Raw genomic sequence first — 919613 nt, forward strand, 5'->3', positions numbered from 1 at the left:
ACCTTCTTCGGTATTCTCGCGGCGTACGGTTTCTTCGGTCCGCTGGCGCATTCCCTGGCCCACGATGCCAAGGAAGAGCTCAACGTCTACGAAGCCATCAAGGCCTCGCTGGTGGCTTCGGCGTCCGGCATGCCGCCGTCGCTGGCGGTCGAGTTCGGGCGCAAGGTTCTGTACCCGGCGCACCGTCCAAGCTTCGCCGAGCTGGAACAAGCGGTTCGCGGTCGCTAAGTCATGGAAAATAATCAGCCGATCATCGTCAAGCGCGTCAAGCGCATTGCCGCCGGGCACCACGGAGGGGCGTGGAAAATCGCCTTCGCCGACTTTGCCACGGCGATGATGGCGTTCTTCCTCGTGCTGTGGCTGCTGTCCACCGCTACGCCGGAACAGAAGATCGCCATCGCCGGTTATTTCAAGGACCCGGTCGGCTTCTCCGAAAGCGGCACGCCGTACATCATCGACTTGGGTGGCACGCCGACCCTGGCGCCGGAAAACACCCTCAACCCGGAAGTGAAGTCGCAGCCGCAACCGGACAAGGTCACGGTCGACACCGATCAGGTTGAAGGCATGGCCGAGCAGGTCGAGAAGGAGCGTCTAGAACTGCTGCTGCAAGAACTGCAGAACAAGGTCGACGAGAACCCGCAACTGCAGAAATTCAAGGATCAGATCCTTTTCGAGATCACGCCGAACGGCTTGCGCATCCAGATCATGGACGCCGAGAACCGGCCGATGTTCGACTCCGGGTCCGCACGCCTGAAGCCGTACTTTGAAGACATCCTGCTGGCCATGGCCGACACCATCAAAGCGGTGCCGAACAAGATCAGCATCAGCGGCCACACCGACGCCAAGCCGTACATTGGCACTGGCGACTACGGCAACTGGGAGCTCTCGGCCAACCGCGCCAATGCGGCTCGCCGTGCCCTGGTCGCGGGCAGCTATCCGGATGCGCAGGTGGCGCGGGTGGTCGGTTATGCCTCGTCGGCGTTGTTCGATCGGGAAAATCCGTTCAACCCGGTCAACCGCCGGATCGACATTGTCGTACTGACCAAAAAAGCCCAGGCCGCCATCGAAGGTGCGCAGGGGCCTGAGGCAGCGAAACCGGCGGATCAGGGGCAGAACGGTGCTGCTCCGGCAGCCCCGGTTGATCCGAATGCGTTGCCGGCGGACAAACAGCCGGTGCCGGCTCACGAGTTGCGCGAGCGGTTGAATCTGTTTGACGATGCGGCGCCGAAACCGGCTGAGCCGGGTGGGGCGGCGCCTGCGCCTGCGCCGAAGCAGTAAGTGAAAAAAAGCCGACAGTGATGTCGGCTTTTTTGTGGCTATCACAGGCCGGCACAGTCTCAGAATCCCCGACGAATCCGGTTCTTCAGCTGTTCATGAAACATCTCTGCATCGCGCTTGTACGCCCCTTTCACCGAGTCGCTGAACGAATCCAGGGTTATCGAGCGCTGGTTCGACACCTCATCCCGATACGCATCGATAAAGAAATCCAGATCGCTGGCCGTGCTCAGCTTCGGCCATTTGTCCAGATAGATCGGCAGTTGCGCAGGTCCGGTCTTGAACGTACAGATCCGCCGATTGCTGATCGTCGCCTCGCCAATTTCGAAAGGCACCCACCACGACAGTGCAGTTGTCTCCGACACCACCGCCAGCAGATGCGTGCACTCGGTGATGTTGCGGGTAATGACTCCGGTGATGTCGTCGGTGGTCTGCGATTCCGGATCCAGTACGTCGAGGTAAGTCCTGATCTTCGCTTGGGTCAGGCGGGTGTTGATGGCGATCGCATGGGCGCGATCCATGTGGCGATAGCTGATAAAGACTGGCATCAGAAATGTCCTTTGAGGGCGAGTTCGCGGTAATAGGCGCCGAGTGCCGTCAGGCGGCAGCCGGTGGAGTTGAGGGCGGCGTAGTACATGTGCTCGGCGTCGACCGGCTCGATCAGGCTGTGGCGGTTGCACTTCTGCAACTGGGCGAAGACCTCGCCGTGCTCAGGCACGAACGCCTTTTCGGTGGGCTCATGGCTGGGGTCGAGCGGGTAGACCGATTCGGCTTCGGCGAACCAGTCCGGCAATTTGCGCAGGATCTCCTTGGGGATCAGCGGCGAGACTTCGCGCAACGAAATGAACTGCGACACATTGGTCTTGAACACCGGACGCTGTTCCCAGGCGCCGAGGGCGTTGTCGACAAAGGAATACAGACTGCCGGGGGTGATTTTGCCGAGGATATTCGCCGCGCCGCCGTGCAGCGCTTGCAGGAGCAGGCCGGTGAACACGCCGTGCTGCGCGCCCTCCATTGCCGGCTCGGCTTTTTTGCAGGCGGTGAGGATCGTCATACCCTCGCTGACCATGCTGCTCTCGCTGCGCAGGGCGCGCACTTCGCCGGCCGAACCGCTTTCGCAGCAGTCGAGGATGATCACTTTGTTTTTGATCCGCGTGGCTTTGTCCGCCCAGTTGAGGATGTCGCTGATGCGGATGCCGTCCTTGGCGTTGCGGTAGTCCTGCGCGATCAACATGCCTTCGTCAGTGTCGGCGTCGAAACCGCCATGGCCGGCGAAATACAGCAGAGCGACGTTGCAGTCACCGGAAAACAACTCGCGGATCTGGTCTTCGAGTTTTTGCCGGCTCAAATAATCCTCGGCGGACGTCAACACGACATTCTTGAAGTTGGGGTCGCCGTTGGCATTGGTTTTCAGCACCGAAGCCATGGCCATGGCGTCGTTGCAACAGCCGCTCAGGCCGCCGATATGCGTGTAATCGTTGATGCCGATGAACAGTGCCTTGCGCATGGTCACCCCACCGTGTGCAGGCGGATCGCGCCGACGATGCTGTGGGCACTGCACGCGTGGATGTAGCGAGACGAATGGCGGATGAATAAAACACAGGTTGGCATGGCTTTCCTCGAAGGTCGCTGTGAGCGAAGGAGGAAAGGAATGTAGGCCGCTGGCTCAGGCCTACAAGGTCTGCGCGGCAAAACAGAAAGGTCCTGCAAGCAGTCGCGCAAGTGCCTACAGAAGAGGCTGACGTTTAAGAGGAGAGAGGTGAGTCAGATGCAGTCCGACAGCCGGCAACCCATGGCACAGGGCTGCCGGCGCGACTGTTTAATAACCGTTTTCGGGCAGGCTGGCGATGATCGAGCGATAGCTGTTCATCCGTTGCTGCTGGATGCGGCCATCTTCGAGCGCCTTGAGCAGCGCGCAACCCGGTTCGCGGTCGTGCTTGCAGTCGCGGAAACGGCAAGTGCCGAGCAGGTCATCGAACTCGATGAAACCGGCTTCGACATCGGCGCGGCTGACGTGGCCCAGACCGAATTCACGGATGCCCGGGGAGTCGATCAGTTCGCCGCCGCCAGGGAAGTGGAACAGGCGCGCGGTGGTGGTGGTGTGCGTGCCCTGACCGGACAATTCCGACAACGGCCCGACGCGGGTTTCGACTTCCGGCAGCAGGCTGTTGACCAGCGACGACTTGCCGACGCCGGACTGACCTACGAACACGCTGATGCGCCCGTCGAGCTGCTTTTGCAGCTGCTCCATGCCATCGCCGTGGTGAGCCGAGACTTCCAGCACCGGATAACCCAGCGTGCGATACACCGCCAGCAACGCGTTCAGCGCCGGGGCGTTCTGCTCGTCGATCAGGTCGAATTTGTTCAGCAGCAGAAGCGGGCGGATACCGGCATGTTCGGCGGCGACCAGATAGCGGTCGATCAGGTTGGCGTGAGGCTCGGGCAGCGGCGCGAAAACGATGACGATCATGTCGACGTTGGCGGCAACCGGCTTGAGCTGGCCACGACTGTCGGGGCGGCACAGTTCGGTGCTGCGCGGCAGTTGCGCGACGATCACGCCAATGCCTTGGTTGCCGGCGCGCCAGACCACTTTGTCGCCAGTGACCAGCGCTGGCAGGTTGGCGCGCAAGTGGCAACGGAACACTTGACCGGCGAGTTCGCCGTCGACGGCTTCGACTTCGACCTGCACGCCGAAGTGGGCGATCACCAGGCCGTGTTGCTCTGGGCCAAGGTCGCCGCCCTCGAGGGCTTCGACCGCCGAGGACTCGCGTTTGGCGGCGCGTGCGGCGCGCTCGCCCTGGATCTTTTCGATGCGCCAGTTTTGACGACGATTGAGTTGGCGTTTGGCCATGGGTGTTCCGTCTGAAGAATGCAGCGATTAGGTAAAACGGCCGCGAGTTTAGCACGCCCGGCCATCGGCCTAGGCTAAACTGCGCAGCATTGCCTAGGAGCCCGAATATGCAAAACCCGCAGAACCTGATCTGGATCGACCTGGAAATGACCGGTCTGGACCCGGACAACGATGTCATCATCGAAATGGCCACTATCGTTACCGACAGTGAGCTGAACACATTGGCTGAAGGTCCGGTGATTGCCATCCACCATAGCGACGAAGTGCTCGCGCGCATGGACGAGTGGAATACCCGCACCCACGGCAACTCCGGTCTGACCCAGCGTGTGCGCGACAGCCGCATCAGCATGGCTGAGGCAGAAGCTGAGACCATCGCCTTTCTGGAAAAGTGGGTGCCGAAGGGCAAGTCGCCGATCTGCGGCAATAGCATCTGCCAAGATCGTCGCTTCCTTTATACCCACATGAAGGCGCTGGAAAGCTACTTCCACTATCGCAACCTCGACGTCTCCACGCTCAAGGAACTGGCCGCGCGCTGGGCGCCGGACGTACGCGACAGCTTCAAGAAGGGCAGCACCCACCTGGCGCTGGATGACATCCGCGAATCGATCGCCGAGCTGCAGCACTACCGCAAGCATTTCATCAAATTCTGATGCGGCGGCATCAGCCCTGACGCTTTCGCGAGCAGGCTCGCTCCCACATGGAATGCGGCTTATGTGGACGCGAGCCTGCTCGCGAGAGGCGCGCCCTCTTCTGGTGCGGCGCCGAAATGGCTAGACTGCGCGCCTTCCTGCCTGGACTGCCATCATGTTGCTGATGCTATATCTGATCGCCATTACCGCCGAAGCCATGACTGGCGCGCTGTCCGCCGGACGACGAGGCATGGACTGGTTCGGCGTGGTGCTGATCGCCTGCATCACCGCGCTCGGTGGCGGTTCGGTGCGCGACGTGTTGCTCGGGCACTACCCGCTGACTTGGGTCAAACACCCGGAATATCTGGTGCTGACCTCGGTGGCGGCGATGTTTACGGTGTTTGCCGCACGCTGGATGCGTCACCTGCGCTCGCTGTTTCTGGTGCTCGACGCGGTGGGGCTGGTGGCATTTACCTTGATCGGTTGCATGACAGCGCTGGAAATGGGCCACGGCATGCTGGTGGCCTCGGTCAGCGGCGTCATCACCGGTGTGTTCGGCGGCATCCTGCGCGACATTTTCTGCAATGACATTCCGCTGATATTTCGCCGCGAACTTTATGCCAGTGTTTCATTCGCTGCGGCATGGTGCTACATGTTTTGTCTTTATATAAATGTGCCGGGCGAACAAGCCATCCTGATCACTTTGTTTGGCGGGTTCCTGTTACGTCTGCTGGCCATCCGTTTCCATTGGGAAATGCCGAAGTTCGTCTATAACGACGAACATTGATCATTCTTGCGTTGGTGTATTGGAGGCTGGTTTAAAGGCGTATGAGTTGCCGGCGGCTGGTGCGCGCATATTTCTTACACTTTTCACTTTGATATTTTCTCGGTGGGTATGTAACTTTTTTTGCTGACATGTTTTCGATGTCACTATCAAGTTATATTCTCACAGAGGAGCTGTATTATGAGTGAAAGCATGGATGCTACAGGTAATCAACAAAACACTTCGCCCGTTCTTGTGGGGTTGTCCAGTCTGAAGGTCAAGTTTGACGCCAGTGATAACACTCAAAGCAGGGCACTTTTTGCTAATGGCCGGATGCAAGTCAAAGTTCAGGTGCTGGTTGCCGGAGTAGACGCCGACGGCAACGCTGTGCATGTACCGGAAGATGTAATGGAAAGCATCCAGCTTATTCATTACGCGACCGGCAAGACCTTGCGCGATGGTTGGGTCGCGAGCGCAGTCCAAGGCCGGTTTACGCGTGAGGCACGGCCTGCACCGGATGCCTTGGACAGGCACGATGATGATCTTGAGAATGACAGCGTTCATCCACAGGTGCGTACGTTCTGGGTTTCCTCGTCGAGTGCCGGAACGACTGAGGTCGGTGCGCGCCTGTCTCTCAACGGGGAGAGGATTTTGAGCAACGGAACCACCCCTGCCAGTGTTCATTACAGCAGCGTGACTCTGGAGGCTGAAAAGCCCGCGACATATGGAGTCTTTCAGTTGTATCAGAACAGGATTGGTAATGAGTCGCCTGGTAATCGTATCTGGAAGTACCATCTGGGGCTGTACCCGGACGGGAAGCAAATCCGCCTGGTCGATTGGATGGTCGAGGGGGCTGAAGAGGGCGAAAACCTCGATTTTGCGGGCGGGAACAGGCTTAACGAAATCAAAACCAATTATATGAAGTGCATTTTCGTCCGTCCCGAAAAAACCAGTGTGACCGTCACCTTGCCTGATAGGGGTGATCCGTTTGTATATGCTTTCACCGGCGATGCGCAAACATGGAATCACAAGCATTACAAAGTAAATACTCAAAGCGACGGAGAACTCACTATTGTGCAGGCGTTATCCGAATACTCGGAAAATACCGGTGCGCAAAAATATGGAAGTGTCCTCTACTTTATCGCTATCGATGAATATGGTACCGGGCATAAGTTGGCGATTCGCGTGAGTTTTTATGAGCGCAATTTGTCTCTTCAGCGAGGCTGAGTTTCATCATCCATTGATGCAATGTCTTGGGATGTAGTAGCTGTATATGCGTTTGGCATCGCGGCTGCAGATAAGCTGCCATGTTCGATGATCAGGCATATGCACGAAAGTGCTTTATCTGATGTCTTGCGCTGGCCCGCAGCGATGTGTGGCCAGCGTCACCACTCCTCAAGGATGAGCATTCATGACTGGCAAACCGCCGAAAATCAAACCTGTATCTGCCCCAACCAGACCCATCGAGTCCAGCGGGGATGGCCTGCCCCGGGCTCTGAACCCGTCTTCGACAATGCCGCATTCGACTGTTGCACATCATCAGGGACCCTTGCCTTCGCCATCTTCTTCAGATTCGCTTGCAGTGATGCCTGTCATCAGTGTGAGCACGAGGCCGAAATATTCCACGATCGACGAGTTCGCAAGTGTGTCCGCAAGGAATTCGCTGGAGAACTACTGGATACCCACGCAAGAGCGTCTCGACATGACCGATGCATGGGGCATCGCAATCATGAAGCAGCGTCAGTATGTTGCCGTCGCTGACAATCACATCGTACAAGTGGTCCGAGACCCCGAGAGCGGCCTGTTTCGCGCCACACATGCCAGAGAACTGCATCCTTCCGGTCCGCTGTTGAGGCCTGACAGCGAGGGCCGTTTGTGGCATCCGCTGGATGATCCTGAGTCGGCCAATCCAGTTGCTACTGTCTTTAACGGACAAAATCGCACGACAGAGCTTCCCGGCACGGAGTATTCAATAAAGGATTTCCCTCCACTGATGACCCAACGCATATTTGCCGTGAGCGGCGTCGACGCGATGATGGCGCACAGGTCCGACATTCATCCCGCTTCGCTGGCATTGCTGCAGGACACTGCGAGGCGCTTCGCCCTCGATCAAAAGATCCGCCAGTTCATCACCCAAGTGCAACATTCCGATCCGACCGTGCGTGCGCAAGCCGATTCACAACTGCAGGCTTTGTTAACGCTACAGGCAACTGATCTGAGCGAGCGCGTTATCGAACAGTCCCGCGCTTTGCTCTTTGAGCAGAGCGAGCGGGCGTTCGAACTCGATTGCGATGACAACACATTGCAGATGCGACGGATTTTTCCTCATCTGCCCAAGACGATTGCTCAGGCGTTGTGGCGAGAGGCCAGTGCCGCCGACCATAGGCATTTGCGCCTGCGGCCGGGAATGCCGCGGCACATGGCAGAAAAAACGCTGGTGGCGCTACGCGAGGTGCGTCTCGCCAGGGCGTGCGAAGGAATCTATCTGGATGCGGTAGCTAGCCTGGACAGTGACCAACTGGCTTTGCAGATGCTCGGGCAGCTTGATCAGTGGCCGCGACAGATTCGTATCGAGATTCGTCTGCAAGCGTCAGAGGGTGAGTCATTGAGTGCTATTGGCGATGCTCGATCGCCAGTGCGGCACATATTGATTCGTCAGCATGAAGGCTACGTTATCCAACGCAGCGGCATCGCATCCCCTCAGGATCGGATGGATCTGTATGCCGCCGTCTGGCGCCTTTTACTGCCCGGGCAGCGCCAGTTGCTCGGTGTAGCGCAGGGCGGTGGTGCGGCTCTGCGGCAACTGGTACGCGCACAGCCATTGCCGTCGCGCCAACGCGTGAGCGAATTGTTGGGACTGGCACCGGTGCAGGTAACGGCTGTTCCGGCCAGCGCCCAATACGCGCAAGCGGGGCTGCGAGGCGGCGGCGATGTCAACCCGATGTTGACAGGATCCGTTGTGGAACGTGTCCGTAGCCTCTATCCGCAGCTTGCTGACAAGGAGTTGGCCGCGTTCGTTTCCGAGCGCCTGGGATCTGAGCCGTCCACAGTTTTAGCGCGCCTGGAGACAGACCTCGCAATATTGCGCAATGAATTGGCGATCTGGAGTGCGGAAGGATTATCGACCCAAGCGGACTCTTCGCAGGACGCAATGCAGATCGCAGAACAGCGCCAGGCTCGCGAGCAATTTAGCGCAAAACTGCAAGATATCTGGCGACGCAAGTCGGTTTCCAGGTGGGGTTACGGTGACTATCATTTTTCCCATCATGTCGATTTTACTGGTGAGTTACCAAGATTATCCGCCAGGTTCGACTATGTAACAGAGTTGATATTGACTGTGGAAACGCCAGGCGCACGCATCGGCGCTTTTTTTGACAGTTTTCCCAATGTTCAATATTTGATGGTCACTGGCATAAAAATGGAGGACTTCCCGTCAGGGATATTCCAAATGCGCCAGTTGCGTCAACTTGTGCTGGACGATTGCTCGCTTGAATTATCTGAAGCGACGGCTGAAGGTGTGTCCAGGATCGAGACACTCACTTTGTTGAATCTGGCCAACAACCCTCTGACAGTTGCTCCGCATGTAGGCTTCATGACAGGTTTAACCGAGTTGATGCTATATAACGCCAATCTCTCCAGCCTGCCTTCCGGTATAGACAGGCTTGGAGATCTTCGGGTCATGGCGTTACAGGATAATAATATCTCAGACGTAGGGGGCGATCTGTTCGATATTCCGGATACTCAAGATCTATATGTTGGTTTATTGAACAATCCGCTGAGTGACGAGTCGATGCGGCGGATTAATCAATATCTTGAAAATTCCAGTATGGACCGGAAAGTGGAAATCCAGACGGAAGAAACAGTTTCAGACGTTGATTCCGATAGTGAGTCATCGGAGAGCGGATTTTCGACAGGTCCAGATAGCGACTGAGTGTTGTCGAAAGTAACGGATAGATCACGCTGCCAACATGATTTGGCAAACATAAGCTACTCGCTGACTCCCCTTCCGGTTCGGGTTGATTGAATTCGGAAGGGGTAACAGGCCTTCGTGGGCCAGAATCAAAGGGGCGAAAGGCTTAGTGTTGAATCTCGTAACATGCAGATCGCATTTTTTGAAGTTATTAGCAACTGTGTGAATTATTAAAGATGATGTTGAAAGTTTGCTTTTTCACAAAATGTCAAATGTCGCGGCTGTTTATATTTAAATTCGACGTTAATACTTTGCCGAGCCCTTGAAGGGCGAAATATATTAATCGGCTGAGGTGTTATCAGATGTTTGATGAGCAAGTTGGTATTTCCCGTATCGAGGTAAAGCTCGACGCCACAAATCATGGTCAGCACAAAGTGCTTTATGCCAACGGTCGCATGCAGGTGCGTGTATTGGTGCTTCTGCACGGTATCGATAACAATGGCGACGGCGTATCGCTGCATGGACATCCTGCATTGCCGTCATTGCGGCTGATTGCCTACAACGGTGCTCGGCCTCTGGAGGGAGACTGGAGTGTTTCGATTCAGGAAAATCGTTACGCTCACGAAATGTCGGGTGGGGCAACGCGCCTGACAGAAGTCCCGCGGGTCAGTGACAACCAGATAAGCAACGCCGCAGATCCGGTACAGATTTTCCAGTTCTGGGTCTCGGCTTCCCGACCTGGAATTATGGAAGTAGCTGCCGAGATCTCCTTGAATGGCGTGGTATTGCGAAGTAATGGGGTTGGTTTCGACAGCAGTGTCACGCTGGAGGCGATTCCTCCGAAAGAGTACTCGCTGAGCAGCTTTTCATTGAGCAAGTATGATGAGAAACGGCAGAGGGGTCGATACGATTCGATTCAGCATTATCATATTGCCCTGCGCGCTGAAGGCAGGCAGATTCACCTCCTTGACTGGTACAGCAGTGAGGTGAAACTTGATCCTTATGATTCCGAAGAGGCGGTGCAAGTCTATGTGTCCGGTAATATCCCCGGAATACAAGGTAGTCGCAAAGTTTTTTATGGCTATATGGCACCGATATATGGCGTGCAAGCAACATTCCGCAGTCCCCTGAGCTACGTTACCGTCCCTATCAATAAGGTGCCTGGGCAATTAACCCTTATTCAATATCTTTCCGCTGACCCGCAAGCAGCACGGGAAAATGAAAGCGCATTCGAGTTTGCCGTGTTCGATGAGTTCGGTACGGAGCACCGCCTTTGTATCGATGGTGATAAAGAGCGGCTCACTTTTATTCTGGATCAATCCAGGCGGTCAATGAAGCAGCTTAGCTGACTTCGTTGTGTGGTCGGCGCTTTTTGCTGGCCAGTTTTAACTGCTCAACCTAAGTCTGGAAATAAAAGGACGGTTTACCAATGGAAAGTAATTTCTCTCCCTCTGTTCATTCAAACGCTTTCAACTTTGGTGAATTTGTTTCAGGAGGCGTTGATCCCCGCACGGGCATGTACACCTGCGCATTTTCGCTTGGCAAGTTGCACTCGGCGGATCTCAATGGTCCGGAACTTGCGCTTTCAGTGGGCTTTAATCCGCTCAATCAGGCGGATAGTGGTTTCGGCGTTGGCTGGTCTTTGACACTGACCAATTATGACTTGCGCAGCAAAGTGATGACCTTGTCCAACGGTGAGCGCTACAAGGCTGTCGAGACGTCTACCGGCCTTAAGTTCAAGGAAATGAAACTGCAAACGGCGAAAGTGTCAGTCGCTGGAGCAGGGCGCTATGAAGTTCGATACAAGGATGGCCGGCGTGAACTGCTCAAAGTCCTGGCCGGCACTCAGGTCGCCGTCGCGGAAAAAATAATCGCTGCGAACGGTGTGAGCATTACGCTGAAGCATGAGTTGTTCAACCAGTTTCCCCGATTGGCCGAAGTCCGTGATGCCAAGCGCTGCCTGTTGAAAATCACCCGCGCGGCTGGCCAGGTGACGCTGTCCCGGCATCCCGACACTACTTCCAGTTCCAACTACAAGCTGATCTTGAAAAACTCTCGAGTGACGGCCATCGAGCTGCCGGTTGGTAAGGGTTGGGACCTTGAGTATGAAGTCATCGCTGGAGCCAGCTATGTTCATCGCATCGTCAATCCGCTGCGCGGGGTCGAAATCATTCGCTACAAGCGGCACGGCCACCGCTTCATCAGCGGTGTGGAACGGACACTGCCGTTTGTGATTGCTCACGATGTCTACCCAGGGCGCGGCCAGCCCCGACTTTGCAAGACCTACACGTACTCCGACCATAACTTCCTTGGGCAGGGCCTCCTTCCTGCCAAGGATAGTGACCTGGATCCTCTCTATCTGGCGCCCGGCCACTACGTCTACACCTTGGACGAGCACTTGCTGGTCAGCGGCAAAGTACATACCCGCATCAAACGCACCTACAACAAATTCCATCTGTTGGTGGCTGAGGTTACAACCTGTGGTGACGCTCAGATCGCCACCACCACGGAGTATCACTGTTCCATTACCAAGCCATTCAGTGAGCAGGTGGCTCAGTTCCGCATGCCTAAAGTCCACACGGTGACGTACCTCGATCGGCGCACCCAACAGCAGCGTGTGGAAACCACCGTCACCGAGTTCGATGACGAAGGTAACTTGCTCAAGCAGGTCGAGCCCACTGGGGTGACGACGACCACGGAATTTTATCCGGCCAGTGGTGGAGATAACTGCCCAGAGGATCCGCTGGGCTTTTCCAGATTCCCGAAAAAAAGGACGGTGACTGCTGCCGCATCCGATGGTGCTTCGACAGTCACCTACTACGACTACGCGCTGCATCCGGCGCTGGACGGTGCGGAACTGGCATCCGTGTTACCGGTCGAGGAGCGTTTTTGTGAAGTGTTGGAAGGCGTTGAGGTATTGCGTTCGAAAACCGCACGCAGTTATTTGAATACGCCCGGGGATCCACTCAAGCATGGAGCCACGAAAGAGCAGAGTGTCATCCTGAATGATAAAAAAACCGCTATCGAGTTTTCCTATGAACTTGAGGGTGACAGGTTGCGAGTCAGGTCCAGCACGCGCGGATTTGACGGCACGCTGCAGACCAGTGAGAAAGTGCTGTCGACGCTGACCGGATTACAGGTCTCTGAAGTCGCTGTCGATGGCGAGCACATCGAGCATGAGTACGACGCAATCGGTCGGGCAGTGGGCAAAACGGTTGCTGGCGGCACCCCATATGCGGCCGTTACCCGGTGGACCTATCTGGCTGCCAGCAAACAGCATCCGGCGACAATGGTGACCACGGATCCTGCTGGCGGCGAGCAAAAAGTGACTTATGACGGGATGGAACGGGTGATCACCGTTCATGAAAAGGACTGCGACCATCCCGACAAGGACGGTCTGATTCAGACACGCACGCTTTATTCTGCGCTGCATGATTCGGTCGGCCACAAGGTGAAAGTGACGCTGACTGATTGGCGTGATGGCAAGCCTTATCCGGTCAGCACCGGCTACGAATTCGATTCCTGGGGCCAGGTCAGCAAGACGCTGCACGATGATGGACGTATCGAACACAGCGAGGCGGACCCGGTTCTTCGCCGGCAGACCCATTGGCTCCAGGGGATGGGCAAGACGATCACCCTCGTCAATGATTTCGGTAAACCGCTGAGTGTCGAGAGCTTCAATCTGAAGAACAAAAGTCTCGGCAAAACCGTGTACACCTATGACGGCTACGGGCGCACAACCAGTCAGACAGACCCTGTCGGCAATACCAGCCGATATGAGTACGACGTTTTTGACCGGATAACCCGCAGTGTCCTGCCCGACGCCACTGCGGTCGTGACCGACTACGCCGCGCACAGTGATGAAGGTCTGCCGATCAACATCAAGGTCGCTGACAAAGTGTTGGGGCAGCAAACTTATGACGGTCTGGGTCGCTTGATCCGAAGTACCGTTGGCGGACGTAAGTCCGAGGCAGGTTATGAAGCGGGCTTCACCCAGCCGCAGTGGTACAGGAGTGCTGAAGGCAAAAAAACCGAATTCACTTATTTGCGGGAACTGGGCGGCCTGCTGACTGAGCGCAGGGCAGGGGATCTGGTCACGACCATGACGTATGACCCCCTCAGTGGCAATCCCTTGACCTGTACCGAAAACGGCAGACAGCGCAATTTCGCCTATCACCCCTCCGGGCGTGTGAAAACCGAAACGACGACCCTCGGCGCTATCACCAAAGCAACCTCCAGTAGCTGGTCCCTGCAGGGGCGACCGATCAACCATGTCAATGTGCTCGGAGTCGAAAGCACATCCGAATACGATAAGCACGGCCGCCTGCTATCCACCTCTCAAGGCTCGCTTAAAACCGAATTCCACTACGACGCGCAGACGGGGATGCTGGACTGGACGAAAACCGAAGAAACGTCAATCAAGCGTCAAATGCTCACCCGGTTTGCCTATGACGATATCGGGCGTGAAACCCGCCGAACATTCGAGATTCAGGGGCAGCCAGACCAGACCCTGGAATCGACTTACACGCTGGCTGGCAAACTGGCGCAGAAAGTGTCCAGACGTGGCACTCAAGTGTTACGTGATGAACAGTTCACCTACGATGTGCGCGGGCGCTTGATCCAGTACGACTGTGCCGGCACGCAAAAGCCGCGCGATCCGTATGGCAAGGAAATTATCCGCCAGACATTCACCTTCGATGCATTGGATAACATCCTCACCGTGCAGACGAAGTTCCCGCTGGGGGTGAATCTGACCACCTTCAGTTACGACAATCCTGATCCTGCACAGCTCAGCGCCGTCAAACATTCCCACGTCGACTATCCCTCGGCAGTGACGCTGGAATACGACGCCAACGGCAGGATGATCAAGGACGACCAGGCGCGAACGCTGGCCTATGACGCGTTCGGACGTCTCGAGCAGTTGTCCAGCGCAGGGGGATCAGTGATTCGTGGCTACCATTACGACGGTTTCGACGATCTGGTGGAGCTGTCGCAAGCCGAAAAAGCAATTGTGCAGCGTTACTACTACGCAGGCCGGGTTGCCAACGAGGTGAGTGGTGAAAGTTCAACCAGTGTTGTGCGTCACGGTGGAGCGCTCGTGGGGCAACAGCAATCGGGGTTGAACCCCGACGCGCAGCTATACGCCACCGATCAGCAGCAAAGTGTGCTGGCAACGCTGGGCAAGGAGCAGCTCACCGATTGCGCCTACAGCCCTTATGGGCATCGTCCCGCCGAAGGTGGATTGTTCAGCGTGGCAGGGTTCAACGGCGAACAGCTGGATCCGGTTACCGGGCTGTATCTGCTGGGCAACGGTTACAGGGCTTATAGTCCGACACTGATGCGCTTTCTCGCCCCCGACAGCATGAGTCCATTTGGCGCGGGCGGATTGAATGCCTACAGTTATTGCCTGGGCGACCCTGTCAATCGTGTCGACCCTACCGGGCATATCTCCTGGCAATCGATCCTGGGCATCGGCCTCAGTGTTCTCGGAATTGTTGCCAGCGTGGTGACGATGGGCGCGGCGACGCCATGGGCAGTGGCGGCATTGGGGCTGGCGGTTGCTTCAGGCCTGGCGGGTATTGCCAGCGAGGTGGTCAATGAACTCGCACCGGGTTCTCAAGCGGGCGAGATATTGGGCTGGATCAGTTTTGGTCTTGGGCTGGCTTCGGTGGGGGCAGGGCTGGCAGCTGGTGCCAAAGCGGGCATCAATGCTGGCAGGAAACTGGCTGGCGCCTTCAAGCAGGGCCTGAGTAGTAAAGGCTCCAAAGCAGCGGGTCAAGAGATGGCCCGAGGCATGATCAAGGGTAAGGGAAACAAGGCGGCGGCCAAGGCGAAGGCGAAGGCCAGCGCGGCCGTTCAGGAAGAGGCCGAGAAACCATGGTCACTCGTCAGGGTCGACCCCAAAAAGAACATCCTTGAGAAAGAGGGCCTTACCGGCTTGCTTGAAAAGGCCGAAACTTTCATGCAGCACATTGAGGCGGGTAACTCCCCGACGTCTTCTGCAGCGCTGATTCATGCCAAATACACGCCCATGCATGGTCCATCCGGCTCAGCATCAAAGCCGATGCATCTCTATCTGTCGCAAGGAGACCGAATATATATGACCGAAAACGCCAAGGAGCGGATCGCGGTCATCAACCAGCTGGGTGGTCATTTAAAGGAAAAAAAGTAAGTCGGAGCACGCAACGAAACGATACAAAGCGAAAGCAGGAACACTCAAGGCCCGGCTACGATTTGAACAGTGCGCTTGCCGGTTTTGCGAGCGCGCGGTGGGCGTGCTGTTCCAGTGCCCACCCGACATGTTCCCTGACCAACTCTGACGGATAATCACGTCGCGCCTTCAACGCTTCCAGCACAGGAATCGATGAAGGCGCATTCCCCAGTCCCACCGCCAGATTGCGTAACCAGCGCTCGTACCCGGCACGCCGCAACGGTGAACCTTCGGTGCTGTTCAAGAACTTTTCTTCATCCCACATGAACAGTTCAGCCAGCTCGGCATTATCGAGATTGTGCCGTGGCTTGAAATCGCTTTCTCCAGTCGGCCGAGCGAAGCGGTTCCATGGGCAGACGATCTGGCAGTCATCGCAGCCAAACACCCGATTGCCTATCAATGGCCGCAATTCTTCGGGAATCGCGGTTTTCAGCTCAATGGTCAAATAGGAAATGCAGCGCCGGGCGTCCAGCACGTACGGGCCGACAAAGGCGTTGGTCGGGCAGATATCCAGGCATGCGGTGCAACGCCCGCAATGTTCAGTGCTGTGTGGTTCGTCCACCGGTAGCTGCAGGTCGACGAACAGTTCGCTCAGGAAGAAATAACTGCCGGCCTTGCGGTTCAACACCAAGGTATTTTTACCGATCCAGCCCAGTCCAGCTTGTTCGGCGATGGCTTTTTCCAGCACCGGTGCGCTGTCGACAAACGCACGAAAGCCGAACGGGCCGATCTCCGCCTGGATCTTGTCGGCCAATTGTTGAACACGTTTACGGATCAATTTGTGGTAATCGCGGCCCAAGGCATAACGCGACACGTAAGCCTTCTCCGGCTCAGCCAGGCGTTTGGCCATTTCGGTATCGCCTGGCAAGTAGTCCATGCGCAGGGAAACCACGCGCAACGTGCCCGGCACCAGCTCTTCCGGGTGCGAGCGTTTGCTGCCATGGGCGCCCATGTAGTCCATGTCGCCGTGGTAGCCGGCCTCGAGCCAGCGCTGCAGATGCTGCTCGTGTTCGGCCAGGTCCAGACCGCTGATGCCGACTTGCTGGAAGCCCAGCTCGCGGCCCCAATCCTTGATCGATTGGGCGAGGGCGGGCAGGTCTGTGGTGATGGCGGACATGAGGCGAGAGAAACCGGAGCTGAGGTGCGTATAATTCTGCCAGACATCGGAGCCCGAAGACGCATGCCGCAGACGAAAGATGAATTACCCGACGCGCTGTACCGCGCCGCGCAGGTGCGCGAACTCGACGCGCGGCTGATCGCCGCCGGCACGCCGGGCTTCGAATTGATGCAACGCGCCGCCCGCGCGACGTGGCGCGCACTGGTGCGCAAATGGCCGGGCGCGAACGAGCTGACCGTGCTCGCCGGCCATGGCAACAATGCCGGTGACGGTTATCTGGTGGCCGGGTTGGCGCTGCGGGCCGGCTGGACCGTGCGCGTTCTCGCCGTCGGCGATCCGCAACGTTTGCAGGGCGATGCCGCACTGGCCCATGCCGAATCCGTGGCTGCTGGTGTTGTGGTGCAAGGCTGGCAGGCGCAAAGCGAGCTGTGCGGTGTCGTCCTCGATGCCTTGCTCGGCACTGGCCTGAGCGGCGAAGTGCGTGAGCCCTATGCCTCGGCGATCAAAGCGATCAACGCCTGCGGCTTGCCGGTAGCGGCGGTCGATATTCCTTCCGGGCTGTGTGCCGATACCGGGTGTGAACTGGGTGTCGCGGTATGCGCCGATCTAACGGTGACCTTCATTGCTATGAAGGTCGGGCTGTTGACCGGTGATGCGGCGGATCATATCGGTGAGCTGGTCTTCAGCGACCTGCAAGCCCCCGACGAAATTTTCAGTGACATTCCTGTCTGCGCTCAGCGCCTGAGCGCCGCTAATCTTCCAGCACTTGCGCCGCGCGCGCCGACCTCGCACAAGGGCCGCTTTGGCCACGTGTTGCTGATCGGCGGCGATCACGGTTTCGGCGGAGCGATTCTGCTCAGCACGGAAATGGCCTTGCGCGGCGGCGCGGGCATGGTCTCGCTGGCGACTCGCCCAGAGCATGTGCCGGCGGCGCTGACTCGGGTCCCGGAGGCGATGGCGCTCGGCACTTCGTCAGCCAATCAACTGATGGGGCTGCTGGAAAAGGTTTCGGTGCTGGTGGTCGGACCGGGTCTCGGTCAGGCCAGTTGGGGCCGTGCCCTGTCGTCGGCGGCCGCCAATGCTGCGTTGCCGCAAGTGTGGGACGCCGACGCGTTGAACCTGCTGGCCAGCGATTTTGTCCAGTTGCCCAAGGATTGCGTGATCACCCCGCATCCGGGTGAAGCGGCGCGCTTGCTTGGCATCAGTACCGCCGAAGTGCAGGCCGATCGCCCGGCCGCTGCTCTGGCGTTGAGCAAAAAGTATTCAGCGGTAGTGGTTCTAAAAGGGGCCGGCAGTCTGATCGCCCATCCCGATGGGCGTCTGGCCCTATGTCATCAGGGCCATCCGGCGATGGCCACGGGCGGGTTGGGGGATGTGCTGGCCGGTCTGACCGGCGCATTGCTGGCCCAGGGCATGGACGCGTTCGATGCGGCATGCCTGGCCGTCTGGCTGCACGCCAACGCGGGTATGCAACAAGGCAAATTCGGCCGTGGGCTGGCGGCCAGTGATCTGATTCCAGCCATTCGTCAGTTGTTGGAGGAGCAAGCACCGTGTCTGAAGTAACCCTGTACCTGGCCGATGAACAGGCAATGAGCGACTTTGGCGCACGGATCGCCCGCGTCACCCAGGGCCATGGCCTGATTTTTCTTGAAGGTAATCTGGGTATGGGCAAAACCACCCTGTCACGGGGCATCATTCGTGGGCTGGGGCATGTCGGCGCGGTAAAAAGTCCGACCTTCACATTGGTCGAGCCCTACGAGATCGGTGACATACGTGCCTTCCACTTCGACCTCTATCGTTTGGTCGATCCCGAGGAGCTGGAGTTTCTCGGCATCCGCGACTACTTCGAAGACGATGCCCTGTGCCTGATCGAATGGCCCGATAAAGGTGCAGGCTTTTTGCCAAAGCCTGACCTGACCATTACCATTAGCCCGCAAGACAGCGGGCGTTCGCTGAAAATTTTAGCCCAGGGCTCGCGTGGCGAGGCCTGGTGTGCCGCTTTGGCATTGGAATCCAATTAAATGATGGGGTTTGGTATGCGCTTTCGCGCGTTGGTGGCTGCCGCTGGACTGATGTTGATGGCAGTAACCGTCAACGCTGTGGCCGATTCAAAGGTCAACAGCGTGCGCCTGTGGCGTGCGCCGGACAACACGCGACTGGTCTTTGACCTCAGCGGCCCGGTGCAGCACAGCGTTTTCACCCTGACAGCCCCTGATCGGCTGGTGATCGACATCAACGGCGCCACCCTCGGCGCGCCGTTGAACGTGCAGACCGCGAACACGCCTATCACCGCGATGCGCTCAGCCCAGCGCACGCCGACCGACCTGCGGGTGGTCATCGACCTGAAAAAAGCCGTCACCCCGAAAAGCTTCTCGCTGGCGCCGAACGCGCAATACGGCAACCGTCTGGTGGTCGATCTTTTCGACAACCCGGCCGATGCCGCGCCGCCGCCAGCCCCGACGCCATCGGTAGCGACCGTGCCGGCGGTGCCGGTGACTCCGACCGAACCGGCGATCAAGCTGCCGCCAGCCCCGGCTGGCAAGCGCGACATTATCGTCGTGATCGATGCCGGCCACGGAGGGGAAGACCCGGGCGCGTCCGGCTCGCGCGGCCAGCGTGAGAAAGATGTGGTGCTGCAGATCGCCCGCGAACTGCAGCGTCAGGTCAACGGCATGAAAGGCTTCCGCGCCGAGCTGACCCGTACCGGCGACTACTTCATTCCATTGCGCGGGCGTACCGAAATCGCCCGCAAGAAGGGCGCCGACCTGTTCGTCTCGATCCACGCCGACGCTGCGCCGTCCGCGGCCGCTTTCGGTGCTTCGGTGTTCGCCCTGTCCGATCGTGGCGCTACCTCCGAGACCGCCCGCTGGCTGGCCGACAGTGAAAACCGATCCGACCTGATCGGTGGTGCCGGCAACGTCAGCCTCGACGACAAGGACCGCATGCTCGCCGGCGTGTTGCTCGACCTGTCGATGACTGCGTCGCTGACCTCCAGTCTCAACGTCGGCCAGAAGGTGCTGACCAATATCGGTCGCGTTACGCCGCTGCATAAACAGCGCGTGGAACAGGCCGGCTTCATGGTGCTGAAGTCGCCGGACATTCCGTCGATCCTGGTTGAAACCGGCTTCATTTCCAACGCCAACGAAGCGAACAAGCTGTCCGCGTCGAGCCATCAGCAAGCGCTGGCCCGTTCGATCAGCAGCGGCGTGCGCCAGTTCTTCCAGCAGAATCCGCCGCCGGGCACCTACATCGCCTGGCTGCGTGATTCCGGCAAGATTGCCCAAGGCCCGCGCGACCACCGCGTCGGGCCGGGGGAAACCCTGGCGATGATCGGCGTGCGCTATCAGGTTTCGCCGGCCACCTTGCGCGCCGCCAACAATCTGAAAAGCGATGAGCTGAAAGTCGGTCAGCACCTGACCATTCCAGGCACCGAACTGGCGTCCAAAGAATGAACCAGGTAATGAACACCGCGCGCATCGAGCTGCTCAGCCCACGACTGGCGAACCAGATCGCCGCTGGTGAGGTGGTTGAGCGCCCGGCTTCGGTGATCAAGGAGTTGCTGGAAAACAGCCTCGACTCCGGCGCCAGGCGTATTGACGTCGATGTCGAGCAGGGCGGCGTCAAGTTGCTGCGCGTGCGCGATGACGGCAGCGGTATTTCCGCCGATGACCTGCCGCTGGCCCTGGCCCGTCACGCCACCAGCAAGATTCGCAACCTCGAAGACCTCGAACAGGTGATGAGCCTGGGTTTCCGTGGCGAGGCGCTGGCGTCGATCAGCTCCGTGGCGCGTCTGACCCTGACCTCGCGCACCCGCGATGCCGATCAGGCCTGGCAGGTCGAAACCGAAGGCCGGGACATGGCGCCGCGCGTGCAGCCGGCGGCGCATCCGGTCGGCACTTCGGTGGAAGTCCGCGACCTGTTCTTCAACACCCCGGCCCGGCGCAAATTTCTCAAGACCGAAAAAACCGAATTCGATCACCTGCAGGAAGTGATCAAGCGTCTGGCGCTGGCGCGCTTCGACGTGGCTTTTCATCTGCGCCACAACGGCAAGACCATCCTCAGCCTGCACGAGGCCCACGATGATGCAGCCCGCGCCCGGCGTGTGGCGGCGATCTGCGGTTCGGGTTTCCTTGAGCAGGCGTTGCCGATCGAGATCGAACGCAATGGCTTGCACCTGTGGGGCTGGGTCGGTTTGCCGACCTTCAACCGCAGTCAGGCGGATTTGCAGTATTTCTTCGTAAACGGCCGTGCGGTGCGCGACAAACTGGTGGCCCACGCGGTACGCCAGGCTTATCGCGACGTGCTGTTCAATGGTCGGCACCCGACCTTCGCGCTGTTTTTCGAGGTCGATCCCGCAGCGGTAGACGTCAACGTGCACCCGACCAAACACGAAGTGCGTTTCCGTGACGGGCGCATGGTCCACGATTTCCTGTATGGCACGCTGCACCGTGCGCTGGGCGATGTGCGTCCGGAAGATCAACTTGCCGGCTCGGTCACCACGGCGATCGTTCGGCCGAGTGGGATCGAGGCTGGCGAGTTCGGCCCGCAAGGCGAGATGCGTCTAGCCGCCAATGCGCTGCTGGAGCAGCCTCAGGCGCAGCCGGTGTTCAATACTCCGTCCGGGGCTAGCGCTGGCGGCGCTTATCAGTATCAATACACGCCGCGTCCGCAATCGGCGCTGCCCGCTGCCGAGGCGCAAGCCGCATACAAGGAATTTTTCGCGCCGCTGCCTGAAGCCAATGCCAGCGCGCTGCCAACCGGTCAGGAAGATATCCCGCCGCTCGGCTATGCACTGGCGCAGCTCAAGGGCATCTATATTTTGTCCGAAAACGCCCATGGCCTGGTGCTGGTGGACATGCATGCCGCCCACGAGCGAATCATGTACGAGCGCCTGAAAATCGCCATGGCCAGCGAAGGTCTCAGTGGCCAGCCGTTGCTGGTGCCGGAATCGCTGGCGGTCAGTCAGCGCGAGGCCGATTGCGCTGAAGAACACGCCGCTTGGTTTCAGCGTCTTGGTTTTGAATTGCAGCGACTGGGGCCGGAAACCCTGGCGATCCGGCAGATTCCCGCTTTGCTCAAGCAGGCCGAAGCCAATCGACTGGTCGGCGACGTGCTCTCTGACCTGATGGAATACGGCACCAGTGACCGTATCCAGGCGCACCTCAACGAACTGCTCGGCACCATGGCCTGCCACGGCGCGATCCGCGCCAACCGGCGTCTGGCCCTGCCGGAAATGAACGGTCTGCTGCGCGATATGGAAAACACCGAGCGCAGCGGTCAATGCAACCATGGCCGACCGACCTGGACCCAATTGGGCCTGGACGATCTGGACAAACTGTTCCTGCGCGGTCGTTGATGAGCCAGCTGCCTCCAGCGATTTTCCTGATGGGCCCGACCGCTGCGGGCAAGACCGATCTGGCCATCGAGCTGACCAAGGTGCTGCCGTGCGAATTGATCAGTGTCGATTCGGCGCTGGTCTACCGCGGCATGGACATCGGCACGGCCAAGCCTTCGAAAGAGTTGTTGGCCGAATACCCGCACCGGCTGATCGACATTCTCGACCCCGCTGAAGCGTATTCCGCTGCCGATTTCCGTCGCGACGCGTTGCAGGCCATGGCCGAAATCACTGGGCGAGGAAAGATCCCGCTGCTGGTCGGCGGCACCATGCTCTATTACAAGGCTCTGGTCGAAGGTCTGGCGGACATGCCGGCAGCCGATCCCGAGGTCCGCGCGCAGATCGAGGAAGAAGCTGCACGCCTCGGCTGGCAAGCCCTGCACGAACAGTTGGCGCAGATCGATCCGGTGTCGGCGGCGCGCATCCATCCCAATGATCCGCAACGCTTGAGTCGGGCACTGGAAGTGTATCGAGTCAGCGGGCAGAGCATGACCGCTCTGCGCGAGCAACAATCTGTGCAAAGTACTGAAGCAGCCGCTTCGGGACGGCAACAATTGCCCTATACTGTCGCGAACCTGGCCATTGCTCCGGCGAATCGTCAGGTTCTGCACCAGCGAATTGAACAAAGATTCACAAATATGTTGGAACAGGGATTCATCGACGAGGTCGTAGCCCTGCGTAAAAGAAGTGACCTGCATTCGGGGTTGCCGTCTATACGTGCGGTAGGCTACCGCCAAGTCTGGGATTACCTGGACGGCAAGCTGACATTGGCCCAGATGCAGGAGCGGGGCATCATCGCCACGCGCCAATTGGCCAAACGCCAGTTTACCTGGCTGCGCAGCTGGGACGATTTGCATTGGCTGGACAGTCTTGATTGCGACAATCTGCCACGCGCCTTGAAATACCTTGGGACCATCTCCATATTGAGCTGAGTCCTTGCAATTGCCGTCTATCCTTGGGGGTGTGACGGCCGAAGCCATCTGAATTTACCTGTTTTTATTATTGAATCCTTAAAGGAGTGCGGCACATGTCAAAAGGGCATTCGCTACAAGACCCTTACCTGAACACTTTACGTAAAGAGAAAGTCGGGGTTTCCATCTATCTGGTCAACGGTATCAAGCTGCAAGGGACGATCGAGTCGTTCGACCAGTTCGTGATCCTGCTGAAAAACACCGTAAGCCAGATGGTCTACAAACACGCTATCTCGACCGTCGTGCCGGTTCGTCCAATTCGTCTGCCTAGCGCAACCGAAAACGAACAGGGCGATGCCGATGCAGCGCCGGGTAACGCCTGATAGGAGTCTCCTTTGTTCTTTGAGCGCCACGGTGGTGGTGAACGAGTCATCCTCGTTCACTTGGATGGACAGGACCCTGAGGCGCGCGAAGATCCGCAGGAGTTTCAGGAGTTGGCAAATTCGGCTGGCGCCGAGACCGTCGCGTTTTTTAACGTGCCGCGTCATCGGCCAACCGCCAAATATCTGATCGGCAGCGGCAAGGTCGAGGAACTGCGCGACCTGGTCAAGGCTGAAGAAGCCGATCTGGTGATTTTCAATCACATCCTCACGCCCAGTCAGGAACGCAACCTTGAACGTGTCTTCGAGTGTCGCGTGATCGACCGCACCGGGCTGATTCTCGATATTTTCGCCCAACGCGCACGCACCCATGAGGGCAAGCTGCAGGTCGAACTGGCCCAGCTTGACCACATGAGCACGCGGCTGGTTCGCGGCTGGACTCACCTTGAGCGTCAGGGTGGCGGTATCGGTATGCGCGGTCCGGGTGAAACCCAGCTGGAAACCGACCGCCGTCTGCTGCGGGTTCGCCTGCGTCAGATCAAGGGGCGGCTGGAGAAGGTGCGCAGTCAGCGCGAGCAGTCGCGCCGTGGCCGATCCCGTGCGGACATCCCTACCGTTTCGCTGGTGGGATACACCAACGCCGGCAAATCGACACTCTTCAACAACGTGACGAAGTCCGAGGTGTACGCGGCCGATCAACTGTTCGCCACGCTCGACCCGACCCTGCGCCGGCTGGAGCTTGACGACCTCGGTCCCATCGTCCTCGCCGACACCGTGGGGTTCATTCGTCACCTGCCACACAAGCTGGTCGAGGCATTTCGGTCTACGCTCGAAGAGTCGAGCAATTCCGACCTGCTATTGCACGTGATCGATGCGGCCGAACCGGATCGCATGTTGCAGATCGAGCAGGTGATGGTGGTGCTGGGCGAGATTGGTGCCCAGGACTTGCCGATCCTCGAGGTCTATAACAAACTCGATTTGCTTGAAGGCGTCGAGCCGCAGATCCAGCGCGATGCCGATGGCAAGCCGCAACGGGTCTGGCTCTCGGCGCGTGATGGCAGCGGTCTGGAATTGCTTGAACAGGCCATCGCCGAGTTGCTCGGCAGTGATCTGTTCGTCGGTACCTTGCGCTTGCCGCAACGATTCGCTCGGCTGCGTGCGCAGTTCTTCGAACTCGGGGCGGTGCAGAAAGAAGAATACGATGATGAAGGTGTCAGCCTGCTGGCCGTTCGTTTGCCCCGGATCGAGCTGAATCGATTGGTAAGCCGCGAAGGATTGCAGCCGATGGAATTCATCGAGCAACACACTTTGCAATAAAAGCCTGACAAAGCGGTTGTGCCGCAACGGCAGGCATTCTGTAGCATTGGTCGGCGCGCCGTGGGTGCGTCTTTGCTTTATCAGATGGAGAGCGCTATGGCTTGGAATGAGCCGGGTGGCAACTCGAATAATCAGGATCCCTGGGGTGGCAAGCGCCGCAATAACGGCGACCGCAAGGGACCACCGGATCTCGACGAGGCCTTCCGAAAGCTGCAGGAAAGCCTGAACGGGTTGTTCGGTGGTGGTAAGAAACGCGGTGATGACGGCGGCGGGTCGGGGCGCAGCAGTGGCGGCTTCGGCGGTCTGCTCGGCATCGGCCTGGTCGTGCTGGCGGCTGTCTGGCTGTACAGCGCGGTCTACGTGGTGGACGAGCAGGAGCAAGCCGTTGTGCTGCGCTTCGGCAAGTACTACGAGACTGTCGGCCCGGGCCTGAACATCTACTTCCCGCCGATCGACAAGAAGTACATGGAGAACGTGACGCGTGAGCGTGCGTACACCAAGCAGGGCCAGATGCTGACTGAAGACGAGAACATCGTCGAAGTGCCGCTGACCGTGCAGTACAAGATCAGCAACCTGCAGGACTTCGTGCTGAACGTCGATCAGCCGGAAATCAGCCTGCAGCACGCGACTGAAAGTGCGCTGCGTCACGTGGTCGGTTCCACCGCCATGGACCAGGTGCTGACCGAAGGTCGTGAATTGATGGCCAGCGAAATCAAGGAGCGTCTGCAACGTTTCCTCGATACCTATCGCACCGGTATCACCGTCACCCAGGTCAACGTACAGAGCGCAGCGGCACCGCGTGAAGTACAGGAAGCCTTCGATGACGTGATCCGCGCCCGTGAAGACGAGCAGCGTTCGCGCAACCAGGCTGAAACCTATGCCAACGGTGTGGTGCCGGAAGCCCGTGGTCAGGCCCAGCGCATCATCGAAGATGCCAACGGTTATCGCGACGAGACCATCTCGCGCGCCAAGGGTGAGGCCGATCGCTTCACCAAGCTGGTCGCCGAGTATCGCAAGGCACCTGAAGTTACCCGCGAGCGTCTGTACCTGGACACCATGCAGGAAGTCTTCAGCAATACCAGCAAGGTACTCGTGACCGGCAACAAGAACGGCCAGAGCAATCTGCTTTACCTGCCGTTGGACAAAATGATCCAGAACAGCTCGGGCAACGCACCGGTGACCGGTTCGGCCGCCAGCAACAACACGGACGTCACGCCGCATGTCACTGACGTGCCGCAGACGCGTACAAGGGAGACCCGCTGATGAGCAATAAATCGCTGATCGCCCTGATCGTTGGCGTCGTTGTGGTACTGGTGGGCTGGAATTGCTTCTACATCGTCGCTCAGACCGAGCGCGCGGTGCTGCTGCAATTCGGTCGTGTGGTTCAGGCCGATGTCCAGCCGGGTCTGCATGTGAAGGTGCCTTACGTCAACCAGGTGCGCAAATTCGACGCGCGTCTGCTGACGCTGGATGCACCGACGCAGCGCTTCCTGACCCTGGAAAAGAAAGCCGTGATGGTCGATGCCTACGCCAAGTGGCGGGTGAAAGATGCCGAGCGCTTCTACACCGCAACTTCGGGTCTGAAGCAGATCGCCGACGAACGTCTGTCCCGTCGTCTGGAATCCGGCCTGCGTGACCAGTTCGGCAAGCGCACCCTGCACGAAGTGGTGTCGGGTGAGCGTGATGCGCTGATGGCTGACATCACTGCATCGCTGAACAAGATGGCGGAAAAAGAGCTGGGTATCGAAGTGGTCGATGTCCGGGTCAAGGCCATCGATTTGCCGAAAGAAGTGAACCGCAGTGTGTTCGAGCGTATGAGCACCGAGCGTGAGCGTGAAGCTCGCGAGCACCGCGCCAAGGGTAACGAGCTGGCCGAAGGCATCCGTGCCGACGCCGATCGTCAACGCCGCGTGCTGCTGGCCGAAGCCTATCGTGAATCCGAAGAGGTTCGCGGTGACGGTGACGCCCAGGCAGCTGCGATCTACTCCAAGGCCTACGGTCAGGATCAGGAGTTCTACGGTTTCTACCGTAGCCTGCGTGCCTACCGTGAAAGCTTCGCGAACAAATCCGACGTCCTGGTCCTCGACCCAAGCAGCGACTTCTTCCGTTACCTGGAAAAAGCCAAACCTTGATACGACGTTGACCTGAATCAGTCCGCCCGGCGGCTAAAACCTCGGGCGGGGTGATCCTTTCGGAAAACGTGTGTATGATGCGGCAGCCGGGAAATTCCCGGCTTTTTTGCGTCTGCACGTTTGATTGCTGTTTTTGTTGCAGGCATCGGGTTTGAATAGCCCGAGCGTTTTTCGAGGAAAGTGATGGGCGAAGCCGCCAGCCGGCCTTTCGCTGCGTCGTTCATGCGCGTGCGTTTTGAACGACCCGGTCATTTTCTGCTTCACTCAAGGCTCGCCCTCGTGCTGGCCGCCCGGATCAAAGGGGAATGGCGTAATGGCAACGGTAGACCGCTGGCTGCTGCCAGATGGCATCGAAGAAGTACTGCCACCGGAGGCGGCGCGCATTGAAGTCGCGCGTCGTCAGGTGTTGGATCTGTTCCAGAGCTGGGGTTACGAGTTTGTCGTGACTCCCCATATCGAGTACCTGGAATCCCTGCTGACCGGCGCGGGCCAGGACCTGGATCTGCGTACCTTCAAGGTCATCGACCCGCAATCGGGCCGGCAGATGGGTTTCCGCGCCGACATCACGCCGCAAGTGGCGCGCATCGATGCGCACACCCTGCGCCGCGAAGGCCCGAGCCGTCTGTGCTACGCAGGCAGTGTCCTGCATGCCCAGCCGCGTGCATTGTCGTCCTCGCGCAGCCCGATCCAGCTGGGCGCCGAGCTGTACGGCGACGCCAGCCCGAGCAGCGACGTCGAAGTGATCAGCCTGATGCTGGCCATGCTGCAACTGGCCGATGTGCCGGACGTGCACATGGACCTCGGCCATGTCGGCATCTACCGTGGTCTGGCGCGCGCCGCCGGTCTGTCCGGTGAAGTCGAGCAGCAGTTGTTCGATGCCCTGCAGCGCAAGGCCATCGATGAAGTGATTACCCTGACCGAAGGTCTCCCGGCCGATCTGTCGGGGATGCTGCGTGCCTTGGTTGATCTGTGCGGCGGCCGTGAAGTATTGAGCGCTGCCCGCGAGCGTCTGGCCAATGCCCCGGCGCCGGTGCTGGCGGCGCTGGAAGATCTGCTGGCGATCGCCGAACGTCTTTCCGTGCGCTTCCCGCAGCTGCCGCTGTATTTCGACCTCGGCGAGTTGCGCGGCTACCACTACCACACCGGTGTGGTGTTCGCGGTGTTCGTGCCGGGCGTTGGCCAGTCCATCGCTCAGGGCGGTCGTTACGATGACATCGGCGCTGACTTCGGCCGCGCCCGTCCGGCGACCGGTTTCTCTACCGATTTGAAAACCCTGGTGACCCTGGGGCGTGCTGAGATCGAGCTACCGTCTGGCGGTATCTGGATGCCTGACAGTACGGATGCGGCACTCTGGCAGCAGGTTTGCCAGTTGCGCAGTGAGGGTCAGCGTGTCGTTCAGGCCTTGCCTGGACAACCTTTGGCCGCCGCCCGTGATGCGGACTGCGACCGGCAATTGATTCAGCAGAACGGGCTTTGGCAAGTATCGCCACTGGCTTCTTGAGTTTTCCTGCCGGCCATCGCCGGCACCAAGTTTGCGCGAATGAGGACAAGTGTTATGGGTAAGAATGTCGTAGTCCTGGGCACCCAGTGGGGTGATGAGGGCAAAGGCAAGATCGTTGATCTGCTGACCGAACATGCTGCCGCCGTAGTGCGCTACCAGGGTGGCCACAACGCGGGTCACACGCTGGTGATCGACGGCGAGAAAACCGTCTTGCACCTGATTCCGTCGGGCGTGCTGCGCGAAGGCGTGCAATGCCTGATCGGCAACGGCGTGGTGGTTGCACCTGACGCCCTGCTGCGCGAGATCACCAAGCTGGAAGAGAAAGGCGTACCGGTGCGCGAGCGCCTGCGTATCAGCCCGTCCTGCCCGCTGATCCTGTCCTTCCACGTCGCGCTGGACCAGGCCCGTGAAAAGGCCCGTGGCGAGCTGAAGATCGGTACTACCGGTCGCGGCATCGGCCCGGCGTACGAAGATAAAGTTGCCCGTCGTGGCCTGCGTGTCGGCGACCTGCTGAACATGCCGCGCTTCGAAGACAAGCTGAGGGAACTGGTGGATTACCACAACTTCATGCTGGTCGGTTACTACAAAGAGCCAGCCATCGAATTCGAAAAGACCCTGGCCGAGTGCAAGGAATACGCTGAGCTGCTCAAGCCGCTGATGCTCGACGTGACCGCCGAGCTGCACGACCTGCGTCGTGCCGGCAAGGACATTATGTTCGAAGGCGCGCAAGGTTCGTTGCTCGACATCGACCACGGCACCTACCCGTACGTGACCAGCTCCAACACCACCGCGGGTGGCGTGGCGACCGGTTCGGGCGTGGGTCCGATGTTCCTCGACTACATCCTGGGCATCACCAAGGCTTACACCACTCGCGTCGGTTCCGGTCCGTTCCCGACCGAGCTGTTTGACGAAGTCGGTGCGCACCTGGCCAAGCAGGGTCACGAGTTCGGCGCTACCACCGGCCGTGCCCGTCGCTGCGGCTGGTTTGACGCCGTCATCCTGCGTCGCGCTATCGATGTGAACAGCATCTCGGGCATCTGCCTGACCAAGCTGGACGTACTCGACGGTCTGGAAACCATCAACATCTGCGTCGGCTACAAAGACGCGCAAGGCAATGCTGTTGCACCGACCGATGCTGACAGCTACGTAGGCCTGCAGCCTGTGTACGAAGAAGTGCCAGGCTGGAGCGAATCGACCGTGGGTGCAAAAACCCTGGAAGAGCTGCCGGCCAATGCTCGTGCCTACATCAAACGCGTTGAAGAGTTGATCGGCGCGCCGATCGACATTATTTCGACGGGCCCGGACCGCAACGAAACCATCGTTCTGCGTCATCCGTTTGCTTGATAAGTCGTTGATGTAAAAAACAAAGGCCCCTTAATCGGGGCCTTTGTCGTTTATGCCTGTTGGACGGCATGACCTTTGCTGTGAATCTGTCTACAAGAGTGCCATCAAATTAATGGCGTCAGAAGTAGAGGGATTTAAAGTGTCAGCCGTTCTCTCACTGTTACAAAGCCGTTTGTTGCGGCCAGTGTTCGTTACCCTTGGTATCGCCCTTTTGGTGCAGGTGTTGGTGGCGGTTGCCCTGACGCGGAGCACGGTGACCGCGCTGGAAGCCGATCTGGCCGTGCGCCTGGGTGCCGACAGCCAGAAGCTCTCCGGTGAGCTGGAGCAGGCCGGGCGTGAAGTCACTTCGAGTCTTGATGCGTTATCGGCCAGCACTCGTCAGCGCCTGACGGTCGGCCTGTCCGCGCGTCTGAAAGAAGAGCAGGCGCAGCTGCGAGCGACGCTGGAAAAGGACCTGAAGGATTCGGCCAACGACATGGCGCAGTTGCTTGCATCCGTAGCGCCGCGTGCCATGTGGGACAGGACAGCGACGTGCCGACGCTCTCGGAGTTCGCCCGCCGCGCCCAGCGCAATCCCAACGTGCTGTTCGTGGTGTATGACGACGCCACCGGCCAGCATCTGACCCGTTATCTCAACCGTGAAAACCCGATCAACAAGGCCTTGCTGGAAAAAGGTCAGGGCGAGCGCGCGCTGGATAAAGTGCTGGATGCGGCGAAGAATGATCCTTCGGTCTACTACCTAGAGGCCTCGATCAATCCCAACGGCGTGGAAATCGGCAAAGTGCTGATGGGTGTGTCCACGGCCTCGGTGGAAACCGATCTGGCCGAGCTCGACAAGCGCTTCCTGGCGCTGATTGCCAGCAGCGATCAATTGGTCGGCGACAGCCTCAAAGGCGCGGCGGCGGACAGCGCCAAAGCGATGCAGGCGCGTCTGCAATCGGCGCAGGGCACCGCTGGCGAAATGAAAGCCAACACCGCACAAACCGTTCAAGATGCTGCCGCGACACTGCGCTGGCGTATCGGCCTTGGCCTGGCACTGGTCGGTTGCGGCGTGCTGCTGTTGCTGGCCGTGGTGCTCGGTCATCGCGTGGTCAATCGCCTGAAAATGCTCAATGCGGCGATGGACGATCTGGCGGCGGGCGAGGGCGACCTGACCAAGCGTGTGCAGATCAACAGCAAGGATGAAATCGGCGACATGGCGTCGGCGGTCAATCGCTTCGTCGACAAGCTGCAGCCGATCGTGCGCGAGGCGGGCGATGTCGCGCAGCGCACTGGCGTGGAAATTGGCGCGATGACTTTGCGCAACGCTGGCGCCGATGCGGCTGCCGGAATGCAGCGCGATGAAGTTGCAGAAAGCCTGCGCGCGCTGTCGCAAATGGCAGACGAGGCGCAGTCGGAAAGTCAGGCAATGCAGGCGGCGCTCAAGCAGGTTGTCGATATTCGTCAGGCCACCGATGAGAACACCCGGACTTCGGCGAAGGTTGGCAGCCTGATCGAAGCGCTGGCCGGGCAGGTCGATACCGGGGCGAAGGTTATCGAGCGACTGGCGCAGCAGAGCGAGCAGATTGAGGTGGTGCTGACGGTGATTCACGGCATCGCCGAACAGACCAACCTGCTGGCATTGAACGCTGCGATCGAGGCGGCGCGGGCCGGTGAAACCGGGCGTGGGTTTGCCGTGGTGGCGGATGAAGTGCGGGCACTGGCGAGCAAAACGCAGAGCTCGACGGGCGATATTCAAGCGCACATCGTCGCTCTGCAGCAGGGCGCACGTGAGGCAGTCGAGGCGATTGGTCAGGCCGGACGACAGGCCAGCGAAGGTTTGCTGGTCTTGCGCGACAGTGCGCGCTTGCAGCAATCGGTGCAGGCTTCGGTCGAGCAGGTGCATGCGGCGATCGGTCTGGCGACGCAAGCAGCAGCGCATCAGGCGCAGGGTGCACAGGCAGTGCGTGGGCGCGTCGAAACGATTCACGCCCAAGCCGAGAAAGCGGCTCAGGCAGTGGTGGAAACCACGGCCAGTGGCAAGGTGCTGGATGGTCTGGCGGCGCAGTTGAAGGCTAGCCTGGGGCAGTTTCGCGCTTGATGTTATCCGGGCTGGCATCTTCGCGAGCAGGCTCGCTCCCACAGGGAAACTCAATCCATTGTGGGAGCGAGCCTGCTCGCGAAAGCGGTATCAGCGGCTCAGATACATCCGCGTCGTCAGCAGATAAACCGGCAGCCCCGAGACCACAATCAACAACGCCGCATAAGGCGCCGCCGCCGCAAACTCGACATTCGCCGTATGCGCCCAGACTTCGGTCGCCAATGTATTGAGTCCGGTTGGGCTGAGCAGCAACGTTGCCGTCAATTCCTTCATCGCATCAAGAAATACCAGCGCAAACGCCGCGCCCAGTGCCGGGAAAATGATCGGTAATGTCACCCGGCAAAACGCCGTGAACGACGATGCGCCCAAGGTCCGCGCCGCTTCTTCAAGCTGTGGCGCAGCCTTGTTCAGTGCCGTACGAATCGGCGCCTGCGCCAGTGGCAGAAACAGCAGCGCATAGGCGATCAGCAGCAAGCCCGACGTCTGATACAGCGCCGGCACGTAATGCAGGGCGAAATACACCAGCGTCAACGCAATCACCAGGCCCGGCAGCGCGTGCAGCAGATAAGGCAGGCGTTCGGCCCAGATTGCCAATTGGCCTTTATAGCGCACCACCAGCAGCCCGACCGGCACTGCCAGCGCCAGGCACAACGCCGCGCCGCCCAACGACAATGCCAGCGATGAGAGCAGCGCCTCAGTGATCGCTGCTACCGGGAACGCCGCCGACGAACCGACCGCCAGCCAGTAGGCCAACATGCCCAGCGGAACGCCGCTGCCGATAATCGCCAGCAACAGGCAATACAACTGACCTGCCGCCGCCCACGGTCCAAGCTTTACCTGTTCAGCCTGTCGTGCAGCGCCCTGGCCGGTGCGCACATGCCGGCCCTTGCCGCGCACCCGCAATTCCAGCCACAACAGCAGCAGGCACAGCGCCAGCAACACCGCCGAAAGCATCGCTGCGTTGGCGTTACTGAATTCCAGTTCGAATTGCTGGTAGATCGCCGTGGTAAAGGTCTGCAGGCCGATGATCGATAGCGCGCCGAATTCCACCAGCATGTGCAGGGCAATCAGCAGCGAGCCGGCCAACAGCGATGGCCACAACAGCGGCAGGGTGACGCGGAAAAACACGCCCCAGCGATTCTGTCCCAGCGTGCGGGCGGATTCTTCGAGAGAGGGATCGAGATTGCGCAGGGTCGCCGCGACTGGCAGGAAGATCAGCGGATACTTCGACAGGCTCATCACCAGAATCGCTCCGCCGAGGCCTTCGAACTGCGCACTCAGCGACACCCAGGTGAAGCTGCTGACAAACGCCGGCACCGCAAACGGCAGGCACAGGATCACGCCCCACAGGCGTCGACCCGGCAGATTGCTGCGTTCCAGTAGCCATGCCAGCGACAGGCCGATCACGGCGCAGGTGATCGTCACGCCGACCATCAGTGCCAAGGTGTTGCGCAACAGGCCAAACACGTACGGGCGCCACAGCAAATGCAGCGCCTCGGCCCAGCCGGCCTGCCAGGCTTTCACCCCGACGTAGGCCAGTGGCAACAGGCTCAGTACCACCAGTAGCAATACCGGCAGCACCAGCCAGATCGACGGCCGCTTGCGCCTTGGCACATAACCCCCGCGCGCGGCGGGGGCCGATAACGATGCTGCCATCAGTTCAGGCCAACTTCGCGTTCCAGTTCCAGCGCTTCTTCAGCGTTGCCCAGATCCGCCGGGGTGACGTTTGGCGCTTCCAGTTCGCTGAACGGCTTGAGACCGCGATCCGATTCCATGCCTTTGTGCAGCGGATATTCAGCGGTGGTCTGGGTGATCACGCGCTGACCTTCTTCGCTGGCCATGAAGGCGAGGAATTGCTGGGCTTCTTTTGGATGTTTGCTGGATTTCAGTACGGCAGCGCTGGACACGGTGATCAAGCCGCCAGCGTCGCCGCCGGTGAAGTAATGCAATTTGGAATCGAGCTTGCCCTTCTCGCGTTGCAGGGCGAACCAGTAGTAGTTGTTCACCAGTACGGTAGCGACTTCGCCGTTTTCCACAGCTTTGAGTGCGACCATGTTGTTGCTGTAGGTCTTGCCGAACGCGCGCAGGCCGGTCAGCCATTCTTCGGCGGCGTCACGACCGTGCAGCTTGATGATCGCTACGGCCTGCTCCTGGAAGGCGCCGCTGGTCGGAACGAAGCCGACCTTGCCCTGCCACTGCGGCTCGGAGAATTCCATCACCGATTTCGGCAGGTCTTTTTCATCGATCAGTTTCGGATTGAACGCGACCACGCGTACGCGGGCGGTAACGCCGATCCAGGTGCCATTGGCGGCGACGTATTTTTCCGGCAGAACTGCCAGCGTGGCGTCATCGGCCTTGGCCAGCAGACCCTGTTCGCCGAGGTTATTCAGCGGCGGCGACTCTTCGGTGTAGATCACATCGGCGGGGGAGCGGTCGCCTTCTTCGATGATCTGGCTGGCGAGCTGGTTGCTGCTGCCTTTGCGCACGTTGACGTGGATGCCGGTCTTGGCTTCGAAAGCCTTGGCAATCGCGTCGCCGACTTCCTTGTGCTGGCCGTTGTAGAGAGTCAGGGAAACCGCATCGGCAGCCTGGGTGAGGGGAGTGGCGAGTGCCAGGCCGAGGAGGGTGAAGGTCAGGCCTCGGCGCAGGGTATTTCGAAACGTCATTCGCAGGGTTCCTCACTGTCGCATTGCAAAAACTTGCAACAATGATAAACGATATTGTTTCTCAAGTGCGCCTTGTGGGGCGACTGGCGATCCTGTAGGGATGGCGAAATTCAGGAAGCCAGAAACGCAAAAACCCGCTTTCGCGGGTTTTTGTGAAATCCAAGGCGTGAACCTTGAATTTGAATTGGTGCCCAGAAGAAGACTCGAACTTCCACGACCGTAAGGTCACCAGCACCTGAAGCTGGCGTGTCTACCAATTTCACCATCTGGGCAATCATCGCAAGCGTTGCCGCTGTTGATGTGGCGCACTATACGGAGGCCTTTTTGATCTGTAAACCCCTGATTTGGTTTTAATAAATCAGTGTGAACAAAAGCTTTCCCGCAAATGCAAAAAACCCGCTTTCGCGGGTTTTGTGTGAGTCTTGAAACTGATCTAGTCTCAAACTCGAAATTGGTGCCCAGGAGAAGACTCGAACTTCCACGACCGTAAGGTCACCAGCACCTGAAGCTGGCGTGTCTACCAATTTCACCACCTGGGCATCATCGAAAGCGCTTGTGCGTCGTCGATGGCGCGCACTATACGGAGCGCCTTTTTAACTGTAAACCCCTGCTGCAGAAAAAACTGAATTTTTTTACCAGCGGCGTTCAAAACCCTATCAGAGCGTCGATACAGGGCCATGCAAAGCCTTATAGAAGCGGAAATTTCCCGTTTCACGGCGCCTATGCCAAACTAACCCGCATATAGACAAGGTGAAAACTCTCTAATGGCCGATTGGCAGTCCCTCGATCCCGAGGCCGCTCGTGAAGCGGAAAAATACGAAAACCCTATTCCCAGCCGCGAACTGATCCTGGCGCACCTCGCCGATCGGGGTTCGCCTGCTGCCCGCGAGCAACTGGTCGAAGAGTTTGGTCTGACCACCGAAGACCAGATCGAGGCCCTGCGCCGCCGCTTGCGCGCCATGGAGCGCGACGCTCAACTGATCTACACCCGCCGTGGCACTTACGCGCCGGTGGACAAGCTCGACCTGATCCTCGGCCGCATCAGCGGTCACCGTGACGGTTTCGGCTTCCTGGTGCCGGACGACGGCAGCGACGACCTGTTCATGAGCCCGGCGCAAATGCGTCTGGTGTTCGACGGTGACCGCGCGCTGGCCAGGGTTTCCGGGCTCGACCGTCGTGGTCGCCGTGAAGGCGTGATCGTCGAAGTAGTTTCCCGCGCTCACGAAACCATCGTCGGCCGCTACTTCGAAGAAGGCGGCATCGGTTTCGTCGTTGCCGACAATCCGAAGATCCAGCAGGAAGTGCTGGTGACGCCGGGCCGCAACGCCAATGCGCAGATCGGTCAATTCGTCGAGGTGAAAATCACCCACTGGCCAACGCCGCGTTTCCAGCCGCAAGGCGATGTGGTCGAAGTGGTCGGCAACTACATGGCGCCGGGCATGGAAATCGATGTTGCCCTGCGCACCTACGATATCCCGCACGTCTGGCCTGAAGCGGTTGTGAAAGAAGCCGCCAAGCTCAAGCCGGAAGTTGAAGAAAAAGACAAAGAGAAGCGCATCGACCTGCGTCATCTGCCGTTCGTCACCATCGACGGCGAAGATGCCCGCGACTTCGACGATGCGGTCTACTGCGAAGCCAAACCGGGCAAGCTGCGTCTGTTCTCCGGTGGCTGGAAGTTGTACGTGGCGATTGCCGACGTTTCCAGTTACGTGAAGATCGGCTCGGCGCTGGACAACGAAGCTCAGGTTCGCGGCAACTCGGTGTACTTCCCCGAGCGCGTGATTCCGATGCTGCCGGAGCAACTGTCCAACGGCCTGTGCTCGCTGAACCCGCAAGTCGATCGTCTGGCCATGGTTTGCGAGATGACCATCTCCAAGTCCGGCGAAATGACCGACTACTGCTTCTATGAGGCGGTGATCCATTCCCACGCCCGTCTGACCTACAACAAGGTCAGCGCGATGCTGGAAACGCCGAAGGCTACCGAAGCGCGCAAATTGCGTGGCGAGTACACCGACGTCGTCCCGCACCTCAAGCAGCTCTACGCGTTGTACAAGGTATTGCTGGCCGCCCGTCATGTGCGTGGCGCGATCGATTTCGAAACCCAGGAAACCCGGATCATCTTCGGCTCCGAGCGCAAGATCGCGGAAATCCGTCCGACCGTGCGCAACGATGCGCACAAGCTGATCGAGGAGTGCATGCTGGCCGCCAACGTGGCCACTGCCGAATTCCTCAAGAAGCACGAAATCCCTGCGCTGTATCGCGTTCACGCCGGTCCGCCGCCAGAGCGTCTGGAAAAGCTGCGCGCATTCCTTGGTGAGCTCGGCCTGTCCCTGCACAAGGGCAAGGACGGTCCGTCGCCGAAGGATTATCAGGCTTTGCTCGCGAGCATCAAGGATCGTCCGGATTTCCACCTGATCCAGACTGTGATGCTGCGTTCGTTGAGTCAGGCGGTGTACAGCGCTGAAAACGACGGCCACTTCGGCCTGAATTACGAAGCCTATACCCACTTCACCTCGCCGATCCGTCGTTACCCGGACCTGCTCACGCACCGCGCGATCCGCAGCGTGATCCATTCGAAACAGGACACCCCGCACGTTCGTCGTGCCGGTGCGATGACCATTCCGAAGGCGCGCATCTATCCGTACGACGAGGCGGCGCTGGAGCAGCTTGGCGAGCAGTGCTCGATGAGCGAGCGTCGTGCCGACGAAGCGACCCGTGACGTGGTGAACTGGCTCAAGTGCGAGTTCATGAAGGATCGCGTCGGCGAATCGTTCCCGGGCGTAATCACCGCTGTGACCGGTTTTGGTCTGTTCGTCGAACTGACCGATATCTACGTCGAAGGCCTGGTGCATGTCACCGCGCTGCCGGGCGATTACTACCACTTCGATCCTGTGCATCACCGCTTGGCGGGCGAGCGCACCGGTCGCAGTTTCCGTCTTGGCGACACCGTTGAAGTACGCGTCATGCGCGTCGACCTCGATGAGCGCAAGATCGACTTCGAGATGGCCGAGAAAACCATCAGCGCGCCGATCGGTCGCAAGAAACGTGGCGCCGAAACCGCTGCGCCTGCTGTCAAGGCTGCGGAAGAAAAGGCTCCAGCGAAAACCGCCAGCCGTCGTCCGGCCAAGGAAAAGGTTGCCGAAGCCTATCGCCCGAGCGACGCCGTGGCGAAAAACGCCGAGCTGCGCAAAAGCCGTGAATTGAAGAAGGCCTTGCTGGCCGATGCGAAAAACGGTGGTAAAGCGGCGTCCGGGGGAAAGACCGGACGGTCGGCGCCTGACAGGGCGACCGACGGCAAGCCAGCCAAGCCGAGCAAACACCGTAAGGGCCCGCCAAAAGCGGGTTCCGCTCCAGCCAAAAGTGGCGGGGCGCGTAAACCGAAGGCGAAGTCATGAGTCAGTTGGAAAAAATCTACGGCGTTCACGCGGTAGAAGCGTTGCTGCGTCACCACCCCAAGCGCGTCAAGCAGATCTGGCTGGCGGAAAGCCGCAACGATCCGCGCGTGCAGACGCTGGTCGAGCTGGCCAACGAAAACCGTGTTCAGGTCGGCCAGGCCGAGCGTCGCGAAATGGACGCCTGGGTTGAAGGCGTGCATCAGGGCGTTGTCGCTGAAGTCAGCCCGAGTCAGGTCTGGGGCGAGGCGATGCTCGACGAGTTGCTCGATCGCACCGAAGGCGCGCCGCTGTTGCTGGTGCTCGACGGCGTGACCGATCCGCACAACCTCGGCGCCTGCCTGCGTTCGGCCGATGCGGCCGGTGCGCTGGCGGTGATCGTGCCGAAAGACAAGTCGGCCACGCTGACCCCGGTGGTGCGTAAAGTCGCCTGCGGCGCGGCGGAAGTGATCCCGCTGGTGGCCGTGACCAACCTGGCGCGCACGTTGGAAAAACTTCAGCAGCGCGGTTTGTGGGTAGTCGGCACCGCTGGTGAAGCCGAGGTCAGCATTTATGACCAGGACCTGACCGGCCCGACCATTCTGATCATGGGCGCCGAAGGCAAAGGCATGCGTCGCCTGACCCGCGAGCATTGCGACTATCTGGTGAACCTGCCGATGGCCGGCAGCGTCAGCAGCCTCAACGTCTCGGTCGCCACCGGCGTGTGCCTGTTCGAAGCCCAGCGCCAGCGCGGTGCGAAGGCCAAGGCTGCCGCGAAGAAATAAGCTTCACGCAATCAACTGTGGGAGCGAGCCTGCTCGCGAAGAGGGAGTGTCAGTCGACGTCATTGTTGCCTGGCAGGCCGCATTCGCGAGCAGGCTCGCTCCCACATTCGTTTACGGTGTCTGGAAGATCGGTGGTTGTTCAAATATTCACCAATTGCCTTGCGCGCCCGCAGTCCCTTCTCTACAATTGCGCCCCTTGCTGTGACGGCAGGCACGCATGTGCCCCGCGCCAGCAAGTCCATAAGTGTCATTCACTCCTTGTCTGACCGTTTTTGAGCGGCAGGCTACAACCCGTAAGGAGCATTCATGCGTCATTACGAAATCATCTTTCTGGTCCACCCGGATCAGAGCGAGCAAGTCGGCGGCATGGTTGAGCGTTACACCAAGCTGATCGAAGAAGACGGCGGCAAAATCCACCGTCTGGAAGACTGGGGCCGTCGTCAACTGGCCTACGCAATCAACAATGTTCACAAGGCTCACTACGTGATGCTGAACGTTGAGTGCACTGGCAAGGCCCTGGCCGAGCTGGAAGACAACTTCCGCTACAACGATGCAGTGATCCGTAACCTGGTCATCCGTCGCGACGAAGCCGTTACCGGCCAGTCCGAGATGCTCAAGGCTGAAGAAAACCGCAGTGAGCGCCGTGAGCGTCGCGACCGTCCTGAGCACGAAGGCGCCGAAGGCACCGACAGTGATGACAGCGACAACAGCGATAACGCTGACGAGTAATCCACGGACCTTATTAAGGAGCCTATCAAATGGCACGTTTCTTCCGTCGTCGTAAATTCTGCCGCTTCACCGCTGAAGACGTGAAAGAGATCGACTACAAAGATCTCAACACTCTGAAAGCCTACGTATCCGAGACCGGCAAAATCGTTCCAAGCCGCATCACCGGTACCAAAGCTCGTTATCAGCGTCAGCTGGCCACCGCTATCAAGCGCGCCCGCTTCCTGGCCCTGCTGGCCTACACCGACAGCCACGGCCGCTGAGACCGGGCAGTCGACAAGTAGCAAAGGATTGAATGCATGCGCGCCTTAGCTGAGTTCATCATGCGAGGCCGAATGCAGGCCACTCTCGTGGTGGCCGGATGTGCAACATTGCCGTTGTTGTATTGGTTGGGTGCTGCCGCCGGGAGCCTTGTGCTGCTGCGGCGCGGATTGACGGACGCCCTTGGCGTTCTGTCACTGGGACTGCTGCCGGCCTTGATCTGGTGGCTGTATGCCGACGACCCACGGGCACTTCTGGTGCTGCTGGGGTCTTCGGGGCTTGCGTTGGTTTTGCGCGCAAGCGAATCCTGGGTCCGCACGCTGCTGGTCAGCGTAGTGATCGGAGTGGTGTTTTCAGTGGTGCTCGGGGTCGCGTTTGCGGCCCAGATCGAGATGCTCGCGCAGGCCCTCATAAAGGTCATGCCGGCGCTTCTTGGTGAGACCTACAAGCAATTGTCGGTCGATGAGCAAGCGCGTTTCGCGTCCCTGATTGCACCGGTCCTGACCGGACTGATTGCGGCCTTGTTGCAGATCGTCAGCGTGCTGAGCCTGATTGTCGGGCGGCATTGGCAGGCGTTGTTGTACAACCCGGGTGGTTTCGGTCGCGAGTTTCGCGCCATCCGCATCCCGCTGGGGCCGGCGATGTTACTGCTGGCGTTGATGCTTCTGGGCCCGAATCTCGGTGCACAGATGGCCATGTTGACGCCGTTGTGCAGTGTACCGCTGGTGTTCGCCGGGCTAGCCCTGATTCACGGGCTGGTCGGGCAGAAGCGACTGGCCGGTTTCTGGCTGGTGGGGTTGTACGTCACGCTGCTGTTGTTCATGCAGCTGATCTATCCGTTGCTCGTGGTTCTGGCCATTGTCGACAGCCTGATTGATTTTCGCGGTCGTCACGTGTCGAAAGACACCGACAGCGCGAACGGTGAAGGTTAAAAGTTAGAGGATTTTCACATGCAACTGATCCTTCTGGAAAAAATCGCCAACCTGGGCAACCTGGGCGACAAAGTAAACGTTAAGGCCGGTTACGGCCGTAACTACCTGCTGCCTTTCGGCAAGGCTACCGCTGCGACCGCTGCCAACCTGGCTGCGTTCGAAGAGCGTCGCGCCGAGCTGGAAAAAGCCGCCGCAGACCGTAAGGCATCGGCTGAAAGCCGTGCTGCCCAACTGGCCGAGCTGGAAGTGACCATCACTGCCACCGCTGGCGACGAAGGCAAGCTGTTCGGTTCGATCGGTACTCACGACATCGCTGACGCACTGACCGCTTCCGGCGTTGAAGTGCAGAAGAGCGAAGTTCGTCTGCCGAACGGCACCATCCGCAACGTGGGTGAATTCGACGTGGCCGTGCACCTGCACGCCGAAGTTGAAGCCACCGTACGCGTTGTCGTGGTAGCAGCTTAAGCAACATCGATCGGCTGGCGGCTTGTCCGTCAGACGGTTAACATCGGGCACGATCCTGTTTACAGGTCGTGCCCTTTGTCTTTCTGAATTCCCTGCTTTTCACTAATACTCAAGTGGCCATGAACGATATCTCCGCTCCCGAGCAATACGATCTGCAAACCGCTGCCCTGAAGGTGCCGCCGCATTCCATCGAGGCCGAACAGGCCGTACTCGGTGGTCTGATGCTGGACAACAACGCCTGGGAACGCGTGCTCGATCAAGTCTCCGATGGCGATTTCTATCGACATGACCACCGTCTGATCTTCCGAGCGATCGCCAAACTGGCTGATCAGAACTCGCCGATCGATGTCGTGACCCTTGCCGAACAGCTGGACAAGGAAGGTCAGACGTCGCAAGTCGGTGGCCTCGGCTATCTTGGCGAACTGGCGAAAAACACCCCGTCCGTCGCCAACATCAAGGCCTATGCGCAGATCGTCCGTCAGCGTGCGACGTTGCGCCAACTGATCGGCATCAGTACCGAGATCGCCGACAGCGCCTTCAACCCCGAAGGCCGCACCGCCGAAGAGATCCTCGATGAAGCCGAACGGCAGATCTTCCAGATCGCCGAAGCGCGGCCGAAGACCGGCGGCCCGGTCGGCGTCAATGAGCTGCTGACCAAGGCTATCGACCGGATCGATACCCTGTTCAACACCGCCGACGCCATCACCGGCCTGTCTACGGGTTACACCGACCTCGATGAAAAGACCAGCGGCTTGCAGCCGTCCGACCTGATTATCGTCGCCGGCCGTCCGTCGATGGGTAAAACCACCTTCGCGATGAACCTGGTGGAAAACGCCGTGTTGCGCAGCGAGAAGGCTGTCCTGGTTTACTCCCTCGAGATGCCAGGCGAATCGCTGATCATGCGTATGCTGTCTTCGCTCGGCCGAATCGACCAGACCAAGGTGCGTTCCGGCCAGCTCGAAGATGACGACTGGCCGCGCCTGACGTCAGCGGTCAACCTGCTCAATGATCGCAAACTGTTCATCGATGACACCGCCGGTATCAGCCCTTCGGAAATGCGCGCGCGGACCCGGCGTCTGGTGCGTGAGCACGGCGATGTCGGTCTGATCATGATCGACTACCTGCAACTGATGCAGATCCCCGGTTCCAGCGGTGACAACCGCACCAACGAGATTTCCGAGATCTCGCGATCGCTGAAAGCGCTGGCCAAGGAATTCAACTGCCCGGTAGTCGCCCTGTCGCAGCTCAATCGTTCCCTCGAACAGCGCCCGAACAAACGCCCGGTCAACTCCGACTTGCGCGAATCCGGAGCGATCGAGCAGGACGCCGACGTGATCATGTTCGTTTATCGCGACGAGGTGTATCACCCGGAAACCGAGCACAAGGGCATTGCCGAAATCATCATCGGCAAACAGCGTAACGGCCCGATCGGGTTTATTCGGCTGGCGTTCATCGGCAAGTACACGCGCTTCGAAAACCTCGCGCCGGGCAGTTACAACTTCGACGACGACGAGTAACAGCAGACCGGATCATCCGGCCTGCTGTCGTGGTCGGTTTCAATCGGCCGAAGCTGCCGTCTCGCTGCTTGCAGTTGTTTCGACTCCGTCACCGGGGCGAATTTCCTCGCGGGTCAGTGCCTGGATCAGCGTCGCTTCGCTGATGGCCAGCTGTGCTGTGACGTCATTGGTTTGCGCCTGATATTCGGTTTCGGTCAGGGCATTTGTCGCAGACTGCGCGTCCAGTGCGGCCTGTTTCTGTTGATAGGGCTGACGTGCGGCGTCGAACCGGGACGAGTATTTGTGCGTGATGAAGTCCTGCCAGAAATCCATCGATACCAGAGCCTGAAATTCATCGGGGGAGTCGTTCAAGGCGATGACCTTTCGGTAGGCCACTTCCAGCATCGGCGATGTGACGCCGGCCATGCCGATAAAGGACAGCGTCTGCGGCTGAAACGGTAACTGCAGCCGATCCTTGAGCCCAAAGCGGTAGGCCATCGTCATCTCGTGCGGGTCGCGCAAGCGCAGCTGATGGATATTGCGCTCCCTCGCTGAAGTTTGCGGATCGTCGACGATTGCCCTGCTCGCAGCGATTTCGGCTGCGGCCAGATCATCGACCTGTCTGAGTCTGAACAGGCTTCTGGAAAGGTCCACCAATCGAGCACCATCGCCGTCTTGCCTCGCCTGCATTCGCGCCTTGTGCGTCATGGTCAGTACTTGCATGTCTGTAAACGTGGCAGCGGCAAGGTCAGTGCAGCCAGCCTCGCAGGCGCGATCAAAAACGTCTCTGCGCAGCGCACGTGTCTGCACGCTGTTCTCGCTGATCGCATCGACCACGTCCCAGATCTGTCGGCGGAAATCGGCATGGTGGGCGAGCTTGGAAATGATGTTGAAAAAGCCATCTGAGCCCACCTGTGCTTTGAGCCTGTTCAATTGCTCGGCGCGAATCATCGCCTCGTCTGCCGTCATGCCGACGGTCAACTGCGGATAGACCGAAACAGAGTTCGTTGCCACTGCTTGCGGGTGGGCTGCCGAAACAGAAGTCGTCAGCAGGTTCAATGGATTGTAGAGCGATGCTGCGGAGCGGTTCAGCCATTCACCGTAGCCGGCCAGGCGTTCTCGTGTGTATGCGCTCAGGGGATTACCGCTTATCTGAGTGCCACTGTTGACCTGAATCGAGTGCGTCAGGCGATCCGCTGCAGGTGCGACGACAAAGTCGGGCAGACTCGTGATCCGGTTGTCGTTCAGATGGACCTTGCCCAGCAGGGGCTGATCGAACAGTCCGGTTGGCCAGCTTTCGATGCCCGTATTGGACATGTCGACCTCGCGCATGTCAGTGATCGCACTGAAATCCGGGCTCACGCTCAAGTGCGGGTTGTCGTGAATCCACAAGGCCCTCAGAGTGGTTCTCCCGGCCAGTATCTGCGCGGTCTCGGCGGTGAGTTCCAGTTGATTGCCCTGCAGGAACAACCGCGTCATCCCGTGCATCTCGCCGATGGCCGGAGGGAGATCCCTGAGTCGATTGTTCGCCATGTTCAGCCAGCGCAAATGCCGGAAGCGGGTCAGGAAACCTTCCGGGGATTCGGTGAGATTCATGTTGTTGAGTTTGAGTGAGCCGACATGGCTGAAGTCGCTGCTCAGATCCGGCAGGGTTGGCAGTGTCAAACCGCTCAAATCCAGTTCAAGACCTATCGGCGTGCCGTCGAAGGCGTGTTGCTCGGGCGTTTCACGTCGCCAGCAACTGATGATCCGGTCACGTGCCTCGATGCGCTCATTGCGGGTTTGAGTGTTGGCGTGCAATTGATTGACGCGGATATAGCGCAGACGATTGCTGCCTCCGGAAAAAACCCAGTCATCCAACTGGTTTTTCAGCACGGCGAAATCCTGCTCGAGCGCCAACAGCCTGGTCGCGACAGTGCCCTTGTCATGGCTCCAGATAAAATCCCGGCAGGCCTTGATGCTTTTGCCCGGAAACAGTCTTCGGTAGCGTTGCGCTCGCGAGTTCTCAGTATCGAATACGGCGGGGTGGGCTGGAGTCATCAACTCGGGATGCAGTTCATTGAGTCTTCGCCAGTAGCCATCGAACTTTCTCCAGTAAGGCGAAGGGAAGTCGTTGCCCTCAATCAGCGTGCGGTTGTTGATCCGCGCGACCACGGCCAATTGATCGGCAGGCGGGTTGATATGCGCGTCGGGGACGATGCGCAGTTTATTGTTGCTGAGGTCGACGCCGGTCAAGGTGGTCTTGTCAGCCAGCCCGAGGGGCCACTCGCTGATTCCGGTGTTCCTCAGCTCCAGTGTCTGCAGTCCGGACATCGCGCTGAAATCGGGCGGTATCTGCAGTGGGTTGTCAGAGAGCTTGACGGTAACCAGCTGATGCAATGCACTCAATGCACCAGCGCTGTGCTCATCGAGTTTTATCTGGTTTTCAGTCAGATTGAGGTGGGCGAGCCGGCTCATCCCGCTGATGGCTGCGGGCAATTTTTTCAGGCCGGAGCGGGTGATCGTCAGAATGTCCAGATCAGGCAACCGCGACAGGAACGTGTCGGCAGTGTCGGACCAGACGACGTTATTGAGGATGAGCATTTTCAACCGACTGAAGTCGGCCGTCAGTGACGGTAGCGGTCCGTTCACTGCTGGCAGCATGAGCGACGTCGATTCCTGGAGCCAGCAGTCCTTGATAGTCCGGGCAATGTATTCTGCCCGAAGCTTTTCCTGGCCGGCGGCGCTGGATGCTGCCGACGTGCTGTCGGCGACGTAAGCCTGCAGCTGTGCGTCGAGCACCTTGAACTCCTCGAAACGCCGGCTGATCGTGGCTTCTGCATCATCCCCCAGACCGATCAGGTATTCCCGGGCAGTTTGCGGGGTTCTCTCTGGATGCATCCGCAGCAGCATGGCGACTTCTGGAATGTCGCCATCAATCCGGAATGCAGCCGTGCGTGCGCTGGTAATCAGTGCCGGGTATTGCGCCGTAACCCGCTGCCAATAGACTTCCAGCCGCCGCCAATAACCGCTGGCGAAGGGATTGCCTTCGATCAGGGTGACGCGGTTGATGTTGGCGATGGCGAGCAACTGATCACTCGCCGGATTGATGATCGCCTGCGGAATTTCGCGCAATCGGTTGTTGCGCAGATCGATTGACTCTATCGCTAGCTGATCTCGCAGCCCGGTTGGCCATTCATCCAGCCCGGTGTTGCGCAGACTCACGGTCTTGAGCTGGAGCATGCCGCTGAAGTCCAGGGTCTTGCCCAGCGGGTTGTCCGACAGATCAAGGCTTTCCAGTTGGCTGAGCGAAGCCAGCTCGCCGGCGGTTTGCTCGCTCAGTTCAATGCGGTTCGCTCGCAGGTCCAGTTCCTTCAGGCCGGGCATCTGCGTGAGGTTCGCCGGCGGTGTATCGAGCGCCGAAGCGTTGATTTTCAAGCGCTCAAGGGCTGTGAACCGCTTGAGAAAAGTTTCGGAGCCCGCCGACCATGCCACCGCCTGCAAGTGCAGCGTGCGTACATGGCTGAAATCTGCCGAGAGCGCAGCGATGCCAGCGCCGCCAAGATCCAGCTGCAGCGTTGTTCCCGTCTGCCGTTTCCAGCAACGCTTGATCTCTTGCGCGGCGCGCTCCACCGAGGGATGGGTCGCCCCGCCGGCCAGCGCACTGGTCTTCAGCCACGTCGCGAGTTCCAGCTTCAAGGTCTTGTATTCAGTCTCGACGCGGGTCAAGAAGCCTTGTACATCGTCGCTGTGGGGGCTCAGCAGCGTGCGGATCTGCTCGCTGTCCAGAGAGGGATAAAGTTTTCGCAGTCGCGATTGTGGCGTGCGCAGTCGGTTGAACGCGGTGTTGAGCCGTTCCCGCAGCCCCGGTGAAGCCGGTTGGTCGGGACTGCCACGCTGCATTCCGCCGGCTCCGCCGACTAAGATGCCTTGCCAGCCCTGACGGGCATCGAACACCACAGGCTCGGATCTGCCAGGGCGCGTAGCGCTGTAGATGTTGTCGATGTCGGCGGCGACAGGATCTTGCGGGCGAACGATGCGCATCACTTCGGCCAGAGGCGTCGACGCATCGGGATCGTGCAAGACCTGATAGCCGTGATTATCGATCACTGCATAGAGCTTGCCGTCATGGCGGTGCAGCCCGTCGCTGTCGGGTGAGCTGGTGCTGAAGTCGAGCGGCGTGCGAAACGCCTGCAGACGCGCCCCCGATAAAGCGAAGGTGCTTGGTTGCGAAAATTCCAGCGCATGCCATCGACCACTCTCGGGGTCGTGCAGCATCAGCGGTCCGGAGGGAATCGATTCACTGGCCAGCCTGGCGCGCCAGAGGCCGCTCTGCGCATCCTTGCCCACCTGCACGAAGCCACCATCGGTCATTTCCACGTAATGGCGGCCCTTGAATGTTCTCAGGCCTTCAGCGTCGGCATCGGGCAAGCCGATCGTTGCACTGAGCCGGTAATGCTCAGGCGGGTGGCCCACATGAGCGAAGGCGTCATGCATTGAAGCAATCGCCTGCACTGTGACGTTGGGAGCAGGAACGATTGCATCAGGATCGATACCGTCTGTGGGCCTGTTCGCGCGGATTGACGGGCCGCTCAACGTGGTCGGATCCAGGCCGGGGCGCGGGGTCAGGTTGAGGCGTGGCGGGGGCGTATCCATGGATGTGTCCGGTCGAATATGTGAATGACCGGGAAGCGTCACTTTCGACGGCGGTTTGCTTGGCATGTCTTACATTCCTTGTAGTCGTTGCACGGTAGCTTCTTCAGCGGAAGCTGCCGGCCTGTTCGGCGTCATTGAGGCTGTGTCATCGGGTGAGCGGAGGCGGCGGCGAGGTCGAAGATTTTCTGCGCTGTGCGTCCATCGAGATATTCGCGCCAGACAGGTTGATGCGGCCGCTGCGCCAGTTCTTCCCTGCGCTGCGATTGAATACCCCTGCTGCTTTGTTCAAGGGTTTTCAGATGCGCGCCGCGCACGTTGAAATTCAAGTCCGGGGAATCCTGTCTCGCATAATGAAAATGTGCGTGCCAGAGGGGATCGTGGGTATGTGCATCGGTGACTAGATAGATGTCGAGATATTGCCGGTCCGAACCCTTGCCACGTTTCAATCGGCTCTCGATTTTCCGGGCGTTCACGTGGCCCTTGTCGATCAGGTACAGCAGTCGGTCGACGTTCAGAACATGCTTGTCCTTATAGATTCGCAGGCGGATGGTTTCGCCCTCATTGCGCAGACGTTCACTGGCGTCCTGCAGGCGCCGAATCAGCGCGGCGGTCTCATCATGGGCCGGTTCCGCCCGCTGCAACTGCAACACGGTGTCATCCATTGCCCCGGCGCTGCTTTCGAGCATCTCGACAATGTTGTCCGGATGGTTTCTTTGCCGTTCTTCGTGGAGGGCAGCGCGGACATGCGCGTCGACACGGTCAAGGTGCCGAGTGGCTTCGGCAACCAATGACGGCAAGCTCCTCTGCGGCGTTGTCCGCGGCGAACGCCATTCACCGCGTCCTCGGTCATAGGTCTGTGACGGCTGCCTGGGATTGTGGAGGTCGCGAACCTCAATCACCTCTTCGTTTTGCGCGGTGCGTCGAGACTCGCCGACATTGAGCTTGTAGACGCCGTTTTTCTTTGCCCGAAAGATGAGCTTGGGCGGCGGTTGGAGACCGCTTCTGTCCTGGGCCGGAATGAACTCGAAATCAATGTTCTGCTGGTCGAACGTCAGCACCGGACGGTCAGCCTGATGGAGAAACTGGTTCAAGCGGCCTACCAGCGTCTGCTCGAATATTTCGATTTCCGCAGTGATCTCCCTGCGTGAAGTGGCGTGCTGCTCCCCCGGTGCCAGATCAAGGCGTTCGAACCAGTGGCGGATGGCTGTGCATTCCTGGAACAGGTTATTCAATACGGCAGGGTGGGAAACCTCGGGAACTGCGCCAAGCGCTCCGTAAACAAAGGTCACCTGACCAAAGCGGGTGGCCAGTTCCGATGCCAGAGGGGCGTTGCCGGCCGATTGTGGGGTATCCAGCATCAGACTTTTGGTCAGGACCCAGGAGGCAACAACGTTATGGGTGTCCATTGGTGAAAGAACATCCGCGCTGAACTCGTCTGGAGAGACCCGCCATTTGTTCACAAGATTGTCGGCGATTTGCTGGCGCTCTTTCAGATGACTCAGCATCCTGCCCAGAACGTTGACTGTTCGCGGAAGCCGCTCCGGGTCGAGGTCGATCATCGGACCCTCCAGGGCGTGGCGCGTCAAGCCGCATTCGATCAGTTGCTGATAGGCGAGCATCTGTTTTTTTTGCAGCCTGATTATGTTGTTCAGGTAAGCGTCCTGCTTCATGAAGCGCTTGATCGAGGATTTTTGCTCCTCGTAGTATTTCAGCGCCTTTCCAAGGTGTTTCAGTTCTTTGTGGCAGTGAACCTCGCGATCAAGCAGCGCCATTGTTTCGCGTCGAACGGTTTGCGCATGCTCTCCCTGCGCGTTACTCGCCTCCAGCCAGGCGTTTATCAGCTGTTCACGTTTATCCTGATCCTGCTTGATCCGCTTGTTGATACCCTCGAGTGCGACTGTCACCTCCAGATGCAGCCATAAGTCTGAGGGTCGCGCCGCTGCGCCTCTCGGCATTCCGGCTACACCTGTCAAGGCGGTCCCGCGCCAGCCGGATTGAGCATTGAAAGTAATCGCTTCCGACCTGCCGAAACGTGATGCGACGTAAACGTTTGTCGCATCGGCGGCGATCGGATCTTCAGGACGAACGATGCGCATCACCGCTCTGTGCGGTGTCGAGGCGTCGAGATCATGCAGAACCTGATAGGCGTAGCTCTCGATCTGCACATAGAGTTTGCCGTTGAAGCGCAACAGGCCATCGCCGTCCGGCTCGACCGTGCTGAAATCCAGATCGGTGCGAAACGCCTCCAGCCGGGTAGTGGACAAGGGGTAGGTGGAGGGCGCCGAGGTGTCGATGGGCTGCCAGAGACGGCTGTCGGTATCGAAGCGCAATAGCGGTCCCGACGCGTGCAATTCGCTGGGCAATTTTGCCCGGTAGAAACCGCTGGCCGAGTCCAGACTCACCTGTACGGTGCCACCCTCCGGTACCTGGACATACTGGCGTCCATTGAGCGTCGACATGCCTTCGGCATCGGCCGCCGGCAGCACAACCAGCGAAGTGATCCAGTAATCCTTCAAAGGGCGGTCGTGCACAAAGGCAACAGATTGCGCTACCGCTGCCGTTCTGACCGCCGCCCGCGCAGGCATGGGGATAATGTGGTTGAGCACGTGATCGATCGCTGTTGCGATCGTTGTCGTCGGGCGCGTGGGAATCCTGAGCCCCGACGTGCCATCGAAGGACAGGGGGAAACCAGGCCGGGTTAGCGAATAATCGGGTCGCGGATTATGGATCGAGACGGTAGTGATGCCTCTGATTGGCGGTTTGGGTGACATTGCCTGTCTTCCTTTACATTGAATGCCCCGTTACTCCCGGGGGAGTGCTGCGGGCGGGCGGCTTCCTTGCCGTTTTGGTGCGTCGTACGCTCAGCGAAAACTCGTGATGTGTCGCGGGCTGGCTGCGCGAGACCAGCTCGCAGAGAAACCGACCACCGTCGTCGGAATTGGTCAAAATTTGTGCTATATTCCGCGCCCGCGATTTTTCACTTCAACACCGGTCGTCGACATGCAAGCAGCCAAGCCGTTATTTGACTATCCAAAATATTGGGCCGAATGTTTCGGGCCAGCGCCATTCCTGCCGATGAGCAGGGAGGAGATGGATCAGCTCGGCTGGGATTCGTGCGACATCATCATTGTTACCGGTGATGCCTACGTCGATCATCCGTCGTTCGGCATGGCGATCATCGGCCGGCTGCTGGAGTCGCAAGGTTTCCGCGTCGGGATCATCGCGCAGCCGAACTGGCAGTCCAAAGACGACTTCATGAAGCTCGGCGAGCCGAACCTGTTCTTCGGCGTCGCGGCGGGCAACATGGACTCGATGATCAATCGTTACACCGCGGACAAGAAAATCCGTTCCGATGACGCGTACACGCCCGGCGGCATGGCCGGCAAGCGTCCGGATCGCGCCAGTCTGGTCTACAGCCAGCGCTGCAAGGAAGCCTACAAGCATGTGCCGATCGTGCTCGGCGGCATTGAAGCCTCGCTGCGCCGCATCGCCCACTACGACTATTGGCAGGATCGCGTGCGCAACTCGATCCTGATCGACGCCAGCGCCGACATTCTGCTGTACGGCAACGCCGAGCGGGCCATTGTCGAAGTTGCCCAGCGCCTGTCGTGGGGCCACAAGATCGAAGACATCACCGATGTGCGCGGCACCGCGTTCATCCGTCGCGACACGCCACAGGGCTGGTACGAAGTCGACTCCACGCGCATCGACCGTCCGGGCAAGGTCGACAAGATCATCAACCCGTACGTGAATACCCAGGACACCCAGGCCTGCGCCATCGAGCAGGAAAAAGGCCCGGTCGAAGATCCGCAGGAAGCCAAGGTCGTGCAGATCCTGGCCAGCCCGCGCATGACCCGTGACAAGACCGTGATTCGTCTGCCGTCGATGGAGAAGGTGCGCAACGACCCGGTTCTTTACGCCCACGCCAACCGCGTGTTGCACCTGGAAACCAACCCGGGCAACGCCCGTGCGCTGGTGCAGAAGCATGGCGAGCTCGATGTCTGGTTCAACCCGCCGCCGATTCCGATGACCACCGAAGAAATGGACTACGTGTTCGGCATGCCTTACGCCCGTGTGCCGCACCCGGCGTACGGCAAGGAGAAGATCCCGGCCTACGACATGATCCGTTTCTCGGTGAACATCATGCGTGGCTGCTTTGGTGGCTGCACCTTCTGCTCGATCACCGAGCACGAAGGCCGCATCATCCAGAACCGTTCCGAAGAGTCGATCATTCGCGAAATCGAAGAGATCCGCGACAAGGTGCCGGGTTTCACCGGCGTGATTTCCGACCTCGGCGGCCCGACTGCGAACATGTACCGCATCGCCTGCAAGAGCCCGGAAATCGAATCCGCCTGCCGCAAGCCGTCGTGCGTGTTCCCCGGTATCTGCCCGAACCTGAACACCGACCACTCGTCGCTGATCCAGCTGTATCGCAGCGCCCGCGCCCTGCCGGGTGTGAAGAAGATCCTGATCGCCTCCGGTTTGCGTTACGACCTCGCCGTCGAGTCGCCGGAATACGTCAAGGAGCTGGTGACTCACCATGTCGGCGGTTATCTGAAGATCGCCCCGGAGCACACCGAGGAAGGTCCGCTCAACCAGATGATGAAGCCGGGCATCGGCAGCTATGACAAGTTCAAGCGCATGTTCGAGAAGTACACCAAGGAAGCGGGCAAGGAGCAGTACCTGATCCCGTACTTCATCGCCGCCCACCCGGGCACCACCGACGAAGACATGATGAACCTTGCTCTGTGGCTCAAGGGCAATGGCTTCCGCGCCGATCAGGTGCAGGCGTTCTACCCGTCGCCGATGGCCACCGCCACGGCGATGTACCACTCGGGCAAGAACCCGCTGCGCAAGGTGACGTACAAGAGCGACGGCGTGACCATCGTCAAGAGCGAAGATCAGCGTCGTCTGCACAAGGCGTTCTTGCGTTATCACGACCCGAAAGGCTGGCCGATGCTGCGTGAAGCGCTGATCCGCATGGGCCGCGCCGATCTGATCGGCCCGGGCAAGGATCAACTGATCCCGGCGCATCAGCCGGCCACCGACAGCTACCAGAGCGCCCGTCGCAAGAACTCGACGCCGGCCGGCAGCCACAAGGTCGCCAAAGAGAAGACCACCAAGATTCTCACTCAGCACACCGGTCTGCCGCCGCGTGCCAGTGATGGCGGTAATCCGTGGGACAAGCGTGAACAGGCCAAGGCTGCGGCATTCGCCCGCAACCAGCAGGCGGCCAAGGAGCGCAAGGATGCGGCCAAAGGCAAAGGGCCGAAGCCGACACGCAAGCCGGTCGTGCCGCGCTAAACACTGCTTGAGCTGAACAGAACGCCAACCTTCGGGTTGGCGTTTTGCTGATCGTTCCCACGCTCCGCGTGGGAATGCCTCTCGGGACGCTCCGCGTTCCAGCCGTTACTCGCAGTATTGTCGAACATGGTTGTGACGCGGAGCGTCACGGGCTGCATTCCCACGCAGAGCGTGGGAATGATCAAGTTGTTGCCACTGGCCTCTTCGCGAGCAGGCTCGCTCCCACGGGGGAACGCATTCCAAATGTGGGAGCGAGCCTGCTCGCGAAAGCGTCCGATCAAACACCGCAAGAATCAGCGTCCGCAACATTTGCGTGCAACTGAGTCCAAGCATTTCCTCGCATCGCCCGGTTTTGGTGCTGTACTGCCTTGAGCATTTCGCGAAAGTGCGCAAGCCTGTGCATGGCATAAGTCTTGCGCGCTTTCCCATACGCCCAAGGCTCGCAGGAGGCACGCCGTGTCGATTCATGTCGCATTGCATCACGTCACGCATTATCGCTACGACCGCGCTGTCGAACTCGGCCCGCAGATCGTCCGCCTGCGCCCGGCGCCCCACAGCCGCACGCGAATTCTTTCCTATGCGCTGAAAGTCTCGCCCGAGCAGCATTTCATCAACTGGCAGCAGGACCCCCAGGGCAATTACCTGGCACGTCTGGTGTTCCCCGAAAAAACCGCAGAGCTGCGCATCGAAGTCGATCTGGTCGCGGAAATGGCGGTGTTCAATCCCTTCGACTTCTTCCTCGAACCGTACGCCGAGAGAATTCCGTTCAGCTACGCCGCCGATGAACGCAAGGAGCTGGCGCCGTACCTCGAAACCCTGCCGCTGACGCCAACGTTCAAGGCTTACCTGGACAGCATCGACCGCACGCCACTGCCGGCGGTGGATTTTCTGGTGGCGCTCAATCAGCGCCTCAGTGAAGACATCGGCTACCTGATCCGCATGGAGCCCGGCGTGCAGACTCCTGAGCACACACTGCAACACGCCTCCGGTTCCTGCCGTGATTCGGCATGGTTGCTGGTGCAGCTGTTGCGCAATCTCGGTCTGGCGGCACGGTTTGTTTCCGGCTACCTGATTCAACTGACCGCCGATTTGAAAAGCCTCGACGGCCCGTCAGGCACCGAAGTCGACTTCACCGACCTGCACGCCTGGTGCGAGGTGTATTTGCCGGGTGCCGGCTGGATTGGCCTTGATGCGACCTCCGGGTTGTTCGCCGGGGAAGGGCATATTCCGTTGGCGTGCAGTCCCGATCCGTCCTCGGCGGCGCCGATCAGTGGTCTGGTCGAACCTTGCGAGACACAGTTCAGCCACGAAATGTCGGTCGAGCGAATCTGGGAAGCGCCACGTGTCACCAAGCCCTACACCGATGAACAGTGGCGGGCGATCCAGGCGCTGGGGCGGCAAATCGATGCCGACCTGCTTGAAGGCGATGTGCGCCTGACCATGGGCGGCGAGCCGACCTTCGTTTCCATCGACGACCCGGACGGCGCCGAATGGAACACTGCCGCGCTGGGGCCGGACAAGCGCCGGCTGTCCGCCGAACTGTTTCAGCGCATGCGCAAGCAATATGCACCGCAGGGGCTGGTGCATTTCGGCCAGGGCAAGTGGTATCCCGGCGAGCAGTTGCCGCGCTGGTCGCTCAATTGTTACTGGCGCCGCGACGGTCAGCCGATCTGGCACAACGACGCATTGATCGCCGACGAACAGCAGGACTATGGCGCCGACGGCGCACTGGCCGGACGCTTTCTCGCCAGCGTCGCCGAGCGTCTGAAGTTGCCTGCGCGCTTCGTCTTCCCGGCTTACGAGGATCATCTCTATTACCTCTGGCGCGAGGGCGCGTTGCCCGGCAACGTCAGCGCCGAAGATTCGCGTCTGGAAGAGCCATTGGAGCGCGCGCGATTGCGCAAGGTCTTCAGTCAGGGCCTGAACAAGGTGATCGGCCAAGTGCTGCCGCTGGCGCGCACGGCCAAGGGCGATCAATGGCAGAGCGGGCGCTGGTATCTGCGCGATGAGCACTGTCGCTTGGTGCCGGGGGATTCGCCGCTGGGTTACCGCTTGCCGCTGGCCTCGCAGCCGTGGGTGAAAGCGGCGGAATATCCGTTCATCTATCCCAACGATCCGAATCAGGACTTCGCTGAACTGCCGGATCCGGCGCAGCTCGGTGTGCACGGCGAACCTGCTGCGCTGGATGAGCGGGTGCCGAAAATCGATGAGTCCGCCGACTGGCTGACCCGTACCGCATTCTGCGCCGAGGCCCGCGAAGGCCGGCTGTATCTGTTCATGCCGCCGCTGGAGCGGGTCGAGGATTATCTGGAACTGGTCTCGGCCATTGAGGCCACTGCCGAAGAATTGCATTGCCCGGTGCTGCTGGAAGGCTATGAACCACCAAGTGATCCGCGCCTCAGCAATTTCCGTGTCACTCCGGACCCGGGCGTGATCGAGGTCAACGTGCAGCCATCGGCAAGCTGGGACGAGTTGGTCGAGCGCACCGAGTTTCTCTATGAACAGGCACGGCAAACCCGCCTGACCACCGAAAAGTTCATGATCGACGGGCGCCACACCGGTACCGGCGGCGGCAATCATTTCGTCCTCGGCGGCGCGACACCAGCGGACTCACCGTTTCTGCGGCGGCCGGATCTGCTGCGCAGCCTGATCAGTTACTGGCACAACCATCCTTCGCTGTCGTACCTGTTTTCCGGGCTGTTCATTGGTCCGACGTCCCAGGCTCCACGGGTTGATGAGGCGCGCAATGACGCCTTGTACGAACTGGAAATCGCCTTTGCGCAAATGCCGGAACCGGGCGAGGAATGTGCACCGTGGCTGGTCGATCGACTGCTGCGCAATTTGCTGATCGACGTCACCGGCAATACCCATCGCGCCGAATTCTGCATCGACAAACTGTATTCACCGGACGGCGCCACCGGGCGTCTTGGCTTGCTGGAACTGCGCGCTTTTGAAATGCCGCCCCATGCGCGCATGAGTCTGGCTCAGCAGTTGTTGCTGCGGGCGCTGGTCGCGCGGTTCTGGCGCGAGCCTTACGCGCCGGCGAAACTGGCGCGCTGGGGCACCGAGCTGCACGACCGCTTTCTGCTGCCGCACTTTATCGAAGAGGATTTCGCCGACGTTATCGTCGAACTCAACAACGCTGGCTACCCGTTGCGCGCCGAGTGGTTCGCGGCGCATCTGGAATTTCGTTTTCCCAAGGTCGGCGACTACGCCGTCAATGGCATCGAGCTGGAGCTGCGTCAGGCGCTTGAACCCTGGCATGTGCTGGGCGAGGAGGGCTCGGCGGGCGGCACGGTGCGCTACGTCGATTCATCGCTGGAGCGCTTGCAGGTCAAGCTCAACGGCCTGCCGCCACAGCGCTATCTGCTGACCTGTAATGGCGTCGCGGTGCCGTTGCACCCGACCGGACGAGTAGGCGAGTTTGTCGCCGGGGTGCGCTTTCGGGCCTGGCAACCAGCCAACTGTCTGCATCCGACCATAGCGGTGCACGCACCATTGGTATTCGACCTGCTCGATACCTGGATGGGGCGTTCGCTGGGCGGTTGCCAGTATCACGTGGCCCATCCCGGCGGGCGCAATTACGAAACCTTGCCGGTCAATGCCAATGAAGCGGAGAGCCGGCGCATGGCGCGGTTTTTCCGCCTCGGACACACGCCGGGGAAACTTCCCGTACCCAAAGTAGAAATCAATGACGAGCTACCGATGACCATCGATCTGCGCCGTTTCTAGAGCCTACGCAACACGCGGATTTTTCGTATATCCGCGTGTCATGTGCCTGCGTTAGTCTGACCGTTCCCTGCTGTCTGCCGAGCTTTCCATGCCTGACCTGCTAGACCGCTACCCGCTGACCGCGGGCACCTATCACGAACTGCTCGACGGCAGCGGCGCGGTGCGCTCGCATTGGCGGCGCCTGTTCGATCAGTTGCAGCGCAGCAGTCCGGCGCAACTGGTGCAGCGCCAAGCCTTGCTGGCGCGGCAGATTCAGGAAAACGGCGTTACCTACAACGTCTATGCCGATCCCAAGGGCGCTGACCGGCCGTGGGAGCTGGATCTGCTGCCCCATGTGATCGCGGCAGATGAATGGCAGCAATTGTCCGCCGGCATCGCTCAGCGTGCGCGCTTGCTCAATGCAGTGCTGGCGGATCTGTACGGTCCGCAGCGGTTGATCAGCGAAGGCCTGCTGCCCGCCGAGCTGGTATTCGGACACAACAATTTTCTCTGGCCCTGTCAGGGCATTGCCCCGCCCGAATCAGCCTTTTTGCATTTGTATGCCGTGGATCTGGCGCGCACACCGGATGGTCGCTGGTGGGTCACTGCCGATCGCACCCAGGCGCCGTCCGGGGCCGGCTATGCGCTGGAAAACCGCACCATCGTCTCCCGCGCCTTTCCCGATTTGTACCGGGATCTTAAGGTCCAGCATCTGGCCGGTTTCTTCCGCACCTTGCAGGAAACCCTGACCCGTCAGGCACCGGAGGGCGATGACGCACCGCTGGTGGTGCTGCTGACACCGGGGCGATTCAATGAAAGTTATTTCGAGCACCTGTATCTGGCGCGTCAGCTCGGCTATCCGCTGGTCGAGGGCGGCGATCTGACGGTGCGCAATGCCACCGTTTACCTGAAAACCCTCAGTGGCCTGCGCCGGGTGCACGCGATCATGCGCCGCCTCGACGATGATTTCTGCGACCCGCTGGAACTGCGTACCGACTCGGCGCTTGGCGTCCCCGGTCTGCTTGAGGCGGTGCGGCAGGGGCGGGTGCTGGTGGCTAATGCGCTCGGCAGCGGCGTGCTTGAATCGCCGGGCCTGCTGGGTTTTTTGCCGAAGATCAATCAGTACCTGTTCGGCGAGGAACTGATCCTGCCGTCGATCGCCACCTGGTGGTGCGGTGAAGCGCCGGTGCTGGCGCAGGCGCTGGAAAAACTTCCGGAGCTGTTGATCAAACCGGCGTTCCCGTCGCAGAGCTTCGCGCCTGTTTTCGGCCGTGATTTGAGTGAAAGCCAGCGCCTCGAGCTGGCGCAGCGTATGCAGGCACGGCCTTATGCCTACGTCGCGCAAGAGCTTGCGCAACTGTCGCAGGCGCCGGTGTGGCAAGCCGAAGACGGTCATCTGCAACCCCGCGCGATCGGCATGCGCATGTATGCGGTGGCCAGCCACGATGGCTACCGCGTGTTGCCGGGCGGTCTGACCCGAGTGGCGGCCGAGGCTGATGCCGAAGTGGTGTCGATGCAGCGCGGCGGGGCGAGCAAGGACACCTGGGTGCTCAGCGACCGTGCGCCGAGTGGCGAGCAGTGGAAGGCGCAGCGCAATGTCGGCGTGCACGATCTGGTGCGGCGCGATCCTTACCTGCCATCGCGGGTAGTGGAGAATCTGTTCTGGTTCGGCCGCTACTGCGAACGCTGCGACGACAGCGCGCGGCTGCTGCGCATCATGCTCACGCGTTACGTCGATGGCGATGATCCGCAGGCGCTGCAAGCAGCGGTCGATCTCGGCGAGCGGCTGGCCTTGCTGCCCGATGAAGGCGAACTGCCGGAGCGCCTGCTCGCTGCGTTGCTGGGCGAGGATTGGTCGTTCAGCCTGCGCTCCAACTTGCAACGCCTGCAATGGGCCGCCTCGCAAGTGCGCGGCAAGCTGTCCCGGGAGAACTGGCAGGCGCTGGTCGAATTGCAGCGCGAGGCGCTGGAGCTGGAAGTCGATGAACCGGACTTCGGCGAACTGCTGGATTTCCTCAACCGTCTGGTGATGTCGCTGGCGGCGCTGTCGGGGTTTGCGCTGGATGACATGACCCGCGATGAAGGCTGGCGCTTTCTGATGATTGGCCGGCGCATCGAACGCCTGCAATTTCTCAGCAGCAGTCTGGCGGCGTTTCTGCGCGGCGCGGGTGCGTTCGATCAGGCGGGGCTGGAGTGGTTGCTGGAGTTGGGTAACAGCAGCATCACCTACCGCTCACGCTATCTGGCGGTGGCGCAATTGATTCCGGTGCTCGATCTGCTGTTGCTGGATGAGCAGAACCCCCACGCGGTGCTGTTTCAGCTGAAACTGGTTACCCGCACGCTGAAACGCTTGAACGACGATTTCGGCGCACCTCGCGAAACTGCGTTGCCACAGTTGGTCGAACGTCTGTCGCGGTTTGATCTCGGTTGTCTGGAGAACCCGCTGTTCGGCAAATCCAGCGTACGTGCCGCGCTGGATGGTCTGGCCGATCTGTTGCAGGAAATCGCCGAAGCCAGCGGCCAGGTATCGGATCGTCTGGCCCTGCGCCATTTCGCCCATGTCGATGATGTCAGCCAGCGAACGGTGTCCGTGTGATGAGCGCTCAGTACCAGATCTTTCACGACACCTGTTATCACTACGACAGCCCGGTCTCCCTCGCGCAGCAACTGGCGCACCTGTGGCCGCGCGAATGCAGCTGGCAGCGCTGCACCGAGCAGCAGTTGCTGATCAGCCCCGAACCGACCATGCGCCGGGATGAGCTGGATGTTTTCGGCAATCCGCTGACGCGGTTGGCCTTTGAGCGGCCCCATGACCAATTGCAGGTCAACGCCCGGCTGACGGTCGAAGTGCTGGCGCGGCCGGCGCTGGATTTCAACCAGTCGCCAGCGTGGGAGCAGACCCGCGATGCGCTGACCTACAGCAGTCAGCCGTTGTCCGCCGACTTGCTCGAAGCCTGTCGCTACCGGTTCCAGTCACCTTATGTGCACTTGAAGCGCAGCTTCGTCGAGTTCTCGCAAAGCTGTTTTCCGCCAGGGCGACCGTTGCTGCTCGGCGTGCAGGCGCTGATGCAGAAGATCTTCAGCGAATTCACCTTCGATGCCGAAGCCACCCAGGTGGCGACGCCGCTGGTGGAAGTGCTGGAGCGTCGACGCGGCGTGTGTCAGGACTTCGCTCATCTGATGCTGGCCTGTGTGCGCTCGCGCGGTCTGGCGGCGCGTTATGTCAGCGGCTACCTGCTGACCCAGCCGCCGCCGGGACAGCCACGCCTGATCGGCGCCGACGCCTCGCATGCGTGGGTATCGTTGTTCTGTCCGGTATCGGGCTGGGTGGATTTCGATCCGACCAACAATGTGCGGCCGGCGCTGGAACACATCACGTTGGCGTGGGGAAGGGATTTCTCCGATGTGTCGCCGCTGCGCGGAGTGATTCTCGGTGGGGGTAATCACGACCCGGAAGTGCGGGTTACGGTGATGCCTCAGAATTGATGAGTCTTCAAATGTGGGAGCGAGCCTGCTCGCGAAAGCGTCAGGTCAGCCAATAGATTTGTAACAGATATATCGCATTCGCGAGCAGGCTCGCTCCCACAGGGGATTTTGGTGTTTCAGGGAAAGCAGGGCTGTGAGGGCCGGCAGCAGAACTGCCAGCCCCGTCACAAATCCGCAGGGTCTGATTCGATCATCAAACCCGGTGGGGCTCAGGCGTCGGGCGTCTGATCTTTCGGGGCATCGTGTGCATCAACATCATCATCGGTCGCCACTTCACCGTCAGGGTTCAGTGCCGCTTCTTCAGCAGCCTGCTTCTTGCGCTGAAGCTTTTCCTCTTTCTTCTGTTCCTTTGCCAGGTCTCGTTGACGTTTGGCGAAGGAGTAATTGGGTTTGGCCATGGGCGATCCTCTGGGGTCGAAGGTGAGGTTGAGCGGCGCGTATTCTGCCCTGTATCGGTGTCCGGGGGTTAACCGGGTTTTTGGTCGACCCACTTGGGCGTGACGGTCGGTTGCCACTGATCGAGGGCATCGAGCAGGGAATCTGGCGATTCGCTCACTTGCAGCATGTCACGGTGTGGCGCGCGAACGAAGCCTTCGCCGACGATATGATCGAGAAAAGCCGTGAGTTTGCTGTAGAAACTGTTCACTTCCAGCAGCCCCAAAGGCTTGCCGTGGTAGCCGAGCTGGCCCCAGGTCCAGACTTCGAACAGCTCCTCCAGCGTGCCGAGGCCGCCGGGCAGGGCGATGAACGCGTCGCTTAGCTCAGCCATCCGCGCCTTGCGCGCATGCATGCCGTCGACCACTTCCAGGCGCGTCAGGCTCTTGTGGCCGATCTCCTTGTCCATCAGGCTTTGCGGAATGATGCCGATCACTTCGCCGCCAGCGGCCAGCGCGGCATCAGCCACAATGCCCATCAAGCCGACCGCGCCGCCGCCGTAGACCAGCGTCAGATTTCGCTCGGCCAATGCCCGGCCAAGGGCCACGGCAGCTTCAGTGTAGGCCGGTACGGTACCGGCGTTGGCACCGCAAAACACACAAACGGATTTCAGCGACATGCGTTACTCCTGAGTCGATCAGGCGCACAGGGTAACGGCTGGCACGCTGCGCTCCAAGGACTAGACTTCGCGTTCGGGTGATTCAAAAGTACCGCTGGCGCCACAGGCGTAGGCGGCGAGCAAGCTGCACAACAGACCGTTAAAGAACATGACTTGCACTCCGTTTCAGTAGGTGGGCCGATCATAGGGTTGGCCGTACAAAATGGCCGTTAGATTGTGTCGATGAGTGTCATAGCCTGAAAGTTGTATACAATTTTTGACTCAAGTCATATGAACTTGCGATGATTTCAGGCAGTCTTTCCACCACTAGTGTTTTTGTTAACCCTGCCTTGGAGATTCACCATGTTTTCCAAAGTTGTTGCGGTATCCCTGCTGGCGCTGGCCAGCAGCCAATTGATGGCTGCCGAGTGCAAAACCACCGTTGATTCCACCGATCAGATGACCTTCAACACCAAGGAAATCGTGATCGACAAGAGCTGCAAGACCTTCACCGTCGAACTGACCCACTCCGGCAGCCTGCCGAAGACCGTCATGGGCCATAACCTGGTGATCAGCAAAGAAGCTGACATGCAGCCAATCGCTACCGACGGCCTGGCAGCCGGTATCGACAAGAACTACCTGAAAGATGGCGACGCCCGCATCATCGCCCACACCAAGATCATCGGCGCCAAGGAAACCGATTCGGTGACCTTTGATGTGGCCAAGGTGGCTGACGGTAGCTACGGCTTCTTCTGCTCGTTCCCTGGGCACATCTCGATGATGAAAGGCACTATCGTCGTCAAGTAAACCAGGCACAAAAAAAGCGTCCCCCCGGGACGCTTTTTTGTGTAGGAGCTGCCGAAGGCTGCGATCTTTTGATCTTGATCTTCAAAGCAAGATCAAAAGATCGCAGCCTCGTTGCACTCGTCAGCTCCTACAGGCTCCTACAGGCTCGTGCAGGCATTTCCATACCTCAAGGCGCAAACGGCATGACCCGCTTGTGATGAGTCTTGTTGTACGTATCGACAATGATCTTCGCCGCCTCGTCCCGCACCGCTTCACCGTGCAGAAACGCATCGATCTCGGCATAGGTCACGCCGTGCGCCGCTTCGTCCGGTTTGCCTGGCGAAAGATCTTCGAGGTCGGCGGTCGGGACTTTTTCGACCAGCGATTCCGGCGCGCCAAAGCTGCGGGCAATCGCACGCACCTGATTTTTCACCAGGCCGCTGAGCGGGGCGAGGTCGCAGGCGCCGTCGCCGAATTTGGTGAAGAAGCCCATCACCGCTTCTGCCGCATGGTCGGTGCCAATCACCAGACCGCCCGCCACTCCGGCAATCGTGTACTGCGCCACCATGCGCATCCGCGCCTTGGTATTGCCCAGCACGAAATCCACCGACGCCGCCGGTTTGCCTTCGAACGCCGACACCTGAGCCGCCAGTGCCTTGACCGCCGGGCCGATGTTCACGGTGTGAGTTTCGTCAGGGGCGATGCAATCGAGCGAGGCCTTGGCGTCGTGCTCGTCGAACTGGGTTTCATACGGCAGGCGCACGGCGATGAATTTGTAGCGGTCGTCGCCGGTTTTTTCGCGCAGTTCACGTACCGCGCGCTGGGCCAGGAGGCCGGCGGTCAGTGAGTCGACGCCGCCGCTGATGCCCAGCACCAGCGTCTTGAGCCCGGAATTGACCAGACATTCCTGGATGAACGTCAGGCGCCGGGCGACTTCGGCCTGCAGGGCCTGATCGTCGGCGAACGGTGGTTGCACCTTGAGCTGCTCAGCAATCTCACGCTGTACGGCTTGCATGAATTCACTCCTTGCTAGATAGACTGGATTCGGCAGGAACCTTGAACACATGTCGCAAATAGGCGACGAAATTCGGATCTTTGCAGTGGGTCTTGCCAGGCTCGTCGGAGATCTTCGCCACCGGCTGGCCGTTGCAGGCGGTCATTTTAAGCACGATGCTCATCGGTTCGACACCCGGGATATCACAAGTGAGGTTGGTACCGATGCCGAAGCTCACATTGATGCGACCGTGCAGCGCGCGGAAAATCTCCAGCGATTTGGGCAGGGTCAGACTGTCGGAAAACACCAGGGTCTTGCTCATCGGGTCGATGCCGAGCTTGTGATAGTGCGCGATGCACTTTTCACCCCACGCCACCGGGTCCCCGGAATCGTGGCGCAGGCCATCGAAGAGTTTGGCGAAGAACAGATCGAAATCGCCAAGAAACGCATCGGTGGTGATGCAATCGGTGAGGGCAATGCCGAGCAGGCCACGGTACTCGCGAACCCAGCAATCGAGCGCGGCGATCTGGCTGTCGATCAGGCGCGGGCCGAGTTGCTGATGGGCCATGATCCACTCGTGGGCCATGGTGCCCAGCGGTTTCATGTCCAGCTCGCGGGACAGGTGCACATTGCTGGTACCGACGAAACGACCCGGGAAGTCGTGCTTGAGCACGTTGACCACTTCGGCCTGCACGCCAAAGGAAAAGCGTCGACGCGTGCCGAAATCGGCAACCTGCAATTGCGACAGCTCATCGGCCGAAGCATTGGCGGTCAGCCAGTCGAACTTGCGATACAGCTGTTCGCGTGCCTGCTCCAGCGAAGTCTCCCGGTAGCGATAGCGATTGCGCACTTCACTGACGATCGCCAGCAGCGGCACTTCGTAGAGGATTACGTGCAGCCAGGGTCCGCGCAGGCGGATAAACAACTCGCCGTTTTCGATGCCGGTGTGCAGGTAGCGCAGGTTGAAGCGGAACAGGCCGAGGAAGCGCAGAAAATCTGGTTTCAGAAAACTGATGCGCTCAAGGAAACTCAACTGATCAGCACTCAGGCTCAGCTCGGCCAGACGCTCGATCTGATGACGAATCTCGGCCAGATACGGACGCAGATCCTCGGCGTTGCGGCAACGGAACTCCCATTCGACTTCGACGTTGGGGTAGTTGTGCAGCACCGCCTGCATCATCGTCAGCTTGTAGAAGTCGGTGTCGAGCAGGTTCTGCACGATGCGATCGGCAAACACACTCTCGCTCATAAACGGGTCTCCAGTTGCGCCGCGCCCGGCGCGGTCTATATCGATGGCGCTAGTGGCGCATATCGGCGGTGGGGATTGCCAGCATTTTTTCAGAGCGCCGCAGATCCACTGTGGGAGCGAGCCTGCTCGCGAATGCGGTGTGTCAGTTAAAGATGATGTGGCTGACCCGACGCTTTCGCGAGCAGGCTCGCTCCCACAGGGATCCCGGTTGACCTCACACCGGGCTATCGATTTGTTCAAGCATCCATTTCACAAAATCCCGCACCTTCGGCACTTCCGCCGCGTGCTCCGGGTAGGCCAGGTAATAGGCATCACTGCTGGGCATCGCATGCTGCCAGGGTATGACCAGTTTGCCTTCGGCCAATTCCTCTTCCACCAGAAACCGCGGCAGCAGCGCCACGCCACAGCCGACCTGGGCGGCGCGGATGCACATGTAAAAGGTTTCGAAACGCGGCCCGTGGTAGCTGTGTTCGGTGTGGTAGCCCTGACTGTCGAACCAGTCGTGCCAGGCCTGCGGTCGCGAGGCATTTTGCAGCAGTACCAGGTCGGTGAGTTGCGTCGGGTCAGTGAATGGCGTGTCCGGCAGGCTGCCCGGGGCGCAGACCGGCACCAGTTGTTCGCCGAACAATTTCAGGCATTCGGTGCCCGGACGCGAAGCCTGGCCGAAATAGAAGGCCAGATCGCTGCGCCCCTGCAACAGATCGTCGGCTTCCTGCTCGTTACACAGATCCAGATGAATCGACGGATGGCGCAGGCGCCAGCCTTTCAGGCGCGGCACCAGCCAACGGGCGCCGAAGGTTGACGGGGTGGAGACGCGCAAGACTTCGGTTTCGCCGCCGTAGGAACGCAGGTAATGCGTCGACATCTCCACTTGGCTGAGGATTTTTCTGACCTCGACCAGATACAAATCCCCGGCCGGCGTCATCTGCAAGCGCCGACGCACGCGGCGGAACAGCAAGTGCTGCAACAGTTCTTCAAGCTGCGCGACCTGTTTGCTCACCGCACTCTGGGTCAGGTTCAGCTCTTCGGCGGCGCGGGTAAAACTCAGGTGCCGGGTCACGGCCTCGAAGCATTGCAGCGCGGTGATCGAGGGCAAGTGGCGTCTGTTCAGCATGGCCAGTCCTTTTTCTTGTCTTTCGCTAGGCAGCATGAATAAACGGAATGATATCTGGCGTAAAGGTCGTTTGTTGCATCGCCGCAGTGAGGCTACAACTAAAGGCCTGCCCGGCCATGCAAAGGATGGCCGCACACATTCTGTTTTTGCTTGAGGAGAGACCGATGGTAGCCGCATTGCTTGATCGTCTGGGAGTCAACCCGGCCCTGTACCAGAACGGCAAGGTGCCGGTGCATTCGCCCATCGATGGCAGTGAAATTGCCTCGGTGAACTGGGAGGGCGCTGCCGAAGTCGAGCAACACATCAGTCGCGCAGATCATGCATTCGAGCACTGGCGCAAGGTGCCGGCGCCGCGTCGCGGTGAGCTGGTGCGTCAGTTCGGCGAAGTGTTGCGCGAGTACAAGGCCGATCTCGGCGAGCTGGTGTCGTGGGAGGCGGGCAAGATCACTCAGGAAGGCCTGGGTGAAGTACAGGAGATGATCGACATCTGCGATTTCGCCGTTGGCCTGTCGCGCCAGTTGTACGGTCTGACCATCGCCTCCGAGCGCCCGGGCCACCATATGCGTGAAACCTGGCATCCGCTCGGCGTGGTCGGCGTCATCAGCGCGTTCAACTTCCCGGTCGCAGTGTGGGCGTGGAACACCACCCTGGCGCTGGTCTGCGGCAACCCGGTGGTGTGGAAGCCATCAGAGAAAACCCCGCTGACCGCGCTGGCCTGTCAGGCGCTGTTTGATCGCGTAGTGAAAAATTTCAGTGATGCCCCACCGAGCCTGTGCCAGGTGGTGATCGGCGGTCGCGATGCCGGCGAAGCGCTGGTCGATGATCCGCGTGTTGCGCTGATCAGCGCCACCGGCAGCACGCGCATGGGCCGCGAAGTGGCGCCGAAAGTCGCCGCGCGTTTCGCCCGCAGCATTCTCGAACTGGGCGGCAACAACGCGATGATCCTCGGCCCGAGCGCCGATCTGGACATGGCAGTGCGCGCGATTCTGTTCAGCGCCGTCGGCACCGCCGGGCAACGCTGCACCACCTTGCGCCGTCTGATCGCTCATGAATCGGTCAAGGAAGAAATCGTCACCCGCCTCAAGGCTGCCTATTCGAAAGTACGCATCGGCCATCCGCTGCAAGGCAATCTGGTCGGCCCGCTGATCGACAAGCACAGCTTCGAAAACATGCAGGATGCGCTGGAACAGGCGCTGAGCGAAGGCGGCCGGGTGTTCGGTGGCAAGCGCCAACTGGAAGAGCAATTCCCCAATGCTTATTACGTGTCGCCGGCCATCGTGGAAATGCCCGAGCAGAGCGATGTGGTCTGCAGCGAAACCTTTGCGCCGATTCTCTACGTGGTCGGCTACAGCGATTTCGAGGAAGCGCTGCGCCTGAACAATGCCGTGCCGCAAGGCCTGTCATCGTGCATTTTCACCACCGATGTGCGTGAGGCCGAGCGGTTCATGTCGGCGGTCGGCAGCGACTGCGGCATCGCCAACGTCAACATCGGCCCGAGCGGCGCGGAAATCGGCGGCGCGTTTGGTGGCGAGAAAGAGACTGGCGGCGGCCGTGAATCTGGCTCCGATGCCTGGCGCGCGTACATGCGCCGGCAGACCAACACCGTCAACTACTCGCTGGAATTGCCGTTGGCGCAGGGCATTACATTCGACTGACAGGTGGAGATCCTCTGTAGGAGTGAGCACTGTGGCGAGGGGATTTATCCCCGTTCGGCTGCGAAGCAGTCGTCGCTTTTGAAATTTTGGGGCCGCTCCGCGACCCAGCGGGGCGGTGCGACGTTTCGCTAAATCCCCTCGCCACAGGGGGCTCACTCAGGTTTGTGTGTTTGTTGGGTTTCTGTTGGAGTCTGGCAATGCCGTTACGCGAAGAATGTCTGTGGGAAACGCTCACGCCACAACGCCCGGATAACACCGCGCTCAAGGGCGAGGTCAAGGTCGATGTCTGTGTGATCGGCGCCGGGTTCACCGGGTTGTCAGCGGCGCTGCATCTGTTGGAAAAAGGCAAAAGCGTCTGCGTGCTGGAAGCGCATCGCGCAGGGCACGGTGGCTCCGGGCGCAATGTCGGGCTGGTCAACGCCGGCATGTGGATTCCTCCGGACGAGATCGAAGCGGGGTTCGGCGAGGCGGTCGGCAGTCAGCTCAACCGCATGCTCGGTGCGGCGCCGGCGCTGGTGTTCAGCCTTGTGGATAAATACGCTATCGATTGCCAATTGCGCCGCGAAGGCACTTTGCACATGGCGCATAACGCCAAGGGCGAGGCGGATCTGCGCAGTCGCGAGCAGCAATGGAAACGTCGTGGCGCGCCGGTCGAACTGCTCACCGGCAAGGCCTGCGAGCAAGCCACCGGCACGCAGAAAATCGCCGCCGCGTTGCTTGACCGCCGCGCCGGCACGCTCAATCCGATGGCCTATGTCACCGGGCTGGCCAATGCCGTGCGCGGGCTCGGCGGGCAGATGTTCGATCATTCGCCGGTGACTCGCCTCGAGCGCGTCGGGCAGAAGTGGTCGGTGCAAACCGCCCAGGGTTCGGTACTCGCCGAACAAGTGGTCATCGCCTCCAATGCTTACACCGAAGGCGACTGGACCGAACTCAAGCGCAATTTCTTTCCCGGCTATTACTACCAGGTCGCCTCGGTGCCACTTACCGAAGACGCTGCGCAAGAAATTCTCCCGGGCGGGCAGGGCTCGTGGGACACCCGTCAGGTATTGAGCAGCATCCGCCGTGACAAGGACGGGCGCCTGTTGCTCGGCAGCCTCGGCAATGGCAACCAGAAACCGACCTGGTTTCTCAAAGCCTGGGCCGATCGGGTGCAGCAGCATTACTTCCCCAATCTGAAGCCGGTCGAGTGGCAATGCACCTGGACCGGGCGCATCGCGTTTACCCCTGATCACCTGATGCGCCTGTTCGAACCGGCGCCGGGACTGGTGGCCGTCACCGGTTATAACGGTCGCGGCGTCACCACCGGCACGGTGGTCGGCAAAGCTTTTGCCGATTACCTGTGCAACGGCAATCCGCAGGCACTGCCGATTCCCTTCGCACCGATGCAGCCCCTGGCCGGTGTGGGCTTGCGCAGTTGCCTGTACGAGGCCGGGTTTTCCCTGTATCACGCGGGCCAGTGCCTGCGCATCGTTATTTGAGTGTTGAAATTTGTTGCCGCAAGCGGCGCTTTTGCATCCAGCGACTAGCCTGTAATGGTGCGGGTTGTAGCAGTCCCGCACCAGCAGTGTGCAGTTCGGTGACGCGGGCTGTTACAGGCTGGTTGCACGTCGTTTGCCGCTGCGGTTGCAATGATGGCGCGTGCGGGTTGCGCCTGAAAAAACAAATGGTTTCACCTTCCGCGGTTTAGACGGTTGCACGCCCAATGAAAATGGGACCGAAACAGTCGAAATAACAACAACGCAGCGACTTTTTGAAGAATAAAAAACCGATGGCACGGGCCTTGCTCTGAGCTTTGAGTGAAGTGAAGTCGCAGTGCCAACTAAAAAAACCTTGGAGCACCACCTCATGTCCCAGACGTTTTACAAGAAAGGCTTTCTGGCCCTCGCAGTCGCTACTGCGCTGGGTGTTTCTGCGTTTGCTCAAGCTGATATCAAGATCGGTGTAGCGGGTCCTATGACCGGTGCCAACGCGGCATTCGGCGAGCAGTACATGAAGGGTGCACAGGCGGCGGCCGATGCGGTCAACGCGGCGGGTGGCGTCAACGGGGAAAAAATCGTCCTGGTCAAAGGCGACGACGCCTGCGAACCGAAGCAGGCAGTGACGGTCGCCAAGGACCTCACCAACCAGAAAGTCGCCGGCGTGGTCGGTCACTTCTGCTCCTCTTCGACCATTCCAGCGTCGGAAATCTACGACGAAGCCGGGATCATCGCGATCACTCCGGGCTCGACCAACCCGCAAGTTACCGAACGCGGCCTCAGCGCCATGTTCCGTATGTGCGGACGTGACGACCAGCAAGGCATCGTTGCCGGCGACTACATCGTCGACATGCTCAAGGGCAAGAAAGTCGTTGTGCTGCACGACAAGGACACCTACGGCCAAGGCCTGGCTGACGCCACCAAGGCTCAGCTGGAAAAACGCGGCGTCAAGCCTGTGCTGTACGAAGGCCTGACCCGTGGCGAGAAAGACTTCAGCACCATCGTCACCAAGATCCGTGGCGCCGGCGCCGATGTCGTCTATTTCGGCGGCCTGCACCCGGAAGCCGGTCCGCTGGTTCGTCAGCTGCGTGAACAAGGTCTGAAAGACGTCAAGTTCATGTCCGACGACGGTATCGTGACCGACGAACTGGTGACCACCGCTGGCGGCCCGCAATTCACCGATGGCGTACTGATGACTTTCGGCGCCGACCCGCGCCTGTTGCCGGAAAGCAAGACCGTAGTGGACGCGTTCCGCAAGGCCGGCACTGAGCCTGAGGGCTACACCCTGTACGCCTACGCCTCGGTTCAGACTCTGGCGGCAGCGTTCAATGGCGCGAAGAAAAACGATGGCGAAGCCGCTGCCAAGTGGCTGAAGGCCAACCCGGTGAAAACCGTGATGGGCGAGAAGACCTGGGACGCCAAAGGCGACCTGAAAGTCTCCGACTACGTGGTTTACCAGTGGGACAAGGACGGCAAATACCACCAGCTGGAAAAGCAGAAGTAAGGGCTGAAGCGATCATCTGATCACCACCGATCCCCTGTGGGAGCGAGCCTGCTCGCGAAGACGCACTGACAAACAACCTCTGCGTTGAGTGTTCAACCGCTTTCGCGAGCAGGCTCGCTCCCACAGAGGGATCAGTGGTGATCGGGCTGATCACGCTCCGACATTGCTCCGACGTACATCTGTATTTTTCCTAGAAGAACCGCGCGCCGATGGCGCGCAGGTTCTCACTGCGTGAGATTGCGTTATGGATGGTATTTTCCTGCAGCAACTGGTCAATGGCCTGACCCTCGGGTCGGTCTATGGCCTGATCGCCATCGGCTACACAATGGTCTACGGCATCATCGGCATGATCAACTTCGCCCACGGCGAGGTTTACATGATTTCCGCTTACCTGGCGGCAATCAGTCTGGCTCTGCTGGCTTACTTCGGTATCGAATCCTTCCCGCTGCTGATGCTCGGTACGCTGATCTTCACCATCGTCGTCACGGCGGTATATGGCTGGGTCATCGAGCGTGTTGCCTACAAACCCCTGCGTAACTCGACCCGCCTGGCGCCGCTGATCAGCGCTATCGGTATTTCGCTGATTCTGCAGAACTACGCACAGATCGCCCAGGGCGCCAAACAACAGGGCGTGCCTACGCTGCTGACCGGTGCCTGGCGTGTTGAAGTCGGCACCGGCTTCGTGCAACTGACCTACACCAAAGTCTTCATCCTGATCGCCGCGTTTGTCGGCATGGGGCTGCTGACCTACATCATCAAATACACCAAGCTCGGCCGCATGTGCCGTGCGACCCAGCAAGACCGCAAGATGGCCTCGATCCTGGGGATCAACACCGACCGGGTGATTTCCTACGTGTTCATCATCGGTGCAGCCATGGCGGCACTGGCCGGTGTGCTGATCACCATGAACTACGGCACGTTCGACTTCTATGCCGGCTTCATCATCGGCATCAAGGCGTTCACCGCAGCGGTTCTGGGCGGCATCGGTTCACTGCCCGGCGCGATGCTCGGCGGGATCATCCTCGGCATCTCCGAGTCGCTGTTCTCCGGTCTGGTCAACTCCGACTACAAAGACGTGTTCAGTTTCTCGCTGCTCGTCCTCGTACTGGTCTTCCGGCCGCAGGGCCTGTTGGGCCGTCCTCTTGTGTCGAAGGTGTAAGCGATGTCTGCAACCATTGAAAAATCCATCGATATCAAAAAAAGTCTGGTCGAGGCGATTCTTGCCGGCCTGATTGCGCTGATCGTGTTCGGGCCGATTGTCGGCGTGGTCCTCGACGGCTACAGCTTCAACCTCGAAGCAACCCGCGTGGCGTGGATCATTGCCATCGTCATGGCCGGTCGCTTTGCCCTCAGCCTGTTCCTGCAAACCCCCAAGGGCCTGAAGATCCTCGACGGGTTCGAGAGCAGCGGTTCCGGTGTGCACGTGCTGCCGGCGGATTACAAATCACGGCTGCGCTGGATCATCCCGCTGATTATCGTGCTGGCGATCATCGTGCCGTTTGTCTCCAACTCCTATCTGCTGGGGGTGATCATCCTTGGTTTGATCTACGTGCTGCTGGGGCTGGGGCTGAACATTGTGGTCGGTCTGGCCGGGCTGCTCGATCTCGGTTACGTGGCGTTCTACGCCATCGGCGCCTACGGTCTGGCATTGGGTTATCAATATCTGGGTCTGGGTTTCTGGACGGTGCTGCCGCTGGCGGCAATCACCGCAGGCCTGGCTGGCTGCATTCTCGGTTTCCCGGTGTTGCGTCTGCACGGTGACTATCTGGCGATCGTGACCCTGGGTTTTGGTGAAATCATTCGTCTGGTGCTGAACAACTGGCTGTCCCTGACCGGCGGCCCGAACGGCATGCCGGCGCCATTGCCGACGTTCTTCGGTCTGGAGTTCGGCAAGCGGGCGAAGGATGGCGGGGTGCCGTTTCATGAGTTCTTCGGCCTGACCTACAACCCGGACGTGAAGTATTACTTCATCTACGCGGTGCTGTTCCTGGTGGTGCTGGCGGTGTTGTACGTCAAGCATCGGCTGGTGAAGATGCCGGTCGGTCGCGCCTGGGAAGCCCTGCGTGAAGATGAAATCGCCTGCCGCTCAATGGGCCTGAACCACGTACTGGTCAAGCTCTCGGCGTTCACCATCGGTGCGTCGACGGCGGGTCTGGCCGGGGTGTTCTTCGCCACCTATCAAGGCTTCGTCAATCCGACCTCGTTCACCTTCTTCGAGTCGGCGCTGATCCTCGCCATCGTCGTGCTCGGCGGCATGGGCTCGACCATCGGCGTGGTCATCGCCGCATTCGTGCTCACCGTCGCCCCGGAACTGCTGCGCGGCTTCGCTGAATACCGCGTGCTGCTGTTCGGCATCCTGATGGTGTTGATGATGATCTGGCGACCACGCGGGTTGATCCGCATCAGCCGCACCGGGGTCAAACCACGCAAAGGTGCCATTCACTACGAGAGGACTGCGCCATGAGTGAAGTCGTACTCTCTGTTGAAAAACTGATGATGCATTTCGGTGGCATCAAGGCTTTGAGCGATGTCAGCCTGAAGGTCAAACGCAATTCGATCTTCGCCCTGATCGGCCCCAACGGTGCTGGCAAGACCACGGTGTTCAACTGCCTGACCGGTTTCTACAAGGCCACGGGCGGCAAGATCGAACTCAATGTGCGCGGCCAGCAGACCAACGTCATCCAGTTGCTGGGCGAGTCGTTCAAACCGACCGATTTCGTTTCGCCGAAATCCTTCCTCAGCCGCATGTACTACAAAATGTTCGGCGGTACTCACCTGGTGAACCGTGCCGGTCTCGCCCGTACGTTCCAGAACATTCGCCTGTTCAAGGAAATGTCGGTGCTGGAAAACCTGCTGGTGGCGCAGCACATGTGGGTCAACCGCAACATGCTCGCCGGCATCCTCAACACCAAGGGCTATCGCAAGGCCGAGAGCGATGCGCTGGATGTCGCGTTCTACTGGCTCGAAGTAGTCGATCTGGTCGACTGCGCCAACCGTCTGGCCGGTGAGCTGTCCTACGGCCAACAACGGCGTCTGGAAATTGCCCGGGCCATGTGCACGCGGCCGCAGATCATCTGCCTCGACGAACCGGCCGCCGGCCTCAATCCTCAGGAAACCGAAGCGCTCAGCGCGATGATCCGGCTGCTGCGCGACGAGCACGATCTGACCGTGGTGCTGATCGAACACGACATGGGCATGGTTATGAGCATTTCCGACCACATCGTGGTGCTGGACCACGGCATCGTCATCGCTGAGGGCGGACCGGAAGCGATCCGCAATGATCCAAAAGTGATTGCGGCTTACCTGGGCGCCGACGAAGAGGAGCTGGTATGAGCCAACCGATCCTCGAACTGCGCAATCTGGACGTGTTCTACGGCCCGATTCAGGCGCTCAAGGGCGTTTCATTGCAGATCAACGAAGGCGAGACCGTCAGCCTGATCGGCTCCAACGGCGCCGGCAAGTCGACCTTGCTGATGTCGATCTTCGGCCAGCCCAGAGCGGCGGGCGGGCAGATTCTCTATCAGGGCGTCGACATCACGCAGAAGTCCTCGCACTACATCGCCTCCAACGGTATCGCGCAGTCGCCGGAAGGGCGGCGGGTTTTCCCCGACATGACCGTCGAGGAAAACCTGCTGATGGGCACCATCCCGATTGGCGACAAGTACGCCAAAGAGGACATGCAGCGCATGTTCGAGCTGTTTCCACGGCTTGAGGAGCGACGCAATCAGCGGGCGATGACCATGTCTGGCGGTGAACAGCAGATGCTCGCCATCGCCCGTGCGCTGATGAGCCGGCCGAAGCTGTTGCTGCTCGATGAGCCGAGCCTGGGTCTGGCTCCGATCGTGGTGAAGCAGATTTTCGCCACGCTGCGTGAGTTGGCAAAAACCGGGATGACGATTTTCCTCGTCGAGCAGAACGCCAACCATGCGCTGAAGCTGTCGGACCGGGCATATGTGATGGTCAACGGCGAAATCCGTCTGACCGGCACAGGCAAAGAGCTTTTGGTGAATGAGGAGGTGCGTAACGCCTATCTGGGCGGGCACTGATTCTTCTCGCGGTTGTACACAGCCCCGGCGACGAGAGTCCCGGGGCTGTTTTTATTCCTCAAACTCACTGTGTAGGAGCTGCTGAAGGCTGCGATCTTTTGATCTTAAAAAAATCAGAAGATCGCAGCCTTCGGCAGCTCCTACATGGAATCAAGGCATGACATCAAGCGGAATTCAGAATTGTGGAAAACAAATTCCCCAAGCTGCCAAAGCGCGACATATAGACGCTGCAAATGGCTGTTTTTCCACAGTTTTGACTTGTCCCCGGTTACTGTGGAGCTGGCTGTGAATAACGTGGGTGTATCTGGCTGCAAGCCTTATGAAACGTGGCTTGCAGGGATGTGTTTGTTTTTTGATCAGGCATTTTTGCTGGAGCGCGCGGCGTCGTTGTCAACCTTTTTCTGGGGAGCAGAGACATGGCAATTCCATGTGCGCAAGCCTGTGGATAAGTCTGTGACTAAACTCTGGAAAGACCTCGCGGAGCGCCGTAATTGCTGGCCTCGCGCAATCACCCGGTGACACCGTCCGTCGTGCAAAATGCCCTGTCCCGCACATCCCCCGCCTCACGGTCAAGCAAAAAACTTTCCATTTCGCCCGCAAAGCCTTGTGTGGCGCGGCTTTGCACGTTTGCACTTGCCCCCGGAAACTGTGGAGCAGATTGTGGATAACATGCGTGCACATGGCTGCAGGCCACGCAGGCTAAGGTCTTGGCGCACTTGGTTGATTTTTGTACAGCTGGCAAGTGTTGCCCGTATTCGCGAGGGCGGGCATGCTGCCTGCTGATTTTCTATTCCAAGGGCTGCCGTGGCGGCCGAAGCAAGGAGAACACGATGTCCGACACCCTGTTTATCACCGGCGCGACGTCCGGTTTTGGTGAAGCCTGTGCCCGGCGTTTTGCCGAGGCTGGCTGGAAGCTGGTACTGACCGGCCGTCGTGAAGAACGCCTCAATGCCCTGTGCGCCGAACTGTCGAAGCAGACCGAAGTGCATGGTCTGGTTCTCGATGTGCGCGATCGCAAAGCGATGGAGGAGGCGATCGCCAACCTGCCGCCGTCGTTCGCCAAACTCCGTGGCCTGATCAACAACGCCGGCCTGGCGCTCGGTGTCGACCCGGCGCCCAAGTGCGATCTGGATGACTGGGACACCATGGTCGACACCAACGTCAAAGGCCTGATGTACGCCACTCGCCTGCTGCTGCCACGGCTGATTGCCCACGGCCGTGGCGCCGGTATCGTCAACCTCGGTTCCATCGCCGGTAACTACCCGTACCCGGGCAGCCACGTGTATGGCGCGAGCAAAGCCTTCGTCAAACAGTTCTCGCTGAACCTGCGTTGCGACCTGCAGGGTACTGGCGTGCGGGTCAGCAACATCGAACCCGGCCTGTGCGAAAGCGAGTTCTCGCTGGTACGTTTTGCCGGTGACCAGGAACGCTACAACGCCACTTACGCCGGCGCCGAGCCGATCCAGCCACAGGACATCGCCGAGACGATTTTCTGGGTGATGAACACCCCGGCGCACATCAACATCAACAGCCTGGAGCTGATGCCGGTGAGCCAGACCTGGGCCGGGTTTGCCATCGAGCGTAACAAGGCTTGATACCGCGCTGAGGCCATTCGCGAGCAGGCTCGCTCCCACAGGGGAATGCATTCCAAAATGTGGGAGCGAGCCTGCTCGCGAATGCAATTGTTCGGTCAGCGAAGATATTCAGCCAGTCCGCTATAACAAGTCGCCAAATGATAAGGCGTGGTCGAAGGCATGTCCTTGCGGCTGACCTCTCCATTCTCATCGCGACACTCATGCCAGCCGCCGGCATGCAGAAACCGCTGCTGCAACGCCTGCAACTGGCGCAGCACCACCGCTTCGCTGTCCGCCCGCAAGGTCAGCGCACGCAGGTATTCGGCTTGAGCCCAGATCCGTTGGGTGGAATCTCTGGGCCGACCATTGCTTTCCAGATCAAGCATCGCCCGCACCGCGCCGCAGGACTCCAGCACGCCATACTGCTCGGTAAAGGCAAACGCCCGATCCAGCGCCCGGTGCAGTTTCGAATCGCGCAACAGCGCCGACGATTCGAGCAGGAAATACCATTCGAACTGGTGCCCCGGCTCGTACCAGTTATCCACAGCACCCAGTGGCTTCTCCATCAACACGCCATATTGCGGATCGACGAATTGCTTGTGCATGGCTGTGCATAACTCAAGCAGGGCCTTCTGCGTTTGCGGGTCTTCACGCACGGCGAGGGTCGCCAGAAAAGCTTCGGCCAGATGCATCAGCGGATTTTGCAGTGGCCCGGTTTGCAGGGTGAGCCAGTCATGCTCCAGGCAGGCTTCGTATAAACCGTCGCCGGTGGCGAATCGGCGGCCGATGATTTCCAGCGCGGCGTTCAATGTCGACTCGGCCAGCGAATCCCGGGACTTGTCCCAGTAATGCGCGCAGGCGAACAGGATGAAGGCGTGGGTGTAGAGATCCTTGCGCTGGTCCAGCGGCTTGCCCTGTGCGTCGATGCTGTAAAACCAGCCGCCATGCTCGGCATCATGGAAATGCCGTTGCAGCGAACGGAACAGCGCGGCGGCGCGGACTTCGGCGTTATCCACAACCCCGATCAGGCTGGAGAACAGATACAGCTGCCGTGCGCAGGCCATCGCCCGATAGCGCTGCACTGGCAGCGGTTGATGCGCGGCGTCCAGCGCCTCGTACGGCAACGCCATGTCGGCATTCCAGCCCGGGCCTTGCCACAGCGGCACGATCACGTCGAGGAAGTGCTGCTGCACTTGGCCAAACAGGGCGGTCAATTCGGGCAGGGCGGTGGAGCGGGAAGCGTGGGGCATGGGCGGGCGTCACGGGCTGGGGCGATTGCGCGACATGGTAGCAGAGAGGCAGCCTTTAAAGGTTTGGTGTCTGATCGGCCGTCATCGCTGGCAAGCCAGCTCCCACAAGGAAATTGAGTGTTCACACAATTGTGGACTTACCCAATAACCTGTGGGAGCTGGCTTGCCAGCGATGAGGCCGGCTCAGGCGATAGAGATTAGCCTGCGAGCAACCACACCCCAGTCGCCGCCGAAGCCGCACCCGCCAACCGCACCAGCGGCGCCGCTGCCTGCGGAAGAACTCGCACCACGCCATAACCGAGCGCATGCAAAACCGCTGTCGCCGCGACAAACCCGGCCGCATACGCCCACGGGCTGCTCATTTCCGGCAGCTCCAGCCCATGCGCCACGCCATGGAACAGCGCAAACAGCGCCGTCGCTGCCACCGCCATCACCAGCGGCGGACGCACGGCCAGTGCCACGGCCAGGCCCAGCGCCAATACCGAAGCAGCAATCCCGCTTTCCAGCGCCGGCAACTCCAGCCCTTCAAAACCGAGCAGGCCGCCCAGCAGCATGGTGCCGACAAACGTGCACGGCAGCGCCCAGCGCGCCGCGCCTTGTTGCTGCGCCGCCCACAAACCGACGGCGAGCATTGCCAGCAAGTGGTCGAGCCCGCCGATCGGGTGGCTGATGCCCGCGACGAGGCCGCTGTCGCCATGCCCAGGGTGCGCGAAGGCCAGTGCCGGTGTCAGCAGCAGCGCCACGGCGCCAAGAATGCGTTTGAGTGTCATGGATAAGCTTCCTTGTTGATAAGTGGTTCAGGCGGCGGTCAGCAGGCCCTGGCGTTCGATGAAGGCGATGATTTCTTCAAGGCCCTGACCGGTTTTCTGGTTGCTGAAAACGAACGGCTTGCCGTTGCGCATGCGTTTGGTGTCGCTGTCCATCATTTCCAGCGAGGCGCCCACCAGTGGCGCGAGGTCGATCTTGTTGATCACCAGCAGGTCGGACTTGCAGATCCCCGGGCCGCCCTTGCGCGGCAGCTTGTCGCCGGCGGAGACGTCGATCACGTAGATGGTCAGGTCCGACAGCTCCGGGCTGAAGGTCGCCGAGAGGTTGTCGCCGCCGGACTCCACCAGAATCAGATCCAGCCCGGGAAAGCGCCGGTTCAGTTGGTCGACTGCTTCAAGGTTGATCGAGGCGTCTTCGCGGATTGCCGTGTGCGGGCAGCCGCCGGTTTCCACGCCGATGATCCGCTCCGGCGCGAGGGCTTCGTTGCGCACCAGGAAATCGGCGTCTTCGCGGGTGTAGATATCGTTGGTGACCACGGCGAGGTTGTAGCGCTCGCGCAGGGCCAGGCACAGGGCCAGGGTCAGTGCGGTTTTGCCGGAACCGACCGGGCCGCCGATGCCGACGCGCAGAGGTTGTGTATCCATTTCATTCTCCAAAATAAACAGCCCTAAGAGCGGAAGAGACGGCTGTACTGGCGCTCGTGGGCCATGCACGCCAGAGACAGGCCAAACGCGGCGCTGCCGATGTGTTCGGGGTTGAGGTGGGTCGCGTCGTGCTGCGCCTGTTGCAGCAGCGGCAGCAGTTCGCTGGTCAGGCGCTGGGCGGCTTGCTGGCCCAGCGGCAGGGTTTTCATCAACACGGCGAGCTGGTTTTCCAGCCAGCTCCACAGCCACGCGGCAAGAGCGTCCTGCGGGGTGATGCCCCAGGCGCGTGCCGCCAGTGCCCAGCACAGGGCGAGATGCGGTTCTGTGGTCTGTTCAAGAAAGTCGCGGGCGGGCGCATCGAGTTCTGGCAAACCGTTCAACAACTGCTGCAGGGAGTAGCCCATCTGCCGGCTCTCCAGATGCAACTCGCGGGTTTCGCGACTGGCGCGGTGGCTCTCGCAGAGTTGTCGTAATTCGGCCCAGTTTTCATCTGCTGCGGCCTGGCAATGCGCCAACAGCAGCGGCGCTTCGAAGCGCGCGAGGTTGAGCAGCAGTTGATCGCTGATCCAGCGGCGGGCGCCGTCCGGGTTGTGGACCCGGCCATTATCCACCGCCATTTCCAGACCCTGGGAATAGCTGTAGCCGCCAATCGGCAATTGCGGACTGGCCAGACGCAGCAGCGCCCAGGCCGGATTCACAGGCGCACGCCGAACTGGTGGAGTTTCGGCGCGTAGTTGAAGTCTTCGTCGCCGTGGCGGGAATGATGATGGCCGCCGCCGTAAGCGCCGTGTTCCGGCTGGAACGGCGCTTCGATAGCCTCGACCTGCGCGCCGAGCTGTTCGAGCATCGCCTTGAGCACGTAATCGTCGAGCAGGCGCAGCCAGCCATCGCCGACTTGCAGGGCGACATGGCGGTTGCCGAGGTGATAGGCCGCGCGGGTCAGTTCGAACGCATTGGCGCAAGTGACATGGAGCAGTTGTTCAGGGCGGGCGCAGACGCGCACGACACGGCCGTCTTCAGCCTGCAGGCATTCGCCGTCATACAGCGGTGGCTGGCCGCGCTCCAAAAACAACCCGACGTCTTCGCCTTCGGCACTGAAACAGCGCAAACGGCTTTTGCTGCGCGCTTCGAAGGTCAGGTGCAGCTCGGCGGCCCAGACGGGTTGAGGGTCGATTCTGCGATGAATCACCAGCATCGGAAAGCTTCCAGCAATGAACGTTGAATGGGCTAGAGCAAGCGCCGCGCCAATCGGGTGATCTGTAGGAAATAGCTGTCGGCGCTTGCCTGATCTTTCAACAGGCGCGGCGATTCTGGAAGGTTTTGGTGCATGAAGGATTTGTCATGCACCAATTCGATGCCGTGACGGATGTTCAATGTGGGAGCGAGCCTGCTCGCGAATGCGCCGTGTCAGACAGATGTATTCAGCTGATCCCGCGCTTTCGCGAGCAGGCTCGCTCCCACAGGGGCTTTGCGCTGTGTCAGATGGAGAAGGGGATTACTCGGTACTGCCCAGCCCTTGCCAGTGCTTGAGGCCGATGAAGATGAAGCGCAGTTGCTGGGTGATCTTCGCCTGCGGCGTCAGATGCTCCGGCAAGGCCTCGGCGGGCGGGTCGATGATGTCGGGGAGGGTGGCGAACACCGATTTGACGATCAGGTCGGCGATCACGCTCAGACCGGCGATGTCCAGATGTTGCAGCTTGGGCATCAGCGCCAGGTCCGCCGCGAGGTCGGCGCTGATGTTCTCCCGCAGGCGTCCGATCGCCTGGCGTACCGGCAGCGAGCCGCCGTATTGTTCGCGGGCGAGAAACAGGAATTGCGAGCGGTTGGCGTTGACCACATCAAGGAAGATGCGCACCGAAGCGTCGATGATGCCGCCCATGACGAATTCGTTGTGCCGCACCAGGCGGATGGTTTCGCGGAAGGTCTGGCCGACTTCGCTGACCAGTACCAGACCCAACTCGTCCATATCGGCAAAGTGCCGGTAGAAACCGGTGGGCACGATGCCGGCGGTCTTGCTCACTTCGCGCAGGCTCAGGCTGCCGAATCCTCGGCCGCTTTCCATCAGGTGGCGGGCAGCGTCCATCAGGGCGTTGCGGGTCTGTTGTTTCTGTTCGGCGCGGGGCAGCATCGCAGGGTGTGTTCTTCGGCAGGACAAGCGCCGCACTCTAGCAAATCGGCTTTGTCGGCGTCGAACGGGGAGTCATGCAGCGAGGGATTCACAGAAGCTGAAAAGTCAAAAGCCCAATCCGCTGATTGGGCTTTTTCGCTGGGCCGTCATAGGCTCAGCTCACGGCGCTGTTGCGTTCGATTACACGATCACCACCACCTTCGGCGAGGGCTTGACCTTGGGGAGTCTTGTCGTAGCCGTCTTCCACCAGACCTTTTTCTTCGAGACGATTGCGGCCGTTTTCAGCCAGGGTCTGGCCCTGTGGGGTTTTGTCATAGCCATCTTCAGCCAGAGTCTGACCTTGAGGGGTTTTGTCATAGCCGTCTTCAGCCAGAGTCTGGCCTTGTGGGGTTTTGTCGTAGCCGTCTTCAGCGAGCGTCTGGCTGAACACCGAGTGGCTGTCTTTGACTTGTGGAGTGGCCTGATCGGCAGCTGGCAGGGCGAAAGCAGTGCTGGCTAGCATCGACAGGGTAAGGCTGAGCAGTAATTGGCGTTTCATGATAGTGGCTCCTTGGGAGGGCGATAAAGTGGGTACGAGGGCAATGCTACTCTCGATATGTCGATATAAAAGTTCATAAACGCAATGGTAATAATCAACAGAATTGATTGTTCGGCGCGAAGGCTCTAGATCGGGCCTTTGCGGGCGACGGTTTTGCACCGTCGTGGGTATTTTCGACTCACTCGTGCCTCGCAAAAGTGCGGGTCGCGGTAACACTGCTCGACCGATCGGTCAGTTTTGCTGCGCTTTTTATGGCTTAAACTGCCTTTCGATTAAACCTGCGGGCCTTTCGCCAGTCACAGACTGCATAGGGGCCGCTTAGGTCTGCCGTTTCAGCTGTGCGTCGGGTAATCGGCGTGCGGTCGTGATCAGGAGCTTTGTGCATGACGCGCACTGGAAAAATCTTCAGCTGGATCTTCGCCATCCTCGTGCTGCTGCTGGCAGCCTTGATTCTGATCATCGTGTTCTTCGACTGGAACCGGATCAAACCGACCATCAATGCCAAAGTCTCGGAAGAACTGCACCGGGCGTTTGCCATCAATGGCAACCTCGCGGTGATCTGGCAGCGCGAGCCGGAAGAGGGCGGCTGGCGCTCTTGGGTGCCTTGGCCGCACGTGGTCGCCGAGGATCTGAGCCTGGGTAATCCTGACTGGTCGAAGCAGCCGCAGATGGTCACGCTCAAACGCGTTGAACTGCGCATTTCGCCGCTGGCCCTGCTGGCCCAGCGCGTGGTGATTCCGCGCATCGACCTGACCGAGCCGAATGCCGAGCTGCAACGTCTGGCCGATGGCCGCGCCAACTGGACGTTCAAATTCGATCCCAAGGACCCGAACGCCGAGCCTTCGAGCTGGGTGGTCGACATCGGCGCGATCGGTTTCGACAAGGGCCACGTGACCCTCGACGATCAGACCCTGAAAACCAATCTCGATGTGTTGATCGACCCGCTCGGCAAGCCGATTCCATTCAGCGAGATCGTCGGCGACAAAGCGGCGAAAACTGCTCAGGACAAGGGCGGCGCACCGCAGGACTATGCCTTTGCGCTCAAGGTCAAAGGCCAGTACCACGCGCAGAACCTCACCGGGCAGGGCAAGATCGGCGGGTTGCTGGCGTTGCAGGACGCGAGCAAGCCGTTCCCGTTGCAGGCCCAGGCGAAGATCGGCGATACCCGTATCGAACTGGCCGGCACCCTGACTGACCCGCTGAATCTTGGCGCTCTTGATCTGCGCCTCGAGCTCGCTGGAGACAGCCTCGGCAATCTCTACCCGCTGACCGGCGTGACCCTACCGGACACCCCACCGTACTCCACCGACGGCCACCTGATCGCCAGGCTGCATGACGAAGCCGGGGCGAAATTCACTTATGAAAAATTCAACGGCAAGATCGGCGACAGCGACATCCACGGCGACCTGACCTACGTGGCCAGCCAGCCACGGCCGAAACTCAGCGGTACGCTGCTCTCCAATCAACTGCTGTTTGCCGACCTCGCGCCACTGATCGGCGCCGACTCCAACACCGAGCAAAAGGCCCGTGGCGGCGCGAGCAAGCAACCGGCGGACAAAGTCCTGCCGGTCGAAGAATTCAAAACCGATCGCTGGCGGGCCATGGACGCCGATGTCGAGTTCACCGGCAAACGCATCGTCCACAGCGAGAAGCTGCCGTTCAACGACCTCTATACCCATCTGAAACTCAACGACGGCGAGCTCAGCCTGGAACCGCTGCGCTTTGGTGTCGCCGGCGGCACGCTGGATGCGCTGATTCGCCTCAATGGCCGCACCGAGCCGCTGGAAGGCCGTGCGCGTTTGACCGCACGCAAATTCAAACTCAAAGAGCTGTTCCCGACCTTCGAGCCGATGAAGACCAGTTTCGGTGAGCTCAATGGCGATGCCGACATCAGTGGCCGGGGCAACTCCGTGGCCAAGCTGCTCGGTGGTGCCAACGGTAATCTGAAGATGCTGATCAACGACGGTGCAATCAGCCGTGAGTTGATGGAGCTGGCCGGGCTCAACGTCGGTAACTACGTGGTCGGCAAGATCTTTGGCGACAAGGAAGTGAAGATCAATTGCGCGGCGGCGGACTTCGACATCAAGACCGGCCTGGCGACCACACGGCTGTTTGTCTTCGATACCGAGAACGCAATCATCTACATCGATGGCACGGCGAACATGGCCACCGAACAACTCGATCTGACCGTGACCCCGGAATCCAAAGGCTGGCGTCTGATCTCGCTGCGCTCGCCGCTGTATGTGCGCGGCAAGTTCATCAAACCGGATGCCGGCGTCAAAGCCGTACCGTTGATGCTGCGCGGGGCGGGGATGGTTGCGCTGGGCGTGATTGCCGCACCGGCGGCGGGATTGCTGGCGCTGGTGGCGCCGAGCGGGGGCGAGCCGAATCAGTGCGCGCCGTTGCTCGAGCAGATGAAGCAGGGCAAGGCGCCGGTGACCGTTAAACCCAGCAAGTAATGCGGCGTCTCTGAGGGCGCCTTCGCGAGCAGGCTCGCTCCCACATTCGAACGCGTTTCTTCAATCGAAATACGTTCCAGTGTGGGAGCGAGCCTGCTCGCGAAAGCGGTGTGACGGGATTACAGATCGTTGAGGATATCCGCCATGTCGTCGGCGTGTTCTTCTTCCTGGGCGAGGATGTCTTCGAAGATGCGGCGGGTGGTCGGGTCTTTGTCACCGATGTACTGGATGATTTCGCGATAGCTGTCGATAGCAATGCGCTCGGCCACCAGATCTTCGTAAACCATTTCCTTGAGCGTGTTGCCGGCCACGTATTGCGCGTGGGACATCTTGCTGAGCAGGTCAGGGTTGAACTCAGGCTCACCGCCCAGTTGCACGATCCGCTCGGCGAGGCGATCGGCGTGCTCGGCTTCCTGGTTGGCGTGTTCGAGGAATTCGTCGGCGGCGACGTTGGCTTTCAGGCCGTTGGCCATGAAGTAGTGGCGCTTGTAGCGCAAGGTGCACACCAGCTCGGTGGCCAGCGACTCATTGAGCAAACGCAGTATTTCTTCACGGTTGGCGTTGTAGCCCTCGGTGACCGCGCCGTTTTCCACGTGTTGCCGCGCGCGTTCGCGCAGGGTTTGAACATCAGACAAATGCACGTCACTCATTTCATTCTCCTGGAGGCTAATCCGATAGGCGCCACGTTCTGAAGACGCGGTCGCTACCCAGGTTGTGAGTCTTGAGCGAAGCGAAAAGTTTTATGCGATTTACGCCGGACGCGCTGCAGGAACTGCTGAAGACTGCGATGTCGGGAGAGTCAGTCCGGTTTCGGTGGAGCGGATCGTGGCGGGCTGAAGTAGGCTCATCGTTCAGTTGTCATCGTCACGTTGGATGCTTGGCGGGCGTCTTGCAGGTCTGGCATCCACTCACCGCGCACAAGGATGTAACCCATGTCGACACGTTATCCATTGGTGCTGGTGCCGGGCATGCTCGGCTTTATCCGGCTGGTGCTTTACCCGTATTGGTTCGGCATCATCAAGGCCTTGCGCCGTGGTGGTGCGACGGTGGTCGCGGTGCAGGTCTCGCCGCTCAACTCTACTGAAGAGCGCGGCGAGCAGTTGCTGGCGCGGATCGAGGAAATACTGCGCGATAGCGGGGCGCAAAAGGTCAATCTGTTCGGCCACAGCCAAGGCGCGTTGACCGCACGGTATGCGGCGGCGAAGCGTCCGGATCTGGTCGCCTCGGTAACATCGGTCGCCGGGCCGAATCATGGTTCCGAGCTGGCTGATTATCTGGAAAAGCACTACCCCGGTAGCAGTGCCAAGGGCCGCTTGCTCGAAGCGTTGCTGCGCTTGATCGGCTGGGTCATGGCACTGCTCGACACGGGTTACCACGGGCCGAAACTGCCGGTGGATATCCACGCTTCTCACCAATCGCTGACGACGGCGGGCGTCGCATTATTCAATCAGCGTTATCCACAAGGGCTGCCGGAAGTCTGGGGCGGCCAGGGGCCGGAAGAGGTCAACGGTGTTCGTTATTACTCCTGGTCAGGGACGCTGCAACCGGGCAAGACCGATCGTGGCGGCAATCTTTTTGACGGCACCAACCGAAGTTGTCGCTTGTTTGCCAAGACCTTCGTCCGTGAGCCGGGGCAGTGCGATGGCATGGTCGGCCGTTACAGCTCGCATCTGGGCACGGTGATCGGTGATGACTATCCGCTGGATCATTTCGACATCGTCAATCAGTCGCTGGGACTGGTGGGCAAAGGCGCGGATCCGGTAAGGCTGTTTGTCGAGCATGCGGCGCGGCTGGAGGCTGCAGGGTTATAGCCAAACAGACCGCGTCATCGTTCTTCGCGAGCAGGCTCGCTCCCACAGGTGTCTGCATTTCAATGTGGGAGCGAGCCTGCTCGCGAAGGGGTCTTATCAGGCAACGCTGACCCGGCGGCCCAAAACGGTGGTCCAGCGCTCCGACAAAACCACCCCACCCAAGGTCAGCAATCCGCCCACCAGGTGATACATCGCCAACTGTTCCTTCAACACCAGCGCCGCAATCAACGCAGTAATCAATGGCAGCAGATTGAAGAACAACGTCGTCCGGCTCGGCCCCAGTCGCTGCACCGCCTGCATCCACGCCAGCGGCGCGACCATCGAAGCCAGCAGGCATGCATAGAGCACCAGCGGCACGTTCTGCAGATTCAAACCGATCTTCGGCGACACCGCGAACAGCGGAAACAACACCACAATCGCCACCAGCACCTGCAAGTACAGCAGCACCAGCGGCGGCAGGCGCAGTTGCCACTTTTTCAGCAGCGTGCTGTAAACCGCGTAGGCCAGCGTGGCGATCAGCATCATCGCATCGCCCAGATTGACCCCGTGTTGCAGCAGCGCTCCGAGGCTGCCGGATGACACCACCACCAGCACGCCAGCGAACGACAGCACCGCACCGACCAGCGCACCAGCGGTCAGGCGCTGGCCGAGGCTGATGATCGCCATGGCCAGCGACATCAATGGCATCAACGACAGGATGATGCCCATGTTGGTCGCGGTGGTCAGTGTTGCAGCGAAATAGGCGAGGCTCTGATACACCGCCATGCCGAGCACGCCGAGGACGAAAATCCGCCCCAGGTTCGGCCGAATCTGCGGCCAGTGCGCGATGACTTTCTTCAGCATGAATGGCGTGAACAGCACGCCGGCCAGCAGCCAGCGATAGAAACCGATCTCGGCGGGGAAGATCGCGCCGACCGCCAGTTTGTTGATCACGGTGTTGCCGGCCCAGATGAAAATCGCCAGCAGGGGAAACGCGTATTGCATGGGACAAAACCAGAACGTTGATGAAGCGCGATTATCGCCTGTCTGGATGCAGGCCTATACTGCGATCCAGACAACCTGCCTCTGCATCCGGACAGCATGAACAGCAAACACATCGATCTGCTCGATTTCAGCGAACTGCCGTCAGCGGTGTATTTCCGCTACGCCGATTTCAATGCCCACGAATATGCCGCGCCACACCGGCATCCTTGGGGCACGCTGGAATACGCGGCCCATGGCGTGCTGCACATGGATGTCGACGGCAGCCGCTTCATGTCGCCGCCACAGTACGCGGTGTGGGTGCCGCCCGAGGTCGAGCACAGTTTCTACAGCCATCAACCGGTCAACTACCGCGCGGTGTGTCTTGATCCCGACGTCTGCGCGCGATTGCCGGCGCGGGCCTGCACGCTGGCAATCAGCGACATTCTCAAGGCCATCCTCAAAGACTTCGCCGCCCGCGATGTGAAGATCCCCGAGCATGAAGCCGATCAGCGTCTGGCCCAGGTATTGGTCGATCAACTGCAACAGGCACCGGTGCAGGAATGTTATCTGCCGTACGCGAGCAGCCCGGGCTTGCTGACGATTCTTGACGCCTTGCAGGCCGCGCCGGGCGACAACCAACCGTTGGCGCATTGGGCCGCGCAAGTGCATGTCAGCGAGCGCACGCTGGCGCGGCAGTTCGTTCGTGAGCTGGGCATGAGTTTTGGCGAGTGGCGTCAGCGCTTGCGTTATCTGGCGGCGATCGAGGCGCTTGAGACCTCGCGTTCGGTGCAGGAAATCGCTTTCGACCTCGGCTACAGCAGCGGCTCGGCATTCATCGCCATGTTCGCCCGCCAGGCCGGGTGCACGCCGGAGCAGTATCGGCGCAGCCACCTCGAGGGCAGGAAGGTGTAACAAGCTTTGACTACACTGCGACAGAGGCCGCATCCATCGGTGCGGCAACAAGGAGAAAACTCCATGAAGATGTTGCGTGTGCCGTTGTTGATGATCGGGCTGCTTGTGTGTTCCCAGGGTTTCGCCGCCACGGCGCAACAGAACAAGATGACCACCTGCAATGCCGATGCGACCGCCAAAAGCCTGAAGGGCGACGAGCGCAAGGCGTTCATGAGCACCTGCCTGAAAGCGGCACCAGCGGCCAACGATGGCAAGGAGCTGACCCCGCAGCAGCAGAAGATGACCACCTGCAATGCCGATGCGAAAACCAAGGCGCTGACCGGCGATGCGCGCAAGGCGTTCATGAGTGAGTGTCTGAAGAAAAAATAAGCGGGCGCCATGGGTGTCCGATTGACTCGGTCGGCTTGAGATTTTCCCTCACCCTAACCCTCTCCCGGAGGGAGAGGGGACCGACCGCATTGATGCCGACAGGAACTGGGGTCTGAAATACCGGGTCGATTGCGGATTCGGCACTGCACGTTCAGGTCGGAAAATTTTTCGAGCAACCCCCAATCGGTCCCCTCTCCCTCTGGGAGAGGGCTAGGGTGAGGGGGAAATTCGCAAGCCTTGCACGAAAATCCGAAACCCCGCATATCCCTAGTGCTAACCCAGGATCGCTGGCAGACTGCCCATCCTTTCACGCCGTTCGTTTTGAGGCTGTATGCCAACGTTTTCTCAGCGTCATGTTGTGTTCTGGGTCAGTTGCATCATCATTTTTGGCGGTTTGCTGCTGGTGCTGCCGCTGCGCCTGTTGCCCAGTCTGCTGGCCGGGTTGCTGGTGTTCGAGCTGGTCAACATGCTCACCCCGCAACTGCAACGGCTGATCGAAGGGCGGCGTGCCCGCTGGTTAGCGGTGGCGCTGCTCGGCACGCTGGTAGTAAGTGCGCTGGCGCTGATTTTCGCCGGGGCTATCAGTTTCCTCCTGCATGAAGCGGAAAACCCCGGCGCTTCACTCGACAAATTCATGGGCGTAGTCGATCGCGCGCGCGGGCAGTTGCCGCCGTTCATCGATGCCTACCTGCCGGCGAGTGCAGCGGAATTTCGCGTGGCGATCGGCGAGTGGGCGAGCAAGCATCTGGCCGACCTGCAACTGGTCGGCAAGGACGCCGCGCACATGTTCGTCACCCTGCTGATCGGCATGGTGCTCGGCGCGATCATCGCCCTGCAGCGCATCCCCGACGTGACCAAGCGCAAGCCGCTGGCCGCCGCTTTGTTCGACCGTTTGCATCTGCTGGTGCAGGCGTTTCGCAATATCGTCTTCGCGCAGATCAAGATTTCCCTGCTCAACACCGTGTTCACCGGGATCTTCCTCGCGGTGATCCTGCCGATGTTCGGCATCAAGCTGCCGCTGACCAAAACCCTGATCGTGCTGACCTTCCTGCTCGGCCTGCTGCCGGTGATCGGCAACCTGATGTCGAACACGCTGATCACCATCGTCGGTCTGTCGCTGTCGATCTGGGTGGCGATCGCCGCGCTGGGCTATCTGATCGTTATCCACAAGCTCGAATACTTCCTCAACGCGCGCATCGTCGGCGGGCAGATCAGTGCCAAGTCGTGGGAGTTGCTCCTGGCGATGCTGGTGTTCGAAGCCGCGTTCGGTTTGCCGGGAGTGGTGGCGGGGCCGATTTATTACGCGTATCTGAAGAGTGAGCTGAAGCTGGGCGGGATGGTCTAAGGCCAGGCAACTAAATTGAATGCATCTGTGGCGAGGGGATTTATTCCCGTTGGCCTGCGCAGCAGGCCCCTGCTTTCAAGCTCAGGAGCGGGGCCGCTTCGCGGCCCAACGGGGATAAATCCCCTCGCCACAGGATAAATCCCCTCGCCACAAAGGCTCTTCGCCATAGAGATTGTGATCAGGCCATCGAACCGTAACGCTTCATCGCTTCAATCGCCAAACCGCTACCAATGCTGCCAAAGATGTTGCCTTCGACATGCCGCGCGTTCGGCAGCATTGCCGAGACGCTGTTGCGCAGGGCCGGGATGCCGCTCGAACCACCAGTGAAGAACACCGTGTCGACCTGATCGACTGCTACGCCGGCGTCATTCAACAGCTGCGTAACGCTGCCGCGCACGCGCTCGAGCAAGGCTTCGATCGCCGATTCGAACAGCGCGCGGCTCAGCTCTACGCTCAGCCCGGCTTCGATGCGGTCCAGCGGCACGTGGCGGCTGTCGGCGTGGGTCAGCTGGATCTTGGTTTCTTCCACTTCCATCGCCAGCCAGTGCCCGGCGCGCTGTTCGATCAGCTTGAACAGGCGATCGATGCCGCCGGTGTCTTCGATGTCGTAACGCATGCTGCCCAGCGCCAGCGTGGATTTCTGTGAGTACACCGAGTTGATCGTGTGCCAGGTCGCCAGGTTCATGTGGTGGCTGGTTGGCATGTAGGCGCCGCTCTTCATGCGGCTGCCGTAGCCGAACAGTGGCATCAGGCCTTGCAGACTCAGCTGTTTGTCGAAGTCGGTACCACCGATGTGCACACCTCCGGTGGCGAGGATGTCATCGTGACGGTTGTCGAGACCACGACGCTCGGGCGACAGGCGCACCAGCGAGAAGTCAGAGGTACCACCGCCGATGTCGACGATCAGTACCAGCTCTTCTTTCTCGATGGTCGACTCGTAGTCGAACGCTGCCGCGATCGGTTCGTACTGGAACGACACGTCCTTGAAACCGATTTTGCGCGCCACCTCGACCAGGGTGTCTTCGGCTTCCTGGTCAGCCAGCGGATCGTCGTCGACGAAGAACACCGGGCGACCCAGCACCACTTGCTCGAATTCCCGACCGGCGGCGGTTTCGGCGCGGCTCTTGAGCTGGCCGATGAACAGCCCGAGCAGGTCCTTGAACGGCATCGCCGTGCCGAGGACGCTGGTGTCGTGTTTGATCAGCTTGGAGCCGAGCAGGCTTTTCAGCGAGCGCATCAGTCGGCCTTCGTAGCCTTCCAGATACTCGTGCAGGGCCAGGCGACCGTAGACCGGGCGACGTTCCTCGATGTTGAAGAAGACCACCGACGGCAGGGTGATCTTGTCGTCTTCCAGCGCAATCATGGTGTCCATGCCGGGGCGCAGCCAGCCGACGGTGGAGTTGGACGTGCCGAAGTCGATGCCGCAGGCACGGGCTGGAGAGGCGTCTTTCATGTCTTTCGGTTTCCGGTCAAAAAAACGGCCGCGCAGTGTATGTCAGTGCGCGGCAGATTCGAAGGCCGGTCATCCGCTATTTCGCCCCCAGACAGTTGAAAACCACCGCATCGCCCCAAACTTGCTGGCATGGGCCGGCAGACACACCGGCGGTCGCAAGAACCGTCGTCCACTGCCGATAAACTTCTGCGGCGCCACCCGGTCACAAACTTGAGATCGGTCAACCCGGCACGTGCCAATCGGCGCATGCTGGTCTCGGCGCGAAATCGATAACGGATGGTGATCCTTCCATGGACTTCAAAGACTATTACAAGATACTCGGCGTGGAGCCGACAGCCGACGACAAGGCCATCAAGGCGGCCTATCGCAAGCTGGCGCGCAAATACCACCCCGACGTCAGCAAGGAAAAAGACGCCGAGGCCAAGTTCAAGGATGCCTCGGAAGCCTATGAAGCGCTGAAAAGCGCCGACAAGCGCGCCGAATACGACGAACTGCGCCGTTATGGCCAGCACGGTCAGCCGTTTCAGGGCCCACCGGGCTGGCAGAGCCGTGGCGGCTTCGGTGGCGGCGGTGGCGACACGGGCGACTTCTCGGACTTCTTCAGTTCGATCTTCGGCAATCGCGGCCCCGGTTTCGGTGGCGCCGAGAGCCGCCAATCACGCGGACGTCGAGGGCAAGACGTGGAAATGGAACTGCCGATCTTCCTCGAAGAAACCCTGTCGAACGAATCGAAGAAAGTCACCTTTCAGGTGCCGCAATACAACGCGCACGGCCAGCATGTCAGCAACACCAGCAAGAGCCTGAACGTGAAGATTCCGGCCGGCGTGACCGATGGCGAGCGAATTCGCCTGAAGGGCCAGGGCGCACCGGGCATCGGTGGCGGGGCGAATGGCGACCTGTACCTGACCATTCGTTTTGCGCCGCACCCGAAATTCGATGTCGAAGGCGAAAACCTGATCATCACCTTGCCCCTGGCTCCGTGGGAATTGGCATTGGGCACTGAAGTGGCCGTGCCGACCCTGACCGGCAAGATCAACCTCAAGGTGCCGGCCGGCAGCCAGAATGGCCAGCGCATGCGCGCCAAGGGCCATGGCCTGCTGAACAAGGCCGGCGAACGCGGTTATCTGTTCGTGCAGCTCAAGGCCGTGATGCCCAAAGCCTCCGACGATGAGGTCAAGGCGCTGTGGCAGGAACTGGCGAAGAAAGCCGCCTTCAATCCGCGAGAGAACTTCTGAACCCGACGACGGAGTAGCCCATCATGAGCAGCCCCCTGATCGTTCAACTGGACCTGGCAGAATTCTGTGAGGCGGCCGATTTGTCGGACGTCTACGTGATCGAAATCGTCGAGCACGGCATCCTCGAACCTCAGGGCGCACAGCCCCGGGAATGGCGCTTCACCGATTACGAATTGGCCTTGGCCAAGCGTGCGGCGAAGCTGCGCCGTGATCTGGAACTGGAGTGGGAAGGCGTGGCGCTGGCGCTGGATCTGCTGGACGAGGTGAAGCAGTTGCGTGCCGAGAACCGCATGTTGCGCCAGCGTTTGGGGCGGTTGGTGGTCGAATGAATTGTTTGAGGCCGTGAGGTCCTAGCTGGCCTCATCGCGTGCCGGCCCGCTCCCGCCTGATTAATGTTTGCGGGTGTTTCGTCCGGTATGAACCGGCAGGATGGTCTGATAGTTTTCCGGGCACATGTTGGCAATGGATGCCGACGGTCGTAGCGCCAGCCAGACTGGCCAGCGCTGCGCAATCTTTGCAAGGAAGCCTGTCAATGCCAGTCAGACCCAAGCCGCCCAAGCCGGGCGCAGTCGATATCACCACCCCTGGGCGCACATCCCGGGATCCCGCCGCGCACGGGATCGAGTCGTCGCACCTGACCCCCGGTCCGTTCATTCGCAAGACCCCGCCCGATGCCAGTGAGCCCGGCAGCAACACGCAGCAAATGGAAACTGCAGTTGCCCCGCACAGCGTGCACGTCGACTCGACGCCGTCTACATCTGGTCCCGTCCCGAAGCTTAAAACCTCGGCTCTGGAGCGTTACCTGATTGCCTCGACAGCCCCTCTACCGCAAGCAGACGTTGACGGGTTTCGCGTATTCAAAGGACGCCAATACGCGGACCTGCAGGGCGGTGGTACGGTGCTGATCGGCGTCGATGCCGAGACCGGTCTGCATCGGGCCAGATTGTCCAGCGAGCTGCAGCCGTCCGGCCCTGTGCTTGCCTACGATCCGTTGACCAAGCACTGGTACGCGCTTGAAGAGTCCGGCGCGTCGCCGGACGCTGCCGCTGTCCCGGGTAAAAGCCGCAGGGTGGCGCGCCAGAGCGATGAAGACTATGAGTCTGCCGTTGAGGAGCTGCCCGACGATGGCGGTGTAACGCAGGAACATTTTTATCTGGCGTCCGAGTCGATGCCCGTCAAACCCTTCACCGCTGAGGAATTGCGTGCAATGCGCAGCGAAACACGGTTTTCGTTCCTCACCAATCGGCCCGGGGTCTACGACCGTGCCAATAACGGCAAATACCCTTTCCCGGGACATGGCCGGCCGGCCTGTCAGGATAAAGAAGCTCCAGACCCTTGCGCGTTTCGAAGACGGCAGCCGTTATACCTCCGAGCAGATCAAGCCCTACATCAAGTTTGGCGCCTACGAGCATGTCGCGCGGTTGTATGAAGAAAAGCTGCAATGGCGATTGTTCACCGAGGCCGACATGACGGTGCCCGGAGAGCGGGCCCTGGTCGGCCAGTCAATGGTGGTCGCCAACCGGCGCATCACCCGAGGCGAGGTGGTCGGTGTCTATGCTGGCGCGATCATGCCGGGACGTCTTGTGCCGCTGCCCCAGCAGTCATACACCATGAAGGTCGGCGTCCGTTATCAACCAGGGCCTGGATATTTGATCCCCGACGAATTCGCGCTGGTCGGTGACACGATTATTTCCCGGATCAACACGCGCTTTTGGTATGACGCCACGGGCAAACCAGTTCGTCAGGCTACGGAGGGTTACAACGTCGAGTTCGTCCCGTTCGATGTCGAAGCGCAACAGTGGATAGGCAAGGAACTGGTCACCCGAGACTTCATTCTCAACGCCATCTTCGCTACCGAAGACATTCCGGCGGGAACCGAGTTACGCATCGATTACAACTACAGCGATGCGGACATCGCGAAACTGTTCCCGTGATTGCCTGAGCGATCGCGACTGAATACGGACCTGCGCGTCCGTATTCAGCGCACGCCTTCATCAGAACAGAAAATAGCGCTGCGCCATCGGCAGCGTTTCCGCCGGTTCGCACCACAGCAACACGCCATCGGCCTTGACCTGATAGGTCTGTGGATCGACATCGATGTTCGGCAGATAGTCGTTGTGGATCAGGTCGGTTTTCTGCACGTCGCGGCAGCCCTTCACCACAGCGATCTGCTTCTTCAATCCCAAGGCTTCTGGCAATCCGGCCTCCTGCGCCGCCTGGCTGATAAAGGTCAGGCTGGTGGCGTGCAGCGAGCCGCCGTAGCTGGCAAACATCGGGCGGTAATGCACCGGTTGCGGTGTTGGAATCGAAGCGTTGGCGTCGCCCATCAGGCTGGCGGCAATCGCGCCGCCCTTGAGAATCAGCGTCGGCTTCACACCAAAGAACGCCGGGCGCCAGAGCACCAGATCGGCCCACTTGCCGACTTCGATCGAGCCGACTTCATGGCTGATGCCATGGGTGATTGCCGGGTTGATCGTGTACTTGGCGATGTAGCGTTTGGCGCGGAAGTTGTCGTTGCCTGCGCCGTCCTGTGGCAGCGGGCCGCGCTGTTTTTTCATCTTGTCGGCGGTCTGCCAGGTGCGCGTGATGACTTCGCCGACACGGCCCATGGCCTGACTGTCGGAGCTGATCATCGAGAACGCGCCGAGGTCGTGGAGGATGTCTTCGGCGGCAATGGTTTCGCGGCGGATCCGGCTTTCGGCGAAGGCGACGTCTTCGGCAATGCTCGGGTCGAGGTGATGGCAGACCATCAGCATGTCGAGGTGTTCGTCGATGGTGTTGCGGGTGAACGGCCGGGTCGGGTTGGTCGAGCTTGGCAGCACGTTGGGGAAGCCGCAGGCCTTGATGATGTCTGGCGCGTGGCCGCCACCGGCACCTTCGGTGTGATAGGTGTGGATGGTGCGGCCCTTGAACGCGCCAAGGGTGGTTTCGACGAAGCCGGATTCGTTGAGGGTATCGGTGTGGATCGCCACCTGCACATCGTACTGGTCGGCGACGTTGAGGCAGTTGTCGATGCTCGCCGGAGTGGTGCCCCAGTCCTCGTGCAGCTTGAGACCGATGGCACCGGCCTTGACCTGTTCGATCAACGGCTCCGGCAGGCTGGCGTTGCCCTTGCCGGTCAGGCCGATGTTCATCGGGAAAGCATCGGCGGCCTGGAGCATGCGCGCCAGATGCCACGGGCCGGAGGTGCAGGTGGTGGCGTTGGTGCCGGTGGCAGGCCCGGTGCCGCCGCCGATCATGGTGGTGACGCCGCTCATCAGCGCTTCTTCGATCTGCTGCGGGCAGATGAAGTGGATATGCGTGTCGATGCCGCCAGCGGTGAGGATCATGCCTTCGCCGGCAATCACCTCGGTGCCGGCGCCGATGGCGATGGTCACATTGGGCTGCACGTCAGGGTTGCCGGCCTTGCCGATCGCGGCGATGCGCCCGTCCTTGAGGCCGACGTCGGCCTTGACGATGCCCCAGTGGTCGATGATCAGCGCGTTGGTGATCAGCGTGTCGACCACTTCGGCGGCGAGCAATTGGCTCTGGCCCTGGCCGTCGCGGATGACTTTGCCGCCACCGAATTTCACTTCTTCGCCGTAGGTGGTGAAGTCCTTCTCGACTTCGATCCACAGCTCGGTATCGGCCAGGCGCACCTTGTCGCCGACGGTGGGGCCGAACATGTCGGCGTAGGCTTGTCTGGAGATTTTCATGGGCATGCCTTGAGATTCAATTGGGTCTGAAATCGCTCGCATTACTCGCTTTCGCGAGCAGGCTCGCTCCCACATTTGATCGCGTTCTCATGTGGGAGCGAGCCTGCTCGCGAAGGGGCCAGAGCGGGCACCGTGTTGTTTAGAGATCACCCATGATGCGGCCGGCAAAGCCGAACACCCGGCGATGCCCGGCGTAATCGACCAGCTCGACTTCACGGCTCTGGCCTGGCTCGAAGCGCACGGCGGTGCCGGCGGGGATGTTCAGGCGCATGCCGCGACTGGCGGCGCGATCGAAGGTCAGCGCGTCGTTGGTTTCAAAAAAGTGGAAATGCGAGCCGACCTGAATCGGCCGGTCGCCGCTGTTGGCGACTTTCAGGCTGAGGGTGCGACGGCCGACGTTGAGTTCGATGTCGCCGGGCTGGATCTGGTATTGGCCAGGAATCATCGCTGGGCTCCTTGCAGGACTTTGTAATAGAGCGCGGTCGGGCGATAGGTGCCGTTGGGGTCGCAGGCGTAATCAGGGATTTCGCCGGCGCGCACGTAGCCCAGCGCCTTGTAGAAATCTTCCGCCGGCGAGCCGGCCTCGGTGTCGAGATAGAGCATGCCGCGCTTGTGCTTGGGCGCTTCGAGTTCCAGCGCCTGCATCAGTTGCTGACCGAGGCCTCGCCGCCGGGCGTCTTCGCGTACCAGCAGCTTCTGCACTTCGGCGCGGTTCAGACCGTTGGCCTTTTGGCACAGACCCAATTGCACACTGGCCAGCACCTGCTCGTCCTTCACCACCACCCAGAGCAGCGTGCTGCCCTTGTTGATGTTGTCCTGCACCTCATCGAAATATGCGCGCGCCTGCGCGGCATCAAGGTCGGCCATAAAACCGACGCTGGCGCCGTAACCGACGGCGTCGAGCAGCAGATCGATCAGGCCCTGGCGATAGTGGGCAAAGCTTTCAGCGTTGACGCGGCGCAACTGGGCGGCGTTCATCGACATCACTCCTTGTGAGTATCCGGCGGCTGTGCGCCGGGGTTGAGGGTCAACTGCATGAAGGTCAGATCGAGCCAGCGGCCGAACTTGGTGCCCACTTGCGGCATCTGCCCGGTGACGCTGAAACCGGCGCGCTGGTGCAGGCGAATCGACGCGGCGTTGCCACTCTCGATGGCAGCGACCATGACGTGTTTACCGCAGGCGCGGGCGCGTTCGATCAACGCGGTCATCAGTTGCGGGCCGAGGCCGTTGCCGCGTTGATCGCTGCGCACGTACACCGAGTGCTCGACGGTGTGGCGGAAACCGTCGAACGGCCGCCAGTCGCCGAACGAGGCGTAACCCAGCACCGCGTTGTGGCTGTCGACGATCACCAGAATCGGGTACGCCTGCAACTGACGCGCGTCGAACCATGCCTGGCGATTGCCGAGGTCGACCGCTTGTTCATTCCAGATCGCCGTGGTGTTGAGCACGGCGTCGTTGTAGATGTCGCGGATCGCCGGCAGGTCGGCCCGGCTTGCATCGCGAATGGCGTAAGTCATGGCGCGGCCTCAGACGATCGGCTGGTGAACGGTGACCAGTTTGGTGCCGTCGGGGAACGTCGCCTCGACCTGGATTTCCGGGATCATTTCCGGGATGCCTTCCATCACTTGTTCGCGGCTGAGCAGGGTGGTGCCGTAGTGCATCAGCTCGGCCACGGTCTGGCCGTCGCGGGCACCCTCCAGCAGCGCGGCGGAGATGTAGGCCATGGCTTCCGGGTAGTTGAGTTTCACGCCACGGGCCAGCCGCCGCTCGGCGACGAGGCCGGCGGTGAAGATCAGCAGCTTGTCTTTTTCGCGTGGGGTCAGGTCCATGGTTCGGGTTCCATCAGGGCAGATTCGGGTGGCTCTCGAGAAGTGTGGGGTGCCAGTTGGAGCAGCCCCTCACCCTAGCCCTCTCCCGAGGGAGAGGGGACTGATCTTGGTTGTTTTCAATGGCCAATTCAGTCAGCAATATTCGTTCAGGCAGATAAATTTATTTCAGACGACTCGGTCAGGCTCCCTCTCCCTCCGGGAGAGGGCGGGGGGTGAGGGTCGGGGTTTCAGGTGCTCCATATTCTTGGCGCGATAGCTTCGCGCCCCAGCAGCGCAGGTCTGAGCAATCGCCACAAATCGATGAGCCAGGCGCGGGCGAGCAACGCCTCACTGGCCAGGCAACGAGCCACCAGCAGTCCCGGCAATTGCGTCAGATCCCCGCGCACCTCATGCCCCAGCGAGCGGCATCGCTCCAGCAGCTCGGCGTCTATCTCACCGGTCACCAGCATCGTCGCGAACACCGGTTGCCCATCCAGCCCGATTGGCGAGTCGAGCAAACCATCGTTGCCGACAATGCGCTGCCGTTCGTGCCAGAGCAACCGACCGTCGCGGCGGATGTCCAGGTGCGCCTGAAAATGCCCGAGGTCAAAACGCTCGCCGCTGGCCGGCCGACCGAGCGCCACCACGTCCCAGTAGAACAGCCGCGCATCGCCTTCAAGCTCGATCGTTGTGGTCAACTCGGCCTGCGCGGCGCTGTAGACGATGGTTTCCTGCGGCAGCCATTCCAGTGTCGCACCGGCAGCGACTTGCAAGTCGAGCTGTTGATACGCCGGCCCACCCGCGCGATACCACTTGGCGGCGCCGGGGCTGGTGATTTGCGCCCAGGCGTTGTGTTCGACGCGGGCCTTGATGTCCAGCCGATCACCACCGGCAATTCCGCCCGGTGGGTGGACGATGATGTGCTGGCAGACTTGCGGGCCTTCGGCGTACAGATGCTTTTGCACGCGCAGCGGGCCGAGGTGGCGGCGCATGACCGGGCGCGTGCAATCGCCGAAACGCGCGTAGGCCAGTTCCAGCTCGGCGTGCCAGCTCGGGGTAAACAGGGCAGGTGCAACAATCGAATTCATGGTTTGTGATTATCGTTAGGAAGCTACAGATTAGACCGGCGCGTTAGATCGTGACCAGCCCGCGTACACCTTCGGCCTCCATATTTTCACCGCGACCCTGTTGAACGATCTCGCCCCGCGACATCACCAGGTATTGATCGGCCAGTTCTGCAGCAAAGTCGTAGAACTGCTCGACCAGCAGAATCGCCATGTCACCGCGCGCCGCGAGCTGCTTGATCACCGCGCCGATTTCCTTGATCACCGACGGTTGAATGCCTTCGGTGGGCTCATCAAGAATCAGCAGGCGCGGGCGGCTGGCCAGCGCCCGGCCGATTGCCAGTTGCTGTTGCTGACCGCCGGACAGATCACCGCCACGGCGCTGCTTCATTTGTAGCAGCACCGGGAACAATTCGTAGATGAAACCTGGAACTTCCTTGGCTTCTGAGCCTGGAAAGCGCGACAGGCCCATCAGCAGATTTTCTTCTACCGTCAGGCGCCCGAAGATCTCACGGCCCTGCGGCACGTAGGCGATACCGGCATGCACACGCTGATGCGGTTTGAACGTGGTGATCGGTTTGCCTTCCCAGTTCACCGCGCCTTCCTTGGCCGGCAGCAGGCCCATCAGACATTTGAGCAGAGTGGTCTTGCCCACGCCGTTACGCCCGAGCAGGCACGTGACTTCGCCGACTTTCACCTCGAAGCTGAGGCCGCGCAGGATGTGGCTACCGCCGTAGTACTGATGCAGCTTGTCGACTTGCAGCATGTTCGAATTCTCCCCCGGTGATCGTTCCCACGCTCTGCGTGGGAACGCATCCCGTGACGCTCCGCGTCACATAACGGCGGACGCAGAGCGTCCATGGCGGCATTCCCACGCAGAGCGTGGGAACGATCTAGGTCTTCAGCGGCCGAGGTAGACCTCGATCACGCGCTCGTTTTCCTGCACTTGCTCAAGCGAGCCCCCGGCCAGCACGCTGCCCTGATGCAGCACCGTGACGTGGTCGGCAATCGAGCCGACGAAACCCATGTCGTGCTCGACCACCATCAACGAATGCTTGCCCGCCAGCGATTTGAACAGCTCGGCGGTGAACTCGGTTTCGGCGTCGGTCATGCCCGCCACCGGTTCGTCGAGCAGGAGCAACTGCGGGTCCTGCATCAGCAGCATGCCGATCTCGAGGAACTGCTTCTGGCCGTGGGACAGTAGGCCGGCCTGGCGATTGACCGAGGTGGTCAGGCGAATCGTCTCAAGCACTTCGCTGATGCGGTCCTTCTGTTCGCCGCTCAGGCGTGCACGCAAACTGGCCCACACCGACTTGTCGGTCTTCTGCGCCAGCTCCAGGTTTTCGAACACGCTCAAGGCTTCGAACACCGTTGGCTTCTGAAACTTGCGGCCGATGCCGGACTGGGCAATCTGCACTTCGCTCATCTGCGTCAGGTCGAGGGTTTCACCGAACCAGGCCTTGCCGTGGCTGGGCCGGGTCTTGCCGGTGATCACGTCCATCAGCGTGGTCTTGCCCGCGCCGTTGGGGCCGATGATGCAGCGCAGTTCGCCGACGCCGATGTACAGGTTGAGATTGTTCAGCGCACGGAAGCCGTCGAAGCTGACGCTGATGTCTTCCAGGGTGAGGATCGTGCCGTGGCGGGTGTCGAGGCCCGGGCCGACGCGCTGGCCGAGGCCGATCGAGTCGCGGCTGGTGCCTTCGTCCTTGTTCGGTTCCACGGGGAAAAACGCCGGCTCCAGCATGAATTCAGCACTCGCTGTGACTCTCATTGTTCACCTCGTTTCTTCAGCAGACCGATCACGCCCTTGGGCAGGTACAACGTCACGACGATGAACAGCGCGCCGAGGAAGAACAGCCAGTATTCCGGGAAGGCCACGGTGAACCAGCTCTTCATGCCGTTGACCACGCCGGCGCCGAGCAGCGGCCCGATCAGCGTGCCGCGCCCGCCAAGGGCGACCCACACCGCCGCTTCGATTGAGTTGGTCGGAGACATTTCGCTGGGGTTGATGATGCCCACTTGTGGCACGTACAGCGCTCCGGCGAGACCGCACAACACCGCACTCAGCACCCAGACGAACAGCTTGAAACCGCGCGGGTCGTAGCCGCAGAACATCAAACGGTTTTCCGCATCACGCAACGCCGTCAGCACCCGACCGAACTTGCTTTGCGCCAGGCGCCAGCCGATGAACAGGCTCGCCACCAGCAGCAACACCGTGGCCAGAAACAGCACCGCGCGGGTGCCCGGTTCGGTGATGCCGAAGCCGAGGATCGTGCGGAAATTGGTGAAGCCGTTATTGCCTCCGAAACCGGTCTCGTTGCGGAAAAACAGGAGCATGCCGGCGAAGGTCAGGGCCTGGGTCATGATCGAGAAATACACGCCTTTGATCCGCGAACGGAAGGCGAAGAAGCCGAACACCAGCGCCAGCAACCCCGGCGCCAGCACCACCAGACACATGGCCCAGAGGAAGCTGCTGGTGCCGGTCCAGTACCACGGCAATTCGCTCCACGACAGGAAAGTCATGAACGCTGGCAAGCCATCGCCGGCCGCCTGACGCATCAGGTACATGCCCATCGCATAACCGCCGAGGGCGAAGAACAGACCGTGGCCCAGCGACAGCAGGCCGGCATAGCCCCAGACCAGATCCAGCGCCAGAGCAACGATGGCGTAGCAGAGGATTTTGCCGACCAGCGTCAGCGTGTAGGCCGAGACGTGCAGGGCATTGTCTGGCGACAACAACGAGAGCAGCGGCAGAACGATCAGCAGCGCGAGGATCACCCCGCCGACCGCGAGCGTGACTTTCGGCCCGGCCTTTTGTGTGGCCGTGACTAACAGAGGCTGGTTCATCAGTCGATCACCCGTCCTTTCAGTGCGAAGAGGCCTTGCGGACGTTTCTGAATGAACAGAATGATCAGCGCGAGGATCAGGATCTTGCCGAGCACCGCACCGATCTGCGGTTCGAGAATCTTGTTGGCGATCCCTAAGCCAAATGCGGCGAGCACGCTACCGGCCAATTGGCCGACGCCGCCGAGCACCACCACCAGGAACGAGTCGATGATGTAGCTCTGGCCAAGGTCGGGACCGACGTTGCCGATCTGGCTCAGCGCCACGCCGCCCAACCCGGCGATGCCCGAGCCGAGGCCGAAGGCGAGCATGTCGACGCGCCCGGTCGGCACGCCGCAGCAGGCGGCCATGTTGCGGTTCTGGGTGACGGCGCGCACGTTGAGGCCGAGGCGGGTTTTGTTCAGCAACAGCCAGGTCAGCACCACCACGAACAATGCGAAAGCGATGATGACGATGCGGTTGTACGGCAGCACCAGATTGGGCAGCACTTGGATGCCGCCGGACAGCCACGCCGGGTTGGCGACTTCAACGTTCTGCGCGCCGAACAACAAACGCACAAGCTGAATCAGCATCAGGCTGATGCCCCAGGTTGCCAGCAGGGTTTCCAGTGGCCGACCGTAAAGGTGGCGGATGACCGTGCGCTCCAGCGCCATGCCGATGGCGGCGGTGACGAAAAACGCCACCGGCAGCGCGATCAGCGGATAGAACTCGATGGCTTGCGGCGCGTAACGCTGGAACATCAACTGCACGACGTAGGTCGAGTAGGCACCGAGCATCAGCATCTCGCCGTGGGCCATGTTGATCACCCCGAGCAGGCCGAAGGTGATCGCCAGGCCGAGGGCCGCGAGCAGCAGAATCGAGCCCAGCGACATGCCGCTGAAGGCCTGGCCGAGCACTTCGCCGATCAGCAGCTTGCGCTTGACCTGAGCGAGGCTGGTTTCAGCGGCGGTACGCACGCCGGCATCGCTTTCCACGCCCGGTTCGAGCAGGCCTTCGAGGCGTGTGCGTGCCAGCGGGTCGCCGGTTTCACCGAGCAGACGTACCGCCGCGAGGCGCACCGCCGGGTCGCTGTCGACCAGTTGCAGATTGGCCAGCGCCAGGCTCAAGGCGGCATGCACGCTTTGATCTTTTTCCCCAGCGAGTTGCCGGTCGAGAAATTTCAGCTGCGCGGGTTTCGCGCTTTTCTGCAATTGCTGCGCGGCGCTCAGACGGATCTTGCTGTCAGCGGCGAGCAATTGATGGCTGGCCATTGCGGTGTCGATCAGACCCCGCAGGCGATTGTTCAGGCGCAGGGTTTTCGCTTGGCCGTCGATCGTCAGTTCGCCTTGTTGCAGGGCGTTGAGCAATTCGATACGCGCCGGATCGGGCTGCGCGGCCCAGGCTTCCAGCAGTTTGGCCTGTTGCATCGGGTTGGCCGCGACGAAGTCTTCGGCGTCGCCGGCGTGGGCCAGGAGTGGCAGCAACAGTGCGATGGCGAGAAGTACGCGGTGTATGGCAGTGGGCATTAGTGGTGTCCTGTTCAACCGCCCCCTCACCCTGACCCTCTCCCGGAGGGAGAGGGGACTGACCGAGGTGTCTGGACGATGTGCTGCGACCTGCGAACTCGAGTCGAACTCAGGGTCTGAAGAGCATGAAGATCGGCTCCCTTTCCCCCTCTCCCTGAGGGAGAGGGCTGGGGTGAGGGGGAAGTCTCATGCTCGCCTCAAAAACTGAATTCGCCTCAGTTGCTCTTCACCGCATAATCCGGCTTCTTGTCGTTGCCCTGAATGAACGGGCTCCATGGTTGCGCGCGGATCGGGCCTTCGGTCTGCCACACGACGTTGAACTGCCCGTCGCTCTGGATTTCGCCGATCATCACGGGCTTGTGCAGGTGGTGATTGGTCTTGTCCATGGTCAACGTGTAACCGGACGGCGCAGCAAAGGTCTGCCCGGCCAGTGCTTCACGAACCTTGTCGACGTCAGTGGATTTGGCTTTCTCGACCGCCTGCGCCCACATGTGGATGCCGACGTAGGTGGCTTCCATCGGGTCGTTGGTCACGGCTTTATCGGCACCCGGCAGGTTGTGTTTCTTCGCATAGGCTTTCCAGTCCGCGACGAATTTCTTGTTCGCAGGATTCTCCACCGACTCGAAGTAGTTCCACGCCGCGAGGTTGCCCACCAGCGGTTTGGTGTCGATGCCGCGCAGTTCTTCTTCGCCGACCGAGAAAGCCACCACCGGTACGTCGGTGGCTTTCAGGCCCTGGTTGGCCAGCTCTTTATAGAACGGCACGTTGGAGTCGCCGTTGACGGTGGAAATGACGGCAGTCTTGCCGCCGGCGGAGAATTTTTTGATGTTGGCAACGATGGTCTGGTAATCGCTGTGACCGAACGGCGTGTAGACCTCTTCGATGTCCTTGTCGGCCACGCCTTTGGAATGCAGGAACGCGCGCAGGATCTTGTTGGTGGTGCGCGGGTAGACGTAGTCGGTGCCGAGCAGGAAGTAGCGCTTGGCGCTGCCGCCTTCTTCACTCATCAGGTATTCAACGGCGGGGATCGCTTGCTGATTCGGCGCGGCGCCGGTGTAGAAGACGTTCGGCGACATCTCTTCGCCTTCGTACTGCACCGGGTAGAACAGCAGACCGTTGAGTTCTTCGAACACCGGCAATACCGATTTGCGCGATACCGAGGTCCAGCAGCCGAACACCACCGCGACCTTGTCCTGGGTCAGCAGCTGCCGGCCTTTTTCGGCGAACAGCGGCCAGTTGGAAGCGGGGTCGACCACCACCGGCTCGAGCATCTTGCCGTTCACACCGCCCTTGGCGTTGATCTCATCGATGGTCATCAGCGCCATGTCCTTGAGCGACGTTTCGGAGATCGCCATGGTCCCGGACAACGAATGCAGAATCCCGACCTTGATGGTCTCGGCGGCCTGGACAGTCCAGGTCATGCCCATCGCGGCAATGGATGCCGTGAGTGTGAAAGCCTTGATCAAACTGCGACGCTTCATTGTGCGATCTCCATGAACATTCGATTTTTTCTGGTTGGCAGATGCGGACGACTGAAGGTGTGTTTTGCAAAGGCTGTGCCCGGTCGCGTTCAGGCAAGAAAATGTCGTGCCAGAGCGCTTGCGTGCTGAATGCGTGCACCAGGAGGGGACGGTAGTCGGGCGGTGGTGCGTCCAGCTGCGCCAGATTGGGGCGCGGGCTGTCGCGCAGATGCGGATACAAAAACGATAAACATGTACCACAGCAGGTGAAACCCGACGGCCCACACTCACGCGCTCATCCCGATTCTCAGCGCAGGTTTTTATGAGTCATGTCTCAGGCCGATCCGGTCGTACCGCAAGTTCTTCAGCAACGTTCAAGCTGCCGCCACTGAGCCCGGCCTTTCTGACTGAAGAGGACGCCGCCTATTGGGTGCACACGCGGATTCCACTGAACCCGGACAAAGAGTACGGCAGCGTGATCCTGCTGCGACCGGACGGGAAATTCCTCGCCACCTCTCCCATCGCAGGTGAAGCCACGCGCTTCGACTTCGGCACGATTGTGCAGACCGATGCCCTTGGCGGCATGCTCCATCCGCTGGGCTACCGATGTATCGCCAGCGTACACAGCCATCCGCCGATACATGACCAGTTCCGCAATGGCAATCGGCGTCAGGACGAAACCCTGCTCAGGCTGTTCATGAGCTTCTATTCAGGCGGCGATTTCATTGGCGATGTGTCGGCGCGGGATTTTTTCCGCAACGCTTACCTTTCAGGCCCGGATGGCAGCTTGCTCAAATACGTCTCGAGCGGCTCGCCCGAGGAACGCGACTACTTCCTCTGGCAGCAGTCCGGCGGGCCGTCGGGCCATCCGGCTGGGGCCTATGACGTGATGGCGGTGATCAACAGGCTGGCGACCGTGGGTGAACTCAAAGTCATTGTTTCGAATGCCGACTGGGGCTACTCGGTGGGGCGCGTACCTGCGGACTGGAAGGCCGGCGCGTCGTTCTCCACGGGTGTGGTCACCGAACTGCCGCTGATGACCCGGGTATGCGTCAATGCCGAACGCGCCGTGCTTGCCGCCTTGAAATCCAGAGGCGCACAGACGACGGGCCTGATATTGAAAAAATTGATTGGCGAGGAGTATGTCGCCACCCATGCGCGCCCGGCCGGACTGGCTGCATGGGATCCTGAGCGAATATTTCCGGTTGATGCCCAAGGGCAATTGCAGCTGCCGAGGGGTTATTTGCTGGAGGGTTTCTACTTCGCCTCGCGGCCCGACCCTGCGCAGTTTCCACCCGCTCAGCCGTGGCTCTACGAGAACTTCTTCACGCCCCGGGAGATCGCCGTCGCTATCGAAGCGAATGCCCGCAGCAAACATCTGGCGAAAGCAGGGCATGCGTTGTCGCTATACATGCGGGCGCAGGATCATGCGATGTTGAAGTACCGCTTCAGCGGCGATTCGATCGAAGCGGCACTGAGCGTTACGCAGTCGGACGGCACGGTCGGTGACAATGGAGTGCAGGCAAGGCTGTTGGCCGGCACACTGGATACCCGCGCATTTGTCTCGATGCTGGTACTGGCCGGGACCCTGGAGGTCGTGCGCGGCAGTGCGCTGTGGGCGCATCTGGGGCCGGTGGATCTGCAATGGCAACCCTTCGCGAACTTCCCCTGGCCGCGATTGAGCGGCGCTTTTCTGTGCGCCGATGATGCCGTGCGCCATGCCCATGAACTCGCCGGCCTGCGCCGTGACAAACCGTACGCCGGGTATGTTTTTCAGCGCAGCGACAAGCGCTTCGTGGTGACCGAACCGTTGCCGGGAGATATCGACACGCTCAGTCAGGGCAGGCTTTATCCGATGGACAATCATGGGCGTCCGGTCTTTCCCGACGACCATGCGCTGCACGCCCGTTACGTCTCACACACGGCGCTGTCACAACTTTTGCCGGTGGATGCAGAGCTTTTTGGCTGGGCGTATCAGGAAGCGGCTGTGAGCTTGCAGATGTTGAGTGTGGCGGAGGTCAGGCAAGTCCTGCTCGACGAGATTGCCTTGTATGTCAGCGCGGCGCCGGACAGCCTCGTCAGGTATGAGGTCATCGGATCTGCGGGCTCCACGGAATTGGCCCGGCGCCTGGGCACGCGCCAGCATCCGGGCGCCCTGGCGCTGGAACTGGACAGCGGCCGTAAACGCCCGCAGGACTTCATTCGTGAACAGGCAGCGGCCGGACGTTTAACGGTTCTGATCGATAATGAACTGTGGGGCTATCGCGGGCGGGTGCCGCCCGCCTGGTCGCTGCGCACCACGCCCGCGCCTTTGCCCGTGCCGCAGTTGCCGGTGGTGCAACTGCCGCCGCTTCTGTATCCCCAGCCGGACAGAGACAAGCCGATCCTGCCCAAACCCACGCCACTCCCGCAGCCGCAAATACCGTTGCCGCCGCTGACGTTGCCGTTGCCCTGGAAACGCCTGGAAGGTGTGGCATTCGGCGCGATTTTTCCCTCGGCGGATGAGGCTGCACGGGACCGATGCATGGGGGACTTTCGTCCACAGGGCGAAACGCGCGCGTACTTCGGCTTCATTCTCAGGCACAAGAGCCGGCCAGAGTATGTGGCTACCGAGCTGGTGCCCGTCAGTGATCAAGGCAAAAATCTGTTCAGGCTCGATTCGGTTTTCGCCGACCTGCCCTCAGAGCCCTGGCATGCGTTGCCCGAGGGCTTCGAACTGCACGGCAATTTTTATGCGTCGCAACGAGCCGGTGATCCGACGAAAAGCCCGGATGAATGGCTGGCGCATTACTTCATCTCGCCGGACCACCTGACAGCCTCGATGTATTACGGCGGCCGGCGCCCGGTCATGGTGCCGGACGTTCCCGCAGCGCTTTATCTCGCAGTGCGCGATGGTGCGTTGCTCAAATATGTGTGGAGCAAGTCCAGCAAGCTGTTTCATGACGCCTCGTCCCAGCGCACGCTTGAACAGATCAAAAGCGATCTGGCCGCTGGCAACCGTCTACCGACCGACTTTATCCATGAGGTCGCCAGCAGCGGCGAGCTCTCCGTCATGCGCACCGGTCTGTGCTGGGACCGGACGGGGCAGATCAATGTCACCTGGCAACCGTACGCAAATCTCGAACGGCGCAGGCTCGGTCCGGTTTTTCAGACAGCTGACGACGCGGCCGTCCACGCCAGGACACTCGTGCCTCTGGTGACCGACCGAGTGCATGGCGGGCTGATTCTGGAGACGGTCGATAAGCGCTACGTCGCCACAGTGCCCGTTGAAGTCAGCCATGAGGATTTCGATTTCACCGATATCTGCCCTGAGGAAAGTCGCGCCGCCGGATTGTTTCCTGCGGGTTGTCGCATCGTGGCGCGGTACCGCTCGCGCGTCGCCCAGGAGGTGTCGTTGGTCTTGGCGCCTGTGCAAAAGCAGGTGTACCAGAACGTGTTTTCGGTCGAGGTGCTGGAGTCGGCGTTCAACAAACGCGGCATTAAAGAGGAATACCGGGTGGCGGCGGACGGTTCGCTGGTTCGCTATACACCCGCCCCACGGGATGAGTACCTGTTCTGTCCGGATGGCGCGGTGATTGGCTATCGGCCGCAAGCCGAACTGCTTTCGCAGCTGCTTGATCAGGGCGAGCGGCTGTCCGTCGTCGATGCAAAAGCGATAAGACAGCGCCTGCGCGATCGGCAATTGAAACCCGTCGAATGGGTGAACGATCTGGCCAGGGCCGGACGTCTGTGGGTAGTCGCCGCAAGCGCGATCTGGGGGCAACCGCGCCAGATTATCCAGTGGGCACCATACTCCGGGGATCTGTTGCCGGCCGCAGATTATGACAAGGCGTTGAGCAGCCAGGTCGGCAGCCCGCTGTTCATCCAGGCAGACGCTGCCGCGCGTTACGCTCATCAACTGTCGTTGAGCAGGGATGCGCAGACTTTCGGCTACGTTTTGAACGGCCCTGAAGACCTGTTGGTGTCCACTCTGCCAGTTGCGGTGCAGCGTTCGGGGTTGGCGCTGGATCGGGTTTTCGAACAGGGCAAGCTGCCGTCAGGTTTCAGTCTGAGCGCCATTTATTTGCGAGCAGCGCTGCCACCTCTGGGCGCGCGGCCGGACGATATGCGGCACTTTTTTCTGCTGCCCAACGATGTCCAGGCAGCCTGCGCATGGGCCAACACGCCCCAGGGGTACCGGCCGATCTACTTCTCCTGCGCCGATGGCGCGTTGTTGAAATTGCAACTGCATGCATTCGAGCCCGGCACTTTCTACGATGAGTTCGGGCAAGTGCAACTGCGCCCCAATGCCTTTGTGTCGAAGGTGGAAGCGGCGGTCGATGAGCGGGGCATTGCCAGCGGTACGTTCAGATTTGTCGACTATGTCCAACGGATGGCTCATGCCGGTCGACTTGAGGTAATCGAAACCAGTGAATACTGGTCGCGGCATGGTCAGGTGGATGAACACTGGCAGCCACGGCTGACCGAGGTGTCCAGTGAGCAACGCTGGCGCGAGCATCCGGCGCCAGCGCTGGGACCTGTCTTTCATCATCCCGATGATGCCGCCTGCCATGTTCATGGGCGGGTAGCCGGCCAGGCGGTAATAGGCACCGGTTATGAGAGTGCGATTCTGGCGAACCCGTCCAGCCTTCGCTTCGTTCCGCTTGAGCCGATCGTGTATCTGGCCAACGAGGACAATCCGCTGTTGCGCATACTGCGTACCGTCGCGGATCCGGCTGTCAGTTGGCGCGATCCGGCGCCGCGTTATCCCGAGGGTTACTCGGTGATGGCCACCCATCAATTGCATGTCTCGGGCAACACCACGCTGGCGGCGGACGTGGATCAGGTCTATGCCAATTACGCTGCGCCTTCGCTGGTGCATGCGCACACCCATGCACCCACGGAAAAAGGCGTGCATATCCTGCACTACTACTATTCAACACCGCACGATGTGCTGCTCAAGTACACACCCATCTATTCAAGGGCGGAAAGAGATCTGTTGCTGACCCGCTCAGCCACTTTCGAGGGCGGACGCTGGATCAGCCGGCTGAGCCCTGGAGAGTTTCTTTCGCGGCTTATGGCGCTGGGTGAGTTTCGGGTGCTGATCGGCGGTTATTACTGGCGCCAGACCGGCCGCATGAACACTACCTGGCGAAGCCGTCGTCAGCAGACCCCGACACCCGGAACCGTGCGCTTGCGCGACGAGTTGTAAGTGAAATGAATGAACAGGCGTGGGCCGCCGCAACGGCCCGCGCCCGTCACATCAACGCTGCACCTGCGCGGAACGCTCGCCAAGTCGGGGCACGAGAAACCGGTCGAGCAACCAGACCACCACCAGCGACGCCCCCACCAGTGGAAACACCACCGCCAGCACCAGCATGATCGCCACGCCGGTTTTCCACTTCGGCAGGTCATGGCGCAGCGGCGGCACACCGAATTTGCCTTCAGGCCGACGCTTCCACCAGATCACCACGCCGCTGACGGCGCTGAGCAGAATCATCAGGCAGATCAGCAGCACGACAATCTGGTTGAAGGTGCCGAACATCTTGCCTTCGTGCAACATCACGCCGATTTCCGTGGCGCGCGCGACGGTGCCGTAGTGCTCGAAGCGGACATCGGCGAGGACCTTGCCGGTGTACTGATCGACGTGCAGGGTGGCGTCGTTGCGCGGGTCATCAGCGAACACGGCAATGGTGAACACGCCGGTGGCGGTGGTCGGCAGGGTGATGCTGTAGCCGGGTTCAACCTTGCGTTCACTGGCGATGTTCTGCACGTCCTGCAGGCTGATCGCGGGTGCTGCGGGGCCGGCATGGGCATTGCCGTGATTCATGTGTTCGGCGTGGTCGCCGGACATCGGCATCGGCGTATTTTCCATCGCCCATGGCACGGTCTGGCGGGTGGCGCTGTTGAGGCTGCGTGCCTCGATGTCGGAGGTCGGCACGTTGTCCCACATCGCTGCCGGAAACACGTTCCACACCTGCGCGTATTGCTTGCCCCAGAAACCGGTCCAGGTCATGCCACTGAGCAACATCACCAACAGCAATGTCGCGCCCCAGAAACCGGTGACGGCATGCAGGTCGCGCCACAACACCCGACCGCGACTGCTCAGGCGCGGCCACAGAATGCCCGCCGCCTGACCGCGCGGCCACCACAGAAACAGCCCCGACACCACCAGCACTACGCCCCAGCCAGCGGCCATTTCGATCAGGCGATCGCCGACTGTGCCGATCATCAATTCGCCGTGGATCGCGCGGGCGATGGCTTGCAGGTTCTGCTTGGCATCCTGCTCGCCGAGGATGTCACCGTGGTACGGATCGACGAACACGTTGAGTTCATGACCGGCGTTCTTCACCACGAATTGCGCGCTGCGCTCGGCATTCACCGGCGGCAGGTACTGGGTGACCTGGCCTTGTGGGTAAGCGCTTTTCACCCGTTGCAGCAAGTCATCGGCCGGCACCGTGTGGTGCCCGGCCGGCACTTCGAGCAGGCTGCTGTACATCAGCGAATCGAGCTGCGGTTTGAACAGATAAATGATCCCGGTCAGGGCCAGCATCACCATGAACGGCGCGACGAACAGCCCGGCATAGAAATGCCAGCGCCAGGCCAGGTTGTAGAAATTGGGTTGAGGCTTTTGCATCACGTGTGCTCCGCTGGGCTTGGTTCTTTTCGTTGTCTGTTTACCTGCGGGAGTGAGCCTGCTCGCGAAGCGGTTGTTCAGTCGATATCGATGCCGACCGTGGTGCCGTCTTCGCGAGCAGGCTCGCTCCCACATGGGTGGGTGTCAGAAACTCATATCCACTTTGGTCCAGAGCGTGCGCCCCGGTTCATTGAGCGCTTGCGGGTCGTTGGCCGGATAGCCGAACCCGGCATTGCCGGCTAGATTCAGGTGTTCGGCGTAGGCTTTGCCGAACAGGTTGTCGACGCCGCTGCTGACCTTCCAGTGCTGGTTGATGCGGTACGCGCCGTTGAGCGAGAACACGCCGAAGCCGGAGCTCTGGGCGTAATCCTTGCCGACCACGTTGCCCTTGTTCGCGTCGATGCGGTGCTGCGCGGCGACCACTCGCCACAATGCGCCGGCGCTCCACTTGGCCTCGCTGTAGGTCAGGCCGAAGCGCGCATCCAGCGGCGGCATCTGCGGTAATGCCGAGTCGTCACTGCTGTTCTTGCCCCAGGCATAGGCCAGGGTCGCATCGGCTTTCCAGTGGTCGGTCAGGTTGTAGGCAGCTCCGAGTTCGCCACCCATGATCCGCGCGTCGATGTTCTCGGCGCGCGAGGTGCTCATGCCCATCATTCCCGGCGTGTAGTCGAACAGGATGTAATCGCGTACCACACCGATGTAACCCGAGGCCCAGGCTTCGAGGTCGGCGCTCTTGTAGTTCACGCCGAAGTCGAACTGCGTGGTCTTTTCCGGTTTGATCGAGTCGAACGCATTGACCGATCCTGCCGGGCCGGACTTGGGCGAAAACAACTCCCAGTAATCCGGGAAGCGTTGCGCATGGCCGAGGCCTGCATAAAGCGTGGTCGGGCTGTCGGCCAGATCGTGTTCATAGCGCACGAAGCCACTGGGCAGCGTGTCGGCGCGGGTGTCGTCGGCGGTCGGGTTGGGGCGGGACATCATCCCCGACCCTGTGGTTTGCCGATAATCCTTCGCCGAGGCGCGATCGACCCGAGCGCCAGTGATCAAGCGATCACGCTCGGCGGCGTACCAGGTCATTTCGCTGAACACACCGTAATTGTGGAAATCGGCGTCCTTGCTGTAAGGCAGGTCCTTGTAGGTATCGATGCCCATTGAGCTGCGCTGACGGTGCTCGTTGGTCTGTGCGTCGAGGCCGGTGATCAGCTGAACATCAGCCCAGCGCCAGGTTGCTTTGATCCGTGCACCGAGGGTACGACGGTCGACGTTGGACGCCATCGGTCCTGCCATCATGCCGGTGCCGGACGGGGTGCGCAGGGTGTAGTTGTCCATCACATGGTCGGCGTAGTTGTAGTAAACCTGTGCCTCGAGTTTTTCCAGCACCTCGCTGATGTTGGATTTTTCCAAGCGCAGGCCGAGGCTTTCACGCAGGAATTGCGAACCGTCCATGCCGCGCCCGGCATACCGTGCCTCGCCATCGCCCTTGCCGGCGGTAAGTTCGATCAGGGTGTCGGCATCCGGCGTCCAGCCCAGTGCGATATCGCCGTTCCACTTGTCGTAACGCGAGGCGACGATGTCGTTGTTGCCGTCGCGATAGTCATCGGAATGCGCAGTGTTGCCGATCACCCGCACGTAACCCAGAGGACCGCCGGCAGCGGCGTCGACAACCTTGTCGAAACGCCCATGCGAGCCCGCCAGGAGGCTGGCGTTGACGCGAGTGCCGAGTTCGCCGAAGTTCTCCGGCTCACGGTCGAACAGCACCGTACCGGCCGATGCGCCCGGCCCCCACAGGACAGTCTGCGGACCTTTGATCACCGTGAGCTTGTCGTAGGTTTCCGGCGAGATGTACGAAGTCGGCGCGTCCATCCGGCCAGGGCAAGCGCCGAGCATCATGCTGCCGTTGGTGAGGATGTTCAGCCGCGAACCAAACATGCCGCGCAGCACCGGATCGCCGTTGGTGCCGCCATTGCGCACCAGAGCGAAGCCGGGAATGGTCTTCAGGTAATCGCCGCCGTCACTGGCCGGCACCGGTTGGCGCGGATCCTTGGGGTCGGTGACGATCGTCAGTGGTGAGCTTGGAGCGATGGCAGTGATCACCGTCGGGCTCAATTCATTTTCTTGGCCAGCGTGATCGTCGGCCAGCGCCAGCGGAGTCAGCAGTACGCCGCAAAGGACGGCAATAGCGTGCCTGCAACGAATCGGCGATTCATTCAGGGCAAAGTGCGCGCGGGCAGATTCCGCGCAGGGGACAGCAGTAAACCTGGACATGACAATTTCCATCGAACAGTCGTGAACACCACGGCCGGCAGCCTGGTGCTGTCTTCTCAACCGTGTGCAATCAGAGGTGTGTGTTTACGCGGCGATGGGCGGGGCGCGGGTGCGGGCGCCGGGGAAGAAGGGTTGGCGGGCATGGCCCAGACGCGGGGAGGGTGGGGTGAAGGTGTTGGGTGGCGGGATGTTGAAAGCGACGAAATCGCCGCCGCCGGTCAGTGCCGGGCAATTGAACAGCAGGCTGCAATAGCCGCATTTTTCCCACAGCACGTGATGCGAAGATTGCGGCGGGCAATGCTCGGCCGCAGGCTGGGCTGCGTGGCCGCTGTGATCCATGCCGGGCATGTCCATCGACATGTCCATGCTCATTGGCATCGATGTCGAGGCGTGCTGATCCATCGGCATCGACTGAGAAATCAGTGGACCGATGAAGATCATCAACATGGCGAACAGGGCGATCCAGCTGCCACGCGTCAGCGCTTGAGTCTGACGGTGATGCGGGACGGGCCTGGCGCGCAACGGACGCATGGGCGAAGTCAGCCGAAACAGTTACTGAGCGTGCACGTGGCCCTGGGCCGATTCCGGCGGTTTCTTCTGCACGGCTACTTCAACGCTGACGTCACCTGCCTTTTCGAAATGCAGGGTCATCGGGAAACGCTTGCCGTCGCTGAGCAGGCTGCGATCGCTCGGGTTGAGCAGCATCACGTGGTAAGCCATCGGCGCGAAGGTCACGGTGCCGCCGGCGGGGATTTCCACGCTTGGCACTTGCTGCATCTTCATCAGATCGCCCTGCATCACGTGCTCGTGCAACTGCGCTTGTGCAGCGATGGGCGAGTCGACGCTGAGCAGGCGATCGGCGCTTTTGCCGGTGTTGTGGATGATGAAGTAGGCGGCGACGGTCGGCGCATTCGGCGGCAGTTCCTGCGACCACGGATGGGCGATTTCCAGCGCACCCACCTTGTATTCGTGGGCATGGGCAAAGCACGCCGGCAAAAGCAGCGCAGCGAGGACGAAGAGTTTCTTCAACATGGCAGTTCTCCAGAACGATTTGAAACGCGGATTCAGGGCGCGAACCAATCAGACCAGAGGGGAGGCACGGGGATTGAGACTCGGCCATTGCTGGCGCGGCGTCGGGGTTTGCAGGGAGGCGGGCGCAACGCTGCGGTTGCTTTCAAATTGCGCGAAATACAGCTGCGGCGAATGCCCCGGCAGCGCCAGCAATGGCGCCCCGCCTGAGCAACACCAGCAGTGCTGCATGTTCGAATGGTTGTCGTTTTGCGGGGCCTTCTGATCCGTGGCACCGATGTCGATCGCCACCATCTTCATGCCGCTGCCGGTGCAGAAACTGCTCCAGAGTATCTGCTCGGCCGGTGAACTGGCCGCCTGCGCCATCGCCCCGCTCAGCGGCATGGCGAGCATGTTGAACAGCACTGCAAAGCAGGCGATCCAGGCAAATGCTAACCGGCGTCGGTTCATGGGACAGGTCCGTTGGGTGGGCGATCAGGCGCGGCCCATTTAGCCTGATCAGGGCCGATAAGTAAAAAAGCGTCGTGCGGCTTGGTGTCGCATTGAGCTGTTAAAGGAGTGTAGCTACTTGAATTTGCAGTGCCAGACCTGACGCCTTCGCGGGCAAGCCCGCTCCCACAAATTTTGTGAGTGTGCACAGATATCAGCAACATCCACGGTTCCTGTGGGAGCGAGCCTGCTCGCGAAAGCGATTTGTCAGGCACTGATGGGCTACTGGTGCTGACGTCTTCGCGAGCAGGCTCGCTCCCACAAAGCGCCGTGCCGATTCAGTGGGAAAGGGCAGCGAGGACTTCAGCGACTGATTCAAACTCCCGATCAACCCCCGGCAACCCCGGGCGCTTCAACACCAGCACCGGCACGCCACGCTCGCGCGCCACTTCAAGCTTCGGCTCAGTCGCGGTGCTGCCGCTGTTCTTGCTGATCAGCACATCGATCTGCCTGCGCTCGAACAGCGCGCGCTCGTCTTCCAGCAGAAACGGCCCACGGGCGCCGATCACTTCGCAGCGCGCGTTGCCGGGATAGACGTCGAGGGCGCGCAGGGTCCAGAACTGGTGTGCCGGGATTTCGTCGAGGTGTTGCAGCGGTTCGCGGCCGAGCGTGAACAGCGGGCGGTGGAACGGTTCGAGGGCGGCGATGAGTTCGGCCCAGTCACTGACCTCGCGCCAGTCATCGCCTGCTTGCGGTTGCCAGGCGGGCCGGCGCAAGGCCCAGCAGGGGATGCCGGCGAGCTGTGCCGCGCGGGCGGCGTTGGCGCTGATTTGTGCGGCGTACGGATGCGTGGCGTCGAGCAGCAGATCGACGCGTTCATCGGCGATGAACTGCGCCAGACCCTCAGCGCCGCCATAGCCGCCGACCCGAATCTGGCAGCGCAAATCGCTCGGCACCCGGCCAACGCCAGCGAGGCTGTAGATATGTTGCGGGCCGAGCGTACGGGCAATCGCCAGCGCTTCAGTGACACCGCCAAGCAGCAGGATCCGTTTCATGCAAAACCTCCGGCGTGCCCGACAATCCCGCCCTGACGATCAATGGCAAACACCTCGACCTGGACCAGTGCCGGTACCACGCTGCGGGCGAAATTCAATGCGTGGCGACACACCTCATCCCCTAAAGCGATGCCCGCCGCACTGGCTATGGCCAAGGCTTGTTGGCTGGTATTGGCTTCGCGAATGCCCTGTTGCAATGCCGCATCCGCGCCAATCGCCGCCGCCCACTCGGCCAGTTGCGGCAAGTCAATGCTCGAGTGCCGTGAGTGCAGATCCATATGCCCGGCGGCGAGTTTGCTGATCTTGCCGAAGCCGCCGCACAGGCTGAGTTTATCCACAGGCACTTTGCGCAGATGCTTGAGGACCGCACCGACGAAATCACCCATCTCGATCAGGGCAATTTCCGGCAGGTCGTAGACCCGGCGCATGGTGTCTTCGCTGGCGTTGCCGGTGCACGCGGCGATGTGCAGATAACCATTGGTTTTCGCTACGTCGATGCCCTGATGAATCGAGGCGATGTAAGCGGCGCAGGAAAATGGCCGGACGATGCCGCTGGTGCCGAGGATCGACAGGCCGCCAAGAATGCCCAGTCGTGGATTCATGGTTTTCAGCGCCAGTTCTGCGCCGCCCTCGACATTGACCGTGACCTCGAAGCCGCCGCCGTAGCCGGTTTCGACGGCGAGCAAGGCCAGGTGATCGCTGATCATTTTGCGCGGCACCGGATTGATCGCCGGTTCGCCGACGGCCAATACCAGACCGGGTCGGGTCACCGTGCCGACGCCGACACCGGCGTTGAAGTGGATTCCCGGTTCGGCGGACAGTCGCACCTGTGAATAGAGCAGGGCGCCGTGAGTGACGTCAGGGTCATCGCCAGCATCCTTGATCGTACCGGCCTCGGCGCCGCCCTCGCTCAAGCGGCAGAACTCCAGGCGCATCTGCACCTGTCTGCCCTTGGGCAGCGTGATCTGCACCGCGTCGGCGCTGATGCCGGTGAGCAACAGGCGCGCGGCGGCGAGGCTGGTGGCGGTGGCGCAGCTGCCGGTGGTGAGGCCGCTGCGCAGGGGCGCGGGCTGTTCGGCGGTTTCGTCACGCATCGAGGGGTTTGACCAGTTCCAGCAGGGTGATCGGCAAGGCCTGACGCCAGGTGTCGAACTCGCCGAGCGGTTGCGCCTGGGCGACATGGATGCGCGTCAGCTCACCGCCGTATTGTTCGCGCCAGTGCATCAGGGTGACTTCGCTTTGCAGGGTCACGGCGTTGGCCACCAATCGGCCGCCGGGCTTGAGCTGGTCCCAGCAGGTCTCGAATACACCCTCACGGGTGACGCCGCCGCCGATGAAAATCGCTTCCGGACGTTCAAGGCCATTGAGCGCTTGCGGCGCCTTGCCGCGAATCAGTTGCAGGCCGGGTACGCCCAGCGCATCGCGGTTGTGTTCGATCAATTGCTGACGGCCCTCGTCGGCCTCGACCGCGATGGCGCGACAGCTCGGGTGCGCACGCATCCACTCGATGCCGATCGAGCCGCTGCCGGCGCCGACATCCCAGAGCAGTTCGCCGTGCTTCGGCGCCAGGCGAGCGAGGGTGATGGCGCGCACGTCGCGCTTGGTCAGCTGGCCGTCGTGACGGAACGCCGAATCGGGCAGACCGGCGAGGCGTGACAGGCCGGTAACACCGGGTTCGGCCAGACATTCGACAGCGATAACGTTGAGATCGGCAATCGGCGCATTTTCCCAGTCACTGGCGCTGCGATCGATCCGCCGTTCGGCGTCGCCGCCCAAATGCTCCAGAACAGTCATGCGACTTGGGCCGAAACCACGTTCGCAGAGCAATTGCGCAACGGCGGCCGGGCTGCTGCCGTCATTGCTCAGCAACAACAGACGCACGCCGCTGAACAGATGCGCATTGAGCGCCGCCAGCGGACGCGCCACCAGCGACACAATCGTCACCTCCTGCAACGGCCAGCCCAGGCGCGCCGCCGCCAGTGCGCAGGACGAAGGAGCGGGAATGATCGCCATCTCGGCGCTCGGCACCTGACGCGCCAGGCTGGCACCGACGCCGTAGAACATCGGATCACCGCTGGCCAGCACGCAGACCGGCTCGCCACGCGACTCGAGCACCGGCGCGAGGGAAAACGGACTCGGCCACAATTGCCGCTCGCCGCCGATGCACGGCGGCAGCAGATCCAGCTGACGCTGGCCGCCGACGATCCGCGAGGCGCCCATCAGAGCACGCCGGGCGTTCTTGCCCAGGCCTTTGAAGCCGTCTTCACCAATACCCACAACGGTCAGCCAATCGCCCATTTCATACTCCAGATCCTGCGTCCAGCGAAGCGGGCGACATGATAACGCGACAATCGATAACTGGCTGCTGTCCTTTTTTGAGGAGCGCCGACATTGAATGTTTACATTGTCTTTTGTGATTTTTCGAGTTCTTCGCAAGTATTGAATTGGCGTTCCGCTGGAAGTGCTTGTGGCTATCCGGAAGGTACTTTTTTAGTAAATTGAATAATCGAATGGATAATTGAAATGAGCGATGTTTTGAACAGTATCTCAGCACTGCCCGACCAAGGCAGTGCGACGGTGATGGGGAATAATCTGTTGTCCTACTTTTCCGGGTTGACTGCGGAAGACAAACGATTCGTCAAAGACAGTATGCGCTGGGCAGAATACAGAGCCGATTTGCGTCATAACAGAAACAGTGAGCCAGCTGCTTGGTTCGAATATTATTCCGGGGTGCTTTGGTCTGTCGGCTGGAGCCTGGAGCAAGCTCCGGTAATCCATGTTGACAAGAACTTTACCGGCAATGCGCTGGACGTCTGGGCGCGATCCTTGTCGCAACAACTAAGTCGGGAGAAAGTCGCGCTAATGAAGGAAGCGTTCCATATGCTTGAGACACATTCGGACGCCATAGACGTATTTAGAGGCAGCGCTCGGGAATGGAGCGATTTTCGTTTTTCTCCTGCTCAGTACAATTTCAATAGGGAGTTGGAGATTGTCGTCAGTAATGTTCGCTTGCTTGATGCGAAGTGGTCCTCTACCTATTTGTTCTGGACTATTCAGCATACGGGTTCGGAGCTTGATATCCGCTCCAGGCGCTTTTTGATCAGGTCTGCCGCGATAAATGAAAATCGGCTTCAGTTGGCTGCTGCAGTGCTTGATATGCGCACGCGTGAAATTGAGTTGGCTCGGGGCGCTTGATATTAGTTGTACAGCTTTGTTTGATGGTTTGTATGACGGTCTGAAATTAAATGCATGGATTTTCGATTTGATTAACTCCGGTGCTGTGGTTAGTTTGTTTTCCACACCAAGTCGGTGTTTTAATCATGAAAGGAATTCATTTATGACTGAGCTGAATAAAGATGTAATCTCCGCTGTTGAGCGGTTTAGTTTGATTGCACAAACCAATGAGTTTATCGCTGCGCAGCCAGTGCTGCGCTCGCGTTCGGCAAGTGTTGGCAGTAGCTTGCCGATTGATAAAGATGAACTGAATGCTGCAATCATGGGCTCGGGTATTGCAGGCTTTGATGCAAGCATGTCCAAACGCAGCAAGCGAATCGTTAAAAACACCTACATGTATGCCGATCTGGTTGCCTTGCTCAAATATCCGGCGTCCAACCAAAAGGAACAGCGCTATAACGAGTTTATGCGATTGATGAAACTGGCTGGCTGGTTTGCTTTCAGCCAGCCTTATAATCGATATACCGCTACTTCGCAAAAATTGACCATGGATAATGTTGTCCTGTCTGTTCTGCATACCGCTGTTGGTGCAGCAGTAGGACAGGGCCAGGCAGCCCTTAAAGTATTGTCCTCTGTGGCAGATGCGACCATGGATGCACTGAAAAATGAACCACAGGCCCTGACGCTGTTCGAGAACAACTCGAAGAAAGCCGAAGGTGGCAACTTTTGCATGAGTGCGGCTTCGCAGGATGATGAGGGTGGTATCACCCTGGCAATCGCCGCTGTGCAATATCTGGCTTCGGCTCAACCTACCAAAGTACTGTTTGTAGAATGGGCAACATCTGCTGTGGAGATTTATAACGCTGGCGCCACTATGTATATGGATGAGGAAGACTATGCAATGGTTGAACCGTTGATTGTCAAGGCTCTGACTGAGCAGCGTGAGAAAGCGCTCAGCTACGAATTTGGCCAATCGGTCTGAAAGTGATTAATGCCAGAGGCGCAAGCCTCTGGTTTTTTTGTGGGAGATGCAAATGTTCGCGATTTCGAAGGTTTTCGTATGCGCAGGGGCATTAGTGCTGGTGAGTAAAGAGCTGTCGGCATCTGACATTAACGACAGTCTCGATGCGCTGCTTTATTCACAAACGGTCGCCTCGCATAAAGTTCCCGATGCTGTTGAATGCGAGGCATGGAATGACGCCAATAAAACGGCTTTGAAAGTCACCGGTGCTTTGTTTTTCGACGATCCGGTTATCAGCGCGCCGGTCACTACGCCCGATACTTTTACTCTGCTGGAGTTGACTCAAGAACTCTTGCAAGGTTGGGCGCCGGCAGTTTTGAACCAACAGGTAATTGCCAATCTGACCTCGCAACTGGAGAGCAACGGTGCGGCCCTTGAGTTGCTTCAGCGAAATATTCTGCAAGAGGGCAAGTCGATTCGCTTCATGCTTGGCAGCGTATCTGCGGAATCAACGATTACGATGGTCGTCATTTCGTTTGCCGTCAAAGAGCCTGTTCCGGGCAATGTGCTTGAGCGACGCTTCAATGCCGAGCAGATAGTGGGCAACCTTGCTGTTGATTGCTACAAGGCTCTTATAGATGCCGATGATTACTGTTTCTCGAGAGCCAGGATTATTGCGTTATTGGGTGAGCGGCGCGAAACGCAGATTATCGCCCTGACCTGAGCGCGGCAGAGGCAACAACTGACGCCTGCCTGCCCCACCGGTCGAGACAGAGGGCAGACTTTTCATACCGGTGGGCAAAGCAGGCATAATACTGCGCCTTCGCCCGCGAAGCGCTTCTGCCACACAACCGGTCAGCCCCTTGAACGAACGCCCGATGTCCACTGCCTTACGCCCCTCGGCCTGCCCGGGGTTGCTGCGTATCGTCCAGGCACTGGACGGCGGTATCTGTCGGATCAAGCTTGATGGCGGTTCGATCAGTGCCGATCAGGCCGATGCGGTGGCCGCTGCCGCCGAAGCGTTTGCGAGCGGTGCGATCGAAGCGACCAATCGCGGCAACCTGCAGATTCGCGGCATCGGTGCACAATCGGCAGCGCTGATCGAGTGTTTGCTGGCCGCCGGCCTTGGGCCGAAGCACGCCGCCGGCGACGATGTGCGCAATCTGATGCTCAGCCCGGCCGCCGGAATCGATCGGCAGATGCGTATCGATACACGCCCGCTCGCCGGGCAAATCCTCGACACGCTGCAATGCCATCCACGTTTCCATGAGTTGAGCGCCAAGTTCGCCGTGCAGCTCGATGGCGGCGAAGCGCTGGCAATGCTTGAGCACCCCCATGATCTGTGGCTGTCGACGTTCGAGCGCGACGGCGATGTCCTCTGGGCATTCGGTCTGGCCGGTTGCCCGACCGATCGCCCGCTCGGCGCTGTGACCCAGGACAACGCTCACGCGCTGGTGGTCGCCGCGCTGGAGTTGTTCCTCGACCTGGCCCGGCCAGAGCAAACACGGATGCGCCATCTGCTCGACGAGTTGCCCAGGCTCGCCTTTCTTGAATCGTTGCGCGAGCGCGTATCGCTCAAGGCGATCAGCAATTGGCAGCGCCCGACGTCGGCAGACGCGCTGCACATCGGCGCTCATCAGCAGAACACGCAAGGTCTCTGCTACGTCGGCGCGGTGCCGCCACTGGGCCGACTTGATCCGGCGATGCTGCGTGGCGCGGCACAACTGGCCCGTCAATTTGGCGATGGCAGTCTGCGCTTCACGCCGTGGCAGAGCCTGCTGCTGCCGAACGTGAAAGCCACTGATACCGACAACGTGCTTGAGCAGTTGCGGGCGTTGGACCTGTTGACGACCGAGGCCGAGCCACTGGCTCGCCTGATCGCCTGCACCGGCGCCGATGGCTGCGGCAAAGGCCTTGCCGACACCAAACAGGATGCCCGGCAACTTGCACCTCTGCTGCCCGCAGGCCTCAGCGTGCACCTGTCGGGTTGCTCGCGCTCCTGCGCCGCCGCCCACTGCGCGCCAGCGACGCTGCTGGCCGTTGCCCCCGGTCATTACGACCTCTATTTTCGCGATGCAGCACAGCCCGGATTCGGCACGCTGCACGCCTGCAATCTTACTATTGAAGCGGCCGCGACCCTGCTCGACGCCCGCTCCCGGAGCCCCCTTGATGCTTGATTACATCCGCGACGGTCAGGAGATCTATCGCAACTCCTTCGCGATCATTCGCCGCGAGGCCAATCTGGCGCGCATTCCCGCCGATCTGGAAAAACTTGCGGTGCGAGTGATCCACGCCTGCGGCATGGTCGAGGCCATCGACGGTCTGCAATTCTCCGAGGGCGCGGGCAAGGCCGGGCGCGATGCACTGGCGGCCGGTGCGCCGATTCTCTGCGACGCGCGGATGGTCTCCGAAGGCGTGACCCGCACGCGCCTGCCGGCCAATAACCAAGTGATCTGCACTTTGCGCGACGACAGCGTGCCGGAGCTCGCCCGCGAGTTGGGCAACACCCGCTCGGCTGCCGCGCTGGAACTGTGGCGCCCGCACCTCGAAGGCAGTGTGGTGGTGATCGGCAACGCACCGACCGCGCTGTTCTACTTGCTGGAAATGCTCGACGCCGGCGCGCCGAAACCGGCACTGATCCTTGGCTTCCCGGTCGGCTTCGTCGGCGCTGCCGAATCGAAAGCGGCGCTGGCCGCCGACAGTCGCGGCGTGCCGTTCGTGATCATGCAGGGTCGGCTGGGCGGCAGCGCCATGGCCGCGGCCGCCGTCAATGCCCTCGCCACGGAGATCGAATGATGCAGGCCAAAGGACGTCTGATCGGCCTCGGTGTCGGCCCCGGTGATCCGGAACTGATCACTGTCAAAGCCTTGCGCCTGCTGCGCGAATCGCCGGTGGTCGCGTATTTCGTGGCCAAGGGCAAGAAGGGCAATGCGTTCGGGATCATCGAGGCGCATCTGGTCGAGGCGCAGAACCTGCTGCCGCTGGTCTATCCGGTGACCACCGAGGCGTTGCCGGCGCCGCTGTCGTATGAGCAGGTGATCAGTGATTTCTACGACGAAGCCGCTGTGGCGGTCGCCGAGCATCTGGACGCCGGCCGCGACGTAGCGGTGATCTGCGAAGGCGACCCGTTCTTCTACGGCTCCTACATGTATTTGCATGATCGTCTCGCCAGCCGCTACGAGGCCGAAGTCGTGCCCGGCGTGTGCTCGATGCTCGGCGGCGCTTCGGTGCTCGGCGCGCCGCTGGTGTATCGCAATCAGAGCCTGTCGGTGCTTTCCGGCGTGCTGCCCCACGAAGAACTGAAACGGCGTCTGGCCGATGCCGATGCGGCGGTGATCATGAAACTGGGGCGCAACTTTCCCAAGGTCCGTCAGGTGCTGGAAGAACTCGGCCTCGCCGAGCGTGCGTTGTATGTCGAGCGCGCGACCATGGCCAACCAGAAGATCGTGCCGATGGATCAGGTCGAGCCGATGTCCTCGCCGTACTTCTCGCTGATCATCGTCCCGGGCGAACGGTGGCAAGGTTGATGAGCCAAACGACTCCCGCCATCGTCATTCTCGGCCAGGGCAGCCTCGCGACGGCGCGGCGCATTCAGCAGGTCTACCCGGCGGCGCAAATCCATGGCCTTGCCGGACGGGTTGAAGGCGCCGACAGCAGCTATGAGGAATTCGGCGCGACCCTGCGCGCGTTGTATCAACAGGACACGCCGATCATTGCCCTGTGCGCGGCGGGGATTGTCATTCGCACCTTGGCGCCGCTGTTGCTGGAGAAAGGCGCCGAACCGGCGGTGCTGGCGGTGGCCGAAGACGGCAGCGCGGTGGTGCCATTGCTGGGTGGACTCGGCGGGGTCAACGTCATGGCCCGGGAGATCGCGGCGGCGTTGCAAGTGGCGCCGGCGATCACCACCAGCGGCGAATTGCGCTTTGGTACCTGCCTGCTCAATCCGCCAAGCGGCTACGCACTGGCGGATCTGGAATCGGGCAAACGCTTCGTTTCCGACCTGCTCGCCGGGCACAGCGTGCGGATCGAAGGCGCGGCGCCATGGCTCGATCAGGCGCAGTTGCCGCAGGATCCGCAGGCGCAGCGGTCGATTCATGTGAGCAGTGTGCAGCGGGTGGCCAGCGCCGATGAATTGCTGATTTACCCGCGCAGTGTGGCGGTGGCAGTGAGCGCTGACGTGGCGGATCTGCCGAACGCCGTTCGCGCTGCGTTGCAACAGGCCAGTGTCGCCGTGCCGGCACTGGCGTGTCTGGTGGCAGCAGACGCTGAAATGGCCTCATCGAGTTTGCGCGAGGCTGCGCTCGAGTTGGGCGTGCCACTGCGCTTCGTCGCGGCGCAAAACGATCTTCAGACTTTGGCCCGCGTGGCAGTGCCAGCGGCGACCGTGATCTGCGCAGAACATCTGGCGATCGCGATTGCCGAGCAACCGCTGGACGTCGCGCAGATCGGCCGCCCGCGCGGTCGCCTCGCGGTCATTGGCCTTGGCCCCGGCGCCGCAGAACTGATGGTGCCAGCGGTGAAAACCGAACTGGCCCGCGCCACCGATGTGCTGGGCTACGAAACCTACGTGCGCATGGCTGGCCCGTTCCGCGACGATCAGGTGCAGCACTGCACCGACAATCGTGAAGAAATGCAGCGTGCCCGCCATGCCTTCAGGCTCGCCGCCGCAGGCCGCTCGGTGATCGTGGTTTCCTCGGGCGACCCGGGCGTATTCGCCATGGCCGCTGCGGTGCTCGAAGCCCTGCACGAATCGGACGATCCGGCGTGGCACAGCGTTGATCTGGAAATCCTCCCCGGCGTCTCCGCCTCGCTGGCCACTGCGGCTCAGGCCGGTGCGCCGCTGGGCCACGACTTCTGCGTGATGTCACTGTCGGATAACCTCAAGCCCTGGGCGATCATCGAGAAACGTCTGGATCTGGCCGCCCAAGCGGATCTGGCCCTGGCGTTCTACAACCCGATTTCCCGGGCGCGCCCGTGGCAACTGGGCCGGGCGCTGGAGATCGTTGCGCAGCACCGCTCGCCTGAAACACCGGTGGTGCTCGGCCGGGACATCGGCCGGCCGGGGCAGACGCTGCGCACCACGACCCTGGGCGCATTGACACCGGAACAGGTGGACATGCGCACCATGGTGCTGATCGGTTCTTCGACCACCTGCACCTTCGCCCGTGCCGGAGGCGGTGAGTGGGTTTACACGCCGCGTTGGTATGGTGAAAAACCGCTGTCTGAAAAACCCTCCGCTCATTCAATATTCGGCTTTGGGAAAGTTTGAGCGGTTGTAAGTCCGATTGAAGTTTCAATTGTTTTCCACCAGCAATAAACAATGGTCATGTCCCACAGGGCAGGGCCATTTTTTTTGCCCGACGGTCGCGCCGGTCCGCTAATTATTTCGCAGCCGTTACAGCATAGTGCTTCGGTGCCATCAGATATTGCCGGGGACAAGCTTTGTATTCCTTGTTGTTTGTGTGGCGCGTATTCGCCCACTAGGGTGCTGTGTTCATAGCACTTGTCGAGTGTCGTTCAAATCAATTTACCGCTCTGCAGCGGCGCGAAAGTGCGCGCGTCAATGGGCCATTAAGTAAACAAGGAGTGTGTGATGGCTTTAAAAAACGATTACTCGTTCGGGCGAGCATTCATTTCTGCGCAAGAGTATTCCGTACTCTCAAAAGCATTGCGGGAGCTTTCTGCCACCCCCCAATATCAAGCGCTGAACGACTATTACCAGCAAGCCGGTCAAACGACCGACCCGGTGTCGTTGTTGACCCTGGCGAGCCTGTTTCAAGAGCAACTTGCAGCGTTGTTGAAACGCAATAAAACCCCTGTTCCGGTGGCTGTCGATGACATTGCGCGAGGGCTGCAACGTTATCTGTCACGGCTTTTGACGACCGTGGAAATGTTGTCGGGGCCGACCCGGCCGGTGCCGAAAGTCATCCATTTCGTCTGGGTTGGCGGCAGCGAAGTCGGTGTCAATCAGCGCGATTACATGAATATCTGGCGCCAGGTGATGGCGGCGCAGGGTTACCGCTTCAATCTCTGGTACGACAGCGATGCGTTACTGGCTTTCGAGATGAACCGGATCATTCTCGACAGCGCCAGGGCTGATGCGATGGCATCCGGCGGTGCAGCCCTCAAGCATGCCGGGCAACTGGCGACGATGATTGAAGAGCGTGCACGGGTGTTGAAACAGCAGATGTTCGACTACCTCAGCCAGCCGAGGTGGAAGGGGCGGACCGATGAAGCACGCATCGATCTGATGGTGCGTGCTTATGGCAAGGACCGCGCGAGGCTGCAGGATTTTCGTCAGCGCTGCCTCGACAGCCATCTGGCGATGGTGGGGCCGGATCTGCAATTGCGCGATGTCACTCACGTCTTTGCCGATGACTTGTTGGCGGACGTCTACCGCCGCGAAGTGTCGATGCGCGGCAACTTCGCCGCAGCGAGCGATGTGGTGCGCTTGCAGGCGGAATTTCGTGAAGGCGGGCGTTATACCGACATGGATTATCTGCCGCCACTGCTCGACAAGTTGGGCGGTGTCGATATCAGCGATTACAGCCAGACGCAGAAAATCGCGGTTCTGCAACTTCTGTTGAACAACAATCCGCAGTTGATGCCGGGGCGCGATCCGCAGCATTACCCCGACAGGACCGACAGTCTTCCAGAGCAACATAAACAACTTCTCGAGGATTTTGCTCGCAGTAAACCGGACGTCCTTGAACTGTTCATAGCGCCAAAAGTCGTGGAGGCTGCGGAGAACGGCTTTCGCATGGGGCTGCAAATCAATGAAGAAATGAACGCTCATTTCATCGCCCAGCCGGGCAGCGGCATGACGATGTCGATCATGCAAGTCATTCGGCTTAATTACGACGTGCTCGCTGAAGTTGAAAAGCGCATGGCCAACTCGGCATCCGGTTGGGCCGACGGTGAAAACCTGACCACGGTCGCGGCGACAGTCATTGAAGAGATGTTGGTCAGGTCGAACTTCACCAGCTGGAATGAAGCTTATGCCTACCAATTGCTTAAAGCGGTTGTCACCTATTATCGGGACGGTATCCGCAATGACGCGGCGGGTACGGTAACGCTCACCGGCCCGGGCGCGGCACTCGCTGGATTACATGAATATATCGAAGCCAATTGCGATCCGTTTTTCACTCGTCAGGTGCTGGCGCAACAGCGTCTGCGCGAGGGCTACAACGTCAATACCGAAGAGGAAACCATTTCCGGCTGGATCGTCCGGGGCACGGAAAAAGACTGGCTGGAGAAGGAACACGCCCGGTGGGCCGAGGGAAAGCTCAAGTCTCGTTATGCCGGACGCTTGTCCAACCTGCTCAGCGATCGAAGCCTGACCTTCGAGCGCGGCTGGCCCGTTGTCGAGGGCAAACCGGTGCTGTTGACCTCAGTGCTGCAACGCTTGATGGATGATCTGGGCGAGCCGTTCATTCGAGCGATGCGAGACAAGTTGAGCGGGGAGGTCAATTTCGCTCAAGCCGTGGTCATCGACTTCGACGCCCGTCAGCAAGTGCTGGCGCAAGGACCTGTGGTTGTGCCGACCTCCCATGGTGCGGAATCGGTCAGCCATCTCAACGAACTGTTCAGCCGGATCGCCCACGGTACGCTGCCGCTGGAACAACTGAGCCCCGCGATGCGAGTCGTGCTCGGGGGGATTTTCGGCGCGACGAGCGTGGACGATGTCGGGTTCGCCGATACCTGGCAACAGGTGCGCGACCTGGCCATCGCCACCGACCGTGACGGCACTTTCGCGCGCTACGATGCGATTGAAAAAGCCGTGCGCCAGCGCCGCTCGGCGGCGTTCGAGAACGGACTGGAACGCGACCTGCCGACGGCCACATCGACGACCCGCGAACTCAAGGTTCAAGCCATGTCCGAGCCGCTGACGCTGCGCCAGTGGGGCGAACGTATCGGCCAGATCAAGCACAGCGCGCAGCGGGAGTTTCGCACGCAGATCCTGCAGCGCAGCGGACAAGTGCGTGACACCTTTTCCAAGGCTGGTGCGGTGTCGGTCAAGCAGTTGCCGCAGGATCTGTTGCAGCGCAACGCGGGCGACCCGGGGCGCCGCTGTTATCCGCTGGCGCTGCTGATGGGCGCCGCAGTGGCAGCCGGCGAGCCGGCGGAACGGGCGTTGGTCGGGCATGTCGCCAGCGCCAGCGTGAGTCCCGACGAACTTGGCTCGCGGGCGTTGCGCAGTGCGCTGGACGAACTGCGCGCCTTGCCCACCGGCGAGGTCGGCAGCGTTCGCGGCGTGCAACGCCTGGACAGCATCATGGCTGCGCTGGACGCTAGCGCCGTGCCTGCGGTGCTGCTGCTCGACACCGGCGACCACGCCCTGCTGCTGGCCAAAGTGCAAATTGGTGAGCACGCGGCCTATCGCTTCTACGACCCCAACTTTGCTCTCTATGGTTTTGCCGATGGTGCGCAGTTGCAGCGTGGCGTAGAGCGTTATCTGAGCGCGGACGATAACGCGCTGGCGAAGCTTTATGGTCTGGGTGAGATGGCCACGGCGCAGTTCACCGTCACTGAGCTGGACACTGCGGCTATCGCCGAACGCAGGCTGTCATCGGATCTGCGTGTGAACAGTTTTCTGCACAACGTTGCACTGGCCGATCCGCAGGGAGCCTCGATCTGGCACAAACAAGCGCTGGCCCGTACCCGATCTCTTGGGGAAAACGCTCGACTGGGCACCAGCCTGGCGCAACTGGATGCGCGCTACTGGGCCAGCGAGCTTGAGCAGGCGACCGAGCGTTTGCGCCGTGAGCACAACCTGGCGCGTGATTACGTGCCGTTGCTCGATACCCACAGCAAAAACGCCGACGGCGGCCACAGCATTACCCTGATGGATCTGCGCAATGCGCAAAATGCCCGGACGGTCAGCACCCGGGATTCGCGCTTTCAGAGAATCAGGCAATACGTCGAACGACTCGTGCAGGGCGGTGCGGCCAGGCCCGGGCAGACGGCTGATCACGACGGTGGCAGCCGACTCAGTTTCGCCTTTGCGATCCAGACGCTGATCAGTGAAATGCGCCAGCGCGAGTACCGCGCTGGCGATACGGCGCCGACACTGACCGTCGCCCTGCAACTTCAGGTGTACGTCAGTTATGCACAGCTGGGCTTTGGTGTGGCCAGCGATGCGGTGCAGGTCATCCAGTTGGTGCGCCATTTAGCGGTGGCCGAGCGGGCGTTGCAGCAGACCTCGTTCTCCGCACGTCTGGCCGGGCAGGCCGCCACGGGTATCGGGGTGGCATTTTCCGTGGCCAATATCGGTTTCGACATCTACAACCTGACGCAGGCAGAGAATCATGAGCAGCGAGCGCGATTCTCTACGTCTCTGGCGTTCAATACGGCGGCGCTGGGTCTGGATATTGTCGCCCTGGCGGCGGGCGGAACGGTGGGCGCGTTCGCCGCAGCGCTGGCCGTGCCGCTACTGGGCGTCGGTATCGGGGTGACCGCCATTGCCAGCAATCTCGGGCAGATCATGGACAAGGCTGCGGCCATCGGCGAGCACCTCTCGCAGATTCACGACGCTTATCAGCAGTCTTACGAAAGCGTTGGTGCGGTCTTGCAGTTCCCCGCACTGGCAGTGATTACCGAGGTGGATCTGCACAGCAGAAGGGTGGCGTTCGAAGGGCAGAAGTTTTACCCCTGGAAGGGCTGTGCACTGGAATTGCCGCAATACGACGATGATCCTGCCAGGCGGCATGCTGCGATCAACATCCCCAGAGCCTTTCAACGTCCTGCTGTCGGCAGCGTCTGGGGTACTTTGCCCACGATGGTCGTGCTGCCTTGTTCGCCAATCTGTTACTACGGCTATGAATATCAACTCGGCAGCGCCGGGACCGTGCCCTTTTCAACAACCCGCTACCCGCGGTTGCACGACCGCCTGGCACATCAGCTGGAATATGACGCGCTCGGTAACCGGGTGTTTTACCTGTTCAGTACGCCGTTTGCGCCACACATCCTCTACAAGCTGCATCCGGTATTCATGGCCACGACGATCAAGGTGCAGTTGAGCGCAGAGGTCAGTCAGCTGTTGGTTCCGGACCTGCCACCAGAGTGGCGCAAGAAGATTGCCTACTGGATCACCGCGCCGCAGGGGCAATACCGAATTCGGTTGGTGCCAGGCCTGCTGGCGGTGAATTTCGAACAAGCGCAGGGCTGGGAACGGGTGACCTGGACGGTGCAGGCGTCCTGGGCACGGGTCGAGCAGGTCAGCTTTCGTGCAACATCACGGGGCAGCATCGACAGCGCACCTGACATGCTGGTCGATGGCCTCGTGTTGAATCGTTTTGACGGCGTCATCGAGCTGGCCGAGGGGCTGTTCCGGATCGACTGGACGGGCCGCAGCCTGCATCTGATCGCCGTTGTCCTCGACTACGAAAACAACGCTGCGACTCAACTGCGTAGCGCAACCATGACCGCCAGCGGCATCCCTGCGCCGGTGCAGCGTTATTTGCGCGCTCAGGTCGCAAGCGGGCAACTGACCGCAGCCTATTTGCCGTTGCGTAACTTCAGAGTGCCGTTCGATTCGCCGAACCGGCCAGTGGTGACTACCGGCTATTACGACACTGCGCGGGATCGGGTGCTGTTCGCGCGTAACCTGCCGCTGGAGGTGAACGAGGGTGTGGTTCTGGCAGGCGTCAACGCCGGCCATGCGTGGTTCTACCATTCCGATCATCCATCCGTATGGCGGGTCGATGTGCTGACCGGCACTGTCCAGCATCGCTACCGTCTGAAAAATCCGCGTACAGGTTCGACCATCATCGGCTGCCGACAACAAGCCGATGGAGCGCTGCGGATTGCGCAGAGGCTGACGGCAGAAGCGTTGCATGGCACCACCACGGTCGAGTACCGGATTAGCGGGCAGCATGTAGTACTGACCGCTTGCCAGATCGCTTTTGCCGCCGAGGACTATCGGTTCGAGCCGCGTGAAGCGCTTCGACAAACCGATGCCCCGGACATGGGCGTCTCGTCAGACATGGCCGCCAGCAGCAGACATTGGTCTTGTGCTCCGTTCATTGTTGTCGAGGGCTATGCCGGGTCGCAGTTGCGCGACAGGGCTTGGCTGAACAAGACGACGGGCAAGTGCATTCAGGCCAGGCACGACCTGTCCTGGCCCGAAGACTTGTTGATGCTGATGCCGTCCAGCCCTGAAAACAACGCGGTGCTGTTCTATAGCCAGCAGGAGCGGACGATCAGCCGCGGCATCGAACCCCGTGTCGGTCATTGGCAGAATGTGGTGATCGAGCGCGATGTGGTGGAGGTCACTCAGACAAATCAGCGCTTCATCGCCACCAAGGACGACGGCCGTCTGTTCGAGGTCGATATCGTCGACGTGCCGGCAGCGGCAGCGATCGACGAGGTGATTGTGTTTCAGTACGGGGTACCTTCCCTTGCGCACAGAAGCGATGAGGCATGGCTCGATCAGGCCGATAAGCCTTCGATTCTCCGGTTCGCCGGTGTCGGGCAGCGTTGGCTGCAGCGACATCCCGATTGGTTGAGCGCATTGCATTCGCTGGCCACGAAAGCGCCGTTGCTGCCGTTCCCGGTCTTCGGTTTACGTGATGGGGCAGGTCAGGCGTTCCTGACGGCGTGGTGTGTCGATGGCAAAGTCGCTGTGGCCGATATCGGTCAGGGCAAGGAGCTGGCGCTGCTCGGTCTGACCCCGGATCAAAGCGCTGTCTGGTTGCTTGAGGTCAGCACCGGACAACTTTACCGCCAGCCGCTGATGGCGATCGAAGCATTGCGGGGAGTGTTTGCCGCTGACCATCGTTTGCTGAAACCGGAGGTGCTCGACAGGCCTGAAAAGGTCTGGACGTCATGGACTTTTGCTGAGGTGCGGCGCCAGGGTGAAGGGCTGATTGCGCAGACCCTCGACGGGGTGCATCTGCAATTGCTGGATAACCAACCGGCAATGGTCGTAGGCGTGGAAAATCGCTGGTCTCATGTGCCGGGGCAGAGCGATGAACAGTTACGTGCACGCCTGCGAGCATTGTTGCACGGGCATGCCCACGCGCCTGTCATACAAGTGGCAAGTGCAACCGGACGCTATCTGTATTACCTGCCGCAACTTGATCGGCTGTTTGATCTGTCCGGGCGCAGTGACGGACAGTGGTCGGCATTCCTCGGTACGCGCGGGTCGAAGCAGCCGATGCTGTTCGACCCGCTCGACCAACTGATTTTCAGCGCCGGCCCGAACGACGGCGTCTGGCTGCCCGACAGTTATGCCCATCGCGACGCCGAGGTCATGGTGCTTGAGGTAGGTGATGACATCACAGAGATCGAAACATTGTTGCCCGATGGCGTTGCCAGGCTGCTGCTGACTTTCGGTGCGCAGACCTCGGGTTATCGGCTGTCGCAAGTTTCCTCCCAGCGCCTGGACTGCATCGTGGTCGATGGACGACAGGCTTCGGATGCTGAAACGGCGGAACCTTGCCTGCTGGATCTGGATCTGGACGAGTGCGGGCATTGGTGGATGTCACGGGTCGATGACGGTGTGGTACTGACCGATCCGGACTCCGGGCACAGTCTGATCTTGCGTAATTTCGACGGACAACGCCCACTGCTACTGATGCTGCCCATTGCCGGGCGGCCGTACACGTTCACGCTGGCTCAAGGGCTGGAAGCGTTTGCCACTGTGCGCGGCGCAGAGGCCACGGTCAGCCTGACAGCGGTGATCGCAGCGCTGCGCTGATGTCGCTCCGCACAGCAAAGCGCCGCGAACGGTAACCGTACGCGGCGTTTCGTTGTGGCGGTTGCGCTGCAACAACACTCAAGGCACCAGATAACCTTTCACGCCGGTAAAAATGATCTGCGCGGCCAGTGCGCAAACAAACAATCCCATCAAGCGGCTGACAATCTGCAAGCCCTGATCGCCGAGAATCCGCTCGATGCGATTGGACAGATACAGCACCACTCCGACAGTAAAACTGGCCAGGGCGATGCTCATGATTGCAGTGAGCTTGTCGTCCCAGTGCGGCTGGCTGACGCCCATTACCAGCAAGGCGCCGATGGTGCCGGGGCCGACCGTCAGCGGAATGGTCAGCGGCACGATGGTCACGTCCTGCTGCACATTGTCGGCCTGCACCGCCGGTTTGCCCTGAGCCATGCCGAGCGCGGAAATGAACAACACGCTGCCGGCACCGATGCGGAAGGCGTCTACGGTGATGCCGAAGACATCGAAAATCACCCGCCCGAACAAATAGAGCAGCACACTGGAAATCAGTGTGGCGAGGGCGACCTTCCACGCCAGACGCCGCTGTTCCTTGCGCGAATAGCCACGGGTCAGGCTGATAAAGCACGACAACACGAAGAACGGGCTGTAGAGCACCAGCATCTTCAGATAAACGCTGAACAACACATGGAGCATGATGCAAGCTCACTGGCGATGGAGTCGGGGGGGAGTCTATCAGGCACCGCAGATTCTGTCGGTTTACGACGGCTGGGTCGTGGCCCGGTTCTGCTGATCGCGCTGGGCAACCCAGTGTTCGATCAACTCGCGCAACTGGGAGAGCTCGACCGGTTTGGACATGTGCCCGTCCATGCCGGCCTGCCGGGCGCGCTCCTTGTGTTCGGCGAGGATGTGCGCGGTGAGGGCTACAACCGGTGTGCGGATGCGCTGATTGCTGACTTCCCAGGCGCGCAGTTGCTGAGTGGCGGAGAAGCCATCAAGGATCGGCATTTCGCAGTCCATCAGCACCAGGTCGTAACGCTGGGCCTTCATCGCTTGCAGCGCTTCTTCACCATTGCTCGCGGTGTCCGGTTGCAGGTTGAGCTTGCCGAGCATGCCACGGATCACTTTGGTCGAAATGGTGTTGTCTTCGGCGACAAGGATGCGGAAGTCGCTGGGCACTTTGGCCGCTGTGGCCGCCGTAACGACCTGCGGCTGGAACGCGACCTGGCCCTTGTTGCGTTGATTGAGCTCGTCAGCCAGCGTGGTCTTGAGCGTATAGCCGGCCACCGGTTTGGCCAGTATTCGTTTGATCCCCGAATTGCGCGCAATGATCTTGCTCGGCGCGTTGCTGATGCCGGTGAGCATGATCAGCAGAATGTCGTGGTTCAGGCTCGGGTCTTCCTTGATCTTCGCTGCCAGTTGCATGCCGGTCATGCCGGGCATGTTCTGGTCGAGCAGGACCACGTCGAAGTAATCGCGCAGATGCGCCTTGGTGCGCAGCAGCGCCAGCGCCTCCTTGCCCGACGGCACGGCGCTGACATTCAGGCCCCAGGCGCTGCACTGCTGCACCAGTACCTTGCGGCAGGTGTCGTTATCGTCGACCACCAGCACCCGCGCGCCCTGCAGCGGGCTGTCGAGGTCGGAGGTCGGATGTTCGAGGCGATCCGGGTCCAGTGGCAAGGTCAGCCACAAAGTGCTGCCCTGGGTGGCGCCGCTCTTGATGCCGAACTCGCCTTGCATCAGGCGGATCAGTTGGCGCGCGATCACCAGGCCGAGATTGCCGCCCAGGCGATTGGCCGAGAGGAAGTGCTTGCTGTGCAATTCGGCGTGCAACAGTGCTTCGCGCTCTTCCGGCTCCATCGGCACGCCGCTGTCCTGCACGGCAATGCGCAGGCGCGGCTTGCTGCTGCGCTCATCCAGTGCAACGACGATCAGCACTTCGCCTTCTTCGGTTTTCTTCAGGGCATTTTCCAGCAGGCTCAGCAAGGTCTGGCGCAGGCGCGTCGGATCGCCGCTGATTACCCGTGGCACTTGCGGCTGGATGAAGCTGATCAGCTCGACGTTCTGTTGCTCGGCCTTGGCCCGGTAGATGCTCAGGCAATCATCGATCAGGGCGTTGAGGTCGAACTGCACGTCATCGAGTTCGATCTGCCCGGATTCGAGCTTGGAGATGTCGAGGATCTCGTTGATCAGCGTCAGCAGTTCGTTGCCGGCGCTGTGGATGGTTTGCACGTAATCGCGTTGCTTGACCGACAGCGGCGTGCCCAGCAGCAGCTCGGTCATGCCCAGTACGCCGTTCATCGGTGTGCGGATTTCGTGGCTGATCTTGGCGAGGAATTCGGCTTTGGCGTTGATTTCGGCGTTGCTTGCCGCCAGGTCGCGGCTGATGCTGAAACGACTTTCAGTGATGCTGCGCTGTCGCTCGCCCAAGGCGACGCTCATCAGCAGACCGCTGATGCAAATGAACAACATCAACGTCATGATCAGGCCTTGCGGCGTGACCAGGGTCAGCCCCAGTAGCGCCGGCAGGATAACCAGGGTGCCGATGTTGAACACGATCATGGCGGCGACGAACAGACGCGCCGGGCGATAGCCCTTCTGCCAGTGATAGAAACCCACCAGCAACATGCTCAGACCGGCCAATGCGACCAATGCGTAGGTGATGATGTTCAGCGGCAAGGTGTTGACGAACAGCAGCAACAGGCTGCACGTGACGATCAACAGAATGTCGCCCCACAGCAGTTTGTTCAGCGGATGCTGGCCCAGTGGTGCAAAGAAGCGCAGGGCGTACATCAATCCGGCTGGAGCCGTCAGCAGCAATGCCAGATAAGCGCCCGGCGTCTGAATGGCTTGCCAGTTCGGCAACCACGGACCGGCGAGATTGAGCAACAGGAACAGACTCAGTCCGAGCAGGCCTTCACAGATCGCCAGCCACAGACTGCTGCGCGAGCGCGAGTAGGCGTAGCGCACCAGGTTGTGCAGCAGGAGCATGGCGAGGCAGCCGAACAGCAGGCCGAAAATCAGCGTCTGCTTCTGATCGGCTGCGCCCTCGATTGCCGCTTGCAGGGTGATGTGCGGGCGTAGCTGATGGCCGGAGACCATGCGTACGTAGACGTCCAGCGGCTTGTCGGCCTGGGGCAGCGGCAGCATGAAATCGCTGCTTGGCAAAGGATGTTCGGCCTGCGGCCGTTCGTTGCCGGTATTGCGTTGCTCGATCAGCCGGTCGCCGTCGAGCACGTAGAGATTGAGTTGGGACAGGTCGGGGGCAAAGATGCGCAGCACTTGTTCGTGCTTGCCCGGCGCCAGTTTGAAGCGCAGCCACAGGGCGCCCTCGGGTTCGGCCGCGGTCAGACGGTCAAGCTCGATGGGGCTGAATTGATTGGTGTAGCGAGCGGAGCGGATGTCGCTCAGTTGCAGGATGCCCTGATCGTCAAGCAATACCGACCAGCCACTGCCTTGCGCGGCCTGGGCCGGGAGCATGCAGAGCAAGGTCATCAGCGTGACGGTGAAGCTTATGGCAATCCTGAGCCAGCGCACGGCGAAATCCCTTCGTAGGTTGATGCCAGAATATAACGATGCGCGACGACCGAACAGCCCGGCGAGGAATGGCATCCCGCGCCGGGCCTGATGGATCGCTTACTCCTGGGTTTCGCCGCGTTCACGGGCAATGGCGCGGTAGCCGATGTCCTTGCGGTAGAAGCAGCCTTCCCAGTCGATGGCAGCGGCCAGTTTGTAGGCCTGCTGCTGAGCTTCACCCACGGTGGCGCCCATGGCAGTGGCACACAGTACACGACCACCGGCAGTAACGACCTGACCGTCCTTCAACGCGGTGCCGGCGTGGAAGACTTTGCCTTCCAGAGCTGCCGCCGCGTCCAGACCGTTGATCGCTGCGCCTTTGGCGTAGTCGCCCGGGTAGCCGCCAGCAGCCAGAACGATGCCAACGCTCGGACGCGGATCCCACTGTGCTTCAATTTTGTCCAGTGCCTGCGCCAATGCGGCTTCAACCAGCAGCACCAGGCTCGATTGCAGACGCAGCATCACCGGTTGGGTTTCCGGATCGCCGAAGCGGCAGTTGAACTCGATAACCTTCGGATTGCCGGCCTTGTCGATCATCAGACCGGCATAGAGGAAGCCAGTGTAGACGTTGCCTTCCTCGGCCATGCCGCGCACGGTCGGCCAGATCACCTGATCCATCACGCGCTGGTGCACGTCGGCGGTGACCACCGGGGCAGGGGAATAAGCACCCATGCCGCCGGTGTTCGGGCCGCTGTCGCCGTCGCCGACGCGTTTGTGATCCTGGCTGGTGGCCATCGGCAGCACGTTCTTGCCGTCGACCATGACGATGAACGAAGCTTCTTCGCCGTCGAGGAATTCTTCGATCACCACGCGTGAACCGGCGTCGCCAAACGAGTTGCCAGCGAGCATGTCACGCACGGCGTCTTCGGCTTCGGCCAGGGTCATGGCGACGATCACGCCTTTGCCGGCAGCCAGGCCATCGGCCTTGATCACGATCGGCGCGCCTTTCTCACGCAGATAAGCCAGGGCCGGCTCGATCTCGGTGAAGTTCTGGTAATCGGCGGTCGGAATCTTGTGGCGGGCGAGGAAATCCTTGGTGAAGGCTTTCGAACCTTCCAGTTGCGCAGCACCGGCAGTCGGACCGAAGCAGTCCAGGCCACGAGAGCGGAACAGATCGACCACGCCAGCCACCAGCGGCACTTCCGGGCCGACGATGGTCAGGGAAACGTTCTTTTCCGCGAAATCGGCCAGTTGCTCCAGCGCCAACACGTCGATGGCGACGTTTTCACATTTGGCTTCAATGGCGGTGCCAGCGTTGCCCGGTGCAACGAAAACCTTCTGCACACGCGGATCCTGAGCCACTTTCCAGGCCAGAGCGTGTTCACGGCCACCGCTGCCAATGATCAAAACATTCATTTCAAAAACCTCAAAAATCTGTCAGGCGCTGCTGGAGCGCTTTATGTGGGAGCGAGCCTGCTCGCGAAAGCGGTGTGTCAGTCAACGTCAACGTCGCTGGCAGATTGCATTCGCGAGCAGGCTCGCTCCCACATTTGAATCGGTGTATCAGTGACGGAAGTGGCGCATGCCGGTGAATACCATTGCGATACCGGCTTCGTCGGCAGCGGCAATCACTTCAGCATCACGCATCGAACCGCCCGGCTGGATCACCGCAGTGATGCCGACCTTGGCCGCATTGTCCAGACCGTCGCGGAACGGGAAAAACGCGTCGGACGCCATGACCGAACCGGCCACCTGCAAACCGGCGTGCTCAGCCTTGATCGCGGCGATGCGTGCCGAGTTGACGCGGCTCATCTGGCCGGCGCCGACACCGATGGTCTGGCGGTTCTTGGCGTAGACGATGGCGTTGGATTTGACGTATTTGGCGACTTTCCAAGCGAAGATCAGATCGTGGATTTCCTGTTCGGTCGGCGCGCGCTTGGTCACCACTTTCAGGTCATCGGTGCTGATCATGCCGATATCACGGCTCTGCACCAGCAGGCCACCGTTGACGCGCTTGTAATCCCAGGCAGCGGCGCGCTCAGCCGACCACTCGCCGCAGGCCAGCAGGCGTACGTTGGCTTTGGCCGCGACGATGGCGCGGGCTTCTTCGCTGACCGATGGGGCGATGATCACTTCAACGAACTGGCGCTCGACGATCGCTTTGGCGGTCTCGGCATCCAGTTCACGGTTGAAGGCGATGATGCCGCCGAACGCCGACTCGGTGTCGGTGGCGTAGGCCAGTTCGTAAGCCTGACGAATGCCGCCCTCAGCGTCCGGGCTGACCGCCACGCCGCACGGGTTGGCGTGCTTGACGATCACGCAGGCTGGCTTGACGAAACTCTTCACGCATTCCAGCGCAGCGTCGGTGTCGGCGACGTTGTTGTACGACAGTTCTTTGCCTTGCAGCTGGGTCGCGGTGGCGATGCCGACTTCGGCAGGCCTGGCTTCCACGTAGAACGCCGCGCTCTGGTGCGGGTTCTCGCCGTAGCGCATTTCCTGAGCCTTGATGAACTGGCTGTTGAACGTGCGCGGGAATTCGCTGCGACCTTCAGTGCTCAGGGTTTCAGCGGCCTGGTTCACGGTGCCCATGTAGTTGGCGATCATGCCGTCGTAGGCGGCGGTGTGTTCGAAGGCCTTGAGCATCAGGTCGAAACGCTGAGCGTAGGTCAGGCCGCCGGCCTTGAGATTTTCCAGAACGTTGGCGTAATCGCTGGCATTCACCACGATGGCCACGTCTTTGTGGTTTTTCGCTGCCGAACGGACCATGGTCGGGCCGCCGATATCGATGTTCTCGATGGCGGTCGGCAGGTCGCAGCCTGGCTTGTTGATGGTTGCTTCGAACGGGTACAGGTTGACCGCTACCAGATCGATCGGCTTGATGCCGTGCTCGTTCATGATCGCATCGTCAGTACCGCGACGACCGAGGATGCCGCCGTGGATTTTCGGGTGCAGGGTTTTCACCCGACCGTCCATCATCTCGGCGAAACCGGTGTAATCCGCGACTTCCACTGCGGCAACGCCGTTGTCACGCAGCAGCTTGAACGTTCCGCCGGTGGAGAGGATCTCGACGCCCAGAGCTTCGAGCTCCTTGGCGAATTCGAGGATCCCGGTCTTGTCGGAAACGCTGATCAAGGCGCGGCGAATCGGCAGGCGGGTAGTCTGGTCGGTCATCTCAATTTCCATCAAAAGCAAAGGAAGTCAGCAAAAAAGGCGACCGTTTTTTACGCGGGCGCCTTTCTGGTTTGATTGAATGCTTACAGCAGATCGTACTGCTTGAGTTTCTTGCGCAGCGTGCCGCGGTTCAGTCCCAGCAGCTCACTGGCCTTGGTCTGGTTGCCCTTGACGTAGTTCATCACGCTTTCGAGCAGGGGCGCCTCGACTTCGGACAGCACCAGGTTGTACACATCCGTGACGGACGCGCCCTCAAGGTGGGCGAAATAATTGTGCAGCGCCTTCTCGACACTCCCGCGAAGGGTCTGGCCTTCTTCGCTCGGCGTGTTGAGGTGCTGTTTCAAATTCACGTTGTCGCTCACGGGTGTTGTTCCACTCACTAAAGTCTCGGTCATCATCGTCATGCGGCCACCCCTTCTTCGTCCCCTGTCAGGCTCTTGTAACGCTCGGCGAAGAACTCCCGAACGTCGGCGCATTGTGTTTCCGTACCATCCAAACGATTGAAACGGGCGCGAAACTCCCTGGCGCCCGGCAAGGTTGCGAGATACCAGCCCACATGCTTGCGGGCAATGCGCACGCCCATCACGTCACCATAAAAGGCGTGAAGGGCAGCCAGATGCTCCAGCAGGATGCGTTCCACTTCGCTCAGTTCCGGCGCCGGCAATTTCTCGCCGGTACGCAGGAAATGATCGATCTCGCGAAAAATCCATGGCCGCCCTTGAGCGGCCCGGCCTATCAGCAGGCCATCGGCACCGGTCGCATCAAGCACGTATCGGGCCTTTTCCGGCGAATCGATATCGCCGTTGGCAAACACCGGGATCGACACGGCCTGCTTGATCGCGGCAATCGTGTCGTACTCGGCTTCCCCTGTGTACAGATCGGCGCGGGTGCGGCCATGCACGGCCAGCGCTGTGATCCCGGCCTGTTCGGCGATCTTCGCCACGTTCAGACCGTTCTTGTTTTCGCGATCCCAGCCGGTGCGGATCTTCAGGGTGACCGGCACATCAACCGCGGCCACTACGGCCTGCAGGATCTCGGTCACCAGTGCTTCGTCTTTCAGCAACGCGGAGCCGGCGGCCTTGTTGCAGACCTTTTTGGCCGGACAGCCCATGTTGATATCGATAATCTGTGCGCCCAGTTCGACGTTGGCCCGTGCCGCATCGGCCAGCATCTGCGCGTCGCCACCGGCGATCTGCACCGAGCGCGGCTCGGGATCGCCTTCGTGGATCATGCGCATGCGCGACTTGCGGGTATTCCACAGGCTCATGTCACTGGTGACCATTTCCGAGACTACAAGCCCTGCGCCCAGACGCTTGCACAGCTGACGAAAAGGCTGGTCGGTGACGCCCGCCATCGGGGCGAGAATCAAACCGTTCTGCAATGTATATGGGCCGATGCGTACCGCCGACATAGGACTTCCCTGAAGTGGGGCCGGATCATGAGAGTTCGAAAAAGGGTGGGCATGATACCCGCTCTCGATGACTGGTTAAAGGCTGAATTGAACAAAATCTGAACAGTTATTCTGTTATCGCCAACGGTTTGGTTGGCCGCGATCCAGTCAGAAAAATGCCGTCAATCGAGAAACGCTGAAGCGGTTCACTCCGGTGAGTGGAAGTTCAGGCTGTAATTCACCGCTTTCGGCCCCGGATCGAGAATATCCAGGGCGATGTGGATCGGCGTCTGCGGCGGCATTTCCGCGAGGCCTTCGAGATCGCCGCTCAGATACTCGCCGGGTTTGAAGCGACGACTGGCGATCAGATGACCGTTGAGGTCGGCGAAGCGCAGTTCGAGCAAAGGGAACGGCTGGGAAAACGTCGCCCGGTTGTAAATGATCGCGTCGACCACCAGCGCCCCGCTGAAATCGGGATGGCTGCGCACCACCAGATTGCTGCTCTTGATTTTGCCGATATCGACTTTCGACGGCACGGTGCAGCCGATCTGCGGGCAGATCTGCTGGAACCACGGTCGGTATTGATCCTGCCGCGCCAGTTCCTCGAAGTGATAGGCGATGTACTGGGCGGCAAGGCCGCCGGCCGCCAACACCACCAGCACCAGCCAGAGCAGGCGCCGGCCCCAGGGCGAGCGGCGCTGCTGCCAGTCCAGTTGCAGCGGGTCGTCGGTCAGATCCTGCAGGACCTCGGCGCGCACCCCGGGCTCGGCCCGTTCGCGTTTTTTGCGCGGCGAAGTGATCAATGGCAGATCGTCGTCATCGTTGTCGTCGCTAGCCGACAGTCGTTCGCGGCGGGCGTTGGGGTCGATCGGGTCATGCAGGCGCAATTGCGGAATCGGCGGCTCGTCATCCAGATCCACCGGCTCCAGCGACAGCGAAGGTTCGGTGCGCTCGGGTTCGAGGGTTTCGATGCCGTCGATATCCGGCTCGATATCCGGCGCTACGCTGCGCTCATCCGCAGGCTCGCTGAACAGGCTGTCGGGCCATGTGCCTTCGTCCGGCTCCGGGCTGTCGCGTCGGGCGCTCAAGGATTCTTCGCGGGTACGGCCGAATTCGGCGGCCGGCTGGATTTCGCGCTGTTCGAGGCGGGCGAGTTCTTCGTCCAGATCGAGGCTGTCCAGATCCAGTTCCGACGCGCTCCATTGCTTCTGGCTGATGGCGCGCGGTGCGGGGATCTGTTCGACGACCGCAGAATCGCTGACAGGCGCGGGCGCTTCAGGCAGCGCTGGTGCGAGCGGCGTCACCGTGTGCTTGCCGGAATGTTGCTCGAGCAGCTGCTTGGCGGCATTGAACACTTGCAGGCAGGAGCCGCAACGAACCACCCCGCGCGCCACGCTCAATTGAGCATGGTTGACGCGGAAACTGGTCTGGCAATGCGGGCATTGGGTGACGAAACTGTCGGTCATGCGGCGATCCGGTTCAGGCAAGCGGTCATTTTAGCGCCGACGCCCGGTGATGCGCACCCAGCCGTCGCGATTGGCGATCGGGTCGAGCTCGAAGTCCTGCGCATAAGCTGCCGCTACTTCTTCGCCCTGCTCGGCGAGAATGCCCGACAGCGCCAGGCGCCCGCCGCTCTTGACCAGACCGGACAGTTGCGGCGCCAGCGACACCAGCGGGCCGGCGAGAATGTTGGCGACCAGCACGTCGGCCTGAACTTGCGGCAGATCCTCGGGCAGGTACAGCGGGAACAGCTCATCGGCAATATTGTTGCGCCCAGCGTTGTCGCGCGAGGCTTCCAGTGCCTGTACGTCGATGTCGGTGCCCACAGCTTGTTTGGCGCCGAGCAGCAGGGCGGCAATCGCCAGAATCCCCGAGCCACAGCCGAAGTCGAGCACGTGGCAGCCTTTCAGATCCTGACCGTCGAGCCATTCCAGGCACAGTGCGGTGGTCGGGTGGGTGCCGGTGCCGAACGCCAGGCCCGGGTCCAGCAGCAGGTTGACCGCGCCAGGCTCGGGCGCGGCGTGCCAGCTCGGCACGATCCACAGGCGCTGGCCGAAACGCATCGGCTCGAAACCGTCCATCCAGCTGCGTTCCCAGTCCTGATCTTCGATCACTTCGCTGTGATGTTCGGGCAACGGGCTGCCGGTCAGCAATTCCAGATGGGCCAGCACCGGTTCCGGTTCGGTACCGCCTTCGAACAGCGCCAGCAAGTGGGTGTGCGACCACAGCGGCGTGGTGTTGAGTTCCGGTTCGAAGATCGGCTGGTCTTCGGCGTCCATGAAAGTCACCGACACGGCGCCGACTTCGAGGAATGCGTCCTCGTAGGTTTCGGCTTGTTCCGGGGTGATGGCGAGACGGACTTGCAGCCAAGGCATGGCGGGCACCTTTGAAAATCTGTGGGGCAGCCCGAAGCTGCAAAAGCGCGCAGTTTACGCCAGGTCGCCGGCAAAGTGGACACACCGCTTGGCTGTTACACATTCGCGGCCGCGATATACATATGTATGGCCTGAGCACTTTTGTCGGCAAATAGAGTGAGCGCTCATCTCTACGCAACAAAAGGCTGGACGACATGGCGGATCAACAAGGGACTGTAGAAGAAAAACCACCGATAGCCGCTGCGTCTACGGGGTCGGTGCAGGAGATCCTCCTGCGCATCACGCGCTGGCAGGTGATGATCGACAAGCGCTTGAACAGCCAGATGACGTTGCTCGAGGCGCTGGAGCATTTCGCTTTGACTGAACTGCGCAGGCATTACCCGGACGGCCATTTCGCCCCGGGCTTTGTGGTTGCGCTGCTTGACGCCATTCTGCAAAAGCTTATCGACGGCCGGCCAGTCATGTTCCTGGCGCTCCAGGACGCGCCATTTCGCTGGCCTGGGGGCGCTGACCCCGGTTTACCGTCCAGCCGTCATGAGCATGTGATCCGGACGGTGGATAGCGTTTCGCTGCACTTCCTCGACCAGTACAAAAAATACCTGCGAGAACATTGGGCGACAAAAGGGCAGGAAGCGTTGTTTGATCGCCTGATCAAGCGCAAGCTGCGGCGCTATATCAAGGACATCGAGTTGCTGTTGCGCCGTGACCAACTGGCGGGCCTGACACTGGATCAATTGCGCAGCAAAATCGACCGGGTTCACGCCCGCAGCACGCGTCGGTACCGGTTGACTGCCCTGGCAACCGGCGCAGAGAAAAAGATTCTCGAGGCGCATTCCTTCGCGCAACTGCCGTCATGGATCAAAGCGCTGAAGGAGCCGGATCGCGCCCTGTTGCGCGATTATCAGGAGCAGACGTCACTGGCGCAGGCAGCTCTCGATGACCTGCTGCAGGGCCACGGCTCGTTGCGCGACTTTGCCCGCCAGCAGGCCATCGAATACATTCAGCTCAAGCTCGACATGGCGGTTGAACCAGACCGGATCGACGTGCGGCTCAGATGGCGCTCGGCGGTCGGTGAGCCGACCCACAATCGCAGCCTCAGTGACCTGCTGGCATGCGGGCCGATCGGTCAGGACTTCGCAGCGGTATTGGAGATCACCAGTCCTGCGCCATTGCGCAACCAGTCACTCAAGCCGGCATTCATTGCCGACATGCTGGCGGAACAGGATTATCCGGCGGACTACCTGCGCGCCCTCGCCGAGCAGTACCAGCGCACCGACGTGCAAAAGGCACTCATCGACTGGTTCACCGTACGGCTCAGGCAGAGCGCATTCGTCGCGCGCTGCGCAGCTCATCTGGCGGATTCCGACCATGAGCGTCTGGAGCAGATGTGGTCTGGGCAAGCGGCAATGAAACCGTTGCAAGTGGCCGCATTGACGCTGCCCAACGGCATGCAATGCGCCGATCTTCTGGTGTTCTACCAGGCAGAGACTGAGCAAGCGGTGAATAACCTGGTGCTGTACGCGCCCAACAAACCGGACGGTCAGGAGTGGGTCCGGTTGCCTTCGATTGCGGCGTTGACCGGCGAAGTATGGAGCTGGACGCAGAGCGAATCCGGTCGCGAGTATCTGTTGCAGCAGCTTTCGCCGACGGCACATCACCCGGCACGTGATTATCTTGTGGCTGCGGCGGCCAGTCCTGCTCTCTGGGGCATGCAGAGTGACCTTCGACGAACGCCCTTGCCGTTCGACGAGTGCGTCGAAGCCGCTGCAAAAATGGCCCTGGCAAACAACCTGCAGCGGGTCGAGCAGGACAACTCGCTGCGCTGGTACACGACGCTCGCGCTCGAGGCTCGCCGGCGCATCAGCAGTCTGAATCAGGAACTGATCGTTCATCAGCAGGTGTTCAACGAGCTGCTGGGCGGTTTCGAGGTTTTTGTCGATTTCGCCAGGCGCTCGGTTGCCGCAGCGATCACGCCCTATATGCGCAGCAAGAACGTGCTGGAACCGGTCGATCCGGCCACCGTGTTGATCGATTACAACCCCGGTGTCGCCGACCGCAGGAAGCAGCAGGTTGCCACGCTGCTCGACCTGGCCATTCACGGCTACGATGACAACTCCGGCATCGACCATCCGAAAAAAGGCGTGCGATCGTCGGTTGGCCAGGATCTGAGCCAGGTGCGCAGCGCCGATCTGGCGCTGTATCTGCGCCGGGCGTGGCTGGGTGAAAAATACGCCAGCGAGATCCGTGGCAAATATCTCGATCCGCGTGATGCTGCCTACGAACCGCGTCGCTTTGCCTACCGCAACGTGCTGCTGTCAAAGATGGACCGGGATTTACGCGTTGCCAGAAGTCAGGCGCGATTGAGCGACGCGGTGTATTCGGCGCTGGTCCGTCAGGTTTCTCTGTTGAGCCAGGTGCCAGCACCGGGTACGCATTTTCCGGGCGCCAGCATGGTTGAAAGTGACGGCGTGTTCAGGTTCACCGTGCGCCATCACGTCGTGCTCGGGGTGTATGTGCTGACCTCGTTCGACCCCGAGCCGTCCTGGTGGCTGTACACGCCTGATGCCCCCGACGGCATTGTGGTACGTGCATATCAGTCACTGTTCGGCGACATCGCCGGCGCTTTGCATGACTACTTGATGGCGCGTACGCCGGTTGCTGCGCGCAGCATCGTGTCGCGCACCCTGTATGCGATTGCGGCAAAAAAACAACGCGTCGATACGCTGCACGAAGCGCAGCGCCTGATTGACGCGCGCATCGAGTTCAATGCGTACATCGAGCGCGCGGTCACGGATGTGCAGGACATCACCACCAGCCGCGCGCAAATGATCGAACGCCAAGTGGTCAAGGGGCTGATGTTTGCAGCCGCACCGTTTTGCATGGTGTTCCCTCCGTTTGCCTTGCTGCTCGATGTCGTGTTCATTGCCGTCAGCGCTGGTCAGGCGGTCGCGGCGCATCTGGAGGGCGACATCGATGGCGCTCTCGGCCACTGGCTGGAGGCGTCGTGGGGGGCGCTGTTTGCCATGGTCGGCGCAGGCAGTGCGATCAAGTGGCTGGGCGGTGCGGCCAGAAGTCTGAAGCACACCATGAGGCCTGTCTCGTTGTTGTCAGAGCGTCTGAATACCGTGGCTCCGCTACGCAGGGACGCGCTGCCGGCGATCCGGGAAGTACGCTTTCATGCCAGGCAGGCCGTCAGCAAGACGCCCGAACATTTGCAAAGGGTGAGCGAAGAAGGCGTCTTTTTCGGCACCTGGCGCAGCCCGTCCAGCGCTGCACAGCCGCAACCGGCCTATTACATTCGCAACAGAGGCAAGTACTTTCTGGTCAGGGAAAATCCGCATTTCGGTGGCCTGAGCCTGGTCGATGCCCGTCGCCCGAGCGCCATCTATCAGCAACCGATTCAGCTTGCTCCGGGGGGCAAGTGGACACATGCCAGGGTCGGACTCACAGGAGGCAACGTGCGCAACCTTGGGCGCGTGAATAATTTGAATGATGCTTTTCCTGGAGGTGTCGAGCCCGTGCTGAACCGCGGCGCGCTGCAGGGCGAAGCCGTAGTGGCGGCTTTCCGTCCCGGATCGCAGGATAACTACCTGTTTTCGTTGAATGCGCAGAGTTGCGTCATCGCCTCGCTGTATAACCCGACGACGAGAGTGGGGGCGGTCATTCATTTCGATCACAATATTCGCCCGCTGATCGAGCGAAGTGTCACGCAGGTGCTGGAGCGTCTGGGGGGAACACCACAAAACATTCGCGCCACGCTGGTGGGTGGCGACTGGCTGTCGGCGGGCGCCGACATCGGCGGTCCGGTCAGGCGCGTGTTGTGCGAACAGGGCCTGCAGCCGACATGGGATTACTGGTCATACTCGTCGTGCCTGGGCAACAGCTATGGCGTGGTGCTGAATCTGAACAATGGAGTCTCGAGAGTGTTCAAGCATTCCTCTGGTCAGATTGGCAGGCTGTACAACCCGCTTATCGCCAGATCGAGCTATGCCACGGACGGGCTCTCGATACGTGCCCGAAACTTTACGAGGCGGTTCACCCGCAGACCGTTACATGAAAACGCAGCAGGAGCGGTGGTCGATGAGGCTGGCCTGGGGGCATCTGCCACAATGGTCGAGCAGCAGGCCTTCTCCACAGTGATGGTCTGATGGGTTTGTTGCAGGCATAAAAAAACCCGATCCGCAGGGATCGGGTTTTTCATGCCGCTTCAGCCTTACGACTGTTTGGCCAGCTTGTGCTCGAGGTAGTGAATGTTCACACCGCCCTTGCAGAAGCCTTCGTCACGAACCAGATCACGGTGCAGCGGGATGTTGGTCTTGATCCCGTCGACCACGATTTCGTCCAGGGCATTGCGCATGCGTGCCATGGCTTCGTCGCGGGTTGCGCCGTAAGTGATCAGCTTGCCGATCAGCGAGTCGTAGTTCGGTGGCACGGCATAACCGCTGTACAGGTGCGAATCGACGCGAACGCCGTTGCCGCCTGGGGCGTGGAAATGCTTGACCGTGCCCGGGCTCGGCATGAAGGTCTTCGGATCTTCAGCGTTGATCCGGCACTCCAGCGAGTGACCGCGGATGACCACGTCATCCTGAGTGAACGACAGCTTGTTGCCAGCGGCGATGCTGAGCATCTCCTTGACGATGTCGATACCGGTGACCATCTCCGAAACCGGGTGCTCCACCTGAACACGGGTGTTCATTTCGATGAAGTAGAAACGGCCGTTCTCGTAGAGGAACTCGAAAGTACCGGCGCCACGGTAGCCGATGTCGATGCACGCCTTGACGCAGCGAGCCAATACTTCCTGGCGCGCTTTCTCGTCGATGCCCGGTGCCGGTGCTTCTTCGAGAACCTTCTGGTGCCGACGCTGCAGCGAGCAGTCGCGGTCGCCCAGGTGGATGGCGTGGCCCTGGCCGTCGGACAGAACCTGCACTTCGACGTGGCGTGGGTTGGTGAGGAATTTTTCCAGATAGACCATCGGGTTGCCGAACGCCGCGCCTGCTTCGGAGCGGGTCAGTTTTGCCGAGGCGATCAGGTCTTCTTCCTTGTGCACCACGCGCATGCCGCGACCACCACCGCCACCGGCGGCCTTGATGATCACCGGGTAGCCGACTTCACGACCGATGCGCAGCGCCGTTTCTTCGTCTTCCGGCAGCGGGCCGTCAGAGCCAGGAACGGTCGGTACGCCGGCTTCGATCATCGCGTGCTTGGCCGATACCTTGTCGCCCATCAGGCGGATGGTGTCGGCTTTCGGGCCGATGAAGGCGAAGCCGGAGTTCTCGACCTGCTCGGCAAAATCGGCGTTTTCCGCGAGGAAACCGTAGCCTGGGTGAATGGCGGTAGCGCCGGTCACTTCAGCGGCAGCGATGATGGCCGGAATGTGCAGGTAAGACTGAGCGGCGGACGCCGGGCCGATGCAGACGGATTCGTCTGCCAGACCCAGGTGCATCAGCTCTTTGTCGGCCTTGGAGTAAACGGCGACGGTCTTGATGCCCATCTCTTTGCAGGCACGCAGAATCCGCAGGGCGATCTCACCGCGGTTAGCGATCAGAACTTTTTCCAACTTCGCAGTCATCAAAGGCTCTCCGCGGTTCAAACGATGGTGAACAGCGGTTGGTCGTACTCAACCGGCTGGCCGTCTTCGACGAGGATGGATTCGATCACACCGCTGGTTTCAGCTTCGATGTGGTTCATCATCTTCATGGCTTCGACGATGCACAGGGTGTCGCCTTTCTTCACGGTCTGGCCGACTTCAACGAAGGCAGGCGAGGTTGGCGAAGATTTGCGGTAGAAGGTGCCGACCATCGGCGAACGGGCCACGGTGCCGTTCAGCGCGGGTGCAGCAGCGGCAGCCGGAGCAGCGGCAGCGACTGGCGCGGCAGCAGGGGCAGCGGCCGGAGCCTGCATCGGGGCTGGCGCGTAGTACTGCTGCGCCGGGGTCTTGCTGTGGCGGCTGATGCGTACGGACTCTTCGCCTTCCTTGATCTCGAGCTCGTCGATGCCGGACTCTTCCAGCAATTCGATCAGTTTCTTAACTTTACGGATATCCATGAATCATCAACTCCCAAGGGTCGGTCAGGGGCGTATAGCTTGGTGTTCAAGCTGCTCTAGTGCGGCCTCCAGGGCCAGTCGGTAACCGCTGGCGCCAAGGCCGCAGATCACTCCTACCGCTACATCGGAGAAGTAGGAGTGATGGCGGAAAGGTTCGCGCTTGTGCACGTTGGACAAATGCACTTCGATGAATGGGATGCTCACTCCCAGCAGCGCGTCACGTAATGCGACACTTGTGTGCGTAAAAGCCGCCGGATTGATCAGAATGAAGTCCACGCCTTCACCGCGTGCAGCGTGGATGCGATCGATCAATTCGTACTCGGCGTTGCTTTGCAGGTGCAGCAGATGATGGCCGGCTTCACGGGCGCGCCGCTCCAGATCCTGATTGATCTGCGCCAGGGTCGTCGACCCGTAGGTCCCCGGTTCCCGGGTGCCGAGCAGGTTCAGGTTGGGGCCGTGCAGCACCAGTAGCGTCGCCATCTGCGTTGTCCTTGTTATCAATGAGCAGTCGTCAGAACCCGGCGACTATGCCGCAAAGCCTTTGTGACTGTCCAGTTCCATGCAATAGGCGGCACGATGGGCGATGTTTGCGCGAAATTTGTGACCGAGTGAGCTGATCCGGTCATTCGTGGTGTCGGCAAGAGCCTGCTCGCGAAGGTGGTACGTCAGACGCGGAAGGCCTGAACGGCCGTATGCAGTTGGCCGCCGAGAACCAACAGATTCTCGCCCTGTTCGCGCCCTTGGCCGATGCGCAGCAGGTTATCCCCACCCAATTGATGAATGCGCTCGCTGTGATCGCGGATTTCGCTGACCGCGCCACTTTGCTGCGCGGTGACATCGGCGATGCGCACGGCGGTGTCGGCGATGGTCTGGATCGCGCCAACGATTTTGTCCAGTGCACCGTCCGCCGCTTGCGCCTGACTGGCCGTGGCTTCGGCGTGTTCGACCTGCGCGCGCATGCCTTCGACCGATTGTCGCGCGGCGGTCTGCAGGCCGGCGATCAGCGTCTGGATTTCCGCCGTGGCCCCGGCGGTGCGTTGTGCCAGCGAGCGCACTTCCTCGGCGACCACGGCAAAACCACGGCCCATCTCCCCGGCGCGGGCCGCCTCGATCGCGGCGTTCAGGGCGAGCAGATTGGTCTGATCCGCAATCGAACGAATCACCGTCAGCACGCCGCCAATGGTTGCTGATTCTTCTGCCAGATGTTCGATCATCTGCGCATTGCCTTGAACCTCACCGACCAGCGCATGCAGTCCGGTCAGGCTCTGGCCGATTACAGCCTGCCCATGCTCGACGGCCAGTCCGGCATGACGACTGGCGTCGGCAGCCTGACGGGCATCGCCGGCCACTTGCTGAATCGTCGCCTCGAGTTCCCCTAGCGAGTCGCGAATCAGCGCGGTATCGCCGGCCTGATGCTCGGCGCCGCTGTGCAGGTCATTGCTCAGTTCGGCGAGGGTGCGGCTGCTGCCCGCGACCTGCTCGGCGTTGCCGCGAATGGTGCCGACCAGATCCACCAGATAGGCGCGCAAGCGGTTGAGCGACGCTTCGATGTCATGCAATTCGCGATTGGTCTTGCCCAGTTGGATGTCGCGACTGAAATCGCCCTCGGCCCACGTCGACAGCGCCGGGGCGAGGTTGGTCAGAGTGCGGGCCAGGCGCCGCTGCAAGGTATCGATGAGCAGGGCGATCAACAGAATCAGGCCGATCATCACGCCTTGCATCAGCCGCACTTCGCCCTGGATCTGCCCATGTTGCGCGCGTACCACCGGTTCGAGGCCGGCGATGGCGTGTTGCACGCTGGCGATTTTATCGTGGGTCGCGGCGCTGAGCTCGGCGCGTTTCTGGATCTGCTCGCGGGTGCGCGCCAGTTCCGCCGGATAGCGGCCGAGCAAGCTGTTCAGTTCGCGTTTGAGGCCGACACCGGCATCTTCGGCGGCGGCTTTATCAGTGGTTTCGATGCCCATCAGCGCGGCGAAATCGTCACTGCTCGATTCGTTGCTGGCGACCACACCGAGCAAGGGCAGGGCATCGATGGCCTCGGCCTGAGCGCGCATGTTGCTCACTTCGCGCTCGACATCGGCAGCCAGTTCACTGCGCCCGCTGCTCACCAGTTTGTCCCGCGCCAGCGACAGTCTGCCCACATGCTGCGACGCGGCAAGCAGTGGCGCGAGGTAGGCGGCGTTGCCATTGGCGTAAGTATTGAGCTGGTCGAGGCTGGCGCTGAGTTCGCGTTCGGCCTGCAACAGCAGCGCCTGCGGATCGCCAGCCAGTTTGCCGGCGGCGAGCAGGTCGGTTTTGCTGAATTCATCGAGGCTCGACAGGCTTGGCCGTACCGTGTCGGCCAGCGCCGGGGGCAAGTCACCCAGTTGCTTTTGCACGCTGTCGATAGCCTGGGCGGCACTGCTCAGGCGCAGCGCGTCACCGCTGGCCAGATAATCCTCGACGTTGCGCGCCACTTCATTCTGAAATTGTTGCGACAGCCCCAGGTAACGCTCCATCAACAGATAGGGGCGTTCGAGGGCTTTTTGCGACCACCACAGCGTGGCGCCAAGGGCCACGCAGACGGCGACCAGCAGCAGAGTGTTGAGATTGGTGAGCAACTTCAGGCGCATGACGGCTACCAACGGCAGGAATGGTAAGCGCCTGAATTTATTGCGGTTCTATTACAAGGTTATGACCGAATCAGTGGATTCCGATGAAAAAGTGGCACTTTGCTTTGACTGGCGCGCGGTCTGCACCCGATTGCGTCCTGCACCCTTGGCGCGATACAGCGCCTCATCGGCCTGGCTGGCCATCATCAGGCTGTCGGAGTCATCGCACATTTCTACTACGCCGGCGCTGAACGTGCACCAGAGGTCCTGCGGCTGCGCCGGGTAATGAATCTCGGCGAAGCGCTGGCGAATCTCGTCGAGGACTTTGTGCGCCGCGTCGATATCGGTGTCGGGCATGACGATGGCGAACTCTTCGCCGCCGTATCGGCCAATGAAATCGGTCTTGCGCAACCGCTGCTTGAGAAACAGCGCGAGGCTCTTGATCACCCGGTCGCCCATCGGGTGGCCGTGGCTGTCGTTGACCCGCTTGAAGTGATCGATGTCGAGCATGGCAAAGCTCAGCGGTTTGTTTTCGCGGCGCGCGCGGAACGAGCAGTCTTCGAGCAATTGCAGGATGTGCGTGTGGTTGTACAGGCCGGTGAGGCTGTCGCGAACCATCCGTGCTTTCAGATTGCGTGCCCGCGCGGCGCGGTTGCGCACAGTGGTGATCAGGTGTCGCGGTTTGATCGGCTTGGTCAGGAAGTCATCGCCGCCCTCGCTCATGGCGTCGAGCTGCTTGTCCAGATCGTCCTCGGCCGACAGGTAAATGATCGGCACGCTGACATAGCGGTCGTTGTGACGAATGACCTTCGCCAGCTCGGTGCCGGTGCAGGCCGGCATGTACATGTCGAGGATGATCAGGTCCGGCTGGAAATCCGCCAGCTCGGCCATTGCCTGAATCGGTTCGATCAGGGTGCGGGTGACAATCCCGGCACTGTTGAGCAGACGCTCGGTGTGCAGGGCCTGGGCGCGCGAGTCGTCGATGATCAGCACTTTATAAGGCTCGTACTGGGCGACGCAGGTCAGCACTTCGATTTTTTCCAGCAGGCTCGATGCTTCGAGCGTGCCGGTGAGGAATTCTTGGCCACCGGCGCGCACGGCGGCTAGGCGGGTCGGGGTGTCGGTTTCGTGCAGGCTGAAGAACAGCAGCGGCAGGGGTTCTTCGAGGCCGACCTGAGCTTCGGCGGCGAGTTTCAGGCCGATGCCGGGGCCACTGAAATCCACGTCCATGACAATCGCCGCGGGCAAGCGCTCGACCATCGACGAACGAAACGCGGCCACGCTGTCCAGTGCCTGCGCGCTCAAGCCGAAAAATTCCAGTTGCTTGGCCAGGCGTTCAGCGCGGTCGTGATCCTGCAACATCACGTAGATCGGCTTGCGCAGCGGCGGCAGGAACGTCTGGTCGAGCTGATCGCCATGGCGCAGGCCAGTGCGCGACAGGCGCTGCATCAAACGATTGAGATCGGTGATCAGGCCGCTGCTGAGGCGTCCACGATTGGCATCCACCGCTTGCAGCGACTGGCTGATGTGATGCGCCAACTGAGTGTGTTCCGGCTGTTCAAAGCGCTCGGCAAAACGCAGCAGACGCAGATTCGCCTCGCTCAGTTCGGCAAGATCGACGGTGGACCACTCACTGCGTTGCAGGCGCTGCCATATCTCAAGAATCTGACGTGCCTGATGAATTACCCGCTGGGCAAAGTGGTGCTTGAGACGCTCACGGCTGGGGTCTTCTGGCTCGGTCATATCCTGACTACTAGTTAGGGTGCATGCTGAGATCGACTGGTGGCTCTATGCTAGCACCTCTTTTCCCTTAGACGAGTGTCGTACGTCAATAATCTGCTGGACGACACGATTCAGTTTCTGACCGGGTGGTTTTGTTTTTACCTCTGATTTCGACCAAGTGCCCGCATGCTGGGATTTTGCGAGCAATCCGGCCAGCGCTGTCGACATTTCACCGGTCTTGATAGGCGGCGTCTGACAGCGCTTTCTGATTTTTCTTCTACGCGCTTTCACCGGCCCGGTTGGCTGTTACGGTTCAGGGATTCCCCTAGCTGCCGTCCATCCGCCATGAGCCAATGTTTCACCGAACTCGCCAGTGATGCCCAGCGCCTCAATCACAACATCAGGCCCATCGATGACTGCGCTTGCGACGAAGAGCTGTTGTACGGCGAGCGGGTGCAGGTGACAGAGGTGCCAGTGCTGACCTGCCAATGCCTCTGGCGGCGCTATCAGCGCGCCGCCGAGGCAATTGTCGCCCCGAACGGCGTGCTGATTGCCGATCCGGTCGCGCGCAACCGAGCGATCAACGCGGCTTATGCCCGGTTGTGGTTGCACGACTCACGTTTTCAATGGGCGGGCCTGGCGGCATTTGCCTCCAAGCAGGTCGGCTGTGGCTTGCTGCATGCGGCACAGAGTATCGAACGCATCCGCGAGGAATACGAAGCGCGGCAGCGGCTGCGAGACAGCCGACGCGAATCCGGATTGCTCACGCCGGAAAAAATGCCGGGACAGGCCGAAGACCTGCGTGAATATCAACAGGCTCAGGCGCGTAATCCGCTGTCTGTCATGGATGCCCGGGTGCCAGGTGAAGAGCTGTCGGTGGCCGAGCAACAGTTCCGGCATGTCTACAAAATGATGGCGATGGGCAATACCACGCTGTTTCTGGATGTTTATCCGTTGCATCAGTTTTATGCGGTGCGGGGATTGGCGGAGTTGAAGAAATGTCTTCGCGACCGGGAGAAGATTCAAGGGCATGCGAAGTGGCCGGTGCTTTGGCCGGTCGGGCAAGACACCCTCAGGTTCGGGGATGCATACCCCGAGATAGAGGTGGCCTTTGAAGCAATAGAGGCTGGGAAAATCGCCGAAAGCGTGAAGCATTTGGCGTGGCACGAGCAGCAAAATATTCTCCAGCCGACCATTTACGAAAACAGCCACCTGGTTGCGCTTTTGCGCGGCAATCATTTTTCTTACGTCACCAACTTCCCTTCCGGCGTCGCTCAGGCCATCGAGCTGACGCTGACCAGCCAATGCCAGGGTGTCGATGATGGCCGGACCATTGATTTTGATAGCAACCCGCTGGCGGATTTGTCCGATATCGACCAGCGAATGAAGTTTGTGCTGCGGGCGGCAAGTCGTTTTGATCTGTTGCTCAACGACAGCAACAGAGAATTGTTGGCGCAGTCAATTCGCGAGATTGCGGTGCGGGAGGAGGGCTGATGAGCTTGCGCCTTGGGCAAATCGGCCTACGTCGGTGGGTGTGGATGGTGATTTGTTCCGCAGCTGCACTGGCCGCTTTACGGCAACTGATGCAGCCGCTATGGAATGATCCAGTCATTACCTTGAGGATCGGCGAAACCTACGAGTACATGGAGGCACATTCAACCGCTCCGTTCAGTGTATGGGATCGCGGCAGCAAGACTGTTTCCGGTGGCATTCCGAAGACGGATGCACGTCTGCGCTTCGTTGATCCGCAGTACGGGTTCGAGACGCCGCTGGCTCGGTTTTTCACCGTGACGTTCGTCAATAATCTGACCGTGAGCATCCGCATGTCTCCGCAAATCGAACCTCTGCTGATTGAGGACGCCATGAAGGTTGTTACCGATCTGCAGAGCCAATGGTGCGCAAAAGGCTGGAAACCGATGGGTACGCAGGGCGACCCGACAATTACGGACACCCCCGATTGGCGCGCATACGTCAGACAAGGAGTGCTTTCTGGGCGGTCATTTTGGCAGGCCGGCGACAAATACCAGGCAATGCTGATTCTAGGACGCTTCAGAGATTCCAGACATCTCGATCAGGAGCGCTACCTCATCACTCTCGCCGTGGCGAAACCCTGGATTCCTTTCGACGAAATCGAAGATCGCCGCATCGAATCCCATCACTTCCTCCCACCCCTACCCGAAAAAGGAGCCATCTCATGCCCATCCCAGCCTTCATGACCATCCACGGCAGCCGCCAGGGCCTGATCACCGCCGGCGCTTTCACTGAAGCCTCGGTGGGCAATACCTACCAGAGCGGGCGTGAAGACAAGATCATGGTGCAGGCCCTCAGCCATGGCATGTACATCCCCAAGGACCAGGGCGCCGGGCGGCGGATGCACAGGCCATTGATCATCACCAAAACCCTCGACAAGGCTTCGCCCTTGCTGAATATGGCGCTGTCCAGCGGCGAGTTGCTGAGCGAATGCCGCGTGGAGTTCTATCGCACTTCGGCCAGCGGCGTGCAGGAGCACTTCTACACGGTGGAACTGGAGGATGCGTTGGTCGTCGGCAGCGAACTATTGATGCCGCACTGTCTCGACAGCGGCACGTCGCACCTTACGCAACTGGAGAAAATCCACTTCAGCTACCGGCGCATCTACTGGCGCCACGAAATCAGCCGGACGATGGGTTCGGACGAGTGGCAAGGCGAGGGACTTCGATGAGGCTGGTCCGTGAACTGAGCCTGACCGACCACGAGCGCCAGCATGTCTGCTGCGTGGAGGAGGCGCTGGCGCACGTCAGCAGTCTGTTGAGCATGCGCCAACCGCTCGAAGGTCTGGATCAACTGCGGGCCGGTTTGATGATCAATCTGGACAGCGAAGTCCTGGCGCAGATCAAACAGGGTGAATGGTGCCTGATCAAAGCCGAAGCCGACTATGGCTACTGGCAGGGCGCCGAAGCGGTGTTCCAACAGGCCGTGCTCGAGCTTATGAACAACCCTCCCGAGCAGCCAACCCGCACCGCGCGAATCTTTCGTCTGGTCGACAGTGTGACCGGTCAGCCGTTGCCCGCGCAGGCCTACATCGCCACGATTGATGGAATACCCAGTCAGCGCCGAACTGACGCCCAAGGCATTGCACATCTGTTTACCGACGACCAAGTGCGGCAGCTTTCGCTGCGCATCTTCAACGTCTGAAAGCTGCGTCTATCCTTTCGTTCGCGACGTCCTTCGCTTGTTTTGCGCCAGTGCCGCGATAGCGGGTGCTAGGCCTTGGCACGTTGTTGTATGGTTGTGGTCGAACCGTTGAACCCAAGTGATTGAAAGGATATCGCCATGCTGGACTGGAAAAACCGCGCGGGCAGCGCGCCTGAACGTGCCGCCGAGCCCAAGTCGGCCACCCGCAGCTATGTCGGCGGGCTGCTGTTCAGCCGGGCGCTGGCCACAGTGGTCGGTCTGTATTTGCTGGTCACCATCGCGCTGGGCTGGTACTGGAGCCAGGAACCGGAGCTGTTTCCGGTGGCGCAGAACGCCCAGGTCGCTGCCGAGAAAGAGGGTAAGCAAATGGTGGTCGGCTACACCACGGTCGAGACCCTGAAGACCGTTGCCGGCACCTTGCTCAACAAGCCGGGCGGTTACATTTCCAATGATCGTTTCCCGCCGGGCCTGTGGATGGACAACACGCCGAGCTGGGAATATGGCGTGCTGGTGCAGGTGCGTGACCTGACCCGCGCCCTGCGCAAGGATTTTGCCCGTTCGCAATCACAGTCCGCCGAAGACGCCGATCTGGCCAAGGCCGAACCACGCTTCAACTTCGATAACAAGAGCTGGGTGCTGCCGTCCAGCGAGTCGGAATACCAGGAAGGCATCAACTCCCTGAGCCGTTATCAGTCGCGCTTGTCGGATCCGAATCAGAAAAACGCGCTGTTCTACGCCCGCGCCGACAACCTCAACAACTGGCTGGGCGATGTCGGCACCCGTCTCGGTTCGTTGTCGCAACGCCTGTCGGCCAGTGTCGGCCGGGTCAAGCTCAATACTGCGCTGAAGACCGAAGTTCCGGCGGTCGGCGAAGTGCCGCAGGTTGACGAAGAAGTCGTGGAAACCCCGTGGATGCAGATCGACAACGTGTTCTACGAAGCACGCGGTCAGGCCTGGGCGCTGTCGCATCTGCTGCGCGCCATCGAAGTCGACTTCGCCGATGTGCTGGCGAAGAAGAACGCCACCGTCAGCGTGCGCCAGATCATCCGTGAGCTGGAGGCTTCGCAAGAGCCGGTGTGGAGCCCGATGATCCTCAATGGCAGCGGTTTTGGCGTATTGGCCAACCACTCGCTGGTCATGGCCAACTACATTTCCCGGGCCAACGCTGCAGTGATCGATTTGCGTCAACTGCTCAATCAGGGCTGATACGTGAGCCAGAGCACAAGAGAGGCGGCCCATCGCGCCGCCTCGGACGCCGAACAGATCGCTTGGGTCGACGAGCAGGACAACTTGCTCGGCGCGCTGGTGCGCTCCGACTTGCGCGAGCGTGGGCTGATTGGCCGTGGCACCTACATCATGCTGTTCAATTCCGCCGGTGAGCTGTGCGTGCACCGGCGCACGTTGAGCAAGGCGATTTACCCCGGTTACTGGGATGTTGCCGCAGGCGGCATGGTCCAGGCTGACGAAAGCTACGCCGAGTCGGCGGCGCGCGAGCTTGCAGAAGAGCTGGGCGTCAGCGGCGTCGAACTCATCGCTCACGATCACTTCTACTTCGAAGACACCGGCAACCGCCTGTGGTGTTCGGCGTTTTCCGCCGTGTGGGACGGGCCGCTGAAATTGCAGCCGGAAGAAGTCCTCGAAGCGCGATTCATCCCCGTCGAACAGGTCATGCGCGAAATCAGCGAAAAGCCTTATTGCCCGGACTCTCTGGCCGCGCTGAAGCGCTATCTCAAGGCGCAGCAAAGCAACGTCGCAAAGAACACATGAATTGGCGCCGATTGGCACTTAGCAATCGCGATTTTTGCCGTTACACTGCGCGACCTTTTCAAACTGCACCGAACGCTTCCCAAAAGCGCCGATGCAGTAGCGCTGCCCCTGCCTGAGTGGGGCTTCGCGGTCGCTGACCTTGCCCAAGGTTGCGATCAGTCTTTGTCCTCCCGAGAGGATTGCCGGTGGCCAAGAAAGCCGCATCCTTCGCCGCCCTGGGCGGCCTGGTATTTTCCACCGACGCAGGTCGTCATTGCCCGGAATGCAGCAAGCCGGTGGACGCCTGTATCTGCAAACAAACCGTGATTCCGGCCGGTGACGGCATTGCCCGCGTGCGTCGCGAAAGCAAAGGGCGTGGCGGCAAGACGGTGACCACCATCACCGGCGTGCCTCTGGCCGAAGACGCGCTCAAGGAGCTGGCGACGACGTTGAAGAAACGTTGTGGCACCGGCGGGGCGTTGAAGGACGGCATCATCGAAATCCAGGGCGATCACGTCGAGCTACTCTTGGCAGAGCTGATCAAACACGGTTTCAAAGCGAAGAAATCCGGCGGCTAGCAGCCTCTGTGAAACCCTCCGGCGGCTTGATCCGGCTTCGAGTGTTCTCGGATCCGGCGTCGTCGCCATGGTTTTCACAGAGCCTGTTCATGACCGGTTTCTAAACTCCACGCAGTCAGTGCGGTCTACCGCCGCACTGACGAACCGTCATTTTCATTCTTTAGACTGCGCCGGCCTGCACTTCAGGCGACGCACTCTGACTTCTTTATAGGGGACTTCGATGTCCGTACGACGCACACGTAAAGACGATGGCAGCCAATGGACAGTTGCGGACAGCCGCAGCGTTTACGGGATTCGCCATTGGGGGGCCGGGTATTTCGCGATCAATGAAGCCGGTCGCGTCGAAGTACGTCCGAACGGCCCGAGCAGCTCGCCTATCGATCTGTTCGAGCAAGTCGACCAACTGCGCAAGAGCGGTTTGTCCTTGCCGCTGCTGGTGCGGTTCCCCGACATCCTGCAAGACCGTGTCCGTCAGTTGACCGGTGCTTTCGATTCGAACATCGAGCGCCTGGAATACCAGAGCAAATACACTGCGCTGTACCCGATCAAGGTCAACCAGCAGGAAGCGGTGATCGAGAACATCATCGCCACCCAGAACGTTTCCATCGGTCTGGAAGCCGGCTCCAAGCCTGAACTGCTGGCCGTGCTGGCGCTGGCGCCGAAGGGCGGCACCATCGTCTGCAACGGTTACAAGGACCGCGAGTTTATCCGTCTGGCGCTGATGGGCCAGAAGCTCGGCCATAACGTGTTCATCGTCATCGAGAAAGAATCCGAAGTCGGCCTGGTGATCGAAGAAGCCGCCTCGCTGAAGGTCAAGCCGCAGGTGGGTCTGCGCGTGCGCCTGTCGTCGCTGGCCTCGTCGAAATGGGCCGACACCGGTGGCGAAAAATCCAAATTCGGCCTGTCGGCGGCGCAACTGCTGTCGGTGGTCGAGCGCTTCCGTGGCGCCGGTCTGGATCAGGGCATCCGCCTGCTGCACTTCCACATGGGTTCGCAGATTGCCAACCTCGCTGACTATCAGCACGGCTTCAAGGAAGCGATCCGTTATTACGGCGAATTGCGCAACCTCGGTCTGCCGGTCGATCACATCGACGTCGGCGGCGGCCTCGGTGTCGACTACGACGGCACGCATTCGCGCAACGCCAGTTCGATCAACTACGACATGGACGATTACGCCGGTGTCGTGGTCGGCATGCTCAAGGAATTCTGCGACGCGCAGAGTCTGCCGCATCCGCACATCTTCTCCGAGAGTGGCCGTTCGCTGACCGCGCACCACGCAATGCTGGTTGTGCAGGTCACCGACGTCGAGAAACACAACGACGAAATCCCGCTGATCGAAAACAAGGAAAGCCTGCCGGAAACCGTGCAGTGGCTGGTCGATCTGCTCGGCCCGACCGACATCGAAATGGTCACCGAAACTTACTGGCGCGCCACGCACTACATGAGCGACGTGGCCGCGCAGTATGCCGACGGCAAGCTGACCCTGGCGGAAAAAGCCCTCGCCGAGCAGTGCTACTTCGCCGTGTGCCGTCGCTTGCACAACTCGCTGAAAGCGCGTCAGCGTTCGCACCGCCAGGTGCTCGACGAACTCAACGACAAGCTGGCCGACAAGTACATCTGCAACTTCTCGGTGTTCCAGAGCCTGCCGGACACCTGGGCGATCGATCAGGTGTTGCCGATCATCCCGCTGCATCGCCTCGACGAAGAGCCGCTGCGCCGCGCGGTGCTGCAGGATCTGACCTGCGACTCCGATGGCAAGATCAACCAGTACGTCGACGAGCAGAGCATCGAAACCAGCCTGCCGGTGCACGCGTTGAATGAAGGCGAAGATTACCTGCTGGGCGTGTTCCTGGTCGGCGCCTATCAGGAAATCCTCGGTGACATGCATAACCTGTTCGGTGACACCGACTCGGTGAACATCTACCAGAACGCCGATGGCAGCGTGTACCACGCTGGTATCGAGACCCACGACACCATCGAAGACATGCTGCGTTACGTGCACTTGTCGCCGGAAGAACTGATGACGCACTACCGCGACAAGTGCGCCAGTGCCCGCATCAGTGCCAGCGAGCGCACGCAGTTCCTCGATGCCTTGCGTCTGGGCCTGACCCGCTCCTCCTATCTGTCTTCCTGAGACCCGATAGCGTTCCGCCCGGGTTGTCCGATTTTTTTCCGCAAGCTGTGGAAAATTCGGATAACCCGGTGGGACATCTCCTGATTTTTTCACGAAAACCTGTGCGATCACGGTCAGCAAACTCATCTGGTCTGCTTTTCGCGTAGGTCATTTCCTAAGTTGTACTTCGCCTCTCTACTCGGCCATGCCTCTCGGCGAGAATCCCCGGCCGCCCCTCCTGTAGAGATCCGCCCATGTTCGATCCAGTCAACGAGCCGTCGTTTCGTCTCGATGTAGCGGGCCTGTCCGACCCCTTCGAAGTTCTCGCCTTTACCGGAAGGGAAGCGCTCAGCGAACCCTTTGCCTTCGAGATCGATGTGGTGATCGACGATCCGCATCTGGATCTTGCCAGCCTGCTGCATCGTTCTGCGTTCCTGTGCTTCGGCTCGCCCGGCCAGGGTGTGCACGGGCAGTTGCACAGCCTTGTCCAGCACGAGCATGGCCATGGCTTGCGCTTGTGTCGAGTGCGTCTCGGACCGAGGCTCGACTGCCTCGACCTGCGCTTGAGCCAGCGCATTTTCAGCGGCCGCTGCGTGCCGCAGATCATCGAACAGGTTCTGCGCGAGCATGGCATCGTCGGCTTGCAACGACGTTTTGACCTGCATAGCGACTACCCGACCCGCACCTTCTGCACGCAATACCGCGAATCCGATCTGCAACTGCTCCAGCGCCTGTGCGCAGAGGCGCGCATTCACTATTACTTCGAGCATCACCGCGACAGGCACTGCCTGGTGTTCGGCGACGATCCGACACGGATGCCCCATGCAGACGTCGCGCCCTATCAGGGCGAGCATGACCAGCGTGGCGTCGCTCCAGCCGTCCGCCAATGGCAACTGCACGAAGACTCGCAGGCCAGCCAGCGAGGCCCCAGTGCCGAAGGCCACAGCGATCTGCCCGCCTTGCGCAGCGGTCAGTGGTTGCCCCTGGACGACCATCCTTTCATCGAATGCAACCGCCCATGGTTGCTGACCCGCATCGAGCACCGGGCCGATCAGTCTCTCGAACCGCCCTATTGCAATCGCCTGTTCGCGGCCGCGCGGGTACCCGTCTGTGCGCCCGCCGCTGCGCAGTCCAAGCAGCGCATGCACAGCCTGCAGCGAGCCTGGGTGGTCACCGTCGATGAGCCGCAGCCGGATTGCTCGCGGCCGGTGGCGGTGCAATTCGACTGGCTCTATCAGGGCGAAGGGGCTTCGCCAAGTCATTGCTGGCTGCCCCTCGCGCCTGACTTGAACGAGCTGCCCTCGGCGGCACTCGCTGATGGTGTGGAAGTGGTGGTGAGTTTTCTTGAGGGCGATCCCGATCAGCCGGTGGTCAGTGGCGTGCTCCAGCCCTCAGTGTTGCCAGAGGCTGCGGTCGAGGACGATGATCCGGTATCGCTCCCAGAACTGCTGGTGAGCGATGGGTTGCAGCAACTGTTGCAGTCTGGCGAGCCGTTGCTGCTGCTGTGCCTGATGCCGGGCGGTGGCAGCTTCAACCACTGCGCCGAGTCCGTGTGCAGTTGCCGGCTGCTCACCGCGCTCGATCAGAGCAGCGCACGATGAGCGGCGCGGCGCTTGAGCCCATGGCGCAATGGCTGTTGCTCGATACCCCGGACGCGGCACGCGCCCTGCTGACCTTGCGCCAGGGCTTTGCCGATGTGCAGCGTCACCGATTGTTTGACGGCACCGAATTTCAGCCGGTCAGCGAGCACGGTCCGGTCCTCGTCGACTTGCGCGAGAGTCCGGCATTGACCGCCTTGTGCCTGCACGATCCGGACACCTGGCGTGGCCTGTTGCTGAGCTGCGAGATACCGGCGCAGCAGCTGCTCAGCCACTTGCAGCGCATGCTTACCGTCTCGTTCGGTTTGAATCACCGGGCCTTGCTCAGCTATTACAACCGTCAGACCGCCAGCTATTTCTTCGACGCCTGCGACGCCGCGCAACTGAGTCGCTGGCTCGGGCCAATCCGCCAGTTGCGCTGGTTTGGCGGCACCTGGGCCGACCGCGCCATCGGCAGTCAGGGCTGGCAACAGCTGCGCAATCCCGGCCTGCTCGTCGAACCTTTGGGCATCGAAGAAAGCCTGACCCGGCGCCAGCGCGAACGCTTGCAAACCTGTCTGCTGGAGCAGCACATCTGGCGCTGGTGCCAGTCTCTGAGCGTTGATTACCAGACGATCGCTGTGCATGTGCAACAAGGTCTGGCGCTGGGTTTCAGCGATCGTGCTGTGCTCGATGGCTGGCTGTGGCTGCGCCTGCTCAATCCGCGCGCCGTGCTGGTTGTGCCGCCGGCCGGATTGACGCAGCCGGAACGGCTCGACTTTCTGCGTCGGCAGTGGGGCGCAGGCTGACTGTCCGTCAGTGAGCCTTGCCGCTGAACCAGCCATCGCGGCGCTTCAGCCACAGGGCTTGCGCGCCAAGGGTCACGCTGCGCAAGACCATGAACAGCAGAAAAGATATCCACAGGCCGTGATTGCCCAAGGCCTGCAAATACCAGGCGAACGGCAGCAACAGCAGCACCGTCAGCAGCATGCCGTTGCGCATTTCCCGCGCACGGGTGGCGCCGATGAACAGGCCGTCGAGCAGGTAACTCCACACCGCAATCAGCGGCAGCACGGCGAGGTAGGGCAGGTAGATGAATGCGGTGTCGCGCACGCTCTGAATATCGGTCTGCATCTCGATGAACAGGTGCCCCGCCAGCAGAAACAGCACGGCAAACCCGAGGCTGGCGATCAGCGACCAGCCGCCGGCCACCACCAGCGATCGACGCAATGCCAGGCGATCCCGCGCGCCAATGGCATGGCCGCACAAGGCTTCGACTGCGTGGGCCAGGCCATCCAGTGCGTGGGCCGTCAGCAGCAGGCCGTTGAGCAGCAGCGCGTTGGCCGCTACGGTCGCATCGCCGAGCCGTGCGCCCTGCACGGTGATCAGGAAAAACACCGATTGCAGGGCGAGGCTGCGGATGAAAATGTCACGGTTGACAGCCAGCAGCGGCCGCCAGCTCTGCCAGACTCTCAGCGCCGACCAGATGATCTGCCCCGGATAGGCGCGCAATGCCGTGCGCGTCAGCCACAGGCCGAGCAGGGCGCCGCTCCATTCGGCGATTACCGAAGCCCGCGCCGAGCCGACCACGCCCCAGTCCAGGCCAATCACAAACCACAGGTTGAGCACGATGTTGATCAGGTTGGTGCTCAGCAGAATCGCCAGCGGCGCTCGGGCGTTCTGCGTGCCGAGGAACCAGCCGACCAGCGCATACGTCGCCAGCGCGGCGGGCAGGCCAAACAGGCGCGTGTGGAAAAACTCCCGGGTCAGCTGATCCAGTTCAGCCGACGGTTGCATGAAGTGCAGGGCAACGCCGCTGAGCGGCATGCCAAGAGTGCCGAGCACGACGGCCAGCCCCATCGCCAGCAGCAGGCCCTGCAAGAGAATCTGCCGCAACGCCGCGCCATCGCTGCGCCCGGCAGCCTGCGCGGCAAATCCGGTGGTGCCCATGCGCAGAAAACCCATCGCCCAGGCAAGAAACGTGTACAGACTGGCGCCGACCGCCACCGCGCCCAATTGATGGGCATGGGGCAAGTGACCGATGACAGTGCTGTCGACCAGCGCCACCAGCGGCACGGAAATATTGGAAAGAATCATCGGCGCGGCGAGCGCCCAGACCTTGCGGTGAGTCGGGCGGTCGCGCCAGTCGGTAATCAGAGAGGACATGCAGGCTCCTTGGGGGAGCGGGGATTGTAGCGGCAGAAACACCCTCACCCCAGCCCTCTCCCAGAGGGAGAGGGGGCCGATCTTCGTCGCTCTCAAGCGTGAGTTCGACTCGATATTGCAGGTCGGTGGAGAATTTCAAAGCAACGCGGTCAGCTCCCTCTCTCTCCGGGAATGGGAGAGGGGGCCGATCTTCGTCGCTCTCAAGCGTGAGTTCGACTCGATATTCCAGGTCGGTGGAGAATTTCAAAGCAACGCGGTCAGCTCCCTCTCCCTCTGGGAGAGGGCTGGGGTGAGGGGCTTTTGAAGCGCTAGTGAATAATCCAGCTCAACAACCACAACCCCAGCAACAACCAGATGATCCCGGCAATGATCGACGCGTTCATGAATGCCCGGATCGCCGACCACAGCAGCATCAGGCCTACGATCAGGGCGATGATGCTGATGATCGAGGTGTCCATCCCCAGCGTCTGCGCCAGGCCGTCGACAAAGTTGCCGCCGGCGTTGCTGAGCATATTGAACAGGCCACTGAGGCCGTCGACGATAAAGCGGATGATCGAACCGAGTGCCTGGCCGAGCCATTCGAAAAAGCTTTCTACACGCATGTGTGCATCCCTGATGAAAGAGCTGAGCCTTGGGCCACGCCGAGGGCGGCCGAGTTCCCTGCATGATAGAAGGTTTGCCCGGATCATGTGTGGGAGCGAGCCTGCTCGCGAAGGGGGCGTGTCAGGCAAATCCGGTCTGGATGATCCATCGCTTTCGCGAGCAGGCTCGCTCCCACAATAGATCATCTGCGCTGCTTGCCTTCAGCCCGCATCCCCCCGAAGCTATGCGTCTTCAGGAGAGCCCGATGAACCTTGTTGAACTGACCGAACGCCTGCATGCCATTCGCGACCGCAATGACTGGCGGCAATTTCACAGCCCGAAAAACCTCGCCATGGCCGCCAGCGTGGAAATGGCCGAGCTGGTGGAAATCTTCCAGTGGCTGACAGAAGACCAGTCGCGCCAGTTGCCGGCGGACAAGCTCGCCCACGCCGGGCAGGAAGTCGGCGATATCGTCCTGTATCTGTTGCTGCTGTGCAGCGAACTGGGCCTGGACATGAATGAAGTGGTGCGCGCCAAGCTCGCCGACAGCGAACGGCGGTTCAGCTGATGAGCGACCGTCATTTCGATCAGTTGGCCACGCGCTTCGCGGAAAAAATCTACGGCGGCGCCAAAGGCGCGATTCGCCTCGCGGTATTGCAGGCCGATCTGACCGAGGCTTTGCCGGATCGTCCGCTGCGCGTGCTGGATATCGGCGGGGGCCTTGGGCACATGTCGCTGTGGCTGGCCGAGCGCGGCCATGACGTCACCTTCACCGAGCCGGCTGAGCCGATGCTCGAGGGTGCGCGCCAGCGTTTTGCCGAAGCCGGACACACCGCGACATTCATACAGGCGCCGTGGCAGGAACTGCCCGGTCAGCTCACCGAGCCCTACGATCTGGTGATCTGCCACGCCGTGCTGGAATGGCTCGCCGAACCCCACGCGATCCTGCCGGTGCTGCATCAGTTGACCAAGCCTGGCGGCTGGCTGTCGCTGGCGTTCTACAACCGTGATGCGCTGATTTATCGCAATCTGCTCAAGGGCCATTTCAAGAAAATGCGCAAGAACGTCATGGCCGGCGAGAAGCAGAGCCTGACCCCGCAGCAGCCTCTCGACCCACGGGAATTGGCAACGCAACTCGCCGGTATGTGGCAGGTCGAAAGTCAGAGCGGCGTACGGGTATTTCACGATTACATGCCGGTGGAATTCCAGGCCCGCGCCGAACTGGCGGACTTGCTGGAAATGGAACTCGCGCACCGTCGTCACCCAGGCTTCGCCGGGCTTGGGCGTTACTTGCACTGGATCTGCCGGCCGATCTGAGCGGAGCGCGACATGAAAGCTCAATGCGGGTTATTGCTGATAAGTCTGGGGTTGGCCGCTTGCCAAGGCAGCAACCCCTACGTGGCGCAGTCACGGCCGTTGCCGCCGGCACCGCCGCAAGCCGCCACCACCTTCGACCGCAGCGCCTACCCGGCGCCGCCGCGTGATTACGGGCGCTACCGCAACTGGGCCTGGCGCAACGGGCAGTTGCCGCCGGGCACGGCGTGGGCCGACTCGGCGCAGGTGGCCGAGGCGGTCAGCAACGCCCTCGACCAGCGCGGCTTGCGGCCGATGCGCGACAACCGCCCGGCGGACCTGCTGGTCAGCGCCGACCTGCGTCTGGAAACCCGTTTGCGTCAGGTGCGCGATGATTACGGCTACTACGGCGGATACGGCGGCTATGATCGTTATGGTCGCGGTTACGGCATGTACAACAGCGTGCCGATCGTGCGCACCTATCAAGAGCAGGTCGTAGTGGTGCGGGTCGATCTGTTCGATGCCGGCAATGGTCAGCCGGTGTGGAGCGCCAGCGCCGAAACCGGCACCCAGGGCAATCAGATCGAACGCGCCGATGCGATCCGCGAGGCTGTGGAAAAAGCCATGGCGGCGTATCCTCCCAGCTGACCTGGTGTCAGCAGGTTCATGTCTTCACTCGGAGAAAAATCATGTTCCGCCGTCTCGCTCTACTGGCTGTTGCCGCGCTGCTCAGTGCCTGCGCTGCCAACCAGGTCAATCACGATTTCGACGCCAGCCGCGACTTTGCCGCTTATCGCAGCTGGAGCTGGAAAGACCCGGCCCTGCAATATCGCCCCGATGATCCGCGCATCAAAAGTGACCTGACCGAACAGCGCATCCGCCAGGCGGTGTCCGATCAACTCGATCAGCGCGGTTTGCGCCCGGCCGCTGGCGGTGGCAAGGGTGATCTGAGCGTGCAGACCTACCTGATCGTCGAGGACCGGCAGCAGCAAGTGACGACCAATTACGGCGGCGGTTGGGGTGGCCCGTGGAACGGCTACTGGGGCGCGCCGATGTACAACGAAACGCGCAACATCACCTACAAGGTCGCGACCATTCAGATCGACCTGCTCGACGGCAAGGACGGCAAACTGGTCTGGCGCGGCAGCGATGAGCAAATGCTCAGCAACCGCCCGAATCCGGCTGACCGCAGCAATGCCATTCGCGAGACCGTCGCACGGATTCTGGCCAACTATCCACCGCGTTGAACCGCTCTGAACCGTCCCTGTGGGAGCGAGCCTGCTCGCGAAGGCGGTGTGTCATTCAGCATTGAATCCTCTGGCACGACGCTTTCGCGAGCAGGCTCGCTCCCACCGTGGCGGTGGTGACAGGAATGGCGCCACGCCAGCACTCTCGACCGACCGCGTCTACACTCTTTTTCATTAACGGAGGTAGCGCTCGGCACTGCGCCGGCAAAGGAGTGCGCCATGTCGCGAGGATCGCAAGGCAACGGCCCGGCCCGGCAACGCGGGGCGATCGGCTTGATGGCGGCCGCCACCCTGAGTCTGGCGCTGGTGATGATGTTGCTGGTGGTCGACAGCGGTCGCCTGTACATGGAACAGCGCAAATTGCAGCGGGTGGTGGATACCGCCGCCCTCGAAGCGGTCAGTCGCGGCGGCAATTGCCTGCCCGGGCTGACCGCCGCCAGTTATGCCGGGCAAAGTGCGCTGCGCAATGGTTACGTGGTCGATGCCGCCAATACGCTCGCGACCACCTGCGGCACGCTGGCCACCGCCGCCAGTGGTGTGCGCAGTTTCACCGTCGATGCCACGCAATCAAGCGCAGTCAAAGTCGCCGCCAGTCGTACGGTCACCAGCAGTTTTGCTGGCGGTGTGCAGGCGCTGTTCAGCGCCACGCCGGTCAGCCTCAATACCACCCTCAATGCATCGGCAGTCGCGGCCAAACCGCAGCCGACCGTCGCCCAACTGAATATCCGCAGCACCCTCGCCAGCATCGACACGGCGCAGTCGAACATCTTCAATCCGCTGTTTTCCGGGTTGCTCGGCGGCAACGTCAACCTCACGGCGTTGGGCTGGGACGGTTTGCTGCACACCGATATCAACCTGCTCAAATACCTCGATCAACTGGCGATCGACCTCAACGTCGGCGCCGGCAATTACACGCAGTTGCTCAATACCCAAGCGACCGTGACGCAACTGATTCAGGCAGCGGCGACGGTGGTGCAGCTCAACGGCGCAACCGCGCAAGTGGTCACCGCGCTGGGCCAGTTGCAGGTCGCCGCGATCAACGCGGCGCCGGTCAGACTCGGCGAGATCCTGCAACTGCAGACCGGCACTACGGCGGCGGGGCTGGATGCCAATCTGCAATTGCTGCAACTGGTGCAGGGCGTGGTGCAACTGGCCAACAGCAAGAGCGCGGTGGCGGCGACCTTGCCGGTCAACGTGCTGGGGCTGGCCGGTGTCACGGTGCGGGTGAAGGTGATCGAGCCGCCGCAGTTCTCGGCGATTGGCGACCCAGCGCGGGCCAAGGCCGATCCGTTGGGGCCGGACCGGATTTATGTGCGCACGGCGCAGGTGCGCACGTTGTTGTCGGTGAATCTGCCGGTGCTCACGGGGGTGACGGGGCTGACCAATGCGGTGCTGGGCCTGGTCGGTACGCTGACGCCGACGCTCAATGCGCTGTTGAGCCTGAATCTGGTGGACACGCTCAATTCAGTGTTCTGCCTGTTGGGTGCCGGCTGCCAACAGCTCGATCCGAAGCTGCTGCCCTCACCGCAAATCGACATCGCGCTGGATGCCGGCGGGGCGAAAAGCTATGTCACCGATTACCGCTGCCCGACCGGCGATACCGACAGCAAAAGCCTGACTGCCGCCACCACAACCTCTCTGGCTGATCTCAAACTCGGCAAGATCGATCCCGTCGCCGCGTTCTCTTCAGTCGCCGAACCAACCGTGACGCCGTTGCCGCTGGTCGATCTCGGCATCATCACCTGCCACAAGATTCTCGGCATCGGCAGTTGCGATGCCGCCTCCCACGTGCAATACGGCGCGGGCGGCATCGCCCTCAAACTCGACACCAGCGTCGCGCAGACCACGCAGAATCTGCTGTTTTCCAGCACCACTCCCTTCGCCACCCCGGCCAATCTGAAACTGCCACCGAGCCTGCTGCCGGCCGCGCCGACCAGCAACATCGTCGGCAGCCTGGCAAACACGCTGTCCGGCATCAACCTGATCGTCTACAAACCCGTGGGCAGCAATCCGCTGGGCGCCATCGTCACCGGTGTGGCTTCACTGATCAGCGATGTCAGCAACCGCTTGTTGCCGGTGGTCACCGGTTTGATCAGCCCATTGCTTGATCCGCTGTTGAACAATCTGCTCAAGGGTCTGGGCATCAATCTGATGAACACCGAGGTGGGCGCCAACATGACCTGCGGGCAGACCGGCAAGGCCTATCTGGTGATCTGATCGTCGCTGGCGATCGGCAATTCGATGCAGAACCGTGCGCCCTCCGTGGAGTTGCGCACGCTCAACTGGCCGCCCATGTTGGCGATGATGCCGTAGCTCACCGACAGGCCCAGGCCGGTGCCGACGCCAATCGGCTTGGTGGTGAAGAACGGCTCGAAGATCCGCTCCAGCAAACGCGGATCGATGCCGCCGCCATTGTCCTCGACCCACAGCCGCACGCTTTCCTCGTCACGCTCGGCGTAGATTGAAATCCACGGTTTGAATGCCGGGTCGTGCTCGCGCTTGCCGAGCAGCGCGTCGCGGGCGTTGACCATCAGGTTGATCAGCACCTGCTCCAGCTGATCGACGTAGCCGCGCACCTGCGCCTCGAAGGCAGTTTCGCTGATGCGCAGATCGACACCTTTGCCGCGCATGCCCTCGGCCAGCAGTGACAGGGTGCCTTCGATGGCTTGGGCCGGGTTGAACAATTGTTGTTCGATTTCCGAGCGGCGACCGAACACACGCATGTGGTCGACCACCTTCGCTGCGCGTTGAACCTGAGCGTCGATACGGTTGAGTTTGTCGGTCAGATAATCGACCTGCACATCACCGTTGCCGAGGCGCTTGAGCACGTTGACGATGGCCATGCGCATCACGTTGAGCGGCTGGTTGATTTCGTGGGCGAGGCCGGTGGCCATTTCGCCGAGGGTAGCCATTTTCGCGCTTTGCGTGAGTTGCTGTTGTGAGCGGCGCACCTCGGTGTTGTCGCGGCCCACCGCTTGCACTTCGATCAACTGCCCATGCTCATCGAACACGCCGCGATCCGACCAGACCCACCAGGCGTGTTCGCGTCCGGGCAATTGCAGGCTGATTTCGGCGGTGCTCACTGGCTGTTCCGGGGTCAGTTGGCTCAGGCGCTGCACAAACGCGCCGCGCTGTTCTTCGGACATCCAGCCACCCAGATCAACGCCGGGCAGTTGTTCCGGGGTGCATTCCAGATAAGTCGCCAAGGGTCGGTTGCCAAAGATCAGCGTCAGGTCCGGGCGATAACGGCAGATCATCGCCGGCGAATCCTCTACCAGAATCCGGTAGCGCTCCTCGCTCTGCCGCACCTGCTCGGCGGCAAGCGTCGCGTCGGTGACATCCAGCCACAGGCCCACCGCCTCGACCGGCAGCCCGAGATCATTGCGCAGCAGTTTCGCCTCATCGAGCAGCCAGTGGTACTCGCCACGGCTGTCGCGCAGGCGATAACGCGCACGCACCGAGCCTTCGCGCAGCAACTGGCGGTTGCGCTGGAAATACAGTTCGCGGTCGTCGGGGTGCACGCGCTCGACCAGCGCTGTCGTGTCGCAATCTTCCAGCGTCCAGCCCAGCAAGGGTTGCAGGCTGGCGCTAAAAAAATCCGGAACCAGTGCGCCTTCTGCATAGCGCTGCACGTAGATCACCGCCGGTGAACTGGCAATCAGATTATCCAGCCGCGCATGGGCGGCAGCGGCGCGCTGTTGTTGATTCTGGATGTCGCTGATGTCGAGCATGAACCCGACCAGACGCCGATGCTCACCGGTGCCGCTGACCTGGCCCTGAATCCGATACCACGTCGCCGCTGCGCCGACCTCCGCGCGGTGCAGACGCACGCTCAGGGTCAGCGCTTCTCCTTGCAGTTGCAGGGCGCGCAAACGGCTGCGCAATTCGTCGCGATCGGCGGGATGAAACAGCGACAGCCAGTCTTCTACCGGCAGCAGGCGATCGCTGAGATTCAGTGCCGAGGCCAGCGTCGGCGCCAGCGCAATCTGCTCTTCGGCAGTGATTTCCCACCAGCCAGTGCCGAGCAGGTTTTGCAGGGAATCAAGACGCTCCATCGATTGCACATGGCGCTGCTCGCGCAAGCGGCTGAGCAGCGGTCCGGCCAGCGCACCGGCCAGGGTCAGCCAGTCGCGATCGGTCAGCCATGGCGCCACGTTGTCGACCGTGTAAAACCCGCAAAGCAGCCATGCGACCACGCCTTGATCATTGCTGTAGGGCACAGCGAACCCGTTGGCGTTGCCGAACGTGGCCTGCAATCGCGAATGTTCATAGCGGCCCTGCGGGCCGGCGAGGCGTTGCGGTGCGCTGCCGTTGAGGCTGTCCAGCGGCGTGCCCAATGGCTGGCCGTCCTCCCACAGTTGCGGGGCGTCGTGGGCACGAAACTGTTGATGAATCTGCCAGCCCTGGGCCTGTTCATCCAGCAAGGCCACGGCGAGGCAGGGGATGTGCCAGCGCTGGGCGATGGCCTGCAATTGTTCGCCGAGCACCATCGGCAAACGCGTCAGGCTGCAGGTGCGCAGGCGATCGCTGACTTGCGCGGCGAGGGCCTGGCAGGCGTCGCGGTCGCGCGCTTGCTGACGTTCGAGCAACAGGTCGGCGATGTCGAGCAGCTGCAATCGCCAGCCATCCTCCAGCGGCTGCACCCAGCCGCGCAGGTGCAGCGGCTGATCATTCAGGCCGGTGAAATCCAGATCGAGCAATTGCCCGTGCCAGTCCCGCGGCTGGCCTTCGACGCTCAGCAGGCTATGCGGCAGCAGATAGGCGCGAAGCGGCAGCGGCTGACCCTGAGGTTTGTGCTGGGCGAGCAAATGCCGCAGCGGGCCGGCGATCTGCAACACATCGCCGTTGCCATCCAGATAAAAATGCAGGCCGATCGGCGGCGCGCCGAGGTGGTCCGGCAAGTCGTGGGCTGCGACGGGGGCGCGCTTGAGCAAGCGCCCGAAAAGCTTATCGCCGGCGGTCAAAATTGCAGGCTCGAGCGGGCGGTCAGGTGCGTCGGCAGATTAGGCACCGTGCCGATCCCGGGCAGCACCAGAAACGGCATGATCTGATTGAGCTTGCTCACCGGGTAATTGACGCTGACGGTCAGGGTGCCGGTCCCCGCGTCGTACGCCGCACTGGTGTCGGTGCCGACCACCAGATTCAAGGCCGAGGGCAGCCATTGCAGTTGTTGGGTCAGCGCAGCATTGGCGGTGTTGACCACCACCGTCGAATAGTTCGGCGTGGTCGGGTCCACCGCAACGCTGCGGCGCACCGCCTCAGCGGTGGCCTGGTTGAACGATTGCATCATCACGAAGGGCAGGCCGTAGCTGACCAGCCCGTAAAACACTGCGAAAAAGATGATGAACACCAAGGCGAATTCGATCGCCACCGCACCTTTTTGCGACCTGCGAAAGCCGTTTTTCATGCGTGCGTCTACCCTGACAGTCACTGCGTAGTATCAGCATAGAATCAATCAGGCAAAACGGACGGCTTTCAGCGGATGCAGATTTCCCTTGTTCTGATCTGGCTGGCGATCTGCGCCGCGCAAGATGCCCGGCAGCGGCGAATTTCCAACGCATTGACGTTAGGCGTGGGCGCGCTGGCGCTGGTCTGGTTGCTGGCGACCGGCAGCACCTGGCTGGGCGCCGACGCGGGGCAGGGCGGCTGGGCCTGCCTGATCGCTTTGCTGCTGACGCTGCCCGGTTATTTCATGGGCCGCATGGGCGCTGGTGATGTGAAATTAATGACAGCCCTGGGTCTTGCGACGAACGGCATATTCGTTCTTGGCGCGTTTATCGGCGCGGGCCTGGCCAGCGTGCTGTGGCTGCTGCTCGCGCCAAAAGTCTGGCCTCATATGGCTCAAGGGCTTAGAGCGCATCTGCGGCATCTGGCCCCGGACAAGTCAAAAAAGCTGCCATTTGCGCCGTTCGTGTGGGTAGGGGTAGTGCTTTCGCTGTACTGGATCACCTGATCGCGGGGTGCCACTAGTCCTATGTACATAGTCGGAAAGTGGGTCTACTTTCAATTCAGGCGAATACGCCACCAAAGTGCAGGAATCGTCAGCGTTGGCCGAGCAAATGGAGTGGTTCGTGAACAAGCCTAATTCGGTAAAAATCCTCGTGGTCGATGATCAGCCGCTGATCGTCGAAGAACTCTGTGAGTTTCTCGAGAGCAGTGGCTACCGTTGCGTGCCGTGCGACTCAAGCCTTGAAGCCATCGAGCTGTTCAGGGCGGACCCGGACATCGGTCTGGTGCTGAGTGATTTGCACATGCCGGACATGGACGGCATCGAGTTGATCCAGGCGTTGCAGCGGCTGGCCGGCAAGCAGCGGGTGTTCGAGGCGATCATGCTCACCGGGCGCGCTGACAAGCAGGATGTGATCAAGGCGTTGCGTGCGGGGATTGCCGATTACTATCAGAAGCCGATTGATCTGGCTGAGTTGCTCGAGGGGGTGCAGCGTCAGGAGCTGGCTTTGCAGGAACGGCAGAAGAATCTGCATCTGGGTCATCTGAATCAGAAGTTGCAGTTCTTGTCCGAGTCGATTGATGACCTTTATCAGGATCTGGACAAGGTGCGGCGCTCGCCCGCGCCGGTGCTGGCCGATGGTGAGCCTGAGCCTGCCGAGATGCCGGCGGTGTTCAGTCAGTTGTCGCCCCGGCAGTTGGATGTGGCGCGGTTGGTGGGCAAGGGGCAGACCAATTATCAGATTGCCTGTGAGTTGGGGATTACCGAGAACACGGTGAAGCTGTATGTGTCGCAGGTGTTGCGGTTGACGCATATGCATAATCGGACGCAGTTGGCTTTGGCCCTTTCGCCTGTTGGATCTGCTGGGCGGCAGCGGGTTACTGCGCATTGACTTGGCGGCCTTTGGGCCGACCATGCTTTGGGTGGTTGGGGTGAATATCCGTTTTTTTTGGTGTCGCTGATTACGGTTCCGCCCTTACGGCGGGTCACTTTTGGCAAACGCCCCAAAAGTAACCAAAAGGTCTTCGCCCTGACGTTCGGCCCGCTCGCTGGGGCTCGGGGTTCCTTCGCTCCGGGATCGATCCTGGCGCAGCGGCTCCGGTTTGCTCCGCTGCACCTACACTCGCTGTGTACGACTGCGTCGTACGGTCGCTGCGCTCCCACGCCCGGATCAATCCCTCCACTCAGCCTGCCGACGGGCTCCCAGATCAAGATCAAAAGCTACTCGAGCTTGCGCTCATTGTTTTGAGTGGTGAAAAGCATGCGGTGTCTGGCTTTTGTTTTGCGCTGGATTCGCCCCTCACCCCAGCCCTCTCCCGAGGGAGAGGGAGCCGATTTGTGGGTTGTTCAAAATTTGTGTTCGACTCGGTTTTTCAGGTCGGTGTACTTCGCCCAAACAACTCGGTCGGTCCCCTCTCCCTCTGGGAGAGGGCTAGGGTGAGGGTGCTTTTGATCTGCTTCAGAATCTGTGTTCGACCCGGTATTTCAGGTCGGTGTACTTCGCCCAAACAACTCGGTCTGTCACCTCTCCCTCTGGGAGAGGGCTAGGGTGAGGGTGCTTTTGATCTGCTTCAAAATCTGCATTCGACTCGGTATTTCAGGTCGGTGTACTTCGCCCAAACAACTCGGTCGGTCCCCTCTCCCTCTGGGAGAGGGCTAGGGTGAGGGTGCTTTTGATCTGCTTCAAAATCTGTGTTCGACTCGGTATTTCAGGTCGGTGTACTTCGCCCAAACAACTCGGTCGGTCCCCTCTCCCTCTGGGAGAGGGCTAGGGTGAGGGTGCTTTTGATCTGCTTCAAAATCTGCATTCGACTCGGTATTTCAGGTCGGTGTACTTCGCCCAAACAACTCGGTCGGTCCCCTCTCCCTCTGGGAGAGGGCTAGGGTGAGGGTGCTTTTGGTTTTGATTGTTTAAATCTGTGTGTGATTTGCCAGAACCTTCCCACAAGGTTTTCAGGTTGTCCGTCGGACGTCGGGTCACTAGTCTCTGGCTGTCGTCGAATCTTCGGCGATCGGGTGTGAGAACCCTGCTACTTATGGTCATCCAGTATCTGTGCACGCATAATCGCCGCCAGCTTGTCCGCTGTCTGCAATGTGTCATGGCGGCTGTGTGCGGGCAGACTTCGGTCTGGCCGGGTGTCCATAACCGGTATTCTCACCCCGCATACAGTTGCCACCTTTTGCCCCGTGAGAATGGCATTGGGTCGCACCGCAGATTTTGGAGAGCCGTTTTAATGGACAAACTGATCCCAGACCCACCCCCATCCCCCACCACCCCGCTCGAAGACGCCATGCGCGCCGACGATCTTGTGAAAAACCGCGAAGCGATAAAACGCGCGCTCGATTTCTATCTCTGCCCCGAACCCGCAAAACCGCACCCGCCCAGCACGCTGTTCATGGTGGTGCCCAATGTCGATACCGAAAGCCTGTTGGCGCATGCCTGTGAGTCGCTGGCGTCAGCGAGTGCGATGGCGAGTAATTTCGCTGGTGAGTTGAGCGGGTTTCAGCGCAGCACGGCGTTGGCGATTCAGCAGATTGTCATGCTGGCCGAGCTAGCCGTGAATCGGGCGCTGGATCGGGTTGATCCGCAGACCTGACCTGCGACGGCGTTATCGTTCTTCGCGAGCAGGCTCGCTCCCACCGAAAGCACGCGGTCGACTGTGGGAGCGAGCCTGCTCGCGAAGGGGCCTTCAAGGGCACCACCAAACTAATTCTTGCTCTCGATCTTCCCGCCCGCATCCGGATCATAAAAATCCGGGATCTCGTACTGGTATTTCTTCAGCCAGCGCCGCATCGCCAGTTCGCGTTCGGTGGCTGTTGCACTCTGAGGTTTGGGGGAGGCGGCTTTGTTGCGGCTTTGCAGGACCAGCCAGCCTTCGGTTTCCTGCTGCTGCGCAGAAGCAGGGCCGGCGTCGATGGCTTGGGCGCTGAGGGGCAGGGTGAGCAGGGTCAGGTAGCACAGGCCTTTGCGGATGGTCATGGCTGTCTCCTATTCGAGCGTCGGCGGTAGCGGGTCGATGAAGGCGGCGACGCGGTCGCCGGGTGTGGCTTTGGCGTTGGCCGGGGCTTTGAGTTTTTCTGCGCGTTGCTGCGCTTCGGTGAATTGTTCCGGGGTCAGTTTCGAGCGGCTGACGATTTCCGCGGCTTGCGGCCAGTCGTTCTGGTAGAGCAGCAGGGTGACCATGTTCAGCGTCGCCAGTTGATTGTTCTGGCTCAGTTCGATGGCGGTGAGGAATTCGAATTTCGCTTCGTTGAGGCGCAGTTGGTTGAGGTAGACCACGCCGAGATCATTGCGGATTTTTTCGTCGGTGGGCGCCAGGCGCGCGGCGCGTTGCAGGTGGGCCTGGGCCTGGCCGTTGTCGCCACGGGCGGCGTAGACCTGGCCCAGGCCATGTTCGGCTTGGGCGGTGAGGCAGCCGCCGAGCAGGCTGCGGTAGAGCGGCTCGGCTTCGCTGCGGCCGAGCAGGCGATAAACCTTGGCTTTGCGCAGGCGCACTTCGCTGAGGTTGTCCGGCAGGCTTTGCAGGTTGGCGAGGCTGGCGTGGAGCTTGCCGTCGCTGGCCAGGTCATCGGCGAGGTTCAGCGACAGTTCCTGCTCCGACGTGAGTTTGCTGCAGCTGGACGGCGACAGCAGCGAGGTCCACGGCGCCTGGCCATCCGTGGCGCAGCCGCTGAGCAGCAACAGACTTGCCATGACTATCAGTACTTTCATCAGACGCTCTCCATGAGCCAAGGTCAGTTTGCGAAGGCGCGGGCAATGGCGGTGAAGCCCGGGCCGGCCAGTACGATCAGCAGGGCAGGAAACAGAAACAGCATCATCACCACCGACATCTTCGCGGACATTTTCGAGATGTATTCCTGCAGCCGGGTCAGGCGTCGGTCATCGAGTAATTGCTTGAGCGCCAGCAGTGATTTCATCGCGCCGCCGCCCTGATGGATCAGTTGCTGGAGGATCACGCAGGTGTCGGTAAATTCGTCCACAGCGAGCATCACCGCCGTCTTGTTCAGCTCCTGACCCAGCTCCAGACCCGAGTCGACGCGGCTGAGGATCAGGCGCAGTTCGCTGGTCAGTTCCGGCAGCAGTTTCTGCGCTTCGACGCTGAGCACGCGCAGCGCTTGTTCCACGGCCATGCCGGATTCAAAGAGGATGCGCAGCAGCGGAATGAACGTGGAAATTTCCACGGCGATGGTTTTCTGTCGGCGGGCGGCGGCGTAGGCGAGCAGGCGTTTGGGCAAGAGATAGCCGCCGCCCGCAGCGAACATCGGCGCCATCCAGCGGTGACTGGTCTGCGGGAAAAACACTTCCTGCAAAAAGATCGCCAGCCCCAGAGCGAGCAGCGGCGTGCCGATCTGGCAGGCGGCGAAGAGCGCGCGTTCGTTGGCGCGGCGCCAGCCGAGGCGGCCGAGCAGGGTCTGGGTTTCGCTGTCGATGCTCACCGAGCCCCGGCCGAAACGGCTGTTGCCCAGCGCGCGCAGCCAGTGGCCGAAACGGTTCTCCCGGACCAATTGACCGTGCAAGCGCTGATGCACCTGACGCACGCGGCGGCGCTCGGTGAGCAGGTGATTGCCCACCAATAACAGCGAACCGAGGAGCAACAGCAACGCCGCGAGCCAGACCATCTCAAACGCTCCGCAACATGCGCCACAGCGCCAGACTGCCCAGCACCTGCAACACGGCGGCGCTGAGCAGCATGGTCTGGCCGCTTTCGTCGTGCCACATGCCGAGCATGTAGCCGGGGTTGGTCAGCATGAAATAGCTCACCAGAATCAGCGGCAGCAAACCCAAAACCCAAGCAGTCATGCGAGTTTCCCCGGTCAGCGCGCGCAACTGCCGCGCGCCCTGGTCGCGCTCGCGGATCAGTTTGATCAGGTTCTCCAGCAGCTCACTGGCGTTGCCGCCGTAGCGGTGGTTGACCTTCAGGCCGAGGGCGAACATACGCAGTTCGTCCTGCTCGTAGAGTTCGGCAAAATCGCTGACGGCGTCAGGCAAGTTCACCCCCAGTTGCACGTTGCGCTGTACCCGGCCCATGGCCGCTTTCAAAGGGTCTTCACTGGCTTCGATGGCGCCCAGGACTGCATCGCTGAGGGTGCGGCCGGATTTGAGGCTGCGCACGGTGTGGTCGAGCAGTTGCGGCAGTTGTTCGATCATGCGACGGATCCGTTGCCGGTAGCGAATGGCGATGTACAACCGCAACGCCACGGGCGGGACGAGCAACATGATCAGCAAACCAACCCAGCTGGCGAGCAGAAATCCCAGGCCCATTGCCGCTGCCCACAGGCTCAGCCACAGACCGAAACGCTCGCTCGGCCGACCCAGTCCAGCACGTAAAAACATCCGTTCCAGTCCCACCCACCTGGCCTGCTCGACGGCCAGCTGCGGTTGTCCGGCGGCGAGTCGATTGAGGACTTTTTCCTTCGCGGTCTTGCGCAGCCCTTGCAGGAACAGATAGATCGACAGCCCCAGCAGCATCAGGCAAATGGCGATGAGAATGATCGGTCCCAGCATCTGCGCGCTCCTCGCCGTCAGCCCAGGTGAGCGTCGTGGCGCAGCTTGTCGCCGGCCGGGTTGACCGCTTCGCGCACAAAACCGAACCCCGTGCGGCGGTCGAGGCGGAACAGGGTGTTGGTGACGTAGACGTCCTCGCGAATGCCGACCACTTCCACCACTTCACTGACGCAGCGCCGGCCATCGGGCATGCGTGTCAGTTGAATGATCACGTCGAGGGCGGCGCAGATCATCTGACGCAAGGTGCGTTCGGCAATCGAGCGTCCGGTCAGGCCGACCAGCGTCTCCAGACGCAGCAGCGCGTCCTGGGCGTTGTTGGCGTGCACGGTGCTCATCGAACCGTCGTGACCGGTGTTCATCGCGGTGAGCACGTCGACCACTTCGACGCCTCGGATCTCGCCGAGGATGATCCGGTCAGGACGCATGCGCAGGGCGTTGCGAATCAGGTCGCTGGCCTTGACCTCGCCATGCCCCTCAGCGTTGGGCGGACGGGTTTCCAGACGCACCACATGCGGATGGCCGAGTTGCAGTTCGGCGACGTCTTCGATGGTCACCAGCCGTTCGTGCGGGTTGATCAACTGGCTGAGGATGTTCAGCAGCGTGGTCTTGCCGGTGCCGGTGCCGCCGCTGATCAGGATGTTGCAGCGCTTGCCCACGGCGTTCTGCAGGAATTCGAAAATCGCCAGATCGATGGTCTGCATCGCCATCAGGTCGGTGCTCTTGAGCATGTCCTTGCGGAACTTGCGGATCGACAGGCACGGGCCGTCGAGGGCAATCGGCGGGATGATCGCGTTGACCCGGCTGCCGTCCGGCAGGCGCGCATCGACCATCGGCGAGGACTCATCGAGGCGGCGCCCGAGCGGCGCAAGGATGCGTTGCATGACCCGCTCGACGTGATGCGCATCGATAAAACGCAGATCGCTTTGATGCAATACGCCGTCGCGCTCGATGAACACCCGGTGCGGGCCGTTGACCAGAATTTCCGTCACCGACGGGTCACGCAGCAGGACTTCCAGTGGGCCGAATCCGGTGAGTTCGTCGACGATTTCTTCGCCGAGGCGCTCCATTTCGTAGCGCGAGATCGCCAAGTGCAAACGCGCGATGTATTCGGCGACCTTGTCGGTGACGAACTGCGCCAGTTGCTGGCGCGAACCTTCCAGCAGGTTTTTCCCCGACTCCTCGATGGCGTCGATGATGTAGCGGTGCAGGACCAGTTTCAGGCCTTCGTGGTCGCTGTTGCCGATCGCTCCGTGCGACGTTGCGCCAAAGAGTTTTTCTGCGCTCATGAGTGGCCTCGCAGACGGTCGAACCAGGTGACTTTCGGTTTGCTCAGGCCTTCGGAGCGTTTCGCCAAGCGCTCGCCGAGGGTGCGCAGGCTCTGGGTGAGTTTCTCCCTGGGCGCCAGTTCGAACAGGCTGACGCCCTGGTTTTTCGCGTTCAGGCGCACGTCGGGACTGAACGCCAGCACGGCGATGACTTCCAGATTGAAGGTCTTGCCCAAGGTCTCGGCATCCGGCGCGACGTTGCTCAGGTAGCGATCGATCAGCAAGCGCCCATGCTCGAGTTTCATGCCTTTCTCGCGCCACTGGTTAAGCACGGCGAGGTTGCGTCGGCAGTTGAGTACGTTCTGGTCGGTGTACCACAGCAGTTTGTCGCAATGGCTGACGAAGGTGCGCAATGCCTCACTGTCGGCCTGCCCGGTGAGGTTCACGACAATGTGCTGAAAGTGCTGGCGCAGGGCGCTGAGGAGCATGTACAGCTCGGCGGCACTGGTGGTTTCCAGCGGCTCGTCAGTGTTGGCGTAGGCAAGAATGCGCAGGCCGTGGTCGGCGCTGGTGAAAGCGCTGTCGATCAGCGTAGCGTCGAGCCGGCGCAGATGGCGCAGGGCGTCGCCGAAGTGAAACGAGCTCTCCAGCCCCAACAGCGCGAGGCTGTCGCCACGGGGCAGGCCAAGGTCGAGCAGCAAGGTTTGCTGGCCGCTCTTCTGCACCACCATGGCCATGTGATTGGCGAGCAAGGCACCGTCGGAACTGCTCTGCACGCCGTACATCACGGTAAGCCCGCCCAGCTGCGTGTTGGGAGTGACGGCGGGCAGGCGTTTGCCCAGGCGCCGCACCAGCCCGGCGACTTCGCTTGAACGTGAGCCATAGGCGACGAAATCCCGCGCGCCGGCGCGCATCGCATTGAGCACCAGTTGATTGTCCATGCCGTCGCCGAGGGCGACGATTGCCAGCATCGGCTTGGCTTCCAGCGCACCTTCGATCAGCGCACTTTGCGCCACGACATGCTCGCGATCGAGACCGACGAAGACCAGATTGGCGAACGTCACATCGACCAGTGCGAGCAGTTCGTCGAGGCTGCCGGCACCGGCGCTGACCACCTGGCCCAGTGGCGCGAGTGCGCTTTGCAGCCATTCCAGATCGGTGCTGTTGCGGGTGATGGCGAGGAAGGTCTGACTGAGATTCTGGCTCATTGCGATAACCCGCTGCGCTTGTCGAAGTTACCGTTCTCGAGGAAGAACATGCGATAGAAATTCGGGTCGTAATTGCGCAGCTTCTCTCCCGGCAACGACGGCAAACGCGCGTCCGCCGCCAATGGCTGGACCAGGTGCGGGGTGACGATCATCAGCAGTTCGCGCTCTTCGCGTTTGATTTGCGAACCCTTGAAAAACGCCCCGAGGATGGGAATGTCGCCCAGGCCTGGAAACTTGTTCACTTGCGAGCTGTTGGTGGTGCTGATCAAACCGCTGATGACGAAACTTTCGCCATCACCCAGCGACACGCTGGTGTCGGTGCGGCGGATGGTCAGCGCCGGAACGGTGGTGCCGGCGATGTTCACCGCGTTGGCGAAATCCAGTTCGCTGACCTCCGGGGCGACTTTCAAGGCGATGCGGTCGCGGCCGATGATGGTTGGCGTCAGGGTCAGGCGGATGCCGAATTCCTTGTACTCAATCGACACGCTGTCGCTGCCGGAACTGGGCACTGGAATCGGGATTTCTCCGCCGGCCAGGAAGCTCGCACTCTGCCCGTTCAACGCCACCAGACTTGGTCGCGCCAGCGTGTAGGCGAAGCCGCTGGTTTCCAGGGCGTTGATGATCGCCATGGTCTTGCCGCCGACCCAGGAGAAATTGAACAGCGAGTTATCCACCGGCAAGCGCGGCTGCGGCACGCCGTCAATCGGCGGCAGTGTGCCAGGCGAGCCGAACAGGAAATTGCCGCGGGTGCCGATCAGCGAGGCCGTGGCTTCCTTGAGCTTGGTGCGGCTGACTTCGACGAAACGGATGTCGGTCTGCACTTGCGACGGCAGGGTCGGATCGTCCGACGGCACGCTGCTGGTCAATGCCGTGGTCGCCGCACCCTGGACGAAGACCATGGCTTGCTGTGGCTGCGCCGAACACGCCGTCCAGACCATCAGGCTGGTCGCGCCGGGGCCGACGCCAGTCAGCAAAAAGGACGAACCGCCATTGGCATGCACGTCGGCAATTTTCGGGTCGCCGACCGCCAGCCGAGTGATTGCCACCGGTGACTGCATGTCCTGCTGGAAGCCTTCACCGATCTCGATCACCGAAGGCAGGCGCGGCAGTGCCGAGCAGTTGCCCGCCGCCGCGAGGGCGCTGTCCATCGTCAATCCCAACAACAGCAAGGCCCGGAGCGCCGGTTTCAATGTCGGTCTGAGTCGACTCTGCATGCACGTGAATCCTTGCGCAGTCATGGGGTTTGTTGGCTGATCTGGTTGCCGCGAATGATTTCCACCGCAGGCCTGGGCGCCGCGCCGGCACTGGCGGTGGCAGGTGCTTTTTGCGCGCTGCCCAGGGCGAGTTGAGTGAACTGGAAAAGCTGGCTATTGGCCCGATCCAGGTGCGCGGGCGATTGCGCTTCGCCGGCCCAATATTTGGCCAGCCGCTGTTCTTCGCTGCTGCGCACCGCGAGGCGCAACGTGCCGACTTGAGTGGCCAGCATCAGACGACTGAGCAGTTGTTCCGGCACCGCCAGCACCACGGTGCGTGCGGCGATGCGGCGTTGGTCCTGTTTGATTTTTTCTTCGGCGCTGAGGCTGGGCGATGCCGGTTGGCCGTCATTGGTCAGGCCGTACTGATCGCCGATTCCGAGCACGCGCAAGGCAGGAACGGCGATCTGCGCCGACTGCTGCAGGTTGCTCGCGTCCTCGCGCAGATACAGCAGCACATCAACGTAATCGCCCGGCAGCAATTGCCCGGCGCCACCGATCACTTCGTCAACGGCCACGGTCAGCGCGCGTTCGTCGCGGCGAATCATCCGCGCCAGCGCACCGCCGGCCTGGAAGCTTTCGTCATTGAGCCAGGTGCCAGTGCTGAGGTGGCGCCAAGGCGTGCGGCCGACAGCTTGTTCGATGCTGCTGAGGCTGCCGGCCGGTGCGCTGCGCAGTTTTTCCACGGTTACATCGGCGGCGGTCAGCGGCGTGAACGGCGCTACATCGTGGAGCAGCACCACCACCGGTTGGCGGGTCTGGTCTTCGGCAATCGCGACAGTCTGTTCAATGCTGACCGCTGGGGCGACGGGCGCCTCGGCGACCGGGGCCGGCTGACGACTGAGCACCAGCCCCCAGTAACCGACAAAAACCGCGCCGAGCAACAGCAACGCGGCTAGGCCCATGGTGACGCGACTGTTCATGACGGCTCTCCCTTTCCTGCTGCACAACCGACTGCATTTGCTTGCGAAAGGCGGACTGAATCGGCAGCTATGAACATGCAACTATTTCGCTATTTCCAAGCTAGCTGATCCAAGCAAAAGCGCCATTAGTGACAGGCAAAATAACCGTACCAAAGTGTGAGTCTGGCCGGTTAACAGCGGGAAATGGCCGAGACACGTTGGGATTAATGCTTTGTGATTAATGCGTTCTTACAGTTGTTGGGCGGGGGTTTGTTGACAATGCTCAGGTGGCACGGTGGAACCTTGCCGCGGTGGTGATGTCGGCCGCCAGAGGCGCGAAGGAGTGGACCTATGTTTCGTATGACTTTTGATTATGTGATCGCCAAGGCTCGCGCGTTTGCCCGCAGTGAAGAGGGTGCTTCGGCGATCGAGTATGCGATTGTGGTGGCGATGGTGGCTGTGGTGGTTGTGGCGTTCGTCACTCCGCTTGGAGACAGGGTATTGGCGATCTTCAACAATATTCTGACCTCGCTCGATGGTACGGCTGTGACTCGGCCAACGCCCTGATCTTGTGAACACTGCACCTGGCTGATACCGCACTACACTGGATTTACCTTTCAGTATTCAGGTATTGCCTATGAACGCGTCTTCGTCGCCCCGCCAACAACTGCTTCTGGTTGATGATGAAGAAGACGCGTTGCTGGAGTTGGCGGAGTTGCTGGAGGGGGAGGGGTTTGTCTGTCATACCGCGACGTCGGTGAAGCTCGCGCTGCATCATCTGACCCGGCATCCGGATATTGCTTTGGTGATTACTGATCTGCGTATGCCGGAGGAGTCGGGCATGTCGCTGATCAGGCGGTTGCGTGAGCATACGTCGCGGGCGCATTTGCCGGTGATTGTGATGTCGGGGCATGCGGATATGGAGGATGTCAGCGATATGTTGCGGTTGCAGGTGCTGGATCTGTTTCGCAAGCCGATTTATCACGTGAGGTTGTTGGAGACTCTCGATAATCTTTTTCCCAAGCCTAAGGTTCAGGGTGGGTGAACTCGGCGGCCTTTGGGCCGACCGTGTTGGTGGGGGTTTGGGTGAGTATCCGTTGCTTCGGGTGCTGCGGCTGGCGGTTTCGCCTGACGGCGACTTACTTTTTTACAAGCGCCTAAAAAAGTAAGCAAAAAACGCTAGCTCCTGCGTTCGGCCCTCGCAGGCTCGGGTTCCTTCGCTCCGGGACTGATCCGGGCGCAGCGGCTCCGGTTTGCTTCGCTGCACCTCCTTCCGCTGTGTCTGGCTGCGCCAGACGGTCGCTGTGCTCCCACGCCCAGATCAATCCCTCCACTCAGCCTTCCGACGTCGCCGGTGGATCAAGATCAAGAGCACTCGAGCTTGCGCTCATTGTTGAGTGGGGCGGCTTCGCCGCGGGCAGCTGCGCTGCTTTGCTTTTGCTTTTGCTTTTGTGGGAGCGAGCCTGCTCGCGAAAGCGGCCTGGCAGCCGACCCATTCCTGCCTGATGTACATGAATTCTGTGGGAGCTGGCTTGCCAGCGATGGCGGCCAGTCAGCCAACAACGCTCTGCCTGTCTCACCACCTTCGCAACCAGCCTCTTGCTCTTGTCACTCCGGCACAAGCCTGTCCAGTACGCGGTTGACCGCCAGTTCGCCCAGCATGATCACCTGTTGTATCCCCAACAGGGAGTTGCGCTGCGGTCCATCGATAAATCCGGCGAGGTCGCTGGCCATGATGCTCGCCGAGGCCAGTGATTCGCAGGCATGCACCAGCAGGGTTTCGTTGTCCGCGGCCGGGTCGACGATGAACAGGGTGCTGGGTTTGCGCGGTGCGGCGGGGTCTTTGATGAGGCGGGGGTTGAGGTAGTAATCGATGGCGCGGTCGGCGGCTTCCTTGAGCTTTTGCGCTTCGACGAGCGGGTCGGCGAAAGTCGGATCGGCAAGGGGTGGATCGGGCGTTATCTTTTTCACGGGCTCAGTCTCCTTGTGGAGTAAGGGCCGCAACCTCTCGCTGCTAAACGATAAGGGTGGCAGCTGGACGCAGGTTAGCAGACCGATGAGCCACGAAATCGGCGCGCCCGAGGGCGCCCTGCGCACAGCCGCCATCAAGCACAGGAATGTATTCCAGACTGATAGAACTGGTGCAACGTGGTATCGGCGAGCTGCTAAACCCGACCACTGATGAGCAGTGGCAGGCAAACGATAGAACCCGCGCCCCAGGCGCACAAGCCGGCGGATTCTGACGTAGCCGTAGGCAATGGCGCAAGGATTTGTGGGCTGTTGCGAGGTAACGGGGCGTGTGTTTAAACGGCTGGTTTAAGCGCTGCGATAAATCGGTTGAATAGCCGAACGCTTTCGCGAGCAGGCTCGTTCACACAGGGACGGCGGTTGTACTCAGCAACCATGAACACCGCCGAATCTGTGGGAGCGAGCCTGCTCGCGAAGGCGGTGCGTCAGTCAAAAAAATCCTGACTGACACATCGCTCGACCATCACAACTGATAACTGAAACTGATGCTGTACCGAGGCTTGCGATTGAACGTATCCAGTGCTTCATCCGACATCGCCTTCGCCACTTCCAGCGCCACGTTGTAATACTTGGCATCACCAAAGCGCAGCCCGGCGGCGGTCGATGACAGGTTGTTGGCCTGCACCGGCAGTTGGTTGAACCAGCTGCGCGAGCGGTCGACAACTACGTAGGGTTGCAGGATGCGCACCCAGTTGCCGTCGCGGTTGAGGCTGTAGTTGACCTCGTAAGCCACGCCCCAACCCTTGTCGCCCGAGGCCTGGTCGTCGGGGTAGCCACGGCCGAAGTTCTGCCCGCCGAACACGGCGCGTTCGCTGTCGGGCAAGGTGTCGTCGCTCCAGTACAGCGCCGCCGAGAGCACGCCTTGCCAGTTGTCGAGGAACTTGTCGCTCTGCACGCCGGACAAGCGCACGCGGAAAAAATCCAGGTCGATGTCGTCGTAGTTGGTGTGTGCGCCGAGGCTGTCGAAGCCTTGGTAGACGCCGGCACTGAGGATGCGCAGTTGGCGGGCGTCGGCCTTGCGCCAGTCGCCTTCGAAAGCCAGGGCGCGGACGTCGGTGCGCAGTTCGGTGCTGAAGGGAAAGTTGATGCCGTCGTAGCGCGTCTTGTCGTCGACCGCATACAGGCGTGAGCCGGCGGTCAGCAGTTCGTTGGCGGAGGCGATCAAGGGCGTGCTGAAGCCGATCGAGTAGCGATCGTTCTCGCGGTGGGTACTCAGGCGTCCGCCACCGCCGACCAGCACTTCGGTGTCCGGGTCGGCGCGGTAACGCGAGGCCGAGACGTTGAGTTGCGTGCCCTCGGTATCGAGGAACTGGCTGTAGTCGAGACGGTAGTAATGCTCTTTGTCGTCACCCGGCGGGAACAGGCCGCTGAGGCTCAACTGTTCGCCCATCGAAGTCTGCGAATTGCTGCTGACACCGAGCAACGCCTGCGGGCCGTTACGGTTGTCTTCTGTGGTGCTCAGGGTGCTGGTGAACGGTTTGCGACTGGCCTGGGCAACCAGGGTGGTCGCGCCATCGGTGGTGCCCGGTGGCGGCACTTGCGCTTGGATGGTCACGCCAGGAATACGGCTCATCAGCGTGGTGTAGCGCTCGAAGGTCTTGCGCGTCAGCGGGCGTTCGGCCTGGATTTTCGCGGCGAGTTTATCGAGCAGGCCTTTGACCCGACCGATGTCGCCCTGCATCTGGATATCGCGCACATAGCCCTCGACCAGCACCACGCGGGCCACGCCGTCATCGAAGTTCTGTTGCGGCAGGAACGCGTAGGACAACAGATAGCCGTCCTGCTGATAGCGACGGGTGATGTTGCGCGTGGCTTCGATCAGTTCGGCAAGGCTGGCCTGACGGCCGATCAGGGGCTTGTAGATTTCCGCGAGTTCGTTGAGCGGGTAGATCGTGCCGCCTTCGATCTGCACGGTCTTCAGGTTGACCTTGGTTTCCATCAGCAGTGGCTGCGCGGCGGTCGCACCCGGGTCCGGCACTTGCAGCGGCGCCGCGCTCGGGCGATAGGCGTCGGCGGGCAGGTTGGGAACGGGCAGGTTGCGGATGGTTTCGTTGCTGTTGAGAAAGCTGGGCAAGGTGTCGGCGAGGGCAGCGGAACTGAGGCTCAGGCACAGCAGGGATGCCAGTACGCGCATAGGACACTCCATGGTCAGAACACAGCACAGGGCAGATTTTTCCTTAGAAAAAAGGCGGAAGACTCGTGGGAATCTTCCGCCCTCAACCAAGCGTAGGCGCTGTAGGTAAGGCCGTCGAATCGGCCAGGTGCAATTTAGCGTTTGTTGCCGCCCAGCGCGCCGGTCAGGCCGCCGAGTACCCCGCCCAGGCCACCGGTTGCCGTGCCGCCGCCAGTGGCAGTGCCGCTGTTGACCAGACCACCGACCGCTGCCACGGTGCCGCCGACGTTGGTAACCAGACCGCCGACCGCTGTGGTGACCGGGTTGTTGGTTGCGGCGATCGCCCCGCCGAGATTGCCCACCGCAGCGCCGACCTGACTTGTGATACCCGCCACCGGAGTGCCGAGACCGGTAGCGGCGCCGACCTGTTGAGTGACAGTGGTCACCGCGCTGGTGACCGGATTGAGGCCGGCTCCGACTGCGGCGCCGACGCTGGCCAGCGGCGAGGTGGATGCAGTAATCGGTGTGCCCGAACCACCGAGTACGGTGTTGATCGAAGCAATCGTGTTGCCCAGCCCGCCGGCGGTGACGCCGCCGGCACTGACCACGCCGCTGGTGCTGCCGGCATTCAGACCGCTGCCGACGTTGACCACCGCACCACCGACAGTTTGCAACAGACCGGTGCCACCAAGACCACCACCTATGCCACCGATGCCGCCAGTACCCGAGCCAGTGCCATTGGACACCAGGCCACCCGCTTTGCCGACCGCCAGGCCGGTGTTGCTCAGGGCGCCGCCGAGGGTGCTGGTCAGGGCATTGCCGCTGCCTGCGTCGGTGACTTTGCCGCCAAGGCTGTTCACCGTGCCGCCCACCTTGGAGATCACCCCTTTGAGCGGATCACCCAGACCGGTGGCATCGCCGAGTTTGTCGGTGGTGCTTTCGACCATGGCGATCACCGGTACCAGGCCGCTGCCGACCTTGTCGGTCAACTGGCGGGTCGGGCCGCTGGTCAGTGAGGTGTTGAGGGTGTCGCCAAGCATGGTGACTTTTTCGCCGATGCCATCGACCAGCGGCGCCACACGGGTGACTACACCGCCAACGACAGGAACGCTGCGGGTCGCTGTGTTGAGTTTGACGCTGAGGTCCGACACGCCGTCGCCAACATCGGAAACCACACCGCCAACCGAGGCGACGGTGGTGGTCAGGCCATTGGGGTCAGTGGCCAGTTTGCCGATGCCATCAGTGACGCCATCGCCCAAGGTGCTGACCACGTTGCCGGTGGTGTTGGCCACGCTTTGCACGATGCCGCCAGCGACCGGAACAGTGCTCAGCGAATCGCCGATCTGGCCGACGCCATCGCCGACACCGCTGACGGTTTTGCCGACATCCTGAACAAGTGTTGTGGTCACCAGCGAAGGAGTGGCCGGGTTGGTCGGAGTGGTGGGATCGGTCGGGTCTGTCGGATTGGTCGGATCGGTGCCACCGCCAGTACCACCGGTTCCGCCGCCAGTGCCGCCAGTGCCGCCGGTGCCGGCAGTATCGCCGCCGGTTCCGCCGCCCGCGCCACCGCTGCCATCGGTGCCCGCCGTGCCGTCCGCCGTCGAGCTGCCCGAACTGCTGCGATGGCCGCCACCGCCGCTGCTGCAGCCGACGAGGCCGACCGAAAGAATCAGTGCCAGCGCGATTGCCGATTTGGACCACATCACTTGAGTTTTCATGATTGAAATTCCTGCACCTGTCACAACGTTACGTTGCCTTCGATGGCTCGCCGATCTGTCGTCGGCGATGCCTCGTCCGTGGCTGTAATCTCAGTCGAGGGCAGGTTTTTCACCATTCTCAAGTTGGTATTAACCCCTTTATATAGAGGGCTCGGCGCTATGCCGAAGGACTAATACCCCGGTAATAAACGGGCAAAAAAAAGCCTTGAAATTCAAGGCTCGGTTTTTTGCAAAGCAGCGGGCAGGGCGCGGAAAAACTTAAGTGATATATACACAATTAACGGGTTTTTCCGCCCCGCCAGATCAGGCGATCGGTTGCCACTGACCGACCATATGTTCCAGGTCGCCGGCGCCGATCAGACGCAACTCACCGCTGGAGCCCGCGGCACTGGCCAGCAATATCACTTCACTGGGCAGGCGCACCGGTTTGCGAAAGTGCACGGCGATTTCCAGGTTGGCTTTGGGCAGGTGATCGGAGAGTGCCGCCAGTGTCCGCGCCTTGTTCCACAGTCCGTGCGCGATCGCGGTGGGAAAACCGAACAGCTTGGCGCTCGCTGCACTCAGGTGAATCGGGTTGTAGTCGCCGGAGACTTTCGCATACTGGCGACCGATATCGGCCGGCGCAGTCCAACGCGTCACCTCAAGCAAATCCTGCGACGGCTGCCAGTCCTGTGCCAGCGCCTCGCCCTCGAGTTTCACCCCGCGACAGAGCATGCGGCTTTCGGCTTCCCACAGCGGCCCGAGCTGATCGTCGAGGGTGGTCAACAGATCGAACGTCGCGCCCTTGGCATGTGGTTGCAGGTTGTGCACGCGCACGCTGACTTGCGCGCGACTGATCGCGCCCATTGGCCGCAACACGCGGATGCGGTTGCTCAGGTGAATCAGCCCCAGCAGCGGGAACGGAAAGTCCCTGGCCGTGAGCAATTGCATCTGCAAGGCGAAGGCGAGGATGTGTGGATAGGTCGGCGGCAGCAGGCCGTCATCGACGAAACCGCAGACCTTGCGATAGGCCGTCAGTCGTTTGCTGTCGATATCGACCCAGCAGCGCAGGCCGCTGTCGGGCAGTTGCGTACCGGTGATTTTGCGTCGCGTCGCTGCGCGCGAATAAAGCCCCGGCAGACTCGGTTCGCGATCCAGCGTGTGCCATTCGATGCTCATCTTTATGCCCCCAGAACACTTTGCCCACAGACCCGCAGCGCCTGCCCGGTGAACGCGCCCGTGCCCGGTTGCGCCAGCCACGCCACGGCTTCGGCGACGTCCTGCGGCAAGCCGCCCTGGCCCAGCGAACTCATGCGCCGCCCGGCCTCGCGCAGGCCGAACGGGATGTGCGCGGTCATCTGGGTTTCGATAAAACCGGGGGCCACGGCGTTGATGCTGATGCCGCGTTCCAGCAGCGTCGGCGCCCAGGCCTGGGCCAGACCGATCAGGCCAGCCTTGCTCGCTGCGTAGTTGGTTTGTCCGCGATTGCCGGCGATGCCGCTGATCGAGGCGAGCAGGACCACCCGTGCGTTGTCGCGCAGGGTGCCGCTGTCGAGCAGCGCCTTGGTCAGCACTTGCGGGGCATTGAGGTTGACGGCCAGCACCGCGTCCCAGAATTCCGGGGTCATGTTGGCCAGGGTTTTGTCGCGGGTGATGCCGGCGTTGTGCACGAGGATGTCGAGCCCGTCGGGCAGCTGTTCGATCAAGTGCGCGGCGGCGTCATCGGCGCAGATATCGAGGGTGATCGCCCGGCCGCCGAGGCGCGCGGCGAGGGCCTCGAGGTCGGTCTTGGCCGGCGGTACGTCGAGGAGGATCACCTCAGCGCCATCACGGGCCAGGGTTTCGGCAATCGACGCGCCGATGCCGCGCGCAGCACCGGTGACCAGCGCCTTGCGCCCGGCCAGCGGTCGGGTCCAGTCGGTCACTGGCGTGGCGCACGCGGTCAGGCGAATCACCTGGCCGGAAACGAATGCACTTTTCGGCGAGAGGAAAAATCGCAGCGGGCCTTCCAATTGATCCTCGGCACCTTCGCCGACGTAGATCAACTGCAAGGTGCCACCGCCGCGCAGCTCTTTGGCCAGCGAGCGCGAGAAGCCTTCAAGTGCTCGCTGTGCGCTGGAGGCGAACGGATCACCCAAGGTTTCCGGCGCGCGGCCGAGAATCACCAGGTGCGCGCTATGGTCGAGGTTCTTCATCAATGGCTGAAAGAACTCGCGCAACTGCTTGAGCTGGTCGGTGTGTTGCAGAGCGCTGGCGTCGAACACCACCGCTTTGAGTTTCGGCCCGTGGCCGGGGATCCATGCAGTGGCCAGCGAGGGCTCGGTGCCGTAGCTGTAGATCGCGTCGGTCAAGCGATTGGCAAACACGCTGATCCGTTCGGCCAGCGGCCCGCCACCGATCAACAGGGCGCCCTCGATCGGCCGCAGACGCCCCGCCTGCCAGCGTTCCAGCCGCACCGGCGACGGCAGGCCCAAGGCCCCGACCAGACGATGGCCGAAGGATGAGTTGGCGAAGTCGATATAGCGGTCAGACATGGAACGCTCTCCAGAAGTTGGGGTTCAAAGTGTGGACTGTCTACGGCAATCAATCGTTCGATCGGCGCAATAAGGCCTACGCTGGTTTAGCAGAGTAGACCACTGACCCTGTGGGAGCGGGCTTGCCCGCGATGGCGGAGTGTCAGCCGCTGAAGGGTTGGGAGTGCCGCCCCCATCGCTGGCAAGCCAGCTCCCACAGGTTTCCATGTGAATCCGCAAATTCCACAGGAGTTATCCATGACCCAGCTGCGCCGCGTCGCGATCATCGGCGGTAACCGCATCCCTTTCGCCCGCTCCAACGGGCCGTACGCCACGGCCAGCAATCAGGCCATGCTCACCGCCGCGCTGGAAGGCCTGATCGAACGCTACAACCTGCACGGCCAGCGCATCGGCGAGGTGGTGGCAGGCGCGGTGCTTAAATTGTCACGGGATATGAACCTGACCCGCGAATGCGTGCTCGGCTCGCGCTTGTCTCCGACGACACCGGCCTATGACATCCAGCAAGCCTGCGGCACCGGTCTGGAGGCGGCGTTGCTGGTGGCGAACAAGATCGCCCTCGGCCAGATCGACTGCGGCATTGCCGGCGGCGTCGACACCACCTCCGACGCGCCGATCAGCGTCAGCGAAGGCCTGCGCAGGATTCTTCTGCACGCCAACCGCGCCAAGAGTACCGGCGACAAACTGAAAACCCTTTTGCAGTTGCGCCCCCAGCACCTGATCCCCGAATTCCCGCGCAACGGCGAGCCACGCACTGGCCTGTCGATGGGCGAGCACTGCGAACTGATGGCGCAGACCTGGAATATTCCCCGTGAAGAACAGGATCAACTGGCCCTCGAAAGCCACCACAAGCTCGCCGCTTCCTACGGCGAAGGCTGGCACAACGATCTGATGACGCCATTCCTCGGCCTGACCCGCGATAACAATCTGCGCCCGGACCTGACCCTGGAAAAACTCGCCGCGCTGAAACCGGCCTTCGAGAAAAGCGCCAAGGGCACGCTGACGGCGGGCAACTCCACACCGCTTACCGATGGCGCTTCGGTGGTGTTGCTCGGCAGTGAAGAATGGGCCAAAGAGCGCGGTCTGCCGATTCTTGCCTACTTGCGCGACGGTGAAGCGGCGGCGGTGGATTTCGTCAACGGTGCCGAGGGCCTGCTGATGGCGCCGGTGTACGCCGTGCCACGCTTGCTGGCGCGCAATGGGCTGACGTTGCAGGATTTTGATTACTACGAAATTCACGAAGCCTTCGCCGCGCAGGTCTTGTGCACGCTCAAGGCCTGGGAAGATCCGGAATATTGCCAAACCTGCCTGGGGCTCGATGCGCCGTTGGGTTCGATTGATCGCAGTCGGCTTAATGTGAAAGGCAGCTCGCTGGCGGCGGGGCATCCGTTCGCCGCAACGGGCGGGCGCATTGTCGCGAATTTGGCCAAGCTGCTGGATGCGGCGGGCAAGGGCCGAGGGTTGATTTCGATCTGTGCGGCGGGCGGGCAGGGTGTCACCGCGATCATTGAACGCTGAAAAAGCCCTTCACCCTAACCCTCTCCCAAAGGGAGAGGGGTCTGATTGGGGGATGCTTGAAATCGACGCCGACCTGAGCGCCCTTCACCGAATCCAGAGATGCGATTCAACCCATAAGCGCTGCGGTCTGTCAGGTCGATGTATTACGGGAGACACCTCGGTCGGCCCCCTCTCCCTCTGGGAGAGGGCTTGGGGTGAGGGCAACTGAAGTTCACCGACCATGTCAGATTCTGTCGCAAATGCCCTTGCCGACCGATACCAATCAATGCCACGGTCTCGGCTATGATTCGCCCGGGTCGCTGCGATTGATCCGGCACAGTGTGTGCATCCTCAAGGTTCACAGGTCGGCAACCCCTCCCCGTCGGGCGAGGATTGCCGTATAACGAGTGACATTCGCGTGTTTGGTAATAAAGGACCCACAATAAAAGCTGATGAAGACTCCAAAACGCATTGAACCCCTGATCGAGGACGGTCTGGTCGACGAAGTGCTGCGTCCACTGATGAGTGGCAAAGAGGCAGCTGTTTATGTAGTGCGCTGCGGCAATCAGTTACGTTGCGCCAAGGTCTACAAGGAGGCGAATAAACGCAGTTTCCGCCAGGCGGCCGAGTATCAGGAAGGCCGCAAGGTTCGTAACAGTCGTCAGGCGCGGGCCATGGCGAAGGGGTCCAAGTTCGGTCGCAAAGAGACCGAAGACGCCTGGCAGAACGCCGAAGTGGCGGCGCTGTTCCGTCTGGCCGGCGCCGGCGTGCGAGTGCCCAAACCCTATGACTTCCTCGACGGCGTGCTGTTGATGGAGCTGGTGGCCGACGAATTCGGCGACGCCGCGCCGCGTCTGAACGATGTGGTGCTGGAGCCTGATCAGGCGCGCGAGTATCACGCCTTCCTGATTTCGCAGATCGTGCTGATGTTGTGTACCGGTCTGGTGCACGGTGACCTCTCCGAGTTCAACGTGCTGCTGACCCCGACCGGTCCGGTGATTATTGACCTGCCCCAGGCAGTCGACGCTGCGGGCAACAACCACGCGTTCAGCATGCTCGAGCGTGACGTTGGCAACATGGCTTCGTACTTCGGTCGCTTCGCGCCGGAATTGAAGAAGACCAAATATGCCAAGGAAATGTGGGCGTTGTACGAAGCCGGCACCTTGCACCCGAACAGTGTGCTGACCGGTGAGTTCGACGATCCGGAGGACCTGGCGGATGTCGGCGGGGTGCTGCGCGAAATCGAAGCGGCGCGCCTCGACGAGGAACGCAAGCAGGCCATTCGCGCGGCGGACGACGCGCCGAAAGGCAAACCCGAAGAACCGCCTCCACCGCCGTGGATGCAGTGATCGCGTGATGAAAAACCCGGCTTCGGCCGGGTTTTTTGTTTGAGTCAAAAAGCACCCTCACCCCAGCCCTCTCCCGGAGGGAGAGGGGGCCGACCGAGGTGTCTTTAGCCATACATCGACCTGAAAAAACCGAGTCGATTATGGATTCAAAGAAAAACGTTCAGGTCGGTGTATCTCCCAAATATCCCCCAATCGGTCCCTCTCCCGGAGGGAGAGGGGGCCGACCGAGGTGTCTTTAGCCATACATCGACCTGAAAAAACCGAGTCGATTATGGATTCAAAGAAAAACGTTCAGGTCGGTGTATTTCCCAAATATCCCCCAATCGGTCCCTCTCCCGGAGGGAGAGGGGGCCGACCGAGGTGTCTTTAGCCATACATCGACCTGAAAAAACCGAGTCGATTGTGGATTCAAAGAAAAACGTTCAGGTCGGTGTATCTCCCAAATATCCCCCAATCGGTCCCCTCTCCCTTTGGGAGAGGGCTAGGGTGAGGGGGCTTTCGGATCCTGGCTTATTCGCGTCTACTGTCCAGCGCTCCAACCACACTCAAGGACTGAATGTGACCACCCCACGCAACACCCACCTGATCGTAACCGCCCGGCTGATCTCCGATTTCGGCGCCTTCCTCAACATGGTCGCGCTCGCCACCTACGTTTACCTGTTAAGCAACAGCGCCATGAGCGTCGGCGTTTTCCTTGCCAGCCGCGTCGGTGGCGGAATCTTCGCCAGTCTGATCGGCACACGCTTCTACCGACGCTGGCAGGGCCGCGCGCCGCTGATTGCGTTCGATCTGTTGCGTGCGGCAGTGCTGGGGCTGCTGTTGATCACACCGGCGAGTCAGCAGGCATGGCTGTTGCCGTTGATTGCCTTCGGCCTCGGCCTGGGCAATTCGATGTTCGCCATCGGCCTCAACAGCCAGTTGCCGCGTTTGATCGCGCCGGCGCAGCTGCTCAAGGCCAATGCCTGGATCGCCTCAGCCTCTTCAGCCGCCATGGTCGGCGGCAGTCTGGTGTCGGGGTTGCTGGTGGCTGCTTTCGGTTTTGAAACGGTCTTCGCCCTCAACGCGCTGACCTATTTGCTTGCGGCGCTGCTGATCGTGCCGCTGCGTTTCGAAAAAACCGATGTCAGCGAACAGCCGGAGCGCGGTGAATGGTTTGCGCTGCGGCAGGGCCTGCGTTCGGCGCCTGTGGTCGCGGCCATGCTCGCGGTGACCATGGCCGACACCTTGGGCAGCGCCGCGCACAACGTCGGCTTCCCGATCATTTCGAAACTGCTCACGCCGGAGGCGGCGAGTACGACCTTGGGCCTGGCGCTTGCGGTATGGGCCAGCGGCAAACTGCTCGGCGCACGCATCGCCAGTCACCTCAAGGGCTCGGAGAACAGCCACCTCGAAAGAAGATTTTTCTGTGGCGTGGCGCTGATGTCCTGCGGTTTCATTCTGATGTTCCAGCAGCACGGCCTCTACGGTCTGCTGCTGTTCGCCTTGCCGGCCGGGCTTGGCGACGGGGTTTCCGAAGTCAGCCTGATGTCACGTTTGCAACGGGAACCTGCGGCGTTGCGCCTGCCGATTTTCAGCGTGCTGACCTTGCTGCAGATGACCGGTTTCGGTATCGGCATGCTGGTCGCTGCGCCGTTCTATGCGTGGTGGACGCCGGGGGCCGTGGTCATGCTGTTCCACGGCATTCCCCTGGGTACGTTGTGCGTGGTGACGCTGTTGCGGATCAGGCGCGGGCGGGTTGCGCGCAGCAGCCCGACGCCAGTTCCTTGAGGATCGGGCAGTCCGGGCGATGGTCGCCGCTGCAATGCTCGACCAGATCCTGCAGGGTGTCACGCAACTCGCCGAGCTCGCGGATCTTCTGATTCAGCTCATCGATGTGCTGGCGCGCCAGTGCTTTCACATCGGCGCTGGCGCGCTGGCGATCCTGCCAGAGGGTCAGCAGCTTGCCGACCTCTTCCAGGGAAAAGCCCAGATCCCGCGAGCGCTTGATGAACGCCAGCGTGTGCAGGTCATCGCTGCCGTATACGCGGTAACCGCTGTCGGTGCGATTGGCCGCTTTGAGCAGGCCGATCGACTCGTAATAGCGGATCATTTTTGCACTCAGGCCACTCTGCCGGGCTGCTTGGCCGATGTTCATCGGTGTTCCTCCAGGTCCTTGGGTTTCCAGGTTTTCAACAGTAGCGCATTGCTCACCACGCTGACGCTCGACAGCGCCATCGCCGCGCCGGCCAGCACCGGATTGAGGAAGCCGAACACCGCCAGTGGAATGCCGATCAGGTTGTAGACAAAGGCCCAGAACAGGTTCTGACGAATCTTCGCGTAGGTCTTGCGGCTGATCTCCAGCGCTGCCGGCACCAGTCGCGGATCGCCGCGCATCAACGTGATGCCGGCCGCGTGCATGGCGACGTCGGTGCCGCCGCCCATGGCGATGCCGATGTCTGCGGCGGCGAGGGCCGGGGCATCGTTGATACCGTCGCCGACCATGGCGACCACGCCGGTTTTCTTCAGCTCGGCCACCGTCGCGGCTTTGTCGGCCGGCAGCACTTCGGCGTGGACATTTTGGATGCCCAGAGCCTCGGCCACCACCCGTGCGCTGCCGCGATTGTCGCCGGTCAGAAGGTGGCTCTGGATACCCCGCGCGGCGAGTTGTTGCACCGCTTGCAGTGCGCCGGGTTTCAGCGTGTCACCGAAGGCGAACAGACCCAGTACCTTCGGCTCAGGACTTTGTTCGATCAGCCACGACAGTGTCCGACCTTCGCGTTCCCACGCTTCGGCGGATGTGCTCAATTCACCGGCATTCAAGGCGCTTTCGTCGAGCATCCGCCGGTTGCCCAGCGCCAGGCGCCGGCCATCCAGCGTGCCGGCAATGCCGCGCCCGGTCAGCGCCTGGCTGTCGCTGACATCGGGCACGTTCAAGCCGCGTTCGGCGGCTGCATCCAGCACGGCTTTGGCCAACGGATGCTCGCTGCCGCGCTGCAAGGCACCGGCCAGTGTCAGCAGATTGTTTTCGTCACCATCGACCGCGCTGAAGTGCGCGATACGCGGCGTACCCGAGGTCAGCGTGCCGGTCTTGTCGAACACCACACTGCTGACTTCATGGGCGCGCTCCAGCGCTTCGGCATCCTTGATCAGAATGCCGTGGCGTGCGGCGACGCCGGTGCCGGCCATGATCGCCGTCGGGGTGGCGAGGCCGAGGGCGCACGGGCAGGCAATCACCAGCACGGCGACGGCATTGATCAGCGCAGTTTCCAGCGGCGCGCCGTACAGCCACCAGCCGATCAGCGTGGCCAGGGCGATCAGCAACACGGTCGGCACGAAGATCTGGCTGACCTTGTCCACCAGTTTCTGGATCGGCGCTTTCGCCGCTTGCGCGTCTTCGACCAGACGAATGATCCGCGCCAGCACGGTTTCCGCGCCGAGCGCCTGGGTGCGCACCAGCAAACGACCCTCGCCGTTGATCGCGCCGCCGGTGACCTTGTCGCCCGGTTGTTTTGGCACTGGCAGGCTTTCGCCACTGATCAGCGCTTCGTCGGCGTGGCTCTGGCCTTCAACGACTTCGCCATCCACCGGGAAGCGTTCGCCGGGTTTGACCAGCACCAGATCGTCGAGGCGCAGGGCGCTGATCGCAACGTCCTGCTCACGCCCGTCGATGACTTGAATCGCCCGCTCCGGCCGCAACGCTTCAAGAGCGCGGATGGCGCTGGCGGTCTGGCGTTTGGCGCGGCTTTCGAGATATTTGCCGAGCAACACCAAAGCGATGACCACCGCCGAGGCCTCGAAATACAGATGCGGCATGCGTCCGGCGGCGCTGGCCCATTCATAGACACTCAGGCCATAACCGGCGCTGGTGCCGAGGGCGACGAGCAGGTCCATGTTGCCGGCGCCGGCGCGCACGGCTTTCCACGCCGCGACATAAAAGCGTGCGCCGAAGATGAATTGCACGGGGGTGGCGAGGGCGAATTGCGCCCAGGCCGGGAGCATCCAGTGAATGCCGAACGGCTGCAGCAACATCGGCAGCACCAGCGGCAGAGCGAGGGCGATCGCACAGATCAATGCCCAGCGCTCGCGATGCAGGCGTTTTTGCTGGTCATCGGACTGTGGCCGTTCAGCTTGCCAGACGCTGGCCGAGTAACCGGCCTTGCTCACCGCGTCGAGCAGGGTTTGCGTATCGACCTGGCCGAGCAATTCGATGTGCGCACGTTCGTTGGCCAGATTGACGCTGACGCTGCTCACGCTTGGGACTTTGCTCAGGGCGCGTTCGACGCGACCGACGCAGGACGCGCAGGTCATGCCGTCGATGCTCAATTCGACGGTTTGCCGGGGCACGCTGTAACCGGCGCGCTCCACGGCTTGCATCAGCGCCGGCAGGCTGTCGCCGGGCGCCTGCACCCGGGCCTGTTCGGTGGCGAGGTTGACACTGACGGCACTGGCGCCGCTGACCTTGCGTAGCGCCCGCTCGACACGCCCGGCGCAACTGGCACAGGTCATGCCGGCAATCGGCAGATCGAAAGTGGTGGATTCGGACATCGGTCGCGCTCCCTGTAGTGGATGTCTACAGGATCAACCTTGCCATGCGGGCAAGGTCAAGCACCATTCTTGTGGGAGCGAGCCTGCTCGCGAATGCGGTGCATCATTCAGCAATCATGTTGGCTGACCCGGCGCTTTCGCGAGCAGGCTCGCTCCCACAGGTCGAGGCGGTTGCTCAATAACCCAGGCCTGCAGGTTTCAGGTACACGCCTTCGGCATTCATCGCCAGGCGGAACTTCAGCACATCCCCGGCATGCAGCACGACTTCCTGCGAGCCCGGTGCGAGCATCCCGGGATTACAACCCGGCGCCTGGCCCGGCAGCAGTTTCAAGCGCAGCGAAACCTTGCCCGGCGGCAAGTTGAACGACGTGCTCTGCTCCTGGAACAGGCGCGCCGAGAGCTGATCTTGGATGTACACGCCGATCTCGCACGAGGTCGCCACTTCGAGGCGCTCGCGGGAAATGATCAGTACCGCGTAATCCTCGCCGGCGGCTTGCACCTGCGGGACGGCGGCGAAAAGGCTGAGCAAGCCAAACAGGCCCAAAGCTGACCAGCGCATGGCTGAATCTCCTGAATTTCAGTCATTGATACACGCAGCTTGGCCGAGCGCGGCGCCGATTGCCAGCCCGGCAGTTTTTCGCAGAACTTGACCTTGCCATCGTGGCAAGCTCGAGACTGCCGGCAACCTCACTCAAAGGAGTCTTCCCATGCAAGTGTTCAACGTTCAAGGCATGTCCTGCGGTCATTGCGTCAAAGCCATTACCACTGCGGTGCAGGCGCTGGATCCGGCAGCCAGCGTGCGGGTCGATCTGGCGGCCAAGGAAGTCGGCGTCGAAAGTGCGCTGAGTGCCGATCAGGTCATCGAAGCGATCCGCGAAGAGGGTTATGAGGTGAAGCTCGTCTGAAATTGATCGTTAGCGAGCTATCGGAATGTTCAAGGCGTCCGGGCGCGGCTAGACTGTCGGGCTGCGACTTGCCCACCTGGATGCCTGATGAATTTCCGCACGATTTTGATACTCGGCGCCTTGAGCGCCTTCGGTCCCTTGGCGATCGACTTCTATTTACCTGCGTTCCCGGCCATGGCGCTGGCCTTCGGCACCGATGAGCAGCATGTCCAGCTGACGCTGGCGGCGTACTTCCTTGGTCTGTCTCTGGGCCAACTGGCTTACGGGCCGATTTCCGATCGTTTCGGCCGGCGACTTCCGCTGCTCAGCGGCGTTGCTCTGTTCACCCTGGCGTCATTGGCCTGCGCCTACGCGCCGAGCCTGGAATGGCTGATCGGCGCGCGTTTCGTCCAGGCACTCGGTGGTTGTGCGGGCATGGTGATTTCCCGTGCGGTGGTCGCCGACAAGTGCGACGCGGTTGGCTCGGCGAAGGTGTTTTCCCAGTTGATGCTGGTAATGGGCCTGGCGCCGATTCTGGCGCCGATGCTCGGTGGGCTGCTGGTCAATACCACGGGTTGGCAGTCGATCTTTCTGGTCCTCACCGGGTTCAGTGCGGCGGCGGGTCTGGCGGTGGCGTTGGGGCTGCCGGAAAGCATGCCGGCCCACGTGCCGCGCCAGCCGTTGTCCGGTGCGTTGCGCCAGTACGCGCGACTGGTCAAGGATTCGGTCTACCTCGGCCACGCCCTGACCGGCGGCATCGCGATCGCCGGCATGTTCGCCTACATCGCTGGCTCACCGTTTGTGTTCATCAAGCTCTACGGTGTACCCGCCGAGCATTTTGGCTGGCTGTTCGGCACCAACGCGGCGGGGTTCATTCTGGTGGCGCAGGTCAATGCGCGTCTGCTGGCCAAGCGTGGCCCGGCGTTCTTGCTGGTGCGCGCGGTGTGGGTGTATTTCCTCGCCGGGCTGACGCTGCTGGCGGTCAGCGCGATGCGTCCAGAGGCGTTGTGGCCGTTGCTGATTCCGCTGTTCATCTGCATTGCCAGCCTCGGCTGCATCATTCCCAACGCCTCAGCTTGCGCAATGAACGGTCAGGGCGCCCGTGCCGGCAGTGCATCGGCAATGCTCGGTTGCCTGCAATTCAGCATCGCCGCCGGTGCCGCCGCGTTGGTGGGGGTGTTGCACGATGGCAGCGCCGTGCCGATGGCGATGGTCATCAGCCTGTGCGGTTTGCTGGTGGTGAGCGTCGCGCTGCTCACCCGGCGTTTGCAGAATGCCCGGGCGTTGGCGCAAGCCCAGGTCTGAACGCTCGACTTTGGAGCTCAGCCGGCGGCGCGCTGCTGGCTGGGTTCGGGGATTCGGTGGGGCGCGCAGAGTCGCGCTTCGAGGGTGCGAGTGAAGGCCAGAGCCTCGGCTTCACTGCGAAAGGTTACGACGTGCTGGTCCAGGCGCACCTGCCATTGAGACTTTGCCACTTCTTTTATCAGGATCTTCATTGCTGACCTCCCTTGCGTAAAAGATGTATCGCAGAGGCTTCGATTGTAGACCCCGATACCCGCGCAATTGTGACAAGGGTCAAGCAACCGACTGACGGCAAAAAGCCCCGCAACCGCTCTGGCATCACGAGCGGTTGCGGGGCTTTATTTTTTTAGAAACCTTCTAAAACAATTTTCCCCTTGGCCTTGCCGCTTTCCAGCAGCTCATGGGCGCGTCGCAGGTTGGCTGCATTGATCACGCCGAAGTGCTCGCCCAAAGTCGTCTTCAAAGTGCCGGCGTCGATCAGTTCGGCGACGCGGTTGAGCAGCTTGTGCTGTTCGATCATGTCCGGCGTTTCGAACAGCGAGCGGGTGTACATGAACTCCCAGTGCAGCGACAGGCTCTTGCGCTTGAGCAGGCTGATGTCGACGGACTTCGGATCGTCGATCAGCGCCAGCTTGCCTTGCGGCGCGAGGGCTTCGACCAGTTGCGCCAGATGCTGATCGGTCTGGGTCAGGCTGGCGACGTGGGTCACGCTGTCGATGCCGGCGCGCTTCAATTCTTCGCTCAGTGGCTGGCTGTGATCGATGACCAGATCGGCACCGAGTTCACTGACCCAGTCACGGGTCTGTGGGCGCGAAGCGGTGCCGATCACTTTCAGGCCGGTCAACTGCTTGGCCAATTGAGTGAGGATCGAACCCACGCCGCCCGCCGCACCAACGATCAGCAGGCTCTGGCCTTCATCGCTGCTGCCCTCGCTGATTTGCAGGCGCTCGAAGAGCAATTCCCACGCAGTGATGGCGGTCAGCGGTAGCGCGGCGGCTTCGGCAAAACCGAGGGACTTGGGCATGTGACCGACGATGCGCTCATCGACCACGTGCAACTCGCTGTTGCCACCGGCCCGGGCGATCGAACCGGCGTAGAACACCTTGTCGCCCGCCTTGAACAGGGTGACTTCGCTGCCGACCGCCTTGACCACACCGGCAACGTCCCAGCCCAGCACTTTCGCCGCGCCGTTTTCCGGCGCCATGTTCTGCCGCACTTTGGTGTCGACCGGGTTGACCGAAATGGCTTTGACCTCCACCAAGAGGTCGCGCGGGCCGGCGACCGGCTCTGGCAGTTCAATGTCCTGCAGGGACTTGGCGTCGCTGATCGGCAGGGAAGCGTAATAGGCAATGGCTTTCATAAATGGCTCCGTACAGTTGATAGAAGAAGGATTCAGGCAATCTTGCCGAGGCGTTTGAGCTGGAAGTGTTCGATGGTGTGGCCGGCGCTGGCCTGAAACTTCTGAAAATGCGCGCTGGCGTTGTGCGCCTCAAGAATCTCGTCACTGGCCCACTGTTCGATGACATAAAAAACCTGCGGATCGGCAAGGTCGCGGTGCAGGTCGTACTGGCCACAACCGGGCTCGGCGCGGCTCGGTTCGACGAGGGCGCGCAGCGCCTGTTCGAGAACGTCCTGCTGACCGGGTTTGGCGGTCAGGGTGGCGATAGCGGTAAAGGGCTGGGACATGCGCGGACTCCAGAATCGGGATGAATTCGATGGAGGCCATCATTGGCTATTTCTCTGCGCGATAAAACCGGCTAAAAGAGCAGTCTCTTTCAATATTTTTTTGATAATGGAGGCTGCGCATGCTGCGTTTTGATGACTTGCAGTTGTTTGTTCGCGCGGCGGATCTGGGCAGCCTGTCGGCGGCGGCACGGGTGATGGACATGTCCGCGGCGGTGGCCAGCGCGGCGTTGAAGCGCATCGAGCAGCAACTCGGTGCGCGGCTGCTGGCGCGTTCGACCCGCAGCCTGCGCCTGACCGCCGAGGGCGAAGGCTTTCTTGAATATGCCCGCGCCGCCCTGAGCAATCTCGACGAAGGGCGTCGCCTGCTCGCCAGCGGACAGGATCAGGTCAGCGGGATTTTGCAGCTTTCAGCGCCCTCGGACTTCGGCCGCAATCTGCTGCTGCCGTGGCTCGACGCGTTCCAGCGTGAACACCCGAAGCTGACGGTGCGCCTGCTGCTTGGCGACCGCATCGCCGACCTGTTCCGGCAACCGGTGGACATCGCCCTGCGCTACGGCGAGCCGGAAGATTCCAGCCTGATCGCCTTGCCCATCGCCCCACACAATCGCCGGGTGTTGTGCGCATCCCCCGATTACCTGGCCCGGCAGGGCGAGCCGCGCCAGCTCGAGCAACTGGCCCAGCACAACTGCCTTTTGTACATGCTCGGCAGCCGCGTCCACGACCACTGGAGTTTTCACGATGGCAAGCGCGAAGTCGGCCTGACCGTGAGTGGCGACCGCTTCAGCGATGACGCCGACGTAGTACGGTTATGGGCGCTGGCCGGTGCCGGTATCGCTTACAAGTCCTGGCTCGACGTCGGCGCCGATGTGCTCGCCGGACGCCTCAAAGTGCTGATGCCGGAACTGCTGTGTGAGCGCGCACCGCTGAATCTGTTGTGCGCCCATCGCGCACAATTGAGTAAGCCGGTGAACCTGCTGAGGGAGATGCTCGCCAGCCGATGCGCCGAATTGAGTAGCCAATTTCCCGGTTTCCTCAAAGTTGATCATTAGTCGCAGGCAATTAGAGAAATTTCTGTCAGGAACAATCGCCACCTGCCCAGGCCCAGGCGCAGGACGTCTGGCTTAACCCGCTTATACTAGCGCCCGCCTCATGCCTGCACTGACACCCGGCGCGCAGACCCCGTAACGCGTTGCCGGCTTTTGGTGACGGTTGCTACTTCTGCTGCCAGGTTGTGTGCCGGAGCAGCTGGTGTCGGTGGCATCCCTTGCCACCGATCCCGGGCGATTTTCGCGTGTTGGCCGATGCCCCATAACCGGCCAGGATGTCTCCGAGCGGTAGACGATACGATTCAACAGGGAGTGAACATATGGAACATGCACCGTGCATCAGCCAGATCGCGACATTGCTGGCCGACCCCAAGCGCAGCGCGATGATGTGGGCGTTGATGGATGGCTCGGCGCGGCAAGCCGAAGAGCTGGCGCTGCTGGCCGGGCTCTCGCCGTCGTCGGCCAGTGCGCATCTGGGACGCCTGTCCGCAGGGGGGCTGTTGAACATCGAAATGCGTGGGCGCAAACGCTTCTTTCGCCTGGCGGCACCGGAAATCGGCGCGGCGATCGAAGCACTGGCCAGCGCCACCATTGCCAGCGCGCCACGGCAAATCCCTGATGCGCTGAAACGCACGACTCCCATGGTCAGGCCGCAGGCGGCGCCGTCTTCGCTGTTGCGCGCGCGGTTCTGCGACGATCATCTGGGCGGCACCCTGGCGGCCGACCTGTATCAGCGCCTGCTCGACGCCGGCTGGATCGAACAGCTTGAGCAGCGGGTGGTGGTGACGCACAAGGGCTCCACCCGACTGGCGCAGCGCGGAGTGTTCATCCAGGCCCTGGCCCACCGCAACGTGCAGGTCGCCTGCGCCTGCCCGGACTGGAGCGAGCGCCGTCCGCACATGGGCGGCTCACTGGGCGCGGCGCTGTTGCAGTTGTTCATGCAGTCCGGCTGGCTGACCTTGCCCAACGATTCCCGCGCCTTGCAGTTGACCGCCACCGGCCAGCGCGAAATCCATCGCTTTGCCAAGGAAACCGAGCTGGAAACAGCGTTCTAGAGCGTTGCTCGGCGATGAGCTGAAGGCTGACGTCGTCCACGGCTGTGAACAGGTCGCATCCAGTACGACCTCTGTATGACCATCGCGCACACTCGATCCGGGGATTTTCCGGATGGGGGAGCACAACATGAATACACAACGCTTTAGTGCGGCTGAACGCCTGGAACGGCTGCCGCTCAGCGGCTATCACCGCGTCATTTTCATCATCATCGCCTTGGCGTTTTTCTTCGATTCCATGGATCTGGCGATGATGACTTTCCTGCTCGGCTCGATCAAAGCCGAGTTCGGCCTGAGCAGTGCGCAAGCGGGGTTGCTGGCCAGTTCGAGCTTTTTCGGCATGGTGCTCGGGGCGTCGTTGTCAGGGATGCTCGCCGACCGCTTCGGGCGCAAACCGGTGTTTCAGTGGAGCATCGTGTTGTGGGGCGTGGCCAGTTACCTGTGTTCGACGGCGCAAACGGTGGAGACGCTGACGCTGTTTCGCATCCTGCTCGGAATTGGCATGGGCATGGAGTTTCCCATCGCACAGTCGATGCTCTCGGAGCTGATTCCAGCACAACGGCGCGGGCGCTACATCGCCCTGATGGACGGCTTCTGGCCGCTGGGGTTTGTCGCGGCGGGCGTACTCTCGTACTTCCTGCTGCCGCTGATTGGCTGGCGCGATATCTTCCTGGTACTGGCGGTGCCGGCGGTGTTCGTTCTGGCGATCCGCTTTTTCATCCCTGAGTCGCCGCGCTGGCTGGAACAGGCCGGGCGCGACGTCGACGCGGACAAGGTGTTGAACGGCATCGAAGCGCGAGTGCGTGCTTCGCTCTGCGGTGCAGCCTTGCCGGAACCGGTTCGTTTGCCACGCACGGTGACGCCACCGGGTAATTTCTTCTCGGCACTCAAGCAGATCTGGTCGCCGCAATATCGCCAGCGTACAACGATGATCTGGAGTCTGTGGTTCTTCGCATTGCTGGGTTTCTACGGGCTGACTTCCTGGCTCAGCGCATTGCTGCAGCAGTCGGGTTTCGCCGTGACGCAATCGGTGTATTACACGGTGCTGATCTCGCTCGGCGGGATTCCCGGCTTCCTCATGGCGGCGTGGCTGGTCGAGCGTTGGGGGCGCAAACCGGTGTGCATCGTCACCCTGCTGGGCGGCGGGGTGATGGCGTTTCTATACGGGCAGAGCGCGGTGTTCGGCGGTAACGTGGCGCTGCTGATCGGCACCGGATTGTTGATGCAGTTTTTCCTGTTCGGCATGTGGGCGGTGCTCTACACCTACACGCCGGAGCTGTACCCGACGTCCGCACGGGCAACCGGCTCGGGATTCGCCTCGGCCATCGGCCGCGTCGGCTCTCTGCTCGGGCCATTGGTGACCGGGCTGGTGTTCCCGATTACCGGGCAGGGCGGGGTGTTCGCGCTGGGCGCGGCGTGCTTTGCGATCGCGGCGGGCGTGGTGTGGCTGTTCGGGATGGAGACGCGGGGCAAGACCCTGGAAGAGCTTACCGAGTGAACATCGATATGAATGTGGGAGCGAGCCTGCTCGCGAAAGCGGTGTGTCATTCAACGTAAATGTTGACTGACTCTCCCTCTTCGCGAGCAGGCTCGCTCCCACATTGGTTTTGCGGTGTTGCTTACGGTTTTACCAACCGCGCATCCAGGCTGTTCTGCGCCAGGCGCTTGGCCTGATCCTGGGTCATGCCCAGATGCTCGTGCAGCGCATGGAAGTTCTCGGTCACGTACCCACCGAAATACGCCGGGTCATCGGAGTTGACCGTGACCTTAACGCCGCGCTCGAGCATGTCGAGGATGTTGTGCTGCGACATGTGATCGAACACGCAGAGCTTGGTGTTCGACAGCGGGCACACAGTCAGCGGGATCTGCTCGTCGATGATCCGCTGCATCAGGCGCTCGTCTTCGATGGCGCGCACACCATGGTCGATGCGCTGGATTTTCAGCAGGTCGATGGCTTCCCAGATGTACTCCGGCGGGCCTTCTTCACCGGCGTGGGCGACGGTGAGGAAGCCTTCGTCGCGGGCGCGATCGAAGACGCGTTTGAACTTGCTCGGCGGGTGGCCCATCTCGGAACTGTCGAGCCCGACCGCGACAAACGCATCACGGAACGGCAGCGCCTGATCGAGGGTTTTCTGTGCTTCGTCTTCGCTGAGGTGGCGCAGGAAGCTGAGGATCAAACCGCTGCTGATGCCCAGTTGCGTCTCGCCATCCTTGAGCGCGGCGGCGATGCCGTTGAGCACCACTTCGAACGGGATGCCCCGGTCGGTGTGGGTCTGCGGATCGAAGAACGGTTCGGTGTGGATCACGTTCTGTGCTTTGCAGCGCAGCAGGTAGGCCCAGGTCAGGTCGTAGAAATCCTGCGAGGTGCGCAGCACATCGGCGCCCTGGTAATACAGGTCGAGAAATTCCTGCAGATTGTTGAAGGCGTAGGCCTTGCGCAGGGTTTCGACGTCGCTCCACGGCAGGGCGATCTTGTTGCGTTCGGCCAGGGCGAAGAGCAGTTCAGGCTCCAGCGAACCTTCCAGATGCAGGTGCAGTTCGGCTTTGGGCAGGGCGTTGAGCCAGTCGTACATAGTCTTTTCTCATCAGGTGCAATGCCGGCATTCTACAGAGGCTGGCCGCAACAATTGGCAAAACCTGACCAGGTGATCGATCAAACCGCCTCTTGCTCGCGACGATAGGCATAGGTATCGGCGAAACGCGACAGCAGGAATTCGGCGCAGGTGGTGGTCGGATATTTCGCCGGATGCTGCGCGTCCTGGCAGCCGGGCAGGCATTCGATGCGCGTGTCCGGGTGCGGTTCGGCGAAGAACGGCATCGAATAGCGATCCACGCCCAGCGGGCTGATCACCCGGTGCGGCGTCGAGCGATAACGGTCGTTGCTCCAGCGCGCCATCATGTCGCCGAGGTTGACCACGAACGTGCCGTCAATCGGTGGCGCGTCGATCCATTCACCTTTGACGTTCTTCACCTGCAAACCGCCGGCGCTGTCCTGATAGAGCAGGGTGATGCAGCCGTAATCGGTATGGGCACCTGCGCCTTGCTGCTCGACGGAGCTGGCGGTGTGACGCGGCGGATAATGGATCATGCGCAACACGCTGACCGGGTCGACAAAACGCGTATCGAAGAAGTCGCGCTCGATGCCCAGCGCAATGGTCATCGCCCGCAACAGGGTTTGCGCCAGCGCCTGCATGTCGAGGTAATGCTGCTCCATAAGGGCTTCCCAGCCGGGTTGCGCCGGGTGCCGATTGGGGCCGCGCAAGGGTTTTTCCGCGAGCACCTCGGGATGCTCGTCCGGCAGGTGCAGGCCCATGTCGAAGGTTTCTTTGAGGTCACTGGGTTTGTCCGGGTCCAGTTGCTCGGTGGCAATTGCGCCGTAGCCGCGATGATGGCGGGTCTGGGTGATGTCGATCTTGAGTTTTTCTGCGGCGGGCAAGGCGAAGAAGCGCTGGGCGTGATCGAGCAGATCGTCGATGCGTTGCGCCGAGATCGGATGGCCCTTGATGTAGAAAAAGCCCCACTCGCGGCAGGCTTGGTCGATTTGTTCGGCCACCGCAGGCCAGGCGTTTTCGTCGTCACTATAGAGCGGGCTGATATCAATGATCGGAAGCTGATCCATACACAATCCTTGAATACGCTGTGTTTCCAATGTGGGAGCGAGCCTGCTCGCGAAGAGGGAGTGTCAGACAACATTTTTGTTTAATGACACACCGCTTTCGCGAGCAGGCTCGCTCCCACAGGGTTTTGTGTGGTGAATCGGGGGACTACTTCGGCATCTCGGCCTTCATGCCCTCAACGTAATAATTCATCGAAGCCAGTTCCGCATTGGTCGCGCTCACGCCCGCCGGGATTTTTTCTACACCGGCCTGATCCTTGATCGGCCCGGTAAACGGCTGCAATGCGCCGCTCTTGATGTCGGCGATCAACTGCTCGGCTTCGGCTTTCACCGGCGCCGGCACCAGATCGCTGATCGGCAGTTCCACCGTGCCTTCCTTCAACCCGCCCCAGTAATCCTGGGATTTCCAGGTGTGATCGATCACGCTCTGCGTCGCCTGAATGTAGTGCGGCGCCCAGTCGTTGACGATAGAGGTCAGCACCGCTTTCGGGCCGAAGTGGGCCATGTCCGAGGCGTAGCCCACGGCATACACGCCGCGCCGTTCGGCAGCCTGGATCGGCGCCGGGCTGTCGGTGTGCTGGAACACCACGTCGACGCCCTGATCGATCAGCGCGTTGGCGGCGTCGGCTTCCTTGCCCGGATCGAACCAGGAGTTGACCCACACCACTTTGATTTCGGTGCCAGGGTTGTACTTGTTCAGGGCCAGCTGGATGGCGTTGATGTCGCGGATCACTTCCGGAATCGGGAACGAGGCGACGTAGCCGATCTTCTTGGTCTTGGTCATCTTCGCCGCGAGGAAACCGCCGACGTAACGGCCCTCGTAAGTGCGCGCCAGGTAGGTGCCGAGGTTCTTGTCCTGCTTGTAACCGGTGGCGTGTTCGAACGTCACCTTGGGAAATTGCTTGGCGACTTTCACTGTCGGGTTCATGTAGCCGAAAGACGTGGTGAAGATCAGGTCATATTTGTCCTTGGCCATGTTGCGGATCACCCGCTCGGCGTCGGCGCCCTCGGCGACGTTTTCCACGTAGTTGGTGGTGATCTGCGTGCCGAGTTTTTCCGCCAGGGCCTTGCGCCCCTGTTCGTGCTGATACGTCCAGCCGTGGTCACCGATCGGGCCGATGTAGACGAAACCGACCTTCAGCGGATCGGCAGCGCTGGCGCTCAGGCTGATTCCCAGACCGATGGCGGCGTACAGCAGTTTGTGCAGCGGACGTATTGGCATGAACCCGAACTCCATTTTGTTGTGTGTGCTCAGGGCCAATGCAAATTGCTGACCAACAGGACAACAAACTCATTTGAAAACGCGGTGCGGCCTTCGCGAGCAGGCTCGCTCCCACAGGGACGCATTTCAATGTGGGAGCGAGCCTGCTCGCGAAGAGGCCGGCAAGGCCAATAAAAGTGCATGCCTGAATCCAGCTGCCATCGCGTGGTGCGCAGAGATGTAACGAAACGTTAGCGGCGCTCGGCAGTCAGTAGCTTCATCAGCTCTTTTCGGCAAAAGGCCCGTCATGCTCTCGATCCTCAAACAAGAAAGCTTCCTGCTGCTGGCAGTCCTTGCCGCGTGCGTCGCTTATCCACTGGAACACTGGCTGCTGCACAGCGGCCAGATCGTCGCGCTGGGCGGCGGTCTGCTGCTGATTGCCTTCATCGTCGCCGCGTCAATGCGCGTCGCTCATCACGCCGAACTGCTGGCGGAAAAAGTCGGTGATCCCTACGGCACGATGATCCTCACACTCTCGGCAGTGCTGGTCGAAGTGGTGATCCTGGCGATCATGATGAGCAACGAGGCCTCGGCGACGCTGGTGCGCGACACGATCTATTCAGCGGTCATGCTCGACATCAACGGCATCCTCGGCCTCGCCGCTTTGATGGGCGGGATCAAACACGGCGAACAGTCCTACAACGACGATTCGGCGCGCAGCTACAGCGTCATGATCCTCACCGCGATGGGGGTGTCGATGGTGGTCCCGGAATTCATTCCCGAGGCCAACTGGAAGATGTATTCGGCGTTCACCATTGGCGCGATGATGGTGCTCTACGCGCTGTTCCTGCGCATGCAGGTCGGCCCGCACAGTTACTTTTTCAGCTACAGCTATCCGGACAAACGTCGCAAAAAGGAGCCGGTCGAGCAGGAGCCGAAACCGGTCAGCCTGGCGCTGTCGGTCGGCATTCTGGTGTCGGGGGTGGTGATCATCGGCGCACTGGCCGAGGTGATGTCCAAGACCCTCGATCTGGGCCTGGAAGGCACGGGCGCGCCGCCGGTAATCACGGCGATTCTGGTGGCAGCGATTTCCGCCGCGCCGGAGATTCTCACCGCATTACGAGCGGCGCTGGCCAATCGCATGCAGTCGGTGGTCAACATTGCGATGGGGGCGTCACTGTCGACGGTGATTCTGACCGTACCGGTGATGGAAGCGATGGCGCTGTACACCGGCCAGCCGTTTCAAATGGCGATGACCCCGGTGCAAACGGTGATGATCTTCATCACCCTGATCGTCAGCGCAATCAACCTCAATGACGGCGAGACCAACGCCATTGAGGGCATGACGCACTTTGTGCTGTTTGCCACATTCATCATGCTGTCCCTACTGGGCCTATAGGGCTGGCAGATACCCATGTGGGAGCGAGCCCGCTCGCGAAAGCGGTGTGTCATCCGACAAACATGTTGTCTGACACTCCCTCTTCGCGAGCAGGCTCGCTCCCACAGTTTTGAACGGCGGTGAGTCAGGTCCCTGCGATCAACTGCCGGGCCGCCTGGCTGTGATCGGCAATCAGACCTTTCAGGTCCAGCCCTTCAACCTGCCCATCGACCACACGCCACTTGCCCCCGATCATCACCCGATCCGCTCGGTCAGCGCCGCACAGCAGCAACGCCGAAATCGGATCATGGCTACCGGAGAAGCGCAGTTCATCGAGCTTGAACAACGCGAGATCCGCCTGTTTGCCCACGGCGATTTCGCCGATGTCAGTGCGGCCGAGCAGGCTCGCCGAACCTTTGGTCGCCCAGCCCAGTACGCGCTCCGGGGTGATCTTTTCGGCGCCGTAACGCAGGCGCTGGATGTACAGGGCCTGACGCGCTTCGAGGATCATGTTCGAGGCATCGTTGGACGCCGAACCGTCGACGCCAAGACCGAACAGCGCGCCGGCGTCGGTCAGCTCGATGCTCGGGCAGATGCCGGACGCCAGGCGCATGTTCGAGCTTGGGCAGTGACAAATGCCGGTGCCGGCCTGGCCGAGGCGGGCGATTTCGTCGGGGTTGAAATGGATGCCGTGGGCCAGCCAGGTACGCGGGCCGAGCCAGCCGACGCTATCCAGATAATCGACGGTGCGCAGGCCGAAGCGTTGCAGACAGAAGTCTTCTTCATCGAGAGTTTCAGCGAGGTGGGTGTGCAGACGCACATCGAGCTTGTTCGCCAGATCAGCGCTGGCCGACATGATTTCCGGGGTCACCGAGAATGGCGAGCATGGCGCCAGAGCGATCTGGATCTGTGCGCCATCGCCACGCTCGTGATACTCGTGAATCAGCCGCTGGCTGTCGTCGAGAATCACCTGACCTTCCTGCACCGTTTGTTGTGGAGGCAGACCGCCGTCCTTCTCGCCAAGGCTCATCGAGCCGCGTGTGAGCATGGCGCGCATGCCCAGTTCGCGCACCGTTTCGACCTGCACGTCGATGGCGTTTTCCAGACCGTCCGGGAACAGATAGTGATGGTCGGCAGCCGTGGTGCAACCCGAGAGCAGTAACTCAGCCAGCGCCACTTTGGTGGCGAGGGCGAGTTTTTCAGGCGTCAGCCGCGCCCATACCGGGTACAGGGTCTTCAGCCATGGAAACAACGGCTGATTGACCACCGGCGCCCAGGCGCGGGTCAGGGTTTGATAGAAGTGATGGTGAGTGTTGATCAGGCCCGGCAGGATCACATGCTCGCGGGCATCGAACACTTCATTGCACGGCGCCGACGGCTGCTGACCGGCAGCGAGGACTTCGACGATGACACCGTCTTGCACGACAAGGCCGCCACGGGCATCAAGCTCGTTGGAGGTGAAAATGGCGAGGGGATTTTTTAACCAGGTACGGGTCGCAGGCATTGTGGCCGGCTCCTCTGAAAGTTGGGTTCAGGGTTGCCAGCTCAGTGTTGCCCTGTCTGCTGATCCAGGGTCGCCGCGAAGGACGAGGCGCGCAGTTTCAAACAAATCGCCCCATCGGGCAAGCGCCACCCGACCATTCACCATCATCCCCCTGTGGGAGCGAGCCTGCTCGCGAAGGCGTCATGTCAGTCGATACAGATTTACCTGACAGATCGTATTCGCGAGCAGGCTCGCTCCCACATCGGGATTATCAGTGCTTACCAGGGAATGGTTTCACCCTTGTAATTGACGAAGTGATGCCCGCCCTTGCCGGTAAACGCATTGACCTGATCGATCAGCCCGCGGGTGCTGGTCTCGACGTCGAGATCGGCGCCTTCGCCGCCCATGTCGGTCTTCACCCAGCCCGGGTGCAGCGAAAGTACGGTGAGTTTCTGCTCGCCCAGTTGCGTGACAAAACTGTTGGTCATCGAATTCAGCGCCGCCTTGCTCGCCTTGTACAGCGCCAGTTCCGGCGCGTCGGGCATGGTCACGCTGCCGAGTACCGAACTCATGAACGCCAGCACGCCGCTGCCGTCGCGAATCTGCCCGACGAAACGCTGGGCCAGATTGATCGGCGCCACCGCGTTGGTGAAAAACAGCTGCCCGACCTCGGCCAGGGTCGCGCCGCCCGGCGTCTGCACGTCCGGGCCTTTGACCCCGGCGTTGACGAACAACAGATCGAAGGTTTCGCCCTTGAGCTTCTGGCTCAGAGCGATCACCGCTTGCTGATCGTCCATGTCGAGCTTCTCGATGCGCACGTCACCCAGCGCTTGCAGCGCCTCGGCCTTCTGCGGATTGCGCACCGTCGCGGTGACTTGCCAGCCATCGCCCAGCAGGGTCTTCACCAGACCGAGGCCCAAGCCGCGGGAGGCGCCGATGATCAGTGCGTTTTTTGCCTGAGACATGATGGGTTTCCTTGAAAGTCAGCATTCAGGATTCAATGGACACGCCTGACCGCGCCACAGTTGCAGCGCTTGGCGAAAACAGGCTTTGATCCCGGAGCATACTCCAGGCGTCTTGAGTTTCTCGAGGGTGTTTGATCAGAAACAATCATGAGGCGTGGTTCAAGTGTTGCCTGTGCGGACGCTTTCGCGAGCAGGCTCGCTCCCACATATGCCCGCGTTCACTCAGATCCCCTGTGGGAGCGAGCCTGCTCGCGAAGAGGCCCGCTCTGACATCAACTAATGTCCCGATTGCCACGGCTGCCCCAACGAAACCGGCGCATACAACCGAGTGCGTACGGCATCGCGGGACAGCAACACCAGCACCAAGATCGTCGCCAAATACGGCAGCATCGCCAGCAGGCTCGAAGGTATCGCCAGTCCCAATCCCTGTGCCACCAGGTGCAGGATGCTGGCGAGGCCAAACAGATACGCCCCGAGCAACAACCGCCACACCCGCCAACTGGCAAACACCACCAGCGCCAGGGCAATCCAGCCGCGCCCGGCGGTCATGTTTTCCGCCCACATCGGCGTGTACGCCAGCGACAGATAAGCCCCGGCCAGCCCGGCCATTGCTCCGCCGAACAACACCGCCAAGGTACGCACGGTCAGCACTGGCAAACCCATCGCGCTGGCCGCATCCGGGTTTTCACCGACCGCTTGAATGATCAGGCCGACACGACTTTTGATGATCACCCACGCCACCAGCGCAAACAGCGCGAACGATAGATACACCAGCAGATCCTGGGCAAACAGCATCCGCCCGATCAGCGGGATCTCACTCAGATACGGAATCGCCAGAGGCTCGAAACCCGCCAGCGGCTTACCCACCCATGCCGCGCCGACAAACGTCGAAAGTCCGACACCAAAGATCGTCAGCGCCAACCCGGTGGCCACCTGATTGGCGTTGAACACCAGCGCGACCAGGGCAAACAGTGACGACAACAACATCCCGGCTAACATCGCCAACAGCACACCCAGCCACAGGTTGCCGCTGTTCAGCGCGACGATAAAACCGATCACCGCACCGAACAGCATCATGCCTTCCTGGCCGAGGTTGAGGACGCCGCTTTTCTCGCAGATCAACTCACCCAATGCCACCAGCAACAGCGGCGTGCCGCAGCGGACCATGGCATAGAAAATATTGCTCAACAGATCGATATCCATCACAGCGCTCCGGCGGTTACGGCAGGGGTCGAGGCGCGCCGGCTCCAGCGCAGTTTCAGGCGTGGCCGATAGAGAATCAGCACGTCACAGGCGAGCAGGAAAAACAGCATCATGCCCTGGAACAATTGGGTGATCGCTTGCGGCAGATTGAGCGACATCTGCGCGCTCTCGCCGCCGATGTACAGCAGCGCCATGAGCAGACTGGAGAACAGAATACCGAGCGGATTCAACCGCCCGATGAACGCCACGGTGATCGCTGCGTAGCCATAGCCCGGCGACACTTGGGGCACCAGTTGGCCGATCGGCCCGGTCACTTCGCAGACCCCGGCGAGCCCGGCCAGACCACCGCTGATCAACAGCGCCAGCCAGATCAGGCGCTTCTCGCGAAAGCCGACAAAACCTGCCGCACGTTTGTCCAGCCCGAGCACTTTGATCTGGAAGCCGATAAAGCTTTTCTGCAACAACACCCACACCGCAACCAGCGCGAGCAGGGCGAAATACACCCCGGCATGCACGCGGCCGTCCTCCAGCAGCAGCGGCAAACGACTGGCGTCGCCGAACATCGCCGACTCCGGGAAATTGAAGCCCGCCGGATCCTTCAACGGCCCGTGCACGCAGAACAGCAGCAAGTTCAGCGCGATGTAGTTGAGCATGATGCTGGTAAGGATCTCATTGGCGTTGAAGCGCGTGCGCAGCCATGCGGTGAGCCCGGCCCATGCGGCGCCCGCCAGCGTGCCGGTCAGCAGAATCAGCACCAGCGCCCAGCGACTTTGCATGTCGATAACGTTCACTGCCAGAGCACTGCCGGCCAACGCGCCGAGTAGAAGTTGGCCTTCGGCGCCGATGTTCCAGATCCGCGCCTGATAGGCCACGGCCAGGCCGAGTGCGCAGAGCAGAATCGGCAGCGCCTTGACCAGCAATTCGGACACTCCATACAAATCGCTGACGGGCGCGATCAGCAGTGTGTGCAAGGTTTGCAATGGGTCGTGGCCCAGCGCGATGAACAACAGCGAGCCGCAGCCGAGGGTTAGCGCCGCCGCCAATAACGGCGAGCACCACAGCATCAGGCGCGATTCCTGGCCACGGGGTTCGAGGGAAAGCAGCATGTTGAAACTCCGTTAAACCGAGGCGGTGCGAGGTGAGTGATCGAACTGGCCGGCCATCCACGCGCCGACATCGCTCAGTTGTGTAAGGCAGGTGTCTTGCAGTGCCGACAGACGCCCGCCGCATAGCGCGCCGAGGCGATCGCTGATCTGGAACAGCTCATCGAGGTCTTCGGAAATCACCAGAATCGCCGCGCCGGCATCGCGCAGGGCAATCAAGGCGCGATGGATGGTGGCGGCGGCGCCGACGTCGACGCCCCAGGTCGGGTGCGCGGCGATCAGCAGTTTCGGTTGCTGAAGAATTTCCCGGCCGAGGATGAATTTCTGCAGGTTGCCGCCGGACAGGCTGCGCGCAGCGGTTTGCGTGTCCGGGGTCTTCACGCCGAAACGCTGGATGATCTGCTGCGCGAGGGTTTCGACTTTGCCGCGTTGGATCAACCCGTGGCTCACCAGTCCTTGCTGGAAAGCACTGAGCAGGGCGTTATCGGCCAGACTCAACTCCGGCACCGCGCCGTGGCCGAGGCGTTCGGCCGGCACGAAGGCCAGACCGAGTTTGCGCCGCGCGTCCGGGCGCAGCTCAGCGACGTTTCGCTCGGCGAAGCGCAGGGTCGCCGCTTGCGCCCGGGGCAAGGTTTGTTCGCCACTGAGCAGGGCGAGCAGCTCATCCTGACCATTGCCCGCGACCCCGGCGATGCCGACGATTTCACCGCTGCGCACTTGCAGGTCGATGTCTGTCAGCGAGCAACCGAACGGATCCGGGTTGTGCCAGCTCAAACCCTGCACCTGCAGAAACGCCGCGCCACCGCTGACCTTCGGATACTCGCCAATCAATCCCGCCGCTTCGCCGACCATCAGTTGTGCCAGTTGCTGATCCGTACATTGCGCCGGCAGGCAATGCCCGGCTACCCGACCGCCGCGCAGCACCGTGGCGCTGTGGCACAAGGCCCGCACTTCACCGAGCTTGTGGCTGATAAACAGAATGCTGCAGCCCTCGTCGGCAAGGCGCCGCAGGGTGATGAACAATTCGTCCGCCTCTTGCGGCGTCAGCACCGAGGTCGGCTCGTCGAGAATCAACAGGCGGATGTCCTGCATCAGGCAACGGATGATTTCCACCCGCTGCCGCTCGCCGATCGACAGGCTGTGGACAAGTCGCTCCGGCTCCAGCGCCATGCCGTAACGTCGCGATACTTCGCGAATCTTCGGCTCCAGTTGTTTCGGCGTGCCGGCCGCCGCGCCCATCGCCAGGGCAATGTTCTGCGCGACGCTGAGGGTTTCGAACAGCGAGAAATGCTGGAACACCATGCCAATGCCCAACTGCCGCGCCTGTGCCGGGTTGCGGATCTGCACGCGCTGCCCCTGCCAGAGCATTTCACCGCTGTCGCACTGGGTGACCCCGTAAATGATCTTCATCAACGTACTTTTGCCCGCGCCGTTTTCACCGAGCAGGGCATGGATTTCACCCGGCGCGATGCTCAGGTCGATGGCGTCGTTGGCCAGACAACCGGGGTAGCGTTTGCTGATCTGGCGCAGTTGCAGGCGCGGCGGGGAAGGGGCGATGGACATGACAGGCTCGACTGACTTGGAGTTGTGCCTGTGGATAAAGCAATTTCCTGGCCATTGAGTCAGGAACGCTTGCGGAGCCGGTCCGCAAGTGCCGACAGCAGCGCATCGGCGGGCGTTTTGTCTTTCTATCGAGCACCAATTCAGCGCAAAGCCATTGAACAGGCTCCAGTTTTGCTCGTGCTACGTTGGTTAAAAAACGAGCAATCACTTGGGGCCTAGGCAGATCCAGCGACAGCGACGGTCATGAACGGCTTATCCACAGGTTGTTCCACAGTAATTGTGCGCAAGCGCCGAGGTCGGGCATAAGCACTGCGATGCTTTCTTCTAATGGTGATAAACGATGTTAACTATCTGTTTTTACGCTGATTTTTCGTTTCGTCGGATCAATTGAACGAAAAGTGAACAAATCGCGCAAAGCCGCATGACAGAAGGGTTACAGCGGTATGTGCTCAGGTTATCCACAGTCGGGTGCACAGCCGATGTGGGCAAGTCGGCAGAAAATGGAATGCATGTAATGCCCCAAAAAGATCGCAGCGTTCCGCAGCTCCTACAGGTGGAATGCGATCACCCTGTAGGAGCTGCCGAAGGCTGCGATCTTTTGATCTTCCACTCTCAACGCTGCAACAAAATCCGCCCACGGCTCAGATCCGCCAACTGACTTTGCAGCACTTCGATCTGCGCTTCTCCTACCGCCAATTTCAACTCAACCCCATTGGCCGTGAAGTTTTCCTCCACCACCAATCCACCGAGATCCGCCACGCGCAACTTCACCAGCGCCAACTCGGCAAATCCGCAGGCGCAACTGAGCGGCACGCGGCTGATCAGCTCGATTTTTTCCGCCGCTTGCAGGCACTTGTTGGCGCCACCGCCGTAGGCCCGGGCCAGGCCGCCAGTGCCCAGTTGAATGCCGCCGTACCAGCGAATCACCAGCACCGCGACCTGATCGCAGTCCTGCGCTTCGATCGCCGCGAGAATAGGGCGCCCTGCGGTGCCGCCCGGCTCGCCGTCGTCAGTGCTGCGGTATTGCGCGCCGAGTTTCCACGCCCAACAGTTGTGCGTGGCATTCAAATCGCTGTGCTGCTCGAAAAACGCCTGCGCATCGGCGGGGCTGCTGATCGGCGTCGCCAGAGTGATGAAGCGGCTTTTGCGAATCTCTTCGCGGTACTCGCAAAAACCGCTGAGGGTGAAAGGCATAAACGTCTTATAGAGAAGGAGTGAGGCCGCAGCCTTTGAGAATGATGCGGATCAGGTTGTTGCCGGCGTCTTCCATGTCCTGCTTGGTCAACTTGCTGCGCCCGGTGACGCGGCAGATCTGCGTGGCGAAGTCGGCGTAATGCTGGGTGCTGCCCCACAGCAGGAAGATCAGGTGCACCGGATCGACCGGATCCATCTTGCCCGCATCGATCCACGCCTGAAACACCGCCGCGCGCCCGGTGAACCAGGTGCGGTAATCCTGATTGAAATATTCGCTCAGGCATTCGCCGCCGCTGATCACTTCCATGGCGAAGATTCGCGAAGCCTGTGGCTGGCGCCGGGAGAATTCCATCTTCGCGCGGATGTAGCGGGTCAGCGCTTCGGCCGGGTCATCCTCGGCAGTGAGGGTGTTGAAGGTGCTGTCCCACAACTCGATGATGTTGCTCAGCACCGCCACATACAAACCGAGCTTGTTGGTGAAGTAGTAATGCAGGTTGGCCTTGGGCAGCCCGGCATTCTGCGCGATGGTGTTCATGCTGGTGCCTTTGAACCCGTGACGGGCGAACTCGTCTTCGGCGGCTTTGAGAATGGTCTCTTCGTTCTTCTGACGAATGCGGCTGGCGGGTTTGCCGCCGTGGGCTGGGACTTCAAAGGTCATAGGCACTTCCGGGATTGTCTGTGGGTGCAACCAGTTGCGTTGATAGCGCACCCACAGGCATCCGACAAGTCCTTGCGCGGAAAAACAGTTACGCCTGTTCGATCTTGTTCAATGACGCGGGGCTTTTTGTCTCGGCGGTTTTGCCTTCCGGCAACAACAGACAAAGGAAGATTGCCGTCAACCCGCCGCTGGTGATCGCCGAGTCGAACAGGTTCTGCACCAGTTTCGGCAACAGGTGCAGCAGGTTCGGTTGCGCGGCGATGCCAAGGCCGACGCCGAACGAAGTGGCGATGATCAACATGCTGCGCCGGTCCAGCGGTGACTGCGCGAGAATGCGTACGCCCGCCGCCGCCACTGCGCCGAACATCACCAGCGTCGCACCGCCGAGCACCGGTTTCGGGATCTGTTGCAGCACCGCACCGATCATCGGGAACAGGCCGAGGCAAAACAGGATCGCGCCGATGTACAGGCCGACGTAGCGGCTGGCAACACCGGTCAATTGGATCACGCCATTGTTTTGCGCGAACGTCGTGTTGGGGAAGGCGCTGAAGGTCGCCGCGATCATGCAGCTCACGCCGTCACCGAGCACGCCACCGCGCAAGCGGCTTATATAAGAAGGGCCGCTGATCGGTTGGCGGGCTAGCATGCAATTGGCGGTGAGGTCGCCGACGGTTTCGATGGTGCTGATCAGATAAATCAGCGCGACCGGCAGGAAAGCGGTCCAGTCGAAGTTGAATCCGAACTTGAACGGCGTAGGAAAACTCACCAGTGGCAAGTCAGGCAACGGCTGCGGGACCAGTTTCCCGCTGAACCACGCCGCGAGGCTGCCGAGCACCAGTCCGATGATGATCGCCGACAGTCGTACCCAAGGCGTGTTCGAACGGTTGAGCAGAATGATCGTCAGCAGCACGAACACGCCCAAGGCCAGATTGCCCGGCGCGCCGAAGTCCGGCGCGTTGAAGCCGCCACCCAGATCGGTGATGCCGACTTTGATCAGGCTGATGCCGATCAGCGTGATGACGATGCCGGTCACCAGCGGTGTCACCACGCGGCGCAACTGACCGATGAAGCGGCTGAGTACAATCTGCACGATTGCGCCGAAAAAGCACACGCCGAAAATCATCGCCAGGATATCTTCCGGGCTGCCGCCGCGCTGCTTGACCAGAAACCCGGCCGACAGCACCGCGCCGAGAAACGCGAAACTGGTGCCTTGCAGACAGATCATCCCCGCGCCAATGCCGAACGGTCGCCGCGCCTGGATAAAAGTGCCGACGCCCGAGACCATCAGCGCCATGCTGATCAGGTACGGCAGATGCGCGGTCAGCCCGAGCGCGGAACCGATCACCAGTGGCGGGGTGATGATGCCGACGAAACTGGCGAGCACGTGTTGCAGTGCGGCGAGAATGGCGGCGAGTGGTTTGGGGCGGTCGTTGAGGCCGTAGATCAGTTCACTGGACGAATCGGGATCTGGCTGCATGGTTTTGGCTTCTTGTTGAAGGACGAGTCAGCCCTTCACTGCAAAAACCTGTCCACTTGCTCAGGTTATTCCTGGATTCTGTCGATGAGGCCCTACCGGGCTGGGCTCTGCGCGCTTATCTATCGCGTCGCGGCCAGACTCTCGAGGAAACTTTCCAGCACCAAATGAGGGCGCCGCCCCTTGCGCGTGACCGATGCCAGACTCAAATCGTAAAAACGCGTGCCGGCCTTGAGCGCACGCAAACGCCCCTGCTGCACCCAAAGGCTGGCGTAGTGATCCGGCAGATAACCGATGTAGCGCCCGGTCAGAATCAGAAATGCCATGCCCTCACGGTCAGAGGCACTGGCAGTGCAATTGAGCGCCTGATAGTGCGCCTGAATCTCCGCCGGCAAACGAAAGGTCGGCGCAATCGCGTCCTGACTGTCGAGGCGTTGATCATCGAGTTGCTTGTCGTCGACATAAAACAGCGGATGACCCACCGCGCAATACAGCAGCGAACGCTCGCTGTATAACGGCTGATATTCCAGTCCTGACAAGGCGCTGGCCTGCGGCACCACGCCAACGTGCAGGCGCCCGTCGAGCACACCTTGTTCAACTTCGTTCGGTGCAATCATACGGATCTGGATCTGTACGTCCGGCCCGCGCTCCTTCAACTGCGCGAGGGCATGGGTGATGCGCATGTGCGGCAGGGTGACGAGGTTGTCGGTGAGGCCGATGATCAGCTCGCCGCGCAGGTGTTGGTGCAGGCCGTTGACCTCAGTGCGGAAACTCTCCAGTGCACTTAACAGCTGTAGTGCCGACTGATACACCTCACGACCTTCCTCGGTCAGGGAAAACCCGGCCCGGCCGCGCTGGCATAAGCGCAAGCCGAGGCGCTGTTCCAGATCGCTCATCTGCTGGCTGATCGCCGAACGGCCGATGCCGAGCACTGTTTCCGCTGCGGAGAAGCCGCCACATTCCACGACACTGCGAAAAATCCGCAGCAGACGGATATCAAAGTCACTGACCTGAGCCAGTGGATCGGCGCGGCGGCTGCTCATTTTTTGTTCTCTTTGTTTAGCGATGATCTAACTGAAGGTTAGAAGAGTTGGATTTCACCGACTTTATCGCCGTGGCAATTTAGCTGCAACAACGCTTTCCATCTCCCTGACGCTTATGCCCTGCGAGGTTTTGCCCGATGAACATGCCTGAAAACGCGCCGTCGCCACTGGCCAGTCAACTGAAGCTGGACGCGCACTGGATGCCGTACACCGCCAACCGCAACTTTCAGCGCGACCCGCGGCTGATCGTCGGCGCTGAAGGCAGCTGGCTGTTCGATGACAAGGGCCGCAAGATCTACGACTCGCTGTCCGGTCTGTGGACCTGCGGCGCCGGGCACACCCGCAAGGAAATTCAGGAAGCCGTTTCGAAACAGCTGGGCACTCTCGATTACTCACCGGGTTTCCAGTACGGCCATCCGTTGTCGTTCCAGTTGGCAGAGAAAATCACCGAACTGACCCCGGGCAACCTGAACCACGTGTTCTTCACCGACTCCGGTTCCGAGTGCGCCGATACTGCGGTGAAAATGGTGCGTGCCTACTGGCGTCTGAAAGGTCAGGCGACCAAGACCAAGATGATCGGCCGCGCCCGTGGCTACCACGGTGTGAACATCGCCGGCACGAGCCTCGGCGGCGTCAACGGCAACCGCAAACTGTTTGGTCAGGCGATGATGGACGTCGATCACTTGCCACACACGCTGCTGGCGAGCAATGCGTTTTCCCGTGGCATGCCGGAGCAGGGCGGTATCGCTTTGGCCGATGAACTGCTGAAGTTGATCGAACTGCACGACGCTTCCAATATCGCTGCGGTGTTCGTTGAACCGATGGCCGGGTCCGCCGGGGTACTGGTTCCGCCGCAGGGTTACCTCAAGCGTCTGCGCGAGATCTGCGATCAGCACAACATCCTGCTGGTGTTCGATGAAGTGATCACCGGTTTCGGCCGCACCGGTTCGATGTTCGGCGCCGAGAGCTTCGGCGTGACCCCGGACCTGATGTGTATCGCCAAGCAAGTCACCAACGGCGCGATCCCGATGGGCGCGGTGATTGCCAGCTCCGAGATCTACCAGACCTTCATGAACCAGCCGACGCCGGAATACGCCGTGGAATTCCCTCACGGCTACACCTATTCGGCACACCCGGTGGCCTGTGCCGCTGGCCTTGCCGCACTCGACCTGCTGCAAAAGGAAAACCTGGTGCAGAGCGTCGCCGAAGTCGCGCCGCATTTCGAAAACGCGCTGCATGGTCTGAAGGGCTCGAAGAACGTCATCGACATCCGCAACTATGGCCTGGCTGGCGCGATCCAGATTGCCGGGCGTGACGGCGACGCGATCGTGCGTCCTTTCGAAGCGGGCATGGCCTTGTGGAAAGCCGGGTTCTACGTACGCTTCGGCGGCGACACCCTGCAGTTCGGCCCAACCTTCAACAGCAAGCCGCAAGACCTCGATCGTCTGTTCGACGCGGTCGGCGAAGTGCTGAACAAGCTCGACTGATTTTTCCCTCTATATATGTACAAAAGTGCCGGCGTCTCTCACGGCGCCTGCGGACCAGAATTCAGGAGTGTTCGATGAGCGTTATCCCGCATTTGATCAATGGCGAACTGGTGACCGAGAACGGTCGCGCGGTGGATGTGTTCAACCCGTCTACCGGCCAGGCGATCCATAAACTGCCATTGGCCAGCCAGGCCACCATTCAGAAAGCCATCGATGCCGCCAAGGCTGCGTTTCCTGCGTGGCGTAATACGCCACCGGCCAAACGCGCCCAGGTGATGTTCCGCTTCAAGCAACTGCTGGAGCAGAACGAAGCGCGCATCTCGCAACTGATCAGCGAAGAGCACGGCAAGACCCTGGAAGATGCCGCCGGTGAATTGAAGCGCGGTATCGAGAACGTCGAGTTCGCCTGCGCCGCCCCGGAAATCCTCAAGGGCGAATACAGCCGCAACGTCGGCCCGAACATCGATGCCTGGTCGGACTTCCAGCCGTTGGGGATTGTTGCCGGTATCACCCCGTTCAACTTCCCGGCCATGGTCCCGCTGTGGATGTACCCGCTGGCGATCGTCTGCGGCAACTGCTTCATCCTCAAGCCATCCGAGCGCGATCCAAGCTCGACGCTGCTGATCGCTCAGTTGCTGCTGGAAGCAGGGTTGCCGAAAGGCGTGATGAGTGTGGTCCATGGTGACAAGACAGCGGTGGACGCGTTGATCGAAGCGCCGGAAGTCAAAGCGCTGAGTTTCGTCGGTTCGACACCGATTGCCGAATACATCTACGCCGAAGGCACCAAGCGCGGCAAACGCGTTCAGGCACTGGGCGGCGCGAAGAACCACGCGGTACTGATGCCGGATGCCGATCTGGACAATGCGGTGAGTGCGCTGATGGGCGCTGCTTACGGTTCCTGCGGCGAACGCTGCATGGCCATCTCGGTGGCCGTGTGTGTTGGCGATCAGGTCGCGGACGCGCTGGTGGCGAAACTGGTCCCTCAGATCAAAGCGCTGAAAATCGGCGCGGGTACCTCGTGCGGTCTGGACATGGGGCCGTTGGTTACCGGTCAGGCGCGTGACAAGGTCTGTGGTTATGTGGATGACGGTGTGGCGGCGGGCGCGACCCTGGTGGTCGATGGTCGCGGTCTGAGCGTCGCCGGTCATGAAGACGGCTTCTTCCTCGGTGGCTGCCTGTTCGACAACGTCACCCCTGAGATGCGCATCTATAAAGAAGAGATCTTCGGCCCGGTGCTGTGCGTGGTGCGGGTGAACAGCCTGGAAGAGGCGATGCAACTGATCAATGATCACGAATACGGCAATGGCACCTGCATCTTCACCCGTGACGGCGAAGCGGCGCGGCTGTTCTGCGACGAGATCGAAGTCGGCATGGTCGGCGTCAACGTGCCGTTGCCGGTGCCGGTGGCTTATCACAGCTTCGGCGGCTGGAAGCGTTCGCTGTTTGGCGACCTGCACGCCTATGGTCCGGATGGCGTGCGCTTCTACACTCGTCGCAAGGCGATCACCCAGCGCTGGCCGCAGCGTGCAAGCCATGAAGCTTCGCAGTTCGCATTCCCTAGCTTATAAGTAGCTGGATGTGCAGAAGGCCGACCTTTCAGGTCGGCCTTCTCGTTTTCGGGGCTTTTTGACCGATATGACAGAAATATGAAAATAGGTGTTGACGGCAGATTCCAGAGGTCTATAATTCGCCCCACTTCCGGCGCAGTCAAAACGGAAAACTCCTTGATATTCAAAGAGTTATGCGGTTTTCGACAGCGGCTTGCTTCAGATTATCGAAGCCTGGAAGGAGTTGAAAGAGCAGTGATGTGTGGCTCTTTTAACGGTTCGATCTTCTCGGTCGAAAGCGGAGAAAAAGAGGTGTTGACAGCAGCGATTAACGCTGTAGAATTCGCCTCCCGCTAACGAGAGATCGGAAGTGCAAGTGGTTGAAGTTGTTGAAGAATTCTTCGAAAGCTTCTGAAAATAATCACTTGACAGCAAATGAGGCTGCTGTAGAATGCGCGCCTCGGTTGAGACGAAAGGTCTTAACCAACCGCTCTTTAACAACTGAATCAAGCAATTCGTGTGGGTGCTTGTGCAGTCAGACTGATAGTCAACAAGATTATCAGCATCACAAGTTGCTCCGCGAGAAATCAAAGATGTAACCAACGATTGCTGAGCCAAGTTTAGGGTTTCTTAAAAACCCAAAGATGTTTGAACTGAAGAGTTTGATCATGGCTCAGATTGAACGCTGGCGGCAGGCCTAACACATGCAAGTCGAGCGGATGAGAGGAGCTTGCTCCTGGATTCAGCGGCGGACGGGTGAGTAATGCCTAGGAATCTGCCTGGTAGTGGGGGACAACGTTTCGAAAGGAACGCTAATACCGCATACGTCCTACGGGAGAAAGCAGGGGACCTTTGGGCCTTGCGCTATCAGATGAGCCTAGGTCGGATTAGCTAGTTGGTGAGGTAATGGCTCACCAAGGCGACGATCCGTAACTGGTCTGAGAGGATGATCAGTCACACTGGAACTGAGACACGGTCCAGACTCCTACGGGAGGCAGCAGTGGGGAATATTGGACAATGGGCGAAAGCCTGATCCAGCCATGCCGCGTGTGTGAAGAAGGTCTTCGGATTGTAAAGCACTTTAAGTTGGGAGGAAGGGTTGTAGATTAATACTCTGCAATTTTGACGTTACCGACAGAATAAGCACCGGCTAACTCTGTGCCAGCAGCCGCGGTAATACAGAGGGTGCAAGCGTTAATCGGAATTACTGGGCGTAAAGCGCGCGTAGGTGGTTTGTTAAGTTGGATGTGAAATCCCCGGGCTCAACCTGGGAACTGCATCCAAAACTGGCAAGCTAGAGTATGGTAGAGGGTGGTGGAATTTCCTGTGTAGCGGTGAAATGCGTAGATATAGGAAGGAACACCAGTGGCGAAGGCGACCACCTGGACTGATACTGACACTGAGGTGCGAAAGCGTGGGGAGCAAACAGGATTAGATACCCTGGTAGTCCACGCCGTAAACGATGTCAACTAGCCGTTGGGAGCCTTGAGCTCTTAGTGGCGCAGCTAACGCATTAAGTTGACCGCCTGGGGAGTACGGCCGCAAGGTTAAAACTCAAATGAATTGACGGGGGCCCGCACAAGCGGTGGAGCATGTGGTTTAATTCGAAGCAACGCGAAGAACCTTACCAGGCCTTGACATCCAATGAACTTTCCAGAGATGGATTGGTGCCTTCGGGAACATTGAGACAGGTGCTGCATGGCTGTCGTCAGCTCGTGTCGTGAGATGTTGGGTTAAGTCCCGTAACGAGCGCAACCCTTGTCCTTAGTTACCAGCACGTAATGGTGGGCACTCTAAGGAGACTGCCGGTGACAAACCGGAGGAAGGTGGGGATGACGTCAAGTCATCATGGCCCTTACGGCCTGGGCTACACACGTGCTACAATGGTCGGTACAAAGGGTTGCCAAGCCGCGAGGTGGAGCTAATCCCATAAAACCGATCGTAGTCCGGATCGCAGTCTGCAACTCGACTGCGTGAAGTCGGAATCGCTAGTAATCGCGAATCAGAATGTCGCGGTGAATACGTTCCCGGGCCTTGTACACACCGCCCGTCACACCATGGGAGTGGGTTGCACCAGAAGTAGCTAGTCTAACCTTCGGGAGGACGGTTACCACGGTGTGATTCATGACTGGGGTGAAGTCGTAACAAGGTAGCCGTAGGGGAACCTGCGGCTGGATCACCTCCTTAATCGACGACATCAGCTGCTGCATGAGCTCCCACACGAATTGCTTGATTCATTGAAGAAGACGATAGAAGCAGCTTTAAGCTCCAAGCTGATAGCTCTGAGCTAACAGTTACAAGCTCGAAATTGGGTCTGTAGCTCAGTTGGTTAGAGCGCACCCCTGATAAGGGTGAGGTCGGCAGTTCGAATCTGCCCAGACCCACCAATTTTGTTATGGGGCCATAGCTCAGCTGGGAGAGCGCCTGCCTTGCACGCAGGAGGTCAGCGGTTCGATCCCGCTTGGCTCCACCATAAACTGCTTCGAAGTTTGAGAGTTTAGAAATGAATATTCGAACTGAATATTGATTTCTAGTCTTTTGATTAGATCGTTCTTTAAAAATTTGGGTATGTGATAGAAAGATAGACTGAACGTTACTTTCACTGGTAACGGATCAGGCTAAGGTAAAATTTGTGAGTTCTCTTAGTTGAGAAATTCGAATTTTCGGCGAATGTCGTCTTCACAGTATAACCAGATTGCTTGGGGTTATATGGTCAAGTGAAGAAGTGCATACGGTGGATGCCTTGGCAGTCAGAGGCGATGAAAGACGTGGTAGCCTGCGAAAAGCTTCGGGGAGTCGGCAAACAGACTTTGATCCGGAGATGTCTGAATGGGGGAACCCAGCCATCATAAGATGGTTATCTTGTACTGAATACATAGGTGCAAGAGGCGAACCAGGGGAACTGAAACATCTAAGTACCCTGAGGAAAAGAAATCAACCGAGATTCCCTTAGTAGTGGCGAGCGAACGGGGACTAGCCCTTAAGTGGCTTTGAGATTAGCGGAACGCTCTGGAAAGTGCGGCCATAGTGGGTGATAGCCCTGTACGCGAAAATCTCTTAGTCATGAAATCGAGTAGGACGGAGCACGAGAAACTTTGTCTGAATATGGGGGGACCATCCTCCAAGGCTAAATACTACTGACTGACCGATAGTGAACTAGTACCGTGAGGGAAAGGCGAAAAGAACCCCGGAGAGGGGAGTGAAATAGATCCTGAAACCGTATGCGTACAAGCAGTGGGAGCAGACTTTGTTCTGTGACTGCGTACCTTTTGTATAATGGGTCAGCGACTTATTTTCAGTGGCGAGCTTAACCGAATAGGGGAGGCGTAGCGAAAGCGAGTCTTAATAGGGCGTCTAGTCGCTGGGAATAGACCCGAAACCGGGCGATCTATCCATGGGCAGGTTGAAGGTTAGGTAACACTGACTGGAGGACCGAACCGACTACCGTTGAAAAGTTAGCGGATGACCTGTGGATCGGAGTGAAAGGCTAATCAAGCTCGGAGATAGCTGGTTCTCCTCGAAAGCTATTTAGGTAGCGCCTCATGTATCACTGTAGGGGGTAGAGCACTGTTTCGGCTAGGGGGTCATCCCGACTTACCAAACCGATGCAAACTCCGAATACCTACAAGTGCCGAGCATGGGAGACACACGGCGGGTGCTAACGTCCGTCGTGAAAAGGGAAACAACCCAGACCGTCAGCTAAGGTCCCAAAGTTATGGTTAAGTGGGAAACGATGTGGGAAGGCTTAGACAGCTAGGAGGTTGGCTTAGAAGCAGCCACCCTTTAAAGAAAGCGTAATAGCTCACTAGTCGAGTCGGCCTGCGCGGAAGATGTAACGGGGCTCAAACCATACACCGAAGCTACGGGTATCATCTTCGGATGATGCGGTAGAGGAGCGTTCTGTAAGCCTGTGAAGGTGAGTTGAGAAGCTTGCTGGAGGTATCAGAAGTGCGAATGCTGACATGAGTAACGACAATGGGTGTGAAAAACACCCACGCCGAAAGACCAAGGTTTCCTGCGCAACGTTAATCGACGCAGGGTTAGTCGGTCCCTAAGGCGAGGCTGAAAAGCGTAGTCGATGGAAAACAGGTTAATATTCCTGTACTTCTGGTTATTGCGATGGAGGGACGGAGAAGGCTAGGCCAGCTTGGCGTTGGTTGTCCAAGTTTAAGGTGGTAGGCTGAGATCTTAGGTAAATCCGGGATCTTAAGGCCGAGAGCTGATGACGAGTGTTCTTTTAGAACACGAAGTGGTTGATGCCATGCTTCCAAGAAAAGCTTCTAAGCTTCAGGTAACCAGGAACCGTACCCCAAACCGACACAGGTGGTTGGGTAGAGAATACCAAGGCGCTTGAGAGAACTCGGGTGAAGGAACTAGGCAAAATGGCACCGTAACTTCGGGAGAAGGTGCGCCGGTGAGGGTGAAGGACTTGCTCCGTAAGCTCATGCCGGTCGAAGATACCAGGCCGCTGCGACTGTTTATTAAAAACACAGCACTCTGCAAACACGAAAGTGGACGTATAGGGTGTGACGCCTGCCCGGTGCCGGAAGGTTAATTGATGGGGTTAGCTAACGCGAAGCTCTTGATCGAAGCCCCGGTAAACGGCGGCCGTAACTATAACGGTCCTAAGGTAGCGAAATTCCTTGTCGGGTAAGTTCCGACCTGCACGAATGGCGTAACGATGGCGGCGCTGTCTCCACCCGAGACTCAGTGAAATTGAAATCGCTGTGAAGATGCAGTGTATCCGCGGCTAGACGGAAAGACCCCGTGAACCTTTACTATAGCTTTGCACTGGACTTTGAATTTGCTTGTGTAGGATAGGTGGGAGGCTTTGAAGCGTGGACGCCAGTTCGCGTGGAGCCATCCTTGAAATACCACCCTGGCAACTTTGAGGTTCTAACTCAGGTCCGTTATCCGGATCGAGGACAGTGTATGGTGGGTAGTTTGACTGGGGCGGTCTCCTCCTAAAGAGTAACGGAGGAGTACGAAGGTGCGCTCAGACCGGTCGGAAATCGGTCGTAGAGTATAAAGGCAAAAGCGCGCTTGACTGCGAGACAGACACGTCGAGCAGGTACGAAAGTAGGTCTTAGTGATCCGGTGGTTCTGTATGGAAGGGCCATCGCTCAACGGATAAAAGGTACTCCGGGGATAACAGGCTGATACCGCCCAAGAGTTCATATCGACGGCGGTGTTTGGCACCTCGATGTCGGCTCATCACATCCTGGGGCTGAAGCCGGTCCCAAGGGTATGGCTGTTCGCCATTTAAAGTGGTACGCGAGCTGGGTTTAGAACGTCGTGAGACAGTTCGGTCCCTATCTGCCGTGGACGTTTGAGATTTGAGAGGGGCTGCTCCTAGTACGAGAGGACCGGAGTGGACGAACCTCTGGTGTTCCGGTTGTCACGCCAGTGGCATTGCCGGGTAGCTATGTTCGGGAAAGATAACCGCTGAAAGCATCTAAGCGGGAAACTTGCCTCAAGATGAGATCTCACTGGAACCTTGAGTTCCCTGAAGGGCCGTCGAAGACTACGACGTTGATAGGTTGGGTGTGTAAGCGCTGTGAGGCGTTGAGCTAACCAATACTAATTGCCCGTGAGGCTTGACCATATAACACCCAAGCAATTTGCTGACCTGAAAAGGCGCCAGATTGCGGTGTGTGAAGACGAAACGAACCGAAAGTTCGAAACGCACAAACACCGAAAGCTGTCACATACCCAATTTGCTGAAGCGAGGCCATCTGGTCACGAGTCAGTACCCGAATTTCTTGACGACCATAGAGCGTTGGAACCACCTGATCCCATCCCGAACTCAGCAGTGAAACGATGCATCGCCGATGGTAGTGTGGGGTTTCCCCATGTGAGAGTAGGTCATCGTCAAGATTAAATTCCGAAACCCCAATTGCGAAAGCAGTTGGGGTTTTGTTTTGCCTGCGAGAAAGTTCTTACAGGCTTCGCAGACCTCGTCCGGCTGTCACAGCCGGCCGACAATGCTAAGGTTCTGCCTCGGCTTTAGCGATTTTCCAAGGAATCCATATGTCGGACGCCCAGTCCCTCAACGCTGCATTCATGGTGGTTCAGAGCAACAGTCTCGATGAGCTGCGCAGTCTTGTGGTCAGCATCATGCGGCGCTACCCACTGGCACCCTTGGAAAACGAAATCGCTTTGGTGCAAAGCAACGGCATCGCCCAATGGCTCAAACTCGCATTGGCCGAAGATCCTGAAGACGATGACCTTGGCGGTTGCGGGATCGCTGCGGCGATTGACGTTCAACTACCCGGCAGTTTCATGTGGCAGCTGTATCGCATGGTATTGGGACGAGAAGAAATTCCGGCGAAATCCCTGCTCGATAAAGCTCCGCTGACCTGGCGTCTGATGCGCCTCTTGCCACAGGTAATCGATCGCCCCCATTTCGAGCCGCTGCAACGCTTCCTCACTCACGACAGCGATCTGCGCAAGCGCTATCAGTTGTCAGAGCGTCTAGCCGATCTGTTCGACCAATATCAGGTCTACCGGGCTGACTGGCTGGAAGATTGGGCTGAGGGGCGTCATCAACTGCGCAATGTGCGAGGTGAAATCAAGCCTCTGCCAGCGACCAGTTGCTGGCAGGCAGAGTTGTGGCGAGCGCTGCTGGATGACGTCGGCGAACAAGGCATGGCGCAGAGTCGTGCCGGCGTGCATCAACGTTTCATGGAGCGCATCAACATACTCGACAAGGCCCCGGCTGCGCTGCCGCCGCGCGTGATCGTCTTTGGCATTTCTTCATTGCCCGCACAAGTTCTTGAAGCGCTCGCCGGTCTGGCGCGCTTCAGTCAGGTTCTGCTTTGCGTACACAACCCCTGTCGCCATCACTGGGCCGATATCGTCGCCGACAAGGACCTGCTGCGACATCAATACAAGCGGCAACAACGCAAAAGCGGGATGCCAGTGGTCCTTGATGCCGAGACCCTGCATCAGCATGCACATCCTTTGCTGGCCGCTTGGGGCAAACAAGGTCGCGACTATATCAACCTGCTCGACAGCTACGACGATCCCAACAGCTACCGCGCAGCCTTTCGTGACGGCCGCATCGACCTGTTCAGCGAAGCCCAGCCGCACAACATGCTTAACCAGCTTCAGGATGACATTCTGGAGTTACGTCCCCTCAACGAGACACGCGAACTCTGGCCTGCGGTTGATGCAACCCAAGACCATTCAATACGTTTCCACATCGCCCACAGTGCCCAGCGCGAAGTCGAAATCCTGCACGATCAACTGCTGGCGCGTTTCAGCGCCGACCCGGCTCTACGCCCACGGGACGTGATCGTGATGGTCCCGGATATCGACAGCTATGCCCCGCATATCCGCGCGGTTTTCGGTCAGCTCGATCGATTTGACCCGCGCTTCATTCCGTTCACTTTGGCGGACCAGGGCCAGCGAGGACGTGATCCATTACTGATCGCCGTCGAGCACCTGCTCAAGCTGCCGGACAGCCGTTTCCCGGTCAGCGAGATTCTCGACCTGCTCGATGTTCCAGCTCTGCGTACTCGCTTTGGCGTAGAGGAACGTGACCTGCCAACTCTGCACCGCTGGATCGAGGGCGCCGGCGTGCGTTGGGGCATGAGTGCCGAACAACGGGCCGGTCTCGGATTGCCTGAGGAACTGGAGCAGAACAGCTGGCATTTCGGTCTACGCCGAATGCTGCTGGGCTACGCCGTCGGCAGTGCCGATGCATGTGCAGGTATCGAGCCTTACGACGAAATTGGTGGACTTGATGCTGCCCTGATCGGGCCATTGGTTGCGCTGCTGGATGCCTTGGAAATCGCTCATCAGCAACTCACTCAACCGGCTCAACCGAAAGAGTGGGGGCTGCGCTTGCAGGCGCTGATGCAGGTGTTCTTTCAGGCGAGCAACGAGCACGACGACTACCTGCTGACCCAGCTCGAAGAGCTTCGCGAGACCTGGCTGGAAACCTGCGAGGCGGTCGGCCTGACTGACGAATTGCCGCTGACTGTTGTGCGCGAAGCCTGGCTCGCCGGGCTCGATCAGGGCCGATTGTCGCAACGATTCCTCGCCGGTGCGGTGAATTTCTGCACCTTGATGCCGATGCGTGCCATTCCTTTCAAACTGGTTTGTCTGCTGGGCATGAACGACGGCGATTATCCGCGCGCGCAGCCGCCGCTGGACTTCGATCTGATGGGCAGTGATTACCGCCCAGGCGACCGCTCACGACGTGAAGACGACCGTTACCTGTTACTCGAAGCGCTGTTATCCGCACGCACTCAGCTCTATATCAGTTGGGTCGGTCGCAGCATTCGCGACAACAGCGAACGACCCGCCTCGGTGCTCATCGGCCAGTTGCGCGATCACCTCGCCAGCGGCTGGCGTTCAATCGACCCAATCCAGGATCTGTTGGACGCGCTGACCGAAGAACACCCCTTGCAACCTTTCAGTGCCCGCTATTTCCACGAAGGCGAGCAAATGTTCAGCTACGCCAGCGAGTGGCAGGTGTTACATCAAGAGAAAGCGCAGCAAAGCGAAGCGCCGTTACTCGCGCCATATGTTCAAGAGGAACCGTTGACGCTGGCATTGCTGCAGGATTTTCTGCGTAATCCGGTTCGGCATTTTTTCACCCAGCGTCTCAAGGTCTATTTCGAGGCGGCGCAAGCGCCGTTGGCAGATGAAGAACCTTTCGTGCTGGACGCCCTACAGCGCTACACGCTAAGCGACAGTTTGCTGGAAGCCGCACTCAGCCAGCCGGACAATATCGATCAGGCGCTGCAAGCCCGGGCGCTGCGCCTGCAAAACAGTGGTCTGCTGCCTATGGCCGGTTTTGGCGAATGCCTACAGCGTGAACTGATCGAACCGCTGCCGGATCTTCTGCAGCGTTATCAACAGTTGCTGACGTTATGGCCGACGCCATTGAGTAGTGCAATCCCGGTCAGTCTCGACTTGCAGGGTTTGCGGCTGGAGGGCTGGCTCGCAAACCTGCATCAACGCGCCGATGGCGGCCTGCTGTCGGTCACGACCATTCCCAATAGCATCGGCTCGATCAAAACTCGCAAGTGGCATCGGCTGACCAAATCGTGGGTTACCCATCTGGTCGCCTGCGCCAGCGAGCATGCGCTGACCACGGCATTGGTCGCCAGTGACGATACGTTGTTGCTGGAGCCAATGGAGCGAGACCGAGCGTTGCGTTTGCTCGGTGACCTGCTTCTTGCCTGGCAATCAGGCATGCGCCAGCCCTTGCCGATTGCGATAAAAACCGCGTTCGCCTGGTTGTCTCAAACTGACCCGGTCAAAGCCGAAGCAGCTGCGCGAAAAGCCTATGACGGTGACGGTGACGGCCAGACCAGCAACGGCGAGCGGCGCGAAAGCCCGGCACTGCTCCGGCAATATCCCGACTTCGATGCATTGTTGGCAGACGAAACCTTCACCGGCTGGTGCGACGCGTTGTACCGCCCATTATTCGAAGCGCCGTGGCGTTCCTTGTCCAGCGAAGGTGCGCGCGCATGAGTACCAAAACACCGTTGGCTCTGGCCTTCCCGCTGCGCGGCAGTCAGTTGATCGAAGCAAGCGCAGGCACCGGCAAAACCTTCACGATTTCGGCACTTTATCTGCGGTTGATTCTCGGCCATGGCGGCGAGACAAGCGGTTTTTCACGCGAACTGCTGCCGCCGCAAATCCTCGTAGTGACGTTTACCGACGCTGCTACCAAAGAGCTGCGTGAACGCATTCGGACACGCTTGGCTGAGGCCGCGCGGTTCTTCCGCGACGAAATTGTTGCCCCGGACGGACTGATTGCCGAGCTGCGCGATCAGTTCGATCCGCTGCAATGGCCGGGCTGTGCCAACCGCCTCGATATCGCCGCGCAGTGGATGGACGAAGCCGCCGTCTCGACCATTCACAGCTGGTGTCAGCGCATGCTGCGCGAGCATGCGTTCGACAGCGGCAGCCTGTTCACGCAATCCCTGGAAACCGATCACAGCGATCTGCTTGGCGAAGTGTTGCGCGATTACTGGCGACTGTTCTGCTACCCGATGCAGGGCGATGCGCTGAACTGGGTGCGCAGCAATTGGGGTGGCCCCGCCGCGTTGTTGCCTCGGGTGCGCGGCTTGTTTGCCAGCGAGCGTGACACCGATGAAGGCAAGGCGCCCGCGGAGCTGATCGAGGAGTGTTTGCTGGAGCGGCGAGCGGCGTTGGTCGAACTGAAAATGCCTTGGCGTGACTGGGCAGACGAGCTGCTTGCTCTCTGCCATGAAGGCGTCGCCAGCAAAACCGTCGATGGCCGCAAGATGCAGGCGCGTTATTTCGAGCCCTGGTTCGAGAAGCTCAAGACCTGGGCCGAAGACGAGTCGCTTGAGCAACTGGACATTGGCACCGGCTTCACCCGATTGACGCCCGATGGCATGGCCGAGGCCTGGAAAGGCCCGGCGCCCAGTCATCCGGGACTGGACGCCATGTCCGGACTCAAGTCGAGCCTTGATGCCTTGCCGACGCCCGATGCTGCTGTTCTGCAACACGCTGCCAAGTGGGTCGGCGCGCGTTTTGAAGAAGAGAAGCGCCGTCGCGCAGAAATGGGGTTCGACGACATGTTGCTGCGTCTGGATGCCGCGCTGCAATCGGAGGGCGGCGAGCGTCTGGCAACGCTGATCCGCGAGCAGTTCCCGGTCGCGCTGATCGACGAATTCCAGGACACCGACCCGGTTCAGTACCGCATCTTCGAGAGCATTTACCGCATCGAAGACAATCACCCTGACACCGGCCTGTTCCTGATCGGCGACCCCAAGCAGGCGATCTATGCCTTCCGTGGTGCCGACATCTACACCTATCTGCGCGCACGTCAGGCCACTACCGGCCGTTTGCATACACTAGGCACCAACTTCCGCTCCAGCCACGGCATGGTGACAGCGGTCAATCACGTATTCGAACGCGCCGAGTCCCGAGAGCAGGGGCGCGGCGCGTTTTTGTTTCGCGAGAAAACCGGCGAGAACCCGGTACCGTTCCTCCCGGTCGAGTCTCAGGGACGCAAGGAAACGCTGCGGATTGCCGGGCAAGACGTCACGGCACTGAATGTCTGGCTACTGCCCAGCGATCAGCCGCTGTCCGGCGCGGTTTATCGCCAGCAAATGGCCGCCGCCTGCGCCAGTCAAATCACCGCACTGCTCAATGGCGGGCAAACCGGCAGCGCTGGTTTCTTTCAAGCAGACGACTTCAAAGGTTTACGCCCTTCGGACATCGCGATCCTCGTCCGCGACGGTAAGGAAGCCCAGGCCGTACGCGCCGAACTCGCCGCCAGAGGGGTGCGCAGTGTTTATCTCTCGGACAAGGATTCGGTGTTTGCCGCCCAAGAGGCGCACGATCTGCTGGCCTGGCTGAAGGCTTGCGCCGAACCCGATGTCGAACGCTCGCTCAAGGCTGCGCTGGCTTGCACCACATTGAACCTGCCGCTGATCGAGCTGGAGCGCCTGAACCAGGATGAAATGGTCTGGGAAGCCCGGGTCATGCAGTTCCGCGGCTATCGAGAGCTCTGGCGCAAACAGGGCGTGTTGCCGATGTTGCGACGCCTTCTTCACGACTTCCACCTGCCGCAAACCCTGATGCAGCGCAGTGACGGCGAGCGCGTACTGACCAACCTCTTGCACCTCTCGGAACTGATGCAGCAAGCCGCTGCTGAACTGGACGGCGAGCAAGCATTGATCCGCCATCTGGCCGAGCTGCTGGCACTGTCCGGTCAGGGCGGGTGAAGAGCAGATTCTGCGTCTGGAAAGCGACGAGCAACTGGTCAAGGTGGTGACCATCCACAAATCCAAGGGCCTGGAATATCCGCTGGTATTCCTGCCATTCATTTGCTCGGCGAAACCGGTGGATGGCAGCCGCTTGCCGCTGCATTACCACGACGCTGCGGGCAAGGCGCAGATCAGCCTCAAGCCGACCCCCGAGTTGATCGCTCTGGCTGACGATGAGCGTCTGGCCGAAGATCTGCGTCTTCTGTATGTCGCATTAACGCGCGCGCAGCATGCCTGCTGGCTGGGCGTCACCGATCTCAAGCGCGGCAATAACAACAGCTCGGTGCTGCACCTGTCGGCGTTGGGTTATTTGCTCGGTGGCGGTGCCGCTTTGGGCGAGTCCAGCGAATTGAACCGCTGGCTGCGGGATCTGCAGCAGGACTGCCCGGCCATCGGCATCAGCGAAATGCCTCAGCCCACTGACGAGCATTACCAGCCGCCGCGCAATGAAGCAGTGCTGCGAGCCACGCTACGGCCCAAGCGCAAAGCCAGTGAAAACTGGTGGATCGCTTCCTATAGCGCTTTGCGCATCAGCGACATATTGAGCGTCGGCAGCGATGAAGCACCGGACAGTCCGCAGGCGCAAAAGCTCTTCGACGACGAGCGCCTCGATCCCGACGCGCCACATGAAATCAGCAGCGGTGGCGCCGATATCCACCGTTTTCCTCGCGGACCGAATCCCGGCACGTTTTTGCATGGCTTGCTCGAATGGGCGGGCGCTGAAGGTTTCGCCGTTACTCGCGAAGCGCTGGAAGATGCAATTGCCCGGCGCTGCAACCTGCGCGGCTGGCAAGGCTGGATTACTACCCTGACGGACTGGCTGCAACATTTGCTCGAGTCGCCGTTGCCGATCGCGGGCGGGCAACCGCCGGTGGTTCTTGAGCAACTGAAGCAATATCGCGTCGAGATGGAGTTCTGGTTCGCCAGTCACAAAGTCGACGTGCTCAAGCTCGACGAGCAGGTGCGCCAGCACACCCACAATGGCGTGGCTCGTGTTGCGGCAGAACCGGTTCAACTCAACGGCATGTTCAAGGGCTTTATCGACCTGACCTTCGAGCACGCTGGCCGCTATTACGTCGCCGATTACAAATCCAATTGGCTAGGCGTGGATGATCAGGCCTACACCGTGCAGGCGATGGAGCAGTCGATCCTCGACAATCGTTACGACCTGCAATACGTGCTGTATCTGCTGGCACTGCATCGCCAGTTGAAGGCGCGGCTGGCGGATTACGATTACGACCGCCATGTCGGCGGGGCGCTGTATCTGTTTCTGCGCGGTACGCGTGCGGAAAGTCGTGGCGTGTACTTCGTGCGTCCACCACGGGAATTGATCGAACGCCTCGACCGGATGTTCCAGGGCAAACCCGAACCCAAGACCGAACCCGCCTGGGAACAGGGAGTCCTGTTATGAGCCGCACATTCGCCGATCTGCTGCCGACGCCGCTGGAAGCGGACAGCCTGTCGAAACTCTCGCCGCTGACCCGCGCCGATGATTTGCTGTTGTTGCTGAGCCGTTGGGTCGAGCGCGGCTGGCTGCGCGCGCTGGACCGCGCCTTTGTCGCGTTCCTTCATGAACTCGAGCCCGAGACCGATCCGCTGGTGATGCTCGCGGCGGCGTTGACCAGTCACCAACTCGGCCATGGTCATGTGTGTCTGGACCTGTTTGAAACCCTCAAGGCGCCGGATTTTGCACTGTCATTGCCGCCCGAAGGCGATGTGCAGGGCGGTGTGTTGCTGCTGCCCTCGCAATTGCTCGAAACGCTCGATGGAGCTCATTGGTGCAAAGTGCTGGCAAGCAGTCCATTGGTGGCCCTGGCCGCTGACCCGAGTGAAACAGCGCAGACACGTCCGCTGGTGCTGTCCTCGAAACGCCTGTACCTGCGCCGCTACTGGACCTACGAACGCCGCATCGATGCAGCGTTGCGGCAACGCTTGATGCAGCAGGAGCCGACGCCGGATGATCTGCCGCAGCGTCTGAACGAATTGTTCGGCGGCGCGGAATCCGCAGCTGTCATCGATTGGCAAAAACTCGCCTGCGCCATCGCTACGCGCAGCGCCTTCAGCATCATCACTGGCGGCCCGGGCACCGGGAAAACCACCACGGTGGTGCGCTTGCTCGCGTTGCTGCAGGCACCGGCCGTCGAGGCTGGCCATCCGCTGCGCATTCGTCTGGCGGCACCGACCGGCAAGGCCGCTGCGCGTTTGACCGAGTCGATCAGTCAGCAAGTGCAATCACTGCAAGTCGCCGAAGCGGTGCGCGCGGCGATCCCCAGCGATGTGACCACCGTGCACCGTCTGCTCGGCAGTCGACCGGGCACCCGGCATTTCCGTCACCATGCCGGCAACCGCCTGCCGCTGGATGTGCTGGTGGTCGATGAAGCGTCGATGATCGACCTGGAAATGATGGCCAACCTCCTCGACGCCATGCCGGCCCATGCTCGGCTGGTGCTGCTGGGCGACAAGGATCAACTGGCCTCGGTCGAGGCGGGCGCGGTGCTGGGCGATCTGTGCCGTGACGCCGAGGGCGGTTGGTACAGCCCGCAAACGCGACAATGGCTGGAGTCTGTCAGTGGCGAGTCGTTGCAGGGCAGCGGTTTGCATGAAGATCGCGACGGCACCCATCCGCTGGCGCAGCAAGTGGTGATGCTGCGTCACTCGCGCCGCTTCGGCGAGGGCAGCGGTATCGGTCAGCTCGCGCGCCGGGTCAATCAGCAATTGGCCGATGAGGCGCGGCAGTTGCTCGCGGTCGGCAGCTACGACGACGTGTATTCGCTACCGCTCAAAGGCGAGCACGATCTCAAGCTCGAACGTCTGCTGCTCGAAGGTCACGGCAACGGCCCGCAAGGTTACCGCCATTACCTGAGCGTACTGCGCGATCAGCGTCCACCGTCGACGCGGCCCCTTGAGCATGCGGCCTGGACCGATTGGGCGCGGGAAGTCTTGCAGGCGTTCGACACGTTCCAGTTGCTGTGCGCCGTGCGCAAAGGGCCATGGGGCGTTGAAGGTCTGAACCAGCGCATTACCGCTGCCTTGCTCAAGGCGCGTCTGATCGAGAGCGATCAGCAATGGTATGAAGGTCGGCCGGTGCTGATGACTCGTAACGACTATGGTCTGGGCCTGATGAACGGCGACATCGGCATCGCCCTGAAACTGCCCGAGCGTGAAGGCGCAGAAATCGGCAAAACTGTTCTGCGCGTGGCCTTCCCGCGTAACGATGGTCAGGGCGGCGTGCGCTTCGTGTTGCCGAGTCGACTCAATGATGTCGAAACCGTGTACGCCATGACGGTGCACAAGTCCCAGGGTTCGGAGTTCGCCCACACGGCGCTGATCCTGCCGGATGCGTTGAACCCCGTGCTGACCAAAGAACTGATCTACACCGGAATCACTCGCGCCCGGCACTGGTTCACCTTGATCGAGCCGCGTGCCGGCGTGTTTGAAGAGGCGGTGCTGCGCAAGGTCAAGCGTCTGAGCGGGCTGATGCTGGAACTGGAAGAGGGCACCGAGCCTCCGGGATGAAGCGCTGAATGACCGACAACGAATACTGACCAACCGGTCAGAGGCAGGCGCCTCGCTGGTGTTCTGGCGCTGTGCTATCGTTGCGGCATCATTTCGTTACGCTCCAAGAGAATCCCTCCATGAAGGTGGCCGTCTGGGCGACACAGCGTGTGGTGGCCTGCCAGCACGCATTGCTGATCGTTTTGCTCTGGTTGTTGACGGGCAGCGCCATCGCCCAAGCGCAAACCGGGCCGGCCGAGCAACGGGCCAAAGCGGTCACGCAAGTGGTGCTTGGCATCCTCAGTTATGCACGCTGGCCGGTGGAACCGGCGCAATTGCGCCTGTGCATCGTCGGCCCCACCGAATACACCGATGACCTGGTCAAAGGCACCACCCAAGCCACGGGGCGGCCGGTGGCTGTGCGGCGCCTGCTGGCAGACAACCCGGCCATCGTCAGCGAATGCGATGCGGTGTACATCGGCAAGCTCACCGCCGACGAACGCAGTCGCCTGTTCGCATCGTTGATCGGGCATCCAGTGCTGAGCATCAGCGAAGCAGACGATCAATGCACCGTCGGCAGTCTGTTCTGCCTGCGCGTTGGCGATGAACAAGTGTCGTTCGAGGTCAATCTCGACTCCGTGGCTCGCAGTGGTGTGCGCATTCACCCCAGCGTGTTGCAGTTGTCCCGTCGCAAAGCGGCGGCGCCATGAAGCTGTTCAGTTGGAAGGCTCGCCCCACCCTTGGTTCGGTCATTGGCCGTGGGCATTTGATTGTCGCGCTGGTGGCGGTGGCGATGGCCAGTGTTTCGCTGACCTTGCTGGGCGTGCTCGCGCTGCGGGTCTATGCCGACCACAACCTGCACTTGATCGCCCGTTCGATCAGCTACACCGTCGAGGCAGCCGTCGTGTTCAATGACAAAGCGGCGGCAACCGAGGCGCTGGCGATCATCGCCGCCACCGAGGAAGTAGCGGATGCCCGAGTGCTCGACGCGCAAGGCCAATTGATTGCGCAATGGCAGCGCGTCGAGACCGGCTTGTTCTCCGAGCTGGAAATGCAGATCACCCGCGCTCTTCTGGAAAAACCGGTCAGCCTGCCGATCGAGCATCAGGACCGCGAAATCGGTCGCGTCCTGCTCATCGGTCACGGCGGCAGCCTGATGCGCTTCCTGCTCAGCGGCCTGGCCGGGATTGTGCTCTGCACCGCGATCAGCGCCTGGGTCGCGCTCTATCTGGCGCGGCGGCAGTTGCGCGCGATCATCGGCCCGTTGCACAGCCTCGCCGCCGTCGCCCACGCCGCGCGCAGTGAGCGAGCGCTGGATCGGCGCGTGCCGCCGGCGCAAATCGCTGAACTGGATAATCTGGGTAACGACTTCAATGCCTTGCTCGGCGAACTCGAGTCGTGGCAAACCCATCTGCAAAACGAAAACGAAACTCTCGCTCACCAAGCGACCCACGACAGCCTCACCGGTTTGCCCAACCGCGCGTTTTTCGAAGGCCGCTTGATGCGCGCCTTGCGCAACGGCAAAAAACACGATGAGCGGGTCGCCGTGCTGTTTCTCGACAGCGACCGCTTCAAAGGCATCAACGATAACTTCGGCCACGCCTCGGGCGACGCAGTGCTGGTGGCCATCGCCAATCGCGTGCGAGCGCAATTGCGCGAGGATGATCTGGTCGCGCGGCTGGGTGGCGACGAGTTCGCCGTGCTGCTTGCGCCACTGCACACGGTCGAAGACGCTGAGCACATCGCTGACAAGATTCTCGCCAGCATGGACATGCCGATCACCCTGCCCGGCGACAGCAGTGTGATGACCTCGCTCAGTATCGGCATCGCCGTCTACCCCGATCATGGCGCTACGCCTGGGACTTTACTCAACGCAGCCGACGCGGCGATGTACCAGGCCAAGCGCCTGTCGCGTGGCGCGCAATTCACCGCCGGGTCGGAGCGCCCGGTCGATTCCGTTCACACCAGGAGCTGATGTCCGTGTTCACTCTTCCCGTTCGACTTTTTTCCGCATTGCTGATGATCGCCGCGCTGACCCTGAGCGGTTGCCAGACCGCCCCGCAGAAAGGCCTGACACCGGCGCAGGTCGCCGTGCTCAAACAGCAGGGTTTCGAGTTGACCGACGACGGTTGGGAGTTCGGCCTGTCGGGCAAAGTGTTGTTTGGCAGCGATGTCGAAAGCCTGAACGCAGCCAGCACGGAAATCGTCGAACGCATCGGCAAGGCGTTGCTCGGCGTGGGGATCGAGCGCGTTCGGGTAGATGGCCACACCGATGCGTCCGGCAAGGAAACCTACAATCAGCAACTGTCGCTGCGCCGGGCCAAGAGCGTCGCCAACGTCCTCGGCACGGTCGGCATGAAGCAGGAGAACATCCAGCTGCAAGGCCTGGGCAGCAGCGAACCGGTGGCTTCCAACGACACCGCAGCGGGGCGCACGGAAAATCGCCGGGTGTCGATCGTGGTCAGCGCCGACTAATCGGCAAAGCGCATCTCCCGCGTTTCACCCATCAACAACGCCTGATTGCGTTCAGTCACTTCGCGGATGTAATCCCACAACAACGTAATCCGCTTCAACTTGCGCAGATCCTCGCGGCAGTACATCCAGAACTACAGGACGTAAGGGTTCCACCCAATGATTACGGGGCCCTAACGCCATGATGACCAATTCCAAGCTCTATCCTGTTACAAGTGCTGTCACAAACTCTGCTCTAACTCTCAGGCCGACCACGAGGCTCGCTAAGCCCTATCACTACAGGCGCAACGGCATCTACTATCTACGCCTCAGAGAGACCGGCAGCACCACGCAGGCCACCTCAGTATCCCTCAAGACCTCCGATAGAAAGGCCGCTATGGACGCTTCAAGACGACTTGCCGAGACCATCAAGTCTTTCCATCTGGATCACCCTGAGGCCACTTGGAGTGAGCTTCGAGAACATTTGCTGTGGGTCGCTGAGGGGCTCCTGTCGTGTTCCCATGATGTCCACTCGCTGCGTGACTGGGGCGACCTGTATGAGGACGTTAGAACGAACCTGACGGAGATTGCCGCAACGATGTCCCTCAACGTCGATCAGCATGAGCATGTAACCAAGGCTAAAGATGTGATGGCTGCTGCTCAGGTTCGATTACAGGGCGACTCAGTGCCACTGGTCAAGATCATTAGGGACCTTGAAGCCGACCCTAAGTCAGTCTTGAAGCACGTGAGTGACGTGTCTCTGTCTACATCTGTAAAGTCTCCCGCAATGACCTTTGAGGCCCTCTCAGTTCTCTACTTGGCAGACCGAGCTCAGGACCAGAAAGCATCGACCCTCAAGGAAACCAAGGTATGCCACGGCACTCTCTCAGCGTCTCTCGGTAGTCTGGATCTGCGCAACCACTCAAGGGAGGACCTTGTGGCTCTGCGTGATCGACTCTCTGAAGGGCGTATGCCTTCAACGGTCAACAAGCTGCTGGTGAAGCTATCGGCTGTCCTGACGTGGGCGAAAGACAATGGTCACTTGGTCAATACTTACGACAAGAAGCTCAAGCTCACCAAGGGCCTTGAGTCCACCCGTAAGGCATTCTCTCAGGCTCAGGTCAGTACGCTGATGGCCTACGCGAACAGTCTTCCAGAGACCTCATGGAAACGTTGGATGCTTAGCCTCGGGATAATTACAGGCGGTCGACTCAATGAGATCTCCCAGTTATGCGTTGGCGACATCCAGACCCTTGATTCAGGTGTCACCGTTATCCATATCAACGAGGTTGGTGAGGGTAAATCCATTAAGAACAAACGCAGCGAACGACTGGTGCCGTTGACCGATGGTGCCTATGGCTTCGACCTTGCCGCATTCTTGCGTTACGTCGAGTCGTGCAAACGGTCAGGGTCATTAGCGCTGGCTCAGATCGGGTACAAGACAGCCGGGGAATGGGCGAACCAACAAGCCATTCCGGCAGCGCTTGGAGATTCCTTTACGGCTGGTTTGACTTTCCATTCGTTGCGTCACTCGTTGGCTTCCCTTATGCAGGTCAAAGGGGTCCCTGTAGTCCACGCTCAGGCCGTCATGGGACACGCGTCAGGTACCATTACGTTCGATACATATGGCTCTGGCGTTCCCGTTGAGGTGATCGCTGAGATGCTCCGTGGATTGCTTGATGGAAGTCGTGTCGACCTCTGAGGGCGCTAAAAGTGCGTCAATCGAATCCTGTTCTTTGACGCACTCGCCAGCTTAATCATTCACCGAGAGTGTTAGTCCCAACGTTCAATCTCCACTGCACCGGGCCTTGCAAGATTGTGTGCTGGTGATGATTTTGAGGTGGGAATGGATCACCATTGTTGGATGTGATTTCTTTTCTACATCCAGTGCAACGGTAAATCCCAGATGCCGGAACGAGTTGTCCGGGGCCAAATGTTTGATTCCATAGCGGTGTTGGATTGTCAGCGAGTGTTAAAAATGAGGTTGCGATGTACCACGCCATAGTTACTCTCCATGCGAATGAGCGTTGGGCCACTTGAGCATAGGCTGTTTTCGTAATGCCGATAGGCCACTTTGTTGTAATTTTGTGTCAAGAGGCAGAGCGCCTTAAACCAGCCTCTCCTTCGCTGCGAACCAAATGGCCTGCTTGAACGGCAGCCACTAAAATTTAGAGGGGTATTCATGACACCTGAGAACGATGCGAACAACATTAAGTGGTTGATGACAGACCTAATGGTTGATTTGGCATCAGCGGTAGGCATGGCGCGTGACGTCATAATTTCTCATGATCCGCTTGTGCCCATTAAAAGCATGGGGCGGCTCAGAGTGTGTAATCACTTCATAGTCCTGACCCTGTTTAAGTTACATGAGGTTAGAAAAGGCTATGGGCAGTTTTTTCATCGTCTTCCGAGTGAAGCTACGGTATCGCTTTATCAGGCTGCGAAAGACATCGAAGCCAAGCAGATTTGTCAGTTCAGAAATAAATACGCCGCTCATATATTTGATAAGGATTCAAAAAAGCCCATTTCACTCAAAAAAGCGGAGGAGTTGTTGCTCTCGATTACAGGCAAAGACAATTCTGATTGCTTGAGCTTTTACGATTGGATATGCCCTGTAGGTTGGAAAGCTGATCAGAAATGCGTTGTGAGTACGGTGGTGGCCATGCGCGATTACTGTATGGGGCTGCCGGGTGGAGAGCTGGAGAGACCTTAGCCAACAAAGTCCCCCCACTATGACGACATAGATTAAAAACCCTCACATATAGGGAGACACACCATTCCCACTGTAACCGCTCAGTCACCCCGAGGTGACCCAGTGGGCAAGGCTCATCGTGACAGCGTGGTTCACTCCACCAGACACATGAGACCACCAAGTCAGAACCCCTCGGGGTCCTCTGAGGTCCAGTTACGGGGACCATCTCAACGATACTGTCTGTCGAGCCTCTGAATGGCTTGATGGACCCTTAATAGGTTTGGGCCTCCTATTACTGATCGTGGGATTACAGGGACCTTTTACTTAAAGATCCTCTATGAGGAATATCAGGTAGTAATCTTTATATTCTCTCTCTAAGTTGAAAGACTTTAAGAGCCCTTTAAGTACAGGGGCTAAGGTCTTCTCAGACCATGATTGCAAGCAACGGCATCATATGGTCACTCACCATGACTCGTTAAGTGGTCTCTGAGCTCTCAGGTGTCCTCAATATTGGATGCCGGTTAAAAACCCTCACATACACCGGACACACCGTTCGTCTCTAAGGCCATTCGCATGGTCACTTCATTAACAGAGTCTTTCTGATTGCTCCCTGAGCCACTCGCCAGAACCCGTCATGGGGTCTCTGTGCTGGCCCGTGGATGCGAACTCAGGGAGCAATCAAAAGGAAATCATGAATATGAACATCAAGCACAAGCACGCAGGTCACGTAATCATCATCGACGGTCAGGCCTTTAAAGCTAACGATTCGGGTATGTGGAACTTGACCGACATCTGGCGCACCTTGAAATTGCCTGCAAGGAAAGGGCCCGGTAAATGGGCTGAGCTGAAAGAGGCTCAACGATTGGCAGCTTCCGGGAAAGTCGAAAGCTCCAATGGCAGAGGGACCCTTGCGACCAAACAGGCAGCGATCAGGTATGCCGCATGGGTTTCCTCAAAGTTCGAAGACTTGGTCTACGACGCCTTCGAGGCCATCCTTGAAATGCCCGAGGTCGCTCTATTGGTCGCCGACAAGATGCGTAATATCGGACACGACCACAGTGCAGCCATCCTTGAGCGCCATATCTTCAACGATAAGAGCGACTGGTATAGCTTGGGTCGTCGGACTCCAAAGAAGCTGACGGCACAGCAACAGGAACAGCATCGTTTGTTCCGTGCTGCCCAGCGTAATGATCGAAAGTCAGGAGCTTTCTGAGATGACCTACCTCGATCTAATCAACAGCCTGTGTCTTACCCCAGCGTCACGCATGAAGTTAATCAGCATCCGCAATCATTGGACTGACAGCTACAAACGCAAGATGGTCTCAGTGATCCATCCCTTGGGTGGCCGTGTGGTCGATCAAGTTGCCCTTGAGGCTCACCTTCACGGGTACTTGGTGACCTTCATGCACAGCCTTATAGCCGCAGGAGTCCACCTTGACGCTCTCTTGATGGTTCCTTTGACCGTGCCGTTGAACCGACAACCAATTACTTACAGCCGAGTCCTGGACCTCTCTTCTGAGTCCGCTCAAGTCGTTTAAGGCCCCCCGCATCTTGGGCGGTTGAATCCACCAGTAAGAACCGTAAGACCCTCACCAAAGTGCCCAATAGGACAGTCCGCCATGCTGCCCGAAGGTCCCTTGACGACCCGCAAAAGCTCCAACCCCAGTCGTCGAATACATCCCTCAAACCCAGAACATATAGACAAGCCGTGACGGCGCCGGAGTGGCTTACTCCTTAGCCTCTGGTCTTCGTCGCCCATGCGGCACGGCTTGATCTATGTGTCTATTAGGAGACACAACCACATGAAACTGAACATCGTAAGCACCCCTGATCGTCTTGAAGTTCAAGGCCAAAACGTATCCCGAGAATATGCCGAAGGCGCAATGCTCGCAGGCTTGTTGGCTATGGCTGGCAAGAACGACAACAAGGTCACTGAGATCGTCCGTCAGTACCGTGATGCTGGGCTGAGTACCTCTGCGTTCCCTGTAGAGACTCGTCGAGCCTTCACGATCTTCGCAAGGGAAGAACAGCAAGAGACCAAGCGCGCCGCTGAGGCTGCATGGTTCGCTGAACGAGCCAAAGAGCAAGTACCTCCGACTCCACTTGAGGCCGCACGTAAACGCGCCGTCAGGGAGACCCAAAACGAGCGCATTCGCCGTATGGGTGCTGAGACCCGAGCTGCCCGTGGCGGCGGCGCATGGTCATCGTTCCCCGACTTTGACTGATCCCTTTACGAACCTTTCAAGACAACTTATTCAGGAGTAATTACACATGATGAAACGCGATCAATACGAGGCCCCTAACGCCTATACCGTGTCCCAAACAGAAGGCTCCACCCGTATTCAGTTCACCCGTGCCGACAAGATCAAAGAAGGTATGGCATCGGACACCAGCATTTACGTCGAGGTCTTTTCTCAGGCACTCGATGAGTACTTCAATGAGGGCGATTGGAAGGAGGAAGCAGCTAATGCTATTCCTTGCGAGTTCCGGCCAGCCAAGACGGAGCCGACAGCCCAACAACTGGTCGTAATGCAAAACCGTTCGGTTGCCTTCGACCCTCGTACCAGCATCTACGATGACAAATCAGAATTCACCAACGGTGAGGCTGTGGTCGGTGACGTGATCTTCACGGAGCCTTGCGACAAGGCTGCATTGTTTTCCTTCCGTGCCACTTTCTTGGACGCTCATCTCATTGCTGGCTGGTCCGGTGAAGGCTTGCAGCAGACCGGTAAGAAGCTGCTGGATGACTTTGAGCTGACCTGTGGTGGTGTCGTTGCTGGGATCTTGAAGGACGCTAAGTCTACCGAGACCAAGACCGTGACGGGCGCCTTGAGCGCAACTCCGCGAGAGCGTGCAGAAGACATCATCGACGCCTTGACCATGCATTTGAACCTCGCCGTAGGCCGAGACCTTGAGTCCTTCGTGCTGCTGATGCCTGTGGCCTTGTCGGCTGTGTTGAACCGTGCCGCTCAGCGTGCTGGCCACGATGACCTTGAGGACTATTTGGGAACCCGCACTCAGTTCTACTCAGGTGAAGACCATGGTGTGTTCATGCTGCCGATGGGCTTCGCTTCGCTATCGTTCCGTGAAGGACCAGACGGTGACATCTGGAACGTAACGACCACTCGCAACCCGGCCATTCAAGGTTGGGATCTCGAAGTTACTGGTGTGGCTGACGTAATTGCTCAGGGCAAAGTTCGCTTGAAGCTGGCCAACCCTGCCGACCCAACCGAGAAGTTCCAAACCGAGACGGTTAGCTTTCCGCTAATCACTCGTGTGGTCTTTTCTGCCGAGTAACGCCATCACCATTAAGAACCATTGGGTTCCCGTCACGGGGACCTTGTGGGTCTCGTGGGAAGCCTCAAGCCTAAGGTTTAAAGTTTCAACCGCTTGAAATCCGGGTGTTTGAGGCTTCACCACGAAACCTACCGCTACACGCGTCGCATAAAGAGGAGCCTTTACGATGGTCCATACGAAACTGTGGGCAGTCGTTAAGGCTGTCCTTCTGTCCAAAGCATTCTGGAAGCTTGTTGGCATCCTTGGGGCAACCTTCGGAATTGCTAACGCTGAGACAGTCTTTGAGGTCCTTGGTGAGCTTGTCACTGAGGTCTACGCGGACACTTGAGGGACCTAAAAGGCTGATGGAAATATGGGGAAAATTTCTCTAACACCACCTCAGTTACGATTCCCATGCAAATACCCCCGTAGGCCCTTGCGCCTGTGTCCAACGCTTGCCTGTGGGGGGACTTGGTCGCGCATGCACACGCCACTGTAAGTCCCCTTTCGACTGTCACAAGTCGTGTCACAACTCCTGTCACAAGTCGTTGCCAAGAGCCTGATTAGGTCGTTAGGATAGGTCTCCCTTGCTCCTTGTAGATTCTCCGTCTGCGAACAGTAGGACACGCGTTTCGCCCAGCAGTAGCGGGCCATTGAGCTCAGTCACCTCTCTTATGTAATCCCATAACAGAGTGATTCTTTTGAGCTTGCGCAAATCCTCCCGGCAGTACATCCAGAACTGCCGGGTGATGTCGATTTCCTCCGGCAACACCGGCAGCAATCGTGGATCCTGCGCGGCGAGGAAGCACGGCAGGATCGCCAGCGAGCGCCCCTGCTGTGCGGCGACGTATTGCGCGATCACGCTGGTGCTGCGCAAATGTGCGCTGGCGCCGGGCAGCACATTGGCCAGGTAAAGCAGCTCCGAGCTGAACGCCAGGTCATCCACATAACTGATGAATTGATGCTTGCTCAAGTCGGCCGGGCGGCGGATCGGTGGGTGTTTGTCCAGATAGTCCTGGGTTGCGTACAGCTGCAAGCGGTAGTCGCAAAGTTTGCAGCAGACGTACGGCCCGTGCTCCGGCCGCTCGAGGGCAATGACGATGTCGGCCTCGCGCTTGGACAGGCTGATGAAGTGCGGCAGCGGCAGGATGTCCACCGAGATTGCCGGGTAGGCGTCGACGAAGTGGCTCAATTGCGGGGTGATGAAGAAACTGCCGAAGCCTTCAGTACAGCCCATGCGCACGTGCCCGGAGAGGGCCACGCCCGAGCCGGAAACCTGCTCGCAGGCCATGTGCAACGTGCTTTCGATCGACTCGGCATAACCGAGCAAGCGCTGGCCTTCAGTGGTCAGGACGAAGCCGCTGGTGCGGGATTTTTCGAACAGCAATGTGCCGAGCGCCGCTTCCAGCGAACTGATCCGTCGCGACACCGTGGTGTAGTCGACGGCCAGGCGTTTGGCGGCGGTACTGGCCTTGCGGGTGCGGGCGACTTCGAGGAAAAACTTCAGGTCGTCCCAGTTCAGCGAGCCTAGCGAGGTGATGTTTTTTTGCATGATGGTCGGGCTTATATGTGCGTTCTTATTAGAAGTTTGCACATCTATACTCCAAAAACAGTCCGACAACCAATTCGCGACACACGCCTCATCTCAAGGCGAACCTTTCGCCTTGGCTCCTACGATAAAAACAAGTTCTGGAGACCAGCATGAACGCATCGCTTACGCCCAACGACACCACGCTGCAAAAGGTCAAACTGCTGATCGACGGCGAGTGGGTCGAGTCGCAGACCACCGAGTGGCACGACATCATCAACCCGGCCACCCAGCAAGTGCTGGCCAAGGTTCCGTTCGCCACCGCCGCTGAGGTCGATGCCGCTGTCAGCGCCGCCCAGCGCGCGTTCCAGACCTGGAAACTGACCCCGATCGGCGCGCGGATGCGCATCATGCTCAAGTTGCAAGCGCTGATCCGCGAGCACTCCAAGCGCATCGCCGTGGTCCTCAGCGCCGAGCAGGGCAAGACCATTGCTGACGCCGAGGGCGATATTTTCCGTGGCCTGGAAGTGGTCGAGCACGCGTGCTCGATCGGCACCCTGCAAATGGGTGAATTCGCCGAGAACGTCGCCGGCGGCGTCGACACTTACACCCTGCGCCAGCCGATCGGCGTCTGCGCCGGCATCACGCCTTTCAACTTCCCGGCGATGATTCCGCTGTGGATGTTCCCGATGGCGATCGCCTGCGGTAACACCTTCGTGCTCAAGCCGTCGGAACAGGATCCGCTGTCGACCATGTTGCTGGTGGAACTGGCCATTGAGGCTGGCGTTCCGGCGGGCGTGCTCAACGTCGTTCATGGCGGCAAGGATGTGGTCGATGGCCTGTGCACGCACAAGGACATCAAAGCCGTGTCGTTCGTCGGTTCTACCGCTGTCGGCACCCACGTTTATGACCTGGCCGGCAAACATGGCAAACGCGTGCAGTCGATGATGGGCGCAAAAAACCACGCTGTGGTACTGCCGGACGCCAATCGCGAGCAAGCGCTGAATGCTTTGGTCGGTGCCGGTTTCGGTGCGGCCGGGCAACGTTGCATGGCCACGTCGGTGGTGGTGCTGGTCGGTGCCGCAAAACAGTGGCTGCCAGACCTGAAAGCGCTGGCGCAGAAGCTCAAGGTCAACGCCGGCAGCGAGCCGGGCACCGATGTCGGCCCGGTGATTTCGAAAAAGGCCAAGGCGCGGATTCTCGAACTGATCGAAAGCGGCATCAAGGAAGGCGCCAAGCTTGAACTCGATGGTCGCGACATCAGTGTGCCGGGCTACGAGCAGGGCAACTTTGTCGGCCCGACCCTGTTCTCCGGTGTGACCACCGACATGCAGATATACACCCAGGAAATCTTCGGCCCGGTGCTGGTGGTGCTGGAAGTCGACACCCTCGATCAGGCGATCGCGCTGGTCAACGCCAATCCGTTCGGCAACGGCACTGGCCTGTTCACCCAGAGCGGCGCGGCGGCGCGCAAATTCCAGACTGAAATCGATGTCGGTCAGGTCGGTATCAACATCCCGATTCCGGTACCGGTACCGTTCTTCAGCTTCACCGGCTCGCGCGGTTCGAAACTCGGCGACCTCGGCCCGTACGGCAAGCAAGTGGTGCAGTTCTACACGCAGACCAAAACGGTCACGGCGCGCTGGTTCGACGACGACAGCGTCAACGACGGCGTGAACACCACCATCAACCTGCGCTGAGGATTCGATCATGAAAATCGCATTTATCGGGCTGGGCAACATGGGCGCGCCGATGGCGCGCAACCTGATCAAGGCCGGCCACTCCCTGAACCTGGTCGACCTGAACAAAACCGTGCTGGCGGAACTCGAGCAACTGGGCGGCACCATCCGCGCTTCGGCCCGCGAGGCGGCGGAAGATGCCGAACTGGTGATCACCATGCTCCCGGCCGCGGTGCATGTGCGCAGTGTCTGGCTGGGTGAAGAGGGCGTGCTCGCCGGCATTCGCCAAGGCGTGCCAGCGGTGGATTGCAGCACTATCGATCCGCAGACCGCCCGCGACGTTGCTGCGGCCGCCGCCAAACACGGCGTGGCCATGGCCGATGCGCCAGTCTCCGGCGGCACTGGCGGCGCGACCGCCGGCACGCTGACCTTCATGGTCGGCGCCACCCCGGAACTGTTCGCCACCCTGCAACCGGTGCTGGCGCAGATGGGCCGCAACATCGTGCATTGCGGTGAAGTCGGCACCGGCCAGATCGCCAAGATCTGCAACAACCTGCTGCTGGCAATCTCGATGGTCGGCGTCAGTGAAGCGATGGCGTTGGGCGATGCGCTGGGGATCGACACCGGTGTGCTGGCCGGAATCATCAACAGCTCGACCGGCCGTTGCTGGAGTTCGGAGATGTACAACCCGTGGCCGGGCATCGTCGAAACGGCGCCGGCCTCGCGCGGTTATACCGGCGGGTTCGGGGCAGAACTGATGCTCAAGGATCTTGGGCTGGCGACTGAAGCGGCGCGGCAGGCGCACCAGCCGGTGGTGCTCGGCGCGGTGGCGCAGCAGTTGTATCAGGCGATGAGTCAGCGCGGTGACGGTGGGAAAGACTTCTCGGCGATCATCAACAGCTATCGCAAGCCGCAGTAACGCGATCAGCCCTTTGTGGCGAGGGGATTTATCCCCGTTGGGTTGCGCAGCAGCCCCCTGGAGTGTGTCAGGTAAACCGAGTGCTCAGGGTTTGCGACTGCTGCGCAGTCGAGCGGGGATAAATCCCCTCGCCACAGGTTTTAGCAACGCCGGGATATTTGCCGGGAAATCACGTCGGGTGATTTCCCGGCTTTTTTGCATCAGGCGAAGACGAAGTATTTGCGCACGGTCTCGACCACTTCCCACGTGCCTTTCATGCCCGGCTCAACCACGAAGATATCGCCAGCACGCAGATGAATCGGCGCCATGCCGTCCGGGGTGATCACGCAGTAGCCTTCCTGGAAATGGCAGTACTCCCATTTCACATAATCGACGCGCCACTTGCCCGGTGTGCAGATCCAGGTGCCCATGATCTTGCTGCCGTCTTCGCTGGTGTAGGCATTGAGGTTGACGGTGTGCGGGTCGCCTTCGAGTTTTTCCCATTTGCAGGCGTCGAGCACTGGCAGCGGGTGGGTGTCGCGCAGAACGGTGATAGGGGCGGTCGCGGTCATGGGGACTCCGGGCAGGTGGACTTGAGAATTGAAGTCGCACCCTATAGCGGCCGGTCGCCGCTCAGTTGTCTGGGGTCGACATCGGAGTGCTCAGAAACGCGCGCAGCAATAAGTGCTTGTAACAGCGCTTGGGCATAACCCGGCAGCGCGGCGAAGTCTTTCGCGCAGAGCAATAACGCGCGGCGCGCCCACGGCTCATTCAGGGTCACACACTGGAACCGTTTGAGCGCCGTACGTTCGACAGCGGCCAAGGGCACGATGGCCAGTCCCGCCCCTCTTGCGACCATACGCATCGCGCCATCAAAGCCATCGGCGCGAATGCGCACCTGCATCCGCGCGCCGCTGTGCAGCGCCTGTTCTTCCAGATAAATCGCCAATGCGCTGTCGGCGCTCAATCCGACAAAATCGTGCTGCAACGCGTCGCTGAAACTGACCTCGGCAACGTCAGACAACGGGTGATCAAGCGGCAGAATCAGCACCAGCGGATCATCACGAAACGCCTGGGTCTGCAGGCCGTTGGTGTCGACCGCGTCGGACACAATCCCCAGATCCGCTGCGCCTTCACGCAAGGCATGAGTAATTCGCGCACTGGGCAGTTCCTGTAGATCGATGTCGAGATTGGGATGGCTGCGCAGGAAATCCGCGAGCACTTCCGGAAGGTACTCGGTAATCGCCGTGGTGTTGCATAACAGCCGCACCTGGCCTTTGACGCCATGCGCATAATCGGCCAGATCCTGCTGCATGCGTTCGGCCTGTTGCAAAAGAATGCGCGCATGGCGGGCGAGGGCTTTACCGGCCGGGGTCGGGGTGACGCCACGCCGACCACGTTCGAGGAATTCGGCGCCCAGCGAGGCTTCCATCGCGCGGATTCGGGCGCTGGCGGCGGCGAGGGACAAGTGGCTGCGGGCGGCGCCGGCGGTGATGTTGCCGGTGTCGAGAATGTGCAGGTAGAGGCGCAGGTCGGTGAGGTCGAAGTGCATGGGGTTTGCCTCTGATTTTTATGGTGTGTGGGCTGGCCCTTTCGCTGGCAAGCCAGCTCCCACAGGTTTCTTGTTGATCTCTAAATGGATGAACAACCGAGATTCTGTGGGAGCTGGCTTGCCAGCGATGAGGCCAGATGCATCACTGCAAATATCAGCCTCTTGCAAAGGAATAGGCTGCCTCAGTATATGGCAGATTTCCACCGCACCCGGATCAGTGCACATTACCCCAATGCACAAACTGACCGACTTCTACCAAACCCTCGGCCTGACCCTTTCTCTACTGGTCATCGCCACCTTCCTCCTCGCCGGCACGGTCAAAGGCGTGATCGGCCTCGGCCTGCCCACTGTCGCGATGGGCCTGCTCGGTCTGGCTATGGCGCCGGCGCAGGCAGCCGCTTTGTTGATCGTCCCCGCGACCCTGACCAACCTCTGGCAACTGGCCTTCGGCGGTCATCTGCAAGGATTGATCAAACGCCTCTGGCCCATGCTGCTGATGATCTTCCTCGGCACCGGCATCGGCACCCTCTGGCTCGACATGTCCAGCGGACATTGGGTAGTGCGCGGACTTGGCGCGGCGCTGTTGCTGTATGCATTGAGCGGATTGTTCTTGCCCACGCTACACGTCAAATCCGCGCATGAATCGTGGCTCGGCCCGCTGTGTGGCCTGATCACCGGCGTCATCACCTGCGCCACCGGCGTCTTCGTGATTCCGGCGGTGCCGTACCTGCAAGCGCTGGGGCTGAGCCGCGATGAGCTGGTGCAGGCGCTCGGCCTGTCCTTCACCGTCTCGACCCTGGCGCTGGCCGCTGGGCTGCTCTGGCACGGCGCACTCGGCGGTGGCGAATTGAGCGCCTCGCTGCTGGCGCTGATCCCGGCCATGCTTGGCATGTGGCTCGGTCAGTGGCTGCGTCAGCGCATCAGTGCGGTGCTGTTCAAGCGGGTGTTCTTTATCGGAATGGGCGCGCTCGGCGCCCATTTGCTGATCAGCGGCTAGCCGACGATTCGCTGAGCATGTCGATCGCGCGAATATCGAAATCGCGCTCAAGATAGTCCATGCGCCTGGCGAAAAACGCTTTCATGTGCGGCAACGCCGAGTGCACATCCAGATGCGCCTGGCTGGCCCAGATCTCGTAGAAGATAAACAGCGTCGGATCTTCCTTGTCGCGCAGCATGTGGTACTCGATGCAGCCCGGTTCGGCGCGGCTTGGCTCGACGTAAGCGCGGAACAGCGCTTCGAACTCGGCGGCTTTTTCCGGGTGGGTCTTGGCGTGCAGGATGAAACCCTGGCGTTCACTCATCACAACTTCCTCAAAAGCAGAAAGCGGCGATGCTACGGCAACAATTGCCGATCGATTCGTGCGTTTTGATCAAATGTATTTTGCGTCGATGTGGCTGTTTCCGCGCGAGATCGATGGTTAGTCTGCCGCCATTCCAATTCCTGTTTCAATCCAGCCTTGAAGGCTGCGCCGAGGTTTTCCGATGAAGAAAGTGCTGTTGCTCAATGGCGGTAAAAAATTCGCCCATTCCGATGGCCGCTATAACACCACCCTGCACGAAACCGCGCTGAGCGTGCTGGATCGCGGCGGTGTCGACGTCAAGACCACGTTTATCGACGAGGGCTATGACGTTGCCGAAGAAGTGGCGAAATTCCTCTGGGCCGACGTGATCATTTATCAGATGCCGGGCTGGTGGATGGGCGCGCCGTGGACGGTGAAAAAGTACCTCGACGAAGTCTTCACCGAAGGTCACGGCAGCCTCTACGCCAGCGACGGCCGCACCCGTTCCGATGCCTCGCAGAAGTACGGCAGTGGCGGTCTGATTCAGGGCAAGCAATACATGCTGTCGCTGACCTGGAACGCGCCGCAGCAAGCCTTCGATGACCCGACGGATTTCTTCGAAGCCAAAGGCGTGGACGCGGTGTACTTCCCGTTCCACAAGGCCAACGAATTTCTCGGCATGACCGCACTGCCGACCTTTCTCTGCGTCGACGTAATGAAGCGTCCGAATATCGACAATGATGTGGTGCGCTATGAGCAGCATCTGACTGAGGTGTTTGGCCTCAAGGCTTGAGGCTTTCAGGCTAATATCGGGGTCACAGCAAAAGATCGCAGCCTTCGGCAGCTCCTACAGGGGGAATGCATTCCAATGTAGGAGCTGCCGCAGGCTGCGATCTTGGCGATTCCAAAGAGGACACCCGTGAAAGCCAGATCCGATGAGTTGCAGATTTTCGTCTGCGTGATCGAGTGCGGTTCGATTTCCGCCGCCGCCGAGCAGGTCGGCCAGACGCCGTCGGCCGTCAGTCGCACGCTGTCGAAGCTCGAAGCCAAGCTCGACACCACGCTGATCAACCGCACCACGCGACGCATGGACCTGACCGAGGAGGGCAAGTATTTCTTCGAACAGGCCAAGCTGATTCTCGACCAGATGGATCAACTCGAAGAACGCCTGTCCTCGCGCCAGCAGACCCCATCCGGGCGCCTGCGCATCAACGCTGCCTCGCCGTTCATGCTCCACGCCATCGTTCCCTACATCGACGAATTCCGGCAGCTGTACCCGGACATCCTGCTCGAACTCAACAGCAATGACCTGATCATTGACCTGCTTGAACAAAGCACCGACGTCGCCATCCGCATCGGCACCCTCGCCGATTCGACGCTGCATGCGCGTTCGCTCGGTTGCAGCCCATTAATGATCGTCGCCAGCCCCGCCTATTTGAAAAAACACGGTGCGCCACGACAAGTGGCGGATTTGAGCGAACACACGTTGCTCGGCTTTACCCAGAACGAAGGCCTCAACCAGTGGCCGCTGCGCTATGTGCATGGCGACCGTTGGCCGATCACCCCGGCAATCAGCGCCTCCAGTGGTGAGACCGTGCGCCATTTGGCACTGGAAGGGCAGGGCATTGCCTGTCTGTCGCACTTCATGACCATCGACGACATCCGCGCCGGACGCCTGAAAGTCCTGCTCGGTGAATTCAACAGTGGCTATCGCCAGCCGATCAACGCCGTGTACTACCGCAACTCGCAACTGGCGTTGCGCATTCAGTGTTTCCTCGACTTTATCCAGGGCAAACTCGCCGCCTATGCCAGCGCCGAATTCAAGGGCTGATTCGTGATCCCTGCGCAAGAGTGAATTGGCCGAGGGCGGGTTTTTCGCCGGGTTTCATCGGCCGATACTCGCTGCATCACTTATTCACGCAGGGAGTTTCTCCATGAACGTATTCGTCACCGGCGCTGCCGGTTTTATCGGCGGTTCCATCGCCACCGGCCTGGTGCAGGCCGGGCACACAGTTACAGGTCTGGTGCGCAGCGCCGAGCAGGCTGATGAGCTGAAAGCATTGGGCATGAACGCGCTGATCGGCACCCTTGATGACAGCCAGTTGCTGGCGCAACAGGCGCGTGCCGCCGATGCGGTGATCAATGCTGCGAGCAGCGATCATCGCGGTGCGGTTGAAGCGTTGCTCGACGCTTTGCGCGGTTCTAATAAAGTCTTTCTGCACACCAGCGGTTCGAGCATCGTTGGCGATGCCTCCGGCGGCAAATCCAGCGATGTCATTTATTACGAAGACCACCTGCCGGAACCGACTGTCGATAAGGCCGATCGCGTAGCCATCGACAACCTGGTGCTCGCTGCGTCGAAGGATGGCGTGAACTCGGCGGTGATCTGCAACACCTTGATTTACGGCCACAGCCTGGGCGTCAAACGCGACAGCGTGCAATTGCCGCGACTGCTCAAGCAGGCGCGCAAAAGCGGCGTGGTGCGCCACGTCGGGACAGGGCAGAACATCTGGTCCAACGTGCACATCGAAGACGTCGTCGCCTTGTATCGGCTGGCGCTGACCAGGAATGTGCCGGGCACTTTCTACTTTGTCGAAAGCGGTGAAGCCTCGTTCATCGACATGACCACCGCCATGGCCGAAGCCCTCGATCTGGGCAAACCGCAAGACTGGCCATTGCCTGACGCCGAAGCCGAATGGGGCTACGAAATGGCCAACTACGGCCTCGGCTCCAACAGCCGCGTACGCGGCAAACACGCCCGGGAACTGCTGGGCTGGACGCCGAAGCGCACGTCGGTGGTGGAATGGATTCGTAACGAAATGGTGTGAGTTCAGCGCGCACCGAGTGAAGCCATTCGCGAGCAAGCTCGTTCCCACAGGTGACCACGTTCTGTCTGAAAAATGTAATTCCTGTGGGAGCTGGCTTGCCAGCGATAGCGGTGGATCAGTCGCCACCCATGTTGAACGTGGCGCCGTCATCGCTGGCAAGCCAGCTCCCACAGGGACTTTGTGGTGGCCAGGAAGCCTTGAAAATCCCGCCCTCCGATTTTCATTAATCACGACACGCCATACCTATCAGCGACACCTCTTGTCTCTCCACGAAAATTACTTTCATGCGGTTTGAAATCTCTATCTCGAAATGATTTATGAGTTTCACAACCCATTCGAACGTGACCCTTTCGAGGAGTACCGCATGACGCCTTCCTTCGGCTATTGGCTGCTGGTCTACGCCGCTGTGGCCATCATCGCGCTGATCGTGTTGATCGCCCGTTACCGGCTCAATCCGTTCATTGTCATCACCCTGGTTTCCCTGGGCCTGGCGCTGGTGGCCGGGATGCCGCCGTCGGCGGTGGTCGGTGCGTATGAGGCTGGCGTCGGCAAGACGCTGGGGCATATTGCGCTGGTGGTGGCGTTAGGGACGATGCTCGGCAAGATGATGGCCGAGTCCGGCGGCGCGGAGCAGATGGCGCGGACGCTGATCGAGAAGTTCGGTGAGAAAAACGCGCATTGGGCGATGGTCTGTATCGCGTTTCTGGTCGGTCTGCCGCTGTTCTTTGAAGTCGGTTTCGTCTTGCTGGTGCCAATCGCTTTCACCGTGGCGCGCCGCGTCGGCGTGTCGATTCTGATGGTCGGGCTGCCGATGGTGGCCGGCCTCTCGGTGGTGCATGCGCTGGTGCCGCCGCACCCGGCGGCGATGCTCGCGGTGCAGGCCTATCAGGCTTCGGTCGGGCAGACCTTGTTGTACGCGATCGCGATCGGCATTCCGACCGCAATCATCGCCGGCCCGCTGTACGCGAAATTCATCGTGCCGCGCATTCAATTGCCGACGGACAATCCGCTGGAAAAGCAATTTCTCGACCGCGAACCGCGCGACAAACTGCCGGGTTTCGGCATTACCATGGCGACCATTCTGCTGCCGGTGGTGCTGATGTTGATCGGCGGCTGGGCCAATCTGATTTCCACCCCCGGCAATGCGTTCAACCAGTTTCTGCTGTTCATCGGCAATTCGGTGATCGCGCTGTTGCTGGCGACTTTGCTGAGCTTCTGGACGCTGGGCATTGCTCAGGGTTTCAATCGCGAATCGATCCTCAAGTTCACCAACGAATGCCTCGCGCCCACCGCCAGCATCACCTTGCTGGTCGGTGCTGGTGGCGGCTTGAACCGGATTCTGGTGGATGCCGGCGTCACCGATCAGATCGTCGGCCTCGCTCACGAATTTCACCTGTCGCCGCTGATCATGGGCTGGTTGTTCGCTGCGCTGATGCGCGTTGCCACTGGCTCGGCCACCGTGGCGATGACCACCGCATCAGGCGTTGTCGCGCCGGTGGCCATCGGTCTGGGTTATCCACACCCTGAGCTTTTGGTGCTGGCGACCGGCGCCGGCTCGGTTATCTTTTCCCACGTCAACGACGGCGGCTTCTGGTTGATCAAGGAATACTTCAACATGACAGTCGCGCAGACGTTCAAGACCTGGACCGTGCTCGAGACGCTGATTTCGCTGGTCGCTTTCGCGCTGACCGTCGGCCTTTCCTACCTGCTGTAACCGGAGCCCGCCGCCCATGGACATCCTCTACCAGATCCGCGCCCGCCAGGATTCCTTCAGTGCCGGCGAGGGGCGCATTGCGCGGTTGATGCTCGACGATGTCGGGTTTGCCGCCAGCGCCAGCCTCGAAGACCTCGCACAACGCGCCGAGGTCAGCACCGCCACGCTGTCGCGCTTTGCCCGCACGGTCGGCTGCCGAGACCTGCGCGATCTGCGCCTGCAACTGGCCCAGGCCAGCGGCGTTGGCAGCCGTTTTCTCGACCCGGCAGGCACGCCCGAGCAGTCGGCGTTCTACGGGCAGATTGTCGGCGACATCGAAACCACGCTGCGCCAGCATCTGGCCGGTTTCGATGAATCGCGCTTCGCCGACGCAGTGAAATTGCTCAGCCAGGCGCGGATGATTCACGCGTTCGGCATGGGCGGTTGCTCGACCCTGTGCAGCGATGAATTGCAGGTGCGTCTGGTGCGCCTCGGTTACCCGATTGCGGTGTGTCATGACGCGGTGATGATGCGCGTCACCGCCGCCAGTTTGAACGCCGAGCAAGTGCTGATCGCCTGCTCGCTGACCGGCATCACCCCGGAGCTTTTGGAAACCGTGGAGCTGGCGCGCAACTACGGCGCGCGCATCCTCGCCATCACTCGCGGCGATTCACCACTGGCGGAACTGGCCGACGTCGTCCTGCCGCTGCAAGGCGCGGAAACCTCGTTCATCTACAAACCGACGGCGGCGCGCTACGGCATGCTGCTGGCCATCGACGTGCTCGCCACCGAACTGGCGCTGGCCAGCCCTGAAGACAATCAAGAACGTCTGCGGCGAATCAAACTCGCCCTCGACGAATACCGTGGCGGCGACGATCACCTGCCGCTGGGAGACTGACATGCAGTACGACACCCTGATCCGCAACGCGCTGGTTATCGACGGCAGCAACACGCCCGGCTATAAGGCCGACGTGGCGATTCTCAATGGCCGCATCGAGCGCATTGGCGATCTGCCTGACGCCCGCGCCAGCGAAGAAATCGACGCCGCCGGCCGGGTGCTGGCGCCGGGTTTCATCGACGTGCACACCCACGACGACACCGTGGTCATTCGCCAACCCGAGATGCTGCCCAAGCTTAGCCAAGGCGTGACCACGGTGATTGTCGGCAATTGCGGCATCAGTGCTTCGCCGGTCACCTTGAAGGGCAATCCACCCGATCCGATGAACCTGCTCGGCAGCGCAGCGGCGTTCGTCTACCCGCGTTTCAGCGACTACCGCGCCGCCGTCGAAGCGGCCAACACCACGTTGAACGTCGCCGCGCTAGTCGGCCACACCGCGCTGCGCAGCAATCACCTCGACGATTTGTTGCGCACCGCGACACCCGGCGAAATCGCCGCCATGCGCGAGCAGTTGCGCGACAGCCTGGAGGCCGGCGCGTTGGGTTTATCCACCGGCCTGGCCTACGCCAGCGCCTTCAACGCCTCGACCGATGAAGTCATGCAACTGACCGAAGAACTGACGGCGTTCGGCGCGGTGTACACCACCCATTTGCGCAGCGAATTCGCCCCGGTTTTGGAGGCGATGGACGAAGCGTTTCAGATCGGCCGCCACGCGCAGTCACCGGTGATCATTTCCCACCTCAAATGCGCCGGCGTCGGTAACTGGGGGCGCAGTCCGCAATTGCTCGCAGCGCTGGAAGAGGCAGCGAAAAACCACCCGGTCGGCTGCGATTGCTACCCGTACGCGGCGAGCTCCTCGACCCTGGATTTGAAGCAAGTCACCGACGCGCACCGCATCACCATTACCTGGTCAACACCGCATCCGGAAGTCAGCGGGCGCGACCTGATCGACATCGCTGGCGAATGGAAACTGTCGCTGGAAGAAACCGCGAAACGTCTGCAACCGGCGGGCGCGGTGTACTACGGCATGGACGAGGCCGATGTCAGAAGAATCCTCGCTCATCCGCTTTCGATGGTCGGCTCTGACGGACTGCCCGAAGACCCGTTCCCGCATCCGCGCCTGTGGGGCGCTTTCCCACGGGTCCTTGGCCATTTCAGTCGCGACGTCGGGTTGTTTCCACTGCACACCGCCGTGCACAAGATGACCGGCCTGTCGGCGGCGCGTTTTGGCTTGCAGGAAAGGGGCGAGATTCGTGAAGGGCATTGGGCGGATCTGGTGTTGTTCGATCCGGCGACCGTGCGTGACGTGGCCGATTTCAACGATCCGCAGCGGGCGGCGCAGGGGATTGACGGGGTGTGGGTCAACGGCGTGTTGAGTTATCGCAACGGACAGGCGAATGGCAGCAGGGCAGGGCGGTTTCTGGCTCGCGAAGGTAATTTGCGCGAAGGATTTTTTGATGATGATGGCGCCAAAAGATCGCAGCCTTCGGCAGCTCTTACAGGAGATCGAAGGCTGCGATCTTTTGATCCATGTCTCATAGTGGCACTGTGCAATTAAAGAAAGCCATCCACAAGCCGATTTGCTGACATCCTCCCCGTCTACATTGTGGGGCCATTCAGTCAGGGAGCACCCCATGAGCTTCGGCAAAACCACCCCGATCCTGCGGATCTTCGATGAGGCCAAGGCTGTCGAGTTCTACGTCGATTTTCTCGGTTTCAAGATCGACTGGCAGCACCGCTTCGAAGCGAATTTTCCGCTGTATCTGCAGGTGTCGCGCGGTGAGTGTGTGCTGCATCTGTCCGAGCATCACGGCGATGCCTGCCCGGGTTCGGCGCTGCGTATCGAGACCGATGAGCTGGAGGCGTTTCAGCAGCAACTGATGGCCAAGGACTATAAGTTTTCCCATCCGCAGATTCAGGCGATGCCGTGGGGGAGTCAGGACATGACGATCGCCGATCCGTTTGGCAATCGGTTGGTGTTTACCAATGCGATCAGTCTTTGATCTGCATGCCTGAGATCAAAAGCCCCTCACCCTAGCCCTCTCCCGGAGGGAGAGGGGACCGACCGAGTTGACCGTGCTTCAAACGTCTACCTGAACGACCGTGTCGAATATGGATTCACAGCGATCATTTCAGGTCGGCGTATTTCGTGAGCATCGCACGGTCGGCCCCCTCTCCCTCTGGGAGAGGGCTGGGGTGAGGGCAATCCCTGACACCCCACCAAAATCAGCCCACACCAAATCCCCCAAAAACCCTCAATCAGTCGGCACCAACCGATCCAGCACCCGATTCACCGCCATCTCCGCGACCATCACAATCTGCGCAATGCCCTGCAACGTCTTGCGCTGCGAGCCGTTCACCAGCCCCGCCTGATCGTTGAGCATCACCGTCGCCGACCCCAGGGTTTCGCAGGCATCGGCCAGCAGCGATTCGTTGTCGGCCTCGGGATTGGCCATGTACAGCGTGTTGGATTTGTAGGGCGGGGCCATGAATTCGGCGCTGGATGGGCCGAGGTAATGGTCGAGGGCGCGGTCGGCGGCTTCGTGGAATTTCTTCGAGTCGACGGATTCGTAGGGGGATGCCGGGCCGGTGGTTGGCGGGTTTGGGGTTACTTTGAACATATCCAGATCCTCATTTTGGCTGGCCACCGCTTCCCTACTAAAGGAAGTGGAGGCAGCTGTGCGCAGGTTAGTAGACCGGGGATCTGGGAAACCGGCGCGCCCGAGAGCGCCCTGCGCACAGCCACCATAAAGCTCAGGCGAGACCTGACTGTCTGATGAACGATGCACCCCAAATACTCCGGGCTACTAAACCCGATCACTGATAGGCAGTGACGCAATCACAGTAGCGATGAGGTCTGGGGCGCACAAGCCGGCGGATTCTGGCGCAGGCGTAGGCAGCGGCGCAAGGAATTGTGGGTGGTTTCGCTGAATGTCTGGCGGCTTTAAACAGTTGTGCCAAGACGCGTTTAATCGGTGTGGCAAATGACGCCTTCGCGAGCAGGCTGAACTGGTCAAGTAATATTGGACACCAGTTAGGGTTTTTCAGGCCGCCATTTTCTCCATGGCGACCGGTGACCGGTAGTTGTTGTAGCTATGGAGTCTGGTGTTGTTGTAGCGCATTAGGTAGCGCTGCAAATCAACCCGTGCTTCGTACTCGGAGCGGTACCCCGCTTCAGGTACCCACTCCGATTTCAGACTTCCAAAGAAACGCTCCATCGGTGCGTTGTCCCAACACTCTCCCTTGCGACTCATGCTCTGCCTCAGCCCGTGCGCTAGCAGCTCATTCCTGAATTTATGGCTGGTGTACTGGCAGCCTTGATCGGAGTGAAACAGCACGTCTTTAGGTCTGCCTCGCAACTCAACGGCCATTCGTAAGGCCTCACAGGTCAGTTCCGCATCCGAGATCATTGAAAACGCCCAACCCACCAGTCGGCGGGCGAAGAGATCCAAAACCGCAGCGAAATACATCCACCGGGTGCCGACCTTGATATACGTGACATCGGCGCACCACACCTCATTGATTGATGTGACATCGAACTGGCGCTTGAGCACGTGCGGTGCGACCAAAGCCTCTACGCCTGATGATTTGTATTTATGGCGCCGGCGCTGACGGCTAGTCACTCCGGCTTCACGCATCAAACTACGAGCCATGTACCGCCCGACTCGATGTCCTTTGGCCTGTAGTTCCCGGGAAAGGGTGCGTGCCCCGGCCGATGCTCTCGATTCCTTATGATGCTCAACCAGCATGGCTTTGAGTTTCTCCCGCTCAGGACTCACCTTGCCTTGGCGCTGACGCCAGGCATAAAAGCTGCTGCGGCAAACATCAAACACACGGCAACAGTCGTTAACGCCGTATAGCTCTGCCAGCTCATTGATCAATGAGAATGATCTTTGGCGTCCAATAGCAGCAGAGCACTGGCTTTTTTTAGGATTTCAATATCCCGGTCTTTTTGCCTGAGCAAGGCTTTGAGTTCTTGAATCTCTCGGTGGTCAGCTGTAATCGCTTTGGCCCCCACCGGCGTTGTACCCAGGCGCTCTTTGCGAACCTGGGCGACCCAGCGACGCAACGCGGTAGGGCCGATGTCTAGACTGGCACAGACTTCGGGAACCGATATCCCCTCGTCCAATACCATGCCGACAGCCTTGAGTTTGAATTCAATTGAATAAGAGTTACGCATATCCGAACACCTCAGATTTGGACGCCATCATAGCGCCTGATTGAAGTGTCCAAAATCATTAGGCCAGTTCAGGCTCGCTCCCACAAGGGGGCTGCGGTGAACTCGGAAATGCAGGCAACCGAGAACTACTGTGGGAGCGAGCCTGCTCGCGAAGAGGCCATCAGCATCACCGCCGATTCCGCAGCCGAAACTCCCCCGGCGGCATCCCGCGCCAGCTCTTGAACGTGCGATGAAACGAGCGCGGTTCGGTGAAGCCCAGATACTGCGCAATGTCCTGAATGGGCAACGTGCTGTTGAGCAAATAATGCTCGGCCAGTTCCTGACGCAGCTCATCGAGAATCTGCTGATACGACGTCCCGGCCTGCTGCAATTGCCGCTGCAACGTGCGCACCGAGACGCTGAGCTGCTCCGCCACTTGCTCCTTGCGCGGCAAGCCCTCCTTGAGCAAACCGCGCAGGATGTTTTTCACCTGCTGCGCCAGCGACGCATCTTCCAGCGTCGCCAGCAAACCCATCGCGTGTTCTTCCAGGGTTCGCAGCAATTGCGCATCGGCCTGGCGCAGCGGCAACTGCAAATACGCCAGCGGCACCACCAGCGCCGAATACCCCTGATCGAACCGCACCGGGCAGCCGAAAAACGCCTCGTACTCGGCCTGCGTCACCTCATCCGGCCGCGCATGCTCCAGCCATACGCAGGCCGGTGACAGCTGCGTGTCGGCGATCCAGCGCGCGTAGTGCAGCCACGAACCGAGCACGTTTTCCACCAGATGCCGACGAATCCGTGGCCGCTGGTAACGGCAGGCCCAGATCAGATGCACGTGCTCGCCCTGCACCTCGGCGCGGCTGACGCCCATGTCGCCGACGAGTTTTTCGAACGGCATGATCCGGCTCATGGCATCGCCCAACGTCGCGCAATTCATGGTGATGTAACCGAGCACGCTCCACGAATTGGGCAGGACGAAATTCGCCGCATGCAGCCCGAACAACCCATCGCCGGAGTGCTCGCAGAAATAATCCAGCAAGCGCTCGTGAACCTCACCCGGCAGGCGCAAGGTGTTGTCGCTCAACTGCTGCGCCTGCAACCCGGCCGCCGCCAATGCAGGCTCGATGGCCATGCCCAACTGTTCGGCATGACGCAGGTATTTGAGCAGCGGCGGAACGGAAGTGAAGCCAAGCGATGGCATGGTCGCGGTCCTTTGATCGACGGCGCGTGAGCGAATGAATGCCGCAAGGTAAGTGGATTGCCCGGCGAAAGTAAATGCCCGGACGTTTGGCGCCATTCGCTACATGATCTGGCCGGATGCGACCGTGACAGATCTCCAGCGCTGACTAGTATGCAAGCTTGATCCAACGGCAGAAAAAGGACACACGCATGCGACGCTGGAACGGCTGGGGAGAGGCAGGCACGGTGGTCGAACTGCCGGCCCAGGGCGCGACATTTCTCCACGAACGCTTGGGCGCTGGCCGGGCATTGCCCGATGCGACCCTGGCAGCGGCGTTGGCGCAAGTGCCGACCTCGCGTCTGGTGCCGCATCGCTTGTACAGCGTCGATACTCACGATCGCCTGCTGCACGCGCGTGGCCAGAGCCTGCCGGACTGGTTGGCATTACGCGAAGGTGCGCTGGGCACGTATCCCGATGCCGTGGCCTTTCCCGAAAGCGCCGAACAGATCCGCCAATTGCTGGCGCTCGCCCATGATCAGGATCTGTGCCTGATTCCCTACGGCGGCGGCACATCGGTGGCCGGGCACATCAATCCGCCGAACTCCACGCGGCCGGTGCTGACGGTGTCGCTGGCGCGGATGAATCGCCTGACCGACCTCGACGAACAGAGCCTGTTGGCGACATTCGGCCCCGGCGCCAGCGGGCCGCAAGTGGAAAGCCAATTGCGCGCGCGCGGCTACACGCTGGGGCATTTTCCGCAGTCGTGGGAGCTGTCGACCCTGGGCGGTTGGGTGGCCAGTCGTTCCAGCGGCCAGCAGTCGTTGCGCTACGGGCGGATCGAGCAATTGTTCGCTGGCGGCACCCTGGAAACGTTCGCCGGGCCTCTGCAGATTCCAACCTTTCCCGCGTCGGCGGCAGGTCCCGATCTGCGTGAAATGGTGCTCGGTTGCGAGGGCCGTTTCGGGATCATTTCCGAGGTCAAAGTGCGGGTCAGCGCGTTGCCGGCGGACGAGCGTTTCTACGGCGTGTTTCTGCCCGATTGGCCGCAGGCGCTGCAAGCAATCCGCCAATTGGCGCAGGCGCGCGTACCGCTGTCGATGCTGCGTCTGTCGAACGCGGTGGAAACCGAAACGCAACTGGCGCTGGCCGGCCATCCGCAGCAGATCGCCTGGCTGGTGAAGTACCTCAAGCTGCGCGGCGCCGGCGACGGCAAATGCCTGCTGACCTTCGGCGTCACCGGCAATCGCCAGCAAAACGCACTGTCACTGAAACACGCGCGCCAACATCTGAAAGCCTTCGGCGGCGTGTTCACCGGCACCCTGCTGGGCAAGAAGTGGGCGCAGAACCGCTTCCGTTTTCCCTACCTGCGCGAGAACCTGTGGAACGCCGGCTACGTGGTCGACACCCTCGAAACGGCCACCGACTGGAGCAACGTCGACCACTTGCTCAGCCTCATCGAAAACAGCCTGCGCGACGCCTTGGCCGCCGAGGGCGAGCGCGTGCATGTGTTCACTCATCTCTCGCACGTCTACGGCGAAGGCTCGAGCATTTACACCACTTACGTGTTTCGCCCGGCCGCCGACTATGCCGCGACGCTGGCGCGCTGGCGGGTGCTCAAACACGCGGCCAGCCAGACTATCGTCGACAACCACGGCACCATCAGCCATCAGCATGGCGTCGGCAAGGATCACGCGCCCTATCTGCTGCGCGAAAAAGGCCCGCTGGCGATGCAGACGTTGCAGGCGCTGAGCGAACACTTCGACCCGGAGGGGCGCCTCAACCCGGGCACGCTGTTGCCAGAGTCGCGGCCATGACGGCGAACTGGAACGCGCAGTGGCGCGAACAGATCCTGCCGACGCTGGCGGATCAAACCTGGGACCTGATCGTCATCGGCGGCGGCATCAGCGGCGCCGGGATCGTCCGTGAAGCCGCGCGCCGGGGCTGGCGTTGTCTGCTGCTGGAGCAGCGCGATTTTGCCTGGGGTACGTCCAGCCGATCATCGAAAATGGTCCACGGCGGTTTGCGTTACATCGCCAAGGGCCAGTGGCGCCTGACCCGCGATTCGGTGCGCGAGCGCCAGCGTTTGCTTGATGAAGCGCCGGGGCTGGTCGAGCCGATGAGTTTCATGATGCCGCACTATCGCGGCGGCTTTCCCGGGCCGCGCGTCATGGGCGGCTTGCTCTCGGTGTACGACGCGCTGGCGGGGCGGCGCAACCATCGTTTTCATGACGCGCAGCAACTGCGTTTTCTCGCCCCCGGGGTGAAGGAAAACGGCCTGCTCGGCGGCAGCTGTTTTGTCGATGCGCTGACTGATGACGCGCGGCTGGTGATGCGCGTACTGCGCGAGGCTCGGGCCGATGGCGCGGTGGTGCTCAATGGTGTGCGGGTCACGCAACTGCTGCGTGAAGGCGGGCGGGTGTGCGGGGTTCAGATCGAAGATTGCGAAAGCGGGGCGACGCTGCAATTGCGCTCCGCTGTGTTGGCCGTGGCCACAGGCGCGTGGGCTGAGCGCTTGCGTCCCGCCGAAGCAGCGAAGCAATTGCGACCGTTGCGCGGCAGTCATCTGTTGCTGCCGGGCTGGCGTCTGCCAGTGGCGCAGGCGTTCACTTTTCTGCATCAGCGCGATCGGCGCCCGGTGTTTGTCTTTCCCTGGGAAGGCGCGACGGTGGTCGGCACCACGGACCTCGATCACCGCGAAGATCTCGACCACAGCGCGCGCATTTCCAGCGACGAACTCGACTATCTGCTCGCCGCGTGCCAGCAGCAATTTCCCGGCGCCGAAGTGGGCGTCGACGACGTGCTTTCAACTTGGTCAGGCGTGCGCCCCGTGGTGGGCAGCGCGGCGGGTGCGCAGCAGGACAAACCGTCCAACGAAACCCGCGAACATGTGCTGTGGCAGGAGCCGGGTTGCGTGACGTTGGCCGGCGGCAAACTGACCACATTTCGCCCGCAAGCGATCGAAGTGCTCAAGGCGTGTGCGGCGATGCTTGGGCGTTCCTTTATCGATGACGGCGCGCCGGTGTTCGCCGCTGTGCCGCCGCTGACGATTGCGGGACTGAGCGGCAATCAATGGCGACGCTTAGCCGGGCGTCACGGTCGAGACCTGCCGAGGCTGGCGCAATTGCTCGGCGAACTCGGTCTGGAAACGGTTGGCACCAGCGACACGTTGTGGGCAGAACTGGCGTTCGCCTGCGAGGCGGAAATGATTCTGCACCTGGATGATTTGCTGCTGCGCCGCACCCGTTTGGGCCTGTTGCTGCCGCGCGGTGGCGAGGATTATTTGCCGGCGATCCGCACGCTGTGCCAGCCACGATTGGCCTGGGATGATGAGCGCTGGCTAGCGGAAATTCAGCGTTATCGATTGTTGTGGCTGCGCGATCACGGGTTGCCGGAGATCACCCCATGAAATACCTATTAGCCATCGACAACGGCACCCAGAGCGTGCGCGCGTTGCTCTTCGATCTGCAGGGCAATCTGCTCGGCAAAGGCAAAGTCGACTTGCAGGCGTACTACTCGACGCAACCCGGTTGGGCCGAGCAGGATCCGGAATATTACTGGGCGAAACTCGGCGAGGCCTGCCAGCAACTCTGGCAGCAGACCGGCATCGACCGTGCGCAGATTGCCGGCGTGTCCCTGACTACCCAGCGCGGCACAGTGATCAACGTGGACGCCAAGGGCAAACCGCTGCGCCCGGCAATTGTCTGGCTCGATCAACGTCAGGCTGAGGTCGAGGGCAGCATCAAAGGGCCGTGGGGCTGGCTGTTCAAACTGGTCGGCGCCCAAGCGACGGTGGATTATTTTCGCGCCCAGGCCGAGGCCAACTGGATCGCCCGGCATCAACCCGAGGTGTGGGCGGCGACCGACAAGTATTTACTGCTTTCAGGCTTCCTCACCCATCGCTTGTGCGGGCGCTTCGTCGATTCGGTCGGCTGCTGCGTCGGCTATCTGCCCTTCGACTTCAAACGGCTGAAATGGGCGGCGCCGCGCGACTGGAAATGGCAGGCACTGGCGGTGCGCCCGGAGCAGTTGCCGACCCTGCACAAACCCGGCGAAACCCTCGGCTACATCACAGCCGAAGCCGCCCGCCACACGGGCATTCCCGAAGGGCTACCGCTGATCGCGGCGGGCGCGGACAAGGCCTGCGAAGTGATCGGCTCTGGCGTGGTCGATGCGCGCACTGTGTGCCTGTCCTACGGCACCACCGCGACCATCACCAGCACCCGCTCACGCTACCTGGAAATCGTCCCGCTGATCCCGCCGTACCCCTCGGCCGTGCCCGATCAGTACAACTGCGAAGTGATGATCTATCGCGGCTACTGGATGGTCAGCTGGTTCAAGAATCAGTTCGGCCTGCGCGAGATGCAACAGGCGAAAGCGCAGGGCATCGAACCGGAGCAACTGTTCGACGCACTGGTCGACGAAGTGCCGCCGGGCTCGATGGGCCTGATGCTGCAACCCTACTGGTCACCGGGCATCCGCGAACCGGGCGTTGAGGCCAAAGGCGCGATGATCGGCTTCGGCGACGTACACACCCGCGCGCACATCTACCGGGCCATTCTCGAAGGCCTGGCCTACGCGCTGCGCCAGGGCATGGAGAACATCGAGCGACGCTCAAAAGTCTCGATCAAACGGCTGCGCGTCGCCGGCGGCGGCTCACAAAGCGACGCCGCCATGCAACTGACCGCCAACATCTTCGGCCTGCCGGCAGAACGCCCGCATGTGTATGAAGCGTCCGGGTTGGGGGCGGCGATATGCTGCGCGGTGGGGTTGGGATTGCACAAGGATTTCCCATCGGCCATTGCGGCGATGACTCGGGTTGGAGCGGTCTTTAACCCACAACCCGAGGCGCAGGAGATTTACCAGCAACTGTACACAGACGTTTACCTGCGCATGTACCGGCAGCTCAAACCGCTGTATCAAAGCATCCGCAAAATCACCGGGTATCCCGAATAGTCCCGACACCATACACCCCAGTGGGAGCGAGCCTGCTCGCGAAGGCGGAGTGTCAGTCAATGATGATCTGAATAATCCACCGCCTTCGCGAGCAGGCTCACTCCTACAGGGGTATTGCGGTGTGCCAGTGCCGACGATGCCGCTCGGCGGGCCTGACTCCAATCGAACCTGAATATGCTAGCCTGCAATCGATGATTTCATTGATTGCAGGAGGGCGACGTGGCCAGCATCACCATTCGAAACCTTGACGAGAAGCTCAAGGAGCAGTTGCGCATTACCGCTGCACACAACGGACATTCCATGGAAGAAGAGGCTCGGCTGATTCTGGGCCGAGCGCTCACCACGGTTGATCGTGCCGGAGGGCTGGGCAGTCGGATCCACCAGCGTTTCAGCGCCGAGGACGGAGCCGAGCTCGATCTGCCTGCGCGTGCAGAAAAACCGCTCGGGGTGGATTTTTCTGAATGATAGTGCTCGATACCAACGTTCTATCCGAATTCATGCGTATCGAACCCGAGGCTCAAGTGTTGGCTTGGGTGGATGCGCAACCGGCCATGGACCTGGTCATCAGCGCAATCACCGTGGCGGAGATACTGCACGGCATCGCTCGATTACCTTCCGGCAAGCGCAAACAAAAACTCCAGGCCCACGCTTTGGCAATGTTTGAAGAGGATTTTGCCGGGCGGATTTTGCCATTCGATGCCCACGCAGCCGTCGAGTACGCGACGCTGGTAGCCGATGCAGAGGCGAAAGGGCGGGGGATTGCAATGGCCGATGCGCAAATCGCAGCGATCTGCCGAAATCGTGGAGCCGCGATTGCTACACGTAACGTCCGGTACTTCGAGTTTTCCGGGGTTAAAGTGATCAATCCGTGGCAGGTCTGAAAATCTGCTCTGTCATTTAAACCGCTTTCGCGAGCAGGCTCGCTCCCACAAGGTTTTGCGGTGTGATCAAAATCCAGCGAGCCCCACAAATCCAATGTGGGAGCGAGCCTGCTCGCGAAGGCGCAGTGTCAGGCAACTTTGATTTGATTGACCCACCGCCTTCGCGGGCAAGCCCGCTCCCACAGGGGTATTGCGGTGTGCTCAAAATCCAGCGACCCACAGAAATCCAATGTGGGAGCGAGCCTGCTCGCGAAGGCGCAGTGTCAGTCGACGTTGGTTTGACTGACCCACCGCCATCGCGGGCAAGCCCGCTCCCACAGGGGTATTGCGGTGTGCTCAAAATCCTGCGAGCCACACAAATCCAATGTGGGAGCGGGCTTGCCCGCGATTCGGTTTCAGCTACAGCGCAAAACCAACGTCATACGCGGAAGTGGCTGACCATCTGCTGCAACTGACCACCCAACCGCGCCAGTTCAACACTCGACGCTGCCGTCTCATCACTCGCCGCTGCGGTCTGCTCGGACACGTCGCGCACGTTGATGATGCTGCGGCTGATCTCTTCGGCCACGGCGCTTTGCTGTTCGGCAGCGGCGGCGATCTGCTGGTTCATCGACTGGATGTTCGACACTGTACGGGTGATGTTTTCCAGCGAGGCGCCGGCCTTGCGCGTCAGGGCGACGCTGCTGTCGGTCAGCGCGCGGCTGTTGTTCATCACTGCCGAAACCTGCTGGGTGCCGTTCTGCAGACCGGCGACCAGACCTTCGATTTCCTCAGTCGACTTCTGCGTACGCTGAGCCAGACCGCGCACCTCATCGGCCACCACGGCAAACCCACGCCCGGCTTCACCGGCACGTGCCGCTTCAATCGCGGCGTTGAGCGCGAGCAGGTTGGTCTGTTCGGCAACAGCCTTGATCACGTCCATGACGCTGCCGATCTTGTCGCTTTCCTGTTGCAGCACGCTCATCGCTTCGGTCGAACGCACCACTTCGCTGGCCAGACGCTCGATCTGCGCGATGGCCTCATTCACAACCTTGTCGCCTTCACGGGCCTCGCCGTCCGCAGCAGCGGCAGCTTGCGACGCTTCCTCAGCATTACGCGCAACTTCCTGCACAGTGGCAGTCATTTCGTGCATGGCAGTGGCGACCTGATCGGTCTCGACTTTTTGGCTGTTCACACCGGCGCTGGTCTGCTCGGTTACAGCCGACAACTCTTCAGCGGCGCTGGCAATCTGGGTAACGCCGTCGCGGATGCCGCTGATCAAGTCACGCAGGGTCACGCCCATGCGCGCGATGCCTTGCTGCAACACGCCGAGTTCGTCGCGGCGGGTAACGGTGACATTCTGGGTCAGGTCGCCGCTGGCGATGCGCTCGACCACGGCGAGGGTTTCCTGCAGCGGACGGGTGATCTGACGGGTGATGATTACCGCAGCAATCACGCCAACCAGCAGCGCCAGCAACGTACTGATCAACTGGAAGGTGCGCGCCTGGGCACTTTCGGCGTCACGGCGATCAAGCTGGATCTGGTACAGCTGTTCGCTCAGGGCGACGATGGTGGTGCCCTGATCGGTCATTTCCTTACGCGCCTGCACCGCCTCGGTGTTGGCGTTCTTGTACGCCATCAACGCACTGCGATAGCTGGTCAGCGCGGTTTCCAATTGGCGCAGGGCATCCTGCTGAGTCGCGGCAAATTGCGCATTCAGTGGCTTGAGACTGGCGATGGCCGCGTCGATCTGGCCGACGGCTTTCTGCTCGGTTTCGGCATTGCTGGTCGCGGTGTAACCACGCACTTCATAGCGCGCGAGGATGAAGGCTTCCTTCGCGGCAGTAACCGCCTGGAACTGCTCGAAACGCTGATCGCTCAACTCCATCTGCTGCACGCGCTGGCTGATCGATTCGATCAGGTTGTAGGCGTTCTGGGCATTGACGCTCATGGTGTCGCGGGCGCTGTTGCCGGTGCGATAGGCGTTGCGCATTTTGTTCAGCGAGGTCTGGTATTCAGCGATGGTCGCCGCCTGCTGCTTGAGCAGTTTGACGTTCTCCGGACTCTTGAATTTGCTGATCAACGCCTGCTGCTGAGCAGCGAAGCTTTCCAGGGTGGTCTGCACATTCTGCGCGGCGGTTTCGTCGCCATTGGTCAGCATGTATTGCAGGCGCACCACGCGCAGTTTGGTCAGGCCAGCGTTGAGCTGGGTGATGTCGCTCATCCAGTTGCTGCGGTCGATCAGGCCGCCGAGGCTGGTCCAGCCGGTCAGCGCCAGAACGCAGGTCAGGGCCAGCACGAGGCCGAAGCCCAGGCCGAGTTTCATGTTCACGCTGATGTTACCGAACCAGCTATTCATGCAAATCCTCCAGAAACGTTGGGTTTCTTGGTCGTCAGTTAAGCTGGAAGATTGTTGTTCTTTTGAGCCAGCAGGGGTGTTAGCAGGTCTGTATCGGCCGCAAACCCGAGAGCTGAAAGGATTTTTGTCTGACAGGTTTCGCGCAACTCAACCCAGGCGCCGCGACCAACGCTGATCCGGCGCCTCGAACCCCGGATTGACCAGCGCCGTCAGCACATGATCCTGCCAACGCCCGGCAATGTTCAGATACGCCTTCGCATAGCCCTCACGCTCGAAACCCAAACGCTCAAGCAACCGCGCACTGCGCTCATTGCCCGGAATGTAATTGGCCATGATCCGATGCAGATTCTGCACATCGAACATATAACCAATCCCCGCCTCCAGCCCCTCCTGCATCAAACCCAGCCCCTGATGCGCCTCATCGATGTGATAACCCAAATAACACGCCTGAAACGCCCCACGAATAACCCCGCTGAAATTGCACGCACCGATCATCTGCTGACCGTCCGACGACAGCAGCGCGAAATGCATGGCTAACCCGGCTTCGAAAGCACTGGCCTGGATCTCCAAGCGACGACGGATGTTGGCGGTGGAGAAGTAGTCGGTGGTGCGGATGGGCGACCACGGCGCCAGGTGGCGGAGGTTGCGCTGGTAGAACGCGCTTTCGAGCTCGGCTTGATCGGGGGAGAGGATGGCAAGGGTCAGGCGCGGGCAGGGCAGGGATAACAGCGGCATCGAGCGCTCCTTGGCGAGGGATCTGCAGGCAGAGTCGCGCATATGGTGGGGAGCGGCAAGATATGGAGAAGCCGAGGCGAAAAAAAGCCCGCTAGGAGCGCGGGCGAACCGTAGTTTCTTGAATGAGCGGGATGGACTTTACAGGGGGAGCGGATTAGGCGTAGTGAAGAAAAATTCATTGTTTACGGGCGATATGCCGGAGTGGCCGCTGTGGCAGGCACCGATTTTTACTTATCCGAGCGATTCGTCGAAGTAATCGCTGTCGAGTCTGGGAACCTTGTAAAGCTGCGAGCTGATGCCCACGTCGTGGTCAAGCATCAGGTTGACCAGACGTTCGCCATCGACCAGCACCAGCCCCTCGACCGAGCGCGCGAAGTCAATGGCCTGAGCGGTGAAGCCGGAAGTGGTGATGAATACACCGCGTTTGGCTTTCTGTCCGGCCAGGGCGCCATAAAACGCCTGCAGGTCGGGACGGCCGACGGTGTTCTGCCAGCGCTTGGCCTGCACGTAAACCTTCTCCAGCCCGAGTGCGTCCAGCGAAATCACGCCGTCGATACCTCCGTCGCCACTACCACCGACTTGCTGCAGCGCCTGACGGTTCGAGCCGTAGCCCAGGCTGTGCAGCACGTCGAGCACAATATGTTCGAAGCGGGTCGGGCTTGCTTGCAGCAGGCTGTCCAGCAAGTCGCCCGCTACGCTCGTGCGCAGCTCGAGGATGGCTTGGTTGAGACGCTCCTGTGGGCTGCTCGTAGCAAGCTCGGTCGTGGCAATCGACATGGACGCATCGGTGCTCTCATCCAGTGAGGCCGCATCCGGTGCTGCCTTCAGCTTCACGCTCATGAAATTCACGGCTAGATGCTCGACCAGTTCTGCGCTCAAAGGGGCAGGGTTGGCCTGAGCAAATGCGCGGCCGATGTCGGTCAACTGCCAATAGCCACGCTTTGCGCTGCTGGAATAGCCAGCGCGCTTCAGCCGATCATGCGCCCAGCCTGAACGGTTCTTGTAGGTAGCCTGACCACTGGCGATGGTCTCTTGCCGCTGTGTTTCGCTAAGGCCCAATGCCTGTGCGGCCGCTTCGTGGGCCTCGGATGCGGTGGCACCTTCCGGATGAGCCGAGAGAAAACGCAGGATGGGCTCAATGAACTGGTCGTAGGTCGGGACGGACATGGTTCTTTCTAATCCTGATAAGACTTAGCCCACTATAGCCGCTCGACGGCCGCGCTTACCTGTAGCGGAGTGTACAAAACGCCAGATTGCGTTGGCGCAAAATGTGTTTGGCCCGGGGTCAGTCGTTCGAGGGGGGGTGTTCAGCCTTCAGCGCTCGGCCAACCGCTGTCAGGCGATAGCGTTGTTTGCTGCTGTTGGGCTTGTCTGGAACGGTCATCTCGACCACGCCACTCGCCAGTAGTGGGGCCAAGACCTGCTCGCGAAACTTGCTGCGGTTGCTGCGCCCAACGAAGGTCATCAGCTCGAGCACAGTGTGCTCACCTGTAATCCTGCTTAGCAGAGTTACCTGCTCTGGCTTCAAAGACGGGCGAGTTTCGCTTGTTCTCCGTCGACAGCGGACTCAGTCCCTACTTGGTCTCGACTTAGTCCCTACTTGGTCCCGACTTAGTCCCTTTCTCAACGGTCCTCTGAATCACCACCCTGAATTGGTTACTCTGCCGGTCGTCGTCAAGAGTGATCATTGGCCAAGCGTCGATTGCGCGCGGGATGCCTGTGCCCAAACCGCGATAGGGCAGGATGTGCACAGCATGGGAGGTGAGCGTTGGGTTACGACGATTGGACAGGCCGAATCGAATTTTTTCGGTGTCGAGTACGTCAGGCAGGTACCCGGGGCTGACCAATTCGGGGTGCAGGCAAGTTCATCCCGAGCTTGGCGAATGATCAAAAAAGCAGCGAAGTAGCTCGTGTCTAGCGGCATAGCATCGGTATGTGAGGGGATTACTTTCCTGTGCCCTTGTTTAGTGTTGGCGCCGAAAGTAGAGCGACCGACCGTGCACGGCATCCAAATCTGCCGCCCACTTTCTACGACTTCTCGGCTGCTTGACTTGTGGTAGTGGAAGAAGGCTAGGAAATAAGGTCGAAATGCTGGCCCGACGAAACCGAAATAGATAAGGTTCACCCATCAACCGCAGGTAAAGCTCCGCTTCGATACAAATATCTGTCGACCCCCGCCTAACGCCGGCGCCATGGGCATTATCCCAAGCGCATAACAGCGGGCGCCTGCGCACTTATTTTTTACCCAGTCAGGATTGCCAATGGCTATCAAGAAATCCGATCTTTACTCCTCCCTCTGGGCCTCGTGTGACGAGCTGCGCGGTGGGATGGATGCCAGCCAGTACAAGGACTACGTCCTGTTCATGCTGTTCATCAAGTACATCTCCGACAAATACGGCAATTCCGATGACTTCGCATCACCGGTGACCATCCCGGCTGGTGCCAGTTTCAAGGACATGGTTGCTCTCAAGGGCAACGCCGATATCGGCAACAAGATCAACACACAGATCATTCAACCGCTGATTGACGCCAACGCCCGGCTTGCCCGCAGTGACTTTCCCGACTTCAACGACCCGAATAAGCTCGGCGAGGGGAAGGACATGGTGGAAAAACTCACTAATCTAGTGTCCATTTTCCAGAAGCCCGAGCTGGACTTTTCGCAGAATCGTGCCGACAACGACGACATTCTCGGCGATGCCTACGAATACCTGATGCGTCACTTCGCCACCGAAAGCGGCAAGAGTAAGGGACAGTTTTATACGCCGTCTGAGGTCAGCCGCATCATCGCGAAGGTCATCGGGATAAGCCCGACCAATGCCGTAGCCAAGACTACTGTATATGACCCTACCTGCGGTTCAGGCTCGTTATTGCTGAAAGTGGCCGACCAAGCGGGTACGCACATCACCCTGGAAGGGCAGGAGATGGACGTGACCACCGCCGGTCTCGCCCGTATGAACATGATTCTGCATGACTTCCCGACCGCCAACATTCTGCAGGGCAACACGCTGTCCACGCCGAAGTTCAAGGATGGTGAGCAGCTGCGTACCTATGACTATGTAGTGGCCAATCCGCCGTTCTCGGTCAAGTCCTGGAGCGTCGGCCTGACACCCGCTAAAGATCCGTACCAGCGTTTTGCCTGGGGCGAGCCGCCGGCCAAACAGGGCGACTATGCCTTCTTGCTGCACATCATCCGTTCGATGAAACGTACCGGTAAAGGCGCCTGCATTCTGCCCCACGGCGTACTGTTTCGCGGTAATGCCGAGGCGGTGATCCGTGAGCAACTGGTGCGATCCGGCTACCTCAAAGCTATTATCGGCCTGCCGGCCAACCTGTTTTTCGGCACAGGCATCCCCGCTTGCATCTTGGTGCTGGACAAAGAAAACGCTAGTGCGCGCACAGGCATTTTTATGATCGATGCCGCCAAGGGCTTTATCAAGGACGGCCCGAAGAACCGCCTGCGCGATCAGGATGTGCATAAGATCGTCGATACCTTCATTCGGCTGGATGAGAGCGACCCACGCTACGCACGCATGGTGAGCTTTGATGAAATCAGCGACCCGAAGAACGACTTTAACCTCAACCTGCCGCGCTATATCGACAGTACCGAGCCTGAGGATATTCAGGATATCGACGGCCATTTACGCGGTGGCATTCCCGAGCGTGATATCGACGCCTTTGACAGCTACTGGCAGGTGATGCCAGCCCTGCGCACGGCGTTGTTCAAGCCGGCCAGCCATTCCGGTTACTTTGAGCTGGTCAGCCCTGAGGTGAAATCGGTCATTTTCGGCCATCCGCAGTTCAATGCCTTTAAAGCGGGCATCGATAAGCTGTTCAACCAATGGCTGGTGGACAGCACCCCTCAGTTGAAAAGCTTTGCAGTCAACAGCCACCCTAAAGATCTGATTGCCACACTGTCCGAAGACCTGCTCATTGCCTTCTCCGAAGCGCCCTTGCTCGACCATTACGACATCTATCAGCACCTGATGGACTACTGGGCTGAGACCATGCAGGACGACTGCTACCTGATCAGTGCCGACGGCTGGAAGGCCGCCGCTAAAGCGCGTGAAATCCTCAAGGTAAAGGATAAGAACAACAAGCTGGGTTGGGCTGAGAAGCATGACTACTGCCAAGGCAAGCGCCGCTTCAAGTCGGACCTGATTCCGGTCGAGATTCTGATTGCCCGCTATTTCATGGTCGAGCGCAACGCTATTGAAGACCTTGAAGCCCAGTTGGCCAGCGTTGAGCAGAGCATGAGTGAAATGCTCGAAGAACACAGCGGTGAGGATGGCTCGCTTAGCGAAGTGATCGAAGGCGAGGGTGACAAGCAGAAGGTCACCGCCAAAGCGATCAGAGCACGTCAACGCGAGATTGGCATGGATCCGGATTATGAGGATGAGTTCAAGGTATTGGCCGAATACGACGCTTTGATTGATCAGCAAAACAGCCTTAAGGCCAAGCTTAAAAAAACTGAGGAAGACCTCGAGAACAAGATCCACGCGAAATACCCGCTGCTTGGCGAGGACGATATTAAAAGCCTGGTGGTGGATGATAAATGGTTGGCTACCTTGGCCGCTGCTGTGCAGGGCGAACTCGACCGAGTCTCACAGACTCTGACCGGACGCATCCGCGAGCTGAGTGAGCGCTACGCCACCCCGTTGCCACAGCTCACCGATGAAGTGGCAGCCCTTGCCAGTCGTGTGGCAGAGCATTTGAAAAAAATGGGGGCGGTATGGCAGTGAAGCCTGGTTATAAACAAACTGAGGTTGCCGTAATTCCGACAGAGTGGGAGGTTAAGCCTCTAGCGGAGATAAGCGAGAGAATTATGGTCGGTATTGCCAGTGCTGCGACCCACGCCTACAGGGTCAAAGGTGTACCGATGTTCAGGAATCAGAACGTCAAAGCAGGGAAGCTAGACGACAGCGATCTGCTCTTCATCGCTCCTGAATACGAAGTGACTTTTAAGAATAAAAGGCTTCGTGGCGGGGATCTGCTCACAATGAGAACGGGCTATCCGGGCGTTACGGCAATCGTTCCTCCCCAGTACGATTCCGCTCAGAGCTTTACCACGCTGATCACTCGGCCAAACCAACTTGAGGCCGAGAGTGATTTTTTATGCCATTACATTAACTCGGAGATTGGTCAGCGTTTCTTCACTCAAAGTCAGATTGGGGGAGCACAAAAGAATGTGAATGCCGGCACTCTTCGAATGATGCCCATTCCGTTGCCTTCTTTGTTCGAACAACGCGCCGTAGCGACCGCGTTGAACGATGTGGATGCGCTGCTGGGTGCATTGGAGCGGCTTATCGCCAAGAAGCGCGACCTCAAACAGGCCACCATGCAACAACTCCTCACCGGCCAAACCCGCCTCCCTGGATTCGATGGAGAGTGGGGGGTGAGGCTGCTGGGGGATATTGCTCGCATTCAGCGTGGAGCATCACCACGCCCAATCGATAGTCCAGCCTGGTTTGATCAGAACTCCTCTATCGGATGGGTGCGTATCTCAGATGTAACGAAGTCGGGGATTTACCTTCGAGAAACCACACAAAGGCTCTCACCGCTTGGCGTTCAACACAGTCGCCCAGTCGCTAGGGGGCGTCTTATTATGAGCATCTGCGCTACAGTTGGTAGGCCTGTCATCACCGAGATTGACGTGTGTATTCACGACGGATTCGTCGTATTCGACGATCTTAACGCAGACAAGATGTTTATTTACTACACGCTGAAGTGGATCGAGCCGGATTGGTCTAAGCATGGTCAAACCGGTTCGCAGATGAACCTCAATACAGGCCTGATTACCGGCACAGAGGTCCTGCTTCCACCCCAGCCCGAACAAGTTGCCATAGGCGCCGTGCTGTCCGATATGGACGCCGAGCTTGCTGCTCTTGAGCAACGCCTAGGGAAAACCCGCACCCTCAAGCAAGGCATGATGCAAGAACTGCTAACCGGAAGAACTCGACTGCTATGACCAACCTGAGCATGGATGCGCCTCAACTGCTGCAGGCTACTGAGCTTTCCTGCAAGATCATCAGCGTTTACGAACTGCTTATGGACTCTGCGCTGGATATTCCCCAGTACCAGCGCCCCTACAAGTGGACCGGCAAGAACATCAATCAACTGTTCTCCGATATCGCCATCCATAAGGACAAGTCGGCTTACCGCCTGGGCACTATAGTGTTTCACCAGGAGGGTGGGACCAGGAACATCGTCGATGGCCAGCAGCGCACTATCAGCCTGCTGCTGGCGGCCCGTGCGCTGATCCAGCGGAACATGGAAGAAAAACTCGAACGCAAAGACTTGCGCGAACGCTTGGTCACGCTTGAGAAAGCGATGGTGAACCCCAGCTTTACCAGTGAGATCTCGCAGAAGAATATCCACAGCAATTACCTTGAGGTGGCCCGCATCGTTTCCCGTGCGGACTTCACCGAGGCGCATATCGACTTCTTCCTGAACAAGTGTCAGGTCGTGGCGGTGGCCTTGAATGATGTGTCGGAAGCTTTTCAGTTCTTCGATTCGCAGAATGCGCGTGGCCGGGATCTGGAGCCTCATGATTTGCTCAAGGCGTACCATCTGCGTGAGTTTTGCCCGCGTGACGAGCCATTGAAGGCGGCCGCAGTGGCGCATTGGGAAAACAGTGACACTGAGGCGTTGGCCACACTGTTTTCGCAGTACCTGTACCGCATCCGCAACTGGTCGAAAGGGGTTTCGGCGCGTTACTTCAGCAAAGATGACAGTGACTTATTCAAGGGCGTAAACATCGACACGGTGGACAGCTACCCCTATGTGGAGCAGCTGCGCATCGCTCACCATTTTGTCGACAATTACAACGGGCAATACGAGCGCAAGATCGACTCGCGCGAGCTTGGGTTTCCCTTCCACCTGGATCAGATCATCATCAATGGCCGGCGCTTCTTTGAGCTGATCAGCCACTATCAGGGCAAAGTGGCGCGGATCAGCGCCGAGTCCTGGAACGGACATGAACTGGTGGGCACTGAAGGGCTCGATGGATATGCGAAAACCATCATGGATACTCTAAATAGCTACCCGGCAAGAACCCGCACCGGCGATTGCTACGTACGGGCGATGTTCGATTGCCTTTTGATTTACTACATCGACAAGTTCGGTCACTCGGATATCTCCCGCGCCATCGAGAAGATTTTCATCTGGGCGTATAGCCTGCGCCTGAAGATGCAGGTGGTGCAGCTGGCCAGCATGGATAACCACGTGTTGGAGAACAATCTTTTCAGGTTGATCAAGGACGCCACGCGTCCTGCTGACTTTATTAATTGCAGCCTGCCGGTATTGAGCGGCCAGAAGTCAACCAGAACCGATGAGATCGAAGCTCTGTTCAAGGCGATGAAATATTATGAGTAGCGAAATCAGTCAGCTTTCCATCAAGGCGCTGCTCAGCGGTCGGGACAAGTACGTCATCCCAATGTATCAGCGCAACTACGCCTGGGAGGAGGGTGAAATCACGCAGCTGATTCAGGACGTGATCGATTACCTGCCGAAGAAGGATGATAAAGCGCGCAATTACTACATTGGCACCTTGGTGGTGTACGAGCGCCCGGATAGCAAAACACCAGTATTTGAAACCATTGACGGCCAACAGCGGCTGACGACCCTGTCGTTGCTGACGTCGTATCTGAAAAACACCAAGGCTGTCGAGCTTGCCTGGTATTCAAACCTGAGTATCCACTTCGATAGCCGCGAGCATTCGCGGGCAACCTTTGCCGCTATCTTCGAGAAGAAGTTCAACGACGACCCTGCAGAGGTTTTGACCAAGAAGCAGATCAATACCGGCATCCTCAATGGCTACCGCCTTATCCAGAAAGTCTTGCCGCAGAAACTGAATGAGAACGACGTTACGCCTCAGCAGTTTGCCGACTACCTGTTCCGCTATGTGCAAATCATGCGGGTGAAGGTACCAACGGATACGGACCTGAACCATTACTTCGAGATCATGAATAACCGCGGTGAGCAGCTGGAAAAACACGAGGTGCTCAAGGCGCGGATGATGGAGCATTTGCAAGGCTGCGAGCAGAGCCAAAACTGCCTGCATGCCGTTTGGGAAGCCTGCGCGAACATGGAGCGCTATGTGCAAATGGGCTTCACGCCTGGCCAACGCAGCAGCATTTTTGGCGACAAGGACTGGGGACAGTTTGGGCTTGCTGACTTTGATGCGCTGCGGGCTGCGCTGCACAGTTCGCAAGAGGTAGCCGCCAAGCAGGAAACACGCTTAACCCTTGATCAGATCATTGCTAAGGCACCGGTTGCTGCGAAGCAGGATGAGTCAAGTGAGGACGCGCCAGAGCGTTTCAACACGGTTATCAACTTCCCGAACTTCCTGTTGCATGTACTGCGTGTCGATACGCAAGCAGACAGCGTCCCTCTAGATGACAAACGCCTGCTCGATACCTTTGAAGCTCATGTGCTCAAGCAGCCAGATCCAGTAGCCGCGGTGAAGCGTTTTACCTTTAGCCTACTGCGCTGCAAATATCTGTTTGACCAATATGTAATCAAGCGTGAATTCATCAAGGGCGCAGATGGCTGGAGCCTCAAGCGCTTCAAATGGAATGACGGCGGAGAACGTAGCCGGGGGGGGCGCGGAAGTTATGTGAATACCTTCGGCGAAGAGGACGGCAATGAAGGCATCAACCGCCGCATCCTGATGTTGCTGTCGGCATTTCATGTTTCTACGCCAACGCTGGTTTACAAGCACTGGCTGAATGCGGCGCTGTTTCACCTGTTTTACGCTGAGCAGATTGAGGCTCAGGTTTATCTGCGGCACATGGAGTCGGTAGCGAAGGCGTTTGTCTTTGATCGCTTTCTGGCCCCAGACGTAGGCCTGGATTACTTTGCGATGATCTATACCAACGGGGGTATTTGTCAGGCACGCCTCGACAGCATTGCGGCGGACACATTTGAGTCCAGATTGACGTTTGGCAACATTGAAAACAATTTAGTGTTCAACTTTCTGGACTACCTGCTTTGGCTTGAACACAGGGCAGAGGACTCGGTTAGATCCTACGAATTCACCTTCCGTAGTTCGGTTGAGCATTATTACCCGCAGAATCCATTGGACGGACAGGCTCGGCTCGACGCAGACATGCTCAATTCATTCGGAAATCTATGCCTGATCAGTCACAGCAAGAACTCTCGCTTGAGCAATTTCATGCCTTCAGCGAAAAAAGAATTTTATAAGAACAACACCATCGATAGTGTTAAGCAGCACTTGATGATGAAGACCGAGCCTTGGGATGCCGACGCCATACGCGTACATTCCGGACTAATGAGTAACGTGTTGCTCAACAGTCTCGCCAGCAAACACGAAACCGAATAAAGCCTGCAGGATGCACCTAATGATTCAACAACCTCGCTCCGAACGTCGCACCCAGAATCGTATTGTGGCCTTGTTTACGGACATGTCGCAGCCTGATTGTCTTGGCTACAACTACCTGGGTGAGTGGAGCAAGCGTGGGCAAAACCGCAACATTGAAGTCGAGCTGCTGCAGGCAAACCTGAAGCAGCGGGGCTACTCCGCTGCGCAAATATCAGCAGCGTTGCAAAAGCTGATAACTGCGGCTGATTCCACGGGCATCACCCTGTATCAGGCTAATTTGCGTACCTATCAACTGCTGCGTTACGGCGTGCCGGTGCAGGTAGCCGTTGGGCAGGCCCACGAAACGGTGCATCTGGTTGATTGGGAGCACCCTGAACGCAATGACTTCTCCATTGCCGAGGAAGTGACCTTGCGCGGTGGTTATGAGCGCCGTCCAGATTTGGTGATTTATCTGAACGGTATCGCCATCGGCGTGATTGAGCTCAAGCGCAGTTCGGTTGAGGTGGGCGACGGTATTAACCAACTGATCACCAACCAGGAAGAAATCTTCAACAAGGGATTCTTCAGTACAGTGCAGTTGGTCTTCGCTGGCAGTGACTCTCAGGGTCTGCGCTACGGCACCACGACTACCCGCGCCGAGTTTTTTGTCGAGTGGAAGGCATCTTCCCTGAGCGCTGGGTCTGAAGAGTCGAATACTCTGCGCGAGATGCCTGCTCGCTACCAAGTGCAGTTGGGCGAAGAAGTGCCAATGTCTGGTTACTTGCTGGACGACCCGCTGGCGCGGATGTGCGAGAAGTCTCGTTTACTCGATTTGATTCGCAACTTCATTATCTTCGATGCGGGTATCAAGAAAGTGCCGCGCCCTCATCAATACGCCGCAGTGAAGGCCGCGCAAGAGCGGGTTCGGCGTAAAGAGGGTGGGGTTATCTGGCATACCCAGGGCAGTGGCAAGAGCATTCTGATGGTGCTGATCGCCAAGTGGTTGCTGGAGCATGATGCTGAGGCGCGCATTCTGGTCATCACCGATCGCGATGAGTTGGACAAGCAAATATCCGGGGTGATGCGTAATGCCGGGGTAATCGGTAGCGACTCGCCCTCGCCACGTATTACCTCCCGTGCCGATCTTGTACAGAAGCTCTCAGCTGCCGCACCGCGCCTGCTTTGCGCACTGCTGCACAAGTTTGAGCCAGATCTGAGCGTACCGCCGCCGCCCATGCATGGGCACTTCTATGTGTTCGTGGATGAATGCCACCGCACCCAGGGCGGGGATATGAACAAGCAAATGAAGCAGTGGCTGGCCAATGCCCTGTTTATTGGCTTTACCGGTACACCGCTGCTGCGTAGAGACAAGCAGACTACGCGCGATGTGTTCGGCACTTACATCCATACCTACAAATTCCATGAAGCCGTGGCGGATAAGGTTGTGTTGGACCTTAAGTATGAAGCGCGCGATGTACCGCAGCGCTTGACTTCGCGGTACGGAATCGATGCATGGTTTGAACGAGCAACCAAAGCTCTGAACAATTACCAGAAATCGATCCTGCGCAAACGATGGGCCACCATGGAGTCGCTCATGAGTGCTGGTGAGCGTAAGCAGCGCATCGTCGCTAGTATCATTGAGGATTTTGGCTTAAAGCCACGACTGAACAATGACCGAGGGACGGCCATTCTGGTGGCCGCCAGCATCTATGATGCCTGTCATTACTTTCGGTTGTTTAAGAACACCTATTTCGGCACGTATTGCGGCATCGTCACGTCCTATGAGCCGAACCACAACGCAATTTCCCGCGAGCCGAAGCAAAGCGATGAACGTTACAAGTTCGATACCTACACGCAGTACGTGCTGAAGCCGGGCCAGACCACCACCGCTTATGAAGAAGAGACCAAGCGGCGCTTTATTGAGGAACCGGCCAACCTGAAGCTACTCATCGTGGTCAGCAAGCTGCTGACTGGCTTCGATGCACCCAGTTGCTCCTACATCTATCTGGATAACGAGTTGCGGGACCATAACCTGTTCCAGGCAATTTGCCGCACCAATCGGCTAGACGGTGATGACAAAGATTTTGGCTATATCGTTGACTTCAAAGAGCTGTTCGGCGACGTACAAGATGCTATTTCGGTGTACACCTCTGACGAACTGGATGTCGACGCAGGCAGCGGAGGCAATAACAACGTTGAGTTGAAGAACTGGCTGGTCGAAGGGAAGAAGCAATTGGACGCTGCCCGCGAGGCATTGAGTTACTTGTGCGATCCCGTGGCCCCTCCGCGCGAGATTGAGCAGTTTATCCATTACTTCTGTGGTGCTGCCGCAAACGCCAATGGGCTGGATGAGACCGAAGCATTGCGGGTTTCCTTCTACAAGGCGGTTGCTTCATTTGTGCGAGCGTTTGCCGACTTGGCGCAGAACCTCACCGAAGCCGGTTACTCGGCTGCTGAAGCCGGCAGGCTTCAGACAGAAGTGCAGTTCTACACTGACGTTCGTGAGGCGATAAAGAGACATTCCGGCGAAGAGCTGGATATCAAGCCTTTCGAAGCTGACATGCGGCATCTACTCAATACCTATATTCACGCAGACCCTGCCGACCCGATGAGCACGGTCGATAATTTCTCGCTGGTTGAGCTGATTGTTCAGACTGGCGTTCACGATGCTATCGCCAAAAAGCTCAACGCCAAAGGCAACCTCTCCAAGGGGGCGATAGCCGAAGGTATTATCAACAACGTACGGAAGACCATCATTCGGGAGCAACTGACAGACCCGAAGTTCTACGAGGGTATGTCGCGGTTGCTTGAGGATCTGATCAAACAGAGTCGTGACGATGCAGCCGCGTACGAGGAGTTTTTGCGCAAGGCCGAGGCGCTGGTCAAGCAGCTGGCGCAGAAGGGGCCAGGAAGTTCTCCAGCTGCACTGAACGGGCATCGGGAAGCCATCGTGTTGTTCAACAACCTAGACAGCATTGCAACGACTACCTTCCAGTGCCCGACAGATGAAGGGGCAAAGGTGAAACTGGCTTTGGATATTGACCTGGCCATGCGCGGATCGGCCCCTTCATCCTGGCGAGGGGACTCTGCGCGGGAAGCGCAGGTTCTTAATGCGCTGTTTCCGCTGATGGGGCGTGACCGTGTAGCAACTTCGGCAATATTCGAAATCATCAAGAACCAACAGGGATATTGATGAACGAGATTATTGAACTGGGTGACATTTCAATTTCGGTAACCAGAAAAGACATCAAGAATGTCCACCTGAGCGTGCACCCGCCCGAGGGGCGGATAACGTTAGTCGCACCAACAAGTACGCGGCTTGAAGTCGCTCGGGCTTATGCTATTTCCAGGCTGGGCTGGATTCGCGTGCAGCAGAGCAAGCTGGAGGCGCAGGCGCGTGAAGCGCCGCGTCAGTTCGTGGAAAGAGAAAGCCACTATGTCTGGGGTCGACGCTACCTGATGGTGGTTAAAAACCGTGACGCCAAGCCATCGGTGGGGATTGACCACAAGCGCATCACCTTAACGGTTCGCCCCGGTAGCGATGCGCATAAGCGCGCCGAAGTGATGCACGAATGGCATAAGCTGCAACTGCACGCTGTGGTGCCGGTGCTGATCAAGAAGTGGGAGCGTAAGCTTAAGGTGAAAGTGGCGGGTTATTACCTGCAGCGAATGAAAACCAAATGGGGCAGCTGTAACCATCAAGCAGGTAACATTCGACTGAACACCGAGTTGGTGAAGAAGCCGAAGGACTTGCTTGAGTACGTGATCGTTCACGAGATGGTTCACCTGCTCGAGCCTACCCACAATGAGCGCTTCATCTCCATCCTTGGGGAGCATTTCCCAACGTGGCGTGAGGCCCGGGCGGAGTTGAATGACTTGCCGTTGGCTGCTGAGATCTGGAAAGAGTGAAGCCCTTTGCTCAATAATCCCAGGTACAAAAAAAGACGCCCTAAGGCGTCTTCTTCATCGAGTTGGTGGAGCCGGGGGGATTTGAACCCCCGTCCGCCAGTACTCCGCTGTCGGTACTACATGCGTAGCCGTGTCTATTAAGTTAACCCTCAGCGACCCGACGGGCAGGGTGCTTTGGGCGAGTTGTGTAAGTTTTAGCCGCTTCGTCCACAACGTACTGCACGGCGATTCTGTTCTATATGACAATCATTTCGGGTTTACAGACATCCCCTGATGATTGCTGGACCCGAAGGTACCAGGAGCATTGTCAGCTGCAATTAAGCAGCGAGAGCAACACCGTATTGGTCGTCATTGGCAACTATAAGTAGTTGCAACAGTGGATTTACGACTTCTGTTACCAAGTCGGCATGCACCTAGAGTTTCGCAACCGGCGTCGAATCCTAAACGGCCCCGAACTCATTGCCCGGTGAATCTGTTCGGGCAACAAGCGTGCACAGTGTACGTCAAAACGCTTGGCAGGCCAACCCGAAGGTTGGCCTGCGGGACATCAGTTACGCGTCGGGTTACGGATCTGCATCTTGCTGATGATGCCGTTGGTAACCTCGATGCATTCCTTGTCGTTGCCGGACGCCTGGGCCGCAGTGGCTTTTTCCTGTGCTTCCTTGATGTTATTCATGGAGCTTTCAGGAAGGGACGGCTGGCTGGTGACGAAATCTTTGATGCTTTGAAGATTCCCGGCGCAGAGGTCTTTGTCCGCCGCGAACACCGGCGAGGCCAGAAGTGCACCAGTGATAAACAATCCAGCAATTGCAGAATGCTTCATGGGTATCTCCTTGAACGATGGGGGCTCGGTGCTGCCGGACGGTTTGGCCGCGATGCCGAGGTCAAGACAAGCGAGGTCAGTATAGGACCTGTCTGGTTGACCGCTTCGCTGCGCAGGAATTCGGTTTTATTTGCAACGAATGTCAAAAGGCCAGATCGGTCGGCCAGGTGCCGATGCAGCCGACCTGTAAAAGGTCGGCGCATGAATCATTTTTTGGTGTCACCGGTAGCGTTTTGAATGTCCAGCAGGGTTTGCTGTGTTTCAGCGAGGCAGTCGTCAATCTTGCCTTGTGCTTTCAGGGCGCGGGCTTTGCTGACACTGGCCGATACGCGCGCATTCAGGTCTGTCGACGTCAGGTATTGGGATTTTGCGCTATCGATTCTCTGCAGATTGGCATCGCATAAATCGCCAGGTTTTTCAGCGGCGAACGAAGTGGACGCCATCATCGAGGCAGTGACAAACAGACCTAACATTACAGAGCGGTTCATGTGTATCTCCTTGAACTGAGGGTTCAGACTTCGCTGACCGTTGAACAGGCCCCGAATGGTCCGGGGCATGTGCAGTGGACTACCGCCTCGCTCAAGGGTTCTGATTTTTTCCTCAGCAGGCTTTCGCCCGTGTCACCCGATCCACCAGATAAACCAGCCCGTGGTAGTCGATGCCACCGTGCTGGGTCAGGCCGATTTCACACGTGCGGCTGGTGGAAATGCCCTCGCTGCAGTGCTGCACGGCGTCCTTGAGCGTACGCAGCGAATGGCTGTTCAGCTCCGGTGTGGTGAAGCCTTTGTCGCCGGCAAATCCGCAGCAATGTATGCCTTCAGGAATCACCACGGTGTTGCTGCATTTGCGCGCCAGATCGATCAGCGCCTGGCTTTCGCCCAAGTGCTGAGTGCTGCAGGTCACGTGAACGGCAATCGGCGCTTCCTGGGGTGTGAAGTCCAGACGATCCAGCAGATGCGTACGGATGAAGCGCACCGGATCGTACAGATCCAGTCGTGTTTCGCCGATGTCTTGGACCAGCCGCAACGTACATGGGCTCGTGTCGCAGTAGATCGGGTCGAGGCCGCCGCGACTGGCGTGGAGCAGGGCGCTGATCAGCTCCTGACGCTTGTGCTCGGCCTGTTCGGCGTAGCCTTTGGAGGCGAATGGCTGGCCGCAGCAGAGGTTGTCCTGATTGTCGGGAAAGACTACCTGGTAACCGGCCTTTTCCAGCAGGCCACGGGTTTTGTCGTACAGCGACATCTGCTCTCTGTCACCCGCCGCCGGGCCCATGACCCGCGACACGCAAGCTGCCAGATAAACCACGCGCGGGCGCTCGTCGGCCAAGCTCGGGCTGAAGCGAATGGCTTTTTCCGGCTGTGGCATGGCGTTGGTCCACAACGGGACTTGGCCTTTGGACAGGCGCGTCAGCGTTGCCGACAACTTTGCCAGACGCGGTGCACCGAGCATCATTCGCGCACCGTTGGCGACGTGCAGGGTGAAGCGCGCGCCTTGTAGGGTCTTGGCGAAATTTCCTTCGATCCAGTCAGCGGTTTTCTGATGCGTGGCGTGTCGGCCACGGAGCTTTTTCACCAGCTCGCCGGTGTTGATGCCTACAGGGCAGCGTTGCGCGCACAGGCCGGTGGCGGCGCAGGTGTCGATGCCTTGATAGTCGAAGGCTTTTTCCAGGTCGGTGGTGTCGACGCCGGCGCGCTTTTTCGCCTGGATATCGCGCCAGATGACGATGCGCTGGCGCGGGCTAAGGGTCAGGCCTTTCGAGGGGCAGACCGGTTCGCAGAAACCGCACTCGATGCACTTGTCCACAATCTCGTCCGCCGCTGGCAGCGGTTTCAGGTGCTTGAGGTGGATCTGCGGATCTTCGCTGAGCACCACGTCCGGATTGAGAATGCCGTTGGGGTCGAGCAGGCGTTTGAGCTGCCACATCAGTTGATAGGCGTCGCTGCCCCATTCCAGTTCCACGAACGGTGCCATGTTGCGCCCGGTGCCGTGTTCGGCTTTCAGCGAGCCGCCGAATTCCACCGCGACCAGTTGCGCGACGTCGTCCATGAACGCTTGGTAGCGTGCGATTTCTTCCGGGCGGTTGAAGCCTTGGGTGAAGACGAAGTGCAGATTGCCTTCCAGTGCGTGTCCGAAAAGGATCGCTTCGTCGTAGGCATGTTTGTCGAACAACTCGATCAGGCGATTGACGCCGATCGCCAGTTGTTCGACCGGGAAGGTCACGTCTTCGATGATCACTGTGGTGCCGGTTTTGCGCACGGCGCCGACGGCGGGGAAGGTGTCTTTGCGGATGGCCCAGAGGCGGGCGTTTTCCACCGGGTCTTCAGTGAAGTCGACCTGCTTCTCGACGGGGAAATCGCGCAGGGACGCCATGATTTGCGCCAGTTGTTCCTGCAGCAATGTTGACGAAGCCGCCCGAGATTCGATGAGCAGCGCGCAGGCATTTTCCGACAGCCGCTGTACGAAAGCGGGCATGCCTTTTTTGTCCTGCACCGAGCGCAGACTGCGCCGATCAAGTAACTCCACCGCTGACACCGGTTGGCTTTTCAGCACGGTGACCGCGTTGCAGCAGGTCTCGACATCGGGGAACACGATCAGCGCCGAGGCCTTGTTCGGGTGATCGATGACGGTGTCGTAAGTCACCGCGCTGATGAAGCCGAGCGTGCCTTCGGAGCCGACCAGCAGGTGGCTCAGGATATCCACAGGCTCGTCGAAATCCACCAGGGCGTTGAGCGACAGGCCGGTGGTATTTTTCAGACGGTATTTGTGGCGGATTCTCGCGGCCAGTTCGGCGTTGGCGCGGGTCTCGCGACCTAATGTCGCCAAGCGTTCGAGCAGGTCGCCGTGGCTGGAGCGAAATGCCGCGACGCTGGCTGGATCTTCGGTATCGAGGCGCGTGCCGTCGGCCAGCACCAGCCGAATTCCGGCCAATGTGTGATAGGTATTCTGCGCAGTGCCGCAGCACATGCCGCTGGCGTTGTTGGCGACGATGCCGCCGATCTTGCAGGCATTGATCGACGCCGGATCCGGGCCGATCTTGCGTCCGAACGGCGCCAGCCAGGCGTTGGCCTGCGCGCCGATCACGCCCGGTTGCAGGCGGATCTGCGTGCCCTGGCCGCGAATCTCGCGGGCATTCCAGTTATCCCCGAGTACGATCAGCACCGAGTCGCTGATTGCCTGCCCGGACAGGCTGGTGCCGGCGGCGCGGAAGGTCACCGGCACCTTGTCGCGCTGGGCCAGTTGCAGCAGCGCCACGACTTCGTCTTCAGACTCGACGCGGATCACCAGTTTCGGAATCAGTCGATAGAAACTGGCGTCGGTGCCGAAGGCCAGAGTCGACAGCGGATCGTCGAAGCGCCGGTCTGCTGGAATCAGTCGCTCGGCATCTCGCAGGAAAGCAGCAGGAAGACTCATTGATCCTCCAGAATCAGCACGACCAGATCTTTCGGGCCATGCGCGCCATACGCCAGCACCTGTTCAATATCGGCGGTTTTCGACGGGCCGGAGACCAGCAGCGCGTTGGTCGGCATGCCTTGCGCCCATTCGAACTCCTGTTGCACCTGATAGAAGTTGTCGCGGATTTCGCTGGCCTTGAGCAGGGCGAAATGCACCGGCGGCACCAGGCTCATCAAGCGCGGTTCCTCACGGGTAGGCCAGATGATCAGGCTGCCGGTTGCGGCGATGGCACCGAGGGTGCCGGTGAGGCTGGCCGGGGTGTCGTTGAACAGTTCGGCTTTCCATTCTTCCATTGGCCGGTCGTAGGATTTCAGTGCAGGCAGCTCGGGATTATTCGCCCAGTGCTGTGTGATGCGTTGCCCGTGCGGTGTGGTCGGTGCGATCAGCAGGCTCGGCAATTGGCGGTCGCGCAGCAGTTGCGCCAGTAATGCCGGCCACTCGGCGCCCGAGGTCAGGTGGATTTCGGTGTGCACCGCTTCCATCAGTTTGCGCAGTTGCGGGATGCGTTGCTCGGCGCTGTAGGTGTAGGGCTGGGTGACCAGATCGACGTCGAAGTTGTCGGCGATTGGCGTGGTGCCGGTCAGACTTTTCCGCAGCTTGCCGAGGATATTTTGCTTGGCGCTCATCGATGCTCTCCCTGTTTGGCCAGATGCTCGCGGGCCATGTCATGCAGCGAACGCGCGGCCGGTTTTGGCGCGCTGTGATTTTGCGTCCATGGGCCGACGTTGCTCGGCGTAAGGGCGCGCAGGCGCGTGGCGAAAAAAGCGAACAAGCGGTACAGCGTCGGCGAGCTGTTGAGTCTGGCCCAGGCGTTCCAGATAAACCGCTCCTTGCGCGAATACTTGCTGCCTTGGCCGCGCATCACCTGATTCGGTGCGTCCGGGGCTTTGACGTTTTCCTCGCGCAGACGGCGCAGGATCGCCGGGATCGGAATCTTCACCGGGCAGACTTCACCGCAGGCGCCGCACAGTGAGGACGCGCTCGGGTGGTCCGGGACCTTGGCCAGGCCGACCATGTGCGGGGTGATGATTTTGCCGATCGGCCCCGGGTAGACCTCGCCATAAGTGTGGCCGCCGACGCGGGTGTAAACCGGGCAATGATTCATGCAGGCGCCGCAGCGGATGCAATTCAGGGTCTGGCGCAATTCGCTGTCGGCAAAGGCCTGGCTGCGACCGTTGTCGAGCAACACCAGATGCACTTCCTGCGGGCCGTCGAGTTCATGTTCCTTGCGCGGGCCGGAGATCATGTTGACGTAAGTGGTGATCGGAATGCCCAGCGCCGAACGCGTCAGCAGTGACAGCAGCGGCACCACGTCGCGCAGGTTTTCCACGACTTTTTCAATGCCGGTGACGGCGATATGCACCGGCGGCACGGTGGTGGTCATGCGCCCGTTGCCTTCGTTTTCCACCAGCAGCAGGGTGCCGGTTTCGGCGACGGCGAAGTTGACGCCGGAGACGCCGATGTCGGCTTCGAAGAATTTCTGCCGCAGGACCCTGCGACCGATCTGAATGAGTTGGTCAACGTCCTTGGTGTATTCCACGCCAAGTTTGTCGTGGAACAAGGACGCGACCTGACCGGCATTCTTGTGGATCGCCGGCATAATGATGTGTGAAGGCTTCTCGTGGTCGAGCTGGACGATGTACTCCCCCATGTCGGACTCCAGACATTCAATGTCCCGAGCCTCGAGGAAATGGTTCATCTCCATCTCTTCGCTGACCATCGATTTGCCCTTGATCACTTGCCGCGCCTCGTGAGCGCGGATGATCGATAAGACGATGCCATTGGCCTCGTCCACCGTTTCCGCCCAGTGCACTGTCACACCGTTGCGGGTCAGGTTCTGTTCCAGTTGCTCGAGCAGGTCGGGCAACTTGGACAGCGCGCGGGCCTTGATCGAATTGCCCAGTGCGCGCAAGTGTTCTCTTTCGTGGGCATCGCTGAAAGCCGCTGCCCGCTTGGTCATCAGTGAATCCATGGCAGTGCGGAAGTTGTTCCGCAGCTGCTGATCACCCAAGGCATTGTGTGCCCGGGTGCGGAAATCTTCTTCTACGGCGACCGTAGGAATAATCGTCGAGGTGCTCATTGCGCACCTCCGGTTCGCTGCCAGAGGAAGCTCGCCAGATGTTGCCCGCGCAACGCTTGCTGCTGTTTCTCCAGAGCGCCGTTGATGTTCATCAAACAGCCGCAGTCGGCACTCAGTACCTTGTGCGCGCCGGACTCCTTCAGTGCGCGGGTCTTGTCAGCCACCATCGCGCCGGAAATGTCTGGCATACGGACGCTGAATGTCCCGCCGAAGCCACAGCATTCGCTTTCGTGGTCGTGATTGACCCGCTCCACATTGCTCAACTGCGCCAACAACTCGCGGCCGTGCAGGTGGGTGTTCATTTCGCGGCGTGCCGAACACGAGGTGTGCAGCGCGACTTTCACCGTTTCGCCGCTGTCCTTGAGCTGCACCTTGCAGACGAACAGCAGAAACTCGGCCAGTTCATAAGTGCGAGCCGCAAGGGCCTGCACCTGTTTCAACGTTTCCGGCTCGTCCTTGAACAAGTCGGCGTAATGCTCGCGAAGCATGCCGGCGCAGGAACCCGAGGGCACTACCACCGGATAATCCCCGGCAAACAGCGCCAGTTGCGAGCGCGCTACCGTCCGCGCCTGCTCGGTGTAACCCGAGGTGTAGGCCGGTTGGCCGCAGCAACTCTGGCCTTGCGGATACTCGACCCGGATCCCTTCACGCTCCAGCAGATGGATCGCGTCCATCCCGGCTTCGGGGTAGAACAGGTCGACCACACACGTGCCGAACAGGTAGACCCGCGACGGTTTCTCGCTGGGGTATTGCCGAGGTTCGGGCAGTGGCGGTGCCACGCGGGTCGCGTTCGGCACGGCGTTGTAAAAAAGCTCGCTCATCAGGCGTGTCTCCGGGTAGGCCCGGTTATCCGTCTGCTGCGGCTGCCGAATATAAAGCGCATTGCTTTCAGCAGCCTTACAGACCCGGTGGTGAATTGCTGACGCCGGATCACGGGCCGGCGTCGGTTATTTCCATACTTCTTGTAGTCTTAGTGCACCAGCATGCCGGTGAACCAGTAGGCCTGAGCCAGGGTGATCAAACCGACAATCGTTGCAAAGAATAGGCTGTGCTTGAGGGTGAAGCGGAACAGATCCGATTCCTTGCCGACCAGACCGGTCGCGGCGCAGGCCACGGCGATCGATTGCGGCGAGATCATCTTGCCGGTCACGCCGCCGCTGGTATTGGCCGCCACCAGCAAGGTGTCGTTGACGCCGATCTGGTGGGCGGTGGTCGCTTGCAACGAACTGAACAGCGCGTTCGACGACGTATCCGAACCGGTGAGGAATACGCCCAGCCAACCGAGGAATGGCGAGAAGAACGGGAATGCCGCACCAGTACCCGCCAGCACCAGGGCCATGGTCGAGGACATGCCGGAGTAGTTGGTGACAAAGGCGAACGCCAGCACCATGCCGATCGACAGGATTGGCCAGCGCAGTTCGTAGAAGGTCTCTTTCAAAGTGGTCAGACCAGTTTTGAAGTTGATCTTCAGTACCAGCATCGAAATCAGCGCGGAGAAGAAAATCGCCGTGCCGGTGGCGGAAATCGGGTCGAGCTTGAACACCGCTGGAATGGCAGTCGGATTGGCCACGATTGGCGCAGTCTTGATCACTAGTTGATCAAGGTGCGGAATCGCGAAGTTGAACACCCAGTTGTACATCGAACCGCCGGCGGCGAACATCGCTTTGAAAGGCTTCAGCGTCCAGATCGTCACCAGCACAGTGAGGATCAGGAACGGCGACCACGCCTTGAAAATTTCCCCGAGGCTGTAGGGCGACGCGACGGTAGTGCGCTTCTGGCCGAAACCGCCGACGCTGGCGCTGACCACCGAAGCGGATACGGCGCCAACGATGTGCTGGCCGGCGGCGCGACGTGGTTGCCAGACCTTGAGGAACAGGGTCAGGGAAATCAGGCTGGCCAGTGCCGAGGTGATGTCCGGCAGTTCCGGGCCGATGAAGTTGGAGGTGAAGTATTGGGTGATGGCGAAACTCAGACCTGCCACCAGCGCGGCCGGCCAGGTTTCGCGCACACCGCGCAGGCCGTCCATCATGAACACCAGCCAGAACGGCACGAACAGTGACAGCAGTGGCAGCTGGCGACCGGTCATGGCGCCGATCTTGAAGGCGTCGATGCCAGTGACCTGGCCCGCCACGATGATCGGAATCCCCAGCGCGCCGAACGCCACCGGAGCGGTGTTGGCGATCAGGCACAGGCCGGCGGCGTACAGTGGATTGAAGCCCAGTCCTACAAGGAGTGCGGCAGTAATCGCGACCGGCGCGCCGAATCCGGCGGCACCTTCCAGAAATGCGCCGAAGCAGAAACCGATCAACAACACCTGCAAGCGCTGGTCATCGGTGATCGACAGGACCCGAGCTGCGGATGACCTCGAACTGACCGCTCTTCACCGTCAGTTTGTAGAGGAACACCGCCGCGACAATGATCCAGGCGATTGGCCACAGACCGTAAGCGAAGCCATATCCGGCTGCGGCGAAAGCCATGTCCACGGGCATCTGGAAGGCGAAAATCGCCACGGCAATCGAAAGCGCGAGGGTGATGCTGCCGGCCACATGGCCTTTGAGGCGGAACACCGCCAGGGCGAGAAAGAAGAACACGATGGGAATGACGGCCGCGAGAGCGGAGACGCCAAGACTGCCGAGCGGACTGTAGAGCTGTTGCCAGGTTTGCATGGTGGGGTGGCCCCTAATTGTTGTTGGTCAGGCACTTTGAGCAATCTTGGATAATTGGTAAGACCAATTTACAAGCGCTGTCGGCTAGGGTAAAAGCCTTGGTGGCGGTGTGTCAATTTGCCGCTCTGAAACTTTCGTCGAAGATGCGGTGCAGAGGGCAACTGATCCGCTTTGGCGAAGTGGCGTCTGGCAGGTGTCGGCGGCGCGCGGATAGGCCAGAATAGACACCCCGGCGAGCGGTCGGGATCGTGGAGAAATGAGTTATGGGCTTTGATCAGATACGTCAGCGCCGTTTGTCTGACGATATTGTCGAGCGCCTCGAGGGGATGATCCTTGAGGGCACGCTGAAGTCGGGCGAGCGGCTGCCGGCCGAGCGCACGCTGGCCGAACAATTTGGCGTATCACGCCCGTCGTTGCGCGAGGCAATTCAGAAGCTGGCGGCCAAAGGCTTGCTGGTCAGTCGCCAGGGCGGCGGCAATTATGTGGTGGAGGGTCTCGGGTCGACGTTCAGCGATCCGCTGTTGCAATTGCTTGAAAGCAATCCCGAAGCGCAACGTGATTTGCTCGAATTCCGGCACACCCTGGAGGCATCGTGCGCCTACTACGCCGCATTGCGCGCCACCGATGTCGATCGTGAGCGCCTGACCGCTGCGTTCGAAGAGCTGCAGGATTGCTACTCGCGCCATGAAGAAGTCAGCCGAGCGGAAGAGGGCGCGGCGGATGCGAAGTTTCATCTGGCGATTGCCGAAGCCAGCCACAACGCGGTGTTGCTGCATACGATTCGCGGACTGTTCGATCTGCTCAAGCGCAACGTCGTGACCAACATCGGGGGCATGTACAAGCAGCGCACGGAAACCCGCGACATGCTGATCTCGCAGCATCGGGAATTGTATCTGGCGATTATCGAAGGGCGTGCGGAGCAGGCGCGGGAAGTGTCCAGCCGACATATTCTGTATGTGCAGGAGGTGCTGGAAGAGGTGCGTCAGGAGGTGCAGCGCATGGCTCGGGCGGAGCGGCGCAAGGGGATGTGATCAGGTGTGTTTGTGTTGATGCTGAAATAGCTTTCGCGAGCAGGCTCGCTCCCACCTTTGAAATGCATTCCAAGGTGGGAGCGAGCCTGCTCGCGAATTGGCGCTAAAGGAGGAAGATCAGTCTTCCTTGCCCTTGTTGCGCACCGCACGCTGCAATTCACGACCGGCATCGCGCTCGCGCTCGGTGTCACGCTTGTCGTATTCCTTCTTGCCCTTGCCCAGAGCGATCTCGCACTTGACCATGTGCTTGCTCCAGTACCAGGACAGGCAGACGCAGGCATAACCCTTCTGCTGCACGGCGGCGGCGAGCTTGTCCAGCTCGCGGCGGTTGAGCAGCAGTTTGCGCGTGCGCACCGGGTCGGCGATGACGTGAGTGCTCGCGGTCATCAACGGCGTGATGTGGCTGCCGAGCAACCATGCTTCGCCGTCCTTGAGCAGCACATAGCTGTCGACCAGCTGCAACTTGCTCGCCCGCAGACTTTTTACTTCCCAGCCGGCCAGGACCAGACCAGCCTCGAACTTGTGCTCGATGAAGTAATCGTGTCGCGCCTTTTTATTCTGCGCGATGGTCCCTGTTGGGTGTTTCTTCTGTTTAGCCATAGGGGCGGCATTATATGGAGTTGTTCGGCTGTCGGCTACGGTGTTGCTGCGTGCTTGAGCAGGTTGAGTGAATCCCGGACAATGCGGCCTCTTTTTCTAACGCTTGGGCGTGATAAACGATGTCGACAGACAAGGTTTCTGTCCACGGCAGTTGGGCTAGCCGCTGGGTATTCATACTCGCCGCGACCGGTTCGGCCGTGGGACTGGGTAGTATCTGGAAGTTCCCCTACATGGTCGGGGTCTACGGCGGCGGCGCCTTCGTGCTGATGTTCCTGGCGTGCATCGCGCTCATCGGCGTGCCGGTCATGCTCGCGGAAACCCTGATCGGCCGGCGCGCCCGGCAAAGTCCGGCGAACGCCTTGAAGGTGCTGGCACTGGAAGCCGGACACTCGGCCAAATGGTCGTGGGGCGCGTTCGCCGGGATGATCACGGCCCTGCTGATCCTGTCTTTCTACAGTGTGGTCGGCGGCTGGTCGCTGGACTACATCGTCGACATGGGCCGTGGCGATTTCCAGGGCGCGACGGCTGATCAGGTCGGCGCCTATTTCGGCAATGTCATCTCCAATCCATGGCGCCTGACACTTTGGCACACGATTTTCATGCTGCTGTCGGCCTTCGTGATCGCAAAAGGCGTAGTCGCCGGGCTTGAACGCAGCCTGCGAATCATGATGCCGCTGCTGTTCGTGATGATTCTGGTGCTGCTGGGCTACAGCATGACCACCGGGCATTTCATGGAAGGCGTGCATTTCATGTTCGACTTCCACCCGGAAAAAGTCCTCGACGGTCTGCTGCCAGCGATGGGGCACGCGTTCTTCTCGCTGAGCGTCGGCGTCGGTTCGATCATGATCTACGGCGCCTACATGCCGAAGAACACCTCGCTGTCGGGCACGGTGGTCGGCGTTGCGCTGCTGGATACTTTCGTATCGCTGGTCGCTGGTCTGGCGCTGTTTCCGATTGTGTTCGCTGCTGGCCTGAACCCAAGCGAAGGTCCGGGACTGATGTTCGTCAGCCTGCCATTTGCTTTTGGTAATGTATTTTTCGGCCAGTTGATGGGCGTGGTGTTCTTCGTGCTGGTCGCGGTGGCAGCGTGGAGTTCGGCGATTTCGCTGCTTGAGCCAATGGTGGCTTACCTGGTAGAGCGCACTAAAATCAGCCGCATCTGGGTGACGTTCTGGCTGGCGTTCACCTGCTGGTTTGTTGGTCTGGGTACGGTGTTTTCTTTCAATATCTGGAAGGAAGCCAAGTTTTTCGTGAACGAAGGCGGGGCGTTCAGCCTCTATCAATGGGGTGCGCAGAGCGGTCTCGACTTCTTCGGCGTGATCGATTTCTTCACCTCGCGGATCATGTTGCCCCTCGGTGGCTTGTGTTTCGTGCTGTTCGCGGGATGGGTGATGGGGCGTGAAGCGGTGCGGGATGAATTGTCCATCCGTAACCCGGTTCTATTTGCTCTGTCCCTGTTCTTGATGCGCTACGTGGCGCCTATCGGCATTCTTGTAGTCTTTGCCGCTCAGCTCTGGAAGTAACGCTTACATGACGACACATATCCAACGATCCGCGCTCCTGCCGTACCCGGCGCAGTTTCTCTACGACCTGGTCAACGACGTCGCGCGTTACCCGGAGTTTCTGCCGTGGTGCTCGGAGGCTGAAGTGCTGGAAAGCTCCCCAGAACACATGCGCGCCAGTGTCGGCGTAGCGAAGGGCGGCCTCAGTCAGCATTTCGTCACGCGCAATACGCTGGTGCCGGGGCAGTCGATCGAGATGAATCTTGAGGAAGGCCCGTTCACTCAGTTGCACGGCATCTGGGTATTCAAGGCGCTGAACGAAAAGGCCTGCAAGATCAGTCTGGATCTGTCGTTCGATTATGCCGGGCCGTTGGTGCGCGCAACTCTGGGGCCGTTGTTCAATCAGGCGGCTAACCAGCTGGTGGATGCTTTCTGCCAGCGCGCCAAGCAGATGCATGGTTAAGCCGGTGATCGAGATAGAAGTCGTGTACGCAGCGGTTGATCGGCAGGTTATGCGTGCGATCAGCGTGGCTGAAGGCGTTAGCGTTCGTGCTGCGGTGCACGCATCGGGCATCGCGGCCGAGTTTCCTGAGCTGAATCTGGCGCAGTGCCCGCTGGGGATTTTTGGCAAGGTCGTGGCTGACGCGGATTCTCGCCCTGTTCAGGCGGGCGACCGGATCGAAATATATCGACCGCTGCTGGCTGATCCCAAAGAGGTTCGACGTTTGCGTGCGGCCAAGGCTGCCGAGGCCAAAGCACGCAATTCTTGATCAGGCCAAACGGCAGGCAATAAAAAACCCGGAATGTCCGGGTTTTTTATTGCCTCGCCTATTACTGCGGCGAGGTGTCCAGCGGCTCTGGTGTCGGAACCGGTACGGTTTCCACACCATCGACGTCCTTCTGAATCTGATCCAGCAAGGAGCCTGGTTTGGCTGGTTTTTCAGCTTCTGGCTTGTCGGCGTTTTCAGCAGGCGCGGTCACGGTAGTACCGCTGTCCTTGCCGAGAATGGCTTCGTCACGGCTCACGCCGGGCATGAAGTCACCGGACAGGCTGACAAGCTGGTCATTGGAGTTGAAGATAACGCTGATTCGTTCCTGCTGGCGTTCACCGCCACCCGGTTGCAGGCTGTACAGATAATCCCAGCGATCGGCATGGAACGTGTCGGCAAGCAGAGGGTTGCCCATGATAAACCGTACTTGCGGCCGGGTCATTCCCGGGCGTAACTGGTCTATCATGTCCTGCGTGACGACATTGCCCTGCTGGATGTCGATTTTGTAAACCCCGGGGAATGAACAACCGGCGAGTGCGAGCAGTCCCACAAAGGTGAAACTGGTTAGCAAGAGCTTGGTGTTTTGCATCGGTGGGCGACTTCCACTATCTTGGCTGGGACAACGTAAACGCCGATCATACCCGCATTAAGAGAAGCTGCGAAGCAGCATCGCGAGAAAGCTGACCATGGTTGAAAATAGCGAACTACGCAAAGCCGGCCTCAAAGTGACCCTGCCACGGGTCAAGATCCTGCAAATGCTCGACTCTACCGAGCAGCGCCACATGAGTGCCGAGGACGTCTACAAGGCGTTGATGGAAGCTGGTGAGGACGTTGGTCTGGCCACGGTTTACCGTGTACTGACCCAGTTCGAAGCGGCCGGCCTCGTGGTCCGCCACAACTTCGACGGCGGCCACGCGGTCTTCGAACTGGCTGACGGTGGCCACCACGACCATATGGTCAACGTGGAATCGGGTGAAGTGATCGAATTCTTCGACGAAGAAATCGAAAAACTTCAGAAATCGATCGTCGAGAAGCATGGCTTCGAAATGGTTGATCACAACCTGGTGCTGTACGTGCGCAAGAAAAAGTAAGCATGTCGCGCGAATTTCACATTCGCGAAACGAGCGAAGGCGACCCAAGGGTCGCCTTCGTGCTTTCTACTATTTGTTACGCCTTGGCGGTCACCACCATTTTTTTCGCGTGAGCCAGGGATTCCTTGGTCAGATCGATGCCGCCGAGCATGCGCGCGACTTCTTCGATGCGCTCGTTCTTTGTCAGCTTCGCGACAGCGGTGTGAGTCGCCTTCTCGTCGCGAACCTTGTGCACGAACAGATGCTGATGCCCTTGCGCCGCCACTTGCGGCAAGTGCGTCACGGTCAGGACCTGGCCGCGATCACCGAGACGGCGCAGTAACTGGCCGACAATCTCGGCAGTCGGACCGCCAATACCTACGTCCACTTCGTCGAACACCAGCGTCGGCACGCGGGAGGTCTGGGCGGTAATGACCTGAATCGCCAGACTGATCCGCGACAGCTCACCACCGGAGGCGACTTTTGCCAGTGCCTTGAGCGGTTGGCCGGGGTTGGCGCTGACCAGCAGTTCGACCTGTTCCAGCCCGTTCGGCAGCAACTCATCGCTGCTGTTGGCTTTCAGTTCGATGGTGAATCGGCCGCCGGGCATGCCCAGGCGCTGGATTTCCTGCTCCACCGCACTGGCGAGGCTGCCGGCGGCCTGATGACGAAGGTCGCTCAGCTCGCGGGCTTTCTCTTGATAGTGACGGGCGTAGGAGGCCAGTTCTTCGCCCAGGCGCTCGATGGATTCATCGTTGGCGTTGAGGGTTTCGATTTCATCGAGCAGCTTTTGCTGCATCTCGCTGACTTCGGTCGGTTGAATCCGGTGTTTGCGCGCCAGGGTGTAGATCGCGTCGAGGCGCTCTTCCAGGTATTGCAGGCGAGCCGGGTCGGCATCGAAGTTGTCGAGGAAGCGATTGAGCTCGCCGACTGCTTCTTCTACCTGAATCTGTGCACTGGTCAGCAGACTGCTGGCTTCACCCAGCGCCCCCACCGAACTGTTCACGCTGGAAAGTCGATTGAGGCTGGCGGTCAGCGCATTCAGCACATTGCCGGAGTCGCTTTCGCTGCATTGCTCGACCACTTGCCGGCAAATGCCCAGCAAGGTTTCGGCGTTGGTCAGGTTCTTGTGTTCCTGCTCCAGCTGCTCCAGTTCATTTTCGCCGAGGCCGAGGTTTTCCAGTTCTTCGAGCTGATAGCTGAGCAGTTGGTGGCGTGCGCGCTGTTCGTCGCCGGAGTTGGACAGCCGCTCCAGTTCCTGGCGGGTCTGACGCCAGCGTTGCGCGGCAAGCTGCACCTGACGCGCCAGGTCGGTGGCGCCGGCGTACTCGTCAAGCAGACGGCGATGGGTGTCGGTCTTCAGCAGCGACTGATGTTCGTGCTGGCTGTGGATATCGATCAGCAGCTCGCCGAGGGCTTTGAGGTCGCCAAGTGGGCAGGGCGTGCCGTTGATATAACCGCGCGAACGACCTTCCGAGGTGATGACCCGGCGCAGGATGCAAGGCCCGTCGTTTTCCAGATCGCGCTCGGCCAGCCAGGCGCTGGCTTCAGGGATATCAGCGAGATCGAAGGTGGCGAGAATGTCGGCTTTATCAGCGCCCGGGCGAACCACGCCGCTGTCGGCGCGATCGCCCAGGGTGAGGCCCAGGGCATCGAGCATGATCGACTTGCCGGCGCCTGTTTCCCCTGTGATCACGCTCATCCCGCGATCAAGTTCGAGATCGAGATGTTCGACGATGGCGTAGTTATGTACGGACAGGTGCACCAGCATAAAGGCAGCTCCCAGGCTTGAGGTCTGGTTATTTATACAGTGTTTTGTTCAGGCCTGACAATGCCCGCCCTTAGCTCGATTTGCTTGATCGAAAAGTTTTCTTAGCGCATTCAAGAATGAGTATTCAGCACTTTTTTGTAGGGACAATTGTTTTCAGCCCTTGAAGCCTGATTTTGCGGCCCCATATATCGGGGCAGAAGCGCGAGTCAGGCTCGCGGACGAAATTGAAAGGAGAATTCTATGGCTGACGAACAGACAGTAGATACGCAAAACCCAGATGCCAATCAGGCGCCCGAAGGATCGGGTGACGACCTGGCGACCCGTGTGCAAGTGCTCGAAGAGCAATTGGCCGCCGCGCAGGATCAGTCTCTGCGTGTTGCTGCCGATCTGCAGAACGTTCGCCGCCGTGCCGAGCAGGACGTCGAGAAGGCGCACAAGTTTGCCCTGGAAAAATTCGCCAGCGACCTGCTGCCGATCGTCGACAGCCTGGAGCGCGGCCTCGAGCTGTCGAGCCCGGACGACGAAAGCATCCGCCCGATGCGCGAAGGCATCGAGCTGACCCTGAAAATGTTCCACGACACCCTCAAGCGCTACCAGCTTGAAGCGATCGATCCGCATGGCGAACCGTTCAACGCCGTTCACCATCAGGCGATGGCCATGCAGGAAAGTGCCGACGTCGAGCCGAATAGCGTGTTGAAGGTTTTCCAGAAGGGCTACCAGCTCAATGGTCGCCTGCTGCGCCCGGCGATGGTCGTGGTCAGCAAGGCGCCGGCACCGGTTTCGCCTTCGATTGACGAGCAGGCTTGAAATTAGCCGCAAGGCCCCCATTTAGAAGTCAAGCGTTTAAGTGCTACCGCAGTCAGCCACCACTGCTGCGGCAACAAAATCCAAAGTTTCGGGAGAGTGAACATGGGCAAAATTATCGGTATCGACCTGGGGACTACCAACTCCTGCGTCTCCGTTCTGGAAAACGGCAAAGCCAAAGTTATTGAAAACGCTGAAGGCGCGCGTACCACGCCGTCGATCATCGCTTACGCCAACGATGGCGAAATCCTGGTAGGTCAGTCGGCCAAGCGTCAGGCTGTAACCAACCCGCACAACACCCTGTACGCGGTAAAGCGTCTGATCGGTCGTCGTTTTGACGAAGAAGTTGTGCAGAAAGACATCCAGATGGTCCCTTACAAGATCGTCAAGGCTGACAACAACGACGCCTGGGTAGAAGTGAACGGCCAGAAAATGGCACCGCCACAGATCTCGGCTGAAATTCTGAAGAAGATGAAGAAGACCGCCGAAGACTACCTCGGCGAGGCAGTGACCGAAGCGGTGATCACCGTTCCGGCCTACTTCAACGACAGCCAGCGTCAAGCCACCAAAGACGCCGGCCGCATCGCTGGTCTGGACGTAAAACGCATCATCAACGAACCAACCGCAGCCGCTCTGGCTTACGGTATGGACAAGGCCAAGGGCGATCACACCGTGATCGTTTATGACCTGGGTGGCGGTACTTTCGACGTTTCCGTAATCGAAATCGCTGAAGTTGACGGTGAGCACCAGTTCGAAGTGTTGGCCACCAACGGTGACACCTTCCTCGGCGGTGAAGACTTCGACATTCGTCTGATCGACTACCTCGTTGACGAATTCAAGAAAGAAAGCGGCATGAACCTCAAAGGTGACCCGCTGGCCATGCAGCGCCTGAAAGAAGCCGCTGAGAAAGCCAAGATCGAGCTGTCGTCCGCTCAGTCGACCGACGTCAACCTGCCGTACATCACTGCAGATGCGACCGGTCCTAAGCACCTGAACGTGAAAATCTCCCGTGCCAAGCTCGAAGCACTGGTTGAAGACCTGGTTCAGCGCACCATCGAACCTTGCCGCATTGCCATGAAAGACGCCGGTATCGACGTCAGCGCGATCAACGACGTGATTCTGGTCGGTGGTCAGACTCGTATGCCGCTGGTACAGAAGCTGGTTACCGATTTCTTCGGTAAAGAAGCGCGTAAAGACGTCAACCCGGACGAAGCCGTTGCCATGGGTGCTGCGATTCAGGGCGCTGTTCTGGCCGGTGACGTTAAAGACGTGCTGCTGCTCGACGTCAGCCCGCTGACCCTGGGTATCGAAACCATGGGTGGCGTGATGACCGCGCTGATCGAGAAAAACACCACGATTCCTACCAAGAAATCGCAAGTGTTCTCGACTGCCGACGACAACCAGGGTGCTGTGACCATTCACGTTCTGCAGGGCGAGCGCAAGCAAGCTGCACAGAACAAATCGCTGGGCAAGTTCGACCTGGCCGACATTCCACCAGCTCCACGTGGCGTGCCGCAGATCGAAGTGACCTTCGACATCGACGCCAACGGCATCCTGCACGTCGGCGCGAAAGACAAGGCTACCGGCAAGACCCAGTCGATCGTGATCAAGGCCAACTCCGGTCTGTCCGACGAAGAAATCGAGCGCATGGTGCGTGACGCCGAGGCGAATGCCGAGGAAGACCGCAAGTTCGAAGAGCTGGCCGCTGCCCGTAACCAGGGTGACGCACTGGTGCACTCGACTCGCAAGATGATCGCTGACGCGGGCGACAAGGTCACCGCTGAAGAGAAGACTGCAATCGAAGCTGCAGTGGTTGCGCTGGAAGCCGCCGTCAAAGGCGACGACAAGGCTGCCATCGAAGCCAAGGTTGAAGAGCTGTCGAAAGTCTCCGCTCCGGTTGCTCAGAAGATGTACGCCGAACAGGCTCAGCCAGCTGATGGCGCGGCCCCGCAAGGCGAATCGGCTGAGAAGGCTGACGACGTTGTCGACGCCGAGTTCGAAGAAGTCAAAGACCACAAGTAAGTTGTTGGTCGCCCGGTTGACTGCCTTGCGGCGGTGACTGGTAGGATGTCGCCGCGCGGGAGCTTGCCTCCCGCGTTGGCGTATCTGGAATACGCGAATTTTTACAGCATGCGACACCGTTCGGATGTTGGCGGTATGGCCGGGAATGCTCCTGCTTTTCGCGCCGCAGATACCGCATCAATCAAGACCAGGATCGTTGAATTGACGTGAGTTGGGTCCGGGCCTTAATGGGGGCTCAACGAGTTTGGCGAGGCTCAGGAGGGGTTTGCCGAACGTCCTTAAGAGTGCAAAGAACTTATGGCAAAGCGTGACTATTACGAAGTATTGGGTGTCGAGCGGGGCACGAGCGAAGCGGACCTGAAGAAGGCCTATCGCCGCCTGGCTATGAAGCACCACCCCGACCGTAATCCCGGCGACAAAGCTTCCGAAGAAGCATTCAAAGAGGCCAACGAGGCCTATGAAGTGTTGTCCGACGCCAGCAAGCGCGCGGCATACGACCAGTATGGTCATGCCGGCGTCGATCCGAGCATGGGTGGCGGCGGTGCCGGTTTCGGTGGCCAGAACTTCTCGGATATCTTCGGCGATGTCTTCAGTGATTTCTTCGGTGGCGGTCGCGGTGGTGCCCGTGGCGGCGCTCAGCGTGGCAGCGATCTGCGCTACACCCTGGAGCTGAATCTGGAAGAAGCGGTGCGCGGCACGTCGGTGAATATCCGCGTTCCGACACTGGTCAACTGCAAGCCATGCGATGGTTCGGGGGCCAAGAAAGGCTCGTCGCCGACGACGTGCCCGACCTGCGGCGGCATCGGCCAGGTGCGCATGCAGCAGGGCTTCTTCTCGGTGCAGCAGACCTGCCCGCGCTGCCATGGCCAGGGCAAGATCATTTCCGATCCGTGCGACTCCTGCCACGGCGACGGTCGCGTCGAAGAGTACAAAACCCTGTCGGTCAAAGTGCCTGCCGGTGTTGATACTGGCGACCGTATTCGTCTGTCCGGCGAAGGCGAGGCGGGTACTCAGGGTGGGCCGACTGGCGACCTGTACGTTGTGATCAATGTGCGCGAACACGACATCTTCCAGCGTGACGGCAAGCATCTGTTCTGCGAAGTGCCGATCAGCTTCGTCGACGCTGCACTGGGCGGCGAGTTGGAGATTCCGACCCTCGACGGTCGCGTCAAACTGAAAATCCCTGAAGGCACGCAGACCGGCAAGCAGTTCCGCGTACGCGGCAAAGGCGTTGCGCCAGTGCGTGGCGGCGGTGCCGGCGACCTGATGTGCCGTGTCGCTGTGGAAACGCCGGTCAACCTCAACCGTCGTCAGCGTGAGCTGCTGGAAGAATTCCGCAGCTCCCTGGCCGACGACAACAGCCACTCGCCGAAAACCACCGGTTGGTTCGACGGTGTGAAGCGTTTCTTCGGCGATTTGTAAGGAGTCGGCATGCGACGTATTGCAGTGATGGGCGCCGCCGGGCGCATGGGCAAGACCCTGATTGAAGCGGTGCAGCAGACGCCGGGCGCCGGTCTGACGGCGGCGGTCGATCGTCCCGACAGCACGCTGGTCGGCGCGGATGCCGGTGAGCTGGCAGCGCTGGGCCGTATCGGCGTGCCGCTGTCCGGTGATCTGGATCGTGTGGTTGAAGAGTTCGATGTGTTGATCGACTTCACTCACCCGACCGTGACCCTGAAGAATCTCGCGTTCTGCCGCAAACACGGCAAAGCGATGATCATCGGCACCACCGGTTTCAGTGTTGAAGAGAAGCAATTGCTGGCCGATGCGGGCAAGGACATTCCGATCGTCTTCGCCGCCAACTTCAGCGTCGGCGTCAACCTGTGCCTGAAGTTGCTCGACACCGCTGCGCGCGTGCTGGGCGACGATGTCGATATCGAGATCATGGAAGCCCATCACCGCCACAAGGTCGATGCTCCGTCCGGTACGGCGGTGCGCATGGGTGAAGTGATTGCTGATGCGCTGGGGCGTGATCTGAAGAAGGTCGCGGTCTACGGTCGCGAAGGCCAGACCGGTGCGCGTGAGCGTGAAACCATTGGTTTCGCCACCGTGCGTGCTGGCGATATCGTCGGTGATCACACCGTGCTGTTCGCTGCCGATGGCGAGCGCGTCGAGATTACCCACAAGGCATCGAGCCGCATGACCTTCGCCAAGGGCGCGGTGCGTGCGGCGCTGTGGCTGGATGGTCGCGAGCCGGGCCTGTACGACATGCAAGACGTACTCGACCTGCGTTGAGTCGTTGCTGAACCCGGCGCAAACGTCCCGTTTTGCGCCGGTTTTTACCGCTTGGCGACGACCTGTCGCATTCTCCGGCCTTTAAGGCTCTTTAGCGGTGGACCAAAAACGCCCTTTTCTGTAAGCTACAGCTTTAGTGTGTCCACTAAAAGCGCGCAGAATAATTTCAGTGAAGAAGCGGGGTGACGTGTCCATACGTCACTCCGCTTTTTTACAACCTGCGATTGCCCTTTCATGCGTTATTTACGGGAGGTCTTCTTGACTAAGCCAGCCATACTCGCCCTTGCTGATGGCAGCATTTTTCGCGGCGAAGCCATTGGAGCCGACGGTCAGACCGTTGGTGAGGTGGTGTTCAACACCGCAATGACCGGCTATCAGGAAATCCTTACCGATCCTTCCTACGCCCAGCAGATCGTTACCCTGACTTACCCGCACATCGGCAACACCGGCACCACGCCGGAAGACGCCGAGTCCGACCGCGTCTGGTCCGCTGGCCTGGTCATCCGTGACCTGCCGCTGGTAGCGAGCAACTGGCGCAACACGATGTCCCTGTCTGATTACCTGAAAGCCAACAATGTAGTGGCAATCGCCGGTATCGACACCCGTCGCCTGACCCGCATCCTGCGTGAAAAAGGCGCTCAGAACGGCTGCATCATGGCCGGCGACAACATCTCCGAAGAAGCAGCCATCGCCGCTGCGCAGGGCTTCCCGGGCCTGAAGGGCATGGACCTGGCGAAAGTCGTCAGCACCAAGACCCAATACGAATGGCGCTCGACTGTCTGGGATCTGAAAACCGACAGCCACGCGACCATCGAAGCTTCCGAGCTGCCATATCACGTGGTCGCCTACGACTACGGCGTCAAGGTCAACATCCTGCGCATGCTGGTCGAGCGCGGCTGCCGCGTCACCGTGGTGCCTGCGCAAACTCCAGCCGCCGATGTGCTGGCGCTGAAGCCGGACGGCGTGTTCCTGTCCAACGGCCCTGGTGATCCGGAGCCATGCGACTACGCGATCCAGGCGATCAAGGAAGTGCTGGAAACCGAGACGCCGGTATTCGGCATCTGCCTCGGCCACCAACTGCTGGCTCTGGCCTCCGGCGCCAAGACCCTGAAAATGGGCCACGGCCACCACGGTGCCAACCACCCGGTGCAGGATCTGGACACAGGCGTGGTGATGATCACCAGCCAGAACCACGGTTTTGCGGTAGACGAAGCCACCCTGCCAGCCAACGTGCGCGCGATCCACAAATCGCTGTTCGACGGCACCCTGCAAGGCATCGAGCGCACCGACAAGAGCGCGTTCAGCTTCCAGGGTCACCCTGAAGCGAGCCCGGGCCCGAACGATGTCGCGCCACTGTTCGACCGCTTCATCAACGAGATGGCCAAGCGACGCTAAGCGTTCGCCTTGAGACTGTAGAGAGAAGGCCTCGAGGGCGGCCCCGGTACCGGCGGCCCCTTCGGGACTTCAGAAATCGATCAAGACGGCTTGCCGACTGACCTGCGGATTTGAGTGACAAACCATGCCAAAACGTACAGACATTAAAAGCATCCTGATTCTCGGCGCTGGCCCGATCGTGATCGGCCAGGCCTGCGAATTCGACTACTCCGGCGCCCAGGCCTGCAAAGCCCTGCGCGAAGAGGGTTACCGCGTCATCCTGGTGAACTCCAACCCGGCCACCATCATGACCGACCCGGACATGGCCGACGCCACCTACATCGAACCGATCAAGTGGCAGACCGTGGCCAAGATCATCGAAAAAGAGCGTCCGGACGCCGTGCTGCCAACCATGGGCGGCCAGACCGCCCTGAACTGCGCCCTGGACCTGGAGCGCGAAGGCGTTCTCGAGAAGTTCGGCGTAGAGATGATCGGTGCCAACGCCGACACCATCGACAAGGCTGAAGACCGTTCGCGTTTCGACAAGGCGATGAAGTCCATCGGCTTGGCCTGCCCGCGTTCCGGCATTGCCCACAGCATGGAAGAGGCCAACGCGGTCCTCGAAACCCTCGGCTTCCCGTGCATCATCCGTCCGTCCTTCACCATGGGCGGCACTGGTGGCGGTATCGCTTACAACCGTGAAGAGTTCGAAGAAATCTGCGCCCGTGGTCTGGACCTGTCGCCGACCAAAGAGCTGCTGATCGACGAATCGCTGATCGGCTGGAAAGAATATGAGATGGAAGTTGTCCGCGACAAAAAGGACAACTGCATCATCGTCTGCTCGATCGAAAACTTCGACCCGATGGGCGTGCACACCGGCGACTCGATCACCGTAGCTCCAGCCCAGACGCTGACCGACAAGGAATACCAGATCCTGCGTAACGCCTCGCTGGCGGTACTGCGCGAGATCGGCGTCGAGACCGGTGGTTCCAACGTTCAATTCGGTATCTGCCCGAACACTGGCCGTATGGTCGTGATCGAAATGAACCCGCGTGTTTCGCGTTCCTCGGCACTGGCTTCGAAAGCCACCGGTTTCCCGATCGCCAAGGTCGCGGCCAAACTGGCTGTGGGCTACACCCTTGATGAGCTGTCGAACGACATCACCGGCGGCAAGACCCCGGCGTCCTTCGAACCGTCGATCGACTACGTCGTTACCAAGCTGCCACGCTTCGCCTTCGAGAAATTCGCCAAGGCTGACGCGCGCCTGACCACGCAAATGAAGTCGGTCGGTGAAGTCATGGCCATCGGCCGGACCTTCCAGGAATCCCTGCAGAAAGCCCTGCGCGGTCTGGAAGTCGGCGTTTGCGGTCTGGACGAGAAGCTCGATCTGAGCAACCCGGACAGCATGAGCGTGCTCAAGCGCGAACTGACCGTGCCGGGCGCCGAGCGTATCTGGTACGTGGCTGACGCCTTCCGCGCCGGTCTGTCGGTCGAAGACATCTTCGGCATGAATATGATCGACCCGTGGTTCCTGGTGCAGATCGAAGACCTGATCAAGGACGAAGAGAAGGTCAAGACCCTCGGTCTGTCCTCGATCGACCGCGACCTGATGTTCAAGCTCAAGCGCAAAGGCTTCTCCGATCAGCGTCTGGCGAAACTGCTGGGCGTCACCGAGAAAAACCTGCGTACGCATCGTCAGAAGCTGGAAGTGTTCCCGGTCTACAAGCGCGTTGACACCTGCGCCGCCGAGTTCGCTACCGACACCGCTTACCTGTACTCGACCTACGAGGAAGAGTGCGAGGCCGCGCCGTCGGGTCGCGACAAGATCATGATTCTGGGCGGCGGTCCGAACCGTATCGGCCAGGGCATCGAGTTCGACTACTGCTGCGTTCACGCTGCTCTCGCCCTGCGCGAAGACGGCTACGAAACCATCATGGTCAACTGCAACCCGGAAACCGTATCCACCGACTACGACACTTCCGACCGTCTGTACTTCGAGCCGGTAACCCTGGAAGACGTACTGGAAATCTGCCGCGTCGAGAAGCCGAAAGGCGTGATCGTCCAGTACGGCGGCCAGACTCCGCTGAAACTGGCTCGCGCACTGGAAGCTGCTGGCGTGCCGATCATCGGCACCAGCCCTGACGCCATCGACCGCGCCGAAGACCGTGAGCGCTTCCAGCAAATGGTCGAGCGTCTGAACCTGCGTCAGCCGCCAAACGCCACTGTGCGCAGCGAAGACGAAGCCGTTCGTGCTGCGGCGAAGATCGGTTATCCGCTGGTGGTGCGCCCGTCCTACGTGTTGGGCGGCCGTGCGATGGAAATCGTTTACAAGGAAGACGAACTCAAGCGCTATCTGCGTGACGCGGTGCAAGTGTCCAACGACAGCCCGGTGCTGCTCGACCACTTCCTCAACTGCGCCATCGAAATGGACGTGGATGCGGTCTGCGACGGCAAAGATGTAGTGATCGGCGCGATCATGCAGCACATCGAACAGGCGGGCGTTCACTCCGGTGACTCCGCTTGCTCGCTGCCGCCGTACTCGCTGCCGGCACACATCCAGGACGAGATGCGCGAACAGGTCAAGAAAATGGCTCTGGAACTGGGCGTTGTCGGCCTGATGAACGTGCAGTTGGCTTTGCAGGGCGAAGACATCTACGTCATCGAAGTCAACCCGCGCGCCTCGCGTACCGTACCGTTCGTTTCCAAGTGCATCGGTGTTTCCCTGGCCATGATCGCTGCGCGCGTGATGGCCGGTAAGACCCTGAAGGAAATCGGCTTCACCAAGGAAATCATCCCGAACTTCTACAGCGTGAAAGAGGCGGTGTTCCCGTTCGCCAAGTTCCCTGGCGTTGACCCGATCCTCGGCCCAGAGATGAAGTCGACCGGTGAAGTGATGGGCGTCGGCGACACCTTCGGCGAAGCATTCGCCAAGGCGCAGATGGGTGCCAGCGAAGTTCTGCCGACCGGCGGTACCGCGTTCATCAGCGTGCGCGATGACGACAAGCCACTGGTTGCAGGCGTGGCCCGTGATCTGATCAACTTGGGCTTCGAAGTGGTCGCCACTGCCGGCACTGCCAAGCTGATCGAAGCCGCAGGCCTGAAAGTGCGCCGCGTGAACAAGGTGACCGAGGGTCGTCCGCACGTGGTCGACATGATCAAGAATGACGAAGTCACGCTGATCATCAACACCACCGAGGGTCGTCAGTCGATCGCCGATTCGTACTCCATTCGTCGCAACGCCCTGCAGCACAAGATCTACTGCACCACCACTATTGCTGCGGGCGAAGCGATCTGCGAAGCGCTGAAGTTCGGTCCGGAAAAGACCGTGCGCCGCTTGCAGGATCTACACGCAGGATTGAAGGCATGAGCATAACCAAGTACCCAATGACTGTTCAGGGCGCTCGCGCCCTGGAAGAGGAGCATGCTCACCTGACCAAGGTCGTCCGTCCGAAGCTCAGCCAGGACATCGGTACGGCCCGCGAGTTGGGTGACTTGAAGGAAAACGCTGAATACCATGCTGCCCGCGAACAGCAAGGCATGGTCGAAGCGCGTATTCGTGATATCGAGGGCCGGATTCAGAATCAGGTCATCATCGACGTCACGACCATTCCTCACACCGGTAAAGTGATTTTCGGTACCACCGTCGAGATCGCCAACGTCGAGACTGATGAAAGCGTCACTTACCACATCGTGGGTGAGGATGAGGCTGACTTCAAACTCGGCAAGATCTCCGTCGGTTCGCCGCTGGCCCGCGCCTTGATTGGTAAGGAAGAGGGTGACGTTGTCGCCGTCAAAACGCCAAGCGGCGTGATCGAGTACGAGATTGTCGAAGTTCGTCACATCTGAAAGAAGGCGCCCGCTGCATGCGGGCGCCATGCTTTGGCAACTGACCCAGATGCTTTGGGTCGGTGGGCTATGGTTGATTCATGTCGGTTTGCAGCCGGCGCTGGGCCGGATCGGTCTGGCGCCGCTGTTGATCGACGAAGTGGCCAGTGCTTTCGAAGTGCTGGTGGTGGGATTCGCCGCTCTGTGCGTGATCTTTCAGGCTTTGGTGCTGGTACAGGCCGAGGGCCTTGCCAGTCTATGGCGGGATTTTCGCGGGCAGGTGCTGTTGATGGCGTTGTACGCGTGCGCGATGTATGTCGCCGTGCGTGTCGGCTGGCCGGATGCGCAGCGCTGGCAGGTATTCAGTTATCTGGTGCTGGGTTTTTCCGGGCTGGTGCTGGTCATGCAGCCGGTGCCGGGATGGGGTGGCAGGGTGCGCGAAGCACACCCTTGACCCTGCGCATCACTTGAAGCGATGAACGTTCGACAGCTGCTTGTTGACGCTGAAGTTCTTGCGGTAGACCAGAGCCATCTTGCCGATGACCTGAACCAGGTCCGCTTTGCCGACCTTGCACAGCTCGGCGATGTGCGCGAGGCGCGACTCGCGATCAAGGATATTGAGCTTGATCTTGATCAGCTCGTGATCGGCCAAGGCGCGTTCAAGTTCGGCTAAAACACCTTCAGTCAAACCGTTGTCCGCCACCGTCAACACTGGTTTGAGGTGGTGGCCGATGGATTTGTACTGTTTCTTCTGCTCTGGAGTGAGCGGCATAATCTGACCCTTTCGTCTGGATTCTGTAAAATGGCGGCCATTTTACCCGAGGGTTCGTGGATCCGCCCAACTAATCACGACCCTAATCATCGAGGTGCCCAATGGCGCGTTCCAAGACAAGCCTTGGTTGGCTGAAAAGACATGTCAACGATCCTTATGTGAAGCAGGCGCAGAAGGATGGCTACCGCTCGCGTGCAAGTTACAAGCTTCTGGAGATCCAGGAAAAATACAAACTCATCCGTCCGGGCATGAGCGTGGTCGACCTCGGCGCGGCGCCGGGTGGCTGGTCGCAGGTGACCAGTCGGCTGATCGGTGGCCAGGGGCGTCTGATCGCTTCGGACATTCTTGAAATGGACGGCATTCCGGACGTGACCTTCATTCAAGGTGACTTCACTGAGGACTCGGTGCTGGCTCAAATCCTTGAGGCTGTGGGTAATTCGCAGGTGGACCTTGTGATTTCCGATATGGCCCCCAATATGAGTGGTACGCCCGAAGTGGATATGCCCAAGGCCATGTTCCTGTGCGAGCTGGCGCTGGACCTGGCGGAACGGATCCTCAAGCCCGGTGGCAATTTCGTCATCAAGATTTTCCAGGGCGAAGGGTTCGACGTTTATCTGAAGGATGCTCGGAAGAAATTCGACAAGATCCAGATGATCAAGCCAGACTCTTCCCGTGGCAGCTCCCGTGAGCAGTACATGCTGGCCTGGGGTTATCGTGGCGGTGATGCGTAAAACGAGGTTTTTCGGCAGGGCGATAGGTTTTTCATATTTCGCTCTGCAGGCATAAGCGAATATTGTGTAGAAAGTGTTTCACAAAGGGTTACAGACGGCGCCTGCCAGAGTTGTAGGTAATGTAGTAAGTTAGGCCGGTGAATATCATGCGAAGCGCGCGCCAGTAGCGGAGCTTGCTTCAGAGGGTAGTTAATTGAACGATATGGCAAAGAATCTGATCCTGTGGTTGATCATCGCGGCAGTCCTGGTGACGGTGATGAACAACTTCTCCAGCCCTAACGAGCCGCAGACCCTCAACTATTCCGACTTCATCCAGCAGGTCAAGGATGGCAAGGTCGAGCGCGTAGCTGTTGACGGCTATGTGATTACCGGCAAGCGCACCGATGGCGACAGCTTCAAGACCATTCGTCCGGCAATCCAGGACAATGGCCTGATCGGCGATCTGGTCGACAATCACGTTGTGGTTGAAGGCAAGCAGCCTGAACAGCAAAGCATCTGGACTCAGCTTCTGGTGGCCAGCTTCCCGATCCTGGTGATCATCGCGGTGTTCATGTTCTTCATGCGCCAGATGCAGGGCGGTGCCGGTGGCAAGGGCGGGCCGATGAGCTTCGGCAAGAGCAAGGCACGCCTGCTCTCCGAAGATCAGGTGAAAACCACTTTGGCTGACGTTGCCGGTTGCGACGAAGCCAAGGAAGAAGTCGGCGAGCTGGTTGAGTTCCTGCGCGATCCGGGCAAATTCCAGCGTCTGGGCGGTCGTATTCCGCGCGGCGTATTGATGGTCGGCCCACCGGGTACCGGTAAAACCTTGCTGGCCAAGGCAATTGCCGGCGAAGCGAAAGTGCCGTTCTTCACCATTTCCGGTTCTGACTTCGTCGAAATGTTCGTCGGTGTCGGCGCCAGCCGCGTCCGTGACATGTTCGAGCAGGCCAAGAAACATGCACCTTGCATCATCTTCATCGACGAAATCGATGCCGTAGGTCGCCATCGTGGCGCCGGCATGGGTGGCGGTCACGACGAACGTGAGCAGACTCTCAACCAGTTGCTGGTGGAGATGGACGGCTTCGAAATGAATGACGGCATCATCGTGATTGCTGCGACCAACCGTCCGGACGTACTCGACCCTGCGCTGCTGCGTCCGGGCCGTTTCGACCGTCAGGTGGTGGTTGGCTTGCCAGACATTCGTGGTCGCGAGCAGATTCTGAAAGTGCACATGCGCAAAGTGCCAATGGGCGACGACGTTGCTCCGGCAGTGATCGCGCGTGGTACTCCTGGTTTCTCCGGGGCTGACCTGGCCAACCTGGTCAACGAAGCATCGTTGTTCGCTGCCCGTAGCGGCAAGCGTATCGTCGAGATGAAAGAGTTCGAACTGGCGAAAGACAAGATCATGATGGGCGCCGAGCGCAAATCCATGGTCATGTCCGAGAAAGAAAAGCAGAACACGGCCTACCACGAAGCTGGCCATGCCATTGTCGGTCGCGTTGTTCCTGAGCATGATCCGGTCTACAAGGTATCGATCATCCCGCGCGGTCGTGCGCTGGGTGTGACCATGTTCCTGCCAGAAGAAGATCGCTACAGCCTGTCCAAGCGTGCGCTGATCAGCCAGATCTGCTCGTTGTACGGCGGTCGTATTGCTGAAGAAATGACTCTGGGCTTCGATGGTGTGACTACCGGTGCCATCCAACGACATCATGCGTGCAAGTCAGATTGCCCGGAACATGGTGACGAAATGGGGTCTGTCGGAAAAACTCGGTCCGCTGATGTACGCCGAAGAAGAAGGTGAAGTGTTCCTCGGTCGCGGCGGTGGTGGTCAGGCTGCCAGCTTCTCCGGTGAGACAGCCAAGCTGATCGACTCCGAAGTGCGCAGCATCATCGATCAGTGCTACGGCACCGCCAAGCAGATCCTCACGGATAACCGTGACAAACTGGATGCCATGGCTGATGCGCTGATGAAGTACGAAACCATCGATGCCGAGCAGATCGACGACATCATGGCGGGTCGCACGCCTCGCGAACCTCGCGACTGGTCGGGTGGCACCGGTACGCCTCCGCCGCCTGTCGTGCAGGATGAGCGTCCGGAAAAACCGATTGGCGGTCCGGCTGCTGACGTTTAAGGCTTGAAATGACTTCTGTACAGTCCCTGACCCGGTTGCCTTGTGGCAACCGGGTTCTTGATTTGGCCCAGACGCATGTCATGGGCATTCTCAATGTCACTCCTGATTCCTTTTCCGACGGCGGCCGCTACAGCCAGCTCGATGCGGCGCTGCGCCATGCCGAAGCCATGGTGCTGGCTGGCGCGACGCTGATTGATGTCGGCGGCGAGTCGACCCGGCCGGGTGCGCGAGCGGTCTCTCCTCTGGAGGAACTTGAGCGCGTCGCGCCGATTGTCGAGCTGATCAATCGCGAGTTGGATGTCATCATCTCGGTCGATACTTCCACCCCGGCAGTCATGCGCGAAACCGCACGGCTCGGTGCCGGCCTGATCAACGATGTGCGTTCGTTGCGTCGCGATGGCGCGCTGGATGCGGCGGCGGCTACCGGATTGCCGGTCTGCCTCATGCACATGCTCGGCGAACCGGGCGATATGCAGGATAATCCGCAGTATCAGGATGTTACTCGCGAGGTCGGCGAGTTTCTCGCCGAGCGCATGGATCAGTGCGCCCAGGCGGGTATTCCCGCCGAGCGGATCATTCTTGATCCCGGCTTCGGCTTCGCCAAGACCTTGCAGCACAATCTAAGCTTGTTCAAACACATGGAGGCTTTGCATGCGCTGGGACGGCCATTGCTGGTAGGTGTTTCGCGCAAGAGTATGATTGGCCACGCGTTGAACCGTCCCGTGGGCGAGCGCCTGCACGGCGGACTGGCGCTGGCGGCGCTGGCGTCAGTTAAAGGCGCACGTATATTGCGCGTCCACGATGTGGCGGAAACCGTCGATGTTGTGCGAATGATCGCGGCCGTTGAATCAGCCGAATAAGAATGATGGAGCACTTATGAGCAAGAAATATTTTGGTACCGACGGCATTCGCGGTCGTGTTGGTGAATACCCGATCACGCCTGACTTCATGCTCAAGCTCGGCTGGGCGGCTGGTATGGCTTTCCGCAAGATGGGGGCCTGCAAGGTGCTGGTCGGCAAGGACACGCGGATCTCCGGTTATATGTTCGAATCGGCACTCGAGGCCGGGCTGACCTCGGCGGGCGCCGATGTGATGCTGCTCGGCCCGATGCCGACGCCTGCCATCGCTTATCTGTCGCGTACGTTCCAGGCTGAAGCCGGTATCGTGATAAGTGCCTCGCACAACCCGCATGATGACAACGGCATCAAGTTCTTCTCCGGTAAAGGCACCAAGCTGCCGGATGAGTTGGAGTTGATGATCGAAGAATTGCTCGACACGCCGATGACCGTTGTCGAGTCGAGCAAGATCGGCAAGGTGTCGCGAATCAATGACGCATCGGGTCGCTACATCGAGTTCTGCAAAAGCAGCGTTCCTACTGGCTCCAATTTCGCCGGCCTGAAGATCGTCATCGACTGCGCGCATGGTGCGACTTATAAGGTTGCACCTAGCGTCTTCCGTGAGCTGGGTGCCGAAGTTGTCGTGCTATCTGCCCAGCCGAATGGGTTGAACATCAACGATAACTGCGGTTCCACGCATATGGGGCCGTTGCAGGCCGCCGTTCTGGCTGAGCATGCGGACCTGGGTATCGCCTTCGACGGTGATGGCGATCGGGTACTGATGGTCGATCACACCGGCGCCATTGTTGATGGTGACGACCTGCTGTTTATCATTGCCCGCGATCTGCATGAGCGTGGCAAGTTGCAGGGTGGCGTCGTCGGTACGTTGATGAGCAATCTTGGTCTCGAACTGGCCCTTGCGGATCTGTCGATCCCGTTCGTTCGCGCCAATGTCGGTGACCGCTACGTGATTGCCGAACTGCAAGAGCGCAACTGGCTCGTTGGTGGGGAAAACTCCGGGCATGTGGTCTGCTTCAACCATACCACCACGGGCGATGCGATCATCGCGGCTCTGCAGGTGTTGATGGCTCTGAAATCCCGCAACGAAGGTCTGGCGCAAACGCGTCAGGCGTTGCGCAAGTGCCCTCAGGTGCTGATCAACGTTCGCTTTGGCGGCGGTGAAAGCCCGCTGGAGCATCCGGCTGTCAAGGAAGCCAGTGCCCGTGTAACTCAGGCGATGGCGGGGCGCGGTCGCGTGCTTCTGCGCAAGTCCGGCACAGAGCCTCTGGTGCGCGTAATGGTCGAAGGCGAGGACGAAAACCAGGTTCGCGGCTATGCCGAAGAGCTGGCAAAACTGGTAACCGAAGTTTCTGCCTGATACGGCTTGCAAGCCATGATTGTGTTGGGTAACATCTGCGCCCACTTTGACCGACGAGGTACAGCATGCGTCGCCCTATGGTAGCTGGTAACTGGAAGATGCACGGTACCCGCGCCAGCGTCGCTGAGCTGATCAACGGCCTTCGTCATCTGGCCTTGCCTAGCGGTGTTGATGTCGCGGTGTTCCCGCCTTGCTTGTATATCAATCAAGTGATTGATGGCTTGAAAGGCAAGTCGATTTCGGTCGGCGCGCAGAATTCTGCGGTGGAAGCCATGCAAGGTGCGTTGACTGGTGAGATTGCTCCCAGCCAACTGGTGGATGCAGGTTGTTCCCTGGTGCTTGTCGGGCACTCCGAACGCCGCCAGATTATGGGCGAGCGAGACGGGATGCTGAATCGCAAGTTCGCAGCGGCACAGGCATGTGGCTTGACTCCGGTGTTGTGTGTAGGGGAAACCCTCGAGCAGCGCGAAGCCGGAAAAACTCTTGAAGTTGTCGGGCGTCAGCTGGGCAGCATCATCGAGGAGCTGGGTGTCGGTGCCTTTGCCAAGGCAGTGATTGCATACGAGCCGGTCTGGGCCATTGGTACCGGGCTGACTGCAACGCCGCAACAGGCTCAGGATGTGCATAAGGCCATTCGCGAGCAGTTGGCGGCAGAGAATTCTGAAGTCGCACGAGGTGTGCGGCTTCTATACGGCGGCAGCGTGAAGGCGGCCAATGCGGTCGAACTGTTCGGCATGCCGGATATCGATGGGGGGCTCATTGGTGGAGCTTCCCTGAATGCAGATGAGTTCGGTGCGATTTGTCGCGCCGCGGGAAACTGAAAAAATGCTGGAAACAGTCGTAGTCGTTTTTCATCTGCTGGGTGCATTGGGCGTAGTTGCTCTGGTTTTGCTGCAGCAGGGTAAGGGTGCGGACGCTGGCGCGTCTTTCGGAGCAGGTGCTTCAAATACTGTGTTCGGAAGCCAAGGTTCCTCTACCTTTCTTAGTAAGTTTACTGCTATACTTGCCGCCGGTTTCTTCATAACCAGCTTGGGGTTAGGTTACTTTGCTAAAGAGAAAGCTCATCAGCTGACTCAAGCAGGTCTTCCAGATCCAGCAGTGTTGGAAGTACCTAAGCAACAACCGGCTTCTGATGATGTCCCGGTGCTTCAAGAGCAAAAGTCGGCTACTCCAGCGACTGACGTGCCTCCAGCTCAAGAGCAGAAGTAAGAAGGGTTTCAAACGTAGTATTGCCGAGGTGGTGGAATTGGTAGACACGCAACCTTGAGGTGGTTGTGCCCATAGGGTGTAGGGGTTCGAGTCCCCTTCTCGGTACCAATTAGTCAGGAGAGCCCGCTGTTGCGGGCTTTCTTGCAGGTGGAAGGTTACATTGACCCTAAAAGGGATCGGTCGTATACTTCCGCCCCAGCTTTGTCGCGGGGTGGAGCAGTCTGGTAGCTCGTCGGGCTCATAACCCGAAGGTCGTCGGTTCAAATCCGGCCCCCGCAACCAGTTTAAGGAGCCCCTTTTAAGGGGCTTTTTGTTAGCTGGATACTTTCAACGCCGCTGTTCGACGGCGTTTCAAGGATGGGCGTTATGCCCATTTTTTTATTTTGCAAAGCATGCACATATCATGCACTAGGGGGTTCAGGTGTCGAGCAAGCTAGAAGAGTTGCAGGCCTTGCTGGCCCCGGTGGTCGTGGCCCTGGGCTATGAATGCTGGGGTATCGAGTTTTCGGCTCAGGGTCGGCACTCGATGTTGCGCGTTTATATCGATAAAGAGGGTGGCGTGCTGGTGGACGACTGCGCCATTGTCAGCCGTCAGATCAGCGGTGTCCTGGATGTTGAAGATCCAATCTCCGTTGAATACACCCTTGAAGTTTCCTCGCCTGGCATGGAGCGCCCGCTGTTCACTCTTGAGCAGTTTGCCAAATTTGCCGGTGAACAAGTGAAGATCAAGCTGCGCTCGCCTTTCGAAGGTCGACGCAACTTTCAGGGCCTTCTGCGCGGTGTAGAAGAGCAGGACGTCGTGGTGCAGGTAGAAGACCACGAGTTCCTGTTGCCGATCGATATGATCGACAAGGCCAACATTATTCCCAGTTTTGACTGAGACGCGGATCCCGCGGATCCAATGGCTTGCGAAAGGCGAGGCGTACGATGAGCAAAGAAGTACTGCTGGTTGTTGAGTCGGTATCCAATGAAAAGGGTGTACCGGCAAGCGTAATTTTTGAAGCGCTGGAGCTGGCTCTGGCCACTGCTACCAAAAAGCGTTTTGAAGACGAAGTGGACCTGCGTGTGGAAATCAACCGCCACACCGGTTCTTACGAAACCTTCCGTCGCTGGACGGTCGTCGAAGAGAATGATCTCGACGATCCGGCCATCGAGACCTGGCCAAGCAAGGTTGCCGAAACGCATCCTGGTGCCAAGGTCGGTGACGTCGTCGAAGAGAAAATCGAATCCATCGAGTTCGGCCGCATCGCTGCACAGACTGCCAAGCAGGTCATCGTGCAGAAAGTTCGCGAAGCCGAGCGCGCTCAAGTGGTCGACGCCTATCGCGAGCGCCTGGGAGAAATCATCTCCGGCACCGTGAAAAAAGTTACCCGCGACAACGTGATCGTCGATCTGGGCAACAATGCTGAAGCATTGCTGGCCCGTGAAGACATCATTTCTCGCGAAACCTTCCGTGTCGGCGTGCGTCTGCGTGCGCTGCTCAAGGAAATCCGCACCGAGAACCGCGGCCCGCAGCTGATCCTGTCGCGTACCGCGCCGGAAATGCTGATCGAGCTGTTCCGTATCGAAGTGCCGGAAATCGCCGAAGGCCTCATCGAGGTCATGGCCGCCTCCCGTGATCCGGGTTCGCGTGCCAAGATCGCTGTCCGCTCCAAGGACAAGCGCATCGACCCGCAAGGTGCCTGCATCGGTATGCGCGGTTCGCGCGTCCAGGCGGTATCGGGTGAGTTGGGCGGTGAGCGTGTTGATATCGTGCTGTGGGACGACAACCCGGCCCAGTTCGTTATCAACGCCATGTCCCCGGCCGAGGTTGCGGCAATTATCGTTGACGAAGATGCCCATGCCATGGACATCGCCGTTGGCGCAGACAATCTGGCTCAGGCCATCGGTCGCGGTGGTCAGAACGTGCGTCTGGCGAGCCAGTTGACTGGCTGGACCCTGAACGTGATGACCGAATCGGACATCCAGGCTAAGCAGCAAGCAGAAACCGGCGACATCCTGCGCAACTTCATCGACGAGCTGGAAGTCGACGAAGAACTGGCTCAGGTGCTGGTAGATGAAGGCTTCACCAGCCTGGAAGAGATTGCCTACGTACCGGTGGAGGAAATGCTCAACATCGACGGCTTTGACGAGGACATCGTCAACGAGCTTCGTGCTCGCGCCAAGGATCGCTTGTTGACCAAAGCCATCGCTACTGAGGAAAAGCTGGCAGACGCCCATCCGGCCGAAGACCTGCTCTCGCTTGAGGGTATGGACAAGGATTTGGCGATGGAACTGGCGGTGCGCGGCGTAATTACCCGCGAAGACCTGGCCGAGCAGTCTATTGACGACCTGCTCGACATCGACGGCATTGACGATGATCGTGCCGGCAAGTTGATCATGGCCGCCCGAGCCCACTGGTTCGAGTAATTAGGCGCGGCCTGAGGAGAGAAGTGCATGACGCAAGTCACGGTGAAACAACTGGCCGATGAGGTCAAAACACCGGTAGAGCGCCTGTTGCAGCAGATGCGTGAGGCAGGTCTGCCGCACACCGCCGCCGACGAAAATGTGACTGACAGTGAGAAGCAATCCCTGCTGACTCACTTGAAGAGCAGTCACAAGGCGAAAGTGGAAGAACCACGCAAGATCACGCTGCAGCGTAAAACCACCAGCACCCTGCGTGTGGCTGGTAGCAAGAGCATCAGCGTTGAAGTTCGCAAGAAGAAAGTTTTCGTACAGCGCAGCCCGGAAGAAATCGAAGCCGAGCGCAAGCGTGAACTGGATGAGCGTCGCGCAGTAGAAAATGCTGCCCGTCAGAAGGCTGAAGAAGAAGCCAAGCAGCGCGCCGAAGAAGAAGCGCGTCGCCAGCCTGCTGCTGCGCAAACCGCTGCCAGCGACGCCGTTGCGGCACCGGCTGCTGCCGAACCTGTTCGCGAAAGCGCACCGGTGGCTGCTGCTCCTGCTCCATCGGCTGACGTTCGCAACAAGCAGAACGAACAGCGCCGTCCGGACAAGCCACGTGCCGACGATAACAATCGTCGCAGCGGTGGCGGTGATGGCGAGCGCAAAAACGCTCCGCATCGCGCATCGGTCAAAGAAAAAGCCCCGGCACCACGTGTGGCGCCACGCACTACCGACGAAGAAAGCGATGGCTTCCGTCGTGGTGGTCGCGGCAAGGCCAAGCTGAAGAAGCGCAACGCCCACGGTTTCCAGAGCCCGACCGGCCCTGTCGTGCGTGATGTGCAGATCGGCGAGACCATCACGGTTGGCGATCTGGCCAATCAGATGTCGGTCAAAGCGGCTGAAATCATCAAGTTCATGTTCAAACTGGGTACCCCAGCGACCATCAACCAGGTGCTTGATCAGGAAACTGCTCAACTGGTAGCCGAAGAACTGGGCCACAAAGTGACCCTGGTCAGCGACACCGCTCTGGAAGATTCCCTGGCCGAGTCCCTGAAGTTTGAAGGTGAGTCGTTCTCCCGTGCACCAGTCGTGACCGTAATGGGCCACGTTGACCACGGTAAGACTTCCCTGCTCGACTACATCCGTCGTGCCAAGGTAGCTGCTGGCGAAGCCGGCGGTATCACCCAGCACATCGGTGCATACCACGTTGAGACTGATCGCGGCATGGTCACTTTCCTCGACACCCCGGGTCACGCTGCGTTTACCGCAATGCGTGCCCGTGGTGCCAAGGCGACCGACATCGTGATCCTCGTGGTTGCAGCGGACGACGGCGTGATGCCGCAAACCATCGAAGCGGTTCAGCATGCTCAGGCAGCTGGCGTGCCGCTGGTGGTAGCAGTGAACAAGATCGACAAGCCGGGCGCTGATCTCGATCGCATCCGCAGCGAACTGTCGGTTCACGGCGTGACTTCCGAAGACTGGGGTGGCGACACACCATTCGTTCCGGTTTCGGCGAAGATGGGTACTGGCGTGGACGAGCTGCTTGAAGCCGTTCTGCTGCAGGCCGAAGTTCTCGAACTGAAAGCTACACCGTCGGCTCCTGGCCGTGGTGTGGTGGTTGAATCGCGTCTCGACAAGGGTCGTGGCCCGGTGGCAACCGTGCTGGTTCAGGACGGTACGCTGCGTCAAGGCGACATGGTCCTGGTCGGTTCGAACTACGGCCGTGTACGTGCCATGCTCGACGAGAACGGCAAGCCGATCAAGGAAGCCGGTCCATCCATCCCTGTCGAGATCCTCGGCCTGGACGGTACCCCGGACGCTGGCGACGAGATGAGCGTGGTTGCCGACGAGAAGAAAGCCCGTGAAGTGGCTCTGTTCCGTCAAGGCAAGTTCCGCGAAGTCAAACTGGCTCGCGCTCACGCCGGCAAGCTGGAAAACATCTTCGAAAACATGGGTCAGGCCGAGAAGAAGACGCTCAACATCGTCCTCAAATCCGACGTCCGTGGTTCGCTGGAAGCGTTGAACGGTGCCTTGAATGGCCTGGGCAACGACGAAGTACAAGTGCGCGTCGTGGGTGGCGGTGTCGGTGGTATCACCGAATCCGACGCCAACCTGGCACTGGCTTCCAACGCTGTACTGTTCGGCTTCAACGTGCGTGCCGATGCCGGCGCTCGCAAGATCGTCGAGCAGGAAGGTCTGGATATGCGTTACTACAACGTGATCTACGACATCATCGAAGACGTCAAGAAAGCCCTGACCGGCATGCTCGGCAGCGATGTTCGCGAGAACATCCTGGGTGTGGCCGAAGTGCGTGACGTGTTCCGTTCGCCGAAGTTTGGCGCGATCGCCGGTTGCATGGTGATCGAAGGTGTGGTGCACCGTAACCGTCCGATCCGTGTACTGCGTGAAGACATCGTTATCTTCGAAGGCGAGCTGGAATCCCTGCGCCGCTTCAAGGATGACGCTTCCGAAGTACGTGCCGGCATGGAATGCGGTATCGGCGTGAAGAGCTACAACGACGTCAAAGTCGGCGACAAGATCGAAGTCTTCGAGAAGGTTCAGGTTGCTCGCAGCCTCTGACTCGCGCACTTCAAGGGCCACGATGGGCCGTCGCATGCAAATGCACGGCACAGCGTCCGGACTCTAAACGCAACGCCCGGTCTGGCTTTTGTCAGGCCGGGCGTTTGCCGCTTTCAGACCTTGCGGGTTTCACCGCTGGGCAGTAACAGGTAACAAATCATGGCAAAAGAATACAGCCGTACCCAACGTATCGGCGATCAGATGCAGCGCGAGCTGGCGCAACTGATCCGTCGCGAAGTCAAAGACCCGCGCGTCGGCCTGGTCACCATCACCGCTGTGGAAGTGTCCCGTGACGTCGGTCACGCGAAGATTTTCATTACCGTGATGGGTCAGGACAACGCTGAAGACATCGCGCAAAGCATCAAGGTGCTCAATGCCGCCGCAGGCTTCCTGCGCATGCAATTGGCCCGCGAAATGAAGCTGCGCAGCGTGCCGCAACTGCACTTCCACTACGACGAATCCGTCGTGCGTGGCGCGCATCTGTCGGCGCTGATCGAGCGCGCCGTCGCTGAAGACAATCAGCACGTTGCCGCTCCTGCACCTGAAGACACCAAGGAGTAATTCGGTGGCTCAGGTCAAACGTATCCGTCGTAACGTCAGCGGAATCATCCTGCTCGACAAGCCGTTGGGGTTCACCTCCAACGCGGCATTGCAGAAGGTGCGCTGGCTGCTCAATGCCGAAAAGGCCGGGCACACCGGCAGCCTCGACCCGTTGGCCACCGGCGTGTTGCCGCTGTGCTTCGGCGAGGCGACCAAGTTCTCGCAATACCTGCTCGATTCCGACAAGGGCTATGAGACTCTGGCGCAACTGGGCAAGACCACCACCACGGCCGATGCCGAAGGCGAGGTTTTGCAGGAGCGTCCGGTGACCGTTGGTCGCGCCGATGTCGAAGCGGTTCTGCCGAAATTTCGTGGGCAAATCAGTCAGATACCGCCGATGTACTCGGCACTCAAGCGTGATGGCCAGCCGCTGTACAAACTGGCACGTGCAGGCGAAGTAGTGGAGCGCGAACCGCGTTCTGTTACTATTGCGCGCTTGGAATTGCTGGCCTTCGAAGGCGATACTGCGCGGCTTGCGGTGGACTGCAGCAAGGGCACCTATATTCGGACCCTGGTGGAGGATATCGGTGAGCAACTCGGTTGTGGTGCGTACGTCGCAGAATTGCGTCGGACCCAGGCCGGGCCTTTCACCCTGGCGCAGACTGTTACTCTCGAAGAGCTGGAAGCGGTACATGCCGAAGGCGGCAACGAGGCGGTCGATCGCTTCCTGATGCCATCGGACAGCGGCCTGCAGGATTGGCCGCTGCTGCATTTCTCGGAAGCGAGTGCGTTCTACTGGCTCAACGGCCAGCCGGTACGTGCCCCGGATGCACCGAAGTTCGGCATGGTACGAGTACAGGATCACAATGGTCGCTTCATCGGTATCGGTGAAGTGAGCGAAGACGGGCGTATCGCGCCGCGTCGCTTGATTCGGTCAGAATGACCGGAACCGGTCTGCGCAAGCGGGCCGGCGAGTGTGGCTGTTAACAGGCATGGTCACTACTCATTTATAGATACAGGGATTTGTCCCTGGCCTGTTGAAGCTGTTTCCCTGAAACAGTTTCCTGATAAGGAAGGATTGCCTCATGGCTCTCGACGTTCAAGAAAAAGCTCAAATCGTTGCTGACTACCAGCAAGCTGTTGGTGACACTGGTTCGCCAGAAGTGCAGGTTGCACTGCTGACCGCCAACATCAACAAACTGCAAGGTCACTTCAAGGCCAACGGTAAAGATCACCACTCCCGTCGTGGTCTGATCCGCATGGTTAACCAGCGTCGCAAACTGCTGGACTACCTGAAAGGCAAGGACGTAAGCCGGTACGCCGCGCTGATCGCTCGCCTGGGTCTGCGTCGCTAATCAGCGATTGCGCTATGAGGTTGGTGGTCTGTCGGGCGTCAGCGGTTTTCCGCTGGCGTCTTGCAGGCTCCCAGCCTCAAGTTTTATCTGCAGCATGGCTTTACCTGTAGCACCCGGACAATTGCCATCGGGCCGATTCCCGAGATTGCCCAAGAATTCGCAAGAAACCGTTTCCCCCAAGAGCCACAAAGAAGGTAGGACACCGTGAACCCGGTAATCAAAAAATTCCAGTTCGGTCAATCGACCGTTACCCTCGAGACAGGCCGTATCGCCCGTCAGGCCTCCGGCGCAGTATTGGTCACCGTTGACGACGACGTCAGCGTGTTGGTGACTGTTGTCGGTGCAAAGCAAGCCGATCCGGGCAAGGGTTTCTTCCCTCTGTCCGTGCACTACCAGGAAAAGACTTACGCTGCCGGTAAGATCCCTGGCGGTTTCTTCAAGCGTGAAGGCCGTCCTTCCGAGAAAGAAACCCTGACTTCCCGACTGATCGACCGTCCGATCCGTCCGCTGTTCCCAGAAGGCTTCATGAACGAAGTGCAGGTTGTCTGCACCGTCGTTTCCACCAGCAAGAAGACCGATCCGGACATCGCTGCGATGATCGGTACCTCGGCTGCCCTGGCCATTTCCGGCATTCCATTCGACGGCCCGATCGGCGCCGCTCGCGTGGCTTTCCACGAAAGCACCGGCTACCTGCTGAACCCGACTTACGAGCAGCAGGCCGCTTCGAGCCTGGACATGGTCGTTGCCGGTACTTCCGACGCCGTGCTGATGGTTGAATCGGAAGCCAAAGAGCTGACCGAAGACCAGATGCTGGGCGCGGTACTGTTCGCTCACGACGAATTCCAGGTTGTGATCAACGCTGTGAAAGAACTGGCTGCCGAAGCCGCCAAGCCAACCTGGAACTGGGCTCCTGCGCCAGAAGCCACCGAACTGCTGGGCGCTATCCGTGCCGAGTTCGGCGAAGCGATCTCCCAGGCTTACACCATCACCATCAAGGCCGACCGTTACGCTCGCCTGGGTGAGCTGAAGGACCAAGTGGTTGCCAAGCTGTCCGGTGAAGAAGGCCAGCCAAGCGCTGCTGAAGTCAAAGCAGCCTTCGGCGAAATCGAATACCGCACCGTTCGCGAAAACATCGTCAACGGCAAGCCACGTATCGACGGTCGCGACACCAAGACTGTACGTCCGCTGAACATCGAAGTCGGCGTTCTGCCGAAGACTCACGGTTCGGCTCTGTTCACCCGTGGCGAGACCCAGGCACTGGTTGTTGCAACACTGGGCACCGCCCGTGACGCGCAACTGCTGGACACCCTGGAAGGCGAAAAGAAAGACCCGTTCATGCTGCACTACAACTTCCCGCCGTTCTCGGTAGGCGAGTGTGGTCGCATGGGTGGCGCCGGTCGTCGCGAAATCGGTCACGGCCGTCTGGCCCGTCGTTCGGTTTCGGCCATGCTGCCAGCCGCTGACGTGTTCCCGTACACCATCCGCGTGGTGTCGGAAATCACCGAATCCAACGGTTCGAGCTCGATGGCTTCCGTGTGCGGTGCTTCCCTGGCACTGATGGACGCTGGTGTACCGATGAAGGCACCGGTGGCCGGTATCGCCATGGGTCTGGTTAAAGAAGGCGAGAAGTTCGCCGTCCTGACCGACATCCTCGGCGACGAAGATCACCTGGGCGACATGGACTTCAAGGTAGCCGGTACCGCCAAAGGCGTTACTGCGCTGCAGATGGACATCAAGATCAAGGGCATCACCGAAGAGATCATGGAAATCGCTCTGGGCCAGGCCCTTGAAGCGCGCCTGAACATCCTCGGCCAGATGAACCAGATCATTGGCCAGTCGCGTACCGAACTGTCGGCCAACGCTCCGACCATGATCGCGATGAAGATCGACACCGACAAGATCCGTGACGTTATCGGTAAAGGTGGCGCGACCATCCGTGCGATCTGCGAAGAAACCAAGGCTTCGATCGACATCGAAGACGACGGTTCGATCAAGATCTTCGGCGAAACCAAGGATGCCGCAGAAGCAGCGCGTCAGCGCGTTCTGAGCATCACGGCAGAAGCCGAGATCGGCAAGATCTACGTCGGCAAGGTTGAGCGCATCGTCGACTTCGGCGCATTCGTCAACATCCTGCCGGGCAAGGACGGTCTGGTGCACATCTCGATGCTGAGCGACGCTCGCGTTGAGAAAGTGACCGACATCCTGAAAGAAGGCCAGGAAGTGGAAGTGCTGGTACTGGACGTGGACAACCGCGGCCGTATCAAGCTGTCCATCAAAGACGTGGCAGCTGCCAAGGCTTCGGGCGTTTAATCGCCCCAACGCTTTAGCGCAATGAAGATGCCCCCGCCGTGCAAACGGCGGGGGCATTTTTTTATCTGAAATAAAGAAATTGTGGCGAGGGGATTTATCCCCTCGCCACAAATGTGGTTCTCAAAAGAAAACCATCAGACAACCCACAAATTTGCCGGAGCTCGAGACCGGTGCTAGGTTTAGCCCACCGCCCGTGTAGCTCAGCCGGTAGAGCAGCGCACTCGTAACGCGAAGGTCGCAGGTTCGATTCCTGTCTCGGGCAAAAAATTTTCGCCTTCGGTTTTATGCGTGGTGTTGGAGGTATTCGTTCAGTGCTTGACGTGTCAGATCATTCAACGACACATTTTGACGGGTTGCCGCCAGAGCCGCTGCTAAATGCAGATCGTGACCTATGCGAACATTGAACGATCCTTTGCATGGGATTTCAGGCTTCTGCCCGAGCTGCTGACAGGTTTGTAAATAGTCATCTACCGCCTCGCGAAAGGCTGCTTCCAGTTCAGCCACCGTTTGTCCTTCATAATTAACCAGCGCCCTGATGAAAAGGAGTTTTCCGAACAGGCACTTATCTTCCGTGCTCGCCTCGATAGAGCCAACATAGCCTTTGTAGTGCAGCTGGGAACTCATGGAATCAGGCCTCCTGTTTTCAGTTGCTCGATAATCTGGCGTCTTGCGTATGTTTTGATTTCATTTCCGGGATGTGGCTTGTGCAGGTTGATCATTGCGCTCGGATTCCCGTTGTCGAATTTGATCCTGCTACCGGATCCTTCCAGCTGAGAGTAACCAAGACGCGCCAACAGAGTGACAAGCTCGGACCATGTGAATGCGCTTTGGCCGTTGACAAGTTTGGCGAGAAGTTTTTCAGTCTTTGACATGCTGGCCTATGATTGCAACTGAATATAGTTGCCTGTTTTTGGGCGGTCAATGTGAAGGTTTCGTTCGCCTTGACCTCAAAGGCGATGGCGAGGATTTATACGCAGTGAATTTCGCGCATGGAAACCGGAAACTGTAACCAAGCGCATACCACCCTTCATTTCATTCCCCCGGTTGCACTGGCTTGCGTCTCTGTTAGGATTCCTTCGTACCAGACAAGCAAGCACCGTTGTTTTCATATGATCCACGAATGGTCCTGAAGGCCAGGAAAAACCGAGCTTCCAATGGCTTCCTGCGTCAGAGAGATCCTTGATGATCCAGATCCATCCTCCATTCCTAAGATCAGCGAGAACCCCATGACTGAATTGACCCAAGAGCAACGCCACGAACAAGCGCTGGAAAAATACCTTCTGGATGTGCCGGACCTGAAGGATGAGATCAAGGACCTGAGTCCCGATGATCAAAAAGACCAGATCCAGTGGGCCTTCGAAGACGAAGCCGAAGCGCAGGGCTTGCAGCCGTGGGAGCTGACGCTCAAGTACACGAGCTCGCCGGAAGAGTTCGAGGCGCAGCGCCTCGTGCTGCACAAGGAAGCGGCGGAAGTCTTGGGTGTCGAGTGGGAAGAGTACTGCGAGATGAACAATCTCGTCGTATGACGAGAGCTTCAAGTTTCAAGCTGCAAGCTACAAGTCGAAGCAGAATCGCTCAGCTTGTAGCTTGTAGCTTGTAGCTTGTAGCTTGTAGCTTGTAGCTTGTAGCTTGCAGCTTGTAGCTCAGAGACTCAGTCGCATCGACAGATCCACCGCTTTGACATCCTTGGTCATCGCGCCGATCGAGATGTAATCCACGCCCGTTTCGGCGATCGGCAGCAGCGTGCTTTCGTTGATGCCGCCGCTGGCTTCCAGTTTTGCTTTGCCGGCCGTCAGGCGTACGGCTTCGCGCATGTCATCCAGGCTCAGTTCGTCGAGCATGATGATGTCGGCGCCGGCTTCCAGCGCTTGCTTCAATTCCTCAAGACTTTCCACTTCGATTTCCACCGGTTTGCCCGGGGCGATCTTGTGTGCGGCGGCCACGGCTTCGGCGATGCCTCCGCTGGCGGCAATGTGGTTTTCCTTGATCAGGAAGGCGTCGTACAGACCGATCCGGTGGTTGTGACAGCCGCCGCAGGTCACCGCATATTTCTGAGCCAAGCGCAGGCCGGGCAGGGTTTTACGGGTGTCGAGCAACTTGACCTGCGTTTCACCGACGAAGTCCGCCAGGTACTGCGCGCGCGTCGCCACGCCAGACAGCAACTGCAGGAAGTTCAACGCGCTGCGTTCACCGGTCAGCAGTGAGCGAGCCGGGCCTTCCAGGTGAAACAGCGGCTGATTGGCTTTGACCCGCTGGCCGTCGACCACTTGCCAATGCACCGCCACGCGCGGATCGAGCTGGCGAAACACCGCATCGACCCACGCGGTGCCGCAGATGACCGCGTCGTCACGGGTGATGATGGTGGCTTTGGCCAGGCGTTCGGCCGGGATCAGTTGCGCGGTGATGTCGCCGCTGCCGATGTCTTCGAGCAACGCACGGCGCACGTTGTTTTCGATTTCGGCGGTCAGATCGGCGAGACGTAGATTCGGCATAACGGACTCCACAAACAAAGTGGTTCGATTATAGGGGCAGGGCGCGAGCCAACCCAAGGCGAGAACGTTCGTGCCTGACGCATCTGGTCGATTTTCCTGCGCTGAGTGCGAGGTGTGGCGTATAGGGGAAACCCTGAGGCCTATAGCATCGCCGGCCTGTTTTGCCAGATAATCCGCCTTGTATTTGACGTCATGGCTTTGACGAACGAGTCCAGTTGGGCAGTGTCAAAGCGACGAACCGAATCACCGTTCCAGGAGGCTTGGATGCGCAACGACGGGAAAGTGGTGCCTTTGCACCGGGCGACTGCCGATCTGGCGGACCACTCGCCGCTTGCCCGCTTGCCGGTGATTCTGCTGCAGGTTCGCGACAAGGCTGCGCAGCAGCTGCGCCACGATTTGCAGGAGCTGTTCGATAACGCCGACGACACGCTGTTCGAAATGGCCGACCGGGCGCGCAACGACGTCGATCAGAACATTTTTTTCGAAGCCATGCGCGACCTGCGCCTCAAACGCAAAAACATCGAGCGCGGCTTTCTGGAACTGTTCTTTGAAGCCTTCGCCGGCCTTACCCAATACGACCCCGCCGCCAACACACTGCCACGCACGCCGGTGGTCGAAGAGTCGGCGCCGCGCACCGATGCCATGGAGCGTACCGTCGCCGTGCAGACCATGGTCAGCCGTGTGCTCAAGCGCGACGGCTTCGCTCTCGATCAACTCACAGCACGCTTCAGCTCGATGCTCGGCAAGCGTCTGGACGATCAGCACAATCCGCTGAGTCCGGCCATGCTGTGCGAATATTTCCTGCAGGCCGGACGTAACCTCGGCGTCGAGATCAAGGTCAAGCTGATCCTGCTCAAGCTGTTCGAACGCTATGTGCTGGCTGACACCGAACAGTTGTATGGCGAGGCCAATCAGTTGTTGCTCGCCACCGGCGTGTTGCCACATCTGAAACCCGCCGTGGCTCGTCGCATGGTCGAGCCTGCGGACAGCGACACATTGATTGAAGATCTCGACGAGCCGCCAGCGGACGAAGGCATCGAGGAAGTGTTCGCAGCGATGCAGCAATTGCTCGCCCAGGTCCGCGGCCGCGTCACACCGACCCTGGAGCCCGGCGCCCCGGCGCATCCGATCAACACCCGCGACCTGCTGCGGTTGTTGTCGCACTTGCAGCAATACGTACCGGCGCTGGAGGCTCAGGAAGATTTCGATCTGCGTCATCAGCTCGAGCAACTGCTGACCCGGGTCAGCGTCAGAAGCGGCAGGTCCCGCGTCGTCGCGACCGCCGACGAAGATGTGATCAACCTGATCGCCATGGTTTTCGACTGCATCCTCGACGATCGCAACGTGCCCGATGCGCTCAAGGCGCTGATCGGCCGATTGCAGATTCCGATGCTCAAGGTTGCGGTGTTGGACAAGAGTTTCTTCAGCCGCAGCACGCACCCGGCGCGGCGCCTGCTCAACGAAATCGCCGAGGCCGCAATGGGCTGGAGCGATTGCGACGGCGCTGAGCGCGACAACCTATACGTGCGCATCGAACAAGTGGTGCAGCGCTTGCTGAGTGATTTTGTGGATGACCCGGCGATCTTCTCCGAACTGCTCGCCGACTTCCTCGCCTTCACTCAGGAAGAGCGCCGCCGCACCGAACTGCTGGAACAACGCTTGCGGGACGCCGAGGAAGGCCGGGCGAAGGCCGAGCTGGCTCAGCGGCGTGTCGCGCAGGCGTTGCAACAGGCGCTACTGGGCAAAGTGCTGCCGGCGACGGTGGTGAGTTTCGTCCAGCAGGCCTGGAGCAAAGTGCTGTTGCTGACCTGCCTCAAGCACGGCGATCAGTCCGCCGAATGGCATGCCGATGTGCAGACCATGGAACAGTTGGTCTGGAGCGTGCAGCGCCATGACGACGGCGAATCCAGCCTGCGCCTGCTGGCACTGGTGCCGGGTTTGCTCAAGTCGCTGCGCGATGGCCTGAGCAGCACCGCGTTCGACCCGTTTGCCACCAGCGAATTTTTCAGCGAACTGGAGGCTCTGCACGTACGCGTGCTGGAACGTTCCGACGATGCCGAGCACAGCGCCATGCCGCTGATCGAAGTCACGCCCGAGGTCTTGCAGCACAGTGCCGACCAGGCAGCAGCGACCCCGGCGCCGCGCCTGGCGCAAGACGATGCCGGTCTGTCTCAGGTCGAGCAGTTGCGTGTGGGCAACTGGGTGGTGTTCGACGCAGACGAGGAACAGACCTTGCGTTGCAAACTCGCCGCGACCATCGAAGAGACCGGCAAATATGTCTTCGTCGACCGCACCGGGACGAAAGTGCTGGAGCACAGCCGCACCGACCTCGCCTTGGCTTTCAGCCGTGGCGCCGCGCGCGCACTGGATGACACCTTGCTGTTCGACCGCGCACTGGAATCGGTGCTGGGCGACCTGCGGCGACTCAATCGCGGCAAGTGATCGCGCGGTGAGGGCGGATCGCGGCATACTGGGCGCCCACATGGTCGGCGTTGAAGGAATCGGTATGCAGTTGGATCCCGCGAGCGGGTGGTGTCATGGCGTGCAGATCTGCCCGTCGCCCAACTTCAATGAGCGCCCGGCGGGCGAAGTGTCCCTGTTGGTCATCCACAACATCAGCCTGCCGCCGGCGCAATTCGCCACGGGCAAGGTGCAGGAATTTTTCCAGAATCGTCTGGATGTCACCGAACACCCGTACTTTGCAGGCATCGCTGACCTGCGTGTCTCGGCGCATTTTCTGATCGAACGTGACGGCAAGGTCACCCAGTTTGTCTCCTGTCTGGAGCGCGCGTGGCATGCCGGGGTTTCTGTGTTCGAGGGCCGTGAAACCTGTAACGATTTTTCCGTGGGCATCGAGCTGGAAGGCACCGATGATCTGCCGTTCACCGACGAACAATATTGTTCGTTGACTGCGCTGACCCGGCAGTTGCAGAAACGCTTTCCGGCGATCACCGATCAGCGTATCTGTGGCCACAGCGATATCGCTCCGGGGCGCAAGACCGATCCGGGACCGGCATTCGACTGGGCACGCTACCGCGCCGCCCTGGCAAAAGAGGAAGGACAATGAGTTTTCTGGTGTTACTGCTGGCGCTGTGGATCGAGAAGTTTTCGGCCCTGCGCCATCGGCTTCAACGCGACGGCGGATGGATCCGCGAACTGCACAAACTCGAAAACAGCAAACGGCTGGCCAGGCAACCGTGGCTGGTGCTGACGATTCTGGTGCTGTTCCCGGTGGCGTTGCTGGCGCTGTTGCTGCTGGTGCTGGAACCTGTGGCTTACGGTTTGCTGGCGTTGCCGGTGCATTTGCTGGTGGTGATCTACAGCCTCGGACGCGGCGATCTGCTCGGCGGCCTCGGCCCGTTCCGCGATGCCTGGCGCCGTGAGGATCTGCAAGCGGCGGCGCACGTCGCCAAGCGCGACCTGGACATCTGCGCCGACAGTGGCGAGCAATTGCTCGAGCGGGTGCAAGGGCATCTGCTGTGGCAGGCCTATCAGAGTTTCTTCGCGGTGATCTTCTGGTACTTCCTTCTCGGCCCCGTGGCGGCATTGGCCTATCGTTTGCTGGCGCTGGCCGAAGAGCACGGCTGCAATCCGGCGCTGGTCGAGCGTGCTGCGCAATTGCGTCACGCTTTCGATTGGGTGCCGGTGCGTTTGCTGGCGGCAAGTCTTGCGTTGGTCGGCAACTTCGTTGCGGTCAGCCGGGTGATGCTGCATGAGCTGCTCAACTGGAACATCAGCGCTGCGCAGTTGATCAACAAGGTCGGCCTGGCAGCCGGGGAAGTTCCACCGCCAGTGGTCGGCCCGGACGGCATCAACACCCTCGATTGTCTGTGGGAACTGCTGCTGCGTGCGGCGGTGCTGTGGTATGCCGGGTTTGCCTTGTGGACGGTTCTGGTTCACTGATTACAGCAAGATCAAAAGATCGCAGCCTTCGGCAGCTCCTACCTGGCCGAAGGCTGCGATCTTTTTGCTTTTGATTTGGCGATCACTGCATTGCCATTAACCTTAAGTTACAAAACCTCCCGCCGATTTACGCTATACAGAGATAGCGCCCGATAGTGGCTATCTGCTCTCGTCCCGCGCCTGCCAATAAAAACAAGAAAAACCAAGGGAGACTTCCAGTGAAGAGCTTGCTCTATCCCGCCGTCTCGCTGATGAACCGTCTGAGCTTCGGCATGAAGTTCAGCCTGATCAGCGTGCTGTTCCTGGTGCCGATGCTGGTGACCAATTTCTATCTGGTGCGCGATTCCTATCGCGAATTTCAGGGCACCCGCGTTGAGTTGCAAAGCCTCGACCTGCTGGGCAGCAGCCTGACCCTGCGCCGGGATCTGGAGACCCTGAACAATCTGGTGCAGATCGACGTCACCCTCGGCCAGTCCGGCAAGGCCGGCAATGTCGAAGCGCAGATCCAGGCGCTGGAGCAAGCAGTGCTCGCGCGGCTCGAAGGGCTGACGGCGATGACCGAAGACCCCGAGCAGATCAAGCAATTCGAGGCCAAACGCGATGAAATGATCGCGGCGTTCAAGGCCCAGCAAGCGGAGAGCTCGCTGCAAAGCAAAAGCGCGTTGATCGGCAAGTTGTTGGCCAGTGCGCAGATTTTCAGCCAGATCATCACCAGTCAGGCCGGGTTGAGCCGCGACAACCAGAGCGACATTCGTCAGCTCAGCGAACTGGTCACGCTGATCACCCCGAGCGTCACGCAAACCCTCGGCGAAGGCCGGGCGATGGGTTCGTATTCGTTGGGTCAGGGTTTTCTCAACAGTTCCTCCAGCACGCGTTTCGACGAGTTGCTGGTGCAGATCGAAAAACTCCAGGCCGAGTACGCTCTGAAACTGCAAGACGCCCTCGGTTCCAGCAGTGCTGCGCGCGAATCCCTCAGTGCCCAGGCCGACACCAGCAAGGCTTCGCTCAAGCAGGCCAGCGAACTGTTCGAAGAGCAAGTGGTGATGGCCGACACCCTCGATGCGCCGTGGCAGGCATTCTACGATCAGGTCACCGGGCTGATGGAGCACACCTACCAGCTCAATCAGGCCACGCTGAAATTCCTCGACAACCAGTTGCAGCAGCGCCTGGCGCAGAACCGCACGCACATGATTCTGCAAGCCTCTGCGCTGTCGGTGGTGTTTGTGCTGATTTTCTATCTTTATGGCGGTTTCTACGCCTCGACCCGGACCACCCTGAAAAGCCTGGGCGCGATGATGGACAAGGTCGCGGCCGGTGACATGACCGTCAACTTCAAGGCCAGCAGCCGTGATGAACTGGGCGAGTTGGGCGAGGTGTTCAACGGTACGGTGAAGAAGATTCACGACTTGATCGAACGTGTCGGGCATACCGTGGGTGAGGTCGAGCGGCAGGCCGGGCAGGTGGAGAGCGTGTCGGCGCAGAGCAATCAGGCCGTGGCCGGGCAGCGCTCGCAGATTGAACAAGTGGCGACGGCGATGAACCAGATGTCGGCGACCTCAATGGAAGTCGCCCGCAGTGCTGCGGCCGCGGTGAGCAGCGCCCACAGCGTCAACGACGAAACCCTCAGCGGTCGTGGTCTGGTGGAATCGCAGCAGGGCAGCATTGCCGCGCTGGCCAGCGAAATCGATCAGTCGGTGCTGGTGATCAATCAACTGGCCAGCGACAGCAAGTCGATCAGCCGTGTGCTTGAGGTGATCAAGAGCATCGCCGAACAGACCAATCTGCTAGCGCTCAATGCGGCGATCGAAGCCGCGCGAGCCGGCGAGCAGGGGCGCGGCTTTGCCGTGGTCGCAGATGAAGTGCGCACGTTGGCCAAGCGTACCCAGCAATCGACCGAAGAAATCGAGCAGATGATCGCCAAGCTGCACGGTGGCGTCGGCGCGGCGGTGAAGGCCATGGGCGTCAGCCATCAGATGGCCAACGGCACGGTGGGCCAGTCGGAGAAGGTCCAGCAGGCGCTGGAAAACATCCTTGGCGCGGTGGGCATGATCGTGGATCAGAATCAGCAGATCGCCGCCGCCGTCGAACAGCAGACCGCCGTGGCCCACGACATCGATCAGAACATCGTCGAGATCAACCGCGCTGGCGAACGCACAGCGCAAGGCGCGCACCAGACCGAAGATGCCAGCCGCGCGCTGTCGGCGCAGGTGGTTGAGCTCAAACAACTGATCAGCGCATTTCGCGTCTGAGCCCCAAACAATCCTTGTAGGAGCTGACGAGTGCAACGAGGCTGCGATCTTTTGACTTTGCCTTTGAAGATCAAAAGATCGCAGCCTCGTTGCACTCGTCAGCTCCTACCCGGGTACGTGTTACCAGCCGAAGACTTCGCAGCAGTTGGCGGTGCTGGCAGCGGCGAGTTGTTCAGCAGTGATATTCATCAGCTCGGCCAGCGCCGCGCAAATCGCCGGCAGATGCGCCGGGCTGTTGCGCTGGCCGGGGAACATGGCGGGGGCCATGTCCGGTGAGTCGGTTTCCAGTACCACCGATTGCAGCGGCAGTTCCGGCAGGACCCGATGCATGCGCAACGCCTGCGGCCAGGTCGGAGCACCGCCGAGACCCAGTTTGAACCCGAGCTTGAGGTATTCCCGCGCTTCCTCACGGCTGCCGGCGAAGGCGTGGATGATGCCGGCGCGTTTGAGCTTGAAGCGCTTGAGCGTGGCGATCACCGCCGCGTGGCTGCGGCGTACGTGGATCAGCGCCGGCAGCTCGAAGTCCGCCGCCAGTTGCAGCTGCGCTTCGAACAACGACTGTTGCCGCTCGCGATCGAGGTTTTCGAGGAAGTAATCCAGGCCTATCTCGCCCACCGCACACAACTGCCGATGCCCGCGCAGGCGTGTCAGCCAGTCACCCAGTGCGAGCAAATCCTCGGAGCGATGCTGATCGAGGAACACCGGATGCAGACCGAACGCGGCGTACAGGTCGGCATCGCTCTGCACCAGGTCCCACACCCGTTGCCAGTTGCCCTGATGCACGCCCAGCACGACGATGCGCCGCACGCCGAGGGCGCGGCTTTCGGCCAGCAACTCTGCGCGATCGGCGTCGAAGTCGGGGAAGTCGAGGTGGGTGTGGCTGTCGATCAGCTCCACGCTTCAGTCCCGATGAATACGCTGCTTGAAGGTCCGCGCAATGGCTTGCACGCCCGGTTGGTAGTCGTCCTGCTCGACGGCGGCCAGGGCCAGTTCCAGGGCCTTGTCGGCGATCAACTGGTGTTGCTGGGACATGGCGTTGACCGGCAACGGCAGGAAATCCAGCAACTGCGTGTCGCCGAACGTGCCCAAGCGCAGCGGCCGCGATTTCAGCGGGAAATCATGCAGCGCATCGAACACGCCTTGCAGCAGCACGTAGGACGTTGTCACCAGCGCGTCAGGCAAATGCCCCAGACGCTGCAGGAGTTCTTCCATCAATTGCTTGCCGCACTCGCGGCTGAACGACTCGGCGTGCTCGATCAGCACCTCACCTTTGAAGTCTTTGAGCGCTGCGCGGAAACCGGCGGCACGCTCCTGGCTGATGCTCAGCTCCGGGCGTGCGCCTAGCAGGACGATCTGCTTTGGCTGCGGATCGAGCAGGCTCTGGGTCAGGTGCAGGCTGGCCTCGCGGTCGTCGCTGATCACCGAGCAGAAATGCTCCGGCTCCATGACGCGGTCGATGGCGATGATCGGCAGACCCTTGGCCTGCAACTGGCGATAGCTGTCATCACCGGCCGGCAGGCAACTGGCAACGATCAGCGCATCGCAGCGGCGCGCGCGGAACAGTTGCAGCAACTGGCGCTCGCTGTCCGGCGCGTCGTCGGAGCTGGCGATCAGCAATTGATAACCGCGAGCCCGCGCGCCTTGTTCGAGCAACTTGGCGATCCGCGCGTAACTGGGGTTTTCCAGATCCGGCAGGATAAAGCCCAGGGTGCGCGTGTGCCGACTGCGCAGGCCGGCCGCTTGCGGATTGGGCGTGAAGCCGTGCAGATCGACCACCGCGCGCACGCGCTCGACGGTCGCGTTGCTGATGCGTTGCTGTTCGGCCTTGCCGTTGATGACGTAGCTGGCGGTGGTGACGGAGACGCCGGCCAACCGCGCGATATCACTGAGTTTCAACCCGGTATTTCCTTGTTTTTTCGAGCATGCCGCGACATTTTCGCCAATCCTACCCGATAAGGGCAGTCGACTTATTGCCTGGGCAGATCCGACCAGTTGGACTTCAAGGATGAGACATTATCGAGTAACGTGCCGATCAATCTAGATTAAACGTTTCAGCAAGCGTATTTTCTACGTTTTAGACGCCTTTGGCCGGTCCTGCCGTGAAACCGCCAAAACTGCCGCTGAAAAGCGCGGCAGAGCGCCTAAGCTGTGAACCATTCAAAACAATACCTGGCGTTGAACTGCGCCAAAAAGGAGATCGCATGCTCGAGCTCACTATAGAGCAGATATCCATGGGCCAGTCGGCCGTGGATAAACCCGCTGCCCTGCAATTGCTGGCCAGTCATCTGGTCGCCGATGGTCTGGTTGCCGACGGCTACCTCGCCGGCCTGCAGGCCCGGGAAGCCCAGGGGTCGACCTTTCTCGGTCAAGGCATCGCCATTCCCCACGGTACGCCGGAAACCCGCGATCAGGTATTCGCCACCGGCGTGCGCCTGATGCAGTTTCCCGACGGCGTCGATTGGGGCGATGGCCAAATCGTTTATCTGGCGATTGGCATCGCGGCGAAATCCGACGAACACCTGCGCCTGCTGCAACTGCTGACCCGCGCCCTCGGCGAGACCGATCTGGGCCAGGCCCTGCGTCGCGCCAGCTCGCCCGAAGCGCTGTTGAAACTGCTGCAAGGCGCGCCGCAGGAACTGGCGCTTGATGCGCAGATGATCGGCCTCGGCGTGTCGGCCGATGATTTCGAAGAACTGGTCTGGCGCGGCGCACGTCTGCTGCGTCAGGCCGATTGTGTGAGCAACGGCTTTGCCGGCGTGTTGCAGCAGGTTGAAGCGCTGCCACTGGGCGACGGCCTGTGGTGGCTGCACAGCGAGCAGACCGTGAAGCGTCCGGGACTGGCGTTCGTCACCCCGGACAAACCGATGCGCTACCTCGGCCAGCCGCTTAGCGGTCTCTTCTGCCTGGCGAGTCTGGGCGAAGCGCATCAGGCGCTGCTCGAGCGTTTGTGCGCGTTGCTGATCGAAGGTCGCGGCCACGAACTGGGCCGCGCCACCAGCAGCCGCAAAGTCCTCGAAGTGCTGGGCGGTGAATTGCCCGCCGACTGGCCGAGCGCGCGTATTGCCCTGGCCAACGCCCACGGTCTGCATGCGCGCCCGGCGAAGATCCTTGCGCAACTGGCGAAGAGTTTTGACGGCGAAATTCGCGTGCGCATCGTCGACAGCCAAGACAGTGCCGTGTCGGTGAAAAGCCTGAGCAAACTGCTCAGCCTCGGCGCCCGGCGCGGTCAGGTGCTGGAGCTGATTGCCGAACCGAGCATCGCCGCCGATGCCTTGCCGGCCCTGCTCGCGGCGATTGAAGAAGGCCTCGGTGAGGAAGTCGAGCCGCTGCCGGCCGTGAGTCAGCAGCGCGAAGTGATCGCCGACATCGCCGAAGTGCTGATCGCGCCGGCCTCCGGCAGCCTGTTGCAGGCGATTCCTGCCGCACCGGGCATCGCCATCGGCCCTGCGCACATTCAGGTGCTGCAAGCCATCGATTACCCGTTGCGCGGCGAATCTGCCGCGATCGAGCGCGAGCGCCTCAAGCAAGCGCTTAGCGACGTGCGCCGCGACATTCAAGGCTTGATCGAACGCAGCAAGGCCAAGGCGATTCGCGAGATTTTCATTACTCACCAGGAAATGCTCGACGACCCGGATCTGACCGATGAAGTCGACACCCGCCTCAAGCAAGGCGAAAGCGCCGAAGCGGCGTGGATGGCGGTGATCGAAGCGGCGGCCAAACAGCAGGAATCGCTGCAGGACGCTTTGCTCGCCGAGCGTGCCGCCGATCTGCGCGACATCGGTCGCCGGGTGCTGGCGCAATTGTGTGGCGTGCAGACCGCGAACGAACCTGAGCAACCGTACATTCTGGTGATGGACGAAGTCGGCCCGTCCGATGTCGCGCGTCTGGATCCTGCGCGGGTTGCGGGGATTCTCACCGCGCGCGGCGGCGCTACCGCGCACAGCGCCATCGTCGCTCGTGCCCTCGGTATTCCAGCACTGGTCGGCGCGGGTGCGGCGGTGCTGTTGCTCGAGCCGGGCACGCCGCTGTTGCTCGACGGTCAGCGTGGCCGTCTGCATGTCGACGCCGATGCCGCGACCCTCAAGCGTGCCGCCGAAGAACGAGACACCCGCGAGCAACGCCTGAAGATCGCCGCCGAACAACGCCATCAACCGGCGCACACCACCGACGGCCACGCCGTCGAAGTGTTCGCCAACATCGGCGAAAGCGCAGGAGTGACCAGCGCGGTGGAGCAGGGCGCTGAAGGCATTGGCTTGCTGCGCACCGAACTGATTTTCATGGCCCACCCACAGGCACCGGATGAGGCAACCCAGGAAGCCGAATACCGTCGCGTCCTCGATGGTCTGGCCGGACGGCCGCTGGTGGTGCGCACGCTCGACGTCGGCGGCGACAAACCGCTGCCGTATTGGCCGATCGCCAAGGAAGAAAACCCGTTCCTCGGCGTGCGCGGCATTCGCCTGACCCTGCAGCGTCCGCAGATCATGGAAGCGCAACTGCGCGCCTTGCTGCGTTCGGCCGACAACCGTCCGCTGCGGATCATGTTCCCGATGGTCGGCAGCGTCGAAGAGTGGCGCCAGGCCCGCGACATGACCGAACGCTTGCGTTTGGAAATTCCAGTCGCCGACCTGCAACTGGGGATCATGATCGAGGTGCCGTCCGCCGCATTGCTTGCGCCAGTGCTGGCCAAGGAAGTGGATTTCTTCAGCGTCGGCACCAACGACCTGACCCAATACACCCTGGCCATCGACCGTGGTCATCCGACGCTGTCTGCACAAGCGGACGGCTTGCACCCGGCGGTCCTGCAACTGATCGACATCACCGTGCGTGCCGCCCATGCCCATGGCAAATGGGTGGGTGTCTGCGGCGAGCTGGCGGCGGATCCGCTGGCGGTGCCGGTGCTGGTTGGCCTCGGTGTCGACGAGCTCAGCGTGTCCGGGCGCAGCATTGCCGAAGTCAAGGCGCGCATCCGTGAACTCAGCCTGCCCCAGGCGCAAACCCTCGCTCAACAGGCCCTGGCCGTGGGCAGCGCGAATGAAGTGCGCGCATTAGTGGAGGCCCTGTAATGGCCAAGATTCTCACCCTGACCCTCAACCCGGCACTCGACCTCACCGTCGAGCTGTCACGGCTCGATGCCGGTCAGGTCAATCGCAGCGAGGAGATGCACACCCACGCTGCGGGCAAAGGCGTCAACGTCGCCCAGGTGCTGGCGGACCTCGGCCATCAGGTCACCGTCAGCGGCTTTCTCGGCGAAGACAATCTGCAAGCGTTCGAAACCCTGTTCGCCAAGCGTGGTTTTATCGACGCGTTCATCCGCGTGCCGGGCGAGACGCGCAGCAACATCAAGGTCGCCGAACAGGACGGGCGCATTACCGACATCAACGGTCCGGGGCCAATGGTCGATGCAATGGCGCAGCAAGCTTTGCTTGATCGCTTGCTGCAGATCGCACCGGGGCACGATGCGGTGGTGGTCGCCGGCAGTCTGCCGCGTGGCGTCACTGCGCAATGGTTGCGCGAGCTGATTGAACGGCTGAACGCGCTCGGCTTGAAAGTCGCCCTTGATTCCAGCGGTGAGGCTTTGCGCGCCGCGTTGCAGGCCAGCCCCTGGCTGATCAAACCGAACACCGAAGAATTGGCCCACGCCCTCGGCTGCGAAGTGGTGTCGCCGATCGCCGAAGCACAAGCCGCCGCACGTTTGCATGCGCAAGGCATCGAGCACGTGGTGATCTCTCACGGCGCTGACGGGGTCAACTGGTTCAGTGTCGGCTCGGCCCTGCATGCCTCGCCGCCGAAAGTCAGCGTGGCCAGCACGGTCGGTGCCGGCGATTCATTGCTGGCTGGCATGCTCCACGGTCTGCTCAGTGCTGATACGCCGGAGCAAACCCTGCGCACCGCCACCGCGATTGCGGCAATGGCGGTGACCCAGATCGGTTTTGGCATCAACGACGCTGCGCAACTGGCGCAGCTCGAACAGGGCGTGCGCGTGCGCCCCCTGACAGAACAATAAGAGGGTTTGTCATGAAGTTAGCCATTGTTACGGCTTGCCCGAACGGCATGGTCACCAGTGTGCTGTGCGCGCGCCTGCTCGATGCAGCGGCGCAGCGCCAGGGCTGGAGCACCAGCGTTGAAGTGGTCGATCCGGCACACCCGGAACGCGAGTTGTCGGCGGCGACCATCGAAGCCGCCGAGTGGGTGTTGCTGGTCACCACTGGCGCGGTGGACATGAGCCGGTTTGTCGGCAAGCGCGTGTTCCAGATCGCTCCGGCGCAGGCGCTGCAGGATGTCGAAGCGGTACTGCGTCGCGGCGCTGAAGAAGCCGAAGTCTACGTGGCCAGCGCAGTCGAAGCGGCGATTGATGCGCCACGTGCGCCGCGCATCGTCGCCATCACGGCCTGCCCGACCGGCGTCGCCCACACCTTCATGGCCGCCGAAGCGTTGCAGCAGACCGCCAAGCGTCTGGGCTATGAATTGCAGGTCGAAACCCAGGGCTCGGTGGGCGCGAAAACCCCGCTCAGCGCAACGGCCATCGCCGAGGCTGACGTGGTGTTGCTGGCGGCGGATATCGACGTCGCCACCGAGCGTTTCGCCGGCAAGAAAATCTATCGCTGCGGCACGGGCGTTGCGCTGAAGCAATCCGAAGCGACCCTGAAAAGAGCCCTGGCCGAAGGCGCAGTGGAAAGTGCGGCAAGCGACGGCAAGGCCCCGGCCAAGTCCGAGAAAACCGGCGTCTACAAGCACCTGCTCACGGGTGTGTCGTACATGCTGCCAATGGTGGTGGCAGGTGGTTTGCTGATCGCGTTGTCGTTCGTGTTCGGCATCACCGCGTACAAGGAAGAAGGCACGCTGGCGGCGGCACTGATGCAGATCGGCGGCGAAACCGCGTTCAAGCTGATGGTGCCGCTGCTCGCCGGGTACATCGCCTACTCGATCGCCGATCGCCCGGGCCTTGCGCCGGGGATGATCGGCGGCTTGCTCGCAGGCACTCTGGGCGCCGGATTCATCGGCGGGATCATTGCCGGTTTCATCGCCGGTTATGCCGCCAAAGCCATCGCCCGCTATGTGAAATTGCCGCAGAGCCTGGAAGCGTTGAAGCCGATTCTGATCATCCCGTTGCTGGCCAGTCTGGTCACCGGTCTGGTGATGATTTACGTGGTCGGCAAACCGGTCGCCGGCATGCTCGCCGCGCTCACCCAGTTCCTCGACAGCATGGGCACGACCAACGCGATTCTGCTCGGCGTGTTGCTCGGCGGCATGATGTGCGTCGACCTCGGTGGGCCGATCAACAAGGCTGCCTATGCGTTTTCGGTGGGGCTGCTGGCCTCGCAGAGTTACGCACCGATGGCCGCGACCATGGCCGCCGGCATGGTGCCGCCGATTGGCCTGGGCATCGCCACCTTCATTGCCCGGCGCAAGTTCGCCCAGACTGAGCGCGAGGCCGGCAAAGCGGCGTTCGTGCTCGGCCTGTGCTTTATCTCCGAAGGGGCGATTCCGTTTGCTGCGAAAGATCCGCTGCGGGTGATCCCGGCGAGCATCGCTGGCGGCGCGCTGACCGGTGCCTTGTCGATGTACTTCGGCTGCAAACTGATGGCGCCGCACGGTGGCTTGTTCGTGCTGGCGATCCCCAATGCGATCAACCATGCGCTGCTGTATCTGCTGGCGATTGTTGCGGGGAGCCTGGTCACGGCGGTGGTGTATGCGCTGCTCAAACGGCCTGAGGCTGTCGAGCTACCGCTGGAGCCCGCCAAGGCCTGACCGACAACACCAAATCCCTGTGGGAGTCTGCATTGTCATAGCGGATTCATACACCCGTGCTTAAGTTTTCCCTTTTGCAGGGAGAACACCATGAGCGATTTCAATCTCGGTCGGCGTCGCGTCATGCAAGCGGTCGGCGCCGGGCTGTTGCTGCCGGGGCTGGCGCCGGCGGTGATTGCCTCGGTCAAGGATCGTCCGCAGCTCACCGACGGCGTGCAGTCCGGCGACCTGCTCGGCGACCGCGCGATGATCTGGAGCCGCAGCGATCGGCCGGCGCGCATGGTGGTCGAGTGGGACACCGGCAGCCTGTTCGGCAACCCGCGCAAATTCGTCTCGCCACTGGCCGATGCGCGCAGCGATTTCACCGCCCGCGTCGAACTCACCGGCCTGCCGGCCAACCAGGCGATTTTCTATCGCGTGCACTTCGAAGATGCCCAGAGCGGCGTCGCCAGCGAACCGTGGTTCGGCCATCTGCGCAGCGTGCCGACGGCCAGGCGCGACATCCGTTTTGTCTGGAGCGGTGACACCGTCGGCCAAGGCTTCGGGATCAACCCGGACATCGGCGGCATGCGCATTTACGAAGCCATGCGCCTGCGTCTGCCGGACTTCTTTATCCACAGCGGCGACACCATCTACGCCGACGGCCCGGTGCCCGCGCAACTGACCACAGAAAGCGGGCGCATCTGGCGCAATGTCACCACTGAAGCCAAAAGCAAAGTCGCGCAGACCCTCGACGATTATCGCGGCAACTATCGCTACAACCTGATGGACGAAAACATCCGCCGCTTCAACGCCGAGGTGCCGCAGATCTGGCAGTGGGACGACCACGAAGTGGTCAACAACTGGTCGCCGGGCAAGCAGCTGGATGAACGCTATCAGGAGAAAGATATCCACAAGCTGGTCGGCCGCGCGCGGCAGGCGTGGCTGGAATATGCGCCGATGCGTTTGCAAGCGGCGGACGGCGGCGGGCGGATTTATCGCAAGCTCAGCTACGGGCCGATGCTCGACGTATTCGTGCTGGATATGCGCAGCTATCGCGAGGCCAACGATGCCAACCTGGGCGCGGCAAAACCGTTTCTCGGCCGCGAGCAGCTGGACTGGCTCAAGCGTGAGTTGCAGGCATCGACGGCGCAGTGGAAAGTCATCGCCGCCGACATGCCCATCGGCCTTGGCGTGCCGGACGGCGAGGTCAGTGCGGGCGTTGCGCGTTGGGAAGCCGTGGCCAACGGCGACCCCGGCCCGGCGCAGGGGCGAGAGCTGGAAATCGCCGAGCTGCTCGGATTTTTACGTGCGCAGCAGGTGCGCAATTTCGTGTTTCTGACGGCGGACGTGCACTACTGCGCGGCGCATCACTATCATCCGGACCGCGCGGCGTTTCAGGATTTCGAACCGTTCTGGGAATTTGTCGCCGGACCGTTGAACGCCGGCAGTTTCGGGCCGAACCCACTGGACAAGACGTTTGGCCCAGAGGTGGTGTTCGAGAAAGCACCGCCCGCACAGAACACCTCGCCGTTTGCCGGGTTTCAGTTTTTTGGCGAGGTGAATATCGAAGGGCAGAGCGGGGAGATGAGTGTGGTGTTGCGGGATCTGGATGGGGTAGCAGTGTTTGAGCAGAAGTTGCAGCCTGTTTAATCACGCTGGATCAAAAGCCCCTCACCCCAGCCCTCTCCCGGAGGGAGAGGGAGCCGACCGAAGTGTCTTGCGTCATGCATCGACCTGGAAGACCGAGGTGATTGTGGCTTTGGATTCAGTGAAGAATGCTCAGGTCGGCGTCGATTTCAAGCATCACCCAATCAGTCACCTCGCCCTCTGGGAGGGAGAGGGCCGACCGAGGTGTCTTGCGTCATGCATCGACCTGGAAGACCGAGGTGATTGTGGCTTTGGATTCAGTGAAGAACGCTCAGGTCGGCGTCGATTTCAAGCATCACCCAATCAGTCACCTCGCCCTCTGGGAGGGAGAGGGCCGACTGAGGTGTCTTGCGCTATGCATCGACCTGGAAGACCGAGGTGATTATGGCTTTGGATTCAGTGAAGAATGCTCAGGTCGGCGTCGATCTCGAGCATCCCCCAATCAGTCCCCTCTCCCTCTGGGAGAGGGCTAGGGTGAGGGCATTTTCCGCTCTGCCGCAATTCTGATGATCTGCTCCAACACGTCATCCATCTGCTGAAGCACCTCAAGATTGCTGAATCGCACGACGTCGATGCCTTGTTGAGACAGGAAGTTCGACCGGCGCCGATCGTGAACCACCCCGGCCGTCTCATAATGCTGGCCACCATCCAGCTCAATCGCCAATCTCAACTCCACACAATAGAAATCCAGCACAAACGGCGGACATGGAAACTGTCGGCGAAATTTCAGGTTGGCTATCTGCCGGGAACGCAGGCGCTGCCAGAGCAGGTGTTCGCAATCTGTCTGGTTGGTGCGCAAGTGGCGGGCGAATTGGGCGAGGGTCGGGCGGCTTGGCATGGCTTCACGGTCCTTGTGAAGTTGAGTGGAGATTTAACAGTAGCCCATTTCCCTCATCGGAACGCCGCCCGCCCAGCCCTCTCCCAGAGGGAGAGGGAGCCGACCGAGGTAATTATGGCTATGGATTCAGTGAAGAACGCTCAGGTCGGCGTCGATCTCGAGCATCCCCCAGTCGGTCCCCTCTCCCATTGGGAGAGGGCTAGGGTGAGGGGCTTTTCGCAGGCGTTAGTAAACATCCCGGCGATAGCGGCCCTGTTCGATCAGGCGTTCGACTTCGGCGCTGCCGAGGATATCGTTGAGCGCCTGGTCTACGCCTGAGGCCATCCCTTGAAGGCTGCCGCAGATATAAATGACGGCACCATCAGCCAACCACTTCTTCAGTTCATCCGCCGACTCACGCAAGCGATCCTGCACATAAACCTTCTCAGCCTGATCCCGCGAAAACGCCAGATCCAGCCGCGCCAGATCACCATTGACCAGCCATTCCTCGAGCTCGGCGCGGCAGAGGAAGTCGTGCTCGCGGTTGCGCTCGCCGAACAGCAGCCACTGCCGTTGCTGACCATCGGCAATGCGTGCCTTGAGCAGGCTGCGCAGGCCGGCGAGACCTGTGCCGTTGCCCAGCAGGATCATCGGCACGGGCTCGTTCGGCAGGTGGAAACCGCTGTTGCGCCGCACGCGCAGGCTGATGCTGCCGCCCACAGGCGCATGCTCGGTGAGCCAGCCGGAGCCGATGCCGAGGCTGCCGTCGTTGTGCTGTTCCTGACGCACGATCAGCTCCAGCACGCCGTCAGCGGCAATCGAGGCGATGGAGTATTCGCGCATGGCCAGCGGCACCATCGCGTCGACCAGCGACTGCGCATGCAGGCCGACCAGATGCGCGCGGTGTTCGGGCAGTTGCCGTGAGGCGAGGGCCACTTCCAGTGGTTCGTCGATGCCGTTGACCTTCACCGGTGTTTCGCCACGGATGCCGAGGCCGTCGAGGAAATGTTCGATCGCCCACGGGCAATTGCGTGGCAGCACTTCGACCAGGTCACCAGCCAGCCAGCTGCGGGTGTCCGGGGCTTTGAGGCCGAGCAGGTAGACCGGCGCGCCGCTGCTGTCGGGGTTCATCAGTTCGCGCCGCACCAGCGTCCAGTTGTCGTAGCTCGGTGCTTGCCAGGTTTCGCTCGGCGCCTGTCCGGTGAGCTGGCCGAGTTGCGTTTGCCAATGACGCAGCGCGTAGGGATCGGCGCTATCGACCTCCACCGGGGCGAACAGCGTCTTGCCGCCGTGCTCGCCGAGCCATTGATGCAAGCGTTTGGCGAAGCCACAGAAGTGCGCGTACTGCCGATCGCCGAGGCCGAGCACGGCGTAGTTGAGGCCATCGAGTGTCGAGGCCTTGGCCAGTACTTTGCGTTCGAAACCACGGGCGCTGTCCGGCGCTTCGCCGTCGCCGAAGGTGCTGACCACGAACAACGCGTTATTGGAATTGCGCAGGTCCTGTTCGCCGATATTGGCCAGCGGCTGCACGTTGACCGGCAGCCCGGCGGCCTGCAATTGCCCGGCGGTCTGCCACGCCAATTGTTCGGCGAAACCACTTTGACTGGCGAAACCGATCAGCCAGGCCGAAGCCTCGGTGGACGGTTGCGCGAGGCCTTGGCGGGCATCCTTGATCTGCTTTTTCTTGCGCCGACGATCCAGATACAGCAGCCAGCCAGTGATGAAAAACAGCGGCATGCACACCGCCGCGATCGTCACGATGATGCGCCCGACAAGGCCGAAATAGCTGCCGACGTGCAGCGCATAAATGCTGGTCAGCAGTTGGGCCTTGAAGCTTTTGTCGGCATAGCGGTCGACGCGTTTGACCACGCCGGTGGCCGGGTCGAGGGTGATCTGGTTCAGCGCGCGGTCATGGGGCGAGCTGTCGAGCAGGTAGAACACCGTCGCCGGCTGGCCGGCCACCGCCGGCATGCGAATGTTGTACGCGGCCAGACCCGGGCCGGCAGCGCTGTAGATGCTGCTCCACATCGCTGCGTAGTCGGCGGTCGGTGCCGGACCTTCCGGCGCCGGGCCGCGACCGCCGCGCACGCGTTCGTTTTGCGGCGCGTCGGAAAGCAGTCGGGTCAGGCCCTTGTTGTACCACTCGTACGACCATGACAAGCCGGTCAACGCCAGCAGCAGATAGACCAAAAGGCACCAGGTACCGGCCACCGAGTGCAGATCCCAATTGAACGCGCGGCCCTTCTTTTTCCAGTCCAGGGTCAACCACACGCGCCAGCTGTTCCACTGGCGTGGCCAGCGCAGATACAGGCCGGAGAGGCAGAAGAACAACAGCATCAAGGTGCAGGCGCCGGTGATGTTGCGCCCGGTGTCGCCCATGGCGAGAAAACGGTGCAGTTGCAGCATCAGGCCGAAGAAGTCCTGGCCGGTGGCATCGCCCTTGAACTCGGCGGTGTACGGGTCGAAGTAGCGCATTTCGCCACGTCGTTCGCCCTTGGGCGGGGTGAAGAACACCCGTGCGGCGTGACCGCTGTCGGTCTCGACCCAGAGCATCGCGACTTTCTTGCCGGACGCGGCTTCGATGCGCTCCACCAGTTCCACTGGCGGCAGCACGCCGGCGACCTGTTTTTCCACCTGCAGAACGGACGGATTGAGCGCGCGCAGGATCTCGTCCTGAAACGAATAGGCCGCGCCGGTGATGCCCATCAGAGCCAGCACCAGCCCTGCGGTGATGCCAAAAAACCAGTGCAACTGGAACAGGGTTTTCTTCAACACGTCACTCGCCGTCCGTTCGGAAATTGTCATCACGGCGCGCATTATGCCGTGGGTTATCAAGAAGCGTTTTGCGTAACACACGAAAGCCCCGTTCAACTGAATGAACGGGGCCGAGCCTCGCGGCGCATTCCCTGTGGGAGCGAGCCTGCTCGCGAAAGCGGTGTGTCAGTCAGCATCGATGTTGCTGAAAGATTGCCTTCGCGAGCAGGCTCGCTCCCACAGGTATTCACATCGGTCAGAAGTGGAAATTGGTGCTCAACAGCGCCGTGCGTCCCGCCGCCTGATTGGCGAAGTGGGTCGAGAAGGCTTTGTCGTAATAGGTTTCGTCGGTCAGGTTCTGCACGTTGAGTTGCAGGTCGACGTTCTTGGTCAGCTTGTAGGCCGCCATCGCGTCGTAACGCACGTACGAATCGACCATCGTCGTGTTGGCGACACTGCCGTAGACGTCGTCGACGTAGAACGCGCCACCACCGATCGTCAGCTTTGGCGTGACCTGATACGTGGTCCACAGGCTGGCGCTGTTTTTCGGCGTGTTCGGCAGATCGTTGCCGTCGTTGGCACGACCCAGCGGGCCGCCATCAACCTGTTCGCTGTCCATGAAGGCGTAACCGGCGAAGACTTGCCATTTGTCGGTGATCTTGCCGCTGGCCGACAGTTCGAAGCCTTGCACGCGGGTCTTGCCGGCGTTCTCGTAGGAGCTGGTATCGACTTGCACGCGAGCGTTTTCCTTCTCGGTGCGGAAGATGTCGGCGGTCAGCGACAGGCGATCATTGAGCAGATCCCACTTGGTGCCGATCTCGTAGTTCTTGGTGGTTTCCGGCTCCATGTCGCTGCTCAGCAGGTTGCCGCTGCGATCCGGTGTGCCGCCCAGCGGGTTGCCTTCCTGACCTTCGCCCAAGGTGTTGCCCGGCGGTGTCGCCGAGGTCGCATAAGAGGCGTAGATGCTGCCGTTTTCCGCCGGCTTGTAGACCACGCCGAACTGACCGGTGACGAATTCGCTGGTGTCATCGCCCTTGGAGGTGGTGGTCCCTGCGGCGTTGTAGGTTTTGTAATCGGTGTCGAAGTGGTCGTAGCGCAGGCCCATGTTCACCAGCCATTGCTCGGACAACTCCAGCGTGTCGAACACGTACAGCGCGTAGGTGTCGGCCTGGGTGTCGGTGCCGGCGTAGTTGCGCGAGATCGCGCCGTTCCACGGATCGTTCGGGTTCGGGTTCGACAGCGAGGTGCAGTTGTAACCGCTCGAAGCGCCAATCATCGCCGGTGTGCAGTTGCTGCTGGAAGGCACATTGGTCGTACGCGGCGTGGTGTCGGTGTTGACGTTGTACGAGGATTTCTCGCTCTGCTCACGGGTGTATTCGACACCGGTGGAGAAGCTGTTCTTGAAACCGGCCACGTAGAAGGTGCCGAACAGATCGGTCTGGTTGGTGGTGGTTTCGGTGTTGCTCACCCGCGTGTTGGCCCGACGCCAGACGCTGCCGTTGTTGACGTTGCCCTTGCTGTCGTCCGGCTGGGTGAGGATGTAGTCCTGCATGCTGCTGCCGTGGCGCAGGGTGTTCTTGATGGTCAGCGCATCGTTCAGGTCGTGCTCGATGGCGAAGGTCGCGGTGTCGGTGCGGCCCTTGCGGAAGTCGCGATCCAGACCGTAAAAGTTGTCGTGATCGCCACCGGCGTACGGCTTGTCCGGATTGGACTTGGTGCGTGCGGCCGAACCACCGGTTGGGATGGTGTACGGGATGCCCGAGTCCGGGGTGTCGTTGCTTTCCAGATGGTAGTAGTCGAGGTTTACACGGGTATCGGTGCCCAGGCCGAAGGCCAGCGACGGCGCGATGCCCCAACGGTCGTAATCGACCTTGTCGCGACCGGCGACGTTGCTCTCGTGGCTCATCAGGTTGAGGCGGCCGGCAGCGCTGTCGCTGAACTGATAGTTGCCGTCGAGGGTGTAGCGCTGGGTCTGGTCGGAGCCGTAGGTGAAGCCGCCGTCGAAGGAGTTGCCCAGGTGCGCTTTCTTGCTCACCAGGTTGATGCTGCCGCCGGCGGCGCCGCGACCGCCAATCGCCGAGTTCGGGCCTTTGCTGACTTCGATGTTTTCCACGGCGAAGATTTCGCGGCTCTGCGAACCGGTGTCGCGCACGCCGTCCAGGTAAGTGTCACCCTGAGCATCGAAGCCGCGAATGAACGGGCGATCGCCCTGTGGGTTGCCGCCTTCACCAGCACCGAAGGTAATGCCCGGCACGGTACGCAGGGCGTCCTGCATATTCAGCGCGCCGGTGTCCTTGAGCACTTGTTGCGGGATGACGGTGACCGATCGCGGCGTGTCGACCAGCGGCGCGGTGTACTTGGGCGAGGAGGCTTTTTCGACCTGATAGGAGGTCGAGTCCTGGGCTTCACCGGTGATGGCGGTGGCGTCCAGGGCAATGGCGTTGCCGGAAGTTTTGCTCTCGGTTTTTTCCGCCGCGAAGACCATCTGCCCAGCCGAGCCGGCGGTGATTGCGACACCGATTGCCGAGGCGAGCAGACGTGGTGAACTGACCGGTAATTGTGCGTGTTGACGTGCCATTTTTATTTCCCTCCCCAAGGATTTGAGGCGGCGGAATATAGGGTAAACAGGTATTCGTATCAATTGCGAAACATTGTTATTCGCATTGAATTTACATTCTTTACAATTTGCCCTTACGGTTTCTGCCCGTTCATTCGTCTTGCGGGTTTTACACGGTCAATAAGAATCAATACCATTGCCGCCTTCTTGCCATCAGGTGACATCGCCATGCTGCTGCACATTCCCGGGCTGTTCGCAAAAGATGAAGTGCAGCGCATCCGCCAGGCACTGGAGCAAGCGGATTGGGCCGACGGCAAGATCACCGCCGGCTTCCAGTCGGCCAAGGCCAAGCACAATCTGCAACTGCCCGAAGGCCACCCGCTGGCCAAGGAAATCGGCGCGGCGATGCTCGAGCGGCTGTGGAAGAATCCGCTGTTCATGTCTGCCGCACTGCCGCACAAAGTCTTCCCACCGCTAGTGAACTGCTACACGGCCGGCGGCAGTTTCGATTTTCACATCGACAACGCCGTGCGCCAGCCCAAGGGCAGCATCGAGCGGGTGCGCACCGATTTGTCGGCTACGCTGTTTTTCAGCGAGCCGGAAGATTACGACGGCGGCGAACTGGAGATTCAGGACACCTACGGCACCCAGCGCGTGAAGCTGCCGGCCGGCGACATGGTGTTGTATCCGGGCACCAGTTTGCACAAGGTCAATGCGGTCACACGTGGTGCGCGTTATGCCTCGTTTTTCTGGACGCAGAGCCTGGTGCGCGAAGACAGCCAGCGCGCGCTGCTGTTCGAAATGGACGGGGCGATTCAGCAGCTTACGCAGGACATGCCTGATCACCCTTCGCTGATCCGCCTCACTGGCACTTATCACAACCTGCTGCGGCGCTGGGTCGAGGTATGAGTTTCCAGTTGCGCCGCGAGGAAGTTCTCGATGCAGCCGGGTTGGCGGCAATGCTTGAAGAAAGCCCGGCCCGCGCTGCGCAGGCGATTTTGCTAGCGGCAGGCGAGGGAGAGGTTGAAGCGCAGGCGCTGCTTGGGCAGATCCTGCTGGACGGTCAGGGCATCGCGCAGGATCAACCGCTTGCATTGCGCTGGTTCGGTATCGCCGCCGGGCGCGGGCATCTGATGGCGCGCAACATGCTCGGGCGTTGTCATGAGCATGGTTGGGGTTGTGCGGCGGATGCCTCGGTCGCGGCGCAGCATTATCGGATCGCTGCCGAGGCGGGGCTGGACTGGGCGATGTACAACCTGGCCAATCTACTGGCCACCGGGCGCGGGGTGACGGTTGATCATCAGCAGGCGCTGGCGTTGTACCGGCGTGCAGCTGAGTTGGGCCATGCGAAATCGATGAACCTGCTGGGGCGCTATCTGGAGGAAGGGCAGGTGTGTCCGGCGGATCCGCTGGCGGCGCGTGACTGGTATCGGCGTTCGGCTGAGGGAGGGGATTTTCGTGGGCAGTTCAGTTATGCGGCGGTGTTGGCGGCTGAGGGGCGGGTTGATGAAGCGGTTGTTTGGCTTGAGAAAGCCTTGGCCGGGGGCAATCTTAATTTTCTGCGGGTGGCGAGTGAAACGCTGTTAAGTGCTACAGATCCAAAAATCCAGGGGATGGCTGCTCGGTTCTCGCTTCGCTATGCAGAATTGCAGCGCGTCTGAATTCGCAAGCCCTCACCCTAACCCTCTCCCGGAGGGAGAGGGGACTGATTGGGGGATGTTTAAGAGGTACGCCGACCTGAAAGTGCTTTGCCGAATCCATAATCGACTCGATCCTTCTGGTCGGTGCATGATGCGCTACACCTCGGTCGGCTCCCTCTCCCTTGGGAGAGGGCTGGGGTGAGGGGCCTCGGTTTCAAGTACCCCGCAAAACTTCAAGTCGAACGCACAGACACAAAAAAGCCCATGACACGTCATGGGCTTTTCACTTGCAGCTAGCAGCTAGAAACTTGCCGCTGCCTCTTAAACGTAAAACGACTTCAGCGGCGGGAAGCCATTGAACTCGACCGCGCTGTAACTGGTGGTGTACGCACCGGTCGACAGCCAGTACAGACGATCACCAATCGCCAGGTTCAGCGGCAGGCCATACTTGTAGTTCTCATACATGATGTCGGCGCTGTCGCAGGTCGGGCCGGCGATGACGACTTCTTCCATCTCGCCTTTCTTCTCGGTCCAGATCGGGAACTTGATCGCTTCGTCCATGGTTTCGATCAGGCCGGAGAACTTGCCCACATCCGTGTAAACCCAACGCTCGACAGCAGTGCGCGACTTGCGCGCAACCAACACCACTTCGCTGACCAGAATACCGGCGTTGGCAATCAGCGAACGGCCCGGCTCGAGGATGATTTCCGGCAGGTCGTCACCGAAATCTTCCTTGAGGAAGCGAATAATCTCTTCGGCGTAGGTTTCCAGGCTGTTGGTGCGGGTGATGTAGTTGGCCGGGAAGCCGCCGCCCATGTTGATCAGCTTCAGGTGAATGCCGTCTTCTTCTTTCAGACGCTCGAAGATTACTTTGACCTTGGCGATCGCCGCGTCCCAGACGCTGATGTCGCGCTGTTGCGAGCCGACGTGGAACGAGATGCCGTACGGCACCAGACCGAGGTCGCGAGCGAGGATCAGCAGGTCCATGGCCATGTCGGTCTGGCAGCCGAACTTGCGCGACAGCGGCCAGTCAGCAGTGGTCGAGCCTTCAGTGAGGATGCGCACATAGACTTTCGAACCCGGTGCAGCCTTGGCGATGTTGCGCAGGTCGGCTTCGGAGTCGGTGGAGAACAGACGCACGCCTTTCTCGTAGAAGTAGCGGATGTCCTTGGATTTCTTGATGGTGTTGCCGTAGCTGATACGGTCCGGGCTGACGCCGCGATCCATGACTTTGTCCAGCTCGTAGATCGAGGCGATGTCGAAGCTCGAACCCTTGTCTTTGAGCAGGTCGATGATCTCGACGGCCGGGTTGGCCTTGACCGCGTAGTAGACCTTGGCGAATTCGAAACCGGCGCGCAGGTCATCGTAGGCCTGGGCGATCATCGCGGTGTCGATCACCACGAACGGGGTTTCCTGTTTGTCGGCGAACGCCTTCATTTTGTCGAATGTAGCGCGCGCGAAATAGTCTTCGACCTGGATCGACATGCTGGGTGCTCCTATGGGCAAACTCGTAAAAACAATGGGTGCATGAACGCCCTCCGTATCCCCACTTTGGTTCGCCTACTTCCCAAGGCATTGCCGCCGAAAGCAAAAAGGCCCAGAGATGTGCAGCTATCCCTTGGCCTTGCTGTCTCGTCGTCAGTACTTGAGCCGGATGGATCGTTTCCAGCATGGACGTTCGGCGCGAACTTTAGGGCGTGAGGGGCGCGAGATCAACTAAAAATGTCGCGTTTTTGCACGCTTCTGACGTGCGTCGCGTTCATCACTCCTTCTACCCGACCGAGATGACGGGCAGATGTTCCCGGCGAATTTTCGAGTGTTAAAAATACCTGCACGTTCGTGGCTTTTGTCGGCTAGATCGTTGGTAAGTGTGATGGCGGCAACATCGGCGACGTTGGCAGCGAGAGAGTCTTTTGAAGGGGGATTTGAACCTTGAAGAAGCTGAATTGACGACGCTCTTGCAGGAGAGGCTGTTGAGATTCTTTGTCACCCAGTGAAGATCAACAAAATTACGTAGATCCTGTGGGAGCGAGCCTGCTCGCGAAGGCATTTTCACAGCCGCCATCAGCGTCGACTGATATTGCGCTTTTGCGAGCAGGCTCGCTCCCACAGGGATCGGGTTTCAACCGCGTAGATGGTTTACGCGACCACGGTCTCAGCCGGCGAGACGATACTGGTCTTCATCCCCCGTGAACGTCCCGAACTCAGGTATGCCGCAATCGACTCCTGCGTCACTTCACCGAGGAATACCCGTTCGGCATCCATCACCGGCAGCCAGGCGCGGTTGAACTCGTACATGCGCGACAACAGGATGCGCAGGTGCTCGTCGTACGCTGCGGTGGCGTTGAACTCACGCAGGAACTGCGCGCAGGTGCCGGTCTGACGATGCAGGTCGCGACGGCGCACGTACCCCAGCGCCTTGTTCTCGGCGCAGGTGACCACCACGTAGCGACGGTCGTGCTCGTCCATCAATTCCAGCGCATCGGCCACTGGCGTTTCCGGGCTGACCGACGGCGCGTTGTCCGCCGCGTCTTCGGCTTTCACCAACAGCAGGCGTTTGAGCGTGCTGTCCTGACCGACGAAATTGCTGACGAAATCATCCGCCGGATGCGCGAGCAGGGTGTCCGGGTGGTCGATCTGCAGCAGTTTGCCGGCGCGGAAAATGGCGATCTTGTCGCCCAGCTTGATCGCTTCGTCGATGTCGTGGCTGACCATGATCACGGTCTTGTTCAGCGCGCGTTGCATCTCGAAGAATTCGTTCTGGATCATCTCGCGGTTGATCGGGTCGACCGCGCCGAACGGCTCGTCCATCAACAGCAGCGGCGCATCAGCGGCCAAGGCGCGGATCACACCGATACGCTGTTGCTGACCACCGGACAATTCACGCGGGTAGCGATGCAGATACTGCTTGGGCTCAAGCTTGATCATGCTCATCAGCTCGCGGGCGCGGTCGTGGCATTTCTGCTTGTCCCAACCGAGCAGTTTCGGCACGACGACGATGTTTTCTTCGATGGTCATGTTCGGGAACAGACCGATCTGCTGGATCACGTAGCCGATGTTGCGGCGCAGGGTCACCTCGTCGAGATCGGTGGTGTCTTCACCGTTGATGAGGATCTTGCCCGAAGTCGGTTTGATCAGGCGGTTGATCATTTTCAGCGTGGTGCTTTTGCCGCAACCCGATGGCCCGAGGAACACGCAGATCTCGCCTTCATTGACGGTCAGGCTTACCGAATCCACGGCTTTGACATCTTTGCCGTTGCTTTGGAAAGTTTTGCTGAGGTTTTGAAGTTCGATCATTTCAGGAGTCCTTTTGGAGTCAACGAGCGTTGCAGCCACTGCAAAACGAGGTCGGCGAAAATCGCCAGAAGACTGACCAGCAGCGCGCCGACGATAAGCATCGACATGTCACTGCGGCTGATGGAGGCGAGGATCAACACACCGAGGCCGCCGGCGCCGATGGTCGCGGCAATGGTCATCACGCCGATGTTCATCACCACGGCGGTGCGCACGCCAGCGAGGATCACCGGCACCGCAATCGGCAGTTCGACCATGCGCAGGCGCTGGCCGAAGGTCATGCCGATGCCGCGCGCAGCTTCGCGGATGCCCGGCTCGACGCCGGTCAGGGCGAGGTAGGTGTTGCGCATGATCGGCAGCAGCGAATAAAGGAACACGGCGGTGATCGCCGGCAGCGGCCCCAGGCCCTGGCCGAACTTGGAATAGAACGGCAGCAGCAGACCGAACAGGGCGATCGACGGCACGGTCAGCAGCACCGTGGCACTGGCTTGCAGCGGGCCGGCGAGGGTGGGAAAGCGTGTCATCAGGATGCCCAGCGGCACGCCGATGACGATCGCCAGGGTCACGGCGATGCCGACCAGAGTGATGTGCTGCCAGGTCAGGTGCATCACCTGCTGCCAGTCGAGATGGGAAAAGGCGTTCAGAAATTCCATGACTTCTCCTCTCTTAATTCAGTGGATGCTGGCGCAGGAAATCGGCGGCAACGGACGATGGGCTTTCATGATCGACGTCGACCCGCGCGTTGAGTTGGCGCATGGTTTCGTCGTCGAACAGTTCGGCCAGCGGCTTGAGTTGTTCGGCCAGTTTCGGGTTGGCATCCAGCGTGGCCTGACGCACCACGGGAGCGGCGGTGTAGTCGGGGAAGTAATGCTTGTCGTCTTCCAGCAATTTCAGGCCGAAGGCATTGAGCCGGCCATCGGTGGTGTAGACCAGACCGGCAAACACCTGACCGTTACGCAGCGCGGTGTAGACCAGGCCGGCGTCCATCTGGCGGATGTTCTTGCGGGTCAGGTTCATGTCGTAGAGCTTGACCATGCCGTCGAGACCGTCGGAGCGGTTGGCGAACTCGGTATCCAGCGCCACCAGGTGGTTGGTCTCGGCTTCGGCGCGCAGCACTTCGTTGAGCTGGCTGATGTTGCCGATCTGCGGATATTGCTCGGCGATTTTTTTCGGCAGAGCGAGGGCGTAGGTGTTGCTGAATTTCGACGGCGTCAGCCAGATCAGGCCTTTTTTCGCGTCGAGCTCTTTGACCCGGGCGTAGGACTGCGCGCTGTCGAGTTTTTCAGTGACGTGGTTATAGGCCACCAGCGACACGCCGGTGTATTCCCAGAGCAGGTCCAATTGGCCGCTTTCGTGGGCGCTGCGGGCGAGGTTGCTGCCCAGACCGCCGGTGATTTGCGCGTCGTAGCCTTTGCTGCGCAGGTATTGCGCGGTGATTTCGGCGAGCAGGGTCTGCTCGGTGAAGACCCGGGCGCCGAGGCGGATGACAGGTTTTTCAGCGGCTTGCGCGATTCCTGCGAACAGCAGGACGCAGCCTAAGATCAAGCTAAGTCGTTTCATAAATATTCCTTCGCAAAGCCTTAAGACGGGCGCAAACCGCGTTCCAGCCAGAGACGGCTGGCGAGGGTGACCACGCCATCGAGCAACAGCGCCAACAGCGCGGTGCACGCGGCGCCGAGCAGCAGTTGCGGCTGGTTGTTCAGGGCGATGCCAGGGAAGATCAGGCTGCCGAGGCTGTTGGCGCCGATCAGGAACGCCAGCGGCGCAGTGCCGACGTTGATCGCCAGTGCGACCCGCACGCCACCGACGATGATCGGCACGGCGTTGGGCAATTCGACTTTCCAAAGCACTTGGCGCGGCGTCATGCCGATGCCGACAGCGGCTTCTTTCAGCGAGCCCTGCACATTTTTCAGGCCTTCATAGGTGTTGCGCACAATCGGCAACAGCGAGGCGAGGAACAGCGCGAAGATTGCCGGACCACTGCCGATGCCGAGGATGCCCAGCGCAATCGCGAGCACGGCCAGCGGTGGCACGGTGTTGCCGATATTGAAGATCTGCATGAAGCGTTCGGCGCGGCCGACCATGCTCGGGCGGCTGAGGAAGATACCGGCGGGAATGCCCACAACAAGGGCGGCCAGCATGGAAGCGAGGACGAGAATCAGATGAGCTTGCAGGTAAAACAACAAATCGTCGCGGTAGTGTTCGATCGTGTTGATGCCGATCCAGTGGACCAGCAGGGCCAGGAGCGCGATCACCACCGCACCTCCCATCAGCCCTTTGCCATAGCGGATAGCCACAGGCGGACTCCTTTTTTTGTAGTCGGCGAGCGCAGTCCCGTGTGGCATGCCAAGCCTTGGCTGCCGGGAGCGTCGTTCGCGAAAAGTAGCCGTTTTTCAGAGCCGGCGAAGCGGTCTGAAAGCGAGCCATGAGCGCAGCCTCGTCAGGCTAACTTGCTGATTTTTCAGCCCCTGACGAAAGTTCGTAACAGGGGATGGACGTCTCCGTGCTTTAAAAGGTTCCCATCTGCGGCAGCATTTGGCCACCCTTAATGTGCTCAACGGTTCGGTTATTGCGGCGAGTTGGGCTATAATCGCGGCCCTTTTTTGAATCACCGCCAGGCGATTTCCCATGACCCAACAGGCCGCCGAAGTCGCGAAACGCCGCACTTTCGCCATTATTTCCCACCCCGATGCCGGTAAAACCACAATCACCGAAAAGCTCCTGTTGATGGGCAAGGCGATTGCAGTGGCCGGTACGGTGAAATCCCGCAAATCCGATCGCCATGCGACATCCGACTGGATGGAGATGGAGAAGCAGCGGGGTATTTCCATTACCACGTCGGTCATGCAGTTCCCCTATCGCGAACACATGATCAACCTGCTCGACACCCCGGGCCACGAAGACTTCTCCGAAGACACCTACCGCACCCTGACAGCGGTGGACTCGGCATTGATGGTGCTCGACGGCGGTAAGGGCGTAGAGCCACGGACCATTGCGCTGATGGACGTCTGCCGTCTGCGTGACACGCCGATCGTCAGCTTCATCAACAAACTCGACCGTGACATTCGCGACCCGATCGAACTGCTCGACGAAATCGAAGCAGTCCTGAAGATCAAGGCTGCGCCGATCACCTGGCCGATCGGTTGCTACCGCGATTTCAAGGGCGTGTATCACCTGGCCGACGACTACATCATTGTCTACACCGCCGGTCACGGTCACGAACGCACCGAAACCAAGATCATCGAGAAGCTCGACTCCGACGAGGCGCGCGCGCACCTGGGCGATGAGTACGAGCGCTTCATCGAACAGCTGGAACTGGTGCAGGGCGCCTGCCACGAATTCAACCAGCAGGAATTCCTCGACGGCCAACTGACCCCGGTGTTCTTCGGTACCGCGCTGGGTAACTTCGGTGTCGACCACGTGCTCGATGCTGTCGTCGATTGGGCGCCGCGTCCGCTGGCCCGTGTGGCCAATGAGCGTACTGTCGAGCCGGTGGAAGAGAAGTTCTCGGGCTTCATCTTCAAGATCCAGGCGAACATGGACCCGAAACACCGCGACCGCATCGCCTTCATGCGTATCTGCTCCGGCAAGTACGAAAAAGGCATGAAGATGCGCCACGTGCGTACCGGCAAGGACGTGCGCATCGGCGACGCCCTGACGTTCTTCTCTTCCGAGCGTGAACAGCTCGAAGAAGCCTACGCTGGCGACATCATCGGTCTGCACAACCACGGTACGATCCAGATCGGCGACACCTTCAGCGAAGGCGAAGTCCTTGGTTTCACCGGTATTCCGCACTTCGCCCCGGAACTGTTCCGTCGCGTGCGTCTGCGTGATCCGCTGAAATCCAAGCAGTTGCGTCAGGGCCTGCAGCAGTTGGCGGAAGAGGGCGCGACGCAGGTGTTCTTCCCGGAGCGCAGCAACGACATCATTCTTGGCGCCGTCGGTGTGCTGCAGTTCGATGTGGTCGCCAGCCGTTTGAAAGAGGAATACAAGGTCGAGTGCTCGTATGAGCCGATCACTGTGTATTCGGCGCGCTGGATCGAGTGCGACGACAAGAAGAAGCTTGAGGAGTTTTCCAACAAAGCGGTGGAGAACCTTGCGCTGGATGGCGGTGGTCACCTGACTTACCTGGCGCCGACGCGGGTGAATCTGGCGCTGATGGAAGAGCGCTGGCCGGATGTGAAATTCCGCGCGACGCGGGAGCATCATTAAGGTTTGAGGTGTTTTTCTGAAAGCCCCTGAGGTGTAGGCCTTGGGGGCTTTTTTATGGGCTGCCGCTTTTGGTCTTGGCGGCCGTTGGGCCGACCAGGCTGTTGGGGTTTTGGGTGAATATCCGTTGCTGCGGGGGCTGCGGCTGGCGGTTTCGCCCTTACGGCGACTTACTTTTTTACAAGCGCCTAAAAAAGTAAGCAAAAAACGCTTGCTCCTGCGTTCGGCCCTCGCAGGCTCGGGTTCCTTCGCTCCGGGATCGATCCGGGCGCAGCGGCTCCGGTTTGCTTCGCTGCACCTCCTTCCGCTGTGTTCGACTTCGTCGAACGGTCGCTGCGCTCCCACGCCCGGATCAATCCCTCCACTCAGCCTTCCGACGTCGCCGGTGGATCAAGATCAAGAGCAGGCGAGCTGACACTCGGCCTATTGAGTGGTGAAAAGCGTGTGTGTCCGGCTTTTGATTTGTGTTGTTGCTGCCCCTCACCCCAGCCCTCTCCCGAGGGAGAGGGGGCCGATTGATGATCTGTTCAAATCCCGAGTTCGGCTCGGTATTTCAGGTCGGCGTACCTTGCCCAAGCGACCCGGTCAGTCCCCTCTCCCTCCGGGAGAGGGTTAGGGTGAGGGGCTTTTGATCTTTAACGCCGCGTGAAAAATCAAGTTGAATCCGGGCGCGGCGATTTTTCCGTAAGGCGTTTTCCCTCTACGTCGTAGCCATGCTCTGCTTTTACTTCCGCTGACCTCACCCCCACGACATTCCAATCCAAGCCGTCTACTGTTCATCAAACCCTCGCGCCCATCGGACGTTACATGCTCAAAGGACTGACCCAACTCCTGCGCCCCAACGACTATTTCACCCCCATGGCCTGGGTCCTCGCGGCTCTGTTGTTCATCAACCGCCTCAGCGCCATGGTCAAGTTGTTCATGGCGCTGTACCTGCGTCAGGAACTGGGGCTGGCGATTGAAACCGTTGGCTGGTTGCTTTCGGCCTATGGCGCGGGGTTGTTGGTCGGTTCGATGCTCGGTGGCTGGCTCAGTGATCACGTGCGCACGGCGCGGCTGACGGCGGCGCTGTTTTTCGTTTCGGTGTGGGTGTTGATGCTGTTGGGGCTGGTGACGCAGGTGCCTTGGCTCGCCGGTTTGCTATTGCTTAGCGGTGTCATCGATGGGGCGATTCGGACGTTGCATCAGCGGCTGATCATGGAGTATTGCGAAGTCGCGCAACGCTCGCGTGCGCAGGCCCTTAGTCGGGTCGCGCGTAATCTGGGCATGGCCGCTGCCGGGGTGGCGGGTGGGGTGTTGGCGCAGGCGGATTTTCGTTGGGTGTTTTTTTCCAGTGCAGCGATGACGATGCTGGCGTTGCTGTGGTTCGTGCGCACAACGTGGCGGCGGCCGGTGCTGGTGGTTGGACACGAATCCACCGATGGCTCGAGCGTGCCGCTTCGCGACAAGCCGTTCCTCTGGCTGCTGGCGGCGACGGCCGTGCTCGGCATTGCGTTCGACACGGTCTACAGCACGCTGGGCAATTATCTGCGTGATTACTACCACCTTAGCACAGAGGCGATCGGCTGGCAGTTCGGGCTCAATGCGCTGTTGGTGATCGCTTTACAAATCCCGCTGTCGCACTCGGTCGAACGCTGGGGCTCGCGTTGGCAGATGCTCGTTGGCAGTGTCCTGTTGGCCTGTGGGCTGGGCATGTTGCCGTTCGGTTCCGGCTTGGCTTTTGTCTGTCTGTCGACGCTGATCTGGACGCTGGGCGAGGCGCTGTTCATGCCGCCACTGAATGTGCTGGCGATGCACTTTGCGCAGAGCGGCAAGAGCGGTCAGTACTTCGGGCTGTTCTTCATGAGCTGGAGTGCCAGCGCGCTGTTGTCGCCGGTGCTCAGCAGTCAGCTGTATGGCCAGTTTGGCGGGCACAGTGTCTGGTTGATGAGCGCGCTGCTGGTGCTGATTTCCATTCCTTTGACCTGGCAGGCCACGCGAGGCGCTTAGCTGTTTCGGTTATCGGGGTTATTCGAAAGCAATCTGGCGGTCGATGGCATTTCTGCCTGCGCGGTCGCGTCCTAAGTGGTGAGCCGGTCGGATCGCAACTAGATTTCACACGGAGCCAGTCCGGCAAGCATGTCTTACCGCAACAGGATGGAGTCGGCCATGAAAAGCAGATTGCTACGGGTTTTGATGTTGTTGAAAGTGATGGTGATGCTATCCCTCGGCACCGCAACGGCGTGGGCCGAGTGCGAGGATCACGAATCTCAGGCGTTCAATGGGCAGGTCGGGCATAGCGGGCTGATGCTGGCCAAATCCGAGTCGGAGCCGGGGGATATGAATCAGGGTGGCAGCGCCGAAGATGATGACTCGACGACCGACGAGCCGGGTACCGATGATCCGGATGACGAAGGCGATAGCCAGACATAGATCGCCGGCCAAAGAAAAACCCCTTCTGCCTCGACTGATGCGCAATGGAGGTGGAAGGGGTTTTGTTATCGCGTGAACTCTTGAATCAACACGAATTCCCTGTGGGAGCGAGCCTGCTCGCGAAAGCGGTTAATCAGTCACCGATGATGTTGACCGAAATGACGCCTTCGCGAGCAGGCTCGCTCCCACATGAGATATTTCGTGGGCCTACGCCGCGCCGTCGAGAAACTGCTCGGCGTAGTGGCAGGCCACCTGCCGATTATCCAGCTCACGCAACAGCGGTTCTTCCGTGCTGCAGCGTTCGGTCGCGTACGGGCAGCGCTTGTGGAAAGCGCAGCCCGGTGGCGGGTTCAGCGGGTTGGGCAGTTCGCCGACGATTTTGATTTTCGGCTTGTTCGGGTCCGGGTGAATGGTCGGGGTCGCCGACAACAGCGCCTGGGTGTACGGGTGCAGCGGGCGTTCGTAGATGTCGTTCTTCGGACCCAATTCCACCGGGCGGCCGAGGTACATCACCATCACGTCATCGGCCACGTGCTGCACCACCGCGAGGTTGTGCGAGATGAACACGTAGGCGGTGTTGAACTCCTGCTGCAAATCCATGAACAGGTTCAGCACTTGGGCCTGAATCGATACGTCCAGTGCCGAAGTCGGTTCGTCCGCGACCAGCACTTTCGGTTGCAGCATCATTGCCCGCGCCAGAGCGATACGCTGGCGCTGACCGCCGGAGAACATGTGCGGATAGCGCTGGTAATGCTCGGGCCGCAAGCCGACCTGCTTCATCATCGCCTGGACTTTCTCGCGACGTTCGCTGGCCGACAGCTTGGTGTTGATCAGCAACGGCTCGGCCAATTGATCACCGATTTTCTGCCGTGGGTTCAACGACGCATACGGGCTCTGAAACACCATCTGCACGTCTTTGCGCAGTTGCTTGCGCTCGGCCTTGTCGGCGCCGGCGACTTCCTGGCCGGCGATCTGCAGCGAACCCGACGACGGCTCTTCGATCAGCGTCAGGGCGCGGGCGAGGGTGGATTTGCCGCAGCCCGACTCACCCACTACGGCGAGGGTCTTGCCGGCTTCCAGTTCGAACGACACGCCGTTGAGCGCGCGCACGGTGGCGTGGCCCTTGAACAGGCCACGGGAGACTTCGTAGTGACGGGTCAGGTCGCGGGCGGTAAGTACGACGGCCATTACGCCACCTCCTGGTTCAGCGGGTAGAAGCAGCGGGCGAGGCTGTTGGCTTTCGGATCAAGGCCCGGACGCTGGGTGCGGCAGTTGTCCTGCACATACGGGCAGCGCGGCGACAGCAGGCAACCCTGCGGTCGGTCGTAACGGCCCGGAACGATGCCCGGCAGGGTCGACAGGCGTGAGGCGCCGAGGCTGTGCTCGGGAATCGCCTTGAGCAGCGCTTCGCTGTACGGGTGCGCCGGGATGTCGAACAGTTGCGGCACCTGACCGACTTCCACGGCTTGACCGGCGTACATCACGCAGACGCGCTGGGCAGTTTCCGCCACGACCGCGAGGTCGTGAGTGATCAGCACCAGGCCCATGTTCTGTTCTTTCTGCAACGCCAGCAGCAGATCCATGATCTGCGCCTGAATCGTTACGTCCAGCGCGGTGGTCGGTTCGTCGGCGATCAACAGTTTCGGCTCGCCGGCAATCGCCATGGCGATCGCGACACGCTGGCTCATACCGCCAGACAGTTGATGCGGGTAGGCGTCCATACGGCTGGCGGCGCCCGGGATCTCGACCTTTTCCAGCAGTTCGATGGCACGCTTGCGCGCTTGCTTGCCGGACATTTTCAGGTGCAGGCGCAGCACTTCTTCGATCTGAAAACCGACGGTGTAGCTCGGGTTCAGCGCGGTCATCGGGTCCTGGAAGACCATCGACAGGTCTTTGCCGACGATCTGCCGACGCTGACGGTTGCTCAGTTTGAGCATGTCCTTGCCGTCGAAGCTGAGCGAGTCAGCGGTGACGATGCCGGGGTGCTCGATCAGGCCCATCAGCGCCATCATGGTCACGGATTTACCCGAACCCGACTCGCCAACGATGGCCAGCACTTCGCCTTTGTCGACTTTCAGGTCGAGGCCGTCGACCACCGGGGTCGCGGTCTTGTCGCCGAAGCGGACGTTGAGATTCTTGATTTCTAGCAGTGACATTTGAATCTCCTCAGGCGGCGTTCTTGAGTTTCGGGTCCAGCGCATCGCGCAGGCCGTCGCCCATCAAGTTGATTGCCAGCACGCTGAGCAAAATGGTCAGACCAGGCAGGCTCACCACCCACCAGGCGCGTTCGATGTAGTCGCGGGCCGAGGCCAGCATGGTGCCCCACTCAGGGGTTGGCGGTTGTACGCCGAGGCCGAGGAAGCCCAGTGCGGCGGCATCGAGAATCGCCGAGGAGAAGCTCAGGGTTGCCTGCACGATCAGCGGCGCCATGCAGTTGGGCAGCACGGTGATGAACATCAGACGCGGCAGACCGGCACCGGCCAGACGCGCGGCGGTGACGTAGTCGCGGTTCAGTTCGCCCATGACGGCGGCACGGGTCAGACGCACGTAGGACGGCAGGGAAACCACGGCAATCGCGATCACGGTGTTGATCAGGCCAGGGCCGAGGATGGCGACGATTGCCACGGCCAGCAGCAGCGACGGCAGGGCCAGCATGATGTCCATCAGACGCATGATGGTCGGGCCGACCACTTTCGGGAAGAAACCGGCAAACAGACCCAGCAGGATCCCCGGAATCAGCGACATCACCACCGACGACAAGCCGATCAGCAGCGACAGGCGCGAGCCCTGGATCAGACGCGACAGCAGGTCACGGCCGAGTTCGTCGGTGCCGAGCAGGAACTGCATCTGCCCGCCTTCGAGCCACGCCGGCGGCGTCAGCAGGAAGTCACGGTATTGCTCGCTCGGGTTATGCGGCGCGACCCACGGCGCGAAGATCGCGCAGAAGATGATCAGCAGCATGAACAGCAGGCCGGCAACGGCGCCCTTGTTCTTCGAGAACGCTTGCCAGAATTCTTTGTACGGCGACGGGTACAGCAGGCTTTGATCCACGGCGGACGTGGCGGTGGCTACTGAGGATGTTGGAGTGCTCATGGGTATTGACCTCAGCGCTGATGACGGATGCGTGGGTTGGCAAAGCCGTAGAGGATGTCCACCACGAAGTTGACCAGAATCACCAGGCAGGCGATTAACAGGATGCCGTTTTGCACCACCGGGTAGTCTCGGGCGCCGATGGCTTCGATCAGCCATTTACCGATGCCGGGCCAGGAGAAGATGGTTTCGGTCAGGACCGCACCGGCCAGCAGCGTGCCGACCTGCAGGCCGACCACGGTCAGCACCGGAATCAGCGCATTGCGCAGACCGTGCACGAACACCACGCGCGACGGCGACAGGCCTTTGGCCTTGGCGGTGCGGATGTAGTCTTCGCGCAGCACTTCGAGCATCGACGAACGGGTCATCCGCGCGATTACCGCCAGCGGAATGGTACCGAGCACGATGGCCGGCAGGATCAGGTGGTGCAGGGCGTCGAAGAACGCGCCGACGTCATCGGCCAGCAGCGTGTCGATCAGCATGAAGCCGGTTTTCGGCTCGATGTCATACAGCAGGTCGATGCGCCCGGACACCGGGGTCCAGCCCAGGCTCACCGAGAAGAACATGATCAGGATCAGGCCCCACCAGAAGATCGGCATCGAATAGCCCGCGAGGGAGATGCCCATCACCCCGTGGTCGAACAGCGATCCTCGTTTGAGTGCCGCGATCACCCCGGCCAGAAGCCCGAGGATGCCAGCGAACAGCAGGGCGGCCATGGACAGTTCCAGGGTCGCCGGGAAAAGAGAGGTGAACTCGGTCCACACGCTTTCACGGGTACGCAACGACTCACCGAGATCGCCCTGGGCCAGTTTGCCGATGTAGTCCAGATACTGGGCATACAGCGGCTTGTTCAGCCCCAGGCGTTCCATTGCCTGAGCGTGCATTTCGGGGTCGACCCGACGTTCGCCCATCATCACTTCCACGGGGTCGCCCGGAATCATGCGAATCAACGCGAAAGTCAGCAAGGTGATGCCGAAAAACGTGGGGATCAACAACCCCAGTCGGCGGGCAATAAAACTAAACATCTTGTGTGGTACCTCATCAGCCGGTTAGGCGTGTCCGGCGTCCCTCAGGTAAGGGACGCCGGGCGTTTCTTATCTACTTCACCTGGGTGGTGGCGAAGTTATTAGTGGTGAGAGGGCTGATGTGGTAGCCCTCTACATTGTTGCGCATTGCAGTGAACATCCGAGTATGGGCCATGCTGATCCATGGCTGGTCCTGATTAAACAGCACTTGAGCCTGTTCGTAGAGCGCGGCGCGTTCGGCCGGATCTACTTTAGCCCGCGCTTCATCCAGCAGTGCCTGGAATTTCTCGTTGCACCAGCGTGCGTAGTTTTCGCCGTTCTTGGCGGCCTCGCAACTGAGCATAGGCGTCAGGAAGTTATCCGGGTCGCCGTTGTCGCCCGCCCATCCGGCCGAGACCATGTCGTGCTCGCCGGCCTTGGCGCGCTTGAGCATCTCGCCCCATTCCATCACGCGGATGTCGATCTTGATCCCGACTTTCGCCAGGTCAGCCTGCATCATTTGCGCGCCAAGCATCGGGTTGGGGTTGGTCGGACCGCCGCCGTTACGGGTGAACAGGGTGAAGGTAGTGCCTTCCGGAACCCCGGCTTCCTTGAGCAGCGCGCGCGCCTTGTCGAGGTCGCGTGGCGGGTTTTTCAGATCATGGTTGTAGCCGAGCAGGGTCGGCGGGTAAGGGTTGACCGCCACCGACGCGTTACCCTTGCCGAACAGCGCGTTGACGTAGGCTTCCTTGTCGAACGCGATGTCGATGGCTTTGCGCACGCGTACGTCGCTCATGTACTTGTGCTGGGTGTTCATGGCGATGTACGAAACGGTCATCGCGTCCAGCTCGTCGACTTTCAGGTTGCTGTCTTTCTTGATGCTCGGGATGTCATCCGGTTTCGGATACAGCGCGACCTGGCACTCGTTGGCCTTGAGCTTTTGCAGGCGCACGTTGTTGTCGGTGGCGATCGCCAGGATCAACGCGTCGGCCGGTGGCTTGCCACGGAAATAATCCGGGTTGGCCTTGAAGCGCACCTGCGCATCCTTGGCGTAGCGCTGGAAGATGAACGGGCCGGTGCCGATCGGCTTGTTGTTCAGATCGCCGGTCTTGTTGGCCTTGAGCAACTGGTCGGCGTATTCGGCCGGGTAGATCGACGAGAACGCCATGGCGATGTCGGCCAGGAACGGCGCTTCGCGACGGGTCAGGGTGAACTTGACCGTATTGTCGTCGATTTTTTCTACGCTTTTGAGCAGTTCCTTGAAGCCCATGCTTTCAAAGTACGGGAAGCCTACGCTCGACAGTTTGTGCCACGGGTGATTCGGGTCCAGCTGACGCTGGAAGCTCCAGACCACGTCGTCGGCATTCATGTCGCGGGTCGGCTTGAAATATTCGGTGGTGTGAAACTTGACGCCTTTGCGCAGGTGGAACGTGTAGGTCAGGCCGTCTTCGCTGATGTCCCAAGACTCGGCGAGCGCCGGGATCACCTCGGTGGTGCCGGGTTTGAAATCGGCCAGGCGGTTGAAGATGGTTTCGGCCACAGCGTCCGCCGTGACTGCAGTTGTGTACTGGACCATATCGAAGCCTTCCGGGCTGGCTTCGGTGCAGACCACCAAGGGTTTGGCCGAGGCGCCGACAGCGACACTCAGCAACGCAGCCGCGATGGCCGCACGTAGGGGAAGCATTTTCATCGATAACCCTCTGCAATCGGTTGAAGACAGAAAACCGAACGGCCGACTCATCATGAGTCAGCCGTCGGTTGGCGTTTTTACAGAATGTTGAACGGGATGGTGGTTACGAGACGGAACTCGTTGATGCTGCCGTCCGATTGGAACTCGCTCGCACGGTGGGCTGTGTAGGTGCCGCGAATCGTGGTGGCTTTCAGAGGACCGCTTTGTACCGCATAGGTCGCACCGATGCCGTATTCATAGTGGTGCTCGCCATCCTGTTCCTGGATGCCGTCGTAGCCTTTGCCTTCAACGCCTTTGTTGCCGTTGTAGTGCGTGCCATCGATTCCCCAGCCGCGAGCTTGATAGATGTTGAATTTCAGGCCCGGCACACCGTACTCGGCCATATTGATGGCGTATGAAACCTGGAAGGATTTCTCGTTCGGGCCGTTGAAGTCCGACAGCAGGGAGTTGGCTAGGTAGATACCGTTAGTCTCGTGCAGGTAATCGAAGTACTCGTTACCGTTTACTTGCTGGTAGGAGAAGGTCAGGTTATGCGCTTGGTGGGTCAGTCCGAACGACAGCGAGTAGGTGTCGTTGTCGATGTCGCCCAGCAGCTTCTTACCTTCGTCGACGGTTTTGTAGTAGTTGAAACCGGTAGTCAGGGCGAGGACGCTGCTGTCACCCAGTTCATGGGTGGCGCCGAAGTAGTACTGGTTCCACAGATCTTCAACTTGCGTGCCCCATAGACTGGTTTTCAGACTTTCGAGCGGCTGATAGCTGATACCGGCGGTGTTGACCTTGTCGGATTCGACACGGCCGTTGGCATACTCGGCGCGGAATTTCTGCAGGCTTTGTTCCGATCGTGGCGAGACGCGATCAAAAGTGGCCAAGTCGAAGGACAGATTGTTCAACTCTTCACTGTGCAGGGAGACACCCTCGAAGCTCGAAGGCAGTGCACGGTTGCCGATCACGTCGACCTGCGGGCTGCTGAAGCTCATACGACCGGCAGTCAGAGTGGTGTTGGAAACGCGCGCCTTGATGTTGGCAAGGCCTACCTTGCTCCACTGATCTACGGCTTCACCGTTATTCTTGTGCGTCAGGGTGCGGTTGTTACCCGATCCCACGCCCGTCTTTGGGGCGCCGCCATTTCCGGAAGCCAGATTTTCACGATCACGTTCAAGCGCAATTGCATTATATGCCGCAACTTCGGTGCTGATACCTACAGTGCCCTCGGTGAAACCCGAGTTGTACTTGACGATGGTCCCTTGCACCCAGTTGATCCGACGGTCAGTTTCGGCCGGAGAACCATTTTTTTTATAGGAGAATTTGCCGCCGCGCTTCAGTTGCTCGTTGGCGTACCAGTTACGTGTCGTACCGGTGATCGACTGTCCTTCGACGAACCCAGTGGCCTCAGCCTGGGCGCTTTTGGTGTTGACGGTCACCGGGGTGAACGCCTGGCTCTGGGTTTCCGCATAAGCCGTGGCGGTGATGCTGCTGATGGCCAGAGCCAGTATCGCGGTGCTGCTCAGTTTCATGGGTGAAGCTCCTTTACTTTCTTTTTATCCCGGCTTTTTTTGGTATGCCGGTTATTGGTTTAGAACTCGTTCACACATCGCAAACGTTTGCAAAAAGCCGGATTGGCGAATTTCGGCAAAGCGCTTGCGTGAGGGGAGTAGACGGCTCCCCTCAGCATTGCGGCTAATCGGTTGGTTTAATCGATACTGACACCCGAGAACACGTTGCGGCCGAACGGGCTGACTTTGAATCCTTCGACCCGGGTGCTTAACGGCTGGTTGACCGTCGAGTGGGCGACAGGCGTGATCGGCACTTGCTGTTTAAGCAATTGCTGGGCCTGTTTATAAAGCACGGTGCGCTGGTCGCGGTCGGTGACGACCTTGGCCTGTTTGATCAGCTTGTCGTAAGCCGGATCGCACCACATGGAGTAGTTGTTGCCGCCGATGGCGTCACAGCTGTACAGCGTGCCCAGCCAGTTGTCCGGATCCCCATTGTCACCGGTCCAGCCGATCAGGCTGACGTCGTGCTCGCCGTTCTTGGTGCGCTTGATGTACTCGCCCCATTCGTAACTGACGATCTTCACTTTCAGACCGATCTTGGCCCAGTCGGACTGGAGCATTTCGGCCATCAGTTTGGCGTTCGGGTTGTACGGACGCTGCACCGGCATTGCCCACAGGGTGATCTCGGTGCCTTCTTTCACGCCGGCAGCCTTGAGCAGTTCCTTGGCTTTTTCCGGGTTGTAGGCGGCGTCCTTGATGGTGTCGTCGTAGGACCACTGGGTTGGTGGCATGGCGTTGACGGCCAGTTGGCCGGCGCCTTGATAAACAGCGTTGAGAATTCCCTGTTTATTCACCGCCATGTCCAGCGCCTGACGCACTTCCAGTTGATCGAACGGCTTGTGGCGCACGTTGTAGGCGATGTAGCCGAGGTTGAAGCCTGGCTTGGAAATCAGTTGCAGTTTCGGGTCGGCCTTCAGCGCTTCAACATCGGCCAGGACGCGGGTGCAGGGTGATCTGGCACTCGTTGGCTTTGAGCTTCTGCACACGTACCGACGCGTCGGTGTTGATCGCGAAAATCAGGTTCTTCAGCTTGACCCGGCTCGGATCCCAGTACTGCGGGTTACCGGTGTAACGGATGTTCGAGTCTTTCTGGTAGCTCTTGAACACGAACGGTCCGGTGCCGATCGGCTTCTGGTTGATGTCGCTCGGCTTGCCGTCGGCCAGCAGCTTGTCGGCGTATTCGGCAGACAGAATGGCGGCGAAGCTCATGGCGATGTTCTGGATGAACGCTGCGTCAACACTGTTGAGCGTGAACTCCACGGTCAGCGGCCCGGTCTTCTCGACCTTGGCGATGTTCTTGTTCAGGCTCATCCCGTTGAAGTACGGAAACTCGGTGGGATAGGCCTTGCGGAACGGCTGTTGCGCATCGAGCATGCGATTGAACGTGAACAGCACGTCGTCGGCGTTAAAATCGCGGCTCGGCTTGAAGTAAGGGGTTGTGTGAAATTTCACGCCTTCACGCAGGTGAAAGGTGTATTTCAGGCCATCTTCGGAAATGTCCCACTTGGTTGCCAGACCGGGTACGACATTGGTCGCGCCTTTTTCGAACTCCACCAGGCGGTTGTACAGCGGCTCGGCGGCGTCGTTGTCGGTGGCCGTCGTGTATTGCGCGGTATCGAAACCCGCCGGGCTGCCTTCCGAGCAGAACACCAGGCTGTCGCTGGCGGCGTAGCTTGCAGACGTGGCGGCCAACAGGCCGGCGCCCAACAGTGCGGAAAAAACCAAGGTATGGCGCATGACGCTCCCTCTTTTTTTAGTGTTATGCAATGCACCTGGATCCCGATCCCGGGACTTTCTGGTCGCATTGAGCTCAATCCAAATACGTACGGCAAAACCGGTGGCCCACGCAGACACTGGTCAGTACGCGACGGTAGGCACCGTGCCTCTGGCAGTAAATACGTAATTGCCTTAATGCTCGTAGGAAAAGTCGACGCGCCTATACCGAAGCAATCATCTGCGGCGGATTTGGGTGTAGGCCTTTTCCTTTTTTCCCGGTAGATAAAGCAACGGCGACGTCAGAAACGCCGCCGTTGCAATGTCTTACTTGCTGACGCTGACGCCGTAGAAGGAATTCAGGCCAAATGGGCTGATCTTGAAATCCTGCACGTTGGCGCGCATGGGTTGATACACCGTCGAGTGAGCGATAGGTGTCATTGGAACTGCATCTTTAAGGACGTGTTGCGCCTGTTTGTACAGCTCGGTGCGCTTGCCCTGGTCGGTAGTGCGTTTGGCTTCTTTCACCAGGCCGTCGAACTTCTTGTCGCACCACTTGGAGAAGTTGTTGCCGCTCAGCGAATCGCAGCCAAACAGAACGTTGAGCCAGTTGTCCGGATCACCATTGTCACCGCTCCAGCCAATGATCATGGCTTGGTTCTCGCCACCTTTGGAGCGCTTGATGTACTCGCCCCACTCGTAGCTGGTGATCTTCACTTTCAAGCCGATCTTGGCCCAGTCGGACTGGAGCATTTCAGCCATCAGTTTGGCGTTCGGGTTGTACGGACGCTGCACCGGCATCGCCCACAGGACGATCTCGGTACCTTCCTTGACGCCGGCTTCCTTGAGCAGCTGTTTGGCTTTCTCAGGGTCGTACTTGGCATCCTTGATGGTGGTGTCGTAGGACCACTGGGTCGGCGGCATGGCGTTGACGGCCAGTTGGCCCGCGCCCTGGTAAACCGAATCGATGATTTGCGGCTTGTTCACGGCCATGTCCAGCGCCTGACGCACGCGCAGGTCAGCCAGCGGGTTGGCCTCGTTGCTGCCCTTGACCTTGTCCATCACGTTGTAGGCGATGTAGCCCAGGTTGAAGCCAGCCTGATCCGGCATCTTCAGCGACTTGTCTTCTTTCAGCGCTTTCAGATCGGCCGGACGCGGGAACAGGGTGACCTGGCACTCGTTCTTTTTCAGCTTCTGGATACGCACCGACGGGTCGGTGGTGATGGCGAAGATCAGGTTGTCGATCTTCACGTCTTCAGGTTTCCAGTAATCCTTGTTGCCGGTGTAACGGATGTTCGAGTCTTTCTGGTAGCTCTTGAATACGAACGGGCCAGTGCCGATCGGCTTCTGGTTGATGTCGGCGGGTTTGCCTTCTTTCAACAGTTGCGCTGCGTATTCGGCGGACTGCACGGAAGCGAAGCTCATGGCCATGTTCTGGATGAACGCAGCGTCGACTTCTTTCAGAGTGAACTTGACGGTGTGGTCGTCGACTTTATCGATCTTGGTGATGTTGGTGTCCATCCCCATGTCGGTGAAGTACGGGAATTCGGTCGGGTACGCCTTACGGAACGGGTCGTCCTTGTTGATCATGCGGTTGAACGTAAACAGCACGTCGTCGGCGTTGAATTCACGAGTCGGCTTGAAATACGGGGTGGTATGGAACTTGACGCCTTCACGCAGGTGGAAGGTGTAGGTCAGGCCATCGTCGGAAATGTCCCACTTGGTCGCCAGACCAGGAATCACGGCGGTGCCGCCGCGCTCGAACTGGGTCAGGCGGTTGAACATGGTTTCGGCTGAGGCGTCGAAGTCGGTTCCGGTGGTGTACTGGCCTGGATCAAAACCGGCCGGGCTCCCTTCGGAGCAGAACACCAGGTTAGTCGCAGCGGTGGCGAAAGGTGCGGAGGCTAACAAGCCTGCGCCGACTAGAAACGGAATGACCGCGTGTTTAAGCATGTTGGCCTCATGATTTGTTGTCATTTTTTAGTTGTGAGGTACGACCTCGTGAGTCGTGCCTGCGGATACTTATGCAGGCCCCATACCCAATGCAAGATCCAGAGCGGTCGGCGGAGTTAAACGGTGGCACGAACGTACCTTAATGTCGCATCCGTATAACTTTTGACGCATTTGACCGTTTGCGGGTGGTTTTTGCGGTGCATTCGAGGCACTGAAATGGTGCGCTGGAGGTGTCGGGTGCGCTTGGGTGGGGCTTGGTGTTACTTATTTATACCCTTGGGGATGGGCGGGGTTGAGGGGTTTTCGCGGTGGGCTTTGGTGGGGTGGATTGGGGCAGGGATTGGGGAGTTTTACTTGGTGCAACTGGGTGTTTCGATTGGTGGCACCTTGGCGGCCTTTGGGCCGACCAGGCTCTTGGGTTTTGGGTGTATATCCGTTTCTGCGGGTGTTGCGGATTGCGGTTCCGCCCTTACGGCGGGTCACCTTTTTCAAACGCCAAAAAGGTAACCGAAAAGGCTTGCTCCTGCGTTCGGCCCTCGCAGGCTCGGGTTCCTTCGCTGCGGGACTGATCCGGGCGCAGCGGCTCCGGTTTGCTTCGCTGCACCTCCTTCCGCTGTGTTCGACTTCGTCGAACGGTCGCTGCGCTCCCACACCCGGATCAATCCCTCCACTCAGCCTTCCGACGTCGCCGGTGGATCAAGATCAAGAGCAGGCGAGCTGACACTCGGCCTATTGAGTGGTGAAGAGCGGGTGTTCGGCGTTATTTTTGTTGTGGATTTGCCCCTCACCTCAGCCCTCTCCCCGAGGAGAAGGGGCTGATTTGTGTGCTTTTCAAATCCTGAGTTCAACTCGGAGTTTCGCGTTGGCGTATCTCCCCCAAACACCTCGGTCAGTCCCCTCTCCCTCTGGGAGAGGGTTAGGGTGAGGGTTTGCTTTTTGGCTGTTTAAATCCGCTGCGAAACAGCCAGAACCTTCCCACAAGGTTTTCAGGTTGTCCGTCGGACGTCCGCTCTCTAGGCTTGGGTCGTCGCTGGTTGTTCAGCGATCGGGTGTGAGAACCCGACATTCATAGTCATTCAGTGCCCAGATCCGCATAATTGCCGCCAGCAAGTTTGCTGCCTGCAAGTGCGTTATGGCGGCTCTGTGCGGGCGGGCCTATGTCCGGCCGGGTGCCTATGACCGGTTTTCTCACCCCGCACAAAGCTGCCACCTCTTCGTCGTGTGAGAAACGGCATCGAGATGGCTCAACCTCATAGGTGAAGCGCATGAGCAAACCAGTCCCCGACCCACCCGAAGAAACCTCAACCCCCCTCGAAGCCGCGCTGCGTGCCGACGATCTCGCGAAGAACCGCGAAGCCATCAAGCGTGCCCTCGATTTCTATCTCTGCCCGCCACCCGGCAAACCCCATCCACCCAGCACGATGTTTCTGGTCCAGCCCGACATCGACACCGAAAGCCTGCTGGCTCACGCCTGTGAGTCCCTTGCTTCAGCCAATACGCTGGCCAGCGATTTCGCCGATCAGCTCGGTCGTCCGCAGCGCAATACGGCGCTGGCGATTCAGCAGATCATCATGCTGGCGGAGCTGGCGGTGAATCGGGCGCTGGATCGGGTTGATCCGCACGCTTGAGATCGCGTCATCGTTCTTCGCGAGCAGGCTCGCTCCCACATTCAAATGCGTTCAACCTGTGGGAGCGAGCCTGCTCGCGAAGCGGTGGATCATTCACTACAAAACCCGGACACAAAAAAACCGGCAACCATTTACTGATTGCCGGTCCTTCATTCAGCCAAGCTCAAATCACTGCATCAACACTTCAATCGAGCCATCAGCGGTCATGCTGACCTGGCTGGTGCCGGCTTCTACTTCCGGGGTCACCGGGGCGGAATCCATGGCCGCGGCTTTCATCATCATCGGCGCGCGCAGGTACGGTTGTGGGTAACCGTTGCTGTTGAGGTTCAGGTTGACGATTTTGTAGCCTTTGCCGCCCAGGGCGTCGGTGGCCAGTTGGGCGCGGGTCTTGAAGGCGGTGACGGCTTCTTTGAGCAACTGGTCTTCGCTGGCCTTGCGGGTCGGGTCGGCGATGGCGAAGTCCATGCCCCCCATTTTCAGGTCGGTCAGCAGCTCGCCGGTGAGTTTGGACAGGGCGGCGAAGTCGGTGCTTTCCAGGCGCAGTTCGGCGCGTTCGCGCCAGCCGGTGATTTTCTGGCCTTTGGTGTCGTAGATCGGGTAGCTGTTGCGGCTGCCCGTACGCAGGGTGATGTCTTTGACTTGCTTGGCCTGGGCGGTGGCCTTGTTCATGGTGGTGCTGATGGCGGCGGCGAGTTTGGCCGGGTCGGTGTTCTGCTCTTCGGTGTAGAGCGTCACGATCATCTGGTCGCGGGCCACTTCCTGGCTGACTTCGGCGCGCAGGGAAATCTGGTTGTAGTGCAGCTCATCGGCGGCCAGCGCCGGAAGGCTGGCGACGCTGCCGACGGTCAGGGCGAGGAGGGCGGCGCTGCGGCGAAATGTGTGCATGAAGGCTCCTTGAATGAGGCGCAGGTGATGGGTCGCGGCCTGCGTGAACCATCAGACTCTAACTTCTATGATCCGGTTCGCCCAGTTACAACTTCTATACAGATACCTGCGCGCAGTGGGGAGTGCTTCTGTGGCGAGGGGATTTATCCCCGATCGGCTGCGCAGCAGGCGCAAATCCGGCTGATACGGTATGTCTGGTTAAATGAGGTCGCATGATTTGGGGCGGCTCCGCCACCCAGCGGGGATAAATCCCCTCGCCACAATGATCTCCAATAGCCTTCGGAATTTTCTTCAACTCAGATGAATTCTTCATCGTCGCCATGTGGTCGTTTGCCGCACTTTCGCCTCTGAACCCCGCGGCTTGGTTATACTCCGTGCGATCCGCCTGGAGCGCTCATCAGGAGAGCTCATGCTCGCCCCCGTACAACTGACTTCCGCCACTCGCCAGAACCTCTGGCGGCTGACTTTCATCCGCACCCTGGTGCTCGCCGCGCAGGCCGGGTCCGTGGGCCTGGCCTACTGGCTGCAATTGTTGCCTTTGCCGTGGGTGCAATTGGCGATGACCCTGGGCTGTTCGATTCTGCTCTGCGTGTTCACTGCCGTGCGCCTGCGCACATCGTGGCCGGTGACCGAGCTCGAATACGCGCTGCAACTGGCCTGCGATCTGGTGATCCACAGTGCGCTGCTGTATTTCTCCGGCGGTTCGACCAACCCTTTCGTTTCCTATTATCTGGTGCCGCTGACCATCGCGGCGGTGACCTTGCCGTGGCGTTATTCGGTGATTCTGTCCGGTATCGCGCTGGCGCTGTACACGCTGATGCTGACGCGTTTCTATCCGCTGGAAACCCTGCCGGTCGCCCGTGAGAATCTGCAGATCTACGGCATGTGGCTGAGCTTTGCCCTGGCTGCTGCGGTCATCACGTTCTTCGCCGCGCGTATGGCTGAAGAGCTGCGCCGGCAGGAAGAATTGCGCGCGATTCGCCGCGAAGAAGGCCTGCGCGATCAGCAGCTGCTCGCCGTTGCGACCCAGGCCGCCGGGGCTGCGCATGAGCTGGGTACGCCGCTGGCGACCATGAGCGTGTTGCTCAAGGAAATGCAGCAGGATCACCCCGATGCACTGCTGCAGGACGATCTGAAAGTGCTGCAGGATCAGGTCAAGCTGTGCAAGGAAACCTTGCAGCAACTGGTCCGTGCCGCCGAGGCCAATCGGCGTCTGGCGGTGGAGATGCAGGACGTTACCGACTGGCTCGACGAAGCGCTGAACCGCTGGCACCTGATGCGCCCGGAAGCCAGTTATCGCTTCCAGCGTCTCGGTCAGGGGGCGGTGCCGCGCATGGCGCCGCCGCCGGATCTGACCCAGGCATTGCTGAATCTGCTCAACAATGCAGCCGACGCCTGCCCGGAAAATCTCCAGGTGACCCTCGACTGGGACGCAGAGACTTTGACGATCAGCATTCGCGACCACGGCGCCGGTGTGCCGCTGGCCATCGCCGAGCAGATCGGCAAGCCGTTTTTTACCACCAAGGGCAAAGGTTTCGGCCTGGGCCTGTTTTTGAGCAAGGCCAGCGTGACACGCGCCGGCGGCTCAGTGAAACTCTATAGTCATGAGGAAGGCGGCACGCTCACCGAGCTGCGCCTGCCCCACGGCGCCCGAGGAGACCAACATGAGTGACGAAATCCAAGTCGAAGGTGAAGAACTGCCGCATCTGCTGCTGGTCGACGACGACGCGACCTTCACCCGCGTCATGGCCCGCGCCATGGCCCGTCGTGGCTTTCGCGTCAGCACTGCCGGTTCCGCTGAAGAAGGCCTGACCATCGCCCAGGCCGATCTGCCTGATTACGCTGCGCTGGACCTGAAAATGGACGGCGACTCCGGTCTGGTCCTGCTGCCCAAGCTGCTGGAACTCGATCCGGAAATGCGCGTGGTGATCCTCACCGGTTATTCGAGCATTGCCACGGCAGTCGAGGCGATCAAGCGTGGCGCCTGCAACTACCTGTGCAAACCCGCCGATGCCGACGACGTGCTGGCCGCGCTGCTGTCTGAGCACGCCGATCTCGACAGTCTGGTGCCGGAAAACCCGATGTCGGTCGATCGTCTGCAATGGGAGCACATCCAGCGCGTGCTCACCGAGCACGAAGGCAATATTTCCGCCACGGCCCGCGCGCTGGGCATGCACCGCCGCACCCTGCAGCGCAAACTGCAGAAGCGCCCGGTGCGTCGCTGAACCTGCGCTGAACGACTATCGCCAGCCCTCGCGATGAATCGCGCCGATCATCTATGATCGGCGCGTGTCCGTTCTTTTTACTATCGAGCCTTATCCATGAATCAGAACGCTGAATATTCCGCGGTCAACGATGCTGTGCGCGGGCAGTTTTTTCGCAAAGTCTGGGCGATGACCACGCCTTACTGGCGCAGCGAAGAGAAGGGCAAGGCCTGGACGTTGCTGATTGCCGTAATTGCGCTGACGCTGTTCAGCGTGGCGATTTCGGTGTGGATCAACAGTTGGTACAAGGATTTCTACAACGCTTTGCAGAGAAAGGATGAAGCCGCGTTCTGGCAGTTGATTCTGTATTTCTGCGGCATCGCGACCGTGGCGATTCTCGGCGCGGTGTATCGGTTGTATCTGACGCAGATGCTGACGATCCGCTGGCGGGCGTGGCTGACCGAAAAGCACTTCAAGCGCTGGCTGGACCACAAGAATTACTACCAGCTGGAGCAGGGCGGTTATACCGATAACCCCGACCAGCGGATTTCCGAAGACCTCAACACTTACACCGCCAACACCCTGAGCCTGGGCCTCGGGCTGCTGCGCACGATTGTCAGTCTGGTGTCGTTCTCGATCATTTTGTGGGGCGTGTCGGGCAGTATCGAAGTGTTCGGCATCGAGATTCCCGGCTACATGTTCTGGTGCGCACTGTTGTACGCGGCGGTCGGCAGTTGGCTGACGCATTTGATCGGTCGCCGTCTGATCGGTCTGAACAACAAGCAACAACGCTTCGAAGCAGACCTGCGTTTTTCCATGGTGCGCGTGCGTGAGAATGCGGAAAGCATCGCCTTGTACAACGGCGAACCGAATGAAAACCGCCGCTTGAGCAATCGCTTCGGACTGGTTTGGCACAATTTCTGGGACATCATGCGCGTGTCCAAGCGCCTGACGTTCTTCACCTCCGGCTACGGGCAGATCGCAATCATTTTCCCGTTTGTCGTCGCCGCACCGCGCTATCTGTCCGGCAAGATCGAACTGGGCGAGCTGATGCAAATCAACTCGGCGTTCGGCAACGTGCAGGAGAATTTCAGCTGGTTCATCACCGCCTACTCGGATCTCGCCGCGTGGCGCGCCACCTGTGATCGTTTGCTGAGTTTCCGTCAGGCCATGAGCGACAACGAACAACGCACCCCGGCCATCGACGTGCAGAATCAGGGCAGTGAGTTGCAGGTGCACAACCTCGGCCTGGATCTGGCCGATGGTCGTCACCTGCTGGCCGACGCTGACATGACCGTTGAACCGGGTGAGCGCGTGATGCTCAGCGGCCGTTCCGGCAGCGGCAAGTCGACACTGCTGCGAGCGATGGGGCATTTGTGGCCGGCGGGGCACGGCAATATTCGTTTGCCGGCGGCGCGTTATCTGTTCCTGCCGCAGAAGCCTTATCTGCCGATCGGCACATTGCGTGAAGCGTTGAGTTATCCACAACCGGGCGATACCTACGCGCCAGAACGTTATGCACAGGTGCTGGAAACCTGCCGTCTGCCACACCTGGTCGGGCGGCTGGATGAAGCCAATCACTGGCAACGCATGCTCTCGCCGGGTGAGCAGCAACGCCTGGCCTTCGCCCGCGCGCTTCTCTACGCACCGCAATGGCTGTACATGGACGAGGCTACATCGGCGATGGATGAAGAGGACGAGGCGACCTTGTATCAGGCGTTGATCGATGAGATTCCGGGGCTGAGCATTGTCAGCGTCGGTCACCGAAGCAGTTTGAAACGATTCCATCCACGGCACGTCCGGATCGACAGCGGTCGTCTGGTCGAACAGGCCATAACTGTCTGAACACCCACCTGTGGGAGCGAGCCTGCTCGCGAAGGGGTCATATCGGTCGACGAATCTGTCGTCTGAACCACCGCTTTCGCGAGCAGGCTCGCTCCCACAGTGGGGCAATGTGATCTGCCCGGTGATCGTACAACCCGCTTGAGCTATGATGGCGCCAAGCCGAACTTTCGAGACAAGATGCAGACCATGGAAAAGCTGATCGACACCCCGCGCCTCCCCCGCAAGCGCCGCAGCCTCGCCCAGGAATTGGTGACGGTGTTGAGCGAGCAGATCCGCGATGGCCTGCTCAAGCGTGGCGACAAGTTGCCCACCGAGTCGGCGATCATGGAAGCCCATGGCGTCAGCCGCACCGTGGTCCGCGAGGCAATTTCCCGTCTGCAGGCCGCCGGCCAGGTAGAAACCCGCCACGGCATCGGCACCTTTGTTCTCGATACGCCGAGCCCGAGCGGTTTCCGCATTGATCCGGCCACCGTTGTCACCCTGCGTGACGTGCTGGCGATTCTCGAATTGCGCATCAGCCTCGAAGTCGAATCCGCCGGCCTTGCCGCGCAACGCCGCAGCCCCGAACAACTGGCAACCATGCGCGCCGCCCTCGACGCCTTGAACGAAAGCGCCTCCCATGCCAGCGATGCGGTGTCGTCGGACTTCGCTTTCCACCTGGAAATCGCCCTGTCCACCGGCAACCGCTACTTCACCGACATCATGACGCACCTGGGCACCAGCATCATTCCACGTACGCGGCTGAACTCGGCGCGGCTGGCCCACGATGATCAACAGCACTACATGAGCCGCCTGAGCCGCGAGCACGAGGAAATCTACGACGCGATTGCCCGTCAGGACTCCGATGCCGCGCGTGCGGCGATGCGTCTGCACCTGACCAATAGCCGTGAAAGACTGCGCCAGGCTCATGAGGAGGCGCAGGCGCAGCGAAGCTGAGTCTTACGCCTCTATGCGCATTCGCAGCGGCAGCGAATACGGCTCCATGCTCGACTCATCGCGAAACTTGTAACGCAGCTCCACCTCGCGGTTCAGGTACGGTTGCAATGCCTCTTTCGGCAGCTGCACCTCGATGTCGAGCAACTTTTCCATTTCATCCTCGGCGTCGTCCCAGGCGCCAGTGTCCACCTCATCACCTTCCCATTCAGGTTCCTCGGCATCGCTGCCGAGGACCGCGTAGACGCTCCAGTTTGCTGCGAAATCGCTGGAATCCGGGACCTGCACGGTGAGGATGTCCGGCAATTGCGAGAGCTGAAGCGTCACGCAATCGTCTTGCGCAGGGGCGACGTGGGTGAGGGTGGGGGCGGCAAAATGCATCGACATAGCGGCTTCCTTTGTGTGGTCCGCCACGATCCTTCGTGGCAGTCGACGTACTTTACGAGCCGCAGGTCGCCTCAGAATTAAACGAATCCAGACCAGATATTTCAGCCCTCGAACGCGTCAAGCGCGAGCCTTTTAGCCATTTCATAAAGCGCAAAAGCCAATCTTGTCCGACAAAAAAGCCCTGGCAACGATGAAATGCAGTTGACGGTTATTTTTTAAGTTGTACGATGACCTACAACTTCGGCGAAGGCTGAACGGTCCACTCACAATAAAACGTTGCTACCAGGGTGTTCGAATAATGAATCCACAAGAACTGAAGTCCATCCTCTCTGCCGGCCTGCTGTCTTTCCCGGTGACCGATTTCAACGCGCAGGGCGATTTCAACCGCGCGGGCTACATCAAACGCTTGGAATGGCTGGCTCCGTATGGCGCTTCGGCTCTGTTCGCCGCCGGTGGCACCGGTGAGTTCTTCTCCCTGGCCGCCAGCGAATACTCGGAAATCATCAAGACTGCCGTCGACACCTGCGCAACCAGCGTGCCAATCCTCGCCGGCGTTGGTGGTTCGACCCGCCAGGCCATCGAATACGCTCAGGAAGCCGAGCGTCTGGGCGCCAAAGGTCTGCTGCTGCTGCCGCACTACCTGACCGAAGCGAGCCAGGACGGTGTTGCCGCCCACGTTGAAGCCGTGTGCAAATCGGTGAAGATCGGCGTGGTCGTCTACAACCGCAACGTTTGCCGTCTCACCGCGCCGCTGCTGGAACGTCTGGCCGAGCGCTGCCCGAACCTGATCGGCTACAAGGATGGCCTGGGCGATATCGAGTTGATGGTGTCGATCCGTCGCCGCCTCGGTGATCGCTTCAGCTACCTGGGTGGTCTGCCGACCGCTGAAGTCTACGCCGCTGCCTACAAGGCTTTGGGCGTGCCGGTGTACTCCTCGGCGGTGTTCAACTTCATCCCGAAAACCGCGATGGACTTCTACCACGCGATCGCTCGCGAAGATCACGCCACCGTCGGCAAGATCATCGACGACTTCTTCCTGCCGTACCTGGACATCCGTAACCGCAAGGCCGGTTACGCCGTGAGTATCGTCAAGGCAGGTGCAAAAATCGCCGGCTATGACGCAGGTCCGGTGCGTGCGCCGCTGACCGACCTGACCGGCGAAGAGTACGAAATGCTCGCCGCGCTGATCGACAAGCAAGGCGCGCAATAAGCGAGAAAAGCGAGGCCGCTGAGCAATCAGCGGCTTTTTGCGTGAAGGCTTTTAGAGTTGAGGGCTGCCCTGTGACAACTGCAAAACGCTACGACAACTACATCAATGGCGAATGGGTCGCCGGTGCCGATTACTCGGCCAACATCAACCCGTCCGAACTCAGTGACACCATCGGCGATTACGCCAAGGCTGACCTGACCCAGGTCAACGCCGCCATCGACGCTGCCCGCGCTGCGTTCCCGGCGTACTCCACGTCGGGCATCCAGGCTCGTCACGATTCGCTGGATAAAGTCGGCACGGAAATTCTCGCCCGTCGCGAAGAGCTCGGCACGCTGCTGGCCCGTGAAGAAGGCAAGACCCTGCCGGAAGCGATCGGTGAAGTGACCCGCGCCGGCAACATTTTCAAGTTCTTCGCCGGTGAATGCCTGCGTCTGTCCGGTGACTATGTGCCGTCGGTACGCCCGGGCGTCAACGTCGAGGTCACTCGCGAAGCGCTGGGCGTGGTCGGTCTGATCACGCCGTGGAACTTCCCGATCGCCATCCCGGCGTGGAAAATCGCTCCGGCCCTGGCCTACGGCAACTGCGTCGTGCTCAAACCTGCCGATCTGGTTCCGGGCTGCGCTTGGGCGCTGGCCGAAATCATCTCCCGCGCGGGCTTCCCGGCCGGTGTGTTCAACCTGGTAATGGGCAGCGGTCGCGTGGTTGGCGAGGCGTTGGTCAACAGCCCGAAAGTCGACGGCATCAGCTTCACCGGTTCGGTGGGCGTTGGCCGCCAGATCGCCGTCAACTGCGTTTCGCGCCAGGCCAAGGTGCAGCTGGAAATGGGCGGCAAGAACCCGCAGATCATTCTCGACGACGCCGACCTCAAGCAAGCGGTCGAGCTGTCGGTGCAGAGCGCGTTCTACTCCACCGGCCAGCGCTGCACAGCGTCGAGCCGTCTGATCGTCACCGCCGGCATTCACGACAAGTTCGTTGAAGCGATGGCCGAGCGCATGAAGTCGATCAAGGTCGGCCACGCGCTGAAGGCCGGCACCGACATCGGTCCGGTGGTCTCCCAGGCGCAGCTGGAACAGGACATGAAGTACATCGACATCGGCCAGTCCGAAGGTGCACGTCTGGTCAGCGGCGGCGGTGTGGTGACTTGCGACACCGAGGGCTACTTCCTCGCGCCAACGCTGTTCGCCGACAGCGAAGCGTCGATGCGCATCAGCCGCGAAGAGATCTTCGGCCCGGTGGCCAACATTGTCCGTGTGGCCGATTACGAAGCTGCGCTGGCAATGGCCAACGACACCGAATTCGGCTTGTCGGCCGGCATCGCCACCACCTCGCTGAAGTACGCCAACCACTTCAAGCGCCACTCACAGGCCGGGATGGTGATGGTCAACCTGCCGACCGCCGGTGTGGATTACCACGTACCGTTCGGCGGGCGTAAAGGCTCGTCCTACGGCTCCCGTGAGCAGGGCCGCTATGCGCAAGAGTTCTACACCGTGGTGAAAACCGCCTATGTAGGCTCCTGATACACGCAATACCCCTGTAGGAGCTGCCGAAGGCTGCGATCTTTGCTTCTTAAAATCAAAAGATCGCAGCCTTCGGCAGCTCCTACAGGGAATAAATGCAAGACCAAAGAAGCTTCACCCCGCATAAAAATAATCAGTGGGAGTACATCTGCATGCAATCCTCCAAGCCGACTCACGTCCGCTATTTGATCCTGCTCATGCTGTTTCTGGTGACCACGATCAACTACGCCGACCGTGCCACGATCGCCATTGCCGGCTCCAGCCTGCAAAAGGACCTTGGCATTGACGCCGTCACCCTCGGCTACATCTTCTCCGCATTCGGTTGGGCTTACGTGGCCGGGCAAATTCCCGGTGGCTGGCTGCTCGATCGCTTCGGCTCGAAAAAAGTCTATGCCCTGAGCATTTTCACCTGGTCGCTGTTCACCGTGCTGCAAGGCTTCGTCGGTGAATTCGGCATGTCCACGGCAGTGGTTGCGCTGTTCATGCTGCGTTTCCTGGTGGGCCTGGCCGAAGCGCCATCGTTCCCCGGCAACGCGCGCATCGTGGCGGCGTGGTTCCCGACCGCTGAACGCGGTACCGCTTCGGCGATCTTCAACTCGGCGCAATACTTTGCCACCGTGCTGTTCGCGCCGTTGATGGGCTGGATCGTCTACAGCTTCGGCTGGGAGCACGTGTTCATCGTCATGGGTATCCTCGGTATCGTGTTCTCGCTGGTGTGGCTGAAAGTCATCTACAGCCCGCGCGAACACCCACGCGTCAACGAGGCCGAGTTCAAGCACATCGCTGACAACGGCGGCATGGTCGACATGGATCAGAAGGGCAAGAAGTCCGACGGTCCGAAGTGGGATTACATCCGTCAGTTGCTGACCAACCGCATGATGCTCGGCGTGTATCTGGGCCAGTACTGCATCAACGGCATCACCTATTTCTTCCTGACCTGGTTCCCGGTGTATCTGGTGCAAGAGCGTGGCATGACCATTCTCAAGGCCGGTTTCATCGCTTCGTTGCCGGCCATTTGCGGCTTTATCGGCGGCGTGCTCGGCGGGGTGATTTCCGACTACCTGCTGCGCAAGGGCCATTCGCTGACCTTCGCCCGCAAGGCGCCGATCATCGCCGGCCTGCTGGTGTCGAGCAGCATCGTCGCGTGCAACTATGTTGACGTGGAATGGATGGTGGTGGGCTTCATGGCTCTGGCATTCTTCGGCAAAGGCGTTGGCGCACTGGGCTGGGCGGTGGTTTCCGACACTTCGCCGAAACAGATCGCCGGTCTGAGCGGGGGCCTGTTCAACACCTTCGGCAACATCGCTTCGATCACCACGCCGATCGTCATCGGCTACATCATCAGCTCCACCGGCTCGTTCAAGTGGGCGCTGGTGTTTGTCGGTGCCAACGCACTGGTCGCGGTGTTCAGCTATCTGGTGATCGTCGGCCCGATCAAGCGTGTGGTCTTGAAAGAGCCGCCAGCCAAGGGCGGCAATGAAGCCACCGGCAATTTGTCTCAAGCGCATTCCTGAGGAGCGGCGTCATGCAGTTGATTGAACATTCCGACTCGCCGCGCTACATCCGCCTGCACGAGCGGGACAACGTTGTAGTGGTGGTCAACGATCAGGGCGTACCGGCCGGTACCGAGTTTGCCGATGGCCTGGTCACCTTGGATTTCGTACCGCAGAGCCACAAGGTCACCCTGGAGGATATTCCTGAAGGCGGCCCGGTGATTCGTTACGGGCAGATCATCGGCTATGCCTTGCAGCCGATCCGTCGCGGCAGTTGGGTCAAGGAAGATCAACTGCGCATGCCGACCGCGCCGCCGCTGGACAGCCTGCCGCTGTCCACCGACGTGCCGGATGCGCAGGCACCGCTGGAAGGCTTCACGTTCGAGGGTTATCGCAACGCCGACGGCACCGTCGGCACGCGCAACATTCTCGGCATCACCACCACCGTGCAGTGCGTCACCGGTGTGCTCGATCACGCGGTCAAGCGCATCAAGGAAGAGCTGCTGCCGAAGTACCCGCACGTCGATGACGTGGTGGCGCTGACCCACAGTTATGGCTGCGGTGTGGCGATTACCGCGACCGATGCCTACATCCCGATTCGTACCGTGCGCAATCTGGCGCGCAACCCGAACCTGGGCGGCGAGGCGCTGGTGATCGGTCTGGGCTGCGAGAAATTGCAGGCCGGGCAGGTGATGCACGAGGATGACGCCTCGGTGGATCTCAGCGATCCGTGGCTGTACCGCTTGCAGGATTCCAGTCACGGCTTTACCGAAATGATCGAACAGATCATGGAACTGGCCGAAGTGCGCCTGAAGAAGCTCGACCAGCGCCGCCGCGAAACCGTGCCGGCCTCCGAGCTGATTCTCGGTATGCAGTGCGGCGGCAGCGACGCGTTCTCCGGCATCACCGCCAACCCGGCGCTGGGTTATGCCTCAGACTTGCTGTTGCGTGCGGGGGCGACGGTGATGTTTTCCGAAGTCACCGAAGTGCGCGATGCGATCTACCTGCTGACGTCGCGGGCGCAGACGCAAACCGTCGCCGAAGAGCTGGTACGCGAGATGGACTGGTACGACCGCTACCTGGCCAAGGGCGAGGCCGATCGCAGCGCCAACACCACGCCGGGTAACAAGAAGGGCGGGTTGTCGAACATTGTCGAGAAGTCGCTGGGCTCGATCGTCAAGTCCGGCAGCAGCGCGATCAATGGCGTGCTCGGCCCGGGCGAGCGTTTCAAGCACAAGGGCCTGATTTTCTGCGCGACGCCGGCCAGCGATTTTGTCTGCGGTACGTTGCAACTGGCGGCGGGGATGAACCTGCACGTGTTCACCACCGGTCGCGGCACGCCTTATGGGCTGGCCATGGCGCCGGTGGTCAAGGTATCGACGCGGACTGAACTGGCGCAGCGCTGGCCGGACCTGATCGACATTGATGCCGGACGCATTGCCACCGGGCGCGCTACCATCGAAGAACTGGGCTGGGAGTTGTTTCACTATTACCTGGACGTTGCCAGTGGCAAGCAACAGACCTGGGCGGAGAAGCACAAGCTGCACAACGACATCACCTTGTTCAACCCGGCGCCGATTACCTGATCGTTTCATGGAAGATCAAAAGCCCCTCACCCCAGCCCTCTCCCGGAGGGAGAGGGGGCCGACCGAGTTGTTTGGCGCTATACATCGACCTGATAAATCGGGTCGATTATGGATTCGACGATGTCATTTCAGGTCGGTGGATTGTTTAAATATCCCCCGATCGGTTCCCTCTCCCTTTGGGAGAGGGCTAGGGTGAGGGGCTTTTGCTTTATCATTGCCCCCCTGACTAAGCTCACCCAAGGCTCTCCGGCATGCTGGCAATCTTTCTTGAAACCCTGAACATCACCGCGCCGGTGTTTGCCATGCTGTTTCTCGGTGTGCTGCTCAAGCGCATCGACTGGATCAACGACAACTTCATCCACACCGCCTCGTCGCTGGTATTCAACGTGACCATGCCGGCGCTGCTGTTCCTCGGCATCCTTCACGCGGATCTGCACGCCGCGCTGCAACCTTCGCTCCTCATCTACTTTTCCCTTGCCACTCTGGTGAGTTTCGCTGTGGCTTGGGGCTGGGCGATTTTCAGGTGTCCGCGCGAAGATCGCGGCATCTACACTCAGGGTGCGTTTCGCGGCAACAACGGCGTGATAGGCCTGGCGCTCGCCGCGAGCATGTACGGCGATTACGGCATTTCCCTCGGGGCAATTCTCGCGGCGCTGGTGATCCTGTTCTACAACACCCTGTCGACCATTGTGCTGGCGGTGTACAGCCCGGTGATCAAGTCCGATCCGTGGAGCATCTGCAAAAGCGTGTTCAGCAACCCGCTGATCATCAGCGTGATTTCGGCAGCGCCGTTTGCCTATTTCAAGATCGGACTGCCGGGCTGGCTGGAGACCTCCGGCCAGTATCTGGCGCAGACCACTTTGCCACTGGCGCTGATCTGTATCGGCGGCACGCTGTCACTGGCGGCGCTGCGCAAGAGCGGCAACATGGCGCTCAGTTCCAGCCTGGTGAAGATGATCGGTCTGCCGGTGCTGGCGACACTGGGGGCATGGCTGTGGGGCTTTCGCGGGGCGGAATTGGGGATTCTGTTTCTCTACTTCGGTAGCCCGACGGCGGCGGCGAGTTTCGTCATGGCCCGGGCGGCGCAGGGCAATCATGAGCTTGCAGCAGCGATTATCGTGATGACCACGTTGATGGCGGCTATTACCACCAATGTCGGGATCTTTGTGTTGCAGTGGGGTGGGTGGATCTGACCAAGGATTTGCAGTGTCTGTCAGGGCCTCTTCGCGAGCAGGCTCGCTCCCACAGGGAAACGCATTCCAACTGTGGGAGCGAGCCTGCTCGCGAAGGCGGTCACTGCGGTTTCTGATAGCTGTCGATCACTTCCTGCGCCGCGCGAAACGCATCGATCGCCGCCGGCACGCCGGCATACACCGCGCAATGCAGCAGCGCTTCGCGAATCTCTTCCACGCTGCAGCCGTTGTTCAGCGCACCGCGCACGTGGCCCTTCAACTCCTGCGGACACTTCAACGCGGTCAGCGCGGCGAGGGTAATCAGGCTGCGGGTTTTCAGCGGCAGCCCCTCACGATTCCACACCCCGCCCCAGGCGTGTTCATTGACGAAATCCTGCAACGGCTGGGTGAACTCGGTGGCGTTGCCCAAGGCGCGATCAACGAACGCATCGCCCATGACCTGACGACGGATTTCAACCCCGGACTGCTTCGACTCGCTCATGGCACATCTCTCTTGTGGTGTTGGCGACGCCAGGCGCGGATCGATGTGAACAACAGAAACGTCAGCAGCGCCGGCAGGACATAAAACAGCATCAAGCGCTCGAGTTTGCCGGCCAGCGGCATGCCGGTGGTGAACGACACCACATGCAGCCCGTAGACCAGATACAAGCCGAGCAGCAACAAGCCTTCGGCTCGGGTCACTCGGTAGCCCGAGTAAAACACCGGAAGGCACAGCGCAGCGACGCCGAGCATCACCGGCAAGTCAAAATCCAGCGCGTTGGGGGAGACGGAAAGCGGCGTCGGTGCGAGCAGCGCGGTCAGCCCGAGTACCCCGAGCAGGTTGAACAGATTGGCGCCGATCACGTTGCCCACGGCAATGTCACGCTGCCCGCGCAGGGCGGCGATCAGCGAGGTCGCCAGTTCCGGCAGCGAGGTGCCGACCGCGACCACGGTCAGGCCGATGACCCGTTCGGACAGGCCCAGGTCGGTGGCCACGACCACGGCGGCGCCGAGCAGCAGACGGCCGGCGAACACCAGCATGGCCAGGCCAGCGAGAATCATCAGCACACTGATCAACCAGGATTGCTGCGTCTCGGTTGGTCGCTCTGTATGAGGGCGCGTCGAATGTCGCGACTGACGCAACAGCAAGCCGAGGTACAGCGCCAAAGCGCCGAGCAGCACGACGCCGTCGAAACGCCCGAGGTCTTTATTCCAGGCGAGGATGAATACCAGCAGGCTGGCACCGATCATCAGCGGGATATCCAGGCGCACCAGTTGCCGCGACACGCGCAGCGGGATGATCAGTGCCGAGAGGCCAAGGGTTACGAGGATATTGAATATGCCGCTGCCGACCACGCTGCCGACGGCGATGTCCGGGTTGTCGGTCAACGCCGCTTGCAGGCTGACGGTCATCTGCGGCGCGCTGCTGCCGAGGGCGACGATGGTCAGGCCGATGATCAACGGACGCACATGCAGGCGCTCGGCCAGACGCACGGCGGCGCGCACCATCAGCTCGGCGCCGATGAGCAAAAGACACAGGCCGCTGAGCAGTTCGATGACGTTGATCAGCGGCAGATCGGCTAGTCCGAAAATGGTCGGCGCTCCATCAGTCCAGGGCCTGCACGCGAACCCGTGCGGTGCCGCTGCGCAGCATGCCGATTTCATCGGCGGCCTCGCGTGACAGATCGATCAGTCGGCCACGGGTGTGCGGGCCACGGTCATTGATGCGGACCACGACTGATTCATCGTTTTTCAGATTGGTGACCTTCACCCGCGTGCCGAACGGCAACTGGCGGTGGGCGGCAGTCAGGGAATGCTGGTTGAACGCTTCGCCGCTGGCGGTGCGTTTACCGTGATGCCTGGCTCCGTAATAGGAGGCGACGCCGGTCTGGTCGTAACCGTGCGGGTCGATGGTGTCGGTACTGGCGCAACCGGCCAGCAGAGAGAGCAGGGCGCTGCTCAGCAACAGACGCTTCATTCAAAGGTATCCCGGATCAAATGTAGGAGTGACCTGTGGCGAGGGGATTTATCCCCGTTGGACTGCGCAGCAGTCCCAAAACTGAGAACTCGGTTTATCTGGTGCAAATCAAGCTCAGCAATTGGGGCCGCTTCGCGGCCCAACGGGGATAAATCCCCTCGCCACAGGTCCCTTCCACAGGGGATGGAGCCAGGCTTTGGATCTGGCTCCATTGGTGGTCAGCCTTCGAGCTTGCTTTTCAGCAGTTCGTTCACCTGCTGCGGGTTGGCCTTGCCTTTCGAGGCTTTCATGGCCTGGCCGACGAAGAAGCCGAACATCTTGCCGCGTTTGGCTTCGTCTGCCGCGCGGTACTGTTCGACCTGTTCGGCGTTGGCCGCGAGCATTTCGTCGAGCACGGCCGAGATCGCGCCGGTGTCGGTGACTTGCTTGAGGCCGCGCTTCTCGATGATCTCGTCAGCACTGCCTTCACCATTGGCCATCGCTTCGAACACCACCTTGGCGATCTTGCCGGAGATGGTGTTGTCCTTGATGCGCTGCAGCATGCCGCCCAGTTGCTCGGCGGAGACTGGCGAATCCTCGATGTCCAGGCCCTGCTTGTTGAGCAGGCTGCCCAACTCGACCATCACCCAGTTCGCCGCCAGTTTCGGGTCGCCACCGATGGCTGCGACTTTCTCGAAGTAATCCGCCTGTTCACGGCTGGTGGCCAGCACGTTGGCGTCGTAAGCCGACAGACCGAACTGGCTCTGGAAGCGCTCGCGCTTTTGCGGTGGCAGTTCCGGCAGGGTGGCACGCACTTCACCGAGGAACGACTCTTCGATGACCACCGGCAGCAGGTCCGGATCGGGGAAGTAACGGTAGTCGTTGGCTTCCTCTTTCGAACGCATCGGACGGGTCTCGTCCTTGTTCGGATCGTACAGGCGGGTCTGCTGGATCACTTTGCCGCCGTCTTCGATCAGCTCGATCTGGCGCTGGATCTCGGAGTTGATCGCCTTCTCGATGAAACGGAACGAGTTGACGTTCTTGATCTCGCAGCGAGTGCCGAACTCGACCTGGCCTTTCGGTCGTACCGAGACGTTGCAGTCGCAACGCAGCGAGCCTTCGGCCATGTTGCCGTCGCAGATGCCCAGGTAACGCACCAGCGCGTGGATCGCCTTGACGTAAGCCACGGCTTCCTTGGCGCTGCGCATGTCCGGCTCGGAAACGATTTCCAGCAGCGGCGTGCCGGCACGGTTCAGGTCGATGCCGGTGGCACCGTTGAATTCTTCGTGCAGGCTCTTGCCGGCGTCTTCTTCCAGGTGCGCGCGGGTGATGCCGACGCGTTTGACCGTGCCGTCTTCCAGGGCGATGTCCAGGTGGCCTTTGCCAACGATCGGCAATTCCATCTGGCTGATCTGGTAGCCCTTCGGCAGATCCGGGTAGAAATAGTTTTTTCCGGGCGAACACGTTGTGCTGGCCGATCTCGGCGTCAATTGCCAGACCGAACATCACCGCCATGCGCACCGCTTCCTGGTTGAGCACCGGCAGCACGCCGGGCATGCCCAGGTCGATCAGGCTGGCCTGGGTGTTCGGCTCGGAACCGAATGTGGTGGAACTACCGGAAAAGATTTTCGACCGGGTAGTGAGCTGAGTGTGAATCTCCAGCCCGATCACGACTTCCCATTGCATGTTTGTCTCCTCAGAAGCCGGTTGGGGTGCGGGTGTGCCAGTCAGTGTTCAACTGATACTGGTGCGCAACGTTGAGCAAACGGCCTTCCTGGAAGTACGGCGCGAGCAACTGCACGCCCACCGGCAGACCGTCGACAAAACCGGCCGGCATCGACAGGCCCGGCAGGCCGGCGAGGTTGGCGGTGATGGTGTAGACGTCTTCCAGATAGGCAGCGACCGGGTCGCTGTTCTTGGCGCCAAGCTTCCAGGCCGGGTTCGGCGTGGTCGGGCCGAGGATGATGTCGACTTCATTGAACGCAGCCATGAAATCGTTCTTCACCAAACGACGAATCTTCTGCGCTTTCAGGTAGTAGGCGTCGTAGTAACCGGCGGACAGCGCGTAGGCACCGACCATGATCCGGCGCTGTACTTCCGCGCCGAAGCCTTCGCCACGGGAGCGCTTGTACAGGTCGATGAGGTTTTCCGGGTTTTCGCAGCGGTGGCCGAAACGTACGCCGTCGAAACGCGACAGGTTGGAAGACGCTTCTGCCGGGGCGATCACGTAGTACGCAGGAATGGCGTGCTGCATGTTCGGCAGGCTGATTTCCTTGATCACCGCACCGAGCTTCTGCAACTGCTGGATGCTGTTCTGGATCAGCTCGGCAATGCGCGGGTCGAGACCGGCGCTGAAGTATTCCTTCGGCACGCCGATGCGCAGGCCTTGCAGCGACTCGCCCAGGCCGGCGGAGTAATCCGGCACCGGCTCATCGATGCTGGTGGAGTCGTTCGGGTCGAAACCGGCCATGCCTTGTAGCAGGATCGCGCAGTCTTCGGCCGTGCGCGCCAACGGACCGCCCTGATCAAGGCTGGACGCGTAGGCAATCATGCCCCAGCGCGAAACGCGACCGTAGGTCGGCTTCAAACCGGTGAGGTTGGTGAATGCTGCCGGCTGGCGGATCGAACCGCCGGTGTCGGTTGCGGTGGCGGCAGGCAGCAGGCGAGCGGCCACGGCGGCGGCCGAACCACCGGACGAACCGCCCGGCACGTGTTCCAGGTTCCACGGGTTTTTCACCGCGCCGTACCAGCTCGACTCGTTGGCCGAACCCATGGCGAATTCGTCCATGTTGGTCTTGCCCAGGGTCACGGCGCCGGCAGTGGCCAGTTTCGCAACGACAGTGGCGTCATACGGGGCTTTGAAGTTGTCGAGCATCTTCGAGCCGCAGCTGGTGCGGATGCCCTGGGTGCAGAACAGATCCTTGTGGGCAATCGGCGCGCCGAGCAGGGCGCCGCTCTCACCATTGGCCCGGCGTGCATCGGCGGCTTTCGCCTGCTCGATGGCCAGATCCTCGGTGAGGCTGATGAAACTGTTGAGCTGCGGATCGAGCTGGGTAATACGCGCCAGCAGGACTTTGGTCAGCTCTTCGGAGGAAAACTTTTTATCGGCGAGACCGCGGGCGATCTCGGCCAGAGTCATTTGATGCATTGCAGGCTCTTTCCCTTTAGTCGATGACTTTCGGAACCAGATACAGGCCGTTTTCGACCGCTGGTGCGATGGACTGGTAGGCCTCGCGATTATTCGTCTCGGTCACCACGTCGGCGCGCAGGCGCTGACTGGCTTCCAGGGGGTGGGCCAGCGGCTCGATACCGTCGGTATCAACGGCCTGCATTTCGTCGACCAGCCCGAGAATGCTGTTGAGGGCGGAAGTAATGTGCGGAAGATCGGCATCGTTGAGGCCAAGGCAGGCCAGATGCGCGATTTTTTCCACGTCGGAGCGTTCTAGCGCCATCGGGATTCTCCAGTGGAAAACAGAACGGACGGCGTCCGTGTGTTAGATTGTCGGAACACTACCGCACTTCTACGGTCATAAGGCCGCGATTGTGGGGCTTGGTGCACAGAAAAGCGGCCAATTTAACATATTGGCGCCTTGCCCAAAATCCCTGTCGTTGTTAGAGTTTGCCGCACTTTTTTACCCACGCGTTGCCTAGGGTCCCTTTCCCATGTTCAAGAAACTGCGTGGCATGTTTTCCAGCGATCTTTCCATTGACCTGGGCACTGCCAACACCCTTATTTACGTGCGCGAGCGCGGTATCGTCCTGAATGAGCCATCGGTTGTGGCCATTCGGACACACGGTAACCAGAAAAGTGTCGTTGCTGTCGGCACCGAGGCCAAGCGCATGCTCGGCCGTACGCCGGGCAACATTGCTGCCATTCGTCCGATGAAGGATGGCGTGATCGCCGACTTCAGCGTCTGCGAAAAGATGCTGCAGTACTTTATCAACAAGGTTCACGAAAACAGTTTCCTGCAGCCCAGCCCTCGTGTGCTGATCTGCGTTCCATGCAAGTCCACCCAGGTTGAGCGTCGCGCCATCCGTGAATCGGCCCTTGGCGCCGGTGCCCGTGAAGTGTTCCTGATCGAAGAGCCGATGGCTGCTGCGATCGGTGCCGGTCTGCCGGTTGAAGAAGCACGCGGTTCGATGGTCGTGGACATCGGTGGTGGTACCACCGAGATCGCCCTGATCTCCCTTAACGGTGTGGTTTACGCCGAATCCGTACGTGTCGGCGGCGACCGTTTCGACGAAGCGATCATCACCTACGTGCGCCGTAACTACGGCAGCCTGATCGGTGAATCCACCGCCGAGCGCATCAAGCAGGAAATCGGTACGGCCTACCCGGGCGGCGAAGTACGCGAAGTCGATGTTCGCGGTCGCAACCTGGCCGAAGGCGTTCCACGCGCATTCACCCTGAACTCGAACGAAGTGCTCGAGGCTCTGCAAGAGTCGCTGGCAACCATCGTTCAGGCGGTGAAAAGCGCGCTGGAGCAATCGCCGCCGGAACTGGCTTCCGACATCGCCGAGCGTGGCCTGGTGCTGACCGGTGGTGGCGCGCTGCTGCGTGACCTCGACAAGTTGCTGGCCCAGGAAACCGGTCTGCCGGTGATCGTTGCCGAAGATCCGCTGACTTGCGTTGCTCGCGGCGGTGGCCGTGCGCTGGAAATGATGGATAAGCACACCATGGATCTGCTTTCGAGCGAATAAGCTTCGAATGCAATACGTGGGTGAGCGCACAGGCAGCACTTTGCAGTGCTGCCTGTTGGCGTTTATCTTCTGTCAGTCTTCATCCAGGCCGGTTTGATGCCGTATGAATAAACAGAACATTTGCCTGGGAGGAGCGGCTTATTAAACCGCTTTTCACCAAAGGCCCTTCGTTGGGCGTGCGCCTGTTGGTGCTGGCCGTGCTCGCGGTCGCGCTGATGGTGGTCGATGCACGTTTCGACCTGCTCAAGCCCGCGCGCAAGCAAGCGTCGCTGGTGCTCATGGATGCCTACTGGATCACTGACCTGCCCGGCCGCTTGTGGGAAGGGGTCGCCAGTCAGTTCGGCAGCCGCACCGAGCTCGTCGCCGAAAACGAAAAACTCAAGACCGAAAACCTGCTGTTGCAGGGACGCATGCAAAAGCTCGCGGCCCTGACCGAGCAGAACGTTCGGCTGCGCGAGTTGCTCAACTCCTCCGCACTGGTCAATGAAAAGGTCGAAGTGGCCGAGTTGATCGGCATGGACCCCAACCCCTTCACCCATCGCATCATCATCAACAAAGGTGAGCGCGACGGCGTGGTGCTCGGCCAACCGGTGCTCGATGCACGCGGGCTGATGGGCCAGGTGGTCGAATTGATGCCGTACACCTCGCGGGTCCTGCTGCTGACCGACACCACCCATAGCATTCCGGTGCAGGTGAATCGTAACGGTCTGCGCGCGATTGCCAGTGGCACCGGCAACCCTGAGCGCCTGGAATTGCGTCATGTCGCCGACACGGCGGACATCAAGGAAGGCGATCTGCTGGTCAGCTCCGGCCTTGGCCAGCGTTTTCCGGCCGGTTATCCGGTGGCCACGGTCAAGGAAGTCATCCACGATTCCGGCCAACCGTTTGCCATTGTCCGCGCCGTGCCGACTGCCGCCCTGAACCGCAGCCGCTATCTGCTGCTGGTGTTCAGCGACAGCCGCACTGCCGAGGAACGCGCCAATGACGCGGCCCAGGCGCAGGAACAGCTCGATGCCCACGGCGGCGGCCCGATGTTGCCGGCCAGCGTGCCGAAACCGTTGATCATGCCTGCCACGCCGTCGACCGCTACCGCAGCGCCGGCCGCTGAAGCAGCGGCGCCTGCCACCACGCCTGCCAAGCCTGCCGCGAGCAAACCGCCCGCTGCCGCTCCGGCCGCTGCCAAACCGCCGGCCGCGAGCAAACCACCGGCAAAACCGCCAGCGACTACCGGGGGACGAGAATAATGGTCGGCGCGAAAAAATCCGGAAACAGCTGGATGATCTGGCTGACGTTCTTCGTCGGCATCCTGCTCAGCGTCTCACCGTTGCCGATCTTCATGGAAATCCTTCGCCCGCTGTGGCTGGCCTTGCTCGTGACCTTCTGGGCGCTGTACATGCCGCACACGGTCGGCATGGTCACCGCCTTCTGTCTGGGACTGGCCGAAGATGTCCTGCAGGGCGACCTGCTCGGGCAGAACGCGCTGATCCTGACCCTGATTACTTTCCTCGTGTTGTCGTTGCAGCAGCGTCTGCGCATGTTCCCGATGTGGCAGCAGTGCCTGGTGATCCTGGTGATCTTCGGCCTCGCACAGTTGGCGCAACTGTGGCTGAGCGCTCTGACCGGCAACCGTCAGCCAACCCTGGCGCTGGTCTTGCCGGCGCTGGTCAGTGCCTTGCTCTGGCCGTGGGTCAGCTTCGCCCTTCGCGGGATGTGCCGACGCTACAGAATCTATTGAGCCGGTGAAGCAGGGCACTGAACAGGGAGATGTTTTGATGAAACTGCTTTACCTCGCCTCCGGCTCACCGCGTCGCCGTGGATTGCTCACGCAGATCGGCGTGCAGTTCTCCGCCATCAGCGCGGACATCGACGAAACCCCGCTTCCTGAAGAGTCCCCTTCGGCCTATGTCGAACGCCTTGCGCGTGGCAAGGCTGAGGCCGGTCGCTGTTCGGTCGTCTCTGATCAGCCGTTCTGCGTGCTTGGCGCCGACACCGCAGTGGTGCTCGACGGCAAAATACTTGGCAAACCGGTGGACGAAGCCGATGCATGCGCCATGCTGATGATGTTGTCCGGCAACGAACACGAAGTGCTGACCGCCATCGCCGTGCTTGAAGGCGAGCGCTGCGAGTCGCGGGTGGTGCGCAGTCGCGTGCGTTTCCGCACCATCAGCCGCGATGAGGCCGCTGCCTACTGGGCCAGTGGCGAACCGCGCGACAAGGCCGGCGGCTATGGCATTCAGGGCCTGGGTGCGGTGTTTGTCGCCGGGCTCGAAGGCAGCTACTCGGCGGTGGTCGGCTTGCCGTTGTGCGAAACCTGCGAGGTGTTGGGCCATTTCGGCATACCCTGTTGGCAAAACCTGAACACGCCCTGAGCGTCGTACGAATCCAGATGCGGCCACTATCGTGAACATGCCTGAACGAGATCCTGCCATGAGTGAAGAGATTCTGATCAACATCACGCCGATGGAATCGCGCGTGGCGGTGGTCGAAAACGGTGTGCTGCAAGAAGTCCACGTCGAGCGCACGCAGAAACGCGGGATCGTCGGCAACATCTATAAAGGCAAGATCGTTCGCGTCCTGCCGGGCATGCAGGCGGCATTTGTTGACATCGGCCTCGATCGTGCGGCTTTCATTCACGCCGCCGAAATCTCCCTGCGTGAAGGCCCGGCGGTGGAAAGCATCAGTTCGCTGGTGCACGAAGGCCAAAGTCTGGTGGTGCAAGTCACCAAAGACCCGATCGGCTCCAAAGGCGCACGCCTGACCACACAACTGTCGATCCCTTCGCGTTATCTGGTGTACATGCCGCGCACCGCTCATGTCGGCATTTCCCTGAAGATCGAAGACGAAGCCGAGCGCGAGCGCCTCAAGCAGGTGGTCAGTGATTGCGTGGCCAAAGAAGGCATCAAGGAGGCCGGCGGCTTCATTCTGCGCACTGCTGCTGAAGGTGCAGGCGCTGATGAAATCCTCATGGACATCCGCTACCTGCGGCGCCTCTGGGACCAGATCAACGAGCAGATCAAGACCATCGCCGCGCCGAGCGTGATTTACGAAGACCTCGGCCTGGCCCTGCGCACCCTGCGTGACCTGGTCAATCCGAAAATCGAGAAGATCCGCATCGATTCCCGGGAAACCTTCCAGAAAACCACGCAATTCGTCGCCGAACTGATGCCGGAAATCGCCGATCGTCTGGAACACTATCCGGGCGAGCGGCCGATCTTCGATCTGTACGGTGTCGAAGACGAAATCCAGCGCGCGCTGGAGCGCAAGGTGCCGCTGAAGTCCGGGGGGTATCTGGTGATCGATCCGGCGGAAGCCATGACCACCATCGACGTCAACACCGGGGCGTTCGTCGGTCATCGCAACCTCGAAGAAACCATTTTCAAGACCAATCTCGAAGCGGCCACGGCGATCGCCCGGCAGATGCGCCTGCGCAATCTCGGCGGGATCATCATCATCGACTTCATCGACATGGAAGATGAAGAGCACCAGCGTCAGGTCCTGCGCACTCTGGAGAAACAGCTGGAGCGCGACCACGCCAAGACCAACATCATCGGCATCACCGAGTTGGGCCTGGTGCAGATGACCCGCAAGCGCACCCGCGAAAGCCTTGAGCAGGTGCTGTGCGAACCGTGCAGCAGTTGTCAGGGACGCGGCAAGCTGAAGACCGCCGAAACCATCTGTTACGAGATCTTCCGCGAGATTCTGCGCGAGGCCCGGGCCTACCAGGCCGAGGGTTACCGGGTGCTGGCCAACCAGAAGGTGGTCGATCGTCTGCTCGATGAAGAGTCCGGTAACGTCGCCGAGCTTGAAGGCTTCATCGGTCGCACCATACGCTTCCAGGTGGAAACCATGTATTCCCAGGAACAATATGACGTGGTGCTGCTCTGAAACCCTGCATCACCCTTCATTCAACGCGGCTGGCCTCAGCTTTTCGCAGTTTTTTTGCCATGGGAGCCAACTGACATGGAGCGTCTGACACGCATTCTGGCCGCACTCACCCGCTGGGGGCTGGGCCTGTGCGCGTTGGTTCTGGTGTTGATGGCTTTGTACGTCAGCCTCGGCCGCGAGCTGACGCCACTGGTGGCCGAATACCGCGCCGACATCGAAGACAAGGCCAGCGCCGCCCTCGGCATGCCCTTGCAGATCGGTGAGCTGGAAGGCAACTGGAGCGGTTTCGCGCCGATCCTGATGGCCCATGACGTGATGGTCGGCGACGGCGCCAACGCGCTGCGCCTCGACCGCGTACGGGTAGTGCCGGATATGTGGGGCAGCTTGCTCGCCCGCGAAGTACGCCTCGCGCATATCGAACTCAACGGTTTGAAGATCAGCCTCAAGGAAGCCGAAGACGGTACCTGGGCGCTGGAAGGGCTGCCGGTGCAGAAGGATCAGCCGTTCGATGCGGCGCAACTGTTCCAGCGCTCGCAGATGATCAGACAATTGTCGGTGCTCGACAGCCAGGTGACCCTGCAACCGCTCGATCACCCGCCCATGACGCTCACCTATGTCGGCCTCAATCTGCGTACCGGCGCCAGCCGCCAGCGTCTCGACGCGCGTCTGACCTTGCCCGATGGCCAGCCTGTCGCGCTGAGCCTGCGCAGCCAGCTGCGTCCTGATCAGTGGCAGAACAGCGCCATCGAGGGCTATGCCAGTCTGCCGCAGAGCGACTGGGCGAAATGGCTGCCAGAGCGCCTGACCCAGCAATGGAATTTTTCCGAGATCAAGGCCGGCGGCGAACTCTGGGTCGATTGGGCCGAAGGCGCGTTGCAAAGCGCCGCGTTGCGCCTGAATGCGCCGCAAGTGACCGGTGCCTACGCCGAGCGCAAGCCGATCCAGATCAGCAATCTGGCGCTCAACGCCTATTACCGCAACACAGCCGAAGGGGTGAAAGTCACTCTTGATTCACTGGCGATGAGCTTCGGCGACACCCGCTGGGAATCCCATGTGCAGGTGCAGCAGACTCGCGCCAGCGCCAAGGCTGAAGAGCTCTGGCATTTGCAGGCCGATCGCCTCGATCTGACCCCGATCACGCCGCTGCTCAATGCGCTGGGGCCGTTGCCACAAAGCTTCGCCACAGTGGTCGAGCGTTTGAAGGTAACCGGCGGCCTGCGTAACGTGTTGCTGGACTTCCGCCCGACCGCCACCGATGGCAACAAATTCGGCTTTGCCGCCAACCTCGACAACGTCGGTTTCGATGCCTACCACGGCGCTCCGGCGGCGCGCAATGTCAGTGGCAGCCTGAGTGGCAACCTCGACGGCGGCGAGTTGCGCCTCGACAGCAAGGACTTCGTCCTGCACCTCGATCCGATTTTCGCCAAGCCATGGCAATACCTGCAGGCCAATGCGCGGCTGACCTGGAAGCTCGACAAGGATGGCTTCACCCTGATTGCGCCATACCTCAAGGTATTGGGCGAGGAGGGCAAGATTGCCGGCGATTTCCTCATTCGCCTGCACTTTGACCATAGCCAGGAAGACTACATGGACCTGCGCGTCGGCCTGGTTGATGGCGACGGTCGCTACACCGCGAAATACCTGCCGGCGGTGTTGAGCCCGGCGCTTGATGAGTGGCTGCGCACAGCGATCCTCAAAGGCGCAGTGGACCAGGGCTTCTTCCAGTATCAGGGCTCGCTGAGCAAGAACGCTGGCGAGGCTGATCGCAGCATCAGCCTGTTCTTCAAAGTGCACGACGCCGAGCTGGCGTTTCAGCCGGGCTGGCCGCATGTGAGCAAAGTCAGCGGCGATGTGTTCATCGAAGACAGCGGCGTGCGCATCTGGGCCAGCAAAGGCCAGTTGCTCGACACCCAAGTCAGCGATGTCTTCGTCAATATTCCTCATGTACCGGCCGGGCAGAACTCGCATTTGTTCCTGGATGGCGCATTTGCCGGTGGCCTGGGCGACGGCTTGAAGATTCTTCAGGATGCGCCGATCGGCACTGGTGAGACCTTTGCCGGTTGGGAGGGCGCGGGTGATCTGAATGGCAAGCTCAAGCTGGATATTCCGCTGGCCAAGGGCGAGCAGCCGAAAATCCTCGTCGATTTCAAAACGGCCAACGCGCGGCTGAAACTGGCCGAACCGAAGCTCGAACTGAGCCAGCTCAAGGGCGATTTCCGCTTCGACAGCAATAAAGGCCTCAGCGGCCAGAACATCTCTGCACGGGCCTTCGACAAACCGGTCACTGCGCAGATCTTCGCTGATGGCAGCCCCAACCAGATCAAGACCCGGGTTGCGGCGTCGGGGCAGGTTGAAGTGAAAAAGCTCACCGATTGGCTGGGCGTGACCCAGCCGTTGCCGGTGTCCGGGACGATTCCGTATCAGTTGCAGCTGAATCTTTCCGGGGCCGACAGCCAGTTGCTGGTCAGCTCCAGCCTCAAAGGCGTGGCGGTGGATCTGCCGGCGCCGTTCGGCATGACCGCCGATGTCGGGCGCGACACAGTGTTTCGCATGACCCTGCAAGGGCAGGAGCGGCGTTACTGGTTCAATTACGATCAACTGGCCAATTTCACTTTTGCTGCGCCGCCGAGCAATTTCGCCGACGGCCGTGGCGAACTGTTTCTCGGCGCTGGCGAAGCGGTGTTGCCGGGCGCCAAGGGCCTGCGCATTCGCGGGGTGCTGTCGGAACTGGACGTCGCGCCGTGGCAGGATCTGGCCAGCAAGTACGCTGGCGGGGATCCGGGCGGCAGCGCCAAACAACTGCTGAGCAGTGCTGACATCAAGGTCGGCAAATTGACCGCGTTCGGCACCACGCTGGATCAGGCTTCGGTGCAGATCAATCGCAAGCCAGGCGCGTGGAACCTGGCGCTGGATAGCCAACAGGCCAAGGGCAGCGCCAGCCTGCCGGATGCCAAGGGCGTACCGATTGCGGTGAATCTGCAATACGTGAAACTGCCGGCGCCGGACCCGGCGGTGCAGGCTGACGAGAATGCGCCGGATCCATTGGCGTCGGTCGACCCGACGAAAATCCCGGCGCTGGATATCACCCTCAATCAGTTGTTCCTCGGCCCCGATCTGGTCGGTGGCTGGTCGCTGAAAGTGCGGCCGACCGCCAAGGGCATCGCGCTGAACAACCTCGACATGGGCCTCAAGGGTATCCTGCTGCAAGGCAACGGCGGCTGGGAAGGCGCGCCGGGGGCGACCAGCAGTTGGTACAAGGGCCGCATTGGCGGCAAGAATCTGGCCGACGTGCTCAAAGGCTGGGGCTTCGCGCCGAGCGTGACCAGCGAAGAATTCCATATGGATGTCGACGGCCGTTGGCCGGGCTCGCCGGCGTGGCTGGCGACCAAGCGCTTCTCCGGCACCCTCGATGCCTCGCTGAACAAAGGCCAGTTCGTTGAAGTGGAAGGCGGTGCTCAGGCGCTGCGGGTGTTCGGCCTGCTCAACTTCAACTCGATCGGCCGGCGCCTGCGTCTGGACTTCTCCGACCTGTTCGGCAAAGGCCTGAGCTACGACCGGGTCAAAGGTTTGCTGGTGGCGAACAATGGTGTCTACGTGACACGTGAGCCGATTCGCCTGACCGGGCCTTCGAGCAACCTTGAGCTGGACGGCACGCTGGATCTGGTTGGTGACAAGGTCGATGCGAAATTGCTGGTGACCTTGCCGGTGACCAACAACCTGCCGATCGCCGCGTTGCTCGTCGGCGCACCGGCGGTCGGCGGCGCGCTGTTCCTCATCGACAAGCTGATCGGCGACCGCGTCGCGCGCTTCGCCAGCGTCAAGTACACCGTCAAAGGCCCATGGAAAGAGCCGAAAATCACCTTCGACAAGCCTTTTTGAACGGCCCGGCCTTGAAGCGATGGAGTAGCATGGCCGAATACCTCTTTGGGAGTTCGCCATGTCTTTAGCGGTGATTCAAATGGTCAGCCAGAGCGACGTGCCGGCCAATCTGGCCCAGGCCCGACGCCTGCTTGAACAGGCCGCCGCCGGCGGGGCGAAACTCGCGGTGCTGCCGGAAAACTTCGCCGCCATGGGCCGTCGCGACGTCGCCGATATCGGCCGCGCCGAGGCCTTGGGCGAAGGGCCGATCCTGCCCTGGTTGAAACAGACCGCGCGCGACCTCACCTTATGGATAGTCGCCGGTACATTGCCGTTGCCACCGTTGGGTCAACCCACGGCCAAAGCCAATGCCTGCTCGTTGCTGATCAACGATAACGGTGAGATCGTCGCGCGCTATGACAAGCTGCATCTGTTCGATGTCGATGTCGCCGACAATCGCGGCCAATACCGTGAATCCGATGACTATGCTTATGGCGGTAATGTAGTGGTGGCGGATACGCCGGTGGGGCGAGTCGGTCTGAGTGTGTGTTACGACTTGCGTTTCCCGGAGCTGTACAGTGAATTGCGTGCCGCCGGTGCCGAATTGATTACCGCACCGTCGGCGTTTACGGCCGTAACCGGCGCCGCGCATTGGGATGTACTGATCCGCGCGCGGGCCATCGAAACACAGTGTTATATCCTCGCGGCCGCACAGGGCGGCAGCCATCCCGGACCGCGTGAAACCTTCGGGCATGCGGCGATTGTCGACCCGTGGGGGCGCGTACTGGCCCAACAGGATCAAGGCGAGGCGGTGTTGCTGGCCGCCCGCGACAGCGATGAACAAGCGTCCATCCGGGCGCGCATGCCGGTGACGCGTCATCGGCGGTTTTTCTCGCAGGGCGCCCAGCGGCCTGCTTCAGAACACGAATTTAAGGCGTAAACCTATGAGCGAGTTGTTGTCCTCAGTCAGTGATCACCTGTTGGCACCCGGCGGTGTCACGATCGAGAGCCTGCAAGGCGTGCTCGGCGATCTGGCCGGGCCGGGCATCGATGCCGCCGACCTGTATTTCCAGGGCCAGATTTCCGAGTCATGGGCGCTGGAAGACGGCATCGTCAAGGAAGGCAGCTTCAACCTCGATCAGGGTGTCGGCGTGCGTGCACAGTCCGGTGAGAAAACCGGTTTTGCCTACAGCAACGCGATCACCCTCGAGGCCCTCGGCGCAGCGGCCCGCGCCGCGCGTTCGATCTCCCGCGCCGGACAGAACGGCACCGTGCAGGCATTCACCAGCCAGGACGTCGCGCACCTGTACGCGCCGGATAACCCGCTGGAAGTGCTCAGCCGCGCGGAAAAAGTCGAGTTGCTCAAACGCATCGACGTCGCCACCCGCGCGCTCGACCCACGGATTCAGCAAGTCAGCGTGAGCATGGCCGGGGTTTGGGAGCGGATTCTGGTGGCCTCCACCGACGGTGGCCTGGCCGCCGACGTGCGACCGCTGGTGCGCTTCAATGTCAGCGTCATCGTTGAGCAGAACGGCCGGCGCGAACGCGGCGGGCATGGCGGCGGCGGGCGTACCGATTACCGCTACTTCCTCGCCGAAGACCGCGCCATGGGTTATGCCCGCGAAGCGCTGCGCCAGGCACTGGTCAACCTTGAAGCAATTCCAGCGCCGGCCGGTACCTTGCCGGTGGTGCTGGGTTCCGGCTGGTCCGGGGTGCTGTTGCACGAAGCGGTCGGTCACGGTCTGGAAGGCGATTTCAACCGCAAGGGCAGCTCGGCCTACAGCGGGCGCATGGGTGAAATGGTTGCCTCCAAGCTATGCACCATCGTCGATGACGGCACCTTGAGCGGCCGTCGCGGTTCGCTGAGCGTCGATGACGAAGGCACGCCGACCGAGTGCACCACGCTGATCGAAAACGGCGTACTCAAGGGCTACATGCAAGACAAGCTCAATGCGCGGCTGATGGGCGTGGCGCGCACCGGTAACGGTCGTCGCGAATCCTATGCGCATCTGCCGATGCCACGGATGACCAACACCTACATGCTCGGTGGCGAAAGCGATCCGGCAGAAATCATCGCCTCGGTGAAGAAGGGCATCTACTGCGCCAACCTCGGCGGCGGTCAGGTCGATATCACCAGCGGCAAGTTCGTGTTCTCGACGAGCGAGGCTTATCTGATCGAGGACGGCAAGATCACCGCACCGGTCAAAGGCGCGACATTGATCGGCAACGGTCCCGAGGCGATGAGCCGGGTGTCGATGGTCGGTAACGATCTGGCGCTGGACAGCGGTGTGGGTACGTGCGGTAAGGATGGGCAGTCGGTGCCGGTGGGTGTCGGCCAGCCAACGCTGAAAATCGATGCGATTACCGTGGGTGGCACGGGCGCATAAGAACGGTGGGGCTTTCGGGTGGCGCGCAGGACGGCCACCCGGTGGCGATTTTCAACGCAGGCCGCGTTGAGTCTCGTCCAGCTCCCGAATGTATTTGAAGATCTTGCGGCTCGAAGCAGGTGGTTTGTTTTGCGCAACCTCATGCTGGGCCTGACGGATCAGGGAACGCAATTGCTGGCGATCGGCGTCCGGGTACTCGATGACGAATTTCTCCAGCACGGCGTCATCGCCCGCGATCAGGCGGTCACGCCAGCGTTCCAGATTATGGAAACGCTCGTTGTACTGGCGAGTGGAGGCATCGAGTTGATCGAGCAGAGTCAGAATCGCGTCAGTGTCCTGGTCGCGCATCAGTTTGCCGATGAACTGCAAATGCCGTTTACGCGCGATGTTCGCGGTGTGCTTGGGCGCATCGGCCAATGCCCGGCGCAAAGCGTCGGTCAACGGCAGTTTAGCGACCAGATCAGGCTTGAGTGTGGTCAGGCGCTCGCCGAGGTCAACCAGCGCATGCAACTCGCGTTTGACCTGAGATTTGCTTTTTTCTCCCGTATCGAGGGAGTCGTCGTAAGAATCAACCATGGTGGCAGTCCGCAAAGAAACGCCGCCATGATAACCAGTCGGGGGCCACTTGTCCGGCCCGGTCGCTCGATGACCCCAGCCGAAAGCAGAATTTGAGTGGAGATGAGCATGAGTGCAGTTCAAAGCGTCGGCCCGCAGGCATTGCCGGCACTGCAAGAACAGGTCGAGCAGATCATCGCCGAAGCCAAGCGCCAGGGCGCCAGCGCCTGTGAAGTCGCGGTGTCGCTGGAGCAGGGGCTGTCGACCTCGGTGCGTCAGCGCGAGGTCGAAACCGTTGAATTCAATCGTGATCAGGGTTTTGGCATCACCCTGTACGTCGGCCAGCGCAAAGGCTCGGCCAGCACCTCGGCCACCGGGCCGGAGGCGATTCGTGAAACCGTCGCTGCAGCACTCGCGATAGCCAAACACACCTCCGAGGACGAAGCCTCGGGTCTGGCCGACGCCGCACTGATGGCCAGGGATGTGCAGGACTTCGACCTGTTCCACGAATGGGACATCACCCCGGAACAGGCCATTGAGAAGGCTTTGCTCTGCGAGGCAGCGGCAGGCGTTCGATGCCGATGCGCGGATCAAGAACGCCGACGGCACCACCCTCAGCACCCATCAGGGCTGCCGGGTTTATGGCAACAGCCACGGTTTCATCGGCGGTTACGCGTCGACCCGGCACAGCCTGAGTTGCGTGATGATCGCCGAAGCTGACGGGCAGATGCAGCGCGATTACTGGTATGACGTCAATCGCCAGGGCAGTCTGCTCGCCGATCCGGTGAGCATCGGCCAGCGTGCCGCGCAACGGGCGGCGAGCCGTCTGGGCGCGCGGCCGGTGCCGACATGCGAGGTGCCGGTGCTGTTTTCCGCCGAACTGGCGGGCGGTCTGTTCGGCAGCTTCCTTTCGGCCGTATCCGGCGGCAGCCTGTATCGCAAATCGTCGTTTCTGGAAGGCACACTGGGGCAGAAGCTGTTCCCGGAATGGCTGACCATTGATGAGCGTCCGCATCTGATGCGTGCCATGGGCAGTGCTTCCTACGACGGTGATGGCCTGGCGACTTACGCGAAACCGTTCGTCGAAAAGGGCGAGTTGGTCTCCTACATCCTCGGCACCTATTCCGGACGGAAACTGGGCATGCCGAGCACCGCCAACGCGGGCGGGGTGCACAACCTGTTCGTCACCCATGGCGACGAGGATCAGGCAGCACTGCTCAAGCGCATGGGCCGGGGATTGCTGGTCACCGAGTTGATGGGCCATGGCCTGAACATGGTCACCGGTGACTATTCGCGCGGCGCTGCGGGCTTCTGGGTGGAAAACGGCGAGATCCAGTTCGCCGTGCAGGAAGTGACCATCGCCGGCAACATGCGTGACATGTTCAAGCAGATTGTCGCAGTGGGTAATGATCTGGAACTGCGCAGCAACATTCGCACCGGGTCTGTGTTGATCGAGCGGATGACTGTCGCCGGCAGCTAAGCCGCGAATCCGCCAACAAAAAAAGGCGCGCCATCCGTTGTGGATGGCGCGCCTTTTTTATTCGCTTCGCACAAATCCCCTGTGGGAGCGAGCCTGCTCGCGAAAGCGGTGGATCAGTTGCAAATGTGCTGGCTGACACGGCGCATTCGCGAGCAGGCTCGCTCCCACAAATGAACAGCGCAAACTCGAACGCTTGTTTTGGTTCTCATTATCATATAATAATAAATCTCATTTCCGGACGAGTCACGGATCATGAGTTCTGCCTTGCACGAGCAGCCCTACCTCGAAAGCCGGCGCTGGATGAGTCGCCAGATCCGTTGCACGCTAAAGCCTGCAAGGAAGGCCGCGCGGTGATCGACGTCGCCCTGGAACACACCGACCTGTCGCGCAGCCAGCTGGAAGAGTTGCTCAACCCCGAGAAACTCACCGCCGGCGGCGTGTAAACCCCGCAACCGCTTTGGAGGCTCACCATGGAGCACTGGAAACGCACGATCGAACGGGCCAATCGCTGCTTCATGCTGGGCGAACTGATCGACGCCCGAGAGGCTTACCTGCAAGCCCTGGCCCTGGCGCAAGTGTTGTTCGAACGCTGGGCGGATGCCGACGAAGCGGTGGCGGCCTGCGTCGTCTCACATCACAACCTGGCTGACCTGCATCTGCGCCTGAACCAACCGGAGGAGAGCGCCGAATATCTCTGTGCCATCCATCAACGTTTGTTGCAGACCATGCAGGACGAGCGCTTGCGTCCGGCCCTGCGTGAGGCGGCGCTGCGCCAGAGCAGCAAGACCTATGTCGAACTGTTGAATTTCATCAGCGAGCACGGCGAATACCCACGCACCCAGCGCCTGCTGCATCCGGACACCGGCAATGCCCGCCGCGCCTCAACTTCTCATCAGTATGGAGTCCATTGAAATGGCTTTTACCTTGCCTGCCTTGCCTTACGCCTACGATGCCCTCGAGCCGCACATCGATGCGCAGACCATGGAAATCCATTACACCAAGCATCACCAGACCTACATCAACAACCTCAACGCCGCCGTGGAAGGCACCGAGTTTGCCGAGTGGCCGGTGGAAAAACTCGTCGCCAGCGTCCAGCAGCTGCCGGAAAAACTTCGCGCGGCGGTGATCAATCAGGGCGGCGGCCACGCCAACCATTCGCTGTTCTGGGAAGTGATGGTGCCCAACGGTGGCGGCAAGCCCGACGGCGCGCTGGCCAAGGCTATCGACGAGCAACTGGGCGGACTCGACAGTTTCAAGGAAGCGTTCACCAAAGCCGCGCTGACCCGTTTTGGCAGCGGCTGGGCGTGGCTGAGCGTCACCCCGGAGAAAAAACTGATCGTAGAAAGCAGCGGCAACCAGGACAGTCCGTTGATGAACGGCAACACCCCGATCCTTGGCCTCGATGTCTGGGAGCACGCTTACTACCTGCGTTACCAGAACCGTCGCCCGGAATACATCAACGCGTTCTACAACGTGATCAACTGGCCGGAAGTTGCTGCGCGCTATCAGGCCGCACTGGTTTAAGCCTTCAATAAAAACAATCAGGGCTGACTATGGGCACGGAAACACTGGCGATTGGCAGCGGGCGCATGTTTCGTTACGCGGTGGGTTCGCTGTTGCTGTTGGCGGGTATGACTTTACTGGTCGCCCACGCTTTGCAATGGCTGAATCTGGAACCGAGGCTGTTACGTGCCTTGCAGGGCGGTGCCATCTGCGCCTTGGGCACGGCGCTTGGCGCGGTGCCGGTGCTGGTGATCCGGCGCATGCCGCAGGCACTCAGCGACACCTTGCTGGGATTTGGTGCCGGGGTGATGCTGGCGGCGACGGCGTTTTCGTTGATCGTGCCGGGCATAGCTGCAGCTGAGAGCCTTGGCCTGACGCCGTGGGCCGCCAGTGGCCTGATCTGCTTTGGCATCCTGCTCGGTGCGTTCGGTCTGTATCTGGTGGATCGGCGCATTTGCGGTGCCTCGCCGGAGATGCTCGTCGGCACGTTGGAGCATCCGGTGATTCCACCGCGAATCTGGCTGTTCGTGTTCGCCATCATCGCGCACAACATTCCGGAAGGCATGGCGGTTGGCGTATCTGCCGGAGGCGGGATGGCGGACGCCGACAGTCTGGCGATGGGCATTGCGTTGCAGGATGTGCCGGAAGGACTGGTGATTGCTCTGGTGCTGGCCGGGGCGGGAATGTCGCGGGTCAGAGCGTTTCTGATCGGCGCGGCGTCGGGGCTGGTCGAACCGGTATTTGCGCTGCTGTGTGCGTGGCTCGTGAGTCTGGCTCAGGTGCTGTTGCCGTTGGGGCTGGCACTGGCGGCGGGGGCGATGTTGCTGGTGGTGACCCACGAAGTGATCCCGGAATCGCGCCGTCATGGGCATGACAAGCTGGCCAGTCTGGGCCTTCTGATCGGGTTTTGTCTGATGATGGTGATGGATACGGCGTTGGGGTGAATGGAGGCGAGGAACAGTGTCCCCGCCTCGAGGATTATTCACCTTCGTCGAAATACCTTTCGATCAGATCGACCAATGCGTCCATGGCTTCCTGAGCCTGTTCGCCTTCGGTGCTCAAATGGATCTTGGTGCCTTTACCCGCCGCGAGCATCATCATTGCCATGATGCTCTTGCCGTCGACAGTCGTTTCAGGTGTGCGTCCCACTCGGATCGTGCAGTCTGGATACTGACCCGCCACGCCGACAAATTTGGCCGATGCCCGGGCATGCAGGCCCAGCTTATTGATGATTTCGATTTCACGAGCAGGCATCGCGGTGTAAATCCTTTAGGTGAGGTCGCGGTGGCGAACCTGGACGTTCTTCAGGGTTTTCTGCAGGGCCTGACCCAGTCGTTCGGTCAGGTAGACGGAGCGGTGATGCCCGCCGGTGCAGCCAATGGCAATGGTGACGTAGGCGCGGTTGCTGGCGGCGAAGCGTGGCAGCCACTTGTTCAGGTAGGCGTAGATGTCCTGATACATTTCTTCGACATCCGGCTGCTGCGCCAGGTACTCGGCCACTGGGGCATCGAGGCCCGACTGAGCGCGCAGCTCCGGTTTCCAGTACGGATTGGGCAGGCAGCGCACGTCGAACACCAGGTCGGCGTCGACCGGCATGCCGCGCTTGAAGCCGAACGACTCGACCAGAAACGCCGTACCGGGCTCCGGTTGATTCAACAGGCGCAACTTGATGGTGTCGCGTAGTTGATACAGATTCAGACTGGTGGTGTTGATCTTCAGGTCGGCCAGATCGGCGATCGGACCGAGCAGGGCGGTTTCGTCGTGAATCGCCTCGGCCAGTGAGCGATTGGCGTTGCTCAGCGGGTGACGACGACGGGTCTCGGAAAAACGCTTGAGCAGGGTTTCTTCATCGGCGTCCAGGTACAGCACATCGCACTTGATATGCTTGGCACGCACGTCTTCGAGCAATTCAGGGAAACGTGACAGATGGCTGGGCAGGTTGCGCGCATCGATCGACACGGCGACCAGCGGCTGCGCCAGTTCCGTGTGAATCAGCGCCCGCTCGGCCAGTTCCGGCAGCAAACCGGCCGGCAGATTGTCGATGCAGTAGTAGCCGTTGTCCTCAAGGACATTCAGGGCGGTACTTTTACCCGAGCCCGAACGGCCACTGACAATGATCAAACGCATGATTAGTGCCCGTTCTGCTCGTCCAGTACGACCTGGTACAAGGCTTCATTGCTCGGAGCGCTGCGTAGCTTGTCGCGCACTTCCTTGCGGTCGAGCATGCTGGCGATCTGGCGCAACAACTCCAGATGCGCGTCGGTTGCGGCTTCCGGGACCAGCAATACGAACAACAGGTCCACCGGAGCGCCGTCGATGGCGTCGAAATCGATCGGGGCTTCGAGGTGCAGCAGGGCGCTCACTGGCCCCGCGCAGCCCTTGAGGCGGCAGTGGGGAATGGCGATGCCGTTGCCAAAACCGGTGGAGCCGAGTTTTTCACGGGCGATCAGCGCCTCGAAGACATCCTGCATCGCCAGATCCGGCACTTCGCGGTGGATCAGGTTGGCAATCTGTTCGAGGGCTTTTTTCTTGCTGCCGCCCGGCGCGTTCACTTGGGAACGGCCGGGGGTCAGGATGGTTTCAAGTCGGATCATGGATAGGGGTGTTAACGACCGGTCGCGCCCTGGAGGAGGCTCTGGGTCTTTTCCTTATGCTTTTTGAGTTGGCGATCCAGCTTGTCGGTAAGTGAGTCGATCGCAGCGTACATGTCGGTATCTTCTGCGTTTGCGACCACTTCACTGCCGGGAATATGCAAGGTGGCTTCGATCTTCTGTTTCAGCTTTTCGACGCACATCGTGACCTGCACGTTGGTGATCTTGTCGAAATGTCGCTCCAGTCGCTGGAGTTTTTCCTCGATGTAGGAACGCAGAGGTTGGGTCACTTCCAGTTGGTGTCCACTGATGTTGACTTGCATACAGCTTCTCCTTCGTTGCCAGTGCATAAAGCGGCAGGCCGAAAAGCCTGCCACTGGAACGCTGTAACGTGGCTTACATCAACCGCTTGCGTTCGCTCGAAGGCGCGATTCCGAGGGATTCGCGGTACTTGGCGACGGTGCGGCGAGCCACCTGAATGCCTTGTGCCTCCAGTAAACCAGCGATCTTGCTGTCACTCAACGGCTTTTTCTGATTTTCCGCAGCGACCAGTTTCTTGATGATCGCGCGGATCGCCGTGGACGAGCATTCGCCGCCTTCGGAGGTGCTGACGTGGCTGGAGAAAAAGTATTTCAGCTCATAAATACCGCGCGGGGTATGCATGAATTTTTGTGTGGTCACCCGGGAAATCGTCGATTCGTGCATGCCGACCGCTTCGGCGATGTCATGCAATACCAACGGCTTCATTGCTTCGTCGCCGTATTCGAGGAAGCCGCGCTGATGTTCGACGATCTGCGTGGCCACTTTCATCAGGGTTTCGTTGCGGCTCTGCAGGCTCTTGATGAACCAGCGGGCCTCCTGCAACTGGTTGCGCATGAAAGTGTTGTCGGCGCTGGTGTCGGCACGCTTCACGAAACCGGCGTACTGGGCGTTGACGCGCAGGCGAGGCACCGATTCCTGGTTCAGCTCGACCAGCCAGCGCTCGTTGTCCTTGCGCACGATCACGTCGGGAATGACGTATTCGGCTTCGGTCGACTCGATCTGTGAGCCGGGACGCGGATTGAGGCTCTGCACCAGTTCGATGACCTGGCGCAGCTCGTCTTCCTTGAGCTTCATGCGCCGCATCAACTGGCTGTAATCGCGGCTGCCGAGCAGGTCGATGTAATCGGCGACCAGACGCTTGGCCTCGGTCAGCCACGGCGTCTTCGCGGGCAGCTGGCGCAATTGCAGCAGCAGGCATTCGCTGAGGTTGCGGGCGCCGATACCGGCGGGCTCGAATTGCTGGATGCGATGCAGGACGGCTTCGATTTCGTCGAGCTCGATGTCCAGTTCAGGGTCGAACGCTTCAAGAATTTCTTCGAGTGTTTCGTCCAGATAGCCCTGATTGTTGATGCAGTCGATCAGGGTCACGGCGATCAGGCGATCGGTGTCGGACATCGGTGCCAGGTTCAGTTGCCAGAGCAGATGACTCTGCAGGCTCTCGCCGGCCGACGTGCGAGTGGTGAAATCCCACTCATCGTCATCGCTGCTGGGCAGGCTGCTGGCGCTGGTCTGGTAGACGTCTTCCCAGGCAGTATCCACTGGCAGTTCGTTGGGGATGCGCTCGTTCCAATCGCCATCCTCGAGGTTATCCACCGTCGGGGCGGTTTCCTGGTAGGAGGGTTCCTGGATTTCGGCGGGCTTCTGTTCGGCGTTGTCGGCCAGCGGATCGGCGTTGTCGAAGTCGTCGCCTTCTTCCTGGCGCTCGAGCATCGGATTGGATTCCAGAGCCTCCTGGATCTCCTGTTGCAGGTCCAGGGTCGACAATTGGAGCAGGCGGATGGCCTGTTGCAGCTGCGGTGTCATCGTCAGCTGCTGGCCCATTCTCAAGACTAGCGATGGTTTCATGGCAGGGGCTTAACACCTTATTCGCCGGCGCTTTGCGCCATCCACTACAGGGCGCCGAAGCGCCAAACTTAAGCAAATTATATGCCTGAAACTGAAGTGTTTGCCTAGAGCGCTGTAACAATTAAAGCGGATAAATGCGCCTTGAATCGATACAGCGCTGTCGCGCTTACAGGCGGAACTCGTGACCCAGATACACTTCCTTGACCAGATCGTTGGCCAGGATGGTCTCGGCATCGCCTTCAGCGATCAGTTGACCGTCGTTGACGATGTAAGCGGTTTCGCAGATATCCAGCGTCTCACGCACGTTGTGGTCGGTGATCAGCACACCGATGCCCTTGGCCTTGAGGTGATGGATGATCTGCTTGATGTCGCCGACCGAGATCGGGTCGACACCGGCGAACGGTTCGTCGAGCAGGATGAACTTGGGTGCAGTGGCCAGGGCGCGAGCGATTTCCACCCGGCGACGCTCACCGCCGGACAGGCTCATGCCGAGGTTGTCGCGGATGTGGCTGATGTGGAATTCCTGCAGCAGGCTTTCCAGCTCCTTGCGACGACCGGCCTTGTCCAGCTCCGGGCGGGTCTCGAGGATCGCCATGATGTTGTCGGCGACCGACAGTTTACGGAAGATCGACGCTTCTTGCGGCAGATAGCCGATACCGGCCTTGGCGCGGCCGTGCATCGGCTGGTGGCTGACGTCCAGATCATCGATCAGCACACGGCCCTGATCTGCCTGCACCAGGCCAACGATCATGTAGAAGCACGTAGTCTTGCCGGCGCCGTTCGGACCGAGCAAGCCGACGATCTGCCCGCTGTCGATCGACAGGCTGACGTCACGCACGACCTGGCGGCTTTTATAGGCCTTGGCCAGGTGCTGAGCTTTCAGAGTTGCCATTACTGGGATTTCTCTTCGGTTTTCTTCTTCGGCTGGATCACCATGTCGATGCGCGGACGCGATTCGGTGACCTTGCTGCCCGTGGCGCGACCGGCGCTGGCCAGCTTCTTCACGGTGTCGTAGACGATTTTTTCGCCCTGGGTGACGTTGTTATCCTTGTCGATAACCTTGGCCTTGTCGATCAGCACCACCCGGTTCTGCTGGGCGTGGTATTGAATCGTCACGCCGTAGCCCTTGACCGGGTTGGCGTCGCCCTGGGTCTGCAACTGCTCGAAGTAAGCCAGGTTGCCTACCGAGGTCACCACGTCGATGTCGCCATTGGGCGCGCGCGTCATGGTCACGGTGTTGCCTTTAACGATCATCGAGCCCTGGGTAATGATCACGTCACCTTTATAGGTGGCGATGCCATTCTTGTCGTCCAGTTGGGCGTCGTCGGCCTGAATGCGGATAGGCTGCTGCTGATCGTTCGGCAGGGACCAGGCGCTCGCGCTTCCCAGTGCTGCGCCCAGACTGAGCAAAATAGGGAGGGTTTTAACGAGCCTCATACTGTCCTCTTACGTTCGATTGCAGGTGTATCCTGCTGTCCTTCAGGTACGCTTTCATTCCGACGCCAGTCGATACGCCGCCAGCGCCCTCGATTCTAACGGGTTGCGCGGTCTGCGCATATTCTTGCTGCGGGAACACGGTCATGCGGGTGCTGGTGATCAGGGTGCCGCGCTTTTTCTCGTCGGTGCGCTGTACGCGGACCGAATCGATCAATTCAACTTCGGTGCCGCCCGAATTAACTTCGCCGCGCTCGCTGGTCACGTGCCACGGGAAGTCGGTGCCGCGATACATGTTCAAGTCAGGCTTGGTTACCAGAGTGACATCGGTGGCCTTGACGTGCTCGGCCTTGTCGGAGGTCATCTCGTACTGCACCTTGCCGTCGGGCAGGTACTGAATGGTGTGCGTGTTGGTCGCGTACCAGTCGATCGGATTCTCGGCGGCCGAGACCGGCGGCTTGTCGAGGAAGCGCTCAGGGCTGATGTTCCAGTAGCCCACCGCAGCGAAAATCGCCGCGATGCAGCCGAACAGCAGGAAATTGCGAAACTTTTTGCTAAACATGGTCAGGCTCACAGGTACGCGGCGTTGGCCGCTTCGAGGCGGCCCTGGGCGCGCAGGATCAATTCGCAGAATTCGCGGGCGGCACCTTCGCCGCCACGGGCGCGGGTAACGCCGTGGGCGTGTTCGCGGACGAAATCGGCAGCGTTGGCCACCGCCATGCCCAGCCCTACACGGCGGATCACCGGCAAGTCTGGCAGATCGTCACCGAGATAGGCGACTTCTTCATAGCTTAGGCCCAGTTGCGCGAGCAGACCGTCGAGTACCACCAGTTTGTCCTCGCGCCCCTGAAACAGATGCGGGATGCCGAGGTTTTTCGCGCGGCGCTCGACCACCGGGGTCTTGCGACCACTGATGATCGCCGTCTGCACGCCGGCATTCATCAACATCTTGATGCCCTGGCCGTCGAGCGTGTTGAAGGTCTTGAACTCGCTGCCGTCTTCGAGGAAGTACAGGCGCCCGTCGGTGAGCACCCCGTCGACGTCGAACACTGCCAGTTTGATCGCTTTGCCGCGTTGCAGCAGATCGTTGCTCATTACATGACTCCTGCGCGCAGCAGATCGGAGAGGTTGAAGGCGCCGATCGGGCGATCCTCCTCGTCGACGACTACCAGGGCGTTGATTCGATGGTCTTCCATGATTTTCAGGGCTTCGGCGGCGAGCATGTCGGGCCGGGCGGTCTTGCCGTGTGCAGTCATCACCTGGTCGATGGTGGCGCTGCGGATGTCGATGGCGCGATCCAGCGTGCGGCGCAAATCACCGTCGGTGAAGATCCCGGCGAGCTTGCCATCGGCCTCAATAATAGCGGTCATGCCCAGACCCTTGCGGGTCATTTCCATCAGCGCGTCCTTGAGCAGGGTACCGCGTTGTACCTGCGGCAGCTCCTGTCCGGCGTGCATGACGTTTTCGACTTTCAGCAGCAGGCGACGGCCAAGGGCACCGCCCGGATGCGAGAACGCGAAATCTTCAGCGGTGAAACCACGCGCTTCCAGCAGGGCCACGGCCAGGGCGTCGCCCATGACCAGCGCGGCCGTGGTCGAAGAGGTCGGTGCCAGATTCAGCGGGCAGGCTTCGTGCTCGACATGCACATTGAGATTGACCTCGGCAGCCTTCGCCAATGGCGACTGTGGATTGCCGGTGACGCTGATCAGCTGGATACCCAGGCGTTTGATCAATGGCAGCAGCGTTACGATTTCGTTGGTCGAGCCGGAGTTCGACAGGGCCAGAATCACATCGTCGCGGGTGATCATGCCCATGTCGCCGTGGCTGGCTTCGGCCGGATGCACAAAAAACGCCGGAGTGCCGGTGCTGGCCAGGGTGGCGGCGATCTTGTTGCCGATGTGCCCGGATTTGCCCATGCCGACTACGACCACACGGCCCTTGCTGGCCAGAATCATCTCGCAAGCGCGTACGAAATCGGCGTCGATATGGGCCATCAAGCCTTGGACGGCTTCCACTTCGAGGCGGATGGTGCGTTGTGCCGATTGAATCAGGTCGCGGGTTTTGCTCATGTCAGAATCGTATGGGCCGATGAAAAGGCGGCGATTATAGCGGGTATGTGGCAAAGCCTCACGCAAGTTCGACGTGCTTTGTCATTACTGGTTACCAAAACCCTCTGAAAGTCGCTCAGGCCCTCTTCAGTCGGCGATCTTGGCCGGGTTCTCGCTTGGGCGCTCAGCCTTTGCAGTGATATAGTTCGCCGCCAGTTCGGCCTGCCCGGGATGCAGGTGTTTCCGAGGAAAGTCTGGCATCCCAGTGAGAGGCTGCATCGCAAGGAGTTTAGATGAGTGCCGATAACGCCTACGCGGTCGAGCTGAAGGGAGTCTCCTTCAAGCGCGGTGCGCGGAGCATTTTCAATAACGTCGATATCCGCATCCCGCGCGGCAAGGTCACCGGCATCATGGGGCCTTCCGGCTGCGGCAAGACCACGCTGCTGCGCCTGATGGGCGCGCAGTTGCGGCCGTCCGGCGGCGAAGTCTGGGTCAACGGGCAGAACCTGCCGACGCTGTCGCGCAGTGATCTGTTCGATGCGCGCAAGCACATGGGCGTGCTGTTTCAGAGCGGTGCGCTGTTCACCGACCTCGATGTGTTCGAGAACGTGGCCTTTCCGCTGCGGGTGCACACGCAACTGCCGGAAGACATGATTCGCGACATCGTCCTGCTGAAATTGCAGGCCGTGGGGCTGCGTGGCGCCATCGACCTGATGCCGGACGAACTGTCCGGCGGCATGAAGCGCCGCGTGGCGCTGGCCCGGGCGATTGCCCTCGATCCGCAGATTCTCATGTACGACGAGCCCTTCGTGGGCCAAGACCCGATCGCCATGGGCGTGCTGGTGCGCCTGATCCGCCTGCTCAACGATGCACTGGGAATCACCAGCATCGTGGTCTCGCACGACCTGGCGGAAACCGCGAGCATTGCCGACTACATCTATGTCGTGGGCGATGGTCAGGTGCTGGGGCAGGGCACGCCGGATGAGCTGATGAATTCGGATGACCCGCGTATCCGTCAGTTCATGACCGGTGATCCCGATGGCCCGGTGCCGTATCACTTTCCAGCGACGGATTACCGCGCAGATCTTCTGGGGAAGCGTTGATGCGCAGAATTTCATTGATGGAACGCGTGCGTCGGTTCGGCGAATCGGCGATCGACGCGGTCGCGGTGTTTGGTCGGGCGACCCTGTTTCTGTTTCACGCCCTGCTGGGCCGTGGCGGTATCAGCGGTGGTTTCGGCCTGTTGGTCAAGCAGCTGCATTCGGTCGGCGTCATGTCGCTGGTGATCATCGTGGTCTCCGGCATTTTCATCGGCATGGTCCTCGCGCTGCAGGGCTTCAGCATTCTTTCCAGCTATGGTTCAGAGCAGGCTGTAGGGCAGATGGTCGCCCTGACGCTGCTGCGTGAACTGGGGCCGGTGGTCACGGCGTTGCTGTTTGCCGGGCGGGCCGGTTCGGCGTTGACCGCAGAGATCGGCAACATGAAATCCACCGAGCAGCTGTCCAGCCTGGAAATGATCGGTGTCGATCCGCTCAAGTACATCATTGCCCCGCGCCTGTGGGCCGGCTTCATTTCCCTGCCGGTGCTGGCGATGATTTTCAGCGTCGTCGGCATCTGGGGCGGTTCGTGGGTCGCAGTCGACTGGCTGGGCGTTTATGAAGGCTCGTACTGGGCGAACATGCAGAACAGCGTGAACTTCACCAGTGATGTGCTCAATGGCGTGATCAAGAGTGTCGTTTTCGCCTTTGTCGTGACCTGGATCGCCGTATTCCAAGGCTATGACTGTGAACCCACTTCCGAGGGAATCAGTCGTGCCACCACCAAGACCGTGGTGTTTGCCTCGCTGGCAGTGCTCGGTCTGGACTTTATTCTGACCGCTTTGATGTTTGGAGATTTCTGATGCAAAACCGCACCCTGGAAATCGGTGTCGGCCTGTTCCTGCTGGCAGGGATCCTGGCTTTGCTGCTGCTCGCCTTGCGCGTCAGCGGCCTGTCTCCGACTTCGTCCACCGACACTTACAAGTTGTATGCGTATTTCGACAATATCGCCGGTCTGACGGTCAGAGCCAAAGTGACCATGGCCGGTGTGACCATCGGCAAGGTCACCGCAATCGATCTGGATCGCGACAGCTTCACCGGTCGGGTCACGCTGCAAGTGGATAAAAAGGTCGACAACCTGCCGGTCGATTCGACTGCATCTATCCTCACCGCGGGTCTGCTGGGCGAGAAATACATCGGTATCAGCGTCGGCGGTGAAGACACCCAGTTGAAAGACGGTGGAACCATCCACGACACGCAGTCGTCACTGGTACTGGAAGACCTGATCGGTAAATTCCTGCTCAATACCGTTAGCAAAGACGCCAAATGAGGAGCTTTTGAATGATCTCTATCTTGCGACGTGGCCTGTTGGTGTTGCTCGCGGCCCTGCCGTTGATGGCTAACGCTGCACCGGGGCAATCGGCTCATGACCTGATTCAGGACACCACGAACCGGATGCTTGCCGACTTGCAGGCAAACAAAGAGAAGTACAAGCAGGATCCGCAGGATTTCTATGCGGCGCTCAACAACATTGTGGGGCCAGTGGTGGATGCCGAGGGCATCTCCAAAAGCATCATGACCGTGAAGTATTCGCGCAAGGCCACGCCTGAGCAGATGCAGCGCTTTCAGGAAAACTTCAAGCGCGGTCTGTTCCAGTTCTATGGCAACGCTCTGCTGGAATACAACAACCAGGGCATCACGGTTGACCCGGCCAAAGACGAATCGGGCGACCGCACCAGCGTCAACATGACCGTCAAGGGCAGCAATGGCGCGATCTATCCGGTGCAGTACACGCTTGAGAAGATCAGCGGCGAGTGGAAGCTGCGCAACGTGATCATCAACGGCATCAACATCGGCAAGCTGTTCCGTGACCAGTTCGCCGACGCCATGCAACGCAATGGCAACGATCTGGACAAGACCATCGATGGCTGGGCCGGTGAAGTGGCCAAGGCCAAGCAGGAAACCGACAAAGCCGCCGCGAAGCCAGCGCAATGAGTGAGGCGGCAGTTCGTATGAGTGATGTCGACGAGCTGGTGCTCAGCGGCGTGCTGGATTACCGCACCGGGCCTGAGCTGCGCAAGGAAGGGCAGGCGCTGATCAAGTCGAGCAAGGCGTCGGCGCTGGTCATCGATTGTTCGGCGGTGCAGAAGTCCAGCAGCGTCGGCCTGTCGTTGCTGCTGTGCTTCATGCGCGATGCCCAGGCGGCCGGCAAGGCCGTCAGCATCCGTGCGATGCCTGAAGACATGCGCGAAATCGCTCAGGTCAGTGAACTGACCGAGCTGTTGGCGCAACCCTGAACCATCATCTACAAAGAAGCCCCCCGTCAGAGTCCTGCGTTGCGGGGTTCGCAGGCGCGGGGCTTTTTTGTATGATGTCCGACCCGTGCGCACAGGGCGCCGATTGAGGTTGAGCATGCAGGCCGTAGAAGTGAAGAGCTTCCTTGAAGGAAAGCTGCCAGGAACGCTGGTAGAAGTTGAGGGCGAAGGCTGCAACTTCCAGCTGAACGTGATTAGCGATGAACTGGCGGCGTTGAGCCCGGTGAAGCGTCAGCAGCAGGTCTATGCCCATTTGAACCCATGGATCACCGATGGCAGCATCCATGCGGTCACTATGAAATTTTTCAGCCGCGCGGCCTGGGCCGAGCGCACCTGAGCCCTAGGGCGTCGAGATACTAATGGATAAATTGATTATTACCGGTGGCGCTCGTCTTGATGGCGAGATCCGCATTTCCGGCGCGAAGAACTCCGCCCTGCCGATTCTGGCCGCGACCTTGCTGTGCGATGGCCCGGTCACCGTTGGCAACCTGCCGCACCTGCACGACATCACCACCATGATCGAGCTGTTCGGGCGCATGGGCATTGAGCCGGTAATCGACGAGAAGCTCAGCGTCGAAATCGACCCGCGCACCATCAAGACCCTGATCGCGCCGTACGAACTGGTGAAAACCATGCGTGCGTCGATCCTTGTGCTCGGCCCGATGGTCGCGCGTTTCGGTGAAGCCGAAGTCGCACTGCCTGGCGGTTGCGCCATCGGTTCGCGTCCGGTCGACCTGCACATCCGCGGTCTGGAAGCCATGGGCGCGGTCATCGACGTCGAAGGCGGCTACATCAAGGCCAAGGCACCTGAAGGTGGTTTGCGCGGCGCGCACTTCTTCTTCGACACCGTCAGCGTGACCGGTACCGAGAACATCATGATGGCCGCTGCTCTGGCCAAGGGCCGCAGCGTGTTGCAGAACGCCGCGCGCGAGCCTGAAGTAGTCGACCTGGCGAACTTCCTCAATGCCATGGGCGCCAAGGTTTCCGGCGCCGGCACCGACACCATCACCATCGATGGCGTCGAGCGGCTGGGTTCGGCTTTCTACAAAGTCATGCCTGACCGTATCGAAACCGGCACCTATCTGGTCGCTGCTGCCGTGACCGGTGGCCGCGTCAAGGTCAAGGACACCGATCCGACCATTCTCGAAGCGGTACTGGAAAAGCTCCGTGAAGCCGGTGCGGAAATCACCTGCGGTGAAGACTGGATCGAGCTGAACATGCACGGCAAGCGCCCGAAGGCGGTCAACGTGCGCACCGCGCCGTACCCGGCGTTCCCGACCGACATGCAGGCCCAGTTCATCTCGCTCAACGCCATTGCCGAAGGTACTGGTGCGGTGATCGAGACGATCTTCGAAAATCGTTTCATGCACGTGTACGAGCTGCACCGCATGGGCGCGCATATCCAGGTTGAAGGCAACACTGCCATCGTCACCGGTATCGAGAAGCTCAAGGGCGCGCCAGTCATGGCCACCGACCTGCGCGCATCGGCCAGTCTGGTGATCTCGGCGCTGGTTGCCGAAGGCGACACGCTGATCGACCGCATCTACCACATAGACCGTGGTTACGAGTGCATCGAAGAAAAACTGCAAATGCTGGGTGCCAAGATCCGTCGCGTTCCGGGCTGATCGCTGCATCGGGACACAGGGACGTGTCCACTGAATTCGTTTCGAGTCTAGGGTGTACGCACCCTCGATGTGTGTCCGGCGCCGATTGCGACCGGGCATGAGTACCTTGATAAGGACTGACGTTTCCCATGTTGACCATCGCACTGTCCAAGGGCCGCATCCTTGACGACACTCTGCCGCTTCTCGCTGAAGCGGGCATCGTGCCGACCGAGAATCCGGACAAGAGCCGCAAGCTGATCATTCCCACGACCCAGGACGACGTGCGTCTGCTGATCGTGCGTGCCACCGACGTGCCGACCTATGTCGAGCATGGCGCGGCCGACCTCGGCGTCGCCGGTAAGGACGTGCTGATGGAATACAGCGGCCAGGGCCTGTACGAGCCGCTGGACCTGCAGATCGCCCAGTGCAAGCTGATGACTGCCGGCAAGATCGGCGCGGCCGAGCCCAAGGGCCGTCTGCGCGTGGCGACCAAGTTCGTCAACGTTGCCAAGCGTTATTACGCCGAGCAGGGCCGTCAGGTCGACATCATCAAGCTGTACGGCTCGATGGAACTGGCGCCGCTGATCGGGCTGGCCGACAAGATCATCGACGTGGTCGACACCGGCAACACCCTGCGCGCCAACGGCCTGGAGCCACAGGAACTGATCGCCACGATCAGCTCGCGTCTGGTGGTCAACAAGGCTTCAATGAAAATGCAGCACGCCCGAATCCAGGCGTTGATCGACACCCTGCGCAACGCAGTGGAATCGCGACACCGCGGCTGATCTACCAGCGCGGCCCGAGGCCGCGCCGTCTATCCGCCTCATAGCCAGAATTCTCAGGTGCCCAAGCGGATCGAATGCTAGTTTCGGGCGCCTGAGTTTTTTGCCAATTCCTATGAGGCTCTCGCTATGACCGCACCGACTGCAATTCGCCGACTCAACGCTGCTGACCCGGATTTCGCGCATCATCTGGATCATCTGCTGAGCTGGGAAAGTGTGTCTGATGACTCGGTCAATCAGCGCGTGCTGGACATCATCAAGGCTGTGCGCGAGCGCGGTGACGCGGCGCTGGTCGAGTTCACCCAGAAGTTCGACGGTCTTGAAGTCGCCTCGATGGCCGACCTGATCCTGCCGCGCGAGCGTCTCGAACTGGCCCTGACCCGCATCACCGTGCCGCAACGCGAGGCCTTGGAAAAAGCCGCCGCCCGCGTGCGCAGCTATCACGAAAAACAGAAGCAGGATTCCTGGAGCTACACCGAGGCTGACGGCACGGTGCTCGGCCAGAAAGTCACGCCACTGGATCGCGCAGGCCTTTACGTGCCGGGCGGCAAGGCCTCGTATCCGTCGTCGGTATTGATGAACGCGATTCCGGCCAAGGTCGCCGGCGTGACCGAAGTGGTCATGGTCGTGCCGACCCCGCGCGGTGAAATCAACGAGCTGGTGCTGGCCGCTGCCTGCATCGCCGGTGTCGACCGCGTGTTCACCATCGGCGGCGCGCAAGCGGTTGCCGCACTGGCTTATGGCACCGAAAGCGTGCCGCGTGTCGACAAGGTTGTCGGCCCGGGCAATATCTATGTCGCCACCGCCAAGCGCCATGTGTTCGGCCAGGTCGGCATCGACATGATTGCCGGCCCTTCGGAAATTCTTGTTGTCTGCGACGGCCAGACCGATCCGGACTGGATCGCCATGGACCTCTTCTCCCAGGCCGAGCACGACGAAGACGCGCAAGCGATTCTGGTCAGCCCCGACGCCGAGTTCCTCGACAAGGTAGCCGCAAGCATCGACAAACTGCTGCCGACCATGGACCGCGCGACCATCATCGAAACTTCGATCAATGGCCGTGGTGCGCTGATCCAGGTCACTGACATGGCCCAGGCCATCGAAGTCGCCAACCGTATCGCCCCGGAACACCTGGAGTTGTCGGTCGCTGATCCACAAGCCTGGCTGCCGCAGATCCGCCACGCCGGTGCGATCTTCATGGGCCGCCACACTTCCGAAGCGTTGGGCGATTACTGCGCCGGTCCGAACCACGTGTTGCCGACTTCCGGCACCGCGCGGTTCTCCTCGCCGCTGGGTGTCTACGACTTCCAAAAGCGCTCGTCGATCATCTTCTGCTCCGAGGCCGGCGCTTCCGAACTGGGCAAAACTGCATCGGTACTGGCCCGTGGTGAATCGCTGAGCGCCCACGCGCGCAGCGCCGAATACCGCATCAAAGACCAAGACTTTCTGAAAGGGCAGGGGAACTGAGCGATGAGTAAATTCTGGAGCCCGTTCGTCAAGGATCTGGTGCCCTACGTGCCGGGCGAACAGCCGAAGCTGACCAAACTGGTCAAGCTCAATACCAACGAAAATCCGTATGGCCCGTCGCCAAAAGCGCTGGCGGCGATGCAAACCGAGCTCAACGACAACCTGCGCCTGTACCCGGACCCGAACAGTGATCTGCTGAAAAACGCCGTGGCCGAATATTACGGCGTGCAAACCAGTCAGGTGTTCCTTGGCAACGGTTCGGACGAAGTGCTCGCGCACATCTTCCACGGTCTGCTGCAACACGATCAGCCGCTGCTGTTCCCGGACATCAGCTACAGCTTCTATCCGGTCTACTGCGGTCTGTACGGCATTGAATTCGATGCGGTGCCGCTGGATGCGCAATTCCAGATCAACCCGGCCGACTACGCCAAACCGAATGGCGGGATCATTTTCCCCAACCCGAACGCCCCGACCGGATGCCAGCTGGCGCTGGACGCCGTCGAGCAAATCCTCAAGGCCAGTCCAGATTCGGTTGTAGTCGTGGATGAGGCGTACATCGACTTCGGTGGCGAGACGGCGATCAGTCTGGTGGACCGCTATCCGAATCTGCTGGTGACGCAGACGCTGTCCAAGTCACGCTCGCTGGCCGGCCTGCGTGTCGGTCTGGCGGTAGGGCACCCGGATCTGATCGAGGCGTTGGAGCGGATCAAGAACAGCTTCAACTCCTATCCACTGGATCGTCTGGCGATTGTCGGCGCGGCGGCGGCGTTTGCAGATCGCGAGTATTTCGACAAGACCTGTCGTCAGGTGATCGAGAGCCGCGAATGGGTGGTGGCGCAGTTGCAGGCTAAAGGCTTTGAAGTGCTGCCGTCGGCGGCCAACTTCATCTTCGCTCGCCACCCGCAGCATGATGCGGCGGGCCTGGCGGCCAAGCTGCGCGAGCAGGGCGTGATCGTGCGGCACTTCAAGCAGGAACGGATTGCGCAGTTCTTGCGGATATCGGTGGGTACGCCGGAGCAGAATCAGGCGTTGATCGACGGCCTTGGCGACCTCTAAAAGCAAAAGCCCCTCACCCTAGCCCTCTCCCAGAGGGAGAGGGGACTGAATGGGGAATATTGCAGAGGTTCACCGACTTGAACGATTTGTATTGAATCCATAATCAACTCGGTTTTCAGGTCGATGTATCCCGCAAGACAACTCGATCGGCCCCCTCTCCCAGAGGGAGAGGGGACTGAATGGGGAATATTGCAGAGGTTCACCGACTTGAACGATTTGTATTGAATCCATAATCAACTCGGTCTTTCAGGTCGATGTATCCCGCAAGACAACTCGGTCGGCTCCCTCTCCCAGAGGGAGAGGGGACTGAATGGGAATATTGCAGAGGTTCACCGACTTGAACGATTTGTATTGAATCCATAATCAACTCGGTCTTTCAGGTCGATGTATCCCGCAAGACAACTCGGTCGGCCCCCTCTCCCAGAGGGAGAGGGGACTGAATGGGGAATATTGCAGAGGTTCACCGACTTGAACGATTTGTATTGAATCCATAATCAACTCGGTCTTTCAGGTCGATGTATCCCGCAAGACAACTCGGTCGGCCCCCTCTCCCAGAGGGAGAGGGGACTGAATGGGGAATATTGCAGAGGTTCACCGACTTGAACGATTTGTATTGAATCCATAATCAACTCGGTCTTTCAGGTCGATGTATCCCGCAAGACAACTCGGTCGGCCCCCTCTCCCAGAGGGAGAGGGGACTGAATGGGGAATATTGCAGAGGTTCACCGACTTGAACGATTTGTATTGAATCCATAATCAACTCGGTCTTTCAGGTCAATGTATCCCGCAAGACAACTCGGTCGGCCCCCTCTCCCAGAGGGAGAGGGGACTGAACGGGGAATATTGCAGAGGTTCACCGACTTGAACGATTTGTATTGAATCCATAATCAACTCGGTCTTTCAGGTCGATGTATCCCGCAAGACAACTCGGTCGGCCCCCTCTCCCAGAGGGAGAGGGGACTGAATGGGGAATATTGCAGAGGTTCACCGACTTGAACGATTTGTATTGAATCCATAATCAACTCGGTCTTTCAGGTCGATGTATCCCGCAAGACAACTCGGTCGGCCCCCTCTCCCAGAGTGAGAGGGGACTGAATGGGAATATTGCAGAGGTTCACCGACTTGAACGATTTGTATTGAATCCATAATCAACTCGGTCTTTCAGGTCGATGTATCCCGCAAGACAACTCGGTCGGCCCCCTCTCCCAGAGGGAGAGGGGACTGAACGGGGAATATTGCAGAGGTTCACCGACTTGAACGATTTGTATTGAATCCATAATCAACTCGGTCTTTCAGGTCGATGTATCCCGCAAGACAACTCGGTCGGCCCCCTCTCCCAGAGGGAGAGGGGACTGAATGGGGAATATTGCAGAGGTTCACCGACTTGAACGATTTGTATTGAATCCATAATCAACTCGGTCTTTCAGGTCGATGTATCCCGCAAGACAACTCGGTCGGCCCCCTCTCCCAGAGGGAGAGGGGGCTGAATGGGGAATATTGCAGAGGTTCACCGACTTGAACGATTTGTATTGAATCCATAATCAACTCGGTCTTTCAGGTCGATGTATCCCGCAAGACAACTCGGTCGGCTCCCTCTCCCGCCGGGAGAGGGCTGGGGTGAGGGTGTGCTTTTATTCGTGATGCGGCTCGCCAAGGAACGTCAGTGAACTGAACAACCCACGACTGTCCACATCCACACTGTCCTTCACCGGCACTTCAACCTGCGCCGCAATCACATTCAACCCTTCATTACGCACCAGCACCTGCGCACGCCCGTCCTTGTCGGTCTCGGTGCTCAGGGTGTTTGGCGCGCTGCGATAGTCGCCATATAACTTCACACCTGCCGCCGGTTTGCCATCGAGCAGCACCCGCACCGGTAACGATTTGCCCGGCCCGACCGTCAGCGGATCGACCTCCGGCAGGATCAGCAGTTTGATCTGGTCCAGTTTCGGCAATTTCGCCCCCGGCTGATAGATCGCCAGGCTGTACTTGAAGGTCTGCGTGGCCTCGGTGGCGCCGGGCACTTTGCTGCGTCCTTCGTTGATCCACTTCTTGTCCGCCGTCTGCGACCACATGCCATTATTCAGCGCCACGGCCATCAGCGCCGGCGGCTTCAATGGTTTCAAACGGGCATGATCGGCCAGGCGCTCGACGCTGACCGGGATCATTTTGCCGCTTGCGTCATAAGCCCAGGCACCGCTGACTTTTTGTGCCTTGAAGGCGTTGTCTTCGGCGCCGTGACCGTAGACCACTTCGATGTTGCCGCGTCGTTCCTCTGTCCACAGGCCGTGGGCCGACACTTGCCCGGTGAAGAGCGCAGCGATGAGCAGAAGGGATTTGCCGTAGTGCATGGTGACGTCCTTTTACAGGTTGAGTGTCAGGCTGACGGTGAAATTGCGTGGCTCGCCGGGGTTGACCCAGTAGTTGCTGTAGGAGCGCTCGTAATATTTCTCGTCGAAGACGTTGTTCAGGTTGAGGCCGACCGTTACGTTGTCGCTGGCCTTGTAGTGCGCGAGCAAGTCGACGGTCTGGTAGGCCGGCAATTCGAAGTCGCTGCCGGATTCGCCCGAGCGATCGCCGACGTAGGTGAACGCTGCGCCGACGTCTGAACCGCGCAGACGGCCATCCTGAAATTCATAAACACCCAGCAGACTGCCGCTGCGTTTGGCCACGCCGAGGATGCGGCTGCCTGTGGCAATGGTCGCGTCGCCCTTGGTCACCTCGGCGTCGATGTAGGCGAAGGCGCCGATGACCCGCACCGCGTCGGTCACCTGGCCGCTCACTTGCCAATCGAAGCCCTGACTGCGCGCCTTGCCCATGGCGCGGCTGGTGTCGGTGCCCGGATCGAGGGCGAGAACGTTTTCCTTGTCGATGTGGAAGAAGGCGAGGGTGCTGCTCACACGCTCATCGAACAGCTCGTTCTTGATTCCCACTTCATAACCGACGCCTTCTTCCGGGTCGAAGGATTTGCCGGAAGCATCCAGGCCGTTGTTCGGTTTGAACGAGGTCGAGGCGTTGGCGAACAGGCCGGTGTTCGGCGTGAGCTGATAGAGCAGGCCGGCGCGTTGAGTCAGCGCGTCGTGGCGTTGCTGACTTTTGGCGTTGCGGCTGTGATCGTCGATGCGCTGATCGAAGTGCTCGAAGCGCGCGCCGAGCATGCCGCGCAGCTTGTCGGTGAAGATGATCTGGTCCTGCAGATTCAGCGCATGACTTTCGACGTGTTCGAAGAAGTCGGTGCCCGAGCGTGCGCCGTTGGGTTTCGGCTGGCCGTAGACCGGCTTATAGATGTCGATGGCGTAGGGGCCGCCAGCAATGGTGGTGACGCGTTCGTCCTTGCGGTAATTCTCGTACTCGGTGCCGATCAGCAATTCATGCTGCCACGGCCCGAGGTCGAACAGACCGCGCAGTTCCAGTTGGGTGATGCTGTCGTGCCAACTCGTGTCGCGTTCGCGCAAGCGGCGGTTGACCGTATGGCCGTCGGCGTTCAGCGCGCGTTGTTCCGTGGCGTCGCCCCAGAGCTTGCCTTCCTTGTAGTGGCTGGCCAGACGCAGTTTCCAGCTGTCGTTCAGATGGTGTTCAAGAGTGGCCTGGAGCAGGTTGTTGTGGTTGTCGATGTTGCCGTCGTTGGGCTCGCCCAAGAACGTCGAGCGCGAAACGCCGCTCCATTTGTTGTTCGGCGCCACAACGCCACGATCGAACGTCGAGTTGTGACGGACGATTTCGCTCTCCACCAGCAGCGATGTGTCCGGGCTCAACTGCCAACTGATCGAGGGCGCAACGAATACCCTCTGGCTGTCGACGTGGTCGCGAAAGCTGTTGTTGTCTTCTACGGCGAGATTGATGCGCGAGAGCACATCGCCCTGATCATCGAGGGGCGTGTTGACGTCCAGCGCGGTGCGATAGCGGTCCCAACTGCCAGCGCTGGTTTGCAGAGTGGTGAACGCTTCCGGCTGCGGTTTCTTGGTGACGATGTTCACCGTACCGCCGGGATCGCCCCGGCCGTACAGGCTGGCGGCCGGGCCTTTGAGCACTTCGATGCGCTCGATGTTGGCCGCATCTGGCGTGCTCGGGTAGCCGCGATTGGCGCTGAAACCGTCCTTGTAGAACTCGGACGTGGTGAAGCCGCGCACGCTGTATTCGTACAGGGTCAGGCCGCCGAAGTTGTTCTGCTTCGATACGCCGCCAGCAAAATCCAGCGCACGTTCGACGCTGCTGCTGCCCAGATCCGAGAGCACGCTGGCCGGGACCACGCTGATGGCTTGTGGGATATCGCGTATCGCCGTGTCGGTTTTGGTCGCACTGGCCGAGCGAGTCGCGCGATAACCGCTGACCGGGCCGGTGGGTGATTCGTAGTCGGAGGTGACGCTGATGGCTTCCAGCTCAACGGGCTGCGGCTCATCGGCGAAGGCGGGATCGCAGAGCAAACCCAGAGTCAGGCCCAACAGTGAGGCCTTTTTGCGAGACGACATGTTATGTTGTTCCAATTGCGAGAATTGAAACAATATAACATGCCCGTTGAGAATGTCTGTTATTCGCGCCGTTGGCGCGAAAACATTTTTACTCTTCTTTTTCTTTCACCGGTGCCGGTGGTGGACGCAGGCCGATTTCAGCCGTCAGCTTCAGCTCCTTGCCGTTACGCATGACCTGAATTGTCACCTTGTCGGTCGGTTTGATCCGCGCCACCTGGTTCATCGAGCGGCGACCATCGCCGGCGGGCTCGCCATCGATGCTCAGAATCACATCGCCCAGTTGCAGGCCGGCTTTCTGCGCCGGGCCGTCACGGAAGATTCCGGCGACGACGATCCCAGGGCGCCCGGACAAGCCAAACGACTCCGCCAGTTCCTGAGTCAGCGGTTGCACTTCGATGCCCAGCCAGCCACGAATCACCTGGCCGTGCTCGATGATCGACTTCATCACTTCCATCGCCAGTTTCACCGGAATGGCAAATCCGATGCCTTGCGAGCCGCCGGACTTGGAAAAGATCGCCGTGTTGATTCCGGTGAGGTTGCCGTTGGCATCGACCAGCGCACCGCCGGAGTTGCCCGGGTTGATCGCCGCATCGGTCTGGATGAAGTCTTCGTAGTTGTTCAGGCCCAACTGATTGCGGCCGGTGGCGCTGATGATGCCCATGGTCACGGTCTGACCGACGCCGAACGGGTTGCCGATAGCGAGCGCGACGTCACCGATGCGAATGCTGTCGGAGCGGCCGACGGTGATTGCCGGGAGGTTTTTCAGGTCGATCTTCAGGACAGCCAGGTCAGTCTCAGGATCGCTGCCAATCACCCGTGCGAGTGTTTCGCGACCGTCCTTCAATGCCACGACAATCTGGTCGGCGCCGCTGGTGACGTGGTTGTTGGTGAGGATGTAGCCTTCCGGGCTCATGATTACCCCGGAACCGAGGCTCGATTCCATGCGCTTCTGTTTCGGCGAATTGTCACCGAAGAAGCGGCGGAACTGCGGATCCTCGAACAAGGGATGCGCCGGTTTGTTGATGACCTTGGTGGTGTACAGGTTGACCACCGACGGCGCGGCGATGCCCACCGCATCCGCATAGGACACCGGCCCCTGTTGCACGATCGTGGTCTGTGGCGCCTGTTGCAGATTGACGTCGAGGCTCGGCAGCCCGACCCACTCGGGGTAACGCTGAATAATCAACAGAGCGATAAGCACACCGGCCAACAGCGGCCAGCCAAAAAAACGCAGCGCCTTGAGCATTAAGCACGTTCCTGGAAAGGTTGCAGGCGAGGTCAGACCGCCCATAATGTCGCGCATTATACGAGGCCGCGCGCGCCTCTGAACGGGATATTTAGGAGTCTTTCATGGCCGTTGCCCTCAGCACCCTCGTCGAAGAAGCCGACCGTTACCTGGGCAGTGCGAAAATTGCCGATTATTGCCCCAACGGATTACAGGTCGAAGGCCGCCCGCAAGTGATGCGCATCGTCAGTGGCGTCACCGCCAGCCAGGCTTTATTGGATGCCGCCGTCGAAGCCGAGGCCGACCTGATCCTGGTCCACCACGGGTATTTCTGGAAAGGCGAAAACCCCTGCGTCACCGGCATGAAACAGCGCCGCTTGAAAACCTTGCTCAAGCACGACGTCAGTCTGCTCGCTTATCACCTGCCGCTGGATCTGCACCCGGACGTTGGCAACAACGTGCAACTGGCGCGTCAGCTCGACATCACTGTCGAAGGGCCGCTCGACCCGAGCAACCCGAAAGTCGTCGGGCTGGTCGGTTCGCTGAATGAGCCGATGACTGCGCGGGATTTCGCGCGCAAGGTGCAGGAAGTCATGGGCCGCGAGCCGCTGCTGATCGAAGGCAGCGGCATGATCCGCCGCGTCGGTTGGTGCACCGGCGGTGGCCAGGGTTATATCGACCAGGGCGTGGCGGCGGGGGTCGATCTGTTCATCAGTGGCGAGGCCTCCGAGCAGACTTTCCACAGTGCGCGGGAAAACGACATCAGCTTCATCGCCGCCGGCCATCACGCCACCGAACGCTATGGCGTGCAGGCGCTGGGCGAGTATCTGGCGAAGCGCTTTGCCCTTGAGCACATCTTCATCGATTGCCCCAACCCGATCTGAACTCACCGCAAACCCCTGTGGGAGCGAGCCTGCTCGCGAAGTCGTCAGACCTTCAATACAAAGGTGCCTGACACTCCGCCTTCGCGAGCAGGCTCGCTCCTCCGTTCGGCCCTGACGGCCGAACTGGTGGGCATATTCATATACCCTTTCGATCTAGTTGGCGTCCTGATTAGAAGAGGTCGCTGTGCTAGGATTCCTCGCTCGAACACGGCCCGCTGGCCGTTCATAAGAAAGCTTTCGTGAGTAGCCATGGTCGACAAACTGACGCATCTGAAACAGCTGGAGGCGGAAAGCATCCACATCATCCGCGAGGTGGCCGCCGAGTTCGATAACCCGGTGATGCTGTACTCCATCGGTAAAGACTCCGCCGTGATGCTGCACCTGGCACGCAAGGCGTTCTTCCCGGGCAAACTGCCGTTTCCGGTGATGCACGTCGACACCCGCTGGAAATTCCAGGAAATGTACAAGTTCCGCGACAAGATGGTCGAAGACTTGGGCCTGGACCTGATTACCCACATCAACCCCGATGGCGTAGCGCAGAACATCAACCCGTTCACCCACGGCAGCGCCAAGCACACCGACATCATGAAAACCGAAGGCCTGAAACAGGCACTCGACAAGCATGGTTTCGACGCAGCGTTCGGCGGCGCCCGTCGCGATGAAGAGAAATCCCGCGCCAAAGAGCGCGTGTACTCGTTCCGCGACAGCAAACACCGCTGGGACCCGAAAAACCAGCGTCCGGAGCTGTGGAACGTCTACAACGGCAAGGTCAACAAGGGCGAATCCATTCGTGTATTCCCGTTGTCGAACTGGACCGAACTGGATATCTGGCAGTACATCTACCTCGAAGGCATCCCGATTGTGCCGCTGTACTTCGCCGCCGAACGCGAAGTGATCGAGAAGAACGGCACGCTGATCATGATCGACGACGAGCGCATCCTCGAGCACCTGTCCGATGAAGACAAAGCGCGCATCGTGAAAAAGAAAGTGCGGTTCCGCACCCTTGGCTGCTACCCGTTGACGGGCGCGGTGGAGTCCGAGGCCGAAAGCCTTACGGACATCATTCAGGAAATGCTCCTGACGCGAACTTCCGAGCGCCAGGGCCGGGTCATCGACCACGATGGCGCAGGCTCAATGGAAGACAAAAAACGTCAAGGCTATTTCTAAGGGGCTGTCATGTCGCATGTTTCTGATTTGATCAGCGAGGACATCCTCGCCTACCTGGGCCAGCACGAACGTAAAGAGCTGCTGCGCTTTTTGACCTGCGGTAACGTCGATGACGGCAAGAGCACCCTGATCGGGCGCCTGCTGCACGACTCGAAAATGATCTATGAAGATCATCTCGAAGCCATTACCCGCGATTCGAAGAAAGTCGGCACCACCGGTGACGACATCGACCTGGCATTGCTGGTCGACGGTCTGCAGGCCGAGCGTGAGCAGGGCATCACCATTGATGTCGCTTACCGCTATTTCTCCACCGCCAAGCGCAAATTCATCATCGCCGACACCCCCGGCCATGAGCAGTACACCCGCAACATGGCCACCGGTGCGTCCACCTGTGACCTGGCGATCATTCTGGTCGACGCCCGTTACGGCGTGCAGACCCAGACCCGTCGTCACAGCTTCATTGCTTCGTTGCTGGGCATCAAACACATCGTCGTCGCCATCAACAAGATGGACTTGAAGGATTTCGACGAAGGCGTGTTCGAGTCGATCAAGGCCGACTACCTGAAGTTCGCCGAAGGCTTGAAGATGAAGCCGACCAGCATGCACTTCGTGCCGATGTCTGCCCTTAAAGGCGACAACGTGGTGAACAAGTCCGAGCGCTCGCCGTGGTACACCGGCCAGTCGCTGATGGAAATTCTCGAGACAGTGGAAGTGGCGGGCGATCGCAACTTCACCGATCTGCGTTTCCCGGTGCAGTACGTCAACCGTCCGAACCTGAACTTCCGTGGTTTCGCCGGCACCCTGGCCAGCGGCATTGTGCACAAGGGCGACGAAGTCGTGGTGCTGCCGTCGGGCAAGAGCAGCCGGGTGAAATCCATCGTCACCTTCGAAGGTGAGCTGGAACACGCAGGTCCCGGTCAGGCGGTAACCCTGACCATGGAAGACGAAATCGACATCTCCCGTGGCGACCTGTTGGTGCATGCCGACAACGTGCCGCCGGTCACCGACAGCTTCGAAGCGATGCTGGTGTGGATGGCTGAAGAGCCGATGCTGCCGGGCAAGAAATACGACATCAAACGCGCCACCAGTTACGTGCCGGGCTCCATCGCCAGCATCGTCAACAAGGTCGACGTGAACACATTGGAAGAAGGCCCGGCGAGCGCGTTGCAGCTCAACGAAATCGGTAAGGTGAAGATCGCGCTCGACGCGCCGATCGCCCTCGACGGTTACGAGAGCAACCGCACCACCGGCGCATTCATCGTCATCGATCGCCTGACCAACGGCACCGTTGGCGCCGGCATGATCGTCGCTCAGCCTGTAGCGCATGGCACTGCCACCCACCACGGCAAACTGGCCCACGTGGCGACTGAAGAACGCGCCCAGCGCTTCGGCCAGCAACCGGCCACCGTGCTGTTCAGCGGCCTGTCCGGCGCGGGTAAAAGCACCCTGGCGTATGCGGTCGAGCGCAAGCTGTTCGACATGGGCCGCGCGGTGTTTGTACTCGATGGCCAGAACCTGCGTCATGACTTGAACAAAGGTCTGCCACAGGATCGCGCCGGGCGTACCGAGAACTGGCGTCGAGCCGCCCACGTGGCGCGTCAGTTCAACGAAGCGGGGCTGCTGACCCTGGCCGCGTTCGTCGCGCCAAGTGCCGAAGGTCGCGAGCAGGCCAAGGAACTGATCGGCAAGGATCGCTTGCTGACGGTCTACGTGCAGGCCTCGCCGACCGTGTGCGCCGAGCGTGATCCGCAAGGGCTGTACGCTGCTGGCGGCGACAATATCCCGGGCGAATCCTTCCCGTACGACGTGCCGCTCAATGCCGATCTGGTGATCGACACGCAGTCGCTGAGTCTGGAAGAAAGCGTCAAGCAAGTGCTGGAGCTGTTGCGTCAGCGTGGCGCGATATAAGCATTGAAGCAGCGACAAGCTACTAGCTGCAAGCGGCAAGAAAAAGCCCGCCGGTGAGTGATCATCGGCGGGCTTTTTAGTGTTGGGTGATCCTTCCCACGCTCCGCGTGGGAATGCCTCATTGGACGCTCCGCGTCCGCTTCGGCAGGGACGCGGAGCGTCCCGGGCTGCATTCCCACGCGGAGCGTGGGAACGATCAACTGTGGAGCGAGCCTGCTCGCGAAAGCTTTATCTCATTCAACATCTTTGCAAGCTGATCCACCGCTTTCGCGAGCAGGCTCGCTCCCACAGGGGTTTATTGGTGACCTGGATATTCGCGGTGCATCTGCTCCAGCAACGCATCCTTGTCCAGCCACAGCTGATTGATCCAGCCCTGGAACTGCAATCTATACTCGCCGTCCTGGTCGTAGTTCTTGCCGATGAATGCCGGCGGGATTTTGATTTCCTCAAAATGCACCACCACATCGCGCACATTGCCGCAGAGCAAATCCCAGAACCCTGGACGCCCCGCTGGATAATGAATCGTCACGTTGACGATCGACTCCAGCTGTTCGCCCATCGCATCCAGCACAAAGGCGATCCCGCCGGCCTTGGGCTTGAGCAGGTACTTGAACGGTGACTGCTGCTGCGCATGCTTGCCTTCGGTGAAGCGTGTGCCTTCGACGAAGTTGAAAATCCCCACCGGGTTATGGCGGAATTTCGCGCAGGTCTTGCGCGTTGTTTCCAGGTCCTTGCCTTTCTTTTCCGGGTGTTTTTCCAGGTACGCCTTGGAGTAGCGCTTCATGAACGGAAAGCCCAGCGCCCACCAGGCCAGGCCAATCACCGGCACCCAGATCAGCTCCTGCTTGAGGAAAAACTTCAGCGGTTGAATTTTGCGGTTGAGCACGTATTGCAGCACCAGAATATCCACCCAGCTCTGGTGGTTGCTGGTGATCAGGTACGAGTGCTGATAGTCGAGGCCTTGCAGGCCGCTGACGTGCCAGCGGGTGCGCCGTACCAGATTCATCCAGCCCTTGTTGTTGCTGATCCACGCCTCGTGAGTGTGGCTCATCAGCCAACCGGCAATGCGCTGGGTAAAGGCAAACGGCAGGGCCTTGACCAGCGCCACGCAGAACAGAAACGAGCACAGCAGAATCGTATTGAGCGCCAACAGCAGCGAGGCGATCACGCCGCGCACGGGTGCGGGTAGAAAATCCAGCATTTATACATCCATAGGTCGGTTGGCGGCTTGAATCGCGGTGAGCGCGATGGTGTAGACGATGTCATCGACTTGCGCGCCGCGCGGCAGGTCGTTCACCGGTTTGCGCAGGCCTTGCAGCATCGGCCCGAGGCTGACGCAATCGGCGCTGCGCTGCACGGCTTTGTGCGTAGTGTTGCCGGTGTTCAGATCGGGGAACACAAACACCGTGGCGCGCCCGGCGACCTGACTGTTCGGCGCCAGTTGCCGCGCGACGTCGGCGTTGGCGGCGGCGTCGTATTGCAACGGGCCGTCGATCAGCAGCGAATTCTGTTGCTCATGAGCCAGCAGAGTCGCCTCGCGGACTTTCTCGACTTCTTCACCGCGAGCCGATTCGCCGCTGGAATAGCTGATCATCGCCACCCGTGGAGTGATACCGAATGCGGCCGCCGAGTCAGCGCTTTGCAGGGCGATCTCGGCCAGTTCCGCGGCGCTCGGGTGTGGATTCATCACGCAGTCGCCGTAGACCAGCACTTCTTCGGGGAACAGCATGAAGAATACCGACGACACCAGCGTGCAGCCCGGTGCGGTCTTGATCAGTTGCAGGGCGGGGCGGATGGTGTTGGCGGTGGTGTTGATCACACCCGAAACCAGGCCGTCGACCTCATCCAGCGCAAGCATCATGGTGCCGATCACCACGGTGTCTTCCAGTTGTTGCTCGGCCATCGGTGCGTTGAGGCTTTTGCTCTTGCGCAGAGCGACCATCGGCTCGACGTAACGCTCGCGGATGTGGTCCGGGTCAAGGATTTCCAGACCCGGCGGCAGCACGATACCTTGCGCGCGGGCGACCGCTTCGACGTCTTCGGGTTTGGCCAATAGCACGCAGCGGGCGATCCCGCGTTCCTGACAGATTGCCGCCGCTTGCACGGTGAACGGCTCGCTGCCTTCGGGCAAGACGATGCGCTTGTTCGCCGCTTGCGCGCGCTGGATCAATTGATAGCGGAACACTGCCGGCGACAGGCGCATCTCCCGAGGCGTACCGCAGCGCTGATGCAGCCAGTTGGCGTCGAGGTGGCTGGCGACGAAATCAGTGATGATCTCCGCGCGCTCGCGGTCATCGATCGGGATTTCCTTGTTCAGGCCATTGAGCAGATTGGCGGTGTCGTACGAGCCGGTGCTCACCGACAACACCGGCAGACCGGCCTGCAACGCGCCCCGGCAGAGGTCCATGATGCGCGGGTCGGGCAGGGTGTCACTGGTCAGCAACAGGCCGGCCAGCGGCACACCGTTGATCGCTGCGAGGCTGACGGCGAGGATGATGTCGTCGCGATCGCCCGGCGTCACCACCAGCACGCCGGGCTTGAGCAGCTCGACGGTGTTGCGCATGGTTCGTGCGCAAATGATGATTTTGCTCATGCGCCGGGTTTCGTAGTCGCCCGCGTTGAGCACTTGCGCGCCCATCAGGTCGGCGACGTCGCGGGTGCGTGGCGCATTGAGTTCCGGCTGAAACGGGATGCAGCCAAGCAAGCGGAAATCACCGCTGCGCAGCAACGGCGAATGCTCCTTCAGACGCGTGGCGAAGGCGTCCATGCTCTCGTCGGTCTTGACCTTGTTGAGGATCACCCCGAGGACTTTCGGATCTTTCGGGCCACCGAACAATTGAGCCTGAAGCTCGACACGGCCAGAAAGCTCGGCGAGCACTTCGTTTTCCGGCGCCGAGACCAGAATCACCTCGGCATCCAGACTCTTGGCCAGGTGCAGATTGACCCGCGCGGCGTAACTGGCGCTGCGGGTCGGCACCATGCCTTCGACCACCAGCACGTCTTTGCCGACCGCCGCTTGCTGATACAGGGCGATGATTTCTTCGAGCAGTTCGTCGAGCTGACCGTCGCCGAGCATGCGTTCAACGTGCGCCAGCCCCAGCGGTTGTGGCGGTTTCAGGCCATGGGTGCGCGCCACCAGTTCGGTGGAACGTTCAGGGCCGGTGTCGCCCGGATGTGGCTGGGCGATCGGTTTGAAGAAGCCGACTTTCAGCCCGGCGCGTTCAAGCGTGCGCACCAGCCCGAGGCTGATGGAGGTCAGACCCACGCCAAAATCGGTGGGGGCGATAAAAAAAGTTTGCATGGGAATTCTCTATGCAAGGGTGTCAGCCTATGTCTGGCCGACTACCGAAATTCAGTCGCCAAGGTTATCGCTAACCGAGCCTTGTGCACACCAACCGCAGGCAAAGGGTTGACCTGTTTTTTCAATACGTTGCGCCGGATCCAGGACCCAGGCGCGGGTTTGCCACGGCGGCTGGTGGCGCAGGTGCTGGGTGTGGCCACAGGAAAGCTCGACCACCCAATGGCCTTCTTCGTCCTGATGGAAGCCGGTGATGGTCGAAACCCGTTTGTCCGGGTTGTGGTCGCTTTCACGCGATTGCTTCGCTAAACTTGGCCTTTCTATATTCTTATGCAAAAGGTCTCGCCCCATGCTGATCGCCGCCAATAAGGCTGTCTCCATCGACTATACCCTGACCAACGACGCTGGTGAGGTCATCGACAGCTCCGCCGGCGGCGCTCCGCTGGTTTACCTGCAAGGTGCAGGCAACATCATCCCGGGCCTGGAAAAAGCCCTGGAAGGCAAAGCTGTCGGCGACGAGCTGGAAGTGGCCGTTGAGCCGGAAGATGCTTACGGCGAATACGCCGCCGAGCTGGTCAGCACCCTGAGCCGCAGCATGTTCGAAGGCGTTGACGAGCTGGAAGTCGGCATGCAGTTCCACGCTTCGGCGCCGGACGGCCAGATGCAGATCGTCACCATTCGTGACCTGGACGGCGACGACGTCACCGTTGATGGCAACCACCCTCTGGCCGGTCAGCGCCTGAACTTCAAGGTTAAGATCGTTGATATCCGTGACGCCAGCCAGGAAGAAATCGCTCATGGTCACGTCCATGGCGAAGGTGGCCATCACCACTGATTTTCTGCGCTAAGCTTCGAGTACTGGAGAGGCGCCTGTGGGCGCCTTTTTAGTCCGCGGCTGTCCTTGGTGGCCTCGCCAAGTGGCTGTTTCGAGTAGAACACGAGAATCCTGGAGTTCGGCATGAGTGCTTTTCACGACCTTAAGTTGACCGGCCTGGATGGTCAGGAGCTACCGCTGGCGCCGTTCAAGGGCCAAGTCGTGCTGGTGGTCAACGTGGCCTCCAAATGCGGCTTGACCCCCCAGTACGCGGCACTGGAAAACCTCTACCAGCAATACAAGGCCAAAGGCTTCACTGTGCTGGGCCTGCCGTGCAACCAGTTTGCCGGTCAAGAGCCAGGCTCGGAAAAGGAAATCCAGGAATTCTGCAGCCTCAACTATGGCGTGACGTTCCCGTTGGCGAGCAAACTCGAAGTCAACGGCCACGAACGGCATCAGTTGTATCGCCTGCTGGCGGGCGAGGGCGCCGAGTTTCCCGGCGACATCACCTGGAATTTCGAGAAGTTTCTGCTCGGCAAGGACGGCCGGGTGCTGGCGCGGTTTTCGCCGCGCACGGCGCCGGATGATCCGACGATCGTGCATGCGATTGAAAAAGCGCTGAGCTGAAAAGTAGCATCAAAAGATCGCAGCCTTCGGCAGCTCCTACAGGGAGAACACCAATCTCGTGTAAGAGCTGCCGAAGGCTGCGATCTTTTGCTTTTCAATCTTTTGATCCTTAATCACCAAAATCAATAATGCTGTTCAGAGCTCTCGACTCTCAATATTATCGGCGTCATATCGATTCATGCCTGTCGCCAATGTTTTCGTGGAGCCTCTCGATGCCCGTTAAAGCCCTGTTCAAACCGTTCCACCTCGGCGCCCTCGAACTGCCGACCCGCGTCGTCATGGCGCCAATGACCCGCTCGTTCTCCCCGGGCGGCGTGCCGAATTCCAAAGTCATCGAGTACTACCGTCGTCGTGCGGCCGCTGGGGTTGGCTTGATCATCACCGAAGGCACCACGGTCGGCCACATCGCGTCCAATGGCTATCCAAACGTGCCGCAGTTTTTCGGTGAAGCGCCGCTGGCCGGCTGGAAAAAAGTTGTCGACGCCGTGCACGCCGAGGGCGGCAAGATCGTCCCGCAACTGTGGCATGTCGGCAGCGTACGCCGCCTCGGCACCGAGCCGGACGCCAGCGTGCCGGGCTACGGTCCGTCGGAAAAACTCAAGGACGGTCAGGTCGTGGTTCACGGCATGACCAAGCAGGACATCCAGGACGTGATCGCTGCGTTTGCCCAGGCTGCCAAAGATGCGCAAAGCATCGGCATGGACGGTGTGGAAATCCATGGCGCCCACGGCTATCTGATCGACCAGTTCTTCTGGGAAGGCAGCAATCAGCGCAGCGATGAATACGGTGGCAGCCTGGCCAACCGTTCGCGTTTTGCCATCGAATTGATTCAAGCAGTACGCGCGGCTGTCGGTGAGGGTTTCCCGATCATCTTCCGCTTCTCGCAATGGAAGCAGCAGGATTACACCGCGCGTCTGGTACAAACCCCCGAAGCGCTGGGCGAGTTTCTCAAGCCGCTGTCCGACGCTGGCGTGGACATTTTCCACTGCTCGACCCGACGCTTCTGGGAGCCGGAGTTCGACGGCTCGGATCTGAACCTCGCTGGCTGGACCCGCAAGCTGACCGGCAAACCGACCATCACCGTGGGCAGCGTCGGCCTGGACGGCGAGTTCCTGCAGTTCATGGTCAACACCGACAAGGTCGCGCAACCGGCCAGCCTGGAAAATCTGCTGGAGCGTCTGGACAAAGAAGAGTTCGACCTGGTAGCAGTGGGCCGCGCGCTGCTGGTCGATCCGGACTGGGCGCAGAAAGTCCGTGAAGGACGTGAGCAGGATATTCTGCCGTTCAGTCGTGAGGCGTTGATGACCTTGGTTTAAGCAGCGCCAGTTCGACCTTTTCGCGAGCAGGCTCGCTCCCCCCCTCTACTGCATTTCATATGACGGAATGCGGTGTCCATGTGGGAGCGAGCCTGCTCGCGAACGCTGTTTCTATGTCGACGCAAATCTATGGTTGTGTCTGCGCCCCAGGCACCACCAACTCCCCCGCACAAGCCCCCCGCAAATACCCCTCGAATTGCTCGATAATCGCCGCCCAGCCCTGGCGACTGCCATGCTGCCGCGCATTCAGCCGCACACAACGCAACCGTTCATCTTCCTCCAGCAACCACGCCGCCGCTTCGCAAAACGCCTGCTCATCGCCGGGCATTGCCGAAACGCCGTTGTAGCCATGGCGAATATGCTGCGCCGCCGCTGCTTGGTCATAAGCAATAACGCCAAGTCCCGAAGCCAGGGCTTCCAGCACCACATTGCCGAAAGTTTCGGTGAGGCTGGGAAATACAAACAGATCCCCTGAGGCATAGTGCGCCGCCAGTACTTCACCCCGCTGCGCGCCGCAGAAGATCGCTTCCGGCAATTCTTTTTCCAGCGCCGAACGCTGCGGGCCGTCACCGACCACGATCAGCTTCAGATGGCGCTGTGGATAAGTCTCACACAGGGTTTCAAAGCAGCGTTTGAGCAGGCCCAGATTTTTCTCCGGGGCGAGCCTTCCTACGTGGATGACCGCGATATCCGTGTCAGAGAGCCCCCATTGCTCACGCAACGCGCTCTGACGTTTGCTCGGATGAAACAACTGGCTGTCCACACCCCGCGACAACAACGCCAGCCGCTCGAAATGCCGCCGCTCCAACTCCAGGCGCTGACTGGCGCTCGGCACCAAAGTCATTGCCGAACGATTGTGAAACCAGCGCAGGTAGTGGGTAAGCATCCGCGTCAGCAGACCGAGGCCGTACTGGCTGGTGTATTGCTGGAAGTTGGTGTGAAAGCCGCTCACCACCGCAATCCCCAGGCGCCGTGCGGCGCGCAGTGCTGACAATCCCAGCGGGCCTTCCGTGGCGATGTACAGCACATCGGGGCGCTGGCGTTTCCAGCGCCGCAGCAGTTTATGCATCGACGACTGGCCCCATTGCAGCCCCGGATAGCCCGGCAGCGGCCATCCGCGACACAGCAACAGTGCATCGTCTTCGCTGCGTTGTGGATCACCGGCCTGGCGCGGGCGCACCAGCTCCACCTGATGCCCTCGTGCGCGCAAACCCTCGCACAAGCGGCCAAGGGTATTGGCCACGCCGTTGATTTCCGGTGGGAAGGTTTCGCTGATGAGGGTGATATGTAGAGCTGTCGTCATGACCTCAGTGTCGGCTGAGGCCATGTCGAGCTTGTTACGATCGGATGATGGATTTGTGACGCGGTCAGTGCTGTATCACCAGGTTTTCGGCGCCACGTTCGCGCACCCAGAACAATGTCGCTCCGGCCACCGCCGCTGGCATCATCAGGATGTTCACCACGGGAATCAGCAACACCAGATAAACGATCCCGCCAAAACTCATGCTCTGCCAGCGCTTCTGCCGCAGCCAGGCCAGCATCTCGTTCCAGCCGAGTTTGTGGTTATCCGCCGGGTAGTCGATGTACTGGATGGCCATCATCCACACACCGAACAGCAGCCATAACGGCGCGGCGACGATATTTACCACCGGGATAAACGAAAGAATAAACAGACCTATCGCACGCGGCAGGAAGTAGCCGAGCTTGCGCATTTCCCGGGCGAGGGTGCGTGGGACCATCGCGATCAGTTCGCCCCAACTGAACGCCGGGAAATCATCGGTACCGCGCACCACCACTTCGACTTTTTCCGCAAGGAAGCCGTTGAACGGTGCGGCAATGATGTTGGCGAGCATGGTGAAGGTGAAAAACACCATCAAGGCCACCAGGACCACGAACAATGGCCAGAGGATATAGCTGAGGAAACTCAGCCATTCAGGCAACGAGGGCATCAGCGTGTCGACCCACAGGCTGAACTGGTGGCCGGCCAGATAGATCAATCCGACGAACAGCACCAGGTTGATAGCCAGCGGCAACAACACGAACAGGCGCAGGCCAGGGCTCAGGACCAGTTTGAGGCCTTCGCGCAGGTATTGCGGGCCTGACAGAACAGGGGCGGGCATAAGGTGCTCCGAAGCAAGGGAAATCGCGCCGACGTTACCGACTTTGCCCCAGCGGCGAAAGCGCGGCAGAGCAATCGACATTCACTGTAACAAAGAGGTCTATCTCGTCACCGTCTCGGCATAGAGACCACCTATGAGCTGGATTGTTAAACCGTATTTCCTTAATCTTGCCCCCCTCGATACGCTGCACCCAACTTTTTACAGGACTGTCGAGTTCAAGCCTTCCCCAAGGTGTCCACGGTCCTTTTTTATTCCGCCGGCCGTCCGGCGTCCGCGCCAGATTTTTTCATGGCCGGCCAACAGGAGCAGATTCATGTCTGAAGTCCGTCATTCGCGAGTGATCATTCTCGGTTCCGGCCCCGCCGGTTACAGCGCTGCGGTCTACGCGGCCCGCGCCAACCTCAAGCCACTGCTGATCACCGGCATGCAGGCCGGCGGTCAACTGACCACCACCACCGAAGTCGACAACTGGCCGGGTGATGTTCATGGCCTGACCGGTCCGGTGTTGATGGAGCGCATGCGCGAGCACGCCGAGCGTTTCGAGACCGAGATCGTTTTCGATCACATCAACGCCGTGGACTTCGCTGCCAAGCCGTACACCCTGACCGGCGACAGCGCCGTCTATACCTGCGATGCGCTGATCATCGCCACTGGCGCCAGCGCCCGTTACCTGGGTCTGCCGTCGGAAGAAGCGTTCATGGGCAAAGGTGTGTCGGCCTGCGCAACCTGCGACGGTTTCTTCTACCGCAACAAGCCGGTCGCCGTGGTTGGCGGTGGCAACACCGCTGTCGAAGAAGCGCTGTACCTGGCCAACATCGCCAGCACCGTGACCCTGATCCACCGTCGCGAAACCTTCCGCGCCGAGAAGATCCTGATCGACAAGCTCAACGCTCGTGTGGCTGAAGGCAAGATCATTCTCAAGTTGAACGCCAACCTGGACGAAGTCCTCGGCGACAACATGGGCGTAACCGGTGCGCGTCTGCGCAACAACGATGGCAGCTTCGACGAAATCAAAGTCGACGGCGTGTTCATCGCCATTGGCCACACTCCGAACACTTCGCTGTTCGAAGGCCAGTTGACGCTGAAAGACGGTTACCTGGTTGTGCAGGGCGGCCGTGAAGGCAATGCGACGGCCACTAGCGTCGAAGGCATCTTCGCTGCCGGTGACGTGGCTGACCACGTTTACCGTCAGGCCATCACCTCGGCCGGCGCCGGTTGCATGGCGGCACTGGACACCGAGCGTTACCTGGACGGCTTGCAGAACGCCACGTTCTAAGACCGCAGGGCATAAAAAAAACCGGCCAGATTGGCCGGTTTTTTTGTGCCCGAGATTCGCAGTCGCCACGCATCCAGTGTGGGAGCGAGCCTGCTCGCGAAGCGGTGTATCAGTCGACATCTTCGATGAATGTCAGTCCGTCTTCGCGAGCAGGCTCGCTCCCACAGGGGGCATGTGTGGCTGTTGGGATCAGCGGCGGTTCAGGGGTTGGGCGCTGAATTTCACCCCGGCCAGGCCGTGCTTGATCAACGCGCGGATATTGCCGTGATCGCTGCCCTCGGGCGTCGCCAGGACCGAACGGTAATGCTCGCCGAAAGCCAGCAGCGCTTCTTCATCGCTCAAGCCTTCCAGCAGTGCCAGACCCAGGGTCTTGCACGAGCCTTCGTTCTGCCCGGCAGCGTTTTCCACGCCGCCGTTGTTGAATGCTTGCGGCTGGTAGTCATAACCGGCGGCGATGAACGCCAGGGTGTCGGCGAAAGCATGCTCGCCACTCTTGAGGCTGGCGCGCAGGGTGTTCAGATCAGTCATTGGGTTTTCCTTTGGCAAACGCTGCTTGCTGCTCGGCGCTGGCTTCTTGCTGGTATTGGGCTTTCCACTCGGCGTAGGGCATGCCGTACACCACCTCGCGGGCGTCATCGAGGCTGACCTCGATCTGACGTTGGTCGGCTTCGGCCTTGTACCATTTCGACAGGCAGTTGCGGCAGAACCCGGCGAGGTTCATCAGGTCGATGTTCTGCACGTCCTTGCGGCTGTCGAGGTGAGCGACCAGTCGGCGAAAGGCGGCGGCTTCGAGTTCCAGGCGTTGTTGCTCGGTCATAAGGGTCTCTTCGAGACAGCTTCAAGCGGCAAGCTACAAGCTGCAAGATTGAATTGTGGGGGGCGTTAGATTAACGCTTACGGCTTGAAGCTTGAAGCTTGAAGCTAGCGGCTCGCTGCGAGCGTAATCGATACCGATTCGGCGAAGCGCAGCGCGTGGGGCTTGTCGACTTCGACTTCGGCATACAGCACCGATGCATTGGTCATCACCAGATCGAGCAATTCCTGGGTCAGGCGTTCGAGCAGCGCGAAGCGGTTGCCTTCGACGTGGGCGATGATTGCCTTGGTGATGGTGCGGTAATTCAGCGCGTGGTCGATGTCGTTGTCACGCACCGCTTCCTGAGCCGCGTACAGAATGGTCAGGTTGATCAGCACATCCTGCTTGTTGAGGATTTCGTCCTCGTTGATGCCGATAAAGGTGCGCAGGCGCAGATCCTTGACCCGGATGCGCGCCATCCCCGGTTGAAGTTGTGGCATTGATTTGCTCCGTCCAGTCTATTGCAGGCGTTCAGGTGGATCTTACTCGACTCGCGGCCGAAGCGGGACGGCCTATTTGACGTGCCGGCCGCCGTTGACGGTCAGGGTCGTGCCGGTGACATAGGGATTGTCGAGCAGATAGCGCAGGCTCTGGTAGATCACCTCGCTGCCCGGCTCAATACCCAAGGCGGACTTGGCCAGTGCCTTGGCGCGGTACGCCGCGTCATCGTCGGGGTTGAACAATAACAGCGCCGGGGCGATGCCGTTAACCTTGATGGCCGGCGCAAAGCGCGCGGCAAACGACAGGGTCAGACTGTCGAGCCCGGCCTTGCTGGCGCAATAACCGATGTGCTTGCTGCTGCCTTTGCGGGTGACATCGTCGCTGATGTGGATGATGTCGGCAGGCGTCGAGCGCTGCAGCAACCCGGCGCAGTGCAGGTTGATCAGGTAAGGCGCGAGCATGTGAATGTTGAACATGCGATTGAAGGCTTGTGCTTCGCTGCCCTGGGTTTCCGCCAGCCATTCGGAGGCGTTGTGCACGATCGCGCGCAAACTGTCGGTGTGCGCTTTCAGTGAATCAATGAAGGCCAGTATTCCTGCCTCACTGGAAAAATCCGCGAACAGCGCTGTCGCGCCGAGATCGCGAAGGGCCTGTACGCCCGGTCGCTCGGTGCGGTAAGTGAAAGTCAGCGGGTGGCCATCCTCGATCAAGCGCTGCGCGCAGTGCAAACCGACACGCTGGCCGGCGCCGGTGATGAGGATCGGGGCTGCGGAATCTGGCATGGGCGGCTCGCATCGCGGTTGAAGCGAAAACTATAACAGGCTCGCCGCCCGCTGCGGATCAGCGATTCTGCGCCGACGGTGCGCCAGCCAATGGCCTCGTCGGCGTGCTGTTCAACCAGTTCGCCAGCAGACGCGTCGACAACGGGATGAAGAAATACACCATCAGCGGCGTCAGGCACGCCGTGCCGATCAAGATGCGCGGCAACAGGCTCAGCTCAGCGAGGAGCGGGCCGAGGGCAAAGTTGAATATCAGCGACACTGGAAAAAACGCCAGCCAGATCGCCACGGCCTGTTTCCAGCGCGGCGGGCGTTGGCCGGCAGCACCAAACCAGCCTTCAATGCCGCTGACCCGGTGCTCTTTAGGATGTTCGAACAAATCGCTGCCGCGGTTAAGCCAGGCGGTACGCGACGCCGAGTATTCCCACGCGTGCAGGGTCTGCTCATCGACAAAGCGGAAGATAATCTGGAATTCGTTGTCACCGGGCGGTGGCGCGAGGACGCCGGAGCCGAGGTAGCCGGGGAAGTCGGTGGCCAGTTGCTCGCCTTCGCGCAACCAGGCGATAAGATCGTGATAACGGCCATCGGCGACGCGACGCGCTACCATTAGCGTGACGGGGGAAGTAGACATTTTGTATCTCCGTATTTCGAGTGCGTCGCTCCGGGTAAGAGCTTCGCCTGACGCAGGCCGGGGTAGAGGCTTGCGCTTTACAACAAGCAAGGATTATTCCTGATTTTGTCGATTAAACCAGCCACTTTCGTCGCAGATCACTACTTGAAGGTTTCCAGTCCATCATGTTTAAAATGGGATCCAATGAACCGACATGGAAGTTGACCGCCAGATGCCTGTAATCACGGATCCTCGCCCGGCTTCGACAGCACTCGGCACGATCGAGCGCGAAGAGCTTTTTCCCATCCGCGAAGTGGCGCGCCTGACTGGCGTCAACCCGGTGACCCTGCGTGCCTGGGAGCGCCGTTACGGACTCATCCAGCCGACGCGCACCGAAAGCGGGCATCGTTTGTATTCAATGAACGATATCGAGCGCGTGCGCAGCATTGTCGACTGGATCGATCGCGGCGTGGCCGTGAGCAAAGTCGGCAAGATCCTGGCGAAAACAGAGCCTCTGAAGGTGCTGGCAAACTTCATCCCCGATGACCATGTGCAGGCCGATTACAAGCAATGGCAGGAGCAGGTTCAGCAGGCGGTCAGTGCGTTCGACGATCAGCAGCTGGATCGCGTCTACGGGCAGATTTTCTCGTCGTACGCGCTGCCGGTGGTGTTCGAAGCCATTCTGATGCCGTTGTGGCGTCAACTGCTGCAGCGCCAGGACGCTTTCGGGCAAACCAGCGAATGGTTGTTTCTCGACGGATTTCTCAGGGTGCGTGTACTGCAGCGCATTGTCATGTTGCGGGGTGCGCAACCGCGTCGGGTGATTGTCAGCGCGCTCGCGGGGCAGTGCAGAGAGCTGGAGTTGCTGGTCGCGGCGTTGTTTCTCAGCGGCAACGACTCTGGCGTGCGGGTGCTGACCACGGGCCAGCCGTTCGATGAATTGACGCTGGTCTGCGAAAAGGTCAAGCCTGACGCACTTGTGTTGTTTTCCAATCATGCCCCCGCCCCAGAGCTGCCCCGGCGCCTGAATCGTCTGGCACTGAGCCTCGATTGCCAATTGATGCTGGCCGGCGATGCCTCGGAACTGGCCGAAGACAGTCTGGCCGGCTCATCCGTTGCATGTCTGGGTAACGAGGGCGCAACAATGCGTCAACGCATGAAGCAATTCATGGCAGGCAAGCTGGATACCTGAGACTCAGGCGTGCAGGGCGGGGTGGGTCAGGCGATGCTGTTGAAGGATGAACTGGCGCAGGCGCTCGGTTTCGTCGGCATCGGTCTGGCTCAGTTCGTAAGCGAAGAAACCTTGCTCGGTTTCACGCTCGAAATGGCCGCGCAACGAGATGCGCTCATAACCGGAAGGGCTGAACCACAGGGCGAAATGTTTCGGTGGTTTGGTCTTGTTGCGCACTTCCAGCAACACACCTTTGTGCGACACCTCGTGCACCCACAGCGTGCCGGGCTGGCCTTTGGCGTTTTCCAATGCCACCGGCTCTTCCAATACCAGGCGCCACGGCCGCACCATCGGGCCATCTTCATAGATGCTCGGCACCCCGAGACGCAGATGCAGTGCGTGGAACTCGTCTTCCACCAGATGCAGCGGGAAGGTCATCTGCTGATTTTCGAAGTTGGCCTGGATCGTCACTTGCTCGTGAGCAGCCAGACGTGTCAGCAGGTCACGGATCTGCGAACCACCATTAACCAGCAGACTCGACGTCGCATCCCGCACGTTCAGTTGCGGGTTGTGCTGCATTGTCTGGATGAAATCCAGCTCGTCCTGGGTGAGGAGGGCGTCGCGCTGCATGGCTAACTCGAAGTGAATAGTTACAAAGTCATTGGTGATTGTAGTTAATGACCGTCAGTTCGCGGTTTTGTTTGCGCCGTTCGTCGCTTTGAGTGCCGCCAGCTCGCTTTGCAGCGCCGCCACCTGAGCTTCCAGCTGTGCAACCCGCTGCTGCGCCTTGACCTGAACCGTCACATCCTTCTGCACGCCGATGAAATAAGTCTGCCCGTCCTCGGCATTCTTTACCGTCGACAATGACAATTCGTTCCAGAACGGCGTGCCATCCTTGCGGTAGTTGCGCAGAACCTCACGACACGAGCCGCCTTCGCGCAATGTGTCGCGAATCGGTTGCAGACTGAGTTGATCACGGTCCCCAGCCTGGAGGAAACGACAGTCCTGATAAAGGATCTCTTCGCTGGTATAACCGGTCATGCGCTCAAAGGCGGGGTTGACGTAGATAAGAATGTTATCTCGATCACCTTCCTTTTCGGCGACGACGATTCCTTCGTTTGAAGCATTGATCACCATTTGCAGCAGACGGGCGTTGATCATCCGAGAATCCCTTCCGTTATGTCAGTGGCAGGCATTCTAGAAGAAAGCCGCGGACTGTCTATAGGCCATCCGCTTGCATTGAGAGCCAATCGCAACTTCGCGGCATGGGCTGTTACTATCGCGGCTCTTTTTTTTCAGTTCCAGGATCAGATTGATGAAAGTCGCCATCCTCTCAGGTTCAGTCTACGGCACCGCCGAAGAAGTCGCCCGCCACGCTCAGGACCTGCTGAAAGCCGCCGGCTTTGAAACCTTCTACAACTCGCGGGCCGCGCTGGCCGATATTCAGGCGTTCGCTCCTGAGGCTCTTTTGGCCGTCACTTCGACCACTGGCATGGGCGAGCTGCCGGACAACCTGCAACCGTTGTATTCGATGCTGCGCGATCAGTTGCCTGCTTCGTTGCGGGGCCTGCCCGGCGCGGTGATTGCCCTCGGTGATGCCAGCTATGGCGACACCTTCTGCGGCGGTGGCGAGCAGATGCGCGAACTGTTTGCCGAACTGGGCGTAAACGAGGTTCAGGAAATGTTGCGCATCGACGCCAGCGAAAGCGTCACGCCGGAAACCGATGCCGAGCCGTGGCTGGCGCAGCTGATCGAAGCGCTCAAGGGCTGATTGCGGGCAATAATCGCTGCACCTTATAAGCGTTGTTGCATTGCAACGGATCCAGGCTGTTTGCCAGGCTGACTCGTTCAGTCATCAAGCTGGCTGCCAATGCAACTACGCGATGCCCTGCGCCTGACTAGACTGCTGACACGAGCAGAACAAGAAGAACGCAGAGGTGCATACAGTGAGCGTAGCCCCCGTCCAATCGTCGCCGAACGTCAAAGATCAGGTCAGCGCTGCCGAGTGGCAGACCCGCGTTGATCTTGCCGCCTGTTACCGTCTGGTCGCGCTGCACGGCTGGGACGATCTGATCTTCACGCATATCTCGGCCAAGGTGCCCGGCACTGAAGATTTCCTGATCAATCCGTTTGGCCTGATGTTCCACGAGATTACCGCCTCAAGCCTGGTGAAAGTCGATCAGGCCGGCAACAAACTCATGGACAGCCCCTACGAAATCAACCCCGCCGGCTATACCATTCACAGCGCCGTCCACGAGGTGCGCCACGATGTGGTTTGTGTGCTGCATACGCACACCGCGTCAGGCGTTGCGGTGTCGGCGCAAAGGCAGGGGGTGCTGCCGATCAGTCAACAGTCACTGTTTGTGTTGTCGAGCCTGGCCTATCACGCCTACGAGGGCGTGGCCCTGAATCATGAAGAAAAGGCGCGCCTGCAAGCCGATCTCGGCGACAACAGTTTCCTCATGCTGCACAACCACGGTCTGCTCACCTGCGGCGGGACTATCGCCGACACTTTTCTGATGATGTTCACCTTCCAGCGGACCTGCGACATTCAGGTCATGGCGCAGACTGGAGGGACCGAACTGATCGCCATCGAACCGCAGATTCTCGCCGGCGCCAAAGCGATGATTGCCGGCGTCACCAAGAGCGCGCAGGGCATGGGCGGCGCGCTGGCGTGGCCGGCGCTGCTGCGCAAACTCGACCTGCAGGATCCGGGGTATAAATTCTAATGCCACTTGCCGAGATTCCTTTGTGTGTCTGGCGCAAGCGCAGCCGGACTTTTGTCTTTCGTGGCCAGTCGATCCGCTACTGGACAGTCGGGCAGGGTGAACCGCTGTTGTTGATTCACGGTTTCCCCACCGCCAGTTGGGATTGGCATTACCTGTGGCAGCCACTGGCCCAGCGTTATCAGGTGATCGCCTGCGATATGCTCGGTTTCGGCGATTCGGCAAAACCGCGCAATCACACCTATAGCCTGCTGGAACAGGCCGATCTGCAACAGGCGCTGCTCGCCCATCTGCAGGTTGAACAAGCGGTGCATATTCTTGCCCACGACTATGGCGACAGCGTTGCTCAGGAACTGCTCGCGCGGCACTACGAAAAGCGCATTGAAGTGGCCAGTTGCGTATTCCTTAATGGCGGTCTGTTTCCGGAAACCCATCGTCCACTGCTGATGCAGAAACTGCTGCTCAGTCCGATTGGCTGGCTGCTTGGTCGCGCATTCAGTCGTGAGGCGTTGGTCAAAGGTTTCCGGCAGATCTTCGGCCCGCAGACCCAGCCGACTGAAAGCGAACTGGATGATTACTGGAGTCTGGTCGACAGCAACCATGGCCCGCGCATCCTGCACAAATTGATCACTTACATTCCCGAGCGCCGGGTGCAACGTGAGCGCTGGGTGACGGCCATGCAGCAGGGTGACATTCCCTTGCGGGTGATCGACGGCGCATTTGACCCGATCTCCGGCGTGCACATGGTCGAGCGATATCGCGAACTGATCCCTGATGCAGACACCGTGCTCTTACCCGGCATCGGCCACTATCCGCAAACCGAGGCGCCGGTGCTGGTACTCAAGCACTATCTGGCGTTCCGCGATCGTCTGGTATTGCCTCCGCGCAAAGTGGCGTACTCCTGATTCTCGCCGAGAGCACGGGCTCTCGGCGTCCTGACACTCGATCATCCCTCAGCCTTATCGCCCACCATTCAGCCGCAGCCGTGTTCGTTGTGACCCAAAGCGCCGTGCCTGACACTCGGGGCAATATCCCTTGGCCTGCTGGAGTTGCCGCGATGAATGAACCTGTGCGTTTCGAAGATAAAGTCGTGATAGTGACCGGCGCCGGTGGCGGCCTCGGTCGTGCGCATGCGCTGCTGTTCGCCAGGCAGGGCGCCAAAGTGCTGGTCAACGATCTCGGTGGCTCGACGCAGGGCGAGGGCGCCAACGCTTCGGCTGCCGACCGCGTAGTGGCGCAAATCCGCGAGGCCGGCGGTATTGCCGAAGCCAACCACGACTCGGTGACTGACGGCGACAAACTGGTACAGAACGCCCTTGATGCCTTCGGCCGCGTCGACGTCGTAGTCAACAACGCCGGGATCCTGCGCGACAAGTCATTTCACAAGATGGACGACGCCGACTGGGATCTGGTCTATCGCGTCCACGTCGAAGGCGCCTACAAGGTTACCCGTGCCGCTTGGCCGCATCTGCGCGAGCAAAACTACGGTCGCGTGATTTTCACTGCGTCGACTTCAGGCATCTATGGCAATTTCGGCCAATCCAACTACGGTATGGCCAAGCTCGGGCTGTACGGGTTGACCCGAACGCTGGCGATCGAAGGACGCAAGAACAACATTCTGGTCAACGCCATCGCCCCGACCGGCGGCACGCGCATGACCGAGGGCCTGATCCCGCCGCAAGTATTCGAGCAACTGAAGCCGGAACTGGTCAGCCCGCTGGTGGTGTATCTGGCCAGCGAGCAATGCCAGGAAACGTCCGGCCTGTTCGAAGTCGGCGGCGGCTGGATGGGCAAGGTGCGCTGGGAACGCAGCCTCGGTGCCGGCTTCGATCCGCGCGAGGGGTTCTCGCCGGAAGACGTCGCGGCGCACTGGCAGCAGATTTGCGATTTCGAAGGGGCGGCGCATCCGAAGGACAATATTGAAGCATTGAAGGAAATGATGGCGAATTTGCAGAAGTATTCGATTTAGGCCCTCCCTCCAGGCGACAGGGCTGCAATTGGGCCCTGATTCCCACCTCCAAGTGCATCGCGCGCAAGCCGCCCATAAAAAAGGCCGCTGCAAACGCAGCGGCCAAGGTAAGACGTTGGATCAAGGAGCTACAAATCAACGTCAGTGAACAGCGGGGCGGTAAACCGAAAACATCGATTTATCCAGAATCTGTAGCCAGTCGCTCGCGATTCAGCGTGGCGAGCTTGGCGCTTTGCGGCGTGTGCCGAGGAAAGCGCGCTCAGAATAAGGTCTCAAGCCTGTAGGAAAAATACCGATTCCAGACATGCACTGTTACGGGGCGCGCAACAGTGGCGTGCGCATGGATGGCGCTGATGACGCGCTATCCAGCCAGTCCATGAACCGCCCCAAGCCCCGCCGTACAAGGTTATTCATCCTTTCGAGCGACAACGCAAATACCTCCTTGGTGCGCTTATCGACCGCTTCACCCGGCAGTAGGGTGGGGCCTTCTGTCACTCACCGGGGAAGACGCATGACAAAAACAACAATGCGCGCCATCTTCACACCGCAGGCGCTGGCCGCTGCGGTGGCTCTGGGTTGCTGCGCCCAGGCGCAAGCGGTCGCCTTCACCATCGGCGAAATCGAAGGCACCTTCGACTCGTCACTTTCGGTCGGCGCGAGCTGGGGCCTGCGCGATGCCGACAACTCGCTGGTCGGCACGGTCAATGGCGGCAGCGGACAATCGTCCACCGGTGATGACGGGCGCCTGAATTTCAAGAAGGGCGAAACCTTTTCGAAGATCTTCAAGGGCATCCATGACCTCGAACTGAAGTACGGCGATACCGGCGTGTTCGTGCGGGGCAAATACTGGTACGACTTCGAACTCAAGGACGAAGACCGCGAGTTCAAACAGATCAGCGACAGCGGCCGCAAGGAAGGCGCCAAGTCTTCCGGCGCGCAGATCCTCGATGCCTTCGTCTATCACAACTACGCCATCGCCGATTTGCCGGGCACCGTGCGGGCCGGCAAGCAGGTGGTGAGCTGGGGCGAAAGTACCTTCATCGGCAACTCGATCAACAGCATCAACCCGGTTGACGTCTCGGCATTCCGCCGTCCCGGTGCCGAGATCAAGGAAGGCTTGATTCCGGTGAACATGCTGTTTGGCTCGCAGAGCCTGACCGACAAACTCTCGGTCGAAGGCTTCTACCAACTGGAGTGGGACCAGACCGTTCTCGACAACTGCGGCACGTTCTTCGGCGTCGACGTGGCGGCGGACGGTTGCAACAACGGCTACACCGTCGGCAGCCCAGCGGTGGCGCCACTGGTGCCGCTGACCACCGCGTTCGGCCAAGGCATCCAGGTCACCCGGGAGGGCGTGGTGATCCCCCGTGGCGGCGATCGTGATGCGCGCGATTCCGGGCAGTGGGGCACGGCGCTGCGCTGGCTCGGCGACGACACCGAGTACGGCCTCTACTTCATGAACTACCACAGCCGTACGCCGACGGTCGGCACCACTACGGCGGGGCTGTCGACACTGGCGGCGTTGCCAGGCATGGTCGGCATTGCCAACGGACTCGCGCCCGGCAGTGGTGCCGGGCTGGCGCAAAGCGTGATGCTCGGGCGCGGTCAGTATTACCTCGAATATCCGGAAGACATTCGCCTGTACGGCGCGAGTTTCTCCACCACGCTGCCCACCGGCACCGCGTGGACCGGCGAGATCAGCTACCGGCCGAACGCGCCGGTGCAGGTCAACACCAACGATCTCACCCTGGCGCTGGTCAACCCGATTGCCGGCGGCACCGCATCGCCACTCGCCACTTCGCCGGGTGCCGACAACAAAGGCTACCGGCGCAAGGAAGTCACGCAGATCCAGAGCACCCTCACACACTTCTTCGATCAGGTGCTCGGCGCCGAACGCCTGACCGTGGTCGGCGAAGCAGCGGTGGTGCATGTCGGTGGTCTGGAGTCACGCAGTGAGCTGCGTTATGGCCGTGATTCGGTCTACGGCCAGTATGGTTTCGGCGGCGATACCGACGGCTTCGTCACCTCGACCTCTTGGGGCTATCGCGCCCGGGCGATTCTCGATTACGCCAACGTCATCGGCGGGATCAACCTCAAGCCCAACCTGTCGTGGTCGCACGACGTCGCCGGTTACGGCCCCAACGGACTGTTCAACGAAGGTGCGAAAGCCATCAGCTTCGGCGTCGATGCCGACTACCGCAACACCTACACCGCGAGTCTGAGTTACACCGACTTTTTCGGTGGCGACTACAACGTCCTCGAAGACCGTGACTTCGTGGCCCTGAGCTTCGGCGTGAACTTCTGATCTGCCCGAGAAGGATGACTGCAATGCGCAAAACGATTCTGCAATGTGGCGTGCTGGCCTTGAGTCTGCTGGCCGCCAACGTGATGGCGGCGGTGTCGCCGGATGAAGCGAACAAACTCGGCACCAGCCTGACCCCGCTCGGCGCCGAGAAGGCCGGCAATGCGGACGGATCGATTCCGGCCTGGACCGGCGGCATCCCGAAAAACGCCGGTGCGGTGGACAGCAAGGGCTTCCTCGCCGACCCGTTTGCCAACGAAAAACCGCTGTTCACCATCACCGCCGCGAACGTCGAGCAGTACAAAAGCAAGCTCTCCGATGGCCAGGTGGCGATGTTCAAACGCTACCCGGAAACCTACAAGATCCCGGTTTACCCGACCCACCGCACCGTGGGGGCGCCGGCGGAAATCTATGAGTCGGCCAAGCGCAGCGCGCTGAACGTCAACGCAATCAACGACGGCAACGGCCTGGCCAATTTCACCGGCAATCGCTACTACGCCTTTCCGATTCCGAAAAACGGCGTCGAAGTGCTGTGGAACCACATCACCCGCTACCACGGCGGCAATCTGCGGCGGATCATCACTCAGGTCACACCGCAGACCAACGGCAGTTACACGCCGATCCGCTTCGAAGAAGAGATCGCCGTGCCGCAACTGATGAAAGACATCGACCCGGAAAAAGCCGCCAACGTGCTGACCTTCTTCAAGCAATCGGTGACCGCCCCGGCGCGGCTGGCCGGTAACGTGCTGCTGGTGCACGAAACTCTCGATCAGGTGAAGGAACCGCGTCTGGCGTGGATCTACAACGCCGGTCAGCGCCGGGTCCGGCGCGCACCGCAAGTGGCCTATGACGGCCCGGGTACAGCGGCCGATGGCCTGAGGACTTCCGACAACTTCGACATGTTCTCCGGTGCTCCGGATCGCTATGACTGGAAACTGGTCGGCAAGAAGGAAATGTACATTCCCTACAACAGCTACAAGCTCGACTCGCCGAAGCTCAAGTACGACGACATCGTCAAGGCCGGGCACATCAATCAGGACCTGACCCGTTACGAACTGCACCGCGTCTGGGAAGTGATCGGCACGGTGAAACCGAACGAGCGGCACATCTACGCCAAGCGCCACATGTACATCGACGAGGACAGCTGGCAAGTGGCACTGGCCGATCACTACGACGGTCGCGGGCAACTGTGGCGCGTTGCCGAAGGTCACGCCCAGTACTACTACGATCATCAGGCTCAGGCTTACACGCTGGAAGCGCTCTACGACATCATTGCCGGCCGCTACATTGCGTTGGGCATGAAGAACGAAGAGAAGCACAGCTTCGAATTCGGTTTTGAAGCCAAGGCTGCCGATTACACACCTTCGGCCCTGCGCGCCGAGGGCGTGCGCTAACGGCTCTGCTGTACTGCTGGACAAAAGGCGACCGCACGGTCGCCTTTTTTATGGCCATCAATCAGCGTGCTGAATACTCGTCAACAAGGGCGCGGGAGAGGGCTAGGGTGAGCGCACAACGATAAGAAGGCTCACCCGATGACCGCCATGACCCCGTGCCTGGATCGACCCGGATTTTTGCCCAGGCTTTCTTCGCATCATCAACCTCGCAGCCGTTTGAGCGCACCTTTGCTGACATCGAACGCACGGGTCAGGCTGTTGTGCGCGCCCGCAGGCAGCGGCAAAACCGCACTGCTCACCGAATGTCTCCTTCAGGTGCGCGCGGAGTGCGAGGCAATCTGGCTGCCGCTGGCGGGAGCGGCGCTCAGCACCGAAGAGTTCTGCCTGCGTCTGACGCGGGCGCTCGGGCTGGTCGAAGGCCTTGACGATACGCAACTGATGGCGGAGCTGGCCCATTGGTCGAGGCCGACGTCGCTGTTTATCGACGATTACAGTCGGCTGCCGGATCCGGCTGTGGATGCTCTGCTGGATCGCTTGCTGGCGGTCAGCAGCCCGGCGCTCACCTGGTGGATCAGCACTCGCCGCCGGCCGCAGTGCAACTGGCCGCGCCTGTTGCTCGATGACGAACTCTACGAATTCGAGAGTGCCAGCCTGGCGCTGACTCACGATGAAGTTGTATCGGTGTTGCACCATTTGCCGCCTGACCAGGCGGACCGCGTCGCCACCCGTATCATCCAGCGTACTGGCGGTTGGTGCGCGGGGTCGCGCATGGCGCTCCTGCAGAAATGCGACTGGTCGCAAAACCTGCAACCGCAGCAGCGTGTCGACACTCTGCTCGATTATCTGCAGCATGAACTGTTCAGCAACCTGACGCCGGAGCAGGACGAGGCATGGCGTGTGCTGGCTCACCTGCCACGGTTCAACGCGCCGTTATGCGAGCATTTGTTCGGCCCTGGCGAAGGCGCTCAGCTGCTGCGTGATCTGCAAGTGCTGGGCTGCTTCATCGAGCCTTGGCAAGCGTCCGCTGACTGGCTCCAGGTGTTCCGCCCGCTGTCGCGAATCATCCAGGAGTCGCACTGGCCGTGTGCGCGTTCCTGGCACCGGCGCGCCTGTCAGTGGTTCAGCGCGACGCAGGATTGGCGAGCGGCGTTCGAGCAAGCGTTGTTGGCCGAGGAATACGAAACTGCCGTCAGCCTGTTGCAGCATTTCGGCTTCGAAGACTTGTTCGAAGACCAGACCGTCGTCCTGCTGTTGCGTTTGCACGAGCAGCAAAGCCAGCAGCTGACCCTGATGACACCACAGCTGATCGTGCTGGTCACGGGCGCCTTATTGTTTGCCGGCCGGTTCGAACAGGCCGGGCAATGCCTGGCTCATCTCGGCCGCTTCATGCCGCAGCCGACAGCGCAACTGGAGCAGCAACTGCTGGCCCGCTGGCAGGCGCAACAGGGATGGCTGTTTCACCTGCAAGGGCAAATGGAGTCGGCACGCGCCTGCTTTCAGGAGGCTTTGTCTGCGCTGGCTGACGAGGCCTGGCAGGCGCGTTTGATGTGCCTGTCGGGACTGACCCAGCAGGCGTTACTGTGCGGCGAGCTGGATCAGGCCCATGCCCTCAACCGCGAAGCGCTGTGCCTGGCGCGGGCTCACGGCTCCTTGCTGTTCGAAGGCTTGCTTGAGCTTGACCATGCGCAATGGCTCGAGCAGCGGGGCGCGCCTTTGCGTGCCGAAAGCCTGCTGGTGGAGATCGAGCACTTGCTGCGCCAGCGCGCCACGCTGCCCGTGCCACTGCTCGGCCGGATTGCCCTGCGGCGCGGACGACTGGCGCTGTGCATGGGCCTTGAAGCGCAGGCTGCGGAGCTGTTCAGTCAAGGCCTTGAAGATTGCCTGCGCAGTGCAGACAAACGAGTCTTGTATGGCTATTTGGGGCAGGCGCAACTGGCCGGCAATCGCGGCGATTATGCCTGCGCTTTCGAGCGCCTGCGCGAGGCCGAAAGGGTCATGCAGCAGCGGCAGATTCCCGATACGGTCTATCGCGGTGTTGTGTTGCAGGTAAGCAGCCAGTTCTGGTTGCAACAGGGCCGACCGCATCTTGTGCAAGAAGCGTTGAGCCGACTGTTACGGCATTACCGGGGACCTTCGGCGCTGCAGGCGCCACCCGCGACGTTCGAACTGATTATTCGCATCGAATACCTGCTGGCCTGCGCGAATGCGCAATCGGACCCGGACGAAAGCGCTCGGCCCTCCATTGAACGATTGCTGAAACGTGCTCAGGCCAAGGGCATGTTGGCGGCGGAAACGGAATTGTTGCTGGCCTTCGCCCAGTTGGCCGAAGCGCACGGTGACACGGCGGCGGCGCAGCAAGCGTTCCAGCGAGCCGCAACGCTGGCGGAGCGTTGCCGATTGCAGCAAGCCGTGCGCGAGTGGGAATTACGCCGAGGTAGCCTCACTGGGTCTGGCAAGGAGGTTTCTGCCTGGCCACGGGAAAACGATGATCAGGCGCCTGGCCTCAGTCGGCGCGAACGGGAAGTGCTGATGTTGATTGCTCAAGGGGCTTCTAATCAGCAAGTTGCCGAGCAACTGTTTATTTCATTACATACAGTAAAAACCCATGCGAGAAGGATTAACGGTAAGTTGGGTGTAGAACGCAGAACCCAGGCTGTGGCGAAAGCCAAGTTGATGGGGATACTGGTTTAGTTTTGTAAATTTCAGTAGCACAACATGGTGTTCGTTGTTGGGTGGCATGTTTTGTAATTTGTTCGAGCTTCATGTCGGCTGAAAAAGAAACTACCTTGCAATTATCGGCGGTGGCTGCACTTGCAGCTCTGGATAATCAAGTAAGGAAAGTTTGTGGCCAAGTTATATAAAAGTTTGATGCGTGGTTCTTTCGGTGAGCAGGTTACCTGGCCGGAAGAGTGGGAAAAGGCAACACAGGCTAAAACAGATCTGTTCAAGATCATCGACGCCATGCCGAGCGTGCTGGATATTCTGCGCAGCATGCTTGAGGGTGAATTGAAGCGTCTGGGCAAAACAGTTGATATCGACAAGGTCTATATCAATACGGATCCTGCTTTCCCTGCCGATGAAAATCGGCCATCAGGCACTCTTTGGGATGTGACGGTTATTTGTCTGAATAACCATATAAGTCCTGCCTATATTATGGGTGGCGATGGGGTTTTTGTTCTGCCGGATACGTTCAGTGAGCAATTCAAAGTCAAGGTGCTCAATACCATTGTTGTTGAAGATCTGATCGCTGCTGTAACTGCCGGACTGGAAAAAACATTGCGAGCCGAGATCGCAAAGTTCTGGGCTGCGCCAGCGAAACCCGTCCATGCCGACAATGCACCGCTGTCGAACAAACAGGCTTTCATCAAGGCCTATGCCGTGGTCACCGGTGCAGAGCTGTCGCTGTCGGTCATGGCCAACAATTTCGATGCCCGATTGGGCGAGCGATTCGCTCATCTGCTGGAAGCAGATGCCGGTCGCGCAGCGTTTGAAGTCAACCTGCAACCGGCACAGGATTATCTTCTGGTGCGCCAGCCCTGTTTCGTTCTGGACAACGCCGAGCGTGCGGTCGCAGAGATGCAACTGGTCAACGAGTCGACTTCCTATCTGCTGCACACGCCGGAAAACGGCTTCGAGTTCTTTGAAAGAAATACCGATTTGCACAGCAAACTTCAGCAGAGACTTTCCCTGCGTAGCGAGCAGATCAGTTATCCAAAAGCCACGCAAAGTCCTCATGTCTTTTGTGTCGACACTCACCTCAAAGGTCAGCTTGAAAATGTTTCATCCTTGATCAGGGGCCGGGAACAACTGGAAAAACCACTGATCTCCATGCTTCAAGAGAATCAACGCCTGCATGTGCTGCGTTACGGCATCGACACCCGCTTTTATCTGCTTTGGGCAGCACTGAAGCGCACCGACTGGCCGCTTTGGCTGCATGCCGCTGGTAGCGATGTTCAACAACGTTATAGCGAGCTTGAAGAATCCAAAGACCAGTATGAGGCTGCATATTCGAGCGCGTTCGATACGTGTTTTTCTTTCAAGGACTATGTGCTGCGCACGTTCTCCGCATGGGCGCAGAGGGCCTTTGACGAACGCCTGGATCCTGAAGCGATCAGTGTCCATAGCTCGTACACTTTGCAGATTGCCGGACGGACCATCGAGCAGGAAGAAACCCGGACGCTGACGGAGTTTCTTGTTTTCGGTCTGCACGACAATGGTTACAAAGCGACTCTGACCATCATCGGCGCTCCCGACGGAAGTCGGCTGACGGCAGTAGCGCTCGAGCAGTGGCTGGAAAATCGTAATCTGCGCCTGGAGTTTACCGGCAGTCTTGCATACTCGCCGTCGGTTGCTTGGCAGGAGGCCTATCGCAACTATCTCTTCAGCCAGATGGAGTTTGCAGTTTTTGTAGCTCGCCAGTCCGGGAAGCTGGATTCCACCGATGCGAACATCATCGCGCGAGCCATGGCCAACGACCCTGCGGTGACTATTCAGGGCTTGAAAATCAGGCTGCAAGTCCCAGCATTGAAAGATGTTCTGATGATTTCGGCCAAAGAATACGCACCCTCGCTGATGTTGGTCAAAACAGCTGACGGGCAATTCGAACTGCAGAAATTTTCCGATATCTACGCGGCGAACCGCTGGCTGGAGTCGGCATTGTCGGCGGATCGTGAATACGCCGCATTGATGATTCATCCCGACTACCTGCACGAGGCGGGTGAGTTGCTTGGCAGCGCTGGTACTCAACTGAGCTACCGCTACACGCTTGATAGCCGGCCGGTCGATCTTTATCTGAACGCCAAGGCACCTTTGGCGGACTACGTAAATGTCGCCTACCGAGCCGAAGTTGCGCTGCACAAGGCCATTGCACCGGCAGCTTATCGGGCGCTTGGCATTGAGGGGCGCAAGCGCTATTCGCGTCTGACAACCGAACTCAAGGCGCTGTCCACGGTTGATGCACGAGACAATGGTTTTCCGACATTCGAGCAGTTCACCTATGACGCGGTGAAAGCCCAGATAGAAGACCTATTGCGTTCGCGCGGCAGCAACATTTCGGTCAATCCCGACCAGATCATTATTCAGACCGAAGAGTTTCGTAAGAGCGTTACCGACGTCTTGCTTGAGGGACTCGCTTTCGAAGCGGTGCATCCGGCCTATGAAACCAAGTACAGCCCCAAATATTACTTGGTGAATGGACATCCCCTCGTTGAAAAACTGGATATCCGGGATTTGTCTTCGCTATCGAAAACCTTCCGCCCTGGTGACCGATACAGCGCGATGCTGGAAGAGCAATATCTGAACAAGGCTCATCCTGATCACGCTTTCAAGCGCGCGGTACACGCCCGGAAAATCCGCTGTGAGATGTATCGCAATGCGTTTGCCGATTTCACCAACGGCAGATTATCGACAGAGTCTTTCTCTGCTGTCCAAGGGGTTATCGATAACCTGAAAGAGAGTGGCGGTTATCAGTCGGTAGGGACCAGCACCGCCGAAGGTGATATCGGGCTGTACAAATTCAATATGGGCGCGCTGGGTCTGACGACTCCTGGGGACCGCGCGGTTGGCGGCGTTTATATTTTTCGACTGAAGTTGTCGTCAGGTTTCTTCGACTTGCTCTATACGCCTGACGCGCCGGATCAAGTCAACTTCCGGCCGATCGCTGAGTTCATTCCTTCGATTCGTTTTCGAAAAGGCCCGTTCAGGAACTATTACAGCGAGCGGATACTGCTGGTTGACCAGAAAGTGACCAATGACTACTTCGATAATCTGGTCGCAACGGTTGATACCCGACCGGTCATTCGCACACAGCAGCGTTCGTTACTGCCCGATCTGTTCACTTTCCATGACGAGCGAGTGCGCCGTGTATTGAGTGACATCGACGAACGGACCACCAGTCTCAACGAAATAATCGCCGGTGTGGTTTATGAAAATCTGTTGAAGGCCGCAAACATTGTCAGCCTGCTGGTGCCACCCGTAGGCACTGTGGTGGTGGCTGTGCAGGTGATGAAAAGCATCTACGACGCGTCGCAGTCGCACCGGCGCGGTGATTATTCCGCCGCGCTGGGGCATGTGCAGGATGTATTGAGCGGACTGCTGACATTGGGTCAGGCTGCAGCGGCGGGGGCGCCGGCTAAAGAACTTACCCGTGCGCAACGCTCGTTTCTCAGTCTGTTTGAAGACGCCCGCACGGTCGCGGAGCTGGTTACGTATTACACCGGCCATGAAGACCCCGCCGATGAACTGATCGGGTTCTTCAAGTCACTGATGCAAGAGGCTGAGTCTGCATTAAGCAAGACCACGGTTCGCTGAGCCGTTTCGAGCGCTCATAGTCTGATTTATCTTTCGTAACCCATGCGCCAACTCACGGCCCGGGTCGCAGCCAACAACCGCTGCGCCGCCGGGCCGTTTTCGTCGGCGTGGAACAGTGAGGTCGGGCCGACGATGGTCAGCACCGCAGCGATCTGGCCGACCGCGTTGAACACTGGCGCAGAAAGCGCATCCACACCCGGCATCAACAAACCATGCACGTGATGCAGACCGCGTTCGCGGATCTGTTCACACAGCGCTGCATAGGCTTTTTCGTCCTTGAGGGGATGCTTCTCGACAGCGATCTCCTGCTCGCGCAATTCATCGGTTTCCCGGTGCGGCAGGTAAGCGCTGAACACCAGCCCGGTGGACGAGCTGAGCAGTGGCAGCACCGAACCCAACTGCGTCACCACCGTCACCGCGCGCACCGCCGGTTCAATGTGCACGACGGTTGCGCCCTGATTGCCCCACACCGCGAGAAAGCAGGTTTCGTTGAGTTCATCGCGCAGCTCGGACAGCGGCAGGGCGGCAACTTTCAGCACGTCCATGCTGTTGAGCGCGGCCAGGCCCACGCGCAGTGCTTCGCGACCGAGGCCGTAATGGTTGGTGGCGGTGTTCTGTTCGGCAAATCCGGAGGCTATCAACGCCTGCAAATAGCGATGCACCTTGCTTGCCGGCATCTGCACATGTTCGGCCAGACGCGACAGCGAAGTCGACGGTGACAACTCGGCCAAAGCCTTGAGGATGTCGGTGCCGACTTCGGCGGAGCGGACTTTCTGTTTGCCGTTGCTGTCGCTGGTTTTTTCCATGGGGCTGGCGGTTCCGGTTCGAATGGGCGTCTTTATAGCTTGACGCTGGATAGCGAGCAAATTACGTTATGCGTAATCAGATTACGATAATAACAACCCCGGCGTGCCGAGACCTCTGAGCCAGAGCGATGGGCCACTGCCGACTCCCTGTTCAGGAGGCTCCATGAACCCCGATTCAACCGCGCAGGACCTGGTTTACCAGTCCGGCTTCGGCAACGAATTCAGCACTGAAGCGTTGCCCGGCGCGCTGCCCGTTGGCCAGAACTCTCCGCAGAAAGCCCCATACGGCCTGTATACCGAGCTGTTCTCCGGCACCGCGTTTACCATGCCGCGCAGCGAAGCGCGGCGCACCTGGATGTACCGGATTCAGCCGTCGGCCAACCACCCGGCGTTCGTCAAACTGGAACGGCAACTGGCCGGCGGACCTTTGGGTGAAGTAACCCCCAATCGTCTGCGCTGGAATCCACTGGAGCTGCCGACCGAACCGACGGATTTCATCGATGGCCTGGTCAGCATGGCGGCCAACGCCGGTGCCGAGAAACCGTCTGGCATCAGCATTTATAACTACGCCGCCAATCGTTCGATGGAGCGGGTGTTCTTCAATGCCGATGGGGAAATGCTGCTGGTGCCGCAACTCGGTCGCCTGCGTATCGCCACCGAACTGGGCGTACTCGAAGTGGCGCCGCTGGAAATCGTCGTTCTGCCGCGTGGCCTGAAATTTCGCGTCGAACTGCTCGATCCACAGGCACGCGGCTACCTCGCCGAGAACCACGGCGCGCCGCTGCGCCTGCCGGATCTGGGGCCGATCGGCAGCAACGGTCTGGCCAATCCACGGGATTTCCTCACCCCGGTCGCTGCCTACGAAAACCTGCAGCAACCGACTACTCTGGTACAGAAATTCCTTGGCCAGTTGTGGGCGACCGAACTCAATCACTCACCGCTCAATGTGGTCGCCTGGCACGGCAACAACGTGCCGTACAAATACGACCTGCGCCGTTTCAACACCATTGGCACGGTGAGTTTCGATCATCCCGATCCTTCGATCTTCACCGTATTGACCTCGCCGACCAGCGTGCACGGTCTGGCCAACCTCGATTTCGTGATCTTCCCGCCGCGCTGGATGGTCGCCGAAAAGACCTTCCGGCCACCGTGGTTCCATCGCAACCTGATGAACGAATTCATGGGCCTGATCCAGGGCGAATACGACGCCAAGGCTGAAGGCTTCGTGCCCGGCGGCGCATCGCTGCACAGCTGCATGAGCGCTCACGGCCCGGACGGCGAAACCTGCACCAGGGCGATCAACGCCGAGCTTGCACCTGCAAAAATCGATAACACCATGGCCTTCATGTTCGAGACCAGCCAAGTGCTTCGTCCAAGTCGTTTCGCCCTCGAATGCCCACAGTTGCAACCCAGTTACGACGCTTGCTGGGCGACGCTGCCCGCCACGTTCGACCCGACCCGGAGATAACCCATGACACAGAATTCCATCCCCCGCAGCTGGGTCGCTTCGGCCAACGGTCACAGCGATTTCCCCTTGCAGAATCTGCCGCTGGGCGTGTTCAGCCTCAAGGGTTCTGCGCCGCGCGCTGGCGTGGCGATCGGCGAGCACATCTTCGATTTGCAGGTGGCGCTTGAGGCCGGTCTGTTCGACGGTGTCGCACGCAGTGCGGTGGAAGCCATGCACGGCGGGCAGTTGAACGCGTTCTTTGAACTTGGCCGTGAGGCGCGGGTTGCCCTGCGCGAACGCCTGATCGAACTGTTCAGTGAAGGCAGCACGCTGCGCGGCAACATCGAAGCGCAAGGCGCGAAACTCTTGCCGCTGGCTGCCGATTGCCAGATGCACCTGCCGGCGCGAATCAGCGATTACACCGACTTCTACGTCGGCATCGAGCACGCGCAGAACGTCGGCAAACTGTTCCGTCCGGATAACCCGCTGCTGCCGAACTACAAGCACGTGCCGATCGGTTACCACGGTCGCGCTTCCACGGTGCGAGCGTCCGGCACCGACGTGCGCCGGCCGAAAGGCCAGACGCTGCCGGCCGGCCAGACCGAACCGGTATTCGGTCCATGCGCGCGTCTGGATTACGAACTGGAACTGGGTATCTGGATCGGCCAGGGCAATGAGATGGGCGAGCCGATTGCCATCGGTGACGCTGCCGAGCACATCGCCGGTTTCTGCCTGCTCAACGACTGGTCGGCGCGGGATATCCAGGCTTGGGAATACCAGCCACTCGGCCCCTTCCTGTCGAAGAGTTTCATCACCAGCGTCTCGCCGTGGGTGGTGACGGCTGAAGCACTGGAACCATTCCGCACGGCGCAACCGGCGCGCCCTGAAGGTGATCCGCAGCCGCTGCCGTATCTGCTCGACAAGCGCGATCAGGATGGCGGCGCCTTCGACATCGAGCTGGAAGTGCTGTTGCGTACCGAAACCATGCGCGAGCAGAACCTGCCCGCCCATCGTTTAACCCTGAGCAACACCCGCTACATGTACTGGACCGTCGCGCAAATGGTTGCGCATCACAGCGTCAACGGTTGCCAGTTGCAGGCCGGCGATCTGTTCGGTTCGGGCACTTTGTCCGGGCCGGAAAACGGTCAGTTCGGCAGCCTGCTGGAGATCACTGAGGGCGGTAAGAAACCGATCGAACTGGCTTCTGGCGAAGTGCGCAAATTCCTTGAGGACGGTGACGAAATCATCCTGCGTGCCCGCTGCGCCCGCGACGGTTTTGCCTCGATCGGCTTCGGCGAATGTCGCGGCACCGTGATCGCTGCGCGCTGACAGGAGCGGCTTATGGATCTCTATGGCTATTACCGTTCCACTTCATCGTACCGGGTGCGGATTGCGCTGGCGTTGAAGGGCCTCGATTACCAGGCGTTGCCGGTCAACCTGATCGCACCGTCGGGCGGTGAACATCGGCAACCGGCGTATCTGGCGCTCAATCCGCAGGGCCGGGTGCCGACCTTGCGCACCGATGATGGTGCGCTGCTGATTCAATCGCCGGCGATCATCGAGTATCTGGAAGAGCGTTATCCACAGGTGCCGTTGCTGCCGGATGATCTGCTGGCGCGCGCGCAGGTGCGCGGTGTCGCGGCGGTGATCGGCTGCGACGTGCACCCGCTGCACAACGTCAGCGTGCTCAATCGCCTGCGCCAGGCGGGGCAGAATGAGGCGCAAGTGGTGGAGTGGATCAGCCATTGGATCAGCCAAGGGCTGGCGACGGTGGAGCAGTTGATCGGCGACAGCGGTTTCTGTTTTGGCGAATGGCCGTGCGTGGCAGATGTGTATCTGATTCCGCAGTTGTATGCGGCTGAGCGGTTCAACGTCAGCCTGGAGGCGTATCCGAAAATTTGCCGTGTGGCTGCGTTGGCGGCTGAACATCCGGCGTTTATCAAGGCGCATCCTGCCAATCAACCAGACACCCCGTAATTCCTGTGGGAGCGAGCCTGCTCGCGAAGACGGAGTGTCAGTGGCCTTTCATTCAGCTGACACACCGCTTTCGCGAGCAGGCTCGCTCCCACACAGGTTTGTGTGGGCCTCAAGGATGGTGGCAGCCTGCGGAAGGTAGTTAATGCACGACGGAGTTGGGCGGCAGATGGCCGAGGCGTTCGGTCAGGCGCAGGCGCTGGATCGGGTCTTCGCTGAGCAATAATGCATGCTCCAGATCGAAGCGTTCAGCGTTCGGGCAATCCAGCCGTTGATACAGACTGGCCCGGGCCATGTAATCGGAGGCCTTCGCATCGCCCAGTTCGAGCACTCGTTCTGCGTCGATCAGCGCGGCGATGTGATCGTCGTGGGTCAGGTGCAATTGGCGCAGGTTGCGTGACAGACGTTGCAGCATCTGCACCGGCGTTGCGCTCAGCAAATGTTCGGCGCTGAGCTGCATGTTCGGCCCGTATTGGCGTTGCAACAGTTCTCGGCAGTCATTGGGATACAGTCGCCGCCCGCCGCAAGGATCGAGCAAGTGGTCGGCGCCGGGTACCCGCAGCAGAAAATGTCCGGGGAAGTTGACCCCGACCAGAGGAATCTCCAACCCACGCGCCAATTCCAGTGCGATCAACGCCAATGCCAACGGCTGACCGCGTTGGGTGTGCAACACGCGATGCAGCAGCGCCGCCTGCGGGCGCAGCGGCAGGAAATCATCCTGCGCGAAACCGAGATCGACCATGCGTCGCAACAGCGGTTGCGCCAGTTCGCTGACCGGCAGCATCGGCAGCCCATAGCTGACGCGTAGTTGCAGATCCTTGAAGGTGCGCAACCATGCCTCGGGCTCGAGGGTTTTGTCGTGCTCGGCACTTATCCACAGCGCAGCTTCCAGCAGGGCCGGCGGTGAACGATGCAGGCATTCGAAAAAGCGTTGGCGCGCACTCATCAAAATCTCCCTCCAATGCCTCGTTTTAGCCCCGTCCGGGTTGTTCGTCCAGTGCCGGGCTCACTGAGCGCGAGTTATAGCGGCGCAGCATTGTCCGCTCGGCGGCTCATGCCGGTGTGCGCCAGCAATTTTCAGGGGCAAGCCTATACTGGCGTTCTACAAGAAGTGATTCGGGAGCCTGTCGATGTTCGCTCTCATGCAAAGCACTCGCCTGGAATCGCTGCACCTGAGCGTGGACCCGGCCACCGGGTTGAAGGCGGTCATTGCCATTCATAACAGCCATCTGGGGCCAGCCCTGGGTGGGTGCCGTTACCTTGCCTATCCCAACGACGAATCTGCGGTCGAGGACGCCATTCGCCTGGCGCAAAACATGAGCTACAAAGCGGCGCTCGCCGGCCTCGCGCAAGGTGGCGGGGTGGCGGTGATCGTGCGCCCGGCCCATGTCGAGAATCGCGCCGCGTTGTTCGAGGCTTTCGGACGTTGCATCGAGCAACTCGACGGCCGCTATATCACCGCCATCGACAGCGGTACGTCAGTGGCGGACATGGACTGCATTGCCCAGCAGACCCGCCACGTTACCAGCACCACTTCGGCAGGCGACCCGGCGCCGCATGCGGCCATGGGCGTGTTCGCCGGCATACGCGCCACGGCGATGGCGCGCCTGGGCAGCGACAACCTCGAAGGTCTGCGCGTTGCCATCCAGGGGCTTGGCAATGTCGGTTTTGCGCTGGCCGAGCAACTGCACGCGGCAGGCGCCGAGTTGCTCGTCAGTGACATCGACCACGGCAAGGTGCAACTGGCGATGGAGCAGCTCAATGCTCACCCGATCGCCAACGACGCATTGCTCAGCACGCCGTGCGACATTCTCGCGCCGTGCGGGTTGGGCGGTGTGCTCAACAGTCACAGCGTTTCACAGCTGCGCTGCTCGGCGGTGGCCGGTTCGGCGAACAATCAACTTTCCCATCTGGATGTGGCGGATCAACTGGAACGGCGCGGGATTCTTTATGCGCCGGATTATGTGATCAATGCCGGCGGGCTGATTTACGTATCGCTTAAACATCGCGGTGAGGAGTTGCCGACGATTACGGCGCATCTGTCGAAAATCAGTTCGCGGCTGACCGAAGTCTTCGCCCATGCTCAGGCGGAAAAACGTTCGCCGGCGCGGGTGGCGGATGAGTTGGCCGAAAAGGTTTTGTATCGCTGAAAGCAAAAGATCGCAGCCTTCGGCAGCTCCTACATTCCGAGTGCAGGAGCTGCCGAAGGCTGCGATCTTTCTAATTACTTCGGCGCTTTCGCTGGTTTGGCTGGCTTCGCCGGCGCCTCATCAGGTTCTGCCGCTTCAGCTTTTTCGACAGGCTCGGCCGGCGCATTGATCAGCTCCGACAGCGCATCGGGCTGGCTCTTGAACGCTCTGGCGAACACATCGCGATTCTTCGCCATGTAGATCCCGGCTTCTTCCACTTGCTGTTCAGTCAGGGACGGAACGGCTTTTTGCAGCACATCGGCCAGATATTCGGCCAGTTCGAGCATTTTGTCATGACGATCAGCTTCGGCTTTATCCATGAACAAGCGCTCCAGATCTCGGCTGCTGCGGTATACCACTTCGACGGCCATTCACCACCTCACATGCCTTCACATTAAGTTGTCTTGATGACTACTGTATCCATATACAGCGAAAAGGATAAGCGAATCCCTGCGCCATGGGTAGTGGCTTTTCAATGTAGACCGGATTTGGGGTTTGTCAGGGGTACGGTGTGGCTGCTATTCGCGAGCAGGCTCGCTCCCACGGGGATTGTGCAAAGCCGCGAGCCTGCGACCAAACGCCACGGCGCGGGATTTGCGGCGGATCGCCATGATGCGTGGCCCTGAACCTGCATGAAAACCGTTGCTACAAGGCGCGCGCGCAAAACCGTCACGTGCGATACGCATCATCCGCCCGAAACGGGCTAAGGAAACTCATCGTGAAAATAAATTGGGCCGAGAAACTGCGGCGTAACGTGCATCAACTGGCCGAGTCCCTGGGCAACCTGTTCGTCGAAACCTTTCACTATCTGGCGCTGTTCGCCATCGGTGCGGTGACAGCGTGGGCGGCGGTGATGGAGTTTCTCGGGATGCTCGAAGTCGGGCACATCAAGATCGATGACATTCTGTTGCTGTTCATCTATCTGGAACTGGGCGCGATGGTCGGGATTTATTTCAAGACCAACCACATGCCGGTGCGCTTCCTGATCTACGTGGCGATCACTGCACTGACGCGCCTGCTGATCTCCAACGTCTCGCACCACAACCCGCCGGACATGGGCATTATCTACCTGTGCGGCGGCATTCTGCTGCTGGCGTTTGCGATCCTGGTGGTGCGTTACGCTTCGTCGCAATTCCCCTCAGTGAAGATCGAGAACCCGCAGCGCAAGCTCGGCACGGGCTCCAGCGAACATCCTGAAGTGGAGAAGGGCGAGCTTTAAAGGCCCGCCGCCTGGCCGGGCTGGCCCTTGACGCGTGGCGGTGGCGGGGTGAGCCCGGCGCCGCTGGTCATGGCTTCGAGAATCGACATGGCGCTGTGGCCCTGTTCGATGGCGATGCCGAACTGGATGCTTTGCACCAGCCTCTTCAAACGCTCGGGATCGTTGCGCTGTTCGGCACTGATCATGCGCTTGGCCACAATGCGGCCGGCGTTGGACAGGGTCAGCATGATGCTGCCGTCCAGGCCCTGAATGCTCAGATTGATCTGATAGTCCGGCGCGAAAGCATCGGTAATGATCTGAAATGGGTTGTCCATGATGCGTCACCGCCTGATTGAACGTGCAGTTGTTGACCGGCCATGATCTGATTTGGTTCGCAACACCAGACCACTGGCATCTCGTTCGCTGAGGTTTGCAATGTCCGTTTGCCTCAAGGGTGATGTAGCAAGGGGCATGCCGGAAAAATTGTCGAACAATAAACACGGCGAAAAAAACGGCGAGCCTCGGGGCTCGCCGTTTTTTGTGGCGCGTTTTCAGGGCAGGAATGAGCGGATGATCGCTGACAGTGCAGTCAGGCCGATCAGCACTCCACCCAGTTCACCGCCAGCCCGCCCCGCGAGGTTTCCTTGTACTTGTCGTGCATGTCGGCGCCGGTGTCGCGCATGGTGCGAATCACCCGGTCGAGGGAAATAAAGTGATTGCCGTCGCCGCGCAGGGCCATTTGCGTGGCGTTGATCGCCTTCACCGCCGCGATGGCATTGCGCTCGATGCACGGCACTTGCACCAGGCCACCGACCGGATCGCAGGTCAGGCCGAGGTTGTGTTCCAGGCCGATTTCGGCAGCGTTCTCCAGTTGCTCCGGTGTCGCGCCGAGGACGTCGGCGAGGCCGGCGGCGGCCATTGCGCAAGCCGAACCGACTTCGCCCTGGCAGCCGACCTCGGCACCGGAGATGGAGGCGTTTTTCTTGCACAAAATGCCGACAGCGGCGGCGCCCAGAAAGAACGCAACGACGTCATCGTCAGACGCATCCGGATTGAATTTCATGTAGTAGTGCAGAACCGCCGGAATGATGCCGGCGGCACCATTGGTCGGCGCGGTGACCATGCGCCCGCCGGCGGCATTTTCTTCGTTGACGGCAAGGGCGAACAGGTTGACCCATTCCATCGCCGACAGGGTCGAGCTGATCACATTCGGTTTGCCGATTTCCAACAGGCTGCGATGCAGTTTCGCCGCGCGGCGCGGTACTTTCAGACCGCCGGGCAGGATGCCTTCGTGGCGCAAACCTTGTTCGACGCACTCGCGCATCACTGACCAGATGTGCAGCAGGCCTTGGCGAATCTCGGCATCGCTGCGCCAGGCGCGTTCGTTGGCCATCATCAGTTCGGACACGCGCAGATTGTGCTTTTTGCACAAAGCGAGCAGTTCGGCGGCGCTGGAAAAATCGTAGGGCAACACCACGTCGCTGGCTGGCGCCACGCCAGACTCGGCTTCAGCCGCTTCGACGATGAAACCGCCGCCCACCGAGTAATAGGTTTGCGTGAGCAGCTCGGCGCTTTCGCCAAATGCGCTCAGCGACATGGCGTTGGGGTGGTAGGGCAAGCTCTCGTCGAGCAGCAGCAGATCGCTCTGCCAGTCAAACGCAATCGAGCGTTGACCGGCGAGGGACAATTGCCCGGTTTCGCGCAGTTGCTGAATGCGTGGATCGATGGTCGAAGGATCGATGCTGTCCGGCCACTCGCCCATCAGGCCCATGACCGTCGCGCGATCGGTGGCATGGCCAACGCCGGTCGCAGACAGTGAGCCGTACAGACGAATTTCCACCCGTCGCACGTCATAGAGCAGATGTTGGTCGATCAGGGCCTGGGCAAACGTCGCCGCTGCACGCATCGGACCGACGGTATGGGAACTGGACGGGCCGATGCCCACTTTGAATAGATCGAAAACACTGATAGCCATGCTAAACCCTTACAAGCAATGGAGTAGGAATCGCTGCCATTTTTTGTCGGACAAGCGCAATGTCGGCGATACTGCCTGCCTCGCTTCGAGGTGACCAACGAAACCTCCTAAGACAGCCTTTAGCAGGACTAAACAATGAGTCGTCAATTGCATGCCCAGACCTACGTCTGGCTGCAGGTGTTTGCCTGTGCCGCGCGGCACCTGTCGTTCACCCGTTGTGCCGAAGAGCTGCACATCACCCCGGGCGCGGTCAGCCAGCAGATCCGCCAATTGGAAGAACGCCTGGGCTTTCGCCTGTTTCATCGGCGCGCGCGGGGTGTTGAGTTGAGTGCACAGGGGCAGCGGCTGGCGATTACCGTCAATGAAGCGTACGGCAGCATCGATGCGGAATTGCGCCGGCTGGACGCCGGGATGATCAGCGGGACTTTGCGGTTGCGGTCGATCCCGTCGTTTCTCGGCAAGTGGCTGACTCCGCGCCTGCCGCGCTTGCAGCAACGCTTTCCGGATATCCAGTTGCGCCTGGTGGCGGAGGACAGCAGCGTGCCGTTGCACGAAGGCGATTTCGATCTCGCCATCGATCTCAACGACGGCAGCTACCCCGGATTGTTATCCACAGCCTTGCTCGACGAGCAGATATTTCCGGTGTGCGCGCCGAGCCTGCTGCGCGGGCGACCGCCGTTGCACGGTCCGGCGCATCTGGTGCATTTCCCGCTGCTGCACGACATCACCGCCTGGCGTGGCAGTTACGAGTATGCGGAATGGGAGTTCTATTTGAATGCGATCGGCTTCGAAGGCGCCGATGTGCGGCGCGGCCACACGTTCAATCGCAATCACCTGACCATCGAAGCGGCGATCGCTGGCATGGGCGTGGCGATTGCCCGGCGCACGTTGCTCAACGATGAGCTGGAGCGCGGCACTTTGATCGTGCCGTTCGGCTTGTCGGTGCCCAACCATAAACGCTACGTGCTGTTGTATGCACCGGGGGCGTTGAGCCATCCGGGCGTGCGCGCTGTGCATGACTGGCTGGTGGAGGAGGCGGGGATTTTTCGCAGCCTGCACCCGCTGAATGAGCAACAGATGTGAGCAGATTTTTCTGCGGAGCGGGTCGACCCAACTCCCGACATTAACAGCGCCTAGCCCGGTTGTCCGGCTTTTTTTGCGAATGAATATTTTTCTTTTTTCAGGGGTTGAAATGTTCGTCGCTCGGGCCGATTGTTGTAACCAGGAGGTCAGGAAATTCAACTCAAGGCCTCCAGCGAGCTAGCTGAAATAAGGGATGAACTATGCAAATCCAAGTCAACAGCGATAACCATATTCAAAGCAGTAAGCGACTGGAGGAGTGGGTACGTACAACTATTGAGAGCACGCTCGACCGTTATGAAGAAGACCTGACCCGTGTCGAAGTCCACCTGAGCGACGAGAACGGCGAGAAACCAGGTCCCCATGACTTGCGCTGCCAACTGGAAGCGCGGCCAAAAGGCCACCAACCGATTTCCGTGACCCATAAAGCCGATTCGCTGGAACAGGCGATCGACGGTGCTGCCGAGAAACTCGAGCACAAACTGGATCATCTGTTCGGCAAACTGCGAGGTAAACCACGCGCCGCTGTAGTGCCATTTACCGGCAAAGCCAACGACAAGCTGTTGGCGGAAGAATTTGACGAGAACGAACAGGCAGCGATCAACAGTTGATGCGCTGATTTCACAAGTAACCAAAGGAGAACGGGCCTGCTGATGCAGGCCCGTTTTTTGTTTGTGGTGTTGGTGATTGCTCGCAGGGTTTAAGACCGTAGCCCCTCACCCCAGCCCTCTCCCGAGGGAGAGGGAGCCGATCCCGGTTGTTTTCAAGTCCAGCGTTCGGCTCGATATTGCAGGCGAGCGTAAATCGTAAATACACCTCGGTCAGTCCCTCACCCTCTGGGAGAAAGGGCCGATCCCGGTTGTTTTCAAGTCCAGCGTTCGGCTCGATATTGCAGGCGAGCGTAAAGCGTAAATACACCTCGGTCAGTCCCTCACCCTCTGGGAGAAAGGGCCGATCCCGGTTGTTTTCAAGTCCAGCGTTCGGCTCGATATTGCAGGCGAGCGTAAATCGTAAATACACCTCGGTCAGTCCCTCACCCTCTGGGAGAGGGGGCCGATCCCGGTTGTTTTCAAGTCCAGCGTTCGGCTCGATATTGCAGGCGAGCGTAAATCGTAAATACACCTCGGTCAGTCCCTCACCCTCTGGGAGAGGGGGCCGATTCCGGTTGTTTTCAGGTCCAGCGTTCGGCTCGATATTGCAGGCGAGCGTAAATCGTAAATACACCTCGGTCAGTCCCTCACCCTCTGGGGGAAGGGGCCGATTCCGGTTGTTTTCAAGTCCAGCGTTCGGCTCGATATTGCAGGCGAGCGTAAGCGTAAATACACCTCGGTCAGTCCCTCACCCTCTGGGAGAGGGGGCCGATCCCGGTTGTTTTCAAGTCCAGCGTTCGGCTCGATATTGCAGGCGAGCGTAAATCGTAAATACACCTCGGTCAGTTCCTCACCCTCTGGGAGAGGGGGCCGATTCCGGTTGTTTTCAAGTCCAGCGTTCGGCTCGATATTGCAGGCGAGCGTAAATCGTAAATACACCTCGGTCAGTTCCCTCTCCCTTTGGGAGAGGGTTAGGGTGAGGGGCTTTTGATCTTCGATGGGGTGGGGTCAGAACGCCACCGACGTCTGCACATAAACCGTCCGCGGCTCTCCCACGTACTTGCCCTTGTTGTTGTCATCGAACGAGCGTGTGAAGTACTGCGTGTTGAAGATGTTCTTCACGCCCACCGCCACATTCAAATCCGACAGTTGCGGTCCGAAGTCATACCCGGCGCGGCTGCTGAACAGCATGTAACCGGGGATCTTGCCGGTGCTGCCATCGGCACTTTCCTTCGAGGTGTTGGCGTTGTCGGCGAACTGGTCGCTCTGGAAGCTGCTGTCCAGATTCAGCTTCCATGGCCCTTCGGTATAACCGACGCCAATCGTGCCTTTGTGTTTGGAGGAAAACGGCACGCGGTTGCCTTTGTTCGGCCCGTCCTCGCGGATGGTTGCGTCGACATAGGCATAACTGGCGTAGACATCGAAACCGGCCAGCGCCGGACTCAAGTCATCGAGCGCGTAATTGACGCTGGTCTCGATGCCCTGATGGCGGGTTTCGCCGCGCGCGATCACCGAGTCGTTGGTCTGGTTGCTTTCGTACTGGTTGTCGAAGTTGATCAGGAATGCGCCGATTTCCGCGCGCAGGGCACCGTTGTCGTAGCGCGTGCCGAGTTCCCAGGTGCGTGCCTTTTCCGGTTTCACTTCGCCGCTGCTCACGCGGTTGGGCATCTGGCTGTATTGCACGCTGCCGAACGAGCCTTCGGTGTTGGCGTACAGATTCCAGCTGTCGGTGAGGTGATAGAGCACGTTCAGCGCCGGCAGCGCGGTGTTGTAGTCGCCCTTGTATTTGACGTTGGTCAGGTTGTTGGTCTGCTGCGACTCGATCATCTCGTAGCGCACGCCCGGGGTGATGGTCCATTTGCCGATGTCGATGCGGTCATCGACGAAGAATGCGTTGGCCTCGGTACCACCGCGAGTGTCACGGTCGTTGCGGCTGCTGGTGGTCGGGTATTGGTTGGCGTTGATCGGCGTGCGATAGCGCAGTTCGTGGCCGGCCTCATTGATGTAGCGGTAGCCGACGCCGACTTCGTGGCTGCTCGGACCCAGGTCGAAGCCTTGGGCGAAACGGGTTTCCAGACCACGCACCCAATACTCGCGAGGCGACAGCGAAAGAAACGTGCCCTGATCCAGATAACCGCTGCGCAGGGTTTTGGTGAAGAAGGTGTTGGCGGTGAACTCGCGGCGATCTTGCTGATAGCGATAGCCGAAGTTGAACATCGTGCGGCGCCCCCAGAACTGGTCTTTCGGTCGCGTCGACTGATACGGATCGGCATCGTAATCGGCGACATTGAGACCGCCGGGCATGTCGGCCTTGCCCTCGTAATACTGGGCCATGGCGTTGAAGCTGTTGGCGTCGTCGAGCTGGTACTTGCCCTTGAGGATCAGGTCGTCGATCTCGGTATCGCTGTGTTCACGCCAGTCACCGCCACGGGTGCCGGAGTACAACAGCGCACCACCGAGGCCGTTGGCATTGGTGCCGCCGGCCAGCAGATTGGCGCTGGTCTTGAAACCGTCGTGGCTCGACGATGGGCTGGTTTCAGTCTGCAAACCTCCCTTGACCGTTGGCTCGTCGGGAATCGCCCGGGTCACGAAGTTGACCACGCCGCCGACGTTCTGCGGGCCGTAACGTACCGCACCGCCGCCACGCACCACGTCCACGGCATCCATGTTGCCCATGCTGATCGGCGCGAACGAAAGCTGCGGCTGACCATACGGCGCGAACGGCACCGGGATGCCGTCCATCAATACTGTCGAGCGTGCGGCCAGGCGTGGATTCAAACCACGAATGCCGAAGTTCAGTGCCATGTCGTGGCTGCCCGTGCCGTTGTTCTCCGGCGCGTTCACACCGGGGATGCGGTTGAGTACGTCGCGGGCCTGGGTCGCGCCCTGGCGTTCGAATTCTTCGCGGCGGATCACATCACGCGCCCCGGGGTGTTCGAAGACGTTGATCTGCGCTGCATCGCCGAGCCAGTCGCCGACCACGGTCGAGGTGCCCAGCTCCAGCGCCGCGTCAGCCAGCGGTTGCAGGCTGAAGGCGTTGTCACCTTCGGCGCGGGCTCGCAGGCCGGTGCCATCGAGCAAGGCATCGAGGCCTTGTTGCGCGGTGTAATTGCCTTCCAGACCACGGCTTTGCACGCCGCTGGTGACTTGCGAACCGAAGGAAATCAGTACGCCTGCTTCACGGCCAAACTGGTTGAGCGCGGTTTCCAGCGATGCCGGGGCGATGTGATAAACCTTGGCTTCGGCACCCATCGCGGCGGGCAGGGCGGTGAAACTCAGGCTGGCGCCGAGCAGAAGATTGCGCAGGCTGCGGGCCAGTGGCGTAAGGCGGTTGGGCTGCATGTGGATGATCCTGAGAAGGTGGAATCAAGGGGGCTTTCCTTCTCTGTCACGCCAGATCTGAAAAACGGCTCATTTATTTTTTCAGAATCAAAAGATCGCAGCCTTCGGCAGCTCCTACAGAAAAAATGCATTCCAAATGTAGGAGCCGCCGAAGGCTGCGATCTAAACCCGCGCTTCGACGCTCACCCAATAACGGGTAAAGCGCTTCACTTGCACCGGCAGACTGATCTGCAGCAGGTCGAGAATCCGCTCGCTGTCATCCAGCGGATACGTCCCGGAAATCAGCAAATCGGCAACCTGACTGTCGCACCGCAGCTGCCCGCGCCGGTAGCGGCCAAGCTCTTCGAGGAAATCGCCGAGGCGCATATGGGCGGCGACCAGCATGCCGTCGGTCCAGGCGCCGCTGTTGGCGTCCAGCGGTTTAGCCTCGCTGACCGAGCTGGCAGTAAAACTCAACTGCCGCGCGACCGGCAGCAGCAGGGGCGCACGCTGGTTGGCAATAAGTTCGACTCTTCCTTCAAACAGCGCGATCTGCGTGCGATCGGCAAACTGCCGCACATTGAGGCGCGCACCTTGGCTTTTCAGCACGCCGTGTGCCGTACGTATTTCGAACGGATTCGCAGCGCTCAACAGCATTTCGCCTTCAAGCAGACGAATCAACCGCTGCGCACCATCAACATCAACCGAGCTGGCGGTATTGAGCTGCAACGAATCGGCACCGCCCAAGGCAATCTTGCGTCGCTGGCCGACCGGCGTGCGGTAGTCGGCGAGCAGCGACGGCAACGGAGTGTGCTCGCGCATGCCCCAGGTCGCCGCTGAGCCTGCACCGAGAATCAGCAGCATTTTCAGCGCCTGACGACGGCTGCCAGACTTCGGTCCGTTCAACGCGGCGTGGGCCAACGGCGACGACACGCCGCGCAAGCGCTGGTTGACCCGTTGCATGTGTTCCCACGCTCGGCGATGTTCGCTGTGCGCATCCAGCCAGTGTTGCCAGGCCTGCTGCTGGCGCGGGGTCAGGGTGCCCTGCTGCATTTCCAGCAACCAGTGCACCGCCTGTTCGGCGACTTGCGCGGAGAAATCCGGCGTGCGATTCACAGGGCGAAATAGCAGCGCATGGCCGCTTTGTTCAAATGGCGTTTGACCGTGGCCACCGAGATGCCCAGTTCTGCGGCGATCTGTGGATAAGTCAGACCGTCGACCTGCGCGAGCAGAAAGGCACGTTTGACCTGGCGCGGCAAACCGTCGAGCAGCTCATCGAGTTCGACCAGCGTCTGCAGGATGATCGCTTTGTGCTCTTCCGACGGCGCGACCATTTCCGGCATCTGCGCCAGCGTCTCGAGGTAGGCGCGTTCCAGATCCTGCCGCCGGTAATGGTTGAACAGTACGCGCTTGGCCAGCGTAGTGAGAAAGGCGCGCGGTTCGATGATCACCGGTGGCTCGCGGGCGGTGAGCACCTTGATGAACGTGTCCTGGGCCAGATCCGCTGCGCTGTCCGGGCAGCCGAGCTTGCGCCGCAACCAGCCGGTGAGCCAGCTGTGATGAGCGTGGTAGAGCGATTCGACGGGATGGGCGGGCGGCAACGAAATGACTCCGGACGCAAAACTTGCGTAGAGAACGTGCATTAGAGAACAAGAACGGTTCGCATTGTAGAGGCTGGCGACAGTGTCCGGCAATCAGATGCTTTTGCGTATGAGAATATTTATCATTAATATTGCTCGCCTGTAGATTCGGCTTGTCGGCCGGACGTTTTTCGTTTCAGGGTCGAAACATGAAAGGCAAACACGCCACCCTTCCCATGTCCTATCGTCTGGCCGTCACTTCGCGAGTGCTGGCGGCGGTTTTCGGCGGCTATCTGGTCGCGGCGCTGGCCAGTGTCACCCTGACGTTGTGGCTGCCGCTGAACCGCGCCGAAGCGGTGGTCACTGGCATGACCGTGTCCTTTCTGGTCTATCTGGTCGCGGTGCTCTGGTGCTTTGCCTGCCGCAGCGCGTGGTCGGCGTGGGTCGGCCTGTTGGTGCCGAGCGTGATTCTCGCCACCGTTTCTGGCGCCGCACGCGGACTGGGGCTGGCATGAAAGAGGGTTTGCGTCAGTCGATGGCCTGGCTGCACACCTGGGCCGGGCTGGTGTTCGGCTGGTTGCTGTTCGCGATTTTTCTCACGGGAACGCTGGCTTACTTCAAAGACGAAATCAGCCACTGGATGCAGCCGGAAATCGCTGCACATTCGCTTGATAGCGAAGCGAGCCTGGCGCTGGCGCAAGATTATCTGCAACAACACGCCGCCGGCGCCTCGCGCTGGCTGATCGATTTGCCCGATGCCCGCGACCCCGGTCTGACGGTGCGCTGGCAACAGGCGCCGGGCAAACCCGGCGAGCGCGGCCGCTTCGAATCCCGAACTCTCGACGCTCAGACCGGGGCCGAGGTGCAGGGCCGCGAAAGCATGGGCGGCGAGTTCTTTTACCGTTTCCACTTCCAGTTGCAGATGCCTTACCCGTGGGGGCGCTGGCTGGCGACCCTCGCCGCGATGGTGATGTTCGTTGCGTTGATCAGCGGCATCATCACCCACAAGAAAATCTTCAAGGACTTCTTCACCTTCCGCCCGCGCAAGGGCCAGCGTTCCTGGCTCGACGGGCATAACGCCGTGGGCGTGCTGGTGCTGCCGTTTCACTTGATGATCACCTACAGCAGCCTGGTGATTTTTATGTCGATGGTCATGCCGGCGAGCATCGTCGCCTCTTACGGCAGCGACGTGCGCAAGTTCTACGACGAAGTCTTTCCCGCCTCGAAGACCCCCGAGCGCGCCGATATCGCCGCGCCGCTGACCGCCATGGCGCCGCTACTGGCCAAGGTCAGCGAGCAGTGGTCGGGCGGCCATACCGCGCGCCTGTCGGTGAGCAACCCGGGCGATGCCAGCGCCACGGTAGTGCTGTCCCGCGCGGGCGATCGGGTGGTGCATGATTTCGGCCGGGCGGTGACCTTCAACGGCGTCACCGGGCAGCTTCTGAGCAGCACCCCCGATCAACCCATAGCGATGGCGGTGGGTGGCGCGTTCTACGGTTTGCACATGGGCCATTTCGCCGGGCCGCTGTTGCGCTGGCTGTATTTCATTTGCGGACTGGCCGGCACGGCGATGATTGGCACCGGGCTGGTGATCTGGCTCGGCAAGCGGCAGCTCAAGCACATGAAAAGCGCGGCGCTGCCGTTCGAATTGCGCCTGGTCGAGGTGCTGAATATCGCCAGCATGGCCGGCCTGGTATCGGCGGTGGCGGTGTTCTTTCTGGCCAATCGACTGCTGCCGGTGAGTCTGGCGGGGCGGGCCGATTGGGAAGTAAATGCGTTTTTTATCGCGTGGGGGCTTAGCCTGTTGCACGCGGTATTGCGTCCGGGACGCAAGGCCTGGATCGAACAGCTGACGCTCGGCGCTGCGCTGTTTATCGCGGTGCCGCTGATCAATGCGCTGACCACACCGTGGAATCTTGGCGCGACCCTGATGCAGCGCGACTGGGCACTGGCCGGATTTGATCTGACGTGTCTGACGACGGGGCTTTTCCTCGGCTGGGCTGCGCGCAAGATGCAGCGTACGGGCGACCGCGTCAGCGTTCGCAAAGCAAGTTCTTCGCCTCGGTCGATCACTGTCGAACAGGGTGCCAACTGATGCTGCTGGCCCTGTTGCTTACCTACGCCGGCTTCACCGCGTTGTGCCTGTCGATGCCACGTCATCACGCCGAATTGCTCGGCGCCAAACCGTCGACGCGCCGCCGTCAGGGTCTGGCGCTGGCGGGATGGTTGTTGCTGGCGCTTTCGCTGTGGGCGGCGGTGGCGGCCAATGGCTGGAGTTTCGGTCTGGTCGACTGGTTCGCGGTGCTGATGCTCAGCGCTTTGGCATTGGTGCTGTTGCTGCCGTATCGCCCGCGTCTGGCCATGGCTCTGGCCGGGTTGAGCCTGCTGGCGAGCCCGGTCGCCGCATGGGCGCAGTGCTGAAGTGCTGATCGGTCTGCCGCCGGAATCGCGTGACGATGAAGCGCGTGGCGCGCGTGCGCATTTTCTTCAGGTGTTTCTGTCCCAGCGTGCGCAAATGGAAGCACTGGTGAACCGCCGCGTCGGTTGTCGGGCGACGGCGGCGGATCTGGTCCAGGATCTGTTTTTGCGCTTCTGGCGGCGGCCGCTGGTGCAGGTCGAAGAACTCAGCACCTATCTGCTGCGCTGCGCCGGCAACATCGCCATCGATCATTTGCGCAGCGAAGGCACGCGCACGCGGGTCAACGAAGGCTGGCAGCCGGACGAACCCGACAGCCATGGCAGCGAACCCCAGGCCGCGCTGGAAGCGGGCAACGATCTGCGCCATGTCGAAGCCGCGTTGCGCGCCTTGCCCGAGCGTACCCGGCAGATCTTTCTGCTCAATCGCATTCACGGGCGCAAGTACGCCGACATCGCCAAGGCCATGGGCCTGTCCCAAAGTGCCGTGGAAAAACATATGATGCGCGCCCTCGAGGCCTGCAAGGCCAGCCTGCGCGACCCCGCGCCACGCCTGCCAGGGAAAGCACCGTGAAGCCATCCGATCCGATCACACCGACGCCGGCCCAGGAGCAGGCCGCGCTGGCCTGGCTGAGCCTGTTGCACGACCGCCCGAGCACTGGCGATCAACTCACCTTCAGCCAATGGCTGCGCGCCGATCCGGCCCATGCCGAAGCGTATGCGCAGGCGCAGGTGATCTGGGAACTCAGCGAAAGCCCCGCGCGCACGCTGGCCGATGAAGATGCGTTCGCGCTGCAAGGTTATCTGCAGGCGATGCACGCCCCGCGTCGTTCGCCGATGTTGCGTTGGTCTGGAGCGCTGGCGCTGGCCGCGTGTCTGCTGCTGATGGTCAGCCTCGGCACCGGGTGGCAGGCGCAGCGCTGGCTCGACGATCTGCGCGCTGATCATGTCTCGGCACCTGGGGAAATCCGCACGGTGACTCTGGCCGATCAGTCGCAAGTGACACTGGATGCCGACAGTGCGATTGCTGTGGATTTCAGTCATGGCCAGCGCCGCGTGAAATTGATCAGAGGTGCTGCTTTCTTCAGCGTCACCCACCCCGGCGACCCTTTTGTGGTGGCGGCGGAGCAGGGCGAGGCGCGGGTGCTCGGCACCCAGTTCGAAGTACGTCGGCAACCTCACGGCGCACAAGTGACGGTATTGTCCGGGCGTGTCGCGGTGACGGCAGACGAGCATGCCCAACAGCAGATTCTCACGGCCGGCCAGCAAGTTGCCTACGCCGACGGCACTGCGGAAAAACTGCATCCCGTGGACAGTGAAGCGCAACTGGCCTGGCGTCAGGGTTGGCTGACCTACTACAAGACCACGCTGGCCGATGTCGTCGAGGATCTGCGCCGCTATTACCCGGGGCGGATTGTGCTGCTCAACGATGAGCTGGCGGCGCGCAAGGTCAGCGGCAGCTTTCCGAGCAAGGATCCGCAAGCGGTGCTCAATGCGCTGCAAGGGGTACTGGGATTTGAGCAGCATCGGGTGATGGGACAGTTGATTATTTTGCGCTGAGGCTGCCGGCCTCTTCGCGAGCAGGCTCGCTCCCACAGGGTACGCATTTCAAAGGTGGGAGCGAGCCTGCTCGCGAAGGCGTCAGCCCAGGCAACAAATCCCCCGCAAAATATTTTCAAATTAAAGGTGAGGTAACCCCGAGCCCCATCCGTGTAGTGACTGAAACTGCGAGCCATTCGCATCCGTTGCGGTTCTACACAGGTCATTGAGCAATGAAGTCCAGGGCAAAATCCGGTTCGGTCAAACAGTGGTTGGGCATGTCGGCGTTGAGTTTTTCCGCGTTGGCATTGCTGCCGATGAGTATCGCGCTGGCGGCAGAAGCGGTGAGCAATCAGGCGCAACAGCAATTCAATTTTGCCCTCGCCGCGAAACCGTTGCCGCAAGCCCTGAGCGACTTCAGCCGCGTGACCGGGCAGAGCGTGGTCTACACCGACGAAGCGCCGTACGGCCTCAATGCTCCGGCAGTCAATGGCCAGATGAGCGCCGAACAGGCGCTGCAACGCCTGCTCGGCGATTCCGGCCTGAGTTTTCGCCGCACCGACAGTCATACCCTGGCGCTGGAGCCGATGCCGACCGAAGGCGCGCTTAATCTCGGCGCCACCACCATCACGTCCACGCGCGACGAATCGATGAGCTATCAGCCGCCGGAAACCAGTTCGGTGATGCGCTCATCGGCGTCGCTGCAAGAAATTCCACAGACGGTCAATGTCATCCCGGCGCAGGTCATTCGCGATCAGGCGCCGCGCAATCTCGATGACGCGCTGGCCAATGTCAGCGGCATCACCCAGGGCAACACCTTGGGCAGTACGCAGGACTCGGTGATGACTCGCGGTTTCGGTGACAATCGCAACGGCTCAATTATGCGCGACGGCATGCCGCTGGTGCAGGGCCGTGGCATGAACGCGACCGTGGATCGCGTCGAAGTGCTCAAAGGCCCGGCCTCGTTGCTCTATGGGATTCAGGACCCGGGTGGCGTGGTCAATCTGGTCAGCAAGAAGCCGGAACTGACCCAGTACAACGCCGTGACCATGCGCGGTTCGAGCTACGGTGACGGCAAGAACGGCAGCGGTGGCGCCTTTGACAGCACCGGTGCGCTGGGCGATTCCGGCTTCGCCTATCGCATGGTCGTCGATCACGAAGACGAAGATTACTGGCGCAACTTCGGCACCCACCGCGAGACGCTGATCGCACCGTCGCTGGCCTGGTACGGCGAGCGCACCAAGCTGTTGTTCGCCTACGAGCACCGCGAGTTTCTCACCCCCTTCGACCGTGGCACGCTGATCGATCCGCGCACCAACCATCCGCTGGATATCTCGCGCAAGCAGCGTCTCGATGAGCCGTTCAACGACATGGAAGGGCGCTCGGATCTGTACCATTTCGAAGCCGACCACGAACTCAACGACGACTGGAAAGCCCACTTCGGCTACAGCTGGAACCGCGAAACCTACGATGCCAGCCAAGTGCGCGTGACTGCGATCGACACCAACAAAGGCACACTGACCCGCAGCATGGACGGCACCCAGAATGCGATCAGCACCGATCGTTTCACCACCGCCAGCCTCGAAGGCAAGGTGAATGTACTGGGCATGCAGCATGATCTGGTGTTCGGCGTCGATGACGAGTACCGCAAGATCTACCGCGAAGATCTGATCCGGCAGAAAAGCCTGAGCACCTTCAGCTATCTCAATCCGGTATATGGTCGCGAAGTGATGGGCACTACGGTGAGTGCGCCCGACAGCGCGCAGACCGATAAGCTGCGTAGCGATTCGCTGTTCCTGCAGGATTCGATTCACCTCAACGAGCAGTGGATTCTGGTCGCTGGTGGACGTTTTCAGGAGTACGACCAGTACGCCGGCAAAGGCGTGCCGTTCAAGGCCAATACCGACAGCAATGGGCAGAAGTGGGTGCCGCGCGCCGGTCTTGTGTATCGCTACACCGACGCCTTGTCGTTCTACGGCAGCTACACCGAATCCTTCAAACCCAACTCGACCATCGCCCCGCTGAGCGGCAGCAGCACCGTGCTCGACGGCAGCATCGCGCCGGAAGAAGCCAAGTCGTGGGAGCTGGGTGCGCGGCTGGATATGCCGGGCAGCATCACCGGCAATATCGCGTTGTTCGACATCAAGAAACGCAACGTACTGGTGGCCAACTCCGAAGGTCCGACGACGATCTACAGCGCCGCTGGCGAGGTGCGTTCACGCGGGCTGGAAGTCGACCTGAGCGGGCAACTCAGCGAGCACTGGAACCTCATCGGCAGCTATGCCTACACCGATGCCGAAGTCACCGAAGACCCGGAATACAAAGGCAAGCGCCTGCAAAACGTAGCGAAGAATTCCGGCTCGCTGTCGGCGGTGTATGACTTCGGCAATGTGTTTGGCGGCGATCAGTTGCGTGTCGGGGCGGGCGCGCGGTACGTCGGCGAGCGTGCCGGCAACGCGGTGAATGATTTTGACCTGCCGAGCTATACCGTGGCGGATGCGTTTGCCACTTACGACACCACGGTTGAGGGGCAGAAGGTCAAGTTTCAGTTGAACGTGAAGAACCTGTTCGACCGCACTTATTACACCTCTTCGGCGAGCCGCTTCTTTGTGTCGATGGGGGATTCGCGGCAGGTTTCGCTTTCCAGCACGCTGGAGTTTTGAGGCAAGATCAAAAGCCCCTCACCCTAGCCCTCTCCCGGAGGGAGAGGGGACTGACCGTGGGATATTCCAGAGGTACACCGACTTGAACGTGTTGCTTTGAATCCATAATCGATTCGGTGTTTCAGGTCGACGTACAGTGCAAGACAACTCGGTCAGCCCCCTCTCCCTCTGGGAGAGGGGGCTGACCGTGGGATATTCCAGAGGTACACCGACTTGAATGTGTTGCTTTGAATCCATAATCGATTCGGTGTTTCAGGTCGACGTACAGTGCAAGACAACTCGGTCGGCCCCCTCTCCCTCTGGGAGAGGGGGCTGACCGTGGGATATTCCAGAGGTACACCGACTTGAATGTGTTGCTTTGAATCCATAATCGATTCGGTGTTTCAGGTCGACGTACAGTGCAAGACAACTCGGTCGGCCCCCTCTCCCTCTGGGAGAGGGCTGGGGTGAGGGGAAAAGGGCTCAACGCAAAAACGCCTGCCGATACTCGCCCGGCGTCCCACCCAAAACCTGCCTGAACCGATTAGTAAAATGGCTCGCACTGGCAAACCCGCACGCCAGCGCAATCTCCCCCAATGGCAGCGCCGTGCCGCGCAACAATTCCCGCGCCCGGCTCAAGCGCCGCGCCAGCACATATTGATGCGGCGGCAGGCCGAAGCTCAGGCGAAACATCCGCGCAAAGTGATATTCCGACAGTGCACACAGCCCGGCCAGTTGCCCGAGGCTGATCGGCTCGGCCAACTGGTTGTCGATGAACTCCACCAGTTGTCGGCGCTGATGCGGTGCCAGCCCGCCCTTCAGGCGCAAGCCCTGTCGCGCACCGACCTGGCTGAGCAAGGTGTGGCTGATCAATTCATGGGCGAGGCTGCTGGTCAGCAAGCGCTCGGCCGGCTCTTGCCAGTTCAGGTTCAGCAACTGCCGAAAGCGCTGCGCCTGCTGCGGATCTTCGAGAAAGGTCTGCTCGCGTAATTGCATCTCGCGCGGTTCGCGATCGAGCAACGTGACGCAACCGAGGGCGAATTGTTCGGCGCTGAAATACAGGTGCGCCAAGCGGATGTCGCCATTGATCACCCAGCCCGATTCGTGATCGGCTGGCAGGATGCACAGCTTGTCCGGCCCGCCCTTGCGGCCCGGCTGGCCACGACGGAATGTGCCGGTGCCGCCGGCGACGTAGCACGAAAGCGTGTGATGACTTGGCGCTTCATATTCCTGGGCATCGTGGTGGTTGGTCCACAAAGCCGCAGACATGCCGTCACCGAGCTCGGCGCTGTGCACAAGGCGTGCATTCGGCGAGCGGTTGAGGGCTTGAAAGACTTGCAGGGTATCGATAGCGGCCATGTTCGGTTCTCTCCAACGCCTTGCATCCTACTCCGTAGACGCCGCCCTGCCAGCCTGCCGCCAGACAAAAGCGCAAGATTGTGCAAGCGTCGAAGGCTGCCCGAGGCAGACACTCAAGGCCTGTTTAAGGAGTGTTGGCCATGAACCTGTCGTTGTACTTGCTGACCGTACTGATCTGGGGCACCACCTGGATTGCCTTGAAATGGCAATTGGGCGTGGTTGAAATCCCGGTGTCGATTGTCTATCGCTTCGGCCTGGCTGCGCTGGTGTTGTTTGCCCTCTTGCTGCTCAGCCGGCGTCTGCAACCGATGAACCGCCGTGGGCATTTGATTTGTGTGGCTCAAGGGTTATGTCTGTTCTGCGTGAACTTCATGTGTTTTCTGACCGCCAGTCAGTGGATTCCCAGCGGTCTGGTGGCGGTGGTGTTTTCTACGGCGACGTTGTGGAACGCGCTGAATGCGCGGGTGTTTTTCGGCCAGCGCATTGCGCGCAATGTGTTGATGGGCGGTGCGCTGGGGCTGTTCGGTCTGGGGCTGTTGTTCTGGCCGGAACTGGCCGGGCATCAGGCCAGTCCGCAAACCCTGCTCGGCCTTGGATTGGCGTTATGCGGCACCTTGTGTTTTTCCGCCGGCAATATGCTGTCGAGTCTGCAACAGAAAGCGGGATTGCGACCGCTGACCACCAACGCCTGGGGCATGGCCTACGGCGCGGCGATGCTGACGGTGTGGTGTCTGTTCAACGGCATCCCCTTCACCATGGACTGGTCGCCGCGTTACGTCGGGGCACTGTTGTATCTGGTGATCCCCGGCTCGGTGATCGGCTTCACCGCGTACCTGACGCTGGTCGGGCGCATGGGCCCGGAGCGGGCGGCTTACTGCACGGTGCTGTTCCCGGTGGTGGCCCTGAACGTGTCGGCGTTTGCCGAAGGTTATCAATGGACCGCACCGGCGCTGGTCGGGCTGGTGTTGGTGATGTTGGGCAACGTGCTGGTGTTTCGTAAACCGAAAGTGCTGTTGTCTGCGGCTCAAGGGAAGTTGGCTTGATAAAACGAGCGCTGATACTCAGCGCTCAACTTTTAAAGTGATGTAGATCATTACCGGGAAGATGAAGTCGACAATATGCCTTGCCCAGTCCTTGGCATTCCAGGATTGCGAAGTGTCCATGTCGAACCATTCGACACCTACAGTTTGCAGGCACACGTAATAAATGAAGATGGCGACCAATATACCCATGATCGAAAACTTCTTGGCTTCATGGAATGCCGCTGGCGATGCATCGATGTAGCGATACAACTGGTAAGTACCGATCAGGCAAAGCACGGTATAGGTGACTTCCATGGTGATGATGAACCAGTAGATCCGGTGATGGATCATCGGCGAATCAATGGCCCGATACATGATGTTTTCGCTGGCGTTGGTGGTGTCCATGCTCAGGATATGTGCAACGTAAGTGTAGTTGGACTCATAGTCAGTGAAGTTATGGATCATCACCAGCAGGCCAAAGAAACTTATATAAGCCATCAAGATGACTTTGCTGTAACGAATGAGTTTGTCGGTGGTCAGGGTGTTCACGAGGTTGGCTCTCCATGGCAATTAATCAATAAGTTGATAAGTTGCGAGAGCTTATATTGCTGTTACTTGGTCTGGCGTTTTTGTTCGGTTGCAAGTTATGTAAGGTGAAGGCCGGCGTAATGTTGCGCCGGCCCTTTTTTCAGCCGCGCCAGACTTGCGGGTTGACCAGATCCTGCGGCCGTTCACCGAGCAGGGCGCTGCGCAGATTGGCCAGGGCGCGGTTGGCCATGGCTTCGCGGGTCTCGGTGGTGGCCGAGCCGATGTGCGGCAGGGTCACGGCGTTTTTCAACTGGAACAGCGGCGATTCGGCCAGCGGTTCTTTTTCGTAGACGTCCAGCCCGGCGCCGCGGATGCGGTTGTTTTGCAGGGCTTCGATCAGTGCCGGTTCGTCGACGACCGGGCCGCGCGAGATGTTGACCAGGATAGCGCTCGGCTTCATCAGCGCCAGTTCGCGATGGCTGATCAGGTGGCGGGTCTTGTCGCTCAACGGCACTACCAGGCAGACGAAATCGGCTTCGGCCAGCAGCTCATCCAAGCTGCGGAACTGCGCGCCGAGTTCCTCTTCCAGTTCGGTCTTGCGGCTGTTACCGCTGTAGATGATCGGCATGTTGAAGCCGAAGCGCCCGCGCCGGGCGACAGCGGCGCCGATGTTGCCCATGCCGACGATGCCGAGGGTCTTGCCGTGCACATCACTACCAAACAGCGGGGCGCCGACGCTGGCCTGCCATAGCCCGGCCTTGGTCCAGGCGTCGAGTTCGGCGACGCGGCGGGCGCTGCTCATGATCAGGGCGAAGGCGAGGTCGGCGGTGCTTTCGGTGAGCACGTCGGGCGTGTTGGTGAGCATGATCCCGCGTTCGTTGAAGTAGTCGAGGTCGTAGTTGTCGTAGCCGACCGAGACGCTCGAGACCACTTCGAGTTTTGTTGCGCTTTGCAGTTGTGCGCGGCCGAGTTTGCGGCCGACGCCGATGAGGCCGTGGGCGTGGGGCAGGGCTTCGTTGAACTGGGCGTTGATATCACCGGTCTTGGGGTTGGGGACGATGACGTCGAATTCTTCTTGCAGGCGTTCGATCATGGGCGGGGTGATGCGGCTGAAGGCCAGGACTGTTTTTTTCATTGGGCTTGGGCTCGTCGGGGCTTGATTGCAAGCACGCTAACATTTTCTCGCTCGGGTTGTCTTGGCGGCCTCTGGGCCGGCCATGCCTTGGGTTTGTCTGGTGTGAATATCCGAAGGTTTCGGTGCGGCGGCTGGCGGTTTCGCCTGACGGCGACTTACTTTTTTACAAGCGCCTAAAAAAGTAAGCAAAAAACGCTAGCTCCTGCGTTCGGCCCTCGCAGGCTCGGGTTCCTTCGCTGCGGGATCGATCCGGGCGCAGCGGCTCCGGTTTGCTTCGCTGCACCTACACTCGCTGTGTACGACTGCGTCGTACGGTCGCTGCGCTCCCACTCCCGGATCAATCCCTCCGCTCAGCCTTCCGACGTCGCCGGTGGATCAAGATCAAAAGCAGTACTCGAGCTTGCGCTCATTGTTGAGTGGGGCGGCTGCGCCGCGGGCAGCTGCGCTGCTTTGCCTTTGCTTTTGTGGGAGCGAGCCTGCTCGCGAAGGCGGCCTGACAGTCGACCTGTTTCTCGCTGATGTACTCGATTCAAACTGTGGGAGCTGGCTTGCCAGCGAAGGCGGCCTGACAGCCGACCTGTTTCTCGCTGATGTACTCGATTCAAACTGTGGGAGCGAGCCTGCTCGCGAAAGCGTCTCCACTGCCAACCCATCTCTGCCAGGTTCACCCCGTCCCTGTGGGAGCTGGCTTGCCAGCGAAGGCGGCCTGACAGCCGACCTGTTTCTCGCTGATGTACTCGATTCAAACTGTGGGAGCGAGCCTGCTCGCGAAAGCGTCTCCACAGCCAACCTCTCTCTGCCAGATTCACCCTGTCCCTGTGGGAGCTGGCTTGCCAGCGAAGGCGGCCTGACAGCCGACTCATATCTTGCTGATGTATACGATCCAGAATTGTGGGAGCGAGCCTGCTCGCGAAGGCGTCTCCACTGCCAACCCATCCCTGCCAGATTCACCCCGTCCCTGTGGGAGCTGGCTTGCCAGCGAAAGCGGCCTGACAGCCGACCTGTTTCTCACTGGTGCACGCATTCCAACTGTGGGAGCGAGCCTGCTCGCGAAAGCGGTTTATCTGACACCTCGAATGTTGAATGTGCCGAAGCCCTCGCGGTCGGGCTCGCTCCCGGGAGGTCAGTTGCGTGACGGGAGCTGATGGATTTCGTAGTTATCCAGCACGCGGTTCACCGCCAGTTCCGCCAGCATGATCACCTGCTGGATGGCCAATATCGTGTGCCGTTGTGGGCTGTCGACGTGGGCGGCGATGTCGCTGCTCATGATGCTGGCCGAGGCGAGGGATTCGCAGGCGTGGGCCAGCAGGCTTTCGTTGTCCTGGTCCGGGGCGACTTGGAACATGGTGCTGGGTTTGTGGTTTTGCTGCGCGCTGGCGGACGGTTTGAGGTAGTGATCCAGCGCACGCTCGGCGGCGTCGTGGAGTTTCGTTGAGTCGGGGGATTGGTAGGGTGAGGTGCTTGCGGATTCGGGGGGATTGGGTGTGGGTTTGAACATGGTGAAACTCCATTCTGGAAGTGGAGTTCGCCACTGACTGCGACCAAGCAATCGGGTGGCGAACCGTACGCGGGTTGGTCGACCAGGGAATGGAAACCCGGCAGGGACGAGGCCCTCCCACGCACAGCTCGCCATTAAGCATGCTTGAAAATGTGCGCCATTCTAAACCCGGACGACCAAGTCCGGTCGCTGATTCGTCAGCAACCGCCAAATCCTAGCCAGCGCTCTTCCGACGGACAACCTGCAAAACCTGTCGGAAACTTCCCCGTAAACACCGCGATGTAGGAGCTGCCGTAGGCTGCGATCCGTTGATTTTTAAACAGCAAGATCAAAAGATCGCAGCCTCGTTGCACTCGTCAGCTCCTGCACGAAGTCAGCGGTGTTTAAAGTCAGGTGGCGACGCGCGCGCCAGCCAGACTCCCGCTCAACTCATACGCGACCAATTCCGCCTGATGCGCCGCCAATATCTCCGGCAACGACCCACGCAAGTACTCCACCCAGGTTTTGATCTTGGCATCCAGGTACTGCCGCGACGGGTAGATCGCGTAGAGGTTGAGTTCCTGCGAGCGGTAGTTCGGCATCACGCGCACCAGGGTGCCGTTGCGCAGGCCTTCGATGGCGGCGTAGACCGGCAGCACGCCGACGCCCATGCCGCTGGTGATGGCGGTTTTCATGGCGTCGGCGGAGTTCACCAGGAATGGTGAGCTGTTGATGGTGACCGTTTCCTGGCCGTCCGGGCCGTCGAAGGCCCATTTCTCCAGGGGGATCACCGGGCTGACCAGGCGCAGGCAGGCGTGGTTGAGCAGGTCGCTGGGTTTCTGTGCGGCGCCGTTGGCTTTCACGTACGCCGGCGAGGCGCAGACGATGCTGTAGGTGATGCCCAGGCGCTGCGAAACGAAGCCCGAGTCGGGCAGTTCGCTGGCCAGCACGATGGACACGTCGTAGCCCTCGTCGAGCAGGTCCGGCACGCGGTTGGCCAGGGTCAGGTCGAAGGTCACGTCGGGGTGGGTCTTGCGGTAGCGGGCGATGGCGTCGATGACGAAGTGCTGACCGATGCCGGTCATGGTGTGCACTTTCAGCTGGCCGGCGGGGCGCGCGTGGGCGTCGCTGGCTTCCGCTTCGGCTTCTTCGACGTAGGCGAGGATCTGTTCGCAGCGCAGCAGGTAGCGCTTGCCGGCTTCGGTCAGGGCGATGCGCCGGGTTGTGCGATTGAGCAGACGGGTTTGCAGATGGGCTTCGAGGTTGGAGACCGCGCGCGAGACGTTGGCGGTGGTGGTGTCCAGTTGCACGGCGGCGGCGGTGAAGCTGCCCGCTTCGGCAACACAACTGAAGGCGCGCATGTTTTGCAAAGTGTCCATGGGGTGCTCTCAAGGGAGATGGCAAATTGTGACACGAAGTTTCAGGGGCTGAGACCCCCGACCAAGGGATTATCTCGTTAACCGTAACAAAGATTCACAGAAATCCCAGCTTATCGCCGCAGAGGCAGCTCCATAGAATTGCGCCGATCCCTGCAGGAGCTGCCGAAGGCTGCGATCTTTTGATGTTGTCTTTAAAAAGATCAAAAGATCGCAGCCTTCGGCAGCTCCTACACAAGTCCCTCGATTGATCCCTTTCTCAGGAATTCCCAGCTGTGCCGCGTCGCATCAACAGAGCGCTTTTGCCGCTCAGTGTTCTGGCTTTAACCCTGGCTCTCGGCGGCTGCATCTCTACCCAAGGCATTGCCCCTCACGGCGAGGCTCTCGCGGCCGATTCACTGGCCACCGACGCGGCCATTGCCGAGGCCGCCAAAGACGCCCACTGGCCCAGCGCCCAATGGTGGCAGGCGTTTGGTGATGCGCAACTTAATCGCTGGATCGACCTCGCCGTGCAAGGCAGCCCGAGCATGGCCATGGCCGCTGCGCGGGTGCGTCAGGCCAAGGCCATGGCCGGTGTTGCCGAAGCGGCCGAGGCGTTGCAGATCAATGGCGAGTCGACCCTCAAGCGACACAACTGGCCGACCGATCAGTTCTACGGCCCCGGCGAACTGGCCAATACCACCACATGGGACAACAACGCCGCGCTCGGCTTCAGCTACGCCCTCGACCTCTGGGGCCGCGAGCGCAATGCCAGTGAACGCGCGGTGGATCTGGCCCATGTGAGCGTGGCCGAGGCGCGACTGGCGCAGCTGGAACTGCAGAGCAATCTGGTCCGCGCCTACATCGAGTTGTCGCTGCATTACGCCCAGCGCGACATCGTCGCCGCAATGCTCAGGCAGCAACAGCAGATTCTCGATCTGGCGCAGAAGCGTTTGAGCGGTGGCATCGGCACGCATTTCGAAGTCAGCCAGGCCGAAACGCCGCTGCCCGAAACCCATCGCCAACTCGATGCGCTGGACGAGGAAATCGCCCTTAGCCGCAACCAGATTGCAGCGCTGGCCGGTAAAGGCCCGGGCGCTGCGGCGCAACTGCAACGGCCGACGCTGTCCCTCGCGGCGCCGTTGAAGTTGCCCACGGCATTGCCCGCCGAACTGCTCGGGCAGCGTCCGGACGTGGTCGCCAGTCGTTGGCAAGTGGCGGCGCAGGCGCGTGGCATTGATGTTGCCCACGGCGGTTTCTACCCCAACGTCGATCTGGTCGGCAGCCTCGGCTACATGGCCACGGGCGGCGGCGCGCTGGAGTTTCTGACCGGCAAGAAACTCAACTACAACGTCGGCCCGGCGATCTCGTTGCCGATCTTCGACGGCGGCCGACTGCGTGGTGAATTGGGCGAAGCGGCGGCCGGTTATGACATCGCCGTGGCGCACTACAACCAGACCCTGATCAACGCGCTGAAGAACATATCCGATCAGTTGATCCGCCGCGAGTCGATGGACAAGCAGCAGGACTTCGCTGCCGAATCCGTGGCCGCAGCGCAGAAGACTTACGATATCGCGATGATCGCTTATCAACGCGGCCTCACCGATTACCTCAATGTGCTGAATGCGCAGACCTTGCTGTTCAAGCAGCAGCAGGTTCAGCAGCAAGTGCAGGCGGCGCGGTTGAGTGCGCATGCCGAGCTGGTGACTGCCTTGGGGGGCGGCCTCGGTGCTGGTAATGACGTGCCGACAGCCGAGCAGACACAAGCCCCGAAAACCCCGGCGCTGCTGCGTTGAACACAGCATCCATTGTGGGAGCGAGCCTGCTCGCGAAGGGGGCGTATCAGTCAATGAACATGTTGCCTGAGACTGCGCTTTCGCGAGCAGGCTCGCTCCCACAGGTTTCGAGTCCGCATTGCATGCCTGAGTATTTTCAATGACCTCCTTGCCCGCCCCCCTGCGCTGGCTCCATTCCCTGGAATGGCGTCGCGGTTTTTTCGACTGGGCACGCAGCGATGGCGTGACCTGGGTGTATATCTTCAAGGTGTTGCTCGCCGCGTTTCTCACGCTATGGCTGGCGATGCGTCTGGAACTACCGCAACCGCGTACGGCGATGATCACGGTGTTTATCGTCATGCAGCCGCAGAGCGGCCAGGTGTTCGCCAAGAGTTTCTATCGCTTGCTCGGCACGCTGGCCGGGTCGGCGATGATGGTCACGCTGATCGCTTTGTTCGCGCAGAACACGGAGCTGTTTCTCGGCTCGCTGGCGATCTGGGTCGGCATCTGCTCAGCCGGTGCCGCACGTTGCCGCAACTTTCGCGCGTATGGTTTTGTCCTTGCCGGTTACACCGCAGCGATGGTCGGTCTGCCGGCGCTGGCCCATCCCGACGGCGCCTTTATGGCGGCAGTGTGGCGGGTGCTGGAGATCTCGCTGGGCATTCTCTGTTCGACGCTGATCAGCGCGGCGATCCTGCCGCAGACCGCCAGTGCGGCGATGCGCAACGCCTTGTATCAGCGCTTCGGTGTGTTCGCGCTCTTCGTCACCGACGGCTTGCGCGGGCGCAGCAAAGCCGAAGCGTTCGAAGCCAGCAACGTGCGCTTCATTGCTGAAGCCGTCGGCCTGGAAGGGCTGCGCAGCGTGACCGTGTTCGAAGACCCGCACATGCGCCGGCGCAACGGTCGTCTGAGTCGTTTGAACAGCGAGTTCATGGGCATCACCACGCGCTTCAACGCCTTGCATCAATTGCTCGAACGCCTGCACGGCAATGGCGAAGAGCACGTCGTGGCAGCGATCAAACCGGGCTTGCAGGACCTCGCCGAAGTGCTCGACGGCTTCAGCGGTCGCGCGCTGACCAGCCCGGATGCGGCACGTTTGGCGACCGCGTTGGCCACCTACAAGGAAGGTCTGCCGGCTCGTGTCCGAGCGTTGCGCGGAATCTTTCAGGACACTGCTCCGAGCGAAGCCGAACAACTGGATTTTCACACCGCCTACGAATTGCTCTACCGCTTCGTCGATGACCTGCACAGCTATGCGCAGACCCACGCGTCGCTGGGCGAGCATCGTCACGAACGCGAACGCTGGGACGAGCCGTTCACCCCGCAAACCAACTGGTGGGCGGCGGCCGCTTCGGGGATCCGCGCCTCGTTCATTCTGCTTGTGCTGGGCAGTTACTGGGTCGCCACCGCGTGGCCGAGCGGGGCGACCATGACCCTGATCGCCGCCGCCACCGTCGGTCTTTCCGCCGCCACACCGAACCCGAAACGCATGGCTTTTCAAATGGCCTGCGGGACTTTTCTCGGCGCGCTGATCGGCTTCGTCGAGATGTTTTTCATCTTCCCGTGGATCGACGGTTTCCCCTTGCTCTGCGTGATGCTCGCGCCGGTGATCGTGCTCGGTTCGTTCCTCGCCTCGCGGCCGCAATACGCCGGGGTCGGACTGGGCCTGCTGATTTTTTTCAGCACTGGTTCAGTGCCGGACAATCTCACGATCTACAACCCCTACACCTTCATCAACGACTACATCGCCATGGTCATGGGCATGCTCGTGTGTGCTGCGGCGGGGGCGATTATTCTGCCGCCGAACAGTCGCTGGCTGTGGCAGCGCCTGGAGCAGGATCTGCGCGGGCAAGTGGTCTATGCGATCAGTGGAAAACTCAAAGGCCTGGCCTCGAGTTTCGAGAGCCGCACCCGCGATCTGCTGCATCAGGCCTATGGCCTCGCGGCAGGGCAACCGAAGGTGCAGAAGAGTCTGCTGCGCTGGATGTTCGTGGTGCTGGAAGTCGGCCACGCGATCATCGAGTTGCGCAAGGAGCAGGCGATCCTGCCGGTGCACCCGGCGTATGCCGAATCGCAGCCGTGGCGTCAGGCAATCCGCGTGATGGGGCGTGCGCTGGTGCGCCTGTTTCTGCAGCCGAACGCAAGCAATCTCGAACGCGCACTGGTCGCGGTCGATCACGCCATCAGCCGCGTCGCCGCCACCGATGAGCCGTTCGCGCCGCACTTCGATACCTCCGCGTTGCGCCGGGTGAAAAGCTATCTGCACTTTATTCGCACCTCGTTGCTCGACCCGCAATCACCCCTGGCCGAATTCGCTCCCGCCAGGCCCGAAGGACTTGCCCATGCCTCGTGAAATCGCCTTCCACGGCGTGTACATGCCGACCATGACCCTGATGTTTTTCATTGCTGCGGGATTGGCCTGGGCAGTTGACCGCTTCCTCTCGGGGTTCGACCTGTACCGCTTTTTCTGGCACCCGGCGCTGCTGCGCCTGAGCCTGTTTACCTGTCTGTTCGGCGCCATGGCGCTGACTGTCTACCGTTGAGAACATCTTGATGAAAAAGTTTTTCAGCCTGCTCGCGACCCTGCTGGTGCTGGCCCTGGCGCTGTGGATTGGCCGCACGTTGTGGGAGCACTACATGAACACGCCGTGGACCCGCGATGGCCGCGTTCGCGCCGACATCATCAACGTTGCCGCCGACGTCACCGGCGAAGTGGTCGAAGTGCCGGTGCGTGACAACCAACTGGTGAAAAAGGGCGATCTGCTGATGCGCATCGACCCCGAGCACTACCGCATTGCGGTCAAGCAGGCGCAGTCACTGGTCGCTTCGCGCAAGTCGACCTGGGAAATGCGCAAGGTCAACGCCCATCGCCGCGCCGACCTCGACAATCTGGTGATCTCTAAAGAGAACCGCGACGACGCCAGCAACATCGCCGACGCCGCACTGGCCGATTACCAACACGCCCAGGCGCAACTGGAAGCCGCCGAACTCAACCTCAAACGCACCGAAGTGCGTGCGGCGGTGGACGGTTACGTGACCAACCTCAATGTGCATCGCGGCGATTACGCACGTATCGGCGAGGCGAAGATGGCCGTGGTCGACATGAATTCATTTTGGGTTTACGGCTTTTTCGAAGAAACCAAGTTGCCGCACGTCAAAGTCGGTGACCAAGCCGACATGCAATTGATGAGCGGCGAAGTGCTCAAGGGTCATGTCGAAAGCATTTCGCGCGGGATCTACGACCGCGACAACCCGGAAAGCCGCGAACTGATTGCCGACGTGAACCCGACGTTCAACTGGGTGCGGCTGGCGCAGCGCGTGCCGGTGCGGATTCATATTGATGAGGTGCCAGAGGGCGTGTTACTGGCGGCGGGGATTACTTGCACGGTAGTGGTGAAGCAGGACCTGGCAGGCAATTGATCGACCGCGTCGCCCCTGACCAGGGCGACGCGGTGATGCTTCCAGCTACTGGGAAATGTTGTAGCGATACAGACAACCCAGAGGGTTTTCTGGATTGATGTTGAGGGCAACAATCAATTTGCCTGGGGCCTGCTGATAATGAAGCCTGGAGAGCGAGTCGGTGGTCTCCTCGCGATGGATGACGCCACCCGCGTCTGAAAAAGCGGAGTTGTAGCCACCGCTACGGGTTTTCACACAGGCAATATAATTGCCCTTCTCGTCTCCACCAGAAACTACGATGTTATCAGCGAAAGGAACATGGTCCGCCCAGTTGACTCGCCTGTCGCTGCCGAGAGCTGGTGGGAGTGGCATGACATTCGGATTGCCGAAAACGTCAAAATCGGGCTTACCTTTTTCATCGAAGGCGAACAACATGCCGTATCGCTCACTGACACCGCTGCCCATGTTGGTGTAGCCAGATGCCGTAAATCTATCAGGGGCTCGCTGTCTCACAGTATTGAGTTCGGCACCCATGAAGTTGTACCGGACTACCACAACCCCGGGTCTTTCCGGGAGGCCGAAACTCTCATGGAGCGCGCCACTGTCTGAATTCAACATCACGAGGAGACCGTCCGTGTTCACGTCGGGCTCGTATTTTTCGTAGCCTGCAAATAACAAGAGTCCATTGTCGAGCACGCAACCGTCGCTGAGTGAAGTCGATGCATGCGGCATCCCGTGATTAATTTCAACTCGGCCATCTGTGCCGAATGCCTTCACGGGTGCGCCCTGCGCATCGAATTTGTAAAGGTGCGCCCTGAGCACGTCAGGCGTGTGGTAATCAACGCCGACAATAACGCTGCCATCGGGTAGCGCGAAGACGAATGCCGGGCCTTTTTTCGTAAGCCGTTGTGTGTTTGGGGGATCGATGATGACTTGGCCATTCTCGCCAAAGCTGCTCACTCGATTGCCTTTGCTGTCAAGGCAGAGAATCGCAGCGCTAACCTCGTTCGATTGCTCATTGGCTGTGCTGCCTGCCATGAACAGCCGCCCATCGGCACCTTCTGCAATCGGCCCGCCAGAGGCCTGCTCATTGGCCAGGAACGAACCCGTGACACGCCCTGCGACCCCAAACGCCAGGTCTACGGCACCCAAGTGGTTCAGCTTGGAAATGAAGAAGACGCCTTTGTCGAAGGTACTGGTGACCAGCAACGATTTATCGCGCAGCAGCGTTGACCCCGTGAGGGGCCGGGACTTCGTCGGGTCGTCCTGGAATATATCGTCAAGTTGAAGTTTGCCTTGGCCGCGTCCCCATGTAGCGTCGATTGTCGCCCTGATGTTCGCGGCCTTCTCTGCGATTGCCATATACGTCCCTGCGCGGTTGTCGGGAGGTCGGTTTACTCGCCGGGCGCTAACGCTGTCTTAACACTATTCACCTGGCTTGAACTCACGATAGGCCTTCGCTTAGAGGGCGCCTACTGTCAACTCTGACAGGTCTGGCTACCGCTGGTCGCAACGACTGGGGATCAGAGCTTGGCGCGCAACCCGAACCGCTTCATCAACGTCGATTCGAGTAACCCTTGCGGCAACAACGCCGCCAACAACGGCAACGCCCGGCTGCCGTTGCCGATGCGAACCAGCCGTGGCGGCTTGCTCTGCCGCACCGCTTTCAACAGCTCAGCCGCAAACTCACTGGCCGGTGTTGGCTTGTCCTGCGATGCCTTGGCCCGTGCCCGAATGCCTTCACGCAGGGGAAACCACGGCGATTGCTCGTTGATCAACTGCTCGGCTTCATGTCCGGCATTCTTCGCAAAACTCGATTCGATCGCACCGGGCTGGACTTCCATCACACGGATGCCAAACGGTGCCAGCTCCATGCGCAACGCGTCGCTAAGCGCATGCACCGCCGCTTTCGACGCGCAGTAGGCGCCGGCAAACGGTGTGACCAGCACACCCGACACACTGCCGATATTCACTACCAGCCCCTTGGCCGGACGTAGCAGCGGAAACAACGCGCGGGTGACGCCGACAATCGAAAATACGTTGGTTTCGAACTGGCGCTGCATCGCTTGTACGCCGCCGTCGAGCAGTGGCCCCATCGCGCCGTAACCGGCGTTGTTGATCAGTACATCAAGACTGCCGTGTTGCTGGCTCAGACGCTCGGCGAGTTGTTCCAGCGCGGCGCCATCGTTGACGTCCAGCTCGACAGCGGTGAAACCGGCAGCGCTCAGCGCGCTGACATCTTCAGCCTTGCGCGCACTGGCCCAGACTTCGTAGCCGGCGGCTTTGAACGCGTCGGCAAGGGCGCGGCCGATGCCGCTGGAACAACCGGTAATCAACGCAACGGGCATGGCGCATTCCTTGTGCAAACAGTCGGGGGAGGGGATCAGTCGGAGAAACTACCTTGCAAATGCTCGGCGCGAAACTCCAGGGTTTGCGGGCGATAGCCGGGGCGCAGCGGCGGCAGTGGCAAGCAGTCTTCCCAGGTTGCACCGGCCTGCAACTCGCCGGGGCCACGATAGCGTGGGGCAGTGTATTGATTGTCGGCCAGGTTGACCGTATCGCCCGGCGCATAAGCGGCGATGCGCCAGCGCAGCTCGGTCAGCGGCACATTGTTGCCATTGTTCATTTTCAATTGCAGCGGACGGTCGGCCGGGCATTGCTCGGGAGCGTAGGCAATGCGCAGTTCCAGGCGCGCCAGTTGCTTGATCTCGCGGTTGTCCAGCCACACCACCCACATGGCCACGAAACCCAGGCCAATCGCAGCGGCTACCGAAACCGGCAAGGCCTTGGCCGGGTAGCGCAGCAGCAGGATCAACCAGGTAATGACCAGCAGGATGCCGATGAACATGCGTGAGCGCTCCGTGGGTGAGTGAGCCCCATCCTACCGAAGGCTTGGCGCAATGGGTATTCGGGACGAGTTTGTGCGCACCGTTGGTCGGGACTGTAATTTCTGACAGTAGGAATGCGGTTCCGCGCTTGCTCTCATGAGCCAAGGGCACACTGGGACGTTGACGCACTATGGGCATCCACAGCAATACGCCAACGCTTGCCGTGAACGATCCGCGCGGTTTGGCCATCCTCAACGTCAACTACTGGCGCGCCGATGCGGCGCTGGCAAGCGAGCCCCGGATCGAGCGGACGTTGCGCGACAACGCCGGCCGTGCAGTCAAACAATGGGATGCGCGATTGTGGGCGTTGCAGGCGATTGATCCACAAGCGCCCGCCAGCCTCACCACTGTCCATGCCTTGAACGATATCGCGCTGCGCTCGGACAGTACCGATGCGGGAGTCCAGGTCCAGTTGCCGGGTTTGGCCGGCCAGACGCTGTGCAACTGGGACAGCCGTGGCACATGCCGCGAAATTGCATACGATGACTTGTTGCGACCTGTCGCGGTGTTCGAGGAAGGCACCGGCGTACCTCGCCGTTGTTCCGAGCGCCTTGCCTATGGCCGCCCCGGCGCGGGCGATCCGCTGCGCAATCAGCTCGGTCAAGTGATTCGTCATGACGATCCCGGTGGCAGTGTTCTGTTCTCGCAGTTTGCGATCACCGGGCAGTGCAGTGAAAACATCCGTCACTTCACGCTTGAGCCGGTTGCCGCGGATTGGCCAGAGGCTATCGCCGATCGACAGAAGTTGCTCGAACCCCAAGGGGCAACCACACAATGGCGCTATGCCCCGCTGGGACCTGTGCTCGAACAGTTCGATGCCGGTGGCAATCGGCAGGCCTTCGCACTGACTCTCCACGGCCAGTTACGCGCAGTTGAAATACGGCTCAAACTTCAGACTCAGAACCATTCGGTCGTCAGTGATATTCGCTACAACGCTTACGGACAAGTCACTCATGAACTGGCAGGCAACGGCGTGCTGACTACGCTGAGCTACCGTCCCGAAGACGGCCGCCTGCTCACGCGCCATGCTCAGGACAATCTGGGCAATGTGCTGCAGCATCTGATCTACGCCTACGACCCGATGGGCAATGTAACGAGTATCGAAGACCAGGCATTGCCCGTGCGCTGGTTCGCCAACCAGCGCATCGAGCCGGTCAGTCGTTACCGCTATGACAGTCTTTATCAGTTGTCCCATGCCACTGGCTGGGAGGCCGGCGTTGGCGGTGGCGGGCCGACCGCTGTCGCCAATTACAGCCAGCGCTATCATTACGACGCCGGCGGCAATTTGCGCGGGCTGACTCACGTCGGCCAACAGAGTCCAGGTCATCAACTGCAGGCCGCACGCTTTAGCAATCGGTGTTTGCCGTGGCACGACGGTAAGCCGCCCTCTGAAGCAGAGATCGCTGCAGCTTTCGATTCGCGGGGTAATTTGTTGTTGCTGGATCAGGGGCGCCGGTTGCAGTGGAATCTGCGTTGCCAGCTGGACTCGGTCGTGGTCGTCTCACGCCGATCAGATGCCGATGATCGTGAAAGCTATCTCTATGACGGCGCCGGTCAGCGGGTATGCAAGACGCGTTCGTCACGGGCCTCTGCACGCAGTCTTCTTGCACAGGTGCGTTATCTGCCAGCGCTGGAATTACGCACCGATACCGGCACCGGTGAGAGCCTGCAGGTGATCATCGTGCGGACCGGACTCAATATCGTACGCGTCCTGCATTGGCAGAGCCCATCGCCGACCGGCGTCAATTATCTCTACCGATACAGTTTCAATGATCATCTGGGTTCAATCAGTCTTGAGCTGGACGCGGATGCGCAACTGATCAGCCGCGAGCATTTTTATCCATTCGGTGCAACGGCGTGGGCCGAAGAACCCGACGTCAGCTACAAGACCGCGCGGTATTCGGCAAAGGAACGTGACGCCACGGGACTTTACTATTACGGGTTTCGCTATTACGTCCCGTGGCTGCAACGCTGGCTGAACAGCGATCCTGGTGGAGCGATCGACGGCCATAATCGCTATCGCGCGCTGCGCAACAACCCAATGACTTACAGGGACAGCGACGGGCGCAAGCCCGACAAGCCCGACAAGCGTGCTGGCGACCGGGTGTATCACGATCTTGCCGACAAGAAACTGGTCAATCCCGTGCAAGCCGCCGGCATGCAGCCCGTGCGCCGTTACTTCGAGAATGACCCAAATCCCGACGTCCAGGCCTACCGCCGCGAAATACCGGTAGCGCTGGCAGAGCTGGGAGCCCGGGACAACTCCGTGCTCAACACACATCAGGCACATGTCATTGCCGCCGTCCGGACGCACACCGCGCCACCTTCGGGGGCCGTGCTGTACCACTCCGGTGAATTCGTTTCTTCGACAATGAATCGGGTGTTGGGGGAGGAGACCACCAGCCGGATCATGGGACCCATGTCCGTTGCGTTCAACAGCCCTGTCGAAGAACCGCAAGTGCTTGCAGCCAGGCGCGGTGCCGTGGCCAAAGGCTTCCAGATCGGCGGAAATCTGCTGATGCACGCCGCTAACCCCGCAGCTCAGTTGGTGGGCTCACTGAGTGTGGCAATGGGCAATGCCATGCAGGTTTCCGAGGCTCAGACGCGGATTCAGTACAAACTGCTCAGCACACCCGTTGCCGTGCCTCTTGCCATCTCCTCGAACAGTCCGGCGGTCGACTTGCAGTCCTTCAATCGATCGACCCGGCGGCAGCCGTTGTTCGCAGAACCGGAATCAACGTCCACACCGTTGGCGCAGCAACTGTTTGCAGCCGCGTTTACACAAGGTCCCGCGGGGTTGGCGCAGGCGACGGAAGGCGAGTCGGTCGATGAAGATTCACCACTGGCGAGACGCCGCAATTCAGTCTTCGGCTAGACAAAAAAAGCCCCCGCCCAGCCCGCTGCGGATAGGGAACGCAACGGGCTGGACGAGGGCTTCTTGTTTCAGCAGGCGATTACTGCGCGATGGTTTTCACCGACACGCCGCGTTCGATCGGGGTGGAGCGGCCGTAGATATCTTCGAAACGCTCGATATCGTCTTCACCCAGGTACGAACCCGACTGCACTTCGATGATTTCCAGCGGGATCTTGCCCGGGTTGCGCAGGCGATGCACCGAGGCGATCGGGATGTAGGTCGACTGGTTTTCGGTGAGCAGGAACACGTTTTCGTCGCAGGTCACTTCGGCGGTGCCGCTGACCACGATCCAGTGTTCGGCGCGGTGGTGGTGCATCTGCAGCGACAGGCACGCGCCCGGCTTGACCGAGATGTGCTTGACCTGGAAACGCCCGCCCATGTCCACCGAGTCGTACGAGCCCCACGGACGATAGACTTCGCAGTGGTTCTGGGTTTCGCTGCGGCCCTGGGCATTGAGGGTGTTGACCATCTGCTTGACGCCCTGGACCTTGTCCTTGTGGGCAATCATCATCGCGTCCTTGGTTTCGACCACGACGATGTTTTCCAGACCGATCACCGAGACCAGTTTGCCGTTGCCGTGGATCATGCAGTTCTTGCTGTCCTGGATGACCACATCGCCTTTGCTGACGTTGCCGTTGGCGTCTTTCTCGTTGACTTCCCACAGCGACGACCAGCAGCCGACATCGCTCCAGCCAGCGGTCAGCGGCACCACGCAGGCGCGCTGGGTTTTTTCCATCACCGAATAGTCGATGGAGTTGTCCGGGCAGCAGGCGAAGGTGGCTTCGTCGAAAGTGATGGTGTCGGCGTCCTGCTGGCTGCGCTCAAGGGTCAGCAGGCAGGTGTCGTAGATGTCCGGATCGTGCTTTTTCAGTTCTTCGAGGAAGCGGCTGGCGCGGAACAGGAACATGCCGCTGTTCCAGTAGTAACCGCCGGATTCGACGTACTCGGTGGCGCGCTTCACATCCGGTTTTTCGACGAAGTGCGAGACGCGGCTGACGCCTTCGGGCAGCAGCGAATCAGCAGTGGATTTGATGTAGCCGTAGCCGGTTTCCGGTTTGGTTGCCGGCACGCCGAACAGCACCATTTCGCCGTTTTCCGCAGCGACGGTGGCCAGGGCCAGCGCACGTTGCAGGGCTTTCTGGTCTTCCAGCACGTGGTCGGCCGGCAGCACCAGCATCAGTTCGTCACGGCCTTCATTGACCAGCATCATCGCGGTCAATGCTACGGCCGGCGAAGTGTTGCGGCCGAACGGTTCCATCAGGATGCGCTGGCATTCCAGATTGCGCGCGGCCAGTTGCTCGTTGACGATGAAACGGTGCTCTTTGTTGCAGACCACGATTGGCGTGTCCATGCCTTCGAACACCAGACGCTCGAGGGTTTGCTGGAACAGCGTGTGTTCGCCGGTCAGGGCGAGGAATTGCTTGGGGAATTGCTTGCGCGAAAGAGGCCACAGACGCGAACCGCTACCACCTGACAAGATCACCGGAATCATAGTGTTTACTCCATAAAATCAATTTGGTTAGAGCCCTGTGGGAGCGAGCCTGCTCGCGATGGCGATGGCTCAGTCGACATTGATGTTGCATGTCAGACCGTATTCGCGAGCAGGCTCGCTCCCACAAGGGGTACTGCGTCAGTTCACAAAAGGATTAGCGAGTCGACACCGGGCGTTTCACCCAGACTGGCGACAGGTTGCTGCCGTTGCCGGTGACGTACAGCACGGCTGCCTCACCACGCTCCAGAGCGACCGGTTTCACGTCGCCGACTTTCTTGTCGCCTTCGTACAGCGCCAGGCTGACTTTCACCGGGTTGATTTCACGTTCGCCACGGCCCTTGGCAGCGACGTTCGGCACCACTTCGGTCTTGCCGTCGGCGGTTTTCAGGGTCAGCGATTTGTCGCTGAGGTTCTGCACACGCACCAGGGATTTCTGCTTGTTCTTGAACGGCGGCTCTTCGATCAGTTGTGGCGCGCCGGAAGCGTTGTTGACCAGGGTGTAGTAGTGGTCACCGGCGAGTTTGACCGGCAGGGTCTGGCTGCCGACCTTGGCGCTGTAATCGCCGCCCGGCATGAAGCTGAAGTCGCTGCTGGCCAGTGGCGCGATATCGCTCAGGTTGGTGCTGCCGACAGTCGCGCTGACTTCGGCGTTGCTGGCGTTGTAGACACGCACGAAGGTCGAGCCTTTCGGAGCGGTCGGGCCGTACAGCGCGGCGTCGCCACCGGCGAAGGCTGGGACGGAAAGTACGCTGAGGCCAGCAACCAGTGCGAAGCTTTTAGCGAGACGACGAGGAGTAGTAGTGAAAGTCATGGTGTACCTCTCTTTCAGTTTTGCGCCCGATCGGGCGTCTCGGATTCAGTGTTGATGGCTACGTTTTGTTGGCGGGCGCCGGCTTGTTTGAGCTCTGCGACCCACTGCGGGTCGGCGTCGCCGATTTCGTTGTTCACAGGCAGATATCGTTCAGGAAACTCCCAGATCAGCACTTGTGGCGGGCTGTTCTTGAAGTCATCGCTTTTCAGGTAGCTGAGCATCGGCAGAATCGGGCCGTGGCCGTCTTCGGCGTAGTTGACGACGTCACTGTGCAGCGCTTGTTTGAGCGCACCGACGAAGTTCCAGTTGGGGTTGGCGCTGTAGCTGGTGCCGATCAGCGCGACCGGTACTTCGCTGTTGGCGAACAGGGCGTCGTCACCGGCAGGCTGTTCGGCGGCAACGGTGTTGCGTTTGAGCAGTGGCTCAGGCGCCGGCATCATGTTTTCGAACAGCGGATCGAGTGGCAGGAACAGACGCAGATCGCCCTTGTGCGTGACCTTCTCTGCTGGCGTGGTAACGAAGCGCTGTGGCTCGCCGCTCAGCGGGAATTTCTCGGCAATGGTTTTCGCCAGCGTATTGGCGGCGATCTCGGCGCCTTCCGGCGTCCAGTGGGTGTCGGTGCGCAGGAACACCTGCTCACCGTTCTGCTTGGCCTGTTGCAGCGGGCCGAGCAGGTCAGGGGCGAGGATCTTGTCGGCCGCGACACGGGCGTGGAAATCCTGGTACAGATTCTGGTGAATGCTCGAAGGCTTCACTTCACCCAGATGCTCCGGGTACAGACGCACCTTGGCTGGAACGATCGCCATCACCAGTTTCACGCCTTTCTCTTTCAGGGTCTGACGCACGCCTTCGACCAGCGCGTAGTTGCCTTGCAGGTTCTGCTGTTCGTTGACGATCGGGTTGAATTCCTCATCGCTGTACAACCACTGGTCGCGGCCGAGCACGACGCCCGGACGACCTTCGTTGAACAGTTTGAAATCCAGCGCGGCCCAGAGGTTGGTGCCCAGACGCTTGATCGGGAATTCATCGTCATAGTGGGTTTCCACCGCCTTCGTCCAGCGGCCGTTGAGCACCGTCGCATCAGCGTTGGTGCTGAAGCCGAAGAAGCTGCGAACCGACCACAGACCCAGGACCAACAGCGTCACCAGGAACAGGGCGATGTAGAAGATGCGTAATGAGCGGGTCATGTCAGATCCCTCAGAACTGGAAGTAAAGGAACGGCGAGAAGCTTTGCGCCGAGAGTTTGAGAATCGAGGCGATGAACAGCAGCAGGATCAGCCCGCGCATCACGTAGCGCGACCAGTCAGCGGTCCAGTAAGCCGGTTGCACCTGGGCTTCGACGCCAACGGTGTAGCCAGGTTCGTGGATGCTCGCCGGATTTTCCCCAGGCGCTGCCTTGATCATTCCCGGCGTCGCCGTGGCAGGACCATTGGCCTCGACGTTGACTTCCGGTTTGGTCTTGGCTGGCGGCTGATTGGTATACAGATCACGCAGGCCGAAGAACGCCAGGGTTACGTAAGCCACCACCAGAGTCGCTACTTGCAGACCGGTGAGGCTGGCCTGATTGAGTTCCGACAGCGACCAGTCGCCGAAGCTGAACATTGCACCGTACATGCGACCGGCGACGTGCAGATTCTCGGCACGGAAGATCACCCAGCCCATCACCACCAGCAGGAAAGTCAGTGCCCAGCGGATCGGGTTGAGGCTGCGCGGCGAAGTATTGAGGCCGAGCATTTTTTCGATCGCCAGCCACATGCCGTGCCAGGCGCCCCAGATGATGTAAGTGATATTCGCGCCGTGCCACAGACCACCCAGAAGCATGGTCAGGAACAGGTTGCGATAGGTCATCAGCGTGCCTTTACGGTTACCGCCGAGGGTGATGTACAGGTAGTCACGCAGCCAGGTGGAGAGGCTGATGTGCCAGCGGCGCCAGAACTCGGTGATCGACTGGCTGATATACGGCTGCTTGAAGTTTTCCATGAAGCGGAAACCCATCATCAAGCCCAGACCGATGGCCATGTCGCTGTAACCGGAGAAGTCGAAGTACAGCTGCGCGGTGTACGCCAGCGCACCGAGCCAGGCATCACCCGTGGTCGGATTTTGCAAGGCGAAGCAATGGTCGGCGACCACGGCGAGGGTGTCGGCGATGAAGACCTTCTTGATGAAACCCTGCATGAACCGCGTGCAGCCCTCGGAGAACTTGTCGAGGGTGTGCGTGCGGTTGTTGAACTGATCGGCGAGGTCGCGGAAACGCAGAACCGGGCCGGCAATCAGGTGCGGGAAGATCGCCACGAATGCTGCGAAGTCGATCAGGTTGCGCGTGGCCGGAGTGTCGCCACGGTACACGTCGATGATGTAGCTGATCGATTCGAAGATGTAGAACGAAATACCGATCGGCAGCAGCACGTGGGTCAGGATGAACGGCTCAAGACCGAACGAAGTCATGATCTCGTTGATGCTGTCGACACCGAAGTTGGCGTACTTGAAGTAGCCGAGGATGCACAGGTCGACGGCCACGCCGATCAGCAGCCAGCGCTGCGCCGGTTTGGTTCTGACGCCGGCGGCACCGACTTTCAGGCCGATCCAGTAGTTCCACAGCGTGACCGCTGCGAACAGCGCGAGGAAGTCCACCCGCCACCAGGCGTAGAACACATAGCTGGCGATCAGCAGCAGCAGGTTGCGATAGCGTTGCCCGCTCAGGTAGTACAAGCCGAGAAAGATCGGCAAGAACAGAAACAGGAACACGTTGGATGAAAATACCATCCCGATCTCTCCATGTTTGAACCAACAGTCAAGGGCCAAAGCCCCCCCAAACCCCCCGTGGTAGTGGAGGGGTGACACAGTGTTTGCTTGAGGTCTGGGCTGGCCGTCAAACCGCGCCCCTCACCCCCCGCCCTCTCCCGGAGGGAGAGGGAGCCTGATCTCCATGGTTTTCAAAAATGGAGATCGACTCGGTATTTCATTTCGGCGTAACTCGCACAGCCACCTCGGTCAGTCCCCTCTCCCTCCGGGAGAGGGTTAGGGTGAGGGGCTTTTAGCCCTTTTCATGCGACGGGTCGTAGACCTTGGTCAGGTCGCCGCCAAGACGGAAAGTCTTGAACGGTTGCATGTCGCGCTTCTTCTCGATCACATCCGGCGCACAGGTGTAGAGCGTGCAGAACGGTTCGAGCCAGGCGAATTTCATGTCCTCTTTCAGGTCGGTCATGTCCTGCTTTTTGCCGTTCTTTTCTTCGAACTCGTCAGGGTCCTTCACGCCGGCCAACACGCGGTCACCGAGACGCTTCAGTGCGCCATTGTTTTCCTGACGCAGATCGACACCGTTGACCTGGGCGAAACTGGCGATCATCGCCAGCGGCGGCAGGGCGTAGTTGTGATAGGCGAGGGCGCGTTGCTGGCGCTTGAGTTCGTTGGGCAGGAATCCGTCGGCGTCGACCTGGTTGACGCCGACCTTGTATTCCTTCACCGCCCAGTCGAACAGGTCGCGGCGGTTGGTGGCGACGGCGGTGGCCATCACCGACCAGGCGGCCCAGTACGAGTGGTTGTTGGTTTTTTCCAGCGGCAGGTTGTCCCAGTCGCTGACCACCTGATCGGCCATTTTGCTGAACCAGGCTTCGATCACCTGCGCTTCCTGCTGATGCTGGGCCAGCGGATGCGAGTCGGAAAACTTCAGGCGAATGTACGACGAGGCCATGCTGCCCAGTGCCCATTTGCGCATCGACTTGCCGGTGTGGTTGAAGTCTTTGGACATCAACGCGTCAGCCTTGGCCCATGCGGTCAGCCAGTTGAGCGTGCATTCGAGCTGCTCCGGGCGACCGTCGCGCATGAACTGCATGACGCGCTTGGCGGTGCCGCGCTCCAGCGTGGTGATGTCTTTGGTGGTGTCGCGAAAGGCTTTTTCCGACTGCACATTCAGCGTCGCGCGGGCCTTGTCCGAACCTTCGTATTTGCTGCGAAATTGCAGCGGACCGGTGTATGGCGCCGGCATCGCGTCGCAGCCGTCGCTCTTGTCGCCAGTCTTGAATTTATCCACCGGGGCGAAGTAGCCCTGCGGTGGACGCAATGGCGCGGCGGCCTGAGTTGCCCCGGCGAACATCGCCAGGCTCAGGAGTGTCGGTGCCAACAGATTTTTCAGTTTCGGATTTCGCATAGCAGACCTCATTGCCCGAGCTGCGCGGTCTGTTGACCGACGCCCGGGAATACGTTGCGTTTGCAGATTTTCGCTTCGACTTTTTGTGGCGCGGCGCCAGGTCCGGCTTCAGGACCCTGGACTTCGACTGCCAGCAGGTTTTGCGAGGCCCAGTCTTCGTCCGTGCGCAGCTCAAAGGCGAAACGACCGTCGGTGTCGGAGGTTTCCGGTTTCTCGATCTTGATGTCCTCGTGGCGACCGTTCATGTACCAGAGGGTGGCTTGCAGGGTTTTCACCGAGGTGTCGGCGAAGCGGATATCAACCTGATGGTTGGCGTTCTGCAGGTTCAGGTTCTTGCTGTTGACCAGCAGTTCTTGCTTGCTGCCCGGCTTCAGCGTGGCGCTGGCGGACATCTGCGCGTCCTTGCCTTCGCAACCGTTGTCGAGCAGCGCCATCATCTGGCGATAGATGGTTTCCTGGTCGAGGCGATACAGCGGCGAGAATTCCCAGATGAGAATCTTCGGCGGGGTCTTCTGGAATTCTTCGCTGCCCAGGTACTGCAGCATCGAACCTTCGAAACCGCCGCCGGGGAAGGCCACGTTGAGGATGTCGGCGCCGATGGCTTCTTCGAGGAAACCGGCGAAGTTGTAGTTCTTGCCGCTGTGCGACGTACCGACCAGGGTGATCTGCGGATTGCCGGAATCGCCGAACAGATCGCCGTCGCCTGCCTCGCCTTTCGGCTCGGTGGTGAACTGGTCCATGTACTGGATCGCATAGCTGGTGCCGCACAGTTGCCCGGCCATGTTGTGCAGAGTGCCGGTCTTGCCCATGCGCCCGGAGCGCTTGGTCTCGAATTCACGCTTGGGAATGTCGGCGAAGGCCGGGATCTGCTTGACCTTTTCGGCGACGATTTTTGCCGTGCGCTGGGCGCCGTAAGGTGTCCAGTGCTGGTCGCCACGGAAGTAGAAATCGTGGGCGGGCAGGGTGTCCGGCAGCGATTCGTTGGTCAGTGGCGACAGGTCCGGCACCACGTAGCCCATCTTGGCGAAACGGCCGAGCATGGTCTTGTAGTTGCCCAGCGCTTTCTCGTAATCGAACGCGGCTTTTTCCTGCGGGTTGAGCTTGTTGCGGTTCACCAGGCCACGGGTCGGCTGGTAAACGATCACCAACTCGACGCCTTTGCTCTTGAACGCATCGTGCAACTGTTGCAGGCGCTTGTAGCCGGCCGGCGTGGTGTTGAACTCGGTGCGCAGGTCTTCCTGGGTACGGAACAGCCAGTCGCCCTGGGCCTGTACCAGGGTGGTGAAGTTCTGCTGATAACGCGTGGTGTAGTTCTTCGCGTCATGGGCAGCCGGGCACAGGTTGCAGCACGGCTCGGCGGTGAACTTCGGTGGCGTGACGCTTGCGCCGTCAGCGTCGGCGCGGGCGTTGCCGGCAGCGAGAATGCCGAGAGTCAGGGCCGAGAGGCTGAGCAGTTTGATCATGTGTGGGTGCATAAAAATTATCCTCAGTCCTGCAATTCGGTCTGGCGTTCGACAGGGTCGATCAGCACGGCTTTCTGCTGGCGCACCAACAGATCGAGAATTTCATCCTGGCGCTCGCCGAGAATGCCGTTGAAGCTGATCCCGCTGGACTTGGTCGGCGCCAGCATCGACACGCGATACAGCTCGACACTCAGCGGCGAGTCGATCGACAGCGGGCCGCTGCCATTGGCCGCCAGCTCGCCGCCGACGACGATCAGCGAGACCTGCGCGTCGAACGGGTCGAGCTTGATGTCACGGTCGGTGTCGGTCAGGTCCTTGATGTGGCCGTAGATACCGGTCAGGCCGTTGGTCATGGCGACGTTTTCGTAGAGGCGGATGTTCACGCTGTTACGAATACGAATGCCGTGACGGGTATTGCTGATGACCTTGTTGCCCCACAGCAGGTTGTCGGCGGACTCGTAGAGCGTGATGCCGTCGGTGTGGTTCTTGTAGATCTCGTTGTAGGCAATGATGTTGTTGACGCTGTTACGGTCGATCACCAGGCCCGACAATTTGTTGTCGAAACTCTTGTTGTTGAAGATGAAGCTGTCGTTGACCTCACGGGAAATGATGATCCCGTGCTTCTTCTTCGTGCCGTGAACGGTGTTCTCGGCAATGATCAGACGGTGCGAGCGGTCATGCGGGTCGATGCCGTAGACGATGTTGTCTTTGTAGGTGTTGCCCTTGACCACAAAGTCGCTGGTTTCGTAGCAGTAGAAGCCGTACCACATGTCCGAGAACTCGGAGCCGACGATCCAGCCGGTCGGTTCCGGGCGCTTGAGGACCTTGGCCATGTTCGGCGTGTACTGGGAAATACTCACCCCGTACGACTTACTGTTGGCGTAACCGAAACTGGCCATCTTGCTGTTGACGATGTAGGTCTCGGTGCCGCCCCAGGCGAGCAGGAACGGACGGAATTCCTTCGGCGAACGGAAGGTCGCCGGGCCGTTTTCCTTTTCGCGCCAGCCGGTGACTTTGGTGTCACGCACGAACAGCTTGCCGTCGTTGACCAGGAACGAACCGGCCTCTTGGGACAGGCGCAGTTCCTGGGTCTGGCCGTCGATTTCGAGGATGCCTTTCTCGCCGACCACGATCGGCAATTTGGCCAGATACACGCCCGGGGACGTCTCGCTGAAATACTGCTTGGGCAGTTTTTTCGCCAGATCCTTGAGGTTCATGTAGCCGTCATCAATGAAAATCGCCTGCGGGATGCCGTGCTGACGCACCACCCATTCGGCCATCTTGTTATCGCCGCCGATGAAGTCCTTCAGGGCGTTTTCCTGCATCATCCGGCGCACACTGATCTTGCCCGGTTTGCTGCGCACGATCTTCGCCGCAGCGGCTTCGGCGGTGAAGCCGGACAGATCGGGCAGTGTCGGCTTGGCCAGTTTCAACGCGTCGGTCGGCGCGCTGCTGACGGTGTAGGTCTTGGCCTGTTGCAGTTCTTTGGCCACGGTCGCAGGTTTCGCCGGTTCAACATTGGCGAAGGCGCTGGCGCTGGCCAGCAGCATCGCGCCGGCCAGCAGGCTGAGTGAGCCTGTTCTGGTGCTGATCATGTCGGGCACTCCCTTGGCGGTTTGCATCAGAAGCGCCAGATCACGTCAATGAATGCGCGGTGCATGTAGGAATCAACCTGGCTGCCATAGGCGTCGCCCGGTTTGAACACACCGCCACGGAAACGCACCAGTGCCGAAGGCTCGTCGATCGACTGGCTCAACGCCGCCGGCAACAGGCCTTGCTTGAAGTACTTGGTGACGACCAGGTCCATTTCCTGACCCAGGTCCTTGTTGCCATCTTCAAGCGGCAGCGAGGTACTGGAGAGGATCGCGCCGGTGACGTCGTCGGTGTTGTTTTCCACCGCATTGATGCCGTTGCTGCCGACCGGCTTGTTGCCGTCGACACGCCAGAACTTGTGGTAGATCAGGCTGGCGTCGTACTCGTCGTTGACCATCCACGAGCCGAACAGGGTGGCGGTCTGCATGTTGTTCATTTCGCCACGGAAGGCTTCGCCGAAACGGTGCACGCGCGAGCGGGTACCGGTGTAGTTGGAGCGGTTGCTCTCCAGACCGTTCTGTTCGTAATCGGCACTGGCGCGGGCGTATGCACCGCCGACTTGCCACTGCGGATCGAGGCGCAGACGCACGCCGACATCGGCTGCCCAGCCGCTGATGTCATCGCTGCGCTTGGCTTGTGTCGGGCGTGTGCCGTCGGCGTTCAGCGCATTGACCGTGTCGCGGTCGCCGCTCATGCCGGTGATGCTGCCCCAGTAGTTGACGGTGTTGGTGTTGCGCCAGTTGTAGGCGTCGCTGTCAGCGGTCAGGCCGATCCAGCTGATGTCGCCGTTCTCGGTCTTGTCCAGCGAGTCGCGCGGGACGCCCGGCTCGGCGTAATCGAGTTTGCCGTCATCGTGAGTGTGGTGGCCGCGAATGCCGACCCACTGGCCCGGTGTCCACTGGTAAGCAGCGTCGGCGTAGGCGTGCAGGCGATCCTTGTCTTTCGGCGCCAGCTCTTTCAAGTCGGTGCGGTATTCGCTGAAACGCTCGGCAACACCGGCATTGGCCCGCAGCAGGGTGGTGTCGAAGGTCCAGTTCAGCGCTTCGATGTTGGTGTCACGCCATTGGCCGTCGTCATTGCGCAGACGCTGGCGACCGAACTTGAGCATCTCGCCCGGGTACGGGGTGAGGCCGCTGTAGCCGACCCAGAACTCGCGCATCGCCAGGTAGTTCTTCTTGGTTTTGCGATCACTATTGTCCGTGGCTTGTTCACCGTCGGATTGTTGCAGGGTGTCGGTCTCGATGATGTCGGTCGAGGTCACCGCCTGACCCATCGCGTAGGCGCTCCACGCGCCGCTTTCGCCGTAGATCCACGGACGCAGGTCGAGGCCCACGCCATTGACGTCACCGCCGCCGGCAGTGCCGAGGTCACGGTCGTCTTCGGACTGGCCGGTGAGTTTCACTTCCAGGCCGAAGTTCTTGGTTTCAGTCATCGCAGCCAGTGTCGGGCAAGACCAGATCAGCGCGAAGGTGAGGCCAATACCGGCCTTCACGAATGGGTTCAGCTTCATAGTTTTTCCTCGCCGTCTTCTTCTTGCAGGGCGTGCAGTTGCAGCGTGTTCGAGTTCAGGGCGCCACGGCTGGCCTGTTCCTGTTGCAACAGGCGGCGGGCTTCGGGCAGGCGCTCGGGCGGCAGTTGCGCCTCGAGGGTCGCTGCCAGTTCATCGGCTTGCGGGGTGTTCTGGGCCTTGGCCAGTTGGCTGAATACGTAGGCGTTCAGCGGGTCGGGCTTGGTACCCTTGCCTTGGGAAAACAACTGGGCGATGGCGAAGTCGGCACTGTTCTGGCCGTTGCGCGCAGCGGTCAGCAGGTGGTCCAGAGCCTTCTGCGGATAGACCTTGCCCAAGTAGCCACGACGGTAGATCTGGCCGAGGTAGTAATCGGCGGCCACTTCGCGGCCAACGGCTTTCTGGAAGTGTTCCTCGGCGACTTTCGCGTCGGCCGGGACCATTTTGCCTTCGTAGTAGACCTTGCCCAGCAGCAGTTCGGCGCGCGGCTGGTCGGCAGCGCGACCGTTGTCCAGGTACTTCATCATCTGGTCGACGTCGCCCAGTTCGGGGAAGTCGTAAAGCAGTTGGGCGAGGGTGACCCACGATGCCGGGTAGCCCGGAGCGATCGGCTCGAGCAGCGCCTGCGCGGTTTTTTCGTCAGTCTTGCCCAGGGTCGAATCGGCCAGCACGCGGGCTACGGAGTCGACACGCTGCGCGGTGACGGTGCCACGGCTGTAACCGGCCTGCATCTGCTTGATCAGCTCGGCCTGTTGGTCCGCCTGGCCACGTTTCTGGTAGACGGTGGCCAGTTCGACGTAGCAGATGTCGGTGGTATTGAGCGCGGCCTTGCAGATCTTTTCCACGTCATCCAGATGCTGGTCGTAAGTGCCCTGGGTGCGATACAGCAGCACCTGCGCCAGACCCGCTTCCGGGTAGCCCGACTTGCGCCACTGATCGATCTGCTGCTGCGCGTTGATGTTGGGGAAGCTGTGCGGGTATTGCAGGTACAGCATCGCCAGCGGGATCAACGTGTTGCCTTCGCCATTGGCGGCGGCTTTTTTCAGCAGGGTTTCGGCTTCGTGGTGCTCGGCTTCGGTGGAGCCCGGCTTGGCCACCAGCAAACGACCGAGACGTGCCTGGGCACGCGGCGACACGCTGGCCGCTGCGCGGTAAGTCGCTTCGGCCTGTTTCATCTGCGCCGGGTCGCGGCTGTCGACCTGGATATCGGCCAAGCCGACTTGCGCCTCGCTGTAACCCAGATCGGCCAGTTGCTGGTAATTCTGCGCAGCGGTGGCAGTGTCGCCACGCTTGAGCGCTTCGTTGGCCAGACGCTGATCGGGCAGCCCGGCGCAACCGGCCATAGAAACTGCCAGTGCCAGCGAGCACACCATCAATCCCATGTGGGAGCGAGCCTGCTCGCGAAGCAGTCGACTCGGTACTTCAGACAAACCGCGCTGGCCCTTTCGCGAGCAGGCTCGCTCCCACAGGGTCGGCGGTGTGTTCAAGTTATGCGTAGTCACAGGCATGTCCTCGACTTAGAGACCGGCAGCCATGGCTTTGTCGATCAGCCAGTTCAGGTTCGGGCCACGGTCGCTGTTCACTTCCACCGGGCGGCCGGCGAGGCTGCTGTCGAGCGGCTCGTCAGGCTGGATCTGCACGCGGATGTCGGAGGACAGGTCGGCGCTCTTCAGGCTCGTGCTGCTGACGATCTTGCCGGTGCGGGTCTTGTCTTCGCCGGCGATCTGGAAGCTCACCGGGGTGCCCGGGCGCACGTCGCCGAACTGGCGATAGGAGAAGCGTGCTTCAACGTTGGCCTGGGTGTTGCGCGGCACCAACTGGAAGATCACGTCGCCCTTGCTCGCGTACTGACCGTCAGCCACCAGTTGCTGGGCCACGGTGCAGTCGCACGGCGAAGTCAGGGTGCCGGTCATTTGCTTGCCGAACAGTTCTTCAACCTTGGCCGGGGCCAGTTGGTCTTCGGCCAGATGGCCCTTGAGCACGTCGAGCATGCTGGTGCTGAAGGTCGCCAGCGGTGCGCCTTTGGCGGCAACGCCGTCGGACTTGACCAGGCTCTGTACGGTGCCGTCACGCGGCATGGTGATGTTCATCCCCGGCACGCTGACCAGACCGGCCTGCGCGTGGCTGACGAAGTACATGCCGTACACCGACTTGAAGATGAAACCGGCAGCGACCAGACCAACAGCGAAAATACCGGCGCTGAAGGTCACGGCTTTCAGGCGGCCGAACGGGGTCATGCCGGTGTCGTTGGTCTTGTTCTTGCGCGCCTTGGTGAAGTTGTCGCGCTGCAGGGTCGCCAGCACTTCGCCGATGCTGACGATGTCGCCGGCCAGGTGCGAAGTGATCAGGTGGCGCAGGGTGGAAATGTCCTGCGGCTCGAGGTTCTGGAACTGGCAGCCGGCGCGGCCGGTGGCGCGGTCAAAGGAACGCACCTGCAGTTCAACGTCCATGGCCAGGCCGAGGTTGTCGATGACAAATTGCAGACGCGCCTTGTACACCTCGCCGATGGTCAGCGGCATCTGCCCGGCGTTGAACGCCAGACCGCCAGCCGACAGATCGAGGACCCGCGCTTCGAGCGGAGTCCGGTCAGGGCCGAAGAAACGCAGCTTGGCCGGGATTTTCACGCGAGCGTGCTGGCGCTGGGCTTCGGATTCATGCACTACGTTGACGTTGACGGCGGTATTCATAGGGGCGATTTCCTTGTTAATTCAATAGGAGCGGGTCAGACCATCATCAGCAGCACGGCGACAAAAATGCTGCCGGCGGAGAAGGTCATGGTCCGAGACGACCAGGTGTTGAACCAACGTTGAAAGCTGGCGAGATCACGGGTCAGGGATGTGGGCTGGCGAGTCCAGGATTGTTGGTCGAGGCGGAAGAACACGTAGATCTTCACCAGGGCGCCAACGATCTGGTTGTAATACAGAATCGCCGGGTAAGCAGGGCCGATGCGGTGGCCGGAACACGACAGCAACAGCGTCAGGATCAGGCGGGTGATACCGATCCACAGCAGGTACACGAGGATGAACGCGGTGCCGTACTTGAAGCTGGCGATCAGTGCGACGGTCAGGCCGAGCAGCGAAGTCCACATCGATACGCGCTGGTCGAACAGCACCACCGAGGTGAACGCGCCGAGGCGGCGGATACCCAGACCCAGTGCGCGCGAGTTCTGGCGCAGGTTGTTGCCGTACCAGCGGAACATCAGCTTGCGGCTGGCCTTGATGAAGCTCTTTTCCGGCGGATGTTCAACGGTGTTGATCGCGGCATCCGGCACGTAGAAGGTGTCGTAACCCAGGCGCATCAGGCTGAACCAGCTCGACTTGTCGTCACCGGTCAGGAACTTGAAGCGGCCCAGGCGCCAGTGTTGCAGCGAGTCGCTTTCAACGTCGGCGATGAACTCCGGATTGGTCACCACGGAGGCTTTGAACACCGACATCCGACCGGTCATGGTCAGTACGCGCTTGGACAGGGCCATCGAGCACATGTTGATGTGGCGCTGGGCGAAACGCAGCTTGTGCCATTCGCTCATGATGTAACCGCCGCGCACTTCGCAGAACTCGTTGGTGGTCAGGCCGCCGACATTGCCGAACAGCTGGAACCACGGCACGGTCTTGCGCACGACGCCTTCGCCGAGCACGGTGTCGCCGTCGATCACGGCCACCACGGCACGGTCGTCCGGCAGGTGACGGGAGATCGCACGGAAACCGAAGGCCAGACCATCGCGCTTGCCGGTGCCGGGAATGCGCACGAAGTCGAGCTTGACCCGCTCCGGCGGATTCATCCGTGCCCACAGCGCCTTGACCAGCAGCTCGTCGGACATTTCCACGATCGAGCAGACAATGGTGGTCGGCAGTTCGCAGTCGATGGCTTCACGGATCACCGAGCTGTAGACCTGCGCGGTTGTCAGCGCGTCAATACGAAAGCTGGTGACCATCAGAAACACATGCGACGGATCGGCCGCTTTACCCAGCTTGCGTACTTTGCGACGCAGGTGCGGGTAAACGATGTAGAGAAAAATCATGCCGCGCACAAAGTGCGTTGCACCCATCGAGTAGCGCCAGATACCCACGGCGCCAATCAGGAAAATGAAGTCCTTCGACTCGGAGTCGAATGTGGACGTGGGCAGCATCAAGGCCAGGCCCATCAGCAGACTGAGATAAAAAAGCCAGCCGGCTGATTGCAGAAAAAAATGTTTGAGCTTGGTCATAACCGTCATCCGAAGGTGATGGAGGCTTCAAGCCGCAAGCGTGTTGCTTTTGCTTGCGGCTTGAAGCTTGAGGCTTGCCTTACCAGCAAATGCCTTCGGTGCGGCTACCGGCGCTGGTGGCCTTGGACATGAAGCCCACCAGGTCGATGACTTGCTTGCCCTGCGGCGCTTCCTGGGCCAGCGAACGGAATTTCTCGTCGCGGTTGCCGAGGATGATCACGTCGGAGTTGTCGATCACCGAGTCGAAGTCGGAGTTGAGCAGGGACGATACGTGCGGAATCTTCGATTCGATGTAGTCCTTGTTCGCACCGTGGACACGGGCGTATTCGACGTTGCTGTCGTAGATGCTCAGGTCGTAACCCTTGCCGATCAGCATTTCCGCCAGTTCGACCAGCGGGCTTTCGCGCAGGTCGTCGGTGCCGGCCTTGAAGCTCAGACCGAGCAGGGCGACTTTGCGTTTTTCATGGCTTTCAACGATGTCGAAAGCGTTCTGCACTTGCGATTCGTTACTGCGCATCAGCGAGTTGAGCAGCGGTGCTTCGACGTCCAGGGAACCGGCGCGGTAGGTCAGCGCACGTACGTCTTTCGGCAAGCACGAGCCGCCGAAGGCGAAGCCCGGACGCATGTAGTACTGGGACAGGTTCAGGGTCTTGTCCTGGCAGACCACTTCCATCACTTCACGACCATCGACGCCGACGGCTTTGGCGATGTTGCCGATCTCGTTGGCGAAGGTCACTTTGGTCGCGTGCCAGACGTTGCAGGTGTACTTGATCATCTCGGCAACGGCGATGTCCTTGCGGATGATCGGGGCGTCGAGTTCTTCGTACAGCGATTGCAGAACGTCGCCCGAGGCGGTATCGAACTCGCCGATAACGGTCATTGGTGGCTGATCGTAGTCAGCGATGGCGGTGGATTCGCGGAGGAATTCCGGGTTGACCGCAACGCCGAAATCGACGCCGGCTTTCTTGCCCGAGCAGTCTTCCAGAATCGGGATGACCACGTTGGCCACGGTGCCTGGCAGCACGGTGCTGCGCACGACGATGGTGTGGCGGGTGGTTTTTTCACGCAGGACAAAACCGATCTCGCGGCACACGGCCTCGATGTAGTTCAGTTCCAGGTCGCCGTTCTTTTTGCTTGGCGTGCCGACGCAGATCATCGACAGGTCGGTATCACGAATCGCCTCGGCGAAGTTGGTCGTGCCGCGCAGACGACCGGTCTGGATACCCTGTTGCAACAGTTCACCCAGGCCCGGTTCAACGATCGGCGATTTGCCGGCGTTAATCATGTCGATCTTGTCTTTGGCAACATCGACGCCAACTACGTCATGGCCCCGTGCAGACAGGCAACCGGCACATACTGCGCCAACGTAACCCAAACCAAATATGCTGATGCGCATCGCAATTACCTCTGTATATATCAGGCCTTAGAAGGCCGGAGTTAATGGTGTTCAGCGGTCACTAGTGCACTCGGAAGTGCGGCTTACAGGCGCCACAATGCCGTGTGCAGGCATACAAAGTTCCGAGTGTCTAATAAGTGCACTCAAGATGTGCGCAACTAGGCCTTGTTGTTATGACTTGCCCTGTTATGCAGCCGATCTTCCGTGCGGGAAGACTCTAGTGCAGTCGTGTAGCCTGCTCGACGTCCGGTAGGGGGCCGGTAAATCAAGCAGTTAGGTGCTCAGGCGAGCACGTTTATAGGGGCGCGGCCTTGGCCTTTGTAGGGGATATTAATGGTGCGTATCTCCTGTCCTTCGATTGTTTTGAGACTAGTTAGTCACTCAGGCAAGTTGCTGTGACAACTTGGTTACATGGCTATCAGCTCTGCGTAAGTTATCTCGTACAAACTCGGCGAGAATCGTTACCGGTGGTATGAGCAACGCATTTGGACATAGTTCCAGCCCGCTCATCGTGCCAGCCGAAATTTTTTGAAATATTGATGAAGATGGCACTGGGTGCAAACTGATAGCACTAACGATTTCGCCCTTTAGTTATCGGGGCGAAACCGGGGGCGATAGTTTTGTGCCACTACGGGTAAAAAATTTAAGTGCCACTACTGAAAAAAAACTTCAGTGTCGAGTGAAACTAAAATTAGAAAAGAGTCTGTGGTTTTATTGGCGCCATGAATTTGGCGATATGCAGCGGGGGAATTTTGACTTCGGGCGGACTGCACGACTCTGGAGGAAAAGAGTCGTGCAAAGGGCATGCTTTATTCCGGGGCGTGGTCGCGCAAAAACACCAGATTGTCAGGTTTCGATTGTTCGGCGCTGTAGCGATAACCCTGTACATCGAATTGCTTGAGCTGAGCCGGGTCGTTGATGCGTTCCTGGATCACAAAACGGCTCATCAGGCCGCGCGCTTTCTTCGCGTAGAAACTGATGATCTTGTACTGGTCGTTCTTCTGATCCTTGAACTCGGTATTGATGATCCGCGCCTTCAACGCGCTGCGCTTGACCGCAGAAAAGTATTCGTTGGATGCAAGGTTGAGCAGTACGTCATCGCCCTGATCGGCCAGCGCTTCATTCAGCCACTCGCTGATGCGCGTACCCCAGAACGCATACAGATCCTTGCCACGGCCGTTGGCCAGTTTGGTGCCCATTTCCAGGCGATAGGGTTGCATCAGGTCCAGCGGCCGCAGCAGGCCATAAAGGCCGGAGAGCATGCGCAAATGCTTTTGCGCGTAATCGAATTGCGCTTCGCTGAAGGACTGCGCATCCAGGCCGGTGTACACGTCACCCTTGAAGGCGAGCAGGGCCTGCTTGGCGTTTTCAGGGGTGAAGGCGGGTGTCCAGCTGCCGAAACGCGCGGCGTTGAGGCCACCGATCTTGTCGGACACGTGCATCAACTCGCTGATCTGCGCCGGACTCAGCTCGCGCAACTGCTGGATCAATTCCTGGGAATGGTCGAGGTACTGCGGCTGGGTGAAGCGCTGGGTCGCCGGCGGTGTTTCGTAGTCGAGGGTCTTGGCGGGGGAAATCACCATCAGCATGAAGTCGTCTCCTTTAATCGTGGGGGCGATTCTAGGGGGTTGTCCTTGTTGACTCCAGCTATGGGGGTTATAGGTCGGTGCAAGTGCCGGGATTTGCGACGGTTGGTGGATTTTACCCTCACCCCAGCCCTCTCCCAGAGGGAGAGGGGGCCGATGTTCGCTGGCTTCAAATTTGAGTTCGACTCGATAGCTCAGGTAGACGGATATCGAAAGAACCGCTCGGTCAGCTCCCTCTCCCTCTGGGAGAGGGCTGGGGTGAGGGTGACGACCTTGAATCTTGCACATCAGCTATAGTGCCGCGCGGGTTTTGTTATGGAGACATCCCTTTGCGCATTGTTCTTTTATTCACCGCGTGGCTGCTGAGCTTCGGCGCCATGGCGGCGCCCGGTGATGCGGCGACGCTGGATCGCACGACCTGGCCGGAGCAGCTCAGCAATCCGACCCTGTTCGACGTCGCGTCGCGGGCGGAAATTCTCATGTTCGCTCGCGGCCTGCTCGGCACCGAGTCCATCGACGAAGCGGCACTGGCCCAGCGCCTGGGCCTGCGCACGGTCAATATCGATGCGGTCAATCAGCTGCGCCAGCGCCTCTGGCAGCGCTTGCTCGCCAACTACAACCACGCCCAGCAAAGCTGCGATCAGGACGCCTCGTTCTGCTTCCTCGTCGATGACCTGCCGACCCTGCGCGAGCAGGCGGCCAAGTTCGTCGTCAGCGACGACAGCTATTACACCAAGTGGGCCGAGCCGAGCCGGATCTTCCATTTGCAGTACCTCGACGAGCTGATGCGCAAGGCCGCGCTGTCACCGCAAACCAGTAACGAATTCGATCGTTTCGGCGACTACGAGCGCAACGGCGACGACATGCACGACCGGCTGTTTCTGCTGACGTTCGACAGCGCCGCCAACGTGCAACCGGACAACACCGACTGGCTGACCGAATACCTGCGAAAATCTAATCTGAGCGGGACATTCTTTGTACTGGGCAAGGATATTCAGGCGCGACTCACCGGCCGTTCGGTCAGCAGTCTGCAGGCGAGTTTTTCCCGGCAATGCGTAGGCGTGCAGGGCTGGGAGTTCCGCTCCCACAGCCATTGGCAGGACTGGCAGGATTCGGTGCGGCGCAGCGCCGATCTGGTGAAGAACAAACTGCCGGAAAACTACGTGCCGCTGTTCCGTCCGCCGGATGGCCAGCGCCGCAGTGACGCACAAGGTTTCTTCAATAGCCAGGGCCTGCAAGTGGCGCTGTGGGACATCGATGCCCAGGACGGTGCCGGCAAACTCAAAGGCCCTGCAAGCGCGCAGCGGGTGCTGACCCTGATGCTGCTGTGGCGGCACGGGGTGATCAATTTCAACATGAAACAGGATGCGGTGAAGACGTCCCTGCCGTGGCTGATCACCCAGACTGCGCAGAGCGGCATCGGCTGGGAAGACTGTCAGGACGCGTTTCGTTGAGAAATGAGAAAAAGCCCGTAAACATTGGACTTGGGGTGATTTTCAGGAGGAATTCGATGCAGGCGGACTTCCGACTTTAGCGGGGTACGGGGAGTCCGCCAAGGGCTTTTCGTCACTCTGCAAAATAAACTTAAAAAAACCGTCAAAGTGCTTTTTTATGTCATCGGTTTTGGAGTATTACGAAGACAGACCGCCGAAACCTGCGACACAGGTGGCGTCTTCCCAGACTCCTATTGTGTGCAGTTCATCCAGGCCCTCGTGGATGAATTCGGCAGTCACCTCGAGGCGCAGCACTGTCACGGTATTGCGTCGAATGGCTCCCACAAAGGTGACCGAGTATGGATGATCACGGACGCAGCCCTTCCTCCAACCAGCCAATCCTGTATGTACTCGATACCAACGTATTGATTCACGATCCAAATGCCCTGCTGAATTTCGAAGAACACCACGTCGCCATCCCGATGACCGTGCTGGAAGAGCTGGACAAGCTCAAGAGCGGCCATCACAGCGTGGCCGCCGAATGCCGCCAGGCGATCCGCCTGATCGACAAGACCCTGGGCGATGCGTCCCCTGAAGACGTTGAACTGGGCGTGCCGATCCAGCGTGGCAAGGGCGGGCCGAAGGGCTTGCTGTCAATTCTGATGAGCAAGCAGGCCGAGTCGAACCTGATTCTGCCCGAGCATCTGAACGACAACAAAATCATCAACCAACTGATTGATCTGCATACCCGCGATCCGCAAAAACCGGTGGTACTGGTCACCAAAGACATCAACATGCGCCTGAAGGCGCGCGCCTGTGGCATCGACGCCGAGGACTACAGCACCGACCAATTGGTCGATGACGTGTCCCTGCTGCCCAACGGCTACCACAACATGACCGGCTCATTCTGGGACCGCGTGAGCAAGGTCGAAACCCGTCAGGACCACGGCCGCACCTGGCATCAGGTACAACTGATCGACAACCTGCCGGCCGTGCACATCAACGAGTTCATCATCGACGAACAGGGCTTTGTCGGCTGGATCAAGGAAATCCAGGAAGACCGCCTGCTGATCCTCGACCTGCATCAGGAACCGCTGCTGCATCAGGAGGCCTGGGGGCTGAAGCCGCGCGACATCTATCAGAGTCTGGCCCTGTATGCGCTGCTTGACCCGGACATTCATCTGGTCAACCTGTCCGGCGCCGCCGGTTCCGGTAAAACCATTCTGGCGCTGGCCGCTGCCATCGAGCAGACCATGGTCAGCAAACGTTATCGCCGCATCATCGCCACCCGCAGCGTGCAGGGTCTGGACCAGGAAATCGGCTTCCTGCCCGGCACCGAAGCGGAAAAAATGGAGCCTTGGCTGGGCGCCATCACCGACAACCTCGAAGCCTTGCACATGGATGACGAAAACACCCATGGCAGCGTCGACTACATCCTCAGCAAAGTGCCGTTGCAGTTCAAATCGCTCAACTACATTCGCGGTCGCAGCTTCCAGCAGAGCCTGATCCTGATCGACGAATGCCAGAACCTCACGCCGCACCAGATGAAAACCATCATCACCCGTGCCGGCGCCGGTTCCAAAGTGGTGTGCCTGGGCAACCTGGCGCAGATCGACACCCCATACCTGTCCGCGACCAGCTCCGGGCTGACCTACCTGACCGAACGCTTCAAGGATTTCCCCAACGGTGTGCACATCACCCTGCAAGGGGTGCCTCGCTCGATCCTGGCCGAATACGCCGAATCGCATTTGTAACCTTTCACCCAGAACCGGGTGGCCCTTAAAGCCGCCCGGTTTTTTTATGGATAAATGCATATCTCCTGTGGGAGCGAGCCTGCTCGCGAATGCGGTGTATCAGTCGACATCTATAGTGAATCTGAATCCGCTTTCGCGAGCAGGCTCGCTCCCACAGGGGGCAACGGTGATTTCATAATCAGTGATGCGGATATCTGACCCACAGGTTTACAATCCACGCTCCTGATCAGGAGTAATCCCGTGCTGACTCATCTCGATTCCCAAGGTCGCGCCAACATGGTCGACGTCACTGAAAAAGCCGTGACGTTCCGTGAAGCGACCGCTCAAGCGCTGGTGCGCATGCTCCCCGCAACCTTGCAGATGATCGTCAGCGGCGGTCATCCCAAGGGTGATGTGTTCGCCGTGGCGCGCATTGCCGGGATTCAGGCGGCGAAGAAGACCAGTGATCTGATTCCCCTGTGCCACCCGCTGATGCTCACCGGCGTCAAAGTCGAACTCAGCGCCGAAGGTGATGACAGCGTGCGTATCGTCGCCCGCTGCAAGCTGTCCGGGCAGACCGGCGTCGAGATGGAAGCGCTGACCGCCGCCAGCGTCGCCGCCCTGACCATTTACGACATGTGCAAAGCCGTCGACCGGGGCATGACCATCGAAAGCGTGCGTCTGCTGGAGAAAGTCGGCGGCAAGAGCGGCCACTTCCAGGCGGAGCAGCCATGAAACTGACCGTGAAATTTTTTGCCCGCTACCGTGAAGCGCTGGGCGTGGATTCGGTTGCGGTTGAAGGCGATTTCGCCACCGTCGATGACGTTCGGGCACTGTTGGCAGAACGTGATGGCGCCGAAGTGCTGAGCGAGCAAAACCTGATGTGCGCACGCAACGAAGACCTCTGCCAGCTCGACGAGCCAGTTGTCGATGGTGATGAAGTGGCGTTTTTCCCCACCGTGACCGGAGGCTGAACATGGCGATTCGCGTGCAGGCCACGCCGTTCGATCCGGGCGCTGAAGTCAATGCGATGCACGCGGCCAATGTCGGTGTGGGCGCGGTGGTGAGCTTTGTCGGTTATGTGCGCGACTTCAACGACGGGCTCGACGTGGCCGGGATGTTCCTCGAACACTATCCGGGCATGACCGAAAAGGCTCTCGGCAAGATCGCTGTCGAAGCCGAGCAGCGCTGGCCGCTGTTGAAACTGGAAGTGCTGCACCGCATCGGCGCGCTGGAACCGGGCGAACCGATCGTCTTCGTCGGCGCCGCCAGCGCCCACCGCCAGGCCGCGTTCGATGCCTGCGCCTTCGTCATGGACTACCTGAAAACCCGCGCGCCGTTCTGGAAAAAAGAAAACACCAGTGACGGCCCGCGTTGGGTCGAAGGGCGCGACAGTGATCATGCGGCTGCGGATCGCTGGAAGAAGTAGTTTCTGTAGCGCCCTCCGGTCAGTCTTCGCGAGCAGGCTCGCTCCCACAATTGGAAAGCGTTCCCCTGTGGGAGCGAGCCTGCTCGCGAAGGCGTCATCTGTGACACCGAAAATCCTTCCCTCTCTACCCGATTGACGATTTGTACCTGAGAGTCCAGTATGGATTTCCAAGTACAAAAAAAGCTTCTGTCTTGCCGCTATCAGGTTGCCGCTTGTAGCTGCTCTTCTTCGCCAAACCAACAACAACCCGCGAGAGAACGAACATGAAGAAACTCCCCCTCATCACCGGTCTGGCCCTCAGTCTGCTGGCCTGCTCCAGCGTCTTCGCCGCCGAGAAAACCCTGCGCATCGGCATCGAAGCGGCCTATCCGCCATTCGCGTCAAAAACCGACAAAGGTGAAATCGTCGGCTTCGACTACGACATCGGCAATGCCCTTTGTGCGCAGATGAAGGTCAATTGCGTGTGGGTCGAAGGTGAGTTCGACGGGCTGATTCCTTCGCTGAAAGTGAAGAAGATCGACATGGCGCTGTCGTCGATGACCATCAACGAAGATCGCAAGAAGTCGGTGGATTTCAGCCACAAGTACTATTTCACTTCTTCGCGTCTTCTCATGAAGGAAGGCGCTACGGTGGATGATCAGTACGCCAGCCTCAAAGGCAAGAACGTCGGCGTGCAGCGCGCGACCACCACCGATCGTTATGCCACCGAGGTGTTCGAACCCAAGGGCATCAACGTCAAGCGCTACAGCAACAACGAAGAAATCTACATGGACCTGGCGGCGGGGCGCCTTGATGCGATTTTTGCCGACACCATTCCGCTCAATGACTTCCTGTCGATGCCGCGCGGTAAGGGTTACGCGTTTGTCGGGCCGGAGCTGAAGGATCCGAAGTACGTCGGCGAGGGCGCGGGGATTGCTGTGCGCAAGGGCAATGCTGAGCTGGTCAGCCAGTTGAACAGCGCCATCGACGGGATTCGCGCGAATGGCGAGTACCAGAAGATTTCCGAGAAGTATTTCAAGACCGATATCTACGGCGATTGATCAAGCGCTTTCGCGAGCAGGCTCGCTCCCACAGGGGTAACGCATTCCAAATGTGGGAGCGAGCCTGCTCGCGAAGAGGCCAGCGCTAGCGATGCAAATCTTCAGCCCTTCAATTCCTTCAAATGTTTGTACACCGTCGCCCGCCCCATGTTCAGCACATTGGCCACGTAGTTCGAGGCGCTCTTGCCCTTGAACGCGCCCTCGGCGTGCAGCGCCAGCACCAGTTCGCGTTTGTGATCGCGGGTCAGCAGGTTCAGGCTCAACTGCCGCTCGCGCAACCAGGCGTGGAGGAAGGTGTTGATGCGTTCCTGCCAGTCATCACGGAACAGCGAGTCCGGCTGCGGAATCAGCTTGCTCGGCGAGAGAAACAGGTCCAGCGCCGCTTTGGCGTTCTCGAACAGGGAAATATTCAGATTGATGCACAGCACCGCCAGCGGCCGACTTTCGCTGTCACGCAGCACGGTGCTCAGGCTGCGAATTTTCTGACCGTCCCAGTTGAGCTTTTCGTACGGGCCGATGTTCCTGTCGCTGACATCCTCGCTGAGCATGTCTTCCAGTGACGAGTCGTCGCCGATCTCGCGCTTGGACAGGTTGTTGGCGATGTAGTCGACCTTCTGCGTGCGCAGGTCGTGCAGCACCACCTCGGCGTGGGGGAAGAACAGCGTGGCAATGGCGTCGGCGATGGCGCGGAAGTTATCCAGCGCCGGGTCGAATTCGGGGGCAGTCATGACAGTGGAGCTCCAGGCAGCGTCAGCGCCCCTTGTGCCGGGGCGCTGCGAGTGTGCCGCAATCTTTTCGACGAGTCGATGCGATCAAACCAGTCGGGCCGGGGAGAGCATGGCGCTGTCCAGACCGAATTGATGCAGGTGCTCGGGGAATGGCTCGCCGCGCACCAGCGCCGCACTGGCCTGGCCCATCGCCGGCGACGTCTGAATGCCGTAGCCGCCCTGCGCGGCGACCCAGAACAGCCCTGGCACCTGCGGATCAAAGCCGCTGAGCAAATCACCGTCGGCAACGAAACTGCGCAGACCGGCCCAGGTGCGGGTCGGACGGCGGATGGTCAGCGTGGTGGCCTCTTCGATCTGATAAATGCCCATGGCGATGTCGAGTTCTTCCGGCTGCACATCGTGCGGTTCGACCGGATCGGCGTTGGCCGGCGAGCCGAGGAACATGCCGGCGTCGGGCTTCATGTAGAAGGATTCGTCGAGGCTGACCAGCATTGGCCAATGATGAGTGTCAACGCCTTCCGGGCCGGCAAAGATAAATGCGGCGCGGCGTTTCGGTTGCAGACCCAGCGGCTGCGCACCGGCCAGGGCAGCGATCTTGTCGGCCCAGGCACCGGCGGCATTGATAAGCACCGGTGCGGTGAATGTCTCGCCGTTGGTCTGCACGATCCACAGGCCATCGGCATCGCGGCTCAAGCCGAGCACTTCGCAATCGGTGCGCACTTCGCCGTGGTTGCGCCGGATGCCGCGCAGGTAGCCTTGATGCAGCGCGTCGGTGTCGATGTCGCAGGCCGATGGATCGTAGATCGCGCCGTGGACTTTTTCCCGGCGCAGGATCGGCAGACGCGCGCAGGCTTCGTCGGCGCTGAGCAGTTGCATCTGCGGCACGGTGGCTTTGGCGCTGAGGTATTGGTTGTTCAGTTCGGCGGGATCACCGATGAAGTCGACGGTCATTTCGCCGCGCGGGGTCAGCAGCGGGTGCTCGCAAAAGCCGCTCGGAGGACTGTCGAAAAACGCGCGGCTCGCCTGAGTCAGTGCGCGGACCTGTGCGGTGCCGTAGGCGGCGGTGTACAGCGCGGCGGAGCGACCGGTGGAGTGATAGCCGGGATGGGTTTCACGCTCGAGCACGATCACTTTGCCGTGCGGCGCCAGCCAGAACCCGGTGGAAGCGCCGGCAATCCCGCCGCCGATGATGATGAAATCTGCGTGGTTCATGTAGGTCTCCAGTGGGTACGCAATATCAAGGCGTTCGCTAGTCCCTTGTGGGAGCGAGCCTGCTCGCGAAAGCGGTGTATCAGTCGACATCTTCGCTGAATGTCAGACCGCATTCGCGAGCAGGCTCGCTCCCACAGGGGATTTTTGGCGTTAGTGGGTTAAGTGATAAACCGCATTGGCGAGGGCAATGTCTTCCAGGCCCAAGCCGATTGAACGGAAGAACACGTGACGGTCGTAACCCGGGCGCGGCACTTTTTCGCTGAGCAAGTCGGCGAGGTCGCCGACAATCGAATCCTTGTTCCAGCCATGCTGTTCGGCGGCAATCAGCATCTCACCTGCCGAACCCGGCGTGGTCAGACGATAGTCGCAGAACACCTGCATGTCGTTGAGACTTTGCGGCGGTACTTCATGGGCGCGGGGGGCGTTGGTGCTGATCGAGGTGATCAGCGCCGGTTTGCTTAACGTTGCAGGATCAATCACCGGCCCGGCCGACGAGGTGCAGAGCATGATCACATCCGCATCGGCGGTGACGGTCTCAAGGCTGTCGGCAATCTTCACTGACGGCACAATGCACTTCAACTCGGCCTGTGTTTGCGCATCTTCCAGCAGCGACGGCGAATACAGGCTGATGCTCTTCCAGTCGCGCAGCGCTTTGGCGTAATGCAGATGCGCTTGAGCAACCTTGCCGCTGCCGATGATCGCCAGTCGCTGGGCATTCAACGGGGCGAGGGCGTCGACCGCCACGGCCGTGGTCGCGGCGGTGCGCGCGGTGGTCAGTTCGCCGGCATCACAGAGCAGCAGCGGCTGGCCGGTTTTCATCGACATCAGCAGGGTCCATGCCGTCACCAGCGCTCCCTGCTCACGGACGATGTACGGCGAAGTCTTCACTCCGTACACGCCGTCCTCGGCCAGTACACCCAAGTAGTTGATGAAGTCGCCGGCACCCTGCGGAAACTCGACCCATTGCTGCGCCGGCTGCACGGCGTTCCCGGCCGCCAGATCGCGGAACAGCTTGTGCAGGATTTGCGGAACATCGATACGCGCCAATAGCTCATGGGCCTGGGCTTGATCGATCACATAGGGCGTACTGGACATTTCGCGCTCCGAAACTAAACTTATTTTTCCATTATGGACTTTTAGTTCTGGCGAGCAACCATCGGGCATAAAAAAAGCGCAGTCCGTTGCCGGCTGCGCTTTTTCATTTCGTGGCGCTTACTGCGGACGCTTGCGCTCAACCGCACGCAGCAGATGCGTCGGCGGGGTTTCACAGCTGATCTTGCGACCAAGCTTTTCTTCGATCGACGGCAACTGGTAAGAGTCGTCCCTCGCCGGCAAAGCTGATCGACACGCCATCGGCGCCAGCACGACCGGTACGGCCAATGCGGTGCACGTAATCGTCCGGGACTTCCGGCAGGGTGAAGTTGATCACGTGGCTGATGCCGTCGATGTGGATGCCGCGACCGGCGACATCGGTGGCTACCAGCACGCGGATCTTGCCTTCGCGGAAACCTTCCAGAGTCTTGATGCGCTTGTGCTGCGGCACATCACCGGAGAGTTGCGCGGCGTTGATGCCGTCACGCACCAGGCGTTCTTCGATGCGGCGTACTTCGTCCTTGCGGTTGGCAAACACGATGACTCGCTCCCAACCGTTGTCGTTGACCAGGTTGTAGAGCAGCTTGTATTTGTCGGCAGCGGCCACGGCGTAGATGTGCTGCTCGACGTTCTCGTTGGCAACGTTGGTGATTTCGATTTCGACAATCGCCGGGTCGGTGGTCCATTGCTTGGCCAGATTCATCACGTCTTCGGTGAAGGTCGCGGAGAACAGCAGGGTCTGGCGCTCGGATTTCGGCGGGGTCTGGCGAATGATCTGCCGTACCTGCGGGATGAAACCCATGTCGAGCATGCGGTCAGCTTCGTCCAGGACCATCACTTCGACCATGTCCAGGTGCACATCGCCGCGCTGGTTGAAGTCGAGCAAGCGGCCCGGCGTGGCGACGAGGATGTCGCAATGCCGCGCTTCGAGGTGCTTGAGCTGTTTGTCGAAATCCATACCACCGACGAACGTCATGACGTTGAGGCCGGTGTACTTGGTCAGGTCAGCGGCGTCCTTGGCGATCTGCACCACCAGCTCACGGGTCGGCGCGATGATCAGCGCGCGCGGTTCGCCCATGTAGCGCTCTTTCGGCGGCGGCGTCTGCAGCAACTGGGTGATGATCGAGATCAGGAACGCGGCGGTCTTGCCGGTGCCGGTCTGCGCGCGGCCAATGGCGTCTTTGCCGGCGAGGGTGAAGCCCAGCACCTGCGCCTGGATCGGCGTGCAGTAAGGAAAGCCCAGGTCCTGAATGGCGTGCATCAGTTCCGGAGCAAGCTTGAAATCGTGAAAGCGGGTTTTGCCTTCCTGGGGTTCGACGACGAAGTCTTCGAGTTTCCATGGAATGACCGGTGCCTTGGGCTTCGGTTCGCGACGCGGTCTGGCCGGTTTCGGCGCTTCGCCGGGTGCAGGCTCTACGGCCATTGGCGCGGCCGCAGCGGGTTTTTCTTCGGGCTTCGGTGCGGCTGCGGGAGCGGGGCGGTCGGCCTGCGGGGCATCGGCGCGATGACCGGGGGCGTGCGACGGCGCACTGGGAACTGGCGCGAGCTGCTCAGCCTCGCTTTTACCGAACATTTTCTTGAGTGCTTTGAGCACGGTCATCTCATCAATTGGTTAAGGAATGTACGCCGGCCAGTGTAATGCAAGAATCGGGCGCGGCGTAGTAGGAGGGATCAATGGGCAGGGATTGGTCGACAATCAGCGCAGCCGTTCGCTCAACCAGACACCAATGTCGCGAATCTCTTCAGGTAACACTTCGTGCTCCATTGGGTATTCCTGCCATGTCACGGTGACACCATGCTTCTTCAAATGCTCGTAAGCACTGCGGCCCATCGAGTTCTGCACCACGTTATCGAACTGGCCGTGCAGCGAGAGCACCGGAATGCGCTGCTGGCTGGCGGATAACTCCAGTTCGTCGCTGAACGTCGGTGCGTAAGTCGACAACGCCAGCACGCCACCCAACGGCCCCTGCCACTTCAGAAATGCGGTGTGCAATACCACCGCGCCGCCCTGGGAAAACCCGGCGAGAAAAATCCGCGAGGCGTCTATTCCGCTGGCGCGCTCGGCTTCGATCAGTTCGATGATGCGCTCTGCCGAAGCTTCCAACTGGTCACGGTCGATCGCCCGGGCCGGGCTCATGGCCTTGATGTCGTACCAGCTGGGCATGGCATATCCGCCATTTATCGTCACTGGACGCGTCGGCGCCTGCGGCAGCACAAAACGCGTGCTCAGCAGGATTTCCTGCAACGCCTCGGCCACCGGCAGGAAGTCGTAACGGTCGGCGCCGAGGCCGTGCAGCCAGATCACGCAGGCGTCTGCGGGCTTAACAGGCTGAAGAATCAAGGGCTCGGTCATGTCTGCTCCAAAAATGTGCGGGCGCTCTCATTGAGTGCGTGATTGAAGTGCGCGCCCGGTTGATCCGTTAACAAGATGTCGCAAGGTTACAAGTTTAGCTATTGACGTGTCGCGCAATCACTTTCGCAAGCGGTGTGGTACGGCGTTTGCTATGGAGGTTTGCGTACGAAGCGTCCTACGCGTGGCGGTAACACTATCAGTGTCAGTCGCGCGATGGGATAGCAACGAATCCGGTGATGGATGTTCGCCAATGGCCGCTACGGGCTTAGCGAACGTGAAAGGGCTACAGCCCGTTCGGCCGATTGGTGAGAAGTGAGTGATCCATGTTGTGGATTTTCTCCTACTAGACTCATAGCGAAGGTCTTACGTCGGTTGACCCTAAAAAAAGCCAACACGGGTCAACAACGCCTCAAAAGGGTGCGACTGGACTCAAGCTCCGACACAACAAGAGCAAAACTGGAGGTTTGAATGAAGATGTTGAAATCCACTCTGGCGGTCGTGACTGCTGCAGCAGTACTCGGCGTCAGCGGGTTCGCTCAGGCGGGTGCAACCCTGGATGCGGTACAGAAAAAAGGTTTCGTGCAGTGTGGCGTGAGCGACGGTCTGCCGGGCTTCTCGGTACCGGATGCGACCGGCAAGATCCTCGGCATCGATGCCGACGTCTGCCGCGCTGTGGCCGCAGCCGTTTTCGGCGACGCCAACAAGGTCAAGTTCAGCCAGTTGAACGCCAAGGAGCGCTTCACCGCGCTGCAGTCCGGCGAGATCGACATCCTGTCGCGCAACACCACCATGACCAGCTCCCGTGACGCGGGCATGGGCCTGAAATTCCCGGGCTTCATCACCTACTACGACGGCATCGGCTTTTTGGTGAACAACAAGCTGGGCGTGAAAAGTGCCAAAGAGCTCGACGGCGCGACTATCTGCATCCAGGCCGGTACCACCACCGAACTGAACGTTTCCGACTACTTCCGTGGCAACGGTCTGAAATACACCCCGATCACCTTCGACACCTCCGATGAAAGCGCCAAGTCGCTGGAATCCGGTCGTTGCGACGTGCTGACCTCCGACAAGTCCCAGCTGTTCGCCCAGCGCAGCAAGCTGGCCTCGCCGAAGGACTACGTGGTTCTGCCGGAAACCATTTCCAAAGAACCATTGGGCCCGGTCGTACGTAACGGCGACGACGAGTGGCTGGCCATCGTGCGTTGGGTCGGCTACGCGCTGCTCAATGCCGAAGAAGCCGGCATCACTTCGAAGAACGTCGAAGCTGAAGCCAAGTCCACCAAGAACCCGGACGTGGCCCGTATGCTCGGTGCTGACGGCGAATACGGCAAAGACCTGAAACTGCCGAAAGACTGGGTTGTGCAGATCGTCAAGCAGGTCGGCAACTACGGCGAAATCTTCGAGAAAAACCTCGGCAAGAGCACTCCGCTGGAAATCGACCGTGGCCTGAACGCCCTGTGGAACAACGGCGGCATTCAGTACGCACCACCAGTGCGCTAATGGTTCTATCGCCCGGCGGGCCAACCGCCGGGTGATGTTCTTGTTCCATTTCTTCCGGGGCACTTCATGCAAAATTCAATCGGCGCACCAAAGCAGAGGCTCAGCCTCAGCGATCCACGAGTGCGTGCGTGGCTATTCCAGATCATCACCGTTGTGGCGGTGGTCTCGCTTGGCTGGTACCTGTTCGACAACACGCAAACCAACCTTCAGCACCGGGGTATCACTTCCGGTTTCAGCTTTCTGGAGCGTAGTGCCGGGTTCGGCATCGCTCAAACCCTGATCGACTACACCGAAGCGGACAGTTATGCGCGGGTGTTTGTCATCGGCCTGCTCAACACCCTGTTGGTGACCTTTATCGGCGTGATCCTGGCGACGATCCTCGGTTTCATCGTCGGCGTGGCGCGGCTGTCGCAGAACTGGATCATCGCCAAACTGGCGACGGTGTATGTGGAAGTGTTCCGCAACATTCCGCCACTGCTGCAGATCCTGTTCTGGTACTTCGCGGTGTTCCTGACCATGCCGGGGCCGCGCAACAGCCACAACTTCGGCGACACCTTCTTCGTCAGCAGCCGTGGCCTGAACATGCCGGCCGCACTCGCCGCTGACGGCTTCTGGGCCTTCGTGATCAGCATCGTGCTGGCCATCGTCGGCATCGTGCTGATGTGCCGCTGGGCCAACAAGCGTTTCGAAGAAACCGGCGTACCGTTCCACAAGTTCTGGACCGGCCTGGCAATTGCGCTGGTGATCCCGACCTTGTGCGCGCTGATCTTCGGCGCTCCGTTGCACTGGGAAATGCCCGAGCTCAAGGGCTTCAACTTTGTCGGTGGCTGGGTGCTGATCCCGGAACTGCTGGCGTTGACCCTGGCGCTCACTGTGTACACCGCAGCGTTCATCGCCGAGATCGTGCGTTCCGGGATCAAGTCGGTCAGCCACGGTCAGACCGAAGCGGCGCGTTCCCTGGGCCTGCGCAACGGCCCGACCCTGCGCAAGGTGATCATCCCGCAAGCCCTGCGCGTGATCATTCCGCCGCTGACCAGCCAATACCTGAACCTGGCGAAAAACTCCTCGCTGGCAGCCGGTATCGGTTACCCGGAAATGGTTTCGCTGTTCGCGGGCACGGTGCTCAATCAGACCGGGCAGGCCATCGAAGTGATTGCCATCACCATGAGCGTGTACCTGGCGATCAGTATCAGCATTTCCCTGCTGATGAACTGGTACAACAAGCGCATTGCGCTGATCGAGCGGTAAGGAAAAGCGCATGAGTACTCATACTTTCAAACCCGACATGCCTCCACCGAACAGCAGCATCGGCGTGGTGGCGTGGATGCGCGCGAACATGTTCTCCAGCTGGCTCAACACCCTGCTGACGCTGTTTGCGTTCTATCTGATCTACCTGGTCGTGCCACCGATCCTCAGCTGGGCGATCGTCGACGCCAACTGGGTCGGCACCACCCGCGCCGACTGCACCAAGGAAGGCGCCTGCTGGGTGTTCATTCAGCAGCGTTTCGGCCAGTTCATGTACGGCTACTACCCGACCGAACTGCGCTGGCGCGTTGACCTGACCGTGTGGCTGGCGGTCATTGGCGCAGCCCCCCTGTTTATCTCGCGCGTGCCGCGTAAAGCGGTGTACGGCCTGAGCTTCCTGGTGCTGTACCCGATCATTGCCTTCACTTTGCTGCATGGCGGTTTCGGAATGACCACCGTGCCGACCAGCCAGTGGGGCGGCCTGATGCTGACCCTGGTGATCGCCACCGTCGGCATCGCCGGGGCGTTGCCGCTGGGTATCGTGCTGGCGCTGGGACGGCGTTCGAACATGCCGGCGATTCGTGTGGTCTGCGTGACCTTCATCGAGTTCTGGCGCGGCGTGCCGTTGATCACGGTGCTGTTCATGTCCTCGGTAATGCTGCCGCTGTTCCTGCCTGAAGGCATGAACTTCGACAAGCTGCTGCGGGCGCTGATCGGCGTGATCCTGTTTCAGTCGGCGTACGTCGCCGAGGTGGTGCGTGGCGGTCTGCAAGCGATTCCCAAAGGGCAGTACGAAGCGGCTGCGGCGATGGGCCTCGGTTACTGGCGTTCGATGGGCCTGGTGATCCTGCCGCAAGCCCTGAAGCTGGTGATCCCGGGCATCGTCAACACGTTCATTGCGCTGTTCAAGGACACCAGCCTGGTGATCATTATCGGCCTGTTCGACCTGCTCAACAGCGTCAAGCAAGCCGCCGCCGACCCGAAATGGCTGGGCATGGCCACCGAAGGCTACGTGTTCGCCGCCCTGGTGTTCTGGATTTTCTGTTTTGGTATGTCGCGCTATTCCATGCATCTGGAACGCAAGCTCGACACTGGCCACAAGCGTTAGGAGTTCTCTGTAAATGAGCGAAGCAATCAAAAAGCCTGTGGGTCCGGAAGGCATTATCCAGATGCAGGGCGTGAACAAGTGGTACGGCCAGTTTCACGTACTCAAGGACATCAACCTCAACGTCAAACAGGGCGAACGCATCGTTCTGTGTGGCCCGTCGGGCTCCGGTAAATCCACCACGATCCGTTGCCTCAATCGTCTGGAAGAACACCAGCAGGGGCGCATCGTCGTCGATGGCGTGGAACTGACCAACGACCTCAAGCAGATCGAAGCGATCCGTCGCGAAGTCGGCATGGTGTTCCAGCACTTCAACCTGTTCCCGCACCTGACCATCCTGCAGAACTGCACCCTGGCGCCGATGTGGGTGCGCAAGATGCCCAAGCGCAAGGCCGAAGAAATCGCCATGCATTACCTGGAGCGCGTACGCATTCCGGAGCAGGCGCACAAATATCCGGGGCAGCTTTCCGGCGGTCAGCAACAGCGTGTGGCGATCGCCCGCGCCTTGTGCATGAAGCCGAAAATCATGCTGTTCGACGAGCCGACTTCAGCGCTTGATCCGGAAATGGTGAAAGAAGTTCTGGACACCATGATCGGTCTGGCCGAAGACGGCATGACCATGCTCTGCGTGACCCACGAAATGGGCTTCGCCCGCACCGTGGCCAACCGCGTGATCTTCATGGACAAGGGCGAAATCGTTGAACAGGCGGCGCCGAACGACTTCTTTGATAATCCGCAGAATGATCGGACCAAGTTGTTCTTGAGTCAGATTTTGCATTGATGCCCGTCAGGCGCTGAAACAAACCCGGACTCAGTTCCGGGTTTGTTTTATCTGGGCTCATCTGGCCAGAACAGGTTCCCGCTCCGGGTAACGAGTTTCCAGAAGTTGTTTGAGACCGTCGTCTGCGTGAAGTGCCTGAATTTCCTCTAGCAGATCGGGATGACGATCCAGAAGCCGCATCAGTGTGAACAACGGCTGCGGCGGAGCCAGTTCGCCGCGTTCATATCGTGAAAACGCATTATGCCCACCTCCTGACAGCCACTTCACCGCACTTCTTTGAGTGAGATGGAGCTTTCGGCGAATACGCTTCATTTCGGTACCGATCAGCCCAAGTACGTCTTCGAGTAATTGATCGCCGGCATCTACGTAGCGCTCGGCACTGTCGGTACCACTGTCAAAAATGATTTCGCCACAGACCCTGCACTCCCAGCCGGCGAGAAGGTGTACGGGCCGCGAAAACTGTTTGTAATTGACGTCGAGACTGCGATCTTGAAAGTGGTGCATTGCGTGTTCGGTGCCGCAACTCAGGCATTGCCTCTTGCTCATGTGTTTTTCTCCTTGAAGGAGATCACCGGAGAACCACCGCTCGTGCAGTAGGTCACTTTGATGTAGATCTCCCGATTTCGAAACGATACGTGATAGACGTCGTGCCAGTTACGATGGTTGGAATAAGAGGTCATGGATTTGTAGAGCATCCGCCGCTCAAGCGTTGCCACAACCTGCATCATCACTTTCCATGACATGCCCATGTCCCGGCCTGTCTCAAGTGCATAACGTGTAAAGGCTTCTTTGCCTCGTCTAATTACTTCGGCCTTCACGACTGCCAAGTCGTAATGGGGTGTGTTCTTTTCCATAAGAAGCCAAAACCCTGTCCCTGAAATTACCCTTAAAGGGTAATTTTGACCAATCGAAAATGCCGCTCCATGTGTCTCCGATTGACCCTAGGTGGTTGCCGTCCTACATGGGTCTGACTAACATGTCGGAAAATTCATCCTATGATTGGATGAAAAGGTGGGTTTCATGTCCGACATTTCCCCTTTGATCAAGCGGTCCCTAGTCGATCAGGCTTTGGATCAACTGCGGCAGCGCATCAACAGCGGTGCGTGGCAAGTCGGCGAGCGTCTGCCGACCGAGCCTGAGCTGTGCGCCGAGCTGGGCATCAGCCGCAACACCGTGCGCGAAGCCATGCGTGTTCTGGCATTTTCCGGTCTGATCGAAATTCGCCAAGGCGACGGCAGTTATCTGCGCGCCGTGGTCGATCCGCTGGATACGCTGAAGGCGTTGTCCCGCTGTTCCCTGGAGCAGGCTCGGGAGACCCGACACATCCTTGAAGTCGAGGCCATCGGCCTGGCGGCGTTGCGTCGTACCGATGACGATCTGGCGGCCCTGCGCGAAGCGCTCGGCACCAGCGGCAGCCACTACCATGGTGATCTCGACACTTACATCGCCTGCGATCTGGTGTTCCATCGCCGACTGGTCGACGCCGCGCACAACCCGACCCTCAGCGAGCTGTATCGATATTTCTCCAGCATCGTCGGCGCGCAATTGCGCCAGACCTTGAATATCTCCCCGCGCCGTCAGGAAGTGTTCGATCTGCACATCGACTTGCTCGATGCGGTCGAGCAACGCGACCCGGAACGGGCCAAAGCCTTGTCGAGGCAGTTGATCAATGAACCTTGAAACCGAGAAATCCATGCCCCGCAGTGAGTTATCCACAGCGTCGAAACGCACCCCCGAACTTGAAGAGCTGCTGATCGATGCCGAGGCTGATGACGAGCAGGTCCAGCAAAGCCACCCATTGGTAAAACGCCCGTGGCTGTTGCTGCTCGGGTTGATTTTGGTGGCGCTGAACCTGCGCCCGGCGTTGTCGAGCATGGCGCCATTGCTCAGCGAGGTCTCCAGAAGCCTCGGGCTGTCTGCGGCGCAGGCGGGATTGCTGACCACGTTGCCAGTGCTGTGCCTGGGCTTGTTCGCACCGCTGGCGCCGATTCTGGCGCGGCGTTTCGGTGCCGAGCGCGTGGTGCTGGGGATTCTGCTGACGCTGGCCGGCGGGATTATCCTGCGCAGTAATTTCGGCGAGATCGGCCTGTTCGCCGGCAGCGTGCTTGGGGGCGCCAGCATCGGCATCGTCGGCGTGCTGTTACCGGGCATTGTCAAACGCGATTTCGCCAAACATGCCGGGACCATGACCGGCGTCTACACCATGGCGCTGTGCCTAGGTGCGGCGATGGCGGCGGGTTCGACCGTGCCGCTGAGTGAACACTTCGGCAACAGCTGGGCGATGGGCCTGGGCTTCTGGGTGATTCCGGCATTGGTGGCGGCGGTTTTCTGGTTGCCGCAAGTTGGCTCGAAGCATGGCGCACACAACGTCGCCTATCGCGTGCGCGGGTTGCTGCGTGATCCGCTGGCCTGGCAGGTGACCTTGTACATGGGCCTGCAATCGTCGCTGGCCTACATCGTATTTGGCTGGTTGCCGTCAATCCTCATCGGGCGCGGGCTGACACCGACTCAGGCCGGATTGGTGCTGTCCGGTTCGGTGATCATTCAACTGGCCAGTTCGCTGGCCGCGCCGTGGCTGGCGACCCGGGGCAAGGATCAGCGCCTGGCGATCGTCGTGGTCATGGCGCTGACCCTGGCCGGCCTGTTCGGCTGCTTGTACGCACCGATCGAAGGTCTGTGGGGCTGGGCGATTCTGCTCGGACTGGGGCAGGGCGGCACGTTCAGTCTGGCCCTGACCCTGATCGTGCTGCGCTCGCGTGATTCCCATGTCGCGGCGAACCTGTCGAGCATGTCCCAGGGGTTTGGCTACACGCTGGCGTCCATGGGGCCGTTTGCCGTGGGCGTGGTGCATGACTGGACCGGCGGCTGGAATGCCCTGGGCTGGATCTTCGGCGTTATCGGCGCTGGTGCGATCCTGGCCGGGCTGGGTGCCGGGCGGGCGTTGTATGTGCAGGTGCAAAGCGAAAAGATCTGAATGCACTGGGTGCAAATGTGGGAGCGAGCCTGCTCGCGAAAGCGGTGTTTCGGTCAACATGGATGTTGAATGTTGAATTGCCTTCGCAAGCAGGGTCGCTCCCACAAAGGTTTTGCGTATTGCCGATAGTGTTTCTGCGCGCGGCAGATTATGGTGCTGGCAATCTGTACCTATTTCTTTGGAGATTGCCTTGAGCGAAGCCCATAGCGCCCTGATCACCCGCTTCTACCAAGCCTTTCAGCGCCTTGACGCAGAAGCCATGGCCGCCTGCTACACCGATGATGTGGTCTTCAGCGATCCGGCCTTCGGCGAGTTGCGCGGGCGCGATGCCGGCGACATGTGGCGCATGCTGACTACCCGCGCCAGGGATTTTTCCCTGACTTTTGACAATGTCCGCGCCGACGAGCGCACCGGCGGCGCGCATTGGGTGGCGACTTACCTGTTCAGTCAGACCGGCAACGTCGTGGTCAACGACATCCAGGCGCGCTTCGTCTTCCGGGACGGCAAGATCTGTGAGCACCACGACCACTTCGATCTGTGGCGCTGGTCGCGGCAGGCGTTGGGTTTCAAAGGCCTGCTGCTGGGCTGGACGCCGCTGGTGCGCAACGCGGTACGTGCCCAGGCGCGCAAGGGACTGAAGGCATTTCAGGCCGGGCGCTGATAAGATCGCCGCCTGTTTTCCTACACGTTCAGATCCCGAAGTGACCAGCCTTAGCGAAAAATCCGTCGATGCTGCCGAACCAGTGAGTAAATCCTGGTTCGTCTACCTCGTGCGTGCCGCCAATGGCTCGTTGTATTGCGGAATCAGCGACGACCCCGTACGCCGTTTCGCCAAGCACCAGAGCGGCAAGGGAGCGCGGTTCTTTCTTTCCAGCCCGGCGATGGCGTTGGTCTACACCGAACTGTGCCGTGACAAAAGCGATGCCCTGCGACAGGAACGGCTGATCAAGAAACTCAAGAAGAGCGCCAAGGAATGCCTGGTCGCGTCTTATCAATCTGACTGATTGGTTCCCATCAGGCAGATCGGTAGGCCTGTCAGGCAATGCGCGCTAAGCTGCGGATTCACTTTTCCAGCGGCGGAGCCGAGCATGTCCGAGTTGATTCTGCACCATTACCCGACCTCTCCATTTGCCGAGAAGGCGCGCCTGCTGCTGGGCTTCAAAGGCCTGTCCTGGCGTTCGGTGCATATTTCCCCGGTGATGCCCAAGCCGGATCTGACGGCGTTGACCGGTGGCTACCGCAAGACCCCAGTGTTGCAGATCGGTGCTGACATTTATTGCGACACCGCACTGATCGCTCGACGCCTGGAACAGGAAAAAGCCCTGCCGGCGTTCTTTCCCGAAGGCCAGGAAATGACCAGCGCCAGTTTTGCAGCGTGGGCCGATTCGGTGGTGTTCCAGCATGCCGTGAGCCTGGTGTTCCAGCCGGAGTCAGTGGCGGTGCGTTTCGGCAAATTGCCGCCGGAAGCGATCAAGGCCTTCCTGGCCGACCGCGCCGGGTTGTTCAGCGGTGGCAGCGCCACGCGTCTATCCGCCGAGCAGGCCAAACATCAGTGGCCGACGATCATGGCGCGTCTGGAGCAGCAGTTGCAGCGCGAGCAGGGCGACTTCCTCTTCGGCGAGCCATCGATTGCCGACTTCGCCCTGGCGCATCCGCTGTGGTTCCTCAAGGCGACGCACGTGACGGCGCCGCTGGTGGATGAATATCCGGCGGTGGCGGCGTGGCTGGGTCGGGTGCTCGGGTTCGGCCATGGCGCAGCGAGCGAGATGTCCTCTGCCGAGGCATTGGAGGTCGCGCGTAACGCGACGCCAGCGGCATTGCCGGATGAGCGGTTCGTTGATCCGAACGGCTTCAAGACGGGACAGCAAGTGGCAATTGCCGCTGTCGATTACGGCGTTGATCCGGTGGCAGGCGAGTTGTTGTTTGCTGGCAGTGAAGAGCTGATCATTCGCCGTGAAGACGAACGTGGCGGCGTGGTGCATGTGCACTTTCCGCGTTTTGGTTTCCGTATCGAAGCGCGCTAAAAGCAAAAGATCGCAGCCTTCGGCAGCTCCTACACCGATCTCATGTAGGAGCTGCCGAAGGCTGCGATCTTTTGATCTTGATTTTATTTCAGGGCAGCGAGGATTTCGTCGGGATCGAACCCGCGAATCAACGTGCCGTTCACATCGATCAGCGGAATCCCGCGTCCACCCAGTGCCTCATACGCCTTGCGCGCATCGGCATCCTTCTCGATGTCGAACTCCTTGAACGGTATGCCCTTGCTGTCGAGAAAGCGTTTGGTCTGTTTGCAGTAGCCGCACCAGTCGGTGGCATAGAGCACGACATTGGCTTGCGCCCGGGTCTGCGGCGAGACCATTTGCGCGGGATTGAATACCCGCTCGATCTTGCCCCAGTTCTGATAGACCACGACCACCAGCAGCACCAGGGCGACCTTTTTCAGCACATTGCCGAGCATCAGTTACGCCGCTTCAACTGATCGGTCAGCGAAGTCGGCAGGCCTTTGATGATCAGGGTGCCGTTCTCTTCGTCGTACTCGATCTTCGAGCCCAGCAGGTGCGCTTCGAAGCTGATCGACAAACCTTCGGCGCGGCCGGTGAAACGACGGAATTGATTGAGGGTGCGCTTGTCTGCCGGAATCTCTGGCGACAGGCCATAGTCCTTGTTGCGGATGTGATCGTAGAAGGCTTTCGGGCGTTCCTCGTCGATCAGCTCCGACAGCTCCTCAAGACCCATCGGTTCGCCGAGCTTGGCCTGGCTGCTGGCATAGTCGACCAGGGTCTTGGTTTTCTCGCGGGCCGAGTCTTCCGGCAGGTCTTCGCTCTCGACAAAGTCACTGAAGGCCTTGAGCAGTGTGCGCGTCTCGCCGGGGCCGTCGACGCCTTCCTGGCAACCGATGAAGTCGCGGAAATACTCCGAGACCTTCTTGCCATTCTTGCCCTTGATGAACGAGATGTACTGTTTCGACTGCTTGTTGTTCTGCCACTCCGAGACATTGATCCGCGCTGCCAGATGCAACTGGCCAAGGTCGAGATGGCGCGAGGGCGTCACGTCGAGCTCGTCGGTCACCGCCACACCTTCGCTGTGATGCAGCAGGGCGATCGCCAGATAGTCGGTCATGCCTTGCTGATAGTGGGCGAACAGCACGTGGCCACCCACCGACAGGTTGGATTCTTCCATCAGTTTCTGCAGATGCTCGACCGCCACTTTACTGAACGCGGTGAAGTCACGGCCGCCTTCCATATACTCCTTCAGCCAGCCGCTGAACGGGAATGCGCCGGATTCCGGATGGAACAGGCCCCAGGCTTTGCCCTGTTTGGCGTTGTAGCTTTCGTTGAGGTCGGCGAGCATGTTTTCGATGGCTGCGGACTCGGCCAGTTCAGAGTCACGGGCGTGCAGAACTGCGGGCGTGCCGTCGGGTTTTTTGTCGATCAGGTGGACGATGCAATGACGGATCGGCATGGGCTTCTCGGCTGTTGGAAGGGAGGAGGGCAGGCTCCCCCGAAAAAGCGCTCAGTGTACCGCAACCACTGGTTTTGGCGCGGGTTGCAGGGCAAAACCGGGGCGCGCGCCCGGCCTTAAGCGGTTTTTTACCGATTTAGCGCAATAAAGCTGACCAAATGGGTAGCTAGAGGCGGATATTTCCTTGTCGCTGTGCTAGTTTTGCCCGGTCTTACGCGAAGTCACTGCGTTAAGCGTGCATTCAGCATTTGTCAGGTCGAACCAAACCCTGATTTCGGCATCTATAACCCGACTCGTCGTGGTTATCGCCGAGGGTGCCAGATCCAGAAGATCGGGCTCGATGGCTGACACTGCACTCTGCAATCCATATGAATTTGATAGGGAAGGAACACTACATGGCTCTTACTAAAGACCAACTGATCGCCGACATCGCTGAAGCTATCGACGCGCCGAAAACCACCGCGCGTAACGCTCTGGACCAACTGGGCCAAATCGTTGCCGATCAGCTGGAAAACGGCGGCGAAATCACCTTGCCAGGTATCGGCAAGCTGAAAGTGACCGAGCGTCCTGCCCGCACCGGCCGTAACCCTTCGACTGGCGCTGCCATCGAAATCCCTGCAAAGAAAGTGATCAAGCTGGTTGTGGCCAAAGGCCTGACCGACGCTGTGAACAAGTAAGACGCAGCGATAAAAAAACCGTGCTTCGGAGTGATCCGGGGCACGGTTTTTTTGTGTCTGTGATTTAGCGACTGAATCGCAGGGCCAATGTGGGAGCGAGCCTGCTCGCGAAAGCGGTAGGTCAGTCGATATTGAAGCTGACTGACACGCCGCCTTCGCGAGCAGGCTCGCTCCCACAGGGGATCTGCTGTGTGTTAGCGAACCCAGCGCTCACGCCGCCAGATCTGCTGCTCGGACTTCGTCTGGAAGGTCCAGGCAACAAAGCGGCTCTGCTTCTGGCCCTGCGACATCTCCACGACCTGGCTCTCCAGCACGCCGACCTTCTTCAGTGCCGTCTCGATGGCCGGCAGGTTCGAGGCCTTCGACACCAGCGTGCTGAACCACAACACCTTGTGCTGGAAGTTCGCACTTTCGGCAATCAACTGCGTCACAAAGCGCGCTTCACCGCCTTCACACCACAGCTCCGCCGATTGCCCGCCGAAGTTCAACACCGGTAGCTTGCGTTTCGGGTCGGCCTTGCCCAAGGCGCGCCATTTGCGCTCGCTGCCCTTGGTCGCTTCTTCCATCGAAGCGTGGAACGGCGGGTTGCACATGGTCAGGTCGAAACGCTCGCCCGGCTCCAGCAAGCCAATGAGGATGTGCTTGCGGTTTTCCTGCTGGCGCAGCTGGATCACTTTGCTCAGATCATTGGACTGCACGATGGCTCGCGCCGCCGCCACGGCTGTCGGGTCGATCTCCGAGCCGAGGAAGTGCCAACGGTATTCGCTGTTGCCGATCAACGGATAAACGCAGTTGGCGCCCATGCCGATATCCAGCACATTGACGATCGCGCCGCGCGGGACCTTGCCGTCGTTCATGCTCGCCAGCAGGTCGGCGAGAAAGTGCACATAGTCGGCACGCCCCGGAACAGGAGGGCAAAGATAGTCCGCCGGGATGTCCCAATGCTGGATGCCGTAGAACGCCTTGAGCAGCGCCCGATTGAACACACGCACCGCGTCGGGGCTGGCGAAGTCGATGCTTTCCTTGCCGTACGGGTTGGTGATCACGTACTTGGCCAGTTCCGGCGTGGTCTTGATCAGCGCCGGAAAGTCGTAACGACCCTGATGGCGATTGCGCGGATGCAGGCTGGCCTTCTCGCGCGGCTCGACGGCTTTGCTCGGGGAGGCGGCGTCAGGCTTCTTGCGCGCAGGTTTGGGTGTGCGGGGGGCGGTCATGGGCGTGGTCGATTCGGGTATGGCTGAAAGTGGCGGGCATTGTCCCACATCTGAAGGCAACACCGTTCAAACTGTGGGAGCGAGCCTGCTCGCGAAGGCGGTTTCACATCCGGCAGATTTGTCGGCTGACACAGCGCTTTCGCGAGCAGGCTCGCTCCCACAGGGGACTCAAGGTTTTTCAGGAATAAAAAAGGGAGGCCACTTGGGCCTCCCTTTTTCAGTGCGGTTTGCCGTTACAGACTGGCAATCCGCGCGTGCTGCTCGGCCAGTTTGCCCAGGGCTTGTTCGGCCTCGGCCAGTTTGGCGCGTTCCTTCTCGATGACTTCGGCCGGGGCCTTGTCGACGAAACCGGCGTTGGACAGCTTGCCGCCAACGCGCTGGACTTCGCCCTGCAGACGCAGGATTTCCTTGTCCAGACGCGCCAGTTCCGCGCCCTTGTCGATCAGACCGGCCATCGGCACCAGCACTTCCATCTCGCCGACCAGTGCGGTAGCGGACAGCGGTGCTTCTTCGCCAGCGGCGAGTACGGTGATCGATTCCAGACGCGCCAGCTTCTTCAGCAGCGCTTCGTTCTCGGTCAGGCGGCGCTGGTCCTCAGCGCTGACGTTCTTCAGGAAGATCGGCAGTGGCTTGCCCGGGCCGATGTTCATCTCGCCACGAATGTTGCGCGTGCCGAGCATCAGTTCCTTGAGCCATTCGATGTCGTTTTCCGCCGCCGGATCGATGCGCTCCTCGTTGGCCACCGGCCAAGGCTGCAGCATGATCGTCTTGCCCTGAATACCGGCCAGCGGCGCGATGCGCTGCCAGATTTCTTCAGTGATGAACGGCATGAACGGATGCGCCAGACGCAGCGCCACTTCCAGCACGCGCACCAGCGTCCGGCGAGTGCCGCGCTGGCGTTCGACCGGCGCGTTCTCGTCCCCACAGCACAGGCTTGGACAGCTCCAGATACCAGTCGCAGTATTGGTTCCAGATGAACTCGTACAGCGCTTGCGCGGCGAGGTCGAAACGGAACTGATCCAGTTGGCGGGTCACTTCGGCTTCGGTGCGTTGCAGCTGCGAGATGATCCAGCGATCAGCCAGCGACAGCTCGTAGGCTTCGCCGTTCTGGCCGCAGTCTTCGCCCTTGTCCAGAACGTAACGCGCGGCGTTCCAGATCTTGTTGCAGAAGTTGCGATAGCCTTCGACGCGACCCATGTCGAACTTGATGTCGCGACCGGTCGAGGCCAGCGAGCAGAACGTGAAGCGCAGGGCGTCGGTGCCGTAGCTTTCGATGCCGTTGGCGAACTCTTCGCGGGTGGCTTTCTCGATCTTCTTCGCCAGTTTCGGTTGCATCAGGCCCGAAGTGCGCTTCTGCACCAGGGTTTCCAGGTCGATGCCGTCGATGATGTCCAGCGGGTCAAGGACGTTGCCCTTGGACTTGGACATCTTCTGGCCTTGGCCGTCGCGTACCAGACCGTGTACGTACACAGTCTTGAACGGAACCTGCGGAGTGCCGTCTTCGTTCTTCATCAGGTGCATGGTCATCATGATCATCCGGGCAACCCAGAAGAAGATGATGTCGAAACCGGTGACCAGCACGTCGGTAGAGTGGAATTTCTTCAGGAACTCGGTCTGCTCAGGCCAGCCCAGGGTCGAGAAGGTCCACAGGCCGGAACTGAACCAGGTGTCGAGTACGTCGTTGTCCTGTTGCAGCGCGACGTCCGGGCCGAGGTTGTGCTTGGCACGGACTTCGGCTTCGTCGCGACCGACGTAGACCTTGCCCGACTCGTCGTACCAGGCCGGAATCCGGTGGCCCCACCACAGCTGACGGCTGATGCACCAGTCCTGGATGTCGCGCATCCACGAGAAGTACATGTTTTCGTACTGTTTGGGCACGAACTGGATGCGACCGTCTTCAACGGCAGCAATCGCCGGCTCGGCCAGAGGCTTGGTCGATACGTACCACTGGTCGGTCAGCCACGGCTCGATGACCGTGCCGGAACGATCGCCTTTCGGCGTTTTCAGGTTGTGATCGTTGACACTCACCAGCAGGCCGGCAGCGTCGAACGCGGCAACGATCTGCTTACGCGCTTCGAAACGCTCAAGGCCGGCGAACTCGGCCGGAATCTTGCCGTCGATGCTCTCGTTCAGCGTGCCGTCGAGGTTGAACACCTGAGCGGCAGGCAGCACGTTGGCGTTCTTGTCGAAGATGTTCAGCAGCGGCAGGTTGTGGCGCTTGCCGACTTCGTAGTCGTTGAAATCGTGGGCCGGGGTGATTTTCACGCAGCCGGTGCCGAATTCAGGGTCGCAATAATCGTCGGCGATGATCGGGATGCGCCGGCCAACCAGTGGCAGCTCGACGAATTTGCCGATCAGCGCTTTGTAGCGTTCGTCGTTCGGGTTAACCGCGACGGCGGAGTCACCGAGCATGGTTTCCGGACGGGTGGTGGCGACGATCAGGAAGTCATCGCCCTCGGCGGTTTTTACACCATCGGCCAATGGGTATTTCAGGTTCCACAGGAAGCCTTTCTCTTCGTGGTTTTCCACTTCGAGGTCGGAAATCGCCGTGTGCAGTTTGGTGTCCCAGTTGACCAGACGCTTGCCGCGGTAGATCAGGCCGTCTTCATGCAGGCGCACGAAAGCTTCCTTGACCGCTTCCGAGAGGCCGTCGTCCATGGTGAAGCGCTCGCGGCTCCAGTCGACGGACGAGCCGAGGCGACGGATCTGCCGGCTGATGTTGCCGCCGGACTGATCTTTCCATTCCCAGACTTTTTCGAGGAATTTTTCCCGGCCCAGATCGTGACGATTCTGGCCCTGGGCTTCGAGTTGGCGCTCCACCAGCATCTGCGTGGCGATACCGGCATGGTCGGTGCCCGGTTGCCACAGGGTGTCGCGACCCTGCATGCGGCGGAAACGGATCAACGCGTCCATGATCGCGTTGTTGAAACCGTGACCCATGTGCAGGCTGCCGGTGACGTTCGGCGGCGGGATCATGATGGTGTAGGACTCGCCCGCGCCTTGCGGGGCGAAGTAGTTCTCGGACTCCCAGGTCTTGTACCAGGAAGTTTCAATGGCGTGCGGCTGGTAGGTCTTATCCATGCGCGGCGGGACCCTATTGGCATTTATTCAGGAAAAGCCGGGAAGTATAGCGGGGCATGGTGCCGAGGGCGAGCGGGGGAGGTCGGGCGGAGATCTAAATGTAGGAGCTGCCGAAGGCTGCGATCTTTTGATCTTGTTTTTTGTGAAAGCAAAGTCAAAAGATCGCAGCCTTCGGTAGCTCCTACACCAGCGGCTTATTCGTACTGGCTGAGCAGCCGCTCCATCCGCGCATCCAGGCGACGTTTGATTTCGGTTTCGATGTGCGGGGCGAAGTCGTCGATCACGTCTTGCATGATCAATTGCGCGGCGGCGCGCAGTTCGCTGTCCAGGTGCAGCAAGGCATCCGGGCCTTTATCGACCGGTGCGGCAGCCGGGGCAGCCGGCGGCGCTGGTGGCGGCTCGACGGCCGCCGGCTGATTGCCGACGGAATCGAACAGCATCGGAATCTGTTCCTGTTCGCCGTCATCGACCGTATCGGTCAACAGCGGCGGTTGCAGGTTGTCATCGCCGAGCAACTGGCGGATCGATTCGAGATCGTCCAGCAGGTGTGCGGATTTCTGTTGCGGTTTCGGAGTGTCCATTGGAATGCTCAGAGTCGCTGTAAACGGTGGTCTTGCAGAGAATAGCCCTGTTCGCGGTAGAAACGGAAACTCTCCCGCGCCGCTGCGCGGATGGTCGGATCTTCCACCACCACTTCCGCCACGCGGGCGAATTTGCTGGCGAAGGCCGGGACTTTCAGATCGAGATTGACCAGCAGATCCTGGTGCTCACCGCAGTCTGCCCCGTGTCCCAGCACGATCAAACCGTCGGGCTCACTGTCGGCAGGGCCGTGAGGCACGAAACTTTCGCCCTTGAATGCCCACAGACGCGCATCGAGATCGTCACGTTGGGCCGCATCGCTGCAATGCAGGTAGATGCGATGGCCCATGCGCCAGGCTTTCTCGGTGAGCTTGCAGGCGAAATCCAGACGCGCTGAAGGATCGGCGCTGGGCAGGATATAGAAGTCGACTTTGGTCATTGCGGTTCCAGAGCGGCAAGCGGCGTCACCCGAAAGTGGCGCCGCCGCCCATCAGCGGTGTCAGGCTTTGGCGCGATCGAGCAGGTACTGGGTCAGCAGCGGAACCGGACGGCCAGTGGCGCCCTTGTCCTTGCCGCCGCTGGTCCATGCCGTGCCGGCGATGTCCAGGTGCGCCCAGTTGAGGTTCTTGGTGAAGCGCGACAGGAAGCAGGCGGCAGTGATGGTGCCGGCCTTCGGCCCGCCAATGTTGGCGATGTCGGCGAACGGGCTGTCCAGCTGCTCTTGATACTCATCGAACAGCGGCAGTTGCCAGGCGCGGTCGTCCGCAGCTTTGCCGGCGCTGAGCAACTGGTCGATCAGTTCGTCGTTGTTGCCCAGCAGGCCGGACGTGTGTGCGCCCAGGGCAACTACGCAAGCACCGGTCAGGGTGGCGATGTCGATCACCGCTTGTGGCTTGAAGCGCTCGGCGTAGGTCAGTGCATCGCACAGCACCAGACGGCCTTCAGCGTCGGTGTTGAGGATTTCCACGGTCTGGCCGCTCATGGTGGTGACGATATCGCCCGGCCGCGAAGCATTGCCGCTTGGCATGTTTTCGGCGCAGGCGAGGATGCACACCAGATTGATCGGCAGTTTCAGCTCAAGCACAGCACGCAAGGTCCCGAACACGGAGGCAGCGCCGCCCATGTCGTACTTCATCTCGTCCATGCCGGCGCCCGGCTTCAGGCTTATGCCGCCAGTGTCGAAGGTGATGCCCTTGCCGACCAGCGCGTATGGCTTCTCGGATTTCTTGCCGCCGTTGTATTGCATGACGATCAGGCGCGGCGGCTGGGCGCTGCCCTGGCCCACGGCGTAGAACGAGCCCATGCCGAGGGATTTGATCTTTTTCTCGTCGAGTACTTCGACTTTCAGATCCTTGAACTCTTTGCCCAGGTTCTTCGCCTGTTCGCCCATGAAGGTCGGGTGGCAGATGTTCGGTGGCAGGTTGCCAAGGTCGCGGGTGAAGGCCATGCCGTTGGCGATGGCGGTGGCGTGGTTCACGGCGCGCTGCACTTCGGCTTGCGCAGCCTTGATGGTCAGCAGGGTGATTTTCTTCAGGGCGCGTGGTTCGGCTTTCTGGCTCTTGAACTGGTCGAAGGTGTAGCCGCCGTCGACCAGGGTTTCTGCCAGCAGGCGAGTCTTGCCGTAGCTGTCGCGACCTTTGACGATGACTTCATCCAGCGCCAGCACGGCGTCACCGCCGCCCAGGCCTTTGAGGGTGTTGAGGATGCCGGCAACGATTTTGCGGAACGGACGGTCGCCCAGTTCTTCGTCCTTGCCCACGCCGACCAGCAACACGCGCTCGGCTTTCAGGTTCGGCAGGCTGTGCAGCAGCAGGCTCTGACCGACCTTGCCGGCCAGGTCGCCACGCTTGAGCACGGCGCTGATCGCGCCACCGCTCGACTCGTCGACCAGTCTGGCGGCGACACCGAGTTTGCGGCCTTCGCCGACGGCAACCACCAGGGTGGCGGTTTTCAACGTTTCTGGGCTAACGCTTTTTACAACCAGTTCCATGTCCGGATCCCTGAATGAATGGTCAACACGCAGGCGTTCGACGCTGTGCGCAGTCGCCTGCTTATAGATAGAAGAGGCGCAGGCCAAAGCCTGCGACAAGGGCCGCAGTTTGAACCTCGCTCCCCGCGCCTGACAACCCTAGGGGGCGTTCTCAATTAGTTTTCACACCGCGTTGTCGCCTTAAAGCCAGCCAGGCAAGGCGCAGGCCGCTGGGAATGGTTGTTCCCTTTCCAAGGCCTGCAACGCAGACTGGCCGGCTTTAAGGCACAACCCGGCGCGGTGTGAAAACTAATTGAGAACGCCCCCTGGGTTGTACCATCAGCAAAGGATTACAGAGATGGATGAGTGTGCGCAGTGACAGGCGCACCCAATCACAGGATAATGCCGCATCTTTTTTCGACCGCTCTGCATGGCGGGCCGGTCGATGTGTTTGCTTGTTTGGCCGCCTTAGCCTGACAACCCTGGAGTGTCTGGTTTGATCGTCTTCCGTTATCTGTCCCGCGAAGTCCTGTTGACCCTCAGCGCCGTAAGTGCCGTGCTGCTGGTCATCATCATGAGCGGTCGCTTCATCAAATACCTGGCGCAGGCTGCGGCCGGTCAGCTCGATCCGGGCTCGCTGTTCCTGATCATGGGCTTTCGTCTGCCGGGCTTTCTGCAACTGATTTTGCCGCTGGGCCTGTTCCTCGGGATCCTGCTGGCCTACGGTCGGCTGTACCTCGAAAGCGAAATGACCGTGCTCTCGGCCACCGGCATGAGCCAGCAGAAGCTGTTTCGCATGACCCTGTTTCCGGCAACGCTGGTGGCACTGGTGGTCGCGTGGCTGAGCCTCGGCCTGGCTCCGCAGGGCGCCAACCAGTTTCAGCTGCTGCTGAACAAGCAGGACGCGCTGACCGAGTTCGATACCCTCGAGCCGGGCCGCTTCCAGGCCCTGCGTGATGGCACTCGGGTGACCTACACCGAAACCCTGAGCGACGATCGCGTCAATCTCGGCAGCGTGTTCATCTCGCAGAAGAACCTCGGTGCCGATAAGAAGGACCGCGGGATTTCCGTACTGGTGGCCGAGTCGGGCCGTCAGGAAATCCGCCCCGATGGCAATCGCTACCTGATTCTCGACAACGGCTATCGTTATGACGGCAGCCCCGGGCAGGCCGATTACCGCGCCATTCATTACGAAACCTACGGCGTGCTGCTGCCCAAGCCGGACGTCAGCGAAGAAGTCACCGACCGTGACGCGATGCCGACCTCGTCCCTGTGGGGCAGCGACGACATTCGTTCGAAAACCGAACTGCAATGGCGTATGTCGCTGCCGTTGCTGGTGTTCATCGTGACCCTGATGGCGGTGCCGCTGTCGCGGGTGAATCCGCGTCAGGGGCGTTTCCTCAAGCTGCTGCCGGCGATTCTTCTTTATATGGCTTACCTGACCATCCTGATTGCCGCTCGCGGCGCCCTTGAAAAAGGCAAGATCCCGCCGGCCCTCGGCCTGTGGTGGGTGCACGCGATCTTCCTGGTGATCGGCCTCGGCCTGCTGTATTGGGAGCCGCTGCGCCTGAAACTGGCCAGCCGTCGCAGCGCTGCGCTGGAGGTGGCCCGTGGTTAAACTCGACCGCTACATCGGCAGCAGCGTGTTCATGGCGATCATCGCCGTGCTGGCGATCATCCTCGGCCTGGCGACGCTGTTTGCCTTCATCGATGAAATGGGCGACGTCAGCGACACCTACACCCTGGTCGACGTGCTCGGTTTTGTATTGCTGACCGCACCGCGCCGGCTGTATGAAATGTTGCCGATGGCCGCATTGATCGGCTGCCTGATCGGTCTCGGCAGTCTGGCCAGCAGCAGTGAGCTGACGGTCATGCGCGCTGCTGGCGTGTCGATCGGCCGCATTGTCTGGGCCGTCATGAAACCGATGCTGGTGCTGATGCTCGCCGGCGTGCTGATCGGCGAATACGTCGCCCCGGCCACCGAAAGCATGGCCCAGGCCAATCGCTCGCTGGCCCAGGGCAGCGGCGACGCGCAAAGCGCCAAGCACGGTATGTGGCACCGTCAGGGTGAGGAATTCATCCACATCAACGCGGTTCAGCCGAACGGTCTGTTGTACGGCGTGACGCGCTATCACTTCGACAAGGAGCGCCATCTGCTCAGCTCCAGCTTCGCTAAGAAGGCCGAGTTCGACGGCACCAAGTGGCAGCTCACCGACGTTGCCACCACGCTGTTCCATGAGCGCAGTACTGAAGTGGTCAACAGTCCGAGTGAGGAGTGGGACGTGGCGTTGAGCCCGCAGCTGCTCAGCACCGTAGTCATGGCGCCGGAATCGCTGTCGATCAGCGGTCTGTGGGGCTACATCCACTATCTGGCGGAGCAGGGCCTGAGCAATGGTCGCTACTGGCTGGCATTTTGGGTCAAGGTGTTGCAGCCGCTGGTGACCGCCGCGCTGGTGCTGATGGCGATCTCGTTCATCTTCGGCCCACTGCGCTCGGTGACCCTTGGTCAGCGGGTCTTCACTGGCGTGCTGGTGGGCTTCACCTTCCGCATCGTCCAGGATCTGTTGGGGCCATCGAGTCTGGTGTTCGGTTTCTCGCCGTTGTTTGCGGTGCTGGTGCCGGCCGGCGTGTGTGCGCTGGCAGGTGTCTGGCTGCTCAGGCGCGCGGGCTGATGAACAAGCTTTCATTCAGCGCTTGAACCCTGAAAACGCCTCGGTCGCCAGACCGGGGCGTTTTTGCATGCGATCCGGGTGACAGGCGAACGTGACGCTTGCGCCGTGTATCAGGTACAATTCCCGGCTATTTTTCGGCGGGCCAAGCCTGCAGCCTTTTTGAGTGTTGATCCGTGAGTGATTTGAGTCATATCCGCAATTTCTCCATCATCGCCCACATTGACCATGGCAAGTCGACGCTGGCTGACCGTTTCATCCAGATGTGCGGCGGCCTGGCCGAGCGTGAAATGGAAGCCCAGGTACTGGATTCCATGGATCTTGAGCGTGAACGCGGGATCACCATCAAGGCCCACAGCGTTACCCTCTATTACAAAGCCAAAGACGGCATCACCTATCAGCTGAACTTCATTGACACCCCGGGCCACGTCGACTTCACCTATGAAGTCAGCCGTTCCCTGGCGGCGTGCGAAGGCGCCTTGCTGGTGGTCGATGCGGGGCAGGGCGTAGAAGCCCAGTCCGTGGCCAACTGCTACACCGCCATCGAGCAGGGCCTGGAGGTCATGCCGGTCCTGAACAAGATCGACCTGCCACAGGCCGAGCCGGATCGCGTCAAGGACGAGATCGAGAAGATCATCGGCATCGACGCCACCGATGCCGTCACCTGCAGCGCCAAGACCGGCCTGGGTGTCGACGAAGTGCTCGAGCGTCTGGTGCACACCATTCCTGCGCCGACCGGCAACATCGAAGATCCGCTGCAAGCGTTGATCATCGACTCCTGGTTCGACAACTACCTGGGCGTTGTTTCCCTGGTACGCGTGCGCCACGGCCGCGTGAAGAAGGGCGACAAGATTCTGGTCAAGTCCACCGGCAAGGTGCACCTGGTCGACAGCGTCGGCGTGTTCAACCCTAAACACACCGCCACCGTTGATCTGAAGGCCGGCGAAGTGGGCTTCATCATCGCCAGCATCAAGGACATTCACGGTGCGCCGGTTGGTGACACCCTGACCCTGAGCTCCACCCCTGATGTGCCGGTGCTGCCGGGCTTCAAACGCATTCAGCCACAGGTTTACGCCGGTCTGTTCCCGGTCAGTTCCGACGACTTCGAGGATTTCCGCGAAGCGCTGCAGAAGCTGACCCTGAACGACTCGTCGCTGCAGTACACCCCGGAAAGCTCCGACGCCCTGGGCTTTGGCTTCCGTTGCGGCTTCCTCGGCATGCTGCACATGGAAATCATCCAGGAGCGCCTCGAGCGCGAATACGACCTGGACCTGATCACCACCGCGCCGACCGTAATTTTCGAGCTGGTGCTGAAAACCGGTGAAACGATTTACGTCGACAACCCGTCGAAGCTTCCGGACGTGTCGGCGATCGAGGACATGCGCGAGCCAATCGTGCGCGCCAATATCCTCGTGCCGCAGGAACATTTGGGCAACGTCATCACCCTGTGCATCGAGAAACGCGGCGTTCAGGTCGACATGCTGTTCCTCGGCAATCAGGTGCAAGTCACCTACGACCTGCCGATGAACGAAGTGGTCCTGGACTTCTTCGACCGTCTCAAATCCACCAGCCGCGGCTATGCTTCGCTGGACTACCATTTCGATCGTTACCAATCGGCTAATCTGGTGAAACTGGACGTGCTGATCAACGGCGACAAGGTCGATGCCCTGGCATTGATCGTGCACCGTGACAATTCGCACTTCAAAGGTCGCCAGTTGACCGAGAAGATGAAAGAACTGATTCCTCGTCAGATGTTCGACGTGGCGATTCAGGCCGCCATCGGTGGTCAGATCGTGGCCCGGACAACCGTCAAGGCGCTCAGAAAGAACGTATTGGCCAAATGCTACGGCGGTGACGTCAGTCGTAAGAAGAAGCTGCTCGAGAAGCAGAAGGCCGGTAAGAAACGCATGAAACAGGTCGGCAACGTGGAAATTCCACAGGAAGCCTTCCTCGCCGTGCTCAGGTTGGAATAATCAGGTCCTATGTCGCTAAATTTCCCGCTGTTGCTGGTCATCGCCGTGTTCGTCTGCGGCCTGTTGGCGTTGATTGATCTGCTGTTCCTGGCACCGCGTCGGCGGGCTGCCATTGCCTCTTATCAAGGCAGTGTCAGCCAACCCGAGCCTGTGGTGGTCGAGAAGCTGAACAAAGAGCCGCTGCTGGTTGAATACGGCAAGTCGTTCTTTCCGGTGCTGTTCATCGTGCTGGTGCTGCGTTCGTTCCTGGTGGAGCCGTTCCAGATTCCGTCCGGCTCGATGAAACCGACCCTGGATGTCGGCGACTTCATTCTGGTGAACAAGTTTTCCTACGGCATCCGTCTGCCGGTGATCGACAAGAAGATCATCGAAGTCGGTGACCCGCAGCGCGGCGATGTGATGGTGTTCCGCTACCCGAGCGACCCGAACGTCAACTACATCAAGCGTGTGGTGGGCCTGCCGGGTGACACGGTGCGTTACACCGCCGACAAGCGTCTGTTCGTCAACGGTGAGTCGATCGCCGAGAAGATGGCCGGCGCCGAAGCAGGTTCGCTGGGCAGCGCGGAGCTCTATCAGGAAAAACTCGGCGCAGCCGAGCACCTGATCCGCAAGGAAATGAGCCGCTACCGCGCCACTCCGGACCGTTCGTGGACAGTGCCTGCCGGGCACTACTTCATGATGGGCGACAACCGCGACAATTCGAATGACAGCCGCTACTGGGATGATCCGAACATTCCCAAGGATCTGCTGGGCATGGTTCCCGACAAGAATATTGTCGGCAAGGCCTTCGCGGTCTGGATGAGCTGGCCAGAGCCGAAACTCAGCCACCTGCCGAATTTCTCGCGGGTCGGCCTGATCAAGTAATCAAACACGGCGCTGTTGACCACAGCGCCGAATGCATTTCTGGAGCCGGCACAATCGGCTTCGCAATCGCCAGGATCTATTTTTTGAACACAGCGTTAATTGTCCCAGGCCTGCGCCGTACCCCGGCGATGGCAGTGGAAACCAGCCACGAACTCAGCGTGGGTAAACCGTGAGCGTTTCTCTAAGCCGTCTCGAGCGCCAGCTCGGTTACACCTTCAAGGATCAGGAGCTGATGCTGCTGGCCCTCACGCACCGCAGTTTTGCCGGGCGCAACAACGAGCGTCTGGAATTCCTCGGTGATGCCATCCTCAACTTCGTCGCTGGCGAGGCGCTGTTCGATCGCTTCCCGCTGGCCCGCGAAGGTCAGTTGTCGCGTTTGCGCGCACGGCTGGTAAAAGGTGAGACGCTGGCCGTACTGGCTCGCGGTTTCGACCTCGGTGATTATCTGCGCCTGGGTTCAGGTGAACTGAAGAGCGGTGGTTTCCGCCGTGAATCGATTCTCGCCGATGCCCTCGAAGCTCTGATCGGTGCGATCTACCTCGATGCCGGCATGGACGTCGCCCGCGAGCGCGTACTGGCGTGGCTGGCCGGCGAATTCGAAGGCCTGACGCTGGTCGACACCAACAAGGATCCGAAAACCCGCTTGCAGGAACACCTGCAATCGCGCGGTTGCGAACTGCCACGCTACGAAGTGGTGGATATTCAGGGCGAACCGCACTGCCGTACCTTCTTCGTCGAGTGCGAAGTGGTCTTATTGAATGAAAAAAGCCGAGGTCAGGGTGTGAGCCGTCGTATTGCCGAACAGGTAGCGGCCGCCGCAGCACTGATTGCCCTGGGCGTGGAGAATGGCAATGACTGATACAAACGCAACTCGCTGTGGCTACGTTGCCATCGTCGGCCGTCCCAACGTCGGCAAGTCGACGCTGCTCAACCACATCCTCGGGCAGAAGCTCGCGATCACCTCGCGCAAGCCGCAGACTACTCGCCACAACATGCTCGGCATCAAGACCGAGGGCGACGTGCAGGCGATCTACGTCGACACCCCGGGCATGCACAAGGGTGGCGAAAAGGCCCTGAACCGTTACATGAACAAAACCGCTTCGGCGGCGTTGAAAGACGTTGACGTGGTGATCTTCGTTGTCGACCGCACCAAGTGGACCGACGAAGACCAGATGGTGCTTGAGCGTGTGCAGTATGTGACCGGCCCGCTGATCGTCGCGTTGAACAAGACCGATCGCATCGAAGACAAAGCCGAGCTGATGCCGCACCTGAGCTGGTTGCAGGAACAGCTGCCAAATGCGCAGATCATTCCGATTTCCGCGCAGCACGGGCACAACCTCGAAGCGCTGGAAAAGGTCATCGCCGATCACTTGCCGGAGAATGATCACTTCTTCCCGGAAGACCAGATCACTGACCGCAGCAGCCGTTTCCTTGCCGCCGAACTGGTGCGCGAGAAAATCATGCGCCAGATGGGTGCCGAGCTGCCGTACCAGATCACCGTCGAAATCGAAGAATTCAAGCAGCAGGGCAAGACCCTGCACATCCACGCGTTGATTCTCGTCGAGCGTGACGGCCAGAAGAAAATCATCATTGGCGACAAGGGCGAGCGCATCAAGCGCATCGGCACCGAGGCGCGCAAGGACATGGAGCTGCTGTTCGACTCCAAGATCATGCTCAACCTGTGGGTCAAGGTGAAGGGCGGCTGGTCCGATGACGAGCGCGCGCTGCGTTCGCTGGGTTATGGCGATCTGTAAGTAGCGATCTCGAGAACACCGATACTCACTGTGGGAGCGAGCCTGCTCGCGAAGAGGATGTAACATTCAGCATTGATGTTGACTGTCACTCCGCTTTCGCGAGCAGGCTCGCTCCCACAGTGGTTTTGGGTTGTATGTAAAACCGCGTTTCTTCATCGAGAACTCAATGTCGCAAAACCCGCCTCCCGCCCAACCCGCCTATGTCCTGCATTCGCGCGCCTATCGCGAAACCAGCGCACTGGTCGATTTCCTCACGCCGCAAGGTCGGCTGCGGGCGGTGTTGCGCAGTGCGCGGGGCAAGGCCGGGACGCTGGCGCGGCCGTTCGTGGCGCTGGAGGTCGAGTTTCGTGGCAAGGGCGAGCTGAAGAATGTCGGGCGCATGGAGAGTTCTGGCACCTCTGCGTGGCTCAACGGCGAGGCGCTGTTCAGCGGCCTCTATCTCAACGAGCTGTTGATTCGGCTGTTGCCTGCCGAAGATCCGCATCCGGCGGTGTTCGATCATTACGCCGCGACCTTGCTGGCGCTGGCCGAAGGTCGACCACTGGAACCGTTGCTGCGCTCCTTCGAATGGCGATTGCTGGATGATCTCGGCTACGGCTTCTCGATGAACACTGACATCCACGGTGAGCCCGTCGCTGCTGACGGTCTCTATCGCCTGCAAGTCGATGCCGGGCTCGAAAGGGTGTATCTGCTGCAGCCAGGCCTGTTCAACGGTGCCGAGCTGCTGGCCATGGCCGAAGCCGACTGGTCGGCGCCCGGTGCGCTGTCGGCGGCCAAGCGTCTGATGCGCCAGGCGCTGGCGGTGCATTTGGGCGGGCGCCCGCTTGTCAGTCGCGAGCTGTTTCGCAAGCCCTGATATGCTGTGCGCCGAATCTCTCAATTCAGGAGCGCATCCGTGACCAGCAGCAATCGCATTCTTCTCGGCGTGAACATCGACCACGTCGCCACCCTGCGTCAGGCCCGTGGCACGCGCTACCCGGATCCGGTCAAAGCGGCGCTGGATGCAGAAGAGGCGGGCGCCGATGGCATCACCGTGCACCTGCGCGAAGATCGCCGTCACATCCAGGAGCGCGACGTGTTGCTGCTCAAGGATGTGCTGCAAACCCGCATGAACTTCGAAATGGGTGTCACCGAAGAAATGATGGCGTTCGCCGAGCGCATTCGCCCGGCGCATATCTGCCTGGTCCCGGAAACCCGTCAGGAGCTGACCACCGAAGGCGGTCTGGATGTAGCGGGGCAGGAGGAGCGCATCAGGGCTGCGGTCGAGCGCTTGTCGAAAATCGGCAGCGAAGTGTCGCTGTTCATCGACGCCGACGAGCGCCAGATCGCCGCCTCCAAGCGCATCGGTGCACCGGCCATCGAGCTGCACACCGGGCGCTACGCCGATGCCGAAACTCCCACCGAAGTGGCTGAAGAGCTCAAACGCGTCGCTGATGGCGTGGCATTCGGTCTGGCGCAGGGCCTGATCGTCAATGCCGGGCATGGCCTGCATTACCACAACGTCGAGGCCGTGGCGGCGATCAAAGGCATCAACGAACTGAACATCGGCCACGCGCTGGTGGCGCATGCGTTGTTCGTGGGCTTCAAGTCCGCCGTATCGGAAATGAAAGCGCTGATTCTGGCTGCTGCTCTCAAGGGCTAAGATCAAAAGATCGCAGCCTTCGGCAGCTCCTACAGGTGTACACATAACCCTGTAGCAGCTGCCGAAGGCTGCGATCTTTTGCTTTAAAGAGGGGCGGGCTCTTGCGCCGGTTTCGACTTGTCGATCGCCGGCACATGCAGGTTGCCCTCGGCCACCTGATCGCCCTCAAGCTGCGGCTGGGTCACCCAAGTCAGGATGTCGTAGTAGCGACGGATGTTCGCCACGAAGTGCACCGGTTCGCCACCCCGGGCGTAACCGTAGCGGGTCTTGCTGTACCACTGCTTCTGCGAGAGGCGCGGCAGGATCTTTTTCACGTCCAGCCACTTGTCCGGATTCAAACTTTCCTTCGCCGCCAGTTTGCGCGCGTCATCCAGGTGGCCGCTGCCGACGTTGTACGCCGCCAGGGCGAACCAAGTGCGATCCGGTTCCTGGATCGAATCGTCGAGCTGATCTTTCATATAAGCCAGGTACTTGGCACCGCCCATAATGCTCTGCTTGGGATCGAGGCGGTTCGACACGCCCATCGCCTGCGCGGTGTTCTGGGTCAGCATCATCAGACCGCGCACGCCGGTTTTCGAGGTCACCGTCGGCTGCCACAGGGACTCCTGATAACCGATGGCGGCCAGCAGGCGCCAGTCGACTTTCTCTTTCTTCGCGTAGTTCTTGAAGTGCTGTTCGTATTTCGGCAGACGCTGCTGCAAGTGCTGGGCGAAGGTGGTGGCGCCCATGTAGCCAAGCACATCGACATGGCCGTAGTAGCGGTCTTTCAGGCGTTGCAGGGTGCCGTTCTTTTGCACCTTGTCCAGATACGCATTGATTTCATTGAGCAGGCTGTTGTCTTCGCCCGGGCCCACCGCCCAGCTCTGGCTGCGCGCGTCGCCGAGGTCGAAGGCCACGCGGATGTTGGTGAAGTACACCTGATTCATCGCCACTTCGTTGGAGTCGACCAGGGTCAGGTCAATCTGGCCTTCATCGACCATGCGCAGCAGATCGACCACTTCAACGGCGTCGGATTCTTCGTATTCGATACCGGGATATTTCTGTTTCAGCGCGGCCAGTTGTTCGGCGTGGGTGCTGCCCTTGAGCACGGTGATCTTCTTGCCGACCAGATCCGCCGGATCTGTAGGGCGCGACTGGCCGTTGCGGTAGATGATCTGCGGGGTGACTTCGAGGTAGGAGTGGGAGAACCGCACCTGCTTCTTGCGTTCATCGCTGCTGACCAGACCGGCGGCCGCGAGTACCGGGCCGTTCGGCTTGCCGATCTGGTTGAACAGGTCATCGAGATTGTCGGCCGTCTCGATCTTCAGCTCGACGCCCAAATCGTCGGCGAAGCGCTTCACCAGCTCGTATTCGAAGCCGGTTTCACCGCTGCGATCCTGAAAGTAGGTGGCGGGGCTGTTGCGGGTAACCACGCGCAGCACACCATCCTCCTTTACGCGCTCGAGTGTGTTGGGTTTATCAACACAGCCACCGAGCATCAGGAAGAGTCCGGTTGCGATCAGCCATTTGGCGTATCGCGGACGCAAAGCCGTTGGGAAAAACATCTGCGCAGTATACGCAAACGGCCACGAGCGCCATATCTCGACAGCGTAGGACTAGTCTGCTAGCGATCACAAATCCGAGCGAAATCCCTTGAATACGGGCCTTCAGGGCATTTTGTTACAGTAAAAATAAGCCATGCTGAAACGCTCGATTTACCTGACCCCGAAGGCAGAAACACAGATTGCTACCCGAGTGCAACCGTGCGTAGCGTTTCGGGTGATGTTGAGGTCGGTTTAGGCTAGAATGCACGGCCTCAAAGCACACCCCTTCCCGAGGCTGTCCCGAAGATGTTGATCCTGCGCGGCGCTCCTGCCCTTTCTGCCTTTCGCCACAGCAAACTCCTTGAGCAACTGAGCCAGAAGGTTCCAGCTGTCAGTGGCCTGTATGCTGAATTCGCTCACTTCGCCGAAGTCACCGGCGTCCTGACCGGCGACGAACAGCAGGTGCTAGCGCGCCTTCTGAAGTACGGCCCAAGTGTTCCGGTTCAAGAGCCGACCGGCCGTCTGTTTCTGGTGTTGCCGCGTTTCGGCACCATCTCGCCGTGGTCGAGCAAGGCCAGCGACATCGCCCGCAACTGCGGCCTGAGCAAGATCCAGCGCCTGGAACGCGGTATCGCCTTCTATGTTGCAGGGCAGTTCAGCGAAGCCGAAGCCCAGCTGATTTCGGACGCGCTGCATGACCGCATGACCCAGATCGTGCTGGCCAACCTCGAGCAGGCCGCCGGTCTGTTCAGCCACGCCGAGCCGAAGCCGCTGACCGCCATCGACATCCTCGGTGGCGGCCGTGCCGCGCTGGAGAAGGCCAACACCGAGCTGGGCCTGGCCCTGGCCGAAGACGAGATCGACTATCTGGTCAACGCCTTCAACGGTCTGAAGCGCAACCCGCACGACATCGAACTGATGATGTTCGCCCAGGCCAACTCCGAGCACTGCCGCCACAAGATCTTCAACGCCAGTTGGGACATTGACGGCCAGAGCCAGGAAAAAAGCCTGTTCGGCATGATCAAGAACACCTATCAGATGCACAGCGAAGGCGTGCTGTCCGCTTACAAGGACAACGCTTCGGTGATTGTCGGCAACGTTGCCGGCCGCTTCTTCCCGAACCCTGAAACCCGCCAGTACGGCGCGGTGCAGGAGCCGGTGCACATCCTGATGAAGGTTGAAACCCATAACCACCCGACCGCGATTGCCCCTTTCCCGGGCGCATCCACCGGCTCCGGTGGCGAGATCCGTGACGAAGGTGCAACCGGTCGTGGCGCCAAGCCCAAGGCCGGCCTCACCGGTTTTACCGTCTCCAACCTGCAGATCCCAGGCTTCGAACAGCCGTGGGAAGTGCCGTACGGCAAGCCTGAGCGCATCGTCACCGCGCTGGACATCATGATCGAAGGCCCGCTCGGCGGCGCTGCGTTCAACAACGAATTCGGCCGTCCGGCCCTGACCGGCTACTTCCGTACCTTCGAGCAGTCGATCACCACCCCGCACGGCGACGAAGTGCGCGGTTACCACAAGCCGATCATGCTGGCTGGCGGCATGGGCAACATCCGTGAAGAGCACGTCAAGAAAGGCGAGATCGTGGTCGGCTCCAAGCTGATCGTGCTCGGCGGCCCGGCAATGCTGATCGGCCTGGGCGGCGGCGCGGCTTCCTCCATGGCCACCGGCACCAGCTCGGCAGACCTGGATTTCGCTTCGGTACAGCGTGAAAACCCTGAAATGGAGCGTCGTTGCCAGGAAGTCATCGACCGTTGCTGGCAGTTGGGCGACAAGAACCCGATCAGCTTCATTCACGACGTTGGCGCGGGCGGTCTGTCCAACGCCTTCCCGGAACTGGTCAACGACGGCGATCGCGGTGGCCGTTTCGAACTGCGCAACATTCCAAACGACGAGCCGGGTATGGCCCCGCACGAAATCTGGTCCAACGAATCCCAGGAACGTTACGTGCTGGCGGTCGGCCCGGAAGATTTCGAGCGCTTTCAGGCGATCTGCGAACGCGAGCGTTGCCCGTTTGCCGTGGTCGGGGAAGCCACTGCCGAACCGCAATTGACCGTCACCGACAGCCACTTCGGCAACAACCCGGTGGACATGCCGCTGGAAGTGTTGCTGGGCAAGGCGCCGCGCATGCACCGTTCGGTGGTTCGCGAAGCCGAGCTGGGCGATGACTTCGATCCGTCGAACCTCGACATCAGCGAGTCCATCGAACGCGTTCTGCATCATCCGGCCGTGGCCAGCAAAAGCTTCCTGATCACCATCGGCGACCGCACCATCACCGGCCTCGTCGCCCGTGACCAGATGGTTGGCCCATGGCAAGTGCCGGTGGCCGACGTTGCCGTCACCGCCACCAGTTTCGACGTCTACACCGGTGAAGCCATGGCGATGGGCGAGCGTACTCCGCTGGCTCTGCTGGACGCGCCGGCATCGGGCCGCATGGCCATCGGCGAAACCATCACCAACATTGCCGCCTCGCGCATCAACAAGCTCTCCGACATCAAACTGTCGGCGAACTGGATGTCGGCGGCCGGTCACCCGGGCGAAGACGCGCGTTTGTATGACACCGTGAAAGCGGTCGGCATGGAGCTGTGCCCTGAGCTGGGCATCACCATTCCGGTGGGCAAGGACTCGATGTCCATGGCCACGCGCTGGAACGACAATGGCGAAGACAAGACCGTCACCTCGCCGATGTCGCTGATCGTCACCGGTTTCGCGCCAGTGGCTGACATCCGTCAGACCCTGACCCCGGAACTGCGCATGGACAAGGGCACCACCGACCTGATCCTGATCGACCTCGGTCGCGGCCAGAACCGCATGGGTGCATCGATCCTCGCGCAGGTCCACGGCAAACTCGGCAAGCATGCGCCGGACGTCGATGACGCTGAAGACCTGAAAGCCTTCTTCGCAGTGATCCAGGGCCTCAACGCCGACGGTCACCTGCTGGCCTACCACGACCGTTCCGACGGTGGTCTGCTGACCTCCGTGGTGGAAATGGCCTTCGCCGGCCACTGCGGTCTGAGCCTGAACCTGGACAGCGTTGCCGAATCCGCTTCGGAAATCGCCGCGATCCTGTTCAACGAAGAACTCGGCGCAGTGATCCAGGTTCGCCAGGACGCCACCCCGGACATCCTCGCGCAGTTCAGCGCCGCCGGTCTGGGCGACTGCGTGTCGGTGATCGGTCAGCCGATCAACAATGGCCAGATCAACATCACCTTCAACGGTGACACCGTGTTTGAAGGCCAGCGTCGTCTGCTGCAGCGTCAGTGGGCCGAAACCAGCTACCAGATCCAGCGTCTGCGCGACAACGCCGACTGCGCCGAGCAGGAATTCGACGCGCTTCTGGAAGAAGACAATCCGGGCCTGAGCGTCAAGCTCAGCTACGACGTCAATCAGGACATCGCCGCGCCTTACATCAAGAAAGGCATCCGCCCACAGGTTGCCGTACTGCGTGAGCAGGGCGTCAACGGTCAGGTGGAAATGGCCGCCGCGTTCGACCGCGCCGGTTTCAGCGCGATCGACGTGCACATGAGTGACATCCTCGCCGGTCGTGTCGACCTCAACGAGTTCAAAGGCCTGGTGGCCTGCGGCGGTTTCTCCTACGGCGACGTGCTCGGCGCCGGTGAAGGCTGGGCCAAGTCGGCGCTGTTCAACAGCCGCGCCCGCGATGCGTTCCAGGGCTTCTTCGAGCGTAACGACAGCTTCACGCTGGGCGTGTGCAACGGTTGCCAGATGATGTCCAACCTGCACGAGCTGATCCCGGGCAGCGAGTTCTGGCCGCACTTCGTGCGCAACCGCTCCGAGCAGTTCGAAGCGCGGGTGGCGATGGTGCAGATCCAGGAATCGAACTCGATCTTCCTGCAGGGCATGGCCGGTTCGCGCATGCCGATCGCTATCGCCCACGGTGAAGGTCATGCCGAGTTCGCCAGCGAAGAAGCACTGCTGGAAGCCGATCTGTCCGGTTGCGTGGCGATGCGTTTTGTCGACAACCACGGCAAGGTCACCGAAGCCTACCCGGCCAACCCGAACGGCTCGCCGCGCGGGATCACCGGTCTGACCAGCCGTGACGGTCGCGTGACGATCATGATGCCGCACCCGGAGCGTGTGTTCCGCGCGGTGCAGAACTCGTGGCGTTCGGAAGACTGGACCGAGGATGCTCCTTGGATGCGCATGTTCCGTAATGCGCGCGTCTGGGTTAACTAAGGCCTGTGTACAAGCTGGCGTTTTTTGTTCCTGACAGTCATGTCGAGGTGGTCAAAGGGGCTGTGTTCGCTGCCGGTGGTGGGCGGATCGGTGACTATGACCACTGTGCGTGGCAGGTGCTTGGCTCTGGTCAGTTTCGACCGTTGGACGGCAGTCAGCCGTTTGTCGGTCAGGCGGGGCAGGTTGAGCGGGTTGAGGAATGGAAGGTTGAGCTTGTCGTTGCGGATGAGTTGATTGTGGCTGTTGTGGCGGCGTTGAAACTCAGTCATCCGTATGAGACGCCGGCTTATGAGGTGTGGCGGCTGGAGGATTTCTGATCTTCTTTGCTGCTGGAACGGGAGACCCGCAGATGAGTGATTGTCTGCGGGTTTTTTGTTGGCCTTGGTTTTGTTTTGATTTGGGTGAATATCCGTTGCTTCGGGTGTGGCGGCTGGCGGTTTCGCCCTTACGGCGAGTCACCTTTTTCAAACGCCAAAAAGGTAACCCAAAAGGCTTGCTCCTGCGTTCGGCCCTCGCAGGCTCGGGTTCCTTCGTTTCGGGACTGATCCGGGCGCAGCGGCTCCGGTTTGCTTCGCTGCACCTCCTTCCGCTGTGTTCGACTTCGTCGAACGGTCGCTGCGCTCCCACGCCCGGATCAATCCCTCCACTCAGCCTTCCGAAGTCGCCGGTGGATCAAGATCAAGAGCAGGCGAGCTGACACTCGGCCTATTGAGTGGTGAAAAGCGTGTGTGTCCGGCTTTTGATTTGTGTTGTTGCTGCCCCTCACCCCAGCCCTCTCCCGAGGGAGAGGGGGCCGATTTTGTGTGGTTTGCAAATCCTGAGTTCAACTCGGACTTTCACGTCGGCGTACCTCGCCTGAACAACTCGGTCAGTCCCCTCTCCCTCTGGGAGAGGGCTAGGGTGAGGGTGGCGATCTGGGGTGTGTTTAAAGCAGTGTCTGAGTTCGCAGAACCTTCCCACAAGGTTTTCAGGTTGTCCGTCGGACGTGCGATCTCTAGTCTTTTCCCGTCGCTGCGAATCAGCGATCGGGAGTGAGATCCCCGGATAGCTTGCAACTGGCGCCAGCACCACGATAATTGGCGCCAGCTCAATCTGCTGCCTGCTTTATGGCGGCTGTGTGCGGGCAGACTTCGGTCTGGCCGGTTGCCTGCTCCGGTGGATCTCACCTCGCACATAGCTGCCACCTATCCGCCGCGTGAGATCCGGCGATCGATGGCTGTCCATCAGCATCAGCAGGAGAAGCATTGTGGATAAAATCGTTCCCGATCCACCATACGAACCCACCCCCCTCGAACAAACCATCCGCGCCGACGACCTCGCGAAAAACCGCGAAGCGATCAAGCGGGCTCTGGATTTTTACCTGTGCCCGCAACCTGGCAAGGCGCACCCGCCCAGCACCATGTTCCTCATCCAGCCGGAAATCGACACCGAAACCCTGCTCGCCCATGCCTGTGAATCCCTGGCTTCAGCCAACACCCTGGCCAGTGATTTCGCCGATCAGTTGGGGCGACCGCAGCGCAATACGGCGCTGGCGATTCAGCAGATCATCATGCTCGCTGAGCTGGCGGTGAACCGTGCGCTGGATCGGGTGGATCCTCAGGCATGAAAAAACCACTGGGCCGTCAAGCCCAGTGGTTTTCCACAACGTGCAATCGCCCGGGCGTCACGTCACCTGTGTCAGCTTCACGTCTGTGACGAGCATGTCGATCAACGTGCGCAGGTAGGTGAAGGTCTGATCTTTTTTCTCCCAGCGATCAACGAAGAACAGACCCTTGTCATTGATCTGAATCGGCGTCTCAACGATCTCGCCGGACCTGGATTTATGCACCACGCTGGCGTTGCGGGTGTCTGCATTTTCTATAAGGAAGTTTCCGGGTTCGGTCAGTTTGCTGCGACTGACAGAAGGCGTCGCAGCAGGCTTTTTCGTTCCGGGGACGGCCACCTCCATCACAAAATCGCTGCTCAAAGCCCTGACGTTGGCCTCGTGCTTGCCGCTGACAAATTCCCACGACCCACGGTGAATATCCCGGGCCAGTTCAGGGGCAGTGTCGCGCACGTGCAGGCTGACGGCGGACAGTGTATCGGCCAGACCTGGCACACCGAGGTTGTAATTGGTATGCGCACTGCCGATGAAGGCCACCCATTTATGCGGCCCGTTGGCCAATTGATCAGCCTCGATCACTTGGGTTGCAAAATAGCTGAACATCTCGTTTCGCGAGACGTGTTCGTCATACACGCCCTTGAGGTGATAGGACGCCGTGCAATCTAGGGCTCTGATGCGAATGTTGTATTTGGCCGCCGCCTGACAGACCGCCGTGTACGTATCGTTCCCTGTGTAATTCGGCATCTGCCCTTGATCCTGACGATGCAGATAAGCCTTGAGCCTGTCGGGCATGCGCTGGGTACGCAGAAAAGTGTCGAGATCGGCCTGGTGCAGGTCGGTGAGCAGGTGCTCGACGTACAACGTGTCATAACCGGCTTGCTTAAGGGCTTTCATGTGCTTTTTCAGCAGCGCTTTGCTCGCTACATCGACGTGGGCTTCGCCGATCAGCAGATTCAGACGTCCGTCGGTCAATTGCCGTAAAAAAGCTTCGAATGTGCAGTCGGAGGCGAGCACCGGCAGGATCGGCGCATCGGGTGGGACGTAGTCGGTAAAAGCGTCCCTGGCGGTTTTTTCCAGACGTTTGCGTTGGGCAAGGAAAGCCTCGTAGGCCGTTCTTTCACTGGCTACTGTCGGGGTGTAATGGGAATCCATGGAGTAGGGCTTATGCAACATTTCAGCAATATCGTCGCGCAGTGGCGAAGCAATATCGAACTCGCTGAAATGTTCAACGGCGCTAGCTGCGGCGGGCGGCTTGGAGACAGGTAGAGGTGCCTTGTAGGCACTCGGCATCTGTAGGAGGTAATCACCTTGCGCTGTCGCGTCTCCCGCGATGGCACCGGGCGCGTCCCTGCTTATGCGTGCGGGTTGGTACAAGTCGATGTCTTCAATACGCACGGCAACGGCCTCGTGGAGGTCGGCCAGGCCCGGGGTGCTGTCGAACGTGGTCATGCGCGACTGCTCGGTCAGGGCAATCCAGCGCTCTTCGCCGATCTCGGCCATATCGGTGGCAAGCGCCTTGTGCGAATAAAAGTTTCTGATGCGGTTGTTTCGCGGGGTCAAAGGCGAGAGCCTGGACATCACCATGATCCCTTCGAGTTGATAACTGGTCGAGCCGTCCAGCGCATGAATGCTCATGCCTTTTTCCCGTGCCTTGCGCACCAGCGCCAGGTAAGAGAAAGGCGCGTCTGGCTCATGGCCCATGGCTTTATCGAGCGCTTTCAGATGTTTCTTGATATGGCGCCAGGATTCGCCCTTGTTGAATTTTTCCAGTTTGAGATGAAATACGTCTCCCGGCAGGTATTCGAGGAAGAGGTGCTTGTAGCCGTTCTCCAAAAGCACGTCGAGATTTTCGATCAGTGCCTGTTTGCTGGCGATAGAGCCCGGCTGTGCACCGATGACCAGATTCTTTGCGGCGAATGCATCGCTGGCAATCAACTGTGCGAATGAGGTGTTGGCGGCAACCGCCGGCACTTCGGCGCGAGCGGGCAGCGGTGCGAGTTGGGCAAAATGGCGCGTGGCGTCCGTGGTGAGTTTTTCCACCTGTTGCAGATAGGCTTGGCGCATGCTGGCCATTTTGTCGACCACGTTGACCAGGATGACCTGGGGTGAGAAGCCCATGTAATGCTCGCCCTCCTGGAGCATTCGTCGTCGCGATTGCGGGTCCAGCAACTCTTCAACGAGATCCCGGTACTTGATCGCGACTCCATAGTCCTTATGCGGGCCGGGTGTATCGGGCACGGCTTCGTATTTTGGTGCACCGCCGGACAGGCCGCTGCGCACCATCACTCCGTCGGAGTTGCGCACGGTCAGAATGCCGGTCGAAAGCAGTCCGGAGCCATTCGGATCCGGGCGGTAGAGCAAATAACGGCCGAGTGCGTCCGGGGTCGTGCTGGCGTAATACGACTGCCCTCTGAAAACGACGGCATGCATATCGTCCCGGACCGGTTCGGTCGCCATTTGATCGATCAACGGCAGAAGATCCTCTTGCTCGTCGCCAACGGTGGTGACAGCCCGACGCAACGGGCGCCGGACGGGCTTGAGTGAACGCAGCGCCGGACGCAGATCCGTCAGCACCGCGCCAGCACTGTTGAACAGATAACCGAGCAAGTGCCGGAACGCTTCATTGTTATTTCCCTGACGATAGGCATGCAGGGCGAGCATCGCGTCCTTGAAGGCCAGCAACAGGCCGGTGCTCAGGCTCAACAGCGGGAACGGCGCGGTGGCGATGGCAGCGACCCATTCGACGCTCGTCCAGATCAGGCCGGCGATCATTTCGGCGCGACTGGTGGTCGTGGCATGGACGTTGTCGATCCGCCGTTGCAACTTCATGTCGTAGAGCGCGGTACGCAGGTCGCTGACGGCGTCGGCCGGGCGCATCGAGTCATAACGGGCGGGGCTGGGGCTGGTTCTGTTGAGGTCTTTGGGCAGTTTCTTGCGGATGTTTTCCAGGTACGTGCGCACCCGGGTCTGGGCACTGACACCCACCCGCTGGGTCAGGTATTCGATCATGCCGGACTGCAGCAGCAGGTAATTGAACAGGCGCGCTTCGCGAAAACGCACGCCGTCCGGTGCGTCCGGCGTATACAGCAGGACCGGATCGCCGCCATGGCTGAACAACCAGGCATCGATCACCCATTCGCCGTCGATCATCAACCGGTGGATCGGGTATTTCGTCCGGGTCTGCCCCGACGTTTGATCCATGCTGCTGATGCTTTGCTGCAGCCATTGCAGGTCGCTGCTGGCGATATGTCCTTGCAGCTGGCATTCCAGCGCGGCGCTTTGCATCTGGCGCTGAGTGATGGCCAGCGTCGCGTTGCGTCGGAACGCGTAGCCTTCGCTTTTAGAGTCCTGCAGCTCGTTTTTGACTTTGTCGGTATAGCGTTTGCCGATCCAGACACCCGTGACCGAGCGGGCTACGTTCTGCGCGGTCAGGCTACTGATATCGACGCCTTGCGGACCTTTGAAGCGCGCCGAGCGTGAGAATTTCTGGTCGAGAAAACCGACGCCGTCGGCATAGCCGTCGCGATACAGCCGGGTATAGGTCAGCGGTTTCGGCGTCCATGAGGGCACGATCGACTTTGGCGAATAGGCCCAGACGGTGTCCGGATCGACGTCATTGGCAGGGCGTTTGAGCAAGCGGTTCAGGCTGATCTTCGCTTGCGCATGCACGAAATCGTCAAACGCCTGAAAACGTCCGCCCGACAGCGGATGCTGATTGAACGCGCGCAAAGCCCCCTCGGCGTCGTCGCTCAGGGTCGACAGTTTTCGGCGATTGGCCGCAGTGGTCGAGCGATACCACACCGGGGTGCTGAAATCGTAGTCGTCGATGCGTGTGGCGAGCATGTGTTCAGCCATCGCTTTGAGGCAATCGAGATGGTTGCCCAGGTGGTCGAACGTGACTTTCTGGTGCTCTGCTGCTTCCGGCTTCAGGCTCAGCCCCGACAACACCTTGCGCAGGGTCGAACGAAAGCGCATCGGCGCGCGGCTGATCAGATAGCCGGCCATGCTTTCGGCGGCGTCATTCTGCTTGGCCCAACCCAAGAGATGGGTCTGCAATTGGCGCTCGCTGTCGAACGCCTCGAACTGGCGTTCACGGGGCGCCTGCGGTGTGCAGAGCAGCAGGCGGCGGACCGCGCCGGATTCGTCGGTCTGACGCAGCACCCACAGATCCTGCAGCTGGGCGCCGTGCAAAGACAGGGTGGCGGCGCGCAGCTGTGGATCGCTGCCGTTACGCAGGCGCTGGAGCATTTGCAGATCGCCGTCGAGCAGGTGCCCTTGCAGCGCTGCGGCATGGGCGAGCGCGACGATGCGCTGATCGAGCATCTGCTCGATCGCAGGTTTGATCGCGGATCTCGCCTGCATCTGCGTTTGCAAGCGTGCGAAGTCGACGCGCGGTTCCAGCTCCAGTGCCTGCTTGATCACCCAGGCGGGCGTTACGTCCGCGTACTCGTCGGATAACGGCAGGTCGTTGTAAGTCAGCCGGGTGTGGCTGAGAAACGCCGAGCCTGGTAACTCATCGCTGGTGTGCGGGCCGCGCAAGGTCAGCTCGAGCAAATTGCTCTTGTGCACATAAGCGCCGAATCCGGGGACCTGCCGATCCGTAATGATCTGCAGCTTGTCCGGTTCCAGGTCGTCGATTTGCAGATCATCACTCAGCCGTTCCAGCCATTGGTGGCGGGCCACGGCCATCAGGCTGACCGCCGGACCCATCAGGTCAAGCAGGTTTTGCCGGGCCTGATTGTAGTTGCCCAGGTGCAACGCCAGCTCGGCCCGCTTGGCGGCGTCGGCGCTGCGGTACCAGTCCGGGGCGCTGTTGCGCAAATGCCGCTCGAACAGGGTTTGAGCCTGAAGTGCCAGGCGCGGGGTGAGATACGGCAGCGCAGCGCCGATGGCGCGCTCCAGCTCGGCGATCAGTACAGCGGCATCCTGCTGCGGATTGGCGGCGAAACTCAATGCATGTTCGATATCCTGAGTGCGCTTTTCGATCAAGGCATCGTAGATGTGTTCGAACAGCGGTTTGCTGTCGATGGGCGCCAGCTGCAATGGCCAGATTCCCGCTGTACCGACATCGTGGTAGCGGCTGGGCAGCAGCTGCATCAATTCGCCACGGCTGATGCTGTGCTGCATGGTCTTGAGCAGATGGGCATCGAGATCAGCCAGGGAACTGAACAGCTCCAGGCCCCTGGCCGGTGTGAACAACACGACGAAGCCCGCGCTCTGGTCGGTCAACAGATCGCTGACTTTCGGGGTGTCTTTTTGCGTCACAAGAAAAGCCCCGGCCAGCTCGACAGTGGTTTGCTGATAAGTGAACTGCAACGCATACATGGCCGGACGCAACAGCGGGCCGAGTGCCAGTTTCTGTATCAGCTCGCCGGCCTGTGGGTGCAGCAGGCGATCGGTGACGGCCTGTTGCGCTTCGTACTCAAGCGCAGTGAAGCCGGCGTCGTATTTGAGGAAGGTTTTTGCCGCTTTGCCGTTGATCTCGTCACGCAGATCCATGTTGATCAGTTGCGTGTTGAGGCGCACCTTCAGCGTGGCGATCAGTTGCTTGCCTGCCTCGCTCTGCAGGTCGGTGGTTGCCAGCGCCTGATAGAGCGCGCGGCTGCGTTGCAGGTAGCCGTCGCGATAGGTTTTCAGTTGCTCTTCGAGGCGTTTGAGATGAGCCTGCTCGGTGCTCGGTTCGTGCTCGGGCAACAGCGGGGTTTCGGTGTTGAAGAGAAGACGACCGATCTGGTTGAGATCGTTTTTGAGCTCATCGGGTGTGGGTGCGTTGGGGGTGCTCATGGGCACGATTTCCATGCTGGGGATGAAGGGCCAGCATGGCGAGCAGGGCGTGGAGGAGGGTGGTATTCATGTATCGTGCGCGTGCCGTATTTTCGGCGCCCGCTCCAGCCCTCCCGCCACCCGCGCAGATCAAACCTGCGCGCGGATCTCCCCGCGACTCAGCAACGCCTCGATCGCGCCACTCAAACTCGCGGCCTTGTCCCCCACCAGCAAATGCCAGACGCCACCGTCCAACCGGCTGACACCCAGGCAGCCGAGCGCTTTGAGCTGCGCCTCGGACGGCGCCTTGGCATCGGCCAGTTGCAGGCGAATACGGGTCATGGCGATGCAGTCGAGTTGCAGCACATTGTCGCGACCGCCCAGTGCATTCAGCCATTGCTGCGCCTCGTTGCGGGTAAGCGCAACAGTCGTCGGCTCATCGGCAACTACTACGGTTTCTGCCAAAGTTGTACGGCCCAGGGCAGGCATGGCCAAGCGAATCTCATCGGCAATGCTGTCAGCCAACGGCCCGACCACGACCTGCAAACTGCCGCCCTTGCCCGGGCGCACCACCGCCATCGCGCCCAGCGCTTTCAGCTCGGCATCCGAGGCCTTGTTGCGATCGACCATCTCAAGGCGCAGTCGGGTCGTGCAGGCGCCGACGGTGAGCAGATTCTCGGCGCCGCCCAAGGCTTTGATATACGCACTGGCGCGTTCGGTTTCCGAGAGCACGGCTTTTTCGGCGCTGGCGACGTCTTCGCGCCCCGGCGTCTTCAGGTTGAAGCGGCGAATACAGAAGTCGAAAACCAGGTAATAGATGACCGCATAAGCCAGCCCGACCGGCACCACCAGCCAGCCATTGGTCGACTTGCCCCAGCCGAGAATCATGTCGATGAAACCACCGGAAAAGGTGAAGCCCAGATGAATGTTCAGGGCGTTGGTGATCGCCATCGACAGCCCGGTCAGCAGCGCATGCAGGAGGAACAGCAACGGCGCGAGAAACATGAAGGCGAATTCGATCGGCTCGGTCACGCCGGTGAGAAACGAGGTCAGCGCCATCGACAGGAAAATCCCGCCCATCACCTTGCGCCGCTCCGGCAACGCGTTGCGATACATCGCCAGGCACGCGGCGGGCAGGCCGAAGATCATCATCGGGAACATGCCGGTCATGAACTGCCCACCCTTCGGATCGCCGGCGAAATAACGCGACAGATCGCCGGTCACCAATGCCCCAGTGGTCGGGTCGGTGAAGTTGCCGAAGACGAACCACGCCATGTTGTTAAGGATGTGGTGCAGGCCAGTGACGATCAGCAGGCGGTTGAACACGCCGAAGACGAAGGCGCCGATGCTGCCGCTTTCCATCATCAGCGCGCCGAACGCGTTGATGCCCTGCTGGATCGGCGGCCAGATATAGCCGAACAGCACGCCCAGCCCCACCGCTGCAAAACCGGTGACAATCGGCACGAAACGCCGGCCACCGAAGAACGCCAGGTACTCCGGCAGCTTGATGTCCTTGAAACGGTTGTACAGCGCACCGGCCATCAGGCCGCTGACGATCCCGGCGAGCATGCCCATGTTGATGCTCGCATCGAGCACCTTGAGCGTGGAGATCATCACCAGATAACCGATCACTCCGGCCAGGCCGGCGGTGCCGTTGTTGTCTTTGGCGAAACCGACGGCGATGCCGATGGCAAAGATCATCGCCAGGTTGGCGAAGATCACTTGCCCGGCATCGTGAATGATCGCGATGTTCAACAGGTCCGTATCGCCCAGGCGCAGCAGCAGGCCGGCAATCGGCAGGATCGCGATCGGCAGCATCAGCGCGCGGCCCAGGCGTTGCAGGCCTTCGATGAAGAGTTGGTACATGGCGTTTGTCCTTTTTGTTTTTGTTAGCGCAGAGGCCAATGTTGATGACAGGCGTGGCGAACGGCGGCGGCGCTGGACAGCTTGAGCAAGTCGCGGCTCAGGCGCTGACATTCGGCTTCATGCAGTTGACGCACGCGGTCCTTGATTTCACCGATCTGCACCGGGCTCACCGATAGTTCGGTGACGCCCAGGCCGATCAGCACCGGCGTCGCCAACGGGTCGGAGGCGAGGGCGCCGCAGACACCAACCCAGCGCTTGTGTACCGCCGCACCCTCGCAGGTCATGGCGATCAGGCGCAGCAACGCCGGGTGCAGGGCATCGACCCGCGCCGCCAGCCCGGCGTGGTCGCGGTCCATGGCCAGGGTGTATTGCGACAGATCGTTGGTGCCGATCGAGAGAAAGTCGGCGTGTTCGGCCAGTTGCTCGGCTTGCAGCGCGGCGGCGGGGACTTCGATCATCACGCCGATTTCCGGGCGCTCGGTAATCCCCAGCTCAAGACACAAGGCATCAACGCGCTGGCGGATGTGCAGCAGTTCATCGACCTCGGTGACCATCGGCAACAGAATCCGGCAACGCGACAACGGCTTGACCTGCAACAGCGCGCGCAGTTGCTGATCGAGAATTTCCGGGCGCGCCTGCGCCAGACGAATGCCGCGCAGACCGAGCACCGGGTTGGCCTCGGCGGGCAGTGGCAGGTAGTCGAGTTGCTTGTCGCCACCGACGTCGATGGTGCGGATGATCACCGACTTGTCGCCCATGGCATCGATGACCGCTTGATAGGCGCTACGCTGTTCTTCGACGTCCGGTGCCGTCTGGCGATCGACGAAGAGAAACTCGGTGCGCAACAGGCCTACACCATCAGCACCGTTGGCAAATGCGTCTGCCGCTTCGTTGCTTGAGGCGACGTTGGCGACCACTTCGATGTGCACGCCATTGCACGTTTCAGCGGGCAAATGGGCTTTGGCCTGTTGGCTGTCGCGACGCTGCCGGCGCTCGATTTGTGCCTGTTGCACTTCGCTCAGGCGCTCGGCGTTTGGCGTCAATTCGAGGCGCCCGTCGTCAGCGTCGAGCACCACGGCTTGATCTTGCGGCTGCTCAAGCAATTGCGCGCCCAAAGCGACGATGCACGGCAAGCCTTTGCCGCGCGCCAGAATCGCTACGTGCGAGGTCGCGCCGCCCTCGGCCATGCACAACCCGGCGACACCTTGCGCGCTGAGTTGCAGCAGATCCGACGGCGTCAGTTCATGGGCGGCAACGATGGCGCCGGCCGGAACCTGATATTGCCAGGCCTCGCCAAGCAGGGCGCGCAGCACGCGTTGCTTGAGGTCGCGCAAATCGTTGGCACGTTCGGCCAGCAGCGGACTGCCGGTGCCTTGGAGCATGTCGCACTGCGTGTCGATCGACTGACTCCAGGCGTGCGTCGCTGCGGTGCCTTGCGCGATGAATTGCTGCGCGGCGTCGAGCAGGGCCGGGTCTTCAAGCAGCGCCATGTGTGCGGCGAAGATCGCTTCTTCGTCGGCGTTCCTGTGCTTTTTCGCTTGGGCGAGGGTGGCAGCGATTTCGCTGCGCACCGCGTTCAATGCCGCTTCAAGAATCGGCTGCTGTTGCACCGGATCGTGGTTGCCCGCATCCGCCGGCAAGGTGATCGCGTTCAAGCGAAACAGCGGCCCGGCGACCAGCCCCGGCGCCGCGCAGACACCGTGCAACACGCCAGCCTCGGCCGGGCGTTTCAGCGCGGCTGTGGTGGTCGGCGCTTGCGCGTGATGATCGTCCGGCAGCGCCGTGGCCAATGCGCTGAGCAGAGCTTGCAATGCGGCATCGGCGTCCGGTCCCTGACAACTGACCTGCACCTCATCCTGCTCACCAATCGCCAGCCCCATCAAACCGATCAGGCTGTTGCACGGCGCCGATTTACCGTTGAAGTGCAGCTGTGAATGGCTGCTGAAACCCTGGGCGGTCTGACGGATCAGCGCAGCGGGGCGCGCATGCAAGCCGCCGCGATGAGCGACCCGCACTTGGCCACGAACCTCAGGCCCGCCGCTTGTATCGGTATTCGCCGCCACCACATTGCGCGCGATGATGTGCAGCAGCGGCTCGCCGACTTTCACTGTTTTGAGGGTGATCGGCCGCACCTGAAAATCCGCGCTGTTGGTCAGGATCAACAGGCTGACCAGGCTTTTGCAGTGCTGGCCGACCTTGTCCAGGTCATAGCGCAGCAGCGGCTGACCGAGGCTGACGCGATCGCTTTCCTTGACCAGCATGGCGAAACCTTCACCGTTCAATTCAACGGTGTCGAGACCCAGATGCAGGAGGATTTCCGCGCCGTTGTCGGCGCGCACGGTCACCGCATGGCTGCTGCGCGCGACGTGGATGACCACGCCGGCGCAGGGCGAATACAGCGTGTCGTTGAGCGGGTCGATGGCGATGCCGTCGCCCATCGCGCCACTGGCGAACACCGCGTCCGGGACGTTGGCGAGCGTCAGCACCGGGCCGCTGAGCGGGGCGCTGAGGGTCAGCTCTTTATTGTTGTCGGGCATGGCTGGGTCTCATCAGTTGAATCTCGGTTCGATGTCCCCTGTAGGAGCTGCCGAAGGCTGCGATCTTTTGATCTTGTTTTTTCGCTACGTGAAAAAAACAAAAGATCGCAGCCTTCGGCAGCTCCTACAGGGAGTACATCCGTCAACGGCTATCAGTGCGTGCGGGTCACTTTGCTCAAATGGCGCGGCTGATCCGGGTCCATGCCCCGCGCCACGGCCAGGCCTGCGGCCATCACGTAGAAACTCTGGATCGCCAGAATCGGGTCGAGGGCCGGGTGTTCGGCGCGTGTCAAGGTCAGGTCGCGCTCGTTCACGTCATCTGGCGCGGCGAGCAAGACCCGGGCGCCGCGTTGACGCATCTCTGCCGCGAGGCTCAGCAGGCCGGCCTGCTCGGCGCCGCGCGGGGCGAAAACCAGCAGCGGATAGTGTTCGTCGATCAGTGCCATCGGGCCGTGACGGACTTCGGCACTGCTGAACGCTTCGGCCTGAATCGCCGAGGTTTCCTTGAACTTCAGCGCCGCTTCCTGAGCAATCGCGAAACCGGCGCCACGGCCGATCACCATCAGGCGCTCGCAATCGCGCAGGGCTTCGATGGCCACGCTCCAGTCCTGTTTAGCCGCTTCGCGCAGGCCTTCTGGCAGCGCATCGTGGGCTTGCAGCAATTCGCTGTCCTCTTTCCAGTGCGCGATCAAACGCGCGCTGGCGCTGAGGGTGGCGATAAAACTCTTGGTCGCGGCGACGCTGCTTTCCGTGCCGGCGAGCAGCGGCAGGCTGAATTCACAGGCCGCTTCCAGTGGCGAATCGGCAGCGTTAACCATCGACACGCTCAGCGCGCCACGCTTGCGCAACAGGCGCAGGCTGTTGACCAGATCCGGGCTCTGCCCCGACTGCGAAAACGCGAACGCGACCTGACCGCTGACTTTCAGCGGCGCCTGCTGCATGGTCACCACCGACATCGGCAACGAGGCCACCGGCACGCCCAGTTGCTGCATGGTCAGGTAGGCGAAGTAGCTCGCCGCGTGGTCGGAGCTGCCACGGGCGACGGTCATCGCCACTTGCGGCGGCTGGCGGCGCAGGCGCCCGGCGATCTCGATCATCGGCGCGTCGAGCTGTTGCAGTTGGGCTTGCACGGCCTCGAACGAGGACAGCGCCTCTTCAAGCATTTTTGAAGTCAATGTCTTCTCCTTCGACCATGACGGCGGTCAGTGTGAGTGAGCGATCGAGCCGCACGCAGTCGGCCCAGGCGCCGGGGGCAAGGCGCCCGCGTTCGGTGATGCCGAGATAGTCGGCGGGAAATTGCGACAGACGCTGCGAGGCTTCGGCGATCGGCAAACCGATCTTCACCAGATTGCGCAGGGCCTGATCCATGGTCAGGGTGCTGCCGGCCAGCGTGCCGTCGGGCAGACGCACGCCGCCCAGGCATTTGGTCACGGTGTGGCTGCCAAGCTTGTATTCACCGTCGGGCATGCCGGCGGCGGCGGTCGAATCGGTGACGCAATACAGGCACGGGATCGAACGCAGGGCCACGCGGATGGCGCCGGGGTGCACGTGCAGCAGATCGGGAATCAGCTCGGCGTATTTGGCGTGCGCCAGTGCCGCGCCGACGATTCCCGGCTCGCGGTGATGCAGCGGGCTCATGGCGTTGTAGAGGTGGGTGAAACTGCTGGCACCGGCAGCCAATGCGGCGACGCCTTCCTCGTAGCTGCCGAGGGTGTGGCCGATCTGCATGCGGATGCCACGGCGGCTCAGCTCGCGAATCAATGCATCGTGGCCGGCGATTTCCGGGGCGATGGTGATGACGCGGATCGGCGCCAGCGCCAGATACTCTTCGACTTCGGCCATCAACGCGGTGTGGGCGAAGTTCGGTTGAGCGCCGAGTTTTCCCGGATTGATGTACGGGCCTTCAAGGTGCACGCCAAGCACTCGCGCGGCGCCTTTCGGACGCTGTTCGCAGAATTCTCCTACCTCTTTCAAGACGCTGGAAATCTCCGCACTCGGCGCGGTCATGGTCGTGGCCAACAGCGAGGTGGTGCCAAAGCGCACGTGGGTTTTGCTGATGGTTTCGAAGGCGTCGGCGCCTTCCATGATGTCTTTGCCGCCGCCGCCATGCACATGCAGGTCGATGAAGCCCGGCAGCAGATAGGGCAGATCGTTAGCCGCCGGATCGCAGGGCACGCCTTCGATCGACACGATCTTGCCGTGTTCGTGAATCAGCCGGCCGCGAACCCAGCCGCTGGCGGTGAGGATGTTGTCTTCGGACATTTTCGTTCTCGCTTGGGGCCGCGCTCAGCGACGCGGCTCTTTATCTACGAAGCTCTTTATCTACGAAGCTCTTTATCTACGAAGCTCTGCAACAAAGTCGTAGTAGTCATTGCGGCAATAGGTGTCGGTGACTTCGATCGGTGTGTTGTCTTCCAGATAGCCGACCCGGGTCATCAGCAGCATGGCGGTGCCGGGGGCGATGCCGACCAGTGCGGCGAATTCGTCCGAGGCGTTGATTGCCTGGATGTGCTGAAGGGCGCGGACGATCGGTTTGCCGATGCCGTCGAGGTATTCGTACAGCGAATCGCCCACCGCTTGCGGCCTGGGCATGATCGACGCGGGCAGGGTGCTCATTTCGATCGCCATGACCGTGTCATCGGCTTTGCGCAGGCGCTTCATGCGCGCCACCTTGTCATTCGGCGACAGGCTGAGGCGGATCAGTTCTTCGTGGGTTGGGAGGGTGATCTCCCGCTCCAGCCATTTCGAACTCGGCACGAAACCTTTCAGGCGCAGCATTTCGCTGAAGCCGGAAAGACGCGACAGAGGTTGTTCCAGGCGTGGGGTGATGAAGGTGCCCGAGCCTTGCAGGCGGCGGATCAGGCCTTGCTCGAGCAAGACTTCCAGCGCCTTGCGTGCGGTGACCCGGGAGATGCCGAGCTGGTCGCTGAGATTGCGCTCGGACGGCATCGCCTGTTCGGCCTTCCACTGCCCGGCATGAATCGCCGCTTCCAGATTGCGCGCCAGTTGCAAGTACAGCGGCGTCGGCTGGGAATCGTCGGGACGTAGGGGCTGGAGGTCGTTCATGTAGGTCGTTTCCGTCGCGAGTATAGGATTGTTGTGGCTCGCTTGTGCAACGGAAGCTAATACCACTTGAATACCATGTCAACGCGATGAACCGGCGTATGACCCAATGGATTGGCGGTTTTCAGGGGGCAGTGTTTAAAGTGGTATTAGTGATGGCCTATAAAAAGCAAAAGATCGCAGCCTGCGACAGCTTCTACAGTTGAGAGTGGTATCACCCCTGTAGGCGCCGTCGCAGGCTGCGATCTTTTGATTTATTTTTTTTGCGGTGACCAGCGGTCGAGGTTACGGACGAATCTCGATCATCGTGCCGTCCGGTACCAGATTCCAAACTTCACGCATGTCGACGTTGCGCATGGCGATGCAGCCGTCGGTCCAGTCGAGGGTATGGAACAGCTGTTCCGGATTGTCTGCCGAGTCCGGGGTGCCGTGGATCATGATCATCCCGCCAGGCTCAACGCCTTCACGACGCGCGCGGGCGGCATCGCTGATGTTCGGGTAGGAGATGTGCATCGACAGGTTGAATTTGTCGCTGGTCTTGCGCCAGTCGATCCAATAGAAACCTTCGGGTGTGCGTTTGTCGCCCTCGATCAGTTTCGGGCCTTTCTTCGCGCCCTTGCCCAAGGAAATGCGATAGGTCTTCAGCGGCTTGCCGTCGGCAATCAGCTGCAGTTGGTGGGCTGATTTGAGTACCAGGACTTTTTCGATCAGTGGAGTGTTCGAGGGCGTCACGGTGGTCACGAATGACGCTTGCGAAACGCTGACGAACGACAGGCAGAACAGGGCAAGCAACCAGCGCATTGAAACGATTCCCCAAGGAGTGACGCAATCAGGTTTTAGGTAGGAGTTGCCGAAGGCTGCGATCTTTTGATCTTCTAGCCAACAATCACCGGCTGAACCAATGGCGGAATCGATTCCGAACGAACCGGATACTTCTCGACGCGCCGATCAGCGAAGAAGCATTCTAAGGTACGCCCGACCGTGCGGAAAGCCAGCTCGTCCCAGGGAATGTCGGCTTCTTCGAACAGCTGCACTTCAAGGCTTTCCGGCCCGGCCGCGTATTGCAGATCGGCCAGTTCGGCGCGAAAGAACACATGCACCTGGCTGATGTGCGGCACGTCGATCAGCGTGTAAATGCTCAGGTTGCGCACCCGGGCGCAGGCTTCTTCGGCGGTTTCGCGGATGGCGGCCTGCTCGATGGTCTCGCCGTTTTCCATGAAGCCGGCAGGCAGCGTCCAGTAACCGAGACGCGGCTCGATGGCGCGGCGGCAGAGCAGCACTTTCGTCCCCCAGGTCGGTACGCACCCGGCGACGATGTTGGGGTTCTGGTAGTGAATGGTCTGACAGCTGTCGCAGACAAATCGCAGCCGCGAGTCGCCTTCGGGAATGCGCTGGGTGACCGGGTTACCGCAGTGGCTGCAAAATTTCATGCTCGGGTTCCTGAATGCTGTGCCTATCTTGGCGTGCAGCGGGGCCGGTCGGCAAGTTGTCGTTTCGCGACACGACGGGTTTCGGGGGCTTGGGCGCTCGCTTTGATTGGTGCATGATGCGGAGCAAGGCACCGATCGAGAACACTCATGCTGGACGAGCTACTGCATAGGGTAAGCAACCACACACCGCGCACGCTGGAGACCGACGCACGTTTTCCCGAAGCCGCCGTGCTGGTGCCGATCACCCGCAGTGACGAACCGGAACTGGTCCTGACCCTGCGCGCCAGCGGGCTTTCGACCCACGGCGGCGAGGTCGCCTTCCCTGGTGGACGCCGCGACCCGGAAGACCCGGACCTGATCTTCACCGCGCTGCGCGAAGCCGAAGAAGAAATCGGCCTGCCGCCGGGTCTGGTCGAAGTCATCGGCCCGCTGAGTCCGCTGATTTCCCTGCACGGCATCAAGGTAACGCCGTATGTCGGGGTGATTCCCGACTTTGTCGAATACCAGCCCAACGATGCCGAGATCGCCGCCGTCTTCAGCGTACCGCTGGAATTCTTCCGCAAGGACCCGCGCGAGCATACCCATCGCATCGACTATCAGGGCCGCAGCTGGTACGTGCCGAGCTATCGCTTCGGCGAGTACAAGATCTGGGGCCTGACGGCGATCATGATCGTCGAGTTGATCAACCTGCTCTATGACGCCAAAATCAGCCTGCACCGACCGCCGAAAAGTTTTATCGATACCTGAGCCGTCGTTCGAACGGCCGTGAGCCCGAGGAAAACGAAATGAAATACCGCCTGGGCGACGCCCGTGTCGAAACCCATCCACAGAGCTGGGTCGCGCCCAATGCCGTGCTGGTGGGCAAGGTTCGCCTGGAAGAGGGCGCCAACGTCTGGTTCAACGCTGTGTTGCGCGGCGACAACGAACTGATCCTCATCGGCAAGAACAGCAATGTGCAGGACGGCACGGTGATGCACACAGACATGGGTTACCCACTGACCATCGGTACCGGCGTGACTATCGGCCACAACGCGATGCTCCACGGCTGCACGGTCGGCGATTACAGCCTGATCGGTATCAACGCGGTGATTCTCAATGGCGCGAAGATCGGCAAGAACTGCATCATCGGCGCCAATTCCCTGATCGGCGAAGGCAAGGAAATTCCCGACGGTTCGCTGGTGATGGGCTCGCCGGGCAAGGTCGTGCGTGAACTGACCGAGGCGCAGAAAAAGATGCTCGAAGCCAGCGCCGCGCACTATGTGCATAACTCGCAGCGTTACGCCCGCGATCTGGTCGAGCAGGAACAATGACGACTGTTGAACGACCCGTCGCCTCGCCGTGCGTGAATATTTGCGCGCTGGATGAAGATGACGTTTGTACCGGATGCCAGCGCACGGTCGCGGAGATCACCCGCTGGGGCCGCATGAACAATGACGAGCGCCGGGTGGTGCTGGGGTTGTGTCATGAACGGGCGAAGGCGAGTGGATTGGTCTGGATGATTCCCGCGAAGTCAGGCGTCTGAGCCAGCGCTTTCGCGAGCAGGCTCGCTCCCACCTTGAAAATGCATTCCACTGTGGGAGCGAGCCTGCTCGCGAAGACGTCGGTCCTGTCACCGCACCTATTGGCGCAATACCAGCGCTCAAGTAACCTGTGCGCCACATTTACAGGCCACCCCCATGATCTTTCTCATCGCCTACATCAGCAGCGTCGTGCTGATCAACTTCGCCTTTTCCACCGCTCCGCACCTGGACATCATCTGGTCGGCCTGGGGCGGGCTGGTGTTCGTGCTGCGCGACATGGTGCAAACGCGCTTCGGTCACGGCGCGATCGTGGCGATGCTGGCGGCGCTGGTGCTTTCCTACATCACGTCCGACCCTTCCATCGCGCTGGCCAGCGCCACGGCGTTTGCGGTCTCCGAGTGCATCGACTGGCTGGTGTTCAGCGTCACCAAGCGGCCGTTGCGTGATCGTCTGTGGATCAGTTCGGCGCTGAGTATTCCACTGGATACCTTCATCTTCTTCGGCATGATCGACGCCTTGACGCCGCCGGTGATCATCACCGCGCTGGCCTCGAAGTTCGCCGGCGTCACCGCCGTCTGGCTGATCATGGCCTGGCGTGATCGCAAACAGGCTGTCGCCAGCTGAAGCCAAACCCTCGGGTTCATGTAAAATGCCGCGCTTTCTCCCCATGGAAAGCACACCTGCGTGGCTTTCCTCGATGATCCGCTTCCTTTGAGGACCTGAGATGACCCGTATCGGAACTCCATTGTCGCCAACCGCGACCCGCGTATTGCTGTGTGGCTGTGGTGAGTTGGGCAAGGAAGTGGTAATCGAACTGCAGCGCCTGGGCGTTGAAGTGATTGCCGTCGACCGCTACGCCAACGCGCCGGCCATGCAAGTCGCCCATCGCAGCCACGTGATCAACATGCTCGACGGCGCTGCTCTGCGTGCAGTGATCGAAGCCGAGAAGCCGCACTTCATCGTGCCGGAAATCGAAGCCATCGCCACCGCCACACTGGTCGAGCTGGAAGCCGAAGGCTTCACCGTGATTCCGACCGCGCGTGCGGCGCAACTGACCATGAACCGCGAAGGTATTCGTCGTCTGGCTGCCGAAGAATTGGATCTGCCGACTTCGCCGTACCACTTTGCCGACACCTTCGAGGACTACAGCAAAGCCGTTCAGGACCTGGGTTTCCCCTGCGTGGTCAAGCCGGTAATGAGTTCGTCGGGCAAGGGTCAGAGCCTGCTGCGCAGCGCCGATGATGTGCAAAAAGCCTGGGATTACGCGCAAGAGGGCGGTCGCGCCGGCAAAGGTCGGGTGATCATCGAAGGCTTCATCGATTTCGATTACGAAATCACCCTGCTGACCGTGCGCCACATTGGCGGCACCACGTTCTGTGCACCGGTCGGTCACCGTCAGGAGAAGGGCGACTATCAGGAATCCTGGCAGCCGCAGGCCATGAGCCCGATTGCTCTGGCTGAATCCGAGCGCGTTGCCAAAGCTGTGACGGAAGCGCTGGGTGGCCGTGGTCTGTTCGGTGTCGAGCTGTTCATCAAAGGTGATCAGGTGTGGTTCAGCGAAGTTTCGCCACGTCCGCATGACACCGGGCTGGTGACGCTGATTTCTCAGGACCTGTCGCAGTTTGCCCTGCATGCCCGCGCCATTCTCGGCCTGCCGGTACCGCTGATCCGTCAGTTCGGCCCGTCGGCGTCGGCAGTGATTCTGGTTGAAGGCCAGTCGACCCAGACCGCATTCGCCAATCTGGGCGCTGCGTTGAGCGAGCCGGATACCGCGCTGCGTCTGTTCGGCAAGCCGGAAGTGAACGGTCAGCGCCGCATGGGCGTGGCGCTGGCGCGGGATGAGTCGATCGAGGCTGCTCGCGCCAAGGCGACCCGTGCGTCGCAGGCGGTTGTTGTCGAGCTGTAAACCGGGTCGCGGCATCCATTCGCGAGCAGGCTCGCTCCCACATGGGATTGGGTGAACAGAGAATCTGTGACCAATCCCAAAACCCTGTGGGAGCGAGCCTGCTCGCGAAGCTCTTGATCTTCTGTCAGGCAACCTGATTCAGATCGTTATTGCGCGTCTCCTTCAAACACAACACCGCAATCAGGCTCAACACCGCCGCCGCCGACACATACCCGCCGACATAGCTCAACCCGCCCATCGCCACCAGTTTCTGCGCAAAGAACGGCGCCGCCGAGGCCCCGACGATGCCGCCCAGGTTGTACGCCGCTGAAGCGCCGGTATAACGCACGTGGGTCGGAAACAGCTCAGGCAACAGCGCGCCCATCGGTGCGAATGTCACGCCCATCAAAAACAACTCGATGCACAGAAACAGCGCCACGCCCCAGGTCGAGCCCTGCGTCAGCAATGGCTCCATCAGGAACCCGGACAGAATCGCCAGCACGCCACCGATGATCAGCACCGGTTTGCGCCCGTAACGGTCGCTGGCCCAAGCGGATAATGGCGTCGCTGCGGCCATGAACAACACGGCAAAGCACAGCAGGCCGAGGAACGTTTCGCGGCTATAACCCAGCGTGGCCACGCCGTAGCTCAGGGAAAACACCGTCGAGATATAGAACAGCGCATAGCACACCACCATCGCCGCCGCACCGAGCAGGGTCGGCGCCCAGTATTGGCTGAACAACTCGATCAGCGGCACTTTCACTCGCTCCTGACGGGCGATCGCATTGGCGAACACTGGCGTTTCATGCAATTTGAGGCGCACATACAGGCCGACCATCACCAGCGCCGCGCTGAGCAGAAACGGAATGCGCCAGCCCCAGCTGCGGAACTGTTCATCATCCAGGGTCATCGCCAGGGTCAGAAACAGGCCGTTGGCCGCAAGAAAACCAATCGATGGCCCGAGCTGCGGGAACATGCCGAACCAGGCGCGTTTGCCCTTCGGCGCGTTTTCCGTGGCCAGCAGCGCCGCACCGCCCCATTCGCCGCCAAGGCCCAGGCCCTGACCGAAACGCAGCACGCACAGCAGAATCGGCGCCCAGGCACCAATGCTGTCGTAGCCCGGTAGCACGCCAATCAAGGTGGTGCACACGCCCATCAACAGCAGCGAGGCGACCAGCGTCGATTTACGGCCGATACGGTCGCCGAAGTGGCCAAACAGTGCCGAACCCAGTGGTCGGGCGAGGAAGGCAATGCCGAAAGTGAGAAACGCCGAAAGCATCTGCGCCGTGCCGGAGGTCTGCGGAAAGAACACCGGCCCGATCACCAGCGCCGCAGCAGTGGCGTAAACGTAGAAGTCGTAGAACTCGATAGCAGTGCCGATAAAGCTTGCCGTGGCCACGCGGGTGGCGGAATTGGTCGGCTGGGCAGGCGCGGTTTCGCTGTAAGCGGTATGGGTCGTCATGCGGTGATCCCTGACAGTCATGAGCTCCAGTGGAGCGAATTATTATGGTCGAACACCCAGGGATGTGGGGTAGGGCGCGAGCGCTGTTTCGAGTAGGAACAGTCGTCGGTTTGCAGCGGAAACAGTCAGGATCCGGGCAGTGCCGGGTAGGCACAGGGATCGACGGCGCTTGGGTAAGCGCCTCGATTATAGGAAGGGGGCTAACGATCAAACAAGCGCAAAAGATCGCAGGGTAGGAGCTGCCGAAGGCTGCGATCTTTTGATCTTCTATCGAGCAGGCACCAGAGCAGGCACCGATGAGGTCAGCCAGATCAGCACCTTGCTCACCCGGTTCTCCTCGGTCTCGAGGATTTCCAGTCGATAACGCCCGATCTTCAGGCACACCGCGCTTTCCGGAATGGTTTCCAGCGCTTCGGTGACCAGGCCGTTCAGGGTCTTCGGACCGTCGCTCGGCAGGTGCCAGCCCAGGCACTTGTTCAGGTCGCGGATTGACGCGGCGCCATCGATCACCATACGCCCGTCGGTCTGGGGATGAATGTGCGGATTGTCGAGGCTGTGCTCGCTTTCGAATTCGCCGACGATTTCTTCGAGAATGTCTTCAAGGGTGACGATGCCCAGCACTTCACCGTACTCGTCCACGACCATGCCGAGACGGCGTTGCTGCTTGTGGAAGTTCAGCAGTTGCAGTTGCAGCGGCGTGCTTTCCGGGACGAAGTAGGGCTCGTAGCTGGCGGCCAGCAGTGCCTCGCGGGTCAATCCACCGTTGCTCAGCAAATGGCCGATCTGGCGAGTGTTGAGCACCGCTTCGACCTGATTGATGTCACTGTGAAACACCGGCAGACGCGTGCGCTTGTTCTCGCGCAGTTGCTCGATGATCTCTTCGATCGGATCGTCGAGGTTGATGCCGTCGACGTCACTGCGCGGCACCAGAATGTCGTTGACCGTGATGTTGTCCAGCGCATGAATGCCCGACACCGGGTGGGCGCGGACCGGATGTTCGGGATCATCATCGTGATCGGCCGGCAACTCGTCCTCGCTCTGTTGCACCACCTGAGCCTTGCGCGTGAACGGGCTCAGCAGCAAAGCGCTGACCCGGCTGAACAGCCACGCGAACGGGTAGACGATTTTCATCGGTACGGCCAGCAGGGCATTGCCGAACGCCAGCACGGCGTCGGGATAGCGCCGGGCCAAAGTGCGCGGGAAATAATCGGCGAACACCAACAGGATGCCACCGGCGCCAAGGCAGGCCGCCCACGGGCCATTTTCTTCGCAGAGAAAAATCGCCAGCAGCGTCGCGATGATCACGGCGAGGGCGCGGCACAGGGTGTTGCAGAGGATCAGGCTGTCGAGCGGGAAGCTCAGCTTCGCCAGCGGCTTGTCGCTGGCGCGTGAGGCGATCCGTTGCGCGAGCAGGTGCTGCTGCGCGATTTCGACGGCGGTAAACAGCCCTGACCATAAGATCAGCAGGACAAATACCGCGAGCATCGGCCCTATGGGCAAACCGTCCATTTATGCCGCCCGTCAGATGTGCAGTATGTATTCACGAACCAGTTTGCTGCCGAAGTACGCCAGCATCAGCAGGCAGAAACCGGCGAGGGTCCAGCGAATCGCCTTGTGGCCGCGCCAGCCCAGTCGGTTGCGACCCCACAGCAGCACGCTGAAGACGATCCATGCCAGACAGGCCAGCAGGGTCTTGTGCACCAGATGCTGGGCGAACAGATTCTCAACGAACAGCCAACCGGAAATCAGCGACAGCGACAGCAGCGTCCAGCCGGCCCAGAGAAAGCCGAACAGCAGGCTTTCCATGGTTTGCAGGGGCGGGAAGTTCTTGATCAGCCCGGACGGGTGCTTGTGCTTGAGCTGATGGTCCTGAACCAGCAGCAGCAACGCCTGGAACACGGCGATGGTGAACATGCCGTAGGCGAGGATCGACAATAGAATGTGCGCGAGAATGCCTGGCTCTTCGTCGATGATCTGCACTGTGCCGGTCGGCGCGAACTGCGCCAGCAATACCGTGATCGCACCGAGCGGGAACAGCAGCACCAGCAGGTTTTCCACCGGGATCCGCGAACAGGCCAGCAGAGTCAGGGCAATCACCGCAGCGGCGATAAGGCTGGACGCGCTGAAGAAGTCCAGGCCGAGGCCGATCGGGGTCAATAGATGAGTAAGCAGGCTGGCGCCGTGGGCGAGCACGGCGAAGACGCCGAGGCTGACCAGCAGGCGCTTGTTCGCCTTGGCGCCGGTGGCCAGGCGAGTGCTTTGATAGACGGTCGCAGCGGCATAGAGCAGGGCGGCGGCGAGGGTGGTCAGCAAACTGGGTGACAAGGGGAGCATAAATCCTGTTAGGCGAGCCCGAAAGGCGCTGAGTTTGGCATAGAACCGCCACGGCACGAAAGACTCCGCAAGCTGACGGCGAGGTGTCCGCCGGCCGCAGTCTTCGCTATAATCCGCGACCTGCCCACGCCGCAGGCTCGCCGAGCACATGTTGATTCCGGTCTGGGCCGCCATTATCCCGGTTCGTACAGGGCCTGAAAGGATCGCGCAATGTTTGAAAACTTAACCGACCGTCTCTCGCAGACGCTGCGCCATGTCACCGGCAAGGCGAAGCTGACCGAGGACAATATCAAAGACACCCTGCGTGAAGTGCGCATGGCGTTGCTCGAAGCTGACGTCGCACTGCCGGTGGTCAAGGACTTCGTCAATTCGGTCAAGGAGCGCGCTGTCGGCACCGAGGTGTCGCGCAGCCTGACGCCGGGCCAGGCGTTCGTGAAGATCGTCCAGGCCGAACTCGAAAGCCTGATGGGCGCGGCCAACGAAGACCTCAACCTGAGTGCCGTTCCGCCAGCCGTGATTCTGATGGCCGGTCTGCAGGGCGCGGGTAAAACCACCACTGCCGGTAAGCTGGCGCGCTTCCTTAAAGAGCGCAAGAAGAAGTCGGTCATGGTCGTGTCTGCGGACATTTACCGTCCGGCCGCGATCAAGCAACTGGAAACCCTGGCCAACGACATTGGCGTGACATTCTTCCCGTCCGATCTGAGCCAGAAGCCGGTCGACATCGCCAATGCGGCTATTAAAGAAGCCAAACTGAAATTCATCGACGTGGTCATCGTCGACACCGCCGGTCGTCTGCACATCGACGAAGAGATGATGGGCGAGATCAAGGCGCTGCACGCCGCGATCAACCCGGTCGAAACCCTGTTCGTGGTCGACGCCATGACCGGTCAGGACGCCGCCAACACCGCCAAGGCCTTCGGCGATGCGCTGCCGCTGACCGGCGTAATCCTGACCAAGGTCGACGGCGACGCCCGTGGCGGTGCCGCACTGTCGGTGCGCGCCATCACCGGCAAGCCGATCAAGTTCATCGGTATGGGCGAGAAGAGCGAAGCGCTCGATCCGTTCCACCCTGAGCGTATCGCCTCGCGGATCCTTGGCATGGGCGACGTGCTCAGCCTGATCGAGCAGGCTGAAGCGACCCTCGACAAGGACAAGGCCGACAAACTGGCCAAGAAGCTGAAAAAGGGCAAGGGCTTCGACCTCGAAGACTTCCGCGATCAGCTGCAACAGATGAAGAACATGGGCGGCCTCGGCGGCCTCATGGACAAACTGCCGAGCATCGGCGGCGTCAACCTGTCGCAGATGGGCAATGCCCAGAACGCCGCAGAGAAGCAGTTCAAGCAGATGGAAGCCATCATCAATTCCATGACCCCGGCCGAGCGCCGCGACCCTGAGCTGATCAGCGGTTCACGCAAGCGTCGGATCGCCATGGGTTCCGGCACGCAGGTGCAGGACATCGGCCGCTTGATCAAGCAACACAAGCAGATGCAGAAGATGATGAAGAAATTCACCGCCAAGGGCGGTATGGCGAAAATGATGCGCGGCATGGGCGGTATGTTGCCCGGCGGTGGCATGCCGAAAATGTGAGACAGGACACCAAGACTTCGCCGGTCGTCGCACCGGCGCAGACCCTGCAAGGACGCAGGATCAACAGCAAACCCGCACTCGGCGGGAGCTGACTGGCCGTTTTTAACGACGGCTCTCTATGCAAATCTGCACGGCATGCCATGGGCGCCGGAAAAAGTCATTTGCAAAAGTCCGGATATTCCTTAGAATATGCGGCCTTTCGGGCACCCATGCCCGCTGTGCATTTAGATTTGCAGCACCGACTACAGGAACGATGTTCACATGCTAACAATCCGTCTTGCCCTTGGCGGCTCCAAAAAGCGCCCGTTTTACCACCTGACCGTAACCGACTCGCGTAACCCGCGTGACGGCTCCCACAAAGAACAGGTTGGTTTCTTCAACCCTGTTGCCCGTGGTCAGGAAATCCGTCTGTCCGTGAACCAAGAGCGCGTTGCCTACTGGCTGAGCGTTGGTGCACAACCTTCTGAGCGCGTTGCTCAGTTGTTGAAGGAATCTGCCAAGGCTGCGGCCTGAGCAATATGAACGCGACGCCAGCCCCTGCCGATGATTTGATCGTTATTGGCAAAATTTATTCTGTTCATGGCGTTCGCGGCGAAGTGAAGGTTTATTCCTTTACTGATCCGACTGAAAACCTGTTGCAGTACAAAACCTGGACGCTCAAGCGCGAAGGCAATGTCAAACAGGTCGAGCTGGTCAGTGGACGCGGGAGCGACAAGTTCCTGGTCGCCAAGCTCAAGGGTCTCGATGATCGTGAAGAAGCTCGTCTTCTGGCCGGTTATGAGATCTGCGTGCCGCGCAACCTGTTCGCTGAATTGACCGAAGGCGAGTACTACTGGTACCAGCTGGAAGGTCTGAAGGTCATCGACACCCTCGGGCAACTGCTCGGGAAAATCGATCATCTTCTGGAAACCGGCGCCAATGATGTAATGGTCGTCAAGCCTTGCGCTGGCAGCCTGGATGATCGCGAACGCCTGTTGCCCTATACGGAGCAATGCGTGTTGGCTGTCGACCTGGAAGCGGGCGAGATGAAGGTGGATTGGGACGCGGACTTCTGAACGTGGCTAACTTGCGCGTAGAAGTGATCAGTTTGTTTCCCGAGATGTTTTCCGCCATTGGCGATTACGGCATCACCAGTCGTGCGGTCAAACAGGGGCTCTTGCAGCTGACCTGTTGGAATCCGCGAGATTACACGACGGATCGGCATCACACTGTGGACGATCGCCCGTTTGGCGGTGGTCCGGGCATGGTGATGAAGATCAAGCCCCTGGAAGATGCGCTGGCTCAGGCCAAGGCAGCAGCCGGGGAGGCGGCGAAGGTGATTTACCTGTCCCCCCAAGGCCGTCAACTGACTCAGTCGGCGGTACGCGAGCTGGCACAATCGGATGCATTGATCCTGATTGCCGGCCGCTACGAAGGCATTGACGAGCGCTTTATTGAGGCTCATGTCGATGAAGAGTGGTCGATTGGCGACTATGTACTGTCTGGCGGCGAGCTGCCGGCCATGGTCCTGATCGATGCGGTTACACGACTGCTGCCTGGAGCTTTAGGGCATGCGGATTCCGCTGAGGAAGATTCCTTTACGGATGGTCTGCTGGATTGCCCGCACTACACCCGACCGGAGGTGTATGCGGATCAGCGTGTTCCCGACGTGTTGCTGAGTGGCAATCACGCGCATATCCGGCGTTGGCGTTTACAGCAGTCCCTTGGTCGGACCTATGAACGACGCGCCGATCTTCTGGAAAGCCGCTCGCTTTCTGGAGAAGAGAAGAAGCTGCTCGAGGAATACATCCGCGAGCGGGACGATAGTTAACAACGTATCGATGGTAGATCGAACGATTTACCTTAGGAGCACAGCATGACCAACAAAATCATCCTTGCACTCGAAGCAGAGCAGATGAGCAAAGAAATCCCTACCTTCGCCCCAGGCGACACTATTGTCGTTCAGGTGAAAGTGAAGGAAGGCGATCGTTCCCGTCTGCAAGCGTTCGAAGGCGTTGTAATCGCCAAGCGTAACCGCGGCGTGAACAGTGCGTTCACCGTTCGTAAAATCTCCAACGGTGTTGGCGTAGAACGTACTTTCCAGACCTACTCCCCGCAGATCGACAGCATGGCTGTTAAACGTCGCGGTGACGTACGTAAAGCCAAGCTGTACTACCTGCGCGACCTGTCGGGTAAAGCAGCACGCATCAAGGAAAAACTGGCTTAAGCCCAGCTTCCGATGCAGAAAAAAGCAGCCTACGGGCTGCTTTTTTGTTGCCTGCGATTTACCGGATCAATCTGACACGCCTCATTCAATGAAGCTGCCTGTTTCTTGATCTGGCCGGCTATGAAAGACTAGCGCGCCTTTATTCTCTATTTGCACGCAGCTTGAAAAAGCCCTGCCCTGAGCACCCATGCCTGCCATCGACCATCCGCTGATTGATCAATTCCTCGACGCTTTATGGCTGGAGAAAGGCCTGTCCGACAACACCCGCGACGCCTATCGCAGCGACCTCGCGCTGTTCAACGGCTGGTTGCAGGAGAAAAATCTCGAGCTGATCAATGCCGGTCGCGAATTGGTCCTCGATCACCTGGCGTGGCGGCTGGAGCAAAACTACAAGCCGCGCTCCACCGCGAGATTTCTCTCCGGGGTGCGTGGCTTTTATCGCTATCTGCTGCGGGAAAAGCTGATCAGCGTCGACCCGACGTTGCGCGTCGACATGCCGCAACTGGGCCGGCCGTTGCCCAAATCGCTGTCGGAAGCCGATGTCGAAGCACTGCTCAAGGCTCCGGACCTGAGTGACGCCATCGGCCAGCGTGACCGCGCGATGCTGGAAGTGCTGTATGCCTGTGGCCTGCGCGTGACCGAACTGATCAGCCTGACACTGGAGCAGGTCAACCTGCGCCAGGGCGTTTTGCGGGTGATGGGCAAGGGCAGCAAGGAGCGTCTGGTGCCGATGGGCGAGGAGGCGATTGTCTGGGTCGAGCGCTATATGCGTGATGGCCGTCAAGAATTACTCGGTGGCCGCCCCAGCGATGTGCTGTTCCCCAGCCAGCGCGGCGAGCAGATGACCCGGCAGACGTTCTGGCATCGGATCAAGCATCAGGCCAAGGTCGCCGGGATCAGCAAGTCGCTGTCGCCGCATACCTTGCGCCACGCATTTGCCACGCACCTGCTCAACCATGGCGCGGACTTGCGCGTGGTGCAGATGCTGCTCGGGCACAGCGACCTCTCTACGACGCAGATCTATACCCATGTCGCCCGCGCCCGATTGCAGGATCTTCACGCCAAACACCACCCACGCGGCTGACACATCCCATAATGTTGAAATACTGACCTGTGGCGAGGGGATTTATCCCCGTTCGGCTGCGCAGCAGTCGCAAACCCGGCTGGCTCGATTTTGACTGAAAGATCGCGGTGGATGGTTTAGGGCTGCTTCGCAACCCGGCGGGGATGAATCCCCTCGCCACAATGATGTGCGTCAGCCACATGTGGTTGTGGGTCAGTTGTACAAGCATGAAGGTGTGTCAGTTGCACATGAGTGTGTGGCGACAGGCGCATTCGGCCCTCGCGGCCTTATGTGTTAGGCTTTGCCGGTTTGCACGATGGACGGTTATGACCCGGTGTTTCGCACGGGCGTTCTGATCGTTTCATTGGCCCGCCCTCAGGAGTACTCATGCGTCTGACCCAGATTTTCGCCGCCGCCGCTATTGCGCTGGTGAGCACCTTTGCCGTCGCCGACGACGCGGCCGACAAAGCCATTCGTCAAAGCCTGGAAAAACTCGAACTCGAGGTTCCAGTCGAAAGCATCAGTGCCAGCCCGTTGCCTGGCATGTACGAAGTCAAACTCAAAGGCAGCCGCGTGCTGTACGCCAGTGCCGATGGCCAGTACATCGTGCAGGGCAATCTGTACCAGCTCGCGAATGGCAAACCGGTCAACCTGACCGAGAAGACCGAACGCCTGGGCATTTCCAAACTGATCAATGCCATCCCGGTGGCCGAAACCGTGGTCTACCCGGCCGTGGGCGAGACCAAATCGCACATCACCGTGTTCACCGACACCACCTGTCCGTACTGCCACAAACTGCATGCCGAAGTGCCCGAGCTGAACAAGCGCGGCATCGAAGTGCGCTACGTGGCGTTCCCGCGCCAGGGCCTGAATTCGCCTGGCGACGAACAGCTGCAAGCGGTTTGGTGCTCGAAAGACAAGAAAGCCGCCATGGACAAAATGGTCGATGGCAAGGAAATCAAAGCCGCCAAGTGCGATAACCCGGTTTCCAAGCAATTCGCGCTAGGTCAGTCGATCGGCGTGAACGGTACACCGGCCATCGTTTTGGCCGACGGCCAGGTCATTCCGGGCTACCAGCCGGCGCCACAAGTCGCCAAACTGGCACTGGGCGCGAAGTAATTCGCATCGTCACGGGTAACCGTTGACGATCGTGGTCCGGCAGCAGCAGCGCCGGGCCATCAACAGAGAGCCGCGAGCACGCGGTTGTTTTCCGGCCGACCCTGTGTCGGCCGTTTCATGGGGAGTTCACAGTGAATCCGGTCAAAGTAGGCATCTGTGGGTTAGGGACCGTCGGTGGCGGTACCTTCAACGTACTTCAGCGCAACGCCGAGGAAATTGCTCGTCGTGCCGGGCGTGGAATCGAAGTGGCGCAAATTGCCACGCGCACGCCAAAGCCTCAGTTCCAGACGACCGGTATTGCGATTACCAACGATGTCTTCGAAGTGGCCACGAACCCTGAGATCGACATCGTCATAGAGCTGATGGGCGGCTACACCGTTGCCCGCGAGCTGGTACTCAAGGCCATCGAGAATGGCAAGCATGTGGTCACCGCGAACAAGGCGCTGATAGCCGTTCACGGTAATGAGATTTTCGCCAAGGCACGCGAGAAAGGCGTGATCGTGGCATTCGAAGCGGCGGTGGCCGGTGGCATTCCGGTGATCAAGGCGATCCGCGAAGGCCTGTCCGCCAACCGCATCAACTGGGTTGCCGGGATCATCAACGGCACCGGCAACTTCATCCTCACCGAAATGCGCGAAAAAGGTCGTACGTTCGAAGACGTGCTCGCCGAAGCGCAAGCGCTGGGTTACGCCGAAGCCGATCCGACCTTCGACGTCGAAGGCATCGATGCCGCGCACAAGCTGACCATTTTGGCGTCTATCGCCTTCGGTATTCCGCTGCAATTCGACAAGGCGTACACCGAAGGCATCACCAAACTGACCACTGCCGACGTCAACTACGCCGAAGCGCTGGGCTATCGCATCAAGCACTTGGGTGTGGCGCGCAGCACTGACGCCGGCATCGAGTTGCGCGTGCACCCGACGCTGATTCCGGCCGATCGCCTGATCGCCAACGTCAACGGCGTGATGAACGCCGTCATGGTCAACGGTGATGCGGCCGGTTCGACGCTGTTCTATGGCGCCGGCGCTGGCATGGAGCCGACCGCTTCGTCGGTGATCGCCGATCTGGTCGACGTGGTTCGCGCGATGACTTCCGACCCGGAAAACCGTGTGCCGCACCTGGCCTTCCAGCCGGACTCGCTGTCGGCGCATCCGATCCTGCCGATCGAAGCCTGCGAAAGCGCTTACTACCTGCGCATTCACGCCAAGGATCATCCGGGCGTACTGGCGCAGGTGGCGAGCATCCTGTCGGAGCGCGGCATCAATATCGAATCGATCATGCAGAAGGAAGTCGAAGAGCATGACGGCCTGGTGCCGATGATCCTGCTGACCCACCGCGTGGTCGAGCAACGCATCAATGATGCGATCACCGCGCTGGAAGCACTGGCTGGCGTCGACGGCCCGGTTGTACGGATCCGTGTCGAACATTTGAACTAAAAGCAGCGGCAAGCTTCGAGCTGCAAGCGGCAAGAGAGAAGCAGTCTGGCTTTTACTTGCGACTTGCAGCTTGCAGCTTGCAGCTCAAACCGAAGGTTTGAAAAAAATGCGATATATCAGTACTCGCGGCCAGGCCCCGGCCCTGAATTTCGAAGAGGTCCTGCTGGCCGGTCTGGCGACCGATGGCGGTCTGTACGTCCCGGAAAACCTGCCACGTTTCACTCAGGAAGAGATCGCTTCCTGGGCTGGCCTGCCTTATCACGAACTGGCCTTCCGGGTGATGCGCCCGTTTGTCACCGGCAGCATCCCGGATGCCGATTTCAAGAAGATCCTCGAAGAAACCTACGGTGTGTTCGCCCACAGCGCCGTTGCGCCACTGCGTCAGTTGAACGGTAATGAATGGGTGCTGGAGCTGTTCCATGGCCCGACCCTGGCGTTCAAGGACTTCGCCCTGCAACTGCTCGGTCGTCTGCTCGATTACGTGCTGGAAAAGCGCGGCGAGCGCGTGGTGATTGTCGGTGCCACCTCTGGTGACACCGGTTCGGCGGCCATCGAAGGCTGCAAGCACTGCGAAAACGTCGACATCTTCATCCTGCACCCGCATCAGCGTGTATCGGAAGTGCAGCGTCGGCAGATGACGACGATCTTCGGCGAGAACATCCACAACATCGCCATCGAAGGCAACTTCGATGACTGCCAGGAAATGGTCAAGAACAGCTTCGCCGACCAGAGCTTCCTCAAAGGCACGCGTCTGGTGGCGGTGAACTCGATCAACTGGGCGCGGATCATGGCCCAGATCGTTTACTACTTCCATGCGTCCCTGCAGTTGGGCGGTCCGGCGCGTTCGGTGTCGTTCTCGGTACCGACCGGCAACTTCGGCGACATCTTCGCCGGCTACCTGGCGCGCAACATGGGCCTGCCGATCAATCAGTTGATCGTGGCAACCAACCGCAACGACATCCTGCACCGCTTCATGAGCGGCAACCAGTACGTCAAGGAAACCCTGCACGCGACGCTGTCGCCGTCGATGGATATCATGGTGTCGTCGAACTTCGAGCGCCTGCTGTTCGACCTGCACGGGCGTAACGGTGCGGCGATTGCCGGCCTGATGGACTCGTTCAAAAAGGACGGCAGTTTCAGCGTCGAACAAGAACGCTGGACCGAAGCACGCAAGCTGTTCGATTCGCTGGCGGTGGACGATGCGCAGACCTGCGAAACCATCGCCGACGTCTACGAGCAAACCGGTGAAGTCCTCGACCCGCACACTGCCATCGGTGTGAAAGCTGCGCGCGAATGCCGTCGCAGTCTGGATATCCCGATGGTAATTCTGGGCACTGCCCATCCGGTCAAGTTTCCTGAGGCAGTGGAGAAAGCGGGTGTAGGAAAAGCGCTCGAACTACCTGCACATCTTTCTGATTTGTTTGAGCGAAACGAGCGTTGCACGGTTCTGCCAAACGACCTGAAAGCCGTGCAAGCCTTTGTCAGCCAGCATGGCAACCGCGGCAAGCCACTCTAAGCCAGTAAAAGCTGTCACATTTTGAAGCCCGTCTCCTGACGGGCTTTTTTGTTTCTGCTGCCACACTGCTCGGGTTTTCACCCACGAAGGACGGGTGAGTCGATCACGAAGGAAATGGCAATGCTGTTTTACAGAGGTTTGAAACCGGCACTGGGCTGGTTGTTTTTGTTGGCGGTGCTGGGATGGATGCACAGCGGCGTGGCAGCGCAGATGGCACTCGATCAGGCCAATGCGTCGGGCACTGTGCCGGTTGTCGAACTGGATGCGCACGAGCGGCAATGGATCCGTGACAACCCCAGAGTAACGGTGGCATCGGTGCAATATCCGCTGTACCTGTTTCAGGACGAACACGGCCAGTGGAGCGGTCTGAACAACGATGTGCTCAAGCGGGTCAGCGCTATGACCGGACTGCAATTCGAGCACCAGGAATCGTTCTCTACCGACCATATGCTCGATCGCCTGCAAAGCGGGGTCGCGGACATCAGTACGACGTTGGCCATGAGCGATGAACGCAAGGCGTTTCTCGATTTCAGTCATGCTTTCGGAGGGGCTGGCTGGGTGTTTGTCGGACATGCCAATGCCCCGAGGGTGGAGTCTTTCGAGCAACTGGCGAAGCGCGTTCTGGTGCTGCCCGCCCGTCATGCCCTGGAGGATGCGATTCGGCGCGATTATCCGTCGATTGAAATACGCTCGGTGAAAACCTACGCCGAAGCGCGGGCGCTGGTCGAGAGTGGGGAAGCCTACGCAACCATCGAAAACGAAATCGGCGCGCAGCTCTATCCGTTGGGCATGCTCAAGGTCGGTGCTCTGGTAGAGGGCAAGTGGGAAGCCGATCATCTGGCTGTACGAAAAGGCATGCCGCAACTACTGAGTATTCTTAACAAGGCGCTGGAAGCTTTCCCTGCTGCGGAGTTGCGGGCGATTCGACTAAAGTGGCTGGCAGGCGTTTCGCCGCCGCCCGTGCCCTCCGTGTGGAAGCGCCTGGTCGAGTGGGCATGCTGGGCGATGGGGGGAATCGGCGTTTTCGGAATGCTGTCGCTGGTGTGGAACCGGCGCCTGGCGGCCGTGATCAAGCTGCGCTGCGCGGCGGAAAAGGAGTTGGGCGATCAACTGGCCTTTCAGCACGCTCTGATCGATTCGATGCCGGATCCGGTGTTTGTCCGTGATCTGCACGGGCGTTTGATCATCTGCAATCGCAGTTACGAAGAGGCGCTGTCGGTGCGCCAGGACCAGATGCAGGGACGCTTGCTGATCGAAGTCGATGCGTTTCCGGAAACCACCGCGCGGATGCTCCACGACGAATTCATCGCCCAGTTGCAAACCCGCAAGTCGCGCTTCAGCAAACGCCAACTGCTGTTCAAGGGCGGGCCTCGCGAGGTTTATCAGTGGACCGTGCCGTTTTACAGCGGCGACGGCAAATTGCGCGGCTTGTTGGGCGGCTGGACCGACATCACCCAGCGTCGGACCGAGAGCGGGTGCCGCTGTCTGCAGTAAAGAAGGGAAATGTCCTGCAAGACGCGGCTACTTTTCTGATGGGAGGCTTAAGACGCCTGCCCTAGAGTGAACGACACCTGCGGTGAGAGTCCGCGATGATCGCTCCAGAGGTCGCCCATGCGCTCGCTTAAAGTCCTGATTCTTGAACCCAACCCGTTCCAGCTGATGGCATTGCATCAAATGCTCAATGCCATCGGCATCTACGACGTATTGACCGCGCCTTCGCTGGCGTCAGCCTTGTCTTCACTGGGGCATCGCGGTGCGGTCGATATCGCCATTTGCGATCCGCAGCTCAAAGGTGGCGATGGGTTGGCATTGATTCATCACCTGGCGGCGCACCATGAGGCGCGTGCCCTGATTCTGCTGGGCTCGGTCGCGCAGAGTTTGTTGAGTGACCTGGAGCCGGTGCTTCGTCAACAACGCCTGCGCCTGCTGGGGCGTCTGCAGACACCGGTTTCGGCGGTGTTGATGCGAGGTCTGCTGGACAGTTATCTGATCACTGCGCAGGCACTCATCGAGGCCTGATACCGGCGAATATTTTTCTGTCATCTTCGCCATGCATGCTCTGTCAGACACGGTCCTGCAAGGTCGGAACGTGACAGGCAGAACTTTCTTCTCGGGCCGGTGGTCATTTAATGTGAACACGCCCCAGGCACTGTGTTTTCGGACTATTGAGTGGAGATCGAGATGGAAAGTATCAGTCTATTGCTCGGTGAGGCTCTGAGCCCGTATCAGGTGACGCTGACCCCTCGCGGCAGCCATGGTGAATGTCTGGTGACGCTGAAGAACAGCAGCGGCGCCATTGTGGTGGAACGCGAATTCAATCAGGCCCAGTTGAGCGACAAGCGCTTGCTGACCGACGTGGTGGACGGCCTGCACCGTGACGTGATGATCGCCGAAGGGCGGCTGGAACCCTGCGTCATTGCGGCGTTGCGCAATGCAGCTCTGGACAAGCGTCCGGCCCTGTAAAGATGAAATATTTTTTGTGGGAACCTTCCTGCATCCCTGTCAGTCAGACCCCATAACAGCAGGATCAAGCATTGTGCTCCGGTGCTTGTCGCTTGCTGCTACGGGTCTCGAAGCAGACCCCGTTTAACCCCGAGTCGTCTCCCCACTTCTCGGGGTTTCTTTTGCCCGGCGTTTGCCCTGTGCACAGCTTTTTGCTCGAAAACCAAACCTCCAGCGTTGCTCAAATGGCCCCGTCTTCGCGCAGCCGAGCGATTTGCTCCGCGTCGTAGCCCAGATCGCCAAGCACCTGCGCATTGTGTTCGCCAAGCTGCGGTCCGACCCATTCGGACGAGCCCGGCGTTTCCGACAGCTTCGGCACGATGCCGGGCATCTTGAAGTCCTTGCCGTCCGGCAGCTTGGCATGCAGGAACATCTCCCGCGCCAGGTATTGCGGATCGTTGAACATGTCCTCGGCGCTGAAGATCCGGCTGACCGGTACGTCGGCCTGATTGAGCAAGTCGAGAACGGTCTGCAGCGGTAAGGAATTGACCCAGCGATCAATCACGCCATACAACTCGTCCCGGCGACTGTCACGCCCGTCGTTACTGGCCAGCACCGGGTCGTTGGCAAGATCTGCGCGGCCAATCACGAGCATGAAGCGTTTGAAGATTGCATCACCATTGGCGCCGATTTGCACATGCTTGCCGTCGGCGCTGGTGTGGATCGAAGAGGGCGTGATGCCCGGCATGATGTTGCCGCTGCGCTCGCGGATGAAACCGAACACGTCGAACTCCGGCACCATGCTTTCCATCATCGCGAAGATAGCTTCATACAGCGCAACGTCGACCACTTGGCCCAGCCCGCCGTTGACCTCGCGATGACGCAGCGCCATCAACGCACCGATCACGCCCCACAGCGCGGCAATCGAATCACCGATGGAAATCCCGGTGCGCACCGGTGGCCGATCTTCGAAACCGGTGATGTACCGCAGGCCACCCATGGATTCGCCGACCGCACCGAAACCTGGCTGGTCCTTCATCGGCCCGGTCTGACCGAAACCGGAGAGGCGCACCATCACCAGTTTCGGGTTCAGTGCGTGCAGGGTTTCCCAGCTCAGACCGAGTTTTTCCAGGACGCCGGGGCGGAAATTCTCGATGAGGATGTCGGCTTCGCCCAGCAGTTGTTTCAGGATCGCCAAACCGTCGGGGTGTTTCAGATTGAGGGTCAGCGACTTCTTGTTGCGCGCCTGGACAAACCACCACAACGAGGTGCCTTCGTACAACTTGCGCCATTTGCGCAGGGGATCGCCGCCGTCCGGCGATTCGATCTTGATCACTTCGGCGCCGAATTCGCCGCAAATGCGCGTGGCAAACGGCCCGGCAATCAACGTACCCAATTCAATGACTTTCAGACCCGAGAGCGGTTTGCTGGTGAACGGCATGCGAAATCCTGTAGGACAAGGCTGAGCGGATACAGGGTTTTAACATAGCCGACTGTCAGACGCCGCAGCTTGATTGCCATCAATTCGATGATTGCCTGTGGCATCGGTTAGACTTGCCGACTTTCCTCGTATCAAGAAGCCCGTTCATGGCCCAGCCGTCCACTACCTACAAATTCGAACTGAACCTCACCGACCTCGACCGCAGCGTCTACGAAAGCGTCAAGCAGACTATCGCCCGTCATCCTTCGGAGACCGAAGAACGCATGACTGTGCGGCTGCTGGCCTACGCGCTCTGGTACAACGAGCAGCTGTCGTTCGGCCGTGGTCTGTCAGACGTGGATGAACCGGCCTTGTGGGAAAAGAGCCTGGACGACCGTGTCCTGCACTGGATCGAAGTCGGCCAGCCGGATGCCGATCGCCTGACCTGGTGCTCGCGCCGCACCGAACGCACCAGCCTGCTGGCCTACGGCAGCCTGCGTGTGTGGGAAACCAAGGTGATCCCGGCGATCAAGAACCTGAAAAACGTCAACATCGCCGCCGTCCCGCAAGAAGTGCTGGAGACCCTGGCCAAGGACATGCCCCGCGTCATCAAGTGGGACGTGATGATCAGCGAAGGCACGATCTTCGTCACCGACGATCGCGGTCAGCACGAAGTCCAGTTGCAATGGCTGCAAGGTGAGCGCGGCTGAGGTCGCGACACCGCTGATATTTCCCACGAATCAAAGAGAAGCCTCCGTCGCCCCATGCGTATCGAACCTCGTGAATTGCCTGCCACGCTGCCTTTCCTCGGTGATCTGCCGCCACTGCTGACCCGCCTGTACGCGGCGCGGGGCGTGCAGTCGGAGGCGGAGCTGGACAAAAGTCTGGCGCGCTTGATCCCGTTCCAGCAGCTCAAAGGCATCGATGCGGCGGTTGACCTGCTGGTGACGGCATTGGAGCAACGCCAGCGCATTCTGATCGTCGGCGACTTCGACGCGGACGGCGCCACCGCCAGCACTGTCGGTGTGCTCGGTCTGCGCCTGTTGGGCGCGGCGCATGTCGATTACCTGGTGCCGAACCGCTTCGAATACGGCTACGGCCTGACGCCGGAAATCGTCGAAGTCGCGCTGACCCGTGAACCGCAATTATTGATCACCGTCGACAATGGTATTTCCAGTGTCGAAGGCGTCGCGGCGGCCAAGCGCGCCGGACTGAAGGTGTTGATCACCGATCACCATTTGCCCGGCGATGAACTGCCGCAGGCTGATGCGCTGGTCAATCCGAATCAGCCGGGCTGCGAATTTCCGAGCAAAGCGCTGGCCGGCGTCGGGGTGATCTTTTACGTACTCATGGCGTTGCGCGCGCGTCTGCGCAGCCTCGGCTGGTACGAGAGCAAGCCACAACCGAACATCGGCGAACTGCTCGATCTGGTGGCGCTGGGCAGCGTCGCCGACGTGGTGCCGCTGGATGCCAACAACCGCATTCTTGTGCATCAAGGGCTGGAGCGGATTCGCGCCGGCCGGGCACGGCCGGGGATCAAGGCGATTCTCGAAGTCGCCAAGCGAGAGGCTGCGCGGATCACTTCCACCGACCTGGGTTTCATCGTCGGCCCGCGCCTGAACGCCGCCGGACGTCTGGACGACATGAGCCTGGGCATCGAATGCCTGCTTACGGCCGACGCCAATCTGGCGCGGGAAATGGCTGCGCAACTGGACGGCATGAACCAGGATCGCAAATCCATCGAGCAGGGCATGCAGCGTGAAGCGCTGGCGCAGCTCAAGGATCTGCCGGTCGAGTCGATGCCGTTTGGTCTGTGCTTGTTCGATCCGGAGTGGCATCAGGGCGTGATCGGCATCCTCGCCTCGCGCATGAAAGAGCGCTATTTCCGCCCGACCATTGCCTTCGCCGATGCCGGTGATGGTCTGCTCAAGGGCTCCGGTCGCTCGGTGCAGGGCTTCCATATTCGCGATGCGCTGAGTGTGGTCGCGGCGCAGCATCCGAACCTGATCACCAAATATGGTGGTCATGCGATGGCCGCTGGTCTGACCTTGCCGCAGGAGAATTTTCCGCTGTTCGCCGAGGCATTTGACGCTGAAGTACGTAGGCAACTTCGCGAAGAAGACCTCACCGGGCGCATGTTGTCCGATGGCACGCTGGCCGTCGAAGAGTTCCACCTCGAACTGGCCCGCGCCTTGCGCCACGCCGGGCCGTGGGGGCAGCATTTTCCCGAGCCGCTGTTTCACGGTGTGTTTCAACTGGTCGAGCAGCGCGTGGTCGGCGAACGGCATTTGAAAGTGGTGCTGAAAAGCGAATGCGGTTCGGTGAAGCTCGATGGCATCGCGTTTGGCATTGATCGCGATGTGTGGCCGAACCCGACGATTCAATGGGTTGAACTGGCTTACAAGCTCGACGTTAACGAGTTTCGTGGCAACGAGACTGTGCAGCTGATGATTGCTCATATCGAACCGCGTTAAGCCATTCGCGAGCAGGCTCGCTCCCCCAGGTACGGTGCAGTCTTGTGGGAGCGAGCCTGCTCGCGAAAGTGTCCTTTCACACACTGAATTACTCTGAACCCTCCGTCATTCCCGGTTGTCGACTAGGCTCTAAGCACTGCTTGATTGGCCTTGTGACGTCTTGTCGAATTTTTGCCCGCGGGGGCGGGTGCTGCACCCTTTTTCTGTCACTCGTCGACTTTTCAAACAGAACCCTGGAGCCTGCCCACTGATTCGAGAGGTGCCCCATGAGTCTGCTGCTTGAACCCTTTACTCTTCGCCAACTGACCCTGCCCAACCGCATCGCCGTGTCGCCGATGTGCCAGTACTCCAGCGTCGACGGCCTGGCCAACGACTGGCATCTGGTGCACTTGGGCAGCCGCGCGGTGGGCGGTGCCGGTCTGGTTTTTACCGAAGCCACGGCGGTTACCGCCGACGGACGCATCACCGCCGAAGACCTTGGCCTGTGGAACGACGAACAGATCGAACCGCTGCAACGCATCACTCGCTTCATCACCGCCCAGGGCGCGGTCGCCGGTATTCAACTGGCCCACGCCGGGCGCAAGGCCAGCACCCACCGGCCGTGGATCGGCAAGCATGGCAGTGTCAAGCCCGAGGACGGCGGCTGGACCCCGGTCGGGCCATCGCCGATTGCTTTCGATCCGCAGCACACCCAGCCGAAACAGCTCGATGAAGGGCAGATCGCCGAGGTGATTCAGGCCTTTGTCGACGCGGCCAAACGCGCGCTGACGGCCGGGTTCAGCGTGGTCGAGGTGCATGCGGCGCACGGTTATCTGCTGCATCAGTTTCTCTCGCCGCTGAGCAATCAACGCCGCGATCAGTACGGTGGTTCGTTCGAGAATCGCATCCGTCTGGTGCTGCAAGTCACTGAAGCGGTGAGGGCGGTATGGCCGGAGGAATTGCCAGTGTTTGTCCGCGTCTCGGCGACCGACTGGGTCGAAGACGGCTGGAACCCGGATGAGACCGTGGAGCTTGCGCGCCGCCTTCATACGCTGGGCGCCGATCTCATTGACGTGTCTTCAGGAGGGACTGCTGCAAACGCGGAAATCCCGGTTGGACCCGGATATCAGACGCGCTTCGCCGAGCGTGTACGCAAAGAGTCAGGCATCGCCACCGGTACTGTCGGAATGATTACCGAGCCGGCCCAGGCCGAGCACATTCTGCGTACCTGTCAGGCCGATATCATTTTCCTTGCGCGCGAACTGCTGCGCGATCCGTACTGGCCGCTGCACGCCGACGATGATCTGGGCGGGCGCAAAGCAGTGTGGCCGGCGCAGTATCAGCGCGCGACCCATCGGGATCAGCCGATTCATGAATCGGATTTGCGCGATTGATTGAAGGCTGGAAAGCAAAAGCCCCGAGCCGGTGAGGGTCGGGGCTTTTCTATTCGGCACAATTTTGCGTTGTCAGGCGGGCCTCTTCGCGAGCAGGCTCGCTCCCACAATAGGAATGCGGACCCCTGTGGGAGCGAGCCTGCTCGCGAATGACGCCAGAACAGCCGCCTTAGAACCTCAAGGGTATTTACGCTTGTCCGGGGTCGGCGGGAAATACTGGTACAGCCAGGTCTCGCTCAACGTGCGGTCATTGGTGCGAATGAACAGACGCAGTTCCACTGGCTCGACACTGTCATTGGTCGGATACCAATCGAACAGAATCCGGTAACCCTTGATGTCATCCAGCACCAGCACGCTGAAGTCCTGCACCTTGCCGTTGGAACAGGTAATCACCGGCTCGATCCCGGTGCCCTGTGGCAGGCGCTCAAGGCCGCCACCGGTGAAGTCCACGGCAAAGCGCCGCGCCCAGACCGGCGGGTAGTGTTCACCCGGCGCCCAACCCTCGGTGAAGCCGCCCATGCCCGAACGCGTCGCGTGCACTCGCGCCAGTGGCGTGCCGACCGGTGGCAGCGCGCTCCAGTACAGCTTGTACCCGTAGTTCAGCGAATCACCGGCAGCCACGGGTTTCTTCGGCGTCCAGAAGGCGACGATGTTATCCAGCGTCTCGCCGGTCGTAGGAATTTCCAGCAGATCGATAGAGCCTTCGCCCCAGGCGGTTGTAGGTTCTACCCACAGGCTCGGGCGCTTGCTGTACCAGTCGACAGTGTCCTGATAGTTGGCGAATTCGTGGTCGGTCTGCACCAGGCCGAAACCCTTCGGGTCCTTGTCGGCAAATGCATTGAATTGCAGCGTCGCCGGGTTGTTCAACGGCCGGCAGATCCACTCGCCATTGCCGCGCCACATTGCCAGGCGATCGGAGTCGTGAATCTGCGGATGAATGGTGTCGCACATGCGCCGTTCGTGGGTGCCGCAGCTGAACATGCTCGTCATTGGCGCCACGCCGAGTTGTTCGATGGTGGTACGAGCATTGATGTGCGCGTCGATTTCCATGACCACGCGCTCGGCCTGGCAATCGATGTCAAAGCGATAGGCGCCGGTCGCGCTCGGCGAGTCGAGCAGGGCGTAGACCACAAAACGTGTGGCGTTTTTGTCGGGCGTCTCGAACCAGAACTTGGTGAAGTCGGGAAACTCTTCGCGTTTCTTCGCGTAAGTGTCGATGGCCAGGCCGCGCGCCGAGAGGCCATATTGGCCAGTGGCATCGACCGCACGGAAATAGCTGGCGCCGAGAAACGACACCACGTCATGCCGATCCAGCTCCGGCGCCTTGAACAGTTTGAAGCCGGCAAAACCCAGGTCGCCCTTGAGCTGCTGGGTGTCGACCGAAGTGTTCTCGTAATTGAACAGCGCCGGACGGAAATGCACCTCGCGCGCCATGCGCGTCTTCGGATCAACGCTGTACATGCGCACCGGCTGACGGAAACCCATGCCGACGTGGAAAAACTGCACGTCCAGCTGACCTTTGTTTTCCTTCCACAAGGAATGCTCGCCGTCGTAGCGGATCGCGTTAAAGTTCTGCGGAGTCATGGTCGCCAGGGTTGGCGGCAACACCTGTTTCGTATCCTGATAGGCACTGCCGGCGAGCTGCTTGGCCTGACGCTTCAACGCCTCGAAATCGAAGGCCTGGGCCTCGCCATCGGCGGCGCCGCCATTGGCTGCCCAAGCGCGGGCGGCCAACAGGCCCGACGCGGAAAGACCGGTATAGGCCGCAATGGCCATGGACGCTTTGAGCAAATTCCTGCGGTGCATAAATACAACCTGTCGTGTGCAATCCAGCGCCGTTCCTGGCACCTGTCGGATCGGAAATTACGGTTCGGTCATGCCTTCGGCCAAACGCAACGGACTATAAACAGATGCCCGCTAGCTTAATCGGTTCGATTGTCGGGCAAAAAGGCTTGTTTGCGTTGCGTCACCTGGCAATGAAACAAGACATGTCTGTAATTTTTCTGACAGGGCTCTCTGATTTAGAGGGCATATCTGCTTTTTTCGATTAATTACTCTAAAAACCGCTTTTCAACGCCGATTTAATTCCTATTCTATGGGCAAGACCGGATACAAGCCTTCGTGCCGGCGGGGCACACGACGCTGCTCGAAGAGGCAGGGCGATGTGAGGTTCAGCAGTTTCTTGACTCAATAGAGAAGGACATCGTCCATGGCAAAAATACAGAGCATCACCGAAATGTTGGGCATCTTCCCTTGCTTGGGCGGCGGGCGCAGAAGACGCCGCCTCAATTCCGAAGAATTGAAACTTGTGGAGCGTTATCGAGAACTATCGGAAAGCGACCGGATTGCCATGCGCTATCTGGTGGATGCGATGCGGAGTGTTTCGCGATTCTAAGGGGGAGGGGAGAAGGGGGCCGGCCGAGAAGCCTGCCCCTTTTTCATTTGCGTAACGCTCGAAACATGCCCTTCTGAGTGGCGAGCAACATCTCGAAGCACACTCGCAGGTCGGGGTCGGGCACTTTCGAACTAGGCTGAGGGCCTTAGATCCGGATAACCCTTGTTTGGAGACGGAACATGAACACCCGTGGATTGCTCGATCAACTGCTCAAGTCCGGGCAGGAAATGCTGCAGAACAAGACTGGTGGCGCTTCCAACAAGTCGGCTGCCAGCGGACTGGGCGGTTTGCTCGGTGGCTCGTCTGGCTCCAGCGGCCTCGGCGGCCTGCTGTCCGGCGCGGGCGGCGGCGCATTGGCCGCGGGCGCGATGGGCCTGCTGCTCGGCAACAAAAAAGTCCGCAAGGTCGGCGGCAAAGTCGCCATCTACGGCGGCCTCGCCGCGCTGGGCGTACTGGCTTACAAGGCCTACGGCAACTACAACGCCCAAAAAGGCAGCGCACCCCAACGCGAACCACAAACCCTCGACCGCCTGCCACCCGCGCAAGTCGAAGAACACAGCCAGGCCATCCTCAAAGCCCTGGTCGCCGCCGCCAAGGCCGACGGCCACATCGACGAGCGCGAGCGCGAACTGATCGAAGGCGAATTCACCAAACTCGACAACGACCAGGAGCTGCAACACTGGCTCCACGCCGAACTCAACAAACCCCTCGACCCCACCGACGTCGCCCGCGCGGCAAGCACGCCGGAAATGGCGGCGGAGATGTACATCGCCAGTGTGATGCTGGTGGATGAGGAGAATTTTATGGAGAAGAGCTATCTGGATGAACTGGCACGGCAGTTGAAGCTGGAGCCGGGGTTGAAGGTGGAGTTGGAGAGGCAGGTGCGGTTGGTGGGGGCGGATAGCGTGTAATCGTAGTGGCGATCGCCCGGCATCAGCAGGCGGTTGCCCTTTTACGTTAGCTAGACTTCCTGCGTTTCAGTAGTTTCCGTAACGGCGTTGAATCGATCTTTGTCCCGATAGCGGACACTGCGCATGCCGCTGGCTCTGTACATACTTTTGGCACTGACCGGGTAATAGAGCTGGCAAATAGATCACTAGCAATCGGTGATTAGCGCACTGACGTCGTCGCCAGATCAGTGTTATTTAACAGTCGACCATTGAGGTCTGAGTCGGCGGGCCTGCCGTCGAGCAAGTTTCCTTCTGCTAGAAGTATTTGAATGGGTATGTGTCTCCCGTGATTATTATTGAATCTTTCTCTGTATATACGCTGTTGATGTTGTTGATAACCAATTGTGGGTTGGTTGGGTTTTGAAAAAGATGATAGAAGAGTTCGAAGTAAAGATGATCTTCGATCAAACTTGCTGCTAGGTTTGGATGGGTGTTCAGAAGTTCATTGAAAGTCGGGTAATCAACTGTCGCAAGCTCGGGGATGTCCGCATAGCCTTGCACGGTATCGTCAATCCTGCATTCCGAAATAAACGTATCTGCAATAATTTCAAACTTTCTTGGAAAGTCGCCGGGTTTGATTTGCAGTATGTAGGGCTGAGTCTTGATCGTAACCGCCTCTCCGAATCCCAAGCTTCTATAAGATACGGTATTTGGATTGACTGCGTTGCCCGAGCACTTAAATATCATGGTTTTGCTTTCGCTGTTATAGGTTTGGTTGTCGAGATTTTTTTACCCGAAAGAAAACTCCCCTTGCACTACAAGTCTGAGGCCTTTCCCAAAACAATCGCATCGGCATCGGCATCGGCATCGGCATCGAACGCAGACTGCTTTAGCTTAGGGTGTTGCTTAAACATTTTTTTGCTGAGAGAGTGGCGCCGCCACATCCTATGTATTAGCCAATGTCAGGTCCACTGCTTTCCCCGTATACTTCAGATTTGTAAAGGCTGCATCAGATTTGTTTAACTTTATGTAGTGTGTGGTCTAAAGTTTTTTCAAGGCCGCTCCAAGTTTTGGCGGTGTCGGTGAATATTGGAAATTCTCCAAGCTTGATTTGCAATTAATGAAATTCTAAAAGTGCCATTTTTGCTAAATAATAGATGCCATCCGATGTCTATTATTTGTTCCAGGCCAGTAGTTGTGCTCGTCGTGATTTTTGCTGTTCACGTCCAGGTTGTCGGTGCATTCGTAGCGGGTAGTACTGCCGAGTTCGCTCTATTCGGGAGTTACGCGATCGTCAGTTGTTGGTATACGCGCGCGTGGTACGCTGAGCAGATTAGATGTGCCAGGTGACTCGCGGCGTTTCATTTGTAAAAAAGCTGCACTGAGAAAGGGCAAGCATCGAAAATCTTGTGTCGACACTTCCTATGTTTTGAAAAATCGATAGCCGGCATCAAAGACGCTTATGGTATGCATGTTGCTGTAATTCACTTCGAATATTCCTTCAATTGGCGGTTGCGTGCGTTTCGCCTGTAAATTTAGAGTTTCTGCCACGTTTCGAAGTTTATGGTATGTTGCTATGTAGACATGATCGGAAGCGGAGAAGTCAAGAGTTATCTTTTGGGGTGAAATAATCGCAAGATTGATTAGGAGTTGAGGTGATGTGAATGATCTACCTCCAATGTCATAGATCTTGTCTTTATTTTCCAGTTTGGGTCTGTAAATTTCATGTAATAAGTAGTCTTTCCCTTGATCTAAGACTCTTACCAGTTTTTCGTGACCTTTTATTTTTTCAAATGTAACGGCTGCTTTTTTGATTATTAGGAAGCCATCCTCGTCCATGTTTTCTAGAAAGTTTAAGTCTTGGCTTTCTATTGAAGACGTTATTGGCTAATCTAATAGGTTGAGAACAAAATTGAAGATTTCTACTTGGAATTTTTCCTTTATGTTTTCAGTGGGAGGGATATTCATGTAGGATATAATTCCGCCTGCATTGTCGTAATCGATTGCACCAAAATATCTGTAATGTCAATGTAGATATTCATTTTGCTTTTTTGATTGCCGATTGATTATAGGCTGTCTTAATTAATTGTTGGTTCTTTATTGGCGCCTTTTTGGTAAGTGGCGTTGGGCGTTTGTCGGTAATATTTTAAAAGTTCGCTTATACAAGATTTGGTGGGCTTAGCTATTATATTTCTGATGATTCTGCTTTCGCAAGTAAACTATATATTTCTGGTTCTATTTCACTTTTTGGTGTGGTATCTATTATCTGCTTTACATGGTGAGAGTATTTTTTTTCAATCGGTACTTCGGCCCAGTCGAGCTCGTAAATAGAAATAATTTTAACGTCTTTATATCCCGATTTTGAAAGTAGAGTCTTTAAAATTTCTATGGCTTGGGTGGTACGATTTTCTCCAAGTGAAACGGCGCATCTTTGTTGCCAAAATTCCGGCATTTTGAGTATTGCTTTTTTTAGGACTTCCCAGTCCTTATCACTGAAGTCTATGAGTACCGTTTTAGCAACTAGCTCGGTGCTGTATTCAGTCCATGGTGAATCTTCAGATTCACCTATCCATGAGCAGAGCTTTTTATATAGATTTTCTTCATTGCCAGTCGTCATGGTGTTGCTCCCGTAGGGTATGAAGAAGTGATGACATCGTTTTCTTTAATAACCTGCCATTGAACTCCGTCCACGATTTTGGTGTGTTCGGTCACTACCGCGCCTGGATCGTTCCGTAACACTCTGCCTGGCTCTGCTGCTACCTCATCAGTAACTCTCAAGATTTTCGCGTCACTCCAAGATTTCGGCGCAAATGTATGTCTATTTGGAGACTTTGCTGCAGACCAGCCGATGGTTCCATCCTTACGCTCTAAAATCATTTTAAAATTTTTAACGCTGGTAGTTCCGTCCTTGTTAGTGCTGACAATATCGTACTGATATTTTGGAGAGTTCATAACCTGCGCCGAATGACCGCCTACTGGTTTGTTATGGCCGGGGCTCCGTGTGCCATACAGTATTTTGTTCTGCATTGCCTTGGGGATCGGTCCGGTATATGGCGCTTCGGGGCTGCCGTCATCAACTTTCGATTTTTTTTCTTCTTGGTCAGTTCGGTTACCTGATGAATCTTTATCTCCGGCTCCGGGACATGTATTCAATCCTAGAGGATCCACCCACCCCGTAGGGTTAGGCACGTATTGGTAGCTATTCAAACCACCCGCAAGCTTGATCGGATCAGGCGTCAAGAACCGTCCAGTTCCCGGATTGTAGTAGCGGTGGCGGTTGTAATGTAAGCCTGTCTCGGCGTCGAAATACTGACCCTGAAAACGCAGCGGGTTATCGATTTCGTTGACGTCCAGCGCGGCGAGGTTGCCATAGGCGCGGTACTTCGCCGACCACATGATCTCGCCGCTGTAGTCGGTCAGTTCCTGCGGCGTGCCGAGGTGGTCGAGTTGGTAGTAGAACGGGGCCGCTTTTAGCGGGCCTTCGCCGTCGAGCATTGCCAACGGGCGGAAGCTGCCCGGTTCGTAGATGTAGCTGCGGTAACGGTTTTCTGCGCTTTCGGCGATCAATCGTTCGCCTTGCCATAGAAATTCAGTGGTATGGCCGTCGACGGTTTTCTCGATGCGGCGGCCAAAAGCGTCGTATTTGTAGCTTGCGGTGCTGCCACCCGGCAGGCTGACGCCGATCAGGCGATGCTGGCAGTCGTAGCGGTATTCGGTGACGAGCTTTTGGCCGGTGCCGCGACGTTCGCGGATCAGGTTGCCGTAGGCGTCGTAATCGTAATGGCGGTCGCCTTGTATCAGCAGGCGGTTGCCTTTGACGTTGGCGAGGTTGGCTGCGGGCAGGTCATTCTGGCCGAGGAGGTTGCCTGCCGGGTCATGGGCGAAGCTCTCTGGTATGGCGCCGCGTACGCTGATCAGGCGATCCAGTGGATCGTAGTGATAGCTGCGGTTGCCTTTGCGGCTGTCGTCGATTCCGGCGAGGTTGCCGTTGGCGTCGTAGTTGTAGCGACGCTGGAACAGGTGCTTGTCCCGTTGGCTAACGCTGTGCGCTTGCAGACGTCCCTGTTCATCGTATTGGTATTGGCTAAGCAGCAGACCTTGTTGGCGCTGTTGCTCTCGACCAGCGTTGAACTGATGAGAGGTCAGGCGAGAACCGTTGAGGTCGATGCTGGTGAGTTGCCCGCCAGGCTGGTGGCGGTAATCGAGTTTGCTGCCATCGGGCAAGCGGCAGTGCTTGAGCTGGCCGACGCTATCGTATTCGTAGCGCAGAGTGCCCCAGCCTTGGTGCTCCTCGATGAGTCGGTCTTGCAGGTCGTATTTGTAGGCGAGCGGCCAGTGGCCGTCGTCAACGTTAACGAGGCGGCCAAGCGCGTCGTAGCTGTAGTGAATCTCTTCGCCGTCGGGCAGCGTTTTTACAAGCAACCGGCCTGCGGCATCACGCTGATATTCGGTGACCAGTTCGCTGCCGTCGTCGCCGAACTCGGTTTTCTTCAGCAGTTGGCCGTTGAGGTCGTACTCGTAGCCAGTCCGACGACCATCGAAGCCGGTTTCCTGTTGAATCAGGCCGTTGGCGTAGTAATCAAGGTGATAGTGCTCGCCGCGCTCGTTTTCAATTTCAGTGAGCAACAGACGCGAGTTGTCGTAGCGGTAGCGCAGTTGGCTGCCGTCGGGATTGATTCGGCGGCTGACGAGGTGAAGATTGTCGGCATATTCATAGCGGGTGATACGGCCAAGTTCGTCACGTTCAGCAGTGACATTGCCGTAGGCGTTGTAGCTGAATGCGCGAGTGGCGCCGCCGGGCAGCGTAACTTGGGCAAGGCGATTGGCAGCATCCCATTGGTAATGAGTGATCGCGCCGGACTCTTCCTGGCGAGTGATCTGCCTGCCTAGTGCATCGTAACGGTACTTGCGCTGACCGCCGTCGGGAAGACGTTCTTCAAGCAGTTGACCGAGATTGTTCCAACCGAGTTGATGACGGCTGCCGTCCGGGTGACGGATTTCCAACAGACGACCCTGCGGGTCATAGCTGTAATGGCTGGCATTGCCGTCCGGGTCAATCTGCGCAGTGACATCACCTTGTCGGTTGCGTTGATACTTCCAACTGGCTTTGCCGCGACGAACGTCGCTGACGAAACCATTGATGTACTCGTAAGTGGTGGCTTCGTCTTCCGGCGGGATGACCGCGGTCATCAAACCATTATCGTCATAGCGATATTCAGTGACTGCGCCCAGCGGATCCTTTTCGGCGATCAATTGGCCTTTGTCGTTGTAGGCCTTGAGATGCTCGGCACCATCCGGATCGATCTTGCTGATCAATCGGGCCTGATCGTCGTGGGTATAGACCTCTTCGCTGCCATCGGCGTTGGTTACGGTGACGCTGCCTTTGTCGTCCCAGACGTACTGCGCTTCCATCTGCGAAAAGTTGGCCCAGTGACGAGTGCAGCGAGACAGTTTGCCTTCGTTTTCCCATTCCCAATAGAACGCCGCGCCGCCTGCCAATTGCCGCTCGAGAATGACGTGCTGCTCGTTGTAGCGATAACGCTCGGCTTCGCCCGCCGCGTTTTTCGCCTCGATCAGGCGATGTTGCGCGTCGTAGCTATAGGTGACCAACGTCTGCACGGTATTCCAGACGTCTTCCAGATTATCGGCGGGCAGAAACTGCTGATAATCGACGGCGATGATGTGCTTGCGGTCGTAGCGCAGAAGCAGGGCGCGGCCGGCACCGTTGTCGAGACGTTTGATGCGCCCATGGATGTCGCGAGTAACGTGCAAGCGGTTGCCATAGCTATCGCTGATGGCGATCAGGGTCGCGCCTTTGCTGTCGAAGCGGAAGTGATAGAACGATGGTCGCTTGCCAGCCTGCGCGAGAATCAGCTCGGATGGATCGTCACCTAGAAAAATGGCCGCGTGCGATAGGCTGTTGGTGATGGCGGGACGCTGCTCGCTCGGAAGTGGGAAAACGGTGGAGCGGTTTTCCTGATCGGTCCAGATGACTTCATCGCCATTGATCTCGATGCGGTGGGCGAGCGCGTGGCTCCAGCCATAGCCGAGACCGCAGTCGATTTCCACAGCGCTGGTGCGATAGAGACGGGTCCATTCGAATGGCAGCAGGCCGTCGAGTTGGCCGTCAGTTAACGTCAATAACTCTTCGCCAGTGACCATCGAAACAGGGCACCCGTTAGTGCAAGTCTTTGCAGCAGGTTCTGCGCTCTTTTCGGCGGGATTCGTCGCCTGGTTCGATACGTCATCAGCGACTTTACCGTCAGCAAGTCTGGCGTTTTTCTTGCCATCAAAACGCAACTCGGAAATCCCGTTTCTGACCTTTGCCGTTACCCCTCGGGCCGCCACAGCGGTGTACTTGGCGACATACTCCATAAAACCGTTGATGATCTTGAACACCGACTTCACGAAGCCGATCACAGCCTTGATGACAAGCTCTCCGTACTTCTTCAGTCGGGCCGCAAGGTAGATTATGCCGGTACCTTCGGCCGCGATGGTCAATACCACGCCGATCACGATGTCGATCGCAATGCCTACGACAATGGCCGTGGTCATCTTCGCTACGTCGCCCGCCATCTTCATCGGCGGCAAGCCCGCGAGCCAGATCACCGCACTGCGCACCAGCAAAAACAAAGCCGCCTCGTCGCTGGCCAGCAACATGGCCTTTTTCATGATGTCCGGCGAGCTCTTGGCGACTCTGATCAGCTCGTCTGCGCCAGCGCCGAGATCCTTCGCAAACTTTCCTGGGTCCTGAAGGATGTCGAGCACGAGACTGATGCCGTCCCATACGCCCTTGATCGCTTCCCAGCCACCTTCAAGAATGCCGTTGCCGATGGCCATGGCTGTGCCGGAGGTCGAAAGATTCGACCATTGCGGTTTGAAGCCGGCCCATTCCTTGCGCAGGAAACCTTCAAGGTCCGCAGTCACGCCGCTGTAAGAACTGAAGAGGGCGTCGATCTGCGCCGGGGTCACTTCGTTATGGACGCGAATCGTGTAGAACTTGCCGGGCACACCGCCGGTCCATGCGGCTTTGCCTTGGGCGTCGAGTTTGACCTTGCTGACAGCACCACCGTCCACGGCCACGATTTCGACTTCGATATCGCCGACGGGAATGTTGTAAACCGATTCGAATTTGCTCTCGATCAGCAACGGACCCTTGAGCGGACATTGAGCCACGTTCGAGGTGAAGTTACCGTCGGTCATACTCACCGTTTTACTGGTGTTGCCCGCCTTGATGATACGCTCCATGCCCAATAAGGACGGCATGTCCGCGGCACGGCTACCCTTGTCGAGAGCCTGTGCGTACCAGGTTTTTGTTTGTTCCTGATACAGCTTCAGACTGTCCTTGAAGGTGTTCAGTTGGTTGTCAACAAAGGCAACGCGATCCATCAGCCTTGCTCCAGAATCAGGTGGCTTATCAATGCTTCTTTAAGATTTTGCGGCGCATCCGGGCGGCGCACGAAGCGGGTGATTTTCAGCTTCAGATTGTTCTCGGGCCATGCGGTGTAGAGGTCCGGGCGGTCTTCTTCCAGCCACTGCATCAGGTTGCTGACCAGCGTCGCCGGATTGTCCTTGCTCAACCCTTCCAACAACCCCTTCGACACCTCCCACCACGGCCAGTCCCGCACCTTCGGCACAACCCGCGTGCCCACTTCCAGCGCCTGCCCATTGATCAGATACCGCTCAAACACCGGCAGCACCTCTCCAGCCTTCTCCCCAAGCCCCCGCAGAATCGGATAAATATGCCGGCCATCCCAAAACCGGAAAAACACCTCGGTGCCATCCGGCATTTTCACCTGCGTCAGGCTGCGCAGATGTTCGAACACTTCGTTCGGCTCTGAACGCGACACCGCCAGCCAGCCCCAGTCGAGGGCGTCGGTTTCGGCGATCCAGGGCAGGAAAGCGGAGTTGGCTTTGAGTTCGGTGAGGTAGGGCATCACCGGTTGCCAGGTGGAGTAGGGCGTACCGCCCCAGATCGGGATGAGCTGGGCGGTGGGTTCGGTGAGGTACAGGGTTTTCAGGGCGTCTGCGTCGCTGGCGGCGCTGATGATCAGGTACAGGCGCTCGCCGCTTTGCAGCGGCTGTTGCGCCAGCCAGTCTTTGGGGGGGATTCGTTCAGATGGCACAGGCACCTGCCTTGCATTTTTCGCATTCTTCACAGAACGGCGCGTTACGTTTTAGGGTGTTGATCTGCGCCGGGGTCAGGACCTGGCCGGCCTTGTCGGCGTCGGCTTGTTTCAACACACCGGGCATCAACGGCGCCGCACCAGTCCCGCTTCCCGGGCTGCCTCCGGAGTTCATGTTGATCACCGGGCCGCTCATCGTTACGCCGCCAGCGTCGATCTTGATAAAGCTGCCGCCGCCGACCAGGGTCAGCTCTGCACCAGCCTCCATCACCACTTTCATGCCGCTGCTCAGGTGGATTTCCTGGCCGGCGTCGATGAACTGGCCGGTGCCGATCTTGATGTGCTGGTTGACGCCGACGGTGAGGTGGTCGTTGGCGCGGGTTTCGACTTTGCGGTCGGCGTAGACGGTGTGGTGTTCTTCGGCTTTGAATTCCGTGTAGCTGTTTTGCTCGACGGTGTCGTGGCGTTCGTTGCCGACGCGGATTTTCTGGTCGTGTTCGATGTTCTCGTCCCAGTCGCGCTGGGCGTGCAGGTAGATTTGTTCCTGGCCTTTTTTGTCTTCGATGCGCAGTTCGTTGTAGCCGCCACCGCCCATGGAGCTCAGGGTCTTGAAGGTGCTGCGGGTCTTGTTCGCCGGCAGTGGATAGGGGACGGTGTTTTCCTTGTGGTACAGGCAGCCGCTGATCAGCGGTTGATCGGGGTCACCTTCAAGGAACGTGACCAGCACTTCCATGCCAATGCGCGGGATGGCGATGCCGCCATACTGGGCGCCGGCCCAGGCGCTGGAGACGCGCAGCCAGCAACTGGTCTTGTCGTCGGCCTGGCCTTCGCGGTCCCAGTGAAACTGGACTTTGACCCGGCCGTACTCGTCGCAGTGGATTTCTTCACCTTTCGGGCCGGTGACCACCGCGCTCTGGCTGCCGAGGATGCGCGGTTTTGGATGGCGTAGCGGCGGACGATTGGGCACGTCCCACGGAGTCGCCTGAAAGCGGTTGCGGTAGCCCTGATGGAAATCGTCTTTCAGCGCCGTGGTGTCGCTGGTCACCGACTCTTCGAGCACCTGCGGCTGCTTGCCTTCATGCAGCACTTCGGTGAGCAGCCACAGGTCGTTCCACTTGGCTTTCGGGTGTTCGGTCAGGGCGAGAAAGTGGCCGCTGACCAGCAGTGGCTGATCACTCTTGCCTTCGGCGAGCTGGAAGTCGCTGCGATGGCGTTCGAGGGCGCGTTTGGCCAAATGTTTGCCGCGCTCGCGGTCGATGAAGCGCCCCGGGTAATCGTAGTCTTCAAGGTCGGGCAGGGCGTCGCCACGGTTTTCGCTTTCCAGGGTCAGGCGCGGTTTTTCGAAGTCGTAGTCGCGGCGGGTGGTGCGGCTGGTGCGGGTTTCCAGGCGCAGGTCGAAACGCTTGATCACCGGGTTGCTGGCGACCATGCCGGAGTCTTGCTGATAGGGCACGGGGGCGAGTTTTGGAAACACCGTCTGGTCATCGCCGAAAACGAGCTTGTGCGCGTTGGCGCTGTGCTGGAAGTGGAAGTGAATGCCTTCTTCTTCGCACAGGCGCTGGATGAAATGCAGATCCGACTCGTCGTATTGCACGCAGTAGATGCGTTCAGGATAGATCGAACCGGTCTTGAATTCGTAGGCGTTGCTCTGGATGCCGTGCTCTTCCAGCACCATGCCGATGATTTTCGGCACGCTGAGGTTCTGGAAGATGCGCTGGTTGATGCGGTGCGCCAGATACGCCAGTTGCGGACGCAGCGTCACCGAATAACGGGTCAGGCGCTTGCCCGAGTCACCTTGCGCGGCGCGGTAGATCTGGCCATGGATGCCGCTGCCGTCAGGCGACAGCTGCAGGAAGGCCGGTTTGTGCAGCAGGGTTTCGAGGTCCAGCGACGGCTGCTCACTGACCAGCTCCACCTCAAAGACAAAAGGCTGGCTGATGGCTTCCCGGCCGGTGAGGGTAAACACCTGAAAGTCGGCGGAAAGCCCTTCGATGGTCAGGGCAAAGTGGGTTTCATTGGCCGGCGCGAACATCCCTTGTTCCTCGTGCTGTACAGCGGCGCTCGTCGACGGCCGCAAAAAAGCGGCTCAACGTACGCGAAATTCTGGAGGGGCGTAAACAACATCGACCAGCAGAGCTGGCCGATGCGTGTAACGGTCAGCCGTAATTAAACGACTGGAGCACGCCAGTCATCGGAACCCGAAGTACCGGATACTTCGTGGGTCCAGGTGATTTTGCGGTAGGTGAACTGCACTTCTTCCAGGTGGGTGAAGTGCGCGTTGCCTGGATCCTGGCAGTTGTGCATTTTGTTGTTGATGGCGACGATGATCGCGTCTTCCAGTTTGGTGGTGTAGTAGTGCTCTTGGGTGCCTTGAGCCGAAGTGCGGTACCACTGGATAACGATTTCGCTCATGCGCTCGCCGGAAGTCAGTGCTGCTTGCAGCAGTGGCGAAGCTTTGTCGTAGACCTTGGTGATCACAACTGGCTTGTGTACGCGCTGACCGGTTGGCTGACCGGATTGCGGGTCACGCGGGATGATCACGTCGTGGGTGAAAGCCTGAACCATGACCTGGTCTTCGTGGCCTTCCTGGTAGGTGTTGCCAACGGAGTCGGCGGTGAAAGCGCCGGCAGTGATCAGGCCTTGTTTTTCGCCGGTAACCGACATGTACGCTGGTGTTGCCATGGGGTGCTCTCCTTGCGGATAAAGTTAGGGTGCCCGGAGGCGAAATCGCCCGGTGGGTGGCTGAGAGTTATCAAGGAGCGTGCCAGGTTTTGCGCGGTGCCCGGATGGCGGGGGCGCCACGGTAGTCGGTGATCATTCGGGGCGATTTTCAGCGGGCCAGTCGGGAGAAAGTGCGCAAGAAGTTGCGCAGTACTGCGCAACTTCTTGCGCACTTGGCTGCAGGGCTTGCACTGCTTGCGCTGCAGAGGATTTAGGCCGTGAAATATTACGACCTACTGCGCAACTTCTTGCGCAGTTGGGGATTTGCCGGGATCGCGGTGTTGCCTTCGCGAGCAGGCTCGCTCCCACAAGGACAGTACTGCCAGCGAAAGCGTCTTATAAATGAAACACCGCCCTCGGCTATACTCCCCGCATTTCGATCAGGCACGAGGATTCACTGTGAAGAACTGGACGTTGCGCCAACGCATTTTGGCGAGCTTTGCGGTGATTATCGCCATCATGCTGTTGATGGTGGTGCTGTCCTACTCGCGGTTGTTGAAAATCGAGGCCAGTGAAAACAGCGTGCGCGACGATGCCATTCCCGGCGTCTATTACAGCTCGATGATTCGTGGTGCATGGGTCGACAGTTATTTGCAGACCCAGGAGCTGCTCGGCCTCAAGGAAGGCCAGGGCGTTTCCAGCGAAGACGCAGCGGACTACAAGGCGTTCGAGGCGCGTCTGCAAGAGCAGATGGCCAACTATCGCAAGACCATGGCCACCGATGAAGACCGCTCCGAATTCGCCTTGTTCGAGAAGTACCACGACACCTACATCCAGATTCAGGACGCCGTGCTGGACCTGCACAAGCGCAATCTGGAAGCCGATGCCATCAAGCTGTTCAACGAGAAACTGACCCCGGCGTGGTACACCGGTCGGATGAAACTCAACGACATCATTGGCGAGAACAAAGTCGTCGCTGATACCGCCATGGCCAATATCGACGACGCGGTGGCAACGGCCAAAGTCAGCATGGTCATTTCCCTGCTGGTTGCGGTGCTGGCCGCCGGCCTCTGCGGTCTGCTGTTGATGCGCGCGATCATGGCGCCGATGAACCGCATCGTGACCATCCTCGACATCATGCGCACCGGCGATCTGAGTTCGCGCCTGAACCTTGATCGTAAGGACGAGTTCGGCGCGGTCGAAACCGGCTTCAACGACATGATGACCGAGCTGACGTCGCTGGTGTCCCAGGCCCAGCGCTCCTCGGTGCAGGTGACCACCTCGGTGACCGAGATCGCCGCCACTTCCAAGCAACAACAGGCCACCGCCACCGAAACCGCAGCGACCACCACCGAAATCGGCGCAACCTCCCGTGAGATCGCCGCGACTTCGCGGGATCTGGTGCGCACCATGACCGAAGTGTCCACCGCTGCCGATCAGGCCTCGGTGCTCGCCGGCTCCGGCCAGCAAGGCCTGGCGCGCATGGAAGACACCATGCACTCGGTCATGGGCGCAGCGGATCTGGTCAACGCCAAACTGGCGATCCTCAACGAGAAGGCCGGCAACATCAATCAGGTGGTGGTGACCATCGTCAAAGTGGCTGACCAGACCAACCTGCTGTCGCTCAACGCGGCGATCGAAGCCGAGAAGGCCGGCGAGTACGGTCGCGGTTTTGCCGTAGTCGCCACCGAAGTCCGGCGTTTGGCCGATCAGACCGCCGTGGCCACGTACGACATTGAACAGATGGTTCGCGAGATCCAGTCGGCGGTGTCGGCCGGGGTGATGGGCATGGACAAGTTTTCCGAAGAAGTGCGCCGCGGCATGTCGGAAGTGCAGCAGGTCGGCGAGCAGCTGTCGCAGATCATCCATCAGGTGCAGGCGCTGGCGCCGCGCGTGCTGATGGTCAACGAAGGGATGCAGGCCCAGGCCACTGGCGCCGAGCAGATCAACCATGCGCTGGTGCAGTTGGGCGATGCCAGCAGCCAGACCGTCGAGTCGCTGCGTCAGGCCAGTTTCGCTATCGACGAACTGAGCCAGGTGGCCGTCGGCCTGCGCAGCGGCGTTTCGCGATTCAAAGTCTGATGAGCGAAATCATCGCCAAACGTGGCGCCGCGCCAGTGGCGAAGCAGGCGCTGTTTCTGCTGTTTCGCATCGGCAACGAGCGCTATGCCCTGCGCGCCACGGAAGTGGCCGAAGTGCTGCCGCGCCTGCCGTTGAAGCCGATTGCCCGGGCGCCGCACTGGGTGGCTGGGGTGTTCGCCTATCGCGGGGCGGTGGTGCCGGTGATCGACCTCAGTGCGCTGACTTTTGGCCAGCCCGCCGAGGCGCGCACCAGCACGCGGCTGGTGCTGGTCAATTATCAGCCGGATCAATCGCAATCAGCACAATGGCTCGGGCTGATTCTCGAGCAGGCCACCGACACGCTGCGCTGTCATCCGCAAGATTTCCAGCCTTACGGCCTCGACAACCGTGAGGCGCCGTACCTCGGCCCGGTGCGCGAAGATGCGCAGGGATTGCTGCAATGGGTGCGGGTCAATGACTTGCTCGATGACGCCGTGCGCAGCTTGCTGTTCCCCGATCCGCCGCGTGATCCGGCGCAGCTTGAGGCGCAGCCATGAGCAGTGAGCAGCGCTTTTTCGATTTCCTCAAGGAACGCATCGGCCTTGATGTCGCGTCGGTGGGCGCGGCGATCATCGAGCGTGCCGTGCGCCAGCGCACGACCCTGTCCCAGGCCGCCCACGCCGACGAATATTGGCAGCTGTTGCAAGGCTCGCGGGACGAGCAGCAGGCGCTGATCGAAGCGGTGATCGTTCCGGAAACGTGGTTTTTCCGTTATCCGGAATCTTTCGCGACGCTGGGCAAACTGGCGCGAGGTCGGCTTAAAGAACTCAATAATATGCGCGCGCTGCGAATTCTGAGCCTGCCGTGCTCGACCGGCGAAGAACCCTACTCGATTGCCATGGCCTTGCTTGATGCCGGATTGCAGCCGCATCAATTCAAGGTCGACGGCATGGACATCAGCCCGCTCTCGGTGGAAAAGGCGCGGCGTGCGGTTTATGGCAAGAACTCCTTTCGCGGTCAGGATCTGGAATACCGCGAGCGACATTTTTTTGCCGAGCAGGACGGCCACCGGGTCAACGAATACGTTCGCGAACAAGTGCGCTGGCAGGTCGGCAATGTGCTCGATCCGACGCTGTTGGCGACCGAGCCGGCCTTCGATTTCGTGTTCTGCCGCAACCTGCTGATCTACTTCGACCAGCCGACGCAAAAGCAGGTGTTCGAAGTGCTCAAGCGCCTGACCCACGTCGACGGCGTGCTGTTTATCGGCCCGGCGGAGGGCAGTCTGCTCGGGCGTTTGGGCATGCGCTCGATCGGCATCCCGCAGTCGTTCGCTTTCAGCCGCCATAGCGAGCCGCACCCCGAACCGCTGCCGATGCCCAAACCGGTCGCCGTGCCGGTCAGCCAACCACTGCGCAGCGCGCCGCCGCCAGCGCCAGTGCGCAATCGGCCGTTCGCTGCCGTGACGGCTTTGCCGGTGGCGAAAAAAACTGCCGACCCGGACGCCGCAACGCTGCTGGCGCAGATTGCTGCACTGGCCAACGAAGGCAAAAGCGCCGAGGCCCGTGCCGCGTGCGAACACTATCTGCGCAGCCATGAACCCGTGGCGCAGGTGTTCTATTGGCTGGGCCTGCTCAGCGATGTCGCCGGGCTGAGCCTCGAAGCCCAGGGGTATTACCGCAAGGCCTTGTACCTCGAACCGCAACATCCCGAAGCGCTGATGCACCTGGCCGCGTTGCTGCAGGCTCAGGGCGACACGGCGGGTGCCCGACGATTGCAGGAACGCGCCGCCCGCAGCGGGCGCACCGCCGACAGTGAGCGTAAACGATGAGCGCGTCCGACACCTTGAACGTTACCCACGAAGACGCCCGCGCCATCGACGATTGCTGGAACCGCATCGGCATTCATGGCGACAAGTCCTGCCCGTTGCTGGAAGAGCACATTCATTGCCGCAACTGCTCGGTGTATTCCGCCGCCGCCACACGCCTGCTCGACCGTTATTCGTTGCAGCAGAACCAGCGCGAAGCAGTGGTCAGCAAAGTCGAAACCGACGTCAAGACCCGCTCGCTGCTGATGTTCCGCCTCGGCGAGGAATGGCTCGGACTGGCCACGCGCACGCTTGTCGAAGTTGCGCCGTTGCAGGCGATACATTCGCTGCCGCACCAGCGCTCGCGGGCCTTGCTCGGCGTGGCCAATGTCCGTGGCGCACTGGTCGCGTGCCTGTCGCTGGTGGAACTGCTCGACCTCGGCGCCAGCGTTGCGCCGGTCAGCGGCGGGCGAATCATGCCGCGCATGCTGATCATCGCCGCGCACGGCGGGCCGGTGGTGGTGCCGGTCGACGAGGTCGACGGCATTCATGCCATCGACGAGCGCATCCTCGACGCCGCGTCGCAGTCCGGTGCGCAGAACAGTGCCAAGTACACCCGTGGCGTTCTGCAATATCGCGGTCGCAGCCTGCGCTGGCTGGATGAAGAACAGCTGTTGTCCGCCGTGACCCGGAGCCTGACATGACCCCCGAGCAAATGCGCGACGCCTCTCTGCTCGAGCTGTTCAGTCTCGAAGCCGAAGCCCAGACCCAAGTGCTCAGCGCCGGGCTGTTGGCGCTGGAGCGCAATCCGACCCAGGCCGATCAGCTGGAGTCGTGCATGCGTGCGGCGCACTCGCTCAAAGGTGCGGCGCGCATTGTTGGCATCGACAGCGGCGTCAGCGTCGCCCACGTCATGGAGGATTGCCTGGTCAGTGCGCAGGAAGGCCGTTTGTTGCTGCGTCCCGAACACATCGACGCGTTGTTGCAGGGCACCGACCTGCTGATGCGCATCGCCACGCCGGCCAATGCGCCGCAACCCACGGACATTGAAGCCTACGTCGCGTTGATGGGGCGTCTGCTCGATCCTTCGGCGCCAGCCGCTGTGGTTGCCACGCCGCCAATGGCCGAGTTGCAGATCGAGCCCGCGCCAACGGCGACAGCGCCGATCATGGACGAGCCCGCCGAACCGACCCCGCGCAAAAACAAACGCACCACCGAAGGCGGCGAGCGCGTTTTGCGCGTCACTGCCGAACGCCTGAACAGCCTGCTCGATCTATCGAGCAAATCGCTGGTGGAAACCCAGCGGCTGAAACCGCATCTGGCCACCATGCAGCGTCTCAAGCGCATGCAGAACAATGGCCTGCGCGCACTGGAAAATCTCAATGTGCACCTGAAGGACCACGCACTGAGCCTGGAAGCGCTCGAGTCACTGGAAGATGCGCGGCGCTTGCTCGCCGAGTCGCAGCAATTGCTCAGCGAGAAAAACGCCGAACTCGACGAGTTCGCCTGGCAGGCCAGCCAACGTGCACAAGTGCTCTACGACACCGCGCTGGCCTGTCGCATGCGCCCGTTTGCCGACGTGCTCAGCGGGCAGGCGCGCATGGTTCGCGATCTCGGGCGCAGCCTTGGCAAACAAGTGCGCCTGGAGATCGAAGGCGAGAAAACCCAAGTCGATCGCGATGTGCTGGAAAAGCTCGAAGCGCCGCTGACTCACTTGCTGCGCAACGCTGTCGATCACGGCATCGAATCCCCGGAACAACGCCTGCTCAAGGGCAAGCCGGAAGAGGGCCTGATTCGCCTGCGCGCCTCCCACCAAGCCGGTTTGCTGGTGTTGGAACTCAGCGATGACGGCGGTGGCGTCGATCTGGAGAAAGTCCGCCGCAGCATCGTCGAACGGCAGTTATCCCCAGCCGAAACCGCAGCGCAATTGAGCGAAGAAGAACTGCTGACCTTCCTGTTTCTGCCGGGATTCAGCCTGCGCGACAAGGTTACCGAAGTGTCCGGGCGTGGCGTCGGCCTGGACGCTGTTCAGCATATGGTCCGCCAATTGCGTGGGGCCGTGGTGCTGGAGCAGACGGCGGGCGAGGGCAGCCGTTTCCATCTGGAGGTGCCGTTGACGCTTTCGGTGGTACGCAGCCTCGTGGTGGAAGTCGGCGAAGAGGCTTACGCATTCCCCTTGGCGCACATCGAACGCATGTGCGATCTGGCCCCCGAAGACATCGTGCAGGTCGAAGGACGCCAGCATTTCTGGCACGAAGGCCAGCATGTCGGGCTGGTTGCGGCCAGCCAGCTGCTCAATCGCCCGGCCAGTCAGAACGATGGCGCTACCCTGAAAGTCGTGGTGATCCGCGAGCGCGAGGCGATTTATGGGGTGGCTGTCGAGCGCTTCGTGGGTGAGCGCACGCTGGTGGTGTTGCCGCTGGACGAGCGTCTGGGCAAGGTTCAGGATATTTCCGCCGGGGCCTTGCTCGATGATGGTTCGGTGGTGCTGATCGTCGATGTCGAAGACATGCTGCGTTCGGTGGACAAGCTGCTCAATACCGGGCGCCTGGAGCGCATTGCCCGCCACGGCAATCAAACTGCCGAAGCGGCGCGCAAACGGGTGCTGGTGGTCGACGATTCGCTGACCGTGCGCGAGCTGCAACGCAAACTGCTGCTCAATCGCGGCTATGACGTCGCGGTGGCGGTGGACGGCATGGATGGCTGGAATGCGCTGCGTTCGGAGAACTTCGATCTGCTGATCACCGACATCGACATGCCGCGCATGGACGGCATCGAGCTGGTCACGCTGCTGCGCCGCGACAACCGTCTGCAATCGCTGCCGGTGATGGTCGTGTCGTACAAGGATCGCGAAGAAGACCGCCGCCGTGGACTGGACGCCGGCGCCGACTATTATCTGGCCAAAGCCAGTTTTCATGACGACGCCCTGCTCGATGCAGTGGTCGAGCTCATCGGGGGAGCGCGGGCATGAGGATCGCAATCGTCAACGACATGCCCCTGGCGGTGGAGGCCCTGCGCCGAGCGCTGGCGTTCGAGCCGGCGCATCAGGTGATCTGGGTCGCCAGCAACGGCGCGGAGGCGGTGCAACGCTGCGCCGAATACACCCCGGACCTGATCCTGATGGACCTGATCATGCCGATCATGGACGGCGTCGAAGCCACGCGGCGGATCATGGCCGAAACGCCGTGCGCGATTGTCATCGTCACCGTCGACCGCCAGCAGAACGTGCACCGCGTGTTCGAGGCCATGGGCCACGGCGCGCTGGACGTGGTCGACACGCCGGCCATTGGCGCCGGCAATGCCCAGGAAGCGGCGGCGCCGTTGTTGCGCAAGATCCTCAACATCGGCTGGCTGATCGGCGACAAGGCGCCGCGTTCGCGCCCGGCGCCGAGTTCGCCGCGCAGTTCGCCGTCACGTCAGCGGCTGGTGGCGATCGGTTCGTCTGCCGGTGGGCCGGCGGCGCTGGAAGTGCTGCTCAAAGGCCTGCCGAAGGATTTTTCCGCCGCGATCGTGCTGGTGCAGCATGTCGATCAGGTGTTCGCCGCCGGCATGGCCGAATGGCTGGCCAGCGCCAGCGGCCTCGATGTGCGTCTGGCCCGTGAAGGCGAGCCGCCGCAGAGTGGCGCGGTGCTGCTGGCCGGGACCAATCACCATATTCGCCTGTTGAAAAACGGCACGCTGGCCTACACCGCCGAACCGGTCAACGAGATCTATCGCCCCTCGATCGACGTGTTTTTCGAGAGCGTTGCCAGTTACTGGAACGGTGACGCGGTCGGGGTTTTATTGACCGGGATGGGGCGCGATGGCGCGCAAGGGCTTAAGCTCATGCGCCAGCAGGGTTATTTGACCATTGCGCAGGATCAGCACAGCAGTGCGGTGTACGGCATGCCCAAGGCTGCCGCGGCGATCGATGCCGCGGTGGAAATCCGTCCGCTGGAAAAGATAGCGCCACGATTGCTGGAGATTTTCCCCAAATGAACAGGTTGATCCGCAATCCAGGCCCCCGCAGTACTCAGGTGACCGCTCATGAATGATTTACAGATCGACGACATTAAAACCGACGAAAACGCCGCCATGGTGTTGTTGGTGGATGATCAGGCGATGATCGGCGAAGCGGTGCGCCGTGGGCTGTCGAATCAGGAAAACATCGACTTCCACTTCTGCTCCGACCCGCAGCAGGCCATCGCCCAGGCGGTGCGGATCAAGCCGACGGTGATCCTCCAGGACCTGGTGATGCCCGGCCTCGATGGCCTGAGCCTGGTGCGCGAATACCGCAATCATCCGGCGACCAAGGACATCCCGATCATCGTTCTCTCGACCAAGGAAGACCCGCTGATCAAAAGCGCGGCGTTCTCCGCTGGCGCCAACGACTATCTGGTGAAACTGCCGGATACCATCGAACTGGTCGCGCGCATTCGCTACCACTCGCGGTCCTACATGACATTGCTGCAACGCGACGCCGCGTACCGAGCGTTGCGGGTCAGCCAGCAGCAATTGCTCGACACCAATCTGGTGCTGCAACGGCTGATGAACTCCGATGGCCTGACCGGGCTGTCCAACCGACGGCACTTCGACGAGTACCTGGAACTGGAGTGGCGCCGTTCGCTGCGTGATCAGACGCAGCTGTCATTGCTGATGATCGACGTCGATTACTTCAAGTCGTACAACGACAGTTTTGGCCACGTTGAAGGCGACGAAGCCTTGCGCAAGGTCGCCACGGCGATCCGCGAGGCCAGTGCGCGACCGTCGGACCTGCCGGCGCGTTACGGCGGCGAGGAGTTTGTGCTGGTGCTGCCGAACACTTCGCCGGGCGGCGCGCGGCTGTTGGCCGAGAAACTGCGCCAGACCGTGGCGGCGCTGAAAATTCCGCATAACACGCCGGCCGAGGGCTCCAGTTTGACCATCAGCATTGGTCTGGCGACCATGGTGCCGCAGGCGGGCAGTGATTGCCGGCTGCTGATTTCGGCGGCGGATCGCGGCTTGTATCTGGCCAAGAACAATGGGCGCAATCAGGTCGGGATTGAATAACTTTCCTGACAATGCAGTCCCCCTGTGGGAGCGAGCCTGCTCGCGAAAGCGGTTGTGCAGTCGACATTGCCGGCGGCTGGCAGGTCGCCTTCGCGAGCAGGCTCGCTCCCACAGGAGATCGCGTCAGGTCAGAGTCAAGTGAATCACCTCCACACCCGCCAGACGGGCTGCCGCGACAGGCTGTTTACGTTATACTCGCCGGCTTTCAAAAGTTCGCCAACGAGTGCTGCCCGTCATGGAAATCAACCCGATCCTGAACACCATCAAGGACCTGTCCGAGCGCTCCGAAACTATTCGGGGGTATCTTTGACTACGATCAAAAGCATGAGCGTCTGACCGAGGTCAATCGCGAGCTTGAAGATCCGAGTGTCTGGAACAAACCTGAATACGCCCAGGAGCTGGGCCGCGAGCGTGCCGCGCTGGCGCAGATCGTCGACACTCTCGACGAACTGAACGGCGGTCTGGCCGATTGCCGCGACCTGCTGGACATGGCCGTCGAAGAGAACGACGAAGGCGCAGTGGGCGATGTCGTCGCCGAGCTGGCCCGTCTCGAGGAAAATCTGGCCAAGCTGGAATTCCGCCGCATGTTCAGCCATGAAATGGACCCGAACAACGCCTACCTGGACATCCAGGCCGGTTCCGGCGGTACTGAAGCGCAGGACTGGGCCAACATCCTGCTGCGCATGTACCTGCGCTGGGCTGACAAACGCGGTTTCGACGCAACCATCATGGAACTGTCCGCCGGTGAAGTCGCCGGGATCAAGGGCGCGACCGTGCACATCAAGGGCGAATACGCCTTTGGCTGGCTGCGTACCGAGATCGGCGTGCACCGTCTGGTGCGCAAGAGCCCGTTCGACTCCGGTAACCGTCGCCACACCTCGTTCTCCGCGGTTTTCGTCTCGCCAGAGATCGATGACAAGGTGGAAATCGAAATCAACCCGGCAGACCTGCGGATCGACACCTATCGTTCCTCCGGTGCCGGTGGTCAGCACGTAAACACCACCGACTCGGCCGTACGTATCACCCACGTACCGACCAACACCGTGGTCAGCTGCCAGAACGAGCGTTCCCAGCACGCCAACAAGGACACCGCGATGAAAATGCTGCGGGCCAAGTTGTACGAGCAGGAAATGCAGAAGCGCAATGCGGCCTCGCAGGCGCTGGAAGACACCAAGTCGGACATTGGCTGGGGTCACCAGATCCGCTCTTACGTGCTCGATGCCTCGCGGATCAAGGATCTGCGTACCAACATCGAACGCAGCGATTGCGACAAGGTGCTCGATGGCGACATCGATGAGTACCTGGAAGCCAGCCTGAAATCCGGCCTGTAACACCCTCTGTGGGAGCGGGCTCGCCCGCGATCCCCAGCCGAAGGCTGGGGGCAACGAACCTGATGGAATACTTAAAGACATGAGCGACCTACAACTCGACCCGCAAGCCCTGCAACAGGAAGAAAACTCCCTGATCGCCCTGCGCAAGGAAAAGCTTGCTGCCGAGCGCGCCAAGGGCAATGCCTTCCCGAACGACTTCCGCCGCGACAACTACTGCGATGCCTTGCAGAAACAGTACGCGGACAAGACCAAGGAAGAGCTGGCAGAGGCTGCAATCCCGGTCAAGGTTGCCGGTCGCATCATGCTCAACCGTGGCTCGTTCATGGTGATCCAGGACATGACCGGACGCATTCAGGTCTACGTCAACCGCAAGACGCTGTCCGAAGAAACCCTGGCTGCGGTGAAAACCTGGGACATGGGCGACATCATTGCTGCCGAAGGCACCCTGGCGCGTTCCGGCAAGGGCGACCTGTACGTGGAAATGACCAACGTGCGCCTGCTGACCAAGTCGCTGCGTCCGCTGCCGGACAAGCACCACGGCCTGACCGACACCGAACAGCGCTACCGTCAGCGTTACGTCGACCTGATCGTCAACGAAGACGTGCGCCAGACCTTCCGCGTGCGTTCGCAAGTGATCGCACACATCCGCAGCTTCCTGATGAAGCGCGACTTCCTCGAAGTCGAAACGCCGATGCTGCAGACCATTCCCGGCGGCGCCGCAGCCAAGCCGTTCGAAACTCACCACAACGCGCTGGACATGGAAATGTTCCTGCGTATCGCGCCTGAGCTGTATCTGAAGCGTCTGGTGGTCGGTGGTTTCGAGAAAGTCTTCGAGATCAACCGCAACTTCCGTAACGAAGGTGTTTCGACTCGTCACAACCCTGAATTCACCATGTTGGAGTTCTATCAGGCGTACGCCGATTACGAAGACAACATGGATCTCACCGAGGAACTGTTCCGCGAGCTGGCGCAGCTGGTGCTGGGCAGCACCGACGTGCCGTACGGCGACAAGGTGTTCCACTTCGGCGAGCCGTTCGTGCGGCTGTCGGTGTTCGACTCGATCCTCAAGTACAACCCTGAGCTGACTGCCGATGATCTGAACGACATCGACAAGGCTCGCGCCATCGCCAAGAAGGCCGGCGCCAAGGTGCTGGGCTTCGAAGGTCTGGGCAAATTGCAGGTGATGATTTTCGAAGAGCTGGTCGAGCACAAGCTGGAGCAGCCGCACTTCATCACTCAGTACCCGTTCGAAGTGTCGCCGCTGGCCCGTCGCAATGACGAGAACCCGAACGTCACCGACCGCTTCGAGCTGTTCATCGGTGGTCGTGAAATCGCCAACGCCTACTCCGAGTTGAACGACGCGGAAGACCAGGCCGAGCGCTTCATGGCGCAGGTGGCCGACAAGGACGCCGGCGACGACGAAGCCATGCACTACGACGCCGACTTCGTCCGTGCGCTGGAGTACGGCATGCCGCCAACCGCCGGTGAAGGTATCGGCATCGATCGTCTGGTGATGTTGCTGACCAACTCGCCGTCGATCCGCGATGTGATCCTGTTCCCGCACATGCGACCGCAAGCGTAAACGTTTCAGTTGAAAAGCCGCCTAAAACAGGCGGCTTTTTATTGCCTGTCTGGTACAAATGTATCAATTGGTTAATTTGCAAATAGCAGAGGAAGTGCTGTCGTGATGGGTGCAATAGCTCAAGAAGGTGCAGCGGGTATCGCCACTGCGGTCGCTGAAAGTGTTCAGTACCAGGGCCGCAAGGCCAGCCGACAGGGCAGTGAGCAGCGTCGCCAGGACATTCTCGACGCCGCGATGCGCATTGTCGTGCGCGACGGCGTGCGTGCCGTGCGCCATCGTGCGGTCGCGGCAGAGGCCGGCGTGCCGCTGTCGGCGACCACGTATTACTTCAAGGACATCGATGACCTGCTCACCGATACCTTCGCCCAATACGTTGAACGCAGCGCGGCATACATGGCCAAGTTGTGGATCAATAACGAAGGTCTGCTGCGCGAAATGGTGGTCAGCGCCGACGGCAGCCCGGAGTCGCGCTCGCAATTGGCCGATGACATCGCGCGGTTGATGGCCGATTACGTGCACCGGCAACTGATCAACCGCCGCGAGCATCTGATGGCCGAACAGGCGTTCCGCCAGGAAGCGCTGCTCAACCCGCGTCTGGCCATTCTGGTGCGCTCGCACCAGCAGATTCTGTTGCAGGGCACCTGCCAGTTGTTCCAGGTACTGGGCTCGCGTGAACCGCAGCAGGATGCCAAGGTGTTGACGGCGATTATCGGCCGGATGGAATATCAGGGCCTGCTCAATGACGCCGAGCCATTGGCCGAAGAGAACATGCTCGGGATTCTGACGCGGTATATGCATCTGGTGCTGGCGTCGGTCTAGCATTTCACGCTACACCCTGCGGGAGCGAGCCGTTGATGATCGTTCCCTCACTCCGCGTGGGAATGCATCCTGTGACGCTCTGCGTCACGCAGCAAAAAGGGACGCGGAGCGTCCCGGGCGACATTCCCACGCAGAGCGTGGGAACGATCAAGAGTCTGAGTTTCAGCACGTCACGTTTTCTACAGGAGTTTCGGGTGGACGATTACCAGCAGACGATACGCATGTTGTCCGATCGCATTGTGCTGGCGCAGACGCCGATCCGCGTGCTCGATGCAGTCAAGTGGGACGACAACGTGCGCAAGGGTTTTCTCAAGGCCAAAGGCAAGGAAATGCCGGCGGTGGATCGCGACTACTACCTCAACCGCCCGCTGTCGTTCGATTCGAGCCAGGTCAAACTGGAATTCCAGAACATCGAGCGCGACATCACCCGCCAGCTCGGCCAGTTCAACCCGGTCGGGCAGATCATGCGGCGCATGTGCAAAGAATACCGCATGGTGGTGCGCATGCTCGAAGCGCGCGGCACCGAGGACTTCGGACTGATCTCGCAAGAACTGTACGGCGCGGCGTCCGATGCCTTCCACGCCGGTGACCCGACATTGGCCGACCTCGGCCTGATGATGTCCGACTACCTGAATAACATCGACGGGCGCGGCGATCTGAAGGACGAGCCGAAAATCCTCACCGCCAAAGACGCGGTGCACCTGCTGCAAACCCGACTGAACAAGGTATTCGGTGAGGCCGAAGAAACCATTCGCGTGTTCGAGTCCGACGGCATCGTCGCCGACGCTGCGGCGGGCGCCGACTACATCAAGATCCGCACGGATGCGCTGTTCAACGACCGCGACGTGCGCGCACTGGAAGTCCACGAAGGTCTGGTGCACGTCGGCACTACGCTCAATGGCTTGAACCAGCCTATCTGCACTTTCCTGTCCAAAGGCCCGCCCTCGTCAACGGTCACCCAGGAAGGGCTGGCGATCCTGATGGAAATCATCACCTTCGCTTCTTACCCGAGTCGCCTGCGCAAACTGACCAACCGCACCCGTGCGATTCATATGGTCGAGGAGGGCGCCGACTTTTTGCAGATTTACGAATTCTTCCGCGAGCAGGGTTTCGAGATGGCCGAAAGCTACGGCAATGCCAGCCGGGTGTTCCGTGGCTCGACGCCCACCGGTCTGCCATTCACCAAAGACTTGTCCTATCTCAAGGGCTTCATCATGGTTTACAACTACATTCAGTTGGCCGTGCGCAAGGGCAAGCTCGAGCAGATTCCGCTGTTGTTCTGTGGCAAGACCACACTGGAAGACATGCGTACCTTGCGGCAACTGGTGGATGAAGGGCTGGTGGTGCCGCCGAAATATCTACCGGATCAGTTCCGTGACTTGAATGCGTTGTCGGCGTGGATGTGTTTCTCCAACTTCCTCAACCATTTGAGTCTGGACCGAATCGAAGCGGATTACTCCAATATCCTCTAGACCCACCACCGAACCCCTTGTGGGAGCGAGCCTGCTCGCGAATGCGATTTCACCTTCAACATTGATGTCGGCTGATACACCGCTTTCGCGAGCAGGCTCGCTCCCACAGGTTTGATTTGTGTTCAGTTCTCTTCTTTGCGAGGTTTCACCGGATGAGAATCCTCGGCATCCTTTGCCTGCTCTTGACCCTCGGCGGTTGCAGTTCGCTGCTGTTCTACCCTGAACCGGGCCAGATATTTACTCCGGACAAAGCCAAACTCGAATACCGCACTGTCACTCTGATCACCGCTGATGGCTTGAAGCTCAACGCCTGGTGGCTGCCGGCCAAACCTGGCGTCGAGGTCAAAGGCACGGTCCTGCATCTGCACGGAAACGGCGGCAATCTGCCGATGCATCTGGGCGGCAGCTGGTGGTTGCCGAAGAACGGCTATCAGGTGCTGCTGGTCGACTATCGCGGCTACGGTTTGTCCGAAGGCAAGCCGAGCCTGCCGGCGATCTATCAGGACATCGACGCCGCGTTCGCCTGGCTCGACAAAGCGCCCGAGGTCAAAGGCAAACCGCTGGTGCTGCTCGGGCAGAGCCTCGGCGGCGCGATGTCGGTGCATTGGCTGGCGCAGCACCCGGAACGGCAAAAACAACTCAAGGCCCTGGTGCTGGATGGCGTGCCGGCCAGTTATCGCAGTGTCGGCCAATTCGCCCTCAGCACTTCGTGGCTGACCTGGCCGTTGCAGGTGCCGCTGTCGTGGCTGGTGCCGGATGGCGACAGCGCGATCAACTCGATGGCGCAGCTGACCGGCGTGCCCAAGCTGATCTTCCACAGCATCGACGATCCGCTGGTGCCGATGGCCAACGGCATTCGTCTGTATCAGTCCGCGCCGCCGCCGCGCGTGTTGCAGCTGACCCGTGGCGGTCACGTGCAAACGTTCGGCGACCCGGTGTGGCGTCAGGTCATGCTGCGCTATCTCGACGATCCCGAACACTTCGACGGCCTGCGCCGCCTCGGCGAAATCCCCAACTATCCGCCGCCCCCGAATTCTGAAGATGAGAGCCCGCAATGAGTGAAGAACGTAATGCCATCCCGCTGATCATCACCGGTATCTGCAGCATCCTCGGCACCGTCGGGGCGCTGTGGTACTACGGCTACCTGCACTTTGCCAAGCCGGAGGATGCATTGCTGCTCAGCGAATTCACCATGCTCAAGACCGTGCCGGGCGAGGACTACAAAGTCTCGCTGACACCCGCGCCGCAAGTGGCGCAGTGCATTGATGGCGTGCTGGTGTTGTTTGATACCGAGCAGAAAGGGTTGACCGGTGTGTTGATCAATGGCCAGAAAAAGGCTGTGCGGTGTATGGGCGAAGAGACCCCGCAGAAGCTGGAGGAGTGATTCTGCAGGTTCAGCCCTCACCCTAACCCTCTCCCAGAGGGAGAGGGGACTGACCGAGGTGTTTGTTTAAGCTAAGTCGACCTGATCCATTGCGCCGAACACAAGTTTTGAAAGCGACACAAATCGGCTCCCTCTCCCTTGGGAGAGGGCTGGGGTGAGGGGCTACGATGTCTGCTCCCACAAAAAAGCCCCGCCTGATCAACTCAGGCGGGGCTTTTGCGTTACCGGGTGGAGCTTAGTTCGAGCTCACCGAAGAACGCGGTGCTACTGGCTGGTTGTCGTTGGAAATGGTCACTTCCACACGACGGTTCATCGCACGGCCCGAGACGCTGCCGTTATCCGCTACCGGGTATTCCTTGCCATAACCCTGAGCGACGATGCGCGAAGGGTCGACGCCCATCTTGATCAGGGCCATCTGCACGGAAGTCGCGCGACGCTCGGACAGCGACTGGTTGTAGCTCGCGGTGCCAGTGCTGTCGGTGTAACCCTCGACGATCACTTTGCGATCCGGGTTTTTCCTGGAGGAATTGCGCCAATTTGTTGATGTTCACCAGGCCGCTGGATTTCAGATCAGCCTTGTTGGTGGCGAACAGCACGTCACCGAAAGTCACCAGCGTACCGCGATCGGTCTGCTTGGCGTTGAGGCTGTCCTGCAGCTGTTTGATCTGCTGGTCACGGGCATCCAGACGAGCCTGGGCGCGTTGGGCAGCGGCGTTTTTCAGGTTGTTTTCAGCGGTGCGCAGAGCGATGGTCTGCTTGGCCACTTCGACGCGCTGGTTGGTCAGGTAAGCCAGTTGGTCAACCTTGGCTGCGTCTTCCTTGTCCAGATAAGCCTTGTCGGCCTTGTCCAGGTAATCGCTGGCGTCTTTGGTTTCCAGTGCCGCTACTTTGCTCGCCTGTGGGTTGGCCTGCAGGCCGGCGTAGTTGGTGCGCGCCTGCTCCAGGTTCGGGTTAGGCGGGGTGGAGCAGGCTGCCAGTGCAACGCTTGCGGCCAGAAGAGCGGGAATCATCAGTTGCTTACGCATAATTTTTCGTCCTTTCTATCGGTAAGAGTTTCAGCTTTGCGGTCGGGATGCGCGCTTACTGCACAGTGCGCTGGCTTTCCTGACGCAGTTCCTGAACACCTTTCTGGGAATCCTTCACAGCCTGTTCGGCCTTGGCGGCCTGAGCCTTGCGTTCAGCGACGCGAGCGTCCCATTCAGCCTGTTCGGACAGGCGACGGGCTTCGTCATACTTCTTGTCGTGCATGGCGATTTCAGCTTGTTTCAGTTTGTCCTGAGCCTGCTTCATTTCCACCGCAGCGAATTCGGTACCGCCAGCGCTGACGGCGCTGTTCACAGCCGATTGGGTCACGGCGTACTGCTCGGTCGGCGGGTTACCGGCGCAACCGGCCAGTACGAAGCTGGTGCCGATGGCCAGAGCGGCCAGAGCGGCCAGTTTCAGACCGCGCAGGTGGGAAAACGAGGTTTGGGTTTTCATGGTCTTCAACTCCATTAGGCATCTCCTGAAAATACAACTGAATCCATCCTGGCAGAGGAGCCGAAAGCATCGCTTGTAGACGCGAATTGAAACGCTCGTTCCAGGCGTGGTTACCTGTTCCGACCGGCGGCATTTTTGAAAAGTTCAGAAAAGATGGCCTATCGCCAAAAAATTTAATTGACCGTTTGGACAAGGCTCTGGGACGGGAACTTTGGGGCTTTGGAGCGGTACGCGCGGGTGTATTTTGTCTGTTGATAAACCAATTTGCGAACTGGAATACAGCCTATGTGGGAGCGAGCCTGCTCGCGAATGAGATGTGTCAGTCAGCGCAAATGCTGAATGAAAATCCGCATTCGCGAGCAGGCTCGCTCCCACGGTTTTGATGTGTGTCGAATCAGTGCTTCTGCTTGTTCTCAGCCGAGGACAAATCATGCAGATGCCGCCGCGACAACGCCAGAAAACGCGGCGTCGGGCCGACATCTTCATACAACGGATCGCCTTCCTCATCGGTCGCCACCACTGTTGAACCCTTCACATACGGCAGGCTCGCTTCGAACTCCTCAAGCGCGGCGCCGATCAGCTCGCCGAGCAGTTCCTCGGGGTGACGCTTGGGGTACATTTCGGCAATCGCCGCCAGCCTTGCGGCGGCTTCGACGTCCAGATGAATCGTGTAGCCGGTGTCGGTCAGGCGACCTTTGGCGTTTTCTTCCCAATGCTGGGCGAGTTCACGAATTTTCATGATGACCTCATTTAGCGCCTGCTGACGGCAGGCCTGGGTGAGTGTCCGGCAGCGCCGGCGGCGGGCCGTCGTACGGCTTACTGTTGAGACTAGCTTTCGCCGGCAAGGTTTAAAGTCAATTCGTCGCCTGCTTGTAAGAAGCGGCGCAGAGCGGCACTCTCTGGCAAAGCATTCGTTTCTGCGCTGTCCCCGATTACCGCTGGAGAACTGCTGATGACCGATATTGATGCACGCTTGCGCGAGGATGTTCACCTGCTCGGAGAGCTGTTGGGCAACACCATTCGAGACCAGTACGGCGAGGCGTTCCTCGACAAGATCGAGCAGATTCGCAAAGGCGCCAAGGCCGACCGGCGCGGCTCGATGGACGCTGAACTGAGCGCCAGCCTCAATCAATTGAGTGAAGACGAATTGCTTCCGGTCGCGCGGGCCTTCAATCAGTTTCTCAACCTGGCGAACATTGCCGAGCAGTACCAGCTGATCCATCGCCGCGAGGAGTCGCAACCGGCGCCGTTCGAGTCGCGGGTGTTGCCGGAACTGCTCGCGCGCCTGCGCAGCGAAGGGCACAGCGCCGAATCTCTGGCCCGGCAACTGGCGCGGCTGGAAATCGAACTGGTGCTGACCGCGCATCCGACAGAAGTGGCGCGACGCACGTTGATCCAGAAGTACGACGCGATCGCCGCGCAACTGGCCGCGCAGGATCATCGCGACCTGACCAGCGCCGAGCGCGAGCAGATCCAGAGCAAACTGCAGCGGCTGATCGCCGAAGCCTGGCACACCGAAGAAATCCGCCGCACCCGCCCGACGCCGGTCGATGAAGCCAAGTGGGGCTTCGCGGTGATCGAGCATTCGTTGTGGCAGGCGATCCCCAACCATATGCGCAAGGCCGATCAGGCGCTGTTCGCCGCTACGGGCCTGCGCTTGCCGCTGGAAGCCGCGCCGATCCGCTTCGCTTCGTGGATGGGAGGCGACCGTGACGGCAACCCCAATGTCACCGCCGCCGTCACTCGAGAAGTCTTGCTGCTGGCGCGCTGGATGGCCGCTGATTTGTACCTGCGCGATGTCGATCATCTTGCTGCCGAGCTGTCGATGCAGCAGGCCAGCGATGCGCTGAAGGCCAAGGCCGGCGACAGCGCCGAACCCTATCGCGCGGTGCTCAAGCAATTGCGCGAACGCCTGCGCGCCACACGCAACTGGGCGCATGCCGCGTTGACCGCGCCGACCCCGGCAACCGCCGATGTGCTGCACGATAATCGCGACCTGCTCGAGCCTTTGCAGTTGTGTTTCAACTCGCTGCACGAGTGCGGCATGGGCGTCATCGCCGACGGGCCGTTGCTCGATTGCCTGCGTCGGGCGGTGACGTTCGGCCTGTTTCTGGTGCGCCTCGATGTGCGTCAGGATTCGACCCGGCACAGCTCGGCGATGACGGAAATCACCGATTACCTCGGCCTCGGCCGCTATGAGGAATGGGACGAAGAACAGCGCATCAACTTCCTCACCGAAGAATTGAGCAACCGTCGCCCTTTGCTGCCCGCGCATTTCAAACCGTCGGCGGACACCGCTGAAGTGCTCAACACCTGCAAGGAAATCGCTGCCGCGCCTGCTGCTTCGCTGGGCTCCTATGTGATCTCCATGGCCGGCGCCGCTTCCGATGTGCTCGCGGTGCAACTGCTGCTCAAGGAATCCGGCGTACTGCGGCCGATGCGCGTGGTGCCGCTGTTCGAAACCCTCGCCGACCTCGACAACGCCGGGCCGGTGATGGAGCGTCTGCTGTTGTTGCCGGGCTATCGCGCGCGTTTGCATGGCCCGCAGGAAGTGATGATCGGCTATTCCGACTCGGCCAAGGATGCCGGCACCACCGCTGCGGCGTGGGCGCAATATCGGGCGCAGGAACGTCTGGTGGAAATCTGCCGTGAGCAGCAAGTCGAACTGCTGTTGTTCCACGGTCGCGGCGGCACCGTGGGGCGTGGCGGCGGTCCGGCGCACGCGGCGATTCTGTCGCAACCACCGGGTTCGGTGGCCGGGCGTTTCCGCACCACCGAGCAGGGAGAAATGATTCGTTTCAAATTCGGCCTGCCGGACATCGCCGAGCAAAACCTCAATCTGTATCTGGCCGCCGTGCTCGAAGCGACCTTGCTGCCACCGCCGCCGCCGACGCCTGAATGGCGCCATCTGATGGACGAATTGGCGGCGGACGGTGTCAGCGCTTACCGTCAGGTGGTGCGGGAAAATCCGCAATTCGTCGAGTACTTCCGGCAGTCGACCCCGGAGCAGGAATTGGGACGTTTGCCTCTGGGCAGTCGCCCGGCCAAGCGTCGCGCCGGCGGTATCGAAAGCCTGCGGGCGATCCCGTGGATTTTCGGCTGGACCCAAACCCGATTGATGTTGCCGGCCTGGCTGGGTTGGGAGACTGCGTTGAGCAAGGCGCTGGAGCGCGGCGAAGGTGAGTTGCTGGGGCAGATGCGCGAACAATGGCCGTTCTTCCGCACCCGTATCGATATGCTGGAAATGGTCCTGGCCAAGGCTGATGCAGATATTGCGCAGTCCTACGACGAGCGTCTGGTTGAAGCTGATCTGCTGCCATTGGGCGCGCAGTTACGCGACCTATTGTCGCAGGCATGCTCCGTCGTGCTCGGTCTGACCGGGCAGTCGCAGCTGCTGGCGCACAGTCCGGACACCCTCGAATTCATCCGCTTGCGCAACACCTACCTCGACCCGCTGCATCTATTGCAGGCGGAACTGTTGGCGCGTTCGCGGCAGCAGGATGTCGAGCAGGGCAGCCCGGTGGAACAGGCGCTGCTGGTGTCTGTGGCGGGGATTGCCGCCGGATTGCGCAATACCGGCTAAGGTTGCTGATCACCTCAGGCGGCATTCGCGAAAAGGGTCGGATCCCGCTTCTCCTGCCGTAGGAAAGTGCCGCGAGGCGACAGTTATTGATGGGGTTGCGACTTGGGTTACCGCGTCGCAAGGTCACGGCGGGCGTCGGTTTCTCCGACTTTTGGCGTCTTGTGTGGGCGCAGCCTGCTGTGTATCTTGATCAGCCTTTGGCCGTTTGTGCGGCCACGACCCGTATTTTCAGGATCCGCCGGTTACGAGCGAATCCTTTGTTTTGTAAAGCTTTTATATAAAAAATTGAGGAGCACATCGATGCGCGTCATTCTGCTGGGAGCTCCCGGGGCCGGTAAAGGTACTCAGGCAAAGTTCATCACCGAGAAATTCGGCATTCCGCAAATCTCCACCGGCGACATGCTGCGTGCTGCGGTCAAGGCTGGCACTCCACTGGGCGTGCAAGCCAAGAGCATCATGGATGCCGGCGGCCTGGTGTCGGATGACCTGATCATCGCGCTGGTCAAGGACCGCATCGCTCAACCTGATTGCGCCAACGGTTTCCTGTTCGACGGCTTCCCGCGCACCATTCCGCAGGCTGAAGCGCTGGTCACTGCCGGTGTCGAGTTGGATGCCGTGGTCGAGATCGCTGTAGAAGACGAAGAAATCGTGCAGCGTATTGCCGGTCGCCGTGTCCACGAAGCCAGTGGCCGCGTTTACCACATCATCTACAATCCGCCGAAACAGGCTGGCAAGGACGACATCACCGGCGAAGAGCTGGTGCAGCGCAAGGACGATACTGAAGAAACCGTGCGTCATCGCCTGTCGGTCTACCATTCGCAGACTAAACCGCTGGTGGAGTTCTACCAGAACCTTTCCGCCAAGAACGGCGGCAAGCCAAAGTACAGCCACATCGAAGGCGTGGGTTCGGTTGATGCAATCACCACCAAGGTGCTGGCCGCGCTGAGCTGAAAAGTCTGATCGGCTGCATCATCCACGGCCCGCTTGCGGGCCGTTGTTGTTTATACTGACGCACTTTTTCCCACCCCTGTTTTGGAAACATCGATGAGCACCTTGCTGGCCCTGGACACCGCGACTGAAGCTTGCTCCGTTGCCTTGCTGCATGACGGCAAGGTCACGAGCCATTACGAGGTGATCCCGCGCCTGCATGCGCAGAAGCTGCTGCCGATGATCCAGCAATTGCTCGCCGATGCGGGCACCACGTTGCAAGCGGTCGACGCGATTGCCTTCGGCCGTGGCCCGGGCGCGTTCACCGGTGTGCGCATTGCCATTGGTGTGGTGCAGGGTTTGGCCTTTGCTCTGGATCGTCCGGTATTGCCGGTATCCAACCTTGCCGTGCTGGCCCAGCGTGCCTTTCGTGAACATGGCGTAAGCCAGGTCGCGGCTGCGATCGATGCGCGGATGGATGAAGTGTATTGGGGCTGCTACCGCGAGACGGCGGGGGAGATGCGTCTGGTTGGCGCCGAAGCCGTGTTACCACCGGAAGTCGCCGCGTTGCCCGCTGATGCCAGTGGCGATTGGTTCGGTGCCGGTACTGGTTGGGGCTACGGCGAGCGCATCGCGGTCAATCTGAGCGGCTCTGACGCCGGCATGCTGCCCCACGCCGAGGACCTTCTGACCCTGGCGCGTTACGCCTGGGAGCGCGGTGAGGCGATCCCGGCAGATGACGCGCAGCCGGTTTACTTGCGCGATAAAGTTGCCACCCCCAAAGCCCGCTGATACGACACTTTCTCCTGTGGGAGCGAGCCTGCTCGCGAAGGCTTCTGGTCAGTCAATGCATGTGTTGAATGTGCTGGACCCTTCGCGAGCAGGCTCGCTCCCACAGGTTCGCGGTCACATACAAATATCGCCAATCGTCAGTTTCTGCCCCCTCGCTTAAAACCTTTTGCGCTTTATGTGTTCTAGTTATCACTCGGCGGTTTGCTAAGTCGGTCAAGTGCCGCTAAATTGCCATCATTGATACCGAGCATGACATTATGCGTATAGACGGCGTTTCCACTCAGTCATATCCCATCAAGCGCAAGCCGCGTAAAGGCAATGCGGCGCTGGATGAGTCCGTCGAGATCATCGACGGCGAGCTGGAATTCCCGAGCGAAGAGCAGTTGGCCGCCCGTGCTGCCCAAGCTACCGCGCAACGCCTGAGCAACCTGCCTGCCCGTCAGCAAGACATGATCTACCACCGCGCGATGAAGAAAAGCGTAGCCATGGCTCTGGCCAGCTACCTGAGCACCGCCGGTTTTGTCGATTGGGACGCAGACGTGCTGGGCCTCGATCTGTATATCTGATGGATCTGCCTTACTACCTCGGTTGCCCGTCCTGGAGCGAAAATGCCTGGCGCGAGTATCTGTATCCGGTAGACGCAAAAACCTCCGACTTTCTCGCTCTCTACTGCCAGGTGTTCAACGCCGTCGAAGGCAACACCACCTTCTACGCCAGCCCGTCGCCAGCCACTGTGCAACGCTGGGCCGAGATCATGCCGGCGCACTTTCGCTTCACTGCCAAATTCCCCGGCGATATCAGCCACAGCGGCGACTTGCGCGAGCAACTGACCGCTGCCGAAACCTTCCTGCAATTACTCAAGCCGTTAGGCGAACGTGTTTCGCCGCTGTGGCTGCAACTGTCGAAAAGCTTCACGCCGCAGCGTCTGCCGGAGCTCGCGGCGTTTATCGATGCACTGGATTGCCCGCTTGCGGTCGAGGTGCGCAATGAACAGTTCTTCGCCAAGGGCGAGAGCGAGCGTCTGCTCAATCGTCTGTTGCTGGATCGCGGTGTCGAGCGCATCTGTCTCGACCCGCGCGCGCTGTTCAGCTGCTTGTCGACCGAGTCCTCGGTGATCCACGCGCAGTCGAAAAAGCCGCGAGTGCCGACCCGTCCGGCGGCGTTCACGCAGTTTCCGCAGGTGCGCTTCATCGGCCATCCCGAGCTTGAGGCCAACGATGCGTTTCTCGTGCCGTGGGTGGCGAAGATTGCTGAATGGATCGAAGAGGGGCGCACGCCCTACGTCTTTCTGCATACCGCCGATAACCTGTTGGCAGCGAAACTGGCGCAGCGTTTTCACTCCCAACTGATGCAACGTTTGCCTGGCTTGCCCGCGCTGCCTGAGCTATACAGAGAACCCGCCGCCGAGCAGCTTGGCTTGCTCTGAGGCGGGTTTTTTTCTGCCCGGGAGGCCGTCGATGAACGTCCAAGTCAGTCAACAGCAACGCCTCAAAGCCCAAGCCTTCAAAGCCCTGCATGATCGCCAGGGGATCTTCGTCATCCCTAATCCGTGGGATGCCGGCTCGGCGAAGATGCTCGCCAGTCTCGGTTATCAGGCCTTGGCCACCACCAGCGCTGGTTACGCGTTTTGCCAGGGCAAGGCTGATGGCGCGTTGAGTCTCGACGAGACCCTGGCCAATGTCCGGGCGATTGTCGCGGCGACGGATCTGCCGGTGGCGGTGGACCTGGAAAACGGCTTTGCCGATGATCCGGTCGAGTCTGCGCAGAGTCTGTTGCGCGCCGCAGAAGCGGGCGCGGTGGGCGGGTCGATCGAGGACGCTTCGGGACGTCCGGACGCGCCGATCTATTGCTTCGAACACGCCGTTGCACGGATTGAAGCCGCTGTCGCGGCGGTGCGCACCCTGCCGTTTCCTTTCGTCCTCACCGCTCGCGCGGAAAATTACCTGCACGGCAACCCCGATCTTGACGACACCATTCGCCGCTTGCAGGCATTCGCCGAAGCGGGTGCCGACGTGCTCTATGCGCCGGGTTTGCGCAGCGCCGAAGAAGTGCGCGCAGTGGTGCAAGCGGTGGCGCCGAAACCGGTCAATGTGTTGATGTCTGGCGGTTTGAAACTGACCGTGCAACAGCTCGAGGAACTGGGCGTCCGGCGGATCAGCACCGGGTCGGCACTGGCGCTGGCGGCGTTCGGCGAGTTCTTCCGCGCGGCTGAGGAAATCCAGCAATCCGGCACCTTTGGCTTCACGTCACAGTCGATGCCGTATGCCAAGGCCAATCAACTCTGCAAGGACTGAGCATGGGACGTTGGCTGTTCTGGGGGGTGTTGCTCGCGATCGCTGGTGGCGCGGTAAGTGTCTGGCGTGGCTGGCTGGACGTGCCGCCGCAGTGGAACCCGTGGGCGCCCCTGGACGTAAAAGCCGCGCCCAACTGGCTGACCGGTTACAAACTCATGCGCCTGCGCAGTGATCCCGAGCTTTGCGCACAGGCATTGAGCAGCTCGGATCTGCGCGTCAGCCCCCAGGCCGACAGCCCCGGCGCCAAGTGTCCGCTGGTCGGTGCTCTGCGGGTGCAGGGCGGTGGAGTGGCGCTGAGCAGCAGTTTCATCGCCAGTTGCCCGCTGGCGGTGGCCTACGCGATGTTCGAACACCACACCCTGCAACCGGCCGCGCAATCGGCTTATGGCCAGAAGATTGCGCGGGTCGATCACCTCGGCAGCTTTGCCTGTCGCAATGTCTACAACCGTGAGAGCGGTGCCCTCAGTCGACATGCCAGTGCCGACGCGCTGGACATTGCCGGTTTCCGTCTGGCCGGCGGACGCACGATCAGCGTGCTCAGGGATTGGCCCAAGCAAAACCAGGACGCAGAGTTTCTCCGCCAAGTGCGCGACGGCGCCTGCGAGTCATTCAGTGTGGTGTTGAGCCCGGATTACAACGCCGCCCATCGCAATCACTTTCATGTCGATGTCGGGCGCTGGAGCGTGTGTCGCTGAGGATCAGGCGGCGAGGCGCAGGTTCTGCAGAACGATCGGGCGAGCCCAGCCATTATCGAAGTCCAGAGCTTTCTGCTGCTCGACGATTTCTTCCGGCGGGAACGGCGGGTAAGGCTTCTGCAGCAAGTCCAGATCGAACTCGGCAATCGGCAGGTACAGCGGACGTTTCTGCGGCGCAGGGCCTGGCTCCGGCACTGGCTGGCCATTGTTGATCACAATCGGGCGTACCCAGCTGCTGTCGAAATCCTGTTGCTCTTGCTGGGCTTTGAGCTCTTCCGGCGGGAACGGTGGGAACGGCTTGTCCAGCAGCTCCATTTCGAACTCGGCGATCGGCAGGAACAGTGGCTCCGGCGGGCGAACCTGGGTTTCGACCACGTCGCACTCACGCTGGCTGACGATGTGCGCGTGCAGCTCGCTGCCAACGGTCGGTTCTTCCGGGCTGTTCAGGTCAACCGGTGGAAACGTGCCACAGGCAGGCACCACTTCACTCGTCTGTTCGGCCAGGGCCTGGGCAAAGAAATCCTGCCACAGGTGACTGACGCCGCTCAGTGCTTGAGTGTTATGACGGCTAAAGTCGCCATGGGGCGAAACGTAGCCAATCGATGTGGGAAGAATGCCTGACATTTTTTTCGGTTGACGCTCAGCTCTGGCAAAATGCGCGTTGAATGGTTTATCGGCGGTTTTTGTCAATCCTTAACTTTTTTGAGCGTTTTTTCATGATCGAGTCACCCGCGGCCTGCCGCATCCATGTCCAGGCCCTCGCCCCGACGTTTCAAGCACAAGCCGCACACTGGGCCGAACGTCTCGGCCTGCCGCTCGGCGAGGCGGACGGCGAGTTCGTCTTGCAGGTCGGCGAGCAGGGTTTGCAGTTGCAGCAGCTTGGCCCGGATGCGCCTGGACCGGTGCGGGTCGACTTCGTCGAAGGCGGCGCGGCGCATCGTCGTTTGTATGGCGGCGGCAGCGGCCAGATGATTGCCAAGGCTGTCGGCATCGCCCAAGGCGTTCGCCCGCGTGTGCTGGATGCCACGGCGGGCTTGGGCAAGGATGCATTTGTGCTGGCCAGTCTCGGTTGTGAAATGAGCCTGATCGAGCGTCAGCCGCTGATCGGCGCACTGCTTGAGGACGGCTTGGCGCGGGCGGCGGAAGATTTCGACGTGGCGCCGATCGTGGCGCGGATGAAATTGCTCAAGGGCAACTCCATCGAAGTGATGCGCAGTTGGGAAGGGGAGCCGCCGCAGGTGATCTATCTCGACCCGATGTTCCCGCATCGCGAGAAAACCGCGCTGGTGAAAAAGGAAATGCGCCTGTTCCGCCCGCTGGTCGGTGATGATCCGGATGCACCGGCCCTGCTTGAAGCGGCGCTGGCCTTGGCCACGCACCGGGTGGTGGTCAAACGCCCGCGCAAGGCGCCGTGCATCGAAGGGCCGAAACCGAGCCATGCGCTGGATGGCAAATCGAGCCGGTATGACATTTATCCGAAGAAAGCGCTGAAGCCCTGAGACCGCGTCGCCCCATTCGCGAGCAGGCTCGCTCCCACAGTAGGAAATGCATTCCAGTGTGGGAGCGAGCCTGCTCGCGAAGCGGTCTGCACAAGCACCGCAAAACTGTCAGGGTTTGTAAGCCCGCATAAACAACCCCACCACCTCCCGCACATGCCGCTCCGCTTCCTCTCCGGTCAGCGGCTCGCCGCAGCCATACAACAAACGGAAATTCCCCGCCCCTTTGATCAGGCAGAAGAAGTGCTCGGCGGCGTTGCGTGGCTGGTCGATGCTCAGCGCGCCGGTTGCATGGATTTTCGCCAGCAGACCTTCCATGCCGTTGACCACGCGCTCTGGGCCGGCCTCGAAGAAGATCAGCGACAGCTTCGGATCCTGACTGCCCAGCGCCATGATCAGGCGGTGCAGGTTCACTGATTCATCGCTGTTGATCAGTTGATGAAAGCCCCGGGCAATGTTCAGCAATACATTTTCCACCGCGATGCCGTCCGGCAATTCGAAGAACAGCGGCGGCAATTGTTCCTCGCATTTCGCGACGACGGCGGCGGAGAACAGCGTCTCCTTGTCGTTGAAATGGCTGTAGACCGTCAGCTTCGACACGCCCGCCTCGCTGGCCACCGCGTCCATGCTGGTGTTGGCGTAGCCATGGCAGAGAAACAGGGTTTTCGCCGCATCCAGGATCGCCTGGCGCTTGGCCAGATCCTTGGGGCGGCCCGGGCCGTTTGGAGCTGAAAGATTGTTCGACATTCTTCGCTTTTAATACTGGACTGGTGAGTTTGCTATTAATACCATACCCGCCAGTATAAATATTCCAAGCCTCATTCGCGAAAGGTCCGTCACCATGTACCGCCATGCGTTGTCCTTTGCCGTGCCAGTCAGTCTGGCGTTCCTGTTATCGGCGTGCGGTCAGGAAGAGGTGACCAAGGTCACCGTACGCCCGGCCATGGTGGTACAGCCCGAGCCTTCGGCGCAGGCGATGGAAAGTTATCCGGGCGAGGTGCGTGCCCGTTATGAGCCTGATCTGGCATTCCGCATTGGCGGCAAAGTCAGCCGACGACTGGTCGACGAAGGCCAGCGCGTCAAGGCCGATCAGCCCTTGGCCGAACTCGATCCGCAGGATGTGCGCCTGCAACTGGAAGCCACCCGCGCGCAGGTCGCCGCCGCCGAGGCCAATCTGAACCTGGTCCGCGCCGAACGGGATCGCTATAAAACCCTGATGGATCGGCAGATGGTCAGCCGCTCGGCCTATGACAACGCCGAAAATCTATATCGCTCCGGCGAAGCCCGCCTTAAACAAATCAAAGCTGAATTCAACGTTTCGACCAACCAGGCCAGTTACGCGGTACTGCGTGCGCCACAGGATGGCGTGGTGGCCAAGCGTTCGGTGGAAGTCGGTCAGGTGGTCGCTGCCGGGCAAACCGTGTTCACCCTCGCCACCGATGGTGAGCGCGAAGTGTTGATCAGCCTCCCGGAGCAAAGCTTTGGCCGCTTCAAGGTTGGTCAGCCGGTTACCGTGGAATTGTGGGCACAGCAGAATCAACGCTTCGCCGGGCAGATCCGCGAGTTGTCGCCGTCCGCCGATCCGCGCTCACGCACTTTTGCTGCGCGTATCTCGTTCACCAGCGGCAAAGTCCCGGCTGAACTGGGGCAGAGCGCCCGGGTGTTCGTGCAAGCGGCTGACAGTGTCTCGCTGTCCATACCGCTTTCCGCGCTGACCGCTGAAAACGGCGCGACCTACGTCTGGGTGGTCAACGGCAACAACACGTTGAAGAAAACCCCGGTACGGGTCGGTCCGTTCGGCGAGAAAAGCGTGGCGGTGCTCGAAGGCTTGAATGCCAGCGACTGGGTGGTGGCTGCCGGCGTTCACGTATTGCTCGACGGCCAGCAGGTGCGACCAGTGGATCGCTCCAACCGCGTGGTCAATCTTGCGAACAAGGAGTAAGCCCCGATGCGCTTCAACCTCTCCGAATGGGCGTTGCGTAATCGCCAGATCGTACTGTTCCTGATGCTTTTGCTCGCCGTTGTCGGCGCGTTGTCCTACACCAAACTCGGCCAGAGTGAAGACCCGCCGTTCACTTTCAAGGCGATGGTCATTCAGACCCGCTGGCCCGGTGCGACCGCGCAGGAGGTCTCGCGCCAGGTCACTGAACGTATCGAAAAGAAGCTGATGGAAACCGGCGAGTACGAACGCATCATGTCGTTCTCCCGCCCCGGTGAATCCCAGGTCACCTTCATCGCCCGCGACTCGATGCACTCCAAGCAGATCCCTGATCTCTGGTACCAGTTGCGCAAGAAGGTCGGCGACATTCGCCAGACTTTGCCGCCGGGAATTCAGGGGCCGTTCTTCAACGATGAGTTCGGCACCACCTTCGGCAATATCTATGCGTTGACCGGCGACGGTTTCGACTACGCCGTGCTCAAGGATTACGCCGACCGCATCCAGATCCAGCTGCAGCGGGTCAAGGACGTCGGCAAGGTCGAACTGCTTGGGTTGCAGGACGAGAAAATCTGGGTCGAGCTGTCCAACGTCAAGCTCGCCACTCTGGGCTTGCCGCTGGCGGCGGTGCAGCAGGCGCTGGAGGAACAGAACGCGGTATCCACGGCGGGGTTCTTCGAAACCGGCAGCGAGCGCTTGCAGCTACGCGTCTCGGGGAATTTTCAGACAGTCGATGAGATAAAGAACTTTCCGATCCGCGTCGCCGATCGTACGTTCCGTATCTCCGATATCGCCGATGTGCGTCGCGGTTTCAGTGACCCACCGGCGCCGCGCATGCGTTTCATGGGCGACGACGCGATCGGTCTGGCCGTGGCGATGAAGGACGGCGGCGACATTCTCGTCCTGGGCAAGGCGCTGGAGGGCGAGTTTTCGCGCATTCAGAAAAACCTTCCGGCCGGCATGCAGCTGCGCAAGGTGTCCGATCAGCCGGCAGCGGTAAAAACCGGCGTCGGCGAGTTCGTTCAGGTGTTGGTCGAAGCGCTGGCGATCGTCTTGCTGGTGAGCTTCTTTTCCCTCGGCGTGCGCACCGGCATGGTCGTCGCGTTGACCATTCCGCTGGTGCTGGCGATGACCTTCGCTTGCATGTATTACCTCGGCATCGGCCTGCACAAGATTTCCCTCGGTGCGCTGGTGCTGGCGCTGGGCTTGTTGGTGGATGACGCGATCATTGCCGTGGAAATGATGGCGATCAAAATGGAGCAGGGCTTCGACCGCATTCGCGCGGCGAGTTACGCCTGGACCAGCACCGCATTTCCCGATGCTCACCGGCACGTTGATCACCGCCGCCGGCTTCCTGCCGATTGCCACTGCGCAGTCCGGCACCGGCGAATACACCCGTTCGATTTTCCAGGTGGTGACCATTGCCTTGCTCGCCTCATGGGTCGCGGCGGTAATGTTCGTGCCGTATCTGGGGGAAAAGCTCCTGCCGGATCTGGCGAAAATTCATGCGGCGAAACACGGTACTGGCGATGGTCAGCCGGACCCCTATGCGACGCCGTTCTATCAGCGCGTCCGGCGTCTGGTGGAGTGGTGCGTGACCCATCGCAAGACGGTGATCGTGCTCACCGTGGGCCTGTTCATTGCCTCGGTGATGCTGTTCCGATTCGTGCCGCAGCAGTTCTTCCCGGCTTCGAACCGGCTGGAGTTGATGGTCGATCTGAAACTGGCCGAAGGCGTTTCGCTGGCCAACACCACCAGCGAAGTCAAACGCCTCGAAGCGCTGCTCAAGGAGCACGCCGGCATCGACAATTACGTGGCCTACGTCGGCACCGGCTCGCCGCGTTTCTACCTGCCGCTGGATCAGCAACTGCCGGCGGCGAGTTTTGCCCAGTTCGTGGTGTTGGCAAAAACCATTGAAGAGCGTGAAGCGCTGCGCAGCTGGTTGATCGAAACCCTCAACGAACAGTTCCCGGCCCTGCGTTCGCGGGTCACTCGTTTGGAAAATGGCCCGCCGGTTGGCTATCCGGTGCAGTTCCGCGTCACTGGCGAGCACATCGAAGAAGTCCGTGCGTTGGCGCGCAAAGTGGCGGCAAAGGTTCGCGAGAATCCGCACGTGGTCAACGTGCATCTGGACTGGGAGGAGCCGAGCAAAGTTGTCTACCTGAATATCGACCAGGATCGCGCCCGCGCCCTCGGTGTGAGCACCGCCAATCTGGCGAAATTCCTGCAGAGTTCGCTGGTCGGCTCGACGGTCAGCCAGTACCGCGAAGACAACGAATTGATCGAGATTCTACTGCGCGGCACCGTGCACGAGCGCACTGAATTGTCGTTGTTGCCGAGCCTGGCGGTGCCGACGGATAACGGTCGCAGTGTGGCGTTGTCGCAGATAGCCACGCTGGAATACGGGTTTGAGGAAGGCATCATCTGGCACCGCAATCGGCTGCCGAACGTGACGGTGCGCGCCGACATTTACGGCAAGGAGCAACCGGCGACGCTGGTCAAGCAGATCATGCCGACGCTGGACCCGATTCGCGCCGAATTACCCGATGGTTATCTGCTGGATGTGGGCGGCACTGTGGAGGATTCCGAGCGCGGGCAGAAGTCGGTGAATGCCGGGGTGCCGATGTTCATTGTCGTGGTGCTGACCTTGCTGATGGTGCAGTTGCGCAGTTTCTCGCGCACGGCGATGGTGTTTCTGACGGCGCCGTTGGGCTTGATCGGGGTGACCCTGTTTCTGATGGTGTTCCGGCAGCCGTTCGGGTTTGTGGCGATGCTCGGGACCATCGCATTGTCCGGGATGATCATGCGCAATTCGGTGATTCTGGTCGATCAGATCGAGCAGGATATTGCTTCGGGGCTTAAGCCTTGGCAGGCGATTATCGAGGCTACGGTGCGGCGGTTCCGGCCGATTGTGTTGACGGCGCTGGCGGCGGTACTGGCGATGATTCCGCTGTCGCGCAGTGTGTTTTTCGGGCCGATGGCGGTGGCGATCATGGGCGGGCTGATTGTGGCCACGGCGCTGACGCTGTTGTTTTTGCCGGCGTTGTATGCGGCCTGGTTTCGGGTGCGTAAGGAGGCTTGAGGTTTTTGTGTCGTGGCGGCCTTCGGGCCGACCATGATTTGGGGGTTTTGGGTGTATATCCGTTGCTGTGGGCGTTGCGGCTGGCGGTTTCGCCCTTACGGCGAGGCACTTTTTCCAGACGCCGAAAAAGTACCCAAAAAGGCTTGCTCCTGCGTTCGGCCCTCGCAGGCTCGGGTTCCTTCGCTGCGGGATCGATCCGGGCGCAGCGGCTCCGGTTTGCTTCGCTGCACCTACACTCGCTGTGTACGACTGCGTCGTACGGTCGCTGCGCTCCCACGCCCGGATCAATCCCTCCACTCAGCCTTCCGACGTCGCCGGTGGATCAAAAGCAAGATCAAGAGCGTTACTCGAGCTTGCGCTCATTGTTGAGTGGGGCGGCTTCGCCGCAGGTAGCTGCGCTGCTTGCTTTTCTGTGGGAGCGAGCCTGCTCGCGAAGGCGGTCTGACAGCCAATTCATTTCGAATCGCCAATTCACGCTGCCTTCCTACAGCTTTTTCAGAATCCTCCGATCTTGAGGCGCTGGCCGTCCAATGCTGTACTCCGGGTTCTGCTTTTCCGAGTCCTTGAGTCTGTCTGATGAAGAAACCACCGGCATTAGCCGGCAGAACGGATCCTGTTTTCGACCTGTTGGCCCGCTCGCCACACAAGCAACGACTTGCGGATTATCTGGCGCTGCTCAAGCCGCTCGATGATCAGGGGCGCTATCTGCCATTCGAGGCGTTGCGCTATCGCTGGGCGGCAGGGTTGGACGCGAATCTTTGTTGGGCGTTGGTGAAGAAGGCGCGCGCGGCCCAGTACATTCATTTGTTGCCGTTGGGCGAGCCGGTGCAGTGGGGCAAATACGTGCCAACGCCGTTGGCGCAGAAAACCTTGGCTGTGGTGGATCGTTACGCCAGTACGGCCGCGCTGGATTACATGACCAGTCAGATCGGCGAGCGGGCGCATTTCTCCTGTCTGTTCAATGACCTGATCGAAGACGAAGCCATCGCCAGTAGCCAGTTGGAGGGCGCGGCGACTACCACGCGCGTAGCCAGGGACATGCTCAAGCATCAGCGCCAGCCGCGGACGCCAGATGAGCGCATGGTCATGGGGAATTATCGAATGATGAATTTCGCTTGGGAAAAGCGTTATGAACCTCTGAGCATTGAGCTGATTGCAGAGATCCATCGAGTGGGTGTGGAGGGGATCGATGACGGGCAGTATTCCCCCGGATTGTTCCGGACCAATGATGAGGTGGTTGTTCAGGATGGTTCAGGCAACACCGTGCACCGACCACCTCCTGCTGCAGGATTGGTTGCGCGGTTGGCGAGGCTGTCCGCCTGGATCAACCGGCCCGCTGCCTCGATTCTGGACAAAAATTATCTGCATCCACTGACCAAGGCCGTGACGCTGCATTTCGCCATGGGTTATGAACATCCATTTCGCGACGGTAACGGACGGGTCGCGAGAGCCTTGTTTTACTGGTTCATGTTCAAACATGAGTTCGCGGCGTTTCGCTACATTGCGATCAGTCTGCTGCTGCGCAATGCACCAGTGAAATACGGACGCTCCTACCTGCACACCGAGGCAGATGAGCTGGATCTGACTTATTTCATCGAGTTTCAATGCGCGGTTGTTTTGCGAGCCGTGGTCGGTTTTACATCTGTGTACCGCAAGAGTCTGGCAGACACTCAGGACTTTCAGCGCTGGCTGACGAGCTCTGGCGTAATTGCTCAACTGACGGAACGGCAGCGCGCGGTTTATCAGGTGGCTAAAAGCGGGGAGGCGAAGGAGTTTACGGCGAGCAATGTCGCGGAAAATTTTTCCTGCTCGGGTAGCGAGGCGGCGTCGATTCTGGAAGAGCTGGACCAATTGCAGCTTTTTGAGAGAAGGAAGATGGGGCGGGAGTGGGTGTTTTTTTTACGTAGTTCTTTACGTGGAGGCAAGCATGGGAGCGAATTGAATCGCCCCCATGTTGTAACGACTTAAAGCGTACCAAACACTTTCTTCGCCAGACTCGTCGCCGCAGCGGCCGGGTTCTGGCGGATGGTTTCTTCCTGTTTTCCGATCATTTCGAACAAACCATTGAGTGCCTGTTCAGTAACGTAGCTCTCAACGTTCGCGCTCTTCGCGTCCACCACGCCAAACGCAGCAGCCTGGCCTGCGAAGGAGTTGTACTTCTGCGCGACGCCGACCTTGTCGGTAGCTTGCTTGACGATGGGCAGGAATTTCGCGCGGATCTGTTCGCGGCTGGATTTGTTCAGGTATTGGGTGGCCGAATCATTGCCGCCGCTGAGGATACCTTTGGCGTCGGCCACGCTCATTTTCTTCACTGCATCGACGAGGATTGGCTGGGCCTGGGTCACGGCGGATTCGGCGGCTTTGTTCATCGCGTTTTCCAGTTCTTCGACCTGGGCCCCCATGCCGAAGGCTTTCATCTTGCTCGCGGCTTTGCCGAGTTTGCCCGGCAGTTCGATTTTCACTTCGGGGTTATTGCTGAAGCCGCCCGGGGTGCCGAGTTGTTTCACGGCGATCTGGGCGCCTTGGGTCAGGGCGTCCTTGAGGCCGCCGGTAGCGTCTTGCTGGGACAGGTCGCTGAGCGACAGGGCCAGGGCGTTGGCGGAGATCAGCAAGCCGGCGCAGGCGGCGGCGAAGCGAAGGGTAGGGCGGCGCATGGCGTCTTCCTTTGGCGAGTGGATTAACGAACGGCGTCGACGCGGATTTTCAGCGGCTGCGGGTCGTTGCCGTCGAGTTGCACGGCGTGGTTTTCGGTGGTGATGAACATCAGCTCGCCGTTGACTTCAATGCGTGCGCTGATCGAATAACGATGGCCGGGTTTGACCTGCGCCGGATCGTAGCTCAAATGAAACGGCAGCGGCACCTGGCCTTTGATCGGGCCGTTCTGTTCGGCGAGGACGATGGCGGGTGCATCGGCCAGCGACACGTCTTGCAGGCTGACGCTCAGGGTCGCGCTCGGGGGCAGGGCGATGCGTTGCAGGTAGAAGACTTCGCCGTCGAGGCTGGCCTTGCCGGCGGGGGTGGTTGATTGGCAGGCGCTGAGCAGGGTGGCGGCGGCGAGGGTCAACAGTTTTTTCATGGGTGAATCTCCTTTCAATGTGGGAGCGAGCCTGCTCGCGAAAGCGCTGGATCAGTCAAACTAAATGGCGACTGACATTCCGTCTTCGCGAACAGGCTCACTCCCACAGGGGTAAGGCTTCAAGCCTCAGGCTGTGGCGTGATCTGATCCGCCGCATCTTCACTGCGGTGCAGCGCGACCTGGCGGATCGACAGGCGAATCTCCGCCGGCAACACGCGCTTGGCCGCGCCTTCGGCCAGCTCGCCGAGCAGTTCGTGGTAGCTGAGCTTGCCGGCTTCGTCGCGGCGCAGGACGTCGAGGTCGAGCAGGGTCTGGATGAAGTGGCGGAACAGACTCTTGTCGAAGAACTCCGGCGCATTCAGGCCATGGAGGATCGACAGACGCTGGGCCATCACTGTGCAGAGGTCTTCCAGCTCTTCGGCGCTGATGCTGTTCTGGCCGCTGTTGAGCAGCAGGGACACCGTCATGTAGAAACGCTGCAGGGTCTGCGCGATGCTTTTCGACAGCAGCGTCAGCAGCACGAAATGCCGCGAACTCGGTGCCGGACGCAGGTACAGGTCTTTCTCGAAACGCAGCAGGCCCTGCTCGACGAACGCTTCCAGCCACTGATCGATCACCGCGTCGAGTTCCTCCAGGCTCCAGCGGATGAACAACTCCGATTGCAGGTACGGATACAGCGCGCGGGTGTAGCGCAGGATCTGCTCGCGGCTCATGCGCGAGGTGCTCTGGAAGAAACTCGCCAGCAACGAGGGCAGGGCGAAGATGTGCAGGACGTTGTTGCGGTAGTAAGTCATCAGGACCGCGTTCTGCTCGTCCAGATACAGAATCTTGCCCAGCGCATCGTTCTGCTCGGCGAGCAGATCCATGTCTTTCACATGCTCGATCAGCGCCCGGCCATCGCCTTCCGGCAAGGTGGTGTGTGGCGAATACGGGACCTTGCGCAGCAGCGCCAGATACAGGTCCAGCACCCGCGCCATGGCCCGATCATCCAGGGCCAGGCGCGTGGTCGACAGCAGTGCCAGCGCTACCAGATTGACCGGGTTGATCGCCGCCGCTTCATTGAGATGTCGGGCGACTTTCTCGCCGAGGCGGTTGGTGGTTTCGTTGAGCCACGCCGGTTTGAATTGCGGGCCGAGTTCCTGCTGGCGCCAGTCCGGTTGCTCGGCGTCGAGAAATTCCGCCAGTTTGATCGGCTCGCCGAAGTTGACCGCGACCTGACCGAAGCGCTGCTTGAGCGCGCCGATCACTTTGAAAATATCGAAGATCGACTCTTTCTTTTTGCTCGCGCCGCGCAGCTCACCGAGGTAGGTGCGGCCTTCGAGCACGCGCTCGTATCCGATGTACACCGGCACGAATACGATCGGCATCCGCGACGAACGCAGGAAACTGCGCAGAGTGATCGCGAGCATGCCGGTTTTCGGTTGCAGCATGCGCCCGGTGCGCGAGCGCCCGCCCTCGACGAAATACTCCACCGGGAAACCTTTGGTGAACAGCGTGTGCAGGTATTCGTTGAACACCGAGGTGTACAGCGGATTGCCCTTGAAGGTGCGGCGCATGAAGAACGCACCGCCGCGACGCAGCAGGCTACCGATCACCGGCATGTTCAGGTTGATCCCGGCGGCGATGTGCGGCGGGGTCAGGCCATTGCGGAACAGTAGATAGGAAAGCAGCAGGTAATCGATGTGGCTGCGGTGGCACGGCACGTAGATCACTTCGTGACCCTGCGCGACGTTCTGCACACCTTCGATGTGATTGACCTTGATGCCGTCGTAGATCTTGTTCCAGAACCAGCTCAGCACCACTTCGAGAAAACGGATCGCGGTGTAGGTGTAGTCCGAAGCAATCTCGTTGCCATAGCGCAGGGCCTGAGCCTTGGCCTTTTCCGGCGAGATTTTTTCGCGCTCGGCTTCGTCGAGGATCGCCTGTTTGACCAGCGGCTGATTGAGCAGGCCTTTGACCAGATTGCGCCGGTGGGAAATGTCCGGGCCGATCACCGCAGCTTTGAGGTTGCGGAAGTGCACGCGCAGGATGCGCTGGGCCATGCGCACGGTGCGCTCATGACCCTTGTTGTGATCGATCAGTTCGCGCAGGTGGATCGGCGCGGAAAACTGCACGCGGGTTTTACGCCCGAGGACGATAATGCTCAGCAGCCGGCGCAGGCGTCCGGTGACTGCCCAGCTGTCGGCGAACAACAGTTTCCACGGACTGTTTTCGCTGTCTGGCGACTGGCCCCAGAACACGCTGACCGGAATGATCTGCGCGTCTTCGGCAGCGTTCTGCGTCAGCGCGCTGACCAGGCGGGTGAGGGTCGGCGGCGCACCGCGTTTGTCCTGGCGGCCGAGCCAGTCCGGGTCCGGCGTCAAATAGAAAAACGCCGCTGGTTCGATGAGTGAACCCACCGACACCGCCAGCACCGGGCGTGGCAGACCGGCCTTGGTGCACTCGGTGTCAACCACCGCCAGATCGGTCAGCGAAGGGTTTTGCAGGACGTAGAACACCGGACGACTGCGGTCGAGGTTAAGAGTGAACGACGACTGATTGATGGTCTCGGAGCGAACCCAGAGATACAACAGGCGGCGCAGGGTGCCAAACACAAGACGGCGGAACGGGGAACGGGTCATACGGCTTCTGCGTGAGTGGATAAAACCGAGCAGGCGCTCGGGGCGGACAGTTTGCCGTATTAGGCGAAAATCGGCAAAAAAGCGCCGAAGTAATCTCCTGTTGAGAGTTTCCGCACCTGTCATATACTCGGCGCTCTGTTGCCGGTGCCCTGTCATGGACGTCGGACGCAGGCTGACGTTCCTCGAAGGCTTTCCTGCGAAAAGCCCGTTCAATAATAAAAAAGGAGTATGAACAGATGGCAACACGCGAAACCGGCAACGTGAAGTGGTTCAACGACGCCAAAGGCTACGGCTTTATCCAGCGCGACGACGGCGTGGACGTGTTCGTGCACTACCGCGCGATACGCGGCGAAGGGCACCGCTCGCTGACCGAAGGTCAACAGGTCGAGTATGCGGTGATCACCGGCGAGAAGGGGTTGCAGGCTGAGGATGTTGTAGGCCTGTAACACAAACCTCCAGAACGCCAAAACCACTGTGGGAGCGAGCCTGCTCGCGAATGCGGTGTATCAGTCACCATTCATATCGACTGACACTGCGCATTCGCGAGCAGGCTCGCTCCCACATGGGCTCTACGTTGACCTGATTACACGGTCTTCCAGGTGATCTCTTCTTCTCCGTCTTCGCTGATGCGAATCCAGCGATCCGCCGTCTCTTCACCTTCTTCTTCAACCCACGTCCCCGGTGCACAACGCACTTCGACGTTCAGTGCGGCAAAGGCTGCGCGGGCGCAGGCGATGTCGTCGTCCCAGGGGGTCTGGTCGCTTTCCAGGAACAGGCTGTTCCACTTGCCCACGGCTTTCGGCAGCCAGGTCACCGGCACGTTGCCGGCCTTGCACTTGTACGTCTGGCCTTTCTGCACCCAGTCGCTGCACGGGCCAAGCGCTTGGCCGAGCCAAGCGGCGATGGCCTTGTGGTCGACGTCGGCGTCTTTCAGGTAAATCTCGATGTCCGGTTGGCGCATGGATGTCCTCACTGCGGGTCTGAAAAATCCATTCGCGGATTTAGCCGGCCCCGGGTCTGTGCCCGAGACCAAAAGTTATTGAAGAACGAAATAATCGTAGCGCATCGACACGGTGGTCTCGAACGGCTCGGCCTGTTCGATCACTGCCGCACGACGCTCGGCACTGGCACGCCAGCCGTGAGGCGTCATCGCCAACAGGTTGGCGCGGTCCTCGGGCTTGTCCAGGGTCAGCTTGAATTCCAGGGTTTCGCTGTGCGCCAAAACCATGCCTTCCGGCACCAGGGCCAGGTGCTTGTCGTCGGTGTACTCGCGCACTTCGTCGTACAGGCGTTCGCGCAATTCCATCAGATGGCCACGGGTCGGGCCGACTTTCATCAGCCCACCGCCGACGCTGAGCAGACGCTTGGCTTCCTCCCAATCCAACGGACTGAAGACGCTGGCGAGAAACTGGCAACTGCCTGAAGCCAATGGCACGCGGGCCATGCTGGCGATCAACCAGGTGATCGCCGGGTTGCGTTTGCAGGCGCGTTTGACAGCTTCGCGGGAGATGTCCAGCGCGTAGCCATCAGCGTTCGGCAAAGCTTCGGCGATTTGCGCGGTGTAGTAACCCTCGCCACAACCGATGTCGACCCAGCGCTCCGGCGCGTAACTCGCCGCCAATTCAGCCAGACGTTTGGCCACTGGCGCGTAATGCCCGGCGTTGAGGAAATCACGCCGCGCCTCGACCATCGCTTGATTGTCGCCCGGGTCGCGGCTGTTCTTGTGCTGCACCGGCAACAGGTTCAGATAACCCTGACGCGCACGGTCGAACCGATGCCCGGCGGGGCAGACCACGCCGTTCTCTACCGCGTTGAGCGGTTCACTGCAGATCGGGCACGCGAGCATCAGGCGAGCAACTTGATCAGGGTCTGGTAATAGATTTCCGTCAGCACATCGAGATCCGCCGCCAGCACGCGTTCGTTGACCTGGTGGATGGTCGCGTTGACCGGGCCCAGTTCAACCACTTGCGTGCCCATGGTCGCGATGAAGCGGCCATCGGAGGTGCCGCCGCTGGTCGACGCCTTGGTCTCGCGACCGGTGATGTCCTTGATGCTCGACGATACCGCATCGAGCAGCGCGCCCGGTTCGGTGAGGAACGGCAGGCCGGACAGCGCCCAGTCGATGTGCCAGTCCAGATCGTGCTTGTCGAGAATATCGGCAACGCGTTTCTGCAGGCCTTCGACGGTTGATTCGGTGGAAAAACGGAAGTTGAACACCGCCACCAGATCACCGGGAATCACGTTGGTCGCGCCGGTGCCGGAATTGAGGTTGGAAATCTGGAAACTGGTCGGCGGGAAGAAGTCGTTACCGTGGTCCCAGTGCTCGGCGGCCAGCTCTGCCAGCGCCGGAGCGGCGAGGTGGATAGGGTTCTTCGCCAGATGCGGGTAGGCCACGTGGCCCTGCACGCCTTTGACCGTCAGCTTGGCGCCGAGGGAACCGCGACGACCGTTTTTCACCACATCGCCGACCAGGGTGGTGCTCGACGGCTCGCCAACGATGCACCAGTCCAGACGCTCGTTGCGCGCGACCAGACGTTCGACCACAGCCTTGGTGCCGTGATGCGCCGGGCCTTCTTCATCGCTGGTGATCAGGAAAGCGACTTTGCCTTTGTGGTTCGGGTAATCGGCGACAAAGCGTTCAGCGGCGACGGTCATCGATGCCAGGCTGCCTTTCATGTCTGCCGCGCCACGACCGCAAAGCATGCCATGTTCGTCGATCACGGCATTGAACGGATCGATCTGCCATGCGGTAACCGGACCGGTCGGCACCACGTCGGTGTGACCGGCGAAGCACAGCACCGGGCCGTCGTTGTTGCCGTGAGTGGCCCAGAAGTTATCCACATCTTCGATGCGCATCGGCTCCAGGGCGAAACCGGCATTGCCCAGGCGCTGCATCATCTGCTTCTGGCAGTCGGCATCGACCGGGGTCACGGAAGGACGGCGGATCAGGTCGATGGCCAGTTGAAGGGTCGGCGATAGGTCGGCGTGGGCCGTCATGGAAAACTCCGGGATCATGGGGTATGAGCTTGGGCTTCTAATGTGGGAGCGAGCCTGCTCGCGAAAGCGGTCTACCAGGCACCTTAAAGGTTGAATGTTACAACGCCTTCGCGAGCAGGCTCGCTCCCACAAGGGACAGGGGTGGTCAGTCAGACCGGTTATCACGCCAAGCCCCGCAAAATGGCGGTTATCTTAAAGCAAAACGGCGACCATTGGCCGCCGTTTAGTGCTGCGTTGCGGATTTAGACGACCGGTGCCGGCTCAGCCTTGGCCGCTGGTTTGGGCAGCGACGACAGGAACGCCATGATCAGCGCCGCCAGGTACGGCAGCGACTGCACCAGTAGCATGGTTACCCAGAAGCGCATGTCATTGCTCGGAATGCCCTGCACGAGGAAAATCCCCAGCGCCGCGCCCCACAGCAACAGCATGATGAACAGCTCCTCGCGAGCCTCGCTGATCGCCACCCAGAAGCCGTGGTTGTCGGCGTTTTTCGGCGTGCGGAAGAACGGAATGCTGCTGGTGAAGAAACCGTACAGCACCGCTTTGGCGATGGTGTGCGACAACGCCAGCCCGGCCAGTGCCGCGCAGAACGCATCTTTCAGATTCACGCCGACGGCGCGACGGTAGAGGAAGATGATCTTGCCGACCTTGAACACGAACAGCGCCAGCGGCGGGATTGCGAAAATCAGCAACGGTGGATCGACCCGTTGCGGCACGATGATCATCGCCGCCGACCACAACAGCGCGCCAACGGTGAAGAAGATGTTCATGCCATCGGCAACCCACGGCAGCCAGCCGGCGAGGAAGTGATAACGCTGACCGCGAGTCAGTTCGGTGTCCTTGCCGCGCAGCAGGCTGCGGGTGTGGCGCTTGATGATCTGGATCGCGCCATAGGCCCAGCGGAAACGCTGTTTCTTGAAGTCGATGAAGGTATCCGGCATCAGGCCCTTGCCGTAGCTGTCGTGGTAATACGCCGCCGATAGGCCTTTCTCGAATACGCGCAGACCGAGCTCGGCGTCTTCACAAATGCACCAGTCAGCCCAGCCCAATTCTTCCAGCACCGAGCGGCGGGTCATGGTCATGGTGCCGTGCTGAATGATCGCGTCACGGTCGTTGCGGGTGACCATGCCGATATGGAAGAAGCCCTTGTATTCGGCGTAGCAGAGCTTCTTGAAGGTGCTTTCGTTCTGGTCGCGATAATCCTGCGGAGACTGCACCACGGCGATTTTCGGGTCGGCGAAGTGCGGCACCATGTGCTTGAGCCAGTTCGGGTGCACGCAGTAATCGGAGTCGATCACGGCAATGACTTCGGCGTCCTTGGCGGTGTGCGGGATCAGGTAATTCAGCGCGCCGCCCTTGAAACCGGCCAGCGGCGAAACGTGGAAGAACTTGAAGCGCGGGCCGAGGGTTGCGCAGTAGTCACGCACCGGTTCCCACACCGCCGGATCCTTGGTGTTGTTGTCGATGATCAGGACTTCGAAATCCGGATAATCGAGCGCGGCCAGGGCATCGAGGGTCTGTTTGACCATCTCTGGCGGCTCGTTGTAGCAGGGCACGTGGATCGACACTTTCGGCCGGTAGTCGGAATCGCCCAGCACCGGCAGGAATTCCCGACGGCGCTTGTGAATCCACACCGCTTCGGCCAGTTCATGGGCCTCGGTGAGCAGGACGATGAATACCCCGAGCGCACCGAGCGCGAGGAGGAATCCGACCGTGAGGCTGAACCACGTGCTGTATTGCTGGCTATAGTCGTAACCGATGTACACCAGCACCGAGCCGCAGAGGAACGCGATAAAGGTCAGGAACGTACGACCGCGTTGGCGCAGGGCTGAGCCGTCGATCATCAGCAGGGTCAGCGACAGCAGCGCCAGCACCACCGAACCGATGGCCAGCACGCGCCATTGTGGAATCGCCACCACCGGGCCTTCGAAATTGAATTTCTGCTGACGCGCGGCGTTGAACACGCCCCAGTAGGCGCCGACCGAACCTTCGTCGCTGGCCTTCCACGGTTGGTCAAACGCTTCGATCACGAAGTAGTTGAAGCCTTGGCGATTGAGCTTGTTGACCAGTGTGCGCAGGTAAATCGCCTGATCTGCCGGCGAGGCATCGGCGCCACCGCGCATGCGACCGTTGCTCGGCCAGCCTACCTCGGACAGCAGCAGCGGTTTTTTCGGAAAGAGTTTTTTCAGATCGCGGGCGCGGTCGAAGACGAACTGGCCGGCCTTGTCCACCGGAATGAATTCCCAGTAGGGCAGGACGTGAGCGGCGATCAAATCCACGTGCTTGGCCAGTTGCGGGTATTTCTCCCAGATGTGCCATTGCTCGGAAGTGGTCACCGGTACTTTGACGGCAGCGCGCACCCGATCCAGCAGAACGATCAAGGCCTCAGGTGTGATTTCTTCACGAAACAGCGCTTCGTTGCCGACCACCACGCGCACGACGCTGCGCGAGGTGTTGGCCAGTTCGATGGCTTTGGTGATTTCCCGTTCGTTGCGTTCCTGGTCCGGGCTGATCCAGATGCCGAGGGTGACACGCAGGCCGAATTCCTCCGCCAGTTTCGGGATGTCTCCCAGCGAACCGTCGACCGAATAGATACGAATGTTGTCGGTCAGCTTGCTCATGATTTCCAGGTCACGGCGCATTTCATCGTCAGACGGATACTGATCCTTCTGTGGGAATTGGCCTTGCTGGAATGGCGAATACGAGAAGCCGGAGATTTGCTGCGGCCAGTTCGGCGCCGTGACCGGGCGATTGACCAGCGCCCAGAAACCGGTGAACAAGGCAGCGATGGCCAGCACCACCACCAGGTTGAGTCCAAATTTACGCGATGACATAGCTGTTTCGGGTTCCAAAGGCTGTGGAACGAAGGATCGGTCGGATAGACGCCCGAGGGGCGCGCATCCTACACCGGCGGTTAACCAGTCGTACAACTGACGGGAAAATGCCTGACATTGGGCAGCCGTCTCTGACTTAAGTTCTTACACTTGTCGCTTGCAGCTTAAAACTTGTCGCTGCGTAGCCCTATAATGCGCGCCGGTTTTTGGGGTAATGGTCATGAGTACAGAAGATCCGCGGTTTGCAGGCATCGCCCGGTTGTATGGCATCGAGGGCCTGGAACGCTTGCGCGCCGCCCATGTGGCGATCGTCGGCGTTGGTGGCGTCGGTTCCTGGGCGGCGGAAGCGATGGCCCGTTGCGGGGTGGGCGAGATCTCGCTGTTCGACCTTGATGACGTCTGCGTCAGTAATGCCAACCGTCAGTTGCACGCCTTGGACAGCACTGTCGGCAAACCCAAGGTCGAGGTGATGGCCGAGCGCCTGCGCGGGATCAACCCCGATTGCACGGTGCACGCCGTGGCCGATTTCGTCACCCGCGACACCATGGCCGAATACATCACGCCGAACATCGACTGCGTGATCGACTGCATCGATGCGGTGAACGCCAAAGCGGCGCTGATCGCCTGGTGCAAACGCCGCAAGATCCAGATCATTACCACCGGCGGCGCGGGCGGGCAGATCGACCCGACGCTGATTCAGGTTTGCGACTTGAACCGCACCTTCAACGATCCGCTGGCCTCGAAAGTCCGTTCGACGTTGCGCCGGGACTACGGCTTCTCCCGCACCGTGACCCGTCACTACAGCGTGCCGTGTGTGTTTTCCACCGAACAGCTGCGCTACCCGAAACCGGATGGCAGCATTTGTCTGCAGAAAAGGTTTGTCGGCGACGGCGTGAAGCTCGACTGCGCTGGCGGGTTTGGCGCGGTGATGATGGTTACTGCGACATTTGGCATGGTCGCGGCGACCAAGACTGTGGACAAGATTGTCGCTGGTGTTCGGCGCCCGGCGGACCGGGTCAAGCCTCAAGCCTGAAGGTATCAATGAGGGCCTCTTCGCGAGCAGGCTCGCTCCCACAGGGAAATGCATTTCCATTGTGGGAGCGAGCCTGCTCGCGAAGGCGATTAGCGCGCCAACTCATTCATCCGCTGGAGCACCGCATTCAGGCCATTACTGCGCGAAGGCGACAACTGCCGCGACAGTCCCAGCTGATTGAACCACTCCGGCAGATCCACCTGCTGCAACTCCACCGCCGACAAGCCATTGACCCGCAACAGCAGCAACGCCACCAACCCGCGAATCATCCGCGCATCGCTGCTCGCCTTGAACTGCCAGTGCCCGTCGCGCAAATCCCCGACCAGCCACACCTGACTCTCACAGCCATGCACTCGGTTGGCCTCGCACTTTTGCGCGTCATCCAGCGCCGGCAAGCGATCGCCAAACTGCATCAGCAGCCGCGCGCGCTGTTCCCAGCCCGCCGCATTCTGAAACGTCTGCAGCGCTTCGGCCGCTTCCACCGGCAGGCTCATCGCAACAACTCCAGCGCCTGATCCAGCGCCTCGAAAAAGCGCTCCAGATCTTCCGAGTCGTTATACAGCGCCAGCGACACGCGAATCGCGCCAGCCAGTTCGAAGCTTTTCATCAGCGGCATGGCGCAGTGATGCCCGGCGCGCACGGCGATGCCTTGTTCGGTGAGCAGATGCGCCAGATCAGCGTTGTGCACGCCTTCGACGACAAAACTGGCCAGCGCCAGTTGCGGCTTGCCCAGCAGGCGAATGCCATTGCGGGCGGCGAGGCCGCGCAACAGATAGTCGTGCAGTGCCGCTTCATGGGCAGATACGGCGTCCTGATCCAAACCGGCCAAGTAGTCGAGGGTCGCTCCGAGGCCGATGACACTGGCGATTGGCGGTGTGCCAGCCTCGAACCCCAACGGCGCCGGGCGGAAGCGCGAATCCTGATAGTTGGCGTCCAGCACCATCTCGCCGCCGAACTGCCATGGCTGCAATTGCTCCAGCGCAGCGTTGCGTCCGAACAGCACGCCCAGTCCCTCAGGGCCGTAGAGTTTGTGGCTGGAAAACACATAGAAGTCGCAACCCAGCGCCTGCACATCATGCCGGCCGTGCACCACGCCTTGCGCGCCATCGACTACCGTCAGCGCGTTCTGCGCCTTGGCCATGCCGAGCAAAGCGGTCAGCGGTTGCCAGGCACCAAGGACGTTGGACAGCTGACTGACTGCCAGCAAGCGCGTGCGCGGGCCGATCAGATGCACGGCAGCGGCGAGGTCGATCAGGCCGTCGGCATCCAGCGGCAGGATCACCAGTTTCAGGTTGCGGCGTTGCGCCAGTTGCTGCCACGGCAACAGGTTGGCGTGATGCTCCAGAGCGCTGATGACAATCTCATCGCCCGGCTCGAACAAATGTTCAAGACCGTAAGCCAGCAGATTCAAGGCACTGGTGGCGCCGTGCGTGAAAATTATCTGCCCGCTGTCACCGGCATTCAGCCACTGGCCAACCTTGCGCCGGCTGTCTTCGAACGCTTGTGTCGCGTGAGCACCCGGAAGGTGTTGCGCACGATGCACATTGGCCGCGCCGTTGGCGTAGTAATGCGTCAGTGCGTCGAGCAGGGCCTGGGGTTTTTGCGTGGTGGCGGCGTTGTCCAGATAGGTCTGGTCTTGCCGTTGCAGCGCGGCGATGGCCGGGAAATCGGCGCGCCACGGGGAGGGGATCATCATGGGTTCAGCCCTGTGAAATTGGGCGGGGTGTACGCCAAACCTTGTGGGAGCGAGCCTGCTCGCGACAGCGTCCTTGAGGACGCCAGAAGCTTCGCGAGCAGGCTCGCTCCCACAGGAGGTCGATGTGCTGCTTAGTTGTGAGCGTGCAGCGCTTCGTTCAGTTCGATCGCCGATTTGTGGGTCTTGCATTCCACAGCACCGGTTTCCGAATTACGACGGAACAGCAGATCAGTCTGACCAGCCAGCTCGCGCGCCTTCACAACCTTGACCAGATTGTTGTTTTCGTCGAGCAGCGCAACCTTGGTGCCAGCGGTCACGTACAGGCCCGACTCCACAGTGTTGCGGTCGCCCAACGGAATACCGATACCGGCGTTGGCGCCGATCAGGCAGCCTTCACCGACCTTGATCACGATGTTGCCGCCGCCCGACAGGGTACCCATGGTCGAGCAACCGCCGCCCAGGTCCGAACCCTTGCCGACGAATACGCCAGCGGAAACGCGGCCTTCGATCATGCCCGGGCCTTCGGTGCCGGCGTTGAAGTTGATGAAACCTTCGTGCATGACGGTGGTGCCTTCGCCGACGTAGGCGCCCAGACGCAGACGTGCGGCATCAGCGATACGCACGCCGGCCGGTACCACGTAGTCGGTCATCTTCGGGAACTTGTCCACGGAGAACACTTCCAGCAGTTCGCCGCGCAGACGCGCTTCGAGTTGCATTTCCGCCAGTTCGCTCAGGTCGATCGCGCCCTGGCTGGTCCACGCCACGTTCGGCAGCAGCGGGAAGATACCGGCGAGGCTGACGCCGTGCGGCTTGACCAGACGGTGCGAGAGCAGATGCAGCTTGAGGTAGGCCTCAGGCGTGGAGGTCAGTTGCGCGTCTTCGGCCAGCAGCGTGGCAACCAACGGCTTGTGGCTTTCAGCCAGGCGAGTCAGCAGCTTGCCTTGCACAGCGTCGATGCCTTTTACGGCTTCAGCCAGTTGCGCGGCCTGGGCGGTGGTGAAGGTGATGGCCTGGTTGCCTTCGGTGTAACCGAGGATCGGCGCGACCGCTGCGACCAGTTCGGCCGAAGGATTGAGCAGTGGTTGTGCGTAGAACACTTCCAGCCATGCGCCTTGACGGTTCTGGGTGCCGACACCAAAGGCGATGCTGAACAGGGAATTGGACATGTGAATACCTCTACAAAGAGTGACGGGCTGCTTACTTCAGAGCGGCCGCGTAGATATCTGGCTTGAAGCCAATCAGGGTTCGGTCACCGAGATCGAGCACCGGGCGCTTGATCATCGAGGGTTGTGCGAGCATCAGTTCGATGGCTTTCGCTTGGTCGAGATCAGCTTTGCGTTCGTCGTCGAGTTTGCGAAAGGTCGTGCCGGCGCGGTTCAGCACGGTTTGCCAGCCGTGCTCGTCGCACCATTGGGTCAGGTGCTCACGGTCAATGCCGGCGGTCTTGTAATCGTGAAAGTCATAGCTGACAGCGTGTTCATCGAGCCAGGTGCGCGCCTTTTTCATGGTGTCGCAGGCTTTGATGCCGAAAAGGTGCAACGTTTTACTTGAAACGGCCAAGGAATCGCCCCCTTTACAGGTGCTGGAAAAAAATGGTGACGGATTATGCCATGACCGGACGGTTTCGTCGGCCACGGTTGTCGTAACGCTGTAAAACCTGTGGGAGCGAGCCTGCTCGCGAAGAGGCCACATCAATCAATATCTCTGTGTGCTGAACGACCGCTTTCGCGAGCAGGCTCGCTCCCACAAGGGTGTCGCTTGCGGTCGTGCGACATAGGTGCAACGGTCAGCCACAGCCTAAGGCGCTAATATGGCAGTTCAACGCTGTCGATCGCCTGAGATTTTCGTTTTATGCAAACTGCTTACACCGTCCTGATCCTGCTGATGCTGGTCAGCGTCTCGCGCCTGGTCGGGCGGGTTATCCCGCTGCCATTGCCGCTGGTGCAAATCGCCGCCGGTGCCTTGCTCGCCTGGCCGACCCTGGGGCTGCACGTCGCCCTCGACCCGGAATTGTTCCTGTTTCTGTTCCTGCCGCCGTTGTTGTTTTCCGATGGCTGGCGCATGCCCAAACGCGCCTTTTGGCAATTGCGTGGACCGATCCTGACCCTGGCCGTCGGCCTTGTTCTGTTCACCGTGGTCGGTGCCGGTTATTTCATTCATTGGCTGTTGCCAACTATTCCGCTGCCAGTGGCCTTCGCCCTTGCCGCGGTTTTGTCACCGACGGACGCCGTGGCGGTTTCAGCGATTTCGCAGAACCGTCTCCCCACGCCGCTGATGCACATCCTCCAGGGCGAGGCGCTGATGAATGACGCCTCAGGCCTGGTGACCTTCAAATTCGCCCTCGCTGCAGCGATCACGGGCGTGTTTTCGCTGACCAATGCCAGTCTGACCTTCGTCGCGGTGGCGCTCGGTGGCCTGGCTGTGGGTGTAGCGTTGAGCTGGCTGGTCGGGCGCCTGCGCGCGTGGATGATCGCCCGGGGCTGGGACGATCCGGCCACTCACGTGGTGTTCATGTTGCTGCTGCCGTTCGCCGCTTACGTACTGGCTGAACGTCTGGGCGCTTCGGGCATTCTTTCGGCGGTGGCGGCGGGGATGATGCAAAGCTGGCTCGACCTGCTGCCGCGCCAGACCAGCACGCGGCTGCTCAACCGCAGCGTTTGGGCGCTGCTCGAATTTGCGTTCAATGGCTTGATCTTCCTGCTGCTTGGCCTGCAATTGCCAGACATCATCAAGGCCGTGGTCAGCCATGAGCCGACGCTGTGGCCGACGTTGTTCTATCGCTGCCTCGATGTGCTGGCGATTTTCGTCGCGCTGGTGCTGCTGCGCTTCATCTGGGTGCAGAGCATCTGGCGCTTGTCGGTGTTGCTGCGCCGACTGCGCGGCAAGGGCGAGCTGACGCAAGTGCCGACGGCGCGTTCATGCTGGTTGCTGACGGTGGGCGGTGTGCGCGGGGCGGTGACGCTGGCAGGCGTGATGTCGGTGCCGATGCTGATCGGCGCCGAGGCTTTTCCTGAACGCGACTTACTGATCTTCATTGCAGCCGGGGTGATTCTGCTGTCGCTGGTCTCGGCCTGTATCGCGCTGCCCTTGCTGCTGCGCGGCATCGACAAAAGTCCCGACGACAAGCGTCGTCAGGAAGTGCGCGACGCCTGGCGCAAGACGGCCGAAGCGGCGATTCACTCGCTGGAAAGCGAAGAAGTGGTCCCACAGGATGCCGCTCAAGCAGCGCTGGCAGCGGAGCTCAAGGCGCGGATCATGTCCGAATATCGCCATCAACTTGATGTGTTCAACGATTCCGCCGAAGCCCAGGCGCTGGCGTTTCAGATGGATCTGCTTGAGCGTCGCCTGCGTTTGAAAGCGCTGCGCGCGCAGCGTCTTGAGCTTTACAGTCTGAGCCGTCAGCACCAGATCGGTGATGACGTGTTGCGAGAAGTGCTCGGCGAACTGGATTTGAGCGAGGCCAATCTGGGCCAGGTCAAATAGCCGGTTGAGCGCTTGCAGCAGGGGACTGCCGCAAGCGCTCCGTGATCACTTCTGGCGGGTGATGAAGTCACGAATCCGTTCGGCGGCTTCGACGCATTCTGCCAGTGGCGCAACCAGTGCCATACGCACACGGCCGGCGCCAGGATTGACGCCATCGACATCGCGAGACAGATACGAGCCCGGCACCACGGTCACGTGTTCCTGTTCGAACAGATCGCGGCAGAACGCCGCATCATCGCCCTGCACATTCGGCCACAGATAGAAGCTGCCGTCCGGGCGCTGTACGTCCAGCACCGGGCTGAGGATGTTCAGCACCGCATCGAACTTCTCGCGATACAGCGCACGGTTGGCGCGCACATGCACTTCGTCATTCCACGCGGCAACGCTGGCCAGTTGAGTCTGCACCGGCATCGCGCAGCCGTGGTAAGTGCGATAGAGCAGGAAGCCTTTGAGGATGTCGGCATCGCCGGCAACGAAGCCTGAACGCAGGCCCGGCAGGTTGGAGCGCTTGGACAGGCTATGAAAGACCACGCAGCGCTTGAAGTCATTGCGGCCGAGTTCGACGCAAGCACTCAGCAGGCCCGGCGGCGGGGTTTGCTCGTCGAAGTACAGTTCGCTGTAGCACTCGTCGGCGGCAATCACGAAGTCGTACTGATCGGCGAGGGCGATCAACTTCTTCAAGGTATCGACCGGAATCAGCGCGCCGGTCGGATTGCCCGGCGAGCACAGGAACAGGATCTGGCAGCGCTGCCAGATGTCTGGCGAAACGGCGTCGAAGTCCGGGTTGAAGCCGTTTTCATCCAGGCATGGCAGGTAATGCGGCTTGGCCCCGGCGAGGAACGCCGCGCCTTCGTAGATCTGATAGAACGGGTTGGGGCTGACCACCAGCGCATCGTCACCACGATTGACCACGGTCTGGGTAAAGGCGAACAGCGCTTCACGGGTGCCGTTGACCGGCAGCACGTTGCGCGCCGGATCGATCCAGCCGTTCGGCACACCAAAACGACGCTCGCACCAGCCAGCGATGGCTTCGCGCAGGGCCGGGATACCGAGGGTGGTCGGGTACACCGCCATCTGATCCAGATTGTTCGCCAGCGCTTCGGCGACAAAGCTCGGCGAACGGTGTTTCGGCTCGCCGATCGACAGGGCGATCGGGCGTTTGTCCGGGTTCGGGGTCACGGTGCCAAGCAGGGCGCGGAGCTTTTCGAACGGGTACGGCTGGAGCTGGTTCAGAGCGTTGTTCATTGGGGCCTCTTTTAAATGCTCAAGAGCTTTCTGTGGCGAGGGGCTTTATCCCCGTTGGGCTGCGCAGCGGCCCCAAAACCATCACTGCGGTTCAACTGAATGTCCGCATACACAGGTTTTACGACTGCTTCGCAGCCGAACGGGGATAAATCCCCTCGCCACAGGGGATTGTATGTACCGGAGGAAAGCATGGGCTGCATTCACAGGGATAAATGGGTGATTCAGATACTGATCCGCGAAAGTTTGATATCCGGTTCCTGATTGACGCTCAGTTGTTCGACGATCGCATCTTGCAGACGGCTGCACAGCAGCGGATCGGACAGCGGCTGGTTATGCGCGTCGGTGATGAAGAACACGTCTTCCACGCGCTCGCCCAGGGTCGCAATCTTGGCGTTCTGCAGCGACAGGTCGAACTCGAGGAAGATCCCCCCGACCCGCGCCAGCAGGCCCGGCCGGTCAGGCGCCGTCAGTTCCAGCACGGTCACCGGACGCTGGGCGTCGTTGTGAATGGTCACTTGCGGCGCAAAGGCGAAGTGTTTGAGCTGACGCGGCACCCGGCGCTGGATGATTGTCGGGTAGTCGTCCGGGTTGCGCAGGGCTTCGGTGAGGCCTTCACGGATCTGCTTGATCCGCGCCGGGTTGTCGCCGATCGATTCGCCTTCGTTGTCGAGCACGATGTAGGTGTCGAGGGTGAACTGGCTGCTCGAGGTGATGACCCGGGCATCGTGAATGTTCAGGTTGAGCTGGTCCATCGCCGCCACGGTCACGGCGAAGAAGTCGTGCTGGTCCGGTGCATAAATGAAGATCTGCGTGCCGCCCTCGAACTCGCGCTGGGTGGTTTCCTTGATCAGCACCAGCGGCCCGCCATCCACCGGTTGCTGCAGGATCGCATCGCTGTGCCAGGCTACATCGCCGGCGGTGTGACGCAGGAAATAGTCATCGCCCAATTGCGCCCACAGTTGCTCGACGTCATCCGGGTCGGTGCCGCCGCGCACCAGAATGTCCAGTGCCGCGCTTTGCGTCTGGCGGATCTGCTCTTCGCGATCCACCGGATTTTCCAGACCCCGGCGCAGGGCTCGTTTGGTCTCGGTGTAGAGCTGGCGCAACAGGCTGGCGCGCCATGAATTCCACAGCGTCGGATTGGTCGCGTTGATGTCGGCCACGGTCAGCACGTAGAGGTAGTCGAGGCGCGTTTCGTCGCCGACCGCCTGGGCGAAATCGTGGATCACCTGCGGGTCGGACAGATCCTTGCGCTGCGCAGTGGTGGACATCACCAGGTGGTTCTGCACCAGCCAGACGATCAGGCGGCTGTCCCACACCGGCAACTGATGGCGCTGGCAGAACGCCTCGGCATCGACCGCGCCAATCTCCGAGTGATCGCCATGCCGGCCCTTGCCGATGTCGTGGTACAGGCCGGCCATGTAGATCAGCTCAGGTTTGGGCAGCTTGGCCATGAGCTTGGCGGCCAGCGGAAATTTCTCCGAGACCTGGGTGTACTGCAGTTTGCGCAGGTGTTTGATCAGGTTCAGCGTGTGCGCATCGACCGTATAAATGTGGAACAGGTCGTGCTGCATCTGCCCGACGATAAAACCGAACTCCGGCAGATAGCGCCCGAGAATGCCGTAACGGTTCATCCGCCGCAGATTGCGGTGGATACCGATCTTGCACTTGAACAGCTCGATGAACAGGCTGGTGTTGCGGATATCGTTACGGAAGTTGTCGTCGATCAGATGACGATGTTCGCGCAGCAGACGAATGGTGTCGGCGCGCACGCCTTTGATTTCCGGCTGCTGGGCCATCAGCACGAAAATTTCCAGCATGGCGAACGGCGTGCGGCGGAACACATTGTCATTGCGCGCCTCGATGTAACCGTCATGCAACTGGAAGCGCGAGTTGATCGGTTGCGGCGGCGCTTCGTCTTCCGGGGCGAGGATGACTTCCTCGAAGTGCTGGATGATCAGATCGCTCAGTTGGGCGATGCTCATCACGGTGCGGAAGTACTGCTGCATGAAGTTTTCGACCGCCTGTTTGGCGTCGTCTCCTTCAAAGCCAAGCAGGCCGGCAATGGTGCGTTGATGATCGAACAGCAAGCGGTCTTCGGAGCGACCGGCGAGCATGTGCAAGGCATAGCGCACTTTCCACAGAAATTCCTGGGAGGAGGCGAGCAGGGCATTTTCGCTTTCGACCAGAAAACCTTCGCCGGCGAGGGCGCGCAGGTTCAGGGTGCCGTACTGTCTGCGGGCGACCCAGAGGATTGTCTGAATATCGCGCAGGCCGCCGGGCGAGCCTTTGACGTTCGGTTCGAGGTTGTATTCGGTGTCGTTGTATTTGTGATGACGAGCCTTCTGCTCGGCTCGCTTGGCCAGGAAGAACTCCTTGGCCGGCCACATGTGCGCGGTGCTGGTGACGTCGAGCATGCGCTGGCGCAGACGCTCGGGGCCGCAGATGGTGCGGCTTTCCATCAGGTTGGTGACCACGGTCAGGTCGGCGCGGGCCTCTTCGGCACACTCATCGACCGAGCGCACGCTCTGGCCGACTTCCAGACCGATGTCCCACAACAGCGTCAGAAAACGCTCGATGGAGTCGCGGAAAACTTCGTGGTCAGCGCTGTCGAGCAGGATCAGCAGATCAATGTCGGAATAGGGATGCAGCTCGCCGCGCCCGTAGCCGCCCACTGCCACCAGAGCGATATCGGCGTCTTCGCTCCAGTTGAACTGCTCCCAGGCCTTTTGCAGGATGTTGTCGACAAACCAGGCGCGGTCTTCGATCAGGCGGCGGATGTCGCGGCCATTGCGAAAACGCGTGTCAAGGACCTCGCGAGCCTGGCGGATCGCCTTCTTGAACGCCGCGATAGGACTCGCTTTAAGGGCCAGTTCAGCCTGGAACTGGCCGCGGTCGAAGAGTTCGGGATCCACCTGCGGCATCGATTGGCTTTCCTTCTATAGGCTGGGAGCGTTCTGGGTGTCAGGCCGAGATGCGCGCGATGGTGTCATCGCTGCGCAAGGTGAAAATCTCGTAGCCGGTGTCGGTGACCAGCAGGGTGTGTTCCCACTGTGCCGAAAGCTTGCGGTCCTTGGTGATCGCGGTCCAGCCGTCGCCCAGTACCTTGGTGTCGGCCTTGCCCTGGTTGATCATCGGCTCGATGGTGAAGGTCATGCCGGCCTTCAGTTCCATGCCAGTGCCGGCGCGACCGTAGTGCAGGATCTGCGGCTCTTCGTGGAAGACCTTGCCGATGCCGTGGCCGCAGAACTCGCGCACCACCGAGAAACCGTTCTTTTCCGCGTGCTTCTGGATCACTTCACCGATGTCGCCGAGGCGGCAGCCGGGCTTGACGATCTCGATGGCCTTGTACATGCATTCCTGGGTGACCTGCGACAGGCGCTCGGCCCAGACCGGCACTTCGCCGACGTGGAACATGCGGCTGGTATCGCCGTGGTAGCCGTCTTTGATCACCGTGACGTCGATGTTCAGGGTGTCGCCGTTTTTCAGCGGTTTGTCGTTCGGGATGCCGTGGCAGACCACATGGTTGATCGAAGTGCAGATCGACTTCGGGTAGCCCTTGTAGTTGAGCGGGGCGGGGATGGCCTGCTGCACATTGACGATGTAGTCGTGGCAAATCTGGTTGAGCTGATCAGTGGTCACGCCCGGTTTGACATGTTCGGCAATCATTTCCAGCACATCGGCGGCCAGTTTTCCGGCGACACGCATGCCAGCGATGTCCTCGGGGGTTTTGAGGTTGACGGTCATACAGGCTCTCTCTGCGCTCGGCGGCGCTTACGGATACGAATTGGGTGGCAGGTGTATTTTTGCGACCCTGAAAAACGCGATTCTAACAGACGAGAGGCGCAAATCCGCGCCTGCATGTCTGGCTTGTGTCTATACAATGGTGCCCATCGAGCCGATTCCAAGGGGGCTGCGCCCATGTCACTGGTGCGAATACAGATTCCGGGTTCCGTTTCTGCGCACCCTGTGGTATAAAATGCGCCGCTTTCCGGGGATGCCCCGAAAAGCTTAAATCCACACACGTGTCGACACGATGACCTGGGTGCCTTGGGCTTTATGCCTCTGGTTGGTCATTGGGATACGTGGAGGCCAAACCCGACTTATCAAGGAACTATCATGTCCCAAGTCAACATGCGCGATATGCTGAAGGCCGGTGTGCACTTCGGTCACCAAACCCGTTACTGGAATCCGAAAATGGGCAAGTACATTTTCGGCGCGCGTAACAAGATTCACATCATCAACCTTGAAAAAACCCTGCCAATGTTCAACGAAGCTCTGACTTTCGTAGAGCGTCTGGCCCAGGGCAAAAACAAGATTCTGTTCGTCGGCACCAAGCGTTCCGCTGGCAAGATCGTTGCTGAAGAAGCAGCACGTTGCGGTTCGCCGTACGTCGATCACCGCTGGTTGGGCGGCATGCTGACCAACTTCAAGACCATTCGTGCTTCCATCAAGCGTCTGCGTGACCTTGAAGTTCAAGCCGAAGACGGTACTTTCGCCAAGCTGACCAAGAAAGAAGCGCTGATGCGCTCCCGTGATCTTGAGAAGCTGGATCGTTCGCTGGGCGGCATCAAGGACATGGGCGGTCTGCCAGACGCACTGTTCGTGATCGACGTTGACCACGAGCGCATCGCGATCACCGAAGCCAACAAGCTGGGCATCCCGGTCATCGGCGTTGTCGATACCAACAGCAGCCCGGAAGGCGTTGACTACATCATCCCAGGCAACGATGACGCCATCCGCGCTATCCAGCTGTACATGGGTTCGATGGCTGACGCAGTTATCCGCGGTCGCAACAACGTTGCTGGCGGTACTGTTGAATTCGCAGCTGAAGAAACTCAGGCTGCAGCTGAGTAATCGACGCCCCTGGCGTTGACTCAGTAAGCAAAAAGGGGGCTTGGCCCCCTTTTTGCCACCTCGAAAACCATTTGTCGGCGCCCACGTCTGTATTTGTCATGTGCGGCAGCCAACATGGGTGGTTCGGGAAGAATTGAACGCCCGTTCGATCGGGTGGAATGGTTGAAAACCTATCCAAGAGGAATTTGAAAATGGCAGCAATTACTGCAGCGTTGGTCAAAGAACTGCGCGAGCGTACCGGCGAAGGCATGATGGATTGCAAGAAAGCCCTGGAAAAGGCTGACGGCGACATCGAAAAAGCCATTGATGACATGCGTGCTTCGGGCGCCATCAAGGCTGCGAAAAAAGCTGGCAACGTTGCCGCTGAAGGCGCAATCGCCATCAAATCGAATGACAAGGCAGCCGTGCTGCTGGAAGTCAACTCGCAGACCGACTTCCTGGCCCTGCAAGACGATTTCAAGAACTTCGTTGCTGCCAGCGTAGAAAAAGCTTTCGACGAAAAACTGACCGACGCAGCTCCGCTGATCGCCGCTCAGGAAGCGGCTCGTGAAGCGCTGGTTGCCAAAGTCGGCGAGAACGTCAACATCCGTCGTCTGGTACGCGTAGAAGGTGACGTTGTCGGCACCTACCTGCACGGTAACAAGATCGGTGTTGCTGTTGTCCTGAAAGGCGGTGACGTCGAGCTGGCCAAAGACATCGCTATGCACGTTGCTGCAAGCAACCCTGAGTTCCTGCTGCCTTCGCAAGTCTCCGACGAAGCGATCGAGCGTGAGAAAGCTGTGTTCCTGCAGCTGAACGAAGAAAAGATCAAAGGCAAGCCAGAAAACATTGTTGAGAACATGGTCAAAGGCCGTATCAGCAAGTTCCTGGCAGAAGCGAGCCTGGTCGAGCAGGCGTTCGTCAAGAACCCTGAAGTCAAGGTTGGCGAGCTGGCCAAGAAAGCCGGCGCTGAAATCGTTTCCTTCACTTACTTCAAAGTAGGCGAAGGCATCGAGAAGCCGGTCGACAACTTCGCTGAAGAAGTTGCTGCCCAGCTGGCTGCCGCCAAGCAATAAGACGGTTTTTCAACTGTCGCCCGAAAGAGGCTGCCCGCTAACGCGCGCAGCCTCTTTTCAGATGGGGTACCAATTTTTTATTTGGTTTCCACCCGGAACTGACTTACAAAGCCATGTTCCGATGGCGCTGCAGCAGCGCCAAGCTAGAGTGAACGCCAGCTGTAAACAGCTCGCAAAGAATTTTAAATACGCCGCAGGAGAGATTCGCAATGGCTCAGCAGGGCAGTGGTTATCAGGCTCGCTATAAACGCATTCTACTCAAGCTTAGCGGCGAGGCCCTGATGGGCTCGGAAGAGTTCGGGATCGATCCTAAGGTACTGGATCGCATGGCGCTGGAAGTCGGCCAACTGGTCGGCATCGGCGTCCAGGTCGGTCTGGTGATCGGCGGTGGCAACCTGTTCCGTGGCGAGGCCCTGAGCAAGGCCGGGATGGATCGGGTCACGGGCGACCACATGGGCATGCTGGCCACTGTGATGAACGCCCTGGCCATGCGCGATGCGCTGGAACGTGCCAATATCTCGGCCATCGTCATGTCGGCCATTTCCATGGTCGGTGTGACCGATCACTACGATCGCCGCAAAGCCATGCGTCACCTGAACTCCAAAGACGTCGTGATCTTCGCGGCCGGTACCGGCAATCCGTTCTTCACCACGGATTCGGCAGCCTGCCTGCGTGCAATCGAAATCGACGCCGACGTTGTGCTCAAGGCCACCAAGGTTGATGGCGTGTACACCGCAGACCCGTTCAAAGACCCGCATGCCGAGAAGTTCGATCATCTGACTTATGATGAAGTACTGGATCGCAAGCTGGGCGTAATGGATCTGACTGCCATCTGCCTGTGCCGCGATCACAAGATGCCGCTGCGCGTATTCAACATGAACAAGCCCGGCGCCCTGCTGAACATCGTGCACGGCGGCGCTGAAGGGACTTTGATCGAGGAAGGCCAACAATGATCAACGAAATCAAGAAAGACGCCCAAGCGCGTATGCAGAAATCCCTGGAATCTCTGAACCACGCGTTCGGCCAGATTCGTACCGGCAAGGCTCACCCGAGCATCCTCGGCAGCGTCATGGTGCCTTACTACGGCACTGACACTCCGCTGAGCGGCGTTGCCAACGTCACCGTGAAAGATTCGCGCACCCTGCAGGTCGTGGCCTTCGAGCGCAACATGCTCGCTGCCGTCGACAAGGCAATCCAGAGCGCCGGTCTGAACCTCAACCCGACCAATCTGGGCGAGTTGCTGTTGATCCCGATGCCTGCCCTTACCGAAGAAACGCGCAAAGGCTTCACCAAGCAGGCCCGCAGTGCAGCCGAAGACGCGCGCGTAGCCGTGCGCAACATCCGTCGCGATGCCTTGGGCGAGTTGAAAAAACTGGTCAAGGACAAGGAAATCAGCGAAGACGAAGAGCGTCGTGCCATCGCCGATATCGACAAGCTGACCAAAGAATCCGAGGCCCAGATCACCAAGGCCACGGACGAGAAAGAAAAAGACCTGATGGCCGTATAAGGGTCGAGCTTTAAATGGACAAGACCAAGCAGACTGCGCCGTCCGCGGTGCCGCGCCATGTCGCGATCATCATGGATGGCAATAATCGCTGGGCGAAAAAACGCTTTATGCCGGGTGTCGCCGGGCATAAAGCGGGCGTGGATGCTGTGCGGGCGGTGATCGAGGTGTGCGCTGAGGCCAAGGTCGAAGTCCTGACCCTGTTCGCCTTCTCCAGTGAAAACTGGCAGCGCCCGGCCGATGAAGTCAGTGCCTTGATGGATCTGTTCTTCAAGGCGCTGCGTCGTGAGGCCAAGCGTCTCAACGACAACAACATCAGCCTGCGCATCATTGGCGATCGTTCGCGCTTCCACCCTGAGCTTCAGGCGGCGATGCGCGAGGCCGAGGCCATGACGGTCGGTGCCAACCGCTTTGTCCTGCAGATCGCCGCCAACTATGGCGGTCAGTGGGATATCGCTCAGGCCGCGCAGCGTCTGGCGCGTGAAGTCCAGGCCGGGCACTTGCGCCCGGAGGACATTACCCCGGATCTGCTGCAGACTTGTCTGGCCACCGGCGATCTGCCGTTGCCTGACCTGTGCATCCGCACCGGTGGCGAGCATCGCATCAGCAACTTCCTGCTGTGGCAGCTGGCCTACGCCGAGCTGTACTTCTCCGACCTGTTCTGGCCGGACTTCAAACACGACGCCATGCGCACCGCGCTGGCCGATTTCGCTTCACGCCAGCGTCGCTTCGGTAAAACGAGCGAACAGGTCGAAGCTGGAGCCCGGGTTTAATGCTTAAACAACGAATCATCACTGCACTGATCCTGCTGCCGATCGCCTTGTGCGGGTTTTTCCTGCTCAAAGGTGCCGGCTTCGCGCTGTTCATCGGTCTGGTAGTCAGTCTCGGTGCGTGGGAATGGGCGCGTCTGGCCGGCTTCACCGCACAATCGTTCCGCGTCGGCTTTGCCGCCGTGGTCGCCTTGATGCTGTTTGTCATGTACGTGCTGCCCGGGCTTGCGCCTTGGGTGCTCGGTGCATCGGTAATCTGGTGGGCGATTGCGACTTATCTGGTGCTGACGTATCCACGCTCCAGCGCGCACTGGTCCACAGCGGCGACCAAACTGCTGATTGGTCTGCTGATCCTGCTGCCTGCGTGGCAGGGTCTGGTGCAGATCAAGCAGTACCCGCTGGGTAACTGGTTGATCATGGCGGTGATGGTGTTGGTCTGGGGTGCGGACATCGGTGCTTACTTTTCCGGGCGCAAGTTCGGCAAGCGCAAGCTCGCGCCGCAGGTCAGCCCGGGCAAGAGCTGGGAAGGCGTGTACGGTGGTCTGGCGCTGAGTCTGGTGATTACCGCGATTGTCGGGCTGGTGCGCGACTGGACCGTGGCCGAGCTGCTCAAAGGCCTGATCGGCGCTGCAGTGATCGTCTTTATTTCCGTGGTCGGTGACCTTACCGAAAGCATGTTCAAGCGCCAATCCGGCATCAAGGACAGCAGTAATCTGCTGCCCGGGCATGGTGGCGTGCTGGATCGCATCGACAGCCTGACCGCGGCCATTCCGGTGTTCGCCGTATTGCTCTGGATGGCCGCACCGTGAGTCGTCCCCAGCAGATTACGGTGTTGGGTGCGACCGGTTCGATCGGTCTGAGCACCCTTGATGTGATTGCGCGTCATCCTGAGCGTTATCAGGTTTTCGCATTGAGTGGTTTCACGCGCCTCAGTGAGTTGTTCGCGTTGTGCGTGCGTCATGTGCCGCAGTTTGCCGTGGTGCCTGAAGTGGCCGCAGCGCGCGGTTTGCAGGATGACTTGCGTGCAGCCGGTTTGCCGACTCGCGTCCTGGTAGGCGAGGAGGGCCTGTGTCAGGTTGCCTCCGCGCCCGAAGTCGATGCAGTAATGGCGGCCATCGTCGGTGCGGCCGGGCTGCGTCCGACACTGGCGGCGGTCGAGGCGGGCAAGAAGATTCTGCTGGCCAATAAAGAAGCGCTGGTGATGTCCGGCGCTCTGTTCATGCAGGCTGTGCGTAAAAGCGGCTCGGTACTGCTGCCGATCGACAGTGAACACAACGCGATTTTTCAGTGCATGCCAGCGGATTTCGCCCGCGGCTTGGGCTCGGTGGGTGTGCGACGGATTTTGCTGACAGCCTCTGGCGGGCCTTTCCGGCAGACACCGATGTCCGAGCTGGCGAATGTTTCGCCTGAGCAGGCGTGTGCACATCCGAACTGGTCCATGGGGCGCAAGATCTCCGTGGATTCTGCGAGCATGATGAACAAGGGCCTGGAACTGATCGAAGCCTGCTGGTTGTTCGATGCCAGGCCGGCTCAGGTCGAAGTGGTGATTCATCCGCAGAGCGTGATCCATTCTCTGGTGGATTACGTCGATGGCTCGGTGCTGGCGCAATTGGGCAACCCCGACATGCGCACACCGATCGCTAACGCATTGGCCTGGCCGGAGCGTATCGATTCCGGCGTAGCGCCACTTGATCTGTTCGCCATTGCACGACTGGATTTCGAAGCGCCCGATGAAAGCCGTTTCCCCTGCCTGCGTTTGGCCCGTCAGGCGGCCGAAGCTGGCGACAGCGCGCCGGCGATGCTTAACGCGGCCAATGAAGTGGCGGTTGCAGCGTTTCTCGACGGACGGGTTCGCTACCTGGAAATCGCGAGTATCATCGAGGAAGTCTTGAATCTGGAGCCGGTGGTGGCGCTGAACGATCTGGATGCCGTATTTACGGCGGACGCGAAAGCGCGATTGCTGGCCGAGCAATGGTTGAGTCGGCACGGCCGATAGTTTTTGCAACACAACGGCGACACGCGACACTGAACAGGATTGCGGAGAAAGTAGATGAGCGCGCTCTATATGATTGCCGGCACCCTGATCGCCTTGGGTGTGCTGGTCACCTTCCACGAATTCGGCCACTTCTGGGTCGCGCGTCGCTGTGGCGTCAAGGTTCTGCGTTTTTCCGTGGGCTTCGGCATGCCGCTGCTGCGCTGGCATGACAAGCAAGGCACTGAGTTCGTGGTCGCCGCGATTCCGCTGGGCGGCTACGTCAAGATGCTCGACGAGCGCGAAGGCGAAGTGCCGGTTGATCAACTTGATCAGTCGTTCAATCGCAAATCGGTACGTCAGCGTATCGCTATTGTTGCTGCCGGCCCGATTGCCAACTTCCTGCTGGCGCTGGTGTTTTTCTGGGTGCTGGCGATGCTCGGCAGCGAGCAGGTGCGTCCGGTCATCGGCGCGGTCGAGTCTGGCAGCATTGCCGCCAAGGCGGGTCTGAACGCGGGTCAGGAGATCGTCTCGATCGATGGCGAGCCAACGTCCGGTTGGGCTGCGGTCAATTTGCAACTGGTGCGTCGTCTCGGTGAAAGCGGTGCGATTCAATTGCTGGTGCGCGAGCAGGGTTCGACGGCAGAATCACCGCGCACGCTGGCACTGGATAACTGGCTAAAAGGTGCCGACGAGCCGGATCCGATCCGCTCGCTGGGCATTCGTCCTTGGCGTCCGGCCTTGCCGCCGGTGCTTGCCGAGCTGGACCCGAAAGGTCCGGCCCAGGCCGCCGGGCTGAAAACCGGCGATCGCTTGCTGGCGCTTGATGGCCAGCCGCTCGATGACTGGCAGCAAGTGGTCGATACCGTTCGTACGCGTCCTGATACCAAAATCATGCTGCGCATCGAGCGCGACAATGCTCAAATCGACGTCCCTGTGACCCTGGCGGCGCGCGGTGAAAGCAAATCGCCAAGCGGTTATCTGGGCGCTGGCGTCAAAGCCATCGACTGGCCACCGGAAATGATCCGCGAAGTCAGCTATGGCCCGCTGGCCGCGATTGGCGAGGGTGCCCGTCGCACTTGGACCATGAGCATTCTGACGCTGGATTCACTGAAGAAAATGCTGTTCGGCGAGCTCTCGGTAAAAAACTTGAGTGGACCGATAACCATTGCTAAAGTGGCGGGCGCTTCTGCCCAGTCGGGCGTCGCTGATTTCCTGAATTTCCTTGCTTATCTGAGTATTAGCCTGGGCGTTCTGAATTTGCTGCCCATTCCTGTACTGGATGGGGGGCATTTGTTGTTTTATCTGATCGAGTGGGTGCGTGGTCGCCCCTTGTCGGATCGGGTGCAAGGTTGGGGGATACAGATCGGTATCAGTTTGGTGGTCGGGGTGATGTTGCTTGCTCTGGTCAACGATCTGGGTCGACTGTAACGCTTCGCTGAATTGCGAATCTGCCGCATTTTGCGGCAGTTTGTTTATTGCCAGTTGGAATAAGAAAGGACTTCATGAAACGTCTGCTGCTAACTGCGGTTCTCACCGTATTGATGATCGCCGAAGTTCACGCCGAGTCCTTCACTATCTCTGATATTCGCGTCAATGGCCTCCAGCGGGTCTCCGCGGGTAGCGTCTTTGGTGCCTTGCCGTTGAACGTCGGCGAGCAGGCGGATGATCGTCGCCTGGTGGAATCCACTCGTGCGTTGTTCAAAACCGGTTTCTTTCAAGATATCCAGCTGGGCCGCGAAGGCAACGTTCTGGTCATCACCGTGGTCGAGCGTCCATCGGTCGCCAGTATCGAAATCGAAGGCAACAAGGCGATTTCCACTGAAGACCTGATGAAAGGCCTCAAGCAATCCGGTCTGGCCGAAGGCGAAATCTTCCAGCGCGCCACCCTCGAGGGTGTGCGTAACGAACTGCAACGTCAGTACGTCGCCCAGGGTCGCTACTCGGCAACCGTTGACACCGAAGTGGTTTCGCAGCCGCGTAACCGCGTGGGTCTGAAGGTGAAGATCAACGAAGGTACCGTTGCCGCCATTCAGCACATCAACGTGGTAGGCAATACGGTTTTCCCTGAGGAAGACCTGACCGACCTGTTCGAACTGAAAACCACCAACTGGCTGTCGTTCTTCAAGAACGATGACAAATATGCCCGTGAAAAACTTTCCGGTGACCTGGAGCGTCTGCGTTCCTACTATCTGGACCGCGGCTATATCAACATGGACATCGCTTCGACCCAGGTATCGATTACCCCGGACAAGAAGCACGTCTACATTACTGTCAACGTCACCGAAGGCGAGAAGTACACCGTTCGTGACGTCAAGCTCAGCGGTGACCTGAAAGTCCCTGAAGACCAGATCAAGTCGCTGTTGCTCGTGCAGAAGGGCCAGGTGTTCTCGCGCAAGCTGATGACCACCACCTCCGAGCTGATCACCCGTCGTCTGGGTAACGAGGGCTACACCTTCGCCAACGTCAACGGCGTGCCTCAGCCGCATGATGATGACCACACTGTGGACATCCTCTTCGCTGTCGATCCGGGCAAGCGTGCCTACGTAAACCGCATCAATTTCCGTGGCAACACCAAGTCCGAGGACGAAGTGCTGCGTCGTGAAATGCGTCAGATGGAAGGTGGCTGGGCTTCGACCTACCTGATCGACCAGTCCAAGACCCGTCTTGAGCGTCTGGGCTTCTTCAAGGAAGTCAACGTTGAAACCCCGGCTGTGCCAGGTGTCGACGACCAGGTTGATGTGAACTACGCCGTTGAAGAACAGGCTTCCGGTTCGATCACCGCCAGCGTCGGTTTCGCCCAGAGCGCCGGTCTGATCCTCGGTGGCTCGATCACCCAGAACAACTTCCTCGGTACCGGTAACCGCGTCAGCATCGGCCTGACCCGCAGCGAATACCAGAGCCGCTACAACTTCGGCTACGTTGACCCCTACTGGACCGCTGATGGCGTGAGCCTGGGTTACAACGCGTTCTATCGCACCACCGACTACGATGAACTCGATGCCGATATTTCCAGCTATGCGGTAGACAGCCTCGGTGCGGGCGTGAACGTCGGCTACCCGATCAGTGAGACTTCGCGTCTGACGTTCGGTCTGTCTGCCCAGCAGGACAAGATCAACACCGGTCGCTATACCGTTGACGAGATTTTCGATTTCGTCGAGAAGGAAGGCGACAACTACCTGAACTTCAAGGCCTCGGCCGGTTGGTCCGAGTCGACCCTGAACAAAGGCGTGTTGCCGACCCGTGGTCGTTCCCAGAGCCTGACCCTGGAAACCACCATTCCGGGCAGCGACCTGTCGTTCTTCAAACTTGACTACCGTGGTCAGCTGTTCCAGCCGATCACCGAAAACTACACACTGCGCCTGCACTCCGAACTCGGTTATGGCGATGGTTACGGTTCGACCGATGGTCTGCCGTTCTATGAAAACTACTATGCCGGTGGTTTCAACTCGGTTCGTGGCTTCAAGGACAGCACCCTCGGCCCGCGCAGTACGCCGAGCCGTGGTAACAACCCGGGCACTATTGCAGACCCGGACCAGGATCCACTGCCGTTCGGTGGTAACGTCCTGATCCAGGGCGGTGTAGAAGTTCTGTTCCCGCTGCCATTCGTCAAGGATCAGCGTTCCCTGCGTACTTCGGTCTTCTGGGATGTCGGTAACGTGTTTGACTCGCAGTGCAAGGACACTACGAACGCCAATGGTTCGTCGTCCAACACCAAGTGCAACGACATCAGCCTGAGCAACATGGCCAGTTCCGTCGGTGTCGGCGTGACCTGGGTCACCGCACTGGGGCCGTTGAGCTTCGCCCTGGCGATGCCGATCAAGAAACCGGATGACGCTGAAACTCAAGTGTTCCAATTCTCCCTCGGCCAGACGTTCTAAGCGTCTGACCCAAGATAACGACAATGGATTTTGTAGGAGTGCATCGTGCGTAAGTTGACTCAATTGGTTCTCCTGGCCTCCGTACTGGTGGCAGGCCCGGCGTTCGCCGACATGAAAATTGCCGTGCTGAACTATCAGATGGCTCTGCTGGAATCCGACGCGGCGAAGAAGTACGCGGTGGATGCAGAGAAGAAGTTCGGTCCGCAACTGACCAAGCTGAAAACCCTGGAAAGCAGCGCCAAAGGCATTCAGGACCGTCTGATGGCCGGTGGCGACAAAATGCAGCAGGGCGAGCGTGAGCGTCTGGAGCTGGAATTCAAGCAAAAGGCTCGTGACTTCCAGTTCCAGTCCAAGGAACTGAATGAAGCCAAAGCCGTTGCCGACCGTGAAATGCTCAAGCAACTGAAGCCGAAACTGGACAGTGCCGTGGAAGAAGTCATCAAGAAAGGTGGTTTTGACCTGGTGTTCGAGCGTGGCGCAGTCATCGATGTCAAACCTCAGTACGACATCACGCGCCAGGTTATCGAGCGCATGAATCAGCTGAAGTAACCCATGACCGTGACTATCAGGCTCGGCCAGTTGGCCGAGCACCTCGGCGCCACCCTGCGTGGCGACCCCGAGACGCAAATTACTGGGCTAGCCACTTTGCAAGAGGCTGGCCCAGCTCAGTTGAGCTTTCTGGCAAATCCCCAATACCGCAAATACCTGGCCGGTTCTCAGGCAGCTGCACTGCTGCTCAAGGAGGCCGACGCTGAGGGTTTTGCCGGTAATGCCCTGGTGGTGCCGGACCCTTACCTGGCCTATGCACGCATCTCGCATCTGTTCGATCCAAAGCCAAAAGCGGCTGGCGGGATTCATCCGACAGCGGTGATCGCGGCGGACGCAGTGGTTGATCCAAGTGCCAGCATCGGTCCGTTCGTGGTGATCGAAGCCGGTGCACGCATCGCTGCTCAGGTCACGCTGGGCGCGCATTGCGTAGTCGGCGCCCGCAGCGAAATCGGTGAAGGCGGCTGGCTGGCTCCGCGCGTCACGCTCTATCACGATGTGCGCATCGGCAAGCGTGTGGTTATTCAGTCCGGCGCAGTGATCGGCGGTGAGGGCTTCGGCTTCGCCAACGAAAAAGGTGTCTGGCAGAAAATCGCCCAGATCGGTGGCGTGACCATCGGCGACGATGTCGAGATTGGCGTGAACACCGCCATCGACCGCGGCGCTCTGGCCGATACGGTGATTGGCAATGGCGTGAAGCTCGACAACCAGATTCAGATCGCGCACAACGTCCAGGTCGGTGATCACACCGCCATGGCTGCGTGCGTCGGCATTTCCGGCAGCACCAAGATCGGCAAGCACTGCATGCTCGCTGGCGGTGTAGGTCTGGTCGGCCACATTGATATTTGCGACAACGTTTTCCTGACCGGGATGACCATGGTGACTCACTCGATTACCGAGCCGGGCGCCTATTCTTCCGGCACAGCCATGCAACCGGCGGCCGAATGGCGCAAAAGCGCGGCCCGCATCCGTCAGCTCGATGACATCGCGCGACGGTTAAAACAGCTGGAAAAGCGCGTTGGGGAAGTGACCCCTGACGGTAATGCTTCATCTGATGGCTGATACCATTTCCATATCAAGTGTGCACAGCCTCTGGACTGCCTCCTTGATTTGCTAGAGGAGTGCGCGTCAGTCGCGCTCCCAATCTTTACATAGGCTTTCCCCTGAAATGATGGACATCAACGAGATTCGCGAATACCTGCCTCACCGTTACCCGTTCCTGCTGGTGGACCGGGTGGTGGAACTGGACACTGAAGGCAAGCGAATTCGCGCCTACAAGAATGTCAGCATCAATGAACCGTTCTTCAATGGTCACTTCCCTGCGCATCCAATCATGCCGGGCGTGCTGATCATCGAGGCGATGGCTCAGGCTGCCGGGATCCTCGGTTTCAAGATGCTCGACGTCAAACCGGCCGACGGCACCCTGTATTACTTCGTCGGTTCCGACAAGCTGCGCTTCCGCCAGCCAGTCAAGCCGGGCGATCAGTTGATCCTTGAAGCGACTTTCATCAGCTGCAAGCGCAAGATCTGGAAGTTCGAATGCCAGGCTTCGGTGGACGGCAAGCCGGTCTGCTCGGCAGAAATCATCTGCGCGGAACAGAAAGTATGAGTTTGATTGACCCTCGCGCAATCATCGATCCGTCCGCCGTTCTGGCTGACGGCGTCGAGGTCGGCCCGTGGTCGATCATCGGCGCAGGTGTGGAAATCGGCGAGGGTACCGTGATCGGGCCGCATGTGATCCTCAAGGGGCCGACCCGCATTGGTAAACACAATCGCATCTACCAGTTTTCTTCGGTAGGCGAAGACACCCCGGATCTGAAGTACAAAGGCGAGGAAACCCGCCTGGTGATCGGCGACCACAACGTTATTCGTGAAGGCGTGACCATTCACCGTGGCACCGTGCAGGACCGTTCGGAAACCACGCTGGGTGATCACAACCTGATCATGGCCTATGCCCACATCGGCCATGACAGCGTCATCGGCAATCACTGCATTCTGGTCAACAACACTGCGTTGGCCGGGCATGTACACGTTGACGACTGGGCGATCCTCTCCGGTTTTACCCTGGTGCATCAGTACTGCCACATCGGCGCCCACAGCTTTTCCGGCATGGGCACAGCGATCGGCAAGGACGTTCCGGCGTTCGTCACCGTGTTCGGCAACCCCGCCGAAGCGCGCAGCATGAACTTCGAAGGCATGCGCCGTCGCGGTTTCAGCGAAGACGCGATCCACGCCTTGCGTCGTGCTTACAAGACGGTCTATCGGCAGGGCCTGACGGTCGAGCAGGCGCTGGCCGAGCTGGCCGAGCCGTCTGCGCAGTTCCCGGAAGTCGCCGTGTTCCGCGATTCGATCCAGGCGTCGACTCGCGGCATCACCCGCTGATCATGGCCAGTCTGCGTATCGCGCTGGTGGCGGGTGAGGCTTCCGGTGACATTCTCGGCGCCGGCCTCATGCGCGCGCTCAAGACTCAGCACCCGACAGTCGAGTTCATCGGCGTCGGCGGTCCGCTGATGCAGGCTGAAGGCCTGACCTCGTACTTTCCCATGGAGCGCTTGTCGGTCATGGGGCTGGTGGAGGTCCTCGGTCGGCTGCGTGAGTTACTCAAGCGCCGCAAAGAGCTGATTTCCACACTGATCGCCGCGAAGCCGGACGTGTTCATCGGCATCGATGCGCCGGATTTCAACCTCAATATCGAACTCAAGCTGCGTCAGGCCGGGATCAAGACCGTGCATTACGTCAGCCCGTCGGTATGGGCGTGGCGGCAGAAGCGGGTGCTGAAGATCCGCGAAGGCTGCGATCTGATGCTGACCCTGTTGCCGTTCGAGGCGAAATTCTACGAAGAGAAAGGCGTGCCGGTGCGTTTCGTCGGTCACACCTTGGCCGATACCATTCCGCTGCAAGCCGACCGCGCCGCTGCACGCGCCGAACTGGGCTTGGCCGACGGTCCGCTGGTAGCGCTGATGCCTGGCAGCCGTGGCGGAGAAGTCAGTCGCCTCGGTGCGCTGTTCCTCGACACCGCCGAACGTCTGCGCGCCATGCGTCCGGGCGTGCGCTTTGTCATGCCTTGTGCAAACCCGGACCGCCGGGTGCAACTCGAGGCCTTGCTTGCTGGCCGGGATTTGCCGGTAACTTTGCTCGACGGTAAATCTCATCTGGCGCTCGCCGCGTGCAACGCCGTGTTGATCGCCTCCGGCACTGCTACCCTTGAAGCGCTGCTGTACAAGCGGCCGATGGTGGTGGCGTATCGGTTGGCGCCGCTGACATTCTGGATTCTCAAACGCATGGTCAAAAGCCCATACGTGTCGCTGCCCAACTTGCTCGCTCAGCGCTTGCTGGTGCCGGAGTTGTTGCAGGATGATGCGACTGTCGAGGCGTTGGCGCAGACGCTGTCGCCCTTGATCGATGGCGGTGATGAACAGACCCGCGGCTTCGACGAGATCCACCGCACGCTGCGGCGCGATGCTTCCAATCAGGCGGCGCAAGCCGTCCTTGACCTGATCGGCAAACCACAATGAGCAAGACAAGCATGCAAATGGGCCTGGATTTCACCCTGGTCGCCGAAGTCGAAGAACTGGTCGCCGGTGTTGATGAAGTCGGTCGTGGTCCGTTGTGCGGTGCGGTGGTGACGGCGGCAGTGATTCTCGATCCGAAACGGCCGATCCTCGGCCTCGACGATTCGAAAAAACTCACCGAAGCCAAGCGCGAAAAGCTCTACGACGAGATCTGCGAAAAGGCGCTGAGCTGGTGCATCGCTCGCGCCGAAGTCGAAGAAATCGACGATCTGAATATCCTCCACGCAACCATGCTGGCCATGCAGCGCGCGGTTGCCGGTCTGCACATTCAGCCGAAACTGGCGATGATCGACGGTAACCGCTGCCCGCATTTGCCGATGCGTGCCGAGGCTGTGATCCAGGGCGACGGCAAGGTACCGGCCATCGCGGCGGCGTCGATTCTGGCCAAGGTCAGCCGTGACCGCGAAATGGCGGCATTCGAATTGATCTACCCGGGCTACGGCATCGGTGGCCATAAAGGCTATCCGACGCCCGTTCATCTGGAAGCGCTGGCGCGGCTCGGCCCGACGCCGATTCACCGCCGCTCTTTCGCCCCGGTACGCCTGGCTTACGAGGCGCGGGAAAGCCTGACGCAGGTTTAGGCGCAAGGCTGATGTTTTATTCGAGGCCCGGTACAATCCGGGCCTCGTTGTCTCTATGTAACTGGACAGGATCACTATGCCGGCTTCATTCGTTCATCTACGCCTGCACACTGAATACTCCCTGGTCGACGGGCTGGTGCGGATCAAGCCGCTGGTCAAGGCGCTGACCGCCATGAACATGCCGGCGGTCGCGGTCACCGACCAGAACAACATGTGTTCCCTGGTCAAGTTCTATAAAAACGCCATGGGCGCCGGCATCAAGCCGATCTGCGGCGCCGACCTGTGGCTGGCGAACAAGGACCCGGATGCACCGCTGAGCCGCCTCAGCCTGCTGGTGATGAACGCTCAGGGTTATCGCAATCTCACCGAATTGATCTCGCGTGGCTTCATCGAAGGCCAGCGCAACGGCATGGTCATCGTCGAGCGCGAGTGGGTGGCCGAGGCCAACGAAGGTTTGATCATGCTGTCCGCCGCCAAAGAAGGCGAGATCGGCATGGCCATGATCGGCGGCAATCCGGCGGAAGCCGAAGCGCTGGCGCGCGAGTGGATGGCGGTGTTCCCGGATCGCTTCTATCTGGAAATCCAGCGCACCAACCGCCCCAACGATGAAGAACAGCTGCACGGCGCCGTGGCACTGGCCGACAAGCTTGGCGCGCCGCTGGTGGCGACCAACGATGTGCGTTTCATCAAGCAGGAAGACTTCGCCGCCCACGAAACTCGTGTGTGCATCGGTGAGGGCCGCGCCCTCGATGACCCGCGTCGTTCGAAGAATTACAGCGATCAGCAATACCTGAAAAGCGCCGAGGAAATGCTCGAGCTGTTCAGCGATATTCCCGACGCCATCGAAAACACCGTCGAGATCGCCAAGCGCTGCAACATCGAAGTGAAGCTGGGCACACACTTCCTGCCCAACTTCCCGATTCCCGATGGCATGACCATCGACGAATATTTCCGCAAGGTCTCCTTCGAAGGTCTCGAAGAACGCTTGGCTGTGCTGCTGCCCAAAGACACTACCGAAGACTACGAAGCCAAGCGTCAGGTCTACGTCGACCGCTTGAATTTCGAGCTGGATATCATCATCCAGATGGGCTTCCCCGGTTACTTCCTGATCGTGATGGACTTTATCCAGTGGGCCAAGAACAACGGCGTGCCGGTAGGTCCGGGCCGTGGGTCGGGTGCCGGTTCGCTGGTGGCTTACGTACAGAAGATCACCGACCTCGACCCGCTGGAATATGACCTGCTGTTCGAACGTTTCCTCAACCCGGAACGGGTCTCCATGCCCGACTTCGACGTCGACTTCTGCATGGACGGTCGTGACCGGGTGATCGATTACGTGGCCGAGAAATACGGCCGCAACGCGGTGAGCCAGATCATCACCTTCGGTTCCATGGCCGCCAAGGCTGTGGTCCGTGACGTGGCGCGGGTGCAGGGCAAGTCCTATGGCCTGGCGGATCGTCTGTCGAAGATGATTCCGTTCGAAGTCGGCATGACCCTGGAAAAAGCCTACGAACAGGAAGAAATCCTGCGCGACTTCATCAAGGTCGATGAAGAAGCAGCGGAAATCTGGGAGATGGCGCGCAAGCTTGAGGGCGTGGTGCGTAACGTCGGCAAGCACGCCGGTGGTGTGGTGATCGCGCCGACCAAACTCACCGACTTCTCGCCGATCTATTGCGACGAGGCCGGTGACGGTCTGGTGACCCAGTTCGACAAGGACGACGTTGAGGCCGCCGGTCTGGTGAAGTTCGACTTCCTCGGCCTGCGTACCCTGACGATCATCGACTGGGCGCTGAAAACCATCAACCGCGACCGCGCCAAGGTCAACGAGCCGCCGCTGGATATCGCCTTTATCCCGCTCGACGACAAGCCGACCTATCAGTTGCTGCAAAAAGCCGAAACCACGGCGGTGTTCCAGCTTGAATCCCGGGGCATGAAAGAGCTGATCAAAAAGCTCAAGCCCGACTGCCTGGAAGATTTGATCGCACTCGTTGCACTGTTCCGTCCCGGTCCGCTGCAATCGGGCATGGTAGACGACTTCATCAACCGTAAGCACGGTCGCGCCGAACTGGCCTATCCGCACTCGGACTACCAGTACGACGGTCTCAAGCCGGTACTGGCGCCGACTTACGGCATCATCCTGTATCAGGAACAGGTGATGCAGATTGCCCAGGTCATGGCCGGTTACACCCTCGGCGGTGCGGACATGCTGCGTCGGGCGATGGGTAAGAAAAAGCCCGAAGAAATGGCCAAGCAGCGCGGCGGCTTCATCGAGGGTTGCGCGACCAACGGCATCGACGCGGATCTTGCCGGTAACATTTTCGACCTGGTGGAGAAATTCGCCGGTTACGGCTTCAACAAGTCCCACTCCGCCGCTTACGGCCTGGTGTCGTACCAGACCGCTTGGCTGAAAGCTCACTACCCGGCGCCGTTCATGGCCGCGGTACTTTCGGCGGATATGCACAACACCGACAAGGTCGTGACCTTGATCGAGGAAGTGCGGACGATGAAGCTGCGTCTCGACGCGCCGGACGTGAACACTTCGGAGTTCAAGTTCACGGTGAACGACGACGGCCGTATCGTTTATGGCCTCGGCGCGATCAAGGGTGTCGGTGAAGGTCCGGTGGAAGCGATCACCGAAGCGCGACAGGCCGGTCCGTTCAAGGATCTGTTCGATTTCTGCGCGCGGGTCGACCTCAAGCGCATCAACAAGCGCACCCTCGATGGACTGATCCGCAGCGGTGCGCTGGATCGCCTCGGCCCGTATTTCCACGACGAACAAAAGGCCTATCAGGCCAACATCGACCGTAACCGCGCGGTATTGCTGGCGGCGATGGAAGAGGCGATCAAGGCGGCCGAGCAGACCGCGCGAACCCACGACAGTGGCCACGCCGACCTGTTTGGCGGCTTGTTCGTCGAAGAAGACGCCGACGTTTACGCGTCTCATCGCAAAGCCAAGGAACTGACCCTCAAGGAACGCCTCAAGGGTGAAAAAGACACCCTGGGCCTGTACCTGACCGGTCACCCGATCGACGAATACGAAGGCGAAATCCGCCGCTTCGCCCGTCAGCGCATCATCGACCTGAAACCGGCGCGCGATACGCAGACGGTGGCGGGGATGATCATTGCCCTGCGGGTGATGAAGAACAAGAAGGGCGACAAGATGGGCTTCATCACCCTCGACGACCGCTCCGGACGGATCGAAGCGTCGCTGTTTGCCGATGCGTTCCATTCGGCGCAGTCGCTGCTGCAGACCGACGCGATGGTGGTGGTCGAAGGCGAGGTCAGCAATGACGACTTCTCTGGCGGTCTGCGCCTGCGGGTCAAGCGCGTGATGAGCATGGAAGATGCGCGGACCAATCTGGCCGAGAGCCTGCGCCTGAAGCTGCACACCCAGGATCTGAAAGGCGATCAGCTACGCTGGTTGGGCGAACTGCTCAAGCGTCATCGCGGCGCGTGCCCGGTGACCATGGAGTACACCAGCCCGGATGCGAAGACCTTGCTGCAGTTCGGCGAGACCTGGCGGATCGACCCGGCGGATGCCTTGATTCAAGCCCTGCGTGACCAGTTCGGGCGAGACAACGTCTTCCTCCAATACCGTTGACCGGCAAGTGCCATCATGGCGCTTGCCCGCAACCTGAATTTTTAATCTCGACCTCAGCGCGCCTCTCCCTTAAGGTAGGGCGCGAATAGACAACCGGCCGGCCCAAGCTCACTTGGGACACGACCCAAGACGGACGCCTATGAACCCGAATTTTCTAGATTTCGAACAGCCGATCGCCGACCTGCAAGCCAAGATCGAAGAGTTGCGCTTGGTCGGTAATGACAATTCGCTGAATATCGGCGATGAGATCTCCCGCCTGCAGGACAAGAGCAAGACGCTGACCGAAGACATCTTCGGCAAGCTGACCAGCTGGCAGATCGCACGCCTGGCGCGTCACCCGAAACGCCCTTACACCCTCGATTACATCGAGCACATCTTCACCGAGTTCGACGAGCTGCACGGCGACCGTCACTTCTCCGACGACGCTGCCATCGTTGGCGGTATCGCCCGTCTGGAAGACCAGCCGGTGATGATCATCGGCCACCAGAAGGGCCGTGAAGTGCGTGAGAAAGTTCGCCGCAACTTCGGTATGCCGCGTCCGGAAGGCTACCGCAAGGCCTGCCGTCTGATGGAGATGGCCGAGCGCTTCAAGATGCCGATCCTGACCTTCATCGATACCCCGGGCGCTTATCCTGGCATCGACGCTGAAGAGCGCAACCAGAGCGAAGCGATTGCCTGGAACCTGCGTGTGATGGCGCGTCTGAAGACTCCGATCATCGCCACTGTAATTGGTGAAGGTGGTTCCGGCGGCGCACTGGCCATCGGCGTCTGCGATCAATTGAACATGCTGCAATATTCGACCTACGCGGTGATCTCGCCGGAAGGTTGCGCATCGATCCTGTGGAAGACCGCCGAGAAAGCACCGGATGCCGCTGAGGCAATGGGCATCACCGCTGAGCGTTTGAAAGGCCTGGGTATCGTCGACAAAGTGATCAGCGAGCCACTGGGCGGCGCCCACCGTGATCCGGCAGCTGCCGCCGCTTCGATCCGCGCCGAACTGAGCTCGCAACTGGCGATGCTCAAGCAGTTCGATAACGAAGCGCTGCTCAAGCGCCGTTACGATCGCCTGATGAGCTACGGTCTCTAATCAGACGCGTGCTATCACTGTGGGAGCGAGCCTGCTCGCGAAGCCGGTATGACAGTCGACTAAATTGTTGAATGTTAAATCGCTTTCGCGAGCAGGCTCGCTCCCACAGAGGGTTAGGCAAAGGTGCAGATATGGGCCAGTCCTCAATTGATTTGCCATCCCGGCTATTGCTGAACCTTGAGCCCTGGCGCCACGCCGCTCACTGGCGCATCGCCTTCTCCGGTGGCCTCGATTCCACCGTCCTCCTGCATCTGCTCGCCACTCTGGCGAACACCGAATCCCTCCCTGCGCTCAGCGCCATTCATATCCACCACGGCCTTCAGGCTGCGGCCGATGCATGGCCGCAACATTGCCAGGCCGTTTGCAATGCGCTGGGCGTGCCGTTGCAAGTGAAGCGGGTGACCGTAAAGGGCGGGGCGAGCCTGGAGCGGGCGGCGCGGGATGCGCGTTACGCCGCGTTCAGTTCGCTGACGCAGAGCAATGACGTGTTGCTGACTGGCCAGCACCGCGATGACCAAGCGGAAACGCTGCTGTTTCGGCTGTTGCGCGGTGCCGGTGTACGCGGGCTCGGGGCGATGCCGCAGCAGCGTCCAGTGGGGCAGGGCACGCTGGTTCGACCGTTGCTGGATGTCAGCCGTGCTGAGCTGGAAGGTTATGCACAGGCGCATCAGTTGCGCTGGATCGAAGACCCGTCGAACCAGGACCGGCAGTTTTCGCGCAACTATCTGCGCCATCAAGTCATGCCGGTCCTCACCGAACGCTGGCCGCAAGCGCAGGCCAGCATGGCGCGCACGGCTGCGCATCTGCGTGAGGCGCAGGGCTTGCTCGATGAGCTGGCGCAGATTGATCTCGCACAAGCCGAAACGCCCCATGAATTCGCTTGGCTGGGTGTGCCATCCCTGGAGCTGACATCATTGAGGGCATTGTCTGACGCACGCCAGCGAAATGCCCTCAGCCACTGGCTCGAACCGTTGACCCGGCTGCCAGATGCTGACCATTGGTCGGGTTGGACAACGCTGTGCAATGCCGGCGCCGACGCTTCTCCGATCTGGCGTCTGGCCGACGGAGAGCTGCACCGCAGCGGCTGTCGCGTCTGGTGGCTGAGCGGCAATTGGTTGGGCGCGCCAGTGATCGGCGCCGACTGGCAGACCCCGACTTCAGCGCTACGCTTGCCGGATAACGGACGCGTCATGCTCCACGGGCAAGCTCCATCCGGGCCTTTGCGTATTGCCTATCGGCAAGGCGGTGAGGTCATGCAACTGGCCGAGCGCGGCAGTCGTGATCTCAAGCGTCTGCTCAACGAGCGCGCGGTCCCGGCCTTCGTGCGTGGCAGATTGCCGCTGCTGTTTCGTGGCGAAGAATTGCTCGCCGTGGCGAACCTGCCGGGTCTTGCTGGTCAGATGGACGAAGGCTGGACATTGCACTGGCAGCCAACAGACGAAGATCAAGGTTTGAGCTGAAAGGAGCATTCCGGTAGACTACGCTCCCTTCTTGATACAACTTCTGTGGATTCGCCTGAATTGCAGGAGTTGCCGATTACCAAGCAGTCTTTGCTGGGCGATTCCAAAAAATGTGTAGCGAGCAACGTACCGGTGTTTCATCTACCGGTCTGTCACAACGCGGCGGTTTTTTCGAAAGGTGCACTGTGATTAATGCAGGTGATCGGGGGCTTCGGCCTTCCTTCGCTTTCCCCGGCGGCTCGTTCCGCTTTAACGCAGACTTCTAGGGTTTTTCATGACGCGCTACATATTCGTCACGGGCGGTGTTGTTTCTTCATTGGGGAAAGGCATTGCCTCGGCTTCATTGGCGGCTATCCTGGAGGCGCGGGGGCTTAAGGTCACCATGCTGAAGCTGGATCCGTACATCAACGTCGATCCAGGCACCATGAGTCCGTTCCAGCACGGTGAAGTGTTCGTCACCCACGACGGCGCCGAGACCGATCTGGATCTGGGGCACTACGAGCGGTTCATCCGCACGACCATGACCCAGAACAACAACTTCACCACCGGCCGTGTCTACGAGCACGTGCTGCGCAAAGAGCGCCGTGGCGACTACCTGGGTGCAACCATCCAGGTGATCCCGCACATCACCGACGAAATCAAACGTCGCATCATCAAAGGTGCCGGTGACGCTGACGTGGCGATGGTTGAAATCGGTGGCACCGTCGGTGACATCGAGTCGCAACCATTCCTCGAAGCCATCCGCCAGTTGCGTTTCGAAGTCGGCGCCAAGCGCGCGATGCTGATGCACCTGACGCTGGTGCCGTACATCGCCACCGCTGGCGAAACCAAGACCAAACCGACCCAGCACTCCGTCAAGGAACTGCGCTCGATCGGTCTGCAGCCAGACGTGCTGGTGTGCCGCTCCGATCACCCGATCGATGTGTCCTCGCGTCGCAAGATCGCGCAGTTCACCAACGTTGAAGAGCGCGCGGTAATCGCGCTGGAAGACGCCGATACCATCTACAAGATCCCGGGCATCCTGCACTCGCAGGGCCTGGACGATTTCGTCGTCGAGCGTTTCGGTCTGCAATGCGGCAGCGCCGATCTGTCCGAGTGGGACGCAGTGGTCGATGCCAAGCTGAACCCGGAACACGAAGTGACCATCGCCATGGTCGGCAAGTACATGGAACTGCTCGACGCGTACAAGTCGCTGATCGAAGCGATGAGTCATGCCGGCATCAGCAACCGCACCAAGGTCAACCTGCGCTACATCGATTCCGAAGACATCGAGAACCAGGGCACTGCGCTGCTCGAAGGTGTTGATGCGATTCTGGTGCCGGGCGGCTTCGGTCTGCGTGGCGTGGAAGGCAAGATCACTGCCGTTCAGTACGCTCGCGAAAACAAGGTTCCGTACCTCGGCATCTGCCTGGGCATGCAAGTGGCGGTCATCGAGTTCGCCCGTAACGTGCTGGGCTGGAAAGACGCCAACTCCACCGAGTTCGATCGTGCCAGCGGCCATCCGGTGGTCGGTCTGATTACCGAGTGGGAAGACGCCACCGGCGCTGTCGAAGTACGTACCGAAGCGTCCGATCTGGGCGGCACCATGCGTCTCGGCGCACAGGATTGCCTGCTTGAGCCGGGCTCCAAAGTCCATGATTGCTACGGCAAGGACGTGATTGTCGAGCGTCATCGTCACCGTTACGAAGTGAACAACAACCTGCTGCCGCAGATCATCGAAGCCGGCCTGAAGATTTCCGGTCGCTCCGCCGATGCTGCGCTGGTCGAAGTGGTTGAAGCGCCGGATCATCCATGGTTCGTCGCCTGCCAGTTCCACCCTGAGTTCACCTCGACGCCACGCGACGGCCATCCGCTGTTCAGCGGTTTCGTCAAAGCCGCGTTGGCTCAACACCAGAAGAAGGCGTAACCCGATGGCACAGAAGATCATCCGCGTCGGCGACATCGAGATTGCCAACGACAAACCCATGGTGCTGTTCGGCGGCATGAACGTGCTGGAAAGCCGTGACATGGCCATGCAGGTTTGCGAAGAGTACGTGAAGGTCACCGAAAAACTCGGTATCCCTTACGTGTTCAAGGCCAGCTTCGACAAGGCCAACCGGTCTTCTGTGACTTCGTATCGCGGTCCTGGCCTGGAAGAGGGCATGCGCATCTTCCAGGACATCAAGCAAGCGTTCGGCGTGCCGATCATCACCGACGTCCACGAGCCGGATCAGGCCGCGGTCGTCGCTGAGGTCTGCGACATCATTCAGCTGCCGGCCTTCCTGTCGCGCCAGACCGATCTGGTTGTCGCGATGGCCAAGACCAATGCCGTGATCAACATCAAGAAAGCCCAGTTCCTCGCGCCTCAGGAAATGAAACACATCCTGAACAAGTGCGTGGAAGCGGGTAACGATCAGTTGATCCTCTGCGAGCGTGGTTCGAGCTTCGGCTACAACAACCTCGTGGTCGACATGCTCGGCTTCGGCATCATGAAGCAGTTCGAATACCCGGTGTTCTTCGACGTGACCCACTCGTTGCAAATGCCTGGCGGTCGTTCCGACTCCGCCGGCGGTCGCCGCGCGCAGGTCACCGATCTGGCCAAGGCCGGCATGAGCCAGTCGCTGGCGGGTCTGTTCCTCGAAGCGCATCCGGATCCGGACAACGCCAAATGCGACGGCCCTTGCGCCTTGCGTCTGGACAAACTGGAGCCATTCCTGGCCCAGCTCAAGGCTCTGGACGAACTGGTGAAGAGTTTTCCGACGGTAGAAACCGCGTAACGCTCGATTCTCCGGTAAAGTACCGCACGATTTGTCGCTCATGCCCTCGGGCGTGAGCGTTGTCGTCTGCAAGTCTGCCCGCTGTACTTCGCTTGCCGACGATAAAGATTTCCTCTAGCTGCGTCGTTTTCGTCAACTTTGGAGTGTTTACAACAATGGCAAAAATCGTCGACATCAAAGGTCGTGAAGTTCTCGACTCCCGTGGCAATCCCACCGTGGAAGCGGACGTGCTTCTCGACAACGGCATCATCGGCAGCGCCTGCGCGCCGTCCGGTGCATCCACTGGCTCGCGTGAAGCGCTCGAGCTGCGTGATGGCGACAAGAGCCGTTACCTGGGCAAGGGCGTGCTCAAGGCGGTAGCCAACATCAACGGTCCGATCCGCGATCTGCTGCTGGGCACCGACCCGAGCGACCAGAAAGCCCTCGACCAAGCGATGATCAAGCTCGACGGTACCGAAAACAAGGCGACCCTGGGCGCCAACGCCATCCTCGCCGTGTCCCTGGCTGCGGCCAAGGCGGCTGCGCAGGATCAGGATCTGCCGCTGTACGCACACATCGCCAACCTCAACGGCACCCCGGGTGTGTACTCGATGCCGGTCCCGATGATGAACATCATCAACGGTGGCGAGCACGCCGATAACAACGTCGACATCCAGGAATTCATGGTGCAGCCGGTCGGCGCCAAGTCGTTCTCGGAAGGTCTGCGCATGGGCACCGAGATTTTCCATCACTTGAAAGCTGTGCTGAAGGCCCGTGGCCTGAGCACCGCCGTTGGTGACGAAGGCGGTTTCGCACCGAACCTGGCGTCCAACGAAGACGCGCTGAAAGTGATCTCCGAAGCCGTGGCCAACGCCGGTTACAAGCTGGGCACCGACGTGACCCTGGCGCTGGACTGCGCCGCGAGCGAGTTCTACGAAGACGGCAAGTACAACCTGTCCGGCGAAGGCCAGGTGTTCACTGCTGAAGGTTTCGCCGACTACCTCAAAGGTCTGACCGAGCGTTACCCGATCATCTCCATCGAAGACGGTCTGGACGAGTCCGACTGGGCCGGCTGGAAAATCCTCACCGACAAGATCGGCGAGAAGACCCAACTGGTGGGCGACGACCTGTTCGTGACCAATACCAAGATCCTGAAAGAAGGCATCGATAAAAAGATCGCCAACTCGATCCTGATCAAGTTCAACCAGATCGGCACCCTGACCGAAACCCTGGAAGCCATCCAGATGGCCAAGGCTGCCGGCTACACCGCCGTGATCTCGCACCGCTCTGGCGAAACCGAAGATTCGACCATTGCCGACCTGGCTGTGGGCACCTCGGCTGGCCAGATCAAGACCGGTTCGCTGTGCCGCTCCGACCGCGTTTCCAAGTACAACCAACTGCTGCGTATCGAAGAGCAGTTGAACGGCAAGGCCAAGTACAACGGCCGTGCCGAGTTCCGCGGTTAAGCGCAACCTGATCAAAGGACACCGGATTGTGTCGGAAAAGTCGTGACAGCGATGGATTTGCCACTAATCTGATGCCTTAAGCACAAGCCTGGATCTTTCCAGGCTTCGTGCTATCAGATGCTGCAACATTATGCGTGGCTGTCTTTTTTCACTGGATACCTGATATTCGATGCGCAGTCCTTACTGGTTGTTTCTCGTTTTGCTCTTGCTGCTGGCCGGTCTGCAGTACCGCCTGTGGGTGGGCAATGGCAGTCTGGCGCAGGTCGCCGAGCTGAAACAGCAGATCGCCGAGCAACATGCCGAGAACGAAGGCCTGCTGGAGCGCAACCGAGTGATGGACGCTGAAGTCAGCGAACTGAAAAAAGGCATGGAGACCGTCGAAGAGCGGGCTCGTCACGAACTGGGCATGGTCAAGGACGGCGAAACCCTTTACCAGTTGGCCCAATGATCGATTCCCTGCCGGCCTTCTGGGCCGTGATTCCTGCCGCGGGCGTCGGTGCCCGAATGGCCGCGGACCGTCCCAAGCAATATCTGCAACTGGGCGGGCGCACAATTCTCGAACACAGCCTCGGCTGTTTCCTCGATCACCCGAGCCTCAAGGGCCTGGTGGTCAGTCTTGCTGTTGACGATCCCTATTGGCCGAATCTGGCTTGCGTCAGCGATCCACGCATTCAGCGGGTCGGCGGCGGGGCGGAGCGTTCTGCTTCGGTGCTCAATGCCTTGCTGCATCTGCATGCGCAAGGTGCCGACGATGACGATTGGGTGCTGGTGCATGATGCGGCCCGGCCGAATCTGAGTCGCGATGATCTCGACAAGTTGCTTGCCGAACTGGCGGATGACCCGGTCGGTGGTCTGTTGGCGGTGCCCGCTCGCGACACGCTCAAACGCATTGATAAAAACGGTCGTGTGGTTGAAACGGTGGACCGCAGTGTGATCTGGCAGGCGTATACGCCGCAGATGTTTCGCCTCGGCGCGTTGCATCGGGCGTTGGCCGACAGCCTGGTTGCGGATGCCGTGATTACCGATGAAGCTTCTGCGATGGAATGGGCCGGTCTGGCACCGCGTCTGATCGAAGGGCGGGCGGATAACCTCAAGGTGACCCGGCCGGAAGATCTGGAGTGGTTGCGCCAGCGTTGGGCGAATCGCCGCTGAGATTTGGGGTCGCTGTGGCATTGCCTTCGCGAGCAGGCTCGCTCCCACAGAGGGAATGCATTCAGCTGTCGAACTCGGTCAATTGTGGGAGCGAGCCTGCTCGCGAAAACGGTCGCACAGGCAACCAATAACTCAAAGTTTGTACTCCGGCCTTTCAGCCAGTCCCACCTTCAAATAATCCACCAACTTGCGCACCTTCGGCGACAGATGCCGCTGCTGCGGATACAACGCCCACACCGCCGTATTCGGCGGCTGATGCGCCTCCAGCAAGGAAATCAGCGCGCCACTGTGCAGATGCTCGAGCACGTAATAGTCCGGCAACTGACACAACCCGACGCCCTGAAGCGCCGCATCCAGCACCGCTTGCCCACTATTGCAACGCCAGTTGCCTTGCACCCGCTGGGAAAATTCCCTGCCGTTCTGTTCCATTTGCCATATATCCGAACTGCCGATCAGGCAATTGTGTCGACTCAATTCCGACAAACTGTGTGGGCGTCCGTACCGTTCCAGGTAGGACGGCGATGCGCACAGGTACATTCTCCGTGGTGCCAGACGTGTGGCGACCAAGCGCGAATCCTGTAACCGACCCAGACGGATCGCCAGGTCCAGCCCTTCATGCACCAGATCCAGTTGGCGATTGCTCAGCTCTATATCGATGCGCAACTGCGGGTACAGCCCCATGAAGCGAGTCACCAGCGGCACGATAAAACGTTCGCCGTAGGCCACCGCGCAGGTCATGCGCAGCATGCCTTTCGGTTCGCTGGTCAGATCACCTACCGCGCGCAAGGCTTCTTCGCGACCGTCCTGCAGGCGCTGGCAATGCTGCAGAAAAGTCTGCCCGGCTTCGGTCAACGTAACTCGCCGGGTGCTGCGGTAGAGCAGTCGCGTCTGCAGACGCTCTTCGAGCCGTACGATTTGTCGACTGATGTGTGAGGAAGAAACCCCAAGACGCTCGGCAGCGGCGGTGAATTGATTGCATTCGGCGACGGCAACGAACTCATCGATGCCTTCCCAGCGGTTTTCCGACACTTGGATTATCCCTGTATGGCAATAATGTTTTGCTTTGGTCCGGATTATTCCTCAGGAAGCGCTGAACTACACTGTCTGTCTGCTTTTTTATTTATTGGGTTCACTGGAGAGTCAGCATGATCAAGTCGCGCGCCGCCGTTGCCTTCGAGGCCAAGAAGCCGCTGGAAATCGTAGAAGTCGATGTCGCCATGCCCAAGGCCGGTGAAGTATTGCTGCGCGTCGTCGCTTCCGGGGTTTGCCACACCGATGCCTACACCTTGTCCGGCGCAGACCCGGAAGGCATCTTCCCGTCGATCCTCGGCCATGAAGGTGGCGCCATCGTTGAAGCGATCGGCGAAGGCGTGACTTCGGTCGCCGTCGGCGATCACGTCATTCCGCTGTACACCCCGGAATGCGGCCAGTGCAAATTCTGCAAGTCGGGCAAGACCAACCTCTGCCAGGCGATTCGCGCCACCCAAGGCAAGGGCCTGATGCCGGATGGCACTTCGCGCTTTTCCTACAAGGGCGAAACGATTTTCCACTACATGGGCACTTCGACGTTTTCGGAGTACACCGTACTGCCGGAAATTTCCGTAGCGAAGATCTCCAAAGACGCGCCGCTGGAAAAGGTCTGCCTGCTCGGTTGCGGCGTCACCACCGGTATCGGCGCCGTGCTCAACACCGCCAAGGTCAAGCCGGGTGACACCGTGGCCATCTTCGGTCTCGGCGGTATCGGCTTGTCGGCCGTGATCGGCGCGGTGAAAGCCAAGGCTGCGCGGATCATCGCCATCGACATCAATCCAGCCAAGTTCGAAATCGCCAAACAACTCGGTGCCACCGATTGCGTGAATCCGAAAGACTTTGATCGTCCGATCCAGGAAGTAATCGTCGACATGACCGATGGCGGCGTCGACTTCTCCTTCGAGTGCATCGGCAATGTGCAACTGATGCGCGCCGCGCTTGAGTGCTGCCACAAAGGCTGGGGCGAGTCGGTCATCATCGGTGTCGCCGGTGCCGGCCAGGAAATCGCTACCCGTCCGTTCCAGTTGGTCACCGGTCGCGTCTGGCGCGGTTCGGCGTTCGGCGGCGTGCGTGGCCGTACTGAATTGCCAAGCTACGTCGACATGGCCCAGAGCGGCGAAATCCCGCTGGATACCTTCATCACCCACACCATGGGCCTGGAAGATATCAACAAGGCGTTCGACCTGATGCACGAAGGCAAGAGCATCCGCACCGTCATTCATTTCTAAGGAGCAGCGGCAAGCTACAAGCCACAAGCTGCAAGCAGGCGCAATTCCCTCTTGCAGCTTGAAGCTCGCAGCTTGCGGCTGAAGTGCTATGAATCTGGAAAACATTTCCTGTCAGAAGAGTTTTGGTGGCTGGCACAAGCGTTATCGCCATCGCTCCGAAGTGCTTGATTGCGACATGGTCTTTGCCGTGTACCTGCCGCCACAAGCGGAGCAGGGCGGCAAGCTGCCGGTGTTGTACTGGTTGTCAGGCCTGACCTGCACCGATGAGAACTTCATGCAGAAGGCCGGTGCGATGCGCATGGCTGCCGAGCTCGGGTTGATCATCGTCGCCCCGGATACCAGTCCGCGTGGCGCGGATGTCCCGGATGATGCCGACAAAGCTTGGGATTTCGGTCTCGGCGCCGGGTTTTATCTGAACGCCACGCAGGAACCGTGGGCGCGGCACTATCAGATGCATGACTATGTCGTGCAGGAACTGCCTGCTCTGGTCGAAGCGCATTTCCCCGCTTCCGACAAACGCAGTATCAGCGGTCACTCCATGGGCGGCCACGGCGCATTGGTCTGCGCGCTGCGCAATCCCGGGCGTTATCAGTCAGTGTCGGCGTTCTCGCCGATTACCCATCCAATCGATTGCCCGTGGGGTCAGAAGGCCTTTTCCAACTATTTGGGCGAAGACCGTTCGAAGTGGAAGGAGTGGGACGCCTGTGTGCTGATCGCAGAGGCGACGGAGAAGTTGCCGTTGCTGGTCGATCAAGGTGATCGTGACGATTTCCTCGCCACCCAGCTGAAACCCGAAGCCCTGCAACACGCCGCAAAACAAGCGGGGCATCCGCTGGAGCTGCGCCTGCAACCGGGCTACGACCACAGCTATTTCTTCATCTCAAGCTTCATTGACGACCACTTGCAGCATCACGCACGCGCTCTGCGCGGTTAATGCAGGTAGAATCACGCCCTGACAAAAATCGGGGCGTTTTTTTATGCGTATTGGCCACGGCTACGATGTGCACCGTTTCGCTGAAGGCGATTTCATTACTCTGGGCGGCGTGCAGATTGCACACAGCTTCGGGCTGCTCGCTCATTCCGACGGTGACGTCCTGCTGCACGCCTTGAGCGATGCCTTGCTCGGCGCGGCGGCGCTGGGTGATATCGGCAAACACTTCCCGGACACCGATCCGCAATTCAAGGGCGCCGACAGCCGTGTGCTGTTGCGTCATGTGGTCAGTCTGATTCACGCCAAGGGCTGGAAAGTCGGCAACGTCGACAACACCATCGTTGCCCAGGCGCCAAAAATGGCGCCGCATATCGAATCGATGCGCGCGCTGATCGCGGCGGATCTTCAAGTTGAGTTGGATCAAGTGAACGTCAAAGCTACCACCACCGAAAAGCTTGGCTTTGTCGGTCGCGAAGAAGGCATCGCCGTGCACTCCGTTGCCTTGTTGCTGCGCGCATGAATGAACTGCAATTACTCGGCCCACGGGCCTATGGCGAACCCCTCGGCACAGCGGTACTGAAAGCCATCGCCGAAGATTTCCAGGTCGATGAAGTGCTGGATATTCCGTTCAGCGGTGACGGCGAACACCTGTGGATCTGGGTGGAAAAGCGCGGCCTCAATACCGAAGAAGCGGCGCGGCGTATCGCCAAGGCAGCCGGCGTGCCGTTGCGTACCGTCAGCTATGCCGGGCTGAAGGACCGTCAGGCCCTGACCCGACAGTGGTTCAGCGTGCAGTTGCCGGGCAAGGCCGATCCGGATCTGTCGGCGGCGGAAAACGACACGCTGAAGATCCTCAAGACCACGCGCCACAAGCGCAAGCTGCAACGCGGTGCGCATTCGGCCAATGGCTTCACCCTGCGCCTGACGCAATTCAATGGCGACAAAGATGCGATTGAACAGCGGCTGCAACTGATCGCCAGACAAGGCGTCCCCAATTATTTCGGCGCCCAGCGCTTCGGCCATGACGGCGGCAACGTTGTCGATGCGCGGGCGTGGGCGGCGCGCAAGGCTTTGCCGGAACAGCGCAATGTGCGTTCGCGTTTGCTGTCGACGGCGCGCAGCTTTCTGTTCAACCAGGTGCTCGCGGCGCGTGTCGCCGATGGCACCTGGAACACCGCACTGATCGGCGATCTGCTGGCCTTTACTGACAGCCGCAGCTTTTTCCCGGCCGGCGAAGCCGAATGCAGCGACCCGCGTCTGGCGATTCTCGACCTGCACCCGACCGGTCCGCAGTGGGGCGAAGGTGACTCGCCCACCGCTGGCGCAGTCCATGAACTGGAGCAGGCGATCGCCGCCCGCGAAGCGGATCTGCGCGACTGGTTGATCCACGCCGACATGAGCCATGAACGTCGCATCCTGCGGCTGCCCATTGGCGGGTTGACGTGGCATTATCCCCAACCTGACATTCTGCAACTGGAATTCGTCCTCCCGGCCGGATGCTTTGCCACCGTATTGGTGCGCGAGCTCGTTGATCTGGTGCCGGTGGGGCAGACGGACAGCCCATGCGTATTCTGATTTCTAACGACGATGGGGTAACCGCGCCCGGTCTCGCCGCGCTTTATGCTGCGCTGGCGGATTACACCGAATGCGTGGTTATCGCCCCGGAGCAGGACAAAAGCGGCGCCAGCAGTTCGCTGACGCTCGACCGTCCGCTGCACCCGCAATACCTGGCGAACGGCTTTATCAGCCTCAACGGCACACCGACCGATTGCATTCACCTGGGCCTTAACGGCTTGCTTGAGCGCGAAGCGGACATGGTGGTATCCGGCATTAATCTGGGCGCCAATCTTGGTGACGACGTGCTGTATTCCGGAACCGTGGCGGCAGCGCTGGAAGGACGATTTCTCGAGCGCCCATCGTTTGCCTTCTCCCTGGTCTCGCGTCAGGTGGACAATCTGCCGACTGCGGCCTACTTTGCGCGCAAACTGGTCGAGGCCCACGCCGGGCTGGATCTGCCACCGCGCACGGTGCTCAACGTGAACATCCCCAATCTGCCCATCGATCACATCCGTGGCATTCAGTTGACCCGCCTCGGTCATCGCGCCCGCGCGGCGGCGCCGATGAAAGTGGTCGATCCGCGCGGCAAGGCCGGTTACTGGATTGCCGCTGCCGGCGACGCTGAAGACGGCGGCCCGGGCACCGATTTTCATGCCGTGATGCAGGGCTATGTGTCCATCACGCCGTTGCAGCTCGATCGCACTTTCAATGATGCCTTCAGAAGTCTGGATGGCTGGCTGGGAGGGCTGAGCTGATGCGCGAACACACGACGACCGCCTGCGCAGCGGCATAGGCATGACCTCCCAACGTACGCGCGAGCGCCTGATCCAGCGTCTATATGAAGAAGGCGTGTCGAACGCCAAGGTGCTGGAAGTGATCCGCCGCACGCCGCGTCATCTGTTTGTCGACGAGGCGCTGGCGCATCGCGCTTATGAAGACACCGCGCTGCCGATCGGCAACAACCAGACCATTTCCCAGCCTTATATGGTGGCGCGCATGAGCGAGCTGCTGCTGGAGGCCGGCCCGCTGGATAAAGTGTTGGAGATCGGCACCGGTTCCGGCTACCAGACGGCGGTGTTGTCGCAACTGGTCGAACGGGTGTTTTCGGTCGAACGCATCAAGGTGCTGCAGGACCGCGCCAAGGAGCGCCTGGTCGAGCTGAACCTGCGCAACGTGGTGTTTCGCTGGGGCGATGGCTGGGAAGGCTGGCCGGCGCTGGCACCATACAACGGCATCATCGTCACCGCCGTTGCCACCGATGTACCGCAGGCTTTGCTGGATCAACTGGCCCCCGGTGGGCGCATGGTAATTCCGGTTGGCTCGGGTGAAGTGCAACAACTGATGCTGATCGTGCGCGAGGAACATGGCTTTTCCCGACACGTTCTGGGCGCTGTGCGTTTCGTGCCGTTGCTCAACGGGCCACTGGCCTGAGCATTTGCAAACAGGGCTGAATTCCTTTCAACGGCGCCGGTCTTACACCGGCAGCCAGAGTTTAAACGCAGCGTACTTGCCCCTGGCAAACGTGTGCGTCCGGTGATTTCGCTTCATTAAAGGTAAAGCCGGTTCGGCCCGTTATACTTGCGACACCTCATGCCGCAATGCGGCATTCAGAATTTTTCAGCCACCACAAAGGGAGCGGCGGGTGAGTCTCACAGTCATTGCGCAGCGTATGGGTAACACGAGCTTTCAGCGCCTGGTGACTGGCCTTGTCTTGAGCACCTTGCTGGTCGGTTGCTCCAGCACCAAATCGAGCAACGTACGGGTTGTTGATCGCAACAATGCGGTGGCGCAACGTCCTACCGTTACCACCGGGCAATATGTAGTCCGTCCCGGCGATACCTTGTTTTCGATCGCCTTTCGTTACGGCTGGGACTACAAAACCCTCGCCGCCCGGAACAATATTCCTACGCCGTATACGATCCATCCGGGTCAGACAATTCGCTTCGACGGGCGCAGCGGTTCAACGCCGACAGCGGTGGTGAGCAACTCCAGTTCCTCGCCTTCTTCGTCGAGTAAAACCACAGTAATCCGGCGCCAGGCGAATGGCACCACAACCACTACAACCACCGGTTCCAAAGGGGTTGTACCGTCCGTCGCGAGCAAACCTGCACCCGCTCCACTGCCTCCGGCAGGCCCGGCCCCGACCGGCTGGGGATGGCCATCTAATGGCGTTCTGATTGGAAAATTCTCTTCAAACGGTAGTTTGAATAAAGGAATTGATATCGCCGGAGATTTGGGACAGCCTGTTTTAGCTGCGTCTGATGGGACGGTCGTATACGCCGGGAGTGGCTTAAGGGGCTACGGCGAATTGGTCATCATCAAACACAGCGAAACCTACGTCAGTGCTTACGGACATAACCGCAGGCTGTTGGTTCGGGAGGGGCAGCAGGTCAAGGTCGGACAGACAATTGCCGAAATGGGGTCAACGGGTACAGACCGGGTGAAACTGCATTTTGAGATTCGCCGCCAAGGTAAACCAGTGGATCCGCTGCAGTTCCTGCCAAGACGTTGATTTGTAGGCCAGCCTGTTCCGTCGCGTAGAGGGGACAGGCTCCAGCGTTGCCAAGGATAAAGGCGTCGCTTGAGCTTGGGGTCGAACTCACCAAAGGACTATAACAATGGCTCTCAGTAAAGAAGTGCCGGAGTTTGACATCGACGATGAGGTTCTCCTTATGGAGACCGGCATCGATTCGGATTCGATGTTGAATGATGAAGGGGCTGCTCCACCTTCCGTTCGTTCCAAATCCAGACACTCCGCCACACTCAAACAACATAAATACATCGACTACACTCGGGCACTTGATGCCACGCAGCTGTATCTCAACGAAATCGGCTTTTCCCCTCTGCTCTCCCCGGAAGAAGAAGTTCATTTTGCGCGCTTGTCGCAAAGTGGCGATCCTGCCGGGCGCAAGCGCATGATCGAAAGTAACCTGCGGCTGGTCGTCAAGATCGCCCGGCGTTACGTCAATCGGGGGCTGTCGCTGCTGGATCTGATCGAAGAGGGCAACCTCGGCCTGATCCGCGCGGTGGAAAAGTTCGATCCCGAGCGCGGCTTCCGCTTCTCGACCTACGCAACCTGGTGGATCCGTCAGACCATCGAGCGCGCGATCATGAATCAGACCCGGACCATCCGGCTGCCGATTCACGTGGTCAAGGAGCTCAACGTGTACCTGCGGGCCGCACGGGAGCTGACGCAAAAACTCGACCACGAACCTTCACCCGAAGAAATCGCCAACCTGCTGGAAAAACCGGTGGGGGAGGTCAAGCGCATGCTCGGCCTCAACGAAAGGGTTTCTTCGGTCGACGTCTCGCTGGGTCCGGATTCGGATAAAACCCTGCTGGACACACTCACTGACGATCGTCCGACCGATCCGTGCGAACTGCTGCAGGACGATGATCTGTCGCAGAGCATCGATCAATGGCTGTCGGAGCTGACCGACAAGCAGCGCGAGGTGGTGATTCGCCGCTTCGGGCTGCGTGGTCACGAAAGCAGCACGCTGGAAGATGTCGGCCTGGAGATCGGTCTGACCCGCGAGCGGGTACGGCAGATTCAGGTGGAAGGGCTCAAGCGCCTTCGCGAGATCCTTGAAAAGAACGGCCTGTCGAGCGAGTCGCTGTTTCAATAAGCGCCTTATCCTCCGCCCGCAAAAGCCCCGGCTGATTCGATCAGTCGGGGTTTTTTTGTTTTTCGCGTGCAGCAAATCGGGCTTTCGGCAGCCACCAGACAAGCGGTCGTCAATTTCTGAATTTGTAGTCTCGCGCTGTAAGCCTTTGCTTACTGTGTCGTAAGTGTTCGTTATTTTTACACTTCGGTGGAAGGCGATCGCGCTCACTTACAGTGAGCAACCTTTTGATTTTGTTAATTATTTCGTAAATGTTATGTCCTTGTGACAGAGCGCGCGTACGCCGAGGGCCAATTGCTCGTCTCCAGAAACTCTCTAATATCTCAACTGTGTCGACGGACAGACACGCCCTTCACGGAAGAGGGGAACGGACATCGCAGGAGGCGATTCATCAGGACGATGAAAAGGACTACAGGGAATAGGGAAAAAATGTGGGCGGGTCATACCGCCCCTTTTTTCGTCTGCAGAAAAGTAAAACCTGCAAAAGCAAAAAGGCCCGCAAGGGGCCTTTCAGTCGAGCTCGGGGTAGATCAGCGTTCGAGGTGTTTGATCTTGTTCGGCTGGCCATCCCACTCTTCGGCATCCGGCAGCGATTCTTTTTTCTCGGTGATGTTCGGCCAGATATCCGCCAGCTCGGCATTGAGCTCGATGAAGTTTTCCATGCCGCTTGGGATCTCGTCTTCCGAGAAGATCGCCACAGCCGGGCATTCTGGTTCACACAGCGCGCAGTCGATGCACTCGTCCGGGTGAATCACCAGGAAGTTCGGGCCTTCGTAAAAGCAGTCCACCGGACAGACTTCTACGCAGTCGGTGTACTTGCACTTGATGCAGTTGTCGGTGACGACGAAGGTCATTTCTAATTTTCTCCTCAGGCGGCGGCAGCGTTGCCCCTTCACGGTTGGGGTCGCCAGGTTCGGGAGCGATACCTGCTGACCAGGCTATGAGCCAGCAGCATCCCGAACCGCGCGAGATTCTAACAGCTTGAAGCGAATTGCGTTATATCCGCTTCTTCAGTGCTTATATCCGGTTCTTCAGTGCATAGAGCATTTCCAGCGCACGGCGTGGCGTCATGTCGTCCAGATCCACTTTCGCCAATTCATCGAGCACCGGATGTGGCAGTGAGGCGAACATGTCGCTTTGCTGCGGTGTCGACGGCTTGCCCTTGGCCGCCGGTTTCGGCGCCTCGTGGGGCAGGGCAGTGTCTTCCAGGCGACTCAGATGCTCGCGCGCTCGCAGAATCACCTCGCTCGGCACGCCGGCCAGTTGTGCGACTGCCAAGCCATAGCTCTGACTGGCAGGCCCAGGCAGAACATGGTGCAGGAACACGATCCGTTCGTTGTGCTCGGTGGCATTGAGATGCACGTTAGCGACAAGAGGTTCGGCTTCCGGCAGCACGGTCAGCTCAAAATAGTGCGTAGCAAACAGGGTGTAGGCGCGCAAATGGGCCAAGCGCTCGGCCGCCGCCCACGCCAGCGACAGACCGTCAAAGGTGCTGGTACCGCGCCCGACTTCGTCCATCAGCACCAGACTGCGCTCGGTCGCGTTATGCAGGATGTTGGCGGTTTCGCTCATCTCGACCATGAAGGTCGAGCGACCGCCGGCCAGATCATCGCTTGAGCCGATACGGGTGAAGATGCGGTCGACCAGCGACAGCTCGCAACTGGCGGCCGGCACGAAACTGCCAATATGCGCTAGCAACACGATCAACGCGGTTTGCCGCATGTAAGTGGATTTACCGCCCATGTTCGGGCCGGTGATGACCAGCATGCGCGTATTGTCGTCCAGGCTCAGATCGTTGGCCACGAACGGCGTGGTCAGCACTTGCTCGACCACAGGGTGACGACCCTGGGTGATGCGCATGCACGGCTCGCTGACGAAACGCGGGCAATTGAGGTCGAGATTCAGCGCACGCTCGGCAAGGTTGCTCAGTACATCCAGCTCGGCCAAGGCGCCGGCGGTGTCCTGCAATGGTGGTAACTGGCTGATCAAGTCTTCGAGCAGCGCCTCGTAAAGCATTTTTTCCCGGGCCAGCGCGCGGCTCTTGGCGGAAAGTGCCTTGTCTTCGAATTCTTTCAGCTCAGGTGTGATGAAGCGCTCGGCGCCTTTAAGCGTCTGCCGGCGGATATAGTCAGCCGGCGCCGATTCGGCCTGCTTGCTCGGCAGTTCGATGAAGTAGCCGTGGATACGGTTGTAGCCGACTTTGAGGTTGGCCAGACCAGTACGGGCTTTCTCCCGGGCTTCGAGATCGATGAGGAACTGGCCGGCGTTTTCGCTCAGTGATTGCAGTTCGTCGAGTTCGCTGTCGTAACCGGTTTTCAGCACGCCGCCGTCACGGATCACCGCTGGCGGATTGTCGATGATGGCTTTTTCCAGCAATGCGGCCAGTTCCGGATAGGTGCTGGTGGTGGCCGCCAGATGCTGCAGGTGCGGCGCTTCCAGATCGGTCATCGCCACTTGCAGTTCGGGCAGTGCGCCGAGAGCATCACGCAGACGCGCAAGGTCACGCGGCCGCGCATTGCGCAGACCGATACGCGCCAGAATCCGTTCGATATCGCCGATTTCCTTGAGCTGGGGTTGCAGCTTTTCGAAGCGGTAGCCGTCGAGCAGGCAGCGGATCGAGGTCTGACGCGCCAGCAACACGGTGAGATCGCGCAACGGTCGGTTCAACCAACGAGTGAGCAAGCGACTGCCCATGGCGGTCTGGCAGCGATCGACCACCGATTGCAGCGTGTTGTCGCGGCCACCGGCCAGATTGGTGTCGAGTTCCAGATTGCGCCGGCTGGCGCCGTCGAGCACCACGGTGTCATCGAGACGTTCGTGACGCAGGCTACGCAAATGGGGCAGGGCAGTGCGCTGGGTTTCCTTGGCGTAGGCCAACAGGCAGCCGGCAGCGCCAATGGCCAGGGTCAGGTTCTCGCAGCCGAAGCCTTTCAGGTCTTGGGTGGAAAACTGCTGGCAGAGACTTTTCAGCGCCGAATCGCGCTCGAAATCCCACGGCGCGCGACGGCGTACGCCACGGCGTTTTTCCGCCGGCAGGTCTTTTGGCCAGTCATCCGGAATCAGCAATTCCACCGGGTTGACCCGCTCCAGTTCCGCCAGCAGGTTTTCCCAGCCTTTGATCTCGAGCACGGTGAAGTTGCCGCTGGTGATGTCCAGCACCGCCAGACCGAATAGACGCTCATCGCCCAATACCGCTGCAATCAGGTTATCGCGGCGTTCATCCAGCAGCGCCTCGTCACTGACTGTCCCCGGCGTGATGATCCGTACGACCTGGCGCTCCACCGGGCCTTTGCTGGTGGCCGGGTCGCCGACTTGCTCGCAAATCACCACCGACTCGCCGAGCTTGACCAGTTTCGCCAGGTAACCTTCCGCCGCGTGGTAAGGAATCCCACACATCGGAATCGCCTGACCCGCCGACTGCCCGCGCGCGGTCAGGGTGATGTCCAGCAACTTGGCAGCTTTCTTCGCATCTTCGTAGAAGATTTCGTAAAAATCGCCCATGCGATAGAACATCAGCTGGTCAGGGTGCTGATTCTTCAGGCGCCAGTATTGCTGCATCATCGGAGTGTGGGAGGACAGGTCGGAGACGGCTTTATTCATCGGATTGTCGGGCAACTCGTTAAAAGATGTAGGGCAAAGCGCGGGCAGTGGCCGGGCTTTTCCGCGATGGGCGCAAGGTTACCATGGCCAGTCTGCCCGACGCAGGCGCTGCGGTCGGGTGAGCATTTATTGGCAGGGAAAAGTTGATCTATGCACGATTTATGCAAATCAGCATTTGTCTTCGCGAAAAACTTCAAGCACTATGCGCGTTATGCAAAAACGCAACGTTTCCTCCGTCTTAAGAGCACTGCTCGACCAGCACGGGATCTCCCCCACGGAGCTCCACCGTCGCACCGGCGTGCCTCAATCAACGCTCTCGCGGATTCTCAGCGGGAAGATTGTCGATCCTTCGGATAAACACATCTCGAAGATCGCTGAATATTTCAACGTCAGCACCGATCAGTTGCGCGGGCGCGCGGATGTCGCGCCAACGGCGGCCGGCACGCGCGCTGACGTGCATGCGGAACTCAAGGACATAAGCCTGTGGGACGACGATACCCCCGTCGATGACGACGAGGTGTCGGTGCCCTTTCTACGTGAGGTTGAATTGGCTGCTGGATCAGGAAGATTCGTCATCGAAGAGAGCGAGCGCTCCAGCCTGCGCTTCGGCAAACGCAGCCTGCGCCACAACGGTGTGCAGTTCGACCAGGCCAAATGCGTGACGGTGCGCGGCAACAGCATGTTGCCGGTTCTGCGTGATGGCGCCACCGTCGGCGTCAACGCCGGCAAGTGCGGCATCGGCGACATCATTGATGGCGATCTGTATGCGATCAATCACAACGGCCAATTGCGCGTGAAGCAACTCTATCGCCTGCCCACCGGCATCCGTCTGCGCAGCTTCAATCGAGACGAGCATCCAGATGAGGACTACAGCTTCCAGGAAATCCAGGAAGAGCAGATCGTTATCCTTGGTCACGTCTTCTGGTGGGGCATGTACGCCCGCTAGCCCCTTTCGATTCAACTGAAACCTGCCCCCCGGCAGGTTTTTTTTCGCCTGCAGAAATCTCCCCACCCCTTGGCCCGCTTGGGTTTCATGCATATGCGCAAATTTAATGCATAAATAAATGCATTTACGCATTGACTGTATATGCATCCATGCATATTCTTGCCACCAAGCCGCTCGACAAAGCGGCTGGCAAGACAAGCTCTTTAGTTCCACAAGAACAGGCAGCGATGAACCGGCCTCAACGGTTCAGAGGGTTGGCAACTGACCCAGGTGTGCAGCGTAAAGCACCAGAAGCAGTTATCCGGCGGGCAGGGACCGCGGTCGGAAAAACAATCTGAATGGACTCGTACCGCGCCAGTAGCGCCGAAAAGTCAGCTTCCTTCTCGAACACAGGATTGGAAGGAAGGCGAAGGAGCGCATTACTGAAAAGCCCGGTGTACAAGCGCCGGGCTTTTTGGAATGCCTGCCTCAAGAGAAACCGTTTGAATCCAACCCATCACTCATCAATCACCCACGGAGGCGTGACATGACAAACGAGCAACAAGCGTTGGCGGACATGCCGATCTGGCTGGTCATCCTCCTCGCTGTCGTCGGCGGGGTGTCCGGCGAAATGTGGCGCGCCGACAAGGAGGGCGCCCGCGGCTGGTCACTTGTGCGGCGTCTGGCTCTGCGTTCCGGCGCCTGCATGATCTGCGGGGTGTCGGCAATCATGCTGCTGTACGCCGCCGGCATGTCGATCTGGGCCGCTGGCGCGTTTGGCTGCCTGACGGCGATGGCCGGCGCTGATGTCGCTATAGGTCTTTACGAACGCTGGGCGGCCAAGCGTATCGGCGTCTGCGAAGTGCCGCCGCGCGACCAGCCTTAACTCTTTACGCATAGCCCTATGCGAGCGAGCCTGCTCGCGAAAGGGACGTCAGCTTCAGTATCGATGTGACTGATCGACCGCTTTCGCGAGCAGGCTCGCTCCCACAGGGACTGCGGCGTTCACTGTAATTTCTCTTACTTCGGAACACCCCCATGAAGATCACCCCGATCCTCACGCAACTGCGTGGGCAATGCCCTGGCCTTGCCAATCATATTTCGGTGGGTGTCGATCTGGCGTTGCTGCAAGGCAACCCCGATCTACCGACGCCCTCGGCTCACGTACTGCCGCTGGCCGATCTGGCCAGTCCTGGCACCACCCAAAACCTCACCACCCAACCAATCCGCGACCGCTTTGAAATCGTCCTGGCCCTTGACGCTACCGACGCGACAAAAGCGCTGGATGGGTTGCACGACCTGCGCGCCGAACTGTGGCGCGCGCTGGTGGGGTTCAAACCCGATTCCGACTACAGCGCCATCGTCTACGACGGCGGCGAGATGGTCTCGATCAACAGCAGCCGCGCCTTCTATCGGCTGCGTTTTTATGCCGAGTTCCAGCTCGGCCGCAATCTGCCAAGTCAGCCTGCGGAGAGTTGGCACGAGCGCGAACTGGACGCTTTGTCGTCCTTTACCGGGATGACGGTGCGGGTCGATGCGATCGATCCGGCCGACCCCAATCTGCAACGCCCGGGTCCGGATGGCCGGGTGGAAATGACTTTCTCTGGAGACGTAACCCCATGAGCAACCGCATCACCGTAGTGCCGGCCGCTGGCCGTGTCGTACCTGACCCGGAGGCGGGCGACTTGCTGCCGGCCGCAGGCCGAGAAGTGCTGGACAGCGCCTGGTGGCGCCGGCGTCTGGCCGACGGCGATATCACACTCAAAACCGCAAAAGCGGCTAAACCACAGGGAGCCAAATAATGGCGATCGGATTCAGCAACATCCCGGCGGACATTCGTGTTCCGCTGTTCTATGCCGAAATGGACAACTCGGCCGCCAACAGCGCGACCTCGGCCATGCGCCGTTTGATCGTCGCGCAGGTCAACGACAATATTGCCCCGACTGAGGTCGGCAAACTGGTGCTGGTTTCCAGCGTGGCGCTGGCGAAAAGCATCGGCGGCCAGGGCTCGATGCTCGCTTCGATGTACGAGACCTTCCGCAAGGCTGACCCGATCGGCGAGATCTGGTGCCTGCCGCTGCACAACACCGAAGGCGCCATCGCCAAGGGTGTGTTGACCCTGACCGGTACCGCGACTCAAGCGGGCATGCTCAATCTATATGTCAGCGGCGTGCGCGTGCAGGCCACCGTGGTCAATGGCGCCACCGCCGCTCAAGCGGCCACGGCACTGGCGGAGAAAATCAACGCCACTGCCGACCTGCCAGTCAGCGCAGCCACTGCCGAAGGCGTGGTCACCCTGACCGCCAAATGGACCGGCGACAGCGGCAATGACATCAGCCTGCAATTCAATCGCCTGGGCAAGAGCAACGGCGAAGAAACTCCGGCCGGTCTGACCAGCGCAATCACCGCCATGACCGGCGGCGCCGGTGTGCCGGATCAGATCGCCGCCGTCGCGGCTCTAGGCGATGAGCCATTCGAATTCATCGCCTTGCCGTGGTCCGACCTGGCCACCCTCAACACCTGGCAAGCGGTGATGGATGACAGCACCGGGCGCTGGTCGTGGGCCAAGCAATTGTTTGGTCACGTCTACTGCGCCAAACGCGGCACGGTCGGTACGCTGGTCGCTGCCGGCCAGGCGCGCAACGATCAGCACATGACCATCCAGGCGCTGGAGCCGGGCGTACCGCAACCGTTCTGGGTACAAGCGGCGGCACTGGCTGCGCGCACGGCGGTGTTCATCTCCGCCGATGCCAGCCGTCCGACGCAAAGCGGCAGCCTGCCGGGTGTTGACCCGGCGCCGGCCAGCGAGCGCTTCACCCTGACCGAGCGCCAGTCGCTGCTCAACTACGGCATCGCTACTGCGTACTACGAAGGCGGTTACGTGCGCATCCAGCGTTCGATCACCACCTACCAGAAGAACGCCTACGGCCAGGCCGACAACTCCTATCTGGACAGCGAAACCATGCACCAGTCGGCGTTCATCGTGCGTCGTCTGCAAAGCGTGATCACCAGCAAATACGGCCGCCACAAACTGGCCTCCGACGGTACCCGTTTCGGCGCCGGTCAGCCGATCGTCACGCCTGCGACCATTCGCGGCGAGTTGATTGCGCAGTACGCCAAGCTCGAACTCGAAGGCCATGTGGAGAACGCCGAGCTGTTCGCCGAACACCTGATCGTCGAGCGCGACGTGCAGGACCCGAGCCGCGTGAACGTGCTGTTCCCGCCGGATTACATCAACGGTCTGCGCGTGTTCGCACTGCTCAACCAGTTCCGTCTGCAGTACGACGACGCGGCCTGATCCGCGCAGTCGGCGCTAAGCATTCAGCCCACCTCGCGTGGGCTTTTTATTTGAAGGGAGAAACACCATGGGTCAACTGATTGCAGGCACCTGCTACGTCAAGGTCGACGGCGCACAACTGACCATCAATGGCGGCTGCGAAGCCCCGCTGATGGCCGTCAAACGTGAAACCGTCGTGCCCGGTTTCTACAAGGAAACCGACATCGCGCCGTCGTTCAAAGTGACCGCGCTGCACACCGCCGACTTCCCGCTGAAGAAGCTGATCGAAGGCACCGATATCACCGTCACCTGCGAATTCAGCAACGGCAAAGTTTACGTGCTGGCCGGCGCCTATCTGGTCGAGGAGCCAGTTTCCAAGGGCGACGACGCCACCATCGAACTGAAGTTCGAAGGCATCAAGGGGACCTGGCAATGAGCGGCGCCGTGAAGCTTCAAGTCGCAATCGAAGCCCACGGCGAGCCTCTGACCGAACTCGTTCTGCGCCGCCCGACGGTGCAGGAAGTGCGAGCGATCAAGGCACTGCCGTACAAGATCGACAAGAGTGAAGAAGTCAGCCTCGACATGGACGTGGCGGCCAAATACATCGCCGTGTGCGCCGGCATCCCGCCGTCGTCGGTCAACCAGTTGGATCTGGCTGACCTCAATGCACTGAGCTGGGCTGTTGCGAGTTTTTTCATGAGTGCGGCGTCGGCGCCATCACCGACCTGATCGCCGTCGCCTATGACCTGGCCTGGTTCTGGAAGGTTGATCCCGAACAGATGATGGCCAGGCCACTGGATGTGCTCCGCGAATCGCTGGAGCACGCGCAACGGATCAATGCGATGCAGCAGGTGCAGTGATGGCAGACGAAGAGAAGAAAACCCCGAAACCGGTGCTGATCACCGGCATCGATGAACTCTCGCCCAAACTGGGCGCCCTGCGCATGAAGGTTGAGAGTTTTAAAAACAATCTCGAGCAGACCGGCCTCGGCAAACTGGACATCAGTGGTCTGTTCAACGGCGGCAGCGTGATCACGCCGTTTGTAGACGGCATCAAATCGGCCGCAGCGTTCCAGGGCAAATTGAGCGAAGTCAGCGACACGGCGAAAACCGTCGATCTGCCCGCCGCGCCGACAGCAGCGACGCAGAACATGAACGTGTTCAGTGCGTCGATGCAGAAGGTTTCGGCGGCGGTGGACGCCGCGCTGGTGCCGGCGGTGGGGGCCTTGGTGGTCGGGCTGGAACCGATGCTGACGCAGGTCGGCAGTCTGCTCGCCGACAATCCGAAACTGGTCGAAGGCCTGGCGGCGGGGGCGATTGCCTTCTCCGCTATGCAAACCGCGGTCACCGGTATGACGCAGGTGATGGACGTCATGAGCATGGTGCTCAAGACCAACCCGATCATGCTGATCGCCATGGGCATTGCCGTGGCGGCCGGTTTGATCGTGGCCAACTGGACGCCGATCAGCGCGTTCTTCACAGGGATGTGGGAGGGCGTGAAAAACATCGGGGCGAGTGCGATGGCGACGTTGCGCTCGGTACTCGACTGGCGACCGCTGGCGGCACTGGCTGCGCTGTGGGAACCGGTCACGGGATTTTTCTCGGCTATCTGGGACAAGGTGATGGCCGTGACGGCGCCAGTGATCGACTTCTTCAAGTCGGTTTTCGCGTGGTCGCCTGCGGGGATGATCATCGAAAACTGGGGGCCGCTGACCGGTTTGTTCTCGGCGATCTGGGAATTGCTCAAGGCCTTGAGTGTGCCGGTGATGGCGTTTCTCAGAAACCTGTTCGATTTCTCGCCGATGCAGATGATTACCGATGCGTGGGGTGGTGTCGTGAGGTTCTTCGAACCGATGTTCAGCGGCCTGCGAGAAGTCGCGCTACCGGCTAAAGAATTCCTCGTGTCGCTGTTCGACTTCTCGCCAATGCAGATGATCACCAGCGCCTGGGGAGGCATTGTTGCGTATTTCCAGCCGATATTGACGACGCTGCAATCGGCTGTGCAAAGCACCCGGGATACTTTGCGGGCACTGTTCGATTTTTTCCCGATGCAAATGCTCACCAGCGCCTGGGGTGGGGTTGTCGGGTTTTTCGAACCGATCTGGATGGCGCTGCAAACTTCTGTGCAGCGGGTCAGAGGCTTTTTCACCAGCCTGTTCGAGTGGTCGCCGCTGGAGCAGATTGCTCAGTATTGGCAGCCGATCGGTGAGGTCTTTTCGGCGATCTGGGGCGTCGTGTTGGCGCTTTCCGCGCCGGTCGTGGATTTTCTGCACAGTCTGTTCGAATGGAAACCTCTGGATCAGATCATCGAGAGTTGGGGGCCGATCACTGAGTGGTTCGGCGAGTTGTGGCAAAAGCTGCAAACCGTCATTGCGCCGATCAAGGAGTTGTTCGAGGGTGGCTTCGCCGGACTGATCGCCAAGGTCACCGGCAAGGTCGAAACGCTGACCCAAGCGCAACGCGAGACCAATGCCGAAGGCAAAGGCGAACTGGCACCGGCGTTCTTCGCTGCCAGTCCGGCGCCTGCTGGCAACGGCACACTGCAAAGCGGTTCGTTGCCACAAACCTCCAGCGCGCTGATCCAGCAAAGCGCCGCCAACAACCGTACGCAACTCGAAGGCGGTCTGACCGTGCGCTTCGAAAATGCGCCGGCCGGCCTGCGCACCGAACAACCGCAAACCAATCAACCTGGCCTGGCCGTGTCTTCACGCATCGGCTATCGCTCGCTGTCGATGGGAGGTTCCCAATGAACTGGCGTGACCGTTTATTGCCGGCATCCTTTCGCGGTGTCGGTTTCTGGATCGACCAGGCGAAAACCCCGGTCGGGCGCAAAGGACAGTTGCATGAGTACCCGCAACGCGACCTGCCGTTTTTCGAGGACCTCGGCCAGCAGGCCAAGACTCACGATCTGACCGCGTTCATCATCGGCCCCGATTGCCTTGAGCAGCGCGACAAGCTGCTCAAGGCGCTGGAGCAGGGGCGTGGCGAGCTGGTGCATCCGTGGCTTGGACGCCTGCAAGTCAAGGTCGGCGAATGCGACATGACCCACACCCGCCAGGACGGTGGGCTGGTGACGTTCGCATTGAAGTTCTATCCCGACCAACCCCAGCCGTTTCCGACAGCCACGGTCAGCACGCAGAAAGTGCTCCTGGCCAAGGCCGACGGTCTGCTGGGTTCAGCGGTGGCGCGTTTCGAACAGGCGATGACTTTGATCAAGGCTGCGCGGATCGGCATCACCAACCTGCGCAACAGCCTTACCGGCGTATATGAAGTGATCAAGGAGCAACTGAAACCTTTGATCGAGCAGTACCGGCAGATCACTGAACTGGTCAAGGCCGTGAAGGAGTTGCCCAAGGAAGTGGCGGCGGAATTCAAGGGTTTGCTCGGCGATATCAAGGAGCTGAAGGCGTTCGCCAAGGAAGGCTACCGGGGCGTGATCGCCGACGTGTCGCAGCAACTCGAAGCGATTCGCAAGGCCGATGCGCCGAAGATCACTACCGGCAAGGACACCAATGCCGCAGCGCAGGCGATGGCCGATCTGGTGCAAGACACGATGCTGGTCAAAGTCGCGCAGTGGGTCGCGTCGATGCCAGTGGCCACCCGAGCGCTGCAACTGCCGTCGACGCCCACCGTTGCTCAGCAGGCCCATCAGCAAGTCACCCGCCCGGAAGTCCCGGCCACGGATGATTTGCAGGCGCTGCAAAAGGATTTGGTGGAGGCGCTGCAAGGGGCGAAAAACAAGGCCGATCCTGATCACTATCAAGCTATCAGTGACGTGCAGGATGCCTTGGTTGCGCACCTCAAGGCCGTGGCATCCTCGGGCGTGCGACTGGTCAGCAAATCCTTTCAGGAAAGCCTTCCAGCACTGGTCATAGCGTACAAACAGTTTGGCGACGCCACGCGAGTCACCGAAGTCGTGCAGCGCAACGGCGTGACCAATCCGTTGTACCTCCCGCAAAGCGATGTGAAAGTCTCCAGGGAGTGAACCATGGACGAGTTGGATAACCACGTCACACTGACGGTTAACGGCATGGAATACGGCGGCTGGAAAAGCGTCGAAATCACCGCCGATCTCGAGCGTCAGTTCCGCACCTTCAAGCTCGACATTACCTGGCAATGGCCGGGGCAGGCGGTGAGCAAACCGATTAAACCCGGCGACCCCTGCGAGGTGAAAATCGGCAAGGATCTGGTGCTCACCGGTTACGTGTTCAAGGCACCGATCCGCTATGACGGGCGGCAGATCAGCCTGACCATCGAAGGCAGTTCGAAAACCCAGGATCTGGTCGATTGCGCCGCCCGTAACCTGCCCAGCCAATGGCAGCAACAACCCTTGCTGACTATCGTCCGCGATCTGGCGAGCGAATATGGACTGTGGGTCGTCAATGAAATCAGCGACACCACACGCCTGACCAAACACACCATCGTGCCGGGTGAAACGGCATTCCAGTCGATCGACCGATTGCTGTCGCTGCTGCGGGTGTTTTCCACCGACAACGAGCTGGGCCAGTTGGTGTTGGCCAAACCCGGCAGCGGCGGCCGCGCCAGCGATGCGCTGGAGCTGGGCAAGAATATCTTGTCGGCCAGTGCGCCAATGGATTTCAGCCAGGTGTTCTCCGAGTATCGGGTGATCGGCCAGCAGAAAGGCTCGGATGCGAAAAGCGGCGCGGCGGTCAGCGAAGTCGAGTCGACGGCGGCCGACCTGAGTTTCAAACGGCGGCGCACCACGGTGATCAACGAAGGCACGCAACTGACCTTTGAGTTGGCGCAGCAGCGTGCCCAATGGGAAAGCGCGACTCGCATGGGCCGTGCGCAGACCACCACCTATCAGGTGCAGGGCTGGCGGCAGAGCAATGGCGATTTGTGGCGCCATAACACGCTAGTGAAGGTCAAGGATCCGGTGCTCGATTTCGATGGTGACATGCTGATTTCCAAGGTCACTTATTCGTTGTCGGCGCAAGGTTCGGTGACCACGCTGCAAGTGGCGCCGCCGCATACTTTTGATGCCAATCCCACACCTCCAAAAACAACCTCATAGGCCCGGAAAAGATCGCAGCCTTCGGCAGCTCCTACAGGTGTACGCCGATCTTGTGTAGGAGCTGCCGAAGGCTGCGATCTTTTGACCTCGGCCCGTTTCTTACGAGAACCAAGAATGAGCCTACTGACACGCCTGCTGGCGCGCGGCACTGTCGTGTTCGCCAATTCGGCAACCAAGCTGCAATCGCTGCAAATGCGCCTCACCGCCGGTGAAGTCAACGACGACCTCGAACACTTCGAACCCTACGGTTTCACCAGCCATCCGTTGGCTGGCGCTGAAGGGGTCGTCACCTTCATCGGCGGCGACCGTTCCCACGCCATCGCCCTGGTCATCGCCGACCGTCGTTATCGCCTGCAAGCACTCGCTGCCGGTGAAGTGGCGATCTACACCGACGAGGGCGACAAAATTCATTTCAAGCGCGGGCGGATCATCGACATCGAAACCGCCACGCTGAACATCCGCGCCAGCAGCGCGGTGAACTTCGACACGCCGGTGATAAACCAGACCGGCAAGATCGTTTCCACCGGTGATCAACTGGCTGGCGGCATCAGCCAGACCAAACACGTGCATGTAGGCGTGCAGGCCGGCAACGGTCAGACCGGCGCGCCGGCAGGAGGCCAGTGATGTTCATCAGCCAGAACCTCCACGCCGCACTGACCCGCGCCGTGCTCATCAGTCTGTTCACCTGGCGTCGCGCCGCTGATGACGACGCCCTCGATGACGAAGAACGCTTCGGCTGGTGGGGCGACAGTTTTCCCACGGTTGCCGACGATCGCATCGGCTCGCGGCTGTGGCTGCTGCGCCGGGTCAAGCTGACCCGGCAGACGCAGATGGACGCCGAGTTCTATGCCCGCGAAGCCCTGCAATGGCTGCTCGACGACGGCCACTGCAGCGCCATCGACATCATCAGCGAACGCCTCGATGCCCAGCGCCTGAACCTGCGCACGGTCCTCACGCTGGCCGACGGCGAACGTCTGGACATCAACCCCGATAACAGTTGGCAGGTGATCTATGCCGTTTGAAACCCCTTCGCTGCCGGTGCTGATCAAGCGCACCCAAAGCGACCTGGCTGGCGATTCGCTGCGCCAGTCCGATGCGCAAGTGCTCGCCCGCACCCTCGGCGGCGCCGCTTATGGCTTGTACGGTTATCTCGACTGGATTGCCGAGCAGATCCTGCCCGACAAAGCCGATGAGTCAACCCTGGAACGCATCGCCGCGCTGCGCCTGAATCAGCCGCGCAAAGCCGCGCAGGTGGCTACCGGCAGCGTCAGTTTTACCGCCACTCCCGGCGCCGTGCTCGACGTCGACACTCTGCTGCAAGCGAACGATGGCCGCACCTACAAAGTCACCACGGCGCGCACCACGGTCAATGGCAGCAACAGCACCACGATTGCGGCGCTGGAGGCCGGCAGTCTGGGCAACGCTGATGCGGGTTTGACGCTGACCCAGGTGCAGCCGATTGCCGGGATTGTCGGCAACAGCTTCGTGGTGCTGGCGCCGGGCCTCAGCGGCGGTGTGGCGCGGGAAAGCCTCGAATCGCTGCGCTCGCGGGTCATCCGTTCCTACCGCGTGATTCCCCACGGTGGCGCGGCCAGCGACTACGAAACCTGGGCGCTGGAAGTGCCGGGTGTGACGCGGGCGTGGTGCCGGGGCGGCCTGCTCGGGCCGGGCACGGTGACGGTGTTCATCATGCGTGATGAAGACCCGCAACCGGTGCCGAACGATGAGCAGTTGGCGGAGGTTCAGGAGTACATCGAACCGCTGCGTCCGGTGACCGCGGAAGTGCACGTGCAGCGACCGGTTCAGGTGCCGGTAGTGTATCGCTTCAAGAGCGTCAATCCGGACACCACCGCCGTGCGCGCCGCCGTTGAAGCGCAGTTGCGCGATCTGCACAACCGCGAGGCCGATCTCGGTGTGCCGCTGCTGATCAGCCATATCCGCGAAGCGATCAGCAGCGCCGGCGGCGAATACGATCACACGCTCACTGCTCCGGCCGCTGACGTGCCGGCCGGGCAGAGCGAACTGCTCACCTTCGGAGGCTGCGTATGGGGGGCATAAGAACCGCCGCGCAATACCAGGCGCAGTTGCGCGCCTTGCTGCCCAGTGGCCCGGCATGGGATCCGGAGCGGGTGCCCGAGCTTGAGGAAGTGCTGCAAGGCGTCGCCGTCGAACTGGCCCGCCTCGACGCCCGCGCCGCCGACCTGCTCAACGAGATGGACCCGGCCGGCGTCAGCGAACTGGTGCCGGACTGGGAGCGGGTGATGAACCTGCCCGACCCGTGCCTGGGCGCCACGCCGTTGTTCGACGACCGCCGCCTCGCCGTCCGCCGCCGCTTGCTCGCGGTCGGCAGCCAGGCGGTCGGTTACTACCTCGACATCGCCAAAAGCCAGGGTTACCCCAACGCCAGCATCACCGAACACGAAGCCCCACGCATGGGCCGCGCCCGGTTTGGTTCGGCGCATTGGGGCACCTGGGAAGCGCAGTTCATGTGGACGCTCAACACCGGCGGCCGCCTGCTGCTCGGCCGCCGTTACGGCGCGAGCTACTGGGGCGAGCGCTTCGGCGTCAACCCAGGCTCGGCGCTGGAATGCCTGATCCACCGCAGCGCGCCGGCGCATACCAAGGTGCACATCAATTATGACTAGGGAGGGATGAGGGATGGATTATCCGAAGAGTGTGCCCAGTGCCGGCTTGGTGAATGGGAAGTTTGTTGATGAGAACCCTATGACGGGGACGCCGGGATCGTTGATTCCGGCGGATTGGGGTAACGGAGTTACCCAGGAAATTCTTAACGTGATCAAGGCGGCGGACCTGACGCCGGACGAGAAGAAATACGATCAGTTGTTGCAGGCGATTCAGAGCGTTTCGGCCAAGGGCTGGAATTTGGATTCGGCGTTGCCGATTGGCGCCTTGCCAACCGCCACCGTCGCTACGGCGGACGGGCGATTGCCAATCACACTGACCGCGTTTGCTACCAGTGGCGGGCGGTTATCTATTCTGCCCGGCGTACTGATCAGCCTGGGCCAAGAAGTGCTGGCAGGTCAGTTGGGTCGTCCGCGCACGTTTACGACACAAGCCTGGAGCAGTGCCGATCTTTTGCCCAACTCTGGTTACTTTCTGCGTGCGCAAGTGGTTGCGGGCCTGCTGACCTTCTACATGCAGCGCGGCACGATTTATGACGCTACACCGGAGGGTTTGAAGGGCACGATCAATGGAACGGCGGGAGGCGGTTTCCAGTCGACGACGCTGGATCTTTGTCTGGCATGGGTGGTGACGGCTGGTCCTGGCTCGGTACCAATTGTCCGGCCGATTTATAACCGCAGTCGCTTGTCGTGGACGCAAACAATCAGCGGTAATGGCGTGGTGTACCTGCCACTTGACCCGCATGCTCGTGCCGCTCGTCTGGTGGTGGGCAACGCGACGCCGCATCCGACACAAGTCACAGCTGTGAATTTCGCTACACCCGGATGGCTGGGCGCCAACTACTGTTTTCTCAACCCGAAGGTTGCCACGTCGAGCAACTGGGACGGCTGGGCCAATGCGGGTGAGACGGTGCGGGTTATTACCAACAACGAGGTGAATGACACAACCGTTTCGACATTGACCGCCAGCTTCGACCACAGCATTTTGCGTTCCCTGTGGCAGACCTATCAAGCCGAACACGCCTTCGGTGCTGATAACGGAACAAGTGACGAATTGCTGTTGAGCATGGGTATCAAAAATATCCTTCCAAGCGACTACTCCAACGGTATTGCGATCAACTTTACAGCAGCGGTGAATATCAATCTTTCCTGGGAGTTGATCCGATGATCATCATTCAAGAAATGCATCAGTTCGAGGACGGTTTGCGTGCTGCACAGCCTTCTCCTGCCCATGAGTGGGTCGCTGAAGCATGGCAGCTCAATACGGGCAGGGTCGCCGAACTGGAACTGCTGGAAGCCGAACGCCTCTGCGGCATGATCGACGCCGCTGCTGATAACGTCCGCTCGGTGCTGGCCGGCGACCCGCTCAAAGCCATGGAATACGCCCAGGCCGCCGCCGACGCGCAGGCTTATCAGGACGCCGGTTACCCAAAAAAAGAAGTGCCGCTGTCGGTCGCCGCGTGGGTTGTCAAAGGCCGCAGCGCCAAACAGGCCGCCGAGCAGATTCTGAGTAAGGCGGAGCAGTTGACTGACCATTTGCTCACTCTGCGCACTTTGCGCCTGAAGGCCAAGGCGCAGATTCGCGCACAGGCGGGCAAGGGCAAGGTCGATTTGGCGCGTGGCGCCGCAGACGATGCGTTGATCGGGATTCGTGCCCTGATCAACGGTATATCCAGCTAGGCAACAAGGTCCACTTCTACGTCACCGACGCCACGCGATATGGGCTTGTTTAGTTTGTACATCATTTGGCCTGTGGCGCCCCGCGCGACCGCAAGGATCGAAGTCGTCGTTAAGGAAAAAGACAATGGATTATCCAATCAGTGTGCCAAGCGCAGGCTTGGTCAATGGCATGTTTGTTGATGAGGACGCGCTCGCGGGCACACCCGGCTCGTTGATTCCCGCGAGTTGGGGCAACGGCGTGACGCAGGAAATTCTCGGCGTTGTGCGGGCCGCAGGAATGACACCGACCGAGACTTCAAATACACAAATGCTCGACGCGCTACGTAGCTCGCAGCTCTTCAAAACCCCGGCGCAATTCGATTTCAGCCGTTCAGTGGCTACGGCCGAGTTCGTGCAGCGTGCACTGGGCAATCACGCAGGGTCTCGTGACATCGCAGCCACGGCGCAACTTTCTCTTGCGGATGTGGGATGGGCGATCGGCCTGGGCGGAAACTCGGCCTATACCGTGTCTTTGCCAGAAATCAAGTCAGTTCCCAATGGCGCAACGTTCACGCTGCATTGCCGTAGCAACGCCCCGGTCACTATTGCCTGTACAGGCATTGCGAAAATAAGCCCGCAAGGAGCTGAACTGACCTCGATTGTCATGAACAGTGGTGAGAGCGCCACCGTCGTCAGGGAAAACGGAGTCTGGGCAGTCCACGGCACCGCGAGTCTCAAATATGCCGCACTGTTTTCAGGGTTGACGGCTAACCCCGGGTATCAGAAGCACGCCAGTGGAAACATAGATCAATGGGGGACCGGCATTACGGATGCCAACGGTGAAATGTGGGTCAATTTCCCGGTTTCCTTCCCGAATGGTTTTTTCTCATGTGTCGCCAACCATGCCGGTGGCGAAGCGGCCATCGTGATTGTTGTCGGAGGCACCGCCACCAAGCAAGGCGTTCGCTTGAAAGTGCGCAACGCGGTCAACCAGCCTGGCGCTGGCTGGACCGTGTTTTATTTTGCCAAGGGTTATTGAATGAATACTACCAACGTGCTTTTCAGCGCCGGTACGCGAGGCGTGTATGTACCGGGTATCAATTCGTCGGACATTCCTGACGATGTCATCGAAATTCCCCAAGCCTATTGGATCTCGCTGCTGCAGCAACTGTCGGTCACCGCGAAAGTTATTGGCGTGCATGCTGAAAGCGGTTATCCGGTCCTGGTCGATCCACCGCCTCCTTCGGCAGAGGCGGCCGCAGGCTTCGAGCGCACCTGGCGCAACGCCCAGCTTGCCGCCACTGACGGCCTGGTCGCACGCGACCGTGATGAACTGGAGGACGGCGGCGGCACAACATTGACCACTGAACAATATGCCGAACTGCAAACTTATCGACGGGCGTTGCGCGAGTGGCCGCAAGGCTCATTCTTCCCGTCCAGCGCGCATAGGCCGGTGGCACCGAGCTGGCTGCCTGCTGCGCTTTAAATCATTAGGGACGTGATATGGATTATCCGAAAAGCATTCCGGGCTCAGGTCTGGAAAACGGCAGGTTTGTCGACGAAGACCCGATTGCAGGGAAGCCGGGGTCACTGATCCCGGCGAGTTGGGGGAACAGTGTTACCGAGGAAATACTCAATGCAATCACGGCTGCTGGCCTGACACCTGATGAAAATCAGACCCATCAATTGGCTCAAGCCATTCGAGAGTTGTCCAGACCTGATCCGCTGCAAGCGTTTCCGGTGCAGGTCTATCGCAAGAATCTGTTGATCAATGGCGATTTCAGAATCTGGCAGCGTGGTGCGAGCAATCAGGCGCCAAATGTCGGCGGGTACGTGGCTGATCGTTTCCGTTGTGACTGGAACGGAAACGCCGGAGTGAGCATCACGCGGCAAAATTTTGCGCTCGGGCAAGGCGAGGTCTCTGATGAACCGGCCTGTTTCCTGCGCTGGCAGCAAACGTCCGCAGGGGCGGGAGCTACCGTTCACAAAATCTCCCAGAATATAGAGTCGGTCAGAACGCTCGCCGGAAAAACGGCAACGCTGACGTTCTGGGCTCGATCCGATGCCGTGCGGCCTTTGCAAATAACGATTGCGCAGCAATTCGGGGTAGGTGGATCGGCAGCCGTTGGGAAACTGATTGATACGTTTCAACTGAACACAGTGTGGACGCGCTACACCGCAACGTTTCAGGTGCCCGCCATTGCGGGGAAAATGCAAGGCAGCGGCGACTGTCTGACATTGGCGTTCGATCTGCCTCTCAACGTTCTGCAAACGGTCGATCTGACACAGATCCAATTGGAGGAGGGGCCTGTGTCCACTCCCTTTGAGCTTCGTCCCTTAGCGCAGGAGCTGGCGTTATGTCAGCGCTATTACGAAAAGTCATTTGCTTCCGGGTTGCCGGTCAAAGCCAATAATGGCACCAATACGTGTATCTCGACGTTTACTCAGGTCCCGGCAGGAAATATCGGCCAATACGGGATGACGATCGGCTTTCTGGTTCAGAAAAGGGTTCAACCGACTGTCACTGCCTATAGCCCGGCAGACAGCAATAATCAGGTCTGGAATCAAACGATCAGCAAAGCTTGCACCGGCACGCTACTTCAAGGCGTAACGGATCGTAGTATTTCTTTTGCCACTGTCACGCCAGTCGGCAGCGCACCGGGGCAGACTTTACAACTGGAATGGACAGCGGACGCTGAAATCTAGGAGCGACACTCATGGCTTATCAACTAAGCGCTTGCGGCGTGTTGCGCCTGGCTGACTGTGCATTTATTCCACAGGACTCCAACAATCGCGACTGGCTAGAGTTCCAGCAGTGGCAGCTCTCGGGCGGGCAGGTGCTACCGGCGGATGGGGTACTCGCTGAAACTGGTGCAACCGGCACCCTGAAAACTCTGGCAAATAAATGGCTGGCAAGCATCAACCGCCAGCCGTGATTCAATCGGGACAACATCCAGGGAGGATCAAGCATCATGCAATTAACTGAAACACACCTAATCGACATCATGCCCAACGCCCGCTCCCAAGCGGGCGTTTTTGTTTCGCCACTCAACACCGCGATGGCCAGGCATCGCATCGATACGCCAAAACGTATCGCGGCGTTCCTCGCACAGGTCGGTCACGAGTCCGGCCAATTGCGCTACGTGCGCGAACTGGGCAACAACCAGTACCTGAGCAAATACGATACCGGTACGCTGGCGCTGCGTCTGGGCAACACGCCCGAGGCGGATGGCGACGGGCAAAAATACAGAGGGCGCGGGCTCATACAAATCACCGGTCGCGCCAACTATCGCCAATGCAGCCTCGGCTTGTTTGGCGATGAGCGTCTTTTGTCGTTGCCCGAATTGCTCGAGCAACCGCAATGGGCCGCCGAATCGGCGGCGTGGTTCTGGGGGCAGAAGGGCCTGAATGAACTGGCCGACGCGGACCAGTTCAACACCATCACCCGGCGGATCAACGGCGGGTTGAACGGCTTGCAGGATCGTCTGCAAATCTGGGCGCGGGCGAGGGCGGTGCTATGTCCGGCTCCTGGCGCGTGATGGGTCTGTTGCTGCTGGTGGCCGGGGCGTTTGCAGCGGCATGGCAGTTTCAGGACTGGCGCTACGGGCGGCAATTGGCCGAGCAGGCGCGGTTAAACGCCGAAACCCTCAATCAACTGACGCAGACCGCCGCCACCGCGCAACAGGCCGAGCAGGATAGACGCCTGGCACTGGAGCAGCGGCTCGCGGCCAGTGAGCAAACCCATTATCGAGCGCTGAGCGATGCCCAACGTGATCAGGATCGCTTGCGCGATCGCCTTGCTACTGCCGATGTGCGGCTGTCAGTCCTTCTCGACGCCGGCGACGTTGCCCACGGCTGTGCGGTGCCAGCCGCCGCCGGCACCAGCGGCGTGGATTCTGCAGCCGTACGCGCCCGACTTGACCCGGCGCATGCTCAACGAATTATCGCCATCACCGACACCGGCGACCGTGGATTGATTGCGTTGCAGGCCTGTCAGGCCTATGTCAGAGCGCTGGCGCCCGAACATCTTGAATGATTCTGTGTATTGAAAGCGCGTCCGGCTCGTGTACGGTGGAGGCATTCCACACGATCCGGAGCTCGCCGTGAAAGAGACCACCCAACTGGCCGCAGAACTGGGCCGACGTCTGCAAGTGCTCAATGCTCATGTCACTACCGCCGAGTCCTGTACCGGTGGCGGTATCGCCGAAGCGATTACGCGGATTCCGGGCAGTTCGGCCTGGTTTGAAGCGGGGTACGTGACGTACTCCAATCGGCAGAAAACCCGGCAGCTGGATGTGCCAGGCGATTTGTTCGAGACGGTAGGGGCGGTCAGTCGTGAAGTGGTCGAGGCCATGGTGCGTGGTGCGCAGCATCACAGCCTGGCGCATTTTGCCGTGGCGGTCAGCGGTGTCGCCGGCCCCGACGGTGGCACGCCGAACAAACCGGTGGGCACAGTGTGGCTGGCCTGGGGTGTGGGCGATGAGGTTTACACTGAAGTTCAGCACTTCCCCGGCGGCCGTGATGAAGTCCGCCGACAAACGGTGAAGGCCGCGCTAGAGGGGCTTGTGCGACTAGCGGCACGAGAAATCGAAAATCAGGGGTAGGCGATCTTCGAACGCTGTGGAATAATACTGGCTACTTATACAGGTGTTGGCCGTCAGGCCTTATTGATTACGTGAGGACTTTAATGGACGACAACAAGAAGAAAGCCTTGGCTGCGGCCCTGGGTCAGATCGAACGTCAATTCGGCAAGGGTGCCGTAATGCGTATGGGCGATCAGGACCGTCAGGCGATCCCGGCCATCTCTACTGGCTCTCTGGGTCTGGACATTGCACTCGGCATCGGCGGTCTGCCAAAAGGCCGTATTGTTGAAATCTACGGTCCTGAATCCTCCGGTAAAACCACACTGACCTTGTCCGTGATCGCCCAGGCGCAAAAAGCCGGCGCGACCTGCGCATTCGTCGACGCCGAGCACGCCCTCGATCCAGAGTACGCCGGCAAGCTGGGCGTCAACGTTGACGACCTGCTGGTTTCCCAGCCGGACACCGGCGAACAGGCCCTCGAAATCACCGACATGCTGGTGCGCTCCAACGCCGTTGACGTGATCATCGTCGACTCCGTGGCCGCACTGGTACCGAAGGCTGAAATCGAAGGTGAAATGGGCGACATGCACGTCGGCCTGCAAGCACGTCTGATGTCTCAGGCGCTGCGTAAAATCACCGGTAACATCAAGAACGCCAACTGCCTGGTCATTTTCATCAACCAGATCCGTATGAAAATCGGCGTGATGTTCGGCAGCCCGGAAACCACCACCGGTGGTAACGCGTTGAAGTTCTACGCTTCGGTTCGTCTCGACATCCGCCGTACCGGCGCGGTGAAGGAAGGCGACGAAGTGGTCGGCAGCGAAACCCGCGTCAAGGTTGTGAAGAACAAGGTGGCTTCGCCGTTCCGTCAGGCCGAGTTCCAGATTCTTTACGGCAAAGGCATCTACCTCAACGGCGAGATGATCGACCTGGGTGTGCTGCACGGTTTCGTCGAGAAGTCCGGCGCCTGGTACGCCTACGAAGGCACCAAGATCGGTCAGGGCAAGGCCAACTCGGCCAAGTTCCTGGCGGACAACCCGGAAATCGCCGCGAAGCTCGAGAAGCAGCTGCGTGACAAGCTGCTGTCGCCAGCGGTGATCGCGGATTCCAAGGCCTCGGCGGTCAAAGAGACCGAAGACGACCTGGCCGATGCTGATCTCTGATACCAGCGATGACCACCGCCGTACTGGATACCCTCGTCGCGGTGCGGCGAACCGCCATGGACCTGCTCGCACGTCGCGAGCATGGTCGAGTCGAGTTGACGCGTAAGCTGCGTCAGCGCGGCGCCGAGGCGGAGCTGATCGAAACAGCCCTCGACCGTTTGACGGAAGAGGGGCTGCTTTCCGAAGCCCGTTACCTTGAAAGTTTTGTCTCCTACCGCGCCCGTTCCGGCTATGGCCCTCTGCGAATTCGCGAGGAGCTCAGCCAGCGGGGTTTGCAACGTACCGATATCGAAATCGCCCTGCGCGAAAGTGGTATCAATTGGCAGGCGCAGCTTCAGGATACGTGGCAACGCAAGTTCTCCGGACATTTACCGATTGATGCGAAAGAACGGGCCAGGCAAGGCCGGTTTCTGGCGTATCGGGGGTTCTCGATGGAGATGATCAACCGCTTGTTCAGCGGTCGAGGGATGGACGATTAGACCGATTCAACAAAAAAGGCCCGCTATTTTTTAAAAAAATAGCGGGCCTTTTTTTTGCCTTCAAATCACGTTGAAAGGCTCGAGTGAGCGTTGTGCAGTGGGCGGTTTTGAATCGGCCCAGTTTTCCGGCAGATTGATAAAGTCCACCAACTCCCTCAGACGACCATGGGTACGGCCATTGAAGGCAAAGGCCAGCCGTGCCAGATGGCTGAACTGCGCATCGTCGTGTTCTTCGCCGCTGTAGGCATGTTGGTGGAACTGGTCGCTCAGGCACAGATCAGCAAACTCCTCCTGCATCTGCGCCAGCGCCTGATCGCTGAGCTTGTGGTTCATGCGAATCACAAATTGCCGCTTGAGCCAGCGGCTGGAGTGGAAGTTGCTGTAAAACTGATTGATCTCGTCCACCGCGTCTTCAACGCTGTAAACCAGTCGCATCAACTTCATATCGGTCGGCAGGATATAGCGGTTTTCTTCCAGCTGATTGCGGATGAAGTCCAGCGCGCCTTGCCAGAACGTCCCGCCCGGAACATCCAGCAACACCACCGGCACCAATGGGCTTTTGCCGGTCTGAATCAGCGTCAGCACTTCCAGCGCTTCATCAAGGGTGCCAAACCCGCCCGGGCACAGCACCAGCGCGTCAGCCTCTTTGACGAAGAACAGTTTTCGGGTGAAGAAAAAGTGGAAGGGCAACAGATTGTCGGTGCCGTCGACGGTGGGATTGGCATGTTGCTCGAAGGGCAGGGTGATATTGAAACCCAGGCTGTGGTCACGTCCGGCTCCTTCGTGGGCGGCGGCCATGATGCCGCCGCCGGCGCCGGTGATGACCATCATCTCTGCGCGTGTCAGTGCTGCGCCGAGTTCGCGGGCCATTGCATACAGCGGATGCTCCACTGGCGTACGTGCCGAGCCGAACACGGTAACTTTGCGCCGCCCCTTGAATTGCTCGAGTACACGAAATGCTTGCTCCAGTTCACGCAGGGCTTGCAGGGTGATCTTGGCGTTCCAGCGGTTGTGGTCTTCCTGAGCCATGCGCAGCACGGTCAGGATCATGTCACGGTAGATGGGGATGTTCGGGCTGTTGGTGGAAATATGACTGAGTTGGGCTTCGACCTGGCTGACAAGGTCGCCGCTTTCCTGAAAATGACGGCTCAAGAGGTCATTCGGTTGATAAGGCATTCAACGTCTCCTTCTGTACAGGGCGGGTAGCCCGGACAACCAGCGTCCGGGTCGCACTGCAAAAACACACAGGGCCGGCAGTTCCATTTCTGCCGTTAACGAATGATCGGGAATACTCTCAATCTAGACCCTCGCACGCATTCGCGCTGACTTGAACAGTGCGCTGTAACGTTTTGTCTGGCAACCGCTTACTGATTTGCGCCAAAGCCCCGCCGCTCGTCTGAACGTATCGCAAAGGGCCATCACTCTGATTTACTCAAATACAGACGTCGCAAGACAACCTTGCGCTTGCGCAAGGCAAAGCAATTCAAGGATTCGTGGGTGGCAAGGAGGCGGGATGCATGGTCAGAGTGGTTCTGGAGATCGATACGCAGCTGTATCGAATGTTGCAGGAGTCGGCCGAGACGCATCAATTGAGTCTCGAAGAAGAGTGCTGCCGACGATTGGCCGGCGGCGAGCGTCGCTCGCGCTATCTGCAGGCGCTAGTGGCGGAATTGCGCGCCGAGGATGAGCAGCGGCGCGCCAAGGCTTCGCGCTGATTACTTCTTCTTCGCTGGCGCGGCTTTCGGGCAATCGGATTCCTGGTAACTGGCCGAGCCGATCGCTTTGTTGGTTTTCACTTCGGTGAAGTCGTAACGCATGATCGCGCCCTTGGCCATCAGCTTGCGGTACGACGGGTTGTTGCACACCGACGCGCCCAACTGGAAATACACAGCCTTGGGATCGGCGCGCATCTTGTCGGCGTGGCTCTTTTGCACGCTCAGATGGTTGATCAGCTGCGTGCCTTCGACGGTGTAGCCTTGATCAAGAATGTCTTCATTGATCGCCCGTGGCGTGCCGACGCTGCTTTGGGCGGCGACGTTGCGCAGCTCTCGGTTCAGATTCTGCTCACTCAGGGACGCAGCCTGAGCGGTAAAGGACGACGCCAGCAGAATGGCAGCGGTGGGAACGATAAGGCGCAGCATGAAACTCTCCTGATTCGGTGACTGGTGGTTCGACCCGTCACGGGGCGGTGCGTTCAGTGGCGGCGAATTATAGGGGAGCCGGTCTGGACGGTACAGGCTTGTGGCCGACGCTCTGGTAAACTGCCGGCCTTTATTGCCCTGCCGAGTGTTTTTCGTGTCGAGTTTCCCTGTCAGCCGGTGTTGCCTGCGATGAACCATGCCCCCAACGCCGTGGCCCGCCTGCGCGATCAGCGCGAAGACGAAGGCATCAAGCCGATTCAGGCGCGCGGCTTTCGCTCCGAGCGTTGCCGCGATTGCCGGGTCATCATCAGTCATTGCCTGTGCGCGTGGCGGCCAAGCGTCGACACCCGCTCCGGCGTGTGCCTGATCATGACCGGCAAGGAAGTGTTCAAGCCAAGCAACACCGGTTGGCTGATTGCCGATGTGGTGCGCGACAACCATGCGTTCATCTGGTCACGCACCGAGCCCGACCCGCAGATGCTTGCACTGCTCAACGATCCGCAATGGCAGCCGTACCTGGTGTTTCCGGGCGAGTATGTCGAACCGTCGCGGGTGACCAACACGGTGACAGTCGATAGCAGCAAGCGCCCGCTGTTCATTCTGCTCGATGCGACCTGGACGGAGGCGCGCAAGATCTTTCGCAAGAGTCCGTATTTCGACCGCTTGCCGATCCTCAGCCTGCTGCCCGACAAACTCTCGCGCTATCGCTTGCGCCGTTCGACCCGCAGCGAGCACCTGTGCACCGCCGAAGTCGCGGCGTTGTGCCTGGAACTGGCCGGTGACAGCGAAGCCGCTTCGGCGCTGGACGCCTATTTCGATGTGTTCAGCCAGCATTACCTCGGTGCCAAGCAGCAACTGGACATGAATGAATCAACGCCCGCCCATGCCGAGCTGCTGCCCTATATACGAAAGCCGCAGCCGGAGTTGGCCCGATAGTGGCCCATACTGTCGACAGCGCTGGCCATCTTGCTTGACCACCCCGGCTGCGCTGGGCATGCTTGGCGCCGATTAGGGTGCGGCCAAGGTTTGAGACGCCGTGTTTGCTGTTGATTGGCGTCGAACGTGCCCCTGTGGATATCGCTTCCAAGCGTTGTCTCGAGTTGCTTTGGCCAGACCGGAATCTACCGCGTCTGCCATCAAAAACAGGATCATTTGAAAAATGGCCACATACGACATCCTGATTGCCGATGATCACCCCCTGTTTCGTAGCGCCCTGCACCAAGCGGTGACGCTGGGCCTTGGCCCGGACGTGCGACTGGTGGAGGTGGCGAGCATTGCCGAACTGGAAGCTCGCCTGACTGAAAAGGCTGACTGGGATCTGGTTCTGCTGGACCTGAACATGCCCGGCGCCTACGGTTTTTCCGGGCTGGTGCTGCTGCGCGGGCAGTATCCGCAGATTCCGGTGGTGATGGTCTCGGCCCAGGAAGAAGCTTCGGTGATGGTCAAATCCCGCGAGTTCGGCGCCAGTGGCTTCATTCCCAAATCCAGCGATCTGAGCGTGATTCAGGAAGCGGTGCGCAAGGTGCTCGATGGCGACGTGTTCTGGCCGCCGCAAGCGTTCGAAGCAGTCAGCGTGTCGGATGAGGCGAAAGCTGCCAGTGATGGCCTCGCCAGCCTGACGCCGCAACAGTTCCGCGTGCTGACCATGGTCTGCGAAGGTCTGCTGAACAAGCAGATCGCTTATGAGCTGAGCGTGTCGGAAGCGACCATCAAGGCCCACGTCACGGCGATCTTTCGCAAATTGAACGTGCGCACTCGCACGCAAGCGGCTTTACTGCTGCAACAACTTGAGTCAATTCCGAGCCAGTGATGGCTGGCGGTTTCACGCTTTTTTGACTTTCGTTGATCTAGCTTCCCCACACCTTTTTGGCTGGTTTCTTTCTTATGTCACCTTTCAAGGGCCAGACCGGCCTGAAACGCATCCTCAACGCGTCCGGCTATTCGCTCGATGGCCTGCGCGCTGCCTTCACCGGCGAAGCGGCGTTCCGCCAATTGGTGCTGCTCAACGTGGTGCTGATTCCGCTGACATTTTTCCTCAATGTCAGCCGTGTCGAGCAGGCGGTGTTGATTGCCGTGTGTTTGCTGGCGCTGATTGTCGAGTTGCTGAATTCGGCGGTGGAAGCGGCCATTGACCGCATCTCGCTGGAATTGCACCCGCTGTCGAAAAACGCCAAGGACATGGGCAGTGCCGCGCAATTTGTCGCACTGAGCATGATCGCTTTGGTGTGGGCAGTGATTCTGCTTTAAGCAATCGTCGGCAGCACGATTTCGTCGCTGCGTTGCACCCCGGCGGTGAACGCGCGACACAGCTCGAGAAACTCGCGCATGGCCGAGGTCTGGTATTTCTGTTTGTGCCAGATGAAATAGAACTGCCGGGCCAGGTCCAGATCCGGCGTCTCCACCGGCACCAGACTGCCGCGCCGGAAGGCATCGCGCAGCGCCAGCCGCGAAATGCAGCCAATCCCCAGCCCTGATTCCACTGCGCGCTTGATCGCTTCGGTGTGTTCCAGCTCGAGACGAATATTCAGCGCGCTGCGATGGTGACGCATAGCCTGGTCGAAGGTCAGCCGCGTGCCGGAACCCTGTTCCCGCAGAATCCATGCCTCATGGGTCAGCTCTTCCATTGTCGCACTGCCGCGTTTGGCCAACGGATGCTGCGGCGCGCAAAACACCACCAACTCATCCTCGACCCAACTCTGCACTTCGATGTCCGGGTGGCCGCAATCGCCTTCGATTAGACCCAGATCAATTTCGTAGTGGGCGACCTGTTGCACGATATTGGCAGTGTTCTGCACGTGCAGCTTGACCTGACTTTCCGGGTGGCGCTGCATGAAGCTGCCGATCAGCAGGGTGGCCAGATAGTTGCCTATGGTCAGCGTCGCCCCCACTGATAGAGAGCCGAAACCGGATTTGCCATTGAGCAGGTCTTCGATTTCCTTGGCCTGGTCGAGCAGGGCCACCGCTTGCGGCAACAGTTGTTTGCCGAGGGCGTTGAGGCTCAGGCGTTTGCCGGCGCGGTCGAACAGCTGGCAGCTGGACTGGCGCTCGAGCTCGGTGATCGAAGTGCTGGCCGCCGATTGCGAGAGGTTGAGCAGACCCGCAGCACGGGATACGCTTTCCTGCTGGGCGACGGCGACGAAGACTTGCAGTTGACGGAGAGTAAATCGCATATCGATATAACCGATAACCCTTATCTTAATAATCCAGTTAACAGATATTGTCGTCGCTATTAGAATGCGATGCAATTGCGCACGTTGAGCCTCATTGAGCCGCGCAGACCAATCTCCAGGAGTCAAACGTACATGAGCAACATGAACCACGAGCGTGTCCTCAGTGTTCATCACTGGAACGACACTCTGTTCAGCTTCAAGTGCACCCGCGATCCGGGCCTGCGCTTCGAGAACGGTCAGTTCGTGATGATCGGCCTGCAACAGCCCAATGGCCGCCCGCTTATGCGCGCTTACTCGATCGCCAGCCCGAACTGGGAAGAGCATCTCGAGTTCTTCAGCATCAAAGTGCAGGACGGTCCGCTGACCTCCCAGCTGCAGCACTTGAAGGAAGGCGACGAGATCATCATCTCGAAGAAGCCTACCGGTACGCTGGTTCTCGATGACCTGAACCCGGGCAAGCACCTGTACCTGCTGAGCACCGGCACCGGTCTGGCGCCGTTCATGAGCGTCATTCAGGACCCGGAAACCTACGAGCGCTTTGAGAAAGTGATCCTGGTTCACGGTGTGCGTTACGTCAATGAAGTCGCCTACCGCGAATTTATCACCGAGCATTTGCCGCAGAACGAGTTCTTCGGCGAGGCGCTGCGTGACAAGCTGATCTACTACCCGACCGTGACCCGCGAGCCGTTCGAGAATCAGGGCCGCCTGACCGACCTGATGCGCAGCGGCAAGCTGTTCAGCGATATCGGCCTGCCACCCATCAACCCGCAGGACGACCGCGCAATGATCTGCGGCAGCCCAAGCATGCTCGACGAGACCAGCGAAGTGCTCGACAGCTTCGGCCTGAAAATCTCGGCGCGGATGCGCGAGCCGGGTGATTACCTGATCGAGCGTGCGTTCGTCGAAAAATAACCTGCGATACCTGTGGGAGCGAGCCCGCTCGCGAAAGCAGTCTGTCATTAAGATTGATGTTGACTGACACGACGCCTTCGCGAGCAGGCTCGCTCCCACAGTTGGTTTTTGGGTGTGACAGTAAAAGCCCGCGTTGCCTGAGAAGGCAGCGCGGGCTTTTTCGTTTGCGGGTTTTATGCCTTGGCCGGGATGACTTCCAGCACGCGGATCTGTTCGGGCGTCGGGTAATGCCAGCGCACGTCCAGATCCCAGAACTGCGCACCATATTCACGTTCCGGCGCCGGTGTCTGATACGCCGGACGCGGATCCTGCGCCAGGCACTGCTCGATCAACTCAACCAATGGCTCTTCAAGCCGCTGAGCGTGGGTGTGCGCTTGTTTCAAGGCTGACTCCACCCACTGGACGTCGATCAACTGCGGCGCCGCGCTGGCGATGTCATTGGTTGCCCCAGGGATGATGTCGGCATACGGCACATACGGTTTGATATCCAGCACCGGCGTGCCGTCGAGCAGATCGATCCCGGAGATAAACAGCCGATTACCTTCGACCCTGTCCGAGCTTCACCACCGACTGGCCAATGCCGTTCGGCCGGTGCGTGGCGCGGGTGGCGAACACGCCCATCGACTTGTTGCCGCCCAGGCGTGGCGGGCGCACTTTCAGTCGCGGTTTGTCTTCCAGGGCCTGATGGAACAGAAACAACAGCCACACATGGCTGACCTGCTCCAGCCCCTGCACGGCGTCACCCTGGTCGAACGGCGCGACCAGTTCCAGCACGCCACGGGCGGCCGGGGCCAGTTGTGGCTGGCGGGGGATGGCGAACTTCTCCTTGAAGCAGGAGCGCACGAAGCCGATGGGGGAGACGCTGTAAGTCATGGTCTGGGATCGAAGCGGGTAGGGCGGGCATGATAACCCGGCTCGCTTCAAGTCTGGTGGTGACAGGGCGGACGCCATCGCTGGCAAGCCAGCTCCCACAGGTTTTTGAGTGAACCTGGATTGTTCAAACACCCAAGAACCCTGTGGGAGCTGGCTTGCCAGCGATAGTCACACCGCCGATGTCAGAGGCTGAACCCACCATCAAGAGGAATGATGTTCCCGGTCATATAAGCCCCCGCCGTACTCGCCAGGCTGATCGCCAGCGCCGCCATCTCTTCCTCACGCCCCCAGCGCTTCATCGGAATCAGCGCAGTATCCTCAGCCAATGCCTGCTCATCATTACCAATATGCTGGGTCATCTTGCTCGGAAATCGTCCCGGCGCAATCACGTTGACGTTGATGTGCTGGCTCACCAGTTCTCGCGCCAGAATGCGCGATAACTGATGCAGGGCGGCCTTGCTCGGCCCATAGGCATATGCCTGCTCGCCAAACGAAGAAATCCCCGCCACCGAACCGATATTGATGATCCGCGCCGGATTCGCCGCCGAACCAGCCTTGCGCAGCAACGGCAGAAACTGCTGGATGCAACTGAACACCGACGTCACGTTGAGCTGCATGACCTTTTCCCAGCCCTTGACCGGATAACTCTCCAGCGGCGCGCCCCAGGTGGTGCCGGCATTGTTCACCAGAATGTCCAGATGAGTGATCTGCTCGCCCAGGCGCGCGGCCAGTTCCCGCACGCCTTCTTCAGTGGCCAGATTCGCCGCCACGCCGTGGCAAGTGCCGAAGGCACTGAGTTCTTGCGCCGTTTGATGACAGGCTTCGGCGTCGCGGGAGCAGACGAACACTCGGGCGCCAGCCTCGACAAAGGCCTTGGCGATCATTTTGCCGATACCACGGGTGCCGCCGGTCACCAGAGCGGTGCGGCCTTGCAGGGAAAAGTACGGGTGCATGGCGAATCCTGAGGGCTAGGGGTCAATACACCCTAGTCGCCAGCCGCAAAAAACGGAGCCACTATTTTCGAAGGGAATGAACGGTCATGCGCTGCGGTGGCGACCATCAGTCGCCACCGCAGAAGGGCATCAGGCCGGGCGAACGCGCAGGGTCAGACCCTTGAGGAAGTTACGCAGCAACTGATCGCCACACGGCCGATAGTTGGTGTGGCCGACCTTGCGGAACAGCGCGCTCAGTTCAGGCTTGGATACCGGAAACTCGGCGGCCTTGAGGATCGCGTGCATGTCGTCTTCTTTCAGTTCGAAGGCCACACGCAGTTTTTTCAGGATGATGTTGTTGGTCACCGGCACTTCGATCGGCTGCGGCGGACGGCTTTCGTCCTTGCCGCGTTTGAAGATCACCAGGCCGTCGAGGAAGTGCGCGATGACTTCGTCCGGGCAGCGTACGAAGCCTTCTTCGTCTTCTTCTTTCTTGTCGAGCCAGGTGATGACATCGGCGAGCGTGACGTCCATGCCGCCCAGTTTGATGATCTCGACAACTTTCTTGTCGCTGATGTCGAGCATGTAGCGCACGCTGCGCAGTACGTCGTTATGAACCATGTCGGTATTCCTGATGCGTTGTGGGCAGCGCTCGCGGGCGCTGCCGGAATGTGTGGCGGCAGTGGAAGTTCTAGAACTTCTCTTTGCCGGACAGGTAGCGCCATTGGCCAACCGGGACCTTGCCGATCGAGACGCCGCCGATGCGGATGCGGCGGATGCCGATGACCTTCAGGCCGACCGCTTCGCAGAACTGCGCGATGATCCCCGGCTGCGGGTTTTTCATGGCGAAGCGCAGACGGTTTTCGTTCTGCCAACTGGCCTTGACCGGCGGCAGCTCCTTGCCCTTGTGCGTCAGGCCATGCTGCAGGCGATTGAGGCCGTGGGCAGCCATCTCACCTTCGACTTCGACGATGTATTCCTGCTCGATCTTCGCAGCGTCGGCGGTGAGCTTGCGCAGGATTTTCCAGTCCTGGGTGAACACCAGCAGGCCGCTGGCCTTGGGCTGCAGGTCGGCGCTGGCGGTCAGGCGCAGGAAATGCCCGCGCAACGGACGCTTGCCGTAGCGATGCTCTTCGCTGAGGGTTTCGGCGCTGAGCGATTGCATGGCGCTGTCGACATCCATGCCGGCGGGCGCGTTAAGCAGGATGGTCACCGGCTCCGGCGCGGTGGCCTTGGCGTCCTTGTCGAGCTCGACCTTTTGCTCGCCGACCTTGAATTGCGGCTCATCGATGACTTCGCCGTCCACAGTGACCCAGCCGCCTTCGATGAACAGCTCGGCCTCCCGGCGGGAGCAACCGACCAGTTCGATGAGGCGTTTGGAGAGGCGAATCGGGTCAGTCATGACGGGGCCGTAACAAAAAAGGGGTGGGCATTGTACCTGTGTGGAAGCGGTTAAGCCCGGTTCCATTTGCAGGGTGTTGGTATTCCCTGTGGGAGCTGGCTTGCCTGCGATGGTATCAACTCGGTATTTCTCGTACACCGCGGCGTCTGCATCGCTGGCAAGCCAGCTCCCACAGGGTTCCAGGTTGTGTCAGGCATGGTTCGCGCGCTGCTGGGACTGCCGCAGGCGCATATGCAGTAGCGGATACGGCTGGCCCATGCCATCGACGTCGGAGCGGCCGATCACCTCGAAGCCCTGTTTCTCGTAAAAACCCAAGGCTTGCGGATTTTGTTCGTTGACGTCGAGTTCATCGGCGTTGAGCCGTTCGATCGCATAGCGCAGCAACTGCTTGCCCAGTCCCTGACCACGATGGTCGGGATCGATGAACAGCATTTCAATCTTGCCCGCCGCGACACCGGCAAACCCGGTGATGCGCTGCTGGCGGTCCTTGGTGCAGATCAGCATTACCGCGTCGAGATAGCGGGTGAGCACCAGATTGCGCAGCAGCTCGATATAGCTGTCCGGCAGGAACCGATGAGTTGCACGGACCGAGGCCTCCCAGACCCGGGTCAGTTCTTCGTAATCGCTGATTTTCGGTGTGTGGATGACCGAATGCTGACGCATGTGCGTGTGCCTCTTGTGCGGTTCAAGGGAGTCCGTCCCCCGCTAAACGATAGCCGCAAAAAAGCCCCGTATCTCGGAAAAGAGCGGGGCTTTTTGGATTTGTTGCGGTGTCTGGCTGGCTATTTCTGTCGCCAGCAAGATCTCTCCCCCTCACCCCAACCCTCTCCCCCAGAGGGGGCGAGGGGGAAGGGAGCTGATCTTCGTGCTGTTCAAAGCCTGAGTTCGACTCGATATTTCAAGTCGCCGTCATTCTGAAGAGCACCTCGATCAGTCCCTTCTCCCCCAGAGGGGGCGAGGGGGAAGGGAGCTGAACTTCGTGCTTTTCAAACCTGAGTTCGACCGGATAGCTCAGGTCGATGTACCTAGAAAGAACAACACGGTCAGCTCCCTCTCCCTCTGGGAGAGGGCTGGGGTGAGGGGCTTTTGATCTTCAGATCAGATCTGCTCAGCCCACAGATCATATTCGTCAGCGTCAGTCACCTTGCACCAGACCTTGTCGCCCGGCTTCAGGTTGCTGCCGTTATCAATAAACACGTTGCCATCGATTTCCGGGGCGTCGAAGAAGCAACGGCCGACCGCGCCTTGCTCGTCCACCTCATCCACCAGCACTTCAATCTCACGACCAATGCGCATCTGCAGACGTGCCGAGCTGATCGCCTGCTGGTGCGCCATGAAGCGTTCCCAACGGTCTTGCTTGACGTCGTCCGGGACCACTTCCAGATCCAGATCGTTGGCCGGTGCGCCATCCACCGGCGAGTACTGGAAGCAGCCGACGCGGTCGAGCTGGGCCTCGGTCAGCCAGTTGAGCAGGTACTGGAAGTCTTCTTCGGTTTCGCCCGGGAAGCCGACGATGAAGGTCGAACGGATGATCAGGTCCGGGCAGATTTCGCGCCAGTTCTTGATGCGGGCCAGGGTCTTGTCTTCGAACGCCGGGCGTTTCATCGACTTAAGGACTTTCGGGCTGGCGTGCTGGAACGGGATGTCCAGGTACGGCAGGATCTTGCCGGCGGCCATCAGCGGGATCAGCTCGTCGACGTGCGGGTACGGGTAAACGTAGTGCAAGCGTACCCAAACGCCCAGCGTGCTCAGCGCTTCGCACAGTTCGGTCATGCGGCTTTTCACCGGCGCGCCGTTCCAGAAGCCGGTGCGGTATTTCACGTCGACGCCGTAGGCGCTGGTGTCTTGCGAGATCACCAGCAGCTCTTTGACGCCGGATTTGACCAGGCGCTGCGCCTCGTCGAGCACATCACCGACCGGACGGCTGACCAGTTTGCCGCGCATCGACGGGATGATGCAGAACGAGCAGCTGTGGTTGCAGCCTTCGGAAATCTTCAGGTACGCGTAGTGGCGCGGGGTCAGTTTGATGCCTTGCGGCGGCACCAGGTCGATCAGCGGGTTGTGATCCTGACGCGGCGGCACCACTTCGTGCACGGCGTTGACCACTTGCTCGTACTGCTGCGGGCCGGTCACGGCCAGCACGCTCGGGTGTACGTCGCGGATGTTGCCTTCTTCCACGCCCATGCAGCCGGTAACGATGACCTTGCCGTTTTCCTTGATCGCTTCGCCGATCACTTCCAGCGACTCAGCCTTGGCCGAATCGATGAAACCGCAGGTGTTGACCACCACGACGTCGGCGTCCTGATAGGTGGACACCACGTCATAGCCTTCCATGCGCAGCTGGGTCAGGATGCGCTCGGAGTCGACCAGTGCTTTCGGGCAACCCAGAGATACAAAGCCAACCTTTGGATTGGCCGGCGCAGGAGTGGTGGACATGTCTAACCTCGGTGTTTTGTGACGTCGCTTGCTTGGTGCGCAAGCCGACGGATGGGCGCTTAGGGCGCGCCTCTGATCAAAAAGTGCGCAATTCTAGCGGCGGGCAACGCACTTGACCAGCTTTATACGGGGAAATACGACGAGTGCTGCGCTATGCTTCGCGCCGTTGAGCTTTGCCGATTTCTTGCAGTCAATCATTGGTCTGTAACAACAGGTAAAACAGCGCATGCTGCAACTCAAAGCATAGTGCTTCCTTCAAAGAAGCCGGTATCGAGATCAGGAGTGTTGGATGGGTCAGGCAAGTAGTCATGCGGCGGGCGCCGAGGGTTCGGCAAGCAGACCGCTGAGCATGCTGGTCGCGGCGGTCGGGGTGGTTTATGGCGACATCGGTACGAGCCCGTTGTACACCCTCAAGGAAGTGTTTTCCGGCGGTTACGGCGTGCCGGTCAATCACGACGGCGTGCTGGGCATTCTGTCGTTGATCTTCTGGTCGCTGATCTGGGTGGTCTCGATCAAGTACATGATGTTCGTCCTGCGCGCCGACAACCAGGGCGAGGGCGGCATCATGGCGCTGACCGCACTGGCACGGCGGGCAGCGGCGGGGCGCAAGCGCCTGCGCACGCTGTTGGTGGTGTGCGGGCTGATCGGCGCGGCGCTGTTCTATGGCGACAGCATGATCACCCCGGCCATTTCGGTGCTGTCGGCGATCGAAGGTCTCGGCCTGGCGTTTGAAGGCATCGATCACTGGGTTGTGCCGCTGTCGCTGGTGGTGCTGGTCGCGCTGTTTCTGATCCAGCGCCACGGCACCGCGCGGATCGGCATTCTGTTCGGGCCGATCATGGTCACCTGGTTCCTCGTCCTCGGCGCCCTCGGTGTGTACGGCATCAGCCACACCCCGGAAGTGCTGCACGCGCTGAACCCGATGTGGGCGGTGAATTTTTTCGTCGTGCACCCAGGCATGGGCGTAGCGATCCTCGGCGCGGTAGTGCTGGCGCTGACCGGCGCGGAAGCGCTGTACGCCGACATGGGCCACTTTGGCCGCAAGCCGATCGCCCGCGCCTGGTTCCTGCTGGTGCTGCCGGCGCTGGTGCTCAACTACTTCGGCCAGGGCGCATTGCTGCTGGAAAACCCGGACGCCGCGCGCAACCCGTTCTATCTGCTGGCGCCGAGCTGGGCGCTGATTCCGCTGGTCGGCCTGTCGACCCTGGCCACGGTGATCGCTTCGCAAGCGGTGATTTCCGGCGCGTTCTCCCTGACCCGTCAGGCGATCCAGCTCGGTTATATCCCGCGCATGTACATCCAGCACACCTCCAGCGACGAACAAGGCCAGATCTACATCGGCGCGGTGAACTGGGCGCTGATGGTCGGCGTGGTCCTGTTGGTGCTGGGCTTCGAATCCTCCGGTGCACTGGCCTCGGCCTACGGCGTCGCAGTGACCGGCACTATGCTGATGACCACCATTCTGGTGTCGGCGGTCATGCTGCTGCTGTGGAAATGGCCACCGATCCTTGCGGTCCCGGTGCTGCTTGGCTTCCTGTTGGTGGATGGCCTGTATTTCGCCGCCAACGTACCGAAAATCGTCCAGGGCGGCGCTTTCCCGGTGATCGCCGGTATCGCGCTGTTCGTGCTGATGACCACCTGGAAGCGCGGCAAACAGCTGCTGGTCGAACGCCTCGACGAAGGCGCGCTGCCGCTGCCGATCTTCATCAGCAGCATCCGCGTGCAACCGCCGCATCGCGTGCAGGGCACCGCCGTGTTTCTCACCGCCCGCTCCGACGCCGTGCCCCATGCCTTGTTGCACAACCTGCTGCATAACCAGGTGCTGCATGAGCAAGTGGTGTTGCTGACCGTGGTTTACGAAGACATCCCGCGCGTACCGCCATCGCGGCGTTTTGAAGTGGAAGCGCATGGAGAGGGCTTCTTCCGGGTGATCCTGCACTTCGGCTTCACCGACGAGCCGGACGTGCCGCAGGCGTTGAAGCTGTGTCATCTGGATGATCTGGACTTCAGCCCGATGCGTACCACCTACTTCCTCAGCCGCGAAACGGTGATTGCCTCGAAACTTGAGGGCATGGCGCGTTGGCGTGAAGCGCTGTTTGCGTTCATGTTGAAGAATGCCAATGGCAATTTGCGGTTCTTTAATCTGCCGCTGAACCGAGTGATTGAGTTGGGGACGCAGGTGGAGATGTAAGCCTGGCCTCAACTGAAAAGCCCCTGTCAGCCTTGTGGTTGGCGGGGGCTTTTTTGTGCCTGTGCCCAATCCCTCAAACCACCGCTGATTCCCTGTGGGAGCGAGCCTGCTCGCGAAGGCGTAGTGTCAGTCGAAGCATGTGGTGGCTGAACCACCGCATTCGCGAGCAGGCTCGCTCCCACAGGGTATTGGGTTGAATCAAGAGGTGCGTTCAGACAGATCAGCTTCAGATTCAGTCTTCGTCCGCGCAGGTCGTGGGATCAGCGCTTGGATCACGTCATCAACCAAGGCTTTGCCCATCACGGTCAGGTAATGCGCGGCCCAGGCATGGCGGTCGGTGTCTCTATTGAAAGCAGCGTCTTCTGCGAAGGATTTGGCGAGGGACAGCAGGTCGGAGGATTGGGACAAGGCATTGATGATCGGGACGCCGGAGCGGACATTGAAGAACGCTTGATCCGAGTTGTAGAGGAAAGGGGTGAAGCCGATGGTTTTAAGATCAGATGGATTGCTCATTGTCAGTTCCCTTGATTTCGAGAGCTGCCGCATCCGATACCAAGCGAATGGGTGGCAGCTGTGCGCAGGTTGGTAAACCGGGGAACCAAGGAAACCGGCACGCTCGAAAGCGTCCCACACACAGCTGCCATAACACAGGGGCTCGGACGGGATTTCGCCTGAGTCGTGTCGGGTGCGCTGTTGCGCCTTATTCCACCGGGTTACCAAGCCCGATCGCTGAATGGGTCAGCGACGTCCTGAGAGTATCCCGTCGAAAAACAGCGCAATAGAGCGGCACAGCGCCCCAACAAGAGTTTCGGAGTTTGCCTACAAGGTCTGTGGGCGTCATCTGATATTGCGAGACTGGAAGTAAACGAAACTAAACGTTGCTGGCGATTTTGTGGGTATTTGTTCGGTAGATGAATGAGTGTGGAGTTGACGATTCGATAATGCCAATTAAGCAGGTGTCCACGTTTTATGGAATGTGGACATTTGGTGATTTTAGTTTCCTGAAGAGTCAAGAAATTTACGAGCCTTGCCACAAAACCGCTGAATCCAGCGCAATTCCCCTGTGGGAGCGAGCCTGCTCGCGAAGGCGTAGTGTCAGTCGCCGAATCTGTAAACTGACCCACCGCTTTCGCGAGCAGGCTCGCTCTCACAGGGATTTTGGTGGCTGTTGGGATGTAAAAAGCCCCCGCAACCGTGAAGTTGCGGGGGCTTTTTGTAGATGCGCTTCAGATCACTCTTCGGCGACCGAGTCCTTGCTCTGGCGCTTCTGAATCAAGTCAACCAAACGCTTGGCCAGCGCTGGATAGTTCTCATCGAAGTGATGCCCGCCGGGCAGTTTCACCGCTTCGCCGACAGCAGTCTTGTCGGTGCAGCCGCTCTCGTCGGTCTCTTCTTCACCATAAATGCACACAACCTTGGCCGCTGGCAGCTTGGCCATTTCCGGGCCGGTCGCGGCTTCTTTGCCGGCGTTACCCAACCAGCCTTCGACTTCGATTTCGAAGCTGCCGGTGCGGGCGAAGGCGAGCAGAATGATGGCGTCGACGCGTTGCTGTTCGTTCTCTGGCAGGCGGTTGTAGATCGCCGGGAGTACGTCAGCGCCGAACGAATAGCCGGTGAGGATGAAGCGTTTGGTGCCCCATTTCTGCCGGTAGTGCTGCATCAGTTCGGTGAGGTCGAGTGCGCTTTGCTCCGGGCTCTTGTGCTGCCAGTAGTAGCGCAGGGTGTCGATGCCGACCACCGGGTAGCCGATCTTGGCCATTTCGCCCGCCACGTCGCGGTCGAGGTCGCGCCAGCCGCCGTCGCCGGAGAGGAACAGGGTCACGGTGTCGTTGGCCTGACCGGCCGGCACTTCCACGACCGGGATCGCCAGGCCGCCGTTGGCCTTGTCGCCGCCGACGAGGATTTTGCGCAGTTCGTTGTTCAGCACTTGCGGCAGGTTGATGTCGTAGTCGCTGATGCTGGTTTCGGCGTTCGGCTGATCGCGCACGAAGCCTGCGCTGGCGTCGTCCGGGTTGTCGTTCCACGCCACCAGCCAGTGGCCGTGGGCGGCGGATTTCGGCAGCAGGTGGGTGCAGCCGGGTTTTTCCAGGGCCAGATCGACGGAGACGGCCTGGGCCTTGTCGTCTTTCTGTTCCGCCAGCCAGCGCCACGCCAGCACAGCGCCCGGGCCGATGCCGCTGACCAGAGTGGCCGGGCCGTTCAATTCGCGCAGGCCCGATTGCAGGGCGCGGCTTTGCAGCAGGCAGTCCTTGGGCAGAATCACCTGGACGATCTGCGCCGAGGCGCTGCGGCTGAGGGTGGTCAGTTGTTTCTCGGAAAGCTTCTGTTCGTCGGTGACGGCCACCAGCACCTGAGCCTTCGGCTTGCTGCCCGGGATCACTCGGGTCATGGCCGCGCCATCGGCGGGTTTGAGTTGTTCGACGGTCGGTTCCGGTGCCGGACGTTTGAGGTACCAGTAACCGCCGCCGGCAATCACGGCCAGCACCAGCAGGGCGGCCAGGATGTACTTCAGGGAGCGTTGAATCATCAGCGTTTCACCAATCCAGTCAAGCCGCCCGCGATCAGGGCAGCAGTATCGGCCAGCGCCACGAGCGGATCGAGTCCGGCGGGCACGGCCATATAACGGGGTTCCCAGTCGGGCTGGAACTTGTCTTTGAAGCGGCGCAAGCCTTGGAAGTTGTACAGCTGCTCACCACGGCGGAAAACCATCGAACCCAGGCGCTGGGTCAGCGGTGCGCCGCGCCGGGGTTGCAGCCCCGACAACGGCACCATGCCCAGGCTGAAGCGCGCGTATCCGTGACTCTTATAGTGTTGAATCAGGCCGACCATCATGAATTCCATGGTCAGCTTCGGCGCTTCCGGGTGCGCGCGCATAAGGTCGAGACTGGCCAGGTCGTGGCTGTAGGTCTCGAGCAGATTGGCGAACGCTACCGGGCGGCCTTCGAAGCGAATCACCGCAATGCGGAAATGCTTCAGGTAATCGTCGCTGAAACGGCCAAGGGAGAAGCCTTTCTCGCGCACGTTCTTGCCGGTCAGCCAGGCATCGGAAATCACTTTCAGCTCGTCCATCGGCGCCTGCCCGGGCTCATGGATTTCCAGCGACAGTCCATCGCGGGTGCCACGGTTCCAGGTGTAGCGCAGGTCCTTCATCTCCTTGCCCTTGGCTTCCAGATCGAAGCGTTGCAGATCGACCCGGGCTTCTTCGCCGAGCTTGATCGCAGTCAGGCCGATGTCCATGTAGTACGGCAGGTTCTCCGCGCGCACTTGATAGAACACGGGGCGCGTGTGATGGATGTCGCAGAGATCGCGGAACTGCCAGATCATTTCCGCGCGTTGCTGGCTCGGCCCGATCGGGTCGTACAACGCCACCAGACTGCGGCCACGGCGGGCGTACATCAGGAACGCCTCATCGTTGGGATGAAACAGCAACGCCTTGTCACCGGTCAGCGCGAGGCCGCCGTCGGGTTGTGACGAGGCCATGAGGATTTTTGCCGCGCGATCCAGTTCGTCCGGCGTCGGCAAATGAATCACCGGGCGCGCGGTGCGCAGCAGCCAGGTCAGCGAGATGATCACCAGCAACACCGCCGCACCGAGCAGCGAGCGCAGACCGCGCGGCGCGTCAGCATCGAGGGTGAACTGCCACCACAGCTGATGGCTGTAGGGTACGTCCTGATAGGCAAACAGCAGCAACCAGGCCGAAGCGCCCAGCACGCAGAGACTGGCGACCAGATACAGCGGCGAAAACGGCAGTTCGGTCAAACGGCTCGGGCGATAGAAGGAGCGGCGGAACACGCCGAGCAGCGCGGCCGTAAACGTCATCAGCGTGGCTTCTTCCCAGTCGAAGCCTTTGAGTAGCGAGAGCAGGGCGCCGACCAGCAGCAGAATGGTGGTCAGCATCCACGCCGCCGACAGGCGTCGGCGCAGACCTTGGGCGAGCAACAGACACAAAACGCCAATCAGGCTGGCGCCGAAGTGCGAGGCATCGACCAGACGATGCGGGATCAGAAAACCGATGTGCTCCAGGCGCGTGTCGATTTCCGGGGTCGCGCCGGAAAACAGCAGCACCACGCCAGACAGAAACACCAGCACCGCCAGCACCGGCGCAGCCAGACCGGACGCCGCGCGCATGGTCTGGGATTGAAACAGGCGCTGGCCTTCGTTGATCAGCAGTAGTACGCAAGCGACCAGCAGCGGCAGCACCACGTAGATCAGGCGATACAGCAGCAGGGCAGCGGCCAGCGGTGCGGCGCCAAGCTTGTCGGCAAACGCGGCGAGCAGAATCGCCTCGAACACACCAACGCCGCCCGGAACGTGACTGAGCACGCCCGCAGCCAGTGCCAGCAGATACACCAGCAGGAACGGCGCAAACGGCGGCGCTTCCGGCAGCAGCAGATACAGAACGGTGGCGGCAGCCGCGACATCGAGGGCGGTGATCACCAGTTGCAGGAAGGTCAGGCGTCGACCCGGCAGGCGCAATGTCCGCCGCCCGGCACGGACCAGCAGATTGTCGGGGTAGGGTTGTTCCGGCAGACGACGGCGATAGATGCCGATTGCCAGCACAGCACCGAGGATCAATACGGCAGCGGCGACCGAGCCCAGCAAGAATTCGGACAGCCCCAGCGCTTGCGAGGCGGCGGGCAGGTTGCTCAGGGTGGCCAGCGCTGCCAGTGGCGGCAAGGCGCAGCCCAGCGAGAGGCTGGCGAACAAGGTCATGTGCGCGACTTCCGACGCACCGACGCCCAGTCGCGCATATAAACGATAACGAACCGAGCCGCCGGACAGCAGCGACAGGCCGATCGCATTGCCAATCGCAAATGCGGTGAAACCGCCGAGCGCGAGGGTGCGCGGCGGCAGTTTCACACCAGCGTAGCGGCTGGCCGACCATTCATAGCCGAGCAGAATGATGAACCCGACCACGGTCGCACCGATGGCGCCGAGCAGGGCAGGTTTGGGCACGTCCAGAATCGAGTCATGCAGCGCGTCGAGATCGAGTTCGGCGAGCAGATGGCGGCAGGCAATCAGGGCAATGGCAAACAGCAGCAACGTGACGGCCAGACCGATCGGCTGACGGTATTTGCTTAATCGATCCAGCCAGCGCAAACGCTCGGGTTTGATCGGTTGTTCTGCTGTAACGGTGTCTTGTGGATCAGACGAGTTGGCGCGCATCAATCACCTCTTGGATTGTGCGCGACAGGATGGAGGTATCCAGCCAAGTTACCAATCCCTGTAGAAAAAAATAATCACAAAATACTACGCCTCTCGTCGGGCATCGGCGAGGGCAGTTCCTGGATTGCAGAAACCCTGTCTGCGACTCAAGCATAGTCGCAAGTCAGTGGTTCTGATGATCCCCAGCGGTTCACTGCACAGTGACAGATCATTGTTGCGAAAGGACTTTTTCAACAGATACAAAAAAGGCCACTCTTTCGAGTAGCCTTTTTTGATGTTTGGTTGCGGGAGCCGGATTTGAACCGACGACCTTCGGGTTATGAGCCCGACGAGCTACCAGACTGCTCCATCCCGCGTCTGTGTGGCGGCATTCTACAGGCGAACGACGAGGTGTCAACCGCTAATCCCGGAATGGGCCAAATAACTGCGAAATCGCGGCAAACGGTCGCAGGTGATGCGTAAGTTTCGGAAATGCAAAAAATTGCCGTTTCGCCAGCGATTGAGCAGGGCGCCCGTTTGCAAAACAGACGCGCACAAAAAAGGCCACTCTTTCGAGTAGCCTTTTCTGATGTTTGGTTGCGGGAGCCGGATTTGAACCGACGACCTTCGGGTTATGAGCCCGACGAGCTACCAGACTGCTCCATCCCGCGTCTGTGTGGCGGCATTCTACAGAGGTTCGCGAGTGTGTCAACCGCCGATCTGGATAAATCTGTTGAGGTTCAAGCGCTTAGCGTCTTTTCCGGGCGGGCGACCGGTGCGCAGGGCAAGTGGCGCAAGGCTTTCAGCTCTATTGCGCGCTGATCTGTGATTGAAAAAATAAATTCATCGGAAATCTCCTACGGTCGGAAAAGAACATTCAACCACTGGTGCTATATACAGGTACCAATGAGATACTGCCGCTCCGGCTTGCCACGTTGTCTTTTTCCGACATGACCCAGCGAAAAATCATCCACATCGACTGTGACTGTTTCTACGCCGCCATCGAGATGCGCGATGATCCGCGTCTGGCCGGCAAGCCGTTGGCGGTGGGTGGTTCGGCGGATCGGCGCGGGGTGATCGCCACCTGCAACTATGAAGCGCGCGCCTATGGTGTGCGCTCGGCCATGGCTTCCGGTCACGCGTTGAAATTGTGCCCGGACCTGACCATCGTCAAGCCGCGCATGGAGGCTTATCGCGAAGCTTCGAAAGAAATTCATACGATCTTTGCCGACTACACCGACCTGATCGAGCCGCTTTCGCTGGACGAGGCCTATCTGGATGTGTCCGACAGCGCGCATTTCGGCGGCAGCGCCACGCGCATCGCCCAGGACATTCGCCGCCGGGTCTCCAACCAATTGCACATCACCGTTTCCGCAGGCGTTGCGCCAAACAAATTTCTGGCGAAGATCGCCAGCGACTGGAAAAAACCCAACGGTTTGTTCGTGATCACCCCGGATCAGGTCGAGGATTTCGTCAGTGGTCTGCCGGTGAGCAAGCTGCACGGCGTCGGCAAGGTCACCGCCGACAAGCTCGGCAAGCTCGGCATCGTTGACTGCCAGCATCTGCGCGAGTGGGGCAGGCTGGCGCTGGTGCGCGAATTCGGCAGCTTCGGCGAGCGCTTGTGGAATCTGGCCCGTGGAATCGATGACCGGCTGGTGCACAACGACAGCCGTCGTCAGTCGATCAGCGTGGAAAACACCTACGACGTTGATCTGCCGGACTTGCGCAGCTGCCTGGACAAATTGCCCGAGCTGCTCGATACCCTGAAAACCCGCATGGCGCGGATCGACAGCAGTTATCGACCGGGCAAGCCGTTCGTCAAAGTCAAATTTCATGATTTCACCCAGACCACGCTGGAACAGGCCGGGGCAGGGCGGGACCTGGGCAGTTATCAGTTGATGCTGACGCAGGCGTTCAACCGCGGCGGCAAGCCGGTGCGGCTGTTGGGGGTGGGAGTGAGGCTGGAGGATTTGCGCGGCGGGTTTGAGCAGATGGAGTTGTTTGAGCGGTAGATTCGCGGTGCCTGGCAGGGCCTCTTCGCGAGCAGGCTCGCTCCCACATTGGATCTGCGTCGTTCACAAATCCCTTGTGGGAGCGAGCCAGCTCCGGGCGGCGTTCCGACGAAGCTTCTAAGCTTTAATTCGGTCCCGGATCAGCCACTAAACGCCCGGCATCCTTGGCCAAAGACTTGAGGAACTCAGCCTGCAACTCCGGATCGTTGCGCGTCAGTTCGATCAGGCTCTGTTCCAGCTCACTGGCCTCTTCTTCCAGGCCCAGCTCCGACAGGCGTTTGACCCGGTGCACCCACTGGCTCACCTCGTCATCTTCCAGATCGTCATAAATCAGCCCGTGCGCCTCAATCAACTTGCCGCGCAGGTGGCCGCTGAGCATCAGGGTCGAGTCGGAATGCACATCGTCCTTGGCGTCTTCGACACTGATCTGCAAGCGGCCGACATGGTTGAGGTCATGTTCGGCGAAAGGGCTATCGAGCAGATTCAAGCGCAGCACACCGTTGCGATCAGTGGTCATGTCGAATGTCTGCTTGCCGGCCTTGACCTGCACCGGTCGTTCGCTCCACGGCAGGCTCGAATACTCCGTGCGCTTGTCGCGCTGGACTTCGTCGATGCCCGCGAGGTTCTGCTGCGCGCGACCGTTGGACTGCACGTTCATGAACGGGTTGAGCCCGGCGAAACCGTAGCTCAGCCAATCCTTGGTGACGCTGTCCGGCAGGTTACCGAGAGCGAACACGTTGACCACGTTCGCACCGACACCACCGACCACGGCCACCGCCCCCAGCGGAATCTCGTAGACTTCGCGCCAGGGTTGGTAAGGCGTGTAGCGGTCGTAACGACGGGTGACCTCGAACTCGGTGACCTCGAAAGTCTTCTGCTCGTTGATCTTCACGCGTCGCTGCGGCAGCTCGAGCACCTTGGGCTCGCCGACATCGATCTGCAGGCTGTGATCGAGCAACTTTCGCTCGACCCGCTCTTCGTGCTCGCTGCGTTGCGACATGTGATTGGCGCAGCCGCTGACCAGCAGGGCGCCGCACAGGGCGGCGCCACCGAGGCCTAAGGTGTTTCGCTTGAACATGACGTCTCTATCTGGTTTCAGCGGCGGATACGGGCCTGAAGGAAGGACACAACATCGGCCACCGGCAGTGCTTGCGCCTCGGCTTCGGAACGACTCTTGTATTCCAGGTTGCCTTCGGCGAGGCCGCGGTCGCTGACCACGATCCGGTGTGGAATGCCGATCAACTCCATGTCCGCGAACTTGATGCCCGGGCTGGTTTTCTTGTCGCGATCGTCCAGCAGCACTTCGAAGCCGGCCGCCGTCAGTTCGGCGTACAGCTTGTCGGTGGCTTCGCGCACCTGCTCGGTTTCATAGCGCAGCGGTACCAGCGCGATCTGGAATGGCGCCAAGGTGTCGCTCCAGATAATGCCGTTGGCGTCGTTGTTCTGCTCAATCGCTGCGGCGACCACTCGGGAAACGCCAATGCCGTAGCAGCCCATTTCCAGGGTCACCGGCTTGCCGTTTTCGCCCAGCACTTCGCACTTCATCGCCTTGCTGTACTTGTTGCCCAGCTGGAAGATGTGGCCGACTTCGATGCCGCGCTTGATTTCCAGCGTGCCTTTGCCGTCCGGGCTTGGGTCGCCGGCGACGACGTTGCGCAGGTCGGCAACGGTCGGAACTGGCAGATCGCGCTCCCAGTTCACGCCGAAGTAGTGCTTGTCATCGATGTTCGCGCCAATGCCGAAGTCGCTCATCATCGCGACCGAGCGGTCGATGATGATCGGCAGTGGCAGGTTCAGCGGGCCGAGCGAGCCGGCGCCGGCGCCAATCGCGTCACGCAGTTCGGCATCGGAGGCCATCACCAGTGGACTAGCCACGCCAGGCTGGTTGGCAGCCTTGATCTCGTTCAGTTCGTGGTCGCCACGAATCACCAGCGCGATCAGCTTGCCTTCTTCTTCGGCGTGGACGATCAGGGTCTTGATGGTCTTTTCAATCGGCAGATTGAATTTTTCCACCAGGGCGGCGATGGTTTTGGTGTCCGGCGTGTCGACCAGACGCAGTTCTTCGGTTGGCGCAGGGCGCGAGGTTTCCCGTGGCACCGCTTCGGCTTTTTCGATGTTCGCCGCGTAGTCGGAACCGTTGCTGAAGACGATATCGTCTTCGCCGGACTCGGCCAGCACGTGGAATTCGTGCGAACCGGCACCACCGATCGAACCGTTGTCAGCTTCTACCGGGCGGAATTTCAGGCCCAGACGCGTGAACACGTTGCAGTACGCCTCGTGCATGCGGTCGTAGGTGACCTGCAGCGACGCCTGATCGGCGTGGAAGGAGTAGGCGTCCTTCATGATGAATTCGCGGCCGCGCATCAAACCGAAGCGCGGGCGGATTTCGTCACGGAATTTGGTCTGGATCTGGTACAGGTTGATTGGCAGCTGCTTGTAGCTGCTCAACTCGTTGCGCATCAGATCGGTGATCACTTCTTCGTGGGTCGGGCCCGCGCAGAAATCACGACCGTGGCGGTCTTTGATGCGCAGCAGCTCAGGGCCGTATTCTTCCCAGCGCCCCGATTCCTGCCACAGCTCGGCCGGTTGGGTGCTCGGCATCAACACTTCCAGAGAACCGGCAGCGTTCATCTCTTCGCGAACGATGGCTTCGACCTTGCGCATGACTCGCAGGCCCATCGGCAGCCAGGTGTACAGGCCCGAGGCAAGCTTGCGGATCATGCCGGCGCGCAGCATCAGCTGGTGGCTGATCACGACCGCGTCGGAAGGCGTTTCTTTCTGTGTGGCGAGCAAAAATTGACTGGTGCGCATGGTTGGCCGTTGTCGGTTGCTATGACTGGAAATGACGGAGCAGTGTACCGGCGAGTTTTGCTGACGTACAGAAGTGTGGCCGGCGGAAGGCGTCAGCGGCGGGATTCCTCCCGCCATTGGCGAAGCGTCCTACGATTCTTCGGTGACGGGCGTCGGTGCAGGCTCGGGCGTCGGTGTTTGTCCTTCGCGGCGGCGCTCCTGGAACCAGTGCAGCGCGATCAGTAGCAGCGTCGGTACGCCGAGCAGGGCGGTAATGAGGAAGAAGCTGTGATAACCGAACTTCTCGACCAGCACGCCGGAATAGCCGCCCATCAGGCGCGGCAGCAGCAACATGATCGAGCTGAGCAGGGCATATTGCGTAGCGGAAAACTTCAGGTTGGTCAGGCTCGACAGGTAGGCAACGAACGCCGATGTCGCCAGGCCCGAGCTGAAGTTGTCGAGGGAAATGGTCACCACCAGCATCTGGAGGTTCGGGCCCATGTCCGCGAGCATGACGAACAGCAGGTTGGTCGCTGCCGAAGACACACCACCGATAAACAGGATCGGCAGAATGCCGAAACGCACGATCAACAGGCCGCCCATGCCGGCGCCGACGAGGGTCATGATCAGGCCGAAAATCTTGCTGACACTGGCGATCTGATCCTTGGTGAAACCCTGGTCGATGTAGAACACGTTGGCCATCACGCCCATTACCGTGTCGGACATCCGGTAAGTGGCGATCAGGCCCAGCAGCAACAGCGCCTGCCAGCGATAACGCAGGATGAAGTCATTGATCGGCGTCAGTACCGGCGCCAGTCCGCGCCGGCCCATGGCCGACAGGCACATACCGGTGAGCAATATGTAGAGGATGGCGCGCAGAAAGGCGCGGTCTTCGAGCAGCAAATCGAGCGGGCTCATGTCACCGAACAGCACGCCAGCGAAATCGGTGTTGTACAGCTGGGTGAACATCGCCGGCACGGAGACCAGCAAAACGATCAGCACGAACACCGACATCAGTTGATGCATGAACGTATAGCGCCCGGCCTGCAGCTGTGTGCGCAGCGGCACCGGTGGTTCGCGCATGAACAGCGTGGTCAGCAGCGCGGGCACCATCAATGCGCCGAACAGCACATAGGTGCCGGTCCAAGCTGCGTGCTTATAGTTGAAGCCGGTGGAGCCGAAACCTTCGGCGAAGAACAGCGCGCCGGCGGTGGCGAGCAGGGCGGCAACGCGGTAACCGGACATGTAGCTGGCGGCGAGAGCGGCCTGGCGGCTGTCATCGGCGATTTCCAGGCGATAGGCGTCGACCGCGATATCTTGTGTGGCTGAGGCAAAGGCAACCACGACAGCAATGGCGATCAGCCAGGACAAATGCTTCTGCGGATCACAGAAACCCATGCCGATCAGGCCGAGAATCACCAGTGCCTGGGAGAGCACCAGCCAGGAGCGGCGACGGCCGAGTTTGCCCAGCAAGGGCAGGCGCCATTGGTCGAGCAGGGGCGACCAGACCCATTTGAACGCGTACGCCAGGCCGATCAGGCTGGCATAGCCAATGGTTTCACGGGCCACGCCTGCTTCACGCAGCCATACGGAGAGCGTCGAGAACACCAGCATGTACGGCAGGCCGGCGGCAAAACCGAGCAACAACAGCACGAGCGTCGAAGGACTGGCATAGGCGGCGAGCGCGGCGCGCCAGGTTTTACGGGGCATGGGCTGAAGTCTGCCTCAAAATTGCGAAAACAAAGCGCGCACTCTAACCGCTGTGCTCTACCGGACGCCAGCCATGGCGCCGAATATCCACACGATTGTTCTGGACGGTGATGCCTTCCATGCGCAATCGCGCGCGCTGCTCGTCACCGGAAGGGCTGCCGACCGGCAGACTGATGCGCCCGCCGGCGCCGAGTACGCGGTGCCAGGGCAGCTTGGTGTCGCCGGGCAACTGGCTCAAAGTCCGCCCGACCCAGCGCGCGGCGCGGCCCAGCCCGGCAAGTTCGGCCAACTGGCCATAACTGACGACTTTGCCTTCGGGCACTTGCGCGAGCGTCGAGTAGAGTGCCGTGCGTCGGATTTGCGCATCGTTTTCGACGCTGTCGAGCGGGTCTTTCACGTACGCGGCTCCTGAGCATTGGCGTGATGATGGCGACAATGGTAATCGCTCGTGGTGCAGTTGAGAAATGAACTCAATTGAAATAGTCCGGTCAGTCCTTGTCATGGGCAAAATCCTACGGATAATGCCGACCCTTTTCGCCAACTCTGAGCCCCCGATCTGCTTATGTTCCCCAGAACCCTGTTGTGCCTTGCTGTTTTCAGCGCGTCCACGCCCCTGCTTGCCGACACCGTCTGGTTGAAAAACGGCGACAAGCTGAGTGGCACTATCACGGTTTTCGACGGCGGCAAGCTGTTGATCCAGACCAAATACGCCGGCGCAGTGGCGATTGACTGGAAAGAGGTCAAGACCCTCGACAGCGATCAGCATCTGTTGGTGAAGCAGGACGCCTATGCCGGCGAAGTGTCGAAGTCGCTGACGGCGGCTGACGATGGCAAGGTTACTCTGGCCAATGGCGAGGCGCCGAAGACGGTCGAATTGGCGAGCATTCAGCAGATTCTCAAGCCCAAGCCGATCGTCACCGACCTGGTATGGAAGGGCAACGTCGATCTGGCGCTGGACTATCAGCGCGCCGAAAAGGACACCGACGATTACGACGTCGCCTTCAAGACTTCGGCTCGCCATGGTCGCTGGCGCCATACCGGCGAGGGCGAGTACAACCGCGAAGTCCAGGATGCGGAAACCACCACTAACAACTGGCGCGCCGAATACTCCCTCGACCGCTTCCTTACCGATCAGTGGTTCTGGCAAGGGCGCATCAACTACAAGCGTGATCACATCGAAGAGCTGGCGCGTCAGCGTGTGGTCGGTACCGGTCCGGGTTACCAGTTCTGGGACGATGAACTGGGTGCGTTCTCGCTGGGCTCGTTGCTCAACCGCACCGACTATGAATACCGCGATGGCAGCAAGGACAACTTCTACTCCGTCGCGATGAAGTGGGACTACAACCGCTACCTGATCGGCAAGAAGGTCGAGTTCTTCACCAATGGCGAAGTCGGCAAGCCGCTGTCGGGTGTTGCCGATTACGCACTGGATGCCGAGCTGGGCCTGCGCTACAAGGTCACCGACTGGGCCTCGCTCAACCTCAAGGCCGAGCGCGACATCATCAGTGGCACCAACGATGCGGATCTGAACAAGACCCGTTATACCGCAGGGTTTGGCGTCGCCTGGTAAGGGCAGAAACAAAAAAATCGCGACCTCAAGGGTCGCGATTTTTTTTGCCAGCGCAAAACAGGCGCCCACAAAAAAGCCCCGCTTTTAAGGGCGGGGCTCTTTTCTAAAGAAGCTACAAGTTAGATAACTTGTACTTCTTCAGCTTGCATGCCTTTCTGACCGCGGGTAGCGATGAAAGAAACCTGTTGGCCTTCTTTCAGGCTTTTGAAGCCGTCGGATTGGATAGCTTTGAAGTGAACGAACAGGTCGTCACCGGATTGTGGAGTGATGAAGCCGAAGCCTTTTTCATCGTTGAACCACTTAACGGTACCGGTTTGGCGATTAGACATGGTGTAACTCCTTGAACAAAGATAACTGCGACTCAGGAAGAACCCTGGCCGAGACTGAGTGCAAAGAGCAGGAAAAATTCTTGTAGATGGTTGGATCGAAATTCAACATATCGTGTAGAGATTCTCAGTGACACAAGCAACACAGTGACGCCACCTTAACCCTTTTTCCGGAACGTGCCAATGTTTCTTGCAAAGGATTCTGTGTTTTAGGGATCGGCGGTGCGACGGTTCGTCGCCACATCGCGTAAATACGGGGTGTTCGCCGAGAATTGCGTTGCGCACTTTGAACGAGACGACGCGCCCGGTAAGATGCCGGACAGAATTTTTCCACCTCGCTATTCAGGACAAACCCGCCATGAGCATCAAATCGGACAAGTGGATTCGCCGCATGGCGCAGGAACACGGCATGATCGAACCGTTCGTCGAGCGCCAGATGCGCGGCAGCGACGACAGCCGGGTGATTTCCTACGGCGTGTCGAGCTACGGCTACGACGTACGTTGCACCAACCACTTCAAGGTGTTCACCAACATCAACTCGGCCATTGTTGACCCGAAGAACTTCGACGCCGGCAGCTTCGTCGACATCCACAGCGACGTCTGCATCATTCCGCCGAACTCCTTCGCCCTGGCCAGCACCGTCGAATACTTCCGCATTCCGCGCAACGTGCTGACCATCTGCCTGGGTAAAAGCACCTACGCGCGCTGCGGCATCATCGTCAACGTCACTCCACTCGAGCCTGAGTGGGAAGGTCATGTGACCCTGGAATTTTCCAATACCACCAACCTGCCGGCGAAAATCTACGCCAACGAAGGTGTGGCGCAGATGCTCTTCCTCGAATCCGATGAAGAATGTGAAGTTTCCTACAAGGATCGTGGCGGCAAATATCAGGGCCAGCGTGGCGTGACCTTGCCGCGTACCTGATCGACCATCCGACGGATGTCGGGAATTCTTTGGCGGGCAGACACTCTATGGGGTGTACTGCCCGTTTTTGTTACACACAGATTCGGGCCTTCACTGAGGAGTGCCCTATGAAGATCGACCCGCGAATCAGCGCTGAACTGGCAAGGCTTGAGCCCAATCAGATAGGCGTTCTGGCCTGGTCGTTACTGGCGAATCCGTCTTTGAGCCTGTCCGGCGGCGTGCCCGGCCAGCCCGATCCCGATACTCCCAACGAACAACCGACCGAACCAGGCGAACCGACGCTGCCGGACGAGCCGCCTCCGGCGCCTGTGGCCTGATCCACTGTCATGAATATGGCCCGTCAGTCTGATCGATTTGCGATCTAGCTGACGGGCCATATTTCGTTGTCGCCGATCACGAAGACTCTGCAGCTGTCGTCGCGCTCGACCTGATAGCCGCCGGTGAACGCACCGAATGCCGGCATCAGGCTGATGCGCTCACCGAGTCTGAAACAAGCCAGGCGCAGGCTCTGCCGACCTTTGCCATGCAGCCGATAGACCGGGTGCACGTGGCCGGCGAGCACGTGCCGTTCCGGATGCGCATCGGGCTCATGCTGCAGGGCGAACGGTCCGAGTAACAGCGGCTCTGGCACTACGCGAATATTCAGCGAGGCTGGTGGGTCGCCTGCGCGTTTGTCGTGGTTGCCGCGAATCAGTGTCATCGGCAGGTCAGCGTGCCGTGCGCGCCACTCTGCCAGCGCATTCAGCGTGGTCGGGACATGTGAACCAGGCCCATGCAGAAAATCCCCGAGGAAGATCAACTGGCGACACGGCAACCGCGCCAGCAACGCGTCGATTACCTCGATGTTGCTCGCCGTCGTGCCATGCGGCACCGGCTGGCCGAGGCTGCGATAGGCCGCCGCCTTACCGAAATGCACATCGGCGATCAGCAATGCTTCCTGCGCTGGCCAGTACAGCGCTTTCTCCGGCAGCAGCCACAACTCCTCACCGGCCAAACGCACCGGGTACGCACTCACGACGATTTCCCGTTATCAGCGGTTTTTTCCAGGTCACCAACCATTCTTCTGATCCTGTCAGCCAGTTTTTCCGAACTCATGCTCTCGCGCATCCGCTCCACCAGCAGCGGAAAGCCCAACGGTGTAGGACGTTTAACCTGATGCACGTCCAGTTTCATCTGATTGATGCGCTCCAGTGTCTGTTCCAGACGGCGAATATCCAGCTCTTCGCGTAGGACTTCTTCCCCAGCCTGGGCTAGCAGCAGGTTGTCGGCGTCATATTGTTTGAACACTTGGAAAAACAAGCCACTCGACGCCTGCACCTGGCGGGTGCTTTTTGGTGCGCCCGGATACCCGGCGAACACCAGCCCGGCGATCCGCGCGATTTCGCGGAAGCGGCGCAACGCCAGTTCACCGGCATTGAGACTGGCGAGCACGTCCAGCAACAAGTCATCGGCATTGAACAGGTGCGCGTCCAGATGCGTGGCCCAATCCACCGGCGTGGCGCTGAGCAGTTCCAGGCCGTAATCATTCACGGCAATCGAGAAGGTCACCGGCTGGCGCTGACTGACGCGCCACGCCAACAGGCTCGCCAGTCCCAGATGCACTTGTCGCCCGGCGAACGGATAGAGAAAAAGATGCCAGCCTTCGCGGGATTTCAGCACCTCGGCGAGCAGATTTTCCGTGGTGGGCAAGCCGGACCAGCGTATCTGCGTCTCCAGCAGCGGCCGCAACGCGTGCATTTCCGGGCCGTTGAATTGACCTTGAGCAGCGGCGCTGAAGCGCGTGACCACCGCTTCGGCCAGTTCGTTGGATAACGGCATGCGTCCGCCATTCCAGCGCGGCACGGCAGCCTTTTTCGCGGTACTGCGTTTGACGTAGGCGGTCATGTTTTCCACCCGCACCAGTTCCAGCAGGCGGCCGGCGAAGAGGAAACCATCGCCGGGTTTCAGTCGCGCGATAAAGCCTTCCTCGACGCTGCCCAGCTGTTTGCCACCGCCGCCCTTGCTCCAGAATTTCAGGTTGATGCTCGCGTCGCTGACGATGGTGCCGATGCTCATGCGATGGCGCCGCGCCAAGCGCGCATCCGGCACGCGCCAGACGCCGTGTTCGTCCGGCTCGACCCGGCGGTAATCCGGATACGCTGTAAGAGACATCCCGCCATGGCGTACGAACGCCAGCGCCCAGGCCCAATCCGCCGCTGTCAGGTCGCGATAGGCCCAGGCACCGCGGACTTCTTCGTACAATTCTTCAGGAACAAACCCACCGCCAAGGGCCATGCTAACCAAATGCTGGACCAGCACATCCAGCGGCTTGTGCGGTGACAGGCGCGGCTCGATGCGCCGTTGCTCGACGGCATCGCGTGCGGCAACCGCTTCGATCAGTTCCAGGCTGTGGGTCGGCACCAGCGTCACCCGCGAGGTGCGCCCCGGTGCGTGGCCGGAGCGCCCGGCACGTTGCATCAACCGCGCAACGCCTTTCGCCGAGCCGATTTGCAGTACGCGCTCGACCGGGAGGAAATCTACGCCCAGATCCAGGCTCGAGGTGCACACCACCGCTTTCAACTGGCCATTCTTCAACGCCTGCTCGACCCAGTCGCGGGTGTCGCGCGACAGTGAGCTGTGGTGCAACGCAATCAACCCGGCCCAGTCCGGCCGTGCTTCCAGCAGCGCCTGATACCAGATCTCCGATTGCGCGCGGGTGTTGGTGAACACCAGGCTGCTGGCGCAGGCATCAAGTTCGGCGACCACTTGCGGCAGCATCTTCAGACCGATGTGGCCGGCCCAGGGAAAACGCTCGGTGGCCGGTGGCAGCAGGGTGTCGACTTGCAGGGTTTTTTCGCTTTTGCCTTGGACACTGACGCCGCCGCCCTGTGGGATCAGCACTTGCTCGGCGTGGGATTGATTACCGAGGGTGGCGGATACCCCCCAGACAATCAGTTCCGGCTGCCAATGACGCAGGCGGGCGAGGGCCAGTTGCAATTGCACGCCGCGTTTGTTGCCGAGCAACTCGTGCCATTCATCCACGACGATCATGCGCAGGGTCGACAACGCCGTGCGCGCATCGGCGCGGGCGAGCAACAGGGTCAGGCTTTCCGGTGTGGTGATCAGCGTGGTCGGCAGACGTCGGCCCTGGCGGGCGCGTTCGCTGCTGCTGGTATCGCCGGTGCGCAGGCCGATGGACCATGGAATCTGTAAGTCATCCACCGGAATCTGCAACGCGCGGGCGGTATCGGCGGCGAGGGCGCGCATCGGCGTGATCCACAGCACTGTCAGCGGTTCGGCCGGCGCTTTGCGTTTGCGCGGTGTAGCCACGGGCGGTTGCAGGCGGGCGAAGCGGTTGAGCGCAGCAAACCATACCGCATAAGTTTTGCCGGCGCCGGTGCTGGCGTGGAGCAACCCGGATTCGCCGTTTTTCACCGCCGCCCACACCTGTTTCTGAAAGGCGAACGGCTTCCAGTCGCGGGCGCTGAACCAGGTTTTTGCAAAGTCGGGGGATTTCGCCATGCCGGCTGCGTGCGCTCTGGAGGTGTTGTTTCAGAGACCACAGCAACAGACCAAAGGTTTAAAACTACGCGATTCCCTTGTAGGAGCTGACGAGTGAAACGAGGCTGCGATCTTTTGATCTTTGAAGCAGAGTCAAAAGATCGCAGCCTTCGGCAGCTCCTACAGGAGAATTGTGTACGGCGTTATTTAAGATTGCCGCTGAGGAATTGCTTCAGCCGTTCGCTTTTCGGATTGCCCAGCACTTCTTCGGGCGCACCTTCTTCTTCCACCAGACCCTGATGCAGAAACAGCACCTGATTCGACACCTTGCGCGCGAAACTCATTTCGTGGGTGACCATGATCATCGTCCGGCCTTCTTCGGCCAGGCCCTGAATCACTTTCAGCACTTCGCCGACCAGTTCCGGGTCGAGTGCCGAGGTCGGTTCGTCGAACAGCATCACTTCCGGTTCCATCGCCAGTGCCCGGGCGATCGCCACGCGTTGTTGCTGGCCGCCGGACAGAAACGCCGGGTATTGATCGGCGACCCGCGCCGGCAAGCCGACTTTGTCCAGATAACGTCGGGCGCGATCCTCGGCTTCCTGTTTGCTGCAGCCCAGCACCCGGCGCGGGGCCATGGTGATGTTTTCCAGCACGGTCATGTGGCTCCACAGGTTGAAATGCTGGAACACCATCGCCAGCCGCGTGCGCAGGCGTTGCAGTTCATCGGCGTCGGCAACGTGCATGCCGTGGCGGTCGGTGACCATGCGGATCGCCTGGCCATCAAGGCTCATGGCGCCGTCATTCGGTTGTTCAAGGAAATTGATGCAGCGCAAAAAGGTGCTTTTGCCCGAGCCGCTGGCGCCGATCAGGCTGATCACGTCGCCGGTTTTGGCCTTGAGCGAAACGCCTTTGAGCACCTGATGATCGCCATAGCTTTTGTGCAGGCCTTCAACGGTCAGTTTGTACATGGACGAGCATCCTCAAGGCGAAAGTAGGTAGCCGCTGCGATAGGCCTGGGCGCCCGCGACGTGGGCGATGACCATGCCGGCAGTGGCCATGCGCCGCAGCGAGCGCGCATACAGCAGGCCGGCGGCGGTGCAATGAATGGGGGTGACCTTGTCGTGGACCGGGTCGATGATTTCGGCGATCTGCTGGCCGGCTTCCAGGTATTGGCCGGGCGTGGCGCAGTACACCAGCAGGCCGCCGACTGGTGTGGTCACCGGTTCGACCCCTGCCAGCGGCGTGGCCGGGTACGGCAGTGGCGGTTGCGGCTTGGTCTCGCCGACGATGGCGTCGAACTGGATCAGATAATCGATCAGCGCCTGACAATCGCGGCTGGCCAGCGGGTGATTGACGTCGCCCTGGCCGCGCAATTCGACGGTCACCGAGAAGCTGCCCAGCGGAATCTCGAACTGCTCACCGAAGCGCTCGCGCAGTTGCCACCAGAGCAGGGTGAAGCACTCGTCGAACGACTGCCCGCCGGAATCGGTAGCAAGCAGGCTGGCCTGCGCTTCCATGTAGCGCGCCAAGGGCTTGACCTGTGGCCACGCCTCGGGCGTGGTGTACAGGTGCACCACCGATTCGAAGTCGCAGTGCAAGTCCAGCACCATGTCGGCATCGCAGGCCAGGCGTTGCAGGGTCAGGCGCTGGGATTGCAGTTGCGTCGTCGGCGTCTGGCGGGCGAGGGCGTTGCGCAGGCTGGCGCGGATCAGTTCGAGGTTGTGCTGCGCGTCGTCGTTGAGTTGGCCTTCGATGGCGTTGCCGATTTCTTCGCTGAGGTCGACGAACCAGCGATTGAAGTTCTGCCCGCTCTCCAGGTCGTAACGGCCCAGCGGCACGTCCATCAGCACTTGTTCGAGGCCGACCGGGTTGGCCACCGGCACCAGGACGATTTCGCTGCGCAGGCGGCCGGCAGCTTCCAGTTCGGCCAGACGCTGTTTCAGGTGCCAGGCGACCAGCATGCCCGGCAGTTCGTCAGCGTGCAGCGACGCCTGGATGTAAACCTTGCCCTTGGCCTGCGGTGGGCCGAAGTGGAAGCTGTGAATCTGCCGTGCGGTCCCCGGCAGCGGGGCCAGCAAGTCATGGATCTGGTGGCGCATTGTTATCTCTTTATTTTTGAAACCAGTGCTAGTGAGTCGGCCCGAGGAAGGCCAGCCAGCGGCGTTCGGCGAGGCGGAACAGACCGACCAGCGCAAAAGTAATGGTCAGGTAGATCAGCGCGGCGATGCCGAATGACTGGAAGGTCAGGAAGGTCGCCGAGTTGGCATCCCGCGCGACTTTCAGGATATCGGGAATGGTCGCGGTGAACGCCACGGTCGTCGAGTGCAGCATCAGGATCACTTCGTTGCTGTAGTAAGGCAACGAGCGGCGCAATGCTGACGGCATGATCACGTAGGCGTACAGCTTCCAGCCGGTCAGGCCATAAGCCTTGGCCGCTTCGACTTCGCCGTGGTTCATGCTGCGGATCGCCCCGGCAAAAATCTCCGTGGTGTACGCGCAGGTATTGAGCGCGAAAGCGAGGATCGTGCAGTTCATCGCGTCGCGAAAGAAACTGTCGAGGATCGGCTGTTCGCGCACGGCGGCGAGGCTGTAGATGCCGGTGTAGCAGATCAGCAACTGGATATACAGCGGCGTGCCCCGGAACAGGTAGGTGTAGAACTGCACCGGCCAACGGACGTAGAAGTGCGGCGAGACACGGGCAATCGACAGCGGAATCGAGACGACGAAGCCGATGCAGATCGACGCGGTCAGCAGCCACATCGTCATCGCCAGCCCGGTGATGTTCTGGCCGTCGGTATAAAGGAAGGCGCGCCAATATTCCTGGAGAAGTTCGATCATCGTACGGCCTCCCGGGCACCGGCGGCGTAGCGGCGTTCGAGCCAGCGCAGGATGAAGTTCGAAGCACTGGTGATCAGCAGATAGATCAAAGCGGCGAGGACCAGAAAGTAGAACAGTTGATAGGTGCTTTTACCGGCGTCCTGGGCAGCCTTGACCAGATCGGCGAGGCCAATGATCGACACCAGCGCGGTGGCCTTGAGCATGACCATCCAGTTGTTGCCGATGCCCGGCAGGGCGAAGCGCATCATTTGCGGAAACACCACGAAGCGAAAACGCTGGCCACGTTTGAGGCCATACGCGGTGGCGGCTTCGACCTGACCACGCGGCACCGCGAGGATGGCGCCACGGAAGGTCTCGGTGAAATACGCGCCATAAATGAAGCCCAGCGTCAGCACGCCGGCGCTGAACGGGTCGATTTCGATGTATTCCCATTCCATGTAGTCGGTCAGCGACGTCAACCAGGTTTGCAGGCTGTAGAAGATCAACAGCATCAGCACCAGATCCGGCACGCCGCGAATCAGCGTGGTGTAGAGCTGCGCGGGCAGGCGCACCAGTTTGACTTTCGACAGTTTGGCACTGGCGCCGAGCAGGCCGAGCAACACGGCCACCAGCAGCGACATCGCCGATAATTTGATGGTCATCCAGGTGCCTTGCAGCAGCAACGGGCCGAAGCCCTGCAGACTGAACGAGGCCAGCCCCAGATTTTGCAGGAGGGTTTCAAACATAAATCAGCAACCTGAGCGGATGGAAAAGGCGCCCATCGAGGATGGGCGCCGGGGCATTATTTGCCGCTGTACAGATTCAGGTCACCAAAGTGTTTCTTTTGAATCTCGGCGTATTTGCCGTCGTCGTGTAACGCTTTGATACCTTTATCCAAAAGTGCTTTCAGCTCAGTGTTACCTTTCTTGATACCGACAGCGGTTTTGGCTGGCAGCAATTCGCTGTCGACCGGCTGGCTGATTTCATAATCAGCGCCTTTTGGCGACTTCAGAAAGCCCAGTTCGGCTTGCAGCATGTCCTGGATACCGGCGTCGAGACGACCGGAGGTCAGGTCGGAATACACCTGATCCTGGTTCTGATAGGCCTGGGTTTTCACGCCAGCCTTGTCCAGCACGGCTTTGGCGTAGGCTTCCTGAATGGTGCCTTGCTCGTAACCGACGGTTTTGCCCTTGAGTGAAGTGACGTCGGCGGTGATGCCGGAGCCTTTCTTGAACACGTAAGCGGTCGGGCCGGAAAACAGTTCGCTGGAGAAGTCGATGACCTTCTCGCGAGCCGGGGTCACGGTCATCGACGAGATCACACCGTCGAACTTGTTGGCCTTGAGGCCCGGAATCATGCCGTCGAAATCGCTTTCGACCCATTTGCACTTGACCTTCAGTTCGGCGCAGATCGCGTTGCCCAGATCGATATCGAACCCGACCAGGCTGCCATCGGCCGCTTTCGACTCGAACGGTGCGTACGAAGGGTCAACGCCAAAGCGCAGCTCTTTGTATTCCTTGGCCAGCGCGGAGCCGGCGGCCATGCACAACGCCAGTGCAGAAAGGGTCAGCAATGCTTTTTTCATTATTCAATCCCTAAGAACCAATATGAGCGCTTGTGGCGCAGAATTATTGTTACTGCAACGCTTACGACCTATAGAAAGTAGCAATTTCCGAACCAGAGTGCCGAACAGGTGTTTTAAAAGGTTGAGCGCAGAGAGGCAAGGGTAGTTGAATGCACGGAAACGGGCATTGCTGTTTGCATGCACTGTTTCGGTTCAAACGCGTAGCTCAGAGCAGGGAAAACTGTGGCAAGGGATTTGTCCCCGATGACTGATCGTTCCCACGCTCCTGCGTGGGAATGCATCAACGGACGCTCCGCGTTCGGCTCTGGGGGGGACGCAGAGCGTCCCGGGCTGCGTTCCCACGCAGAGCGTGGGAACGATCAGTGAAAAGGGTTTAGGCCAACAGATCCTGAAGGGTAGCGAGGCTGTCCGCTTCTTCGACGGTCTTGTCCTTGCGCCAGCGCAGCATGCGCGGGAAACGCACGGCGATGCCGCTCTTGTGCCGGCGCGACAGGGCGATGCCTTCGAAGCCGAGTTCGAACACCAGGCTCGGCTTGACGCTGCTGACCGGGCCGAATTTCTCCACGGTAGTCTTGCGCACGATGCTGTCGACCTGGCGCATCTCTTCATCGGTCAGCCCCGAATACGCCTTGGCGAACGGTACCAGCGAGCGTTGACTGGATTCCGGCGGGCCGTCCCACACCGCGAAGGTGTAATCGCTGTACAGACTGGCGCGACGACCGTGTCCGCGCTGGGCATAAATCAGTACCGCGTCGACGCTGAACGGGTCGACCTTCCACTTCCACCACACGCCCATGTCCTTGGTCCGGCCGACGCCATACAGCGATTCGCGCGCCTTGAGCATCATGCCTTCGACGCCGAGTTTGCGTGACGCTTCGCGCTGGCGGCCGAGGTCGAGCCAGTCTTCGCCGGTCAATACGGGGGAGGGCAGCAGTACCGGGCTGTTGCAGCGCGCGATGACTTCCTCGAGTTGCGCCCGTCGCTTGACCTGCGGCTGGTTGCGCCAGTCTTCGCCCTGCCATTCCAGCAGGTCGTAGGCCAGCACCACCACTGGCACTTCTTCGAGAATCTTCTTGTCGAGCGTCTTGCGACCGATGCGTTGCTGCAGCAGGGCGAACGGTTGCACGGCCGGCGGCTCATCGGATTGCGGATCGAAGGCATCTTCAGTAGTCGGATGGGTGCTCTTCCACACGACGATTTCGCCGTCGATCACCGTGCCGTCGGGCAAGCCGTGGACCAGCACATCGAACTCGGGGAAGCGCTCGGTCACCAATTCCTCGCCGCGCGACCACACCCACAGCTTGCCGTCGCGCTTGACCACTTGCGCGCGGATACCGTCCCACTTCCATTCCACCTGCCAGTCGCTGGCCGGGCCGAGCAGCGCTTCGAATTCCTCGACCGGTTGCGCCAAGGCATGGGCGAGAAAAAATGGGTAGGGCTGACCGCCGCGCTGGGCGTGCTCGTCGGCGGATTCCGGGGCGATCAGTTTCAGGTAACTCGCGGCGTTGGGCCGGTTCGACAGATCGGTGTAACCGACCAGACGCTGAGCCACGCGTTTGCTGTCGAGGCCGGCCATCGACGCCAGGGCGCGCGTGACCAGCAACTTCGACACGCCGACGCGGAAACTGCCGGTGATCAGCTTGATGCACAGCATCAGGCTCGGCCGATCCAGTTGCGCCCACAACATCGGCAGTTGGCGCGCCAGATATTCCGGGGTTTCACCGCGAAGTGGCAGCAGCTTGTCTTCGATCCATTCGGCTAGACCGGCCTCGGAGCTGTGGGGATTTTCCGGCAGCACCAGAGAAATGGTCTCGGCCAGATCGCCGACGGCCTGATAGCTTTCTTCGAACAGCCACGGCTCCAACCCTGAAACTTCTACCGCCAGCTCACGGAGGATGCGCACCGGCACCAGTTGACGAGGCCGCCCGCCGGAAAGGAAATACACCGCCCACGCGGCATCTGCTGGCGCGGCCTGCGCGAAGTACACCTGCATCGCCGCCAGCTTGGCGTTGCTCGACGTGGTGGCGTCGAGTTCGGCATATAACTCGGCGAACGCTTTCATGGGGACGTCTCGGCAACGGTGGGTTCGGTGGCGATGTTGTCGTCTTCGTCATCGCCGTATTCAGTGGTGAAGCCTTGTGCATCCAGGCCCTGCTCGCGCAGATGACGTACGAGCACGCCGATCGAGCCGTGAGTGACCATCACCCGCTCCGCGCCGGTCTGGTTGATCGCCCAGAGCAGGCCGGGCCAGTCGGCGTGGTCGGAGAGGACGAAACCGCGATCGACACCGCGCCGCCGCCGGGTTCCGCGCAAGCGCATCCAGCCGCTGGCGAAGGCATCGCTGAAGTCGCCAAAACGGCGCATCCACGTGCTGCCGCCCGCCGACGGCGGAGCAATGACCAAAGCCTGGCGCATGATCGGATCGCTTTTTTTCACGTCGCCCGCATAGATCGTCGGCGGCAGGTACACACCGGCATCGCGGTACACACGGTTCAACGGTTCGACCGCGCCGTGGCTGAGGATCGGCCCGAGGGTTTCGTCGATGCCGTGGAGGATGCGTTGGGCCTTGCCGAAGGAATAGCAGAACAGCACGCTGGCCTTGCCGGCGGCGATATTGGCCGCCCACCACTGATTGATCTCGGCGAAGATCTGCGCCTGCGGCTGCCAGCGGTAGATAGGCAGGCCGAAGGTCGATTCGGTGATGAAGGTGTGGCAGCGCACCGGTTCGAATGGGGCGCACGTGCCATCCGGCTCGACCTTGTAATCCCCCGACGCGACCCAGACTTCGCCGCCGTATTCCAGGCGCACCTGCGCCGAACCGAGGACATGCCCGGCGGGGTGAAAGCTCAGGGTCACGCCGTGATGGGTCAGGCGTTGGCCGTAATCAAGGGTTTGCAACTGGATATCCTGACCCAGACGCGCGCGCAGAATCCCGGCGCTGGCGCTGCTCGACAGGTAGTGCTGATTACCGGTGCGCGCGTGATCGCCATGGGCATGGGTGATCACCGAACGCTCGACCGGCCGCCACGGATCGATATAGAAATCCCCGGCGGGGCAGTAGAGACCTTCAGGTCGGGCAATAACAAGATCCATGTCGTGACCGGAATGGGGGGCTTGTTAGCTATGAGGCGGGCGTGAGGCTGGAAGTTCGATCGGCTTTGAAGCGCTACCCTCACCCCAGCCCTCTCCCAGAGGGAGAGGGGGCCGACCGAGGTGTCTGGTGAGGTACATCGACCTGGGAGACCGAGTTGAATATGGATCCGGCACAGCCTTGAGCCTGATCCAATGTTGGATTCACCTCGCTTTGTAGAGGGGCCGACCGAGGTGTCTGGTGAGGTACATCGACCTGGGGGACCGAGTTGAATATGGATCCGGCACAGCCTTGAACCTGATCCAATGTTGGATTCACCTCGCTTTGTAGAGGGGCCGACCGAGGTGTCTGGTGAGGTACATCGACCTGGGGGGCCGAGTTGAATATGGATCCGGCACAGCCTTGAGCCTGATCCAATGTTGGATTCACCATCTCTCTTTCAGGTCGGCGCAAGACCCAAGCATCCCCCAATCAGTCCCCTCTCCCTCCGGGAGAGGGCTAGGGTGAGGGGCTGTTGATCTTTGCTCTATTTCCCGGGGGTGAGGGTCAAGCGGGTCTTGCCATACACCCGATCAAAGTTCTGCGGCTGCATCGGCAAGCCGATGTACTGACCTTTCAGCCATGCATCGATCCCGTTCAGGTAGTTCGGACTCAGTGGATTGCCCGACTGCCCCGTACCGTTCTGCGCCATCAGTGGCTCGCTCTGGCCGAAGTCGACGATAAAGCGCATCGACGGCGCGCGCGTGGTGGCGAAGTCCTGGCCCCAGGCAAACGCCGAGCTGTTCAGCGTGGTGTGATCGCCTCCAGCCGCCAGCGGCCCGCGTACAGTCTGACCGTTGCTGTTTTTCCATGCATAGCTGTGCAGTTTGCCCCACTGCCAGGCGCGATGATCGCCGCCCAACTGACTGTCGCCGGCCGTAATCGCCGCAGCGAGACTGCGGGCGAGAATCACCGCTTTGTCTTCCTTCTGCGGCGTGCGCAGGTCATCCCAGAACGGACTGTCCTCACGCCCCAAGAGATGATCGGCCTGCGCCGCGTAGGACAGATCGCCGCTGGCAACAAAGGCCTTCCACGCCGGGCTCGATTCAGGACCCAGTTCATCGAGGAAGATCTGCTTCATGCTTTCCTGCAGAAACAGTTCATAAATCGCCGCATCCGCCGAGGTCGGGCTGAGCTTGCCGTCGAACGCCATCAAGCGCGTGAAGGCTTCACGAGCCTTGCTGCGCTCGGCGTCCGGCAGGGCGTCGATCGCCTGTTTCAGCGGTTGCTTCATACCCGGTGCTTCAAAGACTTTTTTCAGCTTGGCGGCGAAGGTGGTGGTCTGGTCGTACTGCATGGCGATCACGCTGCGGCTGTCGTGCTTGCCGCTGCCGGCCATTTCCGCCAGGCGTTCGCCGCGCTCCGGTGCCGCCCAGGATTTCGACAACTGCATGCCGTAGCCGTCGGGAATCACCCGCTGGTTGGCGGTGCCCAGCCAGCCTTGTGCCGGGTCCTGATCGTAGGGGTGCAGCATCGGGTCGGCGTAACCGTCCCAGTCGTAGCGACCGTCCCAACCCGGCGAGGGCAGCAGGCCTTCACCTTCGCGACGGTTGGGGAAGCGCCCGGTGACTTGCCAGCCGATATTGCTTGCATCGGCAAAGACCAGATTCAGGGTAATGGCGCGGATTTCACGGCTGGCGTCTGAGGCGCGCTCGACGTTCTGCGCGCGGGTCAGGTCGAAGAAGGCATCCAGGGTTTTGTCGTCAGTGAAGCTTGGCGTCTGCAAGGCGAGGCCGAAACCGTTGCCTTGCGCCGCTGCCTGGGCACTGTTGAGCAGCGCGCCGTGGCGGGTTTCGTACACGGCTTCGCGAATCGGCCGCTGGCCTTTGACGAAATAGGTTTCGTTGCGCACGCCCAACGGCTGCCATTTGCCGTTGACTTCATAAGTGAGGCTGCTGCCCTGACGGCGGATTTTCTCGAGGAACAGGTCCTGATTGTCGCCGAGCACGCTGGTCATGCTCCACGCCACTTTGCCGTTGAAGCCGCCGAGCACCATCGGCAGACCGGCAACCGTGACGCCGGCGGCCTGATATTTCGGCGCGCGGATCTGCACGAAACTCCACAACGACGGCGCGGCCAGCGGCCCGTGCGCATCGCTGGCCAGCAGGCTCTTGCCGCTGCGGCTGCGTTGCGGGGCGATTGCCCAGTTGTTCGCAGTCGGTGTGGCGAGCAGGTTCAGCGCCGACAGTTGCTGGCTGGCGCTGCTCAATTCCGTCAGCCCCGGAATTTGTCCGTTGAGCTTGAGGCCTTGCAGTTTGTCGGCTTCGGCAACCGGCAGGTTTTCATCGGGCGCCGACGGGCTCAGCCAGGCGAGTTTGTCAGTGGTCACGGTTTGCGCGAGCACCAGTGACTGGATTTCCTCCGGCAGGTTGGCCGACTGGCTGAAATTCAGCAGGGCAAAAATCAGCGCCGAATCTTCCGGTTTCCAGTATTCGGGCTTGTAACCGCTGGCGGCGAGGTCGCCCGGCAACTTGTCGGCGTAGCGGAACAGGTAGGCGTTGACGCCCCGTGCATACACTTCGAAGAAGCGCTTGAGCCGTGGCGACGAGGCCTTGTACAGCTCGCCGGCGCTCTTCTTCAGATTGACCGCGCGCATGTAGCGGTCGGCATCGAGCATCGACGCGCCAGACATTTCCGCCAGCCGGCCCTGGGCCAACAGGCGCAGGGTGACCATCTGGTTGATGCGGTCGCTGGCGTGGACATAGCCGAGGCTGAACAGCGCGTCATGGAAGCTGTTGCTCTCGATCAACGGCATGCCCATCGCATTGCGCCGCACCGACACGTTCTGCGCCAGGCCCTTGAGCGGTTGTACGCCGGAGGTCGGCGGCAGGCTGTCCTGGGCGTTCCAGGTCTGGCAACCGGACAGGCCGAGAACACCGGCCACTGCTGCGGCAACGCCGAACCGGGGAAGAAAATGTGTAAGGGCTGGCGAGGCCATGGCGAAGCTCCTGCGGGGGTATAAGGCTGGGGGCGCAATAAAGCCGCTACGTTAGTGAGGGCGCGAGGGCCGCGCAAGCGGGGCGAGCGGTTATTTGTGCTGTTGTCGGCTGATCGGTCAGAGCTGTGACAGTTGCTTGTGGGAAAGCGCTGATGTTGAACTGCGGAATGAGTCCCGAGACCTGTCAGGAGAAAGATCGCTATGGAGCTTCAAAGCAACGCTGCGCTGATCATCATCGACCAGCAGAAAGGCATTCTGCATCCGCGTCTGGGGCGGCGGAATAATCCTCAGGCCGAAGAGCGAATGCTTGAGTTATTGGCGCTGTGGCGCCTGCACGGGCGCCCGGTGATTCACGTGCAGCATTTGTCGCGCTCACCTGATTCGGTGTTCTGGCCGGAGCAGGACGGAGTGGAGTTTCAAGAGCGTTTTGTCCCTCAGGGCGGGGAATGGCTGATCCAGAAACAGGTGCCGGACGCGTTTTGTGCCAGTGGGTTGGAGGCGCAGTTGCGTGAGGCTGGGATCGGGCAACTGATCATCGTTGGTGTGGCGACCAATAACTCTGTTGAGTCGACGGCGCGCACTGCGGGCAACCTGGGTTTCGACACATGGGTGGCAGAGGATGCGTGTTTTACCTTCGACAAAGCCGATTATTTCGGCACACCGCGTACCGCTGAAGAGGTGCACGGGATGTCGCTGGGCAATCTGCATGGGGAGTATGCGACGGTGGTCGGCTCTTCACAGATTCTGGCGGCGGGCTGAAATTTTGTAGCGTATGTGCCGCCGCCTTCGCGAGCAGGCTCGCTCCCACATTCGAGCGCATTTCGTCAGAAGGAATGCAATTCACTGTGGGAGCGAGCCTGCTCGCGAAGCGGTGTGTCAGGCGAAGAAGATCTTCGCCCGTGACATCAAGCGCCGTGGCACTTCTTGAATTTCTTGCCGTTGCCGCATGGGCAAGGGTCGTTGCGGCCGACGTCTTTCAGGGCGTTGCGCACCGGTTCCTGGTGGGCGTGGCCGCAGTTCGGGCCGTGGACATGGCCATGGTCGTGATCATGATGGTGGTCATGATCGTGGTTGCAGTCAGGGCCATGGACATGGGGTTGCTGGGTCATCGAGGTCACTCCGGAGTTAGATCGGCGGGGATTATCACGCCATTGCGCTCAAGGTGCACGTAGTGGGCGATGAATAAACCGGTTTCCATTTCCCCCTGCAATCGATAGGGAATCTGCTGGTTCGGATTTTTCAGCAGTTTCACCACCTGTTTGACCTTAGGCCACAGGTTGGTGCGGATCGGCACTTTGAAGTAAGCGCTGCGCTTTGGCCCCACGGTAAACCAGTGCTCATGCTCGCCCTCGGTGAGCAGCATGTCCGCCAGGTGAATCCGGTATTCGAGGCCGCGCACGGTCAGATCGCTGTCGTTGGGATTGTCGACGCGAAAGTGCAGGATGAATTTTTGCTCGAGCAGTTTGGCCCGCACCACCTCGACTTTCACCAGATGCACGGCAGGCTCGACGCTGTCATCGCTGAACCACGAGGCACAGCCGCCGAGGTTTACGATCAGCATCAACAGCAGGAAATGTAATGTGCGCCGACGACCGAGCATGAAATTGACTCCCTTTGTGCCCAGTCTAGACCTTAAAAGATTTCAGCCTTCGGCTAATCCCGTGGAGCTGCCGAAGGCTGCGATCTTTTGATCTTGGCTTTCAAGCGCCGAAATAACCCGAACAACACTTCTTGAACTTCTGCCCGCTGCCGCAAGGGCAGCCGTCATTGCGCCCCAGCTTCATCTGCACCGTGGGATCGATGAAGTACCAGCGCCCGGCGTTTTGTACAAAGGATGAGCGCTCGCGATGGCTGTGCTCGCCCTGGCTGTCATGCCAGCGTGCGGTGAAGGTCACAAAAGCGTGTTCCGGCTGGCCGCCGAACACTTCCGAGCTTTCCACCTCAAGACCAAGCCAGGTGCTTTGCGCACTCCAGTCGCTGATCGATTGTCGGTTCAGCCCCGCCTGCTGCGCGGGCAGGGTGGTCGCCACCAGATAGTCGATCAGCCCCAGCACATAAGCGCTGTAGCGCGAACGCATCAAGGCTTCGGCACACGGCGCCGGGTGGCCGTCATGATAAGGGCCGCAGCAGGCATCCAGCAGATTGCCGCTGCCGCAAGGGCAAATGGCTGTACTCATTGCATTACCACCAGTATTTCCCGAAGTTTTCCGGATTGGCCCAGAAGCGTGAATTGAGCCAGTCGGGGACTTGTTTGTAGTCAAGCAGATCGTAGGTGAACAGGGTCAGCACCTGCGCGTCGCGCTGAAAACGCTCGCTGGCCTGCAGTGCCAGCGAATAGAAATCGGTTTCCTGCCAGCCACTGGCGGCCAGATCCGCCAGCACCGCGATGCGACTGGCGTTGAGATTGCGGATGCCGCCCAACAGATTCAGGCCATCGCGTTTGGGCAAATGTTCCAGGCAATCGACTACCAGCGCCAGATCGAAGCGTTGCGCAGCCAATTCGGCGGGCAACGCGCCGGGCGCGGCATGAGCGACCACGGTGTCTGGATGCGCGTCCTTGAAAGCGCTCAAGGCGGGAAACTCGCTGGCGCCGATCAGCAGCAGTCGGGCCGGGGCGTAGCGATCCAGCAAAGCGGCCAACGCCTGTTGTGGCGTGCGCGAAGAAATGGCGACGTTCATCGAAGCTCCTCAGTCAGACCGCCAAGACTAGCCTGCCAGACCGCGTCGGCAAAGCGCCCGGTGGCGGCGGTTTTCGCCCAAAGAGGCAAACCCCTGTGAACACGGTCGCAAACAGCGGTGGCCTATTGCTGGCGGAGATTAAAACTCCGGTCTTTACTCCCTGAATCGGTTTTAAGCCGATCCCTCAGGAGAAAACTAGATGAGCATAGTTCGGACAGCATTACCCTTGGTTCTGCTAACCAGTGTGTTGACTGGTTGCGCAGGTTTGCAGAAAACCGACTGGCCGACCTGTGCGGCGGTCGGCGGTGTGGTCGGTGCCGGTCTCGGCGCGACGGAAAGCGCATCGTGGGCTGGCTACGGTGCACTGATCGTCGGCGGTACGGCAGCGGCTTACTGCTGGGTGCATGGCGATGGCGATGAAGACGGCGATGGCGTGCCGGACAGTCGCGACAAGTGCCCGGGCACACCAAAAGGCGTGCAGGTCGATGCTGACGGTTGCCCGCCACCAACGCCTGCGCCAGTGGTCGAAGAAGCGGTTGTGGTCAAGGAAGAAACCATCGTCATTCGTGATGTGCATTTCGAGTTCGACAAAGCCACGCTGACCGGCCCTGACAAGCAAGTGCTGGACAAGGTCGCCGATCGCCTGAAACAGGAATCCTCTACCGCGCAACTGACCGTGACCGGTCACACCGACAGTGTCGGCAGCGATGCCTACAACAAGAAACTGTCGGATCGTCGTGCGCACTCGGTGGTGGAATACCTGATCCAGCAGGGTGTACCGCGTGCCAGCTTCGTTTCGGTGTCGGGCCTTGGTGAAAGCCAGCCTGTGGCTGACAACAAGTCGGCTGATGGTCGTGCACAGAACCGTCGCACCGAAATCAAAATCGTCCGCTAGCCCCTCTCGCATCCGCGGCTTGTGCAGTCGTGGATGCGGGTCTTTACTCCTGTGTAACCGGTATGGGCCGGTACACAGGAGCGTTCACAAATGCGTCTTTTCTCAAGGTCCGTCTTGCCGGTGCTGCTGCTTGGCAGCTTGCTCACCGGTTGTGCCACTCACAGCGATGGCACCGCCCCCCTCAATCAACGTACGTGGCCGATCTGCAGCCTGCTTGGCGGTCTGGTCGGCGGCGGTCTTGGCGCCATTGAAAGCGCCGGCTGGGCCGGCGGCGGCGCGGCATTGGGTATCGTCACCGGCGGGCTGATCTGTTACGCCCAGGATGGCGACGAAGACAGCGACGGCGTCTTCGACCGCCGCGACCGCTGCCCGGACACTCCGGAAAACACCGAAGTCGATCACCGTGGCTGCCCGCTGCCGCAATATCCGGTGGCAGTCAAACCGGTCGAACCGGCGCCGCAATCTGAAGTGATCACCTTGAGCGATGCCGGCAACGTGCTGTTCGATTTCGACAAGTCCGATCTGACCCCGGCGGCCAAAGCCCAGCTCGACACCTTGATGGACAAGCTGCGCAATGCCGATGTGGTCAGCATCAAGGTCATCGGGCACACCGACAGTAAAGGCTCCGACGCCTATAACCAGGCTTTGTCCGAGCGGCGCGCGAGCAGTGTCGCGGCGTATCTGTTGAGTCAGGGGCTGGCGCCGAACAAGCTCACCAGCGAGGGCCGAGGCGAGAGTGAGCCGGTCGCCGATAACGCCAGCGATGAAGGCCGCGCGGAAAATAGACGGGTCGAGCTGCACATCAATCGTTAGCAACCGTCTGTAGTACGCAGGCTAGAGCTGCCGGGTCGAGATCGTCGCCCCGGCAGCCATTTCATCCGCGTTTGCACAAATTTCATTTTTCCCTCTGGCTTATCCCCCGCAGAAGCCGGTACTGTGCGTGCAAAGAATAATTCGCAACACGGGGGAGCGTATGAAGGTGTTCTGGGGGCTGGGGCGTTTGCTGACCCTGCTGTTCTGCTGCGTGGTACTGGCCAATCAACTGGTGCCGTTTGTTCATCCGCTGCATCTGCTGGTCAATCTGGCCGGCGCTCTGTTGTTGCTGATTCATCTACTCGAAGTGCTGCTGTGCAATCGCAGCCTCAAGGGTCGTCCGCACCCTTGGCGTGATCGTGGCCGCATTCTGTTGTTCGGCGTTTTCCACCTGCAAACCATCCCGGCCCCGGCCGCTCCGGAGGCTTCTTCCCATGCGTAAACTCTGCCTGCTCGCTGCATTCATCAGTCCACTGGCCTGCGCCCAGGTGGTCAACGTGCAAAGCAATTCTTTGATGCGCTTGCCCAACACCACCAGCACGCTGCAACTGGAGAAACTGGAAGTCGCCGATTACGGCACCTTGCTGATCCCGTCCAACGTGACTGAATTGAACATTGATGAACTGCGTCTGGGCCACGAAGCACGTATTGCTATCGTTCCGGCTGAACAGGCGCTGGAAGTGAAGGTCAAGCGCGCTGAATTGAGCGAGGGCAGCCAGATCACCGCGCGCGGCGCCCCCGGCACTTATGAAAAAGCGGCCCGGGCCGGGCGCAATCTGAACCTGCAATTTCAGGCCCTGAGCGCGCCGCAACTGACGGTCGATGCCCGTGGCGGCAGGGGCGCGCCGGGTTTCGTCGGCCTCGACGGCGGCAACGGTGAAGATCCGGGCTGCACCTATGGCTCGGCCGGCCACGGTGCCGATGGCAGTGACGGCAGCGATGGTCAGCCAGGCGCGCCGGGTGCGCTGGTGCGCCTCGCCGTACCACGGGATTTCCCAGTCGAGCTGATCAAGGTCAACGTGGCTGGCGGTGCCGGCGGACCGGCGGGTGTCGGCGGCAAGGCGGGCAAGGGTGGCAAGTCCAAGGGCTGCCTGGTCTATCGCGCTGATGGCGGCAAGAACGGCAAGGCCGGCGCGGATGGCCAGCCTGGGCCGGTGGGGGCGGCGGGTTCGGTTACCGTGCAACGGCTCTGAAACTGCGACCCACTCTCTGATCAATAAAATGCTTTGGTGAGTGAAGATCTTTGGTGAGTGAAGATCTTTGGTGAGTGAAGATCTTTGGTGAGTGAAATTATGTGGCGAGGGGATTTATCCCCGCTGGGTCGCGAAGCGGCCCCGCTCTAAAAATCAAAAGCGGGACTGCTACGCAGCCCAGCGGGGATAAATCCCCTCGCCACAACTGTGTTCACAGCAGAACAAGAGTGCGATTCAGAGCATCGGTCTCGCCGCCGCCACAGCCACCAACACCAACCCGACCAGCAGATTAACCCCCACCACCCGGCGAATCCGCCCCAGCACCGCCGCACCCGCCGGCCAATCCTTCGCCTCAACCGCCTTGCGCAACTCCGGCAGCATCAGCCCTTGAATGCGGATGAACAGCGCCGTCATCACCACGTACAAGCCGATCATCACCTGCACATACTTCGGCGCGGTCTCGAAGCCGACCTGCTGCAGATGCAGCATGCCCACGCCGCTGATCGGCAACAGGATCACCGCGACCCAGACCCAACGGAAAAAACCTTGAAACACTTCCACCCACAGGGTCAGGCGAGCGGGGCCGTCCAGAGCCTTCACAGCCGCAGGGCGCAAGACCATCCAGGCGAAAAACATACCGCCGACCCACACCAGAGCGGCGAGGACATGCAGGGGGTAAACGAGGCTAAAAGGTGTCATTGGGTCACTCCGTTCTGCGCGGGATCGATTAGCGGGGTATGATAGCCGCCGAATCAAACCACTGAAAATTTATCCAGCGTTTTGCGCCCGACACTCAATGATCAGCACTGAACTCAAAACCACGATCCAGGGCGCCTATTCGCGTTTTCTAGAGGCCAAGAGCCTCAAGCCGCGTTACGGCCAGCGCCTGATGATCGCTGAAATCGCCAAGGTCCTCGGGGATATCGACACCGATGACGAAGGCCGGCGCAGTGGCGACCCCGCGATCGTCGCGGTGGAAGCCGGCACCGGTACCGGCAAGACGGTGGCCTACAGCCTGGCGGCGATCCCCACGGCGAAACTGGCCGGCAAGCGTCTGGTGATTGCCACCGCGACCGTCGCCCTGCAAGAGCAGATCGTCTACAAGGATTTGCCTGACCTGATGCGCAACAGCGGGCTGAATTTCAGTTTCGCCCTGGCCAAGGGCCGTGGCCGCTACATGTGCCTGTCCAAGCTCGACATGCTGTTGCAGGAAGGCCACGCACAAACCGCCACCGCGCAGTTGTTCGAAGAAGAAGGCTTCAAGATCGAAGTCGACGAGGCCAGTCAGAAGCTGTTCACCAGCATGATCGAAAAGCTCGCCGGCAATAAATGGGACGGCGACCGCGACAGCTGGCCGAACGCGCTGGAAGACGCCGACTGGGCGCGCCTGACCACCGATCACAGCCAGTGCACCAACCGTCATTGCCCGAACTTCGGCCAGTGTGCCTTCTACAAGGCCCGCGAAGGCATGGGCAAGGTTGACGTGATCGTTACCAACCACGACATGGTCCTGGCGGATCTGGCACTGGGCGGCGGCGCCGTGTTGCCGGATCCGCGCGACACCATTTACGTGTTCGACGAAGGTCACCACCTGCCGGACAAAGCCATCGGCCACTTCGCTCACTACACGCGCCTGCGTTCCACCGCCGACTGGCTGGAAACCACCGCCAAGAACCTGACCAAGCTGCTGGCCCAGCATCCGTTGCCGGGCGATCTCGGCAAGCTGATCGAGCAGGTGCCCGAGCTGGCGCGGGAGATCAAGACGCAGCAGCAGTTCATGTTCACCGCCTGCGAGCAGATCGCCGATTTCAAACCGGGCGAAGACGTCGAAGGCCGCGAGCGCCCGCGTCATCGCTTTGTCGGCGGGGTGATTCCCGAGGACATGCGCGAGATGGGCATCGAGCTGAAAAAAGGCTATTCGCGCCTAAACGACCTGTTTCAACGCCTGACCGACCTGCTCAAGGAAGGCATGGACGGCGAGGTCAACATCGGTATCGCCAGCAATCAGGCCGAAGAATGGTATCCGCTGTTCGGCAGCCTGCTGTCCCGCGCTTCCGGCAACTGGGAATTGTGGACCGCGTTCACCGCCGAAGACCCGGAAGACAGCCCGCCCATGGCACGCTGGCTGACCCTGGCCGAAAGCGGCTCGCTGTTCGACATCGAGGTCAACGCCAGCCCGATTCTGGCGGCGGAAACCTTGCGTCGCAGTTTGTGGAACGTCGCTTACGGCTGCTTGGTGACGTCGGCGACGCTGACGGCGCTGGGCACCTTCGACCGTTTCCGCATGCGCGCCGGTCTGCCGAAAAAAGCCGTCACCGCCGTAGTGCCGAGCCCGTTCCATCATGCCGATGCCGGCGTGTTGCGTGTGCCGGACCTGAAGGCCGACCCGCGCGATGCTGCTGCTCACACGGCGGCGATCATTCGCGAACTGCCGGATCTGGTCGACGGTTCCCGTGGCACGCTGGTGCTGTTCTCCTCGCGCAAGCAAATGCAGGACGTATTCGACGGCCTCGACCGCGACTGGCGCAAGCAAGTGTTCATTCAGGGCAACCTGTCGAAACAGGAGACCCTCAACAAGCACAAGGCGCGGGTCGACGGCGGTGATTCCAGCGTGCTGTTCGGGCTGGCCAGTTTTGCCGAAGGTGTCGATTTGCCGGGGGCCTACTGCGAGCACGTGGTGATCGCCAAGATTCCGTTCTCGGTGCCCGATGATCCGGTTGAGGCCGCGTTGTCGGAGTGGATCGAGGCGCGCGGTGGCAATCCGTTCATGGAAATCTCCGTGCCCGATGCCTCGCTGAAACTGGTCCAGGCCTGCGGCCGTCTGCTGCGCACCGAAGAAGACCGCGGCACCATCACCTTGCTCGACCGGCGTCTGGTCACTCAGCGCTACGGCAAGGCGATCCTCAATGCGTTGCCTCCTTTCCGTCGTGAAATATCCTGAGACACGGGTGGGCCGATTGGCCCGCCGCGTTGTCTATCTCTCTGCCACCGCTTTTCCACTGGCCTTGACTGGTCGTTAGGGAGAACTCCGTTCTTATGATCCGCCGTTCGTTGCCCGCTGTTTTCGCCTTGATCTTTGCCGCGCCGTTGCTGGCTGCGCCCGCCGGTCAGCAGACGCTGTTCAACTTCGTACGCCCGGCCGACGTGGTCAAGGTCGCCACGGAAAACGCCGACCTGCCGCAGGCCAATGCCGAACAGACCGCGGAAGGCGAAGTGCTGCGCCGGGTGACGTTCAACCCGGTCGCCCGGCCGACCTTGCGCCTGACCCCGCAGACCGGCGCTTGGGACTGGTCGCAGTCCGACATGATGACCCTGCGTCTGCAAAGTGCGATGAATTGGGCGGTCACAGTCTATGTGCAGATCCAGAGCAACGATGGCCGCACTCTGGTCAGCCGCGTCGATCTGCCGGCCGGCCCCGCGCAGACCTTGCTGGTGCCGCTGGTGGCTTCGACGCCGCTGAGCCAGGGCATGAAAGCCGGGCCGCCGATGCCGATGACCGTCGATGGCCAACGCATCCTGCTGGCCAGCAGCACTGGCGAGATCGACCGCAGCCAAGTGGTCTCGGTGAGTCTGTCGATGGATCAGCCGAAAGTTGCGCAGAGCCTGTTGCTCGAGCGGTTCGGCGTGCAGGACGGCGAATCGGTGACGCGGGCGGTGTACGGCAATCTGGTCGACGCCTACGGTCAGTCAACCCGTAGTAAATGGCCGGAAAAAGTCAGCAGCGACGAACAACTGAAAAGCGCCGCCAGCAAAGAGCAGCAACAGCTGAATACGTGGCTGGCCGAGCGTGAAAAGGCTTCGCTGGACAAGTTCGGCGGCTGGAACAAAGGCCCGGCGTTCAAGGCCAGCGGATTCTTCCGCACGGAAAAACGCGATGGCCGCTGGTATCTGGTGACTCCTGAAGGCCACCCGTTCTATTCGCTGGGCGTCAATACAGTCAGCCCGCAGGTCAACCAGACCTACGTCGCCGGCCGTGAATACATGTTCGAATCGTTGCCGAAGAACGACGACCCGCTGGCCGCGCATTTTGGCGAGGGTGACAACCGTGGCGGCAATGGCGCCGACCAGGGGCGTGGCTACGGCAACGGCCGCTGGTACGACTTCTATGGCGCCAATCTGCAACGCCTGTACGGCGAACCGTGCAAGGCAGACAGCGACAACAAGGCCGGGATTGCCGAAGCGGCGAAGGCTGGGGCGGCTGAGGCCGGTTCGGTGCAGGCCGCTGAAACCGCAGCGGTGCCTGCCGAGCCAAAATCCGGTATTGCCGAAGCGGCGCAGACCGATGCGGTGCAAGCGTCCAGCGCGCAAACCACTCCGTGCACAGCCGCAATTGATGAAGAACGTTGGACCCGGCATACCCTCGATCGGCTGCAAGCCTGGGGCTTCAACACAGTGGGCAACTGGAGCGCGCCGTCGCTGGCGGATGCTGAGCGCGTACCGTACACCTTGCCGCTGTCGATCGTCGGCGATTACACCAGCATCAGCACCGGCAGCGATTGGTGGGGCGGCATGCCGGATCCGTTCGATCCGCGTTTCGCCATGGCCACCGAGCGCGCCGTGGCCATTGCCGCCCGCGATCACCGTGACGATCCGTGGCTGATCGGTTATTACGCCGACAACGAACTGGCCTGGGCCGGCCCTGGCGACGATCCGAAAGCTCGCTACGCGCTGGCCTACGGCACGTTGAAAATGACCACCGACGTGCCGGCCAAACGCGCCTTTCTCAAGCAATTGCGCGACAAGTACCGCAATCAGGCCGGACTGTCCAAGGCCTGGGGCATCGAGTTGCCGGCGTGGGAATTGATGGAAGACCCTGGCTTCGTGCCGCCACTGCCGAACCCGGAGCATCCGGAGATCGAAGCGGATTTCAAATACTTCCAGAAGGTCTTCGCCGATACCTATTTCAAGACCATTTCCGATTCGCTGAAATGGCACGCGCCGAACCAGATGCTCCTGGGCGGTCGCTTTGCCACCAGTACGCCTGAAGCCGTGGCGTCCTGCGCACAATATTGCGATGTGTTGAGCTTCAACATGTATACGCTCAAGCCGCAGGACGGCTACGACTTCGCCGCGCTGGCAGCCCTGGACAAACCGGTGCTGATCACCGAATTCAACTTCGGCTCGGCCGACCGAGGTCCGTTCTGGGGCGGCGTGACGCAGCTGGCCAAGGAGGAAGATCGCGGCCCGGCCTATGCCAACTTCCTCAAACAGGCACTGAGCGAACCGTCGATTGTCGGCGTGCACTGGTTCCAGTATCTCGACCAACCGGTGACCGGGCGTTTGCTCGACGGCGAGAACGGCCATTTCGGTCTGGTCGGGGTCACTGACCTGCCGTATCAGGGCTTTGTCGAGGCGGTGCGTAAAAGCAATCTGCAGGCGCTGGAGCAGTTGGGCAAGGAGGCGCAGAAAACCCCAGCTGCCGAGGTGGCAGGCGGGCGCAAGGCCGAGGCCGGCAAAGCGCCGGGGGCCGCGCAGGCGGGTGGGCATTCGGGGAATGGTCACTAGGTTTCAGACCGCGTTATCGTTCTTCGCGAGCAGGCTCGCTCCCACACTGGATATCAACAGCAGCGCAGATCCCCTGTGGGAGCGAGCCTGCTCGCGAAGGGATCGCCACAAATTGCGGATCAACCGTCTGGCCCGCGCCTGTTCCCAAATCCCTCAAGGGCTGGAACAATGCGGGCCACTTTGTAGAGCGTTTTCGCGGGGGAGTTGCGGGTGCAGATTCAGGGACATTACGAGCTTCAATTCGAAGCGGTGCGCGAGGCTTTCGCCGCACTGTTCGACGATCCCCAGGAACGCGGCGCAGCCCTGTGCATCAAGGTCGGTGGAGAAACCGTCCTCGACCTCTGGTCCGGTACCGCCGACAAGGACGGCGCCGAGGCTTGGCACAGCGACACCATCGCCAACCTGTTCTCCTGCACCAAGACCTTCACCGCCGTTACCGCGCTGCAACTGGTGGCCGAAGGCAAGTTGCAACTCGATGCCCCGGTTGCCCGCTACTGGCCGGAATTCGCCGCCGCCGGCAAAGAATCCGTCACCCTGCGCCAATTGCTCTGCCATCAGGCCGGCTTGCCGGCGCTGCGCGAACTGCTCGCCCCTGAAGCCCTTTACGACTGGCAAACCATGGTCGACTCCCTCGCCGCCGAAGCGCCATGGTGGACGCCGGGCACCGGTCACGGTTATGCCGCGATTACCTACGGCTGGTTGGTCGGCGAATTGCTGCGCCGCGCTGACGGGCGTGGGCCGGGCGAGTCGATCGTCGCTCGGGTCGCCAAACCGTTGGGCCTGGATTTCCATGTGGGCCTGGCCGACGAAGAATTTCATCGCGTGGCGCACATCGCTCGTGGCAAGGGCAACGCCGGCGACGCTGCGGCGCAGCGCCTGCTGCAAGTCACCATGCGCGAACCGACGGCCATGACTACCCGCGCCTTCACCAATCCGCCGTCAGTGCTGACCAGCACCAACAAGCCGGAATGGCGCCGCATGCAGCAGCCTGCGGCTAACGGCCACGGCAATGCGCGCAGCCTCGCCGGGTTTTACGCCGGCCTGCTCGATGGCAGCCTGCTCGAAAGCGAGATGCTCGAAGAGCTGACCCGCGAGCACAGCCTTGGCGATGACAAGACCTTGCTCACCCGTACCCGTTTCGGCCTCGGCTGCATGCTCGATCAACCGGACGTGCCCAACGCCACCTACGGCCTCGGCCCACGCGCGTTCGGCCATCCGGGAGCGGGCGGCTCGATCGGTTTTGCTGATCCTGAGCACGATGTGGCTTTCGGTTTCGTGACAAATACCTTGGGGCCTTACGTTTTGATGGATCCGCGTGCACAAAAGCTGGCGCGGGTGCTTGCCACTTGTCTGTAAAGCTTCAACAGAGGTTCCAGGATCGGAACCTCGAAGGGATTTTCGTTTCAAAACGGCTGTTTATCCGGGCGAAAGTGCTCTGATTTTTCATTACTTCATTTTGTGGATTTTCAATGTCATCTAAAAAGACCCTCGCCCTGGCCCTGTGTGTAGCGATCACCGGTTGCGCACAGACTCCGAAAAACGATGCAGACGGCGGCAGTTGGTGGCCGTTCGGTTCTTCCGACAAAGTCGCGGCCAAAGATTCGGCCCCGGCTCCGGCTCCGTTGAAACCGGCGGCGACTGCGCCAGTGGCCAAGGCCGAAAGCAGCAACCCGTGGTACTGGCCGTTCGGTTCCAGCGATGAAGCGGTCAAGGCTGATCTGAAAGCCGAGGTCAAACCTGAAGCCAAACCGGTCGAGGTGGCCAAAGCCGAGGCGCAGTCCAATGGCAAATGGTGGTGGCCGTTCGGCGGCAAGGATCAGCCAACCGCCAAAGCCGTGCCGATGCCCGATCCGAAGGTGACTCAGGCCTGGCTCGACGACTACGAGCCGCGTCTGCGTGAAGCGGTGAAAGACAGCAATCTGCAACTCGAGCGTCGCGACAACGTACTGGTGGTGACGGCGCCGGTCGAAGGCTCGTTCAATCCGGACCGTCCGGCGATGCTGCTGCCGGTCACCCTTGGCCCGTTCACTCGCGTGGCGAAAATCCTTGAAGCCGATCCGAAAACCGCAGTGCTGGTGCTCGGTCACAGTGATACCAGCGGTGCCGCACCGGCCAACGTCAAGCTGAGTCAGGAACGTGCGCAGTCGGTGGCGGCGATCTTCCGCCTCAGCGGCTTGCAGCGCGACCGCTTGATGCTGCGCGGCATGGGTTCCGAAGCGCCGCGTGCGGCCAACGACAGCGTTGAAGGCCGCGCCTTGAACCGTCGTGTCGAGCTGCTGGTGACTCCGCAAAACACCATGGTTGCGCTGCTGAGCAAATACAACATGCCAGCGCCGAAGCCGGTGACGATGGTTGCTGCGCAAGACGTCAAGCCAGTTGCCAAACCGGTTACCCCGGCGCCTGCGGCGAAAAAAGCCGCTGTGCCGGCGGCGAAAAAGGCGCCAGCCAAGAAAACCGCCGCCAAGGCTCCGGCGAAGAAGGCCCCGGCCAAGGCTCCAGCGAAAAAAACTGCACCAGCCAAAGCCGCCGCGACCGACAAGAAAGTCGCCGCAGCCGACGCTGCCAAGAAGTGATCCGCTAACGAAAAGGAATCCGCCATGACCCAGGCTCTGGCCGATATGCGTCGCGACTACACCCGTGACGGTTTGACCGAGGCGCAAGCCCCGGCCGAGCCGTTTGCGCTGTTTCACCAGTGGTTCGCCGATGCGGGTGAAAACCGAGCAGGCGCCGGTGGAAGCCAATGCCATGACCCTGGCCACGGTCGATGCCGACGGTCGTCCGCATTGCCGCATTTTGTTGCTCAAGGGCCTGGACGAGCAGGGCTTCACCTTCTTCACCAACTACGACAGCGCCAAGGGCCAGCATCTGGCGGCCAACCCGTTTGCCGCCATGACCTTCTTCTGGCCCACCCTGGAGCGCCAGGTGCGCATCGAAGGGCGGGTGGTCAAGGTCACGGCGCAAGAGTCCGACGCGTATTATCAGGTGCGTCCGCTGGGTAGCCGCCTCGGCGCCTGGGCCTCGCCGCAGAGCCGGGTCATCAACGGTCGTGGCGAACTGGAGGATTTGCTCAAGGCCACCGAGCAACGCTTCAGCGACAGCCAGCCGCATTGCCCGGAACACTGGGGCGGTTACCGCTTGTTGCCCGAGCGCATCGAGTTCTGGCAGGGCAGGCCGAGCCGCCTGCACGATCGCCTCAACTACCGCCTCCAGGGCACTGAGTGGATTCTGGAACGACTGGCACCCTGAGCAGTCTACCGAGCGAGATAAACGCGGATGGCGCAGGATCGCTGATTTGACGCTACCTTGAGTGGACGCTCGCGGGCATCTGTACCAGGCCTGAATGGAAGCCAATTTTATCCGGATGGTGTCGTGACAGGCGCCAGGCCACGGGGTTTAATGAACACATGTTCTTTTGGAGTTGATGCTATGCGTAAGTCTGTTCTGCTGGTTGCTTCCTTTTCGACGATGGCGATGTTGCTGACCGGCTGCCAATCGAGCCTCACCGGCGACTCCTACTCCCGTGACGAAGCGCGTCGTGTGCAGACGATTCGCATGGGCACCATCGAATCCCTGCGACCGGTAAAAATCGAAGGCACCAAGACCCCGATCGGCGGCGCAGCAGGCGCAGTGGTCGGCGGCGTCGGCGGCAGCGCTATCGGCGGCGGCAAGGGCAGCATTGTGGCTGCGGTCATCGGGGCAGTGGCCGGCGGCCTGCTTGGCTCGGCCACCGAAGAAGGCCTGACCCGCACCCAGGGCGTGGAAATCACCGTCCGCGAAGACGACGGCAGCATGCGCGCCTATGTGCAGCAGGTTCAGGAGAATGAAGTATTCCGCGTTGGCGAGCGGGTGCGGATTTCCACCGTTGGCGGAACCAGCCGCGTTTCGCACTAAGCGGGAAGCCGGGTAAAAGAAAACCCCGATCAGGTGACTGGTCGGGGTTTTTCTTTGTTTGTGAATTGCTCATTCAGTATGTGGCGCAGGTGCCCATGAAGTATTCGAGGCCCTTTGGAAAACTGACGTTGAGCAGGTTTTCCAATGCGGTTACCTGATCCTGAGTCAACAACAGCTCGCCGGGTTCCACCTCATCCAAGGGCTTTGATTCAATGAGCTGAGCCACTTTTTCATTCATCTCGCTGCCTGTGATATCCAGCTCGAATTGCAAGGAGTCGTCTTGGGCTTCGTCAGGGAAAAAACCGGTAATTAAAAGAAAGTGCATGGAGCTAATACTTCCGGGGCTGTTAGCCGTAGTCAAACGAAATTTGATAGTCGTGAACTCTCAAATCGATTTGATGTTGAAAATACGGCTGAATGGTGGCGAGCCAATTTTGAGCGACGTTGAAACTGCCATTGTTGATGTTGTCCGCGGCGGGAATCCCCAAGGCGTTTAACACTGACTCGTCACCACCCAGGTCTTTTGACGACTCTTCCCCCTGAAACTCCAAGGTTGCTGTGTCGTACCATTCCAATCTCAGTTCCAGTCCCATCTACCATTGATCCCGGTAAACGAACGATACCTGATAGTCGTAAGAAGAAAATTGAATGGAATGCTGGAAGTGGGGCTGGAGAGTCTTGATCCAATCGGCTTTTACATCAAATCCGCCGTTATTGAAGCTTTTCGACGGTAGGCCTAATGCTTCCATTAATGAGCCGTCCTCGCCAAAATCTTTCGACAGTTCCTCCCCCTCACCCAGTTCGGTTTGTCGGTCGTACCATTCGAGTCTGGCTTTGAGTCCCATGTAATCCTCATAAATATTTTTTAATACTACGGTTTTTTTTGGGTGGATCTATCTGTTCACCAGTTCTGTGGTCGTAAGAGCCTAAATGGCTGCCATCACTTGCGCGATAGGCTTCAAGCTCGCCATGTAAATAGTCCCATTCATAAATTATTCGGCCTTTTGCATTGATCCAGCGATCCCGGAGCCCACCGTTGAACGGCGTTTTCTTTTTTGCTCTTCTTAAATCGGGAAAGGCTGTGATATCCGACGTTTCGGGAGCGGGGTGATAGGTATGTCCCGCTTCAGCGGTGCCTTTCGCAGAGCTGACAACGATGTAAATCGGTTTTACACCCGAGTCTGTGGGAAACACCAGAATGAAATCTTTGTACTCCGGCGGATAAAGCGGATTCACCAGTATCCCGTCCGCCGCCTTCGTCGGTGGATACACCCAGATATGCGGTGCCTGCGGTGCGGCCTCCAGTGCTGGAATGCCGAGAATGTCCGAGCCATCCACCGCCGGGGTCCAGAGCAGTTCGACGCCTTCACCCAGATCGGCAACGAACCGGTCGCCGCGTGCAGTGAACTGCACGACATCGACCATTTCCCAATCGCGGTTCTTGCCGGTGTAGAAGCCGTAACCCTTGAGGCGGCCATCGGCCTGTTGCTCGACGCGCAGGCGCACGCGGGTTCGGGCTTGTTTGAGTGTGCTCAGTTGCTCATCGGTGTAGAGCGCGCTGTCGCCCAGGCTGGATGGCATCAAAAGCGCAATCAGCCCCACCAAAGTCGCAGCCGCCGCAGGGGAGGCGAGCGCCGGTAGCACTTCAAAAGCCGAGCCTGCCAAGGCCAGACTGCCGAACCCGACCGGGATGGTGTTGGCGCTGATTTTCTTGAGAGGAATGCCGCCGCTTGCGTCGGCTTCGCGAGCGCCGAGCAGGATCAGCTCGCCGTAATCCTTCAGGCTGTCGGTCGGCACCATGCCGGAAGGATTGCTGTAATCGATAATCGCATCCGGCAACTTGCAGGACTTGGCGAATACACAGCCGGCACGCACGGCTTCAGGTTTTTTCGCAGCCACTTCACGGCTGTGCTCGAAAGCCTCCTGCCGCGCCAGCATCGCGTCGTAAGCGTTTTGCCCGGCTTCGCGCTCGGCCAGTTCTGCGGCCGTCATATACCGCCAGGTAACGTGATGCCCGTCGCCCTGCGGTGGGTTTTGCACCCGGGGAATGTCCTTGTTCCGCGCCACTGATCGTCCCTTCGTTCATCATCGACAGCCCCTCGGAAAGGGGCTGCACGACGTTATCGAAGCGGAGAAAGTGTGGCTGTAGGACGGGTCGCTAATGACGTGGGGATTGTTCGCTGCGTAACTGTCAGGCGGAGAATCTGTGGCGAGGGCCAAGCTCCCTCGCCACAGGGGTCATTGCAGTTGTGAATTCTTGCGACTCGCCGCCGCCGTCACCGCATAACCAATCACCGCCGCGAGAATCGAGCCGGTGAGGATGCCCATGCGATCCATGCCGGCGTAATCACTCACGCCGGGTTCGAAGGCCAGCGAGCCGACGAACAGGCTCATGGTGAAGCCGATGCCGCAGAGGATTGCCACGCCGAGGACCTGGCCCCAGTTGGCGCCTTGGGGCAGGGCGGCGATGCCGATCTTGACCGCCAGCCAGGTCAGGCCGAACACGCCGACGGTCTTGCCCAACAGCAGGCCGATGGCGATGCCCATCGGTACGTCGTGGGTGAAGCTTTCGACGGTGACGCCGCTCAGTGACAGGCCGGCGTTGGCGAAGGCGAACAGCGGCAGGATGCCGTAGGCGACCCAGGGGTGCAGCGCGTGTTCGAGGGTCAGCAGCGGCGACGACTCGGCGTTTTTCGTGCGCAGGGGAATGCAGAAAGCCAGGGTCACGCCGGCCAGTGTCGCGTGGACACCGCTCTTGAGCACGCAGACCCAGAGGATCAGGCCGATGATCATGTACGGCCCGAGCTTGACCACGCCGAGCCGGTTCATCGCCACCAGCGCGGCAATGCACGCAGCCGCCAGGCCAAGGGAAAGGGTCGAGAGTTCGCCGGAATAGAAGATTGCGATGATGACGATGGCGCCCAGGTCATCGATGATCGCCAGGGTCATCAGGAACAGTTTCAGCGACACCGGAACGCGTTTGCCGAGCAGGGCCAATACGCCGAGGGCGAAGGCGATGTCGGTGGCGGTCGGAATGGCCCAGCCACTCAGGGCGGCGGGGTTGTCGCGGTTGAGGAACCAGTAGATCAGCGCCGGCACCAGCATGCCGCCGATCGCCGCTGCGCCGGGCAGGACGATCTGCGAAGGCTTGGACAATTGGCCGTCGAGCACTTCGCGTTTGACTTCCAGACCGATCAGCAGGAAGAACATCGCCATCAGGCCGTCATTGATCCACAGCAGCAGAGGTTTGGCGATTTTCAACGCGCCGATCTGCGCCACCACCGGGGTGTCGAGCAGGCCGGTGTACAGCCACGACAGCGGTGAGTTGTTGATGATCAGCGCGAGAACGGCTGCGGCGATCAATAGCAGACCGCTGGCGGCTTCCAACTGAAAGAAACGCGTGAAAGTGCTACGCAGAGGCAAGGTCGCTCTCCATCGAATCAAGAAAAAGGTGAAACACCCTAACCCGTACCGTTAGTTGTTAAAACAAAAGTTATATTCTTTTTTGTTATATGTCGTTACAGGCTGTCTGGCTCGGGCAGCACTGAGCCTAGCAGTTGCCCGACACATTGAGACTCAGCTGTATCTTTGCCGTCTGCGGTATTTTTCCTAAGCTTGCGCCAGACCTTTTTCAGGAGACCGATCTCCTGGCTGATTCAATGAGAACCGAGACCATGAGCGACAACCGACAGTGGGCACGCGAAGCCATCCGCATCATCGAGGCGGACTTCCAGCGCAGCGCCGACACCCACCTGATCCCTTTGCCGCTGCCCGGTTTTGCCGGCATCGAGTTGTATTTCAAGGACGAATCCAGCCACCCGACCGGCAGCCTCAAGCATCGCCTGGCCCGTTCGCTGTTCCTTTACGCGCTGTGCAACGGCTGGCTGAAACCCGGCGCGCCGGTGATCGAAGCGTCCAGTGGGTCGACGGCGATTTCCGAAGCGTATTTCGCGCGCATGCTCGGTTTGCCGTTTATCGCAGTAATGCCGGCGACGACTTCGAAAGAGAAGATTGCCCAGATTGCTTTTTACGGCGGGCAGAGCCATCTGGTGCAGGATCCGACGCAGATCTACGCCGAATCCGAGCGCCTGGCCCGCGAGCATGGCGGTCACTTCATCGATCAGTTCACCTACGCCGAACGTGCCACCGACTGGCGAGCGAACAACAACATCGCCGAGTCGATCTTCCAGCAGATGCGCTACGAAAAGCACCCTGAGCCGACGTGGCTGATTTCCAGCCCCGGCACTGGCGGGACTACAGCGACCCTTGGTCGATACGTGCGTTATCGCCAGCACTGCACCCGCGTGTTGTGTGCCGATGCCGAGCGTTCGGTGTTCTTCGATTTTTACCAGACGGGAGATGCCAGCCTGCGTCTGGATTGCGGTTCACGCATCGAAGGCATTGGCCGGCCTCGGGTGGAAGCGTCGTTTCTGCCCAAGGTGATCGATGCGATGGTCAAAGTGCCGGACGCCCTGTCGCTGGCGGCCATGCATTACCTGGCGCAGCGTTTAGGGCGGCATGTCGGCGGGTCGAGCGGGACCAATCTGATCGGTGCGCTGATGGCGGCGCAACAGATGAAAGCGGCGGGGCAGTCGGGGTCGATCGTGGCGATCCTGTGCGATGGCGGCGAGCGTTATGCCGACACGTATTACGATCAGCAATGGCTGAAGGCGCAGGGTTATGAACTGGGTGACTTGATTGCAGCGGTGGCGGCAAGTGCCGAGCGCGGAGAGGCGCTCCCGACCTCGGTGCTGCGCGCGAATATCTAAAGCTCAACGCAGAAACCACTGTGGGAGCGAGCCTGCTCGCGAAGGCGGAATCACATTCAACAACTTCGTTGAGTGACAGACCGCTTTCGCGAGCAGGCTCGCTCCCACAGGGTTTTGTGTTGGATCAGCTGATGCTGATCAGGCTTCCAGTCCGAGGATATCGCGAGCCACTGCCTCGGCAATGCGAATCCCGTCAACACCCGCCGAGAGAATCCCGCCGGCATAGCCCGCGCCTTCACCGGCCGGGAACAGGCCTTTGACGTTCATGCTCTGCAGCGACTCGTTGCGGGTGATGCGCAGCGGCGATGAAGTGCGGGTCTCGATTCCGGTCAGCACGGCGTCGTGCAGCGAATAACCGCGAATCTGCTTCTCGAACGCCGGCAAGGCTTCACGGATCGCCTCAATGGCAAAGTCCGGCAGCGCCAAGGCCAGATCGCCCAGCGCCACGCCCGGCTTGTACGACGGCTCGACTTCGCCCAGTTCGGTCGATGGAATATCGTTGATAAAGTCGCCAACCAGTTGCGCCGGGGCCTTGTAGTCGCTGCCGCCAAGGATGAACGCGTGGGATTCCAGGCGCTCCTGCAACTCGATACCGGCGAGCGGGCCGCCCGGATAATCGACTTCCGGAGTAATGCCGACGACGATGCCGGAGTTGGCATTGCGCTCGTTACGCGAGTACTGGCTCATGCCATTGGTGACCACGCGATTGGGCTCGGACGTCGCAGCGACCACGGTGCCGCCCGGGCACATGCAGAAGCTGTACACCGAACGCCCGTTCTTGGCGTGGTGCACCAGTTTGTAATCGGCCGCGCCAAGTTTCGGGTGGCCGGCGTATTTGCCCAGGCGCGCGCGGTCGATCAGCGATTGCGGGTGCTCGATGCGGAAACCCACCGAGAACGGCTTGGCTTCCATGAACACGCCACGGCTGTGGAGCATGCGGAAGGTGTCGCGGGCGCTGTGGCCGAGGGCCAGAACCACGTGTCTGGAGTGCAGGGTTTCGCCGCTGGCCAGTTGCACCCCCACCAGTTGGCCGTCTTCGATCAGCACGTCGCTGACGCGCTCCTGGAAGCGCACTTCACCGCCCAGTTCGCGGATCTGCTCGCGCATGTTTTCGACCATACCGGTCAGGCGGAACGTACCGATGTGCGGCTTGCTGACGTAGAGGATTTCTTCCGGCGCGCCGGCCTTGACGAACTCGTGCAGGACTTTGCGGCCGAGGAATTTCGGGTCCTTGATCTGGCTGTAGAGTTTGCCGTCGGAGAACGTGCCCGCGCCGCCTTCGCCAAACTGTACGTTGGACTCGGGATTGAGCACGCTTTTGCGCCACAGTCCCCAAGTGTCCTTGGTGCGCTGACGGACTTCGGTGCCGCGTTCGAGAATGATCGGTTTGAAGCCCATTTGTGCCAGCAGCAGACCGGCGAAGATGCCGCACGGGCCGAAACCGACGACGATCGGCCGCTGGCCGAGATCGCTCGGTGCCTGGCCGACGAATTTGTAGCTGACATCCGGCGCCACGTTGACGTTACGGTCGTCGGCGAACTTGCCCAACACTCTGGCCTCGTCGCGTACGTTGAGGTCGATGGTGTAGATGAAGCACAGTTCGGAGGACTTTTTGCGCGCGTCATAGCTGCGCTTGAACAAGGTGAAATCGAGCAGATCATCGCTGGCGATGCCCAGACGCTGCACGATGGCGGCGCGCAGGTCTTCTTCGGGATGGTCGATTGGCAGCTTGAGTTCAGTGATTCGTAACATGGCGGGGATCCGGATTCGCGGGGCGCACAACTGCGCCAGGGCGTTTGAAGGCGGCGATTATAAGCCGCCGCGAGCGGATCCGTGGGGGAAAACCGATCAGTCGTTGCGTGCGCCGCCGAAATAGCCGCAGCCGCGCTGGACCTGACCGTCGATACGCAACTCGGCGCTCATGTGCTGCACGCTGCCGGTGCTGCTGTCGACGCAGCGCTGTGGCGCAACCCACAATTCGATGCGCTGGTTGTTGGCTTCGCTGCTGAGATTGAAGCGGCCGTCGCCCAGTTGCTCTTCCACATAGGGCACGGCGAGCGGGGGCTGGCCGTCGCGCTCGATGACCATGCCTTTGCCGCTGACCTTGACGTTCCACTCCGGGCCATGGCCGGCGGCGCGCAGGATCAGCAGTTTGAAATTCGGATCGTCGCAGGCCGTGCCCGAGCGCTCGACGCGATACAACTGGCGGAGGTCGAGACGATCGCCGGAAACCTTGCCGCGCACATCGGCAAACAGCTTGCCCTGTTCGTCGGCGAGTGTAGCGGCCTCTTGCAGGACGCTGGTGCCGCCGATGTCGTTGACCACCAGTTGCCGCTGCTCCTGGCACGGCTGGAACACCAGTTTGCCGTCGGCGGCGGTCAGTTGCCCCTGCATGCGCGTCTGTCCGGCATGGGACACACTTTCACGCTGGCCGTCGAACAACTGGCAGGCGGCAAACATCGGCAGCAGGGCAACGAGGACGAACGAACGGGCAACACGCATCTTTGGCTCTCCAGACAAGTGCTGCCACGTTACGCAGCCTGACCGCTCATCACAAGGGCCTTAACCCACGTGAAACGTCTGACCGGTTTGCAGGCCTTCGACACTTTTCGCGTAGGCCAATGCCACTTCCGCTGCAGGAACCGGCTTGAAGCCACGGAAGTAGGGCGCGTATTTGCCCAGGGCTTCGGTCAGTACGGTCGGGCTCACCGAGTTCACCCGCAGGCCACGCGGCAGTTCGATGGCGGCGGCGCGGACGAAGCTGTCGATGGCGCCGTTGACCAGCGCTGCCGAGGCACCGCTGCGAATCGGGTCGTGGCTGAGCACGCCGGTGGTAAACGTGAACGAAGCGCCATCGTTGGCGTACTCGCGGCCGATCAGCAGCAGATTGACCTGACCCATCAGTTTGTCTTTCAGGCCGAGGGCGAAGCTGTCTTCGGTCATGTCGTCCAGCGCTGCGAACGTCACGTTGCCCGCCGCGCAGATCAGCGCATCGAACTTGCCGGTCTGTTCGAACAGCTTGCGGATTGAGGCGCTGTCGCTGATATCCACTTGCAAGTCACCGCTGTTGCGACCGATACGAATGACCTCGTGGCGTTGCGACAATTCTTTGTCCACCGCTGAGCCGATGGTGCCGCCTGCGCCTATCAACAGAATTTTCATCGTGCTGTACCCATGTGTGTGAATGAGGTTTCAGTCTAGGGTGGTTTTTTCAGCGGATAAGCGCACTAATAGGCAACCTTTGGTTTTCAATTGGAAACAATCCATGAGCGAAATGGATGATCTCGCCGCGTTCGCTGTGCTGATCGAGGCCGGCAGTTTCACCCTTGCGGCGCAGCAGTTGGGCTGCAGCAAAGGCCAGTTGTCCAAGCGCATCAGCCAGCTCGAAGCGCAGTTCGGTGTGGTATTGCTGCAACGCACCACCCGGCGCTTGAGTCTGACGGCGGCGGGGGCGGCGCTGCTGCCGCAGGCCCAGGCGCTGGTGGTCCAGGTCGAACGCGCACGGCAGGCTTTGGCGCGGTTGAAGGACGACATGGCCGGCCCCGTGCGCATGACGGTTCCGGTGTCGCTCGGCGAGACCTTCTTCGATGGCTTGCTGCTGGAGTTTTCCGGGCAATACCCCGAGGTGCAAATCGAGCTGGAGCTGAACAACAGCTATCGCGATCTGTCGCGCGATGGCTTTGATCTGGCGATTCGCGCCGAAGTCGCCAATGACGATCGGCTGGTGGCCAAGCCGTTGTTGGCGTGGCACGAAATGACCTGCGCCAGCCCGGCCTACCTCGAGCGCTTCGGCGAGCCGGCGACGCCCCATGCCTTGGCCGAGCATCGTTGTCTGCTCAACAGCCATTACAGCGGTCGCGAAGAATGGCTGTATCACCAGCAGCACGAGTTGTTGCGGGTGCGGGTTTCGGGTCCGTTTGCCAGCAATCACTACAGCCTGTTGAAGAAAGCAGCGCTGTCCGGCGCCGGCATCGCCCGTTTGCCGTCGTATCTACTGCAAGCGGAACTGGCTGACGGCCGCTTGCGCTGGTTGCTGCGCGATTACCAGACCCGACGCATGCCGATGTATCTGGTGCACCCGTATCAGGGTGGATTGCCCAAGCGCACGCAGGTGTTGGCGGATTATTTGATGGGCTGGTTCAAGCGCAGTGGCGAGGCGCTGGATCGACTCCAGCGCTGATGTGATTTCCCTGTGGGAGCGAGCCTGCTCGCGAATGCGTCAGTTCAGTCGATACCGATGTTGAATGACACACCGCTTTCGCGAGCAGGCTCGCTCCCACAGGGGGGATCTTATTTTGCCAAACGGCGGGCAATCAGGTGATCGATCGACAACCTGCCCGGCCCGGTCGCCATCAGGTACAGCAACACCGCCGCCCAGGTGCCGTGGGTCGGGTAGGCAGCCGGGTAGACGAACAGTTGGATAGTCAGGGTCATGCCGAGCAGTGCCAGCGCCGAAAATCGTGTGGCGAAGCCGAGCAGGATCAGCAGCGGAAACACATGTTCGGCAAACGCCGCCAGATGCGCGGCAATTTCCGGCGACAGCAGCGGCAGGTTGTACTCGCTCTGAAACAGCGGAATCGTCGAGTCGGCCAAACGCGGCCAGCCCAGTTCAAAGGTGCCGTCAATCAAATCGACGGCCAGGCCTTCGACCTTGGTTTGCCCGGATTTCCAGAACACCGCAGCGATGGAAAAACGCGCGATGAAGGCAATCAGGCTGTGCGGGATTTTTTCCAACAGCGCGATGACGCGCGGGATAAAAGCGTTCATGGCAACTCCTTGTAATTCAGCTGGGTGATCGCGTTATGCGCAATCAGTAAGGCGAGGGTTTGGGCGAGATCGAACGGCGGGCTGTTTTCTGCCGCCGCGAGCAGTGGCGAGTCCTGGAGCAGATGACCAATGAACACGCTCGCACCCGCCTCAAGAGCAAACACCTCAACGTCGAGACCGTTGCGCAGCACCAGGGCATGCTGGCCTTGATGGAGGCCAATGCCCGCCAGACTTGGCTCCTGCTGATGCGCGGCCCAGATCGCCACGACCGCAAAAGCAGAGTCGAGCAGGTGCAGCGAGGGATGGAGTTCGAAACACAGTTCACTCAGCGTCTGCGGATCGGCCAGCGCGGCACTGACTTGTTCAGGCCGGATCGGCTGCGCATCGGCGGCGTGGTAGGCAACAGTGCGCAAATGCTCGAGTCGCGCGACATCAGCCACATAAGGCACGCCTGCGATGGGTTCAAACTCTGCGATGAAGTCGGCGAAATTCTCGCCATAGCGGCTCATCAAAGGACTTTGTGGCGGCTGACTCTGGACGAAAATCGCCGCCATGGCGCGGAAGAATTCCTCGCCGACCAATTGCAGCACCACTGGATAACTGTCGGCCAGGGCATTGATCAGCGAGCTTTGCACGTTGTTGCGATAGACCGCGAAACGCCGCGACGGATCAGCGCCATTGCGGCTGCACAGGCCCTTGGGATACGGCAGTTGCGCATTGAGCAAAGCGGCGGCGAAGTCCGCCTGCGTGCTCATGCCGCACGCTCCGCGCGACGCAACAGCGTCTCGGCTTGCTGCGCTTCGGCGAGCAATGCGTTGAAAGTCGGGACGTGATTATCGCGTTCGATGAGTGTCGCCACCGGGCCGATACGTTGCAGCACTTGCCGGTACAGATCCCAGACGGCCGGATCAATCGGCGCGCCGTGATCGTCGATCAGCAAGCGGTCGCCGAGGTTGTCGCAATCTTCAGCGAAGCCGGCCAGATGAATCTCGCCGGCTGCGTGCAGCGGTAACGCATCAAGGTAGGCCGACGGATCGCGCTGATGATTGATGCACGACACGTAGACATTGTTGACGTCGAGCAACAAGCCGCAGCCGCTGCGGCGGATTACTTCGGCGATGAACTCGGCCTCGTCGATCGTCGAGTGCTCAAATCCCAGATAGGTCGCCGGGTTCTCCAGCAGCATCGGTCGTTTCAGAGTGTTCTGCACCTGGTCGATGTGCGCACAGACGCGGTTCAGCGTCGGCGTGTCGTAAGCCAGTGGCAGCAGGTCATTGAGGAACACCGGGCCGTGGCTCGACCATGCCAGATGTTCGGAAAAGGCTTGCGGTTGATAGCGCTCGATCAGCTCGGCGAGGCGTTTGAGGTGCTGGCTGTCCAGCGGGCCTTCGCCACCGATCGACAGTCCCACGCCATGCAGTGACAGCGGGTACTGTTCGCGAATCAGACCGAGAAAATGATGAAACGGGCCGCCGGCCACCATGTAGTTTTCGGCGTGGACCTCGAAGAAACCGAGGTCCGGTACGGAGCCGAGCACATCAAGGAAGTGCCCGGTCTTGAGCCCCAGCCCGGCGCGGGCAGGGAGCTCGGTGCGAGCTGCCTGAGTGCGCGGCAGGGACGGTTCGTGATGACTGAACATGGGCGTCACTCAGGCAGGCCGTGGATCAGGACTTGGCTTTGAAGGCTTCGAGCTGACCGAAACCGGTCGGCGAGGTTTTGCTCTCGGTGGTGGCGCAGGTGCCCTTCGGAACGAGCTTCCAGGCGTTGGCCTGATAGTCCATTTTCGCCGTGCCGGCGCAGGTGGTGCCGGCACCTGCGGCGCAATCGTTCTTGCCTTTGAGGGCTACGCCGAAGCATTTTTCCATGTTGGCATCAGCGGCCTGAGCGGTGGAGACAGTGGCGATGCTCAGAGCGGAACCGAGAGCCAGAACCAGAGCGGTGGCGGACAGGGTACGGGTAGTCGCAGTCATGATGTTTCTCCAGGTTTATCAGGGTTTCTGCAAGTGCTGTTGCGCTTGCTTGTCCCTCTAGAGAACGGGTGGGGGGATGCGTTACAGGTGGGGCGAGAAATTTATAAAAAATTTCGGATTCAGCAGTATCCCTGTGGGAGCGAGCCTGCTCGCGAAGGCGGTGTGACATTCAACATTATTGGTGCGTGATACATCGCTTTCGCGAGCAGGCTCGCTCCCACAGAGGATCGGTGTTTTTCGTTTGGGCATAAAAAAACGGCCCGAAAGCCGTTTTTCTGTGCAGCGATAACACTCAACCGCCGAGGTACGCCTCGCGCACTTTCGGGTCGGTCAGCAGCGCTTCACCGGTGCCTTGCATGACCACGCGGCCGTTCTCCAGAACGTAGGCGCGGTCGGCGATTTTCAGCGCCTGGTTGGCGTTCTGCTCGACCAGGAACACCGTCACACCGTCCTTGCGCAGCTGTTCGATGATGTCGAAGATCTGCTGGATGATGATCGGCGCCAGACCCAGCGACGGCTCGTCGAGCAGCAGCAGCTTGGGCTTGCTCATCAGTGCACGGCCGATGGCGAGCATCTGCTGTTCGCCGCCGGACATGGTGCCGCCGCGCTGGTTGAAACGCTCTTTCAGGCGTGGGAAAAGTCCGAGGACCTTGTCCATCTGTTCCTGATAGTCGCCCTTGTCGGTGAAAAATCCGCCCATCGACAGGTTTTCTTCCACGGTCAGACGGGCAAACACTCGACGACCTTCCGGGACCACGGCGATGCTCTTGCGCATGATCTGCGACGAGTCCTGGCCGACCAGTTCCTCACCTCATGTAGCGGATGCTGCCGCTGTGCGCCTGCGGCGAACCGCAGAGTGTCATCAGCAGCGTGGATTTGCCGGCACCGTTGGCGCCGATCAGTGTCACGATCTCGCCCTGACGGACTTCGACGTTGACGCTGTGCAGGGCCTGAATCTTGCCGTAGAAGGTGGAAACGTTTTCGAACTGCAGCATTTACGCTTCCCCCAGGTAGGCTTTGATCACTTCAGGATTGTCGCGGATCTGTTCCGGCGTACCGTCGGCCAGCGGCGTGCCCTGATTGATCACGACGATGTGGTCGGAAATGCTCATGACCAGTTTCATGTCGTGTTCAATCAGCAGCACGGTAACGTTGTGCTCTTCGCGCAACACACCGATCAGCGCCTTGAGGTCTTCGGTTTCCTTCGGGTTCAGGCCGGCGGCCGGTTCGTCGAGCATGAGAATCCGCGGACGGGTCATCATGCAGCGGGCGATTTCCAGACGCCGTTGCTGGCCGTAGGCGAGGGTGCCGGCGGTGCGGTTGGCGAACTCTTTGAGGTTGACCTTTTCCAGCCAGTATTCGGCAAATTCCATCGCCTCGCGCTCGCTTTTGCGGAACGCCGGGGTCTTGAACAGGCCGGACAGGAAGTTGGTGTTCAAGTGACGGTGCTGGGCGATCAACAGGTTCTCGACCGCGGTCATGTCCTTGAACAAACGCACGTTCTGGAAGGTACGCACCACGCCTTTGAGGGCGATCTTGTGGCCCGGCAGGCCCTGGATCGGCTCGCCGTCGAGCAGGATGCTGCCGCCGGTAGGCTGATAGAAACCGGTCAGGCAGTTGAACACGGTGGTCTTGCCGGCGCCGTTCGGGCCGATCAGGGCAACCACCTGCTTTTCCTTGACGGTCAGCGCCACGCCGTTGACCGCCAGCAAACCGCCGAAGCGCATGCTCAGATTTTCGACTTTAAGGATCTCGCGGCTCATTTGCGCAACTCCATGTGTGGGCGTTGCATCGGCAGCAGACCTTGTGGACGCCAGATCATCATCAGCACCATCAGCGCACCGAACATCAACATGCGGTACTCGCTGAACTCACGCATCATTTCCGGCAACAGGATCATCACGATCGCCGCCAGAATCACGCCCAGTTGCGAGCCCATGCCACCCAACACGACGATGGCGAGGATGATCGCCGACTCGATGAAGGTGAACGACTCGGGCGTCACCAGCCCCTGACGTGCAGCGAAGAAGCTGCCGGCGAAACCGGCGAACGCAGCACCCAGGGTGAAGGCGGAGAGCTTGATCACGGTCGGGTTCAGGCCCAACGCGCGGCAGGCGATTTCGTCTTCACGCAGCGCTTCCCACGCACGGCCGATCGGCATGCGCAGCAGACGGTTGATCACGAACAGCGCGGCCAGTGCGAGCAACAGCGCAACCAGGTAAAGGAAGATCACCTTGTTGATCGAGTTGTATTGCAGGCCGAAATACTCGTGGAACGTCTGCAGGCCTTCGGCGGCTTTGCGCTCGAAGGTCAGGCCGAAGAACGTCGGTTTTTCGATGTTGCTGATGCCGTTCGGGCCACCGGTGATGTCGGTCAGGTTACGCAGGAACAGACGGATGATTTCGCCGAAACCCAAGGTCACGATCGCCAGATAGTCGCCGCGCAGACGCAACACCGGGAAGCCCAGCAGGAAGCCGAACGTCGCCGCCATCAGGCCGGCAATCGGCAGGCAGATCCAGAAGCTCAAGCCGTAGTAATGCGACAGCAGCGCGTAGCTGTAGGCGCCGACGGCGTAGAAACCGACGTAGCCCAGGTCAAGCAGACCGGCCAGACCGACGACGATGTTCAGGCCCAGGCCGAGCATCACGTAGATCAGGATCAGCGTTGCGATATCCACCGCGCCACGGGAGCCGAAGAACGGCCAGACCAGGGCGATCAGAATCAGCGCAATGATGAAATAGCGCTGGGTGGTTGGCAGGGTCAGGAAGTTGCTGGCCTTGGCCGGGATCAGCGGCATGCCCGGCGAGGAGCGCCAGGCCTTGCTGATCTGCTGGTTGAACAGCACGCGCAAGAACATCAGCACCGAGCAGATCGCGATGGTCGCAAGTACCGCAGGGCTGGTGTTGTGCACTTCCAGATTGATGCCGACGATGGTCAGTTTCAGACCCAGTACCGGGTAGGCCACCGCCCACACCAGCAAGGCACTGAACAGTGCCTGTTTAAGATTCCTAGTCATACTTTCTCAACCTCCGGACGGCCCAGAATGCCGGTCGGACGGAACAACAGCACCAGAACCAGCAGGCCGAACGCAACGACGTCCTTGTACTGGTCGCCGAAGATATCGGCACCGAACGCTTCCGCTACACCGAGCACCAAGCCGCCGAGCATTGCCCCGGGGATGCTGCCGATGCCGCCCAGTACCGCAGCGGTGAAGGCCTTGAGGCCGACGAGGAAACCGGCGTTGGGGTTGATCACGCCGTATTGCATGCTCAGCAGCACCGCGGCAACGGCGGCCAGCGCAGCACCGATGACGAAGGTCAGGGCGATGATGTTGTTGGTGTTGATGCCGAGCAGGTTGGCCATCTTGATGTCCTCGGCACAGGCGCGGCAGGCGCGGCCCAGGCGGGAACGGGAGATGAACAGGGTCAGGCCGAGCATGGCGATCAGGGTCACCACGAACACCACGATCTGCATGTAGGAAATCAGCACTTCTTGTGCGCCACCCGGACCGAAGGCGAAGTTGCCCGGGATCAGGTTGGGGATAGCTTTGTCCTTGGAGTCTTGCGCCAGCAGAACGGTGTTCTGCAGGAAGATCGACATACCGATGGCAGAAATCAGCGGGATCAGACGGTTGCTGCCGCGCAGGGGGCGGTAGGCGATCCGTTCGATGCTGTAACCGTAGGAACTGGTGACGACGATGCTGGCGATGAACGCCGCAGTCATCAACAGCGGGACACTGTCGAGTCCCATCATGGTCAGCCCGGCGATGGCGATGAAGGCCACGTAGGAACCGATCATGTACACCTCGCCGTGGGCGAAGTTGATCATTCCAATGATGCCGTAGACCATCGTGTAGCCGATGGCGATCAGGGCATACATGCTGCCAACGTTGAGGCCGTTAACCAGCTGTTGGAAGAAGTGATAGAGGTCAGGCATTACAGCGCTCCTAAAAACCTGTACGCATTTCACTGGTGGAGTCATTTTCCCGCCCGGCCCCGTGGATCTCTATCCACTTCGAATCCGGGTTTTGCCAGCGAACCGCTGATGACGGTTTTGAGATTTTCAGGTGGGCAGACTGGCGGATCACGCCAGCGCGGCCCATACATTCGCAAAACAAAGCCCACGGCACGCCGTGGGCTTTATTGGCAGTCAGTCGGGCAAGGCCTTACTGAGGCGAAACTTCAGTTTTAGGTTTGCCGTTGTGCCACTCGTACACGACAAATTTGAAGTCCTTCAGGTCGCCCTTGTCGTCGAAGCTCAGGTCGCCGGTCGGGGTCTTGAACGAACCGGCGTGGATGGCTTCAGCCACTTTGGTCGCGTCTTCGGACTTGGCCGCCTTGATGCCTTCGGCAATCACGGTCACTGCCGAGTAGGACGGGAACACGAACGGACCGCTCGGATCTTCCTTCTTGGCCTTGAACGCGTCAGCCAGGGCAACGTTGGCCGGATCCTGGTCGAAGGATTTCGGCAGGGTCACCAGCAGGCCTTCGGACGCATCCTTGGCGATCTGGGTGATCGAGTCGTTACCCACGCCTTCCGGACCCATGAAGCGGGCTTTCAGGCCTTTTTCCTGAGCTTGGCGCAGGATCAGACCCAACTCCGGGTGGTAGCCGCCGTAGTAGACGAAGTCGACGCCGGCTTGCTTGAGCTTGGCGATGATGGCGGAGAAGTCCTTGTCGCCAGCGTTGACGCCTTCGAAGACGGCAACCTTGGTGCCTTTCTTCTCGAGGGTCGATTTGACGGCGGTGGCGATGCCTTCACCGTACTGCTGTTTGTCGTGCAGCACGCCAACCACTTTCGGTTTCACGTGATCGGCGATGTAGTTGCCGGCGGCAGGGCCTTGAGCGCTGTCGAGACCGATGGTGCGGAAGATCATTTTGTAGCCACGGGCGGTGATGTCCGGGCTGGTGGCAGCCGGGGTGATCATGATCACGCCTTCGTCTTCGTAGATGTCCGAAGCTGGCTGGGTGGAGCTGGAGCACAAGTGACCGACCACGAACTTGACGCCGTCGTTGACGACCTTGTTCGCTACCGCTACCGCTTGTTTCGGATCGCAGGCATCGTCGTATTCAACGGCTTCGAGTTTCTTGCCGTCGACGCCGCCCTTGGCGTTGATCTGCTCGATGGCCATTTTCGCGCCACTGAACTGCATGTCGCCGTACTGGGCTACTGGACCGGTTTTAGGGCCGGCGATACCGATTTTGATGGTGTCAGCTGCGAACGAATGGCTGGCAACCCCGGCCAGAACCATAGCGGCAAACAGTTTGGAAATCTGCTTAGTAGCCTTAGTCATAGTGCTCCACTCTTACTGTTGTATTTTTTAGAGTTCTGGCGCCGTAGCAGCAGAACCGGGTCAGATATCTTTGCGATACCCTCCGGAAAATGCCCCGGCAACTGTACCGGTACAGTGTAGAGCGCCGCTTGATCAACTGGGAAGCGGGCGCCACGGGGCAAAACTTGGGGGTGTCGCATTTTTGAATGAAAGAGACAGAATTGCGGCGGGGCAATCGGGGGCATATATCCCAAAAGGCAGCATTCCCTGGCGTTCCTGCTCTTTTCGTTCGGTGCAGCGATTTGCAACCGGGTTTTTCTGCCGGACCACCGACGTTATCATTCGCGTCGATTTCTTTTCCGGACAGCTCCCATGAATCAAGAACCTAGCACCCTCTATGCCAAGCTGCTTGGTGAAACGGCATCTATTACCTGGAAAGAGCTGGAGCCGTTCTTCGCCAAGGGTGCCCTATTGTGGGTCGACCCTGACCTGGATTTGATCGCCGCCGCCGAGGCCGTGGCCTCGGATGAAGGCGAGAAAGTCGCGGCCTGGCTGGCCGACGACAAGGTCGCCAAGCTGTCTGAAACGCGGGCGCTGGATATTTTCGAACGTGATCCGCAGCTGTGGGCCGTGGTGGTTTCGCCGTGGATTCTGATCCAGGAAAGGGCGGCCGTTTAATTGCCTGCACCCTTTTGGCGCCTCGATTGCCGCGCCGCAAGTGTGTAGCGGAGTAGCGTGATGGCACCTTGCCGTGGAGAAATGCCACGCCTCACGGTGACGTAAACGTAACGGGAACAGTTTATGGAGCGGCCTGAGGGTCGCTTAATTGTTTCTGAATGTTCGCAGTGTTGGAGTTTGTCGGTGAAGTCGAGGGCGCCTTCGCGAGCAGGCTCGCTCCCACACTGGAATGCACTTTCCTGTGGGAGCGAGCCTGCTCGCGAATGGGGCGACTCGGTGCTGGATCAGACCGAGTAAGTCTTCCCGGTATGGTTATTCAGCGAAATGACCTTGGTCTTGCCAATCCGGTGGCGGTAGATCTCGCGCAGGTACTTGATCGACTTCTTCACGCAATCGCGTGACAGGCGAATGTCATTGATCGAGACGAACTTGTCCTTGTCGTTGATCAACTCACGGTATTTCTTTTCGTACATCGGTTTGATCGCGTACCAGTTGGTATCGAGGATCTTCGCCGGGTTTTCGAATTCGTTGAGCAGGTCGTCGATCCGCTCCTCGTCGAAGTCTTCCTGAATGATGAAGTCGAGAATCGAGTTATCCAGCGTCTCGTCGAAACGGTACGGATTCTTCGCAAAGCAGCGCTTGATGAATGCCACGATCAGTGTGAGGAAGTCGTCCGACAGGCACGGGCTCTTGGCGATCAGGGTGGTCAGCGACAGGTTGGCCGAAGCGCCGATCACCAGCGCATAGCGCTTGAGCGTGGTGTTGGGGAACAGGCTGTTGAGGTGGGTCTTCAACCGGTTCAGATCCATGTACGACAGTTTGTAGTCTTTCGGCAGCGAGACGATCGAGACCACCGACGAGCAATTCTTGAAGAAGTGCAAATCGTGCAGCGCGGCGGCGTCGTAGCCGGAATTCTTGTACTGCTCAAGCGAAGCGCGATAACGCTTGGATTCGATCGGCAGCAGGCTGATGCCTTCGATGGCCTGAGTGACCTTGTTGAAGTGCGGCAGGTCGATCGAACGGAAGAACAGGTCGTCGATGTTCAGGCGCTGCGGCTCTTTATCGAAGACCTTGAACTTGTCGCTGCTCGGCGGCGGGGTTTCCGGCACCACCGATTCAGCGTAGGCAATCGCCACCGGCCCGGCCAGACTCATGAACAGGTCGTTGGCATCCAGGCGGATGGTTTCGCCGATGTCGATGCCGGCGCGGCGGAAGTAGTTCTGGTCGTAGTCGGTGGTGACTGCCTGCGCCGTCAGAATATTGAAGATCTGCTGCGAGATGTACTGGTTGGCATGCTTCTCCATGGCATTGACATCAATGTTCTGGATATTGCCGTCATCGCTTTCTTCGGCGTAACGCATGATGTCGTTGGAGATCAGCATCATCGCGTTCCACGGGCGGATACGCCCCATCACGCTGGCTTCGCTGCTGTCTTCGTTGGCGAAGTTGTAGGAGAAATCCCATTCCTCCGACAGGTATTTGCACAGCAGGCGCCCGGCGTTGATGTGCAGCGCTTCGGACATTTCGCTGCGGTGGTCGGAAATGTTCGGCAGCACGCAGATGCCGCTGGTGAAGATCGGCTCAAAGACAAACGAATGGCCGCTCTTGCCGTCATGCTCGTCCATCGGCTTGGTGTCGAAGGTCTTGTTCATGTACGAGTGCTGCTGCGCCAGACCGAACTCCGAGGCCATGCCCGAACCGGTACCGCCGCCGGCACTGAAGATCGAGAAATACAGGCGCGACTGGTTGGCCTTGATTCCGCAGCTGTCGATCAGGTACGAGTGGATCATTTTCCAGTCGGGGCTGGAGAAGCGCTGGGTGTCCTTGTTGAGGATGATCTTCGCCAGATACTGGCCGAGGATCGGCGCGTTACCGGCGCCACCGGCGTGGACTTCGGACAAGTCCATGATCTTCATTTTGCTGTAGTCGCGCAGGAAGCCGCTTTTCTCGCCCTTGCGCGAGAAACGGATGCGCCCGGCGATGTCCTTGTCGAGGTCGCCAAGCATCACCAGCGGTTCGACCAGAAACACCGGTTTGGTCGATTTGCTGGTGCCGATGCGCAGATTGTTCTTGATCCACTGCGCTGGGCTGTAGCCCTTGTCGGCCAGGCGTCGGTCGCTCGGGCGGTCTTCGTTGTTGAATTCGTTGAGGTAGAACTTGCGCGCGTTGTACACCAGTTCCGCCACGTCGAGGGCGATGTTGGAGCCGCAGCGACCGAGGCCGATCAGGCACACCGAGGGAAATTCCTGGTCGTTGTGCTGCTCGTTGTCGCCTTCCTGATGCGCCGGGCGCGGGAACACCGAATCACGCAGGCCGTCGAGGTTATCGAGGATGCGGTCGGTGTTGGTCTCGGTGAAGTACAGGTATTGCTGGGTCGACAGCGGGCGCGAGGGCGGCGTCGGTCTGGATAATGACGCGCTGTTCGCGGCGGGGCTCAGGGTCAGATCGGCTGTTGCACTGGCGGGGTTGTTTTTAGAGGTCATGGTGCGCCATTTACCTGGACTGGGTTGGCCCGCCGAACAGTGCCGGCGAACCTCACGGAATAAGATCTCGCGTCTTGTGTGCGCGAATACGGCCCGGGCGTCGTAGTGCTGGCTGGTCTGATCGCCGGGCGGAATCCTTTCCTGATCGTTGATGAATCGGCCATGATTCGGTGATCTTTAATCGAAAAGAGGCGAAATGATGTCAACGCTACCTTCGTTGGGGTTTGCCGGAATCGGCCTGATGGGCCTGCCCATGTGCCGGCGTCTGCTGGCGGCGGGTTACCCGTTGACGGTGTGGAACCGCAACCCGGACAAGTGCGCACCGCTGGTTGCGACCGGCGCCCGCCAGGTATCGAGCCCCGCCGAACTGTGCGCACACGCCGACATCGTTATGCTGTGCCTGGCCGATACCGCCGTGGTGCGTGAAGTGGTGTTTGGCACTGGCGGTGTTGCCGAAGGTGCGAAAAACGGCCAGCTATTGGTGGATTTCTCCAGTCTTGAACCGACCGCGACTCGCGAGATGGCCGCAGCGCTGGCCGAGAAAACCGCCATGGGCTGGCTCGATTCACCAGTGTCCGGCGGCGTGGTGGGCGCCGAGGCCGGCAGTCTGGCAATCATGGTCGGTGGTGCAGCGGCAGATCTTGAGCGCGTGCGCCCGGTGCTGCTCAACCTCGGTCAGCGCGTCACGCACATGGGCGGCGTTGGCGCCGGCCAGGTGACCAAGGCCTGCAACCAGATGATCGTCGCGTGCAATGCGCTGGTGATTGCCGAAGTGGTGGCGTTGGCCGAACAGGCCGGGGTCGATGCCAGTCTGATCGCCGAGGCGCTGGCCGGTGGCTTTGCCGATTCCAAGCCCTTGCAGATCCTTGCTCCGCAAATGGCCGAGAGCCGTTTCGAACCGATCAAGTGGCACGTGCGCACGCTGCTCAAGGATCTCGACACAGCAGTGAAATTTTCCCGCGAGCAGGGCTCGGCGACGCCAATCAGCGGATTGGCCGCACAGTTGATGCGCCTGCATGGGGCGCAAGGCTTTTTAGCGAAGGATCCAGCGACGCTGGTGCAAATGTATCGCGCGCCAGACTCAACGGATTGACCCCGAGCACGGGTTTGCGCTGGTTGATTTCATCGAGCACCGCGCGCAATTCGTCCAGCGGCACCGGGCGGCTGAGCAGATAACCCTGAATGAAGTCGCAGCCCGAACGCTCGAGAAACTCATATTGCTCCAGGCTCTCGACGCCCTCGGTGACCACCTGCAGATGCAGGGTGTGGGCCATGACGATGATCGCCTGCACGATCTCCATGTCCGCCGTGGCGGTGGGGATGTCGAGGATGAACGAGCGGTCGATTTTCAGGGTGTTCAGCGGCAGACGCTTGAGGTAGGCCAGCGACGAATAGCCGGTGCCGAAATCATCGATCGACAGCGACACACCGAGGGCGCGGATCTGCCGCAGCAGCACCAGAGTGTCGGCGATATTGCCCATCAAGGCGTTTTCGGTGACCTCCAGTTCCAGGCGTTCCGGGGCAACGCCCGCCGTGTGCAAGGCGTGCTCAATCTCCTCGGCCAGCTCTTCGCGCGCCAGATTCAGCGGCGAGCAGTTCCAGGCGATTTTCAATTCGGCACAACCATGCCGCGACAGCTCGCCAAGATCCTTGCAGGCGCGGCGCAGCACCCAATTGTCCAGTTCGGCGATCAAACCGTTGTTCTCGGCGATACCTATGAAGCGATCCGGTGTGAGCAAACCGTGAACCGGATGCTGCCAGCGAATCAGCGCCTCGAGCTTGGTCACGCGTCCGGTTTTCACTTCGAAGATCGGCTGGTAGTAGAGCATCAGCGCGTTGTCTTGCCGTAGCGCACTGCGCAGTTCTTCTTCCAGTTGCAGCTCGAAACTGGCGCGGGTCTTCAGGCTGGAATTGAAGAAGTGCAGACCGTTGCGCCCGGCGCCTTTGGATTGGTACAAGGCCAGGTCGGCGTGTTTGAGCAGCTCTTCGCAAGTGGTGCCGTCTTCTGGGAACAGGCTGATGCCGATGCTGGTGGTCATCACCATGCGCCGGCCGGCCAGTTCGATCGGCTCTTTCATCTTGTGCATGATGCGCTGCGCCATACCGCGCGCCTCTTCGCGGTCACGCAGGCTGATGAGGATGCAGAACTCGTCGCCGCCAAAACGCGCGACCACGTCTTCATGGCTGCGCACTGAGCTCTTGATGTGTTGGGCGATGACTTTGAGCAGCGCGTCACCGGCATCATGGCCGAGGCTATCGTTGATGCGCTTGAAGTGGTCGATGTCGAGAAACATCACCGCGAGCATGCCGCCCTCGCTGGTTTTCTGGCTGAGTTTTTCGGCGAACATCTGGTTGAAACCACGGCGGTTGATCAGATTGGTCAGCGCGTCGTAATTGGCCGCTTGCTGCAGGGACATGCGCGCCTGATCGAGTTGGCTGAGCAAGGCGTTGACCCGGCGCAGGTCGTTTTCCTTGTTCTGCAGCTTCTTGTCGGCGAGGGCGGCGCTGATCGCACTGCCGAGGATCAACAGGATGATCAGCGCCACGGTCAGGCCAAGTTGCAAATGCCCGGTTTCACTGCCGCTCGCTGCCAGGGCACCTTCGGGAAGCACCAGATCCAGCGCAGCCATGCCGGTGAAGTGCATGCTGATGATGCCGGCGCCGAGAATCAGCGCCGCGCTGTACTTGAGCAATTGATGCGCGACGCCGCTGCCTTCGCTGAGATAGCGCGCCACCCACAGCGCGGTGAAGCTGGCGCCGATGGCAATCAGCACCGACAGCGCGAACAGCCCTGGCTGATAGTAGGCGGTGGCGCTCGACTTCATCGCGGCCATGCCGACGTAATGCATGCCAGCGATGCCCAAGCCGATGACACACGCGGTCTTCAGGCAATGCAGCGCGCTCGGCTGCACCTCACTGAGGGTGTGCATCGCCAGCCACGAGGCGAGCAGGGCGATCAGTAACGACAAGAGGGTGATGCCGAGGTCGTACTGAATATCGATGGGGGTCTGGAAGGCCAGCATGCCGATGAAGTGCATGGCCCAGATGCCGCCGGCCAGGCAGGTCGCGCCAATCCAGCGCCAGATGCGCCGCGACCCCGGATCTTCGGCATGCACCAGGCGCTCTGCCATGTCCAGGGTGGCGAAACTCGCCGCGCAGGCGACCAGATAGGCCACCATCACCAACAAAGGGTTGTGGCTGCAATCGAGGAGAATCTGCCCGCTCGCCGGCAGCTCGGCAACAAACTGCAAACCAAGCCACTCCATAGCATGCCCCGTCTCGGATTCATCTGGCCCGTGCGTCAATCAACGCAGGCGAATGGATGGAGTATAGAGGCGGTTTTCACGCTGCAAGGCGTAGTGGCACATTGGTGGTAATGATTTTGCCATTAGCCTCATAGCGATTTGCGCTAAGGCTCAGGCAGTGCGCTCCAGCGGCAGATTATTCCAGTGTGGCGGCAAGGGCGGCAGGCCGTGGGCAGCGCGGGCCTTGTCGCAGTCCGGATTGTGTTCGCCGTTCTCCCACGACGCCTCGAACTCGCGGCAGGTGCTCGAGCGCTTGTCATAGATCGTGCAGGCCACAGCGCTGCCGACCTCACCCGCCAGGGACATGCAACGCGCCGGTTTGCGATCGGTGCCGATCATTGCCACCCGGCTCGGGGTGATCTGCGCGACCAGTTCATCGGGCACCGTCCCGCCAGAGGATGAGCACTCACCCCAGAAAAAAGACACACGAAAATGGGAACAGCAGGCACCGCAATTCAGACACGGACTGGCTTCGGACATGGGCGGGGGTATCAAAGGGATTGATCGGAAGATCCGGACGGATCCGGCGGCCATTCTAGACTTTGCCATGGCGTTGGGAAGGGGAGCGCGAAACTATTTTTTTGTCGCCGGATTTTGCCGCGAAAGCCCCGTATGGCGGGGGATTCCAGACTTATCAAGGGCTTACGTTTCGTTACAGTGCGATGGGTCGATATCAGGCTGACGAATGATGACAGACAGCCCCCGTGCGGCTGACTAGATTGCAGGTTCCGGGCTCGACGCGCTGGCAGTGAAGCCCTCATAACAATAAAGAGACGGACCCATGCAGAACTCGACCCAAGCGGCGAATGCCTGGCGCATTCTGTTCCTGCTGTTCCTCGCCAACCTGTTCAATTTCTTCGATCGCACCATCCCGGCGATCATCATCGAACCGATCCGCATGGAATGGCACCTCAGCGACTTTCAGCTGGGCATCATCGGCACCGCGTTCACCATCGTTTATGCCATTGCCGGCCTGCCACTCGGGCGCATGGCCGACACCGGTTCACGCAGCAAACTGATGGGCTGGGGCCTGGCCACCTGGAGTGCGCTGACTGCGGTCAACGGTATGGTCGGCAGTTTCTGGAGCTTTTTGATCGTGCGCATGGGCATCGGCATCGGCGAAGCCAGTTATGCACCAGCGGCCAACTCGCTGATCGGCGATCTGTTTCCGGCGCACCGTCGGGCGCGGGCGATGGGTATTTTCATGCTTGGCCTGCCGCTGGGGCTGCTGCTGGCGTTCTTCACCATCGGCGCGATGGTCAAGGCCTTCGACAGCTGGCGCGCGCCGTTCTTCATCGCCGCCGTGCCGGGGCTGATCCTCGCGGTGTTCATGTTCTTCATCAAAGAGCCGAAACGCGGCGCGGCTGAAACCGTGCAGGTCTCGCAAGAGAAAGTCGACAAACCGATCCGCCGCGTCCTCGCCGTGCCGACCTTCCTGTGGCTAGTGATGGCCGGGCTGTGCTTCAACTTCGCGACCTATGCCTGCAACTCGTTTCTGGTGCCGATGCTGCAGCGCTATTTCCTCATGCCGTTGCAGGAGGCGGCGGTGGCCACCGGTGTCATCGTTGGCGTGACGGGATTGGTCGGGCTGACCCTTGGCGGCTGGATCGCCGACAAGATCCACCAGCGCTTCGCCAGTGGGCGGCTGCTGTTTGCCGCGTTCAGTCTGATCATTTCGACGTTGTGCACAGCCTGGGCGCTGCATGCCGGGCGCATTGAGATCGGCGTCTTCGTCGCGGTGTTCAGCGTTGGCTGGCTGTTCGCGTACAACTTCTATACCTGCGTGTACACGGCGATTCAGGATGTCGTCGAACCGCGCCTGCGGGCGACGGCGATGGCGTTGTTCTTTGCCGGTTTGTATCTGCTCGGCGGCGGGTTGGGGCCGGTGGTCGTGGGTGGTCTGTCGGATCACTTCGCGCACACGGCGATGCTGGCGGCAGGGGCTGAGCAGATGACCGAAGCGTTCAAGGCTGTCGGCCTGCACGACGCGATGTACCTGATCCCGGTAGCGCTGTTCCTGACCATGGTCTTTCTGTTTCTGGCATCGCGGTGTTTTGTTCGCGATGCACAGCGGATGAAGGAGGGGTTGGTGGCGGTGGTTGAGCCTGAAATTTCTGCGGCGACTGCCTGACCGTTTTCGCGAGCAGGCTCGCTCCCACATGATCGTTCCCACGCAGAGCGTGGGAACGATCGGCCCGCATCACTGCGGGCCTCTTGGTTTTCAGCGGTGGAGCGGGGCGGTTAGCCCGCTACCAGCACCCGAATCGCTTCCAGGCGCAACGCCGCTTTGTCGAGCATCGCCAGACCCTGCTCACGCTGAGTGCGCAACGCCTCCAGTTCGCTGTCGCGCACGGTCGGGTTGACCGCTTGCAAGGCGGTCAGGCGCGCCAGTTCTTCGTCAGTGTCGGCGGCCAGACGACGGCGCGCTTCGGCCACACGTTCGGCGTGACGCGGGGCGATCTTTTCTTCGCCGGCATTGATCCGTGGCGTCAACTGATCGCGTTGAGCCTGGATGAATTTGTTGGCGCTGGCGCGGGGCACGCTTTCCAGCTGATCGTTGAGGGTTTCGAACGACACCCGTGGCGACAAGTCGTTGCCATTGGCATCGAGCAGGCAACGCAGCGCCGCCGGTGGCAGGTAGCGACCCAGTTGCAGCGAGCGCGGTGCGACCACTTCGCTGACGTAGAGCAATTCCAGCAACACGGTGCCTGGTTTCAGCGCCTTGTTCTTGATCAGCGCTACGGCGGTGTTGCCCATCGAACCGGACAGCACCAGATCCATGCCGCCCTGCACCATCGGGTGTTCCCAGGTGATGAACTGCATGTCTTCGCGCGACAGCGCCTGGTTGCGGTCGTAAGTGATGGTCACGCCTTCGTCGTCGCCGAGCGGGAAACTGGCGTCGAGCATCTTCTCGCTCGGCTTGAGGATCAGGGCGTTTTCCGAATGGTCTTCGCTGTCGATGCCGAACGCGTCGAACAGGGTTTCCATGTAGATCGGCAGGGCGAACTGATCGTCCTGCTCGAGAATCGCCTCGACCAGCGCTTCACCTTCGCCAGCGCCGCCGGAATTCAATTCCAGCAGACGGTCGCGACCGGTGTGCAGCTCGGCTTCGAGACGCTCACGCTCGGCGCGTGCTTCGTCGATCAGCGCTTGCCACTCGCCGTCATCGGCTTCTTCGAGCAGCGGCAGCAGGCGTGGGCCGAACTGATGCTGCAAGGCGTTGCCGGTCGGGCAGGTGTTGAGGAAGGCGTTGAGCGCTTCGTGGTACCACTGGAACAGGCGCTCTTGCGGGCTGGTTTCCAGGTACGGCACGTGCAGTTCGATGATGTGCTTCTGGCCGATCCGGTCGAGACGGCCGATGCGCTGCTCGAGCAGGTCCGGGTGCGACGGCAGATCGAACAGCACCAGATGGTGAGCGAACTGGAAGTTGCGACCTTCACTGCCGATTTCCGAGCAGATCAGCACTTGCGCGCCGAACTCTTCATCAGCGAAGTAGGCGGCGGCGCGGTCACGCTCGAGGATGTTCATGCCTTCGTGGAACACCGTGGCCGGGATGCCGGAACGCACGCGCAACGCGTCTTCCAGGTCCATCGCGGTTTCGGCGTGGGCGCAGATCACCAGCACCTTGGTGCGCTTGAGCATTTTTAGCTGATCGATCAGCCACTCGACGCGCGGATCGAATTTCCACCAGCGCTCTTCTTCGCTGGCGTCCGGCTGCGCCTGGAAGCTGACTTCCGGGTACAGCTCGGCGTGTTCGCCCAGCGGCAGTTCGAGGTATTCGTCCGGGCACGGCAACGGGTACGGATGCAGTTTGCGCTCCGGGAAACCCTGCACGGCCGCGCGGGTATTACGGAACAGCACGCGACCGGTGCCGTGGCGATCGAGCAGCTCACGCACGAGGCGGGCGCTGGCTTCAGTGTCGCCATCGTTGACGGCGGTGAGCAGGGCTTCACCTTCGTTGCCGAGGAAACCGTGAATGGTCTTGTGCGCTTCGGCCGAGAGACGGCCCTTGTCGAGCAGTTCCTGCACGGCTTCGGCGACCGGGCGATAGTTGTCGCTCTCGGCGCGGAACGCGGCCAGGTCGTGGAAACGATTCGGGTCGAGCAGGCGCAGACGGGCGAAGTGGCTGTCCTGACCGAGTTGTTCCGGGGTGGCGGTGAGCAGCAGCACGCCGGGAATCACTTCGGCCAGTTGCTCGACCAGCGAATATTCCGCGCTGGCCTTGTCTTCATGCCAGACCAGGTGATGCGCTTCGTCGACCACCATCAGGTCCCAACCGGCAGCGAACAAGGCGTCCTGCGCCTTCTCGTCGTCGACCAGCCACTCCAGCGCGACCAGCGCCAGTTGCGTGTCTTCGAACGGGTTGGTGGCATCGCTTTCGATAAAGCGTTCTTCGTCGAACAGCGCGACCTGCAGATTGAAACGGCGGCGCATCTCCACCAGCCACTGATGCTGGAGGTTTTCCGGGACCAGAATCAGCACGCGATTGGCGCGGCCCGAGAGCAGTTGGCGATGGATCACCAGACCGGCCTCGATGGTTTTACCCAGACCCACTTCGTCCGCCAGCAATACGCGCGCGGGGCGATACGGTCGGCGACTTCGCGGGCGATGTGCAGCTGGTGCGCGATCGGTTGCGCACGCACGCCACCCAGGCCCCACAGCGAGGACTGCAACTGGCGGCTGGTGTGTTCAAGGGTGTTGTAGCGCAGGGAGAACCACGGCAGCGGGTCGATCTGTCCGGCGAACAGGCGGTCGCTGGCCAGACGGAACTGAATGAAGTTCGACAGCTGGGTTTCCGGCAGGGTGACGACTTCGTTCTGCCCGTTGAGGCCGTGATAGACCATCAGCCCGTCGACGTCGTCGACCTGCTGCACGGTCATCTTCCAGCCTTCGAAATGGGTGATGGAGTCGCCCGGCGAGAACCGCACGCGGGTCAGGGGCGCATTCCGTAGCGCGTACTGGCGGGTTTCGCCAGTGGCCGGGTAAAGCACGGTCAGCAAGCGGCCGTCCTGTGCCAGAACGGTGCCTAAACCAAGCTCTGCTTCGCTGTCACTGATCCAGCGTTGCCCCGGTTGATACTGCTGCGCCATGCTGCCTGACTCCCACCTTGAAAAAGCGGGCTATCTTAACGGAATGAGGGCTTCAGGGCCAAAGATTACTGGCGTAGGAGCTGCCGAAGGCTGCGATCTTTTGATCTTTGGGAACACTTGGGTTTTGCGTTGTCCCATGAAAGATCGCAGCCTGCGGGTGCGAGGTGCATCACACAATTACGACAGGCGGCTCAAGGCGCCTGCACCCCAGCCGATAGCCTGCAGACAGGAGACCTTTATATGTTGCCACCGATGCTCCCCTTGAGCGCCGTGCCGATCACTTCCCAGCAGGATCCGATCCGCCAGCGGCCGGACATCCCGCCAGTGGTGCCGGTGCAGGAAAGCTCCAACGAAAGCACGATCGACCTGCAGAAGCGTGATCCGGAAGAGGATCGTCTGCTGGCGCGCGAAGAACAGCGTCGTCAGCAGGAACGTGATCGCCGACGCCGCGAGGCCGATGAAGATCCCGAAGAGCATCTGGCCGTGCCGGGTACCGAGTTGAACGCCGACAACACCGTGCCGGTGGTACCGTTGATAGACGATCAGCCGCGCCAGGGGCTGTGGGTCGATATCGAGATTTGAACAGTGACTGGTCAGCGCCTGCGCCAAGCGGCATGATTGGCGCAATCCTGTCGGTGACGGCAGCTGTGATCTCTTCTGCGATGTGCCGGACGCCATGAGCCAAGACGACAAACTGATCGACCTCAGCACTGAACGCGCCAAGCGAGTGCATGACCTCAACGAAAAGCGCCTGAACGAAGTGCGCCAGGCTTTCGAACAGGCGATGCCGTTGGGAAAAGCCAAGAAAAAGTCGAAGAACAAGCCGAAAAAGCGTTGATCTCCCGCTGCATTGGTTGATGCAGATCAGTTATTTCCCCTCCTTTATTTCCCTTCGTTGCGGATATTGATCCTGATCAATATGTGCGCCTGTGTGTTTGTTAATTTGAATCCATCGCAGCAAAGCAAAGCAAAGCAAAGCAAAGCAAAGCAAAGCAAAGCAAAGCAAAGCAAAGCAAAGCAAAGCAAAGCAAAGCAAAGCAAAGCAAAGCAAAGCAGGGCCGGGAGGTCAGTCATGTTTTTCGATAACGTGGTGTTTGCCGGGGTTCTCACGGTGGGGCTCATGGTGCTGTTTTTTGCAGGGTTTGGATTTTTTATCTGGAAGGATGCGCATAAGCGGCGCAAGTGAGTTCTTCTGGATTGATGGGCACGCAAGGCATTTTGGGGCGACTTCGGTTGCCCCTTTTTTTTGTGCCTTGGCGGCCTTGGCGGCCTTTGGGCCGACCAGGCTGTTGGGATTTTGGGTGAATATCCGTTGCTTCGGTAGCGGCTGCTGGCGGTCTCGCCTGACGGCGACTTACTTTTTTACAAGCGCCTAAAAAAGTAAGCAAAAAACGCTAGCTCCTGCGTTCGGCCCTCGCAGGCTCGGGTCCCTTCGCTCCGGGACTGATCCGGGCGCAGCGGCTACGGTTTGCTTCGCTGCACCTCCTTCCGCTGTGTCTGGCTGCGCCAGACGGTCGCTGCGCTCCCACGCCCGGATCAATCCCTCCGCTCAGCCTTCCGACGTCGCCCGTAGATCAAAAGCACTCGAGCTTGCGCTCATTGTTGAGTGGTTAGAAGCGTCGCATGGCTTGAGATTTTCGGTGGATTCGCCCCTCACCCCAGCCCTCTCCCGAGGGAGAGGGAGCCGATTTTTGCGGTGTTAAAAACCTGCATTCGACTCGGTATCGCAAGTCGGCGTGTTTCTCCCAAACACCTCGGTCAGTCCCCTCTCCCTCTGGGAGAGGGCTAGGGTGAGGGGCTCTTGATCTGGCTTTGGCTTTTGCTTTTGATCTTTTGCCCCTTCGGCAGGCTTCGTTACGGGATCGATCCGGGGGTGGGAGCGCAGCGACCGTACGACGCAGTCGTACACAGCGAGTGTAGGTGCAGCGAAGCCAACCGGAGCCGCTGCGCCCGGATCGGTCCCGTAACGAAGGTACCCCGAGCTCCAGCGAGCGGGCCGTACGCCGGGGCAAAGCCTTTTGGGTTACCTTTTTGGCGTCTGAAAAAGGTGACTCGCTGTAAGAGCGAAACCGCCAGCGGCAGCACCCGCAGCAACGGATATGCCCCCAATCCAAAAAACAAAAAAGGCGCGATTCCAAAGAATCGCGCCTCCTTCACAAGCAACAATCGATCAACTACCCAAAGCCTTCGAAGCCAACCAGAACAACCCGGCCGACAGCGCCACGGTCGCTGGCAAGGTCAACACCCAGGCCAGCAGAATAGTCTTGACCGTGCCACCCTGCAGGCCGCTTTTATTGGCAACCATGGTCCCGGCCACACCCGAAGACAACACATGAGTGGTCGACACCGGCAGGCTGAAAATGTTGGCCATGCCGATCAAACTGGCGGTGGTGATCTGCGCCGACATGCCCTGGGAATAGGTCATGCCCTGCTTGCCGATCTTCTCGCCAATGGTCAGCACCACACGCTTCCAGCCAACCATGGTGCCCAGGCCCAGGGCCAGGGCGACCGCCAGAATCACCCAGAACGGGGCGTATTCAGTGGTGGTGGTCAGGTCTTTGCGCAGCTTGTCGAGGTCAGCCTTTTCACGGGCTTCCAGGCCTGGCAGCTTGCCGACTTTCTTCGCCGTGTCGTCCAGGCAGAGCAGGTAGCGACGCACTTCGATGCGGCTGTCCGACGACAGCGAATGGTAGTCCGCTACACCTTTGAGGGTATGCAGCAGGGCGGTGATGGTCGGTTCGGTCTGCTGCGGGTTGCAGCGGAATTTCTCCGGCAGGTCGCCTTCCACGCTCTTGCCCAGGGCCAGGAACTCACCCAGCGAATCGGCGTTGCGCTGGTAGAACTGGCTCAGGTGCAGGGTCGCGTCGCGGGTGCGTTCGATCTGGTAGGTGGTGCTGTTCAGATCGAGTACGAACTGCGCCGGGACGATACCGATCAGCACCAGCATGATCAGGCCGATGCCTTTCTGGCCGTCGTTGGAACCGTGCACGAAGCTCACGGCCATGGCCGAGATCACCAGGACCAGACGATTCCAGAACGGTGGGTGCTTTTTGTCGTCGATCTTGCGACGCTGTTCCGGCGTCTTGTGCATCTTCGACAGCGGGCGCCACCATTTCAGGCCGATCAGCACCAGCGCGGCGATGAGGAAGCCGGCCATCGGCGAGAACACCAGCGAGGCGCCGATGTCGATCGCTTTCTGCCAGTTCACGCCATCTCTCAACGGAATGTCGTTGATCAGCGCGTTGGCCAGACCGACGCCGAGGATCGAGCCGATCAGGGTGTGCGAGCTGGAAGCCGGGATACCGAAGTACCAGGTGCCCAAATTCCAGGCGATTGCCGCGGCGAGCAACGAGAACACCATCGCCAGGCCATGGCCGGTGTTCACATTGATCAGCAGCTCAACCGGCAGCAGGTGGACGATGGCATACGCCACGCCAACGCCGCCCAGCAGCACGCCGAGGAAATTGAACACACCGGAAAAGAACACCGCCAGGTGTGGCGGCATGGCTTTGGTGTAGATAACAGTGGCTACCGCGTTAGCGGTGTCATGAAATCCATTGATGAACTCGAAGGCGAGGACAAACGTCAGGGCGAGCAAGAGGCTCACAAGCACCCAAGCATCCAGTCCGCTGAATAAATCGATCATGAAGGTTTTCTGACCCGGTCGTAAGGGGGCGCGATTATGCCAGAAAAGACAGGAAATCGATGCCCCGTCTGCTCACTGGTCACACCCTTCTTCGATTTAATTTGTTGCAGGGCGTGAAAACCAAGCAGCACGCAGGGTTTTTCAACTACTTGATTTTATTGAATAAACTATATTTTCGAGCCGTTTTTTCAGACATCGCAAAGGCTCAAACGCTTGTCTGAAATATCTCTGAAACCTGTGGGACGCTCGTTCATAAGCCGCAGAACAGCGATGCAGCCGCTGCCCGCAGATAGCGGGCGCGCGAGGTGTCGTCTTCCACCGCGCTGTGGCTCAGGCGGACGCCGACTTTCGAATGCTCAACCGCCGTGGCTCATGGCTCTTCGGCTTTGAGTTCCTTTTCGATCTTTTCGATTTCCTGCTTGAACACCTGATCCTGAACAGTAGGGCGCTTGCGCCATGCCTTGCGTTCCGGTTCCGGCTGAGCGGCGTAGGTGGTGACTTCCCCGCCGTAAACTTCCTTGTAACGTTGTTCCTGGCGCTCTAGTTCCGCGCGCAGTTCGTCTTTCGTCACGGTGCTACCTGTATGAGTTGAATTGAATATCCGGTGAAACACACTGCAACGAGTCAATTGAGCGAACCCGCCAGTCATCCACAGCCCGATCAGGCGCGGAGACATTGCAGAGGCGATCAAGACTTCCGTGTTACAGGCGGCTACGGCACCAGATAAAAACTGACGCAGCATCAGTTTCCTGTTTCAGCGAGCGCTGGCGTTGCATGTGTGATGGGCGCCGGGCGCTGGCCGGAGTTGAGACGAAGGACCTCGTTTCAGCAAGTCGCGGGCTTTTGATTAAAGCGCCGCGACTAGGGTGCATTATAGCGGCCGATTCGGGAATGACTATCTTTGCCAAGTTAAAAACGGTTCTGAATGTGTGAGGGTTTTGTTACCGGCAACTTTTACCGCTAGTTAAGTGTAAAGACCGCGTTATAGAACAGGCGTTCTGTTTTTGGCGCCATTAACTGGAACAACTAAGTTGCGAGCAGAATCGCTAAAGCTGCCTCAAGGATGAAGAGGAGGGCGGGGGGCTGGATTGCGATTATCGGTCGGCGGTTCGATAATCGCCCAATGTTGGCGCCGCGATGCTTGTGCATCGCGCGGCGAGCCGTTTGACTAGGCATCGATGCGTGCCGGACAAGGACAAGAAATGAACGATCAAATGCGCAACTCCTTCACGTCGGTGGCGCCGCCCATCGTCGCCTCGCCGGCCAAGCGCATTCAGGCGCTGACCGGTGATCCGGATTTCATGACCTCCCTGGCCCGTGGTCTGGCGGTGGTGCAGGCGTTTCAGGAACGTAAACGCCACCTGACCATCGCGCAGATCAGTCATCGCACGGAAATTCCCCGCGCCGCCGTGCGCCGTTGCCTGCACACGCTGATCAAACTCGGCTACGCCACCACCGACGGGCGCACCTATTCGCTGCTGCCGAAAGTGCTGACCCTCGGCCACGCCTATCTGTCCTCAACCCCGCTGGCCGTTTCCGCACAGCCGTATCTCGACCGTATGAGCGAGCAATTGCACGAAGCCTGCAACATGGCGACGCTGGAGGGCGATGACATTCTCTATATCGCGCGTTCGGCGACCACTCAGCGATTGATCTCGGTCGACCTTTCCGTCGGTGGGCGGTTGCCGGCGTATTGCACGTCGATGGGGCGGATTCTGCTAGCGGCACTGGATGACACCTCCCTGGGCGAATACCTGGACCACGCCGAACTGGTGGCCAAGACCAGCCGCACCATTCATACCCCGGACGCGTTGCTCGAATGTTTGCAGCAGGTGCGTCAGCAGGGCTGGTGCATTGTCGATCAGGAACTGGAACAGGGCCTGCGCTCGATCGCTGTGCCGGTGTACGACGCCTCCGGGCAAGTGGTCGCCGCGCTGAATGTCAGCACCCACGCCGGGCGAGTCAGCCGCGCCGAGCTGGAGCAGCGCTTCTTGCCCGGCCTGCTCAGCGCTAGTCGCGACCTCAGTGCGCAGTTGTTCGCCTGAGGAAGCTGTTCGATAAACGCACAGTGTTGCGTTTATCGAATTGACGCTAAAACCCTCGGATCATTAATGTCGCGGCAGCGTCATCCGGCGCTGATGTGAATGAGCTCGCCGGACTGTCGACCCCATAATAATGACAAGAGGCAACTCACCATGCGCTCGCTCCCCGACTGTCTGTATCCCACCCGTTATTGCCGGGTTCACCGCAACGCCTGATAACAACCTTCTATTCTTGTGACCGTGCCTTCCTTTGGCCGGCCGCCGTTCGACTGCGTTTTTTGCGTGGAATAAAAATAATGAACCAGCCTCAGTCCGCTGTGGGTAACTGCCTCGATGTGCAGACCTTTATCAACGCCCAACCGATCTCGCGCTATCAGTGGCGAGTGGTGATCCTGTGTTTCCTGATCGTATTTCTCGACGGCCTCGACACCGCCGCCATGGGCTTCATCGCCCCGGCGCTGTCGCAAGACTGGGGCATTGATCGCGCCAGCCTCGGCCCGGTGATGAGTGCCGCGCTGATCGGCATGGTCTTCGGCGCGCTCGGCTCCGGCCCGTTGGCTGACCGCTTCGGGCGAAAAGTCGTACTCGTCGGTGCGGTGATTCTGTTCGGCGGCTTCAGCCTGGCTTCGGCCTACAGCACCAACGTCGAACAACTGCTGGTGTTGCGCTTCCTCACCGGCCTCGGTCTCGGCGCGGGCATGCCCAACGCCACGACGCTGCTCTCGGAATACACCCCGGAGCGCAAGAAGTCGCTGCTGGTGACCAGCATGTTCTGCGGCTTCAACCTCGGCATGGCCGGCGGCGGTTTCATCTCGGCAAAACTGATCCCGGCGTTCGGCTGGCACGCGCTGTTGATGATCGGCGGGATCCTGCCGCTGATCCTCGCCGTGGTATTGGTGTTCTGGCTGCCGGAGTCGGCGCGCTACCTGGTGGTACGCAACCGCGGCACCGACAAAGTTCGCAAGACCTTGGCACCGATCGATCCAATTACCGTCGCCCAGGCTGCGAGCTTCAGCGTGCCGGAACAGAAAACCGTCAAGGCGCGCAATGTCTTCGCGGTGATCTTCTCCGGCACTTACAGCACCGGCACGCTGCTGTTGTGGCTGACCTATTTCATGGGCCTGGTGATCGTCTACCTGCTGACCAGTTGGCTGCCGACGCTGATGCGCGACAGCGGCGCGAGCATGGAACAGGCCGCGTTCATCGGTGCGTTGTTCCAGTTTGGCGGCGTGTTGAGCGCGGTCGGGGTGGGCTGGGCGATGGACCGCTTCAATCCGCACAAGGTCATCGGCATTTTCTACCTGCTGGCCGGGGTGTTTGCCTACGCGGTAGGGCAAAGCCTGGGCAACATCACCTTGCTGGCGACGCTGGTGCTGGTGGCAGGCATGTGCGTCAACGGCGCGCAATCGGCGATGCCGTCATTGGCAGCACGCTTCTACCCGACGCAAGGCCGCGCGACCGGGGTGTCGTGGATGCTCGGCATCGGCCGCTTTGGCGCGATTCTTGGCGCGTGGATGGGCGCAACCTTGCTCGGCCTGGGCTGGAATTTCGAGCAAGTGCTGACCGCTCTGGTGATCCCGGCCGGTTTGGCGACGGCGGCGGTGTTGATCAAGGGCATGGTCAGTCATGCGGATGCCACCTGAGGCAGACCCACGATTGTTCCCACGCTCCGCGTGGGAACGATCATTAGGGAAGCAACAATCCGTTCGATAAACGAACACTCAGTCGATTATCGGATTGTTTGGCGAATTTCCCGAGCTTAATCTTCAGTGACTCCGGCGCTGAACCTCGCGCCTTTTTATCACTGGCGATTCCTTACAAGAACAGGAGCCCGCTCCATGGCTGAGATCCTTTCGCTGCACGACGCGGTGAAGCAATTCGTCAACGACGGCGACACCGTCGCCCTCGAAGGCTTCACTCACCTGATCCCTACGGCAGCGGGTCATGAAATCATTCGTCAAGGCAAGAAAGATCTGACGCTGGTGCGGATGACGCCTGACCTGATCTACGACCAACTGATCGGCGCCGGTTGCGCGCGCAAACTGATTTTCTCCTGGGGCGGCAACCCGGGCGTGGGCTCGCTGCACCGTCTGCGTGACGCGGTCGAGAAACAATGGCCGCATCCGCTGGAAATCGAAGAGCACAGCCACGCCGACCTCGCCAACGCCTACGTCGCCGGCGCGTCCGGCCTGCCCTTCGCGGTGCTGCGTGCCTACGCCGGCTCCGACCTGCCGAAGGTCAATCCGCTGATCAAAACCGTGACCTGTCCGTTCACCGGCGAAGTGCTGGCGGCAGTGCCATCGGTGCGCCCGGACGTCACCGTGATTCACGCGCAGAAAGCCGACCGCAAGGGCAACGTGTTGCTCTGGGGCATTCTCGGTGTGCAGAAAGAAGCCGCGCTGGCCGCCAAACGCTGCATCGTCACCGTGGAAGAAATCGTCGACGACCTCAACGCACCGATGAACGCTTGCGTACTGCCGACCTGGGCCTTGAGTGCGGTCTGTCACGTGCCGGGCGGCGCGCATCCGTCCTACGCCCACGGTTACACCGAGCGTGACAATCGTTTCTATCAGGCGTGGGACCCGATCGCTCGCGACCGTGAGACGTTTACCGCGTGGATCAACGAATACATCCATGGCTGCGCTGACTTCAGCGAATTCCAGGCCAAATTGGCCGCTGCTTCGGAGGCCAAGTAATGACTTACACCACCAATGAAATGATGACCGTCGCGGCGGCCCGGCGCCTGAAGAACGGCTCGGTATGCTTCGTCGGCATCGGCCTGCCATCGAAAGCCGCCAACCTCGCGCGCCTGACTTCATCGCCGGACGTGGTGCTGATTTACGAATCCGGCCCGATTGGCGCCAAGCCGAGCGTACTGCCGCTGTCCATCGGTGACGGTGAGCTGGCCGAGACCGCCGACACCGTGGTGCCGACCGGTGAGATTTTTCGCTATTGGTTGCAGGGCGGGCGCATCGACGTTGGCTTCCTCGGCGCCGCGCAGGTCGACCGTTTCGGCAACATCAACACCACCGTAGTCGGCGACTACCACGCGCCGAAAGTGCGCCTGCCGGGTGCCGGTGGCGCGCCGGAGATTGCCGGTTCGGCGAAAAGCGTGCTGATCATCCTTAAACAGTCGGCGCGTTCGTTTGTCGACAAACTCGACTTCATCACCTCGGTCGGTCACGGCGAGGGCGGCGATTCGCGTAAACGTCTGGGCCTGCCGGGCGCCGGGCCGGTGGGCATCATCACCGACCTGTGCATCATGGAACCGGAGGAGGGCACCCACGAATTTGTGGTCACCGCGCTGCATCCGGGCGTGACCCGCGAGCAAGTGGTCGCCGCCACCGGTTGGGCGATTCGTTTTGCCGACTCTGTTGAAACCACCGCTGAGCCGACCGAAGTCGAGCTGACGGCGCTGCGTGATCTTGAAGCGCGCACCGCTGCCGCCCACGGTCAGGCACCGGGAGAAGCATGATGCGTGACGTGTATATCTGCGACGCGATTCGCACCCCCATTGGCCGCTTCGGTGGCGCATTGTCCGCCGTGCGCGCCGACGACCTGGCCGCCGTGCCGATCAAGGCCCTGATGGAGCGCAATCCATCGGTGGACTGGAACGCCGTCGATGAGGTGTTCCTCGGCTGCGCCAACCAGGCCGGCGAAGACAACCGCAACGTTGCGCGCATGGCGCTGCTGCTGGCGGGTCTGCCGGACAGCGTGCCCGGCGTTACGCTCAATCGCCTCTGCGCTTCGGGCATGGACGCGATCGGTACTGCATTCCGTGCGATCGCCAGCGGCGAAATGGAGCTGGCGATTGCCGGTGGCGTCGAGTCGATGTCCCGCGCGCCATTCGTGATGGGCAAGGCCGACGCGGCGTTCTCGCGCAACATGAAGCTGGAGGACACCACCATCGGCTGGCGTTTCATCAACCCGCTGATGAAGGCGCAGTACGGCGTCGATGCCATGCCGCAAACCGCTGACAACGTCGCCGACGACTATAAGGTCTCGCGCGCAGATCAGGACGCCTTTGCCTTGCGCAGTCAGCAACGTACCGCCGCCGCGCAGGCCGCCGGTTACTTCGCCGAAGAAATTGTTGAAGTACGGATTGCCCACAAGAAGGGCGAAACCGTGGTTAGCCAGGACGAACATCCGCGCGCCGATACCACGATTGAAGCGTTGACCAAGTTGAAACCGGTCAACGGCGCGGACAAAACCGTCACCGCCGGCAATGCCTCGGGGGTCAACGATGGTGCTGCTGCGCTGATTCTGGCTTCGGCCGAAGCGGTGAAAAAACACGGCCTGACCGCCCGCGCAAAAGTGCTCGGCATGGCCAGCGCCGGTGTCGCACCACGGGTGATGGGCATCGGCCCGGTGCCGGCGGTGCGCAAACTCGCCGAGCGCCTTGGCGTCGCGGTCAGCGATTTCGACGTGATCGAGCTCAACGAAGCGTTCGCCAGCCAGGGCCTCGCGGTATTGCGCGAGTTGGGTCTGGCCGACGATGCGCCGCAGGTCAACCCGAATGGCGGCGCGATTGCCCTCGGTCACCCGTTGGGCATGAGCGGTGCGCGGCTGGTGCTGACCGCCCTGCATCATCTGGAAAAGACTGGCGGCAAGAAAGGTCTGGCGACCATGTGCGTCGGTGTTGGCCAGGGTCTGGCCCTGGCCATCGAACGTGTCTGACGCACTGCGGCACTTACAAGAACTGAGGAAAGCGAAATGACTGACAAGCCTGGTTACCGTCGCCCACAGGCAGGCACTCAGCCTGACTACCTGCACCCGACGTATCAATCCACCAACCTGCGCTCGCCGTCCAAGCCGTTGGTGCACCTGCCCCATTCACTCTCGGAAATCACCGGGCCGACCATCGGCGCCGAACACGTTGCCGAGAAGGACAATGACCTGACCGCTCAGCACGACGGCGAGCCGCTGGGCGAGCGCATCATCATTCACGGCCGCGTGCTCGACGAAGACGGCCTGCCGGTGCCGGGAATTCTGGTGGAGATCTGGCAGGCCAATGCCGCCGGTCGTTACAACCATGCCCGCGACCTGCACGACGCGCCGCTGGACCCGAACTTCACCGGCACCGGCCGCACCGTCACCGATGCCGATGGCTGGTACCAGTTCCAGACCATCAAGCCCGGCGCCTATCCGTGGGGCAACCACCACAACGCCTGGCGCCCGGCGCACATCCACTTTTCCCTGTTTGGGCCGAGCATTCTTACGCGTCTGGTCACGCAGATGTACTTCCCCGGTGATCCGCTGCTGGCGTATGACCCGATCTACAACTGCGTGCCGGACACTTCGGCCAAGGAACGCCTGATCGCCAGTTTCGATCTGGAAAAAACCATTCCGTCCTACGCCCTCGGTTACCGCTGGGACATCGTGCTGCGCGGCCGTGAAGCCACGCCGATGGAGAAATAAGATGACGCTTTATGCGACCACGTCCCACACCGTCGGGCCGTATTACCACATCGGCCTGACCTGGCTGAACCGCGAAACCCTGGCCAACGAGCTGACCCTCGGCGAGCGCGTGGCAATCACCGGCCAAGTGGTGGATGGCAATGGCGATGTCGTCAACGACGCCATGCTCGAAGTCTGGCAGGCCAACGCCGCCGGCAAGTACGACCACCCGGAAGATCAGCAGGACAAACCGCTCGACCCGAATTTTGAAGGTTTCGGTCGGGTGCCGGTCGACGCCGAAGGGCGCTTCCGTTTCACCACGATCAAACCGGGCTCTGTGCCGGGGTTGAAAGGCTCGACCCAGGCGCCGCATCTGGTGGTGCTGGTGTTTGCTCGTGGTCTGGTCAAGCATTTGCTGACGCGGATTTATTTTGAAGGCGAACCGGCGAACGTTGCTGACCCGTTGCTCGAGTGCGTGCCGGCGGAGCGTCGCCAGACGTTGCTGGCCAAGGCGGATGCGTCGGGTGTGTACCAGTGGAATGTAGTTCTGCAGGGCACCGATGCCGAGACGGTGTTCTTCGATTATTGAGAGAACACCCCAAATCCCCTGCAGGACAGAGTCCCTGTGGTGAGGGGATTTATCCCCGCTGGGCTGCGAAGCAGCCCCAAAAACCAGTCGGCGCGGTATTCAGATGAACCGCGTGTATCTGATTTGCGAGTGCTTTGCACTCGAGCGGGGATAAATCTCCTCGCCACAAAGGCTGATCCATACGTGGGTGATGATCCGATGCGGAACGGGACTGTTGCAAAGTATGTCTAGACTGTGACTGTCCCTATCGAGTGAAAAACAATGACAACCACCACCTCCCACTACACCGGCGAAGAGCGCAGCAAGCGCATCTTTGCCATCGTCGGCGCTTCGTCCGGCAACCTCGTCGAATGGTTCGACTTCTACGTCTACGCCTTCTGCGCGATCTATTTCGCCCCGGCGTTTTTCCCCTCCGATAACCCGACTGTGCAACTGGTCAACACCGCTGGCGTGTTCGCTGCCGGGTTCCTGATGCGTCCGATTGGTGGCTGGATTTTCGGCCGGGTCGCTGACAAGCACGGGCGCAAGAACTCGATGCTCATCTCGATTCTGATGATGTGCTTCGGCTCGCTGCTGATTGCCTGCCTGCCGACCTACAAGGACATCGGCGTCTGGGCACCGGTGCTGTTGCTGTTCGCGCGTTTGCTGCAAGGTCTGTCGGTCGGCGGCGAGTACGGCACCACCGCGACTTACATGAGCGAAGTCGCGCTCAAGGGTCAGCGCGGATTCTTCGCCTCGTTCCAGTACGTGACGCTGATTGGCGGCCAATTGCTGGCGGTGTCGCTGGTGGTGGTGCTGCAACAGTTCCTCACTGAAGAAGACCTGCGTGTCTACGGCTGGCGGATCCCGTTCGTGGTCGGTGCGGTGGCGGCGCTGATTTCGCTGTTCCTGCGTCGTTCGCTGAAGGAAACCACCAATAAGGAAACCCGTGCGCATAAAGACGCCGGCAGCATCACTGCACTGTTCCGCGATCACAAAGCGGCGTTCATCACCGTGCTCGGCTACACCGCTGGCGGCTCGCTGATTTTCTACACCTTCACCACTTACATGCAGAAATACCTGGTGAACACCGCCGGGATGCACGCCAAGACCGCCAGCTACATCATGACCGGCGCGCTGTTCCTGTATATGTGCATGCAGCCGTTGTTCGGCATGCTCGCCGACAAGATCGGCCGGCGTAATTCGATGCTCTGGTTCGGCGCGCTTGGCACGCTGTTCACCGTGCCGATTCTGCTCAGCCTGAAAAGTATCAGCAGCCCGTTCCTCGCCTTCGTGCTGATCACCCTGGCGCTGGCAATCGTCAGTTTCTACACCTCGATCAGCGGTCTGGTAAAAGCCGAGATGTTCCCGCCGGAAGTGCGCGCGCTTGGTGTCGGCCTGGCTTACGCGGTGGCGAATGCAATCTTCGGCGGTTCGGCGGAATTCGTTGCCTTGAGCCTCAAGGCTGGCGGCATGGAAAACGCCTTCTACTGGTACGTCACGGCGATGATGGCGGTGGCTTTCCTGTTCAGCCTGCGTTTGCCCAAGCAGGCGAAGTATTTGCACCACGATCTGTAAACCCATGTGCGCGGGCTGCGAGGCCCGCGCCGGCAAGGACTGTTTATGACTCAGCGACCGGGCAATCAATTGTTCGATGCCTACTTCACCGCCCGCGATATGCGCGAAGTGTTCTGCGATCAGGGCCGGGTGCAGGCGATGCTTGATTTCGAAGCGGCGCTGGCCCGGGCCGAGGCGCGGGTCGGGCTGATTCCTTCATCGGCCGTGGCACCGATTGCCGCAGCGTGCGACGCGGGCCTGTATGACTTCGCGGCGCTGGGCGAGGCGATTGCCACGGCCGGCAATTCGGCGATTCCACTGGTCAAGGCCTTAGGCAAGCAGATCGCCTCGAGCGATGCCGAGGCCGAGCGCTATGTGCATCTGGGTGCGACCAGCCAGGACGTGATGGATTCCGGGCTGGTCTTGCAATTGCGCCAGGCGCTGGCGCTGATCGAAAACCAACTGGCACAACTGGCCGACTCGCTCGCCGCTCAGGCACAACGTTTCGCCGCCACGCCGCTGGCCGGGCGCACCTGGCTGCAACACGCGACGCCAGTGACCCTCGGTATGAAAATCGCCGGTTGGTTGGGCGCCGTGACGCGCAGCCGTCAGCGTCTGCAACAACTGAAGCCACGGCTGCTGGTGCTGCAATTCGGTGGCGCCTCCGGCACGCTCGCGGCGCTGGGGGAACAGGCGTTGCCGATTGCCGAAGCCTTGGCCGAGGAACTGCAACTGACCCTGCCCGAGCAACCGTGGCACGCCCAGCGTGACCGCATCGTCGAGTTCGGCGCGGTGCTTGGCCTGATCGCCGGCAGCCTCGGCAAATTCGGCCGCGACATCAGCCTGTTGATGCAGACCGAAGCGGCGGAAGTGTTCGAGCCCGCCGCACCGGGCAAGGGTGGTTCGTCGACCATGCCGCACAAACGCAATCCAGTCGGCGCGGCGGTGCTGATCGGCGCGGCCACGCGGGTGCCGGGGCTGGTGTCGACGCTGTTCAGCGCGATGCCGCAGGAACACGAACGCAGCCTCGGTTTGTGGCACGCCGAATGGGAAACCCTGCCGGAGATCTGCTGCCTGGTGTCCGGTTCGCTGCAACAGGCACGTTTGCTGGCCGACGGTCTGGAAGTCGATGCGGCGCGCATGGCCCGCAACCTCGAATTGACCCAAGGCCTGGTGCTGGCCGAAGCGGTGAGCATCGTCCTCGCCCAACGCGTCGGCCGCGACACCGCGCATCACCTGCTCGAACAATGCTGCAAACGCGCGGTGGCCGAGCAGCGCCATCTGCGTGCGGTGCTGGCTGACGAGCCGCAAGTCACCGCCGAACTCAGTGGCGCTGAACTCGATGATCTTCTCAACCCCGCGCATTACCTTGGCCAGGCGCAAGCCTGGGTCGAGCGCGCGGTGGCTGAACACAACGCTTTGAATGTCTGAAGGAGAGGGCTGTGGCTTTCGTTCAACTCGCCGATGGCGAACTGCACTATCAAATAGAAGGCCCGGCCGCTGCGCCGGTGCTGGTGCTGTCCAACTCGCTGGGCACCGACCTGCACATGTGGGACGCGCAGATGCCGGCGTTCACCGAGCATTTCCGCGTGCTGCGTTTCGATACCCGTGGCCACGGCGAATCGCTGGTGACGCCGGGTCCTTACAGCATCGAGCAACTCGGTCATGACGTGCTCGGTTTGCTGGATGCACTGCACATTGAGCGTGCGCATTTTTGTGGGCTGTCGATGGGAGGCCTGATCGGCCAGTGGCTGGGGATCAATGCCGGGCATCGGCTGCATAAGCTGATCGTCTGCAATACCGCGGCAAAAATCGGTGATCCGTCGGTGTGGAATCCACGCATCGAAACCGTGCTGCGTGACGGTGTGGCAGCGATGGTGGCCCTGCGTGATGCATCGATTGCCCGCTGGTTCACCCCGGACTTTTCGGCTGCTCATCCGGCAGCGGCCAAGCAGATTACCGACATGCTCGCGGCCACCTCGCCGCAAGGTTATGCGGCTAACTGCGCAGCGGTGCGTGATGCGGATTTCCGCGAGCAACTGGTTTCGATCAACGTGCCGTTGCTGGTGATTGCCGGCAGCGAAGATGCGGTGACGCCGCCGTCCGGCGGGCACTTCATTCGCGACCATGTGCGCGACGCCGAGTACGCCGAGTTCCATGCGGCGCATTTGTCCAACGTGCAGGCCGGCGCCGATTTCAGCGACCGTGTGCTGGCGTTTTTGCAGGCTCAGTGAGGAAGATTTTGTGGACGAGAAACAACGTTACGACGAAGGCATGCAAGTCCGCCGCGCGGTGCTGGGCGATGCCCACGTTGATCGCAGCCTGACCACGCTGACCGAGTTCAACTCGGAATTCCAGGAGATGATCACCCGCCACGCATGGGGCGACATCTGGACCCGCCCGGGCCTGCCCCGCCATACCCGCAGCCTGATCACCATCGCCATGCTGATCGGCATGAACCGCGAGGGCGAACTGAAACTGCACCTGCGTGCGGCGGCCAATAATGGTGTGAGCCGTGGCGAGATCAAGGAAGTGATCATGCAGAGCGCAATCTACTGCGGCATACCGGCGGCGAACGCGACGTTTCATTTGGCCGAATCGGTGTGGGATGAACTCGGGGTTGAATCCCGCGAGTGAGGTTGTTGCACTGACGCCTTCGCGAGCAGGCTCGCTCCCACATTGGAATGCATTTCCCTGTGGGAGCGAGCCTGCTCGCGAAAGCGGTAGCGGCCGTAACGAATCACACCCTGGCGACAATAAATATTCGCTTGAATGCAAACAACGTATGCCCATCCCCCTCTTGCGGATAATGCTCATGCACCCGCATCAGGTAGTGATAGATAAACCGCGCCTGTTCCGCTGAACTCAACGCCTGCATCACCGGCCGCAGCGCCGAGACCTTCACCCAGTCATACACCGGCGACTTGCCGTCAACCACCTGCAACTGCTCGGTCTCCCAGATATCCAGCGACGTAGTCATGGGCGCGAGCAACCGATAGTAATCCTCCAGTGCCAATAACGGCCGCGCCGCCATGCGCTGGCGCAGTTCAGGCGTGCCCAGTGGTGTGCCACCGGGGCCGCCGTTTTCGAGGGTGTCGAGCATCAGCCGATACCACAGCGCATCGCGCCAGTCCGGCATGTGCGCCGCCAGACAGCCGCCGGGATTCAGATAACCGAGCAGGCGCGGCAGCAGTTTTTCATGGCCTTCGATAAAGTGCAGCACGGCGGCCGCGAACAGCAGATCCGCCGGCTGCTCAGGTTGCCAATCAAGCGGGTCGCAATGTTTCCACAGCGCCCGGATCGGCAGGCAGCGTGCCTCATCGAGCATCTGCGCGGAGCTGTCGACGCCCTGCAACTGCGCGCGCGGCCAGCGTTTGGCCAACAACTGCGTGGCAATGCCGGTGCCGCAGCCCAGATCGTAAATGCGTTGGGGGTTTTGCAGTTCGATACGGTCGAGCAATTCGTTGACCGGACGTTGTCTGAGACGGGAAAACTGCTGGTACGCCTTGGCGTCCCAATCGGGTGCAGTGATGCGGCGCGTGATCATGAGGTGATCCTCCGGTGATCAAATGGTGTCTTCCGATGACAACCTGGTGCACAGCTGGAGACCGACTACGAAACGGAAGCGTGAAGGGTTGGAGCACCTGAGTCCTTCAGGTTTGCTCACTGTAACTGTCGCCCGCAAAAGCACTACATGGCCTGACCAATGGCATGCATCTGTGATGGGAATCAAATGTGGGAGCGAGCCTGCTCGCGAAGGCCATTTCATATTCGACACAGATGTCGACTGAAGCAGCGCTTTCGCGAGCAGGCTCGCTCCCACAGTGGAGCATGTTTGGTTAAAGCAGGCTGATCGGGTAGCTGACGATCAATCGGTTCTCGTCGAACTCGTTGTTGCTGAAGTCGCGGCGCATGGTCGAGTTGCGCCATCTGACGTTCAAATCCTTCAAAGTCCCGCTCTGCACCGTGTAACCGAGTTCCGATTCGCGACCCCATTCCTTGCCGTCGGTGATCGTCCCGGTGTGCACGTTGTCGCCGCTGATGTAGCGGTTCATCAGGGTCAGGCCGGGGATGCCCATGGCGGCGAAGTTGTAGTCGTGACGCAACTGCCAGGAGCGTTCCTGAGCGTTGTCATAACTGGCGTTGTAGCTGTCGTTGGCCAGAGTCCCGCCACTGGTGCCGTTGACGCGCATCCAGGCGCTGTCGCCGGTGAGTTTCTGCAGGCCGAGGTAGAACGTGCTGCCGCCGTACTTGGCCGAAAACATCCCGTACCAGGTCTTGTTGTCCAGATCGCCGGCACGCGCGCTGCCATCTTCCTTGCCGTAGAAAAAGCCGAGGTTGGCGCCCAGCGTCCAGTCGCCGAGCGGCTGACTGTGCAGCACATTGAGGTACTGCTGGCTGTAGATGTCCTTGAGTTGCGCATTCCATAAGCCGATCTGTGTGCGCTTGTCGTTGAACAGGTATTCGCCGCCCTGGAAGTTGAAACGGTCAGAGGTGAACGCGGCTTTGCCGGTCATCGACATGTCGCTCATGCTGCTGTCGTCGCGCGGGCTGTTGGCGCGGAACTGGCCGCCATAGAGGGTCAGGCCGGCGATTTCCTTGGAGGTGATCTGGCCGCCACGGAAGGTTTGCGGCAGCGAGCGACCGTCGTCCGAACGCAGAATCGGCAATACCGGCATCCACTCGCCGACCTTGACCTCGGTCTGCGAAAGTCTTGCCTTGAAGGCGACGTTGGTGCGACCGAAGTTGTCCGCCGGGCGGCCGTCATGGTCCAGCGGCAACAACTGCGTGCCGCCCGTGCCTTTACCGCCATCGAGCTTGATCGAATACAGCCCGAGTACGTCCATGCCGAAACCGACGGTGCCTTGGGTAAAGCCGGATTTGGCGTCGAGGATGAAACTCTGCGTCCATTCTTCAGCCTTGCCCTGGGTTTTGGTCGGGTTGGTGAAGTTGCGGTTGATATAGAAGTTGCGCAGGTTCAGGTTGACCTTGGCGCCTTCAACGAAGCCGCCTTCTTCGGCGCTTGCCGGCAGGGCCAGACCGGCGATGGCCAGGGCGATCACAGCGGGCAATGCGTAGGGCACAGGGAAAACTGTCATGGACTTGGGTCTCTCTTGTTTTTTTAGGGCGAACGGGTGCGCTGCGGCCGGTTTTCGGGGTGCAGACCTGGAAAGTATTCAGGGGTGAAACGATGGCAATCAGCCGGACGGGGCAGGGCGCGGGAGCATGGTGTCGAACCTGTTGTTATTGGTTTTGTGGAGCGAATGGTGCGGGGGGGCGGATGTTTGGATTCAATTGGGAAAAGCGGATTTTGGGCGATTATCGAACAGCATTGAAGATCAAAAGATCGCAGCCTTCGGCAGCTCCTACAGGGCAACGCATTTCAAATGTAGGAGCTGCCGAAGGCTGCGATCTTTTGATTCTCAGGCAACAAAAAGCCCACCAATCGGTGGGCTCCTTGTATTCAGCCGATGATGATCAGAACAGCTTCATCTTCGGCGCTTCTTCTTTCAGCGCTTCGTTCTGCGCGGTCTGCGCATTCCAGCCACCGCCCAGGGCCTTGTACAGGTTGACCGCACTGGTCAACTGCGCGAGGCGGTCGGTGATCAGCGCTTGTTGTGCGCTGAACAACTGACGCTGGGCATCGAGGAAGGTCAGGTTGCTGTCGACGCCGATGCGATAGCGACGTTCGGCCAGGCGGTAGTAATCCTGGTTGGCCTGCACGAAGTCACGCTGCGCTTGCAGCTGCTCGGTGTAGGTCTGGCGCGCGGCGAGGCCGTCGGCGACTTCCTGGAAGGCGGTCTGGATGGACTTCTCGTAGTTCGCCACGCCAATGTCCTTCTGGATCTTGGCGTAGTCGAGGCTGGCGCGCAGGCTGCCGGCGTTGAAGATCGGCAGGTTGATCTGCGGCTGGAACAGCCACGTCCCCGAACCACCCTTGAACAGGCCGGACAGGTCCGGGCTCAGGCTGCCCGCGTTGGCGGTCAGGCTGATGCTCGGGAAGAACGCTGCACGGGCCGCGCCGATGTTGGCGTTGGCCGCCTTCAGGTTGTACTCGGCCTGGAGGATGTCCGGACGACGTTGCAGCAGGTCCGAAGGCAGACCGGCCGGTACGTCGCTGAGCAGATCATCAGACAGCGGTTTGGCGGCTTGCAGATTGGCCGGGATACCGGTGCCGAGCAGCAGGGTCAGGCTGTTTTCGTCCTGCGCGACCTGGCGGGTATAACGCGCCAATTGTGCCCGGGCGTTTTCCACGGAAGTGCGCGATTGCGCCAGGTCCAGCGCCGAAGCCACACCGACTTCGTTGCTGCGGCTGGTCAGCTTGTAGCTTTCTTCGAAGGCACCGAGGGTGTCCTGCGTCAGCTTGAGCAGTTCCTTGTCCGCTTGCCAGGTCAGGTAAGCATTGGCGACGCTGGCAACCAGACTGATCTGGGTGCTGCGGCGCGCTTCTTCTGTGGCGAAGTACTGTTGCAACGCTTGCTCGCTCAGGCTGCGCACCCGACCGAACAGGTCGAGTTCGTAGGCGCTGACGCCGACGGTGGCGGAATACGAACTGCTGATCATCGACTCGCCGGTCTGCGAGGCACGGGCCGGCAGACGCTGGCGGCTGCCGGCGGCATTGGCCGACACTGCCGGGAACAGGTCTGCCCGCTGGATGCGGTACTGCGCCGCGTAAGCGTCGATGTTCAGCGCCGCGACACGCAGGTCGCGGTTGTTTTCCAGGGCGACCTGGATCAGCTGTTGCAGTGCCGGGTCATGGAAAAACTGCTTCCAGCCCTGTTCGGCAGCGGCTTGCGCCGGAGCCTGGGCCGGCGAATATGCCGGCCCCTGCGGGTACTGGCCTGCGACCGGAGCCTCAGGCTGCTGATAGTCAGGTATCAGCGAGCAACCGCTCAGCACGAAGGCGGCGACTGCGATGGAGAGTAGCGACTTGCTCATTGGCCAGCCTCTTTAGGAGTTTCAGTAGTCTCATCCGCGTCGGTCTTTTTACGCTGACCGATGGACGACACAGTAACGAAGAACAGTGGGACCCAGAAGATCGCCAGGATCGTGGCCGTGAGCATACCGCCAATCACGCCGGTACCGATCGCGTGCTGACTGCCTGAACCGGCGCCGGTGGAAATCGCCAGCGGCACAACACCGAGAACGAAGGCCAGCGAGGTCATGATGATCGGGCGCAGACGCATGCGGCAGGCTTCGATTGCCGCTTCACGCAGGCTGCGTCCCTGTTCATGCAGTTCCTTGGCGAATTCGACGATCAGAATGGCGTTTTTAGCCGCCAGACCGATGGTCGTCAACAAGCCCACCTGGAAGTACACGTCGTTGGACAGACCGCGCAGGCTGGTGGCCATCAGTGCGCCGATGATCCCCAGCGGTACCACGAGCATGACCGCGATCGGAATCGACCAGCTCTCATACAGCGCCGCCAGACACAGGAACACCATCAGCAGCGACAGGGCGTACAGCGCTGGCGCTTGCGAGCCGGACAGACGCTCCTCGTAGGACAGACCGGTCCAGGAGATACCGACACCGGCCGGCAGCTTCTTGGCAATCGCTTCGACTTCAGCCATCGCTTCACCGGTGGAGTAGCCCGGCGCCGGAGCCCCGAGGACCTCGACCGCTTCCACACCGTTATAGCGCGCCAGCTTCGGCGAACCGTAGACCCACTCGCCCTTGGCGAACGCCGAGAACGGAACCATGGTGCCTTCGGCGTTGCGCACGTACCACTTCTTCAGGTCTTCGGGGCTCATGCGCGAATCCGGCTGGCCCTGCACGTAGACTTTCTTCACCCGACCACGGTCGATGAAGTCGTTGACGTAGCTACTGCCCAGCGCGATCGACAGGGTGTTGTTGATGTCGCTGATGGTGATGCCGAGGGCACTGGCCTTCTCGTCATCGATCTCCAGCTGGAACTGCGGCTCATCGTTCAGGCCGTTCGGACGCACCTGGGTCAGCACCTTGCTTTGCGCCGCCATGCCGAGGAACTGGTTACGCGCTTCCATCAGTTTTTCGTGACCGATACCGGCGCGGTCTTGCAGGAACACGTCGAAACCGGTGGCGTTACCCAATTCCAGAACCGCTGGCGGGGCGAAGGCAAACACCATCGCGTCGCGGAAGCTGAAGAAGTGTTGCTGGGCACGCGCGGCGAGCTTGAACACGCTGTTGTCGGCGTTACGCTCGCCCCACGGCTTGAGCATGATGAACGCCATACCCGAGCTCTGCCCACGGCCGGCGAAGTTGAAGCCGGTCACGGTGAACACCGAAGCCACCGCGTCCGCCTCACCACCGTCCTTGTTCGGACGCAGCAGGTACTCACGCATTTCATCCACGACCACCTGCGTGCGCTGGGCACTGGAACCGGCCGGGGTCTGCACCTGGGCGAACAGTACGCCCTGGTCTTCTTCCGGCAGGAACGCGGTCGGGATGCGGGTGAACAGCCAGATCATGCCGACGACGATCAGCAGATACGCCAGCAGGTACGGCGCCTTGCGGGTCAGCATGTTGCCGACGCCGCGCTCGTAGCTGCGCACGCCACGGTCGAAGTTGCGGTTGAACCAGCCGAAGAAACCTTTCTTCGGAGTGCCGTGCTCGCCTTTCGGAATCGGCTTGAGCATGGTCGCGCACAGCGCCGGGGTGAAGATCAGGGCAACCAGTACCGACAGGGCCATGGCCGACACGATGGTGATCGAGAACTGCTTGTAGATCACACCGGTGGAGCCGCTGAAGAATGCCATCGGCAGCAGTACCGCCGAGAGTACGAGGGCGATACCGACCAGTGCGCCCTGGATCTGGCCCATGGATTTCTTCGTCGCTTCCTTCGGTGACAAGCCTTCTTCGCTCATCACCCGCTCGACGTTTTCCACCACGACGATGGCATCGTCCACCAGCAGACCGATGGCCAGCACCATGCCGAACATGGTCAGGGTGTTGATGCTGAAACCGGCGGCGGCGAGGATGCCGAACGTACCGAGCAGTACCACCGGCACGGTCATCGTGGTGATGACGGTGGCGCGGAAGTTCTGCAGGAACAGGAACATCACCAGGAACACCAGCGCGATCGCTTCGACCAGAGTGTGCACCACGCCTTTGATCGACTCGGTCACCACCGGGGTGGTGTCGTACGGGAACACCACTTCCATGCCTTGCGGGAAGAACGGCTTGAGGCTGTCGATGGTGTTGCGCAGCGCTTTGGCGGTATCGAGGGCGTTGGCGCCGTTGGCCAGTTTCACCGCCAGACCGGAAGCCGGGCTGCCGTTGAACTGGGCGCTGATCGCGTAGTTCTCGCCGCCGAGGCCGACTTCAGCCACGTCTTTGAGGCGAACCTGCGAGCCGTCCTTGTTGACCTTGAGCAGGATTTCCTTGAACTGCTCAGCGGTCTGCAGACGGGTCTTGCCGATGATCGTCGCGTTCAGTTGCTGGCCCTGCACGGCAGGCAAGCCACCGAGCTGACCGGACGACACCTGGACGTTTTGCGCGGCAATGGCGTTCTTCACGTCGACCGGGGTCAGGTTGAAGTTGTTCAACTTGGCCGGGTCGAGCCAGATACGCATCGCGTACTGCGCACCGAAGACCTGGAAGTCACCGACACCGGCGGTGCGCGAGATCGGGTCCTGCATGTTCGACACGATGTAGTTGGACAGGTCGTCCTTGCTCATGCTGCCGTCACGCGAAACCACGCCGATCACCAGCAGGAAGTTCTTCACTGCCTTGGTCACGCGGATACCCTGTTGCTGCACTTCCTGCGGCAGCAGCGGGGTGGCCAGGTTCAGCTTGTTCTGGACCTGTACCTGCGCGGTGTCGGAGTTGGTGCCTTGCTCGAAGGTCGCGGTGATGGTCATGCTGCCGTCGGAGTTACTTTCCGACGACACATAACGCAGGTTGTCGATACCGTTAAGCTGTTGCTCGATGACCTGCACCACGGTGTCCTGCACGGTTTGTGCGGACGCACCCGGGTAGGTCACCTGGATCGCAATGGCCGGTGGCGCAATGCTCGGGTATTGGTTGATCGGCAATTTCAGGATCGAAAGTGCCCCGACCAGCATGATCACCAGGGCGATTACCCAGGCGAAAATCGGACGGTCGATGAAGAATTTTGACATGGGTTACTCCCCTTTGCCGCCGGCGGCTTTGTCAGCTGCCTGTGCGGGGGCCGGGTTCTTGGTGCCGACGTTAGTCGCCTCGGTCGCTTTGACCTCGACGCCCGGTTTGACGTACTGCAGCCCTTCGGTGATCAGACGATCGCCGGCTTTCAGGCCGTCTTCGATCAGCCACTGGCTGCCGACGGTGCGGCTGGCCTTGAGCTGACGCAGTTCGACCTTGTTGTCGGCGCCGACGACCAGTGCGGTCGGGGTGCCTTTGAGGTCGCGGGTCACGCCTTGCTGTGGCGCGAGGATCGCTGCGCTGTTGACGCCGGCCTGCAACTGGGCGTGGACGAACATGCCTGGCAGCAGGGTGTGATCGGGGTTGGGGAACACGGCGCGCAGGGTCACCGAGCCGGTGGTCTGGTCAACCGAGACTTCGGAGAATTCCAGCTTGCCGTCGAGCTTGTACTGGCTGCCGTCTTCCAGGGTCAGCTTGACTGCGGCGGCGTTGTCGCCAGCCTTCTGCAGACGGCCACTTTCCAGTTCGCGGCGCAGTTCCAGCAGTTCCACCGACGACTGGGTCACGTCGACGTAGATCGGATCGAGCTGCTGAATCACTGCCATTGCATCGGCCTGGCCATTGCTGACCAGTGCGCCTTCGGTCACCGAAGAGCGGCCGATACGGCCGGAGATCGGCGCATAGACCTTGGTGTAACGCACGTTGATCTGCGCAGTCTGAAGCGACGCTTCCGATTGCAGGCGGTTGGCCAATGCGGTGTCGTATTCCTGACGGCTTACGGCTTGCTCATCGACCAGTTGCTTGTAGCGGTCGGAGATCGACTTGGTCGAACGCAGGTTGGCTTCGGCGCTTTTCAGCGTAGCTTCATAGACCGACGGATCGATCTGATAAAGCTGCTGACCGGCTTTGACGTCGGCGCCTTCCTTGAACAGACGCTTGAGAATGATGCCGTTGACCTGCGGGCGAACTTCAGCGATGCGGAACGCACTGGTGCGGCCCGGAAGTTCCGAGGTCAGGGTAAAGGCTTGTGGTTGCAGGGTGACGACGCCGACCTGAGGGGGCGGAGCGGCAGGGGCCGCTTCTTCCTTTTTACATCCGCTGAGCAGCGATGCCAGGGCGACGGCAGTGACCAGAGCGGTAACAGCTGGCTTGAATTGCATGAAGATCCTCGGGTCAGGCGCGCATGAAGCGCACAAGAAGTGTGAAAGAGTAAAAATCGGGCACCGGGTGGATAAGTAGCTTGCTAAGTAATATACTTACGTTCATGGTTGTTTGTAAACACCTGCGCCGCGTACCCACCCTGATACAAAAGTCGTCGCAAGGTTTGAAATTGTAGGCCGGGGAGTCGATTCACGAGAGATCGCCCCCTCTTTATTCAGCGGATATTCAGCCATCCCTGAAACATCCTGTTTGAGGTTTTACTGCCATGGTCCGTCGTACCAAAGAGGAAGCTCAGGAAACCCGCAGCCAGATTCTGGAAGCGGCCGAGAAAGCCTTTTATGAAAGGGGGGTTGCCCGCACCACCCTGGCGGACATCGCGACCCTCGCCGGCGTAACGCGTGGCGCCATCTACTGGCATTTCAGCAACAAGGCCGATCTGGTCCAGGCGATGCTCGACAGCCTGCACGAACCGCTGGATGAACTGGCCAAGGCCAGCGAAAGCGAGGACGAACCGGACCCGCTGGGCTGCATGCGGCAGTTGCTGATTCATTTGTTTCATCAAGTTGCACTGGACCCGAAAACCCGGCGCATCAACGAAATTCTGTTTCATAAGTGCGAGTTCACCGATGAAATGTGCGATCTGCGCCAGCAGCGCCGGACGGCCAGTCTCGATTGCAATCTGCGCATCGGCCTGACCTTGCGTAATGCGGTGAATCGCGGCCAGTTGCCGGAAGATCTCGACACTGCCCGCGCGGCCATCAGCATTCATGCCTACATCGACGGCCTGCTGTACGGCTGGCTGCTGGCCCCGGACAGCTTCGAACTGCACGCCGAGGCTGAACGCTGGGTCGACACCGGGCTGGACATGCTGCGCCTGAGCCCAAGCCTGCGCAAATGAAACAAAATGCGCAATTGCCCGGCAGGATGTCAATCAGCCGCCATGGCTGATCATCGCGGCGGGGAGTTTAAACGTAGCGAGTCGTGGATTTTGTAGGGAAATTGTGTCGCTGTTGTTAAACGGTGTTTGCTTGCGCTTGTCCTGCGCCAATAGCAAAAAGCCCCTGACTCTTAAAAGTCAGGGGCTTTTTCATTTCTGCGCTACAGCCTGATTACAAGGTCGGATAGTCGATGTAGCCGACCGGACCCTTGCCGTAGAAAGTCTCCGGATGCGGCTCGTTCAACGGCGCATCGGCCTGCAAACGTGCCGGCAGGTCCGGGTTGGCAATGAACGGCACGCCGAACGCTACGGCGTCTGCCTTACCGCTGGCCAGCCACTCGTTGGCGCTTTCCTTGGTGAACTTCTCGTTGGCGATGTACGGGCCACCGAAAGCTTCTTTCAGTTGCGGGCCGAGGCTGTCGGCGCCTTCTTTTTCGCGCGAGCAGATGAACGCGATGCCACGCTTGCCCAGTTCACGGGCGACGTAGGTGAAGGTCTCGGCAAGGTTGTCATCGCCCATGTCATGGGAGTCGGCACGCGGTGCCAGGTGCACACCAACGCGGCCAGCGCCCCAGACTTCGATCGCGGCGTCGGTCACTTCCAGCAGCAGGCGCGCACGGTTTTCCAGCGAGCCGCCGTACTGGTCGGTGCGCTGGTTGGTGCTGCTTTGCAGGAACTGGTCGAGCAGGTAGCCGTTGGCACCGTGGATTTCCACGCCGTCGAAACCGGCGGCCTTGGCGTTCTCGGCACCGGTGCGGTAGGCGTCGACGATGTCGGCGATTTCAGCGGTTTCCAGGGCGCGCGGCGTTGGGTAGTCGGCCAGCGGGCGGACCAGGCTGACGTGGCCCTTTGGCTGGATGGCGCTTGGCGCAACCGGTGCTTCACCGTTCAGGTACGAAGGGTGAGAAATGCGGCCAACGTGCCACAGTTGCAGGAAGATCTTGCCGCCGGCGCCGTGAATCGCCTTGGTCACGTTGGCCCAGCCACGCACTTGATCGTTGGACCAGATGCCCGGGGTGTCCGGGTAGCCGACGCCCATCGGCGTTACCGAAGTGGCTTCGCTGAGGATCAGGCCGGCCGAGGCGCGTTGTACGTAGTATTCGGCCATCAGCGCGTTCGGCACACGACCTTCGTCGGCGCGGCAGCGGGTCAGCGGGGCCATGATGATGCGGTTGTTCAGCTCGATGTCGCCGAGTTTGATCGGGTCGAAAATAGTCGCCATGTCTAAAAGCCTCTCTTTAATAAAGGAAGTTGATCAGTTGGAAGCAGGGGCCAGCTCGGCATTGCCGTTCTGGCGGAAGGTAATCAGGGTTACCAGCAGGGCCAGTACAGCCAGCGCGGCGGCAGCCAGTGGCACGCTGGTCAGGCCGTAGCCGTGGGCGATGACGCTGCCGCCGACCCAGGCGCCAAGGGCGTTGCCGACGTTGAAAGCGCCGATGTTCAGGGTCGAAACCAGGTTCGGCGCAGCCTTGCCGAAGGTCACCACATTGACTTGCAACGCCGGCACAGCGGCGAAACACGCGGTGGCCCAAAGGAACAGGGTGATCTCGGTCGGGATCAGCGCGACGCTGGTCCAGCTCAACACCGTGGAAACCACGGCCATGGCGATGAACACGCCGATCAGCGTGGCGGCCATGCCTTTGTCGGCGAGTTTGCCGCCGATGATGTTGCCGACAGTCAGGCCCAGACCGATGAGCATCAGCGTCCAGGTCACGCCACGCGGCGACACGCCGGTGACTTCGCCAAGCAGTGGGGCAACGTAGGTGAACAGGGTGAAGACCGAGGCGGCGAACAACGCGGTCATGCTCAGCGACAGCCAGATGCCGGCGCCTTTGAGCGCGGCGAGTTCGGCGCGCATGTCGAGTTTCTCTTCGTCACGCTTGGCCGGCAGAAAGCGGATCAGGCCGATCAGCGCGATCACACCGATGACGGTCACCGCCCAGAAGGTCGAACGCCAGCCGGCTTCCTGACCCAATGCGGTGCCCAGCGGTACGCCAAGTACGTTGGCCAGGGTCAGGCCGGTGAACATCAAGGCTACTGCCGAGGCACGTTTGTTGGGCGCGACCAGATTGGCCGCCACCACCGAGCCGATGCCGAAGAACGCGCCGTGACACAGCGCGGTGACTACCCGGGCAAACATCAGCACGTTGTAGTCGCTGGCGATGGCGCAGAGCAGGTTGCCGACAATGAAGATGCCCATCAACGCCACCAGCGCTGCCTTGCGCGGCAACCTGGCGGTGGCCAGCGCCATGAACGGTGCACCGATGGCCACGCCCAGGGCGTACCCGGTGACCAGCCAGCCGGCGCCGGGAATCGACACACCGAGGTCCGCCGCCACGTCGGGCAGCAGGCCCATGATGACGAACTCGGTGGTGCCGATGGCGAAGGCGCTCAGGGCGAGGATGAGAAGCGAAAGGGGCATGCAGGTTTCCTTGTCGGCTGGCTGACGTTAAGGGTCAGAGCTCTTTACTGAGGGTGCTGAGAAACGCCTGGATGACGTCCTCGTTACGTTTGAAGAAATGCCACTGCCCGGCCTTCTGGCTGCTGATCAGCCCGGCCCGTTGCAACGTCGCCAGGTGGGCCGACACGGTCGATTGCGACAGGCCGCAACGCTGATCTATCTGCCCGGCGCAAATACCGTATTCGTGGTTGTGCAACTGCTCGGGGAATTCGCCTTTCGGGTCTTTCAGCCAGTTGAGGATGTCTCGCCGTACTGGGTGCGCCAGGGCTTTTATTATTTCGTCGAGGTCGAGGTTCATGGCTTGGGCTCGTGGTGGCAGTAGCGATATATCGCGATGGAGCGAACTTTAAATCGTTGGATCGCGATATACCAATATGAATTCGGTCTGACGAACGCATAAATCGCTATATCGGGTTATAACGATACGAGGATGCTGGAGGAGCGACCGCAGTGCTAAGCTGCTCCCATGAATTATCTCGCGCATTTGCATCTCGGCGGCCAGCGCCCCGGTCAATTACTCGGCAGTCTCTATGGCGACTTCGTCAAAGGTCGTCTGCAAGGCCAGTTCGACCCGGAGGTAGAGGCGGCGATTGCGCTGCATCGGCGGATCGACGTGTTCACCGATCGGCATCCACTGGTGGACACTGCCCTGGGCCGCTTCAGCGAAACGCGGCGGCGTTATGCCGGAATCGTCCTCGATGTGTTTTTCGATCATTGTCTTGCGCGGGACTGGACGCTGTATGCCGACCGACCGCTGGAGCAGTTCACCGCAGACGTCTATCAGGTGCTGTCCCGCGAACGGCAATTGCCCGAACGGCTGGCAAAGATCGCCCCGCACATGGTTGCCAATGACTGGCTGGGCTCGTATCGCGAATTTGAGGTGCTGGAGCAGGTGTTGCGCGGGATCTCGCGGCGCCTGACCAGGCCCGAGGAATTGGCCGGGGCGATGGCGGAGTTGCGGCGGTTGTATGAGCCGTTGAGTGAAGACTTCAGCTTGTTCTACCCGCAATTGCAGGATTTCGCACAAAACACGAGACCACCGAAAATCTGAATTGTGGGAGCGAGCCTGCTCGCGAATGCGGTGTCTCAGCCAATATAGATGCTGAATGACACGCCGCCTTCGCGAGCAGGCTCGCTCCCACAGGGGATTTGTATTTTCAGGCGGCGATCAAATCGCCTGCGCGACGCGGTTCGGCAGGTTTCGCCACCTCACCAAACAACACCTTCTGCACCGCCTGCTGCGCTTCGAACGCCAGCGCCGCGCGCTCGCGGCCCTGACAGGCAATCGGCTTGAGCAGATGCACCTCGACATCGCCGCAGTCGTGGCTGAACAGGCGCATCAGGTGCGAGAGCAGGTCATCGTCGCCAATGAATGGCGCCAGTGTGTCGATTTCGCCGTCACGCAGATAACGAATCGCCACCGGTTGCAGCATCACTTCGGAATCGATCGCCGCCGACAGCAGGCGACCATGAAAGGTGCGCAGCGAACGGCCATCGGTGGTGGTGCCTTCGGGGAACATCAGCAGTGCATGTTCAGTTTGCAGATGGCGGGTCATCTGCTTGCGGATCAACTGACTGTCGCCCGACCCACGGCGGATGAACAGGCTGCCGGCTTTGGCTGCGAGCCAGCCGGCCACCGGCCAGGTGCGCACTTCGGCCTTGGACAGAAACGACAGCGGCGTGAGCATGCCCAGCAGCGGAATGTCGGTCCACGACACGTGATTGCTGACCCAAAGCATCGGCTGTTTCGGCAGCTCGCCATGCACGCTCACGCGAAACGGCAGGGCGTTGCTCAGCCGCGCCATGAAGAAGCGCGACCAGCGCTGACGCCGCTCCATCGAGTGCGCCAGACCAATGCGCTCGAACACGCCGAAGACGCTGGCCATGGTCAGCCCCAGCGTCACCACCAGCAGCACTCGCGCGATTCGCGCGTACACCCGCAACCGGCTCATCACACCGCCGCCTTGAAGTGTTTGGCGTAGCGCGGGCAGAGTTCGTCGCGCTTGAGCAGGATGAACACGTCGGCGACCTGGAAGTCTTCGTCCCAGCACGGCTCGCCGCAGATCTTCGCCCCGAGGCGCATGTAGGCCTTGAGCAGCGGCGGCATTTCGGCGATGACGTTGGACGGGATATCCAGCGTCGGCAGCGGATTTTTCGGCTCGGCGCGCAAGTGTTCGGTGCACAGATAACGTTCGCGCAGACGCTGCATGATCGCGTGGGCCTGAATGCCGCCGTCCTGCATCGGGATGCTCGCGCAACCCATCAGGTAGCTGTAGCCGCCCTGATTGAGCACTTCGGCCAATTCGCCCCAGAGCACGGCGATGGTGCCGCCGTTGCGGTATGCCGGATCGACGCAGGTGCGGCCGATTTCCAGGATCGGGCCTTGCAGATGGGCGAGGCCGTGCAGGCTGAATTCTTCTTCGCTGTAGAACTTGCCGAGGCTGCTGGCGGCAGTGTGATCGAGCAGACGCGTGGTCGCCACCAGGCGCCCGGTGTTCAGATCACGCACGCCGATGTGGCTGCAGTGAACATCATAATCATCCATGTCCAGACCCAGTTCGGCGCCTTTCAGTTTGGCGTTGAACTCGCCGCTGAAGACGGCGAAGCGCAGGGCCTGGGCTTGCTGCAAGGCTTCGGCGCCGATCAGGCGTTCGGCTTGCAGGCGGCGTTCATTGCCGGTGTCGCTGATGCGGGCGATTTGCGTCATGTGAATCTCCGTACGGGCCTTTAACCCGTCGTGGGTTGCAGCCGATCGACTTTCTTTATGCAGCCGTGTTGTGCAAAGTCAGGCTATGTAGCCCCGGTGTCATCGCCATGAACGTTCGGTGATGCTTATATGACAGCCCACGAGGAGGCGCCCATGCCCTGGACAGATCTGCTGCACCGCCGTGAACGCTTGCCCGCCGCAGCTGATCTGGCCGAGGGCTTTGCAACGTTGTTGCAGACGCTGGGCAACGTCACGCCGTTCGAATTGGCGGTGGCCGGCGGGCGGCGGATGGCGACGCCGGGGCTGGCGTTTCTGGTGGGTTATCAGGCGGCGCTGCGCATGTTGTGGCCGAGCGCGCCGCTGAGCCTCGGCGCCTTGTGCGCTACCGAACAACGCAGCCTGCGTCCGGCCGATATGCAAACGCGGCTGAAAGATTTGCGCCTGAGCGGGCGCAAGGATTTCGTCACCGCCGGCGACGCGGCGGATTGGCTGCTGGTGGCTGCGCGCAGTGAGGAGCCTGGCGAACCACCGCGCCTGAGTCTGGCGGTGGTGTATCCCGGCGAGCCCGGCGTGAAGGTGGAAAAACTGCCGGCGTTGCCGTTGATGCCGGACATCAGCCACGGTCGCCTGTACCTCGACGGCGCCCTGTGCGAATTGCTCGCCGGCGACGGCTGGGACGCCTACGTCAAACCGTTTCGCACCCTTGAAGATGTCTACGTGCTCAGCGCCATGACCGCGTGGTTGTACGGCGTCGGCCAGGACAGCGACTGGCCGCAGGCCCTGCAATTGCGTTTGCTGGCGCTGCTGGCCGGGTGCGCCGAGGCCAGCCGGCAAGCGCCGAACAATCCGCCCGGGCATGTGCTGCTGGGCGGGTTGTTTGCGCAGTTTGAATCATTCAAGACCGAGGTAGATCAGGCGTTGGTGCAGGGTGATCCTGCGTGGGCGGCGATGTGGCAGCGTGATCAAGGCGTGATGCAATTGGCTGCAGGGGCGAGGGCGAAGCGGTTGGCCAAGGCTTTGGCGGTGACCTGAGCGGCCCCTTCGCGAGCAGGCTCGCTCCCACAGGGACGGTATTCTTCAATTGAAATGCGATCAACTGTGGGAGCGAGCCTGCTCGCGAAGGCGGCCTCAAAATCACCATACATCTGTCATAAACCCCGACTAGTCTCGACAGGTTCATTCCCTGAGCGCCCACCATGTTCAAAGGCCTGTCCCTGTTCCTGCTGCTGATCAGCCTCACCGTCCGCGCCGAACAGTGGCCCGGCGAGCAATGGCCCATTGCACCGCAGATCACCGGCCCGGCCGTCGAGGCGCTGGAACACTACGCCTTCGCGCCCCGCAACGACACCACCCGCGACGGCATCCGCACCGACGCCTTGCTGATCATCCATGACGGCCAGATTCTCTACGAACGCTACGCCGCTCCGACCACTGCACAGACACCGCATCTGACCTGGTCAATCAGCAAAAGTCTGCTGGCAACCGTTCTCGGTGTGGCCTACGGCGAAGGCCGGTTCAAACTCGATGATCCAGCGCTGAAGTTCTACCCGGCGCTGGAAAAACACCCGGCGATCACCCTCGGCCATCTGTTGAACTGGGCCTCCGGTCTCGATTGGCAGGAAGACTACGAATACGCCCCGATGAAATCTTCGGTGGTGGCAATGCTCTACACCCGCGGCCATCGCGACATGGCCGCGTTCACCGCCGCACACGACAGTTATGCCGCAGCGGGTCAGGCTTTCCGTTATTCCAGCGGTGACAGCAATCTGCTCGCCGTCGCCCTGAAAACCATGGTCGGCCCAGCACGTTACGCCGACTATCCGTGGACAGCATTGTTCGAGCCGTTGGGCATTCGCCACGCCGTGTGGGAAAGCGATGCCAGCGGCACATTTGTCGCCTCGTCCTATGCCTATCTCACCGCGCGGGATCTGGCGCGGGTCGGTCTGCTGATGGCGCGCGGCGGGCGCTGGAACGATCGGCAGTTGCTGCCCGAGGATTGGCTCGCGTTCAACCTCACACCGTTTGCCGGCTACAAGGCGCATCAGGACGAAGCCGTACCCGGTGGCCATTGGTGGCTCAATCGTCCTGTCGACGGCGCCACATCACCATGGCCCGACGCCCCACCCGACACCTTCGCCGCCCTCGGCCACTGGGGCCAGGCGCTGTACGTGATGCCTAGCGAGAAACTGGTGATCGTGCGTTACGGCGATGATCGTGATGGCAGCTACCAGCACAACGAATTGCTCAAACGCGTGTTGCAGGCGGTGCGGCCATGAAGCGCTTTCTATTGTTGCTGTTGGTCGTGCTGCTCGGTTGGGGTTGGTATGAACGGGAAAACCTCTGGGCTTTCCCGGACATCATCAGCGCCTACACCGCCAAGGAATATTGCTCGTGTCGTTATGTGATGAACAACGATGCTGGGTATTGCCGTGGCTATGTGAAGCAATGGCTGCCAACCAGCCGTTTTACCGATGACGCTTCGAGCAAAACCATCACCGTCAGCGGCTTGGGCCGCAGCCACAGCGCGCAGTGGCTGAGCGAACGCCAGGGCTGTCGCCTGAATCCCTGAATTATCTGGTCTCCCCTGTGGGAGCGAGCCTGCTCGCGAAATCGTCGCAAGCCGCAATACATGCTGTGCGGCGAGCATTGCATTCGCGAGCAGGCTCGCTCCCACAGGGCTTGCAATAACTTGGCGGGCGGTTAAGGTTCGTGCAGGTTTATCGCCCCCACGAGTGTTCAATGTTCAACCGCTCCCTCTATACAACCTTCGCCAGTCTGCTGTTGACCGCCGTTGCGCTGCCGGCCCAGGCCAATTGGTATCTGGACGGCGAGTCGTCGCGGCTGTCGTTCGTCAGCACCAAAAATGCCAGCGTTTCGGAAGTGCAGCGCTTTCTGGTGCTGCACGGCAAGGTCGATCCCAACGGTCGCGCCGAGGTCGAAGTCGAGCTCGAATCGATCAACAGCGGCATTCCCCTGCGCGATGAGCGCATGCGCAAGGAGCTGTTCCAGATCGAGCAGTTTCCCGCAGCCACCATCACTACCCAGATCGACCTGCGTCCGATCAACGATCTGGCCCCCGGCGCGCAGCTGGAGTTGCGCCTGCCGCTGACCGTCAGCCTGCACGGCAAGCAGCACGAATACCCGGCCGAGTTGCTCGCCACTCGTCTCGATGACCGGCGTTTTCAGGTGGTCACGCTGGAGCCGCTGGTGATCAATGCCGAGGATTTCGATCTGGCGCCTGGCCTGGAAAACCTGCGCAAACTCGCCGATCTGTCGGCGATCAGTCTGTCGGTGCCGGTGGGTGCGGTGCTGATTTTCACGGCGCGCTGACATGCGCGGTGCGGTGTTCCCTTGGCGTGACGGCAACCGTTTCGAACTGTTGATCGACGGCCCGCAGTTCTTTCCGCGCATGCTCGAGCACATCGCTGGAGCTACAGAACAGATCGAACTGGAGCTGTACCTGGTCGAGGCCGGCGCCTGCGCCGAAGCCATCGTCCAGGCGCTGGTCGCGGCGGCCGAGCGCGGAGTGCGCGTGCGTTGCCTGTTCGATGATTACGGCAGCCTCGCGTTCACGCTGCATCTGCGCCAGCGCCTGACCCAGGCCGGCGTCGAGCTGCGTTTCTACAATCGCCTGAGCTGGCGGCGCTGGGTCGGCAATTTCTATCGCGACCACCGTAAATTGCTGCTGGTCGACCAATGCCTGGCAGTGGTCGGCGGCACCGGCGTGACCGATGAATTCTGGACGCCGGGCCATGATGTCAGCGAGTGGCACGAAGTGATGGTCGAGATCAGCGGCCCGTTGGTGATCGATTGGCAATTGCTGTTTGATCGCCAGTGGATCGCCAACCGTTACCGCCGCGCCTGGCGCCCGGCCGCGCATTTCGGTTTGCCGCGCCTGCCCCGCGTACCGGACAAGGGCGAAGGCATGGGCCGCGTGGCGTATGCCGACGCCCGCCAGCACCGCGACATTTTGCAGTCGTTGTTCCGTGCGTTGAACAGCGGGCAAAAACGCATCTGGATGGCCACGCCGTACTTCCTGCCGACCTGGAAAATCCGCCGCTCCCTGCGCAAGGCTGCCGCGCGCGGCGTCGATGTGCGCTTGCTGCTGACCGGGCCGCGCACCGATCACCCGTCCGTGCGCTACGCCGGGCATCGCTACTACCCGCGCCTGCTCAAGGCCGGCGTGCAGATCTTCGAATACCAGCCGTGCTTCCTGCACCTGAAAATGGTTCTGGTCGACGAATGGGTAAGCATCGGTTCGTGCAACTTCGATCACTGGAATCTGCGTTTCAATCTGGAGGCGAATCTGGAAGCACTGGACCCGGCGTTGACGGCAGCGGTGGAGGCGAGTTTTGTGAAGGACTTCGGCTTGAGTCAGCTGGTGAGCCTGGAGGAATGGCAGCGCCGACCGTTGTGGCGGCGGGTCAAGCAGCGGGTGTGGGGCTGGGTGGATCGGTTGGTGGTGAATATTCTCGACCGTCGCGGATAACCACGATTTTGAATACACCCTGAATCCAATGTGGGAGCGAGCCTGCTCGCGAAAGCGGTGTGTCATTTGATCGTTCCCACGCTCCGCGTGGGAATGCCTCTAGGGACGCTCCGCGTCCAGTGACGCGGAGCGTCACGGGCTGCATTCCCACGCAGAGCGTGGGAACGATCAGTGCAGGGGGGCGGTGTGCTTGCTGTTACAGCAATTCAAAGCTCTGCTGCGTCACCGCCTGCGAATCCAGGCCGATCTGCACGTTGAACTTGCCAGGCTCGGCCGCGTATTTGAGCTGGGCGTTGTAGAACTTCAGGTCTTCCTCGGTAATGGTGAAGTGCACGACTTTCTGTTCGCCGGCCTTGAGCATGATCTTCTGGAAGTTCTTCAGTTCTTTCACCGGGCGGATCATCGAACCGGTGACGTCCTGGATGTACAACTGCACCACGGTTTCGCCGTCACGCTTGCCGGTGTTCTTGACCATGACGCTGGCGTCGAGCTTGCCGCTGGCGTTCAGGGTGGTCGATGACAGCGCCATATCGCTCAGGGCGAAGGTGGTGTAGCTCAGACCATAACCGAACGGAAACAGCGGGCCGGTGGTGTCATCGAAATACTGCGAGGTGTAGTTGCCCGGTTTGCCCGGGGTGAACGGCCGGCCGATGCTCAGGTGGTTGTAGTAGGTCGGGATCTGGCCCACGGAACGCGGGAAGGTCACCGGCAGTTTGCCCGACGGGTTGTAGTCGCCGAACAGCACGTCGGCGATGGCGTTGCCGCCCTCGGTGCCGCTGAACCAGGTTTCCAGAATCGCATCGGCCGACTGGTTCTCTTCGAGAATCGTCAGTGGGCGGCCGTTCATCAACACCAGCACCAACGGCTTGCCAGTGGCTTTCAGCGCGCGGATCAATTCGCGCTGGGTTTCCGGGATGTTCAGGTCAGTGCGACTCGAGGATTCGTGGGACATGCCACGGGACTCGCCCACTGCTGCAACGATCACGTCAGCATCCTTCGCCGCTTTCACCGCTTCGTCGATCAGCACGTTGGCCGGGCGCGGGTCATCGACCACTTCCGGAGCATCGAAGTTGAGGAAGTTCAGGTAGTCGAGGACCTTCTTGTCGCCCGTGATGTTGGCGCCACGGGCGTAGATCAGGTTGGCCTTGTCGCCGATCACCGAACTCATGCCATCGAACAGCGTGACCGATTGCGCCGGACGTCCGGCGGCGGCCCAGCTGCCCATCATGTCGATCGGCGCTTTCGCCAATGGGCCGACCAGCGCGATTTTCGCGTCTTTCTTCAGCGGCAGGGTTTCGTTCTGGTTTTTCAGCAGCACCAGACTGCGCCGCGCGACTTCGCGGGCCTCGGCGCGGTGCAGGCGACTCTCGGCGTAGGTATCGGCCGGGTCATCCTCGGCCTTGCCGATGCGCAGGTACGGGTCCTTGAACAGGCCCATGTCGTACTTGGCCGCGAGCACTTCGCGCACAGCATTGTCGATGTCTTTCTGTTCGATCTCGCCGGACTTGAGCAGCCCCGGCAGCTCTTTGCCGTAGAGGGTGTCGTTCATGCTCATGTCGATGCCGGCCTTGATCGCCAGCTTTGCCGCTTCGCGACCGTCGCGGGCGACGCCGTGCTTGATCAGTTCGAAGATCGCGCCGTGATCGCTGACCGCCAGGCCTTTGAAGCCCCAGTCCTTGCGCAGCAGGTCGTTCATCAGCCAGGTGTTGGCCGTGGCCGGAATGCCGTTGATCGAGTTCAACGCCACCATCACACCGCCAGCACCGGCATCGATCGCGGCGCGGTAGGGCGGCAGATAATCCTGGTACATCTTCACCGGGCTCATGTCGACGGTGTTGTAGTCGCGACCGCCCTCGACCGCGCCATACAGGGCGAAGTGCTTGACGCTGGCCATGATGCTGTCGGCGGCGCTTGGGGTCTCGCCCTGATAGGCCTTGACCATGACTTTGGCGATGCGCGAGGTCAGGTAAGTGTCTTCGCCGAAACCTTCGGAGCTGCGGCCCCAGCGCGGATCGCGGGAGATATCCACCATCGGCGCGAAGGTGATGTCGAGGCTGTCAGCGGCGGCTTCTTTAGCCGCAACGCGACCGGACTGGCCAATGGCGTCCATGTCCCAACTCGACGCAAGGGCCAGCGGAATCGGGAAAATCGTACGGTGACCGTGGATCACGTCGTACGCGAAAAACATCGGAATCTTCAGGCGACTGCGCATGGCCGCGTCCTGCATCGGACGGTTTTCCGCGCGGGTGATCGAGTTGAACGTGCCGCCGATGTTGCCGCCGGCAATTTCCTTGCGGATCAGCTCGCGGGGCATTTCCGGGCCGATGCTGATCAGGCGCAACTGGCCGATCTTCTCGTCGAGGGTCATTTGTTTCATCAGGTTGCTGATGAAAGCGTCCTTGTTTTCCAAAGGTACCGGGGTCGTGGCGGCCAGTACCTGATGACTGGCCAGGCTGACGAACAGACCCAGCAAACACAGCTTCTTCATGAATTTTTTCTCTAGAGCCCAAACGGTGATGCAACACCGGCCAGCCAAAATGTAGGGAGCGACTATTGTTGTTCGGGTGCCGGCGCAAAATCCTGAGCCGGAAAACCGCAGCCGACAGCGGCAACGTGAACGCGAAGGGCACTTTTTAGCCGATTAACCCGTCGCATGCCAGTGGCGGCGCCGATTATGCCCCAACCGCTGGCCGGGAATGCCCAGCGCTCGGTTTTTAAATCAAATGTGTCATGGAGCATCACTGCAATGAATATCAGCTCAACCTCCCGTTCACGGCTACAGATCGCCACGTTGCTGGTGTTCGCCACGCTGTTGACCGCGTGCGGCATCAACAATATCCCGACCCTCGACGAACAGGTCAAAGCCGCCTGGGGCCAGGTGCAGAACCAGTATCAGCGCCGCGCCGACCTGATCCCCAATCTGGTGGAAACCGTGAAGGGCTATGCCGCCCATGAGCAGGAAACCCTGACCGCCGTGATTGAAGCGCGGGCCAAGGCGACGTCGATTCAGGTTGATGCCAGCACCCTCGACAATCCCGAGAAGCTCAAGCAGTTCCAGCAGGCACAGGATCAACTGACCGGCGCATTGAGCCGTTTGATGGTGGTCTCCGAGCGCTACCCGGATCTGAAGGCCAACCAGAACTTCCTCGCCCTGCAATCGCAACTCGAAGGCACGGAAAACCGGATTGCCGTGGCGCGTCGCGATTTCATCCTGGCGGTGCAGAAGTACAACACCGAGATCCGCACCTTCCCCGGTCGCCTGTGGCACAGCGTGATGTACAGCGATCTGCCGATGCGCGAAACCTTCGAAGCCACCACGCCCGGCGCGGAGAAGGCCCCGGAAGTGAAATTCTGATTCGAGGTCGTCCATGCGTGTGTTGAAACTAAGCCTGGTGCTGATGCTCTGGCTGTTCGCCGTCAGCGCCCGGGCCGAATTGACCTTTCCGCCGCTGAGCGGGCGCGTGGTCGATCAGGCGCAGATGCTCGAGCCATCGATTCGCGCGCAACTGAGCCAGCAATTGCAGGCGCACGAACAGGCCACCGGCGAGCAATTGGTGGTGGTCACGCTGCCGGATCTGCAGGGCACCACCATCGAGGATTTCGGCGTTCAGCTCGGTCGGCACTGGGGCATCGGTCAGAAAGACAAAAACAACGGCGCCTTGCTGATCGTCGCCCGTGACGAGCGCAAACTGCGCATCGAAGTCGGCTATGGCCTGGAGGATCGCCTGACCGATGCGCAGTCGTCGGTGATCATTCATCAGGTCATCACGCCGGCGTTCAAGGCCGGCAATTTCAGCAAAGGCATCAGCGATGGCGTTGCGGCGATGCTGGTGGTGCTCGGTGGCAATCCGCTGGACGAACCGTCGACCGTGTACGAATCCAGCGGCGACCCGGCGGATGATTTCATCTCGCGGCACCCGGCGCTGTTCATGTTCCTGGTGATGTTGTTCATCCTGACGGTGTTTGTCTGCCAGATGCTCGGTATCCTGCCTGCCGGCCGGGGCGGCTCCGGAGGAGGGGGCGGCTTTGGCGGTGGCGGCGGATTCGGCGGCGGTGGCGGTGGCGGCTTCAGCGGTGGCGGGGGGAGTTTCGGCGGCGGCGGTTCGTCCGGCGGCTGGTGAGATCAAAAGAATAATGAGCAGGCACTTTTCGACATGGCATTACTGACTGAACACGAACAACGCAAAGTCGCCGAGGCCATCGCCCGGGTCGAGCGCGACACCGACGCCGAACTGGTCACGGTGCTCGCTGCCCGTGCCGACGATTACGCATACATCCCGCTGCTCTGGGCCAGCCTGCTGGCGCTGGTGTTGCCGGGCATCGTCCACTACCTCACGGGCTGGCTGACCCTGCGCAGCCTGCTGTTGGTGCAATGGGGCATGTTCATTGTCCTCTGCCTGTTGTTCCGTCTGCCGAAAATCACCACTCATCTGGTGCCGCGCCGCGTGCGCCACTGGCGCGCCTCCAACCTGGCGCGCCGGCAGTTTCTCGAACAGAACCTGCACCACACCGTGGGCAGCACCGGCATGCTGATTTTTGTCTGCGAGGCTGAGCGCTATGTGGAGATTCTGGTGGACGAGGGAATTTCCAAACGGCTGGACAACAGCAACTGGGACGCGATTGTCGCGGCGTTTACCGAACAGGTCAGGCAGGGGCGCACGCTGGAAGGGTTTGTCACGTGCGTGGAGGCGTGTGGCGAGTTGTTGAAGGTGCATGTGCCGGTGACGCAGGTGCGGAACGAGTTGCCGAATCGGTTGGTGGTGTTGGGCTGACGCAGTCGCGCATATTTGGCCTCTGTGGCGAGGGGATTTATCCCCGATCGGCTGCGTAGCAGTCGCAACACCTGCGCGCGTGGTTTGACGGGCCGAACACAGAGGGCCGCTTCGCGCGCCATCGGGGATAAATCCCCTCGCCACAAAGGTCGTTGTCATGGATTTTGCCGTTGGGTAAATAAGAGGGTGTCCCCAACCCCCATCCCCCCTAAAATACCCGCCATTCCCGATTCCGCCCGTCCGAGGCCGTTTGTCCATGTCCGTTTCCGCTGCTTCCGCGCCGTCCGCCAAACCGGCCGCCGATCACCACGCCCAGTTCATCGAGCTGCTGCGAGCCAGCCTCGACGACAGCGGTTTTATCAAATTGGTGTTGGCCAAATACGTCGGTGAAGAGGCGGATCTGCAACGGGTCATCATCAAACCGGTGACGGTCAAGGCGCAGCCGTGTCTGTCTTTCGTTTATCGCTACAAGACCCGCGACATCACCAAGAACCTGCCGCTGAGCGAAGGCGTGGCGCTGATCGCCGGGCTGCTGCCGACCTCGTTCAAAAATGCTCATTTACTGGCGCTGACCGACGAAGCGCAGCTGGAATACAGCAAAAAGGGCAAGAGTTCGCTGTTCAAGAGCAAACCTCAGCAATTGCGTGAAGCGCCGTCCGCCGAGCACAACCGCGAGAAAAACCGCTTTCTTGAGTTGAGCCGCCCGTTCCTCAAGGACTTGGGCGTGACCAATGCGCAACACGAGCTGATCCCGGCGATGTCGCGCAAGTGGAAGCAGATCAACAAGTTCATCGAAGTGTTCAGCCATGCCCTGACCTCGTCGCCGCTGGCGCTGGACAAACCGGTGCGGGTCGCCGATTTCGGTTCAGGCAAGGGCTACCTGACGTTCGCCATTCACGACTACCTGCGCAACACGCTCAAGGCCGAGGGCGAAGTCACCGGCGTCGAGCTGCGCGAAGAAATGGTCAACCTGTGCAACGCCGCAGCGGCGAAGCTCGAGCATCCGGGGCTGGTGTTCAAGTGCGGTGACGTGCGCACGGTGGCGCCCAGCGAACTGGACGTGATGATCGCCCTGCATGCGTGCGACATCGCTACCGATTACGCGATCCACACCGGCATCCGCTCGGGTGCGTCGATCATCATGTGCTCACCGTGCTGTCACAAACAGATCCGCCTGCAGATCCAGAGCCCGGCGCTGCTCAAGCCGATGCTGCAATACGGCTTGCACCTCGGCCAGCAGGCGGAAATGGTCACCGACAGCTTGCGTGCACTGTTCCTCGAAGCCTGTGGTTACGAGACCAAAGTCTTCGAGTTCATCTCGCTGGAACACACCAACAAGAACAAGATGATTCTCGCGGTGAAACGCGCCGAGCCGGTTAATCCAGCGCAATTGTTGGCAAAGATCGAAGAGCTGAAAGCGTTCTATCACATCAGCGAACACTGCCTGGAAACCCTGCTGCGCGCTGACGGCTATATGCCTTAACAGGCAGCTGCAAGCTTCAAGCGGCAAGCTGCAAGCTGCAAGTTGAAGCATGACGCTGGTGTGCCTGATATGGGTGATCTTGTTTGTTCTTGAAGCTTGAAGCTTGCAGCTCAATTTAGGTCTACCTTGAATACTCCCCAGACCTTTCCCCGAGGAGTTTTCCCATGGCCGCGAAAAAGATCCTGATGCTGGTCGGCGATTACGTCGAAGACTACGAAGTGATGGTGCCGTTCCAGGCCCTGCAGATGGTCGGCCACACGGTGCACGCCGTGTGCCCGGACAAGTCCGCCGGCAGCACCGTGCGCACGGCGATTCATGATTTTGAAGGTGATCAGACCTACAGCGAAAAACCCGGTCACCTGTTCGCGCTCAATTTCGACTTCGCCAAGGCCCGCGAAACTGATTACGACGCGCTGCTGATTCCCGGCGGTCGCGCTCCGGAGTACCTGCGGCTGAACGACAAAGTCCTCGAACTGGTGCGCGCCTTCGATACCGCCGGCAAGCCCATTGCCGCGGTCTGCCATGGCGCGCAACTGCTCGCGGCGGCGGGTGTGCTCGAGGGGCGTGAGTGCAGCGCGTATCCGGCCTGCGCCCCGGAAGTGCGTCTGGCCGGTGGTACCTATATCGACATTCCGGTGACCGACGGCCATGTTCAGGGAAATTTCGCCACCGCTCCGGCGTGGCCGGCGCATCCGCAATGGCTGGCCGGTTTCCTCGGTCTGCTCGGTACGAAAATCACCTTGTAGTCGAGGCAAGCGACAGATCGCAGGTGCTGGTCTTTACTCTGAAGCGCGAGATCTCTCAATCGCCCCCAGGAGAAACAGACATGTCCGGATGGTACGAAGTGAGCAAAAGCAGCAACGGCCAATTCAGGTTCGTGTTGAAAGCGGCGAACGCCGAAACGATTCTGACCAGCGAACTCTACAGCACCCGCGCCGGCGCCGACGGCGGGATTGCCTCGGTGCAGGCCAACAGCCCGCTGGACGAACGTTACGAGAAAAAATCGACGAAGGACGGCCACCCGTACTTCAACCTGAAGGCGGCCAATCACCAGATCATCGGCAGCAGCGAGTCGTATTCATCGGACGGCGCGTGTGACAAGGGCATTGCCAGCGTGAAGGCCAACGGCCCGACCAAAGTCATCAAGGACAAGACCCAGCCGGTGCTCTGAAATCCGACATCAACCTGTGGGAGTGAGCCTGCTCGCGAAAGCGGTGTTCCAGTCACCTTTTGGGTTGGCTGATATGCCGTCTTCGCGAGCGGGCTCGCTCCCACAGGTGACCGCATTCCATTGTGGGAGCGAGCCTGCTCGCGAAGGCGTCAGCCCGGCCAATATCAAACCTCAACCGGTACCGACAATTTCGGATCGCCCAACGCATGGCTCTTGGCATCAAAGAACCGCAACTCAACCCCGGTACCTTCAAACACCTTGGCGTAGTGACGTTTCTGATGCTGAATGAACGCGGCACTGCGCGGATAAATCGAGACCGCCACGCACTTCGGTCGGGCCAGGCGCAACGCCCGCACCAGATGCGCATCCTGCTCGCCCAGCGCGTGGCCGAAGATGCACAGGCTGTCGCCATGGGCCAGTAACTGCTCGTAGCAGAACGACAGATAATCCGAGCTGCGGATGGTCTTGAGCTTGTCCGCGCTCGGCCCTTCGGTGACGAACAGCGGCACGTCGTCCAGGGTCTTGATCGTATTGTTGATGGCGAAACTGCCGAGCAGGGTGCCCTCGGTCGAGGTCAGTTTGCGTGCGGTGCCGTCCTGATTGCGTACTAGATGCAGACCACCGTGCAGGTACAGCAGACGCGGTTTGTCGGTGGCGCTCTGGCTCAGATCGAAACTCGCGTCTGCGCCGTTGAACAGGTCGTCGATGGTCTCGCCGGGATGTTGCAGTGCCCAGTAATTGAGCAGGTCGTAGTTGGTAGTGAACACCGTGCGATAGCGCGCCAGTTCAGCATTGAGCACCGTCAGTGTCGAAGGCTGCACCAGCCGCCACGGGATGTGCACCGCATGCACGGTGTTGATCAGCGCTTCCTTGATCGCGTAATAGCGATTGCGCGGCGCCGCCGAGCTGACCGCCAGGGCCTTGTTGACCCGGCTGGTAGTTTTCAGGGCGCCCAGCACTTGCTCGAAGCTGCGGGTTTGCAGCGCGTCGAACACCGCCAGCTCCGATGGGCTCAGCGGTTTCTCTTCGACCGTACGGGCGTTTTCGAACAGCGAGTCGTAGCCGAAGTCATCCCAAACCGCACGGCTGGCGCCATTGCCCACCAGCAAACCCTGGAAATCGTTCGCGGCGCGCAGGGCGTTCCAGTCTTCGAGGGTGGCGTCGACATTGAGAAAATCGGTCATTGCGTGGGCGGTCTCAAAACAAAGGGCAGATGGACGGCGACTTTATCACGAGCGGACATTGAGCCAGATCAACATTGCTCGTGACCGATCGGTCGATCCTGTGTGCACCCGCCGAATCGAGGCAGTCGATCCGGCTCCAGTCAGGAGACACACGATGAGCAGCACCTTCTTCATTCCGGCGGTCAACATCATGGGCAGCGGCTGCCTCGACGAAGCCATGGTCGCGATTCGCAATTATGGTTTTCGCAAGGCGCTGATTGTCACCGATGCCGGGCTGGCCAAGGCTGGCGTGGCCGCAATGATCGCCGAGAAACTGGCGATGCAGGACATCGATTCGGTGATCTTCGATGGCGCCAGACCGAATCCGACCACGGCCAATGTCGAATCCGGTCTGGGGCTGCTGAAGGAAAGCCGTTGCGATTTCGTCGTGTCGCTGGGTGGCGGCTCGCCACATGATTGCGCCAAGGGCATCGCCCTGTGCGCAACCAATGGCGGGCAGATTGGCGATTACGAAGGCGTCGACCGCTCCAGCAAGCCGCAATTGCCGCTGATCGCCATCAACACCACCGCCGGCACTGCCAGCGAAATGACCCGCTTCTGCATCATCACCGACGAATCGCGCCACGTGAAAATGGCCATCGTCGACCGCAACGTCACGCCACTGCTGTCAGTCAACGATCCGGAACTGATGGTCGCGATGCCCAAAGGCCTGACCGCCGCCACTGGCATGGATGCACTGACCCACGCTATCGAAGCCTACGTCTCGACCGCCGCCAACCCGATCACCGACGCCTGCGCTTTGAAGGCCATGAAGCCTGATCAGCAGCAATCTGCGTCTGGCCGTGCGCGACGGCAGCGACCTGGCGGCGCGGGAAAACATGGCTTACGCGCAGTTCCTCGCCGGCATGGCGTTCAACAACGCCTCGCTCGGATTTGTCCACGCCATGGCGCATCAGCTCGGCGGCTACTACGACCTGCCCCACGGCGTCTGCAACGCTGTGCTGTTGCCGCATGTGCAGAGTTTCAATGCGCTGGTCTGCGCTGAACGACTCAGGGACGTCGCCCACGCCATGGGCGCGGATATTCGTGGTTTCAGCGCAGAGGAGGGCGCGCAGGCGGCGATCAATGCCATTCGCAACCTTGCCAAGGACGTCGAGATTCCCGGCGGACTGCGTGAGCTGGGCGCGAAACTCAGCGATATCCCGGTGCTCGCCACCAACGCCTTGAAGGACGCCTGTGGACTGACCAATCCACGGGCGGCGGATCAGCGCCAGATCGAGGAAATTTTCCGCAATGCGTTTTGAATGAAGGCGCGCAGGCGAGCGAAGTCGAAAAGTCCTTCGCTTGCTTCTGCGACCACGGCAAATGTCCGCACACGGCCCCAATCTGAAACTTGACCGGCGATGTTGTGGACGGCGGAGATACGGTACTGCCCGACCGCCAGGGAGGGTGCTGCCGGGGTTTGCCATTTCCGGTCGCTTTCGACCGCTGCTCTGGCAATCTCCAGGCCAGTGTCCAGATCGAAAATACTGACGAAACCCTCGGCTCGCATGACATCTCCCGAAAAGATCAGAGGCGTATCGACCTGCGCGCCCTCAATCGGTTCGACAACGACCGGGACGTCGATCTCGGGCCGCAGTCGCACCTCATATCCGCGCTCTTCGCTCCATTCGGACGTGATGCCTGCATAGGTCTGGTGGGCGTGAATCCTCTGCTGACCCTGGGCCTGAACGCCGGTGATGCTGAACGCCCATCGTCCATTTGCGCTGACCAGCCCTTCGCCAAGCGAATGGGTGTTTTCAATGTTCCAGACCTGCACAAGAGCATTGGGTATGCCGCTGCCGAGCAACAATGTCGCAGGTCCCGTCGTGCTGGCCTCTTCGGGATAGGTGATGGTCGGGGCCGGTTGTGAAGTTTGCTCGTCGCGAGTGCTCATCATGCTTCTCGTTCATGGCTGATTTGAACGCTGAGGTTGGCATGACGTGCCTGAATTCGAACCTGTAAGAACTACCAGTCATTCAGTCTTTTTTACACAGTCGGTAATTTCTTTTTCTTCTAAAAAACTGTCATTTCTGTCAGTTGTCCGGCGTGGTGGCCTGGGGTCGAATGCTCGCTACGAGGGGATCGACGTCGATCTCTTGAGGAGCATACGAACATGTCGGAATCTATCGCGCCATTGTCCCCAAACGTGCAGTCAGCCGGGGAGCTGGATGCGCTCTTTGGTCTGCGAACGCTGAAATTCCCCGGAGCGGGCAAGACCATTGCCAAAGGCGTGGCGATCACGCCTTCGGAGCAGATCATGGTCAGCGCTACCGTCGAGCAATCGGGCCATTCGTACTACGGCCTTGCGCGCCTGGATGCCGATGGCAATCCGGATCCGGATTTCGGCACCGGCGGATATCTCAGCGGCCAGTTCGGCACAGGCTCGCTCACGCAAGGCGGGCCATTGATTGTTGATGCGCTGGGACGGATCTGGATGTGCGGTGTGATTGGCGTCGTCAAAGACCAGACTCTTGAATACCAGCAAGTCATCGCCCGGTTTCTGCTCGACGGCTCGCCGGACATCGAGTTCGGCGGCGACAGAAATGGCTACCGGATTGTGCCCATGCGGATTCCGGCACTCTTTGGGGCCACGCATGGGCAACTGCTGCTGGCCAAATCCGATCCGCAGCTTGCGCAGCCGGACAGGCTGCTGTTCGTGACGGCGCAAAAGGGCAGTGGCCTGTTGACGCGGTTCAATCTCGATGGCTCGGACGATTTATCGTTCGCCAGCAACGGTTGGCTGCCCCTGTCGCTGCCAGGGGTGGCCATTTCGCTGTCCGGGATCATCCAGCTCGACGATGGGCTGATTCTGCTGCATGGCAAAACGGAAGTAACCAATCAGGGACTGGTCATGGCGTTCGACCACAACGGGAAAGTTGCACAAGCGTTCGGCGACAAGGGTGTACTGCTGTTGAACATTCAGCGTGATGGCCAGCCGCTCGAAAGCAGCGTGACGGACATCGCGGTGCAAACGGCGCAGCGCCTGCTTCTGCTCGGTTCGGCGGTCGAGTCAACGCAAGGCACGAAACTGCAACACGGGTTCATCAGTGGCATTACCTACGCCGGCCAAATGGATGACGCGTTCAACAATCCTGTCCTCACCCCGACGGCGCAGGAACGGGATCTGAGAGGTTGGAAGGCAGGGTTTGCGCTGGATGACATCGCCGGTAAACGGATCGTTGCGGTCGGACAGACCTCGGGCAGCGCACGAGGCTTGTTGACGGCAGGCTTTCTGGTCGATGGCGCTGTGGATGATTCGTTTGATGTCGAGGGCGCGAGAGACATTTCATGGTCAGCCATTGATGCCTGCCTGCAAGGCTCTTCAATTCTGGTGTTGGGACGCAAGGACGATAGTGCGCAATTGGTCCGCTTGCTGACCGCGCCTGTCACAAAACAGCGCGCCAGCATGAGCAACTGAGCAGTCAGCGGTAAAACCGGGCTATCCTGCCGGCTCGGATGAACCCTGCCTTCGAGCCCACCATGCTGCAAAAAAGCCTGATCCGCCGTCTCGACCTGATCACTCTGCAACTGTTCGTCGCCGTCCACGAGGAAGGTACGTTGACCCGTGCGGCTGCGCGCGAAGCCATCGCGGTGTCGGCGGCGAGCAAGCGCCTGATGGATTTGGAGGAGGCGCTGGGCATCGCTTTGTTCGTGCGCCAAGCCAAAGGCATGATCCTCACGCCGGCCGGTGAGACCCTGCTGCACCATGCGCGGCAGATGCTCTTCAACGTGGAAAAGATGGGCCTGGAACTGGGCGAGCACAGCCACGGTGTGCGGGGTTACGTGCGCATGCTGGCCAATCTTTCGGCGATCATTCAGTTCCTGCCCGAAGACTTGCGCGACTTCTCCGCGCGGCAGCCGCAGGTCAAGACCGACCTTGAAGAACGCCCCAGCGCCGGGGTGATTCAGGGCGTGCTCGATGGCGTCGCCGACCTCGGCATCTGCTCCGACGACAGCGACACCAAAGGCCTGCACAGCGTGTTGTACCGCCAGGACAAACTGGTGGTGGTGATGCTCCCGGAGCATCCGTTGGCTACGCGCGCATCGGTGACTTTCGATGAAACTCTCGACAGCGATTACGTCGGCTTGCACGCAGCCAGTTCGATCAACATGCGTACCCATGCGGCGGCGCGGCAGGCCGGCAAAGTCCTGCGCATCCGCATTCATGTGCCGGGATTCGATGCCGTGTGCCGGATGGTCCAGGCGAACATGGGCATCGGCATTCTGCCGCAGCGAGCCTATGAGTTGTTTGGTCAGGCACTGGGCTTGCGTGCGGTGCCGCTGACCGATGCCTGGGCGGATCGCGCGCTGATTGTGGTGGTGCGCGATGAGGCAGGGTTGTCGCCGGTGAGCCGGATGTTGTTTGAGCATTTGCGCGGGCGGTAGATCTTCATTGCGGCTGATGGCCTCTTCGCGAGCAGGCTCGCTCCCACATTGAACTTGTGTGAACACAGAATCTGAAACCACTACAGATCCTTGTGGGAGCGAGCCTGCTCGCGAAGGCGGCCCTGAATTCACCACGCAATCACAGAGGAGCATTCGCATTTCGCGAACGCCCATTGCCGAGAGACGGCTGGATTCGCTGACGATCGTTCCTCTAGCCTTGGCGACATATTCCAAGAACAAGAGGTACCCGCGATGACTGCCCCTTTGAGTGCAATCAAAGTGATCGAGATCGGCACCCTGATCGCCGCGCCGTTTGCCGCGCGCATGCTTGCCGAGTTCGGCGCCGAGGTGATCAAGATCGAAGCCATGGGTCAGGGCGACCCGCTGCGCAAATGGCGCAAGCTGCACGAAGGCACATCGCTGTGGTGGTACCTGCAATCGCGCAACAAGAAATCCCTGGCGCTCAATCTCAAATCCGCTGAAGGCATCGAACTGGTCAAGCAACTGGCCGGCGACGCCGACGTGATCATTGAAAACCTGCGCCCCGGTGCGCTGGAAAAACTCGGTCTGGGTTGGGACGTGCTACATGCGCTGAATCCGAACCTGACCCTGGTGCGTATCTCCGGCTACGGCCAGACCGGCCCTTACCGTGACCGGCCCGGTTTCGGTGCGATTGGCGAGGCCATGGGCGGCATCCGCTACACCACCGGCAATCCCGATTCGCCACCGGCGCGGGTCGGCGTCAGCCTCGGCGATTCGCTGGCCTCGCTGCACGCGGTGATCGGCGCGCTGATGTCGCTGTTGCGGGTCAAGACCGGGCAGGGCGGTGGACAGATCGTCGATGTGTCGCTGGCCGAAAGCGTGTTCAACGTCATGGAAAGTCTGGTGCCGGAATACGACATGCTCGGCCATGTCCGCGAGCGCAGCGGCGGCGCCTTGCCGGGCATCGCGCCCTCCAATACTTACCTCACGTCCGACGGCGCTTATGTGGTGATTGCCGGCAACAGCGACCCGATCTACAAGCGCCTGATGCACACTATCGGCCGCGCTGATCTAGCCGAGGCAGAAGAATTCGCCCACAACGACGGCCGCGCGGCGCAGAGCGGTTTGCTCGATGCGGCCATCACACACTGGACCAGCAGCCTGCCGATCGACGAGGTACTGGCTGCTCTCGAAGCTGCCGAAGTGCCGGCCGGGCGCATCTATTCGGTGGCTGATATCGTCGCCGATCCGCACTATCAGGCGCGGGACATGCTGCTCGATGCCGAGTTGCCCGGTGGCGCAACGGTGAAGATGCCCGGCATTGTCCCCAAACTCTCGGAGACCCCCGGCGGAGTGAACTGGTCCGGGCCGAAACTGGGCCAGCACACCGACGCTATTCTCACCAATCTTGGCCTGACTGAACTCGACATCGAACGCCTGAAAAACCAAGGGGTGGTGCAATGATCACTGACTATTCGCAAACCCTGATCGTCCAGGAAGTCTCACCCCGCGACGGTTTGCAGATCGAGCCGACGTGGGTGGAAACCGCTGACAAGATCGCCCTGATCAATCAATTGTCACAGGCCGGATTCAGCCGCATCGAGGCCGGCTCGTTCGTCTCGCCCAAAGCCATTCCGGCCCTGCGTGACGGCGAGCAAGTGTTCAACGGCATTCAGCGCCAGCCGGGTGTTATTTACGTGGCGTTGATCCCCAACCTCAAAGGCGCGCAACGTGCATTGGCAGCGAATGCCGATGAGTTGAATCTGGTGATGTCCGCCAGCCAGACCCACAACCTGGCCAATATGCGCATGCGTTGCGAAGAGTCGCTGGCGGCATTCGCTGACATTGTTGCGTTTGTCAGCGGCTCAGGTGTGCGCCTCAACGGCAGCATCGCCACCACGTTCGGTTGTCCGTTCGAAGGCCGGATCGATGAGGATCGCGTACTGCAGATCGTCGACGCTTATCAAGAGCTCGGCATTCAGGGCATCAGCCTCGCCGATACCACCGGCATGGCCAATCCGCGTCAGGTCGATCGCTTGGTGCGGCGCGTTTTGCAGCGGGTTTCGCCGGCCGATCTGACCCTGCATTTCCACAACACCCGCGGCCTCGGCCTGTGCAATGTGCTGGCCGCTTACGAGGCCGGCGCGCGGCGCTTCGATGCGGCGCTGGGTGGCCTCGGTGGCTGTCCGTTTGCGCCGGGGGCGTCGGGCAATATCTGCACCGAAGACCTGGTGAACCTGTGCGCTGAAGTCGGCATTCCCACGGGGATCGATTTGCCGCTGCTGCTGAAGCTTTCGCGCGGCTTGCCGGCGCTGTTGGGCCACGATGTCCCCGGCCAACTGGCCAAGGCCGGGCGCAACTGCGATCTGCATCCGATGCCCACCTGAGAAACACCAGTACCCCTGTGGGAGCGGGCTTGCCCGCGATGACGGCAGCAAATTCAACGAAAGCGTTAGCTGAACTGACGCCATCGCTGGCAAGCCAGCTCCCACACAAAAGCGCTCCACAGGGAGCGTCATCACCAGACAACAAAAACAATCGGACGCCCATCGGCAGTCCGCCTGGAGAAAATCTATGAGCCTCAATGTAATGGAGGCGGGCGTGAATCCGTCCGTCGATCACGACGCCGAAAAAGCCCTGGTCAGCAAAGTTGCCTGGCGCCTGATGCCGCTGATCATGGTCTGCTACCTGTTCGCCTTTTTCGACCGCATCAACATCAGCTTCGCCAAATTCCAGTTGCAGACCGACCTGAGTCTGAGCGACACCGCGTATGGCTTGGGCGCCGGGCTGTTCGTGGTCGGTTACGTGCTGTTCGAAGTGCCGAGCAACATGATGCTGTACAAGGTCGGCGCGCGGCGCTGGATCGCGCGGATCATGATGTCGTGGGGCGTGGCGACGGCGGCGATGGTCTTCGTCAACAGCGAATGGCAGTTCTATGCGCTGCGCTTCGTCATCGGTGCGATGGAAGCCGGGTTTGCTCCGGGCGTGCTGTATTACCTGACGCTGTGGTTTCCGCAGCACTTCCGTGGCCGCATCACCTCGATGCTGTTTCTCGCCTCGGCGTTTGCCGGGCTGGTCGGCGCACCGTTCTCAGGGCTGGTGTTGCAACACCTCGATGGCGTATTGCAGATGCGCGGCTGGCATTGGTTGTTCCTGCTCGGAGGCGTGCCGTGCATCGCGCTGGGTTTTCTGGTGCTGACGCAGCTGAAGGACCGCATTGAGGATGCGCACTGGCTGACGGCTGACGAGAAGAAATTGCTCTCCAGTCGCATCGCTCATCACGAACCACACAAGAGCGGCGGCTCATTGCTCGCGGCGCTGAAAATTCCCGGGTTCCTGACGTTGGGTTTGATCTACTTCCTGATCCAGGTCGCGTCCTACGGTTTGAATTTCTGGGCACCGCAATTGATCCGCAGCGCCGGCACCGAAAGCCCGGTGATGATCGGCCTGCTGACCGCCATTCCGTACATCTGCGGGGCGATCAGCATGGTGGTGATCGGACGCTTGTCCGACGCCACCGGTGAACGGCGCAAGTTTGTCGCCGGGCTGGTGATCGTCGGCGCGATCGGCTTCTTCAGCGCGGGAATCTTCGCCAGCCACACGACCTTCCTGATCGTCGCGCTCGGCCTGCTCGGCGCGGGCATCATCGCTTCGATTCCGAGCTTCTGGACCCTGCCACCGAAACTGCTGGCGGGCGCCGGTGCCGGCACAGCGGGCGGGATCGCGGTGATCAATACCCTGGGGCAGTTCGGCGGGATCGTCAGCCCTGTCATGGTCGGACGCATCAAGGACCTCACCGGCAGCACCACCCCGGCGCTGTACGTCATCGGCGTCGCCGCGCTGATTGCGGCCGCTTTGCTGTTGTGGGGCTTGCCGCAGAAGTTGCGCACGCTGGATAAGTTCTGAGACTCGCGGCGTCTGTGATGACGCCTTCGCGAGCAGGCTCGCTCCCACTTTGGAATGCGCTTTCCTGTGCGAGCGTGCCTGCTCGCGAATTCCGACTTCAGACACATGAGAAGATTCGCTGGCCAGATCTGTTGAATCCTCCGATGCAGAAAGGGATAGTGCGCGCCTGGAAATATCTTCAAGGAGCAGGAAATGACAGTGAAGTCAGTATGGATCAGCGCAGCGCTCTGCGGGTGGTTCATGGCTGGGCAGGCCTGGGCCGATTGCACACCGCCGGCGGTCAGCGCGGAAGCGGATTTCTCGCTGTGCAAAGAATGGCCGGCTTATCCGTCGCTGACGATTATCGCGCTATCGACGTTCGTGCCCGATCCGGTCTATGGCCATGACGGCAGCGTGGGCTCGTACGATCTGGATCTGGCTATCATCACGGCCGGCAGCCCCAAACCGCTGGCGACCTATCATCAGCGGTCGGCGTTTCTCTCCGATGCCATCGCGCTGGAGAGTCTGGAGCTGGATACGGCGCGTTATAAACTCACGCCCGACCTCCGTGCCTTCGGCGTTCGCGCCCATTTCAAAGGCTCGTCACGCGTCAATCCGCTGGATGAAACCCTGCTGTCGCTCTACGTGAAAGAGGGCGACAAACTGCGCCCGGTGCTGGATCGCTTGGTCGCCTACAGCTTCAGTGGCGAATGGGATGGCAATTGCGCCGGAGAGCGCTCGGAGACGGTGCGTACGCTTGAGATGGGCAAAACCAGTTCCCATGGTTACGCCGATATCATTGTCCGCTCAGTCACCATGGGCCTGGTCGGTGAGGGGCCACCCGACACCTGCGAATCGAAAACTACCCACGAAAAGCCGGTGCTGACCACGTTGCGCTATGACGGACAGCAATATTTCGTTCCCGAAAATCTGAGAGGCTATTGAAGGCGCGTCGTTCTACTTCCTCGATCCCGACGGGCACAAGCTGGAAGTCCACGTCGGCGATTTGCAATCGCGGCTGGCTACGTGTCGGCAGAAACCGTACCCCGGCATGCGTTTCTGCGACGAACCCTGATCCGCTTCAATCGCGGTGATATAGACTCTGCGCCACGTGTTCTGGCGCTTGCAGGTTTCTCATGACTCCATCATTGCTGTTGGCCGTTCTGGCTTCGGGTTTCATCTACGGGATCACGCCCGGGCCGGGCGTGCTGGCGGTGTTCGGGATTGGCGCGGCCCATGGCCGGCGGGCCGGGGCGGGGTTTCTGTGCGGGCATCTGCTCGGCGATGTGATCTGGTGCAGCACCGCGCTGGTGGCAATCGTCGGCGCCCGCGAGATCGGCAGCACCGCGTTCGATGTGCTCGGCGTGCTCAGCGCGTTGTACCTGTTCTGGCTCGGCTGGCGTGCGGTGCGTGCCCAACGCCGCAATGGCGACGAGGCGCAAGGGGCGGCGCGGCAGCCGTTCTGGCACGGCATCGTCTTCGGCCTGACCAATCCCAAGGCCTATCCGGTGGCGGTGGCGACCTTTACGGCGCTGTTGTCGAGCCGCGCCGAACTGCTCAACTGGTCGATGCTACCTGCACTGATCGCCCTGAGTTTCATCGGCGGCGCCCTGGCCTACGCTATCCTCATCGGCGTGGTCGGCGCACAGCGAGTGCGCATGGTGTATCAGCGGCATGAGCTGCTCATCACGCGTTTATGCGGCGTGATGTTTATCGGCTTCGCCATCAACGCGTTGATGCACGCGCTGCCGGGGCTGCTGCCGAACAAGACTTGATGGAATGGGCAGGGACGCGCAATCACGATCATGGATGATTGAAATCGCTGCACTGCGCGGACAATCGTTAGAACCATGGCAAGCCCAAACCCTGCGCCGCTGGCGAGCTACATTGACCTGTTGCTGGACGCCGTTTGCGCGGTCGACAAACAGGGCCGTTTCGTTTTTGTCAGCGCTGCCTGCGAGCGGATTTTCGGCTACACGCCTGACGAACTGATCGGCCGCTCGATGATCGAGCTGGTGCACCCGGCTGATCGCCAGCGCACCCTTGCGGCCGCTGGCGAAATCATGGGCGGCGACCCGAAGCACAATTTCGAGAACCGCTATCTGCGCAAGGACGGCAGCGTCGCGCACATTTCCTGGTCGGCGCGCTGGTCGGAAGTCGATCAACTGCGCATCGCCGTCGCCCGCGATATCACCGAGCGCAAGCAGGCCGAGTCGCGGCAAGCGGCGTTGTACGCGATTTCCGAAGCGGCGCACGCGGCGGAAGATTTGCTGGCGCTGTTCAAACGCATCCATCTGCTGATTGGCGAGTGGCTGCCGGCGCTGAATTTTTCCGTGGCGCTGTACGACGAACACTGCGCGCAGCTGAATTTTCCCTATCACGTCGACGATCACGAATTGCAGCCCGAGCAGCCCGGCACCGTCATCGGACGGCTCTGCGCGCAAGTGATCCGCAGCGGCCAGCCAATGTTGCTGACGCCGGACAGCGCCGATGCCACGCCCGATTTTGCTGAGCTGGTGGCGGAACAAAACGCGCCTTGCTGGCTCGGTGTACCACTGAACTCAAAAAACGGCACCATCGGCGCCTTGATCGTCAAAAGCCTCGCTGGCGGCGAACGCTACACCGAGCAGGACAAGGAACTGCTGCAATATGTCTGTGCACAAGTCGCCACGGCCATCGAGCGCCAGCAACTGCACGCGCGGCTCAAGCGCATGGCGCAATACGATCAACTGACGCAACTGCCCAATCGCGAACTGCTCCGTGATCGGCTCAGGGCTGCGCTGGCCGATGCGCGAACCCTGCACGGCCACATGGCGCTGCTGTATGTCGATCTGGATCGCTTCAAACAGGTCAACGACACCCATGGCCATGCCGTCGGTGACATGCTCCTGCAAACCGTGGCCAACCGGCTGAAAGGCTGCGTGCGTGAAACCGACACGGTGGCGCGTATCGGTGGCGATGAGTTCGTCGTGCTGCTGCACAGCGTGCATGCCGCCGGCGATCCCGACAGTGTCGCCGGAAAAATCCGACAGGTGCTGGCGCAGCCCATGCGCCTCGACGGGCATGACTTGCGGATCGAATCGAGCATCGGCGTGGCGCGCTTTCCTGAACACGGCGAAGAAGAACAGCAGCTGTTTCGGCATGCCGATCAAGCCATGTATGCGGCCAAACGCCTGAATCATCGGGCCTTGGGCAGCTGAAGCGAGCGCGCCGTTCGTCGCGGTTCAGGCAGATTTTCTAAACCTTTGACCGCCAAAGCATTCCTAATTGAGGCGGACAATTGTCCGCCGCGACTATTTGAGCTGCGGGCGAATCACGGCCCGTTTGAATTTTCCACGAAGGAGGGCGCGACCATGAGCCGGATGGCCACCCGTTTACGTAACGTCAGTTTTGCAACCCTGCTGGGCCTGTGCGCCAGCAGTGCGTTCGCCCAGTCGCCTGCCGAATTCATCAACGATGCCTCTGCCAAAGGCATGGCCGACATCGAAGCCAGTCGTCTGGCCCACGGCAAGACCGAATCGAAAGAGGTCAAGGATTACACCATCGTTGTGATCAACGACCGCACCACGGCCAACCAGCACCTTGCGAAAATCGCCAAGAAACTCGACCTGCCGGTTGCCCCCCGCGAAGAACTCGCCGACAAGGCCAAAGAGCTGATGCCGGAAGTGAAGGACGGCACCACATTCGATCAGGCCTACGCTGCCAGTCAGGTCAAGGCGACCGAAGAGGCCATTACCCAGATCGAGCAACAGGCACAGACCACCGATGTGCCGGAAATCAAAGCGTTTGCCGATGAGACTTTGCCGAAACTGCAAAGCCATCTGGAGAAAGCTCGAGCGTTGCAGGCCAGTCGCTAACTTCGCCTTGTTGGTGCAGCGCGAGCGAAACCTTCAGTTGAAATGCGATGCCTCCCCTGTGAGAGCGAGCCTGCTCGCGAAAGCGGTGTGTCAGTCAATAATGTTTTGACTGACCCGCCATCTTCGCGAGCAGGCTCGCTCCCACAGGGTGTGTTTACTTGCTCAGCACTCATTCAAATCCTGCTTTGGCTTGCTCTTGTCGCCAAGCCCCTCAAGATCAAACACCTGATTCTCACCCAGCGCGCGGTAATGCCGGCGCAGCGCTTCGAGCTGCTTCAGATCCAGCGCCTCCAGCCCGAGCATCGCGTTCTGCGCTTCCTTGTTCACCCGCAACAGCTCATCGAGTTTCAAATGCAGAATGTCGGTATCGCGGTTCTGCGTGTTCTGAATCAGGAACACCATCAGGAACGTGATGATCGTCGTCGAGGTATTGATGATCAGCTGCCATGTGTCGTTGTAACCAAAAATCTGCCCGCTCAAGCCCCACAACCCGATAAGAATCAACGCCCCCATGAACGTTTTCGGGCTACCGGCCCACAGGGCAAGTTTCTGGGCAATCTTTGCGAATTTCATGATGGAAGTCCTTGTTTTGGGAGCTTGAAATTCAGACATCGGTGTTGTGCTGAAAATTCTAATTACAAATAACCGGGCGGGACGCCGGAGGCGAGGCGAGCTCATCGGCCTTATCGCTGTATGGTATGGGCAGCTGCACTTCCCGGTTTCAAGCCATGCCCCGACAGGAGAACGCAATGAGTTGGTCTGCCAAGCAATACGTCGCTTTCGAAGATGAACGCACCCGCCCGGCCCGTGATCTGTTGGCGGCGATACCCACCGCGCAGGCCCGGGCGGTGGTGGACATTGGTTGCGGACCGGGCAATTCCACCGAATTGCTGGTGCAGCGTTTTCCCGATGCGAGCGTCAGTGGCCTCGACAGTTCGGCGGACATGATTGCCGCCGCGCGCAAGCGCTTGCCTGACGTGCAGTTTCAGGTGGCCGAGGTCGACAAATGGGCTGACGAGGGTCCGTTCGATGTGATCTTCGCCAATGCGGTGCTGCAATGGGTGCCTGATCACGCATCGTTGCTGCCAGCCCTGGCGAGCAAACTTTCAGATGGTGGCAGCCTGGCGATCCAGATGCCGGACAACCTCAACGAACCGTCCCACCGCTTGATGCGTGAAGTCGCCGCCAATGGGCCGTGGGCGAGCAAGCTCGCAGACGCTGCCGGGCAGCGTACCGACATGGCCAGTGCCAGTGAGTATTTTTCAATGCTGCGGCCGCACTGCGCGCGGGTCGATGTGTGGCGCACCACCTATCACCATCAGCTTCGGGACGGGGCGGCGGGAGTGGTGGAGTGGTTCAAGGGTAGCGGGTTGATTCCATTCCTGAGCCCATTGACCGAGGAGGAGCGGGCGCAGTATCTGCAGCGGTATCTGGCAGAAGTTGCCAAGGCTTATCCGGCCTTGGCTGACGGCTCGGTGCTGTTGCCGTTTCCACGTTTGTTCATTGTTGCGACCCGCTGAGTTACGCCTCCGGGTTCCTTGGGTTCGCCACGTTATCTCTGGTCGGCGCATCTCTTGAACGCAACACGGTCGGTCCCCTCTCCCTCGGGAGAGGGTTAGGGTGAGGGTGAGGGGCTTATTGGCGCAGAAACCCGATCACCGCTGCACCGCCAACATCATCGTCCTCTGGCATCCTTTCAACTCGTTCACGCTGAGCTCGTCGGAAATTTCCTTCTGTTTTCCAGGCTTTTACACGTGGTGCGCTATGGCTGTTTAAAGTTGAATCACGTTGCGTCCCGATGCCTACAAATCCTTGCGCCGCTGCCTACCGGTACGCCAGAATCCGCCGGCTTGTGCGCCTGGAGGGCGGTCGGTAACTTGGTTCGCGTCACTGATTTCCAGTGATCGGGTTTAGTAGCCCGGTAATGTCCTCCTCGTAACGGTTGCACGAGTTCCGTTGAATCAGGCGCGTGCCTGTATTTTATGGTGGCTGTGCGCATGGCGCCTTCGGGTGCGCCGGATGGGGGATGGGTCCGGTCTACTAACTTGCGTACAGCCGCCACCCTCCCGTTTAGTAGCGTGGTGGATGCGGCTCAAATGAAAGGTACCGCCCCGTGTTCAAAGTAACGCCAAATCCGCCGGAAACCGATCCGGCCTCTCCTTACGAGTCCCTCGATTCGAAAAAACTCCACGAAGCCGCCGAACGCGCCCTCGACCACTATCTCATCCCACCAAAAACAAGCTCACCGCCGTACCAGGCCAGCAGCATGTTCATGGTTAATCCGGGCACCGATACCGAGTCGCTATTGGTCAACGCCAGCGAATCCCTCGGCTCGGCCAGCGTCATGCCCGGCGACTTCGCCGCCTTGCTCGACGGCAGCCAGCGCAAAACCCTGCTCGGCATCGCCCAGGTCGTCATGCTGGGCGAGCTGGCGGTGAATCAGGTGTTGGATAATGTGGTGCCGGTGGGTTAGCCGGCGTTGATTTCCGAGTAAAAAGTAACCGGTCGTTGCGACCGGTTTTTCGGCTAGTGCAGCGTCAAAACCGCTGATCAATACCAGGTTTGTCCTCTTGAAAGGGCTCGGAAGGGGGAATCGGGAATTGCTGCTCCTCATACTCGCCCACCCGCCGAGCGAGAATTTCCAATTCATCGCCTTCCGGCGAGTTCATCTCAGCGCCCCAAATCTGCTCGATACGCAGCAATGCTGCGGACAAGTCTTCAGTGCTCCGAATGGGTTTGATGTCCATAAATGATGTCCGCTTTGGTAACCACATGAGCGGCGATCTTGAACGGCACAACAAACGCTGTGTTCATCATTACGTTGCCAAATATGACTGCATTGCGGAGAGTCAGATTCGCGGTGACAAAAGCGGCCACGCGTGACCCAACCGCGTAATCCTCAATGTCAGCTGTGTAGCAATCAGAAGATCTCTATTGCTCCACGAAATTAGTGAAATTTTTCAAAAATGGTCATATCTGATCCTTAAGGGAGGTTAGATGGCTACAATGGCTCTATTAAGATCCTTAAGAATTGGAAGGGTTTGCCATGTCATTCATGCATTTGCTTCACTCGCCGGCTGAGATCGCTAGAAATGTCGGAGAAAACGCCAAAATCCTGCGGCTCTCCAAAAACCTTTCCCGCAAGACGCTCGCAGAAAAGGCGGGGGTTTCCGAATCCACCATCAAGCGATTCGAAGCGACCGGCCTCGTGACGTTGGAGGCTTTGATCCTGATAGCCACTGCGCTTGATGAACTCAACGCTGTGACCAGGCTGTTCAAACCAGAGCAACCGAGCTCGCTGGATGAGCTGAAGAATGCCAGGCGCAAGAGAGGGATGCGCTGATGATCAAGCCTTTCAAACACACAGAAGCGCTGGATGTTTTGAAAGAGGGCGCCAAGGTTGGTGAGCTGGTCAGAGTCGCGGGCCGGGGGATTTACTTCGCTTACGATCCGGGTTGGCTTGCCACTGGCTACAATCTTTCGCCGCTGACAATGGCTTGGGACGAAAAGCCCCAGTTGGCCAGGAACACCAGCCTCTTCGAAGGGCTACACGGACCGTTCGCCGATTCACTGCCTGACGGCTGGGGCATGCTGCTGATGGATCGATATTTCGACAGCACCTTCGGTGACGGCACCCACCTTACCCTCACAGCGCTTGATCGCCTTGCTTATATGGGCGAGCGCAGTATGGGGGCGTTTGAATATCAGCCGAAGGCGGAAAAAACAGAGCTCACAGGCCCTTTGGATATTTGCCAACTCTACGAAGCTTCAATCGAAGTTCAAGAGGGTGAGACCCCTGCTGTGCTTACCAAATTGCGACTGGCCGGTGGCTCACCGGGGGGCGCACGACCGAAGGCAATCGTGGCGCTGTCTGCCGACAAAAAACACGCAATTTCGGCCTTTGATGCCCTGCCCGAGGGCTATGCACATTGGATCGTGAAGTTCAGGGCATTGTACGAACCGATTGAAACCGGCGGCATTGAACTCGCCTATGCCGAGATGGCTCGTGCCGCCGGAGTGACCATGGCTGAATCGGATCTTCTGGATGTGCAGATGCCTGGCGGCGAGGTTGAGCGTTTCTTCGCAACCAAGCGCTTCGACCGCGACGGCGAGCGCAAGATTCACATGATGACCGTCTCGGCGCTCATGTACGCGGACTACCGCGCATTGTCATCCATCGACTACCCGAACCTGCTCAAGCTCACTCAGGTGTTGACCAGAAGCTCCGTCGAAGTGGAAAAGATGGCCAGGTTAATGATCTTCAATGCGCTGTCTCACAACCATGACGACCATGCGAAGAACTTTGCCTTTCTCTGCCACAATCCTGAAAAAAAAGGCGAGAAAGAAACCTGGACGCTGTCCCCGGCATACGACCTGACTTTCGCAAACGCCATGGGCGAGCACACCACTGACTTCGGTGGCCGCACTCCCGGCACGCCTACGCGCAAGCGAATCATGGAGATCTGCAAGGATTACAAATACCTCAAGGCCGAGGAATACATCGAGCAGACTCTCGCAGCGCTCGCCGACTGGAAGAAAGTATTCACTCGATTGAATGTCCCGCACAAAGCCGGGGAACCGATCTTCAATGTACTGGCGAGGCTGCATCAGGATTTCGAGAAGTAATCCGGGGAGGAGGGGCTCAGCGATCTTCTGGAAGTCTTCACCGCCAACACGCTTCAACTTCCAGACACAAAAAAACCGGCCATCAAGGCCGGTTTTTCATTTCTGCATCCCCCGTCGGACAACACAACGCGAGATCAATATTCGGTGGAGCGGGTAGAGGGAATCGAACCCTCATCTAAAGCTTGGGAAGCTTTCGTTCTACCACTAAACTATACCCGCTCAGAGCGGCTGACTTTGTACCAGACTCGGCCACGGATTTGAAGTTTTCTTTTCTCTGCGAGGGCTTTGCCACGCAGAAATCGGTCGATCGCGAGCAAGGGCTGCGCCGGTGCAACAGGCACTTCAAGCTTGCAGCCTTGCCCGCGATGACGCTGTTTCAAATGGCCAGGGCATGTTGATCCTGCACAAACGAGTAGCGCGTTCGGCTGGCTTGCGGCGCAGGTTTCAGAAAGCCGAGCAGGGCGTTCTGGCTGTCGCGGCAGGCGGCCTTGTGCTCCATGTCGAGAAAGTGTCCGGTGGCTTGCAGGGTGGTGAAGCTGCTGTGGGCAACGTGGTTGCCGAACAGTCGCGCATCCTCGGCGGCGGTGTATTCGTCCCATTCGCCGTTGAGAAACAGCACCGGCACGTTGATCTTTTTCGCCGCATTCAGATAGCACTGGCGATCGCTGTGCAGCACGTCGTTGATATGAAAATGCATCTGTCCGTATTCATGCTCGGCGAGACTGCTGACGTGGCGGTAGTTGAAACGCTTGAACAGCGACGGCAGGTGTTTGCCGATGGTGTTGTTGACCAGATGGCCGACCCGATCGCCGTCGCGGCTGCCGAGGTAATCGACGCCGCGCTCAAGGTAATCGAGCATGTGCGCATTGATCACCGGGGAGAACGAGCTGATCACGGCTTTTTCGATGCGCCGGGGCTGCTGGGCGAGGGCGACCAGAGTGGCGGCGCCACCCCAGGAGAACGACAGCACGTGTTCGGCGGCGAAGTGGTCGATCAGCTCCAGCAGAATCTGCCCTTCGACTTCCTTCGTCAGATGTTTCTCATGCCGGTTGTGGGCTTTTGACCGACCCGCGTAGGGCTGGTCGTAGCAGACCACGTTGAATTGCGGGTGCAGGTTTTTCACGGTCTGTGCAAACGACGCAGTCGTGGCCATCGAGCCGTTGACCAGAATGATGGTCTTTTCTGCGGCGTCTGCGCGATAGAACTCCGTGTAAACCCGATACTGACCCTGTATATCCAGCACAGCGATTTCTGGCCTCATGTCATAAGACTCCTGGCAAGCAAACGGGTATGCGCGCAATCGAGATTGCACGAGCTTTGTGACAGGTAGGCATACGCCTGAAATTTGCTGGCCCATGTCGATCCGGTACGGCAGGTCGACGGGTGTTGTTATTGGCGGGCAGATTGCCGGCTGAGGCGCAGCCCTTGAGGGCAGACGACCGACAAAAAGTTTCTTGGAAGTATGTGGTGACTCATCGGTCACATTTCGGCCGACGTCCTGATTCAAGCAGGGGACTCAGGATCACGCAAGTGCCGTCGGCGAATTGTTCGACAACTTCGGCTGAGCGGTCGCCGGCTTAGAACAAATGAATCTCTTCGGTGCGCAAAGCGCGGTACTCGCCCGGTTTTAGCGCGTGATCGAGGGTCAGTTCGCCCATGGATTCGCGGTGCAGGCGCAGGACTTTGTTGTTGAAGAACCCAAACATGCGCTTGACCTGATGGTAGCGGCCTTCAACGATGCTCAGCCGTGCCGAGCGTGGGCCGAGCAGCTCAAGCTGTGCCGGTTGCGTGGTCAGATCTTCGAAAGCGAAGTAGATGCCCTCGGCAAATTTCAGCGCGTAGCTCGGGTCGATGTCCTGTTCTGTTTCGACGTAATAGACCTTCGCCAGTTTGGTTTGCGGCTGCGTCAGGCGCCGCGACCAGGCGCCGTCATTAGTGATCAGCATCAGCCCGGTGGTGTTGAAATCCAGACGTCCGGCGATGTGCAGGTCGTCCTTGTGCGGTTCATCGAGCAGGTCGAGCACGGTCGCATGCTGCGGATCGCGGGTGGCGCTGACGCAGCCCGGCGGTTTGTGCAGCATGAAATAGCGAGCCGGCTTACCGCTTTGCAGCACCTCATCGTCAACTTCGACCCGGCTGAACTCCAGTACGTCACTGTGCGGGTCGCTGACGACTTTTCCGTCAATCCGCACGCGCTTTTCCACCAGCAACAGGCGCACCTGCTGACGGTTGTAGCGGGGCAGATTGCTGAGGAAGCGGTCGACGCGCATGGTCAGAATTCAACAAACAAAGGGCCGCGCATCTTACGGGATCGGCCGCCGGTCTGCTTGCAACTGCGCTTCGACCTGGGCGCAACGCGGGCACAGGCAGGCTTGATTGCGCAACTCGGCCGGCAGCGCTTCGAGCACTGCAGGGTCGATGGTCACGCCGTAGCACCAGCATTCGCGGTCGGCGGTGCGCGGGTCGGCGAGGCTGCAATCGTTGCGCGCACCGCAGGCCGGGCAGTGGTCGGGTTTGACGTCGTTATCAGGCATAGGTCGAGTGCGGCATTTCCATGCAGGTGCGGTTGCGCCCGGTTTGCTTGGCGCGGTACATCGCATGATCGGCCCGCGACAGCAGAGTGTGCAAGGTGTCATCGCGTTGCACGGTGGTGGCGCCGATGCTCACGGTCAGATGCAGGCTGTGGCCATCGTAGGCATATTCGTGTTGTTCGACGTGCTGGCGAATCTTCTCGGCAATTTTCTGCCCGGTCTCGCCGTCGGTGTCTTTCAACAGAACGATGAATTCTTCACCGCCCCAGCGGCAGACGATATCGGCGTGGCGCAGGCAACTTTGCAGGTCGCGGGCGAAACCGATCAACACCTGATCGCCGGCCATGTGTCCGTAGGTGTCGTTCAAGGCTTTGAAGTGGTCGAGGTCGAGCAGCAACGCGGTCAGCGGCTTGGTTTCCCGTTGGGCCTCGTGCAGCGCCTGCGCAGCGAGGATGTCGAAGCCGCGTCGATTCGGCAGTTCGGTGAGACTGTCGAGGGTGGCGTGCGCCTGGATCTTCGCCTGGAAGCGCTTGATCACCCGGTTGAGCAGCGCCAGCACGATCAACGTCACCAGCAGGCAGATCAGCAGATTGAGATACAGCGACTGGCGGATCTCGCTCAGCGCGCCGTCCTCGCGTTTATCGACGAACAGGTACCAGTTCAACTCGGGGATAAACCGCACGTTGAGAAAATGTCCCTGGCCGTGGGTGGAGTATTCGTAGCTGCCGCTGTGCGGTTTGGGCAACTGGCTGACCAGACTTTTCATGCTCTCCAGTTCGCCAAGACTCTGGCCGATGTGCGCGCCTTCCGGACCACCTTCTGCGCCGGTCAATACGAGGCGGCCGAAGGTGTCGACGAAGTACACGCTGCGTTGATAGCGCTGTTGATACTTGTCGATCAGCTTGATCACCGCGTCCACGGTCAGGCCCACGCCCGCCGCACCGATGAAGCGGTTGTGGTAGTCGTAGACCTTGTAGTTGATGAAGAACGTCAGGTTGTCCTTGTTGGCCAGATCCGGGTCGACGTTGATCTCGTACGGGTCCTGCATGTCGCGCACGCGGAAGTACCAGGTGTCGCGCGGCTCATCGACTTTGACCTGCTTGAGCACGCCTTTGGCGTGGTAGTAGGTGAGCGTGGCATTGGAAACGAAGAACGCCGTGTAGGCGCCGTAATGGGTCATGACCTCGTCGAGATATCGGGTCATCTGCTCGGGATTCTGCTCGCCGTTGACCACCCAGTCGCGCATGAACGTGTCACGGGACATCATTGAGGAAATCAGGATCGGCCGGACCAGATCTTTCTGGATTTCCGAATAGACCGTGTCGGAGGTCAGTGGCAGTTCAGTGTTGACGATGTTGTCGCGGATCGACTCGCGGGAAGCGAAATAGCTCAACAGCGAGGTGGCGAGAAACCCGGCGCCGAGCAGGGCGACCAACGTGAGCACCAGTGAACGTTGCGAGTACAAGGGAGAACGAAGCGGCATGGCAGATCCGTTGGCAGTGGCCCGATGGGATGCATTCTAGTGGCACTGCGCGCAAATAACTGCTCCCTGTGCGGCGTGAATGGTCGTTCCTTTATTCGGGGGTGGTGCGCCAGAACCTGTGGGAGCGAGCCTGCTCGCGAAAGCGGTGGGTCAGCCACATCAATGTTGAATGACATACCGCATTCGCGAGCAGGCTCGCTCCCACAGGTCGACAGATTCAGGCCAGGGTTTTGAGGTATGCCCGCCATCCCCCCAAATGACTGATATCCACCGCACCCTCCAGGCCATACGGCTCGCAGATAAACCCGCTCTCCCAGCGCCCATCCGCCAGTTGCACCTTGCCCAACCCGAGCGGCGCCGGAATCCCGGTGAGAAACGAGCCCAGCTCGCTGCTCGGCAATTCCCAGACCTCCACGGCAATCGCCACGCCGCCGTCCTTGACCCGCACCATGCCCGGCCGCAATGGCGGGCCGCCGGCGAGGGCGTGCAGTCGATAGTCCGGCGAACTCAACGTGGTTTCCAGCAAACGCCCGCCACGCTGGGTCAGTTGCCAGTTCAGCGCCAGCCCTTGCAGATGCGCGCCACACACCACCAATCGAGCGCGGTCATTGCGCGCTGGGTTCGCCGGAGCTGGCAGGGCACTGTCCTGCTGGCGCTGCAAGGCATCCGCCACGCTCAACAGATACTGATCGGTAAATACCCGCCCAAACAACGTCACGCCCCACGGCAAACCATTGCCCATGAACGCGGTCGGCACGGCGACGGCGGCGTAGTCGAGCAGGTTCATGAAGTTGGTGTAATAACCGAGTTCGGAATTGCGCAGCACCGGTTCGGCCTCAAGTTCGGCCAGGGTCACTGGACGGCCGATGGTCGGCGTCAGCACGCAGTCGAGATTCTCCAGGGCCTCGTCGCAGAGGGCCTTCAGCGCCTGCAATCGATATTGCGCGCGGAAGGTCTGCACGCCGGTCACTGCCGGAGCCTTGGCCAGCACCGCACGGATCACCGGCAGCACCGCTTCGGGATTCTGCTCCATCAGCTCACCGGCGACGCTGTAGCGCTCGGCCACCCATGGCCCGTCGTAAAGCAACCGCGCTGCTTCCAGAAACGGTGACAGGTCCAGCTCGACGGCTTCGCCACCCAAGGCCTTGAGCCGTTCGATGGCGGCTGCGAACAACTGTGGCCCCTCGTTGCAGCCGAAAAATTCAAGGTCCTGCGCCCGTGGCACGCCGAAGCGAAACGGCTGTGGCGCGCCAAAGGCCGAGCCGTCGTTCCATGCCGGGTTGCCTCGGCTGTATTCATCGCGAGGATCGTGTCTGGCCGTCAACGCCAGCAACTGACTGGCCTCGCGAGCAGTGGCGGTGAAAGTGGTTACGCAGTCCAGCGTGCGGCACGCCGGCAGCACGCCAGCGGTGGAGATCAGGCCTTTGCTCGCCTTCAATCCCACCAGATTATTCAGCGCCGCCGGCACCCGCCCGGAACCGGCGGTGTCAGTGCCCAAGGCAAAACTCGCCACACCCAGCGCTACCGCCAGGGATGAACCCGCGCTGGAACCGCCGGACGGATACTCCGCCAGCACACTGTTCGGGCACGCGCCGTAGGGCGAGCGGCTGCCATTGAGGCCGGTGGCGAACTGATCGAGATTGGTCTTGCCCAGCGGAATCGCCCCCAGCGCCAACAGTTGCTCGACGATGGTGGCCGACTGCTGCGGCACATAGGCAAACGCCGGGCACGCAGCGGTGGTGGGAATGCCGGCCAGATCGATGTTGTCCTTGATCGCGAATGGCACGCCATACAGCGGCAGACTGTCGAGGTCACGACCGTCGAGGGCGGCGAGGTATGGCTCCAGTTCATCGACGCTGAGCAAGTGGATGAACAAGTGATAGTCGGGATTCAGCGCAGCGGCTTTTTCGCGCAGTTGCAGCAGCAGTTGGCGCGGTGTGGTGTCGCCATTGCGATAGGCCTGGCGCAGTGCATCGAGTTGCAGATTCATCGGTTGATCCTTATAAAAAATGGCTTCAGTCGAGTTCCAGCACCACCACCCGTTGTCCGGCGCGCACCGCCGAACCGGGTTGCACGCGGATCTCTCGCACCACACCGGCCAGCGGCGCGAGCACAGGGATTTCCATCTTCATCGACTCGAGAATCACCAGCACGTCGCCCGCCGCGACACGCTGGCCGGCCTCGACCTGCACCTGCCAGAGATTGCCGGCGATGTGGCTGTCGACGCTGTGTTCACCGTTTTCCAGTGGTGCTTCTTCGCTGGCGTCAGGCACGGCTTCTTCGCTGTCGAAATGCGCCTGGCCGCTGGCGATCCAGCGTTCGCGTTCAGCCTTGAACGCGCCCTGTTGCTGCGCACGGAAAGCGCTGATGCCCGCGGCTTCCTGACTGAGAAATGCCTGATAGTCGGCGAGGTTGAGCTGGCTGTGTTCGATGTTCAGATCAAAGCGCCCAAGGGGGAAATCGCGGCGAATGCGCAGCAGTTCTTCGGCGCTGACCGGGTAGAAACGGATCTGATCGAAGAAGCGCAGCAGCCACGGTTTGCCGTCGAACGCGGCGACTTCGCGATAGCGATTCCACATCTGCAGGGTGCGCCCGACAAACTGATAACCGCCCGGGCCTTCCATGCCGTACACACACATGTAGGCGCCGCCGATGCCGACCGAATTCTCGGCGGTCCAGGTACGTGCCGGGTTGTACTTGGTGGTCACCAGACGATGACGCGGGTCGAGCGGCGTGGCCACCGGCGCGCCGAGATAGACGTCGCCAAGGCCCATCACCAGATAGCTCGCATCGAACACCGTGCGCTGCACTTCGTCGAGATTTGGCAGGTCGTTGATGCGCCGGATGAACTCCAGATTGCTCGGGCACCACGGCGCGTCCTTGCGCACGGTGGTCATGTATTTCTCGATCGCCAACTGACAGGCCGGGTCGTTCCACGACAGCGGCAAGTGCACGATGCGCGAAGGCACCTGCAAGTCCTTGGCGGCGCACACCGCGTCCCATTCGCCAGCGATGATGCCCAGCAGATCGGCCAGCGGCAGTTGCTCGGGCTGGTAGTGCACTTGCAGCGAGCGAATGCCCGGGGTGAGGTCGATCACCCCATGCAGGGCTTGGCTTTCCAGCGCCTGCATCAGCGCGTGGGCGCGAAAGCGCAGGACCAGATCAAGCTCCGGCGCGCCGATTTCCAGCAGTAAATGAGTGTCGCCAGAAACCCTCCCGACAAGCCGCCGATCCCCCTGACCCAACTCAAGAACCACAGGCGACACAATCCCTTGTGGGAGCTGGCTTGCCAGCGATGAAGTTGATGCGGTGTCAGATCGGGCACCATCGCTGGCAAGCCAGCTCCCACAGGGTGCATCCCATTTCAGGGCGAGATCGCGGGCGGTGCCGAGGTCGACGGGAATGAACTGAATTTTATCGCCCGCCTTGAGCTGCCCCAGCTGCCACAGATCGGCCTCAATCACCGTCACCGGGCAGACGAACCCACCCAGGCTCGGGCCATCCGGGCCGAGAATCACCGGCATGTCCCCGGTGAAATCCACCGCACCAATCGCATACGGATTGTCATGGATGTTCGACGGGTGCAGACCCGCTTCACCGCCATCCTCACGCACCCACTCAGGCTTCGGTCCGATCAGGCGCACGCCGGTGCGGCTGGAGTTGAAGTGCACTTCCCACTGGGTCGCGAAGAACGTGGTGATGTAGTTTTCGCTGAAGTATTCCGGCGCGCCGTGCGGGCCGTAGATCACCCGGATCTGGCGCACGCTCGGCAGCGCAGTGATGTGCTGTTCGGCCAGTTGCTGGCCGGCGCTGTGGTCGGCCAATGCCGGCACATGCAAGACGTCACCGGCCCTCAACGCGCGCCCGCCATGCCCACCGAACTGGCCGAGGGTAAAGGTACTTTTGCTGCCCAGATAATCCGGCACCTGCACGCCGCCGCGCAGGCACAGATAACTGCGCGCGCCGGCGCCGCTGATGCTGCCCAGTTGCAATGTCGCGCCGGCCGGGATCAGCAGCGCGGTGTTCATCGGCACCGGTTCAGCGTCAAGGGTCAAGGCAATCGGCGCGCCGGTCACCGCGACCACCGCGTCACAATTGAAGCGCAGGATCGGCCCGCTCATGGTGATTTCCAGCGCGGCTGCGCCTTGTTCATTGCCGAGCAGGCGATTACCCAGACGCAGTGCTCGGCTGTCCATCGGCCCCGACGGAGGCACGCCGACGGCCCAATAGCCGAGGCGGCCGGGATAGTCCTGCACGCTGGTCTGCGTGCCGGCGCTGAGCACTTCGAAGGTGTTGGCGTGATAGAGCAGATTTTCCAGGCAACGGGTCCACGGCTGGGCGCTGGCGAATGGAGTATCGAGGAGAATCTGCCGCAGGTAATCGCGGTTGGTTTCCACGCCATACAGCAGGCTATCGCCCAGTGCCTGATGGAGTTCGGCGCGAGCCTGTTCGCGGCTCGGCGCCCAAGCGATGAGCTTGGCAATCATCGGGTCGAAATACGGCGGGATTTCCACACCGGCTTCGACCCAGGTGTCGATGCGCAACTCAACGCCGTTGGCTGGCGGAAACTGCACAGCGGTCAGCAGGCCCGGGCTCGGCTGGAAATCACGCCCCGGATCTTCCGCGTACAGACGTGCCTGAATCGCATGGCCCTGCGGTTCCAGGCCTTGATACAACTCGTTCAGCGGCGGCAGATCACCGGCGGCCAACTCGATCATCCAGCGCACCAGATCCACGTCCCACACCAGTTCGGTGACGCCGTGCTCGACCTGCAAGCGCGTGTTCACTTCGAGAAAATAGAAGCGCTGGCCCTCGCTGTCGAAGACGAATTCGACGGTGCCGGCGCTGCGGTAATTCACCGCTTGCGCCAGTTTGATCGCCGCTGCGCACAGCTCATCGGCCATGCCTTCTGGCAGGTTTGGCGCCGGGGTTTCTTCGAGGACTTTCTGGTTGCGCCGCTGCACCGAACAGTCGCGCACACCGAGAGCGATGACTTCACCGCAGCCGTCGCCGAACACTTGCACTTCCAGATGCCGCGCGCGTTCGATGTACTTCTCGATGAACACCCCGGCGTCGCTGAAGTTGTTCTCACCGAGGCGTTTCACCGCTTCGAATGATTCGCTCAATTCACTGGCGCTGCGGCACACGCGCATGCCGATGCCACCGCCGCCAGCGGTGCTTTTCAGCATCACCGGGTAGCCGACCTGTTCGGCGGCACTCAGCGCGCAATCGAGGCTGTCGAGCAGGTCGGTGCCTTCGAGCATCGGTACGCCGTGCTGTCTGGCCAATGCGCGAGCAGTGTGCTTGAGGCCGAACACCCGCAATTGCTCCGGCGTCGGGCCGATGAAGGCGATGCCCTGCGCTTCGCAGGCTTCGGCGAACGCTGCGTTTTCCGAGAGAAATCCGTAGCCGGGATGAATCGCCGTGGCGCCGCTTTGTTTGGCGATAGCGAGGATTTTATCGACGGCCAGATACGTCGCCGACGCCGCGCCTTCGCCGAGGCTGTGCGCTTCTGCGGCCTGGGAGATGTGCAGGCTGGCAGCATCGGCTTCTGAATACACGGCGACGCCTTGGGCCTTCAGCACGTTGATCGTGCGCAGGATGCGACAGGCAATCGCGCCACGGTTGGCGATGAGGATTTTTTCGAACATGGCATAACCCCTGAAGGGGGAGCGGGCCGTCCCGCTGTTTTTCGACAGACATCCGGGCCGTCCCGGATGGAAAAAACACACTTCACTCAAACCCACCACAAACCCCCTGTGGGAGCGAGCCTGCTCGCGAAGGCGGTGGATCAGCCACATCAATGCTGAATGACACGGCGCATTCGCGAGCAGGCTCGCTCCCACAGAGTTCAGGGTTGTCTGGTGGATTTCAGGCACTGCCCGGAACGCGCCTGGCACAGGGCAAAAAGCCAACGGCGTAAACGGCTGATGGTCAGTTCCATACCAGCAACTCCGCCGGGGTCGGGTTGTAGGCATTGCATGGATTGTTCAGCTGCGGGCAGTTGGAAATCAGCACGATGACGTCCATCTCCGCGCGCAAATCAACGTACTTGCCCGGCGCGGAAATACCGTCCTCGAAAGTCAGCCCGCCATCCGCCGTCACTGGCACGTTCATGAAGAAATTGATGTTCGGCCCGATGTCGCTCTTGCTCAATCGGCCGTCGTGGGCGCAGGCGCGCAGGTAGTTGTCGCGGCAGCTGTGCATGTAGCGTTTTTCCAGGGCGTAGCGCACGGTGTTGCTCTCTTGCGCGCAGGCGCCGCCGAGGGTGTCGTGGCGCCCGCAGGTGTCGGCAACGATGGTCAGCATCGGCTGGCCGAGGTTGGAATACAGCACGCTGCCGGTGCTCAGGTAGACGCTGTTCTGCCGGCGCAAGGTGCGTTGCACGTCGTAGCGTTCCTTCGGGTTGGCGAGGCTGTAAAACAAAGTGTCGACGGCCTGATTGCCTTCCAGATCGAGGATGCGCAGGGTCTGCCCGGCCTTGACTTCCATCAGCCAGGGCTCGCCGGCGGGAATGGTGGCGCGGTAGATCGCGCTGTCGGCTTGCTTGTGCGAAGTGGCGATTGCGAGTGACATGGCAGCGATCCTCAGGCGAACAAACGGTCGGTGTTGATAAAGCCGCGCTCGTTTTCCGGGCGCGAAGTGCGGCAGTGTTCGGCGACGCTGGCGTCGGCGTTCATCCAGCTCAGCTTCAGAGGTTTCGGGGCGTATTCGGGTGACGGGTCCATCGGATGTTGCAGGGCGGTGAGCACCACCAGGGTGTCCATCGGCGCGTACAACTCGATGTAGTCACCGGCCTTCGAATTGCCCTCGACGAAGTGGAAACGCCCGGCCTCATCGACGTTCACACGGCTGAACAGGTTGAGGGTCATCAGCAGGTCGGACAGGCCCAGGCCCCACTTGCCGAGTTCCACCAGCAGGTTGTCGGTGCCGTTACGAAAGAAGCCGTTGCGCAGTTCCTGGTAGCGGCCCTGGCCGTATTTTTCTGCGACCTCTTGCGCGCACAGCACGCCGCCGAGGCTGTCGCTCCAGCCGCAGGTGTCGGCGGTGATCGCGGCGAGCACGCGGCCCATGTCCGAGTACAGGCAGTGGCCGGCGGTGAGCTTGGCGGTGTGTTGGCATTTGAGGCTGTCGGGCAGGTTCAGCCGCTCGGTTTTTTCATGGGCATTGAGCAAGGTCAGGCTGACATTGGCGCCGCCGCGCAGGTCGGTCAGGCGCAGTAACTGGCCGCGCTTGAGCACGAACGAACGGTGGCCGCCGCCCGGCAGCAGCTCTTCAGCGAAGGGTGGGAAGAGTTGGATTGAATCAGTCATTGCAGCAGTCCTCTCAAGCAGTGCGAAGGGTGCCCGCCAGCGGCAGGGCCTCGACGGCGGCGCGCTGGGCGCGGCGGTCGCTGTTCAACGGGATGTCGTAGGTGATGCGGGCGCCATAGGCGCCGGGGGCGTGCGGGTCGAGGCGCACCTTGTCGAACACCAGCAGGCGCGTGCCGAGGCTGAAGCCCTCGGACAGGTCGTGGGTGACCATGAACACCGTCAGTTGCGTCTCGCGCCACAGCTCCAGCAGCAGCGCGTGCATGTCTTTGCGAATGCCCGGGTCGAGTGCGCCGAAGGGCTCGTCGAGCAGCAACACGCGCGGCTTCATGATCAGCGCCTGGGCAATCGCCAGCCGTTGCTGCATGCCGCCGGACAGCTGTGCCGGGTACTTGTCCAGCGCATGGCCGAGGCCGACTTTTGTCAGCAGTGCTGCCGCCTGTTCGCGGGCCTCGCGTTTGGCGTTGCCGAACAGCCGACCAAGCAAGGGCGCGCGCGGCAATTCGAGACCGAGGGCGACGTTGTCGAGCACGCTCAGATGCGGGAACACCGAGTAGCGCTGAAAGACCACGCCACGGCTGGCATCCGGCTCGCTGGCCAAGGGCTGGCCGTCGAGCAGAATCTCCCCGCGACTGGCGCTTTCCTGGCCGAGCAGCAGGCGCAGGAAGGTCGATTTGCCGCAACCGGAGGCGCCGACCAGGGTGCAGAACTCGCCTTCGTTGACGCTCAGGTTCAAGCCTTCCAGCACCACTTGATCGGCGTACTGCTGCCAGACGTTTTTTACTGTGATGAAGCTCATTTCGCCGCTCCCTCATACCAAGGGAAAGCGCGCTGGGTCAGCTGTTTCAGGCCCCAGTCCATCAGCCAGGCGAGCAGGGTGATCCACACCACGTAGGGCAGGATCACGTCCATGGCCAGGTAGCGCCGCACCAGAAAGATCCGGTAGCCGAGGCCATCGGTGGAGGCGATCGCTTCGGCAGCAATCAGGAACAGCCACGCCGAACCGAGCATCAAGCGCAGCGAGATCAGCAAGCGCGGCAACAGCTGCGGCAGAACCACGCGCAGCATCAGCGTCCAGGTCGAGGCGCTCAGGGTCTGCGCCTTGATCAGCAGTTCGACCGGAATGTCGCGGGCACGCTGTTCCAGATCCCGGGCCAGCGCCGGGGTGATGCCGATGACGATCAGCATGACTTTCGACAACTCGCCCAGCCCGAAGACGATGAACAGAATCGGCAGGATCGCCAGCGGCGGCACCATCGACAGCACCGTCAGCAGCGGCGACAACGGCGCGCCGAACAGCGGCAGGGTGCCCGCCGCAATACCGAGGCAAAGACCTGCCAGCGCCGCGATGCCGAGGCCGATGGCCAAGCGCCGCAGACTCGACGCAGTGTCTTGCCACAACAGGTATTCGCCGGTGCGGCTGTCGGCGTTGAAGGCCAGGCGTTTTACCGCGTCGCTCATCTGCACGGCGCTGGGCAGCAGTTTGTCGTTGGGGTTGTCCGCCAGGCGCTCGGCCGAGCCTGTGAAGTAGGCGAACAGCACCAGCGCGAACGGCAGGATCACCAGCAACAGGCGACTCGGGCGATCGGGGTGGCGATTGATCAGGCGCATGGCCAAATCCTCCGTGGCTTACAGCTTGGCGTCGGCGGCCATCTGCACGTAGGTCGGATCGAAACGCAGCTTGAGATTGGCGGTGTCGCCGCTGGTCACGCCGTTGGCGAAGGACATGCCCACCGCGCTCGGGTCCTTCGCGCCTTCGCCGAGCAGACCATGCTCGAAGGAGAATTCGGCGACCTTGCGCATGGTGTCCGGCAGTTGTTTGCTGGTGGCGAAATTCAGCGCTTCGCTCGGCGTGGCGAACAGTTTTGTGGTGTCCAGTTGCGCCTGGAAGCCGGCGAGATCGGTACCCGAGGCCTTGGCCATGTGCTCCAGCGCAGCTTTGCTCGCGGCACTTTTCGCGTTCATCAAAGCGACCACTTCGAACCACGCCCCGGTCAGCGCTTTGCCCAGCGCCGGGTTGTCTTTGAGGGTGGCGCTGTTGACCACCATCATGTCCATGATCTCGCCGGGGATCTGGCTGGAATTGAACACTTCGGTGACGCCGGGTTTGGCTTTGATATCCGAGAGCATCGGGTTCCAGGTGGTCACGGCGTTGACGTCGTCGGTGTTGAACGCGGCGGCAATGTCGGCGTCGGAGGTGTTGACCACTTTCAGGTCTTTCTCGGTCAGGTCCACCGAGTCCAGTGCCCGGGCCAGCAGGTAATGGGAGACCGACAGCTCGACCAGATTGACGTCCATGCCTTTCAGATCGGCGACTTTTTTACCTTCGCCTTTGAGCACGATGCCATCGTTGCCGTTGGAGAAATCGCTGACGATCAGCGCGGAGCTGTCGACACCACCGGCAGCCGGAATGGTCAGCGCATCCATGTTGGTCATGGTGCAGCCGTCGAACTGGCCGGCGGTGTACTGGTTGATCGATTCGACGTAGTCGTTGAGCTGCACGACGTCGATCTTGATCCCGTATTTCTTCGCCCATTTGTCGACGATGCCCTGGCTGCCGGCGTATTCCCATGGCATCCAGCCGGCGTAGATCGTCCAGCACACGCTGAAGTGGTCTTTCTGGGCGGCGGAAGATTGCGTGCTGATGAGCGCGGCGAAGGCGGCGGCGAGCAGGGCGGGGAAACGTAGTCGGATCATTGCGGATTCTCCAGTTGATCGAGGGCGGACAGGAAGGCAACGCGGCACCGCGAACGGTGGCTTGTCTCCCGGGCTTTTGTCCCGCCGTGTAACCTCAACTGGAGGTCGCCAACTCTCGGACCAGCCACTCGCGATTACGAGCCGGAACCCTAGTCAGCCATTGCAAATTGTGGTGCCGCGAACCTGTGATGACTCCTGCACGGGTTTGCTAAAGCGAGAGACGTGCCAAGTCGGGCCGAGGCCTCTGCGGCGGGGATCTGCTGGATTGCCGAGGTGAGCGGGGCGAGCGGGGCGAGCGACAGCGCATCGTGGTGGTGCGTGGTTGCACCGTCATGCAGCGTGTTCAGGGTTCACGGGGCGTTGATTTGCGGATTAACAAGATTTCATGATCACTTGTTTCAACTTGTTGCAGGAACGCACCAGATTCCGAAACCGCTGTCTGATTCTTCGACAGTCACGCAATTGCTGACGGTCGCCTGCCAGCGTCGCTGGTGTGGCCAACCCGCGGTCCAGGAGGCCGCCATGTATCGCCGAATCGTACTGCTTGCCGTGATGCTTTTTTCCCTTGGCGGATGCGTTCCTTATTCCTATGGAGACAGCTACTACAGGTCAGAGGTCTACACATCACCCGCACCGGCCTATTACAGCGGTGGCGGCTCCTATTACCGCAGCGGCGGCACTTATTACACTCAGCCGCGCTACTACCAGCCAGCGCCGCGGTACTACCAGCAACCGCGTTATTACCAGGCGCCGCGGCACTATCAACCGGCCCCGCGTTATTACGAAAGCCGTCGCTGGCACGGCAATGATCGCGGACGCTGGGACGGCCACCGTCGCGGCGGTTGGGACAATGACCACCGCGGTCGCGGCAACTATGATCGCCACAGCGGTCGGCGTGACTACAACGGCCGTGGCAACCGCTGGTAACTGACTGCAAATAAAAAAGCGGCGCATGATGCGCCGCTTTTTTTTGCCCGTCGAAAAGTCCTTTCGTTGGCCATCTCCTAGGACAATCCCGGAAGCGTCCTACAGTTTCATTTCGTGGCGTTTGTTAGCGTTCGTGGATGCCGAACGAGGCGAGCAATCCTCAGCTCGATAGCGGCGAAAAATGGACGTTTAGCGCTATGAAGCTTCTGGTTATTCACCAAAATTTTCCGGGTCAGTTCCGTCATGTGGTGCTGGCGGCGCTGGAGCGCGGTGATGAGGTTGTGGCGATAGGTCGGGACACTGCACCGGGCGTCGCCGGTGTGGAAATCCATCGATATCGAGCGACCAGCCGAGCGCCCGGCAATATTCACCCGTATCTGATCCGCTACGAACAAGCGGTGATCGACGGGCAGAAGGTTTTTGAAATCCTGGGCAGGCTGAAACGTTCGGGCTATCAGCCAGACGTGATTCTTGCTCATCCCGGATGGGGAGAGACGCTGTTTGCCAAGGACGTCTATGCCGATACGCCGCTGATTCACTATTGCGAGTATTACTATCGAGCGCAGGGCGCCGATTGCGGGTTCGACCCTGAATTCCGGCGAGCCGCAAGGGAGTCGTCACGGCTGCGAGTGCTCAACTCGCTGCATCTGTTGAATCTTCAACAATGCGATATCGCAATCGCGCCTACGCAGTGGCAGCGCAGCCTGTTTCCGGCCGCTTACCGGTCGGCGATTCGGGTCATTCACGAAGGTGTGATTCAAAATTCTGACCTGGCGAAAGTCGGGGCAGTCAGATTGCCCAATGGAATCGAGGTCAAAGCCGGACAGCCGATCGTTACCTATGTCGCCAGAAACCTTGAGCCTTATCGCGGCTTTCACAGTTTCATGCGAGCTATCCCGCTTATTCAGGCCGAGTGCCCCGACGCGCAGATCATCGTGGTTGGCGGTGACGGTGTCAGTTATGGGAGTAAGCCGGTCGGGTACCCGGATTGGCGCAGCAGGATGGAGGCGGAGGTCAGTTTCGATCACTCCAGAGTGCATTTCACAGGGAAACTTCCTTACCAGACTTATCGAGCGGTTCTGCGGTGTTCGAAAGTTCATGTCTATTTGACGTATCCGTTTGTCTTGTCCTGGTCGTTACTGGAGGCGATGGCGTCCGGTTGTGTGGTTGTTGCGTCGGATACGGCTCCGGTAAGGGAAGTCATTGTCGAGGGGGCGAATGGCATATTGGTGGATTTCTTCGACCATCAAGAAATTGCCAGAAGTGTATGCAAGGTTTTGAAGTCGGCAGGTGAGTACGATGGTCTTGCCAGCGCCGCGAAGTTGACGGCAGGTCGGTTCAGTGTGGAATCGGGCGTGAGCCAATATTTTGAGGTTTTTGCAAGCGCGATATCCGGGCATAGCGACATACCAACCGTTCCGCAGTTTGAGCGGGAGGTTTGAAATGTCCAGGAAGTCGCGTAAGCAGGCGATCAAGTGGTTTAAAAGGTTGTTGAAGTATGGATTGTTCTTTTATGTCTGTTACTGCGTAGCGGAATTTTATATTCGCAAAGAACAAACTGCCGAGTCGGCGGCTATTCACCAGGCAAACGAGAAAGCTTGCCAGAACAAGCTGGCGAGCATGCAGCAAGTGCCGATATTAGGCGGCGCCTATATAGATAAGACGCTAGTCCCTGAGTTTTATGTAGGCATGCCTGAAATGGTGAACAAGAAAGCGTGTCTGGCGATTGCTCTGAAGGGGCTTTTCTGGTGGACCGGGACGGGGCTGCACCGGTACCAGGATCAGCGCGCAGAGTCGATCCCCAAAAGTTGGCGGCTTTATAAATTGAATGCCGGGCTTTTTACCAGGAAAGAAGCTACCGAGCCCCATGAGCGGGGTTATCGGCACGTCAACTGGCCGGATGAGTTGATTGTGAAACTAAAGAATTATCCGGGGCTGGAGATTTGGCTCGATGCACCTCCACCGCATTTCAAGAATGAAGATTCGGTTAGAACGTTTGTCATTACTGGCTGGCCGCGGCGAGATGGAACCCCTCGGTTGATCAACTGTGACGGCTTGATTCGCCCGGCTTCGGAGGAAAAGCTGACTGACGAGAAACTGGCAAGGTTCAGCAGAACTGAATTGGAAAATCTTGATTTCGGCAAACTGAATTTCTTCTGCGCTATCAATCTGGATAACTTCGACTTCGCTGGTGGGCACGGTGGCGTAAAACTCGGATTAGCGTCATTACGCGAAGCACCTGAGATGCTCAAGTATCTCAGTGGTTATCTTTCACGGGCGGTTATTACAAGGAAGTAACAATGAGTTATGTTTTTAGCGACATGGAAAAATCAGAGATTTTCAACGCGGCTAATATTTGCAAAGGAATGAGGCTGAGCTCAAAACAAATTCAGTACGATGCGCTGAAAATAGCAGGGGCAAGCTGCGCTCCCCTGTACCAAAAGCTATTCGACATTATTGGTGAAAAAGTTTCTGACGTTGTAACTGCCGATGAAGAGGCCGGAGAAGTGCTGAAAAGCGCCAGACTCTGGCTTGCCGTGGCCATTGATGCCAACGGTGGAAACGGTGCCTACTCTGCCCTGATTCGTGGTTACACCTCCCGCCAGGGTGAACTGAGACTGAATACAATTTTCAGTGAAGACCTGATGCAGCTTTCATCCAACCAGGTTGCCGTCAATTTCATCAATACCCTGATCAACGGATCCCTTGCCGGTCAACTGGCACCCTGGACCGTTCCGTCAATCAGCCAGATCGCCGAAATCGACGCCAGCGCGATTGGCGAGGCTCTGTTCAAGGAGGTTTGCGGGGAGGACGACACCGCCGTTAAGCGTAATGCCGGCTGGTCTGGAACGGTCGGTTTCAGCTTGTTAGGTGGAAAGCCTCCCTATGAAACGTGGAGACTGATCTCTGCGGGCGACCCGGATGCGGAAGATGGCGGCCCACCCATCCAGGCAAAGCCCAACCGGCTCGACGACTATAAAAACATTCTCTTCGCCATCGACGCCTACAGCGTCGGCCTGCGAGCGGCGATCAGCAATTTCGGCATCAATCCACTGCAAAGTCTGCTATCGGTCGTACCCGAGCAAATCAACATCGCGCTGGCCAGTGGCAGTGTGAATCCGCTGATTCAGCATGTAGTCAAAGGCACGCCTGTTGCCGCCGTGGTCGAGCTGATCTTGCGCTACGGCCAGAACGAATTTCTCGACATGTTCAAGCGCACTTACGACGGCGATTCTGCTGCCATACCCACCACCAACGAAACCTTCGCCAGCAACGCTTACGCCTTCTTCTCGGCATTTTCCCCGGAGCAGTCGCAAAGCATCGTCAACCGGACAATAGGCGAGTTCGGTAATGCCGATGCATGGGCAAAACTTGCAGGCGAGGCGACGCCGCTCGGTCTGGCATTGCGCAACTCTTTGCAGCAACTCAGTGAAGTCGTCATAGAACGAGCCGACGGTTATCCCGATCGCAACCTCGAGCTTTACGATCCGCACACTGGCGAAGGTTTTATCACCGCGCAGTGGCTGGCGGATCGAGCGCAGATGCTGGCGCGGTTGATTGCCCGAACCCAAGGCTCGTTTGGCGAACACTCGCTGCAGAAGTTTTCCTACTCCGATCTCGCCTCAGGCAAACAGGCGCCGATGACCACCGGTGTGTTGAACCCGCTGGCCCTGTTCGGTGATGACGGCGGGCGATCTTTCGCCGGCGGCGCAAATGCCGATCATCTGTATGGCGGCGTGGGCAATGACTCGATCCATGGGATGGCCGGTCACGATGTCATTGAAGGTGGTCGCGGCAATGACTCGCTAACCGGAGGTGACGGCAATGATGGGTTGTACGGAATGGCCGGTGACGATGTTCTGATCGGAGGAAAGGGTAACGACTCCTTGATCGGAGGCGAGGGCAGTGACCGCTATGAGTTTTCCAGCGGCGATGGCCTCGACGAGATTCTTGATGCCAATGCCAATGGGCAGCTGTGGATCAATGGCGCACCGATTCCCGCACTCAAACGCCGCGCGCCTCTGAGCAACATCTGGTCTACCGAGAATCGGTCCATCACCCTGGCGCTTGTTGAAAACACCCTCAACATCAAATACGGCCAGGGCGATCTGGTGGTGATCAAAAACTTCCAGCCCGGGATGCTTGGCATCCGCCTCCCTGAATACGAGGGGCAGCCGCTCACTGCTGCGGATCTGACGCTTCAGGGCGACTGGAAAGCCAAAGACGCCGATCCCACTGTCCCCGGCGATCAGCCCTCCTTTGATGAGCTGGGCAACGTGGTGCTGCTGCCCAAGGTCAAACAGCGCAACAAGGCCGACGTACTTTACGGTTCCGCCGCAGACGACGTCATTCTCGGCCTGGGCGGTTCTGATCGATTGTTCGGCAAGGCTGGAGACGATCGGTTATTCGGCGACAAGCAGACGACGCTCGAAAATGCTATGGCCGACGGTGACGCCAAGGGCAAGGCAAGTCGCGGAGACTGGCTCGACGGCGGACAAGGTGACGATTTGCTTATCGGTACGGCATCCCGAGATGTTCTGCTCGGTGGCAATGACCGGGATACCTTGATCGGCGGTGCTGGCGACGATGTGTTATCCGGAGACGAAACCACCGGTGCGCTGGAGCAGGGTTGGGCGGTCAAACACGCTACCGTCACTATTGCTGGCGGTGTGACCAGTCACCGAACGGTCTTTTCAAAGGCCTCGATAAACAGTGCGTCCGAGGGCGGTGACGACGTGCTGTACGGTCAGGGTGGCAAGGACTTTATCGACGGCGGCTGGGGGGAGGACCTGCTTGACGGCGGAGCTGACGACGATTTTCTCAAAGGCGATCAAGGTAACGACACCCTGGCCGGTGGCAGCGGCAACGACGTGATGCTTGGTGACAACCTCGATTGGGGCGGTGGCCTGCCCAGCAGACACCATGGCAACGATGTGCTGGACGGCGGCAGTGGTGATGATTCACTCGCCGGTAACGGTGGCAGCGACGCTTTGTATGGCGGCCCTGGCAACGACATTTTGCAGGGTGATGACGGCGTACTGGACGGGGTCGAAGGCGATGCCGCGCATTTTTTTGGCGATGATCTGCTGGACGGTGGCTCCGGCGATGACACGCTCTGGGGCGGCGCTGGCGATGATTTGCTCTTCGGCGGCGAAGGCCATGACGATCTGATTGGCGACAGCCCTGAGCATCCGGTTCGCTATCACGGCAACGACTTTCTTGATGGCGGTGCGGGGGACGACACCCTGCGCGGCATGGGCGGCGCGGATACGCTGACGGGTGGCGCAGGGTCTGATTTCCTCGATGGCGACGTATCTGACCTGCAACCGGGCGGAAGCAACAACGACGTGCTTCAGGGCGGAGAAGGAAACGATACGTTACAGGGTGGTTTCGGTGCCGACACGCTGTACGGCGGCGCGGGTGACGACATCCTTGCCGGCGATTACGAAAACAGCGCTGAGGCCGAGCAGAATGCCGATTATCTGCACGGTGGCTCAGGCAACGACACGCTGCTCGGAGGCGCTGGCAACGACACCTTGCTGGGCGGGGAAGGGACGGACTACCTTCGCGGCGATTCTGGCGACAACGTGTTTGATGGCGGTCCCGGTGCTGACGTGCTGGATGGCATGGATGGCGCTGACATCTACTATTTCGGCGCTGGCGACGGTCTGGATATCTTCACCGATGCCGGCGGCCGCAACATCATCAGGTTCGGTGCAGGGTTTTGCGCGCAAAGCCTGAAGGCCGACGTTATCGAAGTTACCGTCGGCACGGTGTTGCGACTGGCCAATGGCACGGGCGACGCGATACTCATCAAGAATCACGAGCGGTGGAAGGATTCCACATTCAATTTCAGCGAGGGCGTGGTACTTGATTACGCAGATGTCCTGCGCAAAACACTGCCACCGATAGAGACGGCCGAATCACCCGTACCAGAACCTGTCACCGCCCCGGCAACCACTGAAAGCAAAGCTGAGGATCCGTTTCAGCGAGACGATGTAACCGCTGCGGCGCAAGGCCCGGTGGCGTCTGTTCAAGCGGTCAACTGGACCGATGAGTTCCTCGCGCAAATCCAGTCAAAACGCTCCGCCCGCAGACACGCCACAGGTTTTACATTGAATGAGCAAGGCGTCTGGGTTCGCAGCCATATCACTACCAGCGACACCGGTTACACCACTCACACCGAGCTGATCGAGGACAGCGTCGAAGCGGGGACACTGTCTGAAACGCCGCCATGGATGAAGGTTGATTCAGCGCACGCCGTGGTCAGTGAAAGGCAGTCGACAACCACAACCCGTGTCGAACATAAACCGGTGAAAGCCGAGGGAGCAATGCCTTCCTCAGCTCAGGCGCCTCGCTATTATCGATCCGGTTCGGCCAACGGGTTTTCATTCAATTCGGGCGACGTATTGGTTGAGGACCGAGAGGAATCCGGCGCGCTTGAAGGCTGGTACGTCTATCCGGCGGCAAGCTTCAGTTCGGGCGCAACAGTGCCCAAGGCGTTTCGCAGGGATGTCACAACTGACACGATCAAACGCAAAATCGTCCATGGCGACGATGCCGGCGGGCGAGTCAACGTCGAAGTGGAAAACGTTTTCCACGGCGGCGCGGGTGATGATCTGATCGTCGCTTATGCAGGCTCCCCACTTGACTACGGCACTGTCGGCGACAGAACACCGGGCGCGTTTTTATCCGCAGGTGCAGGTGACGATACCTTGCTGGGCGCCGAGGGCGCCGACTATCTGGTCAGCGGGGCAGGGGATGACTGGCTTTACGGCGAAGACGGCGCCGACACCTACATCGTGCAAGCGTACGCCGCAGCGACCACCACGATTGCGGATGTGCCGAACCCTGTTTTCCACCGCGCAGAAGTTGGCGCAGCGGAGTGGAAAGACGAGTACGGAATGTCCGATCAGGACACGGTCGTCCTTCCAGCAGGCGCGCAGCGCGATGCACTGCAATTGAGCTGGGGTGCTGCGCTGATAGAGACCACTCATGTCGAGCTGGAGCCCAACCCGGATCGCGCGGCTTACCGCAACCCGCCAAGAGCGAAAATGCTTCATCCGACACTCGATATCCAATGGGGCGGGACACAGAAAGTCCGCATCGTCTGGCCCCACAGCGGTGAACTTGAGGGCGCCGGTATTGAGCTCGTCAAGTTCGCCGATGGGTCGGTCGCAAGTTTGAAGCAGCTCCTGGAATCAAGTCAGCTGGGACCTGCGCCCGAGACTTTTCATACGGGTGTCATCGTCAACCATCCCACCTGTTCAACTTCCTTGCGAGACGGACGAGCGCTGCCACTCGTGGGCGGTCGCGGCAATGACACGATAAGCGGCGCGGGGGAGATCCGAGGGATGCAGGGGGATGACGTGCTCACGGGCAGCCCCGGGGATGATCTGCTGCTGGGTGGGCCGGGCAATGACACGCTGGCCGGCGGCGCGGGAAATGATATCTACCGATACGATGGCCTCGGCAGGGACGTAATCATCAACAACGGAGGCGGCCTGGACGGGATCGATTTTTCCGAACGCAGGCTGACGATCGACAACCTGAGGTTTCACCGTGAGCGTGATGATCTGGTGATCGTGGTCGACTACGGCATGGCACCGAAAATCCGGGTTTCCAGTCATTTTGCCGAAGGTGAAAGCGCTATTGGCTTCATAAGAGTCAGCGAAGGAACAGCGATTCAAGACTACAGCGCAAGGCAAATTGCTGAACGTCTGCACCCGCTTCCGCCACTGAGAGATGTCGAAGACATTTTGATAAAGGGCGACGATGAAGCGCAGCGGGCCATGAAGGAATTCATTGAGTTCTACGGACTGAATGTCTGACAAGACGACCGATTGAGCCGGCCCGCGAAGGCAATCCAGTCGCCATCGCGGGCCTCGCGCCACTTCAATACTGGGTCAGATCCGCCAACGGATGCCGTCCCTCCCAGACCTTATGAAAGTGCGCCTCGACCACCGCATCCGGCACGTTATTGATGTCCGGCCAGTGCCAGTGCGGCTTCTGATCCTTGTCGATCAACCGCGCACGCACGCCTTCGCTGAATTCCGGATGACGGCAGCAATTGAGGCTCAGGGTGTATTCCATCTGGAAAACTTCGGCCAGCGACATGTGCCGCGCGCGGCTGATCTGTTCCCAGACCAGATGCGCGGTCAGCGGCGAGCCCTCGGTCATGGTTTTCGCCGCTCGGGCGATCAATGGATCGCTGCTGTCGCGGTGCAGACTGATGGCTTTCCACGCACAGGTGACGTCGCTGACGTCGAGCAGTTCGTCGATCAGCTGGCGACGCGGCAGCCACTGCGCTTCGGGCATTTGCTCAAGTGCCTCCTGCTGCAGAGCCTTGAGCAGGCTGTTGAGCTGCATGGCGGTCTGTTCCTGCCAGTTCAATTGCAGCAGGCCTTCGATCAATTGCGGTTGCTGTTCGTCGAGCAGGAAGCGATCGGCCAGATCCAGATCCAGCGCATCACGGCCGTTGATGTGCGCGCCGGTCAGGCCGAGAAACAAGCCGAGCTTGCCCGGCAATCGGGCGAGAAACCAACTGGCGCCGATGTCCGGATACAGTCCAATAGTGATTTCCGGCATCGCCAGACGGCTGCTCGGCGTGACGATCCGCGTGCTCGCGCCCTGCAACAGGCCCATGCCGCCACCGAGCACATAACCGTGACCCCAGCAGATCAGCGGCTTGGGATAGGTATGCAGGCTGTAATCGAGGCGATATTCCGCGCTGAAAAACTGCGCGGCCAGCGGCGGTACTTCGCCGGGGTGAGCGCGGCAGGCTTCGACCAGGCTGCGCACCTCGCCGCCGGCACAGAAGGCTTTGCTGCCGTTACCGCGCAGCAGCACGCAGACGATTTGCGGGTCATTGGCCCAGGCGTTCAATTTGTCGCTGAGCGCGTTGATCATCGACAGTGACAGCGCGTTCAACGATTTTTCGGCATCCAGGCTGGCGATGCCGATGCGGGCGCCGTCGGTGCCGGTAAGTTCTTCGAAGTGCAGATTCATCGTGACCTCGATCGGGAATTTGAGCGATCAGTATGATCGCTATGGGGGAAAGTGCCGGATCTGCGTCAGATCAATTGACAAGCGTGGTCGGCTTTCCTAGGGTTCGCCCCATTGTTTTTGCCGGAAATGACCATGACTGCTGACGACCGTATCAAACTCGAACCGAGCTGGAAGGAGGCACTGCGTGCTGAGTTCGACCAGCCTTACATGGCAGAGTTGCGCAACTTTCTGCAGCAGGAGCGGGCAGCCGGCAAGGAGATCTATCCGCCGGGACCGCTGATTTTCAATGCGCTGAATTCGACGCCGCTGGATAAAGTCAAAGTGGTGATCCTTGGCCAGGATCCGTATCACGGCCCGGGCCAGGCCCATGGTCTGTGCTTTTCCGTGCAACCGGGCGTGCCGGCGCCGCCGTCGCTGGTCAACATCTATAAAGAGCTGAAGCGCGACCTCAATATCGACATTCCCAACCACGGCTACCTGCAGAGCTGGGCCGAACAGGGCGTGCTGCTGCTCAACACCACCATGACGGTTGAGCGCGCCAACGCCAACGCGCACAAGGACAAGGGCTGGCAGCACTTCACCGATCGCATCATTGAGGTGGTCAGCGAACGGCAGCCGCATCTGGTGTTCATGCTTTGGGGCGCCCATGCGCAGAGCAAGCAGAAGCTGATCGACGCGACCAAGCACCTGGTGCTGACCTCGGTGCATCCGTCGCCGTTGTCGGCCTATCGCGGGTTTTTGGGCTGTGGGCATTTCAGCCGAACCAACAAGTTTCTCGAACAGAATGGCGAAACGCCGATCGACTGGCGCTTGCCACCGATTTGATGTGTCGACCGGGTTGGCCCCTTCGCGAGCAGGCTCGCTCCCACAGGAATTGTGTGCAAGCCACAAACCCCCTGTGGGAGCGAGCCTGCTCGCGAAAAGAGCGACCCGATCTCGCAGACTTAGGCGGGATGACGATTCCAGTACTTGAACAACGGCTCCGCCAGAAACAGCACAAACAACAGCCGCATCACCTGCATCGCCGTCACCAGCGGCACCGACAGTTGCAGGGTCTCCGCCGTCAGGCTCATCTCGGCGATCCCGCCGGGCATCATGCCCAAGGTCAGTGAACGCAGATCCAGATGGGTCAATGCACTCAAGCCCAGCGCCGCCAGCGACGCGATCAACATGGTCAGCGCCGTGCCGATCAACGTCCGGCCCATGAACGACGGCGCGCGGCGGAAGAACTGCCGATTGAAGTGACAGCCCAGGCCGCTGCCAATCAGCCATTGGCCGATCTGACTGCCGCCGTTGGGCAAACCGATGTGCAGATCCCACGTAATGCTCACCGCCGCACTGACCAGCAACGGCCCGAACAGCCATGGATTGGGTTGGCGCAGACGCTGCCAGAGCCAGGCAAGCAGGGCGCCCGCCGGAAACAGAATTGCCAGCCAGCGCCAATCGACGCTGCCTGCATGAGAAATCGGCGTGCCGTCACCGAGCAGATACTTGAACGCCGCCGGCACGCACAACACCACCACCAACACCCGCAGACTCTGCCCGGCCGCGACATGGCTGAGCAGTGCACCGTTACGAGCGCCGAGGTTGACCATCTCCCCGGAACCACCGGGCATGCTTGAGAAAAAAGCCGTGGCGCGATCCTCGCCGGTGCGGCGCATCAGCCACACGCCGACCACCGCCGACAGGCTGGTGACCAATGCACCGAAGAAGATCAAACCGAAATGACTGAGCACCTGTTCCATCACCAACGGGGTGAAGTGCAGGCCGATACCGATGCCGACGATCCACTGGCCGCACTTGCGCCCGCCAGGGATTTCCGCCAGTTGCCACGGCGTCAGGCAGCGCACCAGGATGATCGCCAGCAACGAGCCGACCATCCACGGTAGCGGCCAGCCGATCTGGCTGGCGATGAAACCGCCAAGCAGACCGACCAGCGGGGTGCCCCACCAGGCTTTCAGGGACAAGCGATCAAACATCGGCAATGAGGCGCCGTGCCGCCGAACGTTTACGCCAGATGCGAATCAGCGGCATCAGCAGCATGATCGCGGTGAGGATCCAGCAACCGAAGGTGATCGGACTCGACCAGAGAATCTCCAGCGCGCCATTGGAGATCGACAGCGCGCGACGCAGGTTCTGCTCCATCAAGCCACCGAGGATGAAGCCCAGCAGCAGCGGCGACAGCGGGAAATCCAGCTTGCGCAGGATGTAACCGAAGATGCCGATACCGATCATCAGGAACAGATCGAAGGTGGTCGCGTGCACCGCGTAAACGCCGATCCCGGTGATGATCGCGATGATCGGCACCAACGCCCAGTTCGGCACGGCGAGGATGCGAGTGAATACGCGGATCATTGGGATGTTGAGGATCACCAGCATCACGTTGGCGATGAACAACGACGCGATCAGACCCCAGACGATGTCCGGTTGCTGTTGGAACAGCAGTGGACCCGGGGTGATGTTGTACAGCGACAGCGCGCCGATCATCACCGCAGTGGTGCCCGAACCCGGAACGCCGAGGGTCAGCATCGGAACGAGAGCGCCGCACGCCGCGCCGCCGATCGCGGTCTCTGGCGCGGCCAGACCACGCGGATCACCTTCACCGAATTTGCCGCTGGTGCCAGCGATGCGCTTCTCGGTCATGTAGGCCACGGCACTGGCGAGCGTCGCGCCGGCACCGGGCAGCACGCCCATGATGAAACCGAGCACGCCGCAGCGGACGTTGACGACGAAAACCGACGCCGCTTCCTTGAAGTTGAACATCATCCGGCCGGTGGCTTTCACCGCTTCCTGGCCGTGGTGGGTCTTTTCCAGCAGCAGGAGGATTTCGCTGATCGAGAACAGACCCAGCACCAGCACCACGAACTGGATGCCGTCGGTCAGGTGAATGTTGTCGCCGGTGAAACGGTACACGCCACTGTTGGCGTCGATGCCGACGGTGGAAAGGAACAGGCCGATCAGCGCCGCAATAAAGGTCTTCAACGGTCGATCACCAGCCATGCCGCCGAGACAGACAATCGCGAATACCATCAACACGAAGTATTCCGCCGGTCCGAAGGCAATCGCCCATTTCGCCAGCAGCGGCGCAAACAGGACCATGCCGCAGGTGGCGATGAACGCGCCGATGAACGAACTCCACGCCGACAGCGACAGTGCCACACCGGCCATGCCTTTGCGGGCCATCGGGTAGCCGTCGAGGGTGGTCATCACAGTCGAGGCTTCACCCGGAATGTTCAGCAGGATCGAGCTGATCCGGCCGCCGTATTCGCAGCCCAGATACACCGCCGCGAGCAGGATCAGCGCCGACTCCGGCGGCAGGCCGAGTGCGAACGCGATCGGAATCAGCAACGCCACGCCATTGATCGGACCAAGGCCCGGCAACAGGCCGACGACGGTGCCGATCAGGGTGCCGCACAGGGCGGTCACCAGGTTGTACGGGCTCAGCGCGACGCCGAAGCCCTGACCCAAATAGCCAAGGGTATCCATATCAGTTCTCCAGGACGCTGAGCAGGCCGAGTGGCAGCGGAACATCCATCAAGCGATCGAACAGCAGATAGAGACCAACCGCCATCAGGCTGATGATGACCACGCTCGGCAGCCAGCGGCCGCCATAGAGACGGGCCATCGGTACGCCGGTAATGATGCTGGCCACGATGAAGCCAAGGGGTTCGAAGGTGCCGGCAAACACCAGCAGCAACACCACGCACAGACCGATCTTGGTCAGGGTTTCGCGATCCAGCGGCGGCTCATCCGGGTTGTGTTTGATGGGTGCCGGGCGAACCACCATGTACAGCAGCGCCAGCCCCATCAGGCCGAGCATCAGCAGCGGAAAGGCGCGTGGGCCGACGGGTTCATAGGAAAAAGCCGCTTGGTACGGCCACGCCATCAGTGCCAGGCCGGCACACACCAGCAGCAACACCGAGGCGAAAATGCGTTGAATAAGCATGGGAGCTCCTGTGCTGCGTCCCCGCGTAGGAGACGCAGCCACTAGACAGAGACGATCACTGGATCAGGCCGAACTCTTTGGCCAGCACTTTGTAGTCGGCGACCTGCTTCTTCACGTAGGTGTCCAGTTCCGGGCCGGTCATGGCGAACGGGAACAGCTCACGCTGATCGCGCAGCTTGGCGAACTCGTCGGAAGCCAGCAGTTTGTCGAACGAGTCTTTCCACCAGGCGTAGTCTTCGTCGCTGACTTTTGGCCCGAGGTAGAAGCCGCGCACCACCGGCCAGACGATGTCGTAGCCTTGCTCGCGAGCGGTCGGGATGTCCTTCATTTCCGGTTCGTCGAGACGCTTGTCCGAGAACACCGCGAGCAGGCGCATGTCACCGCTCTGGATGTGCGGCATGGAGTCGGAGATGTCGGTACTGCCGACCTGGATGTGGCCGCCGAGCAGGGCCGTGGCGATCTCACCGCCGCCTTCGAGTGCCACGTAACGCAGCTCGCGCGGGTTGATCCCGGCGGCCTTGGCAATCAATGCGGTCTGCATCCAGTCCTGGCTGCCGACGGTGCCGCCGGAGCCGATGACCACTGACCCTGGATCTTTCTTCAACGCCTGGACGAGATCGTCGAGGGTCTTGTAGGGCGAATCGCTTTTCACTGCGATGGCGCCGTAGCTGGTGCCGACGGCCGCGAGCCAGCGCACGTTGGTTTCATCGAAGCGGCCGAACTTGCCCTGGGCCAGGTTCAAAAGCGAACCGCTCGACCACGCGACCAGCGTGCCGGCATCCGCCGGACGTTGCGCGACCACCGCGTTGTACGCCACCGCGCCGACACCGCCGGGCATGTAGGTGACGCGCATCGGCTTGCTCAGCAACTTCTGGTTGACCAGTGCGCTCTGCACCAGTTTGCAGGTCAGGTCGAAACCACCGCCGGGGGAGGCGGGGGCGATGCATTCCGGACGTTTTGGCTCGGCCATGAGTTGGCCGGCAAACAGCATCGCGCCAGCGGCGAGAGCAACTTTACGCAGTGATACGTTCATTTGAGTCTCCAGAGGAGTTGTTGTTATGGATGGACCGAATGACCAAAGGGCAACGCGAAAACCTAGCGGCAGGCGCAGTTTTCTCGCGGCGCGCGCGCAACGACTGAAACAACGGAGGGGAAACAGGACTGCGGCGAGAAGCCGACGGTGCAACGGTGGAATCGAGCTAGGCGAGCAGGCATTACAGCCTCGGTGCGCATGGAGGGCATGCTGGGGTACTCCGTTATTGTTCTTATGAGTCGAAAACGCTTCATGGCGTTTTGCGTTGCGCTGTGTGGCGGCAGCGGCGACAGTCGAAACTGTCCGTGGGCCGACTCTAACCGGCTAACCTTTCAACAACCTTTCAGTTGTCTTTCACGGTTTTCGGGCTTCACAGCGGCGGTTGCGGCTGTAAACTCCGCGACAAAGCGTGGCGTTGGCCAACCCTGAACGAGGTAAAAAACCATGCGTGTCCTGCTCGTCGAAGACCATTTGCAACTGGCCGAAAGCGTCGCTCAGGCGCTCAAGAGCACCGGTCTGACGGTGGATGTGTTGCACGATGGCGTGGCCGCCGACCTGGCGTTGGGCAGCGAGGAATACGCCGTGGCGATCCTCGATGTCGGTCTGCCGCGCATGGACGGTTTCGAGGTGCTGGCGCGGCTGCGTGCTCGCGGCAAAAACCTGCCGGTGTTGATGCTGACTGCGCGCAGCGACGTCAAGGATCGCGTGCATGGCCTCAATCTCGGTGCTGACGACTACCTGGCCAAACCGTTCGAACTGACGGAACTGGAAGCGCGGGTCAAAGCCTTGCTACGCCGCAGTGTGCTGGGCGGCGAGCGTCAGCAGCGCTGTGGTGTGCTGGCTTACGACCTCGATACGCGGCGCTTCACCCTCGGCGACGAACTGCTGACCCTCACCTCGCGCGAGCAAGCCGTTCTCGAAGCGTTGATCGCGCGGCCGGGGCGAGTGATGAGCAAGGAGCAACTGGCCGCGCAGGTGTTCGGCCTCGACGAAGAAGCCAGCCCCGACGCCATCGAAATCTACGTGCACCGCTTGCGCAAGAAGCTCGATGGCCAGTCCGTGGCCATCGTCACCTTCCGTGGCCTCGGCTATCTGCTGGAAAGCCGCGATGCATAAGCCCAGCAGCCTGCGCTGGCGGTTGCTGTGGAACCTTGGATGGTTGCTGGTGGTGCTGATGCTCGCCAGCGGCTTGAGCGCTTACTGGAACGGTCGCGAAGCCGCCGACACCGCGTATGACCGCACGCTGCTGGCCTCGGCACGCACCATCGCTGCCGGGTTGTCGCAGCGTGATGGCAGCCTCAGCGCCGATGTGCCTTACGTGGCGCTGGACACCTTCGCCTACGACAGCGCCGGGCGCATCTATTACCAGGTCAACGACATTCACCAGAAGCTGATTTCCGGCTACGAAAATCTTCCCGGGCCACCGCCCGGCACGCCGCGTACCGACAGCTATCCGGCGCTCGCGCGCTTTTACAACGCGAAGTACAACGGCCAGAACGTGCGTGTGGTCAGTCTGCTCAAGGCCGTAAGCGAGCCGAACATGAACGGCATGGCGGAAATCCGCGTGGCCGAAACCGACGAAGCGCGGGTCAGCATGGCGCGCAGTCTGGCCGCTGACACCTTGTTGCGCTTGGGCATGCTGGCCGTGGGCGCGTTGTTGCTGGTGTGGTTCGCGGTGAGTGCGGCGCTGCGCCCGCTGGAGCGGTTAAGAACCGCTGTTGAGGAACGCCAGCCCGACGATTTGCGGCCGCTGCCGCTGGTGGAAGTGCAGCATGAACTGGGACCCCTGGTACGCGCGCTCAATCATTTCACCGAAAGGCTACGCGGCCAGTTCGAGCGGCAGGCGCAGTTCATCGCCGATGCCGCTCACGAGTTGCGCACGCCGCTGGCGGCACTCAAGGCACGCCTGGAATTGGGCCTGCGCTCGAACGAGCCGGAGACTTGGCGCACCACGCTGGAATCATCCGCACAAAGCACCGACCGCCTGACCCATCTGGCCAATCAGCTGCTGTCGCTGGCCCGTGTCGAAAACGGTGCGCGGGCGATTGCCGAGGGCGGCGCGCAGTTGCTCGATCTGAGTCAATTGGCCCGAGAGCTGGGCATGGCCATGGCGCCTTTGGCGCACAAGCGCGGCGTGGCGCTGGCGCTTGAAGCGGATGAACCGGTGTGGCTGCGCGGTGAGCCGACGCTGCTCAATGAGCTGCTGAGCAATCTGGTCGACAACGCGCTGGCGCATACGCCATCGGGCGGCAATGTGATTCTGCGGGTCACGGCCCCGGCGGTGCTTGAGGTTGAGGACGACGGGCCAGGCATCCCGCTGCACGAGCGTGATCGAGTGTTCGAACGGTTTTATCGGCGCAATCAGCAGGTTGCCGGTTCAGGTCTGGGCTTGGCGATTGTCGGCGAGATCTGTCGCGCGCATCTGGCGCAGATCACCTTGCATGATGGCGAGCAGGCAGGGTTGAAGGTGCGGGTCAGTTTTATTGCCGGGTAATACTTTTGTGGCGGGGGATTTTCCCCCTGGTAGTAGTTTTGTGGCGAGGGGATTTATCCCCGCTCGGCTGCGCAGCAGTCGCGGTTCGCATCGCAGAGTCTAGGGTCGCTGCGCAACCCAACGGGGATAAATCCCCTCACTACAGGTCAGTAGAACATCGACCGCGATTCTTCCAGATCCGCGCAGAACTGCTTGTTCTCCGGATCAATCCCCAGCTTTCTGAAGGCCGGCACGCTAAACGGGTCAATCCGCGCAAACGGATGATCGGTGTCCTTGCGGCAATACAAATTGGCCACCTGCACGACATCGACGTAATCGATGCGCGTCGAGTCGCGGCTGAAGTCTTGATACAGCAACGGCAAATGCACCAGGCGCTCGGGAAACTCCCAGACCCGCAGCAATTTCTCGCCGAGCAATGGGTGAATCTGCTCGATCACATGGGTCAGGCTGACCGCATCAGAGAGCAGTTCATTGTGGTCTTCGGCGTAAGTCAGAATCGGCAGCACGCCAATCTGATGCACCAGCCCGCCGAGTGCCGCCTGATCGGGTTTGAGCTGAGTGTGACGACGACACAGGGCATAGCTGACGCCAGCGATTTCCAGACTGCTGCGCCAGACTTCGCGCATCTTCTGTTCGACCACCTCGGAGCGGGCATTGAAGATCTGCTCCATCACCAGACCGATCGCCAGGTTGCTGCTGTAGTTGATGCCCAAACGGGTAATGGCGGTGTGCAGGTCGGTGACTTCCTGCGCAGCGCGCAGCAGCGGACTGTTGACCACTTTGATCAGGCGCGCCGACAGCGCGGTGTCGCGGCCGATGACTTTGCTCAGATCGCTGACGCTGATTTCCGGATCCTCGGCGGCCTTGCGAATTTGCAGGGCCACTTCCGGCAACGTTGGCAGAACCAGGTCATCGTTATCGATGGCCGCAACCAAATCCTGTTGGACCTTTTCCGCCAGTTCGCTCATTTGGACTCTCTAGGGTGTTGCAACAATGCTGCGATCAACGCTGGATTTCGCGGTCGCGATCCAGTTCGTAAGGCAGGTCGAGCACGTGCAACGCGGGGCCTTCGAGGGCGCCCAGACGCAAATCACCGGCTTCGGCAGCTTCGGCCTGCAACACGGCCAGGAGTTCAATGTTTCCCTCGGCATTGGCCGCCAGCACCACTTCGCCGATCGAGCTGTTGTGGCTGGGGGCGAACAGTTGAGTGCCGGGCTCCGGCAACTCGGCCGCGTCGAGGCGCAGGCGGTACAGGCGCCGCTTGAGCTTGCCCAGGTACTGCATGCGCGCGACGATTTCCTGGCCGGTGTAGCAGCCTTTCTTGAAACTCACGCCGCCGACCGCCTGCAAATTGAGCATCTGCGGGATAAACAGCTCGCGGGTGGAAGGCATGACCTGGCCGATACCGGCGCGGATCTGGCCCAGCAGCCATTGATTCAGTTCGCCCTCAGCCAGCGTGGCGGACAGTCGGCTTTGAATGTTTGGCGCCTGAGCGGCAGGCACCCAGAGTTCGGCGCGCTCGGGCGAAACGCGAATTGCGATCAGGCCTTCGTTGCGCACAACGCTGTCGGTTTCGGCGGGCAGTGCCAGACCGAGGCTGGTCAGGGCTGCATCGCCATGTGCCACACCGAAGCGCACCCAGGCGGCGCTTTCATCGGTCAGTTTCGATTTGGAGAACACTGCGTACTTTTTCAGGTCGGCCAGTTGCGGCTCGAGCAGCTCGCTGGCCATCGCCATCACCACGCCGTCACCTTCAAGCAGAATACGGAAGCTCGACTGCATCCGGCCTTTCTGTGTGCAGCGGGCGCCGAGGCTGGCGCGGGTGTCGCTCAGGTAATTGATGTTGCAGGTCAACTGGCCTTGCAGGAATTTTCCGGCGTCCGCACCGCGAACCGCGAGTACGCCTTCATGAGACAGGGTGCAGAAAAAAGCAGAATCGGCCATGGGTCATCGCAGGGTAAATAGACTGGGGCACATCATAAGGGGGCAGGGTTGAAATGGGTAGTTGATAAAGGATCACGGGTGCCCGACCAAAGCCGACTGTGCGGCCCGCGCCGGGGCTGTATACTGCCCGGCAAATTCGAGGAGGGCTCCATGGTCGAACAAGTTGAACTGAATCGCCTCTTTTGGCACAGCCGTCGCGGCATGCTTGAGCTTGACGTGCTGCTGGTGCCGTTCGTGCAGGAGGTTTACGCGACGTTGAATCAAGTGGATCGCGATCTGTACGTGCGTTTGCTGACCTGTGAGGATCAGGACATGTTCGGCTGGTTCATGGAGCGCAGCGAGTCGGAAGATCCCGAGCTGCAACGCATGGTCCGGATGATTCTGGATCGTGTCCAGCCCAAGTAATACGTTCGAATGCCGCTGGCATGCCTCACGGCAGTTGCTGGCGGCGTATCTGTTGGCCCAGGCGTTCGCCATGGGTTCGCTGTGTCTGCTGTCGATTCCGCTCTGGGCCAGTCTGCTCGGCGCTTGCGCCTGTGCGCTGCACGGTCTTTGGGTGCTGCCACGGCAGATTCTGCTGAACCACCCGAAAGCATTCTGCGGCTTGCGCCGCGATGGCGATGGCTGGCAGGTCTGGAATCAGGCTGATGGCTGGCAAGCGGTGCAACTGCGCCCGGACAGTCTGGCGCTGCCATTGATTGTGGTGTTGCGCTTTCGTTTGCGCGGAGAGTGGCGGGTCAGGTCGATCTGCGTACCACGTGACTCGCAGGCGGCGGATCTGCACCGACGCCTGCGAGTGCGGCTCAAGTTCAGCCGGCGTAGGTGGGCGGCACCAGAATAGTGTCGAGCGCTTCGGGCAGCATATCCGGATAGTCGAGGGTGTAGTGCAGCCCGCGACTTTCCTTGCGTTCCATGGCTGAGCTGATCATCAATTCGGCAACCTGTGCCAGATTGCGCAGCTCGATCAGGTCGCGGCTGACTTTATAGTTGCTGTAAAACTCATCGATCTCATCCAGCAGGAGACGCACCCGGTGCTGCGCCCGTTGCAGGCGCTTGTTGGTGCGCACGATGCCGACGTAGTCCCACATGAATCGGCGCAACTCGTCCCAGTTGTGCGCGATGATCACGTCTTCATCCGAGTCGGTCACCTGACTGGCATCCCAGACGGGCAGGGCGCTTGGCGCCGCAACGTCATCGAGTTGCGCAAGAATGTCCGCCGCTGCCGAACGGGCATAAACGAAGCATTCCAGGAGTGAGTTGCTGGCCATGCGATTGGCGCCGTGCAGGCCGGTGAAGCTGGTTTCGCCGATGGCGTAGAGGCCGGGCACGTCGGTGCGACCGTGCTGATCGACCATCACCCCACCACAGGTGTAGTGCGCGGCGGGGACCACCGGGATCGGTTGTTTGGTGATGTCGATGCCGAAGCCCAGGCAGCGTTCATAAACAGTCGGGAAGTGAGTTTTTACGAACGATTCAGGCTTGTGGCTGATGTCGAGATATACGCAGTCGACACCCAGGCGCTTCATTTCATGGTCGATGGCCCGCGCGACGATGTCACGAGGCGCCAGCTCGGCGCGTTTGTCGAAGCGATACATGAAGCGCTCTCCGTTGGGCAGCTTCAAATGCGCGCCTTCGCCACGCAGCGCTTCAGTAATCAGGAAACTCTTGGCTTGCGGGTGATACAGGCAGGTCGGGTGGAACTGGTTGAATTCCAGGTTCGCCACCCGGCAACCGGAGCGCCAGGCCATGGCGATGCCGTCACCGCAGGCGCCGTCGGGGTTGCTGGTATAAAGGTAGACCTTGGCTGCGCCGCCCGAGGCCAGAATCACGAAACGTGCGCCGTAGGTGTCGACTTCGCCCGTGGCGCGGTTCAGCACGTAAGCGCCCAGGCAGCGATCGCCTTCCATGCCCAAGCGGCGCTCGGTGATGAGATCAACGGCCACCCGCTGTTCCAGCAGTTCGATGTTCTCGCGCTCTTTGGCCTGGGCCAGCAAGGTTTTGAAGATCGCGGCACCGGTGGCGTCTGCAGCATGGATGATGCGCCGATGACTGTGGCCGCCTTCGCGTGTCAGGTGAAATTCGAAACCACCATCTTCAGTGCCGGACTGTTCGTCGCGGGTGAACGGCACACCCTGGTCAATCAGCCATTGGATGGCTTCGCGGCTGTGCTCGACGGTGAAACGCACAGCGTCTTCGTGACACAAGCCGCCGCCGGCGTTGAGGGTGTCGTCGACGTGGGATTCGACAGTATCGGTATCGTCGAGCACGGCGGCAACGCCACCCTGGGCCCAGAATGTCGAACCGTTGGCGAGATCGCCTTTGCTCAATACGGCAATGCGCAGATGACCGGGCAAGGTCAAAGCGAGAGTCAAACCGGCAGCACCGCTGCCAATCACCAGAACATCGTGTTGGAACTGTTGGCTCATTTCAGGATTCCGCTCAAAGCGACCCGGGTCGGGGTTGGCGCAAGACAGCTGGATCGGCGAGTCAAGACAGCCACACAGCCCACTAGTATATAGAGGGGTTGGGCGGCACAATAGCCAGGCCCAGATGGCATTGTGAGACTACTGCGCGGTAAAAAGCGCTGTGCTTCGTCGGAAGTTTTTTTGCCGGTTTGGGAAAAAGACACCTGTATCGGCGCTGAAACAGACTTTTCCGAGCAGGGTTGCGCAATGTCAGGTGGGTACGGCTATAAATAATTGGAACTTTTGCCAAAGGCCCAAGATCAATAGACGGTGCCAGAAACCAGGGACAGTGTCGGCTTCAGTGCGGAATCTGCGTTTGGATTCCTGCCGGCGAAACCGATAACAAGATTATTCGCGCAGCCGGTTTATCCCGCGCTGCGTTTTTCGTGCGTGCCAAATCAGAGCCCGCAGGAAACTTGCTTGGAGGGGGAGAACTTTTGCGAAAAGCCCGAGTCTATGTTTGCAAGTCTGGTCGTTTAGTAATGCAAGTCTCCTCCGGGCTTATCGAGGAGTGTTCATGCTAACCCAGGAAGAGGATCAGCAGCTGGTCGAACGCGTGCAGCGTGGCGACAAGCGAGCTTTCGATCTGCTGGTGCTGAAATATCAGCACAAAATTCTCGGGTTGATCGTGCGTTTTGTGCACGACACCCATGAAGCCCAAGACGTTGCTCAGGAAGCCTTTATCAAGGCGTATCGGGCACTTGGAAATTTCCGCGGTGACAGTGCGTTTTATACGTGGCTGTACCGTATTGCCATTAACACGGCAAAGAACTACCTGGTTTCCCGCGGCCGTCGGCCGCCGGATAGCGATGTAAGTTCAGAGGATGCGGAGTTCTATGATGGCGATCACGGCCTCAAGGATCTCGAATCACCAGAGCGTGCATTGCTGCGGGATGAGATCGAAGGCACTGTCCATCGAACCATCCAGCAACTGCCAGAGGATTTGCGTACGGCTTTAACTTTACGTGAATTCGATGGTCTGAGTTACGAGGACATTGCGAGCGTCATGCAGTGTCCGGTGGGTACCGTGCGCTCCCGGATTTTCCGCGCTCGGGAGGCCATCGATAAAGCCCTGCAACCGTTGTTGCAGGAAAACTGAGACAGCGGCGACAGCCAAGAGAGGAACGCCATGAGTCGTGAAGCCCTGCAGGAATCGCTGTCCGCAGTGATGGATAACGAAGCGGACGAACTGGAATTGCGTCGAGTGCTCAGCGCACTGGATGATGTTGATACCCGTGAGACCTGGGCTCGTTACCAGATCGCTCGGGCAGCCATGCACAAGGATCTGCTGCTTCCGCGTCTGGATATCGCTGCGGCAGTGTCCGCTGCGCTGGAAGACGAAACGGCTCCGGCCAAAGTATCCCGCAGCCCATGGCGTAACCTGGGTCGCCTCGCTGTTGCCGCTTCGGTAACCGTAGCCGTTCTGGCCGGTGTTCGCCTGTACAACCAGGACGAAATCGCTGGTGTTGAACTGGCCCAGCAGTCGAATCAGCCTACTCTGGCCACTCCACAGGTCAAAGGTCCGGCAGTTCTGGCTGGTTACAGCG

Annotated in this window: 769 protein-coding genes, 10 tRNA genes, 3 rRNA genes, 1 other RNA gene, 22 pseudogenes and 1 riboswitch (2 of these 806 cut by a window edge); of the genes and pseudogenes, 451 read left to right on the forward strand and 354 right to left on the reverse strand. The window is 60.2% G+C overall.

Going from position 1 to position 919613, the window contains the following annotated elements; genetic code table 11:
- Positions 1 to 228: the 3' end of a flagellar motor stator protein MotA gene (motA, locus tag ACZ9BE_RS00245; protein ID WP_024011357.1), read on the forward strand. Its footprint begins 624 nt before the window's first position; 228 of the gene's 852 nt are visible here — the last part of the coding sequence; its start codon lies beyond the left edge, outside the window; its stop codon occupies positions 226 to 228.
- Positions 229 to 231: 3 nt separating this feature from the next.
- Positions 232 to 1278 carry a flagellar motor protein MotB gene (gene motB, locus ACZ9BE_RS00250; RefSeq protein ID WP_041480740.1) on the forward strand — a complete coding sequence of 349 codons (1047 nt, stop codon included), beginning with the start codon at positions 232 to 234 and terminating at the stop codon, positions 1276 to 1278.
- A 59-nt stretch (positions 1279 to 1337) separates the two neighbouring features.
- Here motB and ACZ9BE_RS00255 read toward each other — a convergent pair whose 3' ends face one another.
- The 3 genes from ACZ9BE_RS00255 to rsgA form a co-directional block, all read right to left on the reverse strand.
- Positions 1338 to 1823 carry a toll/interleukin-1 receptor domain-containing protein gene (locus ACZ9BE_RS00255; RefSeq protein ID WP_122748035.1) on the reverse strand — a complete coding sequence of 162 codons (486 nt, stop codon included), beginning with the start codon at positions 1821 to 1823 and terminating at the stop codon, positions 1338 to 1340.
- The gene (locus ACZ9BE_RS00260) at positions 1823 to 2782 is read right to left on the reverse strand and encodes a caspase family protein (RefSeq protein WP_056787534.1); all 960 of its coding nucleotides are present in this window, start codon (positions 2780 to 2782) and stop codon (positions 1823 to 1825) included. The genes ACZ9BE_RS00255 and ACZ9BE_RS00260 overlap by 1 nt, the downstream gene beginning before the upstream one ends.
- Before the next feature lie 312 nt (positions 2783 to 3094).
- Entirely contained in the window at positions 3095 to 4126 is a 1032-nt protein-coding gene (gene rsgA, locus ACZ9BE_RS00265) for a small ribosomal subunit biogenesis GTPase RsgA (protein ID WP_024011360.1), read from the reverse strand.
- 107 nt (positions 4127 to 4233) lie between these two features.
- Here rsgA and orn point away from each other — a divergent pair, with 107 nt between their 5' ends.
- The 6 genes from orn (at position 4234) to ACZ9BE_RS00295 (ending at position 15600) form a co-directional block, all read left to right on the forward strand.
- A complete protein-coding gene (gene orn / locus ACZ9BE_RS00270) occupies positions 4234 to 4776 on the forward strand; it encodes an oligoribonuclease (RefSeq protein ID WP_016771957.1) in 543 nt (180 codons plus the stop codon).
- A gap of 151 nt (positions 4777 to 4927) precedes the next feature.
- Positions 4928 to 5542, forward strand: a complete 615-nt coding sequence (locus ACZ9BE_RS00275; protein ID WP_177342722.1) for a trimeric intracellular cation channel family protein — start codon at positions 4928 to 4930, stop codon at positions 5540 to 5542.
- 177 nt (positions 5543 to 5719) lie between these two features.
- Positions 5720 to 6745, forward strand: coding sequence for a hypothetical protein (locus ACZ9BE_RS00280; protein WP_460094312.1), 1026 nt, complete (start codon positions 5720 to 5722; stop codon positions 6743 to 6745).
- Positions 6746 to 6929: 184 nt separating this feature from the next.
- Positions 6930 to 9449, forward strand: coding sequence for a leucine-rich repeat domain-containing protein (locus tag ACZ9BE_RS00285; RefSeq protein ID WP_476248788.1), 2520 nt, complete (start codon positions 6930 to 6932; stop codon positions 9447 to 9449).
- A gap of 341 nt (positions 9450 to 9790) precedes the next feature.
- Entirely contained in the window at positions 9791 to 10777 is a 987-nt protein-coding gene (locus ACZ9BE_RS00290; RefSeq protein WP_252868700.1) for a hypothetical protein, read from the forward strand.
- An 80-nt stretch (positions 10778 to 10857) separates the two neighbouring features.
- A complete protein-coding gene (locus ACZ9BE_RS00295; RefSeq protein WP_476248789.1) occupies positions 10858 to 15600 on the forward strand; it encodes an RHS repeat domain-containing protein in 4743 nt (1580 codons plus the stop codon).
- Between the two features lie 55 nt (positions 15601 to 15655).
- Here the strand turns inward: ACZ9BE_RS00295 and queG are convergent, their stop codons facing one another.
- Positions 15656 to 16756, reverse strand: coding sequence for a tRNA epoxyqueuosine(34) reductase QueG (gene queG, locus ACZ9BE_RS00300; protein WP_476248790.1), 1101 nt, complete (start codon positions 16754 to 16756; stop codon positions 15656 to 15658).
- A 63-nt stretch (positions 16757 to 16819) separates the two neighbouring features.
- Between queG and ACZ9BE_RS00305 the strand changes: the two genes are divergently transcribed.
- The 9 genes from ACZ9BE_RS00305 (at position 16820) to hflC (ending at position 26891) form a co-directional block, all read left to right on the forward strand.
- Positions 16820 to 18319, forward strand: a complete 1500-nt coding sequence (locus ACZ9BE_RS00305; protein ID WP_252877329.1) for an NAD(P)H-hydrate dehydratase — start codon at positions 16820 to 16822, stop codon at positions 18317 to 18319.
- The gene (gene tsaE, locus ACZ9BE_RS00310) at positions 18307 to 18777 is read left to right on the forward strand and encodes a tRNA (adenosine(37)-N6)-threonylcarbamoyltransferase complex ATPase subunit type 1 TsaE (protein WP_016771950.1); all 471 of its coding nucleotides are present in this window, start codon (positions 18307 to 18309) and stop codon (positions 18775 to 18777) included. The genes ACZ9BE_RS00305 and tsaE overlap by 13 nt, the downstream gene beginning before the upstream one ends.
- Before the next feature lie 51 nt (positions 18778 to 18828).
- Entirely contained in the window at positions 18829 to 20208 is a 1380-nt protein-coding gene (locus ACZ9BE_RS00315; RefSeq protein ID WP_370593506.1) for an N-acetylmuramoyl-L-alanine amidase, read from the forward strand.
- Entirely contained in the window at positions 20205 to 22112 is a 1908-nt protein-coding gene (gene mutL, locus ACZ9BE_RS00320; RefSeq protein WP_310219206.1) for a DNA mismatch repair endonuclease MutL, read from the forward strand. Before ACZ9BE_RS00315 ends, mutL begins: the two co-directional genes overlap by 4 nt.
- A complete protein-coding gene (gene miaA, locus ACZ9BE_RS00325) occupies positions 22112 to 23083 on the forward strand; it encodes a tRNA (adenosine(37)-N6)-dimethylallyltransferase MiaA (protein ID WP_150638272.1) in 972 nt (323 codons plus the stop codon). The genes mutL and miaA overlap by 1 nt, the downstream gene beginning before the upstream one ends.
- A gap of 95 nt (positions 23084 to 23178) precedes the next feature.
- Positions 23179 to 23445 carry an RNA chaperone Hfq gene (gene hfq / locus ACZ9BE_RS00330; protein ID WP_016771947.1) on the forward strand — a complete coding sequence of 89 codons (267 nt, stop codon included), beginning with the start codon at positions 23179 to 23181 and terminating at the stop codon, positions 23443 to 23445.
- A 12-nt stretch (positions 23446 to 23457) separates the two neighbouring features.
- Positions 23458 to 24759: a ribosome rescue GTPase HflX gene (hflX, locus tag ACZ9BE_RS00335; RefSeq protein ID WP_041480728.1), complete on the forward strand. Its 1302-nt coding sequence runs from the start codon at positions 23458 to 23460 to the stop codon at positions 24757 to 24759.
- Between the two features lie 96 nt (positions 24760 to 24855).
- On the forward strand, positions 24856 to 26022 hold the full coding sequence (gene hflK / locus ACZ9BE_RS00340) for an FtsH protease activity modulator HflK (RefSeq protein ID WP_024011368.1): 1167 nt from the start codon (positions 24856 to 24858) through the stop codon (positions 26020 to 26022).
- Entirely contained in the window at positions 26022 to 26891 is an 870-nt protein-coding gene (gene hflC, locus ACZ9BE_RS00345; protein WP_016771945.1) for a protease modulator HflC, read from the forward strand. Before hflK ends, hflC begins: the two co-directional genes overlap by 1 nt.
- Before the next feature lie 17 nt (positions 26892 to 26908).
- Here the strand turns inward: hflC and ACZ9BE_RS00350 are convergent, their stop codons facing one another.
- Positions 26909 to 27115: a hypothetical protein gene (locus ACZ9BE_RS00350; RefSeq protein ID WP_150638270.1), complete on the reverse strand. Its 207-nt coding sequence runs from the start codon at positions 27113 to 27115 to the stop codon at positions 26909 to 26911.
- Positions 27116 to 27204: 89 nt separating this feature from the next.
- Between ACZ9BE_RS00350 and ACZ9BE_RS00355 the strand changes: the two genes are divergently transcribed.
- From ACZ9BE_RS00355 to ACZ9BE_RS00365, 3 genes and pseudogenes are all read left to right on the forward strand, one after another.
- Positions 27205 to 28392 (forward strand): ATP phosphoribosyltransferase regulatory subunit, encoded by a 1188-nt coding sequence (locus ACZ9BE_RS00355; RefSeq protein WP_016771944.1) that lies wholly within the window; start codon positions 27205 to 27207, stop codon positions 28390 to 28392.
- A 54-nt stretch (positions 28393 to 28446) separates the two neighbouring features.
- Positions 28447 to 29736 carry an adenylosuccinate synthase gene (locus tag ACZ9BE_RS00360; protein ID WP_016771943.1) on the forward strand — a complete coding sequence of 430 codons (1290 nt, stop codon included), beginning with the start codon at positions 28447 to 28449 and terminating at the stop codon, positions 29734 to 29736.
- Positions 29737 to 29875: 139 nt separating this feature from the next.
- Positions 29876 to 31815: pseudogene (locus tag ACZ9BE_RS00365) on the forward strand (methyl-accepting chemotaxis protein).
- Positions 31816 to 31905: 90 nt separating this feature from the next.
- Here ACZ9BE_RS00365 and ACZ9BE_RS00370 read toward each other — a convergent pair.
- The 4 genes from ACZ9BE_RS00370 to ACZ9BE_RS00385 form a co-directional block, all read right to left on the reverse strand.
- The gene (locus ACZ9BE_RS00370) at positions 31906 to 33471 is read right to left on the reverse strand and encodes an ABC transporter permease (RefSeq protein WP_476248791.1); all 1566 of its coding nucleotides are present in this window, start codon (positions 33469 to 33471) and stop codon (positions 31906 to 31908) included.
- A complete protein-coding gene (locus ACZ9BE_RS00375; RefSeq protein ID WP_016771941.1) occupies positions 33471 to 34481 on the reverse strand; it encodes an extracellular solute-binding protein in 1011 nt (336 codons plus the stop codon). The genes ACZ9BE_RS00370 and ACZ9BE_RS00375 overlap by 1 nt, the downstream gene beginning before the upstream one ends.
- Before the next feature lie 185 nt (positions 34482 to 34666).
- Positions 34667 to 34753, reverse strand: a tRNA-Leu gene (locus ACZ9BE_RS00380).
- 180 nt (positions 34754 to 34933) lie between these two features.
- A tRNA-Leu gene (locus ACZ9BE_RS00385) sits at positions 34934 to 35020 on the reverse strand.
- Positions 35021 to 35245: 225 nt separating this feature from the next.
- Between ACZ9BE_RS00385 and rnr the strand changes: the two genes are divergently transcribed.
- The 7 genes from rnr (at position 35246) to dnaB (ending at position 42538) form a co-directional block, all read left to right on the forward strand.
- Positions 35246 to 37876, forward strand: a complete 2631-nt coding sequence (gene rnr / locus ACZ9BE_RS00390) for a ribonuclease R (RefSeq protein WP_236168131.1) — start codon at positions 35246 to 35248, stop codon at positions 37874 to 37876.
- Positions 37873 to 38637, forward strand: a complete 765-nt coding sequence (rlmB, locus tag ACZ9BE_RS00395; protein WP_024011372.1) for a 23S rRNA (guanosine(2251)-2'-O)-methyltransferase RlmB — start codon at positions 37873 to 37875, stop codon at positions 38635 to 38637. The genes rnr and rlmB overlap by 4 nt, the downstream gene beginning before the upstream one ends.
- Before the next feature lie 306 nt (positions 38638 to 38943).
- Positions 38944 to 39366, forward strand: a complete 423-nt coding sequence (rpsF, locus tag ACZ9BE_RS00400; protein ID WP_016771938.1) for a 30S ribosomal protein S6 — start codon at positions 38944 to 38946, stop codon at positions 39364 to 39366.
- 29 nt (positions 39367 to 39395) lie between these two features.
- On the forward strand, positions 39396 to 39626 hold the full coding sequence (gene rpsR / locus ACZ9BE_RS00405) for a 30S ribosomal protein S18 (protein WP_002551829.1): 231 nt from the start codon (positions 39396 to 39398) through the stop codon (positions 39624 to 39626).
- A 36-nt stretch (positions 39627 to 39662) separates the two neighbouring features.
- Positions 39663 to 40556 carry a hypothetical protein gene (locus ACZ9BE_RS00410; protein WP_016771937.1) on the forward strand — a complete coding sequence of 298 codons (894 nt, stop codon included), beginning with the start codon at positions 39663 to 39665 and terminating at the stop codon, positions 40554 to 40556.
- Positions 40557 to 40574: 18 nt separating this feature from the next.
- Positions 40575 to 41021: a 50S ribosomal protein L9 gene (rplI, locus tag ACZ9BE_RS00415; RefSeq protein WP_003221136.1), complete on the forward strand. Its 447-nt coding sequence runs from the start codon at positions 40575 to 40577 to the stop codon at positions 41019 to 41021.
- A gap of 119 nt (positions 41022 to 41140) precedes the next feature.
- Positions 41141 to 42538: a replicative DNA helicase gene (dnaB, locus tag ACZ9BE_RS00420; protein ID WP_016771936.1), complete on the forward strand. Its 1398-nt coding sequence runs from the start codon at positions 41141 to 41143 to the stop codon at positions 42536 to 42538.
- Between the two features lie 39 nt (positions 42539 to 42577).
- On the opposite strand, the gene ACZ9BE_RS00425 is transcribed toward dnaB, so the two are convergent.
- Positions 42578 to 47218 (reverse strand): NEL-type E3 ubiquitin ligase domain-containing protein, encoded by a 4641-nt coding sequence (locus ACZ9BE_RS00425; RefSeq protein WP_476248792.1) that lies wholly within the window; start codon positions 47216 to 47218, stop codon positions 42578 to 42580.
- A 65-nt stretch (positions 47219 to 47283) separates the two neighbouring features.
- Positions 47284 to 49923, reverse strand: a complete 2640-nt coding sequence (locus ACZ9BE_RS00430) for a hypothetical protein (protein WP_476248793.1) — start codon at positions 49921 to 49923, stop codon at positions 47284 to 47286.
- Between the two features lie 229 nt (positions 49924 to 50152).
- On the opposite strand from ACZ9BE_RS00430, the gene ACZ9BE_RS00435 reads away from it, so the two are divergent.
- The 4 genes from ACZ9BE_RS00435 to ACZ9BE_RS00450 all read left to right on the forward strand — a co-directional run bounded on the left by ACZ9BE_RS00435 (position 50153) and on the right by ACZ9BE_RS00450 (position 59653).
- A complete protein-coding gene (locus ACZ9BE_RS00435; RefSeq protein WP_016771932.1) occupies positions 50153 to 52456 on the forward strand; it encodes a YgiQ family radical SAM protein in 2304 nt (767 codons plus the stop codon).
- A gap of 456 nt (positions 52457 to 52912) precedes the next feature.
- Positions 52913 to 56188, forward strand: a complete 3276-nt coding sequence (locus tag ACZ9BE_RS00440) for a transglutaminase family protein (RefSeq protein WP_476248794.1) — start codon at positions 52913 to 52915, stop codon at positions 56186 to 56188.
- Positions 56189 to 56276: 88 nt separating this feature from the next.
- On the forward strand, positions 56277 to 58763 hold the full coding sequence (locus ACZ9BE_RS00445; RefSeq protein WP_095180950.1) for a circularly permuted type 2 ATP-grasp protein: 2487 nt from the start codon (positions 56277 to 56279) through the stop codon (positions 58761 to 58763).
- Positions 58763 to 59653, forward strand: coding sequence for a transglutaminase family protein (locus ACZ9BE_RS00450; RefSeq protein WP_476248795.1), 891 nt, complete (start codon positions 58763 to 58765; stop codon positions 59651 to 59653). Before ACZ9BE_RS00445 ends, ACZ9BE_RS00450 begins: the two co-directional genes overlap by 1 nt.
- Positions 59654 to 59862: 209 nt before the next feature.
- On the opposite strand, the gene ACZ9BE_RS00455 is transcribed toward ACZ9BE_RS00450, so the two are convergent.
- Both ACZ9BE_RS00455 and ACZ9BE_RS00460 read right to left on the reverse strand, forming a co-directional pair.
- Positions 59863 to 60051, reverse strand: a complete 189-nt coding sequence (locus tag ACZ9BE_RS00455; RefSeq protein ID WP_476248796.1) for a hypothetical protein — start codon at positions 60049 to 60051, stop codon at positions 59863 to 59865.
- A 68-nt stretch (positions 60052 to 60119) separates the two neighbouring features.
- Complete coding sequence (locus tag ACZ9BE_RS00460; protein WP_252885226.1) at positions 60120 to 60707, reverse strand: LOG family protein; 588 nt, start codon at positions 60705 to 60707, stop codon at positions 60120 to 60122.
- A 342-nt stretch (positions 60708 to 61049) separates the two neighbouring features.
- Between ACZ9BE_RS00460 and azu the strand changes: the two genes are divergently transcribed.
- Positions 61050 to 61493, forward strand: coding sequence for an azurin (gene azu, locus ACZ9BE_RS00465; protein WP_056787580.1), 444 nt, complete (start codon positions 61050 to 61052; stop codon positions 61491 to 61493).
- Between the two features lie 166 nt (positions 61494 to 61659).
- Here azu and nadE read toward each other — a convergent pair whose 3' ends face one another.
- The 3 genes from nadE to ACZ9BE_RS00480 form a co-directional block, all read right to left on the reverse strand.
- Positions 61660 to 62487, reverse strand: coding sequence for an ammonia-dependent NAD(+) synthetase (gene nadE, locus ACZ9BE_RS00470; protein WP_236168126.1), 828 nt, complete (start codon positions 62485 to 62487; stop codon positions 61660 to 61662).
- A 4-nt stretch (positions 62488 to 62491) separates the two neighbouring features.
- Positions 62492 to 63715 carry a nicotinate phosphoribosyltransferase gene (gene pncB, locus ACZ9BE_RS00475; RefSeq protein ID WP_041480717.1) on the reverse strand — a complete coding sequence of 408 codons (1224 nt, stop codon included), beginning with the start codon at positions 63713 to 63715 and terminating at the stop codon, positions 62492 to 62494.
- Between the two features lie 214 nt (positions 63716 to 63929).
- A complete protein-coding gene (locus tag ACZ9BE_RS00480; protein WP_041480716.1) occupies positions 63930 to 64829 on the reverse strand; it encodes a LysR family transcriptional regulator in 900 nt (299 codons plus the stop codon).
- A 164-nt stretch (positions 64830 to 64993) separates the two neighbouring features.
- Here ACZ9BE_RS00480 and amaB point away from each other — a divergent pair, with 164 nt between their 5' ends.
- The 8 genes from amaB to ACZ9BE_RS00520 all read left to right on the forward strand — a co-directional run bounded on the left by amaB (position 64994) and on the right by ACZ9BE_RS00520 (position 75107).
- On the forward strand, positions 64994 to 66484 hold the full coding sequence (gene amaB, locus ACZ9BE_RS00485; protein ID WP_290128313.1) for an L-piperidine-6-carboxylate dehydrogenase: 1491 nt from the start codon (positions 64994 to 64996) through the stop codon (positions 66482 to 66484).
- 197 nt (positions 66485 to 66681) lie between these two features.
- Positions 66682 to 67965, forward strand: coding sequence for an L-pipecolate oxidase (gene amaA / locus ACZ9BE_RS00490; protein WP_252877341.1), 1284 nt, complete (start codon positions 66682 to 66684; stop codon positions 67963 to 67965).
- 367 nt (positions 67966 to 68332) lie between these two features.
- Complete coding sequence (locus tag ACZ9BE_RS00495) at positions 68333 to 69466, forward strand: ABC transporter substrate-binding protein (RefSeq protein WP_041480713.1); 1134 nt, start codon at positions 68333 to 68335, stop codon at positions 69464 to 69466.
- Positions 69467 to 69710: 244 nt separating this feature from the next.
- On the forward strand, positions 69711 to 70625 hold the full coding sequence (locus tag ACZ9BE_RS00500) for an ABC transporter permease subunit (RefSeq protein WP_041480712.1): 915 nt from the start codon (positions 69711 to 69713) through the stop codon (positions 70623 to 70625).
- 3 nt (positions 70626 to 70628) lie between these two features.
- The gene (gene livM, locus ACZ9BE_RS00505; RefSeq protein ID WP_476248797.1) at positions 70629 to 71930 is read left to right on the forward strand and encodes a high-affinity branched-chain amino acid ABC transporter permease LivM; all 1302 of its coding nucleotides are present in this window, start codon (positions 70629 to 70631) and stop codon (positions 71928 to 71930) included.
- The gene (locus ACZ9BE_RS00510; RefSeq protein ID WP_016771916.1) at positions 71927 to 72799 is read left to right on the forward strand and encodes an ABC transporter ATP-binding protein; all 873 of its coding nucleotides are present in this window, start codon (positions 71927 to 71929) and stop codon (positions 72797 to 72799) included. The genes livM and ACZ9BE_RS00510 overlap by 4 nt, the downstream gene beginning before the upstream one ends.
- Positions 72796 to 73512 (forward strand): ABC transporter ATP-binding protein, encoded by a 717-nt coding sequence (locus ACZ9BE_RS00515; protein WP_016771915.1) that lies wholly within the window; start codon positions 72796 to 72798, stop codon positions 73510 to 73512. Before ACZ9BE_RS00510 ends, ACZ9BE_RS00515 begins: the two co-directional genes overlap by 4 nt.
- 830 nt (positions 73513 to 74342) lie before the next feature.
- Positions 74343 to 75107 (forward strand): SDR family oxidoreductase, encoded by a 765-nt coding sequence (locus ACZ9BE_RS00520; protein WP_016771914.1) that lies wholly within the window; start codon positions 74343 to 74345, stop codon positions 75105 to 75107.
- Positions 75108 to 75202: 95 nt separating this feature from the next.
- On the opposite strand, the gene ACZ9BE_RS00525 is transcribed toward ACZ9BE_RS00520, so the two are convergent.
- The 7 genes from ACZ9BE_RS00525 to ACZ9BE_RS00555 all read right to left on the reverse strand — a co-directional run bounded on the left by ACZ9BE_RS00525 (position 75203) and on the right by ACZ9BE_RS00555 (position 80414).
- Positions 75203 to 76336 carry an AGE family epimerase/isomerase gene (locus tag ACZ9BE_RS00525; RefSeq protein WP_476248798.1) on the reverse strand — a complete coding sequence of 378 codons (1134 nt, stop codon included), beginning with the start codon at positions 76334 to 76336 and terminating at the stop codon, positions 75203 to 75205.
- 197 nt (positions 76337 to 76533) lie between these two features.
- On the reverse strand, positions 76534 to 77106 hold the full coding sequence (locus ACZ9BE_RS00530; RefSeq protein WP_041480708.1) for a HupE/UreJ family protein: 573 nt from the start codon (positions 77104 to 77106) through the stop codon (positions 76534 to 76536).
- A 27-nt stretch (positions 77107 to 77133) separates the two neighbouring features.
- Positions 77134 to 77748 carry an urease accessory protein UreG gene (gene ureG / locus ACZ9BE_RS00535; RefSeq protein WP_016771910.1) on the reverse strand — a complete coding sequence of 205 codons (615 nt, stop codon included), beginning with the start codon at positions 77746 to 77748 and terminating at the stop codon, positions 77134 to 77136.
- 23 nt (positions 77749 to 77771) lie between these two features.
- Positions 77772 to 78446 (reverse strand): urease accessory protein UreF, encoded by a 675-nt coding sequence (locus tag ACZ9BE_RS00540; RefSeq protein ID WP_150638248.1) that lies wholly within the window; start codon positions 78444 to 78446, stop codon positions 77772 to 77774.
- Positions 78443 to 78943 (reverse strand): urease accessory protein UreE, encoded by a 501-nt coding sequence (ureE, locus tag ACZ9BE_RS00545; protein ID WP_039756959.1) that lies wholly within the window; start codon positions 78941 to 78943, stop codon positions 78443 to 78445. Before ureE ends, ACZ9BE_RS00540 begins: the two co-directional genes overlap by 4 nt.
- Before the next feature lie 300 nt (positions 78944 to 79243).
- A complete protein-coding gene (locus ACZ9BE_RS00550) occupies positions 79244 to 79876 on the reverse strand; it encodes a TetR family transcriptional regulator (RefSeq protein WP_056787610.1) in 633 nt (210 codons plus the stop codon).
- 154 nt (positions 79877 to 80030) lie between these two features.
- Positions 80031 to 80414, reverse strand: a complete 384-nt coding sequence (locus tag ACZ9BE_RS00555) for a DUF2790 domain-containing protein (protein WP_041480705.1) — start codon at positions 80412 to 80414, stop codon at positions 80031 to 80033.
- A 383-nt stretch (positions 80415 to 80797) separates the two neighbouring features.
- Between ACZ9BE_RS00555 and ACZ9BE_RS00560 the strand changes: the two genes are divergently transcribed.
- Positions 80798 to 82873 (forward strand): AsmA family protein, encoded by a 2076-nt coding sequence (locus ACZ9BE_RS00560; RefSeq protein WP_476248799.1) that lies wholly within the window; start codon positions 80798 to 80800, stop codon positions 82871 to 82873.
- 119 nt (positions 82874 to 82992) lie between these two features.
- On the opposite strand, the gene ACZ9BE_RS00565 is transcribed toward ACZ9BE_RS00560, so the two are convergent.
- Entirely contained in the window at positions 82993 to 83523 is a 531-nt protein-coding gene (locus tag ACZ9BE_RS00565; protein ID WP_016771904.1) for a ferritin-like domain-containing protein, read from the reverse strand.
- A 282-nt stretch (positions 83524 to 83805) separates the two neighbouring features.
- On the opposite strand from ACZ9BE_RS00565, the gene ACZ9BE_RS00570 reads away from it, so the two are divergent.
- Positions 83806 to 84684 (forward strand): esterase/lipase family protein, encoded by an 879-nt coding sequence (locus ACZ9BE_RS00570; RefSeq protein WP_476248800.1) that lies wholly within the window; start codon positions 83806 to 83808, stop codon positions 84682 to 84684.
- Between the two features lie 96 nt (positions 84685 to 84780).
- On the opposite strand, the gene ACZ9BE_RS00575 is transcribed toward ACZ9BE_RS00570, so the two are convergent.
- Positions 84781 to 85668, reverse strand: a complete 888-nt coding sequence (locus tag ACZ9BE_RS00575) for a DMT family transporter (RefSeq protein WP_305382108.1) — start codon at positions 85666 to 85668, stop codon at positions 84781 to 84783.
- 96 nt (positions 85669 to 85764) lie between these two features.
- Between ACZ9BE_RS00575 and ACZ9BE_RS00580 the strand changes: the two genes are divergently transcribed.
- From ACZ9BE_RS00580 to ACZ9BE_RS00590, 3 genes are all read left to right on the forward strand, one after another.
- Positions 85765 to 86559 carry an AraC family transcriptional regulator gene (locus tag ACZ9BE_RS00580; protein ID WP_252877347.1) on the forward strand — a complete coding sequence of 265 codons (795 nt, stop codon included), beginning with the start codon at positions 85765 to 85767 and terminating at the stop codon, positions 86557 to 86559.
- Between the two features lie 63 nt (positions 86560 to 86622).
- A complete protein-coding gene (locus ACZ9BE_RS00585; protein WP_016771900.1) occupies positions 86623 to 86928 on the forward strand; it encodes a PsiF family protein in 306 nt (101 codons plus the stop codon).
- A gap of 331 nt (positions 86929 to 87259) precedes the next feature.
- Positions 87260 to 88273 (forward strand): AI-2E family transporter, encoded by a 1014-nt coding sequence (locus tag ACZ9BE_RS00590; protein WP_016771899.1) that lies wholly within the window; start codon positions 87260 to 87262, stop codon positions 88271 to 88273.
- Between the two features lie 178 nt (positions 88274 to 88451).
- Here ACZ9BE_RS00590 and ACZ9BE_RS00595 read toward each other — a convergent pair whose 3' ends face one another.
- Positions 88452 to 89726: an Hsp70 family protein gene (locus ACZ9BE_RS00595; protein ID WP_016771898.1), complete on the reverse strand. Its 1275-nt coding sequence runs from the start codon at positions 89724 to 89726 to the stop codon at positions 88452 to 88454.
- A 290-nt stretch (positions 89727 to 90016) separates the two neighbouring features.
- On the opposite strand from ACZ9BE_RS00595, the gene ACZ9BE_RS00600 reads away from it, so the two are divergent.
- Together ACZ9BE_RS00600 and ACZ9BE_RS00605 are read left to right on the forward strand one after the other, a co-directional pair.
- The gene (locus ACZ9BE_RS00600) at positions 90017 to 90961 is read left to right on the forward strand and encodes a DnaJ C-terminal domain-containing protein (RefSeq protein WP_236169793.1); all 945 of its coding nucleotides are present in this window, start codon (positions 90017 to 90019) and stop codon (positions 90959 to 90961) included.
- 23 nt (positions 90962 to 90984) lie between these two features.
- Positions 90985 to 91290, forward strand: coding sequence for a chaperone modulator CbpM (locus ACZ9BE_RS00605; RefSeq protein ID WP_016771896.1), 306 nt, complete (start codon positions 90985 to 90987; stop codon positions 91288 to 91290).
- A 494-nt stretch (positions 91291 to 91784) separates the two neighbouring features.
- Here ACZ9BE_RS00605 and ACZ9BE_RS00610 read toward each other — a convergent pair whose 3' ends face one another.
- Positions 91785 to 92258, reverse strand: a complete 474-nt coding sequence (locus tag ACZ9BE_RS00610) for a hypothetical protein (RefSeq protein ID WP_476248801.1) — start codon at positions 92256 to 92258, stop codon at positions 91785 to 91787.
- Here ACZ9BE_RS00610 and ACZ9BE_RS00615 point away from each other — a divergent pair.
- Positions 92257 to 92895 (forward strand): hypothetical protein, encoded by a 639-nt coding sequence (locus tag ACZ9BE_RS00615; RefSeq protein WP_476248802.1) that lies wholly within the window; start codon positions 92257 to 92259, stop codon positions 92893 to 92895. The two genes, ACZ9BE_RS00610 and ACZ9BE_RS00615, sit on opposite strands and share 2 nt — an antisense overlap.
- Positions 92896 to 92955: 60 nt before the next feature.
- Here ACZ9BE_RS00615 and ureC read toward each other — a convergent pair whose 3' ends face one another.
- The 11 genes from ureC to urtA form a co-directional block, all read right to left on the reverse strand.
- Positions 92956 to 94656 carry an urease subunit alpha gene (gene ureC, locus ACZ9BE_RS00620; RefSeq protein WP_056787624.1) on the reverse strand — a complete coding sequence of 567 codons (1701 nt, stop codon included), beginning with the start codon at positions 94654 to 94656 and terminating at the stop codon, positions 92956 to 92958.
- A 139-nt stretch (positions 94657 to 94795) separates the two neighbouring features.
- Positions 94796 to 95101: an urease subunit beta gene (locus ACZ9BE_RS00625; RefSeq protein WP_095180936.1), complete on the reverse strand. Its 306-nt coding sequence runs from the start codon at positions 95099 to 95101 to the stop codon at positions 94796 to 94798.
- Positions 95098 to 95634, reverse strand: coding sequence for a GNAT family N-acetyltransferase (locus ACZ9BE_RS00630; protein WP_252883094.1), 537 nt, complete (start codon positions 95632 to 95634; stop codon positions 95098 to 95100). The genes ACZ9BE_RS00625 and ACZ9BE_RS00630 overlap by 4 nt, the downstream gene beginning before the upstream one ends.
- Positions 95635 to 95639: 5 nt before the next feature.
- Positions 95640 to 96173: a GNAT family N-acetyltransferase gene (locus ACZ9BE_RS00635; protein ID WP_353188087.1), complete on the reverse strand. Its 534-nt coding sequence runs from the start codon at positions 96171 to 96173 to the stop codon at positions 95640 to 95642.
- 9 nt (positions 96174 to 96182) lie between these two features.
- The gene (gene ureA, locus ACZ9BE_RS00640; RefSeq protein ID WP_003221215.1) at positions 96183 to 96485 is read right to left on the reverse strand and encodes an urease subunit gamma; all 303 of its coding nucleotides are present in this window, start codon (positions 96483 to 96485) and stop codon (positions 96183 to 96185) included.
- 227 nt (positions 96486 to 96712) lie between these two features.
- Complete coding sequence (locus ACZ9BE_RS00645) at positions 96713 to 97552, reverse strand: urease accessory protein UreD (protein WP_236169797.1); 840 nt, start codon at positions 97550 to 97552, stop codon at positions 96713 to 96715.
- Positions 97553 to 97595: 43 nt separating this feature from the next.
- On the reverse strand, positions 97596 to 98294 hold the full coding sequence (urtE, locus tag ACZ9BE_RS00650) for an urea ABC transporter ATP-binding subunit UrtE (RefSeq protein WP_150741644.1): 699 nt from the start codon (positions 98292 to 98294) through the stop codon (positions 97596 to 97598).
- A 135-nt stretch (positions 98295 to 98429) separates the two neighbouring features.
- Complete coding sequence (gene urtD, locus ACZ9BE_RS00655) at positions 98430 to 99299, reverse strand: urea ABC transporter ATP-binding protein UrtD (protein ID WP_370593504.1); 870 nt, start codon at positions 99297 to 99299, stop codon at positions 98430 to 98432.
- Complete coding sequence (gene urtC, locus ACZ9BE_RS00660) at positions 99296 to 100375, reverse strand: urea ABC transporter permease subunit UrtC (RefSeq protein WP_056787639.1); 1080 nt, start codon at positions 100373 to 100375, stop codon at positions 99296 to 99298. The genes urtD and urtC overlap by 4 nt, the downstream gene beginning before the upstream one ends.
- Positions 100375 to 101877: an urea ABC transporter permease subunit UrtB gene (gene urtB / locus ACZ9BE_RS00665; RefSeq protein WP_150741643.1), complete on the reverse strand. Its 1503-nt coding sequence runs from the start codon at positions 101875 to 101877 to the stop codon at positions 100375 to 100377. The genes urtC and urtB overlap by 1 nt, the downstream gene beginning before the upstream one ends.
- Positions 101878 to 102092: 215 nt before the next feature.
- Positions 102093 to 103358: an urea ABC transporter substrate-binding protein gene (urtA, locus tag ACZ9BE_RS00670; protein WP_056787644.1), complete on the reverse strand. Its 1266-nt coding sequence runs from the start codon at positions 103356 to 103358 to the stop codon at positions 102093 to 102095.
- Between the two features lie 301 nt (positions 103359 to 103659).
- On the opposite strand from urtA, the gene ACZ9BE_RS00675 reads away from it, so the two are divergent.
- Positions 103660 to 108528: a DUF4329 domain-containing protein gene (locus ACZ9BE_RS00675; RefSeq protein WP_460160300.1), complete on the forward strand. Its 4869-nt coding sequence runs from the start codon at positions 103660 to 103662 to the stop codon at positions 108526 to 108528.
- A gap of 51 nt (positions 108529 to 108579) precedes the next feature.
- Here ACZ9BE_RS00675 and ACZ9BE_RS00680 read toward each other — a convergent pair whose 3' ends face one another.
- The 8 genes from ACZ9BE_RS00680 to cbiE form a co-directional block, all read right to left on the reverse strand.
- A complete protein-coding gene (locus tag ACZ9BE_RS00680) occupies positions 108580 to 109953 on the reverse strand; it encodes a PepSY-associated TM helix domain-containing protein (protein ID WP_256808224.1) in 1374 nt (457 codons plus the stop codon).
- 144 nt (positions 109954 to 110097) lie between these two features.
- Positions 110098 to 112218: a TonB-dependent copper receptor gene (locus ACZ9BE_RS00685; RefSeq protein ID WP_256808221.1), complete on the reverse strand. Its 2121-nt coding sequence runs from the start codon at positions 112216 to 112218 to the stop codon at positions 110098 to 110100.
- Positions 112219 to 112302: 84 nt separating this feature from the next.
- On the reverse strand, positions 112303 to 112749 hold the full coding sequence (locus tag ACZ9BE_RS00690) for a DUF2946 domain-containing protein (RefSeq protein WP_150638222.1): 447 nt from the start codon (positions 112747 to 112749) through the stop codon (positions 112303 to 112305).
- 21 nt (positions 112750 to 112770) lie between these two features.
- Positions 112771 to 113250 carry a copper chaperone PCu(A)C gene (locus ACZ9BE_RS00695; protein WP_041480685.1) on the reverse strand — a complete coding sequence of 160 codons (480 nt, stop codon included), beginning with the start codon at positions 113248 to 113250 and terminating at the stop codon, positions 112771 to 112773.
- Positions 113251 to 113298: 48 nt separating this feature from the next.
- Entirely contained in the window at positions 113299 to 113697 is a 399-nt protein-coding gene (locus ACZ9BE_RS00700; protein ID WP_041480684.1) for a DUF2946 domain-containing protein, read from the reverse strand.
- Positions 113698 to 114014: 317 nt separating this feature from the next.
- Positions 114015 to 114731: a cobalt-precorrin-6A reductase gene (locus ACZ9BE_RS00705; RefSeq protein ID WP_460160301.1), complete on the reverse strand. Its 717-nt coding sequence runs from the start codon at positions 114729 to 114731 to the stop codon at positions 114015 to 114017.
- A complete protein-coding gene (locus tag ACZ9BE_RS00710; RefSeq protein WP_460160302.1) occupies positions 114728 to 115825 on the reverse strand; it encodes a cobalt-precorrin-5B (C(1))-methyltransferase in 1098 nt (365 codons plus the stop codon). Before ACZ9BE_RS00710 ends, ACZ9BE_RS00705 begins: the two co-directional genes overlap by 4 nt.
- A complete protein-coding gene (cbiE, locus tag ACZ9BE_RS00715; RefSeq protein ID WP_460160303.1) occupies positions 115818 to 117029 on the reverse strand; it encodes a precorrin-6y C5,15-methyltransferase (decarboxylating) subunit CbiE in 1212 nt (403 codons plus the stop codon). The genes ACZ9BE_RS00710 and cbiE overlap by 8 nt, the downstream gene beginning before the upstream one ends.
- A 225-nt stretch (positions 117030 to 117254) precedes the next feature.
- On the opposite strand from cbiE, the gene ACZ9BE_RS00720 reads away from it, so the two are divergent.
- From ACZ9BE_RS00720 to ACZ9BE_RS00755, 8 genes are all read left to right on the forward strand, one after another.
- Complete coding sequence (locus ACZ9BE_RS00720) at positions 117255 to 117926, forward strand: hypothetical protein (protein ID WP_150638214.1); 672 nt, start codon at positions 117255 to 117257, stop codon at positions 117924 to 117926.
- On the forward strand, positions 117850 to 118887 hold the full coding sequence (locus tag ACZ9BE_RS00725) for a hypothetical protein (RefSeq protein ID WP_460059858.1): 1038 nt from the start codon (positions 117850 to 117852) through the stop codon (positions 118885 to 118887). Before ACZ9BE_RS00720 ends, ACZ9BE_RS00725 begins: the two co-directional genes overlap by 77 nt.
- Positions 118888 to 118939: 52 nt before the next feature.
- Positions 118940 to 119590 carry a hypothetical protein gene (locus ACZ9BE_RS00730; RefSeq protein WP_476248803.1) on the forward strand — a complete coding sequence of 217 codons (651 nt, stop codon included), beginning with the start codon at positions 118940 to 118942 and terminating at the stop codon, positions 119588 to 119590.
- Positions 119591 to 119744: 154 nt separating this feature from the next.
- Positions 119745 to 121043 (forward strand): precorrin-3B synthase, encoded by a 1299-nt coding sequence (cobG, locus tag ACZ9BE_RS00735; protein ID WP_476248804.1) that lies wholly within the window; start codon positions 119745 to 119747, stop codon positions 121041 to 121043.
- Positions 121036 to 121662 (forward strand): precorrin-8X methylmutase, encoded by a 627-nt coding sequence (locus tag ACZ9BE_RS00740; RefSeq protein WP_056787678.1) that lies wholly within the window; start codon positions 121036 to 121038, stop codon positions 121660 to 121662. Before cobG ends, ACZ9BE_RS00740 begins: the two co-directional genes overlap by 8 nt.
- A complete protein-coding gene (locus ACZ9BE_RS00745) occupies positions 121659 to 122393 on the forward strand; it encodes a precorrin-2 C(20)-methyltransferase (protein ID WP_370695113.1) in 735 nt (244 codons plus the stop codon). Before ACZ9BE_RS00740 ends, ACZ9BE_RS00745 begins: the two co-directional genes overlap by 4 nt.
- Positions 122393 to 124135, forward strand: a complete 1743-nt coding sequence (gene cobJ / locus ACZ9BE_RS00750) for a precorrin-3B C(17)-methyltransferase (protein ID WP_476248805.1) — start codon at positions 122393 to 122395, stop codon at positions 124133 to 124135. The genes ACZ9BE_RS00745 and cobJ overlap by 1 nt, the downstream gene beginning before the upstream one ends.
- 324 nt (positions 124136 to 124459) lie before the next feature.
- On the forward strand, positions 124460 to 131566 hold the full coding sequence (locus ACZ9BE_RS00755) for a TcdA/TcdB pore-forming domain-containing protein (protein ID WP_476248806.1): 7107 nt from the start codon (positions 124460 to 124462) through the stop codon (positions 131564 to 131566).
- A gap of 78 nt (positions 131567 to 131644) precedes the next feature.
- Here the strand turns inward: ACZ9BE_RS00755 and ACZ9BE_RS00760 are convergent, their stop codons facing one another.
- The 8 genes from ACZ9BE_RS00760 to prmA form a co-directional block, all read right to left on the reverse strand.
- Positions 131645 to 132241, reverse strand: coding sequence for a MarC family protein (locus tag ACZ9BE_RS00760; protein ID WP_016771870.1), 597 nt, complete (start codon positions 132239 to 132241; stop codon positions 131645 to 131647).
- 63 nt (positions 132242 to 132304) lie between these two features.
- Positions 132305 to 135082: a hybrid sensor histidine kinase/response regulator gene (locus tag ACZ9BE_RS00765; RefSeq protein WP_150741627.1), complete on the reverse strand. Its 2778-nt coding sequence runs from the start codon at positions 135080 to 135082 to the stop codon at positions 132305 to 132307.
- Between the two features lie 99 nt (positions 135083 to 135181).
- On the reverse strand, positions 135182 to 136477 hold the full coding sequence (gene purD, locus ACZ9BE_RS00770) for a phosphoribosylamine--glycine ligase (protein WP_252887255.1): 1296 nt from the start codon (positions 136475 to 136477) through the stop codon (positions 135182 to 135184).
- Between the two features lie 147 nt (positions 136478 to 136624).
- A complete protein-coding gene (gene purH / locus ACZ9BE_RS00775; RefSeq protein ID WP_252877360.1) occupies positions 136625 to 138232 on the reverse strand; it encodes a bifunctional phosphoribosylaminoimidazolecarboxamide formyltransferase/IMP cyclohydrolase in 1608 nt (535 codons plus the stop codon).
- A gap of 83 nt (positions 138233 to 138315) precedes the next feature.
- A complete protein-coding gene (fis, locus tag ACZ9BE_RS00780; RefSeq protein ID WP_002555375.1) occupies positions 138316 to 138636 on the reverse strand; it encodes a DNA-binding transcriptional regulator Fis in 321 nt (106 codons plus the stop codon).
- Positions 138633 to 139643, reverse strand: a complete 1011-nt coding sequence (gene dusB, locus ACZ9BE_RS00785; RefSeq protein ID WP_016771866.1) for a tRNA dihydrouridine synthase DusB — start codon at positions 139641 to 139643, stop codon at positions 138633 to 138635. Before dusB ends, fis begins: the two co-directional genes overlap by 4 nt.
- A gap of 185 nt (positions 139644 to 139828) precedes the next feature.
- Entirely contained in the window at positions 139829 to 141088 is a 1260-nt protein-coding gene (locus ACZ9BE_RS00790; protein ID WP_476248807.1) for a DUF3426 domain-containing protein, read from the reverse strand.
- 30 nt (positions 141089 to 141118) lie between these two features.
- Complete coding sequence (gene prmA / locus ACZ9BE_RS00795) at positions 141119 to 141997, reverse strand: 50S ribosomal protein L11 methyltransferase (RefSeq protein WP_095180914.1); 879 nt, start codon at positions 141995 to 141997, stop codon at positions 141119 to 141121.
- Positions 141998 to 142191: 194 nt separating this feature from the next.
- Here prmA and ACZ9BE_RS00800 point away from each other — a divergent pair, with 194 nt between their 5' ends.
- The gene (locus ACZ9BE_RS00800) at positions 142192 to 146145 is read left to right on the forward strand and encodes a type III effector 1 (protein ID WP_476248808.1); all 3954 of its coding nucleotides are present in this window, start codon (positions 142192 to 142194) and stop codon (positions 146143 to 146145) included.
- 65 nt (positions 146146 to 146210) lie between these two features.
- Here ACZ9BE_RS00800 and accC read toward each other — a convergent pair whose 3' ends face one another.
- From accC to gcbA, 5 genes are all read right to left on the reverse strand, one after another.
- Positions 146211 to 147566: an acetyl-CoA carboxylase biotin carboxylase subunit gene (accC, locus tag ACZ9BE_RS00805; protein ID WP_024011424.1), complete on the reverse strand. Its 1356-nt coding sequence runs from the start codon at positions 147564 to 147566 to the stop codon at positions 146211 to 146213.
- A gap of 17 nt (positions 147567 to 147583) precedes the next feature.
- On the reverse strand, positions 147584 to 148042 hold the full coding sequence (gene accB / locus ACZ9BE_RS00810; RefSeq protein ID WP_016771862.1) for an acetyl-CoA carboxylase biotin carboxyl carrier protein: 459 nt from the start codon (positions 148040 to 148042) through the stop codon (positions 147584 to 147586).
- A 24-nt stretch (positions 148043 to 148066) separates the two neighbouring features.
- Entirely contained in the window at positions 148067 to 148522 is a 456-nt protein-coding gene (gene aroQ, locus ACZ9BE_RS00815; RefSeq protein WP_016771861.1) for a type II 3-dehydroquinate dehydratase, read from the reverse strand.
- A gap of 185 nt (positions 148523 to 148707) precedes the next feature.
- Positions 148708 to 150654 carry a methyl-accepting chemotaxis protein gene (locus ACZ9BE_RS00820; RefSeq protein WP_476248809.1) on the reverse strand — a complete coding sequence of 649 codons (1947 nt, stop codon included), beginning with the start codon at positions 150652 to 150654 and terminating at the stop codon, positions 148708 to 148710.
- A gap of 51 nt (positions 150655 to 150705) precedes the next feature.
- On the reverse strand, positions 150706 to 152376 hold the full coding sequence (gcbA, locus tag ACZ9BE_RS00825; RefSeq protein WP_016771860.1) for a diguanylate cyclase GcbA: 1671 nt from the start codon (positions 152374 to 152376) through the stop codon (positions 150706 to 150708).
- 324 nt (positions 152377 to 152700) lie between these two features.
- Here gcbA and ACZ9BE_RS00830 point away from each other — a divergent pair, with 324 nt between their 5' ends.
- From ACZ9BE_RS00830 to ACZ9BE_RS00875, 10 genes are all read left to right on the forward strand, one after another.
- Complete coding sequence (locus ACZ9BE_RS00830) at positions 152701 to 153849, forward strand: DUF2515 family protein (protein ID WP_476250119.1); 1149 nt, start codon at positions 152701 to 152703, stop codon at positions 153847 to 153849.
- Positions 153849 to 154571 (forward strand): hypothetical protein, encoded by a 723-nt coding sequence (locus tag ACZ9BE_RS00835; RefSeq protein WP_476248810.1) that lies wholly within the window; start codon positions 153849 to 153851, stop codon positions 154569 to 154571. The genes ACZ9BE_RS00830 and ACZ9BE_RS00835 overlap by 1 nt, the downstream gene beginning before the upstream one ends.
- Positions 154550 to 155056, forward strand: a complete 507-nt coding sequence (locus tag ACZ9BE_RS00840) for an Hcp family type VI secretion system effector (RefSeq protein WP_423664321.1) — start codon at positions 154550 to 154552, stop codon at positions 155054 to 155056. Before ACZ9BE_RS00835 ends, ACZ9BE_RS00840 begins: the two co-directional genes overlap by 22 nt.
- Complete coding sequence (locus ACZ9BE_RS00845; RefSeq protein WP_476248811.1) at positions 155053 to 155529, forward strand: hypothetical protein; 477 nt, start codon at positions 155053 to 155055, stop codon at positions 155527 to 155529. Before ACZ9BE_RS00840 ends, ACZ9BE_RS00845 begins: the two co-directional genes overlap by 4 nt.
- A 138-nt stretch (positions 155530 to 155667) precedes the next feature.
- Positions 155668 to 156735 (forward strand): DUF2333 family protein, encoded by a 1068-nt coding sequence (locus ACZ9BE_RS00850; RefSeq protein ID WP_016771859.1) that lies wholly within the window; start codon positions 155668 to 155670, stop codon positions 156733 to 156735.
- 3 nt (positions 156736 to 156738) lie between these two features.
- Positions 156739 to 157296, forward strand: coding sequence for an NUDIX hydrolase (locus ACZ9BE_RS00855; protein ID WP_122508639.1), 558 nt, complete (start codon positions 156739 to 156741; stop codon positions 157294 to 157296).
- Positions 157297 to 157481: 185 nt separating this feature from the next.
- Positions 157482 to 157853, forward strand: coding sequence for a translation initiation factor Sui1 (locus ACZ9BE_RS00860; RefSeq protein ID WP_007914613.1), 372 nt, complete (start codon positions 157482 to 157484; stop codon positions 157851 to 157853).
- Between the two features lie 220 nt (positions 157854 to 158073).
- Positions 158074 to 159987: an arginine decarboxylase gene (gene speA, locus ACZ9BE_RS00865; protein ID WP_016771856.1), complete on the forward strand. Its 1914-nt coding sequence runs from the start codon at positions 158074 to 158076 to the stop codon at positions 159985 to 159987.
- A 233-nt stretch (positions 159988 to 160220) separates the two neighbouring features.
- A complete protein-coding gene (locus tag ACZ9BE_RS00870; RefSeq protein ID WP_252883114.1) occupies positions 160221 to 161567 on the forward strand; it encodes a type VI secretion system Vgr family protein in 1347 nt (448 codons plus the stop codon).
- The gene (locus ACZ9BE_RS00875) at positions 161564 to 162352 is read left to right on the forward strand and encodes a DUF4123 domain-containing protein (protein ID WP_476248812.1); all 789 of its coding nucleotides are present in this window, start codon (positions 161564 to 161566) and stop codon (positions 162350 to 162352) included. The genes ACZ9BE_RS00870 and ACZ9BE_RS00875 overlap by 4 nt, the downstream gene beginning before the upstream one ends.
- A 7-nt stretch (positions 162353 to 162359) precedes the next feature.
- Here ACZ9BE_RS00875 and ACZ9BE_RS00880 read toward each other — a convergent pair whose 3' ends face one another.
- Positions 162360 to 163709: an MATE family efflux transporter gene (locus tag ACZ9BE_RS00880; RefSeq protein ID WP_476248813.1), complete on the reverse strand. Its 1350-nt coding sequence runs from the start codon at positions 163707 to 163709 to the stop codon at positions 162360 to 162362.
- On the opposite strand from ACZ9BE_RS00880, the gene ACZ9BE_RS00885 reads away from it, so the two are divergent.
- Positions 163708 to 164013, forward strand: a complete 306-nt coding sequence (locus ACZ9BE_RS00885; protein WP_476248814.1) for a hypothetical protein — start codon at positions 163708 to 163710, stop codon at positions 164011 to 164013. The two genes, ACZ9BE_RS00880 and ACZ9BE_RS00885, sit on opposite strands and share 2 nt — an antisense overlap.
- Before the next feature lie 4 nt (positions 164014 to 164017).
- On the opposite strand, the gene ACZ9BE_RS00890 is transcribed toward ACZ9BE_RS00885, so the two are convergent.
- Positions 164018 to 164311 carry a hypothetical protein gene (locus ACZ9BE_RS00890; protein ID WP_073471796.1) on the reverse strand — a complete coding sequence of 98 codons (294 nt, stop codon included), beginning with the start codon at positions 164309 to 164311 and terminating at the stop codon, positions 164018 to 164020.
- Positions 164312 to 164556: 245 nt separating this feature from the next.
- Here ACZ9BE_RS00890 and ACZ9BE_RS00895 point away from each other — a divergent pair, with 245 nt between their 5' ends.
- The 5 genes from ACZ9BE_RS00895 (at position 164557) to ACZ9BE_RS00915 (ending at position 169048) form a co-directional block, all read left to right on the forward strand.
- Complete coding sequence (locus ACZ9BE_RS00895; RefSeq protein ID WP_016771852.1) at positions 164557 to 164859, forward strand: MazG-like family protein; 303 nt, start codon at positions 164557 to 164559, stop codon at positions 164857 to 164859.
- Positions 164859 to 165608: a methyltransferase domain-containing protein gene (locus ACZ9BE_RS00900; RefSeq protein WP_024011431.1), complete on the forward strand. Its 750-nt coding sequence runs from the start codon at positions 164859 to 164861 to the stop codon at positions 165606 to 165608. Before ACZ9BE_RS00895 ends, ACZ9BE_RS00900 begins: the two co-directional genes overlap by 1 nt.
- Positions 165609 to 165620: 12 nt before the next feature.
- The gene (locus ACZ9BE_RS00905) at positions 165621 to 166232 is read left to right on the forward strand and encodes a DUF4136 domain-containing protein (protein WP_150638180.1); all 612 of its coding nucleotides are present in this window, start codon (positions 165621 to 165623) and stop codon (positions 166230 to 166232) included.
- A gap of 41 nt (positions 166233 to 166273) precedes the next feature.
- On the forward strand, positions 166274 to 166831 hold the full coding sequence (locus ACZ9BE_RS00910) for a DUF4136 domain-containing protein (RefSeq protein WP_041480657.1): 558 nt from the start codon (positions 166274 to 166276) through the stop codon (positions 166829 to 166831).
- Positions 166832 to 167050: 219 nt separating this feature from the next.
- Complete coding sequence (locus ACZ9BE_RS00915; protein ID WP_476248815.1) at positions 167051 to 169048, forward strand: pilus assembly protein TadG-related protein; 1998 nt, start codon at positions 167051 to 167053, stop codon at positions 169046 to 169048.
- Here the strand turns inward: ACZ9BE_RS00915 and ACZ9BE_RS00920 are convergent.
- Together ACZ9BE_RS00920 and ACZ9BE_RS00925 are read right to left on the reverse strand one after the other, a co-directional pair.
- Positions 169033 to 171795, reverse strand: coding sequence for a PAS domain-containing sensor histidine kinase (locus ACZ9BE_RS00920; RefSeq protein ID WP_476248816.1), 2763 nt, complete (start codon positions 171793 to 171795; stop codon positions 169033 to 169035). The two genes, ACZ9BE_RS00915 and ACZ9BE_RS00920, sit on opposite strands and share 16 nt — an antisense overlap.
- A complete protein-coding gene (locus ACZ9BE_RS00925) occupies positions 171792 to 172238 on the reverse strand; it encodes a TadE/TadG family type IV pilus assembly protein (protein WP_024011435.1) in 447 nt (148 codons plus the stop codon). The genes ACZ9BE_RS00920 and ACZ9BE_RS00925 overlap by 4 nt, the downstream gene beginning before the upstream one ends.
- Before the next feature lie 75 nt (positions 172239 to 172313).
- Here ACZ9BE_RS00925 and ACZ9BE_RS00930 point away from each other — a divergent pair, with 75 nt between their 5' ends.
- The 3 genes from ACZ9BE_RS00930 to ACZ9BE_RS00940 all read left to right on the forward strand — a co-directional run bounded on the left by ACZ9BE_RS00930 (position 172314) and on the right by ACZ9BE_RS00940 (position 175375).
- Entirely contained in the window at positions 172314 to 172784 is a 471-nt protein-coding gene (locus ACZ9BE_RS00930) for an A24 family peptidase (RefSeq protein ID WP_056787729.1), read from the forward strand.
- Positions 172785 to 172890: 106 nt separating this feature from the next.
- Positions 172891 to 173670 carry a response regulator gene (locus ACZ9BE_RS00935; protein WP_374046347.1) on the forward strand — a complete coding sequence of 260 codons (780 nt, stop codon included), beginning with the start codon at positions 172891 to 172893 and terminating at the stop codon, positions 173668 to 173670.
- 1342 nt (positions 173671 to 175012) lie between these two features.
- Positions 175013 to 175375: a DUF6124 family protein gene (locus tag ACZ9BE_RS00940; RefSeq protein WP_076565574.1), complete on the forward strand. Its 363-nt coding sequence runs from the start codon at positions 175013 to 175015 to the stop codon at positions 175373 to 175375.
- Between the two features lie 110 nt (positions 175376 to 175485).
- On the opposite strand, the gene ACZ9BE_RS00945 is transcribed toward ACZ9BE_RS00940, so the two are convergent.
- From ACZ9BE_RS00945 to cpaB, 8 genes are read right to left on the reverse strand one after another with little or no spacing between them, the layout of a single operon-like run.
- Positions 175486 to 175758: a DUF3613 domain-containing protein gene (locus ACZ9BE_RS00945; protein WP_252877374.1), complete on the reverse strand. Its 273-nt coding sequence runs from the start codon at positions 175756 to 175758 to the stop codon at positions 175486 to 175488.
- Between the two features lie 9 nt (positions 175759 to 175767).
- Positions 175768 to 176490: a tetratricopeptide repeat protein gene (locus ACZ9BE_RS00950; protein ID WP_150741613.1), complete on the reverse strand. Its 723-nt coding sequence runs from the start codon at positions 176488 to 176490 to the stop codon at positions 175768 to 175770.
- A 23-nt stretch (positions 176491 to 176513) separates the two neighbouring features.
- The gene (locus tag ACZ9BE_RS00955) at positions 176514 to 177398 is read right to left on the reverse strand and encodes a type II secretion system F family protein (RefSeq protein ID WP_056787734.1); all 885 of its coding nucleotides are present in this window, start codon (positions 177396 to 177398) and stop codon (positions 176514 to 176516) included.
- Between the two features lies 1 nt (position 177399).
- On the reverse strand, positions 177400 to 178284 hold the full coding sequence (locus tag ACZ9BE_RS00960) for a type II secretion system F family protein (protein WP_056787736.1): 885 nt from the start codon (positions 178282 to 178284) through the stop codon (positions 177400 to 177402).
- A 17-nt stretch (positions 178285 to 178301) separates the two neighbouring features.
- Positions 178302 to 179570 carry a TadA family conjugal transfer-associated ATPase gene (locus ACZ9BE_RS00965; protein ID WP_041480648.1) on the reverse strand — a complete coding sequence of 423 codons (1269 nt, stop codon included), beginning with the start codon at positions 179568 to 179570 and terminating at the stop codon, positions 178302 to 178304.
- Positions 179567 to 180757, reverse strand: a complete 1191-nt coding sequence (locus ACZ9BE_RS00970) for a CpaE/TadZ family protein (protein WP_056787738.1) — start codon at positions 180755 to 180757, stop codon at positions 179567 to 179569. The genes ACZ9BE_RS00965 and ACZ9BE_RS00970 overlap by 4 nt, the downstream gene beginning before the upstream one ends.
- Positions 180754 to 181971: a type II and III secretion system protein family protein gene (locus ACZ9BE_RS00975; RefSeq protein WP_041480646.1), complete on the reverse strand. Its 1218-nt coding sequence runs from the start codon at positions 181969 to 181971 to the stop codon at positions 180754 to 180756. The genes ACZ9BE_RS00970 and ACZ9BE_RS00975 overlap by 4 nt, the downstream gene beginning before the upstream one ends.
- Positions 181972 to 181991: 20 nt before the next feature.
- Positions 181992 to 182933 carry a Flp pilus assembly protein CpaB gene (gene cpaB / locus ACZ9BE_RS00980; RefSeq protein WP_256811979.1) on the reverse strand — a complete coding sequence of 314 codons (942 nt, stop codon included), beginning with the start codon at positions 182931 to 182933 and terminating at the stop codon, positions 181992 to 181994.
- A gap of 330 nt (positions 182934 to 183263) precedes the next feature.
- Between cpaB and ACZ9BE_RS00985 the strand changes: the two genes are divergently transcribed.
- Together ACZ9BE_RS00985 and ACZ9BE_RS00990 are read left to right on the forward strand one after the other, a co-directional pair.
- Positions 183264 to 183479 (forward strand): Flp family type IVb pilin, encoded by a 216-nt coding sequence (locus ACZ9BE_RS00985; protein WP_370593582.1) that lies wholly within the window; start codon positions 183264 to 183266, stop codon positions 183477 to 183479.
- 70 nt (positions 183480 to 183549) lie between these two features.
- Complete coding sequence (locus tag ACZ9BE_RS00990; RefSeq protein ID WP_041480644.1) at positions 183550 to 183957, forward strand: response regulator; 408 nt, start codon at positions 183550 to 183552, stop codon at positions 183955 to 183957.
- 563 nt (positions 183958 to 184520) lie between these two features.
- On the opposite strand, the gene ACZ9BE_RS00995 is transcribed toward ACZ9BE_RS00990, so the two are convergent.
- The 5 genes from ACZ9BE_RS00995 to ACZ9BE_RS01015 form a co-directional block, all read right to left on the reverse strand.
- A complete protein-coding gene (locus ACZ9BE_RS00995; RefSeq protein ID WP_016771835.1) occupies positions 184521 to 184883 on the reverse strand; it encodes a DUF6124 family protein in 363 nt (120 codons plus the stop codon).
- A 520-nt stretch (positions 184884 to 185403) separates the two neighbouring features.
- Positions 185404 to 187074, reverse strand: coding sequence for a ShlB/FhaC/HecB family hemolysin secretion/activation protein (locus tag ACZ9BE_RS01000; RefSeq protein ID WP_476248817.1), 1671 nt, complete (start codon positions 187072 to 187074; stop codon positions 185404 to 185406).
- 134 nt (positions 187075 to 187208) lie between these two features.
- Positions 187209 to 188771, reverse strand: coding sequence for a collagen-like triple helix repeat-containing protein (locus ACZ9BE_RS01005; RefSeq protein WP_476248818.1), 1563 nt, complete (start codon positions 188769 to 188771; stop codon positions 187209 to 187211).
- A 303-nt stretch (positions 188772 to 189074) separates the two neighbouring features.
- Positions 189075 to 189929: a MaoC family dehydratase gene (locus ACZ9BE_RS01010; RefSeq protein ID WP_476248819.1), complete on the reverse strand. Its 855-nt coding sequence runs from the start codon at positions 189927 to 189929 to the stop codon at positions 189075 to 189077.
- Between the two features lie 2 nt (positions 189930 to 189931).
- On the reverse strand, positions 189932 to 191284 hold the full coding sequence (locus tag ACZ9BE_RS01015) for a 3-oxoacyl-ACP reductase (RefSeq protein ID WP_252879379.1): 1353 nt from the start codon (positions 191282 to 191284) through the stop codon (positions 189932 to 189934).
- A gap of 237 nt (positions 191285 to 191521) precedes the next feature.
- Between ACZ9BE_RS01015 and ACZ9BE_RS01020 the strand changes: the two genes are divergently transcribed.
- The 3 genes from ACZ9BE_RS01020 (at position 191522) to ACZ9BE_RS01030 (ending at position 195894) form a co-directional block, all read left to right on the forward strand.
- Positions 191522 to 192799: an acetyl-CoA C-acetyltransferase gene (locus ACZ9BE_RS01020; RefSeq protein ID WP_476248820.1), complete on the forward strand. Its 1278-nt coding sequence runs from the start codon at positions 191522 to 191524 to the stop codon at positions 192797 to 192799.
- A gap of 431 nt (positions 192800 to 193230) precedes the next feature.
- A complete protein-coding gene (locus ACZ9BE_RS01025; RefSeq protein WP_016771829.1) occupies positions 193231 to 194127 on the forward strand; it encodes a PA4780 family RIO1-like protein kinase in 897 nt (298 codons plus the stop codon).
- A gap of 558 nt (positions 194128 to 194685) precedes the next feature.
- The gene (locus tag ACZ9BE_RS01030; RefSeq protein WP_476248821.1) at positions 194686 to 195894 is read left to right on the forward strand and encodes an MFS transporter; all 1209 of its coding nucleotides are present in this window, start codon (positions 194686 to 194688) and stop codon (positions 195892 to 195894) included.
- Here ACZ9BE_RS01030 and cueR read toward each other — a convergent pair.
- From cueR to ACZ9BE_RS01045, 3 genes are all read right to left on the reverse strand, one after another.
- Positions 195848 to 196261, reverse strand: a complete 414-nt coding sequence (gene cueR, locus ACZ9BE_RS01035; RefSeq protein ID WP_016771827.1) for a Cu(I)-responsive transcriptional regulator — start codon at positions 196259 to 196261, stop codon at positions 195848 to 195850. The genes ACZ9BE_RS01030 and cueR overlap by 47 nt on opposite strands.
- Positions 196258 to 198651: a copper resistance metal-translocating P1-type ATPase CueA gene (gene cueA, locus ACZ9BE_RS01040; RefSeq protein WP_476248822.1), complete on the reverse strand. Its 2394-nt coding sequence runs from the start codon at positions 198649 to 198651 to the stop codon at positions 196258 to 196260. Before cueA ends, cueR begins: the two co-directional genes overlap by 4 nt.
- 175 nt (positions 198652 to 198826) lie before the next feature.
- Entirely contained in the window at positions 198827 to 199210 is a 384-nt protein-coding gene (locus ACZ9BE_RS01045; protein ID WP_024011458.1) for a hypothetical protein, read from the reverse strand.
- Between the two features lie 148 nt (positions 199211 to 199358).
- Here ACZ9BE_RS01045 and ACZ9BE_RS01050 point away from each other — a divergent pair, with 148 nt between their 5' ends.
- Positions 199359 to 199556 carry a cation transporter gene (locus ACZ9BE_RS01050; protein ID WP_056787762.1) on the forward strand — a complete coding sequence of 66 codons (198 nt, stop codon included), beginning with the start codon at positions 199359 to 199361 and terminating at the stop codon, positions 199554 to 199556.
- A gap of 87 nt (positions 199557 to 199643) precedes the next feature.
- Positions 199644 to 200840, forward strand: coding sequence for a multidrug effflux MFS transporter (locus ACZ9BE_RS01055; RefSeq protein ID WP_024011460.1), 1197 nt, complete (start codon positions 199644 to 199646; stop codon positions 200838 to 200840).
- Positions 200841 to 200857: 17 nt separating this feature from the next.
- On the opposite strand, the gene ACZ9BE_RS01060 is transcribed toward ACZ9BE_RS01055, so the two are convergent.
- The 3 genes from ACZ9BE_RS01060 to ACZ9BE_RS01070 form a co-directional block, all read right to left on the reverse strand.
- Positions 200858 to 201031, reverse strand: coding sequence for a hypothetical protein (locus ACZ9BE_RS01060; protein WP_016771823.1), 174 nt, complete (start codon positions 201029 to 201031; stop codon positions 200858 to 200860).
- Between the two features lie 152 nt (positions 201032 to 201183).
- Positions 201184 to 202197: a zinc-binding alcohol dehydrogenase family protein gene (locus ACZ9BE_RS01065; protein ID WP_476248823.1), complete on the reverse strand. Its 1014-nt coding sequence runs from the start codon at positions 202195 to 202197 to the stop codon at positions 201184 to 201186.
- Between the two features lie 32 nt (positions 202198 to 202229).
- Entirely contained in the window at positions 202230 to 202523 is a 294-nt protein-coding gene (locus tag ACZ9BE_RS01070; RefSeq protein WP_125917567.1) for a putative quinol monooxygenase, read from the reverse strand.
- Positions 202524 to 202642: 119 nt separating this feature from the next.
- Between ACZ9BE_RS01070 and ACZ9BE_RS01075 the strand changes: the two genes are divergently transcribed.
- The 3 genes from ACZ9BE_RS01075 (at position 202643) to ACZ9BE_RS01085 (ending at position 206119) form a co-directional block, all read left to right on the forward strand.
- A complete protein-coding gene (locus ACZ9BE_RS01075; protein ID WP_252879382.1) occupies positions 202643 to 203572 on the forward strand; it encodes a LysR family transcriptional regulator in 930 nt (309 codons plus the stop codon).
- Positions 203573 to 203889: 317 nt separating this feature from the next.
- Positions 203890 to 204624, forward strand: a complete 735-nt coding sequence (locus ACZ9BE_RS01080) for an ArsR/SmtB family transcription factor (protein ID WP_041479646.1) — start codon at positions 203890 to 203892, stop codon at positions 204622 to 204624.
- Positions 204625 to 204751: 127 nt separating this feature from the next.
- Positions 204752 to 206119, forward strand: coding sequence for an MFS transporter (locus ACZ9BE_RS01085; RefSeq protein ID WP_056787772.1), 1368 nt, complete (start codon positions 204752 to 204754; stop codon positions 206117 to 206119).
- 121 nt (positions 206120 to 206240) lie between these two features.
- Here ACZ9BE_RS01085 and ACZ9BE_RS01090 read toward each other — a convergent pair whose 3' ends face one another.
- From ACZ9BE_RS01090 to ACZ9BE_RS01100, 3 genes are all read right to left on the reverse strand, one after another.
- On the reverse strand, positions 206241 to 207194 hold the full coding sequence (locus ACZ9BE_RS01090; RefSeq protein WP_024011466.1) for an adenosine deaminase: 954 nt from the start codon (positions 207192 to 207194) through the stop codon (positions 206241 to 206243).
- Between the two features lie 80 nt (positions 207195 to 207274).
- Positions 207275 to 208240, reverse strand: coding sequence for a 2-oxoglutarate and iron-dependent oxygenase domain-containing protein (locus ACZ9BE_RS01095; RefSeq protein WP_476248824.1), 966 nt, complete (start codon positions 208238 to 208240; stop codon positions 207275 to 207277).
- Between the two features lie 145 nt (positions 208241 to 208385).
- Entirely contained in the window at positions 208386 to 209459 is a 1074-nt protein-coding gene (locus tag ACZ9BE_RS01100) for a BMP family ABC transporter substrate-binding protein (RefSeq protein ID WP_016771815.1), read from the reverse strand.
- Positions 209460 to 209745: 286 nt separating this feature from the next.
- Between ACZ9BE_RS01100 and ACZ9BE_RS01105 the strand changes: the two genes are divergently transcribed.
- On the forward strand, positions 209746 to 210837 hold the full coding sequence (locus ACZ9BE_RS01105) for a calcium:cation antiporter (protein ID WP_041479650.1): 1092 nt from the start codon (positions 209746 to 209748) through the stop codon (positions 210835 to 210837).
- A gap of 124 nt (positions 210838 to 210961) precedes the next feature.
- Here ACZ9BE_RS01105 and ACZ9BE_RS01110 read toward each other — a convergent pair whose 3' ends face one another.
- From ACZ9BE_RS01110 to ACZ9BE_RS01150, 9 genes are all read right to left on the reverse strand, one after another.
- The gene (locus ACZ9BE_RS01110) at positions 210962 to 212320 is read right to left on the reverse strand and encodes an 8-oxoguanine deaminase (protein ID WP_073471861.1); all 1359 of its coding nucleotides are present in this window, start codon (positions 212318 to 212320) and stop codon (positions 210962 to 210964) included.
- A gap of 257 nt (positions 212321 to 212577) precedes the next feature.
- A complete protein-coding gene (locus ACZ9BE_RS01115) occupies positions 212578 to 213264 on the reverse strand; it encodes an SDR family oxidoreductase (protein ID WP_016771812.1) in 687 nt (228 codons plus the stop codon).
- Between the two features lie 276 nt (positions 213265 to 213540).
- Positions 213541 to 214467, reverse strand: a complete 927-nt coding sequence (locus tag ACZ9BE_RS01120; RefSeq protein ID WP_150638115.1) for an ABC transporter permease — start codon at positions 214465 to 214467, stop codon at positions 213541 to 213543.
- Positions 214467 to 215573, reverse strand: a complete 1107-nt coding sequence (locus ACZ9BE_RS01125; protein ID WP_476248825.1) for an ABC transporter permease — start codon at positions 215571 to 215573, stop codon at positions 214467 to 214469. The genes ACZ9BE_RS01120 and ACZ9BE_RS01125 overlap by 1 nt, the downstream gene beginning before the upstream one ends.
- Positions 215574 to 215585: 12 nt before the next feature.
- Positions 215586 to 217133 (reverse strand): ATP-binding cassette domain-containing protein, encoded by a 1548-nt coding sequence (locus ACZ9BE_RS01130; protein WP_315436067.1) that lies wholly within the window; start codon positions 217131 to 217133, stop codon positions 215586 to 215588.
- 612 nt (positions 217134 to 217745) lie between these two features.
- Entirely contained in the window at positions 217746 to 218327 is a 582-nt protein-coding gene (locus ACZ9BE_RS01135; RefSeq protein ID WP_125917571.1) for an IMPACT family protein, read from the reverse strand.
- Positions 218328 to 218334: 7 nt separating this feature from the next.
- The gene (locus ACZ9BE_RS01140) at positions 218335 to 218985 is read right to left on the reverse strand and encodes a TetR/AcrR family transcriptional regulator (RefSeq protein ID WP_016771809.1); all 651 of its coding nucleotides are present in this window, start codon (positions 218983 to 218985) and stop codon (positions 218335 to 218337) included.
- 88 nt (positions 218986 to 219073) lie between these two features.
- A complete protein-coding gene (locus ACZ9BE_RS01145; protein WP_476248826.1) occupies positions 219074 to 220462 on the reverse strand; it encodes a uracil-xanthine permease family protein in 1389 nt (462 codons plus the stop codon).
- A gap of 119 nt (positions 220463 to 220581) precedes the next feature.
- Positions 220582 to 221502 carry a LysR family transcriptional regulator gene (locus tag ACZ9BE_RS01150; protein WP_056787796.1) on the reverse strand — a complete coding sequence of 307 codons (921 nt, stop codon included), beginning with the start codon at positions 221500 to 221502 and terminating at the stop codon, positions 220582 to 220584.
- 137 nt (positions 221503 to 221639) lie between these two features.
- On the opposite strand from ACZ9BE_RS01150, the gene aptA reads away from it, so the two are divergent.
- From aptA to yfiB, 13 genes and pseudogenes are all read left to right on the forward strand, one after another.
- Positions 221640 to 222989 carry an omega-aminotransferase AptA gene (gene aptA / locus ACZ9BE_RS01155; RefSeq protein ID WP_064362892.1) on the forward strand — a complete coding sequence of 450 codons (1350 nt, stop codon included), beginning with the start codon at positions 221640 to 221642 and terminating at the stop codon, positions 222987 to 222989.
- Positions 222990 to 223063: 74 nt separating this feature from the next.
- A complete protein-coding gene (locus ACZ9BE_RS01160) occupies positions 223064 to 224557 on the forward strand; it encodes a CoA-acylating methylmalonate-semialdehyde dehydrogenase (RefSeq protein WP_323621788.1) in 1494 nt (497 codons plus the stop codon).
- 629 nt (positions 224558 to 225186) lie between these two features.
- Positions 225187 to 226723 (forward strand): 16S ribosomal RNA (locus ACZ9BE_RS01165).
- 123 nt (positions 226724 to 226846) lie between these two features.
- A tRNA-Ile gene (locus ACZ9BE_RS01170) sits at positions 226847 to 226923 on the forward strand.
- Positions 226924 to 226933: 10 nt separating this feature from the next.
- A tRNA-Ala gene (locus ACZ9BE_RS01175) sits at positions 226934 to 227009 on the forward strand.
- 238 nt (positions 227010 to 227247) lie between these two features.
- A 23S ribosomal RNA gene (locus tag ACZ9BE_RS01180) occupies positions 227248 to 230141 on the forward strand.
- Positions 230142 to 230297: 156 nt separating this feature from the next.
- A 5S ribosomal RNA gene (rrf, locus tag ACZ9BE_RS01185) occupies positions 230298 to 230413 on the forward strand.
- The 16S, 23S and 5S rRNA genes sit together here with 2 tRNA genes alongside, the layout of an rRNA operon.
- A 153-nt stretch (positions 230414 to 230566) precedes the next feature.
- A complete protein-coding gene (gene recC / locus ACZ9BE_RS01190; protein WP_476248827.1) occupies positions 230567 to 234025 on the forward strand; it encodes an exodeoxyribonuclease V subunit gamma in 3459 nt (1152 codons plus the stop codon).
- Positions 234022 to 237709, forward strand: a pseudogene (recB, locus tag ACZ9BE_RS01195) (exodeoxyribonuclease V subunit beta). Before recC ends, recB begins: the two are co-directional and overlap by 4 nt.
- Positions 237706 to 239814 (forward strand): exodeoxyribonuclease V subunit alpha, encoded by a 2109-nt coding sequence (gene recD / locus ACZ9BE_RS01200; protein WP_476248828.1) that lies wholly within the window; start codon positions 237706 to 237708, stop codon positions 239812 to 239814. The pseudogene recB and the gene recD overlap by 4 nt, the downstream one beginning before the upstream one ends.
- A 119-nt stretch (positions 239815 to 239933) precedes the next feature.
- Positions 239934 to 240503 carry a regulatory sequestration protein YfiR gene (gene yfiR, locus ACZ9BE_RS01205; RefSeq protein WP_476248829.1) on the forward strand — a complete coding sequence of 190 codons (570 nt, stop codon included), beginning with the start codon at positions 239934 to 239936 and terminating at the stop codon, positions 240501 to 240503.
- The gene (gene dgcN / locus ACZ9BE_RS01210; RefSeq protein ID WP_476248830.1) at positions 240500 to 241768 is read left to right on the forward strand and encodes a diguanylate cyclase DgcN/YfiN; all 1269 of its coding nucleotides are present in this window, start codon (positions 240500 to 240502) and stop codon (positions 241766 to 241768) included. Before yfiR ends, dgcN begins: the two co-directional genes overlap by 4 nt.
- Complete coding sequence (gene yfiB / locus ACZ9BE_RS01215; protein ID WP_191622424.1) at positions 241768 to 242268, forward strand: outer membrane lipoprotein YfiB; 501 nt, start codon at positions 241768 to 241770, stop codon at positions 242266 to 242268. The genes dgcN and yfiB overlap by 1 nt, the downstream gene beginning before the upstream one ends.
- Here the strand turns inward: yfiB and ACZ9BE_RS01220 are convergent.
- Positions 242265 to 242399: pseudogene (locus ACZ9BE_RS01220) on the reverse strand (LysR family transcriptional regulator); the annotation flags it as partial. The gene yfiB and the pseudogene ACZ9BE_RS01220 sit on opposite strands and share 4 nt — an antisense overlap.
- Before the next feature lie 47 nt (positions 242400 to 242446).
- Here ACZ9BE_RS01220 and ACZ9BE_RS01225 point away from each other — a divergent pair.
- The 5 genes from ACZ9BE_RS01225 (at position 242447) to ACZ9BE_RS01245 (ending at position 248233) form a co-directional block, all read left to right on the forward strand.
- Positions 242447 to 243946, forward strand: a complete 1500-nt coding sequence (locus tag ACZ9BE_RS01225; protein ID WP_232013061.1) for a tyrosine-type recombinase/integrase — start codon at positions 242447 to 242449, stop codon at positions 243944 to 243946.
- Positions 243947 to 244426: 480 nt separating this feature from the next.
- A complete protein-coding gene (locus tag ACZ9BE_RS01230) occupies positions 244427 to 244957 on the forward strand; it encodes a hypothetical protein (RefSeq protein WP_476248831.1) in 531 nt (176 codons plus the stop codon).
- Positions 244958 to 245633: 676 nt separating this feature from the next.
- Positions 245634 to 246149: a KilA-N domain-containing protein gene (locus ACZ9BE_RS01235; RefSeq protein ID WP_172604446.1), complete on the forward strand. Its 516-nt coding sequence runs from the start codon at positions 245634 to 245636 to the stop codon at positions 246147 to 246149.
- A 589-nt stretch (positions 246150 to 246738) separates the two neighbouring features.
- Complete coding sequence (locus ACZ9BE_RS01240) at positions 246739 to 247161, forward strand: hypothetical protein (protein ID WP_126359865.1); 423 nt, start codon at positions 246739 to 246741, stop codon at positions 247159 to 247161.
- A gap of 46 nt (positions 247162 to 247207) precedes the next feature.
- Positions 247208 to 248233, forward strand: a complete 1026-nt coding sequence (locus tag ACZ9BE_RS01245) for a hypothetical protein (RefSeq protein ID WP_225931003.1) — start codon at positions 247208 to 247210, stop codon at positions 248231 to 248233.
- A 550-nt stretch (positions 248234 to 248783) separates the two neighbouring features.
- Here the strand turns inward: ACZ9BE_RS01245 and ACZ9BE_RS01250 are convergent.
- A complete protein-coding gene (locus ACZ9BE_RS01250; RefSeq protein WP_476250120.1) occupies positions 248784 to 249764 on the reverse strand; it encodes a LysR family transcriptional regulator in 981 nt (326 codons plus the stop codon).
- Between the two features lie 149 nt (positions 249765 to 249913).
- On the opposite strand from ACZ9BE_RS01250, the gene ACZ9BE_RS01255 reads away from it, so the two are divergent.
- Together ACZ9BE_RS01255 and mmsB are read left to right on the forward strand one after the other, a co-directional pair.
- Positions 249914 to 251440: a CoA-acylating methylmalonate-semialdehyde dehydrogenase gene (locus ACZ9BE_RS01255; RefSeq protein ID WP_476248832.1), complete on the forward strand. Its 1527-nt coding sequence runs from the start codon at positions 249914 to 249916 to the stop codon at positions 251438 to 251440.
- A 10-nt stretch (positions 251441 to 251450) separates the two neighbouring features.
- A complete protein-coding gene (gene mmsB, locus ACZ9BE_RS01260; RefSeq protein WP_016770578.1) occupies positions 251451 to 252338 on the forward strand; it encodes a 3-hydroxyisobutyrate dehydrogenase in 888 nt (295 codons plus the stop codon).
- A 200-nt stretch (positions 252339 to 252538) separates the two neighbouring features.
- Here the strand turns inward: mmsB and ACZ9BE_RS01265 are convergent, their stop codons facing one another.
- Positions 252539 to 252889 carry a cupin domain-containing protein gene (locus tag ACZ9BE_RS01265; protein ID WP_016770579.1) on the reverse strand — a complete coding sequence of 117 codons (351 nt, stop codon included), beginning with the start codon at positions 252887 to 252889 and terminating at the stop codon, positions 252539 to 252541.
- A 41-nt stretch (positions 252890 to 252930) separates the two neighbouring features.
- On the reverse strand, positions 252931 to 253869 hold the full coding sequence (locus ACZ9BE_RS01270) for a LysR substrate-binding domain-containing protein (protein ID WP_236169259.1): 939 nt from the start codon (positions 253867 to 253869) through the stop codon (positions 252931 to 252933).
- Between the two features lie 232 nt (positions 253870 to 254101).
- Between ACZ9BE_RS01270 and ACZ9BE_RS01275 the strand changes: the two genes are divergently transcribed.
- Positions 254102 to 254866, forward strand: coding sequence for a sulfite exporter TauE/SafE family protein (locus ACZ9BE_RS01275; protein WP_476248833.1), 765 nt, complete (start codon positions 254102 to 254104; stop codon positions 254864 to 254866).
- On the opposite strand, the gene ACZ9BE_RS01280 is transcribed toward ACZ9BE_RS01275, so the two are convergent.
- Complete coding sequence (locus ACZ9BE_RS01280; RefSeq protein WP_095180327.1) at positions 254856 to 255170, reverse strand: putative quinol monooxygenase; 315 nt, start codon at positions 255168 to 255170, stop codon at positions 254856 to 254858. The two genes, ACZ9BE_RS01275 and ACZ9BE_RS01280, sit on opposite strands and share 11 nt — an antisense overlap.
- Before the next feature lie 181 nt (positions 255171 to 255351).
- Between ACZ9BE_RS01280 and mdaB the strand changes: the two genes are divergently transcribed.
- The 7 genes from mdaB to ACZ9BE_RS01315 all read left to right on the forward strand — a co-directional run bounded on the left by mdaB (position 255352) and on the right by ACZ9BE_RS01315 (position 262571).
- Complete coding sequence (gene mdaB, locus ACZ9BE_RS01285; RefSeq protein ID WP_041477876.1) at positions 255352 to 255942, forward strand: NADPH:quinone oxidoreductase MdaB; 591 nt, start codon at positions 255352 to 255354, stop codon at positions 255940 to 255942.
- Positions 255943 to 256068: 126 nt separating this feature from the next.
- A complete protein-coding gene (locus tag ACZ9BE_RS01290; RefSeq protein ID WP_252887289.1) occupies positions 256069 to 256980 on the forward strand; it encodes a LysR family transcriptional regulator in 912 nt (303 codons plus the stop codon).
- 103 nt (positions 256981 to 257083) lie between these two features.
- A complete protein-coding gene (locus ACZ9BE_RS01295) occupies positions 257084 to 257977 on the forward strand; it encodes an NAD-dependent epimerase/dehydratase family protein (protein ID WP_476248834.1) in 894 nt (297 codons plus the stop codon).
- Between the two features lie 364 nt (positions 257978 to 258341).
- Complete coding sequence (locus ACZ9BE_RS01300; protein ID WP_476248835.1) at positions 258342 to 259691, forward strand: GntP family permease; 1350 nt, start codon at positions 258342 to 258344, stop codon at positions 259689 to 259691.
- Between the two features lie 16 nt (positions 259692 to 259707).
- Entirely contained in the window at positions 259708 to 260568 is an 861-nt protein-coding gene (locus ACZ9BE_RS01305; protein ID WP_024011492.1) for a MurR/RpiR family transcriptional regulator, read from the forward strand.
- A 1-nt stretch (position 260569) separates the two neighbouring features.
- Positions 260570 to 262126, forward strand: a complete 1557-nt coding sequence (locus ACZ9BE_RS01310; RefSeq protein ID WP_476248836.1) for an N-acyl-D-amino-acid deacylase family protein — start codon at positions 260570 to 260572, stop codon at positions 262124 to 262126.
- 76 nt (positions 262127 to 262202) lie between these two features.
- Positions 262203 to 262571 (forward strand): glyoxalase superfamily protein, encoded by a 369-nt coding sequence (locus ACZ9BE_RS01315; RefSeq protein ID WP_016771789.1) that lies wholly within the window; start codon positions 262203 to 262205, stop codon positions 262569 to 262571.
- Between the two features lie 252 nt (positions 262572 to 262823).
- Here the strand turns inward: ACZ9BE_RS01315 and ACZ9BE_RS01320 are convergent, their stop codons facing one another.
- From ACZ9BE_RS01320 to gliR, 4 genes are all read right to left on the reverse strand, one after another.
- Positions 262824 to 263189, reverse strand: a complete 366-nt coding sequence (locus ACZ9BE_RS01320) for a DUF6124 family protein (protein WP_236169267.1) — start codon at positions 263187 to 263189, stop codon at positions 262824 to 262826.
- 423 nt (positions 263190 to 263612) lie between these two features.
- The gene (locus tag ACZ9BE_RS01325; RefSeq protein ID WP_041475818.1) at positions 263613 to 264449 is read right to left on the reverse strand and encodes an IS3 family transposase; all 837 of its coding nucleotides are present in this window, start codon (positions 264447 to 264449) and stop codon (positions 263613 to 263615) included.
- Entirely contained in the window at positions 264446 to 264748 is a 303-nt protein-coding gene (locus tag ACZ9BE_RS01330; RefSeq protein ID WP_252876575.1) for a transposase, read from the reverse strand. The genes ACZ9BE_RS01325 and ACZ9BE_RS01330 overlap by 4 nt, the downstream gene beginning before the upstream one ends.
- 166 nt (positions 264749 to 264914) lie before the next feature.
- Positions 264915 to 265931, reverse strand: coding sequence for an AraC family transcriptional regulator GliR (gliR, locus tag ACZ9BE_RS01335; protein ID WP_476248837.1), 1017 nt, complete (start codon positions 265929 to 265931; stop codon positions 264915 to 264917).
- A gap of 188 nt (positions 265932 to 266119) precedes the next feature.
- On the opposite strand from gliR, the gene ACZ9BE_RS01340 reads away from it, so the two are divergent.
- The 5 genes from ACZ9BE_RS01340 (at position 266120) to ACZ9BE_RS01360 (ending at position 271744) form a co-directional block, all read left to right on the forward strand.
- Entirely contained in the window at positions 266120 to 267724 is a 1605-nt protein-coding gene (locus tag ACZ9BE_RS01340; protein WP_476248838.1) for an FAD-binding oxidoreductase, read from the forward strand.
- A complete protein-coding gene (locus ACZ9BE_RS01345; protein WP_476248839.1) occupies positions 267721 to 269316 on the forward strand; it encodes a glycerol-3-phosphate dehydrogenase/oxidase in 1596 nt (531 codons plus the stop codon). The genes ACZ9BE_RS01340 and ACZ9BE_RS01345 overlap by 4 nt, the downstream gene beginning before the upstream one ends.
- Positions 269313 to 270863, forward strand: a complete 1551-nt coding sequence (locus ACZ9BE_RS01350) for an FGGY-family carbohydrate kinase (protein ID WP_476248840.1) — start codon at positions 269313 to 269315, stop codon at positions 270861 to 270863. The genes ACZ9BE_RS01345 and ACZ9BE_RS01350 overlap by 4 nt, the downstream gene beginning before the upstream one ends.
- Positions 270864 to 271082: 219 nt before the next feature.
- Positions 271083 to 271328, forward strand: a complete 246-nt coding sequence (locus tag ACZ9BE_RS01355; RefSeq protein WP_150635997.1) for a FitA-like ribbon-helix-helix domain-containing protein — start codon at positions 271083 to 271085, stop codon at positions 271326 to 271328.
- Positions 271325 to 271744: a type II toxin-antitoxin system VapC family toxin gene (locus tag ACZ9BE_RS01360; RefSeq protein ID WP_150635999.1), complete on the forward strand. Its 420-nt coding sequence runs from the start codon at positions 271325 to 271327 to the stop codon at positions 271742 to 271744. The genes ACZ9BE_RS01355 and ACZ9BE_RS01360 overlap by 4 nt, the downstream gene beginning before the upstream one ends.
- A 418-nt stretch (positions 271745 to 272162) precedes the next feature.
- Here ACZ9BE_RS01360 and ACZ9BE_RS01365 read toward each other — a convergent pair whose 3' ends face one another.
- The 6 genes and pseudogenes from ACZ9BE_RS01365 to ACZ9BE_RS01390 form a co-directional block, all read right to left on the reverse strand.
- On the reverse strand, positions 272163 to 273026 hold the full coding sequence (locus tag ACZ9BE_RS01365) for a methyl-accepting chemotaxis protein (RefSeq protein WP_370593494.1): 864 nt from the start codon (positions 273024 to 273026) through the stop codon (positions 272163 to 272165).
- A gap of 42 nt (positions 273027 to 273068) precedes the next feature.
- Positions 273069 to 273947 (reverse strand): annotated as a pseudogene (locus ACZ9BE_RS01370) (methyl-accepting chemotaxis protein); the annotation flags it as partial.
- A 282-nt stretch (positions 273948 to 274229) separates the two neighbouring features.
- Positions 274230 to 274817, reverse strand: a complete 588-nt coding sequence (locus ACZ9BE_RS01375) for a GNAT family N-acetyltransferase (protein ID WP_252877409.1) — start codon at positions 274815 to 274817, stop codon at positions 274230 to 274232.
- A gap of 231 nt (positions 274818 to 275048) precedes the next feature.
- Positions 275049 to 275984, reverse strand: a complete 936-nt coding sequence (locus tag ACZ9BE_RS01380) for a restriction endonuclease (protein ID WP_476248841.1) — start codon at positions 275982 to 275984, stop codon at positions 275049 to 275051.
- A gap of 118 nt (positions 275985 to 276102) precedes the next feature.
- Entirely contained in the window at positions 276103 to 276294 is a 192-nt protein-coding gene (locus ACZ9BE_RS01385; protein ID WP_474322478.1) for a Fic family protein, read from the reverse strand.
- A gap of 77 nt (positions 276295 to 276371) precedes the next feature.
- A pseudogene (locus tag ACZ9BE_RS01390) lies at positions 276372 to 276676 on the reverse strand (transcriptional regulator); the annotation flags it as partial.
- Positions 276677 to 277078: 402 nt separating this feature from the next.
- Here ACZ9BE_RS01390 and ACZ9BE_RS01395 point away from each other — a divergent pair.
- Genes ACZ9BE_RS01395 through ACZ9BE_RS01420 form a run of 6 tightly spaced genes read left to right on the forward strand, consistent with a single transcriptional unit; the run spans position 277079 to position 288045 of the window.
- Positions 277079 to 279556 (forward strand): type I restriction-modification system subunit M, encoded by a 2478-nt coding sequence (locus tag ACZ9BE_RS01395; protein ID WP_476248842.1) that lies wholly within the window; start codon positions 277079 to 277081, stop codon positions 279554 to 279556.
- A complete protein-coding gene (locus ACZ9BE_RS01400; protein WP_122880528.1) occupies positions 279547 to 280782 on the forward strand; it encodes a restriction endonuclease subunit S in 1236 nt (411 codons plus the stop codon). Before ACZ9BE_RS01395 ends, ACZ9BE_RS01400 begins: the two co-directional genes overlap by 10 nt.
- Entirely contained in the window at positions 280779 to 282188 is a 1410-nt protein-coding gene (locus tag ACZ9BE_RS01405; RefSeq protein ID WP_474322473.1) for a DUF7834 domain-containing protein, read from the forward strand. The genes ACZ9BE_RS01400 and ACZ9BE_RS01405 overlap by 4 nt, the downstream gene beginning before the upstream one ends.
- The gene (locus ACZ9BE_RS01410) at positions 282181 to 284157 is read left to right on the forward strand and encodes a GmrSD restriction endonuclease domain-containing protein (protein WP_476248843.1); all 1977 of its coding nucleotides are present in this window, start codon (positions 282181 to 282183) and stop codon (positions 284155 to 284157) included. Before ACZ9BE_RS01405 ends, ACZ9BE_RS01410 begins: the two co-directional genes overlap by 8 nt.
- Before the next feature lie 19 nt (positions 284158 to 284176).
- Entirely contained in the window at positions 284177 to 287329 is a 3153-nt protein-coding gene (locus tag ACZ9BE_RS01415) for an HsdR family type I site-specific deoxyribonuclease (protein WP_474322469.1), read from the forward strand.
- The gene (locus ACZ9BE_RS01420) at positions 287329 to 288045 is read left to right on the forward strand and encodes a M48 family metallopeptidase (protein WP_122880532.1); all 717 of its coding nucleotides are present in this window, start codon (positions 287329 to 287331) and stop codon (positions 288043 to 288045) included. Before ACZ9BE_RS01415 ends, ACZ9BE_RS01420 begins: the two co-directional genes overlap by 1 nt.
- A gap of 63 nt (positions 288046 to 288108) precedes the next feature.
- On the opposite strand, the gene ssrA is transcribed toward ACZ9BE_RS01420, so the two are convergent.
- From ssrA to ACZ9BE_RS01460, 8 genes and pseudogenes are all read right to left on the reverse strand, one after another.
- Positions 288109 to 288497: a transfer-messenger RNA gene (gene ssrA, locus ACZ9BE_RS01425) on the reverse strand.
- 95 nt (positions 288498 to 288592) lie between these two features.
- On the reverse strand, positions 288593 to 288868 hold the full coding sequence (locus ACZ9BE_RS01430) for a hypothetical protein (RefSeq protein WP_016771781.1): 276 nt from the start codon (positions 288866 to 288868) through the stop codon (positions 288593 to 288595).
- Positions 288869 to 289074: 206 nt separating this feature from the next.
- On the reverse strand, positions 289075 to 289356 hold the full coding sequence (locus tag ACZ9BE_RS01435; RefSeq protein ID WP_041477921.1) for a hypothetical protein: 282 nt from the start codon (positions 289354 to 289356) through the stop codon (positions 289075 to 289077).
- Between the two features lie 112 nt (positions 289357 to 289468).
- The gene (locus ACZ9BE_RS01440) at positions 289469 to 292279 is read right to left on the reverse strand and encodes an FAD-binding and (Fe-S)-binding domain-containing protein (protein WP_476248844.1); all 2811 of its coding nucleotides are present in this window, start codon (positions 292277 to 292279) and stop codon (positions 289469 to 289471) included.
- A complete protein-coding gene (locus tag ACZ9BE_RS01445; protein WP_150743393.1) occupies positions 292276 to 292947 on the reverse strand; it encodes a LutC/YkgG family protein in 672 nt (223 codons plus the stop codon). The genes ACZ9BE_RS01440 and ACZ9BE_RS01445 overlap by 4 nt, the downstream gene beginning before the upstream one ends.
- On the reverse strand, positions 292944 to 294401 hold the full coding sequence (locus ACZ9BE_RS01450; protein WP_150636049.1) for a LutB/LldF family L-lactate oxidation iron-sulfur protein: 1458 nt from the start codon (positions 294399 to 294401) through the stop codon (positions 292944 to 292946). The genes ACZ9BE_RS01445 and ACZ9BE_RS01450 overlap by 4 nt, the downstream gene beginning before the upstream one ends.
- A complete protein-coding gene (locus ACZ9BE_RS01455; RefSeq protein WP_457264406.1) occupies positions 294398 to 295222 on the reverse strand; it encodes a (Fe-S)-binding protein in 825 nt (274 codons plus the stop codon). The genes ACZ9BE_RS01450 and ACZ9BE_RS01455 overlap by 4 nt, the downstream gene beginning before the upstream one ends.
- A 149-nt stretch (positions 295223 to 295371) precedes the next feature.
- Positions 295372 to 297067 (reverse strand): annotated as a pseudogene (locus ACZ9BE_RS01460) (lactate permease LctP family transporter).
- Between the two features lie 263 nt (positions 297068 to 297330).
- Between ACZ9BE_RS01460 and ACZ9BE_RS01465 the strand changes: the two are divergent.
- Positions 297331 to 298098, forward strand: coding sequence for an FCD domain-containing protein (locus tag ACZ9BE_RS01465; RefSeq protein ID WP_016771775.1), 768 nt, complete (start codon positions 297331 to 297333; stop codon positions 298096 to 298098).
- A gap of 117 nt (positions 298099 to 298215) precedes the next feature.
- On the opposite strand, the gene smpB is transcribed toward ACZ9BE_RS01465, so the two are convergent.
- Positions 298216 to 298698, reverse strand: coding sequence for an SsrA-binding protein SmpB (smpB, locus tag ACZ9BE_RS01470; protein WP_007953781.1), 483 nt, complete (start codon positions 298696 to 298698; stop codon positions 298216 to 298218).
- Between the two features lie 119 nt (positions 298699 to 298817).
- Here smpB and ACZ9BE_RS01475 point away from each other — a divergent pair, with 119 nt between their 5' ends.
- From ACZ9BE_RS01475 to ACZ9BE_RS01485, 3 genes are read left to right on the forward strand one after another with little or no spacing between them, the layout of a single operon-like run.
- Positions 298818 to 300221 carry a sodium-dependent transporter gene (locus tag ACZ9BE_RS01475; protein ID WP_016771774.1) on the forward strand — a complete coding sequence of 468 codons (1404 nt, stop codon included), beginning with the start codon at positions 298818 to 298820 and terminating at the stop codon, positions 300219 to 300221.
- A gap of 7 nt (positions 300222 to 300228) precedes the next feature.
- On the forward strand, positions 300229 to 300663 hold the full coding sequence (locus ACZ9BE_RS01480) for a type II toxin-antitoxin system RatA family toxin (RefSeq protein ID WP_016771773.1): 435 nt from the start codon (positions 300229 to 300231) through the stop codon (positions 300661 to 300663).
- Positions 300656 to 300970: an RnfH family protein gene (locus ACZ9BE_RS01485; protein ID WP_252868784.1), complete on the forward strand. Its 315-nt coding sequence runs from the start codon at positions 300656 to 300658 to the stop codon at positions 300968 to 300970. Before ACZ9BE_RS01480 ends, ACZ9BE_RS01485 begins: the two co-directional genes overlap by 8 nt.
- Positions 300971 to 301031: 61 nt before the next feature.
- Here the strand turns inward: ACZ9BE_RS01485 and ACZ9BE_RS01490 are convergent, their stop codons facing one another.
- Complete coding sequence (locus ACZ9BE_RS01490) at positions 301032 to 301559, reverse strand: outer membrane protein assembly factor BamE (protein WP_016771771.1); 528 nt, start codon at positions 301557 to 301559, stop codon at positions 301032 to 301034.
- 97 nt (positions 301560 to 301656) lie between these two features.
- Between ACZ9BE_RS01490 and fur the strand changes: the two genes are divergently transcribed.
- The gene (gene fur, locus ACZ9BE_RS01495; protein ID WP_016771770.1) at positions 301657 to 302061 is read left to right on the forward strand and encodes a ferric iron uptake transcriptional regulator; all 405 of its coding nucleotides are present in this window, start codon (positions 301657 to 301659) and stop codon (positions 302059 to 302061) included.
- A 76-nt stretch (positions 302062 to 302137) separates the two neighbouring features.
- Here the strand turns inward: fur and recN are convergent, their stop codons facing one another.
- Entirely contained in the window at positions 302138 to 303811 is a 1674-nt protein-coding gene (recN, locus tag ACZ9BE_RS01500) for a DNA repair protein RecN (RefSeq protein ID WP_476248845.1), read from the reverse strand.
- 240 nt (positions 303812 to 304051) lie between these two features.
- Here recN and grpE point away from each other — a divergent pair, with 240 nt between their 5' ends.
- From grpE to ACZ9BE_RS01540, 8 genes are all read left to right on the forward strand, one after another.
- On the forward strand, positions 304052 to 304618 hold the full coding sequence (grpE, locus tag ACZ9BE_RS01505) for a nucleotide exchange factor GrpE (RefSeq protein ID WP_039759570.1): 567 nt from the start codon (positions 304052 to 304054) through the stop codon (positions 304616 to 304618).
- A gap of 102 nt (positions 304619 to 304720) precedes the next feature.
- Positions 304721 to 306637: a molecular chaperone DnaK gene (gene dnaK / locus ACZ9BE_RS01510; protein WP_042608859.1), complete on the forward strand. Its 1917-nt coding sequence runs from the start codon at positions 304721 to 304723 to the stop codon at positions 306635 to 306637.
- A gap of 297 nt (positions 306638 to 306934) precedes the next feature.
- On the forward strand, positions 306935 to 308059 hold the full coding sequence (dnaJ, locus tag ACZ9BE_RS01515) for a molecular chaperone DnaJ (RefSeq protein ID WP_016771767.1): 1125 nt from the start codon (positions 306935 to 306937) through the stop codon (positions 308057 to 308059).
- A gap of 9 nt (positions 308060 to 308068) precedes the next feature.
- Positions 308069 to 308872, forward strand: coding sequence for a 4-hydroxy-tetrahydrodipicolinate reductase (gene dapB, locus ACZ9BE_RS01520; RefSeq protein WP_041477928.1), 804 nt, complete (start codon positions 308069 to 308071; stop codon positions 308870 to 308872).
- 258 nt (positions 308873 to 309130) lie between these two features.
- Positions 309131 to 310267, forward strand: a complete 1137-nt coding sequence (gene carA, locus ACZ9BE_RS01525; protein WP_016771765.1) for a glutamine-hydrolyzing carbamoyl-phosphate synthase small subunit — start codon at positions 309131 to 309133, stop codon at positions 310265 to 310267.
- A 124-nt stretch (positions 310268 to 310391) separates the two neighbouring features.
- Positions 310392 to 313613, forward strand: a complete 3222-nt coding sequence (gene carB, locus ACZ9BE_RS01530; RefSeq protein ID WP_016771764.1) for a carbamoyl-phosphate synthase large subunit — start codon at positions 310392 to 310394, stop codon at positions 313611 to 313613.
- 2 nt (positions 313614 to 313615) lie between these two features.
- On the forward strand, positions 313616 to 314092 hold the full coding sequence (gene greA, locus ACZ9BE_RS01535; RefSeq protein ID WP_038861135.1) for a transcription elongation factor GreA: 477 nt from the start codon (positions 313616 to 313618) through the stop codon (positions 314090 to 314092).
- Between the two features lie 28 nt (positions 314093 to 314120).
- Positions 314121 to 314525 (forward strand): MFS transporter, encoded by a 405-nt coding sequence (locus tag ACZ9BE_RS01540; protein ID WP_150636055.1) that lies wholly within the window; start codon positions 314121 to 314123, stop codon positions 314523 to 314525.
- 9 nt (positions 314526 to 314534) lie between these two features.
- Here the strand turns inward: ACZ9BE_RS01540 and ACZ9BE_RS01545 are convergent, their stop codons facing one another.
- On the reverse strand, positions 314535 to 314843 hold the full coding sequence (locus tag ACZ9BE_RS01545; RefSeq protein WP_003221534.1) for a YhbY family RNA-binding protein: 309 nt from the start codon (positions 314841 to 314843) through the stop codon (positions 314535 to 314537).
- 101 nt (positions 314844 to 314944) lie between these two features.
- Here ACZ9BE_RS01545 and rlmE point away from each other — a divergent pair, with 101 nt between their 5' ends.
- The 16 genes and pseudogenes from rlmE (at position 314945) to ACZ9BE_RS01625 (ending at position 330537) form a co-directional block, all read left to right on the forward strand.
- Positions 314945 to 315574, forward strand: a complete 630-nt coding sequence (gene rlmE / locus ACZ9BE_RS01550; protein WP_056782866.1) for a 23S rRNA (uridine(2552)-2'-O)-methyltransferase RlmE — start codon at positions 314945 to 314947, stop codon at positions 315572 to 315574.
- Positions 315575 to 315776: 202 nt separating this feature from the next.
- Positions 315777 to 317685, forward strand: a pseudogene (ftsH, locus tag ACZ9BE_RS01555) (ATP-dependent zinc metalloprotease FtsH).
- 8 nt (positions 317686 to 317693) lie between these two features.
- Positions 317694 to 318545 carry a dihydropteroate synthase gene (gene folP / locus ACZ9BE_RS01560; protein ID WP_056782869.1) on the forward strand — a complete coding sequence of 284 codons (852 nt, stop codon included), beginning with the start codon at positions 317694 to 317696 and terminating at the stop codon, positions 318543 to 318545.
- Positions 318546 to 318561: 16 nt separating this feature from the next.
- Complete coding sequence (glmM, locus tag ACZ9BE_RS01565; protein ID WP_041477931.1) at positions 318562 to 319899, forward strand: phosphoglucosamine mutase; 1338 nt, start codon at positions 318562 to 318564, stop codon at positions 319897 to 319899.
- 65 nt (positions 319900 to 319964) lie between these two features.
- Positions 319965 to 320720: a triose-phosphate isomerase gene (gene tpiA, locus ACZ9BE_RS01570; RefSeq protein ID WP_056782873.1), complete on the forward strand. Its 756-nt coding sequence runs from the start codon at positions 319965 to 319967 to the stop codon at positions 320718 to 320720.
- Positions 320721 to 320724: 4 nt separating this feature from the next.
- Positions 320725 to 321108, forward strand: a complete 384-nt coding sequence (gene secG / locus ACZ9BE_RS01575) for a preprotein translocase subunit SecG (protein WP_016771756.1) — start codon at positions 320725 to 320727, stop codon at positions 321106 to 321108.
- Positions 321109 to 321130: 22 nt separating this feature from the next.
- A tRNA-Leu gene (locus ACZ9BE_RS01580) sits at positions 321131 to 321216 on the forward strand.
- 97 nt (positions 321217 to 321313) lie between these two features.
- Positions 321314 to 321390, forward strand: a tRNA-Met gene (locus ACZ9BE_RS01585).
- Positions 321391 to 321529: 139 nt separating this feature from the next.
- Complete coding sequence (rimP, locus tag ACZ9BE_RS01590) at positions 321530 to 321988, forward strand: ribosome maturation factor RimP (RefSeq protein ID WP_007973115.1); 459 nt, start codon at positions 321530 to 321532, stop codon at positions 321986 to 321988.
- Positions 321989 to 322035: 47 nt separating this feature from the next.
- Positions 322036 to 323517: a transcription termination factor NusA gene (gene nusA, locus ACZ9BE_RS01595; protein ID WP_024011569.1), complete on the forward strand. Its 1482-nt coding sequence runs from the start codon at positions 322036 to 322038 to the stop codon at positions 323515 to 323517.
- A 27-nt stretch (positions 323518 to 323544) separates the two neighbouring features.
- Entirely contained in the window at positions 323545 to 326070 is a 2526-nt protein-coding gene (gene infB / locus ACZ9BE_RS01600; RefSeq protein ID WP_041477933.1) for a translation initiation factor IF-2, read from the forward strand.
- Positions 326071 to 326229: 159 nt separating this feature from the next.
- Positions 326230 to 326631 (forward strand): 30S ribosome-binding factor RbfA, encoded by a 402-nt coding sequence (gene rbfA / locus ACZ9BE_RS01605; RefSeq protein WP_016771753.1) that lies wholly within the window; start codon positions 326230 to 326232, stop codon positions 326629 to 326631.
- 4 nt (positions 326632 to 326635) lie between these two features.
- Positions 326636 to 327553: a tRNA pseudouridine(55) synthase TruB gene (gene truB / locus ACZ9BE_RS01610; protein ID WP_024011571.1), complete on the forward strand. Its 918-nt coding sequence runs from the start codon at positions 326636 to 326638 to the stop codon at positions 327551 to 327553.
- A gap of 142 nt (positions 327554 to 327695) precedes the next feature.
- Positions 327696 to 327965, forward strand: a complete 270-nt coding sequence (gene rpsO / locus ACZ9BE_RS01615; RefSeq protein WP_016771751.1) for a 30S ribosomal protein S15 — start codon at positions 327696 to 327698, stop codon at positions 327963 to 327965.
- A 204-nt stretch (positions 327966 to 328169) separates the two neighbouring features.
- Positions 328170 to 330275 carry a polyribonucleotide nucleotidyltransferase gene (gene pnp / locus ACZ9BE_RS01620; RefSeq protein WP_024011572.1) on the forward strand — a complete coding sequence of 702 codons (2106 nt, stop codon included), beginning with the start codon at positions 328170 to 328172 and terminating at the stop codon, positions 330273 to 330275.
- Positions 330276 to 330464: 189 nt separating this feature from the next.
- Positions 330465 to 330537, forward strand: a tRNA-Thr gene (locus tag ACZ9BE_RS01625).
- A gap of 20 nt (positions 330538 to 330557) precedes the next feature.
- On the opposite strand, the gene ACZ9BE_RS01630 is transcribed toward ACZ9BE_RS01625, so the two are convergent.
- Positions 330558 to 330899, reverse strand: coding sequence for a type II toxin-antitoxin system HicB family antitoxin (locus tag ACZ9BE_RS01630; RefSeq protein WP_056782875.1), 342 nt, complete (start codon positions 330897 to 330899; stop codon positions 330558 to 330560).
- Entirely contained in the window at positions 330896 to 331147 is a 252-nt protein-coding gene (locus tag ACZ9BE_RS01635) for a type II toxin-antitoxin system HicA family toxin (protein WP_056782877.1), read from the reverse strand. The genes ACZ9BE_RS01630 and ACZ9BE_RS01635 overlap by 4 nt, the downstream gene beginning before the upstream one ends.
- A gap of 354 nt (positions 331148 to 331501) precedes the next feature.
- Between ACZ9BE_RS01635 and ACZ9BE_RS01640 the strand changes: the two genes are divergently transcribed.
- Complete coding sequence (locus ACZ9BE_RS01640; RefSeq protein ID WP_041477935.1) at positions 331502 to 331801, forward strand: DUF6388 family protein; 300 nt, start codon at positions 331502 to 331504, stop codon at positions 331799 to 331801.
- 117 nt (positions 331802 to 331918) lie between these two features.
- Here ACZ9BE_RS01640 and nadC read toward each other — a convergent pair whose 3' ends face one another.
- Positions 331919 to 332767 carry a carboxylating nicotinate-nucleotide diphosphorylase gene (nadC, locus tag ACZ9BE_RS01645; protein ID WP_476248846.1) on the reverse strand — a complete coding sequence of 283 codons (849 nt, stop codon included), beginning with the start codon at positions 332765 to 332767 and terminating at the stop codon, positions 331919 to 331921.
- A 264-nt stretch (positions 332768 to 333031) separates the two neighbouring features.
- Between nadC and ACZ9BE_RS01650 the strand changes: the two genes are divergently transcribed.
- The 4 genes from ACZ9BE_RS01650 to ACZ9BE_RS01665 all read left to right on the forward strand — a co-directional run bounded on the left by ACZ9BE_RS01650 (position 333032) and on the right by ACZ9BE_RS01665 (position 338919).
- Entirely contained in the window at positions 333032 to 335209 is a 2178-nt protein-coding gene (locus tag ACZ9BE_RS01650; RefSeq protein WP_460160363.1) for a DUF1631 domain-containing protein, read from the forward strand.
- 64 nt (positions 335210 to 335273) lie between these two features.
- Positions 335274 to 335834: a 1,6-anhydro-N-acetylmuramyl-L-alanine amidase AmpD gene (gene ampD / locus ACZ9BE_RS01655; RefSeq protein ID WP_122880542.1), complete on the forward strand. Its 561-nt coding sequence runs from the start codon at positions 335274 to 335276 to the stop codon at positions 335832 to 335834.
- Positions 335831 to 336670, forward strand: a complete 840-nt coding sequence (gene ampE, locus ACZ9BE_RS01660) for a regulatory signaling modulator protein AmpE (protein WP_122747369.1) — start codon at positions 335831 to 335833, stop codon at positions 336668 to 336670. Before ampD ends, ampE begins: the two co-directional genes overlap by 4 nt.
- Before the next feature lie 1559 nt (positions 336671 to 338229).
- Entirely contained in the window at positions 338230 to 338919 is a 690-nt protein-coding gene (locus ACZ9BE_RS01665) for a methyl-accepting chemotaxis protein (protein ID WP_476250121.1), read from the forward strand.
- 120 nt (positions 338920 to 339039) lie between these two features.
- Here ACZ9BE_RS01665 and ACZ9BE_RS01670 read toward each other — a convergent pair whose 3' ends face one another.
- The gene (locus ACZ9BE_RS01670) at positions 339040 to 339816 is read right to left on the reverse strand and encodes a TatD family hydrolase (RefSeq protein WP_252887308.1); all 777 of its coding nucleotides are present in this window, start codon (positions 339814 to 339816) and stop codon (positions 339040 to 339042) included.
- Between the two features lie 3 nt (positions 339817 to 339819).
- Positions 339820 to 340815, reverse strand: coding sequence for a catabolite repressor/activator (cra, locus tag ACZ9BE_RS01675; RefSeq protein WP_122699955.1), 996 nt, complete (start codon positions 340813 to 340815; stop codon positions 339820 to 339822).
- A 305-nt stretch (positions 340816 to 341120) separates the two neighbouring features.
- Between cra and ptsP (ACZ9BE_RS01680) the strand changes: the two genes are divergently transcribed.
- The 4 genes from ptsP (ACZ9BE_RS01680) to ACZ9BE_RS01695 all read left to right on the forward strand — a co-directional run bounded on the left by ptsP (ACZ9BE_RS01680) (position 341121) and on the right by ACZ9BE_RS01695 (position 348300).
- Positions 341121 to 343982: a phosphoenolpyruvate--protein phosphotransferase gene (gene ptsP / locus ACZ9BE_RS01680; RefSeq protein ID WP_122610853.1), complete on the forward strand. Its 2862-nt coding sequence runs from the start codon at positions 341121 to 341123 to the stop codon at positions 343980 to 343982.
- On the forward strand, positions 343982 to 344923 hold the full coding sequence (gene pfkB / locus ACZ9BE_RS01685; protein WP_150743380.1) for a 1-phosphofructokinase: 942 nt from the start codon (positions 343982 to 343984) through the stop codon (positions 344921 to 344923). Before ptsP (ACZ9BE_RS01680) ends, pfkB begins: the two co-directional genes overlap by 1 nt.
- Before the next feature lie 11 nt (positions 344924 to 344934).
- A complete protein-coding gene (locus tag ACZ9BE_RS01690) occupies positions 344935 to 346668 on the forward strand; it encodes a PTS fructose-like transporter subunit IIB (protein WP_256809565.1) in 1734 nt (577 codons plus the stop codon).
- Between the two features lie 90 nt (positions 346669 to 346758).
- Positions 346759 to 348300: an alkaline phosphatase D family protein gene (locus ACZ9BE_RS01695; RefSeq protein ID WP_305382207.1), complete on the forward strand. Its 1542-nt coding sequence runs from the start codon at positions 346759 to 346761 to the stop codon at positions 348298 to 348300.
- A 466-nt stretch (positions 348301 to 348766) separates the two neighbouring features.
- Here ACZ9BE_RS01695 and ACZ9BE_RS01700 read toward each other — a convergent pair whose 3' ends face one another.
- From ACZ9BE_RS01700 to ACZ9BE_RS01710, 3 genes are all read right to left on the reverse strand, one after another.
- Positions 348767 to 349135, reverse strand: a complete 369-nt coding sequence (locus ACZ9BE_RS01700; protein ID WP_056782898.1) for an endonuclease domain-containing protein — start codon at positions 349133 to 349135, stop codon at positions 348767 to 348769.
- Positions 349136 to 349360: 225 nt separating this feature from the next.
- The gene (locus ACZ9BE_RS01705; protein WP_476250122.1) at positions 349361 to 351889 is read right to left on the reverse strand and encodes a PepSY domain-containing protein; all 2529 of its coding nucleotides are present in this window, start codon (positions 351887 to 351889) and stop codon (positions 349361 to 349363) included.
- Positions 351890 to 352124: 235 nt separating this feature from the next.
- Positions 352125 to 354446 carry a TonB-dependent receptor gene (locus tag ACZ9BE_RS01710; protein WP_095180361.1) on the reverse strand — a complete coding sequence of 774 codons (2322 nt, stop codon included), beginning with the start codon at positions 354444 to 354446 and terminating at the stop codon, positions 352125 to 352127.
- Between the two features lie 207 nt (positions 354447 to 354653).
- Here ACZ9BE_RS01710 and ACZ9BE_RS01715 point away from each other — a divergent pair, with 207 nt between their 5' ends.
- Positions 354654 to 355334: a Fe2+-dependent dioxygenase gene (locus ACZ9BE_RS01715; protein WP_130928102.1), complete on the forward strand. Its 681-nt coding sequence runs from the start codon at positions 354654 to 354656 to the stop codon at positions 355332 to 355334.
- The gene (locus ACZ9BE_RS01720) at positions 355331 to 356086 is read left to right on the forward strand and encodes a tetratricopeptide repeat protein (RefSeq protein WP_476248847.1); all 756 of its coding nucleotides are present in this window, start codon (positions 355331 to 355333) and stop codon (positions 356084 to 356086) included. Before ACZ9BE_RS01715 ends, ACZ9BE_RS01720 begins: the two co-directional genes overlap by 4 nt.
- A 300-nt stretch (positions 356087 to 356386) precedes the next feature.
- Here the strand turns inward: ACZ9BE_RS01720 and ACZ9BE_RS01725 are convergent, their stop codons facing one another.
- The 5 genes from ACZ9BE_RS01725 to ACZ9BE_RS01745 form a co-directional block, all read right to left on the reverse strand.
- Entirely contained in the window at positions 356387 to 357550 is a 1164-nt protein-coding gene (locus ACZ9BE_RS01725) for a type III PLP-dependent enzyme (protein WP_016771733.1), read from the reverse strand.
- A gap of 654 nt (positions 357551 to 358204) precedes the next feature.
- Entirely contained in the window at positions 358205 to 359362 is a 1158-nt protein-coding gene (locus ACZ9BE_RS01730; protein ID WP_016771732.1) for an osmoprotectant ABC transporter ATP-binding protein OsmV, read from the reverse strand.
- Entirely contained in the window at positions 359359 to 360012 is a 654-nt protein-coding gene (locus tag ACZ9BE_RS01735) for an ABC transporter permease (protein ID WP_024011588.1), read from the reverse strand. The genes ACZ9BE_RS01730 and ACZ9BE_RS01735 overlap by 4 nt, the downstream gene beginning before the upstream one ends.
- A gap of 13 nt (positions 360013 to 360025) precedes the next feature.
- Positions 360026 to 360919, reverse strand: a complete 894-nt coding sequence (locus tag ACZ9BE_RS01740) for a glycine betaine ABC transporter substrate-binding protein (RefSeq protein ID WP_252887314.1) — start codon at positions 360917 to 360919, stop codon at positions 360026 to 360028.
- A 20-nt stretch (positions 360920 to 360939) separates the two neighbouring features.
- The gene (locus ACZ9BE_RS01745; protein WP_166554532.1) at positions 360940 to 361629 is read right to left on the reverse strand and encodes an ABC transporter permease; all 690 of its coding nucleotides are present in this window, start codon (positions 361627 to 361629) and stop codon (positions 360940 to 360942) included.
- Between the two features lie 358 nt (positions 361630 to 361987).
- Between ACZ9BE_RS01745 and ACZ9BE_RS01750 the strand changes: the two genes are divergently transcribed.
- From ACZ9BE_RS01750 to ACZ9BE_RS01760, 3 genes are all read left to right on the forward strand, one after another.
- Positions 361988 to 363571 carry a peptide chain release factor 3 gene (locus ACZ9BE_RS01750; RefSeq protein WP_016771727.1) on the forward strand — a complete coding sequence of 528 codons (1584 nt, stop codon included), beginning with the start codon at positions 361988 to 361990 and terminating at the stop codon, positions 363569 to 363571.
- 804 nt (positions 363572 to 364375) lie between these two features.
- The gene (locus tag ACZ9BE_RS01755) at positions 364376 to 365557 is read left to right on the forward strand and encodes an MFS transporter (protein ID WP_476248848.1); all 1182 of its coding nucleotides are present in this window, start codon (positions 364376 to 364378) and stop codon (positions 365555 to 365557) included.
- Between the two features lie 159 nt (positions 365558 to 365716).
- Positions 365717 to 365980 carry a hypothetical protein gene (locus ACZ9BE_RS01760; protein WP_150636089.1) on the forward strand — a complete coding sequence of 88 codons (264 nt, stop codon included), beginning with the start codon at positions 365717 to 365719 and terminating at the stop codon, positions 365978 to 365980.
- A gap of 207 nt (positions 365981 to 366187) precedes the next feature.
- Here the strand turns inward: ACZ9BE_RS01760 and ACZ9BE_RS01765 are convergent, their stop codons facing one another.
- The 8 genes and pseudogenes from ACZ9BE_RS01765 to ACZ9BE_RS01800 all read right to left on the reverse strand — a co-directional run bounded on the left by ACZ9BE_RS01765 (position 366188) and on the right by ACZ9BE_RS01800 (position 376983).
- Complete coding sequence (locus ACZ9BE_RS01765) at positions 366188 to 367168, reverse strand: peptide ABC transporter ATP-binding protein (protein ID WP_041477953.1); 981 nt, start codon at positions 367166 to 367168, stop codon at positions 366188 to 366190.
- Entirely contained in the window at positions 367168 to 368136 is a 969-nt protein-coding gene (locus tag ACZ9BE_RS01770; RefSeq protein WP_016771722.1) for an ABC transporter ATP-binding protein, read from the reverse strand. Before ACZ9BE_RS01770 ends, ACZ9BE_RS01765 begins: the two co-directional genes overlap by 1 nt.
- A gap of 10 nt (positions 368137 to 368146) precedes the next feature.
- Positions 368147 to 369073: an ABC transporter permease subunit gene (locus tag ACZ9BE_RS01775; protein ID WP_016771721.1), complete on the reverse strand. Its 927-nt coding sequence runs from the start codon at positions 369071 to 369073 to the stop codon at positions 368147 to 368149.
- A gap of 11 nt (positions 369074 to 369084) precedes the next feature.
- A complete protein-coding gene (locus ACZ9BE_RS01780) occupies positions 369085 to 370095 on the reverse strand; it encodes an ABC transporter permease subunit (RefSeq protein WP_016771720.1) in 1011 nt (336 codons plus the stop codon).
- 73 nt (positions 370096 to 370168) lie between these two features.
- Complete coding sequence (locus tag ACZ9BE_RS01785) at positions 370169 to 371764, reverse strand: ABC transporter substrate-binding protein (RefSeq protein ID WP_252877444.1); 1596 nt, start codon at positions 371762 to 371764, stop codon at positions 370169 to 370171.
- A 77-nt stretch (positions 371765 to 371841) separates the two neighbouring features.
- Positions 371842 to 373278, reverse strand: a complete 1437-nt coding sequence (locus ACZ9BE_RS01790) for an OprD family porin (protein ID WP_056782911.1) — start codon at positions 373276 to 373278, stop codon at positions 371842 to 371844.
- A gap of 176 nt (positions 373279 to 373454) precedes the next feature.
- A pseudogene (locus ACZ9BE_RS01795) lies at positions 373455 to 375054 on the reverse strand (ABC transporter substrate-binding protein).
- Positions 375055 to 375357: 303 nt separating this feature from the next.
- Complete coding sequence (locus ACZ9BE_RS01800; protein ID WP_041477957.1) at positions 375358 to 376983, reverse strand: ABC transporter substrate-binding protein; 1626 nt, start codon at positions 376981 to 376983, stop codon at positions 375358 to 375360.
- A gap of 1265 nt (positions 376984 to 378248) precedes the next feature.
- Here ACZ9BE_RS01800 and ACZ9BE_RS01805 point away from each other — a divergent pair.
- Entirely contained in the window at positions 378249 to 378611 is a 363-nt protein-coding gene (locus ACZ9BE_RS01805; RefSeq protein ID WP_056782915.1) for a DUF6124 family protein, read from the forward strand.
- A 168-nt stretch (positions 378612 to 378779) separates the two neighbouring features.
- Here the strand turns inward: ACZ9BE_RS01805 and ACZ9BE_RS01810 are convergent, their stop codons facing one another.
- The gene (locus ACZ9BE_RS01810; protein ID WP_016771714.1) at positions 378780 to 379496 is read right to left on the reverse strand and encodes an SIMPL domain-containing protein; all 717 of its coding nucleotides are present in this window, start codon (positions 379494 to 379496) and stop codon (positions 378780 to 378782) included.
- 409 nt (positions 379497 to 379905) lie between these two features.
- Here ACZ9BE_RS01810 and ACZ9BE_RS01815 point away from each other — a divergent pair, with 409 nt between their 5' ends.
- The 4 genes from ACZ9BE_RS01815 to ACZ9BE_RS01830 all read left to right on the forward strand — a co-directional run bounded on the left by ACZ9BE_RS01815 (position 379906) and on the right by ACZ9BE_RS01830 (position 384481).
- A complete protein-coding gene (locus ACZ9BE_RS01815; RefSeq protein WP_016771713.1) occupies positions 379906 to 381168 on the forward strand; it encodes an ATP-binding protein in 1263 nt (420 codons plus the stop codon).
- Positions 381161 to 381721, forward strand: a complete 561-nt coding sequence (locus ACZ9BE_RS01820; RefSeq protein ID WP_003221630.1) for a response regulator transcription factor — start codon at positions 381161 to 381163, stop codon at positions 381719 to 381721. Before ACZ9BE_RS01815 ends, ACZ9BE_RS01820 begins: the two co-directional genes overlap by 8 nt.
- Positions 381722 to 381817: 96 nt before the next feature.
- The gene (locus ACZ9BE_RS01825) at positions 381818 to 383545 is read left to right on the forward strand and encodes an ABC transporter ATP-binding protein/permease (RefSeq protein WP_476248849.1); all 1728 of its coding nucleotides are present in this window, start codon (positions 381818 to 381820) and stop codon (positions 383543 to 383545) included.
- Between the two features lie 186 nt (positions 383546 to 383731).
- Complete coding sequence (locus tag ACZ9BE_RS01830; RefSeq protein WP_177327011.1) at positions 383732 to 384481, forward strand: FadR/GntR family transcriptional regulator; 750 nt, start codon at positions 383732 to 383734, stop codon at positions 384479 to 384481.
- 3 nt (positions 384482 to 384484) lie between these two features.
- On the opposite strand, the gene ACZ9BE_RS01835 is transcribed toward ACZ9BE_RS01830, so the two are convergent.
- Positions 384485 to 384865 carry a hypothetical protein gene (locus ACZ9BE_RS01835; protein ID WP_056782919.1) on the reverse strand — a complete coding sequence of 127 codons (381 nt, stop codon included), beginning with the start codon at positions 384863 to 384865 and terminating at the stop codon, positions 384485 to 384487.
- Between the two features lie 298 nt (positions 384866 to 385163).
- Here ACZ9BE_RS01835 and kdgD point away from each other — a divergent pair, with 298 nt between their 5' ends.
- The 5 genes from kdgD to ACZ9BE_RS01860 all read left to right on the forward strand — a co-directional run bounded on the left by kdgD (position 385164) and on the right by ACZ9BE_RS01860 (position 391864).
- Positions 385164 to 386075: a 5-dehydro-4-deoxyglucarate dehydratase gene (gene kdgD / locus ACZ9BE_RS01840; RefSeq protein WP_039759443.1), complete on the forward strand. Its 912-nt coding sequence runs from the start codon at positions 385164 to 385166 to the stop codon at positions 386073 to 386075.
- Between the two features lie 71 nt (positions 386076 to 386146).
- Entirely contained in the window at positions 386147 to 387592 is a 1446-nt protein-coding gene (locus ACZ9BE_RS01845; protein ID WP_041477963.1) for an aldehyde dehydrogenase family protein, read from the forward strand.
- Between the two features lie 152 nt (positions 387593 to 387744).
- Positions 387745 to 389106 (forward strand): MFS transporter, encoded by a 1362-nt coding sequence (locus tag ACZ9BE_RS01850; protein WP_041477964.1) that lies wholly within the window; start codon positions 387745 to 387747, stop codon positions 389104 to 389106.
- 11 nt (positions 389107 to 389117) lie between these two features.
- The gene (gene garD / locus ACZ9BE_RS01855; protein WP_016771706.1) at positions 389118 to 390671 is read left to right on the forward strand and encodes a galactarate dehydratase; all 1554 of its coding nucleotides are present in this window, start codon (positions 389118 to 389120) and stop codon (positions 390669 to 390671) included.
- Between the two features lie 251 nt (positions 390672 to 390922).
- A complete protein-coding gene (locus ACZ9BE_RS01860) occupies positions 390923 to 391864 on the forward strand; it encodes an AEC family transporter (RefSeq protein ID WP_056782923.1) in 942 nt (313 codons plus the stop codon).
- Between the two features lie 100 nt (positions 391865 to 391964).
- On the opposite strand, the gene ACZ9BE_RS01865 is transcribed toward ACZ9BE_RS01860, so the two are convergent.
- The 6 genes and pseudogenes from ACZ9BE_RS01865 to gatC all read right to left on the reverse strand — a co-directional run bounded on the left by ACZ9BE_RS01865 (position 391965) and on the right by gatC (position 397252).
- Positions 391965 to 392345, reverse strand: a complete 381-nt coding sequence (locus tag ACZ9BE_RS01865; RefSeq protein WP_353188425.1) for a carboxymuconolactone decarboxylase family protein — start codon at positions 392343 to 392345, stop codon at positions 391965 to 391967.
- Positions 392342 to 393352, reverse strand: a complete 1011-nt coding sequence (locus ACZ9BE_RS01870) for a calcium/sodium antiporter (protein ID WP_375123754.1) — start codon at positions 393350 to 393352, stop codon at positions 392342 to 392344. Before ACZ9BE_RS01870 ends, ACZ9BE_RS01865 begins: the two co-directional genes overlap by 4 nt.
- A 97-nt stretch (positions 393353 to 393449) precedes the next feature.
- Entirely contained in the window at positions 393450 to 393821 is a 372-nt protein-coding gene (locus tag ACZ9BE_RS01875; protein WP_056782925.1) for a septal ring lytic transglycosylase RlpA family protein, read from the reverse strand.
- 218 nt (positions 393822 to 394039) lie between these two features.
- A pseudogene (gatB, locus tag ACZ9BE_RS01880) lies at positions 394040 to 395486 on the reverse strand (Asp-tRNA(Asn)/Glu-tRNA(Gln) amidotransferase subunit GatB).
- Positions 395487 to 395496: 10 nt separating this feature from the next.
- On the reverse strand, positions 395497 to 396948 hold the full coding sequence (gatA, locus tag ACZ9BE_RS01885) for an Asp-tRNA(Asn)/Glu-tRNA(Gln) amidotransferase subunit GatA (protein ID WP_476248850.1): 1452 nt from the start codon (positions 396946 to 396948) through the stop codon (positions 395497 to 395499).
- A 16-nt stretch (positions 396949 to 396964) separates the two neighbouring features.
- A complete protein-coding gene (gene gatC, locus ACZ9BE_RS01890; protein ID WP_024011606.1) occupies positions 396965 to 397252 on the reverse strand; it encodes an Asp-tRNA(Asn)/Glu-tRNA(Gln) amidotransferase subunit GatC in 288 nt (95 codons plus the stop codon).
- A 211-nt stretch (positions 397253 to 397463) separates the two neighbouring features.
- On the opposite strand from gatC, the gene mreB reads away from it, so the two are divergent.
- The 8 genes from mreB (at position 397464) to tldD (ending at position 408631) form a co-directional block, all read left to right on the forward strand.
- Complete coding sequence (mreB, locus tag ACZ9BE_RS01895) at positions 397464 to 398501, forward strand: rod shape-determining protein MreB (RefSeq protein ID WP_002555108.1); 1038 nt, start codon at positions 397464 to 397466, stop codon at positions 398499 to 398501.
- A gap of 140 nt (positions 398502 to 398641) precedes the next feature.
- Positions 398642 to 399745, forward strand: coding sequence for a rod shape-determining protein MreC (mreC, locus tag ACZ9BE_RS01900; protein ID WP_076565845.1), 1104 nt, complete (start codon positions 398642 to 398644; stop codon positions 399743 to 399745).
- Positions 399745 to 400236, forward strand: coding sequence for a rod shape-determining protein MreD (mreD, locus tag ACZ9BE_RS01905; RefSeq protein WP_056782930.1), 492 nt, complete (start codon positions 399745 to 399747; stop codon positions 400234 to 400236). The genes mreC and mreD overlap by 1 nt, the downstream gene beginning before the upstream one ends.
- A gap of 37 nt (positions 400237 to 400273) precedes the next feature.
- Positions 400274 to 400870: a Maf family protein gene (locus tag ACZ9BE_RS01910; RefSeq protein ID WP_476248851.1), complete on the forward strand. Its 597-nt coding sequence runs from the start codon at positions 400274 to 400276 to the stop codon at positions 400868 to 400870.
- A gap of 58 nt (positions 400871 to 400928) precedes the next feature.
- Entirely contained in the window at positions 400929 to 402386 is a 1458-nt protein-coding gene (gene rng / locus ACZ9BE_RS01915) for a ribonuclease G (RefSeq protein ID WP_016771696.1), read from the forward strand.
- Positions 402387 to 402461: 75 nt separating this feature from the next.
- Entirely contained in the window at positions 402462 to 406265 is a 3804-nt protein-coding gene (locus tag ACZ9BE_RS01920) for a YhdP family protein (RefSeq protein WP_476248852.1), read from the forward strand.
- A gap of 58 nt (positions 406266 to 406323) precedes the next feature.
- A complete protein-coding gene (locus tag ACZ9BE_RS01925; RefSeq protein WP_236169664.1) occupies positions 406324 to 407184 on the forward strand; it encodes a carbon-nitrogen hydrolase family protein in 861 nt (286 codons plus the stop codon).
- Between the two features lie 4 nt (positions 407185 to 407188).
- Positions 407189 to 408631: a metalloprotease TldD gene (gene tldD, locus ACZ9BE_RS01930; protein ID WP_236169663.1), complete on the forward strand. Its 1443-nt coding sequence runs from the start codon at positions 407189 to 407191 to the stop codon at positions 408629 to 408631.
- Positions 408632 to 408682: 51 nt separating this feature from the next.
- Here tldD and yjgA read toward each other — a convergent pair whose 3' ends face one another.
- Entirely contained in the window at positions 408683 to 409207 is a 525-nt protein-coding gene (yjgA, locus tag ACZ9BE_RS01935) for a ribosome biogenesis factor YjgA (protein WP_016771692.1), read from the reverse strand.
- A gap of 108 nt (positions 409208 to 409315) precedes the next feature.
- Between yjgA and pmbA the strand changes: the two are divergent.
- The 6 genes and pseudogenes from pmbA to ACZ9BE_RS01965 all read left to right on the forward strand — a co-directional run bounded on the left by pmbA (position 409316) and on the right by ACZ9BE_RS01965 (position 413113).
- Positions 409316 to 410666, forward strand: a pseudogene (pmbA, locus tag ACZ9BE_RS01940) (metalloprotease PmbA).
- Between the two features lie 252 nt (positions 410667 to 410918).
- Positions 410919 to 410999: pseudogene (locus ACZ9BE_RS01945) on the forward strand (FagA protein); the annotation flags it as partial.
- Complete coding sequence (locus ACZ9BE_RS01950; protein WP_276574745.1) at positions 410984 to 411109, forward strand: hypothetical protein; 126 nt, start codon at positions 410984 to 410986, stop codon at positions 411107 to 411109. The pseudogene ACZ9BE_RS01945 and the gene ACZ9BE_RS01950, both read left to right, overlap by 16 nt.
- Before the next feature lie 27 nt (positions 411110 to 411136).
- On the forward strand, positions 411137 to 411577 hold the full coding sequence (locus ACZ9BE_RS01955) for a hypothetical protein (protein WP_042608764.1): 441 nt from the start codon (positions 411137 to 411139) through the stop codon (positions 411575 to 411577).
- 1 nt (position 411578) lies between these two features.
- On the forward strand, positions 411579 to 412190 hold the full coding sequence (locus tag ACZ9BE_RS01960) for a superoxide dismutase (protein ID WP_476248853.1): 612 nt from the start codon (positions 411579 to 411581) through the stop codon (positions 412188 to 412190).
- Positions 412191 to 412219: 29 nt separating this feature from the next.
- Entirely contained in the window at positions 412220 to 413113 is an 894-nt protein-coding gene (locus ACZ9BE_RS01965; protein WP_305382220.1) for a ZIP family metal transporter, read from the forward strand.
- Between the two features lie 34 nt (positions 413114 to 413147).
- Here the strand turns inward: ACZ9BE_RS01965 and ACZ9BE_RS01970 are convergent, their stop codons facing one another.
- From ACZ9BE_RS01970 to ACZ9BE_RS02015, 10 genes are all read right to left on the reverse strand, one after another.
- Complete coding sequence (locus ACZ9BE_RS01970; protein ID WP_016771685.1) at positions 413148 to 413423, reverse strand: HPr family phosphocarrier protein; 276 nt, start codon at positions 413421 to 413423, stop codon at positions 413148 to 413150.
- 15 nt (positions 413424 to 413438) lie between these two features.
- A complete protein-coding gene (rapZ, locus tag ACZ9BE_RS01975) occupies positions 413439 to 414296 on the reverse strand; it encodes an RNase adapter RapZ (RefSeq protein WP_041477977.1) in 858 nt (285 codons plus the stop codon).
- Between the two features lie 2 nt (positions 414297 to 414298).
- On the reverse strand, positions 414299 to 414763 hold the full coding sequence (gene ptsN, locus ACZ9BE_RS01980; protein ID WP_041477978.1) for a PTS IIA-like nitrogen regulatory protein PtsN: 465 nt from the start codon (positions 414761 to 414763) through the stop codon (positions 414299 to 414301).
- An 11-nt stretch (positions 414764 to 414774) separates the two neighbouring features.
- Positions 414775 to 415083 (reverse strand): ribosome hibernation-promoting factor, HPF/YfiA family, encoded by a 309-nt coding sequence (gene hpf, locus ACZ9BE_RS01985; protein WP_007912419.1) that lies wholly within the window; start codon positions 415081 to 415083, stop codon positions 414775 to 414777.
- A 73-nt stretch (positions 415084 to 415156) separates the two neighbouring features.
- Positions 415157 to 416647 (reverse strand): RNA polymerase factor sigma-54, encoded by a 1491-nt coding sequence (locus ACZ9BE_RS01990; RefSeq protein ID WP_041477979.1) that lies wholly within the window; start codon positions 416645 to 416647, stop codon positions 415157 to 415159.
- Between the two features lie 166 nt (positions 416648 to 416813).
- The gene (lptB, locus tag ACZ9BE_RS01995; protein ID WP_024011621.1) at positions 416814 to 417539 is read right to left on the reverse strand and encodes an LPS export ABC transporter ATP-binding protein; all 726 of its coding nucleotides are present in this window, start codon (positions 417537 to 417539) and stop codon (positions 416814 to 416816) included.
- Positions 417539 to 418084 (reverse strand): lipopolysaccharide transport periplasmic protein LptA, encoded by a 546-nt coding sequence (gene lptA, locus ACZ9BE_RS02000; RefSeq protein WP_016771679.1) that lies wholly within the window; start codon positions 418082 to 418084, stop codon positions 417539 to 417541. Before lptA ends, lptB begins: the two co-directional genes overlap by 1 nt.
- The gene (lptC, locus tag ACZ9BE_RS02005; protein WP_039759708.1) at positions 418071 to 418643 is read right to left on the reverse strand and encodes an LPS export ABC transporter periplasmic protein LptC; all 573 of its coding nucleotides are present in this window, start codon (positions 418641 to 418643) and stop codon (positions 418071 to 418073) included. The genes lptA and lptC overlap by 14 nt, the downstream gene beginning before the upstream one ends.
- 8 nt (positions 418644 to 418651) lie before the next feature.
- Positions 418652 to 419176 carry a KdsC family phosphatase gene (locus ACZ9BE_RS02010; RefSeq protein WP_016771677.1) on the reverse strand — a complete coding sequence of 175 codons (525 nt, stop codon included), beginning with the start codon at positions 419174 to 419176 and terminating at the stop codon, positions 418652 to 418654.
- Positions 419176 to 420150, reverse strand: coding sequence for a KpsF/GutQ family sugar-phosphate isomerase (locus ACZ9BE_RS02015; RefSeq protein WP_024011623.1), 975 nt, complete (start codon positions 420148 to 420150; stop codon positions 419176 to 419178). Before ACZ9BE_RS02015 ends, ACZ9BE_RS02010 begins: the two co-directional genes overlap by 1 nt.
- A gap of 272 nt (positions 420151 to 420422) precedes the next feature.
- Between ACZ9BE_RS02015 and ACZ9BE_RS02020 the strand changes: the two genes are divergently transcribed.
- The 10 genes from ACZ9BE_RS02020 (at position 420423) to hisC (ending at position 428390) form a co-directional block, all read left to right on the forward strand.
- Positions 420423 to 421232 (forward strand): ATP-binding cassette domain-containing protein, encoded by an 810-nt coding sequence (locus ACZ9BE_RS02020; protein ID WP_056782943.1) that lies wholly within the window; start codon positions 420423 to 420425, stop codon positions 421230 to 421232.
- Positions 421232 to 422029 (forward strand): lipid asymmetry maintenance ABC transporter permease subunit MlaE, encoded by a 798-nt coding sequence (gene mlaE, locus ACZ9BE_RS02025; protein ID WP_016771674.1) that lies wholly within the window; start codon positions 421232 to 421234, stop codon positions 422027 to 422029. Before ACZ9BE_RS02020 ends, mlaE begins: the two co-directional genes overlap by 1 nt.
- Entirely contained in the window at positions 422029 to 422496 is a 468-nt protein-coding gene (mlaD, locus tag ACZ9BE_RS02030) for an outer membrane lipid asymmetry maintenance protein MlaD (RefSeq protein WP_016771673.1), read from the forward strand. Before mlaE ends, mlaD begins: the two co-directional genes overlap by 1 nt.
- An 11-nt stretch (positions 422497 to 422507) precedes the next feature.
- On the forward strand, positions 422508 to 423161 hold the full coding sequence (locus ACZ9BE_RS02035) for an MlaC/ttg2D family ABC transporter substrate-binding protein (protein ID WP_056782946.1): 654 nt from the start codon (positions 422508 to 422510) through the stop codon (positions 423159 to 423161).
- Positions 423158 to 423463: an STAS domain-containing protein gene (locus ACZ9BE_RS02040; RefSeq protein ID WP_056782947.1), complete on the forward strand. Its 306-nt coding sequence runs from the start codon at positions 423158 to 423160 to the stop codon at positions 423461 to 423463. Before ACZ9BE_RS02035 ends, ACZ9BE_RS02040 begins: the two co-directional genes overlap by 4 nt.
- 115 nt (positions 423464 to 423578) lie before the next feature.
- Positions 423579 to 423818: a BolA family protein gene (locus tag ACZ9BE_RS02045; RefSeq protein WP_016771670.1), complete on the forward strand. Its 240-nt coding sequence runs from the start codon at positions 423579 to 423581 to the stop codon at positions 423816 to 423818.
- A 22-nt stretch (positions 423819 to 423840) separates the two neighbouring features.
- A complete protein-coding gene (murA, locus tag ACZ9BE_RS02050; RefSeq protein WP_016771669.1) occupies positions 423841 to 425106 on the forward strand; it encodes a UDP-N-acetylglucosamine 1-carboxyvinyltransferase in 1266 nt (421 codons plus the stop codon).
- A gap of 128 nt (positions 425107 to 425234) precedes the next feature.
- On the forward strand, positions 425235 to 425870 hold the full coding sequence (hisG, locus tag ACZ9BE_RS02055; RefSeq protein WP_016771668.1) for an ATP phosphoribosyltransferase: 636 nt from the start codon (positions 425235 to 425237) through the stop codon (positions 425868 to 425870).
- 126 nt (positions 425871 to 425996) lie between these two features.
- A complete protein-coding gene (gene hisD, locus ACZ9BE_RS02060; RefSeq protein WP_041477986.1) occupies positions 425997 to 427334 on the forward strand; it encodes a histidinol dehydrogenase in 1338 nt (445 codons plus the stop codon).
- A 3-nt stretch (positions 427335 to 427337) separates the two neighbouring features.
- A complete protein-coding gene (hisC, locus tag ACZ9BE_RS02065) occupies positions 427338 to 428390 on the forward strand; it encodes a histidinol-phosphate transaminase (protein WP_476248854.1) in 1053 nt (350 codons plus the stop codon).
- Between the two features lie 1631 nt (positions 428391 to 430021).
- Here the strand turns inward: hisC and ACZ9BE_RS02070 are convergent.
- The 3 genes from ACZ9BE_RS02070 to algW all read right to left on the reverse strand — a co-directional run bounded on the left by ACZ9BE_RS02070 (position 430022) and on the right by algW (position 434105).
- Positions 430022 to 430741, reverse strand: coding sequence for a DUF4198 domain-containing protein (locus ACZ9BE_RS02070; protein WP_460142728.1), 720 nt, complete (start codon positions 430739 to 430741; stop codon positions 430022 to 430024).
- A 12-nt stretch (positions 430742 to 430753) separates the two neighbouring features.
- Entirely contained in the window at positions 430754 to 432859 is a 2106-nt protein-coding gene (locus ACZ9BE_RS02075; RefSeq protein WP_476248855.1) for a TonB-dependent siderophore receptor, read from the reverse strand.
- Positions 432860 to 432947: 88 nt separating this feature from the next.
- Positions 432948 to 434105 carry a Do family serine endopeptidase AlgW gene (gene algW, locus ACZ9BE_RS02080; RefSeq protein WP_016770590.1) on the reverse strand — a complete coding sequence of 386 codons (1158 nt, stop codon included), beginning with the start codon at positions 434103 to 434105 and terminating at the stop codon, positions 432948 to 432950.
- Between the two features lie 104 nt (positions 434106 to 434209).
- On the opposite strand from algW, the gene ACZ9BE_RS02085 reads away from it, so the two are divergent.
- From ACZ9BE_RS02085 to cysN, 3 genes are all read left to right on the forward strand, one after another.
- Positions 434210 to 434968 carry a Nif3-like dinuclear metal center hexameric protein gene (locus ACZ9BE_RS02085; RefSeq protein WP_476248856.1) on the forward strand — a complete coding sequence of 253 codons (759 nt, stop codon included), beginning with the start codon at positions 434210 to 434212 and terminating at the stop codon, positions 434966 to 434968.
- A gap of 249 nt (positions 434969 to 435217) precedes the next feature.
- On the forward strand, positions 435218 to 436135 hold the full coding sequence (cysD, locus tag ACZ9BE_RS02090) for a sulfate adenylyltransferase subunit CysD (RefSeq protein WP_016771664.1): 918 nt from the start codon (positions 435218 to 435220) through the stop codon (positions 436133 to 436135).
- 9 nt (positions 436136 to 436144) lie between these two features.
- Positions 436145 to 438043 carry a sulfate adenylyltransferase subunit CysN gene (cysN, locus tag ACZ9BE_RS02095; protein WP_073473760.1) on the forward strand — a complete coding sequence of 633 codons (1899 nt, stop codon included), beginning with the start codon at positions 436145 to 436147 and terminating at the stop codon, positions 438041 to 438043.
- Between the two features lie 295 nt (positions 438044 to 438338).
- Here the strand turns inward: cysN and ACZ9BE_RS02100 are convergent, their stop codons facing one another.
- The 3 genes from ACZ9BE_RS02100 to ACZ9BE_RS02110 are packed head-to-tail and all read right to left on the reverse strand — an operon-like array spanning position 438339 to position 441722.
- A complete protein-coding gene (locus tag ACZ9BE_RS02100) occupies positions 438339 to 439244 on the reverse strand; it encodes an acyltransferase (protein ID WP_236169719.1) in 906 nt (301 codons plus the stop codon).
- Positions 439245 to 441344: a phosphate acetyltransferase gene (pta, locus tag ACZ9BE_RS02105; protein ID WP_024011632.1), complete on the reverse strand. Its 2100-nt coding sequence runs from the start codon at positions 441342 to 441344 to the stop codon at positions 439245 to 439247.
- A gap of 51 nt (positions 441345 to 441395) precedes the next feature.
- A complete protein-coding gene (locus ACZ9BE_RS02110) occupies positions 441396 to 441722 on the reverse strand; it encodes a DUF3565 domain-containing protein (protein ID WP_236169717.1) in 327 nt (108 codons plus the stop codon).
- On the opposite strand from ACZ9BE_RS02110, the gene ACZ9BE_RS02115 reads away from it, so the two are divergent.
- The 3 genes from ACZ9BE_RS02115 to ACZ9BE_RS02125 all read left to right on the forward strand — a co-directional run bounded on the left by ACZ9BE_RS02115 (position 441691) and on the right by ACZ9BE_RS02125 (position 444098).
- Positions 441691 to 442176 carry an FKBP-type peptidyl-prolyl cis-trans isomerase gene (locus tag ACZ9BE_RS02115; protein ID WP_056782966.1) on the forward strand — a complete coding sequence of 162 codons (486 nt, stop codon included), beginning with the start codon at positions 441691 to 441693 and terminating at the stop codon, positions 442174 to 442176. The two genes, ACZ9BE_RS02110 and ACZ9BE_RS02115, sit on opposite strands and share 32 nt — an antisense overlap.
- 123 nt (positions 442177 to 442299) lie before the next feature.
- Positions 442300 to 442782 carry a glutathione peroxidase gene (locus ACZ9BE_RS02120; RefSeq protein ID WP_236169716.1) on the forward strand — a complete coding sequence of 161 codons (483 nt, stop codon included), beginning with the start codon at positions 442300 to 442302 and terminating at the stop codon, positions 442780 to 442782.
- Positions 442783 to 442994: 212 nt separating this feature from the next.
- The gene (locus ACZ9BE_RS02125) at positions 442995 to 444098 is read left to right on the forward strand and encodes an NADH:flavin oxidoreductase (protein WP_252883189.1); all 1104 of its coding nucleotides are present in this window, start codon (positions 442995 to 442997) and stop codon (positions 444096 to 444098) included.
- Between the two features lie 127 nt (positions 444099 to 444225).
- Here ACZ9BE_RS02125 and ACZ9BE_RS02130 read toward each other — a convergent pair whose 3' ends face one another.
- Both ACZ9BE_RS02130 and cysZ read right to left on the reverse strand, forming a co-directional pair.
- Positions 444226 to 445425, reverse strand: a complete 1200-nt coding sequence (locus ACZ9BE_RS02130; protein ID WP_095180386.1) for a glycosyltransferase family 4 protein — start codon at positions 445423 to 445425, stop codon at positions 444226 to 444228.
- A gap of 40 nt (positions 445426 to 445465) precedes the next feature.
- Entirely contained in the window at positions 445466 to 446218 is a 753-nt protein-coding gene (gene cysZ, locus ACZ9BE_RS02135; RefSeq protein WP_056786736.1) for a sulfate transporter CysZ, read from the reverse strand.
- Positions 446219 to 446531: 313 nt separating this feature from the next.
- Here cysZ and trxB point away from each other — a divergent pair, with 313 nt between their 5' ends.
- Positions 446532 to 447494, forward strand: a complete 963-nt coding sequence (gene trxB / locus ACZ9BE_RS02140; RefSeq protein ID WP_016771656.1) for a thioredoxin-disulfide reductase — start codon at positions 446532 to 446534, stop codon at positions 447492 to 447494.
- A gap of 189 nt (positions 447495 to 447683) precedes the next feature.
- On the opposite strand, the gene ACZ9BE_RS02145 is transcribed toward trxB, so the two are convergent.
- The 5 genes from ACZ9BE_RS02145 to ACZ9BE_RS02165 all read right to left on the reverse strand — a co-directional run bounded on the left by ACZ9BE_RS02145 (position 447684) and on the right by ACZ9BE_RS02165 (position 450198).
- Complete coding sequence (locus ACZ9BE_RS02145) at positions 447684 to 448022, reverse strand: HopJ type III effector protein (protein ID WP_039759326.1); 339 nt, start codon at positions 448020 to 448022, stop codon at positions 447684 to 447686.
- The gene (locus ACZ9BE_RS02150; protein WP_039759325.1) at positions 448015 to 448311 is read right to left on the reverse strand and encodes a DUF1244 domain-containing protein; all 297 of its coding nucleotides are present in this window, start codon (positions 448309 to 448311) and stop codon (positions 448015 to 448017) included. Before ACZ9BE_RS02150 ends, ACZ9BE_RS02145 begins: the two co-directional genes overlap by 8 nt.
- 104 nt (positions 448312 to 448415) lie before the next feature.
- Positions 448416 to 448787 carry a dihydroneopterin triphosphate 2'-epimerase gene (gene folX / locus ACZ9BE_RS02155; protein ID WP_016771653.1) on the reverse strand — a complete coding sequence of 124 codons (372 nt, stop codon included), beginning with the start codon at positions 448785 to 448787 and terminating at the stop codon, positions 448416 to 448418.
- Positions 448788 to 448859: 72 nt separating this feature from the next.
- Positions 448860 to 449570 (reverse strand): dihydromonapterin reductase, encoded by a 711-nt coding sequence (gene folM / locus ACZ9BE_RS02160; protein WP_476248857.1) that lies wholly within the window; start codon positions 449568 to 449570, stop codon positions 448860 to 448862.
- 58 nt (positions 449571 to 449628) lie between these two features.
- Positions 449629 to 450198, reverse strand: a complete 570-nt coding sequence (locus ACZ9BE_RS02165) for a putative antibiotic biosynthesis monooxygenase (protein ID WP_041477999.1) — start codon at positions 450196 to 450198, stop codon at positions 449629 to 449631.
- Positions 450199 to 450409: 211 nt separating this feature from the next.
- Between ACZ9BE_RS02165 and ACZ9BE_RS02170 the strand changes: the two genes are divergently transcribed.
- Positions 450410 to 451369 carry a MerR family transcriptional regulator gene (locus tag ACZ9BE_RS02170; protein WP_150636757.1) on the forward strand — a complete coding sequence of 320 codons (960 nt, stop codon included), beginning with the start codon at positions 450410 to 450412 and terminating at the stop codon, positions 451367 to 451369.
- A gap of 3 nt (positions 451370 to 451372) precedes the next feature.
- Here ACZ9BE_RS02170 and ACZ9BE_RS02175 read toward each other — a convergent pair whose 3' ends face one another.
- Both ACZ9BE_RS02175 and ACZ9BE_RS02180 read right to left on the reverse strand, forming a co-directional pair.
- Complete coding sequence (locus ACZ9BE_RS02175) at positions 451373 to 451978, reverse strand: hypothetical protein (protein WP_024011639.1); 606 nt, start codon at positions 451976 to 451978, stop codon at positions 451373 to 451375.
- Between the two features lie 54 nt (positions 451979 to 452032).
- Positions 452033 to 452509: a PAS domain-containing protein gene (locus tag ACZ9BE_RS02180; protein WP_041478000.1), complete on the reverse strand. Its 477-nt coding sequence runs from the start codon at positions 452507 to 452509 to the stop codon at positions 452033 to 452035.
- 154 nt (positions 452510 to 452663) lie between these two features.
- Between ACZ9BE_RS02180 and ACZ9BE_RS02185 the strand changes: the two genes are divergently transcribed.
- The 8 genes from ACZ9BE_RS02185 (at position 452664) to ACZ9BE_RS02220 (ending at position 466048) form a co-directional block, all read left to right on the forward strand.
- Positions 452664 to 453119: a flavodoxin gene (locus ACZ9BE_RS02185; protein ID WP_236169713.1), complete on the forward strand. Its 456-nt coding sequence runs from the start codon at positions 452664 to 452666 to the stop codon at positions 453117 to 453119.
- A gap of 175 nt (positions 453120 to 453294) precedes the next feature.
- Positions 453295 to 454077, forward strand: a complete 783-nt coding sequence (locus ACZ9BE_RS02190) for a class II aldolase/adducin family protein (RefSeq protein WP_252887335.1) — start codon at positions 453295 to 453297, stop codon at positions 454075 to 454077.
- Positions 454077 to 454979, forward strand: coding sequence for an alpha/beta fold hydrolase (locus ACZ9BE_RS02195; protein WP_150636130.1), 903 nt, complete (start codon positions 454077 to 454079; stop codon positions 454977 to 454979). Before ACZ9BE_RS02190 ends, ACZ9BE_RS02195 begins: the two co-directional genes overlap by 1 nt.
- Before the next feature lie 152 nt (positions 454980 to 455131).
- A complete protein-coding gene (locus tag ACZ9BE_RS02200; protein WP_041478004.1) occupies positions 455132 to 456043 on the forward strand; it encodes an SDR family oxidoreductase in 912 nt (303 codons plus the stop codon).
- A gap of 511 nt (positions 456044 to 456554) precedes the next feature.
- Positions 456555 to 458348 carry a DUF1302 domain-containing protein gene (locus ACZ9BE_RS02205; protein WP_315435554.1) on the forward strand — a complete coding sequence of 598 codons (1794 nt, stop codon included), beginning with the start codon at positions 456555 to 456557 and terminating at the stop codon, positions 458346 to 458348.
- Between the two features lie 23 nt (positions 458349 to 458371).
- A complete protein-coding gene (locus ACZ9BE_RS02210; protein ID WP_039759308.1) occupies positions 458372 to 459739 on the forward strand; it encodes a DUF1329 domain-containing protein in 1368 nt (455 codons plus the stop codon).
- Positions 459740 to 459877: 138 nt separating this feature from the next.
- Entirely contained in the window at positions 459878 to 462430 is a 2553-nt protein-coding gene (locus ACZ9BE_RS02215; protein WP_476248858.1) for a LuxR C-terminal-related transcriptional regulator, read from the forward strand.
- A gap of 153 nt (positions 462431 to 462583) precedes the next feature.
- Complete coding sequence (locus ACZ9BE_RS02220) at positions 462584 to 466048, forward strand: dermonecrotic toxin domain-containing protein (RefSeq protein ID WP_476248859.1); 3465 nt, start codon at positions 462584 to 462586, stop codon at positions 466046 to 466048.
- Positions 466049 to 466074: 26 nt separating this feature from the next.
- Here ACZ9BE_RS02220 and ACZ9BE_RS02225 read toward each other — a convergent pair whose 3' ends face one another.
- Entirely contained in the window at positions 466075 to 466854 is a 780-nt protein-coding gene (locus ACZ9BE_RS02225; RefSeq protein ID WP_056782991.1) for an IclR family transcriptional regulator, read from the reverse strand.
- A 163-nt stretch (positions 466855 to 467017) separates the two neighbouring features.
- On the opposite strand from ACZ9BE_RS02225, the gene hmgA reads away from it, so the two are divergent.
- Genes hmgA through maiA form a run of 3 tightly spaced genes read left to right on the forward strand, consistent with a single transcriptional unit; the run spans position 467018 to position 470278 of the window.
- Positions 467018 to 468322, forward strand: a complete 1305-nt coding sequence (gene hmgA / locus ACZ9BE_RS02230; RefSeq protein ID WP_150636140.1) for a homogentisate 1,2-dioxygenase — start codon at positions 467018 to 467020, stop codon at positions 468320 to 468322.
- Between the two features lie 3 nt (positions 468323 to 468325).
- Positions 468326 to 469630 carry a fumarylacetoacetase gene (fahA, locus tag ACZ9BE_RS02235; protein WP_056782995.1) on the forward strand — a complete coding sequence of 435 codons (1305 nt, stop codon included), beginning with the start codon at positions 468326 to 468328 and terminating at the stop codon, positions 469628 to 469630.
- A gap of 12 nt (positions 469631 to 469642) precedes the next feature.
- Positions 469643 to 470278, forward strand: coding sequence for a maleylacetoacetate isomerase (gene maiA, locus ACZ9BE_RS02240; protein WP_056782996.1), 636 nt, complete (start codon positions 469643 to 469645; stop codon positions 470276 to 470278).
- A 139-nt stretch (positions 470279 to 470417) separates the two neighbouring features.
- On the opposite strand, the gene ACZ9BE_RS02245 is transcribed toward maiA, so the two are convergent.
- A complete protein-coding gene (locus ACZ9BE_RS02245; protein WP_056782998.1) occupies positions 470418 to 471221 on the reverse strand; it encodes a SirB1 family protein in 804 nt (267 codons plus the stop codon).
- A 184-nt stretch (positions 471222 to 471405) separates the two neighbouring features.
- Between ACZ9BE_RS02245 and ACZ9BE_RS02250 the strand changes: the two genes are divergently transcribed.
- Positions 471406 to 472425, forward strand: coding sequence for a Glu/Leu/Phe/Val dehydrogenase family protein (locus ACZ9BE_RS02250; RefSeq protein WP_041479665.1), 1020 nt, complete (start codon positions 471406 to 471408; stop codon positions 472423 to 472425).
- Positions 472426 to 472580: 155 nt separating this feature from the next.
- Here ACZ9BE_RS02250 and ACZ9BE_RS02255 read toward each other — a convergent pair.
- Positions 472581 to 472835 (reverse strand): annotated as a pseudogene (locus ACZ9BE_RS02255) (YebG family protein); the annotation flags it as partial.
- A 347-nt stretch (positions 472836 to 473182) separates the two neighbouring features.
- On the opposite strand from ACZ9BE_RS02255, the gene ACZ9BE_RS02260 reads away from it, so the two are divergent.
- On the forward strand, positions 473183 to 473683 hold the full coding sequence (locus tag ACZ9BE_RS02260) for a phosphate-starvation-inducible protein PsiE (protein WP_039759287.1): 501 nt from the start codon (positions 473183 to 473185) through the stop codon (positions 473681 to 473683).
- On the opposite strand, the gene ACZ9BE_RS02265 is transcribed toward ACZ9BE_RS02260, so the two are convergent.
- Together ACZ9BE_RS02265 and ACZ9BE_RS02270 are read right to left on the reverse strand one after the other, a co-directional pair.
- Positions 473680 to 473997 (reverse strand): DUF3509 domain-containing protein, encoded by a 318-nt coding sequence (locus ACZ9BE_RS02265; protein WP_016771632.1) that lies wholly within the window; start codon positions 473995 to 473997, stop codon positions 473680 to 473682. The two genes, ACZ9BE_RS02260 and ACZ9BE_RS02265, sit on opposite strands and share 4 nt — an antisense overlap.
- Before the next feature lie 263 nt (positions 473998 to 474260).
- Positions 474261 to 475637, reverse strand: coding sequence for an L-serine ammonia-lyase (locus ACZ9BE_RS02270; protein WP_252868821.1), 1377 nt, complete (start codon positions 475635 to 475637; stop codon positions 474261 to 474263).
- Positions 475638 to 475772: 135 nt separating this feature from the next.
- Between ACZ9BE_RS02270 and ACZ9BE_RS02275 the strand changes: the two genes are divergently transcribed.
- Both ACZ9BE_RS02275 and ACZ9BE_RS02280 read left to right on the forward strand, forming a co-directional pair.
- Positions 475773 to 476720, forward strand: coding sequence for a LysR substrate-binding domain-containing protein (locus ACZ9BE_RS02275; RefSeq protein WP_476248860.1), 948 nt, complete (start codon positions 475773 to 475775; stop codon positions 476718 to 476720).
- A gap of 200 nt (positions 476721 to 476920) precedes the next feature.
- Complete coding sequence (locus ACZ9BE_RS02280; protein ID WP_016771629.1) at positions 476921 to 477328, forward strand: HPF/RaiA family ribosome-associated protein; 408 nt, start codon at positions 476921 to 476923, stop codon at positions 477326 to 477328.
- Positions 477329 to 477338: 10 nt separating this feature from the next.
- Here the strand turns inward: ACZ9BE_RS02280 and ACZ9BE_RS02285 are convergent, their stop codons facing one another.
- The 4 genes from ACZ9BE_RS02285 to ACZ9BE_RS02300 all read right to left on the reverse strand — a co-directional run bounded on the left by ACZ9BE_RS02285 (position 477339) and on the right by ACZ9BE_RS02300 (position 482271).
- On the reverse strand, positions 477339 to 477941 hold the full coding sequence (locus ACZ9BE_RS02285; RefSeq protein WP_476248861.1) for a hypothetical protein: 603 nt from the start codon (positions 477939 to 477941) through the stop codon (positions 477339 to 477341).
- 374 nt (positions 477942 to 478315) lie between these two features.
- Positions 478316 to 480649 carry a TonB-dependent Fe(3+) dicitrate receptor FecA gene (gene fecA / locus ACZ9BE_RS02290; protein ID WP_476248862.1) on the reverse strand — a complete coding sequence of 778 codons (2334 nt, stop codon included), beginning with the start codon at positions 480647 to 480649 and terminating at the stop codon, positions 478316 to 478318.
- 162 nt (positions 480650 to 480811) lie between these two features.
- Entirely contained in the window at positions 480812 to 481744 is a 933-nt protein-coding gene (locus ACZ9BE_RS02295) for a DUF4880 domain-containing protein (RefSeq protein ID WP_476248863.1), read from the reverse strand.
- A complete protein-coding gene (locus ACZ9BE_RS02300) occupies positions 481741 to 482271 on the reverse strand; it encodes a sigma-70 family RNA polymerase sigma factor (RefSeq protein WP_476248864.1) in 531 nt (176 codons plus the stop codon). The genes ACZ9BE_RS02295 and ACZ9BE_RS02300 overlap by 4 nt, the downstream gene beginning before the upstream one ends.
- Before the next feature lie 146 nt (positions 482272 to 482417).
- On the opposite strand from ACZ9BE_RS02300, the gene ACZ9BE_RS02305 reads away from it, so the two are divergent.
- The 6 genes from ACZ9BE_RS02305 (at position 482418) to ACZ9BE_RS02330 (ending at position 488825) form a co-directional block, all read left to right on the forward strand.
- Positions 482418 to 482723: a DUF3649 domain-containing protein gene (locus ACZ9BE_RS02305; RefSeq protein ID WP_095180406.1), complete on the forward strand. Its 306-nt coding sequence runs from the start codon at positions 482418 to 482420 to the stop codon at positions 482721 to 482723.
- Positions 482720 to 484303 carry a PepSY-associated TM helix domain-containing protein gene (locus ACZ9BE_RS02310; RefSeq protein WP_476248865.1) on the forward strand — a complete coding sequence of 528 codons (1584 nt, stop codon included), beginning with the start codon at positions 482720 to 482722 and terminating at the stop codon, positions 484301 to 484303. The genes ACZ9BE_RS02305 and ACZ9BE_RS02310 overlap by 4 nt, the downstream gene beginning before the upstream one ends.
- Positions 484303 to 484629, forward strand: coding sequence for a DUF3325 domain-containing protein (locus ACZ9BE_RS02315; RefSeq protein WP_122750894.1), 327 nt, complete (start codon positions 484303 to 484305; stop codon positions 484627 to 484629). The genes ACZ9BE_RS02310 and ACZ9BE_RS02315 overlap by 1 nt, the downstream gene beginning before the upstream one ends.
- Before the next feature lies 1 nt (position 484630).
- Positions 484631 to 485197, forward strand: coding sequence for an RNA polymerase sigma factor (locus ACZ9BE_RS02320; RefSeq protein WP_071174434.1), 567 nt, complete (start codon positions 484631 to 484633; stop codon positions 485195 to 485197).
- Entirely contained in the window at positions 485194 to 486183 is a 990-nt protein-coding gene (locus tag ACZ9BE_RS02325) for a FecR family protein (protein WP_476248866.1), read from the forward strand. The genes ACZ9BE_RS02320 and ACZ9BE_RS02325 overlap by 4 nt, the downstream gene beginning before the upstream one ends.
- A gap of 212 nt (positions 486184 to 486395) precedes the next feature.
- Entirely contained in the window at positions 486396 to 488825 is a 2430-nt protein-coding gene (locus ACZ9BE_RS02330) for a TonB-dependent siderophore receptor (RefSeq protein ID WP_476248867.1), read from the forward strand.
- 462 nt (positions 488826 to 489287) lie between these two features.
- On the opposite strand, the gene ACZ9BE_RS02335 is transcribed toward ACZ9BE_RS02330, so the two are convergent.
- Positions 489288 to 490163: a helix-turn-helix domain-containing protein gene (locus ACZ9BE_RS02335; RefSeq protein ID WP_071174437.1), complete on the reverse strand. Its 876-nt coding sequence runs from the start codon at positions 490161 to 490163 to the stop codon at positions 489288 to 489290.
- 140 nt (positions 490164 to 490303) lie between these two features.
- Here ACZ9BE_RS02335 and ACZ9BE_RS02340 point away from each other — a divergent pair, with 140 nt between their 5' ends.
- Positions 490304 to 491206: a DMT family transporter gene (locus tag ACZ9BE_RS02340; protein ID WP_150636173.1), complete on the forward strand. Its 903-nt coding sequence runs from the start codon at positions 490304 to 490306 to the stop codon at positions 491204 to 491206.
- Positions 491207 to 491224: 18 nt separating this feature from the next.
- On the opposite strand, the gene ACZ9BE_RS02345 is transcribed toward ACZ9BE_RS02340, so the two are convergent.
- The 4 genes from ACZ9BE_RS02345 to ACZ9BE_RS02360 all read right to left on the reverse strand — a co-directional run bounded on the left by ACZ9BE_RS02345 (position 491225) and on the right by ACZ9BE_RS02360 (position 495704).
- On the reverse strand, positions 491225 to 491734 hold the full coding sequence (locus tag ACZ9BE_RS02345; RefSeq protein WP_073473697.1) for a DUF2165 domain-containing protein: 510 nt from the start codon (positions 491732 to 491734) through the stop codon (positions 491225 to 491227).
- A 139-nt stretch (positions 491735 to 491873) separates the two neighbouring features.
- The gene (locus tag ACZ9BE_RS02350; RefSeq protein WP_150636175.1) at positions 491874 to 492848 is read right to left on the reverse strand and encodes a 2-hydroxyacid dehydrogenase; all 975 of its coding nucleotides are present in this window, start codon (positions 492846 to 492848) and stop codon (positions 491874 to 491876) included.
- 1123 nt (positions 492849 to 493971) lie between these two features.
- Entirely contained in the window at positions 493972 to 494346 is a 375-nt protein-coding gene (locus ACZ9BE_RS02355; protein WP_476248868.1) for a DUF6124 family protein, read from the reverse strand.
- Between the two features lie 389 nt (positions 494347 to 494735).
- A complete protein-coding gene (locus ACZ9BE_RS02360; protein ID WP_024011667.1) occupies positions 494736 to 495704 on the reverse strand; it encodes a LysR family transcriptional regulator in 969 nt (322 codons plus the stop codon).
- 272 nt (positions 495705 to 495976) lie between these two features.
- Between ACZ9BE_RS02360 and ACZ9BE_RS02365 the strand changes: the two genes are divergently transcribed.
- The 4 genes from ACZ9BE_RS02365 to ACZ9BE_RS02380 all read left to right on the forward strand — a co-directional run bounded on the left by ACZ9BE_RS02365 (position 495977) and on the right by ACZ9BE_RS02380 (position 500875).
- Positions 495977 to 497476: an efflux transporter outer membrane subunit gene (locus ACZ9BE_RS02365; protein WP_476248869.1), complete on the forward strand. Its 1500-nt coding sequence runs from the start codon at positions 495977 to 495979 to the stop codon at positions 497474 to 497476.
- Between the two features lie 139 nt (positions 497477 to 497615).
- A complete protein-coding gene (locus ACZ9BE_RS02370) occupies positions 497616 to 499808 on the forward strand; it encodes an FUSC family protein (protein ID WP_236168113.1) in 2193 nt (730 codons plus the stop codon).
- Positions 499798 to 499998, forward strand: a complete 201-nt coding sequence (locus ACZ9BE_RS02375; RefSeq protein WP_016771611.1) for a DUF1656 domain-containing protein — start codon at positions 499798 to 499800, stop codon at positions 499996 to 499998. The genes ACZ9BE_RS02370 and ACZ9BE_RS02375 overlap by 11 nt, the downstream gene beginning before the upstream one ends.
- A gap of 10 nt (positions 499999 to 500008) precedes the next feature.
- On the forward strand, positions 500009 to 500875 hold the full coding sequence (locus ACZ9BE_RS02380) for an efflux RND transporter periplasmic adaptor subunit (RefSeq protein WP_150636181.1): 867 nt from the start codon (positions 500009 to 500011) through the stop codon (positions 500873 to 500875).
- Positions 500876 to 500920: 45 nt separating this feature from the next.
- Here ACZ9BE_RS02380 and ACZ9BE_RS02385 read toward each other — a convergent pair whose 3' ends face one another.
- The 3 genes from ACZ9BE_RS02385 to ACZ9BE_RS02395 all read right to left on the reverse strand — a co-directional run bounded on the left by ACZ9BE_RS02385 (position 500921) and on the right by ACZ9BE_RS02395 (position 503702).
- The gene (locus ACZ9BE_RS02385) at positions 500921 to 502216 is read right to left on the reverse strand and encodes a hypothetical protein (protein WP_252887357.1); all 1296 of its coding nucleotides are present in this window, start codon (positions 502214 to 502216) and stop codon (positions 500921 to 500923) included.
- Between the two features lie 161 nt (positions 502217 to 502377).
- A complete protein-coding gene (locus ACZ9BE_RS02390) occupies positions 502378 to 503202 on the reverse strand; it encodes an SDR family oxidoreductase (RefSeq protein WP_056783038.1) in 825 nt (274 codons plus the stop codon).
- Positions 503203 to 503237: 35 nt separating this feature from the next.
- Positions 503238 to 503702 (reverse strand): hypothetical protein, encoded by a 465-nt coding sequence (locus ACZ9BE_RS02395; RefSeq protein WP_056783040.1) that lies wholly within the window; start codon positions 503700 to 503702, stop codon positions 503238 to 503240.
- 170 nt (positions 503703 to 503872) lie between these two features.
- Between ACZ9BE_RS02395 and ACZ9BE_RS02400 the strand changes: the two genes are divergently transcribed.
- Positions 503873 to 506617 (forward strand): RHS repeat domain-containing protein, encoded by a 2745-nt coding sequence (locus tag ACZ9BE_RS02400; protein ID WP_476248870.1) that lies wholly within the window; start codon positions 503873 to 503875, stop codon positions 506615 to 506617.
- Between the two features lie 79 nt (positions 506618 to 506696).
- On the opposite strand, the gene ACZ9BE_RS02405 is transcribed toward ACZ9BE_RS02400, so the two are convergent.
- The 13 genes from ACZ9BE_RS02405 to yaaA all read right to left on the reverse strand — a co-directional run bounded on the left by ACZ9BE_RS02405 (position 506697) and on the right by yaaA (position 524858).
- Complete coding sequence (locus ACZ9BE_RS02405) at positions 506697 to 508148, reverse strand: mannose-1-phosphate guanylyltransferase/mannose-6-phosphate isomerase (protein ID WP_024011673.1); 1452 nt, start codon at positions 508146 to 508148, stop codon at positions 506697 to 506699.
- Between the two features lie 154 nt (positions 508149 to 508302).
- Positions 508303 to 508959 carry an alginate O-acetyltransferase AlgF gene (locus ACZ9BE_RS02410; protein ID WP_095180418.1) on the reverse strand — a complete coding sequence of 219 codons (657 nt, stop codon included), beginning with the start codon at positions 508957 to 508959 and terminating at the stop codon, positions 508303 to 508305.
- 14 nt (positions 508960 to 508973) lie between these two features.
- On the reverse strand, positions 508974 to 510146 hold the full coding sequence (locus tag ACZ9BE_RS02415; protein WP_476248871.1) for an alginate O-acetyltransferase: 1173 nt from the start codon (positions 510144 to 510146) through the stop codon (positions 508974 to 508976).
- 10 nt (positions 510147 to 510156) lie between these two features.
- Positions 510157 to 511722 (reverse strand): MBOAT family O-acyltransferase, encoded by a 1566-nt coding sequence (locus tag ACZ9BE_RS02420; RefSeq protein WP_476248872.1) that lies wholly within the window; start codon positions 511720 to 511722, stop codon positions 510157 to 510159.
- 271 nt (positions 511723 to 511993) lie between these two features.
- A complete protein-coding gene (locus tag ACZ9BE_RS02425) occupies positions 511994 to 513106 on the reverse strand; it encodes a mannuronate-specific alginate lyase (RefSeq protein WP_095180419.1) in 1113 nt (370 codons plus the stop codon).
- 8 nt (positions 513107 to 513114) lie between these two features.
- Entirely contained in the window at positions 513115 to 514581 is a 1467-nt protein-coding gene (locus ACZ9BE_RS02430; RefSeq protein WP_056783047.1) for an alginate O-acetyltransferase, read from the reverse strand.
- Between the two features lie 11 nt (positions 514582 to 514592).
- Positions 514593 to 516164 carry a mannuronan 5-epimerase AlgG gene (gene algG, locus ACZ9BE_RS02435; protein ID WP_310214291.1) on the reverse strand — a complete coding sequence of 524 codons (1572 nt, stop codon included), beginning with the start codon at positions 516162 to 516164 and terminating at the stop codon, positions 514593 to 514595.
- Between the two features lie 26 nt (positions 516165 to 516190).
- Complete coding sequence (locus ACZ9BE_RS02440) at positions 516191 to 517672, reverse strand: alginate export family protein (protein ID WP_041479487.1); 1482 nt, start codon at positions 517670 to 517672, stop codon at positions 516191 to 516193.
- On the reverse strand, positions 517669 to 519177 hold the full coding sequence (gene algK / locus ACZ9BE_RS02445; protein ID WP_207808461.1) for an alginate biosynthesis TPR repeat lipoprotein AlgK: 1509 nt from the start codon (positions 519175 to 519177) through the stop codon (positions 517669 to 517671). Before algK ends, ACZ9BE_RS02440 begins: the two co-directional genes overlap by 4 nt.
- A gap of 9 nt (positions 519178 to 519186) precedes the next feature.
- Positions 519187 to 520356: an alginate biosynthesis protein Alg44 gene (locus tag ACZ9BE_RS02450; RefSeq protein ID WP_024011680.1), complete on the reverse strand. Its 1170-nt coding sequence runs from the start codon at positions 520354 to 520356 to the stop codon at positions 519187 to 519189.
- 35 nt (positions 520357 to 520391) lie between these two features.
- The gene (gene alg8 / locus ACZ9BE_RS02455; protein WP_162098720.1) at positions 520392 to 521873 is read right to left on the reverse strand and encodes a mannuronan synthase; all 1482 of its coding nucleotides are present in this window, start codon (positions 521871 to 521873) and stop codon (positions 520392 to 520394) included.
- Positions 521874 to 521952: 79 nt separating this feature from the next.
- The gene (locus ACZ9BE_RS02460; protein ID WP_016771595.1) at positions 521953 to 523269 is read right to left on the reverse strand and encodes a nucleotide sugar dehydrogenase; all 1317 of its coding nucleotides are present in this window, start codon (positions 523267 to 523269) and stop codon (positions 521953 to 521955) included.
- Between the two features lie 809 nt (positions 523270 to 524078).
- On the reverse strand, positions 524079 to 524858 hold the full coding sequence (gene yaaA / locus ACZ9BE_RS02465) for a peroxide stress protein YaaA (RefSeq protein WP_476248873.1): 780 nt from the start codon (positions 524856 to 524858) through the stop codon (positions 524079 to 524081).
- Positions 524859 to 525232: 374 nt separating this feature from the next.
- On the opposite strand from yaaA, the gene ACZ9BE_RS02470 reads away from it, so the two are divergent.
- The 6 genes from ACZ9BE_RS02470 to ACZ9BE_RS02495 all read left to right on the forward strand — a co-directional run bounded on the left by ACZ9BE_RS02470 (position 525233) and on the right by ACZ9BE_RS02495 (position 530490).
- Positions 525233 to 526309: a polysaccharide deacetylase family protein gene (locus ACZ9BE_RS02470; protein ID WP_476250123.1), complete on the forward strand. Its 1077-nt coding sequence runs from the start codon at positions 525233 to 525235 to the stop codon at positions 526307 to 526309.
- A gap of 338 nt (positions 526310 to 526647) precedes the next feature.
- Positions 526648 to 528042, forward strand: coding sequence for a PhoH family protein (locus ACZ9BE_RS02475; protein WP_024011685.1), 1395 nt, complete (start codon positions 526648 to 526650; stop codon positions 528040 to 528042).
- A gap of 240 nt (positions 528043 to 528282) precedes the next feature.
- Positions 528283 to 528756, forward strand: coding sequence for a cyclic pyranopterin monophosphate synthase MoaC (gene moaC, locus ACZ9BE_RS02480; protein ID WP_041479492.1), 474 nt, complete (start codon positions 528283 to 528285; stop codon positions 528754 to 528756).
- Positions 528753 to 528995, forward strand: a complete 243-nt coding sequence (locus tag ACZ9BE_RS02485) for a MoaD/ThiS family protein (RefSeq protein ID WP_024011686.1) — start codon at positions 528753 to 528755, stop codon at positions 528993 to 528995. The genes moaC and ACZ9BE_RS02485 overlap by 4 nt, the downstream gene beginning before the upstream one ends.
- A gap of 2 nt (positions 528996 to 528997) precedes the next feature.
- Complete coding sequence (gene moaE / locus ACZ9BE_RS02490) at positions 528998 to 529450, forward strand: molybdopterin synthase catalytic subunit MoaE (protein ID WP_016771590.1); 453 nt, start codon at positions 528998 to 529000, stop codon at positions 529448 to 529450.
- A 263-nt stretch (positions 529451 to 529713) separates the two neighbouring features.
- Entirely contained in the window at positions 529714 to 530490 is a 777-nt protein-coding gene (locus ACZ9BE_RS02495) for an ABC transporter substrate-binding protein (RefSeq protein ID WP_476248874.1), read from the forward strand.
- Positions 530491 to 530591: 101 nt separating this feature from the next.
- Here ACZ9BE_RS02495 and ACZ9BE_RS02500 read toward each other — a convergent pair whose 3' ends face one another.
- The 5 genes and pseudogenes from ACZ9BE_RS02500 to ACZ9BE_RS02520 all read right to left on the reverse strand — a co-directional run bounded on the left by ACZ9BE_RS02500 (position 530592) and on the right by ACZ9BE_RS02520 (position 535875).
- A complete protein-coding gene (locus tag ACZ9BE_RS02500; protein ID WP_016771588.1) occupies positions 530592 to 531218 on the reverse strand; it encodes a helix-turn-helix transcriptional regulator in 627 nt (208 codons plus the stop codon).
- A gap of 84 nt (positions 531219 to 531302) precedes the next feature.
- On the reverse strand, positions 531303 to 532430 hold the full coding sequence (locus ACZ9BE_RS02505; protein ID WP_476248875.1) for an NAD(P)/FAD-dependent oxidoreductase: 1128 nt from the start codon (positions 532428 to 532430) through the stop codon (positions 531303 to 531305).
- Between the two features lie 150 nt (positions 532431 to 532580).
- On the reverse strand, positions 532581 to 533525 hold the full coding sequence (locus ACZ9BE_RS02510; RefSeq protein WP_056783066.1) for an ornithine cyclodeaminase family protein: 945 nt from the start codon (positions 533523 to 533525) through the stop codon (positions 532581 to 532583).
- A gap of 117 nt (positions 533526 to 533642) precedes the next feature.
- Positions 533643 to 535122, reverse strand: a pseudogene (rhlB, locus tag ACZ9BE_RS02515) (ATP-dependent RNA helicase RhlB).
- 96 nt (positions 535123 to 535218) lie between these two features.
- Positions 535219 to 535875, reverse strand: a complete 657-nt coding sequence (locus tag ACZ9BE_RS02520; RefSeq protein WP_460160402.1) for an alpha/beta hydrolase — start codon at positions 535873 to 535875, stop codon at positions 535219 to 535221.
- 468 nt (positions 535876 to 536343) lie between these two features.
- On the opposite strand from ACZ9BE_RS02520, the gene ACZ9BE_RS02525 reads away from it, so the two are divergent.
- The 4 genes from ACZ9BE_RS02525 to ACZ9BE_RS02540 all read left to right on the forward strand — a co-directional run bounded on the left by ACZ9BE_RS02525 (position 536344) and on the right by ACZ9BE_RS02540 (position 540506).
- The gene (locus ACZ9BE_RS02525) at positions 536344 to 537375 is read left to right on the forward strand and encodes an amino acid ABC transporter substrate-binding protein (protein ID WP_016771583.1); all 1032 of its coding nucleotides are present in this window, start codon (positions 536344 to 536346) and stop codon (positions 537373 to 537375) included.
- Positions 537376 to 537441: 66 nt separating this feature from the next.
- Complete coding sequence (locus tag ACZ9BE_RS02530) at positions 537442 to 538623, forward strand: amino acid ABC transporter permease (protein WP_071174462.1); 1182 nt, start codon at positions 537442 to 537444, stop codon at positions 538621 to 538623.
- A gap of 10 nt (positions 538624 to 538633) precedes the next feature.
- Positions 538634 to 539728 carry an amino acid ABC transporter permease gene (locus ACZ9BE_RS02535; protein WP_016771582.1) on the forward strand — a complete coding sequence of 365 codons (1095 nt, stop codon included), beginning with the start codon at positions 538634 to 538636 and terminating at the stop codon, positions 539726 to 539728.
- A 13-nt stretch (positions 539729 to 539741) separates the two neighbouring features.
- Positions 539742 to 540506, forward strand: a complete 765-nt coding sequence (locus ACZ9BE_RS02540; RefSeq protein WP_016771581.1) for an amino acid ABC transporter ATP-binding protein — start codon at positions 539742 to 539744, stop codon at positions 540504 to 540506.
- A 57-nt stretch (positions 540507 to 540563) separates the two neighbouring features.
- Here ACZ9BE_RS02540 and ACZ9BE_RS02545 read toward each other — a convergent pair whose 3' ends face one another.
- The gene (locus ACZ9BE_RS02545; RefSeq protein WP_122699624.1) at positions 540564 to 541052 is read right to left on the reverse strand and encodes a type II toxin-antitoxin system MqsA family antitoxin; all 489 of its coding nucleotides are present in this window, start codon (positions 541050 to 541052) and stop codon (positions 540564 to 540566) included.
- A complete protein-coding gene (locus ACZ9BE_RS02550) occupies positions 541049 to 541360 on the reverse strand; it encodes a type II toxin-antitoxin system MqsR family toxin (RefSeq protein ID WP_071174464.1) in 312 nt (103 codons plus the stop codon). Before ACZ9BE_RS02550 ends, ACZ9BE_RS02545 begins: the two co-directional genes overlap by 4 nt.
- Before the next feature lie 166 nt (positions 541361 to 541526).
- On the opposite strand from ACZ9BE_RS02550, the gene ACZ9BE_RS02555 reads away from it, so the two are divergent.
- The 5 genes from ACZ9BE_RS02555 to ACZ9BE_RS02575 all read left to right on the forward strand — a co-directional run bounded on the left by ACZ9BE_RS02555 (position 541527) and on the right by ACZ9BE_RS02575 (position 545504).
- Positions 541527 to 542186 carry a FadR/GntR family transcriptional regulator gene (locus ACZ9BE_RS02555; protein ID WP_095180430.1) on the forward strand — a complete coding sequence of 220 codons (660 nt, stop codon included), beginning with the start codon at positions 541527 to 541529 and terminating at the stop codon, positions 542184 to 542186.
- Positions 542176 to 543480 (forward strand): CynX/NimT family MFS transporter, encoded by a 1305-nt coding sequence (locus ACZ9BE_RS02560; protein WP_476248876.1) that lies wholly within the window; start codon positions 542176 to 542178, stop codon positions 543478 to 543480. Before ACZ9BE_RS02555 ends, ACZ9BE_RS02560 begins: the two co-directional genes overlap by 11 nt.
- 190 nt (positions 543481 to 543670) lie before the next feature.
- Positions 543671 to 544141, forward strand: a complete 471-nt coding sequence (locus ACZ9BE_RS02565) for a nuclear transport factor 2 family protein (protein ID WP_095180432.1) — start codon at positions 543671 to 543673, stop codon at positions 544139 to 544141.
- 40 nt (positions 544142 to 544181) lie between these two features.
- Complete coding sequence (locus ACZ9BE_RS02570; protein ID WP_095180433.1) at positions 544182 to 544484, forward strand: GIY-YIG nuclease family protein; 303 nt, start codon at positions 544182 to 544184, stop codon at positions 544482 to 544484.
- A gap of 84 nt (positions 544485 to 544568) precedes the next feature.
- A complete protein-coding gene (locus ACZ9BE_RS02575; RefSeq protein ID WP_305382267.1) occupies positions 544569 to 545504 on the forward strand; it encodes a glutathione S-transferase family protein in 936 nt (311 codons plus the stop codon).
- An 83-nt stretch (positions 545505 to 545587) separates the two neighbouring features.
- Here ACZ9BE_RS02575 and ACZ9BE_RS02580 read toward each other — a convergent pair whose 3' ends face one another.
- On the reverse strand, positions 545588 to 545938 hold the full coding sequence (locus ACZ9BE_RS02580) for a glutaredoxin family protein (RefSeq protein ID WP_056783081.1): 351 nt from the start codon (positions 545936 to 545938) through the stop codon (positions 545588 to 545590).
- Entirely contained in the window at positions 545938 to 546942 is a 1005-nt protein-coding gene (gene yejK, locus ACZ9BE_RS02585; RefSeq protein WP_039759184.1) for a nucleoid-associated protein YejK, read from the reverse strand. Before yejK ends, ACZ9BE_RS02580 begins: the two co-directional genes overlap by 1 nt.
- 395 nt (positions 546943 to 547337) lie before the next feature.
- Between yejK and ACZ9BE_RS02590 the strand changes: the two genes are divergently transcribed.
- Positions 547338 to 547619, forward strand: a complete 282-nt coding sequence (locus ACZ9BE_RS02590; RefSeq protein WP_003221909.1) for an HU family DNA-binding protein — start codon at positions 547338 to 547340, stop codon at positions 547617 to 547619.
- A 194-nt stretch (positions 547620 to 547813) separates the two neighbouring features.
- Here the strand turns inward: ACZ9BE_RS02590 and rlmF are convergent, their stop codons facing one another.
- The 5 genes and pseudogenes from rlmF to ACZ9BE_RS02615 form a co-directional block, all read right to left on the reverse strand.
- Positions 547814 to 548833 (reverse strand): 23S rRNA (adenine(1618)-N(6))-methyltransferase RlmF, encoded by a 1020-nt coding sequence (rlmF, locus tag ACZ9BE_RS02595; protein ID WP_476248877.1) that lies wholly within the window; start codon positions 548831 to 548833, stop codon positions 547814 to 547816.
- 233 nt (positions 548834 to 549066) lie between these two features.
- Positions 549067 to 551914 (reverse strand): annotated as a pseudogene (locus ACZ9BE_RS02600) (valine--tRNA ligase).
- Positions 551915 to 552108: 194 nt separating this feature from the next.
- A complete protein-coding gene (locus tag ACZ9BE_RS02605) occupies positions 552109 to 552495 on the reverse strand; it encodes a hypothetical protein (RefSeq protein WP_056783087.1) in 387 nt (128 codons plus the stop codon).
- 8 nt (positions 552496 to 552503) lie between these two features.
- On the reverse strand, positions 552504 to 552932 hold the full coding sequence (locus ACZ9BE_RS02610) for a DNA polymerase III subunit chi (RefSeq protein WP_056783088.1): 429 nt from the start codon (positions 552930 to 552932) through the stop codon (positions 552504 to 552506).
- Between the two features lie 60 nt (positions 552933 to 552992).
- Positions 552993 to 554483, reverse strand: coding sequence for a leucyl aminopeptidase (locus tag ACZ9BE_RS02615; protein WP_039759172.1), 1491 nt, complete (start codon positions 554481 to 554483; stop codon positions 552993 to 552995).
- A gap of 475 nt (positions 554484 to 554958) precedes the next feature.
- Between ACZ9BE_RS02615 and lptF (ACZ9BE_RS02620) the strand changes: the two genes are divergently transcribed.
- From lptF (ACZ9BE_RS02620) to pdxJ, 8 genes are all read left to right on the forward strand, one after another.
- The gene (gene lptF, locus ACZ9BE_RS02620; RefSeq protein WP_016771566.1) at positions 554959 to 556080 is read left to right on the forward strand and encodes an LPS export ABC transporter permease LptF; all 1122 of its coding nucleotides are present in this window, start codon (positions 554959 to 554961) and stop codon (positions 556078 to 556080) included.
- Complete coding sequence (lptG, locus tag ACZ9BE_RS02625) at positions 556073 to 557134, forward strand: LPS export ABC transporter permease LptG (protein ID WP_056783092.1); 1062 nt, start codon at positions 556073 to 556075, stop codon at positions 557132 to 557134. Before lptF (ACZ9BE_RS02620) ends, lptG begins: the two co-directional genes overlap by 8 nt.
- A 173-nt stretch (positions 557135 to 557307) precedes the next feature.
- Positions 557308 to 559104, forward strand: coding sequence for a translation elongation factor 4 (lepA, locus tag ACZ9BE_RS02630; RefSeq protein WP_016771564.1), 1797 nt, complete (start codon positions 557308 to 557310; stop codon positions 559102 to 559104).
- Positions 559105 to 559113: 9 nt separating this feature from the next.
- Positions 559114 to 559968, forward strand: coding sequence for a signal peptidase I (lepB, locus tag ACZ9BE_RS02635; RefSeq protein WP_056783094.1), 855 nt, complete (start codon positions 559114 to 559116; stop codon positions 559966 to 559968).
- A 169-nt stretch (positions 559969 to 560137) separates the two neighbouring features.
- Entirely contained in the window at positions 560138 to 560827 is a 690-nt protein-coding gene (gene rnc, locus ACZ9BE_RS02640; RefSeq protein ID WP_024011703.1) for a ribonuclease III, read from the forward strand.
- The gene (era, locus tag ACZ9BE_RS02645) at positions 560820 to 561722 is read left to right on the forward strand and encodes a GTPase Era (RefSeq protein ID WP_016771562.1); all 903 of its coding nucleotides are present in this window, start codon (positions 560820 to 560822) and stop codon (positions 561720 to 561722) included. Before rnc ends, era begins: the two co-directional genes overlap by 8 nt.
- Positions 561723 to 561888: 166 nt before the next feature.
- Positions 561889 to 562578, forward strand: coding sequence for a DNA repair protein RecO (gene recO, locus ACZ9BE_RS02650; protein ID WP_150636220.1), 690 nt, complete (start codon positions 561889 to 561891; stop codon positions 562576 to 562578).
- Positions 562579 to 562617: 39 nt separating this feature from the next.
- Positions 562618 to 563364 carry a pyridoxine 5'-phosphate synthase gene (gene pdxJ, locus ACZ9BE_RS02655; RefSeq protein WP_095180437.1) on the forward strand — a complete coding sequence of 249 codons (747 nt, stop codon included), beginning with the start codon at positions 562618 to 562620 and terminating at the stop codon, positions 563362 to 563364.
- Positions 563365 to 563447: 83 nt separating this feature from the next.
- On the opposite strand, the gene mltF is transcribed toward pdxJ, so the two are convergent.
- Positions 563448 to 564908, reverse strand: a complete 1461-nt coding sequence (gene mltF, locus ACZ9BE_RS02660) for a membrane-bound lytic murein transglycosylase MltF (RefSeq protein WP_476248878.1) — start codon at positions 564906 to 564908, stop codon at positions 563448 to 563450.
- Between the two features lie 285 nt (positions 564909 to 565193).
- Here mltF and purL point away from each other — a divergent pair, with 285 nt between their 5' ends.
- The 3 genes from purL (at position 565194) to ACZ9BE_RS02675 (ending at position 570696) form a co-directional block, all read left to right on the forward strand.
- A complete protein-coding gene (gene purL, locus ACZ9BE_RS02665) occupies positions 565194 to 569090 on the forward strand; it encodes a phosphoribosylformylglycinamidine synthase (protein WP_095180438.1) in 3897 nt (1298 codons plus the stop codon).
- A gap of 5 nt (positions 569091 to 569095) precedes the next feature.
- Positions 569096 to 569407: a YqfO family protein gene (locus tag ACZ9BE_RS02670; RefSeq protein ID WP_041479517.1), complete on the forward strand. Its 312-nt coding sequence runs from the start codon at positions 569096 to 569098 to the stop codon at positions 569405 to 569407.
- A 929-nt stretch (positions 569408 to 570336) separates the two neighbouring features.
- The gene (locus tag ACZ9BE_RS02675; protein ID WP_150636222.1) at positions 570337 to 570696 is read left to right on the forward strand and encodes a DUF6124 family protein; all 360 of its coding nucleotides are present in this window, start codon (positions 570337 to 570339) and stop codon (positions 570694 to 570696) included.
- A gap of 57 nt (positions 570697 to 570753) precedes the next feature.
- On the opposite strand, the gene ACZ9BE_RS02680 is transcribed toward ACZ9BE_RS02675, so the two are convergent.
- The 8 genes from ACZ9BE_RS02680 to ACZ9BE_RS02715 all read right to left on the reverse strand — a co-directional run bounded on the left by ACZ9BE_RS02680 (position 570754) and on the right by ACZ9BE_RS02715 (position 585352).
- Positions 570754 to 576477: a membrane-targeted effector domain-containing toxin gene (locus tag ACZ9BE_RS02680; RefSeq protein WP_476248879.1), complete on the reverse strand. Its 5724-nt coding sequence runs from the start codon at positions 576475 to 576477 to the stop codon at positions 570754 to 570756.
- Positions 576478 to 576606: 129 nt separating this feature from the next.
- On the reverse strand, positions 576607 to 578322 hold the full coding sequence (nagE, locus tag ACZ9BE_RS02685; protein ID WP_457264275.1) for an N-acetylglucosamine-specific PTS transporter subunit IIBC: 1716 nt from the start codon (positions 578320 to 578322) through the stop codon (positions 576607 to 576609).
- Positions 578323 to 578345: 23 nt separating this feature from the next.
- Positions 578346 to 580859 (reverse strand): phosphoenolpyruvate--protein phosphotransferase, encoded by a 2514-nt coding sequence (ptsP, locus tag ACZ9BE_RS02690; protein WP_476248880.1) that lies wholly within the window; start codon positions 580857 to 580859, stop codon positions 578346 to 578348.
- A gap of 152 nt (positions 580860 to 581011) precedes the next feature.
- Positions 581012 to 582034, reverse strand: a complete 1023-nt coding sequence (locus ACZ9BE_RS02695) for an SIS domain-containing protein (RefSeq protein WP_095180442.1) — start codon at positions 582032 to 582034, stop codon at positions 581012 to 581014.
- A complete protein-coding gene (nagA, locus tag ACZ9BE_RS02700; protein WP_460160412.1) occupies positions 582015 to 583121 on the reverse strand; it encodes an N-acetylglucosamine-6-phosphate deacetylase in 1107 nt (368 codons plus the stop codon). Before nagA ends, ACZ9BE_RS02695 begins: the two co-directional genes overlap by 20 nt.
- A gap of 72 nt (positions 583122 to 583193) precedes the next feature.
- Complete coding sequence (locus ACZ9BE_RS02705; RefSeq protein ID WP_056783114.1) at positions 583194 to 583925, reverse strand: GntR family transcriptional regulator; 732 nt, start codon at positions 583923 to 583925, stop codon at positions 583194 to 583196.
- A gap of 282 nt (positions 583926 to 584207) precedes the next feature.
- The gene (locus tag ACZ9BE_RS02710; RefSeq protein WP_076566026.1) at positions 584208 to 584723 is read right to left on the reverse strand and encodes a L,D-transpeptidase family protein; all 516 of its coding nucleotides are present in this window, start codon (positions 584721 to 584723) and stop codon (positions 584208 to 584210) included.
- 74 nt (positions 584724 to 584797) lie between these two features.
- Positions 584798 to 585352: an NUDIX hydrolase gene (locus tag ACZ9BE_RS02715; RefSeq protein WP_056783116.1), complete on the reverse strand. Its 555-nt coding sequence runs from the start codon at positions 585350 to 585352 to the stop codon at positions 584798 to 584800.
- Positions 585353 to 585499: 147 nt separating this feature from the next.
- On the opposite strand from ACZ9BE_RS02715, the gene ACZ9BE_RS02720 reads away from it, so the two are divergent.
- The 5 genes from ACZ9BE_RS02720 (at position 585500) to purT (ending at position 588778) form a co-directional block, all read left to right on the forward strand.
- On the forward strand, positions 585500 to 586099 hold the full coding sequence (locus ACZ9BE_RS02720) for a CoA pyrophosphatase (RefSeq protein ID WP_016771547.1): 600 nt from the start codon (positions 585500 to 585502) through the stop codon (positions 586097 to 586099).
- A 38-nt stretch (positions 586100 to 586137) separates the two neighbouring features.
- Entirely contained in the window at positions 586138 to 586662 is a 525-nt protein-coding gene (locus ACZ9BE_RS02725; RefSeq protein WP_016771546.1) for a gamma carbonic anhydrase family protein, read from the forward strand.
- The gene (locus tag ACZ9BE_RS02730; RefSeq protein WP_039759143.1) at positions 586659 to 586874 is read left to right on the forward strand and encodes a DUF1289 domain-containing protein; all 216 of its coding nucleotides are present in this window, start codon (positions 586659 to 586661) and stop codon (positions 586872 to 586874) included. The genes ACZ9BE_RS02725 and ACZ9BE_RS02730 overlap by 4 nt, the downstream gene beginning before the upstream one ends.
- 154 nt (positions 586875 to 587028) lie before the next feature.
- Positions 587029 to 587496 (forward strand): VUT family protein, encoded by a 468-nt coding sequence (locus tag ACZ9BE_RS02735; protein WP_056783120.1) that lies wholly within the window; start codon positions 587029 to 587031, stop codon positions 587494 to 587496.
- A gap of 100 nt (positions 587497 to 587596) precedes the next feature.
- Complete coding sequence (gene purT / locus ACZ9BE_RS02740; protein WP_024011715.1) at positions 587597 to 588778, forward strand: formate-dependent phosphoribosylglycinamide formyltransferase; 1182 nt, start codon at positions 587597 to 587599, stop codon at positions 588776 to 588778.
- Positions 588779 to 588902: 124 nt separating this feature from the next.
- On the opposite strand, the gene ACZ9BE_RS02745 is transcribed toward purT, so the two are convergent.
- The 3 genes from ACZ9BE_RS02745 to ACZ9BE_RS02755 all read right to left on the reverse strand — a co-directional run bounded on the left by ACZ9BE_RS02745 (position 588903) and on the right by ACZ9BE_RS02755 (position 592553).
- The gene (locus ACZ9BE_RS02745) at positions 588903 to 590219 is read right to left on the reverse strand and encodes an MFS transporter (protein ID WP_476248881.1); all 1317 of its coding nucleotides are present in this window, start codon (positions 590217 to 590219) and stop codon (positions 588903 to 588905) included.
- 267 nt (positions 590220 to 590486) lie between these two features.
- The gene (locus ACZ9BE_RS02750) at positions 590487 to 591728 is read right to left on the reverse strand and encodes a CNNM domain-containing protein (protein ID WP_476248882.1); all 1242 of its coding nucleotides are present in this window, start codon (positions 591726 to 591728) and stop codon (positions 590487 to 590489) included.
- Between the two features lie 12 nt (positions 591729 to 591740).
- Positions 591741 to 592553: a cytochrome C assembly family protein gene (locus ACZ9BE_RS02755; RefSeq protein WP_016771539.1), complete on the reverse strand. Its 813-nt coding sequence runs from the start codon at positions 592551 to 592553 to the stop codon at positions 591741 to 591743.
- Positions 592554 to 592763: 210 nt separating this feature from the next.
- Between ACZ9BE_RS02755 and ffh the strand changes: the two genes are divergently transcribed.
- From ffh to ACZ9BE_RS02815, 12 genes are all read left to right on the forward strand, one after another.
- On the forward strand, positions 592764 to 594140 hold the full coding sequence (gene ffh / locus ACZ9BE_RS02760; protein WP_007967791.1) for a signal recognition particle protein: 1377 nt from the start codon (positions 592764 to 592766) through the stop codon (positions 594138 to 594140).
- Between the two features lie 261 nt (positions 594141 to 594401).
- Positions 594402 to 594653, forward strand: coding sequence for a 30S ribosomal protein S16 (rpsP, locus tag ACZ9BE_RS02765; RefSeq protein ID WP_003185073.1), 252 nt, complete (start codon positions 594402 to 594404; stop codon positions 594651 to 594653).
- Positions 594654 to 594658: 5 nt separating this feature from the next.
- Positions 594659 to 595195 carry a ribosome maturation factor RimM gene (rimM, locus tag ACZ9BE_RS02770; RefSeq protein WP_016771538.1) on the forward strand — a complete coding sequence of 179 codons (537 nt, stop codon included), beginning with the start codon at positions 594659 to 594661 and terminating at the stop codon, positions 595193 to 595195.
- 2 nt (positions 595196 to 595197) lie between these two features.
- Positions 595198 to 595950, forward strand: a complete 753-nt coding sequence (gene trmD / locus ACZ9BE_RS02775; RefSeq protein ID WP_038860625.1) for a tRNA (guanosine(37)-N1)-methyltransferase TrmD — start codon at positions 595198 to 595200, stop codon at positions 595948 to 595950.
- Positions 595951 to 595995: 45 nt separating this feature from the next.
- Entirely contained in the window at positions 595996 to 596346 is a 351-nt protein-coding gene (gene rplS, locus ACZ9BE_RS02780) for a 50S ribosomal protein L19 (protein ID WP_041478196.1), read from the forward strand.
- Positions 596347 to 596533: 187 nt separating this feature from the next.
- The gene (gene xerD / locus ACZ9BE_RS02785) at positions 596534 to 597430 is read left to right on the forward strand and encodes a site-specific tyrosine recombinase XerD (protein ID WP_056783123.1); all 897 of its coding nucleotides are present in this window, start codon (positions 596534 to 596536) and stop codon (positions 597428 to 597430) included.
- A gap of 366 nt (positions 597431 to 597796) precedes the next feature.
- Positions 597797 to 598528 (forward strand): bifunctional protein-disulfide isomerase/oxidoreductase DsbC, encoded by a 732-nt coding sequence (gene dsbC, locus ACZ9BE_RS02790; protein WP_016771534.1) that lies wholly within the window; start codon positions 597797 to 597799, stop codon positions 598526 to 598528.
- A gap of 131 nt (positions 598529 to 598659) precedes the next feature.
- Complete coding sequence (locus ACZ9BE_RS02795) at positions 598660 to 599964, forward strand: homoserine dehydrogenase (protein ID WP_024011722.1); 1305 nt, start codon at positions 598660 to 598662, stop codon at positions 599962 to 599964.
- Between the two features lie 106 nt (positions 599965 to 600070).
- Positions 600071 to 601480, forward strand: a complete 1410-nt coding sequence (thrC, locus tag ACZ9BE_RS02800) for a threonine synthase (RefSeq protein WP_024011723.1) — start codon at positions 600071 to 600073, stop codon at positions 601478 to 601480.
- A 120-nt stretch (positions 601481 to 601600) separates the two neighbouring features.
- Positions 601601 to 602974, forward strand: coding sequence for a transporter substrate-binding domain-containing protein (locus tag ACZ9BE_RS02805; RefSeq protein ID WP_056783127.1), 1374 nt, complete (start codon positions 601601 to 601603; stop codon positions 602972 to 602974).
- Between the two features lie 117 nt (positions 602975 to 603091).
- Positions 603092 to 603499 (forward strand): response regulator, encoded by a 408-nt coding sequence (locus ACZ9BE_RS02810; RefSeq protein ID WP_041478191.1) that lies wholly within the window; start codon positions 603092 to 603094, stop codon positions 603497 to 603499.
- A gap of 162 nt (positions 603500 to 603661) precedes the next feature.
- Positions 603662 to 603943 (forward strand): DUF3509 domain-containing protein, encoded by a 282-nt coding sequence (locus ACZ9BE_RS02815; RefSeq protein WP_016771530.1) that lies wholly within the window; start codon positions 603662 to 603664, stop codon positions 603941 to 603943.
- A 220-nt stretch (positions 603944 to 604163) separates the two neighbouring features.
- Here ACZ9BE_RS02815 and ACZ9BE_RS02820 read toward each other — a convergent pair whose 3' ends face one another.
- Positions 604164 to 605363, reverse strand: coding sequence for a CaiB/BaiF CoA transferase family protein (locus ACZ9BE_RS02820; protein WP_476248883.1), 1200 nt, complete (start codon positions 605361 to 605363; stop codon positions 604164 to 604166).
- A gap of 146 nt (positions 605364 to 605509) precedes the next feature.
- Between ACZ9BE_RS02820 and ACZ9BE_RS02825 the strand changes: the two genes are divergently transcribed.
- From ACZ9BE_RS02825 to ACZ9BE_RS02835, 3 genes are all read left to right on the forward strand, one after another.
- Positions 605510 to 606052, forward strand: a complete 543-nt coding sequence (locus tag ACZ9BE_RS02825) for a YaeQ family protein (RefSeq protein ID WP_007908961.1) — start codon at positions 605510 to 605512, stop codon at positions 606050 to 606052.
- Between the two features lie 54 nt (positions 606053 to 606106).
- Complete coding sequence (gene recJ / locus ACZ9BE_RS02830; protein ID WP_476248884.1) at positions 606107 to 607816, forward strand: single-stranded-DNA-specific exonuclease RecJ; 1710 nt, start codon at positions 606107 to 606109, stop codon at positions 607814 to 607816.
- A 266-nt stretch (positions 607817 to 608082) separates the two neighbouring features.
- Positions 608083 to 609189, forward strand: coding sequence for an NADH:flavin oxidoreductase/NADH oxidase (locus tag ACZ9BE_RS02835; RefSeq protein WP_039759093.1), 1107 nt, complete (start codon positions 608083 to 608085; stop codon positions 609187 to 609189).
- Positions 609190 to 609366: 177 nt separating this feature from the next.
- Here the strand turns inward: ACZ9BE_RS02835 and ACZ9BE_RS02840 are convergent, their stop codons facing one another.
- Positions 609367 to 610995 (reverse strand): glucan biosynthesis protein D, encoded by a 1629-nt coding sequence (locus ACZ9BE_RS02840; protein ID WP_056783133.1) that lies wholly within the window; start codon positions 610993 to 610995, stop codon positions 609367 to 609369.
- A 403-nt stretch (positions 610996 to 611398) separates the two neighbouring features.
- Here ACZ9BE_RS02840 and ACZ9BE_RS02845 point away from each other — a divergent pair, with 403 nt between their 5' ends.
- Positions 611399 to 611584: a hypothetical protein gene (locus ACZ9BE_RS02845; RefSeq protein WP_041478186.1), complete on the forward strand. Its 186-nt coding sequence runs from the start codon at positions 611399 to 611401 to the stop codon at positions 611582 to 611584.
- Positions 611585 to 611763: 179 nt separating this feature from the next.
- Positions 611764 to 612495, forward strand: a complete 732-nt coding sequence (locus ACZ9BE_RS02850) for a tellurite resistance TerB family protein (RefSeq protein WP_039759087.1) — start codon at positions 611764 to 611766, stop codon at positions 612493 to 612495.
- Positions 612496 to 612789: 294 nt separating this feature from the next.
- Here ACZ9BE_RS02850 and ACZ9BE_RS02855 read toward each other — a convergent pair whose 3' ends face one another.
- The 6 genes from ACZ9BE_RS02855 to ACZ9BE_RS02880 all read right to left on the reverse strand — a co-directional run bounded on the left by ACZ9BE_RS02855 (position 612790) and on the right by ACZ9BE_RS02880 (position 623282).
- A complete protein-coding gene (locus tag ACZ9BE_RS02855) occupies positions 612790 to 613221 on the reverse strand; it encodes a hypothetical protein (RefSeq protein ID WP_056783135.1) in 432 nt (143 codons plus the stop codon).
- Between the two features lie 1438 nt (positions 613222 to 614659).
- Positions 614660 to 615091, reverse strand: a complete 432-nt coding sequence (locus ACZ9BE_RS02860; protein ID WP_252887377.1) for a HEAT repeat domain-containing protein — start codon at positions 615089 to 615091, stop codon at positions 614660 to 614662.
- On the reverse strand, positions 615088 to 619863 hold the full coding sequence (locus ACZ9BE_RS02865; RefSeq protein ID WP_476248885.1) for an RHS repeat-associated core domain-containing protein: 4776 nt from the start codon (positions 619861 to 619863) through the stop codon (positions 615088 to 615090). Before ACZ9BE_RS02865 ends, ACZ9BE_RS02860 begins: the two co-directional genes overlap by 4 nt.
- Positions 619863 to 620600, reverse strand: a complete 738-nt coding sequence (locus ACZ9BE_RS02870) for a DUF4123 domain-containing protein (RefSeq protein WP_476248886.1) — start codon at positions 620598 to 620600, stop codon at positions 619863 to 619865. The genes ACZ9BE_RS02865 and ACZ9BE_RS02870 overlap by 1 nt, the downstream gene beginning before the upstream one ends.
- Positions 620590 to 622632, reverse strand: coding sequence for a type VI secretion system Vgr family protein (locus ACZ9BE_RS02875; RefSeq protein ID WP_476248887.1), 2043 nt, complete (start codon positions 622630 to 622632; stop codon positions 620590 to 620592). Before ACZ9BE_RS02875 ends, ACZ9BE_RS02870 begins: the two co-directional genes overlap by 11 nt.
- 134 nt (positions 622633 to 622766) lie before the next feature.
- The gene (locus ACZ9BE_RS02880) at positions 622767 to 623282 is read right to left on the reverse strand and encodes an Hcp family type VI secretion system effector (protein WP_007949952.1); all 516 of its coding nucleotides are present in this window, start codon (positions 623280 to 623282) and stop codon (positions 622767 to 622769) included.
- 438 nt (positions 623283 to 623720) lie between these two features.
- On the opposite strand from ACZ9BE_RS02880, the gene ACZ9BE_RS02885 reads away from it, so the two are divergent.
- From ACZ9BE_RS02885 to ACZ9BE_RS02945, 13 genes are all read left to right on the forward strand, one after another.
- Complete coding sequence (locus tag ACZ9BE_RS02885) at positions 623721 to 625343, forward strand: methyl-accepting chemotaxis protein (RefSeq protein WP_110645874.1); 1623 nt, start codon at positions 623721 to 623723, stop codon at positions 625341 to 625343.
- Positions 625343 to 625879 carry a chemotaxis protein CheW gene (locus ACZ9BE_RS02890; RefSeq protein WP_130928068.1) on the forward strand — a complete coding sequence of 179 codons (537 nt, stop codon included), beginning with the start codon at positions 625343 to 625345 and terminating at the stop codon, positions 625877 to 625879. The genes ACZ9BE_RS02885 and ACZ9BE_RS02890 overlap by 1 nt, the downstream gene beginning before the upstream one ends.
- Positions 625876 to 627150 carry a CheR family methyltransferase gene (locus ACZ9BE_RS02895; protein WP_476248888.1) on the forward strand — a complete coding sequence of 425 codons (1275 nt, stop codon included), beginning with the start codon at positions 625876 to 625878 and terminating at the stop codon, positions 627148 to 627150. The genes ACZ9BE_RS02890 and ACZ9BE_RS02895 overlap by 4 nt, the downstream gene beginning before the upstream one ends.
- Positions 627147 to 627830 (forward strand): chemotaxis protein CheW, encoded by a 684-nt coding sequence (locus tag ACZ9BE_RS02900; RefSeq protein ID WP_252877506.1) that lies wholly within the window; start codon positions 627147 to 627149, stop codon positions 627828 to 627830. The genes ACZ9BE_RS02895 and ACZ9BE_RS02900 overlap by 4 nt, the downstream gene beginning before the upstream one ends.
- Positions 627827 to 630097, forward strand: coding sequence for a hybrid sensor histidine kinase/response regulator (locus tag ACZ9BE_RS02905; RefSeq protein WP_423664412.1), 2271 nt, complete (start codon positions 627827 to 627829; stop codon positions 630095 to 630097). Before ACZ9BE_RS02900 ends, ACZ9BE_RS02905 begins: the two co-directional genes overlap by 4 nt.
- Positions 630094 to 631104 carry a chemotaxis response regulator protein-glutamate methylesterase gene (gene cheB, locus ACZ9BE_RS02910; RefSeq protein ID WP_281922882.1) on the forward strand — a complete coding sequence of 337 codons (1011 nt, stop codon included), beginning with the start codon at positions 630094 to 630096 and terminating at the stop codon, positions 631102 to 631104. The genes ACZ9BE_RS02905 and cheB overlap by 4 nt, the downstream gene beginning before the upstream one ends.
- A 48-nt stretch (positions 631105 to 631152) precedes the next feature.
- Positions 631153 to 632154, forward strand: a complete 1002-nt coding sequence (locus ACZ9BE_RS02915) for a response regulator (RefSeq protein WP_041478162.1) — start codon at positions 631153 to 631155, stop codon at positions 632152 to 632154.
- A 235-nt stretch (positions 632155 to 632389) separates the two neighbouring features.
- A protein-coding gene (gene prfB, locus ACZ9BE_RS02920) for a peptide chain release factor 2 (protein WP_099758102.1) occupies positions 632390 to 633485 on the forward strand; the annotation gives its coding sequence in 2 pieces (ribosomal slippage) (positions 632390 to 632461 and positions 632463 to 633485; 1095 coding nt in all).
- A 79-nt stretch (positions 633486 to 633564) separates the two neighbouring features.
- Positions 633565 to 635067 carry a lysine--tRNA ligase gene (lysS, locus tag ACZ9BE_RS02925; RefSeq protein WP_024011743.1) on the forward strand — a complete coding sequence of 501 codons (1503 nt, stop codon included), beginning with the start codon at positions 633565 to 633567 and terminating at the stop codon, positions 635065 to 635067.
- Positions 635068 to 635172: 105 nt separating this feature from the next.
- Positions 635173 to 635886 (forward strand): TetR/AcrR family transcriptional regulator, encoded by a 714-nt coding sequence (locus tag ACZ9BE_RS02930; RefSeq protein ID WP_252885431.1) that lies wholly within the window; start codon positions 635173 to 635175, stop codon positions 635884 to 635886.
- Between the two features lie 221 nt (positions 635887 to 636107).
- Positions 636108 to 637358 carry a flavohemoglobin expression-modulating QEGLA motif protein gene (locus ACZ9BE_RS02935; protein ID WP_166554750.1) on the forward strand — a complete coding sequence of 417 codons (1251 nt, stop codon included), beginning with the start codon at positions 636108 to 636110 and terminating at the stop codon, positions 637356 to 637358.
- 152 nt (positions 637359 to 637510) lie between these two features.
- Positions 637511 to 638416 carry an alpha/beta fold hydrolase gene (locus ACZ9BE_RS02940; protein WP_315435755.1) on the forward strand — a complete coding sequence of 302 codons (906 nt, stop codon included), beginning with the start codon at positions 637511 to 637513 and terminating at the stop codon, positions 638414 to 638416.
- Complete coding sequence (locus ACZ9BE_RS02945; RefSeq protein WP_056783164.1) at positions 638413 to 638742, forward strand: PA3694 family proteiin; 330 nt, start codon at positions 638413 to 638415, stop codon at positions 638740 to 638742. Before ACZ9BE_RS02940 ends, ACZ9BE_RS02945 begins: the two co-directional genes overlap by 4 nt.
- Positions 638743 to 638977: 235 nt before the next feature.
- Here the strand turns inward: ACZ9BE_RS02945 and lptF (ACZ9BE_RS02950) are convergent.
- Together lptF (ACZ9BE_RS02950) and ACZ9BE_RS02955 are read right to left on the reverse strand one after the other, a co-directional pair.
- Positions 638978 to 639767: pseudogene (gene lptF / locus ACZ9BE_RS02950) on the reverse strand (lipotoxin F family OmpA-related lipoprotein LptF).
- A gap of 55 nt (positions 639768 to 639822) precedes the next feature.
- Positions 639823 to 640236, reverse strand: a complete 414-nt coding sequence (locus ACZ9BE_RS02955; RefSeq protein WP_476248889.1) for a DUF4398 domain-containing protein — start codon at positions 640234 to 640236, stop codon at positions 639823 to 639825.
- Between the two features lie 71 nt (positions 640237 to 640307).
- Here ACZ9BE_RS02955 and ACZ9BE_RS02960 point away from each other — a divergent pair, with 71 nt between their 5' ends.
- Positions 640308 to 640604: a hypothetical protein gene (locus ACZ9BE_RS02960; RefSeq protein WP_476248890.1), complete on the forward strand. Its 297-nt coding sequence runs from the start codon at positions 640308 to 640310 to the stop codon at positions 640602 to 640604.
- 11 nt (positions 640605 to 640615) lie between these two features.
- On the opposite strand, the gene ACZ9BE_RS02965 is transcribed toward ACZ9BE_RS02960, so the two are convergent.
- Complete coding sequence (locus tag ACZ9BE_RS02965; RefSeq protein ID WP_016771500.1) at positions 640616 to 640960, reverse strand: hypothetical protein; 345 nt, start codon at positions 640958 to 640960, stop codon at positions 640616 to 640618.
- 213 nt (positions 640961 to 641173) lie between these two features.
- On the opposite strand from ACZ9BE_RS02965, the gene ppc reads away from it, so the two are divergent.
- From ppc to ACZ9BE_RS03000, 7 genes are all read left to right on the forward strand, one after another.
- The gene (ppc, locus tag ACZ9BE_RS02970) at positions 641174 to 643804 is read left to right on the forward strand and encodes a phosphoenolpyruvate carboxylase (protein WP_252883244.1); all 2631 of its coding nucleotides are present in this window, start codon (positions 641174 to 641176) and stop codon (positions 643802 to 643804) included.
- Between the two features lie 300 nt (positions 643805 to 644104).
- Positions 644105 to 644755, forward strand: coding sequence for an adenylate kinase (gene adk, locus ACZ9BE_RS02975; protein WP_217852647.1), 651 nt, complete (start codon positions 644105 to 644107; stop codon positions 644753 to 644755).
- 93 nt (positions 644756 to 644848) lie between these two features.
- A complete protein-coding gene (gene tsaB / locus ACZ9BE_RS02980; protein WP_465920044.1) occupies positions 644849 to 645523 on the forward strand; it encodes a tRNA (adenosine(37)-N6)-threonylcarbamoyltransferase complex dimerization subunit type 1 TsaB in 675 nt (224 codons plus the stop codon).
- A gap of 257 nt (positions 645524 to 645780) precedes the next feature.
- Entirely contained in the window at positions 645781 to 646089 is a 309-nt protein-coding gene (locus ACZ9BE_RS02985) for a hypothetical protein (protein ID WP_016771497.1), read from the forward strand.
- Positions 646089 to 646949 (forward strand): DUF72 domain-containing protein, encoded by an 861-nt coding sequence (locus ACZ9BE_RS02990; RefSeq protein WP_236168075.1) that lies wholly within the window; start codon positions 646089 to 646091, stop codon positions 646947 to 646949. Before ACZ9BE_RS02985 ends, ACZ9BE_RS02990 begins: the two co-directional genes overlap by 1 nt.
- A 31-nt stretch (positions 646950 to 646980) precedes the next feature.
- Positions 646981 to 647817, forward strand: coding sequence for an isocitrate lyase/PEP mutase family protein (locus ACZ9BE_RS02995; protein ID WP_476248891.1), 837 nt, complete (start codon positions 646981 to 646983; stop codon positions 647815 to 647817).
- A gap of 2 nt (positions 647818 to 647819) precedes the next feature.
- A complete protein-coding gene (locus ACZ9BE_RS03000; RefSeq protein ID WP_476248892.1) occupies positions 647820 to 648512 on the forward strand; it encodes an extensin-like domain-containing protein in 693 nt (230 codons plus the stop codon).
- 3 nt (positions 648513 to 648515) lie between these two features.
- On the opposite strand, the gene ACZ9BE_RS03005 is transcribed toward ACZ9BE_RS03000, so the two are convergent.
- Positions 648516 to 649136 carry a hypothetical protein gene (locus tag ACZ9BE_RS03005; protein ID WP_056783179.1) on the reverse strand — a complete coding sequence of 207 codons (621 nt, stop codon included), beginning with the start codon at positions 649134 to 649136 and terminating at the stop codon, positions 648516 to 648518.
- A 92-nt stretch (positions 649137 to 649228) separates the two neighbouring features.
- Here ACZ9BE_RS03005 and ACZ9BE_RS03010 point away from each other — a divergent pair, with 92 nt between their 5' ends.
- Positions 649229 to 650011, forward strand: a complete 783-nt coding sequence (locus tag ACZ9BE_RS03010; protein WP_041478224.1) for a class I SAM-dependent methyltransferase — start codon at positions 649229 to 649231, stop codon at positions 650009 to 650011.
- A 108-nt stretch (positions 650012 to 650119) separates the two neighbouring features.
- Here ACZ9BE_RS03010 and ACZ9BE_RS03015 read toward each other — a convergent pair whose 3' ends face one another.
- Positions 650120 to 650755, reverse strand: a complete 636-nt coding sequence (locus ACZ9BE_RS03015) for a TetR/AcrR family transcriptional regulator (protein ID WP_056783182.1) — start codon at positions 650753 to 650755, stop codon at positions 650120 to 650122.
- A gap of 94 nt (positions 650756 to 650849) precedes the next feature.
- Between ACZ9BE_RS03015 and ACZ9BE_RS03020 the strand changes: the two genes are divergently transcribed.
- The 3 genes and pseudogenes from ACZ9BE_RS03020 to ACZ9BE_RS03030 all read left to right on the forward strand — a co-directional run bounded on the left by ACZ9BE_RS03020 (position 650850) and on the right by ACZ9BE_RS03030 (position 656994).
- Positions 650850 to 651950 (forward strand): efflux RND transporter periplasmic adaptor subunit, encoded by a 1101-nt coding sequence (locus ACZ9BE_RS03020; protein WP_476248893.1) that lies wholly within the window; start codon positions 650850 to 650852, stop codon positions 651948 to 651950.
- A gap of 6 nt (positions 651951 to 651956) precedes the next feature.
- Positions 651957 to 655026 (forward strand): annotated as a pseudogene (locus tag ACZ9BE_RS03025) (efflux RND transporter permease subunit).
- Positions 655027 to 655602: 576 nt separating this feature from the next.
- Positions 655603 to 656994 (forward strand): Fic family protein, encoded by a 1392-nt coding sequence (locus ACZ9BE_RS03030; protein ID WP_476248894.1) that lies wholly within the window; start codon positions 655603 to 655605, stop codon positions 656992 to 656994.
- Here ACZ9BE_RS03030 and ACZ9BE_RS03035 read toward each other — a convergent pair.
- From ACZ9BE_RS03035 to plsB, 3 genes are all read right to left on the reverse strand, one after another.
- Complete coding sequence (locus ACZ9BE_RS03035; RefSeq protein WP_122747638.1) at positions 656991 to 657680, reverse strand: DUF4197 domain-containing protein; 690 nt, start codon at positions 657678 to 657680, stop codon at positions 656991 to 656993. The two genes, ACZ9BE_RS03030 and ACZ9BE_RS03035, sit on opposite strands and share 4 nt — an antisense overlap.
- A 23-nt stretch (positions 657681 to 657703) precedes the next feature.
- Positions 657704 to 658102, reverse strand: a complete 399-nt coding sequence (locus ACZ9BE_RS03040; protein WP_095180479.1) for a YbaY family lipoprotein — start codon at positions 658100 to 658102, stop codon at positions 657704 to 657706.
- Positions 658103 to 658221: 119 nt separating this feature from the next.
- Complete coding sequence (plsB, locus tag ACZ9BE_RS03045) at positions 658222 to 660723, reverse strand: glycerol-3-phosphate 1-O-acyltransferase PlsB (RefSeq protein WP_236168070.1); 2502 nt, start codon at positions 660721 to 660723, stop codon at positions 658222 to 658224.
- A gap of 236 nt (positions 660724 to 660959) precedes the next feature.
- Between plsB and ACZ9BE_RS03050 the strand changes: the two genes are divergently transcribed.
- On the forward strand, positions 660960 to 661169 hold the full coding sequence (locus ACZ9BE_RS03050) for a cold-shock protein (protein WP_016771489.1): 210 nt from the start codon (positions 660960 to 660962) through the stop codon (positions 661167 to 661169).
- Between the two features lie 137 nt (positions 661170 to 661306).
- On the opposite strand, the gene ACZ9BE_RS03055 is transcribed toward ACZ9BE_RS03050, so the two are convergent.
- The 4 genes from ACZ9BE_RS03055 to ACZ9BE_RS03070 form a co-directional block, all read right to left on the reverse strand.
- Complete coding sequence (locus tag ACZ9BE_RS03055; protein ID WP_056783189.1) at positions 661307 to 661684, reverse strand: hypothetical protein; 378 nt, start codon at positions 661682 to 661684, stop codon at positions 661307 to 661309.
- A gap of 75 nt (positions 661685 to 661759) precedes the next feature.
- Positions 661760 to 662569, reverse strand: coding sequence for a putative RNA methyltransferase (locus ACZ9BE_RS03060; RefSeq protein WP_041478139.1), 810 nt, complete (start codon positions 662567 to 662569; stop codon positions 661760 to 661762).
- Positions 662569 to 663720 (reverse strand): succinyl-diaminopimelate desuccinylase, encoded by a 1152-nt coding sequence (gene dapE / locus ACZ9BE_RS03065; protein WP_150636305.1) that lies wholly within the window; start codon positions 663718 to 663720, stop codon positions 662569 to 662571. Before dapE ends, ACZ9BE_RS03060 begins: the two co-directional genes overlap by 1 nt.
- 242 nt (positions 663721 to 663962) lie before the next feature.
- Positions 663963 to 666554, reverse strand: a complete 2592-nt coding sequence (locus ACZ9BE_RS03070; protein ID WP_110645889.1) for a glycosyltransferase — start codon at positions 666552 to 666554, stop codon at positions 663963 to 663965.
- A 214-nt stretch (positions 666555 to 666768) separates the two neighbouring features.
- Here ACZ9BE_RS03070 and tcdA point away from each other — a divergent pair, with 214 nt between their 5' ends.
- Positions 666769 to 667587 (forward strand): tRNA cyclic N6-threonylcarbamoyladenosine(37) synthase TcdA, encoded by an 819-nt coding sequence (gene tcdA, locus ACZ9BE_RS03075; RefSeq protein ID WP_476248895.1) that lies wholly within the window; start codon positions 666769 to 666771, stop codon positions 667585 to 667587.
- An 89-nt stretch (positions 667588 to 667676) separates the two neighbouring features.
- Here tcdA and ACZ9BE_RS03080 read toward each other — a convergent pair whose 3' ends face one another.
- The 4 genes from ACZ9BE_RS03080 to ACZ9BE_RS03095 form a co-directional block, all read right to left on the reverse strand.
- Positions 667677 to 668081, reverse strand: a complete 405-nt coding sequence (locus ACZ9BE_RS03080; protein ID WP_236168065.1) for a SufE family protein — start codon at positions 668079 to 668081, stop codon at positions 667677 to 667679.
- Entirely contained in the window at positions 668078 to 669283 is a 1206-nt protein-coding gene (locus ACZ9BE_RS03085; protein ID WP_056783198.1) for an aminotransferase class V-fold PLP-dependent enzyme, read from the reverse strand. Before ACZ9BE_RS03085 ends, ACZ9BE_RS03080 begins: the two co-directional genes overlap by 4 nt.
- A gap of 131 nt (positions 669284 to 669414) precedes the next feature.
- A complete protein-coding gene (dapD, locus tag ACZ9BE_RS03090; protein ID WP_041478134.1) occupies positions 669415 to 670449 on the reverse strand; it encodes a 2,3,4,5-tetrahydropyridine-2,6-dicarboxylate N-succinyltransferase in 1035 nt (344 codons plus the stop codon).
- Positions 670450 to 670480: 31 nt separating this feature from the next.
- Positions 670481 to 670843 (reverse strand): ArsC family reductase, encoded by a 363-nt coding sequence (locus tag ACZ9BE_RS03095; protein WP_038860603.1) that lies wholly within the window; start codon positions 670841 to 670843, stop codon positions 670481 to 670483.
- Between the two features lie 291 nt (positions 670844 to 671134).
- On the opposite strand from ACZ9BE_RS03095, the gene ACZ9BE_RS03100 reads away from it, so the two are divergent.
- On the forward strand, positions 671135 to 672766 hold the full coding sequence (locus ACZ9BE_RS03100; RefSeq protein WP_056783200.1) for a Na+/H+ antiporter: 1632 nt from the start codon (positions 671135 to 671137) through the stop codon (positions 672764 to 672766).
- A 45-nt stretch (positions 672767 to 672811) separates the two neighbouring features.
- Here ACZ9BE_RS03100 and dapC read toward each other — a convergent pair whose 3' ends face one another.
- The 3 genes from dapC to map all read right to left on the reverse strand — a co-directional run bounded on the left by dapC (position 672812) and on the right by map (position 677758).
- Positions 672812 to 674011, reverse strand: a complete 1200-nt coding sequence (gene dapC / locus ACZ9BE_RS03105; RefSeq protein ID WP_056783203.1) for a succinyldiaminopimelate transaminase — start codon at positions 674009 to 674011, stop codon at positions 672812 to 672814.
- Between the two features lie 221 nt (positions 674012 to 674232).
- Complete coding sequence (locus tag ACZ9BE_RS03110; RefSeq protein WP_016771478.1) at positions 674233 to 676935, reverse strand: [protein-PII] uridylyltransferase; 2703 nt, start codon at positions 676933 to 676935, stop codon at positions 674233 to 674235.
- Between the two features lie 40 nt (positions 676936 to 676975).
- Positions 676976 to 677758: a type I methionyl aminopeptidase gene (gene map, locus ACZ9BE_RS03115; protein WP_056783207.1), complete on the reverse strand. Its 783-nt coding sequence runs from the start codon at positions 677756 to 677758 to the stop codon at positions 676976 to 676978.
- A gap of 372 nt (positions 677759 to 678130) precedes the next feature.
- Between map and rpsB the strand changes: the two genes are divergently transcribed.
- The 23 genes from rpsB (at position 678131) to ispD (ending at position 704247) form a co-directional block, all read left to right on the forward strand.
- Positions 678131 to 678868 carry a 30S ribosomal protein S2 gene (rpsB, locus tag ACZ9BE_RS03120; RefSeq protein ID WP_003222119.1) on the forward strand — a complete coding sequence of 246 codons (738 nt, stop codon included), beginning with the start codon at positions 678131 to 678133 and terminating at the stop codon, positions 678866 to 678868.
- Positions 678869 to 679059: 191 nt separating this feature from the next.
- Positions 679060 to 679923 (forward strand): translation elongation factor Ts, encoded by an 864-nt coding sequence (gene tsf / locus ACZ9BE_RS03125; protein WP_041478130.1) that lies wholly within the window; start codon positions 679060 to 679062, stop codon positions 679921 to 679923.
- A 209-nt stretch (positions 679924 to 680132) separates the two neighbouring features.
- Positions 680133 to 680876: a UMP kinase gene (gene pyrH / locus ACZ9BE_RS03130; protein WP_003222124.1), complete on the forward strand. Its 744-nt coding sequence runs from the start codon at positions 680133 to 680135 to the stop codon at positions 680874 to 680876.
- The gene (gene frr / locus ACZ9BE_RS03135; RefSeq protein WP_007954771.1) at positions 680873 to 681430 is read left to right on the forward strand and encodes a ribosome recycling factor; all 558 of its coding nucleotides are present in this window, start codon (positions 680873 to 680875) and stop codon (positions 681428 to 681430) included. Before pyrH ends, frr begins: the two co-directional genes overlap by 4 nt.
- Positions 681431 to 681444: 14 nt before the next feature.
- Positions 681445 to 682200 carry a polyprenyl diphosphate synthase gene (gene uppS / locus ACZ9BE_RS03140; protein WP_016771475.1) on the forward strand — a complete coding sequence of 252 codons (756 nt, stop codon included), beginning with the start codon at positions 681445 to 681447 and terminating at the stop codon, positions 682198 to 682200.
- Positions 682200 to 683006, forward strand: coding sequence for a phosphatidate cytidylyltransferase (locus tag ACZ9BE_RS03145; RefSeq protein WP_016771474.1), 807 nt, complete (start codon positions 682200 to 682202; stop codon positions 683004 to 683006). Before uppS ends, ACZ9BE_RS03145 begins: the two co-directional genes overlap by 1 nt.
- Complete coding sequence (gene ispC / locus ACZ9BE_RS03150) at positions 683003 to 684193, forward strand: 1-deoxy-D-xylulose-5-phosphate reductoisomerase (RefSeq protein WP_305382307.1); 1191 nt, start codon at positions 683003 to 683005, stop codon at positions 684191 to 684193. The genes ACZ9BE_RS03145 and ispC overlap by 4 nt, the downstream gene beginning before the upstream one ends.
- 54 nt (positions 684194 to 684247) lie before the next feature.
- Positions 684248 to 685600: a sigma E protease regulator RseP gene (rseP, locus tag ACZ9BE_RS03155; protein WP_095180489.1), complete on the forward strand. Its 1353-nt coding sequence runs from the start codon at positions 684248 to 684250 to the stop codon at positions 685598 to 685600.
- A gap of 74 nt (positions 685601 to 685674) precedes the next feature.
- Complete coding sequence (gene bamA / locus ACZ9BE_RS03160; protein WP_041478127.1) at positions 685675 to 688050, forward strand: outer membrane protein assembly factor BamA; 2376 nt, start codon at positions 685675 to 685677, stop codon at positions 688048 to 688050.
- Positions 688051 to 688095: 45 nt separating this feature from the next.
- Positions 688096 to 688599 (forward strand): OmpH/Skp family outer membrane protein, encoded by a 504-nt coding sequence (locus ACZ9BE_RS03165; protein WP_003222140.1) that lies wholly within the window; start codon positions 688096 to 688098, stop codon positions 688597 to 688599.
- 3 nt (positions 688600 to 688602) lie between these two features.
- Positions 688603 to 689658, forward strand: a complete 1056-nt coding sequence (gene lpxD, locus ACZ9BE_RS03170) for a UDP-3-O-(3-hydroxymyristoyl)glucosamine N-acyltransferase (protein WP_056783213.1) — start codon at positions 688603 to 688605, stop codon at positions 689656 to 689658.
- A gap of 106 nt (positions 689659 to 689764) precedes the next feature.
- Positions 689765 to 690205: a 3-hydroxyacyl-ACP dehydratase FabZ gene (gene fabZ / locus ACZ9BE_RS03175; RefSeq protein ID WP_016771469.1), complete on the forward strand. Its 441-nt coding sequence runs from the start codon at positions 689765 to 689767 to the stop codon at positions 690203 to 690205.
- Positions 690202 to 690978, forward strand: a complete 777-nt coding sequence (lpxA, locus tag ACZ9BE_RS03180) for an acyl-ACP--UDP-N-acetylglucosamine O-acyltransferase (RefSeq protein WP_016771468.1) — start codon at positions 690202 to 690204, stop codon at positions 690976 to 690978. Before fabZ ends, lpxA begins: the two co-directional genes overlap by 4 nt.
- A gap of 2 nt (positions 690979 to 690980) precedes the next feature.
- Positions 690981 to 692111, forward strand: a complete 1131-nt coding sequence (lpxB, locus tag ACZ9BE_RS03185) for a lipid-A-disaccharide synthase (RefSeq protein ID WP_476248896.1) — start codon at positions 690981 to 690983, stop codon at positions 692109 to 692111.
- An 11-nt stretch (positions 692112 to 692122) separates the two neighbouring features.
- Positions 692123 to 692749 carry a ribonuclease HII gene (gene rnhB / locus ACZ9BE_RS03190; protein WP_315435760.1) on the forward strand — a complete coding sequence of 209 codons (627 nt, stop codon included), beginning with the start codon at positions 692123 to 692125 and terminating at the stop codon, positions 692747 to 692749.
- 76 nt (positions 692750 to 692825) lie between these two features.
- Positions 692826 to 696347: a DNA polymerase III subunit alpha gene (gene dnaE / locus ACZ9BE_RS03195; RefSeq protein WP_056783220.1), complete on the forward strand. Its 3522-nt coding sequence runs from the start codon at positions 692826 to 692828 to the stop codon at positions 696345 to 696347.
- A 139-nt stretch (positions 696348 to 696486) separates the two neighbouring features.
- On the forward strand, positions 696487 to 697434 hold the full coding sequence (locus ACZ9BE_RS03200; RefSeq protein ID WP_016771465.1) for an acetyl-CoA carboxylase carboxyltransferase subunit alpha: 948 nt from the start codon (positions 696487 to 696489) through the stop codon (positions 697432 to 697434).
- A 131-nt stretch (positions 697435 to 697565) separates the two neighbouring features.
- Complete coding sequence (gene tilS, locus ACZ9BE_RS03205; RefSeq protein ID WP_476248897.1) at positions 697566 to 698894, forward strand: tRNA lysidine(34) synthetase TilS; 1329 nt, start codon at positions 697566 to 697568, stop codon at positions 698892 to 698894.
- Positions 698895 to 699168: 274 nt separating this feature from the next.
- On the forward strand, positions 699169 to 700800 hold the full coding sequence (locus ACZ9BE_RS03210) for a CTP synthase (RefSeq protein ID WP_016771462.1): 1632 nt from the start codon (positions 699169 to 699171) through the stop codon (positions 700798 to 700800).
- Between the two features lie 4 nt (positions 700801 to 700804).
- Positions 700805 to 701650, forward strand: a complete 846-nt coding sequence (gene kdsA, locus ACZ9BE_RS03215) for a 3-deoxy-8-phosphooctulonate synthase (RefSeq protein ID WP_007954807.1) — start codon at positions 700805 to 700807, stop codon at positions 701648 to 701650.
- Between the two features lie 155 nt (positions 701651 to 701805).
- Complete coding sequence (eno, locus tag ACZ9BE_RS03220) at positions 701806 to 703095, forward strand: phosphopyruvate hydratase (RefSeq protein ID WP_041478121.1); 1290 nt, start codon at positions 701806 to 701808, stop codon at positions 703093 to 703095.
- A gap of 169 nt (positions 703096 to 703264) precedes the next feature.
- On the forward strand, positions 703265 to 703543 hold the full coding sequence (ftsB, locus tag ACZ9BE_RS03225) for a cell division protein FtsB (RefSeq protein ID WP_016771460.1): 279 nt from the start codon (positions 703265 to 703267) through the stop codon (positions 703541 to 703543).
- Positions 703540 to 704247 carry a 2-C-methyl-D-erythritol 4-phosphate cytidylyltransferase gene (ispD, locus tag ACZ9BE_RS03230; RefSeq protein WP_150636327.1) on the forward strand — a complete coding sequence of 236 codons (708 nt, stop codon included), beginning with the start codon at positions 703540 to 703542 and terminating at the stop codon, positions 704245 to 704247. The genes ftsB and ispD overlap by 4 nt, the downstream gene beginning before the upstream one ends.
- Before the next feature lie 132 nt (positions 704248 to 704379).
- On the opposite strand, the gene ACZ9BE_RS03235 is transcribed toward ispD, so the two are convergent.
- On the reverse strand, positions 704380 to 705276 hold the full coding sequence (locus ACZ9BE_RS03235) for a LysR family transcriptional regulator (RefSeq protein WP_460160423.1): 897 nt from the start codon (positions 705274 to 705276) through the stop codon (positions 704380 to 704382).
- 116 nt (positions 705277 to 705392) lie between these two features.
- Here ACZ9BE_RS03235 and ACZ9BE_RS03240 point away from each other — a divergent pair, with 116 nt between their 5' ends.
- The 8 genes from ACZ9BE_RS03240 to rpoS all read left to right on the forward strand — a co-directional run bounded on the left by ACZ9BE_RS03240 (position 705393) and on the right by rpoS (position 712619).
- On the forward strand, positions 705393 to 706505 hold the full coding sequence (locus tag ACZ9BE_RS03240; RefSeq protein ID WP_007908835.1) for an S-(hydroxymethyl)glutathione dehydrogenase/class III alcohol dehydrogenase: 1113 nt from the start codon (positions 705393 to 705395) through the stop codon (positions 706503 to 706505).
- Positions 706506 to 706593: 88 nt separating this feature from the next.
- Positions 706594 to 707439 carry an S-formylglutathione hydrolase gene (gene fghA, locus ACZ9BE_RS03245; protein WP_056783229.1) on the forward strand — a complete coding sequence of 282 codons (846 nt, stop codon included), beginning with the start codon at positions 706594 to 706596 and terminating at the stop codon, positions 707437 to 707439.
- A gap of 43 nt (positions 707440 to 707482) precedes the next feature.
- The gene (gene ispF, locus ACZ9BE_RS03250; protein WP_016771456.1) at positions 707483 to 707956 is read left to right on the forward strand and encodes a 2-C-methyl-D-erythritol 2,4-cyclodiphosphate synthase; all 474 of its coding nucleotides are present in this window, start codon (positions 707483 to 707485) and stop codon (positions 707954 to 707956) included.
- Positions 707953 to 709011, forward strand: a complete 1059-nt coding sequence (gene truD, locus ACZ9BE_RS03255) for a tRNA pseudouridine(13) synthase TruD (RefSeq protein ID WP_476248898.1) — start codon at positions 707953 to 707955, stop codon at positions 709009 to 709011. Before ispF ends, truD begins: the two co-directional genes overlap by 4 nt.
- Positions 708999 to 709748, forward strand: a complete 750-nt coding sequence (gene surE, locus ACZ9BE_RS03260) for a 5'/3'-nucleotidase SurE (protein ID WP_024011837.1) — start codon at positions 708999 to 709001, stop codon at positions 709746 to 709748. The genes truD and surE overlap by 13 nt, the downstream gene beginning before the upstream one ends.
- 40 nt (positions 709749 to 709788) lie before the next feature.
- Positions 709789 to 710424 (forward strand): protein-L-isoaspartate(D-aspartate) O-methyltransferase, encoded by a 636-nt coding sequence (locus tag ACZ9BE_RS03265; protein ID WP_160768345.1) that lies wholly within the window; start codon positions 709789 to 709791, stop codon positions 710422 to 710424.
- A 211-nt stretch (positions 710425 to 710635) separates the two neighbouring features.
- Positions 710636 to 711505: a peptidoglycan DD-metalloendopeptidase family protein gene (locus ACZ9BE_RS03270; RefSeq protein ID WP_041478115.1), complete on the forward strand. Its 870-nt coding sequence runs from the start codon at positions 710636 to 710638 to the stop codon at positions 711503 to 711505.
- A gap of 106 nt (positions 711506 to 711611) precedes the next feature.
- Positions 711612 to 712619 carry an RNA polymerase sigma factor RpoS gene (gene rpoS, locus ACZ9BE_RS03275; protein ID WP_016771451.1) on the forward strand — a complete coding sequence of 336 codons (1008 nt, stop codon included), beginning with the start codon at positions 711612 to 711614 and terminating at the stop codon, positions 712617 to 712619.
- Between the two features lie 527 nt (positions 712620 to 713146).
- Here rpoS and fdxA read toward each other — a convergent pair.
- Positions 713147 to 713470 (reverse strand): ferredoxin FdxA, encoded by a 324-nt coding sequence (fdxA, locus tag ACZ9BE_RS03280; RefSeq protein ID WP_056783233.1) that lies wholly within the window; start codon positions 713468 to 713470, stop codon positions 713147 to 713149.
- 163 nt (positions 713471 to 713633) lie between these two features.
- On the reverse strand, positions 713634 to 716216 hold the full coding sequence (gene mutS / locus ACZ9BE_RS03285) for a DNA mismatch repair protein MutS (protein ID WP_056783236.1): 2583 nt from the start codon (positions 716214 to 716216) through the stop codon (positions 713634 to 713636).
- A 202-nt stretch (positions 716217 to 716418) separates the two neighbouring features.
- Between mutS and ACZ9BE_RS03290 the strand changes: the two genes are divergently transcribed.
- From ACZ9BE_RS03290 to recX, 25 genes are all read left to right on the forward strand, one after another.
- Positions 716419 to 717162, forward strand: a complete 744-nt coding sequence (locus ACZ9BE_RS03290) for a LexA family transcriptional regulator (protein WP_056783238.1) — start codon at positions 716419 to 716421, stop codon at positions 717160 to 717162.
- Between the two features lie 526 nt (positions 717163 to 717688).
- Positions 717689 to 718027, forward strand: a complete 339-nt coding sequence (locus tag ACZ9BE_RS03295; RefSeq protein ID WP_024011844.1) for a phage holin family protein — start codon at positions 717689 to 717691, stop codon at positions 718025 to 718027.
- A 152-nt stretch (positions 718028 to 718179) separates the two neighbouring features.
- Entirely contained in the window at positions 718180 to 718764 is a 585-nt protein-coding gene (locus ACZ9BE_RS03300) for a phage tail terminator protein (protein ID WP_476248899.1), read from the forward strand.
- Positions 718761 to 718943, forward strand: a complete 183-nt coding sequence (locus tag ACZ9BE_RS03305; protein ID WP_024011856.1) for a DUF2635 domain-containing protein — start codon at positions 718761 to 718763, stop codon at positions 718941 to 718943. The genes ACZ9BE_RS03300 and ACZ9BE_RS03305 overlap by 4 nt, the downstream gene beginning before the upstream one ends.
- Entirely contained in the window at positions 718943 to 720439 is a 1497-nt protein-coding gene (locus ACZ9BE_RS03310; protein ID WP_476248900.1) for a phage tail sheath subtilisin-like domain-containing protein, read from the forward strand. Before ACZ9BE_RS03305 ends, ACZ9BE_RS03310 begins: the two co-directional genes overlap by 1 nt.
- Positions 720440 to 720506: 67 nt before the next feature.
- On the forward strand, positions 720507 to 720854 hold the full coding sequence (locus ACZ9BE_RS03315; protein ID WP_007908779.1) for a phage tail tube protein: 348 nt from the start codon (positions 720507 to 720509) through the stop codon (positions 720852 to 720854).
- Positions 720851 to 721147, forward strand: coding sequence for a phage tail assembly protein (locus ACZ9BE_RS03320; protein WP_007908778.1), 297 nt, complete (start codon positions 720851 to 720853; stop codon positions 721145 to 721147). The genes ACZ9BE_RS03315 and ACZ9BE_RS03320 overlap by 4 nt, the downstream gene beginning before the upstream one ends.
- 130 nt (positions 721148 to 721277) lie before the next feature.
- Positions 721278 to 723167 carry a phage tail protein gene (locus ACZ9BE_RS03325; protein WP_476248901.1) on the forward strand — a complete coding sequence of 630 codons (1890 nt, stop codon included), beginning with the start codon at positions 721278 to 721280 and terminating at the stop codon, positions 723165 to 723167.
- The gene (locus ACZ9BE_RS03330; protein WP_476248902.1) at positions 723164 to 724402 is read left to right on the forward strand and encodes a DNA circularization protein; all 1239 of its coding nucleotides are present in this window, start codon (positions 723164 to 723166) and stop codon (positions 724400 to 724402) included. Before ACZ9BE_RS03325 ends, ACZ9BE_RS03330 begins: the two co-directional genes overlap by 4 nt.
- Before the next feature lie 3 nt (positions 724403 to 724405).
- Positions 724406 to 725452: a phage baseplate assembly protein gene (locus tag ACZ9BE_RS03335; protein WP_476248903.1), complete on the forward strand. Its 1047-nt coding sequence runs from the start codon at positions 724406 to 724408 to the stop codon at positions 725450 to 725452.
- A gap of 114 nt (positions 725453 to 725566) precedes the next feature.
- Positions 725567 to 726076, forward strand: coding sequence for a phage baseplate assembly protein V (locus ACZ9BE_RS03340; protein ID WP_150636349.1), 510 nt, complete (start codon positions 725567 to 725569; stop codon positions 726074 to 726076).
- Positions 726076 to 726474, forward strand: coding sequence for a phage GP46 family protein (locus ACZ9BE_RS03345; protein WP_016771422.1), 399 nt, complete (start codon positions 726076 to 726078; stop codon positions 726472 to 726474). Before ACZ9BE_RS03340 ends, ACZ9BE_RS03345 begins: the two co-directional genes overlap by 1 nt.
- Entirely contained in the window at positions 726464 to 727510 is a 1047-nt protein-coding gene (locus ACZ9BE_RS03350; RefSeq protein WP_056783281.1) for a baseplate J/gp47 family protein, read from the forward strand. Before ACZ9BE_RS03345 ends, ACZ9BE_RS03350 begins: the two co-directional genes overlap by 11 nt.
- Positions 727498 to 728097: a YmfQ family protein gene (locus ACZ9BE_RS03355; protein WP_041478090.1), complete on the forward strand. Its 600-nt coding sequence runs from the start codon at positions 727498 to 727500 to the stop codon at positions 728095 to 728097. Before ACZ9BE_RS03350 ends, ACZ9BE_RS03355 begins: the two co-directional genes overlap by 13 nt.
- Positions 728098 to 728110: 13 nt before the next feature.
- Complete coding sequence (locus ACZ9BE_RS03360) at positions 728111 to 729262, forward strand: phage tail protein (RefSeq protein WP_150636351.1); 1152 nt, start codon at positions 728111 to 728113, stop codon at positions 729260 to 729262.
- The gene (locus ACZ9BE_RS03365) at positions 729259 to 729774 is read left to right on the forward strand and encodes a phage tail protein (RefSeq protein WP_095180513.1); all 516 of its coding nucleotides are present in this window, start codon (positions 729259 to 729261) and stop codon (positions 729772 to 729774) included. Before ACZ9BE_RS03360 ends, ACZ9BE_RS03365 begins: the two co-directional genes overlap by 4 nt.
- Before the next feature lie 124 nt (positions 729775 to 729898).
- Positions 729899 to 730792, forward strand: coding sequence for a gp53-like domain-containing protein (locus ACZ9BE_RS03370; protein ID WP_150636353.1), 894 nt, complete (start codon positions 729899 to 729901; stop codon positions 730790 to 730792).
- Positions 730793 to 731239: a phage tail assembly chaperone gene (locus ACZ9BE_RS03375; RefSeq protein WP_095180515.1), complete on the forward strand. Its 447-nt coding sequence runs from the start codon at positions 730793 to 730795 to the stop codon at positions 731237 to 731239.
- A 17-nt stretch (positions 731240 to 731256) separates the two neighbouring features.
- Positions 731257 to 732459, forward strand: coding sequence for a carbohydrate-binding protein CenC (locus tag ACZ9BE_RS03380; protein ID WP_476248904.1), 1203 nt, complete (start codon positions 731257 to 731259; stop codon positions 732457 to 732459).
- An 11-nt stretch (positions 732460 to 732470) separates the two neighbouring features.
- The gene (locus ACZ9BE_RS03385) at positions 732471 to 732689 is read left to right on the forward strand and encodes a hypothetical protein (protein ID WP_252868889.1); all 219 of its coding nucleotides are present in this window, start codon (positions 732471 to 732473) and stop codon (positions 732687 to 732689) included.
- Positions 732690 to 732725: 36 nt separating this feature from the next.
- Complete coding sequence (locus tag ACZ9BE_RS03390) at positions 732726 to 733292, forward strand: glycoside hydrolase family 19 protein (protein ID WP_476248905.1); 567 nt, start codon at positions 732726 to 732728, stop codon at positions 733290 to 733292.
- Positions 733271 to 733789, forward strand: a complete 519-nt coding sequence (locus ACZ9BE_RS03395; RefSeq protein WP_476248906.1) for a lysis system i-spanin subunit Rz — start codon at positions 733271 to 733273, stop codon at positions 733787 to 733789. Before ACZ9BE_RS03390 ends, ACZ9BE_RS03395 begins: the two co-directional genes overlap by 22 nt.
- A 67-nt stretch (positions 733790 to 733856) precedes the next feature.
- A complete protein-coding gene (locus ACZ9BE_RS03400; protein ID WP_041478216.1) occupies positions 733857 to 734357 on the forward strand; it encodes a CinA family protein in 501 nt (166 codons plus the stop codon).
- 83 nt (positions 734358 to 734440) lie between these two features.
- Complete coding sequence (gene recA, locus ACZ9BE_RS03405) at positions 734441 to 735499, forward strand: recombinase RecA (protein ID WP_024011876.1); 1059 nt, start codon at positions 734441 to 734443, stop codon at positions 735497 to 735499.
- Between the two features lie 8 nt (positions 735500 to 735507).
- Positions 735508 to 735978, forward strand: a complete 471-nt coding sequence (gene recX, locus ACZ9BE_RS03410) for a recombination regulator RecX (RefSeq protein ID WP_041478085.1) — start codon at positions 735508 to 735510, stop codon at positions 735976 to 735978.
- 60 nt (positions 735979 to 736038) lie between these two features.
- On the opposite strand, the gene ACZ9BE_RS03415 is transcribed toward recX, so the two are convergent.
- Complete coding sequence (locus tag ACZ9BE_RS03415; protein ID WP_476248907.1) at positions 736039 to 737154, reverse strand: LOG family protein; 1116 nt, start codon at positions 737152 to 737154, stop codon at positions 736039 to 736041.
- 341 nt (positions 737155 to 737495) lie between these two features.
- On the opposite strand from ACZ9BE_RS03415, the gene ACZ9BE_RS03420 reads away from it, so the two are divergent.
- Positions 737496 to 737693, forward strand: a complete 198-nt coding sequence (locus ACZ9BE_RS03420) for a hypothetical protein (protein ID WP_016770569.1) — start codon at positions 737496 to 737498, stop codon at positions 737691 to 737693.
- On the opposite strand, the gene ACZ9BE_RS03425 is transcribed toward ACZ9BE_RS03420, so the two are convergent.
- Positions 737694 to 738119 carry a PA3611 family quorum-sensing-regulated virulence factor gene (locus ACZ9BE_RS03425; RefSeq protein ID WP_007908738.1) on the reverse strand — a complete coding sequence of 142 codons (426 nt, stop codon included), beginning with the start codon at positions 738117 to 738119 and terminating at the stop codon, positions 737694 to 737696.
- A gap of 189 nt (positions 738120 to 738308) precedes the next feature.
- On the opposite strand from ACZ9BE_RS03425, the gene ACZ9BE_RS03430 reads away from it, so the two are divergent.
- The 3 genes from ACZ9BE_RS03430 (at position 738309) to ACZ9BE_RS03440 (ending at position 740366) form a co-directional block, all read left to right on the forward strand.
- Complete coding sequence (locus ACZ9BE_RS03430) at positions 738309 to 739055, forward strand: tRNA-uridine aminocarboxypropyltransferase (RefSeq protein ID WP_305382334.1); 747 nt, start codon at positions 738309 to 738311, stop codon at positions 739053 to 739055.
- Positions 739056 to 739278: 223 nt separating this feature from the next.
- Positions 739279 to 739929: a response regulator transcription factor ErdR gene (gene erdR / locus ACZ9BE_RS03435; protein WP_016771412.1), complete on the forward strand. Its 651-nt coding sequence runs from the start codon at positions 739279 to 739281 to the stop codon at positions 739927 to 739929.
- A 74-nt stretch (positions 739930 to 740003) separates the two neighbouring features.
- A complete protein-coding gene (locus tag ACZ9BE_RS03440; protein ID WP_042607041.1) occupies positions 740004 to 740366 on the forward strand; it encodes a diacylglycerol kinase in 363 nt (120 codons plus the stop codon).
- Here ACZ9BE_RS03440 and ACZ9BE_RS03445 read toward each other — a convergent pair.
- On the reverse strand, positions 740363 to 741289 hold the full coding sequence (locus ACZ9BE_RS03445) for a LysR family transcriptional regulator (RefSeq protein ID WP_353188721.1): 927 nt from the start codon (positions 741287 to 741289) through the stop codon (positions 740363 to 740365). The genes ACZ9BE_RS03440 and ACZ9BE_RS03445 overlap by 4 nt on opposite strands.
- A 132-nt stretch (positions 741290 to 741421) precedes the next feature.
- Here ACZ9BE_RS03445 and fpr point away from each other — a divergent pair, with 132 nt between their 5' ends.
- The gene (gene fpr, locus ACZ9BE_RS03450; protein WP_007908723.1) at positions 741422 to 742201 is read left to right on the forward strand and encodes a ferredoxin-NADP reductase; all 780 of its coding nucleotides are present in this window, start codon (positions 741422 to 741424) and stop codon (positions 742199 to 742201) included.
- Between the two features lie 173 nt (positions 742202 to 742374).
- Here the strand turns inward: fpr and tsaA are convergent.
- The 6 genes and pseudogenes from tsaA to rimO form a co-directional block, all read right to left on the reverse strand.
- Positions 742375 to 743074, reverse strand: a pseudogene (tsaA, locus tag ACZ9BE_RS03455) (tRNA (N6-threonylcarbamoyladenosine(37)-N6)-methyltransferase TrmO).
- A 182-nt stretch (positions 743075 to 743256) separates the two neighbouring features.
- Positions 743257 to 744027, reverse strand: a complete 771-nt coding sequence (locus tag ACZ9BE_RS03460; protein WP_056783313.1) for an SDR family oxidoreductase — start codon at positions 744025 to 744027, stop codon at positions 743257 to 743259.
- A 129-nt stretch (positions 744028 to 744156) separates the two neighbouring features.
- Positions 744157 to 744627: a YehS family protein gene (locus ACZ9BE_RS03465; RefSeq protein WP_056783315.1), complete on the reverse strand. Its 471-nt coding sequence runs from the start codon at positions 744625 to 744627 to the stop codon at positions 744157 to 744159.
- Between the two features lie 70 nt (positions 744628 to 744697).
- Positions 744698 to 745408 carry an rRNA pseudouridine synthase gene (locus ACZ9BE_RS03470; RefSeq protein ID WP_056783317.1) on the reverse strand — a complete coding sequence of 237 codons (711 nt, stop codon included), beginning with the start codon at positions 745406 to 745408 and terminating at the stop codon, positions 744698 to 744700.
- A 189-nt stretch (positions 745409 to 745597) separates the two neighbouring features.
- Positions 745598 to 746071, reverse strand: a complete 474-nt coding sequence (locus ACZ9BE_RS03475; RefSeq protein WP_150636366.1) for a GNAT family N-acetyltransferase — start codon at positions 746069 to 746071, stop codon at positions 745598 to 745600.
- Between the two features lie 435 nt (positions 746072 to 746506).
- Positions 746507 to 747844 (reverse strand): 30S ribosomal protein S12 methylthiotransferase RimO, encoded by a 1338-nt coding sequence (rimO, locus tag ACZ9BE_RS03480; protein WP_460094151.1) that lies wholly within the window; start codon positions 747842 to 747844, stop codon positions 746507 to 746509.
- A 349-nt stretch (positions 747845 to 748193) separates the two neighbouring features.
- Here rimO and ACZ9BE_RS03485 point away from each other — a divergent pair, with 349 nt between their 5' ends.
- Positions 748194 to 750035 (forward strand): potassium transporter Kup, encoded by a 1842-nt coding sequence (locus tag ACZ9BE_RS03485; RefSeq protein WP_371699263.1) that lies wholly within the window; start codon positions 748194 to 748196, stop codon positions 750033 to 750035.
- A 198-nt stretch (positions 750036 to 750233) separates the two neighbouring features.
- On the opposite strand, the gene ACZ9BE_RS03490 is transcribed toward ACZ9BE_RS03485, so the two are convergent.
- The 5 genes from ACZ9BE_RS03490 to ACZ9BE_RS03510 all read right to left on the reverse strand — a co-directional run bounded on the left by ACZ9BE_RS03490 (position 750234) and on the right by ACZ9BE_RS03510 (position 755851).
- Positions 750234 to 750548 (reverse strand): DUF3077 domain-containing protein, encoded by a 315-nt coding sequence (locus tag ACZ9BE_RS03490; protein ID WP_252887406.1) that lies wholly within the window; start codon positions 750546 to 750548, stop codon positions 750234 to 750236.
- A 718-nt stretch (positions 750549 to 751266) separates the two neighbouring features.
- On the reverse strand, positions 751267 to 752562 hold the full coding sequence (locus ACZ9BE_RS03495) for a virulence factor family protein (RefSeq protein ID WP_323167441.1): 1296 nt from the start codon (positions 752560 to 752562) through the stop codon (positions 751267 to 751269).
- Positions 752562 to 755201 (reverse strand): bifunctional lysylphosphatidylglycerol flippase/synthetase MprF, encoded by a 2640-nt coding sequence (gene mprF / locus ACZ9BE_RS03500; RefSeq protein ID WP_476248908.1) that lies wholly within the window; start codon positions 755199 to 755201, stop codon positions 752562 to 752564. Before mprF ends, ACZ9BE_RS03495 begins: the two co-directional genes overlap by 1 nt.
- Before the next feature lie 279 nt (positions 755202 to 755480).
- A tRNA-Met gene (locus ACZ9BE_RS03505) sits at positions 755481 to 755557 on the reverse strand.
- 217 nt (positions 755558 to 755774) lie between these two features.
- Positions 755775 to 755851 (reverse strand) — tRNA-Met (locus ACZ9BE_RS03510).
- A gap of 279 nt (positions 755852 to 756130) precedes the next feature.
- Here ACZ9BE_RS03510 and dinB point away from each other — a divergent pair.
- The gene (dinB, locus tag ACZ9BE_RS03515) at positions 756131 to 757192 is read left to right on the forward strand and encodes a DNA polymerase IV (protein WP_476248909.1); all 1062 of its coding nucleotides are present in this window, start codon (positions 756131 to 756133) and stop codon (positions 757190 to 757192) included.
- 124 nt (positions 757193 to 757316) lie between these two features.
- Here dinB and ACZ9BE_RS03520 read toward each other — a convergent pair whose 3' ends face one another.
- From ACZ9BE_RS03520 to ACZ9BE_RS03535, 4 genes are all read right to left on the reverse strand, one after another.
- A complete protein-coding gene (locus ACZ9BE_RS03520) occupies positions 757317 to 758270 on the reverse strand; it encodes a hypothetical protein (RefSeq protein WP_476248910.1) in 954 nt (317 codons plus the stop codon).
- Between the two features lie 17 nt (positions 758271 to 758287).
- Positions 758288 to 760003, reverse strand: a complete 1716-nt coding sequence (locus ACZ9BE_RS03525; RefSeq protein WP_217879434.1) for a proline--tRNA ligase — start codon at positions 760001 to 760003, stop codon at positions 758288 to 758290.
- 129 nt (positions 760004 to 760132) lie between these two features.
- Positions 760133 to 761692, reverse strand: a complete 1560-nt coding sequence (locus ACZ9BE_RS03530; protein WP_024011895.1) for an AmpG family muropeptide MFS transporter — start codon at positions 761690 to 761692, stop codon at positions 760133 to 760135.
- Between the two features lie 43 nt (positions 761693 to 761735).
- Complete coding sequence (locus tag ACZ9BE_RS03535; protein WP_016771391.1) at positions 761736 to 762089, reverse strand: MGMT family protein; 354 nt, start codon at positions 762087 to 762089, stop codon at positions 761736 to 761738.
- Positions 762090 to 762254: 165 nt separating this feature from the next.
- Here ACZ9BE_RS03535 and ACZ9BE_RS03540 point away from each other — a divergent pair, with 165 nt between their 5' ends.
- Complete coding sequence (locus tag ACZ9BE_RS03540; protein WP_024011896.1) at positions 762255 to 763262, forward strand: DUF481 domain-containing protein; 1008 nt, start codon at positions 762255 to 762257, stop codon at positions 763260 to 763262.
- A 119-nt stretch (positions 763263 to 763381) separates the two neighbouring features.
- Here the strand turns inward: ACZ9BE_RS03540 and ACZ9BE_RS03545 are convergent, their stop codons facing one another.
- Positions 763382 to 763591: a cold-shock protein gene (locus ACZ9BE_RS03545; protein ID WP_002554837.1), complete on the reverse strand. Its 210-nt coding sequence runs from the start codon at positions 763589 to 763591 to the stop codon at positions 763382 to 763384.
- Positions 763592 to 763946: 355 nt separating this feature from the next.
- On the opposite strand from ACZ9BE_RS03545, the gene dcd reads away from it, so the two are divergent.
- Positions 763947 to 764513 (forward strand): dCTP deaminase, encoded by a 567-nt coding sequence (dcd, locus tag ACZ9BE_RS03550; RefSeq protein ID WP_007940589.1) that lies wholly within the window; start codon positions 763947 to 763949, stop codon positions 764511 to 764513.
- 107 nt (positions 764514 to 764620) lie between these two features.
- Positions 764621 to 764830 (forward strand): hypothetical protein, encoded by a 210-nt coding sequence (locus ACZ9BE_RS03555; RefSeq protein ID WP_016771389.1) that lies wholly within the window; start codon positions 764621 to 764623, stop codon positions 764828 to 764830.
- A gap of 44 nt (positions 764831 to 764874) precedes the next feature.
- Here the strand turns inward: ACZ9BE_RS03555 and pdeM are convergent, their stop codons facing one another.
- The 10 genes from pdeM to ACZ9BE_RS03605 form a co-directional block, all read right to left on the reverse strand.
- Positions 764875 to 765528, reverse strand: a complete 654-nt coding sequence (pdeM, locus tag ACZ9BE_RS03560) for a ligase-associated DNA damage response endonuclease PdeM (protein WP_412070916.1) — start codon at positions 765526 to 765528, stop codon at positions 764875 to 764877.
- A complete protein-coding gene (locus ACZ9BE_RS03565; protein WP_476248911.1) occupies positions 765525 to 768014 on the reverse strand; it encodes a ligase-associated DNA damage response DEXH box helicase in 2490 nt (829 codons plus the stop codon). Before ACZ9BE_RS03565 ends, pdeM begins: the two co-directional genes overlap by 4 nt.
- 182 nt (positions 768015 to 768196) lie before the next feature.
- The gene (locus tag ACZ9BE_RS03570; protein WP_056783337.1) at positions 768197 to 768961 is read right to left on the reverse strand and encodes an ABC transporter ATP-binding protein; all 765 of its coding nucleotides are present in this window, start codon (positions 768959 to 768961) and stop codon (positions 768197 to 768199) included.
- Between the two features lie 12 nt (positions 768962 to 768973).
- Complete coding sequence (locus tag ACZ9BE_RS03575; protein WP_476248912.1) at positions 768974 to 770092, reverse strand: succinylglutamate desuccinylase/aspartoacylase family protein; 1119 nt, start codon at positions 770090 to 770092, stop codon at positions 768974 to 768976.
- A gap of 28 nt (positions 770093 to 770120) precedes the next feature.
- Positions 770121 to 770831, reverse strand: coding sequence for an ABC transporter permease (locus tag ACZ9BE_RS03580; RefSeq protein ID WP_130912856.1), 711 nt, complete (start codon positions 770829 to 770831; stop codon positions 770121 to 770123).
- Complete coding sequence (locus ACZ9BE_RS03585; RefSeq protein WP_016771383.1) at positions 770828 to 771556, reverse strand: ABC transporter permease; 729 nt, start codon at positions 771554 to 771556, stop codon at positions 770828 to 770830. The genes ACZ9BE_RS03580 and ACZ9BE_RS03585 overlap by 4 nt, the downstream gene beginning before the upstream one ends.
- Before the next feature lie 56 nt (positions 771557 to 771612).
- Complete coding sequence (locus ACZ9BE_RS03590) at positions 771613 to 772395, reverse strand: transporter substrate-binding domain-containing protein (RefSeq protein ID WP_041478063.1); 783 nt, start codon at positions 772393 to 772395, stop codon at positions 771613 to 771615.
- 373 nt (positions 772396 to 772768) lie between these two features.
- On the reverse strand, positions 772769 to 774457 hold the full coding sequence (locus tag ACZ9BE_RS03595; protein ID WP_476248913.1) for an ATP-dependent DNA ligase: 1689 nt from the start codon (positions 774455 to 774457) through the stop codon (positions 772769 to 772771).
- Positions 774454 to 775488: a ligase-associated DNA damage response exonuclease gene (locus ACZ9BE_RS03600; protein ID WP_041478061.1), complete on the reverse strand. Its 1035-nt coding sequence runs from the start codon at positions 775486 to 775488 to the stop codon at positions 774454 to 774456. The genes ACZ9BE_RS03595 and ACZ9BE_RS03600 overlap by 4 nt, the downstream gene beginning before the upstream one ends.
- Positions 775489 to 776012: 524 nt before the next feature.
- Positions 776013 to 778463 (reverse strand): penicillin acylase family protein, encoded by a 2451-nt coding sequence (locus ACZ9BE_RS03605; protein ID WP_476248914.1) that lies wholly within the window; start codon positions 778461 to 778463, stop codon positions 776013 to 776015.
- A 201-nt stretch (positions 778464 to 778664) separates the two neighbouring features.
- On the opposite strand from ACZ9BE_RS03605, the gene ACZ9BE_RS03610 reads away from it, so the two are divergent.
- Positions 778665 to 779222 carry a cysteine hydrolase family protein gene (locus ACZ9BE_RS03610; RefSeq protein ID WP_476248915.1) on the forward strand — a complete coding sequence of 186 codons (558 nt, stop codon included), beginning with the start codon at positions 778665 to 778667 and terminating at the stop codon, positions 779220 to 779222.
- A gap of 146 nt (positions 779223 to 779368) precedes the next feature.
- Here ACZ9BE_RS03610 and ACZ9BE_RS03615 read toward each other — a convergent pair whose 3' ends face one another.
- The 4 genes from ACZ9BE_RS03615 to ACZ9BE_RS03630 form a co-directional block, all read right to left on the reverse strand.
- On the reverse strand, positions 779369 to 779572 hold the full coding sequence (locus ACZ9BE_RS03615) for an SEC-C metal-binding domain-containing protein (protein WP_003198420.1): 204 nt from the start codon (positions 779570 to 779572) through the stop codon (positions 779369 to 779371).
- A 5-nt stretch (positions 779573 to 779577) separates the two neighbouring features.
- Positions 779578 to 780063: an LEA/WHy family protein gene (locus ACZ9BE_RS03620; RefSeq protein ID WP_024011906.1), complete on the reverse strand. Its 486-nt coding sequence runs from the start codon at positions 780061 to 780063 to the stop codon at positions 779578 to 779580.
- Positions 780064 to 780163: 100 nt separating this feature from the next.
- Entirely contained in the window at positions 780164 to 780640 is a 477-nt protein-coding gene (locus ACZ9BE_RS03625; RefSeq protein WP_324175037.1) for a YchJ family protein, read from the reverse strand.
- 4 nt (positions 780641 to 780644) lie between these two features.
- Complete coding sequence (locus ACZ9BE_RS03630) at positions 780645 to 781142, reverse strand: DUF6231 family protein (protein ID WP_056783350.1); 498 nt, start codon at positions 781140 to 781142, stop codon at positions 780645 to 780647.
- A gap of 199 nt (positions 781143 to 781341) precedes the next feature.
- Here ACZ9BE_RS03630 and ACZ9BE_RS03635 point away from each other — a divergent pair, with 199 nt between their 5' ends.
- The 4 genes from ACZ9BE_RS03635 to ACZ9BE_RS03650 all read left to right on the forward strand — a co-directional run bounded on the left by ACZ9BE_RS03635 (position 781342) and on the right by ACZ9BE_RS03650 (position 784043).
- Positions 781342 to 782037 carry a PA1041 family peptidoglycan-binding anchor lipoprotein gene (locus tag ACZ9BE_RS03635; protein ID WP_016770616.1) on the forward strand — a complete coding sequence of 232 codons (696 nt, stop codon included), beginning with the start codon at positions 781342 to 781344 and terminating at the stop codon, positions 782035 to 782037.
- 90 nt (positions 782038 to 782127) lie between these two features.
- The gene (locus ACZ9BE_RS03640) at positions 782128 to 782850 is read left to right on the forward strand and encodes a PA1041 family peptidoglycan-binding anchor lipoprotein (RefSeq protein WP_150636395.1); all 723 of its coding nucleotides are present in this window, start codon (positions 782128 to 782130) and stop codon (positions 782848 to 782850) included.
- Positions 782851 to 783010: 160 nt separating this feature from the next.
- The gene (locus ACZ9BE_RS03645) at positions 783011 to 783292 is read left to right on the forward strand and encodes a DUF1145 domain-containing protein (protein ID WP_016771375.1); all 282 of its coding nucleotides are present in this window, start codon (positions 783011 to 783013) and stop codon (positions 783290 to 783292) included.
- Positions 783285 to 784043, forward strand: coding sequence for a collagen-like triple helix repeat-containing protein (locus ACZ9BE_RS03650; RefSeq protein ID WP_150636396.1), 759 nt, complete (start codon positions 783285 to 783287; stop codon positions 784041 to 784043). Before ACZ9BE_RS03645 ends, ACZ9BE_RS03650 begins: the two co-directional genes overlap by 8 nt.
- Positions 784044 to 784277: 234 nt before the next feature.
- Here the strand turns inward: ACZ9BE_RS03650 and ACZ9BE_RS03655 are convergent, their stop codons facing one another.
- The gene (locus ACZ9BE_RS03655) at positions 784278 to 784742 is read right to left on the reverse strand and encodes a CopD family protein (protein ID WP_150636398.1); all 465 of its coding nucleotides are present in this window, start codon (positions 784740 to 784742) and stop codon (positions 784278 to 784280) included.
- A 97-nt stretch (positions 784743 to 784839) separates the two neighbouring features.
- On the opposite strand from ACZ9BE_RS03655, the gene dinG reads away from it, so the two are divergent.
- The 6 genes and pseudogenes from dinG (at position 784840) to ACZ9BE_RS03685 (ending at position 793439) form a co-directional block, all read left to right on the forward strand.
- Entirely contained in the window at positions 784840 to 786984 is a 2145-nt protein-coding gene (gene dinG / locus ACZ9BE_RS03660; protein ID WP_150636400.1) for an ATP-dependent DNA helicase DinG, read from the forward strand.
- 95 nt (positions 786985 to 787079) lie between these two features.
- A complete protein-coding gene (locus tag ACZ9BE_RS03665) occupies positions 787080 to 789548 on the forward strand; it encodes a beta-galactosidase (protein WP_476248916.1) in 2469 nt (822 codons plus the stop codon).
- A gap of 210 nt (positions 789549 to 789758) precedes the next feature.
- A complete protein-coding gene (locus ACZ9BE_RS03670) occupies positions 789759 to 790904 on the forward strand; it encodes a serine hydrolase domain-containing protein (RefSeq protein WP_460160437.1) in 1146 nt (381 codons plus the stop codon).
- 113 nt (positions 790905 to 791017) lie between these two features.
- A complete protein-coding gene (locus ACZ9BE_RS03675) occupies positions 791018 to 792121 on the forward strand; it encodes an OmpA family protein (protein ID WP_041478044.1) in 1104 nt (367 codons plus the stop codon).
- 24 nt (positions 792122 to 792145) lie between these two features.
- Positions 792146 to 792794: pseudogene (pdxH, locus tag ACZ9BE_RS03680) on the forward strand (pyridoxamine 5'-phosphate oxidase).
- Between the two features lie 180 nt (positions 792795 to 792974).
- Positions 792975 to 793439: an outer membrane lipoprotein gene (locus tag ACZ9BE_RS03685; RefSeq protein ID WP_016771369.1), complete on the forward strand. Its 465-nt coding sequence runs from the start codon at positions 792975 to 792977 to the stop codon at positions 793437 to 793439.
- Positions 793440 to 793512: 73 nt separating this feature from the next.
- Here ACZ9BE_RS03685 and ACZ9BE_RS03690 read toward each other — a convergent pair whose 3' ends face one another.
- The 5 genes from ACZ9BE_RS03690 to nhaA form a co-directional block, all read right to left on the reverse strand.
- On the reverse strand, positions 793513 to 793764 hold the full coding sequence (locus ACZ9BE_RS03690; RefSeq protein ID WP_122705009.1) for a pyocin S6 family toxin immunity protein: 252 nt from the start codon (positions 793762 to 793764) through the stop codon (positions 793513 to 793515).
- A 22-nt stretch (positions 793765 to 793786) separates the two neighbouring features.
- A complete protein-coding gene (locus ACZ9BE_RS03695; protein ID WP_095180547.1) occupies positions 793787 to 794032 on the reverse strand; it encodes a colicin E3-like toxin immunity protein in 246 nt (81 codons plus the stop codon).
- A complete protein-coding gene (locus ACZ9BE_RS03700) occupies positions 794033 to 794284 on the reverse strand; it encodes a colicin E3-like toxin immunity protein (RefSeq protein WP_252879551.1) in 252 nt (83 codons plus the stop codon).
- A gap of 7 nt (positions 794285 to 794291) precedes the next feature.
- Positions 794292 to 795506 (reverse strand): S-type pyocin domain-containing protein, encoded by a 1215-nt coding sequence (locus ACZ9BE_RS03705; RefSeq protein ID WP_305382348.1) that lies wholly within the window; start codon positions 795504 to 795506, stop codon positions 794292 to 794294.
- A 171-nt stretch (positions 795507 to 795677) separates the two neighbouring features.
- Positions 795678 to 796862, reverse strand: a complete 1185-nt coding sequence (nhaA, locus tag ACZ9BE_RS03710; protein WP_122505756.1) for a Na+/H+ antiporter NhaA — start codon at positions 796860 to 796862, stop codon at positions 795678 to 795680.
- Between the two features lie 251 nt (positions 796863 to 797113).
- On the opposite strand from nhaA, the gene ACZ9BE_RS03715 reads away from it, so the two are divergent.
- Positions 797114 to 798208, forward strand: a complete 1095-nt coding sequence (locus ACZ9BE_RS03715; RefSeq protein WP_041478037.1) for a PLP-dependent cysteine synthase family protein — start codon at positions 797114 to 797116, stop codon at positions 798206 to 798208.
- A 138-nt stretch (positions 798209 to 798346) separates the two neighbouring features.
- Here ACZ9BE_RS03715 and ACZ9BE_RS03720 read toward each other — a convergent pair whose 3' ends face one another.
- The 3 genes from ACZ9BE_RS03720 to ACZ9BE_RS03730 form a co-directional block, all read right to left on the reverse strand.
- A complete protein-coding gene (locus ACZ9BE_RS03720; protein WP_236168018.1) occupies positions 798347 to 799960 on the reverse strand; it encodes an NAD(P)/FAD-dependent oxidoreductase in 1614 nt (537 codons plus the stop codon).
- Between the two features lie 96 nt (positions 799961 to 800056).
- Entirely contained in the window at positions 800057 to 800710 is a 654-nt protein-coding gene (locus ACZ9BE_RS03725; protein ID WP_476248917.1) for a COG3650 family protein, read from the reverse strand.
- A gap of 60 nt (positions 800711 to 800770) precedes the next feature.
- Positions 800771 to 801370 (reverse strand): short chain dehydrogenase, encoded by a 600-nt coding sequence (locus ACZ9BE_RS03730; protein WP_252883296.1) that lies wholly within the window; start codon positions 801368 to 801370, stop codon positions 800771 to 800773.
- A gap of 103 nt (positions 801371 to 801473) precedes the next feature.
- Between ACZ9BE_RS03730 and ACZ9BE_RS03735 the strand changes: the two genes are divergently transcribed.
- The gene (locus tag ACZ9BE_RS03735; RefSeq protein ID WP_056783386.1) at positions 801474 to 802388 is read left to right on the forward strand and encodes a LysR family transcriptional regulator; all 915 of its coding nucleotides are present in this window, start codon (positions 801474 to 801476) and stop codon (positions 802386 to 802388) included.
- 110 nt (positions 802389 to 802498) lie between these two features.
- Here ACZ9BE_RS03735 and ACZ9BE_RS03740 read toward each other — a convergent pair whose 3' ends face one another.
- The 9 genes and pseudogenes from ACZ9BE_RS03740 to ACZ9BE_RS03780 form a co-directional block, all read right to left on the reverse strand.
- Positions 802499 to 802975, reverse strand: a complete 477-nt coding sequence (locus ACZ9BE_RS03740; RefSeq protein ID WP_476248918.1) for a DoxX family protein — start codon at positions 802973 to 802975, stop codon at positions 802499 to 802501.
- Positions 802972 to 803730 carry an HvfC/BufC N-terminal domain-containing protein gene (locus ACZ9BE_RS03745; protein WP_476248919.1) on the reverse strand — a complete coding sequence of 253 codons (759 nt, stop codon included), beginning with the start codon at positions 803728 to 803730 and terminating at the stop codon, positions 802972 to 802974. Before ACZ9BE_RS03745 ends, ACZ9BE_RS03740 begins: the two co-directional genes overlap by 4 nt.
- A complete protein-coding gene (bufB, locus tag ACZ9BE_RS03750; protein WP_095180556.1) occupies positions 803727 to 804614 on the reverse strand; it encodes an MNIO family bufferin maturase in 888 nt (295 codons plus the stop codon). Before bufB ends, ACZ9BE_RS03745 begins: the two co-directional genes overlap by 4 nt.
- 25 nt (positions 804615 to 804639) lie before the next feature.
- Positions 804640 to 804945: a BufA1 family periplasmic bufferin-type metallophore gene (locus ACZ9BE_RS03755; protein WP_041478029.1), complete on the reverse strand. Its 306-nt coding sequence runs from the start codon at positions 804943 to 804945 to the stop codon at positions 804640 to 804642.
- Positions 804946 to 805237: 292 nt separating this feature from the next.
- Positions 805238 to 805940: pseudogene (locus ACZ9BE_RS03760) on the reverse strand (ABC transporter ATP-binding protein).
- Positions 805941 to 806708, reverse strand: a complete 768-nt coding sequence (gene livG, locus ACZ9BE_RS03765) for a high-affinity branched-chain amino acid ABC transporter ATP-binding protein LivG (RefSeq protein WP_016771357.1) — start codon at positions 806706 to 806708, stop codon at positions 805941 to 805943.
- Positions 806705 to 807961: a high-affinity branched-chain amino acid ABC transporter permease LivM gene (locus ACZ9BE_RS03770; RefSeq protein WP_016771356.1), complete on the reverse strand. Its 1257-nt coding sequence runs from the start codon at positions 807959 to 807961 to the stop codon at positions 806705 to 806707. The genes livG and ACZ9BE_RS03770 overlap by 4 nt, the downstream gene beginning before the upstream one ends.
- A complete protein-coding gene (gene livH, locus ACZ9BE_RS03775; protein ID WP_016771355.1) occupies positions 807958 to 808881 on the reverse strand; it encodes a high-affinity branched-chain amino acid ABC transporter permease LivH in 924 nt (307 codons plus the stop codon). The genes ACZ9BE_RS03770 and livH overlap by 4 nt, the downstream gene beginning before the upstream one ends.
- A 229-nt stretch (positions 808882 to 809110) precedes the next feature.
- Positions 809111 to 810238, reverse strand: a complete 1128-nt coding sequence (locus ACZ9BE_RS03780) for a branched-chain amino acid ABC transporter substrate-binding protein (protein WP_016771354.1) — start codon at positions 810236 to 810238, stop codon at positions 809111 to 809113.
- A gap of 351 nt (positions 810239 to 810589) precedes the next feature.
- On the opposite strand from ACZ9BE_RS03780, the gene ACZ9BE_RS03785 reads away from it, so the two are divergent.
- Entirely contained in the window at positions 810590 to 810895 is a 306-nt protein-coding gene (locus ACZ9BE_RS03785; RefSeq protein ID WP_016771353.1) for a DUF2288 domain-containing protein, read from the forward strand.
- A gap of 284 nt (positions 810896 to 811179) precedes the next feature.
- Here ACZ9BE_RS03785 and ACZ9BE_RS03790 read toward each other — a convergent pair whose 3' ends face one another.
- On the reverse strand, positions 811180 to 813378 hold the full coding sequence (locus ACZ9BE_RS03790; protein ID WP_095180557.1) for a hypothetical protein: 2199 nt from the start codon (positions 813376 to 813378) through the stop codon (positions 811180 to 811182).
- Positions 813379 to 813574: 196 nt separating this feature from the next.
- Between ACZ9BE_RS03790 and ACZ9BE_RS03795 the strand changes: the two genes are divergently transcribed.
- Positions 813575 to 814471 (forward strand): NAD(P)-dependent oxidoreductase, encoded by an 897-nt coding sequence (locus ACZ9BE_RS03795; protein ID WP_476248920.1) that lies wholly within the window; start codon positions 813575 to 813577, stop codon positions 814469 to 814471.
- On the opposite strand, the gene ACZ9BE_RS03800 is transcribed toward ACZ9BE_RS03795, so the two are convergent.
- Positions 814362 to 816644 carry a putative bifunctional diguanylate cyclase/phosphodiesterase gene (locus ACZ9BE_RS03800; protein WP_150636432.1) on the reverse strand — a complete coding sequence of 761 codons (2283 nt, stop codon included), beginning with the start codon at positions 816642 to 816644 and terminating at the stop codon, positions 814362 to 814364. The genes ACZ9BE_RS03795 and ACZ9BE_RS03800 overlap by 110 nt on opposite strands.
- A gap of 150 nt (positions 816645 to 816794) precedes the next feature.
- Entirely contained in the window at positions 816795 to 817163 is a 369-nt protein-coding gene (locus ACZ9BE_RS03805) for a YkgJ family cysteine cluster protein (RefSeq protein WP_236168009.1), read from the reverse strand.
- 301 nt (positions 817164 to 817464) lie between these two features.
- On the opposite strand from ACZ9BE_RS03805, the gene ACZ9BE_RS03810 reads away from it, so the two are divergent.
- Positions 817465 to 818814: a spinster family MFS transporter gene (locus tag ACZ9BE_RS03810; RefSeq protein ID WP_073475856.1), complete on the forward strand. Its 1350-nt coding sequence runs from the start codon at positions 817465 to 817467 to the stop codon at positions 818812 to 818814.
- 110 nt (positions 818815 to 818924) lie between these two features.
- On the opposite strand, the pseudogene rapA reads toward ACZ9BE_RS03810, so the two are convergent.
- A pseudogene (gene rapA, locus ACZ9BE_RS03815) lies at positions 818925 to 821773 on the reverse strand (RNA polymerase-associated protein RapA).
- 240 nt (positions 821774 to 822013) lie between these two features.
- Between rapA and ACZ9BE_RS03820 the strand changes: the two are divergent.
- The 3 genes from ACZ9BE_RS03820 to ccoM all read left to right on the forward strand — a co-directional run bounded on the left by ACZ9BE_RS03820 (position 822014) and on the right by ccoM (position 822959).
- Positions 822014 to 822355: a hypothetical protein gene (locus tag ACZ9BE_RS03820; protein WP_024011931.1), complete on the forward strand. Its 342-nt coding sequence runs from the start codon at positions 822014 to 822016 to the stop codon at positions 822353 to 822355.
- Between the two features lie 94 nt (positions 822356 to 822449).
- Positions 822450 to 822611, forward strand: a complete 162-nt coding sequence (locus ACZ9BE_RS03825) for a hypothetical protein (RefSeq protein ID WP_016771347.1) — start codon at positions 822450 to 822452, stop codon at positions 822609 to 822611.
- Between the two features lie 234 nt (positions 822612 to 822845).
- Entirely contained in the window at positions 822846 to 822959 is a 114-nt protein-coding gene (gene ccoM / locus ACZ9BE_RS03830; RefSeq protein ID WP_016771346.1) for a cytochrome c oxidase subunit CcoM, read from the forward strand.
- A gap of 984 nt (positions 822960 to 823943) precedes the next feature.
- Here ccoM and ACZ9BE_RS03835 read toward each other — a convergent pair.
- Positions 823944 to 825419, reverse strand: a complete 1476-nt coding sequence (locus ACZ9BE_RS03835; protein ID WP_016771345.1) for an inorganic phosphate transporter — start codon at positions 825417 to 825419, stop codon at positions 823944 to 823946.
- Between the two features lie 370 nt (positions 825420 to 825789).
- The gene (locus ACZ9BE_RS03840) at positions 825790 to 825990 is read right to left on the reverse strand and encodes a hypothetical protein (protein ID WP_008080067.1); all 201 of its coding nucleotides are present in this window, start codon (positions 825988 to 825990) and stop codon (positions 825790 to 825792) included.
- A 631-nt stretch (positions 825991 to 826621) separates the two neighbouring features.
- Between ACZ9BE_RS03840 and pcaR the strand changes: the two genes are divergently transcribed.
- From pcaR to pcaC, 11 genes are all read left to right on the forward strand, one after another.
- Positions 826622 to 827464, forward strand: coding sequence for a pca regulon transcriptional regulator PcaR (gene pcaR / locus ACZ9BE_RS03845; RefSeq protein ID WP_016771343.1), 843 nt, complete (start codon positions 826622 to 826624; stop codon positions 827462 to 827464).
- A gap of 293 nt (positions 827465 to 827757) precedes the next feature.
- A complete protein-coding gene (gene pcaK, locus ACZ9BE_RS03850; RefSeq protein WP_041478919.1) occupies positions 827758 to 829104 on the forward strand; it encodes a 4-hydroxybenzoate transporter PcaK in 1347 nt (448 codons plus the stop codon).
- A 195-nt stretch (positions 829105 to 829299) separates the two neighbouring features.
- Complete coding sequence (locus ACZ9BE_RS03855; protein WP_073475850.1) at positions 829300 to 830157, forward strand: CoA transferase subunit A; 858 nt, start codon at positions 829300 to 829302, stop codon at positions 830155 to 830157.
- Complete coding sequence (locus ACZ9BE_RS03860) at positions 830157 to 830936, forward strand: CoA-transferase subunit beta (RefSeq protein WP_016771341.1); 780 nt, start codon at positions 830157 to 830159, stop codon at positions 830934 to 830936. Before ACZ9BE_RS03855 ends, ACZ9BE_RS03860 begins: the two co-directional genes overlap by 1 nt.
- The gene (gene pcaF, locus ACZ9BE_RS03865; RefSeq protein ID WP_191622378.1) at positions 830933 to 832138 is read left to right on the forward strand and encodes a 3-oxoadipyl-CoA thiolase; all 1206 of its coding nucleotides are present in this window, start codon (positions 830933 to 830935) and stop codon (positions 832136 to 832138) included. The genes ACZ9BE_RS03860 and pcaF overlap by 4 nt, the downstream gene beginning before the upstream one ends.
- A 36-nt stretch (positions 832139 to 832174) precedes the next feature.
- The gene (gene pcaH / locus ACZ9BE_RS03870; protein WP_041478916.1) at positions 832175 to 832879 is read left to right on the forward strand and encodes a protocatechuate 3,4-dioxygenase subunit beta; all 705 of its coding nucleotides are present in this window, start codon (positions 832175 to 832177) and stop codon (positions 832877 to 832879) included.
- A gap of 1 nt (position 832880) precedes the next feature.
- Positions 832881 to 833447: a protocatechuate 3,4-dioxygenase subunit alpha gene (gene pcaG / locus ACZ9BE_RS03875; RefSeq protein ID WP_095180561.1), complete on the forward strand. Its 567-nt coding sequence runs from the start codon at positions 832881 to 832883 to the stop codon at positions 833445 to 833447.
- Between the two features lie 261 nt (positions 833448 to 833708).
- Positions 833709 to 835004 carry an MFS family transporter gene (locus ACZ9BE_RS03880; RefSeq protein ID WP_476248921.1) on the forward strand — a complete coding sequence of 432 codons (1296 nt, stop codon included), beginning with the start codon at positions 833709 to 833711 and terminating at the stop codon, positions 835002 to 835004.
- Positions 835005 to 835049: 45 nt separating this feature from the next.
- A complete protein-coding gene (locus ACZ9BE_RS03885; RefSeq protein ID WP_150636440.1) occupies positions 835050 to 836414 on the forward strand; it encodes a 3-carboxy-cis,cis-muconate cycloisomerase in 1365 nt (454 codons plus the stop codon).
- A gap of 11 nt (positions 836415 to 836425) precedes the next feature.
- Complete coding sequence (gene pcaD / locus ACZ9BE_RS03890) at positions 836426 to 837217, forward strand: 3-oxoadipate enol-lactonase (protein WP_476248922.1); 792 nt, start codon at positions 836426 to 836428, stop codon at positions 837215 to 837217.
- A 10-nt stretch (positions 837218 to 837227) separates the two neighbouring features.
- Positions 837228 to 837620, forward strand: coding sequence for a 4-carboxymuconolactone decarboxylase (pcaC, locus tag ACZ9BE_RS03895; protein WP_007917093.1), 393 nt, complete (start codon positions 837228 to 837230; stop codon positions 837618 to 837620).
- Between the two features lie 103 nt (positions 837621 to 837723).
- Here pcaC and ACZ9BE_RS03900 read toward each other — a convergent pair whose 3' ends face one another.
- The 5 genes from ACZ9BE_RS03900 to emhA form a co-directional block, all read right to left on the reverse strand.
- Entirely contained in the window at positions 837724 to 838530 is an 807-nt protein-coding gene (locus tag ACZ9BE_RS03900; RefSeq protein WP_476248923.1) for a methyltransferase domain-containing protein, read from the reverse strand.
- Positions 838531 to 838822: 292 nt separating this feature from the next.
- Positions 838823 to 840082, reverse strand: coding sequence for an OprD family porin (locus ACZ9BE_RS03905; protein WP_457264134.1), 1260 nt, complete (start codon positions 840080 to 840082; stop codon positions 838823 to 838825).
- Positions 840083 to 840461: 379 nt separating this feature from the next.
- Positions 840462 to 841922, reverse strand: coding sequence for an efflux RND transporter outer membrane subunit EmhC (gene emhC / locus ACZ9BE_RS03910; RefSeq protein WP_252868922.1), 1461 nt, complete (start codon positions 841920 to 841922; stop codon positions 840462 to 840464).
- Positions 841919 to 845083 (reverse strand): efflux RND transporter permease subunit EmhB, encoded by a 3165-nt coding sequence (emhB, locus tag ACZ9BE_RS03915; RefSeq protein WP_041478908.1) that lies wholly within the window; start codon positions 845081 to 845083, stop codon positions 841919 to 841921. Before emhB ends, emhC begins: the two co-directional genes overlap by 4 nt.
- 3 nt (positions 845084 to 845086) lie before the next feature.
- The gene (emhA, locus tag ACZ9BE_RS03920) at positions 845087 to 846244 is read right to left on the reverse strand and encodes an efflux RND transporter periplasmic adaptor subunit EmhA (protein WP_039762673.1); all 1158 of its coding nucleotides are present in this window, start codon (positions 846242 to 846244) and stop codon (positions 845087 to 845089) included.
- A 266-nt stretch (positions 846245 to 846510) separates the two neighbouring features.
- On the opposite strand from emhA, the gene emhR reads away from it, so the two are divergent.
- Positions 846511 to 847143, forward strand: coding sequence for an efflux system transcriptional repressor EmhR (gene emhR / locus ACZ9BE_RS03925; RefSeq protein WP_016771330.1), 633 nt, complete (start codon positions 846511 to 846513; stop codon positions 847141 to 847143).
- A gap of 211 nt (positions 847144 to 847354) precedes the next feature.
- Here emhR and ACZ9BE_RS03930 read toward each other — a convergent pair whose 3' ends face one another.
- The 3 genes from ACZ9BE_RS03930 to ACZ9BE_RS03940 are packed head-to-tail and all read right to left on the reverse strand — an operon-like array spanning position 847355 to position 849941.
- Positions 847355 to 848404, reverse strand: a complete 1050-nt coding sequence (locus ACZ9BE_RS03930; protein ID WP_016771329.1) for an alkene reductase — start codon at positions 848402 to 848404, stop codon at positions 847355 to 847357.
- Positions 848405 to 848437: 33 nt separating this feature from the next.
- Complete coding sequence (locus ACZ9BE_RS03935; protein WP_056783415.1) at positions 848438 to 849604, reverse strand: MFS transporter; 1167 nt, start codon at positions 849602 to 849604, stop codon at positions 848438 to 848440.
- 34 nt (positions 849605 to 849638) lie between these two features.
- Complete coding sequence (locus tag ACZ9BE_RS03940) at positions 849639 to 849941, reverse strand: ArsR/SmtB family transcription factor (RefSeq protein ID WP_016771327.1); 303 nt, start codon at positions 849939 to 849941, stop codon at positions 849639 to 849641.
- Positions 849942 to 850109: 168 nt separating this feature from the next.
- Here ACZ9BE_RS03940 and ACZ9BE_RS03945 point away from each other — a divergent pair, with 168 nt between their 5' ends.
- The gene (locus ACZ9BE_RS03945) at positions 850110 to 850694 is read left to right on the forward strand and encodes an acyl carrier protein phosphodiesterase (RefSeq protein ID WP_256809478.1); all 585 of its coding nucleotides are present in this window, start codon (positions 850110 to 850112) and stop codon (positions 850692 to 850694) included.
- A gap of 106 nt (positions 850695 to 850800) precedes the next feature.
- Here the strand turns inward: ACZ9BE_RS03945 and ACZ9BE_RS03950 are convergent, their stop codons facing one another.
- Both ACZ9BE_RS03950 and olsB read right to left on the reverse strand, forming a co-directional pair.
- Complete coding sequence (locus ACZ9BE_RS03950) at positions 850801 to 851595, reverse strand: lysophospholipid acyltransferase family protein (protein WP_122691696.1); 795 nt, start codon at positions 851593 to 851595, stop codon at positions 850801 to 850803.
- Positions 851595 to 852350 (reverse strand): L-ornithine N(alpha)-acyltransferase, encoded by a 756-nt coding sequence (gene olsB, locus ACZ9BE_RS03955; RefSeq protein WP_016771324.1) that lies wholly within the window; start codon positions 852348 to 852350, stop codon positions 851595 to 851597. The genes ACZ9BE_RS03950 and olsB overlap by 1 nt, the downstream gene beginning before the upstream one ends.
- 153 nt (positions 852351 to 852503) lie before the next feature.
- Between olsB and ACZ9BE_RS03960 the strand changes: the two genes are divergently transcribed.
- From ACZ9BE_RS03960 to ACZ9BE_RS03980, 5 genes are all read left to right on the forward strand, one after another.
- Positions 852504 to 853382, forward strand: a complete 879-nt coding sequence (locus tag ACZ9BE_RS03960; protein WP_476248924.1) for an acyl-CoA dehydrogenase middle domain-containing protein — start codon at positions 852504 to 852506, stop codon at positions 853380 to 853382.
- Between the two features lie 164 nt (positions 853383 to 853546).
- Entirely contained in the window at positions 853547 to 854626 is a 1080-nt protein-coding gene (locus tag ACZ9BE_RS03965) for a serine hydrolase domain-containing protein (protein WP_476248925.1), read from the forward strand.
- Positions 854623 to 854919: an amidase gene (locus ACZ9BE_RS03970; protein ID WP_236167999.1), complete on the forward strand. Its 297-nt coding sequence runs from the start codon at positions 854623 to 854625 to the stop codon at positions 854917 to 854919. Before ACZ9BE_RS03965 ends, ACZ9BE_RS03970 begins: the two co-directional genes overlap by 4 nt.
- A gap of 170 nt (positions 854920 to 855089) precedes the next feature.
- Positions 855090 to 855680 carry a YceI family protein gene (locus ACZ9BE_RS03975; protein ID WP_016771320.1) on the forward strand — a complete coding sequence of 197 codons (591 nt, stop codon included), beginning with the start codon at positions 855090 to 855092 and terminating at the stop codon, positions 855678 to 855680.
- 1 nt (position 855681) lies between these two features.
- On the forward strand, positions 855682 to 856839 hold the full coding sequence (locus ACZ9BE_RS03980) for a phospholipase D-like domain-containing protein (RefSeq protein ID WP_056783426.1): 1158 nt from the start codon (positions 855682 to 855684) through the stop codon (positions 856837 to 856839).
- A 196-nt stretch (positions 856840 to 857035) separates the two neighbouring features.
- Here ACZ9BE_RS03980 and bglX read toward each other — a convergent pair whose 3' ends face one another.
- Positions 857036 to 859327, reverse strand: a complete 2292-nt coding sequence (gene bglX / locus ACZ9BE_RS03985) for a beta-glucosidase BglX (protein WP_151551982.1) — start codon at positions 859325 to 859327, stop codon at positions 857036 to 857038.
- A gap of 258 nt (positions 859328 to 859585) precedes the next feature.
- On the opposite strand from bglX, the gene ACZ9BE_RS03990 reads away from it, so the two are divergent.
- From ACZ9BE_RS03990 to ACZ9BE_RS04015, 6 genes are all read left to right on the forward strand, one after another.
- Positions 859586 to 860194 carry a LemA family protein gene (locus ACZ9BE_RS03990; protein ID WP_095180575.1) on the forward strand — a complete coding sequence of 203 codons (609 nt, stop codon included), beginning with the start codon at positions 859586 to 859588 and terminating at the stop codon, positions 860192 to 860194.
- 13 nt (positions 860195 to 860207) lie between these two features.
- Positions 860208 to 860960: a TPM domain-containing protein gene (locus ACZ9BE_RS03995; protein WP_039762691.1), complete on the forward strand. Its 753-nt coding sequence runs from the start codon at positions 860208 to 860210 to the stop codon at positions 860958 to 860960.
- Positions 860961 to 860993: 33 nt separating this feature from the next.
- On the forward strand, positions 860994 to 861611 hold the full coding sequence (locus ACZ9BE_RS04000) for a TPM domain-containing protein (RefSeq protein ID WP_016771315.1): 618 nt from the start codon (positions 860994 to 860996) through the stop codon (positions 861609 to 861611).
- Between the two features lie 256 nt (positions 861612 to 861867).
- A complete protein-coding gene (locus ACZ9BE_RS04005) occupies positions 861868 to 863094 on the forward strand; it encodes a class I SAM-dependent methyltransferase (RefSeq protein ID WP_476248926.1) in 1227 nt (408 codons plus the stop codon).
- 164 nt (positions 863095 to 863258) lie between these two features.
- Positions 863259 to 863840, forward strand: coding sequence for a DJ-1/PfpI family protein (locus ACZ9BE_RS04010; RefSeq protein WP_460142853.1), 582 nt, complete (start codon positions 863259 to 863261; stop codon positions 863838 to 863840).
- A gap of 80 nt (positions 863841 to 863920) precedes the next feature.
- Complete coding sequence (locus tag ACZ9BE_RS04015) at positions 863921 to 864265, forward strand: YegP family protein (protein ID WP_056783446.1); 345 nt, start codon at positions 863921 to 863923, stop codon at positions 864263 to 864265.
- Between the two features lie 164 nt (positions 864266 to 864429).
- Here the strand turns inward: ACZ9BE_RS04015 and ACZ9BE_RS04020 are convergent, their stop codons facing one another.
- On the reverse strand, positions 864430 to 865449 hold the full coding sequence (locus tag ACZ9BE_RS04020; RefSeq protein ID WP_150742378.1) for a DUF4917 family protein: 1020 nt from the start codon (positions 865447 to 865449) through the stop codon (positions 864430 to 864432).
- 154 nt (positions 865450 to 865603) lie between these two features.
- Here ACZ9BE_RS04020 and yiaY point away from each other — a divergent pair.
- Positions 865604 to 866753, forward strand: a pseudogene (yiaY, locus tag ACZ9BE_RS04025) (L-threonine dehydrogenase).
- Here yiaY and ACZ9BE_RS04030 read toward each other — a convergent pair.
- On the reverse strand, positions 866714 to 867385 hold the full coding sequence (locus ACZ9BE_RS04030) for a hypothetical protein (protein ID WP_191636983.1): 672 nt from the start codon (positions 867383 to 867385) through the stop codon (positions 866714 to 866716). The pseudogene yiaY and the gene ACZ9BE_RS04030 sit on opposite strands and share 40 nt — an antisense overlap.
- A 219-nt stretch (positions 867386 to 867604) precedes the next feature.
- Here ACZ9BE_RS04030 and ACZ9BE_RS04035 point away from each other — a divergent pair, with 219 nt between their 5' ends.
- From ACZ9BE_RS04035 to ACZ9BE_RS04080, 10 genes and pseudogenes are all read left to right on the forward strand, one after another.
- On the forward strand, positions 867605 to 868909 hold the full coding sequence (locus ACZ9BE_RS04035; protein WP_476248927.1) for an NHL repeat-containing protein: 1305 nt from the start codon (positions 867605 to 867607) through the stop codon (positions 868907 to 868909).
- A 62-nt stretch (positions 868910 to 868971) separates the two neighbouring features.
- Positions 868972 to 869877, forward strand: a complete 906-nt coding sequence (locus ACZ9BE_RS04040) for a LysR family transcriptional regulator (RefSeq protein WP_056783458.1) — start codon at positions 868972 to 868974, stop codon at positions 869875 to 869877.
- A gap of 252 nt (positions 869878 to 870129) precedes the next feature.
- Complete coding sequence (locus ACZ9BE_RS04045) at positions 870130 to 871323, forward strand: CaiB/BaiF CoA transferase family protein (RefSeq protein WP_150636481.1); 1194 nt, start codon at positions 870130 to 870132, stop codon at positions 871321 to 871323.
- Positions 871320 to 872246, forward strand: coding sequence for a hydroxymethylglutaryl-CoA lyase (locus tag ACZ9BE_RS04050; RefSeq protein ID WP_056783466.1), 927 nt, complete (start codon positions 871320 to 871322; stop codon positions 872244 to 872246). The genes ACZ9BE_RS04045 and ACZ9BE_RS04050 overlap by 4 nt, the downstream gene beginning before the upstream one ends.
- 187 nt (positions 872247 to 872433) lie before the next feature.
- Positions 872434 to 873765: an MFS transporter gene (locus ACZ9BE_RS04055; RefSeq protein WP_476248928.1), complete on the forward strand. Its 1332-nt coding sequence runs from the start codon at positions 872434 to 872436 to the stop codon at positions 873763 to 873765.
- 192 nt (positions 873766 to 873957) lie between these two features.
- On the forward strand, positions 873958 to 874689 hold the full coding sequence (locus tag ACZ9BE_RS04060; RefSeq protein WP_150636484.1) for a PA3715 family protein: 732 nt from the start codon (positions 873958 to 873960) through the stop codon (positions 874687 to 874689).
- Positions 874688 to 874819: pseudogene (locus tag ACZ9BE_RS04065) on the forward strand (glutathione transferase); the annotation flags it as partial. The gene ACZ9BE_RS04060 and the pseudogene ACZ9BE_RS04065, both read left to right, overlap by 2 nt.
- 61 nt (positions 874820 to 874880) lie before the next feature.
- Positions 874881 to 875519, forward strand: coding sequence for a LysE family translocator (locus tag ACZ9BE_RS04070; protein WP_041478891.1), 639 nt, complete (start codon positions 874881 to 874883; stop codon positions 875517 to 875519).
- Between the two features lie 75 nt (positions 875520 to 875594).
- Positions 875595 to 876944: a sensor domain-containing protein gene (locus ACZ9BE_RS04075; protein ID WP_150742381.1), complete on the forward strand. Its 1350-nt coding sequence runs from the start codon at positions 875595 to 875597 to the stop codon at positions 876942 to 876944.
- A gap of 153 nt (positions 876945 to 877097) precedes the next feature.
- Complete coding sequence (locus tag ACZ9BE_RS04080; protein ID WP_095180584.1) at positions 877098 to 877601, forward strand: DUF4142 domain-containing protein; 504 nt, start codon at positions 877098 to 877100, stop codon at positions 877599 to 877601.
- 162 nt (positions 877602 to 877763) lie between these two features.
- Here the strand turns inward: ACZ9BE_RS04080 and ACZ9BE_RS04085 are convergent, their stop codons facing one another.
- Complete coding sequence (locus tag ACZ9BE_RS04085) at positions 877764 to 878174, reverse strand: low affinity iron permease family protein (protein WP_476248929.1); 411 nt, start codon at positions 878172 to 878174, stop codon at positions 877764 to 877766.
- Between the two features lie 176 nt (positions 878175 to 878350).
- Between ACZ9BE_RS04085 and tam the strand changes: the two genes are divergently transcribed.
- Both tam and ACZ9BE_RS04095 read left to right on the forward strand, forming a co-directional pair.
- Positions 878351 to 879121, forward strand: coding sequence for a trans-aconitate 2-methyltransferase (gene tam / locus ACZ9BE_RS04090; protein ID WP_095180585.1), 771 nt, complete (start codon positions 878351 to 878353; stop codon positions 879119 to 879121).
- A 593-nt stretch (positions 879122 to 879714) separates the two neighbouring features.
- Positions 879715 to 880074 carry a DUF6124 family protein gene (locus ACZ9BE_RS04095; RefSeq protein WP_476248930.1) on the forward strand — a complete coding sequence of 120 codons (360 nt, stop codon included), beginning with the start codon at positions 879715 to 879717 and terminating at the stop codon, positions 880072 to 880074.
- A gap of 64 nt (positions 880075 to 880138) precedes the next feature.
- On the opposite strand, the gene ACZ9BE_RS04100 is transcribed toward ACZ9BE_RS04095, so the two are convergent.
- On the reverse strand, positions 880139 to 880348 hold the full coding sequence (locus ACZ9BE_RS04100) for a transcriptional regulator (RefSeq protein WP_081932519.1): 210 nt from the start codon (positions 880346 to 880348) through the stop codon (positions 880139 to 880141).
- A 299-nt stretch (positions 880349 to 880647) separates the two neighbouring features.
- Here ACZ9BE_RS04100 and ACZ9BE_RS04105 point away from each other — a divergent pair, with 299 nt between their 5' ends.
- Together ACZ9BE_RS04105 and ACZ9BE_RS04110 are read left to right on the forward strand one after the other, a co-directional pair.
- Complete coding sequence (locus ACZ9BE_RS04105; RefSeq protein WP_095180586.1) at positions 880648 to 880944, forward strand: helix-turn-helix domain-containing protein; 297 nt, start codon at positions 880648 to 880650, stop codon at positions 880942 to 880944.
- Positions 880944 to 882227 carry a type II toxin-antitoxin system HipA family toxin gene (locus ACZ9BE_RS04110; protein WP_095180587.1) on the forward strand — a complete coding sequence of 428 codons (1284 nt, stop codon included), beginning with the start codon at positions 880944 to 880946 and terminating at the stop codon, positions 882225 to 882227. Before ACZ9BE_RS04105 ends, ACZ9BE_RS04110 begins: the two co-directional genes overlap by 1 nt.
- Positions 882228 to 882372: 145 nt before the next feature.
- Here the strand turns inward: ACZ9BE_RS04110 and ACZ9BE_RS04115 are convergent.
- The 12 genes from ACZ9BE_RS04115 to ACZ9BE_RS04170 form a co-directional block, all read right to left on the reverse strand.
- A tRNA-Gly gene (locus tag ACZ9BE_RS04115) sits at positions 882373 to 882446 on the reverse strand.
- A 157-nt stretch (positions 882447 to 882603) separates the two neighbouring features.
- Positions 882604 to 883488 (reverse strand): alpha/beta fold hydrolase, encoded by an 885-nt coding sequence (locus ACZ9BE_RS04120; protein ID WP_041478884.1) that lies wholly within the window; start codon positions 883486 to 883488, stop codon positions 882604 to 882606.
- Between the two features lie 316 nt (positions 883489 to 883804).
- Positions 883805 to 884497, reverse strand: a complete 693-nt coding sequence (locus ACZ9BE_RS04125; RefSeq protein WP_252885508.1) for a pseudouridine synthase — start codon at positions 884495 to 884497, stop codon at positions 883805 to 883807.
- 33 nt (positions 884498 to 884530) lie between these two features.
- On the reverse strand, positions 884531 to 884761 hold the full coding sequence (locus ACZ9BE_RS04130; protein ID WP_150636490.1) for a cysteine-rich CWC family protein: 231 nt from the start codon (positions 884759 to 884761) through the stop codon (positions 884531 to 884533).
- Complete coding sequence (locus tag ACZ9BE_RS04135; protein ID WP_041478881.1) at positions 884754 to 886241, reverse strand: sensor domain-containing diguanylate cyclase; 1488 nt, start codon at positions 886239 to 886241, stop codon at positions 884754 to 884756. The genes ACZ9BE_RS04130 and ACZ9BE_RS04135 overlap by 8 nt, the downstream gene beginning before the upstream one ends.
- Positions 886242 to 886458: 217 nt before the next feature.
- Entirely contained in the window at positions 886459 to 888231 is a 1773-nt protein-coding gene (atzF, locus tag ACZ9BE_RS04140; RefSeq protein ID WP_476248931.1) for an allophanate hydrolase, read from the reverse strand.
- 25 nt (positions 888232 to 888256) lie between these two features.
- A complete protein-coding gene (uca, locus tag ACZ9BE_RS04145; protein ID WP_476248932.1) occupies positions 888257 to 891892 on the reverse strand; it encodes an urea carboxylase in 3636 nt (1211 codons plus the stop codon).
- Between the two features lie 283 nt (positions 891893 to 892175).
- Positions 892176 to 892817, reverse strand: a complete 642-nt coding sequence (locus tag ACZ9BE_RS04150; protein ID WP_016771291.1) for an urea amidolyase associated protein UAAP2 — start codon at positions 892815 to 892817, stop codon at positions 892176 to 892178.
- A gap of 11 nt (positions 892818 to 892828) precedes the next feature.
- Positions 892829 to 893554: an urea amidolyase associated protein UAAP1 gene (locus ACZ9BE_RS04155; RefSeq protein WP_056783496.1), complete on the reverse strand. Its 726-nt coding sequence runs from the start codon at positions 893552 to 893554 to the stop codon at positions 892829 to 892831.
- Between the two features lie 13 nt (positions 893555 to 893567).
- Entirely contained in the window at positions 893568 to 894350 is a 783-nt protein-coding gene (locus ACZ9BE_RS04160; RefSeq protein WP_476248933.1) for an ABC transporter ATP-binding protein, read from the reverse strand.
- Complete coding sequence (locus ACZ9BE_RS04165; protein ID WP_476248934.1) at positions 894347 to 895162, reverse strand: ABC transporter permease; 816 nt, start codon at positions 895160 to 895162, stop codon at positions 894347 to 894349. Before ACZ9BE_RS04165 ends, ACZ9BE_RS04160 begins: the two co-directional genes overlap by 4 nt.
- 18 nt (positions 895163 to 895180) lie before the next feature.
- The gene (locus ACZ9BE_RS04170; protein WP_476248935.1) at positions 895181 to 896248 is read right to left on the reverse strand and encodes a putative urea ABC transporter substrate-binding protein; all 1068 of its coding nucleotides are present in this window, start codon (positions 896246 to 896248) and stop codon (positions 895181 to 895183) included.
- A 63-nt stretch (positions 896249 to 896311) separates the two neighbouring features.
- Positions 896312 to 896412, reverse strand: a riboswitch (guanidine-I (ykkC/yxkD leader).
- Between the two features lie 358 nt (positions 896413 to 896770).
- Here ACZ9BE_RS04170 and ACZ9BE_RS04175 point away from each other — a divergent pair.
- From ACZ9BE_RS04175 to ACZ9BE_RS04190, 4 genes are all read left to right on the forward strand, one after another.
- Positions 896771 to 897175 carry a hypothetical protein gene (locus ACZ9BE_RS04175; RefSeq protein ID WP_039760873.1) on the forward strand — a complete coding sequence of 135 codons (405 nt, stop codon included), beginning with the start codon at positions 896771 to 896773 and terminating at the stop codon, positions 897173 to 897175.
- 197 nt (positions 897176 to 897372) lie between these two features.
- Positions 897373 to 898617: a glycosyltransferase family 4 protein gene (locus ACZ9BE_RS04180; RefSeq protein WP_150636496.1), complete on the forward strand. Its 1245-nt coding sequence runs from the start codon at positions 897373 to 897375 to the stop codon at positions 898615 to 898617.
- A 1-nt stretch (position 898618) separates the two neighbouring features.
- Complete coding sequence (locus ACZ9BE_RS04185) at positions 898619 to 899473, forward strand: hypothetical protein (protein WP_476248936.1); 855 nt, start codon at positions 898619 to 898621, stop codon at positions 899471 to 899473.
- Positions 899474 to 899475: 2 nt separating this feature from the next.
- Positions 899476 to 905007, forward strand: coding sequence for a calcium-binding protein (locus ACZ9BE_RS04190; protein ID WP_476248937.1), 5532 nt, complete (start codon positions 899476 to 899478; stop codon positions 905005 to 905007).
- Positions 905008 to 905071: 64 nt separating this feature from the next.
- On the opposite strand, the gene ACZ9BE_RS04195 is transcribed toward ACZ9BE_RS04190, so the two are convergent.
- The gene (locus ACZ9BE_RS04195; RefSeq protein ID WP_476248938.1) at positions 905072 to 906184 is read right to left on the reverse strand and encodes an enoyl-CoA hydratase/isomerase family protein; all 1113 of its coding nucleotides are present in this window, start codon (positions 906182 to 906184) and stop codon (positions 905072 to 905074) included.
- A 132-nt stretch (positions 906185 to 906316) separates the two neighbouring features.
- Between ACZ9BE_RS04195 and ung the strand changes: the two genes are divergently transcribed.
- Positions 906317 to 907009, forward strand: coding sequence for a uracil-DNA glycosylase (gene ung, locus ACZ9BE_RS04200; protein WP_150636503.1), 693 nt, complete (start codon positions 906317 to 906319; stop codon positions 907007 to 907009).
- Between the two features lie 119 nt (positions 907010 to 907128).
- Here the strand turns inward: ung and ACZ9BE_RS04205 are convergent, their stop codons facing one another.
- Genes ACZ9BE_RS04205 through ACZ9BE_RS04220 form a run of 4 tightly spaced genes read right to left on the reverse strand, consistent with a single transcriptional unit; the run spans position 907129 to position 911163 of the window.
- The gene (locus ACZ9BE_RS04205) at positions 907129 to 908163 is read right to left on the reverse strand and encodes an AbrB family transcriptional regulator (RefSeq protein WP_056783516.1); all 1035 of its coding nucleotides are present in this window, start codon (positions 908161 to 908163) and stop codon (positions 907129 to 907131) included.
- Positions 908156 to 909670 (reverse strand): tripartite tricarboxylate transporter permease, encoded by a 1515-nt coding sequence (locus tag ACZ9BE_RS04210; protein WP_476248939.1) that lies wholly within the window; start codon positions 909668 to 909670, stop codon positions 908156 to 908158. The genes ACZ9BE_RS04205 and ACZ9BE_RS04210 overlap by 8 nt, the downstream gene beginning before the upstream one ends.
- A 1-nt stretch (position 909671) precedes the next feature.
- Positions 909672 to 910130: a tripartite tricarboxylate transporter TctB family protein gene (locus tag ACZ9BE_RS04215; RefSeq protein ID WP_095180598.1), complete on the reverse strand. Its 459-nt coding sequence runs from the start codon at positions 910128 to 910130 to the stop codon at positions 909672 to 909674.
- Between the two features lie 55 nt (positions 910131 to 910185).
- Positions 910186 to 911163 (reverse strand): Bug family tripartite tricarboxylate transporter substrate binding protein, encoded by a 978-nt coding sequence (locus ACZ9BE_RS04220; RefSeq protein ID WP_024011991.1) that lies wholly within the window; start codon positions 911161 to 911163, stop codon positions 910186 to 910188.
- A 444-nt stretch (positions 911164 to 911607) separates the two neighbouring features.
- On the opposite strand from ACZ9BE_RS04220, the gene ACZ9BE_RS04225 reads away from it, so the two are divergent.
- Both ACZ9BE_RS04225 and ACZ9BE_RS04230 read left to right on the forward strand, forming a co-directional pair.
- Entirely contained in the window at positions 911608 to 912279 is a 672-nt protein-coding gene (locus tag ACZ9BE_RS04225; RefSeq protein ID WP_252885513.1) for a response regulator, read from the forward strand.
- The gene (locus tag ACZ9BE_RS04230; RefSeq protein WP_024011993.1) at positions 912272 to 913657 is read left to right on the forward strand and encodes a sensor histidine kinase; all 1386 of its coding nucleotides are present in this window, start codon (positions 912272 to 912274) and stop codon (positions 913655 to 913657) included. The genes ACZ9BE_RS04225 and ACZ9BE_RS04230 overlap by 8 nt, the downstream gene beginning before the upstream one ends.
- Before the next feature lie 146 nt (positions 913658 to 913803).
- Here ACZ9BE_RS04230 and ACZ9BE_RS04235 read toward each other — a convergent pair whose 3' ends face one another.
- Positions 913804 to 914625 (reverse strand): HDOD domain-containing protein, encoded by an 822-nt coding sequence (locus ACZ9BE_RS04235; protein WP_016770675.1) that lies wholly within the window; start codon positions 914623 to 914625, stop codon positions 913804 to 913806.
- 34 nt (positions 914626 to 914659) lie between these two features.
- A complete protein-coding gene (gene ygfZ, locus ACZ9BE_RS04240) occupies positions 914660 to 915601 on the reverse strand; it encodes a CAF17-like 4Fe-4S cluster assembly/insertion protein YgfZ (protein WP_150636508.1) in 942 nt (313 codons plus the stop codon).
- 150 nt (positions 915602 to 915751) lie between these two features.
- Between ygfZ and ACZ9BE_RS04245 the strand changes: the two genes are divergently transcribed.
- A complete protein-coding gene (locus ACZ9BE_RS04245) occupies positions 915752 to 916006 on the forward strand; it encodes an FAD assembly factor SdhE (RefSeq protein ID WP_007911418.1) in 255 nt (84 codons plus the stop codon).
- Complete coding sequence (locus ACZ9BE_RS04250) at positions 915990 to 916442, forward strand: protein YgfX (RefSeq protein WP_431078357.1); 453 nt, start codon at positions 915990 to 915992, stop codon at positions 916440 to 916442. Before ACZ9BE_RS04245 ends, ACZ9BE_RS04250 begins: the two co-directional genes overlap by 17 nt.
- Here the strand turns inward: ACZ9BE_RS04250 and nadB are convergent.
- A complete protein-coding gene (gene nadB / locus ACZ9BE_RS04255; RefSeq protein WP_258707734.1) occupies positions 916411 to 918027 on the reverse strand; it encodes an L-aspartate oxidase in 1617 nt (538 codons plus the stop codon). The genes ACZ9BE_RS04250 and nadB overlap by 32 nt on opposite strands.
- Before the next feature lie 556 nt (positions 918028 to 918583).
- Here nadB and rpoE point away from each other — a divergent pair.
- Both rpoE and ACZ9BE_RS04265 read left to right on the forward strand, forming a co-directional pair.
- Positions 918584 to 919165, forward strand: coding sequence for an RNA polymerase sigma factor RpoE/AlgU (gene rpoE / locus ACZ9BE_RS04260; RefSeq protein WP_003172477.1), 582 nt, complete (start codon positions 918584 to 918586; stop codon positions 919163 to 919165).
- Between the two features lie 30 nt (positions 919166 to 919195).
- Positions 919196 to 919613, forward strand: partial view of a sigma-E factor negative regulatory protein gene (locus ACZ9BE_RS04265; RefSeq protein ID WP_008077804.1) — the 5' portion only. Its footprint extends 170 nt past the window's final position; only the first 418 of its 588 coding nucleotides appear in the window; its start codon is at positions 919196 to 919198; its stop codon lies off the right edge, out of view.

The sequence above is a fragment of the Pseudomonas sp. TE9122 genome (genome assembly GCF_056278925.1).

What these genes read in the sequence shown, in the direction of transcription:
- motB (WP_041480740.1), top strand. Translation starts at nt 232, where the DNA reads ATGGAAAATAATCAGCCGATCATCGTCAAGCGCGTCAAGCGCATTGCC.
- ACZ9BE_RS00255 (WP_122748035.1), bottom strand. Translation starts at nt 1,823, where the DNA reads ATGCCAGTCTTTATCAGCTATCGCCACATGGATCGCGCCCATGCGATC.
- ACZ9BE_RS00260 (WP_056787534.1), bottom strand. Translation starts at nt 2,782, where the DNA reads ATGCGCAAGGCACTGTTCATCGGCATCAACGATTACACGCATATCGGC.
- rsgA (WP_024011360.1), bottom strand. Translation starts at nt 4,126, where the DNA reads ATGGCCAAACGCCAACTCAATCGTCGTCAAAACTGGCGCATCGAAAAG.
- orn (WP_016771957.1), top strand. Translation starts at nt 4,234, where the DNA reads ATGCAAAACCCGCAGAACCTGATCTGGATCGACCTGGAAATGACCGGT.
- ACZ9BE_RS00280 (WP_460094312.1), top strand. Translation starts at nt 5,720, where the DNA reads ATGAGTGAAAGCATGGATGCTACAGGTAATCAACAAAACACTTCGCCC.
- ACZ9BE_RS00285 (WP_476248788.1), top strand. Translation starts at nt 6,930, where the DNA reads ATGACTGGCAAACCGCCGAAAATCAAACCTGTATCTGCCCCAACCAGA.
- ACZ9BE_RS00290 (WP_252868700.1), top strand. Translation starts at nt 9,791, where the DNA reads ATGTTTGATGAGCAAGTTGGTATTTCCCGTATCGAGGTAAAGCTCGAC.
- ACZ9BE_RS00295 (WP_476248789.1), top strand. Translation starts at nt 10,858, where the DNA reads ATGGAAAGTAATTTCTCTCCCTCTGTTCATTCAAACGCTTTCAACTTT.
- queG (WP_476248790.1), bottom strand. Translation starts at nt 16,756, where the DNA reads ATGTCCGCCATCACCACAGACCTGCCCGCCCTCGCCCAATCGATCAAG.
- ACZ9BE_RS00305 (WP_252877329.1), top strand. Translation starts at nt 16,820, where the DNA reads ATGCCGCAGACGAAAGATGAATTACCCGACGCGCTGTACCGCGCCGCG.
- ACZ9BE_RS00315 (WP_370593506.1), top strand. Translation starts at nt 18,829, where the DNA reads ATGTTGATGGCAGTAACCGTCAACGCTGTGGCCGATTCAAAGGTCAAC.
- mutL (WP_310219206.1), top strand. Translation starts at nt 20,205, where the DNA reads ATGAACCAGGTAATGAACACCGCGCGCATCGAGCTGCTCAGCCCACGA.
- miaA (WP_150638272.1), top strand. Translation starts at nt 22,112, where the DNA reads ATGAGCCAGCTGCCTCCAGCGATTTTCCTGATGGGCCCGACCGCTGCG.
- hfq (WP_016771947.1), top strand. Translation starts at nt 23,179, where the DNA reads ATGTCAAAAGGGCATTCGCTACAAGACCCTTACCTGAACACTTTACGT.
- hflK (WP_024011368.1), top strand. Translation starts at nt 24,856, where the DNA reads ATGGCTTGGAATGAGCCGGGTGGCAACTCGAATAATCAGGATCCCTGG.
- hflC (WP_016771945.1), top strand. Translation starts at nt 26,022, where the DNA reads ATGAGCAATAAATCGCTGATCGCCCTGATCGTTGGCGTCGTTGTGGTA.
- ACZ9BE_RS00350 (WP_150638270.1), bottom strand. Translation starts at nt 27,115, where the DNA reads ATGAACGACGCAGCGAAAGGCCGGCTGGCGGCTTCGCCCATCACTTTC.
- ACZ9BE_RS00355 (WP_016771944.1), top strand. Translation starts at nt 27,205, where the DNA reads ATGGCAACGGTAGACCGCTGGCTGCTGCCAGATGGCATCGAAGAAGTA.
- ACZ9BE_RS00360 (WP_016771943.1), top strand. Translation starts at nt 28,447, where the DNA reads ATGGGTAAGAATGTCGTAGTCCTGGGCACCCAGTGGGGTGATGAGGGC.
- ACZ9BE_RS00370 (WP_476248791.1), bottom strand. Translation starts at nt 33,471, where the DNA reads ATGGCAGCATCGTTATCGGCCCCCGCCGCGCGCGGGGGTTATGTGCCA.
- ACZ9BE_RS00375 (WP_016771941.1), bottom strand. Translation starts at nt 34,481, where the DNA reads ATGACGTTTCGAAATACCCTGCGCCGAGGCCTGACCTTCACCCTCCTC.
- rnr (WP_236168131.1), top strand. Translation starts at nt 35,246, where the DNA reads ATGGCCGATTGGCAGTCCCTCGATCCCGAGGCCGCTCGTGAAGCGGAA.
- rlmB (WP_024011372.1), top strand. Translation starts at nt 37,873, where the DNA reads ATGAGTCAGTTGGAAAAAATCTACGGCGTTCACGCGGTAGAAGCGTTG.
- rpsF (WP_016771938.1), top strand. Translation starts at nt 38,944, where the DNA reads ATGCGTCATTACGAAATCATCTTTCTGGTCCACCCGGATCAGAGCGAG.
- rpsR (WP_002551829.1), top strand. Translation starts at nt 39,396, where the DNA reads ATGGCACGTTTCTTCCGTCGTCGTAAATTCTGCCGCTTCACCGCTGAA.
- ACZ9BE_RS00410 (WP_016771937.1), top strand. Translation starts at nt 39,663, where the DNA reads ATGCGCGCCTTAGCTGAGTTCATCATGCGAGGCCGAATGCAGGCCACT.
- rplI (WP_003221136.1), top strand. Translation starts at nt 40,575, where the DNA reads ATGCAACTGATCCTTCTGGAAAAAATCGCCAACCTGGGCAACCTGGGC.
- dnaB (WP_016771936.1), top strand. Translation starts at nt 41,141, where the DNA reads ATGAACGATATCTCCGCTCCCGAGCAATACGATCTGCAAACCGCTGCC.
- ACZ9BE_RS00425 (WP_476248792.1), bottom strand. Translation starts at nt 47,218, where the DNA reads ATGCCAAGCAAACCGCCGTCGAAAGTGACGCTTCCCGGTCATTCACAT.
- ACZ9BE_RS00430 (WP_476248793.1), bottom strand. Translation starts at nt 49,923, where the DNA reads ATGTCACCCAAACCGCCAATCAGAGGCATCACTACCGTCTCGATCCAT.
- ACZ9BE_RS00435 (WP_016771932.1), top strand. Translation starts at nt 50,153, where the DNA reads ATGCAAGCAGCCAAGCCGTTATTTGACTATCCAAAATATTGGGCCGAA.
- ACZ9BE_RS00445 (WP_095180950.1), top strand. Translation starts at nt 56,277, where the DNA reads ATGCCTGACCTGCTAGACCGCTACCCGCTGACCGCGGGCACCTATCAC.
- ACZ9BE_RS00450 (WP_476248795.1), top strand. Translation starts at nt 58,763, where the DNA reads ATGAGCGCTCAGTACCAGATCTTTCACGACACCTGTTATCACTACGAC.
- ACZ9BE_RS00455 (WP_476248796.1), bottom strand. Translation starts at nt 60,051, where the DNA reads ATGGCCAAACCCAATTACTCCTTCGCCAAACGTCAACGAGACCTGGCA.
- ACZ9BE_RS00460 (WP_252885226.1), bottom strand. Translation starts at nt 60,707, where the DNA reads ATGTCGCTGAAATCCGTTTGTGTGTTTTGCGGTGCCAACGCCGGTACC.
- azu (WP_056787580.1), top strand. Translation starts at nt 61,050, where the DNA reads ATGTTTTCCAAAGTTGTTGCGGTATCCCTGCTGGCGCTGGCCAGCAGC.
- nadE (WP_236168126.1), bottom strand. Translation starts at nt 62,487, where the DNA reads ATGCAAGCCGTACAGCGTGAGATTGCTGAGCAGCTCAAGGTGCAACCA.
- pncB (WP_041480717.1), bottom strand. Translation starts at nt 63,715, where the DNA reads ATGAGCGAGAGTGTGTTTGCCGATCGCATCGTGCAGAACCTGCTCGAC.
- ACZ9BE_RS00480 (WP_041480716.1), bottom strand. Translation starts at nt 64,829, where the DNA reads ATGCTGAACAGACGCCACTTGCCCTCGATCACCGCGCTGCAATGCTTC.
- amaB (WP_290128313.1), top strand. Translation starts at nt 64,994, where the DNA reads ATGGTAGCCGCATTGCTTGATCGTCTGGGAGTCAACCCGGCCCTGTAC.
- amaA (WP_252877341.1), top strand. Translation starts at nt 66,682, where the DNA reads ATGCCGTTACGCGAAGAATGTCTGTGGGAAACGCTCACGCCACAACGC.
- ACZ9BE_RS00495 (WP_041480713.1), top strand. Translation starts at nt 68,333, where the DNA reads ATGTCCCAGACGTTTTACAAGAAAGGCTTTCTGGCCCTCGCAGTCGCT.
- ACZ9BE_RS00500 (WP_041480712.1), top strand. Translation starts at nt 69,711, where the DNA reads ATGGATGGTATTTTCCTGCAGCAACTGGTCAATGGCCTGACCCTCGGG.
- livM (WP_476248797.1), top strand. Translation starts at nt 70,629, where the DNA reads ATGTCTGCAACCATTGAAAAATCCATCGATATCAAAAAAAGTCTGGTC.
- ACZ9BE_RS00510 (WP_016771916.1), top strand. Translation starts at nt 71,927, where the DNA reads ATGAGTGAAGTCGTACTCTCTGTTGAAAAACTGATGATGCATTTCGGT.
- ACZ9BE_RS00515 (WP_016771915.1), top strand. Translation starts at nt 72,796, where the DNA reads ATGAGCCAACCGATCCTCGAACTGCGCAATCTGGACGTGTTCTACGGC.
- ACZ9BE_RS00520 (WP_016771914.1), top strand. Translation starts at nt 74,343, where the DNA reads ATGTCCGACACCCTGTTTATCACCGGCGCGACGTCCGGTTTTGGTGAA.
- ACZ9BE_RS00525 (WP_476248798.1), bottom strand. Translation starts at nt 76,336, where the DNA reads ATGCCCCACGCTTCCCGCTCCACCGCCCTGCCCGAATTGACCGCCCTG.
- ACZ9BE_RS00530 (WP_041480708.1), bottom strand. Translation starts at nt 77,106, where the DNA reads ATGACACTCAAACGCATTCTTGGCGCCGTGGCGCTGCTGCTGACACCG.
- ureG (WP_016771910.1), bottom strand. Translation starts at nt 77,748, where the DNA reads ATGGATACACAACCTCTGCGCGTCGGCATCGGCGGCCCGGTCGGTTCC.
- ureE (WP_039756959.1), bottom strand. Translation starts at nt 78,943, where the DNA reads ATGCTGGTGATTCATCGCAGAATCGACCCTCAACCCGTCTGGGCCGCC.
- ACZ9BE_RS00550 (WP_056787610.1), bottom strand. Translation starts at nt 79,876, where the DNA reads ATGCTGCCCCGCGCCGAACAGAAACAACAGACCCGCAACGCCCTGATG.
- ACZ9BE_RS00555 (WP_041480705.1), bottom strand. Translation starts at nt 80,414, where the DNA reads ATGAAACGCCAATTACTGCTCAGCCTTACCCTGTCGATGCTAGCCAGC.
- ACZ9BE_RS00560 (WP_476248799.1), top strand. Translation starts at nt 80,798, where the DNA reads ATGACGCGCACTGGAAAAATCTTCAGCTGGATCTTCGCCATCCTCGTG.
- ACZ9BE_RS00565 (WP_016771904.1), bottom strand. Translation starts at nt 83,523, where the DNA reads ATGAGTGACGTGCATTTGTCTGATGTTCAAACCCTGCGCGAACGCGCG.
- ACZ9BE_RS00570 (WP_476248800.1), top strand. Translation starts at nt 83,806, where the DNA reads ATGTCGACACGTTATCCATTGGTGCTGGTGCCGGGCATGCTCGGCTTT.
- ACZ9BE_RS00575 (WP_305382108.1), bottom strand. Translation starts at nt 85,668, where the DNA reads ATGCAATACGCGTTTCCCCTGCTGGCGATTTTCATCTGGGCCGGCAAC.
- ACZ9BE_RS00580 (WP_252877347.1), top strand. Translation starts at nt 85,765, where the DNA reads ATGAACAGCAAACACATCGATCTGCTCGATTTCAGCGAACTGCCGTCA.
- ACZ9BE_RS00585 (WP_016771900.1), top strand. Translation starts at nt 86,623, where the DNA reads ATGAAGATGTTGCGTGTGCCGTTGTTGATGATCGGGCTGCTTGTGTGT.
- ACZ9BE_RS00590 (WP_016771899.1), top strand. Translation starts at nt 87,260, where the DNA reads ATGCCAACGTTTTCTCAGCGTCATGTTGTGTTCTGGGTCAGTTGCATC.
- ACZ9BE_RS00595 (WP_016771898.1), bottom strand. Translation starts at nt 89,726, where the DNA reads ATGAAAGACGCCTCTCCAGCCCGTGCCTGCGGCATCGACTTCGGCACG.
- ACZ9BE_RS00600 (WP_236169793.1), top strand. Translation starts at nt 90,017, where the DNA reads ATGGACTTCAAAGACTATTACAAGATACTCGGCGTGGAGCCGACAGCC.
- ACZ9BE_RS00605 (WP_016771896.1), top strand. Translation starts at nt 90,985, where the DNA reads ATGAGCAGCCCCCTGATCGTTCAACTGGACCTGGCAGAATTCTGTGAG.
- ACZ9BE_RS00615 (WP_476248802.1), top strand. Translation starts at nt 92,257, where the DNA reads ATGGCCGGCCGGCCTGTCAGGATAAAGAAGCTCCAGACCCTTGCGCGT.
- ACZ9BE_RS00610 (WP_476248801.1), bottom strand. Translation starts at nt 92,258, where the DNA reads ATGTCCCGGGAAAGGGTATTTGCCGTTATTGGCACGGTCGTAGACCCC.
- ureC (WP_056787624.1), bottom strand. Translation starts at nt 94,656, where the DNA reads ATGAAAATCTCCAGACAAGCCTACGCCGACATGTTCGGCCCCACCGTC.
- ACZ9BE_RS00625 (WP_095180936.1), bottom strand. Translation starts at nt 95,101, where the DNA reads ATGATTCCTGGCCAATACCAGATCCAGCCCGGCGACATCGAACTCAAC.
- ACZ9BE_RS00630 (WP_252883094.1), bottom strand. Translation starts at nt 95,634, where the DNA reads ATGAACGCCGCCCAGTTGCGCCGCGTCAACGCTGAAAGCTTTGCCCAC.
- ACZ9BE_RS00635 (WP_353188087.1), bottom strand. Translation starts at nt 96,173, where the DNA reads ATGACTTACGCCATTCGCGATGCAAGCCGGGCCGACCTGCCGGCGATC.
- ureA (WP_003221215.1), bottom strand. Translation starts at nt 96,485, where the DNA reads ATGGACCTGACCCCACGCGAAAAAGACAAGCTGCTGATCTTCACCGCC.
- ACZ9BE_RS00645 (WP_236169797.1), bottom strand. Translation starts at nt 97,552, where the DNA reads ATGAATTCGATTGTTGCACCTGCCCTGTTTACCCCGAGCTGGCACGCC.
- urtE (WP_150741644.1), bottom strand. Translation starts at nt 98,294, where the DNA reads ATGCTGCAAGTCGACAAGCTGCATCAGTACTACGGCGGTAGCCACATC.
- urtD (WP_370593504.1), bottom strand. Translation starts at nt 99,299, where the DNA reads ATGAGAGTCACAGCGAGTGCTGAATTCATGCTGGAGCCGGCGTTTTTC.
- urtC (WP_056787639.1), bottom strand. Translation starts at nt 100,375, where the DNA reads ATGAACCAGCCTCTGTTAGTCACGGCCACACAAAAGGCCGGGCCGAAA.
- urtB (WP_150741643.1), bottom strand. Translation starts at nt 101,877, where the DNA reads ATGCCCACTGCCATACACCGCGTACTTCTCGCCATCGCACTGTTGCTG.
- urtA (WP_056787644.1), bottom strand. Translation starts at nt 103,358, where the DNA reads ATGAAGCGTCGCAGTTTGATCAAGGCTTTCACACTCACGGCATCCATT.
- ACZ9BE_RS00675 (WP_460160300.1), top strand. Translation starts at nt 103,660, where the DNA reads ATGAGTCATGTCTCAGGCCGATCCGGTCGTACCGCAAGTTCTTCAGCA.
- ACZ9BE_RS00680 (WP_256808224.1), bottom strand. Translation starts at nt 109,953, where the DNA reads ATGCAAAAGCCTCAACCCAATTTCTACAACCTGGCCTGGCGCTGGCAT.
- ACZ9BE_RS00685 (WP_256808221.1), bottom strand. Translation starts at nt 112,218, where the DNA reads ATGTCCAGGTTTACTGCTGTCCCCTGCGCGGAATCTGCCCGCGCGCAC.
- ACZ9BE_RS00690 (WP_150638222.1), bottom strand. Translation starts at nt 112,749, where the DNA reads ATGCGTCCGTTGCGCGCCAGGCCCGTCCCGCATCACCGTCAGACTCAA.
- ACZ9BE_RS00695 (WP_041480685.1), bottom strand. Translation starts at nt 113,250, where the DNA reads ATGTTGAAGAAACTCTTCGTCCTCGCTGCGCTGCTTTTGCCGGCGTGC.
- ACZ9BE_RS00700 (WP_041480684.1), bottom strand. Translation starts at nt 113,697, where the DNA reads ATGAACCGACGCCGGTTAGCATTTGCCTGGATCGCCTGCTTTGCAGTG.
- ACZ9BE_RS00705 (WP_460160301.1), bottom strand. Translation starts at nt 114,731, where the DNA reads ATGAAACGGATCCTGCTGCTTGGCGGTGTCACTGAAGCGCTGGCGATT.
- ACZ9BE_RS00710 (WP_460160302.1), bottom strand. Translation starts at nt 115,825, where the DNA reads ATGCGTGACGAAACCGCCGAACAGCCCGCGCCCCTGCGCAGCGGCCTC.
- cbiE (WP_460160303.1), bottom strand. Translation starts at nt 117,029, where the DNA reads ATGGGCGATTGGCTGACCGTTGTGGGTATTGGTGAAGACGGCTTCAAA.
- ACZ9BE_RS00720 (WP_150638214.1), top strand. Translation starts at nt 117,255, where the DNA reads ATGAGCGATGTTTTGAACAGTATCTCAGCACTGCCCGACCAAGGCAGT.
- ACZ9BE_RS00725 (WP_460059858.1), top strand. Translation starts at nt 117,850, where the DNA reads ATGAAAATCGGCTTCAGTTGGCTGCTGCAGTGCTTGATATGCGCACGC.
- ACZ9BE_RS00730 (WP_476248803.1), top strand. Translation starts at nt 118,940, where the DNA reads ATGTTCGCGATTTCGAAGGTTTTCGTATGCGCAGGGGCATTAGTGCTG.
- cobG (WP_476248804.1), top strand. Translation starts at nt 119,745, where the DNA reads ATGTCCACTGCCTTACGCCCCTCGGCCTGCCCGGGGTTGCTGCGTATC.
- ACZ9BE_RS00740 (WP_056787678.1), top strand. Translation starts at nt 121,036, where the DNA reads ATGCTTGATTACATCCGCGACGGTCAGGAGATCTATCGCAACTCCTTC.
- ACZ9BE_RS00745 (WP_370695113.1), top strand. Translation starts at nt 121,659, where the DNA reads ATGATGCAGGCCAAAGGACGTCTGATCGGCCTCGGTGTCGGCCCCGGT.
- cobJ (WP_476248805.1), top strand. Translation starts at nt 122,393, where the DNA reads ATGAGCCAAACGACTCCCGCCATCGTCATTCTCGGCCAGGGCAGCCTC.
- ACZ9BE_RS00755 (WP_476248806.1), top strand. Translation starts at nt 124,460, where the DNA reads ATGGCTTTAAAAAACGATTACTCGTTCGGGCGAGCATTCATTTCTGCG.
- ACZ9BE_RS00760 (WP_016771870.1), bottom strand. Translation starts at nt 132,241, where the DNA reads ATGCTCCATGTGTTGTTCAGCGTTTATCTGAAGATGCTGGTGCTCTAC.
- purD (WP_252887255.1), bottom strand. Translation starts at nt 136,477, where the DNA reads ATGAATGTTTTGATCATTGGCAGCGGTGGCCGTGAACACGCTCTGGCC.
- purH (WP_252877360.1), bottom strand. Translation starts at nt 138,232, where the DNA reads ATGACCGACCAGACTACCCGCCTGCCGATTCGCCGCGCCTTGATCAGC.
- fis (WP_002555375.1), bottom strand. Translation starts at nt 138,636, where the DNA reads ATGACGATGATGACCGAGACTTTAGTGAGTGGAACAACACCCGTGAGC.
- dusB (WP_016771866.1), bottom strand. Translation starts at nt 139,643, where the DNA reads ATGTCGGCGGTACGCATCGGCCCATATACATTGCAGAACGGTTTGATT.
- ACZ9BE_RS00790 (WP_476248807.1), bottom strand. Translation starts at nt 141,088, where the DNA reads ATGACCGACAGTTTCGTCACCCAATGCCCGCATTGCCAGACCAGTTTC.
- prmA (WP_095180914.1), bottom strand. Translation starts at nt 141,997, where the DNA reads ATGCCTTGGCTGCAAGTCCGTCTCGCCATCACCCCGGAACAAGCCGAA.
- ACZ9BE_RS00800 (WP_476248808.1), top strand. Translation starts at nt 142,192, where the DNA reads ATGGCGGATCAACAAGGGACTGTAGAAGAAAAACCACCGATAGCCGCT.
- accC (WP_024011424.1), bottom strand. Translation starts at nt 147,566, where the DNA reads ATGACTGCGAAGTTGGAAAAAGTTCTGATCGCTAACCGCGGTGAGATC.
- accB (WP_016771862.1), bottom strand. Translation starts at nt 148,042, where the DNA reads ATGGATATCCGTAAAGTTAAGAAACTGATCGAATTGCTGGAAGAGTCC.
- aroQ (WP_016771861.1), bottom strand. Translation starts at nt 148,522, where the DNA reads ATGGCGACGCTACTGGTGCTGCACGGCCCCAACCTGAACCTGCTCGGC.
- ACZ9BE_RS00820 (WP_476248809.1), bottom strand. Translation starts at nt 150,654, where the DNA reads ATGCGCCTGAAGTTGCTCACCAATCTCAACACTCTGCTGCTGGTCGCC.
- gcbA (WP_016771860.1), bottom strand. Translation starts at nt 152,376, where the DNA reads ATGACCGAGCCAGAAGACCCCAGCCGTGAGCGTCTCAAGCACCACTTT.
- ACZ9BE_RS00830 (WP_476250119.1), top strand. Translation starts at nt 152,701, where the DNA reads ATGAGCCAATGTTTCACCGAACTCGCCAGTGATGCCCAGCGCCTCAAT.
- ACZ9BE_RS00835 (WP_476248810.1), top strand. Translation starts at nt 153,849, where the DNA reads ATGAGCTTGCGCCTTGGGCAAATCGGCCTACGTCGGTGGGTGTGGATG.
- ACZ9BE_RS00840 (WP_423664321.1), top strand. Translation starts at nt 154,550, where the DNA reads ATGCCCATCCCAGCCTTCATGACCATCCACGGCAGCCGCCAGGGCCTG.
- ACZ9BE_RS00845 (WP_476248811.1), top strand. Translation starts at nt 155,053, where the DNA reads ATGAGGCTGGTCCGTGAACTGAGCCTGACCGACCACGAGCGCCAGCAT.
- ACZ9BE_RS00850 (WP_016771859.1), top strand. Translation starts at nt 155,668, where the DNA reads ATGCTGGACTGGAAAAACCGCGCGGGCAGCGCGCCTGAACGTGCCGCC.
- speA (WP_016771856.1), top strand. Translation starts at nt 158,074, where the DNA reads ATGTCCGTACGACGCACACGTAAAGACGATGGCAGCCAATGGACAGTT.
- ACZ9BE_RS00870 (WP_252883114.1), top strand. Translation starts at nt 160,221, where the DNA reads ATGTTCGATCCAGTCAACGAGCCGTCGTTTCGTCTCGATGTAGCGGGC.
- ACZ9BE_RS00875 (WP_476248812.1), top strand. Translation starts at nt 161,564, where the DNA reads ATGAGCGGCGCGGCGCTTGAGCCCATGGCGCAATGGCTGTTGCTCGAT.
- ACZ9BE_RS00885 (WP_476248814.1), top strand. Translation starts at nt 163,708, where the DNA reads ATGCAGGCTCCTTGGGGGAGCGGGGATTGTAGCGGCAGAAACACCCTC.
- ACZ9BE_RS00880 (WP_476248813.1), bottom strand. Translation starts at nt 163,709, where the DNA reads ATGTCCTCTCTGATTACCGACTGGCGCGACCGCCCGACTCACCGCAAG.
- ACZ9BE_RS00890 (WP_073471796.1), bottom strand. Translation starts at nt 164,311, where the DNA reads ATGCGTGTAGAAAGCTTTTTCGAATGGCTCGGCCAGGCACTCGGTTCG.
- ACZ9BE_RS00895 (WP_016771852.1), top strand. Translation starts at nt 164,557, where the DNA reads ATGAACCTTGTTGAACTGACCGAACGCCTGCATGCCATTCGCGACCGC.
- ACZ9BE_RS00900 (WP_024011431.1), top strand. Translation starts at nt 164,859, where the DNA reads ATGAGCGACCGTCATTTCGATCAGTTGGCCACGCGCTTCGCGGAAAAA.
- ACZ9BE_RS00905 (WP_150638180.1), top strand. Translation starts at nt 165,621, where the DNA reads ATGAAAGCTCAATGCGGGTTATTGCTGATAAGTCTGGGGTTGGCCGCT.
- ACZ9BE_RS00910 (WP_041480657.1), top strand. Translation starts at nt 166,274, where the DNA reads ATGTTCCGCCGTCTCGCTCTACTGGCTGTTGCCGCGCTGCTCAGTGCC.
- ACZ9BE_RS00915 (WP_476248815.1), top strand. Translation starts at nt 167,051, where the DNA reads ATGTCGCGAGGATCGCAAGGCAACGGCCCGGCCCGGCAACGCGGGGCG.
- ACZ9BE_RS00925 (WP_024011435.1), bottom strand. Translation starts at nt 172,238, where the DNA reads ATGAAAAACGGCTTTCGCAGGTCGCAAAAAGGTGCGGTGGCGATCGAA.
- ACZ9BE_RS00930 (WP_056787729.1), top strand. Translation starts at nt 172,314, where the DNA reads ATGCAGATTTCCCTTGTTCTGATCTGGCTGGCGATCTGCGCCGCGCAA.
- ACZ9BE_RS00935 (WP_374046347.1), top strand. Translation starts at nt 172,891, where the DNA reads ATGGAGTGGTTCGTGAACAAGCCTAATTCGGTAAAAATCCTCGTGGTC.
- ACZ9BE_RS00940 (WP_076565574.1), top strand. Translation starts at nt 175,013, where the DNA reads ATGGACAAACTGATCCCAGACCCACCCCCATCCCCCACCACCCCGCTC.
- ACZ9BE_RS00945 (WP_252877374.1), bottom strand. Translation starts at nt 175,758, where the DNA reads ATGACCATCCGCAAAGGCCTGTGCTACCTGACCCTGCTCACCCTGCCC.
- ACZ9BE_RS00950 (WP_150741613.1), bottom strand. Translation starts at nt 176,490, where the DNA reads ATGAAAGTACTGATAGTCATGGCAAGTCTGTTGCTGCTCAGCGGCTGC.
- ACZ9BE_RS00955 (WP_056787734.1), bottom strand. Translation starts at nt 177,398, where the DNA reads ATGGTCTGGCTCGCGGCGTTGCTGTTGCTCCTCGGTTCGCTGTTATTG.
- ACZ9BE_RS00960 (WP_056787736.1), bottom strand. Translation starts at nt 178,284, where the DNA reads ATGCTGGGACCGATCATTCTCATCGCCATTTGCCTGATGCTGCTGGGG.
- ACZ9BE_RS00965 (WP_041480648.1), bottom strand. Translation starts at nt 179,570, where the DNA reads ATGAGCGCAGAAAAACTCTTTGGCGCAACGTCGCACGGAGCGATCGGC.
- ACZ9BE_RS00970 (WP_056787738.1), bottom strand. Translation starts at nt 180,757, where the DNA reads ATGAGCCAGAATCTCAGTCAGACCTTCCTCGCCATCACCCGCAACAGC.
- ACZ9BE_RS00975 (WP_041480646.1), bottom strand. Translation starts at nt 181,971, where the DNA reads ATGCAGAGTCGACTCAGACCGACATTGAAACCGGCGCTCCGGGCCTTG.
- cpaB (WP_256811979.1), bottom strand. Translation starts at nt 182,933, where the DNA reads ATGAACAGTCGCGTCACCATGGGCCTAGCCGCGTTGCTGTTGCTCGGC.
- ACZ9BE_RS00985 (WP_370593582.1), top strand. Translation starts at nt 183,264, where the DNA reads ATGTTTCGTATGACTTTTGATTATGTGATCGCCAAGGCTCGCGCGTTT.
- ACZ9BE_RS00990 (WP_041480644.1), top strand. Translation starts at nt 183,550, where the DNA reads ATGAACGCGTCTTCGTCGCCCCGCCAACAACTGCTTCTGGTTGATGAT.
- ACZ9BE_RS01000 (WP_476248817.1), bottom strand. Translation starts at nt 187,074, where the DNA reads ATGCGCGTACTGGCATCCCTGCTGTGCCTGAGCCTCAGTTCCGCTGCC.
- ACZ9BE_RS01005 (WP_476248818.1), bottom strand. Translation starts at nt 188,771, where the DNA reads ATGAAAACTCAAGTGATGTGGTCCAAATCGGCAATCGCGCTGGCACTG.
- ACZ9BE_RS01010 (WP_476248819.1), bottom strand. Translation starts at nt 189,929, where the DNA reads ATGAGCATCGAATGGCACACGCTGGATCGCGAACCGAGTCTGCCGGGG.
- ACZ9BE_RS01015 (WP_252879379.1), bottom strand. Translation starts at nt 191,284, where the DNA reads ATGTCTGACCGCTATATCGACTTCGCCAACTCATCCTTCGGCCATCGT.
- ACZ9BE_RS01020 (WP_476248820.1), top strand. Translation starts at nt 191,522, where the DNA reads ATGACCCAGCTGCGCCGCGTCGCGATCATCGGCGGTAACCGCATCCCT.
- ACZ9BE_RS01025 (WP_016771829.1), top strand. Translation starts at nt 193,231, where the DNA reads ATGAAGACTCCAAAACGCATTGAACCCCTGATCGAGGACGGTCTGGTC.
- cueR (WP_016771827.1), bottom strand. Translation starts at nt 196,261, where the DNA reads ATGAACATCGGCCAAGCAGCCCGGCAGAGTGGCCTGAGTGCAAAAATG.
- cueA (WP_476248822.1), bottom strand. Translation starts at nt 198,651, where the DNA reads ATGTCCGAATCCACCACTTTCGATCTGCCGATTGCCGGCATGACCTGT.
- ACZ9BE_RS01045 (WP_024011458.1), bottom strand. Translation starts at nt 199,210, where the DNA reads ATGCGCTGGTCAGCTTTGGGCCTGTTTGGCTTGCTCAGCCTTTTCGCC.
- ACZ9BE_RS01050 (WP_056787762.1), top strand. Translation starts at nt 199,359, where the DNA reads ATGCAAGTGTTCAACGTTCAAGGCATGTCCTGCGGTCATTGCGTCAAA.
- ACZ9BE_RS01055 (WP_024011460.1), top strand. Translation starts at nt 199,644, where the DNA reads ATGAATTTCCGCACGATTTTGATACTCGGCGCCTTGAGCGCCTTCGGT.
- ACZ9BE_RS01060 (WP_016771823.1), bottom strand. Translation starts at nt 201,031, where the DNA reads ATGAAGATCCTGATAAAAGAAGTGGCAAAGTCTCAATGGCAGGTGCGC.
- ACZ9BE_RS01065 (WP_476248823.1), bottom strand. Translation starts at nt 202,197, where the DNA reads ATGAAAGCCATTGCCTATTACGCTTCCCTGCCGATCAGCGACGCCAAG.
- ACZ9BE_RS01070 (WP_125917567.1), bottom strand. Translation starts at nt 202,523, where the DNA reads ATGTCCCAGCCCTTTACCGCTATCGCCACCCTGACCGCCAAACCCGGT.
- ACZ9BE_RS01075 (WP_252879382.1), top strand. Translation starts at nt 202,643, where the DNA reads ATGCTGCGTTTTGATGACTTGCAGTTGTTTGTTCGCGCGGCGGATCTG.
- ACZ9BE_RS01080 (WP_041479646.1), top strand. Translation starts at nt 203,890, where the DNA reads ATGGAACATGCACCGTGCATCAGCCAGATCGCGACATTGCTGGCCGAC.
- ACZ9BE_RS01085 (WP_056787772.1), top strand. Translation starts at nt 204,752, where the DNA reads ATGAATACACAACGCTTTAGTGCGGCTGAACGCCTGGAACGGCTGCCG.
- ACZ9BE_RS01090 (WP_024011466.1), bottom strand. Translation starts at nt 207,194, where the DNA reads ATGTACGACTGGCTCAACGCCCTGCCCAAAGCCGAACTGCACCTGCAT.
- ACZ9BE_RS01095 (WP_476248824.1), bottom strand. Translation starts at nt 208,240, where the DNA reads ATGGATCAGCTTCCGATCATTGATATCAGCCCGCTCTATAGTGACGAC.
- ACZ9BE_RS01100 (WP_016771815.1), bottom strand. Translation starts at nt 209,459, where the DNA reads ATGCCAATACGTCCGCTGCACAAACTGCTGTACGCCGCCATCGGTCTG.
- ACZ9BE_RS01105 (WP_041479650.1), top strand. Translation starts at nt 209,746, where the DNA reads ATGCTCTCGATCCTCAAACAAGAAAGCTTCCTGCTGCTGGCAGTCCTT.
- ACZ9BE_RS01110 (WP_073471861.1), bottom strand. Translation starts at nt 212,320, where the DNA reads ATGCCTGCGACCCGTACCTGGTTAAAAAATCCCCTCGCCATTTTCACC.
- ACZ9BE_RS01115 (WP_016771812.1), bottom strand. Translation starts at nt 213,264, where the DNA reads ATGTCTCAGGCAAAAAACGCACTGATCATCGGCGCCTCCCGCGGCTTG.
- ACZ9BE_RS01120 (WP_150638115.1), bottom strand. Translation starts at nt 214,467, where the DNA reads ATGGATATCGATCTGTTGAGCAATATTTTCTATGCCATGGTCCGCTGC.
- ACZ9BE_RS01125 (WP_476248825.1), bottom strand. Translation starts at nt 215,573, where the DNA reads ATGCTGCTTTCCCTCGAACCCCGTGGCCAGGAATCGCGCCTGATGCTG.
- ACZ9BE_RS01130 (WP_315436067.1), bottom strand. Translation starts at nt 217,133, where the DNA reads ATGTCCATCGCCCCTTCCCCGCCGCGCCTGCAACTGCGCCAGATCAGC.
- ACZ9BE_RS01135 (WP_125917571.1), bottom strand. Translation starts at nt 218,327, where the DNA reads ATGCCTTTCACCCTCAGCGGTTTTTGCGAGTACCGCGAAGAGATTCGC.
- ACZ9BE_RS01140 (WP_016771809.1), bottom strand. Translation starts at nt 218,985, where the DNA reads ATGACCTTTGAAGTCCCAGCCCACGGCGGCAAACCCGCCAGCCGCATT.
- ACZ9BE_RS01145 (WP_476248826.1), bottom strand. Translation starts at nt 220,462, where the DNA reads ATGCAGCCAGATCCCGATTCGTCCAGTGAACTGATCTACGGCCTCAAC.
- ACZ9BE_RS01150 (WP_056787796.1), bottom strand. Translation starts at nt 221,502, where the DNA reads ATGAGCAGCCGCCGCGCCGATCCACTGGCTCAGGTCAGTGACTTTGAT.
- aptA (WP_064362892.1), top strand. Translation starts at nt 221,640, where the DNA reads ATGAACATGCCTGAAAACGCGCCGTCGCCACTGGCCAGTCAACTGAAG.
- ACZ9BE_RS01160 (WP_323621788.1), top strand. Translation starts at nt 223,064, where the DNA reads ATGAGCGTTATCCCGCATTTGATCAATGGCGAACTGGTGACCGAGAAC.
- recC (WP_476248827.1), top strand. Translation starts at nt 230,567, where the DNA reads ATGTCGGACGCCCAGTCCCTCAACGCTGCATTCATGGTGGTTCAGAGC.
- recD (WP_476248828.1), top strand. Translation starts at nt 237,706, where the DNA reads ATGAGCCGCACATTCGCCGATCTGCTGCCGACGCCGCTGGAAGCGGAC.
- yfiR (WP_476248829.1), top strand. Translation starts at nt 239,934, where the DNA reads ATGAAGGTGGCCGTCTGGGCGACACAGCGTGTGGTGGCCTGCCAGCAC.
- dgcN (WP_476248830.1), top strand. Translation starts at nt 240,500, where the DNA reads ATGAAGCTGTTCAGTTGGAAGGCTCGCCCCACCCTTGGTTCGGTCATT.
- yfiB (WP_191622424.1), top strand. Translation starts at nt 241,768, where the DNA reads ATGTCCGTGTTCACTCTTCCCGTTCGACTTTTTTCCGCATTGCTGATG.
- ACZ9BE_RS01225 (WP_232013061.1), top strand. Translation starts at nt 242,447, where the DNA reads ATGATGACCAATTCCAAGCTCTATCCTGTTACAAGTGCTGTCACAAAC.
- ACZ9BE_RS01230 (WP_476248831.1), top strand. Translation starts at nt 244,427, where the DNA reads ATGACACCTGAGAACGATGCGAACAACATTAAGTGGTTGATGACAGAC.
- ACZ9BE_RS01235 (WP_172604446.1), top strand. Translation starts at nt 245,634, where the DNA reads ATGAACATCAAGCACAAGCACGCAGGTCACGTAATCATCATCGACGGT.
- ACZ9BE_RS01240 (WP_126359865.1), top strand. Translation starts at nt 246,739, where the DNA reads ATGAAACTGAACATCGTAAGCACCCCTGATCGTCTTGAAGTTCAAGGC.
- ACZ9BE_RS01245 (WP_225931003.1), top strand. Translation starts at nt 247,208, where the DNA reads ATGATGAAACGCGATCAATACGAGGCCCCTAACGCCTATACCGTGTCC.
- ACZ9BE_RS01250 (WP_476250120.1), bottom strand. Translation starts at nt 249,764, where the DNA reads ATGCAAAAAAACATCACCTCGCTAGGCTCGCTGAACTGGGACGACCTG.
- ACZ9BE_RS01255 (WP_476248832.1), top strand. Translation starts at nt 249,914, where the DNA reads ATGAACGCATCGCTTACGCCCAACGACACCACGCTGCAAAAGGTCAAA.
- mmsB (WP_016770578.1), top strand. Translation starts at nt 251,451, where the DNA reads ATGAAAATCGCATTTATCGGGCTGGGCAACATGGGCGCGCCGATGGCG.
- ACZ9BE_RS01265 (WP_016770579.1), bottom strand. Translation starts at nt 252,889, where the DNA reads ATGACCGCGACCGCCCCTATCACCGTTCTGCGCGACACCCACCCGCTG.
- ACZ9BE_RS01270 (WP_236169259.1), bottom strand. Translation starts at nt 253,869, where the DNA reads ATGCACTTCGACCTCACCGACCTGCGCCTCTACCTGCACATTCTCGAC.
- ACZ9BE_RS01275 (WP_476248833.1), top strand. Translation starts at nt 254,102, where the DNA reads ATGCACAAACTGACCGACTTCTACCAAACCCTCGGCCTGACCCTTTCT.
- ACZ9BE_RS01280 (WP_095180327.1), bottom strand. Translation starts at nt 255,170, where the DNA reads ATGAGTGAACGCCAGGGTTTCATCCTGCACGCCAAGACCCACCCGGAA.
- mdaB (WP_041477876.1), top strand. Translation starts at nt 255,352, where the DNA reads ATGAAGAAAGTGCTGTTGCTCAATGGCGGTAAAAAATTCGCCCATTCC.
- ACZ9BE_RS01295 (WP_476248834.1), top strand. Translation starts at nt 257,084, where the DNA reads ATGAACGTATTCGTCACCGGCGCTGCCGGTTTTATCGGCGGTTCCATC.
- ACZ9BE_RS01300 (WP_476248835.1), top strand. Translation starts at nt 258,342, where the DNA reads ATGACGCCTTCCTTCGGCTATTGGCTGCTGGTCTACGCCGCTGTGGCC.
- ACZ9BE_RS01305 (WP_024011492.1), top strand. Translation starts at nt 259,708, where the DNA reads ATGGACATCCTCTACCAGATCCGCGCCCGCCAGGATTCCTTCAGTGCC.
- ACZ9BE_RS01310 (WP_476248836.1), top strand. Translation starts at nt 260,570, where the DNA reads ATGCAGTACGACACCCTGATCCGCAACGCGCTGGTTATCGACGGCAGC.
- ACZ9BE_RS01315 (WP_016771789.1), top strand. Translation starts at nt 262,203, where the DNA reads ATGAGCTTCGGCAAAACCACCCCGATCCTGCGGATCTTCGATGAGGCC.
- ACZ9BE_RS01320 (WP_236169267.1), bottom strand. Translation starts at nt 263,189, where the DNA reads ATGTTCAAAGTAACCCCAAACCCGCCAACCACCGGCCCGGCATCCCCC.
- ACZ9BE_RS01330 (WP_252876575.1), bottom strand. Translation starts at nt 264,748, where the DNA reads ATGCGTAACTCTTATTCAATTGAATTCAAACTCAAGGCTGTCGGCATG.
- gliR (WP_476248837.1), bottom strand. Translation starts at nt 265,931, where the DNA reads ATGCCATCGCTTGGCTTCACTTCCGTTCCGCCGCTGCTCAAATACCTG.
- ACZ9BE_RS01340 (WP_476248838.1), top strand. Translation starts at nt 266,120, where the DNA reads ATGCGACGCTGGAACGGCTGGGGAGAGGCAGGCACGGTGGTCGAACTG.
- ACZ9BE_RS01345 (WP_476248839.1), top strand. Translation starts at nt 267,721, where the DNA reads ATGACGGCGAACTGGAACGCGCAGTGGCGCGAACAGATCCTGCCGACG.
- ACZ9BE_RS01350 (WP_476248840.1), top strand. Translation starts at nt 269,313, where the DNA reads ATGAAATACCTATTAGCCATCGACAACGGCACCCAGAGCGTGCGCGCG.
- ACZ9BE_RS01360 (WP_150635999.1), top strand. Translation starts at nt 271,325, where the DNA reads ATGATAGTGCTCGATACCAACGTTCTATCCGAATTCATGCGTATCGAA.
- ACZ9BE_RS01365 (WP_370593494.1), bottom strand. Translation starts at nt 273,026, where the DNA reads ATGGGCGTGACCCTGCGTGACTTGATCAGCGGCATCCGCGACGGCGTT.
- ACZ9BE_RS01375 (WP_252877409.1), bottom strand. Translation starts at nt 274,817, where the DNA reads ATGCCGCTGTTATCCCTGCCCTGCCCGCGCCTGACCCTTGCCATCCTC.
- ACZ9BE_RS01380 (WP_476248841.1), bottom strand. Translation starts at nt 275,984, where the DNA reads ATGTCCGTCCCGACCTACGACCAGTTCATTGAGCCCATCCTGCGTTTT.
- ACZ9BE_RS01395 (WP_476248842.1), top strand. Translation starts at nt 277,079, where the DNA reads ATGGCTATCAAGAAATCCGATCTTTACTCCTCCCTCTGGGCCTCGTGT.
- ACZ9BE_RS01400 (WP_122880528.1), top strand. Translation starts at nt 279,547, where the DNA reads ATGGCAGTGAAGCCTGGTTATAAACAAACTGAGGTTGCCGTAATTCCG.
- ACZ9BE_RS01405 (WP_474322473.1), top strand. Translation starts at nt 280,779, where the DNA reads ATGACCAACCTGAGCATGGATGCGCCTCAACTGCTGCAGGCTACTGAG.
- ACZ9BE_RS01410 (WP_476248843.1), top strand. Translation starts at nt 282,181, where the DNA reads ATGAGTAGCGAAATCAGTCAGCTTTCCATCAAGGCGCTGCTCAGCGGT.
- ACZ9BE_RS01415 (WP_474322469.1), top strand. Translation starts at nt 284,177, where the DNA reads ATGATTCAACAACCTCGCTCCGAACGTCGCACCCAGAATCGTATTGTG.
- ACZ9BE_RS01420 (WP_122880532.1), top strand. Translation starts at nt 287,329, where the DNA reads ATGAACGAGATTATTGAACTGGGTGACATTTCAATTTCGGTAACCAGA.
- ACZ9BE_RS01430 (WP_016771781.1), bottom strand. Translation starts at nt 288,868, where the DNA reads ATGAAGCATTCTGCAATTGCTGGATTGTTTATCACTGGTGCACTTCTG.
- ACZ9BE_RS01435 (WP_041477921.1), bottom strand. Translation starts at nt 289,356, where the DNA reads ATGAACCGCTCTGTAATGTTAGGTCTGTTTGTCACTGCCTCGATGATG.
- ACZ9BE_RS01440 (WP_476248844.1), bottom strand. Translation starts at nt 292,279, where the DNA reads ATGAGTCTTCCTGCTGCTTTCCTGCGAGATGCCGAGCGACTGATTCCA.
- ACZ9BE_RS01445 (WP_150743393.1), bottom strand. Translation starts at nt 292,947, where the DNA reads ATGAGCGCCAAGCAAAATATCCTCGGCAAGCTGCGGAAAAGTCTGACC.
- ACZ9BE_RS01450 (WP_150636049.1), bottom strand. Translation starts at nt 294,401, where the DNA reads ATGAGCACCTCGACGATTATTCCTACGGTCGCCGTAGAAGAAGATTTC.
- ACZ9BE_RS01455 (WP_457264406.1), bottom strand. Translation starts at nt 295,222, where the DNA reads ATGAGCGAGCTTTTTTACAACGCCGTGCCGAACGCGACCCGCGTGGCA.
- ACZ9BE_RS01465 (WP_016771775.1), top strand. Translation starts at nt 297,331, where the DNA reads ATGGGCTTTGATCAGATACGTCAGCGCCGTTTGTCTGACGATATTGTC.
- smpB (WP_007953781.1), bottom strand. Translation starts at nt 298,698, where the DNA reads ATGGCTAAACAGAAGAAACACCCAACAGGGACCATCGCGCAGAATAAA.
- ACZ9BE_RS01475 (WP_016771774.1), top strand. Translation starts at nt 298,818, where the DNA reads ATGTCGACAGACAAGGTTTCTGTCCACGGCAGTTGGGCTAGCCGCTGG.
- ACZ9BE_RS01480 (WP_016771773.1), top strand. Translation starts at nt 300,229, where the DNA reads ATGACGACACATATCCAACGATCCGCGCTCCTGCCGTACCCGGCGCAG.
- ACZ9BE_RS01485 (WP_252868784.1), top strand. Translation starts at nt 300,656, where the DNA reads ATGGTTAAGCCGGTGATCGAGATAGAAGTCGTGTACGCAGCGGTTGAT.
- ACZ9BE_RS01490 (WP_016771771.1), bottom strand. Translation starts at nt 301,559, where the DNA reads ATGCAAAACACCAAGCTCTTGCTAACCAGTTTCACCTTTGTGGGACTG.
- fur (WP_016771770.1), top strand. Translation starts at nt 301,657, where the DNA reads ATGGTTGAAAATAGCGAACTACGCAAAGCCGGCCTCAAAGTGACCCTG.
- recN (WP_476248845.1), bottom strand. Translation starts at nt 303,811, where the DNA reads ATGCTGGTGCACCTGTCCGTACATAACTACGCCATCGTCGAACATCTC.
- grpE (WP_039759570.1), top strand. Translation starts at nt 304,052, where the DNA reads ATGGCTGACGAACAGACAGTAGATACGCAAAACCCAGATGCCAATCAG.
- dnaK (WP_042608859.1), top strand. Translation starts at nt 304,721, where the DNA reads ATGGGCAAAATTATCGGTATCGACCTGGGGACTACCAACTCCTGCGTC.
- dnaJ (WP_016771767.1), top strand. Translation starts at nt 306,935, where the DNA reads ATGGCAAAGCGTGACTATTACGAAGTATTGGGTGTCGAGCGGGGCACG.
- dapB (WP_041477928.1), top strand. Translation starts at nt 308,069, where the DNA reads ATGCGACGTATTGCAGTGATGGGCGCCGCCGGGCGCATGGGCAAGACC.
- carB (WP_016771764.1), top strand. Translation starts at nt 310,392, where the DNA reads ATGCCAAAACGTACAGACATTAAAAGCATCCTGATTCTCGGCGCTGGC.
- ACZ9BE_RS01540 (WP_150636055.1), top strand. Translation starts at nt 314,121, where the DNA reads ATGCTTTGGCAACTGACCCAGATGCTTTGGGTCGGTGGGCTATGGTTG.
- ACZ9BE_RS01545 (WP_003221534.1), bottom strand. Translation starts at nt 314,843, where the DNA reads ATGCCGCTCACTCCAGAGCAGAAGAAACAGTACAAATCCATCGGCCAC.
- rlmE (WP_056782866.1), top strand. Translation starts at nt 314,945, where the DNA reads ATGGCGCGTTCCAAGACAAGCCTTGGTTGGCTGAAAAGACATGTCAAC.
- folP (WP_056782869.1), top strand. Translation starts at nt 317,694, where the DNA reads ATGACTTCTGTACAGTCCCTGACCCGGTTGCCTTGTGGCAACCGGGTT.
- glmM (WP_041477931.1), top strand. Translation starts at nt 318,562, where the DNA reads ATGAGCAAGAAATATTTTGGTACCGACGGCATTCGCGGTCGTGTTGGT.
- tpiA (WP_056782873.1), top strand. Translation starts at nt 319,965, where the DNA reads ATGCGTCGCCCTATGGTAGCTGGTAACTGGAAGATGCACGGTACCCGC.
- secG (WP_016771756.1), top strand. Translation starts at nt 320,725, where the DNA reads ATGCTGGAAACAGTCGTAGTCGTTTTTCATCTGCTGGGTGCATTGGGC.
- nusA (WP_024011569.1), top strand. Translation starts at nt 322,036, where the DNA reads ATGAGCAAAGAAGTACTGCTGGTTGTTGAGTCGGTATCCAATGAAAAG.
- infB (WP_041477933.1), top strand. Translation starts at nt 323,545, where the DNA reads ATGACGCAAGTCACGGTGAAACAACTGGCCGATGAGGTCAAAACACCG.
- rbfA (WP_016771753.1), top strand. Translation starts at nt 326,230, where the DNA reads ATGGCAAAAGAATACAGCCGTACCCAACGTATCGGCGATCAGATGCAG.
- rpsO (WP_016771751.1), top strand. Translation starts at nt 327,696, where the DNA reads ATGGCTCTCGACGTTCAAGAAAAAGCTCAAATCGTTGCTGACTACCAG.
- ACZ9BE_RS01630 (WP_056782875.1), bottom strand. Translation starts at nt 330,899, where the DNA reads ATGAGTTCCCAGCTGCACTACAAAGGCTATGTTGGCTCTATCGAGGCG.
- ACZ9BE_RS01635 (WP_056782877.1), bottom strand. Translation starts at nt 331,147, where the DNA reads ATGTCAAAGACTGAAAAACTTCTCGCCAAACTTGTCAACGGCCAAAGC.
- ACZ9BE_RS01640 (WP_041477935.1), top strand. Translation starts at nt 331,502, where the DNA reads ATGACTGAATTGACCCAAGAGCAACGCCACGAACAAGCGCTGGAAAAA.
- nadC (WP_476248846.1), bottom strand. Translation starts at nt 332,767, where the DNA reads ATGCCGAATCTACGTCTCGCCGATCTGACCGCCGAAATCGAAAACAAC.
- ACZ9BE_RS01650 (WP_460160363.1), top strand. Translation starts at nt 333,032, where the DNA reads ATGCGCAACGACGGGAAAGTGGTGCCTTTGCACCGGGCGACTGCCGAT.
- ampD (WP_122880542.1), top strand. Translation starts at nt 335,274, where the DNA reads ATGCAGTTGGATCCCGCGAGCGGGTGGTGTCATGGCGTGCAGATCTGC.
- ampE (WP_122747369.1), top strand. Translation starts at nt 335,831, where the DNA reads ATGAGTTTTCTGGTGTTACTGCTGGCGCTGTGGATCGAGAAGTTTTCG.
- ACZ9BE_RS01665 (WP_476250121.1), top strand. Translation starts at nt 338,230, where the DNA reads ATGGAAGTCGCCCGCAGTGCTGCGGCCGCGGTGAGCAGCGCCCACAGC.
- ptsP (WP_122610853.1), top strand. Translation starts at nt 341,121, where the DNA reads ATGCTCGAGCTCACTATAGAGCAGATATCCATGGGCCAGTCGGCCGTG.
- pfkB (WP_150743380.1), top strand. Translation starts at nt 343,982, where the DNA reads ATGGCCAAGATTCTCACCCTGACCCTCAACCCGGCACTCGACCTCACC.
- ACZ9BE_RS01690 (WP_256809565.1), top strand. Translation starts at nt 344,935, where the DNA reads ATGAAGTTAGCCATTGTTACGGCTTGCCCGAACGGCATGGTCACCAGT.
- ACZ9BE_RS01695 (WP_305382207.1), top strand. Translation starts at nt 346,759, where the DNA reads ATGAGCGATTTCAATCTCGGTCGGCGTCGCGTCATGCAAGCGGTCGGC.
- ACZ9BE_RS01700 (WP_056782898.1), bottom strand. Translation starts at nt 349,135, where the DNA reads ATGCCAAGCCGCCCGACCCTCGCCCAATTCGCCCGCCACTTGCGCACC.
- ACZ9BE_RS01710 (WP_095180361.1), bottom strand. Translation starts at nt 354,446, where the DNA reads ATGGCACGTCAACACGCACAATTACCGGTCAGTTCACCACGTCTGCTC.
- ACZ9BE_RS01715 (WP_130928102.1), top strand. Translation starts at nt 354,654, where the DNA reads ATGCTGCTGCACATTCCCGGGCTGTTCGCAAAAGATGAAGTGCAGCGC.
- ACZ9BE_RS01720 (WP_476248847.1), top strand. Translation starts at nt 355,331, where the DNA reads ATGAGTTTCCAGTTGCGCCGCGAGGAAGTTCTCGATGCAGCCGGGTTG.
- ACZ9BE_RS01725 (WP_016771733.1), bottom strand. Translation starts at nt 357,550, where the DNA reads ATGTCGATCCAGGTCGAAGACTATTTCGCGCGCGCTACATTCGACAAA.
- ACZ9BE_RS01730 (WP_016771732.1), bottom strand. Translation starts at nt 359,362, where the DNA reads ATGATCGAACTTCAAAACCTCAGCAAAACTTTCCAAAGCAACGGCAAA.
- ACZ9BE_RS01735 (WP_024011588.1), bottom strand. Translation starts at nt 360,012, where the DNA reads ATGGAATTTCTGAACGCCTTTTCCCATCTCGACTGGCAGCAGGTGATG.
- ACZ9BE_RS01740 (WP_252887314.1), bottom strand. Translation starts at nt 360,919, where the DNA reads ATGAAACGACTTAGCTTGATCTTAGGCTGCGTCCTGCTGTTCGCAGGA.
- ACZ9BE_RS01745 (WP_166554532.1), bottom strand. Translation starts at nt 361,629, where the DNA reads ATGGGAGGTGCGGTGGTGATCGCGCTCCTGGCCCTGCTGGTCCACTGG.
- ACZ9BE_RS01750 (WP_016771727.1), top strand. Translation starts at nt 361,988, where the DNA reads ATGACCCAACAGGCCGCCGAAGTCGCGAAACGCCGCACTTTCGCCATT.
- ACZ9BE_RS01755 (WP_476248848.1), top strand. Translation starts at nt 364,376, where the DNA reads ATGCTCAAAGGACTGACCCAACTCCTGCGCCCCAACGACTATTTCACC.
- ACZ9BE_RS01760 (WP_150636089.1), top strand. Translation starts at nt 365,717, where the DNA reads ATGAAAAGCAGATTGCTACGGGTTTTGATGTTGTTGAAAGTGATGGTG.
- ACZ9BE_RS01765 (WP_041477953.1), bottom strand. Translation starts at nt 367,168, where the DNA reads ATGGCCGTCGTACTTACCGCCCGCGACCTGACCCGTCACTACGAAGTC.
- ACZ9BE_RS01770 (WP_016771722.1), bottom strand. Translation starts at nt 368,136, where the DNA reads ATGTCACTGCTAGAAATCAAGAATCTCAACGTCCGCTTCGGCGACAAG.
- ACZ9BE_RS01775 (WP_016771721.1), bottom strand. Translation starts at nt 369,073, where the DNA reads ATGAGCACTCCAACATCCTCAGTAGCCACCGCCACGTCCGCCGTGGAT.
- ACZ9BE_RS01780 (WP_016771720.1), bottom strand. Translation starts at nt 370,095, where the DNA reads ATGTTTAGTTTTATTGCCCGCCGACTGGGGTTGTTGATCCCCACGTTT.
- ACZ9BE_RS01785 (WP_252877444.1), bottom strand. Translation starts at nt 371,764, where the DNA reads ATGAAAATGCTTCCCCTACGTGCGGCCATCGCGGCTGCGTTGCTGAGT.
- ACZ9BE_RS01790 (WP_056782911.1), bottom strand. Translation starts at nt 373,278, where the DNA reads ATGAAACTGAGCAGCACCGCGATACTGGCTCTGGCCATCAGCAGCATC.
- ACZ9BE_RS01800 (WP_041477957.1), bottom strand. Translation starts at nt 376,983, where the DNA reads ATGCTTAAACACGCGGTCATTCCGTTTCTAGTCGGCGCAGGCTTGTTA.
- ACZ9BE_RS01805 (WP_056782915.1), top strand. Translation starts at nt 378,249, where the DNA reads ATGAGCAAACCAGTCCCCGACCCACCCGAAGAAACCTCAACCCCCCTC.
- ACZ9BE_RS01810 (WP_016771714.1), bottom strand. Translation starts at nt 379,496, where the DNA reads ATGCACACATTTCGCCGCAGCGCCGCCCTCCTCGCCCTGACCGTCGGC.
- ACZ9BE_RS01815 (WP_016771713.1), top strand. Translation starts at nt 379,906, where the DNA reads ATGCTCGCCCCCGTACAACTGACTTCCGCCACTCGCCAGAACCTCTGG.
- ACZ9BE_RS01820 (WP_003221630.1), top strand. Translation starts at nt 381,161, where the DNA reads ATGAGTGACGAAATCCAAGTCGAAGGTGAAGAACTGCCGCATCTGCTG.
- ACZ9BE_RS01825 (WP_476248849.1), top strand. Translation starts at nt 381,818, where the DNA reads ATGAATCAGAACGCTGAATATTCCGCGGTCAACGATGCTGTGCGCGGG.
- ACZ9BE_RS01830 (WP_177327011.1), top strand. Translation starts at nt 383,732, where the DNA reads ATGGAAAAGCTGATCGACACCCCGCGCCTCCCCCGCAAGCGCCGCAGC.
- ACZ9BE_RS01835 (WP_056782919.1), bottom strand. Translation starts at nt 384,865, where the DNA reads ATGTCGATGCATTTTGCCGCCCCCACCCTCACCCACGTCGCCCCTGCG.
- kdgD (WP_039759443.1), top strand. Translation starts at nt 385,164, where the DNA reads ATGAATCCACAAGAACTGAAGTCCATCCTCTCTGCCGGCCTGCTGTCT.
- ACZ9BE_RS01850 (WP_041477964.1), top strand. Translation starts at nt 387,745, where the DNA reads ATGCAATCCTCCAAGCCGACTCACGTCCGCTATTTGATCCTGCTCATG.
- garD (WP_016771706.1), top strand. Translation starts at nt 389,118, where the DNA reads ATGCAGTTGATTGAACATTCCGACTCGCCGCGCTACATCCGCCTGCAC.
- ACZ9BE_RS01860 (WP_056782923.1), top strand. Translation starts at nt 390,923, where the DNA reads ATGCTGGCAATCTTTCTTGAAACCCTGAACATCACCGCGCCGGTGTTT.
- ACZ9BE_RS01865 (WP_353188425.1), bottom strand. Translation starts at nt 392,345, where the DNA reads ATGAGCGAGTCGAAGCAGTCCGGGGTTGAAATCCGTCGTCAGGTCATG.
- ACZ9BE_RS01870 (WP_375123754.1), bottom strand. Translation starts at nt 393,352, where the DNA reads ATGGTGCGCGCCGCCGTGCGTCTGGCCGAGCGCCTGCATGTGCGTCCG.
- ACZ9BE_RS01875 (WP_056782925.1), bottom strand. Translation starts at nt 393,821, where the DNA reads ATGAAGCGTCTGTTGCTGAGCAGCGCCCTGCTCTCTCTGCTGGCCGGT.
- gatA (WP_476248850.1), bottom strand. Translation starts at nt 396,948, where the DNA reads ATGCATCAAATGACTCTGGCCGAGATCGCCCGCGGTCTCGCCGATAAA.
- gatC (WP_024011606.1), bottom strand. Translation starts at nt 397,252, where the DNA reads ATGGCGCTAGAACGCTCCGACGTGGAAAAAATCGCGCATCTGGCCTGC.
- mreB (WP_002555108.1), top strand. Translation starts at nt 397,464, where the DNA reads ATGTTCAAGAAACTGCGTGGCATGTTTTCCAGCGATCTTTCCATTGAC.
- mreD (WP_056782930.1), top strand. Translation starts at nt 399,745, where the DNA reads ATGGTCGGCGCGAAAAAATCCGGAAACAGCTGGATGATCTGGCTGACG.
- ACZ9BE_RS01910 (WP_476248851.1), top strand. Translation starts at nt 400,274, where the DNA reads ATGAAACTGCTTTACCTCGCCTCCGGCTCACCGCGTCGCCGTGGATTG.
- rng (WP_016771696.1), top strand. Translation starts at nt 400,929, where the DNA reads ATGAGTGAAGAGATTCTGATCAACATCACGCCGATGGAATCGCGCGTG.
- ACZ9BE_RS01920 (WP_476248852.1), top strand. Translation starts at nt 402,462, where the DNA reads ATGGAGCGTCTGACACGCATTCTGGCCGCACTCACCCGCTGGGGGCTG.
- ACZ9BE_RS01925 (WP_236169664.1), top strand. Translation starts at nt 406,324, where the DNA reads ATGTCTTTAGCGGTGATTCAAATGGTCAGCCAGAGCGACGTGCCGGCC.
- tldD (WP_236169663.1), top strand. Translation starts at nt 407,189, where the DNA reads ATGAGCGAGTTGTTGTCCTCAGTCAGTGATCACCTGTTGGCACCCGGC.
- yjgA (WP_016771692.1), bottom strand. Translation starts at nt 409,207, where the DNA reads ATGGTTGATTCTTACGACGACTCCCTCGATACGGGAGAAAAAAGCAAA.
- ACZ9BE_RS01955 (WP_042608764.1), top strand. Translation starts at nt 411,137, where the DNA reads ATGGAGCACTGGAAACGCACGATCGAACGGGCCAATCGCTGCTTCATG.
- ACZ9BE_RS01960 (WP_476248853.1), top strand. Translation starts at nt 411,579, where the DNA reads ATGGCTTTTACCTTGCCTGCCTTGCCTTACGCCTACGATGCCCTCGAG.
- ACZ9BE_RS01965 (WP_305382220.1), top strand. Translation starts at nt 412,220, where the DNA reads ATGGGCACGGAAACACTGGCGATTGGCAGCGGGCGCATGTTTCGTTAC.
- ACZ9BE_RS01970 (WP_016771685.1), bottom strand. Translation starts at nt 413,423, where the DNA reads ATGCCTGCTCGTGAAATCGAAATCATCAATAAGCTGGGCCTGCATGCC.
- rapZ (WP_041477977.1), bottom strand. Translation starts at nt 414,296, where the DNA reads ATGCGTTTGATCATTGTCAGTGGCCGTTCGGGCTCGGGTAAAAGTACC.
- ptsN (WP_041477978.1), bottom strand. Translation starts at nt 414,763, where the DNA reads ATGATCCGACTTGAAACCATCCTGACCCCCGGCCGTTCCCAAGTGAAC.
- hpf (WP_007912419.1), bottom strand. Translation starts at nt 415,083, where the DNA reads ATGCAAGTCAACATCAGTGGACACCAACTGGAAGTGACCCAACCTCTG.
- ACZ9BE_RS01990 (WP_041477979.1), bottom strand. Translation starts at nt 416,647, where the DNA reads ATGAAACCATCGCTAGTCTTGAGAATGGGCCAGCAGCTGACGATGACA.
- lptB (WP_024011621.1), bottom strand. Translation starts at nt 417,539, where the DNA reads ATGGCAACTCTGAAAGCTCAGCACCTGGCCAAGGCCTATAAAAGCCGC.
- lptA (WP_016771679.1), bottom strand. Translation starts at nt 418,084, where the DNA reads ATGAGGCTCGTTAAAACCCTCCCTATTTTGCTCAGTCTGGGCGCAGCA.
- lptC (WP_039759708.1), bottom strand. Translation starts at nt 418,643, where the DNA reads ATGTTTAGCAAAAAGTTTCGCAATTTCCTGCTGTTCGGCTGCATCGCG.
- ACZ9BE_RS02010 (WP_016771677.1), bottom strand. Translation starts at nt 419,176, where the DNA reads ATGAGCAACGATCTGCTGCAACGCGGCAAAGCGATCAAACTGGCAGTG.
- ACZ9BE_RS02015 (WP_024011623.1), bottom strand. Translation starts at nt 420,150, where the DNA reads ATGAGCAAAACCCGCGACCTGATTCAATCGGCACAACGCACCATCCGC.
- ACZ9BE_RS02020 (WP_056782943.1), top strand. Translation starts at nt 420,423, where the DNA reads ATGAGTGCCGATAACGCCTACGCGGTCGAGCTGAAGGGAGTCTCCTTC.
- mlaE (WP_016771674.1), top strand. Translation starts at nt 421,232, where the DNA reads ATGCGCAGAATTTCATTGATGGAACGCGTGCGTCGGTTCGGCGAATCG.
- mlaD (WP_016771673.1), top strand. Translation starts at nt 422,029, where the DNA reads ATGCAAAACCGCACCCTGGAAATCGGTGTCGGCCTGTTCCTGCTGGCA.
- ACZ9BE_RS02035 (WP_056782946.1), top strand. Translation starts at nt 422,508, where the DNA reads ATGATCTCTATCTTGCGACGTGGCCTGTTGGTGTTGCTCGCGGCCCTG.
- ACZ9BE_RS02040 (WP_056782947.1), top strand. Translation starts at nt 423,158, where the DNA reads ATGAGTGAGGCGGCAGTTCGTATGAGTGATGTCGACGAGCTGGTGCTC.
- ACZ9BE_RS02045 (WP_016771670.1), top strand. Translation starts at nt 423,579, where the DNA reads ATGCAGGCCGTAGAAGTGAAGAGCTTCCTTGAAGGAAAGCTGCCAGGA.
- murA (WP_016771669.1), top strand. Translation starts at nt 423,841, where the DNA reads ATGGATAAATTGATTATTACCGGTGGCGCTCGTCTTGATGGCGAGATC.
- hisG (WP_016771668.1), top strand. Translation starts at nt 425,235, where the DNA reads ATGTTGACCATCGCACTGTCCAAGGGCCGCATCCTTGACGACACTCTG.
- hisD (WP_041477986.1), top strand. Translation starts at nt 425,997, where the DNA reads ATGACCGCACCGACTGCAATTCGCCGACTCAACGCTGCTGACCCGGAT.
- hisC (WP_476248854.1), top strand. Translation starts at nt 427,338, where the DNA reads ATGAGTAAATTCTGGAGCCCGTTCGTCAAGGATCTGGTGCCCTACGTG.
- ACZ9BE_RS02070 (WP_460142728.1), bottom strand. Translation starts at nt 430,741, where the DNA reads ATGCACTACGGCAAATCCCTTCTGCTCATCGCTGCGCTCTTCACCGGG.
- ACZ9BE_RS02075 (WP_476248855.1), bottom strand. Translation starts at nt 432,859, where the DNA reads ATGTCGTCTCGCAAAAAGGCCTCACTGTTGGGCCTGACTCTGGGTTTG.
- algW (WP_016770590.1), bottom strand. Translation starts at nt 434,105, where the DNA reads ATGCTCAAGGCGCTGCGTTTTTTTGGCTGGCCGCTGTTGGCCGGTGTG.
- ACZ9BE_RS02085 (WP_476248856.1), top strand. Translation starts at nt 434,210, where the DNA reads ATGGCCGTTGCCCTCAGCACCCTCGTCGAAGAAGCCGACCGTTACCTG.
- cysD (WP_016771664.1), top strand. Translation starts at nt 435,218, where the DNA reads ATGGTCGACAAACTGACGCATCTGAAACAGCTGGAGGCGGAAAGCATC.
- cysN (WP_073473760.1), top strand. Translation starts at nt 436,145, where the DNA reads ATGTCGCATGTTTCTGATTTGATCAGCGAGGACATCCTCGCCTACCTG.
- ACZ9BE_RS02100 (WP_236169719.1), bottom strand. Translation starts at nt 439,244, where the DNA reads ATGCTGGATTTTCTACCCGCACCCGTGCGCGGCGTGATCGCCTCGCTG.
- pta (WP_024011632.1), bottom strand. Translation starts at nt 441,344, where the DNA reads ATGCAAACTTTTTTTATCGCCCCCACCGATTTTGGCGTGGGTCTGACC.
- ACZ9BE_RS02115 (WP_056782966.1), top strand. Translation starts at nt 441,691, where the DNA reads ATGCTGATCGCCGCCAATAAGGCTGTCTCCATCGACTATACCCTGACC.
- ACZ9BE_RS02110 (WP_236169717.1), bottom strand. Translation starts at nt 441,722, where the DNA reads ATGGAGACAGCCTTATTGGCGGCGATCAGCATGGGGCGAGACCTTTTG.
- ACZ9BE_RS02120 (WP_236169716.1), top strand. Translation starts at nt 442,300, where the DNA reads ATGAGTGCTTTTCACGACCTTAAGTTGACCGGCCTGGATGGTCAGGAG.
- ACZ9BE_RS02125 (WP_252883189.1), top strand. Translation starts at nt 442,995, where the DNA reads ATGCCCGTTAAAGCCCTGTTCAAACCGTTCCACCTCGGCGCCCTCGAA.
- ACZ9BE_RS02130 (WP_095180386.1), bottom strand. Translation starts at nt 445,425, where the DNA reads ATGGCCTCAGCCGACACTGAGGTCATGACGACAGCTCTACATATCACC.
- cysZ (WP_056786736.1), bottom strand. Translation starts at nt 446,218, where the DNA reads ATGCCCGCCCCTGTTCTGTCAGGCCCGCAATACCTGCGCGAAGGCCTC.
- trxB (WP_016771656.1), top strand. Translation starts at nt 446,532, where the DNA reads ATGTCTGAAGTCCGTCATTCGCGAGTGATCATTCTCGGTTCCGGCCCC.
- ACZ9BE_RS02145 (WP_039759326.1), bottom strand. Translation starts at nt 448,022, where the DNA reads ATGACTGATCTGAACACCCTGCGCGCCAGCCTCAAGAGTGGCGAGCAT.
- ACZ9BE_RS02150 (WP_039759325.1), bottom strand. Translation starts at nt 448,311, where the DNA reads ATGACCGAGCAACAACGCCTGGAACTCGAAGCCGCCGCCTTTCGCCGA.
- folX (WP_016771653.1), bottom strand. Translation starts at nt 448,787, where the DNA reads ATGCCACAACTTCAACCGGGGATGGCGCGCATCCGGGTCAAGGATCTG.
- folM (WP_476248857.1), bottom strand. Translation starts at nt 449,570, where the DNA reads ATGCCAGATTCCGCAGCCCCGATCCTCATCACCGGCGCCGGCCAGCGT.
- ACZ9BE_RS02165 (WP_041477999.1), bottom strand. Translation starts at nt 450,198, where the DNA reads ATGTCTACTTCCCCCGTCACGCTAATGGTAGCGCGTCGCGTCGCCGAT.
- ACZ9BE_RS02170 (WP_150636757.1), top strand. Translation starts at nt 450,410, where the DNA reads ATGCCTGTAATCACGGATCCTCGCCCGGCTTCGACAGCACTCGGCACG.
- ACZ9BE_RS02175 (WP_024011639.1), bottom strand. Translation starts at nt 451,978, where the DNA reads ATGCAGCGCGACGCCCTCCTCACCCAGGACGAGCTGGATTTCATCCAG.
- ACZ9BE_RS02180 (WP_041478000.1), bottom strand. Translation starts at nt 452,509, where the DNA reads ATGATCAACGCCCGTCTGCTGCAAATGGTGATCAATGCTTCAAACGAA.
- ACZ9BE_RS02185 (WP_236169713.1), top strand. Translation starts at nt 452,664, where the DNA reads ATGAAAGTCGCCATCCTCTCAGGTTCAGTCTACGGCACCGCCGAAGAA.
- ACZ9BE_RS02195 (WP_150636130.1), top strand. Translation starts at nt 454,077, where the DNA reads ATGCCACTTGCCGAGATTCCTTTGTGTGTCTGGCGCAAGCGCAGCCGG.
- ACZ9BE_RS02200 (WP_041478004.1), top strand. Translation starts at nt 455,132, where the DNA reads ATGAATGAACCTGTGCGTTTCGAAGATAAAGTCGTGATAGTGACCGGC.
- ACZ9BE_RS02205 (WP_315435554.1), top strand. Translation starts at nt 456,555, where the DNA reads ATGACAAAAACAACAATGCGCGCCATCTTCACACCGCAGGCGCTGGCC.
- ACZ9BE_RS02210 (WP_039759308.1), top strand. Translation starts at nt 458,372, where the DNA reads ATGCGCAAAACGATTCTGCAATGTGGCGTGCTGGCCTTGAGTCTGCTG.
- ACZ9BE_RS02215 (WP_476248858.1), top strand. Translation starts at nt 459,878, where the DNA reads ATGACCGCCATGACCCCGTGCCTGGATCGACCCGGATTTTTGCCCAGG.
- ACZ9BE_RS02225 (WP_056782991.1), bottom strand. Translation starts at nt 466,854, where the DNA reads ATGGAAAAAACCAGCGACAGCAACGGCAAACAGAAAGTCCGCTCCGCC.
- hmgA (WP_150636140.1), top strand. Translation starts at nt 467,018, where the DNA reads ATGAACCCCGATTCAACCGCGCAGGACCTGGTTTACCAGTCCGGCTTC.
- fahA (WP_056782995.1), top strand. Translation starts at nt 468,326, where the DNA reads ATGACACAGAATTCCATCCCCCGCAGCTGGGTCGCTTCGGCCAACGGT.
- maiA (WP_056782996.1), top strand. Translation starts at nt 469,643, where the DNA reads ATGGATCTCTATGGCTATTACCGTTCCACTTCATCGTACCGGGTGCGG.
- ACZ9BE_RS02245 (WP_056782998.1), bottom strand. Translation starts at nt 471,221, where the DNA reads ATGAGTGCGCGCCAACGCTTTTTCGAATGCCTGCATCGTTCACCGCCG.
- ACZ9BE_RS02250 (WP_041479665.1), top strand. Translation starts at nt 471,406, where the DNA reads ATGTTCGCTCTCATGCAAAGCACTCGCCTGGAATCGCTGCACCTGAGC.
- ACZ9BE_RS02265 (WP_016771632.1), bottom strand. Translation starts at nt 473,997, where the DNA reads ATGGACAACCCATTTCAGATCATTACCGATGCTTTCGCGCCGGACTAT.
- ACZ9BE_RS02270 (WP_252868821.1), bottom strand. Translation starts at nt 475,637, where the DNA reads ATGGCTATCAGTGTTTTCGATCTATTCAAAGTGGGCATCGGCCCGTCC.
- ACZ9BE_RS02275 (WP_476248860.1), top strand. Translation starts at nt 475,773, where the DNA reads ATGAGTCGTCAATTGCATGCCCAGACCTACGTCTGGCTGCAGGTGTTT.
- ACZ9BE_RS02280 (WP_016771629.1), top strand. Translation starts at nt 476,921, where the DNA reads ATGCAAATCCAAGTCAACAGCGATAACCATATTCAAAGCAGTAAGCGA.
- fecA (WP_476248862.1), bottom strand. Translation starts at nt 480,649, where the DNA reads ATGCAGCCCAACCGCCTTACGCCACTGGCCCGCAGCCTGCGCAATCTT.
- ACZ9BE_RS02300 (WP_476248864.1), bottom strand. Translation starts at nt 482,271, where the DNA reads ATGCACGTTCTCTACGCAAGTTTTGCGTCCGGAGTCATTTCGTTGCCG.
- ACZ9BE_RS02305 (WP_095180406.1), top strand. Translation starts at nt 482,418, where the DNA reads ATGAAAGGCAAACACGCCACCCTTCCCATGTCCTATCGTCTGGCCGTC.
- ACZ9BE_RS02310 (WP_476248865.1), top strand. Translation starts at nt 482,720, where the DNA reads ATGAAAGAGGGTTTGCGTCAGTCGATGGCCTGGCTGCACACCTGGGCC.
- ACZ9BE_RS02315 (WP_122750894.1), top strand. Translation starts at nt 484,303, where the DNA reads ATGCTGCTGGCCCTGTTGCTTACCTACGCCGGCTTCACCGCGTTGTGC.
- ACZ9BE_RS02330 (WP_476248867.1), top strand. Translation starts at nt 486,396, where the DNA reads ATGAAGTCCAGGGCAAAATCCGGTTCGGTCAAACAGTGGTTGGGCATG.
- ACZ9BE_RS02335 (WP_071174437.1), bottom strand. Translation starts at nt 490,163, where the DNA reads ATGGCCGCTATCGATACCCTGCAAGTCTTTCAAGCCCTCAACCGCTCG.
- ACZ9BE_RS02340 (WP_150636173.1), top strand. Translation starts at nt 490,304, where the DNA reads ATGAACCTGTCGTTGTACTTGCTGACCGTACTGATCTGGGGCACCACC.
- ACZ9BE_RS02350 (WP_150636175.1), bottom strand. Translation starts at nt 492,848, where the DNA reads ATGAAAAAAACAGTCCTGGCCTTCAGCCGCATCACCCCGCCCATGATC.
- ACZ9BE_RS02355 (WP_476248868.1), bottom strand. Translation starts at nt 494,346, where the DNA reads ATGTTCAAACCCACACCCAATCCCCCCGAATCCGCAAGCACCTCACCC.
- ACZ9BE_RS02360 (WP_024011667.1), bottom strand. Translation starts at nt 495,704, where the DNA reads ATGGACACTTTGCAAAACATGCGCGCCTTCAGTTGTGTTGCCGAAGCG.
- ACZ9BE_RS02370 (WP_236168113.1), top strand. Translation starts at nt 497,616, where the DNA reads ATGACCTCCTTGCCCGCCCCCCTGCGCTGGCTCCATTCCCTGGAATGG.
- ACZ9BE_RS02375 (WP_016771611.1), top strand. Translation starts at nt 499,798, where the DNA reads ATGCCTCGTGAAATCGCCTTCCACGGCGTGTACATGCCGACCATGACC.
- ACZ9BE_RS02380 (WP_150636181.1), top strand. Translation starts at nt 500,009, where the DNA reads ATGAAAAAGTTTTTCAGCCTGCTCGCGACCCTGCTGGTGCTGGCCCTG.
- ACZ9BE_RS02385 (WP_252887357.1), bottom strand. Translation starts at nt 502,216, where the DNA reads ATGGCAATCGCAGAGAAGGCCGCGAACATCAGGGCGACAATCGACGCT.
- ACZ9BE_RS02390 (WP_056783038.1), bottom strand. Translation starts at nt 503,202, where the DNA reads ATGCCCGTTGCGTTGATTACCGGTTGTTCCAGCGGCATCGGCCGCGCC.
- ACZ9BE_RS02395 (WP_056783040.1), bottom strand. Translation starts at nt 503,702, where the DNA reads ATGTTCATCGGCATCCTGCTGGTCATTACCTGGTTGATCCTGCTGCTG.
- ACZ9BE_RS02400 (WP_476248870.1), top strand. Translation starts at nt 503,873, where the DNA reads ATGGGCATCCACAGCAATACGCCAACGCTTGCCGTGAACGATCCGCGC.
- ACZ9BE_RS02405 (WP_024011673.1), bottom strand. Translation starts at nt 508,148, where the DNA reads ATGATTCCGGTGATCTTGTCAGGTGGTAGCGGTTCGCGTCTGTGGCCT.
- ACZ9BE_RS02410 (WP_095180418.1), bottom strand. Translation starts at nt 508,959, where the DNA reads ATGACTTTCACTACTACTCCTCGTCGTCTCGCTAAAAGCTTCGCACTG.
- ACZ9BE_RS02415 (WP_476248871.1), bottom strand. Translation starts at nt 510,146, where the DNA reads ATGACCCGCTCATTACGCATCTTCTACATCGCCCTGTTCCTGGTGACG.
- ACZ9BE_RS02420 (WP_476248872.1), bottom strand. Translation starts at nt 511,722, where the DNA reads ATGGTATTTTCATCCAACGTGTTCCTGTTTCTGTTCTTGCCGATCTTT.
- ACZ9BE_RS02425 (WP_095180419.1), bottom strand. Translation starts at nt 513,106, where the DNA reads ATGCGAAATCCGAAACTGAAAAATCTGTTGGCACCGACACTCCTGAGC.
- ACZ9BE_RS02430 (WP_056783047.1), bottom strand. Translation starts at nt 514,581, where the DNA reads ATGCACCCACACATGATCAAACTGCTCAGCCTCTCGGCCCTGACTCTC.
- algG (WP_310214291.1), bottom strand. Translation starts at nt 516,164, where the DNA reads ATGATCAGCACCAGAACAGGCTCACTCAGCCTGCTGGCCGGCGCGATG.
- ACZ9BE_RS02440 (WP_041479487.1), bottom strand. Translation starts at nt 517,672, where the DNA reads ATGAAGCTGAACCCATTCGTGAAGGCCGGTATTGGCCTCACCTTCGCG.
- algK (WP_207808461.1), bottom strand. Translation starts at nt 519,177, where the DNA reads ATGCCTGTGACTACGCATAACTTGAACACACCGCCGACCCTGTGGGAG.
- ACZ9BE_RS02450 (WP_024011680.1), bottom strand. Translation starts at nt 520,356, where the DNA reads ATGAATACCGCCGTCAACGTCAACGTAGTGCATGAATCCGAAGCCCAG.
- alg8 (WP_162098720.1), bottom strand. Translation starts at nt 521,873, where the DNA reads ATGACCAAGCTCAAACATTTTTTTCTGCAATCAGCCGGCTGGCTTTTT.
- ACZ9BE_RS02460 (WP_016771595.1), bottom strand. Translation starts at nt 523,269, where the DNA reads ATGCGCATCAGCATATTTGGTTTGGGTTACGTTGGCGCAGTATGTGCC.
- yaaA (WP_476248873.1), bottom strand. Translation starts at nt 524,858, where the DNA reads ATGCTGATGGTGATTTCCCCCGCCAAGACCCTCGACTACGAAACACCG.
- ACZ9BE_RS02470 (WP_476250123.1), top strand. Translation starts at nt 525,233, where the DNA reads ATGGCGGCGCCCGGTGATGCGGCGACGCTGGATCGCACGACCTGGCCG.
- ACZ9BE_RS02475 (WP_024011685.1), top strand. Translation starts at nt 526,648, where the DNA reads ATGGATGATCACGGACGCAGCCCTTCCTCCAACCAGCCAATCCTGTAT.
- ACZ9BE_RS02485 (WP_024011686.1), top strand. Translation starts at nt 528,753, where the DNA reads ATGAAACTGACCGTGAAATTTTTTGCCCGCTACCGTGAAGCGCTGGGC.
- moaE (WP_016771590.1), top strand. Translation starts at nt 528,998, where the DNA reads ATGGCGATTCGCGTGCAGGCCACGCCGTTCGATCCGGGCGCTGAAGTC.
- ACZ9BE_RS02495 (WP_476248874.1), top strand. Translation starts at nt 529,714, where the DNA reads ATGAAGAAACTCCCCCTCATCACCGGTCTGGCCCTCAGTCTGCTGGCC.
- ACZ9BE_RS02500 (WP_016771588.1), bottom strand. Translation starts at nt 531,218, where the DNA reads ATGACTGCCCCCGAATTCGACCCGGCGCTGGATAACTTCCGCGCCATC.
- ACZ9BE_RS02505 (WP_476248875.1), bottom strand. Translation starts at nt 532,430, where the DNA reads ATGAACCACGCAGATTTCATCATCATCGGCGGCGGGATTGCCGGCGCT.
- ACZ9BE_RS02510 (WP_056783066.1), bottom strand. Translation starts at nt 533,525, where the DNA reads ATGTCCAGTACGCCCTATGTGATCGATCAAGCCCAGGCCCATGAGCTA.
- ACZ9BE_RS02520 (WP_460160402.1), bottom strand. Translation starts at nt 535,875, where the DNA reads ATGACCGAGCCCTTGATTCTTCAGCCTGTTAAGCCCGCAGACGCCTGC.
- ACZ9BE_RS02525 (WP_016771583.1), top strand. Translation starts at nt 536,344, where the DNA reads ATGAAGATGTTGAAATCCACTCTGGCGGTCGTGACTGCTGCAGCAGTA.
- ACZ9BE_RS02530 (WP_071174462.1), top strand. Translation starts at nt 537,442, where the DNA reads ATGCAAAATTCAATCGGCGCACCAAAGCAGAGGCTCAGCCTCAGCGAT.
- ACZ9BE_RS02535 (WP_016771582.1), top strand. Translation starts at nt 538,634, where the DNA reads ATGAGTACTCATACTTTCAAACCCGACATGCCTCCACCGAACAGCAGC.
- ACZ9BE_RS02540 (WP_016771581.1), top strand. Translation starts at nt 539,742, where the DNA reads ATGAGCGAAGCAATCAAAAAGCCTGTGGGTCCGGAAGGCATTATCCAG.
- ACZ9BE_RS02545 (WP_122699624.1), bottom strand. Translation starts at nt 541,052, where the DNA reads ATGAGCAAGAGGCAATGCCTGAGTTGCGGCACCGAACACGCAATGCAC.
- ACZ9BE_RS02550 (WP_071174464.1), bottom strand. Translation starts at nt 541,360, where the DNA reads ATGGAAAAGAACACACCCCATTACGACTTGGCAGTCGTGAAGGCCGAA.
- ACZ9BE_RS02555 (WP_095180430.1), top strand. Translation starts at nt 541,527, where the DNA reads ATGTCCGACATTTCCCCTTTGATCAAGCGGTCCCTAGTCGATCAGGCT.
- ACZ9BE_RS02560 (WP_476248876.1), top strand. Translation starts at nt 542,176, where the DNA reads ATGAACCTTGAAACCGAGAAATCCATGCCCCGCAGTGAGTTATCCACA.
- ACZ9BE_RS02575 (WP_305382267.1), top strand. Translation starts at nt 544,569, where the DNA reads ATGTCCGAGTTGATTCTGCACCATTACCCGACCTCTCCATTTGCCGAG.
- ACZ9BE_RS02580 (WP_056783081.1), bottom strand. Translation starts at nt 545,938, where the DNA reads ATGCTCGGCAATGTGCTGAAAAAGGTCGCCCTGGTGCTGCTGGTGGTC.
- yejK (WP_039759184.1), bottom strand. Translation starts at nt 546,942, where the DNA reads ATGCCGATCCGTCATTGCATCGTCCACCTGATCGACAAAAAACCCGAC.
- ACZ9BE_RS02590 (WP_003221909.1), top strand. Translation starts at nt 547,338, where the DNA reads ATGGCTCTTACTAAAGACCAACTGATCGCCGACATCGCTGAAGCTATC.
- rlmF (WP_476248877.1), bottom strand. Translation starts at nt 548,833, where the DNA reads ATGACCGCCCCCCGCACACCCAAACCTGCGCGCAAGAAGCCTGACGCC.
- ACZ9BE_RS02605 (WP_056783087.1), bottom strand. Translation starts at nt 552,495, where the DNA reads ATGGACACTCCGAAACCGCAACAGAAATCCGCACACCTGCTGGACGAT.
- ACZ9BE_RS02610 (WP_056783088.1), bottom strand. Translation starts at nt 552,932, where the DNA reads ATGACCAAAGTCGACTTCTATATCCTGCCCAGCGCCGATCCTTCAGCG.
- ACZ9BE_RS02615 (WP_039759172.1), bottom strand. Translation starts at nt 554,483, where the DNA reads ATGGAACTGGTTGTAAAAAGCGTTAGCCCAGAAACGTTGAAAACCGCC.
- lepB (WP_056783094.1), top strand. Translation starts at nt 559,114, where the DNA reads ATGTCGCTAAATTTCCCGCTGTTGCTGGTCATCGCCGTGTTCGTCTGC.
- era (WP_016771562.1), top strand. Translation starts at nt 560,820, where the DNA reads ATGACTGATACAAACGCAACTCGCTGTGGCTACGTTGCCATCGTCGGC.
- recO (WP_150636220.1), top strand. Translation starts at nt 561,889, where the DNA reads ATGTCGCAAAACCCGCCTCCCGCCCAACCCGCCTATGTCCTGCATTCG.
- mltF (WP_476248878.1), bottom strand. Translation starts at nt 564,908, where the DNA reads ATGTTTTTCCCAACGGCTTTGCGTCCGCGATACGCCAAATGGCTGATC.
- purL (WP_095180438.1), top strand. Translation starts at nt 565,194, where the DNA reads ATGTTGATCCTGCGCGGCGCTCCTGCCCTTTCTGCCTTTCGCCACAGC.
- ACZ9BE_RS02680 (WP_476248879.1), bottom strand. Translation starts at nt 576,477, where the DNA reads ATGAGCACCCCCAACGCACCCACACCCGATGAGCTCAAAAACGATCTC.
- nagE (WP_457264275.1), bottom strand. Translation starts at nt 578,322, where the DNA reads ATGTACCAACTCTTCATCGAAGGCCTGCAACGCCTGGGCCGCGCGCTG.
- ptsP (WP_476248880.1), bottom strand. Translation starts at nt 580,859, where the DNA reads ATGCCCGACAACAATAAAGAGCTGACCCTCAGCGCCCCGCTCAGCGGC.
- nagA (WP_460160412.1), bottom strand. Translation starts at nt 583,121, where the DNA reads ATGTCCGAAGACAACATCCTCACCGCCAGCGGCTGGGTTCGCGGCCGG.
- ACZ9BE_RS02705 (WP_056783114.1), bottom strand. Translation starts at nt 583,925, where the DNA reads ATGAACGACCTCCAGCCCCTACGTCCCGACGATTCCCAGCCGACGCCG.
- ACZ9BE_RS02710 (WP_076566026.1), bottom strand. Translation starts at nt 584,723, where the DNA reads ATGCGCTGGTTGCTTGCCCTGTTCTGCCTGTCGTTCGTCAGCGTTTCG.
- ACZ9BE_RS02715 (WP_056783116.1), bottom strand. Translation starts at nt 585,352, where the DNA reads ATGAAATTTTGCAGCCACTGCGGTAACCCGGTCACCCAGCGCATTCCC.
- ACZ9BE_RS02720 (WP_016771547.1), top strand. Translation starts at nt 585,500, where the DNA reads ATGCTGGACGAGCTACTGCATAGGGTAAGCAACCACACACCGCGCACG.
- ACZ9BE_RS02725 (WP_016771546.1), top strand. Translation starts at nt 586,138, where the DNA reads ATGAAATACCGCCTGGGCGACGCCCGTGTCGAAACCCATCCACAGAGC.
- ACZ9BE_RS02730 (WP_039759143.1), top strand. Translation starts at nt 586,659, where the DNA reads ATGACGACTGTTGAACGACCCGTCGCCTCGCCGTGCGTGAATATTTGC.
- ACZ9BE_RS02735 (WP_056783120.1), top strand. Translation starts at nt 587,029, where the DNA reads ATGATCTTTCTCATCGCCTACATCAGCAGCGTCGTGCTGATCAACTTC.
- purT (WP_024011715.1), top strand. Translation starts at nt 587,597, where the DNA reads ATGACCCGTATCGGAACTCCATTGTCGCCAACCGCGACCCGCGTATTG.
- ACZ9BE_RS02745 (WP_476248881.1), bottom strand. Translation starts at nt 590,219, where the DNA reads ATGACGACCCATACCGCTTACAGCGAAACCGCGCCTGCCCAGCCGACC.
- ACZ9BE_RS02750 (WP_476248882.1), bottom strand. Translation starts at nt 591,728, where the DNA reads ATGGACGGTTTGCCCATAGGGCCGATGCTCGCGGTATTTGTCCTGCTG.
- ACZ9BE_RS02755 (WP_016771539.1), bottom strand. Translation starts at nt 592,553, where the DNA reads ATGCTCCCCTTGTCACCCAGTTTGCTGACCACCCTCGCCGCCGCCCTG.
- ffh (WP_007967791.1), top strand. Translation starts at nt 592,764, where the DNA reads ATGTTTGAAAACTTAACCGACCGTCTCTCGCAGACGCTGCGCCATGTC.
- rpsP (WP_003185073.1), top strand. Translation starts at nt 594,402, where the DNA reads ATGCTAACAATCCGTCTTGCCCTTGGCGGCTCCAAAAAGCGCCCGTTT.
- rimM (WP_016771538.1), top strand. Translation starts at nt 594,659, where the DNA reads ATGAACGCGACGCCAGCCCCTGCCGATGATTTGATCGTTATTGGCAAA.
- rplS (WP_041478196.1), top strand. Translation starts at nt 595,996, where the DNA reads ATGACCAACAAAATCATCCTTGCACTCGAAGCAGAGCAGATGAGCAAA.
- xerD (WP_056783123.1), top strand. Translation starts at nt 596,534, where the DNA reads ATGCCTGCCATCGACCATCCGCTGATTGATCAATTCCTCGACGCTTTA.
- dsbC (WP_016771534.1), top strand. Translation starts at nt 597,797, where the DNA reads ATGCGTCTGACCCAGATTTTCGCCGCCGCCGCTATTGCGCTGGTGAGC.
- thrC (WP_024011723.1), top strand. Translation starts at nt 600,071, where the DNA reads ATGCGATATATCAGTACTCGCGGCCAGGCCCCGGCCCTGAATTTCGAA.
- ACZ9BE_RS02805 (WP_056783127.1), top strand. Translation starts at nt 601,601, where the DNA reads ATGCTGTTTTACAGAGGTTTGAAACCGGCACTGGGCTGGTTGTTTTTG.
- ACZ9BE_RS02810 (WP_041478191.1), top strand. Translation starts at nt 603,092, where the DNA reads ATGCGCTCGCTTAAAGTCCTGATTCTTGAACCCAACCCGTTCCAGCTG.
- ACZ9BE_RS02815 (WP_016771530.1), top strand. Translation starts at nt 603,662, where the DNA reads ATGGAAAGTATCAGTCTATTGCTCGGTGAGGCTCTGAGCCCGTATCAG.
- ACZ9BE_RS02820 (WP_476248883.1), bottom strand. Translation starts at nt 605,363, where the DNA reads ATGCCGTTCACCAGCAAACCGCTCTCGGGTCTGAAAGTCATTGAATTG.
- ACZ9BE_RS02825 (WP_007908961.1), top strand. Translation starts at nt 605,510, where the DNA reads ATGGCCCAGCCGTCCACTACCTACAAATTCGAACTGAACCTCACCGAC.
- recJ (WP_476248884.1), top strand. Translation starts at nt 606,107, where the DNA reads ATGCGTATCGAACCTCGTGAATTGCCTGCCACGCTGCCTTTCCTCGGT.
- ACZ9BE_RS02835 (WP_039759093.1), top strand. Translation starts at nt 608,083, where the DNA reads ATGAGTCTGCTGCTTGAACCCTTTACTCTTCGCCAACTGACCCTGCCC.
- ACZ9BE_RS02840 (WP_056783133.1), bottom strand. Translation starts at nt 610,995, where the DNA reads ATGCACCGCAGGAATTTGCTCAAAGCGTCCATGGCCATTGCGGCCTAT.
- ACZ9BE_RS02845 (WP_041478186.1), top strand. Translation starts at nt 611,399, where the DNA reads ATGGCAAAAATACAGAGCATCACCGAAATGTTGGGCATCTTCCCTTGC.
- ACZ9BE_RS02850 (WP_039759087.1), top strand. Translation starts at nt 611,764, where the DNA reads ATGAACACCCGTGGATTGCTCGATCAACTGCTCAAGTCCGGGCAGGAA.
- ACZ9BE_RS02855 (WP_056783135.1), bottom strand. Translation starts at nt 613,221, where the DNA reads ATGATATTTAAGTGCTCGGGCAACGCAGTCAATCCAAATACCGTATCT.
- ACZ9BE_RS02860 (WP_252887377.1), bottom strand. Translation starts at nt 615,091, where the DNA reads ATGACGACTGGCAATGAAGAAAATCTATATAAAAAGCTCTGCTCATGG.
- ACZ9BE_RS02865 (WP_476248885.1), bottom strand. Translation starts at nt 619,863, where the DNA reads ATGGATCGCGTTGCCTTTGTTGACAACCAACTGAACACCTTCAAGGAC.
- ACZ9BE_RS02875 (WP_476248887.1), bottom strand. Translation starts at nt 622,632, where the DNA reads ATGTTCGCGCCGGCCAATGAAACCCACTTTGCCCTGACCATCGAAGGG.
- ACZ9BE_RS02880 (WP_007949952.1), bottom strand. Translation starts at nt 623,282, where the DNA reads ATGGCAACACCAGCGTACATGTCGGTTACCGGCGAAAAACAAGGCCTG.
- ACZ9BE_RS02890 (WP_130928068.1), top strand. Translation starts at nt 625,343, where the DNA reads ATGAGCGAAATCATCGCCAAACGTGGCGCCGCGCCAGTGGCGAAGCAG.
- ACZ9BE_RS02895 (WP_476248888.1), top strand. Translation starts at nt 625,876, where the DNA reads ATGAGCAGTGAGCAGCGCTTTTTCGATTTCCTCAAGGAACGCATCGGC.
- ACZ9BE_RS02900 (WP_252877506.1), top strand. Translation starts at nt 627,147, where the DNA reads ATGAGCGCGTCCGACACCTTGAACGTTACCCACGAAGACGCCCGCGCC.
- ACZ9BE_RS02905 (WP_423664412.1), top strand. Translation starts at nt 627,827, where the DNA reads ATGACCCCCGAGCAAATGCGCGACGCCTCTCTGCTCGAGCTGTTCAGT.
- cheB (WP_281922882.1), top strand. Translation starts at nt 630,094, where the DNA reads ATGAGGATCGCAATCGTCAACGACATGCCCCTGGCGGTGGAGGCCCTG.
- ACZ9BE_RS02915 (WP_041478162.1), top strand. Translation starts at nt 631,153, where the DNA reads ATGAATGATTTACAGATCGACGACATTAAAACCGACGAAAACGCCGCC.
- lysS (WP_024011743.1), top strand. Translation starts at nt 633,565, where the DNA reads ATGAGCGACCTACAACTCGACCCGCAAGCCCTGCAACAGGAAGAAAAC.
- ACZ9BE_RS02930 (WP_252885431.1), top strand. Translation starts at nt 635,173, where the DNA reads ATGGGTGCAATAGCTCAAGAAGGTGCAGCGGGTATCGCCACTGCGGTC.
- ACZ9BE_RS02935 (WP_166554750.1), top strand. Translation starts at nt 636,108, where the DNA reads ATGTTGTCCGATCGCATTGTGCTGGCGCAGACGCCGATCCGCGTGCTC.
- ACZ9BE_RS02940 (WP_315435755.1), top strand. Translation starts at nt 637,511, where the DNA reads ATGAGAATCCTCGGCATCCTTTGCCTGCTCTTGACCCTCGGCGGTTGC.
- ACZ9BE_RS02945 (WP_056783164.1), top strand. Translation starts at nt 638,413, where the DNA reads ATGAGTGAAGAACGTAATGCCATCCCGCTGATCATCACCGGTATCTGC.
- ACZ9BE_RS02955 (WP_476248889.1), bottom strand. Translation starts at nt 640,236, where the DNA reads ATGGAGTTGAAGACCATGAAAACCCAAACCTCGTTTTCCCACCTGCGC.
- ACZ9BE_RS02965 (WP_016771500.1), bottom strand. Translation starts at nt 640,960, where the DNA reads ATGAAAATTCGTGAACTCGCCCAGCATTGGGAAGAAAACGCCAAAGGT.
- ppc (WP_252883244.1), top strand. Translation starts at nt 641,174, where the DNA reads ATGACCGATATTGATGCACGCTTGCGCGAGGATGTTCACCTGCTCGGA.
- adk (WP_217852647.1), top strand. Translation starts at nt 644,105, where the DNA reads ATGCGCGTCATTCTGCTGGGAGCTCCCGGGGCCGGTAAAGGTACTCAG.
- tsaB (WP_465920044.1), top strand. Translation starts at nt 644,849, where the DNA reads ATGAGCACCTTGCTGGCCCTGGACACCGCGACTGAAGCTTGCTCCGTT.
- ACZ9BE_RS02985 (WP_016771497.1), top strand. Translation starts at nt 645,781, where the DNA reads ATGCGTATAGACGGCGTTTCCACTCAGTCATATCCCATCAAGCGCAAG.
- ACZ9BE_RS02990 (WP_236168075.1), top strand. Translation starts at nt 646,089, where the DNA reads ATGGATCTGCCTTACTACCTCGGTTGCCCGTCCTGGAGCGAAAATGCC.
- ACZ9BE_RS02995 (WP_476248891.1), top strand. Translation starts at nt 646,981, where the DNA reads ATGAACGTCCAAGTCAGTCAACAGCAACGCCTCAAAGCCCAAGCCTTC.
- ACZ9BE_RS03000 (WP_476248892.1), top strand. Translation starts at nt 647,820, where the DNA reads ATGGGACGTTGGCTGTTCTGGGGGGTGTTGCTCGCGATCGCTGGTGGC.
- ACZ9BE_RS03005 (WP_056783179.1), bottom strand. Translation starts at nt 649,136, where the DNA reads ATGTCAGGCATTCTTCCCACATCGATTGGCTACGTTTCGCCCCATGGC.
- ACZ9BE_RS03010 (WP_041478224.1), top strand. Translation starts at nt 649,229, where the DNA reads ATGATCGAGTCACCCGCGGCCTGCCGCATCCATGTCCAGGCCCTCGCC.
- ACZ9BE_RS03015 (WP_056783182.1), bottom strand. Translation starts at nt 650,755, where the DNA reads ATGTCGAACAATCTTTCAGCTCCAAACGGCCCGGGCCGCCCCAAGGAT.
- ACZ9BE_RS03020 (WP_476248893.1), top strand. Translation starts at nt 650,850, where the DNA reads ATGTACCGCCATGCGTTGTCCTTTGCCGTGCCAGTCAGTCTGGCGTTC.
- ACZ9BE_RS03030 (WP_476248894.1), top strand. Translation starts at nt 655,603, where the DNA reads ATGAAGAAACCACCGGCATTAGCCGGCAGAACGGATCCTGTTTTCGAC.
- ACZ9BE_RS03035 (WP_122747638.1), bottom strand. Translation starts at nt 657,680, where the DNA reads ATGCGCCGCCCTACCCTTCGCTTCGCCGCCGCCTGCGCCGGCTTGCTG.
- ACZ9BE_RS03040 (WP_095180479.1), bottom strand. Translation starts at nt 658,102, where the DNA reads ATGAAAAAACTGTTGACCCTCGCCGCCGCCACCCTGCTCAGCGCCTGC.
- plsB (WP_236168070.1), bottom strand. Translation starts at nt 660,723, where the DNA reads ATGACCCGTTCCCCGTTCCGCCGTCTTGTGTTTGGCACCCTGCGCCGC.
- ACZ9BE_RS03050 (WP_016771489.1), top strand. Translation starts at nt 660,960, where the DNA reads ATGGCAACACGCGAAACCGGCAACGTGAAGTGGTTCAACGACGCCAAA.
- ACZ9BE_RS03055 (WP_056783189.1), bottom strand. Translation starts at nt 661,684, where the DNA reads ATGCGCCAACCGGACATCGAGATTTACCTGAAAGACGCCGACGTCGAC.
- ACZ9BE_RS03060 (WP_041478139.1), bottom strand. Translation starts at nt 662,569, where the DNA reads ATGCTCGCGTGCCCGATCTGCAGTGAACCGCTCAACGCGGTAGAGAAC.
- dapE (WP_150636305.1), bottom strand. Translation starts at nt 663,720, where the DNA reads ATGACGGCCCACGCCGACCTATCGCCGACCCTTCAACTGGCCATCGAC.
- ACZ9BE_RS03070 (WP_110645889.1), bottom strand. Translation starts at nt 666,554, where the DNA reads ATGTCATCGCGTAAATTTGGACTCAACCTGGTGGTGGTGCTGGCCATC.
- tcdA (WP_476248895.1), top strand. Translation starts at nt 666,769, where the DNA reads ATGGTCATGAGTACAGAAGATCCGCGGTTTGCAGGCATCGCCCGGTTG.
- ACZ9BE_RS03080 (WP_236168065.1), bottom strand. Translation starts at nt 668,081, where the DNA reads ATGAGCCTGCCGGTGGAAGCGGCCGAAGCGCTGCAGACGTTTCAGAAT.
- ACZ9BE_RS03085 (WP_056783198.1), bottom strand. Translation starts at nt 669,283, where the DNA reads ATGATGATCCCCTCCCCGTGGCGCGCCGATTTCCCGGCCATCGCCGCG.
- dapD (WP_041478134.1), bottom strand. Translation starts at nt 670,449, where the DNA reads ATGTCCAATTCCCTGTTCAGCATCGCCTTTGGTGTCGGCACCCAGAAC.
- ACZ9BE_RS03100 (WP_056783200.1), top strand. Translation starts at nt 671,135, where the DNA reads ATGCAAACTGCTTACACCGTCCTGATCCTGCTGATGCTGGTCAGCGTC.
- dapC (WP_056783203.1), bottom strand. Translation starts at nt 674,011, where the DNA reads ATGAACAACGCTCTGAACCAGCTCCAGCCGTACCCGTTCGAAAAGCTC.
- ACZ9BE_RS03110 (WP_016771478.1), bottom strand. Translation starts at nt 676,935, where the DNA reads ATGCCGCAGGTGGATCCCGAACTCTTCGACCGCGGCCAGTTCCAGGCT.
- map (WP_056783207.1), bottom strand. Translation starts at nt 677,758, where the DNA reads ATGACCGTCAACCTCAAAACCCCCGAGGACATCGCTGGCATGCGTGTC.
- rpsB (WP_003222119.1), top strand. Translation starts at nt 678,131, where the DNA reads ATGTCCCAAGTCAACATGCGCGATATGCTGAAGGCCGGTGTGCACTTC.
- tsf (WP_041478130.1), top strand. Translation starts at nt 679,060, where the DNA reads ATGGCAGCAATTACTGCAGCGTTGGTCAAAGAACTGCGCGAGCGTACC.
- pyrH (WP_003222124.1), top strand. Translation starts at nt 680,133, where the DNA reads ATGGCTCAGCAGGGCAGTGGTTATCAGGCTCGCTATAAACGCATTCTA.
- frr (WP_007954771.1), top strand. Translation starts at nt 680,873, where the DNA reads ATGATCAACGAAATCAAGAAAGACGCCCAAGCGCGTATGCAGAAATCC.
- uppS (WP_016771475.1), top strand. Translation starts at nt 681,445, where the DNA reads ATGGACAAGACCAAGCAGACTGCGCCGTCCGCGGTGCCGCGCCATGTC.
- ACZ9BE_RS03145 (WP_016771474.1), top strand. Translation starts at nt 682,200, where the DNA reads ATGCTTAAACAACGAATCATCACTGCACTGATCCTGCTGCCGATCGCC.
- rseP (WP_095180489.1), top strand. Translation starts at nt 684,248, where the DNA reads ATGAGCGCGCTCTATATGATTGCCGGCACCCTGATCGCCTTGGGTGTG.
- bamA (WP_041478127.1), top strand. Translation starts at nt 685,675, where the DNA reads ATGAAACGTCTGCTGCTAACTGCGGTTCTCACCGTATTGATGATCGCC.
- lpxD (WP_056783213.1), top strand. Translation starts at nt 688,603, where the DNA reads ATGACCGTGACTATCAGGCTCGGCCAGTTGGCCGAGCACCTCGGCGCC.
- fabZ (WP_016771469.1), top strand. Translation starts at nt 689,765, where the DNA reads ATGATGGACATCAACGAGATTCGCGAATACCTGCCTCACCGTTACCCG.
- lpxA (WP_016771468.1), top strand. Translation starts at nt 690,202, where the DNA reads ATGAGTTTGATTGACCCTCGCGCAATCATCGATCCGTCCGCCGTTCTG.
- lpxB (WP_476248896.1), top strand. Translation starts at nt 690,981, where the DNA reads ATGGCCAGTCTGCGTATCGCGCTGGTGGCGGGTGAGGCTTCCGGTGAC.
- rnhB (WP_315435760.1), top strand. Translation starts at nt 692,123, where the DNA reads ATGCAAATGGGCCTGGATTTCACCCTGGTCGCCGAAGTCGAAGAACTG.
- dnaE (WP_056783220.1), top strand. Translation starts at nt 692,826, where the DNA reads ATGCCGGCTTCATTCGTTCATCTACGCCTGCACACTGAATACTCCCTG.
- ACZ9BE_RS03200 (WP_016771465.1), top strand. Translation starts at nt 696,487, where the DNA reads ATGAACCCGAATTTTCTAGATTTCGAACAGCCGATCGCCGACCTGCAA.
- tilS (WP_476248897.1), top strand. Translation starts at nt 697,566, where the DNA reads ATGGGCCAGTCCTCAATTGATTTGCCATCCCGGCTATTGCTGAACCTT.
- ACZ9BE_RS03210 (WP_016771462.1), top strand. Translation starts at nt 699,169, where the DNA reads ATGACGCGCTACATATTCGTCACGGGCGGTGTTGTTTCTTCATTGGGG.
- kdsA (WP_007954807.1), top strand. Translation starts at nt 700,805, where the DNA reads ATGGCACAGAAGATCATCCGCGTCGGCGACATCGAGATTGCCAACGAC.
- eno (WP_041478121.1), top strand. Translation starts at nt 701,806, where the DNA reads ATGGCAAAAATCGTCGACATCAAAGGTCGTGAAGTTCTCGACTCCCGT.
- ftsB (WP_016771460.1), top strand. Translation starts at nt 703,265, where the DNA reads ATGCGCAGTCCTTACTGGTTGTTTCTCGTTTTGCTCTTGCTGCTGGCC.
- ispD (WP_150636327.1), top strand. Translation starts at nt 703,540, where the DNA reads ATGATCGATTCCCTGCCGGCCTTCTGGGCCGTGATTCCTGCCGCGGGC.
- ACZ9BE_RS03240 (WP_007908835.1), top strand. Translation starts at nt 705,393, where the DNA reads ATGATCAAGTCGCGCGCCGCCGTTGCCTTCGAGGCCAAGAAGCCGCTG.
- fghA (WP_056783229.1), top strand. Translation starts at nt 706,594, where the DNA reads ATGAATCTGGAAAACATTTCCTGTCAGAAGAGTTTTGGTGGCTGGCAC.
- ispF (WP_016771456.1), top strand. Translation starts at nt 707,483, where the DNA reads ATGCGTATTGGCCACGGCTACGATGTGCACCGTTTCGCTGAAGGCGAT.
- truD (WP_476248898.1), top strand. Translation starts at nt 707,953, where the DNA reads ATGAATGAACTGCAATTACTCGGCCCACGGGCCTATGGCGAACCCCTC.
- surE (WP_024011837.1), top strand. Translation starts at nt 708,999, where the DNA reads ATGCGTATTCTGATTTCTAACGACGATGGGGTAACCGCGCCCGGTCTC.
- ACZ9BE_RS03265 (WP_160768345.1), top strand. Translation starts at nt 709,789, where the DNA reads ATGACCTCCCAACGTACGCGCGAGCGCCTGATCCAGCGTCTATATGAA.
- rpoS (WP_016771451.1), top strand. Translation starts at nt 711,612, where the DNA reads ATGGCTCTCAGTAAAGAAGTGCCGGAGTTTGACATCGACGATGAGGTT.
- fdxA (WP_056783233.1), bottom strand. Translation starts at nt 713,470, where the DNA reads ATGACCTTCGTCGTCACCGACAACTGCATCAAGTGCAAGTACACCGAC.
- mutS (WP_056783236.1), bottom strand. Translation starts at nt 716,216, where the DNA reads ATGAATAAAGCCGTCTCCGACCTGTCCTCCCACACTCCGATGATGCAG.
- ACZ9BE_RS03290 (WP_056783238.1), top strand. Translation starts at nt 716,419, where the DNA reads ATGCGCGTTATGCAAAAACGCAACGTTTCCTCCGTCTTAAGAGCACTG.
- ACZ9BE_RS03295 (WP_024011844.1), top strand. Translation starts at nt 717,689, where the DNA reads ATGACAAACGAGCAACAAGCGTTGGCGGACATGCCGATCTGGCTGGTC.
- ACZ9BE_RS03300 (WP_476248899.1), top strand. Translation starts at nt 718,180, where the DNA reads ATGAAGATCACCCCGATCCTCACGCAACTGCGTGGGCAATGCCCTGGC.
- ACZ9BE_RS03305 (WP_024011856.1), top strand. Translation starts at nt 718,761, where the DNA reads ATGAGCAACCGCATCACCGTAGTGCCGGCCGCTGGCCGTGTCGTACCT.
- ACZ9BE_RS03310 (WP_476248900.1), top strand. Translation starts at nt 718,943, where the DNA reads ATGGCGATCGGATTCAGCAACATCCCGGCGGACATTCGTGTTCCGCTG.
- ACZ9BE_RS03315 (WP_007908779.1), top strand. Translation starts at nt 720,507, where the DNA reads ATGGGTCAACTGATTGCAGGCACCTGCTACGTCAAGGTCGACGGCGCA.
- ACZ9BE_RS03320 (WP_007908778.1), top strand. Translation starts at nt 720,851, where the DNA reads ATGAGCGGCGCCGTGAAGCTTCAAGTCGCAATCGAAGCCCACGGCGAG.
- ACZ9BE_RS03325 (WP_476248901.1), top strand. Translation starts at nt 721,278, where the DNA reads ATGGCAGACGAAGAGAAGAAAACCCCGAAACCGGTGCTGATCACCGGC.
- ACZ9BE_RS03330 (WP_476248902.1), top strand. Translation starts at nt 723,164, where the DNA reads ATGAACTGGCGTGACCGTTTATTGCCGGCATCCTTTCGCGGTGTCGGT.
- ACZ9BE_RS03335 (WP_476248903.1), top strand. Translation starts at nt 724,406, where the DNA reads ATGGACGAGTTGGATAACCACGTCACACTGACGGTTAACGGCATGGAA.
- ACZ9BE_RS03340 (WP_150636349.1), top strand. Translation starts at nt 725,567, where the DNA reads ATGAGCCTACTGACACGCCTGCTGGCGCGCGGCACTGTCGTGTTCGCC.
- ACZ9BE_RS03345 (WP_016771422.1), top strand. Translation starts at nt 726,076, where the DNA reads ATGTTCATCAGCCAGAACCTCCACGCCGCACTGACCCGCGCCGTGCTC.
- ACZ9BE_RS03350 (WP_056783281.1), top strand. Translation starts at nt 726,464, where the DNA reads ATGCCGTTTGAAACCCCTTCGCTGCCGGTGCTGATCAAGCGCACCCAA.
- ACZ9BE_RS03355 (WP_041478090.1), top strand. Translation starts at nt 727,498, where the DNA reads ATGGGGGGCATAAGAACCGCCGCGCAATACCAGGCGCAGTTGCGCGCC.
- ACZ9BE_RS03360 (WP_150636351.1), top strand. Translation starts at nt 728,111, where the DNA reads ATGGATTATCCGAAGAGTGTGCCCAGTGCCGGCTTGGTGAATGGGAAG.
- ACZ9BE_RS03365 (WP_095180513.1), top strand. Translation starts at nt 729,259, where the DNA reads ATGATCATCATTCAAGAAATGCATCAGTTCGAGGACGGTTTGCGTGCT.
- ACZ9BE_RS03370 (WP_150636353.1), top strand. Translation starts at nt 729,899, where the DNA reads ATGGATTATCCAATCAGTGTGCCAAGCGCAGGCTTGGTCAATGGCATG.
- ACZ9BE_RS03375 (WP_095180515.1), top strand. Translation starts at nt 730,793, where the DNA reads ATGAATACTACCAACGTGCTTTTCAGCGCCGGTACGCGAGGCGTGTAT.
- ACZ9BE_RS03380 (WP_476248904.1), top strand. Translation starts at nt 731,257, where the DNA reads ATGGATTATCCGAAAAGCATTCCGGGCTCAGGTCTGGAAAACGGCAGG.
- ACZ9BE_RS03385 (WP_252868889.1), top strand. Translation starts at nt 732,471, where the DNA reads ATGGCTTATCAACTAAGCGCTTGCGGCGTGTTGCGCCTGGCTGACTGT.
- ACZ9BE_RS03390 (WP_476248905.1), top strand. Translation starts at nt 732,726, where the DNA reads ATGCAATTAACTGAAACACACCTAATCGACATCATGCCCAACGCCCGC.
- ACZ9BE_RS03395 (WP_476248906.1), top strand. Translation starts at nt 733,271, where the DNA reads ATGTCCGGCTCCTGGCGCGTGATGGGTCTGTTGCTGCTGGTGGCCGGG.
- recA (WP_024011876.1), top strand. Translation starts at nt 734,441, where the DNA reads ATGGACGACAACAAGAAGAAAGCCTTGGCTGCGGCCCTGGGTCAGATC.
- recX (WP_041478085.1), top strand. Translation starts at nt 735,508, where the DNA reads ATGACCACCGCCGTACTGGATACCCTCGTCGCGGTGCGGCGAACCGCC.
- ACZ9BE_RS03415 (WP_476248907.1), bottom strand. Translation starts at nt 737,154, where the DNA reads ATGCCTTATCAACCGAATGACCTCTTGAGCCGTCATTTTCAGGAAAGC.
- ACZ9BE_RS03420 (WP_016770569.1), top strand. Translation starts at nt 737,496, where the DNA reads ATGGTCAGAGTGGTTCTGGAGATCGATACGCAGCTGTATCGAATGTTG.
- ACZ9BE_RS03425 (WP_007908738.1), bottom strand. Translation starts at nt 738,119, where the DNA reads ATGCTGCGCCTTATCGTTCCCACCGCTGCCATTCTGCTGGCGTCGTCC.
- ACZ9BE_RS03430 (WP_305382334.1), top strand. Translation starts at nt 738,309, where the DNA reads ATGAACCATGCCCCCAACGCCGTGGCCCGCCTGCGCGATCAGCGCGAA.
- erdR (WP_016771412.1), top strand. Translation starts at nt 739,279, where the DNA reads ATGGCCACATACGACATCCTGATTGCCGATGATCACCCCCTGTTTCGT.
- ACZ9BE_RS03440 (WP_042607041.1), top strand. Translation starts at nt 740,004, where the DNA reads ATGTCACCTTTCAAGGGCCAGACCGGCCTGAAACGCATCCTCAACGCG.
- ACZ9BE_RS03445 (WP_353188721.1), bottom strand. Translation starts at nt 741,289, where the DNA reads ATGCGATTTACTCTCCGTCAACTGCAAGTCTTCGTCGCCGTCGCCCAG.
- fpr (WP_007908723.1), top strand. Translation starts at nt 741,422, where the DNA reads ATGAGCAACATGAACCACGAGCGTGTCCTCAGTGTTCATCACTGGAAC.
- ACZ9BE_RS03460 (WP_056783313.1), bottom strand. Translation starts at nt 744,027, where the DNA reads ATGCACCCGTACTTTTCCCTGCAAGGCCGCACCGCTCTGGTGACCGGC.
- ACZ9BE_RS03465 (WP_056783315.1), bottom strand. Translation starts at nt 744,627, where the DNA reads ATGGTTCATAACGACGTACTGCGCAGCGTGCGCTACATGCTCGACATC.
- ACZ9BE_RS03470 (WP_056783317.1), bottom strand. Translation starts at nt 745,408, where the DNA reads ATGACTGACCCGATTCGCCTCTCCAAACGCCTCATCGAACTGGTCGGT.
- ACZ9BE_RS03475 (WP_150636366.1), bottom strand. Translation starts at nt 746,071, where the DNA reads ATGCGTCAGCATTCGGTCATCCACACACCGAAAATCAGCGATTACGAA.
- rimO (WP_460094151.1), bottom strand. Translation starts at nt 747,844, where the DNA reads ATGTCCACCACTCCTGCGCCGGCCAATCCAAAGGTTGGCTTTGTATCT.
- ACZ9BE_RS03485 (WP_371699263.1), top strand. Translation starts at nt 748,194, where the DNA reads ATGCTGGTCGCGGCGGTCGGGGTGGTTTATGGCGACATCGGTACGAGC.
- ACZ9BE_RS03490 (WP_252887406.1), bottom strand. Translation starts at nt 750,548, where the DNA reads ATGAGCAATCCATCTGATCTTAAAACCATCGGCTTCACCCCTTTCCTC.
- ACZ9BE_RS03495 (WP_323167441.1), bottom strand. Translation starts at nt 752,562, where the DNA reads ATGATTCAACGCTCCCTGAAGTACATCCTGGCCGCCCTGCTGGTGCTG.
- mprF (WP_476248908.1), bottom strand. Translation starts at nt 755,201, where the DNA reads ATGCGCGCCAACTCGTCTGATCCACAAGACACCGTTACAGCAGAACAA.
- dinB (WP_476248909.1), top strand. Translation starts at nt 756,131, where the DNA reads ATGACCCAGCGAAAAATCATCCACATCGACTGTGACTGTTTCTACGCC.
- ACZ9BE_RS03520 (WP_476248910.1), bottom strand. Translation starts at nt 758,270, where the DNA reads ATGTTCAAGCGAAACACCTTAGGCCTCGGTGGCGCCGCCCTGTGCGGC.
- ACZ9BE_RS03525 (WP_217879434.1), bottom strand. Translation starts at nt 760,003, where the DNA reads ATGCGCACCAGTCAATTTTTGCTCGCCACACAGAAAGAAACGCCTTCC.
- ACZ9BE_RS03530 (WP_024011895.1), bottom strand. Translation starts at nt 761,692, where the DNA reads ATGCCCCGTAAAACCTGGCGCGCCGCGCTCGCCGCCTATGCCAGTCCT.
- ACZ9BE_RS03540 (WP_024011896.1), top strand. Translation starts at nt 762,255, where the DNA reads ATGTTCCCCAGAACCCTGTTGTGCCTTGCTGTTTTCAGCGCGTCCACG.
- ACZ9BE_RS03545 (WP_002554837.1), bottom strand. Translation starts at nt 763,591, where the DNA reads ATGTCTAATCGCCAAACCGGTACCGTTAAGTGGTTCAACGATGAAAAA.
- dcd (WP_007940589.1), top strand. Translation starts at nt 763,947, where the DNA reads ATGAGCATCAAATCGGACAAGTGGATTCGCCGCATGGCGCAGGAACAC.
- ACZ9BE_RS03555 (WP_016771389.1), top strand. Translation starts at nt 764,621, where the DNA reads ATGAAGATCGACCCGCGAATCAGCGCTGAACTGGCAAGGCTTGAGCCC.
- ACZ9BE_RS03565 (WP_476248911.1), bottom strand. Translation starts at nt 768,014, where the DNA reads ATGGCGAAATCCCCCGACTTTGCAAAAACCTGGTTCAGCGCCCGCGAC.
- ACZ9BE_RS03570 (WP_056783337.1), bottom strand. Translation starts at nt 768,961, where the DNA reads ATGTACAAACTGACCGTTGAAGGCCTGCACAAAAGCTATGGCGATCAT.
- ACZ9BE_RS03575 (WP_476248912.1), bottom strand. Translation starts at nt 770,092, where the DNA reads ATGCGCCACCAGATCCATGACTTGCTGGCCCCGCTGCCGGGGACCGCA.
- ACZ9BE_RS03580 (WP_130912856.1), bottom strand. Translation starts at nt 770,831, where the DNA reads ATGATCGAACTTCTCCAGGAATATTGGCGCGCCTTCCTTTATACCGAC.
- ACZ9BE_RS03585 (WP_016771383.1), bottom strand. Translation starts at nt 771,556, where the DNA reads ATGTTTGAAACCCTCCTGCAAAATCTGGGGCTGGCCTCGTTCAGTCTG.
- ACZ9BE_RS03590 (WP_041478063.1), bottom strand. Translation starts at nt 772,395, where the DNA reads ATGAAAAAAGCATTGCTGACCCTTTCTGCACTGGCGTTGTGCATGGCC.
- ACZ9BE_RS03595 (WP_476248913.1), bottom strand. Translation starts at nt 774,457, where the DNA reads ATGAAAGCGTTCGCCGAGTTATATGCCGAACTCGACGCCACCACGTCG.
- ACZ9BE_RS03600 (WP_041478061.1), bottom strand. Translation starts at nt 775,488, where the DNA reads ATGGATCTTGTTATTGCCCGACCTGAAGGTCTCTACTGCCCCGCCGGG.
- ACZ9BE_RS03605 (WP_476248914.1), bottom strand. Translation starts at nt 778,463, where the DNA reads ATGGCCTCGCCAGCCCTTACACATTTTCTTCCCCGGTTCGGCGTTGCC.
- ACZ9BE_RS03610 (WP_476248915.1), top strand. Translation starts at nt 778,665, where the DNA reads ATGGAGCTTCAAAGCAACGCTGCGCTGATCATCATCGACCAGCAGAAA.
- ACZ9BE_RS03615 (WP_003198420.1), bottom strand. Translation starts at nt 779,572, where the DNA reads ATGACCCAGCAACCCCATGTCCATGGCCCTGACTGCAACCACGATCAT.
- ACZ9BE_RS03620 (WP_024011906.1), bottom strand. Translation starts at nt 780,063, where the DNA reads ATGCTCGGTCGTCGGCGCACATTACATTTCCTGCTGTTGATGCTGATC.
- ACZ9BE_RS03625 (WP_324175037.1), bottom strand. Translation starts at nt 780,640, where the DNA reads ATGAGTACAGCCATTTGCCCTTGCGGCAGCGGCAATCTGCTGGATGCC.
- ACZ9BE_RS03630 (WP_056783350.1), bottom strand. Translation starts at nt 781,142, where the DNA reads ATGAACGTCGCCATTTCTTCGCGCACGCCACAACAGGCGTTGGCCGCT.
- ACZ9BE_RS03635 (WP_016770616.1), top strand. Translation starts at nt 781,342, where the DNA reads ATGAGCATAGTTCGGACAGCATTACCCTTGGTTCTGCTAACCAGTGTG.
- ACZ9BE_RS03640 (WP_150636395.1), top strand. Translation starts at nt 782,128, where the DNA reads ATGCGTCTTTTCTCAAGGTCCGTCTTGCCGGTGCTGCTGCTTGGCAGC.
- ACZ9BE_RS03645 (WP_016771375.1), top strand. Translation starts at nt 783,011, where the DNA reads ATGAAGGTGTTCTGGGGGCTGGGGCGTTTGCTGACCCTGCTGTTCTGC.
- ACZ9BE_RS03650 (WP_150636396.1), top strand. Translation starts at nt 783,285, where the DNA reads ATGCGTAAACTCTGCCTGCTCGCTGCATTCATCAGTCCACTGGCCTGC.
- ACZ9BE_RS03655 (WP_150636398.1), bottom strand. Translation starts at nt 784,742, where the DNA reads ATGACACCTTTTAGCCTCGTTTACCCCCTGCATGTCCTCGCCGCTCTG.
- dinG (WP_150636400.1), top strand. Translation starts at nt 784,840, where the DNA reads ATGATCAGCACTGAACTCAAAACCACGATCCAGGGCGCCTATTCGCGT.
- ACZ9BE_RS03665 (WP_476248916.1), top strand. Translation starts at nt 787,080, where the DNA reads ATGATCCGCCGTTCGTTGCCCGCTGTTTTCGCCTTGATCTTTGCCGCG.
- ACZ9BE_RS03675 (WP_041478044.1), top strand. Translation starts at nt 791,018, where the DNA reads ATGTCATCTAAAAAGACCCTCGCCCTGGCCCTGTGTGTAGCGATCACC.
- ACZ9BE_RS03685 (WP_016771369.1), top strand. Translation starts at nt 792,975, where the DNA reads ATGCGTAAGTCTGTTCTGCTGGTTGCTTCCTTTTCGACGATGGCGATG.
- ACZ9BE_RS03690 (WP_122705009.1), bottom strand. Translation starts at nt 793,764, where the DNA reads ATGCACTTTCTTTTAATTACCGGTTTTTTCCCTGACGAAGCCCAAGAC.
- ACZ9BE_RS03695 (WP_095180547.1), bottom strand. Translation starts at nt 794,032, where the DNA reads ATGGGACTGGAACTGAGATTGGAATGGTACGACACAGCAACCTTGGAG.
- ACZ9BE_RS03700 (WP_252879551.1), bottom strand. Translation starts at nt 794,284, where the DNA reads ATGGGACTCAAAGCCAGACTCGAATGGTACGACCGACAAACCGAACTG.
- ACZ9BE_RS03715 (WP_041478037.1), top strand. Translation starts at nt 797,114, where the DNA reads ATGAGCGACAACCGACAGTGGGCACGCGAAGCCATCCGCATCATCGAG.
- ACZ9BE_RS03720 (WP_236168018.1), bottom strand. Translation starts at nt 799,960, where the DNA reads ATGTTACGAATCACTGAACTCAAGCTGCCAATCGACCATCCCGAAGAA.
- ACZ9BE_RS03725 (WP_476248917.1), bottom strand. Translation starts at nt 800,710, where the DNA reads ATGCGTGTTGCCCGTTCGTTCGTCCTCGTTGCCCTGCTGCCGATGTTT.
- ACZ9BE_RS03730 (WP_252883296.1), bottom strand. Translation starts at nt 801,370, where the DNA reads ATGAAAATTCTGTTGATAGGCGCAGGCGGCACCATCGGCTCAGCGGTG.
- ACZ9BE_RS03735 (WP_056783386.1), top strand. Translation starts at nt 801,474, where the DNA reads ATGAGCGAAATGGATGATCTCGCCGCGTTCGCTGTGCTGATCGAGGCC.
- ACZ9BE_RS03740 (WP_476248918.1), bottom strand. Translation starts at nt 802,975, where the DNA reads ATGAACGCTTTTATCCCGCGCGTCATCGCGCTGTTGGAAAAAATCCCG.
- ACZ9BE_RS03745 (WP_476248919.1), bottom strand. Translation starts at nt 803,730, where the DNA reads ATGAGCACGCAGGCGGACTTCGCCGCCGCTTTGCTCAATGCGCAACTG.
- bufB (WP_095180556.1), bottom strand. Translation starts at nt 804,614, where the DNA reads ATGTTCAGTCATCACGAACCGTCCCTGCCGCGCACTCAGGCAGCTCGC.
- ACZ9BE_RS03755 (WP_041478029.1), bottom strand. Translation starts at nt 804,945, where the DNA reads ATGACTGCGACTACCCGTACCCTGTCCGCCACCGCTCTGGTTCTGGCT.
- livG (WP_016771357.1), bottom strand. Translation starts at nt 806,708, where the DNA reads ATGAGCCGCGAGATCCTTAAAGTCGAAAATCTGAGCATGCGCTTCGGC.
- ACZ9BE_RS03770 (WP_016771356.1), bottom strand. Translation starts at nt 807,961, where the DNA reads ATGACTAGGAATCTTAAACAGGCACTGTTCAGTGCCTTGCTGGTGTGG.
- livH (WP_016771355.1), bottom strand. Translation starts at nt 808,881, where the DNA reads ATGCCTGACCTCTATCACTTCTTCCAACAGCTGGTTAACGGCCTCAAC.
- ACZ9BE_RS03780 (WP_016771354.1), bottom strand. Translation starts at nt 810,238, where the DNA reads ATGACTAAGGCTACTAAGCAGATTTCCAAACTGTTTGCCGCTATGGTT.
- ACZ9BE_RS03785 (WP_016771353.1), top strand. Translation starts at nt 810,590, where the DNA reads ATGAATCAAGAACCTAGCACCCTCTATGCCAAGCTGCTTGGTGAAACG.
- ACZ9BE_RS03790 (WP_095180557.1), bottom strand. Translation starts at nt 813,378, where the DNA reads ATGACCTCTAAAAACAACCCCGCCAGTGCAACAGCCGATCTGACCCTG.
- ACZ9BE_RS03795 (WP_476248920.1), top strand. Translation starts at nt 813,575, where the DNA reads ATGATGTCAACGCTACCTTCGTTGGGGTTTGCCGGAATCGGCCTGATG.
- ACZ9BE_RS03800 (WP_150636432.1), bottom strand. Translation starts at nt 816,644, where the DNA reads ATGGAGTGGCTTGGTTTGCAGTTTGTTGCCGAGCTGCCGGCGAGCGGG.
- ACZ9BE_RS03805 (WP_236168009.1), bottom strand. Translation starts at nt 817,163, where the DNA reads ATGTCCGAAGCCAGTCCGTGTCTGAATTGCGGTGCCTGCTGTTCCCAT.
- ACZ9BE_RS03810 (WP_073475856.1), top strand. Translation starts at nt 817,465, where the DNA reads ATGCAGAACTCGACCCAAGCGGCGAATGCCTGGCGCATTCTGTTCCTG.
- ACZ9BE_RS03820 (WP_024011931.1), top strand. Translation starts at nt 822,014, where the DNA reads ATGTTGCCACCGATGCTCCCCTTGAGCGCCGTGCCGATCACTTCCCAG.
- ACZ9BE_RS03825 (WP_016771347.1), top strand. Translation starts at nt 822,450, where the DNA reads ATGAGCCAAGACGACAAACTGATCGACCTCAGCACTGAACGCGCCAAG.
- ccoM (WP_016771346.1), top strand. Translation starts at nt 822,846, where the DNA reads ATGTTTTTCGATAACGTGGTGTTTGCCGGGGTTCTCACGGTGGGGCTC.
- ACZ9BE_RS03835 (WP_016771345.1), bottom strand. Translation starts at nt 825,419, where the DNA reads ATGATCGATTTATTCAGCGGACTGGATGCTTGGGTGCTTGTGAGCCTC.
- pcaR (WP_016771343.1), top strand. Translation starts at nt 826,622, where the DNA reads ATGAACGATCAAATGCGCAACTCCTTCACGTCGGTGGCGCCGCCCATC.
- pcaK (WP_041478919.1), top strand. Translation starts at nt 827,758, where the DNA reads ATGAACCAGCCTCAGTCCGCTGTGGGTAACTGCCTCGATGTGCAGACC.
- ACZ9BE_RS03855 (WP_073475850.1), top strand. Translation starts at nt 829,300, where the DNA reads ATGGCTGAGATCCTTTCGCTGCACGACGCGGTGAAGCAATTCGTCAAC.
- ACZ9BE_RS03860 (WP_016771341.1), top strand. Translation starts at nt 830,157, where the DNA reads ATGACTTACACCACCAATGAAATGATGACCGTCGCGGCGGCCCGGCGC.
- pcaF (WP_191622378.1), top strand. Translation starts at nt 830,933, where the DNA reads ATGATGCGTGACGTGTATATCTGCGACGCGATTCGCACCCCCATTGGC.
- pcaH (WP_041478916.1), top strand. Translation starts at nt 832,175, where the DNA reads ATGACTGACAAGCCTGGTTACCGTCGCCCACAGGCAGGCACTCAGCCT.
- pcaG (WP_095180561.1), top strand. Translation starts at nt 832,881, where the DNA reads ATGACGCTTTATGCGACCACGTCCCACACCGTCGGGCCGTATTACCAC.
- ACZ9BE_RS03880 (WP_476248921.1), top strand. Translation starts at nt 833,709, where the DNA reads ATGACAACCACCACCTCCCACTACACCGGCGAAGAGCGCAGCAAGCGC.
- ACZ9BE_RS03885 (WP_150636440.1), top strand. Translation starts at nt 835,050, where the DNA reads ATGACTCAGCGACCGGGCAATCAATTGTTCGATGCCTACTTCACCGCC.
- ACZ9BE_RS03900 (WP_476248923.1), bottom strand. Translation starts at nt 838,530, where the DNA reads ATGATCACGCGCCGCATCACTGCACCCGATTGGGACGCCAAGGCGTAC.
- ACZ9BE_RS03905 (WP_457264134.1), bottom strand. Translation starts at nt 840,082, where the DNA reads ATGACAGTTTTCCCTGTGCCCTACGCATTGCCCGCTGTGATCGCCCTG.
- emhC (WP_252868922.1), bottom strand. Translation starts at nt 841,922, where the DNA reads ATGAGCAAGTCGCTACTCTCCATCGCAGTCGCCGCCTTCGTGCTGAGC.
- emhB (WP_041478908.1), bottom strand. Translation starts at nt 845,083, where the DNA reads ATGTCAAAATTCTTCATCGACCGTCCGATTTTCGCCTGGGTAATCGCC.
- emhA (WP_039762673.1), bottom strand. Translation starts at nt 846,244, where the DNA reads ATGCAATTCAAGCCAGCTGTTACCGCTCTGGTCACTGCCGTCGCCCTG.
- emhR (WP_016771330.1), top strand. Translation starts at nt 846,511, where the DNA reads ATGGTCCGTCGTACCAAAGAGGAAGCTCAGGAAACCCGCAGCCAGATT.
- ACZ9BE_RS03930 (WP_016771329.1), bottom strand. Translation starts at nt 848,404, where the DNA reads ATGGCGACTATTTTCGACCCGATCAAACTCGGCGACATCGAGCTGAAC.
- ACZ9BE_RS03935 (WP_056783415.1), bottom strand. Translation starts at nt 849,604, where the DNA reads ATGCCCCTTTCGCTTCTCATCCTCGCCCTGAGCGCCTTCGCCATCGGC.
- ACZ9BE_RS03940 (WP_016771327.1), bottom strand. Translation starts at nt 849,941, where the DNA reads ATGAACCTCGACCTCGACGAAATAATAAAAGCCCTGGCGCACCCAGTA.
- ACZ9BE_RS03945 (WP_256809478.1), top strand. Translation starts at nt 850,110, where the DNA reads ATGAATTATCTCGCGCATTTGCATCTCGGCGGCCAGCGCCCCGGTCAA.
- ACZ9BE_RS03950 (WP_122691696.1), bottom strand. Translation starts at nt 851,595, where the DNA reads ATGAGCCGGTTGCGGGTGTACGCGCGAATCGCGCGAGTGCTGCTGGTG.
- olsB (WP_016771324.1), bottom strand. Translation starts at nt 852,350, where the DNA reads ATGACGCAAATCGCCCGCATCAGCGACACCGGCAATGAACGCCGCCTG.
- ACZ9BE_RS03960 (WP_476248924.1), top strand. Translation starts at nt 852,504, where the DNA reads ATGCCCTGGACAGATCTGCTGCACCGCCGTGAACGCTTGCCCGCCGCA.
- ACZ9BE_RS03965 (WP_476248925.1), top strand. Translation starts at nt 853,547, where the DNA reads ATGTTCAAAGGCCTGTCCCTGTTCCTGCTGCTGATCAGCCTCACCGTC.
- ACZ9BE_RS03970 (WP_236167999.1), top strand. Translation starts at nt 854,623, where the DNA reads ATGAAGCGCTTTCTATTGTTGCTGTTGGTCGTGCTGCTCGGTTGGGGT.
- ACZ9BE_RS03975 (WP_016771320.1), top strand. Translation starts at nt 855,090, where the DNA reads ATGTTCAACCGCTCCCTCTATACAACCTTCGCCAGTCTGCTGTTGACC.
- ACZ9BE_RS03980 (WP_056783426.1), top strand. Translation starts at nt 855,682, where the DNA reads ATGCGCGGTGCGGTGTTCCCTTGGCGTGACGGCAACCGTTTCGAACTG.
- bglX (WP_151551982.1), bottom strand. Translation starts at nt 859,327, where the DNA reads ATGAAGAAGCTGTGTTTGCTGGGTCTGTTCGTCAGCCTGGCCAGTCAT.
- ACZ9BE_RS03990 (WP_095180575.1), top strand. Translation starts at nt 859,586, where the DNA reads ATGAATATCAGCTCAACCTCCCGTTCACGGCTACAGATCGCCACGTTG.
- ACZ9BE_RS03995 (WP_039762691.1), top strand. Translation starts at nt 860,208, where the DNA reads ATGCGTGTGTTGAAACTAAGCCTGGTGCTGATGCTCTGGCTGTTCGCC.
- ACZ9BE_RS04000 (WP_016771315.1), top strand. Translation starts at nt 860,994, where the DNA reads ATGGCATTACTGACTGAACACGAACAACGCAAAGTCGCCGAGGCCATC.
- ACZ9BE_RS04005 (WP_476248926.1), top strand. Translation starts at nt 861,868, where the DNA reads ATGTCCGTTTCCGCTGCTTCCGCGCCGTCCGCCAAACCGGCCGCCGAT.
- ACZ9BE_RS04010 (WP_460142853.1), top strand. Translation starts at nt 863,259, where the DNA reads ATGGCCGCGAAAAAGATCCTGATGCTGGTCGGCGATTACGTCGAAGAC.
- ACZ9BE_RS04015 (WP_056783446.1), top strand. Translation starts at nt 863,921, where the DNA reads ATGTCCGGATGGTACGAAGTGAGCAAAAGCAGCAACGGCCAATTCAGG.
- ACZ9BE_RS04020 (WP_150742378.1), bottom strand. Translation starts at nt 865,449, where the DNA reads ATGACCGATTTTCTCAATGTCGACGCCACCCTCGAAGACTGGAACGCC.
- ACZ9BE_RS04030 (WP_191636983.1), bottom strand. Translation starts at nt 867,385, where the DNA reads ATGAGCACTCGCGACGAGCAAACTTCACAACCGGCCCCGACCATCACC.
- ACZ9BE_RS04035 (WP_476248927.1), top strand. Translation starts at nt 867,605, where the DNA reads ATGTCGGAATCTATCGCGCCATTGTCCCCAAACGTGCAGTCAGCCGGG.
- ACZ9BE_RS04040 (WP_056783458.1), top strand. Translation starts at nt 868,972, where the DNA reads ATGCTGCAAAAAAGCCTGATCCGCCGTCTCGACCTGATCACTCTGCAA.
- ACZ9BE_RS04045 (WP_150636481.1), top strand. Translation starts at nt 870,130, where the DNA reads ATGACTGCCCCTTTGAGTGCAATCAAAGTGATCGAGATCGGCACCCTG.
- ACZ9BE_RS04050 (WP_056783466.1), top strand. Translation starts at nt 871,320, where the DNA reads ATGATCACTGACTATTCGCAAACCCTGATCGTCCAGGAAGTCTCACCC.
- ACZ9BE_RS04055 (WP_476248928.1), top strand. Translation starts at nt 872,434, where the DNA reads ATGAGCCTCAATGTAATGGAGGCGGGCGTGAATCCGTCCGTCGATCAC.
- ACZ9BE_RS04060 (WP_150636484.1), top strand. Translation starts at nt 873,958, where the DNA reads ATGACAGTGAAGTCAGTATGGATCAGCGCAGCGCTCTGCGGGTGGTTC.
- ACZ9BE_RS04070 (WP_041478891.1), top strand. Translation starts at nt 874,881, where the DNA reads ATGACTCCATCATTGCTGTTGGCCGTTCTGGCTTCGGGTTTCATCTAC.
- ACZ9BE_RS04075 (WP_150742381.1), top strand. Translation starts at nt 875,595, where the DNA reads ATGGCAAGCCCAAACCCTGCGCCGCTGGCGAGCTACATTGACCTGTTG.
- ACZ9BE_RS04080 (WP_095180584.1), top strand. Translation starts at nt 877,098, where the DNA reads ATGAGCCGGATGGCCACCCGTTTACGTAACGTCAGTTTTGCAACCCTG.
- ACZ9BE_RS04085 (WP_476248929.1), bottom strand. Translation starts at nt 878,174, where the DNA reads ATGAAATTCGCAAAGATTGCCCAGAAACTTGCCCTGTGGGCCGGTAGC.
- tam (WP_095180585.1), top strand. Translation starts at nt 878,351, where the DNA reads ATGAGTTGGTCTGCCAAGCAATACGTCGCTTTCGAAGATGAACGCACC.
- ACZ9BE_RS04100 (WP_081932519.1), bottom strand. Translation starts at nt 880,348, where the DNA reads ATGGACATCAAACCCATTCGGAGCACTGAAGACTTGTCCGCAGCATTG.
- ACZ9BE_RS04105 (WP_095180586.1), top strand. Translation starts at nt 880,648, where the DNA reads ATGTCATTCATGCATTTGCTTCACTCGCCGGCTGAGATCGCTAGAAAT.
- ACZ9BE_RS04110 (WP_095180587.1), top strand. Translation starts at nt 880,944, where the DNA reads ATGATCAAGCCTTTCAAACACACAGAAGCGCTGGATGTTTTGAAAGAG.
- ACZ9BE_RS04120 (WP_041478884.1), bottom strand. Translation starts at nt 883,488, where the DNA reads ATGAGGCCAGAAATCGCTGTGCTGGATATACAGGGTCAGTATCGGGTT.
- ACZ9BE_RS04125 (WP_252885508.1), bottom strand. Translation starts at nt 884,497, where the DNA reads ATGCGCGTCGACCGCTTCCTCAGCAATCTGCCCCGCTACAACCGTCAG.
- ACZ9BE_RS04130 (WP_150636490.1), bottom strand. Translation starts at nt 884,761, where the DNA reads ATGCCTGATAACGACGTCAAACCCGACCACTGCCCGGCCTGCGGTGCG.
- ACZ9BE_RS04135 (WP_041478881.1), bottom strand. Translation starts at nt 886,241, where the DNA reads ATGCCGCTTCGTTCTCCCTTGTACTCGCAACGTTCACTGGTGCTCACG.
- atzF (WP_476248931.1), bottom strand. Translation starts at nt 888,231, where the DNA reads ATGAATCTGCAACTCGATGCACTGCGCCAGGCCTATCGCAATGGCGAC.
- uca (WP_476248932.1), bottom strand. Translation starts at nt 891,892, where the DNA reads ATGTTCGAAAAAATCCTCATCGCCAACCGTGGCGCGATTGCCTGTCGC.
- ACZ9BE_RS04150 (WP_016771291.1), bottom strand. Translation starts at nt 892,817, where the DNA reads ATGTCACTCGCAATCGCCACTTCGCACAAGCAAGCCGACAGCGCGATC.
- ACZ9BE_RS04155 (WP_056783496.1), bottom strand. Translation starts at nt 893,554, where the DNA reads ATGACTGATTCAATCCAACTCTTCCCACCCTTCGCTGAAGAGCTGCTG.
- ACZ9BE_RS04160 (WP_476248933.1), bottom strand. Translation starts at nt 894,350, where the DNA reads ATGAGCTTCATCACAGTAAAAAACGTCTGGCAGCAGTACGCCGATCAA.
- ACZ9BE_RS04165 (WP_476248934.1), bottom strand. Translation starts at nt 895,162, where the DNA reads ATGCGCCTGATCAATCGCCACCCCGATCGCCCGAGTCGCCTGTTGCTG.
- ACZ9BE_RS04170 (WP_476248935.1), bottom strand. Translation starts at nt 896,248, where the DNA reads ATGATCCGACTACGTTTCCCCGCCCTGCTCGCCGCCGCCTTCGCCGCG.
- ACZ9BE_RS04175 (WP_039760873.1), top strand. Translation starts at nt 896,771, where the DNA reads ATGTATCGCCGAATCGTACTGCTTGCCGTGATGCTTTTTTCCCTTGGC.
- ACZ9BE_RS04180 (WP_150636496.1), top strand. Translation starts at nt 897,373, where the DNA reads ATGAAGCTTCTGGTTATTCACCAAAATTTTCCGGGTCAGTTCCGTCAT.
- ACZ9BE_RS04185 (WP_476248936.1), top strand. Translation starts at nt 898,619, where the DNA reads ATGTCCAGGAAGTCGCGTAAGCAGGCGATCAAGTGGTTTAAAAGGTTG.
- ACZ9BE_RS04190 (WP_476248937.1), top strand. Translation starts at nt 899,476, where the DNA reads ATGAGTTATGTTTTTAGCGACATGGAAAAATCAGAGATTTTCAACGCG.
- ACZ9BE_RS04195 (WP_476248938.1), bottom strand. Translation starts at nt 906,184, where the DNA reads ATGAATCTGCACTTCGAAGAACTTACCGGCACCGACGGCGCCCGCATC.
- ung (WP_150636503.1), top strand. Translation starts at nt 906,317, where the DNA reads ATGACTGCTGACGACCGTATCAAACTCGAACCGAGCTGGAAGGAGGCA.
- ACZ9BE_RS04205 (WP_056783516.1), bottom strand. Translation starts at nt 908,163, where the DNA reads ATGTTTGATCGCTTGTCCCTGAAAGCCTGGTGGGGCACCCCGCTGGTC.
- ACZ9BE_RS04210 (WP_476248939.1), bottom strand. Translation starts at nt 909,670, where the DNA reads ATGGATACCCTTGGCTATTTGGGTCAGGGCTTCGGCGTCGCGCTGAGC.
- ACZ9BE_RS04215 (WP_095180598.1), bottom strand. Translation starts at nt 910,130, where the DNA reads ATGCTTATTCAACGCATTTTCGCCTCGGTGTTGCTGCTGGTGTGTGCC.
- ACZ9BE_RS04220 (WP_024011991.1), bottom strand. Translation starts at nt 911,163, where the DNA reads ATGAACGTATCACTGCGTAAAGTTGCTCTCGCCGCTGGCGCGATGCTG.
- ACZ9BE_RS04225 (WP_252885513.1), top strand. Translation starts at nt 911,608, where the DNA reads ATGCGTGTCCTGCTCGTCGAAGACCATTTGCAACTGGCCGAAAGCGTC.
- ACZ9BE_RS04230 (WP_024011993.1), top strand. Translation starts at nt 912,272, where the DNA reads ATGCATAAGCCCAGCAGCCTGCGCTGGCGGTTGCTGTGGAACCTTGGA.
- ACZ9BE_RS04235 (WP_016770675.1), bottom strand. Translation starts at nt 914,625, where the DNA reads ATGAGCGAACTGGCGGAAAAGGTCCAACAGGATTTGGTTGCGGCCATC.
- ygfZ (WP_150636508.1), bottom strand. Translation starts at nt 915,601, where the DNA reads ATGGCCGATTCTGCTTTTTTCTGCACCCTGTCTCATGAAGGCGTACTC.
- ACZ9BE_RS04245 (WP_007911418.1), top strand. Translation starts at nt 915,752, where the DNA reads ATGGTCGAACAAGTTGAACTGAATCGCCTCTTTTGGCACAGCCGTCGC.
- nadB (WP_258707734.1), bottom strand. Translation starts at nt 918,027, where the DNA reads ATGAGCCAACAGTTCCAACACGATGTTCTGGTGATTGGCAGCGGTGCT.
- rpoE (WP_003172477.1), top strand. Translation starts at nt 918,584, where the DNA reads ATGCTAACCCAGGAAGAGGATCAGCAGCTGGTCGAACGCGTGCAGCGT.